Here is a 922,746-nt window from a genome sequence, read left to right as displayed (position 1 = left end):
AAATCTTCCGGCCCTTTTGGAAAGCCAAGCGGCATACCGTCCAAGGGAGTGTTCGCAGCTGTTTCCTGTCCTGCCGGAAAAGGCCCCGGCGGACAGGGTTTCGGGAAAGGCGGCTTATGACGGAACCCGCCCGGAACATCGATTGTGCCAATTATCATCTGCAATAGATGAATGGCGCGGCAGGTATGAAAGCCGTTTGAATGGGCCGAAATACCGCGCATGGCATGCATCGAAACCGGCCGACCTGTCATTGATTTTTGTGGCCGTCCGGCCCAGTCCGTCCAGGGGATATCGAGAGTAATTTCCTGCTCAAACGCAACGTCTGCTATCTCTGCTGCAATCCGGCGGATGGTGGCGGCTTTTATACCAACACGTTCCGCGACAGCCTCCGGCGCATATGCGTCATCGAGATAGCGTTCCGCCATCAATTGAAACGCCGGGACTGCTTTTTTGCCAGAGGGAAGAGTATAAGATCCAACCAGTACAGGATCGGCCTTCCGGTCGCTGTGCGGCAATAGCTTCCCTTCTGATGTGGCAATCAGGGTAGTCCCCGTCGCGTTTCTTGCAAAAAGCCCGTCTTCCGCGTCACCTTCTGCCTGAATAACCAGCCAGGACGCATTGGTATAGCGTTTCAAATAGTCCCAATCGATTTTTTCCGCACGGAGCAGTTCATGAATAATCGCCATGACAAAGAGACCATCGGTGCCGGGCGTAATTCCGATCCACTCATCAGCAATGGCGGAATAACCGCTGCGAACCGGATTGATGGAGACAAACTTCGCTTCTTCACGCGTTTTGAGCCGACCAAGCCCCATCTTGATCGGGTTGGAGTCATGATCCTCCGCCACGCCGAACATCATGAAATATTTGGTGTGATCCCAGTCCGGCTCCCCAAACTCCCAAAAAGAACCACCAATAGAGTAAAGCCCCGCAGCAGCCATATTCACCGAGCAAAACCCGCCATGGGCGGCAAAATTCCGGGTACCGTACTGCTTCGCCCACCAGCCGGTGAAGCTTTGTGATTGATCACGGCCGGTAAAAAAGGCAAGTTTTGACGGATCATCCGCGCGCACGTCCTTCAACCATTCGGTTGCAAGGTCAAGTGCCTCTTCCCATTCGATTTCCTTGAACTTTCCTTCGCCCCGCTCGCCCACGCGCAGGAGCGGCTTTTGAAGTTTTGCCGGGGAATTTTGCTGCATAATCCCGGCGGACCCTTTAGCGCAGAGGACCCCCTTATTCACCGGATGATCAGGATTCCCCTCAATATAGCGGATCTGATTATCTTTGAGATGCACTTTTATCCCGCAACGGCAGGCGCACATATAGCAGGTTGTGTATTTAACTTCGTCCGAGACAATGGGCGAAGTGTCCGCGCGCTCATCGCGCAGAACGATACCTTCTGTCATTTAAAATAGCTCCCCAGCTACTTGAGAACGGCGCAAGGCCGGAAGTACTCACCTTATCGTTACCCGATTTGGCGGGGGGCTGTCGATAGCGAATATAAAATAACCTATTCTCTTTTGTCGGGTTTACTCGCCGCGAAAGCTCTTTAAATTTTCACGGAGTAGACTACGCCCCTGTTGTACCCGCTTACGCACGTTATCGTTTGAGATACCGAGTTTACGGGCAATGTCATCATACTCCTCCCCCTGAACCAACCTGAGAACGACCGGCGACTTCAATCGATCAGGTAGGGCTTCAATCGCAGCGCGCAGTCGACGGCTAAGTTCGGCATTCAACAGGTTTCCTTCCGGGGTCAGCTGAAAGGTATCAAGGGCGGACATATCGATAACATTGATTTCCTTCACCTTCTCATGAAGATTCCGTACGCGCTTATTGGCCCGATGCTTGTCGATACAGATATTATGCAGAAGACGCGCGAACCAGGCTCGCTCATTACTGATCTGCGCTGCATGGGCAGCATATTTCTCATAAGCGCGAATTGTGGCGTCACTGAACGCATCTTCTGCATCCGCCGGGCTAACGTTCATCCAGACCATACTGAGTTTTATTAAATACTCCTTATGGGAGTGCCATGCCACCCAAAACTCATCGGGAACATCTTTCTTACTTACTGCTGGAGCCGATAAATTCACCGCTGCGTCTTGATCTGATTTATCCGACTCTGAAATTTCAGTTTTCAGGGTCGCAATGGAAAGATTGACGGGATAAGAGATCGTGGATTGGGAAATGGATAGCGGGCTGACATGGTCGGGTTTAGGTGTACGTTCTTGCCGGAGCGGATTCACAATGACCCCCTAGAAGATTTGAATATGTGGAAAACAAAAATGACTAAAGGATGACTTTTCGATTGCGCCACCCGCTTACAGTCTCTTCATTTAGGGGCAAAATTTCACTTTTAAAGTGTATTTTATTTTATAATATATTTTATACGTGTGTATGAAATCAATAAATATGTAGTATTAATTTCTATAAAATCATACATAAATATTTTTTAATTTATTCATAATTGAATTATATTAATAAATATCTATTTTTAAATTATATAATTTTATTTACTTATGGAAATATAATAATGGCAAGCTCACAAACTGACGATCAAATTAAAAATTCTATAATATCTACTAACGAAATATTGATAGGCAGCTCAACATCAAAGTCAATGGCAACTATGTATTTAAACTTAGCACATGCAGCGGGAATAGCCTCTCAAAATGCGGTGACCAATCAGCAGCATCTCAATATTCTGGGAACTGCCGCTGTCGCCGCGGGGACAAGTGGTCTTCTTCGTACCGGCATGGCGGACCAAGTCGAGAGAATGACGCCAGTAGAGCGTCTCGACTATCTGCAGAAACTCATGTCCCTCACCATCAACCCGGGCGCAGAAGCCCCAACAGCTGGTACCAGTGATAATTCCGCGCAGTCCGCCACATCGAATGATAGCAGCAGCGCAGCAGCGACGCCCGATGCAACTGCGAATTCAGACGATACGACAGTGGAAGAAACAACACCCACTAAAACAGGCGAATAATTTTTCTACAACTTTTAATATACATTCTAATTCATTTTATTTACGCATATTGGATATTTATTATGGCTTCTCCTCCCTCCTCTGGCAGCGATAGCGCTCCGTCAACCTCACCCACAAAAATCGAAGACTCCGCTCAGTTCGCAATGGGTCTGCTTTATCAGTTTGCGGCTCATTCCTCCGGTCTCGCGCTTGAGAATGCAACTGCCAACTCAAACCTGATGAACAGTGTCACAATTTCCGGAGCCGCCGCTCTCGCCGCTCTAAAAAATGCGGAAGCTGTTTCCATATCCGCGCAGAAGGCGACGATTGGCGAATCCTATAACGCGCAAACGGCCGCTATTACTCAGGCACTAAATGCACAAACCCAGGCAGCGGTGACAAGCTTGAACGCAGTAACTAGTGCAGGCGGAACCGCGCTCGCTGCGCAAACAAGCCAGGAAATTGCCGGAATTACCGCCGACGCGGTGGCAGCAACTGCCGCTGCTATGGACCAGATTGTGAAACAAATGGGCGGATGACCCGAAAGCCCCTGACGAGACGGAGGATACGCCTCCGCCTTGCAGGTTCCTTTTATTGAATTTTGCGACCAATTGCTTAGGCAGGTATATCCCGCAACGTCATGAAGTACTAATCCGCGTAATATTTAAAAAGTCGGGCTTTCCTGACCCTCTCCCCGCTCAAACAGGACTTCCCTATATCATTGTGATAACAGCGGAAAAACCTCAGAATACCGGGAAATAGGAGCCATGATTACCAAATAAAACCTGTCGCCCGCGCCACCCGGCTTTCCGATGACGCAATCAAATCTAGATAATTTGACACAATTCACATGAGAGTTTTCTCACATTTGAGAAGAAAATCTCATGCCTGCGTCACATTTTCTCAATTGCCAACGTCTTCCTCCCATGAATGAGGAAACAGTCCACCGATTGACCATGACAGGAATAAAAGAGGATTAATCAATGGCAAACGACACCCCGGTCAACAGCCAAATTACCGATGCCGTGACCCAATCCAATCTAACAGTGGTCGGTGGCGCCCCGGCCCAGTCAATGGGAACCGTCTACCAGATGATGGCGCAATCCGTCGGTGTGTCCATGCAAAACGCGGTGTCGAACCAGCAAAACATGAACACTATCGACAACGCCATCGTCACCCAGGGGATCGCCATGCTGTACAGCATGGATGACTCTCTCGAGGCGAGAGCCTCCGAAGAGATCCTTTCGGGGAATGTAAACGCAGAAATAGTCTCCGCGCTTCAGGCTATCATTGTTGAATTAAAGAAAGCGCAAAGTGAGCAAAAGTCACAAACTTAACAAGCCACTAAACAGGATTTTTACCTGACTATTAAAGGAGAATGACCCATGCCAGGGGATACACCAGTCAATGCCCAAATTACCGATTCAGTCACCCAGTCAAACGTAAGCGTATTAGGTGACGCACCATCCATCGCCATGGCAAATGCCTATCAGGTATTTGCCCAGGTCGTCGGCGCAAGCATGCAGAATGCCGTCTCGAACCAGCAGGGCGCCAACACGGTTGACCTTGCCGTAACAACCCAGGGTACGAATGTCCTGTACGCCATGTCGACTTCGGCGGATGCGAAAGCAACCTCTGAGATTCTCGGTGGCAACCCGGTTGCCGAGGCCCTCACCTCACTTCAGGCGGCCTCTCGCGCATTCTGATTTGATTTTTCTCACGAATTGAACATTAAAGGAGTTAAATAATGGCGGATAACACTTGGATGAACAGCCAGATTACTGACGCTGTCACACAAACCAACGTCAAAGTTCTGGGCGATGCGCCCGCGGAATCCATGGGCATGCTCTATCAGATGATGGCCCAGTCAACAGGTATGTCCATGCAGAACATGGTGGCCAATCAACAGCATAAGAATTCCATCGATTCTGCTGTTGTAACGGGAGCAGTGAGCATGCTCTACACCCTCGATGTGGCGGCGGAAGGCAAGGCAACACAGGAAGTCTTAAGCGGAAATCCCGTGGCAGAAACCATGGCGTCACTGAAAGGCGTGCTGGCTAGTTTCAAGGAAAGCAATCCAAACTCTCCAAAGTTTAACACCTAACCCCGCCGGCCCGAGAAGACCTCTCTTCTCATTGGTATATCGAATATTGCGCCGTTTGGCCTTTGCCGGTCAATCGCGCAATATTCGAGCCGCCAGCAGCTATGATAACAGGATAGTCCCATGACAGCGCAAAGAAATACAGTACACGTCAAATCGGTGAACAGCCAGATTACGGATGCCATTACCCAGTCCAACACCATGATTATCGGTCTTGCGCCCGCGCAATCGATGGGCACATTGTACCAGACGACCGCCCAGGCCGTCGGGGTGGCTGTCCAGAACGCCGTCGCGAACCAACAACATATGTACAGTCTCAGCCTCGCCTCAACAGCGCAGAATCTGAATTCGCTTCTGTCGCTATCGTCCGCCACGGCCGGGCGCAGCACCGCTGGCTTGCTCTCACGCTCTGGATACGCACCAACAACACATTATCATACCCCCCATGTGGCGCCCACACATGCGTCCACACATACCCCCACGCATCAGGCATCCCACATCCCGCCGCAAACGCCTATGAAAAAATAGCGCTCGAACAACCAGTCCGGAATTTCAGTAAATAAACAGGAGAGCGGTAATGACGTCAGAATCCTATGTAAACAGCCAAGTCACAGGATCCATCGCCCAGACGAATTTGAGCGTACTTGGCGATGCCCCCGCGGAGGCCATGGCTATTCTATATCAACAGATGGCCCACACGATCGGGCTGGCGCTTCAGAATGTCATTTCCCAGCAGCAGCACAGCTACTCCATCCATAACGCCATTACCATCGCAGCCTCCAAACAATTGCTAAGCAGCGATCCGGCAACAGCGGCAAAAGCCTCTCAGGACTTGATTGCGGGCAGCGCCATCCCGGAAAACCTTGCCGCCCTTCAGGCCGTGGTCAATGAGCTTGGTAAACAGCAATAATCTGCCCGGGATATGACGCGGCGGCCATGCCGGAAAACGGAGGGTTAAATCTGACCCCAAGAAAGCTGAGGTCCGATGGCAATTTAGAAACATTAATATGAGGACGTTCAGTCTCATGGAACGCAAAAACTATACTCAGCAGGAGATCAGAGCGATCCTTCGAGAACTCATCGACGGCCAGTCGGTGGATGATACCGCAAAGCGATACGGCATTTCCAAGGCCACCATTTATCGTTGGAAAAAACGCGCGGAACAAACGGGCGCAGAGGAAATTAACCGCCTCAAAAAGGTTGATGGAGAGAACCAGAGACTAAAATCACTCCTCGCCGAAGCGGCGCTTGAAATCCAGGCATTGAAGGAACAACTCAAGTCGCGTGGCTGGGCAAAAGCAGAAGATCGCGATTAACGCCATATGACTTCATTCCGGCGTTGATCAATGGACGGATGACTGTATAAAGAGGTATGTCGCGTAACCCGTCCCAAATACTTACCTCCATCTTCGGATACCCTGCCTTTCGTGGGGAACAAGCACAGATTATTGATCATATACTCGCCCGGCGCGATGCGCTTGTCCTGATGCCGACGGGCGGCGGTAAATCGCTTTGTTATCAAATCCCTGCCCTCTGCATGGACGGGACGGCGATTGTCATTTCACCGTTGATCGCACTTATGCAGAACCAGGTTGAAGCTCTGCAACAGCTTGGCGTTGCAGCTGCGGCGCTTAACTCCGCCCACTCCATGGAAGAACAGGCGAGCATTCGAAATGCGTTTCTCAACGGAGAGATCAAACTCCTTTATATCGCACCGGAGAGACTTTTCTCTGGCGGCTTTATCGATTTGTTGCAACGCGGCGATATTTCTCTTTTCGCAATTGATGAGGCGCATTGCGTCTCTCAATGGGGTCATGATTTCCGCCCCGAGTATCTACGCCTCGAGATTCTCGCTGAAAAATTCCCATCCGTACCACGTCTCGCCCTCACCGCGACAGCCGATGCGCCGACGGAAAAAGATATTATCGAGCGTCTTGGACTAACGTATGGAGAGATTTTCCGTGCCGGGTTCGATCGACCGAATATTCGCTATCGCCTGACCGCGAAGACAAATGGCGTCACCCAGCTTCTTAACTTCATTAAGACAGAACATGAATCCGATGCGGGAATTGTCTATTGCATGTCTCGCCGCAAGGTCGAGCAGACGGCGGAGAAAATTGCCGCAACCGGCCGGATCGCGCTTCCTTATCATGCCGGTCTGGATCCGGAACTGCGACGCGAAACACAGGCCCGCTTCCTGAAAGAAGATGCCGTCATTATTGTCGCCACCATCGCCTTTGGCATGGGTATCGACAAGCCGGACGTCCGTTTCGTTGCGCATCTTGATCTCCCGAAAAATATGGAGAGTTATTATCAGGAAACGGGGCGCGCCGGGCGCGACGGTCTACCCGCCAATGCATGGCTCGCCTATGGGCTTCAGGATGTCGCGAAGCTGAAATCACTGATGCAGAACCCGGACAAGACGCTACAGCAGCAAAAACTTGATCGGGGCAAACTGGAATCACTTCTACAATTTTGTGAAAGCGCCCTATGCCGTCGTCGACTCATTCTGGAGTATTTCGGTGAAACACCTCCCGAAACTTGCGGCAACTGCGATAACTGCCTCGAACCACCGGAAATGTTCGATGCAACGGAAGCCACACAGATGGCGCTTTCCTGCATTTATAGAAGTGGGGAAATGTTCGGCGCGGGCCATATCATAGACATTCTGCTCGGCGCGGATACGGACAAGATCAAAAAATTCGGACATGATCGCCTCAGCACCTATGCCGTGGGAAAGGGGTTCTCACGCGCTGACTGGCAATCAATCTTCCGCCAACTTTTGGCACTCGGCCTGCTTAATGTCGACACTGAGGGTTATGGCAGCCTGTCCCTGAATGAGAATTGTCGGTCGGTTCTTAAAGGCGAGACCAAGCTTGATCTTAAAAAAGCCCCGATCCGCTCACGTAAAGAAAAATCCGCCTCCGGTCCGAACCGAAGCTTTGGTAATGAGCAGGAAGAAGCGCTGTTTAATTACCTTAAATCTATCCGCCTCAGCCTCGCAAAGGAACAAAATGTTCCGCCCTATGTCATCTTTCACGACAAAACCCTGATTGAGATGGCGCAACTTAAACCAACCTCGCTCACTGCTTTCGGGGAGTTGCAGGGCGTCGGACGCAGCAAGCAGGAAAAATACGGACCCGCCTTCCTGAAAGCGATCGAGGAAAACTATTCCTGAGATTTCATCTCTCGGCCAACCTCCGTTTGTTACGTCGGCGTCAACAATTAAAATTGCAATCACGTGCCACATGAATATTTACCTATATTAAAGGCAAAATTCATTCTTATTTACAAAGATTACAGGAGGGGACATGCTGCGCCTCGATATCAACAGTAAAATACATGAAGTCGATGTCGAAGAGGATACGCCTCTTTTGTGGGTCTTGCGCGATACTGTCGGGCTTAAGGGCACAAAATTCGGGTGTGGCATTGCCGCCTGTGGCGCCTGTACTGTCCATGTGGATGGGGAGGCCGTGCGATCCTGTAGCTACCCCGTATCCGATGCTGTGGGCACTAAAGTCACGACGATAGAAGGCATTGGCGGCGAAAATTTAAATCCGGTCCAGCAGGCCTGGATACTGGAACAGGTGCCGCAATGCGGATATTGCCAATCGGGCATGATCATGGCGGTCTCCGCCCTCCTCGCGGAGAACCCGGACCCGAGTGACGAAGACATCGCGGACAGCATTACCAATATTTGCCGCTGCGGTACATATCCGAGAATCAAGCGGGCCATAAAACGCGCCGCCGCATTGCAGGAAGGGAATTAACATGGGTAAATTCTCTCTCTCCAGACGCAAGTTTCTGGTCGCCGGGGCGCTTGTCGGCGGCGGCATCGCTGTCGGCTATGGCTTTCTTCGTAAGGGTGAGCCTGACAATGCCGCACTTACGGCCACAACCGAGGAAGGAGAAGTTGCCCTCAATGCTTATGTGAAGGTCAATAAAGACGGCCTAATCACAGTGGCCGTTCCGCGCTCAGAGATGGGTCAGGGCGTCTACACTGCGCTCGCAATGCTCGTCGCCGAGGAAATGGACGCAGATTTCAACGACGTCATAGTAGAGCAGGCACCCGTTGCTGATATCTATGCGAATGTAACTGCGCTGCAGGATGCCCTACCCTTTTCCGACAAGCATCATGAGGGCGAAGACACCGTCGGCGCATGGGGCATGGCGAAGCTCGCCGGCTTTCTCGGTGTTCAAGTCACAGGCGGCAGCACCTCCGTCCGCGATGCCTGGATTCCTATGCGTCAAGCGGGCGCGATGGCAAAGGCCATGCTGGTCCATGCCGCCGCTCGCACCTGGGATGTGTCGCCAGAGGAGATTACCGTTAACAATGGCGTTATCACTCATGCGGGCAGCGGGCAATCCGGTGGCTTTGGCGATTTTGTGGAACTCGCCGCTTCGGAAGCGGTGACGCTTGATCCCGTCCTCAAAAACAGCAGAGATTTCTCCCTGATCGGTACTGCGCAACCGCGCCTCGATATCCCATCGAAAGTAGATGGCACCGCGGTATTTGGCGTTGATGTGGAACTCGAGGGAATGGTCCATGCGGCCGTCAAGCTTTCCCCTGTAATTGGCGGCACACTCATCTCCCATGAGGCGGCAACAGTGAAAGACATGCCGGGCGTTCTGAAGGTGGTACCCTTTGAAAGCGGTGTTGCGGTGATCGCCGATAGTTTCTGGCGCGCAAAAACTGCCGTTGAAGCCCTGCCCGCCGTATTCGAGCCCGGCTCTGCGCAAGAATATTCCTCGGGCGGTATTATGACTCTGCTGGAAGATAATCTAGAAAGTGACGATGCGCGCATCTATGCAGAAGACGGTGACGCTCTTGGCGCAATCAGAAAATCACAGGCTCCGGTTAAGGCCATCTACAAAGCGCCGTTCCTCGCCCATGCCTGTATGGAGCCGATGAACTGCACCGCCAAGGTAACGGAAACCGGCGTTGAAATCTGGATGCCCAATCAGGCGCCAACCCTTGTTAAATGGTTTGCCGAGAAAATTGCCGATGTACCGGCGGAAAATGTCAAAGTACATACCACCTTGCTTGGCGGCGGGTTCGGACGACGGGCGGATATAGATCTGGTCGTCATGGCGGTGACCATCGCGAAAGAAATGAAAAACCGCCCGGTCAAGCTTCTCTGGACCCGTGAAAATGATATCCAACATGACATGTACCGACCCGCCGCCGTCAGTCAATTTGAGGCAGCACTCGGACCGGATGGCAAAATTTCTGGCTGGGCCAACCGGATTGTCAGCCAGTCGGTATCGGGCAGTTTCACCGCGCGGTTGCTTCCCTGGGCCACGATGGATTCCCCGATAACACCACGAGTGAAGGCGCGGCAGATATCCCTTATGAGTTCACCAGCCGCCTTGTCGATCACGTGCCGGTAAAACTGCCAATTGAAGTAGGGTTTTGGCGCAGTGTTGGCCATTCCTATAACGGCTTTTTCACTGAATCCTTTATGGATGAAATGGCCCATACCGCAAAGGCAGACCCGGTCGAGTTCCGCCTTGCTCATCTGGCAAACCATCCGGATTTCGCAAATGTATTGAAACAACTCGCGAAGGTCAGCAACTGGACCGTCCCACTTGGGGCGGGTCGGGCGCGCGGCGTAGCGCTGCATGAGTCTTTTTCTTCAATCGTTGGACAGGTCGTCGAAATCACAGTGACCAACGACAAGGAAATAACCGTCGATAGAGTCTATTGCTTAATCGATTGCGGTGCGGTCGTTAACCCCGATACCGTTAAGGCGCAGATGGAAAGCGGCATTATCTTTGGTCTTACCGCCGCGCTTTATGGCGAGATCGAGATTGAGGACGGTGCTGTCATCAACAGCAATTTCCCCGATTATGAAATGGTCCGCCTTGCCAATTGCCCAGAGATAGAAGTACATCTTGCGCCAAGCGGACGGATGCTCGGTGGCGTCGGGGAACCCGGTACACCGCCCATCGCCCCGGCCCTCACCAACGCCATCTTCGCCGCAACAGGCGAGCGCATTCGGGAGCTTCCCATCACAAAATCCGGATTTATAGGATAGCGGACTGGATCATCTGGCGGTATTCTGTTCCTCGACCAGTTCTATACAGGATGGAATATTGCCATGATCTCATTTGCAGAAATCTGTGCAACAGCAGAAGAAAATGCGGGCGGCGCGGACGCGCTTGCCGCACGGATGCCTGAACTTAAAACTGAAAATGAAATTCGCCGCACCCCCGCCGCCGAATTTTTCTCGAATATGAGCTTTCGTATTTTCTCCACTGGTCTTAATCAGGCAATGGTCCGGGGTAAATGGCCCGCATTCGAAGAAGCTTTCCATGGCTTTGAGCCTGCGAAGGTCGCCTTTATGTCCGAGGATGATATCGCCGCCCTGATGGACAACACGGCAATTATTCGGCATCTCGGCAAGATACGAGCGACCCATCACAACGCACTCGCCTTAGTCGAGGTGGAAAAAGAATTTGGCTCTGCCGGTGCCTATATCGCAGATTGGCCGACAAATGACCTGGTCGGGCTGTATACGGATATCAAGAAACGTTTCAAGCAGCTTGGTGGCAATTCGGGCCCCTATTTCGTCCGCATGATGGGCAAGGATGGCTTTATCCTGACCAACGATGTGGTGGCCGCATTGAACAAGCTCGGCGTCGCCAGCGGCAAGCTCACCGCGAAAAAGGATCAAGCAGCGGTGCAGGCCGCCTTTAATGCCTGGCATAAGGAAAGCGGCGCACCATATGCTGATATCAGCCGGACGCTAGCCATCTGGACCGGATAACCAGGCCTCCTATTGATTAAATTTTATTTGCGATGCATAGATAGGCTTGCCCTTAAATAAAGCAAAAGAAGAATAAAATGTCTGGCCCACTCGACGGTATTCTCGTCATCTCCCTCGAACAGGCGGTTGCCGCCCCCTATCTTTCTTGCCGTCTCGCCGATGCCGGCGCACGAGTCATCAAAGTCGAGCGTCCTGAAGGCGATTTCGCCCGTAACTATGATACGGTCGTGAATGGCGAAAGCGCTTATTTCGTCTGGCTCAACCGGGGCAAGAGGTCCGTGCAGATCGACATCAAGAAGGAGGATGACCTCGCGCTTCTGAAAAACATGATCGACAAGGCGGATGTCTTTATCCAGAACCTCGCGCCCGGTGTTGTCGGGCGCTATGGCCTTGACTGCGAGACACTGCAGGCGCGCAATCCTCGTCTCATTACTGTCGACATCTCCGGTTATGGGGAGGATGGACCCTATTCGAAAATGAAGGCCTATGACATGCTGGTCCAGAGTGAAACCGGCCTGGCCATGGTTACCGGATCACCGGAAGGGCCCGGGCGTGTCGGTGTGTCAGTTTGCGATATTGCAGCAGGGATGCATGGCCTCGTCGGCGTGTTGGAAGCCTTATACGAACGCGACCGAACCGGCCGGGGGCGCGCCGTCAAATCGACCCTGTTTGCCGGGATGGCCGACTGGATGACGGTCCCGCTGCTGCATCAGGAATATGGCGGCAAGGCGCCGGGACGCGGCGGTCTCTCCCACCCGTCCATTGCGCCCTATGAAGCCTATGAAACCAAGGAAGGCGGCCCGGTCGTCATTTCCATCCAGAACCAGACGGAATGGCGAAATCTCTGCGAGCATGGGTTGCAGAACCCCGCGCTTGCCGATAATCCCCGCTTTGCAACCAATGAACAGCGCGTCGCCAACCGGCCCGCACTCAATGCCGAGATCGACAAGATTTTCGGTCAACTCCCCCGGACTGAGGTAATCGACCGACTGCAGAAGGGCCGCATCGCCTTTGGCGCCTTGAACAGTGTTGCTGATCTCTCAGATCATCCGCAGCTTGAACGCACGACTGTCGAAAGCGGATCGGGGCCCGTCAATCTTGTCGCCTCTCCCGTTCATCTGACCGGGCAATCAGGGCAATATAATTCAATTCCCGCCCTTGGGGAGCATAACGAGAAAATCCGTAACGAGTTTACAAATTGACATGCCAAGTGCGCGACTAAAGCTGCTGGAGGAAAAATACGGCGAACGCTTTAAATGGTTCGCGGTTCTAGCTGTTATTTTTGGTCTGCTGGCGAGTATTTTCTCCTCGACCATGATCAATGTCGCGCTCACCAACATCATGGCCGACTATAGCGTGACGCAAGCTTCGGCGCAGTGGATGTCGACCGGATTTCTTTGCGCCAATGCCGTCTGCATGCTGACCTCCGCCTGGTTGTTGCAGAATTTCGGCGCGCGGAAGACCTTTCTGTTCGCCTCGACGCTGTTCTTCACTGGCTGCATGATCGGCCAGTTTGCCCCGGCGTTTAACCTGCTGATCTTCGCACGTATCCTGCAGGGAGCTGGCGCGGGGATTATCCAGCCACTTTCTATGGCGCTCGTCTTTATGCTGTTTCCGGAAAATAGGCGCGGCGCGGCAATCGGAACTTTCAGCATGATCGTGGTGTTGGGGCCCGCCGTCGGCCCAACCATTGGCGGCGTGATCACAGATGTATTCAATTGGCACTACACCTTCACGGCCGCCCTGCCGCTTTCGTTCTTAGCTGCTGTCGCCGGATGGATATTCCTGCCAGACCGGGATGATGCGCAGCAATCGAGCCGCTTTAACCTGATCAGCTTCCTGCTTATCGCTCTGACCGTCAGCACCTTGCTTACCGGAATGTCTAACAGCCAGTTTTATCCTGTGAGTCATCCTAAGGTAATAATTTTTCTTGCCATCGCCCTGACCAGTTTCATCCTGTTTATCGGGCGGGAGAAAAAGAGCAAATCGCCACTTCTGCGCCTCGACATGTTTCGTAATCTCAAATTTACCTCAACCGTCATCGTTGGCGCTATTACCAGTGCGGGCATGTTCTCGACCATCTATATGCTTCCGCTCTTTTCCCGGACGGTGCAACTCAGCGACGCGACAGAGGCCGGATTACTCCTCCTCCCGGGTGGGCTCGCGCTTGCGTTCGTGTCGCCTATTGCCGGGCGGCTGGTCGATCGCCTGCCCGGGCATCGCCTACTCTATACTGGTATTATTCTGTTCGTTATCTCAATATACGCCCTCACTTTCGCGGATAAGGCGAGTGGGTTCTGGATGATCGCCGGCTGGGTCGTTATCGGCCGCGCTGCAATAGGCCTGATCCTCCCGGCCAACAGCACGTTGTCCCTTTCCAGCGTCTCATCACAACAGGTGCCGCAGGCCTCCGGCGCTTTGAATTTCTGCCGCATGCTTGGCGGCACCATCGGGGTCAATATCATCGCCGTGCTGATCACCGCCCGCTCCGCCCATTACGGGTCCGAGATCATGGCCGCAAACGGCGGTGTGGCTCTAACTGTTGAGCAAACAGTCGAGATGATGACGCTTACCTTCCATGACTGCTTCATGGTGTCCGGTGTTGTTTTCGCTTTTGCCCTGATCCCCGTCACCTATCTCGCGCGCCACGCGAAGGAATAAAAAAAGCCCCGCAAAAATCGCGGGGCTTTCTTCTTCGTTAGCTTATCGGGCTTAGAGATCCTTAAAACCCTTGCCTTCTTTAACCAGCCTTTCAAGGAGCGGTGCCGGTGTCCATTCGTCACCATGCTCCGCCTTGAACTTGAGCATATCGTTATAGATATTCTCAAGGCCGATATGGTCCGCATAGCGCATAGGGCCGCCTCGGTAAATCGGCCAGCCGTACCCATAGACCCAGATCACGTCAATATCGCTGGCGCGGGTCGCAATCCCTTCTTCGAGGATTTTTGCCGCCTCATTGATCATCGGATAAATGCAGCGTTTGAGGATTTCCTCATCCGAGACTTCGCGCCGGTTGATCCCGGCATCACGGGCGGCCTTGACGATAATTTCCTCGACAATCGGATCTGGTTGCGGTGTGCGGCTACCCTTTTCATAATGATAGTAGCCATCGCCCGTCTTCTGGCCAAAGCGGCCGAGCTCACAGATCGCATCAGCAACCGGGCTGGTCACGCCCCTGCCCTGACGGATGCGCCAGCCGACATCATTCCCCGCAAGGTCAGACATCGCGAACGGTCCCATCGGGAAGCCGAAGTCATAGAGAACCCGGTCAACATCTTCCAGTTTCGCGCCTTCAAGGATAAGCTGCGCCGCCTGATCGCCGCGCTTGGCGAGCATCCGATTGCCGACAAAGCCATCGCAAACACCAACCATGGCCGGAACTTTGCCGATTTTCTTGGCAAGTGCCATGCAGGTCGCCATAACGGTGGGGCTGGTTTTCTTGGTCCGGACTTCCTCCAGCAACCGCATCACATTGGCCGGTGAGAAGAAATGCAGGCCAATGACATATTCAGGCCGGCTCGTGGCTTCACCAATCTCATCGACATCAAGCGTAGAGGTATTCGTCGCGAGAATTGCGCCCTGCTTGCAGATTTTATCAAGCTTGCCGAAGACCTCTTTCTTCACATCCATATTCTCGAAGATTGCCTCAATGACGATATCGACGTCTTTGAGGTCCTCAAGATTGGTGGAACCGGTCAGCAGGGACATGTTCTTGTCCATCGCCGCCTGTGACATCCGTCCTTTAGAGACAGTTGCTGCATAGTTCGACTTGATAATGCCAAGTCCCTTGTCGAGCGCCTCCTGAGAGGTTTCGACAATCGTCACCGGAATACCGGCCTGCAGGAAGTTCATCGCGATGCCGCCGCCCATGGTGCCTGCGCCGACAATACCCGCAGTCTTGATATCAATCAGAGGCGTGTCTTTCGGAACATCCGGGATCTTGTTGGCGAGCCGTTCGGAGAAGAAGAAATACTGCTGTGCTTTTGCCTGTTCTCCGGCTAACAATTCCGTGAACAATTCGCGTTCGCGTTTCAGACCCTCCGGGAACGGCAGGTTAACCGCGCCCTCGATAGCCTTAATACAGTTTTCCGGCGCTTCGAAGCCACGGAACTTCCGGGCATTCTTTTTGCGGAATTCATCAAAAATGGCCGGATTTTTCTTAGCTTCTTCCAGCTTGTCGTTCTGCTCACTGATTTTCACGAGCGGACGGCCTTCGGCAACAACTTTCTTGGCAAAGGCGATGGCACCTTCGGTTAGGTCACCGTCGATTAATTCATCGATAAGCCCGGCTTCAAAAGCCTGGGTTGCCGGTACATGCACACCGGAGGTAATGAATTCAAGCGCCTTTTGCACACCGACAACACGCGGCAGGCGCTGCGTCCCGCCGGCACCCGGCAGGATCCCGAGTTTCACTTCCGGCAGGCCAACCTTGGCGGAGGCAACTGCAACACGGTAATGACAGCCAAGCGCTGTTTCCAGACCGCCGCCTAGCGCTGTGCCATGAATGGCCGCGACAACAGGCTTAGTCGAGCTTTCCATGGTAGCGATGACGTCATTTAGCCCAGGTTCCTGCGGGGGCTTGCCGAATTCTGTGATATCCGCACCGGCAATAAAGGTTCGCCCGGCGCAAGCCAGCACAATGGCGTTGACAGAGTCATCGGCAACCGCCGCCTCAATTCCACCCTTGATCCCGGCGCGCACGCCCTGGCTCAGAGCATTCACGGGCGGGCTGTCAACGGTAATGACACCAACGGTCCCTTGTGCCTCGTAACTGACAAAATCAGTGATGGCAGTCATTTTCTTTTTCCTTCCTTCTGGGGTTCTTATTGACTGTATCTGTCTCTTTTAGTTTCTTGTTGGATCGTCAGCAACACGAACCAGCAATTTCCCGAAATTCCTGCCTTTCAACAGGCCCATAAAGGCTTCTGGCGCATTTTCGAGGCCTTCAACGATATCTTCGCGATATTTGAGCTCCCCGCTTTTGATCCATCCACTTACATCTTTCAGAAACGCTGGCAAATGATTGAAATGGAAGGAAATAATGAACCCCTGAATGAGAATTCGGTGAGTGAGAACCGCACGCATCAGCGCGGGCAGCATATTTGTACCTTGTGGCAGTTCCGTCATATTATACTGCGAGATCAGTCCACAAAGTGGCATGCGGGCGTCATCATTAAACAGCGGCAAAACCGCCTCAAACACTTTACCACCGACATTTTCGAAATAGACATCAATGCCGTCCGGGCAGGCTTTCGCGAGTTGCTCAGGGAAATCCGCATCCTTGTAGTTCAGACAGGCATCAAAGCCGAGCTCATCCACAACAAAGGCACATTTTTCCGCAGATCCGGCAATCCCGATCGAACGGCAACCCTTGATCCGGGCAATCTGGCCGACGACACTACCAACCGCACCAGAGGCCGCGGCAACAACAACCGTCTCCCCTGCTTTTGGCTTACCTATTTCAAGCAGGCCATAATAGGCGGTTAGCCCGGGCATACCCAGTACACCGACGCCGGTTGAGATTGGTGCCTGATCGGGGTTGAGTTTCATCACCCCGGTCCCATCGGAGAGGCAATAGCTCTGCCAGCCGGTGCCGCACATGACATAATCACCGGTCTTGAACTGATCATTATTCGATTCCTCAACCACGCCAACGCCGCCGCCGACCATGGCCTCGCCCAGGTTCGCACTATCTGCATAGCTTTTCTCCGCGCCCATTCGGCCGCGCATATAGGGATCAAGGGACATATAAATGACCTTGACCCGAAACTGGCCCGGTCCCGGTGTTGGCACAGCTGTTTCCACCAATTCGAAATTATCCGCGGTCGGCTCTCCGACGGGCCGTGATTTAAGCAATATCTGCTTGTTCATTGCTGACATTTGAAGTGCCTTTCATCTCATTGTTTTTGTTCATATTAATTATATCTCTTCCGACCGAATCATTAAACAGACAGGCGACGAGATCCGCACGATTGGAAAGTACTGCTCCCTGGTTGATATATTGTTTGTCCGTTATTTCATTCTTATCTACCGAAAGCGGCTGCGCCATGATCAGCGCCCTCCCCACCCGTCGGCTCGGTGACGGGTTTGCCTGATTATAACGACTGAGTTTCTCCTGAACAGCCTCAATCAGCGACGGAGCGATAATCCGCCCGCCATCCGCTGACAGCGCGTCCGCCTGTTCCGCGTATTGCTTGTGCCTGACCTCGGTCAGAAGGATCATGATCCCAATTTCCTCCCGGTCGTGGCCGGCAATCACCACATCGCGGGCAAGCGGGTCAAGCGCATCCACGAGCGACAGGCGCAGAGACCCCGTGCTGACCCAGGTCCCGTTGGACAGCTTGAAATCCTCGGCGACGCGGCCATCAAAGATCATGCCCGACGCCGGATTGTCGGGATCAACCCATTTAACCGCATCGCCAATACAATAGTATCCTTCCTCATCGAAATATTGGGCGGTGAGGTCAGGCCGTTTATAATAGCCTGCGTGCACATTTGGCCCCTTGATCCGAATCTCCAGCTTTTCCCCGATCGGGAGGATTTTCACCGTAATACCGGGCGTTGGCAGGCCGATCAGCCCGACCCGTTCGCTATTCCAGTGAACCGCCGTTCCTGTGCCTGTTGTTTCCGTCGCGCCCCAGCCTGTCCCGAAGGGAATGCGCATACCCGTATATTTGATGGCGAGATGCTGCATCCGTTCGAACATTTCCTGCGAGAGGGCGGCACCGCCATACTGGCAGATCTTGAGGTTCTTGAAAAAGGCGTGTCCCAGTTCCTCGTCCTCTTCAAGCTGGTCAGCAAGAAAGCTGTACGCCGCCGGGACTGTGCTGAACCGAGAGGGAGAGACAATTTTAAGATTCTCGATGGTCCGACCGAACAGAGCCGGAACAGGTTTGCCATCGTCGATGTAAAGTGTGCCGCATGTCCTGGCAATAGCGAAGAAATTTACTGTGCCGCCGTAAGTATGATGCCACGGGAGCCAATCAAGAACACGGGTTGGATCATTTACCGGGTCAGAAGGTTCCGATATAAGCTCAAGAGTCTTCTGCGCCGAACAAAGCATTGCCTGCGTATTCGGTACTGCCTTCGGCATACCGGTAGAACCAGACGTAAAGAGGATCATGGCAAGACTATCGCCATTCACAGTATTGTAGGCTTCTTTAACAGCTTGCCTATCCTTGGTGCCCAGCATATCGGAGAATCTCTTCCCGCCATGTAGTGCTCCGGTCACTGTCACGAGTTCAATATCGGATAGATCGAGGGCATTCAACGCATCTGCAAAAGCATCTCCATCTTCGGCGAAAATCAATCCTGGCTCTGTCAGTTCAACCGCATACTGCAACCTCGAAAAATCCGTCCCCAACAGGGAATAAGACGGAGAACAGGCAGTGATCGGCACACCAACCTGCAATGCCGCAACTTTCAGGATCGCATGGGAAAAGCTGTTACCGGACAGGATCATAACGGATTTTTTCGTTCCATATCCGTTTGCAAGAAGATAGCTGCTGATCTGATCCGCCTCTTCCTGTAATTGTTTATAGGTCAGTTCTGGCCAGTCACCGCCGGGGCGACATTGCACAAGATACGGACGATCCGGGTAGTCAGTTGCCGCGCGGCGGAAATACGCCCCAATATTCGCCATATACTCGCCTAGCGCGATATTACTCTTGACAATCCAGCTTCCATCGTCATTTTGGGCGACCGAAATATCTGGAGTCGGCCGGTTAAATGGCCGAAATGGGATAGATGAAGTCATATTGGGGACAAACTCCGTTATTTTTTTTGTTCTATTTTAAGCATCGGGCTGTTATTGTAAGAATACTGACAAATTGTTGTAATAATTGCCAGCAATAGACGCGAAAAATATAAAAATAAAAAGGTGGGAGGCGGATGAGTCAATCAACACCCGTCACGGTGGCGTCAGACAGGGCCAGCAAGAGAAAAGAAGAAAAGCGCAACCGATTATTGGCGGCGGCCCGCAAGCTCTTTGTGAGCAAGGGCTATCACGAAACGAGACCACAGGATATTGCCAAAGCGGCAGACGTCGCCCATGGCACCTTCTACAGTCACTATACGGACAAGCGGGAAATCTTCCTCGCCTTCGCGAGCGGTGCACAGGAGGATTTACACTCCTTTGTTCATTCTCGCATTCCAAAGGTCAATAGTTTCGAGGAGTATATCCGGTATAGCCTCGTGGCCATTCAGGAATTCGCCGAACAAAACCCCGGCCTGCTTCGCTCGGCGCTTGTGGATACCAAGGTTTTTGATCCAACGGATTCTACGTCCAAGGAAGTGCGCACCAGATTTGCATCGGGGTTCATTACACGGCTCCAAGATGCAAAGGTGGCGGGAGAGCTTTATGAAGATATCGACCCGGACCTGATTGGCCATGCTATGATGGGCCTGATTCAATTCTCCGCGCCGATGGCTTATCGTAAGGGCCAAAGTCGTCAAGAGTATGTCAATCACTTAAGTCGGTTCCTGACCCGCGCTCTCGTTAAATCACCGAAAACTATCGCGTAATCAACCCCACGGTCCTTTCTTGGGCCGGGATCGATCATGCGGAACATCGGTGTAAGGCGTAGAACCGCGTGATGATTTTTTCTGAACATTCCTTCGTGGGAATATCTGTCTTCGCGACCCGTACGGATTTTCCGACTGCTAGTCGGAACAAGCGATTTTGCCAATTCCGCCAATTTTGCAACCCGGTTGGTCGTCGACGGATGGGTCGAAAACAAACTGTCTGCCCGCTTGCCATGCAGGGGATTGACGATAAACAGGCTGGCTGAGGCAGGGTTTTTCTCGGCAGTGATATTTTCAATACCGCGTGCCGAATTCTCCAGCTTCTGCAGCGCGCTTGCCAACCAATCCGGATTACCGCAAATTTCTGCGCCCGTATGGTCAGCGGAGTATTCACGCGTCCGGCTGATCGCCATCTGGACCAGCATGGCACCCAAGGGGGCAAGAATCATGAGGGCAATCGTACCAATGATACCAATCCGGTTATCCCGGCCGCCGCCAAAGAATAGCGCGAAATTCGCCAGCATACTGATCGCCCCGGCAATCGTCGCCGTGACCGTCATGGTCAGGGTGTCGCGGTTCTTGATATGCGCAAGCTCATGGGCAAGCACGCCCGCCGTTTCTTGGTCATTCAAAATCCTCATGAGACCAGTGGTTACAGCAACGGCCGCATTCTCTGGATTGCGGCCCGTCGCGAAGGCATTGGGCTGTGGATTTTCCATGATAAAGACTTTCGGCATGGGAAGTTCGGCTCGTGCCGCCAGATCCTCTACCATCTGATAAAGACCCGGCGCCTCGCTCCGGCCCACCTGACGCGCGCCATACATCTTTAGCACCATCTTGTCCGAATTCCAGTAGGCAAAGCCGTTCATCGCCACCGCAACGGCAAGCGCTATCAGCATACCCGTCATCCCGCCGAGGAGAAATCCCACGGCCAAAAACAACGCGGTAATGGCGGCGATCAGTAATCCGGTTTTGACGTAATTCATGGTCCTGTATCCAATAGACATACCTTCAAAGGCGCTCATTATATGTATTGGAGATGCGTAAAATATCAAGCAGCTGCGCAAAATATGGCAACCACAATATTACCCCGGAATTGCCGTTTTTCCGCCACAACCAACCATCAAATGAAAATTTACCGGTTAGTTAGTAATTTACTAGAAACCGGCAAGTCTAGGGAGAAAGTGCCGTCCCTGCCAATTTTACCCCGATTGGACCGGGACGGCACAGTCGAGTAACCAGTAGCGTAAGAAGCCGGCAGGATGGCAGACCTGCCGGCTTTTCGTTTGTTTATTGCCCGGCCAAGGCTTCGCCAGAGGCCATTTTCGCAATCAAGCCTTTGATGGAGGCCACCGCCTCTTTTCCCTTCGTGCCGTCGGGACCGCCTGCCTGCGCCATATCAGGACGGCCACCACCGCCTTTGCCACCAAGCGCCTCAGAACCGGCGCGAACAAGATCGACAGCACTGATATCATTAGTCAGATCCCCGGTGACGCTGACCACGATGGAGGCTTTCCCGTCGTTATTACTAATCAGGACAATCACGCCACTTTTAAGCTGTTTCTTGATCTCATCAGCCATAGGTTTCAGGTCTTTTGGCGGGACATCGGAAAGCAAACGCGCCATCAGGGATATGTCACCAACCTTCTCCGGTGCCTCAGGCGCACCGCCGCCTCCGCCGCTTACCAGCTTCTTGCGGGTATCGGCGAGTTCACGCTCAAGTTTCTTGCGGTCCTCAAGTAGGCTCTTAATACGGTTCCCAAGATCCTGCGGCGCGATTTTGAGGGTCGCGGCCGCATCGGCGAGGATTTTCTCCCGTTCATTGACATAGTCAAGAGCGGCTTCCCCGGCCACGGCCTCAATCCGGCGGACACCTGCGGCAAGGCCACTTTCACTAACAATTTTCAGAAAGCCGATATCGCCGGTGCGCGCGACATGAGTGCCGCCGCAAAGCTCCGCTGAATAATCTCGCCCGGCGCCCTTAGTCTCATCCAGCCCACCCATGGAGACAACACGAACTTCATCGCCATATTTTTCTCCGAAAAGCGCCATGGCGCCTGCCTTGATTGCCTCTTCGGGCGTAGACAACTGGATATCCACATCGGCATTCACGCGAATACGGTCATTGACCATTTTCTCGACTTCGGCAATTTCCGCGTCAGTCATTGGCTTCTGATGTGCGAAGTCAAAACGCAGACGATCTTCGGCCACGAGAGAGCCTTTCTGCGTCACATGATCACCGAGCGTCTGGCGTAACGCTTCATGCAGCAAATGAGTTGCCGAATGGTGGGCACGCAGGCGATTACGGCGATGCTGATCGACATGTGTTTCCACCACGTCATCAACATTCAATTCACCCTTGGTGACCTGTCCGATATGGATAAAGAGGTCCTGCTTCTTTTGGGTATCTTTTACCACCATTGCAAAGCCATCGACAGTTTTCAGCATGCCGTGATCACCTTCCTGACCACCGCTCTCGCCATAAAAAGATGTCTGGTTGAGGACAACCATAATCTCATCGCCCTGCCCCGCGCGGTCCACTTCCTTACCATCCTTGATGATAGCCTGAACCTTGCCTTCCGCGGTTTCCGTCTGATAGCCTAAAAATTCCGTCGCACCGACTTTGTCATGCAGATCAAACCAGAGCGTATCCGTTGCGGCCTCCCCTGAGCCGGACCAAGCCGCACGAGCGGCTTCCTTCTGCTTTTTCATGGCGGCATCGAAACCAGCCTCGTCAAGTTCCCGTTTCTGACCGCGAAGAATGTCTTTCGTAAGATCGAGCGGGAAGCCAAATGTATCATAAAGCTTGAAGGCCACATCACCGGGAAGTGGATCGCTGCCACCCAGCTTTTCCGTTTCATCGCCGAGCAGCTTGAGGCCGCGTTCCAGCGTTTCCTTAAAGCGAGTTTCCTCCAGCTTCAAAGTTTCAGAAATCAACGACTGGGCACGGGCAAGTTCCGGGAAAGCGTCGCCCATTTCCTCGACCAGTGTCGGCACAAGTTTATGGACCATCGGTTCCTTCGCGCCCAGCATATGCGCATGGCGCATGGCACGGCGCATAATCCGGCGGAGCACATATCCCCGCCCCTCGTTCGACGGCAGTACGCCATCGGCGACAAGGAAGGAGGAAGAGCGCAAATGATCCGCGATCACCCGGTGGGACATCTTGAATTCCCCATCCGCCGAAATGCCGGAAACATCGGCCGATGCCTCGATAATATGGCGCATCAGGTCGATATCGTAATTATCATGCTTGCCCTGCAGGACAGCGGTTACCCGTTCCAATCCCATACCGGTATCAATGGACGGACGCGGCAGGTTTTCCCGCGCACCGTCGGCCTGCTGCTCGAACTGCATGAAAACGAGGTTCCAGATCTCGATAAAGCGGTCGCCATCCTCGTCCGGGCTGCCGGGCGGTCCGCCAGGGATTCCTTCCCCATGATCAAAGAAAATCTCGGAGCAAGGACCACAAGGCCCCGTATCACCCATGGACCAGAAGTTGTCGGATGTTGCGATGCGGATGATCCTGTCGTCGGAAAGGCCTGCAATCTTCTTCCAATAGTCTGCGGCTTCGTCATCGTCATGATAGACAGTAACGAGCAGCTTCTCTTCCGGCAGACCGAATTCCTTGGTCAACAAGTTCCAGGCCAGCTCAATCGCCTGATCCTTGAAATAGTCCCCGAAGGAAAAATTTCCCAGCATCTCGAAAAAGGTGTGATGGCGCGCCGTATAGCCGACATTCTCAAGATCATTATGCTTGCCGCCCGCCCGGACGCATTTTTGCGTCGTTACCGCACGGTTGTAGGGGCGTTTCTCCTGTCCGGTGAAAACATTCTTGAACTGCACCATGCCTGCGTTGGTGAACAGCAAGGTCGGATCGTTCCGCGGCACCAGTGGCGAGCTCTCCACCTTTTCATGACCATTCTTCGCGAAATAGTCGAGAAAGGAGCTGCGTATTTCTTTTGTCGTACTCATTTTGCCATTTCCGTTCACCTAAGCAGAAAAATGCGGCATATAGGCCGCATTGTTGCCGCTTTTAACCCGCCCTGCATCCGCTGTCCAGTTGGATTGCCCTAGCAAAGCGCGGAGGAGCCTGCTATTGAATAAGTAATCTTTTTTAACCAGTGAACAATAATAATAACATGGAACCGATACGTGACATTCATTGATAAAGACCCCGCAACCGCCATCGACCTGATCAAAGACGGATTTGAGAAGGCGGGATATATCTGCGATCGCCATATCGCCACCTCTATCTATCTATCGCAAAAGCTCGATAAACCAATCCTGGTCGAGGGACCCCCGGGTGTTGGCAAGACGGAACTTGCGAAAGCTGCGTCCGAAATTCTGGCGGCACCCCTGATCCGGCTGCAATGCTATGAAGGGCTGGATGAATCGAAAGCGCTTTATGAATGGAAATATGGCAAGCAGCTTCTCTATACCCAGATCCTGAAGGAAAAACTCGGCGATCTTCTTGAAGATGCCGTCGGTTTGGAGCAATCCATGGAAAAGCTGCACCAATTCGGCGACAGCTTTTACTCTGAAAAATTCCTAGAGGCCCGCCCTCTCCTGCAGGCGCTGCAATCGGAGGAGAAAACGGTCCTGCTGATTGACGAGATCGACAAATCGGACCATGAGTTCGAGGCGTATTTGCTGGAAATCCTCTCGGATTACCAGATATCCGTTCCCGAAATCGGTACGATCAAGGCAAAAACCAAGCCGCTCGTCTTCCTGACCAGTAACAACAGTCGGGAAATGAGCGACGCGCTGAAACGCCGCTGTTTGCATCTTTACATTCCCTTTCCCGATGCCTCTCTGGAACGGCGGATCATCCAGACGCGGGTGCCGGAACTGGAAGAAAACTTGCGCAATCAGCTTGTCTCCTTCGTACAACAGCTTCGCACGCAGGATTTGAAAAAACTTCCGGCGGTCAGCGAGACCATCGACTGGGCGCGCACCTTGATGCTACTCCATGCGGACACACTCGAAGTGGATCTTGTACGCAACACGCTGAATATGCTGCTCAAGTTCGAGGAAGACATCGACAACATGCATAGCGAGGTGCCGAAATTTATCGCCGCCGCGCGAAGTGAAAGAATGTAATGGACAAGGCGCTTGCAGATTTTGTTGAGATGCTGCGCTATTCAGATGTGCCGGTGTCCATCAGCGAAAGCGTCGATGCCGCTGAGACCGTGCGCCTGTTCGGTTATAAGGATCGCGGACTTTTAAAGACCGCGCTCGCGCAGGTGATGGCGAAAACGATCGAGGAGCAGGAAAGCTTCGATCGCTGTTTCGATGAGTTTTTTAGCTATCAGATCAACCCTAACCTCGCCCCGGAGGAGACGCTTGATGAGGAGGGCGAGGAGACCGGCGAAAACCCTGATTCATCGCCCGAAATAACACCTGCGAATGATGATGACAACTCGCCCAACCCTGCATCTGGCGGCGGTGAAGGCGGCGGTGGCTTTTCCGGAGAGCAAAGCGAGAGCGGTTCAGCGGCTCCACTCCTGGATATGCTGGAGCGCAATGACCGAACCGAGCTCACCATGGCCATGACCGCAGCCGCGAGCAACGCCAATCTTCGCAATATCGTCCTGATGACCCAACGAGGGCTCTTTACCCGCCGAATTATGGAAGGCATGGGTCTCGATGACGTTAATCGGGAGATATCTCGACGCAACAAGGAAGGCGATGCAGAAGGCGCGGATCAACTCTCCGGCCGGCTGGAACTTCTCTTCGACGCGGTCCGCGATATGGTGGAGCGGCAACTCGCCCTCACCAGCAGCGGCAAGGCGAAGCAGTTCCGACAGGACATCCTCAAAAATGTGCGCCTTTCAAATGTTGAACATCGTGACTTCAAATATATGCGCCAGCTTGTCCAACGCATGGCAAAACGTCTGACCGACATGAACTCGCGCGTGAAAAAAGTGAAAAACCGGGGTCATCTCGATATTCGTAAAACCATGCGCCGCAACGTCGCCTATGACGGCATCCTGTTTGAAACCCATTGGAAGCAGAAGCATAAAGACCGACCAAAAGTACTGGCGGTCTGTGATGTCTCTGGTTCTGTGGCATCGGTTGCGCGGTTTTTGCTCTTGTTCCTCTATAGCCTTAATGAAGTGCTGCCGAAGGTTCGTTCCTTCGCATTTTCAGGCGATCTTGGCGAAATTACCAGTGACTTTGACCGTCTCGGACCGGAGAAGGCCATTCCCTATGCCATTGAAAAATATGGCGGACGGTCAACCGACTATGGCAGGGCGCTGGAAGATTTCAAGGAACTTTGCCTCGATGAGATCGACAACCGAACGACGGTTATATTCCTCGGCGATGGCCGCTCCAACGGCGCTGATCCGCGCATCGATATTCTGAAGGAAATCAAACTCCGGGCGAAACGGGTTATCTGGCTCAATCCGGAAAGGAAGTCCGTCTGGGGGTCAGGGGATTCAGAAATGCTCCGTATTGCGCCCTATTGCAGCACTGCCGAAACCTGCAATTCCCTGAACAAGCTTGAGCTTATCCTCCGCGATCTGCTAAAGAGCAATTAGAGCGCTTCTCCCAATACTTGGATTTGTATTTTCTGACATAATGGAGTTTTGACTGGATGTTCGCTGATGTTTCCCTGCCGCTTCTGATCGGGCTGATCGCGGCGCTTGCCGGAACGGGCATTGTTGGCGGCATTCTCGCCGGTCTTCTGGGCGTTGGCGGCGGTATCGTTATTGTGCCGGTGCTTTACAACATCCTGCCCTTTTTCGGCGTGGATGATAGCATCCGCATCCATGTTGCCATCGGCACCTCGCTTGCGACCATAATACCGACATCCATATCCTCCGCCCGATCCCATTACAAAAAGGGGGCGATCGACACAGATCTGTTGAAAAGCTGGGGGCCGGTGATTTTTATTGGGGTTATTCTTGGGACCATCATCGCCGGGTACGCCAACGGCAATCTGTTGACGCTCGTATTTGCTAGTCTCGCGCTCCTCGTGGCGGCAAATATGGCCTTTCGGCCAGATAATGTACATATTTCCGAAAGCTTACCAAAAGCCCCGTTCAAGCAGTTAATTGCCCTCTTTATCGGCGGATTTTCTGCGATGATGGGCATCGGCGGCGGCACCTTTACTGTGCCGATACTCACCCTCTTCAACTACCCGATCCGAAAAGCAGTTGGAACGGCGGCAGCCATCGGATTGATCATTGCCGTGCATGGTACCATCGGCTTTCTGATTTCTGGCCTGGATGCCACAAACCTGCCACCGGGCAATATTGGATATGTCAATATTCTGGGCTTTCTGGTGATCTTTCCTATGGCCGCGCTGTTTGCCCCGTTTGGTGCGAAAATTGCGCATCAGATCAACGCGAGTCTACTGAAAAAGGCGTTTGCCTTTTTCCTGTTCCTGACCTCCGCGCGTATGTTCTATAGTTTATATGGATGATGACAGGACCGGAGAATAGGACACCTTTCGCACTTCGCGATCTGGAATGGGTCATCAACTCCCCTTTCCTGCTAAAAGAATTTCCTGAGCCCGATCTTGCCCGCCACCCCGAAACAAAGGCGCTGCTCACAAGGCTCAGGGCCGACCCAGAGCCTCTCCTTGAACATCTCGCCACCACGCCGCGCCTTAACCTCGGTCGCTATTTCGAGCAGTTGGTTATTTTCTGGCTTGATAATCTACCCTCCGTCCGGCTGATCGGCAGCAATATTCCCATCTTTCGAGAAAAACGCACCCTTGGTGAGATAGATCTCATTTTCCTGTATGAGGGGACCGCACGGCATTGGGAGCTGTCGATCAAATTCTATCTCAATACAGGCTCTCCGTCAGATGAAGCAGATTTTGTCGGACCGATGCTGAAAGACACACTTAAAAGAAAGCTCGACCGGCTCTACGGGCATCAGCTTTCGTTGCCCGACCAAACAGAGACAATCGCTATGTTCAAATCTCTTGGAATTGGTGATGTAACATCTTGTCCATGGGTCAAAGGTTGTCTTTTTTATCCCGCACCATATGGCCCGACACAACCCGCACCGCATAGAATTTCAATGCAAGGCATGAGAGGAGAATGGCGCGATAGAAGCAGTCTTACAGAAACACCTTTGCCCAACTTCGACCATTTTCAGATTCTGGAGAAAAAGCGCTGGATCACCCCTTACTTTTATCCGGACGAAGCGACTACCGGGACAGTATCGGATTTACTCGCCGAAATAGATAAGGCGATCGAAGGGCGACCTATGCCCTATCTCGTTCATTTGATGCGGGATGACGGAAAAGAAAAGCTCACTTCCCTTGGCCAGCTATTCATCACACCTGACGGTTGGCCGGGTTAACTGCCGAACCGAACCACTGTCATAAACTTTGCGATAGAGAAAAAGGCGCTTTGCAGGTTCACCATATCTGTCACCCGAAAATAGTGCCCTGCCGTTGTTGCACAGACCTGAAGTAACGAGGTTGTCGCTGCCGGCGCAAGATAGTCAATTACATAAAGAGTAATGTTATTTTGCTTCATCCGCGCACAACTGCTGGAAAGGCGGGTATCCTCCGCCACATCCGCGGCACTGGAACCAACAACGAGAATAGCGATCTTTTCGGTCGTTTCATCTTCATAAGCCGCGGGCATACTGGCATTGCCATTCCATAGGCCCTGCCAAAGTGGCGATAATATCCGCTCCGCCCAGAGCATACTCCGACCATAAGCCGCGCCGCCATTCCCACCGAGGGACGCAAGCGCTGTGGAAATGGGAAGACTACTGGTGAGGCCTATAATCCGCTCCTCCCGGCAATCAGCTGTTGTGATATTTGAATAATGGGGCAGGCCCGTGGCCGCATCTATCTGTGAATCCAACGTGAGAACAAGAGGAAAGGCTACTGTTCCGGGCGGTGTATCATCTTCCCCCGCTACTCCTGCACGCGGCGCAACACACCAACGTTCTTCTGCCAGATCCCCTCCCCATTCCGTTGTTCCCGGCACATCCGGTGGAATATTGGTGGGCCAACTCCCCGCCTCCACCCAGTTGTCATATGGTGCGACATTCACAATTTCATTGCCGACGGGAATGAGCGCCCAGCTAATACCCTGCGCCTGAGTAGCCTCTGCCTCTAGCGCGGCGATAAAGACATTTGCGGCGACCGTTATCTCAGCTAAACGGCCTGCAGTTTCAAACACCTCAGATGAGTCGATAACAAGAGCGACCTCTGCCTCCGGTTTCTGTTGAAAAGCCGAGACTTTGCTTTCCACCGTTACATTATCAAAAAAATTGAGCGTCCTAAGCAAGGTTGTCGGAATTTCCGCTGAGGCGGTCAACGTGATCTCACCTGTCTCCCCATCCGTAACAAGATTAACTGCGGGTGCCGCGATAGCATCATCCGAATAAGTCAGCATATGAGCAGTATGGAAATTTGCCTGCATCACATCTGCGGCCAGTTGGTTTAGCTCCGCCGTTGTCAGAAACTGGAAATTCTGGGCAGCCGCGACAACCGTCATTTCACTGGCAATACTGAGGCGCGACTTAGCCGCAAAAAAACGGGAAACATCAATTGCAAAGGCCACACTGCCGATAACCACAAAAAGAGTGAGCGCGAAAATCAGCAACGCTGCGCCCTCCTCCGCCGCCCGAAATTCCCGGATATTTCTCAGCATAAAGCTACTTCCTATTCCAGACTGCGCGCTGCAGCCTGACGAACGGGCGCCACCGCACGGGCATGAATGGAGAATTCCATGACGCTCAAAGCACTTGAGAGGAAAAATCCATCACCCGGCGTGGCACACAGATCAACTTGTATAAGATACACAACACCCGCGCCGCCCTGCGTCCCAACAGGAGTGGCATAGGAAGGAGCTGAGGCTGTACAATCGCCCCCACCCCCGTCGCGGTTCCGCCTCCAGAGGAAGTTGGCTCCTGTCGCTGGATATAATGCTATTGCCTGAACGGAAAGCCAGAACGCAACATTATAATCACCAATATCAATCAATTCTGTCGTCGCCGTAAGCGCTTCATCAAAATCCGATTCAGCAATAGTCGTTCTTTGGGAAAAATCATCGGCCAGAACCGCCGCAACCCGGTCGGCGGTACGCGAAAGCTGCACCACATGCGCTAACGTAACGCCAGCAAGAAAAAGAAACATAATCGCCGGCACAATAAGCGCCACTTCCACCATCACGCTGCCTCGGCAGTCCCTGGTCAGCGTATTTATTACGCACTTACCGGCCATTTCTAACCATGAGAACGGCGCTCTCCGTCATCTCCGACGCGCTATAGAGATAGTTCACGAAAGGCGTAATCAAAGTCACGATGTAATCAAGACGATACGCCGTCAGCGATCCCTCTGCGGAAATACTTCCACTTGTGAAATCCGCAAGAGTTTCATAGTTGCTGACCGTTACGTTAAGGCGGGAAACATCTACCAAGCCTCCCACCAGATTGGGGGCAATAGCGGCAAGTCTTGCTTCAGCCCCTGCCGATGTAATAACTCCGGCCGCTCCGCCATTGAACTTGATATCGTCAGCAAGCGATACGGCAAGATGATCGAGCAAACTGCGGGCGAGCAGAACGCGGCTCACATCGATCACCCCAAAAACAAGCGCAAAGACGAGCGGCAAGATAATCGCGAGTTCCACTGGGAGAGAGGCACGGCAATTCGAAGCAACTTCCCGCAATTTACGCCCAATCTTGGTCATGTTGCGCCAGCATTTTCAGATCGTGCTCCCAGTAGGTAACGCCGGAGCAGATTTCGATCCTTCATACGACGGATCAGGTTATAGAATTTGATGTTATTGTCGGCGGCTTCCGGATCAAGATCGAGACGCGCAATGCGGGCCGCCGCAGCCTCGTCCCCGGCAAGGCCGTATGCCAGCGCCAAATTCTGGCGAATTTGGGCAGTAGATTGAGGAGCGAATGCAAGTTTGGATAAAGACGTAACGGCGGCATCATATCTCCCCTCCATCAGGTAGGAGAGCGCTACATTATTTTGAATGCGCAGGTCGTCTGGCGCAATATCAAGGGCCGCCTCATAAAATTTACGGGCATCTTGATGATCCCCCGCCATATCCGCAGCAATGGCGCGGCCACCTAGTATATCAATGTTGTCTGGTGCAAGTTCAGCCGCTTTTGCAAAATAGAGCGCGGCGGTCTCCGGTCGATACAGAAAAAGATGCGCCCGACCAAGCCCGATCAGGGGCCGAATATCATCATGCGTCATCTCCTCCAGATTTTCATAAACGACAACCGCTTCATTCGGAGCACCCGCTTTGAGATAGGTCGATCCAAGTGCATAAAGCACATCTTCATCGAACTTATTCCGGGAAAGCAGTTTTTGATAAATATCAATCGCGGAGAGATAATTACCTGAGTTCACGGATACATCTGCGATTTTCATCGCTCGTTCCCGCGCGGCTTTATCTTCAAATAAATTTTGCGCCTCCAGTCCTTTGCCCGGCAACCCACATCCCGTCAAAAACAGCGTCAAACCTGCAAGTGTTAAAAACCTTAATAACATCACTTCATCCTCCAATCGCACGCATCATCAATGCGAATCCAGGCCCGGCAGATAGCGCCACTACGGGCGGCAAAATAAATAAAATAAGGGGTATGCTCAGGAGCGCAGGCATCCGCGCCGCGCTATTTTCAAGGTCCAATATGGCATGTTTGCGGTTCTCCACCGCGACCGATTTCAGTGCACCGGTGATCGAGGTGCCATACCGTTCAGATTGTCGCAGAGAAAGCACGAGATATTTAAGACTCTTGGACGCGGTGCGTTCCTCCAGATTGGTAAGAGCCATAGATTTATCTGGCAGAATTTTAAGCTCACTCAAGGTGATTTTCATCTCTGCCGCAACATCTGGAGCAAACGGCTCCAACCCCTCTATCGCGCGAGCGAGTGCAACTTCAAGCGTCAGTCCAGCCTCGACACACAGGATCAACAAATCGATCATGTCCGGCATGGCGCGCTCGATACGTCTTTGCCGTTGCTTAATTTGGTAATTCAGCACGAAGAACGGCAGGAAACTACTTGCAACGCCGGAAAAGATGACAAAAACGACAACGGTAAGAGTATTTAGTGTCGGAAAAATTACACTATTCTGCAGGAAGGCTGCGATAAGTGAGCTCGCAATAAAGAGAAAAATACGTGCCAGCAGAAACAATTTTTTCCCGCGCACGGGATCAATACCAGCTCGGATAAAACGCCAGCTGAGATTTTGCTTGGTCTTGCCCGTCTTTCCAAACGAGAAAGGCCGGAGCCATGTCGCTGCCTTGCCGGTTGTCGCCTCCTCTCGCTCCAAGTCGATCCTGACCGGAGGGGCTAATCTCCTTCGGTTTATGCCGTCATCACCCACAAAAAGCCGAAGCCTCTTGTCGAGATGTTCTGATTTCCTCGCTCGGAGCGCGATGATAAAAAAGGCAAGCGCGAGGCTGACGCAAAGCCCTATTGCCATCAAAGACAACATATCATCCATTGATGCCTGCCAGAACACGCTCATTGCAGCGTCCTCAGCAAGCGGGATAGAGTGAAAAAGCCTATAAAAATACTGACTCCGGCATAAATCAGCAGGTTGTGACCGAGCGGATCATCGAATAGAAAATCAAACTGCGCCTTGTTTGTCGCTGCAAGGATTACCAGAATAACAGCCGTGACAATGGCAACGATCCGGGCGGAAACCCGCGATTCAGATGTTAGAGCTTTGGCCTTTAAGTATTGTGCGCGTCGATCACGCAACACCCGGGAGAGGTTTTCCAAAACCTCCGCATATTGACCACCAGTCCGGCGCTGCAGGATCAGGGTGGTTGCCATAAACTGCAGTTCTTTGACGCCAATTTCATCTACTGCCGAGGTAAGCGCCGTTTCAAGGTCAATTCCGATCCCGAGTTTTTCCGCAAGGATGCGAAACTGTCGGCCCACCGGATCGGGCATTTCGCGGGCGATCACCTGAAAATTTTCCGGCAGGGACATGCCGACACGGGCACCGCGAATGATAATATCAATGGCCTCCGGCAACTGATCCACAAAACGTTGACGCTGCACATTCCGCTGGTAAATATGGAATGCAACGTAACCGCCCGCGATGCATACACCAGCCCCGACAACGGCAAACGTGATAATCGGATATTTGTATAAGGCAACCATCAATCCCATCACGAGGGCGAGCACTAAAAATGCGAGCGGTTTGGCTCGAACTTTCAGAAATTCCTGCCATTTGGTGGCATCTTTTTCTTCACGATAAAGAGGGGAAACCTCCGGGAAGGGCGCGATAGCAATTGATCCTTTTCCCTCACTTTCAGTATTCAGCTCTCTAAGGCGTGCCGCGAGTTGCCGCTCTCCTTCACCGAGCCGTCGAAACGCTAAGAGAAGAAGGGTAAGGCCGCTTCCAACAAATACTGCAAAGACCAAAATATTAGGCCATTCAGGAGCATTTCTAATCAATGCCTCCAGCGTCATGGGCGAAGTGCCTCCTGCAATTCCTCCCCTAATCCGAATTTGGCAATTTTCTCCTCAAAATGCGGTCGCCCACCGGTATAGCGGAACGCGGAACTATCCTGCTCAGGATGATCTGCATCCTCAGCATACTCGAATAGAGTCTGGCTGGAGATCACATCTGCCTCAAGGGCGACAATCTCGGATATTTCCCGAATGAAGCGCTGCCCATTCGCTCCACGTTCAACATGGATCACAAGGTCAAGGGCACTGGAAATTTGCTGTCGGGCACCGCGACTCTGATAGTTTGACAGTGTTGAGAGCATCAGGTTTTCGAGGCGCAGCAGCGCGTCGCGGGCGCTATTGGCATGAATGGTCGACATGGAGCCATCATGTCCCGTATTCATCGCCTGCAGCATGTCGTAAACTTCCGAGCCGCGAACTTCGCCTATGATGATCCGGTCGGGCCGCATCCGCAGGCTGTTACGCAAGAGATCCCGTTGAGAGACATCCCCGGTTCCCTCTGTATTGCGCTGGCGGGTCTCTAAGCTCACCACATGCGGGCGTTGCAGGGCAATTTCCGCCGCATCTTCAATCGTGACGATCCGTTCATTTTCGTCAATCAATCCCGACAACGCATTCAGCAAAGTCGTCTTGCCCGACCCGGTTCCACCGGAAACCAGAATATTAAGTCGGCACCGAGCCGCAATTTCAAGGAAACGGGCCATGGCGGTCGAGCAGGAACCACCGGCACATAAATCCTTCAGGCTCATGAATTGCTTTGAGAATTTGCGGATAGATATAATCGTTCCGTAAACTGACAAGGGCGGCGCGATCACATTAACGCGGCTACCGTCTTTCAGGCGCGCATCTACCATGGGGTTTGCCTCATCAACCCGCCGCCCCACGGAGGCGGCAATGCGGCGCGCCACTTCCAGCACATGATCCTCATCGCGAAATTTATAGCTGGTAAGCTCCAACCGCCCATCCCGCTCTACATAGACCGTATCAGACCCATTCACCAGAATGTCCGTCACTCTCGGGTCGGAGAGCAGGTTTTCAATCGGACCTATACCAACGATATCGTCAAAAAGTTCCCGTGCGATGGCGCTTTGCTCCATCCAGTTGACCTGAAGCTTTTCCTCGTCAACGATCTTGGAGACCGCCTCGGTAATCCGGAGCGAGAGTTCATCGGGTGGCATGGTAGAAGCCGCGGTCGGATCGATGCGGTTAAAGAACTGCTTTCTCACACGTTCAATAAGTTCCGGCGGAACGTCAAACTCCCTCTCCGTTGACGTCGCCTGACTAACAAACACCTCTTCCGAATTGGCGAGGCTGCCGACCCTTTCATTTTCTATTTTGCGGCCAAACACTCTATGCCCCCTTTCTGCCCGCAAACCAGCCTAGGCGGCGTGCTTTGGCCTTCCGACCGATCAGTTCCGCCGCCAATCTGTGGTAGGCATCAGTAATAGGCAATTTTTGACGCACGACCGGTTCAGCGTTCAGGCTGGCAAGGGCGAGTTTTTTCTTCTCAAACGGGATGACAATATCAATTGGATGATCGACAAAACGGTTAATTTGTTCCAGAGGTACATCGCCCCGGATACGCGCCCGCGATCTATTGAGAACAAGAAGAGATTTTTTTCTTCCCCCTCAGTTTTCAGGACTTTGAATATCCGTGCAGCATCCCTTACTGAGGCCAATGTTGAATCCATCACCAACACCCGGACATCTGCATTTTGGAGCACCGTCATCGCAGTCTCGATCGACGCCCGGTCCACATCTTGGATAATAAAATGATAGCGGCTTCGTAAATGCTGCACCAACTGCGCGACGGCATCCGCGTTATAAACAGGAGCGGCAGCAAAATCCGTTTCAGAGGCCAATAACTTGAGCCGCTCTTCCACCTCCCGTGTGGCACGATCAACAAAAACATTATCGATCCGATCAGGACCTGTCAGAAGGTCAGCTAGGCCGGATGCCGGTTCCACCCCCATTTCCAGGGCGAGCGTTCCTGACGTGAGATTGAGATCGGCCAGCATGACATGGCGATTATAGTGATTAGCGAGCAGCCACCCTAAATTAAGAACAGCCGTAGTCGCCCCCACACCACCGCGCACGCCAAATACAGCTACGGACTTTCCCGCGCGAGGTTCGGGATTGCGCGCCGCGAGCCGACCGCTCGCCCGGGCAACAGCACGAAAGAGTAAATCACTTGGCACTGGCTTAACCAAATAATCTGTTACTCCAATTTCCATTAAGTCGCGATATAGACCGACGTTGTCCTCGGTTCCCAGCACGACTACCTTCACCCGCGGAGGGCAGATATCCGCTAGGTTCTGCAAATCAGAAAGCGGTAACGCGACCTTGGATATATCGACAATCAGCACTGTCGGCATGTTTTTTTCGCTGTAGTCACGGATCACGTCACGTAAGGAACCGCGCTTTATTTGCGCCTTGTCATAGCCCCATTTCGGCAACAGATCATTGAGTTGTTTTTCCGTCTCCCGATCCGCGACATAGGCGGCGGCCGATGTGTTTGCGCCGTCCGCGTTTGGAAAGGTTACAATTTCAGGCGTATTCCGTGCCGGCATCTTCTGTATCCAATCTATTTATTTGCGGGGGGAAATGGCGTTGGGGGAAGCGCCTGATATGTCGTAATGGCCTTTACCTGTGAGCGCGCGAGAGGGGGCGCCAGATAACCGCCTGATCTGGCATTTCCCGGACGAACTAGACTTACCAGACGATTGTGATTGACCGCGCAGCCAAACCCTGGCGTTTTCCAGGCCTCGTGATCAACCAACCGGCGATCTAGATAAGCGCCGCAGTTCTGAAGTGTATAGGCATAATAGGTTAGCTCTATTTCGAGAACAGAATTCTCCTCCGTCCCTGCTGGAGCAACCGGTGCAATTTCCACGGCGCTATAGCGGTAAATATCCGATTGCTCCAATAACTGGAAAATCATTTCTTCCGAGAGCACTGTCCCTCGTGGCTGAAGTCGCAGATATCCGGGAGGATCTTGCCGCAAATTTTGCAGAAACTCTGATAATTTAAGACCGTCTGAGGTCTTTATCGAGTGATCCGCCCAGTCCTCAAAGAAAGAGATGCGATAGCTCTGGTTCAGCAATTTGGAATTTGCGAGACTTTGCGGAATTTGACCCGAAGCCTCCGGTCCACCGCAACCACCTAACAGGCCGAGCGCGGATAAAACAAGAATACCGCCTGTAATAAAACGTCGCATTCTGGCGCCTTTCTCTTCCTCAATAAATATAGCCAACCGGACCTTTAAGGGTCAGGCCATCCTGTCCCTTGATATTTGGGATTTCCGGCGCCAGCGTCGGGAGGGCAAGCTTGCCCGTCGTCATTTTCTCTGAAAGATCGGTTGGTCGATATTTATCCGCTGGGCTTGCAAACAGAGATCCATCGCGGGGCGTAACAATATTTGCCGTCGCAATAATGACAAGTTCCGTTTCCATCTTCTGATAACGGCTGGATCGGAACAGCGGCCCCAACACGGCCAGGTCGGCCAACCAGGGGACCTCATTGACGATGTTTCTGGTCTGGTTCTGCAACAAACCCGCCACCGCAAAACTCTGTCCACTGCCAAGCTCAATCGTTGCCTCAGTGCGGCGAACGGCAATGCCGGGTATCTGAAAGTCGTTGACGACAACCGCGCCAACTTCGGAAATCTCACTCACCTCGGGCCGGATATGAATGCCAATCCGCTGATCCGAGAGCACTGTCGGGGTGATATCGAGAATAACGCCGAATTTCTTAAACTCGATTGTCACCTGGTCCTCATTTGCGGAAACCGGTATCGGAAATTCCCCACCAGCGAAAAAACTTGCGGTTTCACCGGAGCGGGAAGTTAGGTTCGGCTCCGCCAGAACCGTAATGAGGTTTTCCTCGGCCAACGCATCAATAACGGCGGAAACAGAACCCTGACTGCCACGATACCCAAGCAGGCCACTCCCGCCGACGCCGGAGATCGCGGAACTCGGGATCAACGCGTTGCCAATCGCAGACGGCCAGCGATTAGTGATTAACCCAATCGCGAGCGACCCCGGATTCAACAATACATCCCAGTTAATACCAAGGTTCTTTGTCGCCTCCCGGTTCATTTCGACAATACGTACCCTGATATTCACCTGAGACGGCGCCAGCAGTTCCATTCGGTTGACAATTTCCTCCCCCTCTCCCAGAAACCCTCGAACGACGGAGGTAATCTGCTCTGCCTGCATAGGGGTGCGAGCCATGCCGGAAAGAAGAATGCGGCCCGGACTGGATTGAACTGAAAGGTTACTCTTTGGGAACTGTTCGGAAAGAAGCTTTGAGAGCGTTACAAGATCGCGCGTAACGGTAACAGACTGATCGTACAATATCGCACCACCCGCCCCGAGCGCCATAACATGTGTCCGCCCAGGCGCTTTACCAAACAGGAAGAGCCCATTGGAAGCTGTAATCTGGATATCCGCGATCGAGGGATTTGTCACCAGCACCTCTGAGACAGGAACATTAAGCGGGATAAGATGGCCCTGGTTCACATCGAGTGACAAAGGCGTCCTGTCTTCGGTGGCGCGAGCGTAGCCGGAGGGAGCCGAAAACATGAGAAAAACCGCCAGCATCAGGAATATGTAACCAATTTTCTGTAGGCTGTTCTTCATCATGGTCCCCTATTTTCCTGCAACCGGCGACAGGGTAACGACAGTGGTTTCTCCGCCGCGCATTATCCGTACATCCCGGGCGTGACGCTGAAGAACTGCTGGCGGAACCTGTTTCAGCTCTGGAAAGAGGTCGCTCGCTGAAAAAGCTGCTTTTGCGGGCCTCTCCAAATATTCATTGGAACCCGTTTCTCCCCGCAAGGATATCCGCAACTTACCAATTGTTTCTGCCACGGATACAAGTTCAACATCGGTCGGGGACAGCGCCAGAGTCAAAGTCTCCGATGATCTTATGGCGTTAATTGCCTTGGTCACAGGCGCTGTCTCCACAGCAATGATACGGCGACTCTCTAATATGGTTTTGACAACCGTTTCCCCTGCTCGCGCCGCATGGACGGGCGTAACATAGGTTACAATCAGGTCGACATAGTCACCGGGACGCAAATGTTTGAAGTCACCAAGATTTTCAATAGCCACAGGACGCGCGCGCAACCCGGCCGTCAGCAATGTCCTGAGATGATCCGCTTCAGTCGGACGGACAAGATGCACTTCCTGAAGATAGGCACCCTTTTTCAGCGGTTGCGTAAAAGCCGCTCCCTGCCAATCACCAAGATCAGTTTGTTCGCGAATGAACAGATGCTTTCCTGTTTGGTCGCGCGGCAAAAGGTCCCAGGTCATCTGGCCCTTTTCGAGAATGTCGCCCCGATTTACATCCTTCACGAGTCGGAGTGCCCATATACTGGATGCTTGCGCAACAGCTTGGCCCGCTGAAGGAGTGCTTTTCGCAGGCTCAAATAGATACTTATTTCCAAGATAGGCAGCAGACCCCAGGAACAGGGCAGCGAGAAGGATGAAGGTAAAACTTCTCATTGCAATCACCCGATACCGTTCAAATAGGTTTTGTAAAGTGCCACCGTACCGCCCGCCGCGATGGCAACACCGTAGGGCACAGTGGGAGAAGCGCCCTCCTCACTTACCATTCCAGTTTTTATGAACGGTGCAATCGCCCATTCGCGCATTAAACTTAAAATCGGCATTACGATAAAGAGGGCGAGAATACCTCCACAAAGAGCGGTAATAACAAAAAACTCAGGCCCCGCTTTGGGGCCGATCCAAAGCATGACAACAGTCGCCAGCTTAACGTCGCCGCCGCCGACTTTACCGAAAACAAAGCCGATCAGTAACAAAGCAAACAGCGCGACTGCCCAAATGACATGGTCAATAATGTCCAGAGGAATAACTGGGAACGTTGCATAGAGAATAAAAAGCAGCAACAGTGCGACGGATATCCAGTTGCGGATCAAGCGGCGCGTAAGATCAGTATAGGCGGCCAGCCAGAGCAGTAAAATTGCCAAAATAGGATAAATGGGGGACATGGTACCTTACTCCTCCCGGCGCGAAAAACCGGCCGGGAGGTAATTAGTTACTGAAATCTAGTTAGTGCTACCACTGCCACTAGATCCGGAAAGATCAATGGCGTTAAAGGCTGTTTGAATTTTTGTATAAAACGCCGATCCGGCAACGCCGACAACAGCTGCCGCGGCTGCCGCCATCAACGCATATTCGACGGCCGTGACACCACTTTCATCTCTTATAAGATCGCTAAGGATTTTTTTCATACTCTTAACCCCTCCTCTATAAAATTTTGGTGCATTAAATCTATCAAGACAGAAATGCACCCTCATGAATTGTTATTGATCTGAAAATCATAAGGAAGGAGGCATCTCTTATTAGAGATTACAAAATTTACTTTGCTGACGACGCCTATTCCTACTTCAGATTTTACGAAGCACACTACAAAATTAACCAAAAAACTACACTTACATTTCTATGTTTATTAACATCTTATTTTAATTGATATTTTCCATTTTCTGGGATTTTTATATTAAAAATTTTAATCACCTTGTCAGTAATTTTATCTATTATTTATAGTTAATATTGAAATTTATTATAGTTAATACTCTTTTTTTATACATTAGCGTGCTTTAATTTACCACATAAGCTCTTTATTGGTGTATTTTTTTGATATTTTTACCCGCTCGTTTAAATAGTTTTAAAGAATCACCTGATATGTGAAGGAATAATTTTTGACTGAACCAGTCCAGATTGAAACGCTCCTTCTGATGATCTTGAAGACGCAAAACTTCATGTAATTGTTGCGGCACTCACATATAAAGTTGAACTATCCACCGGAACCCCGTATATGCGTACCAGAACAAGCGGAGGCCGACATGAACAAGATCGAAAGCGCAAGACGCATCTTGATCTATAGCCACGACTCATTTGGTCTCGGCCATTTAAGGCGTTGCATGGTTATGGCAAACTCGTTGGTCGAGCAGAACCAGAACCTGTCTGTTCTCATCCTGTCTGGCTCCCCCATCATCGGCAGTTTTGATTTCAAGGCCCGCGTTGATTTTGTCCGCATTCCCGGCATTATCAAGCTACGGAACGGGGAATACACATCCTTGAGCCTGCATATTAATACCGAACAGACGCTGGCTATGCGTGCCTCCATCATTCAGCACACAGCGGAAACATTTGATCCGGATATTTTCATTGTCGACAAGGAGCCATACGGCCTGAAAGGCGAAGTCACCGATACGTTGGAAATGCTGAAAGCGTCAGGCACTCATCTTGTACTCGGGCTTCGGGATGTCTTGGATGATCCTTCCCTGCTGGAACCGGAGTGGGAGCGCAAGAATGTCATGCCTGCGCTTGAGGACATCTATGATGATATATGGATTTTTGGTGTCAAGCAGATCTACAATCCTTTGACCGGCCTCAAAATTCCTGCCAACGTCAAACGGAAAATCACCTATACTGGGTATCTGCGACGCTCGCCCCCGGCCGTTTCCCAACCAGCCATTCTGGATGAAATGACAGAGCCTTACGTTCTTATTACGGTCGGCGGTGGCGGCGATGGTGATGTTCTGACGGATTGGGTCCTTCGCGCTTATGAGGGAGACCGGCAACCTCCACTCAACGCACTCTTTGTACTGGGCCCCTTTATGCCGCCCGATACCCGCGCCAGTTTCCGCGACCGAATACAACAACTGCCCCGCGTCCGTGCCGTTACCTTTGATAGCCACCTGGAAAGCCTGATGCAGGAGGCAACTGCCGTTGTCGCCATGGGCGGATACAATACATTCTGCGAAGTGCTCTCGATGAACAAGCGCGCCCTCATCATACCTCGCACAGTGCCGCGGCTGGAACAATATATCCGGGCAACCCGTGCGGCAGAGGCCGGACTGATTGGTGTCCTCGTAGATGATGGTGAGCGGTCGGGCGACACAATGCTGACAGCGTTGCGCCATTTATCGCAGCAAAAGAAACCATCAGAAGTGATAATTCCGGGGTTGCTCGACGGGCTGACCAATTTGAACCGGCTGGTAAGCTTGCGTTTCAAGGCTGTTGATAAACGACGGGCGGATCTATCTTCTGAACAAGCTATTGCTTCCGACTAATTGGCCACAGCTTATTTAAGAACCAGATACATAACTTTCCCATCAGCAAGCCGGGCATGATCAAGAGGCGGCAGATTATTGCTGGACATTATCCCCTCAATATTTCTGACATAGGCCTCTCCCCGCTCTGAATATTTGATAAGCGTACCGACCAATTCAGGCCCTGTTACTGCTTTTCCGTCCGCCCGAAGGGACGCGCGGCGGTCCCGAAAGCCCGCATAGGCATCATGGGAGTTCAGGTTCAGCATGTACGCGCGGACTGAATCCAGCGGTGTCTTGAAGGCTGCGACACTATAGTTGCCTTTGCTTTTCCGTTGATCCTTTGGCTTGATACCGCCCTTATAGCTCCACTGCCCGAAGAGAGCATTCCCCTCCGCCGCAAAGCGGGAGGTCCCCCAACCACTCTCATCCACCATTTGCGCAACAATCAGGGACGGCGGAACAATATCCATACGTTTCTTGATCTCCCGCCAGAACGCCGCGTCATATTCACCCTTGGCGAGGCCATATTCTTCCGCCTGTGTCGCGAGCCATTTCTTGTCATGGGATGAAAGATCTTGCCCCGCAGTATGATCTTTCTCAATCGCGGTCATCTTTTTCCGGTCTTCACGCAGGTGATGATTAGCAACGAAAGCAAGCGGTATGGAGAGACGGAAGAAGGTTTTCTTTTTCTCCGCTACCGGCATATCCGGGGCCACTTTTTTACGCCATTCCTCCGGGATATCGAGGATGGTGTAGGGAGGCACATCTTGTGCGCCCGATTTCCACTTCGGGATGGAATAACCGCTACGCTTGAAGAAACTGGCGAAATCGTCAAAATTCTGGATCGTAATCGTCTCTGCTCGAAGAGGTAGCGCGGCCCCAAACAAGAGAGCACTTGCAACAATCCCCCCACCAAGATGTTTCGCTACACTCATTCTATTCATTTTGCGTCATTCCCCCAGACTTCAGATATATAAATGCATTATGCCATGATTTCGAACAGATCGGGAGCCTGTTAGGGATTATTCTGTCTGCGACTCTGTTATCTAAATGTCGAAACAACGAAAACACGGCCCCCTCCCTTATTTCTCTTGCACTGCAATTTATACCCTGCCGACCCGGTTTTTTACAAAAACGACATACAAATAATTTTTTAATGCCGATGCTCTTCACTTGGACAGTTTCCGCTTGCATGGACACGTCTACAGGGAAATAGTTGTTGAAATCACTTGGCAAGCGAGAGGGAGGTACAGCCGATGAGCGACAAATACGATGCCGTCATAATCGGTGCCGGCGTTATCGGTGCCTGCATAGCCTATGAACTCTCGAAGGCCGGCCGCAAGGTTCTGTCGATCGACCGCCTGCCCGCTTCCGGCTTCGGCTCAACATCTGCCTCCTGCGCCATCATCCGCACCTATTATTCCGCGCTGGACACCTGCGCACTAGCCTATGAGGGCTGGTTCTACTGGAAGAACTGGGCCGATTATGTCGGTGTGGAGGATGAAAAAGGCCTGATCAAGTATCATGATACGGGCGCATTGATCGTCAAAACGCCGCATAATGACTACATGCGGAAAATCTGCACCCTGATGGACAAGATCGGCTGCCCCTATGAACATTTAACGCCCGAACAGATGCACGAAAAGCTGCCGATTATCGACACACACCAGTTTGCGCCGGTAAAACGGCCCGACGATCCGTCCTTTGGCGAACCGACGGGCGACAGTGTACCGGGGGGCGTCTTCTTCCCGCGTGGCGGTTATGTCAGCGACCCGCAGCTTGCCGCCCATAATGCCCAGCGCGCGGCGGAGGCTCACGGCGCCAAGTTCAGGTTTAATGCCGAGGTTACAGCGATCCGTCAGTCGGGCGGCCGCGTCACCGGCGTCACGCTGAAAGACGGGACCGAGATTGATGCGAATGTTGTCGTCAATGTTGCCGGGCCGCATTCCGCCAAGGTCAATGACATGGCCGGGGTGCTGGAGGATATGAAAATGACCACCCGCGCCCTCCGGCATGAGGTCGCGCATGTCCCCTCGCCCGACGGATTTAATTTCGAGACCGACGGTGTGGTGCTGTCCGACAGCGACGCCGGGATATACTGCCGGCCGGAGCTTGGCAATCATATCCTGATCGGCTCGGAAGACCCCAAATGTGATACGCAGGAATGGGTCGACCCCGATAACTTCAACGAGGATTTCACCGAGCAATGGAACGCGCAGGTTCTCCGCCTCGCCCAGCGCTTTCCGGAAATGGGCGTGCCGCGCCAGACCAAGGGTGTCGTTGCGCTTTATGACGTGACCCGCGACTGGGTGCCGATCTATGACAAGTCGAGCCTTGGTGGCTATTACCTCGCCATCGGCACCAGCGGCAACCAGTTCAAGAACGCGCCGGTTGCCGGGCGGATGATGGAGAAACTGATCCGCGAATGCGAGGCGGGCCGCGATCACGACAGGGACCCGGTTCATTTCCATCTTGAAAATATCGACTACGATCTTTCCATGGGCACTTTTTCGCGCAACCGGGAGGTCAGCCAGGACAGCAGCTTTACCGTCCTTGGATAGAAGACAGTTTAAAAACGAGAGGGCAGAAACATGAAATCCCATGTCAAGGTAGCCGTTGTCGGAGGAGGCGTCGTCGGCTGTTCCGTCCTCTATCATCTGGCCAAGCTCGGCTGGACCGATATCGCGCTGATCGAGCAGTCGGAACTGACCTCCGGCTCCACCTGGCACGCCGCCGGCGGGTTTCATACCATCAACTCCGACACCAATATCGCCGCGCTGCAGGGGTATACCATCAAGCTTTACAAGGAGCTCGAGGAACTGTCCGGGCAATCCTGCGGCCTGCATCATGTGGGCGGCATTACACTCGCGGGAACGCCGGATCGCATGGATTACCTGAAGACCGAGCGGGCGAAGCATCGCTATATGGGCCTTGATACCCATATCATCGGACCGGCGGAGATCAAGGAGCTTTCCCCCATCACTAATGTCGAGGGCGTGATTGGCGGGCTCTATGACCCGCTCGACGGTCATCTCGATCCTTCCGGCACCACCCACGCCTACGCCATGTGCGCGCGCAAGCTGGGCGCCGAGATATATCTTCGCAACCCTGTGCTGGAACTGAACCCGCAACCAGACGGAAGCTGGCAGGTCGTCACCAAGGACGGCACGATCAACGCGGAATATGTGGTCAATGCCGGCGGTCTTTGGGCACGGGAACTCGGCGAAATGGTCGGCATTTTCCTCCCGCTGCATCCGATGGAGCATCAATATCTGATCACCGAGGATATTCCAGAGATATATGAGCTTGGCCGGGAGCATCCGCATGTCATGGACCCCGAAGGCGAAAGCTATCTTCGCCAGGAAGGCCGTGGGCTCTGCATTGGTTTTTACGAGCAGGACTGTGATCCATGGGGTGTGAACGGTACACCTCTTGACTTCGGCCATGAACTGCTCCCCAACAAACTCGACCGTATCGAGGATAGCATGGAATTCGCCTTCAATCGTTTCCCGGTCCTCGGAACGGCGGGCGTCAAGAATGTGATCAACGGTCCCTTCACATTCGCCCCCGACGGCAACCCCCTGGTCGGGCCGGTACCGGGGCTCAGGAATTACTGGTCAGCTTGCGCGGTGATGGCAGGTTTCAGTCAGGGCGGCGGTGTCGGCCTCACCCTTGCCGAATGGATGATCGAGGGCGAACCAAGCCGTGACGTTTTCGCCATGGATGTGGCGCGATATGGCGACTATTGCTCCCGTCCCTATGCGCGAAAAAAGTCACCGAGAATTACCAGCGCCGCTTCAGTATTTCCTACCCCAATGAAGAACTGCCCGCCGCACGGCCCTTCCAGACAACGCCCGCCTACCCGATCTGGAAAGAGCAGCGCGCGGTCTTTGGTCAGGCCTATGGGATGGAGGCAGTCAATTACTTCGCGCCGGAGGGAGAGCCGCTTCTGGAGACACCCTCCTTCCGCCGGTCCAACGCCTTTGATGCTGTTTCCGCCGAATGCCGGGCCGTGCGCGAAAAGGTCGGAATCACGGAAATACACAACTTCGGCAAATACAAGGTGATGGGCCCCAAGGCGGCGGAGTGGATCGATATGATCATGGCGGGACGCGTGCCCAAGGTCGGACGGATGAGCCTGAGCCCGATGCTGAGCCCGAAAGGACGGCTGATTGGCGACTTCACCATCGCACGTCTGGGTGAAGAGGAGTTCCAACTCACCGCTTCTTTCGGAGCGCAGGCGTATCATCTTCGCTGGTTCTGGGATCATCTGCCGGAGACAGGTGTCGAGATCGAGAATGTCAGCCTTAAACGTATCGGGTTCCAGATTGCGGGACCCCGGGCGCGTGATTTACTCGCCAAGGTGACCTATGAGGATGTCTCGACAACGGCCTTTCCCTTTATGGCGGTCAAACGCATGGGTGTCGGGCTGTCCGATGCCATTGTCCAGCGGGTCACCTATACCGGCGATCTCGGCTATGAAATCTATGTCCCGGCAGATGAACAGATCGGCATTTATGAAGTGCTGGCCGAGGCCGGCGAGGAATTTGGCCTCTCCCCGTTCGGGATGCGCGCAATGATGAGTTTGCGGCTTGAAAAATCCTTCGGTTCCTGGATGCGGGAATTCAAGCCCGACTACACACCGGAGGAAACCGGCCTCGATCGCTTCGTCGCCTATAACAAACCCGCCGACTTTATCGGCAAGGCCGCTGTGCTGAAAGAAAAGGCGGAGGGCGTCAAACGCAAGCTGTCCACCTTCGTTGTCGAGGCGCTGGATGCCGATGTCCACGGGGATGAGCCGATCTGGAAAGACGGCAACGTGGTCGGCTTCGTCACCTCCGGCGGCTATGCCCATTATGTTGGGAAATCCGTCGCCATTGGTTTCACCCCGCCTGAAATGATCGAGGACGGCGGCGACTTCGAGATCGAGATCCTGGGAGAAATGCGACCCGCGAAAATGGTGCTCGAGCCCCTGCTCGACCCGACGGCGGAACGGATGCGGGGATAAATTTCCCGCTCTATTAAGAGGAGATAGTTATGACGGCAGGAAATGAACGCTCTCCCGGTCGGCGCTCCCGGCGCGGCCACCGGGTCAAGGCAAGTTTCACCCAGCTCCCCCGCCAGAAAGTCGTCAACACGTTCAAGCCCATCGAGCTTCTGTCCGAAGACCAGATCGAGGATATCCATAACGCCTCCATGGAGATCCTTGAAAATATCGGCATCATGGTCCGCCTGCCAAGGGCGCGGGAAATCCTGAAGAAAGCCGGACAGAAAGTCGATGAGGATACCCAGATCGTCTATTTTGATCGCGGGTTCATCATGGAGGCAATGTCTCACGCGCCATCCGAATTCACCCTGCATGCCCCCAACCCCGAGTGCGATCTCGCCATTGGCGGCCAGAATCTCGTTTTCTCCATGGTCGCGAGCACGCCCAACGCCATGGATATGGATGGCGGGCGGCGGACTGGTAACCGGGTGGATTTCCGAAATTTCCTTAAACTGACCCAGAGCCTGAATATCCTTGGGACCAGCGGCGGCTATCCGGTAGAGCCGGTGGATATTCATGCCTCTATCCGGCATCTGGAATGCGGGCGGGATTTTGCCACCCTGACTGAAAAAGTCCCTTATATCTACTCCCTCGGGCGCGACCGAAATCTCGACGGAATCGAGATGGCGCGGATTATGCGCGGCATCAGCAGGGAGGAAATGCTGACCCAGCCAAGCCTGTTCACCATCATTAATTCCAACTCCCCCTGATGCTGGATTCCCCCATGCTGGAAGGAATTATTGAGATGGCGGCCCATGGGCAGGTTGTGATGCTGACTCCTTCACTCTCTCGGGTGCAATGGCGCCTGTTACACTCGCAGGCGCTCTTGCCCAACAGAATGCGGAAGCCCTTGCCGGGATGAGCCTCGCCCAGACCGTCCGGCCGGGGGCCCCGGTCGTTTATGGCGGTTTTACCTCCAATGTGGACATGAAGTCCGGCGCCCCCGCTTTCGGCACACCGGAATATGCCAAGGCGACGATCGCCAGCGGACAGCTTATCCGGCGATATGGCGTTCCCTATCGGTCGTCCAACGTGAACGCCTCAAACGCGCCAGATGCACAGGCGGCCTATGAATCGGAAATGTCGCTCTGGTCACTGGTTCTCGGCGGCGCAAATTTCGTCAAGCATTCCACGGGCTGGCTGGAGGGCGGCCTGAGCGCGAGTTTCGAGAAAGTCATCATGGATGTGGAGATGATTCAGATGATGATCGAGATGATGAAGCCCATCGATACCTCTCCTGACTCTCTCGGCCTCGATGCAATGCGGGAAGCCGGTCATGGCGGTCACTTCTTCGGGACCCAGCATACTCAGGAGCGCTATGAAACGGCATTTTACACCCCGATCCTCTCAGACTGGCGCAATTTTGAAAGCTGGGTCGAGGCCGGCTCTCCTGATGCGATGAAGCGGGCCAATACGATCTATAAATCCATCCTCGCAGAATATGAGGAGCCGCCTCATGATCCGGCCCGGCTGGAGGAATTGAACGAATTTATCGACAAGCGCATTGCCGAGGGCGGCGTCAAGACGGACTTTTGACGCATACACAAATATTTTACTCCGGCGGCATTGTTTCACGGCGTAGACAACATAGTTCTAAGGAAAGATACTTTTCCGGAGTCGTCCCGATGCGCCGTTCAATCCTTTTGCTTGTTAGTTTCTGTCTTGCCATTGTCTCCGTCGTTCCCATAGCTGCCGCAGATCTTTCAAATGGCCGCTGCCACAAAGAGATCGAAAATGAAATCGCCAAGCTTTCCATTGCACCGGAGCGGATCAAGGCTGCGGACATCATCAACATCTATGACGGTAATGGCCCTGGTGGGGGCCGCATTGATCATGTTGAAGCCTGGATTTCCTTCAACGATTGCAAAGGAAATCTGGTGGTGAGCGTGAATAACGCCTGTATTATAGAGCAGGTCTACACGACGTATGAATGCCGCGTACCGGGCGTCAAGAATTACTGATCTTCACGCGTCGTAATCAACGACGACGTCATCGCTCAACGGATGGGACTGACAGGTAAGCACGAAGCCTTCTGCAACCTCATCCTCCTCAAGCGCATAATTGATATCCATCCGCACATCTCCGCTCACGACTTTCGCGCGGCAGGTGGAGCATACGCCGCCCTTACAGGCGTATGGCAGATCAAGCCCCTGCATAAGCGCCGCATCAAGAATTGACTTCCCCTCCTCTGTCATCTCTACATCGGTGCGGCGTCCATTCAGCACAACAGCAACCTGCCGTTTCGGGCCCATCTCATCCTGAACTGGTGATGCCGATCCCGCATTCTTCGCAGCCTCCGTAATAAAAAGCTCAAAATGGATGTGGGACTTATCGAAACCATGCGCCTCGAGTGCGGCTTCCGCGTCATGGATCATCTGCTCAGGCCCACAGAGAAACGCCTCATCCAAGGTCTTCACATCAATCACGCTGTCAAACAGGTCGTTGCATTTTTCCACATTGATGCGCCCGTTAAAAAGCGCTACGTCCTGATGCTCCCGGCTGAGGATATGCATAAGATTAAACCGGTCGGGATAAATATTTTTCAGGTCCTCAAGCGCCTCAAGAAAGATGATCCCGGCCACTGAGCGATTGCCGTAGACGAGCGTGACCTGCGATTTTGGTTCCGTTCTCAGGATCGTCTTAATAATCGACATAATCGGCGTAATACCGCTACCCGCTGCCATGGCAAGATAATGTTTGGCGCTTTCCGGTACGAGTGGCGTGAAAAATCGTCCTTGCGGTTCCATCACCTCAATCACCGCGCCGGGCTTATAATTTTCGTTAGCATGACAGGAAAATTTTCCGCCCGCGATCTTCTTGACGGCAATACGCAAATCGGGCTCGCCCACCGCGCTGCAAATTGAATAGGAACGGCGCACTTCCTCCCCCTCCAACTCTTCTTTAAGCGTCAGATGCTGGCCTTGCGTGAAGCGATAGGCGTCCTTCAACTCGTCCGGCACATCGAAGGAGATGGACACGGCGTCTTTCGTCTCGCGCACCACGTCCTTGATTTTGAGGGGATGGAAAATCGTCATTCTAGGAGCCTTATACACATTTAAAATAATCGAAGGGTTCGAGGCAGTCCCGACATTTATAAAGCGCCTTGCAAGCGGTCGAGCCGAACTCGCTTACTCGTTCCGTGTTCACGGACTTGCACTGCGGACAAATAACTTCTTCATGGCCAAGAAGAGCTGCCTTCCCCTTGTTCGCAGGGGGCGCGATGCCATATTCCTGCAGTTTCCGGCGTCCCTCCACCGTGATCCAGTCTGTCGTCCAATGCCGGGGAGATTTCTGATCTGACCTCGAAATCAGTAATGCCATGGAGCTTCAGCATATCGGCGATATCCGCCTCGATCACCTCCGTCGCCGGGCAGCCCGAATAGGTGGGCGTGATCACGACGACAACCCGACCGTCCTCATCTTCCTCGATCCGGCGGATAATGCCGAGGTCGGCAATACTCAGAACCGGAATTTCCGGATCCTTTACGAGAGCCAGAATGTCTTCGATGCAATCATGTGCCGCAAGGTCTACCATTTGGCATCCGGATAGGCGCGCGGCAGGAACTGCATCTCGGCAAGGATATAACCCAGATGCTCAGAATGCTTGCCCTCCCGGCTCCCGCGGACGGACCAGCTATTTTCAGGTCGCGTAAGCGTCGCCTCCGCAAGAACGCCATTGATATACTCATACCAATGGGACCGAAGCGCCGCGACATCGACGCCAATTCCGTCCGCAACCATCGCCTCATCCACCGCGTCCATATCGAACATTTCAGGAAGATAACCCCAGATCGCATCAATGGCGCTCTGCATCTTCTCATGGCTTTCCTCCGTGCCATCGCCCAAACGGATCACCCAGTCGGCGCTATGGCGGCGGTGATAGGTTGTCTCCTTCAAAGACTTGGCGGCAATCCCGGCGAGCCGCTCATCTGATGATTTGGAGAGCCTTTCGAACTGCAGATATTGGAAAGAATCGAAAAAAAATTGCCGCGCCATGGTCGCCGCAAAATCACCATTGGGCTGTTCTAGCAGCAGAAGATTGCGCCAGTCTTTCGTATCCCGGAAATAGGCGAGCCGATCTTCATCGCGCCCCTTTCCTTCCACCTCCCCGGCGTAGGAGAGGAACATCCGCGCCTGCCCCAACAGATCGAGACCGATATTGGTGAGCGCGAGGTCTTCCTCCAGCATCGGCGCATGGCCGCACCACTCGGCAAGCCGCTGACCGAGGATCAGGCTGTTGTCTCCAAGGCGCAAGAGATAGTCAAAGAACATATCATTATTGGTCATTGCGCCCCTCACATATGGCCGACTTCGTCGGGCAACTCAAAAAAAGTGGGATGCCGATAAAGCTTATCTTCGGCGGGCTCGTAAAAACTGCCGCGATCCTCCGGCGATGAAGCCACAATATCCGTCGATTTTACCACCCAGATACTGACCCCCTCACTCCGGCGGGTGTAGACATCCCGCGCATTGGTAAGCGCCATTTCCGGGTCCGACGCATGCAGGCTGCCGACATGTTTATGATCAAGGCCGTTCTTGCTGCGAATGAAAACTTCATAAAGCGGAAGCTCGTTTTTTATCTCATTACTCATGCCTAAATCTCCTTACGCGGCTTTCGCTTTACCGGCCTTTTTCTTCTCGGCGTAGGCTAGTGCCGCATCGCGGACCCATTTTCCACCATCATGCGCATCGACACGCGCCTGCAACCTCTCCCGATTGCAAAGGCCATTCCCCATGACAACGGATTTAAATTCTTCCCAGTCAATTTCGCCAAAATCATAATGCCCCCGCGCCTCATTCCATTTGAGTTTGTCATCAGGAATAGTCAGACCCAGAAACTCAGCCTGAGGGACAGTTGCATCGACAAACTTTTGCCGCAGATCATCATTTGACTGACGCTTGATTTTCCATTTCATAGACTGGGCACTATTCGCCGAATTCGCATCATTCGGGCCGAACATCATCAGGGTCGGCCACCACCAGCGGTTCAACGCATCCTGTGCCATTGCCTGCTGTTCCGCCGTGCCCCGCGCCATGTTCATCATAATGTCGTAGCCCTGACGCTGATGGAAGCTCTCTTCCTTGCAGATGCGGATCATCGCCCGCGCATACGGTCCATAAGAACAGCGGCAGAGCGCAATCTGGTTGGTGATCGCCGCCCCGTCGACCAGCCAGCCGATGGCGCCGATATCCGCCCAGGAGAGTGTCGGATAATTGAAAATTGAAGAATATTTTGCCTTGCCACTATGGAGCTGTTCGAACATTTCATCACGGGAAATACCGAGGGTTTCCGTCGCACTATAAAGATAAAGGCCGTGCCCGCCCTCATCCTGGATTTTTGCCATCAGGATTGCTTTACGTTTCAGGCTCGGCGCGCGGGTAAGCCAGTTTCCTTCCGGCAGCATCCCAACCACTTCCGAATGGGCATGTTGCGACATCTGCCGGATCAGGGTTTTGCGGTATTTCTCCGGCATCCAGTCTTTTGGCTCGATCCGTTTTTCCGCCCCCACCTTTTTCTGAAAGGCCGCTTCCAGTTCTTCCGGGTCTTGCTCCGTCACATCCATTTGCCACTCCCAAGCTTGAATGGCTCTATTATGATACAATTTGAATATTTTTTCAAATTATTTTGTATCATAACGAATGCAGAAGCAGGGCTGACGAAAAGAAACGGTCGATGTATACTTTCCCCATCAAGAACAATAACAATACAATTAAATCGGGATGAAACTCATGTTGGACACTTCCACAAAACAGGGCCGATATTCTGCCGTCGCTTCCCTGTATCATGCCTATTTCACCGGGCTACTCCTCACCCTTGCACTCCGCAAGAGCCATGCAGCGGCTGGCGACCTCAGTTTTCATGTTTTTCGCCGTCAACATCATGAAAAATTTCTCTCAAGTTTTGAGAAATTGGGACTATCTGACCTGCCCGATGCTGTCGCATGCGCGCAGTATCATTATCTTTCCAATGGAGTTGGCGGCGTTCCGGTCGAGTATATGTATGAAAGCGACGACAAGGCCTGGGTCCATTTCTGCCATCCCCGCTGGATCTATGACGGCGCGGCGATCTGCGGCGTCCCCCTTGAGGTCAACCACGGATACTTAAAAGGCTGGTACGCACAGAATGGCGTGAGCTTGAAAAATCCGCGCCTCGGTTTCGTCTGCACATCGCAGGATATGGATGGTCAATACGGTATGGCCGGATATTTCAAGGTGCACACTCATGACCTTGCGCCGGAGGAACGGTTGCAGTTTGCCCCGGGAGAAATTGCGCCCCCTTCGATCCATCCGCCGCGCCAACCTTGGATACCTCCGCCTGGCCGGAAGAAAGATTGAAGAAAGCTAACCGTAATTATTCCATGGAGTATGTAAAAAACGCCTTCATTGTTCTTGGCGATATGTACGGCCCACTAGAGGCTAATGCTTTCGGCGGCATCACCGCGCAGCTGATCGGAAAACAGTTCTATCGCCAGACCGCCGATACACTCGGTATCACCGGCGATAATATCGAAGCCTTCGCCCGTTATCTCGCCGGGATGATTGATGGTCATGATGACGAAGTGGAAATGATGAAGGACGGTGATGCCTTCCACGTTCGCCAGAAAGGCTGGCGCCTGATGCGCGGCACTGGTCCCCATCCCGCCAGCGTCTTTGAAAGCTGGAACCAGCTTTGGCAAGGTGCCCTTGCCGTGCATAACCGCAATCTCGTACTCGAAGTGCTGCAGCGGCAAGATTATGGCGACGAGTGCTTTGAATGGCGCATCCGGGAAAGGAAATCCTCATGAAGATTGTTATCACTGGCGGTGCGGGCTTTCTCGGCAAGCGACTCGCGAAAGCCTTGCTTGCACGCGAAAGCCTAACCGGCCCGGATGGCGTGACCAAGAAGATTAAGGAGTTGGTCCTTTTCGATATTGCGCCGGGTATCGATCTTGAAGATGACCGGCTTCGTTATATCTCCGGCGATATTTCGGATAGCGAGACGGTTAAAAAGCTAATTGACGAAAATACCGCCAGTATCTTCCATCTCGCCGCAGTCGTGAGTGCGCAAGCAGAAGAAGATTTCGATCTCGGGTTCCGCATTAATCTCAATGGCACCTATCATGTACTGGAGGCCGCGCGCGCCACTCCCCATGCACCGAAACTGCTATTTACAAGTTCCATTGCGACTTACGGTGGAGACCTCCCAGATGTTGTAGCCGATGAAACGGCGCAGATGCCGCAAACCTCCTACGGAACCGCAAAGGTTATGGGAGAGTTGCTGGTGCAGGACTATAGCCGCAAGGGTTATATTGACGGGCGGTCACTCCGCCTGCCGACCATTTCCGTACGCACCGGCCTTCCCAACAAGGCGGCATCAACATGGGCAAGTTCCATGATCCGGGAGCCACTTTGTGGCCGGGATGCGATCTGCCCGGTTAGCGAAACAACGCCGATGGCCTGCATGTCACCGACAAAAATCATCGGCGCCCTTATCCATGCGCATGACCTCCCCGCCGACGCCTTCGGGGCGACACGTTCCCTTCTTCTTCCCGGGATATCGATCACCGCAGGGGAAATGGCGGCAACGGTGGAGCGACACAAGGGCAACCGCAAAATCGGCAAGATACTCTGGCAACCCGACCCCGCTATTCAAAAAATCGTTGACGGTTGGCCCCGGGCAACCCATTCGGCGCGCGCCGAATACCTCGGCTTTGAAAAAGACAACAACCTAGACGATATGATTCATGGCTTTATCGAGGAAGACCTCGAGGATCAACTTACCTTATATTAGAGACGCCGGTAAAGCCGCGCTAGGCCTTCTTTCGAAGCTTCCGCGACGCCGCGTTCGGTAATCAAGCCCGTCACCAGCCGCGCCGGGGTTACATCAAAGGCATAGTTGGCAGACGAACTCTCCTCTGGCAATATCCGCACTTCGCTCACCTGCCCGGCGCTATCCTTCCCCTGAATATAATCCACCTCGTGGCTGTCGCGGATCTCAATCGGGATATCCTTCACCCCGTCATCAATTTCCCAGTCGATGGTTGGACCCGGCAGCGCCACATAAAAGGGCACATTGTTATCCTTCGCCGCGAGTGCCTTCAGGTAAGTGCCGATCTTATTGCAAACATCCCCCGCAGCCGTCGTCCGGTCTGTCCCGGTGATACAAAGATCCACCTCCCCATGCTGCATCAGATGCCCGCCGACATTATCGACAACAAGCGTATGATCAACCCCATGCTTGCCAAGCTCCCAGCAAGTGAGATGCGCGCCCTGATTACGCGGACGTGTCTCGTCCACCCAGACATGGACGGGGATGCCCTTGTTATGCGCCTTATAGATCGGCGAGAGCGCGGTCCCCCAATCTACGGTCGCGAGCCAGCCCGCATTGCAATGGGTGAGGATGTTGACAACGCCTGTCTTGCCCTTTTCCTCCCAGATTGTCTCGATCACGCCAAGACCATGATCGCCGATGGCGCTGTTGATGGCGACATCCTCATCACAGATTTGCGCCGCCTTCTCATAGGCAGCCGAGACTCTCTCGATTTCAGGGAGCGGGAGGAGCAGGTCCTGCATCTCCCGGATGGCCCATCGCAGATTGACTGCCGTCGGCCGCGTCGCAATCAGGACATCGCTTATTTTCTGGAGTGCCGCATCGCTCGCATCTTCGCGCAAGCCAAGACAGGCACCGTAGGCGGCTGTCGCCCCGATAAGCGGTGCACCCCGCACCAGCATCGCCTTGATCGCATGGGCAGCCTGATCTAGGGTGGTCAACCGTTCAACCTTGAATTCATGAGGTAATCGCGTCTGGTCGATAATATCAACGGACCAGCCATCTTCATTCAACCAGATACTGCGAAATGGCATTCCATCGACTTTCATCTACTGTCTCCCGATCAAAATTGGAGCGTAAAGTTTAACCGGAAAAGCCTTGCTTCGTCAGCCCTAAATCTGCAAACTCCGGGCAATAACAAGCACATCAGCAAGGAAAAGACAAATGGACGTTAAAGCAGCGGTCGCCCATAAAGCCGGAGCCCCTCTCACGATCGAAACTGTTACTCTCGATGGCCCGCGCGAGGGCGAGGTTCTGGTCGAGATCAAGGCGAGCGGCCTTTGTCATACAGACGCGTTTACGCTCTCGGGCGACGATCCGGAAGGCATTTTCCCCGCCATTCTCGGCCATGAGGGCGCGGGCGTTGTTGTCGATGTCGGGCCCGGCGTCACGTCCCTCAAGAAGGGTGATCATGTCATTCCACTCTATACCCCCGAATGCCGCCAATGCGACTATTGCACCAGCGGCAAGACCAACCTCTGCCAGGCAATCCGCGTGACGCAAGGCCAAGGCCTGATGCCAGATGGAACCAGCCGCTTCAAGATCAACGGGGAGAAGGTCTTTCATTACATGGGCTGCTCGACCTTTGCCAACTACACGGTCGTGCCTGAAATAGCCCTCGCAAAAATCCGCGAAGATGCGCCGTTTGACAAGGTCTGCTACATCGGCTGCGGCGTCACCACCGGGATCGGCGCGGTCATCAACACGGCAAAGGTAAAGCCCGGCGATAATGTCGTCGTCTTCGGCCTTGGTGGCATTGGCCTCAATGTCATTCAGGGCGCGCGGCTTGCCGGTGCGGACATGATTGTCGGTGTCGATCTCAACCCGGCCCGCAAGGAGCTGGGCGAGAAATTCGGCATGACTCATTTCGTCAATCCCAAAGAGGTCGAGGGGGATATTATTCCCTATCTTGTCGACCTGACCAAGGGCGGTGCGGATTACTCCTTCGAGTGCATCGGTAATGTCAATGTCATGCGGCAGGCGCTTGAATGCTGCCATAAGGGCTGGGGCGAGAGCATCATCATCGGCGTCGCGGGCGCGGGTCAGGAAATCTCCACCCGTCCGTTCCAACTGGTGACCGGTCGCGTCTGGAAAGGCACGGCCTTTGGCGGCGCGAAAGGCCGCACGGACGTTCCGAAAATCGTCGACTGGTACATGGACGGCAAGATCAATATCGACGACCTGATAACCCATGTCATGCCGGTCGAGAAAATCAACGAAGGCTTCGACCTGATGCATGAAGGAAAATCCATCCGCAGCGTCGTTACTTTTTAAAGCGGTATTATGAAAACTCTCTCAGAACAGGCCTGCTTCGGCGGCACGCAAGGCTTTTACGCTCATGAGTCCTCGGTCACGGGGACAAACATGCGCTTCGCCGTTTTTCAGCCGCAGCAAGCGCGCGGGATGAAAGTCCCTGTCCTCTATTATCTCGCGGGTCTTACCTGCACAGAGGAAACTGCTACCATAAAAGCGGGGGCACAGCGACTTGCATCGGAATTTGGCATTATGCTCGTGATGCCGGACACCAGCCCCCGCGGCGTGGGTCTGCCCGGAGAAGAAGATGACTGGGATTTTGGAACCGGCGCCGGATTTTATCTTGATGCGGTAAAGGAGCCCTGGGCCGACAGCTATCGGATGTACAGCTATATCCGGGACGAGCTACGCCTCCTGATCAACGAAAATTTCAACGCCGATATCGACCTGACCGGCATTTTCGGCCATTCGATGGGTGGGCATGGCGCACTCACCATCGCGCTTAAAAATCCGGACATCTATAAATCCGTCTCTGCCTTCGCACCGATTTCGTCGCCGATGCAATGTCCTTGGGGCCAAAAAGCCTTTACCGGATATCTAGGATCGGACAAGGCGAGCTGGATCGAGTATGACGCGGCGGAACTTGTGAAAAATGGCCACCGTACAACTCATATCCTGATCGATCAGGGGAAGGCCGATCAATTTCTGGAAGAGCAGCTAAAACCGGAAATATTCGAGGCCGCCTGCAAGGAGGCGGGACAACCCCTTACCTGCCGCCTGCATGACGGTTATGATCACAGCTACTACTTCATCCAGACATTTATGGAGGATCATATCCGCCATCATGTCTCTATCCTGAAGCAAAGCTAAACAGAAGCGAGATGCGCCCGAACATTCCGGTTGAACTCTTCGGGCTTGTCGATGGCGAGTTGGTGCGCGGCATTGTCGATCACCACCAGATTTGATCCTTCGATCTGCCGGTGAATCAACTCTGATGAGCTGAGCGGTGTGCCCATATCCTCCCGCCCAACGATGACAAGAGTCTTTTTCTTGATCGCCGGAATGCGATCCCTGAGATCAATTCCCGCGATGGCGTGGCAGCAGCCGACATAGCCATTAATGGAGGTATCGACGATCATTTTACGTACACGTTCGCCCAGTTCCGGCCGGTCATCGAGCGATCCTTCCACGAACCAGCGGGACATAGTCGGCTCGACTGTCGCTTCCAGCCCTTCTTCTGAGGCGAGGCGAATACGTTCCGGCCAAAGCGCCGCGGCGCCGTCCGGTAGCGCACAGAGAGAGCTTGAAATCACAAGGCTTGTCGTCCGTTCTGGGTAGCGAAGCGCAAATTCTTGCGCGATCATGCCGCCGATGGAAAGACCAACGAAATGACTTTCCGTCACTCCATAAGCATCCTGTATCGCCGCCACGTCATCCGCCAACATTTTAAAATCATAGGGTCCTTCAACGGGGGCGCTTTTGCCATGCCCGCGCAAAGAATAACGGAGCACGCGGTGATCTTTTTTTAGATCCTCTGCCAGTTCTTCCCAGGCGGTCAGGTCGCAGCAAAGCGAATGACTCATCGTGACGACAGGCGCGCCCTCCGGTCCCTCAATGCTGGTTTCAAATTCTATTCCGTTTGCCGTGATTGTCATGATCGCTCCCTTGTTATTATTTAACGGGCAAGATCATTATGTCGGAAGTGCCACCTTGTTGACAAGCTGTGCACCGCGACTTGCCATGAAATAAAGGCCCATATAATGGGTCACATCCTGTGGATGGGCCGCCGTCGCGCCGTAGCCGATCTCCTCGGCCACGCCACGCGGCAGATCATAGGTCGAGCAGCCCTTGTCATAGACATGGATATCCTTGAGGCCCGGCATCATGTCATGGTTACGTGCACTCAAACTGGTGAGCACAAAATCCATCACGCAGATATCAGTGCAGATCCCGACGACGAGAAGATCCGTAATCCCGTTTTCTGTCACCCAGTCGGCCACCGCATTACTACCGTCTTTTCGGGTTGCCCCGATAAACCCGTTGATGCAATCCTTTTTAACAAGCGTGGTGTTGGCATCCTCTTCCAGCCATTTCAGTTCCGGCACCAATTCCTCTTCCCCCGTACCTGCCTCACAATGCGGCGGATAGGGAGGTTCGGGCTTGCCCGGAGTATGGGTGTCGAGGAACGCGAGGATCGGCCAGCCCTGCGCCGTGAAATGCCGGGCGAGGCGGACCGTTTCCGATACCATTGTTGAGACCTGCTCATTCGGTGCCGGCGGCGCAAGTGCCCCGGCGCCGACGGTCGCGAACCCATTAACCTCATCGACGATCACGAGGCCGACCTTCCGCCCCTCGGCGGCGGGGTCGAATTCGGAAAAGCCGAGCGGCATGGTCGCCGCCAGTTCATTTGTGAGGTCACGGGTAGTCATGGTCTCTCCTTACCTTATCCGCACTGTGGGGCGGGCTCGATCACACCAAGTTTTTTCGCGATATTCAAGGTGCCGTTGCTCGTCCGGGCGATATACATATTCATCGCGACATGATGATCGTTCTCGGTAATCCGCGCAGGACCCGTCGGGATTTCAAATGACAACCCTGCCATGCCATCAATCATGGCTTCCTTGTCGATCTTGCCGGCCTTCTCCAACCCGCCTTTCAGCGCAATCAGGGAATTATAATGCGTCATCACATAGAAGGAGACAACGGCATCATCTCCGTTTGCTTTGCGAATTTTGGCGACAAAGTCCTGCACGCCCGGCTCTGGTGAGCGGGCTACGAACGGAACGCCCGCATACATCCCCTCGCCCTTGCCCTCACCGAAGGCGCCGAGATAGGTTTCCGCGAAGCCAAGAAAGGCAATCGTCATTTTCTTGGTAAGGCCGAATTCCTCCGCCTGCTTAATGAAGGTGATGCCATCGGCACCCGGCAGCGCGAAGAGGAGGATTTTCGCACCCGAATCCGCAATCTTGCGAATGATGGAAGAAAAATCCTTGACGCCAAAGGGGGTATATTCTTCGCCGACGGTTGTCCCGCCAATATCGCCGATAATTCCTTTTGCCGTTTTGAACATGTTCCGTGGCCAGACATAGTCTGCGCCGAACATATAATAGCTGTCCCCAAGTCCCTCTTCTTTCAGATACGGGATGAGCGGTGCCGTATCATGGTTCGGCACGGTGTTAAAGGAAAAAAGATAGCGATTGCAGATACCACCTTCATAGTTGGTCGCATAAAGAAGAGGTGTCCGGCCCCGTTCCATCGTCGCCGCCATCGCATCACGACCGGCCGATGTGATCGGACCCGAGATGGCCATGACCTCATCCCGTTCGATCAGCTTTCTCGCTTTCTCAACCGAGGTTTTGGGGTCCGTCTTGCCATCTTCATAGAGCATTTCAACCTGATGGCCCATAATACCACCGCCCGCGTTGATTTCCGCAACCGCCAGATCGAGACCCATTTTCGCCTGATTACCGAAGAGTTCCAGACCGCCGGAGAAAGGCTGCACCGCGCCTATTTTAATGGACTTCCCGGCGGCAATGGCGGGCATGCCGATCGTGGAAGCCATTGCTGTCGCGCCCATCGCGCCCATGAATTTTCTTCTGGAAATCTCGATCATCGCTTTATCCTCGTAATCGTTAAAATACCGGGGTTCCGGCTTAACAAAACAGTTGTTTGTTAAATTGAATTGTGCATGGTTATGCCAGTTACCGTAAAAGAATCAAATAATTACCGATAAATATCGGCATTTTGCCCGGTTTTGAGAATAAAAAGCAAAAAATTCAAACGTACACATATTAAACTTTGTATGTGCACGTTCCTTATTTGTAAGTATGCATATGAAATAACCTGAATCGGCGAAACATGCATGTCTATCCTTGAATTGAAATCACTAAGCAAGTGTTTTGGCGGACTTCGTGCCGTCGATGATTTTACGCTTACTTTAGCGGAAGGGAGCCTGAATGCCCTCGTCGGGCCGAACGGCTGCGGGAAATCCACGCTATTCAACCTGATCACCGGATTAATGAGGCCCGATGCCGGCAAAATCCAATTCAAGGGTCAGAATATCACAGGCTGGCCACCGCATAAAATTGCCCGCCTTGGCATCGGCCGTAAGTTTCAAGTCCCCGCCATATTTGAAGAATTGTCGCTTCGGGAAAACTTGATTATTGCCGCCAGAAAGAACGAACAGAGAGCGGCCATTGATAACATTCTTGAGCAGATAAATCTGAGTAATGAGGCTCATATGCTAGCGGGAGAACTCGCCCATGGTCAGAAACAATGGCTTGAAATTGGATTGTTGCTGGCCCAGGCCCCGTCCCTCATTTTGCTTGATGAGCCGACCGCCGGCATGACAGCAGCAGAAACCTATGCGACTGCGGAACTGATCACCCGCATCAACCGAGAACGGTCCATAACGGTATTGGTGATTGAGCATGACATGGGCTTTATTGAGCATCTCGCCTGCCCGCTTCATGTCATGTCGAAGGGACAAATTCTGAAATCAGGGAATTTCAAAGTTATTCGCAATGACTCGGAGGTGAAGGCCCTCTATTTTGGCCAGTCGGAGGCGATGACCGATGCTTGAGATACACAACCTTTCTTCAGGTTATGGCGACGCGATGGTGCTTCGTGATTTTTCCTGCCAGATTGACACCGGCAAGGTGACCGCCCTGATGGGCCGCAACGGCATGGGAAAAACAACGCTAGTGAAAACCATCATGGGACTAATCCGGGCAAAATCGGGCCGCATCATGTTTGATGGCACGGCCATAGAAAAGCAACCCACCCATCAGATTTCCCGGAACGGTATGGGCTATGTGCCGCAAGGCCGCGAAATTTTCGCCGATTTCACCGTTACGGAAAATCTACACCTTAGCCTTCTCGGCCATGAAGGCGGGAATGTTCTGACGCTTCAACAGATATATGACTGGTTTCCGATCCTGAAAGAACGGGCTGAGCAACGCGCGGGAACATTCTCGGGCGGGCAACAGCAAATCCTCGCCATTGCCCGGTCTCTAATTGGCGGGCCGAAGATGCTGCTCCTCGATGAACCGACGGAAGGGATACAGCCCAGCATTGTCCATGAAATCGGCGTTCAGCTGAAACGCATCGCGCATGAGACAGGCCTCAGTATTCTGATCGTGGAACAGAATGTCGATATGGTGCGCACCCTCGCCGATGAGGTGCTGTTCATGGAAAACGGCGCAATACAGGAGCGCTGTGATATTAACGCAATGCGCGATGATGACAGCCTGTTGCATCGTTATCTGTCGGTTTAGGATTTTACTTTATGAGTGAATTTATTCCCATAATCCTCGACGTCAGTTCCTATATCCTAATTCTGGTGCTTGTCGCGCTTGGGTTAATGATCGTGTTTGGCATGATGGGTGTGATCAATATGGCCCATGGGGAGCTGTTTATGATCGGCGCCTATGTGATGGTGGCGGCCCAAAGTGTAGGGCTCCCTTTTCTCGCCGGAGTCATTCTCGCGCCCATAGTTGTTGGATTCCTCGGCCTTCTGATCGAGACTGCTTTGATACGCCATATCTATCTCAGGCCCCTCGATACTATTTTAGCGACCTGGGGCCTATCCATCGCCTTGAAGCAGCTTGTCGTACTCACATTCGGACCGGAATCCCATAGTGTCCCTCTGCCCATCGATGGCAGTCTTGAACTCGGCATATTCAGCTACCCGCTTTATCGCCTGATCCTGATGGCAACATCCGTCCTTCTTATCGGCGGCACATTCTGGCTTTTTACCCGCACAAATTTCGGCCTGATGGCCCGCGCCGTGATTGCGCGTCCAGATACCGCTGCGACACTCGGTATCGATACTCGTAGAATGTACCGCTGGAGCTTCGTGATCGGCACTGCGCTCGCGGGGCTTGCCGGCGCCCTTGTCGCCCCCATCATCAGTGTCGACCCTCAAATGGGTTTGGGTTATCTAGTGCCGGGTTTTCTCTCCATCCTTGTCGGCGGAGCCGGACCACTCGCCGGGGTGTTGGTCGGCGGGGCCGTTGTCGGCGGCGTCAACAATCTTCTTGCTGTATGGATATCACCGGTTGCCGCAATGATTACGGTTTATATCATCGCCATCCTCATCATCCGGCTCAAGCCCGAAGGTCTAATGGGAGGGCGCCGTGCGAAATAACTTTCTAGCTCTTCTGGTTTTCGCCATCCTCGCCGCCGCGCCAATCCTCATCGGCGGCTATTGGACGGGACAGCTCACCACATATCTCGTCTATGGCCTGCTCGCCATGTCTCTCTCGCTTGTCTGGGGATATGGCGGTATTCTCTGCTTCGGGCAGGCGATGTTCTTCGGGATTGGCGGCTATATCATGGCTATCCTGACCAAGGGCATGATCGCACCGGAACTGACCAGCAGCTATCTCGGCCTTATTGCCGCCATGGCGGGCTCTGCCCTCTTCGCCCTTGCGCTTGGCTATTTCCTTTTCGCGGGCCGAGGGATCAGCGGCGCTTACCTTGCTATCATCACCCTCGCCATGGCACTGGTGCTGGAACGGTTGATGAATAACTGGTACGCGCTTGGCGGCTACAACGGCCTGCTCAACGTCCCACCGATCAAGCTCACATTTCTTGGCGCCAGTTTTGAGCTTTGGGATCGAATGCCGACATTCTACGCCGTTCTTGCCGTTGTTGCCCTCGTCTATTTCCTTGTCAACTGGCTGCTGAGTTCCGCCTATGGCCTGAAACTGACAGCAAATCGCACGCACCCGGACCGGCTGGCGTCGCTTGGCTATAATATACTCATAATTCGGCTCTCTGTTTTCGCGCTGGGTGCGGCGATTGCCGGACTTGCGGGGGCCATCTTTGTCACATTGGATGGGTTTGCGTCCCCTACCCTCATCGGCTTCACCCTCTCGACGGAGGCGTTGATCTGGGTAGCGATCGGAGGCAAGGAGATGCTGCTCGCAGCGTTTCTTGGCGCAATCCTTACCCGCACTGCAGAAAGCTGGCTTTCGGAAATCTTCGGGGATTACTGGATCCTGATTCTCGGGGTCGCCTTTATGATCAGCGTCGTCCTTCTACCTAAGGGACTTCTCGCCACACCCCTCGAAAAACTGACGCAAGGCAAAGGCAGAAAATCGCGCTAGATCATGGAGAAAGAGGGAAAATTCGACCATAATTATTTTGCAATAATCCGGATTCATAATAAAACAATGAGAATTGTAATCAGAGATCCGGTTCCGGATCTTTCACAACAAATAGAGGGGCGGGTTTGAGCGACATAAAGCTGGAAAAAAGCTGGCTCGAGCAGTTAGGCCCAGAATTCAACAAACCCTACATGCGGAATTTGCGGGAATTTCTGGTGGCGGAAAAGGCAGCCGGAAAAGTTATTTTTCCACCAGGCGACAGTATATTTGCAGCCTTCAACCACACGCCCTTCGATCAGGTAAAACTTGTAATATTGGGGCAGGATCCCTACCACGGCCCCGGTCAGGCACATGGCCTCAGCTTCTCCGTTCCATCCGGTGTGCAGATCCCGCCGTCTCTTCGCAATATCTATAAGGAATTGAACCGGGACCTTGGCCTTCCCTCTCCGACGCAAGGCAATCTGGAGCATTGGGCCGATCAGGGAGTATTGCTCTTGAATGCCGTCCTCACCGTGGAGCAGGCGAAGGCCGGCGCACATCAGGGCAAGGGTTGGGAACAATTCACCGATGCCGCCATTGCTGCCCTCAATGAGAAACGCGAACATCTCGTCTTTCTTCTTTGGGGCAGTTATGCGCAGAAAAAGGGCAGCTTTATTGACCGGCAGAGACATTTGGTTCTACAGAGCTCACACCCATCCCCGCTGTCGGCGCATAGGGGCTTTATCGGTAACGGACATTTTTCAAAGGCCAATGAGTATCTTCGCCAGTGCGGTCAGACGCCAATCGACTGGTCGTTAAAGGAATAGAGATGATAAGCGCAGAAAAACTGTTTCAAAAGATGCCAAAAGTCGTCGGCCACCGTGGAGCCAGTGGGCACGCGCCCGAAAATACACTAGCCTCTCTTCGGAAAGCAGCAGAGCTCAGTACTTCCTTCGTTGAAATTGATGTAACGCTCACGCAGGACAACTCGGCCATTATCCAGCATGATGCCGACGTCCGCCGCTGTACAAACGGCAGCGGGCCAATCTTGCTTAAATCTCTGGAAGAGGTCCGCGCCCTCGATGCGGGTAGCTGGTTCTCACCGGAGTTCACAGGAGAACACATCCCGACCCTGAGAGAGGCAACAGACATATTGCAGGAACTCGGCCTTGGCCTCAATCTAGAGATCAAACCCACAGTTGGCTGGCAAATCCCGACAGCGGTACAGGTCGCTAAAGAACTACTTGATTACTGGCCGGAGGACCTACCGCTTCTGATCTCTTCTTTCGCCGTGGAATGCCTGATCGAGGTGCGAAAGCACCTCCCAGAAGTTCCGCTTGGTTATCTCACCTCCGCTATTCCTCCGGATTGGGAAAAGCGAATGAAAGAGTATGACTGCGCCTCCCTTCATTGTGAACGGCATTATGTGACGGAGGATCACATCAATGCCATCAGGAGCGCCGGATATCGTGTGCTTGTCTATACGGTTAACGATCCAGAGGAGGCGAAAAAGTTTCTCGGCTGGGGCGCCGATGCAGTAATCACAGACTTTCCTGACCGGATGCTTGGCCTGTTGAAAAGCTAAACCGGACTATTGTTCTTTCTGCCCCACGACCAGGTAGGCGATTGACGACAGAAGTGAGTTGATACGCCGCATATCACCGAGCAGACTCAGGTGAATGGCACTGGCTTCCTGATCGAGCATTTGATCGTTTCGAAGGCGACGAAGATGTTCATCCACCGCCCGCCGCTCCGCCATCCGAAAAGTCTGTTTATGCTGAATCAGGTTATTCGCGGTAACCGCATTTTCCGTCATTAGCACGCTGAAAGACATGCGGAGGTTACCCAATACCATATCCAGCAGACGCACCTCATCGCGCAAATCCTCATCTGAGAGGGCGGTCTGGTTTTTATGGACCGTCTCCACCAGCTCGAGCATATTCATCACCACAATATTGCTAATATGGTCAATGGCTGTCGTAAAATTCAAAATCTCGGTGCAACGTTTTTCATCCTGCTCATCGAGCGATTCCCGGCCCAGCTGAGTGAGATACGCCTTGATCGCGCCGTCAAATTCCTTGATCACATTGTTATCGTCACGGATTTGTCTGAATAAATGCGCCTCTTTTCCGCCAAAAGTCTGGCGAAGAGAGCGGCACATTTTTTCCAGCACGTCCCCCATGCGCAATGTCTCTCTTACTGCATTTGCCATAGCAAGCTGCGGGCTTTCAAGTGCGGCCTTGTCGAGATATTGCGGCTGAGGCGTGTTGGTATCCTCCTCGACCTCGTCGGGAAGCAATCGCTCTGTCAAGCGGCCAAGCGGTCCGACAAATGGTAAGAAAAGCAGGGCGCATGTTAGGTTAATCAGGGTGTGGAAATTGACGATTTGACGTCCGGCGTCAGCCTCGAACGCGGCAAGTTGTGGTTCGATCAATCCAATAAACGGAATAATCGCAATAACAATGACCAATCGGCAGATAAGGTTGGCAAGCGGAGCCCGTCGCGCCGCCCTCTCTGCCTTTAGCGTCGCCATAATCGGCGGCACGGCCCCGCCAAGGTTTGCCCCGAGGACAATGGCATAGGCAACATCTATCGGGAAATGACCGCTCAGTGATAATGACAGCGCGAAAAGAACCGTCGCCAGAGAGGAATGGGCGATCAGGGTGATAATCGCCGCAATCAGCACGACCAGCACCGGCTCACCCGACAGAGAACTCAGAACGAACTGCGAGACGGAAGAATCGCGGATCGGTTCCGATGCAAGGGACAGCAATTTCAGGGCTGTGAGCATAATCCCAAGGCCCAACATGATCCGTCCGAGATTTTTGGCCCGCGTCGCATTCGCCGTGGCATGCCGGACAAACCCGGCAAACAAAAATACCGGCGCAAGGAAAGAGAGATCGAGGCTGAGCAACTGGGCAACGAGGGTCGTCCCCACATCCGCACCAAGAATAATGGCAATAGCAGCAGTCGCGGGAAGCAAACCGCGGCCTGCGAAGGACGCTGTTAAAAGGGCCGTCGCGGTGCTGCTTTGCAACATCATTGTTACGGTCAAGCCACCAAAGAAAGCCCGGATACGGTTTTTGAGACAGAATTTAAGGAACAGGCCGAGTTCACGCCCAAAGGCGCGCATGACTCCCGTGCTGACCATGCGCAGGCCCCACAAGAGAAGGGCAACTCCGCCCAATAGATTGATGAGAACTACAGTTCCGTCCAAAACGTCTGCCCTATTGTCCGGTCATTTAAATCGGATTTATTGTTATATCTTACGACAGCCTAGGTTGCGCGCAAACTCCCAAGAAAATCAACATTTTCCTGCAAAATCTCCACATAACTTTTCTATTTCTGGCAACTAGGCCGATAAATCGCCAGTCACAGCCTTCTCAAACAGGCGACTATACTCATCAGGGGAAAGAGAAATAGGGTTGCCCCCCGAGGATGGGTCCTCTACCGCCATGCGTCCAACAAGATCAGATTGTTTTGTATCGATACTGAGCGCGGAAAGATCGTTCGGGATATCCAGTTCCTTCCGTATTGCCAGCACCCAGGCTAGAAATGAATCATAAGACGGGTTGGCCAAACCGAGATATGCGGAAAGCCGCGCCAATCTGTCTGCAATGACGTCCCGGTTGCGGATCAACACATAGGGCATCAGAATCGCGTTCAGCATGCCGTGATGCGCATCATATAGCGCCCCCAACGGATGTGCGAGTGCATGCATTCCACCGAGGCCGCGCTGAAACGCCGTCGCCCCCATAGACGACGCCATCATCATCTGGCTACGGGCGACGAGGTTACTGCCTTCAAATGTCGCCGTTGGCAGAAATTCCTTCACCAGGCGAATTCCCTCAATGGCGATGCCTTCCGCCATCGGATGATAATGCGGAGAGCAAAAAGCTTCCAGATTATGCGACAGGGCATCCATCCCCGTCGCAGCGGTAATCATCTTGGGCAACCCAACAGTCAAAGCCGGATCGCCAATGACAACCGACGGCATCATCTTCGGATTGAAGACAATCCGCTTCACATGGTTTTCTTCATCTGTGATAATAGACGCGCGACCGACTTCGGACCCGGTGCCTGAGGTTGTCGGGATAGCAATAATCGGTGGTATTTCGGTTGCCGGAATATCTTCCCAATCGTGGCCGCCGTCGAGATAGCCGAACACAGTCTCCGTCTGCTGCGCCATCACCGCGACCGCCTTGGCCGCATCAATACCGGACCCACCGCCAAAGGCTATTACGCCATCATGGCCGCCGGCTTTATAGACCGCAACGCCGTCATCAACATTTTTGCCCACCGGATTTGCCTTGATATCACTAAAAAGACCGCAGCCAACGCCAGCCTTTTTGCAACTCTCCATCGCCTCGGCGATCATCGGTAATGCCGCAAGGCCCGGATCAGTCACCAGAAGTGGGTTTTTCATGCCCACTTCCTTGCAGGTCTCACCCAACTCCTGTAGTCGGCCCACACCGAAGCGCATAGCTGTCGGATAGTTCCAGTTCCCATTCAGAGCGCTTGCGTCTGTTGGCATATGTGTTCCCTTAAATTTTGGTTCGTAAATGATAGGATTTCGGCCGGGTCAGGCTTTCATAACCCACCGATGATAAAGTACAGCCACGACCGGAATTCTTGACGCCCGTCCAGGCAAGAGCCGGGTCGAGATAGTCGCAGCGATTCATGAACCAGGTACCTGTATTGATCTGATCGCCAATACGGATGGCGGCTGCTTCGTCGTTGGTCCAGACGGACGCGGTCAGGCCAAACTCGCTGTCATTCATCAGGCTGACTGCCTCCTCATCAGAAGCGACCTTCATGATACCGACCACAGGGCCAAAGCTTTCCTCGGTCATGATCCGCATACCGTGATCGGTATCAACGATCACATCCGGAGCCATATATGCTGTGCCTGGCTTATCTTCAGGGAAGAGCGCAGGGTCAATCAAGGATTTAGCCCCGGCCTTCACCGCATCCGCGATCTGTCCACGTACAAAATCCGCGGCCTTCGCATTGACAAGCGGGCCCAGTGTCGTTTCCGGATCAATGGGAGAGCCAAGCTTGTAGCCCTTCACCACCTCAACGAAATTTGCGACGAATTCATCATAGACATCGGCGTGCACATAAATCCGCTCTATCCCGCAGCAGGACTGACCAGAATTGAACATCGCGCCATCAACGAGATTTTCTGCTGCATAGGCAACATCCGCATCGCGCCGCACATAGGCCGGATCCTTACCGCCCAGCTCCAGCCCCACGCCAAGGAAGTGGCCAACAGCAGCTTCTTCAATGGCCTTGCCCGCCGGAACAGAGCCTGTAAAGCAGACATAATTCACCTTATCGGACTGGATGATGGATGCCGCCATTTGATGACTGGCAACGACAATCTGGAAAAGGTCCTTCGGCAGCCCCGCCTCAACAAAGGCTTCGACCATCCGTTCCCCACAGAGATGGGTCTGCGTTGCATGCTTCAGGATAACGGCGTTACCCGCCATTAGCGCTGGCACAATAGAGTTCACCGCCGTCATATAAGGGAAGTTCCAGGGCGCAATGGTGAAGACTACGCCAACCGGTTCCCGCTTGATATAACGGGTAAAGCCGGATTTTTCCGGCACCTTAATGTCTTTCAAGGCTTCTTCTGCAATGGAGATCATATGGCGGGAGCGTTCTTCAAAGCCGCCAACCTCACCTGCGCCAAACTTAACCGGTCGGCCCATCTGCCAGGCCAGTTCCTCAACAATCACGTCCTTTTTGGAGATGAAATTATCGACACATTTCTCAAGCAGCGCCGCCCGTTCGGCGATCGACTTCTTCTGCCACGCCCTCTGAGCGGATTGCGCTGCATCAAGCATAGTGTCAACGGTCGAAAGCGGCGTATAGGCACGTTCCACATAAAGGCTACCATCCACCGGGCTGATCGTTTTTAAACCTTCTGACATCTATACTCTCCAATCTAGGCGTTTGATATTTCTAGCATTATTCAGCAAATTTCTAATCAGAAATTTTCAAAAAATCACATTTTTAGTGATCACAATTTGTGTTTTATGAGGGCAAAAAATGTGGATTCCCACACGATGTTTCATTTTTTCCCAAAACATGCTACGTATTCTAAAAAAATGCCGTCTCATGTCGGCTGTCAGCGGGGAAATATGAAACAAAATAAACGGCAATTTGCCATCATGAATATGCTGCAGGTCGAAAGATCTTGCGGAATTGTAGATCTGGCGAAGCGACTGGACGTCTCTGACGAAACGATTCGCCGTGACATTAAAGAAATGGCGAAGTTTGGCGCGGTTGAAAAAATTCACGGCGGGGTGATGCTGCCCAATACCGCACTGGAAGCTCCGTTCCTGCGACGCCTTGAAACACAGCGGACGATCAAACAAAAAATTGCGGAGCTTGCTGCCTCCCTCATTGTAGACGGGGAGACCCTGCTGATCGACAATGGCAGCACTTCCTGCTACGTCGCGAAAGCTTTGAGTTCGCGCCGGGACCTTACGGTAGTGACCAATTCGACTGAGGTTGCGCGCGACCTCTGTGCCCGCAACAGCAATAAGGTTTTCATGGCGGGCGGCGAAATCCGAGCGGATGACAGCGCGACCTATGGCCCGACCGCCGTCAATTTTGCGAAACAATTCGCGACGGAACGAGCCATCCTCTCGATTGCTGCGGTCAGTGCCGATCAGGGATTTCTGGATTGCGACCTTGGGGAGGCCGAGTTCAAGCGGGCGATTCTGCCTCAAGCCGCCAGCATAATCGTGGTTGCCGATCATACGAAATTTAATCGACCAGGAGTGGTCAAAGTGTGCGATTTTGACGCCATTGACCTTCTCCTGACCGATCAGCTGCCCCCGCAGAGTATAATTGATAAAATTGGCCGCGACCGGATCATGATCGCCTGACTTCTGGGGATGCCGCATCCCTAGTCATTGAGCCGGGTATGAATTTTCACCGTAAGCCAGTTGCGCACCTCTTGCTGCTTAACACGGGTCTCCAACACATCGTCATCCACCCCTAATTGCCAGCGAAGATAACTTGTACCTGGTGATTCATGCAGCGCCTGCATTTTATCGATAAACTGGTCCGCATCATCAAGTGAGGCAAAGTTTCCCTGCTTGGTAAGCGCTTCACGGCGCCAGCGACAAAGGCTCGCTACTTCGTTAAAATCATACTCAGGATGATATTGCACGGCCCAGAAACTACCGCCCTTATGAGTTACATCCACTGCCTGCACATGGGAAAAATCATTACCGGCAAGCAGAACAGCCCCTTCGGGAAGCTCCGCGACTTCATCTTCATGACTGGTGAAACCATCGAAGACAGCCTTTTTCCCCTCATACATCGGGTGAGCGCGGCCCGCGTCATTCAGGCTGATTTTGCGAGCAAGACCGAATTCCCGGCCCTTCGGATTCTTTGCACATTTACCGCCCGCCGCCGTCACCGCCATTTGCGCGGCCCAGCAACTTCCGAACATCGGTGTTTTCGCCTCATAGGCAGCTTTTGCAAAGTCGATCTGGCGGGTCACACGCGGATCGGCCTCATCATGGATTGTCAGGCTTGATCCTGTCCAACAGATCCCGTGATACGCCTCAAGGCCCGCCCCGGTGGGTAGCCTGCATTCTGCATCCGCCGGGAAAATAATATCCACTTCACATCCGGGCTCGCATTCTTTCAGCATCTGCGCATAAAGATCGCCCGCAAGCGTCCCGCCATTCTCCGCGAGAGGCCCACGATGCTCCATAGGATAGCCATCAAGCACTAGAAATCGAGCGGTTTTACGCGCCATAGCCAAGCCCTTTTCTTATACGGGGCGCGTATCGCCGCCGATGGTGACACGGCGCATAAACCGCCGATACTGCACATAATCATTCATAGCATAATGCTGTGTGCAACGATTATCCCACATGGCGACTGATTTAGGCTGCCAGCGGAAGCGGCAAACAAATTCAGGCTTGGTTGAGAAATCATAGAGATACTTCAGCAGCGGGGCACTTTCGGCATCCGTCATGCCCTTGATCCGGAGGGTAAACATGGGATTGACGAAAATTCCCTTGCGCCCGGAAACCTCATGAGTGCGGATCAGCGGATGTTCGACTTCCATTTCCACAGCGTCAGAGTATGTGTATTTAAGGCTATGTTTGCCTTCATATTTCTCGCGGGTGTGGCGTGGATCGAACGCAACGCTTGCCGAATGCACAGCAACCAGCCCGTCGAGCAATTCTTTCATGCCATCTGAAAGAGCATCATAAGCTGCCTCCATGCTGGCCCAGAGCGTATCGCCGCCAACCGGTGGGATATCAATACCATACAGCATCGTTACCATGGTTGGTTTTTCAAAGAATGTATTGTCCGTATGCCAACCCGTCCCGAAGGAAGCACCCTCACCTGCCGGTTTCAAAACCTCAATCAACTCGGGATGGGCGTTAGAGCCCTCAACAATGGGATGTACTTCGGGGGTTCCGAACCGTTTTGCAAATTCAAGCTGACCCTCGGGTGTAATTTCCTGATTGCGGAAGAAAACCACATGATTGTCGACAAGCGCATCATGGACGTCTTGGAACTGCTCGTCCGAGAGAAATTTGGACAAATCGACGCCTGCGATTTCTGCTCCAATACAAGATGTTAGCGGCTGGACTTCAATTGTATTGTATCCCATGGCATTCCCCATTTTTCCAGAATGATTAAATCTGCTGATAGAAAATAGCTAAGTCATTCTTCTTGGCAACGATAGTACCAATTTCACCGATTCATATATACCAGATTTAAAATCGAACGCTAAAGAAGAGCCGCCAGCCGCTTAATTCCCTCTTCTATCCGGCCAAGCGCAATGGAGGAAAAGCCGAGCCTGAAATAGCGCTGTCCCACTGCCTCGTCCATAAAATGGACTGCACCCGGTTCCAGAACTATGCCTTTATCAAGCGCGCTCGTCGCCAATCCCTCTGAATCAAGTTCTTCAGGCCCCTTAATCCAGAAACTTGTTCCACCGAACCGCGGCGCAGTCGTCATGCCCGGCATATGCTCTGTCAGTGCCGCCGCCATGCGGTGCCACCGCTCCCCATAAGCTTTATGCAGCTTATGGATATAGGAAAGGTGATATCCTTGCGCGATGAAAAGAGCAGTCGTGCGCTGATTATTGCTCGGCGCGTGACGGAGCATTAACCGCCGCAGGATCCGCAACTCCCGGATCAATCGTTCCGGTGCGACAATAAATCCAAGCCTCAACCCCGGAAACATGGATTTTGACAGACTGCCAACGTAAATCACCCGCCCGTCCCGATCCTCCGATTTGAGCGCGGCAACAGCGGCGCCCATATAATTGGTATCGCTTTCGAAATCATCCTCGATGATAAGCGAGTTGTTTTCCGCCGCTGATGCCAGGAGTGCCTTGCGCCGCTCTGGCGATAGAGTCACCGTTGTCGGATACTGATGGCTCGGCGTGACATAGAGAATTTCCGACTTCGCCACATTTCCATCAATCACAACCCCATTTTCATCCACGCCAAGCGGAATCAGGGATGCACCACGCCGATCAAAGATATTGCGCGCATCCGGATATCCTGGATCCTCAATGCCGACGGTCATTCCTTCCTGCATCAGTACGGCAGCGATAAGATAAAGCGCATTTTGTGCGCCAAGCGTGATCAGAATTTCCGACTCGTCCGCATAAATGCCGCGTTTGGGAAGTAGTTTGGAGCGAATTTCAGTAATCAGTTCCGGGTCATCCGCCATCACGGCGTCGTTGGCCCAGTCGCGCATGGCGAGGCGGCTCATCGCTTGCCGGGAACATTCCCGCCAGGCCGGCAGCGGAAACAGGCTGGCATCAGGCTGCCCATAGACGAAGGGATAGGGATAATCCTGCCAGTTTGCAGGCTTGACGATATTGCGCTGACGACCGAGGCGGCTTTCCAGCAACCTCTCCCAATCAACTGTCCCGCCAGAGTTGTCGGTACCTACTTCCTCTTGCGGCGCATTCTCAATATTTAGCGCGATATCACTCACGCGATAGCCTGAGCGAGGCAGTGCGACAAGAAAATTCCCCTCCACCAACTTGTCATAAACGATCATTACCGTGGTGCGAGAAATTTTGAGATCCTTCGCAAGCTTGCGGCTGGAGGGCATTTTTTCACCGGCGATCAACTGCCCGTTCATCAACGCCGCGATGATCTGCTCACGCAGCTGATTCTGGACAGGTTTTTGCAGGCTTCGATCAATGGTAAAAAGCAACTTGCGGAACCCCGGCTAAAGGAAGTTAAATTGGCACTGGTTTTCTCATGATAGGAATATTTTCAATATGTTGTCACCGCCGAAAATCAGACCCGCCACCGAAAAGGATTGCCCGGCTATGACCGAGGTAGCCCTGACGGCCAAAGCATTCTGGGGATATTCCGAAGATTTCATGCGTGAATGCGAAGCCGTTCTTACAATCACACCCCGTATGATAGCCCAGTGGGAAAGCGGCGTAATTGACCGAAAAGGCCAAATCGCCGGGTTCTATCTCGCGTCGTTTGAGAAAGAGGAGGCGGAACTCCAGCTCCTCTATGTCTCGCCGTTGCATATGGGAAGAGGCTTTGGACGTGCTCTGATGAAGGAGGCAGCGCAAAAGGCTTCCCGTCTTGGTTATAGCCACCTCAGAATTGAGGCCGACCCCAACGCGGTCGGTTTCTACAGAAGGATGGGCGCAAAGCAGGTCGGCTGGTGCCGGTCAGAGGTGGAGGACGCGCGCGAACTCCCCCTTTTGAGCCTGCCTTTAAAACCGGTTAGATAATCTCGAAGTAACGCTGCATTTCCCAATCGGTAATGGCTTTGCGGAATTCCCGCTCTTCCCACTCGCGGGTGACGGCATAATGATCGACAAAGGCATCCCCGAAGAGATCCCGTGCCGCCGTCGATTTCTTGAGTAACTGCGTCGCTTCCCACAGGGTTTTGGGAAGTGTAAGTTCTTCCGGAAATTCCTGATCATAGGCATTGCCGACAACTGCCGTTGTTGGCTCGATCTTGTTCTCGATCCCCCAGAGGCCGGAGCCAAGAGCCGCCGCAATCGCAATATGCGGATTGATATCCGCCGCCGCGATCCGATATTCGACACGCTGCGATTTATCCGACCCCGGGATTGCCCGAAGGGCAGTGGTCCGGTTCTCAATGCCCCAGCTTGCCTCCGTCGGTGCCCAAAAGCCGGGGATCATCCGGGTATAACTGTTGATCGTCGGTGCGATCATCGCGAGAAATTCCGGCATCAGCTTTTGCTGTCCACCAATGAAATAGCGCATGGCATCGCTGAAATTATTCTCTTTACCTTCGTCGAAGAAGAGCCCCTCCCCGTCCTTGCCCTGAAGCGACAGATGGATATGACCGCTTTGGCCCGGATAATCAGGCGACCATTTCGCCATGAAGGTCGCCATCAGATCATTTTTCTGCGCAAGAATCTTAGTGAACGTTTTAAATAGCGCCCCTTTGTCAGCCGCCTTCATGGCCTCATCATAGACAAGAGCCGCTTCCAGCACGCCGGGCCCTGTTTCTGTATGCAGTCCTTCGATGGGCATATCCATCTCTTCGCAGAGAGCAAGGAGCTGCTCGTAGAAATTATGCTCGACAGACGCACGAAGGAACGAATAGCCGAAATTACCCGGTGTAAAAGTGTCGAGATTGTAATAGTTTTTCTCGCGCACCGATTCTGGCGTCTCTTTAAAGAGAAAAAACTCAAATTCACAGGCCGCGGTTGCCTTGATGCCCATATCTTCGGCTCGCTTGAGAACACGCTTCAAAGTCTGGCGGGGGCAGACATGCCCCGCACGATCCCCAAATTCAAGCTGGAAAAACAGCATGTTATCTTCAAGCGGCAGTTCACGACAGCTATCAATAATCGGAACAACCTTGGCGTCTGCATAGCCATTCGACCAGCCAGTATAGCTTTCGGTATCATAAAGTTGGTCATTGACGTCCCAGCCGAGCACCACGTCGCAGAACCCGAAACCGGTTTCCAGAATGCTGAAAAACTTGTCTTTGCTGAGATATTTGCCGCGCAATACGCCATCAATGTCGAAAACGCCGACCTTGACGAAATCAAGATCACGATCTTCGATAATACTGCGGGCATCGGTGACTGTTTTAACGAAACGCGCTTCCATAAATTCCCCTTTGAAAATACGCCTTTCGCCAGCCTACCTTAACGGCCCAAAATCTCAAGCGCCTGTTGATGAAGTTCCTTTGTTGCCGCGGCAACAATTGTCCCGTCCGAATTGAAATCGGGCCGTTTGCCGGACCAATCCGTGATGACACCGCCCGCTTCCTCTATCACCGGGATGAGCGCCATATAGTCATAGGTTTGCAATCCCGTCTCTACAGCAAGGTCGGCCCAGCCGGAGGCGACCATCGCGTAGATATAGCAATCTCCGCCATAACGGCGAATACGGGATTTTTCACGCAAGGCTGCAAATTTCTCCCGATTTTCGGGGGAAAAATATTCAAGCGCAGTAGTCATCAGAATGGCGTCTTCAAGTTTGCGGCAATCACTTGTATGACAGCGGGTACCATTGAAATAGCTGCCTTCGTTCGCGATGCCAATCCAGAATTCATCGAGTTCCGGCATGGAGATCGCGCCAATGCGCACATCTTTATCCCGCGAAAAAGCGATGAGCGTGCCGTAAAGCGGCAGGCCGGATATAAAACTCTTGGTGCCATCGATGGGATCAATCACCCAGATATCAGTAAGTTCAGATCCTTCAAAGCCATGTTCTTCGCCGAGAATGCCGTGCCCCGGGAAACGTTCTGTGATCATATCCCGGAGCCGAGCCTCACATTCCCGATCGGCAATGGTAACCGGAGAGCTATCCAGTTTCTGGATAACATCGATGGGTTTACGAAAATAGGAACGGGTGACGGATGCGGCTGTTGTCGCCAGCGAACAGGTAAAGTCCGCCAAATCGGCAAGTTCGCCGGTAATGGGGGCTGTCATAACAATGGTTTTGGACATGGCCTCACGGATCATCTGGGAATTCTAACTGCCTCTTCATAGCAGCAGCAACGGCACAACTCCACATTTATTCCAACGAAATTTCGGGTAAATCAACAAACTCCAAAAACTTTAAGACGTTTCGCTATATTCCACCAAGGCTTCGGCCAGCCAGGCACCGGCATATCTGCTGAAGGAATTGCGAACATAAATGTGAAACGTTTCCCTTCCCACCTGCTCGACAATGGCCTGCGATTTTGCAATCAAGGTCTGGACGCAGTTGCCAGGAGCAAAGGCACGAGGGTGAAAATCCACCTCAGAGCTTTTCATCAGCACCTGGTGACAATACGGGCCGGAGATCTCAAAAATCGTGCGATTGGCGCTTACATCATTGATCGCGACATGTTGCCCTGAAAGCGCCTCTTCAAGTGATTGAACGAGGGACGCTGCCTCCCCCTCTCCCACTAGCAGCCACTCATCGGGCGAAAGCCAGAGGGCCTTGCACTCCTTACCTGCCGCCACCTTGTTCGGCGCATCCGGAAGGTCAAGACCGGTTGCGGTTTTCACTGCATTAACAAAGGTCGAATCAGTAACGTCACCGCGCAAATTGACCTGCACGCGTGGGCCAAGTTCCTTGAGACCATCAGGGAAACTTTCCGCAATAGCGGCGGCGGGGGTGATCCAGGGTGTCTCAGCCATTCAATCGCTCCCCTTCCTTGTCATAGAGTACCGGATCGACGATTTCTGCCGTCACGGTCTTACCTTCCAGCGGGGCAAAAATCTTCTGTCCTTTGCGCCCATGCCCGCCCTTGACGAGTGCGAGTGCGATCGACCGGCCAAGCGCCGCGCTGTAATAACTCGACGTCACATGCCCCGCCATCGGAATAGGCTTCGGCACATTCGGATCAAAAACAAGCTGAGCTCCTTCGGGTAATACGTCGTCTGGAGTTTCGGTCAGGAGCCCGACCAACTGTTTGCGGTCCGGGCGGGCAGTATCAGTCCGCGTGAAGGAACGCTTGCCAATAAAGTCGGGCTTTTTCTTGGAGACAATCCAGTCCATGCCAAGATCTTGTGGCGTGGTGGTACCGTCGGTTTCCTGCCCGACAATGATGAAACCTTTTTCGGCCCGCAGGATATGCATGCTTTCCGTGCCGTAAGGGGTGATATCAAATTCCGCGCCCGCCGCCATCACGGCTTTCCACAGCGCAAGGCCGCAGGTCCAGGGCACGTTGATCTCATATGTAAGTTCACCCGTAAAGCTGATGCGAAAGACGCGGGCATTGATCCCGGCGACCACTCCTGCCTTGAACGAAAGGAACGGGAAGTTCTCGTGAGACAAGTCCATTTCCGGCGCGAGCTTTTTAAGCACTGCGCCTGCCTTCGGTCCGGCGATGGAAACGGTCGCCCATTGCTCGGTGACGGAGGTACAATAGACCTTCAAGTCTGGCCATTCGGTCTGCAGATATTCCTCCAGCCAGTCAAGAACGCCCGCCGCGCCGCCCGTGGTTGTCGTCATCAGAAAACGATCTTCGGCCAGCCGCGCCGTGGTGCCGTCATCAAAGACCATGCCGTCCTCATGGCACATAAGCCCGTAGCGCACCCGCCCGACGCCAAGTTTGAGCCAGGCATTCGTATAGATACGGTTCAGGAATTCCGCCGCATCGGGCCCGCGAATATCGATCTTGCCGAGGGTCGAGGCATCGAGCACACCGACGGAATTTCTCACCGCCAGGCATTCGCGATTGAGTGCCTTCTGCATTGTCTCGCCCGTTTTGGGATAATACCATGGGCGTTTCCATTGCCCGACATTTTCGAACAGGGCCCCATTCTCCACATGCCAGTCGTGAATACTGGTTACGCGGACCGGATCGGACCAGTCGCCGAGGTTGCGCCCGGCCAGCGCGCCATAGGAGACCGGCGTATAGGGCGGACGGAAAGTCGTCGTTCCGACCTTGGGGATTGGTTTATCGAGGATGCCGGAAAGAATGGCCAGTGCGTTGATATTCGATGTTTTTCCCTGATCCGTCCCGAATCCCGTCAAGGTATAGCGTTTGATATGCTCAACGGACTCGAAGCCTTCGCGCACCGCTAGCTCGATATCCGCCGCTGTGGTGTCATTTTGCAAATCGACGAAATGTTTCGCCATCCCTTCCCCAATCGGGCGTGAGCTTGGGACGATCCAGTACGGCTCAATGCTGCCACCTGCAGGTTCATCGATTTCTGGGGCTGCGGGCTTGCGCTTCGGGGTGAAACCGGTTGCCCGCGCCGCATCCGCCCCCACCTTATATCCGCCCGCCAGACATTCCTTCAGAGTAAACTGACCGGCGAGTGCGCCTGCCACCTGTTGCGCCTGCCGGGGCTTTCCGGGCAGGAAGCAGACTTTTTCCTCATCATATTCAAGCTGGCCCTGTGACTGACTGAAAAGATGGACGACCGGGCTCCATCCACCGGACATAGCGACGAGATCGCAGTCGATCTGCCGCGCGGCGGAAGTATAGACCTTCGCGCCTTTCTGGATGGCCCGGACTTCTACACTCTCGACGCGCTTGCCGCCGGATGTGCCGGTGATTGCGTAGCCCGCCAGTATCTCGATATCAAGCGCGCGGGCCGCATCGACAAGCTCCCCGCTCACCTCATGCCGACAGTCAATGATCGCGACCACATCGCCGCCCGCCGCCTGTAAATCAATCGCCGCCTCATAAGCCGTATCATTATTGGTGAACAAAACCATCTTCTTGCCCGGCAGGACGCCATAGCGATTAACGTATGTCTGCACAGACCCCGCCAGCATGATTCCCGGCCTGTCGTTATCGGCGAAGACGAGCGGGCGTTCATGGGCACCGGTCGCGAGAACGACCTGTCCCGCGCGAATATGCCAGACCCGCTGTCTTACCTTGCCCTTGCGTTCTGCAGCAGGCAGATGATCCGCCTTCTGTTCCAGCACACAGAGATAGTTATGATCGTAATAGCCGAAGGCGGTCGAACGCGAAAACAGCGTCACATCGGGCATGGCTTCCAGTTCCGCCACCATATCGGCGATCCAGCCGGCCTCATCCTTGGCACCGATTTGCCGTTTTTTTGAGAGGAGACTGCCGCCGAATTCGCTCTGCTCATCGACCAGCAGGACCCGAGCCCCCGCACGCCCCGCCGCCAGCGCCGCCATCAGGCCCGCCGGACCGCCACCAACCACCATCACCTCCACATGAAGATGCATATGATCATAGATATCCGGGTCCGTTTGCGTCGGCACCTTTCCCCAGCCAGCCGCCCGGCGGATAACTGGCTCATAGAGTTTCATCCACATGGAACGCGGCCACATGAACGTTTTGTTGTAAAAACCCGCCGTCATGATCTTCGCAAACAGGCCGTTGATCGCGCTGATATCAAACTCGACATTCGGCCAGACATTGACGCTGGAGGCCGTCAGCCCCTCATAGAGGGAGATTTGCGTCGCGCGGATATTCGGCTCGGTCGTCGCCCCCTGCCCGAGTTGGACCATGGAGTTCGGCTCTTCCGCCCCGGCGGCAACAATTCCGCGTGGGCGATGATATTTGAAACTGCGCCCTAGAAGATGCACGCCGTTCGCCAGCAGGGCCGAGGCAAGTGTGTCGCCCTCATAGCCGAGATAGCTTTGGCCGTTGAAGGTAAAATTAATTGCCTTCTTGCGGTCGATGCGTCCGCCTGAGGTGGTGCGAAAGGCTTGCGTCATTTTGCATCCCCGGCTGATTTCGGCAGTTTGGGTGGTTTTTCGCCCATTTTGTAGGAACCGACTATCTCATGAGTAACCGTATTGCGGATCACGTTGAACCAGCGGCGACAGCCATGGCTGTGCAGCCATCGTTCGGCGAAGTAGCCTTTCGTATTGGTCCGCATGAAAAGAAACTCTGCCCATTTGGCATCGTCAAGTTTGGCGGGATCCTCTGGACGGGCGATATGCGCCTCTCCGCCGTAGTGGAATTCCGTTTCGTGTCGTTTGCCACACCAGGGGCAGTCGATATTAAGCATCTCTCTGCCCTCCTAATGCGCGACGCCAGCGGCGCCATGTTCATCGATGAGCGCGCCACTCTCGAACCGCGAGAGGCTGAAGGGCGCGTTGAGCGGATGCGGCTCTTCTTTTGCGAGTGTATGGGCGAAGCACCAGCCCGAGCCCGGCGTTGCCTTGAACCCGCCAGTCCCCCAACCGCAGTTAAAATTGAGCCCGTCAACCGGCGTGCGCGACAAAATCGGCGACGCATCGGGGCAGGTATCGACGATGCCGCCCCAAGTCCGCATCATGCGTACCCGGCTGAAAATTGGGAAGAGTTCAAGACAGGCACCAAGCTGATGCTCGATCACATGAAAGCTGCCACGCTGGGCATAGGAATTATAGCTGTCTATGCCCGCCCCCATAACAAGCTCGCCCTTGTCTGACTGGCTGACATAGACATGCACCGCGCCCGACATGACCACGCAGTCGATGACCGGCTTAATCGGTTCGGAGACGAGCGCCTGCAAGGGATGGCTGGTGACCGGCAGGCGAATGCCCGCCATCTCCGCAATGACGGAGCTGTGGCCCGCCGCGACCACACCGATTTTCTTTGCCGCAATATCCCCACGCGTCGTCTCGACGCCGGTGACCTTGCCGCCTTCCCGCTTGATGCCCGTCACTTCACAGTTCTGGATAATATCAACACCGAGCGCATCGGCCGCACGCGCAAATCCCCAAGCGACACTGTCATGGCGGGCAACGCCGCCCCGCCGCTGCAAGGTCGCGCCGAGGACCGGATGACGCGCGGATTTGGAGATATTGATGATCGGGCAGAAGTTCTTGACCCCCTCCGCATCCAGCCATTCTGCATCCACACCGTTGAGGCGGTTGGCATTCACCCGGCGCACCCCTTCACGCACATCGCCAAGGCTGTGGGCGAGATTGAGGACGCCCCGCTGGCTCAGCATCACATTGTAGTTGATGTCCTGCGACAGCCCTTCCCAGAGCTGCAAGGATTTCTCATAGATCGCCGCGCTTTCATCCCAGAGATAGTTGGACCGGACAATGGTCGTATTGCGCGCTGTATTGCCACCCCCAAGCCAGCCTTTTTCCAGCACAGCAATATTCCTCACCCCATGCTCTTTCGCGAGGTAATAGGCAGTCGCCAGACCATGACCGCCCCCGCCGATGATGATCACATCGTATTCCGGTTTGGGCTCCGGGCTGCGCCACTGCTTGGGCCAGTTCTGATGGCCGGTAAGCGCGTTCCGCGCGATCGTGAAGATCGAATATTTGACCATGAAATTTCCTTACTCAGCCACGTTTCCGGGACAGTGCCATTTTAACGAAAGCGCCATCAGTCGCAAATGGTCATTTACTAGAAAATTAGCGACATCCGCGTTACCGGGTTCCGTTCCGCTTGCTGAAGAATAAGTGTCGCATTATGAATAGCCACAGACCAGCAGTCCCGCCACTCTGGCGGAAATGGTTGGAAAATCAAGAAATGACGGCTTTTCAGGGGGAGAATAAAGTACAATGACGGACCAACATGCGAATCCCAAAAGCGATATTGACATTGCACAGGCCGCCTCCATGAAGCGTATTGCCGAGGTGGCGAAAGACAGCCTCGGGATCGATGCGGATAATCTGGAACCCTATGGCCATTACAAAGCAAAGCTCTCTCTGGATTACATCAACTCCTTAAAAGACAAACCGGATGGGAAATTAATCCTCGTCACGGCCATGACCCCGACCCCGGCCGGTGAAGGCAAGACAACTACTACTGTCGGGCTGGGCGACGGCCTCAACCGTATCGGCAAGAAGACAATCATCTGCCTGCGCGAGCCTTCCCTTGGCCCCTGCTTCGGGATGAAGGGCGGCGCGGCGGGTGGCGGTTATGCGCAAGTTGTACCGATGACGGATATCAATCTTCATTTCACCGGCGATTTTCATGCGATTGGCGTCGCCAACAATCTGCTCGCGGCGATGGTCGATAATCATATTTATTGGGGCAACAAACTTGGCCTGGATGAGCGGCGCATTATCTGGCGGCGGGTTGTCGACATGAACGACCGGGCGCTTCGTAATATCGTCAACAGTCTTGGCGGTATCGCCGATGGGTTCCCGCGCGAAGATCATTTCGATATCACTGTCGCCTCGGAAGTGATGGCAATTTTCTGCCTCGCCACTGACCTTGAGGATCTAAAACGTCGTCTTGGCAATATCATCGTGGGCTATACCCGAGAGAAAAATCCGGTATTCGCAAAAGACCTCGATGCCCATGGCGCGATGACCGTCCTCCTGAAAGACGCGTTCCAGCCCAATCTCGTCCAGACACTGGAGAACAACCCCGCCTTTATCCATGGCGGTCCGTTCGCCAATATCGCCCATGGCTGCAATTCTGTACTCGCCACAAAGACAGCGCTCAAACTCGCCGATTATGTCGTGACGGAAGCTGGGTTTGGTGCAGATTTAGGTGCCGAGAAGTTCTTGGACATTAAATGTCGTAAGGCAGGACTAAACCCGGAAATCGCAGTACTTGTTGCGACCATTCGCGCGCTTAAAATGCATGGCGGTGTTGCGAAAGAGGACCTTGGAAAGGAAAATGTCAAAGCCGTCACCGACGGCGCGGAGAACCTTTCGCGGCATATCGAAAACCTCAAAAAATTCGGCCTGCCTGTGATCGTCGCCATCAATAAATTCTCTGCCGATACGGAAGCCGAAGTGAACGAGGTCCGACACATCTGCGTCAACTTAGGGGTGGACGCGATTGAATCGGATCATTGGGGGAATGGCGGCGCAGGCGCAGAAGATTTAGCGAAAGCCGTCGTCGCCAAGATCGAGCAGAACAGCAGTAACTATGCCCCGCTCTATAAAGACGCACTGCCGCTTTGGGATAAAGTCAGAACCGTTGCCCAGTCGCTCTATGGCGCAGAAGACATCACCGCAGAGAAGAAAGTCCGCGACCAGTTTCAAGAACTGCAGGACGCAGGTTTCGGCCATTACCCGGTCTGTATTGCCAAAACCCAATATAGCTTCTCCACCGACCCGAACCTCAAAGGCGCACCCATCAATCATGTTGTGCCTATTCGGGAAGTGCGCATCTCCAGCGGCGCGGAATTTGTGGTGGCCGTCTGCGGCGGTATCATGACAATGCCGGGCCTGCCGCGTGTTCCAGCCGCCAACTCCATCGATGTGAATGAAGCGGGCGACATCATCGGTCTCTTCTGAGGTCTCTTTTAATTCACGCAAAAGGCGGCGGATACGTCGCCTTTTTGGCGGAACATATCAAAAATTGTTTGTCTTTTATCGAATCTGAATTAGCGTTTAGATCCTGATGGAATAAATTTGCTGGAAGTCACGAATTTGGACAGTGAAACGGAGGCCACGGGCGCAAAGCATAGAATTGGTTTTTGTTTGCTGCCCGAATTTTCATCGCTTGCATTCATCTCAGCCGTTGAACCGCTTCGGCTGGCCAATCGCCTCAGCAACGAAACCATCTACAGCTGGGAATGCTTTTCCATCGATGGCAAGCCGGCCGTCAGCTCCGCCGGAATTGAATTTTCCGTGCAGGGAAGCATCTCTGATATGCCCGCGCTACCCACCGTATTCACCTGCGGCGGGGTCAATATCCAGAAGCACACGGAACCGCAAATCATTTCGACCTTGCGGCGGCTCTCATCCCACGGCTCTAGCCTCGGCGCCATATGTACAGGGCCGCATGTGCTGGCGAAAGCCGGACTGTTAAAAGGCTATCGCTGCACCATCCATTGGGAGAATTTGTCGGGCTTTATAGAGGATTTTCCCGAACTCGATATCACCTCTGAACTCTTTGAGATTGACCGAAACCGCTACACTTGCGCCGGCGGCACGGCCTCCCTCGATATGATGCTGAGCCTGATCGCGAGATCAAATCAGCCAGGAACTGGCCCTCGGTGTCGCTGATCAGTTGATCTATCACCGTATCCGAGAGGGAACGGAGCGCCAACGGATGGAGCTGCGGGCTCGCCTCGGCATCTCCCACCCCAAACTGCTGGCCGCCATTGCTTGCATGGAAGACAATCTGGAAGAACCGTTGAGTTGCAGTGATCTAGCCACCAATGTCGGCCTCTCCACCCGGCAGCTTGAAAGACTGTTCCAGAAATATCTCGATTATTCGCCGACCCGCTACTATCTCGGTCTACGGCTCGACCGGGCGCGCTATCTCCTGACACAGACCAGTCTGCCGATTATCGAGGTGGCGCTTGCCTGTGGCTTTGTCTCAGCCTCGCATTTCTCAAAATGCCACCGCGAACATTTTGGCCGCACCCCGAGTGATGAGCGGCGCGTCCGCCATTAATCAGCGTCTACCCGGTTCCGACGTCGACGGCGGCGTCCTCCTTCCGATGACGTATCGGAGAGAACTTTGGGTGCAGGCATTTTGACAGCCTTCGATAGCTCCGGATAGGACGCTGTTTTATGGGGTATGGCCATGGCTTCCACGAAATACTGCTGGAATTTTGGCTCGACGGCGGTTTCGATTTTCTCAACCGTTTTCACCAGTTCCTCAATCTCATCCCGCGCCGCATTGTTTAGAAGTGCGATGCGCGCACCAACACCCGCCGCATTGCCGACGGCCTGAACTTCGCTCAAATCGCAATCGGGAATCATGCCGAGCACCATGGCATATTTAGTGTCGATATGGCTGCCGAACGCGCCGGTGAGTTGGATGCGGTCCACCTTCTCCAGATCAAGACGGTCCATCAGCAGCTTCGCCCCTGCATAGAGAGCCGCCTTCGCCAGCTGGATCGCTCGAACGTCCGTCTGGTATATTTTGATCTCGCTCTCACCGTCGCGGATGACATAGGAAAAAGTCCGACCATCAGCGACCACACGCGGGCTTTTCGCTGACATGGATCCGTCAATCACGCCATCGCTGCTTAAAATGCCCGCGAGATACATCTCCGCCATCACCTCAATGATGCCGGAACCGCAAATGCCGGTAATCCCGATTTTCTTCGTCGCTTCCTCAAACCCCGGCTCATTCGACCAGAGATCGGAACCTATCACCTTGAAGCGCGGCTCCAATGTTTCAGGATCGATGCGAACGCGTTCAATTGCGCCTGCCGCCGCCCGCTGGCCACAGGAAATCTGCGCGCCCTCAAACGCCGGACCGGTTGGCGATGAGGCGGCCAGCAATCGCTCGTTATTGCCCAACACAATCTCCGCATTGGTACCGACATCAATAATAAGGGTCATCTGCTCCTGCAAATACGGAGCCTCCGACAGAATGACCGCCGCCGTATCAGCCCCTACATGTCCCGCGATACAGGGCAGGAAATAGGCACGACAATCGGGGTTGGAAATCATGCCGACCTCGCTCGCCCAGACGATCATGCCCGAATTGGTGGCCAGCGCAAAAGGCGCACCGCCGAGTTCTGTCGGATCAATCCCGAGCAGCAGATGGTGCATGATCGGGTTGCCGACAAAAACCGCGTTCAGGATATCGTCCGGATCAACCTTCGCCTCGTTTGTCACCTCCGCGATCAGGTCATTGATGCCGCCGCGCACCGCTTCCGTCAGCAGGAGTTCCCCGCCCGGGTTCATCATTACATACGAGACCCGGCTCATCAGGTCTTCGCCATAACGGATCTGCGGGTTCATCATTCCTGCCGAGGCAATCACTGCCCCGGTGGAGAGATCACAGAGATGCATGGCGATGGTGGTGGAGCCAACATCGACGGCGATACCATAAGCATGACTGTTGAAACCGGGCCAGATTTTTGTGATCCGCGTGCCGCGATGCACGGCAACCGTAACGTTCCAGTTCCCCGCCCGCAATGTCTTTTGCAGGGTCTGCAAGGTCCGGATATCACATTCCAGATCATCAAGATCCCATTGCTGCTTCAATGCAGCGCAAAGCCTCTCAAAATCGCCGGTGGGATTATGCATATCCGGTTCCAGCACCTGCACAAAATGCAGCCGGATCGCCGGGTCCATCTCGATCTTGCGATCATCCACCTGTTTGACAACAACCTGCTTATGTACCTGACTGGTGGCAGGCACATCGATGACTGCGTCACCCAGAAGCTGCGCCTGACAACTGAGGCGACGCCCCTCCTTCAGCTTGCGGCGCCCCTTGTAATTTTCTTCAACCTCGTTGAAAGGAGAGAGCGAATCTTCCCGGCTGGTCACCCCATGCTTGGAAAAGCGGCCTACGGTCAAATCTACCTGACAACGGCCGCAAATCCCGCGTCCACCGCACACACTGTCGATATCTACCCCTAGAAGACGCGCAGCCTCCAACACCGGCGTTCCATGGGGAAAGCGCCCTCGCTTGCCCGACGGCATGAAAGCGATCAGATGGGTTTCCTCTTTTCCCAGCGACCGATCAGGCATTGCGTCTCCGTCGACGGCTGGCACGACGGGCCTCCTCGCTGCCTTCGGCGGCGGGTTCACGGAATGTCTTGATCCATTTCACGCAGTTCGGATCATGCCCCATGACCACATTAGCGCCTTTGATGGCCGCCATTTCCGGCTCATGCAGCGGATTAGTAATGGCTGAGGTCATGCCTGCACCGATCGCCATGGAAAGGAACGCCGCGTTCATGCCATGACGGTTGGGCAGGCCAAAACTGAAGTTGGACGCGCCGCAGGTCGTGTTGACTTTCAGCTCCTCGCGCAGGCGACGGACCAGCGACATCACCTGCCGTCCCGCATCGTTGAGGGCCCCCACCGGCATCACCAGGGGATCAACCACCACATCGGAAGCCGGAATGCCGTAATCCTGCGCCCGCTCGACAATTTTCTTGGCAACGGCAAAGCGGACATCCGGATCTTCCGAAATGCCGGTTTCATCATTGGAGATGGCAACAACCGCCGCGCCATACTTCTTGACCAATGGCAGGACCGTCTCCAGCCGATCTTCTTCGCCCGTTACGGAGTTCACGAGCGGCTTGCCTTGATAAACGGCAAGCCCTGCTTCAAGTGCGGCAACGATGGAACTGTCGATGGAGAGCGGCACATCGGTGAGGCTCTGCACCAACTGGATGGCCTCCGCCAGGATACGTGGCTCATCGGCGAGCGGGATACCCGCGTTGACATCAAGCATCTGAGCTCCGGCGGCGACCTGCGCCAATGCGTCCGATTCCACACGACTATAGTCGCCATTCTTCATTTCCTCGGCCAGGAGCTTGCGCCCGGTCGGGTTGATGCGCTCCCCGATAATCACGAAAGGTCGATCAAACCCGATGATAACTTCCTTGGTTGCCGAGGAAATAAGGGTATCCGTCATCCTGCTACACCTTCAATAAACGGGGCTTTCGCCAATTGTCACTCACATTCATTAAACGGCAGAACCGCTAATTCTCTTGTTCAGGAACGACTTAGTGTTCCTCAAAAGCGGCAGCGACCGCCTCCTCTGGATCAATGGGATGTTCAAACTGATCCTTGGCGGTTTCAAAGGCCTCGGTGACTGCCTCGAAATCCGGATTACTTTCGCGCGTCCAAGGCCGACGGCCCTTCAATATACCGGATTCATGGACAATTTCCGCGACCAGTTCTTCCTGCCGATAGGCCATGACATGTGCGCCAGAGACCCCCGTCATCTCCCGCACCTGCTGGAGCATCTCGATACAGATTTTCTTGCCTTCCAGCTTTTGATCTGCCGCGCCTTCCAGCCGGTCGATAATTGAATCCGGAATATGGATGCCCGGCACATTGCTACGTATCCATTTTGCGGCCCGGGCGGAAGCGAGCGGTCCGACCCCGATCAGAATGTAGCATTTCTCATCGAGACCTAAATCGCGCACCTGCTCCATATATCGTTCCAGCATCGGGATATCGAAGCAATATTGCGACTGCACGAACTGCGCGCCGGCCTCGATCTTTTTCGCAAGGCGCAAGGGCCGGAAGTCGTAGGGTGGCGCGAACGGATTAATCGCCGCGCCCAGAAACACCTGCGGCGGGGAAGTAATCTTGCGCCCAGAGAGGAACCGTCCCTCATCACGCATCAGGCGGATTGTCCTGAGGAGAGACATGCAATCAAGATCAAAGACCGGCTTTGCCCCCGGTTGATCCCCCGCCTGCACCCCGTCCCCGGTAAGACACAGAATGTTATTCACCCCCATTGCCGCCGCGCCGAGGACATTTCCCTGAATGGCGATGCGGTTATGATCGCGGCAGGAAATCTGCATGATCGGGGAATAGCCGACACGGGTCAGAAGTGCGCAGATTCCGACCGAGGACATATGACAGTTGGCGCCCGATCCGTCCGTCGCATTGATGCCATCCACCCAGCCATCGAAAACCGCGCCGCGATCGAAGACTTCCGTGGGATCGGCACTGTCCGGCGGGTTAAGTTCCGCTGTTACGGCAAACTCCCCGGCACGCAACACTCGCTCCAGCCGCCCGCGAGAGGTATGCCCGGGCTGCGGTGGCAGTGGCGCACTTATATCTACAGGGGCATTCGGGATCATATCAAGCTGTTTCCGTCTTTTCAGCTCCCGCCGCCTCTGCCGATTGGGCGGTTGCCCGCAACCAGTGCCGACGAGCCGGAGAAAGAATGATCGACCGGTGGCAGGACATGCAGGATGTTGTCGCCGTCGTGCATGTGACGGCTGCCCTTCCAGGCCTGAACCCAGACGCAAGGCATATCCGGTTCCACTTCACAGTTGCCGTTTGCTCTCACCCCACCGCACGGACCGTTACGCAAGGATTTTGGGCAGTTCATCGGGCAGGACATGCCGGTATCGCTGAGCACGCATTGCCCGCACATCCGACAATCAAACAGAAATTTTTTCACCACCTTCTCGACAAGGACAACCGGTTTTTCAGCCCGCTTATACCCAACGAATTTCCAGAACGGATGCAGTTTCAGGAAAACGCCCGCAAGAAGCTTGTAGATCCGTTCCAGTCCGCGTGAATGGCGCACGGACCAAAGCCGCACCGAGTAAAAGGCGCGTGAGCGGGTAACGGGACTGCGGCTTGCGGGTTGATAAGCGGATTTCGGCATCAACCCTCCTTCCGGCCGCCGGAGACAACCAGCGCCCGGAGCGCGGCGTCATCATACGTCGTCTCCAGCGAGTTTGCGCATGCTTCCGCCGCGGCCTGAAGATCACCCTCAACGCTTTCGGGGTCGCCCTTGCGCCAACCCTCGAGATAGGCATCGCTGTCATGGGACTTGTCGCGCATGGCGGCCATATCAATCGCCTCCTGAAACCGGTCGGAAAGCAGGATCTTGGCGTTCTGTCGCCCCTGCTTGACTACGACCTGGGACGGAATATCGCGCCAATACAGAATGGAAAGTTGCGCCATCGCCTTACCCCGCCTTCTGGTTCAGGAAGTCCCCCAGGCCGGAAAGCCCCGTAAACCTGTATTCATAGTCAAGGAAGAGTCGCTCCGCCGCGGCTCGCGCCTTATCCTGCAGTTCCGCATTTTCGATCTGGGACAGGTAGAGCAGCTTTTCATAATTGCCGAAATAAAGCGGCAGCAGCTCCGGATGCTTGTCAATGCCGAGCCCCTCGATGATCAACCGGTCGAAATGCCGGGCGAGAAAATCGGTGAGATAGAAGGTGGCGGGTTCCGCATCGGCAATTGCCGCAAACGCCGTCGCACCGGTATAGAATTCATAGCAATGAGCGCCCGCAATCCGCTCAACGCCTTCCTCCTCCAGTACCTTGTCGAGCCCGCCGCCCGTCCCGCAATCGCCATAGAGCGCGAGAATTTGATCGAACCGGTCGCGATTTTCATGAATCTTTTTCCGCATCGCCTCCGGGATCAGCGCGGGCCGGTTATGCAGCTTGGCCGGCAGGCAGGTTACCTCCATATGATCCCAGCCATTCGCCCGGATCACGGCGAAACATTCCTCTGCCAGCGCGCCGCAGGCGATTAAAAGCGTTTTCCCCGGCGCAGCTGTCATATCACGCTCCTCCGGTCATGACGTCAGGCCGCGCGGCGTTCGGCGACCATTTTCTGGGCAATTTCCACAGTCATGGCCGCATCCCGACCATAGGCATCGGCCCCGACGCTTTCGGCAAACTCCTCATTCAGCGGCGCGCCGCCGACCATGACAATATAATCGTCGCGGATGCCCTTTTCCTTCATCGTGTCGATGACGACCTTCATATAGGGCATGGTGGTCGTCAGCAGCGCCGACATGCCGATGATGTCGGGTTTATGTTCCTCCAGCGCCTCAAGATATTTTTCGACCGGATTATTGATGCCGAGATCCACCACCTCGAAGCCCGCGCCTTCCATCATCATGATGACAAGGTTCTTGCCGATGTCGTGGATATCGCCCTTGACGGTGCCGATGACCATCTTCCCGGCCTTCGGAGCGCCGGTTTCGGCGAGCAGCGGTTTCAGGATCGCCATGCCTGCCTTCATCGAATTGGCGGCCAGAAGAACTTCCGGCACGAACAGGATACCGTCCCGGAAATCGATGCCGACAATGCGCATCCCTTCAACCAGAGCCTCCGTCAGGACCCTGTAGGGTTCCCAGCCGCGTTCCAGAAGGATGTTCACCCCTTCGCAAATCTCATCCGCCAGCCCGTCATACAGATCATCATGCATCTGTTCGACGAGTTCCCCGTCATCCAGGGCCGAGAGGTCAATATCATCATCTTCCATCGAAATCTCCACAGACTAATAAAAACGCGCTCTGCTCTATCGAAAAAGTGTCATATAAGCGGCCGCGCAAAACTATTCCCGCGCAGACATGGAATAATTTTCCTGCGACACTTTTGTCGAAATCGGAACAAAGCCTCCAAATTTCAGGCCCTCAACCGTTCATTTTCAGGGTCAAAGATCGATTCCTCAATGACGGTCGCGGGATAACGTTCCCCGAGGATTTCAATCTCCAACTTGGTGCCAATAGCCTCCATCCCGGCCTTGATATACCCTTGCGCCAGGCTCTTCTTGACCCAGTGGCCATAGGCTCCTGCTGTCGCCCGGCCAACAATATTTCCACTTGTATCGTAGAGCGGCTCGTTCCCGAGCGGATCGGCATCCGTGATTCCGTCCACCTCAAGGCAGACAAAGGATTGGGGCACGCCCTCTTCCTTCTGCCTGATCAACGCGTCCCGGCCGATGAAATCGCCCTTGTCGAGATGGACGAAGCGCTCCAGCCCGGCCTCAAACACGGAATATTCACGGGTCAGGTCCTGCCCCCACATGCGGTAGTTTTTCTCCATCCGCAGGCTGTCCATGGCGCGCATGCCGCACATGCCGAGACCGAATTCCTCCCCCGCCGCGACAATCGCATCATAGATATGGTTCTGATACTCAATCGGGTGATGCAGCTCCCAGCCGAGGTCGCCGACAAAATTAACGCGAAGGGCCCGGCAAGGCGCCAGACCGACGGTGATATGCTGTCCGGTCAGCCATTTAAAGCCATTGTTGGAAAGGTCGGCATCGGTGATTTTGCGAAGGATATCGCGGGATTTCGGCCCCGCCAGCACCAGCACCCCATGTGCCGTTGTGACGTTATCGAGGCGGACCGAGCCGTCATCCGGTAAATGCTTCAGCAGATAATCATGATCAAATCGTTCCGCCGCTCCGGAACTGACCAGATAGAACGCTTCCGGCCCGTCTCGCATGATGGTGAATTCGGAGCGAATACCGCCCCGCTTGTTCAGCGCATGAGAGAGGTTAATACGCCCGACGCCTTTCGGCAGCTTGCGACAGACAAGCCGGTCGAGATAGGCCTCCGCTCCCGGTCCTGTCACCTCGAATTTCGAGAAGCTGGTGATATCGATTAGTCCGGCGTTTGTTCGCATGTTCTTCACTTCATTACCCACATGCTCGAAATAGTTGGAACGCCGGAAGCTCCATTGATCCTTCGGCTCCACCCCTTCCGGCGCAAACCAGTTGGGCCGTTCCCAGCCATAACGTTGGCCGAACACTGCCCCGCGCGCCGCCATCCGGTCATGACAGGGGCTCATCTTGAGTGGCCGACCGGCTCCACGCTCCTCATCGGGATAATGAATAACGAAGACATGCTCATAGCATTCCTCATTCTTGATCTTGGTATAGGGCTTGGTGGCATAGGCACCGAAGCGGCGCGGGTCGACATCCATCATGTCGATGCCAGGCTCGCCCTCGGTGATCCATTCGGCGAGCTGCCAGCCGGAACCGCCCGCCGCCGTCACGCCGAAGCTATGGCCTTCGTTGATCCAGAAATTTTTAAGGCCCCAGGCCGGGCCGATCATCGGGTTGCCGTCGGGGGTATAGGCGATGGGGCCGTTGACGATATCCTTGATCCCCGCATCGGCAAAGGTCGGCACGCGCTTGATCGCCGCCTCCACATGCGGCATGAGCCGTTCGAGATCGCCGGGGAACAGATCCTGCCCGAAGGTATCCGGGACGCCATCAACGAAACAGGCGGGTGCGCCCTTCTCATATGGACCGAGGATATAGCCCTGCCGTTCCTCCCGCAGGTAATAAGACGCGTCACTCTCTCGCAGGACGGCCATTTCCGGCAAGCCGGCCTTCTTGCGCTCGATCAGCTCCGGCACTTCGTCGGTGACAATATACTGATGCTCCACGGGGATGACCGGAATATCAAGCCCGACCATGGAGAGCGTCTGGCGGGCGTAGTTGCCGGTGCAGCTGACCACATGCTCGGCGGTGATATCGCCCTTGTTGGTGCGAACCAGCCATTCGCCGTTCTTCTGCTGCTCAATGGAGAGGACTTCTGTATGGCGGTTGATCTCGGCGCCGCCATTGCGTGCGCCGATCGCCATGGCGTTGGTCACATCCACCGGCGCGATATGGCCGTCATCGGGATGATAGAGCGCCCCGACCAGCCCATCGACATCGGAAAGCGGCCAGAGTTCCTTCACCTGTTTCGGCGTGATGATCTCATAAGGCACGCCAATGGTGTTCGCGGTTCCGCAGTATTTGAGATATTCATCCATGCGTTCCTTGTTTGTCGCAAGGCGGAGATTGCCGGTGACATGGAAGCTGACATTCTGTCCGGTCTCGGCCTCCAGCCTTTTATAGAGGTCAACACTGTATTTATGGATCTGCCCGACGGCATAGCTCATGTTGAAAAGCGGGAGGAGCCCCGCCGCATGCCAGGTCGATCCGGCGGTGAGTTCCGTCCGTTCCAGCAGGACCACATCGGACCACCCCTTCTTGGTCAGATGATAAAGTGTACTGACCCCGACAACGCCGCCGCCAATGACAACTACCCGCGCATGTGATTTCATTTTGTCCGTCCCCTTTGCCCTGCAGCATGCCCGAGAGGCATAGATTTTCCCTCCGTCCACCGTGGCGATTGCGCTTTTAAATCGCTAACGGGTCTCCGACGCTCCCTGTTCCTTAGCCGTCATGCCTGTCACCCGCCTCGACGTCCCCTTCGGCGACTGTTCTATATTCGCCAGAGAAATCAGGAAAAAGACGCCCACTGGCTAGTCCGCCCTTGGATATCCGATTTAATTTCATGAAAGACGCGCTTCTGTCTGGTGAGACAAGCTGGAGGAAATCATGAGTGCAAGAGAAGGTCGCAGCAATCGGAGAGGGCGCGATGCCCGCCGTGAGGCACGGGCGAGCAACAACGCCCGTCATATCCCCTATATCAAGCGGAATATCCCCGTTACCAACCTCACCAGCAATGAGGCACTTGAGATTATCGAGGCGAATGCCGACACGATCCTGGAAGAAATCGGCCTTGAATTCCGCGATGACCCGGAATCGCTGGCGCTCTGGAAATCCGTCGGGGCGGATGTGCAGGGTGCACGCGTGCATTTCCCGAAAGGCCTCTGCCAGCAGCTTCTCAAAACCGCACCGGCCGAGTTTACCCAATATGCCCGCAACCCCGCAAACAATGTCCAGATCGGCGGGAACAATACGGTGCTGGCGCCGGTTTACGGCCCGCCCTTTGTGCATGATCTCGACAAGGGTCGCCGCTATGGCACGATCAAGGATTTCGAGAATTTCGTGAAGCTCGCCTATATGGCACCTGCCATGCATCATTCCGGCGGCACGGTCTGCGAGCCGGTCGATCTGCCCGTCAACAAGCGGCATTTCGACATGGTCTACAGCCATATCAAATATTCCGACAAGCCCTTCATGGGCTCCGTCACCGCGCCAGAACGGGCACAGGACAGCGTGGATATGGCGTCCTTCGTGTTCGGGGAGGACTTCGTGCAGAACAACTGCGTGATGTTGAACCTGATCAATGCCAACTCCCCCATGACCTATGATGCGACCATGCTCGGCGCGCTAAAAACCTATGCGGCAAACAATCAGGCCTGCGTCGTCTCTCCCTTTATCCTCTCGGGCGCCATGAGCCCGGTTTCGGGTGCCGGCACCCTGTCGCAACTACTCGCGGAGGCTTTGGCGGGCTGCGCCCTCACGCAAATCATCAAGCCGGGCACCCCGGTCATTTTCGGCACATTCGTCAGTTCCATCTCCATGCAGTCGGGCGCGCCAACCTTCGGCACCCCGGAAAGCAGTCTCGTGTTGAACGGGGCGGCGGAACTTTCGCGGCGGTTGAACCTGCCGTTCCGCTCCGGCGGATCCTTCACAGCCTCCAAGCTGCCGGACGCGCAGGCCGCCTATGAGAGTGCGCAAACGCTGCTGATGACGCTTCTTTCCGGGGTAAACTTCTCGCTCCATGCGGCGGGCTGGCTGGAAGGCGGGCTCTGTTCATCCTACGAGAAATTCGTCATGGATATTGACCAGTGCGCAATGATGGAAGTGTTGGCGCGCGGCATTGATGTCTCTGAAAATGGTCAGGCTATGGATGCGGTGCGTGAGGTTGGGCCGGGTGGCCATTTCCTCGGCTGCGCCCATACGCAGGCGAATTTCGAGGATGCCTTCTACCGCTCCCGCACCGCCGACAACAACTCGTTCGAACAATGGCAGGCGGACGGGTCCAAGGATACGGCCACACGCGCCAACGCCATCTGGAAGCAGATGCTGGCTGACTATCAGGCGCCCGCCCTCGATCAGGGCATTGATGAGGCGTTGCAGGAGTTCATGGCGAAGCGAAAGGCCTCCTTCGCGGATCTCGAATGTCTAGCGATCGGCCGTAAAGGCCCCGCCAAAGGCAAAGCGGCTGCCCGGATGATAGAGCCGGACCGTGGTGATCATCTGCTCCCCGGCGTAGGTATGCCGCTCCAACGTAAGAACTGGTTCGTTCTCCTCCAGCTGCAGCAAGCGTTTTTGCTCGTCCGTCGGGATATCGGCACTGATGCGGTGGTCGGCATGGCTGTAGGGCATGGTGCGGATCAGGAAGCCGCTTGGTGTCTCGTCCGAAAAATCCTGCTCAATAAAGGCCGGAACAAGGGACGGATTGACATAGCGCTCCTCCAGCTCCACCGGTACACCATTCTCCGAATGCAACATCAGGCAGTGAAAAAGGCGCTCCCCCTGCCCGGCCATCAGTTCCCTTAACTCGATCGACACGGTAATTTCTTTCAGGCTTAGGAGTTCAGCGCTATGGTCCCCGCCGCGCGCGGCAATTTCCGCCGCAATATTGCGGATTTCCAGAAGGCCGGATTCCAGCTTGCTCGGTGCGACAAAGGTGCCGGAGCCCTGCCGCCGCGCCAGAACCCCCTCCTGCGTCAATTCCCGAAGCGCCCGGTTAATGGTCATGCGGGAGGCTTTCAACTCCTCAACCAGGGCATGTTCCGTTGGGATCCTGTCGCCCTCGCGCCACTCTCCCGTCCCAATCTTGTGAAGAATCAGGTCCTTGATCTGCTGATAGAGCGGGCCGGAAGTATTTATTCTGAGGTCATTAATGTTATTCACTACGCTGTCCAAATCTAGTGTCCGGCCGCCAGCTCCGTTATCACACGTCGGAAGCGATGGGTGATTGCCTCCTCCTCCGCATGGTGGCGATCCTTGATCACCAGCTTGCCGTTGACCGCGACATCCTTTACCACAGAGTTATCGCCGGCGAACAGCCAGCTATCGAGAATTTTCCGCGCCGGCTTGCCAAGAAGCGCCGGGTGATCCCCGTCGAGAAGAACGAAATTGGCGTAACCACCGACCTGCAGACCTTCCTTCCCCGGACGGCCAAGCGCCTGATGCCCGCCGGAGAGCGCCGCTGAAAAAATCCGCGCACCGGTCGAGTGTAATTCATCGCCAAGGACATTGCGCTGCTCTTTCAAAAGGCGCTGCCCATATTCCAGCAGCCGGACCTCCTCCGCGAGGGAAATATAGATATTGCTGTCCGACCCGAGCGCGATCCGCCCGCCATCTTCCAGAAACTCTCCTGCCGGGAAAATGCCATCACCGAGATTTGCCTCCGTGATCGGGCAAAGTCCCGCAACCGCCCCGGCCTGCACAATGGCCCGCCGCTCCGTCTCCGTGATATGGGTGGCATGAATGAGGCACCAGCGATCATCAAGCGGCATATTGTCGGCCAGCCATTCGACGGGCCGTGCATCTGACCAGTCAAGGCAATCCGCGACCTCTTTCTGCTGTTCGGCGATATGTATATGACAAGGCATGTTCTTTGGGATTCCGGCGAGGAGGGTTTGCAGCAAGGCCGGATCCACCGCGCGCAGCGAGTGCGGCGCAACACCAACCAGAGTGGAATCACTTCCCTGCGACCGGTCCTGCAAGCGTTGCACGAGAACGAGAAATTCATCTCCCTCCATAATAAAGCGGCGCTGATGATCCTGCGGTGCCTCTCCCCCGAAACCACCGTATCGATACAACACGGGGAGCAAAGTAAGACCAATCCCCGTCCGCTCCGCCGCCGCAAGAATTCTACCACTCATCTCCGTGGGATCAGCGTACGCCGTGCCATCCCTGTCATGATGCAGGTAGTGAAACTCCCCGACCGAGGTGAACCCCGCCTTCAGCATTTCAAGATATAGCTGCGCGGCAATTATCTCCAGCTGCTCCGGCGTGATCGTGCGCAGGAAACCATACATGACCTGACGCCAGCTCCAGAAGCTATCCGCCGCCGGTCCCGCTGCTTCCGCAAGGCCCGCCATCGCGCGCTGAAACGCATGGGAATGTACATTGGCGATGCCCGGCACCGCATATCCCCGATGGATTACTTCCGCTTCCTTCGCGGTTCCGTCTCCTATAGCGAGAATTTCCCCGCTTTCGGAGATATCAAGGAACTGATTTCGCTGCCAACCGTTAGATAACAGTATTTCGTCAAAAAAATGCTTGATCATAAGAGAAATCTTATCATAATAATTTGTATATACAAATTTAAAATAGAGGGTACGGGGAGAATGGCGACAGCGGCTTGCGACAGACTTTTCATCAACGCACATCTTGCCACCATGACACCCGGTGGCGAGCCCTATGGCGCGATTGACGCCGATGCCCTCGCCGTGACCGGCGACAGGATCAGCTGGCTCGGCCTTGCGGAAGACGGCCTGCCCGACGCCCCCGAGGTAATCGATCTCGAGGGCCGCTGGATCACCCCGGGCCTGATCGATTGCCACACCCATCTTGTCTATGCGGGCAACCGCGCGCAGGAGTTCGAAATGGGGTTAAACGGGGCAACATATGAAGAAATAGCGGCAAAAGGTGGCGGCATTCTCTCCACGGTCATGGCCACAAGAGAGGCGAGCGAGAGCGATCTAGCCGCCGAAAGCCAGACACGTCTGCAGGCCCTGATCAGCGCCGGGGTGACGACGGTCGAGATCAAGTCTGGCTACGGCCTCGATCTCGAGAATGAAGTAAAAATGCTGGAAGCAGCAAAACATCTTGGGGAGATCAATCCGGTCCGGGTTCTCAAGACATTTCTCGGCGCCCATGCGCTGCCACCGGAATTCGCGGGCGACAGCGACGGCTATATGGCGAAGGTTATTCACGAAATGCTGCCGACCATTCACGCGCTCGGCCTTGTCGACGCTATCGACGCCTTCTGCGAGAAAATCGCCTTTTCCGAGGACCAGGTGCGCCAGCTTTTCAAGGCTGCCGACAGGATGAACATTCCGGTCAAGATCCATGCGGAGCAGCTCAGCAATCAGCGCGGGGCGGAACTCGCCGCGCATTTCAAGGCGCTCTCCGCCGACCACCTGGAATATATCGACGAAAAGGCCGTGAAGGAAATGGCGAGGGCCGGTACGGTTGCGGTCATCCTGCCCGGGGCCTTCTATTACCTCAGGGAGACACAAAAACCGCCTATCAAGCTGTTCCGCGAACATGGCGTGCCAATGGCGCTCGCCACGGATTGTAATCCCGGATCTTCGCCCACGACGAACCCGCAGTTGATGATGAATATGGCCGCCGTACTTTTCCGCCTGACACCGGAGGAGGCCCTTGCCGGTTTTACGCGCAACGCCGCGAAGGCGCTCGGCTTAAGCAAGGAGATCGGTACGCTCGAAGTCGGAAAGCTGGCCGACCTTGCCGTCTGGGATATCGAGCATCCATCAGAACTCACACAATCCATTGGCTCTAACCCGCTCCATTTGCGGTATTTTGGAGGTCATCTATGAACATCGATCCGACACACATGGTCCTCTCGCCAGGTCATCTCACCTTGGATGAACTTCGTTTGATTTATGAAGGGGAGCGCACACTCTCTCTTGATCCCGCTTGCCGGGATGCCGTGGAGGCGAGCGCGGCAACGGTTAAGAATATCGTCGATGAAAACCGCACTGTGTATGGCATCAATACCGGCTTCGGCCGCCTCGCGCAGGAGATAATCCCGAAAGACAAGCTGGAGGCGTTACAGAAAAATCTCGTCCTTTCCCATTCCACTGGCGTTGGCCCTCTCCTGAATGACAATATCGTCCGACTTATCTTGGCGATGAAGGCCGCGAGTCTCGCGCGCGGATTTTCGGGTGTGCGCATGACGGTGATTGAAGCCTTGATGACTTTTTTGGAGCATCGAATCTATCCCTGCATCCCGTCAAAAGGCTCTGTTGGTGCGTCCGGTGACCTTGCCCCCCTGGCCCATATGACAGCAGCTCTGATGGGCATCGGCGATGTCCGGTTTAATGGAGAAATCGTACCCGCCGATGCCACCTTGAAGGCCTTGATGATTCCGCCGCTCACCCTCGGTCCAAAGGAAGGCCTCGCGCTGTTGAACGGCACGCAGGTCTCCGCCGCGCTTGCGCTTGCGGGTCTGTTCGAAGGCGAAAAGCTCCTCGCAGCCGCTACACTTGCGGGCAGCCTGTCGTTGGACGCAGCGCAAGGCACTGATGCGCCCTTCGATACCCGCATTCACGCGGCGCGCGGGCAGATTGGGCAGATGGAAATGGCAGCGAGTTACCGCGCCCTGATCGAGGGAAGCGAAATTCGCAAGTCCCACGAGGAATGCGAAAAGGTGCAGGACCCTTATTGCCTGCGCTGCCAGCCTCAAGTGATGGGCGCTTGCCTTGATCAGATGCGCCATGCTGCGAGCGTCCTGATTATAGAGGCAAATGCCGTATCTGATAATCCACTTGTCTTTGTTGAAACCGGCGAAGTCATTTCGGGTGGTAATTTCCATGCCGAACCAGTGGCCTTTGCCGCCGACAATCTCGCGCTCGCCATTGCCGAAATTGGTTCCATGTCGGAACGACGCATCGCCATGCTGGTCGATACCTCGATCAGCGGCTTGCCAGCTTTTCTGGTGACCAGCGCCGGGATTAATTCCGGCTTCATGATTGCCCATGTGACAGCCGCCGCACTCGCCAGCGAGAACAAGCAGCAGGCTTTTCCCGCCTCAGTCGACAGCATTCCGACCTCCGCCAATCAGGAAGATCATGTCAGCATGGCGACGCATGGCGCGCGGCGAACGCTACGTATGGCGGAGAATACGGCGGCGATCGTCGGGATTGAGCTTCTGGCGGCAACACAGGGGATTGAGCTACGCAGCCCGCTAAAAACCTCGGCCCCGCTTGAGAAGCTTCATGCGGAAATTCGTAAAATCGTTGATCCTTACGAGGAAGACCGGTTCTTTTCCCCGGACATCGAAGCCGCAAAAAAACTGGTGATGAGCGGCACTCTTAGAAAGCAGTTCGCCGACTTCCTTCCCGATACACTGGAGAGTTAATATGCAAGGCGACGTATTTACATTAACGCGGGGATCATCCCCTCTTCTCCTAAGTCAGCCGCATGCAGGGCTCGACGTTCCCGCATCGATCGAGCGACGCCTGACGGAGGCGGCAAAGGCCCTGCCCGATACAGACTGGCATATCCACCGCCTCTATCAACCGATGGCGAAAGAACTCGACGCCACGGTTTTAACGGCTCGTTTCTCCCGTTACGTCATCGACCTGAACCGTGATCCCGACGGGGCGCCACTCTATCCAGGACAGAGCGTCACGGAACTTTGCCCGACAACCCTGTTTGATAACAGCAAGTTATATCAGGACGGGCTGGAGCCGGACATCGAGGAAATCGAGACACGGCGCGGAGTCTTCTGGCAGCCCTATCATGACGTCCTGACGGAGGAAATCGAGCGGATCAAGGCCAAGCATGGCTATGTGCTGCTCTATGACTGCCATTCCATCCGTTCCGTTATCCCGCGTTTTTTTGACGGGCGCCTGCCGACCCTGAATATTGGAACGGGGGACGGAATCTCGGCCGATCCGGCCCTAACGCAGGCGGTAGAGAAAATCGCCGCCGCCTCTCCCTACAGCCATGCGGTCAACGGCCGGTTCAAGGGCGGCTATATCACCCGCCATTATGGCGACCCGGCAGCCAACATCCACGCGCTGCAGATGGAACTTACCCAGGAGGATTACATGATGGAATCGCCGCCCTACAACTATCTTCCGGACAAGGCGGCCGCGCTTCAGTCGACCCTTATCGTGATTCTCAAGACGCTGCTCGACTTCGGGCGGGACCGCATCGCTACATAAAGGAATGCCATCATGACGAACCGACGCGACAACAGCCGTGTGATCAAGGCCCCGACGGGCCCGGAACTTTCCTGCAAGAGCTGGCTGACCGAGGCGCCGCTCCGCATGCTGATGAACAATCTCGATCCCGATGTCGCGGAAAACCCGGCGGAACTGGTGGTTTACGGCGGGATTGGCCGCGCCGCGCGCAACTGGGAGTGCTTCGATCAGATCCAGCGATCCTTACGCGATCTCAATGCCGATGAAACGCTCCTTGTCCAGTCCGGCAAGGCCGTCGGCATCTTCAAGACCCATGAGAATGCCCCGCGCGTCCTGATTGCCAATTCCAACCTCGTGCCGCATTGGGCCAACTGGGACCATTTTAACGAGCTCGATAAAAAAGGCCTGATGATGTATGGCCAGATGACGGCAGGCTCCTGGATCTATATCGGCAGTCAGGGCATCGTGCAGGGCACCTATGAGACCTTTGCCGAGGCTGGGCGACAGCATTTTGGCGGCGACATGTCGGGCAAATGGATCCTGACCGGCGGACTCGGCGGCATGGGTGGCGCACAGCCGCTGGCCGCGACTATGGCCGGTGCCTCCATGCTTGCCGTGGAATGCCGGCCGAGCAGTATCGATTTCCGGCTGCGTTCAGGCTATCTCGATGAAAAAGCCGTGAGCCTGTCTGAAGCACTCGCCATTATCCGGGACGCGATACAGCGGGGGAAGCCGGTTTCCGTCGGGCTGCTTGGCAATGCCGCCGATATTTTTCCGGAAATTCTGGAAGGCGACATGCTGCCTGATCTCGTGACCGACCAGACCTCCGCCCATGATCCGGTCAATGGCTACCTGCCGCAGGGCTGGACCCTCGCCCAGTGGGAGCAGATGCGGGAAAATGATCCCAAATCCGTCGAGATTGCGGCGCGCAAATCCATGGCGGTGCAGGTGCGGGCGATGCTGGATTTCCAGGCGCGCGGAATCCCGACTGTTGATTACGGCAATAACATCCGTCAGGTCGCATTAGAGGAAGGGGTCGACAGCGCCTTCAATTTCCCGGGGTTTGTTCCCGCCTATATCCGCCCCCTCTTCTGCCGGGGGATTGGACCCTTCCGCTGGGCGGCACTTTCCGGCGATCCGGAAGATATCTTCAAGACCGACGCCAAAGTGAAGGAGCTGCTTCCCGATGACGCGCATCTTCATAACTGGCTCGACATGGCGAAGGAACGCATCAAGTTTCAGGGCCTGCCGTCGCGCATCTGCTGGGTCGGCTTAGGTCAGCGCCACCGCCTCGGCCTCGCCTTTAACGAGATGGTGCGTTCGGGCGAGCTTTCCGCCCCCATCGTGATTGGCCGCGACCATCTGGACAGTGGATCGGTCGCCAGCCCCAACCGGGAGACGGAGGGGATGCAGGACGGATCAGATGCGGTTTCTGACTGGCCGCTCCTGAATGCCTTGCTCAACACGGCGAGCGGCGCGACCTGGGTCAGCCTGCATCACGGCGGCGGTGTCGGGATGGGCTTTTCCCAGCATGCCGGGATGGTAATTGTCTGTGATGGCACCAAAGAGGCGGACGAACGGATCGCCCGCGTTCTCTTCAATGATCCGGCGACAGGCGTGATGCGCCACGCCGACGCCGGTTATGAGGAGGCCATCCAGTGCGCGAGGGAGAATGACCTCAATCTCCCGTTCCTGAAGAACGCCTAGATTTTGATGCCGAGGCCGTTCGCGGCCTTGGTCAGCATATTCGTCGTCTGGTCATTGCCGCTGGTATATTCTTCCTGCGTGGCCGGATCGGCAATTTCCGCCCAGTTTTCGGCAATTTTCTCCGGCGTGCGGTCTTCTTCAGGCAGCCATTTTCCGCCTGTCTCATAGACAATGCTGCGCGCATAGGTACCCGCGCCCGCAGTGATGATCGTGCGGTTGGGACTGTCATCAGAGACAATATAGAGAAGCGCGGGGGTGACGGATTCCGGCGTCAGCAGTTCCAGAAGATTTTCGGGGATGATATCCTCGGTCATGCGGGTCGCGGCGCAAGGCGACAGCGCATTTACCTTGATGCCATATTTCGCGCCCTCGATCACCAGCGTGTTCATCAGGCCGATGACCCCCATCTTGGCCGCGCCATAGTTGGTCTGTCCGAAGTTACCATATAGTCCGCTGGAAGAGGTCGTCATGGCAATGCGGCCATAATTCTGCTCCCGCATGATGCCCCAGACAGCTTTCGAGCAGTTGACTGAACCCATCAGATGGACATCCAGAACAAAGGAGAAGTCATCCAGTTCGACGTTGGAGAAGGATTTGTCGCGCAGCACCCCGGCGTTATTCACCAGAATATCAACGCGTCCCCATTTTGCCATGGCTTCCGCCACCATGGCCTCGACCTGCGCCATGTCCGTGACATTGGCGCCGTTGGCGATTGCCTCACCGCCCGCCGCCTCAATCTCGGCCACAACAGCCTTCGCCGCATCGGATGAGCCGCCACTACCGTCGACGGCACCGCCCAGATCATTGACGACCACTTTCGCCCCGCGCGCCGCGAGTTGCAACGCATGGCTCTTGCCAAGGCCGTTACCGGCGCCCGTGACAATCGCCACCCTGTCATCAAACCGAATGCTCATCTTCTCTCCTTAATCTTCTGGATTTATGTGACTTTTTTATTCATCAACAAAAGACATGCCAAGCCATTCAACGATCAAGGCCGGCTTTTCTTCACCCTTGATCTCGATCGTCACCTCGGTTTTGGTGAGATACTGGCCGGGGCGTTTTTCGTCGATGCTGAGGATTTTGGCGGAGGCGCGAATTTCGCTATCCACCTTGACCGGCTGCAGGAAACGCAGCTTGTCGATGCCGTAATTGATGCCCATGCGGACATTCTCGATCTTCGGCTGGATTTTCGGAACCAGTCCGGCGAGTAGCGACAGGGTCAGGAAGCCATGCGCAATGGTCGTGCCAAACGGCGTTTCCGCGGCCGCACGTTCCGGGTCCACATGGATAAACTGGAAATCATCCGTCGCCTCGGCGAATTTATTGATGCGTTCCTGATCGACCTTGAACCACTCCCCCGGTCCATACACAGTGCCGACAGAATTCAGAAAATCGGTTTTGGATAGTGTCATTGTCATTATTGTTTTCCTCCAAATCAGTTTTAGATGAATTTTTTAGCCAATTTTCTGCCGCCGCGATAGCCCCTATCGTCCGATGGCTTTATTTACTGTGGGGATTTCCGCTCACTCATTTCCCTTTGGCATGCCATAGCCTTTTTTGAATTGTTCTTTTACGGCATCCATCTCCGCATCACTCAGAAGGATGGGATCGCCGATCTGGAGAATGCGCCAAAATGTGTCGCATAAAGTCTCTACCTCGACCGCGAGCGAGAGCGCCCGTGCGAGGCTTTCTCCTCCCACGAGCAGCCCATGATTGGCAAGCAAGCAGGCCTTACGACCTTCAATCGCCTTCAACGCATTATCGGAAAGTTCCTGAGTGCCGAATGTCGCGTAGTCAGCGCAGCGGATTGTGTTCCCACCTACAACCGCGATCATATAATGAAAAGGCGGCAGATCCATGCGCTGACAGGCGAGCGTCATGGCGGCTTTGCCGTGGGTATGGACAATTGCACCGAAGTCCGACCGGGAATTGAGAAGATCCTGATGAAAGCGCCACTCGCTGGAGGGTTTGCGTTTTCCCTTCGCCTCACCTTCAAAAGACATCTCGACGATATCGTCGGGCTCCAGATCTTCATAAGCCATGCCTGACGGAGTAACCAGATAGCCGCCCTCAACACGAACACTGGCATTGCCGGACGTGCCTTGATTGATGCCAAGCCCGTTCATCTCTCGCACCGTGGCTATCAGTTCTTTTCGTTCCGCGAGATTTCTCATATTGTCCCCGCCAATCAATATAGCCTATGGCCGACGAGACCGTCGTCCGATGCGCTCAAATTCACCAGTTCCCCATACTCATATCGCATCCGCCAGAGAGAAGCTCCTGTACGCAATTGAGCACAATGCCTTGATAGTCCGGATCTTCTGCCAGATTGCGCGTTTCGTCCGGATCGTTTTTCATGTCGAATAATAGCGGCGGTAAGGCCGCAAAATGCACATACTTAAACTCCGCATCCCGATGGACAAGCAGGTTGCACTCCGCCGATGAGATATTGAGTAGTTTTTCTGGCATTCCGGTCACCGGATCACGAAAATCATAAAGCCAATGCACCGCTTTACGCCAGTTCTCGGGCATTTCACCACGCATAAAGGGCATGAGCGAATGGCCGTCGCATTGGCGCGGAATCGGGAGATCGAGCCCGTCCAGTATTGTCGGCATCAGATCGACGGATTCAGTGAATTCGCTCACCTGCCGCCCGGTGGCAACGTCCCAGCTTTTCCGTGGTTTAATAATCAGCGGGATGTGGAAGCTCTCATCATAAAAGCCGATTTTTCCCCATAGATAATGATCCCCCAGCTGTTCCCCATGATCGGAGGTCACGACTATCATTGTCTCATCATAGCGACCCTGCTCTTTCAGCGTCGTGATAATGCGGCCGAGATTATGATCCGCCTCTGTGATCAGCGCCTGATAGGTCGCGCGGATCTGCGCCACGGCGGCATCATCGAGATCCACGGCACGCCCCTCACCTTCCATGAAAAAGGCATCCTGCGGGATTGCTTCATACATCAGGGCAATGGCGGGATGCAGGCTTCGCATTTCATCACGCGTCGCGGCCTGTACTGGCTTCACCATATCTACCGGATCATACATGTCATGATATTCCGGTGGGGAGATAAAGGGCGGATGCGGCCGCAAAAAGGAAAGATGGTGAAAGAATGGCGTATCGGGATTACTTTTCAGGCCATCGATTAACCTGTCCGCAAGCCAGTGCGTCTCGCTATCCTCGGCCTTGAACCGGCTCGGCGCAGAGAGAGGATGACGGCCGGGTGGGAGTTTATAGTCCGGGTCGGGATGATAGATCGCATAGCCCGGTCCCGGAATATCATAGCCCTTCGTTGCTAGATATTCGAGCCAAGGGATATTGTTTGCAGGAAGTTGCTGCCCCACCGTGAAGCCCGGCATCACCCCTTCATAGGTCAGGAAAGCCTCGTGATCCTCCCCCAGCAGCCGTGGATCCGGTGTTGTATCCGTATACCCCCAAAGAGTTGGATCATATCCCCCATTTCGAACTTCCAATGCGATATTGGTCAGGCTGTGATTGAGCGGCGTGCCATTGCGGATGGAGCGGTGATTACTGGGATACATGCCCGTCAGAAAGGTCGTCCGCGACGGGCCGCAGGGCGCGATGCAGGTATAGTGGTTGAGGAAGGTAACGCCATCACCCACCAGCGCGTCTAGATTGGGTGTCTTCACGGTCGCGTTCCCGGTTGCCGCGAGATGATCTGCGCGCCACTGATCGAGAGTGACGAAAAGAACATTCGTTTTTGTCATCAGGACAATTTCAATCCGTTAAGGGATGTTGCAATATCTTGTGAGAATTCTACCAAAAGCTGGCTCACCGCCTTGGCATAGCTGTTGTAATCACCGACCGTGGCAGCAGTCTCGTAAATTTTCGCCTGCCGCGAAAGAACTTTGTTGTCATAAAGCGCCTTGATATGCCAACGCACGGACAGGCGCGCCATCCCTGCCCCTGTCTCGGTGATATCAATGACATTAACCGCAACCTGAAGGGATTGCTTGTCCGGGCGAAAATCCGCCGGGTAGGAAAAGACTTTTTCTTCCCCGATCAAGGTCGCGACATTACTGGTCAACACCCGTTTGATCGCATCACCCAAAGGTTCCGCCCAGTGATCGAAGTCGGACACATTGATCGCGGCTCCGCTGCCGAAGGTGACAATCTGCGGCCGATCCGCATAACCCGGAATCTGCACTGGCCCAATACCAACTGTAGTTCCTTCCACCAGCGTAACGGTTGTTCCTTTCGTATCCAACTGGGTAGCAGTTTGCAGGATATAGAAATTGGTCGGATCCGATCCCGGCAGCCCACTGCACGCGCTAAGTGGCAATGCAATCAGCAGGAGGAAAACGAAGTTTTGCCCAAACGGGCGCAGACTAGGCAAGGTCATATCTTATCTCTTTCCACTGATCAGGGAACTCGGGTTTCGTTCCAGGAAGTCGGCAAGACTGCGGACAGCCCGGCTCGCCGCTGACAGCTCCTGCAGCATATTCATCAAATCATATTTAAACGGGGAGCCATCGGCAATCAGCCCGTTGACGGAGCTGAACATTGTTTCCGCCGAGGCCAGCGTCTCGTCAATCTTGTTGATCGCCACGCGCACATCATCGATTGTCTTTCCAATATTGGGCAGCGTCTTGGTGTCAATATTCTGTGCCACCACCCGAACAGAAACCGCGAGCTTGCGATATTCCTCGATGGTTTTTTGCAATTCTCCAGAATTAATGAATTTATCCAACCCCTCCACTGTACCGGTCAAGCTTTTACCGAGCCGCTCAATGGGTAGCTTGTCGAGCTTCGCCATCAGTTGAGCAACAGAAGACGTGATTTCTTCCAAATCCGCCGGTACCGTCGGGATTTCGGGAACGCGGCCACTGGAAGACACATACACCGCCGGTTTATCCGGAATTAGGTCGAGATCAACGATAAGCGCACCCGTCAGGAAGTTGGAATTTTTAGCTTCGCTTTCAATCCGCGCTGGATCAAATCCTTGATGATTTTCTGGCGCAGCTCACGTGTTTCCAAAACCGACCGGATTTTCTTACCGTCATCAGTCAGTTTTATTCGCTGCGGCTCTATATCGATCTGCACCGGAATATAATATTTCTGGTTCGCCTCGTCGATTTCCAGACTGATATCGCGGACACTGCCAACCTTGATTCCCTTGAACTCAACATTTGCGCCAACGGAGAGGCCGCTGACGGATCCATCAAAATAAAGCACATAAACGACTTTCTCGGTAAAGCGGGCATCGTCCTTCGCCTGTTGATTGTCGTAGAGCTTGAACTGGTAGCGGGATTCCGCCTTAAAGGTACTCTGGTAGATTTCCGGTGTGGCAAACTCGATTGCCCCTGCAACGAGGGCTTGCAATGAGTTCGCGCCAAGTTCAATTCCGGACGTCGAAACAGAGACGTTGATCCCACCCGCATTCCAGAAATTTGTCCCCTCAAGCACCAGATCGTCATAGGGTGCCTTCACAAAAGCATAGACATCGATGGCACTTTTATCTTCTGCCAAACGGTACCCTAGGACACTGCCAACCTGCAGTCCCTTATAGATAATCGGCGTGCCACGGTTGATATTGCTCAGCTTCTCCGTGGAAAGAAGATATTCTGTTCCCTTGTCGTTCGACGTGATAACCGGCGGTGTACTAAGTCCCTTGAATTTGGTTTCCCGGTCTCCGCCTTTGCCCGGATCTATCTCGATGAAGGAACCAGAGAGAAGGGTCTGAAGACCGGTAATTCCTTGAAAGCCGATGGCCGGGGCCACAATCCAGAAACGTGCTGTATCGGTCAGGTATTTGTCCGCCACACGGGTCGTATCAATGACCATCGACACGCCCTCGTCATCGTCGAGAATATCAACCCGTTTCAGTGTCCCGATGTTAACGTCCTTGTATTTCAGCTGCGTTTTGCCCGGCACCATACCCTCGGCATTATCGAAGGTGATGGATATTTCCGTTCCCCGCTCCGACAGCGCCTGAAAAATCAGATAGGCAGCCACGGCAAGGGCTATTGCTGGAACAATCCAGATGCTCATCAGGCTCCCATAGCCTCGGCGGACCTTTGCGTCGGGCAGTTTCTGCTCGCTATCATCCGTCATTGTCATTCCCCTCGTCATCCCAAATCAAACGCGGATCAAAGGACATGGCCGCGAACATCGTAATAATCACCACGGCGGCAAAAGCAATGGCACCGGGTCCCGCCGTTACCGTCGCCAGCGCCTGCAACTTCACCAGCCCTATCAGAATTGAGATCATGAAGATGTCAATCATAGACCACCGACCGATAAACTCAGTAAAGCGATAGAGAAGCGCCCGCTTGCGTCGTTGTACTTTTAACCCTAATTGCACCGAAACTACCAGAAAAAGTAAAGCGGCAATTTTAAAGATGGGGACGAAGACACTGGCAACAAAAACGATCACAGCAATAACCGCTTGTCCGGACTGGGCTAGTTCAATCACCCCACCCATAATTGTATTCGTTGTCGACCGACCGAATGAAATAAGTGTCAGGACCGGATAGACATTGGCCGGGATATAAAGGATCGCCGCCGCAATCAACAACGCCCAGGTGCGGTTCAGGCTATTGATTTTACGACTATGCAGCACCGCGTCGCAGCGCGGGCAATCGGCCCTGTGCTCCGCAATAAACCGCTTCGATACCAGCAACCCGCAAACATGGCAGGAAATAGCGCCGATCGATTGTGCAGTTACCGGCGCGGTCATGCACGGATCTCCTTCAATCGGCTCCAGAGCGCCCCTTCATCAAGGGTGAGATAGGCCATGACCGTCGCCGCCACCATCAGGACGAAGGCAACAAGCGATAACCCGACACTCACATCCGCAAAATCCTGCAACTTCACAAAGGCGACTATAATACCAAGAATGAAAATTTCCGACATTGCCCAAGGTTTCAGATGACTTAGCAGCCGAACCTGAAATTGTGGACTGAACGGGGAGCGGCCCAGCTGCATCGGCAGCAGCAATGTGATCAGAACAAGCAGGACCGCGAGCGGCGCCACAACACTGGAAATAAAGACGACAATACCTAGCTCCCAATACCCTGCGTTCCAAAAAGCAATCGCGCCATCAATCAACCGGTTCGATTCTGACTGCCCTTCCATCTGAAAAGTGAGCAGCGGAAACAGGTTCGCTAGAATAAAGAACATTAACCCGGTGAGTGCAAAGGCCAACGAGCGGTTGAGACTGTTTTTATGGCGGACGAAAAGTAATGCGCCGCACCGGATGCAACGTCCCTGCTCCCCCTCCCTGATCTTTGGAGTAGAATGAATGAGGTCGCATTCCGGGCAGGCAATAAAGGCCTCGGTGTAGCTGAAATCCTTATTAATCTCCATACGGAACTTTCGTCAGTCAATTCTGTTCCAGACAATAATGCGCAAAGCCACCGCATTCAATTGATTTCCTTCGCGTATTTTCCATCATCCCGGCCATGGTGACGCGCCGACAACCGCATTTTCCCATATTGCAACAGGGTATAAGAGATCCTATGTTCATATTTACACGGTAAATTTATGCAAAATGATATATTTTACATAATTTTATAGTTAAATAGGGTTGTTTCTTCTTGTGGCAACTCTCGATATTATATAAGCCCTTGTGCATAACGGCGCAGGAGCGCCCGGATACTGGAACAAGAGACGACATTATGAGTACATCGCGGTTGACCCATTTACGCCAGCTGGAAGCAGAAAGCATTCATATCTTCCGGGAAGTCGCCGCGGAGTTTGAACGGCCAGTCATGCTGTATTCCATCGGCAAGGATTCTGCGGTGCTGCTGCATCTTGCGCGGAAGGCCTTTTTTCCATCACCCATTCCTTTTCCACTCCTGCATGTGGACACTACCTGGAAATTCCGCGAGATGATCCATTTCCGCGATACCATCGTGAAGGATTACGGTCTCGAATTGTTGGTGCATATCAACCCTGAAGGCGCCAAGCAGGGGGTCGGTCCCTTTACCCATGGCTCGGCGCTTCATACCGACATCATGAAGACGGAGGCTCTGAAACAAGCACTCGATCAGTACAAGTTCGATGCAGCTTTTGGCGGCGCCCGCCGGGATGAGGAGGCAAGCCGCGCGAAAGAGCGGGTCTTCTCTTTTCGCAATGAGGCGCATCGCTGGGATCCGAAAAACCAGCGCCCCGAGCTTTGGAATATTTATAACGGTCGGGTCCGCAAAGGGGAGAGCATCAGAGCCTTCCCCCTCTCCAACTGGACCGAACTCGATATCTGGCAATATATCTATATGGAGGATATTCCCATTGTGCCGCTCTATTTCGCCGCCGAACGCCCGGTGGTAGAGCGCGAGGGGATGCTGATTATGGTCGATGACGACCGGATGCCTTTGAATGAGGGCGAAACACCGATGATGAAATCAGTCCGCTTCCGCACGCTAGGTTGCTATCCGCTCACCGGTGCGATTGAATCGACCGCCGCCACCCTGCCCGAGATTATTCAGGAAATGCTCGTCGCCCGCACATCGGAGCGACAGGGACGGCTGATCGACAAGGATCAGGCCGGGTCGATGGAGAAGAAAAAGCAAGAGGGGTATTTCTGATGGATCAGAAAACCGACACCGCAACAGCGGAAATCGACGCCTATCTCAAGACCCAGGAACAGAAAAACCTCCTCCGCTTTATTACTTGCGGCAGCGTTGATGACGGCAAGAGTACCTTTATCGGTCGCCTTCTGTGGGATTCTGAAGCTGTTGTTCGAGGATCAACTCGCGACCCTCACCGCCGAGAGCAAACGCGTCGGCACGCAGAATGGCGAGATTGACTACGCCCTCCTCCTAGATGGGTTACAGGCGGAGCGCGAACAGGGCATCACCATTGACGTTGCCTATCGTTTTTTTGCGACCGACAAGCGCAAATTCATCGTCGCCGACACCCCCGGACATGAGCAATACACCCGAAATATGGTAACCGGCGCGTCAACCGCCGACCTCGCCGTTATCCTGATCGATGCCCGCAAAGGCGTGCTGATCCAAACAATGCGGCACAGCTATCTGGTTAACCTGCTCGGCATCAAGAAAGTCGTGCTGGCGATCAACAAGATGGACCTGGTTGACTATAGTGAAGAGGTATTCGAACAAATCCGCAGTGATTACCTCAAATTCGCGGAGCAACTCAATTTCGAACAAATTACCCCGATTCCCGTCTCGGCGCTGAAAGGCGACAACATGATCGGCGCAAGCGAGGCCATGGCTTGGTACAGCGGGCCTAGCGTGTTAGCGCACCTGGAAGGCGTTGAGATCGGTGCAGAGGACCTCTCCCGCCCGTTCCGGATGCCCGTGCAGTGGGTCAATCGGCCGAACCTTGATTTCCGGGGCTTCTCCGGCACTATCGCCAGCGGAACGATCCATGTCGGGGATGAAATCGTCGAGCCCGCGTCAGGACGGAGCAGCCGGATTTCTCGTATCGTCACCTTCGACGGTGACCTTGAGGAGGCCATTGCTGGACAGGCTGTCACCCTCACCCTTGAAGACGAGATCGACATCAGTCGCGGCGATATCCTTTGTGCCACGAAAGACCGCCCAGCAACCGCCGACCAATTCGAGGCCAAGATCGTCTGGATGAGCAGCGATCTCGATGCTGCCAAGCCGGACCTATCTTCTGAAACTCGGCACCGGAACGACCGCCGCGCGGGTCAGCAATCTTAAATACACAGTCAACGTCAACACCATGGAGCAGATGGCGTCCAAAAAACTTGAACTCAACGAAATTGGCGTGTGTAACCTGTCACTGGATAAAGCCATTTCCTTCGATCCATATGCAGAAAATCCGGGAACCGGCTCTTTTATCCTCATTGATCGCTTCACCAACGCGACGGTCGCCGCCGGGATGATCGAATTTGCGCTCCGCCGGGCAGAAAATATCCATTGGCAATCAGTGGATATTCATAAAGAGGCCCGCGCTGAACAGAAGAGACAGAAAGCCTCTGTTCTCTGGTTTACGGGACTTTCCGGATCAGGCAAATCAACGATCGCCAATCTCGTCGAGAAAAAGCTTCATGCCATGGATAAGCACACCTATTTGCTGGACGGCGATAACGTGCGTCACGGGCTGAACAAGGATCTCGGCTTCACTGATGCGGACAGGGTTGAGAATATCCGCCGTGTTGGCGAAACGGCGAAGCTCATGGTCGATGCGGGGTTGATTACCCTCGTTTCCTTCATCTCTCCCTTTAGAAGCGAGCGGCAAATGGCGCGCGGCCTGTTGGAGGATGGAGAGTTTCTTGAAGTCTTCGTCGATACGCCGCTGGAAATCTGCGAGGCGCGCGACATAAAAGGCCTGTATAAGAAGGCGCGCGCAGGCGAAATCAAGAATTTCACCGGTATCTCTTCGGATTATGAACGGCCGGAGAATGCGGAAATTGTCATCGATGGCATTAGGCAGAGCCCTGAAGACTCCGCCGACCAGATCGTTGCCACGCTTGTAGAGCGCGGCGTTATCTAGAATTTATTTGATAAGATCGAGCAAATACTCGCCATAGCCGCTCTTCCTGAGCGGTTCGGCGAGGGCGGCGAGTTCGTCCGCCGTGATGAATTTCTTCTGATAGGCGATTTCCTCTGGACAGGCAATTTTGAGGCCCTGCCGCTTTTCAATCGTCTGTACGAAGTGAGACGCTTCCAGCAGATTGTCATGTGTGCCGGTATCGAGCCAGTGCACTACCCCGGCCCAGCAATTCCATGCTGAGCTCCCCCTGATCGAGATAGAGACGGTTGAGATCGGTGATTTCCAGCTCACCCCGCGCACTCGGTTTCAGATGCTTGGCAAAATCGATCACCTGATTATCATAGAAATAGAGCCCGGTAATGGCGAAGTTCGATTTCGGATTTTTCGGCTTTTCCTCAACCCCGATGACCTTACCAGTCTGATCAAATTCGGCGACGCCATAAGCTGTCGGGTCCGAGACATGATAGCCGAAAATGGTCGCGCCAACTTCCCGACCTTTTGCACTCTGCAGGAGTTGGCTGAAACGGTTGGCGTAAAAAATATTATCGCCGAGAATCAGAGCGGAATGATCGTCGCCGATATGATCAGCACCAATAATAAATGCCTGAGCCAGACCATCCGGCGATGGCTGCGCCGCATACGAAATATTCAAGCCCCAGCGTGCACCATCGCCCAACACGCGAATAAACACATCCTGCTCTTCCGGCGTGGTGATAATGAGGATATCCCGAATATCCGCCAGCATCAGCGTCGTCAACGGATAATAGATCATCGGCTTGTCGTAAATCGGCATCAGCTGTTTACTGACACCCAACGTCAAGGGATGAAGCCGGCTGCCTGTACCGCCCGCGAGAATAATGCCTTTATGCGCCATGGGTCCTGTCTCAATGTCGTTTAAAAATAATACACTAGGAATAGCATATCATTAACGACATAGAGTTTAAATTTTCTTACTCTCGCTCATTTCACCGCAAAAATCGTCTTGCGACACGGCATACTCTTTGCCTCTATTTCTTCTACGACACGGCCGAATAAATGATGTGCCTTGCGATTATCTGGCTCCCTCACAAGCAAACTTTTCAATGGCTCAAGTGCCTCCTTATGGCGTCCTGCCTTCATCAACAAATTTACAACCAGAAATACTCCCTCAGATGTTGCGTTCAGAAACAGCCGATTTCGCTCAAGAATTTCCATTGCCTCGTCCGGCGCCCCGGCTTCTTCCATCAGATGGATAATAGTAATCGCGGGATCGGGGTTTGAATCACATCTAAAATGTGCCTTATCAACTCTTTTCAGAGCGTCGACAACTGACTTTTTCTGATGTGCACTTGCCGTGGGCAATGTCTTTCTCAGCGCACCAACACAACCACGGAAAATCTTTATATCGCCGCAGCTTATGCGCATTAGTGCAAGTATTTGCGGCAAGCTGTAATCTGCGAAGTTTTTCTCCGCAATTTTTTTCAGCATGAAGAATTCATCGGGCCCGGTGTCGCGAATATGGGTATTGAATTGATGCGTTAGATGCCGGGCCTTTCGCCGCCCAGGATTCATCAGCACGCCCGCCATTTCCAATGAAGATTTCGAGTGATCGGGAGAGAGAAACCGACCTTTGCGCATCCCGACATATTCACGAAGCGCATGATAATTGACATGCATACTGAACACGCCATTGCGGGCAACTCGGCGCGGCGGTAAATCCCACAAATCGGAGAGCGCCGTTACTCCGAAATCACCGGTGAGCATAAACGTCGCGCCTGTTGTAAGTGCCGCCAGCCGATCAATCATACGAAAGCCTCCGACGGGAAGAGAGAAATTCAATTCTCCCTGCATCCTCCGATATTTCCCAAGTGTACGGTTCCAGTCCTCATTCTCATATATCTTTACTGGCGCGGGCTCTTCCTGATAATTGAATTCCGTATGACGGATAATGTCCTCTATTTCATCGCTGTCCGTTTCAATCCGATGGCAGACCCGCCTTTCAAATAATTTTTTATCCTTCACACAGTAAAAATCATGCGGCAAGCTATCGAACACATAATTTGCGATTACAGAGAGAGGATTGGAAAGACTGCCCGGTGTTAGTTCCTGACCCGAGATTAGAAGCCGGATCGGATCGTCTTTCAGGACATCTAGATAGGCAAAATCGAGAACGCCCTGATCGACAAAGGGTTTAAGCTGCGGGTGCCGCCGCCAAAAATCAATGGCGGCCTTACTTACTTCTGTCATCACATAGACGACATTCCGTTTTTTTGCGACGGCCAATTCCTCTGCTGAAAAGAAATGCAGCACGAAACCATATGCGAAGCGTCCCGTACCTGCACCAAGTTCCAGGATGTAATGCGGCTCCCGGCGTGCACGGGTCGTCCCGCTTTGCCCGAAATCATCAAGAAAACCGCGAATGACTTTAGCGTAGGCGCGTCCGATAAACGGGTTTGTCGTCACGTAGTTGGGCACCCTTCCCGGCTCCCATGCCTCTGTGCCCAAGGTACCATAATAACTTCGCACCAGATCCCAGATCGGCGACCGGGATAAGGGAACATAATTTTCGAGAGGGTCATCCGCCGTCATCTTCTACTACTTTCCTGTTATCTACATGTCTCACAAACGCGTGGCGGTGCGAATTCGTGAAAGCAGAAAGAACATTTGGCAATATGGCTTTACCTGCGCCCGTGCCTGATGATAAGGATTCTTGTAACCCGGCGGCGCGACAGAGGGTCTTTTCTGCTAAACTTGAGAGAAATTATGGCTAAAAACATGAATGATGCGGCAACGAAAGAATGGCAATTCTGGGTCGATCGCGGCGGCACCTTTACCGATTTGGTTGCGCGCCGACCCGATGGCAGCATCGTTACCCACAAGTTACTGAGCGAAAACCCGGAGCAGTATGAAGATGCCGCGCTGCAGGGTATCCGTGACCTGCTCGGCCTCGGCAAAACCGAAGATATACCTGCATCACACATCGAAGCGGTCAAGATGGGAACAACCGTCGCCACCAACGCATTGCTGGAGCGCAAGGGCGAACCGCTGGCACTAATCACAACGGAGGGGTTCCGAGATGCCCTCCGGATCGGCTATCAGACGCGCCCCAAGCTCTTTGCACTGCATATCGAGCTACCGGAGATGCTCTATAGCCGCGTTATTGAGGTGAAGGAGCGCGTCGGTGCAACCGGCGAGATGATCCGACCTCTCGACACAGTCGACGCGCGCGCCAAGCTGCAAGAAGCATATGATGCGGGTCTGCGTACCTGTGCCATTGTCTTCATGCACGGGTACCGTTATCCGGATCATGAGAAAGCTGTCGCCGAAATCGCTAGGGGCATTGGCTTCACCCAAATCTCAACCAGTCATGAAACCAGCCCGCTGATGAAATTAGTCAGCCGTGGTGACACCACCGTGGTAGATGCCTATCTCTCCCCCATCTTACGCCGCTATGTTGACCGAGTTGCATCCGAACTAGGCGAAACCCGCCTGATGTTCATGCAATCGAATGGTGGGCTGACGGATGCGCGGTTTTTCCATGGGAAAGACGCCATTCTCTCTGGTCCAGCGGGCGGCGTGGTTGGCATGGTACAGACCAGCGCCATGGCCGGGTTCGAGAAAGTCATCGGTTTCGATATGGGCGGCACGTCGACCGACGTTTCCCATTATGGTGGCGAGTATGAACGCACTTTCGAGACGGAGGTTGCAGGAGTGCGCATGCGGGCGCCAATGATGCTGATCCACACCGTGGCGGCAGGCGGTGGTTCAATCCTGCATTTCGATGGTGCAAGATATAAGGTTGGTCCGGATAGCGCGGGCGCCAATCCCGGCCCTGCCTGCTACCGCAAGGGTGGCCCGCTAACCGTCACTGATTGCAATGTGATGCTCGGCAAGCTTTCCCCGGCATTCTTTCCCAAAGTCTTCGGCCCCAACGCCGATGAGGCGTTATCTGTGGAGACAGTGCGTGAGAAATTCGAAGCCTTGGCCACGAAAATCAACGCTGCCACGGGCGATAACCGCAGCCCGGAAGAAGTCGCGCGCGGCTTTCTCTTTATCGCGGTGGAAAATATGGCCAATGCGATCAAGAAAATCTCTGTTCAGCGCGGCTATGACGTCTCCGAATATGTCCTGACCTCCTTCGGGGGTGCTGGTGGCCAGCATGCCTGCCTCGTTGCCGACAGCCTCGGTATGAAGAAGATCATGTTGCACCCTTATGCGGGCGTTCTTTCCGCCTTCGGGATGGGTCTGGCCGACCTTCGCGTGTTGAAAGAAAAAGCGATGGAGGTGACGCTGGAAGACTCGGCCCTTCCCGACATTGCCATAACCCTGGATACTCTCGCCACAGAGGGGTTGGCGGAAATGCGTGCGCAAGGAGTGGCAGAGGCCCGCATCGATGTCGAACGCAAGCTCCATATCAAATATCAGGGCTCCGATACCGCGATGGTTGTCGATGATGGCCCGTTGGGTGAGATCACCAAAGCGTTCGAGGCCGCACATCGTCAGCGCTTCGGCTTTACAACGCCGGAAAAAGCGATGATCGTTGAGGCCGCCGCCGTTGAAGTAGTCGGTATCGGCGACAAGATTGAGGATCCGATCCGAAGGAGTGGTAACATGGACGTCGGCCCCCTCGCCCAAGAGGCAATCTTTGTCGGGGATAGCTGGCAGAATTGCCCCTTCTATGATCGCGACGCCTTGCCCTCGGGCTCGAAGATCAACGGCCCCGCAGTCATTGTCGAGAAAACCGGCACAAATGTAATTGAACCGGGTTGGCAGGCGGAAATGACAGATCGAGGCTATCTCGTCCTTACCCGCGTCGAGGAACTCAAGCGCGAACTCGCCATCGGCACGGCAGTCGATCCGGTCATGCTGGAGATTTTCAACAATCTCTTCATGAATGTCGCCGAACAGATGGGTACGGTGCTGGAAAAAACGGCCTATTCGGTGAATATCAAGGAACGGCTCGATTTCTCTTGCGCGGTCTTTGACTTGAACGGAGACCTGATCGCCAATGCGCCCCATATGCCCGTGCATCTGGGCTCCATGTCAGAGAGCATCAAGGCGGTAATCAATAAACATAAATCGACGATGAAAGCGGGCGATGTTTTCGTCCTTAATGCGCCTTATAACGGCGGGACGCATCTGCCCGATGTCACGGTAATCACGCCCGTTTTTGATCTTGCAGGCAAGGACGTCCTCTTCTACGTGGCAAGCCGTGGGCACCATGCGGATATCGGAGGCACCACGCCCGGCTCCATGCCGCCCGACAGTCGAACGGTAGAAGAGGAAGGCGTCATCCTCGATAACGTGTTGCTGGTCGATGGCGGACGGCTGCTTGAAGACGAGATTGTCGAGATCCTTAAATCCGGCAAGTATCCGTCCCGCAACACCGATCAGAATATGGCCGACCTGAAGGCTCAGATCGCGGCCTGCGAGAAGGGCATTCAGGAACTGCGCAAGATGGTCGATCATTTCTCCCTTGAGGTCGTCCATGCCTATATGGACCACGTACAGGATAACGCCGAGGAATCCGTGCGCCGAGTGCTGGATGTGCTAAAGGATGGGTCCTTCACTTATCCCATGGATGATGGGTATGAGATTAAGGTCAATATCTCCATCGACAAGGCGGCCCGTTCGGCTACCATTGATTTCACTGGCACCAGCGGGCAGCACCCGACCAACTATAACGCGCCGCGTGCCGTCACCACAGCGGCGGTGCTGTATGTGTTCCGTTGCCTGGTGGAAAGCGATATTCCGCTGAATGCCGGCTGTCTCAAACCGTTGAAGATTATCATACCCGACCGCTCCATGCTGTCGCCCGAATATCCGGCAACCGTGGTTGCTGGCAACGTCGAAACATCACAATGCATCACCGATTGTCTGTTCGGCGCGCTTGGCGTAATGGCGGCAGCGCAAGGGACAATGAATAATTTTACCTTCGGCAACGAAACCTATCAATATTACGAAACGATCTGTGGTGGTTCCGGCGCGGGCCCTGATTTCGACGGGACCAGTGCGGTGCATACCCATATGACCAATTCCCGCCTGACCGATCCGGAGGTGGTCGAATGGCGCTTTCCGGTGACGCTGGAAAGCTTCGAGATCGAGACGCGGCTCCGGCGGTAAAGGCGCGCATAAAGGTGGCGACGGAACGCTTCGCAAATTCCGTTTTCATGAACCGATGTCCGCCGCGCTTCTTTCCAGCCACCGTGTTGTGCCGCCTTTCGGCCTGAACGGTGGTGAAGATGGAGAGGTCGGCAAGCAATGGGTCATCCGCAAGAATGGCGAGATCGACACCTTGGAAGGCCGCGACAAGACCGAGATGGAAGCAGACGATATTTTCGTTATCCAGACACCGTCTGGCGGCGGCTACGGCAAATAGAAGTGGACGATTTTAAGTGGTTTGCGGAACATGCCGATAGGCCATGGTCGAGAACATTCCGGCCGCAAGATGATAGAGATTATGACAATGAAATGCCCAGAGTCCGGGGTTTAGGGTATCGAGAGCGACCGTCACCTGCGTCTTCGGCGGCACCATGATCGTGTCACGAAGGGCGCCCGCGATCCGTTTGCCGTTGATCTCTACAACCTGGAAGCTGTGACCGTGCAGATGCATCGGATGGGACATAGGCGTCTCATTGGTCATGATGATCTCGACGCGCTGCTTCTCTGAAACGACGGCAGGCATACCGCCTTGCCCCTCAATTGGCATACTCCAGATATAACTCGACATCGAGCCGGTCAGTTTCACCGGAATACGACGCTGGACCTTATGCGGAATAAGCGGAGTGGCGGCGCGAAGCAGCAATTCCTGATCAAGCCCGACACGCGGCCCCTCGCTATCGGTCACTGTCGAAATTTTCTCGACTCTGGCACCTTTCGGCGCAAGCACGATGCCTGAGCGCATTTTCCGTCCTTCGCAATGAGCGAGCACCGCCGCGGCCGAACCATCTGATGGTAATTCAAGTATGATGTCTGCGCGCTGCGCAATGGCGAGCGGGAAGGTCTTGCCGATCAAAGGTTCTACCGGATTGCCGTCGACGGCGACTAATGTTCCGTCCAGAGACCCCAGATCGATTGTGTAGTTAGAGGAGGCCGACGCATTGATAATGCGAAGACGCACTCTTCCACCCTTTTCCACCGCAATCACATCCGGATCGTCAAGCGTGCGGTCGTTCGCGAGAAACGCATCGAATTTAACGTCATTCAGATCGGGACCGGTATCCTTATCGCTCTTCGATCCCATTTTCATCAACGGCTTGGGTTTACGCAAATTTGCGAAAATTTCCTCAGGGCTTGTCCATGAAAAATCCTCGAGGAACAAGACAACCTCCTGAGCATTTTCTTGCATCGCTGCTTTATCCCGGATGATCAGTGGTGACGCGAGCAGGTTCTGCTCCTGCAATCCGAAATGCGAATGCATCCAACGTGTGCCGGTAGGTTTCGCCGCGAAATTGTAGTTCGCACTGCTTCCCGGCGCGATTGGAAGGGCGGAGAGATAAGGTACGCCATCCTGCTGCCAGGGCTCTTCCATCCCATGCCAGTGAACGAGGGTGCTGTCTGAAAGCTCGTTCACGAGTTGAACATCGAAATGATCACCGGGGTCGAGGAAAAGACCGAATGTACCATTTTCCTGTTCGACGCCATAGCGAGTCACGGCCTTGCCATCGACTTCGATCTGTCGCGTGCGGACATATAAAATTTTTCTCTGATTAGCTTCGGCTATCGGTATTCGCGCAACAGATGCACTCGCCGCAACGCCCGCGGCCGCCAAAAATCCTCTGCGTGAAATATTCATATTTCCTGCCTCTTCATTTCATCAGTCTGCCGCCGTCAGAGAAACTGTCAGCGCTATCTCTCTCGCCAAAATACGATTGTATTATTTATTATTTATTAATCTTTAGCGAGGAATTTTTGCCAGTTTTCATCAGCGTCCTTGATCCGTTCGGCAATGCCCGTTTGCCGCCAACGGATACGGCCTGCGTCATGGCCGAAGAGATAGAGCTTGCCCTCAAAGATCAGCCAAACGCCCGGGTCCGTATCGGCGAGATTGCCAAGGCTCATCTGGTTGGAGCAATAGCCGCCATATTGAGGGGCGTATGCCGAAGGACTGGCCGCAAACAGATCACGACTTTTCGCGTCGGCAAAGCGCCATGGTCGCGCCCTTATACTCGACACTAAAATCCGCGCCCCCTTCTTCCGGTTTGGCCTTCGTGAAATAGGCTGTGCTGTCATAGCCATCAACGGCAAGACCGCCAATGAAGCTCTTGTTGACACCCTCGAAGGCAAAAGCCTTCGCCGCTCCGATAAAGAGCAAGATTATGACGACTAGGCCGATACGACGGTACATGTATATCCTCCGACGGTAATAGACTGTATTATTACCGCAACGCCATTCCGACGAAAATCAACTTTGCGTCATTAAACAGAGCGACTTACCCGGCACGCCGAACCCGCTCATAGGCAAGGTTTGAGGCCAGCAGTCTTTCTGCTGCGTCGGGCGAAATTCCCTTGCGTTTGGCGTAATCCTCCACCTGATCACGACCGACATTGCCAATCCCGAAATAGCGTGCCTCCGGATGAGAGAAATAAAGCCCCGACACCGACGAGGCCGGCATCATGGCAAAACTTTCGGTAAGCTCAATACCGACGCGCTTTTCCGCTTCCAACAGATCGAACAATCCGCGTTTTTCCGAATGCTCCGGGCAGGCCGGATAGCCGGGCGCCGGGCGGATACCCTGATAGCTTTCGCGGATCAGATCTTCGTTGCCAAGTTGCTCATCGCGGGCATAGGCCCAAAGCTCTTTTCGCGTTTGCTGATGTATATATTCAGCCATCGCCTCCGCCAGTCTATCGGCCAAGGCTTTTAACATAATACTGCTGTAATCATCATGGGTTCTCTTGAATTCTTCAAGCTTTGACTCAATTCCGAGACCCGCCGTCACGGCAAAGGCGCCGATATAGTCCTTCAGGCCGCTTTCCACCGGTGCGATATAATCCGCGAGGCTGTGGTTGGCGCGCCCGTTTTTCCGCATCATCTGTTGACGCAAAAAGTGGAAACGATGTTTCTCTTCGGTTCGGCTCTCATCCGTATAGACAATCACGTCATCCCCGTCCCGCGCTGCCGGGAATAATCCGACAATCGCTTTCGCCTGCAACCATTTTTCATCAATGATCTTATCCAGCATGGCGGTCGCATCGTTATAAAGTTCGGTCGCGGTTTCCCCGACAACCTTATCTTTCAGGATTTTCGGGAAATGTCCCGCAAGCTCCCACGTCCGGAAGAAGGGTGACCAGTCAATATACTCGCGCAAACTCGCCAGGTTTATGTTCTGGAACTCATTCAGGCCAGGAAAAGGCGGTACCGGAGGCTGATACCCTGACCAGTCGATCGGCACGGCATTTGCGCGCGCTTCTGCCAGTGTGAATTGCTGATCGGGGCGAGATTTTTTCAGATAATTCTCCCGTACTTGCTCATATTCTACTTTAATACTATCGACTAACTCTTTGTTGTTTTCGTTACTGGTCAGCTTCGTCGCAATACCAACAGCACGAGAGGCATCGGTCACATAGATCGTTGTCCCGTCATATTGCGGCGCGATCTTGAGCGCCGTATGCACCTTCGAGGTGGTCGCCCCGCCGATCAACAGTGGCAGTTCAAATCCCTGTCGCTGCATTTCTGCGGCAACTGTCGCCATTTCTTCAAGGGACGGCGTGATCAGCCCGGAAAGTCCGATAATATCAACCTTCTCCGCGATCGCTGTTTCAAGGATTTTCGAGTACGGCACCATCACGCCAAGGTCGATCACCTCGAAATTATTGCATTGAAGGACGACGCCAACGATGTTCTTGCCAATATCATGCACATCGCCCTTGACCGTCGCCATCAGCACCTTGCCCTTGGTCTGGGACTCACCGCTCTTGTCTTTCTCCGCCTCGATAAAGGGCAGAAGATGGGCAACTGCCTGCTTCATGACGCGTGCGCTTTTCACCACCTGCGGCAGGAACATCTTGCCCGACCCAAAGAGGTCACCAACTACATTCATGCCGTCCATCAACGGCCCCTCGATTACCTGAATGGGCCGTGGGAACTGTTGGCGCGCCTCTTCCGTATCGTCGATGATATAATCGGAAATGCCTTTCACCAACGCATGGGTCAGCCGCTCACCGACCGTTCCTTCGCGCCAGGAAAGATCAATGACATTGCTCCGCTTCTGGCCGATGGCCTGCTCCGCCACTTCGAGCAAGCGTTCCGTCCCGTCCTCGCGCTTGTTGAAGACCACATCCTCAATGCGGTCGCGCAGGTCTTCGGGGATATCTGAATAGACGGCAAGTTGGCCCGCGTTCACGATGCCCATATCCATGCCCGCCTGGATCGCGTGATAGAGGAAAACGGAATGCATCGCCTCGCGCATGGGGTTGTTGCCCCGGAGCGAGAAGGACATGTTGCTGACGCCGCCGCTGATCTGAATATGCGGGAGGGTCGCTTTTAGCTCGCGCGTTGCCTCAATATAATCGCGGGAAAAGTTACGATGCTCGTCAATGCCCGTGGCAATGGGGAAAATATTCGGATCAAAAATGATATCTTCTGGAGGAAAATCAACGACTTCCGTCAAAATCTTATAACAACGCGTGCAGATCTCAATCATCCGCTCTTTGCTATCCGCCTGCCCATCTTCATCGAATGCCATGACCACAGCCGCCGCGCCAAAGCGGCGCACTTCCCGCGCATGCTCAATAAATTCCTCTTCACCTTCCTTTAAAGAAATCGAATTGACGACGCCCTTGCCCTGAATGGTTTTAAGGCCTGCTTGCAAGACTTCCCATTTGGAACTGTCGACCATGATCGGCACCCGGCTGATATCCGGCTCCGAGGCGATGAGGTTGAGGAATGTAGTCATGGCGGATTTCGCATCCAGCATGGCGTCATCCATATTTACATCAACGATTTGCGCACCGTTAATCACCTGCTCCCGCGCGATATCGAGGGCTGTATCATAATCCCCTTCCATCACCAGTTTCTTGAACTTGGCAGAACCGGCAACATTCGTCCGCTCCCCGACATTGATAAAACCCGCCACATCGTCCAGATAAAGCGGCTCCAGCCCGCTCAAGCGACAAACTGGTTCGAGATCGGGTATTTTGCGCGGTGGAAGATTGGCAACGGCCTCGGCAATGGCGGCGATATGTTCCGGGCGCGTACCGCAGCACCCGCCGACAATATTGACAAGGCCACTTTTCGCAAACTCGCCAAGCTGTTCAGCCATATAGGCCGGGGTGTCGTCATAGTCCCCAAGTTCGTTGGGAAGGCCGGCATTGGGATGCACGCTAACCCGCGCCGTCGCAACGTTCGAGACAGACTGAACATGCGGCCGTAAGTCCTTGGCACCCAACGCACAATTAAATCCGATACTGATTGGCTGCACATGCGCCATGGAGGCCCAGAAGGCTTCTGCTGTCTGCCCCGAGAGGGTCCGTCCCGACGCATCGGTGATGGTGCCAGAGACCATAACTGGATGACGAATGCCCGTTTCATCGAAGTAGCGCAGAACCGCATAGATAGCAGCCTTGCAGTTGAGGCTGTCAAACACGGTTTCGATCAGGATGATCTGCGCCCCGCCATCAATCAGGCCCCGCAGTGCCTCATCATATGCCTCGACCAATTCATCAAAGGAAACATTGCGATAGCCCGGATCATTCACATCTGGTGAGATCGATGCCGTGCGGTTGGTCGGCCCCAGGACGCCCGCCACGAAGCGTGGCTTTTCGGGAGTTTTTTCCGTCCAGCGGTCAGCCGCCTTGCGGGCAAGCGCCGCGCCCTGCTTGTTGAGCTCATAGACCGCCTTTTCCAGCTTGTAGTCCGCTTGCGCGATCGAGGTGGAGTTGAAGGTGTTAGTCTCCAGTATGTCGGAGCCCGCCGCCAGAAAATCATCATGTATACTTTCAATCACCTCTGGCTTGGTGAGGGTCAAAAGGTCATTATTGCCCTTCAGGTCATTGCTGACATTGGCATAGGCTGTACCCCGGTAATCTTCCTCCGTCAGCTTAAACCCCTGTATCATGGTGCCCATGGCGCCATCGAGAACCATGATCCTCTTATCAAGAATAGCCTCAAGTTCAGCAAATGCCGGTGACTTCTGCATGGGGTGACCTTTTATCAAAAAGTTAAATTATTTAAGAAGTTACAGTCTTTAACTCAGGCCGCAGCCCAAGCGTATGGCAGACGGAATAAACCAGATCCGCCCGGTTCAATGTGTAGAAATGGAAATCCGTGACCCCGGCGCGCTGCAATTGCAGACACTGTTCGGACGCGACCATCGCGGCGACAAGATTACGCGTCGCCGGATCCTCATCCAGATCTTCAAACAGATGTGTCAGCCACGCGGGCACCTGCGTGCCGCATTGCTTGCTGAACTGTCGGATTTTGGAATAGCTGGTGACCGGCAATATACCCGGCACAATCGGAATGGTAATACCATGGGCCCGCGCTCTGTCGATAAAGCGAAGATAAACTTCTGGATCGAAGAAAAACTGAGTAATCGCCCGGGTCGCACCGGCGTCCATCTTGCGTTTAAGATAGTCTATATCGGCAAGGCTGGACTTCGCATCGGGATGAATTTCCGGATAACACCCGACGGAAATTTCGAAATCATGTTTTTTCTTGAGAAATTCGATCAACTCAACCGATCCTGCAAATCCGCCAAGGTGCGGCTTGAAAGCGTCATGGCCTTCCGGCGGATCGCCGCGCAACGCAACAATATGCCGGATCCCGCTCTCCCAGTAGCGATCAGCAATTTCTTCAATCTCGCCCTTCTCCGCCCCGACGCAGGTAAGATGAGCAGCAGGCTCCAGCGTCGTTTCCTGCCGGATACGGCTAACCAGCGAATGGGTCCGCTCCCGTGTTGAGCCCCCGGCCCCGTAGGTAACAGAGACAAATTTCGGATTGAGCGGTGCAAGGCGCATCAGGGCCTGCCAATGTTTCTCCGCAAGCGCGTCAGACGTCGGCGGGAAAAATTCGAACGATACGTCAACACGGTTGCGCGCACCGGCCTCCCTCAACCCGCTGGAAACATCGTTCCGCTCCGGTATTCCTGACATAATCATGACGCAACGGCTCCTTTGGATTGGGTGACGGCGGCCGGAACGGCCGTCCATATATTAACAGTAAGGGGATCGCCTTTCAGGACTCTGAAATCCTTCGGCTCAAGCCCCGCGTCGGTGCAGTAGGCCCGAATACTGTCTTCATCGAAGCCCATATGCCGATGGGCATGTTCGGTTCGCAGGCTATCGAGTGTATGGGGGGCAAAATCGACAATCGCCAAAATGCCATCACCGCGAAGAAGGCGCGCAGCTTCCCTGATGGCAACCGCCGGATCTTCCGCGTAATGGAGCACCTGATGGATGACGATAGCGTCCTGTGACTGAGCAATAAAAGGCAGGTTATACATATCCGCGAGGCGCACCTGACAATTCCTAAGGCCCGCATCCTCAATCGCAGAACGCGCGAAGGACAACATCTCCCGGCTGGAATCAACGCCGATCGCGTGGGTAACCTTGGGGCCGAACAACTCCAGCATACGGCCGGTCCCCGTGCCTATATCAAGGAAATCGATGATCTTGTGACCTTTGGTAAGTGTGACAAGAGCCTCTTCCACCGCTTCTTCGGAGACATGAAGGGAGCGAGATCTCGTTCCAGCGGACGGCATTCTCACGGAAATATTCCTCCGCCGCCATGATCCGCGCCTTTTTAACAACCTCAAGACGATCTAAGTCCCGTGAAACAATGGGGTCTTCCTCCGGCACCAGATCAACGAGCGTACGGGCTAACAGCGACGCGTTATGTTTCGCCGACAATCGGTAAAAAACCCAGCTCCCCTCCTGATACCGGTCCAGCAGGCCTGCATCGCACAGAAGTTTAAGATGACGGGAAACACGTGGCTGGCTTTGCCCGAGAATCTGTGTCAGTTCACTGACCGTCAATTCCGAATGGCCGCAAAGTACCAGCAATCTCAGCCGGGTTTCCTCCCCGGCAGCGCGCAATCCCTGGAGCAGATTTTCCACATCAACCTCAATAAAATCATCAATTTGAACGATATAAACATATCTTTATATCTTAGTACAGGAAAAATATTGCCTAACTCGCGACTTTTTCGCCACACCATAGTAGTAATCTGTTGACCTGAAAAAACAGCGACTCGCCTTGAATATGGCCATGTGATAATTACAACTTCTGAGATTGCCGTGTCTAAGAACGTTGTTTTTTTGTGAAAATCGATTAAACAGGGTTAAGTAATAAGGTTAAAGACTTTGGTAACTCTTACCGGATAGGTTAGGCCTCACTTCCGGACCACAGGTATTGAGTTGGAAAAGATAAAAATGGGTTTGCGTTCAAAATCATCCTCCCTAAAAGCCGGTCTAACGGCCCTTGCGCTTCTCGTTGCCGTCAGTGGCTGTGCGACACCGCAGCAAAAAGACGGCAAAGCCGTCGCGGTGATGTATAACGAGGTTTACGATCCGCTTGAGCCGATGAACCGATACTTCTTTGACGTGAACTACGCGCTTGATGCACTGTTCTTCAAACCGGTGGCAGAAATATATCGTGGCGTCGTTCCAGAGCCTGTACGCGATAGTGTCACGAACTTCCTGACCAACCTGTCGCAGCCGATCTACCTGATCAATAATGTCCTGCAGGGCGACCTCAATGGCGCCGGCGACAACATGGGCGCCTTCTTTACCAATACTTTCCTGGGGGTTGGCGGCCTGTTTGATGTGGCCAAATTGAATACTCCATCTGAAGATATGGGCCAGACTTTTGCGAAATGGGGCATTCAGGAAGGGCCGTATCTCGTTGTTCCAATCCTCGGTCCAAGAACAACACGTGCCGCCGTTGGTGGTATTGCCGATTATTATCTCGACCCGATCAATTACGCCGCCAAAGAAAATGATATCGAACATTTCGGCGTCATTCGCACAGCGGCCCATGGGCTGGACCAAAGGTCCCGTTCAATCGAGGCTCTTGATGAAATCGAAAAGAACTCGATCGACTTCTATGCGGCAATCAGAAGCCTGTATCGACAAAATCGGAACAATATGATTCTTAATGGTGCCAGCAATTCGACACAATTGCCGGATATGTCATTCGATGATGATGACGAGCCCGTTAAGAAAAATTAGTTAGATTTAATTTTTTTATTCGAAATTTTATTTTCCAATTGGAAACGAATTCCGTCGGGGGTGTGTTTTAATGTTCACGAGACGAAAATTTTTCCAGGGAACGCTCATCGCTGCGGCAATGACTGTCCTGTTTCAACCATCGGCCTTTGCGGCTGAAACCAAAGAACAAGCTGCCCTAGCGATGGTCAAGGCTATCGGAGATGAGGCTGTAGCTACGCTTGCGGATAAGTCTTTAAGCGAAGAGCAAAAGCAGAAACGCTTCGAGAAGTTTCTTGATTCCAGCTTTGATATGAAACGCATCGGACGCTTTGTTCTTGGTCAGTACTGGCGCGGCGCAACCGGCGCAGAACAAACCGAGTTTCTAAATGTTTTTCGCGATTACATGGTGACAAGTTACGCCGAGAAAATCGGCTCCTATTCCGGGGAAAATCTGGAAATCAAGGATGCAACATCACTCAATGACAAGGAATCGCTGGTTCATTCCGTGATTGTTCGGCCCAACGGTCCGCCTATCAAACTTGACTGGCGGGTTCGCAAAACCAATGACGGCGAGAAGATCGTCGACGTCATTATTGAGGGTATCAGCATGGCACAGACGCACCGGTCCGAATTTGCCTCTGTGGTCAGCCAGCCCGGCGTTGGCGTTGAAGGTTTGATCAACAAGCTGAAAGAACAGATCAAGACCGCGTCAAACTAACGGCGTTATCTGAATAAATTAAATGCCGCCCCGCAACCGGCCGGGCGGCATTTTTTATGCCTTCTCGAAGCAGTAACCCACCGCGCGGACAGTCCTGATCAGGTCGACGTCACCTTTTTCGTTCAGCGCCTTGCGCAGGCGGCGGATATGGACATCAACCGTCCTATCCTCGACATAAACATTTTGGCCCCAGACACCATCGAGCAGTTGCTCACGGGTAAGGACTCGCCCTGCCCGCTCCATAAAGTAACGGAGCAGCTTGAATTCCGTAGGACCCAAGCGCAGTTCTCGTTCGCCCCGCTTGACCTTATAGGCAACCAGATCGACGACGACATCGGCGACGCTCAGCTGCTCGTTGCCCGCTTCCGGATTACGGCGGCGGAGAACAGCGCGAATGCGAGCCATCAGCTCAGCTGGTGAAAAGGGTTTAGACACATAGTCATCCGCCCCAACATCTAGGCCCCTCACCCGGTCGGCTTCTTCCCCGCGCGCAGTGATCATGATAACCGGCAGGTTGCTATGCTTCTGGTCGCGGCGAAGACGGCGACAGATCTCGATACCGGACACCTTTGGCAGCATCCAGTCGAGCAGGAGCATATCGGGATGTTCTTCTTCGATAGCAAGCATTGCTTCATCCCCGTCATGAGCGGAAGCAACGTCAGATCCTTCGCTTTCAAGATTGTATCGCAGGAGCTCGACCATGGCCGGCTCATCTTCTACTACAAGTATCTTCATCTGGTTATACTAACACCTTAAGGATTTTCATTCTCTATCATGGTGACACTGGTCTTGTCGCCCTTCGGGCGCGGTTCCGTCGGCATCTCGCCGGTGACCTGATAGATGATAATTTCGGCTATATTTGTCATATGATCGCCGATCCGTTCAATATTTTTTGCCATGAAGATCAGATGCGTACAGCTTGTAATGCTGCGCGGATCTTCCATCATGAAGGTCAGGAGTTCCCGGAACATACTGTTATAAAGCTGGTCCACCTCCTGATCCCGTCTCCAGACATCATACGCGAGATCAGGATCGCCAATGGCATAGGCCTTTAATGTGTCATCAATCATCCGGCGAACCATATCGCCCATCCGAGGGATGGAGGAAATCGGCGCGAGCGACGGCGATGTATTCAGCGCGATCACACGTTTGGATATATTTGCCGCATAGTCGGCAACCCGCTCCAGGACGGACGCTATCTTGAGTGCCGAGATCACCAGCCGCAAGTCATCTGCAACCGGATTTCTGAGCGCCAGCACGCGGATCGCCTTGTTATCGACCTCTTGCTCCAGACTATCGACAGCCTTGTCCGCCTCGATCGTCTTGAGCGCGAGTTCGGTATTCCGCTCGGTCAAGGAGCGTACGGCTGCTTCAAGCTGGGATTCGGCAAGTCCGCCCATCTCGACAATGGTATTGCGAACATCTTCAAGCTCTTCGTCAAAAGACTTAACGATATGACCGCTACTCATTTTGGAATTCTCCTGTTCCTGACTGTGTTATCAACCGAACCGACCGGTGATGTAGCCCTGCGTCCGTTCATCGGATGGGCTGGTAAATAGTTTTTCGGTATTTCCTGTCTCAACAATTTCCCCAAGATGGAAGAAGGCTGTCTGCTGGGAAATACGCGCTGCCTGCTGCATCGAATGGGTCACGATAATGATGGTATAGTTTTCCTTAAGCTCATCAATCAGTTCCTCGACCTTTGCCGTGGCAATCGGGTCGAGCGCAGAACAGGGCTCATCCATCAGGATAATGTCCGGCCGCACAGCGAGTGCCCGAGCAATACAGAGCCGCTGCTGCTGCCCGCCGGAAAGGCCGGTACCCGATGAATGCAGACGATCCTGCACTTCCTTGATCAGGCCTGCCTTTTCAAGGCTGGTGAGCACAATTTCATCGAGATCGTCCTTATTCTGGGCAAGGCCATGAATTCGGGGACCATAGGCAACATTATCGTAAATCGATTTGGGAAACGGGTTCGGTTTCTGAAACACCATACCAACGCGCGCACGAAGAAGAACCTCGTCCACATCAGGGCCGTAAATATCAACGCCGTCGAGCAAGATTTCTCCTGTGACGCGGCATCCGTCCACCGTGTCATTCATCCGGTTAATGCAGCGCAAGTAAGTTGACTTACCGCAACCGGAAGGACCGATCAGGGAGGTCACCTGATGCTTGTTAATATTCAGCGATACGCCCTGAAGAGCATGATTGTCGCCATAGTACACATTGACATCCCGCGTCGAGATAATAACCCCATGGTCCGTATTGGGATGGCTTTCGACGTTTTCTTCTGCTTGGATTTGCACGTTCATTTCCTTCTACCAACGACGTTCGAACTTCTTGCGAAGGAAAATCGCAAAAGCGTTCATTAAGATAAGGAACCCGAGCAATACCATGATCGCGCCGGATGTTTTTTCAACAAAGGCCCGCTCCGGACTGTCTGCCCAGAGGAAAATCTGCACCGGCATAACCGTTGCCGGATCGTTAAAGCCGCCCGGAATATCGGCGATAAAGGCGACCATTCCGATCATCAGGAGCGGTGCCGTTTCACCGAGAGCCTGTGACAGGCCAATAATCGTGCCCGTCAGAATGCCCGGCATGGAAAGTGGCAATATATGATGAAACGCCGCTTGTTGTTTTGAGGCCCCGAGGCCAAGCGCCGCCTGACGAATACTGTCGGGCACGGCACGGATAGCCGCACGGGCAGCAATGATAATGGTCGGCAACGTCATCAACGCGAGCGTCAAACCACCAACGACCGGCGCTGATCTGGGCATATGTGCCACATTCAGGAAGATCGCGAGCCCGAGAAGACCAAAGACGATCGAGGGAACCGCCGCAAGATTGTTGATATTCACCTCAATCAGGTCGGTGAGCTTGTTCTTGGCCGCGAATTCTTCGAGATAGATCGCCGTCATCACACCGATAGGAAAGGCAATTACCATAGTAATCACGAGCGTATAGAATGAGCCAACCATGGCGCCCGCAATACCCGCCTTTTCCGGCTCGCGACTGTCGCCATTGGTGAAGAATCCCGTATTGAAATGAAGTTTAATGTCGCCGTCTGCTTCCAGCACATCCAGCCAGGCAAGCTCCTTGTCTTTTACGCGGCGGTCATCCTCCACCAGATTACGATCGATATAGCCCTTTTTGACCATATCGACATCATCCCCGGCAAGGAGCGAGACAGGGATCGTCTTACCGATCAGTTCCGGGTCATTCTCGACCATTTTACGTAGCTTCGTATTCGCATCTCCGCTGACGAGACCAAACAACCGTCTCAAGTCACGTCGACCTTTCACATCAGGGAATTTTTCGCGCAGGGCATTCTGCACCAGTTTGTTATAATTAGCCGAGCGAAGCTCCGCCGGGTCCAGCGTTCCATTCGGATCGATCACCTCCTCAGCGAAGGTAATGTCCAACGTGACAAAAGTCTGTACGAAGGCGGTATACCCCTTGCTGACAATGCTGAACAACAGGATCGCCAGCAATGTAAGCGCCGTGAGGATCGCCAGCAGCCCGGTCAGACGGAACCGGCGCTCTGACCGTTTACGCTTCGTCAGGTTCTTGAGAAACGCCTCTGATTGCCAGGCGTTGCCGCCCTCTTTTTGAGCTTGATCAGTCATATTTTTCCCGATATTTGCGAACCACGATCAAGGCGATCACGTTCAGGCATAAGGTAACAATGAAGAGCACCAGGGCCAGAGCAAAGGCGGCCAGAGTTTTGGCGCTGTCAAATTCCTGGTCTCCAACGAGCAAGCCAACAATCTGCACGGTAACCGTTGTCACGGCTTCCAGCGGATTGGCTGTCAGGTTGGCGGCAAAGCCAGCAGCCATAACCACAATCATGGTTTCACCAATTGCGCGACTGACAGCCAGTAGAACCGCGCCGACTATGCCCGGCAGGGCCGCAGGCAGGATCACTTTGCGAACAGTCTCTGATTTTGTCGCGCCAAGACCGTAGGACCCATCGCGTAAAGACTGAGGCACGGCCATAATGATGTCGTCACTCAAAGACGAGACGAACGGGATAATCATCATCCCCATAACCACACCGGCGGCAAGCGCGCTTTCAGAAACAACATCAATCCCGAGAGAATCCCCGAGGTCGCGGAAGAAGACGCCAACCGTCAAGGCGGCAAAGAATCCATAAACCACCGTCGGGATACCCGCCAGAATTTCCAGCATCGGCTTAACCACCGAACGGAACCGGCTGGACGCATATTCCGTCATATAAACCGCGCTCAATAACCCAAGCGGAACCGCAACACACATAGCGATAAAGGTAATAAGCAGCGTACCGGTGAACAATGGAATTGATCCAAATGCCCCGCTTGATCCCACCTGATCGGTGCGAAGGGCTGTCTGCGGGCTCCAGGTGAGGCCGAAGAAGAACTCACTCATCGGCACCTTGCCAAAAAACTGGATCGTTTCGAACAGGAGCGAAAGAACAATACCAAGTGTCGTCAGAATGGAAATAATCGAGGCCAAGATCAGGATCACATAGATCAGACCCTCAATCGTCTTGCGGACCCGAAGATCCGGATTAATTCTTAAAATTGAGAAATAAAGCCCTGCCCCGGCTGCCAGCAGAAGAATAACCGGAAAAACAACCCGGTCTATCTGTCGCATAGCGCCTGTGTCCATCTGGATTGGCGTCACCTGAAGTATGGCCCAGATACCTCCAAGAATAACTGGCGGCACAAGAGCCCAAATGACAACATACAGTCCGAACTGATGCGGACGCGGCGTTAAAAAATTAGAGGATTTACGGACGGTGTTGAGCGCCTTTTTTGAACCAAACCAATATCCAACCGCAGACATCAGCAAAAGAACGATTAAAAGAGGATAAAAGCTCATATCGGTTTCTTTTTGTTAGTAAAAAGGCACAAAAATGGAAAAAAGAGGCGAGCGACATATGTCACCCGCCCCTTTTAATCAGGATTACATAAGTTTCAAAGGAGCCAGGGCGAGAGCTTCTTTACGTACTTCTGCACGTTCAGCTTCGGAAAGTGGGATCAGGCCCTTCTCTGTCAGGTAACCATATTCACCGAATGCTTTTTCGCTGGTGAATTCTGCAATGAATTCCTTGATGCCGGTCACTTCACCAACATGCGCATCCTTCACATAGAAGAAGAGTGAGCGAGAAATACCATACTGACCATCAGCAATATTTTCAAAAGTCGGCTCAACACCGCCAACTGTCGCGCCCTGAAGCTTGTCAGAGTTCTGGTCAAGGAAACTGAAACCGAAGATGCCGACAGCGTCTTTGTTTGCTTCGAGTTTTTGAACAATCAGGTTGTCGTTCTCGCCAGCTTCGATATAGGCACCGTCTTCACGAACTGAATGGGCAACCGCCTTGAATGCTTTCTTGTCTGATTTTCTCAGGTCTTTCAGCATGTCAAAACCTTTTGCGCCGCCTTCCATGGCCAACTCAACAAACGCATCGCGTGTTCCGCTGGTCGGTGGTGGGCCGAGAACTTCGATTTTTGTATCCGGAAGAGACGGATCAACGTCTTTCCAGGTCTTGTATGGGTTATCAACCAGCTTTCCGTCGATCGGAACCTGTTTAGCGAGAGCTGAAAAAATCTGTTTTTTCGTCAGGTTAAACGGCGCAACCGCTTTGGAATTCGCAAGAACGATACCGTCATAACCAACTTTAACTTCGGTGATATCGGTAACGCCGTTTTTCGCACAAGTTTCAACTTCTGACTTTTTGATACGACGTGACGCGTTCGTTATATCAGGTGTGTTCAAATCTGCGCCTGCGCAGAAAAGCTTCAAACCACCGCCAGAACCGGTGCTTTCAACAACTGGCGTTTTAAAGTTGCCAGTGCTGCCGAATGCTTCGGCAACTGCTGTTGAAAATGGGAAAACAGTTGAAGAGCCGACGATCCTGATCTGATCGCGAGCCATAGCTTGTCCGGAAAGGGCAACAGTAGCGACCGTTGCGGCGATTGCCAGACCGAGAGTTTTGTTTAGCACGTTTCATTCTCCGTTAATTGCATACGACAGCATTATCTGTCGTTGGACGGGACAATGCTCTTCATTCGCGACAGAAGTACTACAGTTTCATGACAGTAATGTTACAGGCGACAAGTCCCTGTTTTCTGCGGATCAGGAGGTGTAAATCGGTATTCTTACGGCGAATTTCGAGCCTTCACCGACCACGGATTCAATCTCGAGATGTCCGCGATGGCGACTCACAATATGTTTAACAATTGCGAGGCCCAATCCCGTTCCGCCAAGTTTCCGGCTGCGGTCACTGTCAACTCGATAAAATCTCTCGGTTAATCGGGATAAATGCTCTTCGGGGATACCCTCCCCTGTATCAATGACGGTGATGCGCGCCTCACGGCCCGTTACAGTCACCTCTATGCGAATTTCGCTTTCCTCAAAGCTGTATTTCAAGGCGTTATCGATGAGATTGGTGAAAACCTGTGTCAACTGATCAAAATCACCGGTGACAAACACACCATTCTCCGGCATCTGCACGGCAATTGATTTACCCATTTCGACCGACTTCGCCTTGAGCAGGCTATTAACACCTTGTAATACCTTACCAATATCCACCCGATCGGAGGGGCGGCTATGCTCATTGATCTCGATATGTGACAACGATAAAAGATCGTCAATCAGCTGCGACATGCGGAGAGACTGCGCCTGCATCATGGAGAAGAACCTCTGATGCGCCTCCAGATCGTTCCGCGCAGGCCCGATAAGCGTTTCAAGCGCCCCGATCAGGATCGCAAGCGGGGTTCTGAGTTCATGGCTGGCGTTGGCGACAAAATCAACGCGCATCTGCTGCATGCGGCGCGACTCCGTCAGGTCATGCAGCGTGACAATGAGGCGAAGCCCCTCGCTGCTCTCGTCTCTCAGGTTGACAATATAGGCCGCGACATACCGGGGAACGACATCGGAGATGGTAAATTCAATCCGTGTATCCGGGTCCTTACCCGCATAGGCCGCATCGACTGCCTTCAGCAGGGCCGGATGGCGCAGGAATCGGGTGAGGTCCCCTTGCATCTCGGTGACGTTGAAGAATTTATTCGCCGCCGCATTGGAACGACGGATACTCCGCCGGTTGCCGAGCACCAACACCGGGTCGGGCAGCATGTCGAACAAGAGCGACGCCTCATCCTGGCGCGATTGCGCTTCTTGCAGCATATGTTGCAGAACTCGGCGGTATTGCTGCATGGTCAGCAGCAAATTATCCAGAGGAAGCAAGCCGGTTCGCAGGCCCGCCTTGTCATCCCCCTCCAACGGGGACATAATTGCCGCCCGTTCCATGCGGAAGGCCACCGCCTGCATTTCGCGAACCAACCGGGTATAGAGAATCAAGGCGGGTAATACCGCAGCGGCAAGAATCAATAAATATTCTTCTATTACAAAGTCTTCGCCCGAATATAAAAAGAATGTGACGATGGAAACGGGCGCAGCCATGGCGAAAACAAACACCAACATTTTCCATAAGTAACTACTACTATTATACATTCTCTATTCTCATTACGCGGTACCCAGATCAGGGGAAATTTCAATGTTTCTTATGAGAGTGTTATTTTACAATTTTGTGACAGCGGCGAGCGTTTCCCCGATTTCCCGGTTGAGCACTATATCCGCGTGACTGTCCAGCGGTGTCGGTTCGCGGTTGAGGATCACCAGTTCCGCCCCGCCCTGTTTTGCCATCAACGGTATCTCCGCCGCGGGATAAACAACGAGAGAAGAGCCGATGGCCAACAATAAATCGCAGGTCAGAGCCGCAGCAGAGGCTCGGCGCATTTCCTCAACCGGCATGGCCTGACCGAAGGAAATTGTCGCGGTTTTGACGATCCCGCCACATTTTTCACATATTGGCAGGGTTTCATTGAGTGAGAAAATTTCCTGCACCTCTGAAAGTTCCATCCGCGTTCCGCAATCGAGACATTTCGCATAGGTCGTATTTCCATGCACTTCAATCACATCCTCATCACGAATGCCGGATGCTTGATGCAAGCCATCAATATTCTGCGTGATCACCGCACCGATTTTTCCTTGATCATAAAGGGAGGAAATTGCCATATGTCCTTTATTTGGCTTGGCTTTTGACAGAACAGATTCCATCGCGAACTTGCGCCGCCAGCTCTCGCGCCGTGCCTCTTCCGATCCAAGGAATTCGGAAAATTCAATCGGCCGGTTCTTTTCCCAGAGCCCGCCGGGACTCCGGAAATCAGGGATACCGGATTCAGTGCTGATCCCTGCCCCGGTAAAAATGACAATTGATTGGCTGTTCTCAATCAACTCGGCAAATGCTTCAAACTCCGCTGGCATTCCAATCTCCTTGCGCGCGCCGCATTTCCCACATTACAGGCGCTTTGCTTCTATGCCTATTATAGGGAAAAAGCACGGAACACCCTAATTTCGATATTTTTTCTCATCCCCTGTCACAAAGGCCCCCGCGAGACGTCATCTGTACATGTCAAACGGCATCGCTTCTACGCGCGGCCCGTCATCAGGAGTACAGCATGAACAGGGAAAACATGAACAATATCGTCGCAAAGGAATTTTCAGACGCTTTGGCCCGTTGCAACCAGCAGGGCATAGACGCCAGTACGGTCCGCACCGGATTACTCACCATCGCCATCGCCAATTTCGTCAACGGGATTGGCCTCGATAACACGGTTTCTCTATTTAGCGTGCTGCCAGAGCAAATCCGCTCCGGTATGTTCGATCGCTTCGTCGATCCGTCGCAACCTCGGGCGGCAAATTCCACCCCCGCCTATCGCGCCCCGGTCAGCGTAACCCAGCAGCAACCTGTCGATGTCAGTCGACATGTTGCTTCAGCTGCCCCGGCGGCACAGACGGCACCCATTAAGCGGCGGCGCTTATAATCGAACTCGGTAGAAAATGCGAAAATCCTGAAAATTACCCTCAAGGCCGTCCCACAAATTTTACAACAATTTTCCCTAACCATTAACCGTTTTTAAGGAAGATGGTCGTAGGCTGTAGCATAGATTTGGTTTATATTTTAAAAGAGAGGCCTAGCTGTGCCGCAAAATATACGTCTTGCCGCTCGTTTCCGGACTGTACTTCTCGCTACGACTGGCTTGGTTGCCGCGGGTTGTAACACTATTTCGGATCAATCTGCTTCTGCCGATCCGGCTGGAGCTCCGCCTGCTATTACAAAAACCACCTCCAGCGATGCCACCACATCAAAGGCGATGTCTTATGAGGCAATGTTGCGGGTTGCAGAGCGGGCGTGGCAGAAGAATGACGCTACCACGGCACTCGGAATTTATGCCACCGCTGCCAAACAGCGACCAACAGATCCCGCGCCTTATCTCAAAATCAGCGAAATACTGCGTAAAACGGGTCGGCCGCATGAGGCCATTACCGTTTATCAGCGCATTCTTGCCTTCGATGCAAGCAATCTCGCAGCACATCACGGTATCGGCTTCAGCCATCTGCAGATGGAAAAGCCCTATCTCGCCTCTCAATCCTTTACGAATGCCCTCGAAATTGACAGCAATGATGGCAAGTCACTTGGCGGCCTCGCGGTTGCTCTCGACAAGGCTGGTGATCATGAGCAGGCACAAAGCTATTATCAGCGCGCCGTCAAGGCAGATCCAAATAACCTCAATCACAAGAGTAATCTGGCACTATCTCTCGCCCTCTCTGGCAAGACTGAGCAGGCAATTGCAATTCTGAAAGTTGTTACGGAAAACCCGAATGCAACGGCTAAGCATCGTCAGACTTTAGCGCTTGCCTATGGCTTGGCCGGAAAATCCGGTGAGGCGATGAAATATTCACGTATGGATCTCTCAGAAGAGGATGCCCGCAACAATGCGCTTTACTTTGAAGCGCTGAATAGCAACGCGGACGAACAGGTTGCCTCTCTTGATGATCAAATCAAAAAGATGAAAGCCTCGCATGTTACAGTCGCCGCCGAAGAGCGGGCGAAAGGCAACATGCCACGCCTGCCAGAAAATCCAGATATATTAGTTTCCCGCCATGGATGAAGAAACGCTCGGCACGGACGCTACCAAGGGCAAGAAAACATCTCCTTTCAAGACGCAACCGAAAAGTCTTGTCCCGGAATCAAATGCTCTAATGATGATGGCAAAATCCGAACCGCCAATGTCAAAAGAGGCTCCGGTAAAGGATATTGCTCCGGTTGTTGTAGCCAAGAAAGAGGCTCCGAAGCCGATTGAAAAGCCGACTGTCACGGCAATGAAAAAACCTGAAAAGGCGAAGGAAAAGCCTGTCACTTTTGTAAAGAAAGAAATCGCACCGGTTGAAAAACCCGTGACCATGGCAAAGGCAGAAACCCCTGCCCCGGCACGTGAATGGACGCTGGACAAAAAAGCAATTCCGGCTTCACCCAAGAAAAGCGAGGCTGTCCTTACCAAAGCTACCGAAGACAAAGCTCTGGCCGTTACTAAAGTAGGTCTGGTGCCGGGAGACATGCCCCTAAATAGTGAAGTTCGTGCCTATAAACCTGATGGTGGCAGCTACTTCCTGCAGATCGGATCTTACAAAGAAAAGTCCGACGCAGAAAAAGGCTGGAGGATTGTGCAGACCCAGAATGTCGATCTGCTCAGTGACGTCGATCCTGTTATTCAAGAGATTGACCTAGGTGAAGAAAAGGGCGGCATGTTTTACCGTCTGAAAATTGGCGGCTTTACTGACAAGATGCGGACAATGCAACTTTGCGGCAGTCTTCGGGATCGCAAATTTGATTGCTTTATGCCCACAGAAGCCAAAGTACCTGCCAAGAAAGACAGCACGCCCTCCCTCGCCCCGAACCAGCGGATGGTGGATAGCAAGGATGCAAACAAACCGAGGACGCCAACGGAGCCGAACCTGACAGCCGAATTCGGAGAAGGCTTTAGTGGCGCTCTCTAAAAGATAGTCAGATCAACGACGAACGGGCCGGCTTACCATCGGCCCGTTTTTTTATGCAGATACTTCTTTGTCACATTGCGCCCCTTTAGCTTGAAACTGCTCCAGCACTGTCCCTTTCTACTGAACGGGCCGCTCTCCTCCATCAAGTTAAAGCCTTCCTTTCCCGCTCCATGCCCTATTTATCTAAATTCTGGGCATCCATGGGCTTTCACCGGAAAACCTTGGGGAGCCCTGGAGTTCCCAGGGCAGCCCAGGGTAGCCCTGGAAATTCATGGAAAGCCCCCGATAACCCAACTAAAAGCCCCAAACAATGGGCAAACATGGAGAATAGTGGAGAGTTACAGAAGGACCATGGAAATAACTTGGATAGAGCATGGATATCCCATGGAAAGTGATGGGCTGCTCTATGTAAGGGTAAGCGACTGAACCTTCCTCACACTGAAACAAACTATAACGGCGCCTGAATTCTTATAAGACGCAGGAGGAAGCTATAGCTATTGGAGTTTGAGAGCCCAACCGTAACCCGCCAGCCGCGGTCAGCTGCCGCCCGAGAAAGCATCGATTGCTTTCAGAACCGCAGGGCCGATCAAAACAATGAACAAAGCCGGCAGGATAAAGACAATCATTGGCACCGTCATAATGGCTGGCAAGCGAGCGGCCTTTTCTTCGGCTTTCATCAGGCGTTCATCCCGCATTTCCGCCGCCAGCACCCGAAGTGCAACAGCGAGTGGCGTGCCATATTTCTCTGTCTGGATCAAAGTATTAACCAGCGTGGTCATCGCCTGGAAGTCCACGCGCGCCGCAAGATTGGCAAGCGCCATTCTACGATCCGGTAAGAAACCGATTTCAATTGAAGTTAGACCAATTTCATCAGACAGCTCAGGTGCGGAATTTGCAATCTCCCGGCAAACCCGATCAAGCCCGCTATCCAGATTGAGCCCCGCCTCTGTACAAATCACCAGAAGATCAAGCGCATCGGGAAGCGACTTACGGATTGCCTGATACCGTTTCGCTATCTTGTTTTTCACCAATGTGTCAGGCACTAAATATCCAATGAAACCGGCAAAGCCCGAGGCAAGCAGTTTCACTGGAACAGACCATTCCACCGCGCTTGTCCCAAAAAGATAAGCTGCTGTCAGTACAGTAAATAAAAGCGGCAGGGAAACCTTGGCAAAAAGATAGGCCACCAGTGCATCTTTCGATCGCCATCCGCCCTTGGCCAGCTTGGCCGCCATCACCTTTGCTCGTTCACCCCGCATCAGCTGTAGCTTCTTCACCACACGATGCATCATGTTCTCGCGTACGACCAGCTTGCTGCGCTGTTTCGTCTCGTTGGCCAGATCAGTTTTCAACTTGGTTCGGCGTTTTTCGAGGTTCTTGATCCGGCCCGGCAACGCGTCCTTTACTAGAAACGCGTTCCACATCATCAGGACAACCGCAAAGGAGGCACCTCCCGCGATCAGAGCCAGCATATTCTCGGAGCGTAACCAATCAGGAAATAGCGTGACGATATCAACCATTTCTCTCTCCTAAATCTCGAAGCGGACCATCTTGGCCATCACACCAACGCCTGAACCGATCATACCGAGACCGGCACCGATCAAATACATACCGCGTGGATCCGTGAGCAGCGTTCCAACATAGCCTTCATTCGCGAGCCAAAGCAGACCGAACATGATGAAAGGTAGGGAGCCGATAATCCAGGCACTGGCACGAGCTTCTGAGGACATTGCTTTGATTTTGAGCTTAATTTGACGCCGCTTGCGCAAGGTATTAGCAAGCCCGCTCAGCGTTTCGGCCAGGTTACCACCGGTCTCCCGTTGAATGGAAATTGCGATGATCAGAAATTTGAAATCCGGCAAATCAATCCGCCGCGCAACATTCCACAGGCCACTTTCAAGGCTTTGCCCAACCCGCATGGCATCTGCGACGCCGCGAAATTCTTTACCCACCGGATCAGGCGCGTCATTACCGACGGTGACGATGGCTTCACTGATTGGCAGACCAGCGCGTAGGCCCCGGCATAAAAGCTCAATCGCCTCTGGGAAAGTTTTCATAAACTTGTTAATCCGCCGCTTGCCGAGATAACCGACGATAAAATGCGGTAGAAACAGGCCTGACGCGAGGCCCACCGGGATCGCCAGAAACATCGACATATCATATAGATAATGCGATGCAAGAATGATCGAGAGAACCAAAACACCGGTTAAGGTCGCATATCGAGGTATCGGAATATTAAGGCCGGTTTTCTCAAGCCGGACTTTCAACTGATCCGGTTTAGGGACAAGTGTCCGGATCATGCTATCGAGAATTTTGAATCCGCTGGTATCCTCAGTCCGGCGTGCAGAGCTGCGCGCTTTCGTTTTGCCCATTGGCTTCTGGCCTTGGGCGATTTCAGCGAGACGCCGATTGGATTCGCGTGAATGGTTATCCCCACCGGTAAAGGCAAACACCAACAGCAGGGAGATAAGAAGCGTCGCGCCACCAACGACCAGCATCATGGTTATCAGATCTCCCGATCCGGCAGTTTCAAACATCACATGGCTCCCAAAAGCATCTTCTCAAGGCCAAAATAACCCGCGCGCGGTGCAAAATGCGGACGCAATCCAGTTGACTTGAAATCGCCAAGCAGACGGCCGCCCTTATCTTCACCCTGGAATTCGTACCAGAAGAGATCCTGCATCGTGATCACGTCTTCTTCCATGCCCACAACTTCAGAAATATAAGTCACGCGCCGGACACCATCGCGCATGCGACTGATCTGGACGATCAGGTCGATAGCGGAGGCAATCTGGGTGCGCACTGCCTTTGCCGGCAGATTAACGCTCGACATTCCCACCATGTTTTCAAGCCGGGTCAGCGCCTCACGCGGGCGGTTAGCATGGATGGTGGAGAGTGATCCGTCATGGCCCGTGTTCATGGCCTGCAACATGTCAATTGCTTCGCTACCACGAATTTCACCTAGAATAATACGGTCTGGGCGCATACGCAGGGAGTTCTTCAAGAGGTCCCGCATGGCAATTTCACCGCCCCCTTCCAGATTGGCGGAGCGGGTCTCAAGACGGACGACATGTGGCTGCTGCAGTTGCAGCTCGGCCGCGTCCTCAATGGTAACAATACGCTCCCCCGGATCAATCAGCTGCGAAATTGCGTTCAGCATAGTGGTTTTACCGGAGCCGGTACCGCCAGAGATCAGAATATTCAGCCGTGACCGACCAGCAACTTTAAGAACCGTTGCCATGGCGTGCGACAAGTTTTGCGTCTTCTCCATCACGTCAAGAGTGATTTTCTGTTTCGCAAACTTACGAATTGAGATCGACGGGCCATCAATAGCGAGCGGCGGAATGATAATATTAACACGACTACCATCGGCCAAACGTGCATCGACCAGAGGATTCGATTCATCAATCCGTCGTCCAACATGACTGACGATCCGACCCGCGACCTGCAATACATGGGCGTTGTCACGGAACTGGCAATCAGAGAGTACCAACTTGCCTTTCTGTTCCACATAGACCTGTTTTGGTCCATTGACCATGATATCTGTAATTGTCTCATCTGCCAGCAGCGGCTCCAACGGACCGAGGCCGAGCATGTCATGCATAAGGCTTTCAGCCAATTCACGCTGTTCGCGTTGATTAAGCTGAATACGTTCCTCGATCAGGATGTCGGTGATAATATCGGAAATATCGCGCGCCAGATCGAGGCGATCCATGGTCACGGCAGCACTGATGTCGATACGTTCCATCAACAGCGGCTGCACTACTTCCTTTACGGTCTCAAGATGTTTGTTCATCTTGGTGCCCGTGGTCTCCGGCGTCATATCTATGTTTAAGAGCGTCGATGATTTATCGTTCTCGTCCGGCTCTTCTTCGTCTTCTTCTGTTTTGGCGAGAGGTACGACGGGTTCTATTTCCTCATCGTCATCACTATCCATGTCGGACAGCAACTTTCCAACATTCTGGGGCTGGTCAAATTTAGCATTAACCTCAACCGGTGCTTCCGGGTCGGCGCCGAAAACAGTAACACCCTCTTCCACGATCTGGGTATAGGCTGAACTCTCGCCACTCCCATTTACTTCGAGTGCGGATCCATCGTCGGCTTCCAACGCGGATGTCTCGGGGGCGGGTACGGACGACAGAGATTGTTTTTTCTTGTCGAGTTCCAACCACACTGACTGAGTAAGGTCATTAACCAGGTTTCTTTGCTCAAGGACATTCAGATCGACCTTTTCACGCGTCATCGCTTCACGAATATACGCCTTGACCATCTGTGCAACAGTGGATTTATTCTCGTTAACATCAATTTCGGGCAGCAGTTTTTCCGCGATCTCTGGCGAAAACTTCGCCAAAAGATCAACGGATTTCGAGCCGTCAGCGCTCGGGGCGACCGAAGCTGGCTTGCCTTTACTTCCCGATGATGAACGCCATAAACTCACTCTTTAGGTCCCACTTCTTTCTTTTTCTTAGCTTTGCCGCCCGGGACCATTGTGAAAAGTCCCTTCTTTTTTGGTTTTTCAAATCCGGAAACATCCGCCGCGAGTTCCTGCAGAACCTTGGCAATTGCCGATTTTACAGCCACTTCACCAATGGCTTTGCCCGCGTTGGCACAGATTGTCAGGGTTTTTGCATCCTCCGGCACGACATAATCAACCTCTTCGTTGAGGCCGCGTTCAAAGTCCGCTTTGGAAACTTGTGCCGCACGGTCCGAACCAACCCGGCTGACAACTTTTAGTATCCGTCCCTTAGTCTGTAGCGTCGTCATCGCCTGGGTGATCTGATTGATATCCCGAATGCCTGCAAGAGATTGATCGGACACGAGAATTACCGTATCTGCAGAAGCCAGAAGTGACCCTTGCGTCGGCAAGAGATGTCGCGGCATATCAACAATGACCTGATTGTAGTCCTGGCTGATTTCGCCGATCAATGCATCGATTGATTCTTCATTTACTTCAATAAGTTCATCAATTGGCTCCTCTGTACCGAGTACCGCAAGCCTATCGCCATCTTTAACAATGGCACTATCAAGGAACAGTTTGTCGAGACGATGCGGATTTTCGAGAGCTTCCCGAAACCCACCACCTGTTTCGAGATCCAGCGACAAGGTCGTGGTTCCGAAATGCAGATCCATATCCATCAGCGCGGTCGGCAGCTTTTCCTCATTTGCCATAATCCAGGCGAGGTTTGTTGCAATTGTCGTCGCTCCAACACCACCGCGTACACCAACGACAACGGTCAGCTTGCCACTCTGGGCGGCATGGAGGGCCTGCGACTGACGATCTACATTCTCAACAGCGTCTTTCAGGACATCCGCCGTTAATGGCTTGACCAGATAGTCCTTTGCACCGAGAGCAATCATTTTACGAAATTCACCAACGTCGTTGGATGCGCCCAAAACAATCAAGGTATTATCCGGGCCCATTTTCCGGATCAGCCGCGTAATGTCACCGTCCGGATCCATGCTTTTGGTAATATCCGCGAGCACGACTTTCGGTGAATTTCCAGGTTCAATCCGATTCAGCGCCGCAGTGATACCCCCGTCGAGTGTTGCATCGGCCGAGTATTCAAGCGCCTTGCAAACTTCTCGGCTGACTTCCAGGGATTTTTCATCCTCAAGGAAGCCCATATACTCTTCGCAAACAGCATTGCCGAAAAGCGTACTCAATGATGATGATTTAGCCATTTCCTGTGACTCCCTTAATCGCTAGAAGCGGCGGCAGAACCTGCCGCTCCGGCCCGGTATTGTTCAACCGCTTTCGCTGCCCGTTCGCCAATTGCGGAGCTTTCATTTGCCGGATCGACCAAATCACGTGGATTGGCGATCATGCCCGCCAAAGCATCCGCATTCGCGCATCCCATATAAGGGAGTGGCAGGTTTTCGTACGCTAAGCCTTCCGGCTTGTACCAACCCTTCTGGCAATTCGGATCAACCGTCGCGACATATTTCACGAAATACACGCGCAATGAATTAGCTGCATTTTCCTTTGTTGCACGTGGCTCAACGGAAAATCCCTGGTCCTGCAGAAATGTGGCCACTTCGGCGAAACGTTGTTCGCTTAGGCCACTGCTGCCCTGAGATTTCGGAAATTCAACCTCTACCGTTTCACCGAACTCGATATCCTGAGCTTCTATAAAACCGAGTAACTTGCCTTTTTCCATATCGGCAAGGCTGCCGCGACCAGATTCGAAATCAACGATAATTGTCGGTGTAAGCTCACTGACAGTGATTTTCTTTTCAAGTTTCGCTTTTTCGGGAGTGGCCGTATTATCATGACCGCCGAACAGACCCTCCGGCGATGTGCAGGATGCGGTCAACATAAGCATCCCCATTAGGCCGGCCAGCGTTGCAGATTTTTTAAACAAATTCTGTTTCATCAAATTTACTCCAGGATAAAGCCAGCAGGGCCAGCAAGCTTGACATCAGACGGCGCCGCCGCAGCGGCTAGTATCCCGTCCGTCCTTCGTCGGAGCATTTGCGCCCAAAGTAGGACGGAAATTCTCACCTTGTACGTATAGATCATTGTCCGTTGGTGGAATGTAGCCATCTGTCGGCTCAGCAATCCGGGAATTGCTTGGCTTCACGAGATATGGGGTCACGATAATCAGCAATTCCGTCTCGTTCCTCTGAAAGGAAGAAGACCGGAAAAGTGCACCCAAAATCGGAATGTCCCCAAGGAACGGTGTTTTAGAAATATTATTGTCGCCGTCGCTGCTCAGCAGTCCGCCGATAGCAAAACTCTGTCCGCTTGACAGTTCCACTGTGGTCTCCGCACGGCGTGTCAACAGTGACTGGATAAACGAGCCGCCAACATTAATGGCGGATTGAGATGAAAGCTGGCTGACTTCCGGCTTAACCTGCAGATTGATCAGATTGTCATCAACAATTGTCGGCTTGAATTCAAGAGATACACCAAATGGCTTATACTGAACAGTAATCGCACCATCTTCCTGTGGAACAGGGATTGGGAATTCACCACCGGCAAGAAACTTTGCCGTCTCTCCGGAAAGAGCTGTCAGGTTGGGTTCCGCCAGAATAGTAAGTAAACCCTCTTCATCAAGGGCATCGATAACATTCAATATATCAACATTGTTATCACTATAGCCTGAAACGAAGTTTGTACCGGTACCAAGCCGAGTAATGCCGGTCGCAGCAGATCCCGCAATATCGGTCGGTGTCGCAATGCCAAGGAAGGCATCACCAATACGGCCGAAAACTTCCCAGTTCACACCAAACTGCTTCGTGACAGAACGCGAAACCTCTGCGATCCGAACGCGCAGGTTAACCTGCATCGCGCCGGCCACCTCGATCCGGTTAAAGACTGTTCCACCGCCGAGATAAAGCGCCGCCATCCGACGGGCATCCTCTGCCTGGGCCGCTGATTTCACTCGCCCGGTCAGCATAATGCCGGTGGGGGTAGAGCGCGCCACTAGGCCACCATAAGGGCTAATACCTTGAAGGGCGTCATTCAAAGAGGTCACATCATGGGTAATGGAAATCGGCGAGTTGAGCAGAACCCGGCCCTTGGCATCTAGAGCAAACAAATTTGTGCTGCCCGTGCCTTTCCCGAATACGTATATAATTGTCGGTGACTGAACCTGCACGTCGGCAAGCTCCGGATTTCCGACAAAAACGGAGACGGCCGGTTGATCCAACTGAACAAGCTTCCCTGAATTCAGGGTCAAGGCGAGAATATCACCCTTGGAATTAATAACCTGTGCAGCCTGGATTTGTGTTGGAGCACCTACGGCTAACATCAATCCCAGCCCAAGTACGGCCAACGGTTGTAATAGTCTGGTCAGCATCGAAATTACTCCTTAGTCGAACAACTTCTGCTTGGCTTGGCCAGCACGTACGACATTGATGACTGTTGTCGGAATACCGGTCCGCGGGGTTTCGCCGGTAATGAGGCGACTTGCCTCGCTATCCCAGGTATGGCCGCGGCCACGTTCGGCCTTGAAGGCCACTGTTCCGTCTTTACTTTTCGCTTCATCGTCTATACGTGCGAGTGCACGCAGAGACAGAGACAAGCCACCTAATTCCTTGGCAACCGCGACAATTTCCGCACCCTTTGGCGAGACTTCCAATGTGGCGACGCGACGAACGGAGGCTTCCTGAGCCTGATCGTTGGTTGTCTGATCCATGGCCACAACCCGAACATCCGTCAGGATCGTCTCACTGGCCCGGCGCGGGGCACTTGTTTCGCCTTCAACTTCGGATTCCTGAACAAGAGCATGGGTCAAGATGACATCAACGCGATCACCCGGAAAAACGAATCCGGCAATACCCGATGTAACATCAACAGGGATGGAAACAGCGCGCTTGCCTGGGCTTAGGACTGCGGCGAGGAAGCCGCTCTGGCCCGGTTTCACCATGCGTGAATCAGTAACTGGCTCACCCGCGGCAACACCATGTCGGACGACAGTGCCGATAAAATCTTCAAGTGAACGCTCTTCTGAATCTTCTACAATATAGAGATCCTCGACATCATCGTCTTCGGGCCAGGCCTGCCACTTCAAATGCTGTTCCTGCACGAGTGTTCCGGCGGGAAGTTCTGTTGCCGCAACAAGAATTCTTATGTTCTGTTGTACTGGCTGAGTCTCAACAAGCGCAGCAGTTTCGGGCGCTGTAGTTCGCTGGCCAGCCCAATTGCGCACAAACCAAACAGTTGATCCGGTAATGAGTAATGCAAAAACGATCAGTATTAATTTTCGCGCCATGATATTAAATCCATCAGATTTCAAATATCGGGTAGCTTAGACCTGAAGACATTAATTTCCGGTTAAATTCGTGGCAATTTACAGCCGAAATCTCGACGATTTCCAGATTATCTAACCTTCCGGAAAGCCCCTAAAATGCTCGCAAAAATAGTATAAAATTGGAGGTATTTGGATAAGAGACGCCGCGAAGGCGTCAAGCTGTTTAAGCTGTGTTTGAAAGAAGTGGGAAAATCCGGGTGGGATTAAGAGCAGCTGTTGAGACCGTCGTTGGAAAGAGAAAAATTTCCACCAATGGCTACACAGAAATCCTCGGTTATACCGGTGAAGGCTTCAAGGATTGTTTCGCCGGTCGACCCGAAGGCAATGACGGCGGCAATAGAAACGAGGGCGGCAATCAGTCCGTATTCAATGGCGGTGGCACCGGACTCGTCGTCAAAAAAACTTACTACGTGAACCATACCAACCTCCATATCACTATACTGACATCTATTCTTGTAGTACGGCCCATGGCCCGAGGGCCGGGATGAAGGGGACGCCAGCGAACCGGCGTCCCACTCCGAATAGCTAAATTAGCTGCAAGAACCTGCTGCAGCATTTGCACCAGTAACAGAAGCAGTATAAGTACCGCCAGTACCTGTGCAGAGAGCTTCTGCGATATCGTCGAATGCACCAACAATCGTATCACCGAGAGCGGTAAATGCAACAACACCAACAAGAGCAACGAGGGCAGCGATCAGACCATATTCAATAGCCGTAGCACCAGACTCGTCTGTTACAAAAGAACGGATTACTTTAATCATTTTGAGTCTCCTAAAATTCAGGAATTCCTTCCTGACACTAAACAAAACTTGGTTGTATTCCCGCCGGGTTTTAAAGACCCTTTAGGTATCCAGACTTTTTAGCCCGCGTTGAACCCGCAACCTGAAAAGCCCCTTAAAGTTAAAGCGCTTCCCAAGTTCGTCTTGCCTCGCGCCTTGGAGGTCATTTAAACCCCAATTCATTAATCAATAGTTAAAGGATTTGTTTTTTTTGGCCTAAGAACAATGAATAAAAGGTAAAATTTTGCATAAAAAAATAATAACTTCGTTTAATTACTTAAATTATTCATTTATTTATTTTAAATCCCTCATTTTCTTAATGAATTCTATATAATAACGTATAACAACAACTAAATTGACAAAAGTTTCAAATAATTAAAATAATTTTACTGAAATCCAGCTAATAAATTAAGGAATTATTAAAATTTTTGCCTGATGTTGATAAGCAGAAAAATTTATTTTGATTGCATGGTGTCAGCATGAGCAAAAAATATTCATACGGTTCATTACGGCGGTTCATCACGCGGTTTTCCAAAAACAACCGGGGCGTATCTGCCGTAATCGTGGCTTTTTTAGCAATCCCGATCTTTGGGGCAATAGGCCTTTCCATTGATTTGGGCCGCGCCTATGTTTTGAAATCCAAGCTCTCAACCGCGCTGGATGCGGCCGGCCTCGCCGTGGGACGGAATATCTTCGCACCCACGGATGCAGAGATCTACGCAGATGCACAGAAATATTTCGACGCAAACTTTCCATCGGGCTTTATGGGCACCTCCGCGATAACAATGGATTCATCAACAGTCAGCTGGGATTCAATACGAGAAAATATTTCTCTCAATGTCCGCGCTGACATGGGCACAACTTTTATGAACGTATTGGGTCAGCCTTCTCTTGCCGTGGGCGCAGTGACCGAAATCAAACGCGATAACCGCGGGATGGAGCTTGTATTGGTCATGGATAACACAGGATCAATGGATTCTTACCTCAGCGGCAGTACGCGTATGACTGAACTGAAATCGGCAGCAAAAAACCTTGTAGATATTCTTTACGGAAACGATGAAACCAAGGATAAACTCTGGGTTGGTATCGTTCCCTATACAATGGCCGTTAATGTCGGGCCACAGAATATAGACTGGCTAAAAAACAGCTATAAAACAAACCTGACCAGCAACTCATCAAGCATCTTTACCGCTGACTCGTCAAACACGGCCCTCGGTCGCGATGTCACGGGTGATGGCGTTAACGACACTGTCTATGGTTGGGAAGGCTGCGTCGAAATGCGCGATCATCTTCTCGGTGGCACAGTTGATACTTCCGATAACCCGCCGGACGACGATTTCGTTCCCTATTTCTGGAATGACTATTTCCGGGATTCGGATAACGATTTTCATGGCGATAATAGTGGTGGAGACAGCGAAACAAACAATGACTGGAAGAAATACAGTAGTAATAGCGGAAACTACTACTCCGTTACTTCCTCTCGCGGTCCCAATAAATATTGCCCTGAGAGTATGGTTCTGCCGCTCACAGCCGAAAAGAGTACGATCAAATCTCATATTGATTCCATGGATGCGAACGGCGGTACAGCCGTTAACTTAGGCATGGTCTGGGGTTGGCGTGCACTCTCTCCGAATTGGCGCGGTGAATGGTATGGTTCATCAACGCTAAATCTTCCGACGGGGTACTCCGCACTGCCGCTCAATTATGGCGAAGAGTTTATGGATAAAGTTGTTGTCCTGATGACAGATGGGCTAAACACACTCGGTACGAATAGTAATTCTTATGATATTTATCATGCATATGCGCGTCAGGAGCTTTTCGACACAACTCCTTCAACAAGCAAATATGATTATCGAGGTTTTCTCAGACAAAGTGCTCTCAACAGCAGTAGCTATTCGAGCTATCCAGATATAGTTGACGACAAGGTTCTCGCGACCTGTTCGGCGATGAAAAGTGCCGGGGTTATAGTCTATACAGTGCTGCTTGTAGACGGAAACTCCACCATGATGAGAGACTGCGCCACATCGCCCAAGCATGCGTTTGTCGCAACATCTGCAGACGAGCTCGCTGACAACTTCAACACCATCGGTGAGGAACTTAGTAACCTGCGTATCTCGAAATAAACAGGGATACTCCCAAATTAGGGAGCGGTGGTTTCGGCCACCGCTCTTTTTTTCGCACATCCAGGCACGGGAGGCCTTTGCATCAGTTGGTCCTCAGAGACAGCACTCCACTCCTCCTTCTGCCTCCATCCACTGCCTCTCCCCACGGGTGCGTGCGTGGGCTTTCTAGTAGCTACACACAAAATCACCGCACTGTTCTCTCCGTCAGATTACTTCTTCACGCCATGTGGATTTGTATGCATTCGGACGTGCCGTCCGCGCGCAGCAATAAAATGGCCGCCCCATGATATAGGGCGGCCTTGTTGGACAAGCATATGCTTTAGAGAATTTTTTTGTCTACGGTGATGCCGGGAAGGTGATCGTGTCGGTAAATCGAGGCCGGAAATAGGCACGCGCCCGAAGCATCATATCCCCAAAAAATCCGATTTCACCTATGAGATAGGGATTATAGTCATAGTAGATCTCAGCAATGATCAAGGTCTCCCCATCTGCCAATGTCTCGCCAGAGCCAGCATCAGGAAAGGCCGATGGCAGGCTCGCGTCACCACCAACTGTGTCACCAATATTACTGCTGTAGCCAGTAATTGATCCAGAAACCCGCTGGCTGAGAATTTCCGGTGCTTCCCCGGCTCGACCCTGAACCGACGTCAGGATAATCATGTTATCACCAGAAATATCAAATGGTTGAGCCATATAAAGCGCAGAATCGATAATGTTGGAGATTTCAACCTCAGTGATATCCTCAATAGTCGATCGCGCGATCAAATCCGATAGCGTTGCCGCGATCCGATCCAATTTCTGCGTCATCAGGGCATAGCGTGCGACTTCAAAACTGCCCGCGGTGAGGAGCATCAACACCGGCAGCATCAAAGCAAATTCCGCCATGGCCACGCCACGATGGTTCCGGATAAACTCGCCGATATGGCCGAGCACTCGATTGCCAGTAGATTTAAGTAAACGCTTCATATTAGACCTCAGTTGAAGGTAATAGCGTATTAATAAGGTTCGTTTCGCACCACAATGGATGCATGCATGGGAATAACTCCCTCCAGGATCGGGATGACCTGACCGCTGAGGAAATTCCAGTTATACTCAACAGTATAGAGAACGATATCTCCTTGTGCGCCGAGCCCGGCAACACCGAAATCCTCGTCATAAACACCGTTGCCGTTCACCTCAACCCAGGGTTCACCATCTGGATAAATCGTGCCGTCAGAATGGGTGTATGGGCCGGGAGTCCAACTGCCATCGCCGTTCAAGTCGGTATATTCCTCGCCCTGCCCCACATAGGAGAAGTTTTCATAGACGAGAGTTGTTACATCACCGGTCGTCAGCCCAAGAAGTCCGAGAGAGGCTTCGTTGAGCATATCGACAAGGGCTTGAGTATTGCTGGCGCCATCCTGGATCTGTCCGGTCAGGCCAAGGCGGGAGGCGTCTTTCAGGCTGCCTTCTACCACCGTATTGATGAACATCGCCATGCTGAGCTCGATGATACCGACCAGCACCAGAATCAGCACAGGCGCGATCATCGCCAGCTCAACTGCTGTCGCGCCAAGGGTATCCTGAGCAAACGCGTTCAGGATCCTGCGTTTTAGAAGCTTGCCTAATGTCATCGCTAAACGATCCTTTTGCAAAAATAAGCAAAAGAGTAGCGAATAGGCCTTAAAACCCGGTTAATAACTAGAGTTAACTTGGATAAAATTCACGGAAAAATAGGACCGAATACAGGCCGTTTTCTTATGATACTCCGCCGAAACGTTCTTCCCAAGCGGCAACTTCATCGTCAGAAATCTTACGGAATAAGACATCCGGAATTTCAAAACCATGTCCAGATTGCAGCGTCTGCAGTTCCGTCATCATATCGCCCTCGATCCAATCGTTTGCGCCAAGCGTCAAACCGACGCAGGCCGCCATCTTCTGCGCGGCATTGGGAATGACCGGGGCACTTAATATCGCAAAGATGCGAATAAGGTTGATGGCGATGCGCAAGGACTGCGCCGCAGCATCCGGATCGGTCTTGAAGGCGGTCCACGGGGCTGTCTCCGTCAGATACTCATTGCCAAGCGCCCAGATCGCCCGCAGTTCCTGCATGGCCTTTCGGATCTGCAGTTCTCCCATATGAGTGTTATAGGCGTCCAGACGTTCGGTCAGTGCCTTGGCAAGTGCCGCTTCCGCATCACCCGCCTCCCCGCCTTCAGGGAGTTGATCGCCAAACTTGGATGTGCAGAATTTCAACGTCCGATTGACAAAATTTCCGAGGATATCAGCAAGATCCTTGTTCACCGTGCCGGCAAAGCCATCCCAGGTAAAACTGGCATCAGAGGTTTCCGGTGCATTGGCGAGGAGGTAATAGCGCCAATAGTCGGAGGGCAGAAGCTCGATCGCGTCTGACATGAAAATGCCACGCTTCTGACTGGTCGAGAATTTCCCGCCGTAATAGTTTAGCCAGTTGAATCCCTTGATATAATCAACCATCTTCCAGGGCTCACGACTGGCGAGGATAGTACCGGGAAAGGTGACCGTATGAAACGGCACATTATCCTTCGCCATCACCTGCACATAACGCACATCCTCGGCCTCATACCACCAGCTTTTCCAGTCTCGGCCTGATGGATCTTCATCGGCCCATTCCTTGGTTGCCGCGATATATTCAATCGGCGCATCGAACCAGACATAATAAACCTTATCCTCCAGCCCTGCCCGATCGACCGGTACGCCCCATTTAAGGTCACGCGTAATACCACGGTCATGTAGCCCCTCATCCAGCCATTTCAACGCGATGGAGGAAACGAGTACAGGCCAATCCTGATGACGGTTGACCCAGACGCGAATTTCATCGGCGAGCTTTGACTGTAGCAGGAACAGATGCTTGCTCTCGCGGATTTCAAGATTGGTGCTGCCCGACACCGCCGAGCGGGGCTCCAGCAGGTCTGTCGGATCGAGAAGCCGCGTACAATTCTCGCATTGATCGCCGCGCGCTTTATCATAGCCACAATGCGGGCATGTTCCCTCCACATAGCGGTCCGGCAGGAAGCGGTCATCATCGATGGAATAGACTTGCCGTGTCACGCGCTCATCAATATAGCCATTCTCATAGAGCTTGTTGCCGAAATGCTGGGTCAATTCCTTATTCTGCGGAGAAGACGAGCGGCCAAAATAATCGAAAGTGAGATCGAATGCGGCGCCGAGATCGGCCTGTACCTTATGTTGCTCCGCGCAGAACTCCGCCACATCCTGCCCTTTTTCCCGGGCGGCAAGTTCAGCAGGCGTGCCATGCTCGTCGGTGGCGCAGATAAACAGCACCTCTTCTCCTCGCGCCCGCAGATAACGTGCATAGAGGTCGGACGGCAACATAGAGCCGATCAGGTTCCCCAAATGCTTGACACCATTGATATAGGGTAAGGCGGAGGTAATAAGGTGGCGAGTCATCTTGGCGGCTGCTTCCTAAAACTGCTTGAATCTGTTCCTGTTTGCGCTCTTTTACAGGAAGTCGCATTGCGGGGCAAAGCAAACATGCAGCACATGCCGAAATAGGCCCGGAGCCACCTAGCTATTTTTCGAAAATAACATGTCCATCGCCGCCCCCGATATCAGTAGCGGCGCGACATTCGCAGGAAGTTTACCGAACCAAGCGCGATAAGCGCTACTCTGGCATCGACTTGAATATTTCCGGCGCTTCGGCGGCCATATCCCTGTAGATGCGAGTTATTTCCCCCGCCTCATCCGTATATTGCTTGAATGCGGTCTGATAAAAACCAAGACAGACACCCATCATTTCCTGCGGCGATTTGCATTCCGCGAGCTTCTGAGGCATGTCCAAATCCTCTTTGAGCCGATTGCGGCCAAAATTCATGATTTCCTCATTGCAGGACATCATCATCTTGTAGAATTTCTGGTTCATCCCAGCCATTGCCTCAATATTGAAAGGAATGCCTATTGGCTGAAGGAATTCACCATTCATGGATTTATCGGATTTTTTGGTCATATGCCGCCTCCTGCTGTGATCAATTCAGATTATTCAATCTAACTGGCTACGCGACCAATTGCTTTGATTTAGGTCAAGAGAGAAGGAGATCAATCGCACAGTTATCTATTACAGAAAAATCTGGCGCGCTGAGGCAGACTACTATTTTAGAAGTAACGCCTGGATTGCCTGCCCGGCAAAATAGCCGGACAGACGAGATTCCATGGGCGTGAAATAACGCGCAGATTTACTGTGACAGGGCCATTTCAGTCGCAGGGTCGCCGGCGATGCGCGAATGCAGCATGATGCGCGGTTCGGAGAAATCCCATTCGCAGGCGCGGTGCATCAGGCAGCGGTTATCCCAGACGACAATATCCCCGGCGCTCCAGCGGTGCTGATAGATCCGCCGCTCGTCGGCCACCGCAAAATTGTTAAGCCGCGCGATCAGCTCCTCCGATTCCGCCTCCGTCAGGCCCGGAATGCCATAGGCATGACGTCCGACGGCCAGCGCCTTGCGCCCCGTTTCGGGGTGCGTCTTGACCAGCGGGCGAAGCGGCACCTCGCCCACATTCATGCCATAGCCAATATATTCGCTGTTTTCCTTCTTGGTCTCCTCCCCCACGGCCCGCTGGCTGTATTCGAGGGAGTGATAGGCCGAGAGCGTGCTGATCCGCGCCTTCGTCGCCTCATCGAGGGCATCATAGGCATCGCGCATATCGGCAAAGGCGGTATCGCCCTGCCGCTTCGGCACGACATGGGCGCTGAACACCGCGCCCTTCGCCTGGACCGGCATATAGGTGCTGTCCTGGTGCCAATGCATATTGCCGCGGATGATCTTCATCATGTCATCGTCCGGCGCATCGCGCAGGCTGCCGTCCGGCTTGACATTACTGATCTCGACGGCCTTTAGCTCCTCGATCAGATCGCCGAAGCGCCGCGCAAAGGCCACCTGTTCGGATTTTCCGAGCCCCTGCCCCGGAAAGATCAGCAGGCCATAGGTGAGCCACGTCTGGTAGAGATCGTCAAAGGTTGCCGCATCAATGCTGCGCAGATCGATCTCCCGCACCAGAGCGCCGAAGGACTTGTCCAGCGGTTTAACACTGAAGCCGGTGGTGGATTGAAGGGTTTGTCCCATTTTCTTCTCCTTTTTGCGAAGAAGTGTAGCGCCGATTGCGCGCGTTGGGCAAGGGTTATGAAAACAAGATAACCTTAATCTTCTCGGCATAAGATTTTTCAAAAGTACATTGCACTGAGCGAGCAAGCTATCCGGAACGGCATCTTAGTGGACTAGAAGTATTTTTACATATTGATAGAACTAGGTTTATAGTAAAATCAACATATGGTTTAATTTGTGCAGCATTCTAGTGGCATGGATACAGTAAAAAAATGAGCAGATATAAGAACGAGTTGCTGCGAAACGCAGAAAAAATTACAAATCTCCACCAGCGCAGTAAAGAAACTGTTCCGTTTCGCAGCGTGAATAACGAGAAGTTAAAAGAATGGGAAGAAGCATGCAGAACCTTTCATCAGGAATATGACAAGCTTGCATTCCCGGCTGGTCTCGAAGGGGCATATGAGCGTATCCTTGATGGAGATACGGACGCAATGGAAGCAGCGATTTGTTTTCTGGAATGCCGTCCCTATTTCTTCCGGTCCGGCTATATGTTTAAGGATATCCTGCGAATAGCAAATCGCGCTCCGCTAAGCCCGGATCAAAGAACGAGATACCAAAAAATGCGCACCGCTTTTGAAGCATATAAGGCGTCGCGAACCGCTACCAAATAAAGAATTCGTAAATATTCAAATCGGTCGTACCGAATGAACAAGTATTTTCCCACAAAGCTCAAATTAGTCATTTTCATTATCATGGTGTTTTTATCTGCCTGCCACTCAATACCTGATCAAAAAAAATCTACTTATGATTGGTTGCAAGTTGAGAATAAACCCGATTGCCTAGTCGCCTTTGTGCGCATTGGGTTTCCTGACCCCGAGGGAAATGAAAAAACTCAGTTTGCCTCAAAAAACAAAGCAACATGGTCCGGTGAATGCGTAAACGGAAAAGCACATGGACGGGGCCGAATTGAAAGGAAAGTCGACGTTGGGAGCAAATGGATCACCCTTGTTTACGAGGGAGATGTTCGTCAAGGAGTAAGCCATGGTGAGGGAACGGAAATTTGGCCTCACGGTGAAAAATATGTTGGCGACTTTGTTCATGGCCTTTGGACCGGTCATGGCGATTATAGCTCTCCTGACGGCACTCAATACTCGGGAGCCTGGCTATACGGCATGTACCACGGACCAGGCGAATTAACCCTTTCGGATGGCACTAAGCTATATTCAATTTGGATTGGCGGAAACCCGAACAAAGACTGGATCAAAATCACGATGCCGAATGGGGACCGATACGAAGGAAACTATGAGAAACGGCGGATTACCGGAAAAGGCGTGTTTTATTTTGCGAATGGTGATCAATGCTCAGCCGCATGGGAGAAAGGTAACATTGTCGGTGTTGGTTCTGGAACAAAAGACGGTCGGCGAATGAAATGTTTCGGGAAATTCGATCATGAACAACGTCGCAACAACATTTATTTTGAGGAATATTGACCTTGTATGTTTAGACTCGGTTATTCCATAGGTGAAGCAAATTTACTCCTTCTTGGAACTACTCCAACAATAATTCACTGTTTTCTTTTGGTTTTGCGCTCATATCCTTATATCTAAAGCGGGAATGAGAACCGAGGCCCATGTGACAAAACTAGACCGCACCATAAGTATTGCCCCGATGATGGACTGGACGGACCGGCATGACCGGTATTTCCTGCGCCTCATTTCCTCGCGCGCCCTTCTCTATACGGAGATGGTGACGACGGGGGCGATCATCCATGGGGATGCGGACCGGTTCCTGCGCTTTGATCCGGCGGAGCAGCCGCTTGCGCTCCAACTCGGTGGGAGTGAGCCGGACGCCCTCGCCCGCTGCGCGAAAATCGCCGAAGACTACGGCTATCAAGAGGTTAACCTCAATGTTGGCTGCCCCTCTGATAGAGTGCAGAACGGCCGTTTCGGTGCCTGCCTGATGGGGGAACCGGAGACGGTGGCGGCATGCGTTGCGGCAATGCAAGACGCGACCTCCCTCCCCGTCACGGTGAAAACGCGCATCGGCATCGACGATCTCGACAGCTATGACTATTTCAAGGGCTTTATCGAGCGGGTGGCGGAGACGGGCATCAAAACCTTTATCATCCATGCCCGCAAGGCCTGGCTCACGGGCCTGAGCCCGAAGGAGAACCGCACCATCCCGCCGCTCGATTATGACCGCGTCTACCGGTTGAAGCAGGACATGCCGGAGCTGGAAATCATCCTCAATGGCGGGATTTCCAGCCATGAGGAGATTGACGCCCATCTTCAGCAGGTGGATGGCGTGATGATCGGGCGGGAGGCCTATCAGAACCCGTATTTTCTCGCCGAGATCGACCGGCGCCACTACGGCGCCGATGACGAAAGCCCGGAGCGGCGCGAGGTGATCGATCAAATGCTCCCCTATGTGGCGCGGGAGATGAAGGCGGGCGTACCGCTCAACTCCATCACACGGCATATGCTCGGCCTCTTTCAGGGGCGACCCGGCGCGCGCGCACTGGCGGCGGCATATCTCGGAAAACGCCCATAAAAAGGGCGCTGAGATCAATATCCTTACAGACGCAGCCTCCAAAACACGCTAAACCGCAAAAAACACGCCGGGCTATTACCATTTCTTAATTTTTACGCTCCAAAATTGATCGGATTGCAAGAATTCCGTTCACAAGGAGCCCGGCTTGTCCGTCTTTCCCAAAACTAAGTTCCGCTCCCCCTGGGCGCGCGAGAATAAGCGGAAAGGCAGTCTTGTGCAGTTTGCATCAATCGGTGTTATCAGCGTTATTGCGGGAACGGCAATTGGCCTGATGCCGGATATGCCCTCTACCCAAAACCATTCATCCTATACCGGTGTGTTGAACGGCCCTGCCCATGTGGTTGATGGCGATACGATCCGGTTGGCCGGAGAGAGAATTCGTTTGAACGGGATTGATGCGCCGGAGTCGGATCAGACCTGCTTTAATGATCAAACGGAAAGCTATGCCTGCGGTACAGAGGCTGGCGCCTATCTCAAAAGCCTTGTCGGGTCACAATCCCTCCGATGCAAGGGAAAGGAAAGAGACAGATATGGCCGCTTGATTGCCACTTGCTATCTCAAAGATCGTGATCTCAACGCGGAAATGGTTCGTGCGGGCTGGGCCGTTGCATATCGCCGCTTTTCAACGAAATACGCCCCGGACGAAACGGCGGCAAAAACCGCCGGTCTCGGTCTCTGGCAGGGGAGTTTCCGCATGCCCTGGGCATGGCGGCGGGATCAAAGCGTTGCCACAGTGGTCGCGCATGAGGGTACCGACTGCAATATCAAAGGGAATATCAGCGAGAACGGCAGAATCTATCATATACCGGGTAGTCGGTGGTATAGCGCAACGCGGATCAATGAAAATAACGGGGAGCGCTGGTTCTGTTCCGAGCTTGAAGCGCTCGCCGCAGGCTGGCGCAGTCCCCGCCATGATTAAGCTTGTCTAAGCCTGTTTTGATCGCCGATCGAGGCTATAAGCACCCGCTCCATTGGCGACGAGAAATAAGAGCCCGCCTGCGATGGCAATATTCTTGGTAAACATGATCATCTGCATCTGGTCTTCTGGCTGGAGATGAAAGAGCAACCCTGACACCAGGGTAAATCCGGCGAGCAGGAAGGCCCAGATCCGCGTCTGCCAGCCCGCGAGAATGGCAAGACCGCCGCCAAGTTCCACAATAATCACGAGCGGGAGCAGAATGCCCGGCACACCAACAGATTCCATATATCCGGCTGTCCCGCTATAGCCGGTAATCTTGCCGAAACCGGCAGGGACGAACAGGACCGCGATAAAAATACGGCCAGCAAGGTCAAACAAAGGGTTCAGTTTCTCTAGCATTGTCATCAACTCCAGCATCAGTTAATAATTATTCGCAGAATATATGTCGGATTTATAGAATATAAATTGAATAATTTCGGCATATATTGTCTATAATTTAGACATGTTGACCACGACACTCACCCAATGGCAGGTTTTTAATGCCGTTATCGACCATGGCGGCTATCTTCAGGCGGCGGAGAAGCTGAACCGCAGTCATTCCTCTCTTCACCACGCGGTGCAAAAACTACAGGACCAACTCGGCGTCAGATTGCTCACCGTGGCGGGCAAAAAAGTTCAGCTCACCCCTATCGGAGAGGTGATGCGGCGGCGCTCCCAACGGCTGCTTAAGGATGCGGAGGAGCTGGAACAGCTTGCCAAAACCGCCCGCGCAGGCTGGGAGACGGAAATCACCACCGCAGTAGAGGGGATCTATCCGCCGGGGTTATTGGCTGACGTTCTCGCCCGGTTTCATGAACAGGGACAGGGCACCCGCCTAAAGGTTGACAGCGTTATCCTGAACGGCGCGGTGGAGGCTATTACCGGAGCCACCGCCGATCTGGTGGTCAGCCCGATTGTCCCACAGGGATTTCTGGGTTCCCCCTGATGGCTGTGAGAATGGCGCCTTATGCTCATAAACGCCATCCGCTTGTCACTAACAAGACCCCGGTCGAAACCGGTGAACTGCACCGCCATTTGCAGATTGTCATCAGCGACCGGACAGACCAGCAGCTACCGACGTCAATCGGTTGGCTGAAATCAGAGCAGCGCTGGACGGTGAGCGATTTTCATCAGGCACGGGATATTCTACAAGCGGGCCATGGCTTTTGCTGGCTTCCTGCCCATATGATCGACAAAGACATCAGCTATGGCGATCTCCGCCCTCTCAACACCCGCGACAAGCTGGAACTACTTGTGCCGCTCAACCTCGTTGTTCCTGCGCCGGAAAAACTCGGCCCCGCCGGTCGCCTCCTCGCCGATCTGTTCCGGAACGCAGCAGCCGTCACAACTATCTAGCGCGCCTGGGAGTGATATTCCTCGTTCGGCATCATGTCGATGGCCATGGCCATGCGATTGCTCATATTATAAAAAGAGACCGTCGCGGAGATATCCCAGATATCGCGATCGGTCCAGCCGGCATCACGCAATGCTTGCCGGTCGCTTTCCTCCATCTCGTTCGGGGTCTTGGTGAGCTTGTAGGCAAAATCAAGCATCGCGCGCTGGTTTGCGGGCAGTTCCGCCGCACGGTAGTTCATCACCATCAATTCCCCGAGGATCGGATCGCCCGAGAGTTCCCGAACCGCTGCGCCATGGGCCGTCAGGCAGTAAAAGCATTGATTGACAGAGGAAACCGCAACAGCAATCATTTCCCGCTCCAGCTTCGAGAGGCCAGACTCTCCCAGCATCAACTCCCCATACATATCTGAGAAAGCGCGGAGTTTCGCATTATCGAAGCTGTAGGCCGCCAATACGTTCGGCACCATGCCGAGTTTCTCGTCACATATCGCAAAATATTTCTGCGTTCCTTCGTCAAGCTCCTCGCGAGCCGGTACGGGAATTTTCAGGGCATGGACATATTTGGGCTGGGACATGAAGTCTCTCCTTTAAGATTATTGTTGTTTTTTATTTAGCCATTCTGGCCGCGATGACGCAAGAGATGGTCCGCAAGGACACAAGCCATCATGGCCTCCCCCACCGGGACACCGCGAATACCGACGCAGGGGTCATGGCGGCCTTTTGTCTGAATTTCCGTCTCATTCCCGTCGATATCAATCGTGTCGCGGGGTTTGAGGATTGATGACGTCGGCTTCACTGCGAACCGAACAACAATATCCTGACCTGTCGAAATCCCGCCAAGGATACCGCCCGCGTGATTACTGAGAAACCTTGGAAAGCCTTCATTACCGCTGCGCATTTCATCGGCATTGGTTTCCCCGGTGAGCGCGGCGGCAGAGAATCCATCGCCAATTTCCACCCCTTTCACCGCATTGATCGTCATCATCGCCATGGCAAGATCAGAGATCAAGTTTACCATATATCGGGGCACCAAGGCCTGCAGGCACGCCAGAGGCCACAACCTCAATCACCGCACCGACGGAGGAACCTGACTTTCGGATCGCATCGAGATAGTCCGTCCATTCGCCAACAATGCCGGGATCGGGCGACCAGAAAGGATTGTTATCAATCTCAGACATATCGGCGCGGGACCGGTCGATTACCTTGTCGCCGATCTGCGTAAGATAGCCCTTGATCCTGATGGTGTCGCCGAGAACTTTACGGGCAATACCACCCGCCGCGACCCGCGCCGCCGTCTCCCGCGCACTGGAGCGGCCACCACCGCGATAATCACGAATGCCGTATTTCGTCTGATAAGTGAAGTCTGCATGGCCCGGGCGGAACTTGCTTTTGATATCGCCATAATCCTTGGAGCGTTGATCGACATTCTCGATCACCAGGCTGATTGGCGTACCCGTCGTTTTCCCTTCAAACACACCCGAAAGGATTTTAACCGCGTCGGGCTCTTTCCGCTGGGTGGTGAAGCGCGACTGACCCGGTTTGCGCCGGTCCATCCAGTGCTGAAGCTCCGCCTCACTGACATCAATCAGCGGCGGACAGCCGTCAATCACGCAACCAAGCGCAGGGCCGTGGCTTTCCCCCAGGTCGTCACCCGGAACAGATGACCGAAACTATTGTGAGACATAAGGACTTCCGCCTGAAAACTTGTTTACTTGGTGATGTCGGGCGCGTCTTCCGCCTTCATGCCGACAACATGATACCCGGCATCCACATGATGTGTTTCCCCGGACACACCCGCACCGAGATCGCTCAGCAGATAGAGTGCAGATCCACCGACATCATCAATGGTGACATTGCGCTTGAGCGGCGAGTTATATTCGTTCCATTTCAGGATGTAGCGAAAATCTCCGATTCCACTTGCAGCCAGCGTCTTGATCGGCCCGGCGGAAAGCGCATTTACGCGAATATTGTCCTTGCCCATCTCAACGGCGAGATAGCGCACTGCCGCCTCCAGCCCCGCTTTGGCGACACCCATCACGTTATAATGTGGGATGACCCGCTCCGATCCGTAATAAGTCAGCGTCACCATGCTGCCACCCTCGCTCATAAGCTCAGAGGCGCGTTTGGCCAACGCAATAAATGAGAAGCAGGAAATCTCCATCGTCATGTTGAAATTGTCGCGTGTGGTATCGGAAAAATTGCCACGCAGCTGATTTTTGTCAGAGAAACCAATGGCATGAACGAAAAAATCGATCTTACCCCATTTCTCTTTCAGCGCCGCAAACACCGCATCCATCGAGGCATCATCCGTGACATCGCATTCCAGAACCGTGTCGGATCCTACACTCTCGGCGAGAGGAATTACCCGTTTTCCGAGCGCTTCGCCCTGGTAAGTGAACGCGATCTCTGCGCCATGTTCATGCAACGCCTGTGCAATACCCCACGCCAGCGAGTGGTTATTGGCGACCCCCATAATAAGGCCTCTTTTACCAGCCATCAAACCCTTGTGCTGCGTCATACGCGCCCCCTCATTACCCGTCTACAAAACTATAATTATTCTATCTTTTTATAGCGCTTATGAAGGGCAGTCAAAAGACTTATGCACGGCGCGGCCAATGACGGCTATTTCGCCTTCAGCTTGGAACGTGCGTCATAGGCATGTGTTTCCGCCCATTTCGTCACCCAGTCTTGCAATTCTTCGTCCTGCTCATCAGGCAAGACAACCTTCAGGCTGACCATCTGGTCCCCGCGCGAACCGCCCTTTGCGCCGACGATACCCTTGCCCTTCAGGCGTAACTTGGTACCTGTGTTTGAACCGGAGGGAACTTTCAGATTAACCGGCCCATCCACCGTCGGTACCTTGACCGAGGCCCCCAAAACCGCTTCAGGCAGGCTGATCGGCAATTCAATCAGGACATTCTGCCCGTCCCGACGGAAAAAACTGTGTGGCAGCACCGTGACATTGATCAGGATATCGCCTGCCGGACCGCCACCGGCCCCGGCTTCCCCTTGCCCGCGCAAGCGGATCTGCTGTCCGTCTGTAACACCTGCGGGAATAGCGACGTCCAATGTTCGTCCGCCATCCCCCATGGTCAGGCGTCGCTTACCCCCGAGGGCCGCCTCCATAAAGTCGATCTCGATGGCGAATTTTCGATCGCGGCCCTTTTCGGGCACACGCCCGCGAAAGCCGCCACCGCGTATATTACCAAAAATCTCAGAGAATATGTCCTCTGCGCCACCGCCGCCGAAACCACCTGCGGAGGAAGCCCGATGGCCGCCGCGAAAGCCGCCCATCTTCTCCTGCCCATGCTCGTCGATCTCGCCGCCATCATAGCGCGCGCGCAGCTTCTCATCGCCGAGGATATTATAGGCAGCGGAGATTTCCTTAAATTTCTCCTCTACCTTCGTATCCCCGGGGTTTGCGTCCGGATGGTGCTGCTTGGCGAGCTTGCGATAAGCGGATTTAATTTCCTGCTGGCTCGCGCCCTTAGAAACACCAAGAATACTGTATAAATTTTTCATCCGTTGCCATGCTGGACGCCAATGCGCCCCTGAAATCAATAAGTCGCTTTAAAATCAGTATATAAGAAATTTTTCTTAGGATTTAACTAATTCACCCGATCAATCTGTCTTTTTTCGAGATATGTCAAGCTGGGCTCCAGCTTAGCGAGTGCGGCAGCGGCCTCGCGTGAGCCGTTGTTCTTCGCCTTGTCCCACCAGAAGTAAGCACGCACCCGGTCTACTGGCAGCGCTACACCTGCATTAAACAGAGCGCCGAGCCGATATTGCGCCTCTGCATTGCCGTCTTCGGCCAGCGGCGCCCAGATGCTCAATGACTGCTGATATTGTTTCAGTGTATAGGCGAGATCTGCCATTTCCAGCTTTTCAGCCGCACTGAGGCCCGTTCCGGGCGGTACGGCCTGCACGGCAGGGATCGCTTTTACCGGCTTCGCTGTCACCGGCGCCGGAATAGCCGCAACCTCTACCGGCTTAACAGGGACCGCCGCAACAACTGGCTTATCGGCTGGTGTCGGAGTCACTTTAGGAACTACCGGAGGAACAGAAGCTTTCTTTTCCGTTACCGTCTCGGCGGGGGTTGCCGCCACAGTTTTTTCAGCGGGTGCCGTTGCCGATACATCGTCTGTCGTCTTGCGTCCCTGTGTCACAACGAGGGATTTAAGAGCTTCATAAAAGCCCTTTTTCTGAACCCCTTTTTCGGATGTTACGGCGGCCTTGTCCGCTTCTTCCTGTGTCACACTTTCCTGAGCGGCGAGCCCCTCGGCCACCTGCGTCACTTCTGTTTCATCTGCCTGCTCTTCATCTATTGCGGCCTTTTGAATCACCTCGCTCGACTTAGTTTCTGCAGTCGGTACGAGTTCCTGTGTTTCGACTGATGTGATCAACGGTCCGCCAGAGGCATTCGTATCGCCATCATCCGGCTGATTCTTGATGCGTGCGGCCAGTTCCGCCGCTTTCTTCTGGGCCTGCGGATGACCCGCCTTTGCGGCCAATGCAAACCAGCCAAGCGCCCGTTTGTCACTGCGTTCGACCCCAAGGCCGTTTTCCAGCAGCAAGGCGAGATTATACTGGGACACGACATGCCCTTGCTGCGCGGCGCGGGCAAACCAATTTGCAGCCTGGGCGTAGTCTTTCTCCACCCCCTCGCCTTCCAGATACATACCCGCGACATTGGCCTGCGCCCGGTCAAACCCGATGGTCGCCGCGCGTTTATACCAAGTCATTGCTTTGGCATAATCCTGTGCAGTGCCAAGACCGCGCCGATACATATGGCCGATATTCCGCATCGCCGCCGGATCGTTGTTCTTTGCCAGCGGTAGCCATTCATTGAACGCGGTTTTATAATCTCCGGCCTCATATGCCTCGACACCATCGTTGAAGTCTGCCCATACGGACGGGATTGCCCCCAAGGTGACAAACATCGCCGCCGTCAGGCCAACCGTGAATAGCTTAAAACGTCTCATTAAAATTGTTACCCGGCACGACTATCCCGCTCTATCAGAGAGGCCGTGCCCGCCTTCCACCCCTTAGTTCATAATCTGCCAGGAGCCATCAGGCTGCCGACAGGCTGTCCCATAGCCTTTTTCAAGCTTGCCGCCAACTTCAATCGTCTGCTGAAATTCCCGGCAGTAGCGACCATCCAGATGATTACCGTCGCGCACCGGTGTGATTGAGCCAGAATTGCCACTGTCCGGATTATTCCAGGAGATCGTCTGACCGATCGGCGCTGTTGTCGCCCGTTTCTCGGCGCGGTCAATCTGCGCCCGGTCCGCCGCGTCGAGAGTCTTACCGACCTCACTGCCGACCATCGCACCGGCCAACGTGCCAAGGCCAACGGCCACAAGCTGCCCCTTACCCTTGCCGAACATGGAGCCAAGCAACGCACCACCAATACCGCCAATTATGGCGCCACCGGTTGTTTTTGGGTTATTCTGGGCATCCGCGCAACCCGCAAGAGCAAGCGCCGACGCCATCGCCGTGACCATCAGTAGATTTGATTTCCGCATCATTGCAATCCTTGTCATCATAAAATCCAATCCTGACATACTATCAGGCAATCCCCGTTCCCACTATATAGGGATTGGGAACACATTTATAGTAACAGGCCCATCACAAATCATTTCAAATGCTTTCGCTTGGACCTATCTTAGTTTAAACGTCGCCGGTCGACAATTCCGTCGAGGCGGATTAAGTTTGGCAATGAAATGCGGCAAAGCAGTGGCATGCAGTGACATAACGAGTATCTGAAAATGACTGTGAAAAACATTACCGAACTCCTGAGTGAGTTTCAGGACTGGATGGCGGAAGCCGAAAAGAGTGAGCCCAACGACCCGACAGCCATGGCGCTTGCGACTGCCGATGCGGACGGTTATCCGTCTGTGCGCATGGTGCTGCTCAAGGGTGCGGATGAACGCGGCTTCGTCTTCTACACAAATTTCGGAAGCCAAAAAGGCCGCGAATTGCTTGCCAACCCGCGTGCAGGTCTTTGTTTTCACTGGAAATCCCTGCGCCGCAGCATACGCATTCAAGGCACCGTCGAAAAGGTTTCGAATGAAGAGGCAGATGCCTATTTTGACAGCCGGCCGCGCGATAGCCGGATCGGCGCCTGGGCCAGTCAGCAATCCCGCCCGATGGAAGGCCGCTTCACGCTTGAAGCAGAGGTTGCAAAATATGCGGCGAAATATGCAATTGGAGCGATCCCTCGGCCTGATTATTGGTCCGGCTTTCGCATCATCCCGGAGCGGATAGAGTTTTGGCGCGACCGGCCCTTCCGTTTGCATGAACGCCGCCGCTATGACAAGGGCGCCGGAGGTTGGACAGAGAGTGTCCTTTACCCGTAAGATAACCAGATACTCCGCGAAATCATTTACAATAGGATTAAGCCAACTGTGACAGCCGATCCAGACACCCAACTTCCACAGAAGGAAGAGACTGCAAACGGCTATTTGATGAAGCGCGCCACCTATGCCGCCGTGAGTGTTGCGCTGCTGCTGATCCTGATCAAGGCTTTTGCCTATTTCGCCACCAATTCCGTCGCCATGCTCTCGACGATGGTTGACTCCATTCTCGATCTTGCGGCCTCCGTCATAAATCTCTTCGCCGTGCGTCAGGCACTCGTGCCCGCTGATAGCGACCATCGCTTCGGCCATGGCAAGGCGGAGGCGCTTGCCGGGCTTTTCCAGTCAGCAATCATTACAGGGTCAGCGGTTTTTTTGCTGTTTCAAGGCGGAGAGAGGCTCCTTAACCCGAAGCCGGTTTACGCGGGAGACGTTGGCATTATTGTCATGGTGATTTCCATCGCGCTGACCATCGGCCTCGTCCTTTATCAGCGCCATGTAATCCGCAAGACCCGGTCTGTGGCGATTTCCGCCGATTCTCTGCATTATGTTGGCGATGTGCTTATCAATGGCGGCGTGATCCTCGCGCTGATACTCGACATCGTGTTCCACTGGCGCTATGCCGACGGATTGTTCGCCATCCTGATTGCGCTTGTCCTGATCTTCAGTGCCTGGAAGATTATCCGAACCTCCTTCGCTGATTTAATGGATGAAGAGCTGGGCGATGAAGAGCGGGAGAATATCAAGGCCACCGTCCTGAAACAGCCCGGCGTGCTTGGTATTCATGACCTGCGCACCCGCCGCTCCGGCCAGCAGCTGTTCATGCAGATGCATATCGACATGGACGGCAGCATCTCCTTGCGGGACGCGCATACCATTTCTGACGCTGTGGAGGCCCGGCTGATGGCCGAATATCCCGATGCTGAAGCTATTGTTCATCAAGACCCCCTTCATATCGAGACAGGCCGGGACGACGAGGATTAGCCGGAGATGCTGACAAAACCCTTTAGGATTTAGGGTCTTAGTGTTACATTTAAATGAAAACTCACAGGTTGAGGTATTCAATGCATTTTAAAAATATTCTCGTTCCCGTCTCCGGCGCAAACAACGACAGCGACGCAAAGGCACTTGAAAGCGCCTTCAATCTCGCAACGCGCTTCGGTGCCCATGTCAATGCGCTCCATATCAAGATTGACCCGCGGTCCGCCGCTGCCTTCGTTGGTGAGGGGATGACCTCCACCATGATCGAAAGCGTGATTGAAATGGCGGAAAAGGACGGCGAAGAACGACGCCATCGCGCGCGGGAACAATTCAAGGAAATTGCCGGCCGCATGGGCGTGCCGGTTATCCATGACATCTCTGACCGGCCAACCGCGGATGGCGCCTCTGCCCGCTTCGTTGAAAAGCAGGGGAATAGCGAAGATACAATTCATAGCTACGGTCGTTTGTTTGACCTGATTATTATCTGCAAGCAGGAAGGTGAGGAACAGATCAACAATTCCTTGCTGATTAATACGGCACTGCGAGAGACCGGGCGGCCTGTCCTGCTGCTGGATAAGGTACTGCCAAAAGATGTCGGCATGCGTGTCGCCTTTGCCTGGAACGGATCGGAGGAATCGGCCCGCGCCCTCTCCTACTCCTTGCCCTTCCTGCAGACCGCCGAAAAAGTCATGCTGATTTCCGCCGTTGATGATCTGGATGAAGACATTCACCCACTGGCCGTACAGCGCTATCTCACGATGTATGGGGTGCATGCGGATCGTTGCGAGATTACGGATTCAAACGGCAAATCAACGGCTGAATCAATCCTGACCGAAGCCAATAAATGTAACGCCGATCTTCTGGTGATGGGGGCCTACACCCGCAGCCGTCTGCGCCGGCTGTTTTTTGGCGCCGTAACAGAAGAAGTGTTGAATAACTGCCCCATTCCGGTCTTGATGGCCCACTAGGATCTAGGCGTTTGACGGAAGGGCGCGGTAAAGACTGATCACATGATCGCGACCAGAACCATGTTGCGACCTTTTGTCTCTTGTCACGGATCGGTCGGAAACTGTAATTAGAAATACATCAGTCGATGGACCACGCATAGTTTAAGGGCAGACGATGGATTACGAAAGCATGTTCGAGAAGGCGATTGCCGCTCTGAAAGACGAGAAACGCTATCGCGTCTTTACCGAGCTTGGCCGTCATGCCGGTGATTTCCCCCGCGCAACCCGTTATCTGGATGACGGCGGAACGCAGGACATTACCATCTGGTGCTCTAACGACTATCTCGGCATGGGCCAACATCCGGATGTACTGGACGCTATCAAGGATGCGACGGACCAGTTTGGCGCCGGCGCGGGCGGCACCCGAAATATTTCCGGCAACACCCGTTTGATCTGCGAGCTGGAGCGAGAGCTTGCTGATCTTCATGAGAAGGAAGCGGCGCTCGTTTTCACCTCCGGTTTTGTCTCCAACGATGCAACGCTCTCCACCCTTGGCAAACTACTGCCAGGCTGTGTGATCCTGTCCGATGAGCTCAACCACGCCTCCATGATTGATGGTGTGCGTCATTCGGGGTGCGAAAAACGGATATTCCGCCATAACGATGTACGCGATCTGGAAGATAAGCTTAAATCCATCGACCCGAACCGCCCCAAAGTTATCGCCTTTGAATCGGTTTATTCCATGGATGGCGATATCTCCCCGATAAAAGAAATCTGCGACCTTGCGGATAAATATAACGCGATGACCTATCTTGACGAAGTCCATGCGGTTGGCCTTTATGGTGCGCGTGGTGGTGGCGTGGCGGAGCGCGAGGGGCTGATGCACCGTCTTGATATTATTGAAGGCACACTCGGTAAAGCATTTGGCGTGGTCGGCGGTTTTATCACGGCAAGCCAGAATATCGTCGACGCCATTCGCTCCTACGCGTCAGGTTTTATCTTCACGACAACGCTCTCTCCGGTGATGTCTGCGGGTGCCCTTGCCAGTGTGCGGCACCTGAAATCAAGCCAGGCGGAGCGCGAACATCATCAGGAACGCGCCGCGACTCTCAAGAAGCTGTTCGCGGAAGCGGGCTTACCTGTCCTTCCCTCAGTCACCCATATTGTGCCGCTGATGGTTTATGACGCAGAACTATGCAAGCAGGCGAGCGATATGCTGCTTGATGATTATGGCATCTATATTCAGCCGATCAACTACCCGACCGTGCCGCGCGGACTGGAACGCTTGCGCATTACGCCAACACCGTTCCATGATGATGCGATGATGGCTGAACTCGTCGGAGCGTTGAAAGATGTCTGGAACCGGCTTGAGTTACGTCAGGCCGCCTGATCAGACAAAGAAATCGGGAAGCAAGTCTTTCTCTTCTACCCCTTCGAAGCGGTATTGCGCGAAATCCGTGACCCCGGCATCCGCCAGCAATTCATCGTCAATGCAGAAATTCCCGGTAAATTCCCGTGACGGCTTGGTCAGGATGATATGCGCCGCATCGGACATAATCGTGTCTTTGCGGCATTTATTGCGCACATCTGGCCCACCAATCAGATCCATTGCCGAAGTTGCGACCGCCGTGCGTGGCCAGAGAGCGTTAAAAGCAATGCCCGCCTTCCTGAACTCCTCCGCCATGCCAAGGACACAGAGGCTCATCCCGTATTTCGCCATGCTATAGGCCACATGGGGCGCGAACCAGTGCGCCTCGAAATTAAGCGGCGGGGACAGGTTGAGCACATGTGGGTTCTCGGCCTTTTTAAGGTAAGGAATTGCCTTCTGTGAACAGAGAAACGTTCCGCGGATATTAATCTGATGCATCAGGTCGTAGCGCTTCATCGGGGTTTCAAGCGTTCCGGTCAGGCTGATAGCGGAGGCATTATTGACGAGAATATCAATCCCGCCAAAGGTATCCACCGCCTGCTTCATTGCCGCCTCGACGATGTCTTCTTCCCGCACATCAACAACGAGGGGGAGCGCTTTTCCGCCCGCCGCCTCTATCTCCTCGGCGGCACTATAAATCGTGCCCTTCAGCTTGGCATGGGGTTCTGCGGTTTTGGCGGCGATGACGACATTTGCGCCATCTGCCGCGGCACGTTTACCGATGGCAAGTCCGATGCCCCGGCTCGCGCCTGTGATGAAAAGAGTCTTTCCCTTCAGATCCGCCATAACCGTCTCCCTGTTCCATGCGAGAACCGGAGCCCGTTAATTGCCTTTATAGACGGGCTTCCGCTTCTCTTTAAAGGCAGTTACTCCCTCGACCCAATCATTGCTGGACGCACAAAAGGCAAAGCCTTGCGCTTCGAGCGAGAGCTGTTCTTCCAGACTATTCCCGAGTGAGGCATTAAGCAACTGCTTCGTCCGACCGAGCGCGACCGTCGGGCCGTTAGCAAGCCGTTTGGCGAGCTTCGCGGTTTCCGCGCCCAACTCCTCGGTCGGGACCACGAAATTGATGAGGCCGAGATCCTTGGCCTCCGCCGCCTTGATCCGGTCGCCGAGCATGGCAATTTCCATCGCCTTCTTCAGCCCGACAATCCGGGGGAGCATGTAGGAGCCCGAGCCGTCCGGCGTCGTGCCAATCCCGATATAGGCAAGCGTGACAAAGGCGTCTTCCGAAGCAATAACCATATCGCAGGCCATCATTAGCGAAAGGCCGAAACCGGCCGCACCGCCCCGCACACTGGCGATAATCGGCTTCGGCATCCGTGTCATGGTAAAAATTGTCGGGTGCAGGGTATGGATACGCTTTTCAAATGCTTTACGGCGCTCTTCCGGGTCCATCTTCGCATATTCAGTGAAGGATTTCACATCTCCGCCCGCCTGGAAATGCTCCCCTTCACCGCGCAGGATAATACAACGAACGCTGTCATCATTCTCCATATCGACAAAGGCATCATACAAACCTGAACGCATTTCCATCGACAGGGCGTTGCGCGCCTCCGGTCGGTTCAGGGTAATTGTGGCAATGCCGTCTTTCTTTTCGACTAAAAGGTCTTTTGTCATCTCTTTGTTTCCTTTATTTTTTATTATTTTCTTGAGTTGTTATTGCTCAGGCAACCGCCTTGCGTTCGGCGCTTCTCTGGAATTTCCAGATTCCGTCGCTTCCCATGATCCTCTCCAACTTGCCCTCACCAACAAGATAATGACAATGGGCCAAGCCTTCTGCAATCCCAAGCCCCTTGTCTTTTTCGTCCAGCTCCCGATCGAATAGCACCGGTAGCAGATCGATTGCTGATTGCGGTGTATCACAGGCGATCAATAACCGGTTAAGCCGATCTTCATGGTGTGATTGATAAAAATCAAGCTGGTTATGAAGGCCGTAAAAAACATCATTATGGGCTGGAAGGACGAAGGTATCCTTCGGCAATTTCTTATATATTTCAATGGAATCGATGAATTTCTTCAACGGATTGGCGAGCGGCTCTGCGGGATAGACCCCGATATGCGGCGTAATGCGCGGCAACACCTGATCACCGGAGATCAATATCCCGTCCGCCTGCGAATAAAGGCAGGCATGTTCCGGCGAATGACCCTGCCCGACGATCACTTGCCAGTCCCGCTTGCCGATGGTGATGATATCGCCGTCGGCGATCCGGTTGAAACCCATGGGCACCTGTGACATGGCTTGGCGGAAATTATTAAAGCCCCGGTCACGGACTTTTTCCAGCATTTCCTCAGTAAAACCAACAGACCGATAAAAATCCACCACATAGTCCGGCGTTTCCTTCTGGGCCTCCAGATAAAGCATCCGTCCGAAGGTCCATTCACCGAACGTCATGGTCAGCGGAATATTCCATTTATAGGTGACCCAACCTGCCTGCCCCATATGGTCGGGATGAAAATGAGTGCAGATCATCCGGGTAATCGGTTTACCTTTGAGATACTTCGCATAAATACTGCGCCAATGGTCGCGGATATCGCCGGTATTCAGTCCAGAATCCACCATCGTCCAGCCGTCATCATCCTCGATCAGATAGAGGTTTATATAGTCAAGACCCGGGATCGGGATCGGCATCCGCACCCAGAGGATGCCGTCGCTCACTTCCAGAACCTCGCCGTCTCCGGGGCGGGTATCAAAGGGGTAGGTTATTTCACTATAAGTCATTAGTACTCGTCCTGATGGCAGCTGGGCAGAACGCCCGCCGCTCTTGTTATTCTATTTTACGTTTACGTTAACGTCAAATAAGCCCCCCTGATCAGGCAGAAAGCAAATCTTCATCAATCGCAAATAAAGTCTCTGGCCCTTCCGTCACGGGGCCGAGCAGCGCTGTGGCTGTCGGCAGGATCTGGCCCATGAAGAAACGAGCCGTAATGATTTTCGCCTTCAGGAAATCCGTATCCGCTGCACCGTCATTCAGTAGCGCCCGTGCCTTCAACGCCGAACGGCCGAGAAGATGCGCCCCCACCGTTGTTGCAAACATGCGAAGATAGGGCGTCGCACCGGCTGGCGCCGCGTGTGGATCATTCGGCGCGTTGGCATAGAGCCAGTCGGTTGCGTCCTTCAGTGCCGACACCGCGAGGTTAAGCTGTAGCGACATTCCTGCCATCTCATCGCCTACCTTGGCCAGCCCGGTCACCGTTTCCTGCATGTCAGCGAAGATTTCCTTCACCGGGTTTCCACCTTGCAGGCCGAGCTTGCGCCCTACCAGATCAAGCGCCTGAATGCCGTTCGTCCCCTCATAAATCGGCAGGATGCGGGCGTCGCGGTAATACTGGCCAACGCCGGTTTCCTCGATAAAGCCCATGCCGCCATGCACCTGAACGGCGGTGGAGGCCGTCTCCACGCCGAGATCTGTACACCAGGCCTTAGAGAGCGGGGTTAAAAGTTCAGCCATGCCCATGGCTTGTGCGCGTGCCATTTCATCCGGGCCGTGATGTGCCACATCAAGACAAGCACCATTCAGATATATCAGGCAGCGCATGGCCTCGATATTTGCGCGCATGGTCATCAACATCCGACGCACATCCGCATGATGAATAATCGGGGTCATCTCGCCTTTTGGCATACCCGGGGCCTGCCCCTGCTTGCGATCACGGGCGTATTCGACCGCCTGCTGATAGGCGCGTTCCGCGATGGCGAGACCCTGCACGCCAACACCGAGGCGGGCACTGTTCATCATGGTGAACATACAGGCCATGCCCTTGTTTTCAGCGCCGAGCAGATAACCGACGCAATTGCCGTTATCTCCGTAAGACATCACTGCCGTCGGGCTCGCATGGATGCCGATTTTTTCCTCAAGCGAGACGCATTTAAGATCGTTCCGCTCGCCAAGCGACCCATCCTCATTCACGAGATATTTCGGCACGATAAAGAGGGAGATGCCGCGCGTGCCTGCCGGGGCGCCCGGCGTACGGGCCAGCACCAGATGGATGATGTTCTCGCTCATCTCATGGTCGCCATAGGTGATGAAGATTTTCTGCCCCGAAATCCGCCAGCTTCCATCCTCCGCCGGTTCCGCCTTGGAACGAAGCGCGCCGACGTCAGATCCGGCCTGACTCTCGGTCAGGTTCATGGTGGCGGCCCATTCCCCGCTCACCAGCTTTTTGAGGTATTTATCCTGCTGCTCTTTCGTGCCATGGGCGATGATGCTCTCGATTGCGCCTTGAGTGAGCAGTGGGCAGAGCGCAAAGCCAAGGTTAGCCGCATTCCACATTTCCACCGTCGCCAGCGACACCGCGCTCGGCAGCCCGCCGCCGTCATATTGCTCAGGCGCGGAAATCCCGTTCCACCCACCTTCGACAAAACCGGCATAAGCTTCTTTCCAACCGTCGGGCGTGGTCACCACCCCGTCTTTCACATGGGACCCCTGCAGATCACCAGATTTATTGATCGGCGAAAGAACATTGCTGGCGAACTTTCCCGCCTCTTCCAGAACCGCATCAACAACATCCGATTCCGCATGCTCATAACCCTCCAGCTTTGAGAGAGCCGCAAGATCGGCGATATTATCCAGAACAAAGCGCATATCTTTAAGGGGGGCGCTATATTCAGCCATGGAGATACCTCTTATATAATGGTTATTCTTACCGTCAGGATGTTATGGCATATCCCGCGAGGAGAAAAAAGACTTTCGCGCAAGTCGAAAGCCTCTCGACGAAGAAATACAATCGGGTAAACTCCCGGCAGCAATAAGCAGAATATTGATGATCAATGAAAATTTTTAAGACAGACAAAGATGGACTGACAGAGGCCGCAGAAGAAATTCGCGCCGGACATCTTGTCGCCTTTGCGACCGAGACGGTTTATGGCCTTGGCGCCGATGCAACGAATGATCGCGCCGTTGCCTCAATATACGAGGCCAAGGGCCGGCCGAGTTTTAACCCATTGATTGTCCATGTCCCCTCCCTCGCGAAAGCAAAGGAATATGTCACGTTCAATGACACGGCGGAACGGCTTGCGGCAACCTTCTGGCCGGGCGCTCTCACTCTCGTGCTGCCACGTGTGGAAAACTGTCCGGTCTCCCGTCTCGCCAGCGCAGGATTGGAAACATTGGCCATCCGGGTGCCGGGCCACAAACTCGCGCTTGAGTTCTTAAAAGAATGCGGTCGCCCCCTCGCCGCACCAAGTGCCAATCCGTCGGGCGGAATCAGCCCGACCAAAGCGCAGCATGTCATTGACGGGCTAGAGGGGAAAATCGCGGGCGTTTTGGATGGCGGCCCCTGCCCTGTTGGTGTTGAAAGCACTGTTGTGGGTTTCACTGAAAATGATCAGCCCGTCCTCCTCCGCCCCGGCGGAATTACGCGAGAGGCGCTGGAGGCGTCGGTCGGACTGGTTCTTTCCCATGACGCGGATGGCACCACGCCGAGCCCAGGTATGCTGCTCAGCCACTATGCGCCCAATGCATCAGTCCGGCTCAATGCGACTGCCAAGGAACCCGGCGAGGCATATCTCGCCTTCGGGCGCGAGTATGACACCATCGCCGATGTGAATTTAAGCATTAACGGCGACCTGACAGAGGCGACGGCGCTTCTTTTCTCGGCTCTCCACTTTCTGGATAAAATGAATTTCAAGCGCATCGCCGTCGGCCCAATCCCCGAAATCGGGCTGGGTGTTGCCATCAATGACCGCCTCCGCCGCGCGGCGGCCCCAAAGCACGAAAAGGAAACGATAGGCAAATGACTTTAATCGAAAATATGAAAGCCATCGTTGGCGACACACATGTCATCACCGAGGAAGCCGATATGCAGGGCTTCGTTGTTGAATGGCGCGACAAATTTGTTGGCCGCGCCCGCGCCGTGGTGCAACCAAAAACAACAGAAGAAGTCGCCGCCATCGTCAAGCTCTGTGCGGAAACTAAAACGCCTCTTGTCCCGCAGGCCGGGAACACCAGTCTCGTTGGCGGCTCCATCCCCTTCACTGGCGGGGACGAGATTATCCTCTCGGTTGCGCGGATGAACCAGGTGCGAGAGGTTGACCGGCTGAATGGTACCCTCACTGTCGATGCGGGCTGCATCCTCGCTAATCTGCAGGAGGTGGCCGAGAACAATGGCTTTATCTTCCCGCTCCGGATTGGCTCCGAAGGAAGCTGCCAGATCGGTGGTAATATCTCCACCAACGCGGGCGGCGTGCAGGTCCTGCATTACGGCAATACGCGGGAGCAAGTGCTCGGGCTGGAAGTCGTGCTGCCCGACGGGCAAATCTGGGACGGCCTCACGGGCCTCCGCAAGGACAATACCGGCTACGATATCAAGCAGCTTTTCATCGGGGCGGAGGGCACCCTTGGCATTGTGACAGGCGCCGTCGTGAAAATGTACCCAAAGCCGAAATATCAGCAGGTGGCGCTGGCCGCCGTTCCCTCCGTTGAGGCGGCAATCGAGTTCCTCAGCCTGGCCCGTGCCATGAGCGGCGATCAGGTGACGGCGATCGAGCTGATTTCGCGTTATTGCGTTGATATGGTGATACGCCATGTACCGGATTTCACCGACCCGATGCCCGCGCGTTATGACTGGCATATACTTGTCGAGCTTTCCTCCAGCGCAACACCGGAGTTGAAGGAACTGATGGAGAGCATTCTCGAGGCGGCCTTCGAGAAAGAGATTGTGCTGGACGCGGTGGTCCCCGCGAGCGAGGCACAGCAGCAGCATCTGTGGCGCCTGCGGGAGGAAATCTCCGCCGCGCAGAAGCCCGAGGGTGGTAGCATCAAGCATGATATTTCCGTTCCCGTTTCCCGCTTCGCCGACTTCATCCGGGAGGCCGATATTGCGGTTGCCAAGATTGTTCCGAATTTCCGCTCAGTCGCTTTCGGTCATATCGGCGATGGCAATGTGCATTTTAATCCGATGCAGCCCGAGGATATGGGACGGGAAGAATATCTCTCCCATTGGGAGGAAGTCAGTCGCGCCGTTCATGATATCGCCGTAAAAATGCGCGGTTCCATCAGTGCCGAACATGGCATTGGCCGCCTGAAGGCCGACGATTTGGTGCATTACAAACCGGCAATCGAGATCGACCTGATGCGTCGGATCAAGAAGGCGTTCGATCCCGACGGGATCATGAATCCTGGCAAACTGCTAAAATAGGCTGGGCTGCCGGAAAACTGGTCGATCCGGATCGCTGATAAAGGGCATGACATCTGCGGCCGTGATCGGGCGTGAGAACAGAAAGCCCTGCGCCTGATGGCACTGGGCGGATCGGAGAAATTCCACCTGCTCCATGGTTTCGACACCTTCGGCAAGCACGTTCATACCGAGGCTACGCCCGAGTGAGATAACTGTTCGCGCGATCGCAGCATCATCATCATTCTCGGTCAGGCCATCAATAAAAGCCTTGTCGATCTTGAGCGCGGATACAGGCAATTGCCGGAGATAGGCAAGCGAGGAATAACCGGTTCCAAAATCATCAATGGCAAAGCTAACGCCAAAATCGCGCAACACGCGGAAATTTTCCAACGTCTGCTCCGGGTTCTCCATAATCACACTTTCGGTGACTTCAAGTTCCAGCAGAGAGGGCGGACAACCTGTATCCGCCAATGTTTTCGTTATCAATTCGACAAAATCATCATTCTGGAAAATCGACAGCGAGAGATTAACTGCGACCCGGAAGTCACTCTCCCCCTGATCGAGCCATTCTCTACGTTGGCGACAGGCCTCGCTCAGGACCCATTCACTGATCGGCGCGATCAGGCCGGAGCTTTCCGCAACCGGAATAAAATCATTGGGAGCAACAAACATCCCCCCTTCACGCTGCCAGCGAACAAGCGCCTCAATTCCGATCATCGCCCCGCTCTCAAGATCGACTTGCGGCTGATAGGAAAGCGAGAGATCCTTTCGCATAATACCGGTACGGAGCGCGTTATTCATCTCGACGCGGGCGTTGATATCATTGGCGATGGTGCTGTTGTAAAAGCAGAAGTAGGAACCATTCCGGACCTTCAAATTCGAGAGCGCAATATTAGTATTCCGCCAAAGCGCCGTCGCGTTATCCGCATCGTCTGGATAAATGGCAAGGCCAATCCGGGGGCTGATATGCGGGATATTCTCTCGTGTTGATGGCCCATGTTCAAACACACTGTGGATGGTCTTCGGGATCTGCTTGAGTTCCCCCGTATTCTTGTACTGCAGGCATAGGCCAAACCCGTTCCCCGATGTTCGCGCGAGCGATATGGCCTGCGGGAACATGGTGGTCAATTGTTCAGAGACAAACTGGATAAGCTCGTCGCCCGCGTCATGCCCAAGCGCGATATTCAGTTCCGACAGATGTTCCAGCGTGAACTGCACCACGGCGAGGCGTCGCTTCTCCGGTTTGGCCACCCGTTCAATATGACCCTGCACATCTGTGCGGAATTTTGCTCGGCTGTCGAGACCGGTCAGGCTATCATTAAAGGCGAGGCGTTTAATTTCCTCGAACATGTCCGCATTTTCAAGGCCAAGCGTGATGTTGGCGCAGATCAACTCCATCTGCCGGGTTTCCAGAAAGGTGAGCGGCGCACGGTTTTCCAGCACGACCACGCCTTTTAGTTTTTCTTCTTGAGAAATACAGAGGATATTGACGGTCTCTGCGAAAACATTTTCACGCCCCACTGTCGCGGCAAGGACCCTCTCATACATATCCTCACTCACCACCTCTCCGACGCGTAACTTTTTGTTAGCGGCATACCGTCCCTTACCTGCTGTCACAGAAAGTTCCCCGGAATGTTCATTCGGGATAGCGAAGAAGCAATCTTCCACATTCTTGCAGATCACCTGCAGTTGCGAGAGGATGGTGAGGCAGAAATCCTCTACTGAGCGAACACCATAAAGCTCCTTGGTGATATCGAGAATTGTCTGAAGCGACTGCTTGCTGTCCTCTTCCGAGATTAGCCGCTCAAAAGACTGAAGCGCGATGGTCAGGCTGGTAAAAAGTTTGGGCAGGTTGATGGCGGATATATCGCGATAGTCACTGACGTCATAGTCGAGGAAGCGGTTCTGCGCCCCGGTCTGCTCTGCCGCTTCACCCAGCAGAACAATACGTATGATTTTGTTTCCGATCTCACCACGGAGCTTCTGCACGAGATCGAGGCCGCTCTCGCTCTTCTCCCCAGAGACATCGATAATCACCACGGCGATGTCCGGGTTTTCTTCCAGCATCATGGTTGCCGCTGTGGCGCTCTCTGCGATCATGAAGACGACGGGGAGATGCCCAAACACAAAAGTATCGAGCGATCCATATGGATCATTATTCTTTGGAATATTTATAGAAACAAGCAGCACCTTCCGGGCGATTGCCTGGCTTAACTGGCGTGTATTTCTCGCCGCCGACATTGTCGGTTTATGGCCTTCAACTAAAGGTGACATTATACTAACGCTTACGCTTACTAATCCCTGTATTAACTATAGTGAGTCAATCTGACGGAATTCGCAAACAGTTTCGACGAATTTAGCAGAAAAAAGCTGTAACCCCCCTATATTTAGCGTCTTTAGGAGTTATCCACACTAAATCGAATCATCCTAAATCAGAATAGGGAGGCACAACGCGCCCGAATAAATGGCGTAGTACCCCTATTTGATGACGAGTTCCGGTCCCATGAAGGTCGTCGGCAACCAGGTCGAAAGGAATGGAATATAGGTCACCAGGATCAGGAACACGAACAGGATACCAAGCCACGGCAGCGCTGCCTTCACGACGCGCATGATCGGCATGCCCGCAATGCCAGAGGTGACAAATAGATTGAGCCCGACCGGGGGCGTAATCATCCCAATCTCCATATTCACGACCATGATAATGCCGAGATGAATAGGATCGATCCCGAGTTCCATCGCTATCGGAAAGACCAGCGGTGCGACAATCACGATGAGGCCTGACGGCTCCATGAACTGCCCGCCGATCAGCAGGATGATATTGACGATGATCAGGAATACCCACCAGTTAAACCCGGCGTCCAGCATCGCGCCAGCGATCTGCTGGGGGATCTGCTCGTCGGTCAGCACATGTTTCAGGATCAGCGCATTGGCGATGATGAACATCAGGGTGACGGTCAGCTTGCCCGCCTCGAACAGGGTATCGCGGGTATCCTTGTGGAAGAACACTGTGATCAGCGCCTGTGGCTTCCGCCAAAGCGGGATTGAATCCTGCCCTTGCCGGTGCAGCGGACCCATGTCGCAATAGATGAAATTGGCGATCAGGAAGGCATAGACGGACGCCACCGCCGCCGCTTCCGTCGGCGTGAAGACACCGCCATAAATACCGCCAAGGATAATCACGATCAGGAACAGACCCCAGCCCGCATCTCGCGCGGCGGAGAGCACTTCTCCCCAACCCTTCCAGTCGCCCTTGGGGAGCCCCTTGTATTTCGCGGCGACATAGATGCCGACCATCAGCATGAAACCCGCGAGTAACCCCGGGATCACACCAGCGAGGAACATGCGGCCAACAGAAACATCCGTCGCCGCCGCATAGACCACCATCACGATGGACGGTGGGATCAGGATACCGAGCGTGCCCGCGTTGCAGATAATTCCGGCGGCAAAGTCCTTCTTGTAGCCGACCTGGGTCATCCCGGCGATGACAATGGAGCCGATGGCGACCACGGTTGCGGGGCTGGAACCAGAGAGAGCCGCAAACATCATGCAGGCGAACACCCCGGCAATGGCGAGGCCACCGCTGAAATGCCCGACCACCGCAATGGAAAAGCGAATGATCCGCTTCGCCACCCCGCCCGTCGACATAAAGCTGGAGGCGAGAATAAAGAACGGGATGGCGAGCAAAGTGTAATGCCCGGCCATCGCCTCATAAAGTGTCTGCGCGACAGAGGCGAGCGAGCTGTCCGACGCGGACAGCAGGAAAAAAATAGAGGTTAATCCCAGCGCGATAGCAATGGGAACGCCAAGCACCAAAAGAACAATGACAATGGCAAACAGCAGGGCTACTTCCATCGACTATTCCTCCCTGCTTACTTTGGCGGCAGCTTCTTCAACCGCGTCTTCAGCCTCATGGCTGACAATGAGCAGTTCCTGCTTGCCTGTATAGATGGCCCAGCCTGCCTGCAGAAAGCGGAACAACAGCAGTGCCATGCCGACGGGCAGCATGACATAAGGGATCAGACGGGGAATTTTCTCATATCGTTCGCCATCGTTGAACCAGTCGGCAATGAACTGAAATATATCCGGCATGAAGACGTCGTTGGTTTCATACCAGCCCTTGGCGAGAAATTTCTCCTGAAATCCGGTCGGGAACCATCGTCCGGTCGTCGCCGGAAGGTTCGCGAAATTCGCCCAGAAATCCCACCCCCTTTCAGAAGCAGGAAAGCATAGATAACACAAACAGCCACTGCAATCAGAGTGCAGAACTTTCGCACCGGCGGCGAGAGGAGATTGACAACCGCATCAACACCGAGATGCGCGGTTACCTTGACGCAATAGCTGACACCAAGAAGGACCAACCAGGCAAACAGGATCGACGTGACCTCAAGACCCCAGAGAATATTGGAATTGAAGACGTAGCGGGCCACGACATTGGCGAATGTGACCAGGGTCATCAGCCCCAGAATGATGGCGATCAGCGTCTCTTCGAGGCTGTCGACAAATGTGCCCTTGCGGTGCGGCGTGTGTCCCGACATGGCCTCCCCCTTGTCAGCTACGCAAAAAAGCGCTGGCGCGATCAAGACAACCGCGCCAGCGGGTTTCCAACCTTAGTTGGTCATATTGAACTTTTGTGCTTCGGCAATGTTATCGGCGCCGACGTCGGCTTCAAACTTGCTCCAAACAGGTTTCATTGCATCAACCCATTCCTGGCGCTGTTCCGGCGTCAGGGTGCGGACGACACCGCCAGCGGCAAGGATCGCCTGTTTGGCTTCCTCGTTGACCTTGGTAGATTCCGCGTTCCGGGTTTCTGTCACTTCCTTGATGATCGTATCAAGCTGTGTGCGGATATCATCGGGGAGACCTTCCCAGAATTCCGTAGAAGTGACGAGAAGATAGTCAATCACGCCATGGTTTGTTTCGGTCGTGCCGTCCTGAACCTCGAAGAATTTCTGGCCATAGATGTTCGACCAGGTATTTTCCTGTCCGTTCACGGTGCCCTGCTGAAGCGCGCCATAAACTTCGGAGAAGGCCATCTTCTGTGGGTTCGCACCAAGAGCGTCCATCTGTGCGACCAGCACATCGGAGGACTGTACGCGGAATTTCAGCCCTTCCGCATCCTTCGGTGAGACCAGTGGCTTATTAGCCGAGAACTGCTTCATGCCGTTGTGCCAGAACGCAAGGCCCAAGAGGCCGCGTTTTGTCATGCTTTCCTTCATGGCCTGACCGGTATCGGAGTTCTGGAAGGCATCGACTGCGTTGATATCCTTGAACATGAATGGCAAGTCGAAGATACGGAACTGCTTGGTGAACTGCTCGAATTTGGAGAGTGACGGCGCGGCAAGCTGGACATCGCCGTTCAGCAATGCTTCCAAGACCTTGTCGTCATTATAAAGGGTGGAGTTCGGATAAACTTCCATGCAGACCTTGCCCTGCATCTCGTCATTCACCCGCTGTTGCAGTAGGCTGGCGGCGATCCCCTTGGGATGCTTGTCCGTGTTCGTCACATGAGCAAATTTAATGACAATCTCGTTCGCATCACATGCCGCATAGGCGGCGGAACCGGATGCCATCAACACGGCTGTCACAGCCGCTACCATTAATGCTTTACGCATATCGTCTAATCCTCCCGGATATTTAAATGTCAAAATTGTTATTGCGCTTTAACAGCGTCTTGTTGGCTAGTATAGTCCTTGAGAAACATTTTCCATGTATTTTTATTCTTTGCAACAGAAACTTAGCAGCACTAATTCACATTGCAGTGCAGCATTATCCGTAGAGCATGATGGCTGCAATCCGCCGCTGCAGCGGCGGCGTGATGGAAACGATACCCAGCGCCCAGCGGAACAGCCGCCGCACCACCGGATTTTTTGACGTCACGATCTTGCGCACCCGCTCGCTTCCCCTGATCACTTTTGCGCCTTCCGCATGGCGCGCGGCGCTATATCCCGCCAGTCCACCCTCCACCAGACGCAGGGCAAATTCCGCGGCATCCGCGATTCCAAGGTTCATGCCGCGCCCGCCGACCGGGGAATGGCAATGTGCGGCATCACCAGCAAGAAACACCCGCCCCTTGCAGTACTCCGGCACCTGACGGATGGAGATGGTAAAGGTTCCCTCCCTATTGACTTTCGTAACCTCCATCTCAATGGGGAGATTGTGCAAGGCATCCCGCCGGTTGGAAATGACCCGATAACGATCCGATGCCAGTGGCGCGACAACGACAACTCCGCCGCGCGCGAACTGGCATATGGTAAAGGACTTGGGGGTCGGCCAATTCTTCGCATTTACATCGGCGATTGACCAGGTTTCGGGCAGATCATATCCGTGGTAATCGAGGCCCAACACCTCCCGGCACCGACTTCGGATTCCATCAGCGCCGAGCACATAATCAAAGCGTTCCTCCTGCCCGTCCGCCAACATGGCAATGACACCGTCACCATCGTCGCGAAGATCTTTCAGCTCCGTCGCATAGCGAACCTTTACACCAAAGCTCTCCAATGTCTCACGCAAGATCGCTTCTGTGCGGTCCTGCGGCAGACCAAGAATATAATCATAGTCATATTTCGCCTTTGATACCTTGAAGGGGAGCTTCAACAATAATGTCGCGCGGCGGTGGATACGCGCCTCCTGAAAATGGATCCCCTCGGCGAGCAGTTTCTCCGTCACCCCCGATGCGGTCAGCAGCAAAAGACTCTCCGGTGTCATCCCGACTGCACGCGAAAGACCCGAGCCTTCCTCGCGTTTATCAATCACTTCAACATCAACACCGCGACGCTTAAGCTCTACCGCCGCCGTCAGCCCTGTTGGGCCCGCCCCCACAATCAGCACCCGCATTCTATTCCTCCCTGTTGGAATTCCCTGCCGCCTGCTACAAATCTATTTTACCATATACTGTTCCTCATTGGCTCACGATCTTTGTAGATGAACGCGCAAAATATAAACATACGCGAATATTTGCCTTTCGATCTGAAGGAGACAGCGTCACTATTTTTCGAGAGCATCCGGCGCGGCGCGGCGCGGCATTATACCGAGGAACAGCTTCTGGCCTGGGCGCCGGAAGTGCCCAATAAGGATGTCTGGCGCGATAGGATGCACGGCCTGAAAACCTGGATCGCGGAGACGGAGGACCAAATCATCGGCTTTATGTCCCTGACAGAAACCGGGCATATTGAGTTTGCCTTCGTTCATCCGGATTGGATCGGCAAAGGAATCGCCGGGAGGCTTTACGGGTTTGTTGAGCGATATGCCCTTGCGAAAAGGATGCCAGCACTCACCAGCGACGCCAGCCTTTTTGCCCGCCCCTTGTTTGAACGGCATGGCTGGCGGGTTCTCAAAAAACAACAGCCCATGCGCAATGGCGTGACGCTCACCAATTTCCGTATGGAGAAAATTCTCGCCTATTAATCCCGTTCCCGCAAAACACGCTTTCCGGGGTGAGGTTGCTTCGCTATAGTCTTGAAAACTAATAATAAGTATCGGGAATTATCATGGACTTGCTCCTAACACGCACCGAAGAAGACATGCTCACCCGCGCGGTTGAGTTCGCCCGAAACGAGGTCGCCCCCAAGGCACAAAACTGGGAAGAAGAACGCCGCCAACCGATTGAGGCATTGCGTGCAGCTTCACTTGCAGGCCTCGCAGGTCTTGAGGTGCCCGAACATCTTGGTGGCTTTGGCGGACGGTTTCGCCTGAAGGCTCGGATCGCCGAGGAGATCGCACGAGACTGCTTCGCCTTTTCCTTCTCCCTGATCAATCATATGGGACTGGCCGGCAAAATCGCCCGCGACGCACCCGAAGAAATCGCCAAGAAATATCTGCCCGAAATGCTGGCCGGGGAGGCTATCGGCTGCACGGCACTGTCCGAACCGGATGCGGGTAGCGATTTTGCCGCTATTACAACGCTTGCGAAAAAGGTCGATGGCGGCTGGGTTATCAATGGCGAGAAAGCCTGGATCACCAATGCGGCGAATGCGAACCTGATGTTCCTCTATGCGCAGACGGACCCGGCGGCGGGTTGGCGTGGGGTTGCGGGCTTTCTTATCGATGCGCGCGAGGACGGCGTTTCCCGTGTGCCGCCATTTGAAATCATGGGCGGCCATGCCATCGGCACCGGCGGCTTCAAGCTTGAGGATCATTTCGTCCCTGATATCCGGATGATGAGTGTGCCGGGTGACGGCTTCAAGGCAGCAATGAACAGTGTTAATGCCGCACGAACCTATGTCGCCACCATGTGCTGCGGCATGACCGAGGCGGCAATTGATCTCGCAGCCAGCTATGCGAGCGAGCGGGCCGCCTTTGGCGGACATATCGCTGATTTTCAAGGGCTCCGCTGGCGGCTCGCCGATGCCCAGACGGAGGTGGAGGCTGCACGCCTTCTCGCCTATCGCGCCGTTCTCGCGGTGGAGAATGGCACAAATGCCGAACTGCCCGCTGCCCACGCGAAGAAATACGCCGCCCGAATGGCCGATGAGCAGCTTTCCCGCTGTATGCAGGTAATGGGCGCGGCGGGCTTGCGCCGCGAATACCCGCTGGGCCGGCAGATCGCCTGCGCCCGCATCGCCAACTATGTCGATGGCACAACCGAAATCCAGAACGAGCGGATTGCCCGCGCCCTTTTCAGTAAAAACAAGAAGAAAAAGTAAAAAAGGAAATTCCCAATGACCGAGACACACTCCTTCAAGCGTAGCCACAGTATCTTAATCAGCGCTCCTGCAGGAGACGTTCTTGACTATGTCTGCAATCCCAACAGCTGGCCCGAATGGCTCGCAGCATCGCACAAGATTGATAGCCCGGATCGCCCCCTGCGCAAGGGCGACACCTTTGTTGAGGAATGGCACACGAGAAGTGGCCCCGCGCAACTCAACTGGGTGGTGACGGAATGTGAACCTCCCCATCTCTGGATCGGGGAGACCGAGACGGATTTTATTGGAACGATCATCGTTCGCTATGACGTTAAGGAAGAAGGGGATCAGGTCCGCTTCACCCGCACCATGATCAACCCGGCCCGGCCTAAGCCGCCAACAAATGATCAGATCGACCGGCTGAACAAGGAAGCCGATATCGCGCTCGCAAATATCAAGAAGAATGTCGAAGCCCGCATCGCGAACGCTTCATAATATTCCGATTGACAGTCGCCCCGGCTGTTGCGTCTATCTATGATGACGTTTCATAGACGCAGCAACCGGCTTTTTTCATGAATGCTAAGGCGGCCCATAAACCGGACAGAAGCGAGACTTTCGCCGCCTTCGGCCGCATCGGACTCCTGTCGTTCGGCGGACCGGCGGCGCAGATCGCGCTGATGCACCGGGTGCTGGTCGAGGAAAAGGCGTGGCTGAGCGAGAAACAATTCCTCAACGCGCTCAGCTTCTGCATGTTGCTGCCCGGACCGGAGGCGATGCAGCTCGCGACCTATGCGGGCTGGCGACTGCAAGGAGTTATCGGCGGGTTGATGGCCGGGCTGCTGTTCGTTCTGCCGGGCGCCGCCGTCATCCTCGCCCTTGGCAGTATCTATGCCTTTTATGGGTCGGTCCCGCTGGTTGGCAGCCTCTTCCTCGGGATCAAGGCGGCGGTGGTCATTATCGTGATCGAAGCTTTGCTGAAAGTCGCGAAGCGAGCGTTGAAAGGGACAACGCCCTGGGTCGTCGGGGCGCTTGCCTTTATCGGGATATTTTTCCTTGAACTACCGTTTCCGCTGATTGTCCTGCTGGCCGCGCTCTACGGCTTCTTTCGACGGGGAAATAGCAAGAGTGAAGAGGCAATGCCCCTGCCCGCCGGCCGCTCTCTCCCGAAAACCTTTCTCTGGATCGGTTTCTGGCTGGTTATCTGGTGGTTACCGGTGTTGCTGATCGGCGCGTTTACAGGTGTGCCGATCCTGACCGAGATCGCGCTGTTCTTCTCCAAGCTTGCGGTAGTGACCTTCGGCGGCGCCTATGCGGTGCTCGCCTATATGGCCCAGGATGTGGTCAACCAGTTCGGCTGGCTGAGCGCGGGCGAAATGATGGACGGCTTGGGCCTTGCAGAAACAACCCCCGGCCCGCTCATCTTGGTGACGGAATTTGTCGGCTTTCTCGCTGCTTTTTACGAGGGCGGTTTCCTGCTCGGCCTCGCGGGGGCAGCACTGACCCTCTGGGTTACTTTCGTTCCCTGCTTCCTCTGGATTTTCACCGGCGCTCCCTATATCGACTGGATCTCCCATCAGCCGAGGCTGGAACGCGCGCTGAACGGTATTACGGCGGCGGTCGTTGGGGTGATCCTCAACCTCTCCATCTGGTTCGCGCAGCACGTCTTCTTCACGGAGGTGACGAAGCAGGAACTCGGCCCGATCACACTCTGGCAGCCGACCCTCGCGACCTTCGATGGAAAGGTATTGATCCTCGCCGCCATTGCCGCGGTGCTGCTGCTCTATCGTAAATGGTCGATAACACCGGTCCTGCTGATCTGCGCCGTGGGTGGTCTGCTCCTCGATTATATGGTCTAGGACGGCGGCAGACTGCAGATCCGGCCATAGGGGTAGCGTTCCTCGAGCAGGCCGTTATAGGCGAAAATATCCATCGTCGCCTCATAGGCGCTCTCGGTAATTTCCACATGTGGCGTCCAGCAGCCAAGCTTCTGATAAGTGGAGATGCAATTCGCGAGCACAGCCTCGTCAATATCAGGGAAATAGCTTTTCTCCGCCTTTGCGATTTCGGCGGCGGGTGTCTCATTCATATAGATGCGTGTCTTGCGGTAGGCCCGCATGAAGGCCAGCGCCATGTCGCTCTCCAGCCAGTCCTTGGTTGCGGCAAGACTTGAAAAGCCGCACGGCCCGATCTGTTTGCCGACCTGCGCCACGATATGACCGAGGCCATCCGCCGCAAGCTGCTGCGGGAACGGACCCTGCTGCTGCACATACTGGCCCTGCCCTTCGCGGAAAGCCTTGTCCATGGCCGCCGCGCCGCCAACGTTGATCGCCTTAATCTTGTCGTAGTCGATCCCGGCCTTGTGGCAGGCATATTTGAACATGACAAGTGGCTGCCCGCCGCCGAAGAGGACAACTTCCGCCCCTTCCAGCTTCTTCCAAGTGAAATCCGGATCCGGCTCCCGCGCAGTGAGAAAGAAACCATCCATCTCGTTAATCTGCGCGAAATGGGAAATCGTCATCTCCTCCCCACGGGCGATCGCACCAAAGCCATGGCTCAAAGCTGACTGCACAACATGGGCGCTGCCCTCCTTCAATGCCGCGATAGCGGAAACGCCGGGTGCGGCGACGGTCCAGTTGGGCTCCAGCCCTTCTTCCTTCAGAAATCCGCCGGACATCACCGAGATAAGCGGCGAATAAAAGGCCGAAAAAAGGGTGAACTGGATATTGATTTTTTCCATAGCGCGAACCTCCCTTATTATTGTTATAAGATACGCAAGCTATCACGCCCTTTATTCGGCGGCAATTATCTCCGCATCCGGAATGCCTTGCTTTTCCTCATCCTCTTTGGCCCAGCGCAGGGCCACTTCATTGAGCCCTTGCAACACACCATGCAGCTCCGCACCGCGCGCCGTCAGGGAATAATAGACCGTCGGCGGTACCGTCGGCTGATAGTCGCGATGAACAAGACCGGAGCCTTCCAGCTTGCGCAGGCGATCGGTCAGCACCTTGGCCGAAATATCCGGGATAAGCGCCGACAGCTGGCCGAAGCGCAAAGACTTCTCGTTCGAAAGGAGCCACAGGATATAGGGCGTCCACGGGCCCATGATCTGGCCGAGAATGCTTTCCATCGGGCATTGATTGGTTCCATGTTTCGGTGCCATGCGCAGTATCTCCAATTTTTTTCAATACTTACCAAAAGGTAACTACTTGCAAAAGGAAAGTAAAGGCTTTACGTGCCATTCATCGCAATAAACTTATTCGTCTTTTTTAAGCTTCAGGAGTTCACCAATGACCAAAATCGCAATCGTCTATTTCAGTGGTTACGGCCACACTGCCAAACAAGCCGACGCCGTGAAAGAAGGCGCTTCCCGCGTTAACAGCGCCACCGTTACCAACATCCAGATCCCGGAAAATGGCGAGATCGCCGCGGAGGTCTGGGACACTCTCGCCGAAGCGGACGCCATCATCTATGGCAGCCCGACCCATATGGGTGGACCCGCGTGGCAGTTCAAGAAATTCGCCGATGAGAGCTCCAAGCCCTGGTTCAGCTCTATCTGGAAGGACAAGATTGCCGGCGGTTTCACCAATTCGGCTTCGGTCAACGGTGATAAAGGGTCAACGATCAATTATTTCTTCACCCTGTCGCAGCAGCATGGCCAGATCTGGGTCGGAACGGGCCTGCTTCCGTCCAACCAGAAACAGCATGGCCCCGATGATGTGAACTGGACGGCAGGCTTTGCCGGGGCGCTCGCCATCTCACCGTCAGACGCCAGCCCGGAGGAAGGCCCCCGTGCAGGTGATCTTGAGACTGCCCGGCTCTATGGCGAACGCATCGCGCAGATTGCCGCCAAGACAAGTGAAGCTCTCGCCGCGTAACACTCTGCTCTTGGGAAACGGTCGCCAGTTCACGCTGGCGGCCGTTTTTGAGGAAAGATAGTTGAATCTCCATTGCGCTTACGGCATTGTCGGGGAAGTAATTTCACAACACCTGATAAGAGATTTGATGATGTCCGAAACCCGCTCCCCCCGCCTCGCTGTTCTGATCGATGCCGATAACGCCTCGTCCAAGATCGCCGATGGATTATTTGAGGAAATCGCCAAGATCGGGGAAGCCAGCGTGCGGCGGATTTACGGCGACTTTTCGCATCCGCGCTCAAAAAGCTGGGCCGAGATCCTATCCAAGCATGCCATCATGCCACATCAGCAGTTCGCCTATACGACAGGCAAGAACGCCTCCGATATCGCGCTGGTGATCGATGCCATGGACCTGCTGCACAGCGGCCGCTTTGATGGTTTCTGCCTGGTCTCCTCGGACAGCGACTTCACGGCCCTCGCCGCCCGCATCCGCGAACAGGGAACCGACGTCTATGGCTTCGGCGAACAGAAAACGCCGGAAAGCTTCCGTCAGGCCTGCCGCCGCTTCATCTATACGGAGAACCTGCGCGGCGTCGCCGAGGAAAGCCAGAAAGGCGGTGGCTCCCCAAAGAAACCGCGGGAGCAGCTTTCGAAGGCAACCCAGCAGATCAAGAAGGCCATCGCCGAGCTCGACAGCGATGACGGCTGGTTCGCACTCGGCCACGTGGGTAACCAGCTCCTTAACCTCAACTCCGACTTCGACCCGCGCAACTACGGCGTCCCGAAACTAAGCGACCTCGTGCGCAAGACCAACGCCTTCGATATCGAGCAGCCGAAAGGCGGCTCCATGCGCATCCGCCTGAAATCAAACGGGAAATAAAAACACCGCCCCCTCGCAAAAGCCCTGCAACTCCCCCTTCCCGTCAGGCGGTGTAATTTTTATTGACTCATTGTATTTTTCGAATATGTTATTTAACATAATAGTTAAATAAAAGAGAATTCATGTCAAATCTGTCGAGTACCTTTGCCGCGCTGGGTGATGCCACCCGTTTCGCCATTGTCGAGAAACTCCTGCAGGAGGGAGAGCTTCCCGCCGGGGAGCTACAAAATGTGGGGCAGATTTCCGCCCCCGCCATCTCTCGGCATTTGAAAGTCCTTCGTAAAGCCGGCGTCGTCGAACAGCGCATCGATGCGCAGCGCCGCCTTTATTCCGTCCGTCCCGAAGCGGTACAGGCCATTGGCGCCTGGTCGATGAGCTACCGCGAATTCTGGCAGAAGAGCCTCGACCGGCTTGAGGCCGCCCTACTACAGGAGAGCAAGAAAAAATGAACACACTCACTCTTGAACGCAATTTCCCTCTCGATCCGGAAACAGTTTTCGACTTCGTCACCCAGACGAAGAACCTGCTGAAATGGTGGGGACCGGAAGGCATGACTGTGCCTGAACATAACCTTGATCTGTCGAAGCCCGGCGACTGGTCTTCGGTGATGGTCAATGCCGAGGGTGGTCGCCACAAGGTGACCGGCAAAGTCATCAAGATCGACCCGCCCCGCTCCGTCGAGTTCACCTGGGGCTGGCATGACGAAAATGACGCGCGCGGTCATGAAAGCCGGGTGCGTTTTGAGGTTGAACCAAACGGTTCCGGTGGAGCCATCTTTCGACTGATCCATTCCGATCTGCCGGACGACGAAAGCGCCGCAAACCATAATGAAGGCTGGACCTCGTCCTTGAGAAAACTGGAACGACTAGCAAGCTAACCTTTAATGACAGAAGGAGGATAAGAAGATGCCAAAATTCGTATTTGCCTATCACGGCGGGAAAAAACCGGAAAGCGAGGCGGAAGGCCAGCAGATGATGGCCGCCTGGCAGAGCTGGATGGAAACGCATAAAGACGCCATGGTCGACCCGGGCAATCCTGTCGGCATGTCCAAGACGGTGACCGGTTCAGGGGTTATCGATAATGGCGGCAGCAACCCGCTTTCCGGTTACACCCTCGTCAATGCGGCCGATATGGACGCGGCGCTCGAAATCGCGAAAGGCTGCCCCTTTGTCGATCATGACGGCTCGATAGAAGTCGTTGAAGCAATCGAAATGTAACCCCTGTGGTATAAACCAATCATGAAAGAATGCCGGGCGGAGTACAATCCGTCCGGCCTTTTCATGCGCATCAGCTCCGGTTTATTTTGAGCAGCACAACGCCGAACAGGGTCATAAAGGTGGAGGCGAGTTTTATCAGGCTCAATTTCTCTTTCAGGAAGAAAACCCCAAACAGCAGCGCAAAAATAATACTGGTCTCACGCACCGCCGCGACGAGTGCAATCGGCGCCACCGTCATCGCCCAGATCACGGACCAATAGGCGACAAGGCTCATCAGCCCCATCAGGACGGCAAGTTTCCAGACGCGGGCAATCTGCGGCAAGGCCCTTTTCCGTCGCGTTATCAGGATATAGGCAATAAAGGGAATCCCCTCCAGCCCCATCATCCAGGAAGTGTAGCTATGAGCGCTGCCTGCGAGCCGCGCGCCAATGCCATCGGTCAGCGTATAGGCAGCAATGAACAAACCGGTGCCGAGCGCAAAGAAGACAGCTTGCGGATTCCAGAGGTCCTGCGCGCCGCGCGTAAGAGACAGGCTCATGATCCCGAACGCCATGATCATAACAGCGAACATGGCCTGATTGCTTAACACCTCCCCGATATAGAAGACAGAGACCAGCGCAACGATCAACGGGGCGGACCCGCGGGCAAGCGGATAAACATGGCTCAGATCTCCAAACTTATACGCCATCAGCAGGAATAGCGGATAGCCGATATGCAATAGAACGGAGGTAGCGATATACGGCCAGCTTTCCGGCGCGGGGAGTGGCAGAAACGCGGTCGCGACAAAGGCGACCACCGCGCTTCCCGCCATCATAACCGCCATGAACAGCACCCTGTCGTCATTCATCTTGACGAAAGTATTCCACGCGGCATGTAGCAACGCTGCCATCAGCACGATCAAAAACACAGACAATTCCATCTCACTCGCTCCAGCGCGCACTCTTTCTTATTTATTATCCTGCCTCTACCACAGCAAGGCGATCCAGCGCTATCGCAAAGGCCGCACTATCGGGGAAAACCTGATAGCCGGCGACACTGCCATCCTTGATGGTGAAGATATTGCTGACAACCGCCTCAACCCGGCGGCCCGTTGCTTTCGCCAGCCATTTCCCACGCAGCACGACAACCACCGAGTCATCGGCGATGAGCTTCTCCAACTGCTCGACCTCCTCGATGACGAGATGCTCCGCCACATGGGACAGAAATGTCCTGAATGCGTCGATCCCCTGCCAGCGCCCACCCCAGGGCAGCAGACCCGTCGCATCGTGATACTGCACGAGGATATCCGGCGCGACAATTTCCCTGATCTGGTCCTCCTCGCCAGATTGCAGGGCCTTGTAATAGGCGTCTAGGGTCGCTTCGATAGTGGTTTGCGTCATTTGCTCTTCCCAAAAAGAGAGGCCGAGGAGATTGCTCTCCCGGCCTCTGCAGGTGTAATTTTAAAAGACTTACGTCTGGTCGTCGGTCTTTGCGCCATCTGCCGCGCGACCAACGGCACCGGTTCCGCCCTTTGCTCCGCCTTCGTCGGCATAACCCTGGCTGGAGAGAATGACCTGACCGTTAGAGGCCTTGAGGTTGAAGTACCATTTGCCGTTCTTGCCTTCCTTGAATTCATACCGGCCTTCGTCGCCCGCGTTTTTCATTACGGAAGCAATTCCGTTCTCTGCGCTTGCCTTCGCCTTGTAGCCTTCAGATGTGCCAACGACTTCGCCGTTGCCAGCTTTGAGGCGGAAGCGGAATTCGCCAGCCTTGTCTTTGTAAAGTTCAAATTTGCCAGCCATGGTTCATAACTCCCTGTCATTAGTATCAAGTCTAAGTGCAACTTCTGTATATTGTGCAGAAACAAACTGTATTGCAACTATTAGCAACCCAATTTTATACTTTTGCTTCAAAATGACGCGCGGCTGCGGCCAAACGGGATTTCACGATCAGGATATGAAACGGCTTTATCAGCGCAAGATACAGCCGCCCGATGAGGTTATGCCGGTGAACAAGCGTGGCGAGGGAGACAAGCCCATCCTCCCCGGCTCACGCCGGAGAGCGACCCGGAAATCTAGATGGGAATCGTCTTCGCCAAGAATAATCTCGCGGTCTGAAACACTCCACACCTTCATGAAGCTGACATGATCCCCCACGGCAACGGATTGTCGAAAACTGTTGTTCTGGGGAAGCTCCCGCGTTGTCTTGATACCGAAGACACGAACAATTCTGTCACGTATACGGAGCAACATCCGCGCCCATCCCGGCATCGCAATCAGTAGATACTGTACGATTTCTCCAAGCGGACGGTCAGGCGGTGAAATGACAACAGAGTAGCAATCGAGAAAATCGCCCGGCTTGAACATCCCGTAAAGCGCGCTTTCCCGTACGAGTTTGGTTTTTTCTACCATCATGTCCTGCACTTTCGAAGGTCCGGATATCCAGTGCGTCCAGATTAATGCCTATTGCCAGGATAATCTACTATTGCGCACCACCGCGAGATCACTATTCTATAAGATAACAATAAAACAACGCCAAAGGCGATCAGGAGGTAAGACCATGGATGCAGCGGTCGAGAGTGCTCAGGAAAATGCGGGCGAAACCCTATATTTTGATGTGCTGATTGTCGGGGCTGGCATTTCCGGGATTGATGCGGCCTATCACCTTCAGAAACTTTGCCCAAATAAAAACTTCACCATTCTGGAGACGCAAGACACGTTCGGCGGCACTTGGGCAACCCATAAATATCCGGGTATCCGCTCCGATAGCGATCTATTCACCTTCGGCTTTAAGTGGAAGCCATGGAAGGATGACCCCATTGCCAGAGCGGACAAAATTCTCCGTTATCTTGATGAAAGCCTTGATGAGAATGATCTCCGCCGCCATATCCGCTTTTCCCATGAAGTGAAGACGGCCGTCTGGTCGAGCGAGGAAAAGCGCTGGACGCTGGAAGTGCTCGATAAGGAAAGCGGTGATCTCCGGCGCTATGCCTGCAACTTTCTCTGGATGTGCCAAGGGTACTACCGCCATAGCGAAGGTTATACGCCTGACTATCCGGGAATGAAGGACTTCAAGGGCGATATCGTCCACCCGCAGACCTGGCCCGAAGATCTCGATTATAAGGGCAAAAAAGTGGTCGTCATCGGCTCTGGTGCGACGGCGGCGACCCTGATCCCTGCCATGGCGGAAGAGGCCGGGCATATTACTATGCTTCAACGCTCCCCCACCTATTTTTCCGCCCGCGCCAACCGCGACGAACTGGCGGAAACCCTGCGCGAGCTTGACGTTCCGGACGAATGGATTCATGAGATTGCGCGGCGCAAGGTCCTCTATGACCAGAAGGAAATCACCCGCCGCTCCTTCGAGGAGCCGGAAGGGTTGCGCGAGGAACTGATCAAGGGCGCGCAGAAGTATCTTGGTGACAGCCTGCCCGTCGATCCGCATTTCACCCCGACCTACCGTCCGTGGCGGCAACGGCTCGCCTTCGTGCCCGATGGGGACCTGTTTCAGGCAATCCGTGATGGTAAAGCTTCCGTCGTTACCGACCAGATCGATCATTTCACGGAAAATGGCATTTTGCTCAAATCCGGGAAAGAACTGGAAGCCGATATTATCGTCTCCGCCACCGGTTTTAATATGAGCGCTCTTGGCGATATCGCCTTCACCATCGACGGGAAGCCACTTAATTTCGGCGACTGCTGGTCACATCGGGCAATCATGTTCTCCGGCATTCCCAATATGGCATGGGTCTTCGGCTACTTGCGGACAAGCTGGACGATGCGCTCCGATATGGTGGCGGAATTCGTCTGCCGCTTACTCAAGCATATGGCGCAGAAAGGTGCGCGGATGGTCGTGCCTGAACTCCGCGAAGAAGACAAGGGCATGCCAGAAAAGCCCTTTGTCGACCCGGATAACTTCAATGCGGGCTACCTCACCCGCGCCCTCAAGATCATGCCCAAGCAGGGCGACAAAGACCCCTGGGTGCATACGCAGGACTATTATGTCGATAAAGAAACGCTGGGCGAGGCTGACCTTGATGACGGGACGCTGATCTACAAGTAACCGCAGGCGACGTACTGGCGACAAAATTCTTTTCGGCGCCGCCACAATATTGTAACATAAAATGTATATACATGTGATATGCGTTTGATATACTTCGGATTATGCAAGGAGTACATATCCCGATGGCGGCAGAGAAAAAGCTGAAGAAGAAAGAACGGAAAGACAGCCAGTTGATCATTCGCATCAAGGGTAAGGAGCGGGATCAGTTTGTCGAGTTATGCGACGAACTGGACACCAGCGCCGCCCGCGAGGTCCGGCGATTTATTCGCGACTTTCTGAAGCAGCATGTCCCGTCAGAATAACCGCCCTGCATTCCCAATTAAACCAATAAGGAACCACTTTTATCATGGCTAAAAAAGCAAAGATCAAAAATCTCAAAAAAGAAGTTAAATCCCGCAAAGCGAAAATTGCCAAGCAGGAAAGCAAGCTGAAAAAGGCCAAAAAAGCGCTGAAGAAAGCGGCTTAACGGCGTTTGACACCTCCAAAGGCTGGCCTTCGCGCCAGCCTTTTACCCGCGCGAAAAGGATAACAAATATGCTGACAGTATTTGATGTTAAAGGCGTCGGTCCAACGACAGGCACGAGCCTTACCGAAAATGGAATTACGACCGCCGAACAGCTCGCAAAGGCGGAAGTTGCCCAGCTTCTGTCCGTTCCTGGCATCGGCGAAGCACGCGCGAAAGTACTGATTGCCGCCGCGAAAGCCTCTCTTATACCGGCCGCAAAGCCTGCCGTCGTCGTGACACCGAAACTTTCTGCCCTCGCGAAACCCGCTCCGGCACCGGAGAAACCGGCCGCGCCCGCAAAACCTGCGGCCATGGAAGCCCCCGCGAAAGCCGAAGAATTGAAAAAGGCCAAGAAGGCTGAGAAGCCAAAGAAGGGCAAGAAGAAAGACACCAAGCCCGTCAAGACGAAAAAGGCTGAAAAGTCCGATAAGGCCGACAAACCGAAGAAGAATAAAAAGAGCAAAAAGTCAAAAAAGCCCGATAAGGCTAAGAAAAAAGACGCCAAGCCGTCCAAAAAAGCCAAGTCAAAGAAGAAGAAATAAGCGGAATACGGGGCGGCACTAGTTCCCCGTGATCCGTGCGGTGAGGATCTTGATCCCGGCAAAGGCGAAGACGATGGCAAATGCGCCCTCGCACCAGCGCCGAAGCCGGGCATATCCCGCCACCATCGGCGCACTGGAGAAGATCAGCGCATATCCATGAAAAACAAGAGCGCTCTGCAGGGCGACAGCGCCAATGATAATCGCCAATGACGAGATCGGTGCATCCTGCGGCACACCAATGGAATAGAGCGAGCCAAAAAACAGGATCGCCTTGGGATTGGTCAGATGCAACGCCAGCCCCTTGCCATAGGCCGCACGACATGATTTAGCGGAAACGCTGGAGCTTACTGTGCCGCCCTTCGTCATCGCGGACCGGCCGGACTTATAGGCAAGATACAGAAGATAGCCCGCACCAAAATACCGCACAACCTCAAACGCCCAGGCATTCGCCAGCATAATCGCGCCCAGCCCGAAGGCCGCCGCAACTGACCAGATCAGCGCTCCCGTCGCCACCCCCGCCGCCATCGCCAGCGCCATAGCGTCGCCCGGAGTTCATCGACAGGCCGGAAATGGCCAGGGTCGCCGGACCAGGGCTGGCCGTCGCGACAAAGGCGGCGAGCAGGATCAACGGCAGATGTAAATCACTTATCATGGTCGTTTTCTTTCAAGATAGTACGGACAGGAGATGGCATTTCTCTTCGCATCGAGAGTATTTCCTTCATAGCATTTCGGCAATGACGGGCATCACACTTGACAACATTTATCCGGCTGTTTGCTGCCGGAGCCAAATTGCTTGTCATGGTAATGGACCAGAAAATATCGCATGAGCTTGTCCGTCCCAATCACGTCCTGCAAGGGGAAACACCCTGCAGACCTCGCGAGAACATGCTATACTTAACCATATTCCATAACCCATGAGGCGATATCATGACCCTGCCCCGTTCCGGCCTTTGCCTTATTGCCACCGTTCTTCTCACCGCCACTGTCGCGCGGGCAGATGGGGATCATACCCCGATTGGAGAGGCGATCAAGGATGTGCCGCTCTTTGATGCGCATATCCATTATAAGGAGCCTGCCTGGGGCCCCTACCCTGTCAAAAGCGTGATCGAGTTGATGGATCGGAACGGCGTCGCCATGGGGCTTGTTTCCTCCACCCCCGATGAAGGAACGATCATGCTGTGGGAATATGCGCCGAACCGCATCGTGCCGGAACTTCGCCCCTATCACGGCAATGCCGGATCCGGCAACTGGACGAAGGCGCCGGGGATGGAGGAGTATCTGGAGGAACGCCTCGCGAAATATCCGCATGAAGGTCTCGGCGAGTTTCATATCCATAATCTCGACCCGACCGACCGGCCCTTGCTGAAAAAGGTGACGGCGATGGCGAAGGCGCGGTCTATCCCGATCCATGTCCATTCCGGGGCTGATCCGGTGCATCTTCTCTATGAGCTGGAGCCCGCCCTCACCATCATCTGGGCCCATGCGGGGATGAGTGAGCCCGCCGATGTGGTCGAGAAAGTGATGGAAACCTATCCGACGCTCTATGCCGATACCTCCTTCCGGGAGAATGACATCCTCAAATCCATGACCGAGATCGACCCGCACTGGCGCCGCATCCTCACCCGGTTTGCCGACCGGCTGATGGTCGGCACCGATACCTGGATCAACGCACAGTGGGGCAATTATTCCGAACTGATCGCCCTCAACCGGCAATGGCTCAGCCTGCTGCCGCGCGAGACCGCCGAGCAGATCGCCTATAAAACGGCGGAAAAACTCTTCAACCGCAAAGTCTCCATGGACCAGATCGGTACGAAGTAAAGGATCGCCGACCCGTTACCGACCCCGCTAGATGCGCTTTTTCTCACTGGCGAAATGACTAAGGCCGAGCCATGTCTGCATGTTCTTCGCGAGCCCGGGATCGCCCTCAAGGACAAGGCATTCCGTCTTGCGTTCCGTTGCGACGGTCGAGAATCCCATCCAGATGGAGGTCATGGTTCTGAGCGTCGTCCGGACGTAGAGCTCAACCTCGAAGCCCGGGTCGACGGAACAGATATCCACCTCCCCATCCGGCTCGACGATCAGCCACCAGTATTCCTGTGACGAGGGCAAGTCGGTGTAATGGAACTCGACGACATTGCGAACCGACGGCAGCGGCGAGGGTTTGAGGTTGCGCCGCATGTCCCACATCAGCAGGTTCGGATCGAGATTATCGAGCGCCAGGTCGGTCCTGACCCATCTCTGGCCCCAGATGCCGATGCTCTCGATAACCGCCTTCAGATCGCGACCCGCTTCCGTCAGGCGATATTCATGGCGGCTTCGGTCCGCAGCTGCGGCTGTCTTTTCAACAATTCCGGCAATTTCCAGTTCCTTCAGCCGCCGCGAAAGCAGCGCCGGCGACATCCTGGGCAGGCCACGGCGGAGGTCGTTGAACCGGGTAGAGCCCGCCACCAGCTCCCGGATCAGGACGATGGTCCAGCGGGTCCCGAGGATTTCCGCGGCCATGGCAACGGGGCAGAATTGTCGATAGCTTGCCTGCATGACGGTCTCCTTCTCTGTTCGTTGGCGACCGTCATGTCCTGCTTAAGAAATGTATATGGTCCTGAGGCGCGGTACAGTTTCTGAACTGGACGGCATTTGCATCATGCCCTAGCTTTTCCCTTCAGGAAACGGAAAACAGGAATTTGGATCATGGGCGCATCACTTTACGAACGGCTGGGCGGCACTGAGAAAATTGAAAAAATCGTGGACGTGCTGGTCGATAACCATGTCAGCAACCCGGAAATCGCGAAGCGGTTTGCCGAAACCGATGTGGCGAAGGCGAAACGGTCTGCGTCTGATTTCTTTATCATGGGAACAGGCGGACCGAATAATTATACCGGCCCGGACATGGTCTCTGTCCATAAAGCCATGAACATCAGCAATTCCGAATTCATCGCCGTCCTCGACGATGCCATGGACGCGCTCGAAAAAAACAATGTTGGCCAGCGGGAGAAGGAAGAGGTACTCTTCATTCTCTACAGCATGAAGAACGACGTCACCATGCAATAGGCGCCACCGTTTGAATGCCCGGCCCTTCAAAAGCGAGAGGCTTCGATTTGACCTATCCCGTCCCGGAAAACGAAGTCGAACGTAACGCGGCCCTACGCTCCTATCGCATCATGGATACGCCCGTGGAGGCAGCGTTCGAGGATATCTGCCAGCTCGCCGCGCAGATTTGCGATTGCCCCATCGCCTATGTCAGCTTCATCGAGGACGACCGTTTCTGGTTCAAGTCGAAATACGGGCTGCCCGCCGATTTTGAGGGCTGCCCGCGGGAGATTGCCTTCTGTTCGGTAACTGTCTGCGGCTCCGAACTCGTTCTTGTCCCGGATCTTAAGGAAGACGATTATTACAAGGATTTCCCCTTTGTGGTCGGCGATCCCTTCCTCGGCTTTTATTGCGCCATGCCGCTGGTGACGCCGGACGGTTTTGCCATCGGCACCATCTGCGTCATGGACTTCAAGCCGCGCGAATTGGCCTTCGAATGCCAGGAGGCGATCCGCCGCCTCGCCCACCAGACCATGGCCCAGCTGGAATATCGCCGCCGCATCATCGAGCTCGACCAGACCATGCGCGATCTGGACAGCGCCCATGCGGCGCTGGAGAGGGAAAAGGCGCGGGCGGATAACCTGCTCTCGAATATGCTGCCCGAGCCGATCGCCCGGGAGCTTCTCGAAAATGACAAGGTCGCGCCGCGCTTCTTCAACGATGCGACCATTCTCTTCGCCGATGTCGTCGGATTTACGAGCTTCACGGAAAAGGCCGAACCGGCCATGCTCATCGGCATGCTCAATAGCTATTTCGCGGCGTTCGATCGCGTCATGGAGCAATTCGGCCTTGAAAAGATCAAGACCATCGGCGATGCCTATATGGCAGTCGCCGGCGTGCCGAGCGCCGACCGGCTGCATACGGTCAAGGCCTGCCTCGCCGCGCTTGCGATGCAGGCGGCGGCGGAACAACTCAAGGCGGAGCGGCAGAAGCTGCGGCTACCATTTTTTGAGTTCCGCATCGGTCTGCATGGCGGCCCGGTCATTGCCGGTCTCGTCGGGCGCACGCGCGTCACCTATGATATCTGGGGCGATGCGGTGAATGTGGCGGCGCGGCTGGAAGCACATGGGGAGGCCGGAAAGATCAATGTCTCCGAGCGCGTCTACCGCCAGACCGCCCCCTATTTCGACTTCACCGAGCGCGGCACGATCGAGATCAAGAACAAGGCGCCGATCAAAATGTATTTCCTCGACCGGCTCCAGGAGATTTATTCGGAAGATGCCGAGGGCCGCGTCGCCAATGCGAAATTCGAGATGATGAGCGATCCCACGAAGCGCCTTTTCGGCAGGTAATTGCGGCAGGCGTCAGGCGGGTGCGGCGCTCAGCGTCGGGCCGGACTTCCGCCGGATCGTGAAATAGAGCGCGCCGACGATGATCAGGTTGATCACCCCGGCCATGGCCGATCCAGGCGAAGACCGTGGTGATGCCGAGGGCCGAGGCGGCGTGCGGCTAGTGCGCTATTGATTTCGAATGTTCGGAAGAACGAAATTGAGAATAACTTTCACCGGAACACGCCAAGCCTCGGGATCGTTATAGCGTCCGGCGAAGACTGCGACGACAAGGTCATTGCGCGCGCCGAACATCAGCCGCTGTCCGCCATTGCCGAAGCCCGCGGCCCAATAGGGCGGCTCCCCCTCGCCCGCCAGCCACCAGAAAAGACCGTAGCGAATACCGGCCTCCGGCGTCGCCTGCGGCGTTGTCGCCTCCACTACCCACTCGGCGGGGACGACCTGCATCCCGTTCCAGTTGCCCTTATCGATCATCATGCGTCCGATTTTTGCCAGATCATGAATGTTCAGCCGCAAGCCGGAGGCCGCGGAGGGGACCCCGTCCGCCCCCTGGCCCATTCGAAATCTTCAATGCCCAGCGGCTTGAACAGCTTCTCGCGGGCGTAGTCATCGAGCGGCATACCGGTGCCCCGGGCAATCAGATGGCCAATGAGCGCCGTCGCCCCGCCATTATAAGTCCAGCGCGCACCCGGCTCATGTACCATTGGACGGTCGAGGACATAGCGGTAGCGATCCGCCGCCATTTCCATGGCAATTTCGCTGTTTCGCGGATCGGTATAGGGAAGGTTTTCATTCCAGTCCGTTCCCATAGTCATCGCAAGAGTATCGCGGATCGTGATCTTCCGCCGTTCGGGATCGTTCTGAAGATCGGCATATTCGGGAAATTGTGCAATGACGCTTTCATCAAGGCCCGGCACCTTCCCCTCGCCGAGCGCGATGCCATAGAGCAGGCTGACGATGCTTTTTGTCACTGATCGCAGATCATGGAGGCTGTTCTTATCAAGCATACGAACACCGATGGGTCGCCCCCAATTCTCGTCCGGCCCCTCATAATAGCGCTCCGCCAGGATTTCTCCCTTATGAAGGACAAGCACCCCATGCAGCCCCGGTAGGTCCCCGGCGGCAAAGGCCGCATCAATCTGCTTTTCCATCGCCCGATCCTCCGTCCAGTGCGGGAGAGGCCGTCAACATGAACATGCCCAAAATGATCAGAACTAGGCTGGTCATCCGACCCATCATATTCTCCTGTCTGCTAACTACAACTCCGCCAGTTTGCCTCTAACGGAGTGTAGAGACTATCACGGATTAATTACAAGCCATACCCATCGCCAGCGAGAAACAATTGATGTGAAAACGCAATACGGACTTCAATGTCGCGCTAATTTGTCCGCGAACTCTTTTTGGTTGACGCTACAGCAAGCTGGCCCTAGCCTGCTTCATATGGAAGAAAAATCTCAAATCAAGCCACACGTGTTTGTGGTGACAAGCCTGCGCATGGAACGGTAACGGACACCAGACCGTTTCCCCTGCGCCTCCAATTTCTCGGGGGCTTTTTTTTGCAGTAAAATAACGAGAATAAGAATGTCACTTGCCGCCACGACACCGCCCCGGATGCTTACGCTGATTATGCTGCCCGCGCTTGCGACACTGTCACTCAACATGTTCCTGCCCTCGCTTGCCAACATGGCTCTGGATTTCGAGGCGGAATATGCCCTTCTGACCCTCGCCATCGCCGGATATCTTGGGATTACGGCGATCCTGACGCTGATCATCGGCCCCTTCTCGGACCGCTATGGGCGGCGGCCGGTCATGCTGGTTGCGCTCACGGTTTTCACCGTCGCTTCCTGCGTTTGTGCGACAACGGAAAATGTCTATGTCTTCCTTGTTTCCCGTGTCTTTCAGGGAGCGATTATCGCGGGTTGGGGCGTCGCCCTCGCCGTGGTGCGCGACACCTCCGAGGCGAAGGAGGCCGCGCGGCGTATAAGTTTCATCACCATGTGCATGTCCCTCGCGCCGATGCTGGGGCCAATGGTCGGCGGGGTGCTGGATGAGCTGTTTGGCTGGCGCTCTAATTTCATTGTCTATGCTCTTTTTGGGGCGGCCACGCTGCTGCTCTGCTGGGTCGATCTTGGTGAAACCAACCAGCACAAAAGTGAGAGTTTCACAAAGCAGTTCAAAAGCTATCCCGATCTGCTGATGACCGGACGCTACTGGGATTACGCCATCTGCATGGCCTTCTCGACCGGCGGTTTCTATATCTTTATCGCCGGCGTGCCGCTGGTTGCCATTACGCTGCTCGGCCTGTCGCCTGCCGTTCTCGGGATCTATATGGGTCTAATTACGGTTGGATTTGCCTTGGGAACCTTTATCTCGGGTCGCCTGACCCAGCACTTTTCACTCACCACCATGATGATCTCGGGGCGTGTTTTTGCGACCGTCGGCATGATTATCAGCCTCGCTTTCTTCCTCGGCGGTATCATCAATGCCTATACGTTGTTTGGGCCGGTCATGCTGGTTGGCGTCGGCAACGGCCTGACCATGCCAAGCGCCAATGCCGGGGTTCTCTCCATCCGGCCTGATCTTGCAGGCTCTGCGGTCGGCCTGGTCAGTGCGCTGTCGGTCGGGATCGGGGCGGCGCTGACCAGCATCACCGGCGCCATCACGACCGAAGAAAGCGGCGGCATACCCCTTATAATCCTCATGCTCATCGCCTCTCTGATCTCGCTCGCGGCATCGCTTCATCTCAAATGGCTGGAGCGGAGCTAGCCGTCAGTCGGTAAATCCCGCGCGCCGCATCGCGCCGAGCAGGCGGTCAAGATCGTCCGGCCGCCGGAACGGCAGGTTCTTCCGAACGGAACCGAGGCGCGCGTCCGGAATGATCGCATAGGTCGCGGCGACAGCGGCCTTCGCCTCCTCCTCCCGACCTAGAAGGGCGAGACTGGCGGCAAGGCACATCGGCGGATGCGGCGAGGCCGGATTGAGATCCGCCGCCCGCGTGATGAAATCCGCCGCCTCCTCATAACGGCCCGCGACGAAATAGGCCTGACCACGATACAGCGGATAATAGAAGGGATAGACGGGATTGAGGCGCGACGCCTTCGCGATCAGGTCATGGACCTTTTCCGGATCGCCGTTGAACACATGAGCCCCGGCAAGGTTGGCATAGGCCTCGGCGCTGTTCGGTTCCAGCTCGATCCAGCGCAGGAAAGCCGCAATGGCCTCGTCATGGCGGCCGGTGAACAGATAGGCATTGCCGAGCGCCTCATAGACCAGCGGCAGGTCGGGATTGAGGCTCGCCGCCTTCAGCGCCAGCTCGAATGTCGTGTCAATTGCCGCCGAATTGCCAAGGAACCATTCATGCAGACATACCTCCGCAAGACCGGCATAGGGCGCGGCATAGGCCGGATCAATGGCGATGGCCCGCTCGTAAAGGGCGCGGGCATTGGCCAGCGCCTCTTTCGTAAAGAGCCGGTACTGTTCGCGCCCGCGGAGAACGCAGTCATAAGCCTCGGGCGCCGCTGTCTCCGCCCGCTCCGGCAGTTCGTCTGCGCCGACAAGGCTCACCTTCAGCGCCTTGACGATCTTGTCCGTCACATCGTCCTGAACCGCGAAGATGTCGGCAAGATCGCGATCATACCGCTCCGCCCAAGCATGGCCGCCGCTCTTGCCGTCAATCAGCTGACCGGTCACGCGCACCCGGTTGCCCGCTTTGCGCACACTGCCCTCCAGCACGTAATGCACGCCAAGCGTCCGCGCGACATCCTGAATATTGCGGCTTTCCCCCTTGAAGGTGAAGCTGGTGTTGCGGGCGATGACGAACAGGCTCTGGAGGCGGGCCAGCTCGGTGATGATATCCTCGGTAATACCATCGGCGAAATAGTCCTGCTCCGGATCGCCGGACATATTGGTGAAGGGGAGCACCGCAATGGACGGTTTCTCGGGCAGCGCGAGAGGTTCCGTGACGCCCGCGGGCGCGACGCCGCCGACCGACCAGCGCCAGACGGAAACCGGCCGCACGATATTCTTGAGCGATTGCGGCCCGCCGTCCGAAAAGACCGCCGCCGCCTTGCCATCGAGACTGTTCCGCGCGCTATCGGAAATCAGCAGCCCTCCGGGCTCGGCCAGCGCTTCGAGCCGTGCGGCGATATTAACGCCGTCTCCATAGATATCCTCCTCCTCGAAAATCACCTCACCGATATGGATGCCGATCCTGAGGCGGAGGAGATCATGGTCCGCGAGCCTTTCCTGCACCTGCATCGCGCAGTCAACCGCATCGGAGACGCTGGCGAATTCGACCAGCCAGCCATCTCCCATGCGCTTGACGATCTGGCCGCGATGGTTGGCAACGGCTGGTTCGAACAGGTCCCTGCGCATTGCCCGGAGCGCCGCGAGCGTGCCGGTTTGATCCGCGCCCATCAGACGGGAATAATTCACCACATCGGCGGCGAGAATGGCGCTCAGGCGGCGTTGCACAGCTTTATTCTCCTTTTCACCGCAAGTTTAGCCGAAATAAATGGAAAAGATAGAGCGTCCGCCTATAGTGGAGAAAATGATCAACCGGGAGAAAGATAATGGCATCGGAAAAAGTGGCTCTTATCACGGCAGGCGGCAGCGGTATGGGCGCGGATGCGGCGCGCAAACTCGCGGACGACGGCTTTAAGGTCGCAATCCTCTCCTCCTCCGGTAAGGGCGAGGCACTCGCCGAAGAACTCGGCGGTGTCGGTGTTACCGGCTCCAACCTGGAAAAGACGGATCTTCAAAAACTCGTCGATCTGGCGATGAAGACATGGGGCCGCGTCGATGTGCTGGTCAATTCCGCCGGGCATGGCCCCAAGGGCGACGTGCTGGAGATCAGCGATGAGGACTGGCACAAGGGGATGGAGGTGTATCTTCTGAATGTCATCCGGCCTGCAAGGATGGTCGCGCCAATCATGGCCAAGCAAGGAGGCGGGACAATTATCAATATTTCCACCTTCGCGGTGTTTGAGCCCGACCCGCTCTTCCCGACATCGGGCGTGTTCCGCGCAGGACTTGCTTCCTTCACCAAGCTGTTCTCGGACAAGTTCGCGGGTGACAATGTGCGGATGAACAATATCCTCCCTGGCTTTATCGACAGCCTGCCCGAGACCGAGGATCGCCGCGCCCGCATCCCCATGGGCCGCTATGGCAAGGCGGAGGAAGTCTCTGGCCATGGTGAGCTATCTGGCCTCAGACGCGGCGGCCTATATTACGGGGCAGAATATCCGTATTGACGGAGGGTTGACCCGCTCCGTCTGACGCGGCGGGCGGCCAAAATAATATTCTGAAATTTGTATCGATCGGTGCGAAAATAACGCTGTATTTTGTAAAAATGTGATATAATGCCCGCGTGGAAATGACCCCCGCCCGGGACACCCGGCGCCCCGCCTTATAAAGGCGACCGCACAGGATCAGGGGACGAGCCGCCATCTTCTCACAATTTCGCCGCCCCCACCGGATTGAGGCGTCGGAATGCCGACCGGAGCGCCTGACAAACGCCCGCCACCGGCACATATATATCCGTGTATTTTGCGACCAACTTCTCTTGAAAGGGGAAACAGATGTCCAAAGGCAACAATAAGCGCGGAAACAAGGAAATCAAGAAGCCGAAACAGGTGAAGGCCAAGGTTCTGGCCACCTCCGATTCCAACGCTGGCAAGGTTTCGCTGAACATCAACCGCAAACCCTCGAAATAGGACGGCCCCGCTCCTGATAGCGTAGCCCAACCCTCTAGGTTGCGATAGCGCCGCTTTTCAGGTGCTTCTCGTCATATTCGAAAATGATGTCCGGATCGGGATGGGCGCGATGCTCATCTTTATCGGGGCACTCCACATGGGCCATGATATGGCGGATGACGTTGAGCCGCGTCTGCTTCTTGTTGTCCGCGCGGACCACATGCCAGGGCGTCACCGGGTTATGGGTGCGGGCCAGCATCTCGTTGCGGGCGGCGCTGTACTCCTCCCATTTTTCAACGGCCACCGCGTCGATGGGGCTAATCTTCCAGGTCTTGAGCGGGTTCTGCCGCCGATCCTCCAGCCGTTCTATCTGCTCCGGTTTGGAGATATCGAGATAATATTTAAACAGCTGGATACCGCTTTTGACCAGCAGATGCTCGAACGGCAGGACAGAGCCCATGAAACTCTCATACTCCGTGTCGGTGGAGAAACCCATCACCCGCTCCACCCCGGCGCGGTTGTACCAGCTCCGGTTAAAGAGGACCATTTCCTGCGCCGCCGGCAGATGCGACGCGTAGCGCTGAAAGTACCAGCTCGCCTGCTCCCGGTCGGAGGGCTTGCCGAGGGCGACAACCCGCGTCTCCCGCGGGGAGAGATGCTCAGTAATGCGCTTGATCGTGCCATCCTTGCCGGCGGCATCCCGCCCCTCCAGGATGATCAGGATTTTAAGGTCATGCTTGATGATATGCCGCTGCAGCTTTACCAGCTCAATCTGCAACCTGACCAACTCTTTCTTATATGCCTTCTTGTCCATCGCCCGCCCCGCCCTTTGCTTCCGTTACGGCCCATCCTAACCGCCCCGCCCGGATAGCCCAAGGCAAAAGACGGAGTGTTATGCGGGCGCGGGTTTTTGAGGAAGTTTGTTTGAGGGGTGCCGCATCAACCTTCATAAAATACAATTTTTCAATTGTAATTATTTTCGTATAATTCTCTCTTAAGTAAAAAAGGGAACCGTGTTATGCATCCAAATTCATACTTGAACACATACTGGCGTTTAGAATTAAAGCCACAAGTGTTTGTCGCAATGAGTTTTTCGCCTGCCTATCAAGACAGATATGAACGTATTATTAAGCCAGCTATTGAGACAATTTCCATCAACGGAAAAAATCTTTCTTCATATCGCGTGGATAATTCTAAAACAGGTGAGTCAATACATACAGATATTTTGGAAGGCATTGCCCATTCACAGCTTGTACTAGCAGATGTTTCAACGTTGGGGAAAGATTCTAAAACTGGAGAAGCATATAGAAACGGAAATGTACTATATGAAGTCGGGCTAGCATTGGCATGCAGACAACCGCAGGAAGTTCTATTAATTCGGGATGATAAAGATCATTTTTTGTTCGATGTAAGTACAATTCCACATATGCACATAGACTTTGCAAACACGCAGAATGCGGTCGATGCGCTGCATTCAGAACTGAAAGATCGGGTTCGTGAGACTAACTATTTTCGTGACGCCCGCATCAAAATGGCAATTTCTAAATTGTCAGCCGAAGAAGTAGTTTATTTAAGAAAAACATTTGAGTTCCCGAGACATAATGTTTTCGGAGATGAATTGAAAAGAATGGCAACTTGGCAATCTATTGCGCTGCCGAGATTGCTGGATAAGCAGATAATCGAAATTGCCGGGGAACTTGACAAGGGCCAAATCGCATATCGGTTTACAGAATTCGGTTGGGTTATTCAGCAGCTCCTAAAAAATGGATTGCGAAAATTCGTTGATGATTCAAAGAAAGACGTGGAAACGACGGAAGCCTAGTAAAACCGACACAAAAAGCTGGCCTTATTCACACGACTAACTCCTCAAGCAAACGCGTCTTCCTATGTCCCCTTTGTTACCGCCTTTGAATACTCCGTCGCATGGTTCTCGAAGAAGTTGGTGTGTTCGACGGCGTTGAAGATGCTGTCCAGCCAAGGGAGCAGGTCTGGCTTCAATCAGTTCCACGGCGGCGGGCAATCATACCTCAATCTTTCACTCTCCGACGGAGTCCACCAGCCAAAGTCTTTCAGTCTTTTAGCGCCATTTTCTGGCCGCACATTGGACGGTATTTCTTCAAGCTCTCCGCGGGCGCGGACATATGCCAAAACATATTTCCAAGTATAGCAAAGCGCTTCTTTCGTATCTTCTCCAGCTAATACGTCAACTTCACGCCTTAGATTTCGATTAGCCCTCATTTGCGTGCCTGCATCGCCTATTGATGCCATATGTGTAAATAGGAATAGCGTATAGGCGATTTTTTTGTTTCGGGTAACGCCAAGTCCGTCCCGATATAGAACCCCAATATTATTCAACGCATCGGGGTCACTATTTTCCATGGCTTTCAAGTGCCAATCCATGGCCTTTTCATAGTTTTGGTCAACTCCCCTTCCCTGATAATAGAGTAAACCCAGAGTGGTCATAGCTTTTGAATCACCATCATCGGCAAGACTTTCCAAGATACGCACACCCTGCGAATATTCTCCGTCAGAAATTGCCGCAGCGGCACCGGGGCCGGTTCTTGGATATTTGCTTTCCACCGTAAGGCAAGAGGTCAAAAGCAACGCAAAAAAGCAAATAGAAACAAATCGCACATGCTCTCCAATCGTCTGGCAGAATGTTTTCCTAGAATTTTACCTTCCATTATACTGCCATAGATAGAGTTATCTAATCAAGCAAACGCCTCGTCCCATGTCCCCTTTGTGGCGGCTTTTGAGTATTCCGTGGCGCGGTTCTCGAAGAAGTTGGTGTGCTCGACGGCGTTGAGGATGGCGTCGAGCCAGGGGAGCGGGTTTTTCTCGATATGGTAGATTTCATCGAGGCCGAGCTGGGTCAGGCGGCGGTCGGCGATATAGCGGATATAGCCCTTGATCTCCTCCGCCGTCAGCCCCTCGATATCCCCGGCACTGAAGGCAAGGTCGATGAAGGCGTCCTCATGGATGACGATCTCGCGGCAGGTCTGGTAGAGCTCCTCACAGAATTCCTTCGTCCAGACTTCCGGGTTCTCGTCAATAAAGGTCTTGAACAGCTTGATGATGGAGTTGCAATGCAGGCTCTCGTCCCGGACGGACCAGGTGACGATCTGTCCCATGCCCTTCATCTTGCCGGTGCGCGGGAAGTTGAGCAGGATGGCAAAGCTCGCGAACAGCTGTAACCCCTCGGTGAAGGCGCCAAAAACGGCGAGGGTTTTCGCAATCTCCGACTTATTCTCCACATTGAACTGCTGCATATAGTCGTACTTGTCCTTCATCTCCTTATAATGGAGGAAGGCGGAATATTCCGTCTCGGGCATGCCGATGGTGTCGAGCAGATGCGAATAGGCGGCGATATGCACCGTCTCCATATTGGAGAAGGCGGCGAGCATCATCTGCACCTCGGTCGGCTTGAACACGCGGGTGTAGTGGCGCATGTAGCAGTTGTTGACCTCGATATCCGACTGGGTGAAGAAACGGAAAATCTGCGTCAGCAGATGCCGCTCCGACTCGGTCAGGTTGTTGTGCCAGTCCTTCACATCATCGGCGAGCGGCACTTCCTCCGGCAGCCAGTGAATCTGCTGCTGTTTCAGCCAGGCATCATAGCACCATGGGTAAGAGAAGGGTTTGTAGACCGGCTTGGCATCAAGAAGCGACATGGGATGGTTTCATTCTATAACGTAATCGGTTGGGAACGGCCCCGCCCTATTGGCAGGCGAGGCATTCTTCGTAATCGGTGCTTTCACCGGCGGCTTCCACGGCCTCGGCAACAGCGGGCGCAAGGCTCGCGGCAAGCTCGCGGAGTTCCTTCGGCAGTTCCTCCTTGGTCGCGACAACCTCCGCGCGCTGCATGGACTTAGAGCGGCAGTAGTAGAGGCTCTTGACGCCCTGCTTCCACGCCAGAAAATGAATCTGGTGCAGATCGCGCTTATGCACATCGGCGGGGAGGAAGATGTTGACGGACTGCGACTGGTCGATCATCGGCGTCCGGTCGGCGGCCAGTTCGATAATCCAGCGCTGATCCAGCTCGAACGCGGTCTTGAACACGTCCTTTTCGTGATCATCGAGGAAATCGAGATGCTGGACGGAGCCTTCCTTGACGGTGATGGAACTCCAGACATCCTCGTTATCCTGCCCCTTCTCGGCGAGCAGCCGCTTCAAATGCGGATTGCGCACGTTGAAGCTGCCTGAGAGCGTCTTGTGGGTGTAGCTGTTGGCGGCCGTCGGCTCAATCCCCGGGCTGGCACCGCCGCAGATGATCGAGATGGAGGCCGTCGGCGCGATCGCCGTCTTGTTGGAGAACCGCTCGTTAAAGCCGTAATCCGCCGCATCCGGGCAGGCGCCCCGCAAGTCCGCGAGGGATTTCGAGGCCGCATCGACGCCCTTCTGGATATGGGTAAAGATCTTGCGGTTCCAGACTTTCGCCATGACCGATTCCAGCGGCACGCGCTTGGCCTGCAAAAATGAATGGAAACCCATCACGCCGAGGCCGACACTGCGTTCCCGCGCGGCGGCGTATTTCGCCCGTTCCATCTCGTCCGGTGCGCGGTCGATGAAGTCCTGCAAAACGTTATCGAGGAACAGCATGACATCCTCAATAAAGCCGTCCTGCCCTTCCCACTCGTCATATTTCTCTAAGTTGAGCGAGGACAGGCAGCAGACCGCCGTGCGTTCCTTGCCCAGATGATCAATCCCTGTGGGGAGCGTGATTTCCGCACAGAGGTTAGAGGTTTTCACTTCCAGCCCGGCGAGCTTGTGATGCTCCGGCATCTGGGCGTTCACCCGGTCATTGAAGATGATATAGGGCTCGCCGGTCTCGACCCGCGCCGTCAGGATACGAATCCACAGGCTGCGCGCACTCACCGTGCGGACAAACGCATGATCATGCGGGCTGGTCAGTGCCCACTCGCTATCCTCCTCGACCGCGCGCATGAAGGCGTCGGAGACGAGAATACCGTGATGCAGGTTCGGGGTCTTGCGATTGGGATCGCCACCGGTCGGGCGACGGATCTCGATGAATTCCTCAATCTCCGGATGGGAGATCGGCAGGTAAACGGCCGCGGACCCACGACGGAGCGAGCCCTGACTGATGGCGAGGGTCAGGCTGTCCATCACCCGGATGAACGGCACCACGCCCGACGTCTTGCCGACCGCGCCGACGCCTTCGCCGATGGAACGGAGATTGCCCCAATAGCTGCCGATGCCGCCGCCCTTGGACGCCAGCCAGACATTCTCAGTCCAGAGATTGACAATCCCCTTCAGGCTGTCGTTGGATTCGTTGAGAAAGCACGAGATGGGAAGCCCGCGGGTTGAGCCGCCATTCGAGAGAACCGGCGTTGACGGCATGAACCAGAGCTTGCTGATATACTCATAGATGCGCTGCGCGTGGGAATCACCTTCGCCATAGGCACTCGCCACCCGGCCGAACAGGTCCTGGAAGCTTTCGCCGGGCAGCAGGTAACGGTCCTTCAAGACGGCCTTGCCGAATTCTGTCAGATATTTGTCGCGGCTGTGGTCAATCTGGACCCGCGCGCCATCCTTTACCTGTACAATATCTGTTAACATGTCGACCGTATCCAGCATCCGCCTTACCCCTATAATCTTCGTCTCGTTACGCGGCGATTTTCGCCCAAATTTGTAATAAAATATCGTTCAACGTGCCTTATTTTTGTAACAATTTCCGGATAAGCTGTGTTTCTGTTCCGATAATTACAAAAATAAGCGGTTATTGCGGTCGTTAATTGAACTCAATATGCCGTCGATTTCGCGCGCGGCCACTATATATTGTATAAAGCTGCTTATCGCGTCAACAGCTTGTGGAAAACTTTTGAAAAAATAAAACTTGACGAATCACCAAATGCGTCTGACGCCTATATTAACCATAAATACTGCCCGCGCCAGCCCCTCAATCAAACTATTTTTCCTTCTCATCAGCAGGGCCAGCCACCCCGGTCCAAAGGGACTGGATCATCCGGCTCCCATATCCCGGCCGAAGCGCAAAAATAAAGCGCCGAAACGAATTTCAGCGCTTCTTACATGTCATTTGAAAGGGTCAGGAAACGGAGGTAACCCGCTGCTTAATGGGTGACTTTCCCTTCCGCCGAGAGCGTCGATATCCTCTCTTTTAGCCTGAGTTTTTCACGTTTGAGTTCACTGATATGCACATGATCTGCGGACGGGCTGGCCAGTTCATTCTCGATTTTTTCTTCGATCTGATGGTGTTTTTCGGTCAGCTGTGCGACATGATCTGCTGTGCTCATAGTGTATCTCCTTTGTTAGAAACGACAGGATGCTGGCAAGCCAGCGCTAGACAACTCTATATTACAGAATTATGAACTGCATGACCAAGAATCAATGCCTCCGGGGAAGAATATTTTGACCGAAAATCGGAACGCGATGGAAAACCACCGACTTGTAATCGGTATAAGCGGGGCGTCGGGCGCAAAACTCGGCATTCGCCTGCTTCAGGCCTGCCAGAAACTCAACGTGGAGACCCATCTGGTTATCTCCAAGGCAGGGGAAATCACCATCACGCAGGAAACGGACATGAATGTTTCCGACGTGAAAGCGCTTGCGTCCCATTTCCATAAATCCGCCGATATTGGCGCCACCATCGCGTCCGGCTCATTTAAGACCATGGGCATGGTGGTTGTGCCTTGCTCCGTCCGCACGATGTCGGAAATCGCGACGGGAGTCACCAGCAGCCTGCTCACCCGCGCCGCAGATGTTTGTTTAAAAGAGCGCCGCAGGCTTATCCATGGCGGTGCGGGAAACACCGTTTCACACGGGGCATCTCCGCACCCTCACCCAACTATCGGAGATGGGTGCAATCATCGCCCCGCCGGTCCCCGCCTTCTACACGAAACCACAGACGATCGATGAGATCATTGATCAGTTCACCGGCCATCTGCTCAACCTGATGGGGCTGGAAAATTCCCTCGCGCGGGAATGGCGGGGGCTGAAGGACGGCGCGTAACCGCCCCCTACTTCCCGAGCTTTTTATAGACGTTGTAATAGGCCGTCTCGCATTGGCCGGCCATCTTCTCCCGCATTTTCTCGGTATAATTTGCGTTATTAATCCGTTTGTCCAGACAGGTTCTCTTGCAGTTCATAATCGCCCGCCGCGTACCGGCGTCGTGACTATAGCTTTCCTTCACCTTGCAATAGGCCCCCTTGTCCTTCATCAGGGCGATGCGCTGCGCCAGAGTCATGCTTGCCTCCGGTTTGGCCTTGGGCGGCGGGTTGGCAGCTACGATCCGCTGGTATTCGGCGTTACATTGCGCGACCAGTTGAGCATTCGCCGGATCTTGCGCCGCGGCATTGCAGGCCTTTGCACAAGGGGCATCTCGGTGACCGGTACAAATCCTGCTTTGCTGCCGCATCTTTTCGAACGTTGGATCCCCTCTCTTGAGTTTCCCGCTCATCGCAGATTTCTTGGAGAGCCAGAAACAATTGCTCGCGAGGGCCTTATCCGCGAGATTTTGGGAAGCCGACTGACAAACAGTGGCGCAATTCTGATCGCCCTTCTGGGCGCAGGCCTGCCCGTTCTTGTTCAATGCATCGCGCAGGTCGTCTTCCTTGCTCGCCGCACTGACAGAGGTAGCGAGGCTAACAACAACAAGGGCAATCAGAGGGAAAAGGCTAAAATGGAATCGTTTATTCTGTTTCATTACTCTTTTTCTTGTTTGAATTTAGGAACCGAACAGACCCGTCAGACGTGGGTCCGCCTCCGGGAAAGCCTGCTGCCAGATCAGCAAAAGATCAGATAAATCATCAGTATCGATGATTTCCGTGACATGATTGAGATAGGCGGCGAGGTTATCGGCCGCGGCCTCCCCGCGCTCCTCCGCACCGAAGGAGCCTGTCGCGGGGCGTTTCAGGATTTCATTCAGGAACTGGATTTCCATATGCTCGGCGAAAAGTTCGCTGTCCGAAACTCCCCGGCGAAGCTCCGACGCGAGGCGACCGTCAGCAGGAACGACTGACCCTTTCAGGTAGCGGCGCACATGACGGAGCGGCGCGACCACCTCGGCCTGCCAACGCATCCCCGCCTCGATCCCGGTCTCAAGTTCTTCCGGGCTGAGCCGTCCGCGCCCGCTCGCCGCCGTCCAAACACAGAACAGCAGCATGTTCACATCCAGGGCGCGCCGATCCTGCAGGCGCAGGCATGCCGCTGACACCTCGGCATCGTTATAAAGCTTGACCGCATAATCCCAGAGTTGACTGGGCGGAAACACGGCCGAGGAAAAAATCGCCATCCTGAACAGCTCCCCCTTCAAAAAAACATCTGCACTTGAATGCCTGACCCTAGGCTTTGGCGCGGAAAAGTGCTAATATTCGCGTCACGCTACATCGTTGCCCGCGTTAGGGTAGCATAGCTGTCGCTTCATTGGAAAATAGTTGTCGGAGTGCCTTTTTATCATGGCGGAAATTGACGAGCAGGAAATGCTGCGCGCGGAGCTGGAACAGTTGAAAACCGAACATGGCGACCTGGATCGGGCAATAGACGCCCTGATCGAAACCGGTAACTACAACTCGCTGCAACTGCAACGGTTGAAAAAGCGCAAGCTGATCCTGAAGGACCAGATCTATGCGACGCAAAATATGATGCTGCCGGATATTATCGCCTGATTGAGCCGCTCGTCCGGCTTACGCGTCGGGATGGCTGCTTTGCTGCTTTTCCTTATACATTTCGCTATCGGCAGCGCTTAATGTCTGTTCCGGATTCTGGCCGGAATGGATGGAGACGACGCCTGAGGAAAGCGACGTATTCAGCGAGGCCCCTTTCCAGATAATCGGGTTTTCCGCGAACAGTTTCGGCAGCCGGTCAATCAGATTGCGCGCATCCTCTGCCTTCGTGCGCGACAGGATCAGGCCAAACTCATCCCCGCCGAGACGCCCGACAATGTCTGTATCGCGCACGCTTTCTTTCAGCCGGAGTGCGACCTGAGAGAGCACATAATCCCCCGCCTCATGACCGAGGTCGTCATTGATTGACTTAAAGCGGTTGAGATCGAGATAAACGAGGCTCGCTTCGGTCTGGTACCGCTCAACCGAGGCCTGCACACGGGTCAGTTCGCGCACAAAGGCACGACGGTTGTATATCGGCAGGAGTGGATCCTGATCGGCAATATGCTCCGCCTCGCTCACGCGCCGTGTCAGTTCCTTGACCTTCTCCCGCAATCCATCCACTTCCGCCATCAGCTTGCGGATCGCGACCTGCACGCGCGGGGTAAGTTCTGTATCCGGGATACCAAGGACGGAAGCGCTGTCGTCGATCTGTCGGGGTGATGTAAAAAGACCCTTCGTACCGGTTTTTCCGGTTTTTCTGTTCGTGCCACTTGTCACGGGGCGGTTCCGACCGCCTGATCCGATTTTCATGACTTCTCCCTTGCCCTTCATAGGTGATTTATTAGGCGGAACTGTATAACAATTTAACTGAGAACTCAAAGTGTTCCGCCGCTTTCGCTACAAATGCACGTCCCGCCTGAAATGACAGCAACCTTCACTTGCGTCTTTGGCCGGCATGCCTATAATCGCCTGCTTCAAACCGTCAAGGTCACAACAGGGAAGTGCAATCTATGACCAACCGGGAAGCAGAAGTCGGGATTATCATGGGCAGCCAGTCTGACTGGGAAACCATGAAGAATGCCGCCGACACGCTGGAAACGCTGGGAATTCCGTTCGAGTCTAAAATTGTCTCGGCACACCGGACGCCGGACCGTCTCTATGAATATGCAACCCATGCCGCGGCGCGCGGCCTGAAAGTGATTATCGCCGGCGCCGGCGGCGCGGCGCATCTTCCGGGCATGGCGGCCTCCATGACGGCGCTTCCCGTTCTTGGTGTCCCAATCGAAAGCAAATCGCTGAAAGGCATGGACAGCCTTCTCTCCATCGTCCAGATGCCCGGCGGCGTGCCCGTCGGCACCCTCGCCATTGGTAAGGCGGGCGCGATCAATGCCGCACTGCTGGCCGGGCAAATCCTCGCCCTTGAAAACGACGCCTATGCGACGGCCGTCAATGACTGGCGCATGCGACAAACCGAAGCCGTGGCCAACGAGCCCAAATAAAGGCATAATAGTAAAAATGACAACAGTTGCACCCGGTGGACATATAGGCATTCTGGGAGACGGACAGCTTGGCCGCATGATGGCCATTGCCGCCGCTGAGATGGGCTATTTCGTTCATGTCTTCGGCCCGGAGGAGGACAGCCCCGCCGCGCAGGTCAGCCATCGCTCTACCGTCGCCAGCTACAGCGATCAGGAGGCCCTCACCGCCTTTGCCAAAAGCGTCGATGTGGTCACGCTGGAGTTTGAGAATATCCCGACCGATACAGTCGAATTCCTGAGCAAGATCGTGCCGGTTCGCCCGGGCGCAAAAGTGCTGGAAATCACGCAAGACCGGTTATTCGAGAAGAGCTTCATCAACAATATCGGCATCGGTACGGCGACCTTCGCGAATGTGGAATCCATGGAGGAACTGATCCAGGCGGTCAAGCAGATCAAGGCCCCGGCGATCCTGAAGACCCGGCGGCTCGGTTATGATGGCAAGGGACAGGTGAAGATCACCGGCGCCAGCGATCTCGATAAGGTCTGGGCCGAGATGAAGGACACCCCCTCCATTCTTGAGGGGCGTGTCAATTTCAAGATGGAAGTCTCCGCCATTGTCGCCCGCAACCCGGCGGGGAAACCGCCGCCTTTTGCCCGGTGGAGAACCGGCACAAGAACCACATTCTCGATGTCACCCTCGCGCCCGCCGATATCCCGGACTGGCTTGCCGAAAAAGCCATCGAGATGGCCGAGAGAATTGCCACGAAAATTGAGCTTATCGGGCTGATGGCGGTGGAAATGTTCGTCACACAGGATAACCAGATCCTCGTCAACGAACTGGCCCCCCGGCCACATAACTCCGGTCATTGGACGATTGAGGGATGCGCCACCAGCCAGTATCGACAGGCCATCCGCGCCGTCTGCGGCCTTCCTCTCGGTGATCCTGCCCGCCATTCAAACGCAGTGATGAAAAACCTTATCGGTGACGAGATCGAGGCTTGGGGCACCCTGTTGGAGGACCCTGAGAACAGCCTGCATCTCTATGGCAAAAAGCAGGCGCGGGAGGGCCGCAAGATGGGCCATGTCACCCGCCTTATGCCCCTCACCCAGAAGCCGAAAGCGTAAAGTTACGCCCAGCCGCCCGCGAAATAAAGCACCTGCCCGGTAATGAAGTTTGATTTGTCGGAGACGAGAAAGAGAAGGTAGTTGCCCGCCTCTTCCTGCGTGCCGAGACGGCCCAAGGGAATTTGTGAGGTGATCTTCTTGAACGCGGCCTCATTCTCCAGCAGTTCTTTCGGGAAATAATCCGGGCTTTCAACGAAATTCGGCGCAAGCGCGTTCACCTGAATATTATATCGCCCGAGTTCCTTGGCGAGAGTCTGCGCAAGGGCATTTGTCCCGCCTCGCGCTGCCACATACATGGAGTAGTTGGGAATACCGTTTTTCGGCGCGGCGGATGAAATAAACAGGATTTTCCCTTGCCCCGCCTTTTTCATATGTTTTGAGGCTTCCTTCGCAAAATGAAAGCCGCGCACCATCAGGTTCTCAACCGTCCGGCGGAAGTCCCCGATATCCGCCTCATCAATGGACGCCTTCAGCGCAGGAAACGCGTCGTTATTGATCATCACATCGATCCGCCCCTCGGTGGCGATGATCTTATCGACAATCTCCGTGGGGTCCTGCTCGGCAAGGGCTTTCGTGCCCGGAATGTCCGCTTCGAACTCTGCGCGCGTCGCGGCATCGGTAAAGGCTTCGTCCTGCGCATAAACCGTTGCGCCCTCTGCCGTCATGACACGGCTGCCCGTCTTGCCCAGAAAATGCAGCGCATCAGTGATCAGGATGATTTTATTGTTCAGCATTGTTATGTCCCGATTGTTGAGAGTGAATATCCCCAACAATAGGACCTAACCCGGCAAAGGCAAGATCGATCTGGCGCCTAGTGATTCCCGCCCAATATTCCTGTCTTGACCGAATAGTTGACGGCAACGCCATAATTGGGATCGTCATCGGAATCAACCATCAACTGCCCGGCACGGTTCAGCAAACGGTGACAGTCGCGCGACAGATGGCGAAGCTGGATATGCTTGCCGACCGCGTTGTATTTCGACGCCAACACCTCAATCGCCTGCAAGGCCGACTGATCCACCACCCGGCTGTTCATAAAGTCGACGATGACCAGGTCGGGATCACCCTTGATGTCAAAAATCTCCGCAAAGCCATCGGTGGAGCCAAAGAAGAGCGGCCCCTCGATCTTATAGACCTTCGCGCCATCCTCATTAATTTCCGAGATAGCATGAATGCGCCGCGCGTTGTTCCACGCATAGACCAGCGCCGAGACAATAACGCCTACGACAACCGCAACGGCCAGATCGCTTAAAACCGTCACCGCCGTCACAAGAATAATAACCAGCGTATCGGAGAGCGGAATGATCCGCATGATCCGCAAGCTCTGCCACGCAAACGTCCCGATCACCACCATGAACATCACACCAACAAGCGCGGCAAGCGGAATCTGTTCTATCATTGGGGAGGCGAAAAGGATGAAGGCAAGCAGGAAGAGCGCCGAGGCGATGCCCGAAAGGCGCGTGCGCCCGCCCGATTTCATATTGATCATCGACTGCCCGATCATGGCACAGCCCCCCATTCCGCCGAAAAATCCGGTAATCGTGTTGGAGAGGCCTTGCGCCACACATTCCTGCGACGCGCCGCCGCTCTGTTCGGTAATCTCACCGACGAGGTTGAGGGTCAACAAGCTCTCGATCAGGCCAATCGCCGCAAGGATCAGGGCGAAGGGGAAGATAATTTTCAGGGTTTCCAGATTAATCGGTACCATCGGGATATGAAATTCCGGAAGGCCGCCCTTGATGGAGGCCAGATCGCCGACACGCGGCACATCAATGCCAAAGAAAATCACGATCCCGGCGATGACAGCAATGCCGGCAAGGGGCGCCGGAATGGCTTTTGTTACCTTCGGCATCAGCCAGATGATCGCCATGGTCGCGGCCACAAGGCCCAGCATGATGACAAGCGGCAAGCCTGTCATCCAGACAATCTCGCCATACGTATCGACCGTCTTGAACTGGGTTAGCTGCGCCATGAAAATCACAATGGCAAGACCGTTCACAAAGCCAAGCATCACCGGATGTGGCACCAGCCGGATAAATTTCCCAAGGCGGAACACCCCTGCCAAAATCTGCAATATGCCCATCAGCACGACAGTCGCGAAGAGATACTCCACCCCATGTAATGCGACGAGGGAGACCATGACAACGGCCAGCGCGCCGGTCGCGCCGGAGATCATTCCCGGACGGCCGCCGATCAGCGCCGTCACCAGCCCGACGATAAAGGCCGCATAAAGTCCGACGAGCGGATGCACACCCGCGACAAAGGCGAAGGCCACAGCCTCCGGCACCAGGGCGAGGGCGACAGTCAGACCGGACAGCAGTTCGGTCTTGATCCGGCCCGGCGTAAACCGAATAGGGTCAGCGCTGTTGCGTCCGGCAGAAAACAGGCCGGTAACGGCGGCAAGCGTTGGCTTGATCACGTGATAAATTTCCAGTTTTTGGAGATGTCAATTTGCCGCGGAACATAGGGTATTTACGCCGCTTTGGAAAGAAATATATTGCAGCGCAACAATAAGGAGACCGTCATGTCTCACAAGTTGTCCGTTGGGTCACCCCCTCTGCATCCGGCACCAGAACTGATACATTCCCCGAAAGAGCGTGGGGTTTTCCGCCTCAATCGCCTGCCAGTTGGCAAGAATATGGCCTGACGGGTCATCGGGATAGCGGGCGCGATAAGCGGTCATGACCTTTGGATCGGCAAACTCAAAGCCAAGAAAATCGAGGCCCAAATCGTCAATCGCCTTGGCGATACGCGGAATGTCGAAGCGTTGTTCATGCCGATGGAAAAGAAAGTCGCGGCAACCACTTAAAGAATAGAAATCAAGCTCTTTGGTCACCGATGCCGCCGGATGATCCTCCGGGAGCGCCATCAATTCCTTACGCAAGCTTCGGATTTCATCGAGGGTGAGCCGATCAATCCGCTTCCCCACCATCTCCCGCACGGCAATCACATCCTGACGAGCCTGTTCGCTGTAGAGCGCAACCTTCATCACACCATGGGGCGCAAGAAAGGAGAGCAGGCCTTTCCACGCAGCCTCCGGGTCGGCCATATGATGCAGCACGCCGCAGGCCTCGATCAGATCAAACCGTCCGAGATTGTCCGGCAAATCGACAAGATCCGCCTGAGCGAAGGTGACATTCGTAATGCCATGCGCCTCCGCCTGCCTTGCGCCATAGGCCAGAGAACGCCGCGATAGATCAATTGCCGTTACCTCCGACCCGATGACCCGCTTGGCCGTGCGAAGCGCATGCCGTCCGGTGCCGCAACCGGCGATCAATACAGCCGGTTTCTCGGCAGGCAACGGGGGCGTAATAGTCGGGAACAACCGCTTTAGAAGTGCGGGCAATGTTGTCTCCCCCCCGCTTCGAAGCTCCCGCCAGCGCGGATAGGGGCTTTCCTCATATTGGGCCTGCACCGCGCCGGACACCGCATCGGCGCTCGCGGAGAGACTTGGCAGAGCGTTTGCGATTTCCCGCTCCCGCAAGGTCTGCGGCCCCATTCTAGTGAGCAGAAGCCGGCACCAGGGTCGGGTTGCGAGTTGCGCCTCTTCCTGGATGAGCAATTCGGTGGCCACATCAGGATCCAGTGGGGCATAAAGCGCAGCCCGGAGTGCAGGCTCCAGCGCGTCCGGTTCCGGCGGTGTGCCGGGCGGGGTTTCCAAGGCATATTCTGTGAGCGCGAGCTGCAACGCGAGCAGAGCCATCAACTCCTGCGCCATTTCCCATGTCTCCAGCAATAGCTGCGCCCGCGCCTTCTCGATCAAGGTAGTCAATTCCGGTGAGGGCAGGATCAGCCGCGAAAAGGCCGCCGCGATGACCGGCTCATTCAGTGCCCCTTCCAGACCGGCAAGGCCACCCGTCCCGTCCAGCATCTTCACAATGCCTTTCTGGCGTCGAATACGCGCGAGCAGCGCCAGAATAAAGCGATCGCTCTCCACCTCGTCGGAATTAAGGCAACGAAGCATTGCCTCATCCCCCGCGGGTCCGAGATCGCCGACGGGTACCAGTTCCAGAAGATCGGCGAGTTCCTGCAAGCTCGCGGGAGAAAAATTATCAAACCCAGCGAGCTTTAATCCAGTGCGAACGGCCTCACGTGGTCTCTCCCTCTCCGCGAGGAAACGTGCGAACCCACGCCAGCCCAGCCGGTAACCCGGATCGGCCGCAATCGCCGCCTTAAAGGATTTCTCCGCTGCCAGCCATTTGCCCTGCTCTTTCAGGATAAGTGCGAGATTATAATGGGCCGGCGCAATTTTGCGCTCTTTCTTTAGGATCTGGCGGTAGATTATCGCCGCGGCGTCCTTGTCTCCACGCTGCTGTAACGCCGTTGCTTCGGCCAGCTTGCGCTCGATTTCCCCTTGCACACTTACGCTCCTTTTTCGTTGGTGAGGCCAATCTAGGCGATATCTTTACTAATCGCCAGATGCTTGCTGCCTAAAAATTCACCACAATTTGTGCATTGCAGCAATTTTTGCTGAAAAATTATGCGGCGGCGCAGCATCATTCACATAGTCATCAGACTAAGTATTTGATTTAACACAATTTTAATAATTGGCACGGCGGTTGCAATAAATCTTTCATCAACCAGCGTCTTGTAAGGACTACGTAAATGAAAAAGTTAAATTTCCTGATTATCCCGATGATCTCTCTAGGTGTCGTTTCTATGGCAAATGCTGAGTCTCTGATCGAGGAAAGCGACATTCCCGGTGAATTTTCAGCCAACATTTCCCTAACGTCCGATTACACATTCCGGGGTATCTCCCAAACAGGCAATAATCCCGCTGTCCAAGGTGGTTTCGATTATTCCTATGACTTTGGTCCAGTCGCGGTGAGCGCAGGGATATGGGCGTCGAATGTGAAATTCTCGGACGCCACGATTGAGATTGACTATTATGCCGGTGTGGGCGGCAACGTTGATATGTTCAGCTGGGATCTCTCGGCGATCTATTACACCTATCCCGGTGCGGACAGCAGCCTGAATTATGATTTCTTCGAGATTGCGCCGTCCATCGGCTATGACTTCGGCTTCATGGCTGTAAATGCCGGTCTCAACTACTCCCCCGAATATTTCGGTGAAAGCGGCGATGCTTATTACACCCATGGCGGCATAGATATTCCGCTTGGCAAATATTTCACTTTAAGCGGCTCCGTCGGCTATCAGGCAATTGACGATAACGCCGCCTGGGGCACCGACGATTATACCGATTACGGCATCAGCATCTCCACTGAGGTTGCCGGTTTCGGCCTCAGTGCAGGCTGGACCGATACAGACCTGCCGAGCAGCCAGTGTGATGACGCTTGCGGCATCTTCGCCGTGGCTTTGTCCCGTTCGTTCTAAGAATTCCCGCGGGTCATGTTGAAGTCTCCCTTCCATGATCCTTACCTTGGCCGTCCGGCGATCTACTCCCGCTGGACGGCCTTTTTTTATTTCTCCGTCCCGCCAGGGCGCTCCCGAAGCAGGAAATGCGCCTTGGTGGTGAAGACCACCTCCACGTTCTGATTGGTGCAGCGGAGGATGGTATCAAGCCAGCCGCGCCCCGGTTTGGAACTGGGCCGGGTGTCCAGCACCTCCATCTCGGAGGTGAGCACATCGCCCGCAAAGACAGGCGCCAGGAAATCAAGCTGCACCCCGAGACCAGACGGCAGGAAATGCCATTGCTGCCAGACATGGGTCGCTGCCTTGGAGGAGAGGGCGAAGGTATAGGCGCCGCAGGCAACCACATCCGGAAACCCCAGCGCCTTTGCCGCCTCGGCGTCGTAATGCATCGGCTGATCATCGAAGCGCCGCCCGAAATCGAGCATCTCCTCCCGATCCACTGTCACGGTTGCGCCGGCGAATAAATCGCCCGTGTTTATATCCGAGAAATAGAGTTTGCCCACCATCCGCCCTCCTTTTTTGAGAGAGAATAAGCGGATTTACCCATGCCGGGAAAGCGAAATCTGTCCCGCGCAAATCGCCACTGGAAACAGGCCTGCCCCGTCCCCCTCGCGCGAAATAGAAACCGGATCGCCCCTTGCCTGCCCTCCTCATGACCTGCTAAGAGGTGTCGTCATGGGGCTGCAATTGAACAGAATCTGTCGGATTTAATCGGGTTTATTAGAATTGGCGGAAGTATCTTTTTCGTTCCGATAGTAATTAACCATAATGTACCAAGATCGGAAAGAGAGGGATAAGATATGAGCGAAGACTTATATGAAACAGATTTTGAGGTGGGGCAGAGTAATCTGCAACGCTGGGGGATGGATGTGCATCACCCGGTGTTCTGGGTCTCCTCCGGCCTGGTCATTTTGTTCGTGGTCGGGGTCCTTTTAGCGCCCGGTGCCGCGAAAGGCGCACTTGACGGTGCGAAATGGTGGTCCATCGGGGCCTTTGACTGGCTGTTCATGCTGGCAGGCAATATCTTCGTTATCTTCTGCCTCGCGTTGATCGTGCTGCCTGTCGGCAAGATCCGCTTGGGCGGGGAGGATGCGAAGCCCGAGTTCAGCCGCCCGTCCTGGTTCGCGATGCTGTTCGCGGCGGGCATGGGCATCGGCCTGATGTTCTGGTCGGTCGCGGAACCGACCGCTTATTACACCGGCTGGTACGAGACACCGCTCGGCGTGGAGGCGCGCACCCCAGCCGCGGCAGACCTCGCCATGAGTGCGACGATGTTCCATTGGGGACTGCACCCTTGGGCGATTTATGCGGTTGTGGCGCTGTCGCTCGCGTTTTTCTCCTATAACAAGGGCTTGCCGCTGACCATCCGCTCGGCCTTCTATCCGCTGATCGGCGATCATTCATGGGGCTTTTTCGGCCATGTGGTGGACACGGTGGCGGTACTGGCGACGCTCTTTGGTCTCGCGACATCGCTCGGGTTCGGCGCGCAGCAGGCCTCGGCCGGCATTGCCTATCTCTTCGGGTTCGAGGCCGGGATCAACACCCAGATTGCGGTGATTATCGTGGTCACGGCGCTCGCGCTGTTCTCGGTCATTCGCGGCCTTGACGGCGGGGTGAAGCTACTCTCGAACATCAATATGGGCATTGCGGCCGTGCTGCTGCTGTTTGTCTTTATTGTGGGTCCGACGGCGGTGATTATCGCGACCATGGGCGACACGCTGATCGGCTATCTCGGCCAGATCGTCTCCTACAGTAACTTCATCGGCCGCGAGGATGAGGCCTGGATGCAGGGCTGGACAGTGTTCTACTGGGCCTGGTGGATCAGCTGGTCGCCATTTGTCGGCATGTTTATCGCCCGGGTTTCGAAGGGCCGGACGGTGCGGGAATTCCTGATTGCCGTGCTGATCATCCCGACGATCGTCACGCTGGTCTGGATGAGCGTCTTCGGCGGCTCCGCCCTTGACCAGATCCAGAACGGTGTCGGCTCCCTCGCAGGCGGGCTGGAGTCGGTGGAACTCGCCATGTTCCATATGCTGGAGAACTTGCCGTTTGCCACCATCACCTCCTCCATCGGGATCGTGCTGGTGCTGGTCTTCTTCATCACCTCATCGGACAGCGGCTCCCTCGTGATCGACGCGATCACGGCGGGCGGCAAGGTCGATGCGCCGGTGGTGCAGCGGATCTTCTGGGTGATCATCGAGGGCGTTGTCGCGGCGGCGCTGCTGTTCGGCGGCGGGGCGGATGCCCTCACCGCGCTCAAGGCGGCGGCGATCACGGTCGGCCTGCCGTTCACGGTGGTCCTCCTCGCCATGTGCGTCTGCCTCTATATGGGGCTGGCCCACGAGAAGAAATACGTGGTCGAGGGCGCCAGCGCCTGACCCGCGCTGCCTCGACAGGCACAAGCAAAAAGGGCCGGTTCTCCGGCCCTTTTTTTGTGGGTGATTGATTTCAGATTTATCAATACATTGAGTTCATATTTTACCCTCTTTTTCTGCCGACGAAATCTGTTGAAACCAGGAAACTAGAGTTCCTTGCCGCGGACATACTTTCGACTGAAAACCGAATAAAACTGAGGTCGTAATCCCTTTGTATCTTCTCAAGCCTCTGTCATAGGAAATCAACTTCCATCCGTCCTGCACCAGCAGCGTATCGGGGAACTCAAATGTAAATATACCGATCTTTCCTAGAGTGATTTCACGGATTATCGCCAACCTAGACTCGCGCTTGTCGATTTTTTTAAATGCCAGGCATCTCTCATCGTTTCGGAATAATTCCTCATACTTAAAGGTCTTGTTCTTCATTCGCGTCAAAAACGCCTCGCAGTTTTTGTCGGATGGTGACGACAGATAGAAACGGTACAATCCGTAGTCGGGCGCAAGCGTGTAATCTAAAAGGCGATCCACATCAGTTTCGACAAAAGGTACGGCACCGCTCAGTAGCAATTCCACGCATTCTTTTGTACAATCGTCAGAAGTATTTGAAAAAAAGCCGATATTTTTTTCTGGTGCTTGAACGAAATGAAGACCAACTTCTCGCTCGCACAACATTTTGTATGCAATATTGCTCGCGATAACTTCCGAGAAGGGCAAAATTATAAAAAAAGCTCCCAAAATAATTCGCACCCAAACTCGACTGGATTTTTTTGAAAATCTTCTGGCGATAAAGCTGATGGGAATGCCAACGACCATCATGTAGAACATAAAAGCAATCAAAAGAGCGAAGCCCATTCTTTCCTCACCACTCAGTTAATTTTTTCCGACTTTTTCTGCCGACGAAATCTGTTGAAACCGTGAGTCTAGAGTTACTAGGCTCAAACAATAATCTGACTGAAAGCCAAATAAAAATGAGGTCGTAATCCCCTCATATCTTCGTATATTTCTGTTATAGGAAATCAACTTCCATCCGTCCTGAACCAGCAGCGTATCGGGGAATTCGAAACTAAAAATCCCGACCCTTCCCCGATTCATCTCGTGGGCAATGGTCAGTCTGGATTTGCGTTCATCGACTTTTTTAAACGCCAGGCATCTTTTTTCTTTGAGGAACAAATCTTTATACTTGTAGCTCTGATCCCTCATCCGCGCCAAAAACGGCTCACAGTTTTCGTCGGAGGGTGAAGACAGATAGAAACGGTACAATCCATAATCGGGCACAAGCGTGTAATCTAAAAGGCGATCCACATCAGTTTCGACAAACGGAACGGCGCCACTCAACAGCAATTTAACGCAATCAATTATGCAATCATCTGCGGTATCTGAGAAAAAACCGGTATTCGGTTCAGGCGCTTGAACGAAATGAAGACCAACTTCTCGCTCGCACAACATTTTGTATGCAATATTGCTCGCGATAACTTCCGAGAAGGGCAAAATTATAAAAAAGGCCCCCAAAATAATTCGCACCCAAACTCGACTGGATTTTTTTGAAAATCTTCTGGCGATAAAGCTGATAGGGATGCCAACAACCATCATATAGAACATAAAAGCAATCAATAGAGCGAAGCCCACTTTGCGCCCCTTTTCTTTAAAAAAAGCCAGTAGTATTTTGAGCCGCGAAATTTCTAATTTCGAGACAAAATTTAATCAAACGGCAACTCTCTTTTCCCGCTTAACATCCCATTTTAGCAAAAAATAGAAGCACCCACAGGCGATAAACACGAAAGGCGCGGAAGCGCCATATATAGCAATAAGTCCTTTGATCAACTTCGACCCCTGTGAAACATCAGAAGAAAAAACAAGCAACGGGACAAAAATTACTAATGGCGTCAGTAAAAACAGCAGAATGGCCGAGATACCCGGGTATACCCGGCATAGGCTCGTGTAGGTCGTGCATATTATTGTGATAAATACGAAGGCAGGCGCTGTATGAAGAAACACATATATTGGGAAAAGCCAAGTCGGTGAAAATGCGTCGAGCACAAAGGGACCCTCAATCCCCGAGATGACAATGAATAGAAAACCAAGCACGGAAATTATCCAGCTAGCTGTCGTAATCCCTATCATCTTGCTTCTGACGCCCAATTTCCCCTCAGCGTTCCGTCAGGTTCCGCCAAAAGCGTTGCGCGCTCGGGAAATGCGAAAAGTCGGGTTTTTGTTTTAGGCGTTCGCGGCATTTGTATTTGGCGGTCTCGATCTGCATAACGTTCTCGATGCGGCGGTCGAGGAATTCCCAGGTTTTGGCGTGTCCCTCGGACTTGTCGGCGAGCCAGTAGAGCAGCGTCGCGGCATAGACGCCCGCAAGGGTCAGTCGCTTGGTGTACCAGTTATAATCGGCAGAGCTATCCCCCGTCGCCCACCACATGCGGCTCACCGTGTTGGCGGTGAGTTTGAGGGCAAGCGCCGCATTCTGCGGGAGGGCAAGGATATTGACGGCGCGGCGCACCGCCTCCTTATGCTCCGCATAGAGCTCCAGCCGGACTTTGATGGCGAGGGTAATGCGTTCGCGTATTTTAAGGCTCAGTACATCGCGCTTTTCAAGCTCCGCCTCCATCGCATCGTCGGCATTCTCAATAAAGAGGCGGATCATGTCCGTCGCCCCCTCCGGGAAGGCGAGATCGAGGGTCGAGATATCCTCCCCCAGGTCCGCGGCGGCTGCCTTCATGGCCTTGCGGCTCCAGCCGTCGAACAGGACATGGGGCAACACCGCGTCCAGAAGGCGCGTCTGCCATTCCCGTTCGGTCTCCGCCTGCTTTTTGCTCATGTCTCTTCCTCCGTCGGTTCGGATTTCGCGCGCAAATCCTCCATAAAGGCCTGCACCTCACTTTCATACATCAGATAGCGCATGTCTGTCATCCGTTCGGGATAGAGAATGCCGAAAAGATGGTCGCATTCATGCTGCACGACGCGGGCATGAAAGCCGCGCGCCTCGACGCTGATTTCCTTGCCATTGAGGCCGAGACCGCTATAGCGGATATGGGTGTGGCGCGGGACAAGACCGCGCAGGCCGGGGACCGAGAGGCACCCCTCCCAGCCGAGCTCGATCTCATCCGAAAGGGGCTCAATCTTGGGGTTGATCAGCACGGTGGAGGCCACGCTTTCCGCCATATCCCCCTCCTCCATCTCGACGCGATCAGCCGGAACCTCGAAGATGACGAGGGATTTCGAAATACCGATCTGCGGCGCGGCAAGGCCAACCCCGCCGACCGCGTCCAGGCTGTCGCGCATATCCTCCACCAGCTGATAAACCTCGTCGCCGAAGGGCGGAATGAGGGGTTCCGCCTGCTCGCGCAAGATCGGATTGCCCATCTTCAGAATGTCTCGAACTGCCATAAACCCTTCCAATTTCGTGTCTTTTATGTTATTTACTCTTTTCTTTAAGGAATTCACCTTAAAAATGCGGTTTCCCCCTTCACAGGGGAAATGAAGCGTGCTAAACCCGCGCCACTCCGTAACCGGTATAACTTATTTACGATTAGATAGGAGCACGATTAACTGTGCAAGTCTCTGTACGTGACAACAATGTAGACCAGGCGCTCCGCGCGCTGAAAAAGAAAATGCAACGCGAAGGCATCTTCCGTGAGCTGAAGCTCCGGGGCGCCTATGAAAAGCCGTCCGAAAAGCGCGCCCGCCAGAAAGCGGAAGCCATTCGTCGCGCCCGCAAGCTCGCTCGCAAGCGGATGCAGCGCGAAGGCTAAGTCGCGCCTCCCGGTTCGCCGGGGTACAGAATTCAAAAAGCCGCACCGGGGCTCCGGTTTGCGGCTTTTGGCGTTTTTAGCGTAATCTCGGGATAACGGCGTTATTTCCCCGCCTCCGCCATGAGCGCGCGGATCAGATTATCCGTCGCCTCATCCGCCGGAAAAAAACTCTCCACCATAATTTCTTCCGCCGTCACATCCTGCGGGGTTCCAAAACTCGCGACTGTCGTGATCCAGGACAGGACATTGCCGCCATACTCAAATTCCAGCGGCAACACGGGCAGCGCATCGGCGGACGGGTTTTCCACGGCGAAACTTTCTGGAATATCCGGATAGCTCAAAACCTCGGCCAGTAACTGGCGGAGCGGGTCATTTTCTTCGGCACCCTTCAGCTGCCGATGCGCCCGCTCGATCAGATGGCCCGCCGCGCGCTCCCAATCCCGGGTCATGGGCCGCAGGCCATCGGGGTGCAGCATCAACCGGAGCGTATTCGGCGGCCCCTTCCCGTCGCCCGCCGCAAGCCCCAAAAGCGCGAGCATCTTCGCCCCCGCCCCGTTGATCATCAGCACATCGAAATTGCGGTTCATGACAATCGCGGGGTATGGCTCCTGCTGCTGGAGCATGAAATCAAGCGCCTCCCTCACCTTGTCGAACCCGGCATCATCGAGCGAGCGCGCATGATAGGCCGCGGTATAGCCCGCCGCATTCAGCAGCCGGTTACGTTCCCGCAAGGGAAGCGCCAACGCCTCAGACAGGCGCAGCACCATCTCCCGGCTCGCGTTTGAGCGGCCGGTCTCAATAAAGCTCAGGTGCCGGGCCGAACTTCCCGCCTCTAGCGCGAGATCGAGCTGGCTCATTCCCTGAACCTGCCGCCAGTGCTTCAAGAGCCGACCAAGCTCGGGCACCGGGGTTTGCAAGGCAGACGCAGTCATCTTCTTTCCTTTCTCGATAATCCGGCATCCAGAATACCCCGAATTAAAGATCAGGAACATTACCATCAAGGTAATTGAGAAGATAACCTCTCCCCGCCATCCTGCTTCAAGTGGCCACCATGGTCGGCCCAACTGAAAGGAGATCAAGATGTCGGTTAAGTCAAACCTGCTACGAAATACCCTGCTGATCAATGCCGGGACGTCGCTTCTTACGGGAGGGGTGGCGCTCGCCTTCGCGGACCCGCTCGCGCGCTGGACGGGGATCGCGCCATGGATCCTCTACACGCTTGGGGTGGGCTTAGTGCTCTTCGCCGCCGATGTCGCCTGGACGGCCACGCGGAAACATATCAATCCGCTGTTCGCCAAGCTCATCATTGCCGCCGACGTTGCCTGGGTGGGGGGAGTGGTCTCTCCCTCCTCTTGTTCCAGGACCGTTTGACGGTGGAGGGCAGCTGGGTGGTCGAGATCCTCGCCATAGCCGTTGCTGTCCTCGCGGCCGTGCAAACCGTCGGCCTCAAGCGCCTGGGGGATCACCGTCCCCGGACTGCCTGAGATCCTCCCGCCGACACGGAACCGCGCATGGGCCAAACCCGGCGCGGCTTCCGCTCGCCTGATCGCATAAAAGACAAAAGTTTGTCACGATTAGGGAAGGGGTATATACTAGTATAGATTTTGCAATTTGTCAAGGAAGATGAAGCTGAGAAACAAATTCTAGGTTAGAAAATATAAGAAACCCTATTATTCTTCGGGCGGAAACTCAAACTCAGTAAACTTATTTTCTTGCGCACTTACACCCATAAGTGCGGCGTTATATTTAGCATCTTCTTCATGGGCATCAGACCAATCAGCGAAATTGGTATACATCATATCCTCAGATAACCCTAAATCACGGACATAAGGTTCTCTAGCGATTCCAATCGCCTCTCTAACTTCAGGAAATTTCATTTTTATAATGTCTACGTAAGCACCTAAAACTTGGCGTCGTATAGTCCTATATTCATCATAGGATTTTTCCGGTATTAACGGAAAAAGAACAAAGATGATCGCTAAGGAATAATTTCCTTTTAGCAGCATGCTAGCAAACCTTGTGTCGTGCGGTCCCGTTTTTCCCAAAATTTCTATTAGTTTTCTGCTTATTGATCGTCGCTCTACTCGGTTCAAAGATGCCATTTTTCGCACTAACAATTCATATTCGTGCAATTCAATCGGCTCAGTGAAATCTCCCTCTCTCTGTCTTTTATTAAAATCCTCAATAATTTCATCCCAAAAATAGCTGCCTCTATTCGCAATTTCTCTTCTCAAATAAGCATCGTTATCCTTGAGGTCATTCCAAATACCATCCTGAAAGAACGCTCCATCCACTTCTCCAAATGAAATTCCAAAGTGATGCTCATTATCTACCCCTACATTCAGCACATACTGACCAAGTAGATCTTCTTCACCTCCTGCAAGCACTTCAACATTTTGGAAAAGCTCCTCCTTTTTCCTGAGGTATGCACAAAAGTCGCTGATCGTATCAAGTTCCCTCATCACGATATCTAGTGATACATCATCGAAAACGTGAACAAAGCCTTTGCTATGGTCGAAATGGCCGATTGTGAACGCTTTTAATATATCGTCCTCTGTCTCCATCACGGGGTAAAGATCACTGCTAATACGAAGGCTCCCGCTCCCACCACCATAAAATTTTTTGCAATATTCCGTAGCCCCTACTGCAACAGCTATCCGGTGAACATTTAGATTTTCATCTGTTGGCAGAACTAAAGGAAACGGCTCCTCACATGGCGGATCTAAATACAATCGATCTGGGTGATTTCTAATCCACTTTTCTGCGCCAAAGATCTGCCTTGAAGATTTTTCTATGGCTTTTCGATACCAGCGGTTCCAGTCTGTTTTTAAGCTTCCGGTGTCCTTGAATTCGCATGATTTATCAGAGAAGATGATGACGTCATTTCCAAATACGACAAGCAGATCGCAAAGTTCTTTTCCGTGACCTTTTCCATCTCTGACGCCATTGTTGTTATGGACATTAGGATAGCACCAAAGTGAAAGAAATGACTTTTCACATAACGCAGTTAAATATTGCTCAGATGGTGTTGTCCCGCCTATCATACAACTAAATGTAATATAATTTTCGATAATTTACAATTCTGATAATTGGGCACTCCACCTATCCATCCGCGTCGCAATGGGATAATCTCTAAGGCGAAATAGGTGTCGATTAACAATCGCGAAGGATGTTTTGGAAAATCTGCTGACGGTGCCGAAGGCGGTCATTGCCGCGACCCTCTTTTTGATCAGGCATAGGCCCATGCAGGGTGGCTAAGGTCTCGCACGCCTCACGCATATGTGTAGAAAGTTGCCTGTTCTTCTCGGCGGGGCAGCGTAAGATACTCCCCATGAAAAACGAGACATTACTCAAGGTCGGGATAATCGGCACGGTGGTAGCGGCGCTGTGCTGCTTCACGCCGGTGCTGGTGATCCTGCTCGGCGCGGTAGGATTGTCCGCCGCCCTCGGGCTGCTGGATTTGGTGCTGCTGCCCGCCCTCGCCCTGTTTATCGCAATAACGGTCTATGCCCTATGGAAACGCAAGAAACATCTATCGAGCTCACCTCGGCCCTAACCTGCCCGCACTGCGGTCACAAGGAGATCGAGACCATGCCGACCGATGCCTGCCAGTGGTTCTACGACTGCAAAGGCTGCGGCGCGCTGCTCAAGCCAAAGGCAGGGGATTGTTGCGTCTACTGCTCCTACGGCAGTGTCCCCTGTCCGCCGATACAGGCAGGAAATAACTGCTGCTCCTAAACGCACTCATTCCGCCGCAAAGCAGTAAAAAAGGCGAAAAGTGACTATTCCTGAAAATTTGATCCACCGCAAAACTGAGCTGTTTGTGTTAATGAAATTGAACTTACATTTTAATTTTGAGTCTAAATAGGCTAGGCTGCAAAGTGAAACTGTTGCCGCCGTAAAGCGTGAGGGTTATTTTGGAAAATCTGCTCACTGTGCCAAAGGCCCTGATTGCCGCGACCGCCTTTGTTATCCAGAATGCGGGCGCCTGTTTTATGCGCGGCCTGCCGGTTGTCGTGGCGATGGGGGTGCTGGCCTTTCTGATCAACCTCACCAACGGGTCCTTTGCCATCGCGGCGCAGGTGGTGGAATCCTTTCTCTACGCCATTTTTGCCGTTGCCTGGCACCGATATTCCCTGCTGCCCGAGGTGCGGGCGACCCCCGGCTTCGCGCTCGCCTTCGGCCTGCGCGAGATCAAGTTCGGCGCGCTGATCGTTGTGGTCAGCCTCGCCAGCTACTTCATTACGTCGATGCTCGTCGCGGTGCTGCCGGACGAAGCGGCCATTGTGGTTGTCTTTATTCTCGTCATTGCGGCAAGTTCCATGCTCGCCTTCTTCTATCCCGCCATCGCGCTTGACCAGCCGATCGACGGTGGGCGCTTCGTGCAGGAGGGGTTCACGCTCATCTTCTCCTTTATTCTCGGCGGGATTCTGGCGATGGCGATCTTTATCGTGCCGGTCGGCGCGGCCGCCCTTATTGCGGGCCTGATTGCGTCCATGCTCGGCTCTGTTACCGCGATCACCGTGGCCGTCGGGATCGTGAATTTTATCGCCTCGGTCATTATTATTGCGATTACTGTCTCCACCGCGTCTTTTCTTTATCGTGATGTCATTGGGCTGAAGGAAACACACCCCGTCTGAGTACCGCTTTTTACGTCGCGGAATCATTAGAAAACCGTAAAAACTGCCGAAAGTTGTTTAAGGTTTGTTAAGGGATTGTTTACTAGAATAGACCGGATGAAAAGATTCAGGGATCCGAACTATCTGCAACGATTTGTAAGCCGTCTGACGCGCTATACAGTCGGTGTGCCGATTGCCATTGGTATGGCCATGATCCTGCTTGTCATTCTGGCATGGGCCTTCACCCCGACACGGGAGTCACAGGGCCATATCACGGAAGCGCGCGGCGACCTCAGTAATTTCGCGGCGCGGCTGGAAAGTCATATCACGACCCGCCTCACCATCGGCCAGCAAATCCGCAGCTCCCTCGCCAAGGGGGAGATTAACGGCCGCGAGGAATTCCTTACCCAGGCGTCCTACCTGTATGACCTGTTCAAGGATTTTCAGGCGATCAACTGGGTCGACTCCATGGGGGTTATTCGCTGGGTCACGCCGCTGAAAGGTAACGAGGCCGCGGTCAATCTCGATATCCGCAAACTTGCCACGCCCGCAAAGGCAATCGCCGCGGCAGAGAAAACCGGCCGTCTGCAAACCACCTCGCCGATTGAGCTGGCGCAGGGGGGCAAGGGCTTTACCGCCTATATCCCGGTGATCAAGATGGAGCGGCTGATCGGCTATGTGAATATTGTTTTCCGCAGCGAACCACTCATCCGGGGGGCGATGCCGAACAGCCTGCTGAAGAAGTATGACGTGATGATCAACGACCGGGACCAGCTTGTCTTCGGCACGCTCGACCCGACGACGGAGTGGGACTCCGATAATGTCTTCCATAAATGGATCATCGTCGGGAACCGGGTGTGGGCGATCAGCCTGGTCCCGACGGCAGAGACCCTCGCCGCCCATGAGACCATTGTGGACGAGATTGTCCTTGTGACGCTGATCCTGCTTTCGATTGCCATCGCCTACCTCATCCATCTCGCCATGGTTCGCCAGCTCCATATCAAGGCGAGCGACAAGCTGTTCCGGACGTTTATCGAAAATTCCCCGTCCGCCATCATCATCAAGGATACGGAAGGGAACTACCTCCATGTCAACTCCCAGTGGCATGAATGGTTTAATCCGGAAGGCCGTGAAATTCGCGGGCATAATACATATGAATTTTTCTCCGAGGACTATGCCCAGAAGGTTCTCGAGCAGGAAAAGGAAATCATCGACAGCAAGAAAATGGTCGAGCGGGAATATGTAAGCCCGACGAATAGCATCGGCGATCGCCCGACCTTCGCGCAAATGTTCCCGATCATGGATGATGAAGGAAATGTCATCGCGGTCGGCGGCTCGATCACGGATATAAGCGCCAACAAGAAGGCCGAGGAAGCGCTGAGAGACGCGCTTATGAAGGCAGAAGATGCCAACCTCGCCAAATCAAAATTCCTCGCCACCATGAGTCATGAACTCAGGACCCCGCTCAACGCGATTATCGGGTTCAGCGACATTCTGGTCGGACAGTATTTCGGATCGCTGGGCAATGAAAAATACTCGGAGTATGCCAAGGACATCAATCAAAGTGGCCGGCATCTCCTGACACTCATCAATGAAGTACTCGATATTTCCGCGATTGAACTGGGCAAGCGCGATTTGATTCTGGAGCCGGTTTCGGTCCGCCACCTGCTCTCTGACTGCGTAAAATCCGTGCGCCATCGTGCCGCCACACAAGGAATTATGGTTCAGCTGTTTACGGAAAGCACCCTGCCTGAGATCAGCGCCGATGAAACAGCCATGCGCCAGATATTCCTGAATTTGCTGACCAACGCGATCAAATTCTCCCATGCCGGAGACAAAATCACCGTTTCCGCGTCAGTCACAGAAACCGACGTGATTATCGAGGTTCAGGATACCGGCGACGGGATCAAGCACGACCAGCTGCCAAACATCACGCAACCTTTCGTCAAGGGCCATAGATCCTCCGACATTACCCATGAAGGCGTCGGTCTTGGTCTTTCGATTGTTAAATCCTTTGTCGCCGCACATCACGGGCAGCTTCATATCGAAAGTGAATTCGGTACGGGCACGAAAGTAACCGTGAGCTTTCCCAAGGAAGCCCGGCGTCAGGTTGCCTAAGCACCCACCTCGCAGAAATATCTTGGGAATCGCTGGGCGAAATATATTACCAATTAACTATAAATAAACACTTCATCGCCAGTATTTGAATACTTGGTTTTATTGTCGCACCCGGCAAGCCAGCACTGATTGATAAAATAGTTAAAAATGATACACCTAAATGGAGCCTTGATAATGATCCGCACTCTAATTGCCTCTGTCGCTGTTATCGCATTTTTTGCAGGACTGCCGGCACCCTCCCTCGCCCAGGACTACAAAGTCGCTGTCGCCAACCTGATTGATACTGAAATTCGTGGCTGGTCACAGTCCGACGAAGTGGTCAGCGCAGTCAAAGGACAAAACGAAACGTCCATCTCACTTAGCCAGAGTGACATTGATACGCAGGACAAGAAATGGCGCGCAGAAACCAAAGGTGGTGATCAGAAGATGATTAACGCGGTTCTCTCCAACAGCCTGTCGACCTATCTTAAAGGCGTTAAAGAAAAGGCCGAGGGCAAATACACAGAAATTTTTGTCATGGACATGAAGGGCCTCAATGTTGGCCAGAGCGACATCACCTCTGACTATTGGCAGGGCGATGAAGCCAAATGGCAGCAATCATATGGCATCGGACCGGATGGCGTTCTGATAGACGAAGTTGAGTTTGATGAATCCACCCAGACATACCAGTCACAGGTTAGTATTGCGGTTGTTGATCCAAGCACCGGCAAGGCCATCGGCGCCGTAACGGTTGGTGTCAATGTTGAGATGCTGGAATAGATATCTCCAATAGTCCTCACCAAGAATAAATAAGGATGACGCACAAGATGAGCGTAGAGAGCCCAACGAACGAAACTGACGTGAATAACCTGGCTGCGAAAGACAAAAAATCTTTTGCAGTCAAGATGACCGTCAGTCGCAAAATTCTACTTGTTGTATTTGCGACGACCTTGATGGGTCTCTCGCTCCTTGTCTATCTGGGACTACAAAACCAGCGCCACGCCATGGAAGATTTGGCGATAGATAATAACCTCACTATTTCGCAATTGATGGCCGAGCAGCTTTCAGGTGGTTTGAAATGGAAAAAAACCGACAAGGTTGCTGAAGTGTATCACGAGATGGCGTCGAAAGACGGTTCCGTTCTCGCCGATATTCTTACCTTCGATAGCGAAGGCGCCATAGTTACCGAATATCATTCAGAGACACTCGCCTCCGCGCCTGGTTTGACGGAATTGCTGTCAGAGCATAAAGCCGCGCTTGAAAAAGGCGAAGTATTTTCGGAAAACACGGGATCTCACCAGATCATCTTGACTCCCGTCACTTCCGCAAAAGGAGAACTTGTGGGCTTTGCCGCCTTCGGATGGAGCCTCGATCAATTGAACGAGCAGTTGTCCGCAAACCTGGTACAACAGCTTCTGCTGACCGGTGCCGTCCTTCTTGGTATTATGCTGCTCACCGGATTTTTGCTGGGCCGCTTCATCGGTCGCCCGCTCACCCAACTAACGCAGGCCATGCTCTCCATTGCGGATGGTGCCAGCAACATCACGATCGACGGACTGGAACGCAAAGACGACGTGGGTGATATGTCCCGCGCTGTACAGGTCTTCCAGGCGAATGCCGAAAAGGTCAAGGCCCTGGAAGTTCAGCGCGAAAAGGACGCCCAAGAAAAAGCCGCCGCCGAAGAAGAGCGTCGCCGCGAGGAAATGACCCGCGCGGAAGAAGAGAAGCGTCGCGATGAAGAAGCAGCCGCAAAATCCACCGCAGACCGTGTGAGCTTCGCTCAGGCACTCGCCCAGAAACTCGAAAGCACGGTCAACACTGTCGCGCAGCAAATTATGGGCTCCGCCGAGACCATGGAAGAAAAAGCCAAGAGCATGGTGACAAGTGCCGCCGATACGGACCGTCACTCAACCGCAATCGCCTCCGCCGCCGAGCAGGCAGCCGGCAACGTAAGCGGTGTTGCCTCAGCGGCGGAGGAGCTTTCTGCCTCCTTGCAAGAAATCAGCCGTCAGGTGAATGTCTCTGCGACACTCTCCAAGGAGACGATGCAAGTTGCGGAATCAACCGATATCGTTGTCGGCAAGCTTGCGGTTTCCGCCGGTGAAATCGGCAATGTTATCGAGCTGATCAATAATATCGCGTCGCAAACCAATTTACTCGCGCTCAACGCCACGATTGAGGCCGCCCGCGCCGGAGAGGCCGGAAAAGGCTTCGCCGTCGTGGCATCGGAAGTGAAAGGTTTGGCCTCCCAGACCACCAACGCGACCGAGGAAATCACCCGCAAGATCGACGGAATGCAATCCGCCACCACAGAAGCCGTGGAAGCTGTCAAGCGGATCGAGGAAATGATCGTGCAGATTGACGAAACGGTTCAGGTCATGACGGCTGCGGTCGAGGAACAGAACGCAGCCACACTGGAAATTACCCAGAATGTGCAGCAGGCCTCGTCCAGCACCGGCGAAGTATCCCGCTCGGTCCTTGATGTCTCCAATATGGCAACGGTGTCAGGTGAAAGCGCGACGCAACTGCTGAGCTCTGTTGGTGAACTCACCCAATTCTCCTCCAAACTGCGCGAGGAAGTGGAATCAGTCCTCAAAGACATCCGCTCCATGGCCAGCTAAACACGACTGCCATACAGAGAAGAACCCGGTCTGCGTCAGCTGTCCGGGTTTTTTTGAGAAAATTGAACATCGAATGAATGATCCGGTGGCCGAAAATTTCATGCAGGACCGAAGCGCCAACATGCACAACGAGATAAGCCCACATCGCCGGACCGAGAAGTTCATGCACTTCCTTCACAAGACTGAGCCAACTGCTGAACTGCCAGTTCTCTCCCACATTATAGAAAATCAATGTTCCCGTCCCCGCAAGTCCTGTCGCGATCAGGAGCCCGAGTCCCTGAATAGCTCCGGCAAGCGGACTCGGCTCATTGGCCGGTGGCAAGCGAAAGGTGAGGATTGCCCGCATATATCGCTTGATATCCTGCCAGAGCACAGACCGGCGAGCGCTTGAAAACCACGGAAAAAGCTCACCCAACGACACAGGGCCCCCGCGGACGAACGACCAGAGCCAATGGACCACAAGCACAGCAAAGATTGCAATGCCGACTTTTTCATGAACCTCATACAGGAAGTTACCGGCCTTGTCCGGCCTTGGATGAACCATCCACTCACTGATCAACAGCTGGGCGACAATGCCGAAAGCAAAGAGTAGGTGTAGGAAACGGGTAAAACGATCATAAAACACGGGAACGCTCCTAAATCTTGCGGGATAATCTTTGTACGATAACCCTTTACCAATCCGTCGTAATTGATCAGAATTAAATTATTATAAAAAAGCGGGCGATAAAGTCTGAAAAAAGAGAATGCGGGAATTCGGGTTATGACAGAACATAATATCACCACCATCGAGGAATTATACAGCGTCTATAAGCAACCGGCGGAGCGCGCCGTGCAGAAGGAAATTCCGAAACTCGACCAACACTGCCGCAACTTTATCGCGCTGTCCCCTTTCCTCGTGCTGAGTACCGATGGCAGCGACGGGACGGCCGACGCCTCCCCGCGCGGAGATGCGCCGGGTTTTGTCACGGTGCTGGACGATAATACGCTCGCCATTCCCGACCGGCCCGGCAACAACCGCCTCGACAGCCTGCTCAACATCCTTCGCAATCCTGCCGTCGGCATGATCTTCCTGGTGCCGGGAATTAACGAGACCCTGCGCATCAACGGAACGGCAACGATCAGCCTCGACCCTGAGTTGATGGAGGCCCATGCGGTCGATGGCAAGCTGCCCCGCTCTGTGCTGCTGGTGAAAGTTACGTCCGCCTATATGCATTGCGCGAAAGCGCTGATCCGCTCCAAACTCTGGGACCCGGAAACCAAGGTTGAACGATCAGTCTTCCCGACACTTGGCCAGGTACTCGCCGACCAGATCGCCGGCATGGACGCAGAACAATCCGACGCCTATCTGGAAGTCGCCTATAAAGAAAATCTCTATTAAGGCGAAGCCCCAGCGTCCTTACGGATGCTGGTTATTGCCCCAGGTGCAGCACATCAGGTTCGGGTCCTGCTCCGCCGTCGTCGTCTGACAGGCCGCGAGCATTAACAACGCCACGCCGATCAATAAAATGCGCATAATGACTTTTCCTTATTGGCTGCCCCTCTCACTAGGACATGCGCCATTCGCGGAAAAAATCAAGAAAGCGACATAAAGATAATTCTCAGCTTCCCTGGCAGGGTGCCCCGCCCATTGGCGGTCGTCCACCCATCCCCCCTGAGGCGGGCGCCCACCCGGTTGGTGATTGCCGCCAGCGCCAGGGGGTCGGCCTCCCGGCCCTCCCTTTAAGGCGGCAAAACTTGAATCCGGCGTCCCGCGCCAACAGCGCGGAATAAAGGGATATTCGCCGGAAACCACATAGTAATAGGTGCCGTCCGGATATTCCGGCGTGACACCGACGCGGCCATTGCATTCATCAAGATCGCCCAGTTCCTTATCATAGGTCCAGTCCTGAACGAATACGCCGTCATATGCACCGCCCGGCCCGCTCGGCCGAGTGCCGGATTTAACCCGGTAGCCCGGCTTCAGTTGCGTCATGCCGCTCGCCGGATCATCGGCTTTCTTATATCCATAGGGCCCGTAAATAGGGAAACCGTCCGCTGCATACCCAAGCAGCGCCGGGCTGTTGCGATAGGCATATTTATCGAGCAAGCCTGTCGGCAAGCCATGATAATGATAGGCGCCGTTTGGCTGGACATGCGCATTACTGAAATCGAGGCCAAGCTGGCAGGCACCGCCAAGCGCCTCGTAATTCCAGCCTGAATTTCGGTCATTACGCCAATACTCCGCTGTGCCCGGATCGAAAAGAACGCCATTGAGTGCAATGCCAAAGGGCGTGCGCACTGTTGCCCGCGGCGGCGCCATAACAGGATTAAGCGGGACGCGCAGTTGGTAATTCTTTTTGCGAATCGCATTCGGGTTGTGGGCGTTTGGGAAATTCCCCGGCGTATAGTCGGGATATCCATTCCCCTGGATCAATCGATAATTCCCATCAACTGTTATGGTCGCCGAGGCTTCAGCATCCGGCATTAATGCGCGCAGCAATTGCTCATAAACCGTGGGAGGTGTAAACGCCTCCTCCCCCGCCAGCGGCGCTGTATTATCATGGGCGAGCGCGACAGCGGGAAGGTGAAAGAGACAGGGCAAGAGGAAGGATGAGACTATTCTGCGCATGTTACGATCCGTAAACAACTGAACTCAAAAAAATATTTATGCATGTTTTAATTCATATCATATTCTATTATAGGATATATTTTCATTGAGTGACAAGCCGGTCATCGGTGAAAATACGCATCGCTAAAATCCTTCGTTAATCACGCTCTAGGGAAATGAGCTTTTCGCGGAGAAGGTCAAGCGCGCGAGATTATAAAAAAAGCCGCTGATTTTCACCAGCGGCTTTTGTTTGATACTTATATCGCTTACTGCACAGTCATCCCGGCATGCTGCGGAAGGTTGGCGCCGATCGCGCTACTCCCCTCTACTTCCCGACGAGAATAAAGATCGCCGATAGTAAGGCGGGATTTGGCAAGTACATAGTCCTCCGGTTTCGGCAGCGGGCCGAACCAGTAAAGCGGATGCGGCGTCTCTCCGTCCTTCGCGATCAGGCCGTCGGGATGCAGCACATAGCCCTCGCGCTTGAGCGCCTCCATCACCCGCCAGTCAGCCCCGCCCTTTTGCCCGGGCATCAGCGTGCCGACCCGCATACGGCCCTTGTAGTATGTCGCTTGCGATTTATCGAGAATATAGGCCACGTTTACGAATTGATCACCTTCGCTGTCCACAGGCAGGTTAGTCGCGGCGCGGATCAGCTCCCCCTCTCGGTTAACGATGGCGCCATCGGCAAGGAGGATATCCATGATCGGGATATGCTCGCCCTGATGCGGCCCATCCCCGCACAGCGTCGCATGGCCCGGCGTCATCTTCAGCCCATGGAAATCGATGATTTCCTCGACCTGATTGACCATCGTCCGCGCAACCCGCGCGGGCTTGAGCGCATCCCGCCCGTCGCTCTCTTCGGGGTCATAGGCCAGCACCTCATCGCCAACTTCGATCTGCTCGATGGGTTTCCGAGAACCATCGGCCATATCGATCAGCGTACCGGCGGAGAAGCAGCGCTTGTCATTGTTGCCGCCTTCAAATTCCTCAAGTCTTTTTTCATAGGCGGCTTCGCCTTCATGCCTAATAATTTCAGCTTTAATCCATGGATGGTAAATAGATTCAGGGTTAACCTCCAAAATATTATCTACATAGTAAGTACCGTTCTCAACCGCTGCAGCAATCGGATGGGGAGATGTCGACAGACTCTCGTCATAATTTACGTATAATTCGGCGCCATCGCCATATTTTTGATGAAACTCCATAAATTCCGCTGAATTTCCCATAAGATCGATACAGCCTGCAGACCCCGGTTCAATACCACCATGTATTGAAAACCCTGACCTTTCTAAAGTATCTGTCTCTCCAACAGGACTTAACCAAGCCCTGTCACTTCCCCAAGCATACGTTCCACCTGGCCATGCCCCAGCTTGACCAAAGGACGCAGTCCCAATAACGTCATCAATCAAAGATATTTCTTGAGTTTCACCAATTTTCCAGACTCCTTCTGGAATAGGACCTATATCTTTTAGGTTTTGATAGTCTGGCGATTGAAACCCAAGTCGTCCAGAAATCGCGTCCCATGATGTTACCAGTGAAAGACTGTTATCCGGATGAATTTGAAAGACCTTCAATTGTAACCCGTCAAACTCATACCTAATTTGCCCAGTGATATTCACGTCATTCATATTATCCCACGCCCCTTTCAATAACGCTTATATCAGAGATACTATTACATACATAAGTAGTGTGACATAAATTGGTAGCCTAGTATAGCCTAAAACAAAAATCAGATAGGCGACAATACAGGTCAAAGCTGCATGAATGGAAAAAATAATCTGGACTGATAGCAGGAATTTTTCAGGACTTGAATAAAACTCTCGCTTATGAATCCAATTATTGTTTTTTAATAAATTCTCCCAGTTGACATGCAAAGTATAAACTAGGAGGTAATCATGAAAAAAAATAATAATAACGCATATAGAAAATATCGCAATTTTCTTGGCATTCTCATTCATTCAGAAAATCCAAATCGTTTCATTCTTAATGCAAAAAAGCCGCGAGTTTCCCCGCGGCTTTAATTCTATCACAAGATACGGATCGTTACAGCGCCTTGATGATATCCTCGACCATTTTTTTCGCGTCGGCGAGGAGCATCATGGTGTTGTCCTTGTAGAAAAGATCGTTGTCGATCCCGGCGTAACCGGAGGACATGGAGCGTTTCACGAAGAGAACCGTGCGCGCCTTGTCCACATCGAGGATCGGCATGCCGTAGATCGGGCTCGACGGATCATCGCGGGCGGCGGGGTTGGTCACGTCATTCGCGCCGACCACGAAGGCGACATCGGCGCTCGCGAAGTCGGAGTTGATCTCCTCCAGCTCGAACACCTCGTCATAGGGCACCTGCGCCTCGGCCAGCAGCACATTCATATGGCCGGGCATGCGGCCCGCGACCGGATGAATGGCATAGGTGACATCGACACCCTCTTCTTTCAGGACATCGACCATCTCGCGGAGTGCATGCTGGGCCTGTGCCACCGCAAGGCCATAGCCCGGCACGATGATAACCTTGCCCGCATTCTTCATGATGAAGGCCGCATCATCGGCGGAGCCCGCCTTGTGCGGCCGGTCGCCCTTGTCGGGACCGGCGGCCGCCGTATCGCCGCCGAAGCCACCGAGGATCACGCTGAAGAAGGAGCGGTTCATCGCCTTGCACATGATGTAGGAAAGGATCGCGCCCGAGGAGCCGACCAGCGCGCCGACGATGATCAGCGCGGTGTTTTCGAGCGTGAAACCAATACCCGCCGCCGCCCAGCCGGAATAGCTGTTCAGCATCGAGACCACCACCGGCATATCGGCGCCGCCGATCGGGATGATGATCAGGAAGCCGATGAGGAAGGCGAGCGCCGTCATCGCCCAGAAAATGCGCGGATCAAGATCGACGCAGAACCAGATGATCAGGCCAACGATAGCGATACCGATCAACAGATTGACGAAATGCTGGCCCGGGAAGGTGACCGGATTACCAGAGACGAGCCCCTGCAACTTGGTGAAGGCAATGATAGAGCCGGAGAAGGTGATCGCACCGACCACGATACCAATGGACATCTCGATCCGGGAGAGAACCGTGAGTTCGCCGCTCGCGCCGAGAATGCCATAGGCGTCCGGGTTATAGAAGGCGGCCGCGGCAACCAGCACAGCGGCAAGACCGACGAGACTATGGAAGGCCGCGACAAGCTGCGGCATGGCGGTCATGGCGATGCGCTGGGCAATCACCGCACCGATGGCGCCGCCAACGACGATACCACCGATGATCCACTCATAGGAAACAACATCGGGACGCAGGATGGTGACGATAATGGCAATGGCCATACCGGCCATGCCCATGATATTCCCGCGCCGGGAGCTGTCCGGTGAGGACAGACCACGCAGCGCCAGAACGAAAAGAATGGCGGAGACCAGATAGGCAAGCGCCGTAAAGTTAGCTGACACGGATCGTCCCCCTTATTTCTGTTTTTTCTTGTACATGGACAGCATCCGCTGGGTCACGAGGAATCCCCCGAAGATATTGACCGAGGCGAGCACGATGGCGATAAAGCCGAAAATCTTGGCGAGGTTTACCTCTGCCGGGCCCGCTGCAATCAGCGCACCGACGATAATCACCGAGGAGATGGCGTTCGTCACAGCCATCAGCGGCGTATGCAGGGCGGGTGTCACGCTCCAGACCACGTAATAGCCAACAAAAATGGCGAGCACAAAAATCGCCAGCCGGAAAACGGTTGGATCTACCATATCCATAATCAGTTCCCTCCCTCAGTTAGTTGCGGGTGGATAATGTTGCCATCGCGGGTGAGCGCGGTGCCGAGAACAAGCTCGTCCTCCCAGTTCAGGTTCAAATTCCCCGTTTCCTTGTCGATCATGGGGTTCAGGAAATTGAAAAGATTTTTCGCGAACAATGATGACGCGTCGCTGGCAAGTCGGCTCGGCACATTAAGATGGCCGACGATCTTGACGCCATTATCCGTCGTCACAACCTCGCCCGGTTTCGACTGGGTGACATTCCCGCCCGCCTCAACCGCGAGATCAACAATGACCGATCCCGGCTTCATCACGGCGAGCATTTCATCCGTAATCAAAATCGGCGCGGTGCGCCCCGGAATAAGCGCCGTGGTGATCACGATGTCCTGCTTCTTGATATGTTCGAACACAAGCTCCGCCTGGCGTTTCTTGTAGTCGTCGCTCATTTCCTTGGCGTAGCCGCCCTCCGTCTCGCCGGTCTCATCACTTTCGACCATGACAAATTTCGCGCCGAGGCTCTCGACCTGCTCTTTCGTGGCAGCACGCACGTCTGTTGCCGTCACGACGGCACCCAAACGGCGGGCGGTGGCAATCGCCTGAAGTCCGGCAACCCCAACGCCCATGATGAAGCATTTGGCGGGCGCAATAGTCCCGGCCGCTGTCATCATCATCGGCAGCGCCTTGCCATATTCCGCCGTTGCGTCCAGCACGGCCTTATACCCTGCGAGGTTCGACTGGCTGGAAAGAATATCCATGGACTGCGCGCGGCTGATGCGCGGCAGCAGCTCCAGCGAGATCGCGGTGATCCCTGCTTTCGCATAAGCCTCCGCCAGATCCTTATGTTGAAGGGCGGCAAGATGACCGATCAGGGTCGCGCCCTTCTTCATCAGCGCGATTTCATCCTCACCTTCTTCTTTAGTGAGCGGACGCTGAATTTTCAGGACAATATCGGCATCTTTCAGCGCAGCGGCCTCATCGGCGGCGATTTTCGCGCCCGCGGCCTCAAAATCCGCATCGGAAAAGGAACTGGCATTGCCTGCGCCTGTCTCGATAATGACCTCTGCGCCGAGACCGACGAATTTTTTCACGGTGTCCGGCGATGCCGCGACGCGCTTTTCATTTTCCCGACGCTCCCGGGGGATGGCGATCTTCATAATCGATCCTCTTGTCTGTTATTTGATGCAGGAATGACAGGCGCCCCGCCGCGCCAGAGAATGTTGCGGGCCGCGCACAAGGCAGCCCGCTTATCCACTAGGTCAGGAAAATCGCCATCAGGATCAACAGGATCACCAGAAAAATGGTGCCATATTTGAACAGCTTGATGAAAGCATCGAAGCTTTCCTTCTGGGCTGAAATGTCCATACTTCCGTTTTCATGCATAACAACAAACCCCTCGTCTATTTCGGTACTGTTTTAATTTGACCTGAAATATACCGAAAAATGCCCGTCGGGCAACAGAATGTCGTGTGCGATGCAATAAAAAGCTGAAATACCTGTGCCTAGAGCGCCTCCAATTCATCGATAAAGCCCTCGATCACGCTAAGGCCCTTCGACCAGAACGCGGGATCGGATGCATCAAGATTGAACGGCGCCAGCAATTCCTTATGCCGGAGCGTGCCGCCTGCTTTCAGCATATCGAAATATTTCTCCTGAAAGCCGCTCTCCGCATCCTGATAGATGGCATAGAGCGCATTCACCAGACAATCCCCGAACGCATAAGCGTAAACATAGAAGGGCGAATGGATGAAATGCGGGATATAGCTCCAGAAATACTGATACTCATCATGCAGCCGGATCGCAGGGCCGAGGCTTTCCTTCTGCACCTCCATCCAGATCTTGCCGATCTGGTCAGGGGAGAGTTCTTCTTTCCGCCGCGCATCATGCAGGCGTTTTTCAAATTCATAAAAAGCGATCTGCCGCACCACGGTGTTGAGCATATCCTCTACCTTGCCCGCCAGCATAATCCGCCGTTTATCCGGATCGGCCTCTTTTTCCAGCAACGCCCGGAAAGTAAGTTGCTCTCCAAAAACACTTGCGGTCTCAGCCAGCGTGAGTGGCGTATCGGCCAGCAACCCACCCTGCGGTGCGGCCAGAAGCTGATGCACACCGTGGCCGAGTTCATGGGCGAGTGTCATCACATCGCGGATATTGCCTTGATAGTTGAGCAAGAGATAAGGATGCACGCTCGGCACTGTGGGATGCGCGAAGGCACCGGGTGACTTTCCGGGGCGCACGGACGCATCAATCCAAGGCTTTTCAAAGAACTCCTTGCCAAGCTCTGATAGTTCCGGCGAAAAACGCCCATAAGCATCCAGAACCGTATCCCGCGCCTCTTTCCATGGGATGATGCGGTCATCGGAATCAGGGAGCGGCGCATTGCGGTCCCAATAATCAATTTTGTCCTGCCCCATCCATTTTGCCTTGATCGCATAATAGCGATGCGAGAGCGTCGGATAGGCAGCCTGCACAGCCTCGGATAACGCGTCAACAACCTCCGCCTCTACTTGATTGGAGAGATGTCGCATAGCGGCCGGCTCCGGGGAGCCGCGCCATTCATCTTCAATCGCCTTATCTTTTGCCAACGTGTTGGTGATCAAGGAAAAGAGCCGGACATTTTCGCCGAAAACCTTGCCGATATTTTTCGCGGCTTTCTTACGGATTTCCGCATTCGGGCTGGACAGAAGGTGCAAGGCCTGCTGAGAGGCCATTTCCTCGCCATCCACCTCGAACTTGAGGCCCGCCACGGTCTCATCGAACAAGCGCACCCAGGCGCTTCGGCCTGAAATATCTTTCTCATGCAAGAGCTTCTCGATCTCGTCGGAAAGCTGGTAAGGCTTGAGTGCCCGCACATTATTCAGCCAAGGCTCATATTTCTTGAGGCTGCTCCCCTCATACATCGCCTGTAGCGTGTCTTCCTCGATCCGGTTGAGTTCCAGCGTGAAGAATAAAAGATCAGTACCGATGGCGCTGATTTTCTCCTGCATGGTCTGGAAGAACTTGCCGATATCAGGGTCCGACATATCGCCCGCATAGACAAGATAGGCGTAGGACATGATCCGGCCTTCCAGCTCGCCAATTTCTTCATATTTGGCGATGGCGAGGTAAAGCTCCTGCCCATCAAGGGAGGTCAGCTTACCCTTGTACTGCTCGGCGAAGGCCTTTGCATCCCGCGCCGCCGTGTCCAGATCCTCAACAAGTTCCGGCGAGGTACGGGACGGATAAAGATCGCTCAGGTCCCATTCGGGCAAATTGGCAAGGGCAGACTCGGTCATGTATAACTCACTCCAACGAAAAAAGGCACTTCCTGTTCATTTAGGAAGCATTCCCTAACTAACAAGAAAATTGGCATGGGCAGAGGCAATCGGTTTTTTTCGGTCCTGTTGCCAGGCCTCGATGCGCAAATTGGCAACGCGGCGGCCCGGCTTGGTGACAACGGCCTCTGCATGGGTTTCAACAGGCTTGCCGGAGCGCAAATATTCCACCGTGATATTGATGATCTTGGGCAGGCGCGTCACCTCCTGCGTTGCCAGCAGATGGACGAGGGCTGTACTTTCCAGAAACGCCCCAACTACGCCGCCATGCAATGCCGGCAAGGTGGGATTGCCGATGAATTTCTTGTTTTCAGGGAGCACACAGGTCAACCCGCCGCCCCAGGGCGCGAGTTGCAGCCCGAGGAAGCTGTAATAAGGAATGATATCGAAGACCGGCTTCCAGTCCATGGTTTCCTTCGCCGAGTTGATCATCTTGACGAAATCTTCTGGTGTCATCTCACTCATTCTGCCGCTCCCTTCCTCTTCGCCGAATAATTAAGAGGCGGCGTATCAGTGGATCGCAGCATGAAGGTGCCGACGGAATTTGCAATCGGGTCCTCTGGATCGCTGTGATAAGCGATGGCGCGAACAAAGGCGATCTGTTTCGTCACCTTGTAGCAGGTCGCGCGGGTGAAGACATCCTCCCCCGGCGTTGCAGGGTTCAGATAGTCGATGCGCAAATCCAGTGTCGCCAGCGGGATATATTCCTTGATTTTTGCGTAGATGCACATGCCCGCGGCCGAGTCGATCAGAGTAGTAATAATCCCGCCATGCAACACGCCATTAACCGGGTTCCCGGCAAACCGCTCCTGATAAGGCAAGCTGAAAACCACCCCATCTTCGTTCATTTCATGCACTTTTAAGCCAATCTCTGCGGCATGGGGGATGCCATGTTCCAGAATATTCTGAATCTGGCTTATATCGAATTCTATCGACATGTAATTTTAGTCCTTATTACTGTATTCTTGGTACCATTTGACAAATTTTGGGAGACCCTCCTCGAGAGACGTCGTGGGTTCATATCCCACATCCTGACGGATCGGATCAATATCGGCGTAGGTCGCTTTCACGTCGCCCGGCTGCATGGGCAGAAGCTCCCGCATCGCCGTCATCCCGAGAGACTTCTCGATGATCGTTACAAAATCAAGCAGTTGCTCCGCCCGATTATTACCAAGATTATAGACTTTATGCGGCGGCTCTGCATCGGTTTTTTGAGGCGGATGCGCCAGCACAGAAAGAATGCCTGTCACCACATCGTCGACATAAGTGAAGTCGCGCATCATGTCACCCTGATTATAGATTTGAACCGGCTCGCCTTTCAGGATTTTTCCGGTGAACAGCCAATAGGCCATATCCGGTCGGCCCCACGGGCCATAAACCGTAAAGAACCGTAGCCCCGTTGACGGCACGCCATAGAGATGGGCGTAAGTATAAGCCATCAGTTCGTTGGCCTTCTTCGTCGCCGCATAGAGAGAGATCGGCCGATCCGTCGCCTGCCCCACCGAATAGGGCAGCTCGCTATTGGCGCCATAGACGGAACTGGAACTGGCATAAACCAGATGCGGGAGCGTCTCAAGATGGCGGCAATACTCCAGTATAGTAAGGAAGCCGGTGACATTTGCATCCGCATAATCGAACGGATGGGTCAGGCTGCGGCGCACCCCGGCCTGCGCGGCCAGATGGATAACCCCGGTGATGTCATCCTGATCCGCCATCGCCGCCGTGAAGGCGTCCCGATTTGCCAGATCGACCTTGCAGAAAGTGAACCCTTCCCGCCCCTCAAGCTGCGCGAGCCGGTCTTTTTTTAACCCGACATCATAATAGTCGTTGAGGTTGTCAACACCGACAACACTCTCCCCCGACGCCAGCAGTGCCTCCGACACATGCATGCCGATAAAGCCCGCCGCCCCTGTCACCAGAATGGTCATGATTTGCTCTCGAGAATGAATAAAATCTATAGATCTATCCTAATGCTATTTTGCTCCGAAAGAGTTAAAAAAATCGGATGACTCCGTAAATAAAATCTATATAAGTCAGTATTATTGACCTTTTTTGCTTTTCATGATAATCTGCTTATATCAATCAGCAGTAATCGTCTTTTTCTAATGGGAGTAAGGTTAAGATGCAGTTGGCGAATGTTTCACTGGACGACAAATACACGCTTGAAGAAGGCCGTATTTTCCTGACAGGTATTCAGGCGCTTGTTCGCCTGCCGTTAATGCAGAAGGAACGTGATCGTGCTGCGGGCCTCAACACAGCGGGCTTTATTTCAGGCTATCGCGGATCTCCGCTCGCAGGTTATGACCAGTCGCTCTGGAAAGCCTCCAAAATCCTTAAAGAAAATGACATCCAGTTCGAACCGGGCGTCAATGAAGACCTCGCGGCAACTGCCGTCTGGGGCAGCCAGCAACTTAATATGTTCAAGGGCGCGCGCTATGATGGCGTGTTCGGTCTGTGGTACGGCAAGGGACCGGGCGTCGACCGGACCGGCGACGTTTTCCGCCACGCGAACAGCGCCGGTACCTCCAAATATGGCGGCGTTCTAGCGCTTGCGGGCGATGATCACGGCATTGTCTCCTCCTCCATCGCGCATCAGAGTGAGCATAGCTTCGCCGGCTGGATGATGCCGGTGTTACACCCGGCCAATGTGCAGGAAATTCTCGACTATGGCCTCCTCGGCATCGAGATGTCCCGCTTCTCCGGCCTCTGGATCGGTTTTAAATGCATATCCGAAACTGTGGAGGGCGGCGCATCCGTCTACGTCTCCCCGACCCGTGGCAATTTTATCCGCCCGAATATCGAGATGCCGGAGGGTGGCCTCAATATCCAGCCCCATGACAACCGCTTTGATCAGGAAATCCGCCTCAACCAGCATAAAATCTATGCCGCCCGCGCCTTTGCCCGCGCCAACCATATCGACCGGGTGACCATGGACAGCCCCAAGCGCCGCTTCGGCATCGTGACAGTGGGCAAGTCCTATTATGACGTGCGTCAGGCACTCCGTGACCTCGGGATCGATGATGACCTTGCCGCTGAAATCGGTCTCACCGTCTACAAGGTCGGCATGCCCTGGCCGCTGGAGCCGGATGGAATCCGCCAGTTCGCCGAAGGGCTGGAAGAAGTGCTGGTGATCGAGGAAAAACGCGCCGTCATCGAGAACCAGATGAAGGAGCAGCTCTATAACTGGGACACCGGTGTGCGCCCGCGTATCCTCGGCAAGTTTGACGAGGACAAGAAGCCGCTGCAACCCTCCACCGGGGAATTGACCCCGGCCATGGTCGCGCGCACCATCGCGGCCCGTATCCGGCGTTTCTACACATCGGACTCGATTGAGAACCGCCTCGCCTTCCTCGACCGCAAGGAAAAGCAACTCGACGCAAAACCGGCGAAGCTGGTGCGGACGCCGTTCTACTGCTCCGGCTGCCCGCATAACACCTCCACCGTCGTGCCGGAGGGGAGCCGCGCCGTTGCCGGGATCGGCTGTCATTTCATGGTCACCTGGATGAACCGCAACACCGACACCTTCACCCAGATGGGCGGCGAAGGCGTGCCGTGGGTCGGGCAACAGCATTTTACCGACGAGAAGCATATCTTCGCGAACCTGGGCGATGGCACCTATCACCATTCCGGCATTCTCGCGATCCGGCAGGCAGTCGCGGCGAAGGCCAACATGACCTACAAGATTCTCTATAACGACGCTGTCGCCATGACCGGCGGGCAATCGCTCGGCGATAATTTCACGCCCTGGCAAATCGCCCAGCAACTCGAAGGCGAAGGCGTCTCTGTTATCCGCGTGGTGACGGACGAGCCCGAAAAATACCCGGAAGGTACGCCCTGGCCGAAAGGCACGACCATTCATCATCGCGATGACCTGGACAAGATCCAGCGGCATCTGCGGGAGGAAAAGGGCGTCTCCATCCTCATCTATGACCAGACCTGCGCCGCCGAGAAACGTCGCCGTCGCAAACGCGGCACCTTCCCCGATCCTGCCAAGCGCGTTATTATCAACGATCTCGTCTGTGAAGGCTGCGGCGATTGTTCCGTCAAGTCGAACTGCCTCTCGGTTGAACCGATCGAGACAGAATTCGGCCGTAAGCGGACCATCAACCAGTCCACCTGCAACAAGGACTTTTCCTGCGTGAAAGGCTTCTGCCCGAGCTTCGTCACCATCGAGGGTGGCGAACTCAGGAAAGCCGCGCCCCATGCCGCAGAAAACCCGGCGGAAGGCTTGCCCGCCCCGGCTGCGCGGGAATTGAACGGTCCTTATCGCATCCTGATTACCGGGATCGGCGGTACCGGCGTTGTCACCATCGGTGCCATTGTCGGCATGGCCGCGCATCTGGAAGATAAGGGCATTTCCGTCCTTGATCAGGCGGGCCTCGCCCAGAAGGGCGGCGCCGTCACCAGCCATGTGCATATCGCGCCGAAACCTGAGGATATCAACGCTGTGCGTATCCCTGCGGGCCGCGCGGACCTTCTCATCGGCTGCGACATGGTAGTGTCTGGTTCTTATGACAGTCTCGCGAAATTTGATGTCAATGTCGCCCATGCGGTGATCAACGCGCATCCGTCGCCGACCATGGACTTCACCCTTGATCCCGACGCGCCCTTCCCGGTGAAGGACACGCTTGATCATATCCGCGAAGCCATTGGCCCGGATCAATGCGACCTGATCGAGGCGAGCGAGATCGCGACGACGCTGCTCGGTGACTCCATTGCTACCAACCTCTTTATGCTGGGTTTCGCCTATCAGAAGGGCCTCATCCCGCTCACGGAAGAAGCGCTCCTCCGCGCCGTGGAACTGAATGGCGTCGCCGTTCCCTTCAACAAGAAGGCCTTCGGCTGGGGCCGCGTCATGGCCCATGACCCGGACCGGGTGATGAAGGAAGTGGCGGAGCTGAAAGGCCCGGCACTCCGGATGCAGCCAACGGAGAATCTGGATGAGATGATCTCCCGCCGGATAGAGTTCCTCACCGGATACCAGAATGCCCGCTACGCCAAGCGCTACAGTGATCTGGTGGCCCGCGTCCGCATGCGCGAAAGCGATGTGATGCCGGGGAACACTTCCCTCTCCGAAGCCATTACACGGTCCTACTTCAAGCTGCTCGCCTATAAGGATGAGTATGAAGTCGCCCGCCTCTACACCGACACAACCTTCATGAAACGGGTGGAACGGATGATGGATGGCGATTACCACCTCAAATTCCACCTCGCCCCGCCGCTCTTCTCCAAGCGCGATACGGACACCGGGGAGCTGAAAAAGAAGGAGTTTGGCGGCTATATGATGAAAGCTTTCGGCTTCCTAGCAAAATTCAAGGGGTTGCGCGGTACCCCGCTTGATCTCTTCGGCTATCAGGAGGAGCGTAAAACCGAGCGTGCCCTGATCAAGGAATTTGAAGGGATCGTGGCTGAGTTGTTGGACGGGCTGACGATGGAAAACCACGCCATCGCCGTCGAGATTGCGGCCCTGCCCATGCATATTCGCGGCTATGGCCATGTAAAAGACAAGGCGATCAAAGTCTATCGCGGCGACCTTGATAACCTGCTCGCCAGCTTCAAGAGCCCCGAGCCACAAAAGCAGGCAGCGGAATAGAGCAAAAGTGGTTCCCCGGACGGGCCATGATTGGGCCTGTCCGGGCGCGCTGTCTCCCGCTATAGAAGGGAAAAGGAGATGACTATGCTCGATCTCAGACCGAACTGCGAAACATGTGATAAAGACCTGCCCAACGGGAAGGTGGATGCCTATATCTGCACCTTTGAATGCACCTTCTGTAAGGACTGCATGGAAACGGTGCATAAGGGCGTCTGCCCTAATTGCGGCGGAAATTTCACGCTTCGTCCCGTGCGGCCTGCCGCGTTGATGGAAAAATACCCGCAGAGCACCAAGCGGGTACTGGTCAAGAAATAGCTAGTCCGGAAAACGGACCCAGTTTGGTCGGCTTTTCGGGGTCGGCTTGTTAGGCGGAGCGGACTTCGGGATGTCCCGCTGTTCCCGAAAGAGCGGCTCCAGACCGCTTCCCAGTGCTCGGATCAGATGCGCCGCCTCCATATTAAGCGCTATTATCTCCTCTGCCCCTGACGCGGCCTCTTCATGCCGACGCGCAGCGGAGATGAGCAGCCGCCGCGCCTCCTCGCCTGTGAACAGGCCATTCAGCACGCATTGCTGCAACATCAATTCAGAGATGGTAAGGGCCGCGAAGCCCGCCGCATCGGTGGAAAATTTCGTCATCGCTCCAAACCACCTGTGGGTTTATTACAGGTGTGTTCTGCACTTAATTATTGCAGATCCGGAATACAAGAGGCGCTGACAGATCCTTAAAAGGCGGCGGCTTCCGGTTCATTCCCTGCGTCGTCATCAGCCGGGTTTTCATCGGCTGCCATGCCAAGTGCATGTTTATACAGGTCAATCATATATTCCTGCTCCTGCACGTCGGCCTTGTCCATCTTGCGCAGGCGCAGCACGGCGCGCATGGCCTTGACGTCAAATCCGGTACCCTTGGCCTCGGCGAAGATTTCCTTGATATCGTCCGCGATACCCTTTTTCTCTTCTTCCAGACGCTCAATTCTTTCGATATAGGACCGTAAATGATCCGCGGCTACTCCGCCGACATCAGCCATGACTTACCTTCTCCGTGAATATATATGCCCATAAACCGGAATGAAATCCGGACAGGCTTTCTAGCATTTCTCCGCTAGACAAATCTATGCCTTTTCAGCAATATTTTTGCTATCCCGAAATGCTTAGTGATCCTTATGACTTTCCTTGAAGGCAGCTTGCTGCTCCGGCGTGGCCTCTGTCTGGTATTTCGCCTTCCATTCATCGAACGGCATGCCATAAACAATCTCGCGCGCCTGCATCTTGTCCATCTCGATGCCCTTCTCGTTCGCCGCCTCCATATACCAATTAGAGAGGCAGTTACGACAGAAGCCGCCGAGGTTCATCAGGTCGATATTCTGCACATCAGTGCGGGTGCGCAAGTGATCGCGCAGGCGACGAAAGGCAGCTGCTTCAAGTTCAAGTGTCTGCTGGTCCATTTTCTTCTCCCTTTGTCATTGCGCCGTTATTTATGAGTCTATGCCGGAAACAGTTTCATTCAAGACCTGATCGACAACTTTTATCAGCGCTGCCTTTTTGCTGTCCCCCGCCTCAGTCGCCGCGCGGTAACAGGCGATCTGCCGCTCCGCCGACGTGCCACGGCGGATTATCTCGCGCGCATGTTGCACCTCCTTCTCGCATCCTAGCGCCGCTGCATCCTCAGCGGTAAGCTCGATTATCTCCTCGATCAGGTCGGCGAACGGCACCGGCGCCGGAATGCCAAAATCGATCAGCTTGCCTTCAACACCAAAGCGCTGCGCGATCCAGCGGTTTTCCTCCACCAGTGTCTGCGGATAGATCCGCCAGCGCTGGTTATTACGGCGCAGGCGAAAGAGCATGCGAAGAACACAGGAATAAAGCGCGGCAACTGTGAGCGAATCCTCCAACAGCGGGCAGACATCGGCAAGCCGCATCTCCAGGGTCGGGAACTTCGCCGACGGGCGCATATCCCACCAGAGCTTCGTCCCATCCTCAATCGTTCCCGCCTCCACCAACGTATCGACAAGGCGGGAATATTCGCCGTAACTCTCAAACCGATCCGGCAGACCTGTCCGTGGTAGCGCGTCAAACACCGTGACGCGGTAGGATTTAAGGCCACTTTCCTCCCCCGCCAGAAAGGGGATGAGGTACTCAGTGCCAAGAGATGCGGCAGGAAATAGCTCGCCTGATTCATCAGATCAATGCGCAGTTCCGGATCCTCGATCGCGCAATGCACATGCATCCCGCAGATCATCATCCGCCGCACCGTCGCCTGCAAATCGCGGGCAATCGTATCGTAACGTTCTTTCGGGGTGTGCTTGAGCTGGTGCCAGTCAGCGAACGGATGGATGGAGGCGGCCATCAAGCCGAGGCCGTGTTTCTTCGCCACCTCCGCCGTGGTGCCGCGCAACTCCGTCAGTGCGTCGCGCGCCTCGGAGATATTACTGCAAACACGCGTGCCGACCTCTAACTGGGAGCGCAGAAATTCCGGTGTCACCAGATGGTCGGGCAGCCGCCGCTCGCATTCGGCAAGAATGTCCTCACTCGGCTCAATGGCGAGATCGCGTGTCTCCAGATCGACAAGCAAATACTCTTCCTCAATCCCGATGGTGAATGTCGGTTCTTTAACGCTCATCCCTGCCCTCCGGCTCATACATCGCAAGCGGCCCAAGACGGCTAAGCGCATCCGCCATGATGTTGGCCCATTTCTCCGCCCCTTGATGCGTGTCGATCAGGTCCTGCCTGATTTCAATGGCGACATTGGGAATATTCCGCTTCATGCCATGCTCATTCATGGTGTAACCCATTGGCTCTCGCGCCGAATAGGGTTCGTTATCCCCAACGACGAGGGAACTGTTCTCACGCAAGATTTTCAACAACGGCAAAGCAATGCGCGGGTCCCTGTCCCAGAGAACACCGATATGCCACGGCCGCTCGAAATCATTCATCACTGGCGTAAAACTATGCATTGAGATCAGGAGTGGCACCTCATGCACCGCGCATTTTTTCTCGATCAGGTCGGTAATCGCACCGTGATAGGGCCGGAAATAAGTCTCGACCCGCTCCTCCCGATCCTCCGTGCTTACCGTCCTGTTCGCCGGGATTTCAACGCCATCGCTCATCACGGGTGTGCTGGCCGGATCATCAGGATAACGGTTAGCGTCCAGCAACAGCCGCGAAAAACGCGCATAAATTGCCGTCGCCCCAATCTTGTCGGACAGCCGCCGCGTCACATCCTCGATCCCGATGTCCCACGCGATATGACGCGCCAGCACGGAATGATCGGTCAGGCCCAGATTATTATATTTTTCGGGGATATGCCGGCTTGCGTGATCCACAGTCAACAACAAGGCACTGTCGCTGTCGGGATGTTGAATATCAAATACGGGAGCGGTGCTGTCTGTCATGGGTCTCAATCATAAGGTACGGAACCGGTGGATACTATCCCAATCACGCCGCGTCTTACAATGATCGGAATTTCGAAAGCCAAATTTTGTAACAGCGCGATAATTTAGCTAACTGCGTCAGTCGATAACCCGCTATAAAAGGGTCAATGCTCACCCAAATATAACACCGCAGGATCCCATGCCCGGCAAGCTTGAAACCTATTTGATCGACGCAATCCGCAATAAACCGCTGAAAAAATTCTTCAAGGGGAAACAGGGCCGCAAGGTACTCAGCAAGGCTCTGCCCGATGATGTCATTGCGGTCACGGTGCAGACGGTCGATCACAAAATAATGGTTGATCCGCGCGATCTGGTGGGGCGTTCTGTTCTGTTGCATGGCAATTGGGGACGCGAAGGAACAAGTGGTGTTGTGGAGTATCTGACACGTATCGGCAAGCTGCACGGGCAAGGCGTTGCCCTCAACCTCGGCGCCAATATCGGCTGTCAGGCGCTTTATCTGAAACTCACAGATCAGTTCGACAAGGTAATCGCCGTCGAGGCCGCACCGCAAAATTTCGAATTTCTGCGCACCAACATCCATCTTAATGACTGGGCCAACGAAATCACACCGATCCATGCCGCCGTCTATACAGAGGATGGCACGATAGAGCTGCATTTGAAGGAAGACGACGTAAGCGGTGGCCATTCCCTGCTTAACCTGCCCGGCAACACCCGTTCTGTCACTGTCACAGCGCTGACCGTCGGCAGCATTGTCCAGCGCGAGAAGGTCGCTCCCGATGACGTGAAGTTTGTCTGGATGGATATCGAAGGATTCGATTTCGACATTCTCCAGGACATCAACCAGACCTTCGGTAACCGTCTGCCGGTCTTTTTTGAATTCTCACCGCGTTTTATTGGCGAGGAAAAGGCTCGCGAATTCATCGCCTATTTAAGAGAGAATTACACGAACATCCTTGATTTCAACAATTCTGGCGCCGGTCCAGGCCCGGTTACCGACTTTGACGCGCTTGCCAAAACCCCGCAACAGGATCTACTCGTATTCAGCGATTAAAACACCGCAACTATTCCAATCTATGGAAAAAACGCAGTTTCCCCCTCACATGAGTGTCATAAAAGGGGTAGTATAGATTTGCGAGTATGAAAAACCTACAGTAACGGGTGAGTGAAATGCGACGACTTAGGAAAACAAAGATCATAGCCACTCTCGGCCCGGCGAGTTCCAGTGCGGACAGCATTGAGGCACTGCATCTGGCGGGGGCCGATGTGTTCCGTCTTAACTTCAGTCATGGCGAACATAAAGACCATGAGGAACGGGCCACCGCTATTCGTGCGCTTGAGGAAAAGACAGGACGCCCCATCGGCATTCTCGCCGATCTGCAGGGCCCGAAAATCCGTCTCGGCACCTTTGAAAACAATTCGGTCATCCTGACCAATGGCGCAAAATTCCGCCTCGACCTCGACGAGACACCGGGCAACCAGGACCGGGTCTGCCTTCCCCATCCGGCGGTATTGCAAAGCCTTGAAGAGGGCAGCATCCTGTTACTCGATGATGGGAAGTTGAAACTTACCGTCATCAAGGCGGACAAGGATTTTGTTGACTGCAAGGTCACCGTCGGCGGCAAGATTTCCGACCGCAAGGGAGTTAATATCCCGAACGCACTTGTAAAGATGAGCCCGCTCACTGACAAAGACAGGCGCGATCTAGATTTCGCGCTCAGCCTTGGTGTGGATTGGGTCGCCCTCTCATTTGTGCAGCGGCCGGAAGATATCGCTGAGGTCAAGAAAATCGTCGCCGGTCGTGCCGCCGTCATGGCAAAAATCGAAAAGCCCGCCGCGGTGGAGGCCCTTGGCGGCATCATCGACCTTGCCGATGCCATCATGGTTGCGCGTGGTGATCTTGGGGTGGAAATGCCGATCCAGGAAGTCCCCTCCATTCAGAAAAGAATTATCGCCCGATCGCGAGAGGCGGGCAAGCCTGTCGTCGTCGCGACGCAGATGCTCGAAAGTATGATCGCTGCGCCGGTGCCAACCCGTGCGGAGGTGACCGACGTTGCCAACGCCATTTATGACGGTACGGACGCGGTCATGCTCTCCGCCGAAAGTGCCGCGGGTGATTTCCCATTGGAAGCCGTGGCAATGATGAACGATATTGCTGTGGAGACCGAGAAAGATCCGATGTATCGAAGCGTGATCGATGCCACGCATGGACCGCTCGAGGCTACTACCGCTGACGCAATCAGCGCCGCCGCCTCGCAGGTGGCAAGTACCATCGGCGCGGCCGCCATCGTCACCTACACGACTTCCGGCTCAACGGCGTTACGGGCCGCGCGCGAACGCGGGGAAACCTCGCTTCTGGTGCTTACCCCTGCACTCAAAACCGCGCGGATACTTGCCCTCGTCTGGGGTCTGCATTGTGTGCATACGTCGGATGCCAAGAATTTCGGGGAAATGGTAGATAAAGCCTGCAAGATTTCCTTTGCTGAGGGATTCACGCGACCGGGAGATCGGGTCGTGATCATGGCCGGGGTCCCCTTCGGAACACCGGGGTCAACAAATATCCTGAGGATTGCCTGGGTCGGCGGGGAGCATTAGAACGCAGAGAGCTAAATCCGTTTCTTGTCCCGCTCGATAATCAATTGATCGAGCCGGGCCTTCACACTTGGCAAATGCGGATTTATGGCAACAGCCTTTTCATAGGCGGAAAGCGCGCCCTCCTCACTCTTTTTCAGGTCATAAATCTGACCAAGGCCGGATAGCGCGCCGAAATGGCGGGGTTCCAGCTCCAGCGTGCGGCCGATATCCTCGATCGAACTGTCATATTCGCCAATCAGGAACAATACTGTCGCCCGCTTGTTCCAACCTTCGGAGAATTCCGGATCGATCTTGATCACCGTGGAGAAGAGAGTGATGGCCTTGGCAAACTGCCCCTGGCTCATATAGCTGATCCCCTGAAGCATCAGGAAATCGACTGTGTCACTGCCAGAGGTGAGCCAGATTTTCCAGATACTCCCCTCGATCACCTTGGCCTTGTCGATATCCTTCGTCTCGGAAAGTTGCCCAAAGAGATCATCGAGCTTAGGGTCATCCTGACGCGCAAACGCTGGATTTCCCCAGAAAAGGAGCCCTGCGATCAGGAGAAATTTCAAAAACCGTCGTCCCATATGACAAGTATAGCGCAGCTCGATGATTTTGGTAGCGCCGTCGGAAAACAAAAATTTGTGAACGCCCGGATCAACCGTCTTTCTGGAGTGCGGCAGGCTTTGGGCCGCCGGTCGCCCAATCAAGCAGTTCCACCGTATGCAGGACCGGCAGGTCCATGCCTGACGCAATCTGCGCGATGCAGCCGATATTCCCCGCCGCGACGAGATCGGGCGTGGTTTTCGCGATATTCGCAACTTTCCGTGCCTTCAGCTTGGCGGAGAGTTCCGGCTGCAACAAATTATAAGTGCCCGCAGACCCGCAGCAGATATGGGATTCCGGGATATCCGCCACCTCAAAGCCCATCTGGCCCAGCAGGTCTTTGGGTTCTTTTCGGATTTGCTGGCCATGCTGGAGCGAACAGGCGGAATGATAGGCAACCTTCAGCCCGGTTGTCACCTTCGGCGGCGTCAGCTCGATGCGGCTCAAAAATTCCGTGATATCGCAGGCAATCGCGGCGACCTTCCCGGCCTGCTGTGCTAGCTTCTTGTCCTTGTGATGAGCGAACAGTTCGCCGTAATCCTTCACCGTGGGCCCACAGCCGGAGGTGTTAATAATGATGGCGTCCAGCCCCTGCCCCTCCATCTCGCGGTCCCAGGCGCGGATATTGGCGCGGGCGAAGCCTTGTGCGTCTTTTTCCTTGCCCATATGCAGCGGCAGCGCGCCGCAGCAGCCTGCCGATTTCGGGATGATCACTTCAACGCCGTGGCGATTGAGCAGGCGGATGGTGGCGTCATTGATCTCCGGCGCGAGTACCTTCTGCGCGCAGCCAGCCATCAGGACAACGCGCATCTTCCGTTTCCCGCCCGCCGGATTAAGGCGACGGCTATCCAGGCGGGAGGCCGGCGGCAGCCTGGTCGGCGCCATTTCCAGCATCGCCTTCAACGGCCCGGAAAAGAGATCTTTTGCCGGACGCGCCAGCTTCGCCCCAAAGAGCGAGAGGCGGAACAGCGTGGGGCGCGGCAGCACAATGCCGAGCACACCCCGGAGCAGCCGGTCAAACAGCGGCCGCTTGTAGGTTTCCTCGATATAGTCGCGGCCATGCTCCACCAGATGCATGTAATCCACACCCGACGGGCAGGTCGTCATGCAGGACAGGCAGGAGAGACAGCGGTCGAGATGCTTTACCGTGGAGGCCGGGGCCGGCTCCCCGCTCTCCAACATCTGCTGCATCAGGTAAATGCGACCGCGCGGGCTGTCGCGCTCATCCCCGAGCTCCAGATAGGTCGGGCAGGTCGCCGTGCAAAAGCCGCAATGGACACAGTTGCGCAGAATATCGTTGGAGCGGGCGAACTTCGGGTCGGCAAGCTGAAGAATGGAGAATTCTGTTTTCATCTCAAACGCTTGCCTTCATTTCTTCACCCGCATACATGCGCCCGGGATTGAGGATGTTCTCGGGGTCGAACCCGTCCTTGATGCGCGCATTGATCTTCTGGATGGCCGTTGGCTGCGGCTGAAACGGCGCAATGCTCCGTCGGAGAGTTTCACTTCCCCGGATCAGTGTCGCATGACCCGCGCCGGAGAGTGCACCCCGCACCAGCGCCGAACCGCCATCCGCCAGCCCGTCGGGCATCTGCACCCAGACAAGACCACCGCCCCAATCGAGGAAATAATCTGCCTCCGCCGCCTTATCACGAATGGCGGCAATGAACGGGGCAGCGTTGGCAGGCGGTAGCGAGAGTTTCCAGAGCGGCCGCTCCGATCCCTCAAAGGCGCTCGCGTTGCTGACAAAACACCAGAGCTTATCCGAGTTATGGCCGTGCAGTTCCTCAAGCGCGCCCTCGCCTTGCAGCATCTCGCGGATGGCTGTGCAGCGGAATTCGGCGGACGGGCCCGGCCCCTCGATCTTGAGGGCCAGCACCGACTTGCCCGGACCGCGGATATACTCAATGTCGCATGTGGCGGCAATATCGGCGGGCAGCCATGCGGCGGCGGCAATATCATGGACGGAGGACAGCCCTCGGTTCATGATCGGCTGCGCCTTCTCCAGCGGCACATCATAGAGCAGCACGGTCCGGGTTTTCTCCGGCCGTGGCAACACCTTGAAGGTGAGCGAGGTGGCGATGGCGAGGGTGCCATAGCTCCCCGCGACCAGCTTGCAGAGGTCATAACCGGTGACATTTTTCATCACCCGGCTGCCGGTCTGAAAGGCTTGCGCGCGGCCGGTGAAGCCCTGAACCCCCAGCAGGTGATCGCGCGCGCTGCCCGCCTTGATGCGGGCCGACCCGGAGAGATTGGCACTGAAGATACCGCCAAGCGTCCCCGCTTCTGCGGCCCCGCCCAGCAGTGGACCGTAATCCGGGGGATCGAAGGCCAGTCGCTGCTCGCTCTGGCGGAGGAGCGACTGGATCTCGGAAACCTTCGTGCCCGCCTTCGCCTTCATCACCAGTTCGGCGGGTTCATACATTTCAACCCCGGTGAGGCCGGAGAGATCAATCCCCTGCTCCGTCGTGACAGGACGGCCGATCCCGGCCTTGCTGCCCGCCCCCTGGATCGTGAGGCCATGCTTGCCAGCGAGCGCCCAGTCGAGCATATCGGCAATTTGCTGTTCTTCGGTGATTTTACTGATTTGCATATCGGCCTAGAATCTTGGGATGTCGGGGAACGGCAATTCGCCATTATGAACATGCATCTTGCCCAGCTCGGCACAGCGATGCAGGACAGGGAAGACTTTACCCGGGTTAAGCCGCCCGTCCGGATCAAACGCGCATTTAAGCCGCTGCTGCTGTTTGAGGTCCTCTTCCGAGAACATTTCCCCCATCAGGTCGCGCTTCTCGATCCCGACGCCATGTTCGCCGGTCAGCACGCCGCCCACCTCGACGCAGAGTTTCAGGATGTCCGCGCCAAAGGCCTCACATTTTTCAAGCTCGCCGGGGTTATTCGCATCGAACAGGATCAGCGGATGCAGGTTACCATCACCGGCGTGAAAGACATTGGCGACGCGCAGGCCATACTGTTTCGACAGCTCGTTCATGCGCTTGAGCACCTTCGGGAGCTGGTTGCGCGGGATCGTGCCATCCATGCACATATAATCGGGGGAAATACGCCCGACCGCCGGGAAGGCCGCCTTGCGCCCAGCCCAGAAGGTCATGCGTTCCTCTTCGGTCTCGCTGATCTGGCTGACGGTCGCGCCGCAGTCCTTGGCGATGGCGTCAATCTGGGTCTGGTAATGGGCGATCTCGACTTCCGGCCCATCCAGCTCGATAATCAGCAGCGCCTCCACATCCAGCGGATAGCCCGCGTGGCAGAATTCCTCCGCCGCGTGAATGGCGTAGCGGTCCATCATCTCCATACCTGCCGGAATGATGCCCGCGCCGATGATCTTGCCGACACAATCGCCCGCCTGCTCGCTGGAAGGAAAACCGATCAACTGCGCCGAGATATGTTCCGGGCTGCGGAGAATGCGCACCGTTACCTCTGTGATGACTCCCAAAAGCCCCTCAGAGCCGGTCATTACGCCAAGGAGGTCATACCCCTCCGCATCGAGATGCTTGCCGCCAAGGCGGACGATCTCGCCATCCATGGTCACCATCTCGATCCCGAGGAGGTTATGGGTGGTCAGGCCGTATTTCAGGCAATGCACCCCGCCCGAGTTTTCCGCCACATTGCCGCCGATGGAGCAGGCAATCTGGCTGGACGGGTCCGGCGCATAATAAAAACCATCCGCCTTGACCGCATCAGTAATGGCGAGGTTGGTGACGCCGGGCTGCGCGACGATGCAACGGTTGTCATAGTCGATTTCAAGGATCTTGTTGAACTTGCCAAGGCCGAGCAGCACACCGTCCGCGAGCGGCAGGGCGCCGCCGGAAAGCGAGGTGCCCGCGCCGCGCGGCACCACATTGACCCCTTCGGCCTGGCAATATTTGAGGATGTCGGAAATTTCCCGTACCGTCGAGGGCAGGACGGCAATCATGGGGAGTTGGCGGTAGGCGCTCAGGCCGTCGCATTCGAAGGCACGGAGATCGTCTTTGTCGTCGATCACGCCTTCCGGATCGGAAATGATCCGGCGCAAGCCCGCCACCAGCGCATCGCGCTTTGCCAGTACATCGGCGTTTGGCTTCGGCATTAACATGGCGGCTCCCCCTTCAGGATTTTCCTGTTCCCCTGACATAGGGCGGAAAGCCGACACTTGGCAAACAAAAAAACCGTCAATGCCGGAGCATTACGGTTTTTTCCACATTACAGAACCAGTAACGTCGACGGCAGATTAGCCCTGACGCGCCTTGAAACGGCGGTTGGTTTTGTTAATGACGTAAACGCGTCCCTTGCGGCGTACCACGCGACAATCGCGATGACGCTTTTTCGCGGACTTGAGCGAGTTCAAGACTTTCATTGTCCAGATCCTAACAACTTAATAAATTTGAAGGCCGGAACATACTGACCCCGGCGCGGCCTGTCAATGAGGAAAAGGTCTGTTTTAGCGAAGAAATTGCCGGTTGCCCGTGTTGGCCGTCAATCAGATGATTTCAACGGGTTTGCGGGCATAAACACGGAAAACCTTGAGATGCCCGGCCTCTATTTCCTTGATCCGGCGCATCCAGAGTTCACCTTCAATGAGAATCCAGTCATGCAGATGGCCGCTTTTCTCGCCATTACTCGTCCGCGCGGCGTAATCCGCAAAAGCACGTAGCACATTTGCCTTGTATTCGACGGTGATATTCTCGGCGATGCTAACCTCAAACCCGGCCGCGGTCAGCAGCTTGCGCGTTTCCTGGACATCAATGGGGTTCGCCCCAATCGGCTCTGCGTCGCGCCATGCTTTCAATTCAGGCGCATCGGGGCTCGTACCTTCCAGCATATAGTCGGACATCATGAACTGGCCTGACGGCTTCAACATCTTGTATACAGCCGCAAAACAACCCGCTTTGTTCGCGACGGGAAACAGCGCCTCGGACGCATAGACAATATCGGCGGATCGCTGTTTGGGGTTGAAATTCTCAAAATCGCAATGGAAGAAGTTCACCTTCCGTGCAAGTCCCGCCATTGTCGTCATCTCATTGGCAGCATCCTGCAAAATCTGGTCTGAGTCGTAGCCAGTGACATAGGCGTCATATTCTTCCGATACCCAGCGGGAAAAGCCGCCGAGACCGCTGCCTAGCTCGGCAACGCTCAACGCTTTATTGATACCGAGTGGTTGCGTCAGCTTTGTTTTTGCATCATCCGGAACGCAACGGGTCATCCCCTCCCCGAAGAGGGTGACCACGGATTGCTGTCGGGCGAGGCTCCACCCCTTGACGGTAGGCGGACCGGCATCGATGACGGCCTCACGCGCCTTATCATCCCTGGATTTTTGGGATTGTTTCCCGCCGTCCAGCTCATAGCCGTCCCACCAGGCCTTCAGGCGGTGTTTGATCGACGGCTTAAGGCCCGTTTCCGGGCTATCCGATTCTGCGCTCATTCAAAAAATCCTGGAATATCTTCCATTACCGGACCAAAAAATTTGACCGTATATTAGAATATCCCAGAAAAGAATTAACCATTCGTAAAACGGTGATTTGCGGTGCCTAGGATACCGGATTTATACCCCGAAATTTCATCGTTGATAGAGCCTATCATTTGGTTTATTCCATAGTGGCAATCGCTATTTTGATTGATTTTGGAATACAGTAAATTAACTATTAGGAGTTCTACGTATGAAAAGATTTACCCTGGTAGCCAGTCTCATGGTGGCGCTATCTGCCTGTGCCGCACCGCCCCCGCCAGGCCCGGGACCAAATGGAATTGTTCGCTATGTTCCGCCCGGACCTAGCGCGGCTCCCGGACCCAGATATGAATGGGTGTATGGTCACGGCCGCGGCTGGGGATGGTGGCATCCGGCCAACGGCTGGTATAGCCGACCTTAACAGTCGGTCTCGGCCTTACGCATTTTCCCAATAGGGCACGCGCAGTTCCCGCTTCATGACCTTGCCGATGGTACTCCGCGGGAGATTGTCACGGAACTCAACCCCGCTGATCCGCTGGGTCTTGCCAAGGCGGTTGTTCACCCAGTCTTTCAGCGTATCCTCGGCCAGGCTTGATCCCGCCTTTGGCACGACAAGCGCGAGCGGGGTTTCGCCCCATTCTTCACTCGGGATACCGATCACGGCGACATCGGCCACATCAGGATGCTGCGCGAGTTCTACCTCGATATCGGCAGCGTAGATGTTGAAGCCGCCGGAGATGATCATGTCCTTCTTGCGGTCCAGCAGGAACAGGAAGCCGTCCTCGTCAAACCGGCCCATGTCGCCGCTCTTGAAGAATACTTTTCCATCGGGAGAACGCCAGATCATGTCATTGGTCAGGTCTTCTCGCCCGTGATATCCGGTCATCATGGCGTCCGACCGGCCGACGATCTCACCAATTTCACCTTGCGCAAGCTGGTCGCCCGCCTCATTGATGATACGGAGTTCAGTCCCCTCGCCCGCCATCCCGACGGAGGCCAGCTTGTCGGGAAATTCCGTGCAGGACAGCGCCGTGCCGATACCGCCTTCGGTAAGCCCGTAAATCTCAATCATCTTGCCGGGCCAGCGGGTGATGATATCGCGTTTCACCCCCTCCCGCAGCGGCGCGCTGGTGGAGAGTTTCACTTCGAAACTACTCAGGTCATATTTGTCGAAATCCGGATGAGCGAGGATGCGCTGATACTGTACCGGCACCAACATGGCGTGGGTAACCTTCTCCGCCTCCGCAATTTTCAGGAATTTTTCGGTGTCGAATTTGGGCATGACAATGATCCGCCCACCGAGTGCAAGGGTCGGAAGCAGCGCGACCAACGTGGTGTTGGAATACATCGCCGTGGAAACAAGCGTGACTGCGCCTTCGCGAACGCCCAGCGCCTCAAGACGGACGACATGCTGGCTGCGCATTTTCTGGCTCTGCTCAATTCCTTTTGGAACCCCGGTCGTACCGGACGAATAGATCAGGTTAAACGGGTCTGTCTCCTTCACATCTACATAAAGAGGATCAGTGGAAGCGCCCTTGATCAGATCTTCGTACGCCGTCCAGCCGCCGCCCGCAAAATCGAAAGCGACATATCCATCCGCCGGAACACTGTCGACCTTGCCTCGGAAAGGCTCGATCAAGTCGCGGGTGGATTTGGAGGCAAAAACAAGTTTCGAGCCGCTATCGCGGATCATCACTTCCAACTGCTCGGAGGATGCCATACCCGAAAGCGGCACAATGCAAAGCCCGGCCTGTAGCGCTCCCAGAAACACCTCCAGATACTCGATGCTGCTTTTCGCGAGGACAGCCACCATATCGCCCCGGCCAAGACCACGGCTTGCCAGCATATTGGCGACCATATTGGTGCGCGGCAGGAATTCCGCCCAGGTCCGCGTCTCGCCCTCACATTTAATAACGTCAAGCGACGGGTTCGCCGCGGCGGCGGCGCGAATACGTTCTGCATAATGCACAAAAGGAAAGCTCTCTTCGGCACTATCCGGCGGGGTGGTCTGGCTCATTCTTTCTCCATTCTCATTCGGTCACAGCGGACCGTGTCAATATTTTTATCGCAGATTAACCCCTGCCTCACGCCAAAGCAAAACAAAGAATGGCGTGAAGCCTGCAGTTTTCTGTTTAAGCCGCGCTATTTCGCCGTGATACGTCCGCCGGTGACCTTATTGACGCCCCCCATGCTCCGGATGTAATTCATCACCGTCGTCGCCATCAGGGTTCCGCCCGAGGCGTTGATAAGCTGTTTCTTGCCCTTCAACACCGCATAGCCGTCGCCGCCATCGGCGATATAGTCATTGGTCGCCACGGTATAGGTTTTCTCCATATCCAGCGGCGCCCCGCCGACCATAACCTCGGTTACCCGGGACCCTGAAGGCAGGGTCTTGTCATAGGTGAAGGCAACGCCCGAGACCTGACCGAAACGCCCGGCCACATCTTCGACCTTGGAGACGGCCGTCTCCAGCATTTCCTTCACATTCGCACCCTTGAGTTCCACAAGGACGGTGACATTGCCAAAGGGCAACTCAGTCAGGATATCCTTGCGCGTTAATGTGGTGCCCGGATCATAGAGCCGGTCACCTCGAATACCGCCACCATTGGTAAAGCCGATATCCGCCTTCACTTCCGCGCGCATGGCATCGGCGATCAAGCTACCAAACGCAGCCTCGGCACTGCGAACAGTGGCCCGCGTCGTATCCAGCATTACCGCCGTCTTGCCGATGGCAACGCCAAGTTCCTTGTCTAGCGCGGCCTCATAATCATCGATGATTGCCTTGATTTCCAGGTCCGGAGTAACACCCTTCGTCGCTAACATTTTCCAGCTTGGCAGAACCGAGAGGCGCTTCTTGCCGCGACTTTCAATCCATTCGACATCAAGGTCAAGCACGCCGAGATAAATCCCGTCCGCGCCAGACTGCATGACAGATACGCCGTTTTTCACGAAGGTCGCCGCGACATGGTCATGGCCCGCCAACACCGCATGAAGTCCCTCCACCTGTCCGGTCAGGTCCTCATCCTTTGAAAGATCAAGATGTGTGAGCGCGACAATAATCTCCGCTCCCTGCTCCTGCAGCGACTTAACCGCCGCCTTCGATGTTTCGATCACATCAGCGAACTCGATATCCCTGCCCGGCTGAGAGAGATAAACCGTCTCCGGCGTCAGGATACCAAAGAAGCCGACCTTGAACCCGCCCATCTCTATAATCATGGCCGACTGCGCGCCCAGCGCCACCTTGCCCGATGCATCGATGACATTGGTGGCGAGCCAAGGAAAGTTCGATTCGGCAATCCGTTTGGCTGTCACCTCTGGCCCGAAGTCAAATTCATGATTGCCGAGTACCGCAATATCAGTTCCGACCGCATTCATCAGCGCGATCATCTCGGTTCCCTTGCTAAGGCCCGACATGATGGAGGGTGAGATCAAGTCACCGCCGAAGGTAACAATGGCATTAGGGGAACGCTCCTTCTCCGCCTTGATCAGGGTCGACAGCTCGGCAAAGCCACCATTTCCCTTGACCCCGGACAGTTGATAGATGTCATTGAAATGCAGGAAGGTCAGTTTTGTCGGTTCCGCCGACACAGACACGGTGAGCAACAGGAACACCGGTGCCAACAGAATGAGCACGCGGCTAAAAAGCGATTTATGTTTCATGTGATTTCCCTTACCCTGATCGAGTTTTCGGATTTCCCATTATCGCAGGAATTATGACGATGTTCCAGCTTCATTCCCAGCTTGCCAAAGATACCTCTCTCATCATGAATTTACCGCTCTCGCGGGTCCTGCTGATGAATGACGCGCGCTTTCCCTGGATCATCCTGGTGCCGGAGCGAGCAGACCTTGTCGATCTCCATGATTTGACCCATGACGACTACAACGCGCTAACGCGGGAAATACGCGGGGCATCCAAGGCAATGGCAGCGCTCTTCAAGGCGGACAAGATGAATGTTGCAACGCTCGGCAATATGGTACCGCAGCTTCATGTCCATATCATCGTCCGCTATCGCAGTGATGCCGCCTGGCCCGCCCCGGTCTGGGGCAAGGGAACAGCCGAGCTTTATGAGGCAGAAGCAGCAGAGACGCGAATAGAGGACATTCGTAAGGCGCTGGAAAGCCTATAATACCTCATAGCCGAACTGCGCCGCCCGCCGGGTGAGCCAGCGCCAGAGTTCCGCCGCGTGGGAGCGCGGGAGGAGCAGATCATAATGTGCCTTGTCCGGCCGCAGCAGCAGGACATTAATCCCGCCGATATCAGTTGTCATCACCTGCCCGACGGCGAATGCGCTCTCTCGGACGTCTTCGCGGATGCCTCGCCGGAGAAGTGCCGCGACTTGCGGACCACCAAGACGAAGCAAACATTTACTATGGCCGAGCGGGACGACACAACCCTCCTCCGGTGTGATGGCAACCTCCAGTATATCCGCCGGTGCCGCCTCCCCAAGATAGGCAAGCCGGTCCTCGCTAAGATGCAGTAGCCTCCCCTCTTTCAGCCGTTGCGACCCACCTTCTTCTGGTAAATCGCTAATGCTCAGCAGTTCCGCGAGTTTGGAGCGAAGGCTGTCCTGCTTCCAATCCCAGAGGGTAACCTCCAGATAGGAGAAATCCTTTATCTCCAAAAGAGTGACGCCCGGCACCTTATCCAGCTTGCCAAAGCGTCCATGAATACGCTCCCCGCGTAGGGTGGAATTACGGTCAACCATGGCCTATCTCCCGTCGCGGCAGGACACGCGGCGACTGCACCTTGACGTCGATCACTGCTTGCCCGTCTGCCGTGGCGGCGCGGATCAGGGTTCCCTCCCGCGCACGACCGTCACTCAAAAGCGCCAGCGCAATCTCCCGATCATGGCTGGGGCTGTAGCAAGCAGAGGTAATCTCCCCGATGCCCGGACCCGTTGCCTCCGTGCCGTCACCCTCATAGAGGTTCATTCTGACGCTGAGTGGCGGAGTCGCCTTCCCCTCCACCTCATAGGAGACAGATTTCAATCCGACAAGCTGCCACCGAGCGCGATGCCTCCCTTCCAGCCGTTCCGGTGGCGCAAGGCCGAGGTCAGCCGCAGTGGCTGTGCCGTTCATCTCACGCGGGCCGGGGCGCCCCGCCTCAATCCGCAAAGTCTCCCGCGCTGCCGTGCCGGCAAGGGTTAAACCCTGCGCTTTTCCTTTCTCCAGCAGCAGGTTCCAGAGGATATCCGCATAGCCCGAACGCGTATAAATCTCGAAACCTGAGCCGATGGCGAGATTGATCCGGGCAAGACGGATCGGCAATTCATCCTGCGTAAAATCGCGGAACGCCATCCGTGGTAACGCCTTCCCCATCACCGACATGGGCAGACTATCGGCCAGCAAAGCTTCCGACTTCGGCCCCATCAGTGCGACACCGCCCCATTCATCCGTCACGTCCGTCATCTGCAAGCGCAGTGGCCTTTCCGAAGCGGCCACCAAAGTGTCGAGCTGGTTGCGCACGGTCAGCAATGACCCCGCCGTCGTGGAAAGCAGGAAGTGCTGCGGCGCGAGGCACCAACCAAGAACAGAAGCAAGCACAATTCCGTTTTCCTGCGTCAGCAAAGCAGGACGCATCCGCCCCGGCGCAAGTTCCGCCCGTTCCCCGAAAGCGCGGGCGAGCAATCCAGCCGCATCAGGCCCCTGCAGATCGATCTTGCCAAGATGGGAAAGGTCCGCCATGGCAACATCCGTCCACGCGGCCCGTGCCTCCCGATGACGCGCCGCTTTCAAGGTCTCATCTTTTGCAGGGTACGCAGCAGCGAGTTGCCAGCCTTGCGAAGGACGATGCAAAGCCCCCGCTCGCTTCTGCGCCTCATAAAGCGGGCCGCGCCGAATTTGAGAGAGGGTTTCCGGCCTTGGATTGACCATATCCTCCCCTTCAGGGTTTTCCGGTATGACGCGCGGGAAAACGCCTGCTGACTGGATCAGGCTGTCACACTCAAGATGGATATCGCGGTTAAGTGGATCGGATCCCGCCTTTTGGATCACTATGCCCTGAATATGCCGGAACCCGATGGCGCGAACAACCCGGTGATGCGGATAGAGCGGGATGCCAGCACGGCGCGCGAAATGATGGCAGACGGAGGGGACGTTTTCGCGCGCATCAATAATCGCAGTGGGTTTTATCCCTCGCGCAAGCAGCGACGCCGCGAGCCGATACCCGTCTGTATGCCCGACATAAAGCACCATACAATGCCCTGGTAAAACAGCATAGCGACCGATCAGGGAAAGAGCATATTCTAGATTAAAAATTCCCTGCAATAAATTATTTTGAAAAGAAAAAATCTGATCTTCATATCCAGTTTCGATGATCATTTCCCGCGCCTCAATTTGGCGGAACCGGCGATCCGGTAAATGCGGATTGCGTGTTGATAAATGCCGCTGCGGACGTTCCTCCGCATGAAGACGTCTTTCCCCTATTCTCTGTAAGGCCGTGGTTCGGGAAAGCATCCGGACATTCGATAGAACTGAGAGACGCGCGAGCGCCTGCCGCCGCCATTCGCCGGGCGCAAGGCCATCAATCCATTCATCGTCATAAAGCAAACTGCCGCCGAAATCGAAATCCCTCTCTACCAAAATTACATCCTGCCCGGCCTCTGCCTTCTCCAGCGCGAGGGTCAACCCGGCCGGACCACTGCCAACAACAAGGCAATCCGTATGGTCATAGACATATTCTGTTTCCAGTTCCGCATCCGTTTCTGCGGAAGGCGCATAGCCCGGCAGAAAACGGCGAAAATGGCCGTTGGTCCGCTGCCGGGCCGCAAGATCGTCATACAGTTCCTGTGTCACGGGACGGGTGGCGGCAGGTTTTTCTCCGCCGCGGAGGAGAGAGACATTCTCCGGTACGTTAATCCCGTAGGCGAGCAACGCAGAGGCAAGTGTATCCCCCGAAAATCCGCGATAGCCACGCCCACCAAAGCGAAACGGCACCAGCCGGCTGCGATCTACCGCACCACCGCTGATCCTGTAGGCAGGCTGGACTTGTCCACCCGGAATTCTCAATTTAATTGGCCAGATACGCGCCATCACTACTCATCCTTATTCCGCTTCCTTTCTAACAGGAACGGACAGTTTTACACTACACAGGATTATAGTACATATTGTGGCATTCATTTGGTGTTCTCCAAGGAGATATAAAAGAAAAGAAATGTCAAAAGAATTGAACAAGATACTACGAGTTCTTGAGGAACTACGAAAGATAGATCCGGAGATGCAGCTGCAAATGGCCGCAACGTTAATTCTTGTGGCCAATAAGCAAGGAATAACAATGAAAGAGCTTTCAAAAACACTTGGTATCTCCCAAGCTTCATGCTCAAGAAATGTGGCGGCATTGTCGAAATGGCACCGGCTCAACAAACCGGGACATGACTTAGTTTACGCTTCGGAAGATCCGGCAGAGAGACGTCGCAAGATTGTTTTCCTGACCCCTAAAGGTGAGCAAGTAGCTGAAGCCTTATGTTCATTGATAAGCGCCAACGATTATTGACAGATATCCCCACAGGGCCTAGCCTTTTTCGGCGCAGTACCGTCAACATAAGGATAATAATATGACGAAACAATCCTGTCTTGTCGTCGGCGCGGGAGATGCGACCGGCGGAGCCATCGCCAGACGATTTGCCCGCGAAGGGTTTGAAACCTGCATCGTCCGTCGCGCCCGGCATATCGATGACCTGAACAAGCTTGCCGAGGATATTGGCAAGGATGGCGGCAGCGCCCATGCCTTCGGTGTCGATGCCCGCGATGAGGAAGAAATGGTCGATCTGTTCGCGAAGATCGAGAAGGACGTCGCCCCGCTTGGGGCCGTCATCTTCAATATCGGTGGCAATGTCAATTTCCCGATTACCGAGATGACAAGCCGTGTGTATCGCAAGGTTTGGGAGATGAGCAGCTTTGCCGGCTTCCTGACCGGACGGGAGGCGGCGAAAGCCATGCTGCCGCGTGGAAAAGGCACCATCCTCTTTACCGGGGCAACAGCCTCAATCCGTGGTGGGGCGGGATATTCTGCCTTCGCCGGCGCCAAGCATTCGCTCCGCGCCCTCGCCCAGAGTCTCGCACGGGAACTGGGGCCGCAGGGCATTCATGTCGCGCATATCATTATCGACGGGGCCATCGATACACAGTTTGTCGCGGAACGCTTCCCCGAACGCTATGCACTTCGCGAGAAAGATGGCATCTTACAGCCCGAAGATATCGCCGAGAATTACTGGAACCTCCACAGCCAGAACCGTTCCGCATGGACTCATGAGATGGATCTGCGCCCCTGGATGGAGAAAATGGCCTAAGGCACCGTCAGGACAATCTTGCCGACATAGCCCTTCTCGCCAAAGACTGCCTGTGCATCGCCGATATTGCGCAAGGTGAATGTCTCGGCCACCAGCGGTCGTATCTCCTTGCGTTCTATCCGGCGGACCAGATTGCCGAAGACCTCGGCGTTAAGAACAGTGCAGCCGAAAAAGCTTAAATCCTTGAGATAAAGGGTGCGGATATCCAGCTCGACAATCGGTCCGCCAATGGCCCCTGCAACCGCGTAACGCCCTCCCTGCCTAAGAATATCCAGCAGGGTGGGCCATTTCTCACCCGCAACGAGGTCGACAACCACATCCACGCTGTTTTGGCCAAGTTCGGCAACAAAATCATCGTTCCGACCAAGAATTCTTTCGGCGCCAAGATCAGTAATCGCCTGCGCCTTGGACAGGCTTGTCACTGCGATGACTTTCGCGCCGCGGGCACGGGCGAGCTGCACCGTGGCCGACCCCACACCGCCGGAGGCGCCAGTCACCAGAACCGTCTCCCCCTCCTTGACGCCAGCGCGGGTCAGCATATTTTCGGCGGTGGAATAGGAGCAGGGAAAGGAAGCTAATTCTACATCTGTTAATTCGCTGTCGATTGCATAGGCGTGACGGGCGGCAACTTTTGTATATTGCGCAAACCCGCCGTCACATTCGGAGCCGAAATACCACGGCGGATCCAGCAAGTCGCCGTCGGCTTCTCGGATACAGGGTTCAATCAAAACCCTCTCGCCTACGCGGGCGGAATCGACAGCGTCACCGACAGCAACGATATGCCCGCAGACGTCCGCTCCCTGAATACGCGGAAAAGAAAGCGGTTGTCCCGACCAACTGGCATCTTCGCTATCGGCACTTCCCTTGGAGTACCAGGCAAGCCGCGTATTGATATCCGTATTGTTGACGCCTGCTGCCGACACCTGGATCAGAACATCTTGCGGGCCCGGTTTTGGCATGGGGAGATCCTCCCGCCATTCAAGAACCTCAGGTCCGCCATGTCCTGTGAGGACAACGCCCTGCATCTTGGTGGGTAGGGTCATGGGTTCCTCCGGATGCAATGTCATTTTCATTGCTTTGAGTTGAGAGCTGCTATTCTGTATGTCGATTTTGGCTTGTCCTGCCATGTAGGATCAGGCCATCCATAGTCAATGGCAAAGGCTTACTTCGGCCAGCCCTGCCAATCGATCCAGCGGCCGTGAAAATCGGCACGCCCGACCAGATGCTCCTCTCCTGACGGCCAGAGGATGAGCGTCAGGCCGGTGCCGGGAGACTTTCCGTCAATCTCCATGCGTGCCCAGGCGAGCGGCGCGTCCTTCGTCGCCCGTGCCCCGGCGGCGCGGATGATTTCCTCTCCCCGTGCCCGGGCCTCCTCCGGCAGATACTGCCAGGCAATCGTGCTGTAGATAACATGGGCGACACCTTTCATCGGCTCCGCTGTGCGCGTTTTAAGCCAGTCGAGGGCGTCGGCCTTCTCCACCTTCTCCGGTTGATGCGCGGCAATATCGAAGGCCGCGCGGGTGCGCTGCAAACGGTCCGCCTGATCCGGCCAGATGAAGGACAGCATTCGCTCCCGATCAGCGGCATTACCCGGATCGACGGGAAGTAGATCGCATCCGGCCCGCGTGTGAATATCGAGGGCGACGTCAGGCGCCGCATCGCCCAGCCATTTCGGCGCGATATGAACAGCCGATGCAGGATCACCAAAACTGTCTTCGCCTAGTGTGATATGAAATTCATCGAGGAAAAGGTTAAGTCCCGCGCTCGCCCCGACCTCAGACAGGACAAGCGGCAGGCCGGTCTGGCGAGTCACCTCCAGAAACATTGGCAGGGTCGCGCCGACGCGCCGTACCTCGTTGGTTTGCGGCGGGCCCTTTAGGCGATCGAGAATAAAGGACTCTTCGTCAACCAGCGCCCCCGCGATGGCAGCCCAAAGATCGTCATCGGAAACGCCGCCATGATGCGGCGGATAGACGGCGGCGAGCGTCTTGCTTTTTCCCGTCAGCACCAGCGCATGCAACGCGCCGCAGAGACGGAGCGGGACTGAATCCCCGAGCGCGGAGGCATCCCCCTCCCAGCCGAGGATGGTACCGGCAACGGCGCCACCATCGAGCCGGGCGCTCGCGAGGCGGCACACTCTTGCGGTAAAAACAGAGCCGAGCTTCTCGCAGGCTTCCCCTTGATCGCTGAAAATTTCCCGTATAGATCTGGCCATTAATCCTGTCCTCCAGTTGTATGTTTCCCTTGCCGCATCGCAACGACGGACGTGATAAAAATGAGCGCGCAACCCGCGAGAACGCCAAGCGAGACCAGCGGCAGATCATCATATCCCCAGCGCACGGAGACGAAATTCGAAATCCAGGAGCCGACAGAAATGCCAAGATAAAGTGCCGCGGCATTGAGCGCGAGCAGCAGGCTACGCCGCTCTGGGTCGATATTGGCGATGCGCTGCTGCTGCGGTGAGTGGAACATCATCCCAAAGGCAGACCAGATCACGATGGCGATAAAAGCGAGCCACAAGTTCGGGCCAATCGCCCAGATCATCAAAAAACCCGCGCCAAGCCCGATAAGGGTGATGAAAATAACCCTGTCCGGTCCGAAGCGGTCACTCAGCCGCCCGGCAAAGACATTGCCCAGCACCCCGTTGATCCCATAAGCCAAGAGTACCAGCGCGATCAGGTCTTCAGCGAGGCCAAATTTATGCGACATAAAAGGCGCGATCAGGGCGTAGGTGCTGAAAATCGCGGTCATCTGCAGAAAGGTGGTGAACACCGCAAAGGAGGAACGAACGTGCGTCAGCGCCTCAACAATATGAGAGAACCGGATCGGCGCGCCGGCCTGCCGGTCCTTCACAAAATAGAGGATAGACGCCATGGAACTCAGCGCCACCAAAGCCAGTAAAAGATGTACCAGACGCCAGCTCATTAAAGTGCCGAGATAAGCGGAAATCGGCGTGCCGAGAACAGAAGCGAAGGTCAGTCCGGCGAAAACGATCCCCATGGCCCTGCCCTGCTGCTCCGGTGGGGCGAGGCCAGCGCCAATGGCGGAGCACATCGGACTGATCGCGGCTGCGCTGAGGCCCATCAGCCCGCGCGAAATAAACAACATCTCGTAACTTGTAGATGCCGCCCCCAATACCAATGCGAGCGCCAGAAGGCCAAGCCCCGTACAAAGTATTTTTATTCGCGCAAACCCGCTGAAAATCACCTGTGTTAGCGGCGCGGCAATAGCGAAGGCGAGCGCAAAGACTGTCACCAGAAAGGCAATATCCGAGGGCGGCACCTGAAGCCCGTCCGATATCTGCCAGGTCAGCGCAATAACCGAAAGACTGGATGTGCCGACCATGAAATAGGCGGAGCTGAGCGACACTAACGCCCAGAGCGGAAAAGGTTTTTTTGTTATTGTTGTCGTTTCCATGCGCGGGAGAATAGCAAATGTCTCACCGCCGACCTAGCGCGAAATACCGCGCACTCCACTCATAATTTCGGTTCCGCATGGAGCTGAACGATATTCTCCGATCCGCCGTCAATGATGGGATACCACGCACGGGTTAAGGGATCATGCCCCGGGATGATATGATTATCGCTATCAGCAAGCGAGCGCAGCGTATCGTAGCCGCGCAATGTCTGTTCCATATCCACAACGATGGGGAACGGCTTTCCGGTGCGGTAATTCTCATAAAAATGGCTGCTGTCGGAAGCCAGCACCACCCAGCCCCGCCGGGTCCGCACGCGCACACATTGCTGCCCGCGTGTATGCCCGCCGATCAGATGGACCTCCACCCCCGGCGCGACTTCCCTTGCCCCCTCGCAGAACTCGACATTACCCGCATAAAGAGAGCGAACCATCTCGATCACATGCTCCCCGGTGAAAGGATGGCGCAGCGCGTCATGGCACATGCAGGGGCCGGTGACATATTCAATCTCCGCCGGTTGCACATAGAGTTTGGCGTTGCGAAATTCATAGAGCGATCCGGCATGGTCATAATGCATATGGGTCACAATGACCTTGTCGATACTCGATGGCGGCAGGCCGAAATCGGTCAGCATCTGCGCCGGTGTCTGTATGATCGGTCGGTTGCGGAGCTTCCCCTCCTCCGCATCGAAGCCGGTATCGACAAGAATAGTCTGACCGCCATTCTTCAGAACCCAGACATAGAAATCGATAGGGTGCGGCGCATCGTGATCATCGGCGAACAGAAAAGATTCCCGCCGCGTCCGGTTTTCCTTCGCCGCATAGCGTAGCGCGTATATTTCCCAAGTATCGTTCATAATCCCTCCCTCACCGGCCTTTGCGCCGTTTTTGTTTATTATCATTCGAGAATACGATGTTCGATGCGGGATGCAACAGGCTATATTGTCGTAACTCTCGCTTCGCCTGAGAAAAAGATAAAGAGGATCGGTGAAAACTGATCTTTTTTGAATAACTGCAGGCTATGTAAAACAGGTGAAAATTCATCCATAAATGGATTAGACCTTGCGGACCGCCTCCCGATACTTTATCGAAAAAGTAGAAAAATATATGAATCAACACTCAATTTTTATTGCTCCACAATAATAAATCAGGATCGGGATATGAAATACTTTGCTGTTGTCGCTTTTGCATTGGCTCTCACCGCTTGCGCCGCCGGGACAAATTTTCAGAAATTGGGACCGGATCAACTTGCCTATGGAAAAAGCACCTCTGTTGACGTCGTCCAGAAACAAGGCTCACCAACTAACACGGGAACAACAACAAAAAATGGAACGTCCTTTGACTTTGTTGCCTATGTATTCGCAGATGCTGGTGGCAAACCCGATACAGAGAATGTGACGCCAGCTCGTGGGCAAACTTTCTATTTCAAAGATGATATTTTGGTAGGGAGCGACTTTACGAGTTCCTGGGAAAGCGACTCAACCAATTTTGACGAGAGTAAAATCGACATGATTAAAAAGGGTTCGACAACGGTCGACGAATTGGTCGCGCTTTTCGGACAACCGAACGGTGAGTATATCTATCCCTTTGTCGCCAATGAAGGAGAGCGAGCCAAAGTATACATACATTCACAGACGACCGTAACAGGACTGGAAGTTTCATCAAAAAGAAAAGAACTCATCGTAACCTATAGTCCCGCAACCAATGTTGTTACCGATGTTGAATTTAACAAGGCTGGCATTGAATAATATTATATCATTGGCAAGAAATTTCGCGTGGTAAACCACAATGATCGCTCCCGCCTATGTGTATTGTAAAATCCGGTTTGAGACCATGAAATCTGGCATCTTTGCTGTCTTGTGTCTGGTTCTTCTCAATGCGTGCGCTGCGCCAAAATTAGACCAGAACTTCATCTATTCAGCGGCAAGTCCGAATGCAATGATTGCTGTGCGTGACTATCGAATAAAGAAAGGCGCGACTGTTACCATACGCAAAGTTAATATGGCAACAGGCGAGCTTTTCGGTAGAGCTTTAATTCTAGGTGACAACAAAACCACGAGTACGCCTGCATTTCATATGAAGGAGCTTCCTCCCGGAGTTTATTCGATTGTTGCTATTACAACGACAAGCCAAGTCAGCTTTAGACGTTATGTAAATCACAAATGCTATTCACCTATACTAGAGGTTTTTGAGATTTCCGCTGGCAAGATCAACGCGGTAAAGGTCGGAAAACTCCGGCCAGGAACGTCACTTCCAGAGCCGGAGCTTGATAAAATATTAAGTACCTTTGCGGGAATAACCGCGCCGGTAAGGCAAGCAAAACTGCTCGGGTATCTCGACGTAAAAGGGAGAGAATGCCGAAGCAAAATGCGTGAAGATATTAAAGTAAAAGTACTGAAGATAAGTATGGGCACGGCAACCTAATTTATAACGGTTCAGCGATACCCAGCACACTCTGATATACGAAGTTCAATCCCCCCGCCCCTGCACTACCGCCATATGGGTATAGGCGATTTTTAGGAGGGGGCAATCGATGTTCTCTGGCGCGCCTTTTTCGATCAGGTCGCCGAGAATATGTTCATGCTCCGTGCGGAGGCCGCCGACAAGATCGCGCATCATTGAGGCGGTAAAGATCGAGCCCTCTTTTGTCAGCATGGCAAGCTGCCCGGCCTGCACTTTCTCAGGGATCGGATGGCTGTTCGCGGCGGCAATGGCGCAGGCCTCGGCATGGGTGCGGCGGGACATCTCCGCGCCGTAGCGGGTCGCGACAATCTCCCCGATGGAGCCAAGGCAAAGCGTTGTCATGGCCGCAAGCGTCGCCAGCATCACCCATTTCTCCCAAAGGGACTGCTCGATATCTTCGCTATAGGTGAAGTTGAAATCTGCCTTCTCGCAAAGCGCGGCAAACTCCCGCGCGGTCGCTTCCTGTGCGGTTGTGCGATGACCAACAATGAGCCCGCCAAGATCGCCCAGACGCTTGACCGCGCCCGTCTCCGTAATCATCGCCGCGATATGGGCAACGCCGCCCATTACCCGATCTTTGCCATATCTGCCATCCAGAAATTCAAGATGGTTGTAGCCATTCAGGAACGGCAGAAACAGCCCCTTCCCGCTCGCCTTTTCGAGAGAGTTCAGCGAGTCCCTCAAGTCATATGATTTCGGCGCGAGCATGATCAGGTCATAATCGGGCGTCAATTGATCGGCGGTCAGTGATTTCGGGTGTACGGTGAAGCTGCCGCCATCATTCTCGATGGTGAGGCCATTTTCAGAGATCAGCTTGTGCCGTTTGTCGCGTAAGAGGAAGGTAATATCCGCCCCCGCCTGCATCAGTTTCGCGCCAAAATATCCGCCCACGCCCCCGGCGCCTACGATCAGTATCTTCATGAATGTTGCCTCAACCATTTTCCCGAGTTTTAAAGTGATCGATCCTCTATGGGACTTTTGCGCTTACTTATCAATCAGCAATGTACCCGACTTGGAATTGTCTCGCGGCTTTTCTGCTTCCGGGTCATTCTGGCTGATGGTCAGCTTTGGTGGCGGCGGGCCTGCGACCACCTCCTCAGTCTCTGGTGGTGTGGTTGTAGCGGCGGTGGGGCTGCCCCCCAGCTTCGGCGTGCCATCGGTACTCTGGTAATAGATCAGCTGTGGATCAGTCGGATCAATGTCATTTGCCTCAAACGCTTCCTTGATGGCGCGGACCACGCGTGAACGGGTCACCACCTCGGCGGAGCGTTCGGAATTAATCCACCAGCGGACCTTCATCGCGAGGGAGGTTGAGCCCAGGTTCCAGCAGAGGATCTGTGGCGGCGGATCGGTCAGGATTTCATCCACCTGCTCTAGCGAATTCTCGATGATAGTGGTCATCTTGCCAATATCATAGATATAACCAACCGTCAGGTCGATCTCGACCCGGCGCTTCTTCTGCGAGGTATGGACAACGACGGTGCCGGTATAGATTGTCGTGTTCGGAACGACAATATCCCGGCCATCATAGGTCCGAATAACTGTCGCCCGCGGTTCAATGCGCAGGACTGTCCCTTCCGCATCGCCGACTTTTATCTGATCGCCGCGCCGGAACGGCATCCTGAGCAGGATCAGTAATCCCGCCAGCCAGTTCTGCAGAATATCCTTGAAGGCGAAACCGAGTGCGAGTGAGCCGATGCCAAGGCTTGCCAGCATATCTGCAGGCTTGACGGAGGGAAAGACAATGGTCATTGACAAAAGAAGGCCAAAAACAATCACCGCCCAGAAACTGAAACTGGAAAGGATGAGCCCAAGGTCCCGCCGGTCCGTGCGACGGAAATACGCCACCACCAGATGCTTCACCATATATGCCAGAAGGCTGAACAGGATCATCGCAAGCAGGCCGACAATCATATTGGGAACAAGCCCGTAGAATGTGTCCGCCCAGTTCCTGATCGTCTCCTGTGCGAGAGTTACCCCTGTGGCAAGAGGTTCGGCATTATTCATTTCGCGCCCTTCTCTTGCTGCTCCCGAACAGCTTTACGGATGGCGGGCGGCAGCACTTCGACCACACTCTCGATATCTTCGGGCAATTGGTTTGACTTTTCAACTTCTCGTATCAGCAAGAGTGCGTGTTCAGTTAGCAGGTTCTGGACCCCCTTCCCACAGGTCGCGCAGAGCCGCGCATAGGCCCGTGCGATACAGATCGCCATCAGGATATTACCGCCCGAGGCCTGACGCAGCGGATGGAACGCCTGGTTGATCAGGTTGCCGATGGACAGCTGCGGGATCATAAGCCGGATGTTACCCTCCTCATCCTTGTGGATGGAAGCGGTGGCAGCCTCCTGCGTGTCCGCCTGAGACAGGGCGTCCGAAATGCCATCAACCGTGGCAATGGCCGTGTAAGTATCATTGACGCCGGGCGACAGCGCCCTGAGTGCAATTTCCAGCAGCAGATTGACGGAGAACTCAATCGGGCTGTCTTCCGAGCGGGAGGGGCGGATCGAGATCTGCTTCTGGATGGAATCCACGGTATCTTCATCCAGCTCCTTCGTCGCCTTAATCATGACTTCCTCGCCAAGGGTATAAGCGCCGCGCGCTTTCTGGATCTCCAGCGTTACGTCAGCCTTTGTCGCGATTTCCGTCAGTTTATCTTCATTGAGGGACCCGAGATAACCGGGTTTACCGGCGGTAATGTCGAAAACGAAGTCATCGACCTTTTCCACGGCTTTTTTACGCTCCTTATTCTCTTCTTCTCCCCGGCTCTTGTTCCGGGCATCAAGGGCGGCCTTCAGTTTTTTCGTGATGGCGGCGATTTCATCATCGATGGCAACGCTTTCAGAGACATTTCTGACAAAATAGATAAGCTGCATCACGCAGAGCGTCGCCAGAACCTCAGCCCCGAGGATAGTGAGGTTCGGTACAAAGTCGCTCTTAACGAAGGTCGTGGCCAGCAGGGCATAAATAAAGGTTCCACCGAAGATGCCGGCCGTCACCTGGTTCACGATATCAGAGGTAAATCGTTTCAGCATTCGCGGCGCGAGATTGCCCGCCGCCAGGGCAAACACCACAAGAACGATTGAGTAGGTCAGCGTCAGAGCCGACATCGCCCCACCGGCGATCACCGAGAGGATTGTGCGGGCCGTTTCCGGCGCTAGGTCCTGCAAATACGGATCAAGCGCCCGGAGACTCCAGAAACTCTCTCCATAGCCAATTACTAATGCAAAGGCGCCAATCGACAGGGCAATCCCCGCCGGAATGGTTTGCAGCATCACGAACGGATGGCGCAGGAATGCAAAATTCATTGTATCTTACACATGTTTGAGTACCCTCTTGCTTGTCGCAAGCTAAACACGATGCTCGGGATTTTCATAGTCAAATCAGTATCCGGTATTTCGGTTATTCCATGACTTGAAAGCCCGCCAGCCAGTGGCAGCGTAGACGCCATAGGCATCAGGTTCCACGTCACACCCAAAAATGAGATATATATCACACTCGCGCTTCTTTTTCCCATCAATCCCTTGAACTACCGCGCCAGCAGTGTAGATGGTCCCCTTTAACGCACCTAGTTTCCGTTCGCATATGAAGTTTCGTTGCGAAACGGAGATTTTTAGGTAAGATTATAAAAATCTAAACTACGAAGACTGGCAACCGACGCGATATGAAATCAAAATTCCGGATAATATTGGAAAAATCTTTCGACAACTGCGATCTGCAGGTGCGGGATTATGGTAAAGAGCAGTTAAACCTGATAAAAGCGACAGGCCCGATTGACCGTCGGCAACGTGGGATCGTCTTTCGTGAAATCCTGAAAATTAACGATACAGGCAACTTCTTCTATATCCTGGATAACCGGGGCGGCTTCGAGATCGAACTCTCCCCCGCCGACATGACTTACCTCAATGCGCTGCTCTATGATGGCGGCATTCGCTATGTACGTGGCGGAGTTGTCACTCTGGACGTCGCCTATAGCCTGTTGGTTTCCCTCGCCAAGGCCAAGGCGCGCGCCGAAAATTTCGAGGTTGAACTGGTCTCCACCACAATTTTTGTCGAAGCCGAGGAATTTGTAAAATCAAAATTGATCGAACTGGTGAATGCCAGCAAGGAAAAATCTCTTACCGGCAACCTTTTGAATATCCGAAAATGGTAGGCGCTACAGGGTTCGAACCTGTGACCCGCTGATTAAGAGTCAGCTGCTCTACCAACTGAGCTAAGCGCCCACAATAGGTTCATATATCGTGGTATTCCGGTACGGAGCCTGTCTGGATCCGCGCCGGGAGCGATTGTTTAGCACAGGAAATCCGGCTCGACAAGAGGCGAAGGAGACAGTAATCGCTCGACAAGGAAATTTCTGCACTTTATTGTCGATTCTCCAATTACTTGTGCTTTCTGCCATATGCTTGTCGGAGAAGGACCTTTTTTAATGGCCAAGCAGTCACTATTTGAAAAGTATGGTGGTTTCTCCACCGTCAGTAAAATTGTCCTCGATTTTTACGACGTCCTGCTCGATAGCGACGAAGTTGGCCCCTTTTTCGACGATGTGGAAATGGCTCGGCTAATCGATCACCAGACGAAATTCATAGCCTCGCTTTTGGGAGGCCCTGCCTCCTACACCGATGAACAACTTTACCGGCTGCACGAACGGCTGAAACTTGAAAACCAGCATTTCGACGAGGTTTTGGAGACTCTTAGCAAAACCCTCGCAAGGCATGGCTTCAGCGTCGCAGATATAGCCCAGGTTAACGACGAACTTGAGCAGAGGAGATCTGTAATTGTTAGCCAAAATGTCGATTGAAGCCATTAACGAACAACTATTGCGCGCGATCGGCGTCGGCGTTGCCGTGCTCAATCTGGCGGACCATCATTTCATTTTCCGAAACGAGACCTTCACCGAATGGTTTGAGGGCGACGGGAAACAGGACAAGCTGGAAAACCTGCTGCCGGAACTGGATTTCGCCGGCCTGATGGCGGAGCTGAAAGAAAACGGCCGCTTTACCGCAGAAATAAAAAATAAGAAAAAACGGCGCGAACGCACTTTTGCCATCGATTTTACCCTGACACAGGAGAATGATATCGAGCTTATCATTCTCGTCTGCCAGAATATTTCCCGTATCCGCGAGCTGGAATCGATGATCGACAGCTACTCTCAAATGGTCGAGCGGAACACTCGCGAAATCAAGCGCGAGAAGGAACAGGTGGAAAAGCTCCTGCTCAATATGATGCCCCGCTCGGTCTATGATGAGTTCAAGACGTTCGGCGTGGTCATCCCCAAGCTCTATGATCCTGTCTCGGTGCTGATGCTCGATTTCGTTGGCTTTACCCAAATGGCGGCCTCTGCCGATCCCGCGGTCACCGTGAGCGAGCTCAATGATATCTACAGCGCATTTGACCGCATCGGGGAGCAATATGGATGCGAGCGGATCAAGACCATGGGGGACGCCTATATCACTGTCGCCGGCCTGCCCGACCCAACACCGGATCATGCCCGCGCCGTTGCCAATGCCGCGATCCGCTTTATCCGCTATCTGGAGCGGCGGAACGAAGGGCATCCGAACCAGTGGCGTTGCCGCATTGGAATAACAAGTGGCGCCGTTGTTGGCTCTGTTATTGGTATCCAAAAATATGTCTACGACATCTTCGGGCCCGCTGTGAACCTCGCCTCCCGACTGCAGGATTGTTCCGAGGCGATGGAAATCACAACAAATGCACCGGTCTATGACGTCTTGCGGGAATCTTTCCGCTTTGATTATAAGGGCAAACAGCAGATCCGCGGCTTCGATGAGCAGGATATCTTCCAACTCAAGGACAGCCGCGAACCTATTCGCTAAATCAGATCAGGACATTATCGGAATCGATATCGCGTAGGTGCATATCTTCTAGCGTGAGAATGCCGTCCGCGCCGAAATCGATCACTACGTCCTCGCCCACCTGTTCCGCCGCATCGATCACCTCGTCGAGCGCGGCGAGCTCCAGCAGCGTGAAATCGAGGGTATCCTGACGGTCGTTAAAATCCTTGATCAGGTCTTCGCCGAAGAGATTGTCGAAGACAAACAGATCATCGCCTTCCCCGCCTTCAAACTGGTCATTTCCCCCGCCACCGATGAGGGTATCATCGCCGTCGAGACCGAGGAGCAGGTCGCTTTCCTCCCCCCTTCCAGAATATTATCCCCGTCATCGCCGCCAATCCGGTCATAGGCGAGCATCGTGTTATCCTGGATCGCATCGACATCGCTGTTCCGCTCGATGATATCGGCGAGGGTCGTATCCCAAAGCTCATCGATCAGATCCTGCGGCAGATCTGAATTCTCGCTCCAGAAGGGATCGCCGTCGCGGATGCGGATAAATTGGTCGGTGACGATGGTTGCAAAAAGCTCGCCCAGCATCCCGCCGCCGGACGGATCCTCCGACAGGCCACCGATCCAGGCATCGATATCATCAACGCTGTCATAGACGCTGGCCAGCGCCTCGGCGAGGGCGGCATCGGAGGTGATATCGGAGAAATCCTCTGCCCGCTCCAGCCCCACAGCCTCGCGGAGGTCATTGTAACTCGGTAAACCAAGGTCGCGCCCCCGCTGGATATTGAGCGAGCCGAGATCAAGCCCGACATCGCCATCCTGACTAAACAGGAAATTCCGCAGATCATCGACGATCTGCGGATCCAGTTCCTGCGCGACGTCATTGGCAAGCCCCCGGAGCAACGGCTCTACCCCGCCATTCGCGGCAACTGCATCCGGGTTGAAGAAAGCATCACGAAGGGACAGTTCACCGGCCTCGATGGATTGTCCATTTTCCTCCAGCCGCGCCGTCGCCGCCGAGACCAGACTATGGCCAAAGCGATAGGCCGCCGTGGAGAATTCAATGGCAATGCCGGGGTTTACGTCGGAGTCATAGCCATCATAGGCAGGGATAGTATCCTCCCCCAGCAGGACCGGGAGATACTCATTATAGGTAATCGCCTGGATTTCCGCCTCCACCCGGACGCGGGCGGCATCGAACAGCTCATCCGCCGTCCAGTCGGGGTTCTTTTCAGACAACTCATCGACCCAGCGGTTATGCTCCCGCGCGAACAGACTCTGTATCGAATAGAGCCCGGCATTTTCCGCAGCGCGAATATCGCCGGCAAGGACGCCCCCTTCCTCATCGAAGGTGACGAGCCCGCTCTCATCGAGAAGCAGCTTGCCGTCTTCCGTCCGGATCGCGGCGGCGGTCTCCGCATCCGAACCATAAATCATCGAGCCGTCAATAAAGGCGGTGATGCTGTTGGCATATTGAGCGGGACTGTCTTCCCCCGTTCCTTCCACAGGAACGGCGCGGGTGAAGGCCATATCGATATCCGGATTAAACCATTCATCATCCTCCGGGATGTCAATGGGTGCGGAATCGCCGCCGGAGAGGGTCAGGTCGATATCATGATCGATAAACTGGCCCCAAACATAGAAGAGATCGCTGACACCGAAGGAATTGGGTTCATCCTCCGTTTGTGCCGCGATGGCATTGCTGACGTCCCGGGCGCTTGGCAGGTCATCATTCATCTCGGAAATACCGTCGGCATAATTCGCCTCTCCCAGCCGGAGCAAGGTCTGGCCAGCCGCGCCCCAGTCAGGGTTTTCTTCGACTGTGCCTGTGCCATCGACAGGACGCGCCGGCGTTTCCAGAAGATCTTCGTCTCGTGGCGGGCGGTCATCGCGATTACGGGAGCCGCGCTGCTCTCTTGGCTCTCGCGGATCATTCTCACGAAGATCATCATCATTGGCCGGATCGCGCTGGCGGTCCTCGTTGCGCGGCGGACGGTCGTCGCGATCACGTGAATTCGGACGAGGATCTAGAAATGGATTGCGTACTCTCATCGTTATCTCCTGTTAATTGCGCTTCCCCGGCGGGCCGGAGAAACTAAATGCTTGTAAGTTTTATGGGATTAGCCTCGACCGACTTTGTGGTCCAAGAAAGGCGCAAATAAGGAAAAAAAGGTGATTTGTTCCACCTTTACGAGTTTATCGAGACCACAAAAAACCCCCGCGCCTGAGACGCGGGGGGGAATCAATAATCTCCGATGATTAATAGATCAACACGGTTCTCTCTTTTGGATCATCGTTAATCACTCGGGTTTTCAGTTTTTCTTGACCCCAGTTTTGCCAGAAAACTTTATGATTTTCTTTTCTGGCATTATAGGTGCACCCATACATGTGAATGGACGCCAGAACATAGGTGCTGTCCGTGCGAATACGCAAATCTTCTGTCTGGTTCTGGTCCGCGCGTGCGCGGTATGCGTAGTTTGTGTACCCTACCTTGGAATCAAGTTTTTTGAGTGACTTCTGTTCCTCCATGATAGTCCAGGTCTTGCCATCAAGACGGTTACCGAACAGGGGAAGCGGGCTCCTCAATTTATTATCTTCATCCCAGGACCCGTAAATATCGAAATTATCAGAATCGTCATTGATCTCTTCGACATCATCGTTACCTACATATCTGTCCCAAGTGAACTGAAGAGCTTTATCATAAACGGTCACTCTGTCAGCATCTGTACTCTCTTCCCTGAGAACGCTAGTATACGCTGTGTTATTTGAAGCAAGCGGCTGAGTTGCTGCAAGTTCGTTCATCTCGTCTTCATTCCGCGAGACAGGCCTAGCTTGAAGACTTTCATCAGCATTCTGCGTTGCTTCATTGCCATAAATTTCATAACCATTTGGTCGTATCGAATTGGATGGAAACGATTTGTGGGAATGGGCGGCGATAAACATCATGTCGAAGATGTCATACTTCTTTAAGAACAGCTTCTTGAAATCTTCAAAATCTGTGGCCTTGGCAATGTCCGTATCCGTTTTGTCCGTTGCCGGGTTATACATACTGTATCCCTCATATGTCAGGGCGGGCTTGTTGCCCCAGTCATTGACTTCATTATCCGGGACATAGTCATATGTCATGGTGTTCTTGTTAGGTATGAAGCAAAATACTTCGCGGCCAAGAACTTCGTAGGACGCATCAACTATACTGACTCTCTTGCGCTCACTATTATTCGAATTGTTTCTACTTTTGACGGATACCCCAATCTCAGCCTTATCCCCTGGCGTACACTGGATCCGCTTCAGATCGACAACGATCGGCCATCCCCGTACAAAACAGTACATATAGAGGAGACGTCTGTTCTCGTAATTGTCTATTGCCAGACCTTTGGCTGTATCTGCCCTGTAATAAAACCGGGTCGATTCCAATGTGTCCGTCAGATGATAGGCCATTTCCGGAATTTTATCATCCGTGTGTTCATAACCCGTCATGTCCTCGGCATATTTAGAATAAGCCATATTTCTGAATGAGTTAGTCAGATAGGCAACAGAGTACCACGCCATTTCCGCTTTCAACTCACTCATATCACTGAGATCACAAAACGGTAAATCCAGGCTGGGATCATGGCTGGGAAGACAAAAACGATCCATACAACGGAGCTGGCGAACTGTAAGCGCCTTGCAAAGAGTAAGCGCCCGTAACGCAATTGGTGAACGGATGCTACGCTTTTCGTTCTTGGAGTTTAGATAATGTGCCTGCTCCCCGTTGATTTCATTGAAAGAATCATCAAATGGAACTTGGTGACTGTTTTTAATCTCTAACGAATTACTAAACCCTCGCACATCCACTTCGTTAAGCTTTGAAATATATTCCACGACTTTGTTATAGAGTTTTTTATAATTTGGAATTTTGTCCAAATCTATCGCCTCGAAATATTTGAATCTGCTATAGTCTGGACCCTGCCATTTAATATTAACTTCCAAATTTTTGTTACCGGGCCTGTTATCGGTTTTCTCCTCGTCCTCATTCCAATTGATGTCAAACTCCTTATAAATATTCACGAAAGTCTTTATAGGATCTTCAATATGATTCCGCGCCATATAGCACATGGTGTCCAGGCGGCTATTCGTTGCCAGATATTGATAATATTCGCCGAGTGCCAACATAGTTTCCTTGGCTGCATTATCGCTCATAAATTTTTTTACGAGAGCCTCATGAGAATCTAGAACCATCGGAATGCGGAACTGGCAACCGGCATCGCCGATCGTCGGATCAAGACGGTGCAGACTACCCATAAGCAGATCGTTGATAGCTTCATATTCACATTGCTTGATGAAATTTTCCTTCGGATTAACAAGGCAGATCGCAGTAAATACCTGATCAACTACAGAAATAAGATTATCCGCAAACCGATCATATATTTGTGGATTCCTATTGTTTGTTGTTTTTGGATTTGCAACCTCGTTCAAGTCTAAATTGAAAACATAATTTCTTTCAAAGGTAATTTTCTGAGCTTCGGCAAAGCAATATTGGAATAATGCTTCCAGCGAGTATCTAAGTTGCGGTTCCCGCAATATATCTAGTTCCGGCTTAAAGGCATTTTTTATATCCCGCGCGCGGATATTTGACATCAGTCGCTTTTCTTGCGCCAGACGCGCATTTTTTAGGCTCTTGTATTCCACGAACTTTTCTGTCTCGAATTTCGATTGCCAAATAACCCATTTGAAATCCTCGACAATCTGGAAGGAAAGCCGATCCAGTTTTACCAATTTGGGATTAACTTTCTTGTCTTTTTTTAATTCCACGTCTGGATTAAAAATCGCTTCCGCGCAGGTAACCATCAAGCCCACAAGAATGTCGTTATCATTTGGGTTATTAATTTTTAGATCTTTAATAGTTACATTTTTTTGCTCTGCATATTTCTGAGCAGCATTGTTATAGGCTGGGTTAGCTTTCCCAAATAGCTTATTCTCGTTTGATGGAGGGATCACATTTTTCTTTAATTTTTTGAACAATTTATATGAATTGCAATAATAAGCGTTTGAAGCTTTGTCGCCATCATCCTTCATTAGCTGAATCAGCGCTTGCACTGAACTCGGTACGTTTGGCGCATTTTTAAAATCAACAGCGTTCGTGTTGCTTGACATGATGAATTTTCTTTCCTTATTCATTAAGTAAAACCAAGAAATAAGGAGACGTATTTATTTTAGTCTTGTGAATAAATATTGGTAAATATGCAGATATATCATCCTGACTTAGGATAATTACTTACCCCAACCGAGAGAATTCTCAAAAAAGAGCCAAAAAAAGAAGAAAATGGATTAAGCAGAAAGGCTTAGCGCTTACCGGGGATATCGATATCACGGTGGATATAAACGCTCATGATCAGGCCAAAGCCGATGAGCAGGGTCAGCATCGCCGTGCCGCCGTAGGAGATCAGCGGCAGCGGCACACCGACCACCGGCACCATCCCCATGACCATGGCGACATTGATGAAGATATAGAGGAAGAAAATGCCCGTCATACCGATGGCGAGCAGCTTGCCGAAGTGATTGCGTGATCGGTAAGCGATGGCGTAGCCATAGGCGATCAACAGAATATAGAGCGCAAAAAGCAGCAGCCCGCCAACCATGCCGAATTCTTCCGCCAGCATGCTGAAAATAAAATCTGTCCGCATTTCTGGAAGATAATTAAGATGGCTCTGCGTGCCCTGCAAAAGCCCCTTGCCAAACACCCCGCCAGAGCCGAGGGCAATTTTCGATTGCAGAATATGATATCCTGCGCCGAGGGGATCACTTTCGGGATTGAGGAAGGTCAGCACGCGCTTTTGCTGATATTCATGCAGAAACTGAAAGGCAAAGAACCCCGCCGGGATCGCCGTCCCGACAACCACAGCAAACTTCCAGAGCCGCACCCCGGCGACAAAGAAAACAATCCCCGCCCCGGCCGCAAGCAGAAGCGCTGTGCCAAGATCAGGCTGACGCAGCACCAGCGCCACCGGCGCGAGCACCAGTAAGATAGGCGGGACCAGCCATCGAATACGCCGCACATCGTCCAGCCCGATATTATGGAAATAGCGGGCGAGCGCCATTATAAGTGCAATTTTCATCACTTCGGACGGTTGGAGCTGAAACGGACCCAAGTCGATCCATCGCCGTGCACCCATACCGATCACCCCCATCACCTCAACCGCGCCAAGCAGTGCGAGCGCGATACCGTACAGGGGATAAGCGAGGTTGAGCCAGATACGGATATCCACAAGGGCTACCACGAACATCAGGACCAGGCCCGCACCGAAGCGCATCATTTGCCGCGAGGCCCAAGGCTCCAGATTGCCGTTGGCCGCCGAATATAGCATCAGGAAACCGATGGAAGCGGTCGCGCAAATCAGCAGGACGAAGCCCCAGTTGATATCCCATAACTTCCGTGAGAAAGAGAGTTGTTCATTCTTCGCGCCAAGCTCCCTAAGCATCCTCGCCCCCTACTGGCTTGCGGATGGCGATATCGTAGCTGGGCTTACGGAGTGGATCCAGACGGAGCGTTTCCTGCAAAAGGTCGCGGGCAATCGGTGCCGCCGCGCCAGACCCGCTGCCGCCATGTTCAATGATCACCGAGACTGCGTAACGCGGATCATCAAAGGGTGCGAAACCGACGAAAAGAGCGTGATCCCGCTCCTCCCACGGTTTCTCATCGGATTTGCGCACCCCTTCGATACGTTCCTTGCGGGAGATACGGCGCACCTGCGCGGTGCCGGTTTTGCCGGCCATTTCCCAGCCTTCGATCCGGATTTTTGCGGCGCGGGCAGATCCGCGCGGGCCGTTGACCACTTTATACATGCCATTAAGAACATGCTTTAAGGCCTTTTGGCTGACACCTAAATCGAGATTTTCAAGTTCCGGTTCCGGATGCGGTAGAACCGCGCCTTCGACGGCTTCACCGGTGATCGAGCGCACAAGACGCGGCGAGACCTTCTTGCCGCCATTGGCGAGCCGTGCCGTCATCACCGCGAGCTGTAGCGGGGTCGCCAGCACAAAACCCTGACCGATGCCGGTATTGTATGTCTCCCCCAGCTGCCAGGGCACACCCTGTACTGCCAGCTTCCAGGCCTTTGTCGGGATCAGGCCATCGCGCTCCCCCAACATATCGATATTAAGTTCCTCGCCAAGGCCAAAGCGATGCGCCATCTCGGCGATCTTATCGACGCCAACTTTCCGGGCAATGTCATAAAAATAGATATCGCAAGACTGGGAAATGGCGTTTTCCAGATTGAGTTTGCCATGACCGCCACGTTTCCAGCAATGGAACCGATGCTTGCCAAGCTGTGTATGTCCCCCGCAGAAAACTTCATGCCCGGCAGTCACCACCCCGGATTCCAGAGCGGCAAGAGCAACAATCATTTTAAAAGTAGAGCCCGGGGGATATTGTCCGCCGATTGCCTTGTTTCCCAGCGGGCGTTTGGGGTCCTCGATCAAAGCCTTCCATTCGGCGGAACTGATGCCCCGTGCGAAGGTATTCGGATCGAAGGACGGCACTGACACCATGGAGAGAATATCGCCCGAGTGAATATCGATCACCACCGCCGCGGCGCTTTCCTCTCCCATGCGACGCACCACGAAATCCTGAAGCTGCTTGTCGATGGTGAGGACCGCGTCATTTCCCGGCACGCCTTCTTGCCGGTTCAGCTCCCGGATGACCCGGCCATAGGCATTGGCCTCCACCCGGCTGAGGCCCGCCTTGCCCCGCAAGGTTTTATCGTAATATTTCTCGATCCCGCTCTTGCCAATGCGGAACTCCGGGAGTTCAAGAAGCGGATCATACTCCTGATTTTGAAGATCTTTTTCCGACACTGCGCCGACATATCCAACAATATGGCCAAACAGTCGGCCATAGGGATAATCCCGGGTCGAGCCGACATCCATCTGGATGCCCGGCAAGTTCGGGCTGTTGACATTGATGCGGGCGAACTGCTCCCAGGTCAGGTTATCGACAACCGGAATGGGCACGAAGCTCCGCTTGCGCTTGGCATCTTTCAGCACGCGTTCCCGGTCGATCATTTCCGGCGGAACAAATTCTTCCAGTGCGTCGAGAGTAGCCTCAATACTGTTGGTTTGTTCGGGTATCAACACGACGCGGTAATTATGGCGATTGCTGGCAATCTCCAACCCGAAACGATCAACAACCCGGCCGCGAAGTGGCGGCAGCAGCCGAAGGTTCATCCGGTTTTCATCGGCCATTGTCGAATATTCATCCGAGTGAATGACCTGCAAATAGTAGAGCCGACCGGCCAGCGCCGACATCAGCACCGCCTGCCCGCCTGCCATCAGAAGGGAGCGACGGGTGAATGTCTTGCCTTTTTCCTTATGTTGATCACCTGCCATCAGGTCAGCCTCAGCAGGTTATTTTGAAGCATCCCGAAGCCCCAGGCAAACAGCGGAAAGACCAATAAGGATAGTGCATATTGCACGAGGATCGGCGTGAGCGGCAGGAAGGCCAGCGAATAGAAGCAGGCGATAATCCAGCTCAACATAGCGATGATAAAGGCAATCAGGAAATAGCCAAACCAGGTGAGGACAAATGCCTTGCCGATAAAAATCCGACGCTGCGAAACCGCGATGGCGTGGATCAACAGATAGAGGAAAGATGACAGACCAAGCGGTGCTCCCGTCAGGAAATCCGACAGTAGTCCCAGCACAAAACAGAGCGGCGCACTCATCAGATAGGGCCGGTGAATGCTCCAGTAAAAGACAGAAATAGCAGCGAAAGACGGAGTGACGATAGCATATCCGGAAATTCCAATCGGAACGACACTCATCAACGCCAGCAGCACCGTTATCGCGAACGGCACACTGCCGCGAAGAAACCGGTTAAACTGATAGGCGAGTGTCGGGCTCACTTTGCATCCAATCTGCTTTCACCAAGATCGCCGGGGTTCATTTCCGGGCTGCTCATGCCCGGCAAATCATAGCGTAATACGCTGACATATTCCAGACGTGTCCAGTCGGCATAGGCCTGCACGCGGATACCTCGGTCACTGATCGAGGAGACAAAACCGATAGGCCGCCCCGCTGGCAACATACCGCCATCACCAGACGTAACCACGCGATCGCCCGGCGCAACTTTCGCATTGGTCGGCAGGAAGTCGAGCAGCGGCAAGGAAGAGTTATCGCCAATCAGGATACCTTTATGGCGTGATTTTTCCATCACCACGGGAATCCGGGAGTTAAGATCCGTCAGCAGCAGCACTCGCGCAGAGCGCTCCCCTACTTCAGCGATACGGCCAACCAGACCGAGCGGAGCCACAACGGCCTGCCCGACTCGGATGCCGTCCCGCCGTCCGGCGTTCAATAACAGCGTGCGGACAAAGGGGCCGCCGGCATCCCCGACCACACGTGCCGTAATCGGCAGCACCAGCGGATCAGAGAGTGCATTCAGAAGTTGGCGGAAATTCTCATTTTCTTGCTCAAGCGTGCGGCCTGCAGACTGCCATTTGAGAAGACGCGCATTTTCTTCACGCAGCCGCTCATTCTCCTCAACCAGTGCTGGTCAGTTTCTGTACGCGCGCGACGCCCTTGTGAAAGGCATCGACGGGTTCGGAGATGGTGGAAAGGATCGGGGCAAGAAAATCGGTGGCCGCGGTGCGCATTTTCTCGACCACGCCGACATTAGCCTTGCCAAGAAAGAGAAGCGCGACGGCGAGGGAAATAAGCGCAAGAAATGCCGAACGCTGAATAATTGTCTTCAGCGGCCATGCCAGCTTAAATACCTTCCCCTGTCGAGGTGCCATCTATCTGCCCTCCGGACCAGAATTCCGTTTGCCCAAGGGTTTAGCTTTCTCCGCTAAGTACGTGACGAAGCGTCTTGATTTCTTCCAGAGCGCGGCCCGTACCGATGGCGACACAGGAGAGCGGCTCTTCGGCAATAGAAACGGGAAGCCCCGTTGCCTGACGCAGGACATGATCAAAATTACCAAGCAATGCACCGCCGCCAGTCAGGATAATACCTTTGTCCACGATATCCGCGGCAAGTTCCGGCGCAGTGTGTTCCAAGGCGACTTTTACCGCCTCTATAATGGCGCCCACGGGCTCCGCAAGGCTTTCGGCGATCTGCCGCTGGCTGATGATCAATTCTTTCGGCACACCGTTCATCAGGTCACGGCCTCGAATTTCCATGGTCTCGCCTTCGCCATCTTCCGGCGCGCAGGCTGATCCGATCAGTTTCTTGATCCGCTCGGCGGAGCTTTCACCGACGAGCAGGTTATGATTGCGGCGGATATAGGCGATGATTGCCTCATCCATCTTGTCGCCGCCAACGCGGACGCTTTTCGAATAGACAATACCACCGAGGGAGAGAACCGCGACTTCTGTCGTCCCACCACCGATATCAACAACCATGGAGCCGGTTGGCTCGGTCACAGGAAGCCCGGCGCCAATTGCGGCGGCCATCGGCTCGTCAATCAGGATCGCCTGACGCGCGCCAGCATTCTCGGCTGCTTCCTTAATCGCCTTCCGCTCAACGGCGGTGGAACCCGACGGAACGCAAATAATGATCAAGGGACGCGCAAAGCTGCGACGATGATGAACTTTCTGGATGAAATGCCGGATCATTTCCTCGGCGATCTCAAAATCGGCGATGACACCGTCACGAAGGGGGCGAATGGCCTCTATGTTGCCCGGTGTCCGACCCAGCATCATCTTCGCTTCGTCGCCAACAGCGAGAACCTGTTTCTTACCCTTATTGTGCAGGATTGCTACAACCGAAGGTTCATTCAGAACAATACCGCGGCCTTTGACATAAACCAGCGTATTCGCGGTTCCAAGGTCGATGGCCATGTCGGCCGACATCCAGCCGAGTAATCCATTTAACATTAAGCTGCCTCACACACTCATTAGAAGAGATCCGGTCCCCGAACCCCGCAATATCAACACAACGCGCACCAACATCATTTATCTGCCACAGACCGGTTAATTACATCTTCCGTCTGAGAGTGCTGACACCCGCGCCCTATGCCACCAGTGACGCCTGTTTCAACAGACATCGGCGACATAAACCAATCATTGCAGAAGATAGTTAATTTTTTCCCACCATACGCAGACTAATACGATTTATTCTCAACTTCGGGCATTTGATTTGTAAAGCAGATAGGACAATTACGCAAATGTCATTAACCATAATTCGCGTAGAATTTCTAAAAAATTTATCCACATACCCTCCTCCCGCATCCCTGTAGCTGGCAAATAAAAAAAGCCGGCGCAACGGCCGGCTTTTCAGTTTGAGACGTTAAGAACGGCTAGTTCTTGGATTTATCGACCAGACGGCCTTCTGCAATCCAAGGCATCATCGCGCGCAGACGTTCGCCGACTTCCTCAATCTCATGGGCGTCGTTACGGGCGCGGATCGCCTTGAAGCTTGTCTGGCGTGCCTTGTTCTCCAGCATCCAGTCGCGGGTGAAGCGGCCCGACTGAATATCATCAAGAACGCGCTTCATTTCCGCCTTGGTTTCCGGCGTCACAATGCGCGGACCAGTGACATACTCTCCATATTCTGCCGTGTTGGAGATGGAGTAATTCATGTTCGCAATGCCGCCTTCATAGATCAGGTCAACAATCAGCTTCACTTCATGCAGACATTCGAAATAGGCCATTTCAGGGGCATAACCACCTTCTACCAATGTTTCAAAGCCAGCACGGATAAGCTCAACCAAGCCACCACAGAGGACTGCCTGCTCGCCGAAGAGATCGGTTTCGCATTCTTCCTTGAAACTGGTCTCGATGATACCGGCACGGCCGCCACCGATAGCAGAGGCATAAGAAAGCGCAATATCAAGCGCGTTACCAGAGGCGTCCTGATGAACAGCCACGAGGCAAGGCACTCCGCCGCCGCGCTGATATTCAGAGCGAACCGTGTGGCCGGGGCCCTTCGGTGCAATCATGAACACATCCATGTCGGAGCGCGGAACGATCAGGTTGAAATGCACGTTCAGGCCATGGGCGAAGACAAGCGCCGCACCGTCCTTCATGTTTGGCGCGAGTTCTTCTTCATAGATGTCCGCCTGCAGCTCGTCAGGGGTGAGCATCATGATCACGTCGCCCCATTTGGCGGCATCCGCCGGGGTCATGACCTTAAGGCCCGCGCCCTCTGCTTTCACAGCGGAAGAAGATCCTGCCCGAAGCGCAACGGCCACATTCTCAGCACCGGAATCTTTCAGGTTATTGGCGTGGGCGTGGCCCTGGCTGCCATAGCCGACGATGACAACTTTTTTGCCTTTGATCAGATTAACATCGGCATCGCTGTCGTAGTATACGCGCATCGTATCGTTCCTTCTCGATTATAAACTTCTATCTGTATTCAAATTCTGTGGTGAACCGCCCTAAAAGACATCGGTGCCGCGATGGACCGCAACAACCCCTGTCCGGCAAACTTCCGCCTTGCCGAGCGGCTTCATCAGGCCGATAAAGGCCTTGACCTTGTCAGGAACACCCGTGACTTCAAAGACAAAGGAATCCTCTGTTGTATCAACTGCGCGGGCGCGGAAAATATCCGCCATGCGCAATGCCTCAACCCGTTTTTCGCCCTTGCTGACCACCTTCACCAGCGCCATTTCGCGTTCTACGCTTGGGCCGTCGATGGTCAGATCGGCAATTTTGTGCACCGGCACCAACCTACCCAATTGAGCCTTGATTTGTTCAATAACCATAAGCGTTCCCGTAGTGACGATGGTAATCCGAGAAAGATTTTCTTCCTCGTCCACGCGGGCGACGGTCAGGCTTTCAATATTATATCCGCGACCGGAGAAAAGGCCGACCACGCGCGCCAACACACCGAACTCATTATCGACGAGAACGGAGATGGTATGGCGGAATATTTCGGTATCTTCAGTCATTATCCAGACAACCTCTTTGCAAGCGCGGGTCTTTTGTAAACCAGCATTAGCGTTAAATCCATAGCTTTTCGAAGGAAATTTGACCGCCGCTAGACCAGCGACAGCCCATCGGATGTAACCTTCGGTCCCGCGTCGTCCGCCTCGGTGCCGAGCAGCATTTCATTATGCGCCGCGCCAGAGGGAACCATTGGGAAAACATTCTCGGCTTTATCGACAATCATATCGACAACCACCGGTCCCTTGATAGAGATCATTTCCTTGATGCAGTCATCAACTTTATCCGGATCAGAGCAACGCAGGCCCGTGGAGCCGAACGCCTCCGCCAGCTTCACAAAGTCAGGCAGGCTTTCCATGTAGCTTTCCGAATAGCGCCCGCCATGCAGCAGTTCCTGCCACTGACGTACCATGCCCATATATTCATTGTTGAGGATAAAAACCTTCACCGGCAGGCGGTATTGCAGGATGGTCGACAGCTCCTGAATATTCATCATGGTTGAGGCTTCGCCAGCAACATCAACCACCAGCGCATCCGGGTGAGCAATCTGCACACCCATTGCCGACGGCAGACCATAGCCCATGGTCCCAAGCCCGCCTGAAGTCATCCAGCGGTTCGGCTCGTCAAATTGCAGATACTGCGCCGCCCACATCTGATGCTGCCCCACTTCCGTGGTGAAATAGCGGTCCATATCCTTTGTCAGTTCGTTCAGGCGGGACAGGGCGTATTGCGGCTTGATCGCCTTGCCCTTTTGCTCGAAATTCAGGCAGTCCTTTGCCCGCCATCCCTCAATCTGCGCCCACCATTTTTTAGTCGTCGACGCCTCCGGCTTATGAACTTCCGATTTCCAGACCTTGATCATGTCTTCAAGCACATGGGCAACGTCGCCGACAATCGGGATATCCACCCGTATGTTCTTGTTGATGGAAGACGGGTCGATATCAACATGAATTTTCTTTGAATTCGGCGAGAAGGCATCCAGACGCCCTGTGATCCGGTCATCGAAACGCGCCCCGATACAAACCATGACATCGCAATCATGCATGGCGTGGTTCGCCTCATAAGTGCCGTGCATCCCCAACATCCCGAGGAACTGCCTATCAGACGCCGGATAAGCACCCAGCCCCATCAGGGTATTGGTGATCGGATGACCGGTCAGCCGGACGAGTTGGGTCAACAGCTTCGATGCTTTCGGGCCGGAATTGATAACACCACCGCCCGTATAGAAGATCGGCCGCTTGGCGTTCGCAATCAGCTTGACCGCCGCCTTAATCGCCTTCAGGTCGCCTTTGATCTGCGGTTGATAGCTCTTGTGCTTGACCATCGACGGCGGCACATATTTACCCGGCGCGAGTTGCACATCCTTCGGCAGGTCGATCACGATCGGGCCGGGACGGCCATTTGTCGCGACATAAAAGGCCTCATGCATCACACGGGCGAGATCATTCGCATCCTTCACGAGATAATTATGTTTAGTGACGGGGCGCGTGATACCCACGGTATCGGCCTCCTGAAAGGCGTCATTGCCGATCATATGGGTCGCCACCTGCCCGGTCAGGCAGATAATCGGAATACTGTCCATCAGTGCATCGGCGAGGCCTGTCACCGCATTGGTCGCGCCGGGGCCGGATGTCACCAGAACGACGCCGGGCTTGCCGGTCGAACGGGCATACCCTTCCGCCGCATGAACCGCGCCGCCTTCCTGACGGACAAGGATATGGCGGATGCTGTTCTGCTTGAAGATTTCATCATAAAGCGGAAGCACGGCGCCCCCAGGATACCCGAAAATCACCTCCACGCCCTGATCCTTCAGCGCTTTGATAACAATTCCTGCTCCTGTCAATTCCTCGTTCGCCATCTGCCTGATCCTAATCTTTTGCTTGGCTGTTTTAGCTGCGTATCAATAGAAAAAAAGCGCCCGGCGCATTGCCGGGCGTTACTTTCGGGCCGTAAAGCTTGACACCGATTGGGGAAACTAGACCTTCATTCCCCTGCCGTCAACAAAAATCGACGAATAAATGGAAAGAATTCCTCTTTTAAACTTTCCAAATCTTGCGCAGAAGATCGATTTGCTTCGCACATCTTATTCCGAACCCATGTCATTTGACGTTTCGCATAGCGCCGGGTGAGCGTCTTAATTCGCTCCAACGCCGCATCCCGCTCCAGTGTTCCGTCAAGAACCGCAATTAGTTCCGGGACGCCAAGTGCTTTCATTGCCGGAAGTGCCGGATCGAGCTTGCGTTCCATCAGTGTTTTCACCTCTTCCAGCGCGCCGCCCTCCTCCACCATCCAATCGAGACGACGATTGCAGCGATCATAAAGCCATTCCCGTTCGGGCGTCAGGGCGAGCCAAGCCCGCGGTCCTTGCAATATATCGCCTGACGGCGCACTCTTCTGCCACTCGCCCAGTGTCACGCCGGTTTCCTCCAGCACCTCCAGCGCTCTGAGAATGCGCTGGCTATCTCCTTCATGAAGCCGGGCTGCCATGTCCGGGTCTTTCGCAGCCAGCATTTTATGGATGACGGTATTGCCTTCCCGCTTATGAAGATCACGAAGGCGCCTCCTCACCTCGTCGGAGATAGTCGGCACCTCGGCGATGCCCTTGGTCAGGATATCAAAATAAAGGCCCGTTCCGCCGACGATGACAGGTAGCTTACCCTCGCTTTGCACATCCTCGATCTCTTTGAGTGCCATATCCCGCCAACGCGCCGCGTTGCAATAATCCGCCGGGTCCAGCACCCCATACAGCCGATGAGGGGCACTCGCTTCCTCTTCCACGCTCGGGCGGGCGGTCAGAACGCGCAGGCCACTATAAACCTGCATACTGTCCGCATTGATGATGACACCATCAAATTCCTCTGCTATGGCAATGGCCAACGCGGATTTGCCGCTGGCGGTGGGCCCTGCCAACAGGACCGTCCCCGTCTGGCGCTGGATCGGCAATGCATTTTTATCCGTCAAGGAATTGTGGCCTCACGTTATGACACAGAAATCGGTTCTCACCCTTGTCGCTGATCATACAGCGCAAAGTTCAATTCGCAATATCGCCGATATAGCCCGGAAAACTCTTATCGACGCCGGGGCCAGCTGCGCCGCGACGGACTGGCTGGAAGAGGACCACGCCGTCGATATCGCCTTTGACGAATTGGAGAGAAACGTGGCAGTGGAGAGCCTGAAGAACGCGGGACTCCTCGAAACCGTCGATTTTTGCCTGCAACCCAGGGAGTTCCGGCGCAAAAAGCTTTTCCTTGCCGATATGGACAGCACAATCATCACCGTCGAATGCATCGATGAACTTGCGGATTTCGCAGGCTTTCGGGAGGAAGTCTCAGAGATTACCGAACAGGCGATGAACGGTGAATTGGATTTCAACGAGGCCTTTCGGGCCCGCGTGGCCATGCTGAAGGGCCTCCGCGAAGAAATCCTGCAACAAGTTTTTGACGAACGCGTCACCCTCACTCCCGGAGCCCGCACGCTGGTGCAGACCATGCGATCAAATGGCACTTATACTGCGCTCGTCTCCGGCGGCTTTACCTTTTTCACCGGCCGTGTGCGGGACCTTGTTGGTTTCCATATGGATATGAGCAACAAGCTTTTGTTCGAAAATGGCGCGCTGACCGGTGTCGCGGTAGAGCCGATCCTGAATTCAGCCGCCAAGCTCAACACGCTGGAATCCCTGCGCCATGAATATTCTCTTCGCCGAGAAGAAACGGCGGCAATCGGTGACGGCGCGAACGACATCCCCATGATTGAAGCAGCGGGACTTGGCGTTGCCTATCACGCCAAAGCGAAAGCTGCAGAGGCGGCAGATGCGACCATCCGCTTCGGCGACCTAACCACCCTCCTCTACTATCAGGGTTACCGGCAAAGCGAATTCGTCCAGGCATAAAAAATGGCGCCACCTCGTCCGAGGGGCGCCACCTTTTCAGGATCAGCTATAGGTTAGCTTTCCTTATTCAGCTTCAAGGCGATAAAGCGGGAATTATCGCCACGCTTCAACAGAAGCAGGACAGACTTCTTGTCCGTCGCCTTTATTTCCGCAATCCGCTCCTTCATCTGTTCAGGGTTCGAGACCGGCTCAAGCTGCGCTTCAGCAACCACATCCCCGGCACGAATGCCCTTTTCAGCGGCTTCAGAGTCCGGATCAACATCCGTTACCAAGACGCCGTTTAAATCCGGGCTGATATTGAACTGCTCACGCGCGGCATCATCAATCGCCGCCAACTCCATGCCCAGCAGGTCAATCTTATCGCTGCTGCCCTGAGTTGGAGACGCGCTCGCCATGGCAGTCTCCGCTTTTTCAAGCTCGCCCAGCGTCACATCCAATGTCTCGGTCTTGCCACCGCGCCACAGTTCTACGGAGACTTTGGAGCCCACCTTGGATTCCGCCACCAGACGGGACAGTTCACGTGGTTCGCTGACCTCTTCGCCATTGAACTTCAGGATAACATCGCCCGCCTTGACACCGGCCTTGAACGCCGGACCGTCTTCCGGAACGCCCGCAACCAGAACGCCATCCGTATCGGAAAGATCAAGCCCTTCGGCAATTTCCTCTGTCACCGGCTGGATCACAACACCGAGCCAACCGCGACTGGTCTTGCCAAACTCGATCAACTGCTCAACAACCGGTACTGCAAGTTCAGAGGGAACGGCAAAGCCGATTCCAATACTGCCGCCGGACTGAGAGAAAATCGCGGTGTTGATGCCAATGACTTCGCCGTCCATGTTGAACAGGGGACCACCGGAGTTACCCTTGTTGATGGAGGCGTCAGTCTGGATATAGTCATCATAGGGACCAGAGCGGATATCACGGCCGCGCGCCGAGACGATACCGGCGGTCACTGTACCACCAAGACCATAGGGATTGCCGATTGCCAGCACCCAATCGCCAACACGGGACTTATCACTGTCGCCCCAGCCGACATCCACAAGCGGATGATCTTTAGGATCGATTTTCAGAACCGCGATATCGGTTTTCGGATCCGTCCCCACGAGGGTCGCCGACACTTTCTCGCCATCCTGGAAAATAACTTTGATTTCATCCGCGCCGTCAATCACATGATTGTTGGTGATGACATAGCCATCGCCCGCATCAATCACGAAGCCGGAACCGAGAGAGGTGGCTTTGCGTTCACGCTGCTCCCCGTTTTTGTCCTTATTGCCGAATTCCTTGAAGAAATCTTCAAACGGATGGCCGTCGGGTAGTTTCGGGAACCCACCGCTCGGCCCCTTCACAGTCTGTGTTGTCGAAATATTGACAACTGCTGGCGACAGTTTTTCCACAAGATCCGCAAAGCTGTCCGGGGCACCCCGCGCCTTCGCGCCCACAGCAAACACCATCATCAGGGTGAAAACTGTCAATGTTGAAATGGCGATCGCGCCCATTTTATATGCGTTCGGCGCCGGTTTCGCGACAGGCCGAGCAACAATCTCCGCCGATTTTGGCAGTGCTGAGTATCGGTTATACAAGACTATCTTCCTTCTATAATTCGATTCTTCTGCCGGGGTCCAAAGATCGCGAGCAGAGGATCAACTGACAATATATTCCCCTCTTGTTTCATCCACCGGTTTTTATATCTCCGATGCATTGCGCTGTATGTACCTAGAAATCAATTAAGGCAGAAATGTGCAAATGAAACCTGTTTTTGAAATTTTGTTGGTTAAATGCAAAATTCCTTTAAATTTCAAGGTGAAACTTTGCGTTATCCTCGTATAAGCCAGACAAAAATAACACCGAGAATGGCCGCCGCCAGGCCGACAATCCGTAAAACATGACTTGGCATCGTCAGCGCCGACGCCATCATCCGCTTCATGCCGTCGGGAAACAGGGCATAGAGCGCACCTTCAAAAAACAGCACCAACGCCGCCGCCAGCATAATATCCGTTACCACGCGTCCCGCCTCTTGTAAAAAACGGCCCGCAATCTGATACGGGCCGTTTTAAAACTGTTACCTATTTGTCTTCTTCAGAGGTGACACTCTGTCGATCGAAATATTTGAAAAACTGCGATGTCGGCGACAGCACCATGGTTGTGTCCGAGTCCGACATCGACCCGCGATAGGCCTGCATGGAGCGGTAGAAGGCGAAGAAATCCTCGTCCTTACCGAACGCGTCGGCGAAGATACGGTTTTTCTCGCCGTCGCCCTCACCGCGCAGGATTTCTGAATCCTTCCGGGCATTGGCAATCAGGACCGTGCGTTCCTTATCCGCATTGGCCGTGATCCGTTGGGCGATTTCCGCACCCGTTGCCCGGATTTCCTTGGCTTCCTGCTCACGCTGGGACCGCATACGGTCAAAAACCTTCTCACTGTTTTCTTTCGGCAGGTCAGCGCGGACGATACGCACGTCAATCACATCAATGCCGGATGCCTTGGCTTCCTTGTTTACCTGTTCCCGGATCTGGTTCATCAGGTTGGACCGCTCGCCCGAAACAATATTGTTCAGAGACTGGCGACCAAGATTCTGCCGGAGCTGTGAGTTCAGGATGGTTTCCAGTCGCGTATAAGCGATCTGGATATTACCATAGGACTGGTAATACTGCAGCGGGTTAGCGATACGGAATCGGGCAAAACTATCCACCATCAAGCGCTTCTGATCCCGTGTCACAACTTCTTCACGCTGTGTGCTGATGGATAGCACACGCTTATCTACAAAAACCACGTCTTGCACGAAGGGCACCTTGAAGTTCAGGCCGGGTTCCTGAATAACCTTTTGCGGTTTACCGAACTGCATGACGATCGCCTGCTCTGTCTGATAAACTGTGAAAAGTGCACTTGAAGCAACAACACCAATTGCCACCAGCAAAATGGCGATAACTGTCAGGAATGTTTTATTCATTTCTTGGTCGCCCCTTTCTGCAGTTCATTGAGCGGCAGGTAGGGAACAACGCCTTGCGCTCCGTCCTTGCCAATATCAATGATCATTTTCTGCTTACCCGTGAACACTTCCTGCAGCGTCTCAAGATAGATACGCTGGCGCGTCACATAAGGCGCCTTGGCATATTCGTTATAGATGGAGATAAAGCGCGCGGCTTCACCTTCAGCTTCAGCAATCACGCGCTGCTTATAGCCTTCTGCTTCCTGACGGATCATTTCCGCCTGACCACGGGCCCGGGGAATGATGTCGTTGGCATAGGCTAGCGCCTCGTTCTGCGCCCGTTCCTTGTCGGCCTCAGCGGCCTGCACATCGCGGAACGCGGCAATCACCTGGCTCGGCGGTTCCGCATTTTTAAGCTGTACCTGAAGGATCGTGACACCGGCGCCATACTCATCGAGCACTTCCTGAAGCCGTTTCAACACTTCTGTCTCAACCAGTAACCGACCTTCCGTAATGGCCGCCGTCAGTTCTGTTCGGCCAATCACCTCACGCATTGCGCTTTCACCCACCGCTTTGATAGTGAGTTCCGGCTGATCGACGTTAAAGAGAAACTTGCCTGCATCGCTGATCCGCCAAAGCACGGTAAAGCCGACATCGACGATATTCTCATCACCGGTGAGCATCAGGCTTTCCGCCTCAACCGGAGTTGAACCGCCACCGCGTGTCGGACGGAAGCCGATCTCAACACTGTTGACCTTCGTCACTTCAGGCGTCAGCACCGTCTCAATCGGATAAGGCAGATGATAGTTCAGGCCGGGCTGGGTTGTTTCAGACCATTTGCCAAAGCGAAGCACAACGCCCTGCTCCGTGGTCTCAACCTTGTAAAAGCCGCTGATCAGCCATGCACAAAGGATAACCAACAACAAAATGATGATGCCGATCTTGCCGCCACCACCGCCGGGAATGATATCTTTTAGCCGGTCCTGGCCCTTCTTGATAATATCTTCGAGATTAGGGGGTTGTTGACCGCTCGGTCCTGACCCCCAAGGTCCGCGATTGCCACCGCCGCCTTGCCAGCCTCCGTCATTACCACCCTGATTGTTCCAAGGCATATGGTCGCCTCTCCTTCATTTCTGCGCTGATTTTGCGCGTTTGCTAACTTTACGTAGTCGCGTTATATGACACCCTGCAACATTCTGCAACGGAACACGGGTCGAGAACGCTTTATTTCTCTCAATCCGCATTCGTGCAGATTTTTAGTCTATGCCTACCATTTTGTGTCCGAAGCGGAGTTTTCAAGCATGTCAGCAATAAATGAGCAAACCATCCTCAATTGCCTCGATCAGGTTATCGACGAAAAGTCAGGCAAAAGCGTGGTCGCACTTGGCCTGATTGCCGGCCTGGTGATCAAGGAAGGCAATGTCGGTTTCGCGCTTGAAATCAACCCGAAAGACGCGGGTGAGATGGAACTCCTTCGCAAGAAATGTGAAGATGCGGTCTTCAATCTACCCGGTGTCAAATCGGCAAGTGTTGTATTGACGGCGGAACAGGCTGCGCCGGAAGCTGCGCCTTCGGCCCCGCCCCGCCAACCCCAGCAAAAACAGGCGCCGCAACAACCTGCGCAAAAGCCGGAAGTACCGGGCGTTGCCGCCATCGTTGCCGTCGCCTCTGGTAAAGGTGGCGTAGGTAAATCCACCTGCGCCGTTAATCTTGCACTTGGGCTTTCCGCGCTCGGCCTAAAAGTCGGGATGCTCGATGCCGATGTTTACGGCCCTTCCCTCCCGCGGATGCTCGGCCTGAAAGGCAAACCAGACTCAAAAGATGGCAAAAAGCTCATCCCGATGGAAAAATGGGGCCTGAAGGTCATGTCCATGGGCTTCCTTGTAGAGGAGGACACGCCGATGATCTGGCGCGGTCCCATGATCATGAGCGCACTGCAACAGATGGTATTCGATGTGGATTGGGGAGAATTGGACGTGCTTGTCGTCGATATGCCCCCCGGCACCGGCGATGCGCAATTGACGTTGGCCCAGCGCGTACCACTCGCCGGCGCTGTAATCGTCTCGACACCACAAGATATAGCATTAATTGATGCCCGTAAGGGATTGAATATGTTTCGAAAAGTCGACGTGCCTGTGTTCGGCATTATCGAGAATATGAGCTATTTCCTCTGCCCGTCCTGCGGGGAGCGGTCTGACATCTTCGGACATGGCGGAGCTCATGAAACTGCGAACGAACTCGGCGTCGACTTCCTGGGTGAAGTGCCACTGCATATGGATATCCGCAAGACCTCCGATGCGGGCACACCAATCACAGCAACGGAACCGGACAGCCCACACGCGAAGATTTACCGCGATCTGGCGGCGAAGGTTCAAGCGAAAATCGAGGAAAGCCTCAGCTCTTCATCTGGCCCCAAGATCGTCATCGAATAATAAAAAAGCCCGGATCGCTCCGGGCTTTTCTTTTGATTAAAACTCCAATCTGATCAGGCTTCTGAGACCCGCAGTAATCCCAGCGCAGCCTGAGCCGCCGCAAGGCGTGCGATCGGCACACGGTAAGGAGAGCAGGAGACATAATCGAGGCCAACCCGCTCGCAGAAATCGATACTGGCCGGATCGCCGCCATGTTCACCGCATATGCCGAGTTTGATATCGGCACGCGTCTCGCGGCCACGATCGACAGCAATCTGCACCAGTTCGCCAACGCCTTCCTGATCGAGGGAAACAAAGGGGTCGGTTTCATAGATCCCCTGGTTCACATAATCTTCCAGGAAGGAGCCACTATCGTCCCGGCTGATGCCATAGGTCGTTTGGGTGAGGTCATTCGTCCCAAAGGAGAAGAACTCAGCCTCTTTCGCGATATCCCCCGCCCGGAGTGCGGCGCGTGGCAGCTCGATCATCGTGCCGATGAGATATTCAATCTCCTTGCCGGTCTCGTCATGGATCGCGTCGGCAACAGCCTTAATCTTGTCTTTCAGGATTTCCAACTCGCGTTCTGTAGCGACCAGCGGAATCATGATCTCGGGAATCACAGTCGCGCCAAGTTCCTTGCTAACCTCCGCGGCGGCCTCAAGGATCGCGCGGGCCTGCATCTCGTATATTTCCGGAAAAGAAATACCGAGGCGGCAACCACGATGGCCGAGCATCGGGTTAAACTCATGAAGCTGTAACGCCCGGTGACGCAATTTCGCTGGTTCCGCACCAAGTGCTTTGGCCAGATCGTCGATTTCCTCATCCGTTTTGGGCAGGAATTCATGGAGCGGCGGATCGAGAAGCCGGATGGTCACCGGCAACCCCGCCATGATGCGGAACAGCTCGATAAAGTCACCGCGCTGATAAGGGAGCAGCTTGGCCAGCGCGTCCCGCCGTTCCTCTATTGTTTCAGACAGGATCATCTGACGAACGGAGACAATCCGCTCCGCATCGAAGAACATATGTTCTGTCCGGCATAGGCCGACACCTTCCGCACCAAATTTCCGCGCGGTTTCCGCATCGAGCGGCGTTTCCGCATTGGCGCGCACTTTCATGCGGCGGATTTCATCGGCCCAGGACATCAGCTCACCAAACTCCCCGGACAGTTCCGGCATAATCATATCGACCGAGCCTAGCATCACCTCGCCGCTGCCACCGTCAATGGTCACGATATCGCCCTTTTTATAGGTTTCGCCGAGCACACTCAGTGTCTCGTTCTTGTAATCGATATTGAGCGATCCCGCACCTGAGACGCAGGCCCGGCCCATGCCGCGCGCAACAACCGCCGCATGGCTGGTCATGCCGCCACGGCTTGTGAGAATGCCTTTCGCCGCATGCATGCCGTGAATATCTTCGGGACTTGTTTCAATACGAACCAGAATGACGGATTTTCCTTCGCCCGCGAGAGCTTCCGCTTCATCACTGTTGAAGACGATCTGCCCAGAGGCGGCCCCGGGGCTCGCCGGCAAGCCACGTGCAATGACATTGCGTTCCGCAGCCGGGTCGAGCGTCGGATGCAGGAGTTGATCGAGAGAGGCCGGATCAATGCGTTTGATTGCCTCATTCTTGTCGATAAGCCCTTCGTTCACCATGTCGATGGCAATTTTAAGCGCCGCTTTCGCCGTGCGTTTGCCAGACCGGGTTTGCAGCATCCAGAGTTTGCCCTGCTGGACGGTAAACTCGATATCCTGCATGTCGTGATAATGCGCTTCGAGCTTTTTATAGACCTCAACAAGCTGGGCAAAAACTTCGGGGAAGACCTCCTCCATAGATGGGGCCTCAGAGCCCGCATCAAGACGCGATTGCTTGGTCAGGTTCTGCGGTGTGCGGATACCCGCAACCACATCCTCGCCCTGCGCATTCACGAGGAATTCACCGTAGAAGATCTTCTGACCCGTAGATGGATCGCGAGTGAAGGCGACGCCGGTCGCACTGTCATCCCCCATATTACCGAAAACCATTGCCTGTACATTGACGGCCGTGCCCCAGCTTGCCGGGATATCATGAAGGCGGCGATAGGTGATCGCACGCTGGTTCGTCCAGGAACTGAACACGGCGCCAATGGCACCCCAGAGCTGATCCTGTACATCCTGTGGGAATGGTCGGCCGAGTTCTTCTTCAACTTTCTGTTTATATTGCCCGACGAGCTTTTCCCAGTCATCCGCCGCGAGATCGGTATCAAGATGAAAGCCGTTTTCTTCTTTCAGAACTTCGAGAAGTTCTTCAAAATGATAGTGATCCACGCCGAGCACGACATCGGAATACATCTGGATAAAGCGGCGGTAGCTGTCATAGGCAAAGCGCTTGTCGCCACTTTGTGCCTCCAGCCCCTTCACAGTCTCATCATTAAGTCCGAGATTAAGGACCGTATCCATCATACCCGGCATCGACGCCCGCGCACCGGAGCGTACCGACACCAGCAACGGTTTTTCCGCATTACCAAAGCCGCCGCCGACGGAATCTTCAATCTCGGCAATCGCCGCATCAACCTGTCCGGCAAGTGTATCGGGATAGATCTCATTATTTTCCAGAAAGGCCGTACAGACTTCCGTCGTGATGGTAAAGCCCGACGGTACCGGAAGGCCAAGATTGCTCATCTCCGCCAGGTTCGCACCCTTACCGCCCAGCAGATTACGCATCTCCGCTGTGCCATCCGCCTTGCCATCGCCAAAAGAATATACCCACTTCGTCATCTCGATATCGCCCTTCTGATGTTAAATTCACTCACTTTTTAGAGTCATACAGATGCTCATACGCGTAAAAAGTAAAAATTAGCCTTCTATTTTCGATAAATCCGCAAACTGATCCAACAGGTTACGGATGGTGGAGAGAAGCCGTAGCCGGTTCGCCCGGAGCGCGGCATCCTCGGCATTCACAGTAACCTTGTCGAAGAAAGCATCGACGGGTTTGCGCAACGCCGCCGCCGCTGTTCCCGCCGCTTCAAACTCATCATGAGAAATCGCTCCCGAAACGAGGTTAGAAACTTCATGCATACGTTCATGCAGGGCCTTCTCCGCCCCGTCTTCCAGCAGGCTTTCATCAACCGGCTGGTCATAGGAGGTTCCGTCCTTCTTCTCCTCAATCCGGAGGATATTGGCCGCACGGCGATAGGCAATCAACAAATTCGCCCCATCATCGGAGCCGAGGAAGGTTGAGAGTGCCTCAACCCGCGCCATCAGCCGGACGAGATCGTCTTCCCCCCTCACCGAAGGCGGCGCTGATATAGTCATGGCGGATATTCTGCTCTTTCAGATGCACCTTCAACCGGTCGGCAAAAAAGGCGAGTAGCTCATCCGCGTTGAGTGTTTCCTGTATTGATTGCAGCGCCCCTGATTTCTCGAAAATCTCCAAGAGTGGCAGGCGCAGGTTGTTTTCCAGCACCAAACGGATCACGCCCAGAGCTGCGCGGCGAAGCGCATATGGGTCTTTAGATCCAGTTGGTTTTTCATCTATAGCGAAGAAGCCGGTAAGGGTATCTATCTTGTCCGCGAGCGCAACGATAACGCTTGTCGGTTCGGACGGGCATGTATCGTTCGGACCGAGCGGGGAGTAATGCTCCTGAATGGCTGTCGCGACGGCCTCATTCTCCCCGTCATGTGCCGCATAATACCGGCCCATCAACCCCTGCAAATCGGCAAACTCACCCACCATTTCGGTGCTGAGATCAGCTTTCGCAAGCAAGGCCGCCCGTGCTGCCATATCGGCATCAGAGTTCGGCACATAGGGCGCAATCTCTGCGGTCAGCTTAATGATCCGTTCAACTTTATCCCGCACCGTGCCGAGCTTCGCATGAAAAATGATCTTGTCGAGATCGGGTACGCGGGCCTCAAGGTTTTTTTCGCGATCCTTGTCCCAAAAGAATTTCGCGTCCGACAGGCGCGCACTCAGGACCCGCTCGTTCCCTGCGGTGATCAGCTTGCCGCCATCTTCCGCACGCAAATTCGCCACCACGATAAAGCGCGGGGCCATTTTGCCATCCGGCCCGGCAAGAGAGAAATACTTCTGATGACTGCGCATAGCAGAAATCAACGCCTCCTGAGGCACTTCAAGGAAGCTGGTATCGATCGAGCCGATCAGGCTTTCCGGCCATTCGACGAGGCCCGCAACTTCCGTGAGCAACGCCGGATCATCAATAAGGGTCAACCCCTCATCCACAGCCAGCCGCGTCGCATCCGCCGCGATAATCTTCGCGCGCTCTGCGGCATCCAGCACAACATAGGCGGTTTTAAGCCGCGCCCGATAATCGGTAAAATCCTTCACAGAAATTGCCGCCGGTGCCATAAAGCGATGACCGAAGGTCTGGTCATTGGCCGTCAGATGCTCCCAGCTCAAAGGGACCGTCTTGCCGTCAAACAGGCAGAGAATATTGTGGAGCGGACGCACCCAGCGGGCGGTGTAGCTGCCCCATTTCATCGGCTTCGGCCAGGGCACGGCGGAGATCGCCGCATTCAGGAGCGCGGGCAGCACCTCAATCGTCGAGCGGCCCTTGGATTCGATTACAGCATAGTAAAAGCTGCCCTTCTCCGTCTCGCGTTCCTCCAGTTGATCGCGGGAAAGCCCGGCGGATTTAAGGAAACCTTCCACCGCCTTGTCCGGCGCACCGACGCGGGGGCCACGCCGTTCCTCCGACGTATCCTCTTGCGCCACTGGCAAGCCGTCAATAACAAGCGCAAGGCGCCGCGCCGTCGCAAATCCGCGAGCGCTTTCGAATGCGAGTCCGGCGTCTTTCAGCCCAGCACTCACCAAGCGAACCAGATCGTCCGCCGCCTTGTTCTGCATGCGCGCAGGGATTTCCTCGGAGAAAAGCTCCAGCAACAATTCCGCCATTTATGCCTCCTCCGCCAGATGTCCGCGGCCCTTGAGCCACGCCGTCGCACAGCCCTTGGCCAGCGCCCTCACCCGCCCGATATAGGCGGCGCGCTCAGTCACGCTGATGACGCCGCGCGCATCGAGAAGGTTGAAAAGATGGCTCGCCTTCATGCATTGGTCATAGGCCGGCAGCGCAAGCCCCTCGGCCAAAATCTCCTGGCACTGGACTTCCGCATCCTCAAAATGACGGAGCAGGATATCCACATTGGAATGCTCAAAATTATAGGCGGAGAATTCCTTCTCGTTCTGCAGAAAGACATCGCCATAGGTGACGCCTTCGCTGTTCCATTTCAGGTCGAACATGCGATCGACGCCCTGCACATACATGGCAAGACGTTCAAGCCCGTAGGTCAGTTCGCCGGAGACCGGGCTGCATTCATAGCCGCCGACCTGCTGGAAGAAGGTGAACTGGCTGACCTCCATCCCGTCGCACCAGACTTCCCAGCCGAGGCCCCAGGCGCCCAGGGTCGGGCTTTCCCAATCATCTTCGACAAAGCGAATATCATGGTTCTTAGGGTCAATCCCGAGGGCATAGATGCTTTCGAGATAGAGTTCCTGAATGTTATCCGGGGACGGTTTCAGGAGAACCTGGAACTGGTAGTAATGTTGGGTGCGGTTGGGGTTCTCGCCATAGCGGCCGTCGGTCGGGCGGCGCGAGGGCTGCACATAGGCGGCTTTCCACGGCTCCGGGCCGAGTGCGCGCAGGGTCGTCGCCGGATGAAACGTTCCGGCACCCACTTCCATGTCATAGGGCTGCAAGATAACGCAGCCCTTCGATGACCAGAAATGTTGTAGGGTCAGGATCAGATCCTGAAAGGAATTGGACGGCGCGGAGGCCAGATTACCCGCCATAATTACAGACCACACTGCTAAGAGAGAATTTGCGGTGCAACATAAAGCCCCGCAACGAGCGGGTCAACCGGCCACAGCCCGCTTTGCTCTATTTATCCTTGCAACTGTGATCGCCAAGGTCCGCGACGAATGCACCGCAGCGCGGGCATTCCTCCAGATCGAGCATTTTATCGGACGACTGGCCCTTGAATTCCCGGTTCTTCCTTGATTTATCGAGAGTTGGGGCAATCGTACTACGATAAAAGCGATGGGCAAAAAAGACACCGATCAGCACCAAAACGATCAGAATGATTTTAACCGGTGAAAACATCCGTCTGCCCTACTCTTTCCGAGACTTGCGAATCATAAACCGAACCGTCCCCAGAGGGACTGGTTGCGAACAGCGGTGATCAGAGCATCGACCGCATCGGCGCCGATAGCCTGCTGCTGCGCGAGGCCAAGCTTCTTGGCAAGGAAGCCCTGTCGTCCCTCAACAAGGTTAAAGCGAACTTTTTCGCCAAACTTTTCGCGACAGAAGGATCGCAGATCAGCGATGCCATCGACAAGGCCGAGTTCCACTGCCTTTTCCCCGATCCAGACATCACCGGAGAACAACTCCTTGTCTTTGCGTTTTTTAAGCCGTTCGCCGCGCCGGGTTTTCACCAGCTCCTTGAAATTGTTATGGATATCGCCCTGGATTTTCTTGAGCCAGAGAATATCGTCTTCCTTCTCAGGGCTGAAGGGATCAAGCTTGATCTTGTTCTCCCCCGCCGAATAAAGCCGCCGATCCACGCCGACTTTCTCCAGCAACGCCGGAAAGCCGAAGCCCGCCGAGACCACCCCAATGGAGCCGACCACTGAATTCTTGTTGATATAAATCTCATCCGCACAAAGACCGAGCCAGTAACCACCCGATGCCATCACATCTTCGGCAAAAGCATATACCGGTACGCCCTTCTCGTCCGCCAACTGACGAATTCGGTCAAAAATGAGCGAGGACTGCACCGGTGATCCTCCCGGCGAGTTGATGGCGAGCACTACGGCGCTTAACCGCTTGGTGTCGAATGCCGCCTCTATCTGGTCCGCAAGACCGGCTAGATTGAGATGTTCGCCGCGCAGCTTGTTGCCGCCGGGCGCGATCACACCATAAAGCGGCAAAACAGCCACTTGAGGCGCTTTATCGAAAAACCGCTTGAGCGGTGTTTTCTTGAGAAGATTGACTATATTCATGGCCGTAAAGGTAAGGATTTAACCGCTCTGTACAAGTCTTTTCATGATAACATGGATTTGAGCGCCGCGCCTTCGCGGGCGATGGCGGTGGCGGCTGCTGTCGGTGTTCCGTCCTTTTCATGCAGTATCAGCCCTCGTGTCAGTTCCAGCGGGCTCTTGTCCCCCTTGATCCCTTGCACGATCACCCGTTTCGCCGATTGTCCCGCCTCCGGCCAGAGAGGCACAACTTTCAGCCGTCCGCATCCTTTCTGAAGAACAGCCAGAATATCGCCGAGCCGATCAGCCCGGTGAATAACCGTTACGGTTCCTTTCGATTTCGCCCGCGCGACACAAAATTGCAGCCACTCAGGGAGGGCCACGCTCCCTTCGATATGCGCAAGGGTTTTGTTTTCTGTCTTGGCGCTGCGTGCCCGTCCCTTACCATAGAACGGTGGATTGGTGAGAATATGATCGAACCCTGCCTCCAGAAACGGTTTGCCGCCCGGGCCCGTCACCCCGGCGAAAGAACTCCGGTTGCCGATATCGGCCTCGATAACGGATGTTTTATCCTCGAAGCCGTTCTTTTCTATGTTCAGCCGGGCAAGCGCAGCAAGCTCCGCCTGTAACTCGATCCCCCAAAGGTGACACTCCGGCAGGCGATGAAGTGCGCAGAAGCCCGCCGTGCCAACGCCACAGCCGACATCCAGCAAGCTCTCCCCTGCTTTTGCCTCAACCGCCGCGCCGAGCAGTACCGCATCCGATCCGGCGCGAAATCCTTCCCTCGGCTGTGTGATACTCAACGCGTTACCAAGAAACCGGTCTTCCGTGTATTCGGCCGCCCCCTCAACGGAGATATTTCCGCGCTCCAGTCCCATGTTCAGCTCTTTGCCTCCGCCTCACCGATATCCACGAGAATTTGCTGCGCCGCGGCGTGATCATCCTCCGTCACCATGATCCGCCGCTGGATGGCACCGATACTCCCTTCCAGTATCGAGGTGTGTTCATCCAGCACAATTGCCTCAATCTGTTCGTCCTTCAGGACGGCAACAATATAGGAGATCAGTACCGGATCATTACACCTTATGAGTTCTTTCACAAAATTCCCCTAACTCGCGGCCCGGATATGACCGCCATCACTTGACCCGCTGTCATCTTAAGCTATGCTCTGCCGAATAATTTAAACGATCCCGCGACCCTTTGAACGAGGCAGCTTTGGCCATTATCGTAAACTTGGACGACAGAAAAGAACAGCCCGCAAAAGCGACCCTGAAACGCCTGCTCGACATTGTCGAGGCGGATCTGGCCGATACTAACGAGATCATCCTGGAACGGATGCATAGCGAGGTGGAGCTGATCCCGACGCTAGCGAAGCATCTGATCGCGGCGGGCGGCAAGCGATTGCGCCCGGTTCTCACCCTCGGCGCGGCCAAGCTCTGCGGCTACCAGGGCGACCGCGCGAAGAAGCTCGCGGCCTGTGTCGAGTTTATCCATACCGCCACTTTGCTGCATGACGATGTGGTGGACGAAAGTGATTTGAGGCGCGGGAACGAAACCGCCAATGTCCTCTGGGGCAATCAGGCGAGCGTGCTCGTCGGCGATTTTCTCTTCAGCCGCTCCTTCCAGCTGATGGTCGAGGATGGCTCGCTTGAGGTACTCGCGATCCTCTCCAACGCCTCCGCCGTGATCGCGGAGGGCGAAGTGATGCAGCTCATGAATGTCGGCGATACCAACACCACCGAAGACAGTTATCTACAGGTGATTGCCTCCAAAACTGCCGCGCTCTTTGCCGCTGCCTGCGAGGTCGGCGCCGTCGTGGCGGATCGCCCGAAAGCAGAGGCGCAGGCGCTTGAAAGCTATGGCCGCAATCTCGGCATTGCCTTCCAGCTTGTCGATGACGCGCTTGATTACTCCGCCGAGCAGCAAGCACTTGGCAAGGCCATTGGTGATGATTTCCGTGAAGGTAAAGTCACCCTGCCCATCCTTCTTTCCTTCCGCCGTGGCAATGCGGAGGAACGGGCTTTCTGGAAACGGGTTGTCGAGGATGGCGACCAGCAGGACGGCGATCTGGAGCAGGCACTCGAAATCATCAAGAAGCATTCCGCGCTTGAGGACACCATCGAGCGCGCGCGCCACTACGGCGCGATGGCGAAAGACGCCCTCGGTATCTTTGAGGAGAGCGAGACCAAGGAAGCCTTGTTGGAGGCCGTTGATTTCTCCATCGAACGGGCGTTCTAGTTTTTAAAAGATTTTGGGCGGCGGCATCATTTCGCCCTTGCAGAACCCGCCCAAACCTGATTATAACGCTTCTGCTCTCGCCGAGCCCATTTTACCACGGGCCGGCACGGTCGGGGTGTGGCGCAGCCTGGTAGCGCACGTCGTTCGGGACGACGGGGTCGGAGGTTCGAATCCTCTCACCCCGACCAAAATTAAAGGGCGGCTTGGATGTGATTTGCCATACATTCTCCAACAGATTTTGATGCGATTCCGGCCCATCTTTTTCATAATCAAAATGTTCCGGAACATATTCTGCGAAAAATGCTCGTTCTGTATTGGCCTCTATCAATCAAATGCCAAGCTCACTATTTTATACAGCCGCCCTACTCAGTTCTCTATGAACATCCTCGTTGATCATGAGAGTTCGTTATAATGGAAAATGGAACGCAAGAATCAGGCCTTGGCCTTAATACCGGATATCAGCTGTCGATTTCAGCCATCCTCCTCATCCTTGTGGTCATTGTTTTTGACGTCGCTCGGCTTGATTTTCATATTTCAAATCATTTTTTTGACGGCGCTGCTTGGATTATCGATGCAAATCAACCGGTTCCACGGTTTTTCTTTTATAATCTCCCAAGATGGCTATTAATCACCTATGGGGGCGGCCTCTGCATATTGTTCATGCTCTCCTTTGTCCTCAGACCTTTTGCAAGGTTTCGCAAGCGCAAATATCTTTTCATTATCCTGTGCGCCATTCTCGTCCCGCTAACCGTAGGCATCGGGAAAAAGATTACCGACGTATATTGCCCCTATCAGCTAACGGAATATGGTGGAACAAAACCACATCTACAGCCGTTTGAAAGGGGAGATTTGAGCGATAGCGGCAAGTGTTTTCCCGCAGGTCACGCCTCCGCCGGCTTCGCACTTCTCCTTTTCGTACCCTTGGCTCGAACGAGGAAACGGATGATTATGGTCATTGCTGCAGCGATGACTGCCGGATGGGTCATGGGCGGCTATCAGATGCTCAATGGCCGCCATTTTCTTTCTCATACCCTCGTCACAATGCTGCTAAGCTGGATAATTGTCTGTAGTTTGCATTTTCTGGTGTTCAAGAGCCGGCTTTCCAAAGGCAGATGGCTTCAGAATTGATGCGGTGTAATTTCGTGTCATTTTAACATTAGGCGTTGGTGAGCAATCGCGTCAGCAATGTCACAGCGCGTCCGGCAGCGCATGTCGTTCGGGACGACGGGGTCGGAGGTTCAAACCCTCTCACCCCGACCATTTTCCTTTAAACTCTATTCAGATTATGGGTTAGACAATTCTTGGATTGTCTTGCGAATATGCATCATCGCGAATATAACGTGATTATGAATGACCCAAAACAACCGTTAGATAGAACAAAAGTTACTATTTCTCAGACAGCGGAATGAATGTGATGGAACTTACGGCCTTGGCGGTATCAGAGGCCAGCATCAAAGAAAGAAAGTGTTTCGCATGTGGTGGCCTCCCAAGCACTGGGAAGGGCGAACACATTATACCGCTTTGGCTACAACGTAGCCACACACTGTTCGATAAAACGATAGGTCTAATAAATGGAACAAGAATACCATATCGATACTTAACGGTGCCTTGCTGCGAAATTTGTAATACTGGCTTTCTCGCTGACATTGAAAGGGCCGTCCAGCCAATCTTTATGAAGGGAATGATTACTACTAACAATGAGAAACTAATACTGGGCAGATGGCTCTCCAAAATACTACTTGGCCTTCTCGTTAAGGAAACAAGCCTACTTTATGATCGAGCGCAACCGACCTTAGGCCCCATCGTTAGGCCTTCGTATATAGAAGAACTTGAACACCTCCATTTCATTCTAAATAGCGCAAGAAAAGAAACAACATTCCATTGCATTCACGGTGATTACCCCTTCTCCATTTACTCCTATTTGGTAAGGAATGAGTCACCTGCGGGAAAATTTGACCTAAGCACAAACGTCTTTGGACAGTCGGTAGCAATAAGGGTCGGCGAACTCGCAGTAATATTCATTAGTGACGGAGGCCTTCAGCAAGACATCGTTCCGAAAGGGCCATTTTCACTGTTAGGTGCTACAGTATCTGAGTACCAGTTTCGGGAACTGGCTGCGAGAATTCATTATAAAGCGGCACTTAGAGATGCAACTCACACTTACCTGACGTCCGAAAGCGGGCGTAATATTTCAATCGATCAGATTAGCGTACGTCCTTACTCTAGCCAAATACTTAAAAATGGCGACATGAGGGTATTCAGAGATTGGGATGAGAAAGTACTTAGTGAGGTGATTGAGAAATATTCATTAGTAAATATGACTGATATTTTTGACGAAGATACCGGTAAATGTAGAACTATCCTTGTAGATGAGAATGGTAAATTACTCAAAGCCTCTCAATATCTCAAACTACCATCAGGCTGACAACCAGCGTATACTAAATGTGATCCTAGAAGGCTTCGATAACAGCCGGCCACTACTCCTGTAATGTATAATTGCAAAAGACACAGACGAAAACTTAAAGGAAATGTAAATTAGCCTCACCCCGACCAAATTTTTTCAAATTCATCAGAAAATTAATTCTCCGCCATGCAGAGTCAGTCGGCACGAAGCAGCTTTTCCAATGACACAAGCGCTTTAGCGGAGCGGGTATTGCAAAACTCTGCCGTCGGGATTGGCGCACGACCGATCACGCGGCGGATTTGCAGGTCGCCGATCAGCAAATTGAGGTAAAGCTCCGCCGCCTCATGGGTGGTATCAAAGCGAAGCTGCCCCCGCGCCTTTGCATTTTCCAGAACAACCTCAATCAGGGGCATCACAGTCTCCCGTCCGGCCACTGATATCGCCGCGCCAAGCTCCCCGCTGGGGTCCGCCGCCGCCGCGCGGTTAAGTGCCACGGCCCGCGCACCGGTGAGCAGGCTCAGCAGCTTTGGCCCCAGTCGGCCAAGCGTCTCGATCGGATCCTGATCCGAAGCCAGCTCCGCCTCCAGCAGAGATTTCACCTCCTCCGCGTTGCGCGCCACAAGCGCCTTGAACAGCCCCTGCTTATCGCCATACCAGTTATAGAGCGTCTCGTTCGAGGCCTTGGCCCGCTTCGCGATGGCAAGCATCGACGCGCCCACGTAGCCCTTCCCTTCCAGTACCTCATAAGCGGCCTGCGCAATCTGCTGTTGCCGGATGAGCTTCGTCTCTTCGCGCATATTTATCTCCTGAATTCGTTGACAACAACCGTAAACTAAATTACGGATAAAGACAACCGTACATATAATTACGCTTAAAGGATTTGACGATGACCGCCATTGAACAGCCGGAGCCCACTCGCAAAAATGTCCTCCTCATCCCCCTTGCCTTCCTTTCGCTCTTGCTTAGTGGTGCGATCTTCGGCTTCTTTTACGCCTGGATCTGCTCAACCATGTGGGGGCTGGATGCGGCGGACCCGAAAGTCGCCATCGCGGCAATGCAGGCCATGAATGCCTCGGTCCGGAACACAGTCTTCGCTCCGGCCTTTTTCGGGACGCCCTTTATCCTTATTGTAACCGCCGCCTTCGCCTGGGTCAGTAGCCGCAGAAGCGCCGTCCTCTTTGCGCTGGCCGGGGTGATCTATTTCTTTGGCGGCGTGGTCCTGACTTTCACCGTGAATGTCCAGATGAACGAGGCCCTCGCCCTTGTGACCATCCCTGAAAGCACCGAGGAGGCCCGGCAAATCTGGCAGGAATACTCTGAACCTTGGCAGTTCTGGAACATCATGCGGACAATCGCGAGCGGCGTAACACTCCTCCTGACCGGATGTGCGTTCCTGACATTGCGAGGGGGTAAGGGTTGATGACAGAAATTCCCCGGCGTAGTATCAGTCCCGAGCACAAGGAGAAAAGCAGATGATTACCCATTTCGACCATGTCACCGTCGCCGTGCGCGACCTTCAGGCGGCGATTGATTTCTTCGAACTTCTCGGCTTTGAGGAGGACAAGAGAGTTGTCATCAAGGATGAGCCATTTGCGGGCTATATGGGCGTTACGGATATCGAGGCGGATCATGTCACCCTTGCCATTCCGGGTGTTACGCCACGTTTCGAAGTTCAGGTTCTCCATTACCGGACACCAGAGGCCGAGGCGATGGCGAAGAACGACCCACGCCTCGATAAGCTCGGCTTCAATCATATCTGCTTCGCGGTAACGGATGCGGAGGCGATGGTCCGCCATCTCAAGGACCGTGGCGTTGAGGTCAGGAGTGAGCTTAAAAACTTCCACAGCCGCCAGCTGTTCTTCATTACCGGCCCCGAAGGCATCACCGTCGAACTCGCCGAATGGATAAAATAAACAAAGACAATTAATGCGCCGTCAATTTGAATTTTCGACGTAACTACCGATAAATCGGCTGTTGCATGAGAGTTTGACACTCATATTTTTGCCCCTTAATATTAGAGTTGCAATATATAAAGGGGCCGAAAATGCGGAAAATTTTCACTGTGGTGTTGATAATTCTGATGCTCTCCTCGCCGACAAGGATCGCGACAGCAAGTGACGGTGGCGGCATCGTCCTTCTCAACACAGTTTCGGCCTTTACAAAGCCGGCGGTTTTCACGACGATCGTTTTGACCAGTTTTTTTGTCGTTAATACCTTGTTTGCACCGGAATTGGCGACGCTTCCACCACTGCAGAGAAGTGAGCTTACCCTCACACTAACGGCCACACTAACCTTCCTCTTCTTTAAAGATATTGTACTGAAACATATCCGCTATTTAATCTATGCCCTAACCACTCCTTTCTTTTATTTCCAGCCAGAGAGCGTCGCAAGCAGCCCGTCAGCAACCCCGGAAGAGGCACAAACAGGACTTTGGAGTGCCTCCAATCCGGACGTAAAGGCCGCAGCCGTTGCAGAGGAAAAAGAAAAGGAGAAACAAGAACTCATTAATAAGGCAGTTCAAGGCGCATTACGCGACCCGGAAATTGCTAAAAAGTACCTTGAATACTCTACGCCAGAAGTCAAAGCCGCCGTTACGAAAGCACTCGAAAATCAGGCCGCCGACCGGTCCCGTTTTTAAGGAGGGAATGATATGAAAAAGACACTACAATTACTCTCCTCCGGTCGTATCCTGACTGTTGCGGCATTGATGATGTCACTTCTTTTAGTGGGCTGTCAGGGCAACGTATCCGATACGGTCGGCGATCTCTTTACCAACCCTTTCAGCTCGTCAAATGATGATGAAGATGAGAAAAAAGAAGTTATTGATGTTGTCGCACTAAAACCGCAGGAAATTCCGTGGCACATACAGTCCGCTGTTGCGGCAACAGTTCTTCGGCTGAAAAATGGAAATCCGGAAGAGATCGACGAAGAATTCAGTCTAGTCGGCAACGGTGGGATTGCCACAGACGAAAACAGCAGCCTCGAAGGTTTTGGTGTTGAGAATGTTCAAATTAACGATTTTTTCCATCCCAAGGAGGTACCGGCAATTAACCGTCTCGGCGCGCGGTTAATCCTTGTCCACCCAACTGGTCGACGGCTAGGTGTTTCCTTCGTTGCCGATTATGAATTGACCGATGATCAGATCATTTTGAAGGGCCATCAATGGGGATATAGCCGTGCAGAAATCCCGGCAATTGAAACATATATTGTTCCGTTCGCATCGATCGAAGAACTCAGTGAGGCAAGCACACGCGATTACACCACATTCAGGAGCCATATTCTTGCCAGCGCTGTCGTTACTGGCACTCCAGTATCCGATGAGATAGCAAACTATAGCATTGTCACCTTTGTCATGGACCGTATTCTCGCAGGTGACAAATTTGAAGTTCGTATCAGCGCCGTTAAGGACGGCACCGATGGCTTCGCCGAAGATAGCCGCTATATCTTGCATGACAATGGCTGGGTTACCGGTATCGTGCCGGGCAGGTTTTCCCTTGCGGAAGATAAGTCCTTTTGGGTGAAAGCGGTCTACACGCCAAAGCAGAAAGAAGACGGCGGTTTTTTCGGCAATTTGCTAACAAATGAGAAGCTGATCGGCCTATATAATACAGCGAACCTGACAGAAGCGACGAACTGAGCATAGGCAGGTCGCAACAGTTAAATACACCTATCCGGGGTGAGCAATTGATGAAAATAATTTGCCAGCTAAGATACATTACATCCTTGTAATTTATCGGTAATATCCGGTAATTACCGGAGCTCAGCTCAGGGGCACTATCGTACCTTTCAAAAACCCCGGAAAGCCGCATGCAACCTGGGTTTGAAGATTTTCCTACTGGTTATTTTTAACCAATACTTAACCATTTCAAACTCATAATCATGGGCACGAAATCCTGTTGAGTGGGACTATTGGTCAGGGATTTTTTATGAGCAACCAAGGCAAATGAATGTGCATGATTCAATTTGCAAAGGTTGAGTTCAAGGAGGCGTTATGAAAATTGCCCCGTTGCCAAAAGACGAAGAAGAACGGCTAGAGCGCCTAAGAGAGTATAATATTCTCGATACCGCAGAGGAAGCCAGTTTCGACAATATCACACGGATCATTTCGAAAACACTTGGTGTTCCAATTGCTCTTGTGAGTCTGGTGGATGAAAAACGTCAATGGTTCAAGTCTCATTTCGGCATTAATGTGCGTGAAACGCCGCGCGATATGGCAATCTGTGCTCATGCAATTCACTCTGAAGATATCATGGTGGTCGAAAATACGCTGGAAGATGAACGCTTTTTCGACAATCCGCTGGTTACCGGGCCTAAGAATATCCGCTTTTATGCTGGCGCACCGTTGATCACGCCGGATGGCTTCAAGATTGGGTCCCTATGCGCCATCGATCGCAAGCCGCATAAGCTAAACGATGACCATAAACTTTTGCTGAGGGATCTTGCCGATATCGTGATTGACGAGATGGAGCTGCGCAAAGCCCGTCAAGATGTTCTTAAAAACAACGAGACCCTTAATAAAAAGATTTCTGAACTCATGGATACGCAGGCGCGGCTTGAAATTCAGGGCAAAGAACTCGTCAAGCTTGCTGAAAAAGAAGCGCAGCTAAAAAGCGCGTTATCCCAGGAAATTGCGATCAAGGATCGCTTCTTTTCTATCATTGCCCATGACTTGAAAAGTCCATTTAATGCGCTTCTCGGGTTTTCCGAATTTCTGGCGAAACGCGCGGACAAACTTACCGCGAAGGATATCATGGAGTATGCCTCGATGATCAATCTCTCCAGTAAGACCCTCTATGAACTACTTGAAAATCTTCTCGAATGGGGCCGTTTTCAGATGGAAAAAGGCGACATGCACTCCGAACACCTCAATCTGCCGGATATTGTGAAGGAAAGCATGCACGTGTTAAAATCCTTGGCGGCCAACAAGAATGTATCATTATCCAGCCAAGTTCCTGATCTAACGGTTGATGCCGACCGGAATATGATCCTTCTTGTCATTCGAAACCTGATTACGAACGCCATTAAATTCACCCCCGAAGGTGGAGCTATCGAAGTAAAGGCTGAGCGCACTGGAGAAATGGTCGAAATTTCTATCTCTGATACAGGCGTAGGTATTGCGCCGCATATCATGGTGGATTCATTTGCCATCGATAAAAAGACCACAACACTCGGCACGGACGGAGAGATCGGGACAGGACTCGGACTACCGCTTTGCAAAGAAATGATTGAGCTTCACCAAGGTCATATCCGGGTAGAAAGCGAGCAGGAGAAAGGAACAACTTTCCGTTTCACTCTGCCTGAAGCCGCCTGAGATAACGGAAATTCATTCCCAGAAGCGTTCTGCCTTCTTGAGCTTTTTCCAGCATTTCCGGGCATCCTTCCAGGATGCGTCCGCCCGGCCGAGATGCCAATTATAAATGGCCGAGGCTTGCGCAGCGAGATCTCCCCCTTTTCCTTATTTTGCTCAGCAATGTCGAATAATTGCCGGCTCATCGCGACATCATTGAGATAACCAAACGCATCCTGCAAACGCTGCAGTTTCTTTAGAAACGGCTTCGCCTCCTTCGCGGCATAAAGTGGCATAAAAAATTCCGTCACATAGCGCAGCGACTTCAATTTTTGCGCATGCTGTGGCGTTCCTCGATGGTGAGGTCGTCAATCCGCTCTCCCCATTTGGCGGCCCTTCGCCACGTTTTCGCCAGCGCTTTATCCGCATGCTTTTGGACCTTGAGATCAACAAAATTTTCATCCGCCCGCGCAAGTGCCCGATCGATTAAAAAGTCGAAAAACAAACAGGATAGTTTCAATTGGGTCCAGTCAGCGCTTAGCAGGCTCTTACGCACGGTCACACGTTGTTCGGTAATATGCGCATCGAGAGCCTCCCTCAACGCGCCGCAGTCGGGAATTTCATCAAGGCGGACGGCGGCAGGTTCAAAAATGTCGCTCAGCAAGACATCCGCATCACGGAGCGCACCAACCACGCCCGCCAACTTCTGCGCCAATTCTTCGAGTGCCAAAAACTCCGCCCCCAGCTTCTTCGCATTCAGCATATGAAGCGCCGTCCGCAAGCGCCGTAGGCCGACCCGAAGCTGGTGCGGTCCCTCTGGTGCAGGGTCGGCAATCACAAAATCCCAGTTTTGCAGGATCTGCTCCGCCGCCGAATTCCCGACAGATCGCAACGCCTCTATGCCTGACATATTGCGCGTAATTTCCGTCTTTTCCGAATAGGCGGGTTCAAGTGGATTTTCCGTCTCGCCAAGACCAATCAGCGCAAAACCCCGCCGCGCCTTATGCAGCTTACTCGGTGTCACCGCGACACCCGCGAACAACTTCTCCGCTGCGCTTAACATGGCGAAAGGCACACCCGATTTAAGCTCCAGTTCCACCTCATCAAGCGGAGCTCGTTTGGCTCCGGCCCGGACGTCCCCAATATCAATAGCGAGTTCGACTGTCCCCTCACCCGCGATATCGATAAGGGCGGCCGTGCGGTTGATATATGTCTCGAAAAGCGGAACGGGTGCCTCCCCCGCTAGGACATTCTCTATTCGGCGTATGACTTCTCTGTCACCTATCAGGTTCAAATCCGGGGCATCGCCCGCGATCTCACTCTCATATTCCAGCGTTTGTGATAGTCCCTTACTCAGCCCGCCATCCAGCTTGGCCGTCTGGACCCGTTTCTCGCCGTTATCGCGGATACGCAAAGACATTCTTTTGCGACCAAGGGCGCCGTCCGGCGTATCAAAATAAACGGATCGGAGCAGTCGCGTGGTAGCCTTCCCACCGGTCAGTTCAATAAAAGCGGGGGTACCCGCAAGCGCGCGAATATCCCCCTCTGACAGAGTTAATTTCAGTTCGATTTCTCGCATCGACATAAAGCGTTATCTCATGAACAACTATGTTGCATTATTAGAGCGCCAGCCGATTGAGCCAGGCGTCATGCTTGTTACAGAGCGATACCGCATAAAGAGCACTCCTCATACCGGTGACATCATATGTCGAAATTGGTGCATCGACATCAGGGTCGAATATGGTTTCAGCGACAAAATCAAGATTTTCATCGAGCAGGATATGCTTGACGATATAATGGGTGTAGCCATCCATTTCATGACCGGTGGTGACTTCAATCATATTGCCGCTCCGTTCAATCATCGGGACATGCCCCGCCTCCTTCCCGATCCAGCGGCCCGGCATCTCCATCGTGTAGAACAGAGACCCCGCCAGTTTCGAGTTCATAGGATCGAGCAGGCCACCCGCCATCGCGATTTTCGGCAACGCCATGGAAGACGCAACTCCGATCAACCCAAATCCCTTCAAAAACAGCCGTCTATGCATTTTGATGTCTCTCTATCTGCTAAATCAAGGCGCCTTCAACGGCTAACGAACCGCGAAGGCCTCGACAACATCAAGCTTTCCTTTTCCCTTAATATCGATGACCCCGAGCGAGCGGGCCTCACATTCATCCTGTATTTCCTGCCAGGCGGCGGCGGTCATGGCAACTGCTCCGGGCGAGCTATGTTCGACGAGTCGCGCCGCGATATTCACGGTGTCCCCCCAGACATCGTACAGGAACTGCTGCTTGCCGACGATACCGGCCACGACGGGCCCAAAGTGCAGGCCGATGCGCACTTCCCAGTTCGGCTCTATCTCCCGGGCGGCACGGGACATTTCAAGACCGCAGCGCACCGCCGTCAGAAGCGGCGCCTCCACTGGTCGCAACAGGCCGCTAGTCGCCATGAAGGCATCACCAATGGTCTTGATTTTCTCCATCTGAAAGTCATCGACAATCTGTTCGAACGTCTCGATCAACGCCTGAAGATGAGCAACAACCGTTTCCGGTAAATTACGATCGCAATAGGCGGTAAAGCCGACGATATCGCAAAACAGAATACCGACCGCATCGAAATTGCGCGGACGCACCACTCCGGTCTGCTTGAGTTCCTGCACCGCCATCGCAGGGATGATGGAATGGAGCAATTCATCAGTGCGTTTCTTCTCGGCAACGATTTGGGCGCGATACGCCTGTTCCTGATCCCGCAAAGCCTTTTTCTCAAGTGAGGCGGAAACGCGGGCGCGCAACAGGGTTGCATTGAAAGGTTTCGGCAGAAAGTCTTCCGCCCCGAGCTCAATACATTTGACGACACTTTCAAGCTGGTCCGCCGCCGATATCATAATGATCGGGATATGACGAAGCTGCATATCCCGTTTGACGGTTTCCAGCACCTCATAGCCATCCATTTCCGGCATCATGATATCCAGGAGGATCAGATCAAACGGCTGCTCCTGCATCTTCTCCAGCGCGTCGCGTCCATGAACCGCAATTTCCAGATTTCCGTAGCCAAGCTTTTTAAGGCGCCGCTTCAGGGTGAAGCGATTATCTTCATTGTCATCGACGACCAGAATGCGGGCGTCTTCCTGGGTCAAGATGCCCCTCCTATTTCCAGAAAGCCCCCTATCTTACCCATAAGGCGGGCAAATTCGACAGGCTTGGTATCGAAATCATCGCAACCGGCATCCAGTGCCTTCTCCCGCTCCCCTTCCAGCGCATGGGCCGATAAAGCGATAATCGGAATTGCGCGCGTTTCCGCATCCGCTTTGAGTTGTCGCGTCGCCTCCCACCCGTCCATTTTAGGCAAGCTAAGGTCCATCAGGATGAGCGCCGGCTTTTCACGTCGGGCCGCCTCTATTCCGGCGACACCATCCCCCGCAATAACAACCTCAAACCCTTTGCGCTTGAGGCGGCGGGACAACATGTAGATATTGTCCTCATTGTCTTCGACATAGAGGATTTTCATCATTCTGTTTCTCCAGATATTTCAGCATGTACAATCAGGTGCTGCCCCATATAGCGGCGGACTTCATCAAGGAATGCCGGCGCGCCATCTGCTGATTTCTTGATGATCTGCTCAACTCCGCCATTAAGGCGCCTGCGATCTTCGTCGGACAGATCTGCCCCGGTAATGACAACCACCGGTACTCCCTTCGCCTCCGGAACTGTTTTCAGGGAGTCGAGAAATTCAAAGCCATCCATCTCCGGCATGATCAGGTCGAGCAGGATCAAATCGGGAATAGCATCCTTGACGAGCTGCAGACCGGCCCGGCCATTGACGGCTTCGCGCACGCGCCAACCCTCACTTACAAAAATCCGCCGCATCAACTGGCGGGTTGTTCCATCATCCTCAACGATGAGGACATTGCCACCCTTGCCATTAAGCTTGTATCGCTCCAGCAGGGTCAGCAAGCGCTGGCGATCCACAGGCTTGGTCATATAGTCGGCAACACCGAGCGAAAAGCCCTTATGCTTGTCATCGACGATGGATACCATCAACACTGGAATATCCTTAAGCTCCGGATCGTCTTTGAGTTCTTGCAACAACGTCCAGCCATCTTTCCCCGGCATCACCACATCTAGTGTGATAACGGCAGGCCGAAGATCGCGCGCTTTTTGCAATCCTTCTTCCCCGTTGACGGCGATGGCAACATCATAGCCTTCCGCCTTCAGGAAACGGCCCAGGATATCGCGCGCAACCGGATCGTCATCGACGACCAGCACAACATTCCCTCCGGCATTACCCTTTGATGGAGGGCGTGACAGAGCCCCTTCCATCGGACCACTTTCTTCAGCCGACGGGATTTCCCGTGGCAGGCTGACACGAAAAACTGACCCCGCCCCCGGCGTGCTTTCCACCGTCACATCCCCACCCATCATGCGGCAGAATCGCTGGGAAATCGCAAGCCCTAGACCCGTCCCGCCATATTTACGGGTGGTAGAGCTGTCTGCCTGAGAGAAATCGCTGAACAAACGCTCAAGCTGCTCCGGTGACATGCCGATCCCGGTATCGGAAACGTCGATCTTGACAAGATCATCATCGGCTTGCGTGACGGTTATGCCAATTGTGCCATTTTCCGTAAATTTGCAGGCATTGCTGAGAAGGTTGAAGACAACCTGCCGGACCCGCGTCACATCAGAGATCATGGGTGGCAGATCGTCCGGCAGGCTGACATCGATTTTATTGTTGTTGGGTGATGCCAGCGGCCCGGCCATATCAACGCAATCGCGGACAACAGCGGCGAGATCAAAGCTTTCAACATGGAGTTCCATCTTGCCAGCCTCGATCTTGGAGAGATCAAGGATGTCATTGATCAGTTTGAGAAGATGCTTGCCCGCGCGGCTGATCCGCTGCAAAGGCTCGATCATATCCTCATCATCATCCTCAATCGCATCTTCTTCCAGCATCTCGGTAATGCCGATCACCGCATTGAGAGGCGTTCTGAGTTCATGGCTCATATTGGCAAGAAACTGGCTCTTGGTTTGTGTTGCCTTCATTGCCACGTCTCGCGCCTCGGCCAACCGATCCACCATTTCGCCAAGCTCGGTCTCGCGCGCCTTGGCTTCCGTAATATCTGTAAAGACGCCAACGATGCCACCATCGGCGGTCTTCTGCTCGTTAATACGGAGCCATTTTCCATCGGCCCGTAAATGCTCATAGGGTTCCGTCGGATTACGGTGACGGACGATCCGCTCTTTCAGCCATTGCTCCTCATTTTCCTGGGCGGCAACAATCATCTTCTTGTTCACAGCAGCAGAAATAATCGTCTCATAGCTGATGCCCTTTTCGATGGGCAGTCCGAGATATTCATACATTTCGCGGTACTTGCTGTTTGAGATGACCAGCTTGTCGTCAGCATCATAGAGGGCGAAGGCATCGGTGACCGCCTCAATCGCCTCAAGCAGTTTTTCCTGCGCGCTCCGGGCTTCGGCTTGTGCCTTCTCGCGTTCCTCTGCCAACCGGTCTCGCTCAATCAGGCTATCGCGGAACAAGGTCACGGTCTGCGCCATCTCCCCGATTTCATCTTTGCCCGCGGGCGGCACCTGCACGGTCAGGTCCCCCTTGGTGATTGAGCGCATGGCGGTGACGAGCCGTGACAGCGGCGTACGGATCGAGCGAAGCACAAGGAATGTCAACAGCAAGCCGATGACCGCACTGGCGATAATGATAATATGAGAGAGATGGACCGCTTGCCGGGCGGACGCGAGACCGGCGCTGCTGCGCACACGCGATTCCTCCTCAAGTTCATCAACAATCCCGGAAAGCTGTTCATCAATATGCTGAATATGCACGCGTGCCTTGGCCATCAGGCTATTGCCAATTACGCGGCGCTCATCCGTGTAGGCATCGACGGCGAGAAGAGCCTCATTCATTAACAGGGCAATCTCCTGATCAATCAGAGCCACCCGTTCAGGATCATACTCCTTCAACTTTTCAAGGCTGACTTTCAGGGATTTCAGCGCCGCATCCGCATTGCGCTCTGACAGGGTAAGCAGGCTGACGGCCAGATCGGCCAGCCAGAATTTCAGATCCCCAAAAGACTTACTGGCGGCATTCGCAGTCGTAATTCGACCAACGAGTTGGGCCTCACTCTCAATCGTTTTCGCATTCTGTATCAAGCGATAATCGAGAAACAAGTTTGACCCGATCAGGATCGCCAAAAGCGCCACACTCAAAATCGATAATCGGGTGAGAATGGAAAAATTGCTCATGAAGAATTCAACCTTCCGGGCGACCGAGTCAGTTTCGATACAGCGTTACACTAATCACTCCGCCGAGATCGCCAAGATGACCACCCTCTTTCGGATAGCCGGTCACGTCAAGCTCCCCCTTCGGAGCGCCATGGCAGGAAAGGCAGCCCTGCCCATAATATTCAGGGACGAGAACGCGGAATGCCGGACGACCCCGATTAGCCGCCTCAGCAGAAAAAATGGCGCCCTTCTCCCAGCCCGGTGCGGACAGATCATTGCGAATGGCCTCTACTTCCCAGTCATCGGGGCGAGCCTTGCGGTTACGGATGAGTTCCGGCGGCGCGGTGACCTTCACCTCCGCCTCCTCGCCCATTGTCCGTTTGAATTCTTCATTCACCAGACGGGCGAACACAGCCGGGACGAAGCCCTTGAACGCAATACCCGGCTGATTGATCGTATCCTGATTTTCTGTAACAACCTTGGAAATCGCCTCAATCTGTGCCTTCAGGAGACGACTCCTACGATCATCGCCGGACAAATCCGGTTGGGCGCCACCTTTGGCCGATGTGAATTTTTTCAACGCCCCCTCCCTCACGACTTCCGCCGTGAGGCCCTTGTCGCCGATCGTTGGATCGTTAATAAGATCTTGGTTCTCACCAATAATCGAGCGGGCAGATTGCAACATAGTTGCCAGATCAATTGCAATGTCATATTCGCTGGTGGTATCGGCGGCATGTGTGGCCGCGGGAAGAGTTGCTATTGCGGCCCAAAGCAGCATCGCCAATAGCTTCTGCCGTCCTATCAGAGCCATCTTACTTCCCCAATTCTGATATCAAATTCCATTGCCTGCCCCTGCCGATTGGTTCGCAGACAACGTCTGGTTTTCATTGTCTGAAAGACTATCAACTCCCGGTCAATCCGTAAAGCTCCCCTTTGCGGAGATGCTTGAAACCTCACAAAAATTCTATTAGTGTCCAAAAATATTCATTGTTTTTAAGTATCCCAATATTATTTGTATTTAGAAGAGTTACGTATTGAGAAAGGGTCTTTTATGAAATGGCGTAAAATCGCGTCCGCTTCATTTACAAATATTAAATATGAAACGAAGGAATGTTGTGGTCAGTACCTGCATGTCGTGACACAAAGCGGCTCATTGGACAGGGAAGATCGCGCGCCCGTTTATGAAGAAACACTGGCCCTGACGAAAACGAGCAATTACTTTTGCATACTTGATAACCGTAAAGCTAAGGAAAGCCTCCTTTCCATGGCGGATATGTCCGGGATTGGTGATATGCTCATCTCACGTGGCATCAAGCGCTTTATCTATGCGGTTGTGACAAAGGATCCGGCCTATGATAAAATTATCAGATTGATCAAGGCTATTTCCATGACAAAGAATCTAGAAGTCGAAGCAATTTCGACCGCTGATTTCGCGACAGCAGAAAAATTCATCCTGATGTATATGAATGAATATGCAAAGGCCGAATAATAAAACCGCTTTTCCCAAAACCAATGCTCGACTGATGCTCAAGACTTTGCCGGATCAGGCACGGCAAATCATTTAATTATAAAAACACAATATTAGTTCGAGGCTGTGAGGAAAAGTTCATGAAGTGTTAGGAACTATTTGCGTTAAATCAGGCTACTCCATCTAATGCGGGAAGCCAGATGCAAGAACGTAAAATCTCCTCCGGAACAATTGCCAATATCAGATATGAAACTCTGGAATACGGCGGAGAACATATCAACTTCATGACAGCGTTAGGACCCGTCACCCGCGAGCATCGCGTGCTGGTTTACCGGAAGTTACTCAAAACCAATCCCTCCTCTACTTTCTTTGCGATCCTCGATAATCGCGCCGGATATGAAGATAAGATTTCCTACGACGATATGCATTTTCTGGCCGATACTCTCCTGCGCGTAGGCATAAGGCGCATGGTGTGCGTCGCGGTTACCAAAGAACCCGCATATCAAAACATCGTAAACCTTTCCCGCGCGGTCGCCGATATGAAAAATTTTGACATGCAGGCAACCTCGACACAATGCCTGAAAGAAGCAAAAACTTTCGTTTTCTCCAGAATTCAACTCCTTGCCGACCCAGCAGCAGCTCCCCTCAAACTAGCGAAATCTTCCAGCTGCTCATAACGACAGACCCGGATTGCCGCGAAAGTAGCGGCGGCGAATAACTATTCTTGTCTAAGGTCAAATTAGTCGGCACCTCAAGGTGACCCTACGTCATGCACCTACCAAAGATAGTAAATATTAGGAAGTATTATTTATTTAGATGTATAAAAATAGTTCGGCTATTATAAGTAAAAAATATATATATTGAATGAATATATATATTGAACTCCAAATGCGAATTATTAAAAAATTAGTGAAAAATTTTATATTTACATTTATTTGATTTTTATGATATTGACCTCATGTGAATTTTGATGGATAGCATTCACAAAGTATTAGTAACTGTCAGTATTAAATAAATGCTCGAAACTAATACGGGAAAGAACATGCAAGGACGCAAAATCTCCTCAGGCGCATTCGCCAACATCAGCTATGAGACGCTGGAGTGTTATGGCGAACATGTACATTTCATGACAGCAACGGGACCGATCAGCCGCGAACATCGCATCCCGGTCTATCGGAAGACGCTTGGGGATAATCCCTCCTCCAACTATTTTGCGATACTTGATAATCGGCGTGGACATGAGGATGAATTCTCCTACGAAGATATGCATATTTTGGGTGATATTACTCTGGAAGCTGGCATACGACGGATCGTAAGCGTCTCCGTCACCAACGAGATCCGCTTATCTCAACATCATCAAGCTTACCCAAGCCGTCGCCCATTTGAAAGATATCGAGCTTACCTCAACAACGACACATTGTATGGATGAGGCGAAAAACTTTATTCTCTCCAACATTCACGGCGTTGCAAATAAGCCGTCTCAATCATTTAGACTGATGAATTCCTTAAGTCGGCAAGTAAATCCATCTTAATTTGAAAAAAGTTCCTGTTGCCGCTCCCGCTCGATTGGTTACAATCACCAAAAACCGGAAAGCAGGATCATGGCAGTTAAAGTCCCCTTCAAAAGAGAGTTCGAGTTTGAATATGGCGTGGCGGAGGAGCTTAGCCCGCTGATCCGCCGGGTGATCGCCCATAATCCGAGCGCTTTCACCTTTCACGGTACCGGCACCTATATTATAGGGCGCGGTGAAGTGGCGGTTGTTGACCCCGGCCCACTCGACGGGGCACATGTCGGCGCATTAATGGCGGCGCTGAAGGGAGAGATGGTAACCCATATTCTTATCACCCATACCCATCATGATCATTCCCCCGCGGCCGAGCCCTTAAAGCAGCTAACCGGCGCCAAAACCTATGGCTTTGGTCCCCACGGAAGCGGCGTGTCCGAATTCAAAATCGAAGAAGGCGGCGATACAGACTTCATGCCCGATGTGAAGCTGGAAGATGGCGACGTCATTCTCGGCAATGGCTGGACCGTCGATGCCATTCATACGCCGGGACATCTCTCAAATCATGTCTGCTTTGGTTTGCGCGAAGAGAATACTCTCTTTACCGGCGATCATGTGATGGGCTGGTCAACCACGGTCGTCTCTCCGCCTGATGGAAATATGAGCCAATATATGCAAAGTCTCGAGAAATTGCTGGGCTTTGATTATGATACCTACTGGCCAACCCATGGCCCTGCAATCACCGAAACCAAACCCTTTGTTGAGGCCCTGATTGCCCACCGGCACGAACGCATGGACCAGATCCGCAGCTGCCTGAGCAACGGCCCAATGACAATCCCGGATATGGTGAAAAGAATGTATGTGGATGTACCGGTAAACCTGCATCCGGCTGCGGCCCGCTCGGTCTATGCGCATATCCTGCATATGATCGAAACCGGCGACATAGCGACCAAAGAGGGGGCGGCGGAGACAGCATTATATTCGCTGGCTTGAAAATAGCTGATCCGGACAACAAGCCCGGATCAACTTGTTTCACCTTAACGCTTTAGTGCAAATTGCGGCGGTGCCTGGAACGTCTTTTCCCTGGCGGCTGAAACCGTCAGTTCGGGATCACGGTTCACGTGCCATCTTTTGAAAGTAGCAAACATCAGGCCACTGATCATCCCGCACGCGACGATCGCAAGATAACCGACCATGATCTGGATATAGGGAAAGACGTCGTTCAACTGTGACACGGCCCCCAGGGTCATTGCCCCTATCCAGCTGAAACTGCTGATCGTCCCGAATAAAATCAAACTGTAGTAAGTAAGCGGCGGCAACTTCACGATGACCAGCCCTTCCTGGAAAACCCTGTTATGAAAGAACATATGAAACAGAAGGCCGTTCAGAGTCACAATCATGACAATCGTCAGCTTCGCCAATATCTTCGGATTTGACAGCTTTTCCGGATTGAACAGCTGATACTCGACAAAAAAGCCGACACCCGAAATCCAGAGTAACATCAACCCTACGAATACAAACTTCTCCAAGTTTTCAAGTAATCTCAGTTCCTGTCGTGTAATGGCTTTGTTCAACAATCCAATAACAAACAGATCGGCAATAATAGCGCCCCCTACACCTAACGTTAGGCTAATGATATGGGTAAATTTAAGAATGGTATGAATTAAATCGATCATGAAAAACGCTCCACCTAAAGAATAATTTTTTATCGAATGGAACTAGCGTTAAAATCAAAATCAGGCACCAATATGATCGCCTGAAAATGGCCTTTATTTGTCACATTGTGCAAATATCAGGTATCTTTATTATAAGAATGCGGGAAATGCTGCCGGAAGGGGATTTTATGATTGGAAAACGATTTATACTTGGTGTTCTGACTGCCTTTAGTGTTATTTTTCTTCTTTCTGCCTGTAGTACGGTCAACTCTCCGCCCGGCACTGAAACGACAGTCATTCTCTTGCGTCATGCAGATCGCGCGCCCTTTGCGACCGACCTCAATGAAAAGGGCATCGCCCGCGCCGAGGCCCTACCCGCTGCCGTTGCCGACTTAGATATCGACGTGATCTACAGCCCTGATAAAAAGCGCAATCTTGATACGGTCAAGCCACTGATCGCGCAGCGCGGGATCAAGCTGCGGGTGATCGAGATCAGTAACGTGGCTGAGCGATTAATCATGGAAAACCCTGGCAAAACGGTGATGTGGGTCGGCAACACTGATAATCTGCAGAGCATCTACGGTCAACTCGGCGGGAAAGATCGCCAACCGGACAAATACGGTGAAATCGCCATCATGCAGATATATGAAGACGGTCCGCCAAAGATAATGAATCGCACCTTTGGCCCTATGCCGTAACGCCTCAGTCGCGGAAATTCACATATTGCAGGGGAAGTTCCTGTTTGAGCCCCTTGCAGAAGGCAATGGTTTCCTGCAGGTCATCACGCTTCTTGCCGGTAACGCGTAGCTCGTCCCCTTGGATTGATACCTGCACCTTGATCTTGGAGCCTTTTATTTCTTTGACCAGCTTTTTCGCGAGATCCTTATCGATACCCTCCCGGACGATCACGACCTGCCGAACGCTTTGACCGGCAGATTTCTCCGGCGTCTGGTAATCAAGAACGCCGGCGTCGACTTTCCGGCGGGTCAAATGCGTTGCCAGCAACTCATGCATCTGTTTCAGCTTAAGATCATCATCTGCATGAATGGTTATGGCCTGCTCGGCGCGATCAATCGTGCAGTTGCTGCCCTTGAAATCATAGCGGGTCTCTATTTCCCGACGAATGTTATTCAGCGCGTTATCAACTTCCGCCATTTCGGTTTTCGAGACAATATCAAATGAGGGCATGGGTTTCTCCTTCGTTTCCGTGTATCAGGCGGATTGCTCTTTAGTCTTCAGGAATTTGATTTTCGGCCAGTCTTTTTCGGCCCGTTCCAGATGCCAGCTATTGCGTGCCAGGAACACCGGTGCGTCGTCATGATCCTCTGCAAGCGAGGCCTGATTTCCATCAAGGAATTTCTTCATCTCCCGCGTATCATCACATTCCACCCACCGAGCGGTGTAAAGTTCGGTCTGTTCAAAATTAACCGGGATATCATATTCCGTGCGGATACGATCCGCCAGCACTTCAAACTGCAACGCGCCAACAACACCGACCACCCAGTCCGACCCCATGCGCGTCTTGAAGGTACGGGCAGCCCCCTCCTCCGCGAGTTGGATCAGTGCCCGACCCAGATGCTTTGCGCGCATCGGATCGACGGGGCGCACCTTCTGCAATAGCTCAGGCGCAAAACTCGGGATACCGGTAAAGCGTATTTCTTCCCCCTCCGTCAGGGCGTCGCCGATACGCAGGTTGCCATGGTTGGGAATACCGATGATATCACCGGGCCAGGCTTCCTCCGCCAGTTCCCGATCCTGCGCGAGGAAAAGCACCGGATTATGGATATTCATGATCTTGTCGCTACGGATATGTTTCAGCTTCGCGCCGCGTTTAAAATGTCCGGACACAAGCCGCATAAAGGCAATGCGGTCGCGGTGTTTCGGATCCATATTTGCCTGTATCTTGAAAATAAAGCCGCTGACCTTGTTTTCTAATGGTGAAATGTCACGCCCCGCAGTCGGTGCCGCGCGGGGGCTTGGGGCGGCTTCGGTAAGACCATTCAGCAACGTTTCCACGCCGAAATTATTGATGGCGCTGCCGAAATAGACCGGAGTCATTGTGCCTTCAAGAAAGGCCTGCATATCAAATTCAGGGCACAATCCGCGGACCATCTCTATATCTTCGCGCAGCTTGGCAACCTCAGCGACGGGAAGCAACTCATCAAGTTTCGGGTCATCAAGTCCGTTACAAGTTACCCCTTCATCGAGATGGTTCCCTTTCCCCTTGGAAACCAGCACCAGCCGGTCGTTAAACAGATCGTAACAGCCGAGAAAATTCCGGCCCATACCAATCGGCCAACTTGCCGGCACCACGTCGAGCGCCAGCGTTTGTTCAATATCATCCAGCAAATCAAACGGATCCAGCGCTTCTCGGTCAAACTTATTGATAAAGGTTGTAATCGGCATATCACGCAGACGACAAACTTCAAACAGCTTGCGTGTCTGGCTCTCAATACCCTTCGCCCCGTCGAGCACCATCACGGCGCTATCGACCGCTGTTAGCGTGCGGTAGGTATCCTCACTGAAATCCTCATGGCCCGGCGTGTCGAGCAAATTAAACGTCTTCTCGCGGTAGTCGAAAGTCATGACGGAAGAAGCAACAGAAATGCCACGCTCACGCTCCACTTTCATCCAGTCAGAGCGCGCACGTCGCTGTTCCCCGCGCGTTTTCACAGCGCCGGCAAGCTGAATGGCACCGCCGAACAACAGCAGCTTTTCGGTCAATGTCGTCTTGCCCGCATCCGGATGGGCAATGATTGCGAAGGTCCGCCGATTTGCGACCCGTTCTTCCAGCATCGTCATGATATGTCCTGATCCCCGCCCGGGTTCATCCGGCACGAGATTAAAAAGAGCCCGCAGTAGGAAATTTTCCGTCGCAGACCCGCGCTTAAATAAGGCTTATTGGGTTAAAAATCAATCCTTGCCTTCGCTGAGGGGGAGCACCGGCTCCTCGTCCGACTCCGCGATCAGGCCAAGCCAGCCTGCCACCAATGAGAGTGTCCAGCCCTGCAGGAAAAGTGAAGCAACTACCACGACAAAAACCACATCGAAAAAGCCTGAACTGAGCGGCCCCGGACTGATCACCGGAATGATTGCAAGGAAGATCGGCACCGCACCGCGCAAGCCCACCCAGCCGACGAAAGCCTGCTGCCGCCAGCCAATGCGGAACGGCGTCAAGGAGAGCGTTGTCGCCAGCGGCCGGGCGATAAAGATCAACAGAACGGCAACGCCAAGCCCAAGAGGAATGTGATCCAGTACATCGGTCGGTGAGACTAATAACCCCAGCATCAAAAAGAGGACGATTTGGCAAATCCAGGAGAGACCATCATGGAACTGCCGGACCCGTTCTGTCTGGTGTGTCATCCGGTCGCGCAGGACCGCACCGCAGATGAAAACGGCGAGAAAGCCACTGCCGCCACCCAGAGCGGTCATGTTGAAGAGAAGCAAGGCCGACGCCATGGCAAAGGGTGCGAACAAGCTGACCGGCATCTTGACCCGGTTGATCAGAAATGCGGTCACAACACCGCCGACAATGCCCGCAACCAAACCTAAACCTAGCTGCCGCGCAAGCTCCGGCAGGAAACTGATCAGCGTCGGCAGATCGACAGGCAGATCGTTATCAACAATCGCCACCATAGTGATTGTCAGGAAGATGGCCATCGGGTCATTGATCCCCGCCTCCACCATCAGGGTCTCCCCCAAACCGTCTTTCAGCTTGATATTCCGCTGCCGCAGCAAAAGAAACGTCGCCGCCGCATCCGTTGAGCCCACCACCGCGCCCAGCAACAGCGCAATGGCGAGCGGCAAACCAAAGAGGAAATGAATCAGGACACCGACAATGACAGTTGTTGCCACGACACCAAAGGTCGCCAGCGCCATCGCCGGCGCGGCAGCCTTCCTGAAAATCTCCCGGCTGGTATCAAGGCCACCGGAAAAGAGGATCAAGGCCAACGCGATGGATCCAATGTTATAGGCAAGATTGAAATCATCGAAGCGAACCCGGCCAATACCGTCCTCGCCCATGAGCATCCCAATACAGAGGAAAAGAAGCAGAAACGGCGCACCTAACCGATCCGCGATGGGCGTTAAAAGACACCCAATCAGAAAAAGGAAGGATACCAGTATCAGGATTAGCTCGAGTGACTCCATTGACCGTCTTTCACGCTACGCAACGCCTCTATAGAAGCCTACAGAGAAAAGGCGCCGCCGTAAATCGGCGACGCCTCCATCATACCCGAAAAACGCTTATCTGTCAGTCATCTAGAACTTTCAGGACCAGTTTTCCTGTATTCTCACCCTTGAACAGCTTCAGGAGCACAGACGGGAAGTTCTCAATACCCGTCTCTGTTTGCGTGCGGAACTTGAGTTTGCCCTCGCTGTACCATTTCGCTAACTCCTGCACCCCTTCGCCATAGCGCTTGATATAGTCAAACACGACGAAGCCTTCCATGCGCGCGTGATGGACCAGAAGATTGATGTAATTGCGCGGGCCGTACATGGGCGTCGTATTATTATATTGGGAAATCGCGCCACAAATCACGATACGGGCATGGCGGTTGATGCGGGCGAGTGCGATATCCAAGATTTCTCCGCCGACATTATCAAAATAAACATCGACACCGTTTTTGAGCGGTTCTTTCAAATCCTGCATGAAGCTGTCGGATTTGTAATCGAGACAGGCATCAAAGCCGAGTTCATCAACCACATAGGCGCATTTTTCGGCTCCGCCCGCGATACCGACGGCGCGCGCGCCCTTGATCTTGGCGATCTGGCCGACAAGAGAGCCAACAGCCCCGGCCGCGCCCGAGACAAGCACCGTATCGCCCTCCTTCACCGCGCCAACGTCCAAGAGGCCAAAATAGGCGGTCAGCCCCGGCATGCCGAGACCGCCGAGATAGGTTTCGATTGGCGCGAGATTGGGATCGATCCGCGTCAGGTCCTTCGCCAGCGCCTTGCCATATTGCTGGATGCCGAGCATGCCGCTCACAAAATCACCGGCCTTGAAATCCGGACTGTTGGAAGCAACCACCTCGCCCACCGTGCCGGCGCGCATCACTTCGCCAATCTGGACCGGCGGAATATAGGATTTTCCCTCATTCATCCAGCCGCGCATGGCCGGATCGAGGGACGCATAATGATTTTTTACCAGCACCTCATCGGCGCCGATTTCGGGAAGGGCTTCGCTTGCAAATTGCCAGTCACTGTCTTTCGGGACGCCCACCGGACGTGCGGCAAGACGATATTGCTTGTTCATAGTCGACATGTCATTTCCCGTCATTTTCTGTATGTGTAATCTGCGCTTCTAACAGATATGGATACAACCACAGAAAACAAGCAACGTCGCCCCTAAAAAGAAAAGCCGGGAAATCCCGGCTTTCCTGCTTGCCCCTTGTAATAGATTAAGCGTCGCCGCTCACTTTTATGGATTGGACAACGCTGTCAAAATAAGGGCGCCGTGCTTCATAGTAATGCGTTTCCCGGGCCGCGAAAAAGACCGCCATTAACTTGCCGTTTATTGTCGCGAACAGGAGATTTCCCTTAAAGTCCGATCCGTCCTTGGACGATAGATTGAGGTCGATCATATATCCCTGCTTATTACCGAACGGTGCCGGCTGGAGATTACCGATGAAGGTGGGTGTTGACGGCGTCAGGGAGAAACCGTTCCGAACCAGTTCGACAATTTCTTCCGGTGTCATATCGGAACGGAAGGTTTCCGCGCGCTCCTCATTCCCGGCAATAAAGATAAATGGCAATTTCCCCCCATCCGATATCGGGGCCCAAAATTCCACTCTTTCCAGTATGGGCCCGTCCTGCGTCCACATGACGGATTTATCAGTCTTCAGTTCATTGATATATTCCGATGTCGCCACGGAATAGCTGTTCCACATGGAACTATGACCGGTTTGTTTGAGCTGGAACGTCGGTGCGCAGCTGGCGATCGTCAGGGTAAGCAGCAGGATGAAAAAATGTCTCATGATTGCCTCAATTGCTTGATGTATGACTCGACCAGAAAGCGATCTGATGCTTCCGGATAGCGAGCGAGGTAAATTTCGAAATACTCGATGGCCTTGCCATCTTCCTTCTGACGCTTGGCAACAAGGCCAAGGTTTTTATATGTTTTGGCGGGTGCTTCCGGCGATTTCGCTGCCGTGAGGTAGGCTTCCTTCGCCTTGTCGAGATCGCCCTCATTGCTCCGCCGGCGGTATACATCGCCGCGGTAGAAATCAAGTGCCGCCGGGCTGAACTCCCGCTTTTCCAGATTGTCGATGACAAACAGCGTCTCTTCATATGATCCCGTATCGATCAAGTCCTCAACCCAGCCTTGCCAGCGGGCATCAACAAGTTTGCGAAACTTTTCGTCAGCTCTCTGCTGCGCCTGAAGCGGGCGCGCCGGGTAGGCTTCCGCTCTTGACTTCAGATTCTCTATCCGATCCTCGGCGGGGGGGTGTGACGCAAAGAAAATGGCCGTAGACTCACGATCTCCTGCGTCCGCCTCACCTTTTATCTTCTCCCAAAGCTGGCCTGCCTCCACCGGATCGTAACCGGCGTCATAAAGGTAATCCTGACCGATTTCATCCGCTTCATTTTCCAGATCCCGCGAATAAGCCTGAATGGACCCGGCGGCGCCAAGACCCGCGGCAAGGCCTACAAAGCCATATCCGATACCGCCCGTGGCGATCGAAAAAAAGGCCAGAAAATCCGTCGTATTCCGGGTGCTGTTCCACATCTTGATGGAATGGCGTTTTTTGTAATGGGCCAATTCATGCGCGAGAACCGTCGCGAGCTGCGCCTCGTTTTCCGCCCGCAACAACAGTCCCGTCCAGACCTGCATAACGCCATTCGGTGCCATGGACGCGTTGAAGTAGGGGATTTTGACAATATAGAGACGGATATCCGGGCAAATTTTCTCTGCCAGTCGGCAGACAATCCCGTCGAGATAGTCCTGCAGTTCAGGATCCTTGATAATCAAGGCACTGGCGGCGAAACTTCGTTCCGCCTCATCCATCTTCATGCGCAGGCCGGCCTCTACTGTGGTCAGTTCCGGTTCGTCACCCGGTTTCACATCACCGACATGGCCAGTGCCTGCACATGCCGAAACCAGTAAACTCAACCCAACAGCGGCCTTGCCAAGTCTCATAAAGGAATATCTTCCAATAGAATTCTCCGTCGCATCGAAAGCGGGCTCAAAGGTGCGAAGATCGCCGCCGCCCGAGACCAGACGGTTATACCACAGGATATTCCCGGTCTCGAGATCGACCAGCGAGATAAACCCGACCTGTTGACCACCCGGTATTCCAACCCCCAGAATTGCAGCAGCCAAAAACTGAGCGGCAACGCGCGATCCGCTTGAATAGGAATCGCGCATATAAACGAAGACCCCTAGATCTGCCCCATACGCCTTTTTCAGGTCCTGCGCTGTTTTGCCCAGCTTCCAGTTAAAACTACCGTCCTTTTTTGTCGGCAGTTGAAAGAGCGTGTTGTACTGATACAGAAAGATTGATTTTCCAACATCTTCATGCAGATCAATCAGGTCCTGCGCAATCTCCGTCGAGACAAGCTGCGCGTCGTCGGAGTGGATGGCCACGCCATAGCCCATATCCGTGAAGTACTGCGCCATGAATTCGGTGACGTAACCCTTGGCCGCCGACGTCCAAAGAGCATGCGGCTCTGTCAACCCGCCGGCAGTGAGCAGGCTCAGTTCCACATCAGGCGTCATGATCAGGATCTTTTTCCCGTTCAACCCGCCGTTTATCTTTTTGCCAACTAGTTGCAATGTCTCATCGCTAAGTTCTACTTCACCGATGATATTCTCTGCTTCTTGCGAGCTTCCATTGTCCGGATTGTGTAAGGACTCATTTTGAGAAGTTGCGCCCATTACCTTTATCGGTTCGCAGCTGTCATCCCCTCTACATAAATATGTCTGGTGGCCAAATCCTGACAGCATCTTGATGCGAATTTCGTTGCCGGCTCCTATTTCGCCCTCCGTCACTTCTTTTGCGGGCTGAATTGTCGGCGCGGACCCTTCATTCATATCCCGGACATCAGAAAGGGACGGGGTTTCTCCATTAGACGTCGCGGCGACCGTACCCGCACTTCCGCCACTCGCGGTCTTGCTTTCGGTAAAGGTAGGCGCGCAGGCGGATACCATGATAGGAAGAGTGAAAACTATAAAAAGAGATAAAACCCGAGAAAGTAACATTGGACGACACCCAAATCTATTTTTTCGAGATATTAAATCGTCTCGCCCAAACAATCAACACATTGAATGTGTGAATTTTCTTGTGACCGTTGAGTAGAAAAGAAAAAGCCGGGCAGGACCCGGCTTTCCTTGCAGTTAATACCCGATCAGGCTGTTGGCAGTTTGTAGTCCTTGAAGTCCTCACGGAGCTTGGTCTTCAAGAGCTTGCCTGTCGCGGTATGTGGGAGTTCGTCAACGAAAACCACATCATCAGGGAGCTGCCATTTTGCAAGGCTGTTCTCCAGATGATGAAGCACATCTTCGCGTGTCACAGCGTGATCCTTCTCCTTCACAGCAATAACCAATGGGCGCTCGTCCCATTTCGGATGCGGAATGGCGATCACGGCGGCCTCAACAATGCCCGGGCAGCCGAGTGCTTCATTCTCCACATCGATGGAGGATATCCACTCCCCGCCCGACTTGATCACATCCTTAGAGCGGTCGGTGATCTGCATATAGCCATCTGGGTCAATGGTGCCAACGTCGCCGGTGGTGAACCAGCCGTCGTCGTCGAGGACTTGGCCTCCCTCCCCCTTGAAATATCCGCTGGTGATCCAAGGGCCGCGCACTTTAAGGTCGCCGAAGGCAACGCCATCGCGCGGCAGTTCCTCGCCGTCATCCCCGGTGATCTTAAGTTCAACCCCAAAAACTGTTCGTCCCTGTTTGACACGGATATCAGTTCTCTCCTTCTCGGAGAGATTTTCATGCTTCTTGAGAAGATTGCCGGTCGTGCCGAGTGGGCTTGTTTCCGTCATGCCCCAGGCGTGAATTACCTCGACCCCATGGCCGTCAACAAAGGTTTCAATCATCGACCGTGGTGCAGCGGAACCGCCAATCACTGTGCGCTTCATCGTTGAAAATTTGAGGTTATTCTCCTTCACATGACCCAGCAGCATCATCCAGATGGTCGGCACACCGGCCGACAATGTCACGCCTTCCGCCTCCATCAATTCGTAAAGCGAGGGGCCGTCCATTGCCGCGCCCGGCATCACCATTTTCGCCCCGCACATGGCCGCGGCATAGGGCAGACCCCAGGCGTTGGCGTGGAACATCGGCACCACCGCCAGAATGCTATCTCGGTTACTTACTCCAAGGCCATCATTGGCGCAGACGCAGAAGCTATGCAGCACGGTTGACCGGTTGGCGTAGAGAACACCCTTGGGGTTGCCTGTTGTGCCGGACGTATAGCAAAGCGAGCAGGCCGTCATTTCGTCGAACTGCGGCCAGGCATAATCACCATCTTCCGCTTCGACCAGTGTCTCGTAACACAGCAGGTTATCGAGCGCGCTTTCCGGCATATGGGCCTCATCGGTCATCACGATAAAGCCTTTCACGTTTTTGAGGTGATCCTTCAGCGCCTCAATCAGGGGCACGAAGGTCAAATCGACGAATATATATTTGTCTTCGGCATGATTGACGATATAGGCAATCTGCTCAGGAAAAAGCCGCGGATTGATCGTATGGCAGACGGCCCCCATGCCGGAAACACCAAAGTAAATCTCCATATGACGGTAGCCATTCCAGGCAATTGTGCCGATCCGGTCACCCAGCTCCGCGCCGAGCTTACCCAATGCCTGCGCCAGCTTTTTCGCCCGGAGGTTTATATTGCGGTAATTGGTACGATGGATTGGTCCCTCAACCGAGCGCGAAACAATTTCCACGTCGCCATGATTAAGACCCGAATATTCTATTAAAGAAGAAATCAGCAGAGGCCGATCCTGAATAAGACCTAGCATTAAGTTTATCCCATGTTTGTTGCTTGTTAGACTAATTACGCGCAGCATAAAACCGCACACGCCCAAGGTAAAGACCCTTTAAGATTCGCGATCATTCGCCGCACCCCCATATTATTTACGTAGGGGATCAGCGCAATCAAACTGTTTCATATGCGTGAATTTTGTCAAAACTTCATAATTTTTGTATCAATAGCGTAGAAAATAACAGATCAAGGGGCATTCGGGAATGGCCATCGATCCGCTGATACTTTTGCCCGCCGCGGCGGGCGCGGTACTGATCGTGATTCTCGTCATCCGGCTGGTGGCGGGCCGGCGGGATGCAGAACTGACAGCCGAGACAGTGGCGCAATTTCTCAGCCACCAGGAACCAAACGAGGCAATCGAAAGTTCCGTTATCAGCAAAGACGGAAAATTCGCTCTGGTTCGCTGGCGCAACTCTAGGGGCTTGGTCCTCATCCGAAGCTTCGGGAACAAGCTGGTGCTTCAAATACTGGGGTCTGCCGACATTGGAAAAACGATCTGGCGGCAGGAAAATGCGCTTTACATCCCGCGACAAGGATTTGCGTATCCTTCGGTCACATTCACCACTACCGCGACAGATCGCACGGTCATTGAGGCAATGATTAACGGAGAAAAAGATGCAGCTGCCTGATCCGGTCACTTTTGCCATTCCGGCCTTCGTCCTCCTAATCCTGATTGAGGCGGTGATCGGTCGCTATGCACCAAAAAAATCCAATTACGAGATGCGGGATTCCGCGGCTTCCCTCCTGATGGGCCTCGGCAATTTCGCCATAGGGCTCGTGAATTTCGGGATTGTCGGGGCGGTGGCGCTCTGGGTCTATCAATATCGCCTGTTCGACATCGGCTATCACTGGTGGGCGTTCGTGCTGATCCTGTTCGCCGAGGATTTCGTCTATTACTGGTTCCACCGCCTCAGCCATGAGCATCGCATCTGGTGGGCGGCACATATCAATCATCACTCCTCGCAATATTACAACCTGACCACCGCGCTACGCCAGACATGGACCGGCGCATTTATCGGCACTTGGATACCCTGGCTGCTGCTATCCTTCATCGGCTTTCCACTCGCGCTGATCCTTTTCCAGAAGGGGATCAGCCTCGTTTACCAGTTCTGGATCCATACCGAGGCAATTGACAGGATGTGGAAACCGGTTGAGGCCGTGATGAACACCCCCTCGCACCACCGGGTGCATCACGCCATCAATCCGCGCTATCTCGATGCCAACTATGCCGGAATATTTATTATCTGGGACAAGCTGTTCGGCAACTTCGTGCCCGAAGACAAAGCCGAACCTTGTCACTACGGCATCGTCAAGCAGATTGCCAGCTTCAATCCCCTGATCATCGCCTTTCATGAATGGGCCGGTATTTTTGCTGACCTTACCCATGCGAAAAGCCTCAAGGCTCGATTTATGTATGTCTTCGGTCCGCCCGGTTGGAGCGAAGACGGCTCCCGCCTCACCTCCCGGATGATCAAGGATCGGGAACGGACACGCCTTGCGGGTCAGGCCGTAGATGCGGCAGATTGACCCGCTTTACTGGCGTGGATAAATGAGTAGACTGCGCGAAAATCAAAAATATGAATTTCCCGCCGACGCGAAAGGTTTCAAAAAATGTATATAGACGGAAAATGGATCGCCGCTGACAAAGGCAACAGCTTCGACGTTTTTAATCCCGCGACGGGAGATGTGATCAAGCAAGTCGCCGATGGCGGCGCGGCGGAGGCTACCCGTGCGATCGAAGCGGCGGATGTCGCCTTCCGCGATTGGTCGAAGACCACCGCCTATCAACGGAGCGCCTATCTCTATAAAGCCTACCAGATCATGATCGAGCGGAAAGAAGATCTCGCTCGCACGATGACTGAGGAACAAGGCAAGCCGCTTAAAGCCGCCCGCAATGAAGTGCAATATGGTGCGGACTTCCTGCTCTGGTATGCCGAGGAAGCGAAGCGCGTAAACGGCGAAATCCTCCCCTCCTCTCGCGGGGATCAGCGGTTCATGGTGCTGCATCAGCCAGTCGGCGTGGTTGCGGCGGTCACGCCCTGGAACTATCCGATCTCGATGATCACGCGGAAAGTCGGCCCGGCCCTCGCCGCAGGTTGCACAGTCGTAATGAAGCCCGCCGAGGCCACACCGCTTTGCGCCATTGCGATGTTTGAGATATTCGAGGCCGCCGGCATCCCGCCGGGGGTTGTCAATCTCGTGACCGCAGCAGACCCGAAACCGGTTGGCGAAGTGTTCACCAGCCATCCGTCCGTCCGCAAGCTTACCTTTACCGGTTCCACCAATGTCGGCAAGATGCTGGCCGGGCAGGCCAGCGCCAATATGAAGCGCGTCTCTGCGGAGCTTGGTGGTCATGCGCCCTTCGTGGTGTTCGAGGATGTCGACCCCGCCCATGCGGCCAAGGGCGGATCTCTCGTCAAGTTCCTCAACACCGGACAGGCCTGCATCAGCCCCAACCGCTTCTTCGTGCAGAACGGCTCCTACGACCAGTTCGTCGCCACTTTTGAGGAGCGGGTCTCCAAGATGAAAGCAGGTAGCGGGTTCGAGGATGGGGTCGCCATTGGCCCGCTGGTCAATCAGGCGGCCATCGACAAGGTGGAACGCCAGGTGCAGGATGCCATTTCCAAGGGCGCAGAGCTGGTCACCGGCGGCGTACCTATCAAATCCAACGGGCTCGACAAGGGTTATTTCTACGCCCCGACCGTGCTCGCCAATGTCACGGAAGACATGCTGATCTATCGGGAGGAAACCTTCGGCCCCGTCGCCCCGATCATCCGTTTCGAGAGCGAGGCGGAGGTGCTGGAAAAGGCAAATGATACAGAATATGGCCTCGCGGCTTATGTCTATACCCGCGATATCTCCCGCGCCATGCGGATGTTTGAAGGGCTTCGCTTCGGCATCATTGGCATCAATGATATCAACCCGACCAGCGCCGCCGCCCCCTTCGGCGGGATGAAGGACAGCGGTCTCGGCCGTGAAGGCGCCAAGGAAGGGATCATGGAATATCTTGAAACCAAGCTTGGCGGCTTTTCAATCTAAGGCTAGCTGAGAATTTTAATGCCCGCCTCCCCGATCAGGCCATCAACAACAGACTTGGCCTCCTCGGGGAGCGCTTTGAAGCGCGCTTTCAACTCGCCCAGACATTTCATCTGATATTTAAAGACGCCCTGCGTATAGGGCTTGCCCTCGAGCTCGGCTATGAATGTCTCCTCGCCCCGCTCAATCGCGGCGGCATTCGCGGCAAGGAAGGGCAAGTAAATTTCGGCACAATAAGTAATTATGCCCTTTGTCATTTCCGGCAGGTCACCGACAGCAAACCAGTCCCCCTCAACGCCCGACGCGTCATCAAGCTGCCTGAGCCAGCTTTCCGCCCGCTGCGCTTCCTCCCGCATGATTGACATGGGCGTCGGATCAATAGACAGAGTCCGAAGCTGCCCATAGAGACCGAAATCCGCCATAGAGGGGCGTGTCCCGAAAAGATATTTATACTGACCGACATCAGCATGAAGCAGCGCGAGAATATGATGGAAGCCTGACTCAATAATCGGAGCATTTTCCGTTGTACAGCCGACAAGCGGCATGCGCCCTATCTGCCGCTCGGTGAAAAATTCAGCAAACTTCTCTCGTTCCTCATCCGAGGCGTTGGGGGAGCGGTCATCGGCGATCCAATGCGCGGCATAATGAATATCCGCCTCATAGGCCCAGCGGTAATGAAACATCATCTTGGTGACCCATTCATCGCCCATATCCTCCACCAGATGGGCCAGGAAGGCATGGGCAGGATGATCGGGAATGACCGAGCGGCCATCCGGATGCCGCTCTTCCAGCATGTAGATCAACCGCGTGCTGTCGAGATGCAGGCTGCCATCCTCTGGGAACTTCAGTACCGGCACAAGAACCGGACGCAATCCTTCCAGCAGATGATCGTTTTCCTCTGAACGAAGAATCCAGTCATAGGGCAGCCGCCGGTAATGCATATGGGCGCGCATTTTCAGCGAATATGGGGAGGCGTTGCCGCCGATGAGAGTATAACGATCCTGTGCCTGTCCGCTCATGTTGTTTTTCCTTGTTTATTGAGAGCGGAAAAACTTTATGGCAACAACCTATTGCTGTCTAGTCCGACGCGACGCGTAGAGGTCAGCCTATAACGCTGTTCGCCCAGGCGATGAAGTCCGTTGTCACCTCATCACGGTTGATCTCGTTCAGCATCTCATGACGACCGCCGACATAGAACTTATGGGTAACTCGCGTAAAACCATGTCGGTGATAGGCCGCAAGGAGCCGCTTCACGCCTTTCGTATTCTCACCGACAGGGTCCTCGCTTCCGTTAAAGACAAAAATCGGCATCTGTTTGTTCATTTTTTTAAGTGCCGACGCACCGGCAATTTTTGGGAGTGCATCGAGAAGCCCGCGCCAGGTTGCGACCGAGCACTCATACCCGCAGAGCGGATCGGCCACATATTTATCGACCTCTGCCTCGTCCCGCGAGAGCCAGTCAAATTCCGTCCGGTTCGGCGCAAACTGCTTATTAAATGTCTTAAACGTCATTCCCGCTATGATGGGGCTGTGCCCGCGCGCACCGAAGCGCAGCTTTTCAAACCGGATAACAAGTTGGGCTATCCGGCCGATAGCGCCGGGCGGACCGTTGGTCGCGGAGAGCGCAGCCCCGGCAATCGTCTCCCCATGCTGCGCCATATATTGCTGCGTCATGAAGGAACCCATCGAATGACCGAGCATCAGGATCGGTAGGCCCGGATGCTCTACGGCGATCTCCCGGTTGAGCAGATACATATCCTCAACCGCTTTGTTCCAGCCGTCGTCATCCCCCATGTGGCCTGGCACCTCTCCGTCCGCAATCGTCTGACCATGGCCGCGATGGTCATTCGCATAGACGATATAGCCAAATTCATTGAGGGCCCGGGCAAGCCTCTCATAACGAGCCCCATGTTCCGCCATACCATGCGCGATCTGTATAATCGCTTTTGGTTTTTTCTCACCCACCCACCGGTAAATATGGATTGCCTGCCCTTCCGCACCGGAATAGGTAAAATACTCACTCATACGACCACTTCCCCGATTATTTCGTCTATTAAGCCATGGAGCGGGAAGTCAGGCAAGATAGTTGTAAACGGGCTTTGACAGGGGCTGGATATTCGCTCTACAAATATAGAAACGTTTCAAATTCTTTTTCGAGGATATTGTAATGAGCAGCCCAAGCCTTCTTCAGGGAAATTCCCTTGCCGCACGCGATGCGAAAAGCCTGATCCATTCCTACACCAACCTCTCGACCCATCTGACCGAAGGTCCGCTTATTATTGAAACTGGTAAGGGGGTTCATGTCTTTGATGAAGACGGCAAGGAATATATTGAGGGACTGGCCGGCCTGTGGTGCGCCTCCTTCGGTTTTGGTGAAGAGGAACTGATCGAGGCCGCCATCGACCAGATGCGCAAGCTGCCCTTCTATCATTCCTTTGCCAGCAAATCGACAGAGCCAGGAATACGCCTAGCGGAGAAACTCCTCGAAATTGCGCCCGCGCCTTTCTCGAAGGTGTTCTTTGCCAACTCTGGATCAGAGGCCAACGATACAGTCATCAAACTTGTCTGGTATTATAACAACAGCCTTGGTCGTCCGAAGAAAAAGAAGATCATTTCCCGTCAAAAGGCCTATCATGGCGTCACGGTCGCAGCCGCGAGCCTGACCGGCCTGCCGCCGCTGCATAACGACTTCGACCTGCCGATCCAGAATATCCTGCATACCTCCTGCCCGCATTACTACCGCTATGGCAAGGATGGCGAGACTGAGGAGGAATTCGCGGCACGCTGCGCCGATGACCTCGAACAGCTGATCCTGAAGGAAGGGCCGGACACGGTCGCCGCCTTTATCGCCGAGCCGATCATGGGCGCTGGTGGCGTAATTATTCCGCCGGCCACCTATTTCGAGAAGATCCAGGCGGTCCTGAAAAAATATGATGTGCTGATGATCGCCGATGAAGTGATCTGTGGTTTCGGACGGACAGGCCAGATGTGGGGCTCGCAGACCTTCGATATCCAGCCGGATATTCTCTCCTGCGCAAAAGCCCTCTCCAGCGCCTATTTGCCGATCTCGGCAGTGATGGTGTCGCAGGATATATTCGACGGGATGGTCAAACAGAGTGAGAAACACGGTGCTTTCGCCCATGGCTTCACCTATTCCGGACATCCGGTGCCAGCCGCCGTGGGTATGCGGACAATGGAACTGATGGAGGAGCGCAATATCCTCGGCCATGTGCGCCATGTCTCAAAACGCTTTAACGAACGGTTCAACGCCCTTACGGATCATCCGCTAGTCGGGGAAGTTCGCTCCATGGGGCTGATCGGCGCGATTGAGCTGGTGGCCGATAAAAAGACCAAGCGTTCCTTTGACCCGAAATTCAAGGCAGGTGCGAAAACGGCGCAGGCCATGCAGGACGCTGGCGTTATCAGCCGGGCGGTTGCAGGCGACAATCTCGCCCTTTGCCCACCGTTGATCATCACAGAAAGCGAAATCGACGAAATGTTCGACCGCTTTACCAAGGGCCTTGACGACATCGCCGCGATGGCGTTCAGGGAAAACTGGCAGGAAATCTAAACTATTTCCATCCCGCCACCACGAGAGGAGCGTGAAGGTGCACTATCTCGTTTATGTAAGTACCGCCAGCCACCTCATGAATGAGGCGGAGCTAATGGCGATCCTAGAGACGAGCCGCTCCCGCAACACCGCTGACAATATCACCGGCATGCTACTTTATAAGGACGGCAACTTCATGCAGGTGTTGGAAGGCCGGGCGGAGAACATTAAGAATGCCTATGAGCGGATTGGCAAGGATCACCGCCATGATGGGCTTATCCTGCTGCGCAAGGGCAAAACAGAAAAGCGCAACTTTCCGGGCTGGTCGATGGGGTTTCGCACTGTCAATGCTGAGGACATGGAAAACATTCTGGGATTCCAAAGCATCAAAGACGGCCGTTTTACCGACCCGGCGATTGTCGAAAACCCGCATATCGCCATGACCGCGCTAAAAGCTTTCAACGCTTAGCGGCGAAAGGCGAGCATTGTCCAGTGCACGCCGTTGGCGCGATTTTCAGGCTGGATGGACTCCGTATAGCGCTCTCGCAGAAGGCTCAAGCCTGCCGCTTCAGCAAGATCAATTGTCTCCTCTCCTGTCACCTCAAACATCCGTCGCCCTTCCGGCACCGGCCCATGACGAAGCGACAGGATGAGACGCGCGCCCGGCGCCATGAGAGAGGCAAGCACCGGCATCGCGGTCATCCGCTCCGCCTTGTCCAGATGCATCCAGACACCTGTGAGTAGAACAAAATCAAATGCATTGTCTTGCCCCGAAAGTGCCGCAAGGTGCGGCAGACCGTCATCAATCCACTCGATATCATAAGCAGCATGAAGGCGCATCCCTGCAAGGCGAAAGGCATCGGTCGGCTCGGCGGCGGTTACCTGATGGCCTTGCGCCGCAAAACAAGCTGCATCCCGCCCCGTGCCTGCCCCGATATCCAGTAACCGGAGAGGCTTTTGCGGCATCAAATCAAGCATGACGGCATGCAGCTCGTCAAATTCCAGCGCCTCATAACGCGGAATCAGTCGCTCCGCTGCTTCGACATAGCCTGCAGTTCCGGGGAGGTTCATGGTTATTTCATTCAGGCAAAATTAGAGTTCGCCGATGGGCCAAGCTGGCGCTTTATGGCGTCAATATCCCCCAACACCCAGAGCGCCGTGATCTGCTTCCCATTGCCCTTGAAGAAGGCGCCGCCCGCCCAGATGATTGTCTTGCCCGTTCCTGGAACGCCGTAGAATGACCCCTTATGCGTGCCGGAAAACTTCATCCTTGCGGCAACGCTGTCGCCCTCATCCACGACATCCTCGATATCGCAGCGAAAGTCAGGAAGGCCGATCCAGAGTTCACGCATATACTGGATAAACCCCTCCGGCCCTACACGGACGGGACCAAGGGACCCTCGAAAATCAAAATCTTTGTGCAGAATCTCGCGGGCGCAATCCTCGCCCCTTCTGTTCCAGGCTTCATGATAAAAGCGTTCAATCAGCCTCGTCAGATATTTATCGGAACCATTCACTTCACGATCCAACTACACATGCTGGCCGCCGTTGATATGGATCTCCGCGCCTGTCACATAGGATGACGGTGCATCGCAGAGGAAATAAATGGTGGAAGCAACTTCCTCCGGTTTTCCCAGGCGGCGAAGCGGAATATCCTGAATCATATCCTCTGTGCCGGGAGAGAGGATCGACGTGTCGATCTCTCCGGGCGCAATGGCGTTGACCCTTACTCCATGAGGTCCGAAATCTGCCGCCATCTCTCGTGTAAGCGCGGAAAGCGCTGCCTTCGATGTTCCATAAGCTGATCCCGCGAAGGGATGCACCCGGCTACCCGCGATCGACGTGACATTAACGATCGTCCCTTTCGCGGCAACCAGTTCGTCAAACAGACCCTGTGCCAACATCAACGGCGCAAAAAGATTGACGTTATAGACATGCAGCCAATCGGCATAAGAGGAATTGAGCGTGCTGAACCGCGCTCCCTCCGGCCCCTTTGGCGACACTCCGGCGTTATTCACCAGCGCATGCAGAGGTGCCCCCTCCAACTTCTCTCGGATATGCTCAATCGCCGTTGGCAAGGCTTCGATATCCGCCAGATCAATCTGCAAATGATCCTTCTCGCCACCCTCCCAGGGGCAATATTCAGAAAATTCCTGTCGCGACACGGTCAGAACCCGCCAGCCTGCGGCACTAAATCGTTTGACCGTGGCATGCCCAATTCCCCGGCTCGCACCGGTCAGCAATAGAAATTTCCCCTTGTCTGACATTTAACCTGTTCCTTGAAAAATAAGGCGCCCAAACATCTAAGCCGCGCCTATCATAGCCGCGCTCGCCCCACGATGGAACAGCGATTACCGTCCGCTGCTAAAAAAGAATCAATCCCATCGGTTTCCCGCTTACCCTATTTGTGGATATCCGAATGCGCAGTTTCGAGCTCATTCAGCCGCGCCGCAAGATAACCAGAAGGACGGCTGAAGCGGGCCAACAGGATGTATACCACCGGCACAACGAACAAAGACAGAATGGTCGAGAATATCATACCGCCGATAATGACAATGCCAATTGCTTCCCGGCTTTCAGCGCCAGCACCAGTCGCAATGGCAAGTGGCACCGCCCCAAGGGCCGTTGAAATTGTTGTCATCAGGATCGGGCGCAGACGGATGATCGCCGCCTCCTGTATCGCGGCCAGGATATCCGCGCCTTCATCCCGGAGCTGGTTCGCAAACTCCACAATCAAAATAGCATTCTTCGCCGTCAGTCCGATCAGCATGATCATCCCGATCTGGCTATAGATATTGAGCGTCAGCCCAGCCAGCAGGATAGAGCCCAGCGCGCCGGTAATAGCGAGCGGCACCGTCGTCATGATAATCATAGGGTGGATGAAGCTTTCAAACTGCGCGGCAAGAGCAAGAAACACCACGAGAAGCGCCGTCACAAAGGTGAAGACCAATGCCTGATTGGAATCCTTATATGAGCGACTAAGGCCATCGTAGGAGATTGTCGCTTCTTCTCCGGCTTCTTCGCGGACGATGGTTTCCAGATAATTGAGCGCCTTCTCCAACGTGTAGTCCGGCCCGAGAGAGGCCGATATTTCAATCGTACGAAGTCGGTCGGTACGTTTGAGTTCACCCGGCCCGGCCTCTTCCCTTAGTGTCACAAAACCGGAGAGCGGGATCAGCTGATCTGCAACCTCTGAGCGGACATAGACGTTCGACAGATCATCCCGGCTCCCGCGATCTTCTTTGCGGGCCTGAACAATGACTTCATACTGCTTGCCTCCTTGATCATAGGTCGTGACATTGCGCGCGCCCATCAGTGTTTCAAGGGTTCGGCCAATCGTCTCAATCGTGACCCCAAGGTTAGAGGCTCGCGCCCGATCAATATCCAGATGGATCTGCGGCTGGGTTTCCTCAAAATCCTTGGTGATGTTAAGAAGCTGCGGATTTTCCTGCGCCCGGGCGATAACCCTGTCCACCCATTCATTGATGACGTCATAGGAGGGACCGCCAATAATAATTCGGACCGGAGCGGAAAAACCGCGCTGACCAAGACTGGCGGGGTTGATTGCAAAAACTTTCACACCCGGAATGGCGAGCAGTTTAGGGAACACCTCATTAACGATTTCCTGTTGCGACCGCGACCGCTCTTCCCAAGGGACTAGTCCCACGAGCATGAAGGCCTCATTCACCGGTCCGGGCTGACGGAAGGTGCCAAGAAAAGCAAAAAGGCGCGAAGCCTCACCACTTTCTTCGAGAGGTTTCAATACCTCCTCGATCCTGTCGACATTATTACGCGTATATTCCATGGTGGCCCCTTCAGGGCCTTTCACCGGCATATAAAAGACACCGCGATCCTCCGTCGGGGCAAATTCCTTTGGGATAACGTCATAGAAACTATAGGCCAACGCCGAAAGCCCGATAGCAATTGCCACGACCACCAGTGGTATTTTCAGTGTCCATTTCAACGCATTGCCATAAAGTGTAGCGAGGCCAGTGAATAGACGCTCCGTCGATTTATAGAACCAGCCTTCCTTATTCGTCTCAACGAGTAGCTTTGAGCAAAGCATCGGCGTCAGTGTCAATGCAACGAAGGAGGAAAACATCACGGCGGCGGCAACCGCAACGCCAAATTCTCTGAACAACCGGCCCGTCGTGCCATCGAGGAATGAAATCGGGATAAAGACAGCGATCAAGACGATGGTCGTCGCAACAACGGCAAACCCGACCTGTTTCGCCCCCCGGCTCGCAGCAAGAAGCGGCGGCTCCCCCGCTTCAATCCGGCGATGGATATTCTCAAGCACGACAATTGCGTCATCGACAACAAGACCGATAGCAAGCACCAGCGCAAGCAGCGTCAGCACATTTACGGAATAATCAAGCGCCCCAAGAATTGTCAGCGTGGCAATGATCGATACCGGGATTGCAACGGCCGGAATAAAGGTGGCCGCGATGGATCTCAGGAAGAAAAAGATAACCAGGATAACAAGGATCATGGCAACGCCGAGGGCGAAGAATACCTCCTTGATAGACTGGCTGATGAAGACCGATTGGTCATATGACACCCGGATATCGAGGCCGGTGGGAAGATTGTTCTTCAACCGTTCGACAATCTTCTTCACGCCGTTGGCAACCTCCAGCACATTGGCGCCCGATTGGCGAACCACGCCAAGGCCGATGGCTGTTTGCCCGTTAACCCGAAGATTCGTCCGATCATTTTCCGGCGCAATCTCCACCTCAGCCACATCGCCGAGGCGCACCCGCCCCTCCGCATAATCATAGATGATGATCCGGCGGAATTCCTCCGCAGTCCGGAGGTCAGACTGTGTCTTGATGCTGAACTCCCGCATGTTCGATTCAATTCGACCGGAAGGAATCTGCACATTTTGTTCGCGAATGGCGAATTCAATATCCGCAACCGTTACGCCGCGTGCGGCCATTGCCGGTGTATCAAGCCAGATGCGCATGGCATAGCGACGTGCACCACCGATGCGCACATTTGCTACCCCATCAACGGTTGAGAGGGGATCGACAAGGTTTCGTTCTGCATAATCAGTGAGTTCAAGCTGGTTGAATCTGTCACTGGTCAGAGACAGCCAAAGGATGGGCCGCGCGTCACTCTCGGATTTTGAAATACGCGGCGAGATCGGCCTCTTCGGGAAGTTGGTTGACGATGCGGGAAATACGATCGCGCACATCATTAGTCGCAGATTCAATATCCCGGCTTAGCGAAAATTCCACGCCGACCGTCGAATACTCCTCCCGGCTGGTGGAGGAAATTCGTTCCACACCGCTGATTCCGGCAACCGCATCCTCGATTACCTGGGTTATCTGGCTTTCGATAATTTCTGCCGATGCCCCTCGATAGGAGGTCTGGATCGAGACATTCGGGCTGTCGATATCCGGATATTCCCGAACGCTTAAGGATTGATAGGAAAAAAGCCCGAATAGGACCAGAACGGCCGAAAAAACGATGGCCAGAACCGGGCGCTTGATGGCGAGATCGGGCAACCGCATTACGATGCCTCAGAGGTTGAAACCGCCGCGCTCGGTTTGACAGGAGCACCATCCTTGACCTTCTGAAGGCCTTCAGTGATCACCGGATCACCTTCTTGCAATCCCTCAATAATTTCCACGAAACCTCTGATACGGCGCCCAATTTTTACCGGCGTACGCACCGCTTTGTCATTCACTACCGCATAGACGATAGGCCCGGAAATCGTAAGCACAACCGCCTCTTCAGAGACCAGGAGTGCATTCTCATCGACACTGATCTGCAATTCGACAGAGAGGAACATACCCGGTTTCAAAAGCCCGTCTCCATTCGGAACCGATCCGCGCACCCGAACCGCACGAGTATATTCATTCACCCGGGTAGAGATGGTATTGACCTGCCCTTCGAATACATGATCGCGATAGGCAGCATTCTTCGCAGAGAATTTCAGACCCGGCCCGACATCAGCGATATAAGTTTCCGGCAGATCAAAATCCACCTTGATCGTATCCGTATCGTCGAGCGTGGTAATGATATCCCCCGGCTGCACGAGCGAGCCAACACTCACCTCCCGGAATCCGAGAACGCCAGAAAAGGGTGCCACGATCCGATAGTCACTAAGTCGTGCTTTTTGCGCTGAAACTGCCGCCTCCGCCGCCTGCAACTCAGCAAGAAGCAAATCAACCTGCGCCTTGGCTACGTTTCGCGTGGCATAAAGCTTCAACGCCCGGTCATAGAGCTTCTGCGCATTGTCGCGTGCCGCCTGCGATTCGGTTAAGTTCGCGCGCAGTTCCGTATCGTCAAGCTGAACCAGCAGCTTGCCGACCTTCACTTTTTGCCCCTCATTGAAATCAAGCTTGCTGGTTTTGCCGGTGACTTTTGTGGTGATCACCACCGATTCATTCGCCCGAGCGGTGCCGATAGCCGTGATGGTACGCGGCAAAGCCTTACTCACAACCGCAGAAACAATGACATTCTGCGGTGGTCGCTTGGGACCTTTGGTGGCCTGTGCTTCGCCATTACCGCCGCCAATGAAGGGAAGCTGGTCCTGATAATGCCACGCCCCATAGCCCAACGCGGCAATTACCACTATGATGGCCAATTGTGCTGTTTTGTTCATTTGTATTACATTTCACTCTGCACGTATCTTAACAGAATTGAGGCTGAATTGCTTGAAAAGCAACAAAAAAATCTGCACATACATAAAATTGATGATTTTTCGAAACCCTAAACTGGCGACCCATGACAACCTATCTATTTACACATCGCGATTGTCTGTTTCATGACACTGGTACCGGGCATCCGGAACGAGCAGATCGCCTGAGGGCTGTCCTGCATCAACTGGACCTTGAAAATTTCCCAACTCTGGAACGCCGGGATGCCCCCCTCGCCACGCGCGAGCAACTCGCATTGGCCCATACGGAGGCTCATCTTGACCGGCTGGTGGCAAGAGCCCCTGTTGAAGGTATTATCGATCTTGATCCTGACACTAAAATGTCACCCGGTTCGCAATCGGCTGCCTTACGTGCCGCCGGGGCGGTGGTTGCAGCCATTGACGTTGTAATGAAAGAGCCAAAAACCAGCGCCTTTTGTGCCATCCGCCCGCCCGGCCATCATGCTGAAGCGGACTGCGCCATGGGATTTTGCCTGTATAACAATGTCGCCGTCGGTGCCTGTTACGCGCGACAGACATATAAACTGGAACGGATTGCAGTAGTCGATTTCGATGTTCATCACGGGAATGGCACCCAGGCAATATTTGAAAAAGACGCAGGGCTGTTCTATGCCTCCAGTCATCAGGCTCCCTTTTATCCCGGCACAGGTGATGCCAGTGAAACTGGTGCGGGCAATATTGTGAATGTTCCTCTCGCCGCCGGATCAGGCTCCCGCGCCTTCCGGGAGGCCTATGACAATGTCATCCTGCCGGCACTCGATACCTTTCGACCGGAATTACTGATAATTTCCGCGGGATTCGATGCCCATGAAAGAGACCCGCTCGCCAATCTCAATCTGACTGGCAAAGACTTTGGCTGGGTGACCCGGAAACTCATGGTGATTGCCGACCGGCACGCGAGCGGACGTGTTGTTTCGGCACTTGAAGGCGGCTACGATCTGGAGGGGCTGGCCGATGGCGTTGACGCCCATGTGAAAGCATTGCTCCGGACTTAAGAGAAGAGTATAAGACGGCAAAGGAGAAATCATGTCTGACCCGAATAGCCAGGAAATCCCCGCTGATATCGCCAAGATGAGCTTTGAAGAGGCTCTGAAAGAACTGGAGCAGATCGTTGAAAAACTCGATTCCGGCCAGGTCGATCTCGACCAGTCGATCGATATCTACACCCGCGGGTCCCTGTTGAAACAGCATTGCGACGCCAAGCTCAGGAACGCACAGGAGCGGGTCGACAAGATCGTCGGCAAGAATGGTAACCTGTCGGTCGAACCGGCGAATGTTGAATAGACATGAGTGCGGTGGATTGAGACATTAATATGGAAGATGATTTCGGCAAGGCCCTCCGTCAGACTGCCGTGTTGATGGATCGGGAGCTTCGCGAGTTTCTGCCAGAAAACAACGGACTGGAAAAGCAGCTTTACGAAGCCATGCGCTATTCAGTTCTATCTGGGGGGAAGCGGCTGCGCGCCTTTCTGGTTATTCAGGCGGCAGATCTTTTTGGCGTACCACGCCTGCATTCAACGCGGGTAGCCTCTGCACTTGAGATTATCCACAGCTATTCCCTTATTCATGACGATCTTCCCTGCATGGACGATGATGATATGCGCCGGGGGAAACCGACGGTGCATAAACAGTTTGACGAAGCAACGGCCGTACTCGCCGGGGATGCGCTACAATCGCTCGCCTTTGAGATTATCGGTAATCCTAAAACCCACTCCTCCGCCGAAGTCCGCATCAAGCTGGTTGCAAAGCTATCTCATGCCATCGGCGTACGCGGCATGGTCGGCGGACAGACGATGGACATCTTTGCCGATGGCGATGATATCGACATTGTCACCATTACCCGACTGCAGCAGCTCAAAACCGGCGCACTAATTACCTTCGCCTGCGAGGCGGGGGCCATTCTTGGGCATGCATCACCGCAACAACTGCAAGCACTCAAGGCCTACGCACATGATTTAGGGCTGGCCTTTCAGATTGCGGATGACATATTGGATACTGAAGGTAGCCCAGAGGAAATGGGCAAGGCAACTGGCAAAGACGAAGCTGCGGGGAAAGCGACTTTCGTATCTCTTATGGGACCGGAAGAAGCAAAGGTTCACGCCGCCATGCTGGTTGATCAGTCGATCGAACATCTAGGACCTTTCGGACCAAAGGCTGATCTGTTAAGACATGCCGCGCGCTTTGCAATAGAACGCCGCAACTGAAGACGGGTGAATATTTTGACAACGAGACCGGCGACCCCATTATTGGACACCATCGATTATCCGCAGGCGATGCGCGATCTGACTCTGCCAGAGCTGGTACAGCTGGCCGACGAGTTGCGGCAGGAAACGATCAGCGCCGTGTCAGTGACCGGCGGGCATCTGGGGGCAGGTCTTGGTGTTGTCGAATTGACTGTCGCGCTTCATCATGTCTTTAACACTCCGGCAGACCGGCTCATCTGGGATGTCGGCCATCAATGCTATCCTCACAAAATCCTGACCGGACGGCGTGATCGCATCCGTACATTGCGACAACCGAATGGTCTATCAGGCTTTACCAAGCGGGCCGAGAGCGAATATGACCCCTTTGGCGCGGCGCATTCCTCAACATCAATTTCCGCCGGGCTCGGCATGGCAGTAGGGCGGGATCTGCAAGGTCGCGACAACAATGTCATCTCCGTAATCGGGGACGGGGCGCTGAGCGCAGGCATGGCCTATGAGGCAATGAACAACGCCGGCGCCATGGATGCACGGCAGATCGTTATCCTCAATGACAACGACATGTCCATTGCGCCGCCTGTCGGTGCCATGAGCGCCTATCTCTCGCGGCTTCTTTCGGGCAAACCTTATCGTAACCTGCGGGAGCTGGCAAAACAGGTTGCCTCTCTCCTACCCGATCCGCTGGAACGGACAGCCCGGCGCGCCGAGGAATTCGCGCGCGGCATGGTCACCGGCGGCACATTGTTCGAGGAACTCGGCTTTTATTATGTCGGGCCGATTGACGGTCACAATCTGGAACATCTTATCCCCGTCCTGAAAAATGCGCGAGAATCAAAATTTGGGCCGATCCTGATCCATTGCGTCACGCAGAAGGGCAAAGGCTACCCGCCCGCCGAGGCCGCTGCTGATAAATATCATGGTGTTTCCAAGTTTGATGTCATTACCGGGGCACAGGCAAAAGCAAAACCGAATGCCCCCTCCTATACCAAGGTCTTTGCGCAGAGCCTTATTGAGGAAGCGCGCCGCGACGATAAAATCGTTGCTGTCACCGCCGCCATGCCGGACGGCACCGGCCTTGATCAGTTCGCGAATGAATTCGCAAGCCGCTGCTTCGATGTAGGTATTGCTGAACAGCATGCGGTGACTTTCGCCGCCGGTATGGCAACGGAGGGGTTAAAGCCGTTCGTAGCCATCTATTCCACTTTCCTTCAGCGCGGCTATGATCAGGTTGTGCATGATGTCTCGATCCAGAACCTGCCGGTACGTTTTGCCATGGACCGGGCCGGCCTTGTTGGGGCAGACGGGGCGACCCATGCCGGTTCCTTCGATATTACATATCTCGCCACGCTACCGAACATGATGGTTATGGCCCCGGCGGATGAGGCCGAGTTGAAACATATGGTCGCAACGGCGGCCGCCTATAATGAAGGGCCTTGCGCTTTTCGCTATCCGCGCGGCGAAGGTATTGGCATCGACTTGCCCGAGACGGGCAACGTGCTGGAAATCGGCAAGGGCCGATTGATAAAGCGGGGCGATAACATCGCTATTCTTTCCTTTGGAACCCGGCTGAAAGAGGCCTTGATTGCGGCAGAAGAATTGGAAGCAAAGGGTATATCAACCTCCGTCGCCGATGCGCGTTTTTGTAAACCACTCGATGAAGAACTTATCCGCGATCTCGCCACCCATCATGACGTTCTGATCACCGTTGAAGAGGGTGCCGTTGGCGGCTTCGGCAGCCATGTGATGCAGTTCCTAGCCATGAACGGTCTTCTGGATGACGGGCTGAAAATCCGGCCACTTTGCATGAAAGATGCCTATATCGATCAACAACAGATCGAGGATATGTATGATGAGGCCGGTGTCAATCACGCGCAGATCGTCGAAGCGGCTCTCTCCGCACTCGGCTCCGGCAAGGCGAAACAGCGGAATATTTCCGCCATCTAGGCATCTCATATGACACGTCCCCCGCAAAGGCTTGATCTCGCGCTCGTCGCCCGTGATCTGGTAAAAAGCCGCGCAAAAGCGCAGAGCCTGATTGCGGACGGGCGTGTCTCCATCGATGGCACGGTTGTCACCAAACCAACCCGGAAAGTAACGGAAGAAATGAGCCTCAGCGTTGCCACCCCGGAAATTGACTGGGTCGGACGCGGTGCGCAGAAACTTCTTGCCGCGCTTGATTATTTCAATGTCGACGCGAAGGGAAAAACAGCGGCAGATATCGGCGCTTCCACCGGTGGATTTTGTCAGGTGCTGTTGGAACGTGGCGCGGCACGGATTTATGCGGTGGATGTGGGGCATGGACAACTCGATCCCTTAATTGCCGAAGACGCGCGGGTTATCAATCTTGAAAAGACCAATGCCCGCGATCTCGATGACGTACTGATTCCTGAACCGCTCGATCTTATCGTGGCAGATGTAAGTTTTATCTCGCTTCAGAAGGCGCTTCCCGCCGCGCTCTCCCTCGCTGCACCCGGCGCGCATCTCCTCGCCCTCGTCAAACCACAGTTTGAGGTAGGCAGGGGCAATGTCGGCAAGGGTGGCATTGTCCGGGATGAAACGCTTGTCGCCGCGGTCCCGACTGAAATGGAAAGCTGGATCAATTCTCTTTCCGGCTGGACGTCCCTCGGGATAACAGACAGCCCGATTTTCGGCAGTGACGGCAATAAAGAATTTCTCCTGGGAGCCCGCCATGATAGTTGACCTTACAATAGATCACGTCGGATCCGCCGGCGATGGCATCGCGGAAAAGGACGGACAAAGCTATTATATTCCTTTGACCGCCCCGGACGACTGGATCCGTGCCTCTATCGTGGAAGAGCGAGGCAACGGAACCCTTGCCGCGATAGAAGAAATTCTTAGTCCCGGCCCTGAGCGTACTGACCCAATTTGTCGCCATTTCGGCACCTGCGGCGGCTGCTCACTACAGCATCTTAATCCGTCCTTTACGGCCCAATGGAAACGCCAGCGCATCGTCGACTGCCTGTCCATGGCCGGTATAGAAGGCGCAGAGATTCTCGAAACCACAACCTGCCCCCTCGCCAGCCGCCGCCGGGTCGAATTTATTGCTGCCAAACGCAAGAAAGGCGTGATGATCGGTTTCCATCTGCGCCGAAGCCACCAGATTTTTGATGTTGGTGATTGCCCAGTGATCGATGCGACACTGCTCGCCCTTGTTAAGCCTCTGCGTGCGCTGCTGCCGCCTCTGCTCCCGCGCAACAGCGAAGCGAAAATCATTGCAACGGTTACAGAGAATGGCCCTGATTTGATGATCACGGCAAAAAAGGAGCTTGATCTGGAAACCCGTGAAGCTCTCGCCGCCTTTACCGCGAAACAAAAAATCGCCCGGATCGCTTGGCGACAAAACACAAAGGAAGTTCCCGAAGTAATCGCCGCTCGTCTGCCCGCCGAAGTTCTACTTAACAACGTCCCCGTGACCCTTCCGCCTATGGCGGTTTCCTTCAAGCGAGCAAGGCAGGAGAAACGGCACTTGCCGACTTTGCGCGCAATGCCCTGAGTGACGCACGGAATATCACCGATCTCTTTGCAGGGGTCGGCAGTTTCACCTTCCCGCTTGCGGCCACAGCTCGCGTACACGCGGTAGAGGGGGATGAAGAGCTCACAAACAGCCTGCAGGCCGCGGCGAACCGCGCCATTCTTAACGTCACATCCGAAACGCGGGATCTTTTTCACCGCCCGTTGCTGACGGATGAACTCAACGCTTTTGACGGCCTGATTTTCGATCCGCCGAGGGCCGGCGCGAAAGCGCAGGCAGAGGAAATTGCGAAAAGCAATATTCCATCTGTTGTGGCGATTTCATGCAACCCCGTCACCTTCGCGCGGGACGTCAAGACGCTGATGGATGGTGGGTACAAGTTGGGAGCCGTGCTGCCCGTGGATCAGTTTCTATTCTCACCGCATATTGAGATGGCGGCTGTGCTGAAACGGGACTAACTGCTCATTTTGGCAAGGAAAATGGCTTTGCTGGCACCGTCTGCAACGCACCGAAAATCGGACCACTCACATAATCAACGTCCATCTTGAAGGCAGCGCGAGCCAACGCGTCGTTGTCTACCGACCGCCAAATGCATTTTTTCTTGTTCTGCTTTGCGCGGCGAAATAATCCTTCGATTTCCGATAGCTGCAAACTCTCATGCCCCGCGAGCGTAACGGCGAGAATGGGAAGGTCGCGAATGGCCTCAAATTCGTTCCAGCTTGGTCCAACTTCGAATGTAAACCCCAGCACCAATTGACGGAGCGACGTAAATATCTGGCGATAACGACTGTTCGGCACACCCGCCGCGATGTCCTGCACATTCAGGACCAGGTGCCATTCAGTATAGTCCGGCAAGGACGCGAGAATGCGAGCGTATTTGCTCCGAAAGTAGCTATTCGCCAACGTCTCGAAATGAACGGGGAGGAAAATCACAGGTTTGTTCCCGGCCTCGCCGAGCTTTTTAAAAATTGTTCCCGTCTCTCGCAGGACCACACAATCCATTTCAGCACTCAACCGCGGCGACTCGCTAAACAATAGATCATTCGCCGTCACATTCACCTGCTCATCTTCGACATTCGTCATGTTGACCGCTTCATACATGCCCACAAAACCTTTGCGCCGATTGATCAGTGGCCGGAAACGGACATTGAACTCGGTTTCATGTTCTTGAAAAACACGCGCTTCCCGCTCCTTCGCCGCGACGATGGCAGCACGGAAACATTTAACCAATCCATCGAGAGATTGGATTTTATCCAGACCCTCAAAATCCTCGATTTTCAGCATCGCCGCCTCGACGGAGATCAATTCCCCGCCCGGCAGTTCACCGAACAATTTGTTGACTAGATCCTGCGCTATGGTTTTGGAGCGTTCCAGCGCCTCTTCGCGCGTGGCATCTGCGAACAAAAGCGCGAAATGTCCATCATCGAGGGGGACAAAGATGTCATGACGATCCAGCTTGCGACTGATAAAGGCGTCCGCAATCTCCATCACATTTTTCTTGATGCTGCCCCATTGCTCGGCATATTGGGCCTTCACCTCATCAAGGCCGATAATCTGGATACTGCCGGTGATAAGATTTTCGAGAGCTTCCTGATAGGTCTTGCCGAATGGCCGCAAAAAACTGGTGGCTTCACCAATTTCATAATGCTTCACCTCTCCGGCGGCGGAACCCGGTTTTTGGTCATCCGTCGTCCTGCCCTGGTTAAAGTAGTCGGGGTTAATACCCGAGCGATGCCCAATCTCGTTTCGCATCTTCACCTTTTCTTTAACAGCACCCAATAGATTCTTGATATCCATAGGGCGAACCCTATCGGTGGATTTTGTCAGAATAGAGTATAGAAAAAGTTAATTCGATGGCCGAGCATCCCTGATTTGAGCGGTTAAAATCATCTATTGCGCGCGATGCGCTGGACCGCTATTTTTGCGGCGAATATCAGCGTCCTACACTGCAGAAATGAAAAAAATGGCAGAAATTCCGCATTTTCTCGATACCACCGGTCTAAACTGCCCGCTGCCTGTCCTGAAAGCAAAAAAGGCGATGAAGGCACTGAAGGAGGGGGAGCGGTTGAAAGTGCATGCGACCGATCCGGCGTCAACCATCGATTTTCGCCATTTTTGCGATGTCAGTGGTTACCTGCTTGAAAATATGAGTGAAACTGACGGTCTGTTCGAATATATCATCGTCAAGTCGGCGAATTCTTAACTAACTCGCGTTCCCGTATCCCGTATCTCCGTTGGTCAGTGCATGCCCGTCCTTATATCCGCTGGGTGGAACAAACGGGTCCGGTTCCGTCGCGCCAATACCGCGATAAACAGACATGGACGGAAAGGCAAATCCAGTGCCCGCCTGCTCGACGATACCTTTGATCGCATAGGCAAAATCCTGCTTGATATCAAGCCATTCGCCCCATTTAGTTGTCTTGGTAAAACAATAGATCATGATATCGATGCTGCTGGCATTGAAGCTGTCCGTCACCACGAACATCAATGCCTCTCCCGGCTGAGCGAAGTCCTTGTTTCCAATGAGGTAGTTCTCGATATTTTCCGTGACCTCCTGAAGCTGCGCCACGGTTGTCGAATATTCCAGACCAATTTTCCAGTAAATACGGCGATGCGTCATTTCCGAGAAGTTAGTGACCGCCTTGTCCGCAAACACCGCATTCGGCACAATGGTGATTGCCTTGTCAAAGCGTCGGATCACCGTAGAGCGAAAGCCAATTTTCTCCACTGTCCCCTCAACAACCCCGTCGACAAGCACCCAGTCGCTCGCTTTGAATCGCTTCTCCGCGAGGATAAGGAATCCGCTGATCAGATTCTTGAACAGATCCTGCGCACCGAGGGCGACGGCGACGCCGACAATGCCGAAACCGGCAATGATCGGGCCAACCTGTATCCCCCAGAGTTGCAACACAGTTGCCGCGCCAAGGCCAAATACCAGCCCCTTCATAATCTTGACGAGAAACTCGACCATCTCCGCCGAGAACAACTCCTCCAACTTACCAAGCAGGAAAGTCAGGGGGCTGATGGCGCAATAGAGTGCCCAAAAGAGATTAAAAACAATGAGAGACCGGACAATTCTTCCGGTCATGGCGGAAAAGTCCGGATCTTCGTCAAAATCGGGAATCTCGAGGGCGAGATACACACCGATCACCACGGGAACAAAGCGAATCGGCCCCTTTAAGGCGGTAATCAGGTGATCATCGATCTTGCTATCGGATTTCTCGGCGAACTTGATCAGACGGTTGACGACGAATTTGGTGAAAATGCCGCGCACCAACAACGCCGACAGTATGATCCCGAGGGCTATAATCAGCGAGCTGAAATCAACGCCCGCGTATCCCTCGTGCCAGACTTCTTTGACGATTTCCCAAAAATCCCAGAAATTCTGCACGTTAAGCCTTTCTCATTCGTCGCTTTAAATTATACTCCGCCTTGAATAACGGGTGAGGTCCCCGAAATCAAACCATGTGGAGAAAAATTCCGCACCCGTCACCTTCAGGCAATTACCTTGAGCAAATGATTGACGTCCTGCTCACTTGTATTCCAGGACGTTACCAGCCGAACTTCACCTACAGACTCGTCTCCATTTCGGTAGTAGAGAATGTCGGAGACCGCGAGGCATTCAAGAGAAACTTCCGGTAGCCGTGCGAAAATCATGTTGGCTTCCACCGGGTAGAGGATCTCAGCACCGGGAATCGCGGAAATACCCTCAGCGGTGGCGCGCGCCATGCGGTTGGCATGGCCCGCTAGATCAAGCCACAGGTCATCCGTGAGATAGGCATCGAGCTGCGCCGATAGATAGCGCATTTTCGAGAAAAGATGCGCCCCGCGCTTGCGGCGGAACTCAAATTCGCGCGCCTTCTCGAGATTGAAGAAAATCACAGCCTCGGCCCCCATTGCACCGTTTTTTGTCGCCCCGAACGACAGGACATCCACCCCGGCGCGCCAGGTGATATCGGCCGGCGCGCAGCCAAGATGGCAGAGCGCATTGGCGAAGCGCGCACCATCCATATGCAGACCAAGATCATATTTCTTCGCAACCAATCCAATTTCAGCAATTTCCTGCGGCTGGTAGGCAGTGCCGCTTTCAGTTGCCTGAGTAATATCTATGACGGAAGGCTGCACATGATGGACATTGCCGGCACCCGAATTTTTAAGCAAGCCCTCCAACTCCGCCGGCAGCAGTTTTCCGTCCGCCCCGTCAAGCTTAACGAGCTTCGCGCCATGGGTATAAAATTCCGGCGCACCGCATTCATCATGCTCTATATGAGCAAGCTTGTGGCAGTAGATCGCGCCATAGGGCGGTGTCATCACGCTGAGGCCGAGCACATTGGCAGCCGTTCCCGTTGCTACGGGAAACGCCCGGAGATCGCATTCGAAAATTTGTTTAAGCTTTTCTTCAACACCGCGGGTGAGCGGGTCATTGCCGTAACTCGGCATCGGGCCCGCGTTGGCTTTCTGGATCGCTGCAAGTATTGTCGGGGCGACGGGCGCCGAATTATCACTAGCAAAATTAACGAGCGTTCCGTTCTTCACCATCTGCCCCCTGCTCTTTCTTCCGCCCATTTTTGCCGGATGAAATAATCGCTCTCTACTGAATACCATCTCGTTCAAGATTAAAGCTGCCAAGAACGCTCCCGTCATCGAGACTGATAACAAGGATCAACCGCGCGGCTCCCTCTGTACCGACGGTGACAAACAGCCGATCGTTAGAGGGAGTCAGGCTAATCAAATCCATGTCATCGGGGATAGGCAGGCGAATATCCCCAAACTCCGCGAGCGGCGATGTTCCGCTGGTCTTGGACAACATCGTATCCGGCATTTCCGGCGCGGGCTTTGTTTCCATTGCCGTCATGCGCTTATATATGGTAACCGCTATCACAGTGGCGAACAGGATGATCAGCACACCGAGGACTCCAACAATCCATTTCAGCAAGGTGAAATTGGGTCCGGAATTTTCGGATGGCTCTTCCGACATATGATCGCCCTCTTTTAACAAACGGTTCTGGTTCATTTGTATGCCATCCAATGAGGGTCCACATCAAGTTGAAGTTTCAAGCGGTGATGACGGCACCCGGCTCGACCGGCTGTTGGCCACAACGCTTGTGGAACTATCTCGCAACCGGATCAAGCCACTGATCAAGGAAGGGTTGGTTCTGCTGAACGGCGCGCCCGTGCTAAATCCATCTCACAAGGCCCGTGCGGGCGATATATACGAAATTACCGTGCCGGAAGCTGTTGAGAGCGAGCCGGAGCCAGAAGACATCCCTCTCGATATTATTTTTGAAGATGAGCATCTGATTGTCATCAACAAGCCCGCAGGCATGGTGGTACATCCGGCGGCGGGGAATTGGTCCGGCACGCTGGTGAACGCGCTTCTCCATCATTGCCGGGATAGCCTTTCCGGGATTGGCGGGGTGAAGCGCCCCGGCATTGTGCACCGGATTGATAAGGATACCAGCGGGCTGATGGTGGTCGCCAAAAGCGACGCCGCGCATCAGGGGCTTGCCACCCTTTTCGCGGCCCATGATATCGAGCGGCGTTACAAAGCCATTGTCTGGGGCCGGGTTTACCCCCTGCGGGCGAGATTGAAGGGAATATTGGCCGCGATCCACATAACCGCAAGCGCATGGCGATGATAACCAAGGGTGGCAAAAGCGCTCTCACCCGCTATAAACTCGTGGAAAATTTCTCCGATATCGCTGCGCTTGTCTCTTGTGAACTTGAAACGGGGCGCACGCACCAGATCCGGGTGCATATGGGCCATATCGGTCATCCGCTGGTCGGTGATCCGCTCTATACGCGGCCCAGGCGCAGCCGTGTCAGCGCCCTTCCTGAAGACAGGCAAAAAACCATCCTTTCCTTCAATCGTCAGGCACTTCATGCCGAAACCCTCGGTTTTGTGCATCCCGTCACAGACAAACGCTTGAAATTCGAGGTAGATTTCCCATCTGACTTAAGGGAACTGACCAAGGCATTCAGGGGATAAATCCCAAAATCATAGAAATGCCACGGTTCTTGAGTAGACAGGAATGTAATCCGGGCCCGGCTTTTGGGCGTATAATACGACAAAACCCGGGTGCCACGAATAGAGAGGGTCCTGATATGAGCACATCTACTTTACCCGTATTAACGCCGGAAGGCGGTCTATCGCGGTATTTGCAGGAAATCCGCAAATTCCCGATGCTTGAGCCAAGCGAAGAATATATGCTGGCCAAAGCGTGGAAAGACCATGAAGACACCGAAGCCGCCCATAAAATGGTGACGAGCCATCTACGGCTGGTCGCGAAGATCGCTATGGGCTATCGCGGTTATGGCCTGCCGATTGCCGAGCTGATCTCGGAAGGCAATGTCGGAATGATGCAGGCGGTCAAGAGATTCGAACCCGAAAAAGGTTTCCGCCTCTCCACTTATGCCATGTGGTGGATTCGCGCGGCCATTCAGGAATATATCCTGCGGACATGGTCCCTCGTGAAAATGGGAACAACGGCGGCGCAGAAAAAACTGTTCTTCAATCTTCGCAAAATCAAAGGCCAGATTGAGGCCATTGACGAAGGAGACATGACATCGGAGCAGGTAAAAACCATCTCCACGAAGCTGGGTGTCACCGAGGATGAAGTGATCAACATGAACCGCCGCCTGACGGCGCCGGATCATAGCCTCAACGCCCCGATGCGTGCCGAGAGCGAAGGCGAATGGATGGACTGGCTCGAAGATGAGACACCGAACCAGGAAACCGTCTATGCCGAGAGTGAGGAGTTGAAAAGCCGCCGCGCGATGCTCGCAAAGGCGATGGAGGTTCTCAATGAACGGGAACGTCATATTCTGACTGAACGCCGCCTGAGTGAGGAACCGAAAACCTTGGAGGATCTGAGCCAGGAATATAACATCAGCCGCGAACGTGTTCGGCAGATTGAAGTCCGGGCGTTTGAGAAGCTTCAACGGGCTATGAAGTCGAAAGTCATGGAAGAACGGCTGAACTAACTCGCTGTTCACGCGGATAAATATAGGGGTCTGCCCTTACCGGCAGTCCCCTTACTTGAAGATTGAAAATTAGGTGTCTCTGACGTCGGGCCATCTTCAATCCAACGGCAGTTTCAGACTTGGGTCACTATCATAGAATTAGGTGCCTTTCATGAAAGAGTTTGCGTTTGGAATCATTCAAAATACACCGATTTGGGTCTGGCCCCTTTTCTTCTTTCTAGTATTTGTTGGCCTGAATGCCATGAGAACGCGCAACAGCTCCGTTATCCCTTATTTTTTCTATCCGCTGCTTGGCCTGATCGCAGTAAATGCAAAACTCGGAAATGGTCAGGTTTCGACAGGTTGGCTGGTCTTCGCCTTCAGCTACCTGATCGGTGTCGTTGTTGCCTTTCGGTGGCAGGATGGATTGATTCTGGAAAAATCCGGTTGGAACATGACACTTCGTGGAGATCGCATAACAATTGTGATCCTGATGCTGATATTCTTTTCGAACTTTATAAATGGCGTGCTCGGCGCGATCGCACCGCATTTTGTTGAGACAATGTCTTATGCGATTATCTTTGGCGCTGTGGTCGGTGCCTGTTCCGGCAGCTTCACCGGTCGTACACTACGGGTCATAACTCTGGGGGAGCGCTCAGCAGCAACCGCTTAGACGCAATCGAGCACCCTTCCAAATACCTCTGGCCTAGCGTGAGAAACCTCCAACCGAATTCATGATGACCGGACCCATTGCGCTGAAAGCCTTCACCACCTCTTCAGACGGATCACCATAAAGCGTTATGGAGTTAGGTTTCAGCACTTCCATAAAGCGACGGCCGAAATTCTTACCGAAATTTCCCATATGAACCATCGTCGCAGCGGAATCCACATAGCGTTCAAGAATATGGCAGGTCTTCTTATCTTCGCTGACCGACCATTCATAGTTGAGGGCACCCGGCTCATTGGCCTCGGTCGCCTCCACCATTTCTTTCATCAGCGCCTCAAATTTTTCGTATTCGCCGTCCTTGATCGCGAGATCAAACATCCAGTAGACATGCCCTGTCATTCTTATTCTTCCTTATTTTAATGTTTGTGATGACAGCACTATGCCCAATGCAGGACATCATTTCCAGCCCTTATCCGAAAGAATTGAGGCCGCATACTATCGCTGGCGTTGCGAAATTTCTTTCATATCGGCAACAAATTGTCCGCCCCATTCCTCGATGAGCTTGCTCCGTTGTTTCTGCAGTCGGGCGAGATTGGCGCGCGCTTGCAACTCATAGGTTGAGAAAACGATTACCGGCACAGCCCAGGCCAGGAACACGGCAACACCGGCACCGCCCAGCATGGCAAGCCACATATAAACATCAGAGAGAATTTTAAAAGCCTCATGAAACGTATGGCCCCTCTCCCATAAAATTCCGATCACAGGAATAATTCCGGCGAGATTAAAGGCCAACATCGCCGCAAGACTGCCGGACCTATCTGTATTCAGAAGTAGTGCGACAAAGCTCGGAATCATACCGGCGATCAGAACCAGCATGGTTGGCGGTACAAAAACTATACCAAGACCCGACAAAACCAGCACCCAGAAAAGCGCAATATTCTGACCGGTACTGCTTTCGGTTCCATTCGCGGATTTTGCCGCTTTTTCTGCTTTCTTTGCCATTCAGTTATCCCAGAAAATAAAGGGCGGAGATGGTCATGCTGGTCACAAGTGTCGTAATCGCCAGAACCGATGTGATCCATATTCCATAATGTGCGGCATCTTGCCTGCGTTGTTCGCTCGCGCCTTCCAGATAGGCCGCGATCCGCTCTGATTCTGCGGAAGTTGCAAGCGCAATTTCATACTCACGTGTATCCTCAGCCAGTTGCCGCTCGATATCTGTTTCTTTCAGAATAGCTGCCAGATTGCCACTCTTCTTCGCCTCTTGGAATTTTTGGCTGACCACTTCCCGGCGCAAGCGGGAACGGATTTTTGCAAGGACCGGCTTCTGCGTTTCCTCCATCCAGCGGCAAAACCCCGGAAGCGGCCCCGGATGGGCGGCGGCCTGCAACTTGGCAAAGAGTTTAATCTGCGCCAGCGCATTGGCCGACGTACCTGGCGCGCTCGCTGCGAGCATCCGAAGATACTTATCAAGTCCCTTCGCCTTTGAGGTGATAAAAGCAGCAGAGTGCCTGTCAAACGGGTTGCCTTGGCCATTGGATGCGGCCAGCTTTTTCTCTGCAATTTCAATAAATTCAGGCACATTTCTTACATGTGATCCCAGAACAAGCGGACTAAGGCATGGGGTTTTCGGGTTCAGCTCATACAGGCATCGTTCAAGCCCGTAGCCGACATCCCGCTTTCGCCTCATATAGTCATAACACCTTGTCAGGGCGCTCTCGGGCACCCATTCCAACTGCCTCCCCTTGCTGCTGCGCGTTTCCTCCACAGACACTGTTTGCAACAGGGCCGTCTCCAGCAGTTCCATCAGGTCTTTCTTCATCTCAGCTTCATCATTCTGGAACGCCCATAACAAAAGAGGACCGAGGGCCCCCCGGCCAAAAGCTACGTTGCGATACCAGAAGATACCGTCCGGATCCAACAAGCGAACAGCCTGTGACACGGCGGCGGTATCAAACCGTTTATCGCCGCGTGATGAGTTGGCGGAAGCCTGGATTTGCTCAATCTTGGTCGCAGCATCCTCATCGCGAAGCGCGCTCTTGACCCATTTCGCCAATTTACCATTCTCGATCAGCTCCAGCGCGGCCTTCGATTTTCGCGTCATGGCATGGGCGAGAACTCTCGGGGAGCTGTATTCTTCCGATTGAAACAATATCTTACCAAAAGCATGACGATCACCGCGTCCGCGCCTGGGCGTGTCGCCAATCGCCTCCCGCCAATGGAGCAACGTCTCCGCATCCCAGCGGCGCTTTGGATCATCATGTAAAGTTCCGGCAAGTACATCACTCACCCGCGTTGACAAGCTCATGCCTTCGGTGAGGGCTGCGAAACTACCCAGCTCCAGCTTCTTCGTGTAAATCTCATCCGGGCTCAAATCCGCCGCTGGGAGCTTGCCGCCGACCAAGTGTAAAATCAGGACACCGGTCGCATAAATATCATCCGACGGACTACCGTCACCCCGTCCCGTGGGATGCGCCATTGCACATTCTAGCGGTTCATAAACGGCTGGTTGGGCCGATCCCGGTGCCGTTGTTATTGCCTCCCCCAGCAGAAATTCGCTCTGACTTTCGTCAGCGACAAAAAGATTGTCTGCGCGAATGCCGCGATGGGTCATGCCGTTTTTTTGCAAATTCAACAGGCAGGTCGCCACGGTCGACACGACCAAGTCCAGCACTAGAATTTCAGGAAGCGGAGCATCCCCTTCACGATACAAGCGTCCCCCCCGCGGCATTTCGAACACGGAAACATAACAGGCTTCTATTTCTGAAAACTGGACCTTTCCATGCGCCATAAGATCGACCATACCGGGGATATGGATCTCGCTCATTATCTGCGCCATAGCCAGACGGAAACTGCTGTAAGGATTTGAAATTACGGCAAAATACTCTGCAGACGGATTCTGAACATCTGTCGCCTGAACAACCATGTTATCGCCGTTTTCCATATCGACGAGACGCCGGGAAACATCGATCCTGAACCGTCCCCCAAGCAGAGGGCCAGCATCGCCAGTCGGCGACTTCGTCGGCATTTCTATTTTCTCGGCAACAGTCATTTGCGCTCGGCTTCAATCCAGCTATTAGAATATTGTCTCGGATTGTCGCAATTCGGCGTTAAAATGCCGTTAAATTTGTTATTGTCTGGAAGCCGGTTTCGCTGGCTTTCGCCACACGAGAAGGCTGCCGATAACAATCCCGCCTGCGGCGACCAACGACGCGGCAACGAAGTCCCCGAAAATACCATGCAAAAAGCCAGCAAATATTGGCCCGGCAATCTGTCCTATCCCAACAGCAAGCGTCATAACAGCGAGGATCTGGCGTGCGTGATCGGGCACCATATTCCGTGCTTCGACAAGCCCCAGGGCAGTCATCCCCATAAATGTCCCGCCAAGAAGAATAGCGGCCAAGGTGAGTATGACTGGGCCCTCACCTAACACGCTGGCGACAACACCAGCCGCCATTGCGAAACCGGCGAAGGTATAACTCCGCCTGTTGCCGACATAGGCCGCAATCCAGTTCCAGAAGGCAACGGAAGGTATCGCGGAAAGCCCAACAATTAGCCAGATATAGGACTGCATCCACTGCACTTCAGGTATTTGCCGGACAAGGGTCGAGAGGAAAGTCGCGGTAATAATATAGCCGAATCCAAGCAGAGAATAAGAGAAAATCAAGGCTTTGAGTGACCGGCTGTAATGAAGGCGTTCCCCCTTCACCGCGACAATAGTTGCGTCGGTCACCGGCGGAACAAGATAAAAAATCAGCGGGACAAGAGCAAAGGAAAGCGCGCCGGAGGCGATCCACATGCTCCGCCAGCCGGCATCCATGACCTCAATTCCGATAACCAATACCGATGACAGTACAATTCCCGTGCCCACCCCCGCGAAATGGAGCGCCGCAAGACCAGATCGCTTACGCGCGGCGAGACGATTGAGAATGAGGGTCGAGCCAAATACCATGGCCAACGCCGACGCCACACCGGCAATCAGGCGAAGGCCGAGGAAAACCTCAAAACTTGTCGTTATGCCCATTGCCAGAGTGGTTATCGTGCAAGTTACCATTGAAGCAAGGAACCAGCGTCGCGGACTACCCGGCAGGTTTTGTCGGCTACCGAACAAGGCGCCCAGTAAATAACCGAGATAATTAGCCGAGGCAATCAGACCTGCGTCCGGCTTGCTGATCCCCAACCCCATCTCCATAAAGGGCAGGATCGGCGTAAATACAAACCGACTGATCCCGATACAGACAGCGAGCGACAGCAGGCCTCCAAAGGCAAGCGACGCCATGCGATCTGACTGCTTGCCCATATGGTCTGCCTGCGCCTAGTCTTCGAACGGATCCCGGACGAGGATGGTGTCTTCGCGTTCCGGGCTTGTGGAAAGGAGCGCGACCGGTGCCTCGATCAGCTCCTCTACATGGCGGATATATTTGACTGCCGTTGCCGGAAGGTCGGCCCAGCTACGCGCGCCATAAGTGCTCTCGCTCCAGCCTTCCATGGTCTCGTAAATGGGTTTTACCGCCGCCTGATCTGCCATGTTGGAGGGGAAATAGTCGATCTGCTTGCCATTTAGTTCATAACCAACGCAAATTTTAAGTTCATCCATGCCATCCAGCACGTCAACCTTGGTCAACGCGATGCCGGTGAGACCACCGGTCTTGACGGCCTGACGCACCATCACTGCGTCGAACCAGCCGCAGCGGCGCTTGCGCCCCGTCACAACACCAAACTCATGCCCGCGTTCGCCAAGTCCCTTGCCGACGTCGTCGAACAGTTCCGTCGGGAACGGCCCTTCGCCAACACGGGTCGTGTAGGCTTTGGTAATGCCGAGAACATAATTGACCGAACTCGGTCCAACACCGCTGCCAACCGCTGCTTGTCCAGCGAGCGTATTGGAGGAGGTTACGAACGGATAGGTTCCATGATCGTTATCCAGCATCGCCCCTTGCGCGCCTTCGAACAGGACCCGCTTGCGGGCCTTTTTCGCCTCGTCCAGGCGGCGCCAGACAATATCCGAAAACTCGAGAACTTTTGGAGCGATTTCAACGAGTTGCGCGAGTAACTTATCCCCATCCACCAATGGCGCGCCCAGTCCTTTCCGAAGCGCGTTGTGATGATCGAGCAAGGTCGCGATTTTCCGCTTCAGAAGGTCCGCATCCGTAAGATCGCACACGCGAATCGCACGGCGGGCTATTTTGTCCTCATAGGCCGGTCCGATGCCGCGCCGTGTTGTGCCGATCTTCACTGCCGACGCCGCATCCTCCCGCAGGGCATCAAGCTCCCCATGAAGCGGTAGGATAAGCGTCGCGTTTTCTGCAATTTTAAGTGTGTTGTGATCGACGGTGACACCTTGCCCCCGCACGGTATCAATCTCTTTCATCAGCGCCCAGGGGTCGACGACAACGCCGTTGCCAATTACCGAAATCTTGCCGCCACGGACAATGCCGGACGGAAGCAGGCTGAGCTTGTAGACCTTGCCATCCACAACGAGCGTATGGCCGGCGTTATGCCCACCCTGAAAGCGCACAACGACATCTGCGCGCTCGGACAGCCAGTCAACAATCTTGCCTTTGCCCTCGTCACCCCATTGGGAGCCAACCACCGCTACGTTCGCCATTATCCTCAGTCCTTGAATATAAAATTTTGATCAGGAGAGTTTTTTAATTCCATCCGGCCCGAGAAACTGGCCGCAATTGAGGCGCCGTGCCTCAGCCTCGATATTGTCTTCCGGCGCGAGTCCTGCGACCGTTTTCCAGCCATCCTGACGCAAGGCATACCCTTGATCAAGACCGGTTCCAAAGGGGAGATATAGCCGATCATCCGCGGGCCTTCGAGGGACCGCCCGCATCAAACTATCGAGAAAGAGGGTAAAGCCGGACGCCGACTCCCCGTCCATCAGACGGTAACGCCCGCCCCGGCCAAGTTCCCCGCGCACACCGCGACCAAAGACCGTAAAGCTGAGACCGGTTTGATATTCAAACCCGCGGTATTCACCGGGATCAATCGTCAATTTGAGATCCGGTGCGGCCTGCTGAAGCTGAGCGACAACCTTTTTGAGCGCTGCGACTTGTCCTGCCGCCGCTTCTGGAAGGTCAATTTTTTCGAGCGCCTCCAATGCACTGTTTGCCGGTCCTGCTGCCTTCAAAAGCGCGGTAAGAATTTGGCTCAGCGTCGCGTCATAGTCATCAAGCGCCGCAGCGTCCTTGTGATCGAGAGCTTCACGCGCGGAGGCGGCTGTCTCTTCATCAACGCCCAATTCACCACAAAGCGTTGGCACAAGCGTGGGCAGTGTCAGATCAATTGAGAAATTCTCAACCTCAAGCGCACCAAGAGCCTCCGCCGCGAGCAGAATCAACTCCGCATCGGCAGAAGTTTCTGACGGACCGATCAGCTCCACGCCAGCTTGTGCAAATTGTCGCTCCGGCCGGAGTTGTGAGCCATATACCCGTAAAACCTGCCCCGCATAGGAAAGCCGCAACGGGCGCGGGTCCTGCTTCATGCGGGTGGTTGCCACCCGGGCGATCTGTAGAGTGATATCGGTGCGAATGCCCATCATCCGATGCGACACCGGGTCCATTACACGGAACATTTTGGACGCGAGAGCCGCGCCGGATCCCTCCAGCAGATGTTCCTCAAACTCGATCAGGGGGGCTTGACTTGCAGGTAGCCGTTCCCTGCGAAAACATCCATCAGGGTACGGTTAATCCGCGCTTCGCGTACGGCGGCGGGCGGGAGCATATCTGCCAAACCGGCGGGCAGCAGGCCTTTTTCAGAATAGTCATTCATTACGTGGGCCTATAAAGCATATTTCCCCGCTGTCGCCAACAGGAACAGCAAAAAAGCGGCAGTTTTTAACCGCCGCTTTTCCGAGAACACCCAAAGGTGCGAAATTTCGTCCAAAATGGCCTAGAAATTGAGCGGCTTGACCTGCTCCACATGAGGCAACTTTCGGACCGTATCTAACGTTTCCTGCGACAATTCCGAATCTATCTCTATCAAGGCGATCGCTTCGCCAGCCGCTTTGTGGCGACCTAGATTGAAAGTTGCGATATTAACACTGGCATCACCGAGAACAGATCCAAGCGCCCCGATAAAGCCCGGCTTATCCTTGTTGGTGACATAGAGCATATGGGGGCCGATCTCTGCCTCCATATTAATGCCCTTGATGCTGACCACGCGCGGACGGTCGTCGCCGAACAGGGTGCCTGCGATATCGCGGGTCTGATGCTCAGTCGTAATCGTGAGACGGATCAGAGTCTGGTAGTCTTCTTCCCGATCATTATAGCTTTCGGTCACGTCGATTCCGCGTTCCTTTGCCACCACCGGAGCATTCACCATATTGATGCTGTCCATCAGGGGGCTCAGCAGGCTCTGGATGATGATCGAGGTAAGTGGCTTGGTGTTGAGGCCCGCCGCCGCTCCTTCATAGTCGATGCGAACTGACTTGATGCCGCTTTCCGTGACCTGACCTGCAAAACCGCCAAGTTGGGTCGCCAGCTCCATATAGGGTTTCAGTTTCGGGGCTTCCTCCGCCGTGACGGACGGCATGTTGAGGGCGTTGGTCACCGACCCGACCAACAGATAATCGGACATTTGTTCCGCTACCTGAATGGCGACATTGACTTGCGCTTCATCGGTAGAGGCGCCCAAATGCGGCGTTGTCACCACATTATCCATGCCGAATAGGATATTTTCCTTAGCAGGTTCAACGGCGTAAACGTCAAGCGCAGCGCCGGCAACCTGTCCGGATCTCGAGTGCTGCTTTCAAGTCTTCCTCGACAACCAAGCCACCACGTGCGCAGTTAATCAGCCGCACGCCAGGCTTCATCTTGGCAATATTCTTGGCATTGATGATATTACGGGTGCTGTCGGTGATCGGCGTGTGAAGCGAGATATAATCGGCGCGGGCGAACAGATCGTCCAATTCCAGCTTCTCAACACCAAGCTCCAACGCCCGTTCCGGAGACAGGAACGGATCATAGGCGACGACTTTCATTTTAAGGCCGACCGCACGATCCGCCACGATCGAACCGATATTGCCGCAGCCGATGACGCCCAAGGTCTTGCCATACAGCTCGACACCCATGAATTTTGATTTCTCCCATTTGCCGGCCTGGGTGGAGGCATTCGCCGCGGGGATATGGCGAGAGAGCGAGAACATCATCGCGATGGCGTGCTCGGCGGTGGTGATGGCATTGCCGAAGGGCGTATTCATCACACAGATACCCGCCGCTGTTGCCGCCGGGATATCAACATTGTCCACACCGATACCGGCGCGGCCGATGACTTTCAGGTTACTTGCCGCCGCAATAATCTCGGCGGTTGCCTTGGTAGCGGAGCGGACAGCGAGACCGTCATATTCACCAATGCAGGCTTTCAGTTCCTCCGGCGTCATGCCGGTTAGTTCGTCTACTTCTACGCCACGCTCCCGAAAAATTTCAGCAGCGCGCGGGCTCATCTTGTCAGAGATAAGGACTTTGACCATTTTTTCGATCCTTCTTAAGGATTATTTCTGGAATGTGTTTTTAAGTGTCGCGTAGCCCCAATCGAGCCAGGGCATCAGGGCTTCAAGATCGGCCGTTTCCACCGTCGCCCCCGCCCAGATCCGAAGACCCGCCGGTGCATCTCGGTAATGCCCGATATCCAGCGCCGCCCCCTCTTTCTCGAGGATAGCGACGAGTTCTTTCGCCGCCTTTGGCTGATCCTCAGCGGGAAGCGCCGTAAACCAGTCATCGGTGATCTTGAGGCAGACTGAGGTGGTGGAGCGGATGGCCGGATCACCTGCGAGATAGTCAGCCCAGTCGGATTTTTCGACCCAGTCGGAGATCACCTTCGCGTTGGCATCCGTACGGGCAATCATGCCCTTGCCGCCGCCGATGCTTTTCGCCCAGTTAAGGGCGTCCAGCGCATCCTCGACTGCCAGCATGGAGGGAGTATTGATCGTTTCCCCCTTAAAGATACCGTCAATGAGCTTGCCGCCCTTGGTCATGCGGAAGACCTTCGGGAGGGGCCATGCGGGGGTGTAGCTTTCCAGCCGCTCAACAGCGCGCGGGCTCAGGACCAGCATGCCATGAGCCGCCTCCCCGCCTAGCACTTTCTGCCATGACCAGGTGACAACGTCGAGTTTTTCCCATGGCAGTTCCATGGCGAACACGGCGGAGGTCGCATCGCAAATGGCAAGACCTTCACGGTCGTCCGAGATCCAGTCACCGTTCGGGACACGGACGCCGGAGGTTGTGCCGTTCCAGGTAAAGACCGTGTCGCGGGACCAGTCAGTCGCGGCGAGGTCCGGGATCTCGCCATATTCGGCGGTGATCACTTCGGCGTCTTTCAGCTTCAACTGCTTGACCACATCGGTGGCCCAGCCGGAACCGAAGCTTTCCCACGCCAGCATGGTGACCGGGCGCGCGCCCAGCATCGACCAGAGCGCCATTTCTACGGCACCGGTGTCAGAGCCCGGCACAATACCGATCTTGTAGTCATCGGGAATGCCAAGCAGCGCGCGATGTTTGTCGATCACGGCTTTCAGCTTGGCTTTACCCTCACCCGAACGGTGGGAGCGACCAAGACACGCATCTTCAAGATTTTGGAGGGACCATCCGGGGCGCTTCGCGCAAGGGCCGGATGAAAACAGGGGAGAGTTAGGGCGTCTCTCCGGACGCATTTCTACTGTCATAATAAACTAAACCTTCCAGTCTAGAGCATCCCGGTGGGGGGATGTGGCCCGCCGTTCATAGACAAAAAATCGAGGACGATGTCAACGGGAATTTTTGCACTGCGACAATTTGCCGGATATTTGCGCTGAGAATGTTCGCTATCCGCATAAATATCCCGATAGCGACAGTGATTTCTCTGAGAGAGACAGAATCGAGACCAAAATTCCATCTCGGCATTCGGATATTTTCCTAGAACGCAAGGCCCTAATGTCACCTCCGAACCGAACAATGGAGATACAGAATTATGACGAAACTTTCCTACATTCCCCTGCCGACGGACGAGGTGCGCGCTCTTCAAAATGGTGGGTTGGACGCCTATGGCCACGCGCCGGAACATCATATATCCGACGGAGACGGCAATCCCTGCCGCCATTGCCTTTCCAATATTGCGGCGGGTGATGAATTCCTAGTGCTGTCCTACCGGCCTTTCGCGTCTGAACAACCCTACGCGGAGCAGGGGCCGATTTTCCTCCATGCGATGGAATGCGAGGCCTATGTCAGACACCATGAGCTTCCCGAAATGATCAAGTCCCGCGCTGGGCTTCTTTTACGCGGTTACGGAGACAATGACCGTATCGTTTACGGCACCGGCCAGTTCGTCGCGCCGGAAGAAATCGAGGCCGCCGCGCGAAACATCCTCGCGACAAAGGGCGTCGCCTATGTCCATGCCCGCTCCGCCACCAATAACTGCTATCAGTTACGTATCGAGTTGATGACGTAAAACTACCCGTCATTAAACCGAACGCCGACTATCTCCAGTCTTTGTATGCGCTAGTCGCCGCTGTACGGACAAAGACGACTTAAAATTCCAGATCACTCCATTTGATCCGCAGTCGTTTCTCATTAGTTTTTGGAAGCAGTTTACGATCAACTAGTCGATGGCAGATTTTAAAATCTTCATTGATATTCACAACTAGCAGCTCGTTGAAGTGCCCCTTCAGATCGACTAGCACTTCGTCACGAGTCTTAAATGGCGAAATTGTTTTCACTTCGATGAAGTCATTCCCCAGTCGTCCATCGGATCCTTGAGCATAATTATTATGAAGCTTGATACCGTATGTTATTGCACCGTATAATTCACCAATATCCCCGTAGACCTGCAGGTGCAGACCTGTTTCCCGGTAATAATCTTCCGCAGTGGTTAAAAGCTGTTCAAAAATCGGAATTAAGGCGAGATTTGCTTTGGGATACCTCGCCCTCCATTCCTTGTACTGGATTTGCTGGTTTATTTCATCCCAGCTAACCCATTCATCACTATCCCAAAATGCGTTATCGGGGCCGAGCATGATATACCTCCAAAATATTTAAAGCTTCGGGTAATAGAAGCGTTAATAGTGCGACTATGCATCGAAGAATTTAAACGATAGCCGCACTATATTCTTTACCTTCCATACAGACGATTATCCTCAACTCATGATTGTAATTTAATCTAGGGTCTTATCATCCATAATAGAACAAACGTCTAAACAATCGCTTAATTGTCCCGGTGACAATAAAGGGCTGGTCAAAGGCGTTGGGGATCGAGAGAATACGGGATAATCATACTCTCGAGGTTGTTTTCCATGATCCCCAGCCAACGCCATCTTTTTGATATCCCGGACGATATTGCCTATTTCAACTGTGCCTATATGGGACCGCTCCTGAAAGCCGCGCGGGCGGCTGGTCATACGGGCGTGGACCGCAAATCCCTGCCCTGGACAGTCTCCCCGGTTGACTTCTTTACCGAATCAGAAAAGGCGCGATCATTATTTGCAGAACTGATCGGCGCAACAGCAAATGATGTCGCGATTATTCCGAGTGCGTCTTATGGCCTTGCCGTTGCGGCGCGGAACATCCCGCTTAAAGCCGGTCAGAAAATCCTTCTCCTTGAGGATCAGTTCCCGTCGAATGTTTATTGCTGGCAGCAGCGTGCACACGACAGCGGCGCCGAGATCGTCACTGTGTCGACGCCTGCCGATCATGACTGGACGTCGGCTGTCCTTAACGCGATTGATGAGAATGTCGCCCTCGCGGCCCTGCCCCATAATCACTGGACAGACGGCGCACTCCTCGACCTAGTGGCAATTGGGGAGAAACTCAGGGCGCAGGGCGCAAAGCTGGTTCTTGACGTGACTCAATCGCTCGGCGCGATGCCGCTTGATCTTGCGCGCGTAAAGCCCGATTTCATGATCGCCGCAGCCTATAAATGGCTACTCGGACCCTATAGCCTCGGCTTCATGTATGTCGCGCCGGAGCATCAGAACGGCAACCCGCTGGAATATAACTGGCTCAACCGCAAGGGATCGGAGGATTTTGCCGGGCTGGTTGATTATGTCGATGACTATCAGCACGGCGCGCGACGATTTGATATGGGAGAGCGGGCGAACTTCGCACTGATGCCTGTTGCCGTTGCCGCGCTTGAGCAAATCCTCGACTGGGGAGTCGCCAACATTCAGGGAACACTAACGCAGAAAACGCGTGATATCGCCGCGCGATGCGAGAGGCTCGGGCTAACCTCCCTCCCCGACGAGCGGCGCGCCGGGCATTTTCTCGGGCTCCGGCGGACGGATGGATTGCCCAAAAACCTCCTTGAAACCCTGCTGAAGGAGAATATCTATCTCTCCGTACGGGGCTCAAGCTTGCGGGTCACCCCTCACCTCTTTAACAACGAGTCAGATAGCGATAGACTGCTCATGGCGCTAGAAAATATCCTCTGACGGAGATAAAAATGAACTTGAAAAGACTGGGAAATACCGGCCTGAAAGTAAGCGATCTTTGCCTCGGCACCATGACCTATGGCGACCCGAGCTGGCGGGACTGGGTCCTGCCAGAAGAGGAAAGCCGCCCCTTTATCAAGCGCGCACTTGAGCTGGGCATCAATTTCTTCGACACTGCCGATATGTATTCATTGGGCGTATCGGAGGAAATTGTCGGACGGGCGCTAAAAGACTACGCCAAGCGCGATGAAGTTGTCATCGCCACAAAAGTCTTCAACCGGATGGGGAAAAGTCCGCTAACCGGTGGCCTCTCGCGCAAGCATATCATGCATTCCATTGATAATTCCTTGCGCCGCCTCGGCACCGACTATGTCGATCTATATCAGATTCACCGCTGGGACTATGACACGCCGATCGAAGAAACGCTGGAAGCGCTAAACGATGTCGTCCGCGCCGGCAAGGTCCGCTATATTGGCGCTTCTTCCATGTTCGCCTGGCAGTTCATGAAGGCGCTTTCCATCTCCGAAAAGAATAGCTGGGCGAAGTTCGTCTCCATGCAGAATGTTTATAACCTTGTTTATCGGGAAGAGGAGCGCGAAATGTTGCCTCTCTGTGAGGATCAGGGTATTGGCGTTATTCCCTGGTCACCGCTCGCGCGCGGGTTCCTCGCCGGGAACAAGAAAAAGGATGCGGATGGAGAGACGACCCGCTCCCGCTCCGATGCTATGATAAAATCCATGCGGATTGGACAGGGCGCCGACTATGACATCCTCGCCGTTGTGCAGGAAATCGCAAAGGAACGTGAGGTCACTCCAGCACAGATTGCCCTCGCCTGGGTCCACCACAGTCCCACTGTCACCGCGCCCATTATCGGGGCGAGCAAGATGTATCAGTTGGAAGAGGCCGTTGCCGCACTTGATATATCGTTGGATATGAACGAACTCGCGCGCCTCAAGGACGCCTATATCCCCCATGCTGTAGCCGGACATCGCTAAACAGGACACCTAATGACACTTGATATTGATAAACTCCGATCGGAGACGCCAGGAACAGAAAACCGGATTCATCTCAACAATGCGGGCGCGGCATTAATGCCGCTCCCTGTCTATGAGGCGGTGAAAGATCATCTCAATCTGGAACTGGCCATCGGCGGCTATGAGGCTCAGGCAAGAGCTTTGCCCGCGTTTGAGCGAACCTATGACGCCATCGCCGAATTGATCAACTGTGACCGCAGCGAAATTGCACTTGTCGAGAATGCGACCGTCGGTTGGCAAATGGCCTTCTACGGCCTGAAATTCGCGCCCGGGGACCGCATCCTGACGGCTGAGGCCGAATATGCCACCAATGTCATTGATTATCTGCAAGTTGCAAAACGAACGGGCGTCAAAATCGATTTCGTACCGAGCGATAACCGCGGGCAAATGGATGTTGCCGCTCTGGAAGAGATGATAGACGACAAGGTGAAGCTTATTTCGGTGACCCATGTGCCGACCAACGGCGGACTTGTCAATCCGGCGGCAGAAATCGGCAAAGTCGCTCGAAAATATGGCATTCCCTATCTTCTGGATGCCTGCCAGTCCGTCGGGCAGCTTCCCGTCGATGTAGAGGAAATCGGCTGCGACATGCTCTCGGTGACGGGACGGAAGTATCTTCGGGGGCCGCGTGGTACTGGCTTTCTCTATGTCCGGAAGAGTATTTTGGACAAGCTGGAACCGCCATTTCTTGATATGCATAGCGCGGAATGGACGTCCCTCGACGGATATACAATGCGCAAGGATGCCCGCCGGTTCGAGAATTGGGAGTTCAATGTCGCCGCCGTCATCGGACTCGGCGCTGCCGTCGATTATCTTCTCACCCTCGGAATTGAGGAAACCTCGACCCGGCTCTGCGCCCTTGCCGCGACCGCGCGGGAAAAACTCTCAAAAGTACCCGGCGTCACCGTTCAGGATATCGGCGCTCAAAAAGGCGGTATCGTCACCTTCGATCACACAACAAAGAGCCCGGACGAAATTAAGAACTACCTTGCGGAGCGGAGTATTAATGTCTCTATCACCGGTCTCTCCAGCACTCGCTTCGATCTTGAGAAACGGGGTATAGATGCAATGATAAGAGCTTCATTTCATTATTATAACACGGACGATGAAATCGACCGGCTTATTGAGGCTCTTGCGGAAATTTAGTCCTCCAGCTTGACAATCAAATATCGTAACCTTTGCTGGCCAGTTCCTTGCGGATACGCTCCATCGCGATAGCCGCAATCTTCTGGCCCCACTGATTTCCGATCATCATGGATTTTTGCACTATTACCGGAGTTTCACGAACTAACTTCTGGCCGAGCGGGGACTTGTAGAACGTCGTTAGTTCCTGAATTTCTTCAAGCGTAAATGTCTGTTCGTACAACTCGACAATCGGAACGGTTAATCCTGGCAAATTCTCGTTAAAGGTTTCCATTACTATCCTATAGGACTTTTCTTTAACCTCTTCCGGAATATTCGGCTTAGAACTGAAACTCTTATCTAGATAAAATCGAACGCTATCAGACGTGACAGTCTTTAAATTATCAGCCAATCTTGTGACTCTCAGGAGTTCATCGATGGCTTCAATTTTTGCTGTGGACTCCGCTCCATGCACGGCACCAGATCCAACAAAAAATATCAAGCCAATGCCCAATAAAGCGTGTTTAAAATAGGCCATGCCTTACTCCTATCGAGTGATAGTAATTATTTTACTACATCAATACTATCAAAAGGTGTTTTCAAAGGATAGCTAAAGCTATTCAAACCGCCCCACTGTATGCCCGTGATTGAGCGGTCCGTGACCTGCGCCGATGCCGGGTGCCTCAAAGATCGCGTTTTCCACATAGCGAATGGCGCGGGCAACGGCCGCCGGGACCGATAGACCTTGCGCAATGCCTGTTGCAATAGCCGATGACAGTGTGCAGCCCGTGCCATGAGTATGGGGCGTCTCAATCCGTCGATGTGAAAAAGTTTGGACCCCTTTCGGTGAAACAAGAAGATCGACAATTTCCGCCCCTTCGCTATGTCCGCCCTTCATTAATACAGCGACGGGCCCCATATCGAGCAGAAGACGGCCCGCCTTTTCCATATCGGTCAGATTGTTGATCTTCATGCCGGTAAGCTGTTCAGCCTCCGGAATATTCGGGGTGAGAACAAGAGTATGCGGCCCAATCAGGCGTTTTTTTATGGCGTCGCTCGCCTCTTCTGCGATCAGACTCGCGCCGCCTTTGGCAATCATTACCGGATCAAGCACCACCGGCGGCAATTTATCGAGCTGATCAAACAGACCCGCGACGGCATCCACCACTTCTTTTCGATGAAGCATACCGATTTTGATGGCATCTGCACCAATATCTCTTAAGACAACGTCAATCTGCTGCGCGACGAAGGGAGCAGAAACCGCCTCAATCCCCTCAACACCGAGGGTATTTTGTGCCGTCAGCGCGGTTATCGCCGTCGCCGCATAGCCACCAAGGGCCGTTACCGTCTTAATATCTGCCTGAATACCTGCCCCACCGCCGGAATCCGATCCGGCGATAATCAATACACGCCCCTGCATACTACCCTCTTATGTCTTATTTTTATCAGCCAACTGAGGCAGTAACCTCATTGACTATATTATCGACAATCTCATTAACCAGGCTGTCGTTCGTTCCCTCGCCCATCACGCGGATCAGCGGTTCCGTCCCGGATTTTCGGATTAAGAGCCGTCCTTCATTTCCGAGTCGGGTTTCCCCGTCCCGGATTGCCTTCTGCACAGCGTCGCCGGAGAGCGGATCCCCTGTCCCATACCGCACATTCTTGAGAATCTGCGGCCAAGGATCAAAATTATGGCATACCTCGCTGACCGGTCGGCCCTCTTCTACGATCACGGACAGGACTTGAAGCGCGGCAATCAGGCCGTCACCCGTTGTGCTATAATCATTGAGGACAATATGTCCCGACTGCTCTCCGCCGACGTTAAAACCATGCTCACGCATATGTTCAACAACATAACGATCGCCAACATTGGTCCGCGCGAGGGTCAGGCCGCGATCCTCCAAGAATTTCTCAAGCCCCATATTGGACATAACCGTTGATACGATACCGCCACCCTGAAGCTTTTCGCGACGTTGCCAGGTTCGGGCGATCAGCGCCATGAGCTGGTCTCCGTCAATCAGTCGCCCCTTCTCATCGCAGATCAACAACCGATCTGCATCCCCATCGAGGGCAATGCCGAGATCGGCCCCTTCTTCAACGACACGGGCGCACATAGCATCCGTCGAGGTTGAACCACAGCCATCATTGATATTAAATCCGTTGGGAGAGACACCCATGGAGATGACATCTGCCTCCAACTCCCAGAGCACTGTCGGCGCCACCTTATAGGCTGCGCCGTTCGCGCAATCGACAACGATTTTAAGCCCCTTCAGGAGTTGGTTTCGGGGGAAACTGCTTTTGGCAAATTCGATATAGCGACCACGCGCGTCATCGAGACGCTGCGCTCTACCTAGCTTCGCCGGATCCGCCAGCACAATATTGCTGTCGTCAATGATGTCGGCTTCTATGCTTTTTTCTACTTCGTCGGATAACTTATAGCCATCGGGGCCGAAAAGCTTGATGCCGTTATCCTCGAACGAGTTATGAGACGCGGAAATCATCACCCCGATATCCGCCCGGAGCGAGCGGGTCAGCATGGCGATCGCTGGCGTGGGGAGCGGTCCGACAAGAATCACATCCATCCCGACCGAGGTAAAGCCGGCGGTCAAAGCAGGCTCCACCATATAGCCCGAGAGACGGGTATCCTTGCCGATCACGACACGATGACGAAAATCGCCACGCCCGGCGAATTTCTTGCCTGCGGATTTACCCACTTTGAGGGCGATCTCTGCGGTCATCGGCTCCTTATTCGCCGTGCCGCGAATGCCGTCAGTTCCAAAATATTTTCGTGTCATGGCTCTGTCTCTAAATAAAATTCGGCAACACCCTAACAGAAAACCCTTAAAACATGTCTAAAAAGAGGCGTTATCAATTGCCCGCCATATTTCAAGAGCCTGGCGGGTTTCCTTAACGTCATGAACCCGCAAAATCCGGGCGCCTGCTTGTGCGCCATGAAGGGCAACAGCGACCGATCCGATGATGCGTTTAGATGCCTCCGGTTCGTGTGTTATACGTCCAATAAAAGATTTTCGTGATGCCCCGAGCAGAATATCACAGCCAAGTGCCTGAAACGCTGACAGCGACTTGATCAGCAGAAGATTATGATCGACCGTTTTGCCAAAGCCGATGCCCGGATCGACAATAATATTACCCCGCGCAATACCCACCGCTTCGCAAACCTCAACCCGCCCGCGCAAGTAAGCCATGACATCGGCAACCACGTCGTCGTAGCTGGGATTGTCCTGCATGACCTTGGGGTCTGCAAGGCTATGCATCAGGCAAACCGGCAGGCCGCTTTCCGCCACGAAATTGAGACTGCTAGGATCATATTCAAGGGCGCTGACGTCGTTAATTAAAGTGGCGCCCGCCGCGACCGCCGCGGCCATTACATCTGCTTTCCGGCTATCGATGGAGATCGTGACACCAAGATCGCGGCAGCCGTCGATCACCGGCACAACACGCGCACATTCTTCCTGCACACTAATCGCATTGGCGCCGGGTCGGGTGCTCTCCCCCCGATATCAAGGATATCCGCCCCTTCCGAAACCAACTGGCGGGCATGGGCGATTGCAGCATCAATGCTTGAATGCTGCCCGCCGTCAGAGAAGCTGTCAGGCGTAACGTTCACGATCCCCATGATTAAGGGGCGCGACGCGTCATTGGCTGTCATAGAAGAAAGGCCCCGCGATGAAGCGGAGCCCTTATTCGTCTCACTCATTAAACTGTCCTTATGAGCCAGGTTGCGGTTCCGGTTCCAGACCCGGTCCGCCGGGCTTCTTATGGCCATCGGCTTCGGGTACGGTTGAACTCGGTCCGCTGTCGGCAGGGGTATCAACATCTTCCGGACGGTTGATATCGCCGCCATCCATCAGAATCTTGATTTCATCCCCACTGAGCGTTTCATACTCCAGAAGGCCTTTAGCGATCCGGTGCAGTTGATCCACATGCTCATTCAGGATCTTGCGGGCAGTTGCCTCGCCTTCCTCAACAAAGCGGCGGACTTCCTGATCAATGACATCTGCCGTTGCGTCAGACATATTCTTCTGCTGCGACACCGAATGACCGAGGAAAACCTCTTCCTGATTAGCACCATAGAGAAGTGGGCCAAGCTTGTCGGAAAGACCCCATTCAGTAACCATCCGGCGGGCCATGTCGGTCGCCATCTTGATATCGCCTGAGGCACCGGTTGTAACAGCATCATGACCAAAGATCATTTCCTCAGCCACCCGGCCACCCATGGCAACCGCAAGATGGGCCAGACATTGATCCCGACGTAGCGAGTAACTGTCCTTTTCCGGCAGGCGCATGACCATACCAAGCGCACGACCACGCGGAATGATTGTCGCCTTATGGATCGGGTCAGATGCCTTCATATGCATGCCGACGAGTGCATGGCCGCCTTCATGATAGGCGGTCAGTTTTTTCTCATCTTCGGACATGACCATTGAGCGACGCTCGGTGCCCATCATGACCTTGTCTTTGGCTTCCTCAAACTCCTGCTGTGTCACCAGCCGGCGTGATTTACGCGCCGCAAGAAGCGCCGCCTCATTCACGAGGTTGGCAAGGTCAGCGCCCGAGAAGCCCGGTGTACCGCGCGCGATTGTGCGAGCATTTACATCCTGCGCCAGAGGAACTTTGCGCATATGTACTTTGAGAATTTTCTCACGGCCGATGATATCCGGATTCGGCACCACAACCTGACGGTCAAAACGACCGGGGCGCAACAGTGCCGGATCAAGTACGTCCGGACGGTTGGTCGCGGCCAACAGGATCACACCTTCGTTGGCTTCAAAGCCATCCATCTCCACCAGCATCTGGTTGAGGGTCTGTTCGCGTTCGTCATTCCCGCCGCCAAGACCGGCGCCACGATGACGGCCAACGGCGTCAATTTCGTCAATGAAGATAATGCAGGGGGCGTTTTTCTTGCCCTGTTCGAACATGTCGCGGACACGGCTTGCGCCGACACCAACGAACATTTCGACAAAGTCGGAGCCGGATATCGTGAAGAACGGGACATTCGCCTCACCTGCGACAGAACGAGCCAGCAGCGTCTTACCCGTACCGGGAGGCCCGATCAACAGAACGCCTTTCGGAATCTTGCCGCCAAGGCGCTGATATTTCTGCGGGTTTTTCAGGAAGTCGACTACTTCTTCAAGTTCTTCCTTCGCTTCCTCAATCCCGGCGACATCTTCAAATGTCACACGGCCATGTTTCTCAGTCAGCAGCTTCGCTTTCGACTTGCCAAAGCCCATGGCCTTGCCGCCGCCGCCCTGCATCTGGCGCATAAAGAATATCCACACCCCGATCAGGAGCAGCATCGGGAACCAGGACAGCAACGTCGCCATCAGCACGCTTCCCTCTTCCTTCGGGGCCGCGTTGATGATAACCCCATGCTCGCTTAACTTACTGACAAGCGTGCTGTCTTCAGGTGCGTAGGTTGTGAAGGCGCGGCCATCATCGGTAACGCCCTTGATATTCGGCCCCTGAATGGTGACATTTTTCACCCGGCCGTTTTCAACTTCATCGAGGAACGTCGAATAAGGCATCGATAAACCGGCATTCCTCGGGGAAGGATCATTGAAAATATTGAAAAGCGCCACAACGAGTAATGCGATGATTACCCAGAGCACTATGTTCTTGCCAAAAAGATTCACGAAATTATTTCCTTCCCACTTCGGACTAAGTCCGATCCGTTCGTCGTAATATTCATCCGATAGTATGGATTAGTTCTAGATATAATCTGTTAACGTCAAGTTCCAATAGGGCATTTAGCCAATCGACGATAATTATCACAAATTCGGGTCGGTCATCCAGTAAAATGCCCGAAATTGCATGTTAAACCTCTGATTATGCCCGAATTCCGAGCTTTTCTCCGAAAACAACAGCGGCGCCGCGACAATTTCTCCCTCGGACCAGAGCGCGGGCAGGCTATGGCGGACGCGGGCGGGAATATCCGAGAAAAGCTTGGAATCGGCATCTTCCTGCAATTGCCGCCATCCATCTACCCCCATTGCACGAAGTGACAGCCCGGTCGGCAATGGTGTGCCCGGCGTGGTGTCGCTCACGATAAAGCGGTTATCCCAAAACCATTCCCATTGACCCGTATTAAGGTCAATCACGGGAAGACCTGCACGGCCCGGCTCCCGACAGAACAACCAACCCATCCCGGTTTTGTGGATTTGCGCGCCCGATATTGTGCCGCTTTTGTTGGACCGATCTTTAAAAAGCCGCTGATAGAGTTGTTCAAGCGCAGAGAGCTTGATCCGCTGTCCACCCCCGACGCAGCTGAGAGAAGCGGAAAGAATTCGAAGCGCCAGTTCATCCGGGCAGTCATCGAGTGCCATTTCCGGCATCCGGATAAAGCCGAGTGGACTGACCTCACAGTGCGCATCAATCTTTTGTCGGGCCAATATGTCAAGGCTTTCACAGGCACGTTGCAACCGCGCAAGAGAAAGCGCAATTGCTTCGATATTACTCCCTGGGAGTTGCTGCATCTCCGTCAGTACGGCCCCGACTCGGGTCCGGGTGTAGATAGGATTTTCATTGCTGGGATCGTCGATCCAGCCCTGCTTCTCGGCCTGAAGATAGTTGCGCAATATTTCACGGCGCACGGGTAAAAGCGGACGCATTAGACGGAGCCGTCCCCGCGCGCCCACTCTCTGCATGGCGGTAAGCCCCTCCAACCCGCTCCCCTTAGAGAGTCTCATCAACAGGGTTTCAAGCTGATCTTCCATCTGATGCCCCAGCAACAATGCGCCGATCCCCGCCAGTAAGCAGGTCTCTTCCATCAATTGATAGCGGGCGTTGCGGGCGGCTTCTTGAACACCGGTTTTGGGATAGGGCCCGGTCCAGTGGAGGATGCGTGTCTCTATTCCTCGCGCCTCAAGCCAGTCTTTGACTTGAATTGCTTCATCCGCAGAACTGGTGCGCAAACCATGATCAACTGTCAAAGCTGTCAGAGAAATTCCGTTTCGATCCGCCCAGTCCTTGGCCAAGAGCACGAGCGCCATACTATCCGAACCACCGGAAACCGCGACCGCCAACCGGTTTGGCGGGCCTTCCGGCAACATACCTTGAAGGGTGTCACTAAAAAATTCAGGAAGTCGGGAAACGCTTAGAAGTTCAGGCACGGCAGTGCCTCATTTGCAGCCGAATTTCTGCTTTTCCCGATCTGCGGTCTGCCGCAATCTGGCGGGCACCTGACTAAATTGCTTATCCATTTGGGCGAAAGTAGCGCAGGCCTCCTCCTTCTGGTCCATCCGTCCAAGAGTCATGGCCAGCTTCAGTAGGTTATCCGCCGCTTTGGTGCTGTCGGGATAGTTCTGGTACCCTTCAAAAAAGGCCGAGGCTGCATTCGGAAAATCGCCGCGTACATAGAAAGTTTCTCCGAGCCAATATTGCGCATTACCGGCGAGATCGTTGTCTTTATGGAGCTTGAGGAATTCCGTAAAAGCGACTTCCGCATCGTCGTAGCGGTCTTCCCGCACGAGAGAAATGGCGTAGTTATACTGATCGGAGGCTGAACCGGCGGGTAGTCCGCCGCCAGCAGGAGCCGTAGAGGCAACTGCCGATCCGGTTCCCGTAGAGCTCGCCGCCGCAGGCGTGCCGTTGTTATTTGCGGGGAGTGTTCCCAGAACCTTACTACCGGTGGGCAGACTTTCACCCCCTACTACAACAGGGGCTGTCGATGACGTGCTCCCGGTCGTTCCTGAGTTCGTCGCCGCCCCGGATGTAAGTGACGTGGGAGATGTGATTGCGCCCGTAGAATTATCGGAAGTTCCAACTGGAGCACCTGACGTGCCAAGACGCCGTTCAATATCGGTCAGCCGAAAATCGACATCTTTTACCAGCTTATCGAGCCGGGTCGACATCTGGGTAATCTTGAAGCGGGCTTCTTCCTGCGCACCCGTCAGCCGGCGCTGCTCATCTTCCAGGGCGCTAATACGCTGCAAAAGAAGCGCGAGCCCATCTTGACTGATGGAGCCACCGGATGTTGCGGGTAAGGCAGAGGAACCACTGGGCGCGGCGGGTCGGGGCGCGGGCGCTGCACCGCTATAGACCGTTCGCTGCATATCCGTGATATCCTGCTCCAGCCGGTTGATCCGATCGGCCAGTGCCCGAACCTCACTGTTGCTTTGAGCTTGTGCCAGAGTCGGTGCAATAAGAGCCGCCATAGCCAATACCAGACAGGAAATCAGCAATTTCCCATGTCGAGAATGCTCAGACTTTCCAATTCCGGTCTTTGATACATTCCAAATCATCGCGGCGCACCCTTTCCTCGATCCGTGGGGTTTTTCCTCAAAGATATCAAACTTGTTCAGAATATTGGCAATTTTATGGTCAATGCCTGGTCGCTCCGTTTCTGGGCACCTCGATTGACTCAAAAAAAACGCCCGTTCCCGTCACTAAGCATGTTAGTGCGGCAACGGGCGCCTGAATTCTAGCCTCGGGTTAATTTACAACCGAAACCGAACGTCTGTTCTGAGCCCAAGCTGCTTCGTTATGACCGAGAGCAACCGGACGTTCCTTGCCGTAGGAAATCGTGGACAAACGGTTTGCCGAAATACCCAGTGTTACCAAGTAGTTCTTTACCGCTGTTGCCCGACGTTCGCCAAGAGCAAGGTTATATTCGCGCGTACCGCGCTCATCGCAGTTGCCTTCGATTACGAGCGTAACCGTTGGGTTCGCCTTCAACCAAGCGGCCTGCCGCTGCAACGTGCCTTGTGCTTCGTCAGACAGGTCATATTTATCAAATCCGAAGAAGACGCGGTCGCCAACATTCAGAACCAAGTCTTCCTGGCTGCCGGGCTGTACCGTGGTCGTAGTGGTTTCGGTAACAACAGTTGTTGTTGAGCCGGACGTTCCGCTCGTCTGGGTCGTCGCGCCCCCACCTGAGCTGTCACCGGTTTCAGTAGGTGCCGTTTCGCAAGCCGCAACCAGCAGCAACGCTGTGAAAATACTTAAGGTTTTAAGACCTAGATTGAGCCGCATTTACTTAACTCCCATCCTCTGGAAATCTCTGAACTATGGGTATCTCACGTCAAACAAGGATACAGTATGTATCTATGAGAAACTGGTAAAGATGGTCCCCCGAATATTGTAATCTCGCAAACTATAGTGGTTTGATCTCACCTGTTCAAGTTATACGGTGGCGACCAAGCCGGATCTGACCCGTCACCAGGCGTGATAACCTCCCGTTCGTTATATCCTGTTAGGTCAATGGACCACAAGCGAACTTTATCACCCGTGCCATCATTTTTTCCCGGAATCTGGCGGAAAAACATCAAAACACGCCCATTTGGCGCCCAAGTGGGCCCTTCATTATGGAAGCCTTCCGTCAAAATCCGTTCCTGCGAGCCATCAGTGCGCATCACGCCAATGGAAAACTGTCCGCCGGTTAGCTTGGTGAAGGCAATCAAATCACCGCGCGGAGACCAGACCGGTGTGCCATAATTGCCACTACCGAAGCTGATCCGATTCACATTTGAGCCATCTGCATTCATGACATATATCTGCTGACGCCCGCCCCGATCCGATTCAAAGGTAATCTGCGTCCCATCCGGCGAGAAGGATGGCGCCGTATCGATGCCCGGATGATTGGTCAGCCGCTTCATCTCCCGGGTGCGCAAATCCATCAAATATATTTCAGAGTTGCCGTCCTGCGCCATGCTCATCACGACCTGGTTGCCGGACGGTGAAAAGCGCGGTGCAAAAGTCATCCCCGGAAAGTCACCGAGAATTTCCTGCTGCCCGGTGTCGAGGTTGTAAAGATAGACCCGCGGGCGGTTGTTGAAATAGGAAAGATATGTCAGCACCTGCTGGGTCGGCGAATAGCGTGGGGTAAGCACCAGTTCATTGCCGCTCGTCAAGAACTGATGGCCGTCTCCGTCCTGATCCATGATCGCGAGACGCTTGATGCGCCGGTCCGCCGGTCCGCTTTCCGAGACATAGACGAGACGGGTCGAGAAATATCCATCCTCTCCGGTCAGCCGCTTGTATATTTCATCGGCGATCAGATGTGCGGTCAGGCGCCAGTTCGACGGTGGCGTCGTGTACTGGATCCCCGTCAGATATTGCTCAGCGAAGACGTCCCAGAGGCGGAACTGTACGTTGATCTGTCCATCGCCGAGCGCCTGAACAAGCCCCGTGGAAAGCGCTTGCGCAGCAATTTTGCGCCAGTTAGCGAAGACAGGAACTGCCTGCAGATCTTTTGGCTGCTGCAGATAGGCCCGCTGATCGATCGGTGTAAACAATCCGGAGCGCTCCAGATCGGCGCGGATGACATCGGCCATCTGCTTGCCGATTTTCGCCGTCGCCTCGTTATCCGCATAAAAATCCGTTATCGCGATCGGCATCGGCTCGATATTGCCCTGCGTGATATCGATGACCAACTCCGCCCGGGCTGCACTCATAACCGACAGGGCCACCATCAAGCCTGTCATGAATGCAAAGATTTTCTGTACTCTACCAATCATCATTCTTCCTATCGCCTAGAACATGTCCTTCGGATTGAAGTTCATTGTAACTTCACGCCAACTTTCGTATTTTTCTGCTGGCAGTTTATAGGGCTGACATTGCAAAACTGCTCGCCGCGCACTGTCTGCCGCCGCCAAAACATATGGGTCATCCAGTCCACCACTAACAATTTCTGGAGATCCGTTCAATGAGCCGTCCTGATTCAACCGAATTCGAATTGATACAACCAGTTCTTCCGCATCCACTGCCCCCGTCGGCACATTCCAGCATTTCTGGACCTGTTGCCGCAACGCATCCTCTTCTCCCAATGTCAACGGCAGGGATCTGTCCATCGCCTTGCTTGACGAGTTCGGCACTTTTTCAGCAGAATCGGGCTTTTTTATGTCTGCCGTATCCTGCGATTTCGCCGCCTGCTCCCGCTTCTTCTTATCAAGCAGCGCCTTCATCTGGTTCATATCGAATGCAGGCTTTTTCGGCTCTGGCTTCTTAGGCTCCGGCTTGGGTTCTGGTTTCGGTTTGGGCTTTGGTTTCGGTTTAACCGGCGGCTTGGGGACGGGCTTCGGTTCCGCCTTTGGCGCAGGTTCAGGTTCTGGTTCTGGCTCAGGAGCCGGTTCCGGCTCTGGCGCAGGTTCAGGTTCTGGTTCTGGCTCAGGAGCCGGTTCCGGCTCTGGCGCTGGTTCAGGCTCTGGCGCTGGTTCAGGTTCCGGGGTTGGCTCGGGTTTTGGTTCTGGCTTTGGCTCAGGTTTCGGCGCTGGCTTGGGTTCGGGCTCCGGTTCCGGTTTCTTCTCTTTCTCAGGCTCCGGCGCGGGCTTTGGCAAGTTGGTAATATCCGCCACATCCACAATTTCCACACTGATGACGACCGGCGGCTCATACAGCTTCGGGTCCGTAAACAACGGCAGGCCGGTATACATGATCACAAGGATCAGCATATGCAGAACGGCCGAAGCTAGGGCAGGCACTCTCATCTGTCGGAGGACCCCTTACTCGTTACTGTCTTGTTGCGCGTCGGAAGCCGCCTTGCCAGGACCGGCAGAGACCATCGCGACACGCTTGAAGCCCGCGTTATGAATTTCCCCCATGACCGACAGGACACGGCCATAAGCTACATTGGTGTCCCCGCGCACGAAAATACGCTGATCCTGTTTCGCTCCGGTCACTGCCAGAAGTTTGGGCACGAGGTTCGCAAGCTCGATCTCCACATCTTCAAGATAGAGCCGCCCTTCCCCATCAACGCTGATGACCAGCGGTTCGTCATTGCCCTGCACGGTCGCGGCCTTGCTGCTGGGAAGTTCCAGCGGCACGCCAACGGTCAAGAGCGGCGCGGTCACCATGAAGACAATCAGCAGAACGAGCATGACGTCAACAAAGGGCGTGACGTTGATTTCGGACATCTGCGTATGACGGCGCCGGCGGCCCTTGCCGGTAAATGCCTTATAGTTATTGGCATCCATATCAATCGTCCTGATCGAGCTGGCGAGAGAGAATAGCAGAAAATTCTCCGGCAAAGCCTTCAAGGCGGGTGATAATCCGCTGTAGATCATTGGAGAATTTATTATAGGCGACAACCGCCGGGATGGCGGCAACAAGGCCGAGGGCCGTGGCGAACAGCGCCTCCGCAATACCCGGCGCAACAACGGCGAGACTGGTGTCCTTGGTGGCGGCTATTGACTGGAAGCTGTTCATGATGCCCCAGACCGTCCCGAACAGACCAAGGAATGTCGCCGTTGATCCGACTGTCGCAAGAAAACCCAGATATTTCTCAAGCCGCTCGACTTCACGGTCGATGGTTACGCGCATCACCTGATGGATACGCGCCTGCAGACCCGTATGCGAATGCTTGCCGAGACCCTTCTCGGTGGAGCGCGACCATTCCTTCATCGCGGCGGCGAACAGCATGGCGAGCGGGTTATCGGGGCTGGAGCCAACCCGACGCTGCAAATCCTCCAGATTTCCGCCGGACCAGAATTCATTCTCGAATTCGTCCGCGTCGGCAGTAATCCGGCGATAGCGAATGATTTTATCGACAATAATTGCCCAACTCCAAAAGGAGGCCAGCACCAGAACAATCATGACTATCTGAACAACAATATCCGCCTGAACAAATAGGCCGATCATCGATAAGTCGTGAGCATCGCCGCCCATCTGGGTGACGACAATTGCTTCGTTTTCCATTTACTCTTCCCTGGCTAAAGTCTTCGCATGTAAAGCCGAATCGCCCAAAATCGCATTAAACTTGTCATTTATGGCAGAAGAAAGACGCTGTGGCTTTCCTTCTCTGTCAAGGCAGGCGACACGGACTTTCGTCTCCACGAGGAGGTCCGCATCGCGATAAATATTCTGCGCCATCCGGAGGGATGCCCCGCGCAGATCTGTTACCATGGTTACTATTTCAAGCTCATCTTCCATCTTCGCTGGCTTAAGATATTCGATTTCACAGGCGCGGACGACAAAATTCGCGCCCTCTTCTACCATCATCGCCTGCTGATTAATACCTAGCCCCCGAAGCATGTCAGTTCGGGCCCGTTCCGTGAATTTGAGATAGTTGGCGTAATAAACGATACCGCCCGCATCCGTATCTTCCCAGTAAACAGGGACCGGAAAGATATGTCGCGTTCCGCCCTCGCCCGCCACAAACCGGCCGCGCATTTTGCCCTCACTCATCTCTGTTCTCTTCATCGATCAAGGTCAGCTGCTCGCTCATCACTTTGGGAAACGCCTTCCCCAAATGATCAAATGCCGCACGGGTCAGCATTCGCCCGCGGGGGGTACGTTGCAGAAATCCCTGCTGGATCAGATAAGGTTCGATTATATCCTCAATCGCATCGCGGGGTTCCGACAACGCCGCAGAAAGCGTCTCGACACCAACCGGACCGCCGCCAAAATCATCGGCGATGCGCCCCAGATAGCGCCGATCCATGCTATCCAATCCGCGTTTATCCACTTCCAGACGGTTAAGCGCGGCGTCGGCCTTGACCGCATCCACAAGATCAGCTCCGGCAACAGCCGCGAAATCCCGTACCCGGCGCAGAAGTCGGCCAGCCACACGCGGCGTGCCTCGGCTCCGCCGTGCAATTTCGATCGCACCGTCCTCGCTCAAATTCAGGCCCAGAACCCGGGCACCACGCGCTACGATGAGTTTAAGCTCGTCCGGTTCGTAGAAGTTCATCCGGAGCGGAATACCGAAGCGTTCCCTAAGTGGCGTTGTGATCAAGCCGGAGCGGGTCGTTGCGCCTACAAGCGTGAAGGGTGGCAGGTCAATTCGTACCGAGCGGGCAGACGGTCCCTCTCCGATTATGAGATCGAGATGGAAATCCTCCATCGCCGGATAAAGAATTTCCTCAACGGCCGGGCTCAACCTATGGATTTCATCAATAAAGAGAACATCATTCTCTTCTAGATTGGTGAGCAACGCGGCCAGATCGCCTGCCTTGGTAATCACCGGTCCCGCCGTTGCGCGAAAATTAACGCCAAGTTCGCGAGCGACAATCTGGGAAAGTGTTGTCTTGCCAAGACCCGGCGGGCCAAAAAACATCACATGATCAAGGGCTTCGCCGCGTGATTTCGCCGCTTGGATAAAGACGCTTAAATTCTCTCGCACTTGCTTCTGGCCGATAAAATCATCCAGAACCTGCGGGCGAAACTGGGTCTCGATATCGTCCTGATTGCTGGACGCTGCACTCACAAGCCTTTCGTCACTCATGCGGCCAGCTCCTTCAACCCGGCGGTGATTAACGTCTCAACCGAAGCTTCGGGCCCAAGATTGCGCGAAGCCGCCGCGACCGCGCCAAAGGCCTCTGCACGGCCATACCCGAGATTGACCAGTGCCGAAACAGCATCTCCAGCGGCGGCTTGCGCCGGTTTTGGCGCCGCTTGGCTCACTTCTGCATTAAAGGCAACAGGTCCCAAATCCATTTTTGCGACTTTGTCTTTGAGTTCTGCCGCAATCCGCCCCGCGACCTTCGGCCCGACACCGGAGACACGGGTAAGCGCCGTCTTGTCCTGCGCGGCGACGATCTGCGTCAGTTCATCGCCACTATAGAGCGAAAGGATACCGAGCGCGACCTTCGCCCCGACCCCCTGCACCGTCTGCAACAGGGTGAACCAGGACCGCGCCGCGACGCTTTCAAAACCATAAAGATGGATATGATCTTCGCGCACATGGGTTTCGATACAGAGGGAGACGGTCCCGCCCGTCTCCGGCAAACTTCGAAGCGTCCGTCCGGAACAGAACACCAGATAACCAACACCACCGACATCAATCACGATCCAGTCTTCGCCAACCTCATCAAGTTTTCCGGTCAGTTTCGCGATCATGATGCCCGCCCCGCCATCATAGTGGCTTTCTTAAGGTTACGATTACTACTCGCGTAATGGGCATGACAGATGGCAACAGCGAGTGCATCAGCGGCATGTTCATTCGCGATTTTGCACCCGGGCAGCAGCATACCGACCATGGCATGAATCTGGTCTTTACCGGCATGGCCCGCACCTACGACGGATTTCTTGATTTTGTTGGGAGCATATTCCTCTACCGGAAGGCCATTGAGCGACGGGACCAGCAAGGAAATTCCGCGCGCCTGTCCGAGTTTCAAGGTAGAGACCGGGTTTTTATTAACGAAAGTTTCCTCGACCGCCGCTTCCGCAGGCTGCCAGTCCAAGATTACTTTCGAAATCCCGTCATAAAGCTGCACCAGCCGCTGGGATAAATCCAGTGTGCCATCAGAAGAAATTGCGCCATTGGCCAGATGCCGGAGAGTATTGCCCTCTGCCTCTATGATCCCCCAGCCGGTATGGCGAAGACCCGGATCCAGCCCCAATAAACGCATGATAAAATTACTGTCCTTCTTAAAAGTTAGTCGCCCAATTTCTCCATGATTTCTTCAGGAATATCGAAATTGGCCGAAACCTTCTGCACATCATCGTTATCTTCAAGCACATCCACCAGCTTAAAGAGGGAGTTGGCCAAATCCTCCGTCTCTACCGGAATGGAGTTCTGCGGCTTCCAAACGATACCCGCCTCTTGCGGGGTACCGAATTTCTCTTCTAGCGCGTCGCGGACGTCGTTAAAATCCTCCATCGCGCAGGTGATATCGTGGATCTGTGCATCACTTTCGACATTCTCCGCGCCCGCTTCCAGCGCCGCTTCGAACATGTCATCCGCATCAATTGCGTCCGCCGCATAGATAACCTGCCCGATCCGGTCAAACATGAAGGCAACGGAACCTGTCTCGCCCATTGTTCCTCCTGCCTTGGCAAAGGCCGCGCGCACATCGGCGGCGGTACGGTTGCGGTTATCGGTCAAGGTTTCTACGATGATGGCGACGCCGCCAGGGCCATAGCCCTCATAACGCATTTCTTCATAGTTATCTGCTCCCGCCTCGCCCGACGCACGCTTGATCGCACGGTCGATATTGTCGTTCGGCATATTGTCGCCACGCGCGGCAGAAATGGCACTTCTGAGGCGCGGGTTCATCGCCGGGTCGGGCAAACCGGTTTTCGCCGCCACCGTCAGTTCCCGGATATGCTTGGCGAAAATCTTCGCCCGCTTTTTATCCTGCGCGCCCTTGCGGTGCATGATGTTCTTGAATTGTGAATGTCCCGCCATATTCCGTCTCTTGGTCTTGATACTGTTTGGTTACTGTTTTGCCGTTTGTACCCGATCCGCCTTAAAGAGGCACGTCCTTTTTGTAACTGAGACGGGCTTCAGGAAAGCTCAGGCCAAATCTCCTGCAGGCGGCCACCTACTCGGAGCGGGGAAATATAGGTTGCGAGGCCGGTCTTATCATCCGTTTGAACGAAAACACCGCAGGCAGTTCCCTCGCCCAGCGCCGGAGAAAACCGCCCACCCGGGATTTTCCGGGTAAAACGGCGAAGCGGTTCTTCCTTGTCCATCCCGATCACGGAATTATAGTCGCCGCACATGCCTGCATCGGTCTGATAGGCCGTGCCGCCAGGAAATATCTGCGCATCCGCCGTCGGCACGTGAGTATGACTACCAACCACCATGGAGACCCGGCCATCGCAAAAATGCCCCATGGACATTTTTTCCGATGTGATCTCCCCGTGGATATCAATAAGAATAGCGTTGTATTTCTTAGCCAGCGGATTTCCCGCAAGCAGCTTTTCCACAGCAGCGAATGGATCATCGAGCGGGTCCATAAAAAGGCGCGCCATGACCTGCACCACCAGGATTGTTTTGCCGCGTCGTGTCTTGAAGGCACTGAAGCCACGCCCAGGCGTATCTTTTGGATAATTTACCGGCCGCAGGATACGGGCATCTTTTTCCAATACCGGCATGATCTCTTTCTGGTCAAAGCTGTGATTCCCAAGCACGACACAGTCTGTTCCCGCCCCAAAAAATTCCTCTGCAATTTTTTCGGTTATCCCGAAACCGCCCGCAGCATTCTCACCATTAACAACAACAAAATCCGGTGACAGACGTTCCCGAATTATAGGGAGTTGACCGACCAGAACGTCGCGCCCTGAGCGGCCTACCACGTCTCCGAAATAGAGGATTTTCATTCTATTATCCTAAAATTTTTTTCTGTTAATATGCCGGCAAGCCGCTGGTCAAAACGATCAGTCACGACCCTTTCTACTTCTTGCGCAGCGTAAGCTAAGCCGATTGCACGGCTTCCTGCCTCATTTCGAAGTTTTTCAAGCGTCCGGTCGTAAAAGCCACCGCCATAGCCCAGTCTATTGCCCGCCGCATCAAAGGCTAGCATCGGCGTGATCACAAGGCCGGGAATGACATAGTCAGCGGATTTCACCGGAACCATCACATTAAAGGCGCCGGGTTCCATCACTGTTTCCGGCGTCCAGCGGCGAAACAACAGCGGATGGTCCTTTTTCTCGACCACTGGCAGGGCGCAATCAGCACCCATTTCATGAAGAACCCGCAAGAGCGGCCTTGAATCCAATTCACTCCCAAGGGGCCAGTAAAGGGAAACAGTAAAAGAGTCCAGTGATGGAAAGGCTTTGATTAAGTGGTGTACGGCCTGCACCCCCGCATTGCCCGCGACAATTGACGCCCGGCGCGCAAAAGCGGTGTCGCGCTGTTGCTGTTTCTGGTCTCTCAGGCTTAGTGTCACAGGCAGCTTTTCGGCAGGGTCCGGAAATAAATAAATGCTGCACCAGCATAGCCGTCGACGCGTGGAAATCGCTGTGGCCTGACAAGTCAGGTGGGCGCCGATATATTAGGACCACGGTCCAGTCAGGGATCAGCTCCCGGGATTTCGTTATTGGCCCCAGGATATCATTCGTCTAACGCACAAGTCAGTGCAACACCGTTCATTTAAGCATTTTCGAGCTTTTGTGCAATAGCTTCAATTTTTTCTGCCCAGGCATTCTGCGCAGAAGTGTCCCCGGCAGCTTCAGCACCCTCACGTAGGTTCTCGATTGTTTCATAAGCTTGCGACAGATCATCAGCGATCAGCAGGCATGCCATCATCAGAAGCTGCCCCTCACTCGCATTTCCGACCGACCCTGTCAGGTCCTGAACCTTTTTATCGACGAACTCGGCCAGATATTCCAGATGAGGTTCCTCACCGTCGCCGCAGACAATCGGATATGACCGCCCGTTCACATTGACTGTCAGTGATCCCATGCTACTGCTCCAATATCATGCTGAGTTGATCAATCGACTGATCAAGGCGACCGGACACTGTCTGTGTCTTCTTTTTCAGCGCTTCATATTTCCCACGCAAAGCTTCAAGCTCGCTTTTCAGCGCCTCATTCTCGGCGGCAAGGTCAGATCCGACGGCATCACCGCCCGAACCAAATTCCCCCTGCTGTTTCTCCTGCGTCAGGGTAATGGCGGCTTTCTCAAGCCTGGCTAAGGCCGCCTCCATCCTTGATTCGCTATTCTGCTCGTTCCCCATCAGACTATTCCACACTGTTTATGGTCAGTTACCGGAAATCTCTCACCTTTGACAATACGATCATGCTGTAATGCTCGTCAACCTTATTGGTTGAGGCGTATTTTGAAGGGATTCGCGCCTTTTCCATGAACTAAGCGGTTGACGTGCCGGTGTTTGGGCGGCATCTTCGCCCCGATTCCGAAAGGAAACCCTTTTGGCTTTGCATTCCGGACGCCGACTCGTCAATGCGCGAAGTCGGTAGATAGAGCGGAATGATCTGACGAACGGATACATTTTGAAACCACCCCGAAGACGGGCACCAGCAATCCGAAAATGCACCCTGTGCATTTGTCCCTTCAATCGCGTATGGCACGCAAAATTAAGGGTAATATCAGGAACCGCTGGTGGATGGAGATGAGCCAAGTATGAACAAGATCGGGCTTAAGTCGTCACCGAACTCAAGCAAACATGATAACATGGCAAACGCCATCCGGGCATTGTCCATGGATGCCGTGCAGGCCGCCAATTCCGGGCATCCCGGCATGCCGATGGGGATGGCCGATGTTGCGACCGTCCTGTTTTCCAAATTCCTGAAATTCGACCCGGCAAAGCCAAATTGGCCAGACCGTGATCGTTTTGTCCTGTCTGCCGGCCATGGGTCTATGCTGCTTTATTCGCTGCTTCACCTGACCGGATACAAGGATATCACACTGGAGGAAATCAAGAATTTCCGCCAACTCGGCTCAAAAACCGCAGGGCATCCGGAATTCGGTCATGCGGAAGGCGTGGAAACAACAACCGGACCGCTTGGTCAGGGTCTTGCCATGGCTGTCGGCATGGCGCTTGCCGAAAAGATGCAGGCCGCCCGCTATAAAGACATTGTCGATCATCATACATATGTGATTGCCGGCGATGGCTGCCTGATGGAGGGGATCAGCCATGAAGCGATCTCATTTGCCGGTCATCTTAAGCTGAACAAGTTGATCGTGCTGTGGGACGATAATGCCATCAGCATCGACGGTTCCACCGATCTGGCGGTCTCCGACGATCAGGCCAAACGCTTTGAGGCCCATGGATGGGACGTTCAGTCCGTTGACGGACATGATGCGGCGCAAATTGAAAAAGCCATTGCCGCGGCGAAGGAAACGGACAAACCGTCCATGATTGCCTGCCGCACGACAATTGGTTTCGGGGCCCCCAACAAACAGGGTACTTCCGGTGTTCACGGCGCTCCGCTCGGGGACGAGGAAATCGCTCTTGCCAGAAAGGAATTGAACTGGCCGTACGCTCCGTTTGAAATTCCCAACGACATCCTCGATAAATGGCGTTGTGTCGGCACAATGGGTGCCCGGCACTCCACTGCCTGGGAAGAAAGCCTGAACGCCCTGCCCGCAGAAGTTCGTTCAGAATTCAACAATAGCCTGGTCGGCGATTTGCCATCGGATCTTGATGATGCCATTTTGGAGTATAAGCGGCAACTAAGTGAAGATGCCCCGGCTTGGGCAACCCGCAAATCAAGTCAGGAAGCACTGAAAGTCATCAACGAAAAGGTTGATATCACTGTTGGTGGCTCTGCCGACCTGACGGGATCGAACCTCACCCTGACACCGCAGTTAAAACCTGTATCAGCGGAGGACTTCTCCGGCCGCTATATTTATTATGGTGTCCGCGAGTTCGGCATGTCCGCCATTATGAACGGTATGGCGCTACACAGGGGCTTTATCCCCTATGGCGGCACCTTCATGGTCTTCACCGACTATGCCCGCCCGGCAATCCGCCTCTCCGCGCTGATGGAGCAACGGGTTATCTATGTGATGACCCATGATTCCATCGGACTTGGCGAAGATGGCCCGACGCATCAACCAGTTGAGCATCTGGCCGCCCTCCGGGCGATGCCAAACGTCAATGTGTTCCGTCCTGCAGACGCCATTGAAACGGCAGAATGCTGGCAGCTAGCTCTTCAGTCCAAATCCACGCCATCCATCCTGTCGCTCAGCCGTCAGGGTCTGGAGTTGGTTCGGAAAACCCACACCGCAGAAAATCTCTGCGGCAAGGGTGGATATGAGCTGGCCGCCGCCAATCTGGACGCAAAAGTCACCCTTATTGCAACCGGGTCAGAAATATCCCTCGCCCTGAAAGCACAGAAGATGCTGGAAAGCGAAGGCATCGGCACACGGGTCGTTTCCATGCCATGTTGGGAATTGTTCGAAAAACAGGACGATGCTTACAAAAAAGAAACACTTAATACGGATACTGTAAGAATTGCTGTTGAAGCGGGCTGCTCCATGGGCTGGGAAAGATATACCGGCACTGAAGGCGGCTTTGTTGGCATTGACAGCTTTGGCGCCTCCGCTCCGGCGGGCGAACTTTATAAGCATTTTGGAATCACCGCCGAGGCAATCGTCGCATCGGCAAAAGACAGGCTTTAACTTAAGAGCAAAGGCCGGCAGAAACTAAGAGACCGGCAATCAGGAGTAGAAGAAAATGACTGTTCGTGTAGCAATTAACGGTTTTGGACGGATTGGACGGAATATCCTTCGGGCAATCTATGAATCTGGCCGGACCGATATTGAAGTTGTCGGAATCAATGATCTGGGTTCGGTTGAAGCCAACGCCCACCTTCTGAAATATGACAGCGTGCATGGCCGCTATCCCGGCACGGTAACGGTTGACGGCGACACCATCGATCTCGGCCGTGGCCCAATCAAGGTCACCGCAGAGCGTAACCCTGCCGATCTGCCTTGGGGCGCCCTCAATGTCGATATCGCCTTTGAATGTACTGGCATCTTTACCAAGCGCGAAGCCGCCGCCAAGCATATCGAAGCAGGTGCGAAGAAAGTCCTTATCTCCGCTCCGGGAACAGATGTTGACCTGACCGTCGTTTACGGCGTCAACCATGACAAGCTGGCGAAAGATCACACGATCGTTTCCAACGCGTCCTGCACCACAAACTGTCTGGCACCGGTTGCGCAAGTATTGAACGACTCTGTTGGTCTGGTTCATGGCTTCATGACGACTATTCATGCCTTTACAGGCGATCAGCCGGTTCTGGATACGCTACATTCCGATCCGCGTCGCGCACGGGCAGCCGGTATGTCAATGATCCCAACCTCGACTGGCGCCGCCAAGGCCGTTGGTCTCGTGCTGCCGGAACTGGTTGGCAAGCTTGATGGAACTTCGGTTCGCGTGCCAACACCGAATGTTTCCATGATTGACCTGACCTTTGTCGCCGGTCGTTCGACCACCAAGGAAGAAGTCAACGATGCCATCTCTGAGGCCGCAAACGGTCGCTTGAAAGGTGTCCTCGACGCGAACAGCGATCCAGTTGTCTCCATCGACTTTAATCATAACCCGGCCTCTTCCACCTTCGATCTGACCCAGACTCAGGTCATCGACGGCACCTTCGTTCGTGTCCTGAGCTGGTACGACAACGAATGGGGCTTCTCCAACCGGATGAGCGATACGGCACTTGCCATGGCAAACGCCAAGTAACGCACAAACTGGGACGGAGTAACAACATGGTTGATTTCAGAACTCTCGATGATCTGGATGCCAGCGGAAAAACGGTTCTGGTCCGTGTCGATCTCAACGTGCCAGTGGAGGAAGGCAAGATTGCCGACTTCACCCGTATTGACCGGATCCTGCCAACTTTGACCGAGCTTGCAGATAAGGGCGCGAAAGTCCTTCTGCTCAGCCATTTCGGGCGCCCCAAAGGCAAGGTCGTCCCCGAAATGTCCCTCCGTCCTATTGCCGACGGGCTGGCCGCTCATATCAAGCGGCCGGTTACCTTTATTGACGATTGCATTGGCGCACCGGTTGCGGCGGCTATCGCCTCGGCCAAGGCGGGTGATATCCTGCTTGCCGAGAATGTCCGCTATCACGCGGGTGAAGAAAAGAATGATGCGGATTTTGCAAAAGAACTCGCCGCTGCTGGCGATGTTTACGTGAACGATGCCTTTTCCTGTTCCCACCGTGCCCATGCATCGACCGAGGCCCTCGCCCATCTCTTGCCCGCCTACGCTGGCCGGAATATGGAAGCCGAGCTCACTGCGCTTTCAAAAGCGCTTGAGAAACCTGCTCGCCCGGTTATGGCAGTTGTCGGCGGCGCAAAAATTTCCAGCAAACTTGATCTTCTCTTCAATCTGATCGAGAAGGTGGATGTGCTTGTGATTGGTGGCGGTATGGCCAATACCTTTCTCAATGCAAAGGGCGTGAATGTTGGCGCGTCCCTCTGCGAGCATGATCTTGCCGAGACAGCCTCCGAGATCCTTGCGAAGGCCGAGAAGGTCGGTTGCGATGTAATGCTTCCCTCTCATGTTGTGCTAGCCAAGGAATTCAAGGCCGGGGCCGCCAACCGGACGGCGCATGTCAATGATGTACAGGCGGACGAAATGATTCTCGATGTAGCACCTGAATCTGTTACCTTGCTCAAAGAACGTCTTGCGACAGTAAAAACGCTGATCTGGAACGGCCCGTTCGGCGCCTTCGAGATTGATCCTTTCGGTGACGGCACAACCGCTGTCGCCAAGGAAGCAGAAAAACTGACAAAATCTGGCGCACTTATTTCTGTCGCAGGTGGCGGCGATACGGTTTCAGCGCTCGCAAAAGCAGGCGTTACCGAGGGTTTGACCTATATCTCGACAGCAGGCGGCGCCTTCCTCGAATGGATGGAAGGCAAGACGCTTCCTGGGGTTGCCGCGCTTAGCCGCTGACCCAGCAAATAATTTTAAGAGGTGAAGAAAATGGATGACATGGACCTAGAAGATATTGCGAAAGCACTTGTCGCCCCCAGCAAGGGCATTCTTGCCGCGGATGAAAGCACCGGAACCATCAAGAAACGCCTTGATACTATCAACACGCCCAGCACGGAAGATACCCGCCGCGATTACCGCGAGTTGCTGCTCTCCTCAAAGGGAGCCGGCGACTATATCAGTGGCGTGATCCTCTATGATGAAACCCTCCGTCAGCAGTCGAAAAATGGCGGCCCGCTGACCGATCTGATCATGAAGCAGGGCATTATCCCCGGCATCAAGGTCGATACAGGCGCGAAGCCTCTCGCCTTTTCTGAAGGTGAACTCGTAACCGAAGGGCTGGACGGCCTCCGCGACCGGCTCAATGAATATCACAAACTCGGTGCACGTTTCGCCAAATGGCGCGCCGTGATCTCCATCGGAGACAGCGCGCCCAGCCAATATTGTATCGATACTAACGCCCACGCCCTTGCCCGCTATGCGGCACTTTGTCAGGAAGCGGGTATCGTCCCGATCGTCGAACCGGAAGTGATGATGGATGGCGATCATAATATTGACGAATGCTATGCGGTGACGGAAACGACACTAAAAACCGTTTTTGACGAGCTATACAAACAGCGCGTCGTGCTTGAGCAGATGTTGCTGAAACCGAATATGGTTATTTCCGGCAAAGACTGCCCCGAGCAGGCCAGTGTCGAGGAAGTTGCAACGAAAACCCTCTACTGTTTTGAGCAAACCGTGCCAGCCGCTGTTCCGGGTATTGTCTTCCTCTCCGGCGGACAGAGCGAGCAACAGGCGACTGAGCATCTCAATGCCATGAATAAAATGGGCAAGTTCCCATGGGAAATCAGCTATTCCTTCGGCCGGGCACTTCAGGCTTCCGCCCTTGCCACCTGGCAGGGCAAGGCTGAGAATGTGGAAGCTGCGCAGAACGCCTTCCTGCATCGCGCCAAGCTGACCAGCGCCGCCCGCGACGGCGAATACAGTTCGGATATGGAATAAGGTTTTATGGGGACAACGTCTGAAGAAGGTCGGGAACGTCCCCGCCTCTACCTGATATCACCGCCGGTCATTGATCTCAATGCTTTCGAGATCGCATTCCGTGATGCGCTTAAAGGCGGCGATGTTGGCTGTTTTCAGCTTCGCCTGAAAGATCGTCCCGCCGAAGAAGTTATTGCAGCGACTAAACGTCTTTTTCCTATCGCAGAAGAGGCAGACGTAGCGTTTCTTCTTAATGACGACGTGGACCTCGCAAAAGAGCTTCATGTTGACGGTGTTCATATCGGTCAGGATGATACACCCTATAAACAGGCCCGCGAAATTCTGGGGCCTGATGCAATTATCGGGGTGACCTGCAAAAACTCAAAGCATCTGGCGATGGTTGCCGGCGACGATGGGGCCGATTATGTGGCCTTTGGCGCGTTCTTCCCCTCCTCCACCAAGGCGAACACCGTCAAGGCGGAACCGGAGCTCCTGGCTTGGTGGTCGGAGACAACGTTGATCCCCTCTGTCGCCATTGGTGGAATCACGGTGGAGAATGCGGATATCCTTTTAGAGAGCGGTGCGGATTTTCTGGCTGTCGCTGGTGGTATCTGGGATTACAAGGACGGCCCGAAGGAAGCAGTTACTGCCTTTAATCGGGTGATTGATAAGGTCGTGGCAAACTGGTAGGTTCCGCCCAGAATTTTTTGACGAGAGCAATGAAAAATCATGAAAATTAATGGAAATGCTGTCCGTCCGGGCAATGTGATCGAGCATAAAGGTGGCCTGTGGGTCGCCGTGAAGATTCAACATACGCAACCCGGCAAGGGCGGCGCCTATCTGCAGGTGGAGCTTAAAAACCTCCGCGATGGCACCAAGCTGAATGAGCGCTTCCGCGCCTCTGAATCCGTCGAAAAGGTCCGCCTGGAACAGAAACCGCATCAGTTTTTGTTTGAAGATGGCGAATTGCTGACCTTCATGGATACAAGCAACTATGAACAGGTATCGATTTCAAAAGATATGGTTGGTGAACGTGCTGCCTTCCTGCAGGACGGCATGGATGTCGAGATTGAATTTCATGAGGAAAGTCCGCTGACCGTGATCCTGCCCGAGCAGGTCACGCTTGAAATTACGGAAACCGAGCCCACCGTCAAAGGGCAGACCGCCGCCTCGTCATACAAACCGGCTATACTTGAGAACGGTATTCGGGTGATGGTGCCTCCATTTTGCGGGACGGGCGAGAAAATCATTGTCAACACGGAAACATCCGAGTATCTCAAGCGGGCGGACTAAAGACCGCAGCAATCCCCGCTTCCTGATTAACTGTAAGGCAAAAGCCGATGGCGAGAAAATCCGCAATTATTAACGCAATGGAGCTTTCCGCGCGCAAAGCGGCCCGCAAGCTGCTTCGTGACTTTAACGAGGTTGAGCATTTGCAAGTTTCCCGCAAGGGCCCGGCGGATTTTGTTTCCCAGGCAGACCTGACCTGCGAGGCGACGCTACGTGAGGAACTCGGCCGCCTGCGCCCTGATTTTGGTTTTATCCTGGAAGAAGGTGGCGTTGTCGAGGCAAAAGATGGTACGACTTATTGGGTTGTCGATCCTCTTGATGGCACGACAAACTTCCTGCATGGCCTGCCCCATTTCTCCATTTCCATCGGCGTTAAGTCGGGCAAGGAAATCATTGCCGGTATTATCCTCGACCCAGTGAAGGACGAGCTTTTCTGGGCAGAAAAAGGCGGTGGCGCCTATATGAACGATCGCCGCCTTCGGGTTTCCAGCCGGACAAAGATGACCGATTGCATTCTGGCGACCGGCATCCCCTTTACGGGAAAGACAGATCACGGAAAATTTCTGCAGGAACTTGAGCAGGTCATGTCCGTTTCCGCTGGAGTGCGCCGGTTCGGGTCTGCCGCCCTCGATCTCGCCTATGTTGCTGCTGGCCGGTATGATGGTTTTTGGGAGCGAAATCTCGCTGAATGGGATATTGCCGCTGGCATTATCATCGCGCGCGAGGCTGGCGCTCTTGTCTCACAACTTGATGGCGGCGAGAAGATGCTGGAAAAAGGCGATATCCTCGCCACCAACAGCGGGATCAATAGCCAGATGATGGAAATATTCCGGAAAATCCGCCTCGGGCGATAAAAAACACTCGATCACAGCTTGTTCCAGATGATAGCTCGGCTATAGTAAGGCCCTGTTTTTCAATCAATAATAAGTCAGGATCAACGTGACATGCGCGCTATCGTCATCCATGAATTCGGCAACTATAGAGATGTTGCCAAACTCGAAACCCTCCCCGTTCCAGAGCCCGGCCCTGGCGAAGTTGTTGTCCGCAATAAAGCGGCCGGGGTAAGTTTCGCTGCCTCCCTCAACATTGCAGGAAAGTACCAGCGCAAGGCGCCCCTCCCCTACATTCCCTCGACAGAGGCCGCCGGTATCGTTCACGCCGTGGGAGAGAATGTAAGTCGCGTTGCCGTTGGCGATCATGTCATGTGCAGCGTCGATCACGGTGGTGCAGCCGGTTTCTGTAAAATTGAAGATGTCGCCTGCTTCAAGATACCGAAGGAAATGGACCCCGCCGTTGGCTCCGCGCTGATCACCTCCTACAACACGTCTTACGGGGCGCTCATCCGCCGGGCCAACTTGCAAAGCGGAGAGACATTGCTCGTTCACGGTGCAGCCGGAGCTGTTGGAACGGCAGCTGTCGAGATCGGCAAGGCCCTTGGCGCAACGGTGATTGCTGTCGCCGGCGGAAAAAATCATTGCGAGACAGCCCGCCATCACGGCGCGGACCACGTCATCGATCACCGGGAATCCAATTTTCGCGATGTCGTAATGGACCTAACCAACGGTCGCGGGGTTGATCTTGTCTATGACAGCATCGGTGGCGATGTGACAATCCAGTCCATCCGCTCCCTCGCGTGGGAAGGGCGATTGCTGACCATCGGTTATGCCTGCGGGGAGATTCCCAAAATCGCGGCCAATACACTCTTGCTGAAAAACGCATCAGCTATGGGCTTCAACCTTGGCCATTTCTTCGGCTGGTCGCCCGGCGGTAACCGAAAGCAATATATCGATGCCCTCGACGAAATGGCGGCTGGTGTCCTTGATTTATACTCAAAAGGCCTCATCAAGCCCGAGATCGGCGCCCGTTTTTCTCTTGACCAATTCGTTGATGCACTTGATGCCGTAATTGATCGCAAAGTCGACGGCAAATGCGTTATCGAAATCGGCGAAAAAGACTACTAACCGGTTCTATTCTATGGCAGTCGCGGCTCATGTCTTCGGAACCAGCCGCACTGCTGTGCCATAGGCAAGGATTTCCGCAGAGCCTGCCATCACCATGGAAGTTGTGAAGCGCATCCCGATGACGGCATCCGCTCCTTTCAGCTTGGCTTCGGTGATCATGCGATCTGTCGCCTGCTCGCGGGCCTCTCCCATCAGTTTTGTGTATTCCCGAACTTCGCCGCCAACAAGGTTACGCAGTGCCGCAATAATGTCCGTGCCAATATGCTTAGCGCGAATCACATTCCCCCTAACCAGACCAAGCACTTCGGCAATTTCCTGACCTTCAATTTCTTCTGTGGTCGCTACAATCATCGTTACTCTCACTTACTTATCGATATTTCGTTCATAATAATCATCTTCGTCACTGGCTTTCCGCTGCCACAAGACACGCGCCAGCAAGTAGAAGAAACAGGCCAACACGATGAAGAGGATTGCTCCGAAAGGAAATGAGGCTGTTGCACCGGCAAAAATCAGAAAGAATAGATAAACCGCGCCGGCAAAGACAGCCAGTATCAGCGCTATGGTATCAAGTTTCATTAAATCAGATCCTTCTTTCAGAAAGCTCCATTAAATTGTATCTTTTCGCCATTAAGTAAATCAATAATAGCAAAAAATCCTTTCATAAAGCTAAACACCAGAGAGTTGCCGAAAATTATGTCAACCGGTCGATTTGAATGCAAACTAAGGGATTGTGGGCGCGCGCGCGCTAAGTTATGGTGCAAAGCGGTTCATTCGCCTGTCGTAAAGTTGACAATTTCAATTGGCAGATATGAGCCTCGGACGTAAAGTTCGCGTGAATTTGATGTTAGTTATCGGTTAAAAGGAAAGGAAGGGAGCCAGTGACCAAATTGCCATCGGCAACATACTCGTTTTCCCTGCTTGCCTCTCTTGCAGTATCCATTCCCCTTATCGGCATCCATACTGCCCCGGCCTACGCGGAAACGAGCAGTTCAACGCGACCGGCGGTTGAGGTCAATCTGGATGCACTTAAATATTCAAGTCCGCAACTCAAGCTTCCGACCCGGATTATTGATGGCAATTCAGTGATCGTACTGACCCCGCCGTCTCTTAAGAAAAACACCTCCTCCGCGCCGTCTCAAAAAATCGTCAAGCCGCTTACCAAGCCGGAACTGACGCTTCCTGAAACGACTGTCGCAGAGGCGAAGCCCATCCCGGTCCCGCGGGTCAATCCGTCTAAACTGCCGGAACCCACGGAAGAAGCGAAGTTTGAGGATTTGGCTATCCCCGTCGTCAAGATGGATACTGCACCGATCCCAACACCTGAAATTGTTGAGGAATCCAAAGCAAAAGTCGCGGATATTGCGGCAGAAAAAATTGTCAAAACGACTGATGTCCCCCTTGCCGAAACTGCTAACGCGAACCCCGCAGAGACTGAGACCACCTCTTCATCAGTTGAAACTGTGGCTGCGACCAGCGTCGATGTGACAGAACCAGAGGCTGCGACTGAGGAAGAAATCAAGCTTGCTGCTATTGCGCCTGATGCAGGAACACCCGCATCGACCACGTCATCTGATATTACTGACAATCTCACGCGCATTCTCTTTACCGAAGGTGCGGTGGATCTGTCGACGGAGGCGCAAACCACCCTGCAAGTCATCGCCGATCAGGTGAAGGACGGCGACCGGCGGAATGTCCAACTCCTTGCCTATGGTAGTGGCAATAGCGTCAGCGCGGCGCGACGTCTCTCACTCGGTCGGGCGCTTGCGGTTCGTTCAAAGCTGATGGAACTGGGTATTGATAACCGACAAATTGAAGTGCGGGCGCTGGGCGAGCCGGAAGGCAACGGGCCATCTGACCGTGTTGATCTCCTCATGATTACAAGGTAGCCATGTCAACTATTCCCAATGTCGAAACACACAGTCTAGCCGGTACGCCGAATATCAAGAAACCACGGCGCTACCTGATCCGTATGACGATTTTTATCGGCGTTGCCATTGCCATTTCCGCCTTTCTCTATCCACAGCTTCAGATCGCTTTTTTTGCAAATCAGTTGTTAAACGGTCTTATCCTTCTGGTCCTGCTTTTCGGCGTTCTGTTTATCTTCCGTCAGGTATTCATGCTAACTGGGGAAATCAACTGGACCCATAGCTTGCGCCGCCTTGAATCCTCACAACCGACGGTCAGGCCCCCGCGTCTGCTGGCGCCGCTCTATACGATTTTTAGCGACAGCAATGGCCCCGTCCGGCTGACCGCCGTTACAATGAACACACTGCTCGACAGTGTCAGCGCCCGCCTTGATGAAGGCCGCGACATTTCGCGCTACCTAATCAATGTGCTGGTATTCCTTGGTCTACTCGGTACTTTCTGGGGCCTGCTGGAGACTGTGGCGTCTGTCGGAGATGCCATTTCCACGCTCAATGTTGGCGGCGGTGGAGATTTTGTTGCCATTTTTGATGAATTAAAGGTCGGCCTGGAAAAACCACTTTCTGGTATGTCGATCGCCTTTTCCTCCTCGCTCTTCGGGCTTTCCGGATCGCTGGTTCTCGGCTTCCTCGATATGCAAGCGGGGCAGGCACAGAACCGGTTTTACGGCGATCTGGAAGAATGGCTGACATCCATTACCCGCTTTACAAGTTCCGGCTCCGGCACCATTACCGAAGGTGACCAAAGCGTTCCCGCCTATGTCCAGGCGCTGCTTGAGCAAACGGCGGAAAGTTTAAATAACCTCCAACGCACCCTCTCCCGGAATGAAGACAAGCGCGGATCGGCGGAAAACTCCCTCATTAATCTCAGCGAGCGTCTCGCGGCCCTCACCGATCAAATGCGAACAGAGCAGGATCTGCTGATCAAGCTTGCCGAAGGCCAGACGGAACTGAAACCGCTCTTTGAGCGGCTTGCGAAATCCGCTGAGAGCGCCGGGCTTGATCAAGCAAGCCGCAATCACCTTCGTAATCTGGATGTGCATATGGTCCGCCTGATGGAAGAAAGCGCCGATGGCCGCGAACAGGTGGTTCAGGAAATTCGCAGCGATATCAAGCTTCTGACCCGGACAATCGCCGCCATTGCGGAAGAAAGCCGTCGTGGTTGAGATCGTGCCTGCCACTAAGGACGGAGTAAGTTATGGCTCGTAGACGCCGCGGACAACGCGCCCCTTACGAGATTTGGCCGGGCTTCGTCGATGCGCTGACCACTCTCTTGCTGGTAATTATCTTCCTGTTGGTCGTCTTCGTGCTCGCACAGTTTTTCCTCTCGCAGGCCCTTTCCGGCCGCGATGCTGCGCTCGAAAAACTCAATCAGCAGGTCAATGAGTTAGCCGATCTTCTGGCGATTGAACGGCGAACCAGCGCAAACTTGGAAGGCCAGATCGCCCAACTTAATATCGATATGACAAAGCTCGCGGAAGAACGCGACAACGTTATCATCCAACTTGACACCCTGACCAGCCGCGCGCTCTCCGCTGAAGAAGATCGGGACCGCCTGACGGTCCTCTTGCGCGAGGAAAAGGATAAATCCGCCGAGGTGGAAGGCAAGCTGGACGTAAGCGAAGCAAGTCTGAAGGCAAATCTTGCCGAACTTGAAAGCCTGAAACGCGATATTACGGCACTTGAGGAAACACGCAAAAAGCTTGAAGAAGAAGTCGGCAAACTCGCCGCCACGATCGAGGATAAAGATACCGAGATCGGTAGCCTGCGCGATCGCAGCAAGGAGCTGGAGGCTCGTATCGCGGATGAAGAGGAACGGACAAATCTCGCGCAGAAAGATATTGAGGAGCGCGAAATTCGCCTTGCCGAATTACAAACACTTTACTTACAGACGCAAGATAAGCTGACCGAAGAAGAAGAACTTTCCGCCGCAGCGCGGGCACAGGTCGCGACCCTCAACGCCCAGATCAGCGCGCTCCGAAATGAACTTGCCAAACTAAATCAGGCACTGGATGCGAGCGAGGCCAAAGACGTGGAACAACAGGCACAGATCGCCGATCTTGGCAAACGTCTTAATCAGGCGCTCGCTGCAAAAGTACAGGAGTTGCAACAGTATCGCTCCGAGTTCTTCGGAAAACTTCGGGAGGTGCTTAAAAACCGTCCCGGCATCAGCATTGTCGGTGACCGCTTCGTCTTCCAATCGGAAGTCCTCTTTGATGCCGGACAGGCGGAGCTTGGGCCCGAAGGCAAACAAGATATGGCGAAATTTGCTGCAACCCTGCTCGAAATTGCGAAAGACATCCCAACGGATATCGACTGGATCCTCCGCGTTGATGGACACACGGATAGTCAGCCCATCAGTACGGCGCGCTTCCCTCCAACTGGGAACTTTCTGTCGCCCGCGCTCTTTCCGTGACAAAATTTCTGATCAGTCAGGGGGTTCCTGCCAAGCGTCTCGCACCAACCGGATTTGGCGAGTTTCAACCGATTGACAACCGCGATGACGAGATCGGCTATCTTCGCAACCGGCGGATCGAGCTGAAGCTGACGGAACGCTAGATGGCGGGAAAGGGCCGGAATATCCTTGTCATCAAGCATGGCGCGCTTGGCGACGTGATCCTCGCACAGGGTCCGTTTCAGGCTATCCGCGCCCATCATGGGGACGCGCGCATTGTATTGCTGACCACCCGTCCCTTCGCTGCCTTCCTTGAGAAATCCGGCCTGTTTGATGAAATCTGGATCGACGAACGGCCGAAGATCTGGCAACTTTCCAAGCTCATTCCCCTAATCTGGAAGCTGCGCGGCGGAAAATTCGACCGGGTCTATGATCTGCAAACCTCGACCCGGACAAATAGCTACTTCAATTTCTTTCCAAAACGGCGAAAACCGGAGTGGTGCGGCGTAGCAAAGGGCTGCTCCCACCCACATGATAGCCCGCTTCGCACTAAAATCCACACAATCGAACGGCATATCGATCAGTTGAAGGTCGCAGGGATAAAGACCGTTCCAACGCCTGATTTTTCCTGGGCAATGACAAATATTTCCAAGTTCAACCTGCCCGCAAAATACGCATTGCTCGTGCCCGGCGGCTCGGCGCACCGGCCGGAAAAACGCTGGCCTGCTATTCGTTTTGCCGAACTTGCCGAGTATTTGGATGAAAAAGGCATTACACCCGTTTTGATTGGCGGCAAGGCGGAAGCCGAGGCGATTGCAACGATCACCAATGCCTGCCCCAACACCCTTGATCTTTCCTCCAAGACAGATTTCGGTGATATTGCCTCTCTTGGCGCGGGAGCGGTTCTCGCGGTTGGCAATGATACAGGGCCGCTGCATCTTATTTCCGCTGTGGGCTGCAAGACGGTGGTGCTTTTCTCCCGCGCGTCCGATCCGAATATGTCCCGCCCACGCGGCCCGGATGTGCGGGTTCTGCGCAAGGATGATCTTGCCGATCTTTCGTTAGGGCATGTGATCGGAGAGTTGGATCTGGTGTCATGAGCAAAGCCGCAGGAACTGTTCTCTGGTGGGGCCGTTTTGATCCTGACTATTCCCGCAACCGAATCCTACGTCAGGCCTTTTCCGCGTTCGGCTGGAAGATTATTGATTTTCGACCTCGCCTCAGTTCGCTTGGTGATCTGGAAGCAACCCTGAAAGGCATAAAGAAACCGGATATTCTTTGGTTGCCTGCCTTTCGTCAGCGCGATATGGCTGCCGCGGCAAGATGGGCCCGGCGACATAACGTGCCGCTTGTCTTCGATCCAATGATCTCCGCCTATGATAAACAGGTGTTTGAACGACGGAAGTTTACGGCGGACAGTCCTCAGGCGGCAAAGCTTCTTGAAAAAGAACGCTCCATCTTTTCATCCGCCGACCAGATCGTCGCCGATACAGCGGGCCATGCGGAATTTTTTGCGGATACATTTGGCCTTTCTCCTGAAAAAATTCACGTCGTCGCGGTTGGAGCGGAAGAGAGCCTGTTCTGCCCCGCCCCACTCACTGAGAGACGCCCTCAGGAACCTTCTGAGGCGCTCTTCTATGGCAGTTTTATTAGCCTGCAGGCACCGGAGGTCATTGTCGAGGCGGCGAAGCTCTGTGACGCCCCTATCCGCTGGACCTTGCTTGGTGATGGCCCACTGAAAGCCATATGTGAAGAAGCAGCCGGAGATCACCCCGCGATCACATTCGAGAGCTATACGCCCTATGAAGACCTACCCGCTCGCATCCATAAAGCAGATATATTGCTTGGTGTTTTCGGGAAAAGCGGTAAGGCCGCGCGGGTGATCCCCAATAAAGTCTATCAAGCGCTCGCTTGTGGTCGGGTTGTGATCACACGCGAATCCACCGCCTATCCCGCCCCGAAGAGCGAGGGTCTGGTCGAAATTCCGGCGGGGGACGCACATGCACTCGCAGAAAACGTGAAGCGGCTTGCTCTTGCGCCAAACCGGCTAGAGGCGCGTGGCGCCGCCGCGAGGACCTACTATGAGCAGCATTTCAGCTTGCAGACCATCCATAGCCAGCTTGAAGCCGTTCTGAAGAAGGTTTTATGCGGATAGTGCGTTCCGACCCACGTCGAATTGCAGCTTGGCAAGCTTGGCGTAAAGCCCGTCCTCAGCCATCAATTCCTCATGAGTACCCTGATTAACGATACGGCCATTTTCCAGCACGATAATCCGGTCGGCGTTAAGCACAGTAGCGAGCCGATGCGCGATAACCAGGGTCGTTCGGTTCTCCATGAGATGCTCAAGAGCGATCTGCACCTGACGCTCGCTTTCCGCATCGAGCGCGGATGTGGCTTCGTCCAGCAGGAGAATCTCCGGATCGCGCAAGATTGCCCGCGCAATCGCAATACGCTGTTTCTGACCGCCAGAGAGCTTGATCCCCCGCTCGCCGAATTCCGTGTGAAATCCTTCAGGCATGGCATCGATAAATTCGGTGGCGACGGCGGCTTCGGCGGCGGCACGCACTTCATCATCGCTCGCCTCCGGTCTACCGTACCGGATATTCTCCATGGCGGTATCGGCGAAAATGACCGCATCCTGTGGCACCAGCCCCATCAGCGCCCGGAGGTAGACCGGATCGACCTTGGAGATATTTGTGCCATCGATGGTAATACAGCCCGACTGCGGATCATAAAATCGCAGCAGGAGCTGAAATATTGTGGTCTTGCCTGCCCCACTCGGTCCGACCAGCGCAACAGTTTCGCCTTTTCGAATTTCAAGCGAGAAGTCATTGAGCGCCGCCTGATCCGGCCGAGACGGATAATGAAAAGTGACATCATCGAAATGGATATTCTTTTCAATCGTTGCCCCAAGAGGAAGTGGATCTCGCCGAGACGGTGACAGAGGGCTCTTCCACGAGCAGTTCCATGAGCCGTTCTGACGCGCCTGCCGCCCGTTGCAACTCACCCCAGACTTCACTGAGCGATCCCATCGAACCCGCGACAATTACCGCATAAAAGACAAAGGCACCCAATGTCCCGCCGGTCATGCTGCCGTCAACGACAGCCGTTGCCCCTCTGGAGAGGACAAAATCAATCGCGCCGAAGATCAGCAGAATGACCAGCGCCGTCAACCAGGCGCGGGCGGTGATACGTTTTACGGCGATACGAAAGCTGGTTTCGACATCCTTACTGAATTGTGCGCGGTCATGGTCTTCGTGGGTGTAGGCCTGCGATGTCTGAATCGCGCGTAAAGTCTCATCCGCGCGCGAACTGACTGCCGCGATACTATCCTGATTGGACCGGCTGAGCTTACGCACTATCCGACCAAAGACGATTATGGGTATCAACACGATTGGGACCACCATCAAAACCATCCCCGAGAGCGCCGGGCTCGTATAGATCAGAAACGCGAGGCCGCCGATAAACAGAAGAAAGTTCCGAAGCGCCACAGAAATTGATGACCCGATAACCGTCTGGATCAGCGTTGTATCGGTTGTCAGGCGCGAAAGCACCTCACCTGTGCGGGTAATTTCGAAAAAGGCCGGGCTGAGGGTCAGTACGTGGTTAAAAACTGCCTTTCGGACATCCGAGATGACCCGCTCTCCTATCCAAGAAACCAAAAAGTAGCGACCAAAAGTAGCGAAAGCGAGTAAAGTGATCACGCCCATCAAGCCGATAAAAACCCGATCAAGGCTTTCCGGGCCGGCAGTAAATCCCTTATCCAGAAGATTGCGGATCGCCTGCCCTATCCACAAAGTGGTTCCCGCTGCAACGACAAGCGCGATCAAGGCACCAAAGACCTGTAGCTTGTAGGGCTTGACGAGATCGCCAAAGTTGCCAAAGGTGCGTTACCACCTGTTTAGACTTTTCCTTCTCATCCACGTCAGGAGCGATTCCGTTTACATCAGTCACGCAGCTATACCTGCCTTTATTATGTCTTAAATTCCAGTTCTTGGGTGTAACGGTCATAGCCAGGAATGCAAGAAAAAATGCCAAAAAACATATCTTTGCTTGCCATAATGTCTCAGCTTTAATATAAGGCCCGCTGAGCGAATTTTAGCGTCCCCCAAAGGGTGAACCGACATGAAAAAAGAAATACATCCAGATTACCACATGATCACCGTCGAAATGACCGACGGATCAACCTTTGAAACCCGTTCTACTTACGGTAAGGAAGGCGATGTTTTGAAGCTGGACATCGACGTGAAAACGCATCCGGCATGGACTGGTGGCCAGCAGCATCTGCGTGATGATGGCCAGGTCGCGAAATTCAACAAGCGTTTTGCGAATTTCGGCATCAAATCAAGCTAAAGAGAATCTGAACCCACACGGGTTTGCGGATCAGGCGCTCATTTGAGCGCCTTTTTTGTTGCCGGTTTCACAAATTCTGATGATGCGTTTAAAGCTGGGCGCGCATAAAGGCGTGTTTTCCCTGCTCATCCAGCCGAACCAGCCTCTGATAAAGGCGCTCACTTCGCTCCAGTAAGGATTGAAGCTCCTCCGGCAGCATCCTGGGGTCGCAAGCGGTGTCCTCTGCGAGGCATACATCCATATGCTGTAGATGACATTCATCTTCTTGCGATTCTTCCAACGTAATCTCCCCCTCTTGCAGGGCGCGCTGAAATAACAGCCAAGACATGCTTTCTGTCAGCCGCGTGGTGAGCCGCAATGATTCTGCCGCATAGCCGAAACTTGCCTCCGCCGGCATGGCTTTCGCGGCAACCTGTCCTGGACCGGCAAGATAACTACGAGCCTCTTTCACCAGATCCAATGTTTCATCATAGGTACGGGTGAAAAAGATGGTCTGCGCCTTGATCTGCGTTCCATCATCATCGCTGACGCCCATCGGCTGTCCTTTGTTGCGTTAGTGAACGGGAATTATTCGTGGGTTTGCAGGAAAAATCTAGCCTCCAAAAGTTAATTTTCCATATTTAGAGGTCTTGAATCTATAAAAATGCACCTCATATACAGTGCATCGGATGCCGATTTTGGGTCTGATAACAAGGGTTTGCCCCAGATTGGGAGGCCCGGATATATATTGCTTCATAGGAGAATATACAAATGCGTAGCTATGATTTTTCACCCCTGATGCGTTCAACCGTTGGTTTCGACCGGATAGAGCAACTTTTCAATGGCTTGGAAAGAGCGTCGGCCGAGAACGGATTTCCGCCCTACAATATCGTAAAAACCGATGCGGATCATTTCCGGATCACGATGGCAGTGGCTGGCTTTACGGAAGATCAGCTCGAAGTGGTCGCCAATCAGAACACCCTGAAAATCAGTGGTAAGTCCGTAGAGGACAAGGAAGAAGCAGAATATCTGCATCGCGGCCTCGCAGCCCGTTCTTTCGTCCAGAAATTCGAGCTTGCAGAAACGGTCAAGGTCGTCGGTGCCGCCATGGAAAATGGCCTGCTTCATATTGACCTCGTCCGTGAAATTCCGGAGGAGCTCAAACCGCGCACCATTGAGATCAACAAGGGCAAGCTTCTCGAAAGTAAAGCCGCCTAATCTGATCCTTCTCTAATCAGGAATAGCCCGCCCCAGTGGCGGGCTATTTTTATGCCTTTTCCCTGACACTCCGGCACTTCTTTCTTGGGCCTATCTAATTGGATGGATATAGTAAGACAATATTTTTCATTTGTTCCGGGTGTCCGTCTATGTCCTCGCTTATCTCCACCAAAATTGATTTCGATAAAGATGGTATCCAACATGGATATCTACAGCTGCTCCATTCCGTTCATCGATCCGCCTACGGCTACATCCCGATCCCGATCGCCAGCATGAAAAATGGAGACGGCCCAACAGTCCTTCTGATGGCGGGAAATCATGGGGACGAATATGAAGGGCAAGTAATCCTCTCCAACATGATCCGGACCCTGCCGCTTGATCAGATACGCGGCCAACTCATCATACTTCCGATGGCAAATTTTCCGGCGGCAGAGGCAGGACTTCGTACGTCCCCGATTGATCAAGGAAATCTCAATCGCTCCTTTCCTGGTAGCGATACCGGCACCCCGACACAACAGATCGCGCATTATATCGAGCATACTTTGCTGAAACGCGCAGATTTTCTATTTGACCTTCATTCAGGTGGTAGTTCGCTCTTTTACACGCCAACATTGCTCTTTTCTGTCACTTCCGATGATCCGCACCTCGCGTTGAAGCGGGAAATTGCGGAAGCTTTCAGCCTGCCCCACACTCTATATTTCGGACGCAGCGATGCAGGCAGTTTTTCCTCTTCAGCGGCTTTTCGCAACGGGGTTTGCAGCATTCTGACCGAACTTGCCGGCGGCGGGACAGTATCCAAGGGACTGCCCAAACTTGCCGGTGATGGTCTGCTCCGCTCCTTGCATAAAATTGGCGCAATAACTACTGCGCCGGATCCCGCCCCCAAGAAGAGCCGGATATTTAATGCGGAAGGCAGTATTTTCGCGACAGAGCCAGGTGTGTATGAACCTCTCGCTGATCCGGGAGAGGATGTCCGCGCGGGCCAGCCCGCCGCGTTGATCCACCGCACCGAAACCCCTGGCCGCGACCCAATCGAGCTGTGTTTTGAGGATGACGGAGTCATTCTCGCAAAGCGGCAAGGCGCAAGGGTCGTTCGCGGGGATTGCCTGTTTCATATTGGGCAAGGCGAAGAGAAAAACTAACTAGCCGGGAAGAGGGCGATATTGGAAAGTTGGTCATGCATGACATTCTTCTAGCCATCGCCATCAGCTTTATGGCCTTTGCTTCGACCAGTATCGATAATCTCTTCCTGCTTGTCACCTTGTCGCTACATCCGAAATATGGGGTTGCCAAGGTCCGGCAGGGATATCTTCTAGCCGTACTGGTGATGATCGGAATTTGCCTGCTTTTTGCCCAAGGTATTCAGCAATTACCCATTGAATTCATCCCCTATATTGGCCTGGTTCCTTTGGGGATTGGTATTATCGAGTTGTGGCAGCTTTTGCGGCGGAGCAAGTCTACAGAGCTTGCTGGCCTCAATGTAACGCTGAAAGAAGGCGGGAGCTTTCTCACCGTTGCGCTGATCATGATCACTCATAGCTGGGATTCCATCGCGATATTGGCCCCGCTTCTCTCTGATACCCGCCCCGGCCTAATCGGCTGGATGGTTACAAGTATCATCGCTGCTGCGGCAATCCTCACCTTCGGCGCCCAAAAAGCGGTCGATCATCCAAAAACGAAGTCCTTTCTGGAGCGATACGCGCCAAAGGCCTTTCCCTTCCTGCTGATCGGCATCGGCCTCTATATCCTGACCAACACCCCTACAGATATAACATAAAATATGCCCTTAAGGCTTTATCATGTCATGCGAAGCCGCTATTGTTATGGCTTAACCTTCGGTTGATTTAAGGAATGGATTGTTGAAATTATTAATTCGCCTTGCGACTCTTGTCCTTATTGCTTTTGTTGTAAATGCCTGCGAGCAACGAACACAACCATTTTATAATCCGACAAATGTTCCCATTCCAAAAAGCCTGTCTTTCACGTCGCTGGAGGAAGTTGGCACTTTAATCAAACAGGCAGGTGCCAGTCAGAACTGGAGTATGACAGACGCAGGACCCGGCCAAATAGACGGCGTTTTTAGAATTCGAACCCATAAAGCCAAGGTCCGAATTGATTATTCCACAATCAACTATTCCATCACGTATGTCTCCAGTATCAATCTGCTGGACAACGGTGTTGGCATCCATCGGAATTACAATAAATGGATCCGAAATCTGGAATCGGCGATCAATGCAAATTTGGCGACGCGGTCCAGCTCCACGAATAGCAAAAATCTGAGCACTAACGATAAAGCGATGTTGGAGGCTTGGAAACGGGCTGAAAAGACCAACGACCCTCTTGTGCTACAAGATTTTATGGATGAGTACGGCGATGGCCCCTTTGCCGACCTTGCGCAAAAACGCCTTGATGAACTTGCACAAATAAGAACCGGAGGAGTTAGGAAATTCGATCCGACCGGAATGTGGCAGGTCGTTGTCACTTATAAGGGTGGAAATGGAAATTCAAGCTGGTGCGGTAGCGGAAAAACCTGGAAGTTTACTCTTGATCTTAAACGAGGAAAAATCAGCCAGACAGTTTGGGTAGACCGATACGGGCTATTCGTTTCCGGCGAAAATTCAGATGATTACGTCGATCTCCATTTTGATTACCCAACGGGCGGCAGCCTGTGGAAGTGGACAGAGAGGTTTGTACTTGATCGCAATGAAAAAAGGCTGACACTAAACGCAGAGGGTGGTGCGCCATCCGGCTGCACAGGAACTCTCGGCGTTCATATGAGGAAAGTTGATAGCGTCGGCTCCGTTTCCAGCACTCTTGGCGCTCCTGCATCACCTCCCGCAAAATACGACACGTTTGACCCTACAGGTCCTTGGCGTGTATACGCCACTTATAATTCCTCCAGCGGGACGTCAGCATCCTGCATTCAAATTGTGAAATGGAATTTTACGCTCGACTTTCATCGAGGGAAAATCTCCAGAACCGTCTATAGCGGACGGACTGCCCTTTATCTAAATGGCGAAAACAACCCTGATTTCGTTGATTTGCAGGTGAATGTACCTGAAGGCGGAACTCTATGGAAATGGACTGAGCGCTTTGTACTTGATGGGCCAGATAAATTTTTCAGGGCCGAGTCACCCAGTGGAGGCGGACTTTATGGGCAATGTCATGGGATCATCGGTATGCGTTTCAAGAAGGTAAAGTAAGGCAACCCGTAACTCATCTTCACTGAATTAGGGTTGAAGCACTACGCTATTACTCTTTGATCTCAAATTTCTCGAACATCTCACGGATAGTGTCATCGACAGGTTCGGTTTTGTGGGTCGTCTGGTTGGTGTTGACCCAGATAATTTCGCCTGTGCAATAGCGGGTATCTTCCCCTTTTGCGAATATCGCGAGTACGAAGGTGATGGAGGTGCGGCCAATTTTCTCCACCCGGCACCCCACCTCGATCTCAGCGTCAAATAGGATAGGTTTCTCGTACAGAACCAGTGATTTCACGAGATGAAAATCAAGCCCGGTCCGTTTCACATAGTCCTGATGATCATAGCCCAGATGGCGAAAATATTCCGAAATTGCTGTATCGAAATAGGTCAGATAGTGGGCATTAAATACCACACTCTGCGCATCAATTTCCGAATAGCGCACACGAAACGGATGAAAGAAGTTGAAATCCTGCCGATCCATGGGGGGTGTCCTTGTTTTGATTTATTTTCCCAATATACCCGATAATGCCTTTTGCCAATCAGGCTGGTCAATGCCAAAAACCTGATTGATTTTTGCACAGTCGAGCACGGAATTCTTTGGCCGCTCTGCGGGAACCGGATAGTCTTCCGTCGGAATGGGGTTGAGAGCGGGGGCGACAGCTGAGTGAGCGAAAATGGCTTTTGCAAAACCAAACCATGTAACGGCGGGCGCACCACAATAATGATATATTCCCCAAGACTGAAACCCGGGCTTTTGCACCTGTTTGGCAATCTTTAGAAGGCTTGCCGCGATATCATTCGCCGCAGTCGGTCCGCCGGTCTGATCATCAACAATATTCAATTCCTTATGGCTTTGCGCAAGACGAAGCATGGTGGTGACAAAATTCTGCGCACCCCCAAACACCCACGCCGTCCGCAGGATAATGTACTTTGTCGATGCTGCCGCTATGCGCGCCTCTCCGTCTGCTTTGCTTTTGCCGTACACACTGAGCGGTGCGACAGCGTCATCTTCAAGATAGGCGCCATCCTTTTTACCATCGAAGACAAAATCCGTGGAAATATGCAGAAACGGAATATCCGCATCGGCGCAAGCAAGAGCCAAGTTTTCCGCTCCCTCGGCATTAATCGCGAAAGCTGCGTCTACGTCCTCTTCCGCTTTGTCCACGGCAGTATAAGCAGCGGAGTTGATCACCGCATCCGGGGAGAGATTGCGAACCTGCTCCCGGACAGCGGATTGATCTGTAATATCGAGTGCCTGTCGATCAAGAGCAATGACGTTAATCTCATGAGAAGAGGCAAGATTTTGCAGCGCCTGCCCCACCTGCCCGCCTGCGCCCGTGACCAGTATCTTCATCAGCCGCTCGTTCCCATGCCGAGACGTTCCTGAGTGTAATCCGCGGCAACTGCCTTCACCCAATCAAGATTTTCAAGATACCAGTCGACGGTCTTTTCCAAACCGGTTTCCAGATTGAGAGATTGGGACCAGCCAAGCTCCGCCTCTATTTTAGAGCAATCCACCGCGTAGCGGGCATCATGCCCCGGCCGGTCGGTGACAAAGCGGATCAAGTCTTCATGCGGGGCCTTTTCCGGGAATTTTTTATCCATGATCCGGCAGATGCTGCGTACAATATCAATATTTGTCCGCTCTGCCCGGCCGCCGATCATGTAAGTCTCCCCGATCTTGCCAGAGGTGACAACCTGTTGCAGGGCAGCAGCATGATCTTCCACATAAAGCCAATCGCGGATATTTTCCCCTTTGCCGTAGACTGGCAATTCCTTGCCTTTTAGGCAGTTCAGGATAATCACCGGAAGAAGTTTTTCCGGAAACTGGTATGGACCGTAATTGTTGGAACAGTTAGTCACCAAAACCGGCAGGCCAAAGGTGCGATGCCATGCCCGCGCCAGATGGTCGGATCCGGCTTTGCTCGCGGAGTATGGAGAATTGGGATCATACGCGCTGGTTTCCGAAAACAACCCTTCGGGTCCGAGTTCCCCATAGACTTCATCTGTCGAGACATGCAGGAACCGGAAATCATCTTTCGCCGATCCATCGAGCGCGCGCCAAAATTGATAGGCTGCATCCAGCATGGTGAAAGTGCCTACAAGATTAGTCTGGACAAAATCCGCAGGGCCATCGATCGACCTGTCCACATGGGATTCCGCGGCTAAATGATAAACTGCCGTTGGTTTGTATTTACTGAACAACTCCCCGATGCCATCGCGATCACAGATATCGGTCTGTGAAAAATGATAATGAGGGCTATTGCTGACAGGTTTCAGGCTTTCAAGCGATCCGGCATAGGTCAGCTTGTCGATAATCAGGACATCTTCTTTGCCCTGATTAATCAGGTCGCGGGCAAGTGCGGAACCAATAAAGCCCGCCCCCCTGTGACAAAAACAGTCATCTGGTTTCCTTGAATTCGAATAATCTTGTCTGATCTTTTAATAAAGGCAAAATCTTATCTTTTTCTGAAAGAATTGCCTTTTCTGCCGATACAGACCAATTAATATTCAAATCTGGATCATTCCAGAAAATGCCGCAGTCATGCTCTGGACTGTAATAGTCGGTTACTTTGTAGACGATCTCGGTATCCGGCTGCAATGTACAGTAGCCATGCGCGAAGCCGGCTGGAACCCAGAGTTGACGCCAGTTTTCCGCAGATAATTCCACAGCAACATGCTGTCCAAATGTCGGGGAGCCCACCCGGATATCCACCGCAACATCGATAATAGCACCGCGCAGAGCCCTCACGAGTTTTCCCTGTGCCTTCGGAGCTAATTGATAGTGCAAACCCCGCACGACCCCCGCCTCGGCGTTATGGGCATGATTATCCTGCACGAAAGTAAGGTCCAGTCCCGCTTCTTTCAGCGTCTGAGCATTCCAGACCTCGGAAAAGAAGCCCCTGTCATCTCCAAATTTTTTTGGACACAGGATTTTTACGTCTGCAATTGCCGTCTCTTCAATCTGCATGCTCAATCACGTCCTCACACACCACGTTGCCGGAAACTCTGGCATATTGTCGTCAAGGCTTTTTGTTATAAAGTAAACAGTCCGGATAGCTAATTGTAAACGCACCATCTTCAATAATTTCTTGCTTAACCTTGACGTCCACCTGAAACCGATAGACTCCCCCACCATCAAAGCCGTCAGAGAAGCCTTGTTTGTACAACTCTTCTCCAGCGCTTGACCCTTGATATGCTGCGGCCAATATTTGCTCCCCTTTATGGTGATTTTTTGTTCTTTTTCCATATTTAGCGACATCAGGAGACCGTCTGCTTCTGTACTGACGGTTTTAATCGAAGATTTGTCAAGATCGGGCGGCTGATATTTTGCTGTCGCAACCTGAAAGGACGCCATCACCTGTTCTATCAGGCGGGGGTCTATCCGGTCACCATTCGGCCAATACCGCATTTTATTATAGCGCGCATCAATGGCCTTCTGGTCGATAAGCGGCATTTCATTCGCGACGCAAAACCCTTTGCTGATCCTATCGGTTTCAACGCCTGTTTTTTTGGCCAAAGACCGCCACCCTGAATTCATGAACATATCCCTTATCGAGAAGATAGCGAATATCTTGATCATTGCAGGCGCGATACCCCTGCTCCCGCACATAGTTGCTAACCTCATTCAGGCGAATGGCGTTCAACAGCTCCAAGCCCTGAAGCTGGTCGAGACGATAGATATAATAATCCTGGATGATATTGCCCACCAGCCGTCGATGGGAAAATTCCATGCCGGGCGGCGTTGCAAGAAGAACATTTCCCTCCATCTTCGCGACGACACGCTGCGCCGCGGATCGCTCCTGCGGATCTACAGGCCAGATATTATTCTCCGCCTGCCGTATCGTGCCTGTACAAGCGGCGAGACCCAATATCATGATCAGGCAAACAAACGCTCTCATGTCACCTCTGCTGTAAGGGGCATGACGCATAGTATAGAAGTCTTTTCCGTTTCTTCATCCATTAATTGCCATCGTCATTATCTCAAATAAAATAATCCCCCTCCGGCAAATTAACGGGTAATGTGACCGAAAATAAATCACAAGGACAGGAAATGCTGAAACTTTACTATAATCCCGGAACCATCGCGCTCGCACCTCACATTGCACTTGAAGAAAGTGGGACAGACTACGAGGCAAAAAAGCTAAATGCCGCGATAATGGAGCATACCAAACCTGAATATCTGGCAATCAACCCCAAAGGTCGCGTGCCCGCATTGGTGACGGATCGTGGCATCCTGACGGAAACTCCGGCAATCCTGCTCTATACCGCGCAAGTTTGTGGCGCCTCCGCTTTTCCGCCGCCAGAAGATCCCTACGATCTAGCGCAGCTCCAGTCCTTCAACAACTATCTCTGCTCCACTGTGCATGTCAATCATGCCCACCGCAAGCGCGGACGGCGCTGGGTGGACGAGCAGAACACAGCCGCTATCGAGGCGATCGCAAGCAAGGTCAAAAGCAATATGGAAGAATGCTTTCACCTGATTGAGGATGAGATGTTCGAAGGGCCCTGGGTGATGGGAGAGAATTACAGTATCGCCGATATCTATCTCTTCACCATCACTCAATGGATGGAAGGTGACGGCGTTGACCCTGCGGACTTCCCTAAACTGCTGGCTCATCGTAAGGCCATGCTGGCCCGCCCCGCCGTCGCGCGGGTCGTGGCCGAACATGCCGCTACATAGCCCCTAGCGGGTTATAGGCTTGTATTTGATTCGGTGGGGCTCGGTCGCGTCCTTGCCGAGGCGACGGCGCTTGTCTTCTTCATAGGCCTCGAAGTTACCCTCGAACCATTCCACATGACTGTCCCCCTCATAGGCGAGCATATGTGTGGCAACGCGGTCGAGGAACCAGCGATCATGGCTGATGACCACGGCGCAACCGGCGAACTGGAGGAGCGCCTCCTCCAGTGCGCGGAGGGTATCGACGTCGAGGTCGTTTGTCGGCTCGTCTAGCAGCAGGAAGTTCGAGCCGGATTTCAGCATCTTCGCGAGATTGACGCGGTTGCGCTCCCCGCCTGAAAGCTGCCCGACCTTCTTTTGCTGGTCCGATCCCTTGAAGTTGAAGCCCGACACATAGGCGCGGCTGTTGATCTCCTTCTTGCCGAGGTAAATTATCTCGTTCCCCTCGGAGATTTCTTCCCACACGTTCTTGGTCGGGTCTAGCGTGTCACGATCCTGATCAACATAACCGAGCTGCACCGTCGGACCAACCTTGAACGTGCCGGTATCGGGCTCTTCCTGACCAGTCAGCAGCTTGAATAACGTTGTCTTACCGGCGCCGTTGGGCCCAATTACACCGACAATCGCGCCCGCCGGGAGCTTGAAGTTCAACCCCTCGATCAGCAGTTTATCGCCGAACGCCTTGGAGACATTCTCCGCCTCGACCACCAGATCACCGAGCCGCTCACCCGCCGGGATGTAAATCTGCATCGCCTCGGCCTGCTTGGAATTCTGCTCGGCCAGCAAATCCTCATAGGCACTGATACGGGCTTTCGATTTCGTCTGACGGCCCTTTGGTCCCTGCCGGATCCATTCCAGCTCCCGATCCAGCGTTTTCCGCCGCGCATCCTCGGTCTTGCCTTCCTGCGCGAGACGTTTTTCCTTCTGCTCCAACCAGCTTGAATAGTTGCCTTCCCACGGGATGCCATGACCACGGTCGAGTTCCAATATCCAGCCCGCCACGTTATCAAGGAAGTAGCGGTCATGGGTCACGGCGACAACGGTGCCGGAATAGTCATGCAGGAAGCGCTCCAGCCAGGCGACGCTTTCCGCATCGAGGTGGTTGGTCGGCTCGTCGAGCAGCAGCATATCCGGCTGCGACAGCAGCAAGCGGCACAGCGCAACGCGGCGGCGTTCCCCGCCCGAGAGCTTGGTGACATCGGCATCGCCCGCAGGACAACGGAGGGCATCCATTGCAATCTCCACTTCCCGATCGAGGTCCCAGAGGTTCTGCGCGTCGATCTGCTCCTGCAGCTCCCCCTGCTCCGTGATCAGGTCATTCATCTCATCATCGGTGAGGTCCTCCGCGAAACGGGCGGAAATCTCGTTGAATTTATCGAGGAGCGCCTTCTTCTCCGCGACGCCATCCATGACATTGCCAAGGACGTCCTTTGCCGGGTCCAGCTCCGGCTCCTGCGCCAGATAGCCGACCTTTACGCCATCGTCGGCCCAGGCCTCCCCGGTGAATTCCGTCTCGATCCCTGCCATGATCTTCAGCAGCGTCGACTTACCCGAGCCGTTCAGACCCAGCACACCGATCTTCGCGCCCGGGAAGAAGGAAAGCCGGATGTCTTTAAGAACCTGCTTGCCACCCGGGTAGGTCTTCGACAGACCGCTCATCACATAAATATACTGGTAAGACGCCATGGGGATTTCCGCTCCTGATCCACAATTAATTCGCTGCGCCCCTTTTAGCGAAGACACAGGATTTTTGCAATTGCTGTGATGGTGATAATCTTTTATGCGGAAGAGCCTGCATTGACAGTTATCATTTATGATTTACTGTTTTCGCAGATAGACACTCGCTCCCTCAATGAACGGTAATATTTCCTTATTTAAATAGCCATTTTCCACGATGCTACTTGTTTCTTTTTTATCGCTCTTCCAAATATATGAAAATTGGTAAGTATTTGACTTTCCATATAGTATTTTCTCAATTCGAAGAGTGTTTTTGTCCTGTTTAGATGGAGTATATTTTCCGTCGCAAAATAGCATCGCCGTCTGAACAAATTGGGAAGAAACCTGATAGAGGTTTGATTTTTTCGGATGCACTCGAACACTCTCATCAGGAAAGCCGATATATTCTAACCGCTTAGAATCACATCCCACCGTGCTAACATAAAGGCTATCTTCAACCCGCCTAGGAAACAAATAAATTTCTTTGAAACTAAACGGCTTTATGCTCACAATAATTGTTTCTTTTACTTCACTATCTAAACTTTCCATTCGCTCATATTTTTGCAAGGATAACATTTCTAAATCCACCTGATCAACGAGCACAAATCCGTTCGGAACAGACACTTCAATAATGCTATCCTTGTTTACTTTAAACTCTCCAGAATAGTTCTTCGGTTTTCCAGTTCTATCGTAATGCTCTTCAAAGAACTTGAGTTGTTCCTGCTTTCTAAGGCGCCACAGCGGTCCCAACCAGATGTAAGGGTTTTCCCTCTGGAGAGCTAGAATTTCTGTGTCTGTATCAGACAATTCCTGCTTATTTAATTTTGCGTATAAAGCTGCTCGCCTCTGTCTGGACAGGATATCAGTTGCATCCAAGGCAAGGGCCCTACTGAAATCGGCAACTGCCTCTTCTGCCCGGCCTATCGCGTCATAAAACTTTCCTCTTTGATAATATCCTTCCGGATATTTGGGAGCAATATCAATAGCTTTCGTAAAGTCACTTTCGGCGCTCGAATAATCGTTTAAGTGAAAGTGAGCATTGCCCCTTACTAGTAAATGAAAAGCTTTAGAAGTGTATTTGGTAGTCGAAATTCCTTCAAGGCATCGGTCCAATAATTCTACAGAATCCTGATATGCTCCTTTGTCATACTTACTCCCTCCTTCAAAGCAGGTATTTTTTGATTTAGCGTTACCTGTCATCGGCAACAGCACCAACATAGCGAGCAAAAAAATCCTGCTTTCATTCGACACCCAATCGCAAAAGTCGATTTAAATAAGAATTGATAATAACTATGATTTCAATTCTGCAGGTGATCGTCAAGCATATTACTCCACAAATAAATCCGCGGGCATCAGGCCAGTGGTCATCGCATACAGTAACAGCGTGACGGTCAGGACAGAGAGCATGGTGGTGAGCAGGATGGTGGCCGAGGCACGCTCGACCCAGACGCCATATTGCTGGGCGATGACGAAGACATTCGTCGCCGTCGGCAGCGCCGCCAGCAGGACAGCGGTATAGACCCAGATGGGGTCAAAATCCCCGAACCAGCTCAAACTTAGATACATCAATACCGGATGCACCACGAGGTTAAAGGGGATGATAAAGGTGAGTTCCACCGGTACACGCTTGAGCGGCCGGAGGGCCAGCGTGACCCCCATCGCGAAGAGGGCACAGGGCGCGGCGGCCTGGGCGAGATAGTCAATCAATCGCTCAATCGGCGTCGGCGGCGTGAACTCGATGATCGCCGCCGCAACACCGACAATGGTCGCAATGATAAAGGGATGCAGGAAGACTTTCTTCGCGATCTGCCCGAGCAGCGCCGCGACATGCCGTTCCTTGCCACCGGAAAGCGCCATCATCGTCGGGGCGACGATAAAATGCAGGACATTCTCGAAACAGAAGATCAACGCGAGGGGGACGGCGGCCTCCTCCCCGAAGGTCAGCAGCGCAATCCCCGGCCCCATATAGCCGATATTGCCATAGGCACCGGCGAGGCCCTGAATGGTTGCTTCCGGCGTGGTCGCTTTCACTACCAACCGGGCGATGGCATAAACCATCAGGAAGATCACAAAGGTGGTGGAGACGTTGGTGGTGATGAATTCCCAGCTTGTGAGCTTTTCGATCGGCGTTTTCGAGAGCAGCTTGAAGAACAGGCAGGGCAGCGCGACATAGATGATAAAGGTATTGAGCCAGCCCATGGCCTCGGCTGGCTGCTTTGTGATCCGCGCCGTGAGATATCCGAGCAGGATCAGCCCGAAAAGGGGAAATACAAGCCCGGCAATTTCGGCCATTTAACGCCTACCCTGTTGTTGTACTGGAGGTTTCTTCCTACCTCTTGCGGACGCGCTGGTCAATCATGGAGGGCTATTTCGGCGGCATTCCGCCGACATAGCGAAGCGCAAGCGAGGTCCAGCGATCCAGCCCGGTCTCGATCGCCTCGCCCGCGTCCACCCAGATGAAACCCGGCATCCTGCGCGCGCCATGCTGCATCGGTTCCGCGCCGGGCATGTCCAGCGCTTCAGCTTCACGCTCCTTACCGACGCGGAACATAAAGCGTCCCACACGCGTTGCACAGAGCATATTCCCATTGAGCATAAAACAGAGACCGCCGAACATTTTTTTCTCGGAAAGGCCGGGATGATCGCCCAGCACATCCCGAAGCTGTTCCACGAGATGTGGATCGACGGCCATCTCTTCTATTCCGCGGCGAGGGTTTCCACATCCCCTTTTTCGAAGCGATCAAGCAGGTTTTCCCGCTCGGCCTTCGCGGTTTTCAGATGCTGCTCCTTCACATGACCAAAGCCACGAATATGCTCTGGCACCGAGGCTATCTCGACGGCAAGCGCAAGATTGTTCTTGGTGAGCTTCGCGGCGATATCGGTCATCGTGTCGGCATATTCCGTGATCAGCGCGCGCTCCGTTTTACGTTCCTCGGTCTTGCCAAACGGATCGAGCGGCGTCCCGCGCAAACCCTTAAACTTGGCTAGCAGGCCAAAAGCCTTCATCATCCAGGGGCCGAACTCCTGCTTGATGAGATGACCATTTTCCGGGTTCTTCTTGGCAAAGATCGGCGGGGCGAGATGGAATTTAAGCTTGAAGTCCCCCTCAAACTGATTGTTCAGCTTTTTGGCAAAGCTGCCATCCGTATAAAGCCGAGCGACTTCATACTCGTCCTTATAGGCCATCAGTTTGAAATAGTACCGCGCAACAGCCTCGGTCAGTACCGTTGAGCCCGGCTGAACCGCCGCCTCCGCCTTGCCGACCGCCTCGATCAGCTTCAGATAGCGTTTGGCGTAGCGACTATTTTGATACCCTTTCAGGAAGTCGCTGCGCTTTTCAATCATGTTATCCAGGGTTTCAATCTCGATGACGTCTGCCGAGGATTCCGGCAAAGCGATTTTTTCGACCTCTTTCCGGCTGGCGGCGGCCTTACGGCCCCAAGCGAAGCTTCGCTTGTTGGCGTCAACCGCGATGCCATTAAGCTCTATCGCTGTTTCAATGGATTTGAGCGAAAGCGGTATTGTTCCCTGCTGAAACGCGTACCCCAAAAGGAACAGGTTCGCCGCAATGGAATCGCCCATCAAGGCCGTCGCAAGTGTCGTGCTGTCGATAAACTCCGTCTGCTCCCGACCGAGGCTCTGGCTTAACAGGTCGGTCAGAGTCTCCCGATCCATTGCAAGGTCCGGGGTGAGCGTAAAGGCTGCGACCGGCACAACATAATCATTGATGATCGCCTTGGTTCGGCCAAGGTGATAGGTTTGCAACGCGTCCTGACTTGCGGCAACCACCAAATCACAACCGACAACAACGTCTGTCTGACGGCTGGGAATGCGAGTTCCCGCAAGTTCGGAAGCTGATTTTGCAATACGCACATGGCTCATCACCGCACCGTTCTTCTGCGCGAGGCCCGTCTGGTCAAGGATAGAAGCACCCTTCCCTTCCACATGCGCCGCCATGCCAAGCAATGCGCCGACAGTGATCACGCCGGTGCCGCCAATGCCGGTCACCAGAATATTGTAGGTTCCATTGATCGGAGGAGTCGCTGGTTCCGGCAAGCCCGCCGCCGGGTTCATCATATCTATCTCGGTGGTTGATACTTCCTTCTTCTCCGGCTTTTTGAGACCACCGCCTTCGACGGTCACAAAGCTCGGGCAGAATCCCTTCACGCAGGAGAAGTCCTTGTTACAGTTCGACTGATCGATCACACGTTTGCGGCCAAACTCTGTTTCCAGCGGTTTTACTGATACGCAGTTGGAAACCACACCGCAATCACCGCAGCCCTCGCAGACCAGCTCATTGATAAAAGCGCGCTTCGCAGGATCAGGGAAAGTGCCGCGCTTGCGACGGCGGCGTTTTTCGGCGGCGCAAGTCTGGTCATAGATCAGCGCCGTCACGCCCTCAACTTCACGAAGGTCGCGCTGTACCTTGTCAAGGTCGTCGCGGTGGAAAATCTTGACGCCCGGTGCCCATTTCGTATCGCTGGCGTATTTGTCCGGCTCATCTGTTACGACGACAACCTGCTTGACCCCTTCCGCATGTACTTGCTGACTGATTAGCCAAGGCGAGAGCGGCCCGTCAAAAGGCTGACCGCCGGTCAATGCCACTGCATCGTTGAACAGGATTTTATAGGTGATATTCACATCCGCAGCACAGGCCGCCCGAATAGCAAGTAAGCCAGAATGATAATAGGTACCATCGCCCAAATTCTGGAAGATATGTTTTTCATTCGTGAAGGGAGACTGGCCAATCCAGTTGGCTCCCTCCGCTCCCATATGGGTAAAGGTTTCGGTTCTCCGGTTTGGCATGTGAATTGTCATGGTGTGACAACCAATCCCCGCCATCGCGCGGCTTCCTTCCGGCACATTGGTGGAGGAATTATGCGGACAGCCCGAACAGAACCAGGGTGAACGCGTGACCGGTGCGGCAGGCATCGCATTACCGCTTTCTCGAGCTTCGGCAACGCTGATCCCCTCCATCAAGCTATCGGGCAAATCACGAAGCTTGAGGCGAGACGCAATCGCCCGGGCAACCAGTGCCGGGGTAAGTTCCCCGTCGGAAGGGAGCAACATCTCGCCTTCCTCATCTTCCTTCCCGATCAGCATCGGATGCACTTCCATCCCGTAGAGGACCCTTGCGATCTGATCCTCGATCAGGCTACGCTTTTCCTCGATGACCAGAATTTCATCCAGTCCAACGGCAAATTCAATCAGTCCTTCAGGCTCCAGCGGCCAGGGGCAGGCGACCTTATAAACGGACAAGCCAATTTCCTCGATCTCCTTCTCATGGATACCGAGATCGCCGAGCGCCTGCTCCACATCCAACCAGGATTTTCCGGTGGTCACAATACCGAACCGTCGCTCGTTTGAATCAGTGGTTATTTTATCAAGCCGGTTGGCCCGGACAAACGCCTTGACCATCGGGATCTTATGCCGCAACAGGCGCGTTTCCTGAGCGAGCGGAGTATCGGGCCAGCGAATATGCACGCCATCCGCAGGCGGATCAATATCGTCAGGAATGACAATATCCACGCGATCCGGTCCGACATAGGCAGTTGCCGAACTTTCGACCGTGTCGGTCAGGCATTTCATGCCTACCCAAGCGCCACTATAGCGGGACATCGCAATGCCATAGAGGCCGTAATCGAGATATTCTTGTACTGTCGCGGGATTGAGTACCGGGATCATCGATGCCATCAGCGCCTGTTCACTCTGATGCGCAACAGTCGAGGACTTCGACATATGATCATCGCCCATCAGGACGAGAACACCGCCATTTTCTGATGTGCCCGCCATATTGCCATGCTTGAACGCATCCCCGGAGCGGTCAACGCCTGGCCCTTTTCCGTACCAGATGCCGAAGACACCATCGAAATCCGTCTTGCCGAACATGGGAAGCTGCTGCGAGCCCCAGATGCTTGTTGCCGCAAGATCCTCGTTCACACCTGGCTGAAAGTGAATATCATTATTCTGAAGAAAAGGCTTCGCTTTCCAAAGACTCTGATCATAGAGGCCGAGAGGGGAACCGCGATAGCCGGAAATAAATCCGCCAGTTTTCAGGCCCGCCGCCGCATCGCGCTGTCGCTGCATAATCGGTATGCGCACAAGTGCCTGCGTGCCGGTAATAAACACCTGCCCGCTTTCAAGCTCATATTTGTCATCAAGGCTGATTTTAGCCGCTTCACTCATTTTTCTTATTCCCCCGCGCCCCGGGATCATTTGGTCAAATGGAGCCGCCTAAACCTCCAGCCACTCTTTGCGGATCTGCTCGTTGGCCTTCAACTCATCCGGGGTTCCTTCATACACCATATGCCCATGGCCCATGACATACAAGCGATGTGATATACGAAGAGCAATGGCAAGCTTTTGCTCGACAAGAAGTATGGAAACGCCGCGCTTGGCAATTTCGCTTAACAGATCCCCTACCTGTGTCACAATCTTGGGGGCCAGACCTTCTGTCGGCTCGTCGATCATCACTAGGTCCGGGTCCCCCATCAAAGTCCGGCACATGGTCAGCATCTGTTGCTCTCCGCCAGAAAGGACGCCAGCGTCAACATCGGCCCGCTCCCGTAAGTTAGGGAACATGTCGAACATATCCTCCATTGCCCAGCGGCCCTTCTTTTTCATGTTTTTGATGCCCATGATCAGATTCTGACGCACCGTCATGCCGGGAAAGACATCTCGATTTTCCGGAACATAACCAAGGCCGAGATGGGCAATTTCATGCTCCCTTAGGCCGGAAATTTCCTTCCCACGAAACTTGATGGACCCATGTGGCGGCACTTCACCCATGATTGCCTTGATCGTCGTTGAGCGGCCCACACCATTGCGGCCGAGAAGCGAAACGATTTCCCCCTCGCCAACATGAAAGTTAACGCCTTGCAGAATATGGCTTTTTCCGTAGAAGGCATGTAAATCATTTACTTCAAGCATCACTCTTCTGCCTCCGCTCCGAGATAGGCTTCCTGCACCGCCTTGGAATTCCTGATATTTTCCGGTGTGTCGGTAGCAATGATTTCACCATAGACCAGAACAGAAATCCGGTCCGCGAGATCGAAGACAACACCCATGTCATGCTCCACCATAACCAGTGTTTTTCCATCTGTGATCTTGCGGATCAGCTCTATTGCCTGATCGGTCTCGCTATGGCTCATGCCTGCTGTCGGTTCGTCAAGCATAATGGCATCTGCGCCCCCAGCCGCCGAGATTCCGATCTCCAGCGCCCGCTGCTCGGCATAAGTCAGAACGCCAGCCGGAATATGCTGCCGGGACGTGAGCCCGATCTCCTCGATCACTTCCGCTGTTCTCTCGTTCAACTCCCGTTGCCGATCAACCAGATGCCAAAATGAATATTTATAATCCTTAACCCACATTAGACCGCAACGGACATTCTCGAATACGCTCATATTCGGGAAAATATTAGTGACCTGAAAGCTTCTGGAAAGCCCTTTGCGGTAAATCTCATAGGGCGGCAAATTACTGATATTCTCACCATGCAGCTTAACCGAACCGCCACTGACGTTATATCGACCACTGATAAGGTGAAACAATGTAGATTTTCCGGCGCCATTGGGGCCAATTATCGCATGCCGTTCCCCCTTTTCTATCGTCAGGTTGACGCCACGGATAATTTCTGTCGGACCGAAACTCTTGCGCAGATCCGTAAGCTCAATCGCGGCGGTCATGATCCTGCTCCTTCTGCCTTAGCAGGAGGTTTATTCGCCATTTCCCATGCATCCCTGAGCTGCGGCAATTGACTCCGCGTCAAATAACCCCCAACAACGACCAACGCCAGAATGACGATCCAGGTCACAATGCCATGGCTGTCAAAATCGACCCCCATCAAACTCATTGCCGTTTCGCCTTCAACAGAGCTGCGCATATGATGAATGGTCTCCAGAAAGGTGGCGATCCCCGTCAGCATGGCCAGCGCCGGAATTCCCGCGCGCAGATACGGCAGCACAAGCAAGCCGATCCGTCTCATGCGCCACGCCGCCGTATGCATCACAATAATGCCCGTCAGCCCTTGCGGCACATACATGACCGTCAGGACAAAAAGGATACCAACATAAAGCTGCCAGATATCCGTGTAGTTGCTGAGGATGCTTTGCAGGAGAGTAAAGACAACCGCGCCGACAATCGGACCAATGAAAAATCCGACCCCGCCAATATAGGCCATCAGCAACACCGTGCCCGAAGTCAGCGCATTCAGGTTCTCTTCCGTCACAATCTCAAAATTCAGAGCGAACAACCCGCCAGCAATCCCCGCAAAAAAGCCCGAGGCACAGAAGGAGACGAAGCGTACTTTACGCTGGCTGTAGCCAACAAACTCCGCCCGCTCCGCATTGTCGCGGACCGCGTTGGCCATCCGTCCAGCCGGTGTACGTGAAAAAAGATACATCAGGGCGACGGTTACAAAGACCCAGCCAGCGATCAGGTAATAGATATGGATATCCTGCCCAAAATTAATCCCCATCAGCTCAGGGCCAGTGGTGCGGTCCCCGCTTACACCCTCCTCGCCGCCGAAGAACGCAACGAAGATAAGAGAACTGGCGGCCATCAATTCCCCGACACCGAGGGAGATCATCGCAAAGACTGTCCCGGCCCGTCGGGTCGAGAAGCTCCCAATTATAATACCGAAGACCAGCCCGATCAGGCCCCCGAATATCGGGATCAAGTACATCGGGAAGGTAAAATCTCCATCCTCGATATAATTCATGAAATGAACCGACATGAACCCGCCAAGGCCGAAATAAACGGCATGGCCAAAGGACAGCATCCCCCCTGCCCGAGCAGCATATTATAGGACAGGGCAAAAATGATAAAAATCCCCATCAGGTTCATCGTATAGAGTCCGACGTTTGACGAGAAAATATTCGGCAATGCCAACAGCAAGATCAGGAAACCGATCCAAGGGGTCAGGGTTTTCAATAGAGGCCGGCTTGCCACCGGCGAAGCAGTTTTTGTAATTTCACTCATGTTTCGCGATTCCCGAACAGGCCCGTCGGGCGGAAAATAAGGATCAGGATCAACAACAGATACGGCAGTATCGGCGCAATCTGCGGAAGCGATAGCGTCCAGAGATCGCGGAACGCACTATCCGCATCAAACGAGATATTAAAAAGCTGAAGCAGGTCATTCACGGAATAGTCAAGGGCGATGGCGAAAGTCTGCAATAACCCGATAAGAAGGGACGCGACAAAGGCACCCGTCAGGGACCCTAAGCCGCCGACAACGACGATCACAAAGACAATACTTCCGAGAACAAATGCCATTCCGGGAAAAGTTCCGAGTGCCGGCCCGGCAATGACCCCGGCCAGCCCGGCCAACGCACAGCCAACACCGAACACGCCCATAAAGACCAACGGCACATTATGGCCAAGCATGGCCGTCATATTCGGCTTGTGAATAGCCGCCTGAATAATCAATCCGACACGCGAACGGGTCAGGATCAGAAGCAACATGATGAAGATACCGATTGAAATCAGCAGCATGAACGCCTTGTAGGCGGGAAAATTCTGTCCAAAAAAGTAAAGAGTGGGAATTGCAGAATTTCCGGCTCGTGATAGGCCTTGGTATCCTTGCCCCAGATGAACTGCACCACTTCTTCAATCAGGAAGGCCATGGCCGAAGGTGAAGATAAGCTCTGCCACATGGCCCCAGCGATGAACGTAGCGAAGACCATATCGCTCCACCACCGCCCCCAGCAGGCCAACCAGAATGGGCGCCACGATCAAGCCGATCCAGAATCCAAGATAGATACTGATGGTATAGGCAAAATAGGCGCCAAGCATATAGAAGCTGGCATGAGCGAAGTTAAGGACACCCATCATCGAGAAAATAAGCGTAAGTCCGCTCGCCAGCATGAACAGCAGCAGTCCCGTCACAATGCCGTTCAACAGGGAAAAGAAGATCAATTCGAGCATCGGCTGAATCTCTTTTTTACACAGTGAATTTTGGTTGTTGGCCAGATACAATCCGGCTCGAAACTAACTGGCCGGACAAATGCCCGGCCAGTATTTCGTTCAGAATGTTGCCTAGCTGGCAGGGCGTTCCATGGAACAACCACTCGGCGGGATATCCGCATCGGCTGCCGAAATGGTCTTTTCGGTCACCAAGCCATACCCCGAATTATCCGCATCCAGAACGATATTTTCGTCTGTATGAACAGAAATGCTGATTGGCTGCATCAACTGATGATCTTCAGCCCGCATAACCACCTTGTCACCCTGAATAGTCGTATATTCCATGCCTTCCAGAGCCATGGCAACTTTCGCCGGGTCCGTGCTGTCGGTCTCGTTCATCGCGTTGGCCAGCATGACCAGCGCGTTGGCGATACGGAACTGGGAAATATCAGCTTCCGGATATTTCTCTTTAAAGGCCATGTGATAGGTCTTGTATTCTTCTGTCGGTGGAGGGTTTACGCGACCTTCATGAACCAGCCGGATCTTGTTCTTGCCTGAGGCCCCGATGGTTTTCGTAATACCATCATTCGCCGCATAGTAAGTATAGACCGGCGCATCGATTCCGGCATCGCCAATCGCCTTGGCAAGTCCGACCATATCCGCACCCCAGTTACCTGTGATGATAGCATCCGCCTCTGATGCCCTGATTTTGGTGGCATAAGGCGTGAAATCCTTCACCTTGCCAATTGGGTGGAGTTCATTGCCGACAATCTCAATATCCGGTCGTTTTTCGCCAAGATATTTCACAGCACCGGCGGCAACAGCCTTACCAAAGGAATAATCCTGACCAATGATATAGACCTTCTTGATCGATTCATCTTCCGCAATCACGTCCGTCAACGCGTTCATCTTGATATTTGCATTGGCATCGAAACGGAAATGCCAGAAATTACATTTCTCGTTGGTCAATGCCGGATCAACAGCCGAGTAGTTCATGAACAATACAAGATCTTCCGGATTCCGGTCGTTATGCTTTTTCACGGCATCGGTTAGGGCGTTTGCCACGCCCGAGCTGTTACCCTGCATGATATAGTGAATGCCCTCGCCTATGGCTCTTTTCAGCTGAACCAGGCTTTCCTTCGGGCTGATCTTGTTGTCAAAACCGACAACTTCAAACATCTGTCCGCCAACAACGCCGCCCTTCTGGTTTACAAGCATATCAGCCGCGAACTGCGCCTGTTTATAGCCGCTCGTTCCCGTCGCCGCGAAGGGACCGGATAACGGATCAATAAAGGCAATTTTGATAGGTTCCTTAGACAGCGCAATCTCCCTTTCACGCTTTTGAAACCAATCGTAACCTATCCAAATAGCGGCCAAAATAGCCACCACGAAAACGATCAAAACAATGACGGATTTATTTTTCAATTTATCCTCCCAAGACAAATTAGATCTATTTCTAACGCCAGTGCCGCAATCCTGTTCTTTGCTTTTACTGCGGATCACAGAAACGCCGTAAGTTTAGCAAATGCCTTCTTTTATTTTTTATGAAAGCCCAGATTGCCCGGAAGATCAACGAAAAAATCTGGAATTATTTCGCATCCTGTCGGCATGGACACCTAATATCAAGCGAAACCCGCATGCCATTCAGACCCGGATAGAGAGATATTCAATAAACCGCCCCACTTCCTAGCTATTCCGGGAATTCACACAGGAGAGCAATGTTTATTTTAATCGGACTTTCATTTTTTTGGCTATATTCTCTGAATAAATGTGTATGACCACCCTAAGATAAACTCCTTCAGGAAAGACAGCTAGACGAATGACGGCGCACACCAAGAAAATTGTTCTGCTGCTGATCGGCTGGCTTTTTGTCATTGTCGGAGCGATCGGGATATTTTTGCCCGTTCTTCCGACAACCCCTTTCCTGCTGATTTCCCTCTGGGCCTTTTCGCAAAGTTCCGAACGGTTTCACGATTGGCTCTACCATCACCGGATATTCGGTCCACCGTTGCAGGACTGGTCGAAATACGGGGTGATACCGCTTCGCGCCAAGATTATTGCACTATCGACCATGGCAATAAGCGCAGCACTGGTTATTCTGTTTTCAAGCACGCCTTGGTATGGCCTGACCGCCATGCTCATACTGATGGGGATCGGAGCCGGTTTCATTCTCTCCCGGCCCAGCCGCCCAAAAGGAAAAGAAACGCCGTAAGCGCCACTCCTGCTTCACACCATCATGACAGGGGAATTTTCATGGGCGAGCAAAGTCGCCAGACGCTCCAGCGCTTTCACCAGCTTATCCTCACGCGGTTCCGCCATCAGGCATATCCGGACATGGTCAACATCAACGGACTTGTTCATAGCGAAGGTATCACCCGCAACGACAACGATGTTCTCTCGACGGGCGGACGAAACAAAATCGTTCATCGATTGCTCGTCAGGTAGCCTGATCCAAATATGCGAAAGCGGTGAATGAGATGGAGAGAGTGGCCTGTCGAGCCAGCGCCCCAATATGTCATGCGCCAGCCTCTCGCGCCTAAAACAGACTTCAACAAGCTGACGCCCCTGTTCAGCAACCTGACCAGATTGAAAAAGAAAGTTCGCCATATCCAGAATTAGGGGCGACGTCATCCAGGTCATCGTCGTCATTTTGGTCGCCAACCGCGGCACCAGATTATCCGGCGCCACCATATACCCAAGACGAAGCGCCGGGCTCATGACCTTGGAACAGGTGGTGAGAAACAACGAGATATCCGGAGCAAGATCGCGATAAGTTGGAACCCCCAGTTCTGCAGCGGGGCATAGACGCCGTCCTCAACGATGGTAACGCTATAGCGGCGTGCGATATCGATAATCTGTTTCCGCCGGACCAGAGACTGTGTTGCACCCGTTGGATTATGGTTGGTCGGCACGGTCACTAGTATTTTCACATTGCCCCGCCGGCAAATATCCGCGAAGGCCTCCGGTACTAGTCCCTCTTCATCCATTGCAACAGGCGCCAGCCGCAAGTCAAGCTCATAAGCTGCGGCGCGGATGCCGGGATAGCCAAGCGCTTCCGTCGCAACTGTCTCCCCGGCACTTGCCAAGGTTGCCATCGCCAGATAAAGGCCGGATTGAGCCCCCTGTGTGATAATAATATTATCCAGATCAACAGATTGAAGCATTGTCGAAAGCCAGGTTGCGGCGACTTCTCTGTCGCGCGGTCGCCCGCGGCTGTCGGAGTATGAAAAATACGCCCCCGGTTCGTTCCGCCGAAACAGTCGCTGCGCGGCATCGCGCAACCGATTTTCCGTCTCGTGATGAAAATAGCTATTCTTTGAAAGGTCCGTCAGGCCGCGCTGCCCCTCGCTCCAACTTTCCTTGGGAAATATTGCGCCTTTACCGATTCCTGCCTCATCACGAGGTGTCCCGTAGACAAAGGTTCCCTGCCCGATCCGGCCATAGCAAACCCCTCGCCTTTCCAACTCAGCGTAAGCGCGACTGGCCGTGCCGATGGAGCAGCCATAGTCATAAGCAAGGTCCCGATGGGTCGGCAACCGATCACCCGGCTGGAACGTCCCATCCTCTATCTTCTCGATAAACAGGGCGACAATTTCCTCGAATTTCTTCATCCGGTTTCCCTTAAATTGTCATTGTGACAATATAGAATTTGACGGGGACATTATTATAACAATATTGAGACAATGTAAATTGTCTTGATATTCCTTTTGCAGCTCGCAAGGTGTCCCATGGATTACGGAAAAATGGCTTTGGTTGCATTGTTCGCAATGTCGATGGTGGGCTCGCCGGGTCCTGTGAATATGCTCCTGATGGCGTCGGGAGCCAATTTTGGTTACTGGCGCTCGTTTCCCTTCCTGATCGGAAGCATATCGGGATTTTTGCTTGTCTGCATAGCGACTGCGCTAGGGCTTGGCACGTTGTTCACGACCTCCCCGTCTTACAGCTTGTCTTCCTCTGCGCGTCGCTTTTTTATATCCTGTATCTCGCTTATCGGGTGGCCACCGCCAACCCAACCCTTACGGAGAGTTCAGACCGGCCGGGTTATCTCGCCGGGTTAATCCTGCATCCCCTAAACCCAAAGGCCTGGGTGACGATTGTCGCTGCCTTTTCACAGTTTGTTACACCGGAAGAAAGCTATATGTCGCAGGTCTTCATCATCATTATGATATTTCTACTGGTCAGCCTGCCGTTTAATTCCCTATGGTGCTATGGCGGCAATTTATTGCGGCGGATGGTCAAGTCGCACCAAGTTTTGCGCGCAATCAATGTCACTCTGGCTGTATTAATGCTCGTGGCTGTTGGAGTTGCTCTCTTTCAAGCAGATGTTTTGAAGCCTTTGCTCGCCTCAATACAGGCCTAACCCGCTTCTTTGAGCTGCACAGTCCGCGCAGGCGGGAAGATCACGGTACAAACGGTTCCTACCCCGACTTCACTTTCCAGAGTAAATCGAGCATCGTGAACATCACAAAGCATCTGAACGAGCGTCAGGCCAAGACCTGTTCCATCGTTATTGCGGGCATAGTTGGTCTGCACCTGGCCAAACCGATCAAGGACGCGAGGAATATCCGACTGCTCAATTCCAATGCCGGTATCCTCAACCCAAAGATTGATCCCATTGTCTGAGCGAATTTCAACCCCCACCGTCACAAAACCTTCCTGGTTCGTAAATTTAACCGCGTTAGAGACAAGATTTGCGAGGATTTGTTTGATACGGGTCTCATCGCCGAAGAATACCGGGAGTTCCTTGGGAAGTTCCGTCTGCAAGCTGACCCCGGCCTCTGCTGCACGAACTGAGAGCATGCGGAAACAAGACTGTATGACAGACGCAAGATCAATTTTCCGCTCCGACAACTGCAGCTGACCCGCCTCAACCTTCGCTACATCCAACACGTCATTGATCAGGCCCAGCAAATGCCGCCCCGCGCCATGGATATCCGACGCATATTCCTTGTAGTTGGGATGGCCAAGCTGCCCGAACGCCTCCGACGTAAGCAATTCGGAGAAACCGATAATGGCGTTAAGCGGTGTTCGCAGTTCATGGCTCATATTGGCTAGAAATTCCGACTTGGTGCGGTTCGCAAGTTCGGCCATTTCTTTCGCTTTGCGTAAATTTACCTCGGCTCGCACACGGTCATTCATATCCGTAAGCGTACCTTCGAGATACAGCATCTTGCCGTCGCTATCAAACACGCCATGTGCGTTAAGCGCGGCCCAGGTCAAAGAGCCGTCCTTTCGACGCCATTGGTAAATCTCGTCTATCAAAAACTGCCCCTTGGAGACAAGCATGAGATGCTTCTCGGCAATCGACGGATCTAAATATACTTCATCGATAAACGAAGAGACTTCGTCAACAAGCTCTGAAGATGAGTTATATCCCAGAATGACAGCCATCGCCGGATTGGCGTTAATAAAAGTACCACTCGTATCCGCCTGAAAAATGCCTTCTGTGGCATTTTCATAGATTCTACGATGCTTTAATTCACTCTGTTCCAACGCCATTTCAGACGCCCGACGATTATAGATATAATAGATCAGCACGGCCGCAAGCCCTGCGAGACCAATCAGGACGAGCAGAACAGCATCCCGAAAGACACTGATCTTTTCCGCTTGTACCCTCAGTAACTCGACTGCGGTATTATTGGATTGCGCATGGAGATTATCGGCTTTAGTAAGAGCCGTACGCCCTCTATCCAGAGCTGCCTTCAGCACTATATCTGATGTTGGCGGCAACCCGCCGACCCCGTTTTCAAGCCATCCCTCAAGGTCGAATAATGCCGGTCTCAAGATACCATAAATGGCAGCTGTTCCAATCAGGTTATCGAACCCATATTTGATGCGCTTCTGCTCCAGAACAATGCTGACTTCTTGTAGTTTCTGCTGAGCTAACTCGATACCTTCGGCCCGTTCCTCACCCTGCGCAATTTTGGCTACGGCTACTATCTGGATGACATCTTCAACATCAAAAAGGATCGAGGCCATTGCCTGAGAATCTTCAATAACCTGGACCGGGATAGACTCCTCAATACCGGAAAGCGTCTCCTGTACATAACGAATAGTTCCAATGACAAACAAGGTGAGTGCCAGAATCGCGATGACATAACTGTTCTGTCGTGTGAGCAGTCCTTTAAAATTTATTTTCCCGTTTTTACGGGAGATGGAGGAGGCTAGCATTTCAATCTGTACCTAGTTCGTCCTGGTATCGGCGACATTCTCCCGAATTTCGCGATAGTATTTCTGTGCGCCCGGATGCAGCGCAACACTCATTGACGCAAAGGTTGTTCCCATTGAGATTTTGGATAGCTTCGGATGAAGGTTCATTTTCTTGATTGCTGGCAGATTACGCCAGAATGTTTTGGTAATCTCATAAACTTCCTCTTCACTCTGCCGTCTATCGACGATCCAGAGAGCCGTCACACATAATGTGCGCACCATATCGACGCCTTTATAGCTCCCTGCCTTTATGACCGATGTAGAGAAAAAGGTATTTTCCCGAGACAGCATCGTTGCTGTCGGTCCGTCAATCGGTACGAGGGTGATCAGACCTTCTTCGCTGAGCTCTGCAATCGCTTTCGATGGGCTGCCCGCCACAAGAAAGAAGGCGTCCAGTTGTCCGGCGCGCATTTTCTTAATGGCATCCGCCGCCTTGATATATTGAGCTTCAAATTCACTTTCCCGGACGCCGAAGGCATCGAGGATCAGCCTTGCATCGACGAGCGTTCCGGATCCAGGATCGTCCAGGGACACACGTTTACCGCGCAAGTCACTGACGCTTCTGATGTCGGCATCCTTACGGGCAACCAGATGAATATCCTCCCGATACAGGCTGGCAATCGCCGTGATATCCTGAAATGGGCCGGTTTCATCGAAAATGCCGGTGCCCGTTCGCGCCCAATAAACAATATCGGACTGTGCCAGGCCGCTTTCGATCTTGCCTGACTGAATATCTTCAATATTTGAAACAGATCCGTTTGCAGTCTGGGCAAGAGACAGAAGATAGGGAACGCCACAAGGATCGGGCGTACAGTCCTCTTTACCCAAAGGATTTGAAAGCATCCGGGCAATTGTCTTGCCGACAGGATAATAGGTTCCCCCGACGCCGCCAGTACCGATCCGGAACAGACTTACTTCTTCCGCGATTGCTGTGTTAACGGGCACGAATAACGCCACACACAAGACAGCAACGTGCGTAAATTTGAACCGCATTGTTCCCTGATCCTTTAATTACCGCGGGTTTTGTGCTTTATTTTCACAAACCATCGACGTCAAATGCTCCAATTCTCAGCAAATGGTAGCATCTGCAAATTAATGAGCGGTAAACAACTCAAAATAAGATCAGGGTAAAAATACGGCATGGTGAAAGAAAGTATAACGGAACAAGAGATTGACCAGCTGAACATCGAGTATCTGCCGCGCCATACGGTCCCGGATATGATGCGCTATTTCGAGGATGCCGCAGGTCGGAGTGCCAAGGCTCGTGAAAAACTGTTCGGAGAGTATGATATCTCCTACGGCAACACAGATTTGCAATGCGTGGATATTTTCCCCGCAGCCAACCCCGGCGCACCGGTCTTTGTCTTTATCCACGGCGGGTATTGGCGGGCGCAGGATAAAAGCACCTATAGCGAAATTGCCGAGCCCTTTGTCGCGGCCGGAGCGACGGTTGTTCTTCCCAATTATGATCTCTGCCCCGTCGTCACAATTACGGATATTGTCCAGCAAATGCGAGAGGCCCTCGCGTGGGTTTATAAAAATATCGCCAACTACAATGGTGACCCGGATAAAATCTATCTCTCCGGCCATTCGGCGGGCGGGCATCTTACCGGTATGATGATGGCAACGGATTGGCAGGCCATGGATCTCCCGGCGGATATCCTGAAAGGTGCGACGCCTTTAAGCGGGCTCTTTGATATTGAGCCTCATCGCCATACCGAATTGCAAGCCGACATACGTCTCACCGAGGCGGAGGCTGCGGCCAACAGTCCGCAATATCTCCCTCTCACCGCCCAATGCCCGGTGCTGTGTGCGGTCGGCGGTGGAGAGAGCGCCTCTTTTCACCGGCAATCAAAGGAATTTGCCGAGAAATGCCGAGCGGCGGGCCTTCCATGCGAATATTTCGAGCTTGGCACCGATAATCACTTCGATATCACGGATCGCCTGCACAAGGCCGATGATCCGCTCACCCGCGCACAGCTTAAATTAATGGGGCTTTAGGAGACTGATATGGACACGACGCTCATCCTTCTCTCCGTTTTCGGGATCTTTATTCCGGCGCTGATGCTGCCAGGGCCGGACTTTATCGGCGTTGTCCGATCCTCCATGACCGGCGGCACAAAAAGTGGCCTGCTCACCTCCCTTGGTGTTTCAATCGGCCTGTTGATGTATGCAAGCCTCAGCCTTCTTGGTCTCTCGGCCATTCTTACCCAATATGAATGGCTTGCCTGGGCAGTTCGGGTCGCGGGCGCGGGATATTTGATCTATCTCGGTGTCCGGCTTCTGTTCGCGAAGCCCGACGCGATGGAAATGACGACTGCAGAGCGCAAGCCCGCAGGCAACGCTCTCCTGTTCGGATTTATGGTGACGCTCACCAACCCGAAGGCTGTTGTTCTGTTTACCAGCGTATTCGCAACGGCGGTCACGGCGGAGACACCGAGCTGGCTCCTCCTCCTGATGATCGCGCTGGTTTTTACAAGCTCCCTCCTCTGGTACACAATCGTCAGCCTGTTCATGTCGTCAAAACCGGTGATGAACCGTTTTGCCAAAGCCCGCCACTGGATCGAGCGGACAGCCGGCGCCTGCTTTATCGCCATCGGCGGCAAGTTGCTCTCTGACGCGCGCAATCCGCTGAATTAGTGAGAGTTAAAAAATTTCCAAGCCAGAAAAAAATAAAGTCAGAATTTAATCAATATTGCAACTAGAAAACCTGAAGTCGTGTTTAACAATATTGAAGCTAGCACCGAAATAACTAATTTAACGAAGCTACTTTTTGCATTAGCAGCATATTTAGTTTGTTGGTTCTCGTCTCCACCAGTCAAAGAAAACATACTGAAATCCCGAATCCTAGATAATAATTTAGAAATCATATCGTTAATTCTACTTAATAATTCACCTAGAAGAAAAAATATACCAATAAATATGAAAACATATGCACCAATATTTTCATGAACAAAGTTCTTTAAGAACAAGAAAGACGCAGATAAAAACAGCATGGGAAAAAGCCATTGGTTCATCGCAAAAATATATTTTCTATTTTTGCTAATTACTTCGTTAACTGAAGTAACACTGTATGGGCGAGGACATCTATCGATCCATCGAGATACTAACTCAAACACTTCTTCAGAAAAATTTTGTGGCGCACCATTGACCGAAATAGTTACTGTTCCCATAGAAAACTCTATATTATCGATGTCGCCGGGTGCCTGAGAAAACATAGCCTGAACCATAACCATAGGATTCATCGGATTCGATATCCTTATCGTCATTTGCACTTCATTCGGAGAGCCGTCTAATTCATGAGAGACAGTCCAACTTAGTACGACCTTATCAGTGCACTTTCCGGTATTTTCGAGAAATTTACGGAGAACTTCTAAGTCTCTATTCTCAAAGTGAGTATCATCAGTAAAGCTTATAAGATATTGAAAATCGAATGAAATTGGACTTAGATAACCAATCTTTTCGAAAATATTTTCAAATAGTATTCCTAATTCTTTTTCCGAACATATTAACTTTTTGGACAACACTTTTGTTATTGTACCGAGTTTTGATCTTGAAATTGGATAAGGTCGTACGATTCCTTTCGTTAATTTTTCTAGTTCGAGTTTGTCGTCCATTGCGCATTCCCAAGTCAATTTATATTAGATAAAGAATACACTATTCATAATTGAACTTCTATTTATAATAATTCCACCAATCTCACCCCTCCCGCGCCAGCTGCCGGTCATGCAGCCGCGAGAGCAGTAGCAGCGCTAGGATCGCGCCCAAAAGCGCCAGCGCCATGTCGCTTTGGGTGTCCCAGATATCGCCTTGGGTGGCGAGGAAGTCATCGGCGGCGGTCCCGGTCAACGCGGCAACAAACCATTCGATCAGTTCATAAAAGGCGCTGAAGGCGAGGCAGATAGAGACGATGATAAAATTCCGCCAGTTCGCCCCCTCACAATCTCCAGCCGGATCAGGACCTCCCGCGCGATGATGGCGGGCACGAAGCCTTGCGCCAGATGTCCGACGCGGTCGTAATTGTTCCGCTCGAACCCGAACCAGGGTTTGATGGTGTCGAACAGCGGCACCTCGGCATAGGTGTAATGCCCGCCCACCATCAGAATAATGCAATGGATGAGGATGAGCGTGTAAAGGATCGGTGTTAAAGGAAATTTACGGTATGTAAGCGCAAGGATAACAAGCCCGACCAATGCCGGCACAACCTCCAGAAACCAGATGAAATAGCCTTTCGGCTCAATCGCCGACCAGATCAAAACGGCAAAATAAATGCCGAGCCAGAGATACCGCATATTCCCCCTCCTCTTGCTGTTAGAGTGCCTCGGGCGGCCCTTTGAGCTCCACCACATTCCCCTCCGGATCACTCATATAGAAGGACGGTCCCTGCCCGTCCGCGCCGTAGCGACTTTTGAGCTCGCCCGGATCAATGCCATGGGCGTTCAGGTGGGCGCGAATTTCTTCCGCGTTAAAATTCTCGATGGAGAGGCAGAAATGATCGAGATTACGTGCCTCTTTCCCCGGTGCCGCGCCACCCATCTGCCCCAGCGTCCCCTCGACCGTCACCAGATCGATCAGCGATGATCCCGCGCGAAGCTGATAAAGCCCGATTGCTTCTTGTGTTTTCTCCATCGTACAGCCAAGCGCCTTGATATAGAAATCCATCATTTTCTCGATATCCTTGACCCTCAGGACCAGATGATCGATATGCTTGATTTTGAACATGTCGCCCTCCCGTTGATTAGACGTGATATTACAGCTTTTGCCACGCCCGCCAAACTGCTAGGTTGCCAGCATAATAACAAGAAAAGGAAATTTCCAATGATTACCCGTGACGATCTGATCGGTACCTGGCGCCTGAAAAGCTGGACAAGCCTCAAGAATGGGGAGCCCGTCGGCTACCCGATGGGCGAAGATGCGAAAGGCCAGATTATCTATAGCCCCGAAGGCCGGATGAGTGGCTTCCTGATGCGCACCGATTTCGCGGATCAGCCACGGGAAACGGCGGCCAGCCCTGATATCTGCCTCGCCTATGGGGGTAATTTCCGCCTTGAGGGCGATCAGGTCATTCACGATGTCGACATTGCGACAGTGCCTTACTGGATCGGGAACCCGTTGATCCGCACCGTGGTTCTGCAGGGCGAAAACGTTCTCCTTAAAACCAAGCCGGAAACAACATCTTCGGGCAACACCTATGAGCATCACCTTTTGTGGGAGCGGATAACCGGCTGACGATCCGGCGAGTGCGAGGGCTTAGCGGCCTTTCCAGTCGGGTTTACGTTTTTCGGAGAAAGCGCGCGGCCCCTCTATCCGGTCATCGGACTGATACCATTCCTTGAACGCGGGATAATCTTTCTGGTTGCTGATTGCCTCTTCAAGGGAGGGTTCATCCACGCTGCGCATCACTGTCTCCTTGGAGGCGCGGATCGCATGCGGGCTGCCGCGCAGGATAAGGCCGCACCACCGCTCAATCGCCTCCTCCATCGCGTAGGGCGCCACCACCTCGTTCACGAAGCCAAGGCGATCCCCTGTTTCGGCATCGACGCTATCGGAACTCAGGATCATCCCCATCGCTTTTTTCAGGCCTATCTGCCGGGCAAGACGGTGGAGCCCGCCACCGAGCGCGACTGCGCCAACTAACGGCTCAGGCAGGCCAAAGCGGGAATTTTCCGTCGCGATGATAATGTCGCAGGCAAGCGCAATCTCGAACCCGCCACCGAGCGCTACACCATCGACCGCAGCAATGATGGGCTTGTTCAAATCAAACCGCTCGATCAGGCCCGCATAGCCGTTTTTGGGATACTCGCGCGCCTTCGGATCTGTGCTGGCCGCAATTGCCTTCAAATCACTGCCTGCACAGAAGGCCCGTTCCCCCGCCCCTTCAAGACGCATATATACTGGTCATCATTCGCCGCGAACTCATCCAACGCACGTTGCATTTCATCATGCATCGGCTTATGGATCGCGTTCATCACCTCTGGCCGCTCAAAAGTAATCCGGGTGATATGGTTCTCCGCCGTGACGGAAATGAATTCATAGCTCATAAGGCCCCTCTTTTCTGTTAGCTTTTCTTCTTTTTCGTCATCATAGCAAGCGGCGAAAAGATACCTAGAAAAAAAGCGGCAACTCCTAGTAATCCCATTTCCAGAAAATACCAACACTGCTGTCTGTCGATTGCCCCATCTCGCTTTCTACAGAGATATTGGGGGTCAGCTCAATCTGCACCTTGGCACGCGTGCCGCCGGATTGAGTTCCCTGATCTACCCCAACATAGATATTATCCGAGACATATTTTCCGACACTTACTTCGGATTCGCCGGTTTGCTCGTTAGTGCTGGCGCTGACAACATCTACACCGAGGGTATCCCGCACAAAGCCCGTAATACCGCCGCCGCTGCCCAGCTTACCCGAGAGAGCGGCCACTGTCTCTGCCAGCTGCACCGCCTCGATCGCCGATAGTTTACCTGAGGATTTACCAAACAGGACCTGAGCCAGCACCTCATCCTGCGGCAGTCCGTCAGGAGATGAAAAACTAATTTCCGGATTTGTGGCCGTCCCGGATATCGTCACAATCGCCGTTACATTCGATCCAGTGTATGTTGCTTTTAGCGAGAGTTCCGGGTTAATGGTTTCCCCGCCAACCAAAGAAATTTCTCCTTCAGTTAGTTCAAAACTCTTGCCCGCGAATGTGAATTGCCCCCGCACCGGGCTAATATACCCTTCGATAACCGGTTTATCCGCCGTACCCCGGATCGTGAAATTGCCCTTCCATTCGGAATCAAGACCGCGACCCCGAATGAACACCCGGCTGGGCATATCGAGATCGAAATCAAGTGAGATTTTGGACGGTTCGGCCTCTTTTACCTTTTCCCTGGGCTTTTCGCCGGGTTTATTGATCGTCTCATATTTCAGCTCCACAACATTTGGCGCAACCGAACCGCCGATATTGAGTTCTACCTCTCGAGTAGTCGCTTCGCCTTCCACGGTCAGATGCTGAAGGTTGCCCCTTATGTCGATATTGGCATCGGTAATGGCCGAAATCTCATCACGATTAATCGCCAGAAGATTGGAAAGAACTATATTCAGATCAAGTTCCGGCTCTGTCAGCTTGGCAAAGTCTACAGTACCCGAGGAGGTTACTTTTCCGCCCTGACTATCCGACGCGTTGAACTCAATTTTGAGCGTATCCGCGTCAGTTATATTCGCATTCAGGGTGATATCCTTAAGAATGGTGCCCTGCTCAACATCTTCGAAATAGCCGTTGCTAATGCGTGCCTGCCCGGCAATAACGGGGGCTGAAATGGTGCCGTTAATAGTCGCATTGGCAGCCAATTGACCCTTCATGTCCTGTGTATCCAGTGCAAGAAGTGGCCATATCTTATTGATATCGCTATTTATATTTATATCTAATTTAACCGGTTTTTTTTCATCAACAAGAATATTTCGGGTATCCAAGGAAATATCAAACGGAAGCTGTCCGGAAACATCAATACTGGTTGCTTCCAGCCCTTTAACATTTCCCTGAAAGGTAAGCTGCCCATCGCTCAATTTTGCCGTCAGATTATTCTCGAACGTGGGTAATTCTCCATAATCTTCATCCTCCAGCTTGATATCCTTGGCCTTGATGGAAAGGTTTCCCGTTGCCGGTGTTCCCTTCGTCGCCCGCAGCGTCACCTCTCCATCCAATCCCCCGGAGACGGCATACGCCGGATCAATAAGCTCGACAAGATCAACCGGCAAATCGTTGAACGCCAAATCCATACGAGCAGTCTCATTTGATAATTTTCCCGATCCACGGAGTGATCCTGCCCCGAAAGTAAGCGCGAAATCATCAAGATTAATATTTCCCCCCTCCTGTTCGAGATAAAGGGGTTTGGTCAGCTCGATTTTCCGGTCCGCGAAAGCGCCATCCAACGTCACCAGCCGCAGCTTCGTCATTGCTTCGGTGAAGGCAAATGTACCGCTTCCGGAAAGTTTCAATTCCGGTTCTTGACCACGCAGAAGGCCAAATCGATAGTCGATATTCGATAAATCACCTGATGCAGTAGCCGTAAGTTCCTTTAATTGTTGCCCCGCCGCCAGAATGTCATCCGCTTTCGCATTGACCTTCAGGCTCGGTGTGCCTAGGGCATCAATAACGTCAAGGCCGGCAGTGACTTTTGCAATGCCGATATCTGCCGCCGCAACGTTAAGACTATTTGCCTCCATCGTCGCCTTGACGGATTGCGTTCCGCCAGCATCCGCAAGCGTCGCCGTGAATTCGATAGAGCCTGAGGCGGTCTCTTCCATCAACTCAGCGATCGGGGCAAGATTCGGAATTTTCCCTGTCATAGTTCCTTTAAGTGGCGTTCCATCAAAAGGTACCGTGAGGTTGCCGGTGATCTTGTTCTTCTGTTCTGTAAGGACAATATCAGAGAGTTCCAACCGGCTATAGTCAAGCATGGCGAACTTGGCAAACGCATCCGCCGTTACTTGCGCATGGCGAAGCTGCGCCGAAAAACCTCCGACAGGCGAGGTTGCCAGCGCCGATGCATTATAACTCGCGTCAACTACCCCTATTAATGTGCCATCGAGCTGAAGATCGCCGATCTTGACATCGCCGTTGATAGACGGATCATCAGGCGATCCCGATAACAACGCCGTTAGTTCCGCGTTTCCGGAAAGTGGGATACCGGCAAGATCACTGAGATTTGCAAGACTGGGCAGGCTTGCCGTTAAATCCGCATTGATAGTGTCAAAGGCGAGTGGCAGGCTTGCGTGCCCCCGGACATCCCCTGCTTCAGTCGCAAGCTTGATGTCAGAGAGGGAAAGCAGCTCCCCGACTAGATCAAGGTCCAGCGAAAGCGCAAGTGTCGGCCCGGTCCCTAGCAGCGAGGTCAGATTTGCATCGCCCATATCGAGATTAACCGTATGCGCGTTGAGTTGACCGGTCAGAGACTTGCTGACATCCCCGCTTGATAGGGTGAGATCGGCTAGAAGCTCCCCTTTCATCGGTGCGATACGGGAAAGTTCGTCTAGTTTTATCGATATATCCGCACTCGCGCCGAGATCCGCGAAACTAATCTCGCCCTGACTCTGCGCACTAATATGCGTACCAAGAAGGCGCAATGAACGAAGGGTGAGTTTTTCACCCTTAACGCCATAATCCATCTCAAAATCGATATCGAGATTTTCACCAACGAGACCGACAACTTCATCCGGAAGCTTAGAGAGACTGCCAAGCGCGGCAGAGCCAGTAACCGGCACAGTCGTTAGTGCCGTAAGATCAAGTTCAGAGGTGAATGTACCCGTCACCGACCGCGCGGCAAGACTATTGTCGATATCAAGATCGGTAGCTTTCAAAATCGCATTGGCCGTCAGATTATCAAAGGTCCCGTGTATATCGAGATCGAGCGTACCATCACGAATGGCGGCAGGCGCAATCAGGTCATTCACAGGCGCAGTATCACGCAACGCAGTTTTTACTGCCAGATTGATGGCCTCATTTGACGGGTCAACCTTACCGCTCGCCCGCAGCTGCAGGACGGCGTTTTCAATATTGGCGGAAGAGAGAGTTACTTCGGTACTTTCCGTATCTAAGATCAACGAGGCCGTGACTGAAATCCGCGAGTCGTCGATAAGCGGAATATCGGCCGCGAGAGACTGATCCAGAGCACCTCCTCCTTTCAGTTCGATGTTAATTTTCTCTGCCCCTTGCGTTGCGATGGCAAAATCAGCATCGAAAAGCTTGCCTGCACTCGCGCTGAACTGCCCGCGCCACGCGTTAAGAACGCCATTACCGACCAGATCCATCTTGATCGCCGGATAACCGGGCAACACCAAAAAGCGGGATATAAGGCCCCCTTCGGGCTCGTCCAGCTTCGCTTCGATTGCCAATGTCTCACGAACCGGATCAAAATCCACACCACCCGTCAGGAGAGCGCCCGGACCGTTCAACTCCGTCAGTTTAACCTCACTGCGAATAACATCGTCGGTCTTGGCATTTAAATTCATCAAGAGAGCGAGATCTGCCGCCTGACCAACAACAGGTTCTGCGATATTTATCTCCAGTATCTCGAACCGCGACAGCCTGATATCAATAGGTAAGGACGGTATTCCTGCAGAGGCCTTGTTTTCTTCTTCAGAGGACGGCAAATCCGGCTGACGATCCACGGAAAGGGTTTTAGCAGTGACTACGTGAATGGACAGCGTGCCGGATATAAGGTCAAGCGGTGACCAGGAGACAGCGATATCTTCTATGCTCAGCCATTCGCCCATTGCATCCCGAAGGCGGATCTGTTGCAGAGAAAAATCCCCAAAAATATTGCCTTCTAATGGCCCGAGTTTCAGCTCAAGCTCACCGGGAGTCGAAGCGGCTTCCTCGATTTGGGAGACCAGCAACGCGCGGCCGCTGTCCATTTGCAGAAATGCGTACCCGCCCGCAATGATGAGCAACAAGATCAGGAACGGCGCGCAGATAATCGCAGCGATAAGCTTCTTGCGTGTCATTAAAAGGCCTGACCGATACTGATATAGAACTGATAGGCATCATCCACATTCTTGCGACGATTTAGGGGAACAGCGACATCGAAGCGGATTGGGCCGATTGCTGTGTAATAGCGAAATCCAAGACCAGCACCCCAGAGAAATTCACCGGAAAAATCGGGCGCCATACTCTCATAGACGTTGCCACCCTCGATAAAAGGGACAAGGCCAATACTGTCTGTGATACGCGTACGTGCCTCAAAACCGACCTCCAGAAGTGACCGCCCGCCAATGGGATCATTACTGGCATCGAGAGGGCCGACCGTCTGGTATTTATAGCCCCGGACAGACCCGCCGCCACCCGCATAAAACCGCTTATTTGCCGGAATAGACCCAGCACTATCTCCCGCCATCAAACCAACCTTTCCGCGAGCGGCCAAAACCAGACGATCTTCTTCAAGGACAGAATAATAGGTGGAGCCATCCATCTCGAACCTGATGAAATCGGGCGTATCGTCATTGAGCCCGAGATACGGCACGAGGGAAGCCGCGAAACGCCGGCCTTTTGTCGGATCCAAAAGATCATTCGTGGAATCATATCGGGCCGTCAGCGGCAACCCGACAAGCGCGTAATTCTCGGTCACACCACTGTCATCGATTTTTGCGTACTCGGCAGAAACACCTGCGCCGACCACCCATTTCTTCCGCCAGCGCCGATCCAACCCGATATAGGCAGAAACCGCATCTTCGTCATAAGCATCGGTATTTTCATTGCGAATGTCGAAATTTGCATTCAAATTCTGGTCAATTTTAGTGAAATTGGGCTTCACGAAGGTGAGCTTTAACTCACGACGAATTTCTGCAATCGTTAGATCTGCCCGTAGTTTCTCCCCCTCGCCGAAGTAATTGCGATTTTCCCAGTAATACTGTGTGCCGAAGCCTTCACTGGTTGAAAAACTCGCCCCAACACCAACAGATCGTCGATCCCGCTCGACAAAAACAAGAGTGATCGGAACAGTACTGTCAGGCTGCTCTTTTTCACGGGTCTTCAAACGAACGCTATCAAAAAGACCGCTCCGCAGGTAGCGCCGCCTCAGACTATCAAGAACACGGGTATCATAGAGTTTACCCGGCTGCCATTCAGCAAGACGCCGGATATAGGCTTCCTCAACTTCTTCCAGCCCTTCAAGCCTGAGCTCCCCCATGTAAAGGCGGGGTCCCGCGTCAATGGTCAGCGTCACCTCCATACCGTCAGTCGCAAAATCGACGATGGCGTCCTGTTTTGCAACAGTCGCATTGGGAAACCCGCGATTGGCAAGATCCACAATTATCTGCGTCCCCGCGTTAACCACAGGCTCTGATCGCGCAGCCATCCCGATCTTTATATCAATTGCAGATAAGGTCGGCGCGGCGGGGATATCTTTTCCCTTTGCAAAATGAATATCAAACTTAGTGATCCGGAAAAGAGGACCCGGCGTGATGTCAAAGGTGATAGCGATGGGCTGCTGTTTATTATCAATCTTCAGCACTACTTCATTGGCGTAATATCCTTCCGAGCGGAGAACTTTTTTAAAACCCTCTACATCCGTTTCCGCGCGGCGGCGCAAAGCTGCAAAACTCGGCGGAAGCTTGTCTTCAAGTTGCTCAAGACGAGAGGATTGCTCCATAAGTTCCAAGACGGAATCCGTCGGCGCGCCATTTATTTTGACATCGTAGTTTAAATCCGGCTCTGCAGCTTCCGTAGCAGGCGCCGTCTCTGCGGCACGCAAAGGCATCGCAACCGCCATAGACAATACCAGCCCCAAAAGGAGCAGCAGAAAAATGTTCATTCGACGATTGGACAACAAGGCTCATTATCTCGGAAAAGCCGGGTAGTGCGCCCCGGGCATAGGTCAAAGCTCGTTCTTTGCATCTTAATATGTTATCTGTAACCTAATGTTCCCCTCGCACAGAGTCTAGGTCACGACCCAATAAAAGGCACCAAACAGGAGGAAAAAAAGTGTATTTTCGTTATCCGGCCTAATAGAAAATAAACCTCTTGGTACATGGGTAATAATATTCAACGATTATTTGGAAAATATTTTCGTCGGACTATATAATACTGTTATGATTTTAGGAGAAGCATAATGTTACGCACTGTATTAACTCTCTTGGTACTCGTCACTATATCGCCTGGTTTAGCACTCGCCGAGAAAGTTCAGAAAAATCAGTTTGCCTCTGTATATCTCAAAGATGACAAAGTTGGCCAAGTCCATTTGACAACAATACGCAACGAAAAGGGCGAGATTGAGGAAATGCGCGCCAACGCGTCGGTCTCTTTTCTGGGGATGGAAGTATATGGGTTCAACCAGGATTTGAAGGAAACCTGGTCCAGCGGAGAACTCCAGAAAATGGAAGGGAAAACCGACGACAACGGTACGGCCCATGAAATTTCCCTCAACCGAGGGGCCAAGGATTATAGCGCTGCCTACAACGGCAAAGACCTAACCCTTCCTCTCAATGCATTTCCGACCTCCCCTTGGCATTACAGCATTACCGACAATACACTTCTCTTCAATATCGTCGATTTTAAGCTTCTAAACGTCAAGATCGCAAAGACAAATGACACGGTCAAGGTCAACGGCAAGGACATCAAGGCTGATAAGTTCACATTCACCGGCGACTGGAAAGCGAAGCTCTGGTTCGATGAAAACAAGGAATTTGTCAAAGGTGAATATGACGTCTCCGGCCGTCAGGTGATGGTAATTCTGGATTAGGAAACGCGGCCAGCACCTGAAATTCGGTTGCCATTCAAACTAGTCATCTCTTAGAATAAAAGTCACTCATTTCGTGTTTTGGTTGGATATTCCATGTTTCGCACTTTCATTTCTGCATGCCTGATTTTATTTCTCGCAGCGTGTACAGCTTCAAAATTAGATACTGATTACGCTTTCAATCTAACAAGTGACCAGAACCTCCTTATCATCAAACAAAAGCCGTCTCGCCAGAAAGCAGGGATTATTTTTGGGCAGGTTGATTTGACCGAGCGAAAATTTACAGATGTCAGGGCGAACTTCCTTATTTGTGGCGGTTTATGCGATACGGTATCCAGCTTCGGGACGTCAAAGCTTCAGGAAGGCACGCCGGATTTCTTCCTGAAACCTGTTCCCGCCGGCAAATATGCCGTTATGTCAAAATGGACAACCGGCTTTCGATCGATGACCACCACATGCTTTGCCAAGGGGACATATGTTTTCGATCTTGCCCCGGGTAAAGTCAGTCTGATTCTCATGGATAAGCTGGCCAACGCAGAAGACGCGCTGAAGCAAGCGAAACAATTAATTGCTTCATATCCAAACATTAAAGGAGAAATCGAATTAGCTTTACCAGTAGCAAAAATATCCTTCACTCCTGGCCGGACAGTTTTTAATAAGCAGCAATGTACGCCGAATTCGGAAGAGCGCCCCATTAAAATCCTCAAGCGATATGGCATTCGGCTTATTGAAGCCAGCAACGAATCCTTTGGCGCGAATTGAGCATATGAAGATTCCCTTGTAGGCGGCTATATTTCACCTTTTGTTAAGGGTATCTGTTCATTTCATATTAATATCTTTTCGATTTACTTGCTTCTCGTTTATACTAATTGAACAAACAACAGTCAGATTGGGTGGAACGATTTCGGAACAGAATGATGCAGGCGCTTCCGGACTAGACAAGCGGAAGTTCAGACGCAAGACAGTCATGTGGAATGGCAAACTGTCCTTGCTTTGGGGGGCCCGACTGATGGGCAACGAACAGACTGTTCCGGGTGTGGTGCGGGACATGTCAGTTAGCGGCGCGCGTTTTCAGACGAAACAGGACTTCCGGCCAACCAGTGACGTTATTCTGGAAGTCCCGCGTTTCGGGGCGTTCAACTGCAATCTTGTCTGGCAAAACGGCCATGTTGTGGGACTCAGGTTCGTCGATCCGCCGGAGTTTATTTTCAATACAGTAAACGGCGCCCTACCAGGTATTTCCCTCGATCCCAATCCGATTAACTAGACCCGCTTTCGGCAGCGTTCCGAAAGATGAGTGAACTGTTAATGCCGCCAAAGGCAAAATTATTGCTCATCAGGTGACGGACGGCAACGTTCCGCCCCTCTCCAGTGACATAATCAATCTCGGCGCAGGCGTCATCGACGTTGTCGAGGTTGACTGTCGGGGCGAACCATCCCTCCCGCATCATTTCAATGCCGAGCCAGGCCTCGATTGCGCCGCATGCACCCAGGCTATGACCAAAATAGCTTTTGAGGGAATGGATAGGAATATTTGATCCCATCACTTTATCAGTTGCATGAGTTTCGGCGATATCCCCCTGCTCTGTCGCGGTGCCATGCCCGCTGATAAAGTCGATATCCGAGGCAATCAGCCCCGCATTATCAAGCGCGCCCTGCATCGCAACTTCCATTGTTGCCTGAGTGGGGTTGGTGATATGACGACCATCTGAATTAGTGGAAAAGCCAACGATTTCAGCCAGTATCGGAGCACCGCGCGCCACAGCATGATCATAGGATTCCAGAACCAGCGTTGCCGCCCCTTCCCCGATCACGAGGCCGTCCCGATCTTTATCAAACGGGCGCGGAGATAAATGCGGGGTATCGTTCTTGATACTGGTGGCATAAAGCGTATCGAATACCGCCGCCATGGTTGGACAAAGCTCCTCCGCCCCGCCAGCAACCATAAGATCCTGCATTCCATATTTAATCGCCTCATAGGCATAGCCGATACCTTGGCTACCAGAGGTACAGGCGCTAGAGGTCGGAATGACACGCCCCGCAAGACCAAAGAAAACACCAATATTGACCGCTGTCGTATGGCTCATCATCTTGACATAGCTGGTAGCAGTCAGATCACGCGAGTGACCATCCCGTATCAAATCTGTAAAGGCGATGACCGGCTTCGTACTTCCGAAGGAGGAACCATAGGCCACCCCCATCTTCCCGGATTTAATCACTGGGTCTTCCAGAAGGCCCGCCATCTCCAGCGCCTGCTCCGTCGCATAAACGGCCATTTTTGAGACGGGCCCCATACTGCGAAGCGCTTTCCTCGAATATCTCTTGTCAATATTGAACCCTTCCACCGGTCCGGCGAGACGGGTATTCAGGCCATCATAAAAATCCCAGCTTTCCATGCGCTGAATACCGGTTTCTCCCGCACGCATTTTTTCTGAAATCGTATTCCACTCTTCCCCCAGTGAGGTTACGCCGCCCATGCCTGTAACAACAACGCGCTGCATTACGCCATCCCTCCGTTTACAGAGATTACCTGCCGCGTGATATAGGCGGCGCCATCAGAGCATAAAAACGAGACCGTCGCCGCTACCTCATCCACATCGCCAAGGCGACGTAGCGGGATCATTTTCATAATTTCATCGAGCGGCAGGTCATCTGTCATCGCCGATTCAATCAAGCCCGGCGCCACGCAGTTGACCGTGATTTTCCGTTTTGCAAGTTCCAGCGCGAGCGATTTCGCCGCCCCGATCAGACCAGACTTCGACGCACTGTAATTCACCTGCCCGCGATTACCCATCTCCCCTGAAACCGAGGACATAACCACAATTCGCCCGCCCTTTCGGGCTGATACCATCGGCATGGTAATGGGTTTTAGCACATTGTAAAAACTATCAAGGTTAGTGTGAATAACGGCATCCCAGTCGTCATCGGTCATGGCCGGAAAGGCAGTATCCCGGGTAATTCCTGCGTTCAATACCGCACCATAAAAAGCACCGAATTCTTCAACATCAGCTTCCAGTACATCCCGACACTGATCTCGATCGGCAATATCGAACTGAACCAATCGAGCCTGTCCGCCCGCTGCCTCAATCAACTCAACTGTTCCCAATCCAGCATCACGATTGCGGCCGCAATGGGCGACAATATCAAAGCCATCCTGTGCGAGCCGCAGCGCAATGGCACGGCCTATCCCGCCGCTTGCCCCTGTAACTAGAATTCTATTTTGCATTCATTTTCACGCGATTATTTTTAAGGTTGGTATACATTAAGCCGAGCTTTAGCGACAAGCTCTTCCGCCCGGTAGATCGTTCCATCAAAGACCGCCATCGGCGTTTCGTCATATACCAGCTCAACTTTTACATTCAGCCTGTCTCCTATCAAAAAGTCAGAGCAGTTCAATGTCATATTTCTGGAGCTAACGAGATAACCGATCTTGACGCCTTCACCTGCATTACGCGCCTTGATCCCACTATAGGCGGCAATGGATTGAGCCATATACTCAATTCCGACATAAGCGGGCACGGCGCCCTTTTCAACAAACGGGCTTTCTGCCGTAATCTTCACCACAGACTCAACGGCGGTTTCATTATAAGCAGCCACCCCGTCAATCAGGATCATCGGCGGCGCATGATAAAGAATTTCTGTAATGTCGTAAGGGCAGGCTTGCATCATTCCCCCTCTTTACTGAGGATTACGCTAATATTGTTCCCGCCAAAAGCAAAGGAGTTTGTCATCATCGCGCGTGCATCGGACCCCGCCATCCCTGTGGGCACAAGCTTTAGTGGTGGCAGTTCAGGGTCTACCACTTCATCCCAGATATGCGGTGGCAACATTCCCGCCTCTGACTTTAGCGCGAGCCACAGAAAGCCGAGTTCCGTACTTCCTGCTGCGCCGAGCGTATGACCCGTCAGCGGCTTGGTTGAGCTGCAGGGCACCGCTCCTAGCAACTCGTACACCGCTTTCGCCTCAACACTGTCATTGAGTTCGGTCGCTGTCCCATGAAGATTGAGATAGGCAATATCCTCGGGTGTAAAACCGCTTTGATCGAGTGCCTGACGCATGGCATTTAGGGCACCCAGACCTTCCGGGTCCGGCGTACTCATATGGTAGGCATCGGAAGTCTCACCGATCCCGGCGATGCGGACAGACGATGGTTCCCTGCTCATCAGGAACACGGCGGCCCCCTCTCCGATATTGATACCATTGCGATTTTGGCTGAATGGATTGCAAAGCTCCGGAGAGAGCAGATCGAGGGACGCAAAGCCGTTCATTGTCAGGCGGCAAAGCGTATCTGCCCCGCCTACAATCGCCGCATCGCAAAGGCCCGCCGCCATCATCCGCCGGGCTGAAGCAAGCGTCTTGGCACTGGAAGTACAGGCCGTTGAAATCGTCATGGCAAGTCCTGACAAACCGAAGTAGGATCGCGCGAATAAGGCAAGAGAGGCATTATCCTGACGATTGTAGTCAAATCCCTCGGGGAAACTCCCGCTCTTTACTTTCTCGGCGATGCCGGGTTCATTATCGCTGATCCCGGAAGTACTTGTGCCAAGAATGACAGCAACCCGGTCCGGTCCGTATTTATCAATGGCCGTACGGATATCGCCTTCTATCTCCTGCATTGCTGCGAGTAACATTCGGTTATTACGGCTGTCATAGCCGGCAAGGTCACCTGTGATTTCCGGCAAGGCTTGTGCAACCGCGCCCGCCATCACCTTCTGATCAAAAAGATACCCTTCCTGCGATTGCATTCCCGAAGTATCGCCCGCGAACAATCCCGCGCCCACCGCCGCCTTACCAACGCCAAGCGCGTTGATCATACCAAGGGCGTTGAGATAGTAGCGTTCCGTCATTCGGTCAACTCATAGGAAACAATAGTCAATTCATAATTCGCCGCCGGGTCGCGGATTTGCACGGTTTCATTCCAGGCATTCTTGCGACCACTCTGATAGGTGATTTCTAACTGCTCTGCCCGATCTGCCACCCGCACCTGCATCGGGTCATTCTCCGGCCAGTAGGCTGCGACGATTACTTTAAGGATATCAATGGCATCAAGGTCATCGGACACCCAGTCCGCTTTGCCAGCCCTTACACCGTTCTCATCCCAGAGAATATCAAACGCACGACGACCGAACGAATCCAATCCAGCAATTTGCATTTTTTCTTCCGTCAGGCTCATCCGAACCTGTAAAGAGAAAGAATTATCACTATGGCGGCCATTCAAAACCTGGACGACTTCCCGCGGCTGTTCCTCCGGTAACTTCCATGGCGCGAAGTCCGCCGCGTCTTCCGGTGCGGTTGCACAGGCGGAAATTCCAATCAGGAGAAGGAGAAAAACGGTTACGCGCATTGCTGTGCCACCATGGCCAGATATCGCGGCCCCTGCAGTACAAAAGGATTCCTCTCATCCCAGGCATAGCCCGCCAGAATCGAAACAATCATCTGCTTGATCGGGTTGTCATCTCTCGGCGGGTTAAAAATGACGTCCTGCAACTCGCCGCTGTACCATGCCTCCACAAAGGCGCGAAAGCAGTCCACCCCGACTTGAAGCGGCTGGGCAAAGTCCGCCTCCCAATCCACATTTTCCCCATTTAACTGGCGCATCAATGGTTCAATCAAAAGGTCCGCTGATTTGAAGGCCACTGTGACGCCGGAAGAAAACACCGGATCGAGAAACTCCCCGGCATTGCCAAGAAGGGCAAATTGCGGTCCGGCAAGGCGGGAAACTTTCGTCGAGTATCCCGATATCTCTCCGACAGGTCGCAGTTCCCGCGCGTCGCTTAGAAGGTCTTTTAGCTCTTTCGTTTCATTGATGATCGCCCAAAGCTTTTCAGAAGGCGTTCCCGGATACTTCGTGAGTTCCTCCGGCGGCACGACTGCCCCCACGGAAGACTTACCGTTCGCGAACGGAATTAACCAGAACCAGATATCGCGGCAGTGAGGGTGGACCGTAATCAGGATCTTGTCGCGATCGAAATTACGCGTCGCCAGTTGGTCTTCCACATGAGTGAAAAGCGCGTGGCGCACTGGAAAGTCTGACGGGGCGTCCAGTTTCATCAGGCGTGGCAACACCCTTCCATATCCGCTAGCGTCCACAAGAAACCGCGCTGTATGACGAAAGGCGCCGTTCGGTCCTTCCCCAGCGATCACTGCACCCGCATCATTAAATTCAACAGCGGTCACATCTTGATGGAAACGAAGGTCCACCCCTGCGTCAACGGCAGCGTCCGCAAGAAGCAAATCAAATTTTTCCCTCTCCACTTGATAAGTGTTCCCCGGTCCATCGCCGAATTTTTCAGAAAATTTGATCGAGCTGAACCGCGTATCATCAGAAAAATTTGCGCCATCTTTATGCTGAAATCCTGCCGCCGCCAGCCGCGGCAGCAAACCCGCTTTCTCCATAAACACCATGGACTGAGGGAGTAAGCTCTCGCCAATGACGAAGCGGGGAAAGCTGCTTTTCTCCAGCATCACGACATTCAGCCCCTCTTGCGCGAGACGTATCGACGCAAGCGCCCCCGCCGGACCCGCACCGATAACAATAACGTCAAAATGATCGGAACTTACTGTCATGCTACAAAGGCTCCGTCATAGGGTTTTCAAGATCGGCGGCGCGTGGTGCCAGAATATAGGTTAATGTAATACCGACGAGGATCGTAATCCCGAAGGCATGAATGGCAAAAGTGTCGCTCAACGCCAGAAGTCCGAACGCCAGCAGGGTCGAAATTGTCGACAAGCCATTGGCCAGCATGGCGCGACGTTGCCGTTCCCCGGACGCCTCCCGATTAAAGAGTGCATAATCAAGACCGATGGCGAATATCAGCATCAGAGACATAGCGTTGAAGAACGTAAAAGGCTCCCCCATCAGAGCAATCAGGCACGGCGCAAGAACCACAGCCCCCACTGACGGGATCATGACTTTGATCGCACCAAGGATACCATACCTTAATGAAAGGAAAACCCACACAACGGCATAGGCGACCGCAAGCATGATGAGCGCGCGAACGCGATAGGCACCGAAGGTTTTACTGAGACTGTCAGCCTGACTGATCAAGGCAACATTCTCAGACTTCTCGGCAAGCTTTGCGAGCGGAGCCGTATCCTTAACCCCGGAAAGCGATACGGCATGCACGACAATTCCGGGCGTTTTATAAACACGAAGATGCGAAAACAGACCCGGTAGGTTGGCATCTGTGAACTGATCAATAGTCAGAACGCCCTCACCCTGTTGATAGGGAGACAACCTCGAAAGCCCGATCATCTGCATATGTTCGGCAAGATGAGGCATTAACGACTCATCTACCAAGGTCTGATTTTCAAGCTGACGTGCCTTGGAGGGAACAAACTGAGAGATCATCCGATAGCTCCCAATAATTCCGCTCGCCCGCAATGCCTCCAGATCCAGCGCAAGCGCTTCTTCTGACTGCAACACCTCATCTGGATTAGATCCGCGTACAAAAAACCGGTGGGTCTGGTTTTCAATCCCGGCAAGAATGCGGATTGCTTGCTCTTCGGCCTGAAGGTCCTGCGGCAAGGACTGTAATCGGCGAACGTCATCATCCACCGTTATGCGCATCGCACCAAGGCCCCCTGCGATAATCAGAAGTATGACGAATAGCCATCTCCATTTTCGGGTGGCGTCTTTCCACCAAAAATCATGAAGGAGCATTGAGAAATTGAGATATTTCTCTCCATGACGAAAGGGCGTCGCGCGATCAAGATAGGGAAAGGCATACAGCACCGTTAGATAGGCCATCGTCAGGCCGGATGCGGAAAACAGGGCAATCTGTTGAAGTCCTGGAAAAGGTGTGAGGGCGAGTGTAATAAAGCCGAGAACCGAGCTCACTAGCCCCAGCGTCAGGCCGGATCGAATGGCCCGTGCCCGCGCTGCGGGCGCAGATGACGCCTGATTGAAGCGCTCACAGAAATAGTGGAATGCGTAATCCACGGAAATTCCTATCAGCCCCGCGCCGAAGACCAAGGCCAGTAACTGCAAAGTCCCAAAGAAAAGAAGCGTGACGGCCAAACCGCCAGCAATTCCTGAGGCGATGGCCAGAAGGCTGAGCGCGAGAGGTTGAAAGCTCCGGAAAACAAGGAAGTTCAGAATAATGATGCCGATCAAAGAGATCATTCCGATAAATCCGGCCTCATCTTCGGCCTGTCTATAGGCATGTTCCCCGTAGAAGACCGCGCCGGTTTTCAGCAACTGAATATTGCTGTAACGTTTTTCGAGCTTGTCTTCTACCTCATCGAAAGTTTTGCGCGCACGCGACTGGAACCCCTTATCAAATGGGTTTCCGGCAAGCTTCCCGCGGACGAGAACAAACCATTTTTCATTTTCCTCAACCGCGAGAACATTGGCACGGCTTTGGAGTTTGGACGTATTTTCCGTGCTGGCGGCGATATAATTGGGCAGAAGTAAAAAAGGATCGCGCCGGATCATCTCCGCGTCGGCAAGAGAAAGCGGGGACAGTATTTGCACCAGCGCTCGATCGACGAGAACCTGCTCCTGTCCGGCAGATAGTAAGCGCCGATCCCCTTCGCTAAGCAAGCCCGTACGATGCGGAAAAAGGAGTTCATTAAGGCTTACCAATGTCGACTGGTCCGGCTGGTCCTGCGTCAAATTAACGATGCGCTTCTCTTCAAGCGTCTTGCCGAGATCAAGCGCAGCAGTCCGCGCAGTTTCAAAGTCGGGATGACCGACGAGGACAATCAACTGGTTCGAACCTTGTGATCTTTCCGCGGCTTCGGCCCGGGCGACCCACTCCGCCTCTTCCGATTGGGGAAGCATTGCAACGATATTGGTATCAAGCGGAAGGCCATCTTGCAGTCGCCAGCCGATAATCGCCATAGCACTGCACAGCAAAGCGAGATAGATCATGAGGCCAGCGCGATTCACGGCTGCTTTTCCTTGGCGGCATCAGCTGCTGCGCTGACGTCCGCCACTGGTGCCACTTTTTGATCCGAGAAGGTAATTACATCGCGATCACCGTTGCTTTTCACAATCTCTACCGTTTCCAGAAAGTCACCAATCTCGAAATTGAGATAGGCAAAGGGGAGTGTCAGGCCACTGGTTTTTGGAGAAAAGCGCAACGTATATTTCTCATCCGCGGGAAGGAGCTTCGTTCCTGCCATTTCCTCAAGCGGTGTCCAGTTTCCACTCAAGCTGTTTTCAAGCGTATCGCGCAACAATTTAAACCCAGGAAACTGCTTGAAGCTGAGACGTGTTACCTCAGCGCCTTTCAAACCCTGACTGAGCCCATCTTCATCGATGACCATGCGACTGAAAAATGGCTTTTCCGTCTGCCAGATCAACGCCGATTTCGGCAGGAGGAAAAATTCCCCCTCCGATAGAATCGGTCTGTCGAAATCGCGCAAGTACCGAGCCTGAACAAACCGGCCCATCACCGCCTCCCCCTCGCCCAGGATCAGCGGAGCCGACCGGACCGGAAACGCAGCCAAAATAATCATGGCGCATATGAACAGGCGGATTGATTTTAGCACAGCAGAGCTTCAACTTTTCGAAATAGAATGGGTGGTGACTGAAACAGCATTTCCTCGGAGTTCTTATCAATCGCCACCTGAATTGTAAATCCCCGTGTCAGCCGCTCACCCGTGTCTACATCCGTGATCTGGTAATTGATTTTCAGCCGATTTTCATATTCCGCAAGGTCAGCGGCGACCCGCACTTCCTGACCAAACCGGATCGACCGGATATATTTGATGCGCATATCGACAATTGGCCAGAGCGAAGCCGCTCTCGCTCATCTGCTCATAATTATAGTCCATCTTGTCTAGGAGGGCACATCGGGCCTGCTCAAAGTATCGGGCATAATTGCCATGCCAGACAATTCCCATCGGATCAAGATCATAAAATTGACATTTCAGAGTAATATCCGCCGATATCATGTTGTTTCCTTGTTATTCTTAACCGGTAAGGGTTTCTTTTCTGGCGCGGCCCAGAAATCATAGAAATTGTACCATTGCTCCGGATATTTTAGGCAATTTTCCTGCAAGATTTTCGCATAACCCTGCATTGGTTCCGCCAGACCATCGTGCGGTGGACGCCCGCGCTTGACCCGATCTGTAATCTTTTCGAACAGAATACGGTATTTTTTCTCGTCGCGAAGACAATGAAGCGAATAGACCGGACTGCCGAGCAATGCCGCTATGATCCACGCTCCCTCTGAAAAAGGCGCCGGTTCACCCAGAAAATCAATATTCCGAATACGCTTGCCGCCTTCTAATGGAATTCGGTCACCCGCAATCACAATCCAGTTGCCTGCCGCAAGCTTCTCCTCAAGAAGGATAAGCGTGGCAGGACCTATATCCTGCACTTCCATAATATCAACTGTTGCGGCTGGATTAGCCTCGCTCAATATCTCGTTAAAGCGGACGGCGTTGCGCGTATGAGCGAAGACTGTGATGTTTTTAATGCCGCGTGCCGCACCGACGGCACGAAGAATATCCACATTGCCAAGATGCGATGTCACCACCATAACGCCAGACTTCCGTTCCGCTAACTTGTCCAACATGCCGAGGTCTTCTTCAACAATATCGTTGAGGCGGATATGACCGATCCAGGCTGCCAGTTTATCGAGTGCCATCGCCCCAAAGGAACGATAATGCCGCCAGAGTTGCCAAATGTTCGGCTCTCGCACCTCGCCCTGCGCCACGTATACTCGACGCCAAAAGCCGCGCGACGCTTCGCGCTGTTCCCGCCCGGTCACAAAAAAATAGAGAAGCACGGGCTGCATCGCGTACCAGCAGAACCGACGCCCGGCAACACGATATAAGGAAAAGAGTATCTTCAGGCCAAGCGCCGCCCCTCGCTCACCTATACTTCCCCAATGTCGCGGCTCTTGTATATCGCCTCTCCGATTGCGCAAAATCTTGGGCACCTGAGTGAGCATCCCGAGAACGAGCCGCGTATGCATCTTGGTAATCAGCCAGTTATCTGCACCAAGACGGAAATTAGAGATATTGTCCTCAGGATAGGTCACATGGATTGGCAACATCCGGACCGGAGTGCCGCGCCAATATATTCGCACCATGATCTCGGTATCAAAATCCATATAATGGCCGACTGGCTCACTATCGATGACGTCAATCGTCGCATTCAGCGGATATATCCGATATCCACACATACTATCCGTAATCGTTGTCGATAGCGTTTCAATCCAGACCCAGACATGGGTGATCCAGCGGGCAAATTTTCGGGAGGCCGGTATTGTTTCATCATAAATCGGCTGACCACTGATCAACGCCTCGGGATGTACCACCGCGAGGTCAATCAGTGCCGGGAGAGCGTCGACATCATGTTGTCCATCCGCGTCAATCTGTAAGGCGTGAGTGAAGCCCTCCGCTGCGGCGAGACGAAATCCAGCCATCACGGTCGCCCCCTTGCCGCTGTTCTGTGGCTGACTATGGAGCGTCACCCCCTCTTCCGGGTCATGAAATTTCTCCAACTCGGATTTTGCCGGCTCCTCGCTGCCATCATCGATAATAAAAACGCGAAGCCCTTGTCCCTTCAGCGCCCCGATTACCTTGTCGATATGGCGATAATGATTATAGCTCGGCACAATGGCCGCGAGGGAAAAATTCATGGTGCCGTCAGTTCAAAATACCCTGATGAGCAGGTCTCATCCCCATCCCGGTAGGAGAAAATAAGACGCCGCTTTTCCCGGTTCCATTCCAGGCGGAGAAAGAGAAGACTATCCGCAACGATCAATCTTGAAAATTTAAGCTGGCCCATGCGCGTGAATGGCCCGTTAAAACCAAAATGCTCCCGGCCAAGCTGTGCAGCCCAGTCAATTTGCGCCACGCCAGGCAACACCGGCTCATTCGGGAAATGCCCCTGAAACTGAAAAAGGCCCGCATCCACAAAAAGTTCAATCTCAATGATGTCCCCTTCTCGCTGTTGACTGCGAATTTCAGGAAAGTGGCGGATATTTGACCATTTTATTTCAGCGTTTTCAGTCATGATCAGGATAGTTTAGTTCGACCTGCCGGGACCGGCAAATAGTTCGTTCAAAGCCGGTTGCTGACGTTTACCTTGAGCATTAATGGGTATCCGCTTAACAAAACGCCAGCGCTTCGGCAGCGCCGCATTCTCCAGGTTAGGCGAAAGATCCCGCCGCAAGGCGCGCCCCAAACGAAAAGCACCGATTTCTTGATGGCGCTGCCAGCCAGCCGGGCTTAACTCGACCACTGCGACAAGAGTTTCCTGCTCTTCTTTAAGGATAAAGACTGCTGTTTCCGCGACTAAATCCGATTGGGCCAGATATTTCTCGACTTCAGCAAGGGAAATGCGCTTTCCTTCAATTTTAACGAACTGATTAGCCCGTCCCATCAAGATAAAACTTCCGTCATCAAGCCGTTCAACTATGTCATTAGTCGTATCCCAATCTTTACCATCGGTATAATTTGATTTTACACTGAGCAGCCCTTGCGCATCAATCCGTGTCTGCATGCCTGGAAGCGGCGTGAAGGGCGTGCGCTGTTGTTCCTGCTGACGATGGGCGACACCGCCGGTTTCGGTGCTGCCGAATACCTCCGTCGGTAGCGGGCCAAACTTTGCGCGTGCATCTTCAGCGGCCTCAAACGGCAAGGGGCCACCGGCCGTGAATATTACCGGTGCCATTTCTTCTGCGGGTAATGGATCAAACGGTGGAATACGTGTCAGATGCGCCGGACTAGAGACAAAACAGGCACCAGGAGGCGCGACGGCGAGCAACTCCTCCCAGATCTCAAAGGTTTGCGAAAAAAACAACCGTCCCTCACACAGCGGGAGGAGGAGCTTGAAGTAAAGGCCGAAGATATGCTGATGGCTAACGGTCCCAAGTGTTGCTGCGCCTTCCAGTTCACGTCCCCATCTCTCATCCAGAACTTCCAGTTCATTCTCAATCTGCGAAAGCGTCTTGGGCACCCTTTTTGGAGTGCCCGTGGAACCAGACGTATAAAAATCAAGATATGAGCGATCAGGGTCAAGCTCCTTGAAGTCAGTGATCGCCCCTTTTGAGCCATCAATCAAAATCTGATGATCACCCCCGGCCCCCTCAATATCGGAAAGAAGCGGACAGTCCTTGCCCACAAAATGTGCTAGCATTCCCGGCAAGGCATTGGGCGGCACAACGATACGGCAATCGGCATGCAGCGCCGCCAAGAATCCGGTGGCGAAGGCATAGCTGCTTGTGGTGGCCAGCACCAGCTTACGTATATTCTGTTCCTTTAATCGGACGCAAATATCCGCAACTTCATGGCTTAAGTCATTGAAAGTCTTCACCCCGTCCGGCGTGGTCGCGACGAGTGTTTCTCTGTCATGGCTGGAGGATAGCAATTTCGATAGCGGGGTAAACACCAATTAACTCACTTTTTTGCGTTTCACAAACAACCGGAGAATATATTCTCCCCCGAACATCAGGCCAATCAACAAATATGAAATAAATCCATTGTAAAGGGTCCATAAGGCCAGATCGGCGTATAGCGCCGTCCAGAGCGAAATGGAGGCATTAACGAGAAAGAAAATGACCCAGGCCTCCGTCACATGACGCGTATAATTCATCGCCTGAGCATCAAGCTCGCCTTCCATCATCCGTGCAAACCGTTCGATTATTGGCGGTGGGGAAATCAGGGAATAAGCAAAGACCGCCGCGAAGGAAAGACTGATCAGCACGGGATAAGCCTTGATAGCGAGCATTTCATTGATCGCCAGCAGAGCAACAACCGCGCCCAGCACGAGCAGATATATCCAGGCTTCCGATTTGCGTGTCTGCCGGCTTTTGTTTAACAAAAGGCGCAGAATTAGAAAAGCGACAAGCGCCAGTCCGACAACCAACGGGGGAAATTTCATCAGTCCGAAATAGACGATTAAGGGATAGGCAATACTGATCAGGACGAGCAGAAGGTCCAGCGGCCCTGCTTTAAGCCGCCAAGAGGGCATGAACCCGATCCACCACATCACCCACCGAGCGCACAGTCCGGAATTCATCAGGTGGAATTTTCTTTCCCGTCAGATCCTGCAGCTTGACGACCAGATCCACCGCATCGATGCTATCAAGATCCAGATCTTCATAAAGCTGAGCGTCTTCGGAAATGAGGTCCGGCGGAACTTCGAACATATCTTCAAGATATTCGCGAAGTTTTTCATATATCTCGTCGCGGTTCATGCCCCTACTACCTTCCTTTCGGATGTAATGAAGCGCGCGAGATTGCGCACAGAAGCGAAATGCTCCTTCAAATCATCAGTTTTGTTATTAATTTTAATGCCGTAGGTTTTCTGTATGGCAACACCGAGTTCCAATGCATCGATTGAATCGAGCCCCAACCCATCCACGAACAGGCGCTCCTCACTGTCAATCTCCTCGGGCGTAATATCCTCAAGGTTCAAGGTCTTGATCACCAGCTTCTTAATTTCAAATTCAAAATCATTCATTGCAAAGTTTTCCAACATAATACTGCTCCAACTCTCGCGTGAGCTTGCGTACCTTTAATGACCTTGGTTCATGCCTCAGATAGTCGGTCATGTCCAGTTGTTCGTCAAAGGTAATATCAAAACGAGCCTGGCGCGGAGGGATAGCATACCAGGGACTTCCTTTCGTTAAGGTTGACGGTTTGCATATTATTGTCACTAGCTGGATTGGGGCGCTGAAATGCGTTGCAATATTGGCGACTCCGCGCTGGAATTTAAGCGCCTGCCCCGGCACTGACCGGGTGCCTTCGGGGAAGACCAGAATGTTCTGTCCGTTCTTCAGGGCCTTCTCACACTGAGCCAGCATCATTTCCGCATCACCATCATTGCGGATATATCCCGCCGCACGCATCACGCCGCCAAGATAGGTATTGTTCCAGAGCTCATGCTTGACGATACATTGCACATTGGGCATCCGCGACATCAGAAAGACCGTATCGAGCAATGATGGATGATTGGCGACGATAAGAGCCCCGCGCACATCCTTAATTCTTTCAGTATCATGGAAGCGGGAGTCAATAATGCCACCGACCCGAAGCAGATAAACGAAAACCCGAAAGGCGTAATAAATGGTTTTACGTACACGGCGAATGCGCGACGTTTCATCCTTGGTAAAAAAGGCAATGGGCGTAAAAATAAAAATTGTCATAAATATGCCGCCAAGACCAAAGAAGGCAAAGGCGAGGCCCGTCCCGATCAACCGCCAGACATAATTTAACCGGTCAAGCATGGCGGCGACACGACCAGTCACCCTCCGGGCCGGACCAGTTCCAATCAGTTTCCCCACGCAGTAGAAACCGAATAAAACTTGTGAGCGGATCCCCCGGCGCAGGCCGTGTCTCTGTACCGGAAAATCCGAGGGAATATGCCTCTCCACCGTCCTTCGCTTTACTGATGAGCAGCGCCAGTGCACAGACGGGCACATCAGCATCCTGGAAGGGCGAATAGAAATCAGGGAGTGTTTCATCAGCATGCAACAGCAATACCGGTGAGGTCGGGTCTTCCTTAAGACATGTCAATGCCTCTATTAGGCCCAGACACAGGCTTTCCTCACCAGCGGCAATCGCTGTCTGCGCCGCTCGGTTTTTACTGACAATGGACAACATACCGGCAAGAGAGTTATGCACCGACATACCAAAACCGGTGGGGGAAATAGGCTCCTCCACCGCCAGGCTTTTCAGCAACGACAACATTTGCGTTACATTGCCGTTGCGAGAGCTGAAAACAACACGGGGAGCCTCTTCTACCTCGACATCCATAGCGACACGTAATGCAACTTTACCCAACCGGGAAAGTCGTCGACGCAGTCCTGCCGGGAGGTCACGCACATCCGGCGTGGCCTCCTCGACTGGCAAGCCGACATCGTCGTCAGCCCATAGTCGCCATGCCTCTGGACTATCGAGGGACGGTGCCCAAGCAGACCAGCGCTGAACCGCAAAAGGAATCCCCGCCTCCATCAACCTTCCTTACGCCTGAAGGGCGGCGACGTTCAGACTCTTGTTGATATCGTTCTGCAAGGTCCGGATCCATTTATTATAGCTCCGGTGAATTTTCGATCCATCATACAGCAAATCAACGCTGGAAACATAATTGATCGAATAGTCTTTCTTGGAGTAGGTGATGTCAATGACTGCAACATGTGTGCGGTTGTGCAAGGTTGCCTTCATCTTGCCCGGCGTAACTTCGTTGACAACCCAACCACGGTTAATGGCGGCAGTCTGGATGATTGTACCAATATTTTCCAAGGATGTTTCCTGAAGCTTGACCGGAACCGGATTAGCTTCGGCATTATAAACAGGCTGAACACGCCCAAAGCACCCGCTGACCAAAATTGCCAGTGCGGTCACCATCGCTAATTTAAAAAACTGTTTCATCGCTCTCGTCCTTCCAAAGACTACATACCCAATGCCCGATTCTCCGGCCGGGCCAACCGGCTGCTGAAATGATTTACAATCCCTGAGATTGAATTGCCAGTACGAAACTGACTTTTTTATATCACTCACATTTTCTGCTAGCGTATAGTCAAGGTATCATTCTTAGCAATCTGCTGATATTGTCAGCACCGCCCCACCAACGGAACATTTTTGGTTGAAACTAGAAGGTGTAAAATCAGTCGATATGAAGGCCGCTGTTCTTTTCGAAACCGGAAAACCCTTGCGTCTTATTGACGGAATTGAACTCCCCGCCCTCCTCCCCGGCCAAGTCGAAGTCGAAATCGCCTACAGCGGAGTCTGCCACAGCCAGCTTATGGAGGTTCGTGGAAAACGCGGGGAAGACAAGTATTTACCACATCTACTCGGTCATGAGGCGACGGGAGTTGTGAGGGCCACGGGCGAAGGTGTCCGCAAGATAGCCGTCGGCGACAAAGTTATTCTCGGTTGGATTCTGCGGCGAGGGAATGGAAGCTTCGGGCGCACTTTATAGCTGGCGCGACCATGTCATTAATTCCGGAGGTATTACTACATTTAACGAACGAGCTATTGTGGCGGAGAACCGTCTTGTACCTCTCCCTGCCGGACTCCCCATGGATCTTGGTGTACTTTTTGGATGCGCCATTCCGACAGGTGCCGGTCTTGCACTCAATGAAATCAACATCACTCCGGATGATATGGTTGTCATCATTGGTATCGGCGGTATTGGCGCTGTCTCACTCATGTACGCCCATTGCTGTAACCCAAAAAAGCTCATTGCGATCGATGTCAATGAAGAAAAGCTTGAAGCCGCGTTAAAACTCGGTGCGAGCCATGCGCTCAACGGTGGCGATGCCGATATTCTGGAGCAAGTCGTTGCACTAACGGACGGGATGGGGGCGGATTACGCCCTCGATGCCGCAGGACATACTGCAACCATCGAGCTTGCCTTTAATGCCGTGCGGCGCAATGGCGGACACTGCGTATTTGCATCTCATCCCGCCGCGGGCCAGAAAATTTCCATAGATCCATTCGAATTGGTTAACGGCAAGCATATTCACGGTAGCTGGGGTGGCGGAACCCGACCAGACCAAGACTTACCGCGCTTTTATCAAATGGCAGTGGACCAGAATTTGCCACTCAAAAATATGATCACCAAACGCTACAGCCTTGACAATGTCAACGCCGCATTGGATGACTTGGAAGCGGGCCGCGTCATGCGCCCCCTATTGGAAATCAATCCATCCCTTGGGGAGTGAAATGACAGCAACCCTGAAAGACCATGCCTCCCGAATCTCCGCCCAATGCGCGGAACGTGGCGCTAATAAGAAAATCGGCATGGTGAGCGGCAACTTCAATGTAGTCCATCCTGGCCATCTCCGACTGTTGAAATTCGCAACCGATTGCTGCGATATCCTTGTCGTTGCGGTCAATGCAGACGACCGGCTGGGCGTGCTGGTGCCTGCGCATCTTCGGCTAGAAAATATTGCCGCAATCAGCTACGTGGATTATGCCTTTATTCTTGAAGATGACCTTGCCGATGCCATTGATACTATCCGCCCGGACCTTATCGTTAAGGGCAAAGAGCATCAGGAATTGCATAATCCTGAGCGCGACGCATTGGCAGCTTATGGCGGCAAGCTGCTGTTCAGTTCAGGTGACGCGGTCTTTTCCTCAATTGACCTCATTCAGGCGGAGAGTGAGAGGCCAACCTCAAATTTTAATTTAAAGTCCTCCGCGAACTATCTGAATAGGCACAATATAAGGAGTGAAGATTTCTCCGCTATTCTCGACCGATTCGATAACCTGAATGTGCTGGTAATCGGCGATTTAATCATCGATGAATATATTACTTGCGATGTGCTTGGCCTCTCAAGAGAAGATCCGACCATTGTTGTCACACCTGTGCTAGAGCAGAAATTTATTGGCGGTGCCGGAATCGTCGCAAGCCATGCACGGGGACTTGGCGCAAAAACCAGTTATCTCACCGTTTGCGGCGACGACCATGAAGCAACGGATGGCCAGAAAAAGTTGGAGGACTATGGGGTCGAGGTCATACTTGCTCGTGACCCAAGCCGTTCGACCACACTCAAACAACGTTTTAGGAGTGCGGGCAAGACGCTCCTCAGGGTCTCTAAACTTAAACAGCACGCGATCGAGCAGAGCCTGCAAGACGAAATTTTCGATCATTTCACACGCCTTGCCGCTAATCTGGATCTTCTGGTTTTCTCTGACTTCAACTACGGAGTTTTACCGCAAAGCCTGGTTAATCGCATCGCGGCCTATTGCCGGGAACGCCAAATTCCGATGGTGGCAGATAGCCAAACTTCTTCTCAGATCGGCAACATCGCCCGGTTTGAGAAAATGCTGCTGCTCAAGCCAACTGAGGTTGAGGCAAGGCTCGCCATCCAGAACCATGATATCGGGCTGGTCGCCGTCGCAGAAGCGCTCGCGAGGAAATGCGACCCGGAGCATATTCTCCTCACCCTCGGTGCGGAAGGGACATTAATTCAGACGACCCACCCGGATAAAAGCGCATGGATGACAGACCGTCTTCCGGCATTGTGCGCGTCGCCAAAAGACCCTGCGGGTGCAGGTGACGCCATGCTGGTCTCCGCCTCTCTCGCGCTGGCCTGTGGCGCGTCCATATGGGAAGCTGCCTATATCGGATCGGTCGCTTCAGGATGCCAGGTGGCGACGGTCGGCAACCGACCACTCAGCATCGATGAAATCCGCCACGAGCTTGGTGTACTCTAACAGGAGGCGTTAAGATGGAAGCTCTCTTACTTGCCGCCGGCCTCGGCACCCGCCTGCAACCGCTGACGTCAGAGCTGCCAAAATGCCTTATGCCCATTCATGGCCGTCCGTTGCTAGGGCTCTGGCTCGAAATGCTGATAGCAGGTGGAATTGAACGAATTTTCATTAATCTGCATTATCTTGCGCCAATTGTTCGCGAATATGTGTCGACAAGCCCATATGCACAACACGTGCAATTTTTGGAAGAACCAGAATTATTAGGAACGGCGGGCACCTTGAAGACTTTCAGGGATGAAATTTCCAGCGAAGCTCTACTTTTGGCGCATGCAGACAACCTAACACTCTTTGATGTCGGTGATTTTAGGAATTCATTCAAAGACCGACCGAAAGACTGTGCACTCACCATGATGACATTTGAGACGGATGATCCACAGAGCTGTGGCATCGTGACCCTCAACAAAGAAAAAAGGGTCATTGATTTCATTGAGAAACCAAAAGCGGATATCGGCCGCCTCGCCAACGGGGCAGTCTATATAATGGAACTTGCGGCTATTGATAAAATTATGGCGGCAAGTCCTTCGATTACGGACTTCAGCACCGAGATACTGCCGCATTTCATCGGGCGCATGAACAGCTTCCATAATGATCTTTATCATCGGGATATCGGCAATGTAACGGCGTTGGCTGAGGCGCAGAGGGAAATTCGGGATAAGACGCAAGCAATGTCACTTATCTCTTCGGTTCCATCCTATTGGTCTGCGGATGAGACCCGTCAAAACTATCTCCGCCAGTTTCAGGCCTGTTTGGCATTAGCCTCACTCGATACAAAGACAATAGACCTGATGACAACTAATTAGGGGCAAAAGAAATGGACGTCCCTCCCTCAAAGATGTAGTTAATAGATGATTTTTAATGCCCCGCGTATTCACAGGAACCACGCCAGACTGACCGGTAATTTTTCATGACCCAGAATTTTTTAGTCCTTGGCAGCAATTCCTTCTCCGGCGCGAGCTTCGTCGCCCATTTATTGAAATCTGGATACGTTGTGCACGGCGCGAGCCGATCTGCCGAGCCCCATGACGCTTTTCTTCCCTATAAATGGATAAGCGAGAAAGATAATTTCCAGTTCCACCAACTTGATCTGAACAATGATCTCGACAAGATCATTGATCTTGTCGTGGCGGAAAATATCACCCATGTGGTGAATTTCGCGTCACAAAGCATGGTCGGAGAAAGCTGGGCAAACCCCGGGGACTGGTTTCGTACTAACGCGCTTTCCACGGTATTGCTGCATGACGCCCTTCGCAAACTGGATATTCTCGAAAAATACGTCCATATCTCGACACCGGAGGTGTATGGCAGCACCTCTGGCTTTGTCCGGGAAGATCACGTCCTGAACCCGAGCACGCCTTATGCCGTCTCCCGCGCTGCGGCGGATATGAGCCTCAACAGCTTTTTCAAGACCTACGACTTTCCGGTCACCTATACCCGGGCGGCCAATGTTTATGGCCCCGGCCAGCAGCTCTATCGCATTATTCCGCGCACGATCCTTTATGCGCTCACCGGTCAGAAGCTTCAGCTTCATGGTGGCGGACATTCGGAGCGTTCCTTCATTCATATCGAGGATGTTTCAAGTGCGACGCTTAAAATTGCGCTGAAGGGTGAGTTGGGTGAGTGCTACCACATCTCAACTCCGGAACTGATCAGTATCCGCGGCCTTGTGGAAAAGACATGCGCAGTTCTCGGTGCAGACCCTGCGGATATGATCGAGGTGGTTGGTGAACGTCAAGGCAAAGATCAAACCTATAGTCTCGATGACGGCAAGCTTCGAAAAACTTTAAATTGGTCTGATGAAATCTCACTCGACCAAGGAATTTCCCAAACCGTCGATTGGGTGCGGAACAATCTGGAAGCGCTAAAACAACAGCCGCAATCCTACATTCACAAACCATGACATTCTCCGAACTGAATAGATAAGGAAACTAGGTCAACAATGGGACAGGAAATCGATCTGCTGGTAAACTACCCGAAGACAAAGCGGGATTTGACACAGCGGGGAAATGAAAAGACCGAAGAAGATCGCGCCGTCGCCCGACAGTTCGGGGAGGCGTTTTTTGACGGAGACCGGCGCCACGGCTATGGCGGGTTTTCCTATAATTCTCGGTTCTGGCAGCCTGTCATACCGACTTTTCAGGAGTATTTCGGTCTTACCGGAACTTCCAGCCTTCTCGACGTGGGTTCTGCGAAGGGTTTCATGCTCCATGACCTGAGGGAGCTCATCCCTGGCATCACGGTGCGCGGGGTCGATATTTCGGATTATGCGATTAAGAACAGTATCGAAAGCGTCCGTGATTTTGTGTCCGTCGCCGACGCACGAGACCTACCCTTTGATGACAACAGCTTCGATGTCGTGATCTCCGTCAACACGGTTCACAATCTCGAAAAAGAGGATTGCGGCAAAGCATTGCTGGAAATTGAGCGTGTCTCACGCGGTAAATCCTTCATCACGGTCGATGCCTATCGCACGGATGAGGAATATGAACGCATGCAAGCCTGGAACCTGACGGCCAAGACAATCCTACATGTCGATGAGTGGAAAGCCTTTTTCAAAGAGATCGGCTACACGGGCGATTACTACTGGTTTATCCCATGACACCAGAGCTGACCAAATCACTGGCCCGCGGTATGCGCCGCATTCGCACGGTCGAGGAAACTATCGCCGCGCGCTATCGCGAACAGGAAATGCGCTGCCCGACCCATCTTTCCAGCGGACAGGAAGCTGTCTCTGCCGCCGCTGGCGCGCTTCTGCGGCACAGCGACCTCACCGTCAGCGGTCATCGGGCTCATGCGCATTATATCGCGAAAGGTGGAAACCTAAACGCGATGATCGCCGAGATCTACGGTCGAGTGACCGGCTGTGCCCGTGGCAAGGGCGGCTCCATGCATCTAATCGACGAGACCGTCGGCTTTATGGGCTCAACGGCGATTGTCGGCGGCACGGTGCCCGTAGGTGTCGGCCTTGGCTACAGCCTGATGATGAAGGGCGGAGATGATATCGCCTGCATTTTCCTGGGTGATGCCGTTGTCGAGACTGGCGTGTTTCACGAGGCCCTCAACTTTGCGACCCTGAAAAACCTGCCGGTACTGTTTATCTGCGAAAACAATTTCTACTCCGTCTATTCCCCGCTCGAAGTCCGCCAGCCTACTGCGCGGGAAATCCATGAAAAGATCGCTGGCTACGGTATTCATACGGCATCGGGAGACGGTAATGACGTTGCGGCGGTTCATGCAATCATGTCTGACGCAATAACGAAAATTCGGACGGGCGGCGGACCCGCCTTCCTTGAATTCTCAACATTCCGCTGGCGAGAACATTGCGGTCCAAATTTTGACGATGATCTCGGCTATCGCCCTGATCCGATGATCGAGGAATGGACCGCACGTGATCCTATCTCGCTTTTCGAAACCAAGGCCCTATCTAAAGGTAGTTTGAAACAGGCGGATATTGATGCCATGCAGCAAGAAATTGACGCGGAAGTGAACGCCGCGTTTGACTTTGCGCGTTCGTCCGATTTTCCGCCCGCGGAAGAGGCCGCGATGCATGTCTTCGCTGATCATATGACGGGAGGCATGCAATAACCATGCGCAGCTTTGCCAATGAAATTCGTGATGGTCTTGATCAGGCGCTGGCAGAGGACCCCAGCGTTCTAGTTTTTGGCCTCGGCGTTCCGGACCCCAAGGGCGTTTTCGGGACAACCCTGGATCTACAGGAAAAATACGGCGAGAAACGTGTCTTTGATATGCCAACATCAGAGAATGCCATGACAGGCATCGCGATTGGCGCCGCTCTTGGCGGCTTCAAGCCTGTTCTAACCCACCAAAGGCTTGATTTTGCGCTTCTTTCCATGGACCAGCTGGTCAATAACGCAGCCAAATGGCACTTCATGTTTGGCGGCAAGCGTAGTGTCCCGATCACCATACGGATGATCCTGGGACGCGGCTGGGGCCAGGGGCCGACCCACTCCCAAAACCTGCAATCCTGGTTTGCCCATATTCCAGGTTTAAAAGTTGTCATGCCGGCGCTTGCATCGGACGCGAAGGGCTTGCTCCTTTCCAGCATATTCGATCCCAACCCGGTTATTTTCCTTGAGCATCGCTGGCTCCATAACGCCCAGACGGAGGCTGCCGATACCAACAGGCCCATTCCGCTCGGCGAGGCTAACCTTCTGCGGGAAGGAGACGCGGTGACCGTCGTTTCCGTCTCCTATATGACGATTGAGGCGCTGCATGCCGTCGATGTCCTGAAAGAGCAAGGCATTTCATGTGATCTGATTGACCTCAGAAGCATCTCGCCCATCGATTGGCCAAAGATCGAGAAATCAGTGAAGAAGACAGGTAAGCTGCTGGTGCTGGACACAGGTTTCAAGAGCTTCGGCATTGCGGCCGAGATCATGGCACATATCACGGAGACCTGCTTCAGGGACCTGACACTCCCCCGGCTCGCTTAACGGCACCGGATTATTCGGAGTCGACCAGTCCGGCACTCACAAAGGATTATCATATTCGGGCCGAACATATCGCTGCCAGAATTGGGGAGATGACAGAACGTGAAATCTCGACCGAGCCAATTTTGAACGCCCGGAATGCCGCGCATGATGTGCCAGGCAACTGGTTTACCGGCCCGTTTTAGGGGCTCGCTTTGGCGGAAAAGGAAACGGGCAGATTGCTTTTTACAATTCTTAAAATCGCGATAGGAATTGGCTGTATCATCGCCCTGATCCATTTCGACTTTATCGATTTCAGCCTACTTGCAAATGCACTCTCCGCGCCGGGGGTTGTTCTCTTTGCCTTTACCTGTCTACTGTTCACTGTCTTTATCGGCGCGCTTAGGTGGCAGATCCTGATGCGCGCCCTGCACACGGAAATCGGCTATCTGCAATCCCTGAACTTCACTTTTATCGGTCAGTTCTTTAACGTCTTCCTGCCCGGAGCCTATGGCGGGGATTTTGTGCGCGGCGGCCTCGCCTATCGTCTGCACAAGGACAAGCTCGGCGCGATCATGATGAGCAGCCTCGTCGATCGCCTGACCGGCCTTGTCGGCTTGCTCGTGATTTCACTTGCTGTTTTGGCTCTGATCCCGTCGCAATTTCAGTTCTGGATCGGACTAATTGTTGTCACAAGTTTGGCGCTTGCGTTCTGTTGTCTTTTCGCCGCCGTTAAGTTTAAGAGGTTATTTATAGCGATAATACGGCTCATGCCGGGACCGTTAGAGCGTATTCTGATGCGTATATTCGAAACCGTCGTCGGGGCGCTTGAAAGATACTGGAACCGCAAGATGGACCTTGTCGCCGCCATCGCGCTCTCCGTATTTCAATATGTGCTGGTCCTGGAATCCCTGCACCTTCTCGGCGGTGCGATGGATATCACCGGCCTTTCCTGGATCGGCTATATTGTCTCAGGTGTCGCAGGGTTGTTTGCCAACGCCATTCCCATTTCTCCCGGTGGCCTCGGAATTGGTGAAGCGGCATTTGGTCAAGTCGCCCATCTGCTGGAGGATCAAACCACAAACACGGCCTATAGTTCCGTCTTTCTGTTGATGCGGACATTGACTTTGCTCACCGCAGTATTTGGCGTGATCCCCTTCCTGCTATATCGCGATACCGTAAATGCTGTTACCCGCGAGAAGGACAAACTACATCAGGGCGGCGCCTAGCCATGTATCAGAATGTCTTTTTCCTGCTGCTCTTGTCGATAATGGCCGGGCTGTGCCTGCATGTCCTTTCCAGTCGGCGACGCCATGGCAAAGGCATTTATCAAATGGCCATTCTGCTGCTGAACGGCAGCCTTCTCGTGATGATTTGCCTGTTTCTTTTGATCGGCATCGACCTCACTTTTGAACATCTCGTTATCGCGGTGGTGTTCATCGAAAGCTTTGTCGCAATTTACTGCCTTATCCTGATCGGCGTTGTCAATGACTCCCCAACCCTCGCCATTGTAAAAGCTTTGATGTCGGCCAGGCCGGAAGGACTAACTGAAGAAGACTTGGACAAATTTATCAAAGCGCATCCGTTTGTTGGGTCTCGGCTGGAGGCATTACAAATTACAGGCGATGTTGTCGAACAGGACGGCGTTATCGCCCTGACCATCAGATCACAATGGATTGTTCGGATAATCTCGCTCTACACGCGGCTTTTGCGTATTGAACGGGAAACCGGCTAGATCATGATCACAATATTTACCACCATAGTCAGTGTTCTCTCCATCGCGGTTATTTGTGATCTGCTGATCGCACGGACAAGCGGCAAACAATTGCTCGGGTATATGACGAGCTTTGTAATCACACTAATCGGGCTACCGCTGGTCCTCGTGTCTGTCATGACACCCATCGATATTTTTGCGATGGTCATCGCGCTCGGGATCGCCCTGATGTGGTGGTTTATTTATCTCAACCTTGTACAAGCCGTAGAGTCTTCCTTACGCATCCGTATGCTTCGAGAGATTGAGGCAGAAGGCGGCTCAGTCGATATCGATAAGCTCAAATTAATCTATAACGATGACCGACTGATCCGTATTCGACTGAAACGCCTTGAAAAAGGTGGCGCTGTTATCCTGAAAAACGGACGGCATCACCTAAATTCCGGAAAGCTGGAAAAAGCCGCGCATTTTTTTACAACCCTCAAACGTCTATTATTAAACCGTCGAAGCCAGTTTGATGCTTAAGTCCGCCGTGAACGCCTATCCCCAGAACATGTTTGATCTACTGGAAATAAACAGGCTACCTTCCTTGTAGGAGGTCGGAACATCCCCTAGAGTTTCTACTTTCTGCCATCCCTTCTTCTGGGAGAAGAGGCTCACACCGAGACTGCTGAAGTAGCTATATAATTCGTCCGCGTTTTCTGGTGTACCGACCTCGACAACGGCGTCAAGTTTTTTCCAGTACTCAGCCGGAATGGCTTTCAGGATAACCGTCTCATGGCCTTCCGCATCGATTTTCGCAAAGTCCGCCCCCTTGAAAACATCTGAAGCGGCTTTGACCTCGACCATATATTTCGTGAGATCGCCATAGGGATTGCTCTTTGCGCCCGCCAGGTGGCTACCTGTTGTATTTCCCTCAACCCGGATAAACTCCGCCTGCCCGTTGGTATCGGAAACAGCCGCCTTGACCGGGGTCACGTTCCCGGTAACTCCATTCACTTCCAGCCGGCCTTTCAGCCAGTCAAAATGCCTGTCGTCCGGCTCATAACTAGTGACCGCGAAGCCAAGTTTCGCCATCAGGATGGAGTGTAGGCCCAAATTTGCACCGATATCGACAGTCTTCTTATAACGGTCCTTGTTAGCATGATAGAAGCTGAACAAAATTAGCTCGTCCAGCCCGAAAAGATCGAGAGAGTCGATTGCCCCCATTTTCTGATAGGGCATCACCAGATTTCCAAAAGGCCCGAAAGGAACAGGCCCTCCTTCCTCTGACGTAAAGGCAGAATTTTTGATAAATTCAAGGCAACACGCGTCGAGCAATTTATACAGTGGACTAGTGCGTGCATGCAGCGCGGATGTTGTCTGCAAGGCCTCGAATAGATTATTTTCCGCTAAGTTCATCACATGCTTTCCCGTTATTCGAATAGTTAGAGTGTGCCATCTTTATCCAGTATATTTCGGAACGACCATCTCTTCTTCCAGAACTTTTTCATCCAGGGCCGGAAGCTGATCTTCAAGGGCCGCGCCGAATTTCAATACCGGATAAAGCCGCTGGTCCGGATTGATCTCGACATTGACAAAGATGGGGCCGGTTTCCGCATATACCTGCCGAAGCTGCGACTGCATTTGCGCCGGATCGTCAATGGTGACGGTCTTCAGCCCCATGGAGCTGGCAACGGCAGGGAAATCGGTAAAGGCAAGGCCGGACGGTTCATGCACGCCGACGTAATTGGCGCCGAGCCACGTCTCCAGCGTCTGTTTCTGGATCCCGTGCCCATGATTATTAAAAAGGAATATCCGGAGCTTCATCTGATGTTTGACGACAGTTGCCAGTTCGGGCAGGCAGATCATCAGTCCCCCATCCCCGATCAGGCAGGTGAACGCCTCCTCAGGCTCCGCCGCCGCCGCACCAATGGCCGCAGGTAGGGAATATCCCATGGGCGTATTGTTCCAGGCGCTGTGAAGACGCTGGCCGTGCTTGAACTGGAAGGCATTACAGGTCCAGGTCAGGTTGCCCCCCGTATCGGCAAAAATCGTCTCGCCTGCTGGGACGAACCCGGACAATGCATCGATAAACTGGTAGGCATTGACAGTGCCCGGATTTGGTTCCGGATCATAATTCTCACCGCCAAAACGATCTTTCCACTGAGCGATCTGGCTGTGCCATCCGGTAAATGCCGGTGATTTATGCGTCGCATATTCGTCGATAATCGGCAGGGCATCCTCCATGCGGGCGGCAACCCGGTGGGAGATCGCAATGCCAAATCCATCAAACTTGTCCATTTCGCCGACGCTGACATCTACCATGGCAATTTCGGCTGCGCGCGCGAAAGACGGCAGGATCCCGCCCGTCAAATTCTGGGAAAGGCGCGAACCCAGGCACAGCAAAAAGTCTGCGTTCTGCACGACATAATTCCCGATGCGCGGCGCATAGACCCCAAAACTGCCGATTTTAAGGGGGTGGTCATGGGGCAGAAGATCAACGGCAGCCCAACTTGAGAGAACCGGCGCGCCAAGCCTGTCGCATAAAGCCGCAAGATCATGGCCGCACTCCGGGGTTTTCAAACCACCGCCCAGAATAACAGCCGGACGTTCGGCCGCGAAAAACCGTTCCATGACGCTATGAAGGGGCGCTTCAATGTCCGGTGTAGGTAAAGCTTCCGGCGTAAATCCCACGAGTGTATCGGGGTCAATCTCGGCGCGCTGAAAATCATCCGGGATATCAATCAATACAGTGCCGGGACGCCCTTCAAACGCCATATGATAGGCTTTTTCCAAGCAGTAGCGAATATCCTCTGGCTTCTTGAGCTGTACCGCATATTTCGTCACGGTCTCGAAAATGGAAACGACGTCAGTCTCCTGAAATCCGCGCTGGCGGATGTCGAGATCGCCTTTCAACCGATGTGATGCCACCTGTCCCGTCAGCATCAATGTCGGTACACTGTCATAGAAGGAACAGCAGGTACCGGTCAGCAGGTTCGTTGCGCCGGGTCCGCTTGTCGTGATCGCCACGCCGAGTTTCCCGGTCCGCCTTGCATAGCCATCCGCTGATATCGCCGCGCTCTGCTCATGTTGAGAGCAGGTAAAGTCGATGGCAGGATTCTTGGAGACAGAATCCAACAGATGCACCGCTGCGCCGCCTGACATGCCGAACACCTGCGTCACGCCCTTGTTGGCGAGAAAATCTATGACATAAGAAGATAGTTTCATCGATCCCGTCTCAATTTTTCACTCGCTTTTATGCTGATTGCCAAAGCGGCGCAATCGGAACATGTCATTATCTTCCCGAAGGGCCTTGACAAGTTCTCCCCCGCCGTCTCTCCAATCGTCATGAACAACAGAAAAATTTCGGCCCGCTGTTTCAGGATGTGCGAAGCACCATTTGATCAGAGCATAGATATCAGAAATAGGTGTCCCCTGCTCCCGCGTTTCAACGAAGGATCGGGTTGCTACCAAGTTATCGCCCGCGGCTTCACCCGCTGCAAGCGTCTGGTCATGTATCTTGCTGGCAACCCAACCTGTCCCAAGGGCGACGCAATGTAGGTCCGGTGTTTCATCGCTGATAAGCTCGCAGAACTTCACCAGCATCACCTTACCGAGTGAGTATGCGGAATAGTTGGCAAAGGCGCGGTTTATAGCTCCCCCACAAGGAAAGCCACCTTTGCAGACCCAGTTGGTCGGCGATAAGGATAGAGATGATGGAGCAATTCCAACTGGTGCAATGAATTGATCATGATGGATTGACGCCAGCTGCTGGCCGGGAGGTCGACGAAATGACCGATTGGCTCCAATAATCCAACAGCGGAGATATATTCATCCCAAAAAAGGCCCCGCTCCGCGAGAAAAGCCAATACATCAAGGACTTCTTTCTCCTTCGCGATGTCGCAGGCGATCAGAAAAACATCGTCTCGATCAGCCAGTTCGCCAAGATGTTCGGGCTGGCGGTATGTGCCGATCACCTGGTATCCTGCCGCAAGATAGAACGTCGCCAATTCCCTGCCGATGTCACTTGAAATTGCCGCAATAAATACTGTTTTCGGAGTCGTCACACCAACAAGCCTATCTGCATCGCGAACCGGATCCCTGACAGGCCAGAACCCTCCGCCAGCCACTCTGCTCCAACGGGGAACCGACATTCCGATTTGCATTAACTATGACCTGTGTTACACAGTTTGAAACTTTTGACAAGTAGGGGAAAGAAAGACCGGCGACGGCGATTATTGCCGCCATGTCAGGATCTTCGAAGGGTTAGATTTATGCGTCTATTGGTAACGGGGGCCTGCGGATATAAGGGATCGGTACTGGTTCCGAAACTTCTTGCGGAAGGCCATGAAGTAGTGGCTTACGATATCCAGTGGTTTGGCAGTTTCCTGCCCGCGCATGAGGCCCTCACCGTCGTTCAGGGGGATGTCCGCTTCTTCGATACGGCGTTGCTTGACGGTATCGATGCTATTATTCATCTCGCGTCAGTTGCCAACGACCCCTGCGGTGATCTCGACCCAAAATTAACTTGGGAAATCAGCGCCCTTGCTACCATGCAGCTTGCGGACAATGCCGCCCGTGCCGGGATTAAGCGTTTTATCTATGCCTCATCTGGAAGCGTATATGGCGTAAAAGAGGAAGAGCAGGTTACGGAAGACCTCACTCTGCTGCCGATATCCGAATATAACAAAACCAAAATGGTTGCCGAGCGGGTGATGCTAAGTTACGCCGATCAGATGTGCGTGCAAATTGTTCGTCCGGCCACCGTCTGCGGAGTATCCCCCCGGATGCGGCTGGATGTCTCTGTTAATATGCTGACCATGCAGGCATTGGTGAATGGCAAGATCACGGTGTTCGGTGGGGAACAGGTTCGCCCCAACATTCATATAGATGATATTGCCCGGCTCTATATTTTCCTCCTCGACCATCCGGAAGTCACCGGCGTCTATAATGCTGGTTTTGAAAATTTGAAAATCATCGAGATTGCGGAGCGGATCGCGGCGAAAATTCCTTGCGAGATTGAAGTAACCCCGTCGAACGATCCCCGGTCCTACAGAGTGAATTCCGATCGCATCCTTGCCGCGGGTTTCAAACCGGAAAAATCCGTAAACGATGCCATCACAGAGGTTATCGCTTCCTATCAGCGCCGGGACCTGCGCGATGAAGATCGCTGGTACAATCTCCGCTGGATGGAGAATATGGCTAAAAGCGCTTAAGCGCCTCAATAAAGAATAGATTTTATGAGCCTTTCCTTCTCCGATTACAGCACACGCTTAAGCAACGCTTTGCTCGCTGCAAATCCTGAAAACATCAACACACTTTGCGATCACCTTCTCGCGGCCTGGAAGGAGAAACGGCAGCTCTTTCTTTGCGGCAATGGCGGTAGCGCCGGCAATGCAGTTCATATCGCTAATGACATGATTTACGGGATCGACCGCAAAACTGGCAAAGGACTGCGCGCCCATGCCCTGCCCGCGAATACTGCAATCCTGACCTGCCTCGCCAATGACGAGGGCTATGCCGAGATTTTCGCCAAGCAACTTGGCGTCTATGCCAACGCCGGTGACGCGCTCGTTGTTCTCTCAGGTAGCGGTAACTCTCCGAATATCCTTCGCGCGCTTGAATATGCAAAAGACAACGGATTAACCAGCTTTGCCATTCTCGGTTATAGCGGTGGAAAGGCCAAGGAACTTGCCGATTATCCAATCCATTTTGAAATCGACGACATGCAGATTTCCGAAGATAGCCAGCTGGTCGTCATGCATTATGCAATGCAATGGCTTGCTGAACGTGCCCGCGAAGTAAATCTTTGAGAATTCAGAATAACTAACTGAAAATGATAGAAAAATGATCAGTTTTATTGTTCCGGCTTTTAATGAGGGTAGTGCCATTGCAGATACAGTGGAAACGATCCGCAGCGTCACACGCCTCCATGAAATTGATGATTATGAGATTATTGCCATTGATGATGGCAGTACGGATGATTCCAGAGACATCCTGAGCTCTCTTGCTGCCGAGGATTCCCGGATCGAACCTATATATCACTCGACCAATATGGGACTCGGCCGATCCATCGTTGATGGTGTTCACAAGGCGCGAATGCCACAGTTCATTATCGTACCCGGTGACAATGACATCAGCACGTCCTCACTCAGCCTGATGCTGCATTTCAAAGACGCTGCGGAGATGGTGCTAACCGTCCCGATTAATAAAGAAGCCCGGCCTAATCTGAGGCAGATCATCTCCGCTACCTATCAGATATTGCATAACATATTCTTTGGTACGTCAGTGAGTTACCTGAACGGACCCGGTGTGTGGCCGACCGCGAGAGTCAAAGATCTCAAGCTTATCTCCAACCGCTTCTCAATTATTTCTGAAATGAATGTCAAGCTTTTGACCAAGGGGGTCGAGTTTGCCGAAGTGCCCATCTACCTGCAAGCGGATGAACCCACCCGAGGAACAGTGACTCTCCGTAATCTGGTTGAGGTGGTAAAAGTCTTTTTGATGCTGGTCGTTGAATTGAACCTGAAGCCTGACCGGCCAGAAAAAAACCACTTAACCGGATTAAAATCAACTTCGGCCGTTAGGTCGTCGGCGAAGGGGCGGGCATGGACAGGATCAAACGTTTTTTTGAAAATTACGAGACTTCGGCCTTCTTCCTGATCGTCGTGCAGCCGGTTTTCTACGCTCCTCTGCGCTTCACTGAGGCTCTCAATCAACGTCGTATTTTCTTTATGTTTTATGCGTTGTTTGCCTGTGCCTTAGTTGCCTGGACATCCAGCCTGTTCTCCGGCCCACTGCCAATCTACACTGCAGAACATGCTATGCTGTATGATTTCGAAAACACGGCATTCCAGCGGCGCATATACATGCTCTACGCGCTTGTTCTTTTCCTCGCGGCACTAATAGGAGCGATAAGCATCCGGGATCCAGCCTTTTCATATTTTTCGGAATTTCGGAAAAAAAACCGACTCGCCATACAGACAATTGTCGCATTGATGATCCTTTCTGTAACCCTTCCGGTTTTTTTCAATTATCTCGGAAGTATTACCGAAAAACGGGCCTTTTGGGCTGTTCTGGGCACTTTGATATTATTCGCCATTTTGCTCCGCAGCACTGAATCAAAACGCGGAGTATGGTTCCTTATTCTTTTCACACTGATTATTTTCTTCCTTTATTTTTTGCTGCCCCTGAAAGCGACCTTTATCGTTCAGAGAGATTATCTATGGGGACTTGACCATCATTGGACAGGTGTCATTGGCGGTGGATTACTCGCCAATATTTTCCCCGCAACTTCGACTTCTGCCCTGCCTGAATACGGGATTTATCTGAATAGGTTGATTGCTTACGCCAACTCGATGCCGCTCTTTAATGGGTTTGGCGGAACAATAAAGTTTCTCCAGGCTATCAATATCTTCTTCGCCCTGATGTTGCTGGTCATACTCATTCAGCGATTTGGAACCCGGCAAATACCGCTTGCCCTGCTCTCTTTCCTGCTCGTTGTTTTTATTATGGCGCCGACGCTGTCATCGGCCTCCCCCACATTGCAGGTGCCGAACCAGGCAACGCTGCGGTTTGTTTTTATCCCCCTCGCCCTATTGTTCGTGCCTTTGATGGCACGCGGTCCGACTATTCTTTGGTGGATAATAGCAGGAATTTTAAGTGCCATTGCGGCGTCATATAATCTGGAAACCGGGCTGGTCGTCTCGCTTGGTCTTGGTTTCGCGCTTTTTATCCGGTCAATGAGAAACGGCTACCTTATCGTTATTGTCGGCGGCATACTCTTTCTTGCAGCCTTTCTCTGCACCGCATACCTCGCAATTAAAGCGGGCGTGAATGGACAATTTGATCTCGCCGATATGTCGTCCCTGCTCAATCTCTTTGCGGCAGGCTATGGCGGCAAGGAATTCTACTGGTACGCGCCCTTTTTCATCATCATGGCGCATGTTTTCTATCTCTTCATCGGCTGGCTTCGCCGCTCCCGTGAAGATCGTGTTTTATCCAGAAGTGAGCTCCAGTCCATCGCCATCGTCGGCATGATTATAGCCTTTATGCCTTATGTCACCAATCGGTTCTATGCGCAGAACATGTGGATTCCCTATCTTCTCTATCTGCTGCTTATCCTGCCAATGATGACGAAAAAAACCTTACTCGGAAAAGCTCTTTTGTTGTTGTTTGTAATCGGTGTTCTCGCGCCGTCACAGCTGGAACAGTCGACTTTATTCGTAAAAAACCTCAAACAGACATGGACTTTGAAACCGGTGGAGACCTGCCTGAATGGTTTCACCGCGCCAAAGGAAGTCTGCGACTATGTCGGCGGGCAAGTAGCAGAATTAAAGAGCCGCAGCGAGAATGGCGATACAATCTGGATCAGTGCTGCCCCACTCACCTTAGCGACGCTATCAGGTATTGAGCCTTCCTTAAGTCGAGCAGATCCATTTGCTTATGCGCGCACGCCAGCATTTCAAGCTTCTTTGCGAGATGAAATCAAGGCGAAAGCACCCGATCTTATTCTTATCGACAGAGTCGATATACTAAACCCTCTCGGTATTCCGGCCGCCGTCGGCGACTGGCAAAAACGTCTGGTGAAAGAAGCGGGATACCGGATCGATGGAAAATCAGATTTCTGGCTTTATGCAAGGAAAATCAAATAAGGGTAGCTATAGAGTAGTCAGTCAGCTTGACGGGCCCGCAGGCTCGCGCCGAAATTCTCCCGAACGCCCATGCCCCCATCAGCGATCAACACCTGCCCGGTGAGGTAGGACGCATCTTCTGAACAGAGGAAAGAGACAATCGTGCCAATTTCCGCAGCACTCGCCGCACGCTTGAGGGGGACAATCGCCTCAATGATTTTCCTGTTCTCAGGGTTATCGCTGATCTTCATGCCGCCATCACGGTCAACAAGGCCGGGCGCGACCGCATTCACCCGGATACCTTCTGCCCCAAATTGACATGCCAAATAGCGCGTCATCTGCTCTAACCCAGCCTTCGAGACATGATAGGGCCAACTGCATTGCTCAGGGGCAACAGCGGTTGCCGTGACAGAGGAGATATTAACAATGGCGGGCATCGACGCCTTGCGAAGATGCGGCAAAGCCGCCTCCGCCAACCACGCAGTCGCTTGCAGGACAACCTCGGCATGCGCTGGCCAGTCTGGACCGTGAAGTCTTCCGATTTGCGCCTTGTTCCGACCTGGCGCCGCATTATTGATAAGCATATCCAGCGCGCCGAAGCTGGTAATCACGTCATTTACGGCTGAACGACACCCCTCCACCGTAGATATATCAGCCTGGATACTGATGACATGCTGATCTGAGTTGGAAAATGTCGCGGCATAGGCGGCGGCTGTCTCGGCATCTTTATCGACAATGGCGACTCGCGCGCCGCGCTCGACCAGAACCTTGACTATACCCGCACCAATCCCTTGCGCACCGCCGGTGACCAAGGCGACTTTGTCCTGATGCCGTTTAGCGTTCATTTCGTTCCTCACCTAAGATCGCGTAAACCTGGGCGGATCTCGATCCAGTTGACATTGGCTCTCTGATCATTGCGCAACAGGTCACCAATTACCTTTGCAATGTCATCCGGTAGCAGGTGCCAATCCTCATCCTCTACCCCGGCAAATCCCGTTGCCACCGCACCGGGTGCGACCAGACTCACGCCGATCCCGTATTTGCTCAAATCAAGAAAAAGGGCCTCGGAAAAGCCCTGAAGACCGAATTTAGTCGCATTATAGGCAGTCCCTCCTGGAAACGCATAGCGTCCTGCCCGGCTTCCCAGATTTATGATGTTACCCTTTGGCGATTTTTTAAGATAGGGGATTGCCGTTTTGCAGCAGTTGAACACACCATTCAGATTGATGTCGATCATGCTGCGCCAGTCATCTAAGGACATCGCCTCTATATTGGCAATATGCCCGACACCGGCATTATTTACCAACGCATCAAGACCGCCCATCGAGTTTGCCGCCTGATCCATCATCCCGGAGACAGCGTCATAGTCACGGACATCACAGACCGCGCCATCAATCGACGAGGTAGCCACAATATCTGATAATTCACGTTGTGCCGTCGCCAACTTCTCCGCGTTGCGACCGCAAATAAAAACCTGATGACCATCAAGCAGCAATCGTCGCGCTGCAGCAAGACCGATCCCGGCCGTGCCACCTGTAATCAGGACCTTGCTTTTGAAATATTCCCCCACTGTCGGCATAAATTCGCTTTACTGGACCGCGATGGGTTTTCGGAATAATCGGTGAATATGTGGATACCTCATCAGCATTTTTCCAAGCCCATCGAAGCTATCGCCAAATTCGTCCGCATAATTCTCTATCATCTCACGTTGATGTGGCTGATGTGTCATGGCATATCGTCCCTTGTCGGAGACCTGTATCTGCTGCGGTAAAACCTGAAAAGATTCCTTCTCTGCCGCCACCAGATCGAAGGAAAAATGGTCGCTCTCCTCTTCCAGAATGGTGAGCAGACGATGTTTGCGTAACAAGCTGAACCGCTCCAGGTCGGCAATATAGCTAGCCATCAAATCGTCAAGCCGGTTCAACTCCTCAAGCCAGTCCTTTAAAAGTGCAAACAAAACCCTGTTCATGTCATCGAGCAACAGGAAGAACGATGTCGCCTTCCCCGTGGACATTTCATTGGTCCCGCGCTCATCACTCAGCATTTCATCAATATGGCTGTGAACATGATCGGCTAGACTATCGACATTATCCCAAAGTCTTTCCGATGTGCCGGATTTGAAATCGTCGTACATGGCGGTAATGGCATCGGATAGATTTCGGCGGTTTTCATAGAACCGCAGAATGAAGTCAAACCAAGAAAGGCCCAAAGCCTTGCAGAGCCCCTGAATTTCAGCGAACACCTTGCCATTGTGCAGAATCTCGATCGTCAGATCCAATTCTCGGCAGGCAATATAATCATCGAAGGGCAAGGTCGAATTCGAGACCAGAATTTCTTCAGACTCGACGGCGGTAAAGGTTTCCCCCGCAACTTCATAGCGCCCGAAAGACCGTGGCATAATCCGATATTTGGTCTTCATATTATATTTCTGACGGTTTTCCGGCGTATTGAGAGCCGTTTGCGGCAGCATAATGAGTTGATACATACGGATATTATCAAACCCCATTTCCACGGTATCACGCAACGACTGCGTATGTGCAGTCACTGAATCACCAGGAAGACCCAAAATAAGCTCAGAATAGGTGCCGGTATTAGTAGTGTTTGCCATCTTCCCGGCTTCGGACAGTTTTTCAACGGAGATATTCGACCGAGCGACATTGGCAAGAACCGTTGGATCTGTCGACTGAAGGGATGCCGCCATGCTAACCGCCCCGTTCAACGATTTGACGATATCAACCACCCGTTCTTTCTGGTTTTTACCCGTCGAAACATGGACATACCTCGGGTAGTTATACTTTTCCTGACAGTCCGCGATGATGCGCGCCTTTTCATAATCCTGCTTGAACATGCCAAAATTAGCGTCAGATATATAAAGGTCGCGCGGGCCGCGGACGCGCTCCGAAATATAATGCATCTCGCGCTCAAGCTGCCCTTCGCGCTGGCTGACGAGATTATAATATTTGCTTCCCTCTGTGCAAAACGCGCATTTAAACGGACATCCGCGCGTCGTATGGATCATCGGTCCCAGGTTTTCATCGAAAAATTTGTCCATCAAGCCCATCAGGTAGGGTGACGGGACATCCTCCAGATCGAGCCTCGGGAGGGGAGCTCCCTTGACCACCTCATCGTCCACCTTGTAATGAACATTGCCTATTTCGCGGCGCTCGGCCTTGATGGCATCGACATCGAAGTCCGTCTCAATCAGGGTATCTAGCAACCGAACAAAAGCCTCTTCCCCTTCTTGGACCACATGGAAATCGATATCCGGATTTATGCGCCAGAACTCCGTGACCTCACCTTCTGACAGACCATAATTCGGACCGCCGAAGATCACGACAGTCTCCGGCCAATGCTTTTTGATCACTCGCGCATATTGACGGGAAATATCCTGGTTCCAGGAGTAGTTGGCAAATCCGATAACATCCGGCACGGCGACGTCAATAGCCGCACTCAGGTCTTCGGGATACTTGAAAAGCTCAACATCAACCCCTTCGGGCTTTTTTTCCAGCAGATAGGCGGCAACCAAGCCAATAGAAAGGGGGAAAACGTTGGAAGAAAGCACCAGACCGTTATGTGTCAGATCGGCGAGATAAATACGAATGTTTGCCATTAGTCCTGCAGTAATCCGGTTTTGATGAAAAGGCGTTAACCTTATACATCCTTCCCCTGGATTTGTCAGAAAAAACTACCTTTTTGCTCAGCTCACGGCGCGTTCAGGAGCATGCCGAAAGGTAAAAGGACGGCAAAGATGATCGCCTTGCTGGTCATTAAAACGGCCCATGATGAATAATCATCATGGGCCGCCATTTAGTTTCTCGATTTCAGGTTGCGCAATTAAGCGGCACGCACCTCTTTGAGGAAGCTCTCGATATCCTGCCGGAGGTTGCCGGAGAGTTCTTCGAGCTTCGTAGACGCTGAGAGTACCTGAGAAGCGGCCGCGCCCGTTTCACCCGCCTTGGCGGAGACTTCGCCGATCTTGGCGGAGACTTGCGACGTACCGCTGGAAGCCTCCTGAACATTTCGGGAAATCTCGTTGGTGGCTGCGCTCTGCTCTTCTATCGCGGAGGAAATACTGACCGTGCTTTCACGGATCGTATTGATCACGCCATCGATATTCCCGATGGCAGAAACCGCTTCCTCGGTCGCGAACTGCATATCGTTGATCTGCCCACCGATTTCTTCCGTTGCCCGTGCGGTCTGTGTCGCCAGGCTCTTGACTTCAGAGGCAACGACGGCAAAACCCTTGCCTGCCTCCCCGGCCCGTGCGGCCTCAATCGTGGCATTCAACGCGAGCAGGTTCGTCTGACCGGCGATATCATTGATCATATTGACCACTTCGCTGATCTTCCGGGCTGTTTCTGCGAGCTTGGAGACAGAGGTCGTGCTGCTGGCGGCTTCCGTTACCGCCTGCTCAGAGACGTTGTTTGCCTGCTGCACCTGACGGCTGATCTCATTGATAGAAGAGGTCAGCTCTTCGGCCGCGGACGCAACTGTCTGCACATTCGCAGAGGCCTCTTCGGACGCCACAGCAACAGCTTCTGACAATTCCTGTGACGATCCCGCCGTCTGGGTCATTGAATTCGCCGTGGCCTGTAATTCACGAACCGCATGGATAACCGTCTCCAGGACTTCCTGTACACGGCCTTCGAAATTCGCAATCAGACCAGAGATTTTTTCTGCGCGTTCCTGCTTGGCGGCGTTCTCCGCCTGCTCACGGGCGCGTTCATCCGCTTCCCGCTTGGATTCACGCTCACGTTCAGCACGCTCACGCTCTGCCCGTTCCTCTGCCGCCTGCTTAGCTTCCGCTTCAAGGCGCTGCTGCTCTAGGGCATTGTCCTTGAACACCTGTACCGCCCGCGCCATTTCACCAATTTCATCGCGCCGCCCCGCACCATCAATTTCAACGTCGAGTTTTCCATCTGCAAGTTCGCTCATACGTCCAGTCATCCGCCCGATAGGAGTCGCGATTGTCTTGGTCAGAGAGAACCCACTAACAATAGCCGCGATAATCAATGTAACCAGCGAAACAATGATCGACACCGAGAAGCGATTGATTGCACTTGCCTTTTGTTCAAGAGTTTGGCTCAAGATACCATCCAGTTGGGCACCTAACTGTTGGACAATTTGTCCCATCTTAGCGATGACGGCTTCAGGTTCGCCAGATACTTCAATTGCTCTTGCCTGATTTACCGTTAGGTAATTCCGCATCAGACCAATCTGAACATTGGCATATTTATCTTTCCACTCTTGGTAATGCTGGGTAAATTCGCTAACCAGCGATGAAAATTCAACATTATCAGCTGACAGTTCGGAGAGATTCTTATGCAGAGCATCAATTGCTCCGTTCAATTCTTCAAACTGCTCCAAACCTGCCCGATCTCCCGTCAAAAGAAAGTAAAGCAGCCCTTGCCGTTGCTCTAAAAATGAATTCTGGAATTTCTGGTAAGTGGACTGGAGCTCGCTCGCAGCACGCCCATTGTCGTCTGCATCTTGAATATCTGAGATAGAAGAAAATGCGACAATCGCCATTGCAAGCGTCACAACCACCAACAACGAGAAGCCGAGAGTCAACTTCTTTGCAATTTTAAGATTATTTAGGAATTTCATTTTCTCTCGTGCCTCTCTAATTACGCTGAGTTCTTGCGGCGCGCAAGTTCCGTCAAGTTATATTCGACGGTGATAGCGCCAATTGGCTGCTGTTTATCGTTCGAAATTGTCAGGTTGACCTGCACTCGCCACGTTTTGGTATTTTCGTTATATTCTGGCTCATCCACAAAAACGACATTTATGCCTTTACTGAAAGTTTTCTGGTATTTCGCTTCATCGCCTTGCCAGAAATCGGATGTGATCGCGCTTTGGCCAACATTCAGCCCTTTGGCATCGACAATAAAGATTTCTGTATAGAGACCATTGGACGCAGCCTGAATCTGGGTAAGATAATTTGAGAGCGGGTTACTCAGAGTTGCAGCGATCAAGGGCTGGTCCGGCTTCTTCGTCTCTTCTCGCCACTGTTGATCCAGATCGTTGATACTCTGTTCGCTAATATCCGCATATTTCCGATTGTGTGAGTCGATCGAAATATTGACAACTGGATTGGATAACCATTCCCTTACCTTCATAAGGGCGGCATCATCCACTAGGTTTTTATTCGGCGAATTTTCAGACGCCGATACAGAAGCCATAGTGAAAATCATAAGCGAAAATACGCTAAACAATAAATATCCGAACTTCTTACCCATGTGATCTCTCACCTTGTGATTCTTTCAAGAAAATAATATATATTAAATATACGGATATATCTTAAATATTACTTAACAGTATATTTAATAATAAAGTTAATTTCACATGCAAATATTTTATTAAAATAAAATCAATATTATCATATAATTCATTATTTATTTTATGAAATTAAATAAAAAAGCCCACGATGAATAATCATCATGGGCCGATTTAGTTTCTCGATTTCAGGTTGCGCAATTAAGCGGCACGCACCTCTTTAAGGAAGCTCTCGATATCCTGCCGGAGGTTGCCGGAGAGTTCTTCGAGCTTCGTAGACGCTGAGAGTACCTGAGAAGCGGCCGCGCCCGTTTCACCCGCCTTGGCGGAGACTTCGCCGATCTTGGCGGAGACTTGCGATGTACCGCTGGAAGCTTCCTGAACATTTCGGGAAATCTCGTTGGTGGCTGCGCTCTGCTCTTCTATCGCGGAGGAAATACTAACCGTGCTTTCGCGGATCGTATTGATCACGCCATCGATATTCCCGATGGCAGAAACCGCTTCCTCGGTCGCAAACTGCATATCGTTGATCTGCCCACCGATTTCTTCCGTTGCCCGTGCGGTCTGTGTCGCCAGGCTCTTGACTTCAGAGGCAACGACAGCAAAGCCCTTACCTGCCTCCCCGGCGCGTGCGGCCTCAATCGTGGCATTCAACGCGAGCAGGTTCGTCTGACCGGCGATATCATTGATCATATTGACCACTTCGCTGATCTTCCGGGCTGTTTCTGCGAGCTTGGAGACAGAGGTCGTGCTGCTGGCGGCTTCCGTTACCGCCTGCTCAGAGACGTTGTTTGCCTGCTGCACCTGACGGCTGATCTCATTGATAGAAGAGGTCAGCTCTTCGGCCGCAGACGCAACTGTCTGCACATTCGCAGAGGCCTCACCGGATGCAAGGGCAACAGCTTCTGAGAGCTCCTGCGATGCCCCCGCCGTCTGTGTCATTGAATTCGCCGTGGCCTGTAATTCACGAACCGCATGGATAACCGTCTCCAGGACTTCCTGTACACGACCCTCGAAATTCGCAATCAGGCCAGAGATTTTTTCTGCGCGTTCCTGCTTGGCGGCGTTCTCCGCCTGCTCACGGGCGCGTTCATCCGCTTCCCGCTTGGATTCACGCTCACGTTCAGCACGCTCACGCTCTGCCCGTTCCTCTGCCGCCTGCTTAGCTTCCGCTTCAAGGCGCTGCTGCTCTAGGGCATTGTCCTTGAACACCTGTACCGCCCGCGCCATTTCACCAATTTCATCTTTTTGTTCCTGGGAACCGATTTCGACGGTGCTATCCCCTTCAGCCAGCTTTGCCATAACATTGATGATTTCAGCAATTGGCTGTGTGATCATACGCATTGTGACAAATGTAACTGCACAAGAAATAACCAAGGCCAGAATCGCAATTACAACAAACGTGAGTTCAGTGTTATTAATTGCGTTAGTCGCTTCAACAAGGGACGCCTCTCCCATTTCATTCCAGAGGGTTGTCAAATCAGTAAGCGTACCGTACATCGTACGAAACTGCAGGTCTGTATCCACCATCATAATAACCGCGGTGGAGGTATCGAGTTCCGTCATTTCAACGACTTCGGTAGCGGCAACACCATAGCTTTTTAATTCTTTCAGTGCCTTTGCCAGAATCTCCATTTCAGTTTCGTTGAATTGACCATTTTCAACAGCACCGCTGAAGGATTCCGTCAGCTTGCCAAGCGTCGCTATAACTGTCTGCCGTTCTGCAGCGAGCTTTTCTTCATCGACACCAGCTGTGGTTTCTGAAATCAGACGAAACAATCCACCATTAAACGCTTGTAAATCACGCTGGAAACCGATCGCCTTCCCGATTTTTTGCGTGTCCTGTTTATGCAGGTCGGCCATCTTGGCTTGAGAATTATCTAGCCCGACATAAGCCACTACGCCCAATATGATCAGGGAAGCTACAAAAATCATCGGTGCGATGAATAGTTTGGTTGAAATCTTTAAATTTTTGACGTTCATGAGCCTCTACCTTCTCATTTTACAATACGGTGCGTAGAACGGCCGTTTTTGAGACGACCGTACTACGCGGAGGTTTACTTAGTCGAAGTAACCAATGCCGAAATAAACATCACCTGATCTTTTGACGTAGGTGTGTTTCTGAGCAATTTTCTTGGTTTCAGGATGCGTCCATTTATAGTCGACCCAACCAACACCGGGACCTGTGGCTACAGTCCGCATTTCTGTAACGAAATGTTTGCCGTCTGTGTCCTTCAGCTTTGAAAGATTTTTGCCAACCAATTTTTCGTTAGCGCCGTGAAAGACCAATTTTCCGTTATTAATTTCCGTAACGAAAACATAGAATTCACCCTTGTTAAAATCTCCGCCTTTTTTAGCGAAATCCTGAAAGGCTTGGTCCTGACCAACTGACTCATAATGGCTGACCGCGCCGTCCATCATGTCAACAACAGTGTCTTTTTTCTCATCAGCACTGGCAACGCCCGCAAACAAGAACATGCTCATACCGACAACTAGGGATAAAACTCGAGACATATATTAACTCCTAATAAAATAAATTTTCCGGTTCCTTGTACTTCTCCATCGATTAGTACAATTGAATCTATTAAGAGTTTCCTAATGCAACCCAAAAACCGCCGAACCGTTGAATTCTGATAGATTTCAGCATGAAACAGCCACCCAATTAAGGGGCCGCTGTTTAGTATTCAGGCAGCTGAGGGAAGTTAAAAAATCAGATTCCGAATACCGGCTGAAGCAACCGGCTGAAAAAGCCGGAGAACTTGAGCGGTGCATCAGTTGCAATCAGGCAGATGCAATCCTCCGCGGTATCGGCGACAGGCTGATGATGAACGTCGCTATCCAGATCGGCAATATCGCCAGACTGAAAGCGACCAAGGTCATCGATATAGGAGCCGCGCAGGATCAGTGTGAGTTCCTGCCCAGAATGGCTATGTTCGGGCATGGTCTTGCCCGGGGCGATTTTCAATAGTCGGAGTGTGCCCTTTTTCTTTTCTGACCCGGTTCTGGGTAACGGATAATGGCTGATGCCCGGGATCAATGTCCGCCAGGGAATATCATCAAGGGTCGCAGGCATCCGCTCCGCAAGCGGCATCGGCACGCCCGTATTAGAATAGTCGTGCATGCGGCGCGACTGCTTCTCTGAAATATCCTCTTGTAGAGTGCTGCCCGGGATTGCATCCGCCATCGCTGTTTCTGTCGCGGATAGGGTGGATGTATCTGTCTCCATTAAAAAGAGTCCCGCCATTTCCTCCATCAACTCCGCACTTTCACGGCATTTTGGACAAATCGCCAGATGCGTCGCCACGACGACCGACAGTGAGTCCGCAAGGGTTCCGTTGACATATGCCATCAGCGTGTCATCGCCAATATGATGTCGTATACTCATTGCAAAGCCTCCAGTTCCGCGCGGATCTTACCGAAAGCCAGCCGTATTCTGGACTTTACGGTACCGAGAGGAACTCCTAATAACTCGGCGATTTCGCCGTGCGATTTTTCTTCAAAAAAGACATCTTTATAATTGTCATCTGTTCCGGCGGCAACAGGGCCATCGCCTTTTGAATGCGTTCTCTATCCTGTTTCCGACTGACCGCCTGTTCTCCGGTTTCCGGCCCATCCGGCACAAAGCACGGATCTTCCGGGTCAGGTTCAGGGCGGCGTTCCTTGCGCAGTCGGTCAATCTTGACGTTTCTCGCGATCGTGTAGACCCAGGTAGAAGCGGACGCTTTGGAACTGTCGAAAAGTGCAGCTTTACGCCAAACCTTCATCATTGTTTCCTGCATTACATCCTCGGCGGCACTTTCAATCATGCCCCCTTTAATCAGGAAATATTTCAGCCGCGGCGCTAGATCCGCGAACAACCGCTTGAACGCCGTTGGATCCTGATCCTGCCCAATAGCGATGAGATCTCTATCCAAGTCTAGCGGGATTGCCCGCGATCCTGCTGCGTCCTGCCTGATACCATCCGGTGAGGTCATGCTTGCCTTTAATTTACCTGACATCCACAATGTGCCGTGTTTCAGTCTACCCTATTACGGTGGATTTGAATAACCGGATCATTTTAGGTCAAAATTTTTTTGTGATCTATCCTGTTAGATTTCGCGTATCTCATTTAAATCGACGAAAAACGGCGGATATTTAAATGAAAAAAATTGCGGTGATCGGTAGCGGTATTTCGGGATTGTCAGCAGCCTGGCTGTTAGCGCAAAATCACGACGTGACCCTGTTCGAGAAAGATGATCGTCTGGGCGGACACAGCAATACCGTTGAAATTGATGGTCAGTTCATAGACACCGGTTTTATTGTATATAACAAATTAAACTACCCTAACCTCGTCGCCTTTTTTGAACAGCTTAATATTGCCACTCAGCAGACAGAAATGTCTTTCAGCGCCTCCCTCGACAACGGGAAACTTGAATATGCTGGCACTTCTCTAGCGGCACTATTTGCCCAGAAATCAAATCTGTTCCGGCCTGCCTATTGGGGAATGATCCGCGACATTCTGAAATTCTATCGCGAAGCACCGGCACTTATGAATCGTGCCGAAACAGAGCATTGGACGTTAAGAAAGTTCCTTGTGCATGGCAGCTATGGACGTCATTTCATTGACAATCACCTGCTGCCAATGGGAGCGGCAATCTGGTCAACCCCCGCAAAAGACATGCTGGACTACCCCGCCGCGGCCTTTATTCGCTTTTGTCAGAACCACGGCCTTTTACAAATTTCGGATCGCCCCGAATGGCGGACTGTTACTGGCGGTAGTCGCCAATATGTCGACCGGATTGCCGAAACTCTCTCGGGCAGCATTCGCCTGAACAGTGCAGTCGCCGCAGTCCATATCGAGAAATCCGGTGTTCTTGTCGAATGCAGGGGCGGACATGTGCAACAGTTTGACGATGTCGTGCTTGCCACTCACGCAGATCAGGCTCTCGCCATGATCGCGGAACCAACACCCGCCCAGAAAAAACTTCTGGGGTCTTTCAAGTATGAGAAAAACCTCGCGATCCTCCATACTGATCCATCCCTTATGCCAAAGCGACGTAAAGCCTGGGCAAGCTGGAACTATATAGGCGGCAATCAGGAAAGTGGCTCTAAAGAGGAGCTTTCTGTGACCTATTGGATGAACCGGCTTCAGGGCCTCCATACAGACAAAGACTATTTTGTGACTCTTAACCCGGCATTTGAACCAAAAGAAGGAACGGTCCTCCGGAGTTTTCCCTACGATCATCCTCTGTTCGATAATTCGGCCATCGCCGCGCAGAAAATGCTGTGGAACCTTCAAGGGCAAAAAAACCTCTGGTTCTGTGGTAGTTATTTCGGTTACGGTTTTCATGAAGATGGTATTCAGTCCGGCCTTGCGATGGCAGAGGAGTTAGGCGGTCACCAACGGCCATGGTATGTCGACCCGTCTCGTTCGCGTATTCACTTGCCGAAAGACGCAGCCGGACAGCCCTTTGCGAAAGTTGCCTGAGCCCGATGCAAAAAAGCGGCCTTTATAATGGAATAGTGACCCATCGGCGTTTAAGTCCCGTGGGACATCATCTCGACTACCGGATCTTTTATCTGCTCATCGATCTTGATGAACTGGATGATCTGGGGAGAGATATTCCCTTTCTATCCGTCAACAAACGCAACCTTGTCTCTTTTTTCACGAAGGACTTTGGTGATGGCACGCCTACGGATATAAAAGCGCGAATTCTTGAACAGGTAAAACAACAAGGGTTGGCAACGGAGATTTCATCCGTCCGATTACTCTGTATCCCGCGTATATTTGGATACGCCTTCAATCCGCTGAGTACATATTACTGTTTTGACGCGAATGATGATCTCGTCACCCTCGTTTATGAGGTCAGCAATACATTTGGAGAGAAGCACAGCTACATCCTGCCAGCCGGTCCCGCCGATTCAAGAGGGTTGGTGAAGCAAGCTTGTTCAAAGGAATTCTACGTCTCCCCGTTCATGCCGATGGAATGCCGCTATGAATTCTCGGTATTACCTCCCGGAGAGACAATCGCGCTTTCCATCCGACAGTTCCATGAAGGTAAAGCGGTCATGAATGCGTCGTTCGTCGGACAGCGCAGCCCGCTTACTCGTGGCGCCCTTGGCCGTGCGTTGTTCAAGTTTCCGTTTAACAGCCTCAAAGTCATTGTCGGCATCCATTGGGAAGCGCTGAAACTCTGGCTGAAGGGGATGAAACTTGTGGCGCGTCCCAAGAAGAAAGCAGCGAACCCGAAACCGGTTACCCCCTCCATATATGGAAAATATCAGGAGAAGTAGATGACGGATGTCACCCCGCAAACTGACATGATTGCCAGTGATCCGAAGGATCTCATTGCGGCATTTCCCAAACGGACCGACCCTTGGCTCAAAGCCCTGACAATGAGTCTGTCACGAATGGCCGTAGGTCACCTGACCCTTGTCTTGCCGACCGGAGCAAAACTCAAATTTGGATCATTACGCGCAGATGAGCCTGCGGCAACGGTCTTTCTACATAATATCAGGGCAGCCAAGCGTATTCTGAAATCAGGCGATATCGGCCTCGGTGAAAGCTATATGGAGGGTGACTGGTCCAGCCCGGACATAACCGCACTCATAGAACTCGGCTTACTCAATGAAAAAAACCTAAAGTCAGCGATGTTTGGCAAATGGCTTTCGGGGATTGTCAATTTTCTCCAGCATCTGCGCGCGCGCAACAGCCGGACCGGAAGCCGACGAAACATTGCCTATCATTACGATCTTGGCAACGCATTTTACCAAAGCTGGCTGGATGAAACCATGACCTATTCAGCCGCGCTCTTTACTCGAGAAGGACAATCGCTCGCCGAAGCACAGCGCGAAAAATATCGCCGTATCGCTGACATTGCTGGCGTCGATGAGAATGCGAATGTGCTGGAAATTGGTTGCGGATGGGGCGGATTTGCTCGCCTCGCCGCAGAGGAATATAGCGCAAAAGTAGAAGGTATTACCCTATCTGAAGAACAGCTCGCCTATGCGAGTGAAAAGTCAGAAAAGTTACCGGTTCCCGCCCGGAATAGCTTCCATTTTCGGGATTATCGAGATCAGGACGGCCAGTTCGACGCCATCGTCTCAATTGAGATGTTCGAAGCCGTAGGGGAAGAAAATTGGGATAGCTACTTTGCTGCCATAAAACGCAATTTAAAAGGTGGCGGACGAGCGGCAATACAGGTTATCACCATTGATGAAAGCCGGTATCAATCCTACCGCAGTTCCGCTGATTTCATTCAGCGATATATCTTTCCGGGCGGTCAACTACCGTCGAAAACCGCCTTTATCGATGCGGCGGCACGAAACGGCCTGACCGCGCATATCCGGGAGGAATTCGGCGGCGATTACGCAACTACTCTCAAAATCTGGAAAGAAAAATTTCTCGCCAAATGGAATGAGGTCGAAACACAGGGTTTCGATGCGCGTTTCAAGCGCATGTGGGAATTTTATCTGCAATATTGCGAAGCCGGTTTTCGCCAGAAATCAATTGATGTCGTTATCTTCGAACTCCGCTAAATTTTTGCACAAAACGATACTATTCTATGCCCTGCCCGGCTCGGTGATGGCGATGCCGCTGATTCCGGCGTTCGTACTTCTACCCGCATTCTATGCGGAAACAGTAGGGCTCGGCCTCGCGCAGACAGGGATAATTCTCTTGCTGGTGAGGATCAGCGACGTGATCAGCGACCCTGTTGTTGGCTGGCTCTCTGATTATATCCGTCGCTGGCACATGGGGAAAAAGATCCAGATTACTATCGGCGCCGTTATTTGCGGCTCGGCGCTTTATGCCCTTTTTACGCCCTCAGATACGGCGGGCGAACTCTATCTTTTTGTCTGGTATGGGCTGTTGCTTCTTGGATGGACGATCGTCCAGGTCCCTTACCTTGCCTGGACAGTGGAACTCACCGGGGACTATAACGCGCGGGTCAATCTTAACGCCGCACGTGAGCTTTCCGGCCTTACCGGCATTCTGGCTCTCAGTATTTTTCTCGTCATCACTGCCGAGTATGGTGCCTCGCAACAGCTTGCCTACGCCGCTATTTTCGTCATTGGCTGCGGCGTTATTGTTTTTCCGTTGCTTCTCAGCCTGCCCACAGGCCGCGTTAAACAACCTCCGCTTAAACTTCTTAACTCCCTGTCCGGCTTGTCCCGAAATCGTCTCTTTTTTCGATTGTTGAGCGCCTGGTTTCTAAGCGGCCTCTCCATCGGCATAGCCACCGCCTGCTTCCCGTTGTTCATAACCCATGTTCTTGAACTACCGGAGGCATATAACTCGTATCTCTTGTTTGTGTATTTCCTGTCCGGAATTCTCGGCATACCACTCTGGATTTGGCTGAGCGCCCGCATCAGCAAGCATCGAAGCTGGGGTCTCGCCATGGGGGTCGCCTGCCTTGCGTTTCTGACCGTCCCGATGATCGGTGCAGGAGACATTGTTTTCTTTGGTGTCATCTGCCTGATCACTGGGTTTTCCCTTGGCGCCGATCTTGCCCTACCACCGGCCATGCAATCCGATATCGCTGACTGGGATAATTATCTCAATCACCGCGACCGCTCTTCCTTCCTATTCGCGCTCTGGAGCATGGCGACGAAGCTGTCTCTCGGACTCGGCGTTGCCGCCGCGTTCCTGATCCTGGGTCAGGGTGAAACGAGTATGTCGCCAACTACTACCGAAATCGATCCATTTAGACTTGCGGTGATCTATGGCTGGCTTCCCGCCGTATTAAAGATAGCGGCTGTCGCACTGATGTGGGGATACCCCCTGACAGCCCAACAGCAGCAAGCAATTAATTTACGGCTCCAGCGACGCAACCAGTCACTCGCTTAGCCCGGTGAGGATAATATGATCAAAGGCTTAATGGTGGCGATCACCTTGACGATTTTAGCAGGATGTAGTGGGATGAAGGCGGAACAATTCGCGGAAGCAACCCCTCCTCTCGAACTTTTCGATTATTTCGAGGGCCAGACGAAGGCCTGGGGCATCTTCGAAGACCGGTTCGGCAATCTCCGCCGTCAATTTGAAGTAACGATCAATGGAAAGGTCGAGGGCGATACGCTGATACTGGATGAGTATTTCGTCTATCGCGATGGCGAAACGGACCGGCGCGTGTGGACCATCCAGCGCGAAGGCGACCATCACTATTCAGGGACTGCTGGCGATGTTATCGGTACGGCTGAGGGTGTGCATTATGGGAACGCGCTCAACTGGCGTTATGACATGGATTTAAAGGTAGGCGAAAATGTCTGGCGCGTTGCTTTTGATGATTGGCTATATCGTCAACCGGGCGGAGTGATCATCAATCGCGCAACAGTGACACGGTGGGGCTTCACCATCGGGACGGTAACGCTCTTCTTCAAGAAAGACGAAGTTTCTTCCTGATCAGTCGCAACACACCGCCAAGCAGGGGAACCTTTTCGTAAAAATGCGAGGCTGCGTCCCAATAGTCAACATGGCGGATTATCAAACCTGCCTCATCGAAATAAATTTCTGATAGTCCTTCAAAATTGAGGTTGCCAATCTTGTGTGCGTCGCCCGCAAATCGCCATTTCAATATCGCCGTCTGGCCGTCCTCCTCCCAGTAGCTTGCGCTGATCTTGAACGCCGGATGATCCATATCGTCGAACATTTGTTTGAACAGGCGTTTAACGTCTCTGCGGTTGGTCAGATGGTTGAACGGGTCTTCAAAGGAGAAACCTTCCGACGTCAAATTGTCGAGATCATCAACTGTTTGCAGCGTCAACGTCTCAAAATAACGGATATAGGCCGCAAGCCGGTCCTGATGCGTCTTGGGGACAGTCATCCACTGGTTCCTTTTCGGATAAGCGGCAGAGAAATCACGTAAGGGAGCATCCGGATGAATTTCAGGATATAGGCAAAGCGTCTCGGAAAGGTAATCTCAAATGCATTCCCTTCTATCCCTTTAATCATGCTAGCCGCTGCATCTTCTACTTCCATCAGGAAGGGCATGGGGAACTTGTTTCCGGCAGTAAGCGGCGTTTTGACGAAGCCTGGATTGACAAGCTGGATCGTCACACCACTTCCCATCAATTCCACCCGCAAGGCTTCACATAGATTAATCAGCGCTGCTTTGGTTGGCCCATAGGCAAGCGATAGCGGCAACCCCTGATACCCGGCGACCGAGGCGACAACCACAATCTTTCCGGATCCGTCACTAAGGTAATGCGGCAGGATTCGTTCAATGAGCCGAACAACGCCAGAATAGTTTACATCCATCACCTCCATGGCCTTATCAGCGGAGAAATGATCGAAAGACATTGGCGCATAAGCTCCTGCATTCAGAATAACTGTCTTGGGTCCCTCTCCATCCGCAAAGAGTTGGTAGGTTGCAAGCTTGACCGAACATTCATCCGTTACGTCAAGTGGCACTGATTTAATCAAATCAGGTTTAAACGTGACAACCTCATTTAGTTTTTCCTTGCTGCGGGCGCTGATTATCACCTCTGCGCCTTTATCCGCATATTGCAAGGCAACCTCGCGGCCGATCCCGCTGCTGGCGCCAACAATCCAAATGGCATTGTTTGTCATTCGTTCAATCCGACTTCCACAGGGCAGGTTTCGCAAAAATATACCATATCCGAATTGTCTTCAGCCTTGAATGCCATTTTAACCCAACGCCCTTTGCGATCATACCAAGACATCAGCGTCAACTCTCCGTCATAGACATAACGGGTCGCCCGAACAGTGCCGCCGCGAACGGGCACCGTTTCCTCACCTGTGTCAGTGATCGTAACGTTGTTCATTTTCCCGGTCAGCGTATTAAAAAGGCGGGATTGATCAAGGACACCTTTATGCCAATGATTTGTCGGATAGACTTCCGGATGAGATGTCGTAGCGTGAACTTCGCCATTCACTACAAATGCAGCCACATGACGCATCCCGCGTATTTTTGAGTTTGTGCCATCATCATTTATCCTGATGTCAATGGCCGTCAGCTTGCCTTCCGACCAAATAGCCTCACTCTCGTAATCAAAACGGTAAAGAGAGATACCAAGGAACTTAACTTCAATATTTAATTCACTATCAACTCGATAGGCATCCCCCACTCTCTCGAAAGAGACCATATGCTTGCCAACTGGAACACCATCACGATGCACGGAAAATTCATGCCTCTCGCCATACAGGCTTAACGGATCAACGGCACGATCCGACGATGCCGCCGCGCCATGGATCCCGATCATCATCATTAATAAAAGAAGTACTCGCAGATCAAAAAAAGCGTGCCTAAACCGTCTAATATATTTACCATCGGTCATGAGTTATCTCCCGTTTGATGGATATACATTTTATACGGTGCCGCGATCGGTTCGGATCATTTCATAATGCGGAAAAGGCAGCGAATGGATACGAGAAGCTGGCGTTCATCCCGTTTCCTTTTTATGATTTATAAAAAATAAAAAGGTAGTTGAGAAATGAGTCTTATTGAAACCATCGCACAATCCCATAAATCCATGGTCGAAGGTCGGGATATTCCTTGGCTGCTGCGCCAATGGGTTGAGCGTTGCCCAGATAAACCTTTTATAATTTGGGAACCATTTGATGGTGCATCCCAATCTTTCACCTATGCCAACTTTGCGGCACGTGTGGAACGAGTTGCCGCCGCTCTGCACAAGAACGGCGTTGTTCTGGGCGATAAGGTCATGCTTCACCTGGACAACAGTCCGGAATTTCTGATTTCCTGGTTCGCTTGTGCGCATATCGGCGCAGTTGCTGTCTCCACCAACACCAGATCCGTCGCCCGGGACATGACCTATTTTGCGGATCATGCCCAGATTGTCGCCGCTATCACGCAGCCGTCCTTCGCCAAGCTTGTGCATGACTCCGCTCCCGGCATCAAATTTCTGGCCGTTACGAATAACGACGCAGGGGCGCCAGCGGACGTGCCTGCTGATCTCCCTCATATCCCCTTCAGCGCCTTACTTGCCGAGACATCCCCCTGCCCGCAACGCGCCGCTGACCCTTTCGCGGATCTTGGTGTGCAATTCACATCCGGCACGACGTCAAGGCCGAAAGCCGTCCTTTGGACTCATGCCAATGCGATCTGGGGAGCGCAGATGAATGTCGTGCATATGCGGCTTCGGCATGAGGATGTCTGCATGGCTTTTCTTCCAATGTTTCACACAAATGCGCAGTCCTATTCGATGCTGAGCACCTTGTGGATCGGCGGCACGATTGTCATGCAGCCAAAATTCTCTGCATCGCGCTTCTGGGTCGTTGCCCGGCGAAACAAATGCACCTGGGCCTCCATAATCCGCTTCTGTGTCAGCGCCCTGCTCGCAAAGGACCCGCCGTCAGATCACAGTTTCCGGTTCTGGGGCGCGGGTATTCGCATTCCACAGGTCGAAGAAATTTACGGTATAAAGACATTGGGCTGGTGGGGTATGACAGAGACCATTACTCAAGGCATCGTTAGCGATATGGACCATGCCGGACCCGCCACAGGGATCGGCCGTGTCTCACCCGGATTTAACATTGATATTCGCGATCCTGATGGCTGTCATATCAAGCCCGGCGAACGTGGATTGCTCTATATTCGCGGGGTACGCGGGGTTAGCCTGTTCAAGGAGTATTTCCGTAATCCCGAGGCAAATGCGAAATCTTTCGATGAGGACGGTTGGTTCGAGACCGGGGATTACGCCCGAATGGATGAAAATGGCGATCTTTTCTTCGGAGATCGCGAGAAAGACATGCTGAAAATCGGCGCCGAAAATGTTGCCGCATCTGAAATTGAAGCCGTCGTAATGGAAACCGGCTGGGTCGAGGAATGTGCCGTTGTCGGGCAGAAACACTATATGCTGGACGAGGTCCCGGTTGTTTTTCTCATCCCGAAAGCCGGAGCACCGGACGATCTGAAACAGGCGATTATCGACTCCTGCAAGAAGAACCTTGCTGATTTCAAGGTTGTCCGCGATGTTATCATTCTAGATGATTTTCCGCGTTCGACCTTGGAGAAGATTGCCAAGAACGAGCTTCGGGAAAGACTGCCGGCGATTGAATCGGAAACCCAAGCAGGATAATCCGGAAAGAAGAATGCCAATGACAAATGCGACGACAATGCTCGATCTTATCAACTCTGGTGCTGGCGAAGATGCAGCCATCGGTGCGCCGGGCCGCCCTTCCCTTACTTATGCCGGCCTTAACGAACTGAGTGCCAACGTGATTGAAAGGCTCAACAGTCTTGGTATTGGACGTGGGGATCGGGTTGCGATTGTCCTGCCGAACGGCCCGGAAATGGCGAGCGCCTTTGTCACCGTCGCTTCTGCCGCTACCACAGCGCCACTCAATCCCGACTATAAGGCTGAGGAGTTTGAGTTTTATCTGGATGATCTTAAAGCCAAAGCATTGATCGTCGAGAAAGGCAGCACGAGCCCAGCAGTTAATGTCGCGAAAAAACTCGGCGTTATGGTGATTGAACTTACCGTGCCTGAGAAGGCCGCCGCTGGCTCATTTCAGTTGGCAGGTGACCCCATTGGGAATGCGACCTCACCGGGTCCGGCCAAAGCGGATGACATCGCGCTGATCTTGCATACGTCCGGCACAACGTCGCGACCGAAAATTGTCCCGCTCAGCCATCAGAATGTTACGGCATCCGCACGCAATATTGCCCGTTCGTTGGCGCTGACGCCTGCGGATAAATGCCTCAACATCATGCCGCTCTTTCATATTCACGGACTTATTGCGGCGGTGCTGTCCTCCCTGAAGGCAGGCGCAAGCGTGACCTGTACGCCAGGTTTCAATGCCTTGAAAATTTTTGGGTGGATCAGTGAAGAAAAACCGACATGGTATACAGCGGTTCCCACCATGCATCAGGCCATTCTTGCGCGCGGGGCTCGCAACGCGGATATCATTGATGCCGCCCAGCTTCGCTTTATCCGCTCTTCCTCCGCCTCTCTTCCCCCGCAGGTCATGACGGCGCTGGAGGATATGTGGAACTGCCCGGTCATTGAAGCATACGGCATGACCGAAGCTGCCCATCAAATGGCGGCAAACCCGTTGCCACCGGCAAAACGCATTCCCGGCAACGTCGGTATTGCCTCAGGGCCAGAGATCGCCATTATGTCCGAAGGTGGAGACCTGCTCAAATCCGGTGAAACCGGCGAGATTGTCATTCGCGGAGAGAACGTCACACAAGGATATGAAAATAACCCAAAAGCCAATGCAGAGGGTTTCAGTGGAGGCTGGTTTCGCACCGGCGATCAGGGCATATTGTCTGCAGATGGATATCTTTCCCTTACCGGTCGGCTGAAGGAAATTATCAACCGCGGGGGCGAGAAAATCTCACCGCGAGAAGTCGATGAAATACTGATGAACCATCCGGCTGTAGAACAGGTTGTGACTTTTGCCATCCCCCATGAAAAGCTAGGCGAAGATGTTGCGGCGGCGGTCGTTTTAAAGGATGATCAGCAGGCGACAGAGGCAGAACTTCGAGACTTCGCGGCGAAGAGCCTCGCAGCTTTTAAGGTACCGCGCAGCATCACGCTGCTGGATGAAATCCCGAAAGGGGCTACAGGTAAACTACAACGGATCGGCCTCGCCGAGAAACTGGGATTAGCGTAATGAAAATTTGTATTTATGGCGCGGGCGCAATTGGCGGGCTGGTTGGTGCACTGCTGGCACGGAAAGGCGAGACGGAAGTCTCTCTTATCGCGCGGGGGCCGCATTTGGCCGCTATTCGCGAAAGGGGCCTGACAATCAACGGGCCGGAAGAAAGCTTCACCATTGAAAATATAACGGCGACGGATAATCCGGCTGAACTCGGCCCGCAGGACTATGTCATCATCGCCCTGAAAGCCCATTCAATCGGGGGCATCGTGGATAAGCTTCAGCCTCTTCTCGGCCCTGAGACGGCCGTCGTCACCGCGCAAAACGGCGTTCCTTGGTGGTATTTTTATGGTCTTAAAGGCGACAAAGAGAACCAGCGCGTCAAATCGGTCGATCCGGACGGATCAATCTGGGACGGGATCGGCCCGGAACGTGCCATCGGCGCGGTTATCTATCAGGCTGCTGAAGTCACCGAACCAGGTGTTATCTCGCAAATGGCCGGAGATCGCTTCCCTGTAGGAGAACCGACCGGAGAACGAACGGAACGTGTTACGACGCTTTCAAAGCTGTTGATCAGTGCCGGGCTCAAAGCACCGGTACGTACCGATATCCGCTCCGATATCTGGGTTAAGCTATGGGGGAACCTTAGTTTCAATCCGATTTCTGCTTTGACCGGAGAGACCCTCGACAAAATAACCGGCGATCCGGATACTCGCGCCATTGCGCGCAAAATGATGGTTGAAGCGCAGGCCATTGGTGAGGCCCTTGGCGTAAACTACCCCATTAATGTAGATAAGCGTATTGAAGGCTCCTCAAAAGTGGGGCCACACAAAACTTCAATGCTGGTTGACTTGGAAAACCGCCGACCAATGGAGATTGATGCTTTGGTGACCGCGGTCCAGGAACTCGGGGCTATTACCGGCAATGAAACGCCGACGATCGATACGGTCGCCGCTTTGGTCCGACAAATGGCGCGGCGGGTCGGTTGTCTCAACTAGTCAGGCAATAATTAAACATATCTTACTGATTTTTAAATCTAATTACCCGCTGCGATACATGCTCGTGGCGGGTTTTTCTTGTCATGAGCAGCTCTATTGCAATTTACTATACATAGCTTATTATATAACAAACAAACTATTTGGAGGCGGCATATGAAACTCCCTGAGGAAAGCCTCGGTTTCTTGGTCAATGACGTGTCCCGGTTAATGCGACGAAACTACAACCGACGGGCACAAGGGTTGGGACTCTCCCTCGCCCAGTGGCGGGCATTGGCCTTTTTGTCGCGTAAAGAAGGCGTCAAACAAGTAACTCTCGCCGACTCTCTGGAAGTTCAGCCTATTACGCTGGCCCGTCTCATAGACCGGCTGGAGGAAGCAGGCCTCGTTACGCGTCGGCCAGACCCAGACGATAGACGGGCAATACGTCTCTACCTCACGCCTCAAGCCCAACCACTACTGGATCAAATGTGGAAGTTGGCGCAAAAAACGCATGAAGATGCTCTGAACGATTTCTCCGATGTCGCACGTAATGCGCTAATCAAATCGCTTCAACAGGCCAAGCAGAGTTTGCTGGTGGCCGAGGAACGCACATGCGATGGAAATACTGAGGAGGCCGAAAGAAACCATAATGTCACAAAACGCAACTGATCCCAACGATGGCCGGTCCCGATCCGAACAACTAAATTCCGAAACATCGACCGTTTTAAGCGTTGCGCATACTACTGCGAGTAAACTTGGACGCCGTCGCCGCTGGACGCGGAACTTTCTTCTTCTGCTAGGGCCGCTAGTTGTGATCTTTGTCGGTGGATATTTTTATTACACAGGCGGCAGATTTGTCGACACGGAAAATGCCTATGTAAAGGCGGATACGGTGATGATCGCGGCCGAAGTTTCAGGACTTATTTCCAGTGTACCGGTGAAGGAGAACCAGCGCGTCGTCAAAGGAGATATCCTGTTCCAGATCAATGACCGACCCTATCGCATTGCGATAGCTGAAGCTGAAGCAGGGCTCGCCAATGCCAGAGATAAAATCGCCAGTCTTAAAGCCACATACCGGCAGAAACTCGGCGAGCTTGCCCTTGCTCGCACCAATATCGCGTTTGCAAAAAAAGAGCATGACAGACAGACCCGATTGATTGCCAGCAGCGCCGTTTCACGCAGTAAGCTCGATGCAACGCGGCACGAACTTGACATTGCAAAACAGCAGGTCATGGTCATCAATCAGGAGCTTTCGGAAATCAGTGCACAACTCGGAGGCAATCCAAAAATCCCTGTTGAAGAACACGCGCTTTTTCTTTCTGCCTTGGCCGCGAAGGAAAGAGCGGAACTTGATCTGGAGCGGACGACTGTGCGGGCACCGTTTGATGGAATTGCCAGCAACACACCACAGATCGGCCAACAGGTCATTGGCAACGGTGCTTTTAGCAGCCCAATCATGAGCCTCGTGGCCGACAAGAATATTTGGATAGAAGCCAACTTCAAGGAAACTGACCTCACCCATGTTCTAGCAGGCCAGAGAGCAACGATCCATGTTGACACTTACCCTGACCGGGAGTGGCGGGGAACTGTTGAAAGCCTTAGTCAGGCCACGGGGGCCGAGTTTTCTGTCATTCCCCCACAGAATGCCACAGGCAATTGGGTCAAGGTGGTGCAGCGAATTCCTATCCGGATCAAAGTAATCCGCCAGGATAATGACCCCCTGTTCCGTGCGGGCATGAGCACGACGGTTGAGATTGATACGGAGCAGAATCGCCCCATGCCGAAAATCATCCATGCTGCGCTTGATTGGCTTGGCGAGTTTCCAACCACCGCCATAGCCGGTGAAACATCCACCGAAAAATGACTGACGAAAGTGCCACCAGCACGCCGTTAGAACGCGGGCTAATCACCCTATCCATCATGCTGGCGACGGTTATGCAGTCGCTGGATATGACCATCGCCAATGTTGCCCTGCCCCATATGCAAGGGACCATGTCTGCAACGCAGGATCAGATCTCCTGGGTTCTGACCTCTTACATTGTAGCTGCGGCAATCATGACACCCCCAACGGGATTTTTCGCCTCCCGCCTCGGTCGTAAGCGCCTCTTCATTATTATGGTGACCGGTTTTACCATTACATCGATGCTCTGCGGGACAGCGTCAACCTTGAACGAGATTGTGCTCTATCGGTTGTTGCAGGGGGCCTTTGGGGCCGGACTTGTCCCGTTGTCACAGGCCGTTCTGCTCGATACCTATCCCACAGAAAAGCACGGTTCCGCCATGGCCATGTGGGGCATGGGGGTGATGGTTGGACCGATCCTCGGCCCGACACTCGGCGGATTTCTAACCGAAACATATAACTGGCGATGGGTTTTCTTTATCAACCTGCCCTTTGGCATTCTTGCACTGCTGGGCATCCTTGCTTTTGTGCCAGAGACGGCGAAGGAGCGCGCCCGCAATTTTGACTATATCGGGTTCGCGTTATTGAGCCTATCCATTGGCGCACTCCAGATGATGCTCGATCGCGGAGAATCGCAAGACTGGTTCGCCTCGAATGAAATCATTATCGAAGCCGTCGTTGCCGGACTCTGCTTTTATATGTTTCTTGTGCATATGTTTACCGCAAAAATGCCCTTTATCGAACCGGGTCTGTTCAAGGATCGTAACTTCAGCGTCGGCCTTCTTTTGATATTTATGGTTGGAGTTATCCTGCTCGCGACCATGGCTCTCCTGCCACCATTCTTACAGAATTTGATGGGTTTCCCCGTTCTCATCACGGGCTATGTACTCGCGCCGCGCGGCATCGGCACCATGATCGCGATGGTGTTCGTCGGTCGCCTGATTGGGAAAATAGATAACCGTCTGTTGATCTTTTTCGGTATCAGCCTGACTGCCTATTCCCTCTATGAGATGTCGCGTTTTACGACCGATGTCTCTGTTAGCACCCTTGTTTGGACCGGGATTATGCAAGGAGTAGGATTAGGCTTTATCTTCATTCCGTTGAGTACTCTCACCTTCTCGACGCTGGCTGCGCATTTTCGCAACGAAGGCACCGCCATGTTCAGCCTGATACGCAATATCGGGAGCAGTATTGGCATTTCAATCGTTTTCACGATGTTGAGCCGCAATACCCAAGTCAATCATGCCGCTATTGCTGATCGGATGGATCCCTTTCGCGACGCGATGAAGCCACCGTTCTTGCCCAATGCCTGGAACTGGAATATGGCGTCGGGGCTCACCGCGCTTGATAATGAGATTACACGTCAGTCCGCGACCATTGCCTTTCTCAATGATTTTACGCTGATGATGTGGGTGATGCTTGCCGCCGCGCCTCTATTACTGCTATTGAAAAGGCCGGAAAAGAAACAATCCGCAGAATTGGCCGTGGCAGAATAGTCATTGCCACCACCTGTAAATATGACCACAATGGCCATATCAAAAACAAGAAAATAGCCAATGCATGAAGGCTATCAAAAAGGGGCAATGATTTCCTATGCAGTATTTTAACTTCGACCCGTACAGCCTGCCGCCGGAGGCGGAAACGCTGCGTCGGGAAGTCCGAGAGTACCTGAATGACGAACTGGCCGACTATCCGGCCGTGTTACGCTCGCGCTCCTGGGCCGGACTCGACCCTGATTTTTCTCGCAAGATGGGGGAAAAAGGGTGGATCGGGCTGACCATAGCCGAAGAAATACGGCGGTGCCGAACGCACCTTCTTTGAACGCTACGCCCTTCTGGAAGAACTGCTCGCCTATGGCGCCCCCGTTGGCAGCCACTGGATCGCTGATCGCCAAAGCGGCCCCACAATCCTTCGATTTGGTACTGAAGAGCAATGCAACCGTATTCTGCCCGGTATCATCAAGGGGGAATCCTTTTTTTGCATTGGCATGAGTGAACCGGACAGCGGTTCCGACCTTGCCTCTATCCGCACCAAAGCGGACAAGGTTGACGGTGGTTATCTGCTTAACGGCACCAAAGTCTGGACGACTGGCGCGCATCATTGCGACTGGATGATTGCCCTCGTGCGGACAAGCCCGCCATCTGAAAACCGTCATGCCGGCATGAGCCAGTTCCTGATCAACCTGAAACAAACCAAGGGCCTGACCATCGACCCGATCAAGAATCTGGCAGGCGAAAAGCATTTCAATATGGTCGTGTTCGAAGATTTTTCGTGCCCGAGGAAGACCGCATCGGTGCCGAAGGCGATGGCTGGCAGCAGGTTACGGCTGAGCTCGCCTTCGAACGCTCAGGGCCGGAGCGGTATATGTCTTCCATCCAGCTCTTGATCGAGCTGATCCGCGAGGCGAAGCTTGACCCCAATAACAAGGCGCAAGAACAGATAGGACGCCTGATTGCCCATCTCGCGACGCTACGCCGGATGTCGATCTCCGTGGCCGGTAAACTTGAATCCCATTCAAATCCGGCACTGGAAGCTTCTGTCGTTAAGGATCTTGGCGCAATCTATGAACAGGATATGCCCGAAATTGCGCATCGTTTCGCCAGAACTGAGGCCAGCATGACAGCCGCCACCGATTTTGAGCAGGTGCGCGCTTATATTACTCAAGCCGCCGTCTCTTTCTCCCTTCGCGGGGGTACGCGGGAGATTTTACGGGGCATTATTGCACGGGGGCTTGGCTTACGATGAATGAACTTCGTCAAATCATGGCCGATACGGTTGAAAAACTCTTCTCCGATCAGGTCACAAAGAACTCAAGGGAACAGGCGGAAGTCGCTATCTTCCCGGATGAATTATTGCAGGCCATCACAGAAAACGGTCTTTTGCACGTTCTTGTTCCGGAAAATATGGGCGGCGTGAGTGGACAATTTGCCGATGCGGAAGTCATCGCCCGCGCCGTTGGCCGCCACGCGGTCCCGCTTCCGATTGTGGAGCAAATTCTCGCAAATTATCTCCTTGCAAGCGCGGGAATAACACCGCCAGAGGGCATCACCGTCTTTGCTCCCGTCCGTGACGGTGAAACGATCCAATTGAAGGATGGTAAAGTCACGGGAACGGCAACTCGCATACCATGGGGCCGCAAGGCCAGCCATGTCGCCGTTATCACGGATGACGGCATTGCCCTCGTCAAGGCGGGCGATTATACACTCACCGAGAACCAGAATATTGCTGCAGAACCGCGCGATACGATTGACTTCGAGAATGCGTCACCGGTTGAAAGTGGCGAGCTTCCGGCCGGAATGACAGCGCAGTCCGCCTTCGCACTCGGGGCGATGATGCGCTCATCCCAGATGGCAGGTGCCATTGAATGGATATTGGAGGCCAGCGTCCAATATGCCAATGACCGGGTGCAGTTCGGGCGCGCCCTCGGCAAGTTTCAGGCGATCCAGCAAAATATGGCGGAGATGGCGGGACATTCGGCAGCGTCCGGTGCGGCGGCTCTCGGGGCATTTCAGGCGGCTGATATGGCTCTGAATGACGATATCGACAGTACATTCGAGATCGCCGCTGCCAAAACACGGATTAGCGAGGCGGCGGGTGTTGTCACGTCCCACGCCCACCAGATTCATGGCGCTATCGGTTTCACCTATGAGCATGACCTGCATTTCCGGACACGACGGCTTTGGTCGTGGCGGGATGAGTTCGGTTCAGACAGCTATTGGGCCGACTGGATCGGCGGACATGTCCTCGAACTCGAGGCAGATGACCTCTGGCCCTGGCTGACAACCCGACCGACTTAACCACACCGACACGGCGACGCACATCGCAACAAAGCGGTAACGGGCGCGCAAGACGCCCCGCCGCAAGAGGGAGAAAAACTATGTCACTCGACCTTAAAATCACAAACGGAACCATCATCGACGGGACGGGAGCGCCCGGCTATATCGGAGATGTCGGCATCAAAGACGGCAAGATCGTCTCTGTCGGCGAGGTTGAGGAGGACGCCGCACGAGAAATTGATGCAACCAGCATGGTTATCTCCCCCGGTTTCGTGGATATCCACACCCATTACGACGCACAAGTAATCTGGGACCGGATGCTCTCCATTTCGCCCTGGCATGGCGTGACAACCGCCGTCATCGGCAATTGCGGCTTTGGCGTTGCGCCTACCCGGCCCGAGCACCGCACCAGTATCATGCGGACCTTAGAAAAAGTTGAGGGGATGTCCTTTGACGCCCTTGCGGAAGGGCTCGGGAGTGACTGGCCGTTCGAGAGTTTCGCTGAATATATGGACGCGATTGAGGCACGCGGGACAGCCATTAATTTAGCAGTTTTTGCCGGACATACTCCGATACGAACCTATGTCATGGGACCTGAAGCGGTGGAGCGGACCGCCAATGACGAGGAGGTCGCCAGCATGGCAGATATCGTCCGCGAGGCGATGGAAGCTGGCGCAATCGGGTTTTCCACATCACAAGCGACGACGCATCATGGCTATGGCGGCAAGCCGGTGCCAAGCCGCCTCGCCGATATGATTGAGATGGACCAATTGGTTGCGGCTGCACGTCTTGGCGGAGCAAAAATAGTTCAGGCAACTGTTGGTCCGACTTTGTTTCATGACCAGCTTGCCTTGCTCTCTCAGAAGCATGATATCCCGGTGACACTGGACGGCGCTTCTCTCCGGCATGTCCGGCCCCGGCTCCCATCGCCGCCATCAGGAAACAACACGCAAACTTCGGGAAGACGGCGTGAAAATTCATCCTCAGGTCGCCTGTCGCCCGATCAATTTCGATTTTGAATTCAACGAGCCTTTCCCCTTCGAGATGCGCCCCCTCTTCAAACAGATCATGGAAGCAGACCGCAAAGGCCGGAAAGCAATCTATCGCGACCCTGAGTTTCGCGACCAGTTCAGGGACGATACGGCAACCGGGGCCCGGAATGCTGTAGCCGGCTGGATAGATCGCTGCGTTATCTCCATGGCACCTGGCAATCCAGAATGGGAAGAAAAGCCGCTTCGGGAAATTGCCGAAAGCCAGGGAAAAGACCCGATTGATTTCGTGCTTGATCTCTCACTTGAAACGGATTTTGTCGCCCGCTTCCGCTTCCCTATCGTCAATTATGATGAGGAAGAAGTCGCTGAGCTCCTGCAGGATGACAACCTCATACTCGGGCTTTCCGATGCGGGTGCCCATGCGAGCCAACTCTGCGATGCCTGCTACTCAACGCATCTTCTGGGGCATTGGGTACGCGAAAAAATACGCTTAAGCTGGAGAAGGCAATTCATATGCTAACTCAGAAACCGGCTGAACTGTTTGGCATCACGGATCGCGGCAAGATCGCAGAAGGAGCCTTGGCCGATGTTGTGATCTTTGATCCCACAACAATTGCAGCCGGCGGACTGGAGCGTGTCCATGATTTACCGACCGGGGCCGATCGGCTTATTTCCCCGGCATCTGGTATCAAAACTGTTATCGTCAACGGACAGATACTATTGGAGGAAAACCAGGTCTCAATCCCTGAAGCTGCAGCGCTCCCCGGTAAACTTCTCCGGAACGGTACGGCCGCCTGAACGCCTCTTAGGCGGCAGGTGGATCAGCGCTGAACGTCGTACGATACAACAGCCTGCGGGTGCCATCATAATCATTGGTGGCGTAATGCAGGCAGGTGCGGTTATCCCAAATCGCTACATCCCCGGCCCGCCAGCGAAACCGACAGGAAAAATCCGGACGGGTGCAATGCTTATAAATGTTGGCTAGGATCGGCGCGCTCTCTTCTTCGGTCATATCTTCAAACCGGGTTGTGTAGATGGGATTCAGAAAAAGCGCTTGCCGACCGCTAAGCGGTTCCCTGATAACCGCCGGATGCAAAATTTCCCGGTCAGCCGCCGGATCCCCGCGACTCATGCGAACGGAGGCTCCTGCCTGCTCTTCTTCAGGTGGTTGATGTGTCACGCCATAGGGCGCGCCAATATGGACAGCTTTGCGCCCGTCAACGACCGACTTCAGAGTTTCAGGAAGGGAAGTATATGCGGACACCTGGCTCGCCCAGACCGTATCACCGCCGACTTGCGGAACCTCGATCGCGGACAGGATGGAGCCGGCAGGCGGATTCTCGAGAAAGCTGAAATCGGAATGCCAGTCTCCGCCAAAAACGCCCTTATTGCATTCATCCGCCTCTTTCAGTACCGCGATAACCTCATCATCCTCGGCCATTGGTTCAACATAGGGCAGTTTCATAATCGGGCCGAAAACCTCGGTAAGTTCCTTCTGCTGCTTAATCGTAGGGTGCAGGTCCCGAAGGGCAATCATCTGATAATCCGCTAGCGCCTGACGCAGAAAATCTGCCATATCCGCTGTGACCCCGTTGGTAATGTCGAAACCCGTAATTTCGGCGCCCATCAATCCCGTCAGTTTTTCTATCTGAACCATTTTTTCCGTCGTTCTCGTTTAATACTCGTAAAATTTCGGTTGGAGTTGTTATCAGGTAAAGCTGCCTAAATTCATCTTTATTCTCCTTTTGTATTCACCGCTATTTTCTCATGCTTCGTCGGTCTCTGAAGTTTAATTTCATGACATTTTCTGATTCCGCAAGGTCCTGCAACTGCATCAAGGACTTTCAACAACTCGCAGTTTATGGTTTAATTATCATTCTCGCCATCCATCGGCGTATAATTTCTGATCACAATCCGGTCGTATGGAGGGCCCGGTTAAGTGTACCAACCCTTTGTCTTGGCCCTTTTACGTAACCCTCGACAGATAGGTGCAGTCGTACCGAGCGGCCAATCGCTGGCCCGGGCCATGGCCATCGCGGCCGCTCCTTCAGGTAAGCGAATACTTGAAATCGGCCCAGGCACCGGCGCCATTACCAAAGCGCTGCTGGCCGAAGGTGCCACACCTGACCAGCTTTGCCTGCTGGAGCGTGACACCAAGCTGACGATCTATCTTACAGAAAAGTTCCCCGGTGTCCGCGTGATCAATGGAGATGCCCGTTCAATTGCCGACGTGGTCCAGCCGAAATCTGGATCCTGCTTTGACATTGTTATTTCCAGTCTGCCACTCCTTAATATGAGAGAGGCCGATAAAATTACAATTCTGGACCAGGTTTTTTCAATACTCGATCCGCAGGGAGCCCTGGTACAATATACCTATTCGGCCAAAGCCCCTATATCTCCTTCCCTGACAAACAGGTTCGGCGTCAAAGGCGAAAGAACTGCCATGATTTTTCGCAACTTGCCGCCTGCGAGCGTTTGGAAATACTGCCATCCAAGAATGTATGAAGTCTAAATTTTTTTAAAGCGCAGTGAGAATGTTTCTCAACTGCTGGATAAATCTTTCTTCTGGTCGCGCAAGGCGACCCCGTCGAGGAAAACGGTCAAAACCTTCGCAATCAAGTCGTCCAGTGATTTCGACACTTCTTCCTTGTCCCAATTCGGGCGAAACCAATTGGCACTCCAATTCAGCGCCCCTAACATTAGCTGCCGCATCTGAAGAACATCGAGATCACGTCGGACTTCCCCGTTTTCCTGTGCCCGCACCAATGCACGACTCCAACTGTTAGTATATTGTTGCCTTATTGGCCGATGCTTTTCCCTCACATCCTCGGGTAATTGCCCATAAATACGTATATTCATCGCGACGAAATCATTGCGTATGAATAGATAAAGCATATGTGCGCGAATGGCAGACGCGAGACGGCTGGCGTTATCAGAATAGCTATTTTCATTCTCAAGAATATAAGTAACGCCCTCAACAATCTCGTTCAGTCCCCGGGACAACACATCGTCGATAATCTCCTCCTTCGAGGAAAAATGGTAATAAATACTGCCCGCTTCAATCCCTGCCACTTCGGCAATATGTCGAAGCGTAACGCCGTCGTACCCCTTCTTTCGCAATGCCCGCGTAGTGGAAAGCAGAATGTGAAGTCGGGTCTGCGCCGCCTTGGACCGTCCCGCGACTTTTGGCGACATTGGCTCAACCATTATGCCTTCTACCTCGCGCCCATTCCACTTATGAGAATGATCTAGGATACCATCGAGAAGAAGAGCAACCGTCATTTCAGAAAATTCCTGAACCGAGAATCGATCGCTATCAAACCATTCAGTTGTCCAGTTGAGTGCCCCAACAATTAATTGCTGGAGGGTCAAGACATTCACATCCGATCTGATTTCACGTTTTTTTTGGGCATTGGAGAACGCCGCTGTCCAAATATCTCCGTAAATCTCGAACACACGGCGGTGCCTTACCTGTGCTTCGGGAGACAGCATGGAATAATTTCGCATAATCGCCGCTGTAAACTCGCTGCCACCCAAGACCTGTTCCAGATGAGCATAAACCATCGCGGAAAATATCTCTCGGAATTCCGCGCCGCGCGCCTCATGCTCATCATATGCCGAAGAAACAACATCAATAACCTGACGGCAACCGAGGTCAAAAACGTCATCGAGCAGATCTTCCTTCGATGCAAAGTGATAATAGAGGCTGCCTGCCTCCATACCGGCGGCGGCGGCTATATCCTTAAGCGTTGTACGGGCATAGCCTTTTTCACAAAATTGCCGTGCGGCTGTCGCAAGAATTGCGTCACGCGTACCGTTTGACTTCCGGTGCCTGCGCTTGCCTCTGCTTGCCCTGCCCGGCTGTAGGTTCATGGATGGTTAGTTCCTCAATATATGAAATCACTAGGTTGTCTCTCAGCGAGATCGGCAACGTTACGTCGCCATAATGCCAAGTGCAATGGAGAATAAAGATAAACTAATGCAGAAAAAACGAATTAAATCAATATGAAACTATTGTAGGAAACAATCACGTACAGCAATGTTTCAGGCGATGCAAAGCTGCTAAAACACCGGATTTCTTACTTTTGAACATCTTCCGTAAAAGCATCTTTTGTATTTTGAACTTCTCCAGCCTCTATATGGGAGACCATATTTGGATAGGCTGCGCGAAAATCACTAAGGAACTGCTCAATCGGAACATCGAGAAACACACCTCGATCATTCTCATACTCCATATGTCGCTCATCCTGCTCATTAAACTCGTGGAAAAGCGCATCCGACGTCCCGTCAAACTCAAGCGGTTTCACACCGAAGCGCTCACAAAGCTCCATATTAAAGGCCGGGGTAATCTTGTAGCTCTTCCCTTCCAGCCAGACCTGCACATAACCGTGATAAATGAAGAGATCCGTCCCCATCAATTCACTGAGCTTCGGTGTATTGAGATGATTACGCACATCCGCAAAGCCAAGCGCCGCGGGAATACCCGCCGCCCGCAGACAGGCCGTCAACAGGATGGCTTTTGGCACGCAGTACGCTGAACTTCCTTTTGCGATTACACTTGCGCGATAAGCGTCAGGGTTCAAAGATATCTGATACGGATCGTATCGCAAACCATCGCGCACCGCATTGAACAGGCATATGGTTTTTTCCGAATCGGAGGCAGCGTCCGCAAGTCCGTCAAAGGCTCTGGCGACAAATTCCTGTACCTCGCGTGAGTTACTATCTACAAAATCCGCAGATTGTAGAAATTCTTTCGCTTCCAGGGAAACAGGGTTGTCTTGCGCCTTCATTCTATAATCCTTTTCTCGGCGGTCATGCTCTAAACAGCACTTTCTCAATTGATTACCGCCTCTATCTGTTGCTGTCAATTAACCCCGCAGGAAACAAGTGATTGAAGAAAGTTACTTGCGACCAGAGAGTTATTGATCTTTAATATAAGAAACCGCTTATCGTTTGATTGCGATCCGGCTAGAGAATAATAAACAAGACCAGGAGCAAAACATGGTCCAGCAACTCACCACGGATTATGAAGTAATTGTTATCGGTGCGGGTGTTGCCGGCATATACCAGATCAAGCGCCTCATTGATATGGGCATCAACGCAACCGTGCTTGAGGGCAGCGATAACCTCGGTGGGACCTGGTATAATAACCGTTACCCCGGCGCACGATTTGATTCAGAAAGCTATACCTATGGCTATTCTTTCTCAAAAGAAGTTCTGGAAGAATGGCACTGGAAAGAACGCTTTTCGAGCCAACCGGAGAATCTGCGCTATCTCAATTTTGTCGCAGACAAATTCAACTTGCGAAACCATATGCAGTTTAACTGCAAGGTTAAGGCGGCCAAATTCGATGAGCAAAATTCAATCTGGCAGCTAAAGGTAAGTGACGGTCGCACCCTCTCCTGTCGGTTCGTGATTATGGCCATCGGCCTACTTTCCCAGCCAACTCTCCCCAAACTGGAGGGCATGGATGACTTCAAAGGCACGTCGTTTCATACCTATTACTGGCCGCATGAGGGCATTGACCTGACCGGCAAGAAAGTCGGTATTATCGGCACCGGAGCCACGGCGATCCAGATCATTCCGGTTATCGCGGAACAGGCAGAGGAACTCTATGTCTTCCAGCGCCGTCCCAATTGGAGCGCACCGCTAAATAACAGTGAACTCTCAGAAGCGGAAATGGCCGACATCCGTACCCGCTATGACGAAATATTCGAAGCCTGCAGTGAGTCTCCGGGTGGCTTCGTGCACCGGCCGGACCGTCGCTCCTTCTATGAAGTATCCCGCGAAGAACGGTTGGCGCTTTGGGACAAGCTCTATGATGAGCCTGGTTTCGGGATATGGCTCTCTAATTTCCGTGAAATTTTCATGGATGAGAAAGCCAATGCGGAATTTTCTGATTATATTGCGGATCGCATCCGCCAACGGGTGAAAGACCCTGTGACGGCAGAAACATTGATACCGAAAGATCATGGCTTCGGCATACAGCGGGTCCCTCTCGAAACCAACTATTTCGAGGCTTACAATCGGGACAATGTCCATTTGACGGATATTCAGAAAGAGCCGCTTCAAAGGGTGACCGAAACCGGACTCCGCACGACGGCTCGTGACTATAATCTTGATGTCATCATTTACTCGACCGGGTTTGATGCGATGACCGGTGCGTTCGATCATATCGATATCGAAGGGGTTGGCGGTGCCAAGCTAAAGGATAAATGGTTTGAGGCCCCTGCAACGTTTCTTGGGATGATGATACATGGCTTCCCGAACCTGTTGATGCCAAACGGCCCGCAAAGCGGTTCAGCCTCGACCAATTATCCTCGCGGAATCGAATCCGGCGTCAATTGGCTTATGGATTTACTGGAGTATATGCAGGATCACGGGTATACCCGCGCCGAAGCAAGCAAGGCGGCGGAAGAAGAATGGACCGCCGAAGTCGTGGAAATGTACAAGATTATGCTGATGCGGAAAGCCAAATCCTGGTTCACCGGTTATAATTCGAATGTTGTCGGTCATGAGGCCGGGCATGTCCGTCATCTTGTCTATAACGGCGGCTCCCCAAAATACATGGCGCGGCTGCAAACGGTTGCGGCCACTGACTATGAAGGTGTTGATTTTGAAGGAGAGCCGACAGAGCCACAGGCAAAGCCGCTACAATCGACAGCCTGACACTCGCAAACGCTACGACAGTTTTACGACCGCCTTGCCGATCATTTCGCGATTTTCAATTTGAGAAAGCGCTCTGGGCACCTCTGCAAGATCCTCAAGCGGTTGGGTTGGCACCTTGAGAGCGCCCATTTGAATGGCCTCAAATACCGTCTTTGCGGCGATAGCCAATCGCGCGGGCTTGTGCCAACGGTAATAGCCTAGCACCATGCCATGAGCGGAACGGTTCTTAACCAGAAGACGGTTAGCGGCAAAGTTTGGTATGCCTCCTCCCGCAAAACCAATAATCAGATACCGGCCATCCCAGTCTAGACAATGGGCCGCAATATCCGCAAAGTCGCCACCGACCGGATCAAGGACAATATCGACATCCCGTCCTGAATTTGCCTCTTTCACACGATCACGTAAATCCGATCCGTAAATGAGCGCCGCATCGGCACCTGCTGCCTTCGCAGCGTCAGCCTTTGCAACATCGCTGACGGCGGCGATCACTTTTGCGCCGTGGAATTTTGCAAGCTGCACGCCAGTAAGGCCTACCCCACCGGCAACCCCACTTATCAGCACGGTTTCGCCCGGCTGTATCTGTCCCTTTTCGACCAACGCCATTTCTGACGTGAGGGCAACGGAAAGAACAGCGGCAGTCTGGACAGGATCGCAATTTTCCGGCAAGGAAAATACTTCGAAAGCCTTGGCGCAAACGAATTCAGCATGGCCGCCTTCATACACCAGTGCGGCCACTCGATCCCCAACATCAAAATCCGATACATCGGGTCCCAGTGCTACAATCGTGCCGACAACTTCCATACCAGTGGAAAAGGGTGGTTCATGCTTGTTCTGATGCTTGTTTCTGCTCATCAGCACATCGACAAAGCTAATCCCGGCGGCAATCGTCTGAATTAATACTTCGCCTACAGCAGGTTCAGGCCTGTCAACTTCCGCCACATAAAGTGAAGACGGTCCATCATACTTTGAACAGATAAGCGCGCGCATTCTTTATCTTTCTTATAGCCGCCGAGCATCATTAGAAAAGCATGGGTTGCGCCGCTGCATCCAGATGCGAAACGGCACAACCCTTGGGAGAAACCTTACTTTGCTTCCGGCGGAATGATTTCTTCCGGAACATCGATACCAATTTCCTTGTAGTATTTATACGCACCGATATGCAGTGGCATATTCATCTGGCTCAAGGCCGTCTCCGGGGTAATGACTTTCATCCAGGCTGCAGCCTGCGCAAGGTCCGCAGTATGCGTTAAAATCCCCTTGGTAATGTTATAAGCGTCTTCTTCGCTCATCCATTTGTTCGTACCAAGGCCAACGATTGAGTTCAGAACACGTACGTCCGTTTCATTGACCAGGTTTTCGTACAAACCTTTCGGCAGCATAATGAATTCACGACCCGGCAAGCTTGACGCAGCCTTCATCTCATCAGATTCAAGTGCTGAATCAGGAATGCCGAGAATCCGTATTTCACCGATGGACGAGAGCTGAGCCATTTGTGGGCTTGGGACAGAGGTCGGAACGAAATACGCGTCAACTTGCCTATCCTGGAAAGCCTGCAAGGCTGAGTTAAAGTCAAGATTGATCGCTTCATAGTCTTTTTTGGGCTCATAACCGGTTGAGCCTTTAATGATCTGCTGCGAGACCGTCCGCGCGGCACCTGAAGGAGGGCCGGTAAAGACACGTTTTCCCTTCAAATCTGCGAAAGATTTAATGCCGGAATCAGCCCATACAACCGCATGATACGGCCCGATCGGGTAATTCAAAAGTCCGCGAAGATCGCTGAAAAGCTCTTTCGAGTCCTTCATTTTGGCATACATTCTGGTGCCGGTTTTCATGAAATGGTTAATTGAAACAGCGGTCACGAATAGATCCAGATCTTTCTTGGCGGCATCAACTGCCTGACGTGTCGCCGGAGCACCAGTTTGGAGTTGGATTTTATAGCCATAGGCTTTTTTCAGGATTTCAATCGCCGCAATAGAGAATGTCGTTGTTGAATTAGCGGCACCAAGTGACGCCATTTTAAACGATTCTGCTGCGCTGGCGGTGTGCGACATTGATAGTGTCGCCACTAACCCGAGGGTGGCCACCCCCATTGATTTAAGCAAGTTTCTTCTTTTCATTACTCTCTCCCTTTTCTTTTTTAGTTTAACGGAAACACCTTCTAGTTCTGCAATTTACGACGAGACCGGACGGTCCCGAAGGTAATCAACGACAATCCGATTACCAGAAAGGCAATCTGCAAGGTTGGTATTTGGATAAGCAATCCGGCACCCGAAAGCCCTCGCAATATTCGCTCAGCCGGTCCAAGATCTTGCCGTTCGTATCCAATCATAGCGGTATTTATAAGCCAGATGGCAAGGGACAGACAGACAGCAACCCGTACGAAACTCATCAAGTCGAATGTGCCAACCAGCAATAATGACGGTTCATAAATGAAGATAAACGGAATAATAAATCCAACAAGAGCAAGCCGGACCGCATAGACCGCCGTTGTAAATGGATGAGCATTTGCGATGGGCGCAGCGGCGAACGCACCAATGGCGACTGGCGGCGTTATCGCGGACAGAACACCGAAGTAGAACACGAACATATGCGTCGCCAGCAGTTCGGCACCCATTCTTTGCATAACCGGCCCAAGGACCAGAATAATAATCAGATAAGCCGGCAATGTCGGCATGCCCATACCCAGAACTAGCGCCGCAAGCGCTGTCGTGATCAAGGCCGCGAGCAATGAAAACTCACTAAACTCCGCGACCACTGAGGCGAAAGAAATACCTAGGCCTGTGAGGTTCAGAACGCCAATTATGACACCGATACAACCGACAGCGACAATAATCCAAGCGCAAGATCTTCCCGCTTTCACCAATGCTGTCCAGATAACCGAGGGATTTTCCCGGTTTTTCCTGTTAAACGCGCCCATGATGACGGCGGCTACAATCGCCCAGAACCCCGCAAGAGCCGGTGACCGCCCCATTACCAGCACAAAGACAATGATGGCTATGGGAATGACAAACATCAGGCACGCAATCAGATCTTTGCTGTTCAATGGAGGGCGCTCAGATTCTGGCAGCGGCTCGATGCCATCGGCTCCGGCCTGAATGGAAATAGAGGCAAACAACGAACCATAATAAAACAGCGCAGGAATAAGGGCCGCAATACAGATCGTCGTATAGGCCTCACCCGTCAGGTCGGCCATCAGGAACGCGGCCGCGCCCATAACGGGCGGAACTATCTGGCCACCGGTCGAAGCGGCCGCCTCAACACCACCAGCCATTGGCGCGGAAAACCCCCGGCGTTTGATCATTGGTATGGTGAAAGATCCGGTCCCTACCACATTGGCCGTCACGCTGCCGGACATGCTTCCGAACACGGCACTGGCAACGACAGCGGAATGCGCAGGTCCTCCCCTTGTTTTTCCGGTCAAGGCAACGGAGGCCCGGATAAGGGCATCACTCGCGCCGGTGCTTTCCAGAATAACTCCGAAGACCACGAAGATCAGCACCACCTGTAGGACAACACCCATCGGCAAGCCAAAAACACCCTGGAAGCTGTACCAGATCGTTTGCATGGACCGATTGAGACTGAAACCAGAATGATTAAGGAAACCCGGTAGATACTGGCCGTAAAGGCAATAGATGATCCCAAGCGATGCGATAATGACAATTGGCAAGCCGAATAGACGTCGCGTTGCCTCCAGTAGCACAAGAACAGCCGCGAATGCCGCCCATATATCTATTGATTCATATTCAAATATGGTTTCCTCAATGAGGATTTGTATGTCTATGAATTTCAATGTGCCGTAAATAAAAACGGCAACAAGGGCTAAATCGACCCCCCAAAGCAGCCATGCCGGAAGCCGGCCCGTCACCCCTTTGCTATATGAAGCCCTCTCTGCAAGTGGATTACCCAGCAATGCTATGACAACTGCGCCACAAAGGATCCATGATCGACCATAGGTAATATCCCAACTACCTGAAATGGCCACATAAATTGCCTGTAAAGCGAGAACGACGCCGACCAGCGCGACTCCCCAGGAAATGAGGGATTTGAAACTCATGCTCACGAAGACTCTCCTCTTTTCCTAAAACCCGTCAGGGGCAATATAGGGGCAATCGGCAATGGACCATTCCGGAACGGGTTCAGTCTTGAAAATCTGTCTCAGATGCACTTCATCTGGGCCGTCGCCGATACGAAACCAGCGGGCGTAAGAATGAGCATGATGAATCAATGTATCATCTGTCCCCCCCATGGCGCCGAAAAGCTGGACCGCTCTATCGGTCACTTTTTGTAACATGCGCGGTACAGATACCTTTACTTGCGATACGATCCGCCAGGTATTCTTGTCCGGACTTGTATCAAGCAGCCAGGCTGCCTTTTGGATAAACAAGCGATTCAGGTCTATATCAATGCGTGCTTCGGCAATCCATTTCTGAACCGTATCATACTCGATAATCGGGCGTCCAAACGTTTTCCGCTCATGCGCTCTGGCGACCATCTGCGCGAGAACCATTTCGGCCATCCCGACACACCGCATGGAATGATGAATACGCGCCGGTCCCAGTCGAACTTGCGCTCCCTTGAAACCCTGCCCTCGCTCACCCAGTAGGTTAGCTTTCGGAACGCGGACATTCTTCAGTTCAAACTCACCGATGGGCGCCACAAAATCTTCCCATCCCATAAAACGCAACTTACGGACCAAGGTAAGGCCAGGCGTACCGATCGGAACAATGACCATACTGTGCTGACCCGTCCGGCCTGCATCAGGGTCAGAAATCCCCATGACAATCAGAAAGGAACAATCCGGATGCGCGCCGCCAGTTGCAAACCACTTGCGACCATTCAGGACTAGCTCATCCCCCTCTTCATGGATTTTTGTCGCAATGTTAGTCGCATCGGAAGAGGCAACGTCCGGCTCCGTCATAGCAAATGAAGAACGAGTTTCCGCATTGAGCAGAGGGCGCAGCCATTTTTCTTTCTGTTCCGGCGTCGCGATGGCCTGAAGCATCGCCATATTCGGCACTTCTGGCGCGTGACAGTTAAAGACCTGAGATCCCCACGGCAATCGACCCAGAATCTCTGCAATCGGGGCAAATTCAAGATTGGTCAGCCTTGTTCCCGGCTCGTCATCCGCGAGTTGAGGCAAAGCAAGGTTCCAGAGACCTTCCTCCTTCGCTTTATCCTGAATTTCCTTAATGAAAGGAGCAGGTTTGCGCTCATGACAAACAGTCTGAACCCACTCGCGATGCCGCGGCAAAACTTCCTGCGAAAAGAAGCTTTCTGCACGCAGCCTGATATCATCGGCTTCCGAGCTTAAACTAAAATTCATTGTCCCCGTCGTTTTAATTATTTTTATGTTTGACGATAGTGTTTTATATATAGTAACAAACCATGTCAATAACTACAAAAATAAAAACAGTACTCGGAAGACTACATGACAGATAAAAACTCATCCGGCCCTCTAACCGGTCTGCGTATTCTTGACATTGCCACGATTATCGCTGCCCCCTTTGCCGGCACATTGCTTGCGGATATGGGTGCAGATGTCGTCAAGCTGGAACTGCCGGGCGTCGGCGACGGCATGCGCGGTTTTCCTCCTTTCAAGGACGGAAAATCCCTCTGGTGGAAGGCCGCGAACCGCGGCAAGCAATTCGGCACCTTGGACCTTCGAAAGAAAGAAGGTGCAGAACTTCTCCTCGAGATGCTGCCGGAATTTGATGTCCTGATCGAGAACTTTAAACCCGGCACTCTTGACCGCTGGGGCCTTGATGTAGAGAAACTCTGGAAGGCGAACCCAAAACTTGTGATTCTCAGGACAACTGCCTTTGGTCAGACTGGCCCGTATATCGACCAGCCAGGATTTGCGCGTATTTTTGAGGCCATGGGCGGCCTAACCCACATCACAGGGGATCCTGACCGCCCCCCTGTTCATACCGGTTACCCAATCTCGGATGCCTTTGGTGGCGTGTTCGGCGCAATGTCCATTCTTGCGGCCGTCCATAAGGTACGGGACGACGAAACTGCCATGGGCGAAGAGATCGACCTCTCGCTGACGGAGGCAACATTCCGCCTGCTCGACTTTCTCGCCATTGAGTATGACCAACTAGGTGTCGTGCGCGGACGAAGCGGCAACCGCAATCAATACTCGGCCCCCTCCGATGTTTACCTAACAAGTGACAAGAAATATGTCTCTCTCGCAGGCAGCACCAACACCACCTTTAAAGGAAATGCCGCAGCCGTTGGACGACCCGAACTTATAGATGATCCCCGCTTTGCGAACAATGGCCTGCGGGTGGAAAACGCCGAAGAACTTGACAAGATTTTCGGTAGCTTTATCTCATCTCATACACTTGAAGAAGTATTGGCCGCCTTTTCCAAGGCCAAAGGAACCATAGCGCCGATCTATTCGGTCGAGCAAATCTTCAATGATCCACAGTATCAGGCGCGTGAGGCAATTACCTCTGTTCCGGACGAAGATTTTGGTTCCGTCCGGCTACAGAATGTTGTCCCTAAATTTTCCCAGAATCCGGGGAAAGTCAAATGGACGGCGAAAGACCTTGGTGCAGATAACGACGCTGTTTTCGAACGGCTTCTCGGGCTCACCAAAGAGGAAATAAATGCCTATCGTGAACGAGGTATTATATGAGCAGTGAGCATACCAATCTTATCGATCGCGTCGAAAGGCGCCATATCCCACTGGATGAAATGGTCGATGGCGATAGTTCACTTTCAACAACCCTGATCCGGGGGCTGGATATCCTTGCGTGCTTTCTCGACGGCGATCAAACCCTTACGAATGCGCAGATAGCCGCGCGGATCGGCATTAACAAGGCAACCGTATCGCGTCTTTGCAAGACCTTGATTGCTTTGCATTATCTTCGGCGCGACCCAAATGGAGGCTTCAAGCTTGCCCCCGGCCTACTTGCGCTATCCTATCCTATTCTCTCCCATATGAAATGGAGACGACAAGCGATCAACCTGATGCAGGATTATGCCGATTTCTCTAAAGGTAACGTCTCTCTTGCCGTCTTCAACGGAGGCGATGCCGTTTATATCCAAACCATCGGCGACATCACAAATTTCCCTCATGTCCCGGAGATGGGCATGACGGTTCCGGTGGCCGATTCCGCAACTGGTCGGTCATTACTTTCTCTGTTATCTGACGAGGAACGTGCAGAGAAATACCTGGAAGTTGAGAGTGCCTATCCCGGCGCTCTGGAGCGCTGCAAAGAAAAAATCGACAAGGGAATAAAGAGCTGTAAGGAGCATGGTTTCTGTACGTCTTACGGTGAGTGGCGTGAAACTATTTACGCAATGTCCGCGCCTGTCGGTCGGACTTCGGACGGTCTTGTTGTTACCCTGTCCTGTGGTATTCCCGCCTATCGTGCGCGCAAGGATGAAATAGAAAATGACCTTGCGCCACGCCTCGCGGCGGTTGCGGAAAATCTGCGTCAGTTCAACATTTTTGATACCTGACTAAAAAAATAAAAAGAAGGAAAAGATCATGGCCTTGACGTCACCGTTATGCGAGAAAATGGGAATTCGTTATCCGATCTTCGGTCTCGCCCACAATATTGACGTCATGGTGGCTCTGGGGAAAGCAGGTGGATATCCCGTTTTCGGTGCCGCGCGAAGCATGCCGGACGAAATTGCAGACATTGCCAGAATAATGAAAGAAGAACTTGGCGATCTGCCCTTCGGTATTGACCTGATGTTGCCATCGACTGTCGGCGACGATACCGACCGAGACGGAACTAAGACCAACCTGCCCGAGGAACATAAAAAATTTATTCAGGATCTAACGGGAAAATACAAGGTTCCGCCCGCTACGAAACCAACCTTCTTTTCCTCACAAATCCGATCGCAACAATTGTTCGAGGAACAGTTGGCAGCAACCCTTGAATCCGATGCACACAGTTTTGCCTCCGCCGTTGGCATGCCTCCAGAAATGATCAAAAAAGCGAAGAGCTACGGAAAGATCACTTTCTCCCTCGTCGGAGCACCGCGCCATGCAGAAAAGGCGAAGGCAGCAGGCGTAGACGTCATTGTTGCGCAAGGCTACGACGCAGGCGGTCATACAGGCCCAATCGGAACTTTCTCCCTCGTCCCGCAGGTTGTTGACGTCGCTGGGGATATCCCTGTTCTGGCAGCCGGTGGCGTGGGTCATGGACGGCATATCGCGGCTTCATTCGGCCTCGGCGCGCAAGGAGTATGGCTCGGTACTGCGTGGCTCGCCTCAAAGGAACATGCGCTTTGTGATGCGCTTTTGAACAAGCTGCTCAAAGCGAACAGTCTGGACACCACCATCTCCCTCAGCCATAGCGGAAAGTCCTGCCGTCTTATAAAGTCCGCCTGGTCTGAAGAATGGGATCAACCGGATGCACCCAAGCCCCTTAAAATGCCCTTTCAACAGGTGCTCACGGCGGACATCATTGCCGGCATAGATGAGCATGAGATTGAACCGCTGATCTATGAGGCAACGGGCCAGAGCATTGCCTGGTTCAATGAACTCATGTCCGTTGAAGAAATTGTGCAGCGGCTCGTTTCCGAAAGCGACACAGCGTTATCCAATATGAGAAACCTACTGACCAACTAATCAGCCCCCCTACTGCCATTATATTCAATAGAGACAAACACATGATCCGCGATAAAGAAGAACTAGAAAAACAACGCCTTGACGTCCGGGAATGGGTCGAGAAAGTTGCAATTCCGAATGAGGATCGCGTCGCAGAACTCAATGAAGTCCCACAGGATCTTGTCGACGATATGCAGGCACGTGGTTACTTTGCTTGGGCAGTCCCAGAAGAATATGGCGGGCTTGGCCTGACCACGGAAGAATTGGTCCTGATGGCGTTTGAGCTCTCCTACTGCTCAGTTGCCTATCGCGCCCGCGTTGGCTCAAATACCGGGATCGGTAGCGAGTCCCTCATCGTCGATGGGACGGAAGAGCAAAAGCGGAAATACCTACCTAAACTGGCCGCCGGTGAAATTGTTGGCTGTTTTGCGCTCACCGAAAGGGAAGCTGGCTCTCAGGCCACGGCACTGACCACAACGGCCGTCAAAAAAGGTAACCACTATGTCATGAACGGCTCAAAAGCGTTCATCACCAATGCTCCGATCTCAGACCTATTCACTGTTTTCGCGCGGACTGATCCTGACGATGACAGCCATCGCGGCATCAGCGCCTTTCTGGTCGATAAGGACACTCCCGGCCTTACCGTTGGCCCGGCCTATAAAATGATGGGTCAATCCGGCTCCCCCGTTTCAGAAGTCCATTTCGAGAATTGTGAGATCACGCCTGATCGACTTTTGGGCGGAGAAGAAGGTGTTGGCTTTAAGACGGCGATGAAGGCACTCAACAAACAGCGTATTCATCTTTCCGCTCTAAGCACCGGACCGGCGATGCGAATGCTGGATGATGCGGCGAAATATTCCCAGGAAAGAAAACAATTTGGACATCCTATTGGCGATTTTCAGCTCGTCCAGGCAATGATTGCTGACAGCCATGTGGATGTTGCGGCCGCGCGAACTTTAATCCTTGATACCGCGCGCAAACGTGACGAAGGGATCGATATCACTCTGGAAGCCTCCATGTGTAAATATTTTGCGACGGAGATGTGCGGTCGGATCGCGGACCGGGCCGTTCAGATATTTGGCGGGTCCGGCTATGTCGCGGATTACAGCAGCATTGAGCGGTTCTACCGCGATGTTCGCCTGTTCCGACTGTATGAAGGAACCAGCCAGATCCATCAACTCAACATCGCCCGTAAAACCCTTGATCAGATTGGGAAGACAGGCACAGTGCGGATTTAAAGTCTATCTGCACAGAAAAGATACAATAAAGAACGCGCAAAGCGAGAGGGAGTAGTTCAATGGAAGAGTATAAGCCTTTTTGGCCGGAACCCGCAAAAGCACCGGATGGCGCCCCAAACATTCTTGTGGTTCTCTTTGATGATGTGGGTTTTTCTGACTTTGGATGTTACGGCTCACCTATCAAAACGCCGACTATAGACAAGCTCGCCGAAAAAGGCGTGCGATACACCGGTTTTCATACGACAGCTATGTGCTCAACCACTCGTGCGGCACTTCTGACCGGGCGAAATCATCACTCCGTCGGTGTCGGCTGCCTTGCCAATTTCGACAGCGGATATCCCGGCTATCGTGGTAAGATTGCGAAAACCGCCGGCACTCTCGCCGAGATGCTACGCCCGAACGGCTATCGCAACTATATGATCGGAAAATGGCATGTAAACCCGCTCAACGAAAGCGGACCGACCGGTCCCTTCGATGGCTGGCCCCTGAGCCGCGGGTTTGATCGATTTTATGGCTTTCTGGATGCGGAAACAGACCAATACGCACCGGAGCTTGTGCGGGACAACGGCCATATCGACCCGCCCGGCGATTATGCCAGTGGATATCACCTTACCGAGGATCTTGTGGATCAGTCTATCCGCATGCTCGCCGATCATCAGGCGGGCGCGGAAAAGACGCCCTGGCTTCTCTGGTGCGCCTTCGGCGCCTGTCATGCCCCCCATCAGGCGCCGAAGGATATTATTAAAAGCTATGACCCGATGTTTGAGGGCGGCTGGGATAAGGAGCGTGAACAACGCCTCGCCCGCCAGAAAGAACTCGGGATCGTCCCTGAAAACACGGAAATGCCGCCCCGCAATGACGGCGTCAAAGCGTGGGATGAACATACCGAAGACGAGCGGCGTCTCTATACGCGGCTGCAGTCGGCCTACGCCGGTATGCTCGATCACACGGACCAGCATATTGCGCGGATTGTTGAGTTTCTGGAAGAAACCGGCCAGATGGACAACACTCTGATCCTTGTTCTCTCCGATAACGGCGCGAGCCAGGAAGGCGGCCGCAACGGGCTGGTCAATGCGATGGGACCGTTTAACCTGCGCCCCGAACCAATGGAAGAGAAACTCGCACGGATCGAGGATATAGGCGGACCCGATACCCATACAAACTTTCCACATGGCTGGGCTATGGCCGCGAATTCTCCGCTGAAACGCTATAAACAAAACACCCATGGCGGCGGCATCCGTGATCCGTTGATTATCAGTTGGCCGAAAGGTCTTCCCGCGCGCGGAGAGTTGCGGCATCAGTTTGCCCATTGCTCCGACGTGGTGCCGACCCTCCTCGATATTCTGGATATCGAAGCGCCAGACACCATCAACGGCGTAAAGCAACAACCAATTGAAGGACAGAGCTTCAAGGACAGTTTGTTCAAGCCGGAGGCACCCTCCCGCGACAAACCGCAGTATTTCGAAATGTTCGGACATCGCGGAATCTGGCAGGATGGCTGGAAAGCGGTGGCCTTTCATCCCATGGGAACACCGTTTGAGAATGATACCTGGGAGCTCTATAACCTCGACGAAGATTTCTCCGAAAGCCGGAACCTCGCCGAAGAGCACCCGGAACGGCTGGAAAAAATGATCGAAAGCTGGTGGGAAGAGGCAAAAAACAATCAGGTCCTCCCGCTGGATGACCGCTTCGCACCTCGTTTTGCAGAAAATGCTGAACGGTTGCAGGGCGACCGAAATATTGCGATTTTCCATCGTGGTGTTGGTCATATTCCCTCAGATGTTGCGCCGGACCTCCGCAGCCGCGATTACCGGATTGAGGCGGACGCAGATATTCTGAACGAGGCAAGCAACGGTGTCTTGATCGCCCATGGCGATACAACGTCAGGCTACAGCTTGTTCATGAAAGACGGTTATCTGGTGCATGATCTTAATATTGGCGGGGAACATGTGGTTGTCACATCCGGCAAGAAAGTTGCGCCCGGTCGCCGCCTGCTCGGTCTCCGGGTTGAACGCCTGACTAAAGAAGAAAAGCCGCGCATGGGCAAAGGTATGGGACGGAGCCGTTATACACTCACTATTGACGGGGAAGACGCCGGATCAGTCGAAAGTCACCTCGGATTCTTTATGCTGATTTCTTGGTCCGGCCTCGATATCGGGCGGGATCGCGGAAATCCGGTCGGTGATTACGCGTCGCCGTTTGAATTTGACGGTTTCTTACGCAAGGTCACAGTCCATATGGATACGCAAACCCTCGACGGCGAAGGTGTTGGCAAAGCGGAGATGGCGCGGGAATAACCTGCGCCATCCCAATGCCCTAGCCTCCTTCGCGTAGCTCCACCCGGCGGATCTTGCCAGAGATCGTCTTCGGCAGACTTTCCACGAACTCAACCTGCCGGGGATATTTATAGGGTGCCGTCAGATTTTTGCAGAAATCCTGTATATCGGTCATAAGGTCCGGACCTGCTTTTTCCGGGTTCTTTAGAATGATATAGGCTTTGACCAGTTGTCCCCGCATCTCATCGGGAATGCCAATTACTGCACTCTCAACCACTTCCGGATGCTCCAGCAGTGCGCTTTCCACCTCGAACGGGCTAATCCGGTAGGCACCGGAACTGATCAAGTCATCTGCCCGCCCCTCAAACCAGATATAACCATCGGCGTCACGTCTTGCCGTATCCCCGGTAAAGTACCATCCATGACGGAATGACCCGGTATCCGGTTCGCCGCCGGTGTAATAACCATCGAACAGGCCAGGTGGCCAGCCTCCATCGTCTGTTCGGATCGCAATATGGCCCACCTCCCCATCCGGCTGGCGATTGCCGTCGTCATCGATGATGTCGATGTCAAACCCCGGAACCGGCTTGCCCATGGAGCCAAATCGCGGCTCCATTCCCGGAAAGTTTCCAACGATATTGATGGTTTCCGTCTGACCATAGCCATCGGCGATAACATTGCCGGTATGTTCCTGCCAATAGCGGATGACTTCCGGGTTAAGTGGCTCCCCGGCACCCAAGGAACGGCGCATCGTGTCCAGGTTATATCCGCTTAGATCATGTTGGGCGAACAGACGATAAACAGTTGGCGGGGCGCAGAAGGTAGAAACCCCCAACCGTTCAATCATTTTCAGATGAAAATCAACATCAAACGCCCCTTCCCCATCATAGAGGACCACTTTAGCACCGGCCAGCAACGGCGGAAACAGCAACCCCCAAGCCGCCTTCGCCCAGCCTGTATCTGTTAGAGTCCAGTGTACATCACCTTCTTTCAAATCCATCCAGAAGAGCGCCGTCGCTACATGGGCCACCGCATAGCCAAAATCCCGCGGAACCATTTTCGGCATGGACGTCGTGCCAGAGGTGAAATAGGCCATCATCATATCGGAGGCCACCGTTGATGGCGCGTCCTTACGATCCAGCATTGGCGACGCATTCGCAACAAGCTCATCGAACGACAGCCAGCCCGGGTGCGTGCCGCCCACAACGATAAAATGCTCCAGGGTCGGGCATTCATCCCGCACCGCCTCCACCTTCTCACAATGCTCCGGCGTGACAACCACAAAGCGCGCCTTGGATCGCTGCACGCGATAAGCAATATCCTTGGCGGTCAAAAGGTTGGTCCCCGGCATCGAGATAGCCCCGACCTTCATGCAGGCGAACAAAACCGTATACCATTCCGGAATTCGGCCAATGACCATACAGCCAAAATCGCCTTTCGTAATACCAAGAGACAGGAATGCATTCGCAAGGCGCGCTGACTCCTCCGCATAATCTGAATAGGTGATTTCCTTTATCGTCTCGCCATCACGGGATACCGCGATAACGGCAACACCGTCCTTACCCTCTCCCCGCTTGTCGATAACGTCATAAGCAAAATTAAAATCATTTGGAATATCAACGCGATAATCCTTAACCGCAGAAACATAATCGCGGTTGAACTGACCCAAATCCATCGTCACCTCCCATACTGACGTTGTCTTAGTTTTTATATTTCTCGGCGCAGCTTATCTTATTGCGCGCGCTTGTCTCAATTTCTTTTAAGCCGCGCAAGCGCCGGATCGCGTATATCGCGCTCCCCCGCCGCCATCTTACGCATTTCCTCCAACCCTCGTTCATCAACCATCAAATCGCAGAAAAGCGTCCGTTCTCTCGCGAAGCCGTCTTCAGCGGAACGATTATTCACACCTTGGATCAAGTCCTTGATATGGCTGACAGCACGCGGCGAGCGGGACGCCAGAAGCGCTGCAACCTCAAGCGCTTTCTCAAGAACATTTTCTTTCACACAGTAACTTGCAAGACCCAAGTCCGTGGCCTCTCGCGGGGTCATTGTCCGCCCAAGTAGCATTAAGTCCAGCGCCTTTGCCTTGCCGACAAGTCCAGTTAGCCTTTGCGTGCCGCCCGCGCCCGGTAATATACCAAGGTTAACCTCGGGCAACCCCAAATCATAGGGACCGTCTTTCACAATCCGAATATCACAGGCAAGCGCAAGTTCGAAGCCACCGCCCATTGCGCTGCCGTTGATTGCTGCGATAAAAGGCTTGCCCATGGCTTCCATACGCCGATAGCATTTATGAATCAGGGATTCCGGCACTGGTCGGGTTGGATCGAACTTAAGGCCGCGCTCTGCCATTGCCTTACTCCTCTCATACAGCACTCCGACGTCATAATGGCGAATAAAAACATCATTATCCGCACCGGTAATAATCACGACCCGTATTTCGGGATCCACCTCAACTTCCGTCAGCGCGGCATCAAGCTCACTTTCCGTCTCGCCATCCATAAATCCCAGCGGCGGATTGCTGAAACGGATGATCCCGATATTATCCTGCCGGTCGATTGTGAGTTGAGCCATTCCCTGTCCCTTCATTTTCTTGTTTTGATTAATTTTGGGCGATTTGTGTCACCCTGTTATTTTTACAACAGTATAGAGCAATAAAAGGTAACAGAACGACCAAAATAGCCAGACGCGATCTCTGCACGTGACAAAGCATTGGCGCTCCGCTAAATAATCGCATCTAAGTGGACAAATTCTCACCATTATCTTTGGATAAGTGCAGCGGATGAAATCGCTCCGAACCGTCATAGTCGCCCTTGTTCTGCTGTTATTGCCAGCCACGCAAGTGCTTGCCAACGAGGCTGCCGAGGCCGATGAAGAAGAATCCGGTACATTTACGTTCGTGCTTGAAAATGATTTGTTCTTCGGAATCGACAGGGACTATACAAATGGCGTGCAACTTGCGTGGATGTCAGAGCCAGACTATGCACCTCAATGGGCTTTGAAGGCAGCGCGGCTTCTCCCTTTTTTCCCGGACAACGGCAAAGTTCGATCGACCTATGCCATTGGGCAAAATATGTATACGCCCAATGATATCTCCGATAAGGATCCGCCTCTGGACGAGAGGCCCTATGCGGGCTGGCTTTACGGTGCCGTCGGAATCGTTGTCGAAACAGGAGAAAAGCAGCTTGATCAATTGCAATTGCAACTTGGCATGGTCGGGCCTGCATCTTTTGCAGAACAATCACAGAAATTTGTTCATAAAATCGTCAATTCTCCAGAACCACAGGGTTGGGACACCCAACTCAAGAATGAGCCAGGGCTGGTCCTAACCTATCAACGGAGTTGGCGCGCCCTCGGCTCGACGGAAATCAAAGGATTTTCAATTGACGCAACACCGCATATCGGCGGCGCGCTTGGCAATATATACACCTACGCCAATGCTGGCGCGACACTGCGATTTGGTTGGAATCTGCCCAACGATTATGGCCCTCCTCGTATCCAGCCAGGCCTTCCCGGCTCCGGCTTTTTCGAACAACAGGACGATATCGGTTTGTACTTTTTTGCCGGACTGGACGCGCGGGCAGTTGCACGCAATATCTTCCTTGATGGCAACACATGGGCCGACAGCCGCAGCGTAGATAAAGAACCCTTCGTCGCCGATGCACAAGTCGGCGTGGCATTCACGGTAAAATCCGCACGCCTCGCTTTCACCCATGTCTTCCGGTCTCGCGAATACAAGGGCCAGGCGAGCAGTGACGAGTTCGGCGCGGTTAGTCTATCTGTCCCCTTCTAGACCAAGTGTCATTTCGAAAATCTTCCGCGGCAGTTTTCTTGCCCTTTAAACTCAAGCCAATAAGCGATAGAAGTAATTCCAACAGGGCGATGTAATGATCGCCAGAAGCTGGCTGATTGCAAAAGAAGGAATAGATGCGATGCATATGGCTGAAGAAACCACCCAAATTCTCACGCGGCTCGGGGTTGCCAAGACAGCCTATACAGGCGGCGGCCTTATGGTTACGAGTCCTTTGACAGGGGAAGAGATAGCGGCGGTCCCGGCCAACAATCCGGCTGACGTTGCTGCGGCAATCAAGCAGGCGAAGGCCGCCTTTTCGATCTGGCGTACAGTGCCCGCTCCCCGCCGCGGCGAACTCGTCCGGCTGCTTGGAGAGGAATTGCGCGCGTCGAAGCATGACCTCGGTCGGCTGGTTTCCCTAGAAGTTGGAAAAATTCCCTCTGAAGGGGATGGCGAAGTTCAGGAAATGATCGATATTTGCGATTTTGCCGTTGGCCTCTCCCGTCAGCTTTACGGCCTGACCATCGCCACGGAACGCCCGGGTCACCGGATGATGGAACAATGGCATCCGCTCGGCTCGGTAGGCGTTATTTCCGCTTTTAACTTCCCCGTTGCGGTCTGGTCATGGAATACGACCCTCGCCCTTGTCTGCGGGAACCCGGTTATTTGGAAGCCTTCCGAAAAAGCACCACTGACTGCGCTTGCCTGCAAGGAAATCATGGCCCGCGCCCTGGAACGTTTTGGTGATGCACCCGAGGGGCTTCTTGCCGTTGTCAACGGAACAGGCGATATTGGCTCAGCATTAGTGGAAAGCCCCGATATTGCGCTAATCTCCGCCACGGGCTCGACACGGATGGGCCGGATTGTTGGCCCCAAGGTGGCAGAACGGTTTGGCCGCGTCATTCTGGAATTAGGCGGGAATAACGCCGGTATCGTCGCACCAAGCGCGGATATCGATATGACACTGCGGGCTGTTGCCTTTGGTGCCATGGGAACAGCAGGACAACGCTGCACCACGTTGCGGCGCCTGTTCGTGCATTCCTCTGTTTATGACAAACTGGTGCCGGGCCTCAAGAAAGCTTATCAGACCGTTTCAGTCGGGAATCCTCTGACGACTGATGCACTCGTCGGGCCGCTTATTGACAAGCAAGCATTTGACCAGATGCAGAAAGCCCTTACCGCCGCGAAGAACGCTGGTGGAAAGGTAACAGGAGGCGAACGGATCGAGGATGGCCATGCAAATGCCTATTATGCCCGCCCGGCGTTGGTTGAAATGCCCGCGCATGAAGGCGTCGTGCTTGAGGAGACCTTCGCGCCGATCCTCTATGTGATGAAATATGATGATCTTGAAGACGCCATTGCCACGCATAACGCGGTGGGGGCGGGTCTTTCCTCCTGCATCTTCACGCTTGATATTCAGGAAGCAGAACTGTTCCTGAGCGCGGCGGGGTCCGATTGCGGCATTGCCAACGTAAATATCGCGACTTCGGGCGCGGAAATTGGTGGCGCCTTTGGCGGGGAGAAGGAAACCGGCGGCGGCCGCGAAAGTGGATCGGATGCCTGGAAAAGTTATATGCGGCGTGCAACCAACACGATCAACTATTCCAAAGAACTCCCTCTTGCCCAAGGGGTTTCTTTTGATATTTGAGAAAAAGAGAAAAATATGACGCATCTTTGGGTTCGTGCAGAGCAGCGCGAAAATGAACAACGGGTCGGTATTACGCCAGACGGCGTCCGCTCCTTATTGTCCGCCGAATTTCGGGTAACGGTAGAGGAAAGCAGTAGTCGCGCCATCCCCATCTCCGCCTATCGTGCCACCGGCTGTGAGATTGCCGCAGAAGGAAGCTGGGCCGACGCGCCCGCCGATGCCATCATATTTGGCCTCAAGGAACTACCCACGGCAACGACGCCACTTCCCCATCGGCATATCATGTTCGGCCATGCCTTTAAGGGGCAGACCGATGGGCCCGCCCTTCTCCGACGGTTCAAGGAGGGAGGAGGCAAACTCTATGATCTGGAGTACCTGACCGATGAGGCGGGCCGCCGCGTCGCCGCCTTCGGCTATTGGGCTGGATTTGCAGGCGCGGCCATTGCGCTGTTGGTCTGGACAGCAGAGCAAATCGGCAAGGGCCCCGGCCCCAGTAAAATAGATGTCTACGCCGGACGCGACGCACTGATCAGTGAATTGAGGGAAAGCCTTACGCACGCGCTTGATGCTGGCGGTAAAAAACCCAATGCGATCGTTATCGGTGCCCTTGGCCGGGTTGGCAAAGGCGCAAGCGACTGCTTCGAAGCGCTTGGTCTAAAGGTAACAAAATGGGATATCGCGGAAACTGCCCATGGTGGACCTTACCCCGAAATTCTAGAACATGATATATTTGTAAACTGTATTCTAGCGCAGGAAGGCGTTCCCGTTTTCGTGTCCAAATCTGCTCTGACTGCGCCGCGCCATCTTTCGGTGATTGCCGATGTCTCCTGCGATCCCAGCAGTCCCTATAATCCAATCCCAATCTATGATCATGCCACATCCTTTGATGATCCAGTTATTCGGATAAGCGACGGAACTCCCCCCTCGATGTAATGGCAATCGATAATCTCCCTTCCATGCTCCCCATGGAAAGCAGCGAGGACTATGCCGCCCAACTTCTTCCGTCACTCCTCGCACTCGACCAAATTGAGAACGGAGTATGGGGTAGAGCTGTATGTATTTTTGAAAAAAAGATGTCAGAAATAAATTCATATGAATAGTATTAATTATTTAATATCAATATATTAACATGATTATATAATCTAATGCACTAATTCTAATTAAATTAATTTAACCGGTTAATTTTCTATATTAAGGATCTCAATCATTTCATCACGCATAATGAATTTCTGCGGCTTACCGGTGACAGTCATCGGAAGCTCAGGAACGAACCGCACATGGCGCGGCACCTTGTAATGGGCAATTTGATCCTTGCAGTAGGCCTTAACCCCCTCTTCATCTAGAGTTGAGCCCTCGCGCACAACAATCCAGGAGCAAACCTCTTCGCCGAATTTCTCATTCGGCACACCGAAGACCTGCACTTCCTGAATATCCGAATGAGTGAAGAGGAACTCTTCTATCTCCCGCGGATAGATATTTTCGCCGCCGCGAATGATCATGTCTTTCAGGCGGCCTACGATCTCGCAATATCCCTCCGCATCAAGGACGGCAAGATCACCCGTACGCATCCACCCGCCATCAACGATCGCCTCCCCTGTTTTTTCCTCGTCATCCCAATAGCCGCGCATCACGGAATAGCCACGCGTCCAGAGTTCGCCTTGCGCACCAACTGGAACATCTGCGCCGTTTTCATCGACGATTCGAACCTCCACATGCGGATGAATACGGCCAACTGTAGAGACCCGTTTCTCGAGCGGATCGTCAACACCGCTTTGGAAGGAAACGGGAGAAGTCTCCGTCATGCCATAGCAAATAGTGACTTCCGACATATGCATATGATCAATCACCTTTTTCATCACTTCAATCGGACAAGGTGCGCCTGCCATCACGCCAGTACGCAGGCTGGAAAGATCGAGTTCCGCAACAAGTGGATGATCAACCATGGCGACAAACATTGTCGGAACCCCGTAAAGCGCCGTGCAACGCGCAGTTGCCGCGGCTTGCAGAGTTTCCACCGGATCAAATGCTTCGCCGGGAAAGACCATTGCCGCGCCTGTACTGACACAGCCCAAGGAACCCATCACCATCCCGAAACAATGATAAAGCGGTACTGGGATACAGAGCCGGTCCTCCTCGGTAAAGTTCATGCGCCCGACGACATGGGCTGCGTTATTGACGATATTATAGTGAGTCAATGTCGCTCCCTTGGGCGCGCCAGTTGTTCCAGAGGTAAACTGGATATTGATCGGATCATCGGACGCTAGGCTATCCGTAATCGTATCGAGTTCGGCCCGCTCCTTATCACTTGCCAGCCCTGCGATATCGGAAAACGCATACATTCCCGCGCCGGGGTTATCGTGTATGCCGATAACAATCTTGAGTGCCGGCAACTTCGCGGCATTTAGTTGCCCGGGCTCGGAGTTTTCAAGCTCCGGCGCCAGCGTCCGGATCATCTTGAGATAATCTGACGTCTTGAACTTATCCGCCGCAATTAACGCCTTGCAGCCCGATTTATTGAGTGCGTATTCCAGCTCTGATAGGCAATAGGCCGGATTAATATTCACAAGGATCAGCCCGATCCGCGCCGTCGCATATTGAGTCAGGATCCATTCGAGATTATTGGGCGACCATATCCCGATACGATCGCCAGTTTCCAGTCCAAGCGCGAGAAGTCCGGCCGCCAGTGCATCCACTTTCCGGTCAAATTCAGCATATGTAAGAGTAAGATTCTGCTGCGGAAAGATGAGCGCCGCACGCGTGCCATATTTCGCAACTGTTTCTTTCAACATCTGGGGAATAGTCTGCCGCCGAAGCGCGCTTGTTCTTTCCCCTGCCACATAAGACCGATCCTTGACCGGTGCTATAACCGACTGAAACTGATCCCGCGCACTGTCTACAGCCTGAGTATCCTGCACAGTTGACATATTATCCTCCCCATTCATGTCTCTGTTTTCAGGAAGTTTACGTCAATAGATCCAGCTTGTCACATCAACTGTCGACCCGGCGAATAATTGCGAGTTATTCGCCGGACTAGATCTATTAGGCTGCTCTTTTTGCGTTCTTTAAGATTGCCTCAACCATGGCCGTGACGGCCTCGTCCGGAATGTCATGCGCCATTCCATCTATCACAATCATCTCGGTGCCGGGGATTGTGTTTTTCACATCTTCCGCGCAGCCAAGCGGAACGAGCGGGTCTTCCCGTCCGTGAATAACAAGTACTGGCGCGGTTATTTCGGATAAATGCGCCACTCTGCTATCACCCGAGGCCAGGCTCGCCAGAAGATGGCGCCCGTTCCCTTCAGGGTAGTAGGACCGCTCAAAAAGGGCGACGGCGCGTTCTGCCAAAATCTTTTCATCCACAGGGAAGGCCGGGCTTCCGATGATCTTTGCCGTCGCGATCGCATCCTCCACCGCGCCTTCCCGTGTACCGGCGGGGTTACGCGGCTGACTGAGCCATTTCGCGGCCACCTCAGTTGGGCGGGGCAATCCACGCCGGCCGGACGTCGCCATGACCGAGATCAGAGATTTCACACATTCAGGCCGTCGATAGGCCAAAGTTTGCGCGATAGCGCCGCCGTTTGAACTTCCAAGGATATGTGCCTTTCCAACCCCAATCGCCGCGATCAGTTCAGCGGCATCATCGGCCATATCCTCCAACGTATAGGGAGCTGAAACTTTTTCCTTTGCCCGCGCCTGAGCAAAGGCCGCAGGAATATCCGCTGGTCCCCAGTCATCAAATTTAGTGGACAGTCCGGCATCGCGGTTATCATAGGAAATGACATGAAATCCTGCTTCAACCAGCGCCTCGATAAAAGTTTCATTCCAGGAGGTGAGCTGCACTCCAACTCCACCAACAAGGACAATCGGGTCGCCCGAGGCATCACCCCGTGTTTCATATTCAATTTCGATACCGTTTGCGGAAATTTTTGACATTTCTTCTCTTCTTTCTATCGGTCTGTGGCCTTGCAAGGTTCCTTTGAAATCAGTTTTACGCGCTTAACGTAGAACAGCGCAAGCGAACTCATCAGGATATGGTTAGGACTGGCTCTCCAAGTACGTCAAAATCCGGCGTTATGCCAAGACCAGGCACATCAGACGCTGTCATCCGGCCATTAACTCTTTGAGGCGATCCTTCGGCAATTGTCACTGTGCCATAGGAATTGAAATCTGTGGCCGAGAAGCAGAACTCCTCAGGCGTTGACCGTGCAAGATGAGCAATAGCCGCAGTCGTAATGTCGCCGCCCCATGTATCCTCAATCGTCATGGGGATGCCGGAGGCGATACAAAGATCACGCATCAGCCGTGCCCGCGTCAGGCCACCTACTTTTGAAATCTTGAGATTGATGACATCCATGGCATCTTCAGCAATCCCCCGCACCAGAACACCGGGACCGTCAATTACCTCATCCAGCACGAAGGGAAGCGCCGTGCGCCGACGGATCGAGACTGACTCCTCATAGGTCATGCAGGGCTGTTCGATATAAACATCCAGATCAGCGACCGCACTGACAACACGCGCCGCCTCGTGACGGGTCCAGCCAGTATTGGCGTCTGCCACCAGTATATCACTTTTCTTCAGGATAGCGCGTGTGGCATGGATACGATCGATATCCTCATTCGCGTCACCCCCGACTTTAAGCTGGAACTTCGTGTATCCTTCTGCGCTGTAGCCCTCTATCTTCGCGGCCATTTGCTCCGGGCTTTCCTGCGAGATGGCCCGGTAAAGTGCCACATCCTCCTGCATCGCCCCGCCGAGGAGCATATAGACAGGCTGTCCTGCTGCCTTTCCGAGAATATCCCAGCAGGCGATATCAATTGGTGCCTTCGCGTAAGGATGCCCCCTCAGGCTGCTGTCCATAACCCGGTTGATTTCATGGAGGGCAAGCGGGTTCTGTCCGATCAGATGTGGCCCTATTTCTGCGAGACCAGCGCGCACTCCCTTCGCGTAGGATGGCAGATAGGTCGACCCTAATGGGCAGCATTCGGCATAACCGGTTATGCCCTCATCCGTTTCGATGGCAACGACGGTGCTATCAAACACCTCAACGAAATTGCCATTGGACCAGCTATAGCGCCCCTCTTTCAAGGGCAGATCCACCTGCCAGGCTTTGATCGCGGTTATTTTCATGCTTTTCTCCTTATCTCACGACAAACCCGTGGGCAAACGGATCCCGCTCATCAATGATGATCCTATTGTATCCTGTCACGCGCGCCCAGCCCCCGATGGACGGGATAATCGCATCGATGTTTGCGACTCTAACTTCCCCCTCCACACGACCATTAAAGAGGGAACCGATAATGCTCTCGTGAACAAAGTCGTCACCAATTGCCAGGTCCCCGCGCGCGCGCCATTGCGCCATACGGGCCGAGGTGCCTGTACCGCAAGGGGAGCGATCAATCGCCTTGTCACCATAGAAGACCGCATTCCTTGCCGTTGCACCCGCTACCGTCGGCCTGCCCGTCCACATAATATGGGTGAGACCTTTTATGTCCGGTTGCTCGGGGTGTACAAAATCATACTTTTCATTAAGCGCCGCGCGCAAGCCCGGACTCCATCGGATCAGGTCCGCCACGGAATAATCGGCCATATCTGTGAAATTCGCCTGCGGTTCAACGATCGCATAGAAATTACCGCCATAGGCCACTTCGACAACCAGCTCCCCTAGCATGGGGCAGGTTGCGCTCAATCCTTGCGCATAGAGAAAAGACGGCACATTGATAATCCGCACTTCCTCTAAATATTTTCCTTCCATACGATATTCCGCGACGACTTTCCCCGCCGGGGTATCAAGGGTAAGTCTTCCAGGCGTTCTCGGGATGACCAACCCCTCCTCTATCGCGATGGTGACGGTGCCGATGGTGCCATGGCCGCACATGGGCAGACAGCCCGAGGTTTCAATAAAAAGGACGGCAATGTCGCAGTCATCGCGAGTGGAGGGATAAAGGATCGTTCCCGACATCTGGTCATGACCGCGCGGTTCATACATCAGGCCTGTGCGGATCCAGTCGAAATCCCGCATAAAATGCGCGCGGCGGGCGAGCATGGTCTCGCCCTTAAGGTTCGGCCCGCCTGAAGTGACGACCCGCACCGGATTGCCGCAGGTATGCCCATCTATGCATTGGAATATATGTTGTGTCATTCGCAGACCTTAAAAGCGCCGGGGACTATAGGGCAAGAGATCAATATCATTCTTTATCCCCATCACCAGATCCGCCACCAGCTTGGCGGTTCCCGCCGATTGGGTCAAACCAAGATGGCCGTGCCCGAAAGCATAGGTGATGCGGCGGGACCGACTAGCAGGGCCGATAACGGGGATCGAATCCGGCAGGCTGGGCCGGAAACCCATCCACTGCCGTCCGCCCTCGATTTTAAGACCGGGAAGGAACCACTTCGCCTTGTTGAGCAGAGCATCCGCCCGCCGATAGTTTGGCGGCAACTTCAGCCCGCCCAGTTCCACCGCACCGCCAACGCGAATACCGCTCGATAGCGGGGTCACCACAAATCCATGCTCCTCGAACGAAAGCTGCCGGTTGAGATCAAACGCCCCTATCGGAAGCGTCGTGTTATATCCCCGCTCCGTCTCCAGCGGGATATGATCGCCAACAGTGCGGGCAAGGTGGTGCGACCAGGCTCCTGCTGAAACCACTACATGATCCGCCGATAACTCTGTTCCATCCTTCAGGCGCACGGAAACGCCCTCCGCCCCGTGCTTGAGCGCCACGGCCTCCGCGATGTCAATCTTGCCGCCTCTTGATTTGAAGAATTCGCCAAGCTGGACTGTATAATCCTTCGGATCGGAAATGCCATACCAGTCATTCGTCGCGATGGCCGCGACAAATCGTTTGTTGATTCCCGGCTGATATTCCGCAATCTGATCTGGGTCCGTTAGCGCCGTGAATTCAGTCCCCCGCTCGCCCCTTGCGTGCCAGACAGGCAAATTCTCCTCAAATGATTTGCGATGTTCATAAAGCTGTAAATTACCGTGCTGGCGCAGCATATTATGGGTGCCCGTCTGCTCCATGAAAGGAATAAGCCGGTCGCGGGACACTGTCATCAGTGTCGTGAGCGCCTCTATCCCCCGTCTCACCTGCTCGGGCCGGCTCGCGCTTAAGAAGCGAAACATCCAGGGGAGAATCTGAAGGGCGTAGGGAAGCGGAACGGAGAGCGGGCCCAGCGGATCCAAAAACCATTTCGGCGCTTTCCGGATAATACCGGGAGAAGCAACAGGCGACGCATCGGAAAAGGCAAAAGCGCCGGCATTACCTTGGGACGCACCCGCCGCGACACCGGCTTTATCCAGCACTGTCACCTTTGCGCCCTTCTCCTGCAATTCAATGGCCGATGTGATGCCGATGATCCCAGCACCGATCACTATAATATCTGGAATATTTACTGCTTGCCCTGACATCTCGCCCTTCCCCTTGCCGATCCGTAACGACGGCAAGGCATGTTAATCCAAAGGCGGCCGTCTCAAAAGCAGAGAATGTGAGGATGGGCTAACCGGCAAGATCCATGCCGAACCTCATCGCGGCATATTTCTTCGGCAGATCAAATATGTCGGAAATGGTATCGGCGGTGATTAACTTTTTCGACTCTCCGCCACCTTGAATCCACCCTTCCCGGATGAAAAAGCAACGATCCGTACAGTGATGGGCGAGATTGAGGTCATGCATAACTATGATAACCGTGAGATTCTTCTCGCGACAGAGCTTTTGTACCAGATCCATTAACTGATGCTGGTGTTTTAAATCCAATGCCGACGTCGGTTCGTCCAAAAAGAGACAAGCCTCCTCCTGCTCCCATATCTGCGACAGCACCCGCGCAAACTGGACCCGCTGCTGCTCACCGCCGGAAAGGCTCGGGTAGGATCGATCCCGGAGATGCCAGGCATCTACGAGAGTAAGCGCCTCATCGGCAATCTCCGCATTTGAGGCGGTTGTCTTTTCGAGCGAATAGGGATTGCGGCCCATTACCACGACTTCATGCGCGGTGAATGGAAAGCTAATGGGGTTTGCTTGCGAGAGAACGGCGCGGCGACGTGACAGCTCCGTCAGGGAATAGTGCTGCAAATCCTTTCCATCCAGGGATACCCGGCCCTCATCCGGCTTAAGCGCCCCTGTCAGGCATTTCAACAACGTCGATTTCCCTGCGCCATTTGGGCCCAGGATCGCCGTTACATCACCAGGCCTGAAGGTCGCATACACATTCGCGAGGATTCTCTGCCCACCAATGGAATAGACTATGTTTTCCGCGTCAATCACAGACCAAACCTTCCTGAAAATTGCTTCATCAACAGCCAAAGGAAGAACGGTCCGCCTATCATACTGGTCAAAATACCAACTGGCATCTCCGCAGGCGCAACAACTGTGCGCGCAACAGTATCGGCGAGCAAAAGCAGGATCGCCCCTAAAAAGGCCGATGCCGGAATCAAAAGCCGATGATCTGGCCCGAGCGTCAAGCGGATCAAATGAGGCACCACAAGACCAACAAACCCGATGATCCCACTAACAGAAATTGCCGCACCAACCGACAACGCCGTGCAGATGATGATCCTTCGTTTCAACCGCTCAACATCAACGCCGAGATACCGCGCCTCACTCTCCCCGAGCAACAGCACATTGAGCTCTCGCGCATTCTTTACAAGGATCAAGGCAGACGGAATAATAATTGTCGCGGCAACAATAACGGACACCCACAAAGCACCACCGAGGCTACCCATGGTCCAGAAAGTCAAGGTCCTGAGTTGCTGATCATCGCTCAGGAATGTCAGGAACCCGACACCGGCCGCAGACAGGGCATTTATCGCAATACCGGTGAGCAACATATAGGTGACAGAAAACGTCCCGGTCAGCTTGGCAAATCGGAAAATCACGAAACAGGCGCCGAGTGCTCCACCAAAGGCGGCAATGCTCATGGCATAAAGCCCGAAATATCCGACAATTGGCCCTGCCAACACAATGACAATGGCAACGGCTAATGCCGCACTCGTCGAAATACCGATTAAACCCGGATCAGCAAGAGGATTGCGAAACAGCCCTTGCATTGCGGCACCGGATACGGCTAATGCACCGCCGACAATGACCGCTAAAACGACGCGCGGCAATCTGATGGAGTTCAGAACGGCCAACTGTTGATCTGCCAAACTACCCCCGAGAATATCAGAGAGCGGAATTGAAACTGCTCCGATCGAGGCAGAGACCAAGGCAACGGCCAGCAGCAGAAGGCCTAGCAAAGGCAATGCCGAGAATTTCATCCGTTTCAGGAAAAACGGCCTGCCGACCGCTTTGTCAAGCAAGCTCATTGACGGTTCAACTGTCTGTTAAGTTCGAGGGCAGCCTCGGCCGTCCGCGGTCCGAAGCCGAGCAGCAAAAGGGCGTCCATCGCTACAATCCGCCCATTCTTTGCCGCTGGCGTAAGCGACACTCCCGGAGCCGCCAAAAGCGACGCTTTGCCCCCCGACTGTTCAAGCCCCTGAGTAGTAACAAGCAATACATCAGGCGCTAAGCTCGTTGCCGCTTCCGGTGACAAGGGTTTATATCCTTCATATCCCGTAACGGCATTTGTGGCACCGGCCAGCTTGATAATGCTGTCCGCCGCGGTTCTTGATCCTGCAACCATCGGAGCTCCGCCACTATGCTGCAAAATAAATATTACCGATTTGGATTCCTGCCCGGCGGCGTTAGCTTCTTTCAATTCGACTTCAGCTTTGTTGATGCCGGCAATCAATTCGGCACCCTTTTCTCGCTTATCCAATGTTTCTGAAAGAATTTCGATGTTTTCCTTCACATCCCCGATCGACCGACCGGCCTTGAGTACCAGCAGGGAAACACCGGCAGATTTTAACTGCTCAAGTACAGTTGGTGGGCCTGATTCTTCAGACAGTATAACAAGATCCGGGTTTAGCGAGAGAACGCCCTCCGCACTCAGTTCGCGCATATATCCGACCTTGGGCGCCGAGGCGGCGGCCGGAGGATAATAGCTTGTCGTATCGCTGCCAACGACAAGCCCCCCGGCGTCCAGCGCATAGATTGTTTCCGTAATTGCGCCCCCGACGGAGACGATCCTTTTCGGTGCCTCGGCATGGGCTGCCGCAGAGATGAAAACGCAGAGTACTAATAAAATTCTGATCATTGATTGGTTTCTTTTTGCATTAGAATATTGGCGGCCTCTATCCCCTGCGACTGCAGGTATGTCAGCACTTTAAGCAATTTTTCGATTGAAATCTGGCGATCCCCGGCGACAATGATCTCATGATCGGAATGAGCAGCCCGACTTTCCTTGATCGCTTCTTTTAGCTCGCCAAAATGAGTGAACTCCTGACTATCAAGTGCGTAAGAGCTTTCCCGAATTTCAAGCATGATGTGCCGAGGTTCATTCAACTGTTCCAATTCCTCCTCTACGGCGGAGGGAAGCTGCAGATCAAGCGAACGCATAACTGTTCCGACCGTCAGCAAGAAGAACACGAGAAGAATAAACAGGATATCCAGCATCGGTGTCAGATCAGGCGCCAGCTCCCGCAAGGTTCCCCCGTGCGGATCTTCGGACTGAAGTGTGATCATGACCGGCGCGCCTCTGCGTTCAGAGTAACAACTTCAGATGCAGGCTCGTTCTTCGCCATTTCGAAAGAAAGCGACAGACGATTTAGCTCCAGGCAAAAGCGCTCCAGTTGGCGATCACTGAACGCACTGAAGAAATGCGCCATAAGAAGTGCAGGCAGTGCAATCATCAGACCCGCTGCTGTGGTCAACATCGCCTCCCACAACCCATCTGCGATCAACGCAGGCGAAACTGGCCCTGTCTGCACAGAAATCACCTTAAACGCGGCAATAATCCCGAGAATAGTACCCAGCAGACCTATGATCGGGCTGATCATACCAATCAGCCGTAACATCTTGATCCCACTGTAATAGGGACGCCGGAAATCATTCAGCGTCACCCCAACGAGTTCATCCCGTACAGCTTTTGGATGGTTCCTGTTCGCCCGCAAGTAATCGGCCAACCGCTCATAATGTGCCTTTGCCTTGATCGCCGCCCGAACGGTAAATACAAGCCGCTCCAACCCGACCGCAACAGCCAGAACAGAGCATATGGCAAGCGGCCAAGCCATCAATCCCATTTGGAAAAACCAGTCAGGAAGTATGAATGAAAGCCACTCAGGCAACATTCGATACCTCCTTGCGTGGCAGGCTATCGACAATTTCGCTCCATTCTGTCAGCTCCGGCACGCCGGGTTTCCGCTTGCCGAAGAAGGTCACTATGAGTTCGTTGTTCTTATCGAAAACTTCAACGGCCGTGATAATGCCATCGACAGAGGGCTTCTTTGTTACCCAGCTATGGCTGATTCCGCCCTCATCCAGATGCAGATTAAATTTGGGGTCGAGGACATTGCACCATCCCCCCGCCTCTACCAGCTTGTTCACAGGACCAGTGTGTATTTGGATACAGCCTTTGCTTCCGACAAAGACCATAATTTCACATTGACGGTCCCGCGAAAGTTCGAGTACGAGCCGTGCAGCACTGTTATCAAGTTCCGCAGCGAAATCCGTTCCGATTTTCTTCAAAGCCTGGACGCGGCCCACTTTGAATTTCCGGAGCATCGGAAAAAAGTCATGCGTATCTTTCAGTTTTTCCCAGGCGGAACGGAAACCTTGCCAGTCAATTTCTGAATCCGGGCGTTCTTCCGGTTTTGGTTTTGTGCCTTCAATTTCGATTGACGTATTTTGTTCAGCGTGGCGATGCATTGCAACCAGATCATCATAGGCGGCCTCGTCAGAATGGTTAGTCAGATAGATTTTGTGGATAGCATCACCGGCGCCATCAAAAAACTGCAGGCTTTTACGAACACCCGCTTTCCCGGTTTCTGTTACGGCAAAGCCATGTTTCCATTGCCCCATAAACAGACGAAGATCAATATCGGGATTGACAAACAAGCCCGTCGTCATAGGACCATGCTTAAAGAAGCTTGGGTTTTCATAGATGCCTTTCCGTTCATGAACACAATGTTCATTGCGGGTCAGTGCCATCACCTCTCCAAGAGAGACCACAGACTTCAGGATTGCTTCAGCGTTATCGCTAAGGCGGGTAGCAACCGTTCCGACACGCGCCGCCACTAGCTGGCCTTCAGAAATACCCATTTCATTGGCCGCATTCCGCGCGCGCATTCCTTTTTCCTGGCTAAGCCGCTCATACTCTGCTCTGATTTCTTCCGGTGTCAGCTTTGTCGCTGTTTGAACTGATTCACTCATTGTCATTTCTGGCTCCTAATGGATAACAAAATTCACGGGAACACGAACCCAACTGACCACGGCATTCCCGTCGACACTAGTTGGTTCGAATTTCCATTTCTTAACGGCCGCCATGGCCGCCATATCAAGCAGGCGATGCCCGGAGGACTTGGCAATTTTTAGATCCCGCGGTGTGCCGCTTGGCAAAACTTCCGCATGCAACGTGACTGTTCCTTGGTGCCCAAGATCAAGCGCACGGCGCGGATAGGATGGCGGGACCTGATGGCGATAACGCGCCTCATGAATGACGGTCGAGTTGTCTTCTCCAATGCCTTTGCTGGTATCCGGGAGCGTGGCAACAACCTTGGGCTCCGGCGCAGGTCGAGGCTCCGGCTTGGCGACAACCTTTCTCACAATTTTCTTCTCCGGGATTTTCTCAACAATCTCCGGAACGATCTTTGCCATCTCGATCGGGGGAACCGCCTTGGTCTCGATGGGCGGTTCAAGCACCACGGCAGGCCGAACCATAGGACGCGGAACCGGCTGGGCTTTCGCTTCCTTTACAGGTTCGGCCTTCGGTTGCGGCAGCTTGGGAATAACCGCAACCTTCTCCGGTGCAAAGGGGGTTGTGACAACAGGCTTGACACGAACCGCCTCTGGTGGTGGAGGTGGTGGTACCTTTACAGGCTCCACCTTGCTTTCAACCGGCGGACTTGAGACCGCCGGACGAGCCAGCGTCATCAAATTCACCTTCAGAATTGGAATATCGTAAATTGGCTCGATTTTTGGTATCGGGTGGACCTGCGTCAAGAGAATGGCGTTCGCACAGACGGACAGGCCAAGAAAGACAACCCATTTCTTGCCCCAATCTGTCGGTTGTGCGAACGCCGCCCCTACCATTTATAGGCTACCCTGACATTATAGCTGCGCCCTTCTTCAAGAAGACCGGCGAAAGCTGTTGTGTAAGCTTTATCAAGAACGTTCGATACTCCGAGATCGACAGTGAGGGTATCGAGACCTTTCTCGCTCGGCGCCCAGCGATAGTAAACGTCATAGACGGAGTATCCCGCGGTCGGCACCTGTGAACTGGACACATTATCATTGGCGGCTGCAAATCGTCCGCGCAGACCGAAAATGCTATCAATTTCATCGGCGCTGTAAGCAACATCAGCAACCAGTGTCAGCGGTAGATTGTTGGAGAGATACTCCCCCGTGTCCTTGTTTTCCGCCTCAACATAGGAAAGGCCGAGTTTTGTCGTCACCGGATGAAGATTATACTGCGCGTCAACCTCGAAACCAGATAGCCGGGCATTCGGGATATTGACATATTGTGTCGTTCCGCCTGCGGTATTCACCACCTGCGTGATAAAATCATCTCCTTCACTGATGAACCAGGAACCCTTTACGGCGACCTTGTCATTGTCCGCGACGACATTATCGAAGTTTATGCCAGCACCAACTTCAAAAGTGACAACGGTTTCCGGCCGGAGGTCCGGATTTGGAACAAAGAAGTTAGCCGGAAAGAACGGGGGGACTGCAGGGAAATGCTGCCCCGACGCATACATTTCGGTGAGGTTTGGTGCGCGGAAGGCTTGCGCAAGACTACCAAAGAACATCACATTATCGTTTGGCAGATAGCTCGCCGATATTTTCGGAGAGACCTTATGTTCACTTTGGGAATTACCAGCATTGTCACTGCTGCGGTAGGCATCAAACCGTGCCGCCGGAATGATCAGGAAGCGACCCGCAGACGTCTTCAAATCGATTTCGTCCTGCAGATAAACCCCGTAATTAGTGGCATCCGCGTTTGGAACACCCGGACGCGTGCCACCCCCGGTTATGGTACCCGTCTGATCGTCATGGTACACTTCCAAGCCATAAGACAATGTATGCTTCTGCGTCTCGCTCGCCGTGAGCACCGTCTGATTGTCGGCCGTGAAGCCGATGGTATCCATGTCACGTGTTTGCACACGACCCAAATTTGTTCCCGAGATATCTTCTTCGCGAACTTCGGTGGTGTTGTAATAGAGATGGAGCTTCGGGTTCAGCCAGCTATTACCTGGATCTTCAAATGCATACTTCAATCCGAACTGGTTATCATTAACCCGCTTATCGACAACCGGGTTAGAAACCGTAATGGCGCCGCCACCATTATTCGGCTCCTGTCCATCATTGTGAAGACCCTGATAAATAAACTGCAGGCTGTTGAAGTCGTTAAAGCTATAACCAATCTTGAAGGTACCCGAAACGAGGTTGTCTTCGGAAATAAGCTTATTGCCGTCACCCTGCTCGATATCACCGGAATTGCGAAGCGCGGCGATTCCGATGACATCCAATGCCCCCGTCCGACCGTAAGCAGAGACAACCGGAGAATATTCCTTGTTCGCCGTCCGGTATCCCATTGAAGTATAAACACCCCAGTCTTCTCCGGGTTTCAACATGTCTGCAGCATCCTTGGTATCGAACGCAAGAACGCCGCCGATCGCGCCGCCACCATAAATTGCCGAAGAGGCACCCTTCACGATCTCCACCCGCTTGAGAAGCGAGGGGTCAACGAAAAATCGACCATCATGGGCTGCCTCGAAGTTCTGGCGACGTCCATCAATCAGGGTAATAATGGCTTCGCTATCAAATCCGCGGATAGAGACAGTCTGCCCATTCCGACGTGGCCCACCAGCCACCTCAACACCCGGTGTGAATTCAAGAAGATCTCCCGTATCCCCTGCCAATGCGTTTCCCGGCGCATCTGTATCAATATTCGAAGTCATCGCCGGCACCTCAAACGAGGATTGCGGCGTGCGGGTCGCATAGACCGTCATCGCGTCAAGCGATACAGTCGGCGTTTCGTCTGCCGCTGCAACAATGGCAGGCGTCAGAAAAGTACTTGAGAGGAGCGCGCCCAGACAGGCGAGCGGCAGAGTTCGGCGCATAACAACAGCTTTCTAGTTGTATCGCGTTTGCTTGCTGCCTGGCTGCCGAATATGTCGGGTGGCTGGGTGGCGGGCTAATTGCTTTATTTTGTTAAGATCAGTTTTCCATTTCCAGTAAGCCGCAATTTGTATGAATCACCGTTGTGAGCAATCGTGAGTTCCTTGCTGGTGATAAATAATTCACCGCTCTGCAGGGTTTCATCCACAAGCATAATCATCCGCTTACTGCTTTTGCGATCGGATTGATTATCCAACATTTTTTTGACCGTTCTTTTCGTATGCAATTACAATATATTGGCTTATTTCTAGGAATGATTATCAATAGCCTCGATAAGAGTCAACTTCATTTTGCGAATTATTATCAATATCAGTTAGTTGAATTCCAGAAAGACGGCCCCCGTCCTAAAAGATGGAAAATTGTTTTTTCTATCTTTATGGTATCTCTCTGCTTAAATTACGTCAGATAAAGCTTATCCAACGTACGGCTGCCAAGAAGCATAAGCATAAAGAACAACCGTATTTTATTCTCTGAATAAGAAAATTAAGAAGGAGAAGGAACGACAATGAATCTCGATGGAACAACTGCGATTATAACAGGCGGCGCGTCCGGCCTTGGCGCAGCAACGGCGCGAAAACTTGCTAGTTTTGGCGTAAAAGTAGGAATTTTTGATCTGAACGAAGAATTGGGCGAAGCCGTTGCAACCGAAATCGACGGCGCTTTTGCAAAGGTGAATGTTACCTCAGAAGAAGATGTCGATGCCGGGTTCGCATCCATTCGCGAAAAGCTCGGCCAGGAAAGAATTCTTGTAAATTGCGCAGGAACCGGTAACGCCGTAAAAACGGCTAGCCGGGACCGTGAAACCGGCGAAATCAGGCACTTTCCGTTAGATAAATTCGAGATGATCATCCAGATCAATCTCATCGGTACCTTTCGCTGCATCGCAAAGTCGGCAACCGGCATGATGACCCTCGACCCGATCGACGGGGAGCGTGGTGTGATTATCAATACTGCTTCCGTCGCAGCAGAGGATGGTCAGGTAGGGCAGGCCTCCTACTCCGCCTCAAAAGGCGGCGTTATCGGGATGACCCTTCCGATTGCACGCGATCTTGCGCAGGAACTCATTCGCGTCAACACAATTTTACCGGGTCTATTCAATACTCCTCTGTTGCAAGGCGCGCCTGACAAGGTGAAAGCCGCCCTTGCCGCGCAAGTTCCGAACCCGTCCCGTCTGGGGCAGCCTGAGGAATATGCCTCTCTTGCTCTTGAAATGTGCCGGAATGGATATTTTAATGGGGAAGACGTCCGCCTGGATGGCGCAATTCGTATGGCGCCACGTTAGAAACAAACAATAACAAGGATCAAAATAATGACTGAAGCTTACATTATTGATGCCTGCCGTACTCCACGTGGTGTCGGCAAGGTTGGCAAGGGCGCCCTCGCCCATCTCCACCCACAGCATCTTGGCGCGACCGTTCTCGGTGCTCTTGCTGAACGGAATGATTTCAATACTGCCGATGTTGATGACGTTATCTGGGGAACCTCGACACAAGTCGGCAAGCAGGGTTATGACCTCGGCCGGATGTCGGCCTTGTCAGCTGGCTATGACATCAAAGCCTCCGGTATGACGCTGGATCGCTTTTGCGGTTCTGGGATCACGACTGTCAACCTCGCGGCGGCCCAAATCATGTCCGGCATGGAAGATCTGGTCATTGCGGGCGGTACCGAGATGATGAGTTATACCGCCTCAATTGCCGATCCCAGCAATCCGGCAATGCTGGATGCGGGCAACACCGCTCTTCGTGATAGTCATCCCCAGTCACAGCAAGGTGTTTGCGCTGATGCTATTGCCACGCTGGAAGGGATTGACCGGAAAGCCCTTGATGAACTCGCGGTAGAGAGCCAGAAACGCGCAGACAAGGCAATACAGGAAGGCCGGTTCAATAAATCGCTCATTCCAGTTAAAAACACGGATGGTTCAATCGCTCTCGATCGGGAGGAATTTCCGCGCCCCGGCACGACTATGGAAAGCCTTGCGGGGCTCAAGACAGTCTTCAATATGTTTCGCGATGTCGTCGTTGACGACGCCGGCAACACATATGGCAGCCTGATTACGCGCAAATATCCGCAAATCAAGGAATTTGATCATGTGCACCATGCTGGCAACTCCTCAGGTGTTGTTGATGGTTCCGGGGCACTACTTCTCGCATCGGGTGACTATGCGAAGAAGCATAACCTGAAACCCCGCGGCCGTATTGTTGCGACGGCTAATATGGGTGATTGCCCGACATTGATGCTGAACGCGCCAGTTCCAGCTGCGAAGAAGGTACTCGCCAAGGCAGGCCTGACAACGGAAGATATAGATCTTTGGGAAATTAACGAGGCTTTCGCCATCGTTACCGAAAAATTCATTCGCGACCTGAAACTTGACCGTAGCAAAGTAAATGTCAATGGCGGCGCAATGGCGCTTGGGCACCCCATCGGAGCCACCGGATCGATCCTGATCGGCACGTTGCTTGATGAACTTGAGCGGCAGGATAAAAAACGTGGATTGGTTACCATGTGCGCCGCGGGCGGCATGGCCCCTGCGATTATTATCGAACGTCTCGATAGCTAAAGAAAAGGTCTAAAAATCAGAGGGCGACGCAAAACTAATAGTCGCGTCGCCCTTTTTTGCCTGCTTTACGCGCTGACTCTCAATCCGACACCCAGATTTTCCGGTGCCTTATGGAACTTGCCATCCTTCATGATGGCCATCAGACGTTTCTTGTCCTGCAACACTTTGACGTCCCGGGAGGGATCCCCGTCGACAAGGAGCATATCAGCGAGATAGCCTTCCCGGATCATGCCGAGTTCATTGCCCATTTTCATCATCTCACCGCCGATTTTCGTTCCCGCAAGAATGGCTTCCATCGGCGTGAATCCGAGTAAATCAACGAAATACTCCATATCCTTGGCGTTTGTACCCATCGGTGTCCAAGCGAAGCCATAATCGCCTCCGATTGCAATGCGAATACCGCGTTTATGCATCTTCTTCATGCTTTCAATGGCGTTCTCCAGCTCCCGCTCATAGGCGATGGTCAGTGGACTACCGGGCATGATGCCATAATCACCCGCGTTTCGCGCCGTATTAATCAGCCAGGCAAGGCCCGGGGCGACAATATGCTTGTCCTTCGCAGCCTCCAGCATATCCAGCGATTCTTCATCTGTGAAAGAAGCATGATAGATCGTCTCAATGCCGTATCTGACGCAGAGCTTAATCGACTCGGCTGAGCGGGCATGGGCAGCAAGCGACCTTCCGCGCCGACGTGTTTCGGAAACCGCCATAGCAATTTCCTCATCCGACATCTGGTTTTCTTCTGCGCCCATTCCGGCGACTTCCTCGCCTGAAAGGTTGAGCTTAATCGTATCATTGCCCCACTTGATCATCTCCCGCACTTTTTTCCGGACTTCCTCCGGTCCGGAGACCACGATGCCAAGGTTTAGCCCTTCATGCTGAATATGCGGCGGCGATGCATCGCCAAGCCCACCGGTTGTCGTAATTTCCGGGCTAGCGGCTGTATAGCGCGGTCCGGGAAACCGCCCCGCGTTGATGGCATCCCTGATAACGACGTCAAGCCGTGGTTTGGCCGCTGCCGCACCGCGCCCAGCTGTAAATCCGGCATCCAGAACAATTTTGGCCATTTCAACACAGACAAGAACATGCTCTTCCAATGGCATCATCTGGATCGGATCGACGCCCGGCGCATTGTTCCAGCTTAGATGCAGGTGGGAATCAATAAGGCCCGGCATCAAGGTCATACCCCGCCCGTCAATACGTTGACCGCCACTTCCGTTGCCCCAGCTGCCGCCCATGGCAGACCGGTTAATCGATTTTATCCGGTTTCCCGATACCGTGACCTCCCCGGAATAAGGCGCCTCCCCCGTCCCGTCTAGTATGCGCACATTGTTGAAGGTTATATCGGAATTCCCGCTACTCCCGTTACTTCTGCCACTCCAGTCAGTAAATGTATTTTCGGCCATGATTTAGTCTCCCTAGCTAATTCTGTTGGCGTCTAGATGGGCACGTAATAATTCAGCGGAGCGCGTCGGCGCTTCCATCATCATCCAATGCGCTACCCCAGGTATGATTTCGAGCTGCCCTTGGGACAATTTCTGCATCATTTGCTCCGCCATGGCGACCGGCGCCACCGGATCTGTCTCCCCCGCAATCAGTAGTGTAGGGCAGGTAACTCTCGCGAGATCTGCAGCCTTCGCGCTGCTAAGGGCCTGACAATGCGCTGCATAGCCGCTCGCATCCTGTCGAAGCAGGCTTTCCCTGACGAAAGCGGACGCGACCGGTTTGCCCTTAGAAACACTTGCTTTATGGACGGCTTCGGCAATGCCAGCCATCCCCTCGCGCTGCGCCGCTGAGGCCCGTTCACTTAATCCTGCGCGAGCGGCGGCGGGTGGCTCTGAAATGGGACCGAACAGGGTCAGGCTTTGCACCATATCCGGATGATCGGCGGCAAGATACTGGCATACGATCGTCCCCATGGAATGCCCAACAAAATGTGCTTTTTTTACACCTGATGCGTTCAGACAATCCAGAACGGCGGCAACAAGCCCCGCAATTCCCGGTCGACCAGGTCGCAACGGGGACCGTCCTGCACCCGGCAAATCTGGCCGCAAAATACGATATCCGTCCAGTGTCGAAATCAAGGTCTGAAAGCTGTTCGACGTGCCGCCGAGACCGTGGATCATTACCACAGCCGCCCCCTCTCCCTGATCCTCAACTTTCATGCTCCCGACTGAAATATCCGGCATGGCTTAATAAGCCTCCACCGGATTTTCCAGCGTTCCAATACCGCCGATTTCAACGCGGACCTTATCTCCGGGTTCCAGATATTTCGGAGGATTGAATCCAATGCCCACACCTGCGGGCGTCCCGGTTGCAATGATATCCCCGGGCTCAAGCGTTATGCCGTTTGAAATTGCTTCAATGATCGTCGGGATATCGAAAATCAACAAACCAGTATTGGAATCCTGCCGCAACTCTTCATTTATCCAGCATTTCACTGGTGTATCCTTGAGATCAATTTCATCTGCGGTGACCGCCCAAGGCCCCATCGGGCAAAAGGTATCCTGCGATTTGCTGATCAGCCATTGGCTGTGACGGCCCTGCAGATCCCTCGCTGTAACATCATTGACAACCGTGTATCCCCAAACATGCGAGAGCGCGTCTTCCTTTGAGATATTCCGACCGGCCTTACCGATAATCACGGCGAGCTCTGCCTCATAGTCAATCGCTGTGGATACTGACGCATCAATCCGGATCGCTGCACCATTTTTGACAACTGTTTCCGGCAGCTTTGAAAACACAATCGGCGCTTCCGGTATTGCCCCTTTCGCCGCTGAGCTATCAAAGCCGGAAGAGGCAAACTCCTTGGCATGTTCGTGATAGTTTTTTCCAACGCAGAATATGTTTCGTGATGGACGCGGCACCGGCGCCAGCAACTCAACCTCGGATATCGGAACCGTTTCAACAATCTTTGGCGACGCTCCATCTATCAGGGCGACGACACCATCCTGCTTAATTGAGGCCTCTGGTATATCAAAGCATTCTATGGCGTTCTCTGCTTCGATAACGCGCCCGATCTGGGTTTTGCCCTTCCAGTAAAAAACGGCGAATTTCATTTTTGACCTTTCTGATAGTCGTCAGGAATAAGAATACTTGAGCCAGTCGTTTCCCGCGCTTCCAGCGCACGATGTGCGTCTGCGGCCCGGGAAAGTGGATATTGCCGCCCCACATCTACAGTGATGACATGCCGTCTGATCGCTTCGAACAGCCGATCTGTAATGGCGGCGATCTTCTGGGGCGTATCGGTATAATGGCCAAAGTTCGGCCGGGAAATCGTAACCGACTTTGACGCGAGGGAACTAATATCGCGTTTGCCAATATCACCCGACGCCTGACCGAAACTAATCAGGTGTCCGCAGGTGGCAAGAGCCGCGACGGAATGACCGAAGCTGTCTTTTCCAACCGCATCGAAAATCACATCTGCACCATGTTCCTTGGTGATTTCCATCACCTGTTCTTCAAGGCTGCGATCCGTCGGTAGGACCACATGATGCGCTCCCGCATCGCGAGCAGCACGGGCCTTTTCCTCACTGGAGGTTGCGCCGATAACCGTCGCGCCAAGGTTATTCGCCCATTGGCAAAGAATGCGACCTACACCTCCGGCGGGGGCATAAATAAGCACAACATCGCCTTTTTTAACTTGATGCACGCGATGCAAAAGAAATTCCGCTGCCATCCCCTTCAGCAAGCCTGCCGCGGCAGTTATGTCATCAATATCGTCCGGGATTGGAAAAACGAGCGCCGCCGACATCGTTCGAACAGAGGCATAGGCGCCGACTGGCGGACAAGCATACCCAGCCCGCTGTCCCGGCGAGAGATGCCGCACGCCCTCTCCCACAGACTCAACAAGACCAACAGCTTCCATCCCCGGTACTCCGGGCGGCGTAAGCAGATCAAAATATCCGGATCGGCAATAAACATCGATATAGTTAACGCCTATGGCGGTCTGTCGGAGGCGAACTTCACCCGGCCCCGGCGGTGCTGCGGTCACTTCAATCGGGCGCATTTCCTCCGGCCCGCCATGACGATCTATGCCAATCGCCATGCCGGAAAGTGCCGCCTCATTTGCAATCGCAGCAGACGTCGAAGAAGACTGGAGCGCTTGCTGTGCAAATGGCTGACGAGCCGTCACCCGCGACCGAACGGCCTCGAACCCGGCCTCATAAACCACTTCCGCAACCAGCTTGGCAAGTTCCTGTTCCCGTCCCTTTGGCGTCTCAAAGCGCGACGACCACGACCAAAACGTGCAGTTTCCGTCCGTCACGGGTTTTAGCGAGACTTCTGCAATGTAATTCTGCAACGGAATATCGCTTTCTACCATTGAATAGCGAAAGCTGTGATCTTCATCAGACATAGACAGAAGCTGTTCGCGCAGATGTTCCCCTTCAGTCAGTTCAAAATTCCGGACAGCGCTCACCTGATCAGTTCGCTTGCCGCCATCCAGATGGCTCCGCCGGACGGCCGGATGCCATCGGTCATGCCCGTTAAAATCGCGCAGGATTTCCCAAACCGCCTCAATCGGTGCATCAATGACAGTGCTGCGGCGGACAGAAACCAACTTATCCCCCCATCCGATTTTTGAGGGACGTCAACCCTCCGAGAAAGACATTTGTGCCGATATGATCGATAAGCTCCTGCTCCCGGCCGGATGCGCAGTCAAACTCCGCTGACCATTCCGCGAAGGTATGACCGCCGTCTGTTATCGGAAAGAGCTTGACCGTTGAGATATAATTCTCCACGCCCATAGGGCTTTCCAGAATGGCGTAAGAAAAGCTATAGTCATAGTCGGAAAGGGCCAGCAGTCTTTCCCGGATAACGCCACCATCTGCGAGCCGAAAAGCCCTCACACAGCCGATTTTATCAGACGGCAGCCCTTCCTCTATCCGGCTATCGACGACGAACTCCGTCCAGTCAGGTAATGCATTAAAGTCACGGATAACGGACCAGACACGGTCCGCTGGCGCGGCTATAACGGTTGATGTGTACACACTGGGCATTGCTAGTCGTCCTCGCTCTTATCCGACTTCGCGCCTTTGGCAAGAGCCTGGGCATCTTTTGCGGAACGGAAAATATCACCCATTTTCGTCACGCCCGGGTTTTCGACACCGATTTCCCGCATCATCTCATCAATCAGCGGGGCCTGCGCGCGATACCGAAGTGCGCTTTCGATGACCTCGTCAGTTGGCGAACGATGATTGTTGCCACCGCCACCATTCATGCCGTCGACATGCAGGATCTTGATGCCTTCGATATTCTCCATCGGTTTGACGCTCTCGCGCACGATGCCTTCCAGACGATCCAGCATCTTGGACCGCAAACGACCGGCCCGCGCATCCTCGCTGAGGATGTTTTCTGCTTCATTCTGCAGCCGTTGTGCTTCCGCCTGGACAGTAGCGGTAATCTTGTCGGTTTCCGCTGCAATTCTGGCGGTATCCGCATTCTTTTCCGCTAACAGCCTGTCGACCGCAGCGATGCGTTCCGCGATGACAGTTTCCCGTATGGTGGAGACTTTCTCGGCGGCTTCGACGGCTTTGGCTTCCGCCGCTTCCGTTGCAACGCGCGTATCCGCGACAGACGCCTGCTCTTTCAAGATCAAAATCTGGCGCTCAATCTCAGCCAGTTCAAGTGCTTGATCCCGCTCTATTTCCAGCCTTCTGAGGTCCCGCTCCTTCAAAATTCGGGCTTCATCAAGTCCACGTTCTGATGCGATCCGTGCCCGCTCCAATTCTTCCTGAGCAGATATCTCATTTTCTTCTATCTGCTGGCGGAAAGAGATTTGTTGCGAGCGCAAGACACGATCGCGCTCGATACGAGCTTTATCGAGCACTTGCTCCTGTGCGATCCGCGATGTCTCGATCGCCTTTTGTGCGGCAATCTTCGAGGTTTCAATTTGCTGGTTCCGGGCAATATCACGGTTTTCCGTTTCTTCCTCGGCCATAATCCGCGCTTCCTGAAGCAGTCGATCGGAAACAATCCGCGCCCTCTCCACATCTTCATTTGCGGAGATTTCAGCGGAGTCAATTTCATGACGTTGTTGTATTTGCTTTTCCCGAATCATTCGATCGCGGTCTATACGAGCAGCTTCAAGCTCCTGCTCCTGTGAGACGCGCATTTTTTCGATTTCCTCTTGCGCCTTTATCTCCGCTGCCTGCAACGCACGTTGCCGGGCAATTTCTATTTCACGGGTTTTCTGCTCATTCAGAATACGGGATTTTTCCCCTTCAGCTTCTTTTTCTGATCGCGTATGCGTAATTTCAGCTCTCTGCATGGCGCGCAGGGCTTCCAAGTCTCGCTCCTGCGTCAGGCGGGAGCTTTCACTTTCCTGCTCAAGTTTGAGAGTTTCCTTTTCCGCTTCGAGATTTCGGGCGCGAATGGCTACGACAGAAGATTGCTCAATATCATTGCGGAGTTTCCGGCGGGTCTCGATTGTCTCAATCAACTGAGTAAGACCTTCCGCATCAAAGCGATTGGCGGGATTGAAAAACTCAAGTTCCGTCTGATCGAGATCCGTGATCGCAACGGTTTCAAGTTCCAACCCATTTCGTGCCAACACATCAGCGGCCCGTTCATTGACACGCTCCACGAAATCGCCGCGCTTTTCGTGCATTTCATCCAGCGACATTTCCGCAGCAACGGAACGAAGTGCACCTACAAACTTACCTGAAAGAAGATCGGCAAGAGCCTCTGGTGACATGGTTTTCCGGCCCAGAGTGGATGCCGCAGCCGCAACGGCCTTTTTCTCCTGTATGACGCGAACAAAGAATTCCGCCTCGATATCCACGCGCATACGATCCTTGGTAATGACAGCATCTTCCTTCGTTCTGGTGACGGGTATCCGCACCACATTCAGGTTGACCGGCGTTACTTCATGAATGATGGGTAGAACCAGTGCACCCCCGTTTATGACAACGGTTTCGCCGCGGAATCCTGTCCGCACGAAGGCTACTTCCTTGGTACTTCGATGGTAAAGCCAGTGAAGAAGATAGGCGATCACCGCGATGACTATAATCGCAATGATAAGCCAGAGAATTGTCGAGCCAACCACGCTGCTTGTCATTCTTTCAACCTCCCTTAACCTAAGCTCAAAGCCTTGAAGGCTTCTGTCTGTTTTGTCAGCGCGACTTCTGTTGGCAACCGCTCCATCGAGGAGGCGCCATAGAAGCCATGACATGTTTTTGTGTTATCGAGGACATATTGCGCATCCTTCGGCATTGAGACCGGTCCGCCATGCACAAGAACAATGACTTCCGGGTTTACATCGCGGGCCGCTGCTGCCCAGCTATCAACCATGGCAGGGCAATCCTCCAGTTTGAGCGCCGTATCCGCACCGATGGAGCCTCCGGTGGTCAGCCCGAGATGGCAAACAATGATATCCGCCCCTGCTGCCGCCATGGCCGCTGCATCCTCTTCGCAGAAAACATAGGGCGTCGTGAACATGTCTTTTTCGTGGGCGAGGCGTATTACATCCACTTCCTGGGAATATGACATGCCCGTTTCTTCCAGATTGGCGCGGAACGTCCCGTCAATTAGCCCGACTGTCGGAAAATTCTGTATACCCGAAAAGCCGATCGCTTTTACCTGATCGAGGTAGTTGTCAAACTGACAAAACGGGTCTGTGCCATTTACCCCGGCGAGAACAGGTGTATGTTTGACAACGGGTAAAACTTCCTGCGCCATATCCATGACAATTTCATTTGCATTGCCATAGGCAAGCAGCCCCGAAAGCGACCCTCGGCCCGCCATGCGATAGCGACCAGAGTTATAAATTACGATCAGGTCGATGCCGCCGGCTTCCTCACATTTCGCGGAGAGTCCGGTTCCGGCACCCCCGCCGACTATGGGGATACGCCGTCGTTTCATATCCTGGAATCTTTTGACTAACTCCATTCGTTCAATACGCGGCATTACGCTTGCTCCTTGCGGTTGGATAAATTTCTTCGAGTGCGGCAATAACGGCCTGTGTAAAGGCCATATCGTTGATATGATAAGGGGTGCGGATCAGACGACGTTGAGGGGTCTCGCGAAAGCGGGACGCCAGCGCGTCGAAAAGCGCGCGATCCGCTTCCGGATCATGGAATGGCTGCCCCGGCGCATCGAGTGCGGATACTCCTCCTTCGGGGATCAAAAACCGGACCGGACCCGTCATCTGATTAAGCTTGTCCGCAATCCACTCTCCCATACGGGCATTTTCAGCCGCAGTGGTGCGCATCAAGGTGATTTGCGGATTATGCTCGACAAACTTTCTGTCACGGTAGTGGTCCGGCACCGTGCTTCTTGCGCCAAAATTGACCATATCCAGTGCCCCAACAGAACCTACATAGGGAATGCGCGTGCGGATAAAGGCATCGAAGCGTTCCTCCGTCGCGGCAAAGAATCCGCCCATCATCATGTCGCATATTTCGGTTGTGGTGAGATCAATTGCAGCTTCAAGCAGGCCGCTATCAACGAGTTTTTCCATGGACCGACCGCCCGTTCCTGTCGCGTGGAAGACCATGCATTCAAATTGATCGTCCAATTCTGCAGTCAGTTGCTGTATCGCCTGCGTGGTGACACCAAACATCGTTAGCCCAAGCCCTAGTTTGTCTGCCGAAGACGCCCGTTTATCAGTATCCTTTTTCGCGTCCGCGACCATGCCGGATATCGCATTGGCACCATTGGCAAGAACTCGACGAGAGATTTTATTCAACCCCTGCACATCGGTCACCGAATACATCATCATAATATCCGTCGGTCCGACATATTGACCTACCTCGCCGGAGGCAACTGTGGAAATCATGACCTTTGGTACACCGATTGGAAGTTGACGCATGGCCGGCGTGACAAGCGCGGTGCCCCCCGATCCCCCGGCGGAGATAATTCCGCCCAAATCTCTTTGACGCCGGATCCAGTTCTCGAAGGCCTCAGACATCGCGCGGACGGATTTCCCCCGGTCCCCTGTAAAGACCGCGCTAGCGCCTCCCGGATGATAGGCAGCGACCATATGCGGCGGCACATCAGTGGAAGACGGCTTTTGCGTTGTGGATAAATCAACTGTTCTGACCCGCAAGCCATGACTTACTATTCGGTCCCGAATGTAGTTGAGTTCCACTCCCTTCGTATCAAAAGTCCCAGCCACCAAAACATCCCCACCTGACATAGCATCGAAAGAAATCGGTGGTTCATGAAAGAGTGGCTCAGGGACGGTATCGAATGGTCTCACCGTTTGGAGATTTTTGGCTGGCGTGACAACCTTCTCTTCCCATGCATTCCGGGACCAGCGGGTCGGAGCGCTATAAACCACTGTCTTCCGGGTAGGCTCTGACTCAACCGGTGGAACAGGCGCATCATCACTAGGTATGGCAGGCTCTGCCAACGGCACTTCCTCGATCTGCGTCATTTCAGTGAATTTGGGAAGTTCTGTTTCGTCATGTGAATGCCGCCCGACACCAAGAAGCCGCTCCTGCAGCGCCCGATCTGATGCGAGTTCTCTCGCTGGCATTACGCGGTTTATGCGGCCATTCGCCATGATCGCCACATCCTCGGATATCGAGGTGGCAACCGATATATTCTGCTCGATCAGCAAGATAGATACATCCGCGTCGGCGGCAAGCTCCGCCAGCAACTTTTCGACCTGATCCACGATCACCGGGGCAAGTCCTTCAGTCGGTTCATCCAGGATCAGAAGTTGTGGGTCCTGCAGTAGCGCCCGCGAGATAGCGAGCATTTGCTGCTCCCCGCCTGAAAGCTGGCCCGCGCCATTGCGGCGTCGCTCAAATAGCCGCGGAAATATTTCATAGATGCGGTCGATCGTCCAGGAACCACCGCCCTCACACAGCTTAAGATGCTCATGCACAGTTAAGGACGGCCATAACCGGCGCCCTTGCGGTGTGTACCCAATCCCTGACGAGGCAATTTTATAGGGCGGCATGCCCGTGATATCTTCACCGTGATAGCGGATGGAGCCTCGCCGGATTGGCAACAGTCCCATAATTGCATTACAGAGGGTTGTTTTCCCCATACCGTTACGTCCGACGACGGCGTGAACGCCATGGTCAAGAGTAAGATTCACTCCCTGTAAAGCGTGAGATTGGCCATAGTATACATGCAGATCCTTAACCTGCAGAATGGCAGCCGGTGCCGAGCGTCTATTGCTACGATCAGCCATGTCCACCTCCGTGGCCGAGGTAAAGCTCCTGCACTTCACCGTCATTCTCGATTTCTTCCGGCGTACCCTCTTTGAAAATGCGCCCGTTATGCATCATGGTCACTCTTTGGGAGACCTTGAGCGCGACATCCATGTCATGTTCGATAATGATATATCCAATATGCGACGGGAGGCTTTGCAATATTTCGACAAGCAGCGTCCGTTCAGTTGGCGATAGTCCCGCAGCCGGTTCATCAAACAAAATGAGGCGCGGTGCGCCGGAAAGCGCAAGCGCAATTTCAAGCTGGCGCTGTTGTCCATAACTCAGCTCTGCGACCTGTTTGTCCTTTACATCATCGAGATGAACCGCTTCAAGCAGGGACTGCGCTAACTCCATTGACCCGTCATCCCGCTTCGGACGACGAAGCGAGAACCGTCCCCGGGTAACGCCCCGGCAGGCCAGAAACGTATTTTCCAGAACGGTAAGGCCATTGAATAATAATGAAATCTGATAGGTTCGGCGAAGACCGCGACGGATCCGCTCATGACTAGGCAGATCCGTTACGTCTTCTCCGAAGAGCCGGACCCGACCTGTTGTGGTCGGGAAATCACCTGTAATCGCATTGAACAGCGTCGTTTTACCAGCGCCATTCGATCCCAGAACCGCGCGCCGTTCCCCCGCTTTGACGGTCATATTAACGTCCGCCAAGGCCACCAGCGCACCGAAATGGCGGCTGACAGCTTCAAGCTCTAGCGCGTATTGGCCAGTGCTTTGCAAGCGAGAGAGAGCGTCGGTTCCAGGCATTCGGGTTATCTTCCCTTAGCTACAAGACGGATTTTCACGACCAACTTGGCCATATTCCAGGAATTTCTCGTAAGAAACACCAAGAGTCTGGTTAACCTGCGGGATAACCTTGATGGTTTTATTCAACAGATTTCCGTCCGGCCCTTCGATCACTTCCGTCAGGAATATGTCGGCAACCGCATTGCGGCGTTCGTCAACACTGACCATGCCCGTTGGTGTCTCGAATGACAGCTTGGAAAGCGCCGCGCGGAACTTCTTTTCGCCATCGGAAAGATCGCCATTGACCTCATTAAGCGCCAACAGAGCAGCCTTGGTATTTATGTAATAGGCATGCGCGAAAAGTGACGGTGACGGGAAGCCATCTGGAAATGCCTTCTGATAGGCTGCAACAAACTCTTTCCAGCGCGGATCATCCCAGGTATCCGAAACCGGACCAGCTGAAGGTGTTCCAACAACAAAGCTCCGAGCCTTACCTTTGGAACCAAGAACAGACTGGTCAACCGTAATAGATCCACCAATTAGCGGAAGATCACCGCCGGACTGTTCATATTGGGTCAGGAAATTAACTGCATCCGCGCCGCCAAGAGCCACGAAAATAGCATCGACATCATCCGGCAAGGCTGCGATCACAGAGGAATAATCCTTATTCCCGATCGGCACCCAAAAGCGTGAATCAATTGCTGATTTTCCACCTAACCGACAGAAAGGCTCAAGAAAGCCGAACACCTGCGTATAAGGGAAGGAATAGTCTTCCGCCAGAACCGCTACGTTGCGGTAGCCTTTTTCATTGTAGGCATACTCTCCGAGACCGGCCATCCATTGCGCCCCTTCCGTGCTAAAACGGAAGAAGTTTTCAGCAGGACTACGCAGTGTCGTATCCTGCGCAGCGGAAGAACCGTTCAAGAATGTCACGTTTGGCTGCGTCTTGGCATAATCCTTTACCGCCAGCCCCTCGGACCCAGAAAGCGGACCGATGACGAGTTGCACGCCGTCCTGTTCCACCAGTTTCCGAACAGCGCGCACAGCGCTGTCCGGGGAGGCGTCAGACGACCCCGTGATCAGCTCAATCTTCTTGCCGCCAGCCATATAATCAAATTCCTGAAGCGCGAGTTTAACGCCACGCATCCCATCTTCACCGAGGACAGTGAACGCGCCTTCCAATGTTGCCAGCGCACCCATTTTTATATCGTCCGCCGCGGATACTGCGGGGACAGTAATTGACAGCGCCAATGTCGCCGCCATTAAATGCTTTAGTTTTCCCATAGCCGTTACTTCCTCCTGTTATTCAGTTTTCTCTAATGATCCGGTACTGGCCGGACCATCCTTGTTGACGCGCTCATCTCCCAGCAGCGCGTTCCCTCTGAACCGAAGCCTGTCACGGAAACGGTTCCAAAGCCCTAGCAAGCCATCTGGTGAAAACAGGACAACGAGCAAAAATGCTGTCCCGATGACCATGTTGAACCGCTCCCGGTCGATCAGGTCGATGGCAAAATTCTCAAGCAGTACAAAGGCAATTGCCCCAAGAAACGGTCCGATCGGATGACGCATTCCGCCAACCACCGCGATGACAAGGATATCGATAGCGACATCGACACCAACTGTGCCGGGCGATACCCGTCCGTTGAACCAGACAAGTAAGACGCCCCCAAATCCGGCAATAATTCCAGCAAAAAAATAGGCAACGATACGATGTAGCGTCACATTAAAGCCAAGCGCCCGCATCCGGCGGGGGTTATCGCGTATTGCCTGAAGTCCCAGCCCGTATGTTGATTGTGCGCAATAATAAATGGCGGCGAAAAAACCGATGGCGACCGTCAGGCTCAGATAATAAAATGGAACCGGATCTCGCCAGTAGATCCCGAATAAAGTCGGCGGCTCAACACCTGCAAATCCGGTAAAGCCGTTGAACAGCACATAGTTCTGCCGCACGAAATAGAAAAAGGCGACGGCGACGGCAAGGGTGATCATAATGGTATATATCCCCTCCGTCCGGACAGAGACCGCGCCGATAAAGGTGCTGAAAAGGGCCGCTCCTAGAACGGAAACGATAACGGTCAACCACCAGGGCCACCCCAGACCCATTACATTCATACTGTTTTCCCCAAGGATTGCCATCAGATAGGCGGCAAACCCAGCCACCGTCAACTGTGCGAGACTGACCATCCCCCCATATCCGGCGAGCATCATGAGGGAGAGAGCAATCGTTCCAAGGATGAGCGAGTAAGCTCCTATCTGGAAGATAAAGAAATCAGTAGCAAAACTTGGATAAGCCAACAGAAACACAGCAGCTATCAGCACCGCCGGATGAATATCCTTGAAAGAGATCGAACCCGAGAAAAGTCGTCGTGAATCCATGTATCAGCGCCCCCCATCAGTCCCTGCGGGCGCACCGCAAGAACGACTACCATAATCAGAAAGGTGAGCACCACTCCGTAAGTCGGGAAATAGGCAAGCCCGAACTGTTCTGCAAGGCCAATGATCAAGGCACCGATCGCTGCGCCCGTGATCGAGCCGAGTCCGCCGACAATCACCACAACCAATGATGCCAACAAGTACCGTATGTCTTCGCCTGGGGCGACGGAGAGCGCTGTGCCTCCAATGACCCCCGCAAATCCGGCCAGTCCGGCACCTATCGCGAAAACGAGAACGAACACAAGCTGTACGTTCACACCTGTTGCAGCCAGCATTTCCCGGTCATTGACTCCGGCGCGGATCATCATGCCAATGCGCGTCCGGTTCAGGAAAACCCAAAGGCTTATACCAACAGCGACAGCAATTACCAGGACCACAAGCCGGAAAACCGGATATTTAATATAGACAGCAGCGCCCGAAGACTTGATCACGGAAATAATCGGCAAATTAGCCGCACCGAACAACCAGTCAGGCGGCGAGAATTGATAAGTTGTCCCCGTCCAGATTGCCAGCATGGCATCTGCGGCAATAATGGAGATACCGATTGTGACAAGGGTCTGCCGCAAGTCATCGTTAGCCATTCGCCGGAAAATGAGCACCTGAAGCAGCACACCGCTGATGGCGACACTAATAAAGGCAGCGGCAAGTCCGAGGAACCAGTTGCCGGTCAGGTCTGCCACCTCATACCCAATATAGGCCCCAAGAAGATACATCGAGCCATGCGCCAGATTAACATTTCGCATCAAACCGAAGATCAATGTGAACCCACTCGCGACCAGGAAATATAAACCGCCCAGTGTGACCCCATTAAGGAGTGTGTTAACGAAAGTCTTCTTGCGACCAAGCGCATCGACAAGCCAATCCGGCCAGACAGCAAAAATCATCCAAAGAAAAATTACGGCGACAAGCAACAGGACAATTGCCCAGAAGGTATGACGTTCAACGAAATTTCTCATGGCTTATGCCACACGGACGTTGTGCGTGAATCGTCAAACGATTTGTCAAACCGGTACATCAATTTGTAATCCCGCTCCGCGCTTTTATTTAAAGCGCTCTCCCTGTTTTCTTTTGCGACCACCAGCTTTTCTCGTTTGATTTGTTGTGCTGTGTTATCGCTTTAGTTCATTTAACAGTGCCTTAGTCCAGCTAGGCCGTGCAATATAGTAAATTTTCTCAATCGGGTAAAAATGGGTAATTTTTAAAACTAATATGCGAATCACGGTGAAGTACTGATACTTAAAACTTGGAAATCACCCCTTGCGCACCAGAAATAATTCTTGAGAATGCATCAAAGTCCCTGAATTTCATAAAGCTCCCATTTTCATTAATTAACCTGCCGCACTAACAATCCAATTTATTGAATTGGTGTCAAATTTTTTACTGAAACTTATAATTTTATATATTTTTCAAATAGTTATACATTATATAAATTTATACCAATCAAAAAATTGGTATGTTATTGTTAGATTGATAACCGGATCAAAGAGAATCAGCCAACATGTCCTCAAAAATTTCCACTGTCACGGAACTCAGAAATTTAATTAGAACGACCTATTTCGCGCCGCAGTCAAAGCTCCCTTCTGAGAGAAAGCTCGCAGAGATATTGAAAGTATCACGGTCTACTTTGCGAACGGCTTTAGACACCCTAGAGTCTGAGGGGGAGGTCTGGCGCCATGTCGGGAGAGGTACTTTCGTTGGGAAGCGTCCCTCTGAGAATATAGAAGTGTTTCCCCTGCCCGCCGACATGACTAATCCGTCCGAGGTTATGGAAGTACGCCTCATTATCGAACCGCAGATCGCTGACCTTGCCGCTCATCGCGCGACAATCAATGATATTGAGTTTATGAAGCAATGCCTTGAAAAAGGCGAAGCGGCAGAAGATACAGCCTCCTATGAAATGTGGGATGGTGCATTACATCGCGCAATTGCGGAAGCCGCGCGGAATACTCTCCTATTGGCCCTTTTCAACGCCGTGAATGCGATCAGGGAGCATGCCGTCTGGGGACAACTAAAAGAGGCAACCCTGAATGATCAGAGACGGAGACGATATTCGATCCAGCATAAAAACCTTGTGCGGGCAATTGAACGACGCGATGCCGTCGATTGCCAGCGATTAATGCGCGAGCATCTTGCCGCGGTTCGGGATGATATGCTCAATTAGTCTGCTGTTCAGTAATAGCGATTTTGGAATAAAGAATGATCGAATTAATGAACTGGCGCATTGTGCTAAGATCGGAGAGAAGGCCCGCCCTGACGAGCGTGCCATCGTCTATCCTGACCATCGCCCCGCAATTTCATCACGAGAACCTTCCCAGCGAAGTTGGTCTCCTGCTACCGACCAACAGTGGTCCCAGAGCATTAATTGATACCGTTGTTGAAACACCAAATCTATGCAGGGACGCGGCGCTCGGGTTGTTTCTTGCGGATCCACTCCTGAATTTGACGCGAGAACATCGCCGCCTTTCTGATGCCAAAGTCGAATGGGTTTCGAATTTACCTAGCACTGAACAGCAGGATATAGAGTTTTCGCAACAGCTATCTGACGTTGGACTGGACTATAAACGGGAGCGAGACATGCTCGCGAGTTTTCGCTCTGCCGGCTTTAAGATTGCGGCCGTTGTTACCGATGCGACGGCGGCAGCTGCCATGACCGAAGTATATCCGGAAGTTGTCATTGTCCTTCCGCGAATTGCTGATTTTGCAGCGGGCTTTCCATCTCTTCATCAGCGAGGCTCCATGACGCAGGAGATTTTCCATGTTTTGCAGGATGCTGGGTGGTCGGGTATTTTGCTGTGTCTCGGGGAAACCAGCGAACTTGCCCATGAAAGGCAATGGCCCGATAAAGTAGATGGCCTGATATGCCGCCCGGAGCTGCTTTCGAGCGCCCTATCCTGAGAGCCCGTATTTCTTGATTTTGTTATAGAGCGTTTTACGAGATATACCGAGGACTTCTGCCGCCTTGGAGCGATTGAAACTATTCCGCCAGAGAGCGTCGACAATCAAATCTTTCTCCGTCCGCCCCTTTCGATGCCGGCCGACACTCGGCGCAGACTGCAACAACGGCTCTAACTCCTCGGTTTGAACAGGCAGTCTCGAAGAGCGGCCGGCAAGGCGACCAATAATTGTGCGGAGTTCAGCCTCATTACCAGGCCAGTCATGGGCCTGCAATCTTTGCAATGCGCCAGAGGAAAACTCCCACTGGCTCCCCTCCGCTTCCGCGTCTATCAAAAGGGATAGATCAGAAATTCGCTCCCGAATAGGTGGTAACCGCAAAATCCAGCCTTCCATATAAGAAACCAGTTCCGGCTCCAATCCGGCGCCAAGCAAGTCTTCAACTTGCGCTTCTTCCTGAACATGGATATCGCATAGCAACACTATGCGAGGCTCTATTTTCAAGGATCGGCGTGATCCCGCCATGCGAAAAATGCCGTCCCGCAAAGCGCGCGCAAGGCGCCGCTGAAGTGCCTGGGTCAATTTTTCAGGCGCGCGGATGACGGCAATTTCAACGGATGGGTCGGCCAGAATTGGGGGACGTATATTGCTGGCATCCCGATGTCCAAACAATACATTACGTGCCCGCGCAGGAAGATCCTGTTCGGCAACATCAATTTGAACCATATTCAGGGACCGACTTCTCGCTTTGGTCGCACCTAATGCGCGCACGAAAGGCAACGAACCTTGCCCCGGTTCTGCGACAATCAGAACCGGATCACGTGCCGACGAAAGTGCCTGCAATCGTCTCAATACCGCAAGATGAGTTTCTGACTGGCCTACAATACCAAATTGTTTCGACCAATTGACAAGACCAAGACTTTCTTCATCTATTCTTGTCGGCCGAAGGCTTGCGCGCCGAAATCCATCGATCATACTGGCAACTGAGGCTTCCAGAGGCAGTCTATCGATCGTCGATCCCCCGACATATCCATCTAGCGGCGCGAGAGAAAGTACGCGGGATAAATCTTCAGGCGCAGCAATTGGGCCACCTTCCAATAGGAACCGTGTCTTCGGGCTGATGCGCTTAATCAGGCGGCCAATTTCCCTTGCCTCCATGGCGACCTCCTCAATTGTGGAACGGCTGCGGTGTCCGAGCGCACCCCCAACGTTCCAGCCAATATTGAGACAAACAAGATCAAGTCCTGCGTCTGCCGCGAGCCGGGCTTGCGTACGCGTAGAGCAGTAAAACATGGACATCATGCCAGCATCCTGAACGGCCTTAAGCAGTGCAACTTCCTGCTCAATACCACGGCCCGCACGGGACAGTATCTGCTGCATCGGTCTGGAATAATGCATGCCGCTTGGAAAATTGACAGCGCCGGCAAATCCCCCTCTCTTATCGTTTCCGCCTGAGCCACTGGATTAAAGTCACGTCTCCATACATTCACGCCGAGGAGAACCGGCTTTTTGCAAAGGGCAAGCAATTCCTCTTGTGCGTAATCATCCGTCAGGCTGTCAGCGTCCAGAACCGGCAACATGCTTGCGATGGAAGGAACGCCCATATTACGCAAGCGCCCGGCGTTGATGGCGAGCAGAAAATCCGCCCCGCCCCGTTCAACGGCCAGAGCATTGCTGCCGGAGCCGATAGCAGCCCCTATCAGAAAACCAGAATTTAATTCCTGTGTCAGCAATGATCAGTTCCCAGTATGCATCCCTGCCCGGATTTATTGGCTTTGCCAGCCTTTGTCCGAAAGTATTCATTTTTTAGAATACAGGAAAACCACCAAGTAGTTATATTGCTAATTTTGGAACGAAGCGATCACAAGCTATAGCTTTCCGCCACATTCTTTGGAAAAAGTTCATCGATTGTGACCCGCCGCGACGACAACCCCTGTCGATGATGATGGTCTAGAAATGTGTTTAAGGTCGCTTCATTGCCGTTAATGCCATACGACCAGAAATTTTCCCCCATCAATTTCTTCGCCTCATTGAGATGATCTTCGACAAATGGCATTGTTACCTTGGTAGCGGAGGTATCTGCCAACAGTGCCTCAGCGGATGCTTTTGACGCACTGAAGGCTTTCATAAGGGCACCAGCAAGAAACGGGTGCGCCTCCAGAAGTTCTCGGCGCACTCCAAGAAGGTGCATAATCGGAAAGATGCCGGTTTTCTTCCAGTAGACACTTGCGACTTCTACTGTATTGCCGAAAAGTCTGCCGACATTCGGATTTTGCTCATCAAAGCAATTCGGACTGCGCGGTCCGATAAAGCCATCTATTTCACCGGATATAAGAAGGTCATTGAGGGATTTATCCTCGGGCGCAGTTGTCATTTTGACATCTTCGGGCAATTGAATGGCTATTTTTTCAGGTCGCCCGGGCGAATTCATACCCCCGCACCCAATGTATATCGGACGGCTTGACGCCATACTCGTCTTCCAGAATGGCGCGAGCCCAGACATTCGCACTAAGCTGGTATTCCGCAATTCCGATTTTTTTACCCTTTAACTGTACCGGGCTTTCGATACCTTTATCTGTCCGGATATAGATGGCGCTATGGCGAAAGGCTCGCGACAAAAATATCGGCAGCGCCTGATATTTTGAACGATCTTGCGCAATGCTGACAACCTGACTTGCAAAAGAAACTTCCGAAATATCAAAGTCCTGATGCCGAAAGGCGCGAAAGAACATTTCTTCAGGCGTAAGTGCCATAAAAATAGGATCGACCCCGTCAATCTGCACCCGCCCATCAATCAAGGCACGGTTTCGATCATAGTCTCCAATGGCAATTGAAAGCTTTAATTTACTCATCTATCTGTTCCCTGTTATGTCGTTGCCGGATAGCCCGGAACGGGCACCTGCTCCCGCATGATCTGAACCTCGCCGGATCTCCCGGAACTCAAAATACCGTGACAAACTTCAAGCGTGGCATGGCCCCATCGCCCATCCTGAACCGGCGCCTTGTTTTCCCTGACCAAACCCCAAAGTGCGCTCAGGACATTGCTCCGCCTCCCAATGACAGGCAGGACTGGCTCACTCCTGATATGATCCTCTCCATATATTTCAAGCACTTGTGGCGTAACCCGGATATCCGCATGATCAAACGTCAGGGTCAATTCTCCGAAGTGCTCGTTTCCAGATACGTCTTGAGAGTTTACAGCCGAACCAAACATGCGCTGATTTTTGAGGTCTCCCTCAGACTTGCCGTTCACCGTCCTAAGCAGCTTTCTTGCTGCGCCATACTGCGCAGGATCTTTCTTCATCCCTAGTTCCGACATCCAGTTAAGTGCCGCGTCAGTATCGTAATGGGCGTAACCAGAATAATGAAGGTTGGCAGAAATACCGTTTTCAAATTTCAGAAGTGCCGTATAGGCCCCTTCGGTGGGCCTTTTTCATCCCAATCACCGGTATGGGAAAATACCTGTTTCGTCAGCCCCCCGGCAAGCAGACGGACGATATCAACCTGATGGACGGCCTGACTGAAAACTACTCCACCGCCGTCCTCGGTCCGCATTTCTTCTGGTCGGCGCGGTCGATACATGAAATCTGTGTAATAGCTCGTTCGTATCATCCTAAGACGCCCAAACTCCTCGGACTTAACTATATCCAGGCAGGCTTCGATTTGTGGGTCAAAACTATGGCTAGGACCAACTATTACCTCGCCCCTACTGGTAGCCGCAGCCTCAATAATTACGCGGCTAGAGGAAAGATTAACGGCGATCGGCTTTTCAATCAGGACATGCTTGTCGGCGTTCAGTGCCGCAATGGCATGCGCCTCGTGAAGCTGATGCGGACTAGCAATGTAAACAGCCTCTACGGACGGATCGGAAGCAAGTTTCTCTATGTCAGAGTAGGCTGCCGCAGAGTATCGAGTAGAAAAACTATCCCGTGCTTCAGCTCTTGTGTCACAGGCCGCGACAAGATTAAAGCGCGCATCGCCCTCAAAATCCGGTCGCGTGAGCATGAAAGCGCGCCCCAATCCAACAACGCCTACCCCAATCGCATCGATGCATTTATCCGCCTTATTAAAGGTCAAGGGTGATCTCTCCCCCTTCGCCCGCGAAACACAGATCATGATGAAATCTTCTCTCTCATCATCGGTGAGTACCAGATCCCGATGCTCGACGTCACCGGCAAGCAAACCGGTCTTGCAGGATCCGCACGTTCCACTTTCGCAAGATGACCTCAGGTCATAGCCGTGATTACGCAACGTTTCGAGGATTGTCTGATCCTGCGGGATGGTGATCCAGATATTGGATTTCTTCAAATAAACGGTGAAATATACATCGTCCTGCTGAATAACTTCTACCGGGTTAAAATCTTCAAAATGAATTTGGCTTTCGGGCCAATGACCGGAAAAATCCTGGATCGCTTCCATCATCGGCTTCGGACCACAACAATAAACATGTGCGTGGGTGGGTGTTTCAAAATGCGGCCAGAAATCATAGTTGTTCGCAATATTCCCTTCGTCATGGTGAAGGATGACGTGAGGGGCAAGTTCCGCCTCTGCCAACTGATCGGCAAAAACTGTACTTTCAAGCGACTGCGTGCAATAGATCAGACGAAAGTTTGAATGCCCATCGGACAACAGCTTTCGGCACATCGCCAGTATGGGCGTAATACCAATTCCGCCGGCGATAAAAAGGTATTCACTTGCCGGGATCAGTTCAAAATTATTCTCAGGCGGCTGTATCTCAAGAATGTCGCCGACATTTGCATCCTTGACGAGGCTAAGGGAGGCTCCTCTCCCTTCATTTTCCGCCTTGACCGCCAAAAGATAGTAGTCCCTTTCCGACGGACTATTCGCGAGAGAATAATGACGCATCCCTCCCTGTGGTGTTTTTACGGAAATATGCGCGCCAGCACTGAACTCAGGCAGGTCCCCACCCAGCACCGAGCAGAGTTTCAATACGCAGTAATCATTCGCGATAACCTTCTTCTCAGTAATCACGACATCTAAAAAATCAGTTTGCATCATAAGGACCTAGTGGCTATATTCTAAAAATAATATTAGATATCTAATTATAAATTTGCAAGAACTAGAAACACTCTTGCGAAAGATAGAGAAAAGCTGGAGACCGTTATGCTGACATCAGAAGAGAATGATCTCTTATGCCGTGTAGAGGGCGACGCTCCGATGGGCCAGATGATGCGGCGCCATTGGATCCCTGCCCTAATGTCAGAAGAGCTTATTGCCGACGGCAAGCCGGTTCGTGTCCGGCTTATGGGCGAAGACACTGGTTGCGTTCCGCGATAGTGACGGAAAGATTGGTCTTTTGGATGAATTCTGCCCGCATAGAGGTCCATCTCTTGTTTATGGCCGGAATGAACAATGCGGCCTTCGTTGTCTTTATCACGGTTGGAAATTTGATGTCGCGGGCAATGTCATCGAAATGCCGTCCGAGCCAGCGGATAGCCCAATGAAAAGGAAGGTGAAGATCAAATCCTACCCAACGGAGGAAACGGGAGGATTCGTTTGGGCCTACATGGGGCCGCCAGAAAAGATACCTGCATTTGAGCGCCCCCATTCGCCCCGGATGATCAAACTCCGATCTCCATCGCTAAAGTCAAGGTGCCCTGCAATTGGGCCCAGATTCAGGAAGGGCAGATTGATTCCGCGCACTCCTCTACTCTTCACTCCACAGACATGGTGCCGGCCCGAGTTGACTCCGCTGGCGCAACAGAAAAGAACTGGACACGCCCGTCGACGGACAAGGCTCCCAGAATGATCACTCAAACCACACCCTATGGGTTTCGCTATGTCGCGCTCAGAAGGCCGATCAAGGATGCGCGAACACACGACTATGCACGGGTCACGGTATATGTTGCGCCATTTATCTCCCTGATCCCGCCGAACTCATCCTATAACGTCGCCAGTATCGTTGTGCCAGCCGACGATGAAAGCAGCTGGTTTTACTTTCTATCCTGGGGCGGCGAAGCGACAGTCGGCACGGAACAATGGCGGCAGTTCAATCGGCTCGTCATGGGGGAGGATATAGACAGCGACTACAACAGCACCCGAACCCTTGAGAATGATTTTTTGCAGGATCGGGAACTTATGAACAACGGGAGCTTCACCGGCCTCCCCGGCATACCCAATCAGGATATTGCCATGTGGGTGAGTATGGGAAAAACTGTCAATCGTAGCCGGGACACTCTAGGAGCAAGCGACTTTGCGGTAGTCGAGTTCCGTCGCCTGATGGTCGACGCCGTCAAAAATTTCCGAGATGGAAAGGCCGGCCCGATCGGAATTTCAGACCCGCATATCCCTCAGGTTGAAATTTCATCCTATCAGGGAATTATTCCGAAAGGCACCGATTGGCTCACTCTCGGGACCGAGGAGACTGAACAAATGTTCCTGAGTAACATGGGAAAAGCGGCGTCTTAATCGAACAAGGACAAATTCAGCTTCTTATGCCAAGGCTTCTTGTCGAAGGGATTTTCTTCCCATCGGCAAGCGCATGCGCTTCATCGACAGCAAGGTTATAGATCATAGTCAGCAAGCTGTTACGGACAATCATTTGTGTTTCATCATCAATCCCGGCAAGCGCAATCTTATTCACTTCCTGAGCGAGCGGTACAAGCTTATTTTCGAGAGCCCTCCCCTCCTTTGTCAGAAAGATATATTGCTTTTTCAGATTGCCTTCCTTACGACGGCGGCTGACATATCCCAGCTCTACCATTTTGGTGATTGCCGTGTGGGTTGTTGGCTCCGTCAAGCCGACCTGAACCGCAAGATCGCGTTGTGTCACCCCATCTTTATGCCACATCGCGCGAAGGAATATCCAATGCCCAAAAGACACTCCATGATCTCCCAGACGGGTTTGTAACGACCGCGTAAACCCCCGAGCGACATCCCTGACAAGATGGGCGACCCTGTCATCGGGCTTGATATGATCCCAATGTTCAAGAATAGCCTGAGTTGTAGCATCCGCTTCAACTGTTAATTTTTTTTGTCTGACCATAATTGCCTTAAAGTTGCGATATTACATATTCTGTGGCCGAGTGATACTTTATCGCCCGCAATGTTAAACATTAAAACTCTACATGACCGGCTAAAGCTGTGTATAGAACCGAAACAGGTGAGTAGCAAATATTTACGCCTCTTTCTGATCTATTTCCGACATCAAGGTGATATGTCAATATGCGGATGGTTTCGCAACCTTCAATACATAGTATTTGGTATTATCAGCGATAAAATCGGGAATAGCAGCAAAAGGACAAGGATCACTACCTCCGCAATCAGAAACCGCGAAATGCCGGCAAATATGGAATGTATCTGAATATCCTTTCCACCGACCGCCTTGATTATAAAGGCGTTTAAACCGACAGGCGGCGTTATCAGCCCAATTTCCAGCAATTTCACAACAATGACGCCAAACCAGATCAGATCCAGCCCCATATTCTCAATCAATGGGATTGAAACCGGAAGGGTCAGAAGCAAGATGCCAATCGGATCCAGGAACATGCCCAGTACAAGAAACATCAGGCACAGTATCGCAATAACGATCCAGTCGGAGACATTCGCGGCCTGAACCTCCGCGATCAACCAAGGCGACACTCCGGTGAGCGAGATGAAGGAGACGAAAATCTTCGCGCCGAAGACGATCATGAAGATCATAGCCGTTTGATAGGCTGTCTCGCGCAGTGACAAAATGAAGCTGGCGAGGCTCAAACGCCGCAATACAACGCCAAGTACAACTGCGGTCACAGCACTTATACCGGCGGCTTCCGTTGTGGTAAAAAGTCCGCCATAAATTCCAACAACGATAATCAAGAACAGCAGAACAGCAGGCCAAGCCCGCAGCGCGGCACGGCGACGATCCCCAGGCCGTTTTTCTTCAGTAAATGCCGGTGCTTCTTTAGGGTTAATCTTAACCCAGATAAAAACCACAATAATATAGCCGACAAGTGAAATAATGCCGGGCAGAATACCCGCAAGGAAAAGCTTGCTGATCGAGGTTTCTGTAAAAATTCCATAAAGGATAAAGGGCACACTTGGCGGAATAAGTGATCCCAATGTCCCGCCTACAGCAACAGAAGACGTTGCGAGCCGTTGGCCATATCCTGCCTTGAGCATCTCTGGCGTACAGATCCTGCCCATTGCCGCCGCACAGGCAACACTAGACCCGGTAATAGCCGAGAATCCGCCACAGCCAAGGATGGAGGCAATTGCCAGACCACCTGGCACGCGCGCAAGCCACACTCGTGCGGAATTATATATGTCCGTCGTTATACCAGCATGATAGGCCACCTGACTTAGCAGGATAAACAAGGGAACCATCGTGAGTTCAAAAGAATGAACAAAATCATAGCTATTTGATGTCAGGATAGTCGTTGCCGAGCGCCACCCTGCCGGGCCGTTGAATTCCCCACCATGAGGCCAAGCATAGAACAAAAATGTACAGGCGACCGCAATAGAACCCAGACAGAAAGCAATCGGGACCCGAAGTGCAAGCAGAATAACAACAATCGCAAAACCGCAAATACCGAGTAAAAACGGATCCATTACCTGCGCCCTTTTTCTGTCTTACCGTGATAAATCAAGCGCGTAATATCCGTCACCAGAATAAGGAGAAGCCTGATCAACACCATTAAAAATCCGAGAAAAAACATCGACCGGCCGGGCCATTCCGGCAAATAAAACTCGCCATCAAAATAGCTGCCATAATCAATCGCCTGCCAAAGCGCAATACCGGTTGCCCAAGTAAGCGGGCCAATCATGGCCAGACCAACAACAGCCGCCAAGATATCCAGCCTTATTCTCGCCCGCTCCGACGTCCAGTTCGTAAAAAGCTCCACGGCGATATGGCCACGCTCCGCTGTAATATAGGCCCATGGGAGAGCAACAAGCGTCACCATCAGTTCTCCGGAAATAACAAGGTCATCCGGTATCATTGAGCCAAAAAACGTTCGGCCCACGACAGATATGGTGATAACACCCGCGAGAATAACGATTGCAATGGATGAGACGACCACGCCGGCATTTTCAAGCCAGACGAGGAACGCAGGGTCCACACCTCTATGGACCTGCGATCGCTCATTCGGGAGATCTAGTTGTTCCACGGATAACCTTTTTCATCACGAATTTTTTCATATTTCGCGACAAGTGCCATGTAGCTATCGAAAATGTCCTGACCGGGAAGTCCTGCATCATTTGCCCGCTCAATCCAGTTCGGGACTGTATCAAATCCCATTTTCTCCAGCTTGGCCTTTTCAGTCGGATCCATTTCGACAACTTCCAGCGGGCTATCCCCGCTCGTCATTCTTTCAAGTGCCTTGATATTTGCTTCCTGTATGCGACGCGCAAACTGATCAATGAAGTCAGAGGATACTTCCTGCAAAACCTGACGGTTTTCATCGGACAATCCCCCGTATGTCTCCTTGTTCATCACGACGCCGAAGCCAAGATGTTGCCCCCAATCAAGCTTCGTCAGCTTCTTTGCTACGTCATTCTGCTTATAGACTTCGATTGAGTACATATAGTTCTGATTACACTCAACAATTCCAGAGTCCAGCGCGTTATAGACTTTCGCCTGGCTCAATCGCGCGACATCGGCACCAAGGTCCTTGAATATACGACCATAGGGGCCGACAGCCCGCATTTTTACACCCTTTAGATCATCCAGTGTATTGATGAACTTGTCTTTACACAGGACTTCAATCGCACTGGTCGAGAGATTGGTGAGATACACCAGGTTCAGATCGTCAAACATCTTTTTAAGAGCCGGGTGTGTGGTAGCCAATTCATACATGGCGCGCATGCCGACCCAGACGTCAGAGTTTGGAAGCGGAATATCCCCGACACTGTAGGCGACGAGTTCTTTTGGTGTATATGCCGCAATAATCGTTGCAATGTCTGCGGATCGAGTACCTACGCCCTTGACGGCAGATTTCGACTTAAACAATGCCCCGCCCCAATGGAATTCTACGCCGAGATCGCCGTCACTTCGTTTTTCCAGTTCGTTTGCCATCCACTGCAATGTTTCAGAATTCACGCCACGATTTGGCTGACCATCGGACCAGCGCAGAGTTGTTTCCGCCGCGGCCGTCGATGCGAGCGCAAACGTTCCTGATATCGCTAGAGCCGCCATGGCGGCCGAGCATTTTTTCATTAATTTCATAACACTTTCTCCCTGCTAATTATGCTGAAAAGTCGACGGCTGATCCCAAGAAAAACACCCTCAACTTTTATCGTTATTTTTCACCTGTTTCATTGCGTTCAGCTTTTTACCCAAAAATATTATTAGATATCTAATTATTGTCAAGAAAACACTAATTGAGCATATTCAAGGCATTCAGTAGGACTTTGGCAAGCCCAGAACATGCTCTCCTATATAATTTAGGATCATTTCTCGGCTGACGGGTGCGATGCGCGCAAGGAATATTTCACGAAAATATCGTTCAACATGGAACTCCTTTGCATACCCCATTCCACCATGTGTCAGAACAGCCCTTTCACAGGCCGTGAAGCCCGCCTCTGCCGCAAGATATTTGGCCGCGTTTGCCTCCGCACCACAAGGCTTTCCGGCGTCATAAAGCTTTGCTGCCTGAAAGCACATTAGATTTGCCGCCTCAAGTTGTGCCCATGCATCCGCCAATGGATGCTGAATTCCCTGGTTCATGCCAATTGGCCGACCGAAGACAACCCGCTCCTTCGCATATTCCACCGCTTTTCGTAGTCCTGCTCGACCAAAACCGACAGTTTCCGCCCCGATAAGAATACGTTCTGCGTTCATTCCGTGAAGGATATACTTGAACCCCTTTCCTTCCTCTCCGATCAAATCATCCTTAGAGACTGGCAACCCATCGATAAAGACGGCGTTGGAATCAACAGCTTTGCGTCCCATCTTTTCAATACGCTGAACATCGACATAGTTTCTGTCGAGATCTGTATAGAAAAGCGACATCCCGCCGGTTGGTTTGTCTGCTTCATCACGCGGCGTCGTCCGGGCGAGTAAAAGAATTTTATTGGCGGTCTGGGCAGTGGATGTCCACATCTTGCGGCCGTTGATAATGTATTTTTCACCATCCCAATCCGCGCGTGTTTCAATTGATGAGGTATCGAGACCGGCATTAGGCTCTGTTACGCCAAAGCAGCACCTATCTTCTCCGCGAATGAGCGGCGGTAACATACGTTGCTTTTGCTCGGTGGTTCCATAGGCGACAATCGGGCTCGGACCGAAAATATTGATATGCACACCACCACCGCCAGTATATCCGGCGCCCGACTGCGTGATGGTCTGCATCATAATGCAGGCTTCAGTCAGGCCGAGGCCTGCGCCACCAAATTCTTCGGGCATCGCAATGCCGAGCCAGCCATCTTCGGCGATATCGCGCACAAACTCTTCCGGGAACCGGCCGTCTTTATCTCTCTCCAGCCAGTAGTTATCGCCATAATTGCGGCATTTTCTATCGATGGCATCCTGTATTGCCACCTGCTCCTCTGTCCATCCCAAATCCATGGTTGCCCTACTCCCTCATCAAAGAACCCAACAGTCTATCCGGTGCTGTCTTATTATTTTTCCAGCGATTTAACCGCCCTCTCCCGCAGCAAACCGTTGATCTCTTCACCTGAGAACCCGAATTCTGCTAGTATTTCTTCGCTATGTTCCCCAATTTCCGGAGCCCTGTACGCTGGTCTTTTAGGCATTCCATCTATCCAAAGCGGGCTGTTGACGGTGCGATCGACCTGCCCGTCTAAACCGTGAAAAGGCATAAGGGCTTCACTTTCGTTCATCTGCCGATCTTCCGGGATATCGCGCAGCCTCTGCACCACGCCTATAGGAATGCCTGCTGCATCGAGCTTTGTCTGCCAGAACTCCATGGTTCGGCCAAGGAAGATCGCATCCAGAATTTTAACCAGATCAGAAGCGTTTGCGTGCCGTTTCGCCGTGGTATCGAACCTTGTATCCGTCAACAGATCCTCTCGCTCAATTATCTGCAAGAGAGCTGGCCAACGCTTTTCCTCCGGGATGACGATAAGATGAAACCATCGATCGTCCGACGTCTTGTATAGATTATGCAGAGCATTATCCGCGTTCTCACGGGCCGGGCGATAGGCATATTCTGCCCCACAGAGCATAGCCTGTACCTGTATGGCATTACACCAGAGACCATTAGCCATTAGGTTGGTTTGCACCGATGTCCCTTCCCCTGTTATTTCCCGCCGATACAGCGCCATCATAATGGCCCCGAATAACGTCATGCCGGAAGCGTGATCGCCCATGCCAAGAGCCGCACGAGACGGCGGCGCATCCGGGGCGGGCCTTACCGTGTCCATCATGCCTGTGCGGGCCCACAAGGCAGTATGATCAAATCCGGATCGGTCGGCCTCTGGTCCCTTTTCGCCATAGGCCGTCAGGGACGCATAAATCATTCTCGGGTTAAGGCTCTTTAAGTCCTCATATGTGAGCGATAATTTTGAACGGCTTTTAAGCGGCAAGTTGACGATAATGACATCTGCAAGAGCTGCCATCCTTCTAAAGGTCGTGCGACCGGCATCACCCGCAAGATCGAGCGCAAGGCTCCGTTTGTTACGGTTATCCATTTGCCAGCCATAGGCAACGTCACTTGTCGGATTTCCCGGTGAATTCTGAAATACACGATAGGCATCACCCGCTCCCACGGGTTCAATTTTTATCACATCGGCCCCGAAGTCACCAAGTATCGTTGCCGCGGCGGGTGCCGCAATGTAGCTGGAAATATCCAGGACCCGCAAATTTGAGAGCAAACTCGCATTCTCAGGCATGGATTGCTCCTGCGCCATCCCTAACGACCCTTCCAGACTGGCGCACGTTTTTCGGCAAAGGCGCGCGGTCCCTCCTTGCCATCTTCACTCTCCCAGTCAACCTGGATCCGCTTTTCGTGCATATGATCATACAGCGGGCGCCATGCATAGCGCAGGTCGAACGCACGCTGAAATGTTTCCTTTGTTGCCTGCACCGCGAGCGGCGCCTGATTGGCGATGACCGTCGCAATCTCCATTGCCCGATCGACCAGTTCCTCAATCGGGACAACCTCAGTCACAACCCCGAGTTCATAAGCACGCTTTGCATCCATACGCTCGGCAGTCCCCATATAGGCCATCCGGCGGATCGGACCCTGCGGAACGCGAAGCGCCATCCCCAGCATTTCCCGAAGCGGAACCCACCCGACGCTCACATGCGGTTCCAAAAAAGTGGCATTTTCCGCTGCAATCGCAAAGTCAGCCTGCCACATAAAATGCCAGCCGCCGCCGGCAACGACGCCATTAACGGCGCAAATTACTGGCTTATAAAAATCCTCTGGAATATCGCCCCAGGCATCAAACCCCGTATCGCCCTTGTCGGATGCAAGCTTCATATCCGCACCGGTACAGAAATGACGTGTCCCCGCGCCCGTCAGAACAACGGCACGAACGTCTTCATCCTCACTCAATTTCGGCCAGAGCGCGATTAATTCATGCGCCATTTCCGCATCGCTCGCATTTCCTGCGTCCGGCCGGTTCAATGTGACAAGGGCGACGCCGTCTTTCTTATCCAGAAGCACTGGCTGATAAACCATATTGAAAAATTCTCCCCGTTACCGCGTTTACAACTTTATATTATATGACGGAAAATTTAATTAGATATCTAATGATCGTCAAGTTAGATATCTAATTTTATAGACTATAATCAAAGAATGAATGACCCTCAGCAGAATATTTATACCGAAATCCATACCCAAGCCCCTGGGAGGGAAAACATGAGTGCTTGCCGGATAATGTATCCGCCGAAGGTCAAACCCGGTTTGAAGATATGCATTTTCACGCCCATTAGCGCGCCGCATATCCCCCATCCAGCGCCAGTTCGGTGCCGGTCATAAAAGATGATTCATCGCTTGCGAGGAAAAGTGCGCCATAGGCAATTTCAATCGGTTTTGCACGCCGTCCCAGAAGATTTCGTCGCTTCACGATTTCACTGAATGCTTCCTTAGAGACATTTCTTTGTTCAAGCGAATTATCAAACATCGGCGTTTCCGTTCCGCCCGGATGCAAGGAGTTGCACCGGATATTATATCCAAACGCCGACACCTCCACGGCTACCGATTTCGAAAACAGGCGAACGCCCCCTTTGGTCATTGTGTAGATACCCGACCGCGCCGTACCAACGAAGCCCGCGGTTGACGAGACATTGATTATCGAGGCGGACGGCATGTCCGCAGGCCGGGTTTTCATATGCAAAATTGCATGTTTGCAGCCAAGAAAAACACCTTTCAAATTGACATCGCAAAGCTTGTCGAAAACATCGACGGAGGTATCCTCAATAGGAGATTGATCGCCGATTCCCGCGCAGTTCATCACCACATCCACTTGCCCGAATGCTTCGATAGATTTCGCGAATACGGATTTCCAGTCCCCTTCGTTGATGACATCCATTGGTTGCGAAAGGGCGCTACCGCCCTCTTCCGTAATTTCTTTACAAGCGCACTCGCAGCTCTCTTCATGGATGTCACAAATGACGACATTTGCGCCTTCATTCGCGAAGAGAGCTGCGGTGGAGAAACCAATTCCACGCCCTGCGCCTGTGATAATAGCTGTTTTTCCCGCTAACCGGCCCATTGAGATACTCCCGTTCCTAAATTGGAAAGCGCTCTTGAACCCAAGCAACTAGGCGGTTCATCACCCTATCCAGAGTTTCGTTGCCGTCATCACCTTCATCGGGCTCAAAATAATGCAGCGCTTCGGGGATGTCCCAGTATTCCTTATCCGCAGACTGAATAGTGTTAAATGTCAGCTTCGAGTGGGTTTCCGGGAACACATCCAGATCCTTGCCGGCTTGTATCACAACGGCAGGCTCCGTGATTGAGGGGCCGGTCTTCGGAATACTCGCGTTTGAGGATAGCCCCGACCACGTCGACAGCCATCCATGTGGTGTCATGACACGAGCAAAACCAAATCGCTGAAAATTCATCAAGTCCGGGCGCGGGCTGATCAAGGAGCCATAAGGGCGCGGTGACGGATCAAGAGTGTTATCCGCATAATGCAAGTTGGCCATGGTCCGGTAGATTACCATTACCGGCTCAAAGGCTTCCCGCTCCATCACGCGGCGCTGCACATCGGTCGGGAGATCCTCGAAGCCTTCACTGCCATGAATTCTCGCGGCATCATTGGAAAGGTTAATCCAATCATGTGCCACCGCATCAAGCCTTTGAACTCTATCAAGCTGAGCTTTCCTGAATTTTTTAATAAATTCCGGAGAATACTTTACCCATTCGGGCGCTGGTTTAAACCCATTCTCCGGGTCATACATGTCAAATTCAGGGTTTGTTTTGAGCGGCTGATGCTCGTCAACGACAGACGGGTCAATCACTTCATTGATAATCAGGCCCTGCCCCGTATGGGCCGCCATATATATGATAGCATCCCCCGGAATTAGCTCCATCTTTTCAAGGCCTGTCGGACGTCCGCCCGGAGTAACTTTAATCCTCTCTTCCGGCGCTGCTGCCGCCTGTGACTGGTAAAAGGAAAAGAGAGAGCCTCCACCTGAATTGCCAAGCAGGACAATTTTTTCTACGCCATTTTCCTTAAGCCATTGCATATAGGCAGCAATATCGACGACAAGCTTTTCATGCTGGCAGTCTGAATCATTATTGACGTTCCGCATATTGGCGCCCATGCAGGCATATCCGGCCTTCAGGAATGCGGGAAAGGCATGATGTTCCGAAAAGTCACCTCTTGGATGGGCTGCAATGACAGCCACTTTTGGACGCGGGCTTTTATCAGGAGTCCAATAGACGCCCCGGAGCCGTGCACCATCCGCGGCATTCAGGGCGACGCTGATCCCCGTCACATCCTCCACAGGATCCCGAAAGCGGATTTGCGTACCATGCCAGTAGGTTTTCGAAAGTAATCTCATTGTATTCTTTTCCCCTGTTCCCTGCCCGACTTATACGCATATTATCTTGCGCTATTTTCTGGCTGAACCGCAATCGCGGATGCATTCTTAACAATTTATTCTTAGATAGCTAAGTTATAAATTTGGAGAGCCTTAGGAAAATTGTCAAGGCTAATCTTTATGATTTTGAAATACGCGCTAACATTAAAAATGAATGCCTATCGGGCTCGCATTTCATCTACCATAGAACCATAATTTTTCTCAATAAATTCCATGGAATTTTAATCGCACGCCTACAACACCGGCTCATACTCCGACACCCGGCAGGCATGAGCCCATGCATAACTTTATGCTATCCAGTGCGATTTATCTTTGTCGTTTAAACGACGGACAAAGACCGTTCTTTACAAATACTCACAACCTCTTCAGGATCGCGTTTCCACCAATCAAGTTCAGAGAAAATTTCAACCTCATGAAACCCATCATACCCGGCGTCTTCAACCCAGCCGCGCAGCAACGGAATATCGATTATGCCATCGCCCATCATCCCGCGATCCATCAGGAGGTCGCGCGTCGGAACAAGCCAGTCGCAAACATGAAAAGCCAATAGTTGATCCTTGCCTGCCCGCTTGATCTGGTTCAGCAGCTCTGTGTCCCACCAGACGTGGTAGACATCAACGGCGACACCAATTCCCTCGCCCGCGCGCTCACAAATATCAAGAGCATGACGCATGGTATTGACGCAGGCGCGATCTGCCGCGTACATGGGATGTAGGGGCTCAATTGCCATTTTTACGCCCGCCGCGCGCGCTTCGGGCAGGAGTGTGTTGATTGCTTCTTCCACCATCGCGTGGGCACCGACCAGATCTTTTGATCCCTCCGGCAGTCCACCAACAACGAGGACAAGGCACTGCGCATTTAGGGTTGCCGCCTCCTCTATGGCCCGTCGATTATCGTCGAGCATGGCCAGTCGTCCCACCTCATCCACCCAAGGAAACATCCCGCCGCGACAGACACCAGTAACAGTCAGATTTGCATCCCGGATGGCTTTTGCCGCGTTGGCAAGCCCCATCTCCGCAATCTGGTCCCGCCATGGGGAGATACCGCCCACACCGGCGCGCGCGTAGCCATCAATCGCCTGCGAAAGGGTCCATTGGGCACGGGTGGTTGCCGTATTGATCGATAAACGAGAATGATCCGTTATCGGGCGGGCATTAGTCATTATGCAATCCCCCTTACCGACATGACGGAGGCACAGCGCGCCGCTGCCATGTCCGGATCGGCGAACAAACCGGCTTTATCTGCCAGCCGGAACAATTCCGCCAGATGCTGTGTTGATCGGGCACTTTCCTGACCTCCGATCATAGTGAAATGATCCTGATGGCCATTGAGATAGGCCATAAAGACGACGCCCGTTTTATAGAAATTGGTCGGTGCCTTGAAGATGTGGCGAGAGAGCGGTACCGTTGGTGCAAACAAATGATCGTATTCCGCAATATCCCCAGCCGCGAGATGATCGAGCGCCGCCGCAGCCACAGGCGCGATCACGTCAAAAATACCCAACAAGGCATGACTATACCCCTGATCATCACCTTTGATCAGCGCCGGGTAGTTAAAATCATCCCCGGTGTACATGCTGACCCCATCAGGCAACATCCGCCGCATCTTGACTTCTTTCTGATCATCCAGAAGCGAGATTTTAATCCCCTCAACCTTCGCAGCATTCGTCTGCAAAATCCCAAGGCAGGTATCCATCGCCGTATCAAGATTTTCTGACCCCCAATACCCTTTTAGCGCGGGATCAAACATATCCCCAAGCCAATGGATCATTACTGGCTCCCGCACCTGGGACAAAAGCCGGTCATACACTTTCGCGTAATCCTCCGGTCCTTTGGCAACCTTTGTGAGGGCCCGGCTCGCCATCAGGATCAGATTACCGCCGAGCTTCTCAATCGCGTCAATCTGAGTTTCATAGGCCGCAATTACATCATCCAGCGATTTTGCATCCGCCGGATCAAGATGGTCAGTGCCACACCCAGAGGCGATTTTATCATCCGGCCCGGCCGCTTCCAGCGCATGACGGATAAGGTCTAGGCTATCTGCCCAATGCAATCCGCCGCCACGCTGCGCCGTATCCATAGCTTCAGCCACACCAAAACCCAAACCCCAGAGATGCTGCCGATAAGCAATTGTCCGGTCCCAGTCTATCGCCGGGGATAACCACGGATCATTATCCGCGAAAGGATCTGCAACCACATGCGCCGCCGCATAGGCAATCCTGTTCCGTCCGCCCGCCTTTTCAGGTGCGCTCACGGGAGTACCGGATAGACTGTAACGCTCAGTCTTGCCACCCACTGTGGGCAGAATCAGGCTGGTCATCGATTTATTTCCCCATATCTGGCACTTCAACAAAGCGCTTCTCATCCCAACTCTTGAGGGCGAGCTCTGCGAACTGCACGCCTTTTGCCGCCTCCCGCAATGTCCAGCGGAACGGCGTATCGAGAACCACATGCCTGAGGAACAATTCCCATTGTGCCTTGAAGGCGTTGTTGAATGGCTCCCGATCCGGGATCGTCTGCCAGTCATCAAAGAAATTCATCGCTTGTTTCTCATCCGGATTCCAGACAGGCTTTGGTGTTGCCTCGCGCGGCTGGATACGACAATCGGTCAGGCCTGCAACGGCGGAACCATGCGTTCCGTTCACATGGAAGGTCACCAAATCATCCCGTCGAACGCGTGTGCACCAGCTGCTGGCGATCTGCACAATAGCGCCATTTTTAAGCTCTACAATCGCATAGGCCGCATCGTCAGCCGTCGCGTCGTAACGCTCCCCATTTTCATCCCAACGCTCCGGGATATGGATCGCACCGCGACAGACGACAGAACTAACGTCGCCGAACAGATTATCGATAACATAGCGCCAATGGCACATCATATCGAGGATCACGCCGCCGCCATCTTCCTTGCGATAGTTCCAGGATGGGCGTTGCGCCGGGGTCCAGTCTCCCTCAAACACCCAGTAGCCAAAATCAATGCGGACATCGAGGATCCGGCCAAGGGCGCCGTTATCAATTGCCTGTTTGAGTTTCAACAATCCCGGCAGCCAGAGTTTATCCTGCACCGCGCCATTTTTTACGCCCGCCGCCTCGGCCGTTTGCGCCAGATCAAGCGCAACGTCCAGGTTATCGGCGATTGGTTTCTCGCAATAAACATGCTTACCTGCGGCAATCGCTTTTTTCAGTAGCTCCGCCCGCATTTGCGTGGAGCCGGCATCAAAAAAATCGTGTCATCCGGATTGGCAAGGGCTTCATCGAGATTGTCCGTCCAACGCTCCACACCATGCTCTTTCGCCAGATGCTCTACTTTTGCCGCATTGCGGCCCACCAAAATAGGATCGGGCATCAGCCTGTCGCCATTTGGCAAAAGCATGCCGTTTTCCGCGCGAATGGCAAGGATGGAACGGATCAGATGCTGGTTCATCCCCATTCTGCCCGTTACCCCATGCATGATGATCCCAATCCTGCGTTCCATCAAAATATTCCTTTCAGTCTTATCCGTTGTGTTTCGTGGTTACGAAACGAGTTTGGTTGTCAGTCCGCCAGCCATCTGTCGAGATTTTGGCGGACAAAGTCGTCGTCATTCAGTTCAGGGTATGATGTGTAAACCCGATCGATTTCAGCGAGCTGGCCCCGGCCTAAACCCTCGTCCGGATCGAGACACCAGATCCCTTCCAGTAGACCTTGCCGCCGGAGCACTTCATGAAGACCGGCAATCACGCCGACATAATCATTTGCCGCATCGAAGAAAGCACCGTTGCTATCCGTCACCGCCGCATCGCGTGTCCACCAAGCCATGGGGGCGGCTTCTTGTCCGCGGATGGCGGAAATCTCTTCAACCAGTTCCACGGCCTTGCGGGTCCAGACCGACCAATGGCCGAGCAATCCCCCAACGATGTTGATCGTCTCCGTCTTGCCATTGATCTGAACGGGGAAAGGCGTCATCAGGTCGCCAACAATGTGATCGTCATTCCCGGTATAAAGCGTTATGCGGTCCTTCGCGCCGGCATCGGCAACGCCACGCACAACGTCTAGGGTCTTGTAACGATTAAACGGGGCAAGCTTGATACCGACGACATTTTCAATTTCAGCAAATTGCTTCCAGAACTCGTACGGCAGGTTCCGGCCACCCACAGCCGGTTGCAGATAAAATCCCACCACCGGCATGACATCGGCGACTTTCCTGCAATGTGCCACCAACTCATCAACGCTAGCGTCATTCAGCGCCGCCAACCCCAGAAGAACGGCCTGATAGCCGAGCGATTTGGCAATCTTCGCCTCACTTAGCGCCTGATCCGTCTTACCGACAACTCCGGCGATCATGAAGGGCGTTCTCTCGACCCAGCTCTCTGCTTCCTCTGCCGCGAGACGCAAGACTGGTTCATATAGCCCAACATCGCGAATGGTAAACTGCGTCGTATGAACCCCGACGGCGATACCAACTGATCCCGCATCAAGGTAATATCGGCTCAATGCACGCTGGCGGCGGACATCCAATTCACGCTGACTGTTTAGCGCAAGCGGTTGGGCCGGAATGACACCTCCGCGCCGAAAGGCCGATAAAGTTTCTCCTGGAATATCATCAATTCGCATCACTTTATTTCCTCAATTTATCAGTGGGGACCGACGGTTGTGTTTTCGGGTGACAAAGATATCCGAGAATGACCTCCACGACGTGGTTACGCCGCTTGTCCAGCTCTTTGCGCGACGACAAGTCGCGACCGAATATTTCAGACAGGGTATGCATGTTCGAAAAATAAAGATAGGACACGCCCGCGATCGACACGTAGAGCTCAACAGGGTCCACGTCGGGCCGGAAATACCCCTCCTCCTCTCCTCTTCTCAGAACTTTTGAAATGATATCGACCAATGGCATATTAAGGGTCAGAACAGAATCACTGGACTTGGCATGCACGGCGCCATGCAGGTTTTCCTCATTCAGGATAGCCATAAATTCCGGATGCTTTTCAAACCAGTCAAAACTGAAGGTGCAAAGCTCCGTCATCGCTTCAATCGGATCCCGACCCGTCAGGTCAAGACCTTCCTCTGCGCTTCGAATATCCAGATAGATTTTCTCCAGCACCGCCTGAAACAGACCATCTTTGCTGTTAAAATAGTGAAACAGCATACGTTTACTGACACCTGCCGCGCGAGCAATCTCATCTGTGCGGGCACCTTCGATACCCTTCTTTGTAAACTCCACCGTCGCCGCATCAAGGATTTGCTTACGGGTGCGCTCTGGGTTTCGGGTGCGTGGCTGGGTGATTTCCATGACCAATCAGTAGTTTCCATCACTTACTTCAAAATGCGTGGGCTTACCCAAGCTCTCTTGGCCGCGCGCAACCCAATCTGCTGTCCAGTCGACCAGTTTAGAGAGCGGCACTGACGGATAGCCGAATAAATCCTGCTGCTGGTTGGTATTGACGAGCCAGGCTGTCTCGCCTTCTTCCCCTTCAAATATAGCAGGCTTATTGAACTTCTGCGCAAAGAGCTGGGCAACGGAACGAATGCTCGCCGTCTCCGGTCCGGAGATGTTTATCGGCGTCATTGGCGTCTCCGCATGGGCAAGGCAGCGCAGAGCACAGGCGTTCGCATCCCCCTGCCAAATCACATTGACATGCCCCATCGCGAGCGAGACTGGCTCACCCCGAAGGACAGCTTGAGCAACATCATGCAAAACGCCATATCGCATATCGATTGCGTAAGACAGACGGAACAGGCGACCCGGTGTGCTGTTCTTCTCTGAAAAATACTCGAATATCCGTTCCCGCCCGACGCAGGAGTTGGCATACTCCCCTTGCGGCGTTGGCAACATATCTTCCGTCGCGCCCTGATGGCGGATATCCACGAAGGGATAAACACAAGCGGTGGAAAAGGCGACGATACGACTCGTCGTAAAGTGACTAGCTACAAGCGCCGGGACATGGCTGTTCATCGCCCATGTGAGCGGTTCGTTTCCGGTTGCACCGAACTTCATTCCGGCCATGAAAATCACATTTTCAGTGACTTCAAGTCTCCGCACGGCGGCTTCATCAAGAAGGTCGCAGGCAACGGTTTCAATACCGGCGTCTTCCAGCTCATGGCGAACTGTCGGATCAGAGAAACGGGCAACGCCAATAATACGGCGGTCCGGATCCGCGCGTTTTGCCATGCGTGCGAGCGTCGGCCCCATCTTACCACCAATACCAAGGATCGTGATTGCGCCGGGAGCCTTCGCGAGATCTTCAGAAAGCCCTTTTTGCGGACGCGTCATGAATTCCTCAAGCTCCGCTACATTCTCAAATTGGTCTGGCAGATCACTCATGGCTTATTCTCCAACATCTCAAATTTCCAGTCTTCTTCCGGTACGCCATTATTCAGATTTGGCCGATCGGTAACGCCTAGCCCAGGCACCTGTAGCGAGCGTAAATCCAACATGCCGTTGTCGATACAGAGCGCCCCTGAATTACCATGCCGTTCATAAAGCCCAGCGTGATGTTCTAAGGCGGACGTCCATTCAGCTTCCGGCAAATGATCAAGACCGCAGAAGTAATGATGCCCGTTTCGCTCTACATGCGGAATACCAAGTGTGGCGATGACGGCAAGATCAGCCTGCAACGGCACAACAGCAAGATTGGTCAGGTCCTCAGCAGAGAGGAAATAATGTTTATCACTATTGGATCGGTTGCGAACTGCCGCGAGGCCGGTGTTAATTAAGGATCGATAGACACCCTTGCAGTTCTTGTGACTGACCCCTTCATATCCAAGCTCAATCGCATCATAGAAGGCCTCCGCCCAGCCATCCGCCTCATCAATCAATAGCGGCTTGCCGATTGCAGCAACCGCGTCTGACGGTAGCGGCGCAGCCATGGCAACATCCCGGTGCAGCGGCTGTTCGATGAACAGGACAGATTTCCAAAGAGCATCAAGCGCCGATGTTGATTTGATCCGTTCTACAAGCGCGACAAAATCTTCAAGGTTCTTATATTGCTCATTACCATCAAAGGTCATCTGGATCGGCTGATCAGCCGCCTTAACCACCTCTGCGATTTGGGACAATCGATCTATATCTTCCTCGATCTGCCCCCCTACCTTGACTTTCAGGTAACGAAGTTTGTCGACAGTGAGATATTCTTCCAGCGTGACCGGGAACCCGTCCTTTGGTGCGTCGACTTCTTTATCCGCCGCAGAAATAGGATCAACCAATCCAACCGTGTGGCGAAGCGCGACTTCCTCAAGCGGACGCGCGGGGAGAACTCCGAGTATATCGTCATAGCTAACCTCTTTCAGCAACGCCGCCGGGTCAATCGACAGGCTATTGCTTCGGACCATCTGATCGAATGTTTGTCCACTATGACGGCCCATAGCGTCAATAACGGCCCGCTCCATCATTGAGCTTGCGAAGGACGCCCCAAGGCGATTGAACCCGCGGGCGAGTGATTTTGCCTCAATCTCTTCACGGGTCGAGAACCACAATCCGTAGGGCGTTCCAAATCCTGCCCCGGAATAAACGTTGCGGGCATCGCGAAGTGCCTGAAGCAAGTCCGCAACATTATCGGCAGGTGTTTTTTCCGGTGATTTATCGAACCATTTATATGCCAGAAAATCACTCGCAACGCCAATGGCGCGCGCGCCGTTTTCAAACTCCACCTCGACCTGCAGAATACCGACCGGCGCAGCTTCCATAGTGACCACCCCAAATCGAAACGGCAGTCGGGTGAAGGCGTTGCGCACAACAACACGGCTATCCACAATGCGGAATTTTGGATTGCTCATACTAAATTCTCCATTACTCCGCGAATATAGCCCGCTGCCACTGCGGCAGTGTTTGGCCCATCGGGTTCATAGACAAAAGGCTCCACCGCAACAACCCCGTCATGGCCGACATCCTTCAACGCCTGAAAAATTGGCGTGAATTTATTCTCGCCCTGCCCCGGTGCACGCTGATTGGTATCATTGACCTGAATATGACCAATATGTCCAGTCGGCCACCATTTTCGGATGAGTGCATCAACCGCCTCTTCCTCTGCAAGACCAGCAGAGGCCGTATCGATCATGGTTTTAAACGCCGGAGAGTCGATTGCCGCGACAATCTCCGCCCCCTCTTCAACAGTATTGATATAGTCGGTCTGATTTCGGCTAAGCGGTTCAATGCAATATGTAACCCCTGCCGCCTGCGCCCAGCTTGCAACTCTCGCGAAGCAATCCATGGCATTTTCACGCGCGGCCTCAGGTGTTGCCGCTTGAGACAGCAATCTCTGCGCCGGTGAGCCATGCACGAGGACAGAACCGTTCATGCTCGCACATAACGTAATCAGATGTTCCATCAAGGACAGGGTTTTGCCCCGGACAGCCATGTCATCTGTCGTGATCGAAAGTCCGGGAGGTGCAACCAGAAGCCAGTGAAGCCCGGTGATCTCCAAGCCATAGTCTTCGGCAATCCGACGGCATTCTTCCGCCGTCGCCTCCGTCAGTGCCATCGGATCATCGCCCAGTGTAAAGGGCGCCACTTCCAGCCCCTTATACCCCAAGGAGGCCGCGATGCGGCATTGATCCGGAAAAGGATAATCGCGCAGCACTTCATTACATAGACTTAGTAGCATAAAGGTTCAGCCTCCCGGCAATCGGACAAAAAACAAGTCCTGAAATACATAATTGATGACGAGACCGGCAATGATGGCAAGGACAAGCGCGGTTAGCAGTTTCATACGGCTCGGCAGGCCGCCATATTTCATCGCTTCCGTGGCAACGACAAATACGAATATGAAAATCGGCGTGGCAATCCAGAATGGCACATTCGGAAATAACAAGATCGCATAGCCCATTGTTATAACTACGGTTACGGCGGTTCGCATGACCATGGCGGAACCAAGCCAGCGGCGCACTCCATCTTTGTTCAGGCTGAGCTTCCACCCCCACGCCGTATGGACCGCACAAGAATAGCGAGGCCCGCAATAGTCAGGAACAGCCCCAGAAATCCCGGTACAATTCCCGGTACCGTGTAGGAGTTGACATTGAGATTTTCGAGCCTTGGAAGGCGCAAGCTTTCCACAACAATCCCGATACCGAATAACGTCAGAACGATTGAGGAGATAAAATCCGCCTTGTTCATGGCTGGCTGGCTCATTGGATCCCTCCCTCAGTTTTCTGTTTGAAAAGACGGCTTAGCAGATTTCGGATTGAGGGCATCGTCAGCAAGATAAAGAGAAGCGCAGATATCCAAAGCACCATACTGATCGGCCGATTAAAGAACTGAATAAGTTCGCCATCAGACAATACAAGACCGCGCCGCAGACTCTTGTCCAGAATATCGCCGAGGACAATCCCGAGAATAAGCGGCGCCATCGGATATTTCAGTTCCCGAAGGATAAAGCCGAAGACACCGAAGAACAGCATCACCCAAACATCGAACGTCCGACTGGCTATAGCAAAGGCACCAACGGTACAGAGGACAAAGATGATCGGCATCAGGCGCTCTCGTGTCACTTTGAGGACCATCACAAGTGGCCGGGTCAGCAGCAGCCCGAGAACACCCATCGCAATCGTCGCCAAAAACACCATGGCCACAACGGAATAAACAAAGCCCGGAGATTCGATCATGATCAGTGGTCCGGGGCGAATGCCATGAATAATCATCGCCGCCAGCAAAACAGCGGCCGGTGCAGAGCCAGGTACAGCCAATGTCAAAACCGGAATGAGTGCGCCCGGAACTGCGGCGTTATTCCCGGACTCAGCTGCAAGCAACCCTTCAACCGAGCCTTTACCAAACTCTTCTTTGTTTTTGGATGATTGCCGGGCCGCCGCGTAGGACGCCCAGGATCCCATATCTTCACCAACACCGGGAATCAAACCCATAAGAGTCCCGATTAGGCCTGAGCGAATGGCGGTAAATTTATATTTGTAAGCGTCGCGGATACCGGACCAGACACTGTCCGATTTTGCCCGGACAGCTTCATAGGCTTCGTGGCGCATAACCGTCAAAATCTCCGCAAGGCCGAACGCCCCCACCATAGCGGGAAGCAATCCAATCCCCCCGGAGAGATCCGTCGAGCCATAAGAGAAGCGCGGGACGGCATATATGCCTTCCTGCCCAATTGTTGCGATGAAGAGTCCAAGGAAACCCGCAATCCAACCCTTAATCGGATCATCAAGCGAAGTAAGCTGGCCGGATATAAGAACGCCAAATACCGCTAGCCAGAAAAATTCAAACGCCCCGAAAGACAACGCAAATTCTGCAAGGACTGGCGCAATAACTGCCAGAGCCATCATGCCGATCAAACCGCCAAAGACTGACCCGGTTGTTGCAATGGCCATCGCCGACCCCGCCTTGCCCGATCGAGCCAGTGGAAATCCGTCAAGCGCGGTCGCCGCATTCGCGGGCGTACCAGGGATATTCAGCAAAATGGCGCTCCGGCTCCCGCCATAAATCGCGCCAACATACATGCAAACTAGAATAAGGATTGCCTGATCCGCTTCCATTTTGAACGTCAATGTCGTCAGCAACGCAACACCGAGGGTGGCAGTTAAACCCGGCAACATGCCGACGATAATGCCGAGCAGCGTCGCCCATACAACATCGACGGCTGACCAGCTCGTCAGGATGGAAGCAACGGAGTTTGCAAAGGATATGAGGCCGTCCATAAATTAACTTTCCTGATCCAATGCCCTGCTCCCGGCAAGGTCAAAAGGCAAGCCCAAGCATTCCCTTGACGCACTCAGCGCCAAGGGGGATGCCAAAGGATCAAACGCTATGGGCGTTTAAAACCGTATTTAGTTGGATCATTCTTTGTCTTACCGCCATCGAACAGCAGGAAGACATTCTGCGTCAGGGCCGGACTAACAGCCTCAAGAGCCGCATCACCTGAAGACGGATCAAGTATCGCGCCCCGGTTTGCAGCATATTCCGCCATTGCATCGGACTTGGCGATGGCGTTCGCCCATACCTTGTCCATGGTTTCAAGAACGTTGGCCGGAACGTCAGCAGGCGTCCAGATACCAAAGTAGTTGTTAGCCGTCTTGATGTCCGGCACCCACTGCTTGATGGACGGAATTTCACCATATCCTTCAATGACAAGTGGTTTGTCGGCGAGCACTGCAAGCGGGACAATACGGCCAGCACGGATCATTTCCGCCTGCTCGGATGCGAGCTGCGTCGTCAGCTTGGTTTCACCAGAAACTGCCGCCAGTACTGCCGGTTTACCACCGTCATAGCTCACATGCTTGTACTTACCGCCAGCCGTTTGGGCAATTGATTCCATGGCGTTATGACCACCGGAAGTTACACCGGCTGTTGCGACTGAAACGCTATCCGGATCGGATTTCATTGCAGCGAGCACGTCACCAAAGTCTTTATATCCTGAATCGGGGTTTGCGCCGACGACAGCAACATTGGCGATATGCAGATAAAGTTTCCAATCGGTTACCGGAACGTCGAACATGCCAAGAACCTGATAGGCACCAAGGTCAATGGCGGCCCCTGCGGCCCAAGTCAGGCCATCATGATCTGCCTGCCATGCGTTTGTCGTCCCAACGGAACCCGCGGCGCCAGGCTGATTGACAATAACAACAGTCTGGCCCAGCGCATCTTCAAGTTCGCCCGCAAGAACGCGTGTAACGCTATCGGTTGAACCACCCGCAGACCATGGCACGATGATTGTTACCGGTTTGTCCGGTTTCCAAGAATACTCTTCTGCTGTTGCTGGCGCAGCAAACAAGGCCACAGCAGCAAGCATCGATATGATGAATTTCATTTTATTATCTCCCTGTAGGAATAAGTAACCTGCTGGATACTTAAGAAAAGATATTGATAATACATCGCGCTTGTCAAGAATCCTTTTTCACGGGGAATATCGCTCTGATTTAAAAGGATTCAGTGCCGATTGATACCGATCATCGAGGAGAAGAGTTTCTATATAATCAGCACTTTGATACGAATCGAAACTGATTTTACCGCAAGGGCTGAAGCGGCGTGAACAGCACTTTCGAGGAAGTCATATACAAAAGTCTAATGCACCTCTGAAAGGAGAGGAATAAATTGCACTATTCAACACCAAGCAGATCGTAAATTTTCCGGGTATAGGTGCCGAATTGCGGTTCCGTCTTGATCGCCAAATGTCGCGGCACATCGAGTTCAATTGGAAAATAGGAGGCCATCCGCGCCGGTCCCGCCGTTAGAACCGCGCAATGAGTGCCAAGAAAAACAGCTTCATGGATGCTATGGGTGACGAACAAAACGGTCTTTCCTGATTTTCGCCAGATCTGATGCAGCTCCGTATTCATTTTTTCGCGCGTCAACGCATCAAGTGCGCCAAACGGTTCATCCATCAGGACAATTTCCGGATCATGCACTAAGGATCGGGCAATTGCCGCTCTTTGTTGCATGCCACCCGAAAGTTCATAGGGATACACATCCTCAAACCCTCGCAGACCCACCATTTCGAGCAGGTCTTTCGCCCTCCCTCGCGCCTCTTTCATTGGTAGCCCAAGGATTTCAGCGGGCAAGAGAACATTATCGATAATCTTCCGCCATTTCAGCAGCAATGCCTGCTGAAACACCATGCCAATATCCCGGCTTCGATCTATCGGGCGCGTTGCATTGCCAATCTCGATTGATCCGCCCTCGACCGGAATAAGGTCGGCAATAATTTTCAGGATTGTAGATTTACCGCAGCCGGACGGCCCCACCAAAGAGATAAAGTCACCCGTATTGATCTTCATACTGACATCGGAGACGGCAATCGTTTCCTTTTCCTTGGTGCGGTATATTTTCTTGATACCGGAAAGGCTAATTATCGTATCCGTAGTCATGCTTTCTGCTTTCAATTCAAGATCATATAAAATCTGAGCGAAAAATTTCCCGTCCTAAAAACCACGGGTAATCTTCCAACTGTTTCGCATTTTCCACCAAAAACCCACCAGTCACCCCAGTTCCGGCCCCGCGGCGGCAAAGGCATGAGACGCCTTCCCTAATGGTGTGACCGGTCCGCGTGTCATTCGGGTGAAGCCGCGCTGCGCCTTGAAGCCGCGAGCCGCCAAATGGCTTGCAAACTCCAGCTGTGCATCAAAGGCATCAATCGTCACCGTGCCGGAGAGGGAAGATAACGCCGCATCAAGAAGGTTGGCCGCGATAGTGCCGTTTTCTGCGGAAATCGGGCCAATCTGGGTCACGCCCCGCCCTTCTCGCCCAAGCAGAATTCCATTCTGATTTTTATCGACGAAAGCTGGCCCGCGCATCATCAAATTGCCGACTATAGACGGTCGACACGCCCCAAACACCTCAGCATCATAATCCGAAATCCAAATCAGATCGTCAGCTCTTGCCTGGCAATCCTCTTCTTCCTTGACCGCAGTTATAGCTTCGCATCGCCACCGGGTGATACCAAGCTGATCAGAGAACCCCATCTTTGAATATACCGCACGACCATCCGGGGTTGCATCCAACAACGGCGTAATCCCTTGCTCTTCAAGCCAATTGCAGCAGTTTTCGACTAATTTCGTCGCCAAACCTTTTCGCTGCCAATCCTTTGTCACCAAAATCATGCTAACCCAACCGATTTTGTCATCCATAGGCAAGGCAACGCCTGAAGCGATGGGCACTCCCGTCTTATCGCGAAATCCAACGCAAGACCCGGTCGTCATCATCAGAGCCCAATCGTCGGACACTTGCGTCCACCCCGCCTCTTCCGATAAGGCAAGGACAGCCGCCATGTCATCGAGCGTCAAGGTGCCGAACTGTAAGGTCTCTAGATCATTCATATGGGCGACTATCTGTAAGTACCATGGTCCATTCGTCACATTCCATAGCCTGGCCTGAATTCATCCCAAGGTAATATTTTCTCAAACAGTCTTGCCGCCTGTAGGACACGCGTATCTGCAAACTGCGGCCCGACGATCTGCATCCCGATTGGCATCCCGCTCGAAGAAAAACCACAAGGGATAGAAGCCGCTGGCTGACGCGTTAAATTGAAAGGTGACGTGAAGGGTATCCAGTCATACCGACCACCGCCTTCCGGGGCATCAAGTTCCGCAGGAAACGCCTGAGCGGAAATCGCAGGCGACAGCAAAATATCATAAGTTTCGTGGAACTCCGCCATGTGACGATGCAGCGCCGCACGCTCTATCTCGGCATCAAAATGTTCTGCAAGGCCCGCACCGCGCGCGGCTTCAATTTCAGCAGCAATCTGCGGATCAACTTTCGCAAGGCCCTCGGGCCCGAGATGCCGAAAGGCATAATCAGCGAACCCACGCTTCAAACGCTCCAACATATCAATCGGGCTGTCCATCACCTTGTCCAGCACATCTATCCGCGCGCCACTATCCGAAAGCCTGTCTACGGCGGCACGGACAGTGCCCTCAACTTCCGCATCGACATCCGCATACCCCAGAGTAGGGCTATAGGCGATACGAAGTGTTGAGAGATCACCCTCTTCAATCAGGTCTTCATAAGACACTGGATCATAGGGCAAGCTGCCAAAATCCCTTGGGTCAGGGCGGGAAATCACGCTCAGCATCATCGCGGCATCGCCAACCGTTCGGGTAATCGGACCAAACCCGGCAAGACTTGCGTAAGGCGTTGGTGGAAACATCGGGACACGCCCACCGCTTGGTTTATGGCCGAACACACCGCAGAGACTGGCCGGAATTCTGATGGATCCGCCTGCATCCGTGGCAAGCGCCAGCGGCGCCAGACCAGAGGCCACCGCAGCAGCGGCTCCACCACTCGACCCACCCGGCGTAAGCGCAGGATTCCACGGGTTTCGGGTGATGCCGGTCAAGGCACTGTTCGTGACCGGCTTTGAGGCAAACTCCGGTGTTGTTGTCTTGCCGAAAATCACGGCCCCGGCCTCCCGCAGCCGCGCTACGGCCGGTCCATCGACATCCCAAGGCTGATCAGGATCGATAGTCAATGAGCCCCGCAATGTTGGCCAGCCTTTTGTCAGGATAATATCCTTTACCGAGACTGGAATTCCATCAATAGCGCTTAACGGTTCACCCACTGCCCACCTTTTCTCCGATGCCTGGGCGGCCGTCATTGCGGCCTCTTGATCGAGAACGCAAAAAGCGTTGAGGATCGGCTCCAGTTTTTCAATTCGCGAGAATAGATTTTCCACAACATCTATAGGCGAAAGCTCACCTGTAGAAAAAGATTTCGAAAGGTTTTGCGCAGATTTAAAAGCGAGTTCTTCTGTCATACGTCGATCCTTGACCTTAGGACTGATTATCCAGTCGGGCATCGCTTGGGACAAAAATATACTCAAGCAGAGTGACAATCCCAAAAAGACTAATTCCCAGTACGCTGAGCAAAATTACCGCCATGAACATGGCCGCGGTATCCAATGTTGATTGCACCTGTATCATCAAATACCCAAGGCCCTGACTTGAGGCCACGAATTCGCCCACAATCGCCCCCGCAAGCGCGAGGATCGCGCCAACCTTCATGGAGGAGAAAATATACGGCATGGCGCCCGGTAGCTGGATTTTGCGAAAGATCTGCCAGCGCGTTCCTTTAAGCGCCCGAACCAGATCAAGGAGATCAGGTTCCACCTCCCTGAGACCGCGCCCGGAGGTGATCAAGATCGGGAAGAATGACAGGATAAACGCAAAGAATATGTTCGTCCCGATCCCATATCCAAACCAGACAATTAGAAGCGGGCCCAACGCAATTTTCGGGATCATGCTGAACGTCACGAACAGAGGAAACAGGGTTGTCTGCAAACTTCGAAACCAGGAAAACATAAGCGCAAGCATGACACCAACAACTACCGCCAGACAGTATCCTGCCAAAATCTCCCATGCCGTAATGAATGTATTATTTGCCCATTGATACTGTGGCTGAGTTAGGGTCGCAAAAGTCTCCCCCGGGGATGGCAGGATCAGCTTGTGAACAAAGCCAGACGCCGTCACTGCATACCAAAGCACCAGGACGAGGATATGCATGAATGCCACAATGGAATATCTTGGCAGATTGGAAACAAACAGCGGCCATTGTTTGCCAAACCGGGAGCGAGTAGGTTGACGACTGATCACACTATCATCGGCATCCGGATTCGTGCTTGCGCTTTGTGTTTGTTCGCCCATACATACTTCCTATGCCAAACCTGAATATCATCCAAACAGTTGGTTGATTATTGAACATAAAAATATCTGCTGTCAATAACGGAACGACGAGCGCACTGTCAATTTTCAAGCCGCGTCTGCCGCAGACGGTTACTTGATAATCGCGTCCGTTATTAACTTCACAACATGCGCTTTCCGCTCGGAGATATTCTCGCGCGTGTCAAGCTTATGGCCAAAAATGGCAGACAATGTATACATATTACTAAAATAGAAGAAGCCGAGGGCTGCAATGGAAATATAGAGCTGCTCGGGATTTTGTCCGCTTCGAAACAAGCCCTCTTTCTCCCCTCGTTCCAGGATCTGGCCAATTGCGACGATCAATGGCGAATGTAAGGTTTCCAGATCCGCTATATCTTTCATATGCCTGCCCTTGTGGACATTCTCATCAATCAAAATAGGCGCAAAATCCCGGTTCTTTGCCGTATAATCAAAAGAAAATTCAACCAGCTTTTGTAAGGCTTCAAGCGGGGGAAGCGTATCGAGCTTTAACGCCTGTTCGCGCTCGCGGATATCCTGATAAATGCTTTCAAGTACATGCCGGTAGAGCTCATCCTTATTCCCGAAATGATGGTAAACTAGTTGCTTGTTCACCCCTGCCCTCTTCGCAATCTCGTCAACGCGCGCGCCCTCAAATCCACGATTGGCGAATTCCTTCCGACCGGCCGCCAGTAGCTTTTTTCGCGTCGCGCCCGGAACACGTTTTTTTGGCTGTGTTTCACTTGCCAATGGCTTGCCATTCTGCTTCGTCGAGACTCTACCCATATTCCCTCTAACCAACCAACCAGTTGGATATATATTGACTTATATTATGACATAGATAACATTATTGCACGATCTGACAACTTATATCGACCGCAGAAATTATAATTGATCGCGGCTGGCGGCTAAAGATTAATTAGCAAAAGTCGATATTTATTTCAATTTACAGGAGAGAGTCATGAAGAAGCTTTTAGGAACCTGGATTGCCGGTTTCGCCCTGTTGGGCCTATCCACGACCGCCGGCTTTGCTAAAGAGGCAAACCTCATTCTTAATTGGACACCTGGTGCGGACCATGCACCAATTTATTATGCGCTTGATCAAGGTTGGTATGCCGATGCCGGAGTTGATTTGCAGGTAAATAGTGGCAAGGGGTCCGGTCTTGCGGCGCAGACAGTTGGCACAGGTTCCTCTGAATTCGGGATTGCCGAATTGGGAACCGCCTTTGTTGCGAAAGCGAAAGGCGCCGACCTCACTGCAATTATGGTGCTCTACGCCAACTCTCCACTGACCCTCTACTGGAAGAAATCTTCCGGCATAAAGGGCCCCAAGGATTTTGCGGGCCGCACATTAGGGAACCCTCCGGGTGATGCCGCGCGCGTCCTCTGGCCGGCCTTTGCCAAGGCTGTCGGACTGGAGGATGGGGCCGTCAGCTTTGTTAATCTGGCACCGCCTGCGAAGAACCCTTCCCTCGCGGCAGACCGCGTTGATATCATCAGTGAGTTCTACAACGGTCATGACGCAAAAGTAAGCGCCTTTGGGGATGATCTTGATTTCCTTCGCTGGAGTGAATATGGCATTAACCCGTACGGCAACTCTTTCATCGTCAACACGGCCTATATGAAAGAAAACCCGGAAGTCGTCGCGAAATTTGTTGAAGTCACCCAACGTGCTTACGCTGAATGTGTGAAGAACCCGGACCCATGCGTCAAGTCGATCATGGATGCCGCCAGCGGTCTCGATAAAAAAGCTATGGAAGATCAATGGACACGCGTTAAGGAACTCATGGCTGACGAAACTACCACAACAGAGGGACTTGGCTTCTTCAGTGGAGATCGTATTCAAAAAACATATGATCTGATTGATACCTATTTCGGCGTCGAGAAGCCGTTCAATCCGGCGGAATCCTATACGAACGAATATCTTGATAAAAACATCAAGATGACCGCTCAGTAAAAAACACAAGCGGTTCAACGATTGAAGGCCAGCCGGATTATATTTGGCTGGCCTTTCTTTTTATCAAAAGGCGATCTTAAAGGGCTGCATCAACATCGATCAACCATAGTGATGCCGTATCCCTTGCAAATCGCGTAGAAAGCGCGCAAAAAAAGGAAATAAAGTCTAATCATTCTCTTGCTTTTCGGGTATCCCACATGGATCTTCAAAATTTTTCTGAAACGCTTGTTCAAAATATTTCAGACGCAATCGTTGTCTCCGATGCAAACGGCATCATTAAATTCTGGAATTCTGGCGCGGAAAGGATATTCGGGTTTTCCTCCGCCGAAGCAGTTGGTCAGTCGCTTGATATTATCATCCCACCAAACCTGCGCAAACGACATTGGGATGGATATTCGGAAACAATGGAAACCGGAAAAACCAAATATGGCGCAGGAGACCTCCTTTCAGTTCCGGCGATCCGAAAGGACGGACAACGCATTTCAACCCAATTCTCAATCCTGGGCCTGTCGGATTCATCTGGCAGCCTGACGGCAGTTGCCGCCATCATGCGGGACGTCACTGAAGACTATGAGGAACGAAAGGAGCTCCTGAAATCGCTCGCGAAATGTAAGAAGGCGCTTTTGGATAAATCTGGCAGCTCATAAATCAAATCCTTAATTTAATAATTTAACCAGTTAATTTATTAAAACCGAAGGTAAAACAAATTAGTTTCAAGAGACCTTTCTTTTATCAGACGCCGATCGTTTGCTAAAATGGACGTATTCTTTTAACTGACAAAAGAATGATTTTGAAAATCAGCAGATAGTTTCGCCGCACGGCAATGACTAGGTTCCCGTTATCAAACGAAAGGAACCCGTATCATGACCATTCAAAATATCAACACTCTTGCGCCAGCTTTCGATATCACACATTTCTCTAAGAACAGGCACACGACGAAGGCCTTTGACCCTTCGAAAAAAATCTCTGATGAAAACGTTAAAAAAATCAAGGAATTACTGCGCTTCAGCCCATCAAGCACAAACGCACAGCCTTGGCATTTCATTCTCGCCTCGACCGAAGAAGGAAAGGAAAGAATTGCTAAAGCGACAGACCGACTTTTTCCGTTCAATCGTAATTCAATAGTAAACGCGTCCCACGTTGTGGTGTTTAGCAGCCGTCTCTCCATAGAAGAAGATTTTCTACAGAAAGTGCTTGTACAGGAAGAAAAAGACGGCCGTTTCGCAGGTGATCCGGAGACATTCAAATCGCAAATGCATGCCGGACGCAGCCTGTTCGTCAATATTCACAAGCAGGATTATAAAGACGTTCAGCATTGGATGGACAAGCAGGTTTATCTGAATATCGGCCAATTCTTGCTTGGCGTGGCAACACTTGGTATAGACGCAACACCTATGGAAGGGATCGAAGCCAAGGTTCTGGACAAAGAATTTGGCTTACGTGAAAAAGGATACAGCAGCCTTGTTGTCGTGCCGGTTGGCTATCATGACACCAAAGCGGACTTCAACGCCACTCTTCCTAAATCACGCCTGCCCTATTCCGAAATCCTGACGGAAGTCTGATCCGCCGATGATATGAACTTATCTGTCTATTCGTGATATCCCTAAAGGATCTCGGGTGGGCAGGTATTCACCACTTTCTCCTACTCACTACAGGATATTTCGGACAGCGATTGAAAAACAATTTATTATAGCGCTCGTTCGCCTAAAACCATCTCGGATTAAAGCGACAGTTCCTTACACAGGCAGAGCGTCCCGTAAGGCTTGATTGCGAATAATGATAACAATAAAGCCCAGTTATTCGGGAGTTCAATTCAGTGTCAGCACCCAACATTAGTTCTATCCCTAAAAGTAACCTGACGGGAATTATGTGGATGCTGTTGTACACGCTTGCAATGACAGGCATGCACTCGGGTGTGCGTCATATCTCGGAGACTATTCATCCGTTTGAAGCTGCGTTTTTCCGTCTGGTTTTTGGGTTGCTCGCGCTCGCGCCGTTTTTCTATCGGCACGGACTTAGCGTGTTAAATACAAAGCGTTTACCGATGCTATGCCTCCGCGGTGTGGTCAATGCGGTCTGTATGTTGGGCTTCTTTTTCGCTCTCTCAATTGGCCCCTTGGCGCAGGTAACAGCCCTTGGATTTTCCGCAACTCTCTTCGGAATTATTCTGGCTGTCATTATTTTTAAGGAAAAGGTGGGGCTGAACCGCTGGGTCGCCATCTTTGTCGGATTTGTCGGCACGATCGTAATCATACGTCCGGGATTTGCCCATGTCGGAATTGAGAGCATCGTAACCCTTGGCGCTGCGTTTGGCTGGGCCGTTTGCATGATGATCATCAAGGATCTGGGACGTACCGAATCCGCGGCAACGATAACGGCCTATATGTCTCTGGTTATGGCACCGATCGTCTTGATACCTGCTTTATTCGTCTGGACCACACCCACGCTCTATGATTTAGCTTGGCTCGTGGCAATCGGCATTATGGGCGGCATCGGACAACTCGCGATGGCCAATGCCCTCAAATTTGGAGAGGCGCAAGTAGTCCTCCCCGTCGAGTTTTCCCGACTTGTCTGGATATCCATCATTGCCTTTTTTGCTTTTGGCGAAGTCCCGGGGATCTATTTATGGATTGGCGGTGGCATGATTATTGCCGCAACAACCTATATCACCATCCGCGAAGGCCAGATAAAAAAGAGGGGCGATAACAACTGATAACAACTGATAACCTTCCTACTTTACGCCAGCGGAAGAACCCGGCGCAGATGACAAAGATTTCAGATACTCAATAATCGCATTCCTTTCATTGGCCTTGCCCAAACGAAATCCCATCGACGTGCCTTTGGCGAAGGCCGTTGGGTTCACCAGCCAGTCATTGAGTGTTTCGTCTGTCCAAATCACATCAAGGTTCTTTAGTGCCTTGCTATATTTAAAATTGGCAACCACGCCAGCTTTGCGGCCATAGACATCCCGATGCCGGGGGCCGATCCGGTTATTGTCGAGAGAATGGCACCCCCCGCAACGGCGCTTGTACAGCTTTTCTCCTACGCCAACCAATTTTTCGGAGACAGCGTAAGGGGGGACGCTGTCTCCTTGCGATGTCACTTGTGTTTTATCCATGCCGATAGAATTGATAGCGTCTTTTGCTAACGCGCTACCGGATATCAGAACTGCACAGAATAACACGATGACATACAATGGGGTTTTCATGAGTAGATATAGCTTTCACGAAGATAAGGTTTAGCCAAACATCAACGCTGCTTTGGGGATCGGCTGGCCAAGTGCGTTTGCCAAAATGGCTGCATGGAACGCTTCATCTCCAGCCATTTGGGCGGCGACCTGGTGATAATCCGGTCCAAGAGAGGGGATCAGCCCGAGATATGCATTGGCCGCCCCAGTCTCCAATGCTAATGCAAGACGTAAAACATCTGCCTGATTTTTAAGAGTTGAGGCCTTCAGCTCTTGTGCATAGGCACCGAGTGATTTTTCCTCTGCCGGAGTTCCACCCAGCATTTCAACGGCCTTCACAAGAACATCTCGATGCCCCTTATGATGGCCCTGAAACGTCACACCGATATCAACAACGGCAGGGTCCAGCAGGCCACTGGTGGCGGCAATCTGATACGCGGCAATGCCTTCATGCTCAAGCGCAATGGCGACATTTAGGATTTTAATATCCTGCGAGTCATCGGCGGCGGCGGCGGCAGTCGCCGACTGTATATTGCCACCGACAACCATGGCGAGCGCCGTCGCTGACAATGTTTTTCCGGTTGTTCCCAGAAATGCGCGTCGTGAAGACAGAATCATACTGTTATTTGGCATCGAAATACTCCTCGGTAGGGGGTGGGTGAACTTAGATATTCAGGGCGGCCAGAACACGATTGGTCATGGCATCGCAATCGGCACCAGCGAAGGAAATCGCATCCACGGCGACGGTCTCGAACTTGAGTTCCAGATGCTCGCGTAATTCACGGCGGGCCCTGAAAAGCCGTGATTTAACCGTTGCTTCCTTTATCTGTAGCGCGTCGGCTGTTTCGGCTACAGACATCCCTTCAATATCACGCAGGACGAATACAGAGCGGAATTCGTCAGGCAGGCGGGCAATGACGGTTTTCAAAAGCTCAGAAAACTGCTTTCGCAACAGTTCTGTTTCCGGAGATAGCCGGCCTGACTGCGATTCATATCGTGCCTGATATTCTTCCAAGATGGCGACATCCTGCTGTAAATACTCGCTATGGCGACGTTTAATTGCTCGTTGGCGGTCAATTGCTGCGTTGTAAACAATACGGGTGAGCCAGGTTGACAGGCTGGAGTTGCCGCTGAATGTTTCGAGAGAATTAAACGCTTTCAAATACGCCTCCTGGACCACCTCTTCCGCATCTGCATGATTGCGCAGGACACTCCATGCCGTTCGAAACAAACGCTGATTATTGCGCGTGGTAATTGTTCGCACTGCATGCGGGTTTCGGGCCGCCGCATATCGTGCGAGCTCGACGTCATCCATCATTTCAATTACTGCAAGTTTCTGGGGCATATTAATCATTCCTTTTTGCCCTGTTAGACGACAGGCAAACAGAAAGGTTCCCGGAATTTACAGTCTAGGTGAAATGCCCCGCCTGATCGACAGAGTTTTTACTGGGGATCTGCTACGCGTTGGCTGGTGTCAGAAGATCGGTCTGCACTTGCCCAATCTATTAGTCATAGAGTTCCGGTCGCCGGTCTTGCCGGTAGGTCGCGACGGAGCGCCACTTCTCAATATCCTCAGCCTTAAAGTCGAGATCCGCGATAGCGATGCCTTCCCCGTTCGGGATAGATGCAAGGATATGGCCCGACGGCGCAATGATGCAGGAATGGCCGAGGCTATCAAAGCCCATCTCCGTTCCTGTGCGATTGGCCATGGCAACGATCACCCCATTCTCCAGAGCTCTTGTGGCGGCCATACCTTGTGTCGTAACGCCGCTCCAGCCCCAAACATCCCGTTGGTAGGCGTCACTGATCCAGTTTGTACTATTGATGATGATCTCTGCACCCCGGTTGACGAGAGTGCGAAAATAATCCGGGAAAATCATGTCATAGCAAATTGTCATCCCAATCCGCCCCAAGTCTGTATCGACAACAGTCGGCGTATTTCCAAGCTCGTAGGAGAGCCGCTCCGCCGAGAATAGATGAGCCTTGTAATATGTCGCCAATCGTTTCCCGGTGGGTGAAAATAAAACCTGTGCATTATAGAACTTCCCGCCATCCTCAACGACGGTGCCGATGGCCATGTGAATGCCCGACTTTGCCGCTATCCTGGAGAGTTCTTGATCTGTGGGTCCGTCCTTGGGCTCTGCAAGATGGGCAAGATCATCGGAGATAAAGTATCCTGTTGTTGCACATTCGGGGAATATCGCCAGATCGACATTCTGTTCTCCCGCTGTCTCGGCAAATCGGCCTATTTTACGCAAATTTGCCCCTATATCTCCAACGGCACAGTCCATTTGCACGACAGCCAGTTTCAACTTGATATCCTCAGTCATTTCGGAGCCTTTGTATAATAGTCACTATATTCAATTTAGCGTACCGGTGGCCGCCTGAAGCACTTTCTCTTCCGTCAGTTGGCTGGTTGGCAAATCTTCTACGATGTCGCCTTCATGGAGAACGAGCAAGCGATGTGCGGCCGCAAACAATTCCTTCATCTCGGATGAAATAAAAATAATTGCTACCCCCTGCTGGGCAAGTTCGACCAGCAGCTGATAAATCTCTTCCTTCGCCCCAACATCAACCCCTCGTGTTGGCTCGTCACATATAAGCACTGATGGATTACACATGAGCGCCCGGCCAAAAATCGCCTTCTGCTGATTTCCACCACTCAAGGTGCTTATCGGGACATCGACAGAACTCGCGACCAGATGCAATCGATCAAGTATCTTTGTGCCAGCTTTCTTTTCATTTCCCTGACGCAAAAAACCAAAGGATGTAAATCTTTCCAGTGCCGACGCAGTTGTATTTTTAAGAACAGACAGATTGGCAAAAAGACCGTCATGTTTCCTGTTTTCGGTCAGATAAACAATACCTTGCTGAATGGCATCCTGCGGAGATCCGGGATTGACTTTCTCCCCATGCAGGAGGATGTCCATATCGTCATTTTCCTCTATACCGATGAGCTTGCGCGCAAGACGGGTCCGACCAGCGCCAACGAGTCCGGCAACACCGAGTATCTCGCCCTTTACGACCGTGAAACCACGACGTTTGTCTTTGAAACTAACCTCAAAGATTGGCTCCCCTGAATCAGCCGTAGAGAGCCCTGAGGACTGCTCGATATCATGGCCGATCATCATACGAATGATATCCGCAGGTGAGATATCCGCTGTCTGCACCGTATCAATTTTCTTTCCGTCCCGCAGGACGGTCACCCGATCAGAGATTGAGAATATCTCCTCCATTCGGTGAGACACATACAGGATCAGCATGCCCTGCTGTTTCAGTTGTTCGATGATACGGAAGAGGTTTTCCTGTTCGGGTATCGACAATACAGCCGTTGGCTCATCGAGGATGAGAAGACGGGACTCAACCGAGAGCGCCCGTGCGATTTCAACCAATTGCAAATTGGCAACCGTCAAGTTCTCAACCAGAGCTTTTTCATCCAATTCAAGGTGATATTTATCGAGTATTGCGCGCGCATCGGCGTACATTCTCTTATGGCTCAAGATGCCGGATTTTCCGCAAGGCTCTCGCCCCAAAAATATATTCTGCGCGACAGTCAGTTGAGGGATTGAGCTGAATTCCTGATAAACGGTACTGACGCCGCAACTGACGGCAATGCCAGGAGTTGAAAGCTGTACAGCCTGGCCATCAATTATTATTTCGCCATCTGTCGGACGGTAAACGCCAGATAGCAGATTCATTAGTGTACTTTTTCCGGCCCCATTCGCACCAACTAGAGCGTGGACTTCCCCTGCCTTGGCAGAAAAATCCACGCTCTCAAGTGCTAACACACCAGGGAATCGCTTCGTCAATCCTTTGATTTCAAGCAACATTGCTGCCCCTCAGTGTGAATTTGATAGAGTTATTTCGGTTTCCATTCTTCCGGCAGCTCACTGGCCCACCAGTCATCCGGACGATCCGCTTCCGCATAGGCACCCGCTGCGCCGGGAGAAATATACTCTGATGGAACCTTCATGCCCTTGCGCACACTTTCACCGCGCAAGATACGCATGCCGAGACGAAGTGCTTCCTGACCTGCCCGTGTCGGGAAGGTAACGGCACCGCCCTGGTTATGATCGCGAACCCATTTCAGCCAACCGTTATATTCATCGCCCGGTGACATCACAACTTCACCAAGCCGACCGGCTTCATCGAACGCTTCAGCCACGCCGATAGACATCTGTCCAGCGGGAGAGAAGACACCGTCAATTTCAGGATATTTCTGCAGCAGGTTTTCCGTAATCTGCTTCGCTTTCGCCCGGTTCCAATCGCCATATTCCGCGCTCAGCAATTCGATACCCGGATACTCTTTCATAACCGCTTCAAGCGCGGCGAGCTGATCGACAGCCGCCGTTGTTCCGGCGATTGGGAGCATGGCAAAAATCTTGCCCTTACCACCCATATCCTGAAACAACCGACGGGCAACCATCTCACCCAGATTCCACTGATCAATAAAGACACTCGCCGTAACGGAAGGACTGTCGACAAAGCCACCGCCAGTGTTAATTGTCGGGATTCCTTTATCTTTTGCTTTTTTGAGGGCCCCTTCAATCGCCTTGTCATCAACGGGCCAATAGAGGATCAGGTCCACGCCTTTGCTGATCAGATCTTCGATGTCCGCAACCTGTTTCGTCGGGTTGAAGGCCGCGTCCGTAACGAGCACTTCGGTTATTTCGTCGTGAAGAGAGGCTTCATACCTGATGTGCTGAAGCGTGAACACAACCCAGGAGTTCCCCATATAACCGGCGGCAACACCGATTTTAAGTGGTCCTTCTTTCTTGTAAGCAGACGTGTCGACCATTTCCGCCGCCCGCTTCTCCTGCATAACCCGGGCATCATCAGCAGCCACCGCCAGACCGGTCCATAATCCGATCAAAACCAAGGTGCTTCCGACAAATGTAATAAGTTTTCTCATTGCCTTCCCCTTATTGTGTTGTGTGCATTGCATACCTAACGCACTTTCTTGAAATAAATGTATGCTGAAGATGCAATAATGATTATCGCACCCTTGACAATAAGCTGGGCGTTGTAATCAAGCCCAACGATGTTGACTAAATTGAACGCAATCAACAGTACAAAAACTGCGGCAATCGTGCCGCCAATTCCGCCGCGCCCTCCCTGAAACGTCGTGCCGCCAAGAATCACCGCCGCGAGCACGTCGAACTCCAGCCCCCGACCGGCGAAAGTACTGGAAACACCTGAGCGCGCGAGAAGCGCAATCCCCGCCATAGCCCCCATCAAACCAGAAAGGGCATAGGCGGTGATGGTTATTTTTCTGACGGGTAGTCCAGAGAGTTCCGCAGCCAGAGGATTGCTTCCGATGAGATAGAGGTTGCGACAGAACTTTGTTGTTTGCTGTATTCTCACGCCCACCAAAGCAAGGCCCAGAAAAGTGAGCGCAAGGACAGGAACAATACCGCCAATCCTGTAATTAAAGAATTCGCGAAAACCATGAGAGACAATCCCCCGTGCGGTGCCGCCCGAATAAATTTGCGTAATACCCATGACCACCACTGCCATCCCGAGTGTAAGGATAAAGGGAGAAACGCGATTATAAGCGATCAGGGTTCCGTTGATCCCACCAATAATGGCACCGGTGGCGAGTGCGACTGTTACCGCGAGGGGGATATTCGCGACATGGCCATCCATCAGGACCGCCGTTAGAACAGCCGTGAGCGAAATAACGGCACCGACCGACAAATCAACACCGCCGAGGATCATGACCAATGTCACACCGATGGCGGCAATCCCGACCGGTGCCGCCTGACGGACGACGTTGAAAATATAGACGGGGCGAAGAAACGCATCAGATAATAGGGCCGCAACAATAAACAGCAGCGCAAGAACAACCCAGATTGCGTTGGAACTTGCCCACTGCCAGAGCTTGATCTGAATTCCGTCGACGTCGCCTTCCATTCTGTCACTCATGATGCGACGATCCTTTTTGGCTGATTGAGAAGGATAGCGATCACAACGATCAGGCCTTTGACAAATATCTGAACAAAGGAAGATATTTCCATCAAATTCAGGATATTACTGGCAACGCCCAAAACAAAAACTGCTGCGATGGTTCCAAGAATGCTACCACGTCCACCCGCGAGGGATGTCCCACCGAGGACGACGGCGACAATGGCATCAAGTTCATACCCAACTCCGGCGTTGGGATAACCCGTACCAAGTCGCCCCGCGACGAGCATACCCGCGACGCCCGCGGACAATCCGGAGAAAATGAAAGCCCAAACCTTGACACGCCCCGTCAGAATACCCGCGCGACGCGCCTGTTCTTCTCCCCCGCCAACAGCGAATATATGCGCGCCAAGGCGTGTTCTATGGAGAAGGAACGAGACAAGGACCGCAACAAAAATCAGTAAGATAATCGCAAAAGGCACGCCCAAAACCGTTCCATTTGCCATCCAGGAAAATTCAGGGGACGTCTGCCCCACACTTCTGTCTGTATAGACGAAGATCAACCCTTGCAGGATACTCAGCATCCCGAACGTCAGGATGAGCGGATGAATACGCAACAGGTTATTGAGCAAGCCATTGATCATTCCAACACCGCCGCCCAGACCGAGAGCAGCAAGGATAGCAACAACCGTCATACTTGACTGACCTTGCATTATATCGGCAGCAATAACGACAATAAGCCCGAGCAGCATACCGACGGACAGATCAATGAGACCCGCAATAATCACAACCGTCTGACCGATCGCAAGGATCGCCAGCGGCGCGGACTGTATGGCAATATTGGTAAGATTGTTTATCGTCCCGAACTCCGGCACGAAAATAAACGCGAACAATACGATCAACCCCAGCAGGACAATAATGCCGTATTTACTGCTCAGGATAGAAGTCAGCGGATTACGCATGTTTCATCCGCGTCGATATATCGTCGGAGCTAGTGACCCAGCCAAATTTCATCGCGAAATTTTCCAGGGTTGCGGCATGTAGATTTGGCGCAAAAGATGAAACAGCATCCGCGACCATGATTGTCTTGAAGCCGTGATGAAAGGATTCCCGGGCTGTTTCCTCAACGCATATCTGCGTGACCGTACCGGTGACAATAACCGTTTCTATTTCCAGCGCATGGAGCATATCCGCCAAGGCTGTGCCATGAAACGCGCCATAGCCGAATTTTTCGATAATGTGATCCCCGTTTTCAGGATAAATTTCACTGATGATATCGGCGCAGTCGAGGGATTCGTTGCGGTCTTCATAAAGCCGCTGATGCCCTTTCCAGCAGCATTTTGTCTCCTCCTCACACTCGGGTGACCAATTCCAGAGTAGCGATCTATAAGGTGTGGAAAGAAATTTGGTGTAAAAAACCGGGCGTTTCGCGGCGCGAAATATGGAAATGAGCGATTGGTGCTGCGCGATTGTTTTGCGGGCATCGGGTACTTCCAAAGGCGCCCCGGGCCGCACAAAATCATTCTGCATATCCACGATTAACAAAGCCGGATTGTCTATTTCAAGCAATGGTGCCACTACTCTCCCCTCCGCATTGAAGTCGCCATTTTCTGAGGCGGTTTTAACCAGATAACTAGATCAAAATGACAGATTATTTACTGAAGAATACCGAAATATGTCGTTTGCATTCCTTTTTAGATCCGCCGTTCGCGCCGCATTCCAAGCCCCCATGAATTGACTTACCCAAGTCACAAAACTAAATATTACCCAGAACCTTGTCAATAGTAACCAACTGGTTAGTTGATAAAAATTTAGGGTGTATGCCGCACCTCGGAAGGCACCGACATTTTTCTCGATTAATGAAAATCCCGTGAAGGAAACAGGGCCTTTGTCATATCACGGGGATGCTTATGCAGACTCATCGCGCTGCCTTTAATTGGAGTCGCTTTAGACAGTTTTTTGAGGAAATTCTCATCATCCAGGCTTTCCAGATAGTAAGAATAATCCATAATGTGATCCGCAATCAGATGAGTAACGATATCTTTGCGTTCAAGCACCCCGGATATCTTAACCAACCGCCCGGTCATCACCGCCCGCCGGAAGCGTTCAAAAACTTTTTGCCAGACAACAACATTTATGCTGCCTTCCTCATCTTCAAGGGTCATGAACACCACCCCCTTCGACGTACCCGGTCGCTGACGGGCAAGGACAAGCCCCGCCACGCTCACGCGCTGCTTATGGGAGACTGACAGCAGGGATTTGGATTGCGCTGTGCCCGGAAACTGCGGGCGGAGAAGTTTGAGCGGATGATCCCGCAAGCTGAGGCGAAGAGAACGGTAATCCTGCAGAACATTTTCACCGACATGCATTTTAGGTAAAGTGGCATCCGGATCGAGCCCCTGCTCATCTTCTCTCGCGTAGGAAAACAAAGGCAGAGGCTTCTCGCCCTTGATCCCGCTCGCCTGCCACAGCGCTTCACGTCGATCCAGATTAAGAGAAGAAAAGGCATCCGCATTTGCTAACCGTTTGAGAGCCGCGGGTTTCACCCCGGCCCTCATCCATACATCGCGCACGGTGACATATCCATTCTGTCTCGCCGCGACGATCCAGGCCGCATCCTCCTCATTCATGCCTCTGACCTGCCGCAGTCCCAGACGCAGCATCAATCCGCCCTCCCCCGGTTCCAGAATGCTGTCCCATGCCGAGTAATTCACATCAGGTGGCTTCACCGTCACCCCATGCTCTCGGGCATCGCGAATAATCTGTGCGGGCGCATAAAATCCCATTGGCTGGGAATTCAGCAAGGCACAAGCGAAAACGTCCGGGTGATGGCATTTAATCCAGGCCGAAGCATAGACGAGCAACGCGAATGACGCCGCGTGGCTTTCCGGAAATCCATATTCGCCAAACCCTTCAATCTGCTTAAAGCACCGTTCTGCAAACTCAATGTCATAGCCATTTTTTTTCATCCCTTGAATAAACTTGTTATGGAAGGAATTGATGGTGCCCATCTTGCGGAAAGTCGCCATGGCACGGCGCAACTGATCCGCTTCCCCAGGGGTGAAGCCCGCGCCCACAATGGCAATGCGCATAGCCTGTTCCTGAAACAGGGGAACGCCGAGTGTTTTGCTCAGAACTCCTTCAAGTTCTTTTGACGGATAAACCGCTTTTTCTTCCCCATTTCTGCGGCGGATATAGGGATGCACCATATCGCCCTGAATGGGCCCGGGACGGACGATTGCCACCTCAATCACCAGATCATAAAAATTGCGCGGCTTCATTCGCGGGAGGAAAGACATCTGCGCCCGGCTTTCTACCTGAAAGACGCCGATGCTGTCAGCCTGACACAGCATATCATACACCGCGTCATCTCCTTCGGGCAGAGAGGCCAGCGTATGGGTGGTGCCATAATGGGTTTTCATCAATTCGAACGCCCGGCGAATGCAGGACAACATCCCCAGACCCAGCACATCAACCTTCAAAATCCCCAGAGTATCGATGTCATCCTTGTCCCATTCAATAACGGTACGATTTTCCATCGCCGCATTTTCGATAGGAACGATTTCATCGAGGCGAGACTTGGTGACGATAAAGCCGCCCACATGCTGAGATAAATGGCGCGGATATCCCATGATCTTCTGGCTCAACTCCGCACAAAGTGCCAGCCGCCTGTCGTCCGGATCAAGACCTGCCGCTGTTATCTGGGCACGACTTGCGCCCTGATCTGCCGTCGACCAGCCCCAGATAAGGCTTGTCATGGAGGATAAGGTATCCTGCGACAGGCCCAGCGCCTTGCCCACTTCGCGAATGGCCGAACGGGCGCGATAGCAGATCACCGTTGCCGACAAACCGGCGCGGTGGCGACCATATTTCTCATAGATATACTGGATAACTTCTTCACGACGTTCATGCTCGAAATCAACATCAATATCCGGCGGTTCGTTACGCTCAACGGAGATAAACCGCTCAAACACCATATCAAGCCGCTCCGGCGAGACGGAGGTAATGCCCAGAACATAACAGACCACCGAATTGGCGGCAGAGCCCCGCCCCTGACACAGAATTCCCTGCTCCGTTGCAAATTTCACGATGTCATAAATGGTCAGAAAGTACGGCGCATAATTTAGCTCCTTAATGACCGCCAGTTCCCGCTGGACAAGCTCTATGACCTTTTCCGGGACGCCATGAGGGAATAAATGAGCTGGGTATCGGATTGGCAGATGTTGTATAATCAACCGCTCCAGTTCCGTTTGCGGATCCTGCCCGTTTGACACCTCGTCTGGATACTCATATTTCAGTTCACCCAGCGAAAATGTAATCTGCTGGCTGATTTTCTGACTTTGACGGACCGCGTCTTCATAACCAGTGAAAAGCTCAAGCATTTCTTCGGTGCTTTTCAAATGCCGCTCGGCATTCTTCTGCAGACGCGTGCCGGCTTCATCAATAGTGCAATGCTCACGGATGCAGGTCAGGATATCCGCAATCGGGCGGCTTTCTGGGACATGCATCATGGCATGATTAGTGGCAACAACCGGCACCTTATACGCCCCGGCAATCGCGTGCAGCCGGGTCAGCCGCAACTCATCATGGCCAAGCAGCAGATTTTCTGCCGCCATATATAAAGATGGTCCCAAATGAGCTGCCCAATAGCGCAGGCATTCCTCGAAATGCTCATTGATTTCCTCTGGTGGCTGTAAGATGAAGATCATCCCCTCCGCCCATTCCAGTACATCTTCCTTATGGATGAGGCATTGGCTTTTCTCGGCCCGCCGACGCCCGCAACTGATCAGACGGCACAACCGTCCATAGGCGAGCCGGTCCGTTGGCAGCGCGACCAGACATTGCCCGTCGGACAAAAGAAGCTCCGCGCCGATAATGATCCGCTGCCCGATTTTTCTCGCCTCCGCATAGGCCCGGACAACACCCGCTAGAGAATTACGGTCCGTGATAGCAACGGCTTCCAGACCCAACTCCTTCGCCCGGCGGACATAATCTTCCGGATGAGAGGCCCCCTCCAGAAAGGTGAAATTTGTTGTTGTATGGAGTTCAGCAAAACGGAGCATCTGTCAACTTCCCAACCCGTGAACAAACCATTGAGTCTTTTCTTCATCTGACACCCGATAGAGCCAGAACAACGCCCCAAAATCGGCTTTTGCCCACCAGTAATCACGCCCCCCGCTCCGCCAGTCGGGATCATCCCGCCACCAGTCCGGCTCTATCCGTTCTGGCCCCGATAGTGGCGTCAGATGGCATTTCCTGCCGTGCCAGAAAACTGTTTCAGGCGCCCTCTTCTCAATGCTGTCACGCAAGAGAACAGACACCGGCTTCTTCAAAATTCGAAGCGGTCGCGTGCCGGACGGTGATTGCCATTCTTCCAATCGGGAGGCGTACAGCGCGGCCACCCGGCTAAAAGTCCGCTCCGGGATATGGCTGTCGACTGGAAAGAACCGCTGAACGTACCGGGCACCGACCATGTTTGAGAGTTCATTGATCAGTTTTTCCAGATCCTGCTCCCGGTTCTGGGTTTGACTATTCTCCAATGACAATTGGTGACAGGAAAGCGGCGCCACCTGCTCTGCGACCAGAATAAGACGGTCTATGCCAAAGCCCACGTCAATCTGGTCAAAATGGTGCAAAAACAATCGCTTCAAAAGATTCACATCAATACTCGGCCGGGTGAGTTGAATGGAAAAGAACATGGTTTCATGATCCACCCGATCCAGCTGTAATTGCGATTTGCGCACCCCTTGCCGCATTCCGGACAGGCGTTGGCACAGCTTTTCAAGCATTCTTTCCAACGCCGCCTCCACCCCGGCATTTGTCGCCAGCGGGTCAAAAAACTGCTCCTCTTCAATCAACCGCTTCTTATGGCGCGCAAATTCCGTGACCTCCGCTGTCCGCCCAAAGAACCGGTCTATCCGGCACACTCCGTCCAAGCCTAGTCGACTGGTCAGGGCCACGCGGGACAGCTTGGTCAACTCTCCGATTTTTTTCAGCCCCAGTCGCTGGCAAAGCGCGGTGGACGCATAGGACAACCGCAATGCCTCGACAGGCAACTCGCGTGCCGCCTCTTCTAATCTCTCCGTCGTAATATTGCTTTTAGTGCTTCCAAAGTGAGCGAAGCCCCAGGCGGCGGCCTTACTGTCCGCGAGGGCAAGTCGGGTCGTAAATCCGAAGTCCTCCAACTGTGTTTCTATTTTCTCCAGAAGAACGTCTTCTCCGCCGAACAGATGGCTCGCGCCCGCAATATCGAGATATAAATTATGCCCGCCGCCCCGGGATACGCGGGGCGTGAACCGGCTGGCCCAGCGCAGCAGCCCCTGCAAACAGCGAATATCCCGCATTGGGTCCGCATCAAAATAGAGCATATCAGGTGCGGCAGCGCGCACATCGGCGAGGCTCATGCCCGGAGCGAATCCCATATTTCCAGCATTCCGGCTCAAGGCAGAGACAAAGGCACGGTTTGCTTCCCGCATGACCAGGGAAAACGGCCTCGTCGCGAGATCATGATTTTGCCGGATCAGCCGTTCACTCTCCAGAAACGGAAACCAGATGCAAATCATACGTTGCATGGTCAATCTCCACGATCCAGCGGCATGGGGAACCGCGCCGGTTCTTTACAAGATATAGCTCGATCTGCGTTTTCTCATGAGACCAATCGACGACCGTTACATACCAGCGGGTAATTGCCGACCCACAGGCGCTTTCACGCTCCGGGGAGGTTGTGCCCGTATGCGCACCCCTGGTAACAAGACCCAAGCTGTCAGTATTCTGCACGGCGATCTGAAGTTTTCGCATTTGCGTCTGGGTGAGCGGTTTTTGCACTTCAAGCAGCACGCAGCCCACCACATTCGCGGCCAACACTTCATAGGCGACCTTCAGCAAGTCCTTTGTGTCCGGCAGACAAACTGAGATAACCTCTTCCGGTTGGCCGCCGTATTGCGCCATTCCCGGCGGATAGTATTCCTCATTCGGGCTGCTGGTTGCCAACCAGAACGCTCCACCCCTTTTTTGCCGCAGGATCATTTGCGTAAAAAAAACAGCCGCAGGTCCTGTGACCTCATGCATGGCGCCAAGATCCAGCCCTCCCTGCAAAGCATCATCAATCGCGGACAGTCCGATCGGTATAAATTGACGCTCCCGCCGGCCAAGCTCCAGCGCAATAATCTGCTCTCTTAATGTTTCATACCGCATGACGTTCTCTCATATGTTCTCTTTTTGTTCTTATACAAAGTTACATACAGAGTCAAAAACTGTTGCCGCATTAATCCTATAAAAATGATAAGGGGAGGATATGGTTTAACGTCTAGCTACCAGATATCTCCCGTTCCATCAGCCACTGGTAAAGACGCGGTGAGATGCGGTTAATACACCAGGAAAGGCGCGCGACCCGGCCCACCAGAATCATCGGCTGTGCCCGGTCAAATCCACGCATAATCTCTGTCGCCGCGGCGTCCGCTGTCATATAATCCTTGCCATCTGAGGCAGACCCGGGCCGGGCTATTCCATCCGGTTGACGGTCCGCTTTCCCGATATTGGTCGCGACAAATGAGGGCGCGGCAATCTGCACATGAACACCGTGTATCTTTTCTTCGGAGCGTAAAGATTTAAAGAACCCTTCAAGCGCGTGCTTTGATGCCGCATAGGACGTCCGGTGATAGAGCGGCGCAAAGCCAGCGACGGATGAAATCGCCAGATGCGTTCCTTTCGCCCGCCGAATGGCATCCAAAAGTAAGTGCGCAAGAGAAACGGCCGCAAAATAATTGATCTCAAACACCTTTCGATGGCTGAGATCGCTTTGATCTTCAAACGCACCGATCTGTGTAATCCCGGCATTGTAAATGACGAGATCGATAGCATCATATTGCGCGATAATCCCCTCGGCCGCATGTTTGAGTTGCACAGGATCGGTAAGGTCGCACTCCACGAGGCTCTGCGTATCCGTTGTCTGCAAACGACTGACATTGAGATCGATGAGTACCACACGCCATCCCCTTACCTGCAAGTCCCGCGATAAGGCCTGCCCCAACCCGCCTGCGCCGCCTGTAATCACTGCCGTTTTCATAGGCCCGCGGCCTTCTGCCATAGGGAGAAAACCTCTCGGCTTGTTAATTCGGGCATATAACCGAATTCATCCTTCAGCTTTTGGTTATCCAGAACCGGACGATACTGCAGGAATTTAACCTGCTCTGGACCATATTGCGTCAGGCCAAGCGGCTGCGCTATCGCGAGGGCCGCTTTCAAGACCCAGGCAGGGAGCATAAAAATCGGCTTTTGGAGTAGATGAGCAAGATCGCTAATGCCAAGTGCACCGTCACCTGCAACATTAAAGATGCCCGCAGGACCATCCCCTGCCGCCCGCTTTAAGATACGCGCAAGATCACGGGTCCAGATAAAAACAAACGGACTTTCAAATCCCTGTATCGCCAGCAGGCGTCGTTTATGAAACAGAGCCGTGATCTGATTCTCCGTTCCCACCCCGAGCACAGTTCCCACCCGAAAAACCACCTGCTCAAGCTGAGGTGTCGCTTCGCGCGCCTCTCGCAGCATCTCCTCAACCAGTCTTTTATGATGTGAGTAGGCAAATTCCTCATTTCCGCGAATGGGGTCACTCTCTTGAAGCGGAACGGCATTATCTGCATGATAACCATATGCTGCGCCGGAGGACGTTACGACCAGTCGCCGAACATCAGCAGCGATCGCCGCCTCGAGAATTTTCCGCGTTCCTTCAACATCTACCTGATAGGCAAAATCACGCCCCGTTCCCTTTGGCGGCGTCACGATAGAGGCCAGATGGACAATGACATCAGGCCGGACATCGCTGATTACCAAAGCCGGGTCATTGGTCGTCACATCCAGCTTTTGAAACTCAATCCCTGCTGGCAGGTCATCCAGCGGCGATATATCTGTCGCGATAGTTTGATATTTTACATTGTCCGCGAGTTCTTCGAGCAGAGCCCGCCCCACCATGCCAGCGGCACCAGTGACTAGGACAATCGTTTTATCGGTCATCGCGCTGCCTCCGTCCGGGAAAGATACATGGCCAGGCCAAGGCCGGAAATCGCATGCCAAATCCCCCAGAAAGCCGCTGTTACGGCCATGCCACCAAGCCCGTGGAAAAAGGCGAATATCAGGACAAGGCCCAGCGCAGAATTCTGGATACCGGTTTCAATCGTCACGGCACGCCGGTCATAGGGTGACAATCGGGCAAGGGTTGCGGTGCTCCATCCACCTGTGAGGGCAAGAGCATTATGCAAGATCACCAGCCCGGCCACAGCACCGGCAAATTGCTGGAAAAATGTCCAGTTCGCCGCGAGCGCCAAGGCAATAAAGCTGATAAAAATTGCCATGGCCAGCCACTGAAACGGCCGTCTGATCCGGGCCGTCAGCACCGGTGCCCGAAGGTTACATTGCACCCCAAGGATAAGAGGCAATACCAGCATAAACCCGACGGTGATGGCGATCTGAAACGGATCGAGCGATGTTTGTTGCAGGATTTCCCGTGTTGGTGGATAGAGGTTACCCCAGAACGCGACATTCAGCGGGGTCATCAAAATAGCTGCGATCGTCGCGATCCCGGTCATGGAAACAGAAAGGGCAGAATTCCCTCCGGCCCGATGGGTAATAAAGTTGGAGATATTTCCTCCGGGGCAAGCCGCAACCAGAATGAGTCCAAGCGCAATGGACGGTCTGGGCTGCAACATCCACACCATCAAAAATGTCAGCACGGGCAGCACAATAAACTGGGAAAACAGCCCCACAAGGAGGGGTTTCGGTGCCCGGCGGAGCTTATGAAAATCCTGCGGTGTCAGGTCAAGCGCAATGGAAAACATGACGATGGCCAGCACCGCATTCAGGATCAGCATGGAACCCGGGCTGAAATTCAAGACAACATCGTCAATAGCACCCATTATCCTGTCTCCTTAAGCCGCTGGATCCAGTTTTTGACCGACTTGAGATAGGTAGCCTTGTCGACATAATAGGCCATACGCGGCAGATCGATGTAATTCATTCCTCCGGTTGCCCGAAGAAACCCTTTTGATTTTTCAGCCTTCAATTCCTTGGCCGCAGGTGCATCCAGCATCAGCCCCTTGATATATCTCGCAACCATTTCCGCCTGTTCATGACGCCCCTGCCAGCCGAGGCCGCTCGCCTCAACCATACCAAGAACAAACAAATCGTCCCGTTCTGGATGTAAGGCATTCAGATACAAGTGTGGTGCATTTCCCTGCCAGTTGAGCAATTCCTGATCAATAAAAGGATAGTGCAGCTTGTATCCTGTTGCGGCCAGGATCATGTCATATTCGCCGACACTTCCATTCTTAAAATAAACCGACTTTCCATCAATCCGCTCAATATCGGGATGAATCTGGATATCCCCATGCCCGGCATGATAAAGCACCAATGAATTAACGATCGGGTGGCTTTCATAAAGCTGATAGTCAGGCTTCGGAAAGCCATATTTCTGTGGGTTTCCAACGAACCATCTTAAAATCATTCCATCGATACGCCGTTTTAACCACATAGGCAGTTTAATCATCCCACCAAGTGTGTCGGCCGGCTTTCCGAACACATATTTCGGAACAAAATAATATCCGCGCCGCATTGAAAGATCGCAACTGAGACCATGGTGAATGGCGTCCACCGCAATATCACAGCCAGAATTGCCCGCTCCGACAACCAGAACACGCTTACCTTTGAATTGCTCGGGATAACGATATTCACAGGAATGGATCATCTCACCTTCGAATGAGCCGGGAAACTCAGGCAGGTTCGGTTCCGAAAGCGTACCATTGGCGATCAGGATGCCCGCAAATTTCTCACTCTTTTCTCCCTCATCGTCCTGCCAGGTGACTTGCCACCCCTCCCCCGACTGACCGAGCGGAGTAGTCTTTAAAACTTCGGCGTTAAACAGATATTCCTTCCGAAGATCGTAATAATCCGCGAATTCACTGAAATATGCTTTCATCTCGCGATGAGAAGGATATTCTGCCACCCTCTCCTTCATGGGGAAATCTGTGAATTCCGTCATTTTCTTGGAGGAGATCAAATGCGCGGTTTCATACATCGTTGACTTCCGCCCGTCGATATCCCACAGGCCTCCAACATCCGAATGCACCTCAAATCCCTGAAAGGGAATCCCCTGCTCTTTTAGCACTTTTGCCATTGCCAAACCCATTGGACCCGCGCCAATGAGGGCGTAGCGTTTTTTTGTATTTTTCATGCTTCCTCCGTTGCTCTTTAGATTGAACAAATGTACAAAATAAGGCAATAGATTTTTTCAGGGAAAGAAATGCCGACACAAGCTCCGCGAAAAAGGGCCCCTTCCGTCAGGTCGTTACAAACCCGGAAACGGATTCTGGATGCCGCAGAAAAAACCTTTGCGGAGCATGGATTTGATGGCGCATCGCTTCGGGATATCGCCGCGCAGGCAAAAGTTCCCGTTGGCCTTGTTCATCATCATGGAACTAGCAAGGAAGCCCTGTTTTGTGAAGTTGTCAGGCGCCGCGCCACAAAGTTATCTGATATCCGTATTAACGATCTGGATGTCTTAATTGAGCAGCCAGATGTCACACTGAAAGATATTCTTGATTGTTTTTTCCGCGCTTATTTAAAACTGGTGAAGGATGATAGCGATCAGTGGATTTCTTACGGCCGCCTTGTAGCCCATGTTTCTGCGGACGCTCGTTGGCGGGAACTTGCAATTGAGTGCTTTGATCCGACAACCCATCGGTTTCTGGATGAAATTCTGAAGCTCTACCCTAAGGCATCTCGGCAGATGGCGGCGATCGGCCAGATTTTTTCCGTTGCCGCCATGCTGGCATTCTTTAACTCCGCCTGGCGGATTGAAACCCTTAGCCCAGATATGCCGCGTGCAGAAATCGATCAGCTTGTTGATTTCTGCACGGCAGGAGTAGACGCATTATTGCAAAGCCACGCTTAAGATATGGCCTAGTACTTGGCCTGAATGTTGGTTTCAGCATTCGGATCTTTACGGGCCAGTTCCACGCAATCGCGCAAGTCTTTCAAAAATGCATCGCGGGCGCCATCATGTAGAAGGGACATCATCGCATGCATTCCCTTGGGTTCGCGGGTCAGGCCAGAAAGCCATCCACGGCTCATCATCTTTTCAGATACAAGGAAAATATCGACCTCTTTCGAGCCGTAATTGATAATTGAAAGATCGGGTTTAGCCCAAAGCTCCAACCCTTCGATATTGCAGATACCCTCGCAATACTGATCTGTCATCTCGGCAAGCCGGCGTGCCGCGTCTTCATAGCCTTCTGTCCCCAGATGGTTAAGTACAGCCCAGGCTCCAGCAACTGCACCTCCGGGTCTTGTGCCAACAAGAGTTGGCGTTTCAAACGGTCCGTTTGGCCAGGAATTGGATTTAAACGTCGCACGCTCCAGATCGGCAGCATCCCGATAGAAAACCGTCGATGCCGGTTTGGGGCAAAATCCGAATTTATGTAAATCGGCCGAAATGGACCGGACCCCTTCAAATCGAAAATCAAAATGGGGTGTCGGGCGCCCAATCCGCGTAAAAAACGGGGCAATCCACCCGCCAACACAGGCATCCACATGTAACCAAATGCCCGCATCCAAAGCAATTGCACTCAATTCGTCAATCGGATCAACAACCCCATGCGGAAAGCAGGGCGCAGAACCGACCATGGCAATCGTTCGTTCATTAATAAGCTTCTTCATTTCTGCCGGTTCAACCCGCTTGTCATCCCTTAGCGGTGCCCGCAGCATTTCCAGATCCATTGCATCTGCCGCCTTGTCAAAAGCCGGATGCACTGTGATTGGCACAACAATGTTTAGTGTTTCACCGCGCTGCGCCGGGTTGCGCGCCCTATGGGCATCACGCGCAGCCTTCATCGCAATAAAAATGCTCTCCGTCCCGCCGGAGGTAAATGCCCCCGTCGCGCTTTCAGGAGCACTGAACAAATCAAGCCCGAAATCAAGGACATCTTTCTCCATCGACCCGATTCCAAAAAAGGCTCTTTTCCGACCTAAGGCATTTTCGCTAAAGCATTCAAAAAAGGCTTTACGCCCAATTTCATAGGTCTCCTGATCATTTCGAAAAACAAACAACGGAGTCCGCCCATGCTGCCAGTCCACGTCATCGGCACAACGTTGCCGAATATCATGCTGCAGATCCGGCCAATCTCGCCCCCCTTTAGGAAATGTGTTTCTTGTAATTTTCATGGAAATTCCTTTCATAAATTGAGCGTCTGGATAGATGAGAGAATTTAGGCATCCGGTTTATCGTCGTTCAATACGGCAACAATGGCGGCAGCTCCTTCGGAAAGGTCGCGTGCAACCGCGACCGCAGCGGCAGCGGCGTCCCGCAACTGAAGGGCCGCAAGAATACGCTTATGGTTTTCATATCCGATCAAGCGTTTGCGATAGCTATAGGACAACCGATTTCGTGTTGGTCCGGCCCGGAGCCACAGGGTATCGATAATACTGCGCATGAAAGGCTGGTTCGCACGATCGCAAATTGACAAATGAAATTCTGAATCAATTTGCAGTGCGTCGTTAAACCGCTCTTCGCCAATCATTTCCTTCATCTGCTCATTCAGATCGACCAGACGTTTAATTTCCTCGTCGGAAAAAAGCGGCGTCGCCAGCTCAATTGCAATCGGTTCAAGCGCCCCACGAAGACGCATGACCTCTTTATATTGCTCACAGTCAAGATCAACGGTAGAGAATGTCCGCTTTTCTGAAACGTCCAGTGCGCCCTCATTAACGAGGCGCATAATCGCTTCCCGCGCAGGCGTCAAACTCACACCGAGATCCCGGCTAAGCTTTCGGGCCGTCAGTTTCTCTCCCGGGCTCCAGACGCCCATCAGCAATCCGTGCCTGAGCTTTTCATAAACCTGATCAGTCAGTGACGGGCCGCGATCCACAACACCAAGCAAGTCCCGGGTCGCGGGATCTGCTTTCAGGTTATCGATCTGTGAAATCATTATAACTTGTCCTTTTTATTACCGGTCATTTGATTGTTCCCGCATATCACGAAGGGACCGTTCCGTCTGACGTCCGTACCATGAAATACTCCCGCACATTAGCGCATAAATAATGCCGGCAAATACATATGTCTCTACATAAAAGCCAATCCATTTCGGATCCGCCAAGGCAGCCTGGGCCGCACCGAGCAGATCCATCATGGCAACGATAACAACCAAAGATGTTCCCTTTAACGCCCCGATAAACAGATTGACCATCGCCGGTAATACAGTCTCGAAAGCCTGGGGCAATATGACTTTCAGCATCATCGGCCAGTAGGCAATCCCAAGGGACCGACAGGCTTCATACTGACCTTTTGGAATGGCCTGAAGGCCACCGCGCAGCACCTCTGCCATATAGGCTGCCAAAAACAGAGTAAGACCGATCAATACCCGGCCCAAACCATCCGGCGTAAATCCATCGGGCAGGATCAACGGCAACAGTACGGACGCCATAAACAGCACGCTGATTAACGGCACGCCGCGGACGGCCTCAACAAAGACAATCGAGAATAGGCGAAAAACGGGCAGTTTAGACTGCCGCCCCAAAGCGAGGGGGACAGAGATTACCAGCCCGAATGCCACGCCAAAAACTGTCAGCAAAATTGTGAGCGGCAAGCCACCCCATAGGGAGCTTTCCACGTAACTTAATCCAAAAACCCCTCCCCACATCAGAATTCCATATGAGAGAAGCCCGGCGACCCAGGCCGGAAGCAACCATTTGCGCCAGAAAATCGGGTTAAGCGAGATAACGACCAGCGCCACCAGAATAACCGTCCCCACCAGCGAGCGCCACTGATCGTCATATGGAAAGCGACCGAACAAAATGAGCCTTAGCTTACTGCCGATAAAGGCCCAGCAGGCGCCGGAACCGGGTGGGCAGCTATCTCCAGAATCTCCCGTCCAGACCGCGTCTATCAAAGCCCATTGTACAATTGGTATCGCAATCAGCACCAAGACAAGCATGGCCGTAATATTTAGCACCACCGATACTGGCGATCTCGTGAATTCAGCAGTCAATCGTTGCCACCAAGAGAGCCGAGGTATGATAGTATTTGACATTATCGCTCCTCTCTCGATGTTCGGGCATTCATTAAATTCAGAATCATCGACGTGATGAGACTGAGGATCAAATATATCAACATGATGATCGACACGCATTCGAGTGACTGGCTGGTTTCCGCAAGAGTGATATTGGCCACTCGAACAACTTCGGGATAGCCAATTGCCACACCGAGGGAACTCTCTTTCGTCAGATTAAGGTAGGAATTTGATATTGGTGGAATGATAATGCGCAGCGCCTGCGGAAGGACAATCTTACGCATCACCTGACCCGGATGGAGGCCCAACGAGAAACCCGCCTCGACCTGCCCCTTCGGAACACCCAAGATACCGGCGCGAATGATCTCCGCATTAAATGCACCCGTGTAAAGGCTCAACCCGAGCAACATGGCGGTGAATTCAGGGGTAATCGTTAATCCACCCTTAAAATTGAAACCGCTTAAATGTGGGATATCCCAACTGATCGGTGCTCCGGCAAAATAGATTGCGGCAATGGCCGGTAATATCGCGATCGATAGCCCCCATGGCCACAAAGTAAACTCTGCATTTGTCTTGCGGTGCCAGATTCTTAGTCCGACGGCAAGAGCAATCCCGCCTAATAACGCTAGCATCACCACCCAGAAAGACGGCTCCGCCACGGGGGAAAGCAGGTAAAGCCCCCGATTGGTAAAATACACCCCTTCAACCGGCGACAGCGCCTGCCGTACCGTCGGCAACCCGCGTAGCAGAAAGGTGTGCCAGAACAAAAGCTGCAACAACAACGGGACATTTCGCACAACTTCGACATAGCCACGACACAAGCGCGCAATCACCACGCTTTTTGAAAGCTGTCCCAAGGCAATAATCAATCCGACGAATGTTGAAAGAACTATCCCAAGCGCGGCAACCTTTAAGGTGTTCAAAACACCGACGACAAAGGCCATGAAATAGGTATCGCCCGCACTGTAAGGAATTAAGCTTTCCCCCAGCTCGAACGCAGCCTTCTGCCACAAAAAGGCGAAACCGGATTTCCCGGAAGATTCTGCAAGATTTTCAGACGCGACCTGAATAGCGCCCCAAACCAACACAACAACTATAATGACAAACAGCGCCTGCGACTGAAATTCACGTTGCGCAAACAGGCGTGCAAGACGTACCCCACCGGGTACGTCTTGATAGGTTGGGCCGGATTTCATTGCCAGCCAGGAGCGACCATTGCGCCGCCGTCACGCCATAGCGCATTCAGGCCGCGCGGTACACTGGAGGTGTGAATTCTTACCAAGAGTGTTGTTGTAGAATTCTCCGTAGTTACCCACGGTCTTGATGACATTGACCATCCAGTCATTTTTGACACCCATATCGGCTCCAATTGTGCCCTCAACGCCGAGAAAGCGCAGGACGACCGGATCTTTTGATGTCTTGGCGACCTCATCAACATTCGCTTGGGTAATACCTAGCTCTTCCGCAGTGATCATTCCGTAATGCATCCATTGCAGTACCTTGAAAAACTTGGGCGACCCTTCGCGGATAACCGGCGCCTCAAACGATTTAGCGATAAGAGTTTCCAAAATCACATGATCGTCCGGACTTGCGGCCCGCGCACGGCGAATTGCAAGATAAGGCGGCTCCATCGTCACCGCGTCGCAGCGTTTATCAAAGTACATTGAGTACATCTGATCACTGTTTTCCGCAGCCACAGGCTGGAATGACATTCCATTTGCCTTGAACCAGTCGGCTAGATATCGCTCTGTCGTGGTTCCTGCAAGAACACAGACTGATGCGCCGTCCAGCTGTTTAACATCGGTCACACCTGTATCCTTATGGACCATAAATCCCTGACCCGTCATATGGTTCGGACCAATAAAGCTGAACCCGAGCGTCGTATCGCGCGAAATAGTTTCTGTGACGCTACGTGACAAAATGTCGATTTCGCCCGATTGCAAGGCAGGAAATTTTTGCGCACCGGTCAAAGCAACAAACTTAACCTTCTTTGCGTCTCCAAGAATTGCCGCCCCTGCGGCCTTGCAGAAATCGACGTCAAAGCCACTCCATTCGCCTTTATCATCGATGAACCCAACACCCGCGATGTAGTTCAGTGTGCCGCAGACTAATTCTCCGCGTTCCTGAATCTCATCAAGCAGGTCTGCCGCATTGGCTATCCCACCAGTTCCCATGCATAACGCTACCGTTGCAGCAAAAATCGAACTTCTTATCATATCGCATCCTTCCTGAGCATGTGTGACGTTTGTTCATCTGACCTGGCTTGCCACACCCCAACCGGTCATACGCAAAATTATGACATTTGATATATCATATTACAATATTTTAAATTCAGCGCACTTCCGGGCTCGCTCATTCCAGGGAAAATCTGTGCCAAAACAGCACTATTATTGATGAAGCATTTAATGACAGAGGGACGGGCAGACCTGAATAATTTGGTCAGACGTTAGATCCGCGACAGATGGCTGCTATATCGCGAGTCTGGGGAAATAGTTCGTGTGGGATAAAACCTGTTATCCCGCCCTCATTGCTGAGGAAGGGCCAGAAACGTGCCGTTACTTCTGCGGGTTACTTCCCGCATCAAGATACCGAAGCGATCCGTTGCCCCTCTGGAAATAATGCCAATGGCGTGTATACGGGCGAGTGGCTTACCGGTGATCCGGTTTGTATTTAAACTTTCCAGGCGGTTAATCACCGCATCATATGACGAACCCGTATAATCATCTCCCAAAATATAAATGGAGAGACTCACTCCCGGCTTGGCATATGTTTTCAAGGCAACTTCAAGCCCTTCAACCGGGCTGCTGTTGGAGTTGCTGCGCCAGTTGGCAAAGGCCTTGAAAATACCCTTGCGCCGACTAGGGGTATCGGGAATCCATTTCCCGTTATAGGAGGAAATCAGGTGAATGCCGTTATCATTCAAGATCTGAAAGCCTTTAACCTTTGGGTGAATGGAGAGCACTTTTTGCATCAGGCGGGACACTTGTCCCCATATCCTCTGCATACTGCCGGAGGTATCAACAATGAAAAGGACATAGTCACTATCGACAGGAATGCCGCCGACCTCATCGTCGCGCTTTTCCGGTACTGTGTTCGGACGAATAGAGGCACGGTTAAGTGACTCCTCAACCAGCTGCAATCCTTCGAGGTCATCCAGCGCCTTGGCTTCGGCCTGCTCGGCGGAGGATTTTTGCTGATCCAAATCCTCGATTGTATTTTCCATCTCTCCGGCCAGGTTTTTGCTCGCGCTTAGTTGCCCCTCCACCATGGACGTTTGATCTTCCAGGTCGCTGATAAGACGTTCTGCCCGTGTAACCTGTCCCATCAGATCCCGCGCTTCGTCAATCCCGCCAGAGAACTCCCCCTCCCCCGGTTTAGAGATCAGGATCAAAAGAACAACCGCGCCAAACCCGCAGGATACAAGGTCCAAAAAGGAAATACTGAATATCTCCAATGTCCGACTGCGCCGTCTCATGGCCAGCTCTCCGCCGGGCTGATCATCAGGCCGTTTGTCGAGAAGGTCCAGCTCCAAAATGCCGGCGCAGCCTTTGGATCCCCTTCGAGTGGCAGGAGGACGACATTGACAGGCCGTCCTTTATGAATACCATGCTTCCTGATGGTGTACTGGAATAGCTTAAGTCGGCAATCTCCGGAAATCGTGGCCGATTTTCCAAAAAGAGAATTGCAATTGGAAAACGGATTTAGCGACACAAAATTGGAGGTGCCTGCGGTTGGCAGACCGTCTGTCACAAGATAATAGTCGGTCGGCGCATCACTAAACCCATTAACAGATTCAAGGACCGCCTCCAGATTAGTGGCTCCCTCCGGGACCACATTTTCCATTCGCTGAAAAACACTTTCGATCGCTGCGGCGTCTGATCCAGAGAACCAACTACTTGGTCCGATAGCAAAGACCTTCTCATTAAATCCAACGAACTTTGCCTGCGACTTTTTCGGAATTCGATTGGCGAGCCATTTGACTGTTCTGATTGTCCGCCGCCATTTCGGACCCTGCTTTTTCTCTGCATCGGAGGCCACTTTCCGGCCGATGATATCTACAAGCTTTTCGTCAGTCATTGACGCGCTTGTATCAATCAGAAAGGCAATCCGCTTTCCTTCCACTTTGAGGCCGAGCAGATATTCTTCCTCCCCGCCCTGATCGGATTGTACGGGGTCAGCTTTTTGCAACGGCGGCTTTTTGACTATGCTTTCAGTAACGCTTTTTATCTCGGCAACCTTTTCCTCCATCCGGCTGGTGGAATTATTGATTGCCTCCGTCAGCGCATCCTTCTTCCCAGCAAGGCTTGCCAGCCTGGAATTGAGCGCTTCCAGTTCAAGCTGGTCCTGTTCCAGTGTGACCTGCAGTTCCTCCGCCTTTTCATGCCGGACTTCCAGTTCTTTCTTGAGGGCGTCCACATCAACGGCCGATTGATCCGGCTGAAGTTTCAGCAATATCAGGATAAGAACGGCCGCACCCAACCCACATGACATGATGTCAAGGAACGAAAGACTGACCCCTTCTGTTTCACGACGTTTGCGCAAGGGATACCTATTTGCTGACGCGGTTTAGCAGAAATTTTTCGCAATATTCCTGAGTCTTGATCAACTGCCCATCCTGAAACCGCTGCAGTCCATGTAGCAACAGCATTAAGGGAATGGACAAGCAGAGTGCCACCAAGGTGGAGTTGAAGGCAACGCCAAGGCTGTCTGTCATAAGGGTAATGTCTCCCTTCAATGCCTCATCCGCCTGGGTCAACGCCGCGCCAATCCCTCTGACCGTGCCGATAAAACCGAATGACGGGATCGCCCAGATAACGTAGCGGATCATCGTGTTACCAGCATCCTGCCGGAGGGCCAGCGCATCGATACTAAGCGAGATCGCTTCAGAGGTGCTATGAACATCCTCGGTCATAAGATAACGGCGAATACTGGCAATCAGGGTTTGGATAACCGGAGTGGTGGTTATTTTCTCCGGCAACTCATCGATTTCCGTCATGGTTTTACGTAAAGTCAGCTTCTCCTCTTCGCCATCAGCCGCTTCAATCATCGTACCCAGAAAATCAATGTCGTAGAAATGATTGTCACTGAAAATATCCCAGTATTTAATGCTGAGCAGCAGCAAGCACCATAAAGCGAGCGTGATACATATCTGCTGCTCCCAGTCCTTGATGATCACCACAAAGACCTGTGGGGCGGCGCTGCCGTTTTGTCTTGCTTCCGCAACCAGCGCGAGCGGCTTCCGGAATGACGATGACTTCATAAACGACCCAAACGCCGAAAGCACAGAGCAGCAAGAGAGCCGTTGCGAGAATAAAGTTCTTCATCTAGATATCCACAGGGAAAGCAACAGGAGTATTAAGCGATATCGACGCGCTACTTTGCGCATAGGCATATTGCAACAGGACCACTCCGCCCGTCAGCGCAACAACGGCAACAATGATCTTTCTGCTATTTAACCATCTCATTTTGCATCTCCATAGACGTAGCGAGCGACCCTGAAGCCAATTTTGTCCGTTCCCTGACCCGAGGATGCCCGGTAGGCAGGTCTGATTTCCGTCAGCGTCCCAGATGCCCAGCTCGCCCCTTTAAACATATGCTTATCTCCCGCCTGAGCCCCTAACGGATCTGCCAGAACCTCACCTGAGGCGGGCGGCACAAGGGTATAGAAATCATGAACCCATTCAGACACATTGCCAAATAAATCGTGGAGCCCGGCTTTGTCCTTAACGAAGCTACCAGCCGGAGCCGCGTTCGCAAACCCGTCAATATAGCCGGGAACAAAAAACGGAGTTTTGCCGTTTGCCGTTTCGTCGGCAATATTTCCGGCTCCTTTTGGGATGACGGCATCGTCTCCCCAAGGGAAAACTGTCTGTTTGTTCCGCTTGGCTTTTCGGGCAAGCCATTCCCATTCCGCCTCGCTCAGCAATCTATAGCCAGTTGACTGCGCATCAAATCCCCGATAATTGACCCCATCAAATTTGTAAAACATTGGCAGGCCTTCAATCTTGCTCAGCCAATTGCAAAACCGGGCAGCTTCCTCCCATGAAATATTCGTAACCGGAAAATTATCTCCCCTTTTACGCTTACCCTGGAACTGACTGTACTGCCCCTCTGTCGTTTCTGTCGTAGCTACATAGAAATGCCGCGTCAGATTGACGGGGCGAAGAAATTCGTTTGCCCGCTGTCCTTTCTCATGACGTGGTGCGCCCAATTGAACCTCTGTCGGTTCAAACAATCGCATTTCCATACCCAAACTGTTTTTATAAACCGGTTTGGCCGTGTCTATCGTTGCCGCGCGTTCTGTTTTGAGCGTAACATCCAGTTTACGAACCGCTTTCTGATCAAGTTTTATAACTTTATTGACGCTCACATAGCCCGGCCGTTGAAGAGTGAAATCATGCGCAGTTGCCGGAAGCCTAACGATAAGCGGCGTGTTTCCTGCTGGCTTGCCATCAATGAGAATTGATGCGGGGGGCGTGGACGTGATATGGATTTCGCCAATTTTAAGCGCCATATCAAACGTCACATCCAGATGCTCATCCGGCTTGAGATTAATTTCCTCTTCCTTCGAGCCATAGCCGTCTTTTTCATATCTCAAATAGTATTTTTTATTGGCCGAGAGTTGCAATTCTTTCCCCGCCGAGACCGACTTGCCGTTTAATGTAAGGCGTCCGCCTTTCGGAGTGGTGGAAACAGTTACATAGGCAGGCTTTTTTTGTAACCGGTAGTGTCGCTCGATCTCATTCTGCTGGAAGGTCAGATTAATGACATCCTGTATCGGCGCAAATCCGTCTTTTGTTACCTCAATCTCATATTGCCCTGCTTCTATGCTGATTTCCGCAGGAACTTCGCTGACGGATTGTCCGTTGAATATCACATTGGCATCAGAAGGCGTGACATTCAGACGTATGGTGCCGACAGCTCTTTCGAGAGAAAGTTCATCTGAATAGCTTTCCCCCGCTCCAGATCGTATTCCCGCTCCACCGGCTGAAAGTAGGGATGCTCTGCGCGCACAACGTAGTGCCCTGCGTCAAGTTCCGCCTCCAACTGTGATGTCGATGGATAGGTTTTCCCATTGATACGCCAGTTCAACGCCTCTTCCGGCGCTGCGACCTTCACCGTCAATTTAGCAGGGAGTTCCCGGAGGACAACTTCAACAGCCGCTCCCTCCTCAGAGGGGCCAATTTCTCGCTCGGCCGTTACATATCCCTTTGCCGCCGCAGAGATGACAGGATAGCGAGAGAGTGAAAAAAGCGACCCTTGGAAATAAATCGCAGCTCCTTTCTCGACAGTAACAACTGCCTCTGTTGCGGCAGGAACCGGAGATACCTTAACCGGTGTTACCTTCATCAGCAGAAAGCCGACGGCTACCACCAACATAAAGCCGAGACCGAAACCACCAAAGCCCAGAAGCAGGAGCCGTTGACGGCGAGCGGCATTCTCGATTTGTTGTTTAAATTCGCTCATCGCTTTTGACTGTCACCTCAAGCTGACTATCTTCCGGAGAAATCGTGATCTGGACCGATTTCGTCCTGAACCCTTCACGGCGCCCTTCGAACGTATATTGCCCCGGCTTCAAACGTATTTTATATCGCTCCACCATACCGACCTTGCCGACGCCCCGCACAGTTACATTTGTCAATTTATCGGAAAGGACCCAGACTTCAATTTCCTTGTTTCGTTGGATAATTTCCGTCTGCAACCGTTCAACATCATTCGCAAGAGCCGGGCTCATCGCACTATAGATTTCCGCATCAGCAATTGCCTGTTCTGCGGCCTGCCGTATATTATCCACCGATAATCGTGATGCATTTTTAAGAAACCCCTGAACTTCCCCACTCATACGCAATATTTTCTGCGATAGAGAAATAGCCTCCTGGACTTCTATTTTGTCCGGATATAGTGCCGACGCATTCTGGTAGGAAGCAAGAGCATCTCGCCAATTGTCTTGTTGAATTGCGGTGTCTCCCTCCTTTACGAAGGTGCGAAAGCGCAACTCGCGTTTTAGCTCTTTTAAAAGGGATGCAAGGTTCTTCGTTTCCTCTCGCGACGGGAAAAGAGCATTTGCCTGATCATATGCACTTTGGAGATTCCCAAGCTGTTCTTTTTTGCTCGCGATCAGGCCTGAAGTAACGATCTTTTCAAATCGTGCTTCACGCAGCAAAACATCAATCTCCTCTATCCGCTCTTGATACAGTACGCGTGTCGGATCAAGCCGTATAATTTCAACGGATAAATTTCGTTCCTCTTCCAGATTATTCTCTATATTCGCGACGCGCGCTTTTTCCATTAATTCAAATAATTGCGGAAGCTTTTTAATTTTTTCTTGCAACTCCAGAGCAACGGCGTCATCCGGTTTGAGCTCAAGCGCTCGTTCCACTTCAATTGTTGCCCGCGTCACATCCTCAGCCTCATAGGCGCGTATCGCATTTGCCATCGCTTCTTCAAAGACAATCTCATACTCACTTACTGCGGTGGAGGCATCTGCGATTAGATTATTTACTTCTTCGAATGCTCGATCCGTTTCGCCATTCGCGAGATCCGTGATGACTTTGTCTTTTCGCGTGATCAGATCATGCTGCAAGCTGCCGTTCCATTTACCGAACCCGCCCGATTGGATAATACCTTCAAACTCTTCTTCATACCGGCGCAGCGCTCCGACCACCTCCTCGGTGGTACGATTTTGCTTTATCTTTTCATCGGCGGGTTTTGACTGCTGAACTGGTGATATCTTCGGAGAGATCTCTATATTTTTCTTTTCGGCCTCAATCCCGGATACATTTGAAGTTTGTTGTAACGAGAGCTGCGTTATAAGAAAAGCAACGGCACCCCCCAAAATCAGGATAGCGACCAACAGTAACAACACAAACAATTGTTGCCGGGATTTCCGGGCAGCTTCTTCTAGTTTTTTTTCAAACATTGTCGTTACTTAAAGCTGTTTTTCTGGTGTTTTTTCCTGTTCATATACTTGTTTCAGAAAACTTCTCCATTCCGCAAACTGTTTCGCAGCATTACCCGTAAGTTTTTTTGTCTCACCCTCGAACTCAACAACCTGTGGTGCCAATTCAGAATCCACAGACTCGCCTAGCTCTTCAAGAGTACTCGCATGAAATTTTGTCTCATTGCCCGTTTTAAATCCTTCTGAGAAGAGAATAACCGATCCAACACCGGCGGCCGCAGCCCCGGCAAATGCTCCTGCGGACCGGGCGGCATTTCCACTGTTTGAACTTGCAGCCGCGAGACCAACCCCCAAAATCGCCAAAAGAACACCCCCGACGATTTGCGTCGTCTGCTTCACTCTTGCCTCGTTCAACGCGATCTGGGCTTCCTGGCTCTGTTTCTGCCAGACGGTATAACTCGGGGCCATCTTGGCATTGAACGCCTCATAGTGCTGTTGAAGATTATCCACATACAGTTGATCTCGGACCCAAATCGCCCTGATCCGGCGTAACATTGGATCATCCTCACTTGGCAGGCCGGTCAATTCAATCTCTCCGCCGTCATCTTTGATATACTCAGAGAAGGATTCCTCAGAAAAATTCGCTCCAAAACGCATTTCTGTCACAGGTTTCAGCAAGGCAAGTTCGGTATCATCCGCATCATCCAAATGCTCGACTAGGTCTTGCGCGGCTTCCACGAAGACAGGGTCATATGGGTCTTTCCCTTTATTTCGTATGGACTTAAAGAATTTCTCCGGCACTTCATGCTCATATTCTTCATCATACCATTTTGCACCTGAGATATCAAAAACGTCGACACCGATTTCCACGTCCAATCCGTTGGATTCTATGATCTTACCAATGACATATAAGTCTCCCGTCGCCTCAGCATTCGGCGTCACGCGAACGGCACCAAATTTTCCAGTTGCTTCAATTTTTTCTTTTAATATCAAGGCAAAGCGTACGGCCTCTGCGCGCCGCAACTCCGGCCAGACTTCTTCATCATCTTCGAGAGCAGCGTCATCCTCCGGGATGCCCGGATCGAACACCGGAATGATGACATCAAGCTTGGGTTTCGGCGAAGAAGGGTCAATTTTTGCCGCAGTCATGACTTCGCTAGAAACCCGGGGACCAACGCGCGACGACATTCCGGGCGTGACACAGCTCGTCAACAAAAAGCAGCTACAGATCAACCAGCCGACAAAACGCTGAACGTTCATCCTATCTCTCTCACTTTGCTTTCAACCTTAAATTTGCGATAAGCCCTTAAGCTTACGATATTCATTCCACAACTTGGCACGTTTTTCGGGGTCAGGCTCATTCATCGCCGCCTCTTTCACCTTTTGTTGTAGCACAGTGTCGTTGTCAGACGACGGAATATCATCGGGCAGCTTACCATTTGGCAGCACCTTATCCTGCGTTTGCGCTTGTGCCTGTTTATTTTCAGCGGCGTCAGCTGCCGTCGTGGGCGAACTGGATTTATCCGTTGTGTCGGTTTTCTCCGTCCCCTGAATACCGGCAGACGCCGTTGAGGAGGAAGCCTCCGTACCAACCGCATTTCCATTGGCACCATTGATACCTTGGGAACCGCTGGCTCCGTTAGCGGAAGCCGCACCGCCAGACTGAGATTGTTGTAGGCAATCGTCATATTTATTGAGCGACTCGAACAGAGCCCTGTCCATCCGGTCTGTAATTTCTTCTTTTGTCAGACCTTCCGTCTGCTGGTAATCGACGCCATATTCCTTGCATTCTTGCGCGTCTGTTCCAGTCTCTGTTGCCTGTGCAACCGCAGTATCGATATCAGTCAACAGAATTGCCAACATAAAAATGACTAAAAACAGAGTGAATTTACTCATTCAAAAATCAAGCTTCCAACATAAATATTATTATAAAAATCTAATTAAATACGATCATTACGTCAATTTCAGAAAGAATATCATATTATCAATTAGCATGGCCTTAACGCAAAATAATTACAAGGCCATGCTATGTCAGTGTCATTGAACGGAAAACTCCGTTTATACAGCGCGATGGGTTTCCTGTTTTCGCTTATTCAGGCTCCGCCTCACAGCAATCCATGTCTCCTCTCTCGTGAACATTTGGCAGGCAAAAACAAGCGCGGGCAATACCGGGCTGCTGCTCTCTTTCCCCGGATTCTCCTTTAGATGGGAGAAGGACTGAGACCTTGTCGATGCCGAGATCTTCCAATTGATATGGCGTCCCATGCCCAAATTCCAAATGCCCACGCCCAATGATCCCGATGACGAGCGGTGGATTATCACCCGTTTGCGTCGCGGCGATATTACAGGCAAAAGCGCGATCCCATGTCTGCTGCGCACGGGTAAAACGATCTTTGCGCGCTTCGGCTTCCTCTGACTTTGTTAGAAAAATACCGTCCGGGCCAGAAACGAGCGAGAAGAGATAGTCGCGATAGGCTTCGGTAGCGGGCTTTGCGGGTGTCAGACCGTCACGATCCTCCTCAGCGACGGCCTCCCACCCCTCCTTGCCGACGCGGGTCACCAGCGCGCGATAGCAATTAAGCGCGATCATCCGAACTCCGACTTCCCGACAAAAGCGGAAGATCGGCAAGTAAAGCTCCGGCGGAAAGCCCCAGACTTTTTTCCAGTCGACCTTTTCCAGAAACGCCTCCTCCGACAAATCGCCCGCCGTCCATTTGTCCAAAATAGGTTGGGCGCTTCTTGGAAACATCTCGAAACCGACTACGATATTCGAGTTATAGGCATGAAGTGCGGCCGTCACATAAAGCTGCCAGCGATGGATGTCGTACTGATCATGGGTCTCCCCCAGCAAGACAACGCGATTTTGCGCAAGTTCTGAGATTAACGCAGCATGCGGAATCAAGGCGCCGGTATCTGGATCAAGCCAGCTTGAAACGGGATGTGGGTAACTTGCTGTCATTTAGAATAACTTCCTTTTACTTAGTGAGATCGAATATAGGAATTCCCGGGTTTGGGGAGAGCGGAATATGACGCAATTCGCCAAAGCCGTCGGGCGGACGATGCGCCACAAGAATAAAGGTCGTGTTCGGTAACCGCGCCCGCAGCCGGGCGAAAATTTCTGCTTCGCTATCACTGTCAATAGCGCTGCTGGCCTCGTCCATGAACACCCAGTCCGGCTTTTCAATCAATAGCCGCACAAGTGCCAGGCGTTGCAGCTCTCCTCCGGAGAGGCCCGAAATATCCGGCTTTAATCCCGCCTGCAACGCCCGAGCCTGATCCGGCAAACCAACGGCCTCCAGGTAATCCGACGCCTCATCAAGACTGATGCTCCCCTCTTCCAGGGGATAAACAGCGCTTTCGGCAAGACTTGTTCCGTTGATCGTGCTCCGCTGAGGAATAAAGGCACACGACTTTCCATCCGGAATTTGGATCTCGCCATGACCATAGGGCCAGATATTTGCAAGCGCCTTTAGGAAAGTGCTCTTGCCGAGACCGGAAGGGCCGGAAATCCAGACATGCTCCCCGGACTTCAGGTCCCACTCGGACGGAATTTGCAAAGATTTTCCGACCGGGCTTTCAAGGGTTAATTTCTTGACATGAATGTCACCGCCCGGATGTTTCGTCACCGAAATTTCGCTCTCTGGCGCATTTTTGCATCGCTCGATCGCGTCCAGCAGATCACCAAGCCGGGTTATCGTCGCCGCAAGTGCCGCAAGACGGTTATAGGCAAAAATAAACCACGATAACGTCGTGACCACACTTTGAAAGGCGGAGGCGAGCTGCATCAATCCACCAAAATTCACATGCCCCGCGAAATAGGCCGGCAACGCCAACAGGAGCGGTATGCGCAAGATGGTGCGGAAATACGGGATCTTGAAACATCCAAGATAAAATTCCCGCAGTATCAGCCGCCGCCAGTTGGCAACGATAGCGGCGAACTTTTCATCCAGTCGACGCCGCTCCGCCCCTTCAAAGCCGGAGACGGCGATGGGGTCCGCATTTTCTCGCAACCGTACCAAATCGAAGCGAAAATCTGCTTCTTTTCTCTGTTGATTAAACGTCAGTTTCTTCAACGGGTAGCCCAGCCAATGAGTTAATCCGCTGGAGAGGAGAACATAAAGGAACGCCGCCCAGACCATGTAGCGAGGGATTGACACGTCCCAGTCGAACAGCGTGAATTCCAATGGAAAATTCGAAAGCGACCAGAGCACGGCGATGTAGGTGAACAGCCCCGTCACCGATGTAATGAGATCAAGCGTTTCGTCGACAAACTCTTCAACGAACAGGCGGCAGTCATCGGCAATACGCTGATCTGGATTGTCGATTTTCTCGACCCCGTAGCCATTCTGGAGACGCCAGTAAATCTTGTCCGAGAGCCAGTCGTTGAGGACGGCGCCGGTCAGATCCTGCCGCCAGCGCATGATGAGAAACTTGCGAAGATACCCTCCAGCAAGCGCGAGTGCCGCGTAAGCCGAAATTAGCAGAGCGTAAATACCAACCTGACGTGCTGCTTCCGACCCGTCAAAGCGTTCCAGCGCGCCATAGAAATCGGCCGTCCACTGGATCAGACGAACAGAAATCGGTATGCTGCCCAACTCAAAAAGCAAAACCACAATGTACAAAAATACATTGCGGCTGTTTGCTAGGTTAAAGAAGCTTATGCGCAGGATCATCCAGAGTTGTCGCGCGAGTTCTGTCATTCGTTCACTTTCCGAACTGGACTAACAGGCGCCCCGTCCGATATTTTGGATTAAAGAAAGAGGGTTGGAGATCGCCGCTGTCAGAAAGCGTAGCTGAGACCGACCTTGAGGCTACGCCCCGGTGCAGTTTGCAGCTCAATCGGGTTACCCCTCTTAACCGCATCCGTACCATTGATTGGAAAGCCACGTGTTTCCGGTCCAAAGTAGCGCGTATCGAAGATGTTGGTTAAGCCCGCCCTGAGCGTGAGATTTTCTGCCGCCTGCCAACCCGCAAGGACATCGAACACCGCATATCCGCCCGGTGAAAATTCTGTCGCAGGATCGGCCACATCGGCGGAACCGGCCTGAAATGTTCCGACCAGTTCTACATCGAAACCAAGCTTCGGATGCACATAACGTAAACCCGTCACAACTTGGAGCGGCAAAGCACCATTATAAGTTTCCTCAATGCCATTGTCCTTGATCTTGCCCTTCTGATAGGACAGCGCCACTCTTGTCGAGAAGTTGCCAGGAAGTTGCATGGCCGCGGTTGCCTCGATGCCATACATAAGAAGCGAGTCTGCATTGTCATATGTAAGGGTCATTGTTCCAGGAGGCAGGCCGTAATCCGCAGGATCTGCATCGACGAAGTTTTCGATAAAGTTCTTGTACTTCGCGACGAAGCCGTTGATTGAGAAATACCCCTTGTTTCCAAAGTCACCCCGGAAGCCCAGCTCATAACTATCGACCGACTCAGGTTCAAGATCAGGGTTCGGCACCAGCGCAAAGAATGGCAAGCTGTCAAGAGATTGATAGAGTTGTTGTGCTGTAGGCATCTTAAAGCCTTGCGCATATTGCCCATAAACGGAATAGACATCTGTCAGTTCGTAAATTGTGCCCAACTTGAACTGCAGATCCGACGCCGTGACCTTCTTCGGCTCCGCCCCTGGCACAAGTTGATAGTCGCCATCCGTCTTTGGATTGATGGAGTAATTAGTGAAGCGTACCCCCGGCGTTATCTTGAGCCGACCGTTATTGAAGGACATCTCGTCCTGGACATAGGTATCCAGGCGGGTCGTTGTTGCATCGGCGAAGTTGAAGCCCCCCGCCCGCGTCACCGTTGTCGTGTCTGTTGTAATGTTATGGGTGATGTCCTCGCGGTTATAATCTGTCGTCGTTACATCCCCGTCCAACCCATAGGTCAGGGTGTGCAGGCTCTCGCCCCAGTTAAAGGAGGATTCCAGTTGGAAATCACCTTCATAGAAAGTCTCGTCATAATACTGACTGATCTCCCGAACCTCCTCATCACCACTCGCAATGACCGTGCGGTAACGCTCACTGAAACGATCAACCTTTTGTGGGGAGTAGGTCACCTGCCACTTTATACGATCAAGCCAGTTCAGATCTTCAATAAGCCAGTCCTGATCAACGGACAGGCGATAGCGCTTGATCTTCTGCTCATGATCATATGCGTGAATATCCGAGGTGCCGTCCGGGCCGAGCACTGAATTCTGGTCAACGGAAGTGTCTCGGTTGAAATACTCGCCCGTCAGACGGAACTGGTTGGTGTCGGACGGATGCCAGACTAGCTTGGAAAGCAGGTTGTTCGACTGGCTGATGGTCGGGTCATATTCATTACAGGGCGTTGCCTCTGGATTTCTCGGGCATTCCTGAATAGCATAAGGACCGACCTCTGCATTCCCAAGATCTGTCTCCCGTCCGTCCCGACGTGTATAGCTCAACAAAGCCTCAAACTTGCGGCTGAACCGCGCGGCACCAGTGACAGACTCGGTAAAGGCCTCATCCAGTGTGCCATAGCTGAAATCAGCAGAACCACCGACCGACTTCCCACCAGTCAGATAGTCAGAAGGATCCTTCGTGACAAAATTGACCGTTCCGCCAAGCGCGTCACTTCCCCAAAGAACCGAAGAAGGCCCGCGAATGATCTCCACGGCCTTAACGTTAGAGGATTCCACGATGTCGCGGGTTGAATCCGTAATCCGTTCAATCGTCCGGTTTCCGTCCACTAGAACCTGTGTCCGGTTACCGCCAACCCCACGTATGCGGATACCGCCCGAACTGGAGAAAGGATCGGTGCTGGTGCTTTGCTTGGGCACCTCAATCCCTGGCTCGTATTTGAACACCTCTTCAATCACGTTATCCATGCGCCGGTCGAGGTCTTCGCGCGTCACTGTTGACACATTACCGGGAGTTTCCAATAGGGTTTTCTGTTTGCGATCCGCTGTGACTGTCACCGGCGGGAGCGATGTCATACTTGGATTCGATTGTGTAGACGTTGTCTCATCTGCCTTATTCTCGTTATTTTCTACTTTGGTCTCGCCTTGATCGGCGTCCGTTTTCGAAGTTGTTTGCGCCACAGTCATGTCCGGTTTCGAATTTGAAGATTGTGCGTAAAGAGCTGTTGTCAAAGCAAAATAACAGCAAGTTGTAAGGGCAACCAAGCGAGCAGACCTAGGCATTTCATGCACTCCGTTTTCTTGTTTATTTCGCTAACGACTCTAACTGCTATTAAGAATCATTAGCATTAACTGGCAATAGTTAATAATGATTATCAATATCAATACAAGATGTTTTATAAAATTAGTTTGAAAATTACGCCCATTCAGACAAGCAGAAGGCTCCGCAGACGTTAGAATTCTGCGGGTTTCGGTAAGATAAAAAAACTTCGCTTTTTCAGTATTTTACCTAAAGAAGCAAAGTTTCGTTGGATGAAACATGATTAATTTGTCAGTCTAAATTCACGCGTCCAGAGGAACATTGAGCCTCGTTCCCTCAACGATGATGCCACCGCGATTACCGATTTCAATCGTACCATAACGCTGACGAAAACAATCCGGCAGCGGACGGTCACCGGGCAGAGACAACCATAACCTCAGCAAGTGACGCTTCTTATTTGTCTCTGACCAGTCAACAAACGCTGTCCGATCATGTAGCAAGGAATGATTATACACGAACTGAATGTCGCCCGGCTCCAGCTGCATGGAGAGATGCAACGTAGGGTCATTCGCGAGAGAATCAAAAAAATCGAGCGCCTCCACCTGTTTCTCGGTAAGACGGGGCGCATCGGGGAAGCGCTGTGCACTATTAACATATTGCCGTTGATACAGCCCTGTTAAAAGCCCGTGATGCCAGTTCAATACCGGTATTTCAAAAAAGGGCTTCTGACCCGCCGGCACCTCGCCCCGCCGATCTGTCGCCACGGGCTTGAACATTTCCGCAACCAAATCAGGCCTTTGTCGCTGCATCTCATTGTAGATCGTGACGGTACTGACAAGCTGGGAGAGCCCCCCTCCTTCGCCTCTTGCAGGCACATCAGGCCGACAACATCGGTAGAATCCGTATGAAATGTCTGACGCTGAGCTGTTTGATAGATTCTAGTTCCGGAATCTTTTGGGTCTTTCCCGACGTCACGTACATGCCCAAGGATATGACCTGCGGCGTTCTGCGATCGAGCACGCCCGAGATAAGATCCTATTCCACAGAATATTGTTGCCGCCTTTTTCTGGCTGTATTCCTGCACCGGCAGACCGCGCATAAGGCTGAACCCAATACCATGCATCAGATCATTGCGTAATTGCGCCAGTTTCGGCGCAAGAAGAGGGAGTGAAAAATTTTCTGGTGATATATTCGCCAGATCCAGACCATCGGACTGGAAGCGTTCCGCTGCTTTTTCAAGCTTAAATGCTTCGTCCGATGAAAGTTGTGTTATCCAGGCTTTCGTATCCTTTGCCAACTCATGGCCGTACCACGCGCTCGGTGTTTTTATCATTTGCGGGGGAAAGTCTTGTTCATTCTTCATTGTCGCCCTCCTCTTCACCCAGACAACTTATACCTTATTCAATCGAGCGGGTCACTCCGGAAACCCGTACTGAGCTTCCAATCTCTTCGCCAAATTCAACTGCGATCATTGACCGGGCTCCCATATCCTCCCCCTGTATAATATCTAGCTTACCGCCGCGGGGCCATTCAATATCTCGCAGATAGCCGGAAAAAGCTGCGGCGGCCGCTCCAGTAGCGGGATCTTCAAATACACCCCCCGAGGCAAAAGCGTTTCGGACATGAAACTTGCTACTGCTTTCTTGCCAGACGAGCATGATCGTAATCAATCCACGGCTGTTCATAAAATGACGGCCCGCGTTCAGATCATAATTCATAGATCGAAGATCATTCCGGCTTTTGAGCGCAATAACATAGTGGTCTGCTCCACCGTGAACGCGTGCGGGTGGAATGCTTTCATCCAACTGAAGCCGGGAATATCCAAATAGTGCCAGCACAGCCTCTATTTCTTCGTCGCCCAGTTTTTCACTCCGTGTAGGCGGAGATTGCAAAGCCGCAGCATACTGATTTCCAACCGGCTCTCCTTCAACACTAATTTCCGCATCATTAAGTCGAAGAAAATATTTCCCCGGACCGCATTTTTCCGCTAATGCCGCGCCAAGCGCTATTGTCGCATGACCGCAAAAGGGAACTTCAGATTCCGGGGAAAAATAGCGAACCCTCCAAAAATTTCTATTCTTTTCCCGCGCGGCAAATGCCGTTTCTGAAAACCCTACCTCTGCAGCAACCATTTGCATTTTTTCTGGACTCGGAAGTGTATCGCACAAGACGACACCCGCTGGATTGCCGCCGATGTTGCCATCAGAAAAAGCCGCAATTTTCAAAACATCCATTATCATCTCCAATTATCAAAACGATCATGCCTTGAATATGGCGGTTATTAAGCCTAATATACATAACTTAAGTAAGGCAATTTTATATATTAATTATATTTTATTAGGAATTTTTCTGAATGACCTTAGTTTTTGAAAATGGCATTGATGGTACTGATCGTCTCATTCTTAAGAACCTTCAATCAGATGGTCGCTTGAGCATGAGTGATCTCGCAAAGGCTGTCGGAATGTCAGCGCCAAGCGTCAAGGACAGGGTACGTCGGTTGGAAGACCGCGGTGTCATCCGAAAATTTACTATTGATATCGACATGAAGGCGCTTGGCTACGAACTTGAGGCCATCGTCAGAATAAAACCGCGCCCCGGAAGTTTACATCTTGTTGAAAGAATGATCCTTGATGAGGCTCGTTTTACGAATTGCGACAAAGTAACCGGCGATGATTGTTTCATCGTCCGCCTTGCATTGAAGTCCGTTCAAGAACTGGACAGTTTGCTTGACCCATTTCATGAAAAAGCTGAAACGAATACGTCTATTGTAAAATCTTCACCTATTCGGAATAGAACGCCCGTAAGCCAGTAGATATCACAATCTTCACCCGATTATTCAATAAGCCTCAAAAGGTTTTTGGCTTTGCAATCGAAGACTTATCATTTCGCAAATTGTTTACGGAGCTCAGTTTTCAGGATTTTTCCGTAATTACTTTTCGGCAATTGATCGACAAAGAAATACTCTTTCGGCCGCTTGAACCTGCCAATGTTATTCAGGCAGAGCTCTTCTAACTCTTCAGGAGTAACCGTCTCCCCTTCCCTCAGGACAACAAAGGCGACAACTTCCTCCCCCCAGTCCGGCTCCGGCCGACCAACAACAGAAACTTCATCCAAACGGCTGTCCATCAGCAGGATTTCCTCGATCTCACGGGGATAAATGTTGGTGCCACCACTGATGATCATGTCCTTCGATCGATCTTTCAGGGTGAGAAAACCGTCTTCATCCAGAAATCCAATATCCCCAGTATGAAGCCATCCATCCCGTATCGCCTGGTTTGTTGCCTCCGGATTATTCCAATACCCCGCCATGACGACGTCACTTTTCAAGACAATCTCACCGAGTTCCCCGGTCGGGACTTCATTGTCTTCCTCATCGACAATTCTGACTTCCACGCCTGTGCGCGGGAGGCCAACGCTGGAGAGGCGCTTTTCATACTTCGGGTTATCGTAATCGGCATGAAGCTGTTTACTGAGGCTGGTGCCGGTATTAGGAGATTCCCCTTGCCCAAAAATCTGGATCAGGCAGGGCCCAAATGTCGCAAGGGCGCGTTTGGTATCCTCCAGATACATCGGCGCGCCACCGTAATAGATTGTCTTGATATTCTCAGACTTGGCAGAGCCTGCCTTCGGATGGTTCGTCATCCGCGTCAGCATTGTCGGTGCCGCCATGAAGGTCGCATTTTTGTAGGTTTCAAGAAGTCCAAAAATTTCCTCTACGTCGAAACCGCCGCTTTCCGGCACGACATGGTGCGACGCCTTGATTAGATGCGGAATGGCATATAATCCATCCGCATGAGACATCGGGGCCGTGTGAAAATAGGTATCTTCCGGGGAGAGCTGATCCACATCCGCGTAATATCTAAGCGTCATACCCAGCAAAGTCCGGTGCGTGAGCGTCGCCCCTTTCGGTTGGCCCGTCGTTCCGCTTGTATAGAAGATCCAGGCCGGGTCCGTCTCTGAGACATCCACCATCTCAATCGGGGGGTGCCTTAGCAGCGCTTCATAGGCATCGTCATTTACGCACAGAACCCGCTCGAACCCGTCGACAGTTTCTAAAGACTCGCTGATACCATCCATCAAGTTTTCGGTAACAAAGCAGGCCTTAACGCCCGCATTCTTAATGATATAGCCGAATTCCTTCGGATGCAGCTTGGAGTTCATAGGCACGACACATAGTCCCGCATGCCAGCAGGCCACCAGAATTTCCAGATACTGCGGCGTATTCAACATGGCGAGACCAACCCGATCCCCGGGGCCCAGCCCAAGCTCACCGCGAAGAGCCCCCGCGAGGCCTTGTACACGATCGGCAAACTCGCTGTAGGTATGGAGCTGTGTCGTCCCGAGGGAGACGGCGGGCTTATCGCCATAAACCCGTGCTACACGCGATAGAAAATCTGAAATATTCATTACATTACGTCCCCAGTTATTATTGCTGTTTCAGGGTCATATGTTCCGACCGTCAGCCCCTCACTTCGAGATGCTAGATTGCCCGCTCTTTATCGGTCCAGAAGCTCGCACGAATATCTTTCTTGCGCACTTTTCCAACCGGTGTACGGGGGAGGCTTTTCCAGATTTCAACGGACTTCGGTGCCTTTACGCTGCCAAGGGTTTTCTTGCAGAGACTGATAATCTCCTCTTCCTCTAGTGTGCAGCCTGGTTTCAGCTCAATCACCGCCTTTACCGCCTCGCCCCATTTTTCATCGGGGGCACCAATGACGGCACAATCCTGAACGGAAGGATGGCCCCAGATCACCTGCTCGATTTCACTCGGGTAGACGTTGAATCCACCGGTGATGATCATGTCCTTCTTGCGGTCGACAATGTAGACATACCCGTCTTCATCGATATACCCGATATCGCCGGTATGGTGCCAACCGAAGGTGGAGACCTCTTCCGTCGCTTCGGGGTTCTTGTAATAGCCCGTCATAACCAGATTGCCCTGAACGACAATTTCCCCGCGTTCATTCGGCGGCAGGAGATTGCCCTCATCATCCATTATCCGGACACGGGTCTGCAGGGTTTGGCGCCCGCAGCTTGCCAGCCTTTTTTCTTTTGTATTACTTCCCATTACGAGATGATCTTGAGGTGAAAGATAGGTGCAGAACATGGGTGCCTCGGCCTGCCCGAAAGACTGACTCATGACCGGCCCAAAAATATCCAGACATTCCTTCAGCTTGTCGACTGACATCGGCGCCGCAGCATAGATAAAATGCTCCAGACTGCTGTAGTCAAATTTCTTTACATCCGGATAGGCGAGCAGCATGTAAATCGCCGTCGGCGGCAGGAAGAGATGCGTTACCCCCTCACTCTCGATTGTCTTCGCAACCATTTCCGCATCAAACTGCGGAAGAATTACCTGTGTCCCGCCATTCGCCATGGAGAGAATGGCAAGCACACCTGCGGCATGGGACATCGGGGCAACAACCAGATGAACCGGCGGTTTCTTCATCGGCATCGTAGTATAGAAGGCCGTAATCATGGCATCCCATATACGGTTGGTCCAGAGCACACCTTTTGGAAGGCCCGTTGTTCCACCGGATGAAAAGATAGAGGCTAATGTATCCTGATCGCTTGCGATATCCGGATCGGTGCTCTCCTCACCCTCTATCCAGTCTTCCAGATAGACGCCGCGACCACCCGATTTATCGATACAGATGAAATGCTGGATTTTCGGGCAAAGCTTGGCGAATTCTCCGGCTTTCTCCTCGAATTCACTATGATAGAAAAGTATTTCCACATCACAGTTATCAAGGATATAGGCGTTTTCTTTGACTTCATTCTTCGCATTAAGCGGCACCCAGACAATACCTGCACGCAACATACCAAGACAGCATTCAAATGCCGGCACGGCGTTGGAACTAAAAACAGCGCCTTTCACCTGAGGCTTCACACCCAGACGGATCAGGGCATTGGCAATCCTGTAGTTGCGTTCCTGCACCTCCGCATAGCTGCGCGAAATGCTGCTGTCTTTCAGACAAACTCTCTGTGGGTCAAGGGCAACGCCCCGATCGAAATAGTCTATTACACGCACGATTTTCTCTCCCGCAGTCGATCAGTTTTTTTGCAAAATAGTGATGCAGGCGGCGGCTTCTTCATAGCCTAGAAATCCACCACCGTTTTCGGCAATGGCAGTCCGTGCGCCGTCCACCTGTCGAGGACCCGCCTCCCCGCGCAGCTGTGTTACAAGCTCATAAACCTGCGCCAGACCGGTTGCGCCAATGGGATGCCCTCGGGATTCCAGCCCCCGGAGGGATTAACAGGAATGCGACCGCCCACTGTTGTATGACCTTCTGCGGACAAACGCCCACCTTCCCCAAAATCACAGAAGCCCAATGCCTCAACCTGGAGAACTTCAGCAAAGGCCGTCGCATCGTGAACTTCCGCGACGTCCATGTCCTTAGGCGAAAGTCCTGCTTTTTCATAAGCTGCATTTGCCGCGAGATGTGTGATTTGCTTATTAAATTCGTCATGTTTACGGTTCGTACCTGAGCGCAACACTGTAGCCGCGACACGCACTGCCCGTCCAAGTCCAAGCTGCCGCGCCTTTTCTTCCGAAACCACAATGGCCGCCGCAGCGCCGTCACTGATCGGTGCGCACATGGCTAGCGTAAGCGGCCAAGCAACAGGACGATCCTTTAGAACCTCTTCCACCGTCATCTTGTTCTGATATTGCGCTTTCGGATTATACTGGGAATGAGTATGGTTCTTTGCACAGGCAGCGGCAATTTCGGCTTGTGTAATACCAAAGCTGTTCATGTGATTTCGCGCCAGCGATGCATAGACATCCATAAAAACGCTGCGCTGCCCGCCATCATCCTCGGCTTCCGGCGGTAAAGGCATATCCTTTGACATATCCTTCAGGCGGGCAATGGATTCTGCCGCCCTATGAACATCCCAGCCACCATCAAATACCGCGAATGAGCGGGCGCGATCCGTCGAATTCATCTTGTCTGTTCCGATTGCGAGCGCGATATCGCCCTGACCCGACTGAACAAAAGCGCAAGCTGAATTGAGCGCGGTGCTGGCACTGGCACAGGCATTCTCGATATTGGTAATCGGAATTCCTTCAAATCCGGCGGCACGGAGGGCTATTTGTCCGGGCACCAGATATTGCGCCTCAACCGCCGCTTGGGAGGCATTGGCAAAAAAGGCCGCCTGAATGCTCTCGCGGTCCAAACCGGCATCTTCCAGTGCCTCCGCAACGACTTCGGCAGTCATGTCCTTGACGGAACGGTTCAAGAATTTCCCGAACTGCGACATTCCAATTCCAATGATATACACGTCTGACATTTTCTTCACTCCGAGTTTAGAGACTTATAAGCCCTTCAATTTTTTCCCGCTCCGCCAGTAATTCTTCGGTTTTCCCTGACCAGCGAATATGTCCGTTGTCGATCATATATTGCCGTTTCGCCAGTTTGAGAGGCACTTTCAAATTTTGTTCCACAAGAAGAATTGCCACGCCTTCGGCGTTAATCAGGGCCATGGCATTGATCAGATCCTCAACCACTAAAGGAGCAAGACCTTCAGTCGGCTCATCCAGCAACAATAGCTTCGGATTGGTCAACAATCCGCGACCAACAGCAAGCATTTGCTGCTCCCCACCTGACAAGGTATCACCGCGTGAATTCATCCGCTCCTTCAGACGTGGGAAAAGATCGTACACCCGATCGAGGTTCCAAGCTCCGTTGCGGCCCATCACAGTTGCGATCTCGCAAATTTTCATCTACATCTAATGTCGCAAATATCCGGCGATCTTCCGGCACATAGGCAATGCCCGACCGCCCGAGCTTTTCTGTCGCGACTTTCGTCGCATCCTGTCCGTCATATATACGTTTTCCGGCAGCAATCGGATTCAACCCCATAATAGCCTTCAATAAGGTGCTTTTCCCCGCACCATTCCGGCCGATAAGAGATATGATCTCGCCCTCTTCCACATTGATGGAGACATCGTGCAAAGCCTGCGCCTTACCATAAAAAACATCACAGTTTTGCATTTCCAGAAGGCTCATTCTTCCTCTCCCAGATAAGCGGTGCGGACGCGCGGATCCCGTTTGATCGTTTCCGCCGCGCCGGACGCCAGAATTTCGCCCGCGAGCATGACGATAATCTCATCAGAAATTTCCATCACCACGTCCATGTTATGCTCAATCAACAAGACTGTGCGTCCCTCAGAAACTTTACGGATCAACTCGACGGCCTTTTCCGCAACATCATGACCAACACCAGCGAGCGGTTCATCCAATAGCAATACCTTGGGTTCACTCAAGAGCGCCAAACCAATTTCAAGGGCACGCTGATCACCATGTGAGAGGCTTCCCGCACTGACATGCCCGAAGCCTTCCAGCCCAATCTCAGAAAGAACCCGCTCCGCATCACGGGCGATATCTTTAAACTTGCTCACAGGACGCCAAAAAGGCTGCAGCCTGAAACGATGCGCTTGCGCCGCAAGACGCAGATTTTCGAACACTGTCATCTCAGGGAAGATCTGTGTAATCTGGAAGCTCCGGCCGAGGCCCGCCCATGTGCGCGCATGAGGAGGCTGACCAGTTATTTCCTGCTCATTCAGAAACACCCGGCCATTGCTGAGTTGCGCCCGGCCCGACAACGCATTCATAAGCGTCGTCTTTCCCGCGCCATTGGGTCCAATCAGACCATACAACAACCCCGGTTTGAACTCATAGCTGACATTAGTGACGGCCTTGAAGGCGCCATAGGACACCTCGATATCCTCACAACGTAGTACAGATTTATTTTCTGCGGCGGTGTTCATGGCTTACTCCCCGGCATGATGCGGTTCCAAAGCTGAATAATCATGCCCGCAATACCTTTCGGCATGGCAATCGTGGAAATGATAAATATTAGCCCCAGTATGCCGTACCAATGAGATGTCTGGGTCGAGAGCCATTCACGCATAATCTCGAATATCGCAACGCCAAGAATAGGCCCAAACAACGTTCCCATGCCGCCCAGCAGAACCATAATCACAACATCACCGGATGTTTTCCAATGAAGCATTTGCGGTCCGACATAGAAGATAAGAGAGGCAAGTAGACCGCCACTCACACCTGCATAAATACCTGAAATAGTAAATACCGACCGTTGCAGCCGCTGGACATTGAAGCCGATCTGCTCTGCCCGCACTTCGTTGGACTTAATGGCTTTCAGGGCCTGCCCCAGAGGGGATATCCGAATAAGACCGGAAATCAGCAATGCCAGCACGAACAACGTCAGCAAAAAGAAATAATAGTTGCTGTCATTATAGAAATCGATGCCGAACAGGTCCGGGCGCGGAACACCGGCGATACCATCGACACCACCTGTGAGCATTCGAAGCTTTGTTCCCGCCATGATATAAATAAGTTGGGATAACGCGAGCGTGAGAAGCGCGAAGAACAATCCAGATACCCGGATCGCAAAATAGCTGAAGACTAGCGCAAGAGCCCCGCCAACCAAACCGGCGGCCCCAAGTGCTGGAATGAAATCCCAGCCCATGCGCATTGTCAGCAGCGAAAGGGTATAGGCCCCCACGCCGAAGAAAGCGGCATGTCCGAATGACAGCATACCTGCAACACCGAACACCAAGTCAAAGCCGATAGCAAATATGGACCAGATCAGGATAGCGTTCACTAATCCAACATTTTGTCCATCAGGAAACATCAAGGGCACAGAAATTATGATGGCGACAACGAGCGCCATTAAGCGTTGTGCGTTCATGCCGTACGTCCCTTGCGACTGAATAGCCCTTCGGGCCGGAGAATGAGAGTTCCAATCAACAGGATAAAGGTGAGAAAATCGACCCAGCTCGGCGCGTAGCTATAGCCGAGTGCCCGCGTCATACCGATTAACAAGGCCGCCAACACCGCACCGCGAATGTTGCCAAGCCCCCCTATGATCACGACAATGAAGCTATCGATGATAATGTTAAAACCCATGCCAAGCTCGATTGGAAATAGCGGTCCGGCAACGGCTCCTCCAAGGGCCGCGAGGCCAGCGCCGAAGGAGAAAACCCCAGTGCGAACAAGCGAGACGTTAATGCCAAGCGTCCGCACCATCTCAGGGTCGCCGCTGGCCGCGCGGATGATCATGCCGTATCGACTGCGATCGAGCATGAAGAACAGGCCTGCTGAAACAGCTGCACCGAAGCCAATAATAAACAGTCGGTAACTTGGCACGGAACTACCGAACATTTCGATCGCGCCGGAAAATAACTCCGGCGGATACATTTGTTTATATTCCAGCCCCCAAATGATCCGGACGGCCTCGTCAATCACCAGAATGAACCCGAAGGTCAGCAAAAGCTGGTATACATGATCGCGGTTATAAACCGGCCGGAGCGCGATACGCTCCATTAACGCGCCAACAATCGCTGCAATAATCGGCGCAGCGATCAATCCTGCCCAAAAGCTTCCGGTGATATTTACCACCTGAAACGCGAGATATGCGCCGAGCATATAGAGCGAGCCATGGGCAAAATTGATTACCCGCAGCATGCCGAAAATAAGGGTCAGACCTGCCGCCAGCAAAAACAGCAGCATACCCATGGACAGGCCTATCACGATGGTAGACATAGCCGGATCACCTAACCTGGAAAGGAAATGGGGGCGACCAGAACTCGTTCATGGCCGCCCGGATTTTGATTAAGCCAGACTATTCTTCACAAGCCGGGAAGAGAGCCTCTGGCTGGAAGATATTCGTGATCTTCATTTTCAGATCAGGATATGGAGCCTCGCCTTTTTCAACAACACCCCAAAGGCCAACCTGCATCGCCTGATGATCACAGGCACGCATTTCTTTACGGCCTTCCACGGAATTCTCGCGAACACTTCCTTCAAAGGCTTCGACCCACTTTTCCCGATCCCAGGAGCCCGTACTGTCAACTGCATCAAGGAACCAGCTCATCCCGTCATAGGCTTCACCGGCGAAACTATCTGGCCATTCATTATATTTCGCACGATACGCCTCAACAAATGCCTTATTGGCAGGGTTGTCTAAGGAATAATGATACCGAACACCGGAAGCCGCACCTACTGCATCGGGACCAACCGCCGCTGCAAGAACTTCATCCTGCAAAACCGGACCGAACAGTGTCTTGTTCTTCCCAAGGCCCGCCTGACCGGCCTGCTTCAGGAACGTTACGCCGTCACTACCTGTCACGATAAGGACAACGCCATCAGCATCCGTCTTGGCAATTTTATCGATAATAACGGAATAGTCGCGATTGCCGAGTGGCGGATAGTCAATGCCGACGATCTCGATGCCAGCCTCTTCCGCAGCGGCCTTATAGGCTTCCCAACCGTCACGAGTAACAGCATAATCAGCACCAACACCATAAATTTTCTTCAACCCTGCGGCCTTGGTGAATTCCATCGCCATCCGAATTTCCATTCCGAGCGTATTTGATGTCCGGAATGAATAACGATATCCATTTGCGCGCGTCAGCTTATCATCAGCAGAAATCGTTATAAGAAGGGGAACTTTGCGTTGCTCAGTGATGCCCTGAAGAGCTGCTGTTGATGCAGAACTCGCCGCACCAAAAATCATCTGTGCACCGCCCGATATCAGGCGCGTTGCTTTTTGGACAGCCGGCTGTGGTTTGGTTTCACTGTCTTCCCAGGTCACCTCAATCGGTTTTCCCAGAACCTTGCCGCCCCGCAGATCAATAGCGAGCTGCGCACCCTGTTTCATGCCCTTACCGATAATGCCGTAAGGCCCGGAAAATGGCAGAACCGCACCAATTTTGAAGGTATCCGCCTCTTCCGAATGTGCATAATTGCCGCCCGTAATGGCAAGCACAGCAGCGCAGGCAACAGTTAAAACTGAAGACTTAAGAATATTCATGATCTCTCCCTATAAGGTCAGATGGTTTAATTACGGGCCAATTTTGCCCAACCGCTTTTTTAATCTTTTTGTCACGCGCAATGCCTGTGCCGCATGATCTCCCAGATTTATAAAAAATATAACAGTCTTCCTGTTTAAGTCAAATTGTTTGTTATAGTTGAAAGCTGGTTTAATCTGGGGGAAATTCCACCTCCATTTTCCTTGACTAGAGCCTTTATGATGGGCCGCGAACCTGCATTCCCGTAACAGATAAGATGTATTTATAACAATATAATTGATCTAATAAGCTATACTGTTATAAATACATCTTTAGGATGACTTATCCGTTGTCCGTATATCTGATTTTGAAGGACCAACTATTCGCAAGCCAAGACATAACGTTTTGTTCAAGCCTTTCGAAGTAGCTCGACCATCTTTCGTAGAATTGGTTTCATGCTACAACAACGGCGGCTACCTTCGAATTTAGATCATGCAGTTGAATTATGGGAAAAGGTCAATTATAGATGCCTCACCCAAACAAGGAGTAAGCGTCGGAATGGCATTTGACGAGGAGGACCTCTGCCCTGAGGATCATGCGCATTGGCTGTTTTCGGTCATGTATTTGGGTTACAATAGCATGCTCGAAGTGGGCGACGTCTACCTTCAATCAGTCGGCCTCCGTCGTCCTCATTTCCGAGTACTATACGTAATCCAACGGAAACCTGGGGCAACCGTCAAAGAGATACTCGCTTTTCTGGACATCACCCAACAATCAATCAGTCCGATTATCAAAACACTGATCGGTGGCGGCTTCATTGCCCAGAAGGAAGATCTTAAGGATCGCCGAAGCCGCCATCTCTATTTAACCAAAAAGGGGCGAACCGCTTGGCGCGGTGTAATTGATGAACAAACTGCGTATCTAGAACAGGCCTATAAAAAGGTCGGGTTCGAAAATGCAAAGGGGTATGCTCATACCGCCTATGCGATGATGAACGAGAAAAATCAGCGTCAGCTCGAAGTTGTCTGGAAAGATAAAACTTTTTTCCTGGACGACAACAAACCCTGAGTTGCGGCCCTACTCCGTCAACGTGAAAGCTAAATGGTCAATCCGCCGCCAACGATCAATGTCTGGCCGCTGATATAATTGGATTCCGGGATACAGAAAAGATAGACACCGTCCGCGGCCTCTTCCGGTGTGCCGGCGCGACCGAGCGGGATCATCATCTCCATCCCGCTGACCAGTTTTTCCGGGATACCAATGCCGACTTCGTTTCCTTCAACGACAATTGTCTTTTTCTCATTAGTCGCCTCGGTCAGTCGGGTCTGGATCATACCGAATGCGACGCAATTCACGTTCACTTTCAGCCGTCCCCATTCCTTTGCCATTGTCTTGGTCATGCCGAGGACGCCGGACTTTGCCGAAGAATAGTTGATCTGTCCCGCATTGCCGCCCGTGCCCGCAACTGAAGAGATATTGACAATCTTGCGGAAAACCTCCCGCCCCTCTGCCGCTTCTTTATCGGCCTCTGCCCGTATAAACCCGGAGGCCGCACGGATAATCCGAAACGGCGCCTTCAAGTGAACATCGATCATGGCGTCGAACTGATCATCACTCATTTTATGGACAAGCGCATCCCAGGTGTAGCCCGCATTATTAACAATAATATCAACACCACCAAAGGCATCGATTCCCGTATTGATGAATTTATCCGCAAAACCCGCTTCGGTCACACTCCCCGGAACAGCAATGGCTTCACCGCTGTTGGCTTTGATGACGCGGACAACTTCCTCGGCTGGCTCGACATCAAGATCGTTTACCACCACTTTTGCGCCCTCACTGGCGAGTTTCAGGGCGACGGCTCGGCCGATACCGCGTCCCGACCCCGTGATATAGGCGACCTTTCCATAAAGTTTGCTCATTTTTTCATACTTTTCTCTTAATGTTTGGGAAGGACGATGAAGGCATCAACAGCAAGTTTTATATCGCCGTCCTGATTGGCTGCCTGGAGAGTTACGAATGCGTGCCGGACTCGCGCCCTATATGGCTGAAATCAATCATGGTTATGATTCCGTTGCCGAAGGGAAAGGCGTGCCTTGCCGAAGCAAGACACGCAGAGGGAGAAGCGGTTAGGCCGCCTGATACATGGTAATGACGCAGGCTCCACCGAGTCCGAGATTGTGCTGAAGCGCGGTCTTCGCCTCTTCTACCTGTCTCTTCCCGGAGTTGCCGCGAAGCTGGTTGACAAGTTCATAGCACTGGGCAAGCCCTGTCGCACCGAGAGGATGCCCCTTCGACAGCAACCCGCCAGACGGATTGGTCACTACCTTCCCGCCATAGGTATTCTCTGCATCCCAGATAAATTTCTCCGCGCCGCCTTCTGAAGCGAAACCAAGACCTTCGTAAGTGATCAATTCATTTACGGTAAAACAGTCATGAAGCTCTGCCACATCGACATCTTCCGGTCCGATGCCCGTCTGCTCATAGACCTGCTGGGCTGCGGCGGCGGTCATGTCATAACCAACAACGCGCATCATATCATTCATATCAAAGGTGGAGCCGAAATCTGTTGTCATGGCCTGACCGACGATCACAACACTGGCGTCAATGCCGTGCTTTTTAGCAAACTCTTCCGTACAAACGATTGCAGCCCCCGCACCGCATGTTGGCGGGCAGCATTGCAGGCGCGTCAAAAGACTTGTCATTTTTGGGGATTCCATGACGTCCTCAACGGAAATTTCTTTGCGGAAGATGGCCTTATCATTGTGGACAGCATGGCTGCTTGCCTTCGCCCGGATCTTTGCGAAAGTCTCATCCTTCGTTCCGTGTTTTCTCTGATGTTCTAGCCCGGCACCACCAAACATCTTAATGGCCATGGGGGAGGTAAAGTCCTGAGTTAGTTCATCCGTCAGATTATTGAACTTACCAAGCGGGCTTGGACGATCCGTCCAAACATCAGCCAGAGCACCCGGAGTCATCTGTTCAAAACCGACAGCCAGCGCACAGTCGACCACACCGGATTCGACTGCCTGACGCGCGAGAAAAAGAGCGGAGGAACCGGTTGAGCAATTGTTATTTACATTTACGATGGGAATACCCGTCATCCCCACTTCATAAAGAACTCGCTGACCGCAGGTGCTATCACCATAGACATATCCGGCATAAGCCTGCTGAATTTTGTCATAGTCCAAACCAGCATCTTCCAGCGCCATGTTGATAGCTTTCACGCCCATAACCGGATAGACCTCATTCTGGCCCGGCTTTACGAAAGATGTCATTCCAACACCTGCAACAACGATTTTCTTACCCATGATTTCTCTCTTTCTTTTTTGATAAAACCTAGTTGACGTTCCGTTCCTTGCCTACCCAATAGGGCGCCCGCAAATCTTTCTTCAGGACTTTCCCCGCCGCAGAAAGAGGCATCGGTTCGGTTCGAAATTCGATGCTGCGCGGGCATTTGTAACCCGCGATCAGATCATGACAATGCTTGATAATTCCTTCTTCCGTTGCGGTCTCTCCCGGCTTCAGGATGACGATGGAATGCACACTCTCCCCCCATTTTTCATGAGGAATGCCAATGGTCGCGCATTCAGCTACAGCAGGATGTTTTGTTACGGCCTGCTCCACTTCGGCGGAGTATACATTCTCCCCGCCGGACACAATCATGTCCTTCATACGGTCCGCGATGAACAAAAAACCATCTTCGTCCAAATAGCCGCCGTCACCGGTATAAACCCAGCCATCTTGCAGCGCCTCCGCTGTTTGCTCCGGCTTATTCCAATAGCCAAGCATGGTGATCGGCCCTTTCACGGTAACATGGCCCACAGTGCCTGTCGGAACATCATTCCCGTCTTCATCAACGATTTTTAACTCGCATGTTCCGACTGCCTTGCCCGCAGAGCGTAACTTACCGGCGTTTGGCCCTTCGGTTACGTGGTATTCTGGCGGCAAGATTGTCGCAACAGGGCTTAGTTCGGTTTGTCCATACGCCTGAACGAATTTCGTATGCGGCAACTTGGTCATTGCCTCGACTAGCATGGCCTCACTAATGGCAGACGCGCCATACATTATCGTCGTTAATGAAGAGGTATCATATTTTTCAAAATCAGGATGTTGTATCAGCATCTGAATCATGGTTGGCACCAAAAGCACATTTGTCGGTTTATGCTCCTGAATTGCCTCCAACGCGCCTTCGGGCGTGAAGCTTGGGATCATGATATGTGTTCCGCCCGCAAAAGTCACGGCAAGCGATGCCGCCCCATCGGCCAGATGAAACATGGGTGCGGCATGAAGGTACCGTGCCCCATCTGGCATACAAAATTCGCGGCAAGAGGACAGATTACTAACGTAGAGGCTCCGATGAGACAGCATCACCCCTTTAGGAAATCCCGTTGTCCCGCCGGTGTAATAAATACCGGCGAGTTCTTCTCCTGAACGGTTTGCATCCCCAATAGGCTTTGATGCACCCAAAATTTTCTCGTAGTCTTCCATGCCGGGCGGGATTTCACCCTCCCCTGCGAAGACCAACGTTTTAAGGCACTCCGAATTTTCCTGTATGGCCGGCACCATAGCTGCAAAATTTTCATCGACGAGCATGATCTCAATGCCGGAATCATTGATGGAGTAGGCGTTTTCCGCCGCCGACCACCTCAAGTTCATCGGCACGATGACACCACCACCCCATAATACGCCGAAAAAATATTCCAAATAACGATCTGAGTTCAACGCAAGCATGGCGACCCTATCGCCATTTTTCATTCCCAACTTTTGCAGCGCGCCGCCCAGCTTAGCAACCCGCTCAACAAATTCATGCCAAGACTGTTGCCTACCCTTGTAAACGGTCGCCATTCCCTTGGGATTTACCTGAGCGGCCCTTCTGATAACAGACGTTAGCTGCATAAAACTGCCTCCCCAAATCGCCCTGAAGCCTACCTGCTAAACTCGCATCTTCAAGCATAATTCTTATTTTTCAAAAATGTATCCCACCAGTGGGTTACATGTCAACAAATATGGTATATACTCACGGTTTCTAGCAACTTGCATAAGTAATCGAGGTTGTTTAGACGAGACCTGAGTCAGGGAAAAGGCGGGAAAAATGATATCAAACACATGGCGCGAGGTAACGCTTGATCAGGATGACCCCCGTGAGCAAAAGCGCATGGCGGTATTGCGCACGGGTGCCCGGCTTTTTAACGAGCACGGATTTGACCGAACGTCACTTGACGATATTGCCTCGGAATTGAATGTCTCCAAGCGAACACTGTACTATTATGTAAAAAACAAGGACGATATTCTTTTTGAATGCAGCCGCCTCGCGCTTGAATTTATGCATCACACTATGGCGGATAGCCATAATAACAACCTCCCCCTCTTGAACGCATCGAACTGATCATGCGGAGCTATATGGACTTACTATCCAATGAATTTGGTGCCTGCCTTGTACTATCTACGGACCGGGTTTTATCGGAAGAATGCCGGAAAATTTTAAGGGACGGAAGAAGAAGTCTCGACCATACGATAAGGGACCTTTTGCAGAAGGGAATTGAAGATGGCTCGATTGCGCCCTGCGAGCCCAAATTAGCAGCCGCAGCCCTTTTTGGCGCCTTCAATTGGGTACCGCATTGGCGACCGGACAGAAACGGTGAAACCTACACAAAAATCGCTGATGATTTTCTCAAAATCTTTCTAAATGGCCTACGCAATGATAAGTAGCCTCTGAGTTCCTATATTCCGACGATGGATATATTATCTGCAGAGAGAAATATATCAGGATTAGCTAGAATGGAGCGACAAGGCAGAGAGTAGCAGGAATAAGATGTACCCTATAGTCTACAGCCGCTTTGCGTCTATTCGGTTCCCTTTTACAAACGTCCGGCCAGGGTTTTCATCATTTCATCACGCATGACAAATTTCTGGGGCTTGCCCGTTACAGTCATCGGAAGCTCAGGAACCATCTGCACGTATTTCGGAATCTTGTAGTGGGCGATCTGGTTCTGACAATAGGATTTAACATCTTCTTCCGTCAGAGTTGCCCCCTCTCGCGGAACGATCCAAGCGCAGACTTCTTCACCGAGTTTTTCATGCGGCACGCCAAAAACCTGAACCTCTTGTATGTCGTTGTGCGTAAATAGGAATTCCTCGATTTCTCGCGGATAGATATTTTCCCCGCCCCGGATAATCATATCCTTTAATCGACCAACAATTTGGCAATATCCCTCCGCATCCAGAATGGCGAGATCCCCGGTTCTCATCCATCCATTATTTACGATGGCTTCGCGCGTCTTTTCCTCATCTTCCCAATAGCCGCGCATGACAGAATAGCCGCGCGTCCAAAGTTCTCCTTGTTCTCCAACAGGCACATCGGCCCCTGTCTCGTCAACAATTCTGACTTCGACATGCGGCTGAACTCGGCCAACCGTAGAAACGCGCTTCTCAAGCGGATCATCGATATCACTTTGAAAGGACACAGGTGAGGTCTCAGTCATCCCATAACAGATTGTCACTTCCTTCATGTGCATTTGCTGCACCACCCGCTTCATAACTTCTATAGGACAAAGCGCTCCCGCCATGACACCCGTGCGCAAAGTGGAAAGATCAAATTCCTCCAGTCTGGGATGATCCAGCATCGCGACAAACATTGTCGGAACACCGTAAAGAGCAGTGCATCTTGATTTGGCGACAGCGGCAAGCGTTTCTTCAGGGTCAAACGCCTCTCCCGGAAAGACCATGCAGGCACCACGGCTGACACAGCCAAGTGATCCCATGACCATGCCAAAACAATGATAAAGCGGCACCGGAATACAGAGCCGTTCCGTATCCGAAAAATTCATCCGGTCGACGACATGCGACGCATTGTTGACGATGTTAAAATGCGAAAGCGTGGCTCCCTTCGGCGCCCCAGTTGTTCCAGAAGTGAACTGAATATTGATCGAATCATCCGGAGACAAGGACCGGGTAATATCATCGAGCCGCAGTTGCTGTGCGGGTCCGCCCAAGGTGCGAATCTGATCAAACGAGAAGATACCCTGCCCCGGATCTTCTTTGATCCCGATAACTATTTTCAGTGTTGGTAGCTTCGCTGAAATCAGACGGCCCGGTTCACATTTTTCCAGCTCAGGTGCGAGCCTTCTGATCATTTCCAGATAATCAGAGGATTTGAACTTTTCCGCCGTGATCAAGGCTTTGCAACCTGATTTATTCAGCGCGTATTCCAATTCCGACAATCGATATGCCGGATTGATATTGACCAGAATAAGCCCTATACGCGCCGTTGCATATTGCGTCAGTATCCATTCAAGCCTGTTGGGAGACCAGATACCAATACGATCCCCTTTTTCAAGACCAAGCGCCAGAAAACCGGAGGCCAAACTATCAACTTCCCGATCCAGATCATAATAGGTCAGAGTCTGATTATCCGCCGGAAAAGCCAGAGCGTCCCTCGGTCCGAACTTAGCAACTGTTTCCCGGAACATTTCCGGAATTGTTACATACTTTAACGGGTTCGATTTATCTCCAGCGACGTAGGATCGATTGTTTACCGGTGCAATAATGGCAGAGTGAGTTTTTTCCCGTCCTTCCTCAAACATCGATTTTCCGATCTGATCTGCAAGGCTCTCATTCAGAATGGACATTTTATTTACTCCCGCTCAAAAGGTCCGCCAGTCACCGCTCTGTTCGAATGCATGGGCCGCCTGATAGATCGTCATCTCGCAAAAGTCATCGGCGACGAGCATCATTCCAATCGGCAAGCCCTCACTCAACCCGCAGGGAATGGACATGGCCGGAAAATGTCCTGCATTGAAGGCCGCGGTGTTCCCAACCATCTCGAAAGCGCGCGCTACATATTCGTTTATACTGACATCATATCCGGGAATTTTCTGGGCTTTCATCGGCACCGTCGGCATTAGCAGCGCGTCATATTGCCGGAACGCCTCTTTGTATTTTAGCCGAACGAGCCGCATCAAATTCTGCGCCTTGCCATAGAACCGGCCCCTATATTGCGTCTGAAAATGCTCACCGATGAACATGCATGTCTTAAGCGAATGAGATAACTCATCCGCCCGGCTGCGCCAGTTGGCAAAGTGATCGATCATCGATGGAAGGTAAAGTCCGGCGTAGTTTGTACCTGCACTATTGCCATGCATCATATGATCCTGAAGCCCCTCAACAGTGATCGCAACCCAAGCATCGCCGGCCAGTTCATGTTCAGGTATGGAAACTTCACTAACAATCGCGCCAAGGCTGGTGAATTTGTCAGCCGCCGCACGCACTTTTGCATCAACATCGGTCTCGCTTTCCGGACGGCCGAAGCCTTCTTTCAGGATGCCAATGCGTAGTCCACGGCAGCCTTTTCCAATAGCTTCCGTGTAGCGATAGGTTTTCGGAGCCCTCTGACGAGGGTCGAGCCCATCCTCCCCTGCGAGTACCTCCAGAAACAAGGCGTTGTCCGCGACATTGCTGGTGATCGGTCCGACATGATCGATGGTTTGTTCAACCGGCATAATCCCGGAATATGGAACCAGCGCCATGCGTTGCCTTCATCCCATATACGCCGCAGTTCGACGACGGAATTCTTATCGATCCTCCCTGATCTCCGGCAATGGCCATATCTACTTCACCCGCGGCGACCAGCGCCGCGGAACCACTTGACGAGCCGCCTGCCATATATCCATGTTTCCACGGATTATGGACGGGACCAGTCGAGTTGGTATGGCTGCCCCCTGAAAGGCATAGATTCTCGCAATGAGATTTGCCGACAATTATTGCCCCTGCATCGAGAATGCGCGTGACGATTGTCGCATCAATTTCAGGGGTATAGCCTTCCATAATCGACGATCCGTTCATCATCGGCACACCGGCCAAACAGACCGTATCCTTGAGAACTATCTTCTTATCCCTCAGCGGACCATCCATAGCGCCTTTGATGTTCGTCTTATAATACCAGGCGTTCATCGGATTTTCTGCCGGGGATGGGCGATGTCCCGGCGATCGTGGATAGCGTACTTCTGGCAAATAGTCCGGCAACGCATCCAGCCTGTCATAAGACTGGATATAGGGTTCCATGATTTCGGAGAACTGCCTCAATTCGTCATCGCTCAGGGACATGCCGAAGCGGTCGGCCATGGTGCGCATTTGGGAGAGGCTGGGTCGTTTCACTGTCATGTTCGTCACCGGAAAATTATATTGATTATTGGCCGTGGCTGTGGGTGCGTGTAAGGGAGCGGAAGCGGCCAGCGCATTTTGGCCGGTTAAAGAGGCGGATACGGCTGGCGCGGCGGTATTCTGGCGGACAGGTGCGCTATTGCGGGTTGTCCGGGCCGTACCGAAGCCCAGAAAGCTATCCACTTTCGCCTTATCCAGAAGATCGCTGCGCGACAGTTCGCCAGTAATTCGACCTCTTTCAAGAACCAATACCCGGTCCGACAGATCGGATATAAAGTCAAAATTCTGCTCGACGAGCAAGATGGAAAGCCCTCGACTTTTGCGCTGTTGCAAAAGAGTTTCGGCTATTTCCTCGATTATCGACGGCTGAATACCTTCTGTTGGCTCATCCAGTAACAGAAATTCTGGATCGGACATCAGACACCGAGCCAGCGCCAGAAGCTGCTGCTCACCGCCTGACAGAGCACCGCCTTCCCGATCCAAAAGCCGTTCTAACCGCGGAAAATCACCAAGAATTGTGTCAATGGAGTCCGCCTCACTCCCCTGCCCGTTATCAATATAGGCAAAACGCAGATTTTCGCGAACTGACAGCTGCGGGAAAATTCCGCGTCCTTGCGGGACATAGGCAATACCTAGTTGTGCCCGATCATGGGGCGAATATCCCGTAATTTCTACGCCACGGTAACGCGCGTTTCCGGCAGTGGCCGACAAGAACCCCATAGCCGTTTTAAGCAGGGTGGATTTCCCCATGCCGTTATGGCCCAGAATCCCGACAATCTCATTCTCCTGCACGTCAAGGTCAATGCCATGCAGTACTGGCACCTTTCCGTATCCGCTCGCGAGGTTCCTTAGTTGAAATAGCAGGTCATTTTCTGACATGAATTATGCCTTTTTTCCGAGGTAGACATTACGGACTGTTTCATCCGACATGACCTGCTCGACATTCCCCTCCAACAGAATGCCGCCCTGATGAAATACGGTCACGTCCGTCGCGATGGAGCGAATAAACTGCATGTCATGCTCAACGATAATGACCGCCGCCGTCGTTGTCATTTCACGGATAATTTCCGTCATACGGTCAACATCTTCAGATGTCATGCCTGCTGCCGGTTCATCCAATAGAACCAGCCAAGGGTCACCAGCCGCGACGATCCCAAGTTCAACGCGCTGTCGTTCTCCATGCGCAAGTTGGCCAACATTGCTTTTCGCAATATCGCCGAGGTACAGCCTTTCGATCGTTTCTTTCGCCTTCGTTTCTGCAATGGAAGAGGAGAAAAACCGCCGCGCCGCCAGCCAGATATTTTCATGAACAGTTACCCCGTCCAATACACTTGCGACTTGGGTTTTAATTCCAACACCCAGTGATGAAATTTCATGAGTATGCCAGTTCGTCGTCTCTTCCCCCTGCATAAACACCGCTCCAGATGTTGGTTTAAGTAAACCCGTCAAGCATTTGAAAAAAGTACTTTTACCCGCGCCATTTGGACCAATCAAGCAACGCAATTCGCGCGCTTTGAGCTTGAAATCAACCGCGTCGCAGGCCGTCACGCCTCCGAACGTCATTGTCAGTCCAGATGTCTCTAAAACCGTTTCAGCCATTGGTAATGGCCCTCCCTTTCCGTCGGCGAGACGGATGGCGACGACGACGCTTGCCAACGCTGAGCTTCCAGACGCTTTCAATCGCCGGGATCAACCCCTTGGGCAGGAACAAGACGAACAGGACCAGAATGAGGCCCATGATAATGGTGTTATCGATAAAGGCTTGCTGACCCAATAGAAACTTGAGATAAGCGAGACCCGCCGCCCCGAGGATCGGCCCAAGCCGGGTACCAAGACCACCGACGATGCACCAGATTATAATTTCCGCAGTCTGGCTGAGGCTAAACAGGCCCGGGGTTACAATTTCCGCCCAATTGGCGAAAAGGGCACCGGCAAGTCCGGCAATGGCCCCGCCGATGGCAAACAGGATCGTTTTACGCGCGCGAATGTCATAGCCCATAAGAGAAACGCGCTGCTCGTTCTCCCGGATCGCGACGGCAACCCGGCCAAACGGGCTTTGCAGCAACCAATTAACAAGCCAGTAGGCAACAACCAACAGCACGAAGGTGACGTAGTAGAGGCTATCGCCGTAAATATAGTCATCCGGAAGCCCAGGAATATTGAGCGTCTGAAATCCGGGAATACCATTAAATCCGCCCAGCCGTGCGGTTCCGATTACGTAGTCTGGTCCAGCAGTTGAATTCATGAACTTGAAGAAGATGAGAGTCACTACAAGTGTGATAACGCCGAGATATACATCGCCGAGGCGACCATAAAACATCATCGCGCCGAGAACTGCGGCAAAGATAGCCGGAACCATAACGGCAATAAGCATTGGAATGGTACTCTCGCCGATATTAATTGCCGAAATCGCATATGCATAAGCGCCGAGCCCAAAAAAGCCGCCTGTCCGAAGCATAGAATGCCACCAAACCCCCAGATCAAGCCAAGACTCATCCCCAGCATTCCGTATATCAACAGTGGGGTCAGCACGAAGGTGTTCATGATGACGGGAAGGAAAAGCATCAGCGCCGCAGCGATAATAATCGACAGGGTGAAACGCTGAAGGGTGATTTCTCGCATTACATTTTCCCCTTGAAAAATCTTGCTGTGATACCCTGTGGCAGCAGCCTGAGAAGGATGACCGCGCAAACAAGCAGGGCAACCTCTCCGATCACCGGGGACATGGCGAAGGTAAAGAACTGATTGACGATACCAAAGACAGTGCCGCTGCTGATCAGTCCGGCGATGACGGATGGACCGCCAGCGATGACGGTAATGAAGGCTTTCGCGATATAGGCACCGCCTGACGACGGACCGAGCCCAACCAACGGAGCCAGCACTGCACCTGCAAGTCCTGAAACCGCAGAGCCAACAAAGAAAGTCGCCATATAAATCCTGTCAGGACTATAACCCAGCGCGGAGGCCATATCCGAGCGCTGCATCGTCCCGCGTGCGATCAGGCCGAGCCGTGTGCTTTTAAGGACCAGATATATCGCGAGCACAAGAAGGATCGTGACCACGATGATAAAGAAGTTGTATCCATTGATCTGGTAATTACCGACAGTAATTCCGGCGATCGGTGTTGGTATCCCCGTTGTAGTATTGCCGAAAATCATCGTGACGATGCCGACGAAAAACAGGCTTAGCCCCCATGTCGCCAGCATAGTATCCACCAGCCGCCCATAGAGATGACGGATCACCAATCGCTCGACGATCAAGCCAATGACACCGACAACCAACGGTGCAATCACTAGTATCGCCACATAGATATTGATGCCGAGATTAACGGCAGTGATGGCCGCATAACCGCCCATCATCATGAATTCACCATGCGCCAGGTTGATAACCTTCATCATGCCGAACACAATCGCCAGCCCGGCACTGATAAGGACTAGACTTGCGATGACATATACCGTCTCTACAACAATGACTGCCGCCAGATCCATAGTCACTCCGAATTTGATCGATTGAGAAATTCCGTCCCTGTTCTGCCGTAAATCAGGGAAAGGCAAAGCCGGGACAGCCAATGGGCTGTCCCGTCGTCGGGTCGTATGCCGCTAAAACTTTATCTCATACTGGGTGTTGTCATCCGGGTTTGCCGCAAGATCGCAAACGGCCTGTGTATCGATCGGCTGACGTTGCGTGAAGGTTTCAATGACCTTCATTTTTTGACCTTCGAACTCCATGATATGAACATCGAGAACAGCATGATGAGTTTTCGGATCGACGGTCACCACGCCCCCAGGCCCGGTAATGGATATCCCCGTTTCCAGCGCCGACAAGACATCGTCTCGATTGGTTGAACCGGCCTGTCTAACCCCCTCGGCCCAAGTCAGAATGCCCTGATAATGCGACACAGCAATTTCGTGAATGGAGTTTGCATCACCATAGGCGTCGGCCCATTTTTTCTTGAAAGCGATGTTCTCTGGCGTTTCCAGTTCCTGCGAATAGTTGTAGGCGACCATGATTCCGTCGCCCTCCTCTGCAGTCAGAACTTTATGCTCGTTCCCGACACCCAGCGTTGTCGATGCCATAGGAATTTTCTTGTTCATGCCCGCAGCAGCCCATTGTCTAAAGAAAGAGAGATGCGCGCCGCCAACCAGAGAGGCGACAATCAGGTCCGGATCGGCAGCCTGAATTTTCGCGATGGTAGAACCGAAATCAGACACATCAAGCGGGAAGAAATCCACGGCAACCGTTTCGCCGCCATTATCCGCAATATATTTCTCGATCCATTTTGCTGTGATCTGCCCATAATTATAGTCAGCAGCCAGCACATAAACCTTTTTGCCCGCCTTTTTCATTGCGTAAGGAATAAGAACCTCTACCTGCTGTGCAGGTGTCACGCCGTTTATGAAAATATTGCGATCACAAACGCCACCTTCATAAAGAACATTATAAAAATAGAGTGTTTTGGATTTTCTCATGATCTGACGAATGGCTTCGCGCGACGCGGAAAGAATCCCACCATGCACCACATCCACTTCGTCCTGACGTGTGAGTTGCTGCGCGTACTGGGTATAAAGCGCCATATCCGACTGAGTATCATAGGCATTAATATCAATCTGAGATCCATTCAGGCCGCCATTAGCATTGATCTCGTCAATTGCCAGGCGCATGGCCATGTCCATCGGCTTGCCATAGGCATCGAAACCGCCCGAAGTATCCATGATGGATCCGAACTTGATATTATCGGCAGCACCGACTGAAAAGGGCAGCATGCTTGCCCCTGCGATAGCTGCGGTTGCGGTTAGAAACTGTCTCCGATCCATAGTCATAATAAAACCTCCAGGTTAATCTTTTTTCGATTTGTCACTTGTCTTAATTCGGTTGGCATAGTCAGCCGTCCGACCGGCTATATTCGGGTCGAAATCAACGCCGATTTCTTCGCCCATCTGCTTCATTGCAGGGAGACGGACTGCCATCCCGAGAATCTGATCCATGGCCGCGCCGAAGGCACCGTCAACGCCACCACCAGCCCCCGCCCCCGCACCTGATGAACCGCCCAAGCCACCAATCTGGTTAATGCGGATACTGTCGATTTTCTCCACCGGCTTCATCATCTGGCCAAGAATTTCCGGCATCCGGTCGAGTTTGCGCTCCTCAAGGCGCATAGAAATAATGCTGTCGCTGATACCATTCTCTGCGGCGATCCGCGCGGCCATGCCTGTCGCTTCAGCCTCCATACGGGTTTTTTCTGCTTTTGCCCGAACTTCGACCGTTCGCGCTTCGGATTGCGCAAGCAAGGTCTCGGTTTCGACTTTGCTTTTTGCGGATTCCTGGGCGACCGAAAGTTCCTTGTTCAACCGCAGCATCGCGATTTTCCGCTCGCGCTCGGCTGCCGCCTGCTCCTTTTCGGTCTGAACAGCTTCCGCCGCTAAAATTACCTGTGCTCGCGAAGCTTCCTCTGCAGCTTTTGCCTTTGCTTCTTCTGCCCGCCGGTTAGCCATAAAGATGGAATGATCGATCTTGACGCCTTCCAGTTCGCGGATCGCTTCCATCTCTTTCCGGCGCAGGGCCTCGTCATGATCAATTTTGAAGGCCTTGATATCCCGCTCCTTCGATAACGTCACTTCTTCCGCCATCAAGGAAGATTTGACCCGGGCACGCACTGACTCAGACTCAGTTTCCGCCTCCAAACGTGTTAAATAGGCTTGCTGCGCCATTTCTGCTTCCCGCTCGGCCCGCTCAATGTCAAAGCGCCGCTGAGACTGGGCGAGACGACTTTCGCGCACTGCAATATCAGCTTCAGTCTCAATCTTGATCCGCTCCTTCTTGTTCATAGATACCAACTCGGTCACTTTTCGCATCCCAATCGCATTGAACACGTTATTCTCATCAAGAGAGCCGAAAGCCGCCTGATCAAGATGAAGTAACGAGGAGGATTCCAGGCGAAGCCCGAGGCTCTCAACAAAAGTTGAAACAGAAGCCGCGATCTGGTCCGTGAAGGATTTCCGGTCGCTATGGATATCCTCCAGAGTCAGGGAAGCGCAGGCTGCCTGAATGGTATCGATAATCTTACTTCCCAGAACCTCGTGAAGCGCATCCCCGCTTCGGGCAATCCGCGGCCCCAGCGCCTGTGCTGCCGTCGCGACGCCTTGCTCGTCCGGTGTGACCCGGACTTCGAAGTTCATTTCAATATCGACGCGTAAATGATCCTTGCTGATAAAGGACTGCGCGCCCTGCCGGGAAACCTTAACCGGGATAGCTGACATCATGACTTTTTGCGACTGATGCAGGATAGGAAGTGACAGGCACCCCCCGTCAATCACGACCCTTTGGCCGCCGAACCCTGTACGGACGAGAGACATTTCCCTTGTTGACTTTAGATAGAAGGCGCGGAGGAACAGAATTGCGATGAGCAATACAACAAGAGCGCAAATAACGGCTGCGAACCAAATCATCCAAATCTCCCTTGGCTGAGCAAACTGCTGACATGCCAGATTATGAGGAGACTCCTAGCCTATTTTATTTTCCAATTCAAATAAATTGTTTTCCATTTCAAATAAAATTTTTGATCTATATACTTTTACAAGAAGCAAGCTATTGAAATTAAAATATAAATTATGTTAGCGCGAAAATGCTTACCGGGCAGATGAGTGCCTAATATCGACTTTGCGTATCAGAGTTTCTCAACTATCGAGAATTTGTAACCGTCCGCACGGGCGAGATACATCGGCAAGGTCTTACGTTTATTATTGATATAACATGCGTCTCTTGCGGACCGATACTTAATGGGCGAACGTGTATGCACATAGTCTTGACCCGCCGACTGCATTCTCGTCAGTTCAGCGAGAAACTGAACACCTTCATATAAGGATTGCCCGATCGAATTCAGCGCGGGCGCGCGCTCCCCATGAAAGCTGTGATATCTTTCCTTAAAGCTATTATTCGACGGTGTATCTAAGACAGAAAAATAGGATGAGGATGAATAGAGCTTCTTGGAATTTTCATCGCCAATCGCCAGAAGGCAATTCTCCTCGATGGCACAAGACAACCTGACAATCTTCTGATCCAGTCCGAAGGCACCAAAGGCACGGTTGAAGTCAATCGAGTCCTGCCCGACGAAAGATATCAGTACCGCGTCAACGCCTTTCTCTTCAAGCTGATAGAGCAACCTCTCCGTATGATCGACACCGAACGGCACATAGTCTTCAATAGCGACATTGCCTCCCAAGGAGCGAATACTTTGCTTGGCGAGAAAATTTGACGCCCGGGGCCAGACATAGTCACTCCCAATCAGCGCCCAATTCTTGACTTTATGAAGACTGCTGATCGCCTGTATAGCGGGAAGCAGTTGGTCACTTGGCGTTTCCCCGATGGCATAGACCCCAGGGCTATTCTCTCCGCCTTCATAAAGAGGCGTGTAAACATGTGGCACCCTTCCCCGAACAACCTTGGCAAGCTGTTGCCGGACGGCGCTGATTTGCATGCCGACAATCGCGTCAATCTCCTGACGCTCGATCATTTCATGAATGGTGTGGTACAGGATGTCTTCCGATTCAATGGCAGAATCTATCAGGACAAACTCCACCTGCTTACCCATAATGCCATTTGCGGCGTTCAATTCAGAAAGAGCGATCTGCGCACTCGCAATACAGGAAGGGCCCCATAAACCCGCTGCGCCGCACATCGGCACAAGCAGGCCAATGCGAAAACAGTTATTGCAATCCGTCAGGCGAAATCTCTCAAAGGCTGTAATATTCTGATCGAATATTGCTTGCCCCATTACAAATCGACGGCTCAGGTCCATGTCACCATGCATTTCGATCCTGCCCCCACAGAAATACGAAACATCATTGAAGAAAATAATTTTCCATTTCAAGTATACAGGCTATCATTAATATTGTAAATCACCTGCAATTGTTCGCAAAAAGGCGCTTTTTGAAGATGAGTAATCGTAAGGAAAAAATTACCGACAATCTGGCCTATGTCCTTGCTCAGGCCCACCGCAATGTTCACCAAATGCTGGAAAAGCAGCTCCGGCTTGAAGGCATGCAGGTGGAGAACTGGCGCATCCTTGATGTGCTGAGCGATGAGAAAGGCCGATCCATGGGCGACCTGGCAGAAATTGTTCTGATGAACCATCCGGCCCTGACAAAAATGCTGGATAAGATGGTTGCCAATGGCCTCGCTCATCGGACGCTCGATCCAAACGATCAACGAAAAGTCATTGTATTTATTACCAATTCCGGCCTTGAACTGCATCAGAAGCTGAACGCGCATGCCGTCGAGTTCAACAAGAAATTTTCATCGAATATCGGAACGAAGAAGCTGCAGGAGCTTAAAGATTTACTCAACGAAATCATCGATGAAACAACACCGGTGCAATAGCTAGAGAACGGTGTCGAGCCCAGAGTGCATTGCAAGGTCAGGCTGGAGGTGAAAATATCCATCTTCTTCCAGAGACCTCAAATCACTGAAAGTGAGTAGCTCCCCGCCACGCATCAAATTTTTGATTTCACATTACCCACTGTTGCGTAAACCCGCGGCGATGCCATTGATTGCAATATGGATCCCGCGCAACAGTCTGGGATTATCAGCACTGTTTCGGCTTTGCTTTAAAAGCTCTACCTGAATATGGTTTAGCGGATCAAGATAGGCGTATCGGTTATGAATTGATCGATCGAGCAGCGGGTTCTCCTGCAATAGCTGATTGTGATCCGCAATGCTGAGTAGTGCATCAATTGAACTCTGCCATTCGCCGCGGATCCGGCCAAAAATGGCCTCTCTTAGCTCGACATCCGGAACAAGGCTAGCGTATCTTGAGGCAATCGCTATGTCGCTTTTCGCCAATACCATATCCATGTTCGATAGTTGAGTTTGGAAAAATGGCCAGTTTGCATACATATCCCTCAGAGTAGATAGACCCGTCTCAGGGTTTTTCTCAAGCCATAGCTTCACGGACGTTCCGAACCCGTACCAGCCGGGAAGCATCAATCGGCATTGCGCCCAGCTAAACACCCAGGGAATTGCGCGCAAGTCCTCCACCCGACGGGTCTTTTTTCGTGACGCCGGACGTGAGCCAATATTCAGGGTCGAAATTTCATTAATAACTGTCGACGCCCAGAAGTAATCTTCAAAACCCTCCGTTTCATAAACCAGATTTCGATAGGCCTTAAAGGCTTCCTCAGACAATTCATCCATCGTATCAATATAATGGGCGGGAACGGATTTCTGATCTTCCCCTAGGAGCGAGGCCTCAAATGTTGCCGCCGCCAAGCTTTCGAGATTCCGGCGGCCGAGTTCCGGTTTTGAGTATTTGAAGGAAATTGTCTCCCCCTGCTCTGTAATCCTGATCTGCCCCTGTACCGCGCCCTTTGGCTGCGCGAGAATGGCCTCATAGCTCGGCCCACCACCGCGCCCAACTGTCCCCCCCGGCCATGAAACAAACGCAGCCCAACGCTGTGGCGGCTAAAGAGCTCAATGAGAGCCGTTTCCGCTTTATAGAGTTCCCAACCCGACGTTACAAAGCCACCATCCTTGTTGCTATCGGAGTAGCCCAGCATCACTTCCTGAACACCGCCGCGCGCATCTAGCAGCTTCCTGTATTCCGGAATGGAGAGCAACTCATCCATAATTCCTATGCAATTGCGCAAATCTTCAATTGTCTCGAACAAGGGAACAATATTGATCTTGCTCCTCCCTTCGGGAGAGACAAGCCCAACCTGCTTTAAGAGCGTTGCCAGTTCCAGTAAATCGGAGACACTTTGCGTATTTGAAATAATGGCGGTCATAATAGCTTCATCGCCATATTGCTTTTGCGACGCGGCAACCTCCTCCAGAATTTTAATCTCTGAAGCGGTTTCCTCCGAATAAGTCCAAAAAGACCGTAGCAAAGGTCGCCCTGAACGCAGCTCAGCGATAAGAAGCGCTACCCGCTCCGACTCCGTCAATTCTCCATAATGGATATCCGGATCAACTGCATTTAGCAGCTCGGCAACGGAACGGGCATGCACATCTGAGTTTTGTCGCAAATCAAGCGTTGCCAGATGGAACCCGAAACAGCGAACGGCCCGCCGGAGCTGTTTGAGTCTGCCATCGGCGATTAATTGTGACTCATGCGCCATCAGGGAGGCATGAATGATATCAAGATCCGTCAGATACTCCTCTGCATTTAAATAGGCCGGTGCCGGGCCTAATGGCGCACGTGCGGGGGCAGGCGACCCAAACGCCGTCAAGGTTGCAACAAGTCGCGCATAAATTCCCGATATTGCCCGCCGATACGGCTCCCCCTGTCGATGGGGCGAATGATCAGGCGATTTGTCGGCCAGCGCCAGCAACTCTGGTGACATTTCAACGATATTCGTCGAAATCGACAGTTCGCTCCCTAATTGATGTGTTTCCTCAAGATAAAAATTGAGAGCATGGGCATTCTGCCGCTGAAGCGTCTGACGCAGTACTTCCGCTGTTACGAACGGGTTTCCGTCCCGATCGCCGCCAACCCAACTCCCCATTCGCAAAAATGATGGAATTGAGACATTCTCCGATCCAAGCCCCTGTCGCGCAAGCTCATCTTCCAGATCGGCATAGAATCTCGGAAGTTCAGCAAAGAACGTTTGGTCGTAATAAGAAAGGCCATTTTGTATTTCGTCAGAAATCTGCAATTTTGTCCGCCGCAGGATATCCGTTTGCCAGATCGTCAGAACCTCACGGCGGAGTGCTTTATCAAGGGCGTCAATTTCCTTCTTGGTCCAATCGACACGCTCCCGCTTTTCCAGCAAATCTGCAATCGCCATTTCCCGTCGCATTGTGCTCTTGCGTCTCACTTCTGACGGATGTGCCGTCAAGACCGGGCTGACTATCGCAGTTTTAAAGAAGTGATCAAGTTGCTCGGCTGTAACATTCTCATTCTTAACTTTCGCCAGCGCATTAGCCATGGTTCCGGGCCGTGGCAGAGAGCCTGTAATATCGTGGAAACGGTTGCGCCTGATATGATGCTGATCTTCCGCGATATTGGCAAGCTGCAGAAAATAGCTATACGCCCGGAGAACCAAAACTGCTTGTTCTATCGACAGTTTATTGAGAATCCCTTCAAGTTCCTCCCTGTCCTCAACCGAATTACCACGCTGGAACTGGATGGAAGATCGCCGAATGGCCTCAACCAAGCCGAAGATCGTCTCGCCTTCTTGTTCAAGAATTGAGTCCCCGAGCAACCGCCCCAACAGCCGAATGTCTTCTCGCAACGGTGCATCTTTTTCTGACACATGCTCATCGGCTTTTGTTGTCATCATTCACTCATTTCGCCATTAATGGGAGTCGGGCCACATTTCTAAATACGCCGCAAAGTGCATTACTCTAATAACGCATTCTGCACCCTAACTCTTAAAATGCACCCAAAGCAATAAGGACCTCAACTTCACAATCTCGCGCTTTTGGGCGAACCGCTAGGCGCAAGTTTCCATTATAAGCCGTCTGATAAGATCAAAGGCTATTAGATCTTGATGCTGTCTCAAGAATAGCGATTACGGCGAAGGCCAGGGCATCCCCTATTTGGAGAGCTTTTCAATATAATTCGTAGTGATGTTAACTTCAGCAAAATCAGGGTCTGACAGAACGTCCAATAGAAACGCAATATTGTTCCCTAGCCCTTCTATCCTTGTTTTGGACAGGGCCTCTCGCATTCGTGCAATGGCGGCCTTCCTATCTACGCCCGAAGTAATAATTTTCGCGATCATCGGATCGTAATAGGGCGTGATGGTATCGCCTTCAACCACCCCTGTGTCGATACGCAAGTCTGCTGTCTCCTCTGGAAATGTAAGCGTGGCGAGCGTTCCGGGGGATGGCATGAATTTCTTCTCCGGCCGCTCCGCATATATCCGGCACTCGAGCGCATGACCGGTCAATGAAATGTCGTTCTGGTTTGCTGACACATACTCCCCAACCGCAGCCTCAATCTGACAACGAACGAGATCAATACCGGTCACCATTTCTGTCACCGCATGTTCCACTTGAATGCGGGTATTCATTTCGAGGAAATAGAAGTCATTCCGGTCGCAGTCATAAATAAATTCTACCGTACCGGCCCCGAGGTAGGCTTGATGCCGAACAAGCGTTAGTGCGGCCGCGCGCATACGCTCCCGTATGCCGTTTGAAAGAGCGGGTGCCGGGGCTTCTTCGATAATTTTCTGGAAGCGCCGCTGGATTGTGCAGTCCCTGTCAAACAGGTGAATGCCTTCACCGTTGCCAAAGCCGAAAATCTGGATTTCCACATGCCGTGCATTGGGAACATATCTTTCCAGAAAAATGGATGGATCGCCAAAAATACGTTCTGCCAGCTTCTGTGTAGTCTCAATCTGCGATGTGAGTTTCTCGGCCGCATTGACCGCCCGCATGCCAATTCCCCCGCCACCTGCGGCTGCCTTGACCAGCAACGGGTAGCCGATCGTCTCTGCGATCTTGGTGGGATCACCGTCATCTCCGGGACGAAAACGGCCACTCCCGGGTAGCACCGGCACATCCAGACTCATCGCGAGTTCGCGCGCACGTTCCTTGTCACCCATCGCATCGATAGTCGCCGGATCAGGCCCAATCCAGATATGTCCAGCATCTTGAACCGCCCGCGCAAAACCTGCGTTCTCAGCAAGCAACCCATAGCCCGGATGTACGGCATTTGCCCCGCTTTTCTGCATTACTTTCAGAATCATCTCGATGTCGAGATAGCTCTCGTTTACTGGCGGCGGACCAATTTCAAAGGCCTCATCCGCCATTTTTACATGCAGAGCTTCCTTGTCCGCCTCCGAATAGACGGCAACGCTTGGTATCCCCATAATCTTACAGGTACGAATAATCCGGCAAGCAATTTCACCGCGATTGGCGATCAGTAATTTATCTACAGAAGGCATGATTTTCTTTTTAATCCGTATTTTTATTATTCAAAGCTTATTTCTTTGTTTAAGACGATGCATCGTCGGCAACAGGTTATTACGTTTGCGCTTTTTCACCAAGCCAAACTGCCCGGCGTTGTCCGACGACCACAATTGCAAGCACGGCGATTGCGGTAACATCCAGCCACCATTCATTCGCAGCGACCAGTGCCCCGGTGATCCCAAGGAATAAGGCAATCGGGAGTGAAATACGCTGACGATAGAACCGTCCACCGCCAATAGCGAGGAGCATTGACGCAACAAAGCCCATGACAACTGACCACAGGATTTCGAGAGTGCCCGCCTCTAACAATACCGCCGGGCGAAAGACGAAGAACAACGGCATCAGGTATTTCATCAACGCAAGTCGAATAGAAACCAAGGAGACAGACCACCAGTCCGTCTTGGCGATAACAGCCGCCGTAAAGACAGCAGTGCAAACAGGCGGTGTGAGGGCGGAAAGCAATGCAGAATAGAATACAACAAAATGGGCAACCAGAGGATCAATGTCCAGGCTGATAAGGGCTGGTGCCGCGACTGCGGCGGCCAAAAGATAGGCCGCGGTAGTGGGCATTCCCATCCCCAAGATCAGCGCGACAATCATTGACAGCAAGACGCCGACAAACAGCTGCCCCCCGCCTATGCTGACAATCATTTCCGAAAGCTTGATACCGGAGCCGGTCAACCCGATGAGTGACAAGGCCACCTGCGCCGTAACCAGCAGGGCGAGGATACCGGTAATCCCAAATGCGGCCGAAATAACCGCTTTTTGTAGGTTCAAAATTCTCTGCTTAAGGTCCTTGCCATGGAATAGCCCTATCAACAGATAAAGCCCGACATTCGTGCAAATTGCATAGAAGGCGGCAAGGGTCGGTGTATTGCCCGAAAACATGCTGGTCAACAAGACCCCGAGAGTGACAACCAAAGGCCCGATACGCCCTATGGCAAGCACTTCCGCACGGGTAGGAAGTTCTGTTTCATCGAACGAGCGCATGTCTTCACGGCGCGCCTCAACATCGATTGACATCCAGACACAGACGTAAAACAACAGGGCCGGAATCGCCGCCGCATAAACAATATCTAGATAAGGCACAGAAAGTAGCTCGGCCATGACAAAGGCCCCAGCCCCCATGATCGGTGGGGTAATCTGGCCACCGGAAGAGGCTGTTGCCTCTACCGCGCCAGCAAAACTCGGTTTATAGCCGAGCCGCTTCATGGCAGGGATGGTAAAGGCCCCTGTACTTGCAACATTTGCGACCGCCGCTCCATTTAACATGCCAAAAAGAGCACTGGATACGGTTGCAACTTTCGCCGCTCCGCCCGGAAATCGTCCGGCTGCCAGCAGAGCCATATCCATGAAGGTTTGCGCCGCCCCCGTGGCCATCAGGAACGCTCCGAAAATGATGAAGATCGCAATAAGGTTTGCAGACAGTCCCGTGACGGTTCCCCATATCCCTTCCGTGCCGAGATATAAATGCTCAATCAGATACTGAAAATCAAAGCCCGGGTGGCCCCAGGTACCGGGGATATGCTGGCCCAACATCGTATACAGCAGCATAATGATAGCGAGAATAGGAAGGGCCGGCCCAGTCGTTCGCCAGGCGGCAACGAGTAAAATAATCGTCAGAATGGATCCCAAAATCAGGTCTATCGGCATCACTGCTAGATTAAAGGATTCTGTTATCCTTGTTTCCTGCGTCAGGATGTAAATGGTTGCCACTATGGAGAGAGCTGCAAAGACCATATCGCTGGCCTGCCAGAGATTTTTCCGCGAACCCATATTGCCGTAAAAACGGACAAAACCTAGGAACACAATAGCAAGGCCGAGCCCAACATGAACTGCGCGCTGTGACAAGGGCGGCAATTGCCCGAAACCGGCGGTATATATCTGGAAAAAGACGAGAGCGAAGCACAAAGCCCACATCAATGGCCGATAGATCCGGGGCATCGCATCCAACGCGTTCTCTTCGTCTTCTTCCTGCAATAGTTCTCCCGCGCTCATATCCTTTGATCCCTGCCGAAATTTTGAGCTGAATATTGGGTGATCACAGCTTACCCAAAGCAAATAATTTAGGGTAAGGGATGCATCTGTCTCCCGTTAGAACAACATTCTTCGAGGCGGGTATGTCCGGCGAGCCTGTTACACGCCGGACATACTTCCTCAAAGAAAAAACGCTTATTTCATTTCTGGTGGAATAAGACGTTCCGGAACCTCAAGACCACGAGAACGGTAGAATTTTACCGCGCCGCTATGCAGAGGAATGGTGATAAGGTTCAAAGAATCCTGCATCACGTCAAGTTTCCCAAAGGACGGAAAAGCCGCGACCTGTGGTCCCGGGTTATCGACGACACCCTCCAGAATGGCAATGACTTGCTCATCTGTCATACTATCCGCAAGTGCAAACTGGCCGATCACCTGAACGGGTGACGTAAATGCTGGAAAGTCTTCAACTTCATTATCTTTATATTTCTGAAAGTTGATGAACGGAAATTTTTCTTTCACCTTACCAACTTCTTCATCCGTAAAGCCGAGCAATCTGATCGGAGTAAAAGCCATCAATTCTAGCGTCGTACCATCCAAAACGGCCGTTCCACCCGCTTTTACATAGCCATTTGACCGATTGTCTTTAACCGCCGCGACGGCGTCGGCCAAGCTGGCACGATAAAGCTCTGGTTTTACATCAACTGCTTCAAGCATCTGGATGGCAAGCTGCTCTGTGGCAGAACCGCGTTGACCGGGGGTAAACTCCTTACCAGCCAAATCCGAAATTGACTTAATACCGGAGTCCTCCCGCACAACCCATGCCTGCAGGGCCGGCGCATGTACCCATAGACCCCGAAGATTTGGCATGGCGTTACCCTCGAATTTACCAATGCCTTTATAGGCCTGATAAATTGTTGCATAGGTGCCGAGGCCCATGTTGATCTGGCCCTGACCAATGCGTTTCAGGTTATCAACCGCACCGCCAGTCGAGATGACGGTAATATCAACTTTGTCACCTGATTTTTCATTGATGGCTTTCGCCGCTGACGCTGCATAGGTGTAATGCACCGATTTTAGAGCCGTTGTACCGAAAGCTATCCGGTCGGCGGCATTTGCCCCACCTGCAAGCATAAATACGGCACAAGCAGCCGCCAAACTGTTACGAATTTTCATTTTTATTACCTCCCTCTTCTTTATTTTAAGATCGAACCGGAATTCTTTAAGGACCGGCACCGATATGGCACCCGTCAGGGTGAAACGCCCGCCTTCCTTTTTGGGCCGAGATTGGCCTTGAGCCGACCTTCCGCAAGTGCGATATACTCACAAAGGATCGGGCGGGTTTCGCTCGGGTCGATTATTTCCTCCACTGCAAATGCTTCTGCTGTCCGGAATGGTGATGCATAGGCCCTGAGTTCCGCTTCGAGTTCTTTTTCGCGCGCCTTCGGATCGGCTGAATTTGCGATATCACGGCGGAATGCAGCGGCAACGCCTCCTTCCACCGGCAAAGATCCCCACTCACCGCTTGGCCAGCTTAATTTCAAGTCGATATCATTCTTGTTGCAGGTCGCCATGCCCGCCATGCCATAGCATTTCCGAATGACGAGAGTGAGCGTCGGCACGGTTAGTTGTCCCGCTACATAAACGGCGCGCATGCCTTCACGCAATGTGGCCTCCTGCTCCGCCTTCAGGCCCACCATGAAGCCCGGCACATCAACAAGAAAGACCAGCGGTATATGGAATGTGTCGCACAACTCCATAAAACGGATCTGTTTATGGGCAGAAGCCGCATCCATGGCACCAGAATAGAATTTCGGATTATTGGCGACGATGCCAACCGGACGACCGTCCAATCGGGCCAAAGATGTTATGACTGATTTTCCATTCGTTGGCTGAATTTCGAAAACCGATCCTTTGTCAACGACCAGATCAATCAGGTCGTGCATGCTGTAGGGCTGAGTGCGCTTTTCAGGCACAATATCGCGCAGTGCCGTCTCACACCGATCTACCGGATCGTCGCAAGGAACAACTGGCGGCATCTCCCATACATTCTGCGGCATATAACTTAGGAATCGGCGAACTTGATCAAGCGCCTCTTCTTCGGTATCAGCGGCGTTGTGAATTGTTCCGGCCTTATCAACAGCCGTCGCGGCACCGCCAAGTTCTTCCTTATCGATGTCGCGTCCCAACGATCTTTTCACAACTGGCGGACCGGCGGCGAAAATCTGGCTCGTCCCCCGAACCATGACCGAAAAGTGGGACAGAATTGCGCGTCCCGCTGGTCCCCCGGCAGCAGTTCCCAACACAGCGGAGACGACAGGCACTTCACCCAGTAGCTGAACCGAGCGTTCAAATCCATGTACACCTGGAAACGCGACATAGCCACGTCGCTTGGCTGAAGTAACCGTTCCCCCGGCCCCGTCAATCAGGTTGACCAGAGGAATTTTATAGTAATGAGCAAGATCTTCAATAAAGCCGCCCTGCCCGCCCTTACGACGCGCAGCACCAAAGGTCGTTCCGCCGCGAACAGTGAAGTCCTCACCGCCAATGGCAACAGGACGCCCATTTACTCGCGCCATTCCGGCAACGTAAGGTGCCGGTGTTACCCGAACCAGTTTATTGTTTTCATCATATTCGCCTGAGCCGCCAAGCGTGCCGACCTCACGAAAGCTGTCTGCATCCGTCAATTTGGAAAAACGTTCACGGACAGTCAGCCGCCCATTTGCATGCTGGCGCTCAATCGCTTCCGCCCCCCATTTCGAGGGCGGAGACACGCCTAAAGTGGAGCTCCTCATTAATGAGGGTCCCGGCGGTCTCTTCGTCGTCCGCTTTCGCCTTTTCTGAGTTTAGCTCTCGATTGTGCATAGCACCTGATCCTCATCGACGGAATCTTCCGGTTTTACTTTCAGTTCAGACAACGTACCGTCAACCGGGGCCTCAACCGGGATTTCCATCTTCATAGATTCCAGAATCATAATGATGTCGCCGGTTTTCACCGCATCGCCCACCTTCATTTCCACTTTCCAGACCGAGCCAATTACCTCGGATGAAACATTCGTGATGCTCATTTACGCGTCTCCAATTTGCTGCGTTTAAAATGTCGTCGGCCAGTTGGCCAATTTATGACGGCCGATACCACGACTGCGTCTTAAGTGCTGAATTTTCAATTCTTCAATGAGATATCTGCGGGTATCCTGTGGCGCAATAACACTCTGTGCCGCGAATATCTGCGCGAGACCGAGATAAGTGCTATTCCGCTCCATATCCTCGCGGATGGCTTCTTTTTCTGCGTCACTGGCATTCCGCCCCCAGGTCACGACGTCTGTCGCATATCTCGGGTCCATGAAGCTGACCTCCGCCGTTGGCCAGGCGGCTACGGAATCGGAATTACGCCCACCGCCCATATTGAGATACGCTTGCCCATAGCTCTTACGCATAATCACGGAAAGTTTGGGAACTGTGCACATCTGCAGGGCGGTCATGAAATTGATGATCTTACCCGGTGCTTTCTTTTTCTCGCCTTCGATACCGATCACGAAACCTGGTGTATCGACCAGCATGATGATCGGGATATTGAAACTATCGCACATCACAAGAAAGCGTGTGACCTTCTCGCAACCGGCGACGTCCAGCGCCCCGGCCTTTGCTATCGGATTATTGGCTACTACACCGACAACGCCGCCATCCAGTCGAGCAAGCCCGGTTACCGCTGTGCGTCCGAAGCGTGGCTTGAGCTCAAAGAAGCTCTCCTGATCAACAACGCAATTGATAATTTTACGTACGTCGTAGCCGCGTTTCCGGCTGTCCGGCAAAATTTGCGGAATATTCGCCGCCGCCTCATCGCTGCCTGCAGGCACATCCGCGACTGGCGGCGTTTCGCTATTGTGCGAGGGCATGTAGGATAGGAATTTGCGAATTTCGACGAGCGCTTCCTCATCTGTCTCAACGACGCGATCCACCATCCCGGTTTCCTCGCTATGGAGTTTCCAGCCCCCCAGATCTTCAGGATCAACTGTCTGTCCGATAGCTAGAGAGGCTAAAGCGGGACTGGCGACGGCAAGAACGCCGCCTTTGCGCATAACCGTGAAATCGGCAAGGCAGGAATACCACGCGGAAGAACCAAAACACTGACCGAGAACTGCCGACACCCAAGGTGTTTCGCGCTCCCTTGCGTATTGATGTGGATCGTTGCCGAGCATGGTTCCCATACCTTCCGACCCCATATTATCGGGCATCCGGGCGCCGGAAGATTCTCCCAGGAAGATCAGTGGAAAACCCCGATCCGTTGCGGTACGCTTGATATGTCCGATTTTCTTCATGTTGGTCATGCTGGACGATGCGCCCTTGACCGTAAAATCGTTGGAAACCACACCAACCATGCGATCTTCGATCAATCCAAATCCGGCCACCTTGCCGTCCGCAGGTGTCTTGTCCCGGTCTTCATCAAATACCGTGGAAACCCCGAGCAATCCATTTTCAGAGAAAGTCCCCGGGTCGAGCAAGGCATCGATACGACTTCTGGCATTCATAACACCAGCAGCCTCTCGACGCGCGAGCTTTTCCTTACCGCCCATCTGCCGCGCACGCTCTTCCAACGCACGCAATTGCGTCAGGCGACCGTCAAGGGTTTCTGATTCTTCTAGCTCACTCATTTTGTTACTCCGGCAGGCTGTTTTTGGTTCTTATTTTTTACGTCGGCAGATTTCTGTTCTGGACCTTTGACGGTTGAATTGCGCTCAAGCTGATTGATTTGATCCACCGAAAGGCCCAGCTCCTCACCCAGCACGTCATAAGTATCTTCACCGCATTGTGCACCGGCCCGCCAAATCTCTCCTGGCGTGCCCGAAAGTTTTGGTACGACCCCGGCCATCGTCACATCGCCAAGCTTTGGATCTTCCACATCAACAAGCATATCCCGTTCTCTAAAATGTGGGTCGGCGAAAATATCCTCCATCGTATAGATGCGCGCAGCAGGGACATTTGCGGCCAGCAATTCGTTCTCTATCTCTTCAACCGATTTTGAACGAGTCCATTCTGTAATTATGAGATCACATTCATCCTCATTTTTTGCGCGGGCTACAGCCGTTGCAAATAGCGGGTTTTCGCTAAGTTCTGGCTTGCCTATAGCAGTGGCGAGACGCCGGAAAACCGGATCGGACGCAGCCGCAATCACAACAAACCGATTATCGCCTGTTGGATAAATCGAGTTTGGTGTGTTCCCTGGCAGGCGAGAGCCGGCGCGTTGAGCAACTTGTCCCAGTTGCTGAAAGGCTGGCACATGAGGTTCCATAAAACTAAAAGCAGACTCATACAGCGCAGAATCAACAACCTGACCAATGCCAGTACGATTTCGCTCCACCAGCGCCATCATCGCCCCGAATGCGCCATAAAGGCCGGTAATATAATCCGTAAGAGATGTCGCCACCCGCGGTGGTGGCCTGTCCGGATCACCGGTAATTTCCCGAAGGCCACTTACCGCTTCGCCAACAACACCATAGCCGCTTCTGCTGCTATAGGGCCCTGTCTGACCGAATCCACTGATCCGAACCAAGACAAGGCCCGCATTTTCCTTAGAAAGGTCTTCATAGCCAAGCCCCCAACGTTCGAGCGTACCGGGGCGAAAATTCTCAACAACGATATCGGCTTCGATACAGAGTTTTCGAACCAGATCGCGGCCCTGTTCCTGCCTCATATTAATTGAGACCAGCCTTTTGTTTCGAAGTATTGAAGCCCCATAAAGTGATTGTCCCTTCCGCCGGGTTCCCATGGAACGCACAGCGTCCCCCTCCGGCTGTTCGACCTTGATGACATCTGCGCCAAAGTCGGCCATGAGGCGCGCGCAGAAAGGCCCGGCTACTGTCGATCCCAGCTCTATGACCCGCACCCCTTTCAAGGGGCCTGCCCCGGTATCTTTTTTGTTTTTACTGGGTGTCATGATCTGGCCTGATGTCAGAGGAGGAAGTCGTTATATTTAAGGAACCACTGACGCGCGCTTCGAATATTGTCTCGCTTTAACTCTTCCGCCCGATCTGCGTCCCCTGCCTGAATGGCCCGAAGGATTTCCTGATGCTGACGGAAGCCCTCACTCGCTCGTCCGGGCACCAGCATCAAACGGCGCGTCATACTCAGGACGCGATCATAGATATCGTCGAGCAGCCCTCTTAATGTGTCGCTGCCCGCCGCTTCAATACAACCTTGCCGAAATTGGGCGATCGCCGCCATATAGGCGTTAAAATCGTTATCTTCGACGGCCTTTCCGAGATCATCCCCAAATAGATTGATCAGGTCATCCCAATACTCTGGCTCCGTATTCTGTGTCGCCAGCCGGACCATTAATCCTTCCAGCACCTCTCTAACATCGAACAATTCAAGAAAGCTGTCCGCCTCAAGGCGCATGACAACGGCACCTTTATTCGGAATTCGCTCGATAAGCCCGCGCTCTTCCAGTATCCCGAAGGCATCCCGAACCCGGGATCGCGATACGCTGAATTCTTCGGCCAACTCATTCTCTCGGATGCGAGACCCAGGCGGCATTTCATTGGTCACAATGCGTCGACGCAGCTCGTCGACGAGTCTGTCAGTATCAGAACCAGCGGGCTTCGGATTAGACGCGACAGTTGTCAGCTTGGTGACATTTCTTTTTGTCATAAATTTTCGATTTTTCTCGTTTGATTTCCCTGTTAAGCAAACGATATGCATTGCCAATAATATTGTCAACAATATAATATGCAACTATGTCGGCAACAAAGAATTGGGCAGAAACCAACATCTAGAGACAGGGTCACGATGTCGCACTAAATGGATTAGGAAGTCGATTTCGAGGAGGTGACACGAGATTCGAGCCAGCCCTAGTAAATGACGAATTCACCTCATCGGAGGCGGCATCCGACAAAATAATCATCGTCCTTCGAGGGGGAAACGACAATGCCCCTCGCCCGCCGCTTCGTCGCAGCAAGCAGAGCATCGAGCCAGTAACAGTGGGACTTGTGGACGAATAATAATTGAAGAACTATTTTAATGCACCGCCGCATACATAATTTTTTCTTCTGTTACATCTGTTGAGTTAAATTCTTCAACGATGCGTCCCTGCCGCGCTACAAGCACACGATCCGCTAATGCCATCACTTCTGGCAGATACGAGGAAATCACAAGTACCGTAACGCCTTCCGCCGCCAGATCGCGAATGATCTGATGAATTTCAGGAATGGATCCCACGTCAACCCCGCGGGTTGGCTCGTCAAAAATCACGAGTTTTGGCCTCTGCACGACGGATTTTGCGACAACAACTTTTTGCTGGTTGCCCCCTGATAGCTCATTGACCCGGGTTTCTCCGGATGGCGCCCGGACGGCCATCTTCTTGACCATTTCAGGGCCAAGCGTATTGCGCTGCTTTTTTGATACCAGAAAAGAACTGCCTAGTTTGCTGGCGAGCCATGACAAATAAATGTTGTCGTTAATGGACATCGTTTCCAGAAAACCTTCAACTTTCCTGTCTTCGGTAATATAGACAATACCATCATCAACGGCTTGTTTGGGAACGCGGTATCGAACGGCTTTGCCGTCAAGAAAAATACGCCCTCCATGAAAAAGGTTTCGCTTATAAGCTCCGACAATAATTTTGGCAATTTCCGTCCTGCCGGATCCAACCAAACCGGCTAACACGGCGATCTCTCCTTCATACGCTGAGAAAGACATATTCTTGACCATATTACCCATGGTTACATTTTCAACGGTCAGCATTTTTTTCTTTTTCTTGGCCACCCCTGAAGTCGTACCGCTTGATCCTTCGTGATGGTAGATCGTCTGCTCCTCGCTCCGGCCGACCATATGCCTGACAAGGTCATCACGCGACATATTGCCAGTTTCATCGGTGACGATATGCTTGCCATCGCGGAGTACGGTGATCCGATCGGAGATTTCGAGAGATTCTTCCAATGCATGCGAAACATAGATAATCGCAACACCGCGAGCTTTCAGGTCACGGACAAGATCAAAAAAATGTTGTTTTTCTTCCGGTGTCAGTGTGGCCGTTGGCTCATCAAATATGATGACCTTGGCGTCATGATAAACGGCGCGCGCAATTTCAACCATTTGTCGTTGCGCGGCACCAAGCATAGACACTGACAGCGTTGGATCGACATGAAAGTTCAAGGTTTGTAGCATGACCTGACCTTCAATATAGAGGCCACGCATGCGTGTCAGGAATTGTTCCTTACCCAATCTCAAATTCTGCGCAACAGACATTGACGGCACCAGGCTGGTTTCCTGATACACCATGGCAATCCCGACATCGAGAGCTTCACCCGGATCGGCGAAACTCCGCTCTTCACCGTTGATATAAATCGAGCCCGATGTCAACTTGATGGTACCTGCCATGGACTTGCACAAGGTCGATTTTCCTGCCCCGTTTTCTCCCGCCAAAGCATGTATCTCACCCGGATACAAGTCGAAGCTAACATTCTCAATGGCGTGAACGCCACCGTATATTTTCGTCGCTCCCTTTATCTCAATAATTGGTTTAGGCGTAGTGTTTTCGTTCATTATTGACCGCCTTGTTCAATGCAAATTACCATCTCACTACCCTTTGCCGCCGCCACAGCTTTACCAGACCAAGACGCCAGCCCTGTTACTCCGTGAACCTTTCCGTCAGCCCGGCTGTGCATACTGCCGACTATCTCAAAATCCTCATCAAGTCGCACAACCAGCCCGTACGACCGCGGGGGCGCCCAAGGCTTGATAATACCTAGCACACGAAAGCCACCCCCTTGAAGAGGTTCCAGAAAATGCCTCTCTGGCTCTAGTTTCGGGCGAACCCAGTATTCAGGATCAATGGTTTCCATCATTTCCTGCCGATAGTCATCCTCTTCCAGAACGAATTCCAGCATCTCGGTTCGCATGCCGAACAACGCCAGCCAAAAACCACCCTTTTCTCGGGCGCAGATACGACCGGGATACCCTGGAAGATTGGGAATGAGCACCTCTCGCTTGAAAGTGACTTTTGGGTCTGATGACATGCGGAAAAGCGAATGTGACCAGCTTTCACAAACGACAAGTTTCTGTCCATCTTCTTCAACCAGTATACCATTGGGATAGGCTAGGTTATCGGCAAGAACCTCGGAAGTGCCTTGCTCAGGATGCCAGCGTAGAACCCTGCCTGAACGGTTTTTTTCCATTAAGTCATGAACCCAATCGGATGCGCTATGCTGCGATGACCCTTGGCAAATATATAGATGGCCGTCATCGGATTCGGCAACAGCTGTAGGGCAAACAATTGGTACGCCGTCAACTGAGTCAAGCCGCGCACCCTCCATGGGGCCGCCTTTGATCTGGACTCCCGTTCCATCAAGGCAGACAGCAATTCCACCATTGTTCAAACAGGTAATCGCTCCAACAGCGCTGTCAAATATCGCAAATTCGACAAGTCCCGTGTCCGTCGTGTGTCGAAAGACGCTGTTTTGACTGGAAATGTAAAGAGCGCCATCATTTCCGAAGGTCACATCATCCGGTTTTATGATCTCACCTTCGCCCAAGATGACCTCGCAATCATCCAGTCCGTTATTCGGCCGCAAAGGCCCATCCATTGACGGAATAGCATGAGTTTCGCGATCAGGAGAGACAATATCCCTAATCATTTCCATCCATCTGGCCGCCATTATTTCGGTCCCCAGTAATTTTCCGGGCCGGTCCAATTCGGATCTGCATCCGGTAGATCGATAACCCCGATCCGGTTATTCATCAACCCACCCAAATACAATTTCCCTCGATGTTCCCGCATAGAGGTTATGGCAGGATGACTCTCACCGCCTTTGTCCCAATAGGTTTCCAACACTTCACCGTCCCCTGAGAACTTGATAACACAACCGTTATTGATATTTGAATATATCCACTCGTCAGGTGGCACGCGCTTGACCATACGCGTTCTGAACCCTGGCTTCTTCATAGCCAGATCAAAGGCCGGCGTACGCATGCCGGTTAAAGCGAGCCAGTAATTCCCGTCCGATGCCCGATTAATATTATCCGGATTTCCCGGCAGGTTTTCTATGGCGACTTCCAGTTTTCCTTTGTTCGGCCCGGCAATCCAGTATTGCATAATATTACATGCCCAGGTTTGCGCGAAAAACAGAGATTGGCCATCGTGAGCGATACAAACGCCATTCGGAAAGACGAGATCACGCAAAATCGTACGTGTTTGCTTTTTTGCCGGGTCATAGCAGACCAGCCGCCCGTTACCGCGACCTTCCAGACCGTCCATTGCCCAGCTGTGCATCTCGTAGCGTATGGTCGCTTCACTGAAATAGATTTTACCATCCGGGGCGATATCAAGGTCATCTGCAAGCCTGAGGCGACTGTCATCATTAATTTTCCAAGGTGTCCGATTGGTTTCATCTGTGATTTTGTAAACTTCACCATCGGGATGAACGCCATAAACGCCCATTCCACCAATGCAGATAATCAGGTTATCTTCGGCATCAAAAGCCATTCCCAACGGCCTCCCACCAATCCGGGCGAAGACTTCCTGATGTTCATGATTGTCGCCGCTAAAACGGACAATCCAGCCCTCCCGCGTGCCTGCATATAGCCTGTTTTGTCGATCAAGAATAACATCCTCCGGACCGTCAATTGTACCCAGGCCAATCGCACGAGCGTTATTGAGCTTACTGTTTTGCTCAAACACCGTGTGCGAATTAATACGCGCATCCGGCCGCTCCCCTAAGTCCAGAAATGCGGGCACTACATAGATCTTTGAAATGGCCTTGTTCTTGTTCTTCAACCATTTCACGTCGATGCCCACGGCGATTAACATAATCATGCCCTGCATCACCAATGTGGGGCCACCAGTAACGCCGAGACGGACCAGCCCGTTAATCAGCACCAGAATTGTTGTAGCTCCGATCAAGGCACGCCCGACAGAGCCTTTCCCGCCGGCAAGACTTACACCACCAAGGACTGCCGCTGTTAAAGCCATGACCTCCAGTGCCATCGCCGGTGTTAGATGAAGAACTGTTCAGCCGAGTAGCGTAAACCAAACCCGCAGTAGCACTCAAAATGCCAGATAAGACATAGGTGCAAAAAATCGTAAAATCGATCCGGATACCAGCATGACGGGCGGCTTTGCGGTTCGATCCGATCGCAGCCACATGCCAGCCCGGCCGAGACCGACTGAGCAGAATATGGGCAATGATTGCCACGATAATCAGAATAATAATATTCGCCGGAATTCCGAACAGGGTGCCATCGCCAATGAAGTCCCAGACTTCGCTTTCCTGATAACCCGTTGCAATCTCCACCGCGTAAATCGGCGTTATCAGGTCGAAGGTCGCCCTGAAGAGCAACAAAGTAACAAGGGTCGTAAGAAAGGCTCCCAGTTTCAAGTAACCAATGAGCACGCCATTGATCGCCCCCATCAGAGCGCCCGTTAAAATTACGAGGGGGATTACGCCCCAGACCGGAATTTCAAACACATTAAACAGGACCAGCGCAACGAAATCAGCGAGTGCGAACATTGCCCCGACACTCAGATCAATGCCGCCAACCATCAAAACCAGTGTCATCGCCAACACGACAAAACCGAATTCAGCAAACTGGCTGAAAGTATCAGATAGGTTGGAGAAAGAGAGGTACCCGGGTATCGCAACGGCGCAGAATATTAACACCATGCACATCATCAAAAACGGAATGATAGATTCCATCCATCGCTTGGCAAGAAGTTCAGCGACCGCACGCTGAAAAGACCATTTATACCGGACTTTCTGGATAGTTTCAGTGATAGATGACATGGAGGGGCTCACTCAGATTCGGGGAAAGACATTATGTGTGGACGACGTACATCAACATCGCCCACTCTTTTTTCCAGACCAACTACTTGGCTATCAAATCGTGACAGTCTGTTGCCTTAACCGTTTTTGAATCCTGAATCATGATCGGTGAATAGAGTGCAAATGGCTTCTCCCCGGGTTCCAGGCCCGTCTGGGCAATAGCCTGAATGGCATTGACCACATCACGACCTTGCAAGATAGAGTCATAACTGAAGTGCTTGTGTAGTACTCCAGATTCCAGCGCGTCACATACCGGACGAGAATTACTACCGCTTCCGTAGACAAGCACCTGGTCACTAAGGCCGGCCTCTTTCACCGCCTGCCCGGAACCAAGCATCATAATTCCCCAAACGCCCGCAGTGGCGCAAAGATCGGGGTTTTGCTGCAATACGGCTGCTGTAATATCATGGGCTTTCGTGGCATCCCACTGAGCGGCCTGATCATTGACGATTGAGATAGCAGAATCTTCGCCCAATGCCTTTTTGAGTCCGGCGACAAACCAGACATTCGCCGCAGCTGTCAATTCACCTTGTACAATAGCGACTTTGCCGCTCTTTCCGCTACCGGTGCCGCATTCCTTGACAATATCCTGTCCGATTTCTTCCCCATGGCTCACCCAGTCAACGCCAACAAACCCGCTGGAGCGATAATTGGAAGCCATATTCAGCTGAATAACATGTGTTCCGTTTTCTTCTGCCTTTTTCAGCAGCTTGGCCAGCACCTGGACATCAGGATTTTGGACCACAAGATAATCAACTTTATCGGAAATCAAAGCCGAGATAGCCTGCGTCATAGCATCGACTTTCCACGCTGGATCCTTAACCACGAACTTCATGCCCGCAGCTTCAGCTGACGTCTGAATGCCATACATCCAATAGTCAGACAGCGGCAGGCCCAAGGAAATTGGCACATAGGCTACCGTCTTACCTTCAACCGCAGTAACATAATCACTACGCACCATACGTTCCGTTTTACCGCTGATTTTGCCGGCGGCCATTGTTGTAGATGCGACTGTAATCGCGACGCCCCCTATCATGAGCGTGCTGGCGATTTTCTTGATTATTGCCTTTACCATTTTCGTAAGCCTCCCTTACATTGACATTTTATTCTTCTCTCAGAACGCGACCTCATCCGAACTTATGTGACGAAGTCGCTAGTGGTCTCCCTGCTTATCTGTTTCTTCGTCTTTTGGATGTAATCTGCGATCCACGATAATTGCCGCCAGTAAAACCACCGCCTTTGCAATATTCTGGACATCCGAATTGATATTCAAAATTGTCATGCCGTTGAGTAGAATACCGATCAGTATGGCACCAACGACAACACTGACTATTCCTCCCCGGCCACCGCTCAGGCTTACTCCACCCAGCACCACGACGAGCAGCACATCGAAAATCAGTGTCGAATTTACGATTTCCGTGTTCATCGACGCGACAGTTGCGGCGGTCGTAATACCCGCAATAAACGCAGCAGCGGCGCTTATCATGTAAGTTAAAATTATGAGCGGCCGCACTGATATCCCAATTAGTCTCGCGGCTAGAATGTTATCGCCCAGACCGTAAATATGTCGCCCGATCGTTGTGCGCCGTAAAAACACATGAATAACGCCCGCAACAACAAGGAAAATCAGAACCGGCATCGGCAATCCAAAGACGATCCCTTGCCCCAGAAACAGAAAATCCGCAGCCTCTTTCGGTGGATAAGCATGAACGCCACTTAAGAGCACCCATCTGCCAACTCCAAAACAGACTAACCCGGTTGCAAGGGTCGCAAATAGCGGTGGAATTTCTATAAACGCTACAATCCAGCCATTCAGAATTCCCACTACAAGCGCAAAACCAAGGCCCAGGAACATGATCGTCACAAGACTCATGTCACTCGACATCAAGGTCAGGACCCAGGCTGAAGAAATGGCCATCACCGAGACTTGAGATAAATCAAGACCACGCCCGATTACGACGACCGCCATTCCTGTACTGAGAATTCCTAAAACCGCAATACTGCGCAGCATGGTCACCAAGTTCCCGAAAGAAGCGAAACCCGTGAGCGTCACCGCGAAGAAAAGAAAACAAACAAGGGCCGTCGCCAAGACGATCAGTTCCTGACTTGGTTTTTTTAGCCATCCCTTTTTTGCATAAGAGTTCTGATTTAAAGACGCATTTTCAGCAGTCTCAGCAAGATCTTGCCTGCTCATGCGACGCTCGCGGATAGATAGTTCCAGGCTAATGTCAAATTTTCTCTCCCCCGAGCATTGACGATTATTACTGTTTTTACGCCTTCCTCATTACTCTAATCCAAAATCCTCTAAATTAGCAAATTAGAAATCTTTGTTTTTTTAAATTCAACCATTGAGAGTTGAATTATCAAAAGACATCTTGATGAACTAATTTGACGCCCAATTTGAAGGGGCATCCCCTAGTCGTTCTCGCACTGGACATTAATAGAGATATTTTGGGCAGAGTTCAGAAGCGGTGAGAACAATGATCAAGCGATGAACTGATCAATGTTTTTTTCAGCGGGCGTTATATGTATGATCACAGAAATGATAAAACCATGACAGTCGAAGACGATAAATGTCGTAATGGTTCTCAGGGGACATCATCCTGTTGGTACGCGGCACATCTATAGTTTATACTACTTAAGCGTTATCGCCGACCCAAAGAGTGAACAGCTCTTCAACAATAGTCCCGCGCATGAATAGATTGTAAAATAGTCTTGCGAAGGTTCGCTCGGCTCGGCGTTGAATTACTCCAACTCAGTGATTACCAGCAAACCGGTAGATGTCATTTCAACGACTTGACCCGGTAGCACCAAGCAAGTTGTCGTAGGCTCTTCAATTATCAAAGGTCCCTCAAGCTGGCAGCCTGAGAAAAGCAATTCACGATCATAAACGGGGCATTCTACCCAGCCGTAATCTGGACCAAAAAAGACATCCCTCACGCCTTTCTTTGAATGGATAACCGATTGTTTTTCTTTCGGTATTTCACTTAGTGCGATGATATCGCTCTTATACTCAGCTTGCAGATGCAGATTAGTGATTTCGACCGGGCTTTCCGGCAACTGAAACGTATAGGCGGTTTCATGGGTCGCATGAAATGTGTCTAAAAAGCTCGCCACCGTATCATTGAGTTGAAAAGCGGCAGAAACGGAATGCTCCTGTCCTTGATAGCGCGCCTCAACGGAAAAATGAAGATGCAATTCCGCAGCTTCACTCACATTAAAATGTTGTTCTGCCTGAGCGATCAATTGTTGGAATTCCGAACGGACCTTTTCCAATCCCTCATTATCCATTTCACAGAACAAAGTCCTCCGCAAATCAGTCCGCGGCAAGGCCGCGAGCATCCCCCACGCGGAAAACACACCCGGATATACCGGAATTACCGTTGATTTTACGTTTAGCTCCCGCCCTAATTTAGTGGCCAACATGGGCCCCGCACCGCCCGTCACGACCAAGGATAAATCCCTGGGATCATGCCCACGCTGAACTGTTACAAGCTTCAAGGCATTTATCATATTAGCTTCAGCGATACGAATAACCGCGCTTGCGGCCTCTTCAACTGAGCATTTTAATGCAAGAGCAATTGGTTCAAATGCAGTACGCGCACTTGCTATGTCTAGGACCATTTGGCCATTGGCGAAATTCTCAGGATCAAGAATTCCAATAACCAACTTGGCATCAGTTACAGTTGGCAAAGTGCCGCCTCGCCCGTAGCAAACCGGTCCCGGCGTTGATCCCGCACTATCCGGACCAACATGTATATGACCCGCGTCATCTATCGACGCAATAGAACCGCCGCCTGCGCCGATCTCAACGATATCAACGACCGAGACTTGAACCGTATAGCACTGGCGAAAAGCGGCTCCATTCAAGTTTATACTCAGGAACTATTTGCGGACGTCCGTTCCGGATTAAAGAACACTTAGCCGTGGTCCCCCCGACATCAAGCAACAAAACATCCGGTGCATCAATCGCTTGGCCAATTCTCACAGCCCCGGCAATTGCTCCCGATGGCCCCGATTCAACAAGCGTGAGTGGCTGCAACCTGACATCATTAAATGTCGCCACCCCACCGTTAGACTGCATCGCATATAGCGGGCAATCGATCCCGATTTCTGTCAGTTTGCTCTCAAGGTTCCTGAAATACCTATCTATTACAGGTTGAACATACGCATTCAAAACTGCCGTACTCGTTCGCTCATATTCACGCCATTGTTGTGAAATCTGACTACTTGTAGAGACCATGACGCCCGGCAAAAGCGAGCGCAACAAGTCGGCACACCGCACTTCATGCCGATCATCGATATAGCTATGTAGAAATACAACCGCGATAGCCTCAATACCTGCGTCTCGACAGATATCAGCAACTTCGGCCACTTCGGCTTCAACTAACGGCGTGACAATATTGCCTTGCCCATCAAGACGCTCAGTTATTTCAAGGCGATAACGACGCGGAATATAAGGCGGCGGCGTTCTCGCCTTTAGATTATACAGATCGGGTCGATTACCGCGCCCAATCTCCAAGACGTCCCGAAAACCGCGCGTCGTAACAAGCGCCGTTTTCACGCCTTTCCACTCAGTAATAGCGTTAATAACTGTGGTGCCGCCATGAACAAAAAAATCAACAGCCGCTAGGTCAAGATTGCTCGTTTCGCATGCATCAGAAATGGTGTTAAGAACACCAGCGGATTGATCATCTGTCGTGGTTAGCGTTTTTGCAAACGTGATTTTTCCCGTTTCCTCATCATAAGCGATCAGGTCAGTGAATGTGCCGCCTACGTCTGTTGCCAATCTCACCATAAGCCTGTCACTCCTCACCCATCTTGAGGGCGGTCTGACTCAGACCATATGTCTCGAAAGCTTCTTCTGGCGTCATAAATCCATCAGCGATATCCGTCTGAATATCGGTAATAGAGCGGTCTTCTGAAGCCCCCCAACCGCCACCGCCACCGGTGACAACCTTTACATGGTCACCCTCCTGAAGTTGCCAGTTCGGATGATGATGGACACGAGAAGGAGTACTATCTGCGGCCGTCTGAACCTCAACGAAATTACAACTTCCTACAGCGCCGCCCTCCATACCCCAAGGTGGTGTACTGTTGCGACTGATGCCGCAAAAGAAAGACGCCTCGTCAGTGCGCATTTCATATTCGCGTATCAAACCGTAGCCACCACGATGGCGTCCTGCGCCGACACCCCCTTCAATATTGAACCCGTAGCGACGCACAAGAACCGGCAATTTCGCCTCCAGCAACTCTACAGAATGGTTATAGGTATCGCCATCAGTCAAAGCAATGAGCGCATTAGCGCCGTCACGATCAGAGGTCGCCCCCCAGCCACCGTGCTGCGGCTCGATATGAACGAACAGGTCTCCATTTTCCTTTTTACCGGTTAGATAGAGTACGGTTAAACTAGTATAGGATCCGGCCGAGAATTGTTCCGGCTTCAATGGAGCCAAGGCACGCCACACAAGCTCTGATGCATGAACGGACCCTTCATAGTACCAGCCTGTCGGTGCTGGCTTGGCCGCGCTAAAAACCGTGCCTTCCGGAACGATAACATCCAATGGCGCAAACCAGCCCTCATTAGATGGCGCACTTGGATCAACAAGCGCCTTAAAGACAGTCTTCACAGCCGATTCCAGCGCGCCACGTGTACAATTGACTGGCCCCGCTGTTGTTGGGGAACAGCCCGTAAAATCAGCTGTCATATGATCGCCCGCGATGGTGATCCGCACACATACCGGAATGGGATCGTCCGTCACCCCGTCACCATCGATTGTATCTTGGGCTTCATAGACGCCGTCCGGAAGCTCTGCGATCACTCGACGGCTACTCTGAGAGCTGCTCTCATTAATCTCAGAGAACGCTGCACTGACTGTCTCAAAACCATATTTCTGAGTGGCGTCACGAAGATTTCGCTCCGCAATTCGGACGGTTGCGATTTGAGCCCGGAGGTCGCCCATTGCCAATTCAGGCATACGCACATTCTCTTCAATCAGACGAACCAGGTCATCATTGAGTTTATCTTCACGGGCGATACGGATTCCTGGAAGTCGCAATCCTTCCTGAAAAAGAGAGGTCGCATCAACAGGCAAGCTGCCCGGCACAGTACCGCCGATGTCCAACCAATGCGCAACAGTAATCGCATAGGCTAACAATTGTTCTTCAAAAAATATGGGCCGAATAATGGCGACATCATTTGGGTGGGTTCCGCCCGCAAACGGGTCATTCGTCACAAAGATATCTCCGGTCGCCATGTCATCCTTGTAGCGTGCCGCCAAAGCTCTCACTTGATAAGAAAAAGTACCCGTGAATAAGGTGATACCGTTTGATTGTGCAATCAGGTCGCCGTTTGGCGCACAAATACCACACGCGAAATCAAGAACCTCGTATACGATTGGGCTCATGCTGGTCTTTGTCATGATGATGCCCATTTCATCGACGGTCGCCAGCAGTTTCCCGGTCAGGATTTCGACTGTTACCGGATCAACCTTCTTAATTGGCTCTGGGCTATTAGACATCAGTTTCCAGTGTTAATCCGCCCAGAATAATCTATCGCGGTATCTCAGAAGCGAAATTTACTCTAAATCGGCTTGTGTTATTTGGTTCGTATACGATCAACAAAGACGGCCGCAATTACGACACACCCCAGAACAATCATCTGAACATTGCCATCAATGCGCGTCAGGTTCATTCCATTTGACAGAACAGTAACAAACACGGCACCCAATAAGACCGCCGGGATACCCCCAACACCACCACGCAGGCTTACCCCGCCAATCACGGCGGCGGCGATACTCTCCAGTGCAATGCTGCCACCTAAGTTCGGTTCACCCGAACCTGTACGCGCCGTCAACAGAATGGCTCCGATTGCCGCCAAGACAGAACAAATAATATATGCATATGTCAGGTACAGGCGGCTCGGCATGCCGGCAACCTTAGCGGCCCTTGGATTACTGCCCAAAATGTAGAAACCCCGCCCGAACACGGTCCGAGTTAAAATCAAATGGATGATCACGAGCAGAACTGCGGCAATAATAATTGGCGCAGGTATGCCCAAAAATTCTCCACTATAAACCATATTACTGAATTCGCGTGGCACCCCAAAGACCGGCCGGCCACCGGATATCGTTGACGCAATCCCGTAACAGATATTCAACGAACCAAGTGTTACAATAAAGGGATTTACGCGCAGAACAGAAACGCAGAACCCGTTAAACGCACCGACTAGGACACCAAAGGCAATTCCGGCGGATACAGAGAGAACAATAGCCAGCGTCAAGGATTCAGGGTCGGACTTAACAATACCCGTCATAACCAACGCGACCAGCACACTGACGGACGATACGCACATGCCAAGCGACAAATCGAATCCACGGGTCAGGATCACCACCATTTGTGCGGCGGCAAAAATGACCAGATAACTGGCTTGCGTGGTAATATTCAGAAGATTTGCTTCAGACAGGATGCGCGGCTCGACAGCGGCAAAACCAAGCCCCATCAAGACAAGACAAATTGGCATCAGCCAACGCATGATTAGTGGCATAATGCGAGAAAGCTGCCCTTTTTGTGCGGAAACCGATGCGTCACTCACGAATTTTCCTCCGGTTACCATATTCTTCAAGTGCAACAGCAAAAATCACGATAACGCCAAGCACGATCGTCTGAATTTTACTGTCAATCCGCACTAAATTCATGGAATTTGTTACAATCGACAAGAACAAAGCGCCCAATGTCACCAGCTCGACCCGGCCAATACCGCCCCGCAAGCTGACACCGGCAATGACCGCCGCCGCAATAGATTGCAGCATCATAATATCACCGCCAAGCGTCGCATGGCCCGAGCCAACACGAGCGGTCAGAAGAACGCCAGTAATCGCAGCCAGCGCGCCGCACATCGTATAGGCTGTGATCAAATAGCGTTTCGTCGATACACCGGATACCTGCGATGCCTGCAAATTTCCGCCAATGGCATAGATGTATCTCCCAAGAACCGTAAATCGCTGAATAATCCAAACGATTATAACAAGGGTCAAAGCGACGTAGACTGTGGTTGGTAAACCAAGCCAAAGAGCACGGCCAAAACCGTTTACAAAAACTTTCGGCATTCCATAAACAGGAATGCCGTTAGTTAGCAGCAAGGCAACACCAGAGGCAATTGAGAGCGTTCCCAAGGTGACCATAAATGGAGACACCCGAAGGTATGCAACGCACAGACCATTCACTAACCCTACAACTACGCCGCACCCAATCCCAGCCGCGACGCCAATGAAAATCACCAAACCGACGTCATCCGGCATGATACCGAGCATATTCGCCATTACCGTGGCCATGACAGTACTAGATAATGCGACAACCGCTCCGACGGATAAATCAAAGCCACCGACAATCAGAACCAACATTTGCCCCGCGGCCAGGATCGCCAGAAACGAAGTTTCCCTGAGCACATTGAGGATATTGAATATCCCCAGGAACCGAGGTTCGAAGATTGACAAAGCGGCGACAATGATCACCAGCAGAATAGGCAATAATCCCATCGTTGAAATGACCCTGACAAGATGGTTCACTTCTTTTTGGGGCAGATGACCTGAAGCTATGTTATTGCTCACCAACTAGGCTCCTGCTTTTGAATTTGCTTCTTCATCTTGGAAGAAACAGGATAAGACAGCTTGCTCGGTCATATCATCACCGGTCAATTCAGCGACCAACTTCGCACGATGCATGACGTAAAGCCGATTTGAAAGGTTCAAAACTTCTGGCAACTCTGACGAAACGAGAATAATTGCTGCACCGTTGTCGACTAATTCTTTCATGAGATCATAGACCTCGACCTTGGCGCCAACGTCAATCCCGACCGTCGGTTCATCAAACAAAAATATATCGGTTTCCCGGGTTAATCCGCGCGCCAACATGACTTTCTGTCGGTTACCACCGGATAGATTGCCTACTGCACGCTCAATATTGGGTGGCCGCAATTTTAATCGATCAACAATGCCCTGAATGAGCTTTCGCTCGTTCAGTTTTTTCAATACTCGCATCCATGAGAAATCCGTCAAATTGAGTGCGGCCATAGACGCATTTTCGCGAATGGGACGTTCCAGGGCCAAGCCTTCGGCAACCCGATCAGAAGGAAAATAACAGACACCTTTACTTAAACTGATATCCGGGCGCGGGTGCGAGATTTGTTCGCCTTTAACAATGATCTCTCCCTCTTCTAATGCCTCCAGCCCAAATACGGCCCGCACGAGTTCTGATTTGCCGCAACCAACAAGTCCTGCAATACCTGTAATCTCGCCAGCGCGAGCATAGATACTCACATTCTCAACCACGTGATTGGCGAGTGTAAGATTATTAATCTCAAGCAGTTTTTCTGCCGGCTTATGGTCAATTTTTGGAAACAGGACATCAATTTTGCGCCCTGTCATCAATTCCACGAGCTCATTTTCACCGACATCGGCGGCATTGCATGTTTCAATTTTGAGACCATCACGCAATACAGTAATTCTATCACCGATTTCTTTTATTTCGCGCATGCGGTGGGAGACATAAATAATGCCCACACCGTCGGCTTTTAATCGGCCAATCAGTTCGAACAGCTTATAGGTTTCGTTCTCGGTCAGGGATGCAGTGGGCTCGTCCAAAATCAGCAACCTAACATCGGCGAGCAGGGCTTTGGCAATCTCAACCATTTGCTGGTGCGCTCGTGACAATGACGACACGCGTTTTTTGGGATCTAAATCGAAGCCCAACATCTCAATGACTTTAGCGGCACGGGCACTCATCGCCTTTTTGCGAAGGAACCCGGTCGTAGATGTTTCTCGTCCCAAAAAGAGGTTCTCTTCAACCGTCAAATTCGGGATAAGTGAAAACTCCTGAAAAACAGGGCTAATTCCCATGACACGCGCTCGGTGGGGTGTCAGATGAGAAATGTCTTTCCCATCATAGCGAAATGTCCCTTTATCCGGCGGGAATGTTCCCGCGATAACATTTATAAGTGTTGATTTTCCTGCGCCGTTCTCGCCAAAAAGTATATGCACCTCACCACGACGAAGATCGAAATCTACGTTATCCAACGCGAGAACACCGGGAAACTGTTTAGAGATGCCACGCATCTCAAGGATACTTGAAGAAGGAACCTCCTCCCCAGTGTTAGCTGGGGAGGAAATCACTGCATCAAGAACTTGATCTGAATCTTTATACATAGGTTATGATTCTCTCAAGCTATTCGTTGCTTATTCTGCGGTCACAGAATATTCCGGCTTCCATGTCGCTGGCGCGAGTACCAGATCCATGTTGATTTTGTCCGCATTCGCTTTAGCAATCATATCGGGGATTGGCTTCAGGAATGTTTTCAATTCTTTACCTTCAAGAGCGCGGATTGCCATATCGACAGCAATCATGCCTTCAAGTACCGGATATTGCGTCGCAAATCCAAGAATTTCACCACTGTTCATGGCATCGAGCATTGCCTGATTTTCATATGAAGACATGATCATCATGTCATCGCTACGACCGATCTCGGCAACAGCGCCAATCGCGGCTTCAGCAGTCGGAGCTGAACCCCAGATAACATTCATGTCCGGATAAGCCTGCAGAGCGTCCTGGATCAGCTTGAGCTGAACACCAACGCCTGTATCACCAAACATTTCAGTTTCGATTTTCACGTTGCTGCCATCAAGAGCGCGCTGGAAGCCTTCATAGAATGCTTCTGCCCAACCAGATCCTGCAGGACCAGGGAATGCTACAGCGTTTGCCGGCTTACCCTTAAGGTGATCGAGTAGATATGCGCCAGTTTGTTCGCCCATGGTGTCAAACTCAACAAACATTTTTGCTGTTGTTTTTGCTTCTTTAACGGGGTTCACCGTCGCGATAAGCGGCTTGCCAGCAGCAATGCTTTCTTCGAACTTCTTGGCCAGTCCCGCTTCGGAAATCGGACCAACAATGATTGCATCGGCGTCAGAGGCCATGCAGTCATCGATTTGAGACAGCTGACGCGGGAGGTTCTCGTAACCACCAGCTTCAAGCAATGTCATATTGACGCCTTGGCGCTTGGCTTCAGTCACGATGCCGTAGGCAACAGCAACCCAGAAGCTATCTTTCATATGCGGGAAGGAAACGCAAAGGTTCCAAGGCTTGGATGCTTTTTCTAACGGAGAATATGTGGTTTCCACATTCTTGCCCGAGCTCGCATCATAGACCTTTACCGGCCACCAATCATCGGCTGCCTGTGCACTTGCAGCTGTGAGTGCAAATGCACCCAGAGCAGCTGCTACTAACGATGTTTTAAGACTTAATTTCATTATTTTCGCCTCCATGTATTAGCCTTGTTGTGAACGTCGGAAAATGAAATCTAACTTATAGAATTATGACGATTTCATTCAGACTTAATCAGATGATTTACTTGCCGACGTTATTTAACTGTCACCTTCGCTCCTACGCATTTACTTTAAGTGCCGCAGGTATCTTACGAGGAAGTTAGCGAAGCTCCCTCGTTGAAACTAAAGATCATCTTAGCGCTTCTGCTATCATTGTAAAATCTGAAAATCAAAACACTGACATCACTTTTTTCAATATTAAACAATGCTTTTTCACCAAAAAAACACCTTTAGATAGTAAATATTACTGTTATCCCAGAATTTCTTTCGCCTCATCCAGTCCTCGCGTAATTCGATCGAACATCTCGTCGATTTCTTTCTCTGTAATTATAAGCGGAGGGCAAATACCAACGCCGTCACCAGGCATCGGCCGAAGTATAAGATTGTGTCCCAAGATTTTTTCAACAGCTAAGGGCGCCGCTTTTGCGCTGGCGGGATATTGCTCTTTGGTGGCTTTATCAGCCACCAGTTCCAGGCCACCAATCAGTCCGACACCGCGCGCCTCACCAACCAGCGGGTGTTCGCCCAAGGCCTTAAGTCTCTTTTGAAAATGTGGTGCGACACGTTGAACATGGCCTATGATATCGTCATCCTCATATATCTTTAGTGTTTCCAGCGCCACAGCCGCTGCAACAGGGTGTCCACCATAGGTGTTTCCCGTTCCAAAAGTCCCCAATTTGGTACTGTGTTCGACGAATGCGCTATATATCGCGTCCGTAATCAAAACGGCACCAATTGGCAAGTAAGACGAGGAAAGCTGCTTGGCGCATGTCAGGATATCAGGCTTGATTCCATAGGTATCTGATCCCCACATTTCTCCAGTTCGACCAAAACCGCAGATCACTTCATCTGCAATCATCAGCACGTCATGCTTTTTCAGAACCTTCTGTATTTTTTCGAAATAGGTTTTGGGCGGCGTCATAACACCACCCGCGCCCATGACCGGTTCCGCGATGAAAGCAGCAACCGTTTCCGGACCTTCATCCTGTATTTGCTGATCGAGATTTTCTGCCAGCCGTGTGGCAAAGTCCTCTTCTGACTCGCCATCTTCTCCATACCGATAATAGCATGGCGTATCAGTATGGCGGATGCCTTTGATTGCGGGCAGATCCCATCCATCCTGCACATACGGCAGAGCTGTCAACGAGCCAGCCGCCACCGTTACGCCATGGTATGCGCGTTTGCGAGAAATGATCTTTTTCTTCTCCGGTTTGCCGATGGCATTATGATAATACCATACCATCTTGATGGCCGTATCGACAGCTTCAGAGCCAGAATTGACCAGATAAACCTTACTCAGGTCACCCGGGGCCAATTCAATCAACTTTTCAGATAGGTCGATAACCGGCACTGTCGCCCGGTGCGAAAACGAATGCGAAAATGGCAGGACGTCCAGTTGACCCTTAATCGCATCAACGAGCCGTTTTTCACTAAAGCCAAGGCCCGTACACCAAAGCCCCGCAAGACCTTCGATATATTTATTATCTTGGTCATCATAAATGTAAATGCCTTCGCCTCTCGTTATAACAAGAGGTCCTTTTTCCTGATGAACGGCCAAGTTGGTGTATGGATGTAACGAATAAGCCAGATCGCGACCGGCAAGAGAATTTGGTGCATAGTTCATAAGTGTATCTCCGTGATCAAATATCCCGTGGACTGATCGCTTACTTCATTTCGATCACTAAACAAGGACATCGAGTTATATTAAAGTTCGTGTCGATTACTTCTTTTGTTTGTGCTTCAGCACGTAAGAACCAGACTTATCAAGTTTCGCTGACCAACCTGGTTGAACAACAATTGAAGTCGTTGTTTCTTCAATGATAGCAGGCCCCTCAATCTGAGCGCCGGCACCAAGCTTATCACCATCATAAATAGGTGTTTTGGTCCCCTTACCTTTCGCAGAAAAGATCGCTTTACGATGGCCTTTAAGGGCTTTTTCCAACTTGAGACCCTTGCCGAGTTTAAGCGGGTTTGGCTTTTCTATCCGGCCATAAAGCGTGCATTCAACATTCACTATTTCGACAAAATTATGCGGTTCTGAGTAGGTGTAAAGTTCCTCATGGCGCTTATGGAACGCCATTTTCACATCCTCGATAGACTTATCATCAATTTCAAAATTGCCGATTTCAACTGTACACTCGTGCACCTGACCAACATATCGCATTTCAATACTGCGTTTGACATCAATCTGTGACTTCTTGAAACCATCCGCGATGAGATGCTTCGTTCCTTTCGCCTCAAGTTCCTTGAATACCTTGTTAATACGCTTATTCGGCGCGCTACCTTCGAGCCGAACAGGACAAGTCGCCATATAGTTATACTTAACATCCGAAATAATCTGACCAAATGCACAAAGGCCAGAGGCCAGCTTATTCAGAATGACCGTTTTGACACCCATTTCAGAGGCAAGCGCTGTGATATGTGCGGCGGTCGCACCACCTGCACCCACAAAAACAAAGTCACGCGGATCATAGCCACGTTCAACAGAGACGCGGCGAATACCGTTCACCATATTGTTATTCACGATAGTAAACATCCCAAAGGCCGCATGCTCCACCGAAATACCGAGTGGGTCCGCCAAATGGGTCTTAATCGCGTTATAAGCCTTATCCATATCAAGCGGCAGGCGCCCGCCAATCAATCCTTCCGGACTCAAATATCCAAGCACGAGATTTGCATCAGATACCGTGGGCAACTCACCGCCCTTACTATAACACGCAGGCCCAGGGTCTGCGCCCGAACTCTGCGGCCCCATTTGCATGAGGCCCATATCATCAATGTGGCCAATCGATCCGCCGCCGGCGCCAAGCGTTTCCACTTGGATCATCGGCACACCAATTCTATAGCGTAAAAAGTCGATATCTTTGTTGAGGTTTGTAACCCCATCTTTGGTTAGCGTAATGTCGAATGACGTACCGCCCATATCAACGGTTATGACATTTTTGCTGTTGAAAGGTTCTGCCACATACAACCCAGCTTGGGGCGCAGAGGCCGGTCCAGAATTAATCGCGTAAACGGAGCGATCACCCATTACTTCGCCAATGGCAAGACCGCCGTTAGACTGGAAATAACGGACTGGATATTTGGCCCCGAGATCGGAGAAATATTTATCCACAGATTCCACATATTTACGCAAAATCGGAGCTAAATAAGCGTTCGTTATCGCCGTTGAAGTACGCGTATATTCCCGGACTTGCGGATACAAATCACTGCCAACTGTAATGATAACCCCGGGCAGCATTTCGCGCGCAATCTCGGCCGCACGGAGTTCATGTTCCGGATGCAACACAGACCATACAAAAGAAATGGCGACACTTTCGACACCCTCTTTCTTAAACAAACGGCATGCGGCTCTTATATCGGCCTCATTCAATGGTGTTTTAACTGAACCATCAGAGACAACCCGCTCCCGAACACCCTTACGAAGATAGCGCGGCACCAACATCGTTGCCGGAGGATATTCAGGGTCGTAGCGATATCCATCTTCTTTATGGCCTAATCGAATCTCAATCGAATCCTCATGGCCCGCAGTACAAATCAAACCGGTCTTCGCGCCTTTATGCTGAATGAGCGCATTTAGCCCGACAGTCGTACCATTAATGCACAAATCACAATTTGATATTATTTCTTCGATACTTTCACCGATATCTTCAGAAATAAGTTCAAGGCCTGTTTGGATTGCTTTCCTCGGATCAGACGGCGTGGACGGTGTTTTGTACAGTTTGATCTGACCGTTTTGTTCTGCCAAAACGAAATCTGTAAAGGTGCCGCCGGCATCAACGCCCAAGCGATATTTCATACGCATGATATTTTCTTCTCTTTAGTCTATCTAAATAACTAGGCCGCGATGGATTTAGCGCGTAACTTCTTAGTGGCATCTGCGTCCACTTCCAAAGTTTTCGTGCTCTTGATCACGACACCGTAGTCACTTGCCGCGCCCTTAATCGACACCAAACCATTCTTAACGTCATCAACGACTTTTGGAACCTCACGCTCGAACGGATTACCATAGCCACCGCCCCCGGGATTCTTGTTGGTAACTGTGTCACCGGGCTGAATGTCTTCGATAACATTTTCACGTATTATCTTTACCTTGCCCTTACGCTTCACTTCGACGCGACCAACTTTGCTATCAATAAGCGTCGATTTCGCACCGGCAGCACCCATAGCAGGAATATGCCGCCCCTCACCAAAAGTTATAAAAGTCATTTCGCTATCTAACGGCTCAACTTCCCAAGCAGTCCCAGAGCCACCGCGGTACTTCCCTGCACCACCGGAGTCTTCCATCAACGAATATTTATGAATTATGATTGGGTAGGAGTATTCCAAAAGCTCGACATCCCCTGATGTCAACGCCCCGAAACAGCACTCTGGACCACACGCGTGCCAACCGTCCTGCTGCGGTGTCGCGCCGGCACCCGAAATCATGCTCGCCAACACCATGGTGACGTATTCTTCGTCATGTCGTTTATCCCACCCGGTAATATTCAAACCGTTTGAATGCCCCCATGAGGCCGACACTTTCGACGGCATAGCCTGTTCAAATGCCAGACGAACCGCGTCGGTCAATGTCTCCATTGGCGTGGTCGTGCAATTCATATGAGGGGCCGGTTCCTTCGCATTACAAAGGGTGCCTTTTGGGCCCATATTGACGCTGATGCAACGATACAGCCCTTCGTTATAAGGGGGTGGAAGTTGCGCATACATCATCAGCCCGAGATAAACGCCTGAGTAGGAGTTACCCTCATAGGAATTGATGAAATACGGGATCTGCGGCGGACTTGCGATTTCAATATGGCAAGTATCTTTCTTGATCGTTACGGTCGCCGTAATATCAAAGTCACCTAATCCGTGGCCAGCATCTTCAAGAACCGCCGTCCCGGTATACTTGCCATCCGGGACCGTCTTAATTAACGATCGCATATGCTGTTCTGCCATCGACAGAAGTTCATCGATACAGTCGTCAACGACATCCATGCCGTATTTATCGATCAAACCTAGAAGGTTCCGCTCACCTACCTGACAGGCGCCGATCAATGCATTGAAATCGCCTTCCTGATCGCGGCGCGCCCGCATGTTGGTCAAGATCATATTCAATACATCTTTGCGTGGCTTTCCTTTGTCCCAGATTTTTACTGGTGGAATCCGCAAACATTCTTCATAGATTTCCTTAGCATTCGGGTTATAGCCCGCAGGCACTGGCCCGCCAATGTCCGTCAGATGCCCCTTGCAAACGGTCCAGTATCGGAGCTTGCCTTCAAAAAATACTGGCTTGTAAAAACAGACGTCGATCGCATGACTGCCGCCATAGGCTGGATCATTATGCAAGATAAGATCGCCTTCGTGGATATCGTCGCCAAAATATGCGGCGACAACTTTCATCGCCGGGATCAGTGATCCTAGATGGATGGGAATGTCTTGCCCCTGCAAGATCATCTCGGGCTCACCATTAAAAAGGGCCGTTGAGTAGTCATGCGCCAGGTTAAAAACGCTAGAACGAGCGGTTTTCTCCAGGGACAACGTCATCTCTCGTTGCGTGGTCTCGAGGACACCACGAACAACAGATAAAGTGATCGGATCAACCTTGCTCTTGTTTTTTGTCTTCTTTGTCATCTTAACCTCTTATTGAAAAAATGTTGTCCGCCGGCCCAACGGTCTTTTTGATATACTATGCCAATGATGCCCTTACCTTATCGAGCAACGCCCTCCGATCATGACGCGCTGCAAGCGCCTCTTCCATGTCCACTTTTACGAAGCGGGTTTCAGAGTGTGGCTGCAGTTGGCCAATTAGATCCATATCTGCGGAAATCACGGTGCCTACCATGAAATACCCGCCGCCTGACACCGCATCACGATGCAGAACAATTGGTTCTGTACCGCCGGGCACCTGAATGGATCCATAAGGATAACAACCATCAACAATATTAGACGGATCGGAACCCGCGCCGAATGGGCGCTCACGTTCATTGAACTGAATGTGCTGACCCCCTTTGAAACGATACCCGATACGGTCCGCTTCTGGCGCCACTTTCCATGTATCGGAGAAGAAGTTAGTTCCCGATTCCTCGGTGATCCAATGCCAGTAGAGCCCCGGCAAAGCCCTCAACTCGGCAGGATTTCCTGGCAGACGACGAAGCTCTGGAACAACGGTCCTGCCACTCCCCGCCCCGAGGGTTTCAGACAATAACTTCAGTTCATCATCTTTACCGAGCGGGCGGCCTTCAAAACCGCCAAGGGCACCAAGGGCATATGTTGACCTGCTACCTAACACAACGGGAACATCGATACCGCCAGAAATAGCGATATATGCCCGTGCTCCAGACTTTAGATAATCAAATGACAAGACCTGACCCGCCTTTATTTCAAAAGACGACCACGATTCCCGCGCTTCACCATCGACCTTTGGTGGCAAATCGCCACCTGTAACTGCAACGGTAGCGTCTGCCGTGAATTCCAGCTCTGGCCCCATGAAAACCGCTTCAAGAGCAGCCGCACCTTCCTCATTACCAACGAGCATATTGGCAACCCGGAGGGCAAAGCGATCCATGGCACCTGAAATCGGGATACCCAAATGATAATAACCGGGGCGTCCGAGATCCTGAACTGTGGTCGCAAGACCTGGAGAAATGACTTTAATCGCCATAGAGGACCTCCTCGAGCTTTTGGTTGTAGGCATCAATATCTTTATTAAAATCATCGAGAGAAAATGTGACTGTTTTCACTCGCGGCTGATAAGTACCAGCCTCTACTTCAGCGACAATTTTATCATGCGTTGCATGATCAATTGGCGCGAACTTGACGATGTCTCCGGGCTTAAAGAACACCATGAAGTCTTTAAGGTAGCTGATTTCTTGTTTGGGATCGTAAATCGGCATAGGTGTCACACCGAACATCTGATACCCGCCGGCCCCTCGCACCGAATAAATGCAAGAAAAACACCCACCGTACCCTACCGTCTGCTTTGGTGTATCGGTACGGGGCCTGAGATACTTCGGCACCTCAAGCTGGCGCGCGCGATCAACCATCTGATAAAGGAATGGCAACCCTGCCACGAAGCCGACCATTGAAACGAACCAAGGCGCGGAATGATGGGCCTTGATAAATTCATCTGCATTATCAAACCCGTTAATTTTCGCTGCATAATCAAGATCTGTCCCGTTAGGGTCCTGATGGCGTTCGCGAAAGCGCATTAATGTTTCATGCGTCCACGGATCTTTATAGAAGACCGGCACTTCGACAATGCGGGTTTCAATCGTATGATCGGCGTGTTCCGCAGTCGCTTCTATTTTCTTGAGTTCCGCCAACATCTCCTTGGGACTAATCACATCAGGATCAAACTTAATCTGGAAGGATGCATTTGCCGGACAAATTTCTGTAACGCCCTTTATGCCCTTGTCACGAACACCATTCGTCATCGACAAGCTTTTAAAAAGGCTTCGAGAGACATTTCCTCGTCTACTTCAACAAAGATGTGTTCATCGCCGCCGAAAGTGTACCTCGTTTTCATATATTACCCACCTTCCCAGTTATACCTACTCGCCCAACTTAGCCTTATTTTTCTCCAACCAACCCTCAAGCCATCGGGTGTCAAACCGCGCGTTACGAACATCTTCGTCCGCGGCCAAGGCAATAAATAATGATTTTGTCGTCTTCACGCCCTCGGTCTTGAGTTCATTCAGAGCGCGCTGCAAGCGAATAATTGCTCCATTTCTATCCTCATCCCAAACAATCAACTTACCCAGCAACGAGTCATAGAATGGTGGAATGGCATACCCTGCATACAGCATCGTATCAAAGCGAACACCCGGACCGCCGGGCGCGATAAGTTCACTGACGACGCCAGGAAACGGCATAAAGTCCATCGCTGGATCTTCCGCATTAATACGCACTTCAATGGCATGACCGCGTGGAACAATGTCTTGCTGTGCATAGCGTAACGGCTCACCGCCCGCGATACGGATCATTTCCCGGACCAAATCAATACCGCAAATTAACTCAGATACAGGATGCTCGACCTGAATACGGGTATTCATTTCTATAAAATGAAAATCCTGCGTCATATCATCGTATAAAAATTCGACCGTGCCTGCGCCTTTGTAGTTTACCGAAACGGCCAGTGCGACAGCCGCCTGGCAAAGCTTATCCCGAACATTTGCGGGCAGCACCGCAGCCGGTGCCTCTTCCCACACCTTCTGGCGTCGACGCTGAAGCGAGCATTCACGCTCATAACAATGAATGACGTTCTCACCGTCACCGAGTACCTGCACTTCAATATGCCGTGCAGACTCTATAACTTTTTCAATGTAGAGGCCGCCGTCACCAAACGCAGCTTCTGCTTCTGCCTTTGCCTGAGGCGCCTGATGTTCAAATTCGGCCATATCGGCGACGATCCGAATTCCCCGGCCGCCGCCACCCGCCGCAGCCTTGATCATCACAGGAAAACCCGTTTTATCGGCAACTGCTCTGGCTTCTTCAATGTTTTCAATGCGGCCATCGCTACCCGGTACAGTCGGCACGCCAGCCTTCTCGGCGACTTGCCGCGCCGATACCTTATCACCCATCAATCGGATGGTGTCGCCGCTCGGCCCAACAAAGATCATTCCCGCAGCGACCACAGCATCTGCGAAATCTGCATTCTCTGAAAAGAATCCATAGCCTGGATGCACCGCATCGGCTTTGGTACTTTTCGCGGCTTCTATAATTGCGGAAACATTTAGATAAGATTTTGATGCCTGTGCGCCACCAATATTGACAGCTTCATCTGCTAACTTCACTGCGAGAGAGTTAGCATCGGCATCACTGAACACCTGAATAGTATGAATGCCCAATTCTTGCGCGGCACGGATTATCCGTACTGCAATTTCGCCGCGATTGGCGATTAATAGCCTACGAATAGTCATGATAAGTCCCTAGCATTCTAACATGATATATTTGACTTACTCCTGTTCAATCAGAGAGTTCAACTATTGGCTGACCTGCCATCACCGCATCTTCATTTTCAACCAGAAACGAACTAACTGTGCCCGCGGCATCCGACTTTACTTCGTGGAATGATTTCATGACCTCGACCAAGCCAATGACGTCACCGACAGCAACGCTATCGCCTTCGGATTTATATGCCGGATCATCTGGTGTTGGCTTACGATAGAACGTACCGGGAAGCGGAGATAATACCTGTTTGTTTGCCATTTTTCCTCATCCATTGCCAAAAGTTATAAGATTTTTATCTGTAACATTATACCTCATGCGGCCATGTACGGCTGGATGGCCGTACGAACTGCTGTCGCTATTTCAATCGCATTCGGCGTATCTGAATGTACGCATATTGAATCCGCGCGCACATCAATCTGGTTCCCGCTAACAGACGTTACCTTGCCTTCATTAATTGCCCGAACACATTTCGCTGCCGCGCCATCCGCATCGAACGCCTCGTGGACCTGAGAAACGATTAAACTACCGTCATCATTGTAATCCAGGTCAGTGTAAAACTCAGACACGAATTCATGCCCGCGCGCGGGGTACATTGTTTCGTGAAGTGTGCCTATCATGCCAAGCAAAGGTACCTTGAATACATCAGCGGCATCGCAAACCGCGGCGGCAATATGTTCTTGGCTGGCGGCCATGCCATAAAGCGACCCATGTGGTTTGATATGATTGAGGGTCATCCCCTCTGCGTCAAGAAATCCTTTAAGCGCGCCAATTTGATAAATCAGGCAATTCGCCATCTCTTCACGCGACATCTTCATTTCGCGGCGGCCAAATCCCTGAAAATCCGGCAACGACGGATGCGCACCAACTTTCACACCATGCTGCTTCGCAAGCCGTACAGTTTTCCGCATATGGTTGAAATCCGATGCATGAAAACCGCACGCTACATTTGCAATTGAAATAAGAGGCATAAGACCTTCGTCATCGCCCATTTGGTACAATCCGAAACCTTCTCCCATATCACAATTCAACGTAACCGCCATTTTCCATTCCCTTATCGTGTTGTATTGGATTTTTTTATGCGTACAGTTTGGCAACGATTAAGCGGTATTGTAAAATAGAAAAAAATGCTTGATGATATCGATTTTGTAGATGCGCCTAAGGATCGAGTTTATGCCATTAACCTTGAAACAAATTCGTTACTTCATCGCAACAGCAGATTTTGGACAGATATCTCAAGCGGCCAAAGAGTTCAATATTTCACAGTCGACTGTGACTGCGTCCATTCGTCAGCTAGAAGAAGAAGTTGGCATGCCTCTATTTGAGCGCCTGCCGTCAGGTGTTTCACTCACCAATGAAGGTGCGCGATTCTTACAGCATGCACGCAACATCATGGCTGCTGTTAATGAAGCAGTCCAAACACCACTATCAACCGAAATCAATTTGTCGGGCAGCATTCGCGTTGGAATTACTACTACTGTTGCCGGCTATTTTATGCCAAAGCTCTATGTTCGCTTCACACGAAGCTATCCAAACTTAAAACTTGAAATGATCGAGGCTTCCCGGCCAGAGGTAGAAAAAAGTCTTTTAAAGGGGGATCTCGACATCGCCGTCATCCTGGTGTCAAACTTGGGAGATAAGCAACACCTTAAGTTTGAAACCTTGGTCCGCTCGAAGCGACGTCTTTGGCTCCCATCAAATCATCCACTACTTGAAGCAAAAACCATTACTTTTGGTGACGTAGCCAAGGAATCCTACGTCATGCTGACCAGTGATGAAGCAGATCAGACGGCCGGTAAGTATTGGATGCCGACAGGGCTTAGCCCGAAAACAATTTTTACGACATCGGCTGTGGAGGCCGTAAGAAGCATGGTGGCTGCGGGCGTGGGGGTCACAATATTGTCCGATATGGTGTACCGCCCATGGTCACTTGACGGCCAACGAATTGAAACAGTTATCCTTGGGCGGGATATTCCAACGATGGACGTCGGTTTAGTATGGAACCCTGATAATCAGATGTCCCCCATGACAAAAGCTTTCATGGATTTTATGCATCTTTCGTTCAGCGGTGCCGGATCAGAATAAATTTATTGTAAAACAACCATCTTTGCGGAGAAGAAAAATGAAGCTGAAGAATAAGATTGCCATTGTTACCGGTGGCTCGCGCGGAATTGGTGCCTGTATCAGCAAACGGCTCGCGAGCGAAGGTGCGATTGTCGTGGTTGTTGCACGGTCCAGAAAGTCAGAAGCCGATGCATTAGTTGACACTATCAAGTCTGATGGCGGCCAAGCCCACGTCCATATGATTGATTTATCGACACCCGCAAATTGTCAAAAGCTGGTTGATCAGGTTGTCGAGGAATTAGGCCGCGTCGATATTTTAGTCAACAACGCTGGAATTTTTACGCCGACTCCTATTGAAGAAACGACTGAAGAAATTTGGGACCAGCAACTCGACATCAATCTCAAGTCGGTTTTCTTTCTCAGCAAGGCTGCCATCGCAGACATGAAAACTCGCAAAAGCGGGAAAATTATCAATGTGACGTCAATTGCAGGAGTTGGGGGTTTTCCGAATTCAGCCGCTTATTGTGCGTCTAAGGGCGGGCTCGTCAATATGACCAAGGCTATGTGCCTGGAAGTCGCGAAGTTCGGCATTAACGTCAATGCGGTAGCGCCCGGTAATATTAAAACAGAGATCAATGCAGACCTGAGAAAAGTCGAAGGTTACGACGAAAAAAATGCGTCCCTCACACCGAATGGTGTCGGGCATTTGGATCCGGAAGAGCTCACCGGCTCAGTCGTGTTCCTCGCCTCCGACGACGCCAACTCTATCCACGGAGTAAACCTTCTTGTCGACGGAGGATGGGCAGCCTGGTAGCAGAATTTTTCATTTCGGACATTGAAATTAGTGTCGGGTTCTAGATAATAGGCGTTTCGCATAAAGACTGTATTGTCCCATAATCGACTGAATTGATTGGCAAAAACATGAATAAGAAAGCTGATAGGGCCGAAGTCCTCATTATCGGCGCAGGTGTATCGGGCGCTATTGCCGCAAAACATCTTGCTGAGGCTGGGGTCCGTGTTGTTTGCCTGGAGCAAGGTCGTAAGGTTGAGCCGGAAGAGTTTTATGGCGATAAACCAGAATGGGAATTAATGTCTCAAAAGCGTTGGCACCCTAATCCAAATGTCCGTGACCAACCCACAGATTATCCGATCGACGTCTCTGAATCTGATGTTAATCCGCTAATGTACAGTGCCGTTGGTGGCAGCAGTGTAATCTATGCGGCGCATTGGCAGCGTTTCATGCCGTCGGATTTTCGCGTTCGCACACTCGACGGAGTCGCGGATGACTGGCCTTTTAAGTATGAAGACCTTGAGCCCTTTTATGATCTTGTTGATATTGAAATGGGTGTGTCCGGGTTAGCAGGTGATCCGGCTTATCCGCCTATGTCACCTCCCCCTTGCCTCCCCACCCGATCGGCGCTATCGGCAGGCGGGCGGCTAAAGGTATGAACGATTTGGGTTGGCATTGGTGGCCAGCGCCGCAAGCCATTCCATCCCGCCCTTATCGCAATCTCAGTCAATGCGCTCGGCGGGGGACCTGTATGCAAGGCTGCCCGGAACAAGCCAAGGCGTCGACCGACCTAACCCATTGGCCGGACGCCTTAAAATCCGGCGCCACCCTGATCACCGGCGCGCGAGTACGCCAAATCACTATGAACGCCCAAGGAAAGGCAAACGGCGCGATCTATCTGGATCGTGAGGGAGCTGAACAATTTCAAGCTGCAGAAACCGTTATTCTATGCGCGAACGGTATAGGTACACCGCGCTTGTTGCAGCTTTCGGCCACAGCCGCATATCCAGACGGGTTGGCAAATTCGTCTGGCCTCGTTGGTCGCAATTTGATGATGCACCCGTTCGCTGCTGTTGTTGGATATTTTGACGATCCAATGGAGAGCTGGGTTGGACCCGCTGGTCAGGCAATCCATTCGATGCAATTTTATGAAACCGATGAAAAGCGCGGCTTTGTTCGGGGCGCAAAATGGAATGCCATGCCAACAGGCGGACCGCTTGGCATGCGATCTGTTTACGGCGGCAAACCACTTGAAGAATCTTGGGGCGCAACTCTACATCAATCAACAAAGAAGCGCTTCGGTCGATCTTTCGAATGGGGGATTATTGCGGAAGATTTGCCAAGCCTCGACAATCGGGTTGTCTTGGATGATACCTTGATAGATTCTGACGGCATTACCGCCCCTAAAGTAATCTATAAAAACTCAGAGAATACTGAACGCTTGTTGGCCTTCCATCTTGAACGCGCCAAAGAAGCGATGATGGCATCTGGTGCAACGGATATGTCGACGACCGAGTTGATGCGCGATTGCGGATGGCATCTGATGGGGACCTGTCGCATGGGGAATGATCCGAAGAATTCCGTTACCAACCAATGGGGTCAGTGTCACGACGTGCCCAATTTATACATTTTTGATGGCAGCTTGTTTGTCACCTCGTCAGGCTTCAACCCGACGGCCACTATCGCTGCAATTGCGTTGCGTTGCGTGGCTCATATGATTGAAAACCGTAGCTCCGTAGTGGTGGCATCATGATTGATCAAATCTTGACTAACCTCGAACATGAAACCTTCGCCACCTTAGCGGATGTATTGATCCCTGCAGCAGAGTCAATGCCATCATTTAGCGACCTAGGCGCGCATAAAACCCATGTAGAAAGAGTGTTGACGTTGCGCCCCGAACTTCAGGCAGACCTGCGTCGAGCCTTGGCAAAGGTGAATGCCTCGTTACCCAACGAAGCACTTGAAAAACTGAATATGGGTGATCCGCAAGCCTTTGGTACACTCGGCCTTGTTGCCTCGTCAGCATATTATCTGGATACTGAAGTTCGCGACTTACTTGGATATCCGGGGCAAATCAGTCGACCAGCAAGCCCGGAAGAAGAGCACGACTACCTAATTGATGACTTGCTTCAACCTGTTATTGACCGAGGGGCAATTTATCGTAAAGCCCCTGATTAAAGTGCAAGGTAAATGGTGTTTTAATTACTTAGTTTGATTGGCTCCACACAGAGGCATCGTAAAAGCAGATGCGCCAAATCAAAATTTTGAATTTTCCATACCGCGTCACATTTAATAGCCTTTTAACGAGAGATATTTTGCAACGCAGCCCTTTAATGGGAATGCATCGCTAGGAATCATCGCTAAATGCAAACAACACCTGACAAAATCCCTCCAAGCCCGCTTGTTTTGGCAAATAGTGTTGACGAAGCGCTTACCGTTCTTAAATCAGCAGGCCCAAATTCCGTTCTACTAGCTGGTGGTACCTGGCTGATGCGCGCCAAAGCACGCCAGGAAGCCACGGATCAGGTATTTGTCTCTCTTTCCCGCATTGAAGAACTACAAACGATTGAGATTAATGAAGATGCGATCAATTTGGGTAGCATGGTCACACATGATTCTTTATCCAAAGCATTAGTTGGCATGCAAGACCCTGCAGGGCTATTTCAGGCCGCAAACAAATCCGCTAACCCCGCAGTTCGTCGCATGGCGACAATTGGTGGAAATATCTGTACGACCGTTTTTCCGGCCGCCGATTTACTGCCGATGCTTTTGTCCCTGAATGCGTCTGTAAAACTAAAGAGTCTGTCTGGATCACGAAATATTCCACTCGCCGATTTTGTTGCAACCGGTCGTCAGTCAACGCACGATGAATTGCTCACCAATATTCATATCCCTCGCTGTGGTCACTTTAGTTCACATAGCCGAATGTTGATGCGAAAGGCTGGAGAATATCCGGTTGCCAACCTCAGCCTTTGTGCCGGTTTCGACCCTACCGGCATAGTAAACTATGCACGCATTGTTGTTGGCTCGGTAGAAACGCGTCCAAAACAATGGATTGGATTGGAACGCGCCATTTTAGGCGCACGCATTGCCGCTACCGACGTGAAAGCTCTCGCGAAATCTTATGTTGATGAGTTCGATGCGCGCGACGATACAGACGCCCCCGGTTGGTACCGCAAAAGAATGTTGCCCGTTCTTGCTGCTAGAGCGTTTAAAGAGGTCGCCTCAGAATATGATAGGAGTACCCGATGACCGTCAATCTGGCTATTAATGGCGACGCGAGTACTTACGAGGGAGATCCGCGTACCTCCCTGTTGGACGTACTCCGCAACCATTTCCGCCTGACCGGAACAAAGGCTGTTTGTGGCGAAGGTTTTTGCGGCGCTTGCACTGTTCACGTCAATGGCAAACCCATCATGGCTTGTCTGCAACCGATCGGGGTTCTTGACGGCGCTGAGGTCACCACCATTGAAGGCATTGCGCCATTAGATGAACTCAATGCTGTCCAACAGGCTTTTGAGGACTTTGATGTTGTCCAATGCGGCATGTGTTTTCCCGGCATGGTTATGAGCCTGTCCGCATTCCTAAAAGAAAACCCAAACCCCGAACGTGATGAAGTGAAGTCTGCAATGACTGGAAATATCTGTCGATGTACGGGCTATGAACGCATTATTGATGCCCTGATGTCGGTACAGGGGCTAGAACAAGTTTCCTCACAAAAATCAGAAAAGGTCACGTCATGAGCGGCAAATTCAATTCGAATAGCGCTGTCATGAACTTTCCGCGTCGTGACTCACAAGATAAATTGCGGGGCCGCACCAAATATACAGTGGACATGGAAAACTCAGACGTTCTTCATGCAGCGTTATTACGTGCTGAGGTCCCAAGCGCACGCTTGATCAGCATTGATACGTCAGAGGCAAAAAAAATGCCCGGCGTAAAAGCGATCGCGACCCACTTGGATGCTTCGGGTCTTCACGGCATTGGTATTTCTGACCACCCCATTTTTGCCCGTGATGTTATCCGATATCATGGTGAGCCAATAGCAGCTGTGGCGGCCTTAACGAGGGCACAGGCTGAAGCAGCAATCGCGGCAATAAAAGTGACGTTTGAAAAAGACGACGCTGTCCTAACCATGGAAGATGCGCTGAGTATAGACGCACCGCTTGTTCATCCAGATTGGGAAAATTACGAAATCCTTTTTGATGGCGCCGCTCGAGGAGGAAACGTCGCCTGGGAAGCGACCGTTCAACGTGGCGACACAAATGCTGCGTTCTCTCGTGACGATGTCACAATAGTTGAAGGATGCTACCGGGTTGGCCGGCAAAGCCACGTACCGTTTGAACCCCGCGCAGTGGTCGCCTCATTTGAGGACGGTCGTTATCATATTCAAACATCGACACAAGTGCCATGGACTGTCCGGCATGTCACGGCGAAGGTCTTGGGCATCCCGGAGGCGCAAATACAGGTTACTGTACCTGCCGTCGGTGGCGGTTTTGGCCTGAAATTCGATTGTTCTTTAGAACCCTATGCCGCCATACTGGCCAAGAAATCGGGTCGGAGTGTCTCGCTCTATAACTCACGGCGGGAGGAGCAAATGACCTGCCTTTGCCGTGAAAATGCGGAAATCCGCCTTCGTTCGGCAGTTACCAAAGAAGGTGAAATTGTCGGTCGTGAAGCAACAGTTCTGATGGATTGTGGCGCCTATGGCGGAGAGCAGGTATTTCTTACAAGCATGACGGCACACACACTTGGGGGCAATTACAAGCTTGGTTCGGTGCGCATCTCAAGTCGCGCTATCTACACCAATACCCCGCCTAACGGTGCGTTTCGCGCCTGTAATGGCGTCTACAACACCTTCGCGCTTGAACGTCATACGGATGAAATTTGCAGCGCAATTGGCATGAACCAGATTGAATTTCGCCGTCGTAACGTTATTGGCAATGGCGATATTGGCGCTACGGGTCAGGTGTTCGAGGGAGATGTTCTCCGGCCAATGCTTGAACAACTTCTCGAAAAATATCCCATCGGTGATACACAAGAAGTTCTTCCCGATGGTCGGCTATTTGGACGCGCGACAACAGTCGGCACTTGGTTTATCTTTGTTGGACCATCGGCGGCTACGGTGAATTTGAATGCCGATGGCAGCGCGACCCTTGTGACATCAGGCGTCGAGATCGGCTCCGGTACCATGATGCAGTCACTGCCGCAGATGGTTGCGGCCAGTCTTGGTCTCCATCCAAGCGATGTGATCGTGAAAACAGCAGACACCGATGCTTCCGGCCGCGATTTGGGCGTCGGTGGCGGTCGCACAACAGTGTCAATTGGTGCCGCGAGCATGGCCGCCTGCGAAGAAGTGAGAGAAAAACTGCTTTCAGTCGCCAGCCAAATGTTACAAACCAAGGCCGAAGATTTGGTCCTGAAAAACGGACGGATAGAAATTAAGGACCGCCCTGGATCCGGCGCGACCATTCAAACCGTTGCCCAGCAAGCAGAGCTTGATTTTGGCCCCATTTCTGGAAGCGGCGCTTTCACCAATCCCGGAGTAAAGGCGATGCCCGGTTGCGCCTCAGGTCACTTTATCGAGGCAATAGATATTCCTGTTTTTGCCGTACATGATTGTGAAGTCGCCGTTGATCCGGATACAGGTCACGTCGAAGTACTGTCGTACCGCATCATTCAGGATGTGGGACGCGCCTTGAATCCACGCGCCATCCACGGCCAGATACAAGGAGGTATTGTCCAAGGATTGGGCTATGCCCTTCAAGAGGAAATTACCATAAATGCCGATGGCGCGTTTGATCAAACTGGTTTCGAAACCTACAGGCTTCCACTCGCCGGTGATGTTCTGCCCATAGATTTTGAACTATTTGAGGGAGCCCCCTCTTGCGGACCATTGGGCACTAAAGGCGCGGGCGAAGTTCCGATCCTGAACGTCGGCGCATCAATTGCCTGTGCTGTTGCCAATGCAACAGGTAAAGCGGTTTCTGAATTGCCCCTTACACCGCCCCGTGTTTTAGCGCTTTTGGATGATGACGGGTACACCGGATTATCACTCACGCACATCAGCAGTGAATGGCACAAAAACACCCTAGGCAGGACATCGTCATACTAACTTTGTAGTTAAGATAAATCAGCTACATCCATTTTATTCAAAGCCTTTTACTCGTCACAAGACGTGGCACGTTCTGATTTATTATTGAAAGGCCTCATCAAGCACTTTGCCGTCACGGACAACTTCGACACCGTCAAGTGATACTGTGCAATTTCGGAGCGGGATATCCATATGACAGGCCGTTGTGCGCGAGCCTCCCGCCTCGTTATTTGGACCCAGAGAAAAGAGAAAATTACCTTCGTAAGCCCGCGCATCCATACCAATCGTCGCTTCGCGGTCATATAAACCCAGTGTCGATCTCTTTGCCCTAGGTTGCAGTCCCCAGCCTATATGCGACATCGCATAGGCTTCCGGATCTTTAAACGAGTCCATATATTCTGACAATAACTCCGCTTCCCAACCGCCACTGATATCGACAGCGTAACCGTTCGACATTTCAACAATAATTGATTCTTGAAGGTAAGATTTCTGCGGCAACAGAATGTCACCTTTATCGATAATGATCCGCCCTTCACTGCCGCCTTCATTGGGAAAGCTGAAAAGAAACCCACTTGGCCAATGATCCCATCGCCCATGGCTCGTCTACGAAGCCATATTCTCCTATCACCGGAAACTCCCCTAATTGGCAGGTAAGATCGGTTCCAGCGGGAGAGGTCACTTTCATGACACGGGCTTGTTCAAATACTTTCTTTGCTTTCAGGACACGAGTTTTATCTTCAACTGTCGGTATCATACGCGCCAAAACTTCCGGTGGCTCCACCGCAAGGAGGATCTTTGTTCCTGTTTCAAGAATTTCCATTTGTTCAGGCGAGAACAACAATGTCATCAAGTCCAGTACAATGTCGCTTTGCTTGAGGGCCTCAATTACCGCAGTGTTACCAGTCAATGGAGTCGTGCCCAAATAAGCAAGCGGATCGCGGCTTAACGCTTTTTCCCCATTCACGGGGGGCAAATCAATCCTGCTAACGATCGCCCCAAAAGACTGAACCGCGATTGTCGCCGTTGAAAGAGTTTGTGGATGCGTATTAATCGACGTCAGAATGGTAACTATTTGGCCTTTCTGCAGCTCTGAAAGTTTCAGAACTTCAGTCCAAGCTGTAATCATCTGATAGTCGCTAACCGGCATTTTTGCTTCCTTTCCAGTCTTGGGGCATTTCAGGGAATACTGAAATTTTCATCTATGAACACCTCCTGAAATGCGAGTGTCCATCTCCAGATTATTTATTAGTAAGGCTTATTTAGGTGCAGTGAATCTTGGCTAAAATTTATCTATTGATTTTAAGCGGCGAGCTTACCGAGATGCAAGTGCCGTTGTATGAATGACCACTGAATTTTCCGCCCTTTTCTGCTAAATACCTTTGACCACAATCAATGTTGAGCCAGTACACTCAGCCTATGTTATCATTCGGTTCGGGGCTTTGGCATATCCGGTTTGTTAGGCCAGACTAAATCCTACTCTCTAAGGGAGCGGCATGAAATGAAATTAAAAACCATCCTGACGATCGGTGTCATGGTTGTTGCCGTTGCGGCTGGGGGTTATTACTGGTGGCAACAACAGCAAAGCGATCTACCTGATGGGTTCGTCCGCGCCAATGGGCGAATCGAGGCGGAGCGAGTAGACGTTGCTCTCAAATTTGGTGGACGGATTGCTGAAGTTTTGGCTGACGAAGGGCAAATGGTTGCGTCCGGTGATGTTGTCGCTCGCATTGACTCCACTGAGCTAGAAGCAGAAATCCGTGCCGCCGAAGCGGCTACTCGTCAGGCCGAACAGGAGCTAGCGCAGGCAAAGGCTTTGGTCGCTCAGCGTGAGGGCGAAGTGACCCTTGCCCAAGCTGAGTTAAAGCGCACAGAGACCCTGATATCGCGCGGATATGCAACCGGACAGACGTTGGATCAGAGACGTTCACAAGAGATCACCGCGGTTGCGGCACTAAATACCGCGCATGCTCAAATTGCCTCTGCCAAGGCAGCAATAGAAGCATCGGAGGCGAAAGTCGCAGCCCTGAAGGCAAATCTCGCTGACTATACTTTGACCGCCCCTAGAAACGGCCGTGTGCAATATCGCTTAGCCCAGCCCGGCGAGGTTCTCGCGGCGGGCGGGAAAGTAATCACCCTGCTTGATCTGACAGATGTCTATATGGATGTTTATCTACCCACTGATGATGCGGGCCGGCTCCGCTTTGGGGCCGAAGCACGACTGATCCTTGATGCCGCACCACAATATGTGATCCCGGCATCTGTTGAATTCGTCGCCTCCGAGGCGCAGTTCACTCCAAAGTATGTTGAAACCGAAAGCGAACGCGCGAAGTTGACATTTCGCGTCAAATTGCAAATACCGGCAGAAGTTCTCGAGAAATATCAAGAGGTAGTGAAAACTGGCGTTCCCGGATTTGCCATTGTCCGCGTTTCTCCAGACGCGGAATGGCCGGAAATGCTGACAGTTAAACTGCCATGACTAAATCGGCTTCCGACATGGTCGCCACCCTCACCAGCGTAACCCACCGCTACGGGGCGACCGCAGCGCTTGAGGATGTGTCGGTTGCAATCCCCATGGGCCAAATGGTTGGCTTAATTGGACCTGACGGTGTCGGAAAGTCCACATTTCTGGGACTGATTGCGGGCGTGCGTCGACTACAAAACGGTACGGTAGAAGTGCTCGACGGCTCGATGAGTGACCGGGAGCATCGTGATGGGGTTTGCAGACGCATCGCTTACATGCCGCAAGGACTCGGGCGAAACCTCTATCCGACACTTTCAGTCATTGAAAATATAGATTTTTTTGGTCGTCTTTACGGCCAGTCGGCTCAGGAGCGCGCCACACGCATCACTGATCTGCTGAGGAGCACGGGACTTGCGCCCTTCATGGATCGCCCGGCAGGCAAGCTTTCCGGAGGAATGAAGCAAAAGCTTTCGCTTTGTTGCGCACTTATCCACGATCCCGATTTACTGATCCTCGATGAACCGACAACCGGTGTCGATCCTCTATCACGCCAACAGTTCTGGCAACTAATCGACCGCATTCGCGCGCGGCGTCCCGGCATGAGCGTCATTACCGCAACGGCCTATATGTCGGAGGCCGAGAGGTTCGAACACCTGATTGCCATGAATGCAGGCCACATCCTCGCTATCGGAACGCCAGAAGAATTGATGTCACAGGCTGGCACCGATACACTTGAATCAGCGTTTATCGCGCTATTGCCTGAAGAAGATAGGCAGGATCATCAAACTATTACGCTGCCTTCGCGTAAAGCTCAGGATGGCCCACTTGCTATTGAGGCCGACGGTTTGACTATGCGTTTTGGCGACTTTACTGCGGTCGACCAAGTCAGTTTCCGCATTGAGCCAGGCGAGATTTTTGGCTTTCTCGGGTCAAACGGCTGCGGTAAGACCACGACCATGAAGATCTTGACCGGACTTTTGACGGCGACCGAAGGCGATGCAAAGCTCTTCGGCAAACCCGTCGGCACCGATGGCTTAGCGACACGACGGCGCGTTGGGTACATGTCGCAATCTTTTTCTCTTTATTCGGAATTATCGGTACGACGTAATCTGGCACTGCACGCCGATTTGTTCCACTTACCCCGCGCAAGCCGCGATGTGCGTGTCGACGAACTGATTACACGATTTGATCTAAGCGACGTGGCGGATGCTATGCCTGAAAGTCTTCCACTAGGCGTGCGCCAGCGCCTCCAATTGGCTGTGGCGGTTCTGCATAAGCCCGAGTTACTGATCCTTGATGAACCAACTTCCGGCGTTGATCCAATAGCTCGTGATGCATTTTGGGCTTTGTTGATCGAGTTATCACGCAAGGACGGTGTGACGATTTTCATCTCCACCCATTTCATGAACGAAGCCGAGCGGTGCGACCGCATCTCGCTGATGCACGCGGGTAAAGTTCTGGCTCAGGGTACTCCCGATGCATTGCGTCAGCAGCGCGATGCCGCGACACTCGAAGAAGCATTTATTGCTTATTTAAAGGAGGCTGGCGCCGAGGATAATACACCCAATGAAGAACTTGACCTTCCCACGACGACCGGTCAGCGCGCCGCCAAAATCGGATGGGTGTCCCCTTCCCGTATCTGGGCATTCGCTCGGCGCGAGACCATGGAAATTCTGCGCGATCCAATTCGGCTGGTTTTCGCGCTGCTTGGCCCGATCGCCCTAATGCTAGCTATGGGATACGGCATCACTTTTGATGTCGAGAACTTGTCCTATTCAACATTAGATCAAGACCAGTCCCGTGAAAGCCGGATGCTGCTCGATTCAATTTCGAGTTCGCGCTATTTTGATGAACGACCCCCGATAAAGGATTTCGCCGAACTGGATCGCCGCATGAAAGCCGGTGATATCTCGCTTGCGATAGTCATCCCCCCCAACTACGGCCGAGACCTCTTGGCGGGCCGAACACCAGAAATTGGTGCGTGGCTGGACGGGTCGAATACGACGCGTGCAGAAACAGGACGCGGATATCTACAGGGTGCGCTGTATTCGCACTTAGGTGATATATCAATGCGGGAATACGGTGAGATACCAAGCTACTACCCTGCGACTGTTGAACCCCGCTTCCGCTACAATCAGGCATTCCGTTCGCAATATGCGATACCGCCCGGCGTGCTAATGATGCTGTTAATCATGATCCCGGCCATGCTTACAGCACTCGGCGTAGTGCGTGAAAAGGAAATGGGCTCAATCGTCAATCTTTATGCAGCCCCAGTTCATAAAATCGAGTTCCTGCTCGGAAAGCAACTACCCTATATTGGCGTTGCAATGGTTAGCTTCGTTAGCCTTGTTGTCCTGATGCTTACAGTGTTTGGTATTGGAATGCCGGGCAGCTTTCTGGCATTGGTCGTCGGGGCGCTATTGTTCACGGCAGCTGCCACGGCATTTGGCCTCGTCGTATCGACATTTGTTCGCTCCCAAATCGCTGCGATTTTTGCGACAGCGATTATTGTCATGATCCCAACCGTCAATTTTTCGGGCATGATGTATCCGGTCTCCACCCTCGAAGGCGGCGCGCGGTTCATCGGTCAGGCTTTCCCTGCACTTTATTTTCAGCAGATTAGCGCGGGAGTCTTCAACAAAGGTCTCGATTTCGCGATATTGCTTCCCAATCATCTGATCCTTGCCGGATTTTGTATCCTCTTCTTGGCGACCGCAACTGTATTCTTGCGTAAGCAGGAGGCCTGAGCCATGCGCTGGATTACCAACATATACCGCCTGGGCGTAAAGGAATTATTCAGCCTTCTGCGCGACCCGGTGCTGATGGGCCTGATCTTTTACACCTTCACATTTGCGATCTACACCGTCGCCCACGGAGTACAGACCGAGCTGCACAATGCGTCCATCGCTGTTGTAGATGAGGATCGGTCGGAACTGTCGGGACAGATCACCGGAGCGTTTCTGCCCCCGTACTTTAAAACGCCGGAGGTGATTGATTTAAGCGCGGTCGATCCGGGCATGGACGCGGGCCGATACACTTTTGTGCTGGATATCCCCCCTGATTTTGAGTCAGACGTGTTATCAGGACGCATTCCTGAAATCCAGTTGAACGTCGATGCGACCGCGATGACGATTGCCGGTAACGGGGCAACTTACATTTCCAGCATCGTCAATGCCGAACTGCTGAAATTTGTTAGTAGATCCAGTGGCGCTGTGGTTTTACCAGTCGATTTACGGGTGCGAGCTAAATACAACCCAAACCTCGATTCCACTTGGTTCATGGCTGTGATGCAGATCATCAACAACCTCACAATCCTCGCAATTATCCTGAGCGGCGCCGCCGTAATCCGCGAGCGTGAGCACGGAACCCTCGAGCATCTGCTGGTGATGCCGGTTACCTCCAGCGAAATCATGTTGGCCAAAATCTGGGCAAATGGGTTGGTGATTGTACTTGCGGCGGTGCTCTCGCTGCATTTTGTCGTACAGGGGCTACTCGGGATACCTATCGTCGGTTCGATTGCGCTCTTTGCGCTTGGTTCCGCCGTATATCTTTTTGCCGTAACCGCAATGGGTATTACGCTTTCGACGCTAGCGACAACGATGCCACAGTTTGGGTTACTTTCTATCCCGGTTTTCGTTGTAATGAACCTGTTATCGGGAGGTATCACACCGTTAGAAAGCATGCCAGAGGCACTGCAAAACACAGTACAGGTATTGCCTTCCACGCATTTCATCAAGTTCGCGCAGGCCGTTCTATATCGTGGCGCGGGGATTGAGATTGTTTGGCCTCAACTGCTGGCAACTACAGTGATTGGGGTAGCCTTCTTCGCTTTCGGCCTAGCTCGTTTCAGGGCAACACTCGCCTCTGCGAGATGAAGGTTGGTGTGGATTTTGTCATCTAAAAACGCGGCGTTAGCTTTTCCGACGCAAGAATTAGCTGAACGGCGGTAACTTGCCGCCCGAATCTTTGTCTTTTGAATTTTTCTTTTTTAATGCTTCAAATCCCGTGATTACATCGAGAAGCTCATTGGTAATCTCTGACTGGCGTGCGGACCGGACAGCCTGAAGCATTTCCTCATGGCGGTCATCAATAGCCCGTTCTGCTTGCTGCATGAGGGAAAGCCTAGCAGCATTTTCCGTTGCAATGGCCTCGGCGGCAGCGCGAAACAGGCTGGCGAAAAGGTGATTTCGGATCAGTGCCGTAAAAATTGCAGCATCATCCATCATCAGGATTGGTAAGGAGCGGGATTCCCATGGCCGTTTTGCAAGGTCCGTCAGGAATGTGGAAGAGAGCGGCAGTAACTCTTGCGTCTTCGGTGCCTGAAGAATGTGGCCGCTCCGCTGCATATAGATCAACGTCAAGGCAATCTCGCTCATCTGAATCTGCGCGCGATACTCATCTAAAGCTACCAAAATCTCGCCCGCAAGCCGACCGATACCATCGGGCGAGGCTGGCGGTGTAAAGCGGTTCGAAACGTCAAGTCCAAGGCCGCACAACGCATCCTCCATTTGTGCCCCAACAGCAAGAATATGCCAACTATTTGCGCCCACATGCGCCTTGGCTGCGGCGGCAACGGTCTCGTTATATCCGCCGCAAAGACCGTGGTCCGAGCCGAAAACCAGAGCAATTCTCGGCGCACGGCGATCCACATCCACGCTTATATCAGGGAGCCGCGCAGACATCGCAAAAACCTGCAATCCTTGCAGAACGGTCTCATGATAGGACTTGATTGAGGCCGCCGCGCGATCATAAGGAGCAGCGTTCACGGCAGAGAGCGTCTTCATCGTCCGCACGATACTGCGGATGCTTTGCAAGGTTGACATGCGATGGTTTAGCGTTTCAAGGGTCTGTGCCATCACCCTCCCCTTTTTCAAATTCGGCAAGCGCGTCCCGTGCGAAGTCAAGGATGGTTTGCTTGTCTTCTTTTTCAAGCTTTTCAAGTGCCATGATCCTATCGGCAACTAGGCCAAGCCGGGTCCGCGCCGTCTCGCGCAACGCTGTCATCGCCGCTGCCATTTCATTTTCGGCAATGCCATCAAGCAGACCGTTCATTGCCGCCAGCAGGATCGTCAACTGTTCAGGTGCAGGGATCGGATCACGTTCGGGCTGTCGGAGGGCCCCGCGAACCGCGCTTCCCCGCATCAGGCGTTTCTTCGTCTCCTCATCCAACCGGGTGCCAAAGCGGGCGAAGCTTTCCAGTTCCTCGAACTGCGATAGAGTCACACGAATATTCCCGGCGACCTCCCGAAATGCCGGGCTCTGCGCTTTACCGCCAACGCGGGAAACGGATTTCCCGAGATCAACGGCGGGAAACTGGTTCTTCCGAACCAGATGAGGCGATAGATAGACCTGACCATCGGTGATGGAAATCAGGTTAGTTGGAATATAGGCGGAAAGATTGCCAGCCTGTGTCTCTATGACGGGAAGTGCCGTTAACGATCCCCCGCCATGCGACGCGGAAAACTGTCCGGCCCGCTCTAGGAGGCGGGCATGAACATAGAAAATATCGCCGGGGTAGGCCTCCCGTCCCGGCGGCCGACGCAACAGCAGAGAAAGTTCCCGGTATGACTGCGCATGGCGCGTAAGGTCATCATAAATAACCAGAACATCGCGTCCCTGATCAGAAAAATACTCAGCCATTGTCGTCGCTGCATAAGGCGCAATATAGCTCAGCCCCGGCGTTTCCTCACCACTTGTCACCATGACAATGGTATTTTCCATCATCGCGCTGTCTTTAAGCGCGCCAATGACTCGCGCCACGGCATCGCCGCGTTGGCCAATGGCGCAATAGATACAGATCACACCGGTCGTCACCTGATTGAGAATGGCATCGACGGCGATTGAAGTTTTACCGGTCTGCCGATCACCGATAATCAGTTCACGCTGTCCCCGGCCGATCGGTACCGCCGCATCAATCGCCTTTAGACCGGTCGACAGAGGGCGCGTAATTTCAACGCGGGAAAGGATTGCCGGGGCGTCCGCTTCCACCGGTCGCAACTGCACGCCCTTTATTGGCCCCAGATCATCCAACGGCTTTCCCATCGCATCCACAACCCGGCCCAGCAGCTTCTCGCCCACTGGCACACTCACCACCTTGCCCGTCCGGCGCACATCATCACCGACTGCAACATTATCTGAAGGCCCCAAAAGGATCACCCCTAGCCGCGTCGGTTCAAGATCAAAAACAATGCCCTTCACGCCAGACGCAAAAACTACAAGTTCGTCCGAAAGCGCCCGACCAAGGCCGGATACCATGACAATCCCGGCGCTAACCTCCGATACCTTGCCAATTTCATTGACGGTAGGCTGTGGTGCGGGACCGGATATCAGTTCTTCGATAAGAGCGAGCGCATCCGAACCGGCCAGACCATTGTTGCTGGGGAGTTTCATGATCCACCTTTTCGATGTATCGTTTGTGTCGCCAGACGTTCTTCCAGCATCCCCTCAAGCCCGTCGATATAACTCTCAATCGTCCAGCCGATCCGCGCGCCACCAAGTTGTAAAATGACACCAAGTGATTGATCCCCGTCCGTCTCGAACTTCAGCGGCACGCCCGCAACCAGCTTGTGAAAGCTTTTCGTAAACCGGGTGCGGGATTTTTCCGACAGTTTGAATCTGGTCAGGACAACAGCTTTTTCGCTCGTCCCCGAGGATGCCTGAAGTTCCTGCCCAAGCTCGGGCAGCTTGCCTTCAAGATGCGCGACAATGTAGTCCTCCAGTTCGGCGTTTGCGAGATCATTAAGGACCTTCCGGGTCAGCGACAGGATGGCACCCGCGCCAGCCGCCTTGAGATCAGCTGCATAGTCGGCTCTCATCTTAGTCATTTCCGCCTGCCAGTTCGCTCGATCCACCTCGATAAGACCCTGTGTCTCGGCTTCGAGCTTCTCCCGTTCCTCTGCTGCTTGTGTGCGGGCGACTTCAAGGAACTCGGATTTTTGAGCATGGAGCATTTCAAACTCAGATCGATGTTCGGCTTCTACCGAATGAGCCTTTTCTGTCGCGGCTTTTGCCTCAGCAACGCGTTGCGAGATTTCCGCCTCTCGTGCATCGATCCCATCAAGGATCGGCCGATAGAGGAAGCGCTTGAGCAGCCAGACCAGAATGAGGAAATTGGCAAGCTGCGCCGCAATCGTGACCCAATCGATTGACATGGACTAGCTGCCTGCAACTTTGGCGGCGGCTAGCGCTGCGTTCCAGAAGGGATTGGCAAAAATCAGGATCATCGCCACAACAAAACAATAGATGGCTGTCGATTCAATCATCGCGAGACTGACGAAAAGCGTTCGTGACAGAGTACCCGCCGCGTCCGGTTGCTGGGCAATGGAGGCAAGCGCCTGCGCTGCCGCACGAGCTTCACCGAGAGCTGGCCCGAGGGCGCCGAAGGAAACAGTCAGTCCCGCAGTAAAAATCGAGACCGCTGCAATAAAACCTAGTTCAGTCATTCATTCCTCCTTTGTGGAAGTCATTTTTCCGTCACCTTCTGTCGTGGCGGCAATGTAGACCGTGGCGAGCACGGCAAAAATATAAGCTTGGATCAAGCCGGTGAGCAGCGCCAGCATATCCATCACCACCGGGAAAAAGAACGGCGCAACACTGAGCAGAATAACCGCGATAACCGCGCCACTCATGATGTTGCCATAAAGACGGACGGCAAGTGCCAGCGCCCGCGAAAATTCGCCGATAATATTAAATGGCAGCATGACGAAAGAAGGTTCTATATAGCGCTTGAGATACGTCCTGATGCCCTGACGCGCAATGCCGAATATGGGCACCGCAATAAACACCGAAAAGGCAAGCGCGACGGTAGTAGAGAGGGATGCCGTCGGCGGTTCGAACCCCGGTACGACCAGAAGCAGATTGGACACAGCGATAAACAGGAAAAGCGTGCCAACGAAATAGATCAGGCGTCCAGTCGGCCGGCGGGTGATCTCGTTTATTTGCTTTTCAATGCCCTGAACAATCACTTCAAGCGCGGTGCGCCAGCGGGTTGGTGGCGCATCGGGCCGCAGCCGCCAGGTCACAATCATCGAGACAACTGTCAACACCGCCATCACGATCCAGGTATTAAAAATGGTCGCGTTAATGGGAATGCGAAAAGCCGTAAAAACCACATGAGCATCAGGTGTGAGTTCCATCGCTACCCCTCCCGTCCGATCGGCGCACGGACCCAGGTGACGATGGCATAGCGCGCAACCAAAAACGCCACACCAAAACCGACTGCGCTCCAAAGTCCCCACTGCGCCACGGCCCAGCCGCTCAGTAACAACAGTGAAATCCGGAGCGCGGTACTCATAAGAAGGATCTGTCCCGGCCTCCCGCCCTTAAGTGCTATTCGGACGCCCAGTCCGAGACCGGCAAAAAAGAGAATACCGGCAACAATGCCAAAGGCCGCACCAACAGCTAAATCGATCACGTCCATCGTCATCCTTTCTCTCTTATGTCCAGCTTATTCCTACTCATTCCTCGCCCCCTTCACGGATTGCCCAGCGCCAGGCTATCCCCATCCCGACAATTGCGCCGGCAATAATCAGGGCGATTGTCCAGGAAAAGTTTTGCGGTGCGACGCGATCAAGCCAAACGCCAAGGAAGGCCCCACCGACCGTCGGAACGGCAACGGACCAGCCGATCATCCCAAACACCCCAAGACCGCGTAACGGGCTAGACGGTGGTGCGTTCCGAGACTCCTCTATCCGCTGGGCCCGACGTCCAATATCCTTCACCACCTTGTCAGGCTTTTTCGGTGCTTCGGTCATTGACGCTGCTCCCGGAGTTCCATGAACCGACGCACCATATCCGCTTCCAGCCGCGATAACGCCGATCGCGCCGTTCGTTCCATATCGTCAAGATCAATGAATTCGTCGCGAACGATCATCTCGAGATTACTAAGCGACGTCCCCCGCGCAGCACGCCGCACGCAGATATCCACCTGCCGACCTCGCTTGACCATAATTCCTTCATCAACTCCGAAAACCAGCTCCTCTCCATCCAGAGCGGTCAGCATGAGGACGGAGGGAACCAGAGCCGTCGCAAAATCTATATGATCGGGCAGTATACCGAATGCTCCGTTCTCCGACCTTGCAGAAAGTTTGCAGGCGGCGCCCTCATAGAACACTCGCGCTGGAAGGCGTAGCGTGATGCTCATGCTGGCCGAGTCGGTCATGAGGCTTTCCTCAATTCACTTAACGCGCCGATCATGTAATAATCCTGCTCCGAATGAGAGAATTCCGTCTCACCAAGCAGCGCCTCACACCCATCCAAGGTTTCCTCAAGAGAGACACGCCGCCCCTTCTGGTCTGAAAAAGCCTCAGTCGTATAAAACGGCTGAGTTAAAAATCGTTCCAACCGCCGTGCGCGAGCGACAGTCATGCGATCCGCACTTGAAAGTTCCTCAAGCCCGAGCATAGCGATGATATCGCGTAAATCTTCATAATCGGCCAGGGTCCGTCGCACCGCCCGCGCGATGTCATAATGACGCTGCCCAACGGTATTCGCGGAAAGCATGGTGGATGTCGACGCGAGTGGGTCAATTGCGGGATAAAGCCCTTCACTCGCCCTTTTTCTCGACAACACTACCGAGGCAGAAAGGTGCGAGAAAATATGTGCGGCGGCAGGGTCGGTAAAATCATCAGCCGGGACATAAACCGCTTGGATGGATGTGATTGCCCCCGATTTAGTAGAGGCGATCCGTTCTTCGAGTTCCGCAAGTTCTGTCGCCAACGTCGGCTGGTAACCAACACGGGATGGCATACGGCCCAGAAGCCCCGAGACTTCAGACCCAGCCTGAACGAAGCGGAAGATATTATCGATTAGCAGCAATACGTCCTGATGCTTCTCATCGCGAAAATATTCAGCCATAGTAAGCGCTGTCTTCCCAATCAGAAAGCGAACACCCGGCGGCTCATTCATCTGTCCGAACAGCATTGCTGTTTGATCCAGCACACCTGCCCGGTCTATTTCGCGGTAAAGCTCCTCCGCCTCGCGGGATCGCTCACCAATGCCGCAGAACAAGCTGACACCCTTATGAATACTAACCGTATTATGAATAAGCTCCGTGATCAGGACGGTTTTACCAACACCCGCGCCACCGAAGAGACCTGTTTTTCCGCCGCGCTCAATCGGGCAGAGCAGATCGATCGCCTTGATCCCGGTCTGCAAAACCTCTGCGCGCACGACCCTATCCGTCAAATTTGGCGGCGGACTATGGATGGATACTCTCTGGCTCGCCTCAACGGGCTCCTTGCCATCTACCGGTTCGCCAAAGACATTCAACATCCGCCCGCGGACTGCATCCCCAACAGGAACAAGAATTGGAGAGCCGGTCGCAACCACTTCCATCCCAAGGCCAAGACCATGCGTCGGCGCAAGTGCAATACCCCTCACCACCCCCTGCTCGGCAAGGTCCGCGACTTCGATGGAAACTTCCCCGGCTTTCAGCAGATCATGGATCCTTGGTATCTTGCCGGAAAACTGAATATCGACGATGCCACCGCGAATGGCGACAATTTGGCCCTTCTCATTTGCTTGCGCGGGAGTTTTCATCATTTCACCCACGCACTGCCCTACTTCAAAGCCCGCTTAAACGCCTTCTGCATGTCCTCGGTCGCCTTGTCGAACGCCTTTCGGGAATCCGACAATGCCGAATCTAACGCGGACCAAGACTCCTGCCCCGCCTTTTTCATAGCCTCAAGCCGCGCTTCCGCATCCTCTGCGTCACTTTTCATTTGCCTGACCGCATCCTCAAGATCCGCTTTTCGCTCATTTGGAAACTTGGCTGCTGCCTTAAATGCGTCACTCAACGCAGACTGCCAAGCTTTCATTTGTACATCTGCCCTCGCCTTGAATGCTGCCTCATATTGCTCTGCGTTATCCTTAGTGGTTTTCACATAAGTTTCGACATCTTCCTCAAAGGCTTTCCAGTCCTTTTTCAATTTTTCTGATTGCTCTTCCCAGACGCTCTCAGCACTTTGCATATTCTTGTCGAGGTAATCTTTAAAGGAGTCACGCTGAGCCTCCATATCAGAAAGCACCGCCTTCGCTTTGCCACTGACGTCATCGCCGAGTTCCCCAGCCTTATTCTCGAATGTGGATAAGGTCGCATCCATTTCGTCAAGACGGTTTTTGGCCCATTCGATATAGGGATGAACTTTGCTTTCCTCGGTCATATCTCGCTCCTCATGTCAAAAGAATTGGATTGGGGTAGGCTTAAGAGGCACAGGCTACGACTTTACAGAATAATAAATTCCTCGCGTTGATCCTGATCAAAATCTGCAAGCTTGCCGGCGAGCCCTACTTCTTCAGAGCCCGGCGTAACCTTGAAAGCAACTTAGACTTCTGCTTGGTATCTGGTGTACTTTCCAGTTCCGATCGAATATCAAGTGTCAGCTGGGCGAGCTCGTTATGCCAATCAAGCTTGTCGACACTATCCATCGCCAAACGCTTGCTAACACCACGCAACCTACCCGTTTTACCGGAAGTACGCAGCTCATATTCCTCGTCAAGCGCAGGGGTAATAACCTTCCCCTCCTCAAATCCCTTTTCCAGCAACTGGGCTTGCATTGCCTGAAGAGATTCCTGAGATCCATGAGTGAGAAAGATAGCCTGACGAACGGGTTTGCGCGCCTCTACCCACGCGACAAGCCCATTGCCGTCGGCATGGCCCGAATAAGTATCTATGGATCGGATATGAGCGCGGACCTTGATCTCCTCGCCTTGAATTCGGACTTTCTTAAGCCCCTGCTGGAGCAAGCGGCCGAGCGTACCTGCCGCCTGATACCCGACCAGCAGAACAGTCGATTTAGGCCGCCATAAGTGATTTTTAAGATGGTGGCGAACACGTCCCGCGTCGCACATCCCGCTCGCCGCCACGATGATAACGCCGCCATCAAATCGGGCGATGGATTTGCTTTCCTCAACGGTTTCGGTGAAGTGAAACTTCGGGTTCGAGAAGGGGTGGTCACCCTTTTTGACATCTTCAAGGTCATTTTTATACTTTGAAAAAACTGATGTGACCCGGATGGCAAGGGGTGAATCAAGAAAAACCGCCGAGCAAGCGATTTGACCATTATCAAGAAGGTCGTCGATATCGAGCAGTAGTTCCTGTGTCCGTTCTACGGCGAAGGAAGGAATAATCAGCGCGCCCCCCGCTTTCATGGCCTCGTTAATTTCAGCCGACAGGATTTCCCGTCGCGCCTCCGACGTGGCATCCTCGCGGAACCGCCCACCATAAGTAGATTCGCAAACCACATAGTCGAAGCCGCCGGGAGCCTCAGGATCGCTATGAAACAGCTTGTTGTCCGGACCGATATCGCCAGAAAACAATAGTCGGAGCGTTTCATCACGCTCGGTGATTTCTATCTCGATTGAAGCAGCCCCCAGAATATGACCTGCATTCCAGAATTTTGCCTTTACCTCGGCGCAGGGTTGCAGCCACTCTTCGAACTCAACAGGATGAATCTGCGCAATCGATTGTTCGGCGTCTTTGCGCGTATAGATCGGTTCAACCGCCGCCTTGCCGCGCTGCTGGTTGCGCCGGTTGAGACGCTCGACCTCGACCTCCTGAATATAACCGCTGTCGGGCAGCATATAACTCAAAAGATCGCGTGTCTGAGCCGTGGTATAGACTGGCCCTGTGAAGCCAGCCTTGATCAATTTTGGAATAACCCCGCTATGATCGATATGAGCATGGGTGAGAAGAACAAAATCAATCTCCGCCGGATCGAAGGGGAAAGGCCCGTAATTTAGCTCCTTCAAGGTCTTTGTGCCCTGAAACATACCGCAATCCACAAGGAACTGTCGCCCTGCGACTTGCAATCTGTAACAGGATCCGGTAACCGTTCCGGCCGCGCCGCAAAATTTGATCCGCGTTGTCATGTCACGTCTCCTTTGTCAATGCGCGGCAAAGAAGCGGCGCGAGGCTGATTGCATTGGTCGAATGTGGCACGCTGTCTGTGGAACGGATACTTAGGACACCAGCCGTTTGTATTGCGATCAGATCTGCATCACTGCAGAGCGCATGAACTGCGATAACCTCGACAGTCTTCGCGCCTGCCTTTAGCAAGGCTTCCGCGGCACGGCAGACCGTCATCCCGCTCGAAATCACGTCATCAAGAATAACGGCATTCGCGCCCATTATCTTTTTTTCATCTGCGAAGCGGACCTCTACGTTCCGGTCGTCATGTCGAACTTTGGTCGCAACAATAAAGGGCGCATCAAGTTTTTCCGCAATCGCGCCAACCCATTGCAATGACTCGGCATCCGGACCAACAAGAAGCAGACTGCGATCTACTTTCGCCAAAAGGCTATTGGCGATCAAACCACTTGCGGTCAAGGCATCCGCTTGGCAATTCGAAAATATGCTTTGCAGATTGTCGATACGGTGTAAATGCGGATCGACAGTGATCACCCGGTCAAAATAGCGGGATAGATAATCGCCGATGATCCGTTGGCTGACAGCATCGCCCGTCTCGAACGCCATGTCCTGCCGCATATAGCAAAGATAAGGCGCCACAAGGATCAGGCGCGTTGCCCCGTCGTTCCGCAGTGTGGCCGCGGCGAAGGCGAGATGTAGGAGTTTCTCGTTGGGATTGTTCAGGCTCGCGAACAGGATAGCCGTTCCCTTCACAGGATGGATACGCACCCGGCTCTCGCCGTCAGGAAAGCGGTGGATGATGATTTCATGAGCGCGAATGCCAAGACGGGCAGAAAGTTCTTCGGCGGCCGCCCGGCTTGTCGGCAGGAAATGCAGGGATGCCGCACTCATCTTCCGCCCCCGATCGTGTAGCCATTTCCCTCGCCCGCATATCTGACTGCAAAACCAAAATCAGATTGAAAACAGGCATGGATGCGGTAAAGCGGTTCGCCCTCGGCGATATTGTCACCGATTTTCGTGAACAGATCGATGCCCGCCCCCTTATCCATCGGTGCCCCCGCCAATCGCGCAATCCGGGCAAGACGAAAGCAGTCGATCGCTGTGACGGAGCCGCTTTTTGGCGCGAGAACATCATGGGTTAATTCACCAACGCAAGAGATTTCCGCCGCCCGGCCCTGCGCCGCAATTATCCGCTCCATGGATTTCAGCGCCTCGCCACTATCCAGCAATTCCTGTGCCCGTGCATAGCCGCCGCCGCCGCGCAAGCCCGGGTCGTTCTCAAGCAAGGCCCCCGCAATCCGCAGGGATTTTTCGCGTAGATCCATCGGCGCGCCCTCCTCCCGGCGGAGCACCGCCATCACGTCACGCGCTTCCAGCACCGGACCGATGCCATTGCCGATCGGTTGCGTTCCATCGGTCACGATCACGTCTATGGCGAGTCCGACCTGATCGCCGACATATTCAAAAAGTTTGCGCAGACGCATGGCATCAGTGTGGTTGCGGACCTTTGCGGAGGGACCGAGCGGGAGGTCAATCAGGAGATGCGTTGAACCGGCCGCGAGTTTTTTCGACAGGATGGAAGCAACCATCTGCTCGCGCGTATCAATTGAAAGCGGTCGCTCCACCGAGATCAGTATATCATCCGCCGGCGACAGATTGACATGCCCACCCCAGATAATGCAGCCGTTACATTCTTCCACAACTCGTTGCATCTCCGGCATGGATAGATCCACTTTCGCAAGCACTTCCATGGTATCCGCAGTTCCAGAAGGCGACGTAATCGCCCGCGACGAGGTTTTTGGGATGGTCAGGCCATGGGCGGCAACAATCGGCACGATGATCATCGAGGTACGATTGCCCGGAATGCCGCCTATGCAATGCTTGTCGACGACAGCCGGCGATTTCCAGCGAAGCTGTGTGCCCGCCTGCGCCATGGCTTTCGTTAGCGACAGCATTTCGTCCGTCGTCATAAAGCCGGCTGAGGATACAAGGAAGGCCGCAATTTCCATTTCCGAATAACGGTAGTTGACAATATCCTCGATGATCTCCTCGATTTGCCGGAAATCAAGAGTATGGCCGTGAATCTTGTTCCGCAAATGATCAAGGCTGCGAGGAGGCTCTGCCGGGGAGATGGTTACATCCGCCCCCTCTTTCAGCCCCATCCGCCGGAAAGCCTGCTCCGACAGGCCGAGTTCGTTTGGCCCGACAATTGACTCATCATCAACAATCAGAAGGGACGCCAGCAGATGGTGTTTTCCATTCATCACCTCAATTTTCTTTAAGGCTTGATATTCCTCGGGCCGGTACACACTGCAATTTCTTGCCAGAAACGCCACATTGTCCCGGTAGGTATCAATGGCAACCCGTTTTAATTCAAGCATTTCCCACCCTATGCCCCCTCTTAGCCTTTTTGTACAGCCCACCCCCCACCATGTCCTTGATTGAGGTCAAGTGGAAGCAGATAGTTCTGTCAGACATCTTCAACGGGCGTTGTCACAGGAAAGCAGCTTGAGCTTAGATGACGCTGAAATTACGGTTGGCTCATAAAAAATCCATTCCGCTATGAAGCAAGTTGAAGATCTTCTGCATGAGCGGGGTATCGACGTCTGTTATGAGACGATACGTGCCTGGTGGAACCGGTTTGCCCCCAATGGAGATGGCATCTTGATGAAGTTTTCGTCAAGATCAATGGAGGACCTTACTAACTCTGGCGGGCCGTCGACCACGAAGGAAAAGTTTTGGAAGTCTATGTTACAAAGAGACGAGAACGAGCAATGATTAAATTCAGGTGCATTAAATCACTGCAGAAATTCGCCTCACCTCAAGAAATGTCGCGCCAAAGCATTTAGAATGTGGGAATCTGCAACTACCGCTGCCTAGATATTTTCATTAAGGCTTTTCTGCGCCTGTCGCATATTAATGTGACGCCGCCCTTTCGTCGCAACAAGGATTAATTTCGCATACATGGTAGAATCCTGTTTCTACCAATATCTTCAGGGAACAATTCTGAAATTCTGCAGCATGCCGGTTTCCTCATGGGCGAGAAAATGGCAATGGAAAACCGTTTTTCCGACAAGTTTCGGATCAAACCGCATCCAGATCCGAAGCATACCTTTCGGCGGAATGATAATTGTATCACGCCACATATTCGGCCGGTCGAGATGATGCATAGCATCTATCCTTGCCTTTACCATGGACTGGTCTGATTTACTGACCAGATCATCACGAACCGTCAGGGCGCTATAGACTTCCTTGACCTGAAATGGATTGACATGAATATGAAAGGGATGAGTTCCCGCAGAAGGATTGGAAATGACCCATTCCTCCGCAGTTCCGGCTTTCACGTCGAAGTAACTTTCATCTGGCCGATAATTGCGGTCATTGATCTTAAATTGCGGGAACGGAAAACGACATGTATCGCCCTCAAGATCAAAAACCAAATGCCGGCGTTTTATGATCTCTTCCTCTCGAATATCTTTTTCAGGCGCGATGCCCGGCGTAAAGGATATTTCCGATATGGGAGCCTGTCCGGTAGCCGCTTCATCTAGGACCCGAAAAGTTGCCAGCAATTGCTGCTTGGGACCAGTGCCAAAAAACTGGATCGTTTCGCACCGATCGCTCCAGATTTCGTAAACGCCGGGCTCCGACAACTGCATCAAGATGTCGTGGCGTTCGCCGCCGGCGGTCACCATCAACGTCCTCTCTACAGGCTTGTCATAAGCAATGCCGTCAGAGGCGGCAATCCAGAAAGGATGGTTGACAGCATCCGTTGCGGGAGGGCCATCTGCTGAATCCTGCTTTTGGACAATCCGGAAACCGCAGAGGTTCTCAATAGTCGCCGTCAAATGCCGAAGCAGCACCACTTCATTTCGCTTGATCGTATATTCGGGTCTGTACCGGCCTGTCACCATGAAGGTGTAGTTGTCGCTCTCATTCTGATTTGGCAGAAAACGAGCAACGGAAGCAGCTCCGTTTTTGCCAGGCTCCGGCAGTTTATCCGGGGAATAATGCGGATCATGGACCGCGAAAGGAATTTCGGTCGTAATACCGAAGGACTTAATTTCCTCATCATATTTTCCGCGTACCAGGATCAGGCCGGCCATTCCGCTCCAAGCCTGAATTGCGACCGAGTTATGTCGATGCGGATGATACCAGTAGGTACCACATGGGTGATCTTCAGCCAGGGAGAATGTATAGCTTTTTTCTTCTCCAGGCTTGATGGTGATATAGTCTGATTTCTCATCCAACGTGCCTTCCGGCTCAAAAAGATGCGGTGTCACTTGCAACCCATGAGTATGGAGGTTGGTCCAGTTGTAGTTTTTCGGAACATTCACCTCATCTATATAGATATCTTCTATTTTTGTTTGTGGCGTGCAATTGTTCATCATCGGAAAACCGAGCTGGTCCAGATTGTGTAGAAAAGCGGAAGGCCCAGATTTCTTGTTAATCAGGTAAAACCAGTCTTCTGGCTTTGGCTCAGCAGGGCCGATGTCCTTATATGCCCCTTCCTCAAACAGCTCGTTCTTAATTTCAATGCGGAAGGTTTTACCCGGTTCAAGTTCGATGACGGGCCCGAGAAAATTATTATCGACTACACCATCTTCGGCCCAGGTCCTGCATTTATAGTTGAACTTGCCGCTTTTCATGATTTTGCTCGTCGCGTCGAGTTTGCCCGACTGGTCCACCCCATATTCCAAATCGAGCTCATAAGTCGCGAATTTGGCCACCAATGTGTAATTTGGCGCTATTGGTTCCAGAGCCTCGCCTTGTAACGCGTCCTTGGACGTTGTCGTTTGGGCTGTGGCGAAACGATCAGCAAGCAGGACACCCGAGGCGGACAACATGGCGGCTACAAAGGTTCGCCTTGAAATACTACCGGTCAGCGCTCTTTTCAATTCGCGACGATTAGAATGGCTCATTTTCGAATTTTCCATGAACATGCCTGCTTGTTTTGAAGTCCGATCGAAGAGGCTAAGCAGTTCCTTACGGTTACGAATTTCCCGCTAAAATTTTTTGGCTTGATACTCGGAAATCTGTTAGCTGACTCAGTGAACTGTCCTATCCTTTTCTCCTTAAGATGGTAAATTAGAATCAGTTTCTTAAAATTTTGCTAACCTTGAAAAGGCCGAATATGTGATGCAGATGATTTCATACTTGCCTGAATTTTGGCTTCAATTAAGGGGATTGATGTTAGATTCCCTTTTAATAAACGATTTTATAAAAAACAGCAGCATATCCTCAATTTTTCTCAATTCCTAAATATATAAGCACAAAAATTCTTGTATTTCGAGTAGAAATTTTAAGCGTAGAGGCTCAGAATCAAGCCAGTCATCGATGCAGCACCGTTTTCCTATGAGTTTGATATTGAACATGTAGTCCTTGTTTGCATTGATATGCAGTGGGAACTTTGCCTGCCCGGAGGTTTCGCTGAATCTCTTGGAAAAGATTTAAAGAATATAGCCCCTTGCATACCAGTTATCGCGAAGCTTCAGGCAGTCTTTCGCAAGGCTGGCCTCCCAGTTATCCACACGAAGGAATGTCACAAGCCAGACCTCTCCGACTTTCCCACGGCAAAGCGCAATCGTGGTAATCCCAAAATCAAAATCGGGGACCAGGGACCGATGTGTAGAATTCTGATCGATGGAGAAGAAGGATCCGATTTTACCCCCGGTAGAATCTCGCAAGGTAGCTTATTGGAAACTTGTTCTCTGCGGGTATTCTTATCGCGTTACCCATCGCCTTTGTGTATCTGCTGATCGCACCAATCATGGCGCCGGGCGGGCGAATGCTATTTGGAGAACGCGGCCCCGTTCTCGCGACCACCTTCACCGACACCTAGCATATCCATTTTCATAGTAGCCAAAACTGACGCAACGTGAAGGGTTGATACCTTTCGCCGGCGTTATTCCCCGTTATCACGTATATTTTTACGGCCCCACATTGTGGCTGTTACGTCATGGCGAACAACACAACGTGACCATACGACACCCTCATCCGAAATATAGGTCTTCTATATTTAGAGAAATATTAAAGTAAATAATGGAAAATTTTTTATTCAACTAAGTATAAAATATGACTTCAATATTTAGCCACATTTTCGGCAAACATATGAAAAAAATTGGGCTTTTTATTCAATAAATTTAATTTAATTGTTTAAATATTCTTATTGAATTATTCAAAATTAGTCGGGGTAGAACGAAATATAGGTAATTTTTCAAAAGGACTTACCATGAACGGAACATTTGAAGATTTTCTGGCCGCTCTCCTCGCATTCGAATCCGGGTGGGATAAAGAAAGATATGACAGTGGCGAAATTCAGGACTGGCAGTTGAACCAATGGTCTGGCGGTACTGTCGGCGATTTTTACCCGAATTATTCAAGCTGGTCGGAGTTGTCCGACGAAGAATGGTCGGTCATGGCATACAGGTCGATGAACACATTCGGATTTGTCGGCTATCAGTTTGGCGAAGCCCTGCTGATTGATCTCGGCTATTATGACGACGATTTTTACTATGGGAATGGCGCAAGTACGAACACCTGGGATGGTATTTGGACAGGGAAAAACGGCGCAAATTCTCTCGAAGACTTTATGACCGCCCATGTCCAGGATATCGCTATACAGGACGCATTCGGACATAATCTTTCCGTTATTCAGGATCTTCTCGGCGCGAGTGGAGAGAGTCTGGAAGATTATCTCGGCACGACCATTACATATGTCGAAAACGGTGTGCAGGGTTCAGTCGAACTGACGTTAACGGGAATACTCGCGGGCGCTCATCTAAGAGGCGCGCCAGCCGCTGTTGAACTCCTGCAAAGTGGGACTATCAGCAACGACGAATATGGCACGTCAATTCTTCAATATATTGATCAATTTGGCGGTTTCTCGGCCCCTGCCATCGATGAACTCATTGCCAATTTCGAAGACGGAAAGACGGGTGATGAAGGGCTTGGCGGGCCCGACGAAGGGAATGCGCCCGGAGGATCAGGAAGTGGATCCGCAGATGTAACGGCAGATGATGCTGATGTCGTTATAGACTGGAGTTGGGGTCAAAGCGAAGTCATCACGGGCTTCGATTCAGAGACGGACACAATTTTCATCGGCTGGTTTGCGGCTGAACATATTGATGTTAGCGAAGTCAACGGAAATGTTGTGTTTACAGTGGCATCCAACAACCAGTCGATAACTCTCGAAGGAATTACACTTTCAGAACTTGATGCCGATAATTTCACCATTCTCGATCCTTCTGCGGCTGAAAAAATTCTGTCGCTCGTCGGACCTTCAGATGGCGCAGACGTTACCGATGAAGAGGATAGCGGCGACGTTACCGATGAAAACGACAATGGCGATGATGACAATGTGGATGGCAATGGGGATGGCAATGGGGATGACGGCGGTACCGTCGTCGAGGAAGGTGATAATAACGATGCAGGTGACGGCAATAGTGAGCCGTCGAGCAGCAATGGTACCGCCTATGTCACTCAGTCGACAGCGACTGTCGCCATTACCTGGCATTGGGGAAATGAGGCGATTATTTCTGATTTTGATCCGGCCAGTGATACCATTTTCATTGATTGGTTCAATCCCGGGAAAATCATTATCAGCGAGGTCAACGGTCAGCTGAAATTTTCAATCCCCGACAATAACCAGACGATTACCCTCGACGGCATCTCCCTGTCCGATTTGACGGAAGACAATTTCACGGTCATGCATGAGGCAACCGCCCAGGAAATTTTGAGCCTTGTAGGCCAATCTGGCGGAGATACCTCAGGAGATCATACGGACCATGGAGATGATCACATGTCCTCGGATGAGGCGGTCATGCACATGATTACGCTGAATTCAGCGTCCAAAACCATCTCTGATTTCGACGTTACGAAAGACATGCTCCACATCGAGGGAGGGATTACTGATGCCCATCTGGATATTGGCGAAGTTGCCAATGGAAACGGTGCAAATCTCGTTATTTCCGTTTTTGGTGACGCGGAAAATATCATCAGTATGACGGTTGTTGAAAATGTATCGCTATCGGATCTTTCCCTCGCTAATTTTTCCATTGCGGAGCAATCGGCATTAAATGAGGTGGCCTCACTCCTCGGCCAGAATGTCAGCAGCCCGACCGATGATAGTGAATTTGCCATTACTTATGACAGCGACGGCTCCAGTCCGCCGCCAACGACCGGTACGACTGATTCCGGTGGTGTGAAGTACCAGGCGGATTTCAATGCCGATGATATCACCAACTTCAACCCCGATATCGACGAACTCGATTTTGGCGACACATCCGTTCACGGCATGATTATCACTAAATCTCTGCAAGGGGAGCTCATAGTTGATAATCCCTGGTGGGAAGAAATGCAAATTCTACAAAATGTGCAGATTTCCGATCTGTCGATCGATAATTTTGGCATTGTCGGCAATGAGCACCTCCGTCAGGATATCGGCGGCGTTCTCTCCTGGGAGCTTGGCGTAGGTCCGCGCGAGGAGGACACGGTCTATATTCGGTCCCACGAATATGGCGTTCATGAAGTGGTCGACAATTTTAACCCAAACAGCATGAAGATAAGCTTTCTCTATTATGGTACGCGAGAGCGTTTGTCAGTCGAGGAGACGGACGAAGGGCTGGTTATCAGCACGCAACCCTCTGGACAGAGCGTTACATTCACCGGCGTCGCGCTCGCGGATCTACAGCCAGGCACCCTTGAGTTTCACCATGATCAAGTAATGGAGGATAATCTGGAGGTACCGTTCGGCTTCAATCAGAATGACGTAACGCTTGTCTCCCGTGATGAACTCCTGACCCCGGAAGCGCCGGATGGCGCGACAACTGACGGGCATCAAACTCGGGATGGGGTCCTGTCTGAAACTGCGGCGGAGGATGATCCTGCCGACGGCACCGATACCGGGGATGACGGTGGTGCCACGGATGATAGTGACAACGGGGATGTCGCCAACGCTAATGACAACACCGACACGGAAGCCGATACCGATATCGGAGGCGAAAATCAGGTAAACAGCACGACCGACACCTATCATTTGACATGGAACTGGAGCGCCATCGAGGTTATCTCGGATTTTGACGCTTCTGAAGACATTCTTGATGTGGGATCGTTGCCCGCGCGCCAAATATCCGTATCCGAGGTGGATAATAATCTCCTGCTGGAGGTGCTCGATAACGGGGGCCATACCTACGTTATCGAAAATGTTCAGGCGGAGGATTTAACCGCGGATAACTTTATTGCGCCAAGTTGGAATTATGGCGCTTTGGAGGATGAGGATGGCATCTATAACCAGTTGATCGGACTGGGTGCCCAGGACTTCTAGTAAAGCCTAAGAAGGTGATTTGAAGAAACCAGCGCAACACCATAGGGCAATGTGGTATCCATTCGCCCTATGGTGTTGCCATATTAACCGGTTTTGTTACATTAACTTTATGGCGAGAAACTTGATGATGGGCGCTGTCAGAGGAAAACGGCTTAAGCAGTGACGGAAGTGGATTTACGTTTCACTTATGAAAAATCCAGTTCTTTATTTCATGACTTCTCCTGAAATCATTCGCCTAGCCGTTATGATGTATATTCGATATCTGCTGGCATTGCGCCAAGTTCAAGATCTACTGCATCCGCGTTGTATTGATATTAGCTATGAAACGGTACGCGTCTGGTGGAACCGGTTCGGCCCTATATTTTCCTCTGACAATGCCCGGGCTTCTTTTCAAATGTTCCAAAAACGAGCGATTTTGCTCAATCTAGATAAATTCCTGCTTAATCCAACCCTCTACAGCAGATAGCGCCATGCTTGACTCGGCGGTTCTGGGCCAAACGAACCAATAGGCGTGGCTCGCGGTCAGATGGATATCGAAAGGCTGGATCAGCTTGCCCGACGCAATGTCGTCTGCGACCAAGCGCGACCGCCCGAGGGCGACACCATTGTCATTTAGTACGGCTTGCAGGATCGCGGTATCATCACCCAAGCGAGGTCCGGCAGAGGAATCAATGGTGCAACCCGCCGCCCTGAACCAAGTCGCCCAGTTTTCGGGAATGTCGCCATGCAGTAACACCGCCCGCGCAAGGTCTGCCGGTGAGTTTAGCCCGATCCGCTCGGCATAGGCCGGTGAGCATACCGGGGTGATGGTCTCCTCAGCAAGTTTCTCGGCTGTCAGGCCCGGCCACGGGCCAACACCATAACGGATCGCCGCGTCAATGCCCTCACTTGCAAAGTTCACAAGATGCCGCGAGGCGGTGATACGCAGGTCGATCTCCGGATGCGCCAGGACGAACCGGTCCAGTCGCGGAGCGAACCACTTTGCAGCAACGGACGGCAACATAGACAGCGTGATCACCCTATCGGAAACGGCGGCCTCCGTGATGGCGGCGCGGACATCTGCGAACGCCGCCGTCAGGCGCGTGGCCAACCGCTTGCCCGCCGGTGTTGCCGCGACATGCGCGCCCCGGCGCTCGAACAGTTGGATGCCTAGAACGCCTTCAAGATCGGCGATCTGGCGCGACACCGCGCTTTGGGTGATACCCAGCTCGGATCCGGCGGCGGTGAACCCGCCCAGTCGGGCGGCAACCGCGAAGATTTCTAGGGACCGCAAAGGTGGTCTGAGATGACTCCTACTCATGCTATGATCCACAATTATTCATTATATATAACTCTTTACCGCGATTAATATGCTTATAGATTATACTAATCAGGAACTCTGTCTATGACCGATACGCCCCCGACCCCTGTCATCGAGGCACCCCAGCAGCGCGCCGCCCTGTTGGCAGACATGCCGATGGTGATCTGGATAGTGCTCGTGACCATGGTGCTCGGTTTCGTGGGCGGTATGGAGCCGGATGCGTTCATCTCTATCTTCAACATTGGATTCGGCGCGGCGCTTGGCGAGTTCGCCCTGATCCTGCTGCCGTCCTTTGTCCTGGCAGCAGCCCTGTCGCGCGGCGATATCGCCTCGACCGGTGCGGAGCAGGCCGCAGCTTTCGGCGCGCCGGTGGCGGGTGCCGGGATGATCTGCCCGGACACGGCCTATGCGGCTCTGGCCTCGGCGGCAGGACGCCGCAAGCTCGATGTCGCGTTCGGGGCCTATACCGGCTTCAAGTTGCTTTACCCTGCCGGACCGCTGATCGTAGTCACGGGACTGGGCGTTGCGGCCGTGGAAACCTCCGCCGCAACGCTGGCGATTTATGGGGTCACGCTGGCTCTGCCGGTTTGGGCGGTAGGTGTTCTGTGGTCGCGCATCTTGGTTGGGCACACGGGCAGGAACCGGTTAAAAACCCATTCGGCGACTGCATCGTCCGGAGGTAGTCTGCTCATCGCCTTCGCGCCGTTCATCCTGCTGGCGACTCTCCTCGGCCTCGGTGGTATCGTCGGGGTCACAGGCATCCACGTCCTCGACTTCCTGTTTTTACCAAAGGGAGCGCTGCTCGCAGCGGCAATTCTGGCTCTGGCTCAGACAGAGCGGAGCGAACGACGGGCTTGTTTCGAGAGTGCCGTAAGGCGCACGGCTTCGCTTCTGCTGGTGATCGGTGCGGCCAGTGCATTCGGCGCTGTCCTAACCGGTCTTGTTTCCCTCACCGATCTGGTGCCGCAGGGCGGCGGCACCGGTGCGCTTCTCGGCATCTTCGGGCTGACGGTGGCGTTCAAGCTGACACAGGGGTCCAGCATGGCGACATTCGCTGCCGTGGCGCCGGTCGCCGCTCCGGTTGTAGCTGCCAGCGGGCTGGCAACGGAGGCAGCGGTCTTCGCCATCTGCCTCGGCTCTTTCATCGCAATTTTACCCAATGACAGCTACTACTGGCTGGTGCGTCGCGATGCCTTGGCGGAGGAATTTAACGACGCCCGCGCTATCCGGGTGCTGGCGGGCGGCACAATCCTTCAGGCGCTGGCGGGAATGGGCCTCGTGCTTCTGGCCGTCCGGTTCTGGCTGTGAGCGGGGCGCAGTCCCCTGTCGCCCCCCAAGGGCGTTGTCACATTAACTTAGTAGCGAGAAAATTGATGATGATCTAATCTCTGCCAACACAAAATATTTCTTATCGACGCCATCCGCGTGAAATTGCCTGGCTTCGCAAAGTGCACTCGGATGGCGCACTGGTAACTTCCGTCTGTTCGGGGTCACTTATGCTGGCCGAGGCGGGCCTTTTGGATGGGCACGAGGCAACGGCCCATTGGGCCTATCGTGACATGTTCCAACGCCACTATCCAAAAGTTGCGTTTCGCAATGATTCTGTTCTGTGCTTGACGGCGGAGTCTGATCTTATCGTGACGGCCGGTGGTGTCAGCGCATGGCATGATCTAGCGGTCTACCTGATCGCCCGGTTTTGCGGATATCAGCACGCTATTGAAACTGCCAAAGTCTTTTTGATCAGCGGGCATTCCGAAGGCCAGTCGCCCTATTCAGTGATGACCCGTCCGATAGAAACAACAGACAGACAGATATCTGATTGTCAGGTATGGATCGCCGACAACTATGCTCTGGCTAATCCAGTCGAACACATGGTCGAACGTTCCGGTCTGAATGCCCGCACCTTTTCTCGTCGCTTTCGGTCAGCAACAGGATTGTCGCCAATTGAATACGTGCAGGCGTTGAGGGTCGAGGAAGCCAAACAGATGCTGGAAATTAAATCCTATCCAGTCGACGACATCGGGAGCTCAGTTGGCTATGAGGACTCGGCTTCTTTCCGAAGGCTCTTCAAACGTAGCGTCGGTCTGTCACCCGCGGCCTATCGCAAGAAGTTTCAACACATATCCCAAATCGCCAAACCAATCAAAGCGGCGTGAGGCGAAGAGCAACAGTCTTGCCCGCAAATATCAAGAAACGAATTTCCTTGCGGATAGCGAGAGTTCCAGACCTTTGTCGAGGTCAAAGGCAGTGTCAGAGAGAGATTGTAACATTGAAGAATGTGAGATTTGGGAAAATGCAAGCGCCGCTTGCTTAAGAAAAATTACTGGAGTTTGTCTACGGCCATCGTAAGTTAATGTGACAAAGCCGATTTTAGGCGTGCGGCCGAACATTAAGAACGTTTTTAGCAACTTGCTCCAAATGGGGTCGATCAGTACCACAACATCCACCAAAAACGTTGAGCTGCGGAAACCTCCGCGCCAGATCCCCCATTTGCTGTCCCAACTCAATTGGGTCGCCTTCCTCAAGGTGGCCAAGCTTACATAGTATCCCATGGTCAAGAGAAGAGGCGTTGGGCCGCACTCCTTTCAACCTGTCAATCCAGCGCCCCGGCGCAGCAATGGCAGGTGCGAAGTCAATCGGATGATTGCAATTTATCATGTAAAAAAGGGGTGCTCGGTCAGTGGCTACCTCTACTGCCTCAATAGCGTCGCCGATCGTCGGTCCCGTCTTGAGGACAGCTTCGCGGCCAAGCGAAAACGACATTATGATTGGTATTTCAGCAGCGCTTGCAGCTCGGGTGATCCCAATTGCCTCTTCGATGTGATTGAAGGTCAGGGCAGAAATAAAATCAGCACCAGCCGATTTAGCGGTGGCGATTTGTACACTGTGATATTCTTCGGCCTCTTCAGCACTCATTACGAGATCCGCGTTGTAGGCGTCGCCACGTGGGCCAATGCAACATCCGACCGGGATCGGTGTGTCCTCAGTCGCATATTCTCGAGATAACTCAGAATAAATTTCGATACCTTTCGCGGTCAGGTCTGCAAGCTGTTGTTCAGACATGCCCAATAATGCTCCCCAGTCGGGGCTCGCGCGGTAATGAACACCATCCAACAGGTGACCGACTTTATGTTCAACGGCCACCTCAATCAGGCCCGCATGATAGGTACGCAGATCATCGACAAACCGATCATTTTGCAGCAACTCAAACAGACAGAAATGCCGAAACTCCCAGCCCTTCTTATACATCATAGTTGTCTCGATCCCGGCCTCTGTAAGAAATAGCCTGTCATGGACTTCCGGTAACCGACGTTTGTATTCGTTTCCCATGTTCAATTTCTTCCCTTTACGAGCTGTAACCTGACGTGTTGTGCATTAATGCCTGCAAAGCGGATGTGATTTCAGATCGTCCACATTGCCAGCTCCTTCCATATTCTTATAGATGCTATGGCAACGAATATGCTTAGACTAGTGGCGTTTTTGCCAAGAAAAAGGCATATTTGACAAATACAAATGGAAAAACTGTCAGTTTCATACTGATTAAGTCAGAGATGGATATTGTCATCTATGGACGCCTCCTGAAATGCAGAGATTTTCTTAGAGCGAAATTACCTTCGGTAAATACGAATTGGTTATTCAGCGGATTCTGCCGGCGTGGTAGTTTGCCTTTTTCGAACAAAGGGAAAAAATGCCGGAACGTTTTTCCGATACCTCCGGTATCTGTCTCCGAGTTCGCCGATTAGATCCATCTCTTCAAATGGTGTGGCGACAATGATATAGCTTGATATTCCAAGAGCGAAAATAATATGCCCAACGGTCAAATGCGGCGTGATCCAAGGCATCATCATCCAGCATAAGCTGATTGGATGACGGACAATACCGTAGAGCCATTTTACGCTAAACCCCGTGGCGGCCGCTTGTTTATTGCGAAATCTTTCCCAAGCCTGCTTCAGACCAAAAAAGCCGAAATACCCGAACTGAAAAGTCGCAAGCAACATGAGACCCCAGATAAGCAAATAAACTCCATAAATAGAATTTTTCAGGATTTCATTGTCGACCTGCCAGACGGTTAATGGAATTGGACGCCAGAAGAAAATCAAAAGTCCCGTCATGATTGCGGTCATGTAAAGATAAGTCGCCCTTTCAATCGGTTGCGGAACGACTTTAGTCCAGTATTTCTTAAACCATGGTCCGTGCAGTGATTGAATGATGCAGACCAAACAACCAGAGGAGTCCGATGTCGATCGAAATTGCCGTCCAAAGCTCTCCCTGTCTTCCGTCACTGATACTTTTTGGAACATAAAGCTCCGCCAGAAATCCCATGATATAGACGAGATTGAAAGATGCGACAGCGTAGGCAACCAAGGCGTAGATGAGTATTGAATATCGTTGAATCATGGTAATTCTCCGTTAAATGCGCATGTATTTTTTTCGTATTAATACGTAATTTTAGTAACTTACCAGAATTCGAGCGGCGGCATTTATGGCCTAATTCGACCGCCCGAATAACTTCTTTTGGTAACGTCAGACCCAGTTTTTATCGTGATCGGCATGCGTTCTAAGATAAGCACCGGACGTGAAATGCCTGTCATAAAACTCGGTGTCGAGTTGATGCGCCTGCAGATACATCAAGGTGAAAATCGGGGGAACAGTTGCCGGAAAGCGCCCGAATTTGTCGAAAATGTATTGCGCCATTGTCGTAACGCAATCGATAAACTCATCCCCGATTGGCGCAGCGCTGCCCCGTATTTTGGCGTTTTGCTTATAGGGTCCGTCTGTTTGTTTATTGAAAGGCCCACCGGCACCAAATTTTCGGGTGACAACGGACTCAACAGCCGCGCGCATGTCCTTGAAATGCGGCGGGCAATGTCCTTCGAATATTCCTTCCAGCCCTGTGACGTTCGGCAAAGGCTGCCCGTCAAGCATGTCAAACCGAAAACCCAACCCCGGCACATCCGGATCGCCACTGGCACCCAGAATACTGAACGGATTTATTCCTTCATACATCCACCCGCCAAGCCCGAGGGCCTGAAGCATCAGCGCCCCCGCATAGCATGACGTGGACAGTTCAACCGTAACTTCCGTAAGCCCCAGCTGCTCGAGATAGCTGAGCGGATACGGGTTTTCGACATCGACCAAATTCTTGAATTTTTCAATACCGGTAACCGCCTGGTTATTCACATCATCATAAATACAGGCGCCATTTTGAACCAGATAGCACATGACAAGAAGCATATGCTGAGCAAGGTCCGCCACCGGAATAATTAACGTACTTCCCGGAACATTCGCGCACCATTCGTTGTGCATTTCCATATGCAACGGAGTGGCCGGCGTATTCAGACGGCCATCTGAAAGCTTAACAATTCGGGCTTTATGTTCGTTGAGATAGGCGTTGAGATCCGTTCCGTCCTCAGCCGATTTTGCGGTTGTGGCAGGCATATCCCTTGTCGGGAAAAAATACGTCCCCTCGTCATCCGTATAAAAAATTTCCGTCGTGTGAAATCCTGCGGCAGATGGAAAGGTTCGACCACCGGCAGCCCCTGCGTAATTCGGAATCTTGGGCAGATAAAAACGGTTGTTGGGGATAAGGTTCGACCATCCGCTATTCCCGCCAACTGTGGTCAGCAACAAAAGCTGCTCCATTTCGCTGAGCGGCGCGGGATCGTGTTTTGAAGTATAGGCCAGCGGCCCGTCCGGAATAGACGCGCCGCGCGCAAACCGTCGGGAGCGTCGTCCATGAATTGCCTCGATCAGCGGAAATTCGGCGGCTTCAATCAGCCCTTTTGGCAAGACCGGTAACTTGTTCAGCATGATTTTTCCTTTTCTGTTCAGTTCGTCAGCCGTTGCGTTCAAGCCGACTCCACTTAGGAGCGCGCTGGCACCGATCATCGATCCGCCGAGCAATTTACGACGTGTAGTTTTGAGCATTTTCTTCTCCATTGGGCGAACGAGGAAAGATAGTAAGATGGCTCGCCGTTGCAGGGCTTTTCACATAATTTGGCGCGTCCCGTTAGTCTCATTATTGACAATATCGGGTCAAAAAGGACATTTGACGCATATCAAGGCGTGGAAAAATCAAGAAAATATCGCGGCCGATCCACCTGCATATTTAAAGGGGACGGCGGGACGACCGAGATTGATCAACCGGCGCGCCGGTGATCATTATTGTTGCTTGCGTGTAACCGGTTGCAATTGGCAAAATCCCTGACAATGCCATTCCGGACAGCCTGGAGATCACTGCGCGTGAGCCCAATATCGGCTAACTGTCTTGCGTCCATGGACATCAATTGCACATAAGCCTCACGGGTATTACGTGCATCCATCAGTTTTTTCATGACCGCTTTAAGCATGCCCGACTTCTTCTTTTTGTATGCCACTGCTTTTCTCTCAACCGCATCGTAGATATCGCAACGCCTGAGTCCGATATCCTGCAATTGCAAATCAGACATTCCATAAAGCCTGAATCTAGCCAGGTCCAAATCGCGACGGCGGCGATATTTCAGGGCAAGGCGGCCAATCCATTTACCTGGCACTTTCAATGCCGAAATAATATTGCTTCTATTCGTCTGTGAAATCTGAACCGGCTCCGTGAATATTCTATTGTCGGTCTTGTGCGGCTCAATCAAGGCAAGTGCGGTTAATAATGTTTCTCCGAAATTCAACATTTGTATCTCCTTTGGCGAGCGCAAAAATTTGAGCAAAAGGGCTCGCTGTTGGGCATCTTCTGACACAAGAAAATACTCTTTGTTAGTTTCAGTATTGACAATACCGGGTCAAATATGCCAAATCTTCGCTATGCCCATTTCAATTCACTCTAAAAATGTAACAATTAGCCTGGTGGCTGTTCCAGAAATGTCAGCCCACGTGGTTTATGGCCTCCATGAGGTGTTTGCCTGCGTTGGCGGAGCTTGGGAAACCCTAACCGGCGAGCAATCAAAATGCGGTAAAATGACACCGCGGATAGTTGGCCATTCAACGGCGCCTATCCGAACGACGTTGGGGGCAACAATTGTTCCGGATCATACTTTTGAAGAAGCACACCGTTCAGATGTCGTCATCGTCGCCGACCTGGATGTGCTTTCGGGGGTTGATCCTATTGGCGACTGGCCCGAGGCGGTTGCATGGATCAAGGATCAGCACAGCAAAGGCGCCATTATCTGCTCCGTTTGTACCGGTTCCTTGATGATGGCCGAAGCTGGCCTACTGGATGGCCTCGAAGCGACTTCTCACTGGGGCGCGCTTGAATATTTTAAAAGCTGTTATCCGAAAGTTCTTTTGAAACCGGACAGAATTCTTGTTCCTGCCGGCAAACAGCACCAAGTGATTACATCAGGGGGGACCTCTTCTTGGCATGAACTTTCGCTTTATTTGATCGCGCGGTTTTGCGGTGAAGCAGAAGCGCGGCATATTGCAAAGGTCTTCCTTTTTGGAGATCGCAATGACGGCCAGTTACCCTTCGCCGCCATGGTGCGCCCAAAGCAGCATACGGATGCCACTATCGCGAAGAGCCAAACCTGGATTGCAGAAAACTACGATGAAGCAAACCCTGTAGAGAAAATGACCCTTCTCTCAGGTCTTAACACGCGGACCTTCAAGCGACGCTTTAAATCTGCAACTGGTTATACGCCACTGGATTACGTACAGACAATGCGGATTGAAGAGGCAAAACAAATGTTGGAAACATCGGATGACGCGATAGACGATATCGCCGAATCCGTTGGCTATGATGAGCCCAACTCATTCCGTCGTCTGTTCAAGAGAACAACCGGAATAAGCCCGCACCAGTATCGACTGCGCTTCAAAGATATTTCCACTTTTTGAACGATACTCATCGTCTGTTGCATTAACACGGGATGAATTTCCTAAGGCAACACGGCATTGCCGAATTGCAGAACTGTCTCAAATGACCCGCTTCTGTCCATTGTCGCTCTATTAACCGCGCGTAGTGTTTCGTAATTTCCTGTCCTGGCGCCGGACCATCTCATTACCTGACAGGTAATTGTTTTCCTGAAATTGGTGCTGCTTGCTTTACTGGACGAAGAAAATTCTTCCGATCGGCTCAACTGAAAGAATAATAATGACAATCGAACAATCTGCATGGTTACCGGATGACGACGCACCAATTGAACCGAAGAAATCAACGTCGTCGACTGACCGCATGTTACAGGGGCCGGTTTTTGGAACACTTTTACGGCTTTCAGCACCAAATATCGGCGAAGCCATCGCCCGCGTCTCCTTTATCGCATTTGACGCTATTTTTGTTGGCTGGATTGGAACAGATGCCTTGGCTGGCGTTAGCTTGGTGTTCCCCATATTCCTGATCATGCAGATGATGTCAGCCAGTGGCATAGGTACCGGCACGTCAGCAGCGGTCGCACGCGCATTGGGCGCCGGCAATCAGGATCAGGCTTCTCGAGTGGCGTCACAAGGGATTTTACTTGCGTTGATCGTGGCCATCCTTTTCACCTGCATTTTTCTCTCAACGGGGCCGACGATATATAGCTGGATGGGCGCCGAAGGCAACGCTCTCGAGGAAGCCACGCGATATTCCATGGTTGTTTTTAGCGGAATTACATTCGTATGGATCATGAACGTCCTTGCCAACATCGTTCGTGGAACTGGCAATATGGTCGTCCCGGCCAGCGCAATAGTTATCGGAGAAATATTCCATTTGTCGCTGGCGCCTGCCCTAATTCTTGGTTGGGGCCCCTTCCCCGTACTAGGCGTATATGGCGCCGCTATCGCGATACTGTCATCTTACTTAGTCGGGGCGTGTGTTCTATTCCTGTATCTTATTTCCAGCAGGTCCTTGGTTCGTCTTTATCTTAAAAACCTAATGCCATCTTGGCCCCACATGAGAGAGATCCTGGGCATTGGCGGTTTTGCTTCCCTAAATGTTTTGCAAAATCAATTAATTGTAATCGTTACAACAACCCTTGTTGCAGGATATGGACAGGCAACCCTGGCCGGCTATGGTGCGGCAAGCCGGCTCGAGCTATTGCAAATTCCGATCACTTTCGCGCTGGGGTCGTCTATCATAACTATGGTCGCAACCAACCTCGGCGCGAATAACTGGGAGCGAGTTCGGCAGATCGCTTGGGCCGGAATGATCATTGCCATTGCAATCGGTGCATCTTTGGGAGCGATCGCTTTATTTGCCGCAGAATACTGGATGGAATTGTTCACCAACGATCCAAGGGTAATCTCCGCCGGAGCAAGCTATCTTAACATCATAGCTTTTCCATTACCCTTTATCGGCGCGGCCCTGGGCCTCACTTTCGCTCTGTTTGGTGCCAACAAACCGTTTATCCCTTTTCTTGCCATTAATGCGCGTCTCCTGATCATCGCGATAATCGGTTGGTCGCTTGTCCGTGTGTGGGACGTTGAAATAAACATTCTGGTTTATGTCTTGGTCACCGGCATGCTCGCTGTTACGACAATACTCGTTGTCGCGGGGTGCAAAATATTCGGAACCGGACCTGCGCGTTAGCCCATAGTGTCCGTCCACCATATTCTTCCCATGCGGAGTGCTGCACCCAATCGGCATCTTCATGCGATATCAAAATGCACATGCTATTCCAGCCACAATCAGCGCTCAGAAAATTAACGCAAATTCTCTTTTAGCGCTGATCGTGCCGGCGACATCTGCAACCATTAGGACGCCTCAAACGGCGGCAACAACGATGATTTCAAAAAGATACTCAGGCGCGGCCAGTTTGGCTTCACCGCATGCTCTGGTCGGAGGGTTTTGCGGATCTACCCATGCATCGTAGACTTCATTCATGGCGTCAAAATCACTCATGCTCGCAAGCCATATCGTGGCCTGCAAGATTTTTGATTTTTCGGATCCGGCAGCCGCAAGAAGTTTTTCTACCTTCTCCAGCGCTTCTTTCGTTTGCTCTTTTATCGTACTCTTCGGGCTACCAACCTGACCAGCGAGATATATAGTTTCGTTGTGTTTGACGGCCTGGCTCATTCTAGAACCGATATTGAACCTTTCAATAGACATGACACTACCTCTTTATCTGATAAAAATTGTTATTCTCGACACACGGGAAATTCAGTCAGAAGTTTTATTGCTGGAATAGGCATATAGTAGCATTACCGCAGCCTAATCTTCGATAGCGGAACCAACGCCTTTAAAATGAGTAAATTCATCTGGCGTGTAACGTCCCTGAACTTCGCCCCTGCACAAACCGAATAGGCCTCCGGCAATCCTATCTTTTGGCAATGTGCCAGACTTTAACCTACCAATCAAATCATCGCTTCCCTCTCACGCACTTTGGGTATCGTTATATATTCGAGCGCATGGGTGATGCCACGAATGCGGCCTCGTCTCCATATGGCGCAAAAGTGGGCCAACTTTATTCCGCCAATAGCGCACCGTCTCGTGACAAATGTCGTTGCCCCGTTCATGAAGAAAGTCTTCGACATTGCGAAGAGAAAGCGGAAACCGGACATACATGGTTACAACCAGTCCGATGACTTCGGACGAAGCGCCAAAATGGCGAAACGGGTTCTGTTTTGTCTTACTCGGAGGCTAGTCAGCAAGCAAATCCACATCAAGCAGTTTTCTTCTGACAAAGCTGTCCATCTTAATATCCCATGAACTGGACCCTGAAACAGAGCGTCAGAGAGGAATGCTGAATTACGACTTATTTACTCTCATGTAAGCGTCTCTGTTCTGATCGGATAGCACCAAAGGCCCCGGAACTGCGGGCTTCAGGGGCGAACCCGGACTGGTTCCAGGTTCGCCTCAAGAATAGTGGTGGTGTTAGTAGTCTCATGCGAACCCGTCTCTCCCATTTTCCCTGTTAAACAGGGAAAAAACAAGGGTTTTTGGCGAATGTGGCCCCAAATCAACCATCCCTTCTCTATAATCTCCTAATTTTACTGATGTTTTCTGAATTTCCTTAGGAAAATTAACAGGGAAAACTAAATTCCTATCAGGGAAATAACTATTGAGAACAGGGAACAATTTATCAGTCATCACCCTAGAAACTGCTGGTGGGCGTTATCACAGTAAAATCATTAAAATGAAAAAAAAGGAATTATGCGATGCTTTTCAGGCAACGAGCTGACGGGTGTTGTCAGCTAACGACCACTCAAACGTCTCCTAGGTGTCGTTTGTGGTTTTGTATACTAGAGAAATTTGAACTCTGTAAACTTCCACTACAGAAACATAACAGAGTAATTACGTTGGGCCGGAAAAGGTCTGCTGACGGGGAACAGCGGACGTTAAATTCATGATTGCCCAAACCTTAACAACGAAAAGAAACATTTATCAAATCAGCGGATTGGAGTTACACTTAGATTAAAAGATCGGGGCTGACATGAAAAACTGGGATATAAACCGATTGTCCGGAGCATTGGGCGCAGAAGTACAGGGCATTGATCTGGCGACTGTCAATAGCAACGATATTGCGGAAATACGGCGTCTGTTGGCCAAACATATGGTGCTGTTTTTTCCGCAGCAAAATCTTTCTATTGAGGATCACGTCGACTTTGGGCGTCATTTCGGCGAACTAGAAGGGCATCCAAACCTGAAAAACCCGTATCTGGATCATCCGGAAGTTTTTGAACTGGTGGCAAGCAATGGCGGCATTGCCGATGAGTGGCACACGGACCTGACATTCCAGGAACAACCGTCTTTGATGTCCATTCTGAACATGGTCAAATGCCCCGAAACAGGGGGCGATACGATGTGGACAAACCTTTGCGCCGCGTTCGATGCGCTATCCCCGCCGATGCAGGAATTATGTACCGGGTTGACGGCATTGCATGATGCGCTACCGCATAATCACCCCGAACAGATGGCCATTCATCCGGTCGTCAGAATTCACCCCGAAACGGGCCGGAAAGCGCTCTATGTGAATGAACATTTTACCCGGCGTATCGTCGAAATGAGTGCACCGGAAAGCGCGGCCTTGCTCGACTTTCTGACAGGCTGGGTGCAGAACCCGCGTTTCACGGTGCGATACCGCTGGTCGGAAGGCACCATCGGAATCTGGGATAACCGGTGCACCCAGCATTATGTGTTGAACGATTTTTCCGAAGAACGCGTCATTCAACGGGTCACGGTTGTCGGAGATCAGCCAACGGGCGAGCGCGCAAGATGGCCTGCCTGGCTGAATGACGGCCGACGATCCGCCGTCAGCCGTCACGACAGACAACTGGCCCTTTTCCTGAAATCAAGAAACCAGGACTGACCGGATCAGTCCAAAGGGTGCTGTCAGACGATGCTTTCGGACTGGTGTTGTCACATGACATTGTCACATTAACTTAGTGGCGAGAAAATTATTGGTGATCTAATCTCGATTGATGAAAAAGATTTCTTATCAGCGCCATCGTTTTCCGCCTCATATTATTCAGAACGCAGTCTGGCTGTACGCTCGATTTACGCTTAGCTATCGGGATATCGAAGGGCTTTTAGCGGTGCGCGGATTGGATATTTCATATGAAACGGTTCGTCGTTGGTTCTGAAGTTTGGCGAACCAATAGCCTGAAATCTGAGATCCAACCGCCCTTCTCCCAACGATATCTGGCATCTGGATGAAATGCTCTTTTTTATTCGTGGTAAACGACATTGGCTATGGCGTGCTGTCGATAGCGAAGGTGAAGTCTTAGATTTCCTTGTACAGCCAAGGCGAAACGCCAAAGCGGCCCTAAAACTGATGAGAAAATTATTGAAGAAGCAGGGTTTCGCGCCAACACAAATCGTCACAGATAAGCTGAAATCCTATCATAAGATGCTTCGAATTCTAGGCATAAAAGCCGAGCATACTGATAAGAAAAGAGCGAACAATCGGGTAGAAAACTCACACCTTCCTATCCGGCGAAGAGAACGAAAAATGCAGCGGTTTAAGTCACCAGGATCCGTTCAGAAATTCCTCAATATTCACTCAGCCACATACAACAATTTCTACCTTCAACGACTCTTAATCAATCGACCCACCTCAAGCATTGTCGTTCTGAAGCATATAGCATTTGGGCAACTGCAAGCGCTGCAGCCTGAGAATTTGTAACTTGGGAATATCTGTGTCTTTTTGAAGTTAATGTGACAACGCCATGTGACAGCACCCATCATACAAACGTAATAAATAATTTCGAATAGGTTTTACGCGGCCAATATATGAATGGCGCAGGCACCCGTCTCAAGACCTGTTGCATGACCGCCAAGCATCTGGGCAAGGCCAAGCTTTGCATTTGGCGACTGGCGGTCTTCGCATTGCCCCCGAAGCTGCAGCGTGATTTCGCATATATTTCTAACACCGGATGCGCTTAATGGATGACCGAGAGATAACAAGCCACCGCTTGGATTTACTGGGATACGCCCGCCCAACGACGTCGCCCCAGATCGGAGCAAAGAAACTGCATCCCCTATTTTGCAAAGCCCTAAATCCTCATAGTGAACTAACTCCTCGCATGCGAAAGCATCATGAAGCTCGACAACATCTAAATCTGATGGATCAACACCTGCCATCTCATAAGCTATATTTGCGGTCTTTTTACCAACATCAAAAGATGTCAGATCTTTTTTCTTGAAGAAGTAATCCCCTGACTGTAGAGCAGACGAGAGTATCCGGATAGGGTGCGACGTGTAGCGCCTCGCAAACTTGCTTGAGCAAAGAACAATGGCGGCGGCACCGTCTGTGTTAGGACAGCACTGAAGCAAAGTAATAGGATCGGCAATAGAGCGCGAATTCACTATTTCTTCCACAGTCAATTGCTTTCGATATTGTGCCTGAGGGTTTAAATATCCGAACTCGTGCGATTTAACAGAAACTTGCGCGAAATCCTCAATAGTTGCACCGTGTGTTTCCATGAGCCGGTTCGCCATCAACGCAAACACCACCGGCATTGCCAGCCCTAAATTTCCTTCAAGATCATCGTCAGCAGGTGGAATAAGTTTGCCCGCAATAGGGCTGGTAGTCATAGATTCCATTCCAATGGCAATACCCACATCACAATGCCCCGCCGCAATATCCTTCCATAATGATCGCACGGCTGTTGCGCCACCTGCGCAGGCATTTTCAACGTTGGTTATTTCAATTCCGGTAATCCCCATTTCTTTGAGCACGACCTGGCCATTAATCATTTCAGAGTATAACCTTGACGCAAAAGCTGTTTCTAGTTGATGACGATTAATTCCAGCATCACCGATAGCTGCTTCGGCGTTGTTGTCACATTAACTTAGTGGCGGAAAAATTATTGGTGCTCTAATCTCGATCGATGAAAAATATCTCTTATTCCCGGCACCGATTTCCACCTCATATCATTCAACATGCAATTTGGCTTTATGCTCGATTTACGCTGAGCTATCGAGATGTAGAAGATCTGTTGGCCGAGCGAGGCCTGGATATTTCATACGAAACAGTTCGAAGATGGTTTCTAAAGTTTGGCGAACCAATAGCCAGAAATCTGAGATCCAACCGCCCTTCTCCCAACGATATCTGGCATCTGGATGAAATGGTCATTTTTATTCGTGGTAAACGACATTGGCTATGGCGTGCTGTCGATAGCGAAGGTGAAGTCTTGGATTTCCTTGTACAACCAAGGCGAAACGCCAAAGCGGCCTTAAAACTGATGAGAAAATTATTGAAGAAGCAGGGTTTCGCGCCGATGCAGATCGTCACGGATAAGCTAAAATCCTATCATAAGGCGCTTCGAATTCTAGGCATGAAAGCCGAGCATATTGATAAGAAAAGAGCGAATAATCGGGCAGAAAATTCACATCTTCCCATCCGGCGAAGAGAAAGAAAAATGCAGAAGTTTAAATCGCCAGGTTCAGCCCAGAGATTTCTCAATATCCAGTCTGCCACTTACAATAGTTTTTATCTTCAACGTCACCTAATAAACAGATCTCATCTCAAGCAAAGCCGTGCTAAAGCATTTGGCGTTTGGGAAAATGCAAGCGCAGCGGCCTAAACATTTTTTCTGAGGTTTCTATGCGACTTTCTCAAGTTAATGTGACAATGCCCTTCCTACTATTAAATTGAGTACCAGATAGTTTAGTAGAATTGAAATAAAATTATGAAATTATGAGCATACCGAATCGGCGTCAACATTTTTTACCTTATTGTTTTTATTGACATTAGTGGATAACTAGCGTAAGATAAAAGTTATTAAAAGAGCGTATTTTTTACTCCGCTCGACAGAATTGTAGACGTCTGCAAGAAACCTTGAGAAAGCCGCTCAGTCTAACGTAATCAAATAAAACAATTATAAGTTAGATAATATTTCTCTTTTCATGATGTTTGTTTCTTATGTACCGTTAGGAAATTATTCCTAGTTATCCGGTTATCATGAAAATATTCTATCGCATTACAGGCTATAAAAAATTTATCGCCTACGCTCGCGTATCCTCCCGAAGCAACAAAAAATCTAACCAAGAACAATTACGTCTGATTAGAATGTTTGTTGAAGAAAATGAAGGCGAGATCTTTGGGGAATACGTAGAGATAATTAGCGAACAAGAGACATCTCTCCCTCAAAGAGAATTAGCGGTTGCAGCCGCATTGGACCAATCTCTTACATTGATAGTTACAAGAATAAATCGTTTGACGCGCGATGCAGATTATCTTCAAGAGCTATTTGATAGAGGTCTAAAAATTAGAACAATCTTCAATCCAGAAATATCCAACAAAGATCTAAAAAGATTGGTTCGCCGAGAGTTTTATAGATACTACGGCAAGGAACGAAATAGAGAATATTCAATTCTCGAAAGGCGACGCAATAATCTCCCAATTGGTGGCGCCGCTGCAAATTTAAGATATCGGACTGAGCAGGCTAGAGAATTTGCTAGATCGATATACCCTATTATTTTATCAATAAAGAGGCGTGGCATAAGCAGTTCTTACGGTATAGCCCGTGAACTCAATGAACTGGGCGTAAAAACGAAAAGAAATGGTCAGTGGCAGGCAACCAGCGTCAATCGTATCCTCCAGCGCATTCAAAGCGGAACCGCAACTCGAAAAAAAGTTCGTTTCCCGCCTGTCATTGCCGCGAAGCTAGCCAGAAACGCTTTTGCGGATGACAAACAATACCAACGATGGAAACGCTATTACCTATGAAAAGAGAAGGGCTTTCTGAATTTCATATTAACGGTTCCCTGACACTCGCAGACGTCTGCAGCCTCGTTCATTTTTCGATAGCGCTAAAATTAGACTACAGCAAAATTATTGCATACAGTCTCAAGTTTAGTTTACTCTTTCCCATTCAATCAAATTTGAAGACTAAACTAGGCACTGAAAGTGAAAATATCTCAAAGAATTATTGCTTTTTTGGTCTCCATGATAACTCTATGAATAATATCGAATTTTTAATAGAATTTACTTCGTCCGAAGGCAGAGGTTATACGTTTGAATCGTGTCGGGTACGGCAATCTTTTCAATAACTTAGATAAAATCCTCTATATTACTATTTCTTTGTTAGGGAAATATAGGCGAAGCAATCACTTCTTGTTGTTTAAAACAAGGTGAGCATATCTAGATAGTAGGATGTTACACGAACATAAAATGCTAAAAAACCTCCCACATTGATTTAGTCCTAACTTCAATTTAGAAGCAACAGGGCACCAAAGGAAAAAAGGGGCCAGCGCCCGTCAGATTTATTCATAAGACAATACAGCGTAAGGGATCGAAGTCAGATGTCAGCGGATGTAAAGCGCGCACGATTTACCACAGTCCAGTTTGCTAAATGTACCCGTCCGCGTCCCGTAACCCGGTAGTAGGCCTAGATAGCAATTTACAGTTCCATCGACAAAGTGTTACCTATAGTACTGACTGGCGCGCAATGGAAGATTATCTCAGCCAAAGCGTCTTGAAGACCTACGGTTTCCAACGCCAAAGTGTAAGGTAGACCAAAAATCAATGAGTAGTACCTCTAAAATTTATGATGTCCTCACTGCAAATCCGAAGGGGCATTTAAAGGCCATTACTGTACGTTCTGGCGAAGGATCGTCGGTCAGTATTAAGCTTCATCGTTTCGCTGTCGTCGGTAAAGGCGACAGAATTCGCCTTGGAGCAGCGGGTAGCGATAAGGTTTCTGTCGTGGCCAAAGAGGCGGATCAGCCAGACATTCCAGTAACGCCGTACTTCATTGCCAATGACTATTTGAATCTAGGTCAAGAAAAGCTGGCTCTGCGTATCAGGGAAATTAGTTCTCCCACTGACGTGCGCTCATTAGAGTTTTTAGAACAGTTTCACTATAAGACAAATACTTCGCTCGGTGAAAGATCGCGTGATACAGAAAGCAAAACAGGCAATCCGTCTGTTGGTGGCCGCCGCGCGGTCTTGTACGCTGAGCTAAAGTTCGGTGAGCATTGGATTCCGGCGGGCTATGTCGACCTTCAGATGCCGCTAATGATGTGTAAACCGCGCCACCAGCTTTTTGATCATCCGTTTGCTCATTCGGAGCGAAACATCGCTTGGAACAAATGGAACCCCGAGGCGATGAAGAAGTACTTGAACACGATTGTGCGGATTGCACGCATCGTCGTCGCTCCGGAACTTCGCGGACTTGGGCTCACTCGGCGAATCATCAAAGCTGCCAAAGATTTTTCTGCAGAACGCTGGCAAATCTCGGGAATGCGCCCAATCTTTATGGAAATCTCGGCAGAAATGCTGTGTCACATCGATTTTGTTTCTTCTTCAGGTTTCAAGTTTATTGGTAATACAGAAGGCAATATCAAGCGCGTACTCAAGGATATGGAGCATATGGTTCGCTCCCCTGCCGGTGAATTCGGCATGATGAGTCTGCAACGGAAGTACTTTCGTGCTTTACAGGACTTCTGCGAAACCATGAATATCAGCTTTGAGGACGGATTGGAGTATCTTCGTAGGAAGATCGAGAAAAATGAAAATTCGCTAACAGCTGGGGAATGGGCTGTGCTTCGTTCAGTTATTAGAAGTCCTATTCCGTATTATCTTTGCCCGCTAGATGATAGCTCTGCTCTTTATCTGCGCGAAGCTCAGAAAATTTTCCCGCCACGAAAGGTTATGGAGCCCAAGAAAAATGATTTCTCGGCGCGAAGCATACAAATTTCTATCGAGAATTTGTCAATTCGCGCGGCCTATAATATCCCGGAAACTAAGTCCACGAAAATGATCATGGATGCCTTCGGACTAAAAGGCGATACAGTCTTTTCGGATATTGTCCGGGATGTCGCGGTTAAAGCTTCGAACGGAAATATCATACTCGTTGTTGGCTCAAGCGGAAGTGGTAAAAGCGTGTTTCTTAATGCACTTGATCCCGAAAAAGCGCTTGATGGAAATCTTACTGTAACCAAAAATGCAAAACTATTATATAAGGCAGGATGGCTTAGGGCGCTAAGAGAGGATATTCCAATATTTGAGGCGCTAGCTGAGAAGTACACTCCACAACGCGCGTTTATTGCCTTGAGCCGGGTTGGATTGTCAGAGGCTCTCGCGTTTATCAAACCATTTTGGATGCTCAGCCGAGGCCAGCAGTATCGGGCAATGATCGCCGACTTACTACTACGTGATGAAGAGGTTTGGCTTCTCGATGAGTTCTGTTCTGATCTTGACCCAATGACGGCCAAGATTGTGGCTCACAACCTTAGAAAGCAGATCATCGCAACAGGAAGGATCGCTTTCATCGCTGCGGCGAATCATAGTCATTACCTCGATGCGCTAAGGCCATCGAGAGTGTTGATGTTGAGACCAGGTGATACCCCAACTTGGCTGTCTTTTAAGGAGTATCAAAATGAGTTTTTCAGCAAAGTCATCTGAGAGATTTGGCAAAGTTCTTGAGAAGAGTCCCTACGCAGTTGAAGACGCCCTTGTAAAAATCCAGCACGTTCAACGTGGAAACAATATAGTCTTTGGAAGAGCCCTTAATGGCGACGATGTCAGTAATCTAATTTATATTGGAAAGATACTGGAGACGACCAAGGGAAGGAGCTTCTTGGGGTCTGATGCATGGCTCGACACAACATTCCCTCACGTCATGTACATCACCGGCACCCGAGGTAGTGGTAAGAGTTTTGATCTTGGTGTGCTTGTTGAGGGCATTTCACAGCTTTCAGAATCTTCTCCGATCCAGAATGACGTTAAACCAATCACTTCGATCATCGTGGATACGCAAAGCCAATTTTGGACATTGGGCTACGCGCCTCGGGAAGCAATCCCCGCAAATAAGACCCAACTAGAAGATCTGAAGCGTTGGAACCTCAAGCCTAACAGCCTCGCGAAAGCGCGGGTTTTTGCGCCGGAAGGCACAACAAAGTTTCTTGGGACCGAAGAGACACTTCAATTACGACCGCGAGACGTTCGTGCGGAAGAGTGGGCCGCGCTCTTAGGACAAGAAATTTACAGCGCCCAAGGGCATATTCTGAGCGCCACGCTCGAAGCGTTTGACGATCAAGACTTCGAGATCGCTGACATGATCAACTATATCGCCGACGATCTCGAACTGGCCGAATATTGCAGAAACTTCTAGAAACGCGATCACCTACAAGTTGGATGACTATCGCCGGACAAAATTGTTCTCGGCAAACGGTTTAAAAGTTAGTGACCTTCTTGAAGAGGGAACCTGCAATATTTTATCTCTGCGGGAGCTTCGCAATGAGGACAAGTCACTCATCACAGCAGTGATAGCACGGTCCTTATTTGATATTTTGGGCAAGCACCACAACAAGAAGAAGACTGCTAGTTTTTTCGAAAAGGAATTCGAAAGTGATGGAATACCAGACCGGGTCTGGCTCGTGATTGATGAGGCGCATGTTGTCGCACCTAGTGATCGGCTTTCGCCCGCAAGAGCGGCACTTATTGAATATGTAAAGCGAGGCCGTGACGCTGGTCTTTCGTTAGTGCTTGCAACACAACAACCGTCTGCACTCGACGATCGCATTCTAAGCCAAGTCAACCTTACATTCAGCCATCGGTTAAGTTTCCAAAGTGATATCAATGCGGCGGTTAATCGAATTCCGACCAAATCGGTTAAGTCGATGAAGCTTTCTGGCACCAGCCTGAGTGATTTCGGTGAAATGATGCGCGTGCTGGATGCCGGTCAATGCTTTTTAGGCGATCAGGCGAGCAGCAGGGCTGTTCTTATTCAAATTCGTCCAAGAGTGAGTGCACATGGTGGCTACAGCCCATTCTGATCCCTATGGGATATTCATGCGGAAAATCGGGTACTCTGTCGGCCTAGAGCGGACTTTGGAGCGTTTTGGCGATCTTCAAGACATGTACTTGGCGAATGGAGATATTACGCTAGCATCTTGGACGGAACTAGTCGGGCCAGACTCGGGTTGGAAGCTCAAAACAGATAACATAGCTGATTTCTTTTATTCCCTCGGCCTAATCCATCGAACTCCTGGCGATGTTCTTGTCCTAGAGAATTTAGATGCTGCCGCGATTGCAGTAAAGCTCCTAGACAATCCAAAGCAAGCTAAAGAGGCACAGTCATTTATTTTTTTATGGGCGGTTCTCCTCAACGACGGCGAAATATTTGTCAATCTTCTGCTAGCTAATTTTGAGGAAGAGCAGATAAAACAAAAACTCTCTTCACTGATTAAACTTAAGCGGGAAGTCTTGGCAAAAGCCATGCCCGGAAGAGACGCGGCAAAGCACGTAGCTCGTACCATTACTATAGAGCGTCAAGAAAAAAATAAAGGAAGCGCAGGAATAGGAAAATCGATCTCATCGTTGCGACGAACCGAACCACTGGAGAAAAACAAATGGCTCGATCCGGACAAGTCAATTAGTGAGACAATTAAATTCTCAGATGACTATTTTAGAAAGGTCCCACCACGAAGAAAAGACTGGGCAAGAACGCTTGGATTTTGGTCGGATGAATCGGGCCTAACTCACCTTGGGCAAAGATTCAAGGAATCTCTAAAGAGGTCCGGTTACATCAACGATGACGAATTATTTGTTTTCTGGCCAATGGATTTTGAACTTGTTCGTTCTGGATTCAAGTCGAACTTGCTTGAAGGTACAAAGTCGCTCTGGGAAACCCTCGTTGATTTTGGCGAGGCTTTCGCAGACCTCCACATCAAACCTTTTGAAAACTCTGACACTGACAAATTGGTCGATCAGTTAGGCGATATGATGTATACCTACCGGTCATTACACACGAGGAAAATAATGTTGCGTAGAGAATTAGCAATAACAGTGGCTTACCCGTCCATAATAGCTATGGCTTGTGCTCGCAAAGCTGCTGCTATTGATCTACCACAAGCTCTTGATGTTGAACGAAATAGAAAAAATCGTCGCATAACGCTTCGCCGATCACGCAATACCGGTGGTGCGTTGAGCGTGCAACGTTAACCATGCCAGTTTTTCTAATGCCTGAATTTATTTTCGATCTTCAGACGCATGGTGATCCGAATTTCGCGAAACGTGTTCTACAGAAAACTTTGCTTCGAACAGGGAACTTTCGAGAGGACGGCGATGACCATCGTTATCAAGGCATTGATGGCGCTTGGATCAGGTATGTCAGCCGTGGTCAACGGGCCATCTACATCAGATCAGGTACGAACGTTTACCTCTATAGGGCTGGGGAGCATGCTGTTGAGGACAGACTAGCCGCGCCTCAGGATGGAGCGTTTGATGGTGCAATTTTAATTAGCGAAGCAGAAGCAGGCGCGGTGGCCGTTGCGGCAGCCATTGAGCGCCCCGCCGCACGAGTTCTCACTGGACCTCAGCCTAATCGGCTTCTTCGCAATAATCCAAGTCCAGATATCAACCGTTCTATTTTCTCAAGAAGGCAGCTCCCACACCGCGATATTTGGTTAGTCGCACCTTTTATCAATCCTGAATTGCTTCAACCAACCGCGAATTTTGGTAAGCTGATCTTCGAGCAAATTGAAGACGGGGCCAGTGCTTTACTGATTACTTCACCTCCCAAAGATATGAAATTCGACTGGCTCGAACGATTGGAGGAGAGAAGATTGGCAGTATACTTCTATCCCCGCCTTCACAGCAAACTCTTCTGCTTTGTTCTTGACGAAAACCGAAAGTATGAGAGGGGTCTCCCAGATGCTAGCAAGCTCTCGTCTCTGTTGCTTCTCGGTTCTGCAAATTTGACCAAGGCTGGCCTCGCGCTCAGCTCAACAAAATGGAATGAAGAACTTTGCTACATGGTACCAGACACGGAGCTTACACATGTTGAAACATATGTAACTAGTTTAATCATGTACGGGTACGACCTAAAAACAGCAAGGGCTTACCATGCACGAGGACAATGGGAACAACTGGAGAAAAATAAATGGTAATGGAGCCTAGGGAATACTATCAGAAGGGAAATCTTAAAGATAATCCCTTCAAATCTAATCCAAATTCTGCAATCGATCCACGTGCAAGTATCTGGGTTGGCTATGAAAAGCAGAAAAAACTGCTCGACAAGTTTCTAAAGCGCTCGCTTGCGGATCAGGTTGGGAATGTAAATTTCTTGATGTTATACGGTCACTATGGCACGGGAAAATCACATGCGCTACTGTGGGCGCAGAACAAGATTCTTCACGAAGAGAAAATTACTTACGACGCGGTTTGCTATTTCATCCCTACTCTTCGACAAGAGAATGGAAAGTTCTCGTTCTCTGATGCTTTCAAAAATGACATTGTTGCCAAGTCCAACTTGATTGCGGACTTGAAGGCATTTCACGATTTTTTGGTCCACTGTATAGCTGCTAGGAAGGCTATCGGCGACCTTAACGATGCCTCAAATGAGCGCGTTATTGAGAAGCTCGTTCCAGCCGTCGAATTGTGTAACTTCGCCAAGGAAATCTATAGGTGCCAAGGTGATGAAGGCTTCCGAGCGCTAGTCACGACCAAAAACGACTATCAAGCGATGACGATCTTTACTAAGATAGTGAACCTGTTTGTGCATGAAATGGTCATCTCAGAAGAGGATCGGCAACGTTTCAAGAAAGGCGCATATCTCTTTATTGATGAGCTTGACGATCTCGAACGCGCCAGCGTTAAGGAAGCCCGCGAAGTTAATGATCTTCTGCGCCATATCTACGATAGCTGTCCCAACAATTTCTGCATGGTAATTGCGCTTTCTGCGGAAATTTCTCAGTTGGCGGTGCTGTTCTTCGACTATGTACTTCGTCGCATAAAACGACAGATTGAGCTTATTGGCATGGATAAAGATGATACCGTATTGTTTGTGCGCGAGATTCTTCAGAAGAACCGGCAAAATGAAAACGATGACGGAGATTTTTTTCCATTCGAAGAAGCCGCAATTGAAACTATTGCCTCGCAGCTGACGGAAATTACACCGGCCAAAATCATTGATACCATGCAGCAGATCATCGAAGAGGCTAGACTTGCTGGCCACGATCCTGCTGATGGACCCATATCAGCGGACTTCCTCGACGAACATGACATTATTGAAGAGGTTTTGGGTGAGGGTGGCGTTGCATAATTGCGCGCGCTAGGAAACTCACTAGAAGGCCTTTAAGAATGTTCGATATATTGACGGCATCCAATCCATGGAGAATTGCAGGGTACGCGAAGGGTATTGATCTTTGGGTTGGTTCCGGTGGAAGGCAGAAAAATGTCTCCCACCCAATTCAGTATTGCGTAAGAGCGGGGGAACGTTCTGGCCGTCAAAACATGTTCTATTCTAGCCCGCCACGATCCACTTGGCGGGCTATTTGCCGCGCCGCTAGCCGCTTACCGATAATCGTCCCAATTTAGAAAGTTCTTTTTCAATGGTCCGCAAACTTCGCTTTGTACCAGTTATGAAGGCCTTTCGGTTATATGCACCCCTGTTACTTATTGTGGGTTCTGCTTCTCAACAACATGGTTGTAATCATCCTTGAGAGCCTTGGTCGATATCGACTGGGTGTGTATAAGAATGCGAGCTTTCTAATATCGGATGCGTTTTGAAATTAGATGGGCTTTAAAAGCAAATATCTACAACCAGATTAAACAGGCGGGCGGTGCCGCTTTTCGAATATTTAGACGCTTTGGCTGTTGAAGTTGTGAACGCCAAATAGCCCGAAAACCAGCTGGAAAGGCTACTTTGTCCCTTCTCCTAGCCGCTACGGCGGTATGCCTGCAATCCGCAGGCGGTCACAACTCACAGGGCGCTCGTGAGCAACTTGCAGACGTCTGCAAGCGCTTCCGAAGTCGACATATCAAGTCCAACCTCTATATGCAGACATTGTCGTTTATCTCTATCTATTCTGAATATTATTCACATTATGAGTATAGCCTAGCAAGACAATCTAAAGAGACAAAAAATGCGTCTTATAAGGGTTGAATTAGACTTACGAGACATCATATTAATAACATCTTGACCCTAATAAGACAGTAAGGAAAGATTGATATGTCTCAATACGGCTACGCGCGGGTATCTACAATCGAACAAGACTTGTCGCTGCAAATTGACGCGCTTAAAAAAGCGGGCTGCGATATTATTCGATCAGAAAAGATTTCAGCGTCCTCTCGGGACGGACGTCATGAATTGACTACTCTTCTGGATTTCATCCGCAAAGGCGACAAGCTTATTGTAACTCGTATAGATCGCCTAGCACGTTCGGTTAAAGACCTTCAGGACATAGTTTCCGAGCTAAGACGTAAAGGGGCGTCCCTGACCGCTACAGAGCAACCTATAGACACCTCAACCGCCGCTGGAAAAGCTTTCCTTGATATGTTAGGCGTGTTTGCCGAATTCGAAACTAATTTAAGACGAGAACGGCAAATGGAAGGTATTGCTCGCGCGAAGAAAAAAGGAATTTATAAAGGCCGAAAACCTTCAATCGAAGTTTCTAAAGTAGAAGAATTGAAAAAGGAAGGTCTTGGCGCAACAGAAATTGCGGGTAGACTGGGAATAGGACGCGCCAGTGTATATAGAGTGCTAAAAACTACATAATTAAAGTTATTGTTGTTCAATTATATATTTGATATAATTCGCTCTACTGAAAGTTAACTAGGTACTTTTTGCGGCGTATGATGTACCTATATTTAAATATATTTTTCTTTTGATGGTTTTCTACATAATTATTGGCAAAGTTATATCTGGCCTTCCTGTATAAACAATATTATTTGATATCAAATATTTATCCTTACCTTCGTTTGCCCTCGAAAGCACCTGCTCATTTTCCAGTGCACGTTTACAGTGAAGGAGGTAGGGGCTATGCCCAGAAAAAGAATAAGAAATGAAGAGGATGCCGCCATTCTATTGGCTGACAGCGCTCTCAAGGTATTTAAGGGCGAGATGAAGGCCCATGATTTACATGCCATCACCAGCGCGCTATCTGCCTACAACAATATAAAATTGCAACAGAGATTAGAGACAGAAAACGAAGCCTTGCTGGCAGAATTAGATGAAAAAGTTAATGGCTCAATCGGTTCGAAATTATACTATAGAAAGCTAATGGGTAGACGAAAAAAATAAACGAGTGTTTCATGTTGTACACCCCTCCCCTCTCTTAGCTTTCAAAAAAAATTGTAAATTTTTTGAAACAGATTTTTTAGGGGGGGTCTATTCTCAGAACTTTACGGATTGTAATAAAAAATACCTTGCAGTAATGATTGTAACAGCCTGCCATTGCAAACTAGTATTTTTTATCAACCTCGTAAAAATTTTGCACTTCAATTTGGATTTCGAATGAACAAGGCACTTACTTTTCTAATCGTATTGATTGGTGCGAGTTGCGCTCCAAGAGAATACCCTCAGCCTTGGTATATTCCACCCCCTGCGCCTAGCTCGGATTATGCTAATAACGTAGAAATTGCGAAGCCTTTCGACGAGGTATGGATAGCGCTAATTGAGACTTCCTCAAAGAGCTTTTTTGCAATCAAAAATTTTGAAAAGGACTCAGGTCTCTTGACATTGAGTTTTGGGAGCGGCGAGCCAGATAAATACGTCAATTGTGGCTATATCAATAGCCCCGGAATAAATTTTCGAGGACAATATATTGCCGCATTGCAGAGAACTGGATATGCGGAATTAGAAGGAGCAATCAATCTTTTCGTAAAGCCTGTTGATAAAAACACTACTCAAATTATCATTACTACTCGTTACATCTTCTCTGCGAAAGATGGCGTACTCCCGAAGCAACAATGGGTTTTCGATGGGGCGGGAACAGCGACGCGAAAAACTGGAGTCTTGTCAGTGACATGCCGTTCAACTCTTGAAGCGGAAAAAGAAATTATCACGAGTATTAAACAAATTTCAGGAGCCGAATAGACTGAAGCGTTTAAACTTCAAATGAGGAATTGAAAGGAAGCCAAATGTCCTTAATTTCATTTCGCTAGATAACTTATTGGTTTTTATATAAATGCGATAAATCCAAATTTGGGTACTTCACTTTTTCAATATGTTTTACCAGCGCCCCAGCTCCTAAGCTGGATCCATACTGATACTGCATTCCGCGCCCAGTCCATCCACATATACTTTCCACCACTTCAATACTAACCTCGGCTTCCCTTAAAGCGTCCCGAAACCTATGCCTGAACGAATGGAATGAAGTCTTCGGAGCTTTAGCACCACACTCTGTCAAATAGCGCCCAAACCATTTTTGAAAACTTCCACTAAAATACCCTCGGCTATCTTTTTTTAAATTTGGAAAAAGACGATGGTACCCTTCTTCTTCACAATTTCTCCAATAATCTACAAAGCCAATTTTCAGCAATACGGAGTGTACTGGCACAATCCGTCTGCTCGCTGCCGACTTGATTTTCTTATCACCATTTTGCGAACTGTCTTGGACGACAAAACAGTAATTACCCTCTTCCTCGGCAATGTCTTTATTCTCCAACTGGCAAATCTCATTCATTCTCAAACCAGAGAAGAGAGCTATCAAAGGTATCCAAAATTTTCCATCATTCCCGCTTGAAGAAGTGGCACTAAAAAAATGTTCAGCAGAAAAAATCTTTTTCAATTGTTGATCACTAAAAGGTAGTCGCGCAGCCTTCCTGTCTTCCACAACGGCATTTACCACCATCCTTGTCGCAGGATTATGATCAACATATTCTTCCTGAATACCCCACTTGAACATTGTAGATATTTTCTGAAGATAGCCGTTAGCTGTAGTCGGAGAAAGTGGCTCTAATTTATTAGCGTCCGCGTGTGCGGCAATTTCCAAAGTTGACATGCCTTTAAATCTTTTTGTGGAATTGGGAGGCAATCGATCCAATGTTTCTTTAATTGCCCTCACATGGGACCTGCGCACATCTCTAAGCCGCATTCTTTCCCCCCAATGGTCCTTCATCAATTGATAGACCATCCCATATTCAAGCTGCTTTTTTGCGGATTTACCCTTACCCTGCGACACATTGAAAAGCTCTATGAATTGTCCGACGGAAATTTCTTCGCCGCGTCCTTCATCAATAACTTCGGCTTCTGCCTCTGCCCCCTCAAAGAGGGAATCGAATTTTCTGCCCGGAGAGCCTTTAAGCATAGCCAATTCTCGCAGCTTTAACTCAAGAAACGCACGCCGTACATAGTCGCACATTGCCCAATATTCATCTCTTGTTGCCTTCAAATATATAAAATTTTCAGAGAGCAAATTATTTACTACCGGCTGAATGCTTCCATACCAGCTTTCATCGAGATGCCTTAGAGAATTGGCTTCCTCTTCAATGTCATCGATCACATACTTAAACATATGCTCTTCAATATCATCGATCTTGCGTCGTTCAACGATTTCAAGCTCCTTAACAAAATACCGTCGAATTATTCTTCGCATTGTTGCGTTGTCTAGCGATGTAGCAAAATCACTACCAGATCGCTTTCGCTTTAAATCAAATTCAAACCGTATTTCGGCAACAGCTTCATGCAACCGCGCCAGCGCTTCTTGACGGTCAGAAGTATGAAGAGATTTTTTAACTTCTTTTGAGGGGCTATAGATCTCGAAGAAGGTCTTTTGGCACTCTCACGCGTGCATAATATTTCACACTGCCATTCGGTAGTTTTCTTATTTGCAAGTAGCGAATTTTAGAAGGCGCAGCCATCCTTTTGTGTATCACAAAAGTGTCTCAATTCGCAAATAAAAAGCCTCTTGTATCAGCAAGTTACTGAAATACAAGAGGCTTCTCTTATTGTGGTGGGCCCGGTAGGACTTGAACCTACGACCAGTCCGTTATGAGCGGACGGCTCTAACCAGCTGAGCTACAGGCCCGAATTTTGTTCCGTCATATCAAACTGACGTGAATAGCCCTTATTCGTGACTATTTAGCCTGTTCGCATAAGAGACGCAATTGGCGAAATGAATTTTCACCAATTTTATCGACGCGTTGGCGCGCCTGATTAAGTATCAAGAAAACTCCGCAGTTTACGTGAACGGCTCGGATGCTTCAACTTGCGAAGCGCCTTTGCTTCAATCTGGCGAATACGTTCACGAGTAACCGAGAACTGCTGACCCACTTCCTCCAGCGTATGATCTGTATTCATGCCAATGCCGAAGCGCATGCGCAGCACACGCTCTTCACGCGGGGTGAGAGAGGCCAGAACCCGTGTCGTGGTTTCGCGCAAATTCGACTGAATCGCCGCATCGAGAGGCTGAACTGCATTCTCGTCCTGAATGAAATCACCCAGATGACTGTCTTCTTCATCACCGATGGGGGTTTCGAGGCTGATCGGCTCCTTGGCGATCTTCATGACTTTACGCACTTTTTCAAGTGGCATGCCAAGCTTCACGGCCAGCTCCTCCGGCGTCGGCTCACGGCCAATTTCATGGAGCATCTGACGTGACGTCCGGACAAGCTTATTGATCGTCTCAATCATATGCACCGGAATACGAATGGTCCGGGCCTGGTCCGCGATCGAGCGGGTAATGGCCTGACGTATCCACCAGGTTGCGTAAGTCGAGAATTTATAGCCGCGGCGATATTCAAACTTATCAACCGCCTTCATCAGGCCGATATTACCTTCCTGAATGAGGTCAAGAAACTGCAGTCCGCGATTAGTGTATTTCTTGGCAATTGAGATAACAAGACGGAGATTGGCCTCTACCATTTCCTTCTTGGCGCGGCTGGCCTCCCGCTCGCCCTGCTGCACCGTGCTGACGATGCGGCGGAATTCATTCATCGGCATACCGAATTCGGAGCTGATTTTGATAATTTCGGTTCGAATATCACCAATGCTGCTCGTCTCATTCGCGACAAAATCCTTCCAGCCTTTGGCCTTGAGGACCCCCATTTTATCTACCCAGCCGGGATCGAGCTCATTTCCGAAATAATTTTCGAGAAAGCTCGCGCGGGAAACCTTGTGACGCTCAGCCAGACGCAAAAGCTTGCCTTCCAGGCTCATCAGCCGACGGTTAATACCGTATAGCTGGTCGACCAGCGCCTCAATTCGGTTGTTTGTGAGATGGACATCGTCCATAAGCTTCACCAATTCAAGCTTCAGCTTTTCGTACTTCTTTTCCTGCGAGTTAGAGACGGATTCATTTTCCAGTGCCGCCGTCAGACGAGCCTCCTGAAGTTTATGCAGTTTCTTATATGTTTTTGCAATTTCATCGAAACGTTCGAAGACTTCCGGTTTCAGTGTCTCTTCAAGGGCCGCGAGAGACATCGTATTTTCTTCGGCGTCATCCTCGTCGTCGTCACTTTCCTTGCTGCTGCCTTCTTCGCCGTCTTCCTCTTCTTTGTCGTCGTCACTTTCCTCAGAATCGGAATCGCTGTCTTCGTCATCCTCGCTCAGGCCCTTAGCGGGAAGCTCGTCGTCCTCGCTATCTTCGCTAAACCCTTCTTGCAGCGCTTTTTCAGCCGCCGCGCCCGCGCCATACGTCGCGTCAAGGTCGATCACATCCCGTAGCAGGAGCTTTTCCTGAAGCATCAATTCGCGCCAGTTCAGAATAGCACGAATGGTTAGCGGGCTTTCACAAATGGCACCAATGAGTTTACCCCGACCGGCCTCAATCCGCTTTGCGATGGCGATTTCACCCTCACGCGAGAGAAGCTCTACTGTACCCATTTCACGCAGATACATCCGGACGGGATCATCCGTGCGATCACCCGCAGTTGATGCAGGCTTTTCTGGCGTTTCCTTTACGCTTTTTTCCGGCACCTCGTCATCGTCATCGTCATCACTGTCTTTACTCTGAGGCGCAGGCGTTTCATCTCCGCCCTCTTCATCATTCTCGACAACATTGATGCCCATTTCCGAGAGCAAGGACATTGTGTCCTCAATCTGCTCTGACGACATCTGATCCTGAGGCAGCACCGCGTTTAACTCGTCGAAGGTCACATATCCCTTTTCCTTCGCTTTCGCGAGCATCTTCTTAACAGCTGCTTGCGAGGCATCAATTAACGGGCTATCAGGACTTTCATCGCTCTGATCCGACGTATCAACGGCTTCCGCACTCTTTGTCGCCATAAATTCTAACTCCTGAAAAATTCCGCTAAATCTGCCCCGCCCTTGCGGGTCCAAATGGGCTTGCCTGTCTAAACAATCTTATTGCGGCCGGACGCCAGTCCAAAACCGTCAAGGTTCGCCTCATTCCCCGAGGCCTCCTCCAATGCTTTCTTCGCCATCTTCAATCGATCGAGATTTTCCGATGTTACGTTTTCTCCCAATTGACGCTCCGCCGCTTCCAGATCTTTTTGCATTGCCTCCAGTTTGTGGCGGTCCACAATATGTAGCCAAGCGTTCAGCGCGTCTTCATTTGCCGCAGCAGGATCAACAAACCAGTCCAGTGACTTGGTTGTCGGCCCCTGCAATCTCTTTACCTGTTCAGACAAATTACGTTTAGCTAAATGGTGCGCCATGCCTGAATAGTCAAGGGATGATCTCGACCGTAGCAATATCTATTATTGCCCGCCGTATTCTGTCAAGTTGAGGGCTGGCGAGATGCAACGACGCCAGAGTATCAAAGTGATTTTCCAGTATTTCCGGGTGATTTACTGCGGTTAGCAGGATTAATTCCTCTCGTCGGGCACCATCCGGCACAGATGCCTTTCGAAGGGTGGCCGAGGGCATTTTGTGCGAATCACCTGATCGATCTGCGAATCGCCCGAATCGATTACGATCTGAACGCCCGCTTAATGTTCGTTCAGTTGCGCCCTGTTTCTTCCGAAAAGCCTGCCAGAGCTTTTCTTTAAAGAAGTTACGGTAATACCCTTGCACTGCTGGATCGCGCATCTCATCACACAAACCATATAAAGCTTTTTCAAGAGCTGCTTTCCGCTCTGGTGTGTCAACAGAACGGCCCTCTGTTTCCTTCCGCCAGAGGATTTCTGACAGCGGCAGGGCTTTATCAAGAATGGCCCGCATCGCGCCGGCGCCCTCTTTCCGGATAAGGTCATCCGGATCAAGCCCGGCCGGGAGCAACGCAAATCTCAAAGAATGGCCCGGACGGAGAAGCGGCAGGGCACGTTCCGACGCACGCAACGCTGCACGCCAACCCGCCGTATCGCCATCAAGACACAAAATAGGCTCCGCTGCCATCTTCCAAAGGATTTGCAGTTGATCTTCAGTAATGGCAGTTCCAAGCGGTGCGACTGATTGCGTGAAACCCGCTTCACTCAGCGCGATCACATCCATATAGCCTTCGGCTACAATGATCATGCCGGAATCAAATGTCTTCTGACGCGCCAATGCCAAATTATAAAGAACATGCCCCTTGTGAAAGAGAGGCGTTTCGGGGGAATTTAGATACTTGGCCGGGGCATCGCCGAGCGCCCGCCCACCAAAGGCGATTACACGTCCCCGCCGGTCCGTGATAGGAAACATCAGGCGGTCGCGGAAGCGGTCATAACTCTCCCGACCATCGTCTGGCTTGATGATAAGCCCCCCTTCGATCAGCGTCGCTTCCGTCACACCGCGCGCTATCAACGCTTCCTTTAAGGCCGTTCGGCTATTTGGTGCGAAGCCCAATCGAAAATTTGCGACCGCTGCATCTGATACCTGACGGCGAGATAGATACCCTCGTGCACCGGTTCCGGCCTTGGCTCGCCAATTGGGAGGAAAACCATTTCCCGGCCAGCTCCATGGCGTCATGAAGCGTGGCGGTGCGCTGCTGTCGTGCTTTCTCTTCCGGCCGTTCCACCGGCATCTCCAGACCGGCAAGCGCTGCGAGCCGTTCAACGGCTTCAGGAAAAGCCACCCCTTCGGTCTGTTTGACGAATTCAATCAAGTCGCCATTGGCACCGCAACCGAAGCAGTGATAGAAACCCTTCTCCTCATTAACCGTGAAGGAGGGGGTTTTCTCATTATGAAACGGACAAAGGCCGGAATATTCCCGGCCCTTCTTGGTGAGTTTTGTTCGGCGACCAATTAAATCCGCGAGGCTTACACGCGCCTTAAGCTCTTCCATGAAATGTGGCGGAAAGGCCATCTCTTTGTCCAACCTAATTTAATAATTTAACCGGTTAAATTATTAAATGATGATCATCTAAAATCTATCCGACAGGTTTACGCGCCAAGCGTATCCTTTACGATAGCGCTCGCCTTGGAAAAATCCATCTGACCGGCATACCGGGTTTTCAGCTCAGCCATTGTCCGCCCCATATCCTTCAGGCCGTTAGCGTCTATATCCGCAATAACAGCCTCCACCGCTTTGCGGGTTTCCGCCTCGTCAAACTGCTTCGGCAGATAGTCTGATATAATATCAATTTCCTCCTGCTCCGCTGTGGCGAGATCAACCCGACCGCCCTTTTCATAAGCGGCAATTGATTCTTTCCGTTGACGCACCATAGTGGTCAGCATCTGCAGAATTTCGTCATCCGTGATTCCCTCTTCCGCGCCTTTATCTCGCGCGGCAAGGTCCCGGTCCTGCAATGTTGCAAGGATAAGACGTAACGTTGAGATCCGCCGCTTATCCTTTGATTTCATTGCTACTTTTAGTGACTCTTTTATTTCGTTCCGTAACATAAATATCCGAATCTATAGTGAAGAAAGGCGACATACTAGCTGAAACCATGGTTTAAGGCAAACCAAATATTATTGCTAAGTCATTGATTTTAAAGATTATTTTTTGCGTCGAAAAACTTGACGCGCTACTACAAACTGCTTATGTTGCTGCGCAATATTCAACTATCAGGCCAGAGAAATTTCGGCTCAGCGGAATTACCGCAAGAGGGTCCCTATTATCATGTCTTATGAAAACAGCGGAGACGCGGTCGATCTGAACAGCGAACGGATGGCGACAGCGGTCCTTGTGCTGGGCGATGGCACCGTATTTCACGGCTTCGGTATCGGCGCCGAAGGCGACACAGTCGGTGAAGTATGCTTCAATACATCGATGACGGGCTATCAGGAAAGCCTGACGGATCCCTCCTTTGCCGGACAGCTCATAACCTTTACATTTCCCCATATCGGAAACGTCGGTTTCAATAATGAGGATATAGAAACTTCCGGTATTGCCGCAAATGGATTGATTATCCGCGCCGATATTACAGACCCTGCGAACTGGCGCGCAATTGGCTCCCTCGATGAGTGGCTAAAATCTCGCAAACTAGTCGGTATTTCCGGCATCGATACGCGCCGCCTCACCCATTTTATCCGCAAATCCGGCGCACCCAACGGCGTCATCGCCCATCGCAAGGATGGCAAATTTGATATTGCCGCTCTTCATGAAAAGGCCGCAAGCTGGCCGGGCCTGGAAGGTATGGACCTTGCGAAGGAGGTCTCCTGCAAAGAACCCTATGAGTGGTCGGAGACAAACTGGAACATCCAGAGCGGTTACGGTGCACAGACAAAACCTACGCGCCATATTGTGGCCGTCGATTACGGAGTGAAACGGAATATCCTTCGCTGTTTGGCGGAGCTTGGTTGCCGTATCACGGTGGTACCGGCGACCGCGACCTATGATGAAATCATGGCACTCAAGCCAGACGGAATTTTCCTCGCCAACGGTCCCGGCGATCCGGCCGCAACCGGTAAATATGCTGTGCCGATAATCCGTGAATGTGTTGATAGCGGCGTCCCCACTTTCGGGATCTGCCTCGGCCATCAGATGCTGGCCATAGCACTCGGTGCGGAAACAATGAAAATGCATCAGGGCCACCGCGGCGCCAATCAGCCGGTCAAGGACCTGACAACAGGCAAGGTCGAAATTACCTCGCAAAATCATGGATTCGTCGTCAAGCGAGACAGCCTGCCCGATGGGGTGACGGAGACCCACAAATCCCTGTTCGACGGCGTGGTTGAAGGGCTTAAGGTCGATGGTAAGCCGGTTTTCTCCGTGCAGTACCATCCCGAAGCAAGCCCCGGCCCGCAGGACAGCCAATATCTCTTCAAACGGTTTATAGATCTGGTCGATAGAAAAAATGCCTAAACGTACCGATATTCAGTCCATCATGATCATCGGCGCCGGGCCCATTATTATCGGCCAGGCCTGTGAATTTGACTATTCCGGCACTCAGGCCTGCAAGGCCCTGAAAGAAGAAGGCTACCGGGTCATTCTGGTGAACTCCAATCCGGCGACAATCATGACCGATCCGGGTCTGGCCGATGCCACCTATGTGGAACCCATCACACCGGAAATCGTTGAGAAAATCATAGAGAAAGAGCGGCCGGACGCCATTCTGCCGACCATGGGCGGACAGACCGCGCTGAATACAGCCTTGGCGCTCGCCGAAAATGGGGCGCTTGAGCGGTACCGCGTACAGCTGATCGGCGCCAACAGAGAAGCCATTGCCAAGGCAGAAGACCGCGACCAGTTCCGCACTGCAATGCTGAAAATCGGCCTCGATATGCCATTAAGCGCAGTCGCCCACACACTAGAGGAAGCCTGGAAAGTGCTGGAGGAGGTAAATCTCCCCTGTATTATCCGTCCTTCTTTTACGATGGGCGGAACGGGCGGCGGGATCGCTTATAACCGCGAAGAATTTGAAGAGATTGTCACTGGCGGTTTGGATGCTTCCCCCACTACGGAAGTATTAGTGGAAGAAAGCATCGTCGGTTGGAAAGAATATGAGATGGAAGTTGTCCGCGACAAGGCGGATAATTGCATCATCATTTGTTCCATCGAAAATGTCGATCCGATGGGCGTCCATACAGGCGACTCTATCACGGTCGCCCCGGCTCTGACGCTTACCGACAAAGAATTCCAGATTATGCGTAATGCCTCGATTGCCGTATTGCGGGAAATCGGGGTGGAGACCGGAGGCTCCAACGTCCAGTTTGCTGTTAATCCGGAAAATGGCCGCCTAATTATTATTGAGATGAACCCACGCGTTTCTCGCTCTAGCGCGCTAGCCTCCAAGGCGACTGGCTTCCCAATTGCAAAAATTGCCGCCAAGCTCGCCGTTGGCTATACGCTTGATGAACTTGATAACGATATTACCGGCGTCACCCCCGCATCGTTCGAACCAACCATTGACTATGTGGTTACCAAGATTCCGCGTTTCACCTTCGAGAAATTCACCGGTGCCGAAGCAAAACTAGGGACCGCTATGAAGTCTGTCGGCGAGGCCATGGCGATCGGCCGGACATTTACGGAAAGCCTGCAAAAAGCGCTGCGGTCTCTGGAAACCGGCCTTACCGGTCTCAATGAGCAAAGCTTCACGGGCCCCGGTGAGCCGCACGCGGACAAACAACGCATTCAGGCCATCCTCGCCCAACCGACGCCAGAACGCATTCTGAATATCGCGCAAGCCTTCCGCGAAGGTCTGACCCTTGAGGAAGTTCGGGCCGCTAGCAAGTATGAACCCTGGTTCCTTGCCCAAATCCAATCCATCGTCGAGCTGGAAAATGCGGTAAAGGAAAATGGTATTCCCACGACAAAAGGCGGTCTTCTCAAACTGAAATCAACAGGATTCAGTGATCAGCGGCTTGCTGAACTTGCCGGGACGCGGGAGGCGCATGTGTTTGCTGCGCGTAAAAAATTTGGGATAGAGCCGGTCTATAAACGTATCGACACTTGCGCCGGAGAGTTTCCTTCCCAAACGCCCTATATGTATTCGACATATGAAGGCAACGAATGGGACGACACCGTCTGTGAAGCAGAACCGACCGACGCGAAAAAAGTCATTATTCTGGGCGGCGGTCCAAACCGTATCGGTCAGGGGATAGAGTTTGACTACTGCTGCGTTCACGCCGCCTATGCCCTTTCGGAGGCGGGGTATGAAACCATCATGGTCAATTGCAACCCGGAGACTGTGTCCACCGATTATGACACCTCGGACCGGCTCTATTTTGAGCCCTTAACTGTTGAAGATACCCTCGCGATTATCCGAAAAGAACAGTCGAATGGAACGCTCCATGGTGTGATCGTTCAGTTTGGCGGCCAGACCCCGCTCAAACTTGCCGCCGGATTGGAAGCGGCAGGCGTTCCCATCCTTGGCACGTCGCCAGACGCGATTGATCTTGCTGAAGACCGCGAAAGGTTTCAGCAGCTTCTTCACAAACTAAATCTTAAACAACCCGAGAATGGTATTGCCCGGTCTGTTCCAGAGGCATTCGACATCGCGGAAAGAATTGGATATCCCGTTGTTGTCCGCCCGTCCTATGTTCTCGGAGGTCGCGGGATGGAAATCGTCCGCGATGGTGAATCACTTGAACGCTATATGCGTGAAGCGGTAATTGTTTCTGGCGAAAACCCGGTTCTGGTTGATGGATATCTTCAGAACGCAATTGAAGTCGACGTCGATTGCTTGTGTGACGGCAAATCGGTCTTTGTCGCCGGCATCATGGAACATATCGAGGAAGCAGGCATTCACTCGGGCGATAGCGCCTGCGCACTACCGCCACATACGCTTTCGGATGAGCTTATCGCGGAGATCAAAAGGCAAACAGAAGCCATGGCTCTCGCACTAAATGTCGTTGGTTTGATGAACGTCCAGTACGCGATCAAGGGCGACGTCATTTACATTCTGGAGGTTAATCCTCGGGCAAGCCGCACTGTTCCTTTCGTTGCTAAAAGCATTAACTACCCCATTGCCAAGATAGCCGCACGCGTTATGGCGGGCGAAGAGCTGGCTGCGTTCGACCTTAAATATCGAAAACTTGACCATGTGACTGTAAAAGAAGCAGTTTTCCCGTTCTCCCGGTTCCCCGGCGTGGATGTGATTTTGGGACCGGAGATGCGTTCCACGGGTGAGGTTATGGGGATCGATACGGATTTCGGCGCTGCTTTTCTGAAGTCCCAGATTGCAGCGGGGGTCAAACTTCCAACCGAAGGAACTGTTTTCGTGTCAGTCAAAGACCTTGACAAGGCAATGATAAAGAATGCCGTTGCCAAGCTGATCAACCTTGGTTTCAAGATCGTCTCTACCGGTGGAACCGCGAAATACTTTAGTGAACAGGGCCTTGAGGTGACGCGCGTGAACAAGGTGATGGAAGGTCGACCAAATATCATCGATACTATGAAGAATGGCGAAATTGCATTGGTCTTCAATACGACGGAAGGTGCTCAGGCACTTCTTGACAGCTATGATATTCGCCATACGGCCCTTGTTATGAAAACGCCTTACACAACGACAGTCGCTGGGGCTAACGCAACGGTTCAGGCAATTGAGAAAATTATAACAGGGACACTTGAAGTTAAATCCCTTCAATCCTATTCTTAATTCCTTGACAAGCTTGGTATGAAACTTTAGTCAAGGCAGCTTTTGCGATTGGCAAACTACGTAATTGAGATTTCAGATGGAAAGACTACCAATAACTGCGGCGGGATACGCTCGGCTCGAAAAAGAGTTAAAAGAACTGAAATCGACGGCGCGTCCGGCGGTTATTCAGGCAATCGCGACCGCCCGCGAGCATGGAGATTTGTCCGAAAACGCAGAGTATCATGCCGCGAAAGAACAGCAGTCTCTTATTGAAGGCCGCATCGCCGAGCTTGCCGATAAACTTGGCCGCGCGGAAGTCATTGATGTGTCTTCTATTTCCGGGCGCCAGATCAAGTTCGGCGCGACGATTTTGCTGGCCGATGAAGATACGGATGAAGAAACGAGCTATCAGATTGTCGGTGAAGACGAAAGCAATATCGAAGAAGGCCGCCTTTCTATTACCGCACCACTTGCCCGTGCGCTTATCGGCAAAGAACAGGGCGACAGCATCGAAGTGATGACACCCGGCGGCTCCAAAGCGTATGAAGTCATCGAAGTCAACTACGTCGGCTAACTCACCCTCCCGTTTTTTAAACCCATGGCACCCCTCGCCATGGGTTGCTCTCTCCCGAAATAAAACGACATTAGCGTGGATCCTCTGCCGTGGAATGTTCTGTCGGCTGAGGCGTAGCGGTTAAAACCGTTACACCATCCGGCGCGTGAAATCGATGCCAGCAGCCCTTCGGGACTACCGTCATCATTCCTTCTTTCAGTTCAAGAATATTTTCCGTTTTCTCAGACAGGATAGTCAGGCGTGTCTCCCCTTTCAGGATGTGAACAAGTTCATCACCGCCATTATGTCGCTCCCACGGGCTGGTTCCGTCAAAGCTTCCCGTAAAAACAGCGCCATTGTTAAAGGGCGCGAGAGTGGCAAATGCTGCACGCGCCTCTTCTTCCGATGTATCGTGACTGCGGTTACGAAGCGGTGTTAATGTATTTAGGACAGCGTCAATATCTATGGTTTTTGGCATCCTCACCTCCCGTTCTAAGTATTTTATGAATTAGAATTACAGCATTTATTTGCTTTCACAGCCTTGCAAATGTTTAATGTCACCCTTTAATAAAAATTAGCAATTATTGATTAGTATCCCAAGCATGAACCATATTGAGACGGAAAATTAACCATAAGTTGAGCCAATGTCTATTCACTACAACTTCAGAAACCTCAATATTATCTTTGTCGATGACAATAAAAACATGCATCTGCTCATAAAAAGCATTTTGCTGGCTATGAATATCGTCAGTTCACGGGGATGCTATGACGCGAAAAGGTGCTTTGCTGAGATGCTGGAGGATCCACCGGATGTTGTCATAACAGACCTCTCACTAAATCCGGAAAATGGCCTGGATTTGATAAAGCGAATTCGGGCAGGCGAAAAAGGTGTCGATCGCTATACGCCGATCCTGGTATTGTCAGGCCAAACTAAGCTGGCGAACGTTATGGAGGCGAGAGATGCAGGCGCAACAGAGTTTCTTTCAAAGCCTGTATCCGTAGGCTCACTTCATGACCGGCTGGTTTGGATGATTGAAAATCCTCGTGCATTTATCAAGGCATCCGAATACATCGGTCCAGACCGAAGGCGGGCTATGCGCGGCTATGAGGGTATGGAAAGGCGGCAATGATATGACACAAGCGATGTCCACGGCATGGAAAAACTTCACATTGAGAGGCTCTCTATGACTAAAATTGTCAAGATGGAGGGATATGAAATTCACCATCCAAAGGCCACCTTAAAGAACAAGGTCGGGTCTTCGGGAGGAATATCGCTCAAGGAAATGGAAAAGCGCATGGCCAAGAAAATGGCCGGGCTCACTGAGGAGTTTCTTGCGAGCATCCCGGCAGTGATTGAAAGAATTGAGACGGCCTTGAGCAATCTTGAAGCAGGCAACGGCGGGGAGCCGGAGCAAACAATCATCTTTCGTCAAGGACATGACTTGAAAGGCATGGGAGGCTCCTTCGGTTACCCGATCATGGGGACAATCGGCGAAGGCATATGTGAACTGACAACCAGCGACTTCAAGTCTTCCGCCCTGACCCTGCCTCTCATCCGGATTCATCTGGACTTATTGACCTATGTCGCGGCGAAGCGGATCAAGGACGATAAGGATCCGAATGCCGAGCCGATCATTATCGCTCTGGCAAACGCCAAACCAAAATAACAATCCCTGCTCCCGCGCCTAACTTTCCGCCGGATACCCGGCTTTCGACAGAGCTTCTGTGATTTCCACCAGGACTTCTGGATCATCAATTGTCGCCGGCGCCTTATAATCTTCCCCATCGGCAATTTTTCGCATAACGCCACGAAGAATTTTTCCTGACCGGGTCTTGGGAAGTCTTTTTACAACAAGCGCAAGTTTAAAGGCCGCCACCGGTCCAATCTTTTCCCGCACAAGGGCAACCAGTTCTTTTTGAATTTCTTCCTCAGAACGATTTACGCCAGCGTTCAGAACAACGAAGCCCATCGGAATCTGCCCTTTAAGCTCGTCTTTAACCCCCATGACAGCACATTCTGCAACATCCCGGTGACCTGCGAGCACTTCTTCCATGCCGCCGGTAGAGAGACGATGCCCGGCGACATTGATAATGTCATCGGTGCGCGCCATGATGAACAGATAGCCGTCTTCATCAATATACCCGGCATCTCCCGTTTTATAATAACCCGGAATGTCTGCCATATAGGCCTGAACATATCCCTTATCATTCTGCCAAAGTGTCGGCAATGATCCGGGAGGTAGTGGCAACTTCACAGCAATTACACCGATTTCACCACGTTTCATTTCTGTAGTACCATCTTCTTCATTAATAATCCGGATGTCATAACCCGGAACCGGATAAGTTGGACTGCCAAGTTTTACAGGCTTCATGCCGTAGCCCATGCAGTTCGCGCCAATTGCCCAGCCGGTTTCCGTTTGCCACCAATGATCAATAACAGGCACTTTAAGTTGATCCTGCGCCCAGATGATCGTGTCAGGATCTGCACGCTCTCCAGCCAAAAACAAGGTCACAAATTTGCTGAGGTCATAATCTGGAATAAGTTTCCCTTCCGGGTCTTGCTGTCGAATGGCGCGAAACGCGGTCGGCGCCGTGAAAAGGGCCTTTACCTTATGATCCTCAATCACCCGCCAGAAGGTTCCCGCATCCGGTGTCCCAACAGGTTTCCCTTCAAACAAGATAGTCGTGCATCCGTGCAAGAGCGGCGCATAAACGATATAAGAATGACCGACAACCCATCCAACATCGGACGCTGCCCAGAAAACTTCTCCCGGTTCGATATCATACACATACTTCATGGACCAGCGAAGCGCGACAGCATGACCGCCATTGTCTCGAACAACACCCTTGGGCACCCCCGTCGTACCCGAAGTATAAAGAATATAGAGCGGGTCAGTCGCGGCAACGGGAACACAGGGCGTTGGTTCTGCATCGGCTTCCAGCACGCGCCAGTCATGATCGCGGCCTGCCTTCAATTCTGCCTCACATTCCGGGCGTCGCAAAATAATGCAATTGGCCGGTTTATGAGTGGACATATCAATCGCGTCATCAATCAAGGGTTTATAGGCGATCGTGCGGTTCGGCTCCAGTCCACATGAAGCCGCAATGATCGCAACGGGCTTGGCATCATCAATACGTGTCGCCAGTTCCTTAGGTGCAAATCCACCAAATACAACAGAATGTATCGCCCCTATCCTGGCACATGCCAGCATCGCAATTGCCGCCTCCGGTACCATTGGCATATAAATCAGAACCCGATCGCCCTTTGTTATGCCTAGACCCGCCAAAGCACCGGCAAAACGCGCAACTGTATCGGTTAGTTCCTGATATGTATATTTCCTGACCTGTCCCGTCATCGGGCTGTCGTAAATAAGAGCGTCCTGATCCCCTCTCCCATCTTCAACATGCCGATCCAGACAGTTGTAGCAGGTGTTCATCTCCGCACCTTCAAACCAGCGATAAAAGGGCGGGTTATCCGCGTTCAGTACGCGGTCCCAGGGCTTGCTCCAACTGATCTCCTGCGCGGCAGCCGCCCAGAAAGCTTCAGGATCATGCAAAGACACCTTGTAATCTTCTTCATAGCTGGCCATAGGTTGCCTCCCGAAATTTGTATTATTTGATTTTAGAAAAACAATTGTCTGGTCAGATTGTCAATAGATAGCAACGAGACAAAGCGCCGCATCCGAACCTGTAGATATCAAAAAAACCGCGAAAAAGTGAATTTCCGCGGTTTTTCTCTATTGCTAGCCGGTAATCAATCTTTGGAAGATGACTTAAACAAATCTTCAAAATTTTTGGCGGCATTTTTCTTATCGCCATCTTCGTCCTTTTTCTTCTCTGCCGCTTTCCCAAAGACAGCCTCAGCCTCAGCGCGCGGATCATAGGCTTCTTCTTTCTGAACCTGCTGCTTTTTCAATTCGTAAGGCGTAAGCGGAACAGCGGCAGCCTCGGCGGCAACGGCCGCAGCAACCTCTTCCATCAATTTGCCCCGATCTTCGTCCGTACGACGATGAGCAGATTTCTTAACGGCCTCATCCAGTTCGAGCTGGGTGCAGATACCGAGGCTGACAGGATCCCGCGGGCGGATATTCTGGGAATTCCAATGGGACCGGTCACGCACAGCATTAATTGTCGTTTTCGTTGTACCAACCAGCTTCGAAATCTGTGCATCCGTCAGCTCGGGATGGAACTTGATCAGCCATGTGATGGCATCCGGACGATCACCGCGACGCGAAACAGGTGTGTAGCGTCCTCCCCGCCGACGAGGCTGAGGCACATCGCCCGCAGGCTTGCTGATTTCAAGTCGGGCCGTTGTATCTTCCTGACAGCGGTCTATCTCTTCCTGAGTCAGTTGCCCGTTGGCAACCGGGTCAAGCCCGACAATACCCACAGCAACTTCGCCATCCGCAATTCCCTGAACTTCCAGCGAATGCAGGCCGCAAAAATCCGCAATCTGATTGAATGACAAGGATGTATTGTCAATGAGCCAAACAGCCGTCGCCTTTGGCAATAATGGCGTTACCATATAGTCTCCTTTTCGGTCCGATTACAGAATATTCGGGCCTGTATATAATTCTTGTATGTATATGGCGAAAAACAGCCCCAAAGTCCACACCTAAACCTTTAAAACGATTTTCCCGATATGGGAGGAATCATCTATCCGGCGATGAGCCGCAGCCGCCTCGTTCAAGGGAAAAGTACTATCCATTACCGGCTTCACTGTACCGGCGGACAGCAAAGGCCACACTTTCGCCTTTAGCCGCTCTCCAATCTCGGCTTTTGCCTGAACAGATTGCGGGCGCAGGGTTGATCCGGTGATCGTCAGCCGCTTCAGCATCATAGCCGCGAAATTTACCTTGACCTCTGCCCCGCCAAGAAAAGCGATATAGACAAGACGCCCCTCTACCGCAAGCGCTGAAATGTTGCGTTGAATATAATCCCCACCCACCATATCAAGAACAAGATCAACGCCCTTACCGTCTGTGAGTTCCTTGACGACGGAGACGAAATCTTCAGTTTTATAGTTGATCCCGCGCTCCGCACCGAGCTTTTCCACCGCGCGGCATTTTTCATCTGTCGATGCCGTTGTGAACACGCGCGCGCCGAATGCTTTAGCGAGCTGGATCGCTGTCGTGCCAATACCGCTCGCGCCGCCATGCACCAGAAAAGTCTCACCGCCCGTCAAATGTCCGCGATCGAACACATTTGTCCAAACAGTGAAGAAGGTTTCCGGGATGGCCGCAGCCTCAACCAGATCAAATCCCTTTGGGATATCCAGGCATTGCGCTTCCGGCGCAACGCAATACTCCGCATAGCCGCCACCGGCGACCAGCGCACAGAGTTGATCTCCCACTTTATATTTTGTAACACCCGCGCCTGCCGCCACAACAGTTCCGGAAACTTCGAGGCCGGGAATATCAGACGCACCCGGAGGCGGCGCATATCCTCCCTTACGCTGCAACACATCCGGCCGGTTTACTCCAGCAGCAGCAACCTTGATCAGCACTTCATCATGAGCGGGCGATGGCACTGGGCGACTTGCAGGCACCAATCCTTCCGGTCCGCCAAACTCCTTGATTTCGATGGCTGTCATTGTCTCGGGTAGAGTTGTCATTTTATTCTCCGGGTTATTTTGAGCAGTTCCGCGCAAAATTGCAGACTGTCATGGAACGATTCATTATTCTTATCAGAATTGCAGCCTAGCATATTGAGGAATATGACGATGACAAGTGATGATGACGGCAAACCCGCCCTTGGACAAAAACCGGTCAATTTCGATAGCATGTCGATAGATGACCTTCATGACTACATTGCCGCTCTGACGGAGGAAATCGAGAAGACAAAAAAGGTCATTGCCAAAAAGGAAGCTGCCCTGAACGCGGCGGACGGATTCTTCAAAAGCTAGCGGTTATAGCACCGCGCATGATTCTCCAATAAGGAGAATCACAACTAAAATCTGAAGAAAAAACCTAAATATATATATTCGTTAATTGTAATTTAATAATTGATGGTTAGGTTGAATGCTGTAGCCCGATTTGGGCTGCAGAAGGTTGGAATCCCTATTCCAGTCTTCATGACGCCTCCCTGTTGACTTGAGCCGCCTATTTATGGGCGGCTCTTTTTTTGGCCAACGACACATAAGAGTTTCATAAAATTGTAACATAGCCTCTTGACTCTTAAGCGGTTTCAGAGTTTTAATCTCGCCCATCAGAAGCAAGTCTGACAGGTTGAGGCATAAAAAAAGAGGGGGCGCCAGATATGGCAGCCCCCTCAATTAATTCTGATGCTATTCCAAAATCTTACAGATGACCAATACGGGGCGGGCCACCTTTTGACGCTTGGCTAGGCCCGAATGCTTTATCAAGTATGCTGGTACTGTCTTCTGCCAGCAATACCGCATCCGTCAAAAGATTAAGGATCCGCATATTATTGGCCAATACGGCTTTTGCCTCTGCCCGCGGATCATCCGTGATCAGCGCACAGCGGTCCAGTATGTCCTTTCGGATCATAGAAAGTACATCCTCAAGCTTTTTGCCCTCTGGATTTTCTTCTGTTACCAAATAATGGCTCAATTTCGTGCCCTCCTAAACAAGAACTGGCGACCAATATGGCCTATTCTTGGTTAATTTTTTGATAATCGAACCACGGTAAATAAAACGATCAGATATTCTTGGCCCGTTCCCGGAGAACAAATTTCTGCACCTTTCCCGTGGACGTTTTCGGGAGTTCCTCAAAGATAACTGTTTTTGGACATTTGAAATGGGCCATATTCTCACGGCAAAACTGGATGATTTCCTTCTCGGATGCCGTTTTTCCCTCACGTAAGGTAATAAAGGCGCAGGGCGTTTCCCCCCATTTATCATCGGGACGAGCAACCACAGCAGCTTCCAGCACCGCCGGGTGCTTATAGAGCACGCCTTCGACTTCAATGGTGGATATATTCTCGCCGCCTGAAATGATAATATCCTTCGATCGATCTCGGAGTTCCAGATAGCCGTCTTCATGAATCACACCGAGGTCACCGGAATGGAACCAGCCATCCTTAAAGGAGGCCTGTGTAGTTTTCGGGTTCTTTAAATAGCCCTTCATGATCAAATTACCACGCAGCATCACCTCGCCCATTGTGGCGCCGTCATGCGGCACAGGCGTCATGGTCTCCGGGTCCATCACATCAAGATCAGCCAGCGCGTGATAGCGTACGCCCTGACGCGCCTTAAGCGCCGCCCGATCCTCCACTGATTTTTCGTTCCAGTCCGAATTCCAGTCGCACAGAACAGAGGGGCCATAAGTTTCTGTCAGCCCATACACATGTGTAACATCAAATCCCATGTCATCCATTTCTGCGAGCACTGTTGCCGGGGGCGGTGCCGCCGCGACCATGAACTTCACGCCCGACGGCGCCTTCGCCTTATCTTCATCCGATGCGTTGATCAGCATTGAAAGAATAATCGGCGCGCCGCACATATGATCAACTTTGTTGCGCTGCATCTCGGAATAAATTGCGCTTGCTTCAATTTTACGCAAGCAAACATGAGTGCCGCCAACAGCCGTCAATGTCCAGGGAAAGCACCAGCCATTGCAATGAAACATGGGAAGTGTCCAAAGATACACCGGATGCTTCGGCAAGCTCCAGGACACCGCATTTCCCATGGCCGAGAGATAAGCACCGCGATGATGATAGACTACCCCCTTGGGATCACCGGTTGTTCCAGACGTGTAATTAAGAGAAATGGCCTGCCATTCGTCCGCTGGCCCCTGCCAGTCAAATTCTGGATCGCCTGTCGCAAGGAAGGCCTCATACTCCATATCGCCGATCAATTCGCCGCTTTCAGCGAGAGAATCATCTATATCAATAACGATTGGCTGGGATTTAGTCAGCGTTAAGGCTTCCTTGATCAGGGGAGAAAATTCCCGATCCGTCAGCAACATCTTACACTCTGCATGATCAAGGATGAAGGCAAGCGCCTCAGCGTCAAGGCGGGTATTTAGCGTATTGAGAACGGCCCCAGTCATGGGCACACCGTAGTGGGCCTCCAACACGGACGGGATATTCGGGGCCATCATCGACACCGTGTCCCCCTCTCCAATGCCATGTTTAGTAATTGCACTTGCGAGCCTGCGCGCGCGCGCATAAAATTCCCTGTAGCTATAGGTTAGGTCACCATGCACAATCGCGGTCTTATCAGGGTAAACGTCCGCAGACCGGGACAAAAATGTCAGCGGTGACAGAGGCTCATAATTTGCGCGATTGCTATCGAGATCAGCTTGATATGGATTTTTAGTCAAAAGAGTCTCCCAATCTTTTTCTAAAAACAGTGCGTTTTGATATTTCTAGTCTTTTTCGATGTCTTCCCGGCCACCCCCGAGTTCAACCGGCACGCCAGGCAGGAATTTCGACACCCGGATGCCAAGCGACGTCTTCACATGCTCTACATTCGGTGCGCCAGTTAATTCATGGGTCAGGAAATGCTGATATGTATCCCAGTCCTTCGCCACAACTTTTAGAATAAAGTCGTTTTCGCCGGCCAGCATGTAGCATTCACGAACCAGCGGCCAGCTCTTGACCAGAGTTTCAAACGCAGAAAGATCAGTTTCCGCCTGACTTTGCAAGCCGACCAGTGCGAAAACGGTAACTCCAAACCCAAGATGTTCCGAGTTCAGTTGCGCATGATATCCCTCAATATATCCGGCCTCTTCGAGGGCCCGAACCCGCCGGAGACAGGGAGGGGCGGAAATTCCGGCGTTTTTTGCCAGTTCTACATTGGTGATGCGCCCGTTTTCCTGCAAATCATGCAGAATGCGGCGATCGATTTCGTCCAGCTTTACGCGTTGCATTTATGTCCTCCGACTATCTGTTACGCGCAATATTATTACAAAGATTGCGCGACGCCAAGCTATAGAAGCAGGGACTATGCCAAAAGGGTAAGAAAATTACTTAAAACGGAGCCAAAACACTTGACCCGCGTAAGATACAGGGCTTATGCCAGAAAAATGAGTGCAAACAGCAAAATTAGTCAGGCATCCTGCTGGGTGGTCACCGACGGCAGCGCAGGAATGGAAATCCAATGCATTGGTCTTGCTGAGGCCTTAAGGCTTGATTTTAAAGTAAAAAAATCCGGACAACAAAACCATGGCGCTGGCTGCCGCCGCATCTATGGATCAACCCGCTCAAATCCCTCGATAAACGAGGGGATCTGCTGGAGCCCCCATGGCCCGATGTCCTGATTAGCTGCGGTCGCCAGTCAATCCCGCTCAATCTGGCAATAAAAAAGGCAAACGGCGATAAAACATTCACAATCCATATTCAAACACCCAATTGCGATGCGGGGAGTTTCGATCTGGTCATTGTGCCGGAGCATGACAAACTACGCGGCGAGAATGTGCTGGTCTGTCTCGGGGCGCTTGGCCGAATAACCCCAGAAAAACTGCGGGAAGCCGGAGAGAAATTTGCACCTCAGGTGGCACATCTCAATTCTCCGCTTGTTGCCGTCCTCGTAGGCGGAAGCAATGGTTGCTATGATATGACCGAAGAGGTGATGCGTGATCTCGCGCAGAAGCTGGAAGCGTTACATGAAGATACGGGTTGCAACTATCTCGTGACGACGTCCCGGCGAACGGGCTCTGAAAATGAAGCGATCCTGAAGTCGGCTCTCAAAGGAGTGCCGCATCAGTTATGGACTGGTGAGGGCGAGAATCCATATTTCGGCTATCTCGCGCTTGCAGACGCTCTCATTGTCACAGGCGATTCTGTCAATATGGTCTGCGAAGCATGCTCAATGGGAAAACCGGTGCATATTTTCGAGCTGCCGGGTGGCAACGCCAAGTTCAACCATTTTCACCAAAGCATGCGTGAAAAAGGATATACGCGCCCCTTTTTGGGTAAGCTGGAGCGTTGGGAGTACCCGCCCCTCCTTGAAACCCAGAAGATCGCGCATGAAGTCGAGAAAATCCTGAAGAAACGCTTTTCAGAATAATCACCCGGCTAATATCTTTGGCATGGCGAGCAAAGTTGCGGCTTACTCTTGCATGGCCTCCCCGCAAGATATAAATAATCCTGTACCCTAGATATCAGAGCGATTTTGCCCCGGAGTTCGACATGGCGGAAATTCATCATACGGATGTTCTTATTATTGGCTCCGGCCCAGCCGGTGATACAGCTGCGATTTACGCAGCCCGCGCCTCCCTTGACCCGATTCTAGTTCATGGTATCCAACCCGGCGGCCAGCTCACAATCACAACAGATGTGGAGAACTATCCAGGCTTCGCGGACCCTATACAAGGCCCTTGGTTGATGGAGCAGATGGAAGCGCAGGCCCGCAACGTCGGTACGCGCATTTTCAACGACTATATTGTCGATCTGGATGTCAACCAACGACCGTTTGTCGCAACGGCGGATTCGGGCACTAAATTTATCGCCCAATCAGTTGTCGTCGCAACAGGTGCCGCTGCGAAATGGCTCGGATTGCCGACAGAGCAAAAATACATGGGTTTTGGCGTTTCCGCCTGCGCGACCTGCGACGGCTTTTTCTATCGTGGCAAGGACGTCATGGTCATCGGCGGCGGCAATACAGCGGTGGAAGAGGCGATCTACCTCACCAACCATGCCGACAAGGTAACGCTGGTTCATCGCCGGGATGAGCTGCGCGCGGAGAAAATTCTCGTCGAACGGTTAAAGAAAAATCCAAAGATCGAGATTATCTGGGATCACACCTTGGATGAAATTCTGGGAGCGGAGGATCCGTTTGGCGTCACCGGCGCGCGGCTTCGCAATACCAAGACTGGCGAAACGCAAGATGTTTCCGTCCATGGCGTCTTTATTGCTATCGGCCATTCGCCCAATACGGAAATGTTTAAAGGCAAGCTCGATATGGATGACGAAGGCTATTTGATCACAGCCCCCGATTCCACCGCGACAAATATTCCCGGTATCTTCGCCTGTGGCGATGTCCAGGACAAGATATACCGTCAGGCCGTTACCGCCGCAGGAACCGGTTGCATGGCGGCACTGGAAGCCGAGAAATTTATTGCGGAAAATGAAAGCACCTCGGCAGAAGCCGCCGAATAGGGAGATCGCAAGGCAATCTGACGGATAATCCGGGATGTCACCGCGAGCAGCGATATGGATTGGGACAAATTACGCATATTCCATGCAGTAGCTGAAGCTGGCAGCTTTACGCGCGCTGGCGAGACCCTGCATCTTAGCCAATCCGCCGTCAGCCGTCAGGTCAGCGCCCTTGAAGAAAGCCTGCAGGTCGCCCTGTTCCACAGGCACGCCCGCGGCCTCCTCCTCACAGAACAGGGGGAATTGCTATTCCAGACGGCCCATGAAGTGTTCGCGAAACTCGCCATGACGGAAGCGCAGTTGATGGACGCGCATGAAAAACCGTCAGGGGAGCTAAGAGTAACGGCAACGGTCGGGCTTGGCGCCAATTGGCTGACGCCCCGCATACGGGAGTTCATCGAGCTTTACCCGGAAATTACCGTCAACCTTATCCTAGCCGATCGCGAGCTCGACCTAGGCATGCGGGAAGCCGATATTGCCATCCGGTTGCGCGCGCCCGTGCAGCCTGACCTTATCCAGCGTAAATTGATGACGGTTAATCATCATGTATATGCTTCTCCGAGTTATCTGAAGAAGCATGGCACCCCGACCCGTTTGGAAGACATCCTTGAAAGCAATCTTATTACCTATGGCGATGAAGCGCCTACCAATATCGCGAACTTGAATTGGCTGCTGAAGGACCTGATCAAGGCCGGTCGCACGAAAGAACCGGTTTTCAAGGTCAATAATGTCTATGGGTTGCTTCTTGCCGTACAAAGCGGCCTGGGCATCGCCAGCCTGCCCGACTACATCGTTGATGGACATACCAATATCATCCGTATTCTGCCTGAACTAGGTGGTCCGACCTTCGATACCTATTATGTTTATCCGGAAGAATTGAGAAAATCCAAGAGAGTGACCATTTTTCGCGATTTTCTCATTCAGAAGATCAAAGAGTACGCATTTTAGCGAACCTCCGGCAAAGCTATGCGGGTCACGCATAGTAGCGTTGACGAGATTGATCTTTTCTAACTCTCCCAAATTTAATAGAAAGACCGCAGACGATGTTGCGACGCAATATTTGTCTTCATGAAGGTGATGAACCTGAGTGATTTTGCAAAAATCTCCTCCCAGTTTTTTGCAATACTATGTCTTCTTGACATATACCTCCCTGTTAGACTTGCCGGCCATTTATTTGGCCGGCATTTTTTTCCAATGAAACTGCGCCTAAAAGCGCTGTATATAAATTGATCTGATTTGGTGGTGGTTTTTAAGGTATGCGTTTTTTGCATAGGTGCACTGCAATATTATCGGTGGAAACCGGGGTCAATAATGGCTACTTATAATGCATGAATGTTGCATTGCAGCATTTACTAATATCAGCTCCCTGCTGATATCGATTGCATGTATTCCTCCCAATCACATGTAATCTGTATTGCCGAAAGGCAATACCTCCCTGTTAGACTAAGCCGGCCTCTTCATTGAGGCCGGTCTTTTTTTGCAACAGATTTGAAAAACTTACCCTATATCTAGTTTTCCTTATTCACATTGGCGGGCAAAATCCAATATAATGAATAAGTGATATTGAAATATATATCATTTAGGCGCTGGATTTTCCAGGAAGGGGCGAGAGGTTTCCTCCCTGTCCGACTTGTTCCTTTGCATCTTTTATCAAGATGCGCCTCCTGTCAGACTTGCCGGCCATTCATATGGCCGGCATTTTTTTCGTCGAAGCTTAATCGTGATGATGTCCGATGGGGCCTTCTTTAAAGAGAGAGTCTTTCAACTCCTTGTCCATAATTGGATCTCTTCGGCGAATCCATTCCAGCACCATCGCAGCATGTTCCTTTTCTTCATCACGGTTATGGGCGAGAATCTTCTTCAACTCCTCATCCTTGCACGCATCAACACGCTGATTATACCAATCAACAGCTTCAAGTTCCTCCATCAAGGAGACGATAGCCCTGTGCATATCCCGTGTTTCATCAGAAAGTTCCTCGACTGACTCGTGGTATCCTTCGCTGGCCATGTAGCATTGCCCTCCTCGGCGTTTATTCGAATTATTCCAGTTTAACTATTCCACATTGATAGCAGAATCAGCGGCTTTCGCAAACCGCCGAGAGTGGAATTTTCCCTGAAATCAACAAAGGCATGAAGAATCACATAAAGAGGCGCTCGCCCTTCATGTCCTTGTAGATATCGGCAACATATTCGCCATAGCCGTTATACAGGAGGGTCGGAATTTTCTCACCCGTGCCGATGTCCCGCTCTTGCGCCTGAGACCAGCGCGGATGAGACACCTCGGGATTAATATTCGCCCAGAAACCATACTCATTCTTAATTAGTTTTTCCCAAAAAGTTACAGGTCGTTCATCGGTAAAGGAGATGCGGTTGATAGATTTGACCTGCTTAAAGCCATATTTCCACGGTGCTGCGAGCCGTAAGGGAGAGCCATTTTGCTTCGGCAAAGGTTTCCCGTAGAGGCCTGTCACCATGAAGGTGAGATCATTCATTGCCTCTTCAATTGTCAGACCATCCGTATAGGGCCACGGATACCAGAACTGGCGTTGCCCCGGGGCAACTGATTTATCCTCAAAGGTTTGCATAACGACATATTTTGCCCCGGACGACGGCGCCGCCAATTTGACAAGCTCTTTCATCGGAAAGCCGCTCCAGGGAACGACCATAGACCAAGCCTCCACGCAGCGGTGCCGGTAGAGCCGTTCTTCAATGGGCATTTTCGCGAGCAGCTCATCAATATCAATTTCCATCTCTTTTTCGACCATGCCATCTATCTTGACAGTCCAGGGGCGGATATTAAGCGCCTGGGCAGCCTCATAGATTTCCTTGTGAGAGCCGAATTCATAGAAATTATTATAGGTCGTCACAATTTTTTCCGGGGTCAGTTCCCGAGTTACTTTATACTGGTCATTCCGTGGAACCGGATAGAGATCCGCGCTCGGATCGGCGCCATCTGCGGCAAAAGCCTTCCCAATCGCAATGTTTGAGCCTATGGAGGCGATCAATCCAGCACCAGCCATGCCTTTAAGAATAGATCGCCGGTTCAAGTAAGCGTCTTCTGGCGTCGCTTTGGATTCTAGGAGTTCCCAGCCTTTTGGGATTTTAATCAACACGCGCCCAATTCCTTCCGTTATTTACAGATTACAGTAATAATCGGGCGTTGCGGCTTCAACCACAAGTCAACTGTCCGTGAGCTCTTTCCAGACTATGTGTTAGTTCCGGTTTTGGAGTACTTTATCCGCGTTCTGTCCGGTCAGCTCCTGCAAGTGATCAAACTCACTGCGATAGGTTCCAACCCCAAGTGTGGCAGAGCGTAAGTCGACGATCAGGTCATGCACTTCAGATTCCGGGATCATGGCGATAAGAGCGTCCCAGCCCTCCCATCCGTCGCGCGCATCAAAGCCAAGAATCTGCCCTCGCCGACTACTGACGATGCTATTGACCTTTGATGTATATTCCGACGGCATCGAGAGTTCCACCTTGTAAATAGGTTCGAGCAGAACCGGATCGCACTTCGGCATCCCCTCACTCATGGCAATCCTGGCAGCGGAGCGGAACGAATTCTCTGAGCTGTCGACCGAATGGAACTGCCCATCAAACAGGGTAACGGCAACATCAACAACCGGGAACCCGAGCGGCCCTTCGGTGAGATATTCTTTCACACCATGCTCGACAGCCGGGATATACTGCCGAGGGACCGATCCCCCGACAATTTTCTCATTGAAATTAAATCCTGATCCCCGCGGCAATGGCTTGATTTCGATTTGCACATCGCCGAACTGTCCATGGCCACCGCTTTGCTTTTTGTAGCGCGCATGCTGCTTTGCCGTTTTCCGGATGGCCTCTTTATAGGCCACCTTCGGGCGACGTGACTTAACGCTAAGGCTATATTTATTACGCAGCCGATCAATAGCGACGTTGAGATGGATTTCCCCTTGTCCCAGAAGAAGCAATTCCTGTGTCTCCTGCTTATGCTCAACCCTCAGAGATGGGTCCTCCTCAAGGATTTTACTGAGCGCCGCAGAAAGCTTAACTTCATCGTCGCGTTTTTCCGGCACCAGCGCGATACTATAGACGGGCTCCAGAATAGCATCTGTCGGTGAGTTAATTGTTTTATCCGCCATCAATACATCGCCGGTTTGAGCAGCTTCAAGGCGCCCAAAAGCGACAATCTCGCCCGCCTTAGCACTATCCAGTTTATCAGATTTTCCACCTTGCAGCCGAAAGAGACCCCCAATCCGGCCCACATCAAAGCTGTCGCCGTCCTTGACATGTCCAGTCCAGATACGGGCAAGAGAGAGCTTGCCGCCTTGTGCTGACATATAGGTCTTGAGTATTTGGGCAACAGCCTCTTCTGAGCTGGCGTCATATCCGGCGCGGGCCGCGGCAATAGAAGCTTCCGGCACTTCATGGCGCAAGGCTTTCAGGAGACGCCGCACACCATTTTCATTCTCCGCTGAGCCGAGAAATACCGGTGTTACCAACCCGTCGCGAAGATCATTCTGCAACAGCGAATATATTTCCTCCCGCTCAGGCTCGATATCCTCAAGCAATTCTTCCATTAAATGATCATCAAAATCCGCAAGTTTTTCGAGCATCTCAAAGCGCGAAGTTCCCTCTTCTTCCGCCATTTCTGGCGGCAAATCTATAATGCGCGATGCGTCGCCCTCCTTATAGACATAAGCCCGTTCGGAGGCGAGATCGACATAACCGGTGATTATGCTATCCCTGAAAATTGGAACCTGACGCAGGACAAGAGCGCGATCGGACACCGCCTGAAGTGATTTAAAGAGATCATGCACTGAGCCGTAAGCCTTATCTATCTTATTCACGAAAATAAATGTCGGCAGCCCTTTCTCTTGTAAACTTTTTAGCAATGGCGACAGAGTCAGCACGCGGTCACTTTCCGGCTCACACACCACCACGGCGGCATCTACCCCGGCAAGCGCATTCTCTGTTTCCTGAAAAAATTCGATAGAACCGGGGCAATCCAGAATTGTAAACTCGTCGCCAAGATATTTGGCATGGGCGGCGTTTACTTCTACGCTCATTTGCCGCTCCCGCGCTTCCTTGGAACTGTCACCGCATGATGTCCCTGCCGTAACGCTGCCCTTCCTGTCCGTTTCGTTGCAGATATGCAGGATGGCTTCCAGAAGAGTAGTTTTCCCGCTTGAATAGGGGCCTACCAGCGCGATGCTGCGAGGCCCCGTTGGTTTGTCTACGACCATGACGCGCCTCCCCAGTTAGTTAGATAATTCTAATGTTCCTCCTCCATCTCCAATGGTGCAAGAGAAATTTTGTCGGGACGCCGGGAGCGCGCAGAATTGTGGGACCGCCGATCTATTTTTCTTCCCTTTGCAGAAGCCATAAAAAAAGGCGGCCGAATCACCGACCGCCTTTCCAGAAATAATTCTGTTGATTAGCTCAGGCTGGAACAGAAACGCTGAATTCGTTCACAGGCTTCTGTCAGGGCCTCCGTTGACGTCGCATAGGAAACGCGGAAATGCGGCGACAGACCAAACGCCTCTCCATGCACCACGGCCACGCCTTCCGTCTCAAGAAGCGCAGATACGAAGTCAAAGTCATTCTCGATCACTTTGCCATCCGGCGTTTTCTTGCCAATGCACCCCTCGCAGGACGGGTAAACATAAAACGCCCCTTCCGGCATCGGGCAGCTCAGGCCTTTGGCCTGGTTGAGCATACTAACCACCAGATCACGCCGCTCTTCAAAAACCTTCGCCCGCTCATCTATAAAATCCTGCGGTCCATTGAGTGCCTCCACAGCCGCATACTGGCTGATAGAGCAAGGGTTTGAAGTGCTTTGCGACTGCACTTTTGCCATTGCCTTGATCAGTTCAACCGGCCCCGCACCATAACCAATACGCCAGCCCGTCATCGCATAAGATTTCGAGACGCCATTCATGGTCAACGTCCGGCCATAAAGCTTAGGCTCTACTTCCGCCGGCGTCGCAAATTTAAAGTCGCCATAGACGAGATGCTCATACATATCATCCGTCAGGATCCAAACCTGCGGATGACGCAGCAACACATCGGTCAGCGCCTTCAACTCATCGTGGCTATACCCCGCGCCAGACGGGTTGGAGGGAGAGTTGAAAATCAGCCATTTGGTTTTTGGCGTGATGGCCGCTTCCAGATCGGCTGGCTGCATCTTGAAACCGGTTGCGGCAGTCGTTGGAACAAACACCGGCTCTCCACCGCCCAGCAGCACCATGTCCGGATAGGACACCCAATAGGGCGCAGGGATCAATACTTCATCGCCCGGGTTCAACGTGGCAACCAAAGCGTTGTAAATTATCTGCTTGCCCCCGGTACCGACCGTAACCTGTGAGGGTTCGTAATCAAGGCCATTGTCACGCTTGAATTTCTCGCAAATTGCCTTTTTCAGCTCCGGAATTCCATCCACAGCCGTGTATTTCGTCTTGCCCTCGTTTATAGCGCGAATTGCCGCTTCCTTGATATTGTCAGGCGTATCGAAATCCGGCTCTCCGGCGCCAAGACCGATCACGTCGCGGCCGGCTGCTTTCAGTTCAGCTGCTTTGGTGGTCACGGCAATAGTAACAGAGGGTTTAATGCGTCCCAGGCTTTCCGCAATAATAGACATAATTCCAATCTCTTTCGGCTAGGGTAAATTCAAGGCGCAGTACGCACCCACAAGCAATTGGTCTATAGCGCTTATTCCGCGTCGAGACCACCCGCTTTTTAATAGCTAAGGCTAATTAATCAATAAACCAGGGACAGCAATCAGTCAGCTTTCGTATCGTTTATAAACCTCGAACCTAATCGCTTCTTATCTGGAAGGTTCAATCGACTGATCGGTACGGGATTTAAACCGCCCGGAACTGACTGAAGCCTCCTCCAGAATCCAGTTTCGAAAAGCAACAATTCTGGGGCGATCCGCCATTTCTTCGGGACTCACGAGATAATAAGCATGATGCGCCTGCAATGGCTGGGTATCGAAAGGTTGTATCAGCCTGCCTTCCATCAGGTCATCCGCGGCGAGCGTACTTCGGCCCAGTGCTACTCCCTGCCCCTCCATCGCAGCAGTGAGCAGCATGGAACTATCGTTAAAACTTGGTCCTTTTTTCGGATCCACATCCATTACCCCGGCCATGGTCAGCCATGCCTGCCAGTCAATCCGCATATCGTCATGCAGCAACGTATGATATTTAAGATCTGCCGGCGTATGCAAAGGGTGTTTTCCTTCAAGAAGGCTCGGACTGCAAACAGGAAACATCACGTCCTCTGTCAGGAGTTTGTCGACACGCAAGCCCGGATAATTGCCATGCCCATACCGGATAACCACATCAACATCCTCCCGGTTGAAATCGGTGAGATGATCTGACGCCGAAAGTCGCACGTCAATATCTGGATGTTCATCCCGAAACCGACTGAGACGTGGCAACAGCCAACGCGCCGCGAAGGATGGCAAAGTGTCGACATGCAGTGCGCCGGATACGTCCTCCTGCATGATTTTTTCGGTTGCCGATCCAATTATCTCCAGACCATTGCGGATATTAACCACATAGTTCTGCCCTTCATTTGTCAGGATAACCGCCCGGTTCAATCGCTTGAACAAAGAAACACCGAGCCATTCTTCCAATGCCTTAACTTGATGGCTGACGGCAGCAGGAGTTACAAATAATTCTTCCGCCGCTTTAGAAAAACTTAAATGCCGCGCGGCAGCCTCAAAACTGCGAAGTGACTTTAAAGGGGGAAGACGCATAACCGGTTTCCATTTCAGATTAGAAAAACTAATTCATTCTATTAGAATTTGTCGTTTGCAATCAAGCCAGAAAATTGACAAATATACGCCATCAGAACAACCGGAGAGGCCCGCAAGCTGGCTGCTCCATGTAAGAGAAGGAGTAGGAAAATGGCAACGAAATCATACGTAAATGGCGGAAACATGCATCTTGCACCTGCCAATGGACTTGTTAGCAGCAACGGGATCATGGGTTCCATCGCCTCAACAATTCTGCAATGGCAGGAACGGGTGTCCATGCGGTACCAGCTTGCCGATCTGGACAAACAATATTTGACCGACATGGGGCTTTCCGCCTCAGAAGTGAAAGCCGAAACTGGCAAAACTTTCTGGCAGTCATAAGTCTTTCAAGCCGCCGCCCGGAACTGTCCCCTTCCCCCTGTCCAAGGACGTCCGGGTGGCACCCTTAAATCACAATATTGCTCGCAACCATCAATCATCAAATTTCCTAAACTTACTCAGATATAGTTGGAAATTTCAAGGCAGGCACCCTATAACCAATCTATGCAGATTGAGAACAAAAATGAAACATCCGGATTGGAAGACGCCTCGGCGCCGTTCATTCCCCATCGCCCTCTCCGGCCCGAAAAATCTGAAGGCGGCATCGCATTTGAAGTTGTTTCGGAATATGAACCCGCTGGCGACCAGCCAGAGGCAATAAAAGACCTTGTCGCGGGCATAAAACAGCATGAAAAAGATCAGGTTCTTCTGGGCGTAACTGGCTCCGGAAAAACCTTCACGATGGCCAAGGTCATTGAGGAAATGCAACGCCCCACCCTCATTCTCGCTCATAACAAAACGCTCGCCGCGCAGCTCTATGGCGAGATGAAAGCGTTCTTCCCCAACAACGCCGTTGAGTATTTTGTCTCTTATTATGACTATTATCAGCCCGAGGCCTATGTTGCCCGGACAGATACTTATATTGAAAAAGACGCCTCGGTGAATGAGCAAATCGATCGTCTTCGCCATTCCGCCACACGCGCCCTTCTTGAACGGGACGATGTGATCATCGTCGCCTCGGTCTCCTGTATTTACGGTATTGGTTCTGTTGAAACCTATAGCGAGATGACCCTGGATCTGAAAGTCGGCAAGGAGTTTGACCGCCAGAACCTTCTCCGTCAGCTGGTGGAAATTCAGTACCGTCGCAATGATGCGAGTTTTACGCGTGGCACTTTCCGCGTACGCGGCGACACCGTTGAGATTTTTCCGGCCCATTTGGAGGATCGCGCCTGGCGCCTCTCGCTTTTCGGCAATGAGCTGGAAAGTATTACGGAGTTTGACCCCCTGACGGGGGAGAAAGCGGGAAGCCTTTCCGAAGTGCGCATTTACGCAAACAGCCATTACGTGACGCCAAAACCAACATTAAAGCAGGCGCAGGAGAAAATTAAGCAGGAGCTTAAATCCCGCCTTGTAGAGTTTGAGGCACAGAACAAGCTGCTTGAAGCGCAACGCCTTGAACAGCGGACCATGTTTGACCTTGAAATGATGGAGGCGACGGGCGCTTGCGCCGGGATCGAGAATTACTCTCGCTATCTTTCCGGCCGCGGTGCGGGGCAACCACCGCCAACCTTGTTTGAATATCTACCAGACAACGCCATGCTGATGGTTGACGAGAGCCATGTTACCGTCAGCCAGATCGGTGCGATGTATAAAGGTGACTTCCGCCGTAAATCAACGCTTTCCGACTATGGCTTCCGCCTGCCATCCTGCATGGATAACCGACCACTCAAGTTCGAGGAATGGGAGGCCATGCGTCCGCAGACGGTTTTTGTTTCTGCAACGCCCGGCCCGTGGGAACTCGAACGAACAGGCGGCGCGTTCGTAGAGCAGGTTATTCGTCCCACCGGCCTGACCGATCCGGACTGCATTATCCGCCCTGTCGATCAACAGGTGGACGACCTGATGCGCGAATGTAAACTCTGCGCAGCAAAGGGGGAGCGCGTACTCGTCACGACACTGACCAAGAAAATGGCGGAAGACCTGACCGAGTATTTTCATGAGAACGGGATTAAGGTTCGGTATCTCCATTCAGACATTGATACGTTGGAACGCATAGAAATTATCCGCGACCTCCGATTAGGCACTTTTGATGTTCTGGTGGGTATCAACCTTCTTCGCGAAGGTCTGGACATCCCCGAATGTGCGCTTGTCGCTATTCTCGATGCAGATAAGGAAGGTTTCCTGCGATCCTCCACCTCATTAATCCAGACAATTGGCCGTGCGGCACGAAATGTGGATGGCCGCGTCATCCTCTATGCGGATAAGATTACCAAAAGCATGCAGTTCGCGCTGGACGAGACCAAACGGCGCAAGGATAAGCAGGAGGCGTTCAACGCAGAACATGGCATTACCCCCGTATCTATTCGAAAGAATATTGGCGACGTCATGCAGAGCGTCTATGAGCAAGATCATTATAACGTCAGTCTGGGTCTCGAAGACGCGAGTCATATGATCGGGCATAATCTTGAAGCCCATATCGAAGACCTTGAGAAGAAAATGCGCACAGCTGCCGGAGATTTGGAATTTGAGGAAGCAGCGCGCCTTCGCGATGAGATCAAAAAGTTGCAAGATCGTGAGCTTGGCATCGGCGGTCCGAATACTGGCCGACCGCAAGGCCGTTCAAGCAAAGGAAGGTCAGGTAGCGGCCATGTGCTTGGCGGCCGGTCCCGTAACGGCTAATTCTCTAGCACGAGGAAGCCATGCCGCCGGAGAATTTCCTGCCCCTCTGCTGATCGCACAAATTTATAAAATAGATCAGTTGAATGGCCGTCATTCCCCTTGATCTTTGCCATTGCATAAGAGATTGCCGGATGGGAACTACGCGGAAATATGGCGGCGAGTTGAATATTTCTGGCAAGCCGCATATCCGTTTCATAGATGATGGCGAACGGTGCTTCCCCTCTTTCCACAAGGGCCAGAACCGCCCGGACATTTGGCAGCATCACCAGATTACCCTCAATCTTCTTCCACAGCCCAAGTGATTCAAGCGCTGCCTTCGCATAAGTGCCCGCAGGCACATGTGCAGGATTGCCGATAGCCAACCGTCCGGACCCGAGAATGGCCGGAAAGTTCTCAAATTTGAAAGGATCGGGAAGCATGGCCTCATTTGGGGCCACGAGGATTAGGTTATTGGACGCAATTGTTATCAGACTCCCTTCTCGATCAGTGCTGCCTGTTCGAGATAGTCCATCCAAGACAAATTCGCGGAAATGAATATATCTGCCGGCGCGCCTTCCTTGATCTGACGCGCAAGAGTTCCACTTCCGGCGAAGGAGGCAATCACTGGGAATCCAGTTCGCTTTTCGAAGACAGAACCAAGCGCTGAAACAGCCTCAGATGTACTGGCTGCTGCGAAGACAACGACATCCTCTTCCGATGCATGCGCCGTCGAAATAAATAGGTTTAGGAGCAATAGTGACGCCAATATCTGCCTCAAAAGCATCTGACGAGATTTATAAGCCATCATCACTTCGCCCCTTTTCCGGCTACTACATGAAATTATAGAACTTTGTGCTAGTCTAGGATTTATCTGGCGTATTCGCAATCGACGAGGCTTATCAATGACGATGCTAGCGAGGGCATTCTTTACCTCTATTTTTCTGTCCCTGCTTATGGGCCTTTCATCTCCTGCTCTCGCCGAGCCGCTTCCGCCGGAGAATTGCATTGATCGACCTTTCGACGAAGGGCGGCTCTGGAAGCTCTCGCGGGAAGGCGTGCCGCCGAGCTATATTTTTGGCACCATGCATTCACGGGATCCGCGCATTCTATACCTTCCCGGCGTCGTCATGCAGGTTTTCATCGCGTCCAGCACGGCGGTTTTCGAAACTTCCCTGAAGGATGACGAGCTTGCCCGTAATCAGCAGCGGTTACTCCTCCGCCCTGGGGAAAGCCTGCGAGAGAAAATTGGCGCTGAGCGGTTTGATAGCCTTGCCAAACTTGTTACGCCCTACGGCATGTCGCCCGCGACGCTCGACCGGATCAAGGTCTGGGCAGCTGCAACGATTATAAGTCAGCCGCTGCCCGCGAGCGGAAAAACAGGTCGTTCCTTAACCCTGCTCGACAAGGAGCTGGAGAAATCAGCCAGAATAGCCGGAAAACGCGTGGTCGCCCTCGAAAGTAATAAGGAACAATTGGACATTTTTGACACCATGTCGCCAACCGTGCAACTTGAATATCTGGATCAGGCGATGGCCGAACATTCCGAGCTTGATGAAGAACTCGAGAAAATAACAAGCTATTATCTTTCCGGCAATACTGGCTGGATTGCCTGCGATCTTGAGGAAACCCTTGCAGGCGTGAGTTCAGCACTCAATAAAATCATGACAGCGGACCTTATCTATATACGGAACCATCGCATGGTGGACCGGATGCTTCCTGAACTTGCCCGCGGAAATGTATTTGTTGGAGTAGGCGCTCTTCACCTTCCGGGGGACGAGGGAATTCTCTCTTCTTGAAGAAAAGGGGTATGTAATCGAGCGAAAATACTGACGTTACGCTCCCGAATATCCCGCAATACCACTGCCGTATCCTCTCCTAAAAGCAACGGTCTACCTTAAATGACGCGAAATTAGTGCCTTTTGCTCTTTTACTGGTACCTAGCCATGTCTATATAACAACCAATCGTCTTCTTGGAACAGTGGTGACTGGATGAGTGTAACGGGAAATCAGTCCCGGGGTGTATGCCCTTTATGATGTACCTACAAGTAGCTGCTGGTCTGGTAATTCTTCTGGTTTGCGGTGAACTCCTCGTCCGGGGCTCGGTTGCCCTTGCCGAGCAATTAGGCGTGTCCAAACTGGTTATTGGATTTACGATAATCGCCTTTGGTACCTCGGCGCCAGAACTGGTGGTATGTATACAGGCCGCACTAGATGGTGCCCCGGGGATAGCTTTCGGTAATGTGATTGGTAGCAATATTGCCAATATTTTGCTGGTCATAGGTGTCCCTGCTCTGATTTATCCGCTTGTCTGCGACACACGCTCCGCACTGCGCGACTGCCTCATCATGGTTTCCGGCTCCATCCTCTTCATGGTTTTGGCTTGGAATGGGACGATCCAAATCTGGCAAGGCGCTCTGCTAGTTGCATTCCTTGCCGCTGTCGTGCTCCGGTCCTACTATCGCGCCCGAAAAGAAGGGGACGAAGGTGCGGAAGAGGCCTTGGAGGAGTATGAGCAGAATATGCCGAAAAATCTCTTCATCAGCATATTCTTCGTTCTGATGGGCCTGCTCGGCCTGGTACTTGGCGCCCATTTGCTTGTGCAGGGCGCAGAAACCATCGCGCGGATCGCTGGTGTTTCTGATGAAATCATCGGCTTGACGCTCGTCGCACTCGGAACCTCCCTCCCTGAACTCGCCACATCTATTATCGCCGCATTTCGCCGCCATGGGGATGTTGCGATCGGGAATGTGCTCGGCTCCAACCTGTTCAATATCACGGGTATTATTGGCGCAACCGCAATTGTCGAACCAATGCAAGCCCCCCTGCAGGTCTTACATTTCGATCTCTGGATCATGCTCTTTGTCTCACTCCTCATGATACCGATTTTTATTTCTAAAAGGCCCATCGGCAGGATTCTGGGCGGAGCCTTTTGTGTTGCTTATGTCGCCTATGTCGCTGCACAGTTTTATGGTATGTCTGGCGTCTATGCTGCACCGGTGCATTAATAAAATAAAATCGGAACATCGCGTGAATGCCAAATAATGTCCTCATTACAGGAGCAGGCCAACGTATCGGCCGCGCCATTGCCAAAGCCTTTGCCAATAATGGATGGGGCATTGCGCTGCACTATCATCAATCAACATCGCAGGCCGAAGCCTTAAAAGATGATCTTACTGCATCGGGCGTACCAGTCGCATTGATCCAAGCCGATCTGTCGGACGCCGTGGAGGTCGCAAAAATTATTCAAGCGGCAACTGATGCCCTTGGTCCGCTCAACTGCCTTGTGAACAATGCCGCCGTATTCGAAATGGATACAATTTCCGATGTGACCGCGGAGAGCTTCCATAAGCATCTCGACACCAACCTTCTGGCGCCGATGCTACTCACTCAAGGGTTTGCCAGGCAGGTCCCTAAGGGACTGCAGGGTAATATTATCAATATTGCTGATCAGCGGGTTTTTAACCTGCGACCGGAGTTTATGTCCTACACATTGAGCAAAACAGGACTCTGGACATTGACGCAAACAACCGCAATGGCCCTTGCCCCTCATATCCGGGTCAATGCCATTGGCCCCGGACCGACGTTGGCCAATACAAGACAGACGGCGGCGCAATTCAAACAGCAGCAAAAATCAGTTCCCTTAGGGTACGGCCCTACACCTGAGGAAATTGCTGGCGCGGTCCAGTTTATCCTGACCGCGAAATCCATGACAGGTGAGTTTGTTTCACTTGATGGTGGCCAGCATCTACCAACATATCAAAGCGAGGCGAAAGAAGGTGTGCATGAATAAGTCGACGACCGCCAATGTTCTTTATCCTGGGCAAATGACCCGACCGACCTCATCACATAAGGTTTTCATCAACGATCTTATGGTGGACATGCTGATCGGTGTTTACGCACATGAAAAATCCACGCCACAGCCCGTTCGCTTCAACATTGAGATGACGGTCGATGATTCTCTTTCCCCTCTCGCCGATAACTACAAGAATGTCGTTTGCTACGAGACGATCTCGAATCACATCACCAATATGGCCAAAAGCGAGCATGTTAACCTCGTCGAAACGCTCGCCGAGAAAGCCGCCGCTATCTGCCTCGACAATGATAGAGTTAGCCTCGTGACGGTGAAAGTTGAGAAACTGAATGCCATCAAAAACACCACAAGTGTTGGCGTTGAAATTATTCGCGGAAAGTCTTAAGTCCGCCGAAGAAAACACAAAAATCGTAAAATTTAACGAAATCTCGGCAATAGTTGTGCACATTCCGGCGGAAAGCCTTCAGTTCACTTGCGCCACCCTAAAAAAATTACAATTTTCCAGCAGCCTCTGGCTTGACTTTTAAATATGATATATAATTCAAATGGTTACAAAATTGCCTAAAAATTAAGCAGAGTCGTCAAAGGCTAGGTTTACCATGACTTGTAGCGGCATGTCAGAGGCTTATTCACAAAGTTTTCCACAGATTTCGTGGATAGTGTAAAAAAACTGTAACAACTAAAATTGGAGGCAATTTTTTTGATCTCTAATGTCTCTTACGAATAAGGGAGTTAGAGTGTTTTACTGAAAATCGTTTTAAGTCCACCTACTAAACTATCGCTCCTTTTCGCGACCTGATAAACAGTAATGATGCAGCAAAGCTCAGAATCGACAGAGGACAATAGCGAATCACCTTTCCGCCGCGGCGCCAAGGTGATTGAACGCTTCCTAAAGAACCTGCCCACCTCTCCAGGTGTTTATCGCATGATAGATGCGGCGGGTCAGATTCTCTATGTCGGGAAAGCCAAAAATCTGAAAAACCGGGTCAGCTCCTATGTGAAGATGACCGGCCAGTCGACGCGCATTATGCGCATGGTTTCACTCACCCGCTCCATGGAATTTGTCTCGACCCACACTGAGGTGGAGGCGCTGCTCCTCGAAGCCAACCTGATCAAGAACCTGAAGCCGCGCTATAATATCATCCTGCGGGACGACAAATCCTTCCCCTATATTCTGATTACCGGCGATCACGAATGGCCGCAAATTACAAAGCATCGCGGCGCGAGATCACGTAAAGGCGAATATTATGGTCCCTTCGCATCCGCCGGTGCCGTGAATGAAACACTTGCGACTTTTCAGCGACTGTTCCCCTTACGCTCTTGCTCGGACTCAGAGTTTCAAAACCGCACCCGCCCCTGCCTGCAATATCAGATCAAGCGCTGCTCCGGCCCATGCGTCGGGCTCATCAGCCGTGAAGATTATCTCGATGTCGTCGATGAAGCACGAAGCTTCCTCTCAGGCAAGAGCCACATGTTGCAGGAAAAGCTTGCAGTTCGAATGCAGGTAGCGAGTGATGCGCTTGATTTCGAGCAGGCCGCCGTTCAGCGTGACCGGCTTAAAGCGATGGCGCATATCCAGTCGAAGCAGACGATTAACCTGCCTGGTGTCGAGGAGGTTGATGTCATCGCGGCGTTTCAAGAAGGTGGCCAGACCTGTGTTCAGGTCTTTTTCCTTCGTTCCGGGCAGAATTTCGGCAACCGTGCCCATTACCCAAGCCACAATAAGGAAGACGATCCGGCCGATGTTCTGAGTGCCTTTATTGGACAGTTTTATGATGGACGAAGTGCGCCCCGGCGTATCTGGACAAGCCATGAACTCATGGATGCTGACTTAATCGGGGAAGCTCTGTCCATCGCATCCGAACGCGTGGTCAAAATTGAAACGCCAAAACGGGGCGCAAAGCGGGAAATGGTCGAGCATGCCCTCTTGAACGCGAAAGGCGCCTTGGCGCGGCGCATGGCGGAAAATGCCAGCCAACGTAGACATCTTGAAGGTGTTGCTGCGGCGTTCGGGCTTACGGAATCGCCCACCCGCATAGAAGTTTATGATAACAGCCATATTTCCGGCACCCATTCTGTCGGCGCGATGGTAGTCGCCGGACCAGAGGGGTTTGAGAAAAAGGCCTATCGCAAGTTCAATATCAAAAATACGGCGCTCGCGCCCGGTGACGATTACGGCATGATGCGCGAAGTTCTGACACGGCGTTTTTCTCGTCTGAAGAAGGAGGATCCAAACAAAGCAGGTCCGGCTGTTTCCGGATCACGGGAGCAATGGCCCGACCTGATCCTGATTGATGGGGGCCAGGGACAGCTGAGCGTCGTGCAAGAGGTTTTGGACGAACTTGAGGTCAACGACGTCGCTCTTGTTGGTATTGCTAAGGGACCAGACCGTAACGCTGGACGAGAGCGGTTCTTTATGACCGGAAAAGAAGCTCCTTTTTCACTCCCTGAAAAGGATCCCACGCTCTACTTCCTGCAAAGACTTCGGGACGAGGTGCATCACTTCGCCATTTCAACACACCGGGCAAAACGGTCCCGCGCGATCGGACGCTCGCCGCTTGATGAAATTCCAGGCATCGGCGCCAAACGCAAGAAGGCACTTCTCAACCGGTTTGGGTCCGCTAAAGGGGTCGAACAAGCCGCGCTTAGCGATCTGCAGGCGGTAGAAGGCATATCCCGTGCAACTGCCGAAACCATCTATCAGTTTTTCCACGAAGAAAGCTGATTTCTGCTCTTTAATTCACCCAGTCGCGTGCCTATACTGTTTTTTTAATCAGCCGTTGGCGTCACATAACTCATGCTATCAAGCTTACCTAATTTACTGACACTTTCTCGTATCGTTGTCATTCCTCTTCTGCTGGCGGCCCTGTTTCTACCCGGTAATTTGGGAAGCTGGGTGCCGCTTGGCCTTTTTATTGCCGCCGGGATAACAGATTTTCTCGACGGATATTTCGCACGACGCTATCGGCAAACATCAAATCTCGGACGGTTTATGGATCCCGTCGCTGATAAGTTGCTTGTTGCCTCGGTTCTGTTCGTTCTCGTTGGCATCGGTCGGATTGGGGAATGGGATCTTATCCCCGCCACAATTATTCTCTGCCGTGAAATAATGGTATCCGGATTGCGTGAATATCTCGCAGAACTACGGATTGGCATGCCGGTCAGTAAACTTGCCAAATGGAAGACCGCCGCGCAGATATTTGCCCTTTGCTTCCTGTTGGGAGGGCCCGCTGTTGAAGGCCAGTTCGACGCCATTCTGATCGGTCAAATATTGCTCTGGATGGCCGGCTTGCTTACAGTCTGGACTGGATATGACTATTTACGCCTCGGCCTCAAGCATATGATGGAAGAAGGGTCATAGTCGCACGGATATGGGCAATTGACGCATGGAAATAATCGGCATCTCAGGCTGGAGCGGAAACGGCAAAACGACTCTGTTGACGCGATTGATCCCAGCGCTGATCAAACGCGGCTTCAAGGTTTCTACAATCAAGCACGCGCATCACAAATTCGATATTGATACGCCGGGCAAGGATTCCTATCGACATCGGGAGGCCGGAGCCGAGGAAGTACTGATTTCATCATCAAGCCGCTGGGCCCTGATGCATGAAAACCATGGCAGCGGTGAGGCGCGTCTTGAATATCTGATCGCCAAGATGACCCCCGTTGATATTCTCCTGGTCGAAGGATTCAAGTCTGAAGATTTCCCAAAAATTGAGGTATGGCGGCGGGAAAGCGGCACAGAACCAAGGGTTACCTCGGATAGCAATATTATCGCACTGGCAACCCCCGATCTGTCCTACTCTGCACCTGTCCCGGTTCTTGATTTGAATGATGAAAACGCCATCGCGGAGTTTATCGTTCAGTTTTTCAAGCTGGAGGAGACCACCCATGGCACGGCTGGCTAACGATTGCTTTGCAAATCCGCCGGAAATGATCAGCGCGACAGAAGCACTTGAAAAAATATCTGCCGCCGCAGCTCCCGTTGTCGCCACCGAGAGTATATCCCTGTTCGAGGCGGGCGGCCGCATCGTCGCAGAAGATATCATCGCCCCGAGAAATGTGCCGCCTTCGGATAATTCCGCCGTTGATGGATACGCCTTTCGGTTTTCAGACTATGAAAAGGATCCCGATAGACCATACAGCATTGCAGGGCAAAGCAAGGCAGGCCACCCCTGGAAAGGCACATCAACACCCAATACTATGGTCAAGATACTGACCGGGGCGATCATGCCGGATGGCTTTGATACAATTGCCATGGTCGAAGATATCTCATTGCAGGACAATCAAGTCATCCTGCCAACCGGACTGAAGGCCGGCGCCAACTGCCGCAAGACGGGTGAGGATATTCGCAAGGGCGAGGTCCTGCTGAGAAAAGGTACACGCCTTCGCCCACAGGAACTTGGATATCTTGCCTCTGTCGGACTGGGAACGGTTCATGTTTTCAAGCGCCTCAAGGTCGCTCTTTTCTCCACAGGAGATGAATTAATCAACCCCGGGGAGGCTGCTTCCACAACAAGCATCTACGACAGCAATCGGTTGATCCTAGCTGGCCTACTCAACAATCTTGGATGCTCAGTCACTGACCTTGACATCTTGAAAGACCGACTTCCCATCGTCCGGGCAGCCCTGAATGAAGCCGCAAAAGATCATGATCTGGTTCTTACCTCCGGCGGTGTTTCCATGGGGGATGAGGATCATGTCAGAACTGCACTCAGCGATATTGGCCATTTGCATTTCTGGCGAATTGCGATCAAGCCGGGGCGCCCACTTGCCCTCGGTCAAATCGGCAATACTGCCTTTGTCGGCTTGCCAGGAAACCCGATCGCGGCTCTTGTCTGCACGTTGCTGTTTGTCCGGCCACTGATCAAAACCTTAAGCGGTGCAGCCATAGAACCGCCCCTGTCTTTCCGCGCGGCAGCAGAGTTCAGCATGAAGAAAAATCCGGACGGACTGAATGGCTACGCGGTCGATATTCTGTCTCAAAAGACGGCTCCGGAAGAGCCGAAAAATACCCGACGGAAGGCTCCGGTATTCTGTCGTCCGCCATCTGGGCAAACGGATTAATCGAAATCGGGGACGACGTCACCTATATAAACAAAGGGGATATGGTCACTTTTCTCCCCTTTTCGGAGTTGATGAGTTGAAAATTCTCTATTTTGCCTGGCTGAAAACCAAATTACAGATGACTGAGGAAACCATCCCTTGGTCGGAAGAATGTCCCGATACCGATAGCCTTGTCCGTTGGATGAAAACGCGCGGACCTACATTCGCGGAGGTTTTCAGTGATCTTGAGGTCGTCAGGGTTGCGGTTAATCAGGAATATATCACTGGCAATACGGCCCTTAAAAATGAAGATGAAGTTGCCTTTTTCCCGCCCGTGACAGGAGGGTAGAATGATCCGCGTCCAGCGCGACATATTCGATATTGGCAAGGAAATTGAGACATTGACGAACGGGCGCACCGACATTGGTGCCGTTGTCAGTTTCACCGGCCTTGTCCGCGATTTTAACGATGGAACTAAAGTCACCGGCCTCAGTCTGGAGCATTATCCCGGCATGACCGAACGGGAGCTTTCAAAAATTGAAGATGACGCAAGGGAACGCTGGAACCTGCAGGATTGCCTGATCATACACCGCTATGGGGATATGGCACTTGGGGAGCCAATTGTACTGGTTATTACGGCCTCACCGCATCGACAAGACGCGTTTGAGGCTGCGCATTTCCTGATGGACTGGCTTAAAACCAAGGCCCCCTTCTGGAAACAGGAAATGAATGCAAGTGGTGAAACGAACTGGGTGAAGGAGCGTGAAAGCGATCTCAAAGCCGCGAAACGCTGGAACTCAGATTCTTAGACAACGCGGAACACTTATCCTGCTTGATTAAAGCTCTTTCTGCTGTTCAATCAGCCACTCACCGGCAAGCCGGTTTGCTTCCGCGATTTGTACTGAAGACATTTTGGACATCAGTACCTTGTTCATTTTTGGAGCAGCGTTATCACCCTTCGCGCCGGAAATAAGTGACCATTTCAACGCCTCAATCCGCACCAGCGATTTCTCGATTTCAGATTGCGCCTCAGAATTATTCAGATCGGCAATCTTCGCTTGTTCGAATATTTCCTCAACCGCGTCTTTATCCAACCCATCGAGCGATTTAAATGCCGCGAGGGCCTCTGTTTTAGATTTCGTCAGAGGAGGATTTGTCACCTCTTGCGAACCTTGGCTCTTTACCGGATCGGAAGTTGTTGCAAGAGCTACTTTTTGCGGCGCGGCAACCGCGTCTTTCGTCGTCGACGGCGTGGGGGCACTTTCAATTTCGGTTTCAAGGGCTGCCGCTTTCACGGTTGGCTTTTTACTAATAGTAGCCACTTCCTGCGACGTTTCCGAAACTTTCGGCTCAATCTTTGCCTCCGCCACTGGCTTGGAGGCTGACGACGCGGTCGATACCGCGCCACCTTGTTGCTTGGCCATCAAGTCTGCAAGACGTGCTTTTGCCGCGGCAAGGCTGGACTGGCTTTGCTGGGCATCCTTCTGGGCAATCGCGCGTCGCTGCTCCTCAATTTTCTGCTCTCTGAGTTCGGCCTGGCGCTTGGCTTTTTCGGCAGCCTGCTGTGCGGCCAGAATTGCAGCATGACGGCTATCTTCAAGTGCTTTTTCTTTTGCCTCTGCATCTGCTTTACGCTGTGCGATCAACTCACGCTGTGCGGCGGCCCGTTGCTCGGCGAGTGAACTCTCGGTAACAGGAGCGGATTGCCCTTGCGGCACAGCCAGCGTTGCTTTTGCCTCCTGAAAAGCGGCTTCATCCTGCCCTGTGAAATCACGATACCAGAATCCCAACGCCGCAAAGGAGCGCTCTTGTGCCGCGCGGAGATCATCCGTAGACATTAAATCGCGAAGCCGATCAATTGCAGTGCTTGCTTCCTCAAAATCCTGAGCAGCAGCTAACTTGAACCAAGCATAGGCCTCAACCAAATCCGCATCAACGCCATCTGCTCCGTTCTCGAGAATTTGGCCGAGCGCATATTGAGCCCGGGCATCACCGCGCTTTGCTACCGGTCGCAATTCTTCAATAGCTGTGGAGGCATCATTTCGATCCAGAGCCTCCTGCCCTTTTTCAAAACTTGCCTGAACAAACTGTGTACTCAGAAAAACCAGCCCCAAAGCCAGAGAAAAACGCCTTGCTTTCATAATGATCCAGTGTCCCGATTAGTCTACGGCTTAATCAATTCCTTATATATATAGGCGCTATTTTAAATGAAATTACACAAAAATCAAAATACCCGTCTCAACATGGTTAAGACGGGTATGAAATATAGCCTATTTTAGCAGTTTTATGCGGCAATCTTTCTGCGGACGCAGTTTTCATAGTCCTTGATAAGCTGTGCGCAAATATCACCGGGCGTAAACTGATAAGTATCGATACTGCTGACTGGCGTTACTTCTGCTGCAGTCCCCGTCAGGAAGCATTCATCAAAGTCAGCCATTTCTTCGGGCATGATCGCGCGCTCTACAACTTCGATCCCACGCGCTTTTGCAAGATCAATCACCGTCCGCCGCGTAATACCATCCAGGAAACAATCCGGTGTTGGCGTATGGAGGACGCCGCCTTTGGTAAAGAAGATATTCGCCCCTGTCGACTCAGCTACACGACCGCGATAGTCCAACATCAACGCATCATCAAAGCCTTCGGCCTCAGCGTCATGCTTGCTCAGTGTACAGATCATGTAAAGACCCGCGGCTTTGGACTGGGTCGGGATTGTTTCAGGAGAGGGCCGCTTCCACTTAGAAAGTTTCAACCGAATGCCCTTCATGCGGGCCTCGGGTGAGAAATAGCTCGGCCAAACCCAGGCGGCGATGCCTAAATTGATACGATTGTTTTGCGCCGAGACGCCCATCATCTCCGAGCCGCGCCACGCAATCGGGCGGACATAGCCATCAACGATTTTGTTCGCCAAGACGGTCTGGCGTGATGCTTCATTTATTTCTTCTGCGGTCTGCTCAAGCGTGAAGCCAAGAATTCGTGCAGATTCGATCAACCGATCCGTATGTTCTTCAAGCTTGAAAATTTCACCGTCATAGACCCGTTCCCCTTCAAACACACTGCTGGCATAATGCAATCCATGTGTAAGGACATGGATGTTTGCATCGCGCCATGGTACGAGTTTACCATTCAACCAGATAAAGCCATCACGTTCGGCAAAAGAGGAGGTATCCATTTTGAAGCACCTTGCGTTATTATAATATCGTATATTCCCAAAAATAAGTTCGATTATGTCGAACCGAACGATGATTTTGTAACATTATAAGAAATATATGTCAACATGACTGACGTAAAATCCATAAATAATCCCCTCTTCCTGCGCGAAGAAGAACTGCGTCAGGCAATAGAACTCCTGTTTTTTGCCTATCGCGACTTCACCGCCGGTCCAGATGAGATCCTGAAAGACTATAAATTTGGCCGGGCACATCATCGGGTGATTCACTTTGTCGGACGCAATGAAGGCATGACCGTGTCGGAACTACTCGATATTTTACAGATCACAAAACAAAGCCTGAACCGGGTTCTCAGCAACCTTATCCAGCGAGGATTTGTCGAGCAGCGGCAAGGAGAAGAAGACCGACGGCAACGCTGCCTCTATCTGACAGAAGAAGGCCGCCATCTAGAGCAAAAAGTGAGCCGTGTGCAGCGGGAGCTTGTCGCCAACGCCTTTCGAGAAGCTGGCGGAGAAGCGGTTGCGGGCTATCGGAAGGTTCTCACGGGCCTGATCGACGAGACAAATCGCGACACCGTTCTGAGCCGGATCCTGAAAACATGACAACGAAGCGCAACGGATAGCTAATGGTGATGGATAACGCCCCTCATATTTTGGTTGTGGATGACGATACGCGGTTGTTATCCCTCTTGAAGAAATTTCTTATGGATAACGGGTACCGCGTTTCCACAGCACCCAGCGCGGAAACTGCTGAAGACAAGATGGTTGGCTTCTTCTTTGACCTGATTGTACTGGATCGGATGATGCCGGGGGGAGATGGGATCGATCTGGTGCGTCGAATGCGGCGCGGGCCCGGGATGAGCCGGGAAATGCCTATCTTGATGCTAACCGCGATGGGAGATGCCGAAGATCGCATTCTTGGGCTTGAGGTCGGCGTGGATGATTACCTCAGTAAACCTTTTGAACCACGAGAACTATTGCTGCGTATTGACGCAATTCTGCGACGATCCAAGACGGAAAAGCTGAAAGAGCTGCAATTCGGTGCCTTCACCTTCAACCTGGAGCGCGGCGAGCTGTTAAAGGACGGAACGATTATCAATCTGACTTCGGGTGAATCGATTCTACTAAAATCTCTCGCCGCCATGCCCGGTGTTCCCATTAGTCGTGAGGATCTTTCTCTGTCGAGCGGTAGCCAGGGCCGCGCCGTTGATGTGCAAATCACGCGCCTCAGACGCAAGATTGAAGAGGACCCAAAATCACCCCGACATCTTCAAACTGTTCGGGGTGAAGGATATGTTCTATGGGCGGACTAGCCATAATTCGGAAAATATACCACCAGATCACGGCGGGTTTTATTAAGAACATGATGCCCCGGACGCTGTTCGGGAGATCAATCCTGATTGTGGTACTTCCCATCCTGCTGCTGCAAATTCTCGTAACCTACATTTTTTATGAACGTCATTGGGATGACGTCGCCCGGCGTCTTGCGCAAGGGGTTGCTGGCGATGTAGCCGCCGTCATTTCTCTTCGCGATCGATTTCCCGGCGAAACGGCAGAAGCGGACATCCTCAACATCGCACGGGGACAAATGCGCCTCGCTGTCAGCATCGATCCACAAGCACGGCTCCCCGAGGGTAGTGACAAGCAGCAAAACTACGGCTTTTTGGAGAGCCATCTGGTGAACGCATTGAAGGAGAGCCTACCCGCTCGGTCTTTCAATATCTCAACCAACAAAAAACTCGAATCCGTTATCCTACTGATCCAACTTCCCGACGGTGTGTTGCAAGTCATTGTCCGTGACAAGCGGCTCTTTTCCACGACGACCTATATTTTCGTCATGTGGATGGTCGCCATCTCTCTTGTCCTATTAGGTGTTGCACTTCTTTTTCTGCGCAATCAGATGCGCCCTATCCGCCAACTCGCGACTGCAGCAGAACAATTTGGCAAGGGCCAGTTCGTTGATGATTTCAAACCGAGCGGCGCACAGGAAATCCGATCTGCCTCTCGTGCCTTTCACGTAATGAAGCATCGCATTCTTCGCCAAATCACCCAAAGGACGGAAATGCTGGCCGGGGTCAGTCATGATCTTCGCACACCGCTGACTCGCATGAAGCTGCAGCTTGCGATGATGCCGGGGGACGATGAAAGCAAGGCCAGTCTTGAGGGTGACGTGGCCGACATGGAAAAGATGGTTGAGGGATATCTCGCCTTTGCCCGCGGACAGGAGGCGGAGACGGTCGAGGAAACGGACGTCACAGAGCTTTTCCAGGACATCGTTATGAATGCACGCCGTCAAGGCACAGCGGTTTCATTGGAAACACCGAAGAGCCTTCATGCTGAAATAAGGCCCAGCAGTTTCAAACGCTGTATTACGAATCTGATCAACAATGCAGCACGCTATGCAAAAGAGATATGGATCACTGTCAAGGCGACCAATTCAGAGATAGTTATTCTTATTGATGATGATGGTCCCGGCATACCGAAGAATAAGCGAAAGGATGTATTTCGTCCGTTTTTCCGTTTGGATCCTTCTCGTAACACGGAAACGGGCGGCAGTGGCCTTGGGATGACAATCGCACGCGACGTCATTCACGGGCACGGCGGACAGATTTCACTTGGAGAGGCGCCAGCAGGCGGCTTGCGGATCGAAATCCGCCTGCCGCTCTAGAGCTGAATTATTTACCAAACGGGGCAAATGCCTGCTGAATTTCACTGACAGCCTTCTGGTCAGTGACCGGCACTTTTGCAAACGCGGTATTAGCAAGAGCGAGAACCGGCGGAATGGTCGCCATGGCCAACTGCGGTGTTTTTGCCGCCTTGGCCATCATAAAAACTTCATTGACTTCGCTATTCAGGCTTTGCGTCAGGCTGGCGACATCTGAATCCCGGGTTTTGAACACGGAAAAAGCCTGACTTGCCTTTTCGCAGGCATCATTTATCTGCTGGGTTTGTTTCTGAAACAGCGACGTAAGGTCCGGCGGCACAGGCATATCATTATCATTGTTGTCATCATTGGCATCGGCCATCATTCTACTCTCCTCCTTTTCAGATTAGTGAAGGCGGCCACCTATCGGCACATCATGATCCGGTCTCGCAAGGGAGATATTCCCCTCCGCATCGCTGAAGCCCAGCACCAAGACTTCTGACATAAACGGTCCGATCTGCCGTGGTGGAAAATTCACTATTGCCATCACGCGCCGCCCCACAAGCTCTTCCGGCTTATAAAGTACTGTAATTTGAGCAGAACTTTTGCGAATGCCAAAATCACCCCCAAAATCTATCTTCAGCTTGTAGGCGGGTTTGCGGGCTTCGGGAAACTCAACCGCTTCCACCACCATTCCAACGCGAATATCCACCTTCAAAAAATCATCAAATGTAATTTGTTCTGTCATATCTTTCGCATCTCCTTAGTTTCGAAGATGCTATTGCAAAATGATACGAAAATCATCCGCCAGAAGAAAATTTCTCCGCAACCTGCTCAATCGTGGCCAGCGATTGCTCCATTGATTTGTTAATGGCGTCAAAAGACTTGCTGGTCGACGCCGTTAGCGTGTCCGCCGCCTTGCTCAGGTTGTCGACGGTAAGGTTCAAGTTATCGATCTCCGACTGGATATCAGGGGTTGCCCCCTCACCTGCTTTTGCCGTTCCGACTGAGCTGTTGAGTGACGTCTGCAAATTGCCAACCGTCTGCTGCAAAGTCGAGCGCTGCGCAGCAACGATATCTTGCAGGCCTTTCGACGCGGCCTGTACCGCCGCCGTCATCTTCTGCATATTATCATTCTGCATTGTTGTGATAGCGCTGAGATCGGGAATCATCAGCCCGCCTGCAACGATCGGCGCGCCGCCACTACTGGACGCGGCACTCCCATCGTCACTTGTAGACGCCGATGTTGTGTTCGTAGGTGTCTTCGGGTCAGTTTTATCACTCATTACTCTATCCTCACCATGAGCATAAAGAGTATATAGATATTTTTGCACACCTTTAAAGAGAATATCGTAGAGTTTATTTACTTAACCCAGTTCTTTGGATCTAGCAGTAGCGGCCGCGACAGTCTTTTCCATCAAAGGGCCAAGGCCATTCTTCTCGTTCATCAGCACATCAAGCCCTGCGGCGGTCGTACCGTTCGGGCTTGTGACGTTTTTTCGAAGCTGTGCTGCTGTCTCCTCAGATTGACGGGCAAGGGCCCCTGCCCCGGCAACGGTTTCCTGCGCAAGCTGCACGGCCAGGTCTTCAGGCAATCCGGCTTTTAAACCGGCAGCTGTCATCGCTTCAATCATATAAAAAACATAGGCGGGGCCTGAGCCGGACAACCCGGTTACCGCATCCATAAAACCTTCTTCTTCAATCCAGGCAACTGATCCAATAGCCAACATAAGGCGGTCACAATAATCCTTCTGACCGGAAGAAACATGTCCATTGGGACAGCAGACAATCATTCCCTGATGAATGGCGGCGGGGGTATTAGGCATCGCCCGAACAATGGCGGAGGCCTTACCAAACGCCGTTTCGAACGTTTCAATTCTCGTGCCCGCAGCAATCGAAATAACAAGGCTTCCCTTCTCAGCAAAAGCCCGAAACATCGGCAGGACATCACCAATAACCTGCGGCTTGACGGCGAGGACAATCACATCCGGTTGAAAATCACTTGGGATTTCAGATGCGGAACTTAGGCCCAGACAACCCAGCTTCAGGGCAACGTCAAGGTTATCAGAATTGGGATCGATGACAACAATATTGGCCGGATCGATATCATGATCGATCCAACCACCGAGCATTGCCTGCCCCATCTTGCCGCAACCGACAAGCAGCAGGGAAAGGTTCATTCCTATGCCTCACCCATCGTTTCAAACATAGCCGCCTCAATAGCGTCTTCAGGGGTTTTACCACCCCAGAGGCAAAATTGAATTGCCGGATAGAATTTTTCGAGTTCACTCATACCGATCTCGACTAACGTTTGGATCTGTTCATTGGTGACAACGCAGGCGCCGCTCAGCAACAGTGAATGACGGAACAGGATCATTCCTTCTTCCCGCCAAGTGTCAAAATGACCAACCGGCATGCGCTCGTTGACACGCGCCAGCAACTCATAAACGGAGCCATACTGCCGTTCCGGAATCTTAACGTCATATGCACAAGAAAAATGTAGGGCCCGAAGATCAGACCGCCAGGAAAACCAGAGATGATATTGGCACCAACTCCCTTCAACACCGACAGTGAGCTCATTGTTACCCTGACGATCAAACGACCAGTCGTTATCGGCAATAATGCTCTCTATAAGATCGAGGGGGTTGGATTCTTCGAGTTCTTCGCGCGTGAGGTACAAGGACGTCATGGAGGCATTCCTTTCAGAACCATCCCGTCGGCTGGCGCTCTGCTACTGACCTCAACGCTCAGCCGGTAAGGAAATCTACTACAGGCCATATATGGTGCTACAATTTTCGCAACACCATAAATCTAGCGTAATCCGCCTTGAGTTGCGGCGCAACAAAGAATATGGCCCATAGCTATATTTCTTGTGGATAAATATGCGTCAGTCGCAAACTCTTGTTGCCAGGGTATCTATTTTTTCGGGGTGGTAGATTTAGCCTTCGCCGGAGCCGCCTTGCGCGGTCGTGGCGTTTTGGAGAGAGCCTCGATTTTTTCTTCCAACACAGTAAGACGTTCTTTCAGCGCATCATTTTCCTCCCGCGCGAGAGTTGCCATAGCCTTGACGGCATCAAACTCTTCCCGCGGGACAAGATCCATCTCGCTGATAAAGCGCTCCAACCGCTGATGAAAAAGATTTTCCCACTCCGTTTTCACACCCTGCGCCGTCCCGAGGGCGCCTGTGGCAAGGCGGGCCAGATCATCAAAAAGCCGTGAGTTTGTCTGCATCGCGTTGGGTCCTCAAAATTTCCCGTTCATAATGGCGACAGCGGCAAGCGAAAGCAACCTCTTTGCCCTGATTTGCTTGCGATTATTTTCAAGAGCTTTATATAGTACCCCGATGATATTATCGACCCTTTTCACGGCGATCGCGTTTCCAGAAATCGACCCCGTCATTTTTCAGATTGGGCCCTTTGCCATACGCTGGTATGCCCTCGCCTATGTTGCTGGACTGATCATTGGCTGGCGCCTAATGATGCGGCTTGCCGGATCGGAAAGCTCGAACATCTCCGCAAAGCAGGTTGATGAGTTCCTGATCTGGGCAACGCTTGGCGTCATTCTTGGCGGACGTCTCGGCTATGTCCTGTTCTATAAGCCAGACCATTATCTGAGCAATCCCTCGGAAATATTCATGGTTTGGCAAGGTGGTATGTCCTTCCATGGAGGCTTCCTCGGCGTTGTAATTGCAACAATCCTCTATTGCCGTTTTCAGAAGATTGTCATTCTGGAGTTCGGCGATTTATTGGCAACGGTTGTACCGGTCGGGCTCTTCTTTGGGCGGATCGCCAATTTTATCAATGGCGAGCTTTACGGGAGAGCAACGGACGTTCCCTGGGGCGTGCTTTTCCCGGGTGGGGGCGACTTACCCCGACACCCAAGCCAACTCTATGAAGCACTTCTCGAAGGCGCTGTGCTGTTTGTGATCCTGCTCATTTTCCGAAAAACCCGCTTTGCAGAGAAGCCAGGGTTCATAATGGGCCTCTTTTTTGCGGGATATGCCGTCGCCCGCGTCATTGTCGAGTTTTTCCGTGAACCGGATGCTTATCTCGGATTTCTCGCCGGCGGTTTGACAATGGGTCAGCTTCTCTCCCTGCCGATGCTGATAGTCGGCCTTTATTTCATGTTCCGTCCCACCCGTAAGACCGCATGAATGAACTTGGCAAGATCCTGGCGGCAGAGATAGAGAAGAACGGCCCGATTTCACTATATAAATTTATGAAAGCCTCGCTTGGACATCCGGAGTATGGGTATTATTCCCGGCAAGAGCCCTTCGGCGAACAGGGTGATTTTATCACCGCGCCGGAAATCAGCCAGATGTTTGGCGAACTTATTGGGCTATGGGCGGTTGATGTCTGGTTCAAACTGGGCAGTCCGTCAAAATTCCATTTGATTGAACTTGGTCCGGGCAACGGCACTTTAATGACAGATGCCTTAAGGGGCGCCCGTGTCGCGCCAGAATTTTTGGCGGCGGCACAAATTCACCTTGTTGAAAACAGTCCTCGTTTAAAAGCCAAGCAAGCAACTGCTCTGGTCGGTTACGACATTTCCTGGCATGATGCCCTCCCTGACATTGATGGCGCGCCGGTTATTCTGATTGCCAACGAATTTTTTGATGCCCTTCCTATCCATCAATACTGTTATAGAGAGAGTGAATGGTATGAGCGCCTAGTGACAACGACCGAGAGCGAATTCGTCTTTACCTTGGCGCCGGAACCAACCTCCTTTGATCAAATACTGGCTGGCGCAGATGATGATATTTTCGAGACCTGCCCGGACGGAGAGGAAATCATTAGCCGGATCAGCGAACTTCTTTTCGTAAACAACGGCGCCGCGCTGATTATCGATTATGGTGCATCTGATACTCTGCTTGGCGATAGCTTTCAGGCGGTAAAGGGCCATGGACATGTTGACCCCTTAAACGATCCCGGAGAATCCGATCTAACCGCCCATGTTAAATTTGCGACACACAAGAATATCGCGTCTGCCCGTGACATTTCCGTTCAAGGTCCGACGTCGCAGGGACGTTTTCTGGAACGTCTCGGTATAGAGGCACGCCATCACATGCTTAGCCAGAAGGCAAATGAGACGCAAAAGAAAAAGCTCGACGCGCAGCTTCGCCGATTAACAAGCACTTCCGAAATGGGAACCCTTTTCAAAGTCATGGCTTTATCTCATAATATGCCCACCGCCACGGAAGGGTTCGGGAGTTAGGATGCTGAAAAGTCGTATATTTGAAAGTGATGCCCTTGCACATGGCTTCTTTACGCGTGATGGCGGTGTGTCAGATGGACTTTACAGGGGCCTCAATTGCGGACCCGGCTCAAAAGATGATCCGGCATGCGTAACAGAAAACCGATCTCGTGCCATGGCCATGATCGGACAATCGGCCGATGCTCTTCGGACTGTTTACCAGATCCACAGCACCGAGGTTCTTGTTCTTAATGATACGAAGCGCTTGGACCCGCGGCCAAAGGCGGATGCCATGGTAACAACTGTTCCAGGAATAGCGCTCGGTATTCTGACGGCTGATTGCGTTCCGGTCTTGTTTGCGGATGTAGAAAACGGTGTGATTGGCGCAGCCCATTCCGGATGGAAAGGTGCTCTCGGCAATATCAGTGCCGGTGTCGTTGAGGAAATGACCAAACTCGGCGCTAGAAAGCAAAATATCAAAGCGGCCATCGGTCCGGCTATTGCCCAGAAATCATATGAAGTCGGCCCGGAATTCCCGACACCTTTTCTCAACCACGATCCCGCCGCAGAGAAATTCTTTATCCCCTCGGATAACCCAGATCGCTATATGTTCGATTTAACCGGTTATGTGAGGGAAGCACTTGAAAAGGCGGGGATCGGCGGCATTGATCATCTAGAGAATGACACATGCGCTGAAGAGGATCAGTTTTTCAGCTACCGACGTATGGTAAAAAGAGGGGAATCTGATTACGGTCGACAGCTGTCCGCTATCGCCCTTAACGGCTAACACACTTGTGAAAGAGGGGTAAAATGCCGTATATGGTCATCTTTATCGTGATTTGTCTTCTGGGAGTGCTTGCAACCTGTGCGATGTAGTTTTGTCATAAAGGCATTAATGGCGGTACTGGCTATCGCTCTCGTCAGCTGTCAGCCACTGGAACGCCCCTTTCAGCCGGAAGCCAAAGCTTCCTGGCGCGCCGCGCCTGGGCCCCGCGCAGCACTGTATGTGGAACCCTTAAAGGACGGTCCCGCAGGCCTTGAAAAGGCCATCGCCACAAAACTTCAGGGTCTTGGAATTGCAGCCTTCTCCGGCGCTGCTGCACCAAACCGCTATTACGTGCGAGGCAATATTATTGACAAGGATGGCGGGCGCTATCTCAATTGGGCAATTTTCGACCCACAGAACCGCGATACAGGACTCTACGCACTCGAAAAACTCAACGGCGCAGAAAGCCCTGCAGAAATATCCCCGGAAACGATCGAGGCTCTGGCTGTCAAATCCGCCAGCGATATCGATAAACTGCTTGGTGGCGATGGCATAAATTTCGCGGTAATTAATAAACCCATTATTTTCGTTCCTATTGTCGAAGGTGCCCCAGGTGATGGCTCGGAGAGTCTCGCTGCGGCTATTCAGGATGAGCTGGTTCGACTAGGTCTTGATGTTTTGCCAACCGAAGCGGGCGCGAATTTTATTGTCCGCGGACATGCAGAAATTACGCCGCCGAAACTTGAAACCCAGGTGATTGAACTCGTCTGGAGTTTGGAACGCCGGAATGGCGAACAAGTCGGTGAGATCAGGCAACGCAACAGAATCAGGTCTGGCTCGCTAAACGGTGCATGGGGCAATGTTGCCCGCCTGGCGGCTCGCGGAGGCGCCGGCGGCGTCTATGATCTTCTGAAAAAAGTGAGCCGGACTATTTTAAGTCAAAATCTTGATGTTATTTTACAATTTCCATTAAAAAAGGGCGTTAATGCGTTTACAGGGCTTGAGTGCCTTGGTAAGTTCCGCCCGCCAACGCCAACTCGTTCATTTTCGCGCGAGGGGCAGTGTGTTTTAACTGGAAAAACCCTCTACTGACTAAAGGAACGTTCCTATGAAAGTGCTTTCGGGAAATGGCAACCGACCGTTGGCGGAAGCCATCACCAACTATCTCAAACTTCCTTTGACAGATGCGGATGTCCGTCGCTTCTCGGACATGGAGGTTTTCGTTGAAATTCACGAAAATGTGCGCGGCGAGGACCTTTTCGTTGTCCAGCCAACCTCATTTCCCGCAAATGACCATTTGATGGAACTTCTGGTTTGCATTGATGCGCTGAAACGATCATCGGCATCAAGAATCACGGCGGTTCTTCCGTATTTCGGGTATGCCCGTCAGGATCGGAAACCGGGGCCCAGAACACCCATCTCCGCAAAACTGGTCGCGAACCTTATTACCACCGCAGGTGCGGACCGGGTTTTGACCATGGATCTTCATGCTGGACAGATCCAGGGATTTTTCGATATCCCCACCGACAATCTGTTCTCCGCCCCGGTTATTGTTCCCGATATTGAGGCGCATTACGGTAAGGGCGGCGACATTACTATTGTCTCCCCCGACGTAGGCGGCGTTGTCCGCGCCCGTGCCTACGCCAAAAGACTTGACGCCGACCTTGCAATCGTGGATAAGCGCCGGGAAAAAGCCGGTGTTTCAGAAGTGATGAATATTATCGGTGACGTCAAGGATCAGCGTTGCATCTTGGTCGATGATATCGTGGATAGCGCCGGTACATTATGTAATGCCGCCAAAGCTTTGATGGACAAAGGTGCGAAAAGTGTTTCGGGCTACGTGACTCACGGAGTGCTGTCAGGGGGCGCGATTGCGCGTATTAATGACTCTGCGCTCGACGAGATGGTTACAACCGATAGCATCATGGCAACGGACGCATTCCGTGCCTCTAGCAAGATGCGACAAATTTCAGTCGCTCCGCTGATTGGCGAGGCGATGTATAGAATTTCGAAGGAAACCTCGGTTTCCAGCCTGTTCGACTAATCGCACAGGCAATAGGCGGCGCGGGCACCCCTGGAGGCACGCGCCATTTTGGCACCGGGTTCGTCCCGGTGTTGCTCGTTACTTAGGAGATATACAATGAGCGAAAATGCAGTATTAATTGCAGAAACGCGTGACCGGGTCGGAAAGGGGACCTCCCGTGCATTGCGTCGTGACGGCCGGACTCCCGCCGTCATCTATGGTGACAAAAAAGACCCCATTTCCATTTCACTGGAAACCAAAGAGCTTGTGAAAACCGTCAATCAAGGCGCTTTCCTGTCAACGGTCTTCACAGTTGAAGTTGGATCGACCAAGCACAACGTACTGCCCCGTGACATGCAGTTGCACCCGATTAATGATTTGCCGGTACATGTGGACTTCCTCCGCGTTTCTGCTAAATCACAGATTGCGGTTATGGTTGCCGTTCACTTCCTCAATGAAGAAGAATGTGTTGGCCTGAAACGCGGCGGTATGCTGAATGTTGTCCGTCATGAAGTTGAAATGATGGTCCCCGCCGGCAATATCCCGGAATCGCTTGAAATCGACCTCCTGAACTTTGACATTGGGGATAGTGTTCATATTTCTGAGGTAGCCCTGCCTGAAGGTGCACAGCCGACGATTACGGATCGCGACTTTACGATTGCAACAATTGCGGCACCGACCGTCGAGCCAGATCCTGAAGATGAGGAAGCAGCACAAAGCGCAGAAGGCGCTGACGCCGAGGATACAGGCGCAGAAGCTGAAGAATCCGAAGACTAATCGGGATGGAAAGATGATTTTGCTGGTTGGCCTTGGAAATCCCGGCAAGGGGTATGCAGGCAACCGGCATAATTTTGGATATATGGCGGTGGATGAAATTATCCGCCGCCATTCCTTTATGCCGGAACGCGTTCGATTTCAGGGGCTCGTCGCTGAGGGAAATGTCGGCGGAACGAAAGTTCTTGCGCTAAAGCCTACTACTTACATGAACCTGTCCGGGCAATCCGTTGGCGAAGCGGCCCGGTTTTACAAAATACCTATCGGCAATATCATTGTCCTCCATGATGAGCTGGATTTACCACTCGGCAAGGTGCGTGTGAAGACAGGCGGTGGGCATGGCGGAAATAATGGAGTCCGATCCATCATCGATCATATCGGCGCAGATTTTTGCCGGATCCGACTAGGCGTTGGCCATCCGGGAGAAAAACACCTTGTTTCCGGGCATGTTCTGAAAGATTTTGCAAAAGCAGAAATGTCTATGGTCGAAAATATCGTCGACAGCGTGGCCCGTCATGCTGAGCTTATCGTTGCTGGAGACGCCTCAAGTTTTATGAATAAAATTGCCATCGACATTGCACCGCCGAAAAAAGATCGTGCGGTTAAGAAAGAAGGAAACTGAGTATGGGGTTTAAATGTGGAATTGTTGGTCTTCCCAATGTCGGCAAGTCAACTCTGTTCAACGCCCTGACGGAAACAGCGCAGGCAGCGGCAGAAAACTACCCTTTCTGCACGATCGAACCGAACTTGGGTCAGGTTCCCGTCCCTGACGAACGAATGATAAAGCTAACAGAGCTTGCCCATTCGAAGGAACTCATCCCGACACAGCTGACATTTGTTGACATTGCTGGCCTCGTGCGCGGCGCAGCAAGCGGTGAAGGTCTCGGAAACAAGTTCCTCGCGCATATCCGCGAGGTAGACGCCATTATTCAGGTTGTCCGCTGTTTCGACGACGACGATATCACCCATGTGGATGGCAAAATCGATCCGCTTTCGGATATAGAGACGATTGAGACCGAACTGATGCTGGCGGATCTCGAAAGCCTTGAAAAACGAACCGAAGCGCTGGTCAAGAAAATCCGTGGCGGTGACAAGGACGCCAAGAAGCAGTCGGAGCTGATAGACCGCGCCCTTGTGGCATTGCGCGACGGTAAGCCCGCCCGCATGGTCGATCTCGCCGATGATGAAATAAAACCTTTCCGCAATTTGCAACTCCTGACCCAAAAGCCGGTTCTCTATGTTTGCAATGTCAATGAAGGAAACGCCGCGACTGGCAATGCCTATTCGGACAAGGTCGTAGAAAAGGCATCTGCTGAACATGCGGGAACTGTTGTAATTTCAGCGGCCATTGAAGCGGAAGTCGCGCAGCTTGATGCGGAAGAACGCGCCGAATTTCTCTCCGATCTCGGGCTGAGTGAAACCGGGCTTGGCCGTATTATTCGCGCAGGTTATGACTTACTCGACCTGATTACCTATTTCACGGTTGGCCCGAAGGAATGTCGTGCATGGACCGTTACCAAAGGCACGAAAGCGCCGCAAGCGGCAGGTGTCATTCACACAGATTTTGAAAAAGGCTTTATTCGGGCCGAAACAATCGCTTATTCTGCCTATGTAGAGCATGGCGGCGAAGCCGGCGCGAAGGATGCCGGTCTCATGCGACTAGAGGGGAAGGAATATGTCGTCGAGGATGGTGACGTTCTGCATTTCAGGTTTGCCAACTGAGGCCCTGCCCCAAACCTTGAAGAAGCAATAAATGCGTGAGTGATCGCAACAAGATCAAAAGGTGAAGAAAATGCGCTATTGGGAAGATTTTACCGTCGGAATGGTGATGGAATTCGGCGGATATGAAGTAACGGAAGAAGAAGTGATTGAATTCGCGACCGCGTTCGATCCGCAGCCTTTCCATATCGACAAAGACGCCGCAAAAGAGCATTTCTTCGGCGGCATTATTGCAAGCGGCTGGCACACAGGCTCGATGTGCATGAAAATGATGGTCGATAATTACCTGATTGATTCAGCCTCCATGGGCTCACCCGGGATTGAACAGCTTCGCTGGAAACAGCCTGTGCGCCCCGGTGAAGTCCTTCATGTAAAGGCGGAAGTCCTTGATCGCAGTTTGCCAAAAAGCCGCCCTGAACTCGGCTTCGTTAAATTTTCTCATACAGTCCTTAACCAGAAGGACGAGGTCAAAATGACCATGATTTCAAGCGGTATGTTCCTCCGTTGCCCAGAGAATTCTGAAACGGAGGCCTCACGATGAACAAGATATATTTCGAGGATATCGCCGTCGGAGATAAAACGACCTCTGAAAGCAGGATCGTCACGAAAAAGGAAATTCTTGATTTCGCACGCAAATATGATCCGCAGTCCTTTCATATTGACGAAGAAGCCGCGAAGAAGAGCATCTACGGAGGCCTGATTGCATCTGGATGGCATACGGCATCGACCCTGATGCGGCTCCTCGTCGATAGCATGACAAATAGTCGCGCGGGCCTGGGCTCTCCAGGGTTTGATGATCTGCGCTGGATCCTGCCGGTTCGGCCCGACGATAGTTTGCGGTATGAATCAACCGTTATAGAGACCAGAAAGTCCTCATCCCGGCCCGACATGGGAATTGTGCGCGCTGAAATAAATCTCTTTAATCAGAAGAACGAAATTGTTCTCAGCATGAAATCCATCGGCATGGTAAAAACCCGCCCCGAATAACGCTGTCCAAATTTCAAAATCCGTTGGATTTTTAACTTAGGTCTAACGACTTTACATTATATAGTCCGACAAGCCTGTTATTTATCCAGCAATTCTAGGGGTAGTGAAATGGATTTTTTCTTGTCTGGCTTCGCGATTTTCGTCGTCGTCCTAGTCATTTTTGCAATTGTCATTGTCTTTATGGGCGTGACGATTGTTCCACAAGGATATCAATTTACAATCGAGCGCTTCGGCAGATATACGCGTAGCCTGCACCCTGGCCTTGGTCTGATCGTACCATTCATTGATCGTATCGGCGGTAGGATCAACATGATGGAACAGGTGTTGGATATTCCAACACAGGAAGTCATCAGCCGTGATAATGCCATGGTACAGGTCGATGGCGTTCTTTTCTTTCAGGTTCTCGATGCCGCCAAATCCGCATATGAGGTGCGAGACCTGGAACGGGCCATTCAAAATCTCGCACAGACGAACCTTCGTACTGTTCTTGGCTCCATGGACCTTGACGAAGCGCTTAGCCAGCGCGATGCCATCAATGTCCGCTTGTTGACCGTGATTGATCAGGCGTCCACCCCCTGGGGTTTGAAAGTAACCCGTGTCGAAATCAAGGATATCACCCCCCTCTCGATCTTGTTGAGGCAATGGGCAGGCAGATGAAAGCGGAACGGTTAAAACGGGCGGTCATTCTGGAAGCGGAGGGTGTTCGGCAATCTGAAATCCTGAAAGCAGAAGGCGAAAAGAAATCTATGATTCTGGAGGCAGAAGGTCGCCGCGAAGCCGCTTTCCGCGATGCGGAAGCGCGCGAACGTGCCGCCGAAGCCGAAGCCAAGGCGACCCACGATGTATCTGAGGCCATTGCGGCGGGCGATATTCAGTCTATCAACTATTTTATCGCCCAGAAATATACCGAAGCGATGAAGGAAATCGGCATGGCCCGTAATTCGAAGGTTGTCCTCATGCCGATGGAGGCGAGTGCTCTCGTCGGATCACTTGCTGGTATCGGATCTATCGCCAAGGAAGTTTTTGGCAAAGATGAAGACAAGCGCCGGTCGAGCGGCTCTGTCCCAACGGTTGAGTGACGGTGATGCTTGATCAAATTATTACATGGTTCGCCAGCCTCGAATTCTGGTCATGGTGGATTCTCGGGCTTATCTTGGTGATCCTGGAAGTTTTCGCACCTAGTACCATCTTTCTCTGGCTCGGGATATCCGCTGGCATTGTGGGCGTTATCGCCTGGATAGCCCCCGACATGCGATGGGAATATCAATGGATATTATTTGCGGTCATCGCTATTGGCAGCATTGCTCTCTCGCGCCTGTTCCTGAAAAAGCACCCGGGCGTCGAAGACAACACAACCTTGAACCAGCGTGGTGTCCAGTATGTTGGTCGTCATTTTACACTGACGGAACCCATCATGAATGGCCGCGGTAAGATTCATGTGGACGATACCCAATGGGCTGTTGAAGGCCCAGATTTGGAGGCCGGCGCGGTCGTGAATGTTACTGGAGTGGATGGGACCTTACTCATCGTTGAACCTGTTGCAAAAAACTAGAAGAGGTAGTCATGGGAGAATTAATTGAGCTGACGGCAGAGGATGGTCACAAGCTTTCCGCTTACAAAGCCTCTCCAGTAGGCAAACCCAAAGGTGGTGTTGTCATCCTGCAGGAGATTTTCGGCGTCAACATCCATATCAAGGAAGTCTGCAACGCATACGCCCAGCAAGGCTATGTCGCCATAGCCCCTGCCCTGTTTGACCGGGTTGACCCAAATATTACGCTTAACTACGAACAGACGGATATCCAAACGGGTCTTGGATATATGAAACAGATAGCCGCGGATGACGCGCTGAAAGATACGGATGCAGCTGCGAAAGAGATAGCGGACGCAGGAGACATCACCGTAATCGGCTATTGCTGGGGCGGCAACCTTGCCTATCTTGCGGCCTGTCGACTTTCTTCCATCAGCAAAGCGGTTGGGTATTACGGCGGAATGATCCCTCAGAACTTGGCGGAAGAACCGAAGGTGCCGATTATATTGCACTTCGGCGATCAAGACGCCTCAATCCCGATGTCTGCTGTTGAAGAAGTCAAAGCGAAGCGGCCGGATATTCCTGTTTATATCTATTCCGCCGGGCATGGTTTTAATTGCGATCACCGCGGGAGCTATGATGCAGAGAGCGCCAAACTCGCGCTCGACCGCACCCTCGACTTCATGGCGTAATTAGCCAGTTGTAAATTCCAAGAGCAAGCCACAGGCATCCGCCGGATCAACCCGGAGGGTGCCATTCGCAATTTTTTGCGGCGCGCCCCCGTTTTCCTTAAGAAATTTCTCTGTCTGTTCGAGATTTTCGACCGCGATTGTCATGGCAATCAAATGCGGAAGAGCCGGCATTTCATCTGAAATAGTCAAACCTGGGAACATGAGGTCAATATCCCGATCGTTGACGAAAATCAGGCTACCGCGCCCAAAATGCACCGTGAGCGTATTATCCGTCAAGGTGACATTGATGGAGCCACACAGCCGCTGATAATAGGACGCGAGCACAGCGGGATCTTCCACCACTACAACAATTGAATTGATATATTTTGCACCGTTTGGATGCTCTAGCCAGTCAGGCTGGCGTACAAGTTCCGGCGTCATATGATGACAGATAAAGAGGTTTTTGGCTGTCAACCCCGCCGAAGACGTAAGCCGGATCAGCTTGAACTCTGGCAGGACATCTCCTTCAGGAAGCTCCAGCTTGCGCTTCAGCGCTAACAGCGCAGACGGCTCCAACCCATCGTCAACAAGAGATTGATGAGTGGCTTCGGGATCATCACTCGCAAGCGCGACACCAAGTAAACCTTCTCCTCGCTCGGCAAGGGCACTATCAAGGCCATTTGTCTCTAATGACGGGTCCACGATGCCGAGGAGTTCGATATAGTTCTCCTCGAACATAATGCAGTAATTTGCCGTTCCCCAACCAATGTGCGATCCGCGCGGCGTCGGCGTAAATCCCAGTTTTTCGTAAATAGATCGCGCATCTTCAAGATCTTCAACCCCGATCAGGGCATGATCAATTCCGGTTATATTATGTAGCATTCCCTACTCCGATTTTTATAGATGATCGGTTATTAGATAACTCACGCTGTGCGGCGGACAAACGCCGTCAGCATTCCTGCTCCAATCAGGAAACTCGCGCCGACGCGATTAATGATTTTCAAAACCCGCGGATTTTTGAACCTTTCCCTCAGATTTCCAATCAGGAACGCCCAGATTGCAACATTTATGGCCGCCAGCACAAGGAATGTCGCCTCTAAAATCACAAACTGCATAAAGACAGGCGCATTTACATTCACAAATTGCGGAACAAACGCGACAAAAAAGACAATGCTTTTCGGGTTAAGGGCGGTGACGATGTAGGAGGCACGAAACATTGCCGTCTTTGATTTTTCTTTTGGTGAATGAACGGAGCCCATGCCACCCTCGGCCCGCCAGAGCTTGATTCCGAGCCAAACCAGATAGATAGCGCCCAGAATTTTCAACACGGTGAAAAGCGTTGCTGAAGTAGCGAGGATGGCGCCCGCCCCTAACAATGAAGCCGTCATCGCCGTAAAATCACCGAGCGCGACACCCGGGACTGTCGCCCAAGCCGTACTCCTCCCCTGGCCAAGCGCATAGCTTATAACAATCATGACCGTGGGCCCTGGAATAGCAAGAAGGGCCGCGCTCGCAATAAAGAACGATATCCAGATTTCTAGTGACATACCCATATCCTCATCTCATGTCCTTTAATTAGCAAAGACATAGGCAGGAGAAAATGACAAGTCCCATATTACAATCTGGTGGCCGTCCGATTTAATCCCCTTCAAACTCACACAGCGTACGAACACTGACACCCATCGCAGCTATTTTTTTTGCGCCGCCGATATCTGGGAGATCAATCACAAAGGCGGCCCCGATAACGGTTCCGCCTGCATGACGGATGAGGTTGATGGCCGCAGCCGCTGTACCACCCGTCGCGATTAGATCATCAACGAGAAGAATATTCTCTCCTTCCTTTATGGCATCCTGATGAACTTCAACCGTGTCGGTTCCATACTCAAGACTATATTCTTCGCTATGCACTGGTCCGGGTAACTTCCCTTTTTTGCGAACGGGAATAAATCCAACACTAAGCTGATGGGCAATGGCTCCGCCAAGAACAAACCCCCGTGCTTCAATTCCCGCTACTTTGTCGATCCTGACACCGGCGTAAGGCCAGACCAACTGATCGACGACATGGCGAAAGCCACCTGCGTCTTGCCAGAGCGTTGTGATGTCGCGGAACAAGATCCCCTTTTTCGGGTAATCAGGAATGGTCCGAATAACAGATTTTATATCCATAATAACTCCTGGCTAAAGTACGCGGCCTGCTATCGCATCCAGCTTTTCCATGATTTTGGGATCGCGCGCGTCCGGCGCGGTGATCAGGGCATTATCAAGTGCATGATGGCATCCGGTATCACAAGAAGACTGGCGGGCGCTTAACGTGGGCACCACTGACTTCACGAGATGCCGTGCGTTGTCTGCGTTTTTCATCAACACTTCTATAATCGTCGTTACCTCAACCGCGTCATGCTCCGGATGCCAGCAATCATAATCCGTTACCATTGCCACGGTCGCGTAACACATTTCCGCTTCACGAGCGAGTTTGGCTTCAGGCATATTTGTCATACCGATTACCTGACATCCCCAACTCCGGTACAACTCTGATTCGGCGAGACTGGAAAATTGTGGCCCCTCCATCGCGAGATAAGTACCGCCTCTATGCACAGGAATACCGGTTTCCTTCGCGGCAACTTCCAACGCATCTCCAAGGCGGGAACACACAGGATGTGCCATACTTATATGAGCGACTAAGCCTGTGCCGAAAAAACTTTTCTTACGGTCGATCGTCCGGTCAATGAATTGATCTACGATCACAAATGTGCCGGGCGCGAGTTCTTCTTCGAACGAACCGCAGGCACTCACCGAGATAATCTCCGTCACCCCGGCGCGCTTCAATGCATCGATATTCGCCCTGTAATTCACTTCAGCTGGCGGGATGCGATGTCCCCTCCCGTGGCGGGGCAGAAACACCATCTGAGTGCCATCGAGTGTCCCAAACAGCAATTCATCCGACGGTTCCCCAAACGAGCTCTCCACCGCTTTCCAGTGAGTGTCCGTCAGCCCGTCAAGCTCATACACCCCACTTCCACCGATCACACCGATAACCGGCCTATCGCTTGATGAACTCATTCCGTCCTCCCAAATTGTATCGGCCGAAATTTAGCCTTGATACGAATGACATGCCATAAAAAAAGGGCGCTTCGAAAAGCGCCCTTTCAGTTCAACGTCTATCTTTTAGTGAATGTCTGACCAGACTTTACGCTTCACCGCATAGAAGATGCCTGCCAGAATAAGCAGGAACAGGATCACCCGAAGACCGATGCTCTTACGTTGCTCCAATTTCGGTTCAGCCGCCCATGCCAGAAAGACTGTCACGTCTTTTGCCATCTGATCAACAGTTGCTGGCGTATCATCGGAATACTCAACCGCATCTTCCGACAGTGGTGGCGGCATCGCAATCTGATGCCCTGGGAAATACCCGTTGTAATTCATCCCCTCAGCGAGGTTAAAATCAGCAGGTGCATCCTCATATCCGGTCAGCAGGGAATACAGGTAGTTATCACCGTCCGGACGGGCCTTGCTCATCAGCGAGAGGTCCGGCGGATAGGCACCGCCGTTTGACGCACGGGCTGCCTGTTCGTTCGGGAAAGGCGACGGAAACTTATCCGACGGTTTACCTGGTCGATCAAACATTTCACCTTCGCCATCCGGACCGTCTTCATATTCAGACTCTGCGGCGATCGCCTTGATTTCCTCTTCACTGAAACCAAGATCGGAAAGCGTGCGGAAGGCCACCAGACCAAGGCCATGACAACCGGCGCAAACTTCACGATACACTTGAAGGCCCCGCTGAGCAGCGGCACGATCATATGTTCCGAAAATACCGCCATGCTTCCATGCAACGGATTTCATTTCCACCGCATCTCCGGCAGCATGGGCTGTGCCCAAGCTGCTGAAAGAAACAAGAGCCGCAATCCCCAGAGACGTCAATAATTTAAGCATTGGCCGCCTCCTCACTTGCAGGCTTCTTAGACAAAACATCCTCCGAGATACTCGCGGGTAACGGTTTTGGTTTTTCAAACAAACCGACCAGCGGCAGCAGGATTAATAGATGGAGGAAGTAGTACACTGTCAAAATACGAGAGATCAGAACATTGCTAATGGCAAAAGTTATCCCCTCTTCCATTAACGGGGCACCGTCTTTCATTTGAGTGACACCATCAACGACAACGGGAACCATGCCGTGAATCTCGACCATATTGCCGTCGGCCGTCTGGCCTCCCATGTACGTCAATCCGACGCAAACAGCCACGAATACCCAGAAAAGCTGCTTGTAAATAGGCCGGAAACGAGCGGAGCGGATCCGGCTCTTATCCAGCCAAGGAAGCGCAAACAGAACCGCAATAGCCCCAAACATCAGCAGAACACCGCCAAGCTTGTCAGGGACCGCTCGCAGGATCGCATAGAACGGCAAGAAGTACCATTCAGGCACGATATGTGCCGGGGTCACCAGCGGGTTGGCTGGAATGTAGTTGTCCGGATGGCCCATATAGTTTGGCGCGTAGAACAGAAAGGCCGAGAAGAAAATCAGGAAGATAGCCAATCCATACAGATCCTTGACCGTGTAGTAAGGATGGAAAGGAATGCTGTCCTGCTTATCTTTCAGTTCCACACCCGTCGGGTTGTTGGAGCCATTGGTATGCAGCGCCCAGATATGCAGGATAACGATCCCGACAATCACAAAAGGCAGCAGATAATGCAAGCTGAAGAACCGGTTCAGGGTCGGGTTATCAACCGCAAAACCACCCCAGAGCCATGTCACAATGCTATCGCCCACAACCGGAATAGCCCCGAACAGGTTGGTGATCACTGTTGCGCCCCAGAAGCTCATCTGTCCCCAGGGAAGCACATAGCCCATAAAGGCAGTCGCCATCATCAGCAGGAAGATCACCAGACCGAGCCACCACAAAAGCTCCCGCGGAGCCTTGTAGGAGCCATAGTACAGACCCCGGAAGATATGAAGATAAACGACGATGAAGAACATCGAGGCGCCATTGGCATGCATATACCGGAGCAGCCAGCCATAGTTCACATCGCGCATGATATGTTCAACGCTGGTAAAGGCCATGTCGACATGCGGTGTGTAATGCATCGCGAGCACAATACCGGTAACAATCTGCACAACCAGCATAACGCCAGCCAGAGAGCCGAATGTCCACCAGTAGCTTAGATTCTTTGGCGTCGGGTACTCATAGAGGGCATGATGAAGCATCCCCGTGATCGGCAAGCGATCCTCTACCCATTTGACGACAGGATTTTTTGGTTCAAAAGACATCTTGGGGCCCCCTACCCGATCTTGATATTATTATCGTCTAGGAACTCGTAAGGCGGAATGACCAGATTTAATGGTGCCGGCCCCTTACGGATACGTCCTGACGTATCATAATGCGATCCATGACAGGGACAGAACCATCCCCCGTAATCACCCTGCCCTTTAAGCGGGACGCAACCCAGATGGGTGCAGATACCGACCATAATCAGCCATTCAGGTTTGATCACCCGATCAGCATCAGGTTGCGGATCAGGTAAATCCGCAAGATCAACATCTTCCGCTCTCTCGATGTCCTCTTCCGTCCGATGCCTTACGAAAACCGGCTTGCCCTGCCATACGACAGTGACCTCAGATCCGGTTTCAATGCCTTCAAGGTCAACTTCGGTCGTTGACAGCGCAAGAACATCCGCAGATGGGTTCATTTGCGAGATAAAGGGCCAGATGGCCGCTGCCGTCCCCACGGCGCCAAGGCCGCCCGCAGCAATATAAAGAAAATCACGGCGCTTTACGCCGTTTTCTTCCTCAGGGGTGGTTGTCGTCATTTACTTTCCCCAAAGCCTAAAAAAATAATTTACCGCGCCCGCTTTTTGTCATCATAATGCCCACATGTCCAGTCCGAACGTGACGAATGCGACAATAAAGCGCGCAATTTTCCTGTATTTGTTACAACACTCCCATTACAACAGCAAGATGCGACTTGCACTTTACCAACCAGATATAGCCCCTAATGTCGGAACTATGCTCAGATTGGGCGCCTGTCTAAGCGTTCCGGTCGACATAATTGAGCCTTGCGGCTTTCCTTTCGGCGCGAAGGACCTCAAAAGAGCCGTAATGGACTATGCCGACGCGGCAGATGTCACACGTCATGTTTCCTGGCAGGAATTCATGAAGCGTAAAAGTGATAAACGGCTCGTTTTACTGACAACAAAGGCTGATATCGCTTATACGGATTTTACATTCACAGAATCGGATATTCTTCTTTTAGGCCGAGAGAGCGCGGGCGTACCTGAAGAAATCCATGACGCCGCGGATCATCGCGTACTGATCCCTATGGCCGAGGGGATGCGGTCGATCAATATCGCGCTTTCCGCCGCCATGGTACTCGGGGAAGCACTGCGGCAAACGGCCAGCTTTCCAAACCCTCAACTTCTTTCGACAATACGGTAGATTCATGACAGATAACTCAACAGGGTCACAAGAAAACCAAGTAGTAAACTGGTTCCGGACATTACGCGATCAGATACGCGAGAGTTTCGAGACACTGGAACAGGAGCTAACCGGGCAACTCAGTGATCGGGAGCCGGGACGTTTCGAGGTTACGAAATGGGATCGGCCCGGCGGCGGTGGCGGCGAGATGTCCGTGATGAAGGGTCGCGTGTTTGAAAAGGTAGGCGTCAATATTTCAACTGTCCATGGTCAATTCTCGGAGGAATTCCGGAAATCCATTCCGGGAACCGACACCGATGGCACTTTCTGGGCAAGCGGAATCTCCCTTGTTGCCCATATGCAGTCTCCCCTCGTCCCGGCAGTGCATATGAACACCCGTCATATCGTGACCGCTAATCGCTGGTTTGGCGGTGGGGCTGATCTAACCCCCATGTATCCGGATACGCAAGACACAAGCGATTTTCATGCTGCGTTGAAAACGGCCTGTGATCGTCATGATCCGGACTATTATCCAAGATTCAAGAAATGGTGTGACGAATATTTCTTTCTGCCCCATCGCGATGAACCACGCGGCGTGGGCGGCATTTTCTATGATCGCCTGGAGACCGACTGGAAGAACGATTTTGCCTTTACACAGGATATTGGTAGAGCATTTCGCGATATCTACCCGGAAATCATCCGTCGCCATATGAACAAAGAATGGACGGCAGAGCAACGTGAACATCAGCTCATCCGCCGCGGACGCTATGTCGAATTCAACCTCTTATATGATAGGGGAACGACGTTTGGCCTAAAAACAGGGGGCAATACGGAAGCTATTCTGATGTCCCTACCCCCTGAAGTGAAGTGGCCCTAGCAAAACCAGAACACAACCAATTGTGTTAGGCTGTGACGTCGCGCACACCTCTTTCGCTTGGGGAATACACATAGACTATGTAATATACTCCTTGTGATCGCGACTTTAAGAGGAGTGGGACGATGGTCAGATACAGATATAGCATCTTGGTTTTGTTAGCAGACGCACTGAGAAATTTACGTGCACATATGGCAAGCTCAACAATGGGTGTGAAACCTTGTCACGGCTGTGACTGTCTCTAAGTCGGAAACCTCTTTTCCCCTCGACACAGATTAAAATACAGACCTAATTGCGCGGGGCACCGCCGCTTACAAAAAAGGCGCGAAACCTAACTAGTTTCGCGCCTTTTTTGTGTATGTAAGCTTAGCGGATCAATTCGCCTGCCGACGGAGGAAGGCCGGAATATCGAGAAGGTCTTCATCTTCCTGCTTCTGGTCAATTTTTACAGAAGACGTTACTTCCTTGCGAACCGTCGGCGCCTGCGGTGCCGCCGGAGCGGGTGCCGCTGGTGCCGGAGCCACCCGGTTACTTGTCGGCTCTTTACGAACCGGCGCCGGTGTTTCTTCGCGCGCGGCTTCCTTTCGGAAGTTGCGACTAACTCCGGTCATCCGTTCAAACAGGCTCGGTCCGCGTTTTTTCGACTTCGGATCTGCCGCTCCGGCCACCGCCTCTTGCGCGTCCGGATTAACAAGCTTTTCAGGGCTCTTGTCGACCTTCATCGCCGGCGGAGCCTTGAAAGGACTATCCTTCCCCTCTACTGTGGAGAATTCCTGATCGCTTTCTTCCATCTCTTCGTCAATGTCAGACAGAAGATCGCGATCCTGATCAACAGCCAGATTTCCGCTCATATAACCCGCCTCCGTAGAGGTGGAGCCCATTTCAATATTTTCCGATCCGGACGCAGCATCTCCAGCCTGAGCCACTGGCTGACCAGAGAAATTGCCGCCTGGCATAGTCGCGCCAAAACCAGATGCGGATATGTCCGCCGCCGCTGGCACCATAGGTGCCCCGTCTGATGTTCCCGACGTTGAGAGAGACGGCGCCTTGCCTTCACCCCTTAGAGACCTGAGAGATGTGACATTAGGAGAGTTGGCCTTTTGAGCCTCCAGCGCGTCGATGCCCGTTGCAACAACGGAAACCCGCATGCTGCCTTCCATCTCTGTATCAAAGGTTGAGCCGACGATAATGTTCGCCTCCGGATCAACTTCGCTGCGGATCCGATTTGCGGCCTCATCCAGTTCATACAAGGTGAGATCCATACCGCCTGTGATATTGATAAGTACGCCCCGCGCACCCTTCATGGAGACATCATCAAGCAACGGATTGGAGATCGCAGCCTCTGCGGCTTCAATGGCGCGGTTTTCACCGCTCGCCTCGCCGGTGCCCATCATTGCCTTGCCCATTTCGTTCATGACCGTGTTCACATCAGCAAAGTCAAGATTGATCAGGCCGGGCATAACCATGAGGTCAGTAACACCCCGCACGCCGGAATGAAGCACTTCATCAGCCATATTAAACGCGTCGGCGAAGGTGGTTTTTTCGTTGGCTATGCGGAAGAGATTCTGGTTCGGGATAATGATCAGCGTATCGACATAACGCTGCAATTCCTCGATACCATCCTCGGCGATCCGCATCCGGTGATTACCTTCAAACTGGAAGGGCTTCGTGACGACGCCAACGGTGAGAATCCCTTTTTCGCGGGCCGCCCGCGCCACAACCGGCGCCGCGCCAGTTCCTGTACCGCCACCCATACCGGCCGTGATAAAACACATATGGACACCTTCAAGATGACCAACAATTTCGTCAAGCGCCTCTTCTGCTGCCCCAGCGCCGATATGCGGCTTTGATCCAGCACCCAGGCCTTCAGTCAACTCAGCTCCAAGTTGAATACGACGCTCGGCCAAACTCTGCTTCAAGGCCTGCGCATCGGTGTTAGCGACAACGAACTCCACCCCTTGGAGCTCCGAGCTAATCATGTTATTCACCGCGTTACCGCCAGCCCCTCCAACGCCTAATACCAGAATTTTCGGTTTCAGCTCTGCTTGCTCCGGCACTGACAAATTGATACTCACGGCACTCTCCTCCTCTACTACGCTGACTAACAGCTAATTAATACCAAATATTGTGGTTAATGAAACCCTACTTCTCACTATATTGACAATTTTTATGCATTTTTTTGCTCAAAAATTCTCCTTGAACCAGTTTCCAACGCGCAAAAACCGGTTTTTCGGCGGCTTTTCAGCCAACGACATCTTGATACCCTCATCAAATCTTTCGCGCACTGCATAAGACAATAATCCGGCAACAGTGGTAAATGCGGGCCCGTCCGTCGCATCGGCGAGCCCCTTAACACGGATAGGTTTACCCATGCGCACCTGTTTATCGAGAACGCGGGCGGTAAGTTCCTGCACCCCGGCAAGCTGGGCCGCACCTCCACAGAGAACTGCCCGACGTCCCGCCACCTTATTAAACCCGGACGCAGTTAAACGGTCATTAACCAGCTCCAGGATTTCCTCAAGACGGGGTTTGATAATCCCGACAAGCATGGAACGTGGCACATGATTAGCGACGTCATGATCCATTTCGCCGATCAATGGGACATCGATTATTTCCTTTTCATCAGCCGGGCTGGCAAGAGCGTTTCCATAAAGCGTTTTCATCCGCTCCGCATTGGCGAGCGTTGTCGATAATCCGCGCGCAATATCATTGCTGACATGGCCACCGCCAACCGGGATCACCTCGTTAAAAACCATTTCCCCATCATAAAAGACCGCGAAGGACGTGGAGCCGCCCCCCATATCGATCACAGTCACACCGAGGTCCATTTCATCTTCCACGAGGCAGGCAAGCCCGGAGGCGTATGGTGCGGACACCATGCCTGCCACACCCAGATGGCAGCGCTCGACACAATTGGCGAGGTTACGCATATGACTGTTTTGCAAAGAAACCATATGCATGCTGACACCGAGACTTTCGCCGTACATCCCTCGTGGATCGCGAATGCCGCGATTGCCGTCCACCGTGTATCCGACGGGAAGCGCATGAACGACTGTGCGGCCTTCCGGCTGATAGCTGGCGCGTGCTTCCTTCAAGGTACGCTGCAAATCTTTTTCGGTTATTTCCTGCCCACCAATCGACATTTCGACATCCACCGTCTGGGAGGCCGGCTTACCGGCGGAAACGCCGAGGTAAACCTCTCGCACAGTTTCCCCTGCCATGCGTTCAGCGGCATCAACAGCAGATCGAATGGCTTCTTCTGCCATTTCCATATTGGTAATACCGCCTGCCCGCAATCCGCGGGAGACTTGATGACCGATCCCGGTGATGCGAAGACGTCCTGCCTCTTCTGTAGCGACGAAGCAACATACTTTCGTTGAACCGACATCCAGTGCCGCCAAAGGTCCATTACGTCCAGCTGCCATTACCTTTTCACTCGCTTCATCTTTCCTTCAAACCGGCTTGCCCGACTTTTGATCATGTATCGTTCCCCGCAAGACGACGCAGTTTCGCGGCCTCTTCCTTCAACCGCACATACATGCGGTCCTTCCCGCGCATGTCGATCGCAATTACGTCCTTGTCGAGAATCTTCTGCTCATTCTGTATCTGGTTAAGCTGCTTCCAGGCCTTTGACGCCTCTTTTTCGGGAAGCAGAACCGTTACGTCGTTCTTGAACTGCAGGTTCCAACGACGGTCGCGGACACGCACGGCACTTTCAAGACGGGTGAACAACTCCGGCGTTTGCGCCAACATGTCAAATAGTTCCGCGGCATGGCCATTTGCGCCAGGTCCAACTACCTTCGGAAGATACCGGAACGCCGCCTCATCCTTTCTGGAAACCAGGGCACCGGTCCGATCAATCACGCCGGTTTTTCCATCGATCTGCCAGCGGGCATAGGGACGCCGCTCTGTGATTTCTACAAATATCTCATCTGGATAGCGGCGCATCACTGAGGCACTCTCAATCCATCCAAGAGTTTCAAGTCGCTCGCGTGCCGCCTCGGGATCAATACCTAGAATACTGTCTCCGCGATCAACATCGAGAACACGCAGAATGTCATTTCCAGAAGTCTTGTCCCGGCCAACTACGCTAATTTGCTGCACGGTGAGGCCGAAGACTTCCGCGAGGGCCTGCTGCTGTTCATCAATCCAGGTCGCGCTTTTTTCCAGCAATTCAGCCCGAACGATGAAATTTGTGAACCCGCCAATAGTAACCGCCGCAAGTAATACACCGCCGCAAATAATGGCGGGCTTGCGCCACGCGGGGGTGGGCTTGCGGCGTCCACCCCGACGGGGTTTTTCTGACCTGAAAGGCGAACTGATCCGATCGGTAATTTCTACCGTCATACTGCCAAGTCTGGAAAATGCGGCGCCAGTAGAGAATCCAGGTTCCGACTTTCTTTTTGCCGCCTTTTTCTTTTTACCGCTACCGCGCAGGCTTTTAGTTAGCCCGCCATTCTTTGACGTGGTCTTACGCGAGCGTGCCGTCGACGGTACAACGCGGTCATCCTTGTCAATGGTTATCGGTCGCATGATGCATCCTCCACTATCCAGCTGACGAGATCTTCAAATGAAATGCCGGAATGAGCCGCAATCTCCGGAACAAGGCTGAGCGACGTCATGCCCGGCTGTGTATTTGTTTCCAGCATATAGAATTTGCCTGACCCGTTGCCTGTATCATCGAAACGAAGATCGCTCCGGCTTACGCCACGGCACCCCAGTGTCTGATGGGCAAGCAAAGCCAACCGCAACGCTTCTTCATAGTCTTTAGGATCAAGCGGCGCTGGCATCAGATGTTCCGCTTTTCCAGCGGTGTATTTAGCCTCATAATCATAGAAACGACCGAGTGGCCTTATCTCGACCGCACCAAGGGCCGCGTTCCCCATAACAGCAACCTGAATCTCACGTCCCGGAATAAAGCTTTCGATCAGGACTTTTTCTCCAAATGTCCAAGGCAGATCCTGAAGGCTCATATTCTCATCATCCATGATGATCGTCACGCCAACGCTGGACCCCTCATTAAAGGGCTTAACGACAAATGGCTTTGGATAGCTGGCACCCTCTTGAATTTCCTGACGCGTGAAAATTTTTCCATCGGCGATAGGGATACCAACCTCCGCAAAGAGCGTTTTGGCAACGGGCTTATCCATCGCGAGGGCCGACGCGAGAACGCCGGAATGGGTATAGGGAATGCCAATGATTTCAAGCAATCCCTGAATGTAGCCATCCTCCCCATAGCGGCCATGCAGCGCATTAAAGCACACATCGGGTTTCACCTCGCTGAGGGTTTCGGCGATATTGCGGCCGACATCGACCGGCGTCACCTTGTATCCACATGATTTCAACGCCTCGCTACAGGCAAGTCCGCTATTCATGGACACTTCCCGCTCGGCGGACCAGCCTCCCATTAAGACGGCAACATGTTTCATGATCCGGCCCCTTCCGTTGGCTCGCCAGTCTCCCCAAGGCGCACTATTTCCCAGCGCAACAACGTGTCATGTTTGGCAAAGACGCGACGGCGCAGTTCTTCGCCGAGCGCTTCAAGATCAGCCGCCCGGGCGGCACCCTTGTTGATCAGGAAATTGCAGTGTTTTTCCGATACCATGGCATCACCAATGGTAAAGCCTCGACCTTTGACATCGTCGATCAGCTCCCACGCCTTTTTCCCCGGCGGATTGGCAAAAGTAGATCCGCCTGTCCGACTACGCACCGGCTGGCTCTCTTCCCGATTACGCGAAATATCTGCCATTCGATCCAGTATTTCCTGCCGATCACCCGGCGTGAGACGGAAGGTCGCTTGCGTGAATATCCAATCCTTCGGGATATCCGTATGACGATAGGAAAACCCCATCTCCTTGAGGCTGAGCTCGTGGCGCTCGCCGTTCCGGTCATAGGCAACCGCAGACAGGAAAATATCGGAAATATCGGCGCCATAAGCTCCGGCGTTCATCCTTAGCGCACCGCCGATCCCGCCTGGAATACCACTCAGGAATTCTGCGCCTTCCAGCCCCGCATCCGCAGCAAAACGAGCCACATGCCCGTCCAACGCACCGGCCCCAACGGTCAGCATATCACTATCACAGTTCATTTTCGTAAAATGCCGGCCGAGTCGGATGACAACACCGCGTACCCCTGCATCCCGCACAAGAAGGTTCGACCCAACCCCGATGACATATACCGGAATATCCTTTGAAAGATTTTTCAGGAAATCCGCAAGATCCTTATCATCCTCAGGCTTGAAAAGAACATCTGCGGGACCGCCCACCTGAAACCAGGTCACCTTGCCAAGATCAGCATTCTCACGCAGCCGACCGCGAACTGACGGCATGCGATCAATCAGCTTCTCATGGGTCGAATTTTGCGGCTCCATAGGAGTCATCTCATTCATCCTATCTTTTCCTCGCTCGACAATTTGTCAAGCTCCGCCGGCAACGCATTGGCCCATGCTGAAATGGAACCCGCGCCGAGGCAAACGACGACATCACCGGGATGGCTGTTTTCCTTGATCAACGCGGCCAGAGCCTCAGGCCCTTCAAGGGGCAAGACATGACGATGACCTCGTGCACGAAGAGCTTCGGCAAAATGCTCCTTGTCAATTCCCGGAATTGGCGCTTCACCTGCTTCATAGATATCCGCGACAATGACGGTATCCGCATCGTTAAAACAGGTGCAAAATTCCTCGAACAGATCATGAAGCCGTGAGTAACGATGCGGCTGCACGACGGCAATCACCTTTTCATCATAGGCCTGACGTGCGGCAGAAAGGACTGAGGCTATTTCCACAGGATGATGACCATAGTCGTCAATAATGGTGACACCGTTCACTTCGCCTGTTTTTGTGAAGCGGCGTTTCACTCCTCCGAAATTGCGAAGGCCTTTTTTAAGATCTTCTTCCGAGAAACCCATTTCCTTGCCGACTGAAATCGCCGCGAGGGCATTCATGACGTTATGTGTTCCCGGCATGGGAAGTTCGAAGCCGGTTATTTCGCGCGCATCCCCTTCGACACGATCACTCATCTCCACATTGAAATGTGCATGTCCGTCTGCAAATCGAATATCCGTTGCCCGATAATCGGCCTGCGGGGAGCGACCGTAAGAGACAAGTCGCCGATCCGAAATACGGCCAATCAGAGCCTGAACCTCGGGGTGATCGATACAAACCGCTGCAGAATCCATAGAAAGGTATATTCTGAACAAATGTCTGAAAAGCATCGCGCACGCCGTCAAAATCGCCGTAGAAATCAAGGTGTTCCGGATCGATGTTCGTTACCACGGCGATAGTCGCGGGCAATTTCGTGAAACTGCCATCGGACTCATCAGCCTCAACCACCATCCATTCGCCATTGCCAAGGCGCGCATTGGTGCCATAGGCATTAATAATGCCACCATTTATGACCGTTGGCTCTAACCCGGCCGCATCCAACAGGCTCGCCAGCATAGATGTCGTTGTGGTCTTTCCATGAGTGCCACCAACGGCAATCGCCGATTTCAATCGCATCAGTTCCGCCAGCATTTCAGCCCGGCGGACAACCGGTATCAGGTGGCTTCTTGCTTCTCGCACTTCGGGATTGTCCGGCTTCACCGCGGAGGAAATCACAACGACCTGGGCTTCCCCAAGATTTTTCGCGTCATGGCCCACATGCACCGTAATGCCGAGGCCGCGCAGACGTTCCACGTTGGCATTGGCGGCAAGGTCCGATCCCTGCACCTGATAGCCCAAAGTATGCATCACTTCCGCGATACCGCTCATCCCGATCCCGCCGATACCGACGAAATGAACAAGACCCATATCAAGAGGGAGCTTTCTCATGCAGCTACCTTTCCATTATTCTTGTTGTCGTTATTATTGCGCTTGAACCGGTCGACCAAATCAGCGAGCTTTTCCGCCGCATGAATTTCACCAAGGCTCGTCGCGGCATTGGCCATAACGGACAGACAGTCCGGGTGACGCAAGAGGTCCGTCAATTGGCGGCTGACTTCTTCTACCGTGAAATCATCCTGCAGAATGAGCCGCGCCGCGCCGCGAGCCACCGCATTTTCACCGTTTTTTCGCTGGTGATCGTCCATGGCATGTTTGTAAGGAACGAGAAGTGATGGCCGTCCCGCCACGGTCAATTCTGAAAGGGTAGACGCACCGGAGCGCGTAATCGCCAGATGACATGCCTCAAGCAGTTCCGCCACGTTGTCAAAAAAGCAGGCCAGATTTGCCTCTACCTCGCTTTCCTGATAAATCGCCCGAACCTTTTCGATATCCTCTGCGCGGCATTGCTGCGTTACACGCAGGCGCGTTTTCAGATCATCCGGAAGAGCAGAAAGCGCCACTGGAACGACCTCAGAGAGGATTGTCGCACCTTGACTTCCACCGAGGACAAGCAAGTTGATAGGACCATTTGTCACCGGGCTTTTGTATCCCTTGCCAAACAAGGGGAGAATTGCGCGGCGGACCGGATTGCCTGTGTAGATCATCTTATTCGCCGTCTCGTTATCGGCGCTTTCCGTGTTGTCGAAAGAGGTCGCGATGACTTTGGCATATCCCGCCAGCAACTTGTTCACCCGACCCAGTACGGCATTCTGCTCATGCAACACCAAAGGGATCCCAAGGCTCGCTGCCGCGGCCGTAGGCGGCATGGAGGGGTAGCCCCCGAACCCGACAACGGCTAGCGGACTGATCCGTCTCAGGATTTTGCGTGACTGCAAAAAGCCGGCGATAAGCGCGCCGACAGCCTTTACTTTTCCAATAAACCCGCCGATAGACGGAGAACCGGACTTGACCTGCAGAATAGTAACACCGGGGAAAAGTTCATCATATTTCTCACCGCGCATATCGGTCATAAGCGTTACCTCAAACCCTCGCGCTGTCAGTTCCTCCGCAAGTGCGCGAGCGGGGAAAATATGCCCACCTGTGCCGCCACTCGCCAAGACAATCTGGTTTTTCCCTGCTGTCATCGCAATTCACCTGTTCCCGCGCGACGGCGACTAAGCGCGAGCAACATGCCCATCAATAGCGCGAGCGCGAACATAGAGGAACCACCATAGGAGATGAAGGGCAGCGTCATTCCCTTAGTCGGCATCAGCCGGAGGTTAACGCCGATATTAATCACGGCCTGCAAACCGAATTGAATGAGCAACCCGGCGGCGGCCAGCACGACAAAGAAGTTTTTTCTTCCAATAGGCGGCTGAAACCCCGCAGCACAATGAATGCAAAAAGAGCAACCACGAAAAGGCAGATAACGACGCCAAACTCCTCACCAAGTACGGCGAAAATAAAATCCGTATGCGCATCGGGAAGCTGGCGTTTCACTGAACCATCTCCATGGCCCGACTCCAAAGAAGCCACCTGTTTGAAAAGCCTCCATCGCACGTTCAATCTGATAGTTTCCGCCGCCCGACGGATCCATGAAGCGGTCAACACGACTCGCCACATGGGGAAACAGACTATAGGCCGCGGCGGCGCTCACAATGCCGACGACGACGAACATGACAACCCAGATAATCGGCAAGCCTGCCAGGAAAAACTGGGCGAACCAGACGGCAGAGACAACCAGCGTCATACCGACATCCGGCTGTAAGAGTAGTAAGGAAACTACGAAAACAAACAATGCAATCGAGATCAAATTGCCCGGAATTTCATCACTACGGCGCTGTTCAGCAAACATCCATGCGGCAACCACCGCGAAGGACGGCTTTAGGAATTCGGTCGGCTGCAGCGTAAAGCTGCCAAACTGCAACCATCTATGCGCGCCTTTTACTTCCGGCCCGACCAGAAGGGTAGCGATCGTCAGAATGGAGAAAAATCCAAAACTGACCACTGCGAGACGCCTCACCCAAAGAGGAGAGAGCAATGAAATGGCGAAAATTGCCATCACGGCCATCGGCAGATACATGAACTGACGCCGAACGAAATGGAAGCTGTCAAGATGAAGCCGCGCCGCAATAGCCGGGCTTGCTGCCAGCACCATTACTCCACCCATCGCGACAAGCAGGCCAACCGCGACAAGAGTCCAACGATCAACAGTCCACCACCAACTGCCTACAACAGATCGATCAAGACGGGTAAAAGTTGTCATAACGTTTTCTCCGTGATCCATTGCCGGACGGCAGCACGAAACGCCTCGCCGCGAGCTTCAAAGCTGTCGAATTGGTCAAAACTCGCGGCAGCAGGCGACAACAGCACAACCGACGGCTTATGACCGGATTGCAACGCGGTCTCTGCTGCCTTTTTGACGGCATCGTTTATGTCTATACACTTTTGATGTGCCGCTTTTTTGTCTAGAGTTGCTGCGAATTGATCTGCAGCCTCACCGATCAGGAATGCCCCCTGAATTCTGTTAAAATGAGTGGCAAGTGAGGCTATTCCCCCGGCTTTTTGACGCCCACCGGCAATCCAGAAGATATTATCAAAGCTGGTCAGCGCCTTTTCCGCGGCCTCCGCATTGGTTGCTTTGGAATCATTTATGAATAGGACATTTTCATACCGCCCCACTTCCTCCATGCGATGCGCAAGACCACCAAAGGATTTAAGCCCATCGCGAATTTCATCCGGCGTCAATCCAACACTTCGTACCGCAGCAACAGCGGCGGCAGCATTCTGCCAGTTATGACGGCCGCGCAAGGAACCAATCTTTGAAATATCCATCGTCCAAGATTGATCGTCAGCGGATCGGTCCTCTAGGCGGCCATCAATAACACTCACCCCGCCGTCAACTGGCGTCGTCGTTGAGATGGGGATCAGCTTTCCGTCACCATAAATGGCTAGGCATGTTGCGATATGCTCACAGAACGGATCATCTATATTGATGATTGCAACACCGGTTTTATTCTGGTTCTGGAAAATGCGTTTCTTAACCGCAGCATATCCTTCCATATCACCATGACGGTCCAGGTGATCGGGTGTGATATTTAGAAGGATGGCCACATCCGCGCACCAGGAAGGGGTTAAATCAAGTTGGTAAGAAGAAAGCTCAAGCACATAACTGCCGTCAGACTCAAGCTCAGGCAAATCCATAACGGGCGTGCCAATATTACCGCCTAACGCCGAGGATTTTCCGGCCGACGTCAAAAGGTGATGTATCAACGCCGCGGTTGTCGACTTCCCGTTCGTTCCCGTAACACCGATAACGCGCCCGGCTTCTTTCTCTTGCAGGAAAACCTCAATATCACCGATAACCACCGCGCCCGCTTTTTTGGCAAGATCCACTACCGGATGCGGCATGGGATGAGTTAGCGGTATGCCGGGGCTCAGGACCAATGCCTCCGCTTCTGGCCAGCTATTTTCCGTCAGATCCTGCACAATCAAACCCGCCTCGAGTGCGGCGGTGCGACGAGCCTCATTATCATCCCAGACAAAAACATGCGCCGCGCCGAGATGAAGCTGTCGCGCCGTTGCCATCCCGCTCTTGCCGAGACCGAAGACGGCGATGTTCTTATGCTGATATGAATGGCTCTGCATCATTCCCTCACCTCAACTTCAACGATGCAAGGCCAACAAGGGCGAGAATGACGGCAATAATCCAGAACCGGATCACGATTGTCGGCTCCGCCCAGCCTTTTTGTTCATAATGATGATGCAAGGGGGCCATACGGAACACGCGCTTGCCCGTAAGTTTGAACGATGCCACCTGAACAATAACAGATACGGTTTCCAGCACAAAGAGCCCACCAATGATCGCCAGCACAATCTCATGCCGCGCAACGAGACTGACAGAGCCAAGCGCGCCGCCCATGGCAAGCGAACCTGTATCGCCCATAAATACCATCGCCGGCGGTGCATTGAACCAGAGAAAGCCAAGGCTTGCACCGATAAGCGCGCCACAGAAGACGGTCAGCTCACCTGAACCCGGAACGTACTGAACCTGCAGATAATTAGAGAAGACAGCATTCCCCACCAGATAGGCTATCAACGCGAAAGAGGCCGCCGCGATCATAACCGGGACAATGGCAAGACCATCAAGTCCATCGGTTAGATTGACCGCGTTCCCCGCCCCGACTGTTACCAGAATGGCAAAGGGAATATAGAACCAACCGAGATTGATGATAGCGTTCTTGAAAAAGGGAATGGTAAGCATCCCGGAAATATCCGCAGGCGAGCTTGCCATAATGACATAGCCGGCAGATCCCGCGATCAACAGCTCCAACAACAGTTTAAGCTTGCCGGGAAGTCCTTTGGTGTTATGGCGACTAACCTTGAGGTAATCATCGGCAAAACCAATAGCGCCGAATCCAAGCGTGACCAGCAGAACCACCCAAACATAGATATTTTTCAAATCCGCCCAAAGCAAGGTACTGACCCCAAGCGCGAGCAGGATCAGGAATCCCCCATTGTTGGCGTGCCCTGCTTGGCGATAATATGCGATTGCGGTCCGTCGTCACGGATCGGTTGCCCGCGATGCTGTTTGCTTTTTAGCCAACGAATAACAGCAGGACCGCATATGAAGCTGATCAGCAACGCCGTCATCACCGCACCACCTGTCCGGAAGGTAAGGTAACGGAACAAATTAAACAGACTGAAGTCATCTGCAAGCGGGAATAAAAGATTATAGAGCATCAGCGCCCCCTCTGTTCGGCGGCCGCCATAACGGCCGGTCGGCGCTCTAGCAAGGCTTCTAGCGGAATACGCATTTTGCTGCCCAGCGAGCCTTTGATTAAAACAATGTCACCAGCGCCGATCGTCTCCAGCAGGGGCGCAATCAGCTTTTCCGATGTCTCTTCATGATGAGTAATAATTTTACTTGGCATGGAGGCTGCCAATTGCGCCATGTTAGGCCCGCAGGTGAAAAGCAGATCAACGTCCGCCGCACAGACATCCGCTTTCAGGCTCCGGTGAATGTCGGCAGACTTCTCTCCCAACTCCAGCATATCGCCAAGCACAGCAACGCGCCGCCCCTTGCCATCCGGGTAAAGATTTTGGAGCACTTCCAGTGACGCCCGCATGGAAGCCGGGCTCGCGTTATAACTTTCGTCAACAACCATGTAGTTGCCGCCGATACAGGGTATCATATGACGTGCGCCCCGCCCCTTCGGAGATTGCAAGTCACCAAGTGCTTCCGCTGCTTTTTCGATATCAGCACCAAGCTCGCTTACTGCGCCTAAGACACCAAGGATATTACTGATCCAATGGCGTCCCGGCACACCAAGACGGAAAAACACTTCATGAGAGGAGATCTTAACCGCTACATCGCTATGATCGGGATAAAGCGTAAAATCCGTTAGACGGATATCCGCTTCCGACTTTTCACCGAATGTCAGGATGCGCGTAATACCGTTGTTTGCCGCTATGCTTTTAAGTAAGCCGCCATAGCTGTTATCACCGTTGAGGATAACCGATCCGCTTGACGTTAGCCCTTCAAAAATTTCCGCTTTCGCGCGGGCGATGGCTTCAACATCAGAGAAAAACTCCAGATGTACTGCTTCAATCGTTGTGATCAACGCGACATGCGGGCGCACCATTTTCGATAGAGGACCAAGCTCCCCCGGATGGTTCATGCCAAGCTCGAATATCGCGAACTTCGTATCTTCAGGCATCCGTGAAAGCGACAACGGCACGCCCCAGTGATTATTGAAGCTACCGATACTGGCATGGGTTTTTCCTTGCCGCGACAACATGTGCAACAACGACTCCTTGGAGCCTGTTTTGCCAACACTTCCGGTGACCGCAACCACTTGCGCATTTGTCCGCGCCCGGGCAGCGCAACCAAGATCTTCCAGCGCCTTCAGGGTATCGTCGACAAGTATAACATTCGCGTCTGCCGGCAGATCTTCGGGGCGTCGGCTCAACAGCAACGCCGATGCACCATTTTCAAACGCAACACGAGCGAAGTCATGACCGTCATGCACCGGCCCGACAATCGCGACGAACAGGTCATCCTTTTCAAGAGACCGACTGTCGATCGAGACACCCGTCGCGACCCAATCTTCCCGGTCGGCCTTTCCGCCAACGGCTGCGATAATGGCGGCTCCCTTCCAGAGCGGTGTATCAGACATTTTCGCCCCCTAACGCCGAGACGATCTGCTGAACGGCCTTTTTGTCATTGAAGGAGATAGTTTCCGTACCAACAACCTGACCTTCCTCATGCCCTTTTCCAGCCACAACCAGGATATCTTCTGGTTCAAGCGCCTTGATCGCCGTCTCAATCGCGGAAAAACGATCCCCGATATTCAGGGCATCAGGACAGGCAACAATGATTTCAGAACGAATTTGAACAGGGTCCTCCGTGCGCGGGTTATCGTCTGTCACAATCGCCCGATCCGCATAAAGACCTGCAATCCGCCCCATTTCCGCGCGCTTGCCCTTATCCCTGTCACCGCCACATCCGAAAACCACGTGAATTTTGCCCTTTGCATGGCCTCTAACGGCCTCAAGCACGGTTTCCAACGCGTCAGGCGAGTGAGCGTAATCGACATAAATCGCGGCGTTATTCGTGAGTTTAGAAACCAGCTCAAGCCGACCTGGCACATTGGTCACCTTGGAGAGAGCTTTGCTTGCCGCCGCAGCGCCACCGCCCGCGCCGATCACGAGACCGAGGGCGCAGAGGGCGTTCATGACCTGAAACTCACCGGCCAGCGGAAGCATAACTTCCTGACGATTACCGAAAATTTCCAAAGTAACCATCTGCCCTGCACTTTCCGGTGCGAGATTGATAAGCCTGAGTTCATCCGCCATCCGACCATAGGAGATTATCTTCACACCGCGGTCCTTGGCCGCCCGTAGAAAGGCTGGATATACTCCCGAATCCGCATTGAGAACCGCTGTTCCCGCCTTGTCGAGAACACGAGAGATCAAGCCAAGCTTTGCATTCAGATAGTCTTCAGATGACGAGTGATAATCAAGATGGTCACGCGTCAGATTGGTAAACGCGGCCGATTTTATACACGCACCATCAAGGCGGTACTGATCAAGCCCATGACTAGACGCCTCGATAACCGCGTGCTGAATTCCGTGACCGACGAGATAGGTAAGCGTTTTATGCAGGAGGACAGGCTCAGGAGTCGTGTAGCCGAGGGGCAGTGTCTGGTCGGGCATCATTACCCCAAGAGTGCCAATACTTGCTGCGGGTAATCCCATCGCCTGCCAGATAGCACGCGTAAAATAAGCGACAGACGTCTTGCCGTTCGTTCCGGTGACAGCCGTAATCGTTTCCGGCTCCGCCCCATAGAAGCGAGATGCGAGGCGTGCCAGAACAAGACGCGGATTTTCTTCCCTAAAGCAGGGGAGGTCGCAGTCGGCGGGCTCATATGATGTATCCGTCAGGATAGCAGAAGCACCCCGCTTTACAGCATCAACTATATATTCTCTGCCATCTGCCGCAGTCCCAGACAGCGCAGCAAACAGGAACCCCGGCTCAACATGACGGCTATCGGCAGTTAACCCCTTGATATGAGTATCATGCATGGCCGAAACGTTCCGGCCTTTCATCAATTCAGAAAGACGCAAGCTTCTTCTCCCTTGAATTAATGGGGATAAACATAGCTTTCTGGATAGCCTCGCTTTCTTCGTCTAGCGGCTGGATCGACAGGATAGGGCCTATCCTGGAAATCAGCCGTCCGACGATCGGAGCAGCTGTCCAGCCTGCACTCCTGAAGCCGTGTGTCTGGGCATTGCCTTTTGGTTCGTCCAGCATTGCAAAGACAACATAACGCGGGTCGTTCATCGGAAAGGCGCTGACGAAAGATGCAATCAAGGCATCGCGTTTATACCGGCCACCAACCGCCTTTTCAGCAGTTCCGGTTTTCCCGCCGACCAGATAACCTGGTGCCGCCGCCTTACTGCCCGTCCCTTTTTCGACCACAAGCCGCATGAGCCGCCGCATAATGTCGGAGGTCTTGGCCGAGATCACTTGACGAACCGCAGTTCTTTTTTCAGAGTCCCGCCGGACCACTGTCGGTTTGATATAGTTGCCGCCATTGACAATCGCCGCTATTCCCGTGCTGAGCTGAAGGGGGCTGACAGACAGTCCATGGCCAAATGAAATTGTCATGGTTTCAAGGCTATTCCATCTTGGCGGCAAAATTGGGGCGCCGATCTCGGGAATTTCGAGAGACGGCTTCTCAAGAAGACCGAGTTTTGCCAGAAACGCCTTGTGCCTCTTAGGGCCCACCTCATCTGCCATTTTTGCAGCGCCAATGTTGGATGAGTACATATATATTTCAGGAACAGACAGCCAGCGCTTCTTCGGATGGTCATCCCGAATGCGAAACCCTCCCTTGCGGATCGGTTCCGTTGCATCATAACCACCGTTCAGCCCAACTGTACCCGTATCAAGACCCATGGCTGTTGTGAAAGTCTTGAAAGTCGAGCCCATTTCATAAACGCCGAGGGATATTCGGTTAAATTTGGCGTCGCCGGAGAAATCGCCCGGGCGGTTCGGATCAAAATCCGGCAAGGAAACCATTCCCAATATTTCACCGGTTTTGATATCCATAACCATTCCCGCCGCCCCGATGGCACGGAAAATTGACATGTGGCGCGACAGCTCATCCCGTAAAGCATGCTGTATGCGCACATCGAGAGAAAGGATCAATTCCTGAGAAGCTCTTTCCCCGGAACCACTGAGTTGCTCATCAAAATGCTTTTCGACTCCGGCGATACCGTGGTTGTCCACATCGGTAAAGCCCATCACATGAGAGACGAGCGGCCCCATCGGATAGAACCGTTTCTCTTCTTCCCGAAAATAAAGGCCCGGAATACCCAGTGAATTCACCTGATACTGCTGGGACGGCGTTAAATTCCGCTTGAGCCAGATAAAGTTCTTGGCCGAGGCCAGCTTACTCAAAATCGTTGCTTCATTCAAATCACCAAGGACAGTTGTCAGCTTCGCCGCGGCTTCCTTGGGGTCCAACACTTTCTTTGGATCAGCAAACAACGACGCTGTGGTCAATGTGGTCGCGAGCAGAACCCCGTTTCGATCCCTGATTTCTGCGCGTTTGCTTTCAGTTGTAGCGACTGGTGGCGGTGCATCGGCTTCCGACGCGATTACCTCTTCGTCTCCGATCCCGCTTATTGCAAGCCCGATGAGCCGACTGGCAAGAGCAATAAAGCAAATGGCGAAGATAACGCCCGCCATGACGAGCCGATTGCGGCCCTGCTCCAGCGTTTCTTTTGCGCTGCCTTCGAGCCTCAACGCCATATGGTTATCATCCGGAAGATTTTGGGCAGGTGACGGCGTCAGCGTGATGCGTGGGCGAGGTGACTTAGTGGACCAAGTCAGCTCGCTCATTGCATATTTCCTTCATATGTGAAGGTAGCAAGTTGGATCGGCCCTTTCGGCAATGGCGTCGCAGGCGAATAGTCCCGGCGCGGATTATGGCGCGGCACAGGAACAGAATACTGCTCAGGATCGACTTGCGGATACGGCACTTCGCCAACCGATGCCACTTGATAGGGAGCAATCAGGAGCAGAGGCAGATGCTTACTTGAAAGCGCCTGCAAGACATCCGGACGGTTCTGATAAGTCCATTCCGCTTTCAGGATGCGGACACTCTCCTTATTCTCGGATATGCCTTTATTGAGGCCCTTCAGGTCTTTTTCCAGTTCCTGCACTTCATAAGAAAGTTGGTAGAGACCGAAGGATACGGCAGCAACAAGAACCAGGGAAATAACTGTTAGATTTAACTTCATGCTGCCTCCGTCCAGGCTGGGGCGCCAGTCCTGATCGCTCCACGCAGACGAGCAGAACGAGATCGCGGATTAATGGCCAATTCGTCGGGGCGGGCCTTAAAAGTTCCCCGTTTGATGAGCTTGAAAGTGGGAGCTGGCCCCTCGTCCGAGACAGGAACATGACGAGACGGCTTGGCGCGCCCTTCAGACCTTGCTGACAGGAAGTTTTTCACGCGTCGGTCTTCAAGACTATGGAAAGACACAACCGCAATACGACCACCGGGAGTAAGCAGTCGCTCGGATGCGGCCAAGCCCTTGACCAGCTGCCCAAGTTCATCATTTACTACTATACGCAACGCTTGGAAGGTACGCGTCGCCGGATGAATGCCCTTTCCTGTTGGACGAACAACCGACGCAACCACTTCCGCTAACTCAACTGTACTCTTGAAAGGCGCCAACTCGCGTCTTTCGGCTACTGCACGCGCAATTGCACGTGATCTTCGCTCCTCGCCATACACAAAAATAATCCTAGCGAGTTCTGCTTCAGATTCTTCATTAACAACTTCTGCCGCTGTCCGGCCCTTGCCGGACATGCGCATATCGAGTGGACCTTCCCTCATGAAGGAAAAACCGCGCTCCGCTTCATCGATCTGCATGGAGGAAACGCCGATATCGAGTGCGATCCCGTCGACCGCGTCTACTCCCAATCCCGAGAGTTCCTCCTCCATATCCGCAAAGCATCCCTCAACCATAACCAGGCGACCATGGAACTCTTCGGCCATCTTACGACCCATCGCAATTGCCGATGGATCGCGATCAATCCCATATACATGACAGTCCGCAGCCTCTAGAATGGCACGAGAGTAACCACCGGCCCCAAAGGTTCCGTCGACATAAATACCGCCATCCTTAGGGCTGAGAATTTCCAGAACCTCGCGAAGCAGAACAGAAATATGTGGTGCATCTTGCCTAGACATCAGCGCCCCCGTCACTTTCCGAACTGGCGGCACGTTTCTTTGCAGCGCGAGCGCGAGCCTGTTTCTTGCGTACCTCAAAGGCCTCCGGCTGCCAAATCTGGAAACTATCCCCCCGTCCGACAAAGGCGCATTGCCCGTCAATACCAGCAGCCTCCAACATATTTAGAGGCACCATAATGCGCCCATCGCCATCAACCGGGAGCTCAATAGCGTCACTCATCAATGCATCGGCAAAGCTTTCCCGATCTTCTGATAAAGGGTCAAAGCCGCCGATCTTTTCAAGCAGGCCTTCCATTACATCCATGCCACAGGCATCAATGGCGTCACCATTGATTGTCGGCAGCAATACAACGCTGTCGAAGCCCTTGGCCGCAAGAACTGCGCGGAAACGCGCCGGGACCGACACGCGCCCCTTCTTGTCGACTTTGTTGACATATGTGGACAGAAACAGGGCCATACAGCCAAAAATCCCCCTACTTTTCCATTCCCCGAGAGCCCAGATAATTTCGCATGAAAGTCAGACACAGACCGATAAAGACGAGAACTTCTGGGATAAAACGGATAAATTCGGGATATCATGGGATTTTCTGGAAGTCAACGGAAAACACCCCCAAATACTGGGGGTTACAGGAGAAAACTCAGACGAATTTAAGTAAAATTTTGACCGATATTAGAGTGTTACTCGACAACAAAATCTGCTTATGGATTTATTGAAAGTAATGAGGAATTTTTTATACGTTCTTTTTTTGTTCTTATTTATTTGTTGCCATTAATCGGCAGTGATGCAACGCAAACAGGCTGCATAAAGACGGAAAAGCATCACTTTTATGCTAAAGCTGAGAAAATAAAAATTTGATGTCCGGGAATAATACTGCCTGAATTCAGGAGCCTGGAAAAAGTGATTCGTATTTTTCTGATATAAGCCGGAACTATGGCAAATTTTGCGCCTAAAATCGGCTCCTATTTAAGGATTTCCGCCCGTTCGTGGTGCCGACCATGCAACTCTTCTTCGTCCCGACGGAAGTCCTCAAGCGAGCCTTCCATAGTTCGGGTGATAATGTCTTCCAATGCGCGTGCTGTATTGATCCGCCCCATATAGACATAATCGGCACCGCACGCATAAACTTCCTGCGCGGACGCGAGTTCCTCTGCATTAGCGATTACAATTGCTTTCTCGTTTATCCGCCGAACCACCTTTACCAATTCCTTGTTATTGGTACCCCGCAAGATGTCATCAGGAATGGTGGCAACCACAACTTTCGCTTTCCCAACGCCCGCATGAAGAAGAATTTCATCATTCGACAAATCGCCATAGCGGACCGCCGCACCCAGCTTGCGGATTGCGGGGTGAAGCTGAACGTTGAAATCAATCACCAGGATACGCGGCAACAGCTCCGGCTTGTTCTTGGCAATATCATGCAGCAGCGATGACGCGACACGATGAAACCCGAGAAGGACCAGGTCATATTCCTGCTCCGTATCGAGGGCTCCCTCATCAGGCTCCCGAAACCTCATTGCCTGAAGTAACGGCGCCATCCAGCGATGAATATTATACGCATGCTTGTAAAGCGCCGGGGTCAGAAGCGCTGTAATAATAAACGCGAAGATGATCGCACTCGCAAACTCTCCGGAGATATGGCCGTACTGGGTTCCCAGATAAGAGATAACGAGGCCGAATTCCGAAATCTGCGCAAGCCGGATAGAGGCGACTTCCGCATGACGCTGATCACCACCAGTAAAATAGAGTAACGGAAAGAAAATCAGCTGGCGACTCAGCAGAGCAAAGAAAGCGAGTGCGACTGCAATCAGCATAACGCCTATCCCGTCAATCGGTGGCACGCTCATTCCGAGGCCGACAAAAAACAAGGTAATAAAGAAATCACGGACAATCCCGACCTTGGCAACAATTTCCCTGCTGTAGGGAAGCGTTGCGATTGTCAAACCGGCGATCAGGGCGCTCATTCCGGTGGCTACAGACATATGGGAGCCTTCACCGAAAACAAAATCGCCCACATATTCGAAACCATAACCGATAAAAACAATGGCGAAACACCAGCCAAGCGCGCCGACCAGCATCATCTGCGGCTCCTTGGATAGCCAGCGGAACACCACCGGCACCAAACTCTTGGCCAGAGAATAGGATACAATAGCCAAAAGCCCGATCCCCAGCATGGTATATAGCACCGGCATAATTTTCGGCGCTGCAAAGGAGGGCTGCAGGATGATCACGATAATGGCCCAGAAATCCTGAAACACCAGAAGACCAAGCGCTATACGCCCGGGCTCTGTATCCAGTTCATACTTTTCCTGGAAAAGCTTGATGACCAAAAGTGTGGAGGAACCGGCAATAAACAGACCAAAGTACAAGGCGTCATAGTTGCCGCCAACTGTTGACAGTCCGATCCATGCCAGCCCTTTAGCCGCCAAAATGCCAAACAAAACAGTCAATGGGTATTGCAGCAAACCGGATACGATGATCATCTTGCCGCTGCGGAGCATCCGACGCAGATCAATTTCCATCCCGATCATAAATAGAAGCAGAATGAAGCCCAGCTCCGAAATCGTCTCAATATTTTCGGGTTGAGTAATAAGCTTGACCCCGACCGGCCCTATCAGGATGCCACAAACGAGAAAGGCGGCAATGCTCGGGATTTTGATCCGCACGAAAACAATCGCAAGGATACTGGCGACAAATAAACTAATACCGATATCATAGACGAGCGATGGCATGTCCGTCGCCGCAGCATAAACAGGTGATGCGAAAAATGGGAGAAAAGCTACCGCCGCCCCAAGACCCGTTGTCCGCAAGAACCCCATATTATTTCCTATTGCGAAAAGACGCCCTAGCCAAAAACTCATTATACCGCAGATCACGGTAGAAAATAAGGCAGATGGCCTATAAGCCGGGTTCTGTCCCTGAAATCAGGGGATGATCATTCATCTAGGATGCCTGTTGCCAGACACCTCAAGCAACCAACCCGGATGGTAGCCCGAAAAACCAGCTTGCGCACAGGTTGCCCTTGCGCAGACCATCCCTATTTGGTTTTGCTCCCGATGGGGTTTACCATGCCGCCGCTGTTGCCAGAAGCGCGGTGCGCTCTTACCGCACCCTTTCACCCTTACCCGGAAGCCGGGCGGTTTACTTTCTGTGGCACTTTCCCTGGGGTCACCCCCGCCGGCCATTAACCGGCATCGTATTTCCGTGGAGCCCGGACTTTCCTCCCCTCCCCTTTCGGTGAGCGGCGATCATCCAGCCATCTGTCTGCTTGTAACTAAGCTTGCAAAATCATCAAGTCAAGCGGCGAACTTCTTCAAGCAACGCGTAAATGATTTCTTGCGTCTGTTCATCTGCTACCCCGTCCACTTTTGAGGGACGCCAATGACGCTGAAAGGCGCAGATTACGCCCGCCAACTCCGCACCGTAATGCCCATCCTGCGGGAGGTCATAGCCAAATTCCTTCAACGCCCCCTGCAAGTCGGAGACAGCGCTCCCCTTATCATTAGACGCCAGTGGCGCAATTTTGTGATGGGAAGATGACTTTCCTCGCACCCAAAGCCCAACACCACATCGCGCAAGTTCCTGCCAATCAAAGAGTTCGCCTGGATCTTCCTTTCGATGCGGTGCCACGTCGGAGTGACCGACAACATTTCGCGCCGGAATGGGGTGACGCGCCACAATATGGGCCGCCAGCGCTGTGACAGCATCCATTTGCACCTTAGGAAAAGCGCGGCAACCGAATTCATGACCGGGATTAACAATCTCTATCCCGATTGATCGGGCATTGATATTTTGCGAGCCGCGCCAACTGGACACTCCCGCATGCCAGGCACGCATTTCTTCTTTTACCAAGGCAAAAATTCGGCCGTCTTCCTCAACAACGTAATGGGCACTAACCTTCGCATCCGGATCACATAGACGCTCAATGGCTTCAGCGCCCGTTTTCATTCCTGTATAGTGCAGAACAAGCATATCAACCGGTGTATCAGTATCACGCTCATCAAAATTTGGCGACGGATGCCAAATGATATTTTCAATCGCTTTAGACATGTTTTGCTGGCTTCTTTTTTGCCGACCGGAAAGTAATGATCGTAACCCCGCTCATCACCATCGCACCGCCGATCATCAGCTCCACCGTAATAACGTCGCCCCAGAAAATAATACCAAGCGCAACGGCGAAGACGGGCACCAGAAGATAATATGGTGCAATTGTACTGACAGGATAATGCTTGACCAGATAATTGCCAAGGCCGTGACCGACAACTGTCGCCCCCAAGGCAGAGAAGGCAACCGCGCTCCACTCTTCCCAATTGGCGGCTTGTATCGCAGCCCATTGGCCATCCTCAAACAGGTAAGAGAAAAAATAGAGCGGAAGCGTCCCGATCGCCGCTGTCCAGAAGGTCAGGTTGAGGGCGCTAACCCCCGGCATTGTCCGAACAATCACCATATTAAGGGAGACCAGAAAGGAGGCGATGATGACAAGCGTCGGCGACAGCCAGTTCGCAAAGATTACCGGATCAAACCCGATCACCATAACCCCGGCGAATGCCATAATGATCGCGCCCCAACGCCGCCAGCCGATCTTTTCTTTCAAGAAAATCATGGCAAGCAGAGCGGAAAAAGGCACGAAGGTTTGATTGATAATCGCCACGGACGAGATATCAGGCGAAAGCGACAAACCCCAAAACATCAGGGAGAAATGTAAAACGCCCATCAAAATGCCGATGATCAGAATCTTGCGCCAATTGCCATGTGGAAGTGAAACAAAGGGCAGCATCACGACAATGACGAGCGAGAAACGAAGCGCCGTGAAGAGAAGTGGCGTGAACACTTCCATGCCGATCTTCGCCGCCAGGAAATTTGACGCCCACAGCATATTGACCAGCAGCAACAGGGCTAGATCTCTGTTTTTCAATTTTTATTCCGATTCTACAGGCTGCGGATTTTTTCAATCTGATCGTAGGCGGCATTAATTTTGGCAAGCTTGGCATTGGCTACATCCACAAATTCCTGCGGTAAGCCATCGGCGACAACCTTGTCCGGATGGTTCTCACGTATGAGTTGTCGATATGCTTTTTTCAAATCCTGATCGGAAATATCGGCAGAAACACCAAGAATCTGATATGGATCACCCTCCCCGTCCTTTGCATGATAGCTGCGTATACGGGCATACGCAGCCTCATTAAACCCGAAGATCGCCGCGACATTCTGAAGGTAAATATCTTCATCCGGATGCAAAACGCCATCTGCCATGGCGATGGCGAACAGACCGTGAAGTAGATCTTCCATCATCCGGGGCGTATCGTGAAACATTCGCGCTACCTGGGCCGCATATTCTTCATATCCTGCGGTATCCTGACGCGCCATGTTAAAGACACGGCCGACATTTTTCTCTTCATTTGGCGGAATACGAAAGACCCGTTTGAAGACGTCAATCTCCTCCCGAGTAACGACGCCATCCGCCTTCGCCATTTTTGCACCAAGTGCGATGACCGCAATCGTAAAGGCGACTTGCTTGACATGATGTTGACCGATTTCTTCATCGCCCGACGTCGTTTCGCGATATTTATCGACTGCATGGCCTGCAAGCCCGCCAACAAGAGCGCCGAGAGGACCTCCGACAAGAAGCCCGGCCGCACCGCCCAGAATTTTTCCCCAAATTGCCATGATGAGTTATGCCGCCAGAAACTAGTAAAATCAGGAGTACAATATCAGGAGAGTTTCAAAACTGCTAGCTTTGTGCAGCATTAGATACCTGACGCGTCAGGTGATTTCGTCATTTTCGTCATCGATAAGGATGCGATTTGCGGCACCATCCAGATCTTCATACTGGCCGCTTTTCAAGCTCCAGAGGAAGGCGGCAAGCCCGAGCCCCCTAAAAACAATGCCACCGGAATAAGGTAAAGAAGCACATTCATTGCATCACGCCCTTCCTTTCCATCCGCAGTCGGAGGGAGTTGAGGCAAACAACAAGAGATGATGCGGACATGGCGACTGCTGCAATCAGAGGGGTCACGATCCCGGCAACGGCCAACGGAACGGCAATAGCATTATAAAGAAAGGCGAGAGAGAAATTCTGGAAGATCAAACGTCTGGACATACGGGCAACCTTGATTGTTTCCGCAACGGCTGATAGATCCCTACCCTGAAAAACAAAATCGGCCGCAGTTTGGCTGATATCCGCTGCACTCGCCGGGGAGAGAGAGACATGTGCAGAGGCCAGTGCCGGCGCATCATTAAGGCCATCTCCGACCATCAATACTTTATGCCCAGCCGCTTCCAAAGATTTAAGATGCGCAACCTTATCCTCAGGCTTTTTCTGGGCATACCAATTTTCAATGCCAAGCGTATCGGCAAGGCCCTCAACCACAGCCTCCCGATCACCCGACAGAAGATCAATCTTGAAGCCTTGCGCCTTCAAATTTTCAATCACAACGTGGGCACCGGGACGCAACCGATCCCGGAAACGAAACTGTATAGCTTTCTCATTTTCAATTTTAAGCCATAGTTCGGGACCGGGTGCCTCGTTAGAGCCTGCATCACCGCTCACATGACAGAAAGTACGATTTCCAAGGCGTATTGCTGTTCCGTTCAACACCGCTTTCAGGCCTTCGCCGGGGCATTCCTCGACGTCAAGATATTCCCCTGCGCCATTGCCCGCGCGGGCGACAGCGCGAGCAAGCGGATGGCGACTATTGCGGGCAATCCGGGCGGCAAGATCAAGATGTGCGGATGTAATTTCTTCACGATTAACGAGATCAAGACGGCCTTCAGTCAGGGTTCCCGTTTTATCAAAAACAATGGTATCCACCTCAGCGAGGCGTTCAAGACCATCTGCGGCCTTGACCAGAATTCCCTTCACCAGGAGCCGTCCGCTCGCCACCACCTGGACAACAGGTACAGCAAGGCCGAGCGCGCAAGGACAGGTAATTATCAATACGGCCACGGCCTGCATGAGTGCATTTTGCCAGCTACCAGCCAAAATCCACCAGCCTATGAATGTCACCGCCGCCAAAATATGAACTGCGGGCGCATAGAACCCTGCAATCCGGTCGGCAAGGCGAACATATTTCGCACGCCCCTGCTCTGCCGCCTCCATCAACCGGACAATGTCACCGAGCAAGGTATTGTCCCCTGTCTTTGTGGCCTCAATCTCAAGCGGCGCGCTCAAATTCAGCGTCCCGGCAAACACATTATCGCCGGCACTAACAACGCTTGGCAGACTTTCTCCGGTTATCAAACTTACATCGAGGTCCGACCGGCCTTTAGCGACCACCCCATCGACGGGCAGTCTGTCCCCGACCATAATTTTGACATGGGTTCCCGGCGTGACGGTTTCGACCGATACTGTTTTACAACTTCCGTCGGGGAGAACGATCGTCGCGGCCACCGCCTTCAGAAGCAACAAACGCTCCGCCGCGGAGCGCGCCTTGCTGCGGGCGGCATTATCAAGGTAACGCCCGATCAAAAGGAAGAAGAGCAAAGTTACCGAAGCATCAAAGTAGACATGATCCCCGCCCTGAACAGTTTCGGCAAGACTCATTCCTGCCGCTAAAATAACCGCAAGGGATATGGGAACATCCATATTAAGGCGTCCCGCACGAAGGGCTGCCATCGCAGATTTGAAGAAGGGCTGACCCGCGTAAGCGACAGCCGGAAGCGCGATCAAGGCAGAAATCCAGTGTAGAAAATCTCGGGTCGCTGGCCCCATATCCTCAGAAAACAACCCCGCCCAAACTGAAACGGAGAGCAGCATCACATTCGCCGCAGCAAATCCCGCAACGGCCAGCGCTCGAAGGAGACGCGCATTTTCCTCCGCTGCGGCCGATATTATCATCGCAGGATTGTAGGGTGTGAGAGGATAGCCGAGCGCGATAATCGGCTTCACAAGTTCACCAACATCTACGCCGTCAGGGAGCCACCGCAGAAAGAGCCGCCGGGTAGAAAAATTAACCCGCGCATCCAATACAGCCGGATTGGATTTTAACGTCTGCTCAATTGTCTTAATACAATTGGCGCAATGCATATTTTCAACAAGAGTATGCAGGATGGCATTGCCGTCCTGATCAGTTTCAACAAAAGCTGTAGGGTCGGCACTCACAAAGTCATCAAAATCAGCTGCTGGGGATGCCGCATCGTTGAGTGCCATGGCTCCGCTGGAACAACAATCACCACCCAGATCGTACGAACGTCCAGTTGTAAGATTTTCCTGATTTTTAAGGGCTATTTGACCCATATCCTCTTATCCAGCCGATAAGGCTCCTCATAGCCGCCGCCATGCGCAAGAATGGAAACATCCCACTGACCAGACCCCATAAGTGTAATATCCGCAGTGTAATTTTCCTCACTATACATCAACGAGAGGCTTTGATCAGTCCCATCAATTACCGGGCGACGAATGGTCGCAACGACTTCAAGATCCTCAATACTTCTACCATCAGGGTCCAGTATACTGAAGATTATCGTACCTTCTGCCGCAGCTGTCTGCTCGAATGACAATGCGGGCTGCCACCCGCGCGCAAGCTGCCGCGCACGGTGATCGATTTCCTCGTTATAAGTAAGTCCCCGTTTATAGGCATCATCTTCACTAAGCCCCGAAAAACTACCGAGCGCAAAATATACGAAGGCGCCATTGACAGCGAACATCAATCCAAAAAATGCCGCCAGCATAAGAGCAACATGCCGTCCGGTGAGGGGTTTTCCGTTAATGCTTGCACTCATTTCTCCGGCCCCTTGAAGCTGGTTTCCTGAATATCACGCTCATTACTCTTAAAATCAGTAACGACAACATCGATATCCGAAGTCTTACTCTGCAGATCTTCAGCAGGTGCAGATATAAAAAGCTTATAGCTGGAAAGGGCATCTGCCGGAACTGTCACGATCATCGGCAACCCAACCGGTGGACCGCTTTCAATCCAGGCCTGAGCATTTTTTAGCCCCTCTACTTCAATCTGAAACTGTCGGGTCTCATGAATTTTATTTAGAATTTTGACCGTGTAGCCATTTCGAATGGAACCGTCCGATAAAGTCACGAACAGCGGGTTACGGTCGCGTATGACATTCACATCAAGGACCGACCGGTTGAGCAAGGCATAGAGCATCACCGCACCAACAAGCGCCAGGATCAATCCATAAGCAATCGTCCGTGGCCGAATAAAGCGAATATCGAGCTTGCGTTCCGGGTTGCTGTCGAACTGGCCGGCATGCGTATCATACCCGATGAGACCGCGCGGCAAGTCGACCTTGTCCATCACATCATTGCAGGCATCAATACACAGCGCACAGGTAATACATTCAAGCTGCAGCCCATCCCGAATATCAATACCCATCGGGCAAACCGCAACGCATTGGTTACAGTCGATGCAATGCCCGCGATCAGTCCAGGGCTCCCCCTTTTTATGCGGACCGCGCGGCTCTCCTCTGCCACTATGGTAGGTGACGGTCAGAGTATCTTCATCCACCATTGCGCCCTGTATTCGTGGCCACGGGCACATGTAAGTGCAAACCTGCTCCCGCATCAAACCGCCGAACACATAGGTCGTCGCTGTCAAAACGGCCACACTTGAATAGGCGATAATAGGTGCCTCAAATGTGAACAGATCCCGGAGTAACGTTGGGGCGTCGGCAAAATAGAAAATCCACGCGCCGCCGGTTAGCACTCCAATGATAATCCAGATTGAATGCTTTGCTATTCGTTTAACAAGCTTGGAGATCGACATCGGTGCCTTGTCCAGCCTAAGGCGGGCATTGCGGTCCCCCTCTATCATCCTTTCTACGAAGATAAATAGGTCTGTCCAGACTGTTTGAGGGCAGGAATATCCGCACCAGGCACGCCCAAACAGTGACGTCACCAGAAACAGGGAAATTGCCGCCAGAATGAGTAACCCGGTAATGTAGTATACTTCCTGTGGCCAAAGCTCGATAAAAAAGAAGTAAAACCGCTCCCGTGCGAGATCGATTAGCACAGCCTGATCCGGCCCGCTGTCTCCGCGATCCCAGCGAATCCAAGGTGTGATGTAATAGATCGCCAAGGTTACACCCATGATGATCCATTTCAGACGACGGAAGTTTCCGCGCGCTTTCTTCGGCTGGATTTTTTCGCGTTTTTTGAAAAGCGCCCGGTTTTCTTTCTTGTTAACCGGACGTACATCGATATTCTCTACGGAGCTGTTAGCCACAACCCTTACTCCAAAATGGAAAGGTTAAACGATTACTCCCCGCCCCCTAGGGAGTGCACATACAAAGCCAATTGGCGGATGGTCGTGTCATCCAGCCGGTCTACCCAAGCTGGCATCACATTATTACGCCCGCGGGAGATGGTTCTGAGAATGACATCCTTGTCTTTCCCGTAGAACCAGATCGCATCGGTCAGGTTTGGCGCGCCGAAGTCCCGGCCACCTTTTGCCTTATCCCCATGACACGATGCACAGTTTTCCATAAAAACTTCCTGACCACGATCGACAGCGGCTGTATCCTCTCGCTCTGCCGACAGGGAAAGAACATATTCCGCCACATCGTTGATTTGCTCCTTAGTGAGCATTTCATCGGTGAGGAAGGCCGGCATCTCACCAATCCGCGTGTCGTCATGATCAGAACGAATGCCGTATTTAATCGTTTCATAAATCGCGTCCACGCTACCGCCCCAGAGCCAATCATCGTCATTCAGGTTCGGAAATCCGGGTGCCCCTTGCGCTCCAGATCCATGGCACTGGGAACAATTCACCGCAAAGGCCGATTTGCCGCCCCGCAACGCGAATTGATAAAGCTGGCTATTGTTCTTGACGGCGCTAAGCTCCATCGTGACTAGCGCATTCCGATCCTCTGCATGGGCCGCCGTCGCATCCGCTAGTTCCTGTTCCAGCGATCCGCGAGAGGAATAACCGAGAAAACCGGCAGTATGGCTACTAATCAGGGGCCAGGCAGGCATGACAATCCAATAACCAATCGCCCAGATAATGGAGGCGTACATCGTCCATAGCCACCACCGCGGCATGGGCGTATCCAGTTCCTTGATACCATCCCATTCATGCCCCGTTGTATCGGTGCCTGAAAATTCGTCTTTTTCAACCTTGTTGGACATTTTAATCTTCCTCAAGCGGGATATGGGCTGCCTTGTCGAACTTTTCCTTATTTCGTGGCCACAGCGCATACGCCAGCACCGCAATAAACAGGCCAAACAGGTAAAGCAGTCCGTAACTCTGTGCGAAGGTAGAAACGCTATGATAATCCATTATTCCCCTCCTACCGTTTATTGGCATCCACGTCATAGGACGTGAAGTCAACCAGGGTTCCCATCATCTGAAGATAGGCAATCAACGCATCCAACTCTGACAACATCGCTGGATTACCATCGAAGTCCCGAACCTGGGCCTTAGGATAGCGTTCCATAAAGGCATCAATCTCATCCGCATCCGGATTTGTCTGTATCGCCAGATCCAGTTTCGCATTTTCGATCATGTCGTCCGTATAGGGCACGCCGACAATCTTGTTGGTTTTCAGATTATCCGCAATATTCGGCACTTGGAGTGACGTTTTCCCAAGGAACGGATACCCCGGCATCACAGATTCCGGCACCACATCGCGGGGGTTATTCAAATGGGTGACATGCCATTCATCAGAATAGCGTCCCCCGACCCGCGCGAGGTCCGGCCCAGTCCGTTTGGAGCCCCACTGAAAAGGATGGTCATACATGCTTTCCGCCGCCAGGGAGTAATGGCCGTAACGTTCCGCCTCATCCCGGAGCGGCCGCACCATCTGACTGTGACAGTTGTAGCAACCTTCACGGATATAGATGTCCCGTCCCGCTAGCTCCAGCGGACTATAGGGGCGCATCCCTTTCACTTTCTCAATCGTGCTTTCCAGATAAAAAAGCGGGGCAATCTCGATAAGTCCACCGATGGAAACCACGATCAGGACAAGGACTAGCATCAGGATCGAGTTTTTTTCAATTTTCTTGTGACTGAACATGTTACTTACCTCGCTCCTGCAAATTCCATATTCGGTACAAGTGAGCCTGCTTCCTTCGCACGCACATCCCCCCGAACCGTTCGCCAGAGATTATATACCATGATAAGGGCGCCGATCAGGAAGAGGGCACCGCCGCCAGCCCGGATCACATAGAACGGATGCATCGCCTCAACTGTCTCACTGAAAGAATATTCCAAGAAACCAAAGGCATCATAAGCACGCCACATCAGCCCCTGAAGGATACCGGAAACCCACATCGCGGTGATATAGAGCAGAATACCCACCGTCGATATCCAGAAATGCAGATTAACGAGCGCATCTGAATAAAGCGATTTGCGTTTCCAAACGACAGGCGTCAGGAAGTAAAGCGCGCCGAAGCTGATATAGGCTACCCATCCAAGCGCGCCAGAATGAACATGACCGATAGTCCAATCCGTGTAATGGCTCAGCGCGTTCACGGCCTTAATCGACATAAGCGGACCTTCAAAGGTGCTCATCCCGTAAAAAGCAACCGACGTCACCAAAAAGCGAACAACCGGGTCTGTCCGGAGTTTGTCCCACGCCCCAGAGAGCGTCATCAAGCCGTTGATCATGCCACCCCATGAGGGCATCCAGAGCATGATGGAAAAGGTCATGCCGAGAGTCTGCGCCCAGTCCGGCAAAGCCGTGTAGTGCAGATGATGTGGTCCGGCCCAGATATAGAGGAAAATCAGCGACCAGAAATGAATGATCGACAGGCGATAGGAGTAAACCGGCCGGTTCACCCTTTTGGGTATGAAATAATACATAATCCCGAGGAAGCCCGCTGTCAGGAAGAAGCCAACGGCATTGTGTCCGTACCACCATTGGGTCAGCGCACTCTGTACACCGGCAAACAAGGAATAGCTCTTCACGCCCGTAAGACTGACCGGGACGGAGAGATTATTCACAATATGCAGCATTGCGATTGTTACAATAAAGGCGAGATAGAACCAGTTAGCAACATAGATATGCTTTTCCTGCCGCTTCCAGATCGTTGCAAGGAAAACCAGCAGATAAACTACCCAAACCAACGTCAACCAGATATCCACATACCATTCAGGCTCAGCATATTCCTTGGACTGAGTAACGCCCAGCACATACCCCGTCGCCGCAAGTACGATAAAGAGCTGATAGCCCCAGAAGACAAACCAGGGCGCGATATCGCCTGCTAGCCGGGCACGGCAGGTCCGCTGCACCACATGAAATGATGTCATAATCAGGATATTGCCGCCGAAGGCGAAAATAACCGCAGAGGTATGAAGAGGACGAAGACGACCGAAATTTGTCCAGGGAAGATCGAAATTCAGAACCGGGAAGGCAAGCTGCAAAGCAATTACAAGGCCGACAGAAAATCCTACCACGCCCCAGAAAGTCGAGGCAATAATCCCCGCCTTAATGATCTCTGTATTGTAATTAACACTGCCATTGGCATCCGCCAGGCTGGGGGTGCTGATATTACGATAATTCCTCGCAATAAGAGCAAAGGCGCTCAGCACGGCGGCAATTGAAAATACCATGCCGTGCAGCATCATTGTGGGGTCGACCGCCTTTGCGGACAATATAACGCCTAACAGGACGCCGACGATCGTAAAAGCGAGCCATAACAGATTCATACCCAAGTTCCGTCTGTTGCTATTATCTACGGGAGTATTTGAAGAGCCTTGCAAAACTCTTCAGTATGGCAACAACCAACACTCCCCCTCAATCTGCAAACTAGGACAAGTCGATTTTTCTTCATTGATCTAAATCAACTTAGAAAAAACTTCCTGCCTTGATGCGTCAATTTATGTATCAATTGGAATAGTTAAACAGCTTTTGAATGCCGCGCCAAGCCTTGGTTAAAATAAATATCAAAAATTGCACAGACGGCGCGCACCAACAAGCGACCCGCAGGTTGAATGATAATCTGGCTGCCGTTAATTGATATAATCCCTTCATTTGCAAAGTGTCGCAGATTATTTATCTCATCTGAAAAATAGGAAATATCCACTCCAAATTTCCGAACGGCCGCATCCAGATCAACTTCCAGGTTACACATAAGACGCTCAATTACATATCCGCGCAATCGATCATCATCACTTACACGAACACCCTTAGCGATGGGAAAGTGCCCTTTAAGCACTTCATCTTCATAGGTTTTCATTGCCACAACATTCTGAAGATAACCTTGTGGCAGTCGGCCAATAGATGACGCGCCAACCCCTAGCAACACGTCGGCATTATCCGTGGTATAACCTTGAAAGTTCCGGTTCAGCGTCCCCTCTGTGAGGGCGATGGCCATCGTATCATCGGTCTTCGCGAAATGATCAAGGCCGATCTGATGATAACCAAGCTCAAGCAAGCGGTCCGACGCGGCAACCGTCTGCTCTAACCGCGCGTCACTATCTGGCAGTTCTTCATCCCGGATCATCTTCATATGGTTTTTCATCCAGGGAACATGCGCATACCCAAAGAGAGCAATCCGGGCCGGCCGCAGCCTATGTGAAAGATCGACGGTATTTAGGACATCGTCCACTGTTTGTTGCGGAAGGCCATACATCAGGTCGAAATTGATATTCTCAATACCAGCATTGCGGAAATTTTCCGTTACTTCCTTTGTAAGATCATAAGACTGAATCCGGTTAATCGCCGCCTGAACTTTCGGATTAAAGTCCTGAATTCCAAAGCTGGCACGGTTAATGCCGGAGGCGGCAAGCGCCTCAGTTTTTTGTTTATCGACCGTTCTCGGATCAATTTCCACCGCAAGTTCAGCTCCCTCTGTAATCAGAAAGAGATCCCTTATAAGATCCATGGTTTCTAAAAAATCTTCAGCAGAAAGCATTGTCGGCGTCCCGCCGCCCCAATGGATATGCGATACCTTAAACTTACCCGGCAGCGCATCCGCAAGCATCTTTAGCTCCGCACGCAACGCCATTGCATATTTGCGGACCGGATCATATCGGGCAACAATCTTGGTATGACAGCCGCAATACCAACACATCTTTTGGCAAAAGGGCACATGGAGATAAAGCGATAGCGGCTTTTGCGGATCTAACTCCTTTAGCCAGCTTGTATATACATGCCCGGTTACGTTGGGACTGAAATGCGGCGCGGTCGGATAACTGGTGTAACGGGGGACGGACTTACTGATTAACTTCCCCAGTGTTGTCGTCATTTCTCACCTTCCGCCAGATTTTCGAGCCACTCCAGATCTTTGATCAGGATTAAGTGGTTCGATGGCACGTCCAAAACGCCCATTTTCCTGAGTTTCGTAATTGTCCGGCTGACAGTCTCTATTGTAAGCCCAAGAAAATCCGCAATATCATTCCGGCCCATTGTCAGCTTAACTTCAACTTTATTTCCTGTATCATCGCCAATTTTTCTAGCCCGAACGACTAGAAATGTCGCAATTTTCTCAATCGGTGTTTTACGGCCCAATAGAATAGCGTGATGACGAAGCTCGTGGAGTTCATCCAGAACCTTTTCCGACAAAGCCGACTGGATGGATGGCATTTCCTTATGATATTTATCGAGAGCTTTGATCGGGATCTGGCAGACTACCGTATCGCAGACGGCCTCTGCATCTGACTGGTAATACCCCTTTTTCTGCTCACCGATGACTTCGCCAGCGGACTTGAAGGAAGTTATCTGGCGACGCCCATCATCCAGCAAGTTGGCAAGCCGGATCTCGCCCGAGACGACACTGTAGACATACTTCGCTTCTTCAAACTCCCGATAGACGGATTGGCCTGTCTTCACCAGCCTTGTCCTGATATTGCGGGCAAACTCGGCCATTTCATGATCTTTCAGGCCGGAACAGATTGCCTGATTATGGGCACTACAAGTAGCACATGGCCCCTCCGAGATGCTTTTTGGCTTTGCTTTCGGATTTTTCTCTAACGGTTCAAGGCGAATATCTACCTCCGACTTAGCCAATGACGAAATACGCGTGTCCAAGGTTTTTAACATATCACGTATTCTCCCCTATCCAGTTTGAATGCCAATCAATTATGAAGCTGTCTCTAAAGCCTATATTTTAAACTTTTCTCGTATCCTTCCATGTGGTGAGATGACGCAGGTTTAAAATTCACACAAGAAATCGGTAAAATAGACGTTACGAGCGAGATTTTTTCGCAGTTTTAATGAGGCTTAGGCAAAAAAATCCCCGACAGCGACATAATGCCACAGCCGGGGAGCTTTGTCGATTTCGCGTCCGTTTTTATTATTATTTTTTGCTAATCGACTTAAATGCGCAGCAGATCAGCCGCGACATCAAGCGGGACCGCCGCATCTTGGAGCAAGTAATTTCCTGCCTCAATTTCGAACTGATTATCTCCATTACTAAGTGGGTCATGAGGACGCAATCGCGTATCCATCACTAACCGGGAAAGAAGCATCCGGCGCGCATCGCCGCCAGCCTTGCCAAGGGTCGCCCCTTCTGTTGCAAGCAAGGTTGCGGTCGTAACGTGATAAAGCGCATCTGAAGCTTGCCGGGCCTGTGTTTCATTTCCGGATTTCGCAATATCTTCTGCAAATTTCTTGGCTCGATCAACGAGGCCGGAAAGCTCGCCGGCAAATTGCCCAGGTAGACCATTCGCGCCTTGCAACCGGCCTTTCAAATCATCTGCAAGATCTTCATGCGCGCCGGTTTTGGCCACTGCGCGGGTTGTAATATCCAGCGCATTAATATTCGAGGTCCCCTCCCACAGCAACCCCGTATGCGCATCGCGGACAAGACGGGAATTAACCCAATCCTCTATCAGACCATTTCCACCCCGAATTTCAAGCGCGCCAGTTGCCACCGGCACATTATCACGGCAAGCCCTGAACTTAACGAGTGGCGTCAGAATTCGATTTAGACGCGCCGCGGACTCATCCCCACCTTCGGCTTTATGCAATATGGATGAAACATGCATAATCATCGATAGAACCTGCTCCGTCGGAACCATCAATTTCAATAATTGTCGCCGCAAAAGCGGCTTGTTGATAATCGGCTCGCCAAACACATCTCTGGTTTGGGCCGTCACCATTGCCTCATTCAGACAACGGCGCATCATACCGGCGGCCCTTACGCCATGGGAGAGGCGAGACATGCTGACCTGATCCATCATCTGGCGCAGACCCGGATTGGGTTTCGCACCGACGTCGCCGAATGCATATCCGACAGCGCCATTGAAAATAATTTCACCCGACGCCATGGATTTCGTCCCCATCTTGTCCTTCAGGCGGACAATCCGGTAGCCGTTTCGCTCCCCGTTATCCAATGTGCGCGGCACCGCAAAAATCGCAAGACCGGAATTCCCCTCAGGCGCACCTTCAGGACGGGCAAGGACAAGACTTACTTCCGCATCGGCACTGGAGCAGAACCATTTATCGCCATAGAGCCGCCATTCGCCATTTTCCTGACGCGCCGTCACTGCGAGATTGGCAACCTCAGAGCCACCTATTTTCTCGGTCATGAATTGTGCGCCGCGGAATAACTCATCCATATCCTGACTGCGCATCTTGTCGAGGAATTTGTCCTTGGCATCGTCCGGGCCGTAACGCTCCAGCAGCATAGAAGACGTATCTGTCAGGGAAATCGGGCACATCAACCCGAATTCAGATTGCGTAAACAGATACTGGAACACATATTTGGCCATCGGCGGAACTTTTGTCGGCCAGCCATGCACGCCCTCTTTTCTCGACATACAATGAATACCGAAGTCACCATATCCAATCTTTTCCATTTCGCGGAAAGCGGGATGATATTCGATCCAGTCACGATTGCGACCCCGAGCATCGCGCGGGTGAAGAACTGGCATGTGAGTTTCGCAAATCCGCGCCAGCTCATCGAGACGGTTCCCCGCGACTTCGCCGAGTTGACGGTAAATGGGAGTCATATGTTCTCTAAGATCATCCGGCAGATAAATCGTCAGCAGATCCTGAAGGCTTTTATCAATCTCGAAGAAATTGAGACCGTGACAATCCGCAGCAACCCAGTCTTCAAGCTCCCGCTCGTCACGGTTTTTGATTTTAACTTCCATATTCATGATATCTCTTCCTGATCATCCTTTTTTGGTCGGTTAATGCCGTTCCTTATAGTGTAAGGATACGGCTTACTTCTTCAAGATTGAGCGGTGTATCGTTAAGAAGCGCATCCGTCGCGGCGGCATCGAAGGCATCCGCCTCGATTGATAATGGGTTAGCCGCGCCAAGCTTGTGATCGATTACCATGCGCGACAGAAGCAGCCGACGGGCGTCTTTGCCAGCGGCGCCCAGTTCCGCGCCTTCGTTCGCCATCAAGGTTGCCGTCGTAACATGATAGAGCGCACTCGCAGCTTTGCGAGCATGCGTTTCCTTCCCCTGCCGCGCAACGTCTTCAGCAAATTTCACAGACTGATCCACCAGGCCCTTAAGTTGACCGGCATACTGTCCAGGCATCGCGGTATTGGCATCGATTTGCTTGGTAAGATCCTCGGCCAGATCCTCCTGCGCGCCCATCCGGGCAATCGCCCGTGTTGTCACGTCAAGAGAGTTGATATTGGATGTCCCTTCCCACAACACACCAAGATGCGCATCCCGCACGAGGCGCGGATTGACCCAGTCCTCGATATAACCGTTACCGCCGCGCACTTCCATGGCACCGGTCGCAACACGGATATTATCCCGCGCAGTCCGATACTTAAGCAGCGGGGTCAGAATACGGGTCCGTCTCGCGGCGGCCTCGTCACCCTTTTCACCCTGCTCAAGATTAACGGCAACATACATAAACATGGACAGCGCCTGCTCTGTAGGGACCATCAGCTTCATAAGCTGACGGCGCAACAACGGTTTGTCGATAATCGTCTCCCCAAATGCCTTGCGATAATTGGCCACCGTCAACGCCTCGTTCAGGCAACGGCGCATCATCGCCGCGCCGCGCACACCATGCGACAGACGGGAGAAATTCACCTGATCCATCATCATTTTAAGGCCTTTGTTCGGATGCGCGCCAACCTCACCGAGCGGATAGGCCGATGCCCCTTCAAAGATAATCTCGCCGGAGGCCATGGACTTGGTGCCGAGTTTATCCTTCAGCCGGACAATTCGATACGGATTGCGACTGCCGTCTTCGCGGTGGCGCGGCATGGCAAAAAGTGCGAGGCCGCTGTTTCCTTTGGGTGCACCTTCGGGGCGGGCCAGCAACAACGCAATGTCACCGTCTGCACAGGAACAGAACCATTTTTCACCGTAAAGCTTCCATTCCCCATCTTCGAGGCGCGCCTCAAGCGCGATCTGAGAAACATCCGATCCGCCCGTCTTCTCTGTCATGAACTGGGCACCTTTCAGGATCTTGTCCATATCCTGGCTATACATACGATCGAGAAGCTTCTCTTTGGTTGCCTCATCCGCATAACGCTCAATCAACATCGCCGACGTGTCGGTCGCCGAAATCGGGCAGAGCTGGCCGAATTCGGACTGACCGAAGAGATACTGGAAAACATATTTTCCAATGGGCGGGACTTTTTCCTGCCAGCCCAGCACACCTGCCCGATGGGACATCCGATGGAAGCCGAAATCCTTGAAGGCGACATCTTCCATTTTGCGATAGGACGGGTGAAACTCGATCCAGTCCTCGTTCCGGCCGCGGGCGTCACGGGCATGGAGAATGGGGCCGCGCTTGTCTGCGTCCCGTGACCAATCGTCAAGCTGGTTGCCAGATATTTCACCAAGGCGATTAAAATGCGGCTCCATATGCTGGCGCAAATCGTCCGGCATATAAATATGCAGCAAGTCGCGCAGACCGTTATCAACTTCAAAGAAGTTAAGGCCATGGCAATCCGGTGCGATATAGTCAGAAAGTTCCTGAGGGCTAAATTCCTGTTTTTTATGTAAAAAAGTCATAATCTATCCCGTTTTTTTAGTTGGCCGTCGATGGTTCATATTTCAGGGCATATAATGGGTAAATCGATAATCATGGACAATCGATAATTCAGCATAGTATAATTGAAAAAAACTCACGCAAGGGATGTCCCTATATGCTTCATATTCCCTCTACGTCTGGGCTTCGGGCATTCGAAGCTGCCTGCCGCTATTTGAGCTTCAATCAAGCTGCGGAGGAGTTAGGCGTCACCCCGGGGGCGGTCAGCAGACAGATTCAGACATTAGAGCAATATCTGGGAAAAACACTCTTTCATCGTCACCACAAGCGCATAGAACTGACCGCAGTCGGCCGACAATATCTAGCTGAAATCACCTTGCCATTAGAAAAGATCGCTGCAGCATCGGCACGCCTGCGCAGCGAGACACGACGAAATGCCGTTTCCATATGTGCCTATCCGACTTTTGCACTACGCTGGTTGATCCCAAGATGGGCGGACCTTTATGAACGCCATTCGGATATAGATGTACAATTGATCACTTCTCTCAATCCCGCGGATTTTGAACGGGACGACTTTGATCTCTCCATTCAGGTTCTACCCGATGGAACTGGTCTTACGGGCATGAGGATCGACAAGCTACTCGAAGTGGTCACCTATCCAGTTTGCAGTCCGGAGATGGCCAAAAAATTCTCCCGGCCGGAGGATTTACGCGACGCGGTTTTCCTCCATGACAGTCCGCGCCCGACAGACTGGCTCCGCTGGCTTGAAGAGGCCGACGTTCACAACGTCAACACTAACAAGGGGCTGCATTTTGAAAGCACAAATATGGCGCTGCATGCCGCAGAAAATGGGCTCGGCGTTACCATCGGCATAGATGCGCTGGTTCAGGAATCCGTCGCATCGGGAAGACTGGTGAGGTTGTTCAACATAGAGCGTCGATCCAACCACTCCTTTCATCTTGTGTCGTCGGCGCGCAAAGCCACTCGACCGAAGCTTGCCGCTGTACGCGAATGGATGCTTGAGGCCGCCGGACAACCTGTATAAATTCAAGGCTAACGTTTTTTATGTTAGCCGACCCGATCTTAAGTTTGAGGAAATTATTGACCATGACCTGTTTACAAAGTGACGGCATATTTATTGGCAAGAGCGATGATGGAGCCGGCAGCAATCAATATCTTCCGCTTAAATGGGGAAACCGGCACGGCTTGATTGCGGGGGCGACCGGGACCGGGAAGACAGTCACCCTGCAAGTTCTCACGGAAGGGTTTTCCAGCGCAGGCGTCCCGGTATTTCTCGCCGATGCAAAAGGCGACCTCTCTGGTCTGTGCCACACTTCGGATATGCAGGGTTTCCTGACAAAGCGGGCCGACAAGATCGGATTTTCGGAAGAGTATAAAGGCGCGGCCTATCCCGCTGTTTTCTGGGATTTGTTCGGCAAGCAGGGCCATCCTGTCCGGACGACGATTTCCGAAATCGGCCCTCTCTTGCTTTCTCGTATGCTGGAGCTTAACGACACGCAGGAAGGCGTCATGAATATTACCTTCCGGGTCGCGGATGAGCAGGGTCTGCTGTTACTGGACCTGAAAGACCTGCGCGCTCTTCTCGGTGTCGTGAATGAGCAGAGAAAAGAAATTTCCGCGATATACGGAAACGTCTCGCCGCAATCGATCGGCGCCATACAGCGCGCATTGCTGCGCCTTGAGGATCAGGGAGCGGACAAATTCTTTGGGGAGCCAGCGCTTGATCTTCGCGACTTCATGCGCACCGATCACGAAGGCCGCGGCATAGTCAATATTCTCGCCGCCGACAAGCTGATGAATTCACCGCGGCTTTATGGCACGTTTCTATTGTGGATGCTGTCCGAGCTGTTCGAGGAGCTGCCCGAAGCTGGCGATTCTGACCGGCCCAAATTGGTTTTCTTTTTCGACGAAGCACATCTGCTATTTAATGATGCTCCAAAGGCTCTGCTTGAAAAGGTGGAGCAGGTGGTTCGCCTGATCCGGTCAAAAGGCGTTGGCGTATTTTTCGTCACGCAAAGCCCGGACGATATTCCGGATTCTGTGCTGGGACAGTTGGGCAACAGAGTGCAGCATGCGCTGCGCGCCTTTACCCCGAAGCAGCAAAAAGCAATTCGCCTCGCCGCCCAGACCTATCGCCCCAACCCCGCTTTCGAGGTTGAGGACGTGATCACTACTCTCGGTGTGGGAGAGGCTCTGGTTTCCACATTGGAGAATAAAGGCGAACCGTCGATTGTTGAGCGGACGTTGATCCGCCCCCTTCCTCCAAACTTGGGCCGGTGAGTCGGGCAGAACGTAAACATGTGTTGAACGACAGCACGCTTGCCGACAAATATGATGAGACGGTTGACAATGAATCGGCCTATGAAATTTTGCAGGAGCGAGCCGAGAAGGCAGCAAAGGCTGCGGAAAAAGCAAAAGCCGAAGCGGAAACTGTTGAGACAAAAAAGGCGCCTGCGCGCCGGTCAAACCGGCAAAGTGTTGGGGAGGCTGCAATCAAGTCTCTCACCCGCGCCGTCAGTTCCTCGTTTGGGCGCAGCATTGCCAAGGCCCTCCTTCGTGGTATTCTCGGCGCCCTTAAAAGATAAACTAATACTAACTAACAAAGGACGGAGCATTTCACGCTCCGGTATTGTATGAAAGCCGTCATCATTCCCGTTACCCCTTTCGCCCAGAACTGCAGCCTGATCTGGTGTGAGGAAACCATGAAAGGCGCCGTTGTCGACCCAGGTGGCGATCTGGACCAAATTCTTGAAGCTGCTGAAAAGCAGGGGGTGACAATCGAGAAAATCCTGATCACCCATGGCCATCTCGATCATGCGGGCGGCACGAAAGAACTTCACGAAAAACTTGGCGTTCCGATTGAAGGCCCCCACAAGGATGACAAATTCTGGATTGATCAACTTCCAGCGCAATGCGCAAGATACGGCTTTCCGGAATCTTTTGCTTTCACGCCGGATCGCTGGCTGGAAGATGGTGACAAAGTCACCGTCGGGAATGAAGAATTCACCGTCGTGCATTGCCCCGGCCATACACCAGGCCATGTTGTCTTCGTCAATCTGAAAGAACGGGTCGCCATTGTCGGCGATGTGTTATTTCAGGGGTCCATCGGTCGGACAGATTTTCCGCGTGGCAACCATGAAGACCTGATCCATTCCATTCGTGAAAAACTCTGGCCGCTCGGTGATGACATTACTTTCATTCCAGGGCATGGAAACCTCTCCACCTTCGGTCAGGAGCGGGAAACTAATCCCTTTGTGGCCGATATGAACTTCGGCTGAGTTATTCAAAGACCACCGGATCATCGACCATTTCCAGATGAAGCTGATCGCCTGTGAAGGGATGGCTGGCGATGACTTCTTCATCCAGCTCAATCCCGAGCCCCGGTTTCGTCGGCGGAATAATATACCCCTCTTCCCACTGGATCGGCTCCTTCAGAATTTCCGCATGGAAATCACCCATGGTGTTGATGCTTTCCTGAATGAGAAAGTTCGGCGTGCAGGTGCTGAGCTGAATATCCGCCATCGCTGACACGGGACCGCAATACATATGCGGTGCGATCTGGGCGTAATAAACCTCCGCCATGCTGGCGATCTTCTTGCCCTCCAATATTCCGCCGACACGGCCGAGCGCCATTTGCAGGATTGAGGCCGCGCCACTTTCCAGCACGCGATGAAACTCATATTTCGTACAAAGTCGCTCCCCGGTCGCGATCGGGATCGTTGTCTGGCGCGAGAGCTTGCCCATTTCATTTGCATTTTCCGGCGGTGTCGGCTCCTCAAACCAGAGCGGATCATATTTCTCCAGGCGGCGCGCAAGACGAATGGCGCCCGAGGTTGTCAACTGGCCGTGGGTGCCAAACAGCAAGTCCGCTTTATCTCCGACGGCTTCGCGTACCCGGTCGACTAGCTTTTCCGACAGATCCATTCGGCCAAGCGATGGTTGGCGCGGATCGAAAGCCGAGTACGGCCCCACCGGATCGAACTTTACGCCAGTAAATCCGAGCGCGACATTTTCCGCTGCCCGCTCCGCCGCTAGGTCGGGGTCACTATAAACATCAGTCGTGTCCCCCTCTTTTGGGTAGAGATAGGTGTAGGTCCGGAGCTTTTCACGAACCTTACCTCCTAACAACTCATAAACCGGTTTATTTGTTTCTTTCCCGTTAATATCCCAGCATGCCATTTCAAGCGCACTCAGCACCGCCATCATGGTCGAGTCTGGCCGCTGTGTGTATCCGCTGGAATAAACCCGCCGCCAGATCCGCTCGATATGAAAGGGATCCATCCCGAGCAGACGCCGCTCAAATACATCCTCAATCATCTTGACCGTCACATCGGGATGAAACGGCGCAGCATAGGCTTCCCCTATTCCAGTCACGCCGCTGTCGGTTGTCAGCTTGACGAAAACCCAGAACTGCCCGCCCCAATGAGGGGGAGGCGTACCGACAACGAAGGTTTCAAGATCGGTTAGTTTCATGGCATCTACTCAAATATTATTACGTTTCTGAGGGCCTTGTCCGCCCGAACTTCATCAATTGCCTCGTTGATCTGGTCAAGCGGATATCGCCCTGTAATCAACTCGTCCAGTTTCAAGTTACCTGCCTCATACAGCGCGACCAGTTTCGGGATATCGATACGCAACCGGGTCGACCCCATTTTGCTGCCAAGAATTTTCTGACCTGACCCGGCGATGTTACCGGCCTCCACCTCTATTTTCTGTCCTGTTGGCGGCATCCCAACAATCACCAGCGTCCCGGACGGCGCGAGAAGGTCCAGCCCCTGCTCGAATGCCTTGGGGCTACCCGCCGCGACAAAAACATAATCGGCTCCGCGTCCGTGGGTTAGCGCACGGACCTGCTTCGCCGTATCATTCGCAAGGGGGTTTATCGTATGCGTTGCCCCAAAGACACGCGCCGCAACTAGTTTCTCTTCCACCAGATCAAGAGCAATAATCGGCGCCGCATTCACCAGCGCCGCCCCCTGGACTGCGTTAAGGCCGACGCCACCACATCCGATCACTACAACGGAAGAGCCATATTCCACCTCGGCCGTATTGACGACCGCACCAAGCCCTGTGATAACCCCGCAGGAAAGAAGAGATGCCGCATCCAACGGGAAGTCCTTGGGAAGGACTACCAACTGTGATTGATCGACAACAACCTCTTCGGCAAAGGCACCGGTATGGAGTCCCGGCCCTACCTTTTCACCTTTTTCCGACATTAGGCGACTGTCCTCGTCGATCGGAAAGGGAGTGGCGCAAATATATGGCTGCCCATTTTCGCAATCCGCGCAGTGACCACAGGATCGAATTAGTGTGACGAGAACAGGGTCACCCACCTGAATATTCCGAACCCTCGCACCAGTTTCCATGACGATCCCAGCGGCTTCATGGCCCAGCACCATGGGCAGCGTCCCGCCCCAGCCGCCATCCATATAGGTAATGTCCGAATGGCATATAGCACAGGCCGCCAGCTTGACTCGCACTTCCCCCTCTTGTGGCGGTGCGATTCTGATATTCTCGATTTGTAGCGGCTTGTTAAACTCCCGGCAGACAGCAGCTTTCATGTATCTCTCCCTGATTTCCTGTTAATTACAACTCTTCATGAACCCCGGTCGGAAAGTCAATCATAGCCTTTTCGCATTGGATATTTTTTCGCCAGTTTGTTGACGGTTACAAAATTACAATCCATTCGTTTTACGAATAGCACGAAGCATAAACTTATTTTACGCCCGATCTATTATCGCTAATGTCAACATCATCGCCGCATATCGATTGTCAAAGAACAAGTGTGGCGAAACTGGGAGGTTACATATGAAAAAGCTATTAGGTTTAACTTTGGCAACTGCAATGGCGGTTACCGGTGCGATTTCGGCACATGCAGCCGAGATCACTTTAACTCTGCATCATTTTCTGAGTCCGAAAGCGCCAGCGCATACAAAAATGATGCTGCCTTGGGCTGATAAAATTGCGAAAGACTCAAACGGCAGGATCGAAATCAAGATTTTTCCGTCAATGGCACTCGGCGGTAAGCCGCCGGAGCTTTATCAGCAAGTCCGCGATGGTGTTGTAGATATGGTCTGGACTGTGCCCGGCTACACTCCCGGTGTTTTCCCGCGCATAGAAGTATTTGAATTGCCAACGGTTCATAAGGGAGATGCCAAGGCGACAAATGCCGCCATTCAGGAAATTTTTCCGATGATTGCCGACGATTTTTCGGATGTGAAACCCCTTCTCGTCCATGTGCATGCGGGCAATGCCTTGCACACGACATCAAAAAAGGTCACATCGCTTGATGACGTGAAAGGTATGAAAATCCGCACACCATCCCGGAGTGGCGGCTGGATGATCGAAGCCTGGGGTGCCGATCCGGTTGGCATGCCACTCCCCGACTTGCCGCAGTCCCTTTCCAAAGGCGTTGTTGAAGGCGGTCTCGTTCCCTTCGAGATTTTCCCGCCGTTCAAGCTGGCAGAACTCACCAATTACTCATTGGTTGGTGGAGATAATGAGCGGTTCGGCACGGCGACTTTCCTCTTCGCGATGAACAAGGACAGCTATAACAACTTGCCGGATGACCTTAAAAAAGTGATCGATGATAACATCGGACCCGCTTTTTCAGAGGAAATGGGCGTTGTCTGGAACAATGTCGAAAAGCCCGGAATGGGCATGCAGGAAAAGTCAGGAGGCCAGATTGTTGAGCTTGATGCGGCTGCCAAAGGCACCTTCGATGAAGTTGGCGACAAAGTTGTGGCGCGATGGGTCAGTGAAGTAAACGGCCGTGGCATCGACGGCCAGAAACTTGTCGATGAAGCGCGTAAAGCTATCGCCAAGCATTCCAACTAACGAAACGTAAACTGACAGATTGAAGAGGTAAGTATGCCTAGAAAACTGGACTGGATAGTATCCGGCTGGGCCTTGTTGGCGGGCATCCTTACCCTTCTGATTGTTATCGTCACGACAATAAATACAGCCGCCTTCGGGGCGGACAAGGTTGCGCGACTCTTTGACCTAAATATCGCTGGTCTGGCGGGATATGAAGATTTTGTCCGGCTGGCAATCAGTGCCGCCGCTCTGATGTTTTTCCCCTATTGTCAGAAGCAGAAAGGGCATGTCGCGGTTGATCTGTTTGCGGAACATTTTTCCATTCGAACCCAGCTAATTCTAGAAAAAATAACCCTGACCCTTACGATCATTCTGGCCTTGTTTCTGGCCTATTGGATGAGTCTGGGGATGTTTTCCGCATTTGAGGATTTTGCGTCCTCTCCTATACTCGGTTGGCCGAATTGGCCGTTCTATGTTCCGGGAATCCTGTCCTTGATCCTCTGGGCTCTGGTTGCGGCAATGCAGCTTAACGAAAAAAGGACAAACGGGTGAGCGGTGAATTTATTGGCATCTTCGGTCTCAGTGTCCTTTTTATTCTTCTGGCGCTTCGGATTCCGGTGGGCCTGGCTATGGTTCTGGTGGGGATCGGCGGCAATTTCGCATTAAGCCTTGCCCTGCCCTACATCCGGTTTGAACCCTATCTATACCAATTCAAGAGCCTGCTATGGAACTCAGTCGCCAATTACGATCTTTCCGTTGTTCCACTGTTTATCCTGATGGGGTATCTCGCCTCCAATGCCAATCTAAGCCGCGATCTTTTTCAAGGCGTCAACGCCTTCGCCGGGAAATACCGGGGCGGTGTCGCGATGTCTGCAATCGGAGCCTGCGCAGGATTTGGCGCAGTGTGCGGCTCCTCTCTCGCCACAGCCTCAACAATGGGGCGGGTCGCCCTGCCTGAGCTTAGGCGGCTCAATTACGCACCGGGCTTTGCAACCGGCGTACTGGCGGCTGGCGGCACACTCGGGATTCTCATCCCCCCGTCTGTGGCCCTCGTGATTTATGCGATTATCGTCGAAGCCTCCATCCTCGAGATGTTCCAGGCGGCGATCATTCCCGGCCTCATCGCGGTGCTCTTCTTCATCTTCGCAATCGCTGTAATGGTGCGGATCAAGCCTTCCCTCGCGCCGGAGGCACGCCCGATGGCCAAAGATGAACGGCGCGTTGCCATCCGCCGCCTTATCCCAGTTGTGGTTATCTTTGGCGCCATCATCTTAGGTCTTGGCCTTGGTCTCTTCACGCCCACACCTGCGGCCGGGATCGGCGTCTTTCTAATTCTTGTATATGGTCTTTATCTTCGCCGTTTTGGAGAAGGATTGAGCCTGGCAGGTATCAAGGAGGCCCTTTTGGCCACCGCCGTTACAAGCGGGATGATTTATTTCATCCTGTTCGGGGCAGAGGTATTGAAAGGCTTCTTCACCCGTGCTGGACTCCCGGAAGCCTTGGCGAGCTGGGCAGGCGCAAGTAGCCTTGATCCGCTGTCGATCATCGTCGTCATGTTGATTGCGTTGATCATTCTCGGCTGTTTTATGGATTCTCTTTCCATGATCCTCGTTGTCGTTCCCTTTTTATGGCCCGTCCTTGTTGAGATCAATGGCGGTGACTACGCGACTGCGGAATCCGCCGCTTTCGGTATGGACGCGAATGAACTGAAAATCTGGTTTGGCATCCTTGCGCTCATTGTTATTGAGCTTGGGCTGATAACGCCACCTGTGGGCCTCAATGTCTTTATCATCAGCGCCCTTGCAGGGGATGTTAAAATGGCGGACACTTTCAAAGGGGTCATGCCTTTTTTCGGGATTGAAATAGTGCGCATTGCGCTGATCCTCCTCTTCCCGGCAATCGCCCTGTTCATCCCACGCCTTCTCTCCGGTTAAGTCGGAGTGAGTGCCAAGGGCTGAAGCCAGGTCTTCACCGTTTCATCGCGACCGCGAATTGCCTGAGTACCATTTTCGATGAAATTCAAATCCTTGGCGATTGCCGCCCCGCCTGCGGCCTCTATAAGTTTGTCGCTGACGACCGTGTGTGCATTCAGTTCACGGGTTAATGCCTCCAGCCGGCTGGCGACATTAACGACATCGCCAAGCACCGCATATTCAAGCCTGCGTTCAGACCCGATATCTCCAAGGACTACCGTGCCGTAATGAATGCCGACGGATAATCGAATAGGAGACAATCCTTCTTTGGCCCGTTTCTCGTTCCAGATATTCATTTCCCGGTGCATGGCCGCCGCGCATCGCAGGGCATTCTTCGCATCTTCCTCTGTTATCTCCGGCGTACCAAAAGTTGCCATCAGGCCGTCACCGAGGAACTTGTCCAATGTCCCGTGATTGTCAAATACGCAAGCTTCCATCCGGGTGTGAAACTGCCTCAGCACCGCAACAATTCGTTCTGGTGTTTCCGCTTCCGCCATTTTCGTAAAACCAACAATATCTGCAAATAGCACCGCCACCTTCTGGGACCTGACATCACCAAGCGGTTGATCACTTTCAGCAAGGGTATCGACGATATTAGGCGGAAAATGCCGGGAAAGATTTGCGCGTTCACGCGCGACACCGGCCTGCCTGACCAACAACCGACGGGACCGCCAACCGTTAAGTCCGAGCAATCCGGCAACAATACAGAAGACCAGAACCTCCTGAATGCGTTGCTCTAACGAAATAAAATCCGGGTCAACGAATTCAAGAACATGTGGATATCCGGCAAGCGCCAACTTCACCTTCTCAGACAGATCCGCGATGTCCGATGGTTGAGCGACCGCCCAAAAATAGCCCCCCATCCAAAGAACAGTCGTAAAGGCAGCGACCGGCAGCAAGGTCCGCCAGGAATATGCAAGGGCCGCGCCCGCCAATAGAATATAGAAATAGGGAAAATTCCCGAATTTGAATTGCATGGCCGCAGACCAGGGGCGTTGATCCCAAGGATTAGGAACGATCAGGACAATTGTCATCAGCGCGAGATCCAGAAGGATCAGGAACAACTCCGCGCGCGATCGTTCTACCCGGCCGACTTTAACTTGCAACCAGCCGATCAACAAAAAACCGGCAATCAGCACTTCGTAATAAATGACCGACCAGTCCGGATTGAGGTAAATCAGAAAAACACCAATGATTGCAAGGGAAATAGTTCGGGCCCGAACCGCCAGCATCAGTCCCTCGCGCTTATTTTGGTCCAACGCCTCATAAAGATATTTGTTATTCTCGATATCCGGAAGATCGTCCCTGCGCCGCCTCTGACGTAACCCGCTAATCAAACCTGACCCTGCCATTGCGTTTTCCCCTCGACACGGATTAATTCGCTTCTTATGAACGACCCAGGCTACCTATAGAAGAATAATTAGTCATAGACCAACCTTCTTTAGTCTATTCGCGGAACTATTGCCATACTTCCCATATGCAAACTGGTGCCTATTTCGAATTGTTACTCACCAGCTGCATGGGACCTTCTCGATATCGGTCGAGATGCATTTCCATCATGCCAAACTGAGTTTCCATTCGCAGGCGGACCGGGACAACATGACCATTCTCGATGGGTGCGCCGACCCACACGATTACCTCCTGATTGGCATTGGGGTCGCGGTCATAGTTCCGCTTTACTGGGAAGCCACCTTTTCTGACGATATCGATTTTGCATCCAATCGCATTTCCCTCGAAAACGGAGTAGCGAGAGGGCTTAAAATAACGTGCCGGCTTTTCCGAAAGCATTATGTCATATCGACGATGCCCATCGAAAATCGGGAGTTCAGCTTTGCAGCCCTCGCCCTTTTCCAAACGGTTAGTCATCGTCAAAATGGCGGTCATCGGATCAAGTGTATTCGTCAGGCTCGCAGGATCAATTGGTGTCAGTTTGCTTGACGGACCTTCACGCGTATCCGTTTTCTGCACTTGAACCTCGCCTGCATTGGTATAATCCATCGAAACTACACGGACGTTGTCGTTCCAGGTGCTTTTGTGTTGATGCTGTTGCGGAAAAAATTTGTCGAGGCTGACTAGGCCCTCGGTTTCACCCTTCGCAAACCAGTTCAGGACCCACTTAAACGTCGCATTGGTGCGGGCAGCACTTTGAATCTTGTAGTTGCTTTTACCTTGCCGGACCTCTGTCTCGATACTGCCAAGATATAATCCGCCCAGATACACGGAATAGTGTAAATCCGTTTCATTCTCCGATGCGGAAACAGGTGATGAGAGAAGAAACAGGGCAAAGAAAATCCCCACTCCGATAAGCGGCAAGGTACTCAAGTCTTTTTTTCGCAGTGTAATCATGCGCAGTCTGCCCCGTTCACCTTTTAGAAGAAATGGTGTGTCAGGCAGGAATAATCAAGCATTTTGATTGCGCACCACTCTGGAGTAGAAAGGCAACCTACGTCGCAAAATAAAGAGCGAGAAGCAACACACCCAAGATTAGCCGGTAGATGATAAAGGGCGTAAAGCCAATTTTCTCGATCCAGCGCATCAGAAGGCTGATAACAAGGAAGGCCACGAGACAGGAGATAACCCCGGCAAGAACGGCGTCCAAACCGACATCAGTATCTCCCATCTTAATCAGATGATAAGCCGCAAGTGTCCCCGCGCCGAGAATTGTCGGAATAGAGAGCAACATAGAGAAATGTGCGCCATCGCTCCGGCTTAGTCCGCGCATGCGGGCGGCGGACATTGTTATTCCTGATCGGCTGGTCCCCGGTAGAAGTGAGAGAACCTGAAAAAGCCCAATCACAAAGGAATCCAATACAGATATCGTGCCTATCTTCTTCGTCACCGGAAAATTTTTGTCTGCCCAACCAAGGAACAATCCAAAGATAATGGTCGTCCCTGCGACCAGCAGGATAGACCGGAGTTCACCCTGAATAAAGTAGTACATAGCCCCCCCGCGATCACGACGGGAATGCTGGCGATGAGGATATGCCAACCAAGTCGCCGACCCTCTACACGGGAACTATCCGTCGGGCGCAGGAACGCCAATACTATTTCCTGAACATCTTTTCTGAAGTAAGCTACCACGGCCACAAGTGTCCCGACATGGACGGCAATATCAATCGTTTGCCCCTGATCCGCCCAGCCTGTAATCGTCGGGATTACCAGAAGATGTCCGCTGGACGAAATTGGCAGAAACTCTGTAATTCCCTGAATAGCCGCAAGCACTAAAATATGAAAAAATGGCATGTTATCTCTTAAACTGTACTTCAGGGTGCGACACTAAACTGGCCATAGTTTTCATAGAAAACCGTCGAACTTCACATAACCCGCTATAGCGACATAGAAAACTACTTGGCTGCGGGCACTATAACCATTTATTGTGAACAAAAAGTAACAAATAACAATGGAGAAAACCATGCCCCATAGCGTTGATCTTTTCTGGTCGTTCAGAAGTCCCTACTCATATCTGGCTACGCGCCGGATCGTAGAAATGAGAAAGGAGTATGCACTTCAGGTCAATGTCCGTCCGGTTTATCCCATCGCAATTCGTACGCCCGAATTCTTCAAGGATGTGCATCCACTCTGGATCGACTACCTCCTGACTGACATTCAGAGGGTGGGTGATATGAACGGCATCCCCATTTCATGGCCGAGGCCCGACCCCGTTAAAATGAACAGGCAGACAAAAGAAGTTCCGGCGGAACAACCTTTCATTCATCGGCTAACGCATCTCGGTATTGCTGCGGCGGAAACAGGTGACGGGCTTGATTTTATCGATAATATTTCCCGTCTTTTGTGGAATGGTGAGGTGCGCGGCTGGCATGAAGGTGATCACCTTGCCAATGCGACAAAAAATGCCGGATTTGACCTTGCATATCTTGATAACCTCGTCGAGAAGGATTTCGACGGTTATGCTGCCAAGGTCGAGGACAATCAGGTTGCCCTCGAAAAATCGGGTCATTGGGGCGTCCCTACCCTTGCCTACAAGAACGAAGCTTTCTTCGGGCAGGATAGGGTGGAAGCATGTCTTTGGCGCATGAAACAGGATGGGTTGGCCGCACGGTAGTGGTTTCCCTAATGGACGGATGAGCTTGTCTCAGAAGGAATCTTTTTGAGGTATGCCACCTGCGCCTGCGCCTTTTCCGTGGTTGTTTCGGACGCCATAGCGATGTTCATAACAATCGCCAGCCCCAAAAACGCTGTGACGGTAACAAGGCTGATTTGCGACCGATAAGATTTAGCCACCGAACTTAGTCGGGTGATCACATTGCTCCGATTACCCATAGAATGCGTATTCCTCATTTCCTGCCCTCCTGCTAGAACTAGCAATATGGCCGGGAAATAAGGCAAATTTTATCCAAAAAAGAGGAAAAACCTTGCTGTTTTCAAGGCGGTCAGCGCGAAAAAGAATAGGAAAGGATTTTATAGGCTAACTTTGCCGCCAGAAAATTTGGTGCGTGAAAACCACTAATTGGCGCCAGTTCATTGATATCGGCCCCCACAATTTTCCCGGCTTTTGACGCAGCCTTGATGATGTTAATCGCATCATTCCAGAAGAGGCCACCCGGTTCAGGGGTCCCGGTCGCAGGCATAACAGAGCCATCAAATCCATCGAGATCGAATGTCAGGTAAATGGGACGATCTTTCAGCGGTGCAACGATGTCTTCAATCCGCCAGATTTCACGGTCTTTTCCCCAATGGATCGTAATGCGATGCCGGTTTGCCTCCAGAAAAGGAATTTCCTCTGCCGAAATATTTCGTATCCCGATCGAGACGATCGGCACCGTGGGATGATCGAGCACACGTCGTATGGCCGCAGCGTGGGAGTAATGCTCCCCCTCATAACCATCCCTCAAATCGGCGTGGGCGTCGAAATGCAGGATGATCAGATCATCATATTTTTCAAGGAACGGCCGTATCGCGCCGGGTGTAATGGAATGTTCCCCGCCGAATACGAGAGGGAATTTTTGATCCGATAATACAGAACCCGTCAATCCCGCCAGATTTTCAACCGCCTTCTTGATGTCGCTGCCGTCGACAGGAATCTCCCGCATAGTAACGACGCCAAAGTCGCGAAACGGTTCGCACCACAGATCTTCATCGAAAAGCTCCACCTGATGGCTCGCCTCGATCATCGCCGCAGGCCCCTTAGCGGTCCCGCCTCCATAGCTGACGGAACCTTCAAGACCAAAAGGGATGATTACCGCTTTGGCCGCTGCGTAATCAACGGCCTCTTCGGCCGGCAATCCCAGAAATCCCTCTTCCGAGGGAAAAATATCAAATGGTGCCTTCATGGCGTTAATCCAACAATCTGCTACTGAAACAGTTTTGAGAATCTTTTGGACTTACGGTCCTTCCATCCACCACGGTGATAGGCGTCTGACGCCAGAAGAGGAATCACGGAAGAGGCTTCCGCAAAAACCATCTGTTCCAGACTTGTGCTGACTTTTCCCCAGCTCGCCGCTTCTTTCAGGGTTGAGGAGGAGCAGGCACCATCACGCACATCAGCGACCGAAATTTGCACGGCGTATTTATGCACATCAACTTCTTTGCCAAGGATTTCTGCACAAACAACTGTGTCCTGCACAAAGTTTTTCGGAACACCCCCGCCCACCATCAGCAGACCGGTGGTCCCCGCAGCTATCTTGATTTCTGTGAGTTCGCGGAAATCCTTCACGCTGTCGATGCTGAGGTGTGCATCCGGATTTTCCACTTGATGCTTGACCAAACCAAACCCGGCCGAGCAATCGGAAAAAGCTGGCACAAAAATTGGTACATCGTGATCGTAGCAGGTTTCAATCAGAGAATTTTTCTTAACCGCATTGGTCTTAAGCCAACGGCCCATTTCTTGAATAAATTCACGGGAGGAATAAGCGCGCCGCTCCAAACCATCTGCGATCATCTTGATCGTTTCATCGCAATTCTGCAGCTCTTCCTCGTCGATATAGGTATCGTAAATACGATCTATATAGAGCGCCCGCAGATCATTATCATCGACTGCGCTGTCAGCCTGATAATGGCGGAAGCCGAGTGCCTCGAAAAAATCCATATCAACGATAGACGCCCCAGTGGATACGATCGCGTCCACCATGCCCAGTTCCACTAAATCCCGGTAGACATGCATGCAGCCACCGGCGGAGGTTGAACCCGCCAAGGTCAGGATAACGGCGCAATCCGGATCTTCCACGGCCATGTTGAAAATTTCCGTCGCCCGTGCGAGATCGCGCGAGGTGAAAGACATCTTCCCCATGGCATCAATGATCGGACGGGCATCAAAACTTTTTATATCGATATGTTCGACGGTCTTCGAAAGGAGAGCCGCCTTATCGTTACTTTGAGAGGTTTTCATAATTGTTACCTCAATACCTTATATTGAATTGTTGCGTTACACGAACCCGGCGGCGTTTTCTATCGCTACGACGGTTTCGGAATAGAATCCATTAAACTTGGTTTGCATGGCATAACCATAGGCCCCCAAATGATGGAATATAAGCCAATCCCCTTCGCAAACATCGTCGGGAATCGACAATCTGTCCTGCATCTTGTCGATGCTATCGCAGGTCGGCCCATAGAGTTGGAAAAGAGACATTTCCGACGGAACTTCCAGCCTTCCGGCGCGGTAAATCTCGATCGGGTATGACCAGCCTAGCTGACCCGCATCAAAAAGCGATCCATAGGTCCCATCATTCAGGTAGAGCGACTGCCCACGGCGAAGCTCCACACGCACCGCAACCGAACCGCCTGCCGCAACCATGGCCCTACCAGTGCTCACAGAAAATCTCGAGATCTTCAAAGCCGCATTCCATAAGAGCCTTGGCGATGGCATCGAAGTAATCCTGCAAAGGTACTGGCTCCATATCCGGATATGAAATCGGAAACCCACCGCCGACATCAATCATATCGATCTTGACGCCGCAACCTTCGAGCATATTGGCGATATTGTAGATGGCATTGACGTAGGCTTCGACCTCAAGACATTGCGATCCGACATGGAACGTCACGCCGACTTTCTCCGCGATCTGGCGGGCATGCGTTAACAGAAGTGGTGCTTCCATCAATGTCGCGCCAAATTTATTGTCCAACGGATAGGCAGCCCCAACCTGCGAGACGCTGAGCCGTAGCATCAGAGAGAGGTCTTCGGCATGGCCGGTTTCCTGCTTTATCTTGCGAAGTTCCTCCAGGCTGTCAAAAGCAAAGTGACGTACGCCAAGCGCATAGGCGCGGGCGATCGCCTGCCGACTTTTGACCGGATGCATAAAATAGAGCTGCGCAAGCGGAAAGTCCCGCCGCAGATTCTCAATCTCCCGGATCGACGCGACTTCAAAGTGACGAATACCCGCCGCCCACAGCAGACGCAGAAGCGCCGGATGCGGATTAGCTTTCGCCGCATAAAGACATGTACCTGGAAATCCGGAAAGAAAGGTGTTGGCCGCCTCTGCAATCTTGTCGATATACAGAAAGTGGACAGCATCGTTTGACTGCTCGATTTCAAGAGCTGTCGCTTCGTTTTCATATCGCCGCAAACCGGCTAGGGCTTGCTCGCGATCAGCGACATAGCCCTCACAATCCTGGAGCAGTTGCAATTCTAATGTTCCACCTGTTTAGTTGTTGAAATCCAATTTTTTCGGTGAAGCTCATTAGCAGATAAAATACGACTACGCTACATAAAGATTCACATGCAAGCGAAGGATTTGGGCCCCGTTCAAGGCCGGGCAATCAGGTTCAGGGGAGGAGCATCCTGCTGCAGGCCACCGATCCGAGATTTCGGAAGACGTATCTCGATTGTGGTGCCCTGAGTATTACCATTACTGCTAATTTTCAATATGCCGCCATGCAATTCAATGATGGATTTTGCAAGCGGTAAACCAAGGCCGGTTCCTTCAATCGATTTAGAAATAGAATGATGCGTGCGACCAAACGGGCGCATCACATTTTTGATTTCCTCTTTGCTGATGCCATAGCCGTTATCAATGACATATAAAGATATGAAGTCATCCGAATCCGCGGACAAGTCCAACTCAATATGTCCATTTTCTGGCGTGAATTTTATGGCATTATTAACAAGATTAATAAGTACTTGCTTAAATTTTCTTTCATCAGCACGTATTGCAATATCAAGGCTTCCTGAAATAGAGAAGCCAATCGATTTTTCCGCTGCCTTGGCTGCCAGCATTGTTTTTGTTGATTCTATGACCTTCAGGAGATTGAATTCTGTTTCCTGAAGCTCGATTGAATCAGATTCCAATCGCGAGTATTCAAGAATATCATCGATTAGCGACAGCAGATGCCTGCCGGAGGATTGGATATTATCTGCGTATTCACGATAGCGGTCATTTGCCAAAGGTCCAAAAATTTCCTTTGCCAGGACTTCGGAAAAGCCGATTACGGCGTTTAGCGGTGTTCTGAGTTCATGGCTCATATTCGCAAGAAACAGGGATTTCGAACGCGTTCCCTCTTCTGCTTCCAGTTTCGCCTGTATCAATTCGCGCTCGAATTGATGCTGCGCAGTAATATCTTGCACCGTTCCAGTGGCACCGGTGAGGGTGCCGTTCTCATCAGCAGTCAAACGCCCTAGTAGCCGGAGATAAACTATCTTGCCGTCATCATGCACCACTCGGAATTCCGTTTCGAATGGATGACAATTTTTAATGCTGCTTTCAAAAGTTGAACGAAGCCGCTCAACATCGTTTTTATGAACTCGCGGTATGAAATTGGCATAGCATTGTTCAACTTCGCCGACTTCATACCCGAGAATGCGGAAAACTTCATCAGACCATTCATGCTTTTTGGCGACAGCATCATGATTCCAGCTTCCGATTTGTGCAATGGACTGGGCTTCCTCAAGTTTTGCGCGGTTTTCTTTTAGGGCCTGCTCACGGATGCGGATATCCGAAATATCCGTTCGAATGGAAACGGTGCCTCCGGCTTTTGTCTTAGTCTCGGACAACCGGTAAACCCGCCCATCGTGGAACTCCTGCTCTACCGGATCGCCAGGATTCTGATGTTCCTTGATCCGTGCAGCGATATATTCCTCTTCTCGTCCGACGGCCTCCGCCACGCGGCCAAGTGCGACCATCTTTTGGACAAGGTCATTAAAATGTATGCCGGGCTTAACCTCGTCCAGTATGTCTTTATATCGTTCCCGGTAGGGATTGTTGCATACATATAGTCTGTCATTCGTATCAAAGATTGCCACGGCTTCAGGCATCGATTCAATGGCGTCAAGAAGTGTATTTTCCGCCATCTCAGCCCGGATGATGGTCTGCTGCAGACGTTTATTTTGTTCCCGCTGTTTTTCTTCAGAAACTATTCTGGCCTTAATTTCCTCGTTTAGACGCTCGATAGCTGGAAACATGCGCATCATGCCCACGGCAACAAGCACGAGACCCGGCAGATAAGCAACAACTCGCCAGATTTCCAACGAGCTTTCATTACTAAAGCCAATGTCGTACGCGGAGCCATCACCAACAAACAATACATCAATGAGAGACGAGAAGACCACTATCAGCAAGCCGTAGCTTATCAGATCTCGTCCTAATTTGACGTGAGTGAGCCGACTTTTTCGCCGCCAAAACACGGCGAGCATAACAGTCAAGCAGATGAGAATGGCTAATTCACTTAACATGAGCCATACCCCCTGCGCTGTTTGGTACGCAAGCTATTGCGAAATTTAGCCAAATAATTTTCCCGGTTGGAACAATTCGGATTTATTTAGTATTAACCCGAAAGTGTTGACCATCCGTTAACCAACTAGCGGAATAGGAGTTCTGACAGACTGCCCTAACAACCGTCTTTGATTTAGCCGAGAATAATTATATGATCCGGCTGTATTGTATAATGGCGTGACGACTATAAGGAACATACCGGTTTGACATCGAAAATTCTGATCGTAGGTGCCGGGATTGCAGGCTTGTCCGTTGCTCAATGGCTTACAAGGTTTGGGATTGACTTCGAGATTGTTGAAAAACGGTCATCGGAAGCAATCACACATACTGGCTTGGTTCTTCCTTTTAATGCCGTCAGAGAGCTTAAAGCCCTTGATGTATTGGAACGTCTGGAAGGCAGATACTTCGAAGCCTCGACAATAACTTACAGCAAAGTAACCGGCAAAGTTATCAAGACAGCAAGCTTGACGGAGCCACCATTCGAGAATGACCAGTTCATAGCGCTCAATCGAGAAGATCTTGATACTGCCATGCTGGAGGGGCTTGAAAGAAAAGTCCGCTACAACACGGAAATACTGACCGTTGAGCATGGTGACGATGCGGTCAACATCACCTGCACCAACGAACTTCTTAATGGTTCTTACGACCTACTGATCGCGGCGGATGGAATTAGCTCTCTTGTGCGGCAGAAAAATTTCGAGGGACAGAAAATGCTCCTTGATCACAACGTCATCGGATGGCGATTTGTCAGCCCCTTCCCCGAACATAGCTTGCAACCGCTACATATGGTCGGACAGACGGACCTCTTCACGGTCTACCCCATCAGTGACGACATGCTTTATTGCTATGGTCATGTATATGAGGATCTGAATGACATCGTTCTGGGCGAAAATGCACATGAAAATATTAAAAAGATTTTCTCAGGTTACGGCGGCCCTGTCCCATATATTTTGTCACAGATTGATGACATCGAAATTCTGACGAACCGGCTAAAATCTGTTGTTAAACCCTGTTTCTTTGACCGACGTGTTGTTTTTGTCGGTGACGCCGCCAACGGATGCTCCCCTTTGATACAGCAAGGCGTCGCGATGGCGCTTGCCGACAGTCGCTGCCTCGCTGATGCACTGGCGATGCAAAATGTCGATCAAGCGCTGATAACCTATCAGGAAAAAAGAGAGCGAAAAGTCGAGCGAACCATCCATTTTGCCGACGCCCCGCTCAGTCATTTGCAAAATATGCAAAGTTGGCTTGGCAGGGGTCTGCGCGATCTGAAGATCAGGGCCGCGGGGCCACCGGATGTCAATGCCTGGAAAAAGATCGCGACGGATCGACTGTTTCTATCCTGAGTTTATGTGTTCGGTATTCAGACATAAGAAAAGCCCCCTGAAAGAAACATTCAAGGGGCTTTCCGCTTGGGATTCAATTAGACGGCTTTAATACTCTCTGAGATAGTCGTTCCAAGCTTAGCGGCGACGCCTTCCGCATAGGCAGGATCAGCTTTATAAAAATGGCCGAGCTGTCGCTGAACTATTTCCTCTGGCACCCCTTGCATTGCGGCGGCAATATTGGAGAAGAGCCGATCTTTCTCCCCCGCATCAAACAGGTTAAAGAGCGCCCGCGGTTGGGCATAATCATCATTACCTTCCCTGTGATTATACCGATCCGCATCACCTGAAATTCGATATGGTGGTTCGCGATAGCTCTCATCTTCTACCGGCCCATTCATTGAGTTTGGTTCATAATAGGCATCGGGATTACCAGTATCATTCCGGAAAAACCGCATCGCACCGTCCTTGTGATAATGATGCACTTCGGATTTCGGCGCATTGATCGGCAATGCTTCATAATGTGTACCCAGACGATGACGATGCGCATCCGCATAAGAGAAAATACGGGCCTGCAGCATTTTGTCAGGGCTGAAACCTATTCCCGGCACAACATTGGACGGACTGAAAGCGGCCTGCTCTATTTCCGCGAAATAGTTATCCGCATTACGATTAAGTTCCATTTCACCAACCTCAATCAAAGGATAGTCACCATGTGGCCAGACCTTGGTCAGATCGAAGGGGTTGTAGGGAGTATTCTCAGCATCCATTTCAGGCATCACCTGAACATTTACCGACCATTTCGGAAACTCACCACGCTCGATAGTGCCGAACAGCTCTTCTTGATAGGATTCACGGGATTCGCCAACAATTTTTGTGGCCTCTTCATTAGTATAATGTTTATGCCCTTGTTTCGTCTTGAAATGGAACTTGATCCAGAAACGCTCTCCATCTTCATTCCAGAAGCTATATGTATGTGATCCATACCCATTCATATACATCGGTGCCACGGGCAGACCGCGATCTGACATCAGGATGGTTACCTGATGCAGGCTTTCAGGCGACAGGGACCAGAAGTCCCACATTGCAGTTGGGGATCGCAGGTTAGTACGCGGATGGCGTTTTTGTGTATGAATAAAATCCGGGAATTTCAGTGCATCCCGCACGAAGAAGACTGGCGTATTATTGCCAACCAGATCCCAGTTACCTTCTTCCGTGTAAAATTTGAGGGCGAAGCCGCGCACATCCCGTTCGGCATCTGCGGCACCCTTCTCACCGGCAACGGTTGAGAATCTGGCAATCATTGGCGTCTTCTTACCCACTTCGGAAAAAATATTTGCACGCGTATATTTGCTGATATCGTGGGTGACCGTGAATGTACCATGTGCCCCCCAGCCCTTAGCATGCACTACACGTTCGGCGATACGTTCCCGGTTCTGATGGGCGAGTTTTTCAAGCAGTTGATAGTCCTGCATCAGGAGAGGTCCACGCGGCCCTGCTGTAAGGGAGTTTTGATTGTCACTGATCGGCGCTCCGGCCGTTGTCGTCATAGTTTTGCGCTTTGACATGGGTTTCTCTCTCCAAAGAATTCTTTTGCGTGAAGTTTACAAGGTACAAAGTAAGTTAGAATTATTCTAAACAATGTCAAGGTTCTGCAAATTATTTTTATTTCCAGATCGTTTTCTATAGACCGCTTGCAATGGCAAAGCGTAGGCACCAATAAAATGTGCTGACTTTGACTACTTGACCCTTTGCCAAAATTACCAAATTATACTTTTCTTATATTATAGGCGTGGGAGCGAGAAATGTTCCACCATAAACTAGGTGCAAGCCTGTTCCTACTGATGACCTTCTGGAGCTTGTCAAGTGTGGCACAGGAAGAAACGAAAGTTGGACTTGAACTCGTACTGCTGGCTGACGCAACCGGCTCCATTGACGATGCTGAAATCTTGTTTCAGCGGGAAGGCTATGCCAAGGCCATTACCGATCCAAGTGTAATTTCCGCTATTCAAACAACAATTTATGAAAGAATTGCTGTCACTTACGTAGAATGGGGAGATTCTAACTCGCAGGATATAGTGGTGGGATGGCAAATTATCCACAGCTTGGAAAGCGCCCAACAATTTGCGAAGGAATTACTACGACAGCCCAGAAAGGCTCAAGGCTTTAACGCTATTGGGACGGCGCTACTGTTCGGAAAAAACCTTATAGAGAATAATAGTTTCTGGGGTTTTCGGCGCGTTATCGATATTTCCGCAGATAGCGCCAATAATTGGGATGGGCTACCAATTGAACTGGCACGGCAGGAAGTTATTGCTGCTGGTATCACAATCAATGGTCTTGCGATTCTTTGCCGCTATTGTTCCGGTCGACCCAACAACTATGACCTTGAACTCGCATTCAAAGAACAAATCATCGGTGGCAATGGGGCCTTTGTTATCACCGCGGATAATACTGATACATTCGCCAATGCCGTTCGAAAGAAGCTTATTCTTGAAATTGCCGATACCTCAAACGATGGCCGACCGAAAATTGAGTAACGTTGCCCTTCTTCCACAGTCGTTTTCCTGCTTACTCTTCCATCACCTTGATGTTTATTCCCTTTTCTCTGAACACTTCCTGCAGGATCGCGGCCGCATTCAGGGCTTTCGGCATGCCTGCATAAATGGCTGTAATATAGACGATCTCCACCAGTTCTTCAGGCTTCACACCGATATTGAGCGCACCAGCAAAATGAATCTTTAATTGGGGAGCGAGCATGCCTTGCGACGCTAAGGACGACACAGTGGCCAATTGACGTATTTTAGGATCAAGGACATCTCTCGAGAGGACCTCACCATAGGCAAAATCAACAACCCCCTCAGCTAGAACCGGAAATTCCTTTAGCCGTCTCAAAATCCCGGTCCCATCAGAGTCCGTCAATTCCCCAAGCACTTTCAGCCCGATCTCACGACGTGTTTTCATTATTATTCTCCTTGGGCAGTAACAGGGTGCTAGAGGAACGGGCGCTGGAATATTGACCAACGCACTATCATACTGGCACTTTTAGCCCCATTGAATACTATCTTGAAGTCAGTATGTAAATTCAAGCCGCCCTAAGCTTTTCATCCTGGCCCTTGCCACCGAACAAAAAAGGGTCCCTGAAGGGACCCTTTTTAATTTGGTTGCGGGGGTAGGATTTGAACCTACGACCTTCAGGTTATGAGCCTGACGAGCTACCGGGCTGCTCCACCCCGCGGTAATTTTGTTGTACTGGAAGGGGTTTGATGTCCTTCCGGTTAGCGGTGTGTTGCCCGGTTTACTTGCTGGCTTCCGGCTGGTTGCCTACAGGCCGGGCTGCTCCACCCCGCGGTAATTTTGTTTTTGCCTCAATCGCCGGCGGGAACATCCGTTCCCTTGGCCTTGCCTCGGCTTGCGCCTCGGATCCGTATCCTTTCTGACGCGGTGAGGTTTTACAATTTCAAAGGCTGTGCCTTTGGCAGGTCGCGACTGCGGCCCGGGCAGATGCCCGAGAAGCCTGAGCCCACGGAGGTGGGCGGTCGGCGTCTGAGGCTTTTGATCTTATAAAGAGGAGCTTCTGTTTTTTGCAGGCCTGGCGGCGACCTACTCTTCCGTGCCTTAAGACAAAGTACCATCGGCGCTGGGAGTTTTCACGACCGAGTTCGGGATGGGATCGGGTGCAGGCCTCCCGCCATAGCCACCAGGCCGGCAAAAAGCAGAAGTTATGAATACATCCTTGAATGTGTTTTGATTTTGTTACTGATCTTATTTCCAAAGCGATGCCTCGGAATGAGATCATAAAATCCGTAGTGTTCAGTCTAATCTGACTACTGTGCATGATGAAGCACTAAGATCAAACCGATCGAGTGATTAGTACTGGTCAGCTCCATATGTTGCCATACGTCCACCTCCAGCCTATCAACGTGGTGGTCTTCCACGGCTCTCAAGGGATATCTGGTTTTGAGGGGGCTTCCCGCTTAGATGCTTTCAGCGGTTATCCCGTCCGTACTTAGCTACCCTGCAGTGCCACGGGCGTGACAACAGGTCCACCAGAGGTACGTCCACCCCGGTCCTCTCGTACTAGGGGCAGCTCCTCTCAAATATCCTACACCCACGGCAGATAGGGACCGAACTGTCTCACGACGTTCTAAACCCAGCTCACGTACCTCTTTAATTGGCGAACAGCCAAACCCTTGGGACCTGCTCCAGCCCCAGGATGAGATGAGCCGACATCGAGGTGCCAAACAATGCCGTCGATATGGACTCTTGGGCATTATCAGCCTGTTATCCCCGGCGTACCTTTTATCCGTTGAGCGATGGCCCTTCCACACGGGACCACCGGATCACTATGACCGACTTTCGTCTCTGCTCGACTTGTCAGTCTCGCAGTCAGGCTGGCTTATGCCATTGCACTCATCAGCTGATTTCCGACCAGCTTGAGCCAACCATCGCGCGCCTCCGTTACCATTTAGGAGGCGACCGCCCCAGTCAAACTACCCACCATGCAGGGTCCCGGAACCGGATAACGGTCCTCGGTTAGATATCAAAAGTCAAAAGGGTGGTATTTCAAAGGTGCCTCCACAATAACTGGCGTCACTGCTTCAAAGGCTCCCACCTATTCTACACATTCAAATCCTGATACCACTGCAAAGCTATAGTAAAGGTGCACGGGGTCTTTCCGTCTAACCGCGGGTACTCCGCATCTTCACGGAGAGTTCAATTTCGCTGAGCCTATGTTGGAGACAGCGGGGAAGTCGTTACGCCATTCGTGCAGGTCGGAACTTACCCGACAAGGAATTTCGCTACCTTAGGACCGTTATAGTTACGGCCGCCGTTTACTGGGGCTTCGATTCGCAGCTCTCACCGCTCCTCTTAACCTTCCAGCACCGGGCAGGCGTCAGACCCTATACGTCGTCTTGCGACTTCGCAGAGTCCTATGTTTTTAATAAACAGTCGCCACCCCCAAGTCTGTGCCACCTCCCATTGGTTGCCCAAAGAGAGGTACCCCTTCTCCCGAAGTTACGGGGTCATTTTGCCGAGTTCCTTCAACATAGTTCTCTCAAACGTCTCGGTATACTCTACCAGTCCACCTGTGTCGGTTTGGGGTACGGTCTATAATGATGGAGCTATTTCCTGGAACAGGTTCACAGCAGGTCCAATCCAATAAGGACCCACAATTTACCCCATTCGTCACTACCATCAGGTTGAGGAATATTAACCTCATTCCCATCGACTACGGCTTTCGCCCTCGCCTTAGGGGCCGACTCACCCTGCGCAGATTAGCTTTACGCAGGAACCCTTGGACTTTCGACGTGAGTGTTTCTCACACTCATCTCGCTACTCATGTCAGCATTCTCACTTCCGATACCTCCAGGCAACCTCGCGGTTACCCTTCACAGGCTTACGGAACGCTCCGCTACCACTCAACTCAAAGAGTTGAATCCGCAGCTTCGGTGCATGGCTTTAGCCCCGGTACATCTTCGGCGCAGGCCGGCTTAAATTTAGACCAGTGAGCTATTACGCTTTCTTTAAAGGGTGGCTGCTTCTAAGCCAACCTCCTGGTTGTTTTGGCCTTCCCACATCCTTTCCCACTTAGCCATGACTTAGGGACCTTAGCTGGCGGTCTGGGCTGTTTCCCTCTCGGCAATGGATCTTAGCACCCACTGCCTGTCTGCCTTGCTGCATTCTTCGGTATTCGGAGTTTGGTTAGGTTTGGTAAGTCGTTGGGACCCCCTAGCCCATCCAGTGCTCTACCCCCGAAGATGATACAAGACGCTCTACCTAAATAGATTTCGCGGAGAACCAGCTATTTCCGAGTTTGATTGGCCTTTCACCCCTAGCCACAAGTCATCCCCCAACTTTTCAACGTTGGTGGGTTCGGTCCTCCAGTGCATGTTACTGCACCTTCAACCTGCTCATGGCTAGATCACCCGGTTTCGGGTCTAATCCCTGCAACTAAATCGCCCTATTCAGACTCGCTTTCGCTGCGCCTACACCTATCGGCTTAAGCTTGCTGCAAAGATTAACTCGCTGACCCATTATACAAAAGGTACGCCGTCACCCCATAAAGAGGCTCCGACTGATTGTAGGCATCCGGTTTCAAGGTCTCTTTCACTCCCCTTGTCGGGGTGCTTTTCACCTTTCCCTCACGGTACTTGTTCACTATCGGTCGCATAGGAGTACTTAGGCTTGGAGGGTGGTCCCCCCACGTTCAGACAGAATTTCTCGTGTTCCGCCCTACTCAAGGACCTTATCCAACATTACCCATACGGGGCTATCACCCACTCTGGCCAGCCTTTCCAGGCTGTTCTGGTTGTTTGAATAAGGCCACTGGCCTGGTCCGCGTTCGCTCGCCACTACTAACGGAGTCTCGGTTGATGTCCTTTCCTCTGGCTACTTAGATGTTTCAGTTCACCAGGTTCGCTTCGCTATCCTATATATTCAGATAGCGATACCGCTAATGCGGTGGGTTTCCCCATTCGGATATCTTCGGATCAAAGTTTGCTTGCAACTCCCCGAAGCTTTTCGCAGCATGCCACGTCCTTCATCGCCTCTATGCGCCAAGGTATCCACCAAATGCCCTTAAAACGTTTGATCTCAGCACTTCGCGTCATGCACAGAAGTCAGATCAGATTTGCTCGCTGTCGCAGGCTGTCCTCGCTTTCGCTCAAACAACCCTTGGCCCTGCCTCAGATCCGCCTCAAACCATCTCCTGCCGTGCAGCAAAAAACAATCCAAAAACAT

Annotated in this window: 838 protein-coding genes, 4 tRNA genes, 2 rRNA genes, 2 other RNA genes and 55 pseudogenes (1 of these 901 only partly in view); 318 read left to right on the top strand and 583 right to left on the bottom strand. The window is 52.4% G+C overall.

The window, feature by feature from the left end:
• A protein-coding gene (locus AC0L73_RS18340; protein WP_473654521.1) for a molybdopterin-dependent oxidoreductase crosses the window boundary here: on the bottom strand, positions 1-1,406 show its 5' portion. The gene continues 937 nt to the left of window position 1, outside the view; 1,406 of the gene's 2,343 nt are visible here — the first part of the coding sequence; its start codon is at positions 1,404-1,406; the stop codon falls past the left edge of the window.
• 123 nt (positions 1,407-1,529) lie between these two features.
• A complete protein-coding gene (locus AC0L73_RS18335) occupies positions 1,530-2,249 on the bottom strand; it encodes an RNA polymerase sigma factor (RefSeq protein WP_473654520.1) in 720 nt (239 codons plus the stop codon).
• Positions 2,250-2,536: 287 nt separating this feature from the next.
• Between AC0L73_RS18335 and AC0L73_RS18330 the strand changes: the two genes are divergently transcribed.
• The 15 genes from AC0L73_RS18330 (at position 2,537) to AC0L73_RS18260 (ending at position 14,503) form a co-directional block, all read left to right on the top strand.
• Positions 2,537-2,992, top strand: a complete 456-nt coding sequence (locus tag AC0L73_RS18330) for a RebB family R body protein (protein ID WP_227951876.1) — start codon at positions 2,537-2,539, stop codon at positions 2,990-2,992.
• Between the two features lie 62 nt (positions 2,993-3,054).
• Positions 3,055-3,510, top strand: coding sequence for a hypothetical protein (locus tag AC0L73_RS18325; RefSeq protein WP_473654519.1), 456 nt, complete (start codon positions 3,055-3,057; stop codon positions 3,508-3,510).
• A 444-nt stretch (positions 3,511-3,954) separates the two neighbouring features.
• Entirely contained in the window at positions 3,955-4,308 is a 354-nt protein-coding gene (locus tag AC0L73_RS18320; protein ID WP_227951874.1) for a RebB family R body protein, read from the top strand.
• Positions 4,309-4,356: 48 nt separating this feature from the next.
• Positions 4,357-4,677: a RebB family R body protein gene (locus AC0L73_RS18315; RefSeq protein ID WP_227951873.1), complete on the top strand. Its 321-nt coding sequence runs from the start codon at positions 4,357-4,359 to the stop codon at positions 4,675-4,677.
• 41 nt (positions 4,678-4,718) lie between these two features.
• Positions 4,719-5,075, top strand: a complete 357-nt coding sequence (locus tag AC0L73_RS18310; RefSeq protein WP_227951872.1) for a RebB family R body protein — start codon at positions 4,719-4,721, stop codon at positions 5,073-5,075.
• Between the two features lie 120 nt (positions 5,076-5,195).
• Entirely contained in the window at positions 5,196-5,600 is a 405-nt protein-coding gene (locus AC0L73_RS18305) for a RebB family R body protein (protein ID WP_227951871.1), read from the top strand.
• A 49-nt stretch (positions 5,601-5,649) separates the two neighbouring features.
• On the top strand, positions 5,650-5,982 hold the full coding sequence (locus AC0L73_RS18300; RefSeq protein WP_473654518.1) for a RebB family R body protein: 333 nt from the start codon (positions 5,650-5,652) through the stop codon (positions 5,980-5,982).
• Positions 5,983-6,097: 115 nt separating this feature from the next.
• Positions 6,098-6,388: a transposase gene (locus AC0L73_RS18295; protein WP_227951869.1), complete on the top strand. Its 291-nt coding sequence runs from the start codon at positions 6,098-6,100 to the stop codon at positions 6,386-6,388.
• Positions 6,389-6,444: 56 nt separating this feature from the next.
• On the top strand, positions 6,445-8,250 hold the full coding sequence (recQ, locus tag AC0L73_RS18290; protein ID WP_473654517.1) for a DNA helicase RecQ: 1,806 nt from the start codon (positions 6,445-6,447) through the stop codon (positions 8,248-8,250).
• Between the two features lie 133 nt (positions 8,251-8,383).
• Positions 8,384-8,842, top strand: a complete 459-nt coding sequence (locus AC0L73_RS18285) for a (2Fe-2S)-binding protein (RefSeq protein WP_227951867.1) — start codon at positions 8,384-8,386, stop codon at positions 8,840-8,842.
• A 1-nt stretch (position 8,843) separates the two neighbouring features.
• Entirely contained in the window at positions 8,844-10,463 is a 1,620-nt protein-coding gene (locus tag AC0L73_RS18280) for a xanthine dehydrogenase family protein molybdopterin-binding subunit (protein ID WP_473654516.1), read from the top strand.
• Between the two features lie 71 nt (positions 10,464-10,534).
• A complete protein-coding gene (locus AC0L73_RS18275; RefSeq protein ID WP_473654515.1) occupies positions 10,535-11,110 on the top strand; it encodes a molybdopterin cofactor-binding domain-containing protein in 576 nt (191 codons plus the stop codon).
• Positions 11,111-11,173: 63 nt separating this feature from the next.
• Complete coding sequence (locus AC0L73_RS18270) at positions 11,174-11,842, top strand: DNA-3-methyladenine glycosylase I (RefSeq protein ID WP_227951865.1); 669 nt, start codon at positions 11,174-11,176, stop codon at positions 11,840-11,842.
• A 77-nt stretch (positions 11,843-11,919) separates the two neighbouring features.
• Positions 11,920-13,044, top strand: a complete 1,125-nt coding sequence (locus tag AC0L73_RS18265) for a CaiB/BaiF CoA transferase family protein (protein WP_473654514.1) — start codon at positions 11,920-11,922, stop codon at positions 13,042-13,044.
• A 1-nt stretch (position 13,045) separates the two neighbouring features.
• A complete protein-coding gene (locus AC0L73_RS18260; RefSeq protein ID WP_473654513.1) occupies positions 13,046-14,503 on the top strand; it encodes a DHA2 family efflux MFS transporter permease subunit in 1,458 nt (485 codons plus the stop codon).
• A 51-nt stretch (positions 14,504-14,554) separates the two neighbouring features.
• Here AC0L73_RS18260 and AC0L73_RS18255 read toward each other — a convergent pair whose 3' ends face one another.
• From AC0L73_RS18255 to AC0L73_RS18245, 3 genes are read right to left on the bottom strand one after another with little or no spacing between them, the layout of a single operon-like run.
• On the bottom strand, positions 14,555-16,639 hold the full coding sequence (locus AC0L73_RS18255) for a 3-hydroxyacyl-CoA dehydrogenase NAD-binding domain-containing protein (protein ID WP_473654512.1): 2,085 nt from the start codon (positions 16,637-16,639) through the stop codon (positions 14,555-14,557).
• A 48-nt stretch (positions 16,640-16,687) separates the two neighbouring features.
• A complete protein-coding gene (locus AC0L73_RS18250) occupies positions 16,688-17,722 on the bottom strand; it encodes an NADP-dependent oxidoreductase (protein ID WP_473654511.1) in 1,035 nt (344 codons plus the stop codon).
• Positions 17,691-19,598, bottom strand: a complete 1,908-nt coding sequence (locus tag AC0L73_RS18245; protein ID WP_473654510.1) for an AMP-binding protein — start codon at positions 19,596-19,598, stop codon at positions 17,691-17,693. The genes AC0L73_RS18250 and AC0L73_RS18245 overlap by 32 nt, the downstream gene beginning before the upstream one ends.
• A 134-nt stretch (positions 19,599-19,732) precedes the next feature.
• Between AC0L73_RS18245 and AC0L73_RS18240 the strand changes: the two genes are divergently transcribed.
• Positions 19,733-20,365: a TetR/AcrR family transcriptional regulator gene (locus AC0L73_RS18240; RefSeq protein ID WP_473654509.1), complete on the top strand. Its 633-nt coding sequence runs from the start codon at positions 19,733-19,735 to the stop codon at positions 20,363-20,365.
• On the opposite strand, the pseudogene htpX reads toward AC0L73_RS18240, so the two are convergent.
• Both htpX and alaS read right to left on the bottom strand, forming a co-directional pair.
• A pseudogene (gene htpX / locus AC0L73_RS18235) lies at positions 20,366-21,351 on the bottom strand (zinc metalloprotease HtpX).
• Between the two features lie 304 nt (positions 21,352-21,655).
• On the bottom strand, positions 21,656-24,340 hold the full coding sequence (gene alaS, locus AC0L73_RS18230) for an alanine--tRNA ligase (protein WP_473654508.1): 2,685 nt from the start codon (positions 24,338-24,340) through the stop codon (positions 21,656-21,658).
• Positions 24,341-24,529: 189 nt separating this feature from the next.
• On the opposite strand from alaS, the gene AC0L73_RS18225 reads away from it, so the two are divergent.
• Genes AC0L73_RS18225 through AC0L73_RS18210 form a run of 4 tightly spaced genes read left to right on the top strand, consistent with a single transcriptional unit; the run spans position 24,530 to position 28,687 of the window.
• Positions 24,530-25,468, top strand: a complete 939-nt coding sequence (locus AC0L73_RS18225; RefSeq protein WP_473655470.1) for an AAA family ATPase — start codon at positions 24,530-24,532, stop codon at positions 25,466-25,468.
• Positions 25,468-26,910 (top strand): VWA domain-containing protein, encoded by a 1,443-nt coding sequence (locus tag AC0L73_RS18220; RefSeq protein ID WP_473654507.1) that lies wholly within the window; start codon positions 25,468-25,470, stop codon positions 26,908-26,910. Before AC0L73_RS18225 ends, AC0L73_RS18220 begins: the two co-directional genes overlap by 1 nt.
• A 56-nt stretch (positions 26,911-26,966) precedes the next feature.
• Positions 26,967-27,797 (top strand): sulfite exporter TauE/SafE family protein, encoded by an 831-nt coding sequence (locus tag AC0L73_RS18215; protein WP_473654506.1) that lies wholly within the window; start codon positions 26,967-26,969, stop codon positions 27,795-27,797.
• Positions 27,794-28,687 (top strand): DUF1853 family protein, encoded by an 894-nt coding sequence (locus tag AC0L73_RS18210; protein WP_473654505.1) that lies wholly within the window; start codon positions 27,794-27,796, stop codon positions 28,685-28,687. Before AC0L73_RS18215 ends, AC0L73_RS18210 begins: the two co-directional genes overlap by 4 nt.
• Here AC0L73_RS18210 and AC0L73_RS18205 read toward each other — a convergent pair.
• The 13 genes from AC0L73_RS18205 to AC0L73_RS18145 form a co-directional block, all read right to left on the bottom strand.
• On the bottom strand, positions 28,684-29,997 hold the full coding sequence (locus tag AC0L73_RS18205; protein WP_473654504.1) for a TadE/TadG family type IV pilus assembly protein: 1,314 nt from the start codon (positions 29,995-29,997) through the stop codon (positions 28,684-28,686). The two genes, AC0L73_RS18210 and AC0L73_RS18205, sit on opposite strands and share 4 nt — an antisense overlap.
• A gap of 11 nt (positions 29,998-30,008) precedes the next feature.
• Complete coding sequence (locus tag AC0L73_RS18200; protein ID WP_473654503.1) at positions 30,009-30,515, bottom strand: hypothetical protein; 507 nt, start codon at positions 30,513-30,515, stop codon at positions 30,009-30,011.
• A gap of 43 nt (positions 30,516-30,558) precedes the next feature.
• A complete protein-coding gene (locus AC0L73_RS18195) occupies positions 30,559-31,035 on the bottom strand; it encodes a TadE/TadG family type IV pilus assembly protein (protein ID WP_473654502.1) in 477 nt (158 codons plus the stop codon).
• The gene (locus AC0L73_RS18190; RefSeq protein ID WP_227951849.1) at positions 31,032-31,853 is read right to left on the bottom strand and encodes a tetratricopeptide repeat protein; all 822 of its coding nucleotides are present in this window, start codon (positions 31,851-31,853) and stop codon (positions 31,032-31,034) included. Before AC0L73_RS18190 ends, AC0L73_RS18195 begins: the two co-directional genes overlap by 4 nt.
• A gap of 4 nt (positions 31,854-31,857) precedes the next feature.
• Entirely contained in the window at positions 31,858-32,835 is a 978-nt protein-coding gene (locus AC0L73_RS18185; RefSeq protein WP_473654501.1) for a type II secretion system F family protein, read from the bottom strand.
• Positions 32,832-33,791, bottom strand: coding sequence for a type II secretion system F family protein (locus AC0L73_RS18180; protein WP_227951847.1), 960 nt, complete (start codon positions 33,789-33,791; stop codon positions 32,832-32,834). Before AC0L73_RS18180 ends, AC0L73_RS18185 begins: the two co-directional genes overlap by 4 nt.
• The gene (locus tag AC0L73_RS18175) at positions 33,788-35,140 is read right to left on the bottom strand and encodes a CpaF family protein (RefSeq protein ID WP_227951846.1); all 1,353 of its coding nucleotides are present in this window, start codon (positions 35,138-35,140) and stop codon (positions 33,788-33,790) included. The genes AC0L73_RS18180 and AC0L73_RS18175 overlap by 4 nt, the downstream gene beginning before the upstream one ends.
• A gap of 129 nt (positions 35,141-35,269) precedes the next feature.
• Positions 35,270-36,361, bottom strand: coding sequence for a CpaE/TadZ family protein (locus tag AC0L73_RS18170; RefSeq protein ID WP_473654500.1), 1,092 nt, complete (start codon positions 36,359-36,361; stop codon positions 35,270-35,272).
• A 14-nt stretch (positions 36,362-36,375) separates the two neighbouring features.
• Positions 36,376-37,008, bottom strand: coding sequence for a hypothetical protein (locus AC0L73_RS18165; protein ID WP_473654499.1), 633 nt, complete (start codon positions 37,006-37,008; stop codon positions 36,376-36,378).
• A 19-nt stretch (positions 37,009-37,027) separates the two neighbouring features.
• A complete protein-coding gene (locus AC0L73_RS18160) occupies positions 37,028-38,434 on the bottom strand; it encodes a type II and III secretion system protein family protein (RefSeq protein WP_473654498.1) in 1,407 nt (468 codons plus the stop codon).
• Positions 38,435-38,440: 6 nt separating this feature from the next.
• Positions 38,441-39,298 (bottom strand): Flp pilus assembly protein CpaB, encoded by an 858-nt coding sequence (gene cpaB, locus AC0L73_RS18155; protein ID WP_473654497.1) that lies wholly within the window; start codon positions 39,296-39,298, stop codon positions 38,441-38,443.
• Positions 39,299-39,303: 5 nt separating this feature from the next.
• Positions 39,304-39,804 carry an A24 family peptidase gene (locus AC0L73_RS18150; RefSeq protein WP_227951841.1) on the bottom strand — a complete coding sequence of 167 codons (501 nt, stop codon included), beginning with the start codon at positions 39,802-39,804 and terminating at the stop codon, positions 39,304-39,306.
• Between the two features lie 57 nt (positions 39,805-39,861).
• Positions 39,862-40,047, bottom strand: a complete 186-nt coding sequence (locus AC0L73_RS18145; protein WP_227951840.1) for a Flp family type IVb pilin — start codon at positions 40,045-40,047, stop codon at positions 39,862-39,864.
• Positions 40,048-40,659: 612 nt separating this feature from the next.
• On the opposite strand from AC0L73_RS18145, the gene AC0L73_RS18140 reads away from it, so the two are divergent.
• Positions 40,660-41,892, top strand: coding sequence for a glycosyltransferase family protein (locus AC0L73_RS18140; RefSeq protein ID WP_227951839.1), 1,233 nt, complete (start codon positions 40,660-40,662; stop codon positions 41,890-41,892).
• An 11-nt stretch (positions 41,893-41,903) separates the two neighbouring features.
• Here AC0L73_RS18140 and AC0L73_RS18135 read toward each other — a convergent pair whose 3' ends face one another.
• Entirely contained in the window at positions 41,904-42,809 is a 906-nt protein-coding gene (locus AC0L73_RS18135) for a glucosaminidase domain-containing protein (protein ID WP_473654496.1), read from the bottom strand.
• A gap of 321 nt (positions 42,810-43,130) precedes the next feature.
• Between AC0L73_RS18135 and AC0L73_RS18130 the strand changes: the two genes are divergently transcribed.
• From AC0L73_RS18130 to AC0L73_RS18115, 4 genes and pseudogenes are all read left to right on the top strand, one after another.
• A complete protein-coding gene (locus AC0L73_RS18130) occupies positions 43,131-44,435 on the top strand; it encodes an NAD(P)/FAD-dependent oxidoreductase (RefSeq protein ID WP_227951837.1) in 1,305 nt (434 codons plus the stop codon).
• A 30-nt stretch (positions 44,436-44,465) separates the two neighbouring features.
• Positions 44,466-46,882, top strand: a pseudogene (locus tag AC0L73_RS18125) (GcvT family protein).
• Positions 46,883-46,911: 29 nt separating this feature from the next.
• Positions 46,912-48,457: pseudogene (locus AC0L73_RS18120) on the top strand (trimethylamine methyltransferase family protein).
• 89 nt (positions 48,458-48,546) lie between these two features.
• Positions 48,547-48,882: a hypothetical protein gene (locus tag AC0L73_RS18115; protein ID WP_473654495.1), complete on the top strand. Its 336-nt coding sequence runs from the start codon at positions 48,547-48,549 to the stop codon at positions 48,880-48,882.
• A 3-nt stretch (positions 48,883-48,885) separates the two neighbouring features.
• Here AC0L73_RS18115 and paaE read toward each other — a convergent pair whose 3' ends face one another.
• The 5 genes and pseudogenes from paaE to paaA all read right to left on the bottom strand — a co-directional run bounded on the left by paaE (position 48,886) and on the right by paaA (position 52,485).
• Complete coding sequence (paaE, locus tag AC0L73_RS18110) at positions 48,886-49,956, bottom strand: 1,2-phenylacetyl-CoA epoxidase subunit PaaE (protein ID WP_473654494.1); 1,071 nt, start codon at positions 49,954-49,956, stop codon at positions 48,886-48,888.
• Between the two features lie 10 nt (positions 49,957-49,966).
• Positions 49,967-50,456, bottom strand: a pseudogene (gene paaD / locus AC0L73_RS18105) (1,2-phenylacetyl-CoA epoxidase subunit PaaD).
• A complete protein-coding gene (paaC, locus tag AC0L73_RS18100; RefSeq protein WP_473654493.1) occupies positions 50,450-51,208 on the bottom strand; it encodes a 1,2-phenylacetyl-CoA epoxidase subunit PaaC in 759 nt (252 codons plus the stop codon). Before paaC ends, paaD begins: the two are co-directional and overlap by 7 nt.
• Before the next feature lie 8 nt (positions 51,209-51,216).
• Complete coding sequence (gene paaB / locus AC0L73_RS18095; protein WP_415776535.1) at positions 51,217-51,501, bottom strand: 1,2-phenylacetyl-CoA epoxidase subunit PaaB; 285 nt, start codon at positions 51,499-51,501, stop codon at positions 51,217-51,219.
• Positions 51,502-51,525: 24 nt separating this feature from the next.
• The gene (paaA, locus tag AC0L73_RS18090) at positions 51,526-52,485 is read right to left on the bottom strand and encodes a 1,2-phenylacetyl-CoA epoxidase subunit PaaA (protein WP_473654492.1); all 960 of its coding nucleotides are present in this window, start codon (positions 52,483-52,485) and stop codon (positions 51,526-51,528) included.
• 166 nt (positions 52,486-52,651) lie between these two features.
• Here paaA and AC0L73_RS18085 point away from each other — a divergent pair, with 166 nt between their 5' ends.
• The 3 genes from AC0L73_RS18085 to denD are packed head-to-tail and all read left to right on the top strand — an operon-like array spanning position 52,652 to position 54,692.
• Complete coding sequence (locus AC0L73_RS18085) at positions 52,652-53,257, top strand: hypothetical protein (RefSeq protein ID WP_473654491.1); 606 nt, start codon at positions 52,652-52,654, stop codon at positions 53,255-53,257.
• Positions 53,254-53,706 (top strand): hypothetical protein, encoded by a 453-nt coding sequence (locus AC0L73_RS18080; RefSeq protein ID WP_473654490.1) that lies wholly within the window; start codon positions 53,254-53,256, stop codon positions 53,704-53,706. The genes AC0L73_RS18085 and AC0L73_RS18080 overlap by 4 nt, the downstream gene beginning before the upstream one ends.
• Positions 53,703-54,692 (top strand): D-erythronate dehydrogenase, encoded by a 990-nt coding sequence (gene denD / locus AC0L73_RS18075; RefSeq protein WP_473654489.1) that lies wholly within the window; start codon positions 53,703-53,705, stop codon positions 54,690-54,692. The genes AC0L73_RS18080 and denD overlap by 4 nt, the downstream gene beginning before the upstream one ends.
• Here the strand turns inward: denD and mtnA are convergent.
• Positions 54,689-55,780 carry an S-methyl-5-thioribose-1-phosphate isomerase gene (gene mtnA, locus AC0L73_RS18070; protein WP_227951826.1) on the bottom strand — a complete coding sequence of 364 codons (1,092 nt, stop codon included), beginning with the start codon at positions 55,778-55,780 and terminating at the stop codon, positions 54,689-54,691. The two genes, denD and mtnA, sit on opposite strands and share 4 nt — an antisense overlap.
• Before the next feature lie 115 nt (positions 55,781-55,895).
• On the opposite strand from mtnA, the gene AC0L73_RS18065 reads away from it, so the two are divergent.
• Both AC0L73_RS18065 and fghA read left to right on the top strand, forming a co-directional pair.
• Entirely contained in the window at positions 55,896-57,005 is a 1,110-nt protein-coding gene (locus tag AC0L73_RS18065; protein ID WP_473654488.1) for an S-(hydroxymethyl)glutathione dehydrogenase/class III alcohol dehydrogenase, read from the top strand.
• A 9-nt stretch (positions 57,006-57,014) separates the two neighbouring features.
• Positions 57,015-57,854 carry an S-formylglutathione hydrolase gene (fghA, locus tag AC0L73_RS18060; RefSeq protein WP_473654487.1) on the top strand — a complete coding sequence of 280 codons (840 nt, stop codon included), beginning with the start codon at positions 57,015-57,017 and terminating at the stop codon, positions 57,852-57,854.
• Here the strand turns inward: fghA and AC0L73_RS18055 are convergent.
• From AC0L73_RS18055 to AC0L73_RS18045, 3 genes are read right to left on the bottom strand one after another with little or no spacing between them, the layout of a single operon-like run.
• Positions 57,851-58,639: an alpha/beta fold hydrolase gene (locus tag AC0L73_RS18055; protein ID WP_473654486.1), complete on the bottom strand. Its 789-nt coding sequence runs from the start codon at positions 58,637-58,639 to the stop codon at positions 57,851-57,853. The genes fghA and AC0L73_RS18055 overlap by 4 nt on opposite strands.
• 36 nt (positions 58,640-58,675) lie before the next feature.
• Positions 58,676-59,413, bottom strand: a complete 738-nt coding sequence (locus AC0L73_RS18050; protein WP_473654485.1) for an isochorismatase family protein — start codon at positions 59,411-59,413, stop codon at positions 58,676-58,678.
• Between the two features lie 14 nt (positions 59,414-59,427).
• Positions 59,428-60,597, bottom strand: coding sequence for a substrate-binding protein (locus tag AC0L73_RS18045; RefSeq protein WP_473654484.1), 1,170 nt, complete (start codon positions 60,595-60,597; stop codon positions 59,428-59,430).
• A 249-nt stretch (positions 60,598-60,846) separates the two neighbouring features.
• Here AC0L73_RS18045 and AC0L73_RS18040 point away from each other — a divergent pair, with 249 nt between their 5' ends.
• The 6 genes from AC0L73_RS18040 (at position 60,847) to AC0L73_RS18015 (ending at position 65,660) form a co-directional block, all read left to right on the top strand.
• The gene (locus AC0L73_RS18040; RefSeq protein ID WP_473654483.1) at positions 60,847-61,566 is read left to right on the top strand and encodes an ATP-binding cassette domain-containing protein; all 720 of its coding nucleotides are present in this window, start codon (positions 60,847-60,849) and stop codon (positions 61,564-61,566) included.
• Positions 61,559-62,260: an ABC transporter ATP-binding protein gene (locus tag AC0L73_RS18035; RefSeq protein ID WP_473654482.1), complete on the top strand. Its 702-nt coding sequence runs from the start codon at positions 61,559-61,561 to the stop codon at positions 62,258-62,260. The genes AC0L73_RS18040 and AC0L73_RS18035 overlap by 8 nt, the downstream gene beginning before the upstream one ends.
• Before the next feature lie 11 nt (positions 62,261-62,271).
• Positions 62,272-63,132: a branched-chain amino acid ABC transporter permease gene (locus AC0L73_RS18030; protein WP_473654481.1), complete on the top strand. Its 861-nt coding sequence runs from the start codon at positions 62,272-62,274 to the stop codon at positions 63,130-63,132.
• Entirely contained in the window at positions 63,122-64,096 is a 975-nt protein-coding gene (locus tag AC0L73_RS18025) for a branched-chain amino acid ABC transporter permease (protein WP_473654480.1), read from the top strand. Before AC0L73_RS18030 ends, AC0L73_RS18025 begins: the two co-directional genes overlap by 11 nt.
• Before the next feature lie 125 nt (positions 64,097-64,221).
• Positions 64,222-64,902, top strand: coding sequence for a uracil-DNA glycosylase (gene ung / locus AC0L73_RS18020; protein ID WP_227951816.1), 681 nt, complete (start codon positions 64,222-64,224; stop codon positions 64,900-64,902).
• Positions 64,903-64,904: 2 nt separating this feature from the next.
• Positions 64,905-65,660: a glycerophosphoryl diester phosphodiesterase gene (locus AC0L73_RS18015; RefSeq protein WP_227951815.1), complete on the top strand. Its 756-nt coding sequence runs from the start codon at positions 64,905-64,907 to the stop codon at positions 65,658-65,660.
• Between the two features lie 6 nt (positions 65,661-65,666).
• Here the strand turns inward: AC0L73_RS18015 and AC0L73_RS18010 are convergent, their stop codons facing one another.
• The 3 genes from AC0L73_RS18010 to AC0L73_RS18000 form a co-directional block, all read right to left on the bottom strand.
• A complete protein-coding gene (locus AC0L73_RS18010; protein ID WP_473654479.1) occupies positions 65,667-67,292 on the bottom strand; it encodes a Na/Pi cotransporter family protein in 1,626 nt (541 codons plus the stop codon).
• A 135-nt stretch (positions 67,293-67,427) separates the two neighbouring features.
• Positions 67,428-68,609 (bottom strand): iron-containing alcohol dehydrogenase, encoded by a 1,182-nt coding sequence (locus tag AC0L73_RS18005; protein ID WP_473654478.1) that lies wholly within the window; start codon positions 68,607-68,609, stop codon positions 67,428-67,430.
• A gap of 10 nt (positions 68,610-68,619) precedes the next feature.
• Complete coding sequence (locus AC0L73_RS18000; RefSeq protein WP_473654477.1) at positions 68,620-70,011, bottom strand: aldehyde dehydrogenase family protein; 1,392 nt, start codon at positions 70,009-70,011, stop codon at positions 68,620-68,622.
• A gap of 210 nt (positions 70,012-70,221) precedes the next feature.
• Between AC0L73_RS18000 and AC0L73_RS17995 the strand changes: the two genes are divergently transcribed.
• On the top strand, positions 70,222-70,974 hold the full coding sequence (locus tag AC0L73_RS17995; RefSeq protein ID WP_473654476.1) for a DeoR/GlpR family DNA-binding transcription regulator: 753 nt from the start codon (positions 70,222-70,224) through the stop codon (positions 70,972-70,974).
• Positions 70,975-70,994: 20 nt separating this feature from the next.
• Here the strand turns inward: AC0L73_RS17995 and AC0L73_RS17990 are convergent, their stop codons facing one another.
• The 3 genes from AC0L73_RS17990 to pdxR all read right to left on the bottom strand — a co-directional run bounded on the left by AC0L73_RS17990 (position 70,995) and on the right by pdxR (position 74,296).
• Entirely contained in the window at positions 70,995-71,858 is an 864-nt protein-coding gene (locus AC0L73_RS17990) for a type 1 glutamine amidotransferase (protein ID WP_473654475.1), read from the bottom strand.
• A gap of 15 nt (positions 71,859-71,873) precedes the next feature.
• Entirely contained in the window at positions 71,874-72,728 is an 855-nt protein-coding gene (locus AC0L73_RS17985) for a TauD/TfdA dioxygenase family protein (RefSeq protein ID WP_473654474.1), read from the bottom strand.
• A gap of 119 nt (positions 72,729-72,847) precedes the next feature.
• Positions 72,848-74,296: a MocR-like pyridoxine biosynthesis transcription factor PdxR gene (gene pdxR, locus AC0L73_RS17980; protein ID WP_473654473.1), complete on the bottom strand. Its 1,449-nt coding sequence runs from the start codon at positions 74,294-74,296 to the stop codon at positions 72,848-72,850.
• A gap of 118 nt (positions 74,297-74,414) precedes the next feature.
• Here pdxR and AC0L73_RS17975 point away from each other — a divergent pair, with 118 nt between their 5' ends.
• Entirely contained in the window at positions 74,415-74,837 is a 423-nt protein-coding gene (locus AC0L73_RS17975; protein WP_227951807.1) for a GNAT family N-acetyltransferase, read from the top strand.
• Here the strand turns inward: AC0L73_RS17975 and AC0L73_RS17970 are convergent.
• From AC0L73_RS17970 to AC0L73_RS17945, 6 genes are all read right to left on the bottom strand, one after another.
• A complete protein-coding gene (locus AC0L73_RS17970) occupies positions 74,830-76,197 on the bottom strand; it encodes a glutamine synthetase family protein (RefSeq protein ID WP_227951806.1) in 1,368 nt (455 codons plus the stop codon). The two genes, AC0L73_RS17975 and AC0L73_RS17970, sit on opposite strands and share 8 nt — an antisense overlap.
• A gap of 38 nt (positions 76,198-76,235) precedes the next feature.
• Positions 76,236-77,057 (bottom strand): histidinol-phosphatase, encoded by an 822-nt coding sequence (gene hisN, locus AC0L73_RS17965; protein ID WP_227951805.1) that lies wholly within the window; start codon positions 77,055-77,057, stop codon positions 76,236-76,238.
• A gap of 96 nt (positions 77,058-77,153) precedes the next feature.
• A complete protein-coding gene (locus AC0L73_RS17960; protein ID WP_473654472.1) occupies positions 77,154-77,720 on the bottom strand; it encodes a sarcosine oxidase subunit gamma in 567 nt (188 codons plus the stop codon).
• Positions 77,713-80,730, bottom strand: a complete 3,018-nt coding sequence (locus AC0L73_RS17955; protein ID WP_473654471.1) for a sarcosine oxidase subunit alpha — start codon at positions 80,728-80,730, stop codon at positions 77,713-77,715. Before AC0L73_RS17955 ends, AC0L73_RS17960 begins: the two co-directional genes overlap by 8 nt.
• Positions 80,727-81,026 carry a sarcosine oxidase subunit delta gene (locus AC0L73_RS17950; protein ID WP_473654470.1) on the bottom strand — a complete coding sequence of 100 codons (300 nt, stop codon included), beginning with the start codon at positions 81,024-81,026 and terminating at the stop codon, positions 80,727-80,729. Before AC0L73_RS17950 ends, AC0L73_RS17955 begins: the two co-directional genes overlap by 4 nt.
• A gap of 12 nt (positions 81,027-81,038) precedes the next feature.
• Positions 81,039-82,289 carry a sarcosine oxidase subunit beta family protein gene (locus AC0L73_RS17945; RefSeq protein ID WP_473654469.1) on the bottom strand — a complete coding sequence of 417 codons (1,251 nt, stop codon included), beginning with the start codon at positions 82,287-82,289 and terminating at the stop codon, positions 81,039-81,041.
• Between the two features lie 235 nt (positions 82,290-82,524).
• Between AC0L73_RS17945 and AC0L73_RS17940 the strand changes: the two genes are divergently transcribed.
• The 3 genes from AC0L73_RS17940 (at position 82,525) to AC0L73_RS17930 (ending at position 85,327) form a co-directional block, all read left to right on the top strand.
• Positions 82,525-84,219: a formate--tetrahydrofolate ligase gene (locus AC0L73_RS17940; RefSeq protein WP_473654468.1), complete on the top strand. Its 1,695-nt coding sequence runs from the start codon at positions 82,525-82,527 to the stop codon at positions 84,217-84,219.
• 135 nt (positions 84,220-84,354) lie between these two features.
• Positions 84,355-84,933 (top strand): AraC family transcriptional regulator, encoded by a 579-nt coding sequence (locus AC0L73_RS17935; RefSeq protein ID WP_473654467.1) that lies wholly within the window; start codon positions 84,355-84,357, stop codon positions 84,931-84,933.
• A gap of 46 nt (positions 84,934-84,979) precedes the next feature.
• Entirely contained in the window at positions 84,980-85,327 is a 348-nt protein-coding gene (locus tag AC0L73_RS17930; protein ID WP_473654466.1) for a helix-turn-helix domain-containing protein, read from the top strand.
• Here the strand turns inward: AC0L73_RS17930 and AC0L73_RS17925 are convergent.
• From AC0L73_RS17925 to AC0L73_RS17890, 8 genes and pseudogenes are all read right to left on the bottom strand, one after another.
• Positions 85,324-87,366, bottom strand: a complete 2,043-nt coding sequence (locus AC0L73_RS17925) for an ASKHA domain-containing protein (protein ID WP_227951798.1) — start codon at positions 87,364-87,366, stop codon at positions 85,324-85,326. The two genes, AC0L73_RS17930 and AC0L73_RS17925, sit on opposite strands and share 4 nt — an antisense overlap.
• Complete coding sequence (locus tag AC0L73_RS17920) at positions 87,359-88,261, bottom strand: methyltetrahydrofolate cobalamin methyltransferase (RefSeq protein ID WP_473654465.1); 903 nt, start codon at positions 88,259-88,261, stop codon at positions 87,359-87,361. Before AC0L73_RS17920 ends, AC0L73_RS17925 begins: the two co-directional genes overlap by 8 nt.
• A gap of 91 nt (positions 88,262-88,352) precedes the next feature.
• Positions 88,353-89,444, bottom strand: coding sequence for a methylenetetrahydrofolate reductase (locus AC0L73_RS17915; RefSeq protein ID WP_473654464.1), 1,092 nt, complete (start codon positions 89,442-89,444; stop codon positions 88,353-88,355).
• A 1-nt stretch (position 89,445) separates the two neighbouring features.
• Positions 89,446-89,980, bottom strand: a pseudogene (locus tag AC0L73_RS17910) (methylenetetrahydrofolate reductase C-terminal domain-containing protein).
• Entirely contained in the window at positions 89,980-90,282 is a 303-nt protein-coding gene (locus tag AC0L73_RS17905; protein WP_227951794.1) for a virulence factor, read from the bottom strand. The pseudogene AC0L73_RS17910 and the gene AC0L73_RS17905 overlap by 1 nt, the downstream one beginning before the upstream one ends.
• Positions 90,283-90,286: 4 nt before the next feature.
• Positions 90,287-90,886, bottom strand: coding sequence for a DUF1638 domain-containing protein (locus AC0L73_RS17900; protein ID WP_473654463.1), 600 nt, complete (start codon positions 90,884-90,886; stop codon positions 90,287-90,289).
• A 23-nt stretch (positions 90,887-90,909) separates the two neighbouring features.
• Entirely contained in the window at positions 90,910-91,596 is a 687-nt protein-coding gene (locus tag AC0L73_RS17895; RefSeq protein WP_161316454.1) for a corrinoid protein, read from the bottom strand.
• 143 nt (positions 91,597-91,739) lie between these two features.
• Entirely contained in the window at positions 91,740-94,178 is a 2,439-nt protein-coding gene (locus AC0L73_RS17890; protein ID WP_473654462.1) for a GcvT family protein, read from the bottom strand.
• 277 nt (positions 94,179-94,455) lie between these two features.
• Between AC0L73_RS17890 and AC0L73_RS17885 the strand changes: the two are divergent.
• Positions 94,456-95,982 (top strand): annotated as a pseudogene (locus AC0L73_RS17885) (trimethylamine methyltransferase family protein); the annotation flags it as partial.
• Positions 95,983-95,991: 9 nt separating this feature from the next.
• Here the strand turns inward: AC0L73_RS17885 and hutC are convergent.
• Positions 95,992-96,726 (bottom strand): histidine utilization repressor, encoded by a 735-nt coding sequence (gene hutC, locus AC0L73_RS17880; RefSeq protein WP_473654461.1) that lies wholly within the window; start codon positions 96,724-96,726, stop codon positions 95,992-95,994.
• A gap of 14 nt (positions 96,727-96,740) precedes the next feature.
• Positions 96,741-98,111, bottom strand: coding sequence for a formimidoylglutamate deiminase (locus AC0L73_RS17875; RefSeq protein ID WP_473654460.1), 1,371 nt, complete (start codon positions 98,109-98,111; stop codon positions 96,741-96,743).
• A gap of 60 nt (positions 98,112-98,171) precedes the next feature.
• Here AC0L73_RS17875 and hutI point away from each other — a divergent pair, with 60 nt between their 5' ends.
• The 4 genes from hutI to hutU are packed head-to-tail and all read left to right on the top strand — an operon-like array spanning position 98,172 to position 103,427.
• Positions 98,172-99,386: an imidazolonepropionase gene (hutI, locus tag AC0L73_RS17870; RefSeq protein WP_473654459.1), complete on the top strand. Its 1,215-nt coding sequence runs from the start codon at positions 98,172-98,174 to the stop codon at positions 99,384-99,386.
• Positions 99,383-100,930 (top strand): histidine ammonia-lyase, encoded by a 1,548-nt coding sequence (gene hutH, locus AC0L73_RS17865; RefSeq protein ID WP_473654458.1) that lies wholly within the window; start codon positions 99,383-99,385, stop codon positions 100,928-100,930. The genes hutI and hutH overlap by 4 nt, the downstream gene beginning before the upstream one ends.
• 1 nt (position 100,931) lies before the next feature.
• On the top strand, positions 100,932-101,741 hold the full coding sequence (gene hutG, locus AC0L73_RS17860; protein WP_473654457.1) for an N-formylglutamate deformylase: 810 nt from the start codon (positions 100,932-100,934) through the stop codon (positions 101,739-101,741).
• Between the two features lie 12 nt (positions 101,742-101,753).
• Positions 101,754-103,427 (top strand): urocanate hydratase, encoded by a 1,674-nt coding sequence (gene hutU / locus AC0L73_RS17855; protein ID WP_473654456.1) that lies wholly within the window; start codon positions 101,754-101,756, stop codon positions 103,425-103,427.
• Here hutU and AC0L73_RS17850 read toward each other — a convergent pair.
• From AC0L73_RS17850 to AC0L73_RS17810, 9 genes are all read right to left on the bottom strand, one after another.
• Complete coding sequence (locus tag AC0L73_RS17850) at positions 103,424-104,341, bottom strand: SDR family NAD(P)-dependent oxidoreductase (RefSeq protein WP_473654455.1); 918 nt, start codon at positions 104,339-104,341, stop codon at positions 103,424-103,426. The genes hutU and AC0L73_RS17850 overlap by 4 nt on opposite strands.
• Positions 104,342-104,377: 36 nt before the next feature.
• Complete coding sequence (locus AC0L73_RS17845; RefSeq protein WP_473654454.1) at positions 104,378-104,845, bottom strand: MaoC family dehydratase; 468 nt, start codon at positions 104,843-104,845, stop codon at positions 104,378-104,380.
• 105 nt (positions 104,846-104,950) lie between these two features.
• Positions 104,951-105,601 (bottom strand): class II aldolase/adducin family protein, encoded by a 651-nt coding sequence (locus AC0L73_RS17840; protein WP_473654453.1) that lies wholly within the window; start codon positions 105,599-105,601, stop codon positions 104,951-104,953.
• A gap of 61 nt (positions 105,602-105,662) precedes the next feature.
• Positions 105,663-107,159 carry an alkaline phosphatase family protein gene (locus tag AC0L73_RS17835; RefSeq protein WP_473654452.1) on the bottom strand — a complete coding sequence of 499 codons (1,497 nt, stop codon included), beginning with the start codon at positions 107,157-107,159 and terminating at the stop codon, positions 105,663-105,665.
• Complete coding sequence (locus tag AC0L73_RS17830) at positions 107,159-107,794, bottom strand: PqiC family protein (RefSeq protein WP_473654451.1); 636 nt, start codon at positions 107,792-107,794, stop codon at positions 107,159-107,161. The genes AC0L73_RS17835 and AC0L73_RS17830 overlap by 1 nt, the downstream gene beginning before the upstream one ends.
• A gap of 3 nt (positions 107,795-107,797) precedes the next feature.
• The gene (locus tag AC0L73_RS17825) at positions 107,798-108,289 is read right to left on the bottom strand and encodes a hypothetical protein (RefSeq protein WP_473654450.1); all 492 of its coding nucleotides are present in this window, start codon (positions 108,287-108,289) and stop codon (positions 107,798-107,800) included.
• A gap of 53 nt (positions 108,290-108,342) precedes the next feature.
• Entirely contained in the window at positions 108,343-109,506 is a 1,164-nt protein-coding gene (locus AC0L73_RS17820; RefSeq protein ID WP_473654449.1) for a PqiB family protein, read from the bottom strand.
• On the bottom strand, positions 109,496-110,131 hold the full coding sequence (locus AC0L73_RS17815; protein ID WP_473654448.1) for a paraquat-inducible protein A: 636 nt from the start codon (positions 110,129-110,131) through the stop codon (positions 109,496-109,498). The genes AC0L73_RS17820 and AC0L73_RS17815 overlap by 11 nt, the downstream gene beginning before the upstream one ends.
• The gene (locus AC0L73_RS17810; RefSeq protein ID WP_227951776.1) at positions 110,128-110,760 is read right to left on the bottom strand and encodes a paraquat-inducible protein A; all 633 of its coding nucleotides are present in this window, start codon (positions 110,758-110,760) and stop codon (positions 110,128-110,130) included. Before AC0L73_RS17810 ends, AC0L73_RS17815 begins: the two co-directional genes overlap by 4 nt.
• A 266-nt stretch (positions 110,761-111,026) precedes the next feature.
• Between AC0L73_RS17810 and cysD the strand changes: the two genes are divergently transcribed.
• Together cysD and cysN are read left to right on the top strand one after the other, a co-directional pair.
• On the top strand, positions 111,027-111,980 hold the full coding sequence (cysD, locus tag AC0L73_RS17805) for a sulfate adenylyltransferase subunit CysD (RefSeq protein WP_473655469.1): 954 nt from the start codon (positions 111,027-111,029) through the stop codon (positions 111,978-111,980).
• Positions 111,980-113,880, top strand: a pseudogene (gene cysN / locus AC0L73_RS17800) (sulfate adenylyltransferase subunit CysN). Before cysD ends, cysN begins: the two are co-directional and overlap by 1 nt.
• A gap of 3 nt (positions 113,881-113,883) precedes the next feature.
• Here cysN and rfbA read toward each other — a convergent pair.
• Both rfbA and AC0L73_RS17790 read right to left on the bottom strand, forming a co-directional pair.
• Positions 113,884-114,754 (bottom strand): annotated as a pseudogene (gene rfbA, locus AC0L73_RS17795) (glucose-1-phosphate thymidylyltransferase RfbA).
• A gap of 86 nt (positions 114,755-114,840) precedes the next feature.
• Entirely contained in the window at positions 114,841-116,448 is a 1,608-nt protein-coding gene (locus AC0L73_RS17790; protein WP_473654447.1) for an SAM-dependent methyltransferase, read from the bottom strand.
• 186 nt (positions 116,449-116,634) lie between these two features.
• Between AC0L73_RS17790 and AC0L73_RS17785 the strand changes: the two are divergent.
• Positions 116,635-120,238, top strand: a pseudogene (locus AC0L73_RS17785) (hydantoinase B/oxoprolinase family protein).
• Between the two features lie 12 nt (positions 120,239-120,250).
• On the opposite strand, the gene AC0L73_RS17780 reads toward AC0L73_RS17785, so the two are convergent.
• The 7 genes from AC0L73_RS17780 to AC0L73_RS17750 all read right to left on the bottom strand — a co-directional run bounded on the left by AC0L73_RS17780 (position 120,251) and on the right by AC0L73_RS17750 (position 127,917).
• A complete protein-coding gene (locus AC0L73_RS17780) occupies positions 120,251-121,654 on the bottom strand; it encodes a multicopper oxidase family protein (protein ID WP_473654446.1) in 1,404 nt (467 codons plus the stop codon).
• A 95-nt stretch (positions 121,655-121,749) separates the two neighbouring features.
• On the bottom strand, positions 121,750-122,034 hold the full coding sequence (locus tag AC0L73_RS17775) for a YHS domain-containing (seleno)protein (protein WP_473654445.1): 285 nt from the start codon (positions 122,032-122,034) through the stop codon (positions 121,750-121,752).
• Complete coding sequence (locus tag AC0L73_RS17770; protein WP_473654444.1) at positions 121,982-122,206, bottom strand: hypothetical protein; 225 nt, start codon at positions 122,204-122,206, stop codon at positions 121,982-121,984. Before AC0L73_RS17770 ends, AC0L73_RS17775 begins: the two co-directional genes overlap by 53 nt.
• A gap of 85 nt (positions 122,207-122,291) precedes the next feature.
• Entirely contained in the window at positions 122,292-125,999 is a 3,708-nt protein-coding gene (gene metH, locus AC0L73_RS17765) for a methionine synthase (protein WP_473654443.1), read from the bottom strand.
• Positions 126,000-126,030: 31 nt separating this feature from the next.
• The gene (metF, locus tag AC0L73_RS17760; protein ID WP_473654442.1) at positions 126,031-126,960 is read right to left on the bottom strand and encodes a methylenetetrahydrofolate reductase [NAD(P)H]; all 930 of its coding nucleotides are present in this window, start codon (positions 126,958-126,960) and stop codon (positions 126,031-126,033) included.
• The gene (locus AC0L73_RS17755; protein ID WP_473654441.1) at positions 126,957-127,562 is read right to left on the bottom strand and encodes a class I SAM-dependent methyltransferase; all 606 of its coding nucleotides are present in this window, start codon (positions 127,560-127,562) and stop codon (positions 126,957-126,959) included. Before AC0L73_RS17755 ends, metF begins: the two co-directional genes overlap by 4 nt.
• Complete coding sequence (locus tag AC0L73_RS17750) at positions 127,456-127,917, bottom strand: ArsR/SmtB family transcription factor (protein WP_473654440.1); 462 nt, start codon at positions 127,915-127,917, stop codon at positions 127,456-127,458. The genes AC0L73_RS17755 and AC0L73_RS17750 overlap by 107 nt, the downstream gene beginning before the upstream one ends.
• Before the next feature lie 315 nt (positions 127,918-128,232).
• On the opposite strand from AC0L73_RS17750, the gene AC0L73_RS17745 reads away from it, so the two are divergent.
• Complete coding sequence (locus AC0L73_RS17745) at positions 128,233-129,030, top strand: MlaA family lipoprotein (RefSeq protein ID WP_227951765.1); 798 nt, start codon at positions 128,233-128,235, stop codon at positions 129,028-129,030.
• 70 nt (positions 129,031-129,100) lie between these two features.
• On the top strand, positions 129,101-129,727 hold the full coding sequence (locus AC0L73_RS17740; RefSeq protein WP_473654439.1) for an MlaC/ttg2D family ABC transporter substrate-binding protein: 627 nt from the start codon (positions 129,101-129,103) through the stop codon (positions 129,725-129,727).
• Between the two features lie 54 nt (positions 129,728-129,781).
• On the opposite strand, the gene phoB is transcribed toward AC0L73_RS17740, so the two are convergent.
• The 8 genes from phoB to AC0L73_RS17700 all read right to left on the bottom strand — a co-directional run bounded on the left by phoB (position 129,782) and on the right by AC0L73_RS17700 (position 138,034).
• Positions 129,782-130,462, bottom strand: a complete 681-nt coding sequence (phoB, locus tag AC0L73_RS17735; protein WP_473654438.1) for a phosphate regulon transcriptional regulator PhoB — start codon at positions 130,460-130,462, stop codon at positions 129,782-129,784.
• 17 nt (positions 130,463-130,479) lie between these two features.
• Positions 130,480-131,196 (bottom strand): phosphate signaling complex protein PhoU, encoded by a 717-nt coding sequence (phoU, locus tag AC0L73_RS17730; RefSeq protein ID WP_227951762.1) that lies wholly within the window; start codon positions 131,194-131,196, stop codon positions 130,480-130,482.
• 30 nt (positions 131,197-131,226) lie between these two features.
• Positions 131,227-132,039: a phosphate ABC transporter ATP-binding protein PstB gene (gene pstB, locus AC0L73_RS17725; RefSeq protein WP_227951761.1), complete on the bottom strand. Its 813-nt coding sequence runs from the start codon at positions 132,037-132,039 to the stop codon at positions 131,227-131,229.
• Positions 132,040-132,045: 6 nt separating this feature from the next.
• Positions 132,046-133,353, bottom strand: coding sequence for a phosphate ABC transporter permease PstA (pstA, locus tag AC0L73_RS17720; protein ID WP_473654437.1), 1,308 nt, complete (start codon positions 133,351-133,353; stop codon positions 132,046-132,048).
• On the bottom strand, positions 133,346-134,587 hold the full coding sequence (gene pstC / locus AC0L73_RS17715; RefSeq protein ID WP_227951759.1) for a phosphate ABC transporter permease subunit PstC: 1,242 nt from the start codon (positions 134,585-134,587) through the stop codon (positions 133,346-133,348). Before pstC ends, pstA begins: the two co-directional genes overlap by 8 nt.
• A gap of 84 nt (positions 134,588-134,671) precedes the next feature.
• On the bottom strand, positions 134,672-135,712 hold the full coding sequence (locus tag AC0L73_RS17710; RefSeq protein WP_227951758.1) for a PstS family phosphate ABC transporter substrate-binding protein: 1,041 nt from the start codon (positions 135,710-135,712) through the stop codon (positions 134,672-134,674).
• A 132-nt stretch (positions 135,713-135,844) separates the two neighbouring features.
• Positions 135,845-137,185, bottom strand: coding sequence for an ATP-binding protein (locus AC0L73_RS17705; RefSeq protein WP_473654436.1), 1,341 nt, complete (start codon positions 137,183-137,185; stop codon positions 135,845-135,847).
• Positions 137,186-137,287: 102 nt separating this feature from the next.
• Complete coding sequence (locus AC0L73_RS17700; RefSeq protein WP_227951756.1) at positions 137,288-138,034, bottom strand: SIR2 family NAD-dependent protein deacylase; 747 nt, start codon at positions 138,032-138,034, stop codon at positions 137,288-137,290.
• A 194-nt stretch (positions 138,035-138,228) separates the two neighbouring features.
• On the opposite strand from AC0L73_RS17700, the gene AC0L73_RS17695 reads away from it, so the two are divergent.
• The 3 genes from AC0L73_RS17695 (at position 138,229) to AC0L73_RS17685 (ending at position 140,608) form a co-directional block, all read left to right on the top strand.
• Complete coding sequence (locus AC0L73_RS17695) at positions 138,229-138,594, top strand: hypothetical protein (protein WP_473654435.1); 366 nt, start codon at positions 138,229-138,231, stop codon at positions 138,592-138,594.
• A gap of 156 nt (positions 138,595-138,750) precedes the next feature.
• On the top strand, positions 138,751-139,722 hold the full coding sequence (locus AC0L73_RS17690) for a tetratricopeptide repeat protein (protein WP_473654434.1): 972 nt from the start codon (positions 138,751-138,753) through the stop codon (positions 139,720-139,722).
• On the top strand, positions 139,715-140,608 hold the full coding sequence (locus AC0L73_RS17685) for an SPOR domain-containing protein (protein ID WP_473654433.1): 894 nt from the start codon (positions 139,715-139,717) through the stop codon (positions 140,606-140,608). Before AC0L73_RS17690 ends, AC0L73_RS17685 begins: the two co-directional genes overlap by 8 nt.
• Positions 140,609-141,144: 536 nt before the next feature.
• Here AC0L73_RS17685 and AC0L73_RS17680 read toward each other — a convergent pair.
• From AC0L73_RS17680 to AC0L73_RS17640, 9 genes are all read right to left on the bottom strand, one after another.
• A complete protein-coding gene (locus tag AC0L73_RS17680; RefSeq protein WP_227951753.1) occupies positions 141,145-142,128 on the bottom strand; it encodes a type II secretion system F family protein in 984 nt (327 codons plus the stop codon).
• Positions 142,129-142,137: 9 nt separating this feature from the next.
• A complete protein-coding gene (locus AC0L73_RS17675; protein WP_473654432.1) occupies positions 142,138-143,145 on the bottom strand; it encodes a type II secretion system F family protein in 1,008 nt (335 codons plus the stop codon).
• On the bottom strand, positions 143,145-145,046 hold the full coding sequence (locus AC0L73_RS17670; RefSeq protein ID WP_473654431.1) for a CpaF family protein: 1,902 nt from the start codon (positions 145,044-145,046) through the stop codon (positions 143,145-143,147). The genes AC0L73_RS17675 and AC0L73_RS17670 overlap by 1 nt, the downstream gene beginning before the upstream one ends.
• On the bottom strand, positions 145,043-146,290 hold the full coding sequence (locus AC0L73_RS17665; RefSeq protein ID WP_473654430.1) for a CpaE/TadZ family protein: 1,248 nt from the start codon (positions 146,288-146,290) through the stop codon (positions 145,043-145,045). The genes AC0L73_RS17670 and AC0L73_RS17665 overlap by 4 nt, the downstream gene beginning before the upstream one ends.
• A gap of 14 nt (positions 146,291-146,304) precedes the next feature.
• A complete protein-coding gene (locus tag AC0L73_RS17660; protein ID WP_227951749.1) occupies positions 146,305-146,982 on the bottom strand; it encodes a CpaD family pilus assembly lipoprotein in 678 nt (225 codons plus the stop codon).
• Positions 146,983-147,027: 45 nt separating this feature from the next.
• The gene (locus AC0L73_RS17655) at positions 147,028-148,410 is read right to left on the bottom strand and encodes a type II and III secretion system protein family protein (RefSeq protein ID WP_473654429.1); all 1,383 of its coding nucleotides are present in this window, start codon (positions 148,408-148,410) and stop codon (positions 147,028-147,030) included.
• A gap of 12 nt (positions 148,411-148,422) precedes the next feature.
• Complete coding sequence (gene cpaB, locus AC0L73_RS17650) at positions 148,423-149,325, bottom strand: Flp pilus assembly protein CpaB (protein WP_473654428.1); 903 nt, start codon at positions 149,323-149,325, stop codon at positions 148,423-148,425.
• 242 nt (positions 149,326-149,567) lie between these two features.
• Positions 149,568-149,783, bottom strand: a complete 216-nt coding sequence (locus tag AC0L73_RS17645; protein WP_473654427.1) for a Flp family type IVb pilin — start codon at positions 149,781-149,783, stop codon at positions 149,568-149,570.
• 111 nt (positions 149,784-149,894) lie between these two features.
• Complete coding sequence (locus AC0L73_RS17640; RefSeq protein WP_227951745.1) at positions 149,895-150,125, bottom strand: Flp family type IVb pilin; 231 nt, start codon at positions 150,123-150,125, stop codon at positions 149,895-149,897.
• A 581-nt stretch (positions 150,126-150,706) separates the two neighbouring features.
• Between AC0L73_RS17640 and AC0L73_RS17635 the strand changes: the two genes are divergently transcribed.
• Positions 150,707-152,266: a pilus assembly protein TadG-related protein gene (locus tag AC0L73_RS17635; RefSeq protein ID WP_473654426.1), complete on the top strand. Its 1,560-nt coding sequence runs from the start codon at positions 150,707-150,709 to the stop codon at positions 152,264-152,266.
• Positions 152,267-152,602: 336 nt separating this feature from the next.
• Here AC0L73_RS17635 and AC0L73_RS17630 read toward each other — a convergent pair whose 3' ends face one another.
• The 5 genes from AC0L73_RS17630 to AC0L73_RS17610 form a co-directional block, all read right to left on the bottom strand.
• Positions 152,603-153,232: a TadE/TadG family type IV pilus assembly protein gene (locus AC0L73_RS17630; protein WP_473654425.1), complete on the bottom strand. Its 630-nt coding sequence runs from the start codon at positions 153,230-153,232 to the stop codon at positions 152,603-152,605.
• A gap of 29 nt (positions 153,233-153,261) precedes the next feature.
• Positions 153,262-153,879, bottom strand: coding sequence for a TadE/TadG family type IV pilus assembly protein (locus tag AC0L73_RS17625; protein WP_227951742.1), 618 nt, complete (start codon positions 153,877-153,879; stop codon positions 153,262-153,264).
• Between the two features lie 124 nt (positions 153,880-154,003).
• Entirely contained in the window at positions 154,004-155,695 is a 1,692-nt protein-coding gene (gene metG / locus AC0L73_RS17620; protein ID WP_473654424.1) for a methionine--tRNA ligase, read from the bottom strand.
• Positions 155,696-155,909: 214 nt separating this feature from the next.
• The gene (locus AC0L73_RS17615; protein ID WP_227951740.1) at positions 155,910-156,251 is read right to left on the bottom strand and encodes a phasin family protein; all 342 of its coding nucleotides are present in this window, start codon (positions 156,249-156,251) and stop codon (positions 155,910-155,912) included.
• Positions 156,252-156,477: 226 nt separating this feature from the next.
• Positions 156,478-157,365, bottom strand: a complete 888-nt coding sequence (locus tag AC0L73_RS17610) for a TauD/TfdA dioxygenase family protein (protein ID WP_473654423.1) — start codon at positions 157,363-157,365, stop codon at positions 156,478-156,480.
• A gap of 251 nt (positions 157,366-157,616) precedes the next feature.
• On the opposite strand from AC0L73_RS17610, the gene AC0L73_RS17605 reads away from it, so the two are divergent.
• The 4 genes and pseudogenes from AC0L73_RS17605 (at position 157,617) to AC0L73_RS17590 (ending at position 160,813) form a co-directional block, all read left to right on the top strand.
• Positions 157,617-158,015, top strand: coding sequence for a hypothetical protein (locus tag AC0L73_RS17605; RefSeq protein WP_473654422.1), 399 nt, complete (start codon positions 157,617-157,619; stop codon positions 158,013-158,015).
• A gap of 33 nt (positions 158,016-158,048) precedes the next feature.
• Entirely contained in the window at positions 158,049-158,834 is a 786-nt protein-coding gene (locus tag AC0L73_RS17600) for an MORN repeat-containing protein (RefSeq protein ID WP_473654421.1), read from the top strand.
• A gap of 124 nt (positions 158,835-158,958) precedes the next feature.
• Positions 158,959-159,946, top strand: a pseudogene (gene dusA / locus AC0L73_RS17595) (tRNA dihydrouridine(20/20a) synthase DusA).
• A 93-nt stretch (positions 159,947-160,039) separates the two neighbouring features.
• On the top strand, positions 160,040-160,813 hold the full coding sequence (locus AC0L73_RS17590) for a thermonuclease family protein (protein WP_227951736.1): 774 nt from the start codon (positions 160,040-160,042) through the stop codon (positions 160,811-160,813).
• 6 nt (positions 160,814-160,819) lie between these two features.
• Here AC0L73_RS17590 and AC0L73_RS17585 read toward each other — a convergent pair whose 3' ends face one another.
• On the bottom strand, positions 160,820-161,212 hold the full coding sequence (locus tag AC0L73_RS17585; protein WP_227951735.1) for a DoxX family protein: 393 nt from the start codon (positions 161,210-161,212) through the stop codon (positions 160,820-160,822).
• 103 nt (positions 161,213-161,315) lie between these two features.
• On the opposite strand from AC0L73_RS17585, the gene AC0L73_RS17580 reads away from it, so the two are divergent.
• The gene (locus AC0L73_RS17580; RefSeq protein WP_473654420.1) at positions 161,316-161,798 is read left to right on the top strand and encodes a LysR family transcriptional regulator; all 483 of its coding nucleotides are present in this window, start codon (positions 161,316-161,318) and stop codon (positions 161,796-161,798) included.
• A gap of 11 nt (positions 161,799-161,809) precedes the next feature.
• The gene (locus AC0L73_RS17575; protein WP_473654419.1) at positions 161,810-162,208 is read left to right on the top strand and encodes a LysR substrate-binding domain-containing protein; all 399 of its coding nucleotides are present in this window, start codon (positions 161,810-161,812) and stop codon (positions 162,206-162,208) included.
• On the opposite strand, the gene AC0L73_RS17570 is transcribed toward AC0L73_RS17575, so the two are convergent.
• The 6 genes and pseudogenes from AC0L73_RS17570 to AC0L73_RS17545 form a co-directional block, all read right to left on the bottom strand.
• Positions 162,205-162,783, bottom strand: coding sequence for a peroxidase-related enzyme (locus AC0L73_RS17570; RefSeq protein ID WP_227951733.1), 579 nt, complete (start codon positions 162,781-162,783; stop codon positions 162,205-162,207). The two genes, AC0L73_RS17575 and AC0L73_RS17570, sit on opposite strands and share 4 nt — an antisense overlap.
• A 35-nt stretch (positions 162,784-162,818) precedes the next feature.
• A pseudogene (gene aroC, locus AC0L73_RS17565) lies at positions 162,819-163,892 on the bottom strand (chorismate synthase).
• 24 nt (positions 163,893-163,916) lie between these two features.
• The gene (gene fabI, locus AC0L73_RS17560) at positions 163,917-164,726 is read right to left on the bottom strand and encodes an enoyl-ACP reductase FabI (protein ID WP_227951731.1); all 810 of its coding nucleotides are present in this window, start codon (positions 164,724-164,726) and stop codon (positions 163,917-163,919) included.
• Positions 164,727-164,830: 104 nt separating this feature from the next.
• Positions 164,831-165,730: a DnaJ C-terminal domain-containing protein gene (locus AC0L73_RS17555; RefSeq protein WP_473654418.1), complete on the bottom strand. Its 900-nt coding sequence runs from the start codon at positions 165,728-165,730 to the stop codon at positions 164,831-164,833.
• 86 nt (positions 165,731-165,816) lie between these two features.
• Positions 165,817-167,190: a tetratricopeptide repeat protein gene (locus AC0L73_RS17550; RefSeq protein ID WP_473654417.1), complete on the bottom strand. Its 1,374-nt coding sequence runs from the start codon at positions 167,188-167,190 to the stop codon at positions 165,817-165,819.
• Between the two features lie 63 nt (positions 167,191-167,253).
• Entirely contained in the window at positions 167,254-167,754 is a 501-nt protein-coding gene (locus tag AC0L73_RS17545) for an RT0821/Lpp0805 family surface protein (RefSeq protein ID WP_227951728.1), read from the bottom strand.
• A 222-nt stretch (positions 167,755-167,976) separates the two neighbouring features.
• Here AC0L73_RS17545 and pdxH point away from each other — a divergent pair, with 222 nt between their 5' ends.
• The 4 genes from pdxH to hemA all read left to right on the top strand — a co-directional run bounded on the left by pdxH (position 167,977) and on the right by hemA (position 171,882).
• Positions 167,977-168,567 carry a pyridoxamine 5'-phosphate oxidase gene (gene pdxH, locus AC0L73_RS17540; protein WP_227951727.1) on the top strand — a complete coding sequence of 197 codons (591 nt, stop codon included), beginning with the start codon at positions 167,977-167,979 and terminating at the stop codon, positions 168,565-168,567.
• 48 nt (positions 168,568-168,615) lie between these two features.
• A complete protein-coding gene (locus AC0L73_RS17535) occupies positions 168,616-169,548 on the top strand; it encodes a cation diffusion facilitator family transporter (protein WP_227951726.1) in 933 nt (310 codons plus the stop codon).
• Positions 169,549-169,628: 80 nt separating this feature from the next.
• Positions 169,629-170,513 carry a universal stress protein gene (locus AC0L73_RS17530; RefSeq protein ID WP_227951725.1) on the top strand — a complete coding sequence of 295 codons (885 nt, stop codon included), beginning with the start codon at positions 169,629-169,631 and terminating at the stop codon, positions 170,511-170,513.
• Positions 170,514-170,667: 154 nt separating this feature from the next.
• A complete protein-coding gene (gene hemA / locus AC0L73_RS17525; RefSeq protein ID WP_227951724.1) occupies positions 170,668-171,882 on the top strand; it encodes a 5-aminolevulinate synthase in 1,215 nt (404 codons plus the stop codon).
• Here hemA and AC0L73_RS17520 read toward each other — a convergent pair whose 3' ends face one another.
• The 4 genes from AC0L73_RS17520 to AC0L73_RS17505 form a co-directional block, all read right to left on the bottom strand.
• Positions 171,883-172,707: an SDR family oxidoreductase gene (locus AC0L73_RS17520; RefSeq protein ID WP_473654416.1), complete on the bottom strand. Its 825-nt coding sequence runs from the start codon at positions 172,705-172,707 to the stop codon at positions 171,883-171,885.
• 36 nt (positions 172,708-172,743) lie between these two features.
• Positions 172,744-173,541, bottom strand: a complete 798-nt coding sequence (locus AC0L73_RS17515; protein WP_227951722.1) for an enoyl-CoA hydratase/isomerase family protein — start codon at positions 173,539-173,541, stop codon at positions 172,744-172,746.
• A gap of 46 nt (positions 173,542-173,587) precedes the next feature.
• A complete protein-coding gene (locus tag AC0L73_RS17510) occupies positions 173,588-174,643 on the bottom strand; it encodes an MBL fold metallo-hydrolase (protein WP_227951721.1) in 1,056 nt (351 codons plus the stop codon).
• 91 nt (positions 174,644-174,734) lie between these two features.
• Positions 174,735-176,534: an acyl-CoA dehydrogenase gene (locus tag AC0L73_RS17505; RefSeq protein ID WP_473654415.1), complete on the bottom strand. Its 1,800-nt coding sequence runs from the start codon at positions 176,532-176,534 to the stop codon at positions 174,735-174,737.
• 155 nt (positions 176,535-176,689) lie between these two features.
• On the opposite strand from AC0L73_RS17505, the gene AC0L73_RS17500 reads away from it, so the two are divergent.
• A complete protein-coding gene (locus AC0L73_RS17500) occupies positions 176,690-177,658 on the top strand; it encodes an L-threonylcarbamoyladenylate synthase (RefSeq protein ID WP_227951719.1) in 969 nt (322 codons plus the stop codon).
• Positions 177,655-179,058, top strand: coding sequence for an FAD-binding oxidoreductase (locus tag AC0L73_RS17495; RefSeq protein ID WP_227951718.1), 1,404 nt, complete (start codon positions 177,655-177,657; stop codon positions 179,056-179,058). Before AC0L73_RS17500 ends, AC0L73_RS17495 begins: the two co-directional genes overlap by 4 nt.
• Here the strand turns inward: AC0L73_RS17495 and AC0L73_RS17490 are convergent.
• From AC0L73_RS17490 to AC0L73_RS17470, 5 genes and pseudogenes are all read right to left on the bottom strand, one after another.
• Positions 179,050-181,311 (bottom strand): bifunctional diguanylate cyclase/phosphodiesterase, encoded by a 2,262-nt coding sequence (locus tag AC0L73_RS17490; protein WP_473654414.1) that lies wholly within the window; start codon positions 181,309-181,311, stop codon positions 179,050-179,052. The genes AC0L73_RS17495 and AC0L73_RS17490 overlap by 9 nt on opposite strands.
• 204 nt (positions 181,312-181,515) lie before the next feature.
• A complete protein-coding gene (locus AC0L73_RS17485) occupies positions 181,516-182,889 on the bottom strand; it encodes a TRAP transporter large permease (protein ID WP_227951716.1) in 1,374 nt (457 codons plus the stop codon).
• A 3-nt stretch (positions 182,890-182,892) separates the two neighbouring features.
• A pseudogene (locus AC0L73_RS17480) lies at positions 182,893-183,572 on the bottom strand (TRAP transporter small permease).
• Positions 183,573-183,644: 72 nt separating this feature from the next.
• Positions 183,645-184,649, bottom strand: coding sequence for a TRAP transporter substrate-binding protein (locus AC0L73_RS17475; protein WP_227951714.1), 1,005 nt, complete (start codon positions 184,647-184,649; stop codon positions 183,645-183,647).
• A gap of 154 nt (positions 184,650-184,803) precedes the next feature.
• Positions 184,804-185,871: an FAD-dependent oxidoreductase gene (locus AC0L73_RS17470; protein WP_473654413.1), complete on the bottom strand. Its 1,068-nt coding sequence runs from the start codon at positions 185,869-185,871 to the stop codon at positions 184,804-184,806.
• An 87-nt stretch (positions 185,872-185,958) separates the two neighbouring features.
• Between AC0L73_RS17470 and AC0L73_RS17465 the strand changes: the two genes are divergently transcribed.
• From AC0L73_RS17465 to chrA, 4 genes are all read left to right on the top strand, one after another.
• On the top strand, positions 185,959-186,441 hold the full coding sequence (locus AC0L73_RS17465) for a GNAT family N-acetyltransferase (RefSeq protein WP_473654412.1): 483 nt from the start codon (positions 185,959-185,961) through the stop codon (positions 186,439-186,441).
• An 83-nt stretch (positions 186,442-186,524) separates the two neighbouring features.
• Positions 186,525-187,679: an acyl-CoA dehydrogenase family protein gene (locus AC0L73_RS17460; RefSeq protein ID WP_473654411.1), complete on the top strand. Its 1,155-nt coding sequence runs from the start codon at positions 186,525-186,527 to the stop codon at positions 187,677-187,679.
• A gap of 15 nt (positions 187,680-187,694) precedes the next feature.
• Positions 187,695-188,153, top strand: a complete 459-nt coding sequence (locus tag AC0L73_RS17455) for an SRPBCC family protein (protein ID WP_473654410.1) — start codon at positions 187,695-187,697, stop codon at positions 188,151-188,153.
• Positions 188,154-188,230: 77 nt separating this feature from the next.
• The gene (chrA, locus tag AC0L73_RS17450) at positions 188,231-189,514 is read left to right on the top strand and encodes a chromate efflux transporter (RefSeq protein ID WP_473654409.1); all 1,284 of its coding nucleotides are present in this window, start codon (positions 188,231-188,233) and stop codon (positions 189,512-189,514) included.
• Here chrA and AC0L73_RS17445 read toward each other — a convergent pair.
• Both AC0L73_RS17445 and AC0L73_RS17440 read right to left on the bottom strand, forming a co-directional pair.
• Complete coding sequence (locus AC0L73_RS17445) at positions 189,511-190,395, bottom strand: ABC transporter substrate-binding protein (protein ID WP_473654408.1); 885 nt, start codon at positions 190,393-190,395, stop codon at positions 189,511-189,513. The two genes, chrA and AC0L73_RS17445, sit on opposite strands and share 4 nt — an antisense overlap.
• 51 nt (positions 190,396-190,446) lie before the next feature.
• Positions 190,447-190,818 carry a winged helix-turn-helix transcriptional regulator gene (locus AC0L73_RS17440; RefSeq protein WP_227951708.1) on the bottom strand — a complete coding sequence of 124 codons (372 nt, stop codon included), beginning with the start codon at positions 190,816-190,818 and terminating at the stop codon, positions 190,447-190,449.
• 127 nt (positions 190,819-190,945) lie between these two features.
• Here AC0L73_RS17440 and AC0L73_RS17435 point away from each other — a divergent pair, with 127 nt between their 5' ends.
• The 5 genes from AC0L73_RS17435 to AC0L73_RS17415 all read left to right on the top strand — a co-directional run bounded on the left by AC0L73_RS17435 (position 190,946) and on the right by AC0L73_RS17415 (position 193,609).
• A complete protein-coding gene (locus AC0L73_RS17435) occupies positions 190,946-191,533 on the top strand; it encodes a flavodoxin family protein (RefSeq protein ID WP_473654407.1) in 588 nt (195 codons plus the stop codon).
• A 127-nt stretch (positions 191,534-191,660) separates the two neighbouring features.
• On the top strand, positions 191,661-192,392 hold the full coding sequence (locus tag AC0L73_RS17430; RefSeq protein WP_227951706.1) for an NYN domain-containing protein: 732 nt from the start codon (positions 191,661-191,663) through the stop codon (positions 192,390-192,392).
• A gap of 122 nt (positions 192,393-192,514) precedes the next feature.
• Positions 192,515-192,841 carry an ArsR/SmtB family transcription factor gene (locus tag AC0L73_RS17425; protein WP_473654406.1) on the top strand — a complete coding sequence of 109 codons (327 nt, stop codon included), beginning with the start codon at positions 192,515-192,517 and terminating at the stop codon, positions 192,839-192,841.
• A complete protein-coding gene (locus AC0L73_RS17420) occupies positions 192,838-193,269 on the top strand; it encodes an SRPBCC family protein (protein ID WP_473654405.1) in 432 nt (143 codons plus the stop codon). The genes AC0L73_RS17425 and AC0L73_RS17420 overlap by 4 nt, the downstream gene beginning before the upstream one ends.
• A 28-nt stretch (positions 193,270-193,297) precedes the next feature.
• Positions 193,298-193,609, top strand: coding sequence for a YciI family protein (locus AC0L73_RS17415; RefSeq protein ID WP_473654404.1), 312 nt, complete (start codon positions 193,298-193,300; stop codon positions 193,607-193,609).
• Between the two features lie 70 nt (positions 193,610-193,679).
• Here the strand turns inward: AC0L73_RS17415 and AC0L73_RS17410 are convergent, their stop codons facing one another.
• The 5 genes from AC0L73_RS17410 to AC0L73_RS17390 all read right to left on the bottom strand — a co-directional run bounded on the left by AC0L73_RS17410 (position 193,680) and on the right by AC0L73_RS17390 (position 196,002).
• Positions 193,680-194,528, bottom strand: a complete 849-nt coding sequence (locus AC0L73_RS17410) for a DMT family transporter (RefSeq protein ID WP_473654403.1) — start codon at positions 194,526-194,528, stop codon at positions 193,680-193,682.
• Between the two features lie 34 nt (positions 194,529-194,562).
• Positions 194,563-194,988, bottom strand: a complete 426-nt coding sequence (locus AC0L73_RS17405) for a nuclear transport factor 2 family protein (RefSeq protein WP_473654402.1) — start codon at positions 194,986-194,988, stop codon at positions 194,563-194,565.
• A gap of 69 nt (positions 194,989-195,057) precedes the next feature.
• On the bottom strand, positions 195,058-195,390 hold the full coding sequence (locus tag AC0L73_RS17400) for a YegP family protein (protein WP_227951700.1): 333 nt from the start codon (positions 195,388-195,390) through the stop codon (positions 195,058-195,060).
• Between the two features lie 94 nt (positions 195,391-195,484).
• Positions 195,485-195,583 carry a hypothetical protein gene (locus AC0L73_RS17395; RefSeq protein WP_473655468.1) on the bottom strand — a complete coding sequence of 33 codons (99 nt, stop codon included), beginning with the start codon at positions 195,581-195,583 and terminating at the stop codon, positions 195,485-195,487.
• Positions 195,559-196,002 (bottom strand): DUF2867 domain-containing protein, encoded by a 444-nt coding sequence (locus AC0L73_RS17390; RefSeq protein WP_473654401.1) that lies wholly within the window; start codon positions 196,000-196,002, stop codon positions 195,559-195,561. The genes AC0L73_RS17395 and AC0L73_RS17390 overlap by 25 nt, the downstream gene beginning before the upstream one ends.
• 145 nt (positions 196,003-196,147) lie before the next feature.
• Between AC0L73_RS17390 and AC0L73_RS17385 the strand changes: the two genes are divergently transcribed.
• The 3 genes from AC0L73_RS17385 (at position 196,148) to AC0L73_RS17375 (ending at position 198,697) form a co-directional block, all read left to right on the top strand.
• On the top strand, positions 196,148-197,650 hold the full coding sequence (locus AC0L73_RS17385; protein WP_473654400.1) for a flavin-containing monooxygenase: 1,503 nt from the start codon (positions 196,148-196,150) through the stop codon (positions 197,648-197,650).
• A gap of 122 nt (positions 197,651-197,772) precedes the next feature.
• Positions 197,773-197,952 (top strand): hypothetical protein, encoded by a 180-nt coding sequence (locus AC0L73_RS17380; protein ID WP_227951697.1) that lies wholly within the window; start codon positions 197,773-197,775, stop codon positions 197,950-197,952.
• Between the two features lie 232 nt (positions 197,953-198,184).
• On the top strand, positions 198,185-198,697 hold the full coding sequence (locus AC0L73_RS17375) for a helix-hairpin-helix domain-containing protein (RefSeq protein WP_473654399.1): 513 nt from the start codon (positions 198,185-198,187) through the stop codon (positions 198,695-198,697).
• Positions 198,698-198,715: 18 nt separating this feature from the next.
• Here the strand turns inward: AC0L73_RS17375 and AC0L73_RS17370 are convergent, their stop codons facing one another.
• The gene (locus AC0L73_RS17370; RefSeq protein WP_473654398.1) at positions 198,716-199,234 is read right to left on the bottom strand and encodes a LysE family translocator; all 519 of its coding nucleotides are present in this window, start codon (positions 199,232-199,234) and stop codon (positions 198,716-198,718) included.
• Positions 199,128-199,349, bottom strand: a complete 222-nt coding sequence (locus AC0L73_RS17365; RefSeq protein WP_473654397.1) for a hypothetical protein — start codon at positions 199,347-199,349, stop codon at positions 199,128-199,130. The genes AC0L73_RS17370 and AC0L73_RS17365 overlap by 107 nt, the downstream gene beginning before the upstream one ends.
• A 275-nt stretch (positions 199,350-199,624) precedes the next feature.
• On the opposite strand from AC0L73_RS17365, the gene AC0L73_RS17360 reads away from it, so the two are divergent.
• The gene (locus AC0L73_RS17360; RefSeq protein ID WP_473654396.1) at positions 199,625-200,515 is read left to right on the top strand and encodes an amidohydrolase family protein; all 891 of its coding nucleotides are present in this window, start codon (positions 199,625-199,627) and stop codon (positions 200,513-200,515) included.
• Positions 200,516-200,542: 27 nt separating this feature from the next.
• Here AC0L73_RS17360 and AC0L73_RS17355 read toward each other — a convergent pair whose 3' ends face one another.
• On the bottom strand, positions 200,543-201,235 hold the full coding sequence (locus AC0L73_RS17355; protein WP_473654395.1) for a winged helix-turn-helix transcriptional regulator: 693 nt from the start codon (positions 201,233-201,235) through the stop codon (positions 200,543-200,545).
• A gap of 150 nt (positions 201,236-201,385) precedes the next feature.
• On the opposite strand from AC0L73_RS17355, the gene AC0L73_RS17350 reads away from it, so the two are divergent.
• Positions 201,386-201,745, top strand: a complete 360-nt coding sequence (locus AC0L73_RS17350) for a group I truncated hemoglobin (RefSeq protein WP_227951692.1) — start codon at positions 201,386-201,388, stop codon at positions 201,743-201,745.
• 47 nt (positions 201,746-201,792) lie between these two features.
• Positions 201,793-203,076, top strand: a complete 1,284-nt coding sequence (locus AC0L73_RS17345; RefSeq protein ID WP_473654394.1) for an adenylate/guanylate cyclase domain-containing protein — start codon at positions 201,793-201,795, stop codon at positions 203,074-203,076.
• 165 nt (positions 203,077-203,241) lie between these two features.
• On the opposite strand, the gene AC0L73_RS17340 is transcribed toward AC0L73_RS17345, so the two are convergent.
• Together AC0L73_RS17340 and AC0L73_RS17335 are read right to left on the bottom strand one after the other, a co-directional pair.
• A complete protein-coding gene (locus AC0L73_RS17340) occupies positions 203,242-203,589 on the bottom strand; it encodes a hypothetical protein (RefSeq protein ID WP_473654393.1) in 348 nt (115 codons plus the stop codon).
• On the bottom strand, positions 203,580-204,224 hold the full coding sequence (locus AC0L73_RS17335; RefSeq protein WP_473654392.1) for a serine hydrolase domain-containing protein: 645 nt from the start codon (positions 204,222-204,224) through the stop codon (positions 203,580-203,582). The genes AC0L73_RS17340 and AC0L73_RS17335 overlap by 10 nt, the downstream gene beginning before the upstream one ends.
• Positions 204,225-204,654: 430 nt before the next feature.
• Between AC0L73_RS17335 and AC0L73_RS17330 the strand changes: the two genes are divergently transcribed.
• A complete protein-coding gene (locus tag AC0L73_RS17330) occupies positions 204,655-205,839 on the top strand; it encodes a multidrug effflux MFS transporter (protein ID WP_473654391.1) in 1,185 nt (394 codons plus the stop codon).
• Positions 205,840-205,842: 3 nt separating this feature from the next.
• On the opposite strand, the gene AC0L73_RS17325 is transcribed toward AC0L73_RS17330, so the two are convergent.
• Positions 205,843-207,546 (bottom strand): adenylate/guanylate cyclase domain-containing protein, encoded by a 1,704-nt coding sequence (locus tag AC0L73_RS17325; RefSeq protein WP_473654390.1) that lies wholly within the window; start codon positions 207,544-207,546, stop codon positions 205,843-205,845.
• Positions 207,547-207,644: 98 nt separating this feature from the next.
• Here AC0L73_RS17325 and AC0L73_RS17320 point away from each other — a divergent pair.
• Positions 207,645-208,350, top strand: a pseudogene (locus AC0L73_RS17320) (SDR family oxidoreductase).
• A gap of 302 nt (positions 208,351-208,652) precedes the next feature.
• On the top strand, positions 208,653-208,787 hold the full coding sequence (locus AC0L73_RS17315) for a hypothetical protein (RefSeq protein WP_473654389.1): 135 nt from the start codon (positions 208,653-208,655) through the stop codon (positions 208,785-208,787).
• Between the two features lie 34 nt (positions 208,788-208,821).
• On the opposite strand, the gene ppk2 is transcribed toward AC0L73_RS17315, so the two are convergent.
• A complete protein-coding gene (ppk2, locus tag AC0L73_RS17310) occupies positions 208,822-209,580 on the bottom strand; it encodes a polyphosphate kinase 2 (RefSeq protein WP_473654388.1) in 759 nt (252 codons plus the stop codon).
• Positions 209,581-209,784: 204 nt separating this feature from the next.
• Between ppk2 and AC0L73_RS17305 the strand changes: the two genes are divergently transcribed.
• Complete coding sequence (locus AC0L73_RS17305; protein WP_473654387.1) at positions 209,785-210,588, top strand: hypothetical protein; 804 nt, start codon at positions 209,785-209,787, stop codon at positions 210,586-210,588.
• Positions 210,589-210,650: 62 nt separating this feature from the next.
• On the opposite strand, the pseudogene AC0L73_RS17300 reads toward AC0L73_RS17305, so the two are convergent.
• From AC0L73_RS17300 to AC0L73_RS17280, 5 genes and pseudogenes are all read right to left on the bottom strand, one after another.
• Positions 210,651-210,749, bottom strand: a pseudogene (locus AC0L73_RS17300) (ribonucleotide-diphosphate reductase subunit beta); the annotation flags it as partial.
• A gap of 15 nt (positions 210,750-210,764) precedes the next feature.
• Positions 210,765-211,265: a tetratricopeptide repeat protein gene (locus tag AC0L73_RS17295; protein WP_473654386.1), complete on the bottom strand. Its 501-nt coding sequence runs from the start codon at positions 211,263-211,265 to the stop codon at positions 210,765-210,767.
• A 212-nt stretch (positions 211,266-211,477) separates the two neighbouring features.
• Positions 211,478-212,437: a ribonucleotide-diphosphate reductase subunit beta gene (locus tag AC0L73_RS17290; protein WP_473654385.1), complete on the bottom strand. Its 960-nt coding sequence runs from the start codon at positions 212,435-212,437 to the stop codon at positions 211,478-211,480.
• A gap of 46 nt (positions 212,438-212,483) precedes the next feature.
• Entirely contained in the window at positions 212,484-214,343 is a 1,860-nt protein-coding gene (locus tag AC0L73_RS17285) for a ribonucleoside-diphosphate reductase subunit alpha (RefSeq protein ID WP_473655467.1), read from the bottom strand.
• Positions 214,344-214,855: 512 nt separating this feature from the next.
• A complete protein-coding gene (locus tag AC0L73_RS17280; RefSeq protein WP_473654384.1) occupies positions 214,856-215,038 on the bottom strand; it encodes a YdcH family protein in 183 nt (60 codons plus the stop codon).
• 136 nt (positions 215,039-215,174) lie between these two features.
• Here AC0L73_RS17280 and AC0L73_RS17275 point away from each other — a divergent pair.
• Positions 215,175-215,754 (top strand): annotated as a pseudogene (locus AC0L73_RS17275) (UbiX family flavin prenyltransferase).
• A gap of 7 nt (positions 215,755-215,761) precedes the next feature.
• Here AC0L73_RS17275 and AC0L73_RS17270 read toward each other — a convergent pair.
• On the bottom strand, positions 215,762-216,448 hold the full coding sequence (locus tag AC0L73_RS17270) for a hypothetical protein (protein WP_473654383.1): 687 nt from the start codon (positions 216,446-216,448) through the stop codon (positions 215,762-215,764).
• 21 nt (positions 216,449-216,469) lie between these two features.
• Positions 216,470-217,036: a TIGR02444 family protein gene (locus AC0L73_RS17265; RefSeq protein WP_473654382.1), complete on the bottom strand. Its 567-nt coding sequence runs from the start codon at positions 217,034-217,036 to the stop codon at positions 216,470-216,472.
• A gap of 163 nt (positions 217,037-217,199) precedes the next feature.
• Here AC0L73_RS17265 and AC0L73_RS17260 point away from each other — a divergent pair, with 163 nt between their 5' ends.
• Positions 217,200-217,409: a YdcH family protein gene (locus tag AC0L73_RS17260; protein ID WP_227951678.1), complete on the top strand. Its 210-nt coding sequence runs from the start codon at positions 217,200-217,202 to the stop codon at positions 217,407-217,409.
• Positions 217,410-217,427: 18 nt separating this feature from the next.
• Here AC0L73_RS17260 and AC0L73_RS17255 read toward each other — a convergent pair whose 3' ends face one another.
• Positions 217,428-218,159 (bottom strand): GGDEF domain-containing protein, encoded by a 732-nt coding sequence (locus tag AC0L73_RS17255; protein WP_473654381.1) that lies wholly within the window; start codon positions 218,157-218,159, stop codon positions 217,428-217,430.
• Between the two features lie 200 nt (positions 218,160-218,359).
• On the opposite strand from AC0L73_RS17255, the gene purE reads away from it, so the two are divergent.
• The 3 genes and pseudogenes from purE to AC0L73_RS17240 all read left to right on the top strand — a co-directional run bounded on the left by purE (position 218,360) and on the right by AC0L73_RS17240 (position 219,952).
• Entirely contained in the window at positions 218,360-218,848 is a 489-nt protein-coding gene (gene purE, locus AC0L73_RS17250; protein ID WP_473654380.1) for a 5-(carboxyamino)imidazole ribonucleotide mutase, read from the top strand.
• Positions 218,736-219,667 (top strand): annotated as a pseudogene (locus AC0L73_RS17245) (5-(carboxyamino)imidazole ribonucleotide synthase); the annotation flags it as partial. The gene purE and the pseudogene AC0L73_RS17245, both read left to right, overlap by 113 nt.
• 126 nt (positions 219,668-219,793) lie before the next feature.
• The gene (locus tag AC0L73_RS17240; RefSeq protein WP_473655466.1) at positions 219,794-219,952 is read left to right on the top strand and encodes a hypothetical protein; all 159 of its coding nucleotides are present in this window, start codon (positions 219,794-219,796) and stop codon (positions 219,950-219,952) included.
• Between the two features lie 2 nt (positions 219,953-219,954).
• Here AC0L73_RS17240 and AC0L73_RS17235 read toward each other — a convergent pair whose 3' ends face one another.
• The 3 genes from AC0L73_RS17235 to AC0L73_RS17225 form a co-directional block, all read right to left on the bottom strand.
• On the bottom strand, positions 219,955-220,686 hold the full coding sequence (locus AC0L73_RS17235; RefSeq protein WP_473654379.1) for an SDR family oxidoreductase: 732 nt from the start codon (positions 220,684-220,686) through the stop codon (positions 219,955-219,957).
• A gap of 77 nt (positions 220,687-220,763) precedes the next feature.
• Positions 220,764-222,338, bottom strand: coding sequence for a SulP family inorganic anion transporter (locus tag AC0L73_RS17230; RefSeq protein ID WP_473655465.1), 1,575 nt, complete (start codon positions 222,336-222,338; stop codon positions 220,764-220,766).
• A 162-nt stretch (positions 222,339-222,500) separates the two neighbouring features.
• Positions 222,501-224,312 (bottom strand): class I SAM-dependent methyltransferase, encoded by a 1,812-nt coding sequence (locus tag AC0L73_RS17225; protein ID WP_473654378.1) that lies wholly within the window; start codon positions 224,310-224,312, stop codon positions 222,501-222,503.
• Positions 224,313-224,557: 245 nt separating this feature from the next.
• Between AC0L73_RS17225 and AC0L73_RS17220 the strand changes: the two genes are divergently transcribed.
• On the top strand, positions 224,558-225,286 hold the full coding sequence (locus tag AC0L73_RS17220) for a TorF family putative porin (RefSeq protein WP_473654377.1): 729 nt from the start codon (positions 224,558-224,560) through the stop codon (positions 225,284-225,286).
• An 86-nt stretch (positions 225,287-225,372) separates the two neighbouring features.
• Here the strand turns inward: AC0L73_RS17220 and AC0L73_RS17215 are convergent, their stop codons facing one another.
• Positions 225,373-225,831, bottom strand: coding sequence for a MaoC/PaaZ C-terminal domain-containing protein (locus tag AC0L73_RS17215; protein ID WP_473654376.1), 459 nt, complete (start codon positions 225,829-225,831; stop codon positions 225,373-225,375).
• A gap of 294 nt (positions 225,832-226,125) precedes the next feature.
• Here AC0L73_RS17215 and AC0L73_RS17210 point away from each other — a divergent pair, with 294 nt between their 5' ends.
• A complete protein-coding gene (locus AC0L73_RS17210; protein ID WP_473654375.1) occupies positions 226,126-227,703 on the top strand; it encodes a BCCT family transporter in 1,578 nt (525 codons plus the stop codon).
• Positions 227,704-227,796: 93 nt separating this feature from the next.
• On the opposite strand, the gene AC0L73_RS17205 is transcribed toward AC0L73_RS17210, so the two are convergent.
• The 4 genes from AC0L73_RS17205 to def form a co-directional block, all read right to left on the bottom strand.
• Positions 227,797-228,552 carry a hypothetical protein gene (locus AC0L73_RS17205; protein WP_473654374.1) on the bottom strand — a complete coding sequence of 252 codons (756 nt, stop codon included), beginning with the start codon at positions 228,550-228,552 and terminating at the stop codon, positions 227,797-227,799.
• 18 nt (positions 228,553-228,570) lie between these two features.
• Complete coding sequence (locus AC0L73_RS17200) at positions 228,571-229,326, bottom strand: hypothetical protein (RefSeq protein ID WP_473654373.1); 756 nt, start codon at positions 229,324-229,326, stop codon at positions 228,571-228,573.
• Positions 229,327-229,846: 520 nt separating this feature from the next.
• Positions 229,847-230,518 (bottom strand): COQ9 family protein, encoded by a 672-nt coding sequence (locus tag AC0L73_RS17195; RefSeq protein ID WP_473654372.1) that lies wholly within the window; start codon positions 230,516-230,518, stop codon positions 229,847-229,849.
• The gene (gene def, locus AC0L73_RS17190; RefSeq protein WP_473654371.1) at positions 230,515-231,087 is read right to left on the bottom strand and encodes a peptide deformylase; all 573 of its coding nucleotides are present in this window, start codon (positions 231,085-231,087) and stop codon (positions 230,515-230,517) included. The genes AC0L73_RS17195 and def overlap by 4 nt, the downstream gene beginning before the upstream one ends.
• Before the next feature lie 164 nt (positions 231,088-231,251).
• Here def and rpsU point away from each other — a divergent pair, with 164 nt between their 5' ends.
• The gene (gene rpsU / locus AC0L73_RS17185) at positions 231,252-231,452 is read left to right on the top strand and encodes a 30S ribosomal protein S21 (protein WP_161316574.1); all 201 of its coding nucleotides are present in this window, start codon (positions 231,252-231,254) and stop codon (positions 231,450-231,452) included.
• 101 nt (positions 231,453-231,553) lie between these two features.
• Here rpsU and AC0L73_RS17180 read toward each other — a convergent pair whose 3' ends face one another.
• Positions 231,554-232,384 carry a helix-turn-helix domain-containing protein gene (locus AC0L73_RS17180; protein ID WP_473654370.1) on the bottom strand — a complete coding sequence of 277 codons (831 nt, stop codon included), beginning with the start codon at positions 232,382-232,384 and terminating at the stop codon, positions 231,554-231,556.
• Between the two features lie 270 nt (positions 232,385-232,654).
• Here AC0L73_RS17180 and AC0L73_RS17175 point away from each other — a divergent pair, with 270 nt between their 5' ends.
• Positions 232,655-232,936, top strand: coding sequence for a hypothetical protein (locus tag AC0L73_RS17175; protein WP_473654369.1), 282 nt, complete (start codon positions 232,655-232,657; stop codon positions 232,934-232,936).
• 186 nt (positions 232,937-233,122) lie between these two features.
• Here the strand turns inward: AC0L73_RS17175 and AC0L73_RS17170 are convergent, their stop codons facing one another.
• The gene (locus tag AC0L73_RS17170; protein ID WP_473654368.1) at positions 233,123-234,496 is read right to left on the bottom strand and encodes a hypothetical protein; all 1,374 of its coding nucleotides are present in this window, start codon (positions 234,494-234,496) and stop codon (positions 233,123-233,125) included.
• Between the two features lie 287 nt (positions 234,497-234,783).
• Between AC0L73_RS17170 and merF the strand changes: the two genes are divergently transcribed.
• From merF to AC0L73_RS17140, 6 genes are all read left to right on the top strand, one after another.
• Positions 234,784-235,008 carry a mercury resistance system transport protein MerF gene (merF, locus tag AC0L73_RS17165; protein ID WP_473654367.1) on the top strand — a complete coding sequence of 75 codons (225 nt, stop codon included), beginning with the start codon at positions 234,784-234,786 and terminating at the stop codon, positions 235,006-235,008.
• Positions 234,966-235,190 carry a GDCCVxC domain-containing (seleno)protein gene (locus AC0L73_RS17160; RefSeq protein WP_473654366.1) on the top strand — a complete coding sequence of 75 codons (225 nt, stop codon included), beginning with the start codon at positions 234,966-234,968 and terminating at the stop codon, positions 235,188-235,190. Before merF ends, AC0L73_RS17160 begins: the two co-directional genes overlap by 43 nt.
• A 179-nt stretch (positions 235,191-235,369) precedes the next feature.
• On the top strand, positions 235,370-236,092 hold the full coding sequence (locus AC0L73_RS17155; protein WP_473654365.1) for a hypothetical protein: 723 nt from the start codon (positions 235,370-235,372) through the stop codon (positions 236,090-236,092).
• Between the two features lie 96 nt (positions 236,093-236,188).
• Positions 236,189-238,189 carry an ATP-binding protein gene (locus AC0L73_RS17150; protein ID WP_473654364.1) on the top strand — a complete coding sequence of 667 codons (2,001 nt, stop codon included), beginning with the start codon at positions 236,189-236,191 and terminating at the stop codon, positions 238,187-238,189.
• A gap of 174 nt (positions 238,190-238,363) precedes the next feature.
• Positions 238,364-238,948 (top strand): hypothetical protein, encoded by a 585-nt coding sequence (locus tag AC0L73_RS17145; protein ID WP_473654363.1) that lies wholly within the window; start codon positions 238,364-238,366, stop codon positions 238,946-238,948.
• Between the two features lie 47 nt (positions 238,949-238,995).
• Positions 238,996-240,789 carry a methyl-accepting chemotaxis protein gene (locus AC0L73_RS17140; protein ID WP_227951657.1) on the top strand — a complete coding sequence of 598 codons (1,794 nt, stop codon included), beginning with the start codon at positions 238,996-238,998 and terminating at the stop codon, positions 240,787-240,789.
• Here AC0L73_RS17140 and AC0L73_RS17135 read toward each other — a convergent pair.
• The gene (locus AC0L73_RS17135; RefSeq protein ID WP_473654362.1) at positions 240,761-241,414 is read right to left on the bottom strand and encodes a cytochrome b/b6 domain-containing protein; all 654 of its coding nucleotides are present in this window, start codon (positions 241,412-241,414) and stop codon (positions 240,761-240,763) included. The genes AC0L73_RS17140 and AC0L73_RS17135 overlap by 29 nt on opposite strands.
• A gap of 135 nt (positions 241,415-241,549) precedes the next feature.
• Here AC0L73_RS17135 and AC0L73_RS17130 point away from each other — a divergent pair, with 135 nt between their 5' ends.
• Positions 241,550-242,167 carry a pyridoxamine 5'-phosphate oxidase family protein gene (locus AC0L73_RS17130; protein WP_473654361.1) on the top strand — a complete coding sequence of 206 codons (618 nt, stop codon included), beginning with the start codon at positions 241,550-241,552 and terminating at the stop codon, positions 242,165-242,167.
• A gap of 147 nt (positions 242,168-242,314) precedes the next feature.
• Here AC0L73_RS17130 and AC0L73_RS17125 read toward each other — a convergent pair whose 3' ends face one another.
• The 10 genes and pseudogenes from AC0L73_RS17125 to AC0L73_RS17080 form a co-directional block, all read right to left on the bottom strand.
• Complete coding sequence (locus AC0L73_RS17125) at positions 242,315-243,397, bottom strand: YHYH protein (protein ID WP_473654360.1); 1,083 nt, start codon at positions 243,395-243,397, stop codon at positions 242,315-242,317.
• Positions 243,398-243,642: 245 nt separating this feature from the next.
• On the bottom strand, positions 243,643-244,584 hold the full coding sequence (locus AC0L73_RS17120) for a Hint domain-containing protein (protein ID WP_473654359.1): 942 nt from the start codon (positions 244,582-244,584) through the stop codon (positions 243,643-243,645).
• Between the two features lie 838 nt (positions 244,585-245,422).
• The gene (locus tag AC0L73_RS17115; RefSeq protein ID WP_473654358.1) at positions 245,423-246,811 is read right to left on the bottom strand and encodes an NAD(P)(+) transhydrogenase (Re/Si-specific) subunit beta; all 1,389 of its coding nucleotides are present in this window, start codon (positions 246,809-246,811) and stop codon (positions 245,423-245,425) included.
• A gap of 12 nt (positions 246,812-246,823) precedes the next feature.
• Positions 246,824-247,108, bottom strand: a pseudogene (locus AC0L73_RS17110) (NAD(P) transhydrogenase subunit alpha part 2); the annotation flags it as partial.
• A gap of 11 nt (positions 247,109-247,119) precedes the next feature.
• Positions 247,120-248,271, bottom strand: a complete 1,152-nt coding sequence (locus AC0L73_RS17105; RefSeq protein WP_473654357.1) for a Re/Si-specific NAD(P)(+) transhydrogenase subunit alpha — start codon at positions 248,269-248,271, stop codon at positions 247,120-247,122.
• A gap of 97 nt (positions 248,272-248,368) precedes the next feature.
• Entirely contained in the window at positions 248,369-248,497 is a 129-nt protein-coding gene (locus tag AC0L73_RS17100) for an aa3-type cytochrome c oxidase subunit IV (protein ID WP_473654356.1), read from the bottom strand.
• Positions 248,498-248,616: 119 nt separating this feature from the next.
• Complete coding sequence (locus AC0L73_RS17095; protein ID WP_227951649.1) at positions 248,617-250,389, bottom strand: M3 family oligoendopeptidase; 1,773 nt, start codon at positions 250,387-250,389, stop codon at positions 248,617-248,619.
• A gap of 54 nt (positions 250,390-250,443) precedes the next feature.
• Positions 250,444-250,893, bottom strand: a complete 450-nt coding sequence (locus AC0L73_RS17090) for a PaaI family thioesterase (RefSeq protein ID WP_473654355.1) — start codon at positions 250,891-250,893, stop codon at positions 250,444-250,446.
• Positions 250,890-251,366, bottom strand: a complete 477-nt coding sequence (locus AC0L73_RS17085; RefSeq protein WP_227951647.1) for a PaaI family thioesterase — start codon at positions 251,364-251,366, stop codon at positions 250,890-250,892. The genes AC0L73_RS17090 and AC0L73_RS17085 overlap by 4 nt, the downstream gene beginning before the upstream one ends.
• A gap of 6 nt (positions 251,367-251,372) precedes the next feature.
• Positions 251,373-252,356 (bottom strand): NAD-dependent epimerase/dehydratase family protein, encoded by a 984-nt coding sequence (locus tag AC0L73_RS17080; protein WP_473654354.1) that lies wholly within the window; start codon positions 252,354-252,356, stop codon positions 251,373-251,375.
• 194 nt (positions 252,357-252,550) lie between these two features.
• Between AC0L73_RS17080 and AC0L73_RS17075 the strand changes: the two genes are divergently transcribed.
• Together AC0L73_RS17075 and AC0L73_RS17070 are read left to right on the top strand one after the other, a co-directional pair.
• Positions 252,551-256,021 (top strand): indolepyruvate ferredoxin oxidoreductase family protein, encoded by a 3,471-nt coding sequence (locus AC0L73_RS17075; RefSeq protein WP_473654353.1) that lies wholly within the window; start codon positions 252,551-252,553, stop codon positions 256,019-256,021.
• A gap of 84 nt (positions 256,022-256,105) precedes the next feature.
• Positions 256,106-256,336 carry a DUF1272 domain-containing protein gene (locus AC0L73_RS17070; RefSeq protein ID WP_473654352.1) on the top strand — a complete coding sequence of 77 codons (231 nt, stop codon included), beginning with the start codon at positions 256,106-256,108 and terminating at the stop codon, positions 256,334-256,336.
• Here the strand turns inward: AC0L73_RS17070 and AC0L73_RS17065 are convergent, their stop codons facing one another.
• From AC0L73_RS17065 to AC0L73_RS17045, 5 genes and pseudogenes are all read right to left on the bottom strand, one after another.
• Positions 256,337-256,657, bottom strand: a complete 321-nt coding sequence (locus AC0L73_RS17065) for a hypothetical protein (protein WP_473654351.1) — start codon at positions 256,655-256,657, stop codon at positions 256,337-256,339.
• 86 nt (positions 256,658-256,743) lie between these two features.
• Positions 256,744-257,046, bottom strand: a complete 303-nt coding sequence (locus AC0L73_RS17060) for a DUF2312 domain-containing protein (RefSeq protein WP_473654350.1) — start codon at positions 257,044-257,046, stop codon at positions 256,744-256,746.
• Between the two features lie 123 nt (positions 257,047-257,169).
• Positions 257,170-257,463, bottom strand: coding sequence for a DUF1244 domain-containing protein (locus AC0L73_RS17055; protein WP_227951640.1), 294 nt, complete (start codon positions 257,461-257,463; stop codon positions 257,170-257,172).
• 30 nt (positions 257,464-257,493) lie between these two features.
• A pseudogene (locus AC0L73_RS17050) lies at positions 257,494-258,638 on the bottom strand (carboxylate-amine ligase).
• Complete coding sequence (locus AC0L73_RS17045) at positions 258,628-259,410, bottom strand: N-formylglutamate amidohydrolase (protein ID WP_227951638.1); 783 nt, start codon at positions 259,408-259,410, stop codon at positions 258,628-258,630. Before AC0L73_RS17045 ends, AC0L73_RS17050 begins: the two are co-directional and overlap by 11 nt.
• 178 nt (positions 259,411-259,588) lie before the next feature.
• On the opposite strand from AC0L73_RS17045, the gene AC0L73_RS17040 reads away from it, so the two are divergent.
• Together AC0L73_RS17040 and pyk are read left to right on the top strand one after the other, a co-directional pair.
• Positions 259,589-260,461: an FkbM family methyltransferase gene (locus AC0L73_RS17040; RefSeq protein ID WP_473654349.1), complete on the top strand. Its 873-nt coding sequence runs from the start codon at positions 259,589-259,591 to the stop codon at positions 260,459-260,461.
• A 116-nt stretch (positions 260,462-260,577) separates the two neighbouring features.
• Positions 260,578-262,002 (top strand): pyruvate kinase, encoded by a 1,425-nt coding sequence (pyk, locus tag AC0L73_RS17035; RefSeq protein WP_227951636.1) that lies wholly within the window; start codon positions 260,578-260,580, stop codon positions 262,000-262,002.
• Between the two features lie 11 nt (positions 262,003-262,013).
• On the opposite strand, the gene AC0L73_RS17030 is transcribed toward pyk, so the two are convergent.
• The 6 genes from AC0L73_RS17030 to AC0L73_RS17005 all read right to left on the bottom strand — a co-directional run bounded on the left by AC0L73_RS17030 (position 262,014) and on the right by AC0L73_RS17005 (position 268,006).
• Positions 262,014-262,622, bottom strand: a complete 609-nt coding sequence (locus AC0L73_RS17030; protein ID WP_473654348.1) for a tetratricopeptide repeat protein — start codon at positions 262,620-262,622, stop codon at positions 262,014-262,016.
• Between the two features lie 19 nt (positions 262,623-262,641).
• Positions 262,642-263,943 carry a glycolate oxidase subunit GlcF gene (gene glcF / locus AC0L73_RS17025; protein WP_473654347.1) on the bottom strand — a complete coding sequence of 434 codons (1,302 nt, stop codon included), beginning with the start codon at positions 263,941-263,943 and terminating at the stop codon, positions 262,642-262,644.
• A gap of 1 nt (position 263,944) precedes the next feature.
• Entirely contained in the window at positions 263,945-265,183 is a 1,239-nt protein-coding gene (locus AC0L73_RS17020) for an FAD-binding protein (RefSeq protein WP_473654346.1), read from the bottom strand.
• Between the two features lie 6 nt (positions 265,184-265,189).
• The gene (locus tag AC0L73_RS17015) at positions 265,190-266,680 is read right to left on the bottom strand and encodes an FAD-linked oxidase C-terminal domain-containing protein (RefSeq protein WP_473654345.1); all 1,491 of its coding nucleotides are present in this window, start codon (positions 266,678-266,680) and stop codon (positions 265,190-265,192) included.
• A gap of 135 nt (positions 266,681-266,815) precedes the next feature.
• Positions 266,816-266,941, bottom strand: coding sequence for a type B 50S ribosomal protein L36 (gene ykgO, locus AC0L73_RS17010; RefSeq protein ID WP_161316603.1), 126 nt, complete (start codon positions 266,939-266,941; stop codon positions 266,816-266,818).
• Between the two features lie 123 nt (positions 266,942-267,064).
• The gene (locus AC0L73_RS17005) at positions 267,065-268,006 is read right to left on the bottom strand and encodes a methyltransferase domain-containing protein (RefSeq protein ID WP_473654344.1); all 942 of its coding nucleotides are present in this window, start codon (positions 268,004-268,006) and stop codon (positions 267,065-267,067) included.
• Between the two features lie 235 nt (positions 268,007-268,241).
• Here AC0L73_RS17005 and AC0L73_RS17000 point away from each other — a divergent pair, with 235 nt between their 5' ends.
• Positions 268,242-268,451: a membrane lipoprotein lipid attachment site-containing protein gene (locus tag AC0L73_RS17000; RefSeq protein ID WP_473654343.1), complete on the top strand. Its 210-nt coding sequence runs from the start codon at positions 268,242-268,244 to the stop codon at positions 268,449-268,451.
• Between the two features lie 15 nt (positions 268,452-268,466).
• Here the strand turns inward: AC0L73_RS17000 and AC0L73_RS16995 are convergent, their stop codons facing one another.
• Together AC0L73_RS16995 and AC0L73_RS16990 are read right to left on the bottom strand one after the other, a co-directional pair.
• Positions 268,467-270,047 (bottom strand): class I adenylate-forming enzyme family protein, encoded by a 1,581-nt coding sequence (locus AC0L73_RS16995; protein WP_473654342.1) that lies wholly within the window; start codon positions 270,045-270,047, stop codon positions 268,467-268,469.
• 125 nt (positions 270,048-270,172) lie between these two features.
• Positions 270,173-271,690 carry a bifunctional metallophosphatase/5'-nucleotidase gene (locus AC0L73_RS16990; protein WP_473654341.1) on the bottom strand — a complete coding sequence of 506 codons (1,518 nt, stop codon included), beginning with the start codon at positions 271,688-271,690 and terminating at the stop codon, positions 270,173-270,175.
• A gap of 59 nt (positions 271,691-271,749) precedes the next feature.
• Here AC0L73_RS16990 and AC0L73_RS16985 point away from each other — a divergent pair, with 59 nt between their 5' ends.
• The gene (locus tag AC0L73_RS16985) at positions 271,750-272,157 is read left to right on the top strand and encodes an HIT domain-containing protein (protein WP_227951627.1); all 408 of its coding nucleotides are present in this window, start codon (positions 271,750-271,752) and stop codon (positions 272,155-272,157) included.
• Here AC0L73_RS16985 and AC0L73_RS16980 read toward each other — a convergent pair.
• Positions 272,152-272,736: a sarcosine oxidase subunit gamma family protein gene (locus AC0L73_RS16980; RefSeq protein ID WP_473654340.1), complete on the bottom strand. Its 585-nt coding sequence runs from the start codon at positions 272,734-272,736 to the stop codon at positions 272,152-272,154. The two genes, AC0L73_RS16985 and AC0L73_RS16980, sit on opposite strands and share 6 nt — an antisense overlap.
• Complete coding sequence (locus tag AC0L73_RS16975; protein ID WP_473654339.1) at positions 272,729-275,062, bottom strand: glycine cleavage T C-terminal barrel domain-containing protein; 2,334 nt, start codon at positions 275,060-275,062, stop codon at positions 272,729-272,731. Before AC0L73_RS16975 ends, AC0L73_RS16980 begins: the two co-directional genes overlap by 8 nt.
• A gap of 121 nt (positions 275,063-275,183) precedes the next feature.
• Here AC0L73_RS16975 and AC0L73_RS16970 point away from each other — a divergent pair, with 121 nt between their 5' ends.
• Positions 275,184-275,522 (top strand): MarR family winged helix-turn-helix transcriptional regulator, encoded by a 339-nt coding sequence (locus AC0L73_RS16970; protein WP_473654338.1) that lies wholly within the window; start codon positions 275,184-275,186, stop codon positions 275,520-275,522.
• 61 nt (positions 275,523-275,583) lie between these two features.
• Entirely contained in the window at positions 275,584-276,318 is a 735-nt protein-coding gene (locus AC0L73_RS16965; RefSeq protein WP_473654337.1) for an SDR family oxidoreductase, read from the top strand.
• On the opposite strand, the gene AC0L73_RS16960 is transcribed toward AC0L73_RS16965, so the two are convergent.
• The 4 genes from AC0L73_RS16960 to AC0L73_RS16945 all read right to left on the bottom strand — a co-directional run bounded on the left by AC0L73_RS16960 (position 276,315) and on the right by AC0L73_RS16945 (position 280,589).
• On the bottom strand, positions 276,315-277,361 hold the full coding sequence (locus tag AC0L73_RS16960; protein ID WP_473654336.1) for an alcohol dehydrogenase family protein: 1,047 nt from the start codon (positions 277,359-277,361) through the stop codon (positions 276,315-276,317). The two genes, AC0L73_RS16965 and AC0L73_RS16960, sit on opposite strands and share 4 nt — an antisense overlap.
• Positions 277,362-277,480: 119 nt before the next feature.
• Entirely contained in the window at positions 277,481-278,533 is a 1,053-nt protein-coding gene (locus tag AC0L73_RS16955) for a DUF2332 domain-containing protein (protein ID WP_473654335.1), read from the bottom strand.
• Positions 278,533-279,687: an MFS transporter gene (locus AC0L73_RS16950; protein WP_473654334.1), complete on the bottom strand. Its 1,155-nt coding sequence runs from the start codon at positions 279,685-279,687 to the stop codon at positions 278,533-278,535. Before AC0L73_RS16950 ends, AC0L73_RS16955 begins: the two co-directional genes overlap by 1 nt.
• Positions 279,688-279,794: 107 nt before the next feature.
• A complete protein-coding gene (locus AC0L73_RS16945) occupies positions 279,795-280,589 on the bottom strand; it encodes an N-acyl homoserine lactonase family protein (RefSeq protein ID WP_227951618.1) in 795 nt (264 codons plus the stop codon).
• A gap of 303 nt (positions 280,590-280,892) precedes the next feature.
• Here AC0L73_RS16945 and AC0L73_RS16940 point away from each other — a divergent pair, with 303 nt between their 5' ends.
• Positions 280,893-281,480 carry a hypothetical protein gene (locus AC0L73_RS16940; protein ID WP_227951617.1) on the top strand — a complete coding sequence of 196 codons (588 nt, stop codon included), beginning with the start codon at positions 280,893-280,895 and terminating at the stop codon, positions 281,478-281,480.
• A gap of 40 nt (positions 281,481-281,520) precedes the next feature.
• Entirely contained in the window at positions 281,521-282,156 is a 636-nt protein-coding gene (locus AC0L73_RS16935; protein ID WP_473654333.1) for a hypothetical protein, read from the top strand.
• 45 nt (positions 282,157-282,201) lie between these two features.
• Here AC0L73_RS16935 and AC0L73_RS16930 read toward each other — a convergent pair whose 3' ends face one another.
• From AC0L73_RS16930 to AC0L73_RS16920, 3 genes are all read right to left on the bottom strand, one after another.
• Positions 282,202-283,116 (bottom strand): ketopantoate reductase family protein, encoded by a 915-nt coding sequence (locus AC0L73_RS16930; RefSeq protein ID WP_473654332.1) that lies wholly within the window; start codon positions 283,114-283,116, stop codon positions 282,202-282,204.
• A gap of 63 nt (positions 283,117-283,179) precedes the next feature.
• Positions 283,180-284,202, bottom strand: a complete 1,023-nt coding sequence (locus tag AC0L73_RS16925; protein WP_473654331.1) for a mechanosensitive ion channel family protein — start codon at positions 284,200-284,202, stop codon at positions 283,180-283,182.
• A complete protein-coding gene (locus AC0L73_RS16920; RefSeq protein ID WP_227951613.1) occupies positions 284,199-285,500 on the bottom strand; it encodes a DUF2254 domain-containing protein in 1,302 nt (433 codons plus the stop codon). Before AC0L73_RS16920 ends, AC0L73_RS16925 begins: the two co-directional genes overlap by 4 nt.
• Positions 285,501-285,856: 356 nt before the next feature.
• Between AC0L73_RS16920 and AC0L73_RS16915 the strand changes: the two genes are divergently transcribed.
• The gene (locus AC0L73_RS16915) at positions 285,857-286,345 is read left to right on the top strand and encodes a hypothetical protein (protein WP_227951612.1); all 489 of its coding nucleotides are present in this window, start codon (positions 285,857-285,859) and stop codon (positions 286,343-286,345) included.
• Here AC0L73_RS16915 and AC0L73_RS16910 read toward each other — a convergent pair.
• Positions 286,340-286,415, bottom strand: a tRNA-Lys gene (locus AC0L73_RS16910). The genes AC0L73_RS16915 and AC0L73_RS16910 overlap by 6 nt on opposite strands.
• 203 nt (positions 286,416-286,618) lie before the next feature.
• Between AC0L73_RS16910 and AC0L73_RS16905 the strand changes: the two genes are divergently transcribed.
• Both AC0L73_RS16905 and AC0L73_RS16900 read left to right on the top strand, forming a co-directional pair.
• Entirely contained in the window at positions 286,619-286,990 is a 372-nt protein-coding gene (locus tag AC0L73_RS16905) for a group I truncated hemoglobin (protein ID WP_227951603.1), read from the top strand.
• The gene (locus AC0L73_RS16900) at positions 286,968-288,023 is read left to right on the top strand and encodes an adenylate/guanylate cyclase domain-containing protein (protein WP_227951602.1); all 1,056 of its coding nucleotides are present in this window, start codon (positions 286,968-286,970) and stop codon (positions 288,021-288,023) included. The genes AC0L73_RS16905 and AC0L73_RS16900 overlap by 23 nt, the downstream gene beginning before the upstream one ends.
• A 1-nt stretch (position 288,024) precedes the next feature.
• Here the strand turns inward: AC0L73_RS16900 and AC0L73_RS16895 are convergent, their stop codons facing one another.
• The 13 genes from AC0L73_RS16895 to miaA all read right to left on the bottom strand — a co-directional run bounded on the left by AC0L73_RS16895 (position 288,025) and on the right by miaA (position 303,812).
• Positions 288,025-288,330 (bottom strand): hypothetical protein, encoded by a 306-nt coding sequence (locus AC0L73_RS16895; protein WP_473655464.1) that lies wholly within the window; start codon positions 288,328-288,330, stop codon positions 288,025-288,027.
• On the bottom strand, positions 288,213-290,042 hold the full coding sequence (locus AC0L73_RS16890; RefSeq protein WP_473654330.1) for a peroxidase family protein: 1,830 nt from the start codon (positions 290,040-290,042) through the stop codon (positions 288,213-288,215). Before AC0L73_RS16890 ends, AC0L73_RS16895 begins: the two co-directional genes overlap by 118 nt.
• A gap of 207 nt (positions 290,043-290,249) precedes the next feature.
• Positions 290,250-293,123, bottom strand: a complete 2,874-nt coding sequence (locus AC0L73_RS16885; protein ID WP_473654329.1) for a hypothetical protein — start codon at positions 293,121-293,123, stop codon at positions 290,250-290,252.
• 188 nt (positions 293,124-293,311) lie between these two features.
• Positions 293,312-294,448, bottom strand: a complete 1,137-nt coding sequence (gene rodA / locus AC0L73_RS16880) for a rod shape-determining protein RodA (protein WP_473654328.1) — start codon at positions 294,446-294,448, stop codon at positions 293,312-293,314.
• Entirely contained in the window at positions 294,441-296,354 is a 1,914-nt protein-coding gene (gene mrdA / locus AC0L73_RS16875; RefSeq protein ID WP_227951598.1) for a penicillin-binding protein 2, read from the bottom strand. Before mrdA ends, rodA begins: the two co-directional genes overlap by 8 nt.
• Positions 296,354-296,869, bottom strand: a complete 516-nt coding sequence (gene mreD, locus AC0L73_RS16870; protein WP_227951597.1) for a rod shape-determining protein MreD — start codon at positions 296,867-296,869, stop codon at positions 296,354-296,356. The genes mrdA and mreD overlap by 1 nt, the downstream gene beginning before the upstream one ends.
• A complete protein-coding gene (mreC, locus tag AC0L73_RS16865; protein ID WP_473655463.1) occupies positions 296,866-297,492 on the bottom strand; it encodes a rod shape-determining protein MreC in 627 nt (208 codons plus the stop codon). Before mreC ends, mreD begins: the two co-directional genes overlap by 4 nt.
• A gap of 13 nt (positions 297,493-297,505) precedes the next feature.
• Positions 297,506-297,760, bottom strand: coding sequence for a hypothetical protein (locus AC0L73_RS16860; RefSeq protein ID WP_473654327.1), 255 nt, complete (start codon positions 297,758-297,760; stop codon positions 297,506-297,508).
• Positions 297,761-297,800: 40 nt separating this feature from the next.
• Entirely contained in the window at positions 297,801-298,841 is a 1,041-nt protein-coding gene (locus AC0L73_RS16855; RefSeq protein WP_227951595.1) for a rod shape-determining protein, read from the bottom strand.
• A 422-nt stretch (positions 298,842-299,263) separates the two neighbouring features.
• The gene (gene ilvC / locus AC0L73_RS16850; protein WP_227951594.1) at positions 299,264-300,283 is read right to left on the bottom strand and encodes a ketol-acid reductoisomerase; all 1,020 of its coding nucleotides are present in this window, start codon (positions 300,281-300,283) and stop codon (positions 299,264-299,266) included.
• 60 nt (positions 300,284-300,343) lie between these two features.
• Entirely contained in the window at positions 300,344-300,856 is a 513-nt protein-coding gene (ilvN, locus tag AC0L73_RS16845; RefSeq protein WP_227951593.1) for an acetolactate synthase small subunit, read from the bottom strand.
• Between the two features lie 89 nt (positions 300,857-300,945).
• Positions 300,946-302,709: an acetolactate synthase 3 large subunit gene (locus AC0L73_RS16840; RefSeq protein WP_473654326.1), complete on the bottom strand. Its 1,764-nt coding sequence runs from the start codon at positions 302,707-302,709 to the stop codon at positions 300,946-300,948.
• Positions 302,710-302,834: 125 nt separating this feature from the next.
• Positions 302,835-303,812 (bottom strand): tRNA (adenosine(37)-N6)-dimethylallyltransferase MiaA, encoded by a 978-nt coding sequence (miaA, locus tag AC0L73_RS16835; protein ID WP_473654325.1) that lies wholly within the window; start codon positions 303,810-303,812, stop codon positions 302,835-302,837.
• Between the two features lie 19 nt (positions 303,813-303,831).
• Here miaA and serB point away from each other — a divergent pair, with 19 nt between their 5' ends.
• Positions 303,832-304,740, top strand: coding sequence for a phosphoserine phosphatase SerB (gene serB, locus AC0L73_RS16830; protein ID WP_473654324.1), 909 nt, complete (start codon positions 303,832-303,834; stop codon positions 304,738-304,740).
• Positions 304,741-304,793: 53 nt separating this feature from the next.
• Here the strand turns inward: serB and AC0L73_RS16825 are convergent, their stop codons facing one another.
• From AC0L73_RS16825 to hflK, 4 genes are all read right to left on the bottom strand, one after another.
• Positions 304,794-306,236, bottom strand: coding sequence for a DegQ family serine endoprotease (locus tag AC0L73_RS16825; protein WP_473655462.1), 1,443 nt, complete (start codon positions 306,234-306,236; stop codon positions 304,794-304,796).
• A 317-nt stretch (positions 306,237-306,553) separates the two neighbouring features.
• Positions 306,554-306,742: a DUF2065 domain-containing protein gene (locus AC0L73_RS16820; RefSeq protein WP_227951588.1), complete on the bottom strand. Its 189-nt coding sequence runs from the start codon at positions 306,740-306,742 to the stop codon at positions 306,554-306,556.
• A 61-nt stretch (positions 306,743-306,803) separates the two neighbouring features.
• Complete coding sequence (hflC, locus tag AC0L73_RS16815; protein WP_227951587.1) at positions 306,804-307,688, bottom strand: protease modulator HflC; 885 nt, start codon at positions 307,686-307,688, stop codon at positions 306,804-306,806.
• A complete protein-coding gene (hflK, locus tag AC0L73_RS16810) occupies positions 307,685-308,779 on the bottom strand; it encodes an FtsH protease activity modulator HflK (protein WP_227951586.1) in 1,095 nt (364 codons plus the stop codon). The genes hflC and hflK overlap by 4 nt, the downstream gene beginning before the upstream one ends.
• 189 nt (positions 308,780-308,968) lie before the next feature.
• Between hflK and apbC the strand changes: the two genes are divergently transcribed.
• Complete coding sequence (gene apbC / locus AC0L73_RS16805; protein ID WP_473654323.1) at positions 308,969-310,099, top strand: iron-sulfur cluster carrier protein ApbC; 1,131 nt, start codon at positions 308,969-308,971, stop codon at positions 310,097-310,099.
• A 53-nt stretch (positions 310,100-310,152) separates the two neighbouring features.
• Here the strand turns inward: apbC and ppdK are convergent, their stop codons facing one another.
• The 7 genes and pseudogenes from ppdK to AC0L73_RS16770 all read right to left on the bottom strand — a co-directional run bounded on the left by ppdK (position 310,153) and on the right by AC0L73_RS16770 (position 318,143).
• Positions 310,153-312,831: a pyruvate, phosphate dikinase gene (ppdK, locus tag AC0L73_RS16800; protein ID WP_227951584.1), complete on the bottom strand. Its 2,679-nt coding sequence runs from the start codon at positions 312,829-312,831 to the stop codon at positions 310,153-310,155.
• Positions 312,832-312,909: 78 nt separating this feature from the next.
• A pseudogene (gene glyS, locus AC0L73_RS16795) lies at positions 312,910-314,965 on the bottom strand (glycine--tRNA ligase subunit beta).
• The gene (locus AC0L73_RS16790) at positions 314,966-315,859 is read right to left on the bottom strand and encodes a glycine--tRNA ligase subunit alpha (protein WP_227951582.1); all 894 of its coding nucleotides are present in this window, start codon (positions 315,857-315,859) and stop codon (positions 314,966-314,968) included.
• Between the two features lie 88 nt (positions 315,860-315,947).
• Entirely contained in the window at positions 315,948-316,169 is a 222-nt protein-coding gene (locus AC0L73_RS16785; RefSeq protein WP_227951581.1) for a hypothetical protein, read from the bottom strand.
• Positions 316,170-316,201: 32 nt separating this feature from the next.
• Complete coding sequence (locus tag AC0L73_RS16780; protein WP_473654322.1) at positions 316,202-317,068, bottom strand: S49 family peptidase; 867 nt, start codon at positions 317,066-317,068, stop codon at positions 316,202-316,204.
• A gap of 41 nt (positions 317,069-317,109) precedes the next feature.
• A complete protein-coding gene (locus tag AC0L73_RS16775; protein ID WP_473654321.1) occupies positions 317,110-317,922 on the bottom strand; it encodes a tRNA1(Val) (adenine(37)-N6)-methyltransferase in 813 nt (270 codons plus the stop codon).
• Between the two features lie 2 nt (positions 317,923-317,924).
• Positions 317,925-318,143: a putative signal transducing protein gene (locus tag AC0L73_RS16770; RefSeq protein ID WP_227951578.1), complete on the bottom strand. Its 219-nt coding sequence runs from the start codon at positions 318,141-318,143 to the stop codon at positions 317,925-317,927.
• Between the two features lie 116 nt (positions 318,144-318,259).
• On the opposite strand from AC0L73_RS16770, the gene AC0L73_RS16765 reads away from it, so the two are divergent.
• The 4 genes from AC0L73_RS16765 (at position 318,260) to AC0L73_RS16750 (ending at position 321,707) form a co-directional block, all read left to right on the top strand.
• On the top strand, positions 318,260-319,282 hold the full coding sequence (locus AC0L73_RS16765) for a polyprenyl synthetase family protein (RefSeq protein WP_473654320.1): 1,023 nt from the start codon (positions 318,260-318,262) through the stop codon (positions 319,280-319,282).
• Positions 319,283-319,393: 111 nt separating this feature from the next.
• A tRNA-Pro gene (locus AC0L73_RS16760) sits at positions 319,394-319,470 on the top strand.
• Between the two features lie 223 nt (positions 319,471-319,693).
• On the top strand, positions 319,694-320,410 hold the full coding sequence (locus AC0L73_RS16755; RefSeq protein ID WP_227951576.1) for a phosphatase PAP2 family protein: 717 nt from the start codon (positions 319,694-319,696) through the stop codon (positions 320,408-320,410).
• A gap of 286 nt (positions 320,411-320,696) precedes the next feature.
• Positions 320,697-321,707, top strand: coding sequence for a hypothetical protein (locus AC0L73_RS16750; protein WP_473654319.1), 1,011 nt, complete (start codon positions 320,697-320,699; stop codon positions 321,705-321,707).
• A gap of 173 nt (positions 321,708-321,880) precedes the next feature.
• Here the strand turns inward: AC0L73_RS16750 and AC0L73_RS16745 are convergent, their stop codons facing one another.
• Positions 321,881-322,483 carry a TetR/AcrR family transcriptional regulator gene (locus AC0L73_RS16745; protein ID WP_473654318.1) on the bottom strand — a complete coding sequence of 201 codons (603 nt, stop codon included), beginning with the start codon at positions 322,481-322,483 and terminating at the stop codon, positions 321,881-321,883.
• 89 nt (positions 322,484-322,572) lie between these two features.
• Here AC0L73_RS16745 and AC0L73_RS16740 point away from each other — a divergent pair, with 89 nt between their 5' ends.
• From AC0L73_RS16740 to AC0L73_RS16720, 5 genes are all read left to right on the top strand, one after another.
• Positions 322,573-323,106, top strand: a complete 534-nt coding sequence (locus tag AC0L73_RS16740) for an anthrone oxygenase family protein (RefSeq protein WP_473654317.1) — start codon at positions 322,573-322,575, stop codon at positions 323,104-323,106.
• 52 nt (positions 323,107-323,158) lie between these two features.
• Positions 323,159-323,599 (top strand): VOC family protein, encoded by a 441-nt coding sequence (locus AC0L73_RS16735; RefSeq protein ID WP_473654316.1) that lies wholly within the window; start codon positions 323,159-323,161, stop codon positions 323,597-323,599.
• Positions 323,600-323,730: 131 nt separating this feature from the next.
• A complete protein-coding gene (locus tag AC0L73_RS16730) occupies positions 323,731-324,324 on the top strand; it encodes a hypothetical protein (RefSeq protein WP_473654315.1) in 594 nt (197 codons plus the stop codon).
• Positions 324,325-324,336: 12 nt separating this feature from the next.
• Positions 324,337-325,323 carry a hypothetical protein gene (locus AC0L73_RS16725; protein WP_473654314.1) on the top strand — a complete coding sequence of 329 codons (987 nt, stop codon included), beginning with the start codon at positions 324,337-324,339 and terminating at the stop codon, positions 325,321-325,323.
• 354 nt (positions 325,324-325,677) lie between these two features.
• On the top strand, positions 325,678-326,997 hold the full coding sequence (locus AC0L73_RS16720) for a GAF domain-containing sensor histidine kinase (RefSeq protein ID WP_473654313.1): 1,320 nt from the start codon (positions 325,678-325,680) through the stop codon (positions 326,995-326,997).
• Here the strand turns inward: AC0L73_RS16720 and AC0L73_RS16715 are convergent.
• From AC0L73_RS16715 to AC0L73_RS16690, 6 genes and pseudogenes are all read right to left on the bottom strand, one after another.
• A pseudogene (locus AC0L73_RS16715) lies at positions 326,928-328,552 on the bottom strand (CYTH and CHAD domain-containing protein). The gene AC0L73_RS16720 and the pseudogene AC0L73_RS16715 sit on opposite strands and share 70 nt — an antisense overlap.
• 40 nt (positions 328,553-328,592) lie before the next feature.
• Positions 328,593-329,018 (bottom strand): desulfoferrodoxin family protein, encoded by a 426-nt coding sequence (locus AC0L73_RS16710; RefSeq protein WP_473654312.1) that lies wholly within the window; start codon positions 329,016-329,018, stop codon positions 328,593-328,595.
• Between the two features lie 42 nt (positions 329,019-329,060).
• Positions 329,061-330,107, bottom strand: coding sequence for an adenylate/guanylate cyclase domain-containing protein (locus AC0L73_RS16705; protein WP_473654311.1), 1,047 nt, complete (start codon positions 330,105-330,107; stop codon positions 329,061-329,063).
• Positions 330,104-330,481 carry a response regulator gene (locus tag AC0L73_RS16700; protein ID WP_473654310.1) on the bottom strand — a complete coding sequence of 126 codons (378 nt, stop codon included), beginning with the start codon at positions 330,479-330,481 and terminating at the stop codon, positions 330,104-330,106. The genes AC0L73_RS16705 and AC0L73_RS16700 overlap by 4 nt, the downstream gene beginning before the upstream one ends.
• On the bottom strand, positions 330,478-333,225 hold the full coding sequence (locus tag AC0L73_RS16695) for a response regulator (RefSeq protein ID WP_473654309.1): 2,748 nt from the start codon (positions 333,223-333,225) through the stop codon (positions 330,478-330,480). The genes AC0L73_RS16700 and AC0L73_RS16695 overlap by 4 nt, the downstream gene beginning before the upstream one ends.
• Positions 333,226-333,253: 28 nt before the next feature.
• Positions 333,254-334,015, bottom strand: a complete 762-nt coding sequence (locus AC0L73_RS16690; protein WP_227951565.1) for a Tll0287-like domain-containing protein — start codon at positions 334,013-334,015, stop codon at positions 333,254-333,256.
• Positions 334,016-334,255: 240 nt separating this feature from the next.
• Here AC0L73_RS16690 and AC0L73_RS16685 point away from each other — a divergent pair, with 240 nt between their 5' ends.
• The 4 genes from AC0L73_RS16685 (at position 334,256) to AC0L73_RS16670 (ending at position 337,170) form a co-directional block, all read left to right on the top strand.
• Entirely contained in the window at positions 334,256-334,693 is a 438-nt protein-coding gene (locus tag AC0L73_RS16685) for a hypothetical protein (RefSeq protein WP_227951564.1), read from the top strand.
• Between the two features lie 179 nt (positions 334,694-334,872).
• Positions 334,873-335,349 carry a hypothetical protein gene (locus AC0L73_RS16680; protein ID WP_473654308.1) on the top strand — a complete coding sequence of 159 codons (477 nt, stop codon included), beginning with the start codon at positions 334,873-334,875 and terminating at the stop codon, positions 335,347-335,349.
• 365 nt (positions 335,350-335,714) lie between these two features.
• The gene (locus AC0L73_RS16675; RefSeq protein ID WP_473654307.1) at positions 335,715-336,101 is read left to right on the top strand and encodes a hypothetical protein; all 387 of its coding nucleotides are present in this window, start codon (positions 335,715-335,717) and stop codon (positions 336,099-336,101) included.
• 172 nt (positions 336,102-336,273) lie between these two features.
• Entirely contained in the window at positions 336,274-337,170 is an 897-nt protein-coding gene (locus AC0L73_RS16670) for an MBL fold metallo-hydrolase (protein ID WP_227951560.1), read from the top strand.
• Between the two features lie 44 nt (positions 337,171-337,214).
• Here the strand turns inward: AC0L73_RS16670 and AC0L73_RS16665 are convergent, their stop codons facing one another.
• Positions 337,215-337,853, bottom strand: a complete 639-nt coding sequence (locus AC0L73_RS16665; protein ID WP_473654306.1) for a hypothetical protein — start codon at positions 337,851-337,853, stop codon at positions 337,215-337,217.
• 167 nt (positions 337,854-338,020) lie between these two features.
• Between AC0L73_RS16665 and AC0L73_RS16660 the strand changes: the two genes are divergently transcribed.
• Entirely contained in the window at positions 338,021-338,530 is a 510-nt protein-coding gene (locus tag AC0L73_RS16660; protein ID WP_227951558.1) for a histidine phosphatase family protein, read from the top strand.
• 4 nt (positions 338,531-338,534) lie between these two features.
• On the opposite strand, the gene AC0L73_RS16655 is transcribed toward AC0L73_RS16660, so the two are convergent.
• From AC0L73_RS16655 to AC0L73_RS16625, 7 genes are all read right to left on the bottom strand, one after another.
• Positions 338,535-339,020, bottom strand: a complete 486-nt coding sequence (locus tag AC0L73_RS16655) for a YajQ family cyclic di-GMP-binding protein (RefSeq protein ID WP_227951557.1) — start codon at positions 339,018-339,020, stop codon at positions 338,535-338,537.
• 24 nt (positions 339,021-339,044) lie between these two features.
• Positions 339,045-340,634 carry a peptide chain release factor 3 gene (locus AC0L73_RS16650; protein WP_473654305.1) on the bottom strand — a complete coding sequence of 530 codons (1,590 nt, stop codon included), beginning with the start codon at positions 340,632-340,634 and terminating at the stop codon, positions 339,045-339,047.
• 111 nt (positions 340,635-340,745) lie between these two features.
• Positions 340,746-341,981 (bottom strand): potassium/proton antiporter, encoded by a 1,236-nt coding sequence (locus AC0L73_RS16645; RefSeq protein WP_227951555.1) that lies wholly within the window; start codon positions 341,979-341,981, stop codon positions 340,746-340,748.
• Between the two features lie 103 nt (positions 341,982-342,084).
• Entirely contained in the window at positions 342,085-343,095 is a 1,011-nt protein-coding gene (locus tag AC0L73_RS16640; RefSeq protein WP_473654304.1) for an NADP-dependent oxidoreductase, read from the bottom strand.
• Positions 343,096-343,231: 136 nt separating this feature from the next.
• The gene (locus tag AC0L73_RS16635; protein WP_207043819.1) at positions 343,232-343,807 is read right to left on the bottom strand and encodes a hypothetical protein; all 576 of its coding nucleotides are present in this window, start codon (positions 343,805-343,807) and stop codon (positions 343,232-343,234) included.
• Positions 343,804-346,032, bottom strand: a complete 2,229-nt coding sequence (locus tag AC0L73_RS16630; protein WP_473654303.1) for a M48 family metalloprotease — start codon at positions 346,030-346,032, stop codon at positions 343,804-343,806. Before AC0L73_RS16630 ends, AC0L73_RS16635 begins: the two co-directional genes overlap by 4 nt.
• Positions 346,033-346,178: 146 nt before the next feature.
• Positions 346,179-347,807: a 3-(methylthio)propionyl-CoA ligase gene (locus tag AC0L73_RS16625; RefSeq protein WP_473654302.1), complete on the bottom strand. Its 1,629-nt coding sequence runs from the start codon at positions 347,805-347,807 to the stop codon at positions 346,179-346,181.
• 226 nt (positions 347,808-348,033) lie between these two features.
• On the opposite strand from AC0L73_RS16625, the gene AC0L73_RS16620 reads away from it, so the two are divergent.
• The 3 genes from AC0L73_RS16620 to AC0L73_RS16610 all read left to right on the top strand — a co-directional run bounded on the left by AC0L73_RS16620 (position 348,034) and on the right by AC0L73_RS16610 (position 350,869).
• Complete coding sequence (locus tag AC0L73_RS16620) at positions 348,034-348,459, top strand: hypothetical protein (RefSeq protein ID WP_473654301.1); 426 nt, start codon at positions 348,034-348,036, stop codon at positions 348,457-348,459.
• Positions 348,446-349,357: a sterol desaturase family protein gene (locus AC0L73_RS16615; RefSeq protein WP_473654300.1), complete on the top strand. Its 912-nt coding sequence runs from the start codon at positions 348,446-348,448 to the stop codon at positions 349,355-349,357. The genes AC0L73_RS16620 and AC0L73_RS16615 overlap by 14 nt, the downstream gene beginning before the upstream one ends.
• 84 nt (positions 349,358-349,441) lie before the next feature.
• Entirely contained in the window at positions 349,442-350,869 is a 1,428-nt protein-coding gene (locus tag AC0L73_RS16610) for an NAD-dependent succinate-semialdehyde dehydrogenase (RefSeq protein ID WP_473654299.1), read from the top strand.
• 2 nt (positions 350,870-350,871) lie between these two features.
• On the opposite strand, the gene AC0L73_RS16605 is transcribed toward AC0L73_RS16610, so the two are convergent.
• A complete protein-coding gene (locus tag AC0L73_RS16605) occupies positions 350,872-351,885 on the bottom strand; it encodes a glutathione S-transferase N-terminal domain-containing protein (RefSeq protein ID WP_473654298.1) in 1,014 nt (337 codons plus the stop codon).
• 82 nt (positions 351,886-351,967) lie between these two features.
• Positions 351,968-352,891: a lysophospholipase gene (locus AC0L73_RS16600; RefSeq protein WP_473654297.1), complete on the bottom strand. Its 924-nt coding sequence runs from the start codon at positions 352,889-352,891 to the stop codon at positions 351,968-351,970.
• Positions 352,892-353,033: 142 nt separating this feature from the next.
• Between AC0L73_RS16600 and AC0L73_RS16595 the strand changes: the two genes are divergently transcribed.
• Together AC0L73_RS16595 and AC0L73_RS16590 are read left to right on the top strand one after the other, a co-directional pair.
• The gene (locus tag AC0L73_RS16595) at positions 353,034-354,437 is read left to right on the top strand and encodes an aspartate aminotransferase family protein (RefSeq protein WP_227951540.1); all 1,404 of its coding nucleotides are present in this window, start codon (positions 353,034-353,036) and stop codon (positions 354,435-354,437) included.
• Between the two features lie 37 nt (positions 354,438-354,474).
• Entirely contained in the window at positions 354,475-354,885 is a 411-nt protein-coding gene (locus AC0L73_RS16590; RefSeq protein WP_473654296.1) for a BLUF domain-containing protein, read from the top strand.
• On the opposite strand, the gene AC0L73_RS16585 is transcribed toward AC0L73_RS16590, so the two are convergent.
• The 6 genes from AC0L73_RS16585 to AC0L73_RS16560 all read right to left on the bottom strand — a co-directional run bounded on the left by AC0L73_RS16585 (position 354,882) and on the right by AC0L73_RS16560 (position 361,026).
• The gene (locus tag AC0L73_RS16585) at positions 354,882-355,487 is read right to left on the bottom strand and encodes a class I SAM-dependent methyltransferase (protein ID WP_473654295.1); all 606 of its coding nucleotides are present in this window, start codon (positions 355,485-355,487) and stop codon (positions 354,882-354,884) included. The genes AC0L73_RS16590 and AC0L73_RS16585 overlap by 4 nt on opposite strands.
• 11 nt (positions 355,488-355,498) lie before the next feature.
• Positions 355,499-355,933 (bottom strand): ester cyclase, encoded by a 435-nt coding sequence (locus tag AC0L73_RS16580; protein ID WP_473654294.1) that lies wholly within the window; start codon positions 355,931-355,933, stop codon positions 355,499-355,501.
• Between the two features lie 12 nt (positions 355,934-355,945).
• A complete protein-coding gene (locus AC0L73_RS16575; protein ID WP_227951533.1) occupies positions 355,946-356,683 on the bottom strand; it encodes an SDR family NAD(P)-dependent oxidoreductase in 738 nt (245 codons plus the stop codon).
• A gap of 134 nt (positions 356,684-356,817) precedes the next feature.
• On the bottom strand, positions 356,818-359,613 hold the full coding sequence (locus AC0L73_RS16570) for an efflux RND transporter permease subunit (protein ID WP_473654293.1): 2,796 nt from the start codon (positions 359,611-359,613) through the stop codon (positions 356,818-356,820).
• Positions 359,528-359,929, bottom strand: coding sequence for an efflux RND transporter permease subunit (locus AC0L73_RS16565; RefSeq protein WP_473654292.1), 402 nt, complete (start codon positions 359,927-359,929; stop codon positions 359,528-359,530). Before AC0L73_RS16565 ends, AC0L73_RS16570 begins: the two co-directional genes overlap by 86 nt.
• Complete coding sequence (locus AC0L73_RS16560) at positions 359,929-361,026, bottom strand: efflux RND transporter periplasmic adaptor subunit (protein WP_473654291.1); 1,098 nt, start codon at positions 361,024-361,026, stop codon at positions 359,929-359,931. The genes AC0L73_RS16565 and AC0L73_RS16560 overlap by 1 nt, the downstream gene beginning before the upstream one ends.
• Positions 361,027-361,148: 122 nt before the next feature.
• Here AC0L73_RS16560 and AC0L73_RS16555 point away from each other — a divergent pair, with 122 nt between their 5' ends.
• From AC0L73_RS16555 to AC0L73_RS16525, 7 genes are all read left to right on the top strand, one after another.
• Positions 361,149-362,075, top strand: a complete 927-nt coding sequence (locus AC0L73_RS16555; protein ID WP_473654290.1) for a histone deacetylase family protein — start codon at positions 361,149-361,151, stop codon at positions 362,073-362,075.
• A 31-nt stretch (positions 362,076-362,106) separates the two neighbouring features.
• Positions 362,107-362,364: an exodeoxyribonuclease VII small subunit gene (locus AC0L73_RS16550; protein ID WP_227951524.1), complete on the top strand. Its 258-nt coding sequence runs from the start codon at positions 362,107-362,109 to the stop codon at positions 362,362-362,364.
• A gap of 29 nt (positions 362,365-362,393) precedes the next feature.
• Positions 362,394-363,284 (top strand): polyprenyl synthetase family protein, encoded by an 891-nt coding sequence (locus AC0L73_RS16545; RefSeq protein ID WP_473654289.1) that lies wholly within the window; start codon positions 362,394-362,396, stop codon positions 363,282-363,284.
• 15 nt (positions 363,285-363,299) lie between these two features.
• Positions 363,300-365,225 (top strand): 1-deoxy-D-xylulose-5-phosphate synthase, encoded by a 1,926-nt coding sequence (dxs, locus tag AC0L73_RS16540; protein WP_265334867.1) that lies wholly within the window; start codon positions 363,300-363,302, stop codon positions 365,223-365,225.
• Between the two features lie 9 nt (positions 365,226-365,234).
• Entirely contained in the window at positions 365,235-365,981 is a 747-nt protein-coding gene (locus AC0L73_RS16535) for a TlyA family RNA methyltransferase (protein ID WP_473654288.1), read from the top strand.
• Positions 365,971-366,795 carry a class I SAM-dependent RNA methyltransferase gene (locus tag AC0L73_RS16530; protein ID WP_473654287.1) on the top strand — a complete coding sequence of 275 codons (825 nt, stop codon included), beginning with the start codon at positions 365,971-365,973 and terminating at the stop codon, positions 366,793-366,795. The genes AC0L73_RS16535 and AC0L73_RS16530 overlap by 11 nt, the downstream gene beginning before the upstream one ends.
• A 182-nt stretch (positions 366,796-366,977) precedes the next feature.
• Positions 366,978-367,232 (top strand): hypothetical protein, encoded by a 255-nt coding sequence (locus AC0L73_RS16525; RefSeq protein ID WP_473654286.1) that lies wholly within the window; start codon positions 366,978-366,980, stop codon positions 367,230-367,232.
• A gap of 4 nt (positions 367,233-367,236) precedes the next feature.
• Here AC0L73_RS16525 and AC0L73_RS16520 read toward each other — a convergent pair whose 3' ends face one another.
• Positions 367,237-368,571 carry an EAL domain-containing protein gene (locus AC0L73_RS16520; protein ID WP_227951518.1) on the bottom strand — a complete coding sequence of 445 codons (1,335 nt, stop codon included), beginning with the start codon at positions 368,569-368,571 and terminating at the stop codon, positions 367,237-367,239.
• Positions 368,572-368,737: 166 nt separating this feature from the next.
• Here AC0L73_RS16520 and AC0L73_RS16515 point away from each other — a divergent pair, with 166 nt between their 5' ends.
• Positions 368,738-368,977 (top strand): sulfurtransferase TusA family protein, encoded by a 240-nt coding sequence (locus AC0L73_RS16515; RefSeq protein WP_473654285.1) that lies wholly within the window; start codon positions 368,738-368,740, stop codon positions 368,975-368,977.
• On the opposite strand, the gene AC0L73_RS16510 is transcribed toward AC0L73_RS16515, so the two are convergent.
• The 3 genes from AC0L73_RS16510 to AC0L73_RS16500 form a co-directional block, all read right to left on the bottom strand.
• Positions 368,978-370,165, bottom strand: coding sequence for a mechanosensitive ion channel family protein (locus AC0L73_RS16510; protein ID WP_227951516.1), 1,188 nt, complete (start codon positions 370,163-370,165; stop codon positions 368,978-368,980).
• Positions 370,166-370,269: 104 nt separating this feature from the next.
• Entirely contained in the window at positions 370,270-371,313 is a 1,044-nt protein-coding gene (locus tag AC0L73_RS16505; RefSeq protein WP_473654284.1) for a threonine aldolase family protein, read from the bottom strand.
• Positions 371,314-371,365: 52 nt separating this feature from the next.
• Positions 371,366-371,788, bottom strand: a complete 423-nt coding sequence (locus tag AC0L73_RS16500) for a hypothetical protein (RefSeq protein WP_227951511.1) — start codon at positions 371,786-371,788, stop codon at positions 371,366-371,368.
• Between the two features lie 4 nt (positions 371,789-371,792).
• Here AC0L73_RS16500 and AC0L73_RS16495 point away from each other — a divergent pair.
• The 3 genes and pseudogenes from AC0L73_RS16495 (at position 371,793) to AC0L73_RS16485 (ending at position 374,410) form a co-directional block, all read left to right on the top strand.
• Positions 371,793-372,763 (top strand): annotated as a pseudogene (locus tag AC0L73_RS16495) (RluA family pseudouridine synthase).
• Positions 372,764-372,879: 116 nt separating this feature from the next.
• The gene (rpoH, locus tag AC0L73_RS16490) at positions 372,880-373,758 is read left to right on the top strand and encodes an RNA polymerase sigma factor RpoH (protein ID WP_227951507.1); all 879 of its coding nucleotides are present in this window, start codon (positions 372,880-372,882) and stop codon (positions 373,756-373,758) included.
• Positions 373,759-373,909: 151 nt separating this feature from the next.
• Positions 373,910-374,410 carry a hypothetical protein gene (locus AC0L73_RS16485; RefSeq protein ID WP_473654283.1) on the top strand — a complete coding sequence of 167 codons (501 nt, stop codon included), beginning with the start codon at positions 373,910-373,912 and terminating at the stop codon, positions 374,408-374,410.
• Positions 374,411-374,443: 33 nt separating this feature from the next.
• Here the strand turns inward: AC0L73_RS16485 and AC0L73_RS16480 are convergent, their stop codons facing one another.
• The 8 genes and pseudogenes from AC0L73_RS16480 to AC0L73_RS16445 form a co-directional block, all read right to left on the bottom strand.
• A complete protein-coding gene (locus AC0L73_RS16480; RefSeq protein WP_227951503.1) occupies positions 374,444-374,803 on the bottom strand; it encodes a putative quinol monooxygenase in 360 nt (119 codons plus the stop codon).
• Positions 374,804-374,899: 96 nt separating this feature from the next.
• Positions 374,900-375,406, bottom strand: coding sequence for a hypothetical protein (locus AC0L73_RS16475; protein WP_473654282.1), 507 nt, complete (start codon positions 375,404-375,406; stop codon positions 374,900-374,902).
• Between the two features lie 4 nt (positions 375,407-375,410).
• On the bottom strand, positions 375,411-377,456 hold the full coding sequence (locus tag AC0L73_RS16470) for a serine/threonine-protein kinase (RefSeq protein ID WP_473654281.1): 2,046 nt from the start codon (positions 377,454-377,456) through the stop codon (positions 375,411-375,413).
• Positions 377,457-377,534: 78 nt separating this feature from the next.
• A complete protein-coding gene (locus AC0L73_RS16465) occupies positions 377,535-378,704 on the bottom strand; it encodes a YbfB/YjiJ family MFS transporter (protein WP_227951496.1) in 1,170 nt (389 codons plus the stop codon).
• 15 nt (positions 378,705-378,719) lie between these two features.
• Positions 378,720-380,012 (bottom strand): adenylosuccinate synthase, encoded by a 1,293-nt coding sequence (locus AC0L73_RS16460; RefSeq protein WP_473654280.1) that lies wholly within the window; start codon positions 380,010-380,012, stop codon positions 378,720-378,722.
• 30 nt (positions 380,013-380,042) lie between these two features.
• Positions 380,043-381,085: pseudogene (locus tag AC0L73_RS16455) on the bottom strand (ATP phosphoribosyltransferase regulatory subunit).
• Between the two features lie 216 nt (positions 381,086-381,301).
• A pseudogene (gene serA / locus AC0L73_RS16450) lies at positions 381,302-382,880 on the bottom strand (phosphoglycerate dehydrogenase).
• Positions 382,881-382,901: 21 nt separating this feature from the next.
• Positions 382,902-384,071 (bottom strand): phosphoserine transaminase, encoded by a 1,170-nt coding sequence (locus AC0L73_RS16445; RefSeq protein ID WP_473654279.1) that lies wholly within the window; start codon positions 384,069-384,071, stop codon positions 382,902-382,904.
• A 284-nt stretch (positions 384,072-384,355) separates the two neighbouring features.
• Here AC0L73_RS16445 and AC0L73_RS16440 point away from each other — a divergent pair, with 284 nt between their 5' ends.
• A complete protein-coding gene (locus AC0L73_RS16440; RefSeq protein ID WP_227951481.1) occupies positions 384,356-384,832 on the top strand; it encodes a DUF1203 domain-containing protein in 477 nt (158 codons plus the stop codon).
• A 79-nt stretch (positions 384,833-384,911) separates the two neighbouring features.
• On the opposite strand, the gene AC0L73_RS16435 is transcribed toward AC0L73_RS16440, so the two are convergent.
• Positions 384,912-385,397 carry a hypothetical protein gene (locus AC0L73_RS16435; RefSeq protein WP_473654278.1) on the bottom strand — a complete coding sequence of 162 codons (486 nt, stop codon included), beginning with the start codon at positions 385,395-385,397 and terminating at the stop codon, positions 384,912-384,914.
• Between the two features lie 276 nt (positions 385,398-385,673).
• Between AC0L73_RS16435 and AC0L73_RS16430 the strand changes: the two genes are divergently transcribed.
• From AC0L73_RS16430 to AC0L73_RS16420, 3 genes are read left to right on the top strand one after another with little or no spacing between them, the layout of a single operon-like run.
• Positions 385,674-386,807 carry an aminotransferase class V-fold PLP-dependent enzyme gene (locus tag AC0L73_RS16430; protein ID WP_473654277.1) on the top strand — a complete coding sequence of 378 codons (1,134 nt, stop codon included), beginning with the start codon at positions 385,674-385,676 and terminating at the stop codon, positions 386,805-386,807.
• An 11-nt stretch (positions 386,808-386,818) separates the two neighbouring features.
• Complete coding sequence (locus AC0L73_RS16425; RefSeq protein ID WP_227951475.1) at positions 386,819-387,802, top strand: aldo/keto reductase; 984 nt, start codon at positions 386,819-386,821, stop codon at positions 387,800-387,802.
• A gap of 12 nt (positions 387,803-387,814) precedes the next feature.
• Positions 387,815-388,987 carry an aminotransferase class V-fold PLP-dependent enzyme gene (locus AC0L73_RS16420; RefSeq protein WP_473654276.1) on the top strand — a complete coding sequence of 391 codons (1,173 nt, stop codon included), beginning with the start codon at positions 387,815-387,817 and terminating at the stop codon, positions 388,985-388,987.
• Positions 388,988-389,003: 16 nt separating this feature from the next.
• On the opposite strand, the gene AC0L73_RS16415 is transcribed toward AC0L73_RS16420, so the two are convergent.
• The 22 genes and pseudogenes from AC0L73_RS16415 to AC0L73_RS16310 form a co-directional block, all read right to left on the bottom strand.
• The gene (locus AC0L73_RS16415) at positions 389,004-389,501 is read right to left on the bottom strand and encodes a DUF2059 domain-containing protein (RefSeq protein ID WP_473654275.1); all 498 of its coding nucleotides are present in this window, start codon (positions 389,499-389,501) and stop codon (positions 389,004-389,006) included.
• A 78-nt stretch (positions 389,502-389,579) separates the two neighbouring features.
• Positions 389,580-390,383: a bifunctional hydroxymethylpyrimidine kinase/phosphomethylpyrimidine kinase gene (gene thiD / locus AC0L73_RS16410; RefSeq protein WP_473654274.1), complete on the bottom strand. Its 804-nt coding sequence runs from the start codon at positions 390,381-390,383 to the stop codon at positions 389,580-389,582.
• A 25-nt stretch (positions 390,384-390,408) separates the two neighbouring features.
• Positions 390,409-391,758, bottom strand: coding sequence for a phosphoglucosamine mutase (gene glmM, locus AC0L73_RS16405; RefSeq protein ID WP_473654273.1), 1,350 nt, complete (start codon positions 391,756-391,758; stop codon positions 390,409-390,411).
• Between the two features lie 57 nt (positions 391,759-391,815).
• Positions 391,816-392,600, bottom strand: a pseudogene (gene folP / locus AC0L73_RS16400) (dihydropteroate synthase).
• A gap of 91 nt (positions 392,601-392,691) precedes the next feature.
• Entirely contained in the window at positions 392,692-394,617 is a 1,926-nt protein-coding gene (ftsH, locus tag AC0L73_RS16395) for an ATP-dependent zinc metalloprotease FtsH (protein WP_227951463.1), read from the bottom strand.
• 135 nt (positions 394,618-394,752) lie between these two features.
• A complete protein-coding gene (tilS, locus tag AC0L73_RS16390) occupies positions 394,753-396,093 on the bottom strand; it encodes a tRNA lysidine(34) synthetase TilS (RefSeq protein ID WP_473654272.1) in 1,341 nt (446 codons plus the stop codon).
• Positions 396,094-396,102: 9 nt separating this feature from the next.
• On the bottom strand, positions 396,103-397,137 hold the full coding sequence (gene ybgF / locus AC0L73_RS16385) for a tol-pal system protein YbgF (RefSeq protein WP_473654271.1): 1,035 nt from the start codon (positions 397,135-397,137) through the stop codon (positions 396,103-396,105).
• Positions 397,138-397,414: 277 nt separating this feature from the next.
• Entirely contained in the window at positions 397,415-397,954 is a 540-nt protein-coding gene (pal, locus tag AC0L73_RS16380) for a peptidoglycan-associated lipoprotein Pal (protein WP_227951456.1), read from the bottom strand.
• Between the two features lie 137 nt (positions 397,955-398,091).
• On the bottom strand, positions 398,092-399,441 hold the full coding sequence (gene tolB / locus AC0L73_RS16375) for a Tol-Pal system beta propeller repeat protein TolB (RefSeq protein WP_473654270.1): 1,350 nt from the start codon (positions 399,439-399,441) through the stop codon (positions 398,092-398,094).
• 12 nt (positions 399,442-399,453) lie between these two features.
• On the bottom strand, positions 399,454-400,407 hold the full coding sequence (locus AC0L73_RS16370; RefSeq protein WP_473654269.1) for an energy transducer TonB: 954 nt from the start codon (positions 400,405-400,407) through the stop codon (positions 399,454-399,456).
• 15 nt (positions 400,408-400,422) lie between these two features.
• A complete protein-coding gene (gene tolR / locus AC0L73_RS16365; RefSeq protein WP_227951450.1) occupies positions 400,423-400,893 on the bottom strand; it encodes a protein TolR in 471 nt (156 codons plus the stop codon).
• 1 nt (position 400,894) lies between these two features.
• Positions 400,895-401,614, bottom strand: a complete 720-nt coding sequence (gene tolQ, locus AC0L73_RS16360) for a protein TolQ (RefSeq protein WP_227951448.1) — start codon at positions 401,612-401,614, stop codon at positions 400,895-400,897.
• Entirely contained in the window at positions 401,615-402,103 is a 489-nt protein-coding gene (ybgC, locus tag AC0L73_RS16355) for a tol-pal system-associated acyl-CoA thioesterase (RefSeq protein ID WP_227951445.1), read from the bottom strand.
• Positions 402,096-403,142: a Holliday junction branch migration DNA helicase RuvB gene (ruvB, locus tag AC0L73_RS16350; RefSeq protein WP_473654268.1), complete on the bottom strand. Its 1,047-nt coding sequence runs from the start codon at positions 403,140-403,142 to the stop codon at positions 402,096-402,098. The genes ybgC and ruvB overlap by 8 nt, the downstream gene beginning before the upstream one ends.
• On the bottom strand, positions 403,139-403,756 hold the full coding sequence (gene ruvA / locus AC0L73_RS16345; RefSeq protein ID WP_473654267.1) for a Holliday junction branch migration protein RuvA: 618 nt from the start codon (positions 403,754-403,756) through the stop codon (positions 403,139-403,141). The genes ruvB and ruvA overlap by 4 nt, the downstream gene beginning before the upstream one ends.
• On the bottom strand, positions 403,753-404,268 hold the full coding sequence (ruvC, locus tag AC0L73_RS16340; RefSeq protein WP_473654266.1) for a crossover junction endodeoxyribonuclease RuvC: 516 nt from the start codon (positions 404,266-404,268) through the stop codon (positions 403,753-403,755). The genes ruvA and ruvC overlap by 4 nt, the downstream gene beginning before the upstream one ends.
• 26 nt (positions 404,269-404,294) lie before the next feature.
• Positions 404,295-405,047, bottom strand: a complete 753-nt coding sequence (locus AC0L73_RS16335; protein ID WP_227951437.1) for a YebC/PmpR family DNA-binding transcriptional regulator — start codon at positions 405,045-405,047, stop codon at positions 404,295-404,297.
• A gap of 98 nt (positions 405,048-405,145) precedes the next feature.
• Positions 405,146-405,964 carry a TIGR00282 family metallophosphoesterase gene (locus AC0L73_RS16330; protein WP_473654265.1) on the bottom strand — a complete coding sequence of 273 codons (819 nt, stop codon included), beginning with the start codon at positions 405,962-405,964 and terminating at the stop codon, positions 405,146-405,148.
• Positions 405,961-406,533 carry a 5-formyltetrahydrofolate cyclo-ligase gene (locus AC0L73_RS16325; protein ID WP_473654264.1) on the bottom strand — a complete coding sequence of 191 codons (573 nt, stop codon included), beginning with the start codon at positions 406,531-406,533 and terminating at the stop codon, positions 405,961-405,963. Before AC0L73_RS16325 ends, AC0L73_RS16330 begins: the two co-directional genes overlap by 4 nt.
• Positions 406,534-406,568: 35 nt before the next feature.
• A non-coding RNA gene (gene ssrS / locus AC0L73_RS16320) (6S RNA) lies at positions 406,569-406,727 on the bottom strand.
• A 9-nt stretch (positions 406,728-406,736) separates the two neighbouring features.
• Positions 406,737-407,048: a cell division protein ZapA gene (locus AC0L73_RS16315; RefSeq protein WP_473654263.1), complete on the bottom strand. Its 312-nt coding sequence runs from the start codon at positions 407,046-407,048 to the stop codon at positions 406,737-406,739.
• A gap of 1 nt (position 407,049) precedes the next feature.
• Positions 407,050-407,322, bottom strand: coding sequence for a hypothetical protein (locus tag AC0L73_RS16310; protein ID WP_473654262.1), 273 nt, complete (start codon positions 407,320-407,322; stop codon positions 407,050-407,052).
• Between the two features lie 404 nt (positions 407,323-407,726).
• Between AC0L73_RS16310 and tkt the strand changes: the two genes are divergently transcribed.
• The 8 genes from tkt (at position 407,727) to AC0L73_RS16270 (ending at position 416,284) form a co-directional block, all read left to right on the top strand.
• Complete coding sequence (gene tkt / locus AC0L73_RS16305; RefSeq protein ID WP_473655461.1) at positions 407,727-409,730, top strand: transketolase; 2,004 nt, start codon at positions 407,727-407,729, stop codon at positions 409,728-409,730.
• A 55-nt stretch (positions 409,731-409,785) separates the two neighbouring features.
• Positions 409,786-410,793 carry a type I glyceraldehyde-3-phosphate dehydrogenase gene (gene gap, locus AC0L73_RS16300; protein WP_227951427.1) on the top strand — a complete coding sequence of 336 codons (1,008 nt, stop codon included), beginning with the start codon at positions 409,786-409,788 and terminating at the stop codon, positions 410,791-410,793.
• Positions 410,794-410,819: 26 nt separating this feature from the next.
• Positions 410,820-412,013, top strand: coding sequence for a phosphoglycerate kinase (locus AC0L73_RS16295; protein ID WP_473654261.1), 1,194 nt, complete (start codon positions 410,820-410,822; stop codon positions 412,011-412,013).
• A 30-nt stretch (positions 412,014-412,043) separates the two neighbouring features.
• Positions 412,044-413,054, top strand: coding sequence for a class I fructose-bisphosphate aldolase (locus tag AC0L73_RS16290; RefSeq protein ID WP_227951425.1), 1,011 nt, complete (start codon positions 412,044-412,046; stop codon positions 413,052-413,054).
• Positions 413,055-413,060: 6 nt separating this feature from the next.
• Positions 413,061-413,723 (top strand): thiamine phosphate synthase, encoded by a 663-nt coding sequence (gene thiE / locus AC0L73_RS16285; RefSeq protein WP_227951424.1) that lies wholly within the window; start codon positions 413,061-413,063, stop codon positions 413,721-413,723.
• A 39-nt stretch (positions 413,724-413,762) separates the two neighbouring features.
• Entirely contained in the window at positions 413,763-414,326 is a 564-nt protein-coding gene (efp, locus tag AC0L73_RS16280) for an elongation factor P (RefSeq protein WP_227951423.1), read from the top strand.
• Positions 414,327-414,373: 47 nt separating this feature from the next.
• Positions 414,374-415,177 carry an inositol monophosphatase family protein gene (locus tag AC0L73_RS16275; protein WP_227951422.1) on the top strand — a complete coding sequence of 268 codons (804 nt, stop codon included), beginning with the start codon at positions 414,374-414,376 and terminating at the stop codon, positions 415,175-415,177.
• Positions 415,178-415,267: 90 nt separating this feature from the next.
• The gene (locus tag AC0L73_RS16270; protein ID WP_227951420.1) at positions 415,268-416,284 is read left to right on the top strand and encodes an NADPH:quinone oxidoreductase family protein; all 1,017 of its coding nucleotides are present in this window, start codon (positions 415,268-415,270) and stop codon (positions 416,282-416,284) included.
• 27 nt (positions 416,285-416,311) lie between these two features.
• On the opposite strand, the gene AC0L73_RS16265 is transcribed toward AC0L73_RS16270, so the two are convergent.
• The gene (locus tag AC0L73_RS16265) at positions 416,312-416,635 is read right to left on the bottom strand and encodes a YbjQ family protein (protein ID WP_227951418.1); all 324 of its coding nucleotides are present in this window, start codon (positions 416,633-416,635) and stop codon (positions 416,312-416,314) included.
• Between the two features lie 12 nt (positions 416,636-416,647).
• On the bottom strand, positions 416,648-416,860 hold the full coding sequence (locus tag AC0L73_RS16260; protein WP_227951416.1) for a hypothetical protein: 213 nt from the start codon (positions 416,858-416,860) through the stop codon (positions 416,648-416,650).
• 302 nt (positions 416,861-417,162) lie between these two features.
• Here AC0L73_RS16260 and AC0L73_RS16255 point away from each other — a divergent pair, with 302 nt between their 5' ends.
• Genes AC0L73_RS16255 through AC0L73_RS16230 form a run of 6 tightly spaced genes read left to right on the top strand, consistent with a single transcriptional unit; the run spans position 417,163 to position 422,756 of the window.
• Complete coding sequence (locus AC0L73_RS16255) at positions 417,163-418,170, top strand: OmpA family protein (RefSeq protein ID WP_473654260.1); 1,008 nt, start codon at positions 417,163-417,165, stop codon at positions 418,168-418,170.
• Positions 418,171-418,172: 2 nt separating this feature from the next.
• Positions 418,173-419,372, top strand: a complete 1,200-nt coding sequence (locus tag AC0L73_RS16250; protein ID WP_227951412.1) for a hypothetical protein — start codon at positions 418,173-418,175, stop codon at positions 419,370-419,372.
• A 32-nt stretch (positions 419,373-419,404) separates the two neighbouring features.
• Complete coding sequence (locus AC0L73_RS16245; protein ID WP_473654259.1) at positions 419,405-420,622, top strand: hypothetical protein; 1,218 nt, start codon at positions 419,405-419,407, stop codon at positions 420,620-420,622.
• Complete coding sequence (locus AC0L73_RS16240) at positions 420,619-420,765, top strand: hypothetical protein (protein ID WP_473654258.1); 147 nt, start codon at positions 420,619-420,621, stop codon at positions 420,763-420,765. The genes AC0L73_RS16245 and AC0L73_RS16240 overlap by 4 nt, the downstream gene beginning before the upstream one ends.
• Positions 420,766-421,701 (top strand): glycosyltransferase family 9 protein, encoded by a 936-nt coding sequence (locus AC0L73_RS16235; RefSeq protein WP_227951408.1) that lies wholly within the window; start codon positions 420,766-420,768, stop codon positions 421,699-421,701.
• Positions 421,698-422,756 (top strand): glycosyltransferase, encoded by a 1,059-nt coding sequence (locus AC0L73_RS16230; protein WP_227951406.1) that lies wholly within the window; start codon positions 421,698-421,700, stop codon positions 422,754-422,756. Before AC0L73_RS16235 ends, AC0L73_RS16230 begins: the two co-directional genes overlap by 4 nt.
• Here the strand turns inward: AC0L73_RS16230 and AC0L73_RS16225 are convergent.
• The gene (locus AC0L73_RS16225) at positions 422,745-423,608 is read right to left on the bottom strand and encodes an ABC transporter ATP-binding protein (protein ID WP_473654257.1); all 864 of its coding nucleotides are present in this window, start codon (positions 423,606-423,608) and stop codon (positions 422,745-422,747) included. The two genes, AC0L73_RS16230 and AC0L73_RS16225, sit on opposite strands and share 12 nt — an antisense overlap.
• Positions 423,499-424,431, bottom strand: a complete 933-nt coding sequence (locus AC0L73_RS16220; RefSeq protein WP_473654256.1) for an ABC transporter transmembrane domain-containing protein — start codon at positions 424,429-424,431, stop codon at positions 423,499-423,501. The genes AC0L73_RS16225 and AC0L73_RS16220 overlap by 110 nt, the downstream gene beginning before the upstream one ends.
• Before the next feature lie 295 nt (positions 424,432-424,726).
• Between AC0L73_RS16220 and rpmE the strand changes: the two genes are divergently transcribed.
• The gene (gene rpmE / locus AC0L73_RS16215) at positions 424,727-424,954 is read left to right on the top strand and encodes a 50S ribosomal protein L31 (RefSeq protein ID WP_227951401.1); all 228 of its coding nucleotides are present in this window, start codon (positions 424,727-424,729) and stop codon (positions 424,952-424,954) included.
• Between the two features lie 88 nt (positions 424,955-425,042).
• Here rpmE and AC0L73_RS16210 read toward each other — a convergent pair whose 3' ends face one another.
• Positions 425,043-425,489, bottom strand: a complete 447-nt coding sequence (locus AC0L73_RS16210; protein WP_473654255.1) for a DUF1465 family protein — start codon at positions 425,487-425,489, stop codon at positions 425,043-425,045.
• A gap of 215 nt (positions 425,490-425,704) precedes the next feature.
• Here AC0L73_RS16210 and AC0L73_RS16205 point away from each other — a divergent pair, with 215 nt between their 5' ends.
• The 4 genes from AC0L73_RS16205 (at position 425,705) to AC0L73_RS16190 (ending at position 429,354) form a co-directional block, all read left to right on the top strand.
• Positions 425,705-426,151 carry an Hsp20 family protein gene (locus tag AC0L73_RS16205; protein WP_473654254.1) on the top strand — a complete coding sequence of 149 codons (447 nt, stop codon included), beginning with the start codon at positions 425,705-425,707 and terminating at the stop codon, positions 426,149-426,151.
• A 149-nt stretch (positions 426,152-426,300) separates the two neighbouring features.
• Complete coding sequence (locus AC0L73_RS16200; protein ID WP_227951394.1) at positions 426,301-427,293, top strand: succinylglutamate desuccinylase/aspartoacylase family protein; 993 nt, start codon at positions 426,301-426,303, stop codon at positions 427,291-427,293.
• 35 nt (positions 427,294-427,328) lie between these two features.
• The gene (locus tag AC0L73_RS16195) at positions 427,329-427,928 is read left to right on the top strand and encodes a cadmium resistance transporter (protein WP_473654253.1); all 600 of its coding nucleotides are present in this window, start codon (positions 427,329-427,331) and stop codon (positions 427,926-427,928) included.
• A gap of 82 nt (positions 427,929-428,010) precedes the next feature.
• Positions 428,011-429,354 carry a hypothetical protein gene (locus AC0L73_RS16190; protein WP_473654252.1) on the top strand — a complete coding sequence of 448 codons (1,344 nt, stop codon included), beginning with the start codon at positions 428,011-428,013 and terminating at the stop codon, positions 429,352-429,354.
• Positions 429,355-429,403: 49 nt separating this feature from the next.
• Here the strand turns inward: AC0L73_RS16190 and AC0L73_RS16185 are convergent, their stop codons facing one another.
• Genes AC0L73_RS16185 through AC0L73_RS16160 form a run of 6 tightly spaced genes read right to left on the bottom strand, consistent with a single transcriptional unit; the run spans position 429,404 to position 433,256 of the window.
• Complete coding sequence (locus AC0L73_RS16185) at positions 429,404-429,835, bottom strand: acyl-CoA thioesterase (protein WP_227951390.1); 432 nt, start codon at positions 429,833-429,835, stop codon at positions 429,404-429,406.
• Positions 429,836-429,856: 21 nt separating this feature from the next.
• Positions 429,857-430,711, bottom strand: a complete 855-nt coding sequence (rfbD, locus tag AC0L73_RS16180) for a dTDP-4-dehydrorhamnose reductase (RefSeq protein ID WP_473655460.1) — start codon at positions 430,709-430,711, stop codon at positions 429,857-429,859.
• Positions 430,708-431,793, bottom strand: coding sequence for a dTDP-glucose 4,6-dehydratase (gene rfbB, locus AC0L73_RS16175; RefSeq protein ID WP_473655459.1), 1,086 nt, complete (start codon positions 431,791-431,793; stop codon positions 430,708-430,710). Before rfbB ends, rfbD begins: the two co-directional genes overlap by 4 nt.
• Positions 431,756-432,325 (bottom strand): dTDP-4-dehydrorhamnose 3,5-epimerase, encoded by a 570-nt coding sequence (gene rfbC, locus AC0L73_RS16170; protein WP_227951382.1) that lies wholly within the window; start codon positions 432,323-432,325, stop codon positions 431,756-431,758. The genes rfbB and rfbC overlap by 38 nt, the downstream gene beginning before the upstream one ends.
• Positions 432,326-432,331: 6 nt before the next feature.
• Positions 432,332-432,874 (bottom strand): hypothetical protein, encoded by a 543-nt coding sequence (locus tag AC0L73_RS16165; protein ID WP_473654251.1) that lies wholly within the window; start codon positions 432,872-432,874, stop codon positions 432,332-432,334.
• Complete coding sequence (locus tag AC0L73_RS16160; protein WP_473654250.1) at positions 432,852-433,256, bottom strand: hypothetical protein; 405 nt, start codon at positions 433,254-433,256, stop codon at positions 432,852-432,854. Before AC0L73_RS16160 ends, AC0L73_RS16165 begins: the two co-directional genes overlap by 23 nt.
• A 152-nt stretch (positions 433,257-433,408) precedes the next feature.
• Here AC0L73_RS16160 and AC0L73_RS16155 point away from each other — a divergent pair, with 152 nt between their 5' ends.
• A complete protein-coding gene (locus tag AC0L73_RS16155) occupies positions 433,409-434,038 on the top strand; it encodes a glutathione S-transferase family protein (RefSeq protein WP_473654249.1) in 630 nt (209 codons plus the stop codon).
• 3 nt (positions 434,039-434,041) lie between these two features.
• On the opposite strand, the gene ettA is transcribed toward AC0L73_RS16155, so the two are convergent.
• The 11 genes and pseudogenes from ettA to AC0L73_RS16100 all read right to left on the bottom strand — a co-directional run bounded on the left by ettA (position 434,042) and on the right by AC0L73_RS16100 (position 447,078).
• Entirely contained in the window at positions 434,042-435,721 is a 1,680-nt protein-coding gene (ettA, locus tag AC0L73_RS16150) for an energy-dependent translational throttle protein EttA (protein WP_473654248.1), read from the bottom strand.
• 132 nt (positions 435,722-435,853) lie between these two features.
• Positions 435,854-436,951 (bottom strand): tetratricopeptide repeat protein, encoded by a 1,098-nt coding sequence (locus AC0L73_RS16145; protein ID WP_473654247.1) that lies wholly within the window; start codon positions 436,949-436,951, stop codon positions 435,854-435,856.
• Positions 436,952-437,077: 126 nt separating this feature from the next.
• Positions 437,078-438,043, bottom strand: a complete 966-nt coding sequence (locus AC0L73_RS16140) for an AEC family transporter (RefSeq protein ID WP_473654246.1) — start codon at positions 438,041-438,043, stop codon at positions 437,078-437,080.
• A gap of 73 nt (positions 438,044-438,116) precedes the next feature.
• The gene (locus AC0L73_RS16135; protein ID WP_473654245.1) at positions 438,117-438,443 is read right to left on the bottom strand and encodes a TfoX/Sxy family protein; all 327 of its coding nucleotides are present in this window, start codon (positions 438,441-438,443) and stop codon (positions 438,117-438,119) included.
• A 5-nt stretch (positions 438,444-438,448) separates the two neighbouring features.
• Positions 438,449-441,937 carry an indolepyruvate ferredoxin oxidoreductase family protein gene (locus tag AC0L73_RS16130; RefSeq protein ID WP_473654244.1) on the bottom strand — a complete coding sequence of 1,163 codons (3,489 nt, stop codon included), beginning with the start codon at positions 441,935-441,937 and terminating at the stop codon, positions 438,449-438,451.
• Between the two features lie 48 nt (positions 441,938-441,985).
• A complete protein-coding gene (locus AC0L73_RS16125) occupies positions 441,986-442,681 on the bottom strand; it encodes an ABC transporter ATP-binding protein (RefSeq protein ID WP_227951365.1) in 696 nt (231 codons plus the stop codon).
• A complete protein-coding gene (locus AC0L73_RS16120) occupies positions 442,681-443,433 on the bottom strand; it encodes an ABC transporter ATP-binding protein (protein WP_227951363.1) in 753 nt (250 codons plus the stop codon). Before AC0L73_RS16120 ends, AC0L73_RS16125 begins: the two co-directional genes overlap by 1 nt.
• Positions 443,430-444,527 carry a branched-chain amino acid ABC transporter permease gene (locus AC0L73_RS16115; RefSeq protein ID WP_473654243.1) on the bottom strand — a complete coding sequence of 366 codons (1,098 nt, stop codon included), beginning with the start codon at positions 444,525-444,527 and terminating at the stop codon, positions 443,430-443,432. Before AC0L73_RS16115 ends, AC0L73_RS16120 begins: the two co-directional genes overlap by 4 nt.
• On the bottom strand, positions 444,464-444,727 hold the full coding sequence (locus AC0L73_RS16110) for a hypothetical protein (protein ID WP_473654242.1): 264 nt from the start codon (positions 444,725-444,727) through the stop codon (positions 444,464-444,466). The genes AC0L73_RS16115 and AC0L73_RS16110 overlap by 64 nt, the downstream gene beginning before the upstream one ends.
• A 191-nt stretch (positions 444,728-444,918) precedes the next feature.
• Positions 444,919-445,614, bottom strand: a pseudogene (locus AC0L73_RS16105) (branched-chain amino acid ABC transporter permease); the annotation flags it as partial.
• A 171-nt stretch (positions 445,615-445,785) separates the two neighbouring features.
• Positions 445,786-447,078 (bottom strand): branched-chain amino acid ABC transporter substrate-binding protein, encoded by a 1,293-nt coding sequence (locus tag AC0L73_RS16100; RefSeq protein WP_473654241.1) that lies wholly within the window; start codon positions 447,076-447,078, stop codon positions 445,786-445,788.
• 394 nt (positions 447,079-447,472) lie between these two features.
• On the opposite strand from AC0L73_RS16100, the gene AC0L73_RS16095 reads away from it, so the two are divergent.
• The gene (locus AC0L73_RS16095; RefSeq protein ID WP_473654240.1) at positions 447,473-447,865 is read left to right on the top strand and encodes a YbaN family protein; all 393 of its coding nucleotides are present in this window, start codon (positions 447,473-447,475) and stop codon (positions 447,863-447,865) included.
• A gap of 14 nt (positions 447,866-447,879) precedes the next feature.
• On the opposite strand, the gene AC0L73_RS16090 is transcribed toward AC0L73_RS16095, so the two are convergent.
• On the bottom strand, positions 447,880-448,398 hold the full coding sequence (locus tag AC0L73_RS16090; RefSeq protein WP_473654239.1) for a hypothetical protein: 519 nt from the start codon (positions 448,396-448,398) through the stop codon (positions 447,880-447,882).
• Positions 448,368-449,264: an aminotransferase-like domain-containing protein gene (locus tag AC0L73_RS16085; RefSeq protein ID WP_473654238.1), complete on the bottom strand. Its 897-nt coding sequence runs from the start codon at positions 449,262-449,264 to the stop codon at positions 448,368-448,370. The genes AC0L73_RS16090 and AC0L73_RS16085 overlap by 31 nt, the downstream gene beginning before the upstream one ends.
• Positions 449,265-449,374: 110 nt before the next feature.
• Between AC0L73_RS16085 and AC0L73_RS16080 the strand changes: the two genes are divergently transcribed.
• Positions 449,375-450,013 (top strand): LysE family translocator, encoded by a 639-nt coding sequence (locus tag AC0L73_RS16080; protein WP_473654237.1) that lies wholly within the window; start codon positions 449,375-449,377, stop codon positions 450,011-450,013.
• Here AC0L73_RS16080 and AC0L73_RS16075 read toward each other — a convergent pair.
• Complete coding sequence (locus tag AC0L73_RS16075) at positions 450,010-451,824, bottom strand: sensor histidine kinase (RefSeq protein ID WP_473654236.1); 1,815 nt, start codon at positions 451,822-451,824, stop codon at positions 450,010-450,012. The genes AC0L73_RS16080 and AC0L73_RS16075 overlap by 4 nt on opposite strands.
• Positions 451,825-451,836: 12 nt before the next feature.
• Positions 451,837-452,856: a TAXI family TRAP transporter solute-binding subunit gene (locus AC0L73_RS16070; RefSeq protein WP_473654235.1), complete on the bottom strand. Its 1,020-nt coding sequence runs from the start codon at positions 452,854-452,856 to the stop codon at positions 451,837-451,839.
• 147 nt (positions 452,857-453,003) lie between these two features.
• On the opposite strand from AC0L73_RS16070, the gene AC0L73_RS16065 reads away from it, so the two are divergent.
• Both AC0L73_RS16065 and AC0L73_RS16060 read left to right on the top strand, forming a co-directional pair.
• Positions 453,004-453,864, top strand: coding sequence for an alpha/beta hydrolase (locus AC0L73_RS16065; RefSeq protein ID WP_473654234.1), 861 nt, complete (start codon positions 453,004-453,006; stop codon positions 453,862-453,864).
• A 9-nt stretch (positions 453,865-453,873) separates the two neighbouring features.
• Entirely contained in the window at positions 453,874-454,503 is a 630-nt protein-coding gene (locus AC0L73_RS16060) for a LysE family translocator (RefSeq protein WP_473654233.1), read from the top strand.
• A gap of 38 nt (positions 454,504-454,541) precedes the next feature.
• Here the strand turns inward: AC0L73_RS16060 and AC0L73_RS16055 are convergent, their stop codons facing one another.
• The 3 genes and pseudogenes from AC0L73_RS16055 to AC0L73_RS16045 form a co-directional block, all read right to left on the bottom strand.
• Positions 454,542-455,480 (bottom strand): hypothetical protein, encoded by a 939-nt coding sequence (locus AC0L73_RS16055; protein WP_473654232.1) that lies wholly within the window; start codon positions 455,478-455,480, stop codon positions 454,542-454,544.
• Positions 455,481-455,562: 82 nt separating this feature from the next.
• Positions 455,563-456,155 (bottom strand): annotated as a pseudogene (locus AC0L73_RS16050) (DUF2238 domain-containing protein).
• Positions 456,156-456,174: 19 nt separating this feature from the next.
• Positions 456,175-456,585, bottom strand: coding sequence for a VOC family protein (locus tag AC0L73_RS16045; RefSeq protein WP_473654231.1), 411 nt, complete (start codon positions 456,583-456,585; stop codon positions 456,175-456,177).
• Between the two features lie 96 nt (positions 456,586-456,681).
• On the opposite strand from AC0L73_RS16045, the gene AC0L73_RS16040 reads away from it, so the two are divergent.
• Complete coding sequence (locus tag AC0L73_RS16040) at positions 456,682-457,092, top strand: lipocalin-like domain-containing protein (protein WP_227951329.1); 411 nt, start codon at positions 456,682-456,684, stop codon at positions 457,090-457,092.
• A gap of 21 nt (positions 457,093-457,113) precedes the next feature.
• Here AC0L73_RS16040 and AC0L73_RS16035 read toward each other — a convergent pair.
• From AC0L73_RS16035 to AC0L73_RS16025, 3 genes and pseudogenes are all read right to left on the bottom strand, one after another.
• Positions 457,114-457,904, bottom strand: a pseudogene (locus AC0L73_RS16035) (enoyl-CoA hydratase-related protein).
• A gap of 85 nt (positions 457,905-457,989) precedes the next feature.
• Positions 457,990-462,348 (bottom strand): translocation/assembly module TamB domain-containing protein, encoded by a 4,359-nt coding sequence (locus AC0L73_RS16030; RefSeq protein WP_473654230.1) that lies wholly within the window; start codon positions 462,346-462,348, stop codon positions 457,990-457,992.
• The gene (locus AC0L73_RS16025) at positions 462,348-464,168 is read right to left on the bottom strand and encodes an autotransporter assembly complex protein TamA (protein WP_473654229.1); all 1,821 of its coding nucleotides are present in this window, start codon (positions 464,166-464,168) and stop codon (positions 462,348-462,350) included. Before AC0L73_RS16025 ends, AC0L73_RS16030 begins: the two co-directional genes overlap by 1 nt.
• Before the next feature lie 282 nt (positions 464,169-464,450).
• Here AC0L73_RS16025 and AC0L73_RS16020 point away from each other — a divergent pair, with 282 nt between their 5' ends.
• The 3 genes from AC0L73_RS16020 to AC0L73_RS16010 all read left to right on the top strand — a co-directional run bounded on the left by AC0L73_RS16020 (position 464,451) and on the right by AC0L73_RS16010 (position 466,344).
• On the top strand, positions 464,451-465,080 hold the full coding sequence (locus AC0L73_RS16020) for a DUF6134 family protein (RefSeq protein WP_227951320.1): 630 nt from the start codon (positions 464,451-464,453) through the stop codon (positions 465,078-465,080).
• Positions 465,081-465,173: 93 nt separating this feature from the next.
• Positions 465,174-465,839, top strand: a complete 666-nt coding sequence (locus AC0L73_RS16015) for a hypothetical protein (RefSeq protein ID WP_473654228.1) — start codon at positions 465,174-465,176, stop codon at positions 465,837-465,839.
• Between the two features lie 40 nt (positions 465,840-465,879).
• Positions 465,880-466,344 carry a PilZ domain-containing protein gene (locus AC0L73_RS16010; RefSeq protein ID WP_473654227.1) on the top strand — a complete coding sequence of 155 codons (465 nt, stop codon included), beginning with the start codon at positions 465,880-465,882 and terminating at the stop codon, positions 466,342-466,344.
• Here AC0L73_RS16010 and AC0L73_RS16005 read toward each other — a convergent pair.
• The 18 genes and pseudogenes from AC0L73_RS16005 to AC0L73_RS15920 all read right to left on the bottom strand — a co-directional run bounded on the left by AC0L73_RS16005 (position 466,337) and on the right by AC0L73_RS15920 (position 481,415).
• Positions 466,337-467,578 (bottom strand): beta-ketoacyl-ACP synthase, encoded by a 1,242-nt coding sequence (locus AC0L73_RS16005; RefSeq protein WP_227951315.1) that lies wholly within the window; start codon positions 467,576-467,578, stop codon positions 466,337-466,339. The two genes, AC0L73_RS16010 and AC0L73_RS16005, sit on opposite strands and share 8 nt — an antisense overlap.
• Positions 467,578-468,303, bottom strand: coding sequence for a 3-ketoacyl-ACP reductase FabG2 (locus AC0L73_RS16000; protein WP_473654226.1), 726 nt, complete (start codon positions 468,301-468,303; stop codon positions 467,578-467,580). The genes AC0L73_RS16005 and AC0L73_RS16000 overlap by 1 nt, the downstream gene beginning before the upstream one ends.
• Before the next feature lie 20 nt (positions 468,304-468,323).
• Positions 468,324-468,746: a hotdog family protein gene (locus AC0L73_RS15995; RefSeq protein WP_473654225.1), complete on the bottom strand. Its 423-nt coding sequence runs from the start codon at positions 468,744-468,746 to the stop codon at positions 468,324-468,326.
• Positions 468,743-469,924, bottom strand: a complete 1,182-nt coding sequence (locus AC0L73_RS15990) for a beta-ketoacyl-[acyl-carrier-protein] synthase family protein (RefSeq protein ID WP_473654224.1) — start codon at positions 469,922-469,924, stop codon at positions 468,743-468,745. Before AC0L73_RS15990 ends, AC0L73_RS15995 begins: the two co-directional genes overlap by 4 nt.
• Positions 469,921-470,421 carry a DUF3261 domain-containing protein gene (locus AC0L73_RS15985; RefSeq protein WP_473654223.1) on the bottom strand — a complete coding sequence of 167 codons (501 nt, stop codon included), beginning with the start codon at positions 470,419-470,421 and terminating at the stop codon, positions 469,921-469,923. The genes AC0L73_RS15990 and AC0L73_RS15985 overlap by 4 nt, the downstream gene beginning before the upstream one ends.
• Positions 470,412-471,644 carry an NAD(P)/FAD-dependent oxidoreductase gene (locus AC0L73_RS15980; protein WP_473654222.1) on the bottom strand — a complete coding sequence of 411 codons (1,233 nt, stop codon included), beginning with the start codon at positions 471,642-471,644 and terminating at the stop codon, positions 470,412-470,414. The genes AC0L73_RS15985 and AC0L73_RS15980 overlap by 10 nt, the downstream gene beginning before the upstream one ends.
• Before the next feature lies 1 nt (position 471,645).
• Positions 471,646-473,970, bottom strand: a complete 2,325-nt coding sequence (locus AC0L73_RS15975; RefSeq protein WP_473654221.1) for an MMPL family transporter — start codon at positions 473,968-473,970, stop codon at positions 471,646-471,648.
• Positions 473,967-474,575, bottom strand: coding sequence for a LolA family protein (locus AC0L73_RS15970; protein ID WP_227951299.1), 609 nt, complete (start codon positions 474,573-474,575; stop codon positions 473,967-473,969). The genes AC0L73_RS15975 and AC0L73_RS15970 overlap by 4 nt, the downstream gene beginning before the upstream one ends.
• A pseudogene (locus tag AC0L73_RS15965) lies at positions 474,569-474,980 on the bottom strand (acyl-CoA thioesterase). Before AC0L73_RS15965 ends, AC0L73_RS15970 begins: the two are co-directional and overlap by 7 nt.
• Positions 474,977-476,677, bottom strand: a complete 1,701-nt coding sequence (locus AC0L73_RS15960; protein WP_473654220.1) for a glycosyltransferase family 2 protein — start codon at positions 476,675-476,677, stop codon at positions 474,977-474,979. Before AC0L73_RS15960 ends, AC0L73_RS15965 begins: the two are co-directional and overlap by 4 nt.
• Positions 476,674-477,054, bottom strand: a complete 381-nt coding sequence (locus AC0L73_RS15955; protein WP_473654219.1) for a 3-hydroxyacyl-ACP dehydratase FabZ family protein — start codon at positions 477,052-477,054, stop codon at positions 476,674-476,676. Before AC0L73_RS15955 ends, AC0L73_RS15960 begins: the two co-directional genes overlap by 4 nt.
• 12 nt (positions 477,055-477,066) lie before the next feature.
• Positions 477,067-478,431, bottom strand: a complete 1,365-nt coding sequence (locus AC0L73_RS15950; protein ID WP_473654218.1) for an AMP-binding protein — start codon at positions 478,429-478,431, stop codon at positions 477,067-477,069.
• A 3-nt stretch (positions 478,432-478,434) separates the two neighbouring features.
• Positions 478,435-479,013 carry a COG4648 family protein gene (locus AC0L73_RS15945; RefSeq protein ID WP_473654217.1) on the bottom strand — a complete coding sequence of 193 codons (579 nt, stop codon included), beginning with the start codon at positions 479,011-479,013 and terminating at the stop codon, positions 478,435-478,437.
• Positions 478,994-479,239 carry an acyl carrier protein gene (locus AC0L73_RS15940; protein ID WP_227951287.1) on the bottom strand — a complete coding sequence of 82 codons (246 nt, stop codon included), beginning with the start codon at positions 479,237-479,239 and terminating at the stop codon, positions 478,994-478,996. Before AC0L73_RS15940 ends, AC0L73_RS15945 begins: the two co-directional genes overlap by 20 nt.
• Positions 479,236-479,505, bottom strand: a complete 270-nt coding sequence (locus AC0L73_RS15935; protein ID WP_227951285.1) for a phosphopantetheine-binding protein — start codon at positions 479,503-479,505, stop codon at positions 479,236-479,238. Before AC0L73_RS15935 ends, AC0L73_RS15940 begins: the two co-directional genes overlap by 4 nt.
• Positions 479,498-480,292 carry a lysophospholipid acyltransferase family protein gene (locus tag AC0L73_RS15930; RefSeq protein ID WP_473654216.1) on the bottom strand — a complete coding sequence of 265 codons (795 nt, stop codon included), beginning with the start codon at positions 480,290-480,292 and terminating at the stop codon, positions 479,498-479,500. Before AC0L73_RS15930 ends, AC0L73_RS15935 begins: the two co-directional genes overlap by 8 nt.
• Positions 480,264-480,998, bottom strand: coding sequence for a beta-ketoacyl synthase chain length factor (locus AC0L73_RS15925; RefSeq protein ID WP_473654215.1), 735 nt, complete (start codon positions 480,996-480,998; stop codon positions 480,264-480,266). Before AC0L73_RS15925 ends, AC0L73_RS15930 begins: the two co-directional genes overlap by 29 nt.
• A gap of 9 nt (positions 480,999-481,007) precedes the next feature.
• Positions 481,008-481,415 (bottom strand): hypothetical protein, encoded by a 408-nt coding sequence (locus tag AC0L73_RS15920; RefSeq protein WP_227951278.1) that lies wholly within the window; start codon positions 481,413-481,415, stop codon positions 481,008-481,010.
• A 214-nt stretch (positions 481,416-481,629) separates the two neighbouring features.
• Here AC0L73_RS15920 and AC0L73_RS15915 point away from each other — a divergent pair, with 214 nt between their 5' ends.
• The 11 genes and pseudogenes from AC0L73_RS15915 (at position 481,630) to AC0L73_RS15865 (ending at position 490,928) form a co-directional block, all read left to right on the top strand.
• A complete protein-coding gene (locus AC0L73_RS15915; RefSeq protein WP_473654214.1) occupies positions 481,630-481,965 on the top strand; it encodes an alcohol dehydrogenase catalytic domain-containing protein in 336 nt (111 codons plus the stop codon).
• Positions 481,940-482,710 carry a zinc-binding dehydrogenase gene (locus AC0L73_RS15910; protein WP_473654213.1) on the top strand — a complete coding sequence of 257 codons (771 nt, stop codon included), beginning with the start codon at positions 481,940-481,942 and terminating at the stop codon, positions 482,708-482,710. The genes AC0L73_RS15915 and AC0L73_RS15910 overlap by 26 nt, the downstream gene beginning before the upstream one ends.
• Position 482,711: 1 nt before the next feature.
• Positions 482,712-484,208, top strand: coding sequence for a PfkB family carbohydrate kinase (locus AC0L73_RS15905; RefSeq protein WP_227951273.1), 1,497 nt, complete (start codon positions 482,712-482,714; stop codon positions 484,206-484,208).
• Positions 484,209-484,222: 14 nt separating this feature from the next.
• Positions 484,223-485,065 (top strand): nucleotidyltransferase family protein, encoded by an 843-nt coding sequence (locus AC0L73_RS15900; protein WP_227951271.1) that lies wholly within the window; start codon positions 484,223-484,225, stop codon positions 485,063-485,065.
• Positions 485,066-485,169: 104 nt separating this feature from the next.
• The gene (locus tag AC0L73_RS15895; RefSeq protein ID WP_227951269.1) at positions 485,170-486,162 is read left to right on the top strand and encodes a GDP-mannose 4,6-dehydratase; all 993 of its coding nucleotides are present in this window, start codon (positions 485,170-485,172) and stop codon (positions 486,160-486,162) included.
• Between the two features lie 39 nt (positions 486,163-486,201).
• Positions 486,202-486,861, top strand: a complete 660-nt coding sequence (locus tag AC0L73_RS15890) for a class I SAM-dependent methyltransferase (protein WP_227951267.1) — start codon at positions 486,202-486,204, stop codon at positions 486,859-486,861.
• Positions 486,858-487,847, top strand: coding sequence for a thiamine pyrophosphate-dependent dehydrogenase E1 component subunit alpha (locus AC0L73_RS15885; protein ID WP_227951265.1), 990 nt, complete (start codon positions 486,858-486,860; stop codon positions 487,845-487,847). Before AC0L73_RS15890 ends, AC0L73_RS15885 begins: the two co-directional genes overlap by 4 nt.
• A gap of 2 nt (positions 487,848-487,849) precedes the next feature.
• Positions 487,850-488,898 (top strand): annotated as a pseudogene (locus AC0L73_RS15880) (alpha-ketoacid dehydrogenase subunit beta).
• A 33-nt stretch (positions 488,899-488,931) separates the two neighbouring features.
• Positions 488,932-489,921, top strand: a complete 990-nt coding sequence (locus AC0L73_RS15875) for a lysylphosphatidylglycerol synthase transmembrane domain-containing protein (protein ID WP_227951261.1) — start codon at positions 488,932-488,934, stop codon at positions 489,919-489,921.
• 2 nt (positions 489,922-489,923) lie between these two features.
• Positions 489,924-490,427, top strand: coding sequence for a hypothetical protein (locus tag AC0L73_RS15870; RefSeq protein ID WP_227951258.1), 504 nt, complete (start codon positions 489,924-489,926; stop codon positions 490,425-490,427).
• 3 nt (positions 490,428-490,430) lie between these two features.
• Positions 490,431-490,928, top strand: coding sequence for a hypothetical protein (locus AC0L73_RS15865; protein WP_473654212.1), 498 nt, complete (start codon positions 490,431-490,433; stop codon positions 490,926-490,928).
• Positions 490,929-490,943: 15 nt separating this feature from the next.
• Here the strand turns inward: AC0L73_RS15865 and AC0L73_RS15860 are convergent, their stop codons facing one another.
• From AC0L73_RS15860 to AC0L73_RS15845, 4 genes are read right to left on the bottom strand one after another with little or no spacing between them, the layout of a single operon-like run.
• Entirely contained in the window at positions 490,944-491,804 is an 861-nt protein-coding gene (locus tag AC0L73_RS15860) for an FkbM family methyltransferase (protein WP_473654211.1), read from the bottom strand.
• 42 nt (positions 491,805-491,846) lie between these two features.
• A complete protein-coding gene (locus tag AC0L73_RS15855; RefSeq protein ID WP_473654210.1) occupies positions 491,847-493,613 on the bottom strand; it encodes a thiamine pyrophosphate-binding protein in 1,767 nt (588 codons plus the stop codon).
• An 18-nt stretch (positions 493,614-493,631) separates the two neighbouring features.
• A complete protein-coding gene (locus AC0L73_RS15850) occupies positions 493,632-493,985 on the bottom strand; it encodes a hypothetical protein (protein WP_473654209.1) in 354 nt (117 codons plus the stop codon).
• 50 nt (positions 493,986-494,035) lie between these two features.
• On the bottom strand, positions 494,036-494,539 hold the full coding sequence (locus AC0L73_RS15845) for an SDR family oxidoreductase (RefSeq protein ID WP_473654208.1): 504 nt from the start codon (positions 494,537-494,539) through the stop codon (positions 494,036-494,038).
• Positions 494,540-494,659: 120 nt separating this feature from the next.
• On the opposite strand from AC0L73_RS15845, the gene AC0L73_RS15840 reads away from it, so the two are divergent.
• The 4 genes from AC0L73_RS15840 to AC0L73_RS15825 are packed head-to-tail and all read left to right on the top strand — an operon-like array spanning position 494,660 to position 499,039.
• Entirely contained in the window at positions 494,660-495,601 is a 942-nt protein-coding gene (locus tag AC0L73_RS15840) for an NAD-dependent epimerase/dehydratase family protein (RefSeq protein WP_227951248.1), read from the top strand.
• A 24-nt stretch (positions 495,602-495,625) separates the two neighbouring features.
• A complete protein-coding gene (locus AC0L73_RS15835; protein ID WP_473654207.1) occupies positions 495,626-496,198 on the top strand; it encodes an SIS domain-containing protein in 573 nt (190 codons plus the stop codon).
• A gap of 34 nt (positions 496,199-496,232) precedes the next feature.
• Complete coding sequence (locus AC0L73_RS15830) at positions 496,233-497,048, top strand: glycosyltransferase family 2 protein (protein ID WP_473654206.1); 816 nt, start codon at positions 496,233-496,235, stop codon at positions 497,046-497,048.
• Positions 496,994-499,039, top strand: coding sequence for a hypothetical protein (locus AC0L73_RS15825; RefSeq protein WP_473654205.1), 2,046 nt, complete (start codon positions 496,994-496,996; stop codon positions 499,037-499,039). Before AC0L73_RS15830 ends, AC0L73_RS15825 begins: the two co-directional genes overlap by 55 nt.
• Positions 499,040-499,056: 17 nt before the next feature.
• Here AC0L73_RS15825 and AC0L73_RS15820 read toward each other — a convergent pair whose 3' ends face one another.
• The 10 genes from AC0L73_RS15820 to AC0L73_RS15775 all read right to left on the bottom strand — a co-directional run bounded on the left by AC0L73_RS15820 (position 499,057) and on the right by AC0L73_RS15775 (position 509,292).
• Positions 499,057-499,863: an SDR family NAD(P)-dependent oxidoreductase gene (locus tag AC0L73_RS15820; RefSeq protein ID WP_473654204.1), complete on the bottom strand. Its 807-nt coding sequence runs from the start codon at positions 499,861-499,863 to the stop codon at positions 499,057-499,059.
• An 8-nt stretch (positions 499,864-499,871) separates the two neighbouring features.
• Positions 499,872-500,597 carry an SDR family NAD(P)-dependent oxidoreductase gene (locus AC0L73_RS15815; RefSeq protein ID WP_473654203.1) on the bottom strand — a complete coding sequence of 242 codons (726 nt, stop codon included), beginning with the start codon at positions 500,595-500,597 and terminating at the stop codon, positions 499,872-499,874.
• Between the two features lie 9 nt (positions 500,598-500,606).
• Entirely contained in the window at positions 500,607-502,628 is a 2,022-nt protein-coding gene (locus AC0L73_RS15810; protein ID WP_473654202.1) for a B12-binding domain-containing radical SAM protein, read from the bottom strand.
• Positions 502,629-502,852: 224 nt separating this feature from the next.
• Positions 502,853-504,625 (bottom strand): methyl-accepting chemotaxis protein, encoded by a 1,773-nt coding sequence (locus tag AC0L73_RS15805; protein WP_473654201.1) that lies wholly within the window; start codon positions 504,623-504,625, stop codon positions 502,853-502,855.
• Between the two features lie 20 nt (positions 504,626-504,645).
• Positions 504,646-505,200 carry a hypothetical protein gene (locus tag AC0L73_RS15800; protein WP_473654200.1) on the bottom strand — a complete coding sequence of 185 codons (555 nt, stop codon included), beginning with the start codon at positions 505,198-505,200 and terminating at the stop codon, positions 504,646-504,648.
• 295 nt (positions 505,201-505,495) lie between these two features.
• The gene (locus tag AC0L73_RS15795) at positions 505,496-507,277 is read right to left on the bottom strand and encodes a methyl-accepting chemotaxis protein (protein WP_473654199.1); all 1,782 of its coding nucleotides are present in this window, start codon (positions 507,275-507,277) and stop codon (positions 505,496-505,498) included.
• A 78-nt stretch (positions 507,278-507,355) separates the two neighbouring features.
• On the bottom strand, positions 507,356-507,808 hold the full coding sequence (locus AC0L73_RS15790) for a cache domain-containing protein (RefSeq protein ID WP_227951231.1): 453 nt from the start codon (positions 507,806-507,808) through the stop codon (positions 507,356-507,358).
• Positions 507,809-508,004: 196 nt separating this feature from the next.
• Entirely contained in the window at positions 508,005-508,679 is a 675-nt protein-coding gene (locus AC0L73_RS15785; protein ID WP_473654198.1) for a ChrR family anti-sigma-E factor, read from the bottom strand.
• Positions 508,676-508,771, bottom strand: a complete 96-nt coding sequence (locus AC0L73_RS15780; protein WP_473655458.1) for a hypothetical protein — start codon at positions 508,769-508,771, stop codon at positions 508,676-508,678. The genes AC0L73_RS15785 and AC0L73_RS15780 overlap by 4 nt, the downstream gene beginning before the upstream one ends.
• On the bottom strand, positions 508,756-509,292 hold the full coding sequence (locus tag AC0L73_RS15775) for a sigma-70 family RNA polymerase sigma factor (RefSeq protein WP_473654197.1): 537 nt from the start codon (positions 509,290-509,292) through the stop codon (positions 508,756-508,758). Before AC0L73_RS15775 ends, AC0L73_RS15780 begins: the two co-directional genes overlap by 16 nt.
• Positions 509,293-509,432: 140 nt before the next feature.
• Here AC0L73_RS15775 and AC0L73_RS15770 point away from each other — a divergent pair, with 140 nt between their 5' ends.
• From AC0L73_RS15770 to AC0L73_RS15750, 5 genes are read left to right on the top strand one after another with little or no spacing between them, the layout of a single operon-like run.
• Positions 509,433-510,761 (top strand): NAD(P)/FAD-dependent oxidoreductase, encoded by a 1,329-nt coding sequence (locus AC0L73_RS15770; RefSeq protein ID WP_473654196.1) that lies wholly within the window; start codon positions 509,433-509,435, stop codon positions 510,759-510,761.
• Positions 510,683-511,567: a DUF1365 domain-containing protein gene (locus AC0L73_RS15765; protein ID WP_321576139.1), complete on the top strand. Its 885-nt coding sequence runs from the start codon at positions 510,683-510,685 to the stop codon at positions 511,565-511,567. Before AC0L73_RS15770 ends, AC0L73_RS15765 begins: the two co-directional genes overlap by 79 nt.
• Positions 511,568-512,812: a class I SAM-dependent methyltransferase gene (locus tag AC0L73_RS15760; protein ID WP_473654195.1), complete on the top strand. Its 1,245-nt coding sequence runs from the start codon at positions 511,568-511,570 to the stop codon at positions 512,810-512,812.
• Positions 512,787-514,121, top strand: coding sequence for an MFS transporter (locus AC0L73_RS15755; RefSeq protein ID WP_473654194.1), 1,335 nt, complete (start codon positions 512,787-512,789; stop codon positions 514,119-514,121). Before AC0L73_RS15760 ends, AC0L73_RS15755 begins: the two co-directional genes overlap by 26 nt.
• Before the next feature lie 15 nt (positions 514,122-514,136).
• Positions 514,137-514,673 carry a DUF3833 domain-containing protein gene (locus tag AC0L73_RS15750; RefSeq protein WP_227951217.1) on the top strand — a complete coding sequence of 179 codons (537 nt, stop codon included), beginning with the start codon at positions 514,137-514,139 and terminating at the stop codon, positions 514,671-514,673.
• Here AC0L73_RS15750 and AC0L73_RS15745 read toward each other — a convergent pair.
• Genes AC0L73_RS15745 through AC0L73_RS15735 form a run of 3 tightly spaced genes read right to left on the bottom strand, consistent with a single transcriptional unit; the run spans position 514,648 to position 516,568 of the window.
• Positions 514,648-515,094 carry a nuclear transport factor 2 family protein gene (locus tag AC0L73_RS15745; protein WP_473654193.1) on the bottom strand — a complete coding sequence of 149 codons (447 nt, stop codon included), beginning with the start codon at positions 515,092-515,094 and terminating at the stop codon, positions 514,648-514,650. The genes AC0L73_RS15750 and AC0L73_RS15745 overlap by 26 nt on opposite strands.
• A complete protein-coding gene (locus AC0L73_RS15740) occupies positions 515,091-515,840 on the bottom strand; it encodes an SDR family NAD(P)-dependent oxidoreductase (protein ID WP_473654192.1) in 750 nt (249 codons plus the stop codon). The genes AC0L73_RS15745 and AC0L73_RS15740 overlap by 4 nt, the downstream gene beginning before the upstream one ends.
• Entirely contained in the window at positions 515,837-516,568 is a 732-nt protein-coding gene (locus AC0L73_RS15735) for a DUF6134 family protein (RefSeq protein ID WP_227951211.1), read from the bottom strand. The genes AC0L73_RS15740 and AC0L73_RS15735 overlap by 4 nt, the downstream gene beginning before the upstream one ends.
• A gap of 156 nt (positions 516,569-516,724) precedes the next feature.
• On the opposite strand from AC0L73_RS15735, the gene AC0L73_RS15730 reads away from it, so the two are divergent.
• The 11 genes and pseudogenes from AC0L73_RS15730 (at position 516,725) to AC0L73_RS15680 (ending at position 528,297) form a co-directional block, all read left to right on the top strand.
• Positions 516,725-518,329, top strand: a complete 1,605-nt coding sequence (locus tag AC0L73_RS15730; RefSeq protein ID WP_473654191.1) for an AMP-binding protein — start codon at positions 516,725-516,727, stop codon at positions 518,327-518,329.
• A 19-nt stretch (positions 518,330-518,348) separates the two neighbouring features.
• Positions 518,349-519,869: an acyl--CoA ligase gene (locus AC0L73_RS15725; protein WP_473655457.1), complete on the top strand. Its 1,521-nt coding sequence runs from the start codon at positions 518,349-518,351 to the stop codon at positions 519,867-519,869.
• A complete protein-coding gene (locus tag AC0L73_RS15720; RefSeq protein ID WP_227951204.1) occupies positions 519,869-520,852 on the top strand; it encodes a 2-dehydropantoate 2-reductase in 984 nt (327 codons plus the stop codon). The genes AC0L73_RS15725 and AC0L73_RS15720 overlap by 1 nt, the downstream gene beginning before the upstream one ends.
• A gap of 153 nt (positions 520,853-521,005) precedes the next feature.
• Positions 521,006-521,500, top strand: coding sequence for a MarR family winged helix-turn-helix transcriptional regulator (locus AC0L73_RS15715; protein ID WP_227951202.1), 495 nt, complete (start codon positions 521,006-521,008; stop codon positions 521,498-521,500).
• Positions 521,481-522,695, top strand: coding sequence for an HlyD family secretion protein (locus AC0L73_RS15710; RefSeq protein WP_473654190.1), 1,215 nt, complete (start codon positions 521,481-521,483; stop codon positions 522,693-522,695). The genes AC0L73_RS15715 and AC0L73_RS15710 overlap by 20 nt, the downstream gene beginning before the upstream one ends.
• On the top strand, positions 522,692-524,227 hold the full coding sequence (locus tag AC0L73_RS15705) for a DHA2 family efflux MFS transporter permease subunit (RefSeq protein WP_473654189.1): 1,536 nt from the start codon (positions 522,692-522,694) through the stop codon (positions 524,225-524,227). The genes AC0L73_RS15710 and AC0L73_RS15705 overlap by 4 nt, the downstream gene beginning before the upstream one ends.
• A gap of 97 nt (positions 524,228-524,324) precedes the next feature.
• A pseudogene (locus AC0L73_RS15700) lies at positions 524,325-525,476 on the top strand (acyl-CoA dehydrogenase family protein).
• Positions 525,473-526,528 carry an acyl-CoA dehydrogenase family protein gene (locus AC0L73_RS15695; protein ID WP_473654188.1) on the top strand — a complete coding sequence of 352 codons (1,056 nt, stop codon included), beginning with the start codon at positions 525,473-525,475 and terminating at the stop codon, positions 526,526-526,528. Before AC0L73_RS15700 ends, AC0L73_RS15695 begins: the two are co-directional and overlap by 4 nt.
• 80 nt (positions 526,529-526,608) lie before the next feature.
• Entirely contained in the window at positions 526,609-527,526 is a 918-nt protein-coding gene (locus tag AC0L73_RS15690; protein WP_473654187.1) for an amidohydrolase family protein, read from the top strand.
• Positions 527,477-528,019: a hypothetical protein gene (locus tag AC0L73_RS15685; protein WP_473654186.1), complete on the top strand. Its 543-nt coding sequence runs from the start codon at positions 527,477-527,479 to the stop codon at positions 528,017-528,019. The genes AC0L73_RS15690 and AC0L73_RS15685 overlap by 50 nt, the downstream gene beginning before the upstream one ends.
• Entirely contained in the window at positions 527,968-528,297 is a 330-nt protein-coding gene (locus AC0L73_RS15680; RefSeq protein WP_473654185.1) for an amidohydrolase family protein, read from the top strand. The genes AC0L73_RS15685 and AC0L73_RS15680 overlap by 52 nt, the downstream gene beginning before the upstream one ends.
• Positions 528,298-528,304: 7 nt before the next feature.
• On the opposite strand, the gene AC0L73_RS15675 is transcribed toward AC0L73_RS15680, so the two are convergent.
• A complete protein-coding gene (locus AC0L73_RS15675) occupies positions 528,305-529,156 on the bottom strand; it encodes a TauD/TfdA dioxygenase family protein (protein WP_473654184.1) in 852 nt (283 codons plus the stop codon).
• A gap of 282 nt (positions 529,157-529,438) precedes the next feature.
• Between AC0L73_RS15675 and AC0L73_RS15670 the strand changes: the two genes are divergently transcribed.
• Positions 529,439-530,011 (top strand): class I SAM-dependent methyltransferase, encoded by a 573-nt coding sequence (locus AC0L73_RS15670; RefSeq protein ID WP_473654183.1) that lies wholly within the window; start codon positions 529,439-529,441, stop codon positions 530,009-530,011.
• A 29-nt stretch (positions 530,012-530,040) separates the two neighbouring features.
• Here the strand turns inward: AC0L73_RS15670 and AC0L73_RS15665 are convergent, their stop codons facing one another.
• Positions 530,041-531,372 (bottom strand): TetR/AcrR family transcriptional regulator, encoded by a 1,332-nt coding sequence (locus tag AC0L73_RS15665; RefSeq protein WP_473654182.1) that lies wholly within the window; start codon positions 531,370-531,372, stop codon positions 530,041-530,043.
• A 206-nt stretch (positions 531,373-531,578) separates the two neighbouring features.
• Positions 531,579-532,289, bottom strand: coding sequence for a transglutaminase-like domain-containing protein (locus tag AC0L73_RS15660; RefSeq protein ID WP_473654181.1), 711 nt, complete (start codon positions 532,287-532,289; stop codon positions 531,579-531,581).
• Between the two features lie 211 nt (positions 532,290-532,500).
• On the opposite strand from AC0L73_RS15660, the gene AC0L73_RS15655 reads away from it, so the two are divergent.
• Positions 532,501-534,168, top strand: coding sequence for a flavin-containing monooxygenase (locus tag AC0L73_RS15655; protein ID WP_473654180.1), 1,668 nt, complete (start codon positions 532,501-532,503; stop codon positions 534,166-534,168).
• Between the two features lie 12 nt (positions 534,169-534,180).
• Here the strand turns inward: AC0L73_RS15655 and AC0L73_RS15650 are convergent, their stop codons facing one another.
• The 4 genes from AC0L73_RS15650 to AC0L73_RS15635 form a co-directional block, all read right to left on the bottom strand.
• Positions 534,181-535,155, bottom strand: coding sequence for an NADPH:quinone oxidoreductase family protein (locus tag AC0L73_RS15650; protein WP_473654179.1), 975 nt, complete (start codon positions 535,153-535,155; stop codon positions 534,181-534,183).
• 95 nt (positions 535,156-535,250) lie between these two features.
• Entirely contained in the window at positions 535,251-536,285 is a 1,035-nt protein-coding gene (locus AC0L73_RS15645) for a TAXI family TRAP transporter solute-binding subunit (protein ID WP_227951175.1), read from the bottom strand.
• Between the two features lie 41 nt (positions 536,286-536,326).
• A complete protein-coding gene (locus AC0L73_RS15640; RefSeq protein WP_227951173.1) occupies positions 536,327-538,222 on the bottom strand; it encodes a TRAP transporter permease in 1,896 nt (631 codons plus the stop codon).
• Between the two features lie 24 nt (positions 538,223-538,246).
• Positions 538,247-539,491 (bottom strand): acyl-CoA dehydrogenase family protein, encoded by a 1,245-nt coding sequence (locus AC0L73_RS15635; RefSeq protein ID WP_473654178.1) that lies wholly within the window; start codon positions 539,489-539,491, stop codon positions 538,247-538,249.
• A 105-nt stretch (positions 539,492-539,596) separates the two neighbouring features.
• Here AC0L73_RS15635 and AC0L73_RS15630 point away from each other — a divergent pair, with 105 nt between their 5' ends.
• Genes AC0L73_RS15630 through AC0L73_RS15610 form a run of 5 tightly spaced genes read left to right on the top strand, consistent with a single transcriptional unit; the run spans position 539,597 to position 546,272 of the window.
• Entirely contained in the window at positions 539,597-540,808 is a 1,212-nt protein-coding gene (locus AC0L73_RS15630) for a CaiB/BaiF CoA transferase family protein (protein WP_227951168.1), read from the top strand.
• Positions 540,805-541,638: an IclR family transcriptional regulator gene (locus tag AC0L73_RS15625; RefSeq protein ID WP_227951166.1), complete on the top strand. Its 834-nt coding sequence runs from the start codon at positions 540,805-540,807 to the stop codon at positions 541,636-541,638. Before AC0L73_RS15630 ends, AC0L73_RS15625 begins: the two co-directional genes overlap by 4 nt.
• Positions 541,639-541,666: 28 nt before the next feature.
• Positions 541,667-542,758, top strand: coding sequence for an NAD(P)H-dependent flavin oxidoreductase (locus AC0L73_RS15620; RefSeq protein ID WP_473654177.1), 1,092 nt, complete (start codon positions 541,667-541,669; stop codon positions 542,756-542,758).
• Between the two features lie 41 nt (positions 542,759-542,799).
• A complete protein-coding gene (locus AC0L73_RS15615; protein WP_473654176.1) occupies positions 542,800-543,975 on the top strand; it encodes an acyl-CoA dehydrogenase family protein in 1,176 nt (391 codons plus the stop codon).
• Positions 543,976-544,034: 59 nt separating this feature from the next.
• Positions 544,035-546,272 carry an arylsulfatase gene (locus AC0L73_RS15610; protein WP_473654175.1) on the top strand — a complete coding sequence of 746 codons (2,238 nt, stop codon included), beginning with the start codon at positions 544,035-544,037 and terminating at the stop codon, positions 546,270-546,272.
• A gap of 19 nt (positions 546,273-546,291) precedes the next feature.
• Here the strand turns inward: AC0L73_RS15610 and AC0L73_RS15605 are convergent, their stop codons facing one another.
• Positions 546,292-547,926, bottom strand: coding sequence for an acyl-CoA synthetase (locus AC0L73_RS15605; protein WP_473654174.1), 1,635 nt, complete (start codon positions 547,924-547,926; stop codon positions 546,292-546,294).
• A gap of 74 nt (positions 547,927-548,000) precedes the next feature.
• On the bottom strand, positions 548,001-548,825 hold the full coding sequence (locus AC0L73_RS15600) for an enoyl-CoA hydratase/isomerase family protein (protein ID WP_473654173.1): 825 nt from the start codon (positions 548,823-548,825) through the stop codon (positions 548,001-548,003).
• Positions 548,826-549,033: 208 nt separating this feature from the next.
• Between AC0L73_RS15600 and AC0L73_RS15595 the strand changes: the two genes are divergently transcribed.
• The 3 genes and pseudogenes from AC0L73_RS15595 (at position 549,034) to AC0L73_RS15585 (ending at position 552,792) form a co-directional block, all read left to right on the top strand.
• Entirely contained in the window at positions 549,034-550,044 is a 1,011-nt protein-coding gene (locus tag AC0L73_RS15595) for a lipid A deacylase LpxR family protein (RefSeq protein WP_473654172.1), read from the top strand.
• Between the two features lie 139 nt (positions 550,045-550,183).
• Complete coding sequence (gene amaB / locus AC0L73_RS15590) at positions 550,184-551,692, top strand: L-piperidine-6-carboxylate dehydrogenase (RefSeq protein WP_473655456.1); 1,509 nt, start codon at positions 550,184-550,186, stop codon at positions 551,690-551,692.
• Between the two features lie 15 nt (positions 551,693-551,707).
• Positions 551,708-552,792, top strand: a pseudogene (locus tag AC0L73_RS15585) (saccharopine dehydrogenase).
• Positions 552,793-552,870: 78 nt separating this feature from the next.
• Here AC0L73_RS15585 and AC0L73_RS15580 read toward each other — a convergent pair.
• The 14 genes from AC0L73_RS15580 to hemP form a co-directional block, all read right to left on the bottom strand.
• A complete protein-coding gene (locus tag AC0L73_RS15580; protein ID WP_473654171.1) occupies positions 552,871-554,616 on the bottom strand; it encodes an AMP-binding protein in 1,746 nt (581 codons plus the stop codon).
• A gap of 115 nt (positions 554,617-554,731) precedes the next feature.
• Positions 554,732-555,625 (bottom strand): alpha/beta fold hydrolase, encoded by an 894-nt coding sequence (locus AC0L73_RS15575; RefSeq protein ID WP_227951145.1) that lies wholly within the window; start codon positions 555,623-555,625, stop codon positions 554,732-554,734.
• A gap of 91 nt (positions 555,626-555,716) precedes the next feature.
• On the bottom strand, positions 555,717-556,820 hold the full coding sequence (locus AC0L73_RS15570; RefSeq protein ID WP_473654170.1) for a cis-3-hydroxy-L-proline dehydratase: 1,104 nt from the start codon (positions 556,818-556,820) through the stop codon (positions 555,717-555,719).
• Between the two features lie 10 nt (positions 556,821-556,830).
• Complete coding sequence (locus tag AC0L73_RS15565) at positions 556,831-557,832, bottom strand: 4-hydroxyproline epimerase (RefSeq protein ID WP_227951140.1); 1,002 nt, start codon at positions 557,830-557,832, stop codon at positions 556,831-556,833.
• Between the two features lie 9 nt (positions 557,833-557,841).
• Positions 557,842-559,101, bottom strand: coding sequence for an NAD(P)/FAD-dependent oxidoreductase (locus AC0L73_RS15560; protein ID WP_473654169.1), 1,260 nt, complete (start codon positions 559,099-559,101; stop codon positions 557,842-557,844).
• Positions 559,102-559,189: 88 nt separating this feature from the next.
• Positions 559,190-559,954 carry a heme ABC transporter ATP-binding protein gene (locus AC0L73_RS15555; protein WP_473654168.1) on the bottom strand — a complete coding sequence of 255 codons (765 nt, stop codon included), beginning with the start codon at positions 559,952-559,954 and terminating at the stop codon, positions 559,190-559,192.
• Positions 559,951-560,994 (bottom strand): FecCD family ABC transporter permease, encoded by a 1,044-nt coding sequence (locus AC0L73_RS15550; protein WP_473654167.1) that lies wholly within the window; start codon positions 560,992-560,994, stop codon positions 559,951-559,953. The genes AC0L73_RS15555 and AC0L73_RS15550 overlap by 4 nt, the downstream gene beginning before the upstream one ends.
• Positions 560,991-561,824 (bottom strand): heme/hemin ABC transporter substrate-binding protein, encoded by an 834-nt coding sequence (locus AC0L73_RS15545; protein ID WP_473654166.1) that lies wholly within the window; start codon positions 561,822-561,824, stop codon positions 560,991-560,993. The genes AC0L73_RS15550 and AC0L73_RS15545 overlap by 4 nt, the downstream gene beginning before the upstream one ends.
• Positions 561,821-562,252 carry an ExbD/TolR family protein gene (locus AC0L73_RS15540; protein WP_473654165.1) on the bottom strand — a complete coding sequence of 144 codons (432 nt, stop codon included), beginning with the start codon at positions 562,250-562,252 and terminating at the stop codon, positions 561,821-561,823. The genes AC0L73_RS15545 and AC0L73_RS15540 overlap by 4 nt, the downstream gene beginning before the upstream one ends.
• A complete protein-coding gene (locus AC0L73_RS15535) occupies positions 562,249-562,857 on the bottom strand; it encodes a MotA/TolQ/ExbB proton channel family protein (protein WP_227951120.1) in 609 nt (202 codons plus the stop codon). Before AC0L73_RS15535 ends, AC0L73_RS15540 begins: the two co-directional genes overlap by 4 nt.
• Entirely contained in the window at positions 562,847-563,938 is a 1,092-nt protein-coding gene (locus AC0L73_RS15530) for a hemin-degrading factor (protein ID WP_473654164.1), read from the bottom strand. The genes AC0L73_RS15535 and AC0L73_RS15530 overlap by 11 nt, the downstream gene beginning before the upstream one ends.
• A 15-nt stretch (positions 563,939-563,953) precedes the next feature.
• Positions 563,954-564,817, bottom strand: coding sequence for an energy transducer TonB (locus tag AC0L73_RS15525; protein WP_227951116.1), 864 nt, complete (start codon positions 564,815-564,817; stop codon positions 563,954-563,956).
• The gene (locus tag AC0L73_RS15520; protein ID WP_227951114.1) at positions 564,811-566,847 is read right to left on the bottom strand and encodes a TonB-dependent hemoglobin/transferrin/lactoferrin family receptor; all 2,037 of its coding nucleotides are present in this window, start codon (positions 566,845-566,847) and stop codon (positions 564,811-564,813) included. Before AC0L73_RS15520 ends, AC0L73_RS15525 begins: the two co-directional genes overlap by 7 nt.
• Positions 566,848-566,930: 83 nt before the next feature.
• The gene (gene hemP, locus AC0L73_RS15515) at positions 566,931-567,104 is read right to left on the bottom strand and encodes a hemin uptake protein HemP (RefSeq protein WP_227951113.1); all 174 of its coding nucleotides are present in this window, start codon (positions 567,102-567,104) and stop codon (positions 566,931-566,933) included.
• Positions 567,105-567,410: 306 nt separating this feature from the next.
• On the opposite strand from hemP, the gene AC0L73_RS15510 reads away from it, so the two are divergent.
• Both AC0L73_RS15510 and AC0L73_RS15505 read left to right on the top strand, forming a co-directional pair.
• A complete protein-coding gene (locus tag AC0L73_RS15510) occupies positions 567,411-568,187 on the top strand; it encodes an SDR family NAD(P)-dependent oxidoreductase (protein WP_473654163.1) in 777 nt (258 codons plus the stop codon).
• 27 nt (positions 568,188-568,214) lie between these two features.
• Positions 568,215-569,462, top strand: a complete 1,248-nt coding sequence (locus tag AC0L73_RS15505) for an acetyl-CoA C-acetyltransferase (RefSeq protein WP_227951108.1) — start codon at positions 568,215-568,217, stop codon at positions 569,460-569,462.
• Between the two features lie 65 nt (positions 569,463-569,527).
• Here AC0L73_RS15505 and AC0L73_RS15500 read toward each other — a convergent pair whose 3' ends face one another.
• From AC0L73_RS15500 to AC0L73_RS15445, 12 genes are read right to left on the bottom strand one after another with little or no spacing between them, the layout of a single operon-like run.
• Positions 569,528-570,868: a metal-dependent hydrolase family protein gene (locus AC0L73_RS15500; RefSeq protein ID WP_473654162.1), complete on the bottom strand. Its 1,341-nt coding sequence runs from the start codon at positions 570,866-570,868 to the stop codon at positions 569,528-569,530.
• A gap of 12 nt (positions 570,869-570,880) precedes the next feature.
• Positions 570,881-571,651, bottom strand: coding sequence for an alpha/beta fold hydrolase (locus tag AC0L73_RS15495; RefSeq protein ID WP_227951103.1), 771 nt, complete (start codon positions 571,649-571,651; stop codon positions 570,881-570,883).
• A gap of 3 nt (positions 571,652-571,654) precedes the next feature.
• Positions 571,655-572,521, bottom strand: coding sequence for a fumarylacetoacetate hydrolase family protein (locus AC0L73_RS15490; protein WP_473654161.1), 867 nt, complete (start codon positions 572,519-572,521; stop codon positions 571,655-571,657).
• Complete coding sequence (locus AC0L73_RS15485; protein ID WP_473654160.1) at positions 572,518-574,023, bottom strand: SRPBCC family protein; 1,506 nt, start codon at positions 574,021-574,023, stop codon at positions 572,518-572,520. Before AC0L73_RS15485 ends, AC0L73_RS15490 begins: the two co-directional genes overlap by 4 nt.
• Before the next feature lies 1 nt (position 574,024).
• A complete protein-coding gene (locus AC0L73_RS15480) occupies positions 574,025-574,462 on the bottom strand; it encodes an SRPBCC family protein (RefSeq protein ID WP_227951096.1) in 438 nt (145 codons plus the stop codon).
• 2 nt (positions 574,463-574,464) lie between these two features.
• On the bottom strand, positions 574,465-576,522 hold the full coding sequence (locus AC0L73_RS15475; RefSeq protein ID WP_227951094.1) for a flotillin family protein: 2,058 nt from the start codon (positions 576,520-576,522) through the stop codon (positions 574,465-574,467).
• Between the two features lie 14 nt (positions 576,523-576,536).
• A complete protein-coding gene (locus AC0L73_RS15470) occupies positions 576,537-577,370 on the bottom strand; it encodes a phosphoenolpyruvate hydrolase family protein (protein WP_415776523.1) in 834 nt (277 codons plus the stop codon).
• Positions 577,357-579,609 (bottom strand): ABC transporter permease, encoded by a 2,253-nt coding sequence (locus tag AC0L73_RS15465; RefSeq protein ID WP_227951092.1) that lies wholly within the window; start codon positions 579,607-579,609, stop codon positions 577,357-577,359. Before AC0L73_RS15465 ends, AC0L73_RS15470 begins: the two co-directional genes overlap by 14 nt.
• Complete coding sequence (locus AC0L73_RS15460) at positions 579,602-580,393, bottom strand: ABC transporter ATP-binding protein (RefSeq protein WP_473654159.1); 792 nt, start codon at positions 580,391-580,393, stop codon at positions 579,602-579,604. Before AC0L73_RS15460 ends, AC0L73_RS15465 begins: the two co-directional genes overlap by 8 nt.
• Positions 580,394-580,408: 15 nt before the next feature.
• Complete coding sequence (locus AC0L73_RS15455; RefSeq protein WP_227951088.1) at positions 580,409-581,656, bottom strand: ABC transporter substrate-binding protein; 1,248 nt, start codon at positions 581,654-581,656, stop codon at positions 580,409-580,411.
• An 18-nt stretch (positions 581,657-581,674) separates the two neighbouring features.
• Entirely contained in the window at positions 581,675-582,748 is a 1,074-nt protein-coding gene (locus AC0L73_RS15450) for a branched-chain amino acid ABC transporter permease (RefSeq protein ID WP_473654158.1), read from the bottom strand.
• Positions 582,685-583,761, bottom strand: coding sequence for a branched-chain amino acid ABC transporter permease (locus AC0L73_RS15445; RefSeq protein ID WP_473654157.1), 1,077 nt, complete (start codon positions 583,759-583,761; stop codon positions 582,685-582,687). Before AC0L73_RS15445 ends, AC0L73_RS15450 begins: the two co-directional genes overlap by 64 nt.
• 542 nt (positions 583,762-584,303) lie before the next feature.
• Here AC0L73_RS15445 and AC0L73_RS15440 point away from each other — a divergent pair.
• The 3 genes and pseudogenes from AC0L73_RS15440 to AC0L73_RS15430 form a co-directional block, all read left to right on the top strand.
• Positions 584,304-584,489 (top strand): annotated as a pseudogene (locus AC0L73_RS15440) (winged helix-turn-helix domain-containing protein); the annotation flags it as partial.
• 39 nt (positions 584,490-584,528) lie between these two features.
• Positions 584,529-584,966: a FadR/GntR family transcriptional regulator gene (locus AC0L73_RS15435; protein WP_473655455.1), complete on the top strand. Its 438-nt coding sequence runs from the start codon at positions 584,529-584,531 to the stop codon at positions 584,964-584,966.
• A 35-nt stretch (positions 584,967-585,001) separates the two neighbouring features.
• Positions 585,002-585,700, top strand: coding sequence for a hypothetical protein (locus AC0L73_RS15430; RefSeq protein ID WP_473654156.1), 699 nt, complete (start codon positions 585,002-585,004; stop codon positions 585,698-585,700).
• Here the strand turns inward: AC0L73_RS15430 and AC0L73_RS15425 are convergent.
• From AC0L73_RS15425 to AC0L73_RS15405, 5 genes and pseudogenes are all read right to left on the bottom strand, one after another.
• Positions 585,692-587,077, bottom strand: a complete 1,386-nt coding sequence (locus AC0L73_RS15425) for a phosphoenolpyruvate hydrolase family protein (RefSeq protein WP_473654155.1) — start codon at positions 587,075-587,077, stop codon at positions 585,692-585,694. The genes AC0L73_RS15430 and AC0L73_RS15425 overlap by 9 nt on opposite strands.
• On the bottom strand, positions 586,996-587,430 hold the full coding sequence (locus AC0L73_RS15420; RefSeq protein WP_473654154.1) for a phosphoenolpyruvate hydrolase family protein: 435 nt from the start codon (positions 587,428-587,430) through the stop codon (positions 586,996-586,998). The genes AC0L73_RS15425 and AC0L73_RS15420 overlap by 82 nt, the downstream gene beginning before the upstream one ends.
• 128 nt (positions 587,431-587,558) lie before the next feature.
• Positions 587,559-588,549 (bottom strand): annotated as a pseudogene (locus AC0L73_RS15415) (PhnD/SsuA/transferrin family substrate-binding protein).
• Between the two features lie 14 nt (positions 588,550-588,563).
• Positions 588,564-589,001 (bottom strand): hypothetical protein, encoded by a 438-nt coding sequence (locus tag AC0L73_RS15410; protein ID WP_473654153.1) that lies wholly within the window; start codon positions 588,999-589,001, stop codon positions 588,564-588,566.
• A gap of 92 nt (positions 589,002-589,093) precedes the next feature.
• Positions 589,094-590,716 carry a Gfo/Idh/MocA family oxidoreductase gene (locus AC0L73_RS15405; protein ID WP_473654152.1) on the bottom strand — a complete coding sequence of 541 codons (1,623 nt, stop codon included), beginning with the start codon at positions 590,714-590,716 and terminating at the stop codon, positions 589,094-589,096.
• Between the two features lie 105 nt (positions 590,717-590,821).
• Between AC0L73_RS15405 and AC0L73_RS15400 the strand changes: the two are divergent.
• A pseudogene (locus AC0L73_RS15400) lies at positions 590,822-592,126 on the top strand (Rieske 2Fe-2S domain-containing protein).
• Between the two features lie 16 nt (positions 592,127-592,142).
• On the opposite strand, the gene AC0L73_RS15395 reads toward AC0L73_RS15400, so the two are convergent.
• The 26 genes and pseudogenes from AC0L73_RS15395 to AC0L73_RS15270 all read right to left on the bottom strand — a co-directional run bounded on the left by AC0L73_RS15395 (position 592,143) and on the right by AC0L73_RS15270 (position 618,508).
• Positions 592,143-592,703, bottom strand: a complete 561-nt coding sequence (locus AC0L73_RS15395; RefSeq protein ID WP_227951068.1) for a MarR family winged helix-turn-helix transcriptional regulator — start codon at positions 592,701-592,703, stop codon at positions 592,143-592,145.
• 200 nt (positions 592,704-592,903) lie between these two features.
• Positions 592,904-594,247: a TRAP transporter large permease gene (locus AC0L73_RS15390; RefSeq protein ID WP_473654151.1), complete on the bottom strand. Its 1,344-nt coding sequence runs from the start codon at positions 594,245-594,247 to the stop codon at positions 592,904-592,906.
• Positions 594,247-594,804, bottom strand: coding sequence for a TRAP transporter small permease (locus AC0L73_RS15385; RefSeq protein WP_227951063.1), 558 nt, complete (start codon positions 594,802-594,804; stop codon positions 594,247-594,249). Before AC0L73_RS15385 ends, AC0L73_RS15390 begins: the two co-directional genes overlap by 1 nt.
• Complete coding sequence (locus AC0L73_RS15380) at positions 594,792-595,862, bottom strand: C4-dicarboxylate TRAP transporter substrate-binding protein (RefSeq protein ID WP_473654150.1); 1,071 nt, start codon at positions 595,860-595,862, stop codon at positions 594,792-594,794. The genes AC0L73_RS15385 and AC0L73_RS15380 overlap by 13 nt, the downstream gene beginning before the upstream one ends.
• Positions 595,863-596,036: 174 nt before the next feature.
• The gene (locus AC0L73_RS15375) at positions 596,037-597,203 is read right to left on the bottom strand and encodes an acyl-CoA dehydrogenase family protein (protein ID WP_227951059.1); all 1,167 of its coding nucleotides are present in this window, start codon (positions 597,201-597,203) and stop codon (positions 596,037-596,039) included.
• Positions 597,204-597,256: 53 nt separating this feature from the next.
• Entirely contained in the window at positions 597,257-598,489 is a 1,233-nt protein-coding gene (locus AC0L73_RS15370) for a CaiB/BaiF CoA transferase family protein (RefSeq protein ID WP_227951057.1), read from the bottom strand.
• 20 nt (positions 598,490-598,509) lie between these two features.
• Entirely contained in the window at positions 598,510-599,283 is a 774-nt protein-coding gene (locus tag AC0L73_RS15365) for an enoyl-CoA hydratase/isomerase family protein (RefSeq protein WP_227951055.1), read from the bottom strand.
• Positions 599,284-599,533: 250 nt separating this feature from the next.
• Positions 599,534-600,319 carry an SDR family NAD(P)-dependent oxidoreductase gene (locus AC0L73_RS15360; protein ID WP_473654149.1) on the bottom strand — a complete coding sequence of 262 codons (786 nt, stop codon included), beginning with the start codon at positions 600,317-600,319 and terminating at the stop codon, positions 599,534-599,536.
• Between the two features lie 16 nt (positions 600,320-600,335).
• Positions 600,336-601,616 carry an alpha/beta hydrolase gene (locus tag AC0L73_RS15355; protein WP_227951051.1) on the bottom strand — a complete coding sequence of 427 codons (1,281 nt, stop codon included), beginning with the start codon at positions 601,614-601,616 and terminating at the stop codon, positions 600,336-600,338.
• Between the two features lie 358 nt (positions 601,617-601,974).
• Positions 601,975-602,817, bottom strand: coding sequence for a sugar phosphate isomerase/epimerase family protein (locus AC0L73_RS15350; RefSeq protein ID WP_473654148.1), 843 nt, complete (start codon positions 602,815-602,817; stop codon positions 601,975-601,977).
• Positions 602,817-603,974, bottom strand: a complete 1,158-nt coding sequence (locus AC0L73_RS15345; protein WP_227951047.1) for a dihydrodipicolinate synthase family protein — start codon at positions 603,972-603,974, stop codon at positions 602,817-602,819. The genes AC0L73_RS15350 and AC0L73_RS15345 overlap by 1 nt, the downstream gene beginning before the upstream one ends.
• 4 nt (positions 603,975-603,978) lie before the next feature.
• A pseudogene (locus AC0L73_RS15340) lies at positions 603,979-605,126 on the bottom strand (Gfo/Idh/MocA family protein).
• 59 nt (positions 605,127-605,185) lie between these two features.
• Entirely contained in the window at positions 605,186-606,244 is a 1,059-nt protein-coding gene (locus AC0L73_RS15335) for a dihydrodipicolinate synthase family protein (RefSeq protein WP_473655454.1), read from the bottom strand.
• A 4-nt stretch (positions 606,245-606,248) separates the two neighbouring features.
• Positions 606,249-606,923, bottom strand: a complete 675-nt coding sequence (locus tag AC0L73_RS15330) for a TetR/AcrR family transcriptional regulator (RefSeq protein WP_227951912.1) — start codon at positions 606,921-606,923, stop codon at positions 606,249-606,251.
• Between the two features lie 6 nt (positions 606,924-606,929).
• Positions 606,930-607,955, bottom strand: coding sequence for an NAD-dependent epimerase/dehydratase family protein (locus tag AC0L73_RS15325; RefSeq protein ID WP_473654147.1), 1,026 nt, complete (start codon positions 607,953-607,955; stop codon positions 606,930-606,932).
• Positions 607,952-609,406: an enolase-like domain-containing protein gene (locus AC0L73_RS15320; protein ID WP_473654146.1), complete on the bottom strand. Its 1,455-nt coding sequence runs from the start codon at positions 609,404-609,406 to the stop codon at positions 607,952-607,954. The genes AC0L73_RS15325 and AC0L73_RS15320 overlap by 4 nt, the downstream gene beginning before the upstream one ends.
• Entirely contained in the window at positions 609,403-610,233 is an 831-nt protein-coding gene (locus tag AC0L73_RS15315; protein ID WP_227951039.1) for a sugar phosphate isomerase/epimerase family protein, read from the bottom strand. The genes AC0L73_RS15320 and AC0L73_RS15315 overlap by 4 nt, the downstream gene beginning before the upstream one ends.
• A 6-nt stretch (positions 610,234-610,239) precedes the next feature.
• The gene (locus tag AC0L73_RS15310) at positions 610,240-610,515 is read right to left on the bottom strand and encodes a hypothetical protein (RefSeq protein ID WP_473654145.1); all 276 of its coding nucleotides are present in this window, start codon (positions 610,513-610,515) and stop codon (positions 610,240-610,242) included.
• An 11-nt stretch (positions 610,516-610,526) separates the two neighbouring features.
• The gene (locus tag AC0L73_RS15305; protein WP_473654144.1) at positions 610,527-610,757 is read right to left on the bottom strand and encodes a hypothetical protein; all 231 of its coding nucleotides are present in this window, start codon (positions 610,755-610,757) and stop codon (positions 610,527-610,529) included.
• Entirely contained in the window at positions 610,754-612,271 is a 1,518-nt protein-coding gene (locus tag AC0L73_RS15300; RefSeq protein WP_473654143.1) for a tripartite tricarboxylate transporter permease, read from the bottom strand. Before AC0L73_RS15300 ends, AC0L73_RS15305 begins: the two co-directional genes overlap by 4 nt.
• A 107-nt stretch (positions 612,272-612,378) precedes the next feature.
• The gene (locus tag AC0L73_RS15295; protein ID WP_473654142.1) at positions 612,379-613,380 is read right to left on the bottom strand and encodes a Bug family tripartite tricarboxylate transporter substrate binding protein; all 1,002 of its coding nucleotides are present in this window, start codon (positions 613,378-613,380) and stop codon (positions 612,379-612,381) included.
• A 289-nt stretch (positions 613,381-613,669) separates the two neighbouring features.
• On the bottom strand, positions 613,670-614,437 hold the full coding sequence (locus AC0L73_RS15290) for an ABC transporter ATP-binding protein (protein ID WP_473654141.1): 768 nt from the start codon (positions 614,435-614,437) through the stop codon (positions 613,670-613,672).
• A 111-nt stretch (positions 614,438-614,548) separates the two neighbouring features.
• Entirely contained in the window at positions 614,549-615,424 is an 876-nt protein-coding gene (locus AC0L73_RS15285; RefSeq protein WP_227951028.1) for a GNAT family N-acetyltransferase, read from the bottom strand.
• Positions 615,421-616,821 (bottom strand): amidase, encoded by a 1,401-nt coding sequence (locus tag AC0L73_RS15280; RefSeq protein ID WP_227951026.1) that lies wholly within the window; start codon positions 616,819-616,821, stop codon positions 615,421-615,423. Before AC0L73_RS15280 ends, AC0L73_RS15285 begins: the two co-directional genes overlap by 4 nt.
• A 16-nt stretch (positions 616,822-616,837) precedes the next feature.
• Entirely contained in the window at positions 616,838-617,566 is a 729-nt protein-coding gene (locus AC0L73_RS15275) for an ABC transporter permease (protein WP_415776526.1), read from the bottom strand.
• Between the two features lie 270 nt (positions 617,567-617,836).
• Positions 617,837-618,508, bottom strand: a complete 672-nt coding sequence (locus AC0L73_RS15270; protein ID WP_227951022.1) for a TetR/AcrR family transcriptional regulator — start codon at positions 618,506-618,508, stop codon at positions 617,837-617,839.
• Between the two features lie 175 nt (positions 618,509-618,683).
• Between AC0L73_RS15270 and AC0L73_RS15265 the strand changes: the two genes are divergently transcribed.
• The 4 genes from AC0L73_RS15265 to AC0L73_RS15250 all read left to right on the top strand — a co-directional run bounded on the left by AC0L73_RS15265 (position 618,684) and on the right by AC0L73_RS15250 (position 622,392).
• A complete protein-coding gene (locus AC0L73_RS15265; RefSeq protein ID WP_227951020.1) occupies positions 618,684-619,679 on the top strand; it encodes an ABC transporter substrate-binding protein in 996 nt (331 codons plus the stop codon).
• Positions 619,680-619,876: 197 nt separating this feature from the next.
• Positions 619,877-620,326 (top strand): PAS domain-containing protein, encoded by a 450-nt coding sequence (locus AC0L73_RS15260; RefSeq protein ID WP_227951018.1) that lies wholly within the window; start codon positions 619,877-619,879, stop codon positions 620,324-620,326.
• A gap of 216 nt (positions 620,327-620,542) precedes the next feature.
• Positions 620,543-621,241 carry an oxygen-insensitive NAD(P)H nitroreductase gene (gene nfsB / locus AC0L73_RS15255; RefSeq protein WP_473654140.1) on the top strand — a complete coding sequence of 233 codons (699 nt, stop codon included), beginning with the start codon at positions 620,543-620,545 and terminating at the stop codon, positions 621,239-621,241.
• Positions 621,242-621,495: 254 nt separating this feature from the next.
• Entirely contained in the window at positions 621,496-622,392 is an 897-nt protein-coding gene (locus AC0L73_RS15250) for a DMT family transporter (protein ID WP_473654139.1), read from the top strand.
• 18 nt (positions 622,393-622,410) lie between these two features.
• On the opposite strand, the gene AC0L73_RS15245 is transcribed toward AC0L73_RS15250, so the two are convergent.
• From AC0L73_RS15245 to AC0L73_RS15170, 16 genes are all read right to left on the bottom strand, one after another.
• Positions 622,411-622,887 (bottom strand): c-type cytochrome, encoded by a 477-nt coding sequence (locus tag AC0L73_RS15245; protein WP_473654138.1) that lies wholly within the window; start codon positions 622,885-622,887, stop codon positions 622,411-622,413.
• A 30-nt stretch (positions 622,888-622,917) separates the two neighbouring features.
• The gene (locus AC0L73_RS15240) at positions 622,918-623,499 is read right to left on the bottom strand and encodes a ferritin-like domain-containing protein (protein ID WP_473654137.1); all 582 of its coding nucleotides are present in this window, start codon (positions 623,497-623,499) and stop codon (positions 622,918-622,920) included.
• Between the two features lie 31 nt (positions 623,500-623,530).
• Positions 623,531-624,211 carry an RNA polymerase sigma factor gene (locus AC0L73_RS15235; protein WP_227951008.1) on the bottom strand — a complete coding sequence of 227 codons (681 nt, stop codon included), beginning with the start codon at positions 624,209-624,211 and terminating at the stop codon, positions 623,531-623,533.
• Positions 624,212-624,371: 160 nt separating this feature from the next.
• On the bottom strand, positions 624,372-625,196 hold the full coding sequence (locus AC0L73_RS15230) for a carbon-nitrogen hydrolase family protein (RefSeq protein ID WP_227951006.1): 825 nt from the start codon (positions 625,194-625,196) through the stop codon (positions 624,372-624,374).
• Between the two features lie 30 nt (positions 625,197-625,226).
• Positions 625,227-626,696, bottom strand: a complete 1,470-nt coding sequence (locus AC0L73_RS15225) for a sugar ABC transporter ATP-binding protein (protein ID WP_473654136.1) — start codon at positions 626,694-626,696, stop codon at positions 625,227-625,229.
• Between the two features lie 29 nt (positions 626,697-626,725).
• Entirely contained in the window at positions 626,726-627,778 is a 1,053-nt protein-coding gene (locus AC0L73_RS15220; RefSeq protein ID WP_227951002.1) for a substrate-binding domain-containing protein, read from the bottom strand.
• A 35-nt stretch (positions 627,779-627,813) separates the two neighbouring features.
• Positions 627,814-628,791 carry an ABC transporter permease gene (locus tag AC0L73_RS15215; protein WP_473654135.1) on the bottom strand — a complete coding sequence of 326 codons (978 nt, stop codon included), beginning with the start codon at positions 628,789-628,791 and terminating at the stop codon, positions 627,814-627,816.
• A complete protein-coding gene (locus AC0L73_RS15210) occupies positions 628,788-629,732 on the bottom strand; it encodes an ABC transporter permease (protein ID WP_473654134.1) in 945 nt (314 codons plus the stop codon). Before AC0L73_RS15210 ends, AC0L73_RS15215 begins: the two co-directional genes overlap by 4 nt.
• On the bottom strand, positions 629,725-630,348 hold the full coding sequence (locus tag AC0L73_RS15205; RefSeq protein ID WP_473654133.1) for a cysteine hydrolase family protein: 624 nt from the start codon (positions 630,346-630,348) through the stop codon (positions 629,725-629,727). The genes AC0L73_RS15210 and AC0L73_RS15205 overlap by 8 nt, the downstream gene beginning before the upstream one ends.
• Positions 630,349-630,626: 278 nt before the next feature.
• The gene (locus AC0L73_RS15200) at positions 630,627-633,833 is read right to left on the bottom strand and encodes an error-prone DNA polymerase (RefSeq protein WP_473654132.1); all 3,207 of its coding nucleotides are present in this window, start codon (positions 633,831-633,833) and stop codon (positions 630,627-630,629) included.
• Positions 633,834-633,836: 3 nt separating this feature from the next.
• Entirely contained in the window at positions 633,837-635,342 is a 1,506-nt protein-coding gene (locus AC0L73_RS15195) for a Y-family DNA polymerase (protein WP_473654131.1), read from the bottom strand.
• Positions 635,299-635,964 carry an ImuA family protein gene (locus tag AC0L73_RS15190; RefSeq protein WP_227950990.1) on the bottom strand — a complete coding sequence of 222 codons (666 nt, stop codon included), beginning with the start codon at positions 635,962-635,964 and terminating at the stop codon, positions 635,299-635,301. Before AC0L73_RS15190 ends, AC0L73_RS15195 begins: the two co-directional genes overlap by 44 nt.
• A 112-nt stretch (positions 635,965-636,076) precedes the next feature.
• A complete protein-coding gene (locus AC0L73_RS15185; protein ID WP_473654130.1) occupies positions 636,077-636,856 on the bottom strand; it encodes an SDR family NAD(P)-dependent oxidoreductase in 780 nt (259 codons plus the stop codon).
• Positions 636,832-637,782, bottom strand: coding sequence for an SDR family oxidoreductase (locus AC0L73_RS15180; RefSeq protein WP_473654129.1), 951 nt, complete (start codon positions 637,780-637,782; stop codon positions 636,832-636,834). Before AC0L73_RS15180 ends, AC0L73_RS15185 begins: the two co-directional genes overlap by 25 nt.
• Positions 637,779-638,681, bottom strand: coding sequence for a bile acid:sodium symporter family protein (locus AC0L73_RS15175; RefSeq protein WP_473654128.1), 903 nt, complete (start codon positions 638,679-638,681; stop codon positions 637,779-637,781). Before AC0L73_RS15175 ends, AC0L73_RS15180 begins: the two co-directional genes overlap by 4 nt.
• Positions 638,681-639,994, bottom strand: a complete 1,314-nt coding sequence (locus AC0L73_RS15170) for a flavin-containing monooxygenase (protein ID WP_227950981.1) — start codon at positions 639,992-639,994, stop codon at positions 638,681-638,683. The genes AC0L73_RS15175 and AC0L73_RS15170 overlap by 1 nt, the downstream gene beginning before the upstream one ends.
• A 69-nt stretch (positions 639,995-640,063) precedes the next feature.
• Between AC0L73_RS15170 and AC0L73_RS15165 the strand changes: the two genes are divergently transcribed.
• The gene (locus tag AC0L73_RS15165) at positions 640,064-640,714 is read left to right on the top strand and encodes a TetR/AcrR family transcriptional regulator (protein ID WP_227950979.1); all 651 of its coding nucleotides are present in this window, start codon (positions 640,064-640,066) and stop codon (positions 640,712-640,714) included.
• 8 nt (positions 640,715-640,722) lie between these two features.
• On the opposite strand, the gene AC0L73_RS15160 is transcribed toward AC0L73_RS15165, so the two are convergent.
• From AC0L73_RS15160 to AC0L73_RS15070, 19 genes and pseudogenes are all read right to left on the bottom strand, one after another.
• Entirely contained in the window at positions 640,723-641,982 is a 1,260-nt protein-coding gene (locus AC0L73_RS15160) for a pyridoxal phosphate-dependent decarboxylase family protein (protein WP_227950976.1), read from the bottom strand.
• Positions 641,983-642,026: 44 nt separating this feature from the next.
• Positions 642,027-642,746 carry a GntR family transcriptional regulator gene (locus AC0L73_RS15155; RefSeq protein WP_227950974.1) on the bottom strand — a complete coding sequence of 240 codons (720 nt, stop codon included), beginning with the start codon at positions 642,744-642,746 and terminating at the stop codon, positions 642,027-642,029.
• 18 nt (positions 642,747-642,764) lie between these two features.
• Positions 642,765-643,847: an amino acid ABC transporter permease gene (locus tag AC0L73_RS15150; RefSeq protein ID WP_473654127.1), complete on the bottom strand. Its 1,083-nt coding sequence runs from the start codon at positions 643,845-643,847 to the stop codon at positions 642,765-642,767.
• The gene (locus AC0L73_RS15145) at positions 643,847-645,022 is read right to left on the bottom strand and encodes an amino acid ABC transporter permease (protein WP_227950970.1); all 1,176 of its coding nucleotides are present in this window, start codon (positions 645,020-645,022) and stop codon (positions 643,847-643,849) included. Before AC0L73_RS15145 ends, AC0L73_RS15150 begins: the two co-directional genes overlap by 1 nt.
• A gap of 30 nt (positions 645,023-645,052) precedes the next feature.
• Positions 645,053-646,042: an amino acid ABC transporter substrate-binding protein gene (locus tag AC0L73_RS15140; RefSeq protein WP_473654126.1), complete on the bottom strand. Its 990-nt coding sequence runs from the start codon at positions 646,040-646,042 to the stop codon at positions 645,053-645,055.
• Between the two features lie 308 nt (positions 646,043-646,350).
• Positions 646,351-647,301, bottom strand: a complete 951-nt coding sequence (locus AC0L73_RS15135) for a vWA domain-containing protein (protein WP_473654125.1) — start codon at positions 647,299-647,301, stop codon at positions 646,351-646,353.
• Entirely contained in the window at positions 647,298-648,368 is a 1,071-nt protein-coding gene (locus tag AC0L73_RS15130; RefSeq protein WP_227950964.1) for a vWA domain-containing protein, read from the bottom strand. The genes AC0L73_RS15135 and AC0L73_RS15130 overlap by 4 nt, the downstream gene beginning before the upstream one ends.
• A gap of 7 nt (positions 648,369-648,375) precedes the next feature.
• The gene (locus AC0L73_RS15125; RefSeq protein WP_473654124.1) at positions 648,376-649,086 is read right to left on the bottom strand and encodes a MotA/TolQ/ExbB proton channel family protein; all 711 of its coding nucleotides are present in this window, start codon (positions 649,084-649,086) and stop codon (positions 648,376-648,378) included.
• A 64-nt stretch (positions 649,087-649,150) separates the two neighbouring features.
• Positions 649,151-649,291, bottom strand: a complete 141-nt coding sequence (locus tag AC0L73_RS15120; RefSeq protein ID WP_227950959.1) for a hypothetical protein — start codon at positions 649,289-649,291, stop codon at positions 649,151-649,153.
• Positions 649,288-650,703, bottom strand: coding sequence for an SUMF1/EgtB/PvdO family nonheme iron enzyme (locus tag AC0L73_RS15115; RefSeq protein WP_473654123.1), 1,416 nt, complete (start codon positions 650,701-650,703; stop codon positions 649,288-649,290). The genes AC0L73_RS15120 and AC0L73_RS15115 overlap by 4 nt, the downstream gene beginning before the upstream one ends.
• Positions 650,704-650,726: 23 nt before the next feature.
• Positions 650,727-651,293, bottom strand: a complete 567-nt coding sequence (locus AC0L73_RS15110) for a hypothetical protein (protein ID WP_473654122.1) — start codon at positions 651,291-651,293, stop codon at positions 650,727-650,729.
• Entirely contained in the window at positions 651,280-652,746 is a 1,467-nt protein-coding gene (locus AC0L73_RS15105; protein WP_227950955.1) for a hypothetical protein, read from the bottom strand. Before AC0L73_RS15105 ends, AC0L73_RS15110 begins: the two co-directional genes overlap by 14 nt.
• Before the next feature lie 9 nt (positions 652,747-652,755).
• Positions 652,756-653,985 carry a hypothetical protein gene (locus AC0L73_RS15100; protein ID WP_473654121.1) on the bottom strand — a complete coding sequence of 410 codons (1,230 nt, stop codon included), beginning with the start codon at positions 653,983-653,985 and terminating at the stop codon, positions 652,756-652,758.
• 27 nt (positions 653,986-654,012) lie between these two features.
• Positions 654,013-654,621 carry a hypothetical protein gene (locus AC0L73_RS15095; protein WP_227950951.1) on the bottom strand — a complete coding sequence of 203 codons (609 nt, stop codon included), beginning with the start codon at positions 654,619-654,621 and terminating at the stop codon, positions 654,013-654,015.
• A gap of 193 nt (positions 654,622-654,814) precedes the next feature.
• Positions 654,815-655,684 carry a ChaN family lipoprotein gene (locus tag AC0L73_RS15090; protein ID WP_473654120.1) on the bottom strand — a complete coding sequence of 290 codons (870 nt, stop codon included), beginning with the start codon at positions 655,682-655,684 and terminating at the stop codon, positions 654,815-654,817.
• A gap of 16 nt (positions 655,685-655,700) precedes the next feature.
• On the bottom strand, positions 655,701-657,425 hold the full coding sequence (locus tag AC0L73_RS15085) for an ABC transporter ATP-binding protein/permease (RefSeq protein WP_473654119.1): 1,725 nt from the start codon (positions 657,423-657,425) through the stop codon (positions 655,701-655,703).
• An 80-nt stretch (positions 657,426-657,505) separates the two neighbouring features.
• Complete coding sequence (locus tag AC0L73_RS15080; protein ID WP_473654118.1) at positions 657,506-659,782, bottom strand: TonB-dependent hemoglobin/transferrin/lactoferrin family receptor; 2,277 nt, start codon at positions 659,780-659,782, stop codon at positions 657,506-657,508.
• A gap of 381 nt (positions 659,783-660,163) precedes the next feature.
• Positions 660,164-661,224 (bottom strand): annotated as a pseudogene (locus AC0L73_RS15075) (TauD/TfdA family dioxygenase).
• 34 nt (positions 661,225-661,258) lie between these two features.
• Positions 661,259-662,095 (bottom strand): PhzF family phenazine biosynthesis protein, encoded by an 837-nt coding sequence (locus AC0L73_RS15070; protein ID WP_227950939.1) that lies wholly within the window; start codon positions 662,093-662,095, stop codon positions 661,259-661,261.
• Between the two features lie 119 nt (positions 662,096-662,214).
• On the opposite strand from AC0L73_RS15070, the gene AC0L73_RS15065 reads away from it, so the two are divergent.
• Entirely contained in the window at positions 662,215-662,673 is a 459-nt protein-coding gene (locus AC0L73_RS15065; RefSeq protein WP_227950937.1) for an Lrp/AsnC family transcriptional regulator, read from the top strand.
• A gap of 68 nt (positions 662,674-662,741) precedes the next feature.
• Here the strand turns inward: AC0L73_RS15065 and AC0L73_RS15060 are convergent, their stop codons facing one another.
• The 9 genes and pseudogenes from AC0L73_RS15060 to AC0L73_RS15020 all read right to left on the bottom strand — a co-directional run bounded on the left by AC0L73_RS15060 (position 662,742) and on the right by AC0L73_RS15020 (position 671,699).
• Entirely contained in the window at positions 662,742-664,268 is a 1,527-nt protein-coding gene (locus AC0L73_RS15060) for a class I adenylate-forming enzyme family protein (protein ID WP_473654117.1), read from the bottom strand.
• A 73-nt stretch (positions 664,269-664,341) separates the two neighbouring features.
• On the bottom strand, positions 664,342-665,892 hold the full coding sequence (locus AC0L73_RS15055; RefSeq protein WP_473654116.1) for a class I adenylate-forming enzyme family protein: 1,551 nt from the start codon (positions 665,890-665,892) through the stop codon (positions 664,342-664,344).
• Between the two features lie 21 nt (positions 665,893-665,913).
• Positions 665,914-667,121, bottom strand: a pseudogene (locus tag AC0L73_RS15050) (thiolase family protein).
• Between the two features lie 46 nt (positions 667,122-667,167).
• Positions 667,168-667,491, bottom strand: coding sequence for an ATP-binding cassette domain-containing protein (locus AC0L73_RS15045; RefSeq protein ID WP_473654115.1), 324 nt, complete (start codon positions 667,489-667,491; stop codon positions 667,168-667,170).
• Positions 667,475-667,870 (bottom strand): ATP-binding cassette domain-containing protein, encoded by a 396-nt coding sequence (locus AC0L73_RS15040; protein ID WP_473654114.1) that lies wholly within the window; start codon positions 667,868-667,870, stop codon positions 667,475-667,477. Before AC0L73_RS15040 ends, AC0L73_RS15045 begins: the two co-directional genes overlap by 17 nt.
• Complete coding sequence (locus AC0L73_RS15035) at positions 667,867-668,631, bottom strand: ABC transporter ATP-binding protein (protein WP_227950926.1); 765 nt, start codon at positions 668,629-668,631, stop codon at positions 667,867-667,869. The genes AC0L73_RS15040 and AC0L73_RS15035 overlap by 4 nt, the downstream gene beginning before the upstream one ends.
• Positions 668,628-669,575: a branched-chain amino acid ABC transporter permease gene (locus AC0L73_RS15030; RefSeq protein WP_227950924.1), complete on the bottom strand. Its 948-nt coding sequence runs from the start codon at positions 669,573-669,575 to the stop codon at positions 668,628-668,630. The genes AC0L73_RS15035 and AC0L73_RS15030 overlap by 4 nt, the downstream gene beginning before the upstream one ends.
• Entirely contained in the window at positions 669,572-670,429 is an 858-nt protein-coding gene (locus tag AC0L73_RS15025; protein ID WP_227950922.1) for a branched-chain amino acid ABC transporter permease, read from the bottom strand. Before AC0L73_RS15025 ends, AC0L73_RS15030 begins: the two co-directional genes overlap by 4 nt.
• Positions 670,430-670,508: 79 nt before the next feature.
• Positions 670,509-671,699 carry an ABC transporter substrate-binding protein gene (locus AC0L73_RS15020; protein ID WP_227950920.1) on the bottom strand — a complete coding sequence of 397 codons (1,191 nt, stop codon included), beginning with the start codon at positions 671,697-671,699 and terminating at the stop codon, positions 670,509-670,511.
• Positions 671,700-672,234: 535 nt separating this feature from the next.
• Here AC0L73_RS15020 and AC0L73_RS15015 point away from each other — a divergent pair.
• Positions 672,235-672,744, top strand: coding sequence for a MarR family winged helix-turn-helix transcriptional regulator (locus tag AC0L73_RS15015; RefSeq protein WP_227950918.1), 510 nt, complete (start codon positions 672,235-672,237; stop codon positions 672,742-672,744).
• Between the two features lie 29 nt (positions 672,745-672,773).
• Here the strand turns inward: AC0L73_RS15015 and AC0L73_RS15010 are convergent, their stop codons facing one another.
• The 3 genes from AC0L73_RS15010 to AC0L73_RS15000 all read right to left on the bottom strand — a co-directional run bounded on the left by AC0L73_RS15010 (position 672,774) and on the right by AC0L73_RS15000 (position 676,575).
• Positions 672,774-673,598: an SDR family NAD(P)-dependent oxidoreductase gene (locus AC0L73_RS15010; RefSeq protein WP_473654113.1), complete on the bottom strand. Its 825-nt coding sequence runs from the start codon at positions 673,596-673,598 to the stop codon at positions 672,774-672,776.
• A 207-nt stretch (positions 673,599-673,805) separates the two neighbouring features.
• Entirely contained in the window at positions 673,806-674,987 is a 1,182-nt protein-coding gene (locus AC0L73_RS15005) for a lipid-transfer protein (protein ID WP_473654112.1), read from the bottom strand.
• A 28-nt stretch (positions 674,988-675,015) separates the two neighbouring features.
• Complete coding sequence (locus tag AC0L73_RS15000; protein ID WP_473654111.1) at positions 675,016-676,575, bottom strand: acyl-CoA synthetase; 1,560 nt, start codon at positions 676,573-676,575, stop codon at positions 675,016-675,018.
• 196 nt (positions 676,576-676,771) lie between these two features.
• Here AC0L73_RS15000 and AC0L73_RS14995 point away from each other — a divergent pair, with 196 nt between their 5' ends.
• Together AC0L73_RS14995 and AC0L73_RS14990 are read left to right on the top strand one after the other, a co-directional pair.
• Positions 676,772-677,065 (top strand): TetR/AcrR family transcriptional regulator, encoded by a 294-nt coding sequence (locus AC0L73_RS14995; protein ID WP_473654110.1) that lies wholly within the window; start codon positions 676,772-676,774, stop codon positions 677,063-677,065.
• Between the two features lie 2 nt (positions 677,066-677,067).
• Positions 677,068-677,388, top strand: coding sequence for a TetR-type transcription factor C-terminal domain-containing protein (locus tag AC0L73_RS14990; RefSeq protein ID WP_473654109.1), 321 nt, complete (start codon positions 677,068-677,070; stop codon positions 677,386-677,388).
• Between the two features lie 149 nt (positions 677,389-677,537).
• Here AC0L73_RS14990 and AC0L73_RS14985 read toward each other — a convergent pair whose 3' ends face one another.
• From AC0L73_RS14985 to AC0L73_RS14950, 8 genes and pseudogenes are all read right to left on the bottom strand, one after another.
• Positions 677,538-679,307, bottom strand: coding sequence for an AMP-binding protein (locus AC0L73_RS14985; RefSeq protein WP_473654108.1), 1,770 nt, complete (start codon positions 679,305-679,307; stop codon positions 677,538-677,540).
• 15 nt (positions 679,308-679,322) lie between these two features.
• A pseudogene (locus AC0L73_RS14980) lies at positions 679,323-681,717 on the bottom strand (amidase).
• A gap of 3 nt (positions 681,718-681,720) precedes the next feature.
• On the bottom strand, positions 681,721-682,437 hold the full coding sequence (locus AC0L73_RS14975) for an ABC transporter ATP-binding protein (RefSeq protein ID WP_227950910.1): 717 nt from the start codon (positions 682,435-682,437) through the stop codon (positions 681,721-681,723).
• Positions 682,430-683,296 (bottom strand): branched-chain amino acid ABC transporter permease, encoded by an 867-nt coding sequence (locus AC0L73_RS14970; RefSeq protein ID WP_473654107.1) that lies wholly within the window; start codon positions 683,294-683,296, stop codon positions 682,430-682,432. The genes AC0L73_RS14975 and AC0L73_RS14970 overlap by 8 nt, the downstream gene beginning before the upstream one ends.
• Before the next feature lie 163 nt (positions 683,297-683,459).
• A complete protein-coding gene (locus tag AC0L73_RS14965) occupies positions 683,460-684,326 on the bottom strand; it encodes a branched-chain amino acid ABC transporter permease (RefSeq protein ID WP_473654106.1) in 867 nt (288 codons plus the stop codon).
• A gap of 111 nt (positions 684,327-684,437) precedes the next feature.
• Entirely contained in the window at positions 684,438-685,658 is a 1,221-nt protein-coding gene (locus tag AC0L73_RS14960) for an urea ABC transporter substrate-binding protein (RefSeq protein ID WP_227950903.1), read from the bottom strand.
• Positions 685,659-685,673: 15 nt separating this feature from the next.
• Positions 685,674-687,284: a flotillin family protein gene (locus AC0L73_RS14955; protein ID WP_473654105.1), complete on the bottom strand. Its 1,611-nt coding sequence runs from the start codon at positions 687,282-687,284 to the stop codon at positions 685,674-685,676.
• Positions 687,285-687,502: 218 nt separating this feature from the next.
• Positions 687,503-688,645: a substrate-binding domain-containing protein gene (locus tag AC0L73_RS14950; RefSeq protein ID WP_473654104.1), complete on the bottom strand. Its 1,143-nt coding sequence runs from the start codon at positions 688,643-688,645 to the stop codon at positions 687,503-687,505.
• Between the two features lie 125 nt (positions 688,646-688,770).
• On the opposite strand from AC0L73_RS14950, the gene AC0L73_RS14945 reads away from it, so the two are divergent.
• Positions 688,771-689,214, top strand: coding sequence for a MarR family winged helix-turn-helix transcriptional regulator (locus tag AC0L73_RS14945; RefSeq protein ID WP_227950896.1), 444 nt, complete (start codon positions 688,771-688,773; stop codon positions 689,212-689,214).
• A 132-nt stretch (positions 689,215-689,346) separates the two neighbouring features.
• Here AC0L73_RS14945 and ppc read toward each other — a convergent pair.
• The 15 genes and pseudogenes from ppc to AC0L73_RS14870 form a co-directional block, all read right to left on the bottom strand.
• Positions 689,347-692,114: pseudogene (gene ppc, locus AC0L73_RS14940) on the bottom strand (phosphoenolpyruvate carboxylase).
• Positions 692,115-692,369: 255 nt separating this feature from the next.
• The gene (locus AC0L73_RS14935) at positions 692,370-693,725 is read right to left on the bottom strand and encodes an acetyl-CoA carboxylase biotin carboxylase subunit (RefSeq protein WP_227950892.1); all 1,356 of its coding nucleotides are present in this window, start codon (positions 693,723-693,725) and stop codon (positions 692,370-692,372) included.
• A 79-nt stretch (positions 693,726-693,804) separates the two neighbouring features.
• Complete coding sequence (locus AC0L73_RS14930; RefSeq protein ID WP_473654103.1) at positions 693,805-695,748, bottom strand: TRAP transporter permease; 1,944 nt, start codon at positions 695,746-695,748, stop codon at positions 693,805-693,807.
• A gap of 174 nt (positions 695,749-695,922) precedes the next feature.
• Positions 695,923-696,903: a TAXI family TRAP transporter solute-binding subunit gene (locus AC0L73_RS14925; protein WP_227950888.1), complete on the bottom strand. Its 981-nt coding sequence runs from the start codon at positions 696,901-696,903 to the stop codon at positions 695,923-695,925.
• A 74-nt stretch (positions 696,904-696,977) separates the two neighbouring features.
• The gene (locus AC0L73_RS14920) at positions 696,978-698,501 is read right to left on the bottom strand and encodes an acyl-CoA carboxylase subunit beta (RefSeq protein WP_473654102.1); all 1,524 of its coding nucleotides are present in this window, start codon (positions 698,499-698,501) and stop codon (positions 696,978-696,980) included.
• Between the two features lie 72 nt (positions 698,502-698,573).
• A complete protein-coding gene (locus AC0L73_RS14915) occupies positions 698,574-698,795 on the bottom strand; it encodes an acyl-CoA carboxylase biotin carboxyl carrier protein subunit (RefSeq protein WP_473654101.1) in 222 nt (73 codons plus the stop codon).
• A 24-nt stretch (positions 698,796-698,819) separates the two neighbouring features.
• Entirely contained in the window at positions 698,820-700,379 is a 1,560-nt protein-coding gene (locus tag AC0L73_RS14910; protein ID WP_473654100.1) for an acyl-CoA carboxylase subunit beta, read from the bottom strand.
• Entirely contained in the window at positions 700,376-701,662 is a 1,287-nt protein-coding gene (locus AC0L73_RS14905; RefSeq protein ID WP_473654099.1) for a CaiB/BaiF CoA transferase family protein, read from the bottom strand. Before AC0L73_RS14905 ends, AC0L73_RS14910 begins: the two co-directional genes overlap by 4 nt.
• 14 nt (positions 701,663-701,676) lie before the next feature.
• Entirely contained in the window at positions 701,677-702,375 is a 699-nt protein-coding gene (locus AC0L73_RS14900) for a GntR family transcriptional regulator (RefSeq protein ID WP_473654098.1), read from the bottom strand.
• A 366-nt stretch (positions 702,376-702,741) separates the two neighbouring features.
• Positions 702,742-704,268: a sugar ABC transporter ATP-binding protein gene (locus AC0L73_RS14895; protein WP_227950875.1), complete on the bottom strand. Its 1,527-nt coding sequence runs from the start codon at positions 704,266-704,268 to the stop codon at positions 702,742-702,744.
• Positions 704,268-705,380: an SMP-30/gluconolactonase/LRE family protein gene (locus AC0L73_RS14890; protein WP_473654097.1), complete on the bottom strand. Its 1,113-nt coding sequence runs from the start codon at positions 705,378-705,380 to the stop codon at positions 704,268-704,270. Before AC0L73_RS14890 ends, AC0L73_RS14895 begins: the two co-directional genes overlap by 1 nt.
• A complete protein-coding gene (locus AC0L73_RS14885; RefSeq protein WP_473654096.1) occupies positions 705,380-706,693 on the bottom strand; it encodes an SMP-30/gluconolactonase/LRE family protein in 1,314 nt (437 codons plus the stop codon). The genes AC0L73_RS14890 and AC0L73_RS14885 overlap by 1 nt, the downstream gene beginning before the upstream one ends.
• Complete coding sequence (locus AC0L73_RS14880) at positions 706,590-707,504, bottom strand: ABC transporter permease (protein ID WP_473654095.1); 915 nt, start codon at positions 707,502-707,504, stop codon at positions 706,590-706,592. The genes AC0L73_RS14885 and AC0L73_RS14880 overlap by 104 nt, the downstream gene beginning before the upstream one ends.
• 82 nt (positions 707,505-707,586) lie before the next feature.
• Positions 707,587-708,618: a sugar ABC transporter substrate-binding protein gene (locus tag AC0L73_RS14875; RefSeq protein WP_473654094.1), complete on the bottom strand. Its 1,032-nt coding sequence runs from the start codon at positions 708,616-708,618 to the stop codon at positions 707,587-707,589.
• Between the two features lie 78 nt (positions 708,619-708,696).
• Positions 708,697-709,737, bottom strand: a complete 1,041-nt coding sequence (locus AC0L73_RS14870; protein WP_227950866.1) for an ABC transporter permease — start codon at positions 709,735-709,737, stop codon at positions 708,697-708,699.
• 387 nt (positions 709,738-710,124) lie between these two features.
• On the opposite strand from AC0L73_RS14870, the gene AC0L73_RS14865 reads away from it, so the two are divergent.
• Complete coding sequence (locus AC0L73_RS14865; RefSeq protein ID WP_473654093.1) at positions 710,125-710,244, top strand: 5-deoxy-glucuronate isomerase; 120 nt, start codon at positions 710,125-710,127, stop codon at positions 710,242-710,244.
• Positions 710,245-710,288: 44 nt separating this feature from the next.
• Here the strand turns inward: AC0L73_RS14865 and AC0L73_RS14860 are convergent, their stop codons facing one another.
• From AC0L73_RS14860 to pxpA, 15 genes and pseudogenes are all read right to left on the bottom strand, one after another.
• Positions 710,289-711,413: a hydantoinase/oxoprolinase family protein gene (locus AC0L73_RS14860; protein ID WP_473654092.1), complete on the bottom strand. Its 1,125-nt coding sequence runs from the start codon at positions 711,411-711,413 to the stop codon at positions 710,289-710,291.
• Entirely contained in the window at positions 711,361-712,341 is a 981-nt protein-coding gene (locus AC0L73_RS14855; RefSeq protein WP_473654091.1) for a hydantoinase/oxoprolinase N-terminal domain-containing protein, read from the bottom strand. Before AC0L73_RS14855 ends, AC0L73_RS14860 begins: the two co-directional genes overlap by 53 nt.
• A gap of 7 nt (positions 712,342-712,348) precedes the next feature.
• Complete coding sequence (locus AC0L73_RS14850) at positions 712,349-714,064, bottom strand: hydantoinase B/oxoprolinase family protein (protein ID WP_227950859.1); 1,716 nt, start codon at positions 714,062-714,064, stop codon at positions 712,349-712,351.
• Between the two features lie 77 nt (positions 714,065-714,141).
• The gene (locus AC0L73_RS14845) at positions 714,142-715,137 is read right to left on the bottom strand and encodes an ABC transporter permease (protein ID WP_227950857.1); all 996 of its coding nucleotides are present in this window, start codon (positions 715,135-715,137) and stop codon (positions 714,142-714,144) included.
• Positions 715,130-716,152, bottom strand: coding sequence for an ABC transporter permease (locus AC0L73_RS14840; RefSeq protein ID WP_473654090.1), 1,023 nt, complete (start codon positions 716,150-716,152; stop codon positions 715,130-715,132). Before AC0L73_RS14840 ends, AC0L73_RS14845 begins: the two co-directional genes overlap by 8 nt.
• Positions 716,153-716,155: 3 nt before the next feature.
• Positions 716,156-717,745 carry a sugar ABC transporter ATP-binding protein gene (locus AC0L73_RS14835; protein WP_227950852.1) on the bottom strand — a complete coding sequence of 530 codons (1,590 nt, stop codon included), beginning with the start codon at positions 717,743-717,745 and terminating at the stop codon, positions 716,156-716,158.
• Between the two features lie 30 nt (positions 717,746-717,775).
• Positions 717,776-718,858 carry a TMAO reductase system periplasmic protein TorT gene (torT, locus tag AC0L73_RS14830; RefSeq protein WP_473654089.1) on the bottom strand — a complete coding sequence of 361 codons (1,083 nt, stop codon included), beginning with the start codon at positions 718,856-718,858 and terminating at the stop codon, positions 717,776-717,778.
• Between the two features lie 310 nt (positions 718,859-719,168).
• Positions 719,169-720,542 (bottom strand): aspartate aminotransferase family protein, encoded by a 1,374-nt coding sequence (locus tag AC0L73_RS14825; RefSeq protein ID WP_473654088.1) that lies wholly within the window; start codon positions 720,540-720,542, stop codon positions 719,169-719,171.
• Positions 720,543-720,638: 96 nt separating this feature from the next.
• Positions 720,639-722,723, bottom strand: a complete 2,085-nt coding sequence (gene capA / locus AC0L73_RS14820) for a caprolactamase subunit alpha (RefSeq protein WP_227950845.1) — start codon at positions 722,721-722,723, stop codon at positions 720,639-720,641.
• A 32-nt stretch (positions 722,724-722,755) separates the two neighbouring features.
• The gene (gene capB / locus AC0L73_RS14815; protein ID WP_473654087.1) at positions 722,756-724,531 is read right to left on the bottom strand and encodes a caprolactamase subunit beta; all 1,776 of its coding nucleotides are present in this window, start codon (positions 724,529-724,531) and stop codon (positions 722,756-722,758) included.
• Positions 724,532-724,586: 55 nt separating this feature from the next.
• The gene (locus tag AC0L73_RS14810; RefSeq protein WP_473654086.1) at positions 724,587-725,561 is read right to left on the bottom strand and encodes a 5-oxoprolinase subunit C family protein; all 975 of its coding nucleotides are present in this window, start codon (positions 725,559-725,561) and stop codon (positions 724,587-724,589) included.
• Positions 725,551-726,425, bottom strand: a pseudogene (locus AC0L73_RS14805) (5-oxoprolinase subunit B family protein). The gene AC0L73_RS14810 and the pseudogene AC0L73_RS14805 overlap by 11 nt, the downstream one beginning before the upstream one ends.
• A gap of 25 nt (positions 726,426-726,450) precedes the next feature.
• Entirely contained in the window at positions 726,451-727,818 is a 1,368-nt protein-coding gene (locus AC0L73_RS14800) for an acetyl-CoA carboxylase biotin carboxylase subunit (protein WP_473654085.1), read from the bottom strand.
• Between the two features lie 46 nt (positions 727,819-727,864).
• Entirely contained in the window at positions 727,865-728,107 is a 243-nt protein-coding gene (locus tag AC0L73_RS14795) for an acetyl-CoA carboxylase (protein WP_227950834.1), read from the bottom strand.
• Between the two features lie 53 nt (positions 728,108-728,160).
• A complete protein-coding gene (pxpA, locus tag AC0L73_RS14790; RefSeq protein WP_227950832.1) occupies positions 728,161-728,889 on the bottom strand; it encodes a 5-oxoprolinase subunit PxpA in 729 nt (242 codons plus the stop codon).
• 130 nt (positions 728,890-729,019) lie between these two features.
• Here pxpA and AC0L73_RS14785 point away from each other — a divergent pair, with 130 nt between their 5' ends.
• The 8 genes from AC0L73_RS14785 (at position 729,020) to AC0L73_RS14750 (ending at position 736,815) form a co-directional block, all read left to right on the top strand.
• Entirely contained in the window at positions 729,020-729,931 is a 912-nt protein-coding gene (locus tag AC0L73_RS14785) for a LysR family transcriptional regulator (RefSeq protein ID WP_227950829.1), read from the top strand.
• 37 nt (positions 729,932-729,968) lie between these two features.
• Entirely contained in the window at positions 729,969-730,724 is a 756-nt protein-coding gene (locus AC0L73_RS14780; RefSeq protein WP_227950827.1) for an SDR family NAD(P)-dependent oxidoreductase, read from the top strand.
• Positions 730,725-730,831: 107 nt separating this feature from the next.
• Positions 730,832-731,359 (top strand): FAD-dependent monooxygenase, encoded by a 528-nt coding sequence (locus AC0L73_RS14775; RefSeq protein ID WP_473654084.1) that lies wholly within the window; start codon positions 730,832-730,834, stop codon positions 731,357-731,359.
• Positions 731,356-732,453, top strand: coding sequence for a GMC oxidoreductase (locus tag AC0L73_RS14770; protein WP_473654083.1), 1,098 nt, complete (start codon positions 731,356-731,358; stop codon positions 732,451-732,453). Before AC0L73_RS14775 ends, AC0L73_RS14770 begins: the two co-directional genes overlap by 4 nt.
• The gene (locus AC0L73_RS14765; protein ID WP_473654082.1) at positions 732,450-732,878 is read left to right on the top strand and encodes a hypothetical protein; all 429 of its coding nucleotides are present in this window, start codon (positions 732,450-732,452) and stop codon (positions 732,876-732,878) included. Before AC0L73_RS14770 ends, AC0L73_RS14765 begins: the two co-directional genes overlap by 4 nt.
• Before the next feature lie 186 nt (positions 732,879-733,064).
• Positions 733,065-733,952 carry an FAD binding domain-containing protein gene (locus AC0L73_RS14760; RefSeq protein ID WP_227950821.1) on the top strand — a complete coding sequence of 296 codons (888 nt, stop codon included), beginning with the start codon at positions 733,065-733,067 and terminating at the stop codon, positions 733,950-733,952.
• Positions 733,949-734,443, top strand: coding sequence for a (2Fe-2S)-binding protein (locus AC0L73_RS14755; protein ID WP_227950819.1), 495 nt, complete (start codon positions 733,949-733,951; stop codon positions 734,441-734,443). The genes AC0L73_RS14760 and AC0L73_RS14755 overlap by 4 nt, the downstream gene beginning before the upstream one ends.
• Positions 734,440-736,815 carry a xanthine dehydrogenase family protein molybdopterin-binding subunit gene (locus AC0L73_RS14750; RefSeq protein WP_473654081.1) on the top strand — a complete coding sequence of 792 codons (2,376 nt, stop codon included), beginning with the start codon at positions 734,440-734,442 and terminating at the stop codon, positions 736,813-736,815. Before AC0L73_RS14755 ends, AC0L73_RS14750 begins: the two co-directional genes overlap by 4 nt.
• Before the next feature lie 81 nt (positions 736,816-736,896).
• Here the strand turns inward: AC0L73_RS14750 and AC0L73_RS14745 are convergent.
• Positions 736,897-737,941 (bottom strand): annotated as a pseudogene (locus AC0L73_RS14745) (2,5-dihydroxypyridine 5,6-dioxygenase NicX family protein).
• 351 nt (positions 737,942-738,292) lie between these two features.
• Here AC0L73_RS14745 and AC0L73_RS14740 point away from each other — a divergent pair.
• The 3 genes from AC0L73_RS14740 to AC0L73_RS14730 are packed head-to-tail and all read left to right on the top strand — an operon-like array spanning position 738,293 to position 743,130.
• Positions 738,293-739,270: an HlyD family secretion protein gene (locus AC0L73_RS14740; RefSeq protein ID WP_473654080.1), complete on the top strand. Its 978-nt coding sequence runs from the start codon at positions 738,293-738,295 to the stop codon at positions 739,268-739,270.
• Entirely contained in the window at positions 739,267-742,002 is a 2,736-nt protein-coding gene (gene rbbA, locus AC0L73_RS14735) for a ribosome-associated ATPase/putative transporter RbbA (protein ID WP_473654079.1), read from the top strand. Before AC0L73_RS14740 ends, rbbA begins: the two co-directional genes overlap by 4 nt.
• Positions 742,003-742,005: 3 nt before the next feature.
• The gene (locus AC0L73_RS14730; RefSeq protein ID WP_473654078.1) at positions 742,006-743,130 is read left to right on the top strand and encodes an ABC transporter permease; all 1,125 of its coding nucleotides are present in this window, start codon (positions 742,006-742,008) and stop codon (positions 743,128-743,130) included.
• A 57-nt stretch (positions 743,131-743,187) separates the two neighbouring features.
• Here the strand turns inward: AC0L73_RS14730 and AC0L73_RS14725 are convergent, their stop codons facing one another.
• From AC0L73_RS14725 to AC0L73_RS14665, 13 genes are all read right to left on the bottom strand, one after another.
• Complete coding sequence (locus AC0L73_RS14725) at positions 743,188-744,111, bottom strand: F0F1 ATP synthase subunit gamma (protein ID WP_473654077.1); 924 nt, start codon at positions 744,109-744,111, stop codon at positions 743,188-743,190.
• The gene (locus AC0L73_RS14720; protein WP_473654076.1) at positions 744,095-745,645 is read right to left on the bottom strand and encodes a F0F1 ATP synthase subunit alpha; all 1,551 of its coding nucleotides are present in this window, start codon (positions 745,643-745,645) and stop codon (positions 744,095-744,097) included. The genes AC0L73_RS14725 and AC0L73_RS14720 overlap by 17 nt, the downstream gene beginning before the upstream one ends.
• Entirely contained in the window at positions 745,642-746,406 is a 765-nt protein-coding gene (locus tag AC0L73_RS14715; protein ID WP_473654075.1) for a F0F1 ATP synthase subunit B family protein, read from the bottom strand. Before AC0L73_RS14715 ends, AC0L73_RS14720 begins: the two co-directional genes overlap by 4 nt.
• Positions 746,407-746,409: 3 nt before the next feature.
• Positions 746,410-746,697 (bottom strand): F0F1 ATP synthase subunit C, encoded by a 288-nt coding sequence (locus AC0L73_RS14710; RefSeq protein WP_473654074.1) that lies wholly within the window; start codon positions 746,695-746,697, stop codon positions 746,410-746,412.
• Positions 746,698-747,390 carry a F0F1 ATP synthase subunit A gene (locus AC0L73_RS14705; protein ID WP_227950798.1) on the bottom strand — a complete coding sequence of 231 codons (693 nt, stop codon included), beginning with the start codon at positions 747,388-747,390 and terminating at the stop codon, positions 746,698-746,700. It abuts the gene before it with no gap.
• A 2-nt stretch (positions 747,391-747,392) separates the two neighbouring features.
• Positions 747,393-747,680, bottom strand: coding sequence for an N-ATPase subunit AtpR (locus AC0L73_RS14700; RefSeq protein ID WP_473654073.1), 288 nt, complete (start codon positions 747,678-747,680; stop codon positions 747,393-747,395).
• A gap of 31 nt (positions 747,681-747,711) precedes the next feature.
• On the bottom strand, positions 747,712-748,008 hold the full coding sequence (locus AC0L73_RS14695; RefSeq protein ID WP_473654072.1) for an AtpZ/AtpI family protein: 297 nt from the start codon (positions 748,006-748,008) through the stop codon (positions 747,712-747,714).
• A complete protein-coding gene (locus AC0L73_RS14690) occupies positions 748,005-748,415 on the bottom strand; it encodes an ATPase (RefSeq protein WP_473654071.1) in 411 nt (136 codons plus the stop codon). The genes AC0L73_RS14695 and AC0L73_RS14690 overlap by 4 nt, the downstream gene beginning before the upstream one ends.
• On the bottom strand, positions 748,412-749,794 hold the full coding sequence (gene atpD, locus AC0L73_RS14685; RefSeq protein ID WP_227951911.1) for a F0F1 ATP synthase subunit beta: 1,383 nt from the start codon (positions 749,792-749,794) through the stop codon (positions 748,412-748,414). The genes AC0L73_RS14690 and atpD overlap by 4 nt, the downstream gene beginning before the upstream one ends.
• A gap of 20 nt (positions 749,795-749,814) precedes the next feature.
• Complete coding sequence (locus AC0L73_RS14680; RefSeq protein ID WP_227950789.1) at positions 749,815-750,417, bottom strand: hypothetical protein; 603 nt, start codon at positions 750,415-750,417, stop codon at positions 749,815-749,817.
• A gap of 124 nt (positions 750,418-750,541) precedes the next feature.
• Entirely contained in the window at positions 750,542-752,125 is a 1,584-nt protein-coding gene (locus AC0L73_RS14675) for an MBL fold metallo-hydrolase RNA specificity domain-containing protein (protein ID WP_227950787.1), read from the bottom strand.
• Position 752,126: 1 nt separating this feature from the next.
• Entirely contained in the window at positions 752,127-753,014 is an 888-nt protein-coding gene (locus AC0L73_RS14670; RefSeq protein ID WP_473654070.1) for a ribose-phosphate diphosphokinase, read from the bottom strand.
• Positions 753,011-754,504, bottom strand: a complete 1,494-nt coding sequence (locus AC0L73_RS14665) for a thymidine phosphorylase family protein (protein ID WP_227950783.1) — start codon at positions 754,502-754,504, stop codon at positions 753,011-753,013. Before AC0L73_RS14665 ends, AC0L73_RS14670 begins: the two co-directional genes overlap by 4 nt.
• A 178-nt stretch (positions 754,505-754,682) precedes the next feature.
• Between AC0L73_RS14665 and AC0L73_RS14660 the strand changes: the two are divergent.
• Positions 754,683-754,909: pseudogene (locus AC0L73_RS14660) on the top strand (DDE-type integrase/transposase/recombinase); the annotation flags it as partial.
• A 207-nt stretch (positions 754,910-755,116) separates the two neighbouring features.
• On the opposite strand, the gene AC0L73_RS14655 reads toward AC0L73_RS14660, so the two are convergent.
• Positions 755,117-757,042, bottom strand: coding sequence for a multicopper oxidase family protein (locus tag AC0L73_RS14655; protein ID WP_473654069.1), 1,926 nt, complete (start codon positions 757,040-757,042; stop codon positions 755,117-755,119).
• 474 nt (positions 757,043-757,516) lie between these two features.
• On the opposite strand from AC0L73_RS14655, the gene AC0L73_RS14650 reads away from it, so the two are divergent.
• The 3 genes and pseudogenes from AC0L73_RS14650 to AC0L73_RS14640 form a co-directional block, all read left to right on the top strand.
• Positions 757,517-757,879 (top strand): hypothetical protein, encoded by a 363-nt coding sequence (locus AC0L73_RS14650; protein WP_473654068.1) that lies wholly within the window; start codon positions 757,517-757,519, stop codon positions 757,877-757,879.
• Positions 757,880-758,352: 473 nt separating this feature from the next.
• The gene (locus AC0L73_RS14645) at positions 758,353-761,445 is read left to right on the top strand and encodes a hypothetical protein (RefSeq protein ID WP_473654067.1); all 3,093 of its coding nucleotides are present in this window, start codon (positions 758,353-758,355) and stop codon (positions 761,443-761,445) included.
• Positions 761,446-761,632: 187 nt separating this feature from the next.
• Positions 761,633-761,815 (top strand): annotated as a pseudogene (locus AC0L73_RS14640) (IS6 family transposase); the annotation flags it as partial.
• Between the two features lie 54 nt (positions 761,816-761,869).
• Here AC0L73_RS14640 and AC0L73_RS14635 read toward each other — a convergent pair.
• The gene (locus AC0L73_RS14635) at positions 761,870-762,745 is read right to left on the bottom strand and encodes a LysR substrate-binding domain-containing protein (protein ID WP_473654066.1); all 876 of its coding nucleotides are present in this window, start codon (positions 762,743-762,745) and stop codon (positions 761,870-761,872) included.
• 65 nt (positions 762,746-762,810) lie between these two features.
• Positions 762,811-762,987 (bottom strand): hypothetical protein, encoded by a 177-nt coding sequence (locus AC0L73_RS14630; protein WP_473654065.1) that lies wholly within the window; start codon positions 762,985-762,987, stop codon positions 762,811-762,813.
• A 142-nt stretch (positions 762,988-763,129) separates the two neighbouring features.
• Here AC0L73_RS14630 and AC0L73_RS14625 point away from each other — a divergent pair, with 142 nt between their 5' ends.
• Together AC0L73_RS14625 and AC0L73_RS14620 are read left to right on the top strand one after the other, a co-directional pair.
• Positions 763,130-764,053, top strand: a complete 924-nt coding sequence (locus tag AC0L73_RS14625; RefSeq protein WP_473654064.1) for a GntT/GntP/DsdX family permease — start codon at positions 763,130-763,132, stop codon at positions 764,051-764,053.
• An 80-nt stretch (positions 764,054-764,133) separates the two neighbouring features.
• Positions 764,134-764,901, top strand: a complete 768-nt coding sequence (locus tag AC0L73_RS14620) for a GlxA family transcriptional regulator (protein ID WP_473655453.1) — start codon at positions 764,134-764,136, stop codon at positions 764,899-764,901.
• A gap of 214 nt (positions 764,902-765,115) precedes the next feature.
• Here AC0L73_RS14620 and AC0L73_RS14615 read toward each other — a convergent pair whose 3' ends face one another.
• The 4 genes from AC0L73_RS14615 to AC0L73_RS14600 all read right to left on the bottom strand — a co-directional run bounded on the left by AC0L73_RS14615 (position 765,116) and on the right by AC0L73_RS14600 (position 769,476).
• A complete protein-coding gene (locus AC0L73_RS14615) occupies positions 765,116-766,075 on the bottom strand; it encodes a homocysteine S-methyltransferase family protein (RefSeq protein WP_473654063.1) in 960 nt (319 codons plus the stop codon).
• 302 nt (positions 766,076-766,377) lie between these two features.
• Positions 766,378-767,046, bottom strand: coding sequence for a methyltransferase family protein (locus AC0L73_RS14610; RefSeq protein ID WP_473654062.1), 669 nt, complete (start codon positions 767,044-767,046; stop codon positions 766,378-766,380).
• Between the two features lie 223 nt (positions 767,047-767,269).
• Complete coding sequence (locus AC0L73_RS14605; RefSeq protein ID WP_473654061.1) at positions 767,270-768,673, bottom strand: hypothetical protein; 1,404 nt, start codon at positions 768,671-768,673, stop codon at positions 767,270-767,272.
• A 212-nt stretch (positions 768,674-768,885) separates the two neighbouring features.
• Entirely contained in the window at positions 768,886-769,476 is a 591-nt protein-coding gene (locus tag AC0L73_RS14600) for a DUF1127 domain-containing protein (RefSeq protein ID WP_473654060.1), read from the bottom strand.
• Positions 769,477-769,597: 121 nt separating this feature from the next.
• Between AC0L73_RS14600 and AC0L73_RS14595 the strand changes: the two genes are divergently transcribed.
• Positions 769,598-770,566 (top strand): GlxA family transcriptional regulator, encoded by a 969-nt coding sequence (locus tag AC0L73_RS14595; protein ID WP_473654059.1) that lies wholly within the window; start codon positions 769,598-769,600, stop codon positions 770,564-770,566.
• Positions 770,567-770,822: 256 nt separating this feature from the next.
• On the top strand, positions 770,823-772,235 hold the full coding sequence (locus tag AC0L73_RS14590; RefSeq protein ID WP_473654058.1) for an MATE family efflux transporter: 1,413 nt from the start codon (positions 770,823-770,825) through the stop codon (positions 772,233-772,235).
• Positions 772,236-772,409: 174 nt separating this feature from the next.
• Here the strand turns inward: AC0L73_RS14590 and AC0L73_RS14585 are convergent, their stop codons facing one another.
• Complete coding sequence (locus AC0L73_RS14585; protein ID WP_473654057.1) at positions 772,410-772,754, bottom strand: RidA family protein; 345 nt, start codon at positions 772,752-772,754, stop codon at positions 772,410-772,412.
• Between the two features lie 342 nt (positions 772,755-773,096).
• A pseudogene (locus tag AC0L73_RS14580) lies at positions 773,097-773,210 on the bottom strand (IS6 family transposase); the annotation flags it as partial.
• An 868-nt stretch (positions 773,211-774,078) separates the two neighbouring features.
• On the opposite strand from AC0L73_RS14580, the gene AC0L73_RS14575 reads away from it, so the two are divergent.
• On the top strand, positions 774,079-774,954 hold the full coding sequence (locus AC0L73_RS14575) for a TauD/TfdA dioxygenase family protein (protein ID WP_473654056.1): 876 nt from the start codon (positions 774,079-774,081) through the stop codon (positions 774,952-774,954).
• 112 nt (positions 774,955-775,066) lie between these two features.
• Positions 775,067-775,760, top strand: a pseudogene (locus AC0L73_RS14570) (IS6 family transposase).
• Between the two features lie 102 nt (positions 775,761-775,862).
• Here AC0L73_RS14570 and AC0L73_RS14565 read toward each other — a convergent pair.
• A complete protein-coding gene (locus tag AC0L73_RS14565; protein ID WP_473655452.1) occupies positions 775,863-776,909 on the bottom strand; it encodes a thiolase family protein in 1,047 nt (348 codons plus the stop codon).
• Positions 776,910-776,977: 68 nt separating this feature from the next.
• Between AC0L73_RS14565 and AC0L73_RS14560 the strand changes: the two genes are divergently transcribed.
• The 11 genes from AC0L73_RS14560 to AC0L73_RS14510 all read left to right on the top strand — a co-directional run bounded on the left by AC0L73_RS14560 (position 776,978) and on the right by AC0L73_RS14510 (position 788,914).
• The gene (locus AC0L73_RS14560) at positions 776,978-777,673 is read left to right on the top strand and encodes an IS6 family transposase (RefSeq protein WP_227950780.1); all 696 of its coding nucleotides are present in this window, start codon (positions 776,978-776,980) and stop codon (positions 777,671-777,673) included.
• 377 nt (positions 777,674-778,050) lie between these two features.
• Positions 778,051-778,818 (top strand): recombinase family protein, encoded by a 768-nt coding sequence (locus AC0L73_RS14555; protein WP_473654055.1) that lies wholly within the window; start codon positions 778,051-778,053, stop codon positions 778,816-778,818.
• Positions 778,819-779,616: 798 nt separating this feature from the next.
• The gene (locus tag AC0L73_RS14550) at positions 779,617-781,497 is read left to right on the top strand and encodes an ATP-binding cassette domain-containing protein (protein ID WP_473654054.1); all 1,881 of its coding nucleotides are present in this window, start codon (positions 779,617-779,619) and stop codon (positions 781,495-781,497) included.
• Positions 781,472-782,206, top strand: coding sequence for a helicase HerA domain-containing protein (locus AC0L73_RS14545; protein WP_473654053.1), 735 nt, complete (start codon positions 781,472-781,474; stop codon positions 782,204-782,206). Before AC0L73_RS14550 ends, AC0L73_RS14545 begins: the two co-directional genes overlap by 26 nt.
• 19 nt (positions 782,207-782,225) lie before the next feature.
• Entirely contained in the window at positions 782,226-782,870 is a 645-nt protein-coding gene (locus AC0L73_RS14540; protein ID WP_473654052.1) for an ATP-binding protein, read from the top strand.
• On the top strand, positions 782,848-784,038 hold the full coding sequence (locus tag AC0L73_RS14535) for a hypothetical protein (protein ID WP_473654051.1): 1,191 nt from the start codon (positions 782,848-782,850) through the stop codon (positions 784,036-784,038). The genes AC0L73_RS14540 and AC0L73_RS14535 overlap by 23 nt, the downstream gene beginning before the upstream one ends.
• Positions 784,039-784,055: 17 nt before the next feature.
• Complete coding sequence (locus AC0L73_RS14530) at positions 784,056-784,985, top strand: phospholipase D-like domain-containing protein (protein WP_473654050.1); 930 nt, start codon at positions 784,056-784,058, stop codon at positions 784,983-784,985.
• Positions 784,979-786,139, top strand: coding sequence for a hypothetical protein (locus tag AC0L73_RS14525; RefSeq protein WP_473654049.1), 1,161 nt, complete (start codon positions 784,979-784,981; stop codon positions 786,137-786,139). The genes AC0L73_RS14530 and AC0L73_RS14525 overlap by 7 nt, the downstream gene beginning before the upstream one ends.
• A gap of 909 nt (positions 786,140-787,048) precedes the next feature.
• Complete coding sequence (locus AC0L73_RS14520) at positions 787,049-787,594, top strand: recombinase family protein (protein WP_473654048.1); 546 nt, start codon at positions 787,049-787,051, stop codon at positions 787,592-787,594.
• Between the two features lie 264 nt (positions 787,595-787,858).
• Positions 787,859-788,119 (top strand): hypothetical protein, encoded by a 261-nt coding sequence (locus AC0L73_RS14515; RefSeq protein ID WP_473654047.1) that lies wholly within the window; start codon positions 787,859-787,861, stop codon positions 788,117-788,119.
• Between the two features lie 213 nt (positions 788,120-788,332).
• Positions 788,333-788,914 (top strand): hypothetical protein, encoded by a 582-nt coding sequence (locus AC0L73_RS14510; RefSeq protein WP_473654046.1) that lies wholly within the window; start codon positions 788,333-788,335, stop codon positions 788,912-788,914.
• A gap of 73 nt (positions 788,915-788,987) precedes the next feature.
• Here the strand turns inward: AC0L73_RS14510 and AC0L73_RS14505 are convergent, their stop codons facing one another.
• The 7 genes and pseudogenes from AC0L73_RS14505 to AC0L73_RS14475 all read right to left on the bottom strand — a co-directional run bounded on the left by AC0L73_RS14505 (position 788,988) and on the right by AC0L73_RS14475 (position 795,541).
• Positions 788,988-790,508, bottom strand: coding sequence for a site-specific integrase (locus AC0L73_RS14505; RefSeq protein WP_473654045.1), 1,521 nt, complete (start codon positions 790,506-790,508; stop codon positions 788,988-788,990).
• 262 nt (positions 790,509-790,770) lie between these two features.
• Positions 790,771-790,847: transfer RNA gene (locus AC0L73_RS14500), tRNA-Ile, on the bottom strand.
• Positions 790,848-790,975: 128 nt separating this feature from the next.
• Positions 790,976-793,045, bottom strand: coding sequence for an RNA polymerase sigma factor RpoD (rpoD, locus tag AC0L73_RS14495; protein ID WP_227953169.1), 2,070 nt, complete (start codon positions 793,043-793,045; stop codon positions 790,976-790,978).
• A 68-nt stretch (positions 793,046-793,113) separates the two neighbouring features.
• Positions 793,114-793,389: a hypothetical protein gene (locus AC0L73_RS14490; RefSeq protein ID WP_473654044.1), complete on the bottom strand. Its 276-nt coding sequence runs from the start codon at positions 793,387-793,389 to the stop codon at positions 793,114-793,116.
• Between the two features lie 58 nt (positions 793,390-793,447).
• On the bottom strand, positions 793,448-794,668 hold the full coding sequence (dnaG, locus tag AC0L73_RS14485; RefSeq protein WP_473654043.1) for a DNA primase: 1,221 nt from the start codon (positions 794,666-794,668) through the stop codon (positions 793,448-793,450).
• Between the two features lie 55 nt (positions 794,669-794,723).
• Positions 794,724-794,984: pseudogene (locus AC0L73_RS14480) on the bottom strand (CHC2 zinc finger domain-containing protein); the annotation flags it as partial.
• 98 nt (positions 794,985-795,082) lie between these two features.
• Positions 795,083-795,541, bottom strand: a complete 459-nt coding sequence (locus tag AC0L73_RS14475; protein WP_473654042.1) for a GatB/YqeY domain-containing protein — start codon at positions 795,539-795,541, stop codon at positions 795,083-795,085.
• Positions 795,542-795,761: 220 nt separating this feature from the next.
• Between AC0L73_RS14475 and carA the strand changes: the two genes are divergently transcribed.
• The 3 genes from carA (at position 795,762) to greA (ending at position 800,734) form a co-directional block, all read left to right on the top strand.
• Complete coding sequence (gene carA, locus AC0L73_RS14470) at positions 795,762-796,946, top strand: glutamine-hydrolyzing carbamoyl-phosphate synthase small subunit (RefSeq protein ID WP_473654041.1); 1,185 nt, start codon at positions 795,762-795,764, stop codon at positions 796,944-796,946.
• Positions 796,939-800,181 (top strand): carbamoyl-phosphate synthase large subunit, encoded by a 3,243-nt coding sequence (carB, locus tag AC0L73_RS14465; protein ID WP_473654040.1) that lies wholly within the window; start codon positions 796,939-796,941, stop codon positions 800,179-800,181. The genes carA and carB overlap by 8 nt, the downstream gene beginning before the upstream one ends.
• A 76-nt stretch (positions 800,182-800,257) precedes the next feature.
• Complete coding sequence (gene greA, locus AC0L73_RS14460) at positions 800,258-800,734, top strand: transcription elongation factor GreA (RefSeq protein ID WP_227953159.1); 477 nt, start codon at positions 800,258-800,260, stop codon at positions 800,732-800,734.
• Positions 800,735-800,804: 70 nt separating this feature from the next.
• On the opposite strand, the gene AC0L73_RS14455 is transcribed toward greA, so the two are convergent.
• Positions 800,805-801,191, bottom strand: coding sequence for a cupin domain-containing protein (locus tag AC0L73_RS14455; protein WP_227953157.1), 387 nt, complete (start codon positions 801,189-801,191; stop codon positions 800,805-800,807).
• 166 nt (positions 801,192-801,357) lie between these two features.
• On the opposite strand from AC0L73_RS14455, the gene AC0L73_RS14450 reads away from it, so the two are divergent.
• Positions 801,358-801,843 carry a response regulator gene (locus AC0L73_RS14450; protein ID WP_227953155.1) on the top strand — a complete coding sequence of 162 codons (486 nt, stop codon included), beginning with the start codon at positions 801,358-801,360 and terminating at the stop codon, positions 801,841-801,843.
• A gap of 54 nt (positions 801,844-801,897) precedes the next feature.
• Complete coding sequence (locus AC0L73_RS14445; RefSeq protein ID WP_227953153.1) at positions 801,898-802,380, top strand: Hpt domain-containing protein; 483 nt, start codon at positions 801,898-801,900, stop codon at positions 802,378-802,380.
• Between the two features lie 18 nt (positions 802,381-802,398).
• Here AC0L73_RS14445 and AC0L73_RS14440 read toward each other — a convergent pair whose 3' ends face one another.
• From AC0L73_RS14440 to AC0L73_RS14430, 3 genes are all read right to left on the bottom strand, one after another.
• The gene (locus tag AC0L73_RS14440; RefSeq protein WP_473654039.1) at positions 802,399-804,303 is read right to left on the bottom strand and encodes a propionyl-CoA synthetase; all 1,905 of its coding nucleotides are present in this window, start codon (positions 804,301-804,303) and stop codon (positions 802,399-802,401) included.
• 164 nt (positions 804,304-804,467) lie between these two features.
• Positions 804,468-805,238, bottom strand: coding sequence for a DUF1013 domain-containing protein (locus AC0L73_RS14435; RefSeq protein ID WP_227953149.1), 771 nt, complete (start codon positions 805,236-805,238; stop codon positions 804,468-804,470).
• A gap of 90 nt (positions 805,239-805,328) precedes the next feature.
• Positions 805,329-806,327 (bottom strand): NAD(P)H-quinone oxidoreductase, encoded by a 999-nt coding sequence (locus AC0L73_RS14430; RefSeq protein WP_227953147.1) that lies wholly within the window; start codon positions 806,325-806,327, stop codon positions 805,329-805,331.
• A gap of 108 nt (positions 806,328-806,435) precedes the next feature.
• Between AC0L73_RS14430 and AC0L73_RS14425 the strand changes: the two genes are divergently transcribed.
• Positions 806,436-806,618, top strand: a complete 183-nt coding sequence (locus tag AC0L73_RS14425; RefSeq protein ID WP_227953145.1) for a DUF1192 domain-containing protein — start codon at positions 806,436-806,438, stop codon at positions 806,616-806,618.
• Positions 806,619-807,012: 394 nt separating this feature from the next.
• On the opposite strand, the gene AC0L73_RS14420 is transcribed toward AC0L73_RS14425, so the two are convergent.
• From AC0L73_RS14420 to AC0L73_RS14410, 3 genes are all read right to left on the bottom strand, one after another.
• Positions 807,013-807,285 carry a hypothetical protein gene (locus AC0L73_RS14420; protein WP_227953143.1) on the bottom strand — a complete coding sequence of 91 codons (273 nt, stop codon included), beginning with the start codon at positions 807,283-807,285 and terminating at the stop codon, positions 807,013-807,015.
• An 88-nt stretch (positions 807,286-807,373) separates the two neighbouring features.
• Positions 807,374-808,999 carry an acyl-CoA synthetase gene (locus AC0L73_RS14415; RefSeq protein ID WP_227953141.1) on the bottom strand — a complete coding sequence of 542 codons (1,626 nt, stop codon included), beginning with the start codon at positions 808,997-808,999 and terminating at the stop codon, positions 807,374-807,376.
• Between the two features lie 45 nt (positions 809,000-809,044).
• The gene (locus tag AC0L73_RS14410) at positions 809,045-809,548 is read right to left on the bottom strand and encodes an Lrp/AsnC family transcriptional regulator (RefSeq protein WP_227953139.1); all 504 of its coding nucleotides are present in this window, start codon (positions 809,546-809,548) and stop codon (positions 809,045-809,047) included.
• Between the two features lie 278 nt (positions 809,549-809,826).
• On the opposite strand from AC0L73_RS14410, the gene AC0L73_RS14405 reads away from it, so the two are divergent.
• The 3 genes from AC0L73_RS14405 (at position 809,827) to AC0L73_RS14395 (ending at position 812,723) form a co-directional block, all read left to right on the top strand.
• Positions 809,827-810,687, top strand: a complete 861-nt coding sequence (locus AC0L73_RS14405) for a mitochondrial fission ELM1 family protein (RefSeq protein WP_473655451.1) — start codon at positions 809,827-809,829, stop codon at positions 810,685-810,687.
• Positions 810,688-810,809: 122 nt separating this feature from the next.
• On the top strand, positions 810,810-811,778 hold the full coding sequence (gene trxB / locus AC0L73_RS14400; RefSeq protein WP_473654038.1) for a thioredoxin-disulfide reductase: 969 nt from the start codon (positions 810,810-810,812) through the stop codon (positions 811,776-811,778).
• 54 nt (positions 811,779-811,832) lie between these two features.
• Entirely contained in the window at positions 811,833-812,723 is an 891-nt protein-coding gene (locus tag AC0L73_RS14395) for a LysR family transcriptional regulator (protein ID WP_227953133.1), read from the top strand.
• Positions 812,724-813,489: 766 nt separating this feature from the next.
• Here the strand turns inward: AC0L73_RS14395 and AC0L73_RS14390 are convergent.
• The 5 genes from AC0L73_RS14390 to AC0L73_RS14370 form a co-directional block, all read right to left on the bottom strand.
• Positions 813,490-813,783 carry an encapsulin-associated ferritin-like protein gene (locus AC0L73_RS14390; protein ID WP_227953131.1) on the bottom strand — a complete coding sequence of 98 codons (294 nt, stop codon included), beginning with the start codon at positions 813,781-813,783 and terminating at the stop codon, positions 813,490-813,492.
• A 130-nt stretch (positions 813,784-813,913) separates the two neighbouring features.
• The gene (gene msrP, locus AC0L73_RS14385) at positions 813,914-814,888 is read right to left on the bottom strand and encodes a protein-methionine-sulfoxide reductase catalytic subunit MsrP (protein ID WP_227953129.1); all 975 of its coding nucleotides are present in this window, start codon (positions 814,886-814,888) and stop codon (positions 813,914-813,916) included.
• Positions 814,889-814,987: 99 nt separating this feature from the next.
• Positions 814,988-817,003 (bottom strand): elongation factor G, encoded by a 2,016-nt coding sequence (locus AC0L73_RS14380; RefSeq protein ID WP_473654037.1) that lies wholly within the window; start codon positions 817,001-817,003, stop codon positions 814,988-814,990.
• Positions 817,004-817,194: 191 nt separating this feature from the next.
• Positions 817,195-818,397, bottom strand: a complete 1,203-nt coding sequence (locus AC0L73_RS14375; protein WP_473654036.1) for a pyridoxal phosphate-dependent aminotransferase — start codon at positions 818,395-818,397, stop codon at positions 817,195-817,197.
• A gap of 186 nt (positions 818,398-818,583) precedes the next feature.
• Entirely contained in the window at positions 818,584-819,519 is a 936-nt protein-coding gene (locus tag AC0L73_RS14370) for a transcriptional regulator GcvA (RefSeq protein ID WP_227953123.1), read from the bottom strand.
• Positions 819,520-819,669: 150 nt separating this feature from the next.
• Between AC0L73_RS14370 and AC0L73_RS14365 the strand changes: the two genes are divergently transcribed.
• A complete protein-coding gene (locus AC0L73_RS14365) occupies positions 819,670-819,900 on the top strand; it encodes a DUF1127 domain-containing protein (protein WP_227953121.1) in 231 nt (76 codons plus the stop codon).
• 162 nt (positions 819,901-820,062) lie between these two features.
• A complete protein-coding gene (gene uvrB / locus AC0L73_RS14360) occupies positions 820,063-822,237 on the top strand; it encodes an excinuclease ABC subunit UvrB (protein ID WP_473654035.1) in 2,175 nt (724 codons plus the stop codon).
• Here the strand turns inward: uvrB and modA are convergent.
• Positions 822,234-823,000 (bottom strand): annotated as a pseudogene (modA, locus tag AC0L73_RS14355) (molybdate ABC transporter substrate-binding protein). The gene uvrB and the pseudogene modA sit on opposite strands and share 4 nt — an antisense overlap.
• A gap of 118 nt (positions 823,001-823,118) precedes the next feature.
• On the opposite strand from modA, the gene AC0L73_RS14350 reads away from it, so the two are divergent.
• The 11 genes and pseudogenes from AC0L73_RS14350 (at position 823,119) to AC0L73_RS14300 (ending at position 831,882) form a co-directional block, all read left to right on the top strand.
• Positions 823,119-824,012 carry a TraB/GumN family protein gene (locus tag AC0L73_RS14350; protein WP_473654034.1) on the top strand — a complete coding sequence of 298 codons (894 nt, stop codon included), beginning with the start codon at positions 823,119-823,121 and terminating at the stop codon, positions 824,010-824,012.
• Between the two features lie 234 nt (positions 824,013-824,246).
• Positions 824,247-825,221: a calcium/sodium antiporter gene (locus AC0L73_RS14345; protein ID WP_227953115.1), complete on the top strand. Its 975-nt coding sequence runs from the start codon at positions 824,247-824,249 to the stop codon at positions 825,219-825,221.
• 26 nt (positions 825,222-825,247) lie between these two features.
• Positions 825,248-826,006 carry an SDR family oxidoreductase gene (locus AC0L73_RS14340; protein WP_473654033.1) on the top strand — a complete coding sequence of 253 codons (759 nt, stop codon included), beginning with the start codon at positions 825,248-825,250 and terminating at the stop codon, positions 826,004-826,006.
• On the top strand, positions 825,999-826,412 hold the full coding sequence (folB, locus tag AC0L73_RS14335; protein ID WP_227953111.1) for a dihydroneopterin aldolase: 414 nt from the start codon (positions 825,999-826,001) through the stop codon (positions 826,410-826,412). Before AC0L73_RS14340 ends, folB begins: the two co-directional genes overlap by 8 nt.
• 423 nt (positions 826,413-826,835) lie before the next feature.
• Positions 826,836-828,752 carry an excinuclease ABC subunit UvrC gene (gene uvrC, locus AC0L73_RS14330; protein ID WP_473654032.1) on the top strand — a complete coding sequence of 639 codons (1,917 nt, stop codon included), beginning with the start codon at positions 826,836-826,838 and terminating at the stop codon, positions 828,750-828,752.
• A 72-nt stretch (positions 828,753-828,824) separates the two neighbouring features.
• Complete coding sequence (gene pgsA, locus AC0L73_RS14325; RefSeq protein WP_227953108.1) at positions 828,825-829,388, top strand: CDP-diacylglycerol--glycerol-3-phosphate 3-phosphatidyltransferase; 564 nt, start codon at positions 828,825-828,827, stop codon at positions 829,386-829,388.
• Between the two features lie 25 nt (positions 829,389-829,413).
• The gene (mobB, locus tag AC0L73_RS14320; protein WP_473654031.1) at positions 829,414-829,935 is read left to right on the top strand and encodes a molybdopterin-guanine dinucleotide biosynthesis protein B; all 522 of its coding nucleotides are present in this window, start codon (positions 829,414-829,416) and stop codon (positions 829,933-829,935) included.
• Positions 829,859-830,887, top strand: a pseudogene (locus AC0L73_RS14315) (molybdopterin molybdotransferase MoeA); the annotation flags it as partial. The gene mobB and the pseudogene AC0L73_RS14315, both read left to right, overlap by 77 nt.
• Positions 830,866-831,174: a hypothetical protein gene (locus AC0L73_RS14310; protein WP_473655450.1), complete on the top strand. Its 309-nt coding sequence runs from the start codon at positions 830,866-830,868 to the stop codon at positions 831,172-831,174. The pseudogene AC0L73_RS14315 and the gene AC0L73_RS14310, both read left to right, overlap by 22 nt.
• A complete protein-coding gene (gene moaD / locus AC0L73_RS14305; protein ID WP_227953102.1) occupies positions 831,171-831,422 on the top strand; it encodes a molybdopterin converting factor subunit 1 in 252 nt (83 codons plus the stop codon). The genes AC0L73_RS14310 and moaD overlap by 4 nt, the downstream gene beginning before the upstream one ends.
• Before the next feature lies 1 nt (position 831,423).
• Entirely contained in the window at positions 831,424-831,882 is a 459-nt protein-coding gene (locus AC0L73_RS14300) for a molybdenum cofactor biosynthesis protein MoaE (RefSeq protein ID WP_227953101.1), read from the top strand.
• A 27-nt stretch (positions 831,883-831,909) separates the two neighbouring features.
• On the opposite strand, the gene AC0L73_RS14295 is transcribed toward AC0L73_RS14300, so the two are convergent.
• Complete coding sequence (locus AC0L73_RS14295; RefSeq protein ID WP_227953099.1) at positions 831,910-833,214, bottom strand: hypothetical protein; 1,305 nt, start codon at positions 833,212-833,214, stop codon at positions 831,910-831,912.
• Between the two features lie 143 nt (positions 833,215-833,357).
• The gene (locus AC0L73_RS14290) at positions 833,358-834,242 is read right to left on the bottom strand and encodes a branched-chain amino acid aminotransferase (RefSeq protein WP_227953097.1); all 885 of its coding nucleotides are present in this window, start codon (positions 834,240-834,242) and stop codon (positions 833,358-833,360) included.
• Between the two features lie 105 nt (positions 834,243-834,347).
• Between AC0L73_RS14290 and AC0L73_RS14285 the strand changes: the two genes are divergently transcribed.
• The 3 genes from AC0L73_RS14285 to AC0L73_RS14275 are packed head-to-tail and all read left to right on the top strand — an operon-like array spanning position 834,348 to position 836,907.
• On the top strand, positions 834,348-834,842 hold the full coding sequence (locus AC0L73_RS14285) for a MarR family winged helix-turn-helix transcriptional regulator (RefSeq protein WP_473654030.1): 495 nt from the start codon (positions 834,348-834,350) through the stop codon (positions 834,840-834,842).
• Between the two features lie 23 nt (positions 834,843-834,865).
• On the top strand, positions 834,866-835,552 hold the full coding sequence (locus AC0L73_RS14280; protein ID WP_227953093.1) for a response regulator: 687 nt from the start codon (positions 834,866-834,868) through the stop codon (positions 835,550-835,552).
• Positions 835,540-836,907 carry an ATP-binding protein gene (locus AC0L73_RS14275; protein WP_227953090.1) on the top strand — a complete coding sequence of 456 codons (1,368 nt, stop codon included), beginning with the start codon at positions 835,540-835,542 and terminating at the stop codon, positions 836,905-836,907. Before AC0L73_RS14280 ends, AC0L73_RS14275 begins: the two co-directional genes overlap by 13 nt.
• Before the next feature lie 7 nt (positions 836,908-836,914).
• Here AC0L73_RS14275 and AC0L73_RS14270 read toward each other — a convergent pair whose 3' ends face one another.
• The 6 genes from AC0L73_RS14270 to AC0L73_RS14245 form a co-directional block, all read right to left on the bottom strand.
• Positions 836,915-837,268 carry a hypothetical protein gene (locus AC0L73_RS14270; RefSeq protein WP_227953088.1) on the bottom strand — a complete coding sequence of 118 codons (354 nt, stop codon included), beginning with the start codon at positions 837,266-837,268 and terminating at the stop codon, positions 836,915-836,917.
• Between the two features lie 21 nt (positions 837,269-837,289).
• On the bottom strand, positions 837,290-837,631 hold the full coding sequence (locus AC0L73_RS14265) for a tRNA-binding protein (RefSeq protein ID WP_227953086.1): 342 nt from the start codon (positions 837,629-837,631) through the stop codon (positions 837,290-837,292).
• A gap of 52 nt (positions 837,632-837,683) precedes the next feature.
• Complete coding sequence (locus AC0L73_RS14260; RefSeq protein ID WP_227953084.1) at positions 837,684-838,169, bottom strand: hypothetical protein; 486 nt, start codon at positions 838,167-838,169, stop codon at positions 837,684-837,686.
• Between the two features lie 81 nt (positions 838,170-838,250).
• On the bottom strand, positions 838,251-839,063 hold the full coding sequence (gene proC, locus AC0L73_RS14255) for a pyrroline-5-carboxylate reductase (RefSeq protein ID WP_227953082.1): 813 nt from the start codon (positions 839,061-839,063) through the stop codon (positions 838,251-838,253).
• A gap of 2 nt (positions 839,064-839,065) precedes the next feature.
• Positions 839,066-839,572 (bottom strand): type III secretion system chaperone family protein, encoded by a 507-nt coding sequence (locus tag AC0L73_RS14250; protein ID WP_227953080.1) that lies wholly within the window; start codon positions 839,570-839,572, stop codon positions 839,066-839,068.
• Positions 839,573-839,799: 227 nt separating this feature from the next.
• Positions 839,800-840,114, bottom strand: a complete 315-nt coding sequence (locus AC0L73_RS14245; protein WP_227953078.1) for an accessory factor UbiK family protein — start codon at positions 840,112-840,114, stop codon at positions 839,800-839,802.
• A 112-nt stretch (positions 840,115-840,226) separates the two neighbouring features.
• Here AC0L73_RS14245 and lgt point away from each other — a divergent pair, with 112 nt between their 5' ends.
• The 13 genes and pseudogenes from lgt (at position 840,227) to AC0L73_RS14180 (ending at position 850,565) form a co-directional block, all read left to right on the top strand.
• Positions 840,227-841,036, top strand: a complete 810-nt coding sequence (gene lgt / locus AC0L73_RS14240) for a prolipoprotein diacylglyceryl transferase (protein ID WP_227953076.1) — start codon at positions 840,227-840,229, stop codon at positions 841,034-841,036.
• Positions 841,033-842,097, top strand: a complete 1,065-nt coding sequence (locus AC0L73_RS14235) for a class I SAM-dependent methyltransferase (protein WP_473654029.1) — start codon at positions 841,033-841,035, stop codon at positions 842,095-842,097. The genes lgt and AC0L73_RS14235 overlap by 4 nt, the downstream gene beginning before the upstream one ends.
• Position 842,098: 1 nt before the next feature.
• Positions 842,099-842,863: a peptidoglycan editing factor PgeF gene (pgeF, locus tag AC0L73_RS14230; protein WP_227953072.1), complete on the top strand. Its 765-nt coding sequence runs from the start codon at positions 842,099-842,101 to the stop codon at positions 842,861-842,863.
• A 108-nt stretch (positions 842,864-842,971) separates the two neighbouring features.
• Positions 842,972-843,934 carry a hypothetical protein gene (locus tag AC0L73_RS14225; protein WP_473654028.1) on the top strand — a complete coding sequence of 321 codons (963 nt, stop codon included), beginning with the start codon at positions 842,972-842,974 and terminating at the stop codon, positions 843,932-843,934.
• 16 nt (positions 843,935-843,950) lie between these two features.
• Positions 843,951-844,886, top strand: a complete 936-nt coding sequence (locus tag AC0L73_RS14220; RefSeq protein ID WP_227953068.1) for a ribose-phosphate pyrophosphokinase — start codon at positions 843,951-843,953, stop codon at positions 844,884-844,886.
• A gap of 96 nt (positions 844,887-844,982) precedes the next feature.
• Entirely contained in the window at positions 844,983-845,642 is a 660-nt protein-coding gene (locus AC0L73_RS14215; RefSeq protein ID WP_227953066.1) for a 50S ribosomal protein L25/general stress protein Ctc, read from the top strand.
• 13 nt (positions 845,643-845,655) lie between these two features.
• Complete coding sequence (gene pth / locus AC0L73_RS14210) at positions 845,656-846,261, top strand: aminoacyl-tRNA hydrolase (protein ID WP_227953064.1); 606 nt, start codon at positions 845,656-845,658, stop codon at positions 846,259-846,261.
• Positions 846,262-846,263: 2 nt separating this feature from the next.
• Positions 846,264-847,361 carry a redox-regulated ATPase YchF gene (gene ychF / locus AC0L73_RS14205; protein WP_227953062.1) on the top strand — a complete coding sequence of 366 codons (1,098 nt, stop codon included), beginning with the start codon at positions 846,264-846,266 and terminating at the stop codon, positions 847,359-847,361.
• A gap of 70 nt (positions 847,362-847,431) precedes the next feature.
• Positions 847,432-847,899: a MaoC family dehydratase gene (locus tag AC0L73_RS14200; RefSeq protein ID WP_227953060.1), complete on the top strand. Its 468-nt coding sequence runs from the start codon at positions 847,432-847,434 to the stop codon at positions 847,897-847,899.
• Positions 847,896-848,345 (top strand): MaoC family dehydratase, encoded by a 450-nt coding sequence (locus AC0L73_RS14195; RefSeq protein ID WP_227953058.1) that lies wholly within the window; start codon positions 847,896-847,898, stop codon positions 848,343-848,345. Before AC0L73_RS14200 ends, AC0L73_RS14195 begins: the two co-directional genes overlap by 4 nt.
• A 108-nt stretch (positions 848,346-848,453) precedes the next feature.
• A pseudogene (locus AC0L73_RS14190) lies at positions 848,454-849,424 on the top strand (SPFH domain-containing protein).
• Between the two features lie 5 nt (positions 849,425-849,429).
• A complete protein-coding gene (locus tag AC0L73_RS14185) occupies positions 849,430-849,897 on the top strand; it encodes an NfeD family protein (protein WP_227953055.1) in 468 nt (155 codons plus the stop codon).
• Between the two features lie 11 nt (positions 849,898-849,908).
• Complete coding sequence (locus tag AC0L73_RS14180; protein WP_473654027.1) at positions 849,909-850,565, top strand: dienelactone hydrolase family protein; 657 nt, start codon at positions 849,909-849,911, stop codon at positions 850,563-850,565.
• Here the strand turns inward: AC0L73_RS14180 and AC0L73_RS14175 are convergent, their stop codons facing one another.
• From AC0L73_RS14175 to petA, 7 genes are all read right to left on the bottom strand, one after another.
• Complete coding sequence (locus AC0L73_RS14175) at positions 850,566-851,426, bottom strand: VOC family protein (protein WP_473654026.1); 861 nt, start codon at positions 851,424-851,426, stop codon at positions 850,566-850,568.
• A gap of 41 nt (positions 851,427-851,467) precedes the next feature.
• Complete coding sequence (locus tag AC0L73_RS14170; protein WP_227953049.1) at positions 851,468-852,091, bottom strand: LysE family translocator; 624 nt, start codon at positions 852,089-852,091, stop codon at positions 851,468-851,470.
• Between the two features lie 91 nt (positions 852,092-852,182).
• Positions 852,183-852,710 carry an adenine phosphoribosyltransferase gene (locus tag AC0L73_RS14165; protein ID WP_473654025.1) on the bottom strand — a complete coding sequence of 176 codons (528 nt, stop codon included), beginning with the start codon at positions 852,708-852,710 and terminating at the stop codon, positions 852,183-852,185.
• 12 nt (positions 852,711-852,722) lie between these two features.
• A complete protein-coding gene (locus tag AC0L73_RS14160; RefSeq protein ID WP_473654024.1) occupies positions 852,723-853,604 on the bottom strand; it encodes an S-methyl-5'-thioadenosine phosphorylase in 882 nt (293 codons plus the stop codon).
• 105 nt (positions 853,605-853,709) lie between these two features.
• A complete protein-coding gene (locus tag AC0L73_RS14155; protein ID WP_473654023.1) occupies positions 853,710-854,477 on the bottom strand; it encodes a cytochrome c1 in 768 nt (255 codons plus the stop codon).
• The gene (locus tag AC0L73_RS14150; RefSeq protein WP_473654022.1) at positions 854,470-855,810 is read right to left on the bottom strand and encodes a cytochrome b; all 1,341 of its coding nucleotides are present in this window, start codon (positions 855,808-855,810) and stop codon (positions 854,470-854,472) included. Before AC0L73_RS14150 ends, AC0L73_RS14155 begins: the two co-directional genes overlap by 8 nt.
• 11 nt (positions 855,811-855,821) lie before the next feature.
• Complete coding sequence (gene petA / locus AC0L73_RS14145; protein WP_227953039.1) at positions 855,822-856,349, bottom strand: ubiquinol-cytochrome c reductase iron-sulfur subunit; 528 nt, start codon at positions 856,347-856,349, stop codon at positions 855,822-855,824.
• 148 nt (positions 856,350-856,497) lie between these two features.
• Between petA and AC0L73_RS14140 the strand changes: the two genes are divergently transcribed.
• The gene (locus AC0L73_RS14140; protein WP_227953176.1) at positions 856,498-856,974 is read left to right on the top strand and encodes a tRNA (cytidine(34)-2'-O)-methyltransferase; all 477 of its coding nucleotides are present in this window, start codon (positions 856,498-856,500) and stop codon (positions 856,972-856,974) included.
• Between the two features lie 4 nt (positions 856,975-856,978).
• A complete protein-coding gene (hemF, locus tag AC0L73_RS14135) occupies positions 856,979-857,830 on the top strand; it encodes an oxygen-dependent coproporphyrinogen oxidase (protein ID WP_227953037.1) in 852 nt (283 codons plus the stop codon).
• Between the two features lie 371 nt (positions 857,831-858,201).
• Here hemF and ftsZ read toward each other — a convergent pair whose 3' ends face one another.
• The 34 genes and pseudogenes from ftsZ to AC0L73_RS13965 all read right to left on the bottom strand — a co-directional run bounded on the left by ftsZ (position 858,202) and on the right by AC0L73_RS13965 (position 896,228).
• Entirely contained in the window at positions 858,202-859,902 is a 1,701-nt protein-coding gene (ftsZ, locus tag AC0L73_RS14130) for a cell division protein FtsZ (protein ID WP_227953035.1), read from the bottom strand.
• 108 nt (positions 859,903-860,010) lie between these two features.
• The gene (ftsA, locus tag AC0L73_RS14125; protein WP_473654021.1) at positions 860,011-861,252 is read right to left on the bottom strand and encodes a cell division protein FtsA; all 1,242 of its coding nucleotides are present in this window, start codon (positions 861,250-861,252) and stop codon (positions 860,011-860,013) included.
• 52 nt (positions 861,253-861,304) lie between these two features.
• Positions 861,305-862,360, bottom strand: coding sequence for a cell division protein FtsQ/DivIB (locus AC0L73_RS14120; RefSeq protein WP_473654020.1), 1,056 nt, complete (start codon positions 862,358-862,360; stop codon positions 861,305-861,307).
• Positions 862,348-863,259: a D-alanine--D-alanine ligase gene (locus tag AC0L73_RS14115; protein ID WP_415776558.1), complete on the bottom strand. Its 912-nt coding sequence runs from the start codon at positions 863,257-863,259 to the stop codon at positions 862,348-862,350. Before AC0L73_RS14115 ends, AC0L73_RS14120 begins: the two co-directional genes overlap by 13 nt.
• Positions 863,253-864,215, bottom strand: coding sequence for a UDP-N-acetylmuramate dehydrogenase (gene murB / locus AC0L73_RS14110; protein ID WP_227953027.1), 963 nt, complete (start codon positions 864,213-864,215; stop codon positions 863,253-863,255). Before murB ends, AC0L73_RS14115 begins: the two co-directional genes overlap by 7 nt.
• Positions 864,212-865,637: pseudogene (gene murC / locus AC0L73_RS14105) on the bottom strand (UDP-N-acetylmuramate--L-alanine ligase). Before murC ends, murB begins: the two are co-directional and overlap by 4 nt.
• Positions 865,634-866,773 (bottom strand): undecaprenyldiphospho-muramoylpentapeptide beta-N-acetylglucosaminyltransferase, encoded by a 1,140-nt coding sequence (gene murG / locus AC0L73_RS14100; protein WP_227953024.1) that lies wholly within the window; start codon positions 866,771-866,773, stop codon positions 865,634-865,636. The pseudogene murC and the gene murG overlap by 4 nt, the downstream one beginning before the upstream one ends.
• A pseudogene (locus AC0L73_RS14095) lies at positions 866,770-867,188 on the bottom strand (FtsW/RodA/SpoVE family cell cycle protein). Before AC0L73_RS14095 ends, murG begins: the two are co-directional and overlap by 4 nt.
• Positions 867,073-867,894, bottom strand: a complete 822-nt coding sequence (locus tag AC0L73_RS14090; RefSeq protein ID WP_473654019.1) for an FtsW/RodA/SpoVE family cell cycle protein — start codon at positions 867,892-867,894, stop codon at positions 867,073-867,075. Before AC0L73_RS14090 ends, AC0L73_RS14095 begins: the two are co-directional and overlap by 116 nt.
• Positions 867,891-869,279, bottom strand: coding sequence for a UDP-N-acetylmuramoyl-L-alanine--D-glutamate ligase (gene murD, locus AC0L73_RS14085; protein ID WP_227953020.1), 1,389 nt, complete (start codon positions 869,277-869,279; stop codon positions 867,891-867,893). Before murD ends, AC0L73_RS14090 begins: the two co-directional genes overlap by 4 nt.
• A gap of 4 nt (positions 869,280-869,283) precedes the next feature.
• Positions 869,284-870,371: pseudogene (gene mraY / locus AC0L73_RS14080) on the bottom strand (phospho-N-acetylmuramoyl-pentapeptide-transferase).
• Positions 870,371-871,807 carry a UDP-N-acetylmuramoylalanyl-D-glutamyl-2,6-diaminopimelate--D-alanyl-D-alanine ligase gene (locus AC0L73_RS14075; protein WP_227953017.1) on the bottom strand — a complete coding sequence of 479 codons (1,437 nt, stop codon included), beginning with the start codon at positions 871,805-871,807 and terminating at the stop codon, positions 870,371-870,373. The pseudogene mraY and the gene AC0L73_RS14075 overlap by 1 nt, the downstream one beginning before the upstream one ends.
• Positions 871,800-873,257 (bottom strand): UDP-N-acetylmuramoyl-L-alanyl-D-glutamate--2,6-diaminopimelate ligase, encoded by a 1,458-nt coding sequence (locus AC0L73_RS14070; RefSeq protein ID WP_473654018.1) that lies wholly within the window; start codon positions 873,255-873,257, stop codon positions 871,800-871,802. Before AC0L73_RS14070 ends, AC0L73_RS14075 begins: the two co-directional genes overlap by 8 nt.
• Entirely contained in the window at positions 873,244-875,040 is a 1,797-nt protein-coding gene (locus tag AC0L73_RS14065; protein WP_473654017.1) for a peptidoglycan D,D-transpeptidase FtsI family protein, read from the bottom strand. The genes AC0L73_RS14070 and AC0L73_RS14065 overlap by 14 nt, the downstream gene beginning before the upstream one ends.
• Entirely contained in the window at positions 875,037-875,441 is a 405-nt protein-coding gene (ftsL, locus tag AC0L73_RS14060) for a cell division protein FtsL (protein ID WP_227953011.1), read from the bottom strand. The genes AC0L73_RS14065 and ftsL overlap by 4 nt, the downstream gene beginning before the upstream one ends.
• Positions 875,438-876,397, bottom strand: coding sequence for a 16S rRNA (cytosine(1402)-N(4))-methyltransferase RsmH (gene rsmH / locus AC0L73_RS14055; RefSeq protein ID WP_473654016.1), 960 nt, complete (start codon positions 876,395-876,397; stop codon positions 875,438-875,440). Before rsmH ends, ftsL begins: the two co-directional genes overlap by 4 nt.
• The gene (locus AC0L73_RS14050; protein WP_227953007.1) at positions 876,390-876,854 is read right to left on the bottom strand and encodes a division/cell wall cluster transcriptional repressor MraZ; all 465 of its coding nucleotides are present in this window, start codon (positions 876,852-876,854) and stop codon (positions 876,390-876,392) included. Before AC0L73_RS14050 ends, rsmH begins: the two co-directional genes overlap by 8 nt.
• A 503-nt stretch (positions 876,855-877,357) precedes the next feature.
• Positions 877,358-879,214, bottom strand: coding sequence for a cation:proton antiporter domain-containing protein (locus tag AC0L73_RS14045; RefSeq protein WP_473654015.1), 1,857 nt, complete (start codon positions 879,212-879,214; stop codon positions 877,358-877,360).
• Positions 879,215-879,280: 66 nt separating this feature from the next.
• Positions 879,281-879,659, bottom strand: an RNA gene (gene rnpB / locus AC0L73_RS14040) — RNase P RNA component class A.
• Positions 879,660-879,686: 27 nt separating this feature from the next.
• A complete protein-coding gene (locus tag AC0L73_RS14035) occupies positions 879,687-880,445 on the bottom strand; it encodes an N-acetylmuramoyl-L-alanine amidase (RefSeq protein ID WP_473654014.1) in 759 nt (252 codons plus the stop codon).
• A complete protein-coding gene (locus AC0L73_RS14030) occupies positions 880,438-881,310 on the bottom strand; it encodes a DMT family transporter (RefSeq protein ID WP_227953002.1) in 873 nt (290 codons plus the stop codon). The genes AC0L73_RS14035 and AC0L73_RS14030 overlap by 8 nt, the downstream gene beginning before the upstream one ends.
• A 14-nt stretch (positions 881,311-881,324) precedes the next feature.
• The gene (locus AC0L73_RS14025) at positions 881,325-882,062 is read right to left on the bottom strand and encodes a TerB family tellurite resistance protein (RefSeq protein ID WP_473654013.1); all 738 of its coding nucleotides are present in this window, start codon (positions 882,060-882,062) and stop codon (positions 881,325-881,327) included.
• Between the two features lie 96 nt (positions 882,063-882,158).
• Positions 882,159-882,313 (bottom strand): annotated as a pseudogene (ccoS, locus tag AC0L73_RS14020) (cbb3-type cytochrome oxidase assembly protein CcoS).
• Positions 882,310-884,631: a heavy metal translocating P-type ATPase gene (locus AC0L73_RS14015; protein ID WP_473654012.1), complete on the bottom strand. Its 2,322-nt coding sequence runs from the start codon at positions 884,629-884,631 to the stop codon at positions 882,310-882,312. The pseudogene ccoS and the gene AC0L73_RS14015 overlap by 4 nt, the downstream one beginning before the upstream one ends.
• On the bottom strand, positions 884,619-885,116 hold the full coding sequence (locus AC0L73_RS14010; RefSeq protein WP_473654011.1) for a FixH family protein: 498 nt from the start codon (positions 885,114-885,116) through the stop codon (positions 884,619-884,621). The genes AC0L73_RS14015 and AC0L73_RS14010 overlap by 13 nt, the downstream gene beginning before the upstream one ends.
• Positions 885,113-886,573: a cytochrome c oxidase accessory protein CcoG gene (gene ccoG / locus AC0L73_RS14005; RefSeq protein WP_473654010.1), complete on the bottom strand. Its 1,461-nt coding sequence runs from the start codon at positions 886,571-886,573 to the stop codon at positions 885,113-885,115. The genes AC0L73_RS14010 and ccoG overlap by 4 nt, the downstream gene beginning before the upstream one ends.
• A 32-nt stretch (positions 886,574-886,605) precedes the next feature.
• The gene (gene ccoP, locus AC0L73_RS14000) at positions 886,606-887,475 is read right to left on the bottom strand and encodes a cytochrome-c oxidase, cbb3-type subunit III (RefSeq protein ID WP_473654009.1); all 870 of its coding nucleotides are present in this window, start codon (positions 887,473-887,475) and stop codon (positions 886,606-886,608) included.
• 1 nt (position 887,476) lies between these two features.
• Entirely contained in the window at positions 887,477-887,626 is a 150-nt protein-coding gene (locus tag AC0L73_RS13995) for a cbb3-type cytochrome oxidase subunit 3 (RefSeq protein ID WP_227952991.1), read from the bottom strand.
• Positions 887,627-887,636: 10 nt separating this feature from the next.
• Positions 887,637-888,362, bottom strand: a complete 726-nt coding sequence (ccoO, locus tag AC0L73_RS13990) for a cytochrome-c oxidase, cbb3-type subunit II (protein WP_227952990.1) — start codon at positions 888,360-888,362, stop codon at positions 887,637-887,639.
• Positions 888,363-888,367: 5 nt separating this feature from the next.
• The gene (gene ccoN, locus AC0L73_RS13985) at positions 888,368-889,996 is read right to left on the bottom strand and encodes a cytochrome-c oxidase, cbb3-type subunit I (protein ID WP_227952989.1); all 1,629 of its coding nucleotides are present in this window, start codon (positions 889,994-889,996) and stop codon (positions 888,368-888,370) included.
• 191 nt (positions 889,997-890,187) lie between these two features.
• On the bottom strand, positions 890,188-891,537 hold the full coding sequence (hemN, locus tag AC0L73_RS13980; protein ID WP_227952987.1) for an oxygen-independent coproporphyrinogen III oxidase: 1,350 nt from the start codon (positions 891,535-891,537) through the stop codon (positions 890,188-890,190).
• The gene (locus tag AC0L73_RS13975) at positions 891,534-892,331 is read right to left on the bottom strand and encodes a helix-turn-helix domain-containing protein (protein ID WP_473654008.1); all 798 of its coding nucleotides are present in this window, start codon (positions 892,329-892,331) and stop codon (positions 891,534-891,536) included. Before AC0L73_RS13975 ends, hemN begins: the two co-directional genes overlap by 4 nt.
• 275 nt (positions 892,332-892,606) lie before the next feature.
• Positions 892,607-894,394 (bottom strand): acyl-CoA dehydrogenase family protein, encoded by a 1,788-nt coding sequence (locus AC0L73_RS13970; protein WP_227952984.1) that lies wholly within the window; start codon positions 894,392-894,394, stop codon positions 892,607-892,609.
• A gap of 46 nt (positions 894,395-894,440) precedes the next feature.
• Positions 894,441-896,228 (bottom strand): acyl-CoA dehydrogenase family protein, encoded by a 1,788-nt coding sequence (locus AC0L73_RS13965; RefSeq protein WP_227952982.1) that lies wholly within the window; start codon positions 896,226-896,228, stop codon positions 894,441-894,443.
• A gap of 134 nt (positions 896,229-896,362) precedes the next feature.
• Between AC0L73_RS13965 and AC0L73_RS13960 the strand changes: the two genes are divergently transcribed.
• From AC0L73_RS13960 to AC0L73_RS13950, 3 genes and pseudogenes are all read left to right on the top strand, one after another.
• Entirely contained in the window at positions 896,363-897,250 is an 888-nt protein-coding gene (locus AC0L73_RS13960) for a LysR substrate-binding domain-containing protein (RefSeq protein WP_227952980.1), read from the top strand.
• Between the two features lie 62 nt (positions 897,251-897,312).
• Positions 897,313-898,811: pseudogene (locus tag AC0L73_RS13955) on the top strand (helicase HerA-like domain-containing protein).
• A gap of 48 nt (positions 898,812-898,859) precedes the next feature.
• Positions 898,860-899,504, top strand: a complete 645-nt coding sequence (locus AC0L73_RS13950) for an MBL fold metallo-hydrolase (protein WP_227952977.1) — start codon at positions 898,860-898,862, stop codon at positions 899,502-899,504.
• 1 nt (position 899,505) lies between these two features.
• Here the strand turns inward: AC0L73_RS13950 and AC0L73_RS13945 are convergent, their stop codons facing one another.
• Both AC0L73_RS13945 and AC0L73_RS13940 read right to left on the bottom strand, forming a co-directional pair.
• On the bottom strand, positions 899,506-900,699 hold the full coding sequence (locus AC0L73_RS13945; RefSeq protein WP_227952975.1) for a mandelate racemase/muconate lactonizing enzyme family protein: 1,194 nt from the start codon (positions 900,697-900,699) through the stop codon (positions 899,506-899,508).
• 5 nt (positions 900,700-900,704) lie between these two features.
• Positions 900,705-901,787: a Zn-dependent alcohol dehydrogenase gene (locus AC0L73_RS13940; protein ID WP_473654007.1), complete on the bottom strand. Its 1,083-nt coding sequence runs from the start codon at positions 901,785-901,787 to the stop codon at positions 900,705-900,707.
• A 247-nt stretch (positions 901,788-902,034) separates the two neighbouring features.
• Here AC0L73_RS13940 and AC0L73_RS13935 point away from each other — a divergent pair, with 247 nt between their 5' ends.
• From AC0L73_RS13935 to AC0L73_RS13925, 3 genes are read left to right on the top strand one after another with little or no spacing between them, the layout of a single operon-like run.
• Positions 902,035-903,063 carry a TRAP transporter substrate-binding protein gene (locus AC0L73_RS13935; RefSeq protein WP_473654006.1) on the top strand — a complete coding sequence of 343 codons (1,029 nt, stop codon included), beginning with the start codon at positions 902,035-902,037 and terminating at the stop codon, positions 903,061-903,063.
• Positions 903,064-903,096: 33 nt separating this feature from the next.
• Positions 903,097-903,594: a TRAP transporter small permease gene (locus AC0L73_RS13930; protein ID WP_227952969.1), complete on the top strand. Its 498-nt coding sequence runs from the start codon at positions 903,097-903,099 to the stop codon at positions 903,592-903,594.
• Positions 903,591-904,976, top strand: coding sequence for a TRAP transporter large permease (locus AC0L73_RS13925; protein ID WP_473654005.1), 1,386 nt, complete (start codon positions 903,591-903,593; stop codon positions 904,974-904,976). The genes AC0L73_RS13930 and AC0L73_RS13925 overlap by 4 nt, the downstream gene beginning before the upstream one ends.
• Here AC0L73_RS13925 and AC0L73_RS13920 read toward each other — a convergent pair.
• The 3 genes and pseudogenes from AC0L73_RS13920 to AC0L73_RS13910 all read right to left on the bottom strand — a co-directional run bounded on the left by AC0L73_RS13920 (position 904,973) and on the right by AC0L73_RS13910 (position 908,258).
• Entirely contained in the window at positions 904,973-906,367 is a 1,395-nt protein-coding gene (locus tag AC0L73_RS13920; RefSeq protein ID WP_227952965.1) for an adenylate/guanylate cyclase domain-containing protein, read from the bottom strand. The genes AC0L73_RS13925 and AC0L73_RS13920 overlap by 4 nt on opposite strands.
• Positions 906,368-906,506: 139 nt before the next feature.
• Positions 906,507-907,361 carry a DUF3108 domain-containing protein gene (locus AC0L73_RS13915; protein ID WP_227952963.1) on the bottom strand — a complete coding sequence of 285 codons (855 nt, stop codon included), beginning with the start codon at positions 907,359-907,361 and terminating at the stop codon, positions 906,507-906,509.
• 97 nt (positions 907,362-907,458) lie between these two features.
• A pseudogene (locus AC0L73_RS13910) lies at positions 907,459-908,258 on the bottom strand (undecaprenyl-diphosphate phosphatase).
• Between the two features lie 169 nt (positions 908,259-908,427).
• Between AC0L73_RS13910 and AC0L73_RS13905 the strand changes: the two are divergent.
• Complete coding sequence (locus AC0L73_RS13905) at positions 908,428-909,078, top strand: DsbA family protein (RefSeq protein WP_473654004.1); 651 nt, start codon at positions 908,428-908,430, stop codon at positions 909,076-909,078.
• A gap of 8 nt (positions 909,079-909,086) precedes the next feature.
• Here AC0L73_RS13905 and AC0L73_RS13900 read toward each other — a convergent pair whose 3' ends face one another.
• The 6 genes from AC0L73_RS13900 to AC0L73_RS13875 form a co-directional block, all read right to left on the bottom strand.
• Positions 909,087-909,314, bottom strand: a complete 228-nt coding sequence (locus AC0L73_RS13900) for a hypothetical protein (protein ID WP_227952957.1) — start codon at positions 909,312-909,314, stop codon at positions 909,087-909,089.
• Between the two features lie 92 nt (positions 909,315-909,406).
• Entirely contained in the window at positions 909,407-910,306 is a 900-nt protein-coding gene (gene speB, locus AC0L73_RS13895; RefSeq protein WP_227952955.1) for an agmatinase, read from the bottom strand.
• 20 nt (positions 910,307-910,326) lie between these two features.
• Positions 910,327-911,361, bottom strand: a complete 1,035-nt coding sequence (locus AC0L73_RS13890) for a 1,9-bis(guanidino)-5-aza-nonane synthase (RefSeq protein WP_227952953.1) — start codon at positions 911,359-911,361, stop codon at positions 910,327-910,329.
• 36 nt (positions 911,362-911,397) lie between these two features.
• A complete protein-coding gene (locus AC0L73_RS13885; protein ID WP_473654003.1) occupies positions 911,398-911,784 on the bottom strand; it encodes a hypothetical protein in 387 nt (128 codons plus the stop codon).
• Complete coding sequence (locus AC0L73_RS13880; protein WP_473654002.1) at positions 911,771-912,595, bottom strand: type III PLP-dependent enzyme domain-containing protein; 825 nt, start codon at positions 912,593-912,595, stop codon at positions 911,771-911,773. The genes AC0L73_RS13885 and AC0L73_RS13880 overlap by 14 nt, the downstream gene beginning before the upstream one ends.
• Before the next feature lie 119 nt (positions 912,596-912,714).
• Positions 912,715-914,637: a sensor histidine kinase gene (locus AC0L73_RS13875; protein ID WP_473654001.1), complete on the bottom strand. Its 1,923-nt coding sequence runs from the start codon at positions 914,635-914,637 to the stop codon at positions 912,715-912,717.
• 243 nt (positions 914,638-914,880) lie between these two features.
• On the opposite strand from AC0L73_RS13875, the gene AC0L73_RS13870 reads away from it, so the two are divergent.
• The gene (locus AC0L73_RS13870; RefSeq protein ID WP_473654000.1) at positions 914,881-916,023 is read left to right on the top strand and encodes an FAD-dependent oxidoreductase; all 1,143 of its coding nucleotides are present in this window, start codon (positions 914,881-914,883) and stop codon (positions 916,021-916,023) included.
• 77 nt (positions 916,024-916,100) lie between these two features.
• On the opposite strand, the gene AC0L73_RS13865 is transcribed toward AC0L73_RS13870, so the two are convergent.
• The gene (locus tag AC0L73_RS13865) at positions 916,101-917,570 is read right to left on the bottom strand and encodes a catalase (RefSeq protein ID WP_227952946.1); all 1,470 of its coding nucleotides are present in this window, start codon (positions 917,568-917,570) and stop codon (positions 916,101-916,103) included.
• Between the two features lie 237 nt (positions 917,571-917,807).
• On the opposite strand from AC0L73_RS13865, the gene AC0L73_RS13860 reads away from it, so the two are divergent.
• On the top strand, positions 917,808-918,542 hold the full coding sequence (locus tag AC0L73_RS13860; protein ID WP_227952944.1) for a DUF1194 domain-containing protein: 735 nt from the start codon (positions 917,808-917,810) through the stop codon (positions 918,540-918,542).
• A gap of 31 nt (positions 918,543-918,573) precedes the next feature.
• Here AC0L73_RS13860 and AC0L73_RS13855 read toward each other — a convergent pair whose 3' ends face one another.
• The 4 genes from AC0L73_RS13855 to AC0L73_RS13840 all read right to left on the bottom strand — a co-directional run bounded on the left by AC0L73_RS13855 (position 918,574) and on the right by AC0L73_RS13840 (position 922,599).
• Positions 918,574-918,966, bottom strand: coding sequence for a carboxymuconolactone decarboxylase family protein (locus tag AC0L73_RS13855; protein ID WP_227952942.1), 393 nt, complete (start codon positions 918,964-918,966; stop codon positions 918,574-918,576).
• Between the two features lie 197 nt (positions 918,967-919,163).
• A tRNA-Met gene (locus AC0L73_RS13850) sits at positions 919,164-919,240 on the bottom strand.
• A gap of 352 nt (positions 919,241-919,592) precedes the next feature.
• Positions 919,593-919,707 (bottom strand): 5S ribosomal RNA (gene rrf / locus AC0L73_RS13845).
• A 144-nt stretch (positions 919,708-919,851) separates the two neighbouring features.
• Positions 919,852-922,599, bottom strand: a 23S ribosomal RNA gene (locus AC0L73_RS13840).
• Between the last annotated feature and the right edge of the window lie 147 nt (positions 922,600-922,746).

Source organism: Sneathiella sp. D3-11 (assembly GCF_055809395.1).
The sequence above is the reverse complement of the archived record's forward strand: the minus strand, read 5'-3'. Positions and strand labels throughout refer to the sequence as shown.

Excerpts from the sequence above, each read along its gene's own strand:
- AC0L73_RS16160 (WP_473654250.1), bottom strand. The coding sequence starts at position 433,256 with ATGAGAGCGTTTGTTTGCCTGATCATGATATTGGGTCTCGCCGCTTGT.
- AC0L73_RS16700 (WP_473654310.1), bottom strand. The coding sequence starts at position 330,481 with ATGATGAAAATCCTCTATGTCGAAGACAATGAGGACAATATCTACATG.
- AC0L73_RS15925 (WP_473654215.1), bottom strand. The coding sequence starts at position 480,998 with ATGGAGGCGGGGATTCCTTTTGCGGTTCAGCGCTGGTCTGCTTGGGCA.
- AC0L73_RS15545 (WP_473654166.1), bottom strand. The coding sequence starts at position 561,824 with ATGATCAGAATTTTATTAGTACTCTGCGTTTTCATCTCTGCGGCAGCC.
- AC0L73_RS14365 (WP_227953121.1), top strand. The coding sequence starts at position 819,670 with ATGGCAACGAAATCATACGTAAATGGCGGAAACATGCATCTTGCACCT.
- AC0L73_RS15550 (WP_473654167.1), bottom strand. The coding sequence starts at position 560,994 with ATGAGCTTGCTTGACAAAGCGGTCGGCAGGCCGTTTTTCCTGAAACGG.
- AC0L73_RS15015 (WP_227950918.1), top strand. The coding sequence starts at position 672,235 with ATGGCATTTGACGAGGAGGACCTCTGCCCTGAGGATCATGCGCATTGG.
- AC0L73_RS14645 (WP_473654067.1), top strand. The coding sequence starts at position 758,353 with ATGAACGGAACATTTGAAGATTTTCTGGCCGCTCTCCTCGCATTCGAA.
- pxpA (WP_227950832.1), bottom strand. The coding sequence starts at position 728,889 with ATGGCGGTTACGTTGAATTGTGATATGGGAGAAGGTTTCGGATTGTAC.
- AC0L73_RS14610 (WP_473654062.1), bottom strand. The coding sequence starts at position 767,046 with ATGTTCCAAAAAGTATCAGTGACGGAAGACAGGGAGAGCTTTGGACGG.
- AC0L73_RS15195 (WP_473654131.1), bottom strand. The coding sequence starts at position 635,342 with ATGCAACGTATGATTTGCATCTGGTTTCCGTTTCTGGAGAGTGAACGG.
- AC0L73_RS16740 (WP_473654317.1), top strand. The coding sequence starts at position 322,573 with ATGACCGCCATTGAACAGCCGGAGCCCACTCGCAAAAATGTCCTCCTC.
- AC0L73_RS17055 (WP_227951640.1), bottom strand. The coding sequence starts at position 257,463 with ATGGACCAGCAGACACTTGAACTTGAAGCAGCTGCCTTTCGTCGCCTG.
- AC0L73_RS15940 (WP_227951287.1), bottom strand. The coding sequence starts at position 479,239 with ATGAACCGCGACGAGATATATGAAAAACTTCGCGAATATCTTGAAGAT.
- AC0L73_RS15735 (WP_227951211.1), bottom strand. The coding sequence starts at position 516,568 with ATGACCGATGGTAAATATATTAGACGGTTTAGGCACGCTTTTTTTGAT.
- AC0L73_RS14245 (WP_227953078.1), bottom strand. The coding sequence starts at position 840,114 with ATGCAGACAAACTCACGGCTTTTTGATGATCTGGCCCGCCTTGCCACA.
- AC0L73_RS17420 (WP_473654405.1), top strand. The coding sequence starts at position 192,838 with ATGAACACACTCACTCTTGAACGCAATTTCCCTCTCGATCCGGAAACA.
- AC0L73_RS15995 (WP_473654225.1), bottom strand. The coding sequence starts at position 468,746 with ATGATGCAAGCCTGCCCTTACGACATTACAGAAATTCTTTATCATGCG.
- AC0L73_RS15450 (WP_473654158.1), bottom strand. The coding sequence starts at position 582,748 with ATGGATTCACGACGACTTTTCTCGGGTTCGATCTCTTTCAAGGATATT.
- AC0L73_RS14930 (WP_473654103.1), bottom strand. The coding sequence starts at position 695,748 with ATGAGCGCGGGAGAACTATTGCAGGAAGAAGACGAAGAGAACGCGTTG.
- AC0L73_RS18205 (WP_473654504.1), bottom strand. The coding sequence starts at position 29,997 with ATGCTGAGAAATATCCGGGAATTTCGGGCGGCGGAGGAGGGCGCAGCG.
- AC0L73_RS14880 (WP_473654095.1), bottom strand. The coding sequence starts at position 707,504 with ATGTCATCTATCACTGAAACTATCCAGAAAGTCCGGTATAAATGGTCT.
- ychF (WP_227953062.1), top strand. The coding sequence starts at position 846,264 with ATGGGGTTTAAATGTGGAATTGTTGGTCTTCCCAATGTCGGCAAGTCA.
- AC0L73_RS15740 (WP_473654192.1), bottom strand. The coding sequence starts at position 515,840 with ATGACAAACAATGCCATTTGGATTGTTGGCGCCAGCAGCGGGATCGGC.
- AC0L73_RS15460 (WP_473654159.1), bottom strand. The coding sequence starts at position 580,393 with ATGCCTGGAACCGACGCTCTCTCTCGCTTGCAAAGCACTGGCCAATAC.
- AC0L73_RS15345 (WP_227951047.1), bottom strand. The coding sequence starts at position 603,974 with ATGACCAGCCTGATTCTGCCCACAGTGGGTGGCAAGACTGAGCGTTAC.
- AC0L73_RS15495 (WP_227951103.1), bottom strand. The coding sequence starts at position 571,651 with ATGCCGGATATTTCAGTCGGGAGCATGAAAGTTGAGGATCAGGGAGAG.
- AC0L73_RS15660 (WP_473654181.1), bottom strand. The coding sequence starts at position 532,289 with ATGAAGGCGCAAGACAACCCTGTTTCCCTGGAAGCGAAAGAATTTCTA.
- ruvB (WP_473654268.1), bottom strand. The coding sequence starts at position 403,142 with ATGAGTGACGAAAGGCTTGTGAGTGCAGCGTCCAGCAATCAGGACGAT.
- AC0L73_RS16785 (WP_227951581.1), bottom strand. The coding sequence starts at position 316,169 with ATGTTTTCACCGGTTAAAATCATTCTGATCGTTTTGGTGCTGATCGGT.
- mobB (WP_473654031.1), top strand. The coding sequence starts at position 829,414 with ATGGAAATAATCGGCATCTCAGGCTGGAGCGGAAACGGCAAAACGACT.
- AC0L73_RS16545 (WP_473654289.1), top strand. The coding sequence starts at position 362,394 with ATGGAAGATGATTTCGGCAAGGCCCTCCGTCAGACTGCCGTGTTGATG.
- AC0L73_RS14140 (WP_227953176.1), top strand. The coding sequence starts at position 856,498 with ATGCGACTTGCACTTTACCAACCAGATATAGCCCCTAATGTCGGAACT.
- AC0L73_RS14835 (WP_227950852.1), bottom strand. The coding sequence starts at position 717,745 with ATGTATAAAGATTCAGATCAAGTTCTTGATGCAGTGATTTCCTCCCCA.
- pth (WP_227953064.1), top strand. The coding sequence starts at position 845,656 with ATGATTTTGCTGGTTGGCCTTGGAAATCCCGGCAAGGGGTATGCAGGC.
- AC0L73_RS14990 (WP_473654109.1), top strand. The coding sequence starts at position 677,068 with ATGCGGAGCTATATGGACTTACTATCCAATGAATTTGGTGCCTGCCTT.
- AC0L73_RS15910 (WP_473654213.1), top strand. The coding sequence starts at position 481,940 with ATGGAAGCTTCGGGCGCACTTTATAGCTGGCGCGACCATGTCATTAAT.
- AC0L73_RS17330 (WP_473654391.1), top strand. The coding sequence starts at position 204,655 with ATGTCACTTGCCGCCACGACACCGCCCCGGATGCTTACGCTGATTATG.
- AC0L73_RS14220 (WP_227953068.1), top strand. The coding sequence starts at position 843,951 with ATGAAAGTGCTTTCGGGAAATGGCAACCGACCGTTGGCGGAAGCCATC.
- AC0L73_RS17425 (WP_473654406.1), top strand. The coding sequence starts at position 192,515 with ATGTCAAATCTGTCGAGTACCTTTGCCGCGCTGGGTGATGCCACCCGT.
- AC0L73_RS18145 (WP_227951840.1), bottom strand. The coding sequence starts at position 40,047 with ATGAAAAAAATCCTTAGCGATCTTATAAGAGATGAAAGTGGTGTCACG.
- AC0L73_RS16940 (WP_227951617.1), top strand. The coding sequence starts at position 280,893 with ATGAAATACTTTGCTGTTGTCGCTTTTGCATTGGCTCTCACCGCTTGC.
- AC0L73_RS17015 (WP_473654345.1), bottom strand. The coding sequence starts at position 266,680 with ATGTTAATGCCGAAGCCAAACGCCGATGTACTGGCAAAGCGCGATGCG.
- ccoO (WP_227952990.1), bottom strand. The coding sequence starts at position 888,362 with ATGTTCAGTCACAAGAAAATTGAAAAAAACTCGATCCTGATGCTAGTC.
- AC0L73_RS17045 (WP_227951638.1), bottom strand. The coding sequence starts at position 259,410 with ATGACAGACAGCACCGCTCCCGTATTTGATATTCAACATCCCGACAGC.
- AC0L73_RS17280 (WP_473654384.1), bottom strand. The coding sequence starts at position 215,038 with ATGAGCACAGCAGATCATGTCGCACAGCTGACCGAAAAACACCATCAG.
- AC0L73_RS18245 (WP_473654510.1), bottom strand. The coding sequence starts at position 19,598 with ATGACTTCATCTATCCCATTTCGGCCATTTAACCGGCCGACTCCAGAT.
- AC0L73_RS16420 (WP_473654276.1), top strand. The coding sequence starts at position 387,815 with ATGACACTTGATATTGATAAACTCCGATCGGAGACGCCAGGAACAGAA.
- AC0L73_RS15105 (WP_227950955.1), bottom strand. The coding sequence starts at position 652,746 with ATGTTTGAAAAAAAACTAGAAGAAGCTGCCCGGAAATCCCGGCAACAA.
- AC0L73_RS18050 (WP_473654485.1), bottom strand. The coding sequence starts at position 59,413 with ATGACTACCCGTGACCTCACAAATGAACTGGCGGCGACCATGCCGCTC.
- AC0L73_RS17465 (WP_473654412.1), top strand. The coding sequence starts at position 185,959 with ATGAACGCGCAAAATATAAACATACGCGAATATTTGCCTTTCGATCTG.
- AC0L73_RS15830 (WP_473654206.1), top strand. The coding sequence starts at position 496,233 with ATGATCAGTTTTATTGTTCCGGCTTTTAATGAGGGTAGTGCCATTGCA.
- AC0L73_RS14275 (WP_227953090.1), top strand. The coding sequence starts at position 835,540 with ATGGGCGGACTAGCCATAATTCGGAAAATATACCACCAGATCACGGCG.
- AC0L73_RS15790 (WP_227951231.1), bottom strand. The coding sequence starts at position 507,808 with ATGTCTCGAGTTTTATCCCTAGTTGTCGGTATGAGCATGTTCTTGTTT.
- hutI (WP_473654459.1), top strand. The coding sequence starts at position 98,172 with ATGGCGACAGCGGCTTGCGACAGACTTTTCATCAACGCACATCTTGCC.
- proC (WP_227953082.1), bottom strand. The coding sequence starts at position 839,063 with ATGAACCTTTCCCTGCTGCTTGTCGGTTGCGGCAAGATGGGGCAGGCA.
- AC0L73_RS15395 (WP_227951068.1), bottom strand. The coding sequence starts at position 592,703 with ATGGTCAGACAAAAAAAATTAACAGTTGAAGCGGATGCTACAACTCAG.
- AC0L73_RS16230 (WP_227951406.1), top strand. The coding sequence starts at position 421,698 with ATGAGCAAAGCCGCAGGAACTGTTCTCTGGTGGGGCCGTTTTGATCCT.
- AC0L73_RS15645 (WP_227951175.1), bottom strand. The coding sequence starts at position 536,285 with ATGAAAAGAAGAAACTTGCTTAAATCAATGGGGGTGGCCACCCTCGGG.
- AC0L73_RS15040 (WP_473654114.1), bottom strand. The coding sequence starts at position 667,870 with ATGAGCCTTCTGGAAATGCAAAACTGTGATGTTTTTTATGGTAAGGCG.
- metF (WP_473654442.1), bottom strand. The coding sequence starts at position 126,960 with ATGATTATGTCAGGAATACCGGAGCGGAACGATGTTTCCAGCGGGTTG.
- AC0L73_RS15890 (WP_227951267.1), top strand. The coding sequence starts at position 486,202 with ATGGGACAGGAAATCGATCTGCTGGTAAACTACCCGAAGACAAAGCGG.
- AC0L73_RS15125 (WP_473654124.1), bottom strand. The coding sequence starts at position 649,086 with ATGAAGTCATCGTCATTCCGGAAGCCGCTCGCGCTGGTTGCGGAAGCA.
- phoB (WP_473654438.1), bottom strand. The coding sequence starts at position 130,462 with ATGAAGATACTTGTAGTAGAAGATGAGCCGGCCATGGTCGAGCTCCTG.
- AC0L73_RS15835 (WP_473654207.1), top strand. The coding sequence starts at position 495,626 with ATGAGCCTTTCCTTCTCCGATTACAGCACACGCTTAAGCAACGCTTTG.
- AC0L73_RS17640 (WP_227951745.1), bottom strand. The coding sequence starts at position 150,125 with ATGATTAAAGTAATCCGTTCTTTTGTAACAGACGAGTCTGGTGCTACG.
- AC0L73_RS15135 (WP_473654125.1), bottom strand. The coding sequence starts at position 647,301 with ATGAGACGGCGCAGTCGGACATTGGAGATATTCAGTATTTCCTTTTTG.
- AC0L73_RS17460 (WP_473654411.1), top strand. The coding sequence starts at position 186,525 with ATGGACTTGCTCCTAACACGCACCGAAGAAGACATGCTCACCCGCGCG.
- AC0L73_RS16655 (WP_227951557.1), bottom strand. The coding sequence starts at position 339,020 with ATGCCCTCATTTGATATTGTCTCGAAAACCGAAATGGCGGAAGTTGAT.
- capB (WP_473654087.1), bottom strand. The coding sequence starts at position 724,531 with ATGACAAAGAAGACAAAAAACAAGAGCAAGGTTGATCCGATCACTTTA.
- AC0L73_RS17500 (WP_227951719.1), top strand. The coding sequence starts at position 176,690 with ATGAAAATTTTTAAGACAGACAAAGATGGACTGACAGAGGCCGCAGAA.
- AC0L73_RS17125 (WP_473654360.1), bottom strand. The coding sequence starts at position 243,397 with ATGCGCAGAATAGTCTCATCCTTCCTCTTGCCCTGTCTCTTTCACCTT.
- AC0L73_RS16200 (WP_227951394.1), top strand. The coding sequence starts at position 426,301 with ATGTCCTCGCTTATCTCCACCAAAATTGATTTCGATAAAGATGGTATC.
- hisN (WP_227951805.1), bottom strand. The coding sequence starts at position 77,057 with ATGATCCGTGAGGCCATGTCCAAAACCATTGTTATGACAGCCCCCATT.
- AC0L73_RS15705 (WP_473654189.1), top strand. The coding sequence starts at position 522,692 with ATGACTGACGAAAGTGCCACCAGCACGCCGTTAGAACGCGGGCTAATC.
- AC0L73_RS17040 (WP_473654349.1), top strand. The coding sequence starts at position 259,589 with ATGCCCGGCAAGCTTGAAACCTATTTGATCGACGCAATCCGCAATAAA.
- AC0L73_RS17830 (WP_473654451.1), bottom strand. The coding sequence starts at position 107,794 with ATGACCTTGCCTAGTCTGCGCCCGTTTGGGCAAAACTTCGTTTTCCTC.
- AC0L73_RS15955 (WP_473654219.1), bottom strand. The coding sequence starts at position 477,054 with ATGACTGAAAACGCTGAAATAAAATGGTCAAATATCCGCCACTTTCCT.
- AC0L73_RS14520 (WP_473654048.1), top strand. The coding sequence starts at position 787,049 with ATGTCTCAATACGGCTACGCGCGGGTATCTACAATCGAACAAGACTTG.
- AC0L73_RS17745 (WP_227951765.1), top strand. The coding sequence starts at position 128,233 with ATGGGTTTGCGTTCAAAATCATCCTCCCTAAAAGCCGGTCTAACGGCC.
- AC0L73_RS15895 (WP_227951269.1), top strand. The coding sequence starts at position 485,170 with ATGACCCAGAATTTTTTAGTCCTTGGCAGCAATTCCTTCTCCGGCGCG.
- AC0L73_RS14510 (WP_473654046.1), top strand. The coding sequence starts at position 788,333 with ATGAACAAGGCACTTACTTTTCTAATCGTATTGATTGGTGCGAGTTGC.
- AC0L73_RS14675 (WP_227950787.1), bottom strand. The coding sequence starts at position 752,125 with ATGACAACGCGGATCAAATTTTGCGGCGCGGCCGGAACGGTTACCGGA.
- greA (WP_227953159.1), top strand. The coding sequence starts at position 800,258 with ATGGAAAGACTACCAATAACTGCGGCGGGATACGCTCGGCTCGAAAAA.
- AC0L73_RS16790 (WP_227951582.1), bottom strand. The coding sequence starts at position 315,859 with ATGGCGGGTAATCTGGCCTCCGCGCCGTCCAATTCCTTTCAGGATCTG.
- atpD (WP_227951911.1), bottom strand. The coding sequence starts at position 749,794 with ATGAAAACTCCCGCGCAAGCAAATGAGAAGGGCCAAATTGTCGCCATT.
- AC0L73_RS15820 (WP_473654204.1), bottom strand. The coding sequence starts at position 499,863 with ATGAACGCTAAACGGCATCAGGACAAAGTCGCCTTGGTCACCGGCGGT.
- AC0L73_RS14865 (WP_473654093.1), top strand. The coding sequence starts at position 710,125 with ATGGTTCTCAGGGGACATCATCCTGTTGGTACGCGGCACATCTATAGT.
- AC0L73_RS17945 (WP_473654469.1), bottom strand. The coding sequence starts at position 82,289 with ATGGTCAAATATTCGATCTTCACGATCGCGCGGAACGCGCTTACCGGC.
- AC0L73_RS15315 (WP_227951039.1), bottom strand. The coding sequence starts at position 610,233 with ATGCTACTAAGTCTATGTAATGAAGTGCTGCGCGATTATCCTTTTCCG.
- AC0L73_RS14185 (WP_227953055.1), top strand. The coding sequence starts at position 849,430 with ATGCTTGATCAAATTATTACATGGTTCGCCAGCCTCGAATTCTGGTCA.
- AC0L73_RS16460 (WP_473654280.1), bottom strand. The coding sequence starts at position 380,012 with ATGGCGAACGTAGCGGTGGTTGGCTCCCAATGGGGTGACGAGGGCAAA.
- fabI (WP_227951731.1), bottom strand. The coding sequence starts at position 164,726 with ATGACGCAGCACAAGGGTTTGATGGCTGGTAAAAGAGGCCTTATTATG.
- AC0L73_RS18040 (WP_473654483.1), top strand. The coding sequence starts at position 60,847 with ATGTCTATCCTTGAATTGAAATCACTAAGCAAGTGTTTTGGCGGACTT.
- AC0L73_RS16905 (WP_227951603.1), top strand. The coding sequence starts at position 286,619 with ATGGCCAAGCAGTCACTATTTGAAAAGTATGGTGGTTTCTCCACCGTC.
- rpoH (WP_227951507.1), top strand. The coding sequence starts at position 372,880 with ATGAGCACATCTACTTTACCCGTATTAACGCCGGAAGGCGGTCTATCG.
- AC0L73_RS15335 (WP_473655454.1), bottom strand. The coding sequence starts at position 606,244 with ATGCGAATTGATGATATTCCAGGAGAAACTTTATCGGCCTTTCGGCGC.
- AC0L73_RS14770 (WP_473654083.1), top strand. The coding sequence starts at position 731,356 with ATGAACGATTTGGGTTGGCATTGGTGGCCAGCGCCGCAAGCCATTCCA.
- murB (WP_227953027.1), bottom strand. The coding sequence starts at position 864,215 with ATGAATGAGATGACTCCTATGGAGCCGCAAAATTCGACCCATGAGAAG.
- hflC (WP_227951587.1), bottom strand. The coding sequence starts at position 307,688 with ATGAATAAAACATTCCTGACAGTTATCGCCATTTTGCTGGTGGCAATT.
- AC0L73_RS16990 (WP_473654341.1), bottom strand. The coding sequence starts at position 271,690 with ATGAAACATAAATCGCTTTTTAGCCGCGTGCTCATTCTGTTGGCACCG.
- AC0L73_RS17545 (WP_227951728.1), bottom strand. The coding sequence starts at position 167,754 with ATGATGACAAGGATTGCAATGATGCGGAAATCAAATCTACTGATGGTC.
- AC0L73_RS14630 (WP_473654065.1), bottom strand. The coding sequence starts at position 762,987 with ATGTTGAAGATAGAGATGAACGCATCCGGCTCCATACCGCCCACGAAA.
- AC0L73_RS16755 (WP_227951576.1), top strand. The coding sequence starts at position 319,694 with ATGGAAAATGGAACGCAAGAATCAGGCCTTGGCCTTAATACCGGATAT.
- AC0L73_RS18180 (WP_227951847.1), bottom strand. The coding sequence starts at position 33,791 with ATGACGCTGGAGGCATTGATTAGAAATGCTCCTGAATGGCCTAATATT.
- AC0L73_RS14410 (WP_227953139.1), bottom strand. The coding sequence starts at position 809,548 with ATGCAACGCGTAAAGCTGGACGAAATCGATCGCCGCATTCTGCATGAT.
- AC0L73_RS17140 (WP_227951657.1), top strand. The coding sequence starts at position 238,996 with ATGAGCGTAGAGAGCCCAACGAACGAAACTGACGTGAATAACCTGGCT.
- rpoD (WP_227953169.1), bottom strand. The coding sequence starts at position 793,045 with ATGGCGACAAAGAGTGCGGAAGCCGTTGATACGTCGGATCAGAGCGAT.
- AC0L73_RS15290 (WP_473654141.1), bottom strand. The coding sequence starts at position 614,437 with ATGACTACGGATACGATAATTAGCCTTTCCGGTATCAAGAAAATATAC.
- AC0L73_RS18320 (WP_227951874.1), top strand. The coding sequence starts at position 3,955 with ATGGCAAACGACACCCCGGTCAACAGCCAAATTACCGATGCCGTGACC.
- AC0L73_RS16440 (WP_227951481.1), top strand. The coding sequence starts at position 384,356 with ATGACGAAACTTTCCTACATTCCCCTGCCGACGGACGAGGTGCGCGCT.
- AC0L73_RS17130 (WP_473654361.1), top strand. The coding sequence starts at position 241,550 with ATGACAGAACATAATATCACCACCATCGAGGAATTATACAGCGTCTAT.
- AC0L73_RS17210 (WP_473654375.1), top strand. The coding sequence starts at position 226,126 with ATGAGCGAAGACTTATATGAAACAGATTTTGAGGTGGGGCAGAGTAAT.
- ftsA (WP_473654021.1), bottom strand. The coding sequence starts at position 861,252 with ATGGCAGCTGGACGTAATGGACCTTTGGCGGCACTGGATGTCGGTTCA.
- AC0L73_RS17335 (WP_473654392.1), bottom strand. The coding sequence starts at position 204,224 with ATGGAAAAGCAGATTGATGCGGCCTTTGCCGCCGGGGACCTACCGGGG.
- AC0L73_RS14605 (WP_473654061.1), bottom strand. The coding sequence starts at position 768,673 with ATGCTCAAAACTACACGTCGTAAATTGCTCGGCGGATCGATGATCGGT.
- AC0L73_RS15430 (WP_473654156.1), top strand. The coding sequence starts at position 585,002 with ATGATCGAATTAATGAACTGGCGCATTGTGCTAAGATCGGAGAGAAGG.
- AC0L73_RS16635 (WP_207043819.1), bottom strand. The coding sequence starts at position 343,807 with ATGAGACATTTTTTCATCCTGCTGCTTACCCTGACGATCGCCAGCTGC.
- AC0L73_RS14010 (WP_473654011.1), bottom strand. The coding sequence starts at position 885,116 with ATGAGTGCAAGCATTAACGGAAAACCCCTCACCGGACGGCATGTTGCT.
- gap (WP_227951427.1), top strand. The coding sequence starts at position 409,786 with ATGACTGTTCGTGTAGCAATTAACGGTTTTGGACGGATTGGACGGAAT.
- AC0L73_RS15810 (WP_473654202.1), bottom strand. The coding sequence starts at position 502,628 with ATGGCAAACATTCGTATTTATCTCGCCGATCTGACACATAACGGTCTG.
- AC0L73_RS15575 (WP_227951145.1), bottom strand. The coding sequence starts at position 555,625 with ATGTCAAAAATTTCCGCAAACGGTATCGAAATTGAATATGAAACACGG.
- AC0L73_RS16625 (WP_473654302.1), bottom strand. The coding sequence starts at position 347,807 with ATGCTAGGTCTTATTCAGGATCGGCCTCTGCTGATTTCTTCTTTAATA.
- AC0L73_RS15170 (WP_227950981.1), bottom strand. The coding sequence starts at position 639,994 with ATGAAAAATACAAAAAAACGCTACGCCCTCATTGGCGCGGGTCCAATG.
- AC0L73_RS17215 (WP_473654376.1), bottom strand. The coding sequence starts at position 225,831 with ATGGTGGGCAAACTCTATTTCTCGGATATAAACACGGGCGATTTATTC.
- AC0L73_RS14700 (WP_473654073.1), bottom strand. The coding sequence starts at position 747,680 with ATGACGATGGACGTGATCGATTTAGCTGTTGGTGCGGCCTTTGGCATT.
- AC0L73_RS15025 (WP_227950922.1), bottom strand. The coding sequence starts at position 670,429 with ATGTCTACCATCGTGATAGGCCTGTCCATGGGTATGCTGCTGTTTTTG.
- AC0L73_RS16550 (WP_227951524.1), top strand. The coding sequence starts at position 362,107 with ATGTCTGACCCGAATAGCCAGGAAATCCCCGCTGATATCGCCAAGATG.
- amaB (WP_473655456.1), top strand. The coding sequence starts at position 550,184 with ATGCATATGGCTGAAGAAACCACCCAAATTCTCACGCGGCTCGGGGTT.
- AC0L73_RS16005 (WP_227951315.1), bottom strand. The coding sequence starts at position 467,578 with ATGCAGCGCGTTGTTGTTACAGGCATGGGCGGCGTAACCTCACTGGGG.
- AC0L73_RS16570 (WP_473654293.1), bottom strand. The coding sequence starts at position 359,613 with ATGATGTGCGCGATCGTATTTCCCGCATCGTCAACCAACTTCCCGAAG.
- AC0L73_RS16115 (WP_473654243.1), bottom strand. The coding sequence starts at position 444,527 with ATGCTGTCCTTTGGCCATGCCGTTTATTTCGGCCTTGGCGGGTTCATG.
- AC0L73_RS14300 (WP_227953101.1), top strand. The coding sequence starts at position 831,424 with ATGATCCGCGTCCAGCGCGACATATTCGATATTGGCAAGGAAATTGAG.
- AC0L73_RS15165 (WP_227950979.1), top strand. The coding sequence starts at position 640,064 with ATGCCGACACAAGCTCCGCGAAAAAGGGCCCCTTCCGTCAGGTCGTTA.
- AC0L73_RS15110 (WP_473654122.1), bottom strand. The coding sequence starts at position 651,293 with ATGAGCGAATTTAAACAACAAATCGAGAATGCCGCTCGCCGTCAACGG.
- AC0L73_RS16155 (WP_473654249.1), top strand. The coding sequence starts at position 433,409 with ATGCTGAAACTTTACTATAATCCCGGAACCATCGCGCTCGCACCTCAC.
- AC0L73_RS18055 (WP_473654486.1), bottom strand. The coding sequence starts at position 58,639 with ATGACAATCACGGCAAACGGAATAGAATTTGAAACCAGCATTGAGGGA.
- AC0L73_RS17005 (WP_473654344.1), bottom strand. The coding sequence starts at position 268,006 with ATGAGCGCAGAATCGGATAGCCCGGAAACGGGCCTTAAGCCGTCGATC.
- AC0L73_RS15795 (WP_473654199.1), bottom strand. The coding sequence starts at position 507,277 with ATGAACGTCAAAAATTTAAAGATTTCAACCAAACTATTCATCGCACCG.
- AC0L73_RS17475 (WP_227951714.1), bottom strand. The coding sequence starts at position 184,649 with ATGCGTAAAGCATTAATGGTAGCGGCTGTGACAGCCGTGTTGATGGCA.
- AC0L73_RS15765 (WP_321576139.1), top strand. The coding sequence starts at position 510,683 with ATGGTATGTCGACCCGTCTCGTTCGCGTATTCACTTGCCGAAAGACGC.
- AC0L73_RS18280 (WP_473654516.1), top strand. The coding sequence starts at position 8,844 with ATGGGTAAATTCTCTCTCTCCAGACGCAAGTTTCTGGTCGCCGGGGCG.
- AC0L73_RS17405 (WP_473654402.1), bottom strand. The coding sequence starts at position 194,988 with ATGACGCAAACCACTATCGAAGCGACCCTAGACGCCTATTACAAGGCC.
- AC0L73_RS14670 (WP_473654070.1), bottom strand. The coding sequence starts at position 753,014 with ATGAGTGCGGCATCCCTGCATTTCCTGCCGACAAGCCGGGCGGCCGCC.
- AC0L73_RS18220 (WP_473654507.1), top strand. The coding sequence starts at position 25,468 with ATGGACAAGGCGCTTGCAGATTTTGTTGAGATGCTGCGCTATTCAGAT.
- AC0L73_RS16195 (WP_473654253.1), top strand. The coding sequence starts at position 427,329 with ATGCATGACATTCTTCTAGCCATCGCCATCAGCTTTATGGCCTTTGCT.
- AC0L73_RS16675 (WP_473654307.1), top strand. The coding sequence starts at position 335,715 with ATGCAAGGACGCAAAATCTCCTCAGGCGCATTCGCCAACATCAGCTAT.
- AC0L73_RS16070 (WP_473654235.1), bottom strand. The coding sequence starts at position 452,856 with ATGCGGTTCAAATTTACGCACGTTGCTGTCTTGTGTGTGGCGTTATTC.
- AC0L73_RS18085 (WP_473654491.1), top strand. The coding sequence starts at position 52,652 with ATGTTGGACACTTCCACAAAACAGGGCCGATATTCTGCCGTCGCTTCC.
- dnaG (WP_473654043.1), bottom strand. The coding sequence starts at position 794,668 with ATGACGCCATGGAGCTGGCCGGGAAATGGTTTTCCTCCCAATTGGCGA.
- AC0L73_RS14250 (WP_227953080.1), bottom strand. The coding sequence starts at position 839,572 with ATGACGTCCTTGTACCTCACGCGCGAAGAACTCGAAGAATCCAACCCC.
- ettA (WP_473654248.1), bottom strand. The coding sequence starts at position 435,721 with ATGGCGTCTTACCAGTATATTTATGTGATGAGCGGTCTGTCGAAGACC.
- AC0L73_RS16120 (WP_227951363.1), bottom strand. The coding sequence starts at position 443,433 with ATGACCGCCGCGATTGAGCTTACGGATCTGCGCAAGAGTTTCGGTCCG.
- AC0L73_RS13900 (WP_227952957.1), bottom strand. The coding sequence starts at position 909,314 with ATGAGGAATACGCATTCTATGGGTAATCGGAGCAATGTGATCACCCGA.
- AC0L73_RS15580 (WP_473654171.1), bottom strand. The coding sequence starts at position 554,616 with ATGTCAACTGTGCAGGATACTCAGGCTGTAGACAGTGCGCGGGATCAG.
- AC0L73_RS16530 (WP_473654287.1), top strand. The coding sequence starts at position 365,971 with ATGATAGTTGACCTTACAATAGATCACGTCGGATCCGCCGGCGATGGC.
- AC0L73_RS15355 (WP_227951051.1), bottom strand. The coding sequence starts at position 601,616 with ATGAGATTACTTTCGAAAACCTACTGGCATGGTACGCAAATCCGCTTT.
- AC0L73_RS16710 (WP_473654312.1), bottom strand. The coding sequence starts at position 329,018 with ATGCATAGACGGCTGTTTTTGAAGGGATTTGGGTTGATCGGAGTTGCG.
- AC0L73_RS17835 (WP_473654452.1), bottom strand. The coding sequence starts at position 107,159 with ATGACAAAAACGAATGTTCTTTTCGTCACTCTCGATCAGTGGCGCGCA.
- AC0L73_RS16915 (WP_227951612.1), top strand. The coding sequence starts at position 285,857 with ATGAAATCAAAATTCCGGATAATATTGGAAAAATCTTTCGACAACTGC.
- AC0L73_RS17360 (WP_473654396.1), top strand. The coding sequence starts at position 199,625 with ATGACCCTGCCCCGTTCCGGCCTTTGCCTTATTGCCACCGTTCTTCTC.
- AC0L73_RS14960 (WP_227950903.1), bottom strand. The coding sequence starts at position 685,658 with ATGACTATGGATCGGAGACAGTTTCTAACCGCAACCGCAGCTATCGCA.
- glcF (WP_473654347.1), bottom strand. The coding sequence starts at position 263,943 with ATGAAAACAGAATTCTCCATTCTTCAGCTTGCCGACCCGAAGTTCGCC.
- AC0L73_RS14035 (WP_473654014.1), bottom strand. The coding sequence starts at position 880,445 with ATGTCTAAAGCGATTGAAAATATCATTTGGCATCCGTCGCCAAATTTT.
- AC0L73_RS16275 (WP_227951422.1), top strand. The coding sequence starts at position 414,374 with ATGGCGAGAAAATCCGCAATTATTAACGCAATGGAGCTTTCCGCGCGC.
- AC0L73_RS18170 (WP_473654500.1), bottom strand. The coding sequence starts at position 36,361 with ATGCCGGCACGGAATACGCCTGAAATTGTAACCTTTCCAAACGCGGAC.
- AC0L73_RS15560 (WP_473654169.1), bottom strand. The coding sequence starts at position 559,101 with ATGTCAGGGCAAGCAGTAAATATTCCAGATATTATAGTGATCGGTGCT.
- AC0L73_RS14800 (WP_473654085.1), bottom strand. The coding sequence starts at position 727,818 with ATGACTATTCGTAGGCTATTAATCGCCAATCGCGGCGAAATTGCAGTA.
- AC0L73_RS17950 (WP_473654470.1), bottom strand. The coding sequence starts at position 81,026 with ATGCTTAATATCGACTGCCCCTGGTGTGGCAAACGACACGAAACGGAA.
- AC0L73_RS15475 (WP_227951094.1), bottom strand. The coding sequence starts at position 576,522 with ATGACAAGCAGCGTGGTTGGCTCGACAATTCTCTGGCTTATCATTGCG.
- AC0L73_RS15785 (WP_473654198.1), bottom strand. The coding sequence starts at position 508,679 with ATGAGTATACGACATCATATTGGCGATGACACGCTGATGGCATATGTC.
- torT (WP_473654089.1), bottom strand. The coding sequence starts at position 718,858 with ATGGAGGCGAAAATAATGAAATTAAGTCTTAAAACATCGTTAGTAGCA.
- AC0L73_RS14475 (WP_473654042.1), bottom strand. The coding sequence starts at position 795,541 with ATGTTACGGAACGAAATAAAAGAGTCACTAAAAGTAGCAATGAAATCA.
- AC0L73_RS17740 (WP_473654439.1), top strand. The coding sequence starts at position 129,101 with ATGTTCACGAGACGAAAATTTTTCCAGGGAACGCTCATCGCTGCGGCA.
- AC0L73_RS15410 (WP_473654153.1), bottom strand. The coding sequence starts at position 589,001 with ATGAAGAAAGATCCTGCGCAGTATGGCGCAGCAAGAAAGCTGCTTAGG.
- paaA (WP_473654492.1), bottom strand. The coding sequence starts at position 52,485 with ATGGATGTGACGGAGCAAGACCCGGAAGAACTGGAAGCGGCCTTTCAG.
- AC0L73_RS16265 (WP_227951418.1), bottom strand. The coding sequence starts at position 416,635 with ATGATTGTAGCGACCACAGAAGAAATTGAAGGTCAGGAAATTGCCGAA.
- AC0L73_RS15085 (WP_473654119.1), bottom strand. The coding sequence starts at position 657,425 with ATGACAGAACTCGCGCGACAACTCTGGATGATCCTGCGCATAAGCTTC.
- AC0L73_RS13865 (WP_227952946.1), bottom strand. The coding sequence starts at position 917,570 with ATGTCAAAGCGCAAAACTATGACGACAACGGCCGGAGCGCCGATCAGT.
- AC0L73_RS16690 (WP_227951565.1), bottom strand. The coding sequence starts at position 334,015 with ATGGCTCTGATAGGACGGCAGAAGCTATTGGCGATGCTGCTTTGGGCC.
- thiE (WP_227951424.1), top strand. The coding sequence starts at position 413,061 with ATGGGGACAACGTCTGAAGAAGGTCGGGAACGTCCCCGCCTCTACCTG.
- AC0L73_RS16575 (WP_227951533.1), bottom strand. The coding sequence starts at position 356,683 with ATGTCAGACAAGGGGAAATTTCTATTGCTGACCGGTGCGAGCCGGGGA.
- AC0L73_RS16425 (WP_227951475.1), top strand. The coding sequence starts at position 386,819 with ATGAACTTGAAAAGACTGGGAAATACCGGCCTGAAAGTAAGCGATCTT.
- AC0L73_RS17685 (WP_473654433.1), top strand. The coding sequence starts at position 139,715 with ATGGATGAAGAAACGCTCGGCACGGACGCTACCAAGGGCAAGAAAACA.
- AC0L73_RS18300 (WP_473654518.1), top strand. The coding sequence starts at position 5,650 with ATGACGTCAGAATCCTATGTAAACAGCCAAGTCACAGGATCCATCGCC.
- AC0L73_RS14710 (WP_473654074.1), bottom strand. The coding sequence starts at position 746,697 with ATGACTGAACTAGGTTTTATTGCAGCGGTCTCGATTTTTACTGCGGGA.
- AC0L73_RS17220 (WP_473654377.1), top strand. The coding sequence starts at position 224,558 with ATGAAAAAGTTAAATTTCCTGATTATCCCGATGATCTCTCTAGGTGTC.
- AC0L73_RS17240 (WP_473655466.1), top strand. The coding sequence starts at position 219,794 with ATGAAAAACCTTATCGGTGACGAGATCGAGGCTTGGGGCACCCTGTTG.
- purE (WP_473654380.1), top strand. The coding sequence starts at position 218,360 with ATGACCAACCGGGAAGCAGAAGTCGGGATTATCATGGGCAGCCAGTCT.
- AC0L73_RS16330 (WP_473654265.1), bottom strand. The coding sequence starts at position 405,964 with ATGAAAATCCTCTATTTCGGAGACGTGGTAGGCCGCTCAGGGCGCGAC.
- AC0L73_RS14695 (WP_473654072.1), bottom strand. The coding sequence starts at position 748,008 with ATGACCGAAGCACCGAAAAAGCCTGACAAGGTGGTGAAGGATATTGGA.
- AC0L73_RS16515 (WP_473654285.1), top strand. The coding sequence starts at position 368,738 with ATGGCAGAAATTCCGCATTTTCTCGATACCACCGGTCTAAACTGCCCG.
- AC0L73_RS15185 (WP_473654130.1), bottom strand. The coding sequence starts at position 636,856 with ATGGCAGAAGGCCGCGGGCCTATGAAAACGGCAGTGATTACAGGCGGC.
- AC0L73_RS15375 (WP_227951059.1), bottom strand. The coding sequence starts at position 597,203 with ATGGATTTGGGATGGACAGAGGAGCAGGTGGCAATACAGGATGCCATC.
- AC0L73_RS17915 (WP_473654464.1), bottom strand. The coding sequence starts at position 89,444 with ATGATCCCGAATGCCCCTGTAGATATAAGTGCGCCACTGCCACCGCAG.
- AC0L73_RS14595 (WP_473654059.1), top strand. The coding sequence starts at position 769,598 with ATGTCAGCCCACGTGGTTTATGGCCTCCATGAGGTGTTTGCCTGCGTT.
- AC0L73_RS15510 (WP_473654163.1), top strand. The coding sequence starts at position 567,411 with ATGAATCTCGATGGAACAACTGCGATTATAACAGGCGGCGCGTCCGGC.
- AC0L73_RS18295 (WP_227951869.1), top strand. The coding sequence starts at position 6,098 with ATGGAACGCAAAAACTATACTCAGCAGGAGATCAGAGCGATCCTTCGA.
- AC0L73_RS17255 (WP_473654381.1), bottom strand. The coding sequence starts at position 218,159 with ATGAAAATCGGATCAGGCGGTCGGAACCGCCCCGTGACAAGTGGCACG.
- AC0L73_RS13860 (WP_227952944.1), top strand. The coding sequence starts at position 917,808 with ATGTTCCACCATAAACTAGGTGCAAGCCTGTTCCTACTGATGACCTTC.
- carB (WP_473654040.1), top strand. The coding sequence starts at position 796,939 with ATGCCTAAACGTACCGATATTCAGTCCATCATGATCATCGGCGCCGGG.
- AC0L73_RS16445 (WP_473654279.1), bottom strand. The coding sequence starts at position 384,071 with ATGACAGTAGAAATGCGTCCGGAGAGACGCCCTAACTCTCCCCTGTTT.
- AC0L73_RS17575 (WP_473654419.1), top strand. The coding sequence starts at position 161,810 with ATGGCGCCTTATGCTCATAAACGCCATCCGCTTGTCACTAACAAGACC.
- AC0L73_RS16825 (WP_473655462.1), bottom strand. The coding sequence starts at position 306,236 with ATGGGCGCGATCGCCATTTCAACATTGACAGTTTTCACCCTGATGATG.
- AC0L73_RS14180 (WP_473654027.1), top strand. The coding sequence starts at position 849,909 with ATGGGAGAATTAATTGAGCTGACGGCAGAGGATGGTCACAAGCTTTCC.
- AC0L73_RS14655 (WP_473654069.1), bottom strand. The coding sequence starts at position 757,042 with ATGAGCCATTCTAATCGTCGCGAATTGAAAAGAGCGCTGACCGGTAGT.
- AC0L73_RS14740 (WP_473654080.1), top strand. The coding sequence starts at position 738,293 with ATGAAATTAAAAACCATCCTGACGATCGGTGTCATGGTTGTTGCCGTT.
- AC0L73_RS14905 (WP_473654099.1), bottom strand. The coding sequence starts at position 701,662 with ATGACACCCAGTAAAAACAAAAAAGATACCGGGGCAGGCCCCTTGAAA.
- ilvN (WP_227951593.1), bottom strand. The coding sequence starts at position 300,856 with ATGACTGAAGATACCGAAATATTCCGCCATACCATCTCCGTTCTCGTC.
- ccoN (WP_227952989.1), bottom strand. The coding sequence starts at position 889,996 with ATGAATCTGTTATGGCTCGCTTTTACGATCGTCGGCGTCCTGTTAGGC.
- AC0L73_RS14120 (WP_473654020.1), bottom strand. The coding sequence starts at position 862,360 with ATGCGACCGATAACCATTGACAAGGATGACCGCGTTGTACCGTCGACG.
- AC0L73_RS16620 (WP_473654301.1), top strand. The coding sequence starts at position 348,034 with ATGGCCATCGATCCGCTGATACTTTTGCCCGCCGCGGCGGGCGCGGTA.
- AC0L73_RS16370 (WP_473654269.1), bottom strand. The coding sequence starts at position 400,407 with ATGAGAGTGCCTGCCCTAGCTTCGGCCGTTCTGCATATGCTGATCCTT.
- AC0L73_RS18045 (WP_473654484.1), bottom strand. The coding sequence starts at position 60,597 with ATGATCGAGATTTCCAGAAGAAAATTCATGGGCGCGATGGGCGCGACA.
- pyk (WP_227951636.1), top strand. The coding sequence starts at position 260,578 with ATGCGACGACTTAGGAAAACAAAGATCATAGCCACTCTCGGCCCGGCG.
- AC0L73_RS17315 (WP_473654389.1), top strand. The coding sequence starts at position 208,653 with ATGTCCAAAGGCAACAATAAGCGCGGAAACAAGGAAATCAAGAAGCCG.
- AC0L73_RS15530 (WP_473654164.1), bottom strand. The coding sequence starts at position 563,938 with ATGAGTGAATCAGTTCAAACAGCGACAAAGCTGACACCGGAAGAAATC.
- AC0L73_RS17265 (WP_473654382.1), bottom strand. The coding sequence starts at position 217,036 with ATGGCGATTTTTTCCTCGGCCGTGTTTCCGCCCAGTCAACTCTGGGAT.
- AC0L73_RS16505 (WP_473654284.1), bottom strand. The coding sequence starts at position 371,313 with ATGGTGAAGAACGGAACGCTCGTTAATTTTGCTAGTGATAATTCGGCG.
- AC0L73_RS16955 (WP_473654335.1), bottom strand. The coding sequence starts at position 278,533 with ATGGCCAGATCTATACGGGAAATTTTCAGCGATCAAGGGGAAGCCTGC.
- AC0L73_RS15210 (WP_473654134.1), bottom strand. The coding sequence starts at position 629,732 with ATGCGTAATCCGCTGACTTCTATCCTGAGCAGTAAATACGGCATTATT.
- AC0L73_RS14955 (WP_473654105.1), bottom strand. The coding sequence starts at position 687,284 with ATGATTTGGTTCGCAGCCGTTATTTGCGCTCTTGTTGTATTGCTCATC.
- AC0L73_RS16885 (WP_473654329.1), bottom strand. The coding sequence starts at position 293,123 with ATGTCAAGCAACACGAACGCTGTTGATTTTAAAAATGCGCCAAACGTA.
- AC0L73_RS15100 (WP_473654121.1), bottom strand. The coding sequence starts at position 653,985 with ATGAACGTTCAGCGTTTTGTCGGCTGGTTGATCTGTAGCTGCTTTTTG.
- AC0L73_RS16980 (WP_473654340.1), bottom strand. The coding sequence starts at position 272,736 with ATGGTTGACCGTAATTCCACCCTACGCGGGGAGCGTATTCATGGACGC.
- AC0L73_RS14380 (WP_473654037.1), bottom strand. The coding sequence starts at position 817,003 with ATGGTCGTAGACAAACCAACGGGGCCTCGCAGCATCGCGCTGGTAGGC.
- AC0L73_RS18035 (WP_473654482.1), top strand. The coding sequence starts at position 61,559 with ATGCTTGAGATACACAACCTTTCTTCAGGTTATGGCGACGCGATGGTG.
- metG (WP_473654424.1), bottom strand. The coding sequence starts at position 155,695 with ATGACTCGCCACCTTATTACCTCCGCCTTACCCTATATCAATGGTGTC.
- AC0L73_RS18330 (WP_227951876.1), top strand. The coding sequence starts at position 2,537 with ATGGCAAGCTCACAAACTGACGATCAAATTAAAAATTCTATAATATCT.
- AC0L73_RS16975 (WP_473654339.1), bottom strand. The coding sequence starts at position 275,062 with ATGGCGCGTATCTGGCCAATTAAATTGAGAATTCCGGGTGGACAAGTC.
- AC0L73_RS16925 (WP_473654331.1), bottom strand. The coding sequence starts at position 284,202 with ATGAATAATGCCGAACCTCTTGCCACAGGGGTAACTCTCGCACAGGAG.
- AC0L73_RS14445 (WP_227953153.1), top strand. The coding sequence starts at position 801,898 with ATGACTAAAATTGTCAAGATGGAGGGATATGAAATTCACCATCCAAAG.
- AC0L73_RS14295 (WP_227953099.1), bottom strand. The coding sequence starts at position 833,214 with ATGAAAGCAAGGCGTTTTTCTCTGGCTTTGGGGCTGGTTTTTCTGAGT.
- AC0L73_RS17665 (WP_473654430.1), bottom strand. The coding sequence starts at position 146,290 with ATGGCTAAATCATCATCATTGAGTACGCTTTTCGGCAATGCTGTTTGC.
- AC0L73_RS17065 (WP_473654351.1), bottom strand. The coding sequence starts at position 256,657 with ATGACGAAATTTTCCACCGATGCGGCGGGCTTCGCGGCCCTTACCATC.
- AC0L73_RS14855 (WP_473654091.1), bottom strand. The coding sequence starts at position 712,341 with ATGGTGAGATTGGCAACAGACGTAGGCGGCACATTCACTGACCTGATC.
- AC0L73_RS15720 (WP_227951204.1), top strand. The coding sequence starts at position 519,869 with ATGAAAATTTGTATTTATGGCGCGGGCGCAATTGGCGGGCTGGTTGGT.
- AC0L73_RS15840 (WP_227951248.1), top strand. The coding sequence starts at position 494,660 with ATGCGTCTATTGGTAACGGGGGCCTGCGGATATAAGGGATCGGTACTG.
- AC0L73_RS16415 (WP_473654275.1), bottom strand. The coding sequence starts at position 389,501 with ATGGCCTATTTTAAACACGCTTTATTGGGCATTGGCTTGATATTTTTT.
- AC0L73_RS16485 (WP_473654283.1), top strand. The coding sequence starts at position 373,910 with ATGAAAGAGTTTGCGTTTGGAATCATTCAAAATACACCGATTTGGGTC.
- AC0L73_RS14550 (WP_473654054.1), top strand. The coding sequence starts at position 779,617 with ATGAGTAGTACCTCTAAAATTTATGATGTCCTCACTGCAAATCCGAAG.
- AC0L73_RS15500 (WP_473654162.1), bottom strand. The coding sequence starts at position 570,868 with ATGGCCGAAAATACATTTACTGACTGGAGTGGCAGAAGTAACGGGAGT.
- ftsL (WP_227953011.1), bottom strand. The coding sequence starts at position 875,441 with ATGAAGTTAAATCTAACAGTTATTTCCCTGGTTCTTGTTGCTGCCGTA.
- pal (WP_227951456.1), bottom strand. The coding sequence starts at position 397,954 with ATGCGGCTCAATCTAGGTCTTAAAACCTTAAGTATTTTCACAGCGTTG.
- AC0L73_RS16730 (WP_473654315.1), top strand. The coding sequence starts at position 323,731 with ATGCGGAAAATTTTCACTGTGGTGTTGATAATTCTGATGCTCTCCTCG.
- AC0L73_RS18160 (WP_473654498.1), bottom strand. The coding sequence starts at position 38,434 with ATGATGAAGAACAGCCTACAGAAAATTGGTTACATATTCCTGATGCTG.
- AC0L73_RS14195 (WP_227953058.1), top strand. The coding sequence starts at position 847,896 with ATGAACAAGATATATTTCGAGGATATCGCCGTCGGAGATAAAACGACC.
- AC0L73_RS14985 (WP_473654108.1), bottom strand. The coding sequence starts at position 679,307 with ATGTCCATTCTGAATGAGAGCCTTGCAGATCAGATCGGAAAATCGATG.
- merF (WP_473654367.1), top strand. The coding sequence starts at position 234,784 with ATGAAAAACGAGACATTACTCAAGGTCGGGATAATCGGCACGGTGGTA.
- AC0L73_RS17940 (WP_473654468.1), top strand. The coding sequence starts at position 82,525 with ATGACGGACCAACATGCGAATCCCAAAAGCGATATTGACATTGCACAG.
- AC0L73_RS16260 (WP_227951416.1), bottom strand. The coding sequence starts at position 416,860 with ATGAAACTTGATACCATAGCGCTGATACTGGCTGTCTTTGCCGGCGCG.
- AC0L73_RS18140 (WP_227951839.1), top strand. The coding sequence starts at position 40,660 with ATGAACAAGATCGAAAGCGCAAGACGCATCTTGATCTATAGCCACGAC.
- AC0L73_RS14025 (WP_473654013.1), bottom strand. The coding sequence starts at position 882,062 with ATGGCAATTTGGGGAAAAATTCTGGGCGGTGCGGCCGGGCTTCTTGTC.
- AC0L73_RS15535 (WP_227951120.1), bottom strand. The coding sequence starts at position 562,857 with ATGTTGCCTGAGTGGCTTTCATTCATACTTCCTGACTGGTTTTTCCAA.
- AC0L73_RS17755 (WP_473654441.1), bottom strand. The coding sequence starts at position 127,562 with ATGCCGTCCGCTGGAACGAGATCTCGCTCCCTTCATGTCTCCGAAGAA.
- AC0L73_RS15325 (WP_473654147.1), bottom strand. The coding sequence starts at position 607,955 with ATGAGTGATCTGCCAGACCAATTTGAGAATGTAGCGGAGCTTGAGGAA.
- AC0L73_RS16295 (WP_473654261.1), top strand. The coding sequence starts at position 410,820 with ATGGTTGATTTCAGAACTCTCGATGATCTGGATGCCAGCGGAAAAACG.
- AC0L73_RS17555 (WP_473654418.1), bottom strand. The coding sequence starts at position 165,730 with ATGAAAAATTTATACAGTATTCTTGGTGTTTCTAAGGGCGCGAGCCAG.
- AC0L73_RS18310 (WP_227951872.1), top strand. The coding sequence starts at position 4,719 with ATGGCGGATAACACTTGGATGAACAGCCAGATTACTGACGCTGTCACA.
- ykgO (WP_161316603.1), bottom strand. The coding sequence starts at position 266,941 with ATGAAAGTCTTGAACTCGCTCAAGTCCGCGAAAAAGCGTCATCGCGAT.
- AC0L73_RS16970 (WP_473654338.1), top strand. The coding sequence starts at position 275,184 with ATGTCAAAAGAATTGAACAAGATACTACGAGTTCTTGAGGAACTACGA.
- AC0L73_RS14850 (WP_227950859.1), bottom strand. The coding sequence starts at position 714,064 with ATGTCTAATAGCCCAGAGCCAATTAAGAAGGTTGATCCGGTAACAGTC.
- AC0L73_RS15655 (WP_473654180.1), top strand. The coding sequence starts at position 532,501 with ATGGTCCAGCAACTCACCACGGATTATGAAGTAATTGTTATCGGTGCG.
- AC0L73_RS16110 (WP_473654242.1), bottom strand. The coding sequence starts at position 444,727 with ATGAGTGAAATTACAAAAACTGCTTCGCCGGTGGCAAGCCGGCCTCTA.
- AC0L73_RS16135 (WP_473654245.1), bottom strand. The coding sequence starts at position 438,443 with ATGGCCGTCGATCCACATCTCGTGGAACAGCTTCGGGATGTGCTGGGC.
- AC0L73_RS14575 (WP_473654056.1), top strand. The coding sequence starts at position 774,079 with ATGAAAAACTGGGATATAAACCGATTGTCCGGAGCATTGGGCGCAGAA.
- AC0L73_RS15320 (WP_473654146.1), bottom strand. The coding sequence starts at position 609,406 with ATGAGCAATCCAAAATTCCGCATTGTGGATAGCCGTGTTGTTGTGCGC.
- AC0L73_RS14665 (WP_227950783.1), bottom strand. The coding sequence starts at position 754,504 with ATGCTTGAATTAAAACGGGTTGCCATTGATACCTACCGGGACAATGTG.
- cpaB (WP_473654497.1), bottom strand. The coding sequence starts at position 39,298 with ATGAGAAGTTTTACCTTCATCCTTCTCGCTGCCCTGTTCCTGGGGTCT.
- pstB (WP_227951761.1), bottom strand. The coding sequence starts at position 132,039 with ATGAACGTGCAAATCCAAGCAGAAGAAAACGTCGAAAGCCATCCCAAT.
- AC0L73_RS17840 (WP_473654453.1), bottom strand. The coding sequence starts at position 105,601 with ATGAGAAATCTCGCGGAACGAAAAGAACTGATAGCCACGGTGCGAGAG.
- ilvC (WP_227951594.1), bottom strand. The coding sequence starts at position 300,283 with ATGCGCGTATACTACGACAGCGATGCCGATGTTAATCTGATCAAAGGC.
- AC0L73_RS17235 (WP_473654379.1), bottom strand. The coding sequence starts at position 220,686 with ATGCTGAACAATAAAATCATCCTGATCACTGATGCGCTGCATTTTCTG.
- AC0L73_RS17905 (WP_227951794.1), bottom strand. The coding sequence starts at position 90,282 with ATGGCGCAACTTTCCATTCTGTATTGGCGCGATATTCCGTCCCAGGTC.
- AC0L73_RS15945 (WP_473654217.1), bottom strand. The coding sequence starts at position 479,013 with ATGCCCTCTTGGCGGCTTAAAGCAGGGCCGCTGGACCTTCTGCTCGTC.
- pdxH (WP_227951727.1), top strand. The coding sequence starts at position 167,977 with ATGACTGTGAAAAACATTACCGAACTCCTGAGTGAGTTTCAGGACTGG.
- AC0L73_RS16435 (WP_473654278.1), bottom strand. The coding sequence starts at position 385,397 with ATGCTCGGCCCCGATAACGCATTTTGGGATAGTGATGAATGGGTTAGC.
- AC0L73_RS16125 (WP_227951365.1), bottom strand. The coding sequence starts at position 442,681 with ATGCTTGAAGTAAATGATTTACATGCCTTCTACGGAAAAAGCCATATT.
- cpaB (WP_473654428.1), bottom strand. The coding sequence starts at position 149,325 with ATGGCGCGAAAATTAATACTGATCGTTTTTGCATTACTCATTACCGGA.
- AC0L73_RS15990 (WP_473654224.1), bottom strand. The coding sequence starts at position 469,924 with ATGACGGAACGCTACTATCTCAACGCCCTTGGTATGATCAACGCGCTT.
- AC0L73_RS18260 (WP_473654513.1), top strand. The coding sequence starts at position 13,046 with ATGCCAAGTGCGCGACTAAAGCTGCTGGAGGAAAAATACGGCGAACGC.
- AC0L73_RS14160 (WP_473654024.1), bottom strand. The coding sequence starts at position 853,604 with ATGAGTTCATCAAGCGATAGGCCGGTTATCGGTGTGATCGGTGGAAGT.
- AC0L73_RS14430 (WP_227953147.1), bottom strand. The coding sequence starts at position 806,327 with ATGACAACTCTACCCGAGACAATGACAGCCATCGAAATCAAGGAGTTT.
- AC0L73_RS17530 (WP_227951725.1), top strand. The coding sequence starts at position 169,629 with ATGCATTTTAAAAATATTCTCGTTCCCGTCTCCGGCGCAAACAACGAC.
- AC0L73_RS17385 (WP_473654400.1), top strand. The coding sequence starts at position 196,148 with ATGGATGCAGCGGTCGAGAGTGCTCAGGAAAATGCGGGCGAAACCCTA.
- nfsB (WP_473654140.1), top strand. The coding sequence starts at position 620,543 with ATGACCATTCAAAATATCAACACTCTTGCGCCAGCTTTCGATATCACA.
- AC0L73_RS15330 (WP_227951912.1), bottom strand. The coding sequence starts at position 606,923 with ATGGAAATCACCCAGCCACGCACCCGAAACCCAGAGCGCACCCGTAAG.
- AC0L73_RS14535 (WP_473654051.1), top strand. The coding sequence starts at position 782,848 with ATGGTGGCTACAGCCCATTCTGATCCCTATGGGATATTCATGCGGAAA.
- AC0L73_RS18325 (WP_473654519.1), top strand. The coding sequence starts at position 3,055 with ATGGCTTCTCCTCCCTCCTCTGGCAGCGATAGCGCTCCGTCAACCTCA.
- AC0L73_RS17975 (WP_227951807.1), top strand. The coding sequence starts at position 74,415 with ATGACCGAGGTAGCCCTGACGGCCAAAGCATTCTGGGGATATTCCGAA.
- AC0L73_RS15985 (WP_473654223.1), bottom strand. The coding sequence starts at position 470,421 with ATGCGCGTAACCGTTTTTCTCCTTCTCCTGATTGGAATTTCCGCCTGT.
- AC0L73_RS18005 (WP_473654478.1), bottom strand. The coding sequence starts at position 68,609 with ATGCCAACAGACGCAAGCGCTCTGAATGGGAACTGGAACTATCCGACA.
- AC0L73_RS14760 (WP_227950821.1), top strand. The coding sequence starts at position 733,065 with ATGCAAACAACACCTGACAAAATCCCTCCAAGCCCGCTTGTTTTGGCA.
- AC0L73_RS13915 (WP_227952963.1), bottom strand. The coding sequence starts at position 907,361 with ATGATTACACTGCGAAAAAAAGACTTGAGTACCTTGCCGCTTATCGGA.
- AC0L73_RS15215 (WP_473654135.1), bottom strand. The coding sequence starts at position 628,791 with ATGAGTGACAGAATGGAAGGCGACGTCGACGGAATTCAGATCAAGCTC.
- AC0L73_RS16565 (WP_473654292.1), bottom strand. The coding sequence starts at position 359,929 with ATGCGGTTGCCCGATCTCGCCATCAAGCGCCCGGTTCTGGCCATCGTT.
- AC0L73_RS15630 (WP_227951168.1), top strand. The coding sequence starts at position 539,597 with ATGACAGATAAAAACTCATCCGGCCCTCTAACCGGTCTGCGTATTCTT.
- AC0L73_RS16315 (WP_473654263.1), bottom strand. The coding sequence starts at position 407,048 with ATGGGATCACTGACAGTCAATGTGAACGGGCGGTCATATCCGATTGTC.
- rpmE (WP_227951401.1), top strand. The coding sequence starts at position 424,727 with ATGAAAAAAGAAATACATCCAGATTACCACATGATCACCGTCGAAATG.
- AC0L73_RS14560 (WP_227950780.1), top strand. The coding sequence starts at position 776,978 with ATGAAAAATATCTCTTATTCCCGGCACCGATTTCCACCTCATATCATT.
- AC0L73_RS17285 (WP_473655467.1), bottom strand. The coding sequence starts at position 214,343 with ATGTTAACAGATATTGTACAGGTAAAGGATGGCGCGCGGGTCCAGATT.
- AC0L73_RS16735 (WP_473654316.1), top strand. The coding sequence starts at position 323,159 with ATGATTACCCATTTCGACCATGTCACCGTCGCCGTGCGCGACCTTCAG.
- AC0L73_RS14825 (WP_473654088.1), bottom strand. The coding sequence starts at position 720,542 with ATGAACTATGCACCAAATTCTCTTGCCGGTCGCGATCTGGCTTATTCG.
- AC0L73_RS17020 (WP_473654346.1), bottom strand. The coding sequence starts at position 265,183 with ATGCAAATCAGTAAAATCACCGAAGAACAGCAAATTGCCGATATGCTC.
- AC0L73_RS15825 (WP_473654205.1), top strand. The coding sequence starts at position 496,994 with ATGGACAGGATCAAACGTTTTTTTGAAAATTACGAGACTTCGGCCTTC.
- AC0L73_RS17615 (WP_227951740.1), bottom strand. The coding sequence starts at position 156,251 with ATGACCAAAAAATCCGATAAATCCATGAATGGTGAATTCCTTCAGCCA.
- AC0L73_RS17075 (WP_473654353.1), top strand. The coding sequence starts at position 252,551 with ATGCAGTTGGCGAATGTTTCACTGGACGACAAATACACGCTTGAAGAA.
- AC0L73_RS13945 (WP_227952975.1), bottom strand. The coding sequence starts at position 900,699 with ATGAAACTAACCGATCTTGAAACCTTCGTTGTCGGTACGCCTCCCCCT.
- paaE (WP_473654494.1), bottom strand. The coding sequence starts at position 49,956 with ATGACGATTTTCCATCCCCTCAAAATCAAGGACGTGGTGCGCGAGACG.
- AC0L73_RS16745 (WP_473654318.1), bottom strand. The coding sequence starts at position 322,483 with ATGCGCGAAGAGACGAAGCTCATCCGGCAACAGCAGATTGCGCAGGCC.
- AC0L73_RS15390 (WP_473654151.1), bottom strand. The coding sequence starts at position 594,247 with ATGGATCCGTTTTTACTCGGTATTTGCGGTTTTGCGATTGTTGTTATT.
- AC0L73_RS17370 (WP_473654398.1), bottom strand. The coding sequence starts at position 199,234 with ATGGCGCTGGCGATGGCGGCGGGGGTGGCGACGGGAGCGCTGATCTGG.
- AC0L73_RS17660 (WP_227951749.1), bottom strand. The coding sequence starts at position 146,982 with ATGAAACAGAATTTGTTTAAAAAATCTGCAACGCTGGCCGGCCTAATG.
- AC0L73_RS14875 (WP_473654094.1), bottom strand. The coding sequence starts at position 708,618 with ATGGTAAAGGCAATAATCAAGAAAATCGCCAGCACGCTCATGATAGGG.
- AC0L73_RS15710 (WP_473654190.1), top strand. The coding sequence starts at position 521,481 with ATGTCACAAAACGCAACTGATCCCAACGATGGCCGGTCCCGATCCGAA.
- lgt (WP_227953076.1), top strand. The coding sequence starts at position 840,227 with ATGATATTATCGACCCTTTTCACGGCGATCGCGTTTCCAGAAATCGAC.
- AC0L73_RS15070 (WP_227950939.1), bottom strand. The coding sequence starts at position 662,095 with ATGGATGTTTTGAAAATTGCGGCTTTTTCTGATGGCAACATCGGCGGC.
- AC0L73_RS14970 (WP_473654107.1), bottom strand. The coding sequence starts at position 683,296 with ATGCTTCGGACAGGCGGCTTTTTTGGGCTCGGCGCTTATGCATATGCG.
- AC0L73_RS16860 (WP_473654327.1), bottom strand. The coding sequence starts at position 297,760 with ATGGCACCTCGACAGGGGAAGGTATTTAAGCTGGCATGGCCGCTGAAG.
- AC0L73_RS18270 (WP_227951865.1), top strand. The coding sequence starts at position 11,174 with ATGATCTCATTTGCAGAAATCTGTGCAACAGCAGAAGAAAATGCGGGC.
- AC0L73_RS14065 (WP_473654017.1), bottom strand. The coding sequence starts at position 875,040 with ATGAGCGAGCTGACTTGGTCCACTAAGTCACCTCGCCCACGCATCACG.
- AC0L73_RS15045 (WP_473654115.1), bottom strand. The coding sequence starts at position 667,491 with ATGAATTCACGCGGTGATACCTTGTCAGGTGGGGAGCAGCAAATGCTT.
- AC0L73_RS15060 (WP_473654117.1), bottom strand. The coding sequence starts at position 664,268 with ATGAATATTTCAGATTTTCTATCGCGTGTAGCACGGGTTTATGGCGAT.
- AC0L73_RS18215 (WP_473654506.1), top strand. The coding sequence starts at position 26,967 with ATGTTCGCTGATGTTTCCCTGCCGCTTCTGATCGGGCTGATCGCGGCG.
- AC0L73_RS17630 (WP_473654425.1), bottom strand. The coding sequence starts at position 153,232 with ATGAAGCGTTTACTTAAATCTACTGGCAATCGAGTGCTCGGCCATATC.
- AC0L73_RS13975 (WP_473654008.1), bottom strand. The coding sequence starts at position 892,331 with ATGTTAAAAACCTTGGACACGCGTATTTCGTCATTGGCTAAGTCGGAG.
- AC0L73_RS15010 (WP_473654113.1), bottom strand. The coding sequence starts at position 673,598 with ATGAGCAAACTTTATGGAAAGGTCGCCTATATCACGGGGTCGGGACGC.
- AC0L73_RS15540 (WP_473654165.1), bottom strand. The coding sequence starts at position 562,252 with ATGATCACACTTCAGTCCGAAGATCCGCACGGGGGAACCTTGCGGGAG.
- AC0L73_RS14925 (WP_227950888.1), bottom strand. The coding sequence starts at position 696,903 with ATGAAAATTCGTAACAGTTTGGCGGCTGCTTGTGCCGTATTTATGCTT.
- phoU (WP_227951762.1), bottom strand. The coding sequence starts at position 131,196 with ATGAGTAGCGGTCATATCGTTAAGTCTTTTGACGAAGAGCTTGAAGAT.
- AC0L73_RS14350 (WP_473654034.1), top strand. The coding sequence starts at position 823,119 with ATGACGATGCTAGCGAGGGCATTCTTTACCTCTATTTTTCTGTCCCTG.
- AC0L73_RS16650 (WP_473654305.1), bottom strand. The coding sequence starts at position 340,634 with ATGACGATGCTGGAAGAACGGGTCGCAAATCGGCGGACCTTCGCAATC.
- AC0L73_RS15715 (WP_227951202.1), top strand. The coding sequence starts at position 521,006 with ATGAAACTCCCTGAGGAAAGCCTCGGTTTCTTGGTCAATGACGTGTCC.
- AC0L73_RS17955 (WP_473654471.1), bottom strand. The coding sequence starts at position 80,730 with ATGACGCAAGCCTTTCGCACCACCTCAGGCGGACGCATCGACCGCAAG.
- AC0L73_RS15635 (WP_473654178.1), bottom strand. The coding sequence starts at position 539,491 with ATGAATTTTAGTTTAAGCTCGGAAGCCGATGATATCAGGCTGCGTGCA.
- AC0L73_RS13890 (WP_227952953.1), bottom strand. The coding sequence starts at position 911,361 with ATGAAAACCTCTCAAAGTAACGATAAGGCGGCTCTCCTTTCGAAGACC.
- AC0L73_RS16965 (WP_473654337.1), top strand. The coding sequence starts at position 275,584 with ATGACGAAACAATCCTGTCTTGTCGTCGGCGCGGGAGATGCGACCGGC.
- AC0L73_RS17495 (WP_227951718.1), top strand. The coding sequence starts at position 177,655 with ATGACTTTAATCGAAAATATGAAAGCCATCGTTGGCGACACACATGTC.
- AC0L73_RS14280 (WP_227953093.1), top strand. The coding sequence starts at position 834,866 with ATGGTGATGGATAACGCCCCTCATATTTTGGTTGTGGATGACGATACG.
- pgeF (WP_227953072.1), top strand. The coding sequence starts at position 842,099 with ATGCTGAAAAGTCGTATATTTGAAAGTGATGCCCTTGCACATGGCTTC.
- AC0L73_RS14235 (WP_473654029.1), top strand. The coding sequence starts at position 841,033 with ATGAATGAACTTGGCAAGATCCTGGCGGCAGAGATAGAGAAGAACGGC.
- AC0L73_RS15200 (WP_473654132.1), bottom strand. The coding sequence starts at position 633,833 with ATGCTCCGTTTTGCTGAACTCCATACAACAACAAATTTCACCTTTCTG.
- AC0L73_RS16045 (WP_473654231.1), bottom strand. The coding sequence starts at position 456,585 with ATGTTCAAAATCAAGCATATCGATCATCTGGTCCTGAGGGTCAAGGAT.
- AC0L73_RS15570 (WP_473654170.1), bottom strand. The coding sequence starts at position 556,820 with ATGAAAATAACCGCGATCAAAGCCTGGCAGGTGGATCTGCCCTTGAAA.
- AC0L73_RS16040 (WP_227951329.1), top strand. The coding sequence starts at position 456,682 with ATGATTACCCGTGACGATCTGATCGGTACCTGGCGCCTGAAAAGCTGG.
- AC0L73_RS15695 (WP_473654188.1), top strand. The coding sequence starts at position 525,473 with ATGAATGAACTTCGTCAAATCATGGCCGATACGGTTGAAAAACTCTTC.
- AC0L73_RS15620 (WP_473654177.1), top strand. The coding sequence starts at position 541,667 with ATGGCCTTGACGTCACCGTTATGCGAGAAAATGGGAATTCGTTATCCG.
- AC0L73_RS17290 (WP_473654385.1), bottom strand. The coding sequence starts at position 212,437 with ATGTCGCTTCTTGATGCCAAGCCGGTCTACAAACCCTTCTCTTACCCA.
- AC0L73_RS16250 (WP_227951412.1), top strand. The coding sequence starts at position 418,173 with ATGTCAACTATTCCCAATGTCGAAACACACAGTCTAGCCGGTACGCCG.
- alaS (WP_473654508.1), bottom strand. The coding sequence starts at position 24,340 with ATGAGTACGACAAAAGAAATACGCAGCTCCTTTCTCGACTATTTCGCG.
- AC0L73_RS15480 (WP_227951096.1), bottom strand. The coding sequence starts at position 574,462 with ATGCCCAGTGTGTACACATCAACCGTTATAGCCGCGCCAGCGGACCGT.
- AC0L73_RS13930 (WP_227952969.1), top strand. The coding sequence starts at position 903,097 with ATGCCTAGAAAACTGGACTGGATAGTATCCGGCTGGGCCTTGTTGGCG.
- apbC (WP_473654323.1), top strand. The coding sequence starts at position 308,969 with ATGTCAGCAATAAATGAGCAAACCATCCTCAATTGCCTCGATCAGGTT.
- AC0L73_RS15815 (WP_473654203.1), bottom strand. The coding sequence starts at position 500,597 with ATGCCGACAGTGGGGGAATATTTCAAAAGCAAGGTCCTGATTACAGGT.
- AC0L73_RS16685 (WP_227951564.1), top strand. The coding sequence starts at position 334,256 with ATGAAATGGCGTAAAATCGCGTCCGCTTCATTTACAAATATTAAATAT.
- AC0L73_RS17095 (WP_227951649.1), bottom strand. The coding sequence starts at position 250,389 with ATGACCGAGTCTGCCCTTGCCAATTTGCCCGAATGGGACCTGAGCGAT.
- AC0L73_RS15140 (WP_473654126.1), bottom strand. The coding sequence starts at position 646,042 with ATGATAAGAAGTTCGATTTTTGCTGCAACGGTAGCGTTATGCATGGGA.
- murG (WP_227953024.1), bottom strand. The coding sequence starts at position 866,773 with ATGACAGCAGGGAAAAACCAGATTGTCTTGGCGAGTGGCGGCACAGGT.
- AC0L73_RS17090 (WP_473654355.1), bottom strand. The coding sequence starts at position 250,893 with ATGAGTGAGATGACACCAGAAGATTTCGTCAAGATGATCAACTCGGCG.
- AC0L73_RS17455 (WP_473654410.1), top strand. The coding sequence starts at position 187,695 with ATGACCGAGACACACTCCTTCAAGCGTAGCCACAGTATCTTAATCAGC.
- AC0L73_RS15230 (WP_227951006.1), bottom strand. The coding sequence starts at position 625,196 with ATGACTGAGGATATCAAGTTGAAACTGGCTGTCGTGCAAATGGACTGT.
- AC0L73_RS16985 (WP_227951627.1), top strand. The coding sequence starts at position 271,750 with ATGTTCCAGCTTCATTCCCAGCTTGCCAAAGATACCTCTCTCATCATG.
- AC0L73_RS17600 (WP_473654421.1), top strand. The coding sequence starts at position 158,049 with ATGAACAAGTATTTTCCCACAAAGCTCAAATTAGTCATTTTCATTATC.
- AC0L73_RS15175 (WP_473654128.1), bottom strand. The coding sequence starts at position 638,681 with ATGGGTGCTATTGACGATGTTGTCTTGAATTTCAGCCCGGGTTCCATG.
- AC0L73_RS14440 (WP_473654039.1), bottom strand. The coding sequence starts at position 804,303 with ATGGCCAGCTATGAAGAAGATTACAAGGTGTCTTTGCATGATCCTGAA.
- paaC (WP_473654493.1), bottom strand. The coding sequence starts at position 51,208 with ATGACCAATAATGATATGTTCTTTGACTATCTCTTGCGCCTTGGAGAC.
- AC0L73_RS15455 (WP_227951088.1), bottom strand. The coding sequence starts at position 581,656 with ATGGGAAAACTAAAGCATTTAATGGCGGCGACATTGGCGCTGTCAATT.
- AC0L73_RS14370 (WP_227953123.1), bottom strand. The coding sequence starts at position 819,519 with ATGCGTCTTCCCCCTTTAAAGTCACTTCGCAGTTTTGAGGCTGCCGCG.
- AC0L73_RS17365 (WP_473654397.1), bottom strand. The coding sequence starts at position 199,349 with ATGATAAGTGATTTACATCTGCCGTTGATCCTGCTCGCCGCCTTTGTC.
- AC0L73_RS15885 (WP_227951265.1), top strand. The coding sequence starts at position 486,858 with ATGACACCAGAGCTGACCAAATCACTGGCCCGCGGTATGCGCCGCATT.
- AC0L73_RS16470 (WP_473654281.1), bottom strand. The coding sequence starts at position 377,456 with ATGACTGTTGCCGAGAAAATAGAAATGCCGACGAAGTCGCCGACTGGC.
- AC0L73_RS14705 (WP_227950798.1), bottom strand. The coding sequence starts at position 747,390 with ATGGAACTCACACCTGATGCTCATGTGGTTTTTACGGCTTTTCGCATT.
- AC0L73_RS17145 (WP_473654363.1), top strand. The coding sequence starts at position 238,364 with ATGATCCGCACTCTAATTGCCTCTGTCGCTGTTATCGCATTTTTTGCA.
- AC0L73_RS15640 (WP_227951173.1), bottom strand. The coding sequence starts at position 538,222 with ATGAGTTTCAAATCCCTCATTTCCTGGGGAGTCGCGCTGGTCGGCGTC.
- AC0L73_RS18210 (WP_473654505.1), top strand. The coding sequence starts at position 27,794 with ATGATGACAGGACCGGAGAATAGGACACCTTTCGCACTTCGCGATCTG.
- AC0L73_RS14045 (WP_473654015.1), bottom strand. The coding sequence starts at position 879,214 with ATGGGGTTCTTGCGGACAACGGGTCTTGGGGCGGCGGTAGCTTTTCTC.
- AC0L73_RS16085 (WP_473654238.1), bottom strand. The coding sequence starts at position 449,264 with ATGAAGAAATTCGAGGAAATTGTCGCCCTGTTTATCGAGAAGATAGAG.
- hemA (WP_227951724.1), top strand. The coding sequence starts at position 170,668 with ATGGATTACGAAAGCATGTTCGAGAAGGCGATTGCCGCTCTGAAAGAC.
- AC0L73_RS14965 (WP_473654106.1), bottom strand. The coding sequence starts at position 684,326 with ATGGATCTGGCGGCAGTCATTGTTGTAGAGACGGTATATGTCATCGCA.
- AC0L73_RS18265 (WP_473654514.1), top strand. The coding sequence starts at position 11,920 with ATGTCTGGCCCACTCGACGGTATTCTCGTCATCTCCCTCGAACAGGCG.
- AC0L73_RS17105 (WP_473654357.1), bottom strand. The coding sequence starts at position 248,271 with ATGAAGATCGCCATCCCCCGGGAGCGTCGGGAAAATGAAAAGCGCGTC.
- AC0L73_RS15065 (WP_227950937.1), top strand. The coding sequence starts at position 662,215 with ATGACCTTAGTTTTTGAAAATGGCATTGATGGTACTGATCGTCTCATT.
- AC0L73_RS15755 (WP_473654194.1), top strand. The coding sequence starts at position 512,787 with ATGTCGTTATCTTCGAACTCCGCTAAATTTTTGCACAAAACGATACTA.
- AC0L73_RS16660 (WP_227951558.1), top strand. The coding sequence starts at position 338,021 with ATGATTGGAAAACGATTTATACTTGGTGTTCTGACTGCCTTTAGTGTT.
- AC0L73_RS14615 (WP_473654063.1), bottom strand. The coding sequence starts at position 766,075 with ATGGGAAACGAATACAAACGTCGGTTACCGGAAGTCCATGACAGGCTA.
- AC0L73_RS15090 (WP_473654120.1), bottom strand. The coding sequence starts at position 655,684 with ATGACAGCAAGTTACCCACATCCCGTTTCAAGCTGGCTTGATCCAGAT.
- AC0L73_RS15775 (WP_473654197.1), bottom strand. The coding sequence starts at position 509,292 with ATGTCAGGTAAATTAAAGGCAAGCATGACCTCACCGGATGGTATCAGG.
- capA (WP_227950845.1), bottom strand. The coding sequence starts at position 722,723 with ATGCGTATGAAATATCGCTTGGGCGTTGATGCCGGCGGCACCTTTACA.
- AC0L73_RS18150 (WP_227951841.1), bottom strand. The coding sequence starts at position 39,804 with ATGTCCCCCATTTATCCTATTTTGGCAATTTTACTGCTCTGGCTGGCC.
- AC0L73_RS15150 (WP_473654127.1), bottom strand. The coding sequence starts at position 643,847 with ATGTCAAATACTATCATACCTCGGCTCTCTTGGTGGCAACGATTGACT.
- AC0L73_RS18030 (WP_473654481.1), top strand. The coding sequence starts at position 62,272 with ATGAGTGAATTTATTCCCATAATCCTCGACGTCAGTTCCTATATCCTA.
- trxB (WP_473654038.1), top strand. The coding sequence starts at position 810,810 with ATGGCGGAAATTCATCATACGGATGTTCTTATTATTGGCTCCGGCCCA.
- AC0L73_RS15770 (WP_473654196.1), top strand. The coding sequence starts at position 509,433 with ATGAAAAAAATTGCGGTGATCGGTAGCGGTATTTCGGGATTGTCAGCA.
- AC0L73_RS16145 (WP_473654247.1), bottom strand. The coding sequence starts at position 436,951 with ATGACAGGTAACGCTAAATCAAAAAATACCTGCTTTGAAGGAGGGAGT.
- AC0L73_RS17985 (WP_473654474.1), bottom strand. The coding sequence starts at position 72,728 with ATGGGATACAATACAATTGAAGTCCAGCCGCTAACATCTTGTATTGGA.
- AC0L73_RS17990 (WP_473654475.1), bottom strand. The coding sequence starts at position 71,858 with ATGGCGCGTAAAACCGCTCGATTTCTAGTGCTTGATGGCTATCCTATG.
- ybgF (WP_473654271.1), bottom strand. The coding sequence starts at position 397,137 with ATGGCGGCTCTTATTGCACCGACTCTGGCACAAGCTCAAAGCAACAGT.
- hflK (WP_227951586.1), bottom strand. The coding sequence starts at position 308,779 with ATGCCTTGGAACAATCAGGGTGGTAATGACGGAGGCTGGCAAGGCGGC.
- AC0L73_RS14785 (WP_227950829.1), top strand. The coding sequence starts at position 729,020 with ATGCCATTAACCTTGAAACAAATTCGTTACTTCATCGCAACAGCAGAT.
- AC0L73_RS18000 (WP_473654477.1), bottom strand. The coding sequence starts at position 70,011 with ATGTCAGAAGGTTTAAAAACGATCAGCCCGGTGGATGGTAGCCTTTAT.
- AC0L73_RS17170 (WP_473654368.1), bottom strand. The coding sequence starts at position 234,496 with ATGATAGGCGGGACAACACCATCTGAGCAATATTTAACTGCGTTATGT.
- AC0L73_RS15745 (WP_473654193.1), bottom strand. The coding sequence starts at position 515,094 with ATGACTGTCCCCAAGACGCATCAGGACCGGCTTGCGGCCTATATCCGT.
- AC0L73_RS15305 (WP_473654144.1), bottom strand. The coding sequence starts at position 610,757 with ATGAGCCAGCCAGCCATGAACAAGGCGGATTTTATCTCCTCAATCGTT.
- AC0L73_RS17510 (WP_227951721.1), bottom strand. The coding sequence starts at position 174,643 with ATGACTTATAGTGAAATAACCTACCCCTTTGATACCCGCCCCGGAGAC.
- AC0L73_RS15920 (WP_227951278.1), bottom strand. The coding sequence starts at position 481,415 with ATGAAACAGTTTTTTAAATTAGCGATGGTGACCGCACTGGCAATTTTG.
- pstC (WP_227951759.1), bottom strand. The coding sequence starts at position 134,587 with ATGAGCTTTTATCCTCTTTTAATCGTTCTTTTGCTGATGTCTGCGGTT.
- AC0L73_RS14995 (WP_473654110.1), top strand. The coding sequence starts at position 676,772 with ATGATATCAAACACATGGCGCGAGGTAACGCTTGATCAGGATGACCCC.
- AC0L73_RS15665 (WP_473654182.1), bottom strand. The coding sequence starts at position 531,372 with ATGAACCTACAGCCGGGCAGGGCAAGCAGAGGCAAGCGCAGGCACCGG.
- AC0L73_RS13940 (WP_473654007.1), bottom strand. The coding sequence starts at position 901,787 with ATGAAAGCTGCTGTCTGCCGGGAGTTTAACAAGCCGCTACAAATCGAG.
- AC0L73_RS17505 (WP_473654415.1), bottom strand. The coding sequence starts at position 176,534 with ATGGCTGAATATAGCGCCCCCCTTAAAGATATGCGCTTTGTTCTGGAT.
- AC0L73_RS16720 (WP_473654313.1), top strand. The coding sequence starts at position 325,678 with ATGAAAATTGCCCCGTTGCCAAAAGACGAAGAAGAACGGCTAGAGCGC.
- AC0L73_RS18250 (WP_473654511.1), bottom strand. The coding sequence starts at position 17,722 with ATGTCAGCAATGAACAAGCAGATATTGCTTAAATCACGGCCCGTCGGA.
- AC0L73_RS15095 (WP_227950951.1), bottom strand. The coding sequence starts at position 654,621 with ATGAGTAAATTCACTCTGTTTTTAGTCATTTTTATGTTGGCAATTCTG.
- AC0L73_RS14915 (WP_473654101.1), bottom strand. The coding sequence starts at position 698,795 with ATGAGCATCACGAATGTTTCATCCGAGGTAATTGGCTCGGTCTGGAAA.
- ppdK (WP_227951584.1), bottom strand. The coding sequence starts at position 312,831 with ATGACGAAGTGGGTATATTCTTTTGGCGATGGCAAGGCGGATGGCACA.
- AC0L73_RS16560 (WP_473654291.1), bottom strand. The coding sequence starts at position 361,026 with ATGAACAAAACAGCACAATTGGCCATCATAGTGGTAATTGCCGCGTTG.
- AC0L73_RS17890 (WP_473654462.1), bottom strand. The coding sequence starts at position 94,178 with ATGAAATCACATGCGCGGGTAGTTGTCATTGGCGGCGGCGTTGTCGGG.
- pgsA (WP_227953108.1), top strand. The coding sequence starts at position 828,825 with ATGCTATCAAGCTTACCTAATTTACTGACACTTTCTCGTATCGTTGTC.
- AC0L73_RS16595 (WP_227951540.1), top strand. The coding sequence starts at position 353,034 with ATGAGCAGCCCAAGCCTTCTTCAGGGAAATTCCCTTGCCGCACGCGAT.
- AC0L73_RS16130 (WP_473654244.1), bottom strand. The coding sequence starts at position 441,937 with ATGAGTGAAGCGGCTAAAATCAGCCTTGATGACAAATATGAGCTTGAA.
- AC0L73_RS17435 (WP_473654407.1), top strand. The coding sequence starts at position 190,946 with ATGACCAAAATCGCAATCGTCTATTTCAGTGGTTACGGCCACACTGCC.
- AC0L73_RS15465 (WP_227951092.1), bottom strand. The coding sequence starts at position 579,609 with ATGGCTGATCGTAGCAATAGACGCTCGGCACCGGCTGCCATTCTGCAG.
- AC0L73_RS16465 (WP_227951496.1), bottom strand. The coding sequence starts at position 378,704 with ATGGGCAAGCAGTCAGATCGCATGGCGTCGCTTGCCTTTGGAGGCCTG.
- AC0L73_RS14585 (WP_473654057.1), bottom strand. The coding sequence starts at position 772,754 with ATGTCTATTGAAAGGTTCAATATCGGTTCTAGAATGAGCCAGGCCGTC.
- AC0L73_RS15405 (WP_473654152.1), bottom strand. The coding sequence starts at position 590,716 with ATGATGCAAACTGATTTTTTAGATGTCGTGATTACTGAGAAGAAGGTT.
- def (WP_473654371.1), bottom strand. The coding sequence starts at position 231,087 with ATGGCAGTTCGAGACATTCTGAAGATGGGCAATCCGATCTTGCGCGAG.
- AC0L73_RS18255 (WP_473654512.1), bottom strand. The coding sequence starts at position 16,639 with ATGACTGCCATCACTGATTTTGTCAGTTACGAGGCACAAGGGACCGTT.
- AC0L73_RS15900 (WP_227951271.1), top strand. The coding sequence starts at position 484,223 with ATGGAAGCTCTCTTACTTGCCGCCGGCCTCGGCACCCGCCTGCAACCG.
- AC0L73_RS17515 (WP_227951722.1), bottom strand. The coding sequence starts at position 173,541 with ATGACAAAAGACCTTTTAGTCGAAAAGAAAGACGGCATTGCCACAATT.
- AC0L73_RS14945 (WP_227950896.1), top strand. The coding sequence starts at position 688,771 with ATGAGTAATCGTAAGGAAAAAATTACCGACAATCTGGCCTATGTCCTT.
- AC0L73_RS14530 (WP_473654050.1), top strand. The coding sequence starts at position 784,056 with ATGCCTGAATTTATTTTCGATCTTCAGACGCATGGTGATCCGAATTTC.
- AC0L73_RS16480 (WP_227951503.1), bottom strand. The coding sequence starts at position 374,803 with ATGACAGGGCATGTCTACTGGATGTTTGATCTCGCGATCAAGGACGGC.
- AC0L73_RS14285 (WP_473654030.1), top strand. The coding sequence starts at position 834,348 with ATGACTGACGTAAAATCCATAAATAATCCCCTCTTCCTGCGCGAAGAA.
- AC0L73_RS18190 (WP_227951849.1), bottom strand. The coding sequence starts at position 31,853 with ATGTTATTAAGGTTTTTAACACTTGCAGGTTTGACGCTGTTTTTGACG.
- AC0L73_RS14155 (WP_473654023.1), bottom strand. The coding sequence starts at position 854,477 with ATGCTTAAATTATTGACGTCTCTGGGGATTGCGGCTCTTGTTTCTTTC.
- AC0L73_RS18315 (WP_227951873.1), top strand. The coding sequence starts at position 4,357 with ATGCCAGGGGATACACCAGTCAATGCCCAAATTACCGATTCAGTCACC.
- AC0L73_RS15030 (WP_227950924.1), bottom strand. The coding sequence starts at position 669,575 with ATGAACGCACAACGCTTAATGGCGCTCGTTGTCGCCATCATAATTTCT.
- AC0L73_RS14450 (WP_227953155.1), top strand. The coding sequence starts at position 801,358 with ATGTCTATTCACTACAACTTCAGAAACCTCAATATTATCTTTGTCGAT.
- AC0L73_RS17085 (WP_227951647.1), bottom strand. The coding sequence starts at position 251,366 with ATGTCGATAGAATTCGATATAAGCCAGATTCAGAATATTCTGGAACAT.
- AC0L73_RS16555 (WP_473654290.1), top strand. The coding sequence starts at position 361,149 with ATGACAACCTATCTATTTACACATCGCGATTGTCTGTTTCATGACACT.
- AC0L73_RS17350 (WP_227951692.1), top strand. The coding sequence starts at position 201,386 with ATGGGCGCATCACTTTACGAACGGCTGGGCGGCACTGAGAAAATTGAA.
- AC0L73_RS14950 (WP_473654104.1), bottom strand. The coding sequence starts at position 688,645 with ATGCATGGTGACATGGACCTGAGCCGTCGATTTGTAATGGGGCAAGCA.
- AC0L73_RS17080 (WP_473654354.1), bottom strand. The coding sequence starts at position 252,356 with ATGACCATTCTGGTGACAGGGGCGGCGGGCTTTATCGGCATGCATGTG.
- AC0L73_RS16630 (WP_473654303.1), bottom strand. The coding sequence starts at position 346,032 with ATGTTACTTTCTCGGGTTTTATCTCTTTTTATAGTTTTCACTCTTCCT.
- AC0L73_RS16030 (WP_473654230.1), bottom strand. The coding sequence starts at position 462,348 with ATGACACGCAAGAAGCTTATCGCTGCGATTATCTGCGCGCCGTTCCTG.
- AC0L73_RS16235 (WP_227951408.1), top strand. The coding sequence starts at position 420,766 with ATGGCGGGAAAGGGCCGGAATATCCTTGTCATCAAGCATGGCGCGCTT.
- AC0L73_RS16610 (WP_473654299.1), top strand. The coding sequence starts at position 349,442 with ATGTATATAGACGGAAAATGGATCGCCGCTGACAAAGGCAACAGCTTC.
- AC0L73_RS16695 (WP_473654309.1), bottom strand. The coding sequence starts at position 333,225 with ATGAGCAATTTTTCCATTCTCACCCGATTATCGATTTTGAGTGTGGCG.
- AC0L73_RS15445 (WP_473654157.1), bottom strand. The coding sequence starts at position 583,761 with ATGAGAAATTTCGTTGAACGTCATACCTTCTGGGCAATTGTCCTGTTG.
- AC0L73_RS15605 (WP_473654174.1), bottom strand. The coding sequence starts at position 547,926 with ATGGATTTGGGTCAGTTCAACCGCGATTATGTTTCTGCGGTTAAGGAT.
- AC0L73_RS15760 (WP_473654195.1), top strand. The coding sequence starts at position 511,568 with ATGACGGATGTCACCCCGCAAACTGACATGATTGCCAGTGATCCGAAG.
- AC0L73_RS16670 (WP_227951560.1), top strand. The coding sequence starts at position 336,274 with ATGGCAGTTAAAGTCCCCTTCAAAAGAGAGTTCGAGTTTGAATATGGC.
- AC0L73_RS17580 (WP_473654420.1), top strand. The coding sequence starts at position 161,316 with ATGTTGACCACGACACTCACCCAATGGCAGGTTTTTAATGCCGTTATC.
- AC0L73_RS16680 (WP_473654308.1), top strand. The coding sequence starts at position 334,873 with ATGCAAGAACGTAAAATCTCCTCCGGAACAATTGCCAATATCAGATAT.
- AC0L73_RS15370 (WP_227951057.1), bottom strand. The coding sequence starts at position 598,489 with ATGCCTGAGAATGCGAGTTTGCTCTCAAATTTGCGGGTCCTGGATATT.
- AC0L73_RS14780 (WP_227950827.1), top strand. The coding sequence starts at position 729,969 with ATGAAGCTGAAGAATAAGATTGCCATTGTTACCGGTGGCTCGCGCGGA.
- AC0L73_RS17700 (WP_227951756.1), bottom strand. The coding sequence starts at position 138,034 with ATGCCAGCGGAGTTTGAAGCATTTGCCGAGTTGATTGAGAACAGCCAA.
- AC0L73_RS17000 (WP_473654343.1), top strand. The coding sequence starts at position 268,242 with ATGAAAAGATTTACCCTGGTAGCCAGTCTCATGGTGGCGCTATCTGCC.
- AC0L73_RS16210 (WP_473654255.1), bottom strand. The coding sequence starts at position 425,489 with ATGGGCGTCAGCGATGATGATGGAACGCAGATCAAGGCGCAGACCATC.
- AC0L73_RS17260 (WP_227951678.1), top strand. The coding sequence starts at position 217,200 with ATGGCGGAAATTGACGAGCAGGAAATGCTGCGCGCGGAGCTGGAACAG.
- AC0L73_RS16520 (WP_227951518.1), bottom strand. The coding sequence starts at position 368,571 with ATGGATATCAAGAATCTATTGGGTGCTGTTAAAGAAAAGGTGAAGATG.
- AC0L73_RS13995 (WP_227952991.1), bottom strand. The coding sequence starts at position 887,626 with ATGGATTATCATAGCGTTTCTACCTTCGCACAGAGTTACGGACTGCTT.
- AC0L73_RS15960 (WP_473654220.1), bottom strand. The coding sequence starts at position 476,677 with ATGAATTTTTCCCTCGCGGCCATTGTGCCGAGCTATAATCATTATCGC.
- speB (WP_227952955.1), bottom strand. The coding sequence starts at position 910,306 with ATGAAGGCACCATTTGATATTTTTCCCTCGGAAGAGGGATTTCTGGGA.
- AC0L73_RS18195 (WP_473654502.1), bottom strand. The coding sequence starts at position 31,035 with ATGACCAAGATTGGGCGTAAATTGCGGGAAGTTGCTTCGAATTGCCGT.
- AC0L73_RS17970 (WP_227951806.1), bottom strand. The coding sequence starts at position 76,197 with ATGGAAGCGCGTTTCGTTAAAACAGTCACCGATGCCCGCAGTATTATC.
- ppk2 (WP_473654388.1), bottom strand. The coding sequence starts at position 209,580 with ATGGACAAGAAGGCATATAAGAAAGAGTTGGTCAGGTTGCAGATTGAG.
- AC0L73_RS17070 (WP_473654352.1), top strand. The coding sequence starts at position 256,106 with ATGCTCGATCTCAGACCGAACTGCGAAACATGTGATAAAGACCTGCCC.
- AC0L73_RS14935 (WP_227950892.1), bottom strand. The coding sequence starts at position 693,725 with ATGCCTTCTGTAGATAAATTACTGATCGCCAATCGCGGTGAAATTGCT.
- AC0L73_RS17445 (WP_473654408.1), bottom strand. The coding sequence starts at position 190,395 with ATGGAAAAAATCAATATCCAGTTCACCCTTTTTTCGGCCTTTTATTCG.
- AC0L73_RS17195 (WP_473654372.1), bottom strand. The coding sequence starts at position 230,518 with ATGAGCAAAAAGCAGGCGGAGACCGAACGGGAATGGCAGACGCGCCTT.
- recQ (WP_473654517.1), top strand. The coding sequence starts at position 6,445 with ATGTCGCGTAACCCGTCCCAAATACTTACCTCCATCTTCGGATACCCT.
- AC0L73_RS16995 (WP_473654342.1), bottom strand. The coding sequence starts at position 270,047 with ATGAGCCAGACCACCCCGCCGGATAGTGCCGAAGAGAGCTTTCCTTTT.
- AC0L73_RS15245 (WP_473654138.1), bottom strand. The coding sequence starts at position 622,887 with ATGAAAACCCCATTGTATGTCATCGTGTTATTCTGTGCAGTTCTGATA.
- AC0L73_RS16920 (WP_227951613.1), bottom strand. The coding sequence starts at position 285,500 with ATGAATTTTGCATTCCTGCGCCATCCGTTCGTGATGCTGCAAACCATT.
- AC0L73_RS14290 (WP_227953097.1), bottom strand. The coding sequence starts at position 834,242 with ATGGATACCTCCTCTTTTGCCGAACGTGATGGCTTTATCTGGTTGAAT.
- rbbA (WP_473654079.1), top strand. The coding sequence starts at position 739,267 with ATGACTAAATCGGCTTCCGACATGGTCGCCACCCTCACCAGCGTAACC.
- AC0L73_RS15120 (WP_227950959.1), bottom strand. The coding sequence starts at position 649,291 with ATGAGATGGTTAAATAGCAGAAAGATCATTGTTGCCGTTGTTGCGCTG.
- AC0L73_RS15750 (WP_227951217.1), top strand. The coding sequence starts at position 514,137 with ATGATCAAAGGCTTAATGGTGGCGATCACCTTGACGATTTTAGCAGGA.
- AC0L73_RS17810 (WP_227951776.1), bottom strand. The coding sequence starts at position 110,760 with ATGGAGATTAATAAGGATTTCAGCTACACCGAGGCCTTTATTGCCTGC.
- AC0L73_RS17430 (WP_227951706.1), top strand. The coding sequence starts at position 191,661 with ATGATGTCCGAAACCCGCTCCCCCCGCCTCGCTGTTCTGATCGATGCC.
- AC0L73_RS18130 (WP_227951837.1), top strand. The coding sequence starts at position 43,131 with ATGAGCGACAAATACGATGCCGTCATAATCGGTGCCGGCGTTATCGGT.
- AC0L73_RS17150 (WP_473654364.1), top strand. The coding sequence starts at position 236,189 with ATGAAAAGATTCAGGGATCCGAACTATCTGCAACGATTTGTAAGCCGT.
- AC0L73_RS18285 (WP_227951867.1), top strand. The coding sequence starts at position 8,384 with ATGCTGCGCCTCGATATCAACAGTAAAATACATGAAGTCGATGTCGAA.
- AC0L73_RS16075 (WP_473654236.1), bottom strand. The coding sequence starts at position 451,824 with ATGCTAGCCTCCTCCATCTCCCGTAAAAACGGGAAAATAAATTTTAAA.
- AC0L73_RS17695 (WP_473654435.1), top strand. The coding sequence starts at position 138,229 with ATGAACAGGGAAAACATGAACAATATCGTCGCAAAGGAATTTTCAGAC.
- AC0L73_RS16665 (WP_473654306.1), bottom strand. The coding sequence starts at position 337,853 with ATGATCGATTTAATTCATACCATTCTTAAATTTACCCATATCATTAGC.
- AC0L73_RS14170 (WP_227953049.1), bottom strand. The coding sequence starts at position 852,091 with ATGTCACTAGAAATCTGGATATCGTTCTTTATTGCGAGCGCGGCCCTT.
- AC0L73_RS15600 (WP_473654173.1), bottom strand. The coding sequence starts at position 548,825 with ATGGCTCAACTCACAATCGACCGGCAGGATAATATCGGGATCATCCGT.
- AC0L73_RS16930 (WP_473654332.1), bottom strand. The coding sequence starts at position 283,116 with ATGAAGATACTGATCGTAGGCGCCGGGGGCGTGGGCGGATATTTTGGC.
- AC0L73_RS16065 (WP_473654234.1), top strand. The coding sequence starts at position 453,004 with ATGGTGAAAGAAAGTATAACGGAACAAGAGATTGACCAGCTGAACATC.
- AC0L73_RS15160 (WP_227950976.1), bottom strand. The coding sequence starts at position 641,982 with ATGAAAATTACAAGAAACACATTTCCTAAAGGGGGGCGAGATTGGCCG.
- AC0L73_RS17815 (WP_473654448.1), bottom strand. The coding sequence starts at position 110,131 with ATGACCGCGCCGGTAACTGCACAATCGATCGGCGCTATTTCCTGCCAT.
- AC0L73_RS17390 (WP_473654401.1), bottom strand. The coding sequence starts at position 196,002 with ATGATGGTAGAAAAAACCAAACTCGTACGGGAAAGCGCGCTTTACGGG.
- AC0L73_RS17780 (WP_473654446.1), bottom strand. The coding sequence starts at position 121,654 with ATGAATATTTCACGCAGAGGATTTTTGGCGGCCGCGGGCGTTGCGGCG.
- AC0L73_RS13875 (WP_473654001.1), bottom strand. The coding sequence starts at position 914,637 with ATGTTAAGTGAATTAGCCATTCTCATCTGCTTGACTGTTATGCTCGCC.
- AC0L73_RS14635 (WP_473654066.1), bottom strand. The coding sequence starts at position 762,745 with ATGAGTAGGAGTCATCTCAGACCACCTTTGCGGTCCCTAGAAATCTTC.
- AC0L73_RS17305 (WP_473654387.1), top strand. The coding sequence starts at position 209,785 with ATGCATCCAAATTCATACTTGAACACATACTGGCGTTTAGAATTAAAG.
- AC0L73_RS14545 (WP_473654053.1), top strand. The coding sequence starts at position 781,472 with ATGAGTTTTTCAGCAAAGTCATCTGAGAGATTTGGCAAAGTTCTTGAG.
- AC0L73_RS16585 (WP_473654295.1), bottom strand. The coding sequence starts at position 355,487 with ATGAACCTCCCCGGAACTGCAGGCTATGTCGAAGCAGCGGAGCGACTG.
- AC0L73_RS18165 (WP_473654499.1), bottom strand. The coding sequence starts at position 37,008 with ATGCGACGTTTTATTACAGGCGGTATTCTTGTTTTATCCGCGCTCGGC.
- AC0L73_RS13905 (WP_473654004.1), top strand. The coding sequence starts at position 908,428 with ATGCCCCATAGCGTTGATCTTTTCTGGTCGTTCAGAAGTCCCTACTCA.
- AC0L73_RS14515 (WP_473654047.1), top strand. The coding sequence starts at position 787,859 with ATGCCCAGAAAAAGAATAAGAAATGAAGAGGATGCCGCCATTCTATTG.
- AC0L73_RS14810 (WP_473654086.1), bottom strand. The coding sequence starts at position 725,561 with ATGGCGATTAAAGTCATTTCTCCAGGTCTTGCGACCACAGTTCAGGAT.
- AC0L73_RS15035 (WP_227950926.1), bottom strand. The coding sequence starts at position 668,631 with ATGAACACCGCCGCAGAAAATAAATCTGTACTACGTTGTGAGGATATC.
- AC0L73_RS15610 (WP_473654175.1), top strand. The coding sequence starts at position 544,035 with ATGGAAGAGTATAAGCCTTTTTGGCCGGAACCCGCAAAAGCACCGGAT.
- AC0L73_RS15265 (WP_227951020.1), top strand. The coding sequence starts at position 618,684 with ATGAAGAAGCTTTTAGGAACCTGGATTGCCGGTTTCGCCCTGTTGGGC.
- AC0L73_RS18115 (WP_473654495.1), top strand. The coding sequence starts at position 48,547 with ATGCGCCGTTCAATCCTTTTGCTTGTTAGTTTCTGTCTTGCCATTGTC.
- AC0L73_RS17850 (WP_473654455.1), bottom strand. The coding sequence starts at position 104,341 with ATGAGCATTCGGTTTGATGACAGGGTGGCGATTGTCACGGGCGCCGGT.
- AC0L73_RS14650 (WP_473654068.1), top strand. The coding sequence starts at position 757,517 with ATGCAGTGGGAACTTTGCCTGCCCGGAGGTTTCGCTGAATCTCTTGGA.
- AC0L73_RS15300 (WP_473654143.1), bottom strand. The coding sequence starts at position 612,271 with ATGGACGGCCTCATATCCTTTGCAAACTCCGTTGCTTCCATCCTGACG.
- AC0L73_RS16615 (WP_473654300.1), top strand. The coding sequence starts at position 348,446 with ATGCAGCTGCCTGATCCGGTCACTTTTGCCATTCCGGCCTTCGTCCTC.
- AC0L73_RS17995 (WP_473654476.1), top strand. The coding sequence starts at position 70,222 with ATGAAACAAAATAAACGGCAATTTGCCATCATGAATATGCTGCAGGTC.
- AC0L73_RS13935 (WP_473654006.1), top strand. The coding sequence starts at position 902,035 with ATGAAAAAGCTATTAGGTTTAACTTTGGCAACTGCAATGGCGGTTACC.
- AC0L73_RS18275 (WP_473654515.1), top strand. The coding sequence starts at position 10,535 with ATGGATGAAATGGCCCATACCGCAAAGGCAGACCCGGTCGAGTTCCGC.
- AC0L73_RS14715 (WP_473654075.1), bottom strand. The coding sequence starts at position 746,406 with ATGTCAATCGATTGGGTCACGATTGCGGCGCAGCTTGCCAATTTCCTC.
- AC0L73_RS17400 (WP_227951700.1), bottom strand. The coding sequence starts at position 195,390 with ATGGCTGGCAAATTTGAACTTTACAAAGACAAGGCTGGCGAATTCCGC.
- AC0L73_RS13920 (WP_227952965.1), bottom strand. The coding sequence starts at position 906,367 with ATGGCAGGGTCAGGTTTGATTAGCGGGTTACGTCAGAGGCGGCGCAGG.
- AC0L73_RS17100 (WP_473654356.1), bottom strand. The coding sequence starts at position 248,497 with ATGCATGAAAACGGAAGTATGGACATTTCAGCCCAGAAGGAAAGCTTC.
- AC0L73_RS15935 (WP_227951285.1), bottom strand. The coding sequence starts at position 479,505 with ATGAATGATTTTGAATTTGAAATTAAGAAGCTGGTGATCAAGACCTTG.
- AC0L73_RS15020 (WP_227950920.1), bottom strand. The coding sequence starts at position 671,699 with ATGAATATTCTTAAGTCTTCAGTTTTAACTGTTGCCTGCGCTGCTGTG.
- ccoP (WP_473654009.1), bottom strand. The coding sequence starts at position 887,475 with ATGTCCAACAAGGTTGAAAAAGACGAATTTTCAGGCACCGATACAACG.
- folB (WP_227953111.1), top strand. The coding sequence starts at position 825,999 with ATGAATAAGTCGACGACCGCCAATGTTCTTTATCCTGGGCAAATGACC.
- AC0L73_RS14260 (WP_227953084.1), bottom strand. The coding sequence starts at position 838,169 with ATGAGTGATAAAACTGACCCGAAGACACCTACGAACACAACATCGGCG.
- AC0L73_RS16270 (WP_227951420.1), top strand. The coding sequence starts at position 415,268 with ATGCGCGCTATCGTCATCCATGAATTCGGCAACTATAGAGATGTTGCC.
- glmM (WP_473654273.1), bottom strand. The coding sequence starts at position 391,758 with ATGACACGAAAATATTTTGGAACTGACGGCATTCGCGGCACGGCGAAT.
- AC0L73_RS17470 (WP_473654413.1), bottom strand. The coding sequence starts at position 185,871 with ATGCGGGTGCTGATTGTGGGGGCGGGCCCAACAGGGCTGACGGCGGCG.
- AC0L73_RS14720 (WP_473654076.1), bottom strand. The coding sequence starts at position 745,645 with ATGAAACTCCCCAGCAACAATGGTCTGGCCGGTTCGGATGCGCTCGCT.
- rfbC (WP_227951382.1), bottom strand. The coding sequence starts at position 432,325 with ATGCAGATTGAAGAGACGGCAATTGCAGACGTAAAAATCCTGTGTCCA.
- AC0L73_RS15360 (WP_473654149.1), bottom strand. The coding sequence starts at position 600,319 with ATGGGCCGGTTAGCGGGAAAAACAGCTATTATCACAGGCGCAGGGCGT.
- AC0L73_RS17655 (WP_473654429.1), bottom strand. The coding sequence starts at position 148,410 with ATGCTGACCAGACTATTACAACCGTTGGCCGTACTTGGGCTGGGATTG.
- AC0L73_RS14555 (WP_473654055.1), top strand. The coding sequence starts at position 778,051 with ATGAAAATATTCTATCGCATTACAGGCTATAAAAAATTTATCGCCTAC.
- AC0L73_RS18200 (WP_473654503.1), bottom strand. The coding sequence starts at position 30,515 with ATGGTGGAAGTGGCGCTTATTGTGCCGGCGATTATGTTTCTTTTTCTT.
- ruvC (WP_473654266.1), bottom strand. The coding sequence starts at position 404,268 with ATGCGTTTATTGGGGCTGGATCCGGGTCTTCGCCATACCGGCTGGGGG.
- AC0L73_RS17790 (WP_473654447.1), bottom strand. The coding sequence starts at position 116,448 with ATGACGGCGGATGACCCTCTCGAAAATTATGTTCCCTTATCCCGGTCG.
- AC0L73_RS15470 (WP_415776523.1), bottom strand. The coding sequence starts at position 577,370 with ATGCCGCGTATTGAACGAATGGAGTTAGTCAAAAGATTCCAGGATATG.
- AC0L73_RS16095 (WP_473654240.1), top strand. The coding sequence starts at position 447,473 with ATGACGGCGCACACCAAGAAAATTGTTCTGCTGCTGATCGGCTGGCTT.
- mrdA (WP_227951598.1), bottom strand. The coding sequence starts at position 296,354 with ATGGCAGGTGATCAACATAAGGAAAAAGGCAAGACATTCACCCGTCGC.
- AC0L73_RS15225 (WP_473654136.1), bottom strand. The coding sequence starts at position 626,696 with ATGTTGCTTGAAATCAAAGGATTGACGAAGCGATTCCCTGGTGTGTTA.
- AC0L73_RS17625 (WP_227951742.1), bottom strand. The coding sequence starts at position 153,879 with ATGACATTAGGCAAGCTTCTAAAACGCAGGATCCTGAACGCGTTTGCT.
- AC0L73_RS16185 (WP_227951390.1), bottom strand. The coding sequence starts at position 429,835 with ATGGATCGGCAGGATTTCAACTTCTTTCATCCGTTTCGTGTGCGCTAT.
- AC0L73_RS17380 (WP_227951697.1), top strand. The coding sequence starts at position 197,773 with ATGGCGGCAGAGAAAAAGCTGAAGAAGAAAGAACGGAAAGACAGCCAG.
- AC0L73_RS14900 (WP_473654098.1), bottom strand. The coding sequence starts at position 702,375 with ATGACAAAAAGAAATGTCACCAAGCTGACAACTGTCGCGTCTAATCCG.
- tolB (WP_473654270.1), bottom strand. The coding sequence starts at position 399,441 with ATGATGATTGGTAGAGTACAGAAAATCTTTGCATTCATGACAGGCTTG.
- AC0L73_RS18015 (WP_227951815.1), top strand. The coding sequence starts at position 64,905 with ATGATAAGCGCAGAAAAACTGTTTCAAAAGATGCCAAAAGTCGTCGGC.
- mtnA (WP_227951826.1), bottom strand. The coding sequence starts at position 55,780 with ATGAAAGTCGATGGAATGCCATTTCGCAGTATCTGGTTGAATGAAGAT.
- AC0L73_RS14975 (WP_227950910.1), bottom strand. The coding sequence starts at position 682,437 with ATGGCTGAAACGGTTTTAGAGACATCTGGACTGACAATGACGTTCGGA.
- AC0L73_RS14175 (WP_473654026.1), bottom strand. The coding sequence starts at position 851,426 with ATGCTACATAATATAACCGGAATTGATCATGCCCTGATCGGGGTTGAA.
- AC0L73_RS17485 (WP_227951716.1), bottom strand. The coding sequence starts at position 182,889 with ATGGAAGTAGCCCTGCTGTTTGCCATTGTCATTGTTCTTTTGGTGCTT.
- tkt (WP_473655461.1), top strand. The coding sequence starts at position 407,727 with ATGAACAAGATCGGGCTTAAGTCGTCACCGAACTCAAGCAAACATGAT.
- AC0L73_RS16780 (WP_473654322.1), bottom strand. The coding sequence starts at position 317,068 with ATGAATATAGTCAATCTTCTCAAGAAAACACCGCTCAAGCGGTTTTTC.
- AC0L73_RS17820 (WP_473654449.1), bottom strand. The coding sequence starts at position 109,506 with ATGACGGATGATAGCGAGCAGAAACTGCCCGACGCAAAGGTCCGCCGA.
- AC0L73_RS17440 (WP_227951708.1), bottom strand. The coding sequence starts at position 190,818 with ATGGCACCGAAACATGGAACCAATCAATGCCCGATGGAAAGCATTCTC.
- AC0L73_RS16840 (WP_473654326.1), bottom strand. The coding sequence starts at position 302,709 with ATGGCGAACGAGGAATTGACAGGAGCAGGAATTGTTATCAAAGCGCTG.
- hutG (WP_473654457.1), top strand. The coding sequence starts at position 100,932 with ATGCAAGGCGACGTATTTACATTAACGCGGGGATCATCCCCTCTTCTC.
- AC0L73_RS14200 (WP_227953060.1), top strand. The coding sequence starts at position 847,432 with ATGCGCTATTGGGAAGATTTTACCGTCGGAATGGTGATGGAATTCGGC.
- ruvA (WP_473654267.1), bottom strand. The coding sequence starts at position 403,756 with ATGATCGCGAAACTGACCGGAAAACTTGATGAGGTTGGCGAAGACTGG.
- AC0L73_RS14755 (WP_227950819.1), top strand. The coding sequence starts at position 733,949 with ATGACCGTCAATCTGGCTATTAATGGCGACGCGAGTACTTACGAGGGA.
- AC0L73_RS15595 (WP_473654172.1), top strand. The coding sequence starts at position 549,034 with ATGAAATCGCTCCGAACCGTCATAGTCGCCCTTGTTCTGCTGTTATTG.
- AC0L73_RS17680 (WP_227951753.1), bottom strand. The coding sequence starts at position 142,128 with ATGGTTGATATCGTCACGCTATTTCCTGATTGGTTACGCTCCGAGAAT.
- AC0L73_RS14895 (WP_227950875.1), bottom strand. The coding sequence starts at position 704,268 with ATGAACGAAAACACTACGCCTAAACCAATTATTGAGATAAAGGGAGCG.
- AC0L73_RS14625 (WP_473654064.1), top strand. The coding sequence starts at position 763,130 with ATGATCTGCCCGGACACGGCCTATGCGGCTCTGGCCTCGGCGGCAGGA.
- chrA (WP_473654409.1), top strand. The coding sequence starts at position 188,231 with ATGAATGCTAAGGCGGCCCATAAACCGGACAGAAGCGAGACTTTCGCC.
- AC0L73_RS14090 (WP_473654019.1), bottom strand. The coding sequence starts at position 867,894 with ATGACAACTTTTACCCGTCTTGATCGATCTGTTGTAGGCAGTTGGTGG.
- AC0L73_RS14765 (WP_473654082.1), top strand. The coding sequence starts at position 732,450 with ATGATTGATCAAATCTTGACTAACCTCGAACATGAAACCTTCGCCACC.
- AC0L73_RS15350 (WP_473654148.1), bottom strand. The coding sequence starts at position 602,817 with ATGACTAATGCCCGCCCGATAACGGATCATTCTCGTTTATCGATCAAT.
- rsmH (WP_473654016.1), bottom strand. The coding sequence starts at position 876,397 with ATGTCTAGGCAAGATGCACCACATATTTCTGTTCTGCTTCGCGAGGTT.
- AC0L73_RS16020 (WP_227951320.1), top strand. The coding sequence starts at position 464,451 with ATGTTACGCACTGTATTAACTCTCTTGGTACTCGTCACTATATCGCCT.
- AC0L73_RS16335 (WP_227951437.1), bottom strand. The coding sequence starts at position 405,047 with ATGGCGGGACATTCACAATTCAAGAACATCATGCACCGCAAGGGCGCG.
- AC0L73_RS17675 (WP_473654432.1), bottom strand. The coding sequence starts at position 143,145 with ATGTTTGAAACTGCCGGATCGGGAGATCTGATAACCATGATGCTGGTC.
- uvrC (WP_473654032.1), top strand. The coding sequence starts at position 826,836 with ATGATGCAGCAAAGCTCAGAATCGACAGAGGACAATAGCGAATCACCT.
- AC0L73_RS14690 (WP_473654071.1), bottom strand. The coding sequence starts at position 748,415 with ATGACCGACTCGGCCAGCATGAGCATCACGCTACGCCTTCCAGCGCGA.
- AC0L73_RS15425 (WP_473654155.1), bottom strand. The coding sequence starts at position 587,077 with ATGCAGCAGATACTGTCCCGTGCGGGCCGTGGTATTGAGCAGGAAGTT.
- AC0L73_RS16205 (WP_473654254.1), top strand. The coding sequence starts at position 425,705 with ATGCGTAGCTATGATTTTTCACCCCTGATGCGTTCAACCGTTGGTTTC.
- ybgC (WP_227951445.1), bottom strand. The coding sequence starts at position 402,103 with ATGAGTGAGGGCAAAATGCGCGGCCGGTTTGTGGCGGGCGAGGGCGGA.
- AC0L73_RS15295 (WP_473654142.1), bottom strand. The coding sequence starts at position 613,380 with ATGAAATTCATCATATCGATGCTTGCTGCTGTGGCCTTGTTTGCTGCG.
- AC0L73_RS14455 (WP_227953157.1), bottom strand. The coding sequence starts at position 801,191 with ATGCCAAAAACCATAGATATTGACGCTGTCCTAAATACATTAACACCG.
- AC0L73_RS15190 (WP_227950990.1), bottom strand. The coding sequence starts at position 635,964 with ATGCGGTATGAAACATTAAGAGAGCAGATTATTGCGCTGGAGCTTGGC.
- AC0L73_RS18240 (WP_473654509.1), top strand. The coding sequence starts at position 19,733 with ATGAGTCAATCAACACCCGTCACGGTGGCGTCAGACAGGGCCAGCAAG.
- AC0L73_RS17410 (WP_473654403.1), bottom strand. The coding sequence starts at position 194,528 with ATGGAATTGTCTGTGTTTTTGATCGTGCTGATGGCAGCGTTGCTACAT.
- AC0L73_RS16055 (WP_473654232.1), bottom strand. The coding sequence starts at position 455,480 with ATGGACGACAAACTCGAACTAGAAAAATTAACGAAAGGAATCGTACGA.
- AC0L73_RS17930 (WP_473654466.1), top strand. The coding sequence starts at position 84,980 with ATGGAGCTGCGGGCTCGCCTCGGCATCTCCCACCCCAAACTGCTGGCC.
- AC0L73_RS14870 (WP_227950866.1), bottom strand. The coding sequence starts at position 709,737 with ATGAGCAGGCAAGATCTTGCTGAGACTGCTGAAAATGCGTCTTTAAAT.
- AC0L73_RS17925 (WP_227951798.1), bottom strand. The coding sequence starts at position 87,366 with ATGCCTGATCGGTCGCTGGGAAAAGAGGAAACCCATCTGATCGCTTTC.
- fghA (WP_473654487.1), top strand. The coding sequence starts at position 57,015 with ATGAAAACTCTCTCAGAACAGGCCTGCTTCGGCGGCACGCAAGGCTTT.
- AC0L73_RS14885 (WP_473654096.1), bottom strand. The coding sequence starts at position 706,693 with ATGGCTTTAACAGCGGCAGTCCTTGGTGGTGTAAGTCTTGCCGGCGGG.
- AC0L73_RS16645 (WP_227951555.1), bottom strand. The coding sequence starts at position 341,981 with ATGGAGTCACTCGAGCTAATCCTGATACTGGTATCCTTCCTTTTTCTG.
- AC0L73_RS16935 (WP_473654333.1), top strand. The coding sequence starts at position 281,521 with ATGATCGCTCCCGCCTATGTGTATTGTAAAATCCGGTTTGAGACCATG.
- AC0L73_RS15800 (WP_473654200.1), bottom strand. The coding sequence starts at position 505,200 with ATGGCTTCTGTATCGGCGTCTGAAAATTCGCCGAATAAAAACCTAGTG.
- AC0L73_RS17875 (WP_473654460.1), bottom strand. The coding sequence starts at position 98,111 with ATGATCAAGCATTTTTTTGACGAAATACTGTTATCTAACGGTTGGCAG.
- tolQ (WP_227951448.1), bottom strand. The coding sequence starts at position 401,614 with ATGGAAAACGAAGCAATTGTCGTCACCCAGATGGGCGGCGATGCTCAC.
- AC0L73_RS15240 (WP_473654137.1), bottom strand. The coding sequence starts at position 623,499 with ATGCCAAATAACAGTATGATTCTGTCTTCACGACGCGCATTTCTGGGA.
- petA (WP_227953039.1), bottom strand. The coding sequence starts at position 856,349 with ATGACGACAACCACCCCTGAGGAAGAAAACGGCGTAAAGCGCCGTGAT.
- AC0L73_RS15625 (WP_227951166.1), top strand. The coding sequence starts at position 540,805 with ATGAGCAGTGAGCATACCAATCTTATCGATCGCGTCGAAAGGCGCCAT.
- AC0L73_RS17175 (WP_473654369.1), top strand. The coding sequence starts at position 232,655 with ATGGATCCTCTACACGCTTGGGGTGGGCTTAGTGCTCTTCGCCGCCGA.
- AC0L73_RS14525 (WP_473654049.1), top strand. The coding sequence starts at position 784,979 with ATGGTAATGGAGCCTAGGGAATACTATCAGAAGGGAAATCTTAAAGAT.
- tolR (WP_227951450.1), bottom strand. The coding sequence starts at position 400,893 with ATGGATGCCAATAACTATAAGGCATTTACCGGCAAGGGCCGCCGGCGC.
- AC0L73_RS17355 (WP_473654395.1), bottom strand. The coding sequence starts at position 201,235 with ATGCAGGCAAGCTATCGACAATTCTGCCCCGTTGCCATGGCCGCGGAA.
- AC0L73_RS13970 (WP_227952984.1), bottom strand. The coding sequence starts at position 894,394 with ATGAATATGGAAGTTAAAATCAAAAACCGTGACGAGCGGGAGCTTGAA.
- AC0L73_RS16015 (WP_473654228.1), top strand. The coding sequence starts at position 465,174 with ATGTTTCGCACTTTCATTTCTGCATGCCTGATTTTATTTCTCGCAGCG.
- AC0L73_RS16890 (WP_473654330.1), bottom strand. The coding sequence starts at position 290,042 with ATGAGAGTACGCAATCCATTTCTAGATCCTCGTCCGAATTCACGTGAT.
- AC0L73_RS16290 (WP_227951425.1), top strand. The coding sequence starts at position 412,044 with ATGGATGACATGGACCTAGAAGATATTGCGAAAGCACTTGTCGCCCCC.
- AC0L73_RS14680 (WP_227950789.1), bottom strand. The coding sequence starts at position 750,417 with ATGACCGAGGAAAGCAAAGTTCATCCCTATATCGAATGGGCCAAAAAC.
- AC0L73_RS14910 (WP_473654100.1), bottom strand. The coding sequence starts at position 700,379 with ATGAGTGAGCTAGAAGAATCAGAAACCCTTGACGGTCGCCTGACGCAA.
- AC0L73_RS18065 (WP_473654488.1), top strand. The coding sequence starts at position 55,896 with ATGGACGTTAAAGCAGCGGTCGCCCATAAAGCCGGAGCCCCTCTCACG.
- AC0L73_RS15865 (WP_473654212.1), top strand. The coding sequence starts at position 490,431 with ATGATCACAATATTTACCACCATAGTCAGTGTTCTCTCCATCGCGGTT.
- AC0L73_RS14890 (WP_473654097.1), bottom strand. The coding sequence starts at position 705,380 with ATGGCGGCCAGATGGATGGAAATGATTAGGGATATTGTCTCTCCTGAT.
- AC0L73_RS16725 (WP_473654314.1), top strand. The coding sequence starts at position 324,337 with ATGAAAAAGACACTACAATTACTCTCCTCCGGTCGTATCCTGACTGTT.
- rodA (WP_473654328.1), bottom strand. The coding sequence starts at position 294,448 with ATGCTTAGGGAGCTTGGCGCGAAGAATGAACAACTCTCTTTCTCACGG.
- AC0L73_RS15725 (WP_473655457.1), top strand. The coding sequence starts at position 518,349 with ATGACAAATGCGACGACAATGCTCGATCTTATCAACTCTGGTGCTGGC.
- AC0L73_RS14775 (WP_473654084.1), top strand. The coding sequence starts at position 730,832 with ATGAATAAGAAAGCTGATAGGGCCGAAGTCCTCATTATCGGCGCAGGT.
- AC0L73_RS17180 (WP_473654370.1), bottom strand. The coding sequence starts at position 232,384 with ATGACTGCGTCTGCCTTGCAAACCCCGGTGCCCGAGCTTGGTCGGCTC.
- AC0L73_RS16945 (WP_227951618.1), bottom strand. The coding sequence starts at position 280,589 with ATGAACGATACTTGGGAAATATACGCGCTACGCTATGCGGCGAAGGAA.
- AC0L73_RS15235 (WP_227951008.1), bottom strand. The coding sequence starts at position 624,211 with ATGCCCCAGAAACTTGCAGTAATTGAAATGATGGATGACGTCGAGCTC.
- AC0L73_RS14015 (WP_473654012.1), bottom strand. The coding sequence starts at position 884,631 with ATGGGTCAAATAGCCCTTAAAAATCAGGAAAATCTTACAACTGGACGT.
- AC0L73_RS16535 (WP_473654288.1), top strand. The coding sequence starts at position 365,235 with ATGACACGTCCCCCGCAAAGGCTTGATCTCGCGCTCGTCGCCCGTGAT.
- AC0L73_RS15270 (WP_227951022.1), bottom strand. The coding sequence starts at position 618,508 with ATGGGTAGAGTCTCGACGAAGCAGAATGGCAAGCCATTGGCAAGTGAA.
- hemN (WP_227952987.1), bottom strand. The coding sequence starts at position 891,537 with ATGACGACAACACTGGGGAAGTTAATCAGTAAGTCCGTCCCCCGTTAC.
- AC0L73_RS14050 (WP_227953007.1), bottom strand. The coding sequence starts at position 876,854 with ATGGCCCTGTTTCTGTCCACATATGTCAACAAAGTCGACAAGAAGGGG.
- AC0L73_RS17585 (WP_227951735.1), bottom strand. The coding sequence starts at position 161,212 with ATGCTAGAGAAACTGAACCCTTTGTTTGACCTTGCTGGCCGTATTTTT.
- AC0L73_RS15145 (WP_227950970.1), bottom strand. The coding sequence starts at position 645,022 with ATGAAATCCGGCCCAACCTATCAAGACGTACCCGGTGGGGTACGTCTT.
- AC0L73_RS16960 (WP_473654336.1), bottom strand. The coding sequence starts at position 277,361 with ATGACCCTACCCACCAAGATGCAGGGCGTTGTCCTCACAGGACATGGC.
- hutH (WP_473654458.1), top strand. The coding sequence starts at position 99,383 with ATGAACATCGATCCGACACACATGGTCCTCTCGCCAGGTCATCTCACC.
- AC0L73_RS17120 (WP_473654359.1), bottom strand. The coding sequence starts at position 244,584 with ATGGAGTTTCATCAAAAATATGGCGATGGCGCCGAATTATACGTAAAT.
- AC0L73_RS15260 (WP_227951018.1), top strand. The coding sequence starts at position 619,877 with ATGGATCTTCAAAATTTTTCTGAAACGCTTGTTCAAAATATTTCAGAC.
- AC0L73_RS14795 (WP_227950834.1), bottom strand. The coding sequence starts at position 728,107 with ATGGCAAACAAACAGGTATTATCTCCGCTTCCCGGTACGTTCTATCGT.
- AC0L73_RS17920 (WP_473654465.1), bottom strand. The coding sequence starts at position 88,261 with ATGACGGATACCCTTATTTCCTCGGCAACCAAGGAAGTTATCATCGGG.
- AC0L73_RS14390 (WP_227953131.1), bottom strand. The coding sequence starts at position 813,783 with ATGGCCAGCGAAGGATACCACGAGTCAGTCGAGGAACTTTCTGATGAA.
- AC0L73_RS17490 (WP_473654414.1), bottom strand. The coding sequence starts at position 181,311 with ATGTCACCTTTAGTTGAAGGCCATAAACCGACAATGTCGGCGGCGAGA.
- AC0L73_RS14435 (WP_227953149.1), bottom strand. The coding sequence starts at position 805,238 with ATGGTAACGCCATTATTGCCAAAGGCGACGGCTGTTTGGCTCATTGAC.
- AC0L73_RS14375 (WP_473654036.1), bottom strand. The coding sequence starts at position 818,397 with ATGTCTATTATTGCGGAAAGCCTGGGACGCATTAAACCCTCTGTTACT.
- AC0L73_RS14265 (WP_227953086.1), bottom strand. The coding sequence starts at position 837,631 with ATGACAGAACAAATTACATTTGATGATTTTTTGAAGGTGGATATTCGC.
- AC0L73_RS14750 (WP_473654081.1), top strand. The coding sequence starts at position 734,440 with ATGAGCGGCAAATTCAATTCGAATAGCGCTGTCATGAACTTTCCGCGT.
- AC0L73_RS14425 (WP_227953145.1), top strand. The coding sequence starts at position 806,436 with ATGACAAGTGATGATGACGGCAAACCCGCCCTTGGACAAAAACCGGTC.
- AC0L73_RS16500 (WP_227951511.1), bottom strand. The coding sequence starts at position 371,788 with ATGAACCAGAACCGTTTGTTAAAAGAGGGCGATCATATGTCGGAAGAG.
- AC0L73_RS14165 (WP_473654025.1), bottom strand. The coding sequence starts at position 852,710 with ATGGATATAAAATCTGTTATTCGGACCATTCCTGATTACCCGAAAAAG.
- AC0L73_RS17900 (WP_473654463.1), bottom strand. The coding sequence starts at position 90,886 with ATGACAGCTGCGCCGGGGAAAACGCTTTTAATCGCCTGCGGCGCGCTG.
- AC0L73_RS13965 (WP_227952982.1), bottom strand. The coding sequence starts at position 896,228 with ATGACTTTTTTACATAAAAAACAGGAATTTAGCCCTCAGGAACTTTCT.
- AC0L73_RS15525 (WP_227951116.1), bottom strand. The coding sequence starts at position 564,817 with ATGGTAGGGGCGGCGTTCGCACAACCGACAGATTGGGGCAAGAAATGG.
- AC0L73_RS17520 (WP_473654416.1), bottom strand. The coding sequence starts at position 172,707 with ATGGCGGATCTGAAGGGAAAGACTCTTTTCATCACAGGCGCGAGCCGG.
- AC0L73_RS16140 (WP_473654246.1), bottom strand. The coding sequence starts at position 438,043 with ATGGCCGAAATTGCCGGGCTTGTATTTCCCCTTTTCGGGCTGATCCTG.
- AC0L73_RS16310 (WP_473654262.1), bottom strand. The coding sequence starts at position 407,322 with ATGGGGAACGAGCAGAATAGCGAATCAAGGATGGAGGCGGCCTTAGCC.
- AC0L73_RS16245 (WP_473654259.1), top strand. The coding sequence starts at position 419,405 with ATGGCTCGTAGACGCCGCGGACAACGCGCCCCTTACGAGATTTGGCCG.
- AC0L73_RS15155 (WP_227950974.1), bottom strand. The coding sequence starts at position 642,746 with ATGATTTCACAGATCGATAACCTGAAAGCAGATCCCGCGACCCGGGAC.
- AC0L73_RS17160 (WP_473654366.1), top strand. The coding sequence starts at position 234,966 with ATGGAAACGCAAGAAACATCTATCGAGCTCACCTCGGCCCTAACCTGC.
- hemF (WP_227953037.1), top strand. The coding sequence starts at position 856,979 with ATGACAGATAACTCAACAGGGTCACAAGAAAACCAAGTAGTAAACTGG.
- AC0L73_RS13960 (WP_227952980.1), top strand. The coding sequence starts at position 896,363 with ATGCTTCATATTCCCTCTACGTCTGGGCTTCGGGCATTCGAAGCTGCC.
- AC0L73_RS15005 (WP_473654112.1), bottom strand. The coding sequence starts at position 674,987 with ATGGGTAAGAAAATCGTTGTTGCAGGTGTTGGAATGACATCTTTCGTA.
- AC0L73_RS14150 (WP_473654022.1), bottom strand. The coding sequence starts at position 855,810 with ATGTCTTTTGAACCAAAAAATCCTGTCGTCAAATGGGTAGAGGATCGC.
- AC0L73_RS14270 (WP_227953088.1), bottom strand. The coding sequence starts at position 837,268 with ATGATGGCCGATGCCAATGATGACAACAATGATAATGATATGCCTGTG.
- AC0L73_RS15220 (WP_227951002.1), bottom strand. The coding sequence starts at position 627,778 with ATGAGAAAACTTATTACATTTGTCGGAAGCACCTTGGTTTTGATCGGA.
- serB (WP_473654324.1), top strand. The coding sequence starts at position 303,832 with ATGACACAGAAATCGGTTCTCACCCTTGTCGCTGATCATACAGCGCAA.
- AC0L73_RS17415 (WP_473654404.1), top strand. The coding sequence starts at position 193,298 with ATGCCAAAATTCGTATTTGCCTATCACGGCGGGAAAAAACCGGAAAGC.
- AC0L73_RS14215 (WP_227953066.1), top strand. The coding sequence starts at position 844,983 with ATGAGCGAAAATGCAGTATTAATTGCAGAAACGCGTGACCGGGTCGGA.
- AC0L73_RS16750 (WP_473654319.1), top strand. The coding sequence starts at position 320,697 with ATGGAACTTACGGCCTTGGCGGTATCAGAGGCCAGCATCAAAGAAAGA.
- hemP (WP_227951113.1), bottom strand. The coding sequence starts at position 567,104 with ATGTTGGATAATCAATCCGATCGCAAAAGCAGTAAGCGGATGATTATG.
- AC0L73_RS14730 (WP_473654078.1), top strand. The coding sequence starts at position 742,006 with ATGCGCTGGATTACCAACATATACCGCCTGGGCGTAAAGGAATTATTC.
- pstA (WP_473654437.1), bottom strand. The coding sequence starts at position 133,353 with ATGACTGATCAAGCTCAAAAAGAGGGCGGCAACGCCTGGCAATCAGAG.
- AC0L73_RS17270 (WP_473654383.1), bottom strand. The coding sequence starts at position 216,448 with ATGAAACAGAATAAACGATTCCATTTTAGCCTTTTCCCTCTGATTGCC.
- AC0L73_RS17960 (WP_473654472.1), bottom strand. The coding sequence starts at position 77,720 with ATGGCTGAGACACCCTGGATCACCCCCGCCGCCGCTATTGCGGAAAGT.
- AC0L73_RS15490 (WP_473654161.1), bottom strand. The coding sequence starts at position 572,521 with ATGAAATTCGCCGTTTTTTACTGGAAGGGCAAAACCCAGATCGGGCGC.
- metH (WP_473654443.1), bottom strand. The coding sequence starts at position 125,999 with ATGCAGAAGTCACCGGCATTTGCTGAACTTGAGGCTATTCTTGATAAG.
- AC0L73_RS16000 (WP_473654226.1), bottom strand. The coding sequence starts at position 468,303 with ATGCAAAATAGAATTCTAGTTACAGGGGCAAGCGGCGGGATAGGCCGT.
- AC0L73_RS16600 (WP_473654297.1), bottom strand. The coding sequence starts at position 352,891 with ATGAGTGAGTATTTTACCTATTCCGGTGCGGAAGGGCAGGCAATCCAT.
- AC0L73_RS14075 (WP_227953017.1), bottom strand. The coding sequence starts at position 871,807 with ATGTCTGATACACCGCTCTGGAAGGGAGCCGCCATTATCGCAGCCGTT.
- AC0L73_RS16605 (WP_473654298.1), bottom strand. The coding sequence starts at position 351,885 with ATGAGCGGACAGGCACAGGATCGTTATACTCTCATCGGCGGCAACGCC.
- AC0L73_RS18305 (WP_227951871.1), top strand. The coding sequence starts at position 5,196 with ATGACAGCGCAAAGAAATACAGTACACGTCAAATCGGTGAACAGCCAG.
- AC0L73_RS17770 (WP_473654444.1), bottom strand. The coding sequence starts at position 122,206 with ATGTACCGTCGTATCGGCCTAGTCGTCATAATCTTGCTCTTTATCGGA.
- AC0L73_RS16640 (WP_473654304.1), bottom strand. The coding sequence starts at position 343,095 with ATGTCGACTATGAACAAGCAATATCGTCTTGCCGCACGTCCGGTGGGC.
- AC0L73_RS15275 (WP_415776526.1), bottom strand. The coding sequence starts at position 617,566 with ATGCATATCCTCGTCCTGGTGCTTTGGTATGCAGTGACGGCGTCTGGC.
- AC0L73_RS16775 (WP_473654321.1), bottom strand. The coding sequence starts at position 317,922 with ATGGGACTGGAGCGCGGAAATATCTCCGTTGAGGGGGCGGCCGAATAC.
- AC0L73_RS14725 (WP_473654077.1), bottom strand. The coding sequence starts at position 744,111 with ATGGCACAGACCCTTGAAACGCTAAACCATCGCATGTCAACCTTGCAA.
- AC0L73_RS14345 (WP_227953115.1), top strand. The coding sequence starts at position 824,247 with ATGATGTACCTACAAGTAGCTGCTGGTCTGGTAATTCTTCTGGTTTGC.
- AC0L73_RS16430 (WP_473654277.1), top strand. The coding sequence starts at position 385,674 with ATGATCCCCAGCCAACGCCATCTTTTTGATATCCCGGACGATATTGCC.
- AC0L73_RS15520 (WP_227951114.1), bottom strand. The coding sequence starts at position 566,847 with ATGCGCCGAACTCTGCCGCTCGCCTGTCTGGGCGCGCTCCTCTCAAGT.
- AC0L73_RS15505 (WP_227951108.1), top strand. The coding sequence starts at position 568,215 with ATGACTGAAGCTTACATTATTGATGCCTGCCGTACTCCACGTGGTGTC.
- AC0L73_RS15870 (WP_227951258.1), top strand. The coding sequence starts at position 489,924 with ATGTATCAGAATGTCTTTTTCCTGCTGCTCTTGTCGATAATGGCCGGG.
- AC0L73_RS17550 (WP_473654417.1), bottom strand. The coding sequence starts at position 167,190 with ATGAGACGTTTTAAGCTATTCACGGTTGGCCTGACGGCGGCGATGTTT.
- AC0L73_RS18135 (WP_473654496.1), bottom strand. The coding sequence starts at position 42,809 with ATGAGTGTAGCGAAACATCTTGGTGGGGGGATTGTTGCAAGTGCTCTC.
- thiD (WP_473654274.1), bottom strand. The coding sequence starts at position 390,383 with ATGCAGGGGCGTGTATTGATTATCGCCGGATCGGATTCCGGCGGTGGG.
- AC0L73_RS15615 (WP_473654176.1), top strand. The coding sequence starts at position 542,800 with ATGATCCGCGATAAAGAAGAACTAGAAAAACAACGCCTTGACGTCCGG.
- AC0L73_RS17060 (WP_473654350.1), bottom strand. The coding sequence starts at position 257,046 with ATGGCTGATGTCGGCGGAGTAGCCGCGGATCATTTACGGTCCTATATC.
- AC0L73_RS17205 (WP_473654374.1), bottom strand. The coding sequence starts at position 228,552 with ATGGGCTTCGCTCTTTTGATTGCTTTTATGTTCTACATGATGGTCGTT.
- AC0L73_RS13950 (WP_227952977.1), top strand. The coding sequence starts at position 898,860 with ATGAAAGCCGTCATCATTCCCGTTACCCCTTTCGCCCAGAACTGCAGC.
- hutU (WP_473654456.1), top strand. The coding sequence starts at position 101,754 with ATGACGAACCGACGCGACAACAGCCGTGTGATCAAGGCCCCGACGGGC.
- AC0L73_RS15380 (WP_473654150.1), bottom strand. The coding sequence starts at position 595,862 with ATGAAATTAATGAAAAAATGCTCGGCCGCCATGGCGGCTCTAGCGATA.
- AC0L73_RS15860 (WP_473654211.1), bottom strand. The coding sequence starts at position 491,804 with ATGAACTTAGCGGAAAATAATCTATTCGAGGCCTTGCAGACAACATCC.
- AC0L73_RS14340 (WP_473654033.1), top strand. The coding sequence starts at position 825,248 with ATGCCAAATAATGTCCTCATTACAGGAGCAGGCCAACGTATCGGCCGC.
- AC0L73_RS17605 (WP_473654422.1), top strand. The coding sequence starts at position 157,617 with ATGAGCAGATATAAGAACGAGTTGCTGCGAAACGCAGAAAAAATTACA.
- AC0L73_RS18185 (WP_473654501.1), bottom strand. The coding sequence starts at position 32,835 with ATGAGCGTGTTCTGGCAGGCATCAATGGATGATATGTTGTCTTTGATG.
- AC0L73_RS15675 (WP_473654184.1), bottom strand. The coding sequence starts at position 529,156 with ATGGTTCAGATAGAAAAACTGACGGGATTGATGGGCGCCGAAATTACG.
- AC0L73_RS15980 (WP_473654222.1), bottom strand. The coding sequence starts at position 471,644 with ATGACAGTAAGTTCCGATCATTTTGACGTTATTGTTATCGGTGCGGGT.
- efp (WP_227951423.1), top strand. The coding sequence starts at position 413,763 with ATGAAAATTAATGGAAATGCTGTCCGTCCGGGCAATGTGATCGAGCAT.
- AC0L73_RS15180 (WP_473654129.1), bottom strand. The coding sequence starts at position 637,782 with ATGACCGATAAAACGATTGTCCTAGTCACTGGTGCCGCTGGCATGGTG.
- AC0L73_RS17845 (WP_473654454.1), bottom strand. The coding sequence starts at position 104,845 with ATGACAATGACACTATCCAAAACCGATTTTCTGAATTCTGTCGGCACT.
- AC0L73_RS16475 (WP_473654282.1), bottom strand. The coding sequence starts at position 375,406 with ATGGCAAAGAAAGCAGAAAAAGCGGCAAAATCCGCGAATGGAACCGAA.
- AC0L73_RS17645 (WP_473654427.1), bottom strand. The coding sequence starts at position 149,783 with ATGGTTCACGTAGTAAGTTTTTTTGACGACGAGTCCGGTGCCACCGCC.
- AC0L73_RS15565 (WP_227951140.1), bottom strand. The coding sequence starts at position 557,832 with ATGACACAACATATATTCCAATGCATAGATGGGCATACCTGCGGCAAT.
- AC0L73_RS17570 (WP_227951733.1), bottom strand. The coding sequence starts at position 162,783 with ATGTCCCAGCCCAAATATGTCCATGCCCTGAAAATTCCCGTACCGGCT.
- AC0L73_RS15855 (WP_473654210.1), bottom strand. The coding sequence starts at position 493,613 with ATGAAACTATCTTCTTATGTCATAGATTTTCTCGCCAACAAGGGCGTG.
- AC0L73_RS15365 (WP_227951055.1), bottom strand. The coding sequence starts at position 599,283 with ATGGTTTATCAGCCAGTGCTTCTGGATAAGAAAGACGGCGTCGCCCTT.
- AC0L73_RS14590 (WP_473654058.1), top strand. The coding sequence starts at position 770,823 with ATGACAATCGAACAATCTGCATGGTTACCGGATGACGACGCACCAATT.
- AC0L73_RS15730 (WP_473654191.1), top strand. The coding sequence starts at position 516,725 with ATGAGTCTTATTGAAACCATCGCACAATCCCATAAATCCATGGTCGAA.
- AC0L73_RS16855 (WP_227951595.1), bottom strand. The coding sequence starts at position 298,841 with ATGTTAAATGGATTACTCGGCTGGATGTCGGCCGACATGGCCATCGAC.
- uvrB (WP_473654035.1), top strand. The coding sequence starts at position 820,063 with ATGCAGATTGAGAACAAAAATGAAACATCCGGATTGGAAGACGCCTCG.
- AC0L73_RS15845 (WP_473654208.1), bottom strand. The coding sequence starts at position 494,539 with ATGTCGGTTCCCCGTTGGAGCAGAGTGGCTGGCGGAGGGTTCTGGCCT.
- AC0L73_RS15690 (WP_473654187.1), top strand. The coding sequence starts at position 526,609 with ATGTCACTCGACCTTAAAATCACAAACGGAACCATCATCGACGGGACG.
- denD (WP_473654489.1), top strand. The coding sequence starts at position 53,703 with ATGAAGATTGTTATCACTGGCGGTGCGGGCTTTCTCGGCAAGCGACTC.
- AC0L73_RS14225 (WP_473654028.1), top strand. The coding sequence starts at position 842,972 with ATGGCGGTACTGGCTATCGCTCTCGTCAGCTGTCAGCCACTGGAACGC.
- AC0L73_RS13855 (WP_227952942.1), bottom strand. The coding sequence starts at position 918,966 with ATGAAAACACGTCGTGAGATCGGGCTGAAAGTGCTTGGGGAATTGACG.
- AC0L73_RS17375 (WP_473654399.1), top strand. The coding sequence starts at position 198,185 with ATGCTGACAGTATTTGATGTTAAAGGCGTCGGTCCAACGACAGGCACG.
- AC0L73_RS14395 (WP_227953133.1), top strand. The coding sequence starts at position 811,833 with ATGGATTGGGACAAATTACGCATATTCCATGCAGTAGCTGAAGCTGGC.
- AC0L73_RS15000 (WP_473654111.1), bottom strand. The coding sequence starts at position 676,575 with ATGCAGCTAACGTCTGTTATCAGAAGGGCCGCTCAGGTAAATCCCAAG.
- AC0L73_RS15280 (WP_227951026.1), bottom strand. The coding sequence starts at position 616,821 with ATGACAGAAGAACTCGCTTTTAAATCTGCGCAAAACCTTTCGAAATCT.
- murD (WP_227953020.1), bottom strand. The coding sequence starts at position 869,279 with ATGATGCAGAGCCATTCATATCAGCATAAGAACATCGCCGTCTTCGGT.
- carA (WP_473654041.1), top strand. The coding sequence starts at position 795,762 with ATGTCTTATGAAAACAGCGGAGACGCGGTCGATCTGAACAGCGAACGG.
- AC0L73_RS17610 (WP_473654423.1), bottom strand. The coding sequence starts at position 157,365 with ATGGGACAAACCCTTCAATCCACCACCGGCTTCAGTGTTAAACCGCTG.
- AC0L73_RS16060 (WP_473654233.1), top strand. The coding sequence starts at position 453,874 with ATGGACACGACGCTCATCCTTCTCTCCGTTTTCGGGATCTTTATTCCG.
- AC0L73_RS15805 (WP_473654201.1), bottom strand. The coding sequence starts at position 504,625 with ATGAAATTCCTAAATAATCTTAAAATTGCAAAGAAGTTGACTCTCGGC.
- AC0L73_RS17895 (WP_161316454.1), bottom strand. The coding sequence starts at position 91,596 with ATGGAAGATGATGATATTGACCTCTCGGCCCTGGATGACGGGGAACTC.
- AC0L73_RS15650 (WP_473654179.1), bottom strand. The coding sequence starts at position 535,155 with ATGCGCGCGCTTATCTGTTCAAAGTATGATGGACCGTCTTCACTTTAT.
- AC0L73_RS15905 (WP_227951273.1), top strand. The coding sequence starts at position 482,712 with ATGACAGCAACCCTGAAAGACCATGCCTCCCGAATCTCCGCCCAATGC.